Here is a 907,344-nt window from a genome sequence, read left to right on the forward strand (position 1 = left end):
TTGGGGCAGTGGGTGGCGACGCCGCGGTTCCACCACTGGCACCACGGGCTCGAGCAGGAGGCGGTCGATGTGAACTTCGCGATCCACCTGCCGCTGCTCGACAAGCTGTTTGGCACCTTCCACCTGCCCGAGGGCCGCTGGCCCAAGGACTACGGCGTGCCCGAGGCTGTGCCCAAGGGCTATTGGGCGCAGATGAAGTATCCGTTTGTGCGCAAGCAGCCCGACTAGAGATCAATTTTGACTGAACCAACTTCGTCACCCCGGACTTGATCCGGGGTCCCGCTCATAGCGTTCGGGCGTAAGGTCGAAACAGCAGCGGGATCCCGGATCAAGCCCGGGATGACGATATCAGTGTAGGGTCGTCATGCTCGAAATCCTCCCCGAGCGAGCTCGGGGAGGATCGCCGCTCAGTACTTGAACACCAGGTCCGCGCCCCAGCGCATCGGCGGCGCCTGGTAGAGGTTGATGAACAGCGGCGCGACGTAGGTCGCGGTCAGCGAGTACTTCTCGTTGGTCAGGTTCTTGCCCCAGAGCGAGACCGTGACCGCGCCATCCTCGCGCGGCGACCAGGTGACGCTGGCGTCGAGCAGATGATAGGCCGCAGCGAAGTAGTTGCCCGCGTCGTTGGCAGGCGTCTTGTCGCTGTAGTTGAACGACACGCGGCTGGTCAGCACGCCGGCCGAGCCCAGCGACAGATCGTGCGTCGCCGCCAAGGTATAGGTCCACTTCGGCGCGCGGATCAGCTGCTTGCCGCTGAGGTTGGTGCCCACGCCGGGCAGGATGTAGTCCTTGTACTTGGCGTCGAGGTAGCCGACGTTGGCCGTCAGCGCGAGGTTGCGGACCGGCAGGAAGGTCGTCTCCAACTCGGCGCCGTTGACCGTGGCCTTGGCGACGTTGGCGATGAAGTTGACCAGGCCCTGATTCACCGTACGCTGCAGGCCGTCGTAATTGTTGTGGAACGCCGCCACGTTGACGCGGGCCCTGCCGTCGAGGAACTCGGTCTTGATGCCGCCTTCCAGCGCCCTGACCACTTCCTGCTCATAGGGGCCGGAGGATTCGAAAGCGGCGTTCGGCGTGGCGGGATTGAAGCGCGCGCCCGTGGTGCGGATGTTGAAGCCGCCGCTGCGGAAGCCCTTGGTCCAGCTGGCATAGACCATGACGCCGGGCGTCGCCTTCCAGTTCACGCCGACCTTGGGCGTGAAGTTCGACCAGGTCTTGCTGCCTTCGGGGAACAGCGGGCAGATGATGCCCGTCTGCGTGGTCGTCGTGAGCGTGCATTCCGGAGTACGGCCGGTCGAAGCGCTCTTCTTTTCCCAGGTATAGCGGCCGCCGGCGGTCAGGAAGACATTGGGCACGATCTGATAGTCGCCCTGGGCGAAGACCGACCAGGTGTGATGGTTGAGCACGCCGCGCGAGCGCTGGTTCGAATTGCCGAAGAAGATCACATGGTAGAACTGCTCCATGCGCTGCTCGAAGTAGTAGGCGCCGATCGTGTAATCCAGTTTGTCGCCGAAGGCCTTGCCGGCATAGCGCAGCTCCTCGCTGAACTGGTGCTGGCCCATCTGGTTGATTGCGCGGGCGGTCTCGGTCTGCGACCCGTCGGTGTCGCCGGTCGAGAAATAGTCGACCTTGCGGTAACCGGTGATCGAAGTCAGCGTGCCGGGGCCGACCTCGAAATTGGCGTCGAGCACCACCTGCTTCCATTCGATGTCGGTCTTGCCGTCGAAGTTCATCGACAGGTTCTCGGCGCCCTGCGGCTCGCGCACGCCGCTCTTGTAGAGCGTCTGCGTCGGATCCTCGATGAAGCGGCTGGCGACGCCGTCACCGTTGGTCTTGCCGTATTCGCCGATCAGCGTGATGTCGACTGCGGTGCTCGGCCGGAAGCGGATCATCGGGCGCACCGCGAAGGTTTCGTCCGCGCCGTGGCGGCGCTTGGTCGTGAGGTTGTGCCAGTCGCCGTCGTAGTCGCTGTACTGGGTGAATATCTTGGCGGAGACCGTGTCCGATAGCGGACCCTGGACGCCGAAGGCACCGACGATGCGATTGCCGCTGCCTGCGCCGACTTTCACCAGGCCGCTAAAGTCGCCATCGGGCCGGCGCGAGCGCATGACGACGGCGCCCCCGGTGACGTTGCGGCCGAACAGCGTGCCTTGCGGCCCGCGCAGCACTTCGACCGATTCCAGGTCGAGCGTTTCCTGTAGCCCGCCCAGGTTCGCGCCAATGTAGATGCCGTCGACGAAAGTGCCGACGGTCGGCTCGACCGAGGCGATCGTCGAATTGAAGCCCATGCCGCGGATCGTGTAGTTCGAGACGCCCGGGAAGGCGCCGCCGTCATCGAGCCTGACGTTGGGAATGGTCATGCCGACGTCGGTGAGGTCCTGCGCGAACATCGCTTCGATCTGCGCGCCGCTGACCGCGGTCAGCGCGATCGGCACGTCCTGCGCGCGTTCGGCCGCGCTCTTCTTGCGCGCGCGGACGACGATGTCCTCGATCAGCGATTGGGCCGAACCCTGCCGGGCCTCGGCCTGGTCGGAATCCTTGGCGGCATTGTCCTGCGCTTGCGCCGGAACGGCGAAGATCAGCGCCGAGGCGCCGGCAAGATAAACGAACCGGTTATGAAGTTTCATATGCTCCCCCCTTCAAAATTGCTTTTGTAGAGCGAGCAACTACCGGCTGGACCTGCCTCGGCAATGCGGCTTCGGGACTTTGGCCGTTACAGGCAAGACCGATTGCCCTGCCGATTCATCTTGCCGATGTTTACGGTATTGCGTGGATCAGATCACCAGTGCTTTGCCCAATCGGGCAACTGACCGGGGCGGCTCGACCGTGCCCGCACGCCTGTACGCTTGCGCAGCCAGAGGATCGACCAGTCGCCGTTGACCAGCCTTGCGGCCAGCCGCAAGCCGGCGCGGCGGCAGGCTGCGCGCACCATTTGCTCCTGCGTTTCGAGCAGGCCGGCGAGCAGAAGCTGCCCGCCGGGGACCAGTGCATCGGCGAAGTGGGGCGCGAGTTCGATCAGCGGACCGGCGAGGATATTGGCGATCAGCAGGTCATAGGGCCCGCGTACCTGCAGCACAGGGTGAGCCATCCCGTCGGCCACGGCCATGACCAGTTCGCCGGAGCCGGCGCCCATCGGTACCGCGTTCAGCCCCGCATTCTCCTCGACCACGCCGACGCAGACATCGTCGATGTCGCTCGCCGTCGCCAGCGCCTGCGGCCAGAGATCGAGCGCGGCGAAAGCGAGCAAGCCGGTGCCCGTGCCGATGTCGGCCAGATTGCGCACGACGACGCCCTGGCGCTTCATATGTGTCAGCATGGCAAGGCAGCCGGCGGTCGTTGCGTGCTGGCCGGTGCCGAAGGCGCGGCTGGCGGGAATGACGAAGTCGCGCACCCCCGCCACGGCGAGCGGCGCATGCTCGGGCGTATGGACATGAAAGCGCCCCGCGCGGATCGGTTCGAGCCCCTGCTGGCTTTGCGTCACCCAGTCGGTTTCGGGCAGTTCCTCGATCGTCAGCGCCGGCGCGCCATCGGCGAACAGTGCGGCGACGGCTGCCTTGTCGACCCTGTCGGGCTTGCGTGGCAGCCAGACTTCGAGCCGCCAGTCCTCGGGCTTATCCTCGGCAATCTCGCTGCCTGATAGCACCATTTCGGGATCCCAGGCGATGACATCCTCGTGCGCGACGAGCGCGGCCTCGACGACGGGGCGGGCGGCGAAGGCGGTGATTTTCCAGGAACGGCTCATCGCGCCTCCATAGGCAGCGCCGGGGCCAAGGCCAAGACAAGCTGGCCGACTGGCTTGCACCACCCGACGATTTGGCTAAGGGGAGCGGGAACGGCAGCGCGTAACGGCTGTCAAACAACGGGGATTCGAGAAAATGGCTCAAGCCAGCCCTTCGGGTAGGAACCGTCCGCTTTCGCCGCATCTGCAGATCTGGCGTTGGGGACCGGCAATGGCGGTGTCGATCCTGCACCGCGTTTCGGGCAACGGCCTGGCGGTCGTCGGACTCGGCGTGCTGCTCTGGTGGCTCGGCGCTCTGGTGGGCGGTCCAGACTCCTACGCCGCGTTCCAGGGCCACGCTTCGTCGTGGTACGGCATGGTCGTGCTGGTCGGCATTTCCTGGGCCTTCTTCAACCACATGGCCTCGGGCATTCGCCACTTCTTCCTCGACGTGGGCGCGAATTTCGAGCTGAACAGCAACGCGCTGTGGTCGGTCCTCACGCCGATTATCGGCATCGTTCTCACCGCCGCCTTCTGGGCGGCCCTGCTGCTGCGCTGAGAGGAACCAGGCAAATGGGTAACGGAACCTCGATCGGCCGCGTGCGCGGCCTCGGCTCGGCAAAATCGGGCTCGCACCACTGGCTGGTGCAGCGCTTCACCGCGATCGGCAATCTCGTGCTGGTGCTGTGGTTCGTCGTCTCACTGCTGATGATGCACCACTTCGACTACCAGACCGTGCGCGAATGGCTGGTCAGGCCGCTACCGGCGACGGCGATGGCGCTGCTGATCATCTCCACCTTCTGGCACGCCCGGCTCGGCATGCAGGTCGCGATGGAGGACTACGTCCACGATGACGGCAACAAATTCGCGCTGATTGCGCTGTTGAACCTCCTCGCCTTTGGCGGCGCCGCCTTCGGCCTGTTCTGTGTCATTCGTCTGGCGCTGGGAGGCGCTTAATCATGGCTTCCAACGCCTCGGGTCAGCCCGCTTACAAGATCATCGACCACACCTATGACACCGTCGTCGTCGGCGCTGGCGGCTCGGGCCTGCGCGCCACGATGGGCAGCGCCGAGGCCGGTCTCAAGACCGCCTGCATCACCAAGGTGTTCCCGACGCGCAGCCACACCGTCGCGGCGCAGGGCGGCATCGCCGCCTCGCTGCAGAACAACAGCCCCGACCACTGGACCTGGCACATGTTCGACACGGTCAAGGGCTCCGACTGGCTCGGCGACCAGGACGCGATCGAATACATGGTCCGCGAGGCACCTGCGGCCGTCTACGAGCTCGAGCACGCGGGCGTGCCTTTCAGCCGCAACGAGAACGGCACGATCTACCAGCGCCCGTTCGGCGGCCACATGCAGAACATGGGCGAAGGTCCGCCGGTCCAGCGCACCTGCGCCGCGGCCGACCGTACCGGCCACGCCATGCTCCACGCGCTCTATCAGCAGAGCCTGAAGTACGACGCAGACTTCTTCATCGAATACTTCGCGATCGACCTGATCATGAAGGACGGCGTCTGCGTCGGCGTGATCGCGCTGTGCATGGATGACGGCACGATCCACCGCTTCAAGGCGAAGGCCGTGGTCCTGGCGACCGGCGGCTACGGCCGCTGCTACTTCACCGCGACTTCGGCGCACACCTGCACCGGCGACGGTGGTGGCATGGTGCTGCGCGCGGGCCTGCCGCTGCAGGACATGGAATTTGTCCAGTTCCACCCGACCGGCATCTACGGCGCCGGCGTGCTCATCACCGAGGGCGCGCGCGGCGAGGGCGGCTACCTGACCAACTCCGAAGGCGAGCGCTTCATGGAGCGCTATGCGCCGAGCGCGAAGGATCTCGCCTCGCGCGACGTCGTCAGCCGTTCGATGGCGATGGAAATTCGGGAGGGCCGCGGCGTCGGCCCGAACAAGGACTACATCTACCTGCACCTCGATCACATCGATCCCAAGGTGCTGGGCGAGCGCCTGCCGGGCATCACCGAGAGCGGCAAGATTTTTGCGGGGGTCGACCTCACAAGGCAGCCGCTTCCCGTGGTTCCTACCGTCCACTACAACATGGGCGGCATTCCGACGAACTACCACGGCGAAGTCATGACCATCGGCGCCGACGGCAACCCGGAAACGGTCGTCCCCGGCCTGTTCGCCGTGGGCGAGGCTGCCTGCGTCTCGGTGCACGGCGCCAACCGCCTCGGCTCGAACTCGCTGATCGACCTCGTCGTCTTCGGCCGCGCCACCGGCCACCGCCTGCGCGACACGATCAAGCCGGGCACCGCGCATGACGAGCTGCCCAAGGATTCGGCCGATCTCGCGCTGACCCGTCTCGACCACTTCCGCAACGCCAAGGGCGGCTCGCCCACGGCGCAGGTGCGGCTCGAGATGCAGCGCAACATGACCGCGCATGCCGCCGTGTTCCGCACCGACGAACTGATGGTCGAAGGCAAGAAGCAGCTCGCCAAGACCTACGAGCGGATGCAGGACCTGCACGTGTCCGACAAGGGCCTGATCTGGAACTCGGACCTCGTTGAGACGATGGAACTCGACAACCTGATCAGCCAGGCCTCGGTCACGCTCCACGGCGCCCAGAACCGCAAGGAAAGCCGCGGCGCCCATGCGCACGAGGACTTCCCTGAGCGCGACGACGCCAACTGGATGAAGCACACCGTCGCCTGGTTCGACGGCTGGGGCGGCAAGGGCGGCGGCGTCAAGCTCGACTACCGCCCGGTCCACGAATACACGCTGACCGACGACGTTTCGTACATCAAGCCGAAGAAGCGGGTGTACTGAAGCGGGGCTTTAGGACGGAAAACGGGAAGGCCGGGGCGATGCTCCGGCCTTTTTGTATTTCTGCTGGCGCCGGCTAAGCCGGACGTTCGCGCTCCCATTTGCCTTCGAAACCGGGCCTCTGTTTATCGTTTGGTTCTGCTCAGGCCAGAATATTCACTGCCCGCGCGGCGACGAGCGCTATCGTCAAAAGAGAAATCCCGGACTGCGCCATCATCAGGAGCTTGGCGCGTCTGGATAGCGGCAGAGTGTCAGTTGGCGAGAAGGCGGTAGCATTGGTGAATGCCAGAAAGAGATAGTCGATGAATCCGGGGGACCAGTCCTCGCCCGGATCTCCGACCGTTGCCTGCGCAAACAGAAAATCCGGTTTGCAGCGACGGGTCAGTCCTCTTGCTGCGGGGCCGCCGCGATCGAGCGTCCAGTACCAGAGCGCGAATGCTGCAATGTTGATCACCCAGATTTTCAGCGCGTCGAGCAGCAACTCTTCGCCATTGGCTCCTACGTGTCCGACCAATAGCGCGTGGACCACCTTCATCAGCGAAAGCGAATTGATCACTGTGATCACGCCGGTCAGGATCACGGCCAGCCCGCGGACGGCGCGCCGGCGTTTCGCGATCAAATGCCAGTGATGCTCTGCGCAGGCTTTAACGGCGAGGTCCTGCGCCCAGGCGGTGGCGACTGAAAGCGGCACGAGAAGCGCGACCTCGATTGCCGGAGCAAGCCAGATGGGGCCGACCGTTACCGGGCTGCCAAGCATTAGCTGAAGCGCTACGATGACTACGACCATGGACCGCGCCATCCAGAAGTCGAGAGCATGAGTGTGGATTGCCCGCAACGGATGGTGCACGCCTGCCTCCGTCAATTCGCCCCTCCGCCGCCATTCGAGCCAAAAACTATCGGCAGATCGTTGAGAAGGATGGGGCCTGAGCAATCTCCCAACGATGGAGCCGATGTTAACGTTCAGCAATATGCGTGACCGCAAGCGGCCGAGGCAACTGCCGCCGACATCTTGGACTTTCGGCGCGGGCTCCAACGTTGTCCGAGCTGCCGTCATACTTCAAGCAGGCTCTGGTCGAACCACACATCTTCGTGGCCCTCAGCGACAAGGAAGCGCCAGCCACACGGAAGAGCGAGGTGTGGGATCGCCGCCGAACATTCCGGACGATCACTCAAACAGCGCTCGATCTCGCCTTATCGCCCAACCCCCAAGTCCGCGATCAGCCCCAGGATCTGTTCATGGCGGAACGGCTTCTTGATCGACCGTTCGTGCGCGTAGAGGTCGCTGCCCTGGTCGGAATAGCCGGACGCATAGATCACCCGGATCGCGGGAATGACCTGCCGCGCGCGCCGGCCCAGGCCCCAGCCGTCGGTCTCTCCGGGCATCCGGATGTCGGTCAACAGCAGGTCGAAGGCCTTGTCCTTCTCTATGAGGCGCAGGGCTTCGTCGGCCGTGGCGATCGGGGTCACGGCGTAGCCGGATTCGCTCAGTTCCTCGAACATCAGTTCGCGCAGCAGCATTTCGTCTTCGACAAGCAGGATCCGGATCATTGTTTCTCGCCCTCTGCGCAAGGAAACGACAAGGTCACGATCGTGCCCTTGCCCGGTTCGGACACGATGTTCATCGTGCCGCCCGCCTGGGTGACGAAACCGTAGACCTGACTGAGGCCGAGGCCCGTCCCTTCGCCCAGCGGCTTGGTGGTGAAGAACGGTTCGGTCGCCTTGTTCAGCGTTTCGGCATCCATGCCGGCGCCCGTGTCGGCCACCCAGATAGAGACTTGGCCGTCGCGGCGGCGGGTGCCGATCTCGAGCTGTCCGCCGCGGGGCATCGCGTCGCGCGCGTTGATCGCCAGGTTCAGCAGGGCGCTCTGCAGCTGGTTGTAGTCGACGCTGACGGGCAGCGGGCGCGCGTCGAGCTCGGAGACCAGGCTGATGTTGCCGCCGCTGGTATGCTCGATCATCGAGCAGACGTCGCTGACCACCTCGTTGATGTCCTGCGTGCTGACGTTGAGCTTCTGCTTGCGCGCGAAAGTCAGCAGCTGATCGGTGAGCAGCGCCGCCCGATCGGTTGCCGAGAGAGCGTTCTTCAGGCTGCGCTCGATCGCTTCGTTCCCGCCGGCATGGCGCAAGGCGCGGTCGAGGTTGCCCATCACCACGGTGAGCAGATTGTTGAAGTCGTGCGCAATGCCGCCGGTCAGCTGGCCGATCGCTTCCATCTTCTGCGAATGGCGCAGCATTTCCTCGGTCTTCGCGCGCTCGTCGGCTTCGCGTCTCAGCTCGGCATTGGCCACTTGCAACTGGCGCGGTGAGGGGATCGCGGCGAACTTGGGCAGCAGTGGCCAGAGCGCGACCGCCGTCACCAGCGAGGCCACCGCGGTGATGATCTTGATCAGCGCCTCGATCCCGTAGGCGGGAACCCAGAGCACCAGGATCGACATGATATGGGTCGTGCCGCAGGCGAGGATGAACACGGCGAACAGCACCACGACCCAGCCGAATTCGATGTCGCGCCGCCGTGCCAGCAAGGTCGCCAGCACCAGCGGGATCGAGAAATAGGCTGCCGCGATCACGGCGTCGGAGACGACATGGGTCCAGATCAGCGAAGGTTGCCAGAGCAGGCAATATCCGTGAGGCGGTAGACCGCGCGTCAGGAACAACTCTTGGAGCCACTCCACCATATCTCACCCCCAACCGGCCAAATCATCTGCCGCGACCGCCCGTTCCGGATAACACCACTAGGCTCGGTTCAAAAGCCAACCGACGCAAAACTGCCATTTCTGCCGTGGAGACTGATCCAAAACGGACGATTGCCTTTCGCGACTTTTGGGCGGATCATTCGCTTGGCGGCCGGACCGAACAGCGTATTGGGACAACGGTCGCGGGGAGAGCAGGCATGGCGGAACTCGATATCCGGCCGCTGGGAGAAGACTATCCGTTCGGTGCGCGGATCAGCGGTGTCACCTCGGCCAACGTCACCGATGAAGCCATCCGCCAGCAGTTACGCGACGCCTTCGAGGACCGCGGCGTCATCGTGTTCGAGGACATGGAGCCGACTGAGGAAATGCAGATCGCGCTGAGCGGCGTCTTCGGGCCGAGCCAGGACTACGCGATCAAGGACTTCGCCATCGAAAACAAGCGGCATCCGGGCCTGATCAGTCTCGGCACCAAGCGGCCCAACATCGTCGAGATCGATGGCCGCCAGATCGCCGGCTATGTCGGCTGGCATTTCGATGCCTGCTATGTGCCAAAGCTCAACCGCGCCGGGCTGTTGCGCATGGAAGTCAACGCGCCGCGCGATGGCATGACCGGCTTTGCGGATGGCGTCGAGCTCTACAAGGCGCTGCCGCCCGAATGGCAGGCCAGGGCCGAGCCGATCTCGGTCATCTACTACCAGCACAACATGTTCCACCACCAGCGCTTCGGCCTGCCCAAGAGCTGGAAGCTGATCCAGCTCGAGGAGACCTCGCAGGGCCTTCTCGAGGCGTCGATCCCGATCCCGCGCTCGGTCCATCCGGCGGTCTGGACCCGGGCGAACGGTGACAAGGTGCTCCACGTCTCGCCCTGGCAGGCCGACGGCGTGGCAGGGCAGGAAGGGCCCGCGGGCGATGCGCTGCTGACCGAACTGATCAACCAGATGTACGCGGTGATCCGGCCCTACTGGCACGACTGGAAAAGCACCGACATGGTGATCTGGGACAACTGGCGCTTCCTGCATTCGGCCGGCGGCCACGATCCGCGCTACGACCGCAACCCGCTGCGCACGACGATCCAGGGCGACTACGGCCTGGGATCGCTGCTCGAAGAGTGGAACAAGCCGGCCGACGCCCTGGCTTGAGCGCGCTTGGCGTCCGGTCGGCTGCCGCTATGATCTCTCGTCAGGCAAAGGCGTCGCGCAGTTCCGAAGTGACGCCGCGACCTCCGCCGAGGCGACGATAGAGCGCCACGAAGTAGGCGGACAGGATCAATGTCATCAGAGTGCCGGCGACAACGGAAAGTGCCAGCCAGCTCGGCGGTTTCGACTGGAGGTTCTTGAGCATCGCAGCCGGATCGGTGCCGATGCCGACGAATGCAGCGAAGATCGGGATGAGCATGGCAAGACCCAACGCCAGCAGTGTCAGGAAGACCCGAAGGCGCTTGCCCTTGGTGAGCCTCCGGCTCTCCTGCAAGGCTTCCCACGGGCCGAGATTCTGGTCGAGCATGGCTGGAATGGCCGCCGCGAAGACGGTCAGAACGAAGAGGCCGGGGATGAGGAAGAACATCAATCCCACGATCAGGGCCAGATACCAGATCAGGTAGAGCAAGAGGTATCTGCCGATGTTTCTGGCCGAGATCGCTGCCATGTCGGCCACCGAAAGAGAGTCCGCTTCCGCTTGCAGCAGCGATCCGGTGATGCCGGTGACGCTCCATCCCGTAATGAAGGCATTTACCAGCAGGCTGAGCCAGTAGACCGGCGAGAGCGCCATCGATCCCGGCTGCAAGGAACCCGCTGCTATCTGAGAGAGAAGATAGCCATTGGTGAACTGGGCCGAGGCGACAGAGAACAGAGCCGCGACGAGGGCATAGGCCAGATGAAGTGGCAGCCTCAACCGAAGCAAACCGATCATGTCGCGAAGAACACCGCGCGCGCTGAATTCCATGTTGTCCCCCCGTCGATCCATCGCCCCCCGCGATGGCAGCTGTTCTTGCTTAGCGACGCGCGCCGGGATTGCCATGAGGAAACGATCCGCTGCGGTATGGATCGGAACGGAATATGACAGGTGCGTACTATTGACGGATGGTGCTCGGCCGCCTGAGGTAAACGCAAAGCATAACATCGGCGGAGGATCGGTACGGCCATGCATCCCAAGTACCCCAATGTCTTCTCGCCGCTCCGTCTGGGGCCGGTGGAAGTGCCGAGGCGTTACTTCTTCGCGCCGCACGGCTCGGCGCTCAGCGCCGGGAGCAAGCCGCTCGACGATCTGGTCGCCTATAGCGCCGAGCGGGTACGCGGTGGGGGCTGCGGGCTCGTCGTCGTTGCACTGGCGATCCACGAGCGGGGTCGCACGCGCCAGCCGTCGCCGCATCCGCCCGAGAACATTGCCGCCTTCCGCATCATGGCCGATGCGATCCATGCGGCGGGCGGCAAGATCTTCGGCGAGACACTTTACCACTGGACTGGGCCGGGCCCCTGGCAGGCGCTGAGCCCGCCGGGCCCCGCCTTCGGGCCGTCGGTGCGGCAGTTCGCCTACGGCGGACGCGGGGTTTCGACGCGGGCGATGAGCCTTGGCGAAATCCGTGAGATGCTCGCCGCGATCCGCCAGACTGCCAGGCACATGGCCGAGGCCGGCTTCGACGGGATCATGCTCCACGCCAGCCACGCCGCGCTGATCGAGCAGTTCCTCTCGCCCTACTTCAATGCCCGGACCGACGAATACGGCGGCTCCTTGGAAAACCGCATGCGCTTCGTCGTCGAGGCGCTACAGGCGGCGCGCGACGGTGGTGGCAAGGATTTCGCCGTAGGCATGCGCTTCAACTGCGACGAGCAGATCGAGGGCGGTTACGGCACCGACACCGCCTTTGCCGTGGTCAAGGCGCTCTGCGAACGAGGCCTGCTCGACTACATCGACCTCGACGTCGGGCTCGAACCGCAGCAGTTCCACCACGGCATGCCGACGGGGTTCGAGCGCAAGCAGTACTACCGTCGCTTCGTCGAGCAGGTTCGCGGCGCGGCGGGCAAGGTGCCTGTGCTCAGCGTGCTCGGCAACATCACCGACATGGGCGATGCCGAAGCGGCGATCGTGAGCGGCGTCTGCGACATGGTCGGCTCGGCCCGCCAACTGATCGCCGAGCCGCGCTTCGTCCAGAACGCGCGCGACGGGCTCGAGCATCTGAGCCGCACCTGCATTGCCTGCAATTGGTGCACGGCTGCGGGCGGCGACGGCGCGCAGGGGTGCTCGATCAACCCCGCGAGCTACCGCGACCGGCTCTGGGGGGAGGACAGCTTCGTGCCGGCAACGCACACCCGCAGGGTCGTGGTGGTCGGTGGCGGGCCTGGCGGGATGGAAGCGGCGCGCGTCGCCGCGCGCAGGGACCACCGGGTCACGCTGATCGAGAGCCGCGAGCGGCTGGGCGGGGCACTGGCGCTCTGGGCCGGCCTGCCCGGCCGCGAGCACTATGCCGCCGCGGTCGACTGGTGGGAGCGCGAGCTGGCGCGGCTCGGCGTGGAAGTCCGGCTCGGCGTCGAGGCGAGCGCCGACATGGTCCTCGCCGAAGCGCCCGACGCGGTGATCGTTGCCACCGGCGCGCGTTACAGCCCGGGCGGGCGCAGCATCACGCTCGATGCCGACATTCCAGGGCATGATCTGTCGTTGGTCTACCGCCCCGAGGACGTGCTGATCGGCGGTGCCCGGCCTGCGGGCAAGGTCGTGATTCTCGACGCCGAGGGCTATCACACGGGTACCGGCATCGCGGAGATCCTGGCCAGTGGCGGAGCCGATGTGCAGTTCGTCACCGCCACCTATTCGCCGGTCTCGGGGCGCAATACCGACAACTGGGAAGAGCGCTACATCGTCCAGCGGATGAAGCGCGCCGGCGTGCGCTTGCGCCCTAGCACCTGGCTGCGCCGGATCGAGCAGGGCGCGGTGCTGCTCTACGACGTCCACACCGAAGAAGAATTCCGCGAGCCTGCCGACGCGGTGATCCTCTCCACCGCGCGCGAGCCGGTCGACGGGATCGCCCGTGCGCTCGAAGGCAAAGTGTCACAACTCTACACGATCGGCGATGCCCTGGCCGCGCGAATGCTTGCCGCGGCGCCCTACGAAGGTCAGAAGTTTGCCCGCCTCATCGGCGAGCCCGACGCACCCACCACTTTCACCGAAGCCTGGTTCGCGCCCGACGATCCGGCGACCATGATGCTCCCGGCCGACATTCCGCGGCGCTGATCCGTTCAGGCCGGAGCAAGCCGCGATCGCCGATGCCGATGAACCGTTTTACACGTACGACGAATCGTTTTCATCAAGGGGGATTTCATGACCGAACCTGTCCGCAAAGAACGCTCGCCGGGGATCAAGCTGCTGTTCGCCAGCCTCATCGGGCTGGCACTCGTGATCCCGCTGATGATGGTCTACGCACTGGTCTGGGACCGGCAGAGCCAGTCCGAGACCGCCCAGACTGCGATCAACGCCGGCTGGGGTGGGCCGCAGGTTCTGGCAGGCCCGGTGATCGTCGTGCCTTTCCGCACGACCGAGACGCAGAACGAGACCGGTTCCGACGGTAAGACCACGACGCGCACGGTCGAGGTCGAGAAACAGCTCTACATCTCGCCCACCGCGAACAGGGTGACCACGAGCGTCAAGCCCGAAGAGCGGCGCAAGTCGATCTACCGCTCGGTGCTCTATGAAGCCCAGGTCACCGGCAAGGCCAGCTTCGCGCTGCCGGCGGACCTGCCGCGCTTCGGCGTCACGGCCGAGACGCTGATGTGGGACCGTGCCGAACTGCGCATGGGCGCTTCCGACGCGCGCGGGCTAACGACGGGCGGCACGCTGACCGCCAACGGCCAGCCGCTGGCCGTCCAGCCCGGCAAAGGACCGGCGGCGACGGGCGGGCAGGGCTTCTTTGCCTTCGTGCCGTGGAAGGGCGAGGGCACCCTGGCGGTCGACTACGCCTTTGGCCTGCGCGGCAGCCGCTCGCTGAGCCTGGTGCCCCGCGGCGGCCAGACCAAGTGGGACGTTTCCTCCGCATGGCCAAGCCCGAGCTTCGGCGGCGCCTTCCTGCCCGAGAAGCCGAGCATTTCCGACAAGGGATTCAAGGCTAGCTATACAGTCGACAAGCTCGCGCTCGGCCAGGCGCCGGTTTCCACCGATGATCAGGGAGCGCCTGCGATTGATGACGGTAGCGGCCAATCGCGTGTCTTCAGCGTCGTTTCCGGCCCCGGTGCCGAAGCTAATTCGGGCCAGGCGCTCGCCGTCACCGTCGGCTTGATCGAGCCGGTGAATCTCTATTCCAAGGTCGACCGCGCGGTGAAGTACGGCTTCCTGTTCATCGGCTTCACCTTCCTGGCCTTCCTGCTTTTCGACATCGTCGCCGGCGCGCGGGTGGCGGCGGCGGAGTACCTGCTGACCGGCGCGGGGCTCGTGCTGTTCTTCGTCATGCTGCTGGCTTTCGCTGAAGTGATCGGCTTCACGGGCGCCTACCTGCTGGCTTCGGCGGCGATCATCGGGCTGCTGACCGCCTACAGCGCGGCGGTTCTCAAGAGCTGGAAGCGCGCGCGCTTCATCGGGGCGCTGCTCGTCGGGCTCTATGCGCTGCTATTCGTGCTGCTGAACCTCGAGGCCTGGTCGCTGCTGATCGGCTCGGTGCTGCTCTTCGCGGCGCTCGCCGGGGTGATGTACGCGACGCGCAAGGTCGACTGGAACAATGTCGGCCGGCGTGAGGTGGAGGTGCAGCCGGCGCCATAAACCAGCCGTCACTCCTGCCTAGGCAGGGGTCTAGATAAGGGCTCGCCCTAACGCTGCCTTCGCGTTGTCGAGGTGAGCTTATCTAGGTCCCCGCCTTCGCGGGGGCGACGACGTGGGATTTCGGCCACAAGTGGCTCACCGTCGTGATCAGCGTCACGCAGCCATCGGGATCGCAGAACGGCGGGATCCGAGCGACCCCGGTCGAGGCCACGGCTTCCTCCAGGCTGGCGAACCAGCATTCGCCGATCCCGTCGAACGGAAACAGCGGTAGCGGATCGTGGATCGGGTGATTGCGGACATAGCGGGTCGCGCTCGGCGGGATCGGACGGTGCTCGTCCCAGCTCGCGGTGAACTCGGCGCGCGAGGTGCCGGGCCGGCGCTTGAAGAAGCGCCAGACCGCGGCTTCGCCGAGCGGGCCGTCGTGGAGCACGTCTTCTTCGCAGTAGTAGGTAAAGTTCTGCGTCGGCATGTCGAAGACGCGCAGTTCGTCGGCTTCGATCCGGGCCCGATCCTCGTCCGACATGCCGGAGGCCATCAGGCCTTCGAGGGTCGGCCCCGCCGCCACCGCGACTCCGTCGTGCGCCTGGCTCAGCCCTGGTTGGTCTAATTCGGCCCGGTTGCAGTAGCGCAGCCAGTCGATCTTGGCTTCGAGCGCGGGGAACTGGCTGGCGAATACCGCATGGCCCTTCCAGGCGCGCGGCCATTCCTCGCGCGTCACCTTGGCGGCGCGGCGAGCGAGATAGACCAGCTTGTAAGTCACTGACCTCTCTCCCGTTCGTCCTGAGCTTGTCGAAGGATCGCTCTGTTCTTGCCGCGACCGACTAGGAAGTACAGCCCTTCGACAAGCTCAGGGTGATCGGAATTACGGGTTAGCGCCAGCGCAGCCGGTCGCGGTTCAGCTGATCGACGCTGGTCACGCCCATCAGCTTCATGCCGCGCTCGATCTCATCCTTGAGCAGGCCGATCGCGCGTTCGACGCCCGCCTGGCCGGCCGCGGCCAGCGCATAAAGGTAGAGCCGCCCGCCCGAGGCGCAATCGGCGCCCGCCGCCAGCGCCTTCAGCACATGCGTGCCCCGGCGCACGCCGCCGTCGCAGATCACTTCGATGTCACCGCCGACCGCGTCGACGATCTCGCGCACCTGGTCGAAGGGGCGCGGCTGCCGTCGAGTTGACGGCCACCGTGGTTCGAGATCATGATCGCATCGGCGCCCATCTCCACCGCGCGCTTGGCGTCGGCAACGCTCATCACGCCCTTGAGCGCGAACTTGCCGCCCCAGTCCTCGCGCAACTGCTCGGCCATCTTCCAGTCCATCGAGGGGTCGAGCATCGTATTGAAGTAACCGGCGATCGACACTGCCTCGCCCGTGCCTTCCTGCACATGGGTATCGAGATTGGGCAGCGCGAACTTCTCGCGAAACACGTAGTCGAGCGCCCAGCGCGGCTTGATCGCATAGGACAACGCCGAGGAGGGCGTGAACTTCGGCGGCGAGGTGAAGCCGCTACGCGCGCAGCGCTCGCGCTTGCCCGAGACGATGGTATCGACTGTCAGCGCCACCGCGTCGAACTTCGCGGCCTGGCAGCGCTCGATCATCGAGCGGTTCAGCCCGCGGTCCTTGTGGTAGTAGAACTGGAACATCTTCGGGGTCGAGACCAGCGCGCCGATCTCCTCGATGCTGACAGTGGCGAGGCTGGAGATGCCGAACCACAGGCCGAACTTCTCGGCGGCTTTCGCCACGGCGCGCTCGCCCTGCCAGTGGAACACGCGCTGCAGCGCCGTGGGCGACAGGATAAGCGGCAAGGCGCTCTTGCGGCCGAGGATCGTCACCGAGGTATCGATGTCCGCGACCCCCGCCAGCACGTCGGGGACTAGGTCGCAATCGGCATAGGCCGCGGTGTTGCGCGTCTTGGTCAGTTCGTCGTCGGCGGCTCCGTCGATATAGTCGAATACCGGCCAGGGCAGGCGCTGTTTCGCGAGCAGACGAAAATCGTCGATGTTGTGGCAGTCGGTCAGGCGCATGCGCGGGGGCTAGCGCAAAGCCCCGCCGGCAACAATCCTCGCCAAATAGGCAGTCAGTCGGCGCTTTGGACTACCGGCCGCGAAACGTAGCGGACCGCGCGCGCCTCGCCGCGGGATTCGCGCTGGGCGGAACGCGGCGCGGGTTCGGCATCGTCGGCTTTCGCTTTCGGCGGTTCCTTGCCCTCGTTCAGCGCCGCCATCCGGGCGTTGAATACTTCGAGCGTGGCCGAACGGGCGGGGTAGCGGCAGCCCTTGCCCTGGCCGATGCCCTTGAGGAACGAGCGCCGGGCCACGCCTGCGAGAATGGCGGCTTGCACCGCGCGGTCGTGCGCATTGGCGCCCGATACTTCGCGGATCACGCCGCGGAACGGAATGAACGAGCCGACCACCGACTGCGCGACGCGGCCAGCCGACATCTTCCGGCTTTCGCTCTGCGGTACGTCGATGTCCTCGCCCAGCACGCCGTTGAGCTCGACCACGGCCGCGCCGATTTGCGAGCAGGTGCTCACGCCCCGGAGCGAATAGGGCCGTTCCTGCGCGGCGACGAGCAGCGGCGGAATCTCTTCCTTCTTGAGATTGAGATCGGTTGCGGGTGTGGCCGCAACGTCGGTCGCGTTGGGTTCCCGTTCGTTCATCGGTTTCGTCGGCTCGTCGGCTTTGTCGGCCTTGCCGGGTTCAGCCGCGAGCGCCGGCGACGCCAGCATGGCGAATGCGGAAAGAGCCGAAAGTGTCACCTTGCGCATGTTAACCCTCCAACGGAACGCTCGGCCGTCGCTGCGGCTCGAATTATCGCTTCAGATCGGCAAACGTGTCGCACGCGTCCTCGTTCCCCGACTGCAACCCTTTGCGCAGCCATTCCGTGCGCTGGGCGCTTGAACCATGGGTGAATGCGTCTTCCATCGGACGCTGGCCGGCGTTCTTCATCAGGGTGTCGTCGCCGATCTGGTGCGCGGCGTTGAGCCCGCTTTCCATATCGCCGGGCTCCATCCGGTCCTTGTTCTTCGCCGCCCAGACGCCCGCATAGCAATCGGCCTGCAGCTCGAGCCGGACCGAAAGCTGGTTGGCTTTGCTGGGGTTCTGCTGCTGCAGGCTATGGATCTGGTCCGACAGGCCGAGCAGGTTCTGGATGTGGTGGCCATATTCGTGCGCGATCACATAGTCGCGGGCGAACTGGCCGTTGGCGCCGAGGTCCTGCTCCATCTGCCGGTAGAAGTCGGTGTCGAGATAGATGCCCTGGTCGGTCGGACAGTAGAACGGCCCCATCGCGCTCTGCGCCGCGCCGCAGCCCGAACGGCCGGCCTGCGAGTAAAACACCAGCTTGGGCCGGCGGAACTGAATGTTGGCCTGCGCGAACAGCGGCTCCCAGGTCTTGTTGAGCGAGGACAGCGCGTTGCAGCTTTCCTTGCTGAGTTCGTTGACCGTGCAGATCTCCTGCGCGGTGCTGCCACCCTGGCGCTGCGCGGGTCCGGCTTGCTGTTGTTGTTGCTGCGCCTCCTGGAGGCCGCCGAGCATCTGCGTGGGATCGACGCCAAACACGAGCGCGGCGATCAGCGCTATGACGATCGTACCGCAGCCGATCCGGCCGCCGCTCAGGCCGATCGGCAGCATCCCGCCGCGCTGATCCTCGACATCGACGGAATTGGGATCGAAATCGTCGAGCCGCATCGGCATCCTCCCCGTGCCGCACTTGCGCAGGCCATGCCGCAAGTGCGAAATACAATCGCGTCCAAAGTTTAGCTTACAACCCAATGGAGTCGAGCATGTTCCTTGAAGGCAAGCGTGCCCTGGTGACCGGGTCGACTTCGGGGATCGGCCTCGCCGTCGCCCGCGCGCTCCATGCCGAAGGCGCCGAAGTCGTGCTCTCGGGCTTCGGCGAGCCCGAAACGATCGCCGCGCTCTGCAAGGAGTTGTCGGCGCGCCACGTGCCCGGGGATCTGTCGCAGCGCGAAGGCTGCGAGGCGCTGATGGCCGGGGCAGGGCCGGTCGACGTGCTGGTCAACAACGCCGGCATGCAGCACGTCGCGCCGATCGAGGACTTCCCGGTCGACAAGTGGGACATGATCATCGCGCTCAACCTGACCGCGGCCTTCCACACCAGCCGCCTTGCCGTGCCGCATATGAAGCTGGCGGGCTGGGGGCGGATCGTCAACGTCGCCAGCGCCCATTCGGTCACCGCCTCGCCGTTCAAGTCGGCCTATGTCTCGGCCAAGCACGGGCTCGCCGGACTGACCAAAACGCTGGCGCTCGAACTGGCGACGGACGGCGTCACCGCCAACTGCATCAGCCCCGGCTATGTCTGGACGCCGCTGGTCGAAAACCAGATTCCCGATACGATGAAGGCCCGTGGTATGACCCGCGAGGAAGTCATCAACGACGTCCTCCTCGTCCGCCAGCCGACCAAGCGGTTCGTTCAGCCCGAGGACGTCGGCGCCATGGCCGTGTTCCTGTGCAGTGCGGCGGGCGACAATATCACCGGGGCCAACATGAACATGGATGGCGGCTGGACCGCAGAATAATGCGTTGATTCCGCCGCCATTAACTTTGCTGACAGGATCGCATGTTGTAGTGCGGCACGATGAGAAGGGGCAGACTTGCGATAATCGGCGGCCTAGTCGCGGCGGGATTGCTCCTGCCTGCGGCGGGCTTTGCCGCGCCCCGGCGTGACACCGTCACTGAATCCGAGCTGATGGAGCATATCCGCGTCCTGGCGAGCGACGATTTCGAAGGACGCGAGCCCGGTACCGACGGCGAAGCCAAGACCTTGCGCTATCTCGCGCGCGAATGGGTCGACATTGGTCTCGTCTCGGGCACCAATACGCCGGGCCACGAATGGTTCGCGCCGGTCACGCTGATCGCGCGCGAGCCGTCCTCGTCCGCTGCGACATTCGCACGCAAGGGTCGCCGGCAATATGTTCCGCGCGATGCCGTGCTGATGCTGACTTCAGGCCGCCGGAGCCTGGTCAAGGACGCGCCCGTGCTGTTCGTCGGCAAGGGCCAGTTCGGTCCGGGGCAGGCGACCTTGCCTGCGCGCAGCGAGTTGGCCGGGCGCGTGGCGCTGCTGCTCGACGCCGGGATCGACACCAGCGAGCGGCAGAACGCGCTGCTCGACGCCGGCGCCTCGGCGGTGCTTACTGTACTCGATGGCGACCGTTCGCTCGAAAGCGTAGCCGCCCGCCGCCGCCGCTCGGGCTATGCCCTGGCCGACGACGCCGTTGGCGGCGATCTCGAGGGCTTCATCACCCGCGAAGGTGCCATGGCGCTGTTCCAGGGCGGGGGCAGAGCTTAGCCGCGCTCGAGCAGGCCGCGGCCAAGCCCGACTTCGCGCCGCAAGTCCTCGAACTTACGGCCACGCTCGAAGCGGCGACCAACGAGACGACGATCCGCACGCACAACCTGATCGGCAAGCTGCCCGGCCGCCGGCCAGACCAGGGCGCGGTGCTGTTTCTGGCGCATTGGGACGGCTTCGGCCGCTGCGCCGAGCCGCCGGCCGAGGACCTGATCTGCAACGGCGCGATCGACAATGCCAGCGGCGTTGCCGTCCTGACCGAGATCGCGCGCCGGCTGTCGCGCGAGCGGCAGATGGACCGCGACATCTATTTCCTGGCGACCACGGCCGAGGAGCTCGGCCTGCTGGGCGCCCATGCCTTTGCCGAGAACCCGCCGCTCCCGCTCGGCCAGATCGTCGCTGCCTTCAACATCGACAGCGTCGCCATCGCACCCGCGGGCACGCCGCTCGGCATCGTCGGCAAGGGGCTGACCCCGCTCGATACGCAGATCGCAGCCGTCGCGCGCCAGCAGAAGCGCAAGATCGTCGATGGCGACGCAGCCAATGCCTATCTGCGCCGCCAGGACGGCTGGGCGCTGCAGCAGCACGACATTCCCGCGGTCATGGTCACCAGCGCCTATGGTGACCTGTCGAAGCTCGAACACTTCTTCGAGGGCAATTACCACCGGCCGCATGACGATCTGAACCAGAAGATCGAACTGGGCGGTGCGGCCGAGGACGTGGCCTTCCACGTCGCGCTGGGCCGTTGGTTCGCCGATTCGCGTCGTGTGCCCAAGCGGACCAATCCCGGGCGCTGAGGCCGGGATCACTGTGTGACACAATTGTAATAGACAGGCCACCGCGCCTTCACGTGCATCCTTCTATTGCGGCTTTCGGGGAATCCCACCCACGGAAGGATGCCAGATGAAAAAGATACTCCTCTCGCTGACCCTCTTCGCGCTCGCCGCGGCGCCTATGGCCGCTCAGGCGGCGCAGTGCCGTGACGCCAAGGGCCGTTTCACCTCCTGTGGCCATGCCGCCGCCGCGCCGGCGAAGCCCGCCGCGGCCAAGCCGGCCGCCGCCAAGCCCGCGGCCGCAGCGCATCCCGTCGCCCATGCCACGCCAGCGGCGCATCCCGCGACCGTGACCACGGCCAAGGCCGCGCCCAAGCGCTGCAAGATCGGCGGCCGCTTCGCCAGCTGCTCGGCGCCGGGCGCCAAGCCCGTCTGATCTGACACGAAATCGATCCCTTTAAATCGTCCGGCGCGGAGGCTTCATGCTTCCGCGCCGGTTTTGCTGCCGGCCACCGGGAAACAAGGTCTAGCGGTAACGGACCTGCTTGATTACATGGGCCGCCACGAATCGTTCCCGAAAGGCGCAGTGGCATCATGGAAATCCCCCTCGGCCTAACTTTCGACGACGTCCTGCTGCGTCCGGCCGAGTCCGACTTCCTGCCGAGCAACGCCGACACGCGAACGCGGCTGACGCGGGAGATCGGGCTCAATATCCCGGTAATCTCCTCGGCGATGGACACCGTCACCGAAGCCGACATGGCGATCGTCATGGCCCAGCTCGGCGGCATCGGCGTGCTTCACCGCAATCTCACGATCGAGGAGCAGTGCGCCGCGGTGCGCGCGGTCAAGCGCTTCGAGAGCGGCATGGTGGTCAATCCGATCACGATCACGCCCGACGCCACGCTGGGCGAAGCGCAGGCCTTGATGCTGGCCAACCGGATCAGCGGCATTCCGGTGGTCGAGGCCAGCGGCAAGCTCGTCGGCATCCTCACCAACCGCGACGTGCGTTTCGCCGCCAATCCGGCCCAGCCGGTGCGCGAGCTGATGACGCATGAGAACCTGGCAACGGTCAATCTCGGCGTCGGCCAGGAAGAGGCGCGCCGCCTGCTGCACCAGCGCCGGATCGAGAAACTGCTGGTGGTCGACGATGCCTTCCACTGCATCGGCCTGATCACGGTCAAGGACATCGAAAAGGCGGTCAACTTCCCCAGTGCCACCAAGGACGCCGCCGGCCGTCTGCGCGTCGCCGCGGCGACGACCGTGGGCGACAAGGGCTTCGGCCGCACCGAGGCGCTGCTCGCAGCCGAATGCGACGTCGTCATCATCGACACCGCGCACGGCCACAACAAGGACGTGGCGCGCGCGGTCGAGCGGGTGAAGAAGCTGTCGAATTCGGCCCAGGTCATCGCCGGCAACGTCGCCACGGCCGAAGCGACGCGCGCGCTGATCGATGCGGGTGCCGACGCGGTCAAGGTCGGCATCGGCCCGGGCTCGATCTGCACCACGCGTATCGTCGCGGGCGTCGGCGTGCCGCAGCTCACCGCGATCATGGAAGCCGCGGCCGAAGCCGAGAAATCGGGCGTGCCGGTGATCGGCGACGGCGGCCTGCGCACTTCGGGCGATGCCGCCAAAGCGATCGCCGCCGGGGCCTCGTCGATCATGATCGGCTCGATGCTCGCCGGCACCGAGGAAGCCCCGGGTGAAAGCTTCATCTACCAGGGCCGCGCCTACAAGTCGTACCGCGGCATGGGCTCGGTCGGGGCGATGGGCCGCGGCTCTGCCGACCGCTATTTCCAGGGTGACATCAAGGACCAGATGAAGCTTGTGCCCGAGGGCATCGAGGGACAGGTGCCCTACAAGGGCCCGGCCAAGGACGTGATCCACCAGCTCGTCGGCGGCATCCGCGCGGCCATGGGCTATACCGGTTCGGAATCGATCGACGACTTGCGCACCAAGGCGCAGTTCATCCGCATCACCAATGCCGGCCTGCGCGAGAGCCACGTCCACGACGTCGCGATCACGCGCGAGGCGCCCAACTATCCGTCGCGGTAAACGGCAATGACGCCCGCCGCCCGCGTCCAGGCGGCGATCGAAGTGCTCGATCTCGTCATCGAAGCGGCACAGAGCAACGGCGCGCCGGCAGATCGCATCATCTCGGACTGGTTCCGCCCGCGGCGCTTCGCCGGCAGCGGTGACCGCCGCGCGGTGCGCGAGCTTGCCTATTCGGCGATCCGCGTCTGCGGGGACGTTCCCATCAACGGCCGCGCGGCGATGCTGCGGCTGGCGCAGGGTGATCCGACTCTGGCGGCTTTGTTCGACGGTTCGCGCCACGCGCCGGCATCGATCGCGGCCGATGAGCCGGTCGCCGCGACAGGGATCGCTCCCGCCTGGCTCGAGGCCGCCCTGGCAGCCAGCGGCATTGCGGGCGACGAGGCGACCGCGCTGCTCGGCCGCGCACCGCTCGATATTCGGGTCAACACGCTGAAAGCCGATCGCGACGCGATCGAGCTGCCGGTGACCGGAAAACCGACCGCCGCGCCGCAAGGCCTGCGACTGCCCTTCGGCACCCCAGTCGAGCAGTGGCCCGCCTATCAGGACGGCTGGATCGAAGTGCAGGACACGGGATCGCAGCTCACCTGCCTGGCGCTCGATGCGCGGCCTGGGGAAACCGTGATCGACCTCTGCGCCGGGGCCGGCGGCAAGACCCTGGCTCTGGCCGCGGCGATGGACAACCGCGGCACCTTGCTCGCCAGCGACACCGATCGCGCCCGCCTTTCTCGGCTAGCGCCGCGGGCGGAGCGGGCAGGGGCGTCGACCATCGAGACCGTGCTGCTCGATCCGGGCCGCGAGGCCGATGCCTTAGCCGATCGGACGGCAAGGACCGATGCCGTACTCGTTGACGCGCCCTGCTCGGGCACGGGCACCTGGCGGCGCAACCCGGAGGCGCGCTGGCGGCTGACCGAGGCGCAGCTTGCGCGCTATGTCGCGCTGCAGGCCCGGCTGCTCGATCTCGCCGCCACTTTGGTGCGGCCCGGCGGCCGGCTCGTCTATGTCACCTGTTCGCTGCTCGATGCCGAGGGCGTCGATCAGGTCGCGGGCTTCCTTGAGCGCCATTCGGACTGGTCGGCGGCAGCGCCGATGTTGCCGGCGGGCACGCCGCGCGGCGCGGGCCTGCGGCTCACCCCGTTCCGGGACGGAACCGACGGATTTTTCGTCGCGCTTCTGACCCGGCTATGTTAGCAAATGCGGAAATGCCCAAGACCGCTGCTTCGGCCAAGGACCTGTTGATGCGCTATACGCCTGCTGCACTCGCCCTTTCCCTGCTTGTTGCAGTCACCGCCAGCGTCAGTTTTTCTGCGCCGGCCAAGCCGCTCGATCCCCGCGCTTCCGCTCTGATGGCGCAAGGCAAGGCCGAACTCGGCGCCGGCCGCGTCGATGCTGCGGTCGATGCCTACGAGGCGGCGCTGACCGTCCAGCCGGGCTCGATTCCCATTCTGCTCGACCTGGCCGAGGCGACCCGCCGCCAGGGCATGCAGGGCAAGGCGCTGCATTACTACCGCGAGGCGCTGAAGACCGAGCCGAGCAACCTGCTGGCGATTTCGGGCGAGGGCGCTGCCCTGGCCGAGAAGGGCGCGATCGAGAAGGCCCGCCGCAACCTGGCGCGGCTCCAGGGCCTCTGCGGCAGCAACTGCGAAGCGACTCGCGAACTCACCGCCGCCATCGCCAAGGGCCCGCCGCCGCGCGTGGTCTCGGCCGAAGCCGTGAAGCCGGAACCGGTCGTCAGCGAGAATTGACCTTCGACCTTCTCCCGCGGACGGGAGAGGATTCAGCGCTTTCCTACATCCATGAACTTCCGCACTGTCGCGGGGTTCTTTGACATCGTCGGAAATCGCGGAATTCCGCTGAAAACCGCGCCCTGCAGCGAAACTTCACACAAAGTTGCCATAGTGTACTCGTGCGAGCTTCCTGAAGTTCCCTACGCCACTAGATCAGGTCATGAAACTCTTCCAGAACAGCACGATAGACGCGCTTCTTGAAGGGCACGATCATGTCGGGCAGCGTATCGGGCGCGACCCATTTCCACTCGTTGAACTCGGGCGGGTTGTGCGCGTCGAGTTTGATGTCCGAGTCGCCGCCGCCGAAGCGGATGAGGAACCAGAATTGCCGCTGGCCGCGGTACTTGCCGCCCCATAGCTTGCCGACGAGTTTGTTCGGCAGATCATAGAGCAGTTCTTCGCGGGTCTGGGCGATCACCGTCACCAATTCTTCGCCGACGCCGGTCTCCTCGGCGAGTTCGCGCAGCGCCGCGCGCTTGAGGTCCTCGCCCTCGTCGACGCCGCCCTGCGGCATCTGCCAGGCGTCGCCTTCCTTGTTGTCGATCCGCTTGCCGACGAAGACGAGCCCGTCGCCGTTGACCAGCATGATGCCGACGCAGGGACGATAGGGCAGCGCAGATGCGTCGCTCATCGCGTCAGCAATCCTTCATTGGCAGGGACTAAGAATCGAAGTTCAGCCATGGGTCATCATTCCGGGCACAAACGGACTGTACCCCTCATATGATGGGCATTGAAGCTTGACTAGCCGGTGTCAGAGGCGTTTTGCGGACTCAATGCAGGAGACTAGCACTTTGTCGCCTGACAGTTTTTCTGAATTGTGCTTCCCCGGTGGGAGCCTAGGGGCGGAACGGCAGGAACAGACCGCCGCCATAGAGGATAATGATGGCAACGATTTTGGCCGAGAGTGACGAGCCGGCAAAGCCGCTCGCGAATGACGTCCCCGAAGCAGTTGTGGTGCGTTTCGCCGGCGACTCCGGCGATGGCATGCAGCTGACCGGCGGTCAGTTTACCCTCTCCACCGCCTTAGCCGGCAACGACCTCGCGACCTTCCCGGATTTCCCGGCGGAGATCCGCGCGCCGCTGGGCACGCTGTTCGGTGTTTCCGCCTTCCAGATCAATTTCGGCTCGACCGAGATCTCGACCGCGGGCGACCAGCCCGACGTGCTCGTTGCGATGAACCCAGCGGCGCTCAAGACCAACGTCACGGCACTCAAGCCCGGTGGCCTGATCATCGCCGACACCGGCGAGTTCACCAAGCGCAACCTCGAGAAGGCGAAGTACGACGTCAGCCCGATCGAGGACGGCAGCCTGGCCAAGTGGGACGTGCTCGCCTTCGACATCAGCGCGCTGACCGTGGAAGCCGTGAAGCCCTTCGGCCTCGGCAACAAGGACGCGCTGCGCTGCAAGAACATGTGGACGCTGGGCCTGGCCCTGTGGATGTTCGACCGTGACCGCCAGCCGATCATCGACGGGCTCAACGCCAAGTTCAAAGGCGACAAGAAGATCCTCGCCGATGCCAACATCGCCGCGCTCAACGCCGGCCATGCCTACGGCGAAACGGCCGAGCTCGCCGGTCCGCTCAAGAAGCTGCATCTCGAGCCGGCACCTTCGCCGCCGGGCCTCTATCGCACGGTCAATGGTGCCGAGGCGGTCAGCTATGGCCTCGTCGCCGGCGCGCAGCTCGCCAAGCTACCGATGTTCTTCGGCGGCTATCCGATCACGCCCGCCTCGGCGATCCTTCACAACCTCGTGAAGATGAAGGAATTCGGCGTCACCACCTTCCAGGCGGAAGACGAGATCGCGGCGATCTGCGCGGCGATCGGCGCCTCCTATGCCGGCCAGCTTGGTGTCACCTCGTCCTCGGGCCCGGGTATCGCGCTCAAGGGTGAGGCCATGGGCCTCGCCATCATGACCGAGCTGCCGCTGGTCATCGTCAACTCGCAGCGCGGCGGCCCGTCGACCGGCCTGCCGACCAAGACCGAGCAGTCGGACCTTTACCAGGCGGTCTACGGCCGCAACGGCGACGCGCCGATCCCGGTGATCGCCGCCCGCTCGCCGGCCGATGCCTTCGAAGTCGCGATCGAGGCCTGCCGCATCGCCGTGCAGTACATGACTCCGGTCATCCTGCTGACCGACGGCTACATCGCCAATGCCGCCGAACCGTGGAAGGTGCCCGACCCGGCAACCTTCGCCGAATTCCCGGTGACTTTCCTCGAAGAGAAGAACGGCGACAACGGCGAAGTCCTGCCTTTCAAGCGCGACGATCGCGGCGTGCGTCCCTGGATCAAGGCCGGCACCCCGGGCCTGATGCACCGCATCGGCGGCATCGAGAAGGCGATCGACACCGGCAATATCGACTATTCGCCGCTCGCCCACCAGACGCAGACCGATGCCCGCAAGGCCAAGATCGACGGCGTCGCGGCCTCGATCCCCGACCAGGAGGTCTGCCTCGGCAATACCTCGGGCCGGCTCGCGGTGGTCGGCTGGGGCTCGACCTTCGGGCCGATCCACCAGGCCGTACGCCGCATGCGCGCCAAGGGTCTCGACGTCAGCCACATCCACGTCCGCCACATCTGGCCGCTGCCGCAGAACCTGGGCAAGCTGCTCAAGGGCTTCGACAACGTGCTCGTCCCCGAGATGAACACCGGCCAGTTCAAGACGGTGCTGCGCGACCAGTTCCTGGTCGATGCGCGCCCGCTGACCAAGACGAGCGGCCAGCCGTTCACGATCGCCGAACTCCAGGAAGCGATTGGCGCCTATTTCGACGGCGTACCGGGCAACGAGGGCGGCGAAGTCGATGCCGACGACGTCCAGCTCCCCAGCATCAAAGCGGTGAATCCATGAACGACATGACCCCCATCCAGACGACTCTCAAGGATTGGGAGTCCGATCAGGAAGTCCGTTGGTGCCCGGGCTGCGGAGACTACGCGATCCTCAAGGCCGTGCAGCGAACCTTGCCCGAGATCGGCGCCGATCCGGCCAAGACCGTGTTCGTATCGGGCATTGGCTGCTCGAGCCGCTTCCCCTACTACGTCGAAAGCTACGGCTTCCACACGATCCACGGCCGCGCCCCGGCTTTCGCCACGGGCATCAAGCTCGCCAATCCCGAGCTCGACATCTGGCTGGTGACGGGCGACGGCGACGGCCTGTCGATCGGCGGCAACCACACGATGCACCTGCTGCGCCGTAACCTGAACTGCCAGATCCTGCTGTTCAACAACGAGATCTACGGCCTGACCAAGGGCCAGTACTCGCCGACCAGCCGCCTCGGCACGCCATCCCCGTCGTCGCCCGTCGGTTCGGTCGACCGCCCGGCACAGCCCGCGGCTTTCGCGCTCGGTTCGGGCGCGCGCTTCGTCGCGCGCGGCTTCGACGTGTCGAAGGAACTGTCGGGCGTGCTCAAGGCGGCCCACGCCCACAAGGGCGCGGCCTTCGTCGAGATCTTCCAGAACTGCATCGTCTACAACAAGGACCGCTTCGAGGACTTCGCCGCGCCCAAGGGTGCCGAAGGCAGCCAGCTCTGGCTGAAGAACGGCGAACCGATGCTGTTCGGCAACGAGAAGACCGGCGGCGTGAAGGGCATCGCGCTCAACATCGATCACCTCCATCTCGAAGTCGTCGACGTTGTCGACGGCGATTGGCAGAAGGCCGGCGTGATCGTCCACGACGTCACCAACCGCGCGATCGCCCACATGCTGGTCGAGATGCCGTTCGGCCCGTTCCCGATGGCGCTCGGCGTGCTCTACGACGACCCGCGGCCCACATTCGAGGAAGAGCTGCTCGGCCAGGACGCCAAGGTCAACGCAGGCAAGTCGAACGATCTCGCCAAGCTGCTCGCCAAGGGCCAGACCTGGAAGGTCAGCGAGGACGGGCCGGAGCTCTGAGCTAGGTGCGGCTCTGGTCGGCCACGGCCTTGGCGGGTGCATAGAGCACCGCCGAGGCCAGGAAGGCCCAGCCGGCACCGCCCAGCCATCCGGCTATGGCGTCGCTCGGGTAGTGTACGCCCAGCCAGACCCGACTCAGCGAAACCAGTAGCGTCAGGCTCAGCGCCACGCCAATCACGGTCCAGCGTACAGCTCGCCGCCGGCTGATCGCGGCGAAAGCCAATGCCATCGCGATATAGACGACTGCCCCATTGAAGCTGTGCCCGCTGGGAAAGCTGGAGCCTCCGGCATCCATCAGATGCGGCACGATCGTCGGTCGCGGGCGGTCGAACAGGCCTTTCAGCACGGCTTCGAAAATCCACCCGCTGATCACCGTCGCGGCAAGCAACACGGCCTCGCGACGCAGTTTCAGGAACAGCAGCGATACGATCGCACCCAGCGCGAAGAGGTTGCGCAGCAAGGTGCCGCCGAGCGCCGTATAGTCACGCACGGCTTCCTCCAGCCAGGCAGGCCCATGCGGCACGGCCAGTCCAACCCCCTCGCGCCACAGTTTCAGACCAGCGGTATCGAACGCCTCGCTGCGCCCGGTCACTACCAGGCCCGCTACCACGGCAAAGCCTGTCAGACACAGCAGCGCAGCGATCAGGGCGTGGCGAGGATCGATGCGCCAGCCGCGCGCTAGCAGGACCACGGTTTCGGCTGGGCGATGATCGGTGCTGTCGGTCATGGGCTCACAACGTCTGAGACCGACGAGCATTACACGAAGTCTTGATCGGGGGAAGGTGGGGATGGTCGGCTTGCCTTTGCCGGGCGCGCCTTGCACCAAGCGCATATGGATAACCTGACGCATAGCCTCGTCGGTGCGCTGCTCGGCCAGATGGGCCTCAAGCGCCGCAGCGGCCTGGCGATGCCGACGCTGATCATCGCCGCGAACGTTCCCGATATCGATGCCGGCTGCACTGTGCTCGGCATGGTCTCGCTGGCGATGCGGCGCGGGGTGACGCATGGGCCGCTCGCCATGTTGCTGCTGCCTCTGGCGTTGACCGGCGCGATGATCGCATTCGACCGATGGCAGACGCGGCGAGGCACGCGTCCTTCGGATCGCGCACCACTGCGCCCGGGCTGGCTGCTCGTGCTGGCCTATATCGCCTGCCTGAGCCATCCGTTGTTCGACTGGATGAACAGCTACGGCATCCGCCTGCTAGAGCCGTTCTCGCACCGCTGGTTCTACGGTGATGCGCTGTTCATCGTCGACCCCTGGCTGCTGGCCATGCTTAGTGCGGGCGTGTGGTGGTCAAGGCGGAGGGACAGGGCTGGGCGAGCGGATTGGCGAACACCGGCATGGACCGCCTTCATTGGCATCGCGGCCTACCTGCTGATGAACCTTGGCATCAGCGCACACCTCGCGCGGTATCCTGGATTTGACCAACGTCATCCGCCAGTTGTGATCGCTAATCCCGTCCCGCTCATGTTCTGGCGCCGGGAACTGTTGTGGCGAACGGAAGATGTTTACGGCAGCTTCGAAGTCTCGCTGTTCGGTGGAGAGGGAGTGCGCAGCGTTTATCGGCCGATCGGCATGAACGATCTGCGTATCGCTCAGCGCGTCAGCGGAAATCCAGGTGCAAAGGCCTTCCTGTTCTGGTCGCGCATGCCCGTGGCCGAATTGAAGGGCGATACGATCGTCCTTCGCGATCAGCGCTTCCTGGGCCTTACCGGCGGCCGTTTCGCCGTCGAGCTCAATCCATGACAAGCGATTGCACGGCAAGCCAATAATGATCATATTGATCACATGAACGCAGAAGCGTCGGTCAGGGGAACAGAGCTGGTTGGGGGCGGCCGGACGATCGGCATAGGCCCCCAGTGGCTGGCGCGCATCTGGTCCGGCGGCATTCACAGGATCATCGACCGTATCGACGCGGGATTGGCCCGAGGATCGATCGAAGCGACCTTGCCTGACGGCTCGACGCGCAAGCTCGGCGGTCGCGAGCCAGGCTTTCATGCTGTCGTCGATCTGCGATCGTGGCGTGCGTTATTGCGGCTCGCCACGGGTGGCTCGGTCGGCTGGTATCAGGCCTGGGAAGCGGGCGAGTGGGACAGTCCCGATCCGGTCGCGCTGTTTGCGCTGTTCACTGACAATGCGGTGACGCTTGGCAACGCTGCCCGAGCGCACGGGCCGTGGCGGTTGGCGGCGCGGCTGGTGCACAAGCTGCATCGAAACACACGCGCCGGCTCGTTGCGCAACATCCACGCGCACTACGATCTCGGCAACGATTTCTATGCCGCTTGGCTCGATCCGACGATGTCCTATTCGAGCGCGCGGTTCGAGGGCGCGGTCGACGATCTGGAGGCGGCTCAGCAGCGCAAGATCGCCAGCATCGCGGCGCGGCTCGAAGGTGCGCAGACGCTGTTGGAGATCGGCTGCGGGTGGGGTGCGCTGGCGCGGCATTTCGCGGGGAAAGGCGTCGCAGTCACCGGGATCAGCCTGTCCGACGAGCAGCTCGAATGGGCGCGCAGCCATGCGGCAGGTACGGACATCGAGTTCCGCAAGCAGGATTACCGCGACGTCGCCGGCCAGTACGACGCCATCGCCAGCGTCGAGATGGTCGAAGCGGTCGGCCGCGAATACTGGGCCGATTTCTTTGATGCGATCGCCCGTAACCTCAAGCCCGGAGGCCGCGCCGCGGTCCAGTACATCGCCATGCGCGAGGAGATATTCGACGGCTATGCGCGTAGCGCCGACTTCATCCAGACTTATGTCTTCCCCGGCGGCATGCTGATCCGCGAGAGCGAATTCCGCCGGCTTGCTGCCGACCGCGGGCTGCAGTGGCAGGATCGCGCGGGCTTCGCGCTCGACTATGCCGAGACGCTGCGCATCTGGCGCGCCAATTTCGACCGTGCGGTCGAGGAGGGGCGTCTGCCTGCCGGTTTCGACGGCCGGTTCGTGCGCCTCTGGCGCTTCTATTTGATGTACTGCGAAGGCGGCTTCCGCGGCGGGGCGATCGATGTCGCCCAGGTCACCCTGGTCAAGCCGGTCTAGCTCGAACTCACATGATCGAGCGGAAGATGCCGTTTCCCGAGCGCCATTGCGCGAGAATGTTGTCGTGGATGATCGGGTTGAGCAGCTGATGGAAGGCGCAGCCGACGAGGCTGTTGTTCCACCAGATCACTTCGGCTTCCATCGATTCCATGTTGGGTAAGGTCAGCCAGCACAGCGTGCCCGGGTTGAGGCGGTTGATTGCCATGGCCGAGAAGCCCGAGAGCGACAGGTCCTGCACGACGGTCTGGAAGCTGCGCCCGCCAGAGGGCCGCAGCGAAGCCGGAATCGAGATGCGTGTCCGCGGCGCCGAGCGATCCTCTTGCGCGGCCGTGCTGTAGCGATCCTGCGAAGTGAAACTGCTGGACATCCCGTGCTCCGTATTCCGATCGGCCTCCCGACAGCCGACGCGCCGGAGCATCGCGGAATTTGGTTACGGAAAGGTTCGGGGCGCTAGTTAACGGATTCGCGGTGTCCGCTGCTAAACGGTTGACCAAGAAGCGAAACCAGCCGGTCCGCGACCACTTCGGGCGTTTTCAGCGACGCGGGGTCCTCGCCCGGATAGGCACGGGCACGCATCGCCGTCCGCGTGGCACCGGGATTGACGATGGCGACGCGCAGCTTGGAGACGTTCATTGTCTCCTGCGCATAGCAATCGAGCAGCACTTCGAAAGCCGCTTTGCTCGCGCCGTAGGCACCCCAATAGGCGCGCGGTTTGGAGCCCACCGAGCTCGACAGGCCGATTACTCGCGGATCGGAGCTCCTCCGGAGCATCGGATCGAAATTAGCGATCAGCGACTGGGTCGCCAGCACGTTGACAGTCAGGGCCTTGTTGAAAGCATTCTGGCTGATGTCCTGCACCGAAGTCAGTTCGGGCAGCACGGCCGCGTTGATCACCAGCATGTCGAGCGCCCGCCAGCGTTGCGAGATCGCCGTGGCGAGACGGGCGATGCCGTCGGGCTCGGCGAGGTCGACCGGCGCGATCGTCGCGGCTCCGCCGGCGGCGAAGATCCGTTCCTCGACTTCCTCGAGCCCTTTGGTGGTGCGCGCGGTCAGGATGACATGAGCACCGGCTTTGGCGAGTGCTTCCGCTGTGGCGGCACCGATGCCGCGGCTCGCGCCGGTGACGAGCGCCAGCTGGCCGGAAAACGGACCTTCGATCATAGGCTTATTCGTCACGCGACGCGGTTGACGGGCAGCGTCAGCAGGTCGGGCGTTTCACGCTCGCCAAGGTCGGTCAGCCGCGTCGGATAGTCACCGGTGAAGCAGGCGTCGCAATATTGCGGCGCGCCGGCCTTGCGCCCGGCTTCGCCTACGGCGCGGTAGAGCCCGTCGATCGAGACGAAGGCCAGGCTGTCGGCGTGGATGAAATCGGCCATCGCCTGGATGTCCATCCGTGCAGCGAGCAGCTTCGAGCGCTCGGGCGTGTCGACGCCGTAGAAGCAGCTGTGCTCGGTCGGCGGGCTGGCGACGCGCATGTGCACTTCGGCCGCGCCGGCATCGCGCATCATCTGGACGATCTTCATCGAAGTGGTGCCGCGCACGATCGAATCGTCGATCAGGACGATGCGCTTGCCTTCGACCAGCGCGCGGTTGGCGTTGTGCTTGCGCTTGACGTCGGCGTGACGCGCGCCGTCCGAAGGCTGGATGAAAGTGCGTCCGACATAGTGCGAGCGGATGATGCCGAGCTCGAAGGGAATGCCCGATTGCTGGGCATAGCCGATTGCCGCGGGCACGCCGCTGTCGGGCACGGGGATGACGATATCCGCGTCGGCCAGCGATTCCTTGGCCAGTTCGACGCCGATCTGCTTGCGCACGTTGTAGACTGACTGGCCATCGAGCACCGAATCGGGCCGGCTGAAATAAACGTGCTCGAAGATGCAGGGCCGCGCCGAGAAATTGCCGAACGGCCGGTGGCTGGAGATGATGCCCTTGTGATCGACCTGGACCAGCTCGCCGGGCTCGATCTGGCGGACGAAATCGGCGCCGACGACGTCGAGGGCCACGGTCTCGCTGGCGAAGACGATCGCATCGCCGATGCGGCCCATGACCAGCGGGCGGATGCCCAGCGGATCGCGGCAGGCGATCATGCCTTCCTTTGTCATGCAGATCAGCGAATAGGCGCCTTCGACCATGCGCAGGGCGTCGACGAAGCGGTCAAGCAGCGTCGGATAGCGGCTGGTCGCGACGAGGTGGATGATCACCTCGGTATCCGAGGTCGACTGGAAGATAGCGCCCTTCTGGACGAGGTCGCGCTTCAGCGTCATCGCGTTCGAGATGTTGCCGTTGTGCGCGATCGAGAAACCGCCCGATGCGAGGTCGGCGAACAGCGGCTGGACGTTGCGCAGGCCGGAGCCGCCGGTGGTCGAATAGCGGACGTGGCCCGAAGCCATCGCGCCCGGCAACTCGCCCAGCGCTTCCGCCGAGGAGAACACCTGCGCGACATGGCCAATGCCGCGGCGCGAGTAGAACTCGTTACCGTCGAAGCTGGTCATGCCGACGGCTTCCTGGCCGCGGTGCTGCAAGGCATGCAGGCCGAGTGCGGTCATGGGGGCGGCATCCTTGGCGCCGATGACGCCAAAAATGCCACATTCCTCGCGCAGCTTGTCGCCATCGGCGTCGAGGAAGGGATGTGTCAGGTTCATAGAATAGAATCGTCCGGCAAGCGGGCCCGTAGCTCGCGCATTTGGGCCTTGTTCCCCGCGAAAGCAAGGGGAGGTGAGGGCCGGGTCGGACCATCGTCCCCGACGAAGGTCGCCGCGCGCCGCTAGAGGTCGGTGCGCGGGGCCGTTGACCTCACGATTTTTGCCCTGTCGGAGCCGAGTGAGGTTTGATGCCTATGACGGGAGGTTGATGTGAGCAGCAGCGGTGTAGGCCACGTGCGCCTGCTGGGGCGACGAAACGATCGTTGGTCGGTCGTTGTTGGCAGCGGCGCGCGCTTTCAGCACCGAGTGGGTGACCTGGGCTTGCGCAGGCTGGGGCGAGACGAACTTGCGCGGTTCCGCCACGGCCATGGGCTTCGACTGAGCTGGCTGTACGTCCGCCAGCGGCTTCTGCGGGCTCAGCTCGCGCTTGCGCGGGGGCTCCTGCGAGGTGACGAAGCGCGTGGTGGTCGTGCTCGAAATCTTCATGGCGGTTTCCGATGTCCTTCTGCTGCGACCGTACTAGGGCCGGCGCTCTAACGGCGTCGGAACGGGTGTGGTTCAGCACGTGCGAAGTTTCGCGGTTACCACCGGGGTAAGCTATGCCTGCGGCTTCTACGTGCCGTGCTTGCCAGCCTCATCGCCAGCCCTTAGACCGCCGCCAACATGAGCTTATCCGACAGGCACTCAGCTTGATCCTCTCCCCTTTCGAATGGATGATCGCCAAGCGCTATATGCTGCCCGGGCGCGGCGAGGCATTCATTGCGCTCGTCGCCGGCATCAGCCTGGTCGCGGTGGCCCTGGGCGTCGCCGCGCTGGTCATCGTCATGAGCGTGATGAACGGTTTCCGCGCCGAACTGTTCGACAAGATCGTCGGGCTCAACGGCCATGCGATCATCCAGGCTTATGGCGGGCGGCTCGACAACTGGCAGAGCGTTCTCGCCGATGTGCGCAGGACACCCGGGGTTACGCGCGCCTCGCCGCTGATCGAGCAGCCGCTGCTGGTAACCTTCAACGGCCGTGTCGAGGCGATCCTGGTGCGCGGCAACACGCCTGAGGATATCCGCCGCATCCAGCCCCAGGTGACCTCCGGCCGCTTGATCGACCTGCGCCCCGGCACGAGCAACGTGGCGATCGGTGCGCGGCTCGCCGAGAACCTCGGCGCACAGGTGGGTGACACGATCACCATCATCAATCCGGCCGGCCGCTCGACCCCCTTTGGTACGGTGCCGCGCCAGGTCGCCTATCAGGTCGCGGCGATCTTCGAGATCGGCGTCTATGACTACGACAAGGCCTTCGTCGTCATGCCGATGCAGGACGCACAGACCCTGCTGTTGACCGGCGATTCGATCGGCATGATCGAGATCACGACCAACGATCCTGACAACGTCTCGACGCTGCTGAAACCCCTGGCCGATCGGCTGCAGGGCCAGGCGGTGGTGACGGACTGGAAGACGATCAACGCCTCGCTGTTCGAGGCGCTGGCGGTCGAACGCGTCGCCATGTTCGTCGTGCTGTCGATCATCGTGCTGGTGGCGGTGTTCAACATCCTCTCCTCGCTGATCATGCTGGTACGCGCCAAGACGCGCGACATCGCGATCCTGCGGACGATGGGCGCGACGCGGCGCTCGTTGCTCAAGATATTCGTCACCACGGGCTTCATCATCGGCGCGCTCGGCACGGTGACGGGGCTGCTTCTGGGCTTCATCTTCCTCTATTTCCGCCAGCCGATCGTGAACCTCGTCCAGCTCGCGACGGGGCAGAACCTCTGGGATCCCTCGATCCGCTTCCTCACCGAACTGCCGAGCCGCAGCGATCCGGTCGAGATCGCGGTGATCAGCGTGATGGCCTTGGTCTTCAGCTTCGCGGCGACGCTCTATCCGGCGCTGCGGGCTGCGAGCACCGATCCGGTCCAGGTGCTGCGCTATGAGTGAGCCTGTCGTAAGGATCACACAGCTCAAGCGTAGCTTCGAGCAGGGTGGGGTGCGCATCGACGTGCTGCGCGGCATCGACCTTGCCGTCCAGCCGGGGGAGATCGTCGCGCTGCTAGGCCCGTCGGGCTCGGGCAAGTCGACCATGCTCCAGGCGATCGGGCTGCTCGAGGGTGGGTTCGAGGGACGGATCGAGATCGCCGGCACCGATGCCAGCGCGCTGAACGGCGATGACCGCACGACGCTGCGGCGCGATCATCTCGGCTTCGTCTATCAGTTCCACCACTTGCTGCCCGACTTCACCGCGATCGAGAACGTGATCCTGCCCCAGCTGGTCGCCGACAAGACGCACGGCGAAGCGCAGGCCCGGGCTTCCGAACTGCTCGTCGCGCTCGGCCTCGGCCAGCGGCTCGATCATCGCCCGAGCCAGCTGTCGGGGGGCGAGCAGCAGCGCGTCGCAGTGGCGCGGGCGCTCGCCAACAAGCCGCAGCTCGTTCTCGCCGACGAGCCCACCGGCAATCTTGACGAGGCGACCGCGGACCGCGTCTTCGGTGAATTCCTCAAGCTGGTGCGCGGAGAGGGCAGCGCGGCCCTGGTCGCCACGCACAACGAGCGGCTCGCGCTGGCCATGGACCGCGTGGTGCGGCTGCACGACGGCAAGCTCGAATAGCGCGACTCGCCGCGGGCGTTGAAACGTGCGAAAAAGCGCCCACATCGAAGGGACAGGGCGCTTTTGAGAGGAGCCGTCTATGAGCAATCCCAGCACAATTAAGGCCGAGCCGAATTCGAACTCCGGGCCACGCTGGGATGATCCGGCCTCGCTGCACCGGAGCAACGATGGCGGCGGCCTGCTTTCCGAGCTCAAGACGCTGCGCCACGGGACGCTTGCCGAACTGGTCCACTATGTCGCCAACCTGCCCGAAGACGAGCAGCCCGGTTACGCGATCGAGAAGGCGGGGGACCATCGCCTCAGCATTGGCGAAATCCTCGCGCTCTCGCGCCGATCGGATTTCCCGCACTGATGGCTGACCCGCGGACGATCACAGATTTCGATGCAGCCTTGCCCAGTGGCAAGCGGCTGAGCTTGGCCGACAAGGCGGGGAAGGTGGTGCTGATCGTCAATACGGCGAGCAAGTGCGGCTTCACCCCGCAATATGCCGGGCTCGAAGCGCTCTGGCGCAAGTACCGCGATCACGGGCTCGACGTGATCGGCTTTCCCTGCAACCAGTTCGGTCATCAGGAGCCAGGCAGTGCCGAGGAAATCGAGACCTTCTGCAGCCTCAACTACGCCATAAGCTTCCCGTTGATGGGCAAGATCGATGTCAACGGCCCTGCTGCGGATCCACTTTACGACTGGCTCAAGGGCGAAGCACGGGGTGTCTTCGGCACGCGAGGGATCAAGTGGAACTTTACCAAGTTCCTCGTCGGCCGCGACGGGAAGGTCGTCCGCCGCTATCCGCCCACGGTGAAGCCCGAGCAACTGGAGCGGGATATCGAAGCGCTGCTGTAGTGACCTGCGTGAAAGCCGTGCTACCGTCGACTCCATAACAAAAGGGGGAGTCGCGGGAGATGACGCAAGGCATCAAGACGGTCTGGCAGCGCTCGGTGATCCTGTGGATCGGCGCCGCTTTGGTCGCGATTTTCAATTCGGCGGCCGCCTATCTGCATAGTCAGCCGCTTACCTATGCGGCGCTGGCGCTGACGGCCATGTTTGCGCTGGTCGGCGTCGGATTCGGCATCTGGGCAGGGCGCACGCTGGCGAAAGACGCCGGCACGCCCCGATAGCCGGGATCCGACCTAACCGACGAGATCGACCAGATCGTCGTGATCAATTGAACCCACGGCCTGCTTGAGTTCGTCGATGCTGCCAGCCGAGCCTTCGGCTTCGATCATGAAACGGTTGTTCACCGTCGTCCCGAACTTGCCCGAATTCGTGGTCTTGTTCCAGGCTTCGGTCTGGATTTGGCCATTCACGGTCGTCGTGCGCTCATAGCTGTTGGCGTCTTCCTTGCTCTGCTCGACGCCCATCGCCGCGCCGAGCCCTGACAGAGCGCCGAGCGCCGACATGTCGGCAATCCGCAGCGTGAAGCTCTTGTCGCCAGAGGTGTAGGTGCCCTGCGCCGTGCTCCCCATAGCGCCGGCGCCGACGCCTTCGGTCGCGGTGCGCTGATAGGAGCCGATTGTTTCCGGGAGGAGCGCCTTCATCCGATCGGGCGCGACGGGCGGCGACTTGCCGTTGGCCGCTGCTTCCATCTGCTTGGTTGCCTGCTGGAGCTTGCCGAGATCGACCGAGCCACCGCCGGGAACGGTGAGCTTGCCCGAAACCTGATCGTTGCTGGCCGTCAGGGGGTTGCCGATGAATGCCGCAGTCGTCCTGCCGACGACCACGCCCACGATTGCGTAGACCACGATCGCGCTGATGATCGTGACCGCAAGATAGCCGCCGGCTTTGCTCTCAGGCACTTTCATCAACGGCGTCACGCCCGTGTACAGCACGTAAAAGCTGTAAATGCCGAGCAACCCGAAGAAGGCCAGGGAAGGGATCAGCCCGAAAATACCCGCGAGCCAAGCTGCGGTATAGCTGTAGGCAACCAGCTTGAAGGCTGCGAGCTTGTTGCCCTGTCCGTCGAACTTGGGCGCAAGGGCATCGACGATCAGCGACAGGATGAACACGCCGAGAATCGAGAGCCCATAAGCAAGTGCCGCGGAAATCAGCGCGCCGATGAGTGGTGGCCGATAGGAAAACCCGAAGGCCCCGTAACCGAATACCTGTCCACCGATCAGCGAGGCCACCGGCCCGATCGCGGCGAGCGGCAGGACATAGCTTTTCAGGATATCGCCCTGCGGCGTCGTTTCGAGCGCGATCTTGGCCCATTCATCCTTGGGAGTCAGAATCATGGCCTTGGCGCGGTCGACCAGCGACGGCGGGCGGTCGATACCGGACAGGTCGGCACCGGATAGATCGACCATGGCGCAGCCTCCTCTTGGTCCGCAGGGTGCGGAATAGGAGCATATTTGTCCAATATTGCAAGTGGAGCGGCAGGCTTTCCCCAATCCCTTTTCGTGCAAGTCTTGATACGGGACGGGGCTCGTCCCTAATCTAGCATCATGGCCTATGCTCCTTTCGTGCCCCTGCGGGTCTTTTCCAGCTACACGATGCTCGACGGTGCGATCGACCCCAAGGCCATCGCCAAGCTGGCCAAGGAGCGCGGCTTCCCGGCGATCGGCCTCGCGGACCGCAACGGGCTCTATGCATCGACGGCTTTCGCCGGGGCTTGCAAGGATGTCGGCGTCCAGCCGATCGTCGGCACTTTCCTGGCGGTGGCGCGCGAGCAGGGCGGCACGATCGACTGGCTGGCGCTCTACGCACAGAACGAGACCGGCTGGAACAACCTCTGCCATCTGGTCAGCGGCTCGCATCTCGATCGGCCGGCGGAGCTGGACCCGCATGTCCTGCTGTCCGACCTGGAAGGCTACAGCGATGGGCTGATCGCACTGACCGGTGCGGGCGAAGGCGCGCTTGCGCGGCTCTATGCCGACAACAAGCCCGATGCTGCCGAAACCTATTGCGACCGGTTGCAGGCGCTGTTCGGCGACCGGCTCTATATCGAGGTCGCGCGCCGCGGCGATCCCGTCGAAGACGCCTCGGAAGAGAAGCTGATCGAACTCGCCTATGCGCGCGATCTGCCGCTGGTCGCGACTAATCCCGCGCAGTTTGCCGAGCCCGGCTTCCACGCCGCGCATGACGCGGCGCTGTGCATCGCCAATTCGACGCATATTGACGCCGCCGACCGGGCGCGGTCGAGCGGGGAATCCTGGGTGAAGCCGTCCGACATGATGGCCGAAGCCTTCGCCGACCTGCCCGAGGCCATAGCCAACACCCTGGTCGTCGCGCAGCGCTGCGCGGTCGCGCCGCCCAAACGCAAGCCGATCCTGCCCAGCCTTGCCGGCGACCAGGAAGGCGAGGCACGAGTCATGGCCGCGGATTCGCGCACAGGCCTCGTCGCGCGGCTCCAGGTCTATTATCCGCAGAACGTCTGGGCCGAGCTGCACGAGGCGCTGACCTGCCCGCCCGACGAGTTCGAAGGACGTAGCTTCCCGACGCTCGAAGCCGAAGGCCTTTGGGAAGAGATCCAAGCCTACAAGAATCGCGTCGAGTTCGAGATCTCGATCATCAATCGCATGGGCTTTGGCGGCTACTTCCTGATCGTTGCCGACTTCATCAAGTGGGCCAAGGATAACGGCATTCCGGTGGGCCCGGGCCGCGGATCGGGCGCGGGCTCGGTCGTCGCCTGGGCGCTGACGATCACCGACCTCGACCCGCTGAAGCTGGGCCTGCTGTTCGAGCGCTTTCTCAACCCGGAACGCGTGTCGATGCCCGACTTCGACATCGACTTCTGCGAAACCCGGCGCGGCGAGGTGATCCGCTACGTCCAGCGCAAGTACGGGAACGACCACGTCGCCCAGATCATCACCTTCGGCAAGATGAAGGCACGCGCGGTGCTGCGCGACTGTGGCCGCATCCTGCAGATGAGCTACGGCCAGGTCGATCGGCTCTGCAAGATGGTGCCCAACCATCCGACCGATCCCTGGACGCTGCCGCGCGCGCTCAACGGCGCGGCCGATTTCAAGCGCGAGTATGATACCGACGAGGAAGTCAGACGCCTGATCGACCTCGCGGTCCAGCTCGAGGGCCTGCCGCGTAACTCCTCGACCCATGCCGCAGGCGTCGTCATCGGCGACCGGCCTTTAGCGCAGCTCGTGCCGCTTTACCGCGATCCGCGCTCGGACATGCCGGTCACCCAGTTCGACATGAAATATGTCGAGGATTCGGGGCTGGTGAAGTTCGATTTCCTCGGGCTCAAGACGCTGTCGGTGCTGCGCAAGGCGGTCGACCTGTTGGCGCGGCGCTCGATCGAGATCGACCTTTCGTTGCTCCCCCTGGGACGACGCCATGGTCTACGAACTCTTGCAGCGCGGAGACACGGTAGGCGTGTTCCAGCTCGAATCCGAAGGCATGCGCCGCACGCTGGCGGCGGTGAAGCCGACCAATTTCGGCGACATCATCGCGCTCGTCTCGCTTTATCGTCCGGGCCCGATGGACAACATCCCGCTGTTCGGCCGGCGCAAGAATGGTGCGGAGGCGATCGAATACCCGCACGAAAAGCTCGAAGGCATCCTGTCCGAGACCTACGGTATCTTCGTCTACCAGGAACAGGTCATGCAGGCGGCGCAGGTGCTCGCCGGCTACTCGCTAGGCGACGCCGACCTGCTGCGCCGTGCCATGGGCAAGAAGGTCCAGGCCGAGATGGACGCGCAGCGCCAGCGCTTCGTCGACGGCTGTAAGGTCAACTCGGACATCGAGGCGAAGAAGGCCAACGAGCTGTTCGACTTGATCGACAAGTTCGCCGGCTACGGCTTCAACAAGTCGCACGCCGCGGCCTATGCGCTGCTTGCCTATCACACGGCCTGGTTGAAGACGCATTACCCGCACGAATTCTACGCCGCTTCGATGTGCTTCGACATGCATCAGTCGGAAAAGCTCGCGGTCTTCGTCGACGACATGCGCCGCGCCGGCCTCGCCATCGAAGGCCCCGACATGAATCGCTCCGAGGCCGAATTCACCGTCGAGCAGACCGAGCAAAGCTATGCCGTGCGCTATGCGCTCGCGGGCATCCGCAACGTCGGCGAGAAGGCGATGGAGCAGATCGTCGAGGAGCGAGAGAAGAACGGCAAGTTCGTCAGCCTCGACGACCTGTTCCGCCGTGCGCCGCCCGGCTCGATGAACCGCCGCCAGCTCGAAGGTCTGGCCGGTGCCGGCGCCTTCGACAGCCTCGAACCCAACCGCGCCAAGGTCATGGCCAACGCTGACACGCTGCTCGCCGAAGCCGACCGCTCGGCCCGGGAGCGGATGAGCGACCAGCACAGCCTGCTGGGCGGAAGCGATCACGAGCAGGCGCTGCGGCTGGTCGATACCGAGGCCTGGAGCCGCACCGATCAGATGGCCAAGGAGCGCGAGAACTTCGGCTTCTACTTCGCCGCGCACCCGGTCTCGCAGTACCGCGCCATCGCTTCGGCCAACGGCGCGCGCACCCATGCCAGCCTGATGTCGGGCGGCGTCGCCGGCGGTCGCCAGCAGGCGGTCATGGCGGCGATGGTGGAGAGCGTGAACAAGGGCAAGACGCGCAAGGGCAACGACTTCGTTCGCGCCGATTTCTCCGATTCGACCGGGCAGTTCTCCGCCGCCTGCTTCGAGGAAACGCTCGTCGACAACTTCGTGAAATGGGCGCGCGAGGGCACCTGCATCCTGCTGACCGTCGAACTCGACAGCCCGAGCCCCGAGGAACCGCCGCGCGTTACCGTGCGCGGCGCCCGGCCGCTGTCCGAGGTGAAGGACGCCACGCGGATGGTGCTGAGGCTCGACATCGACAGCATCGATGCCGTGCAGGAACTGGCGATGATGCTGGTGGAGGGCGTTCCCGACCGCGGCGAGGTGCAGGCCAACCTGCATCTCGGCGGCGATCAGGTGAAGCTCCTGCGGCTCGGCAAGGATTTCGTGCTCGACGGCGAACTGGTCGATCGTCTGGCCGAAATCGAGGGCATCGCCAACGTCTCGCTCACCCCTCAGCGCGGTGGCGGGCAACTGCGGTTGGTCGCCTAGCTCCGCAGGTCCTGATCGCGATTGCTTCGGTGGCCCGGCTTGCTCATGATCATGGGCGAGAACGCAGGCGCTTGGCCGGCTGAACGGGAGAGAGCGAATGGATCGCAAGCGCTACCGCGTCGCGCAATGGGGCACGGGCAACGTCGGGCTCTATGCGCTGCGGTCGATCATCGAACACCCTCGCTTCGACCTGGTCGGCTGCCGCGTCTATTCGGACGAGAAGGTGGGCCGGGATGCGGGCGAGCTTTGCGGACTGCCGCCGACGGGCGTGATAGCGACACAGGACATCGAGACGATCATCGCTGCGAAGCCCGATTGCGTCGTCTACATGGCCGACCGGTCCGAAATGGACGTGCTGGAACGTCTGCTTGCTTTGGGCATCAACGTCGCCACTGCGCGCTTCGAGTTCAACAACCGTTCGAGCATGCCGGATGAACTGCGCCAGCGTTTCGAGGCCGCCTGCGAGAAGGGCAAGGCCTCGATCTATTGCAGCGGGTCCACGCCCGGCTGGTTCACCGAGGTCATGCCGCTGGTGCTGTCGGCGATGCAGCGGCGCTACGAGTGCATTACGTTGACCGATTATGCCGACATGGCATCGCGCAATTCGCCGGACATGCTGTTCAACGTGCTGCCCTTCGGCCGCGACCCCGCGACGGTCGATCCCGGCGCCGGCGGCACCAATGTCAGCAGCCCGCCGACGATCAGCATGGTTGCCGCGGCATTGGGGCTACCCGTCGACGAGGTCCGGACGCGGCGCGAATTCGCTGTCGCACGCGAAACGTTCACGATCCCTGCGGGCACCGTGCAGAAGGGTGCGATTGCCGCGATGCGCATGGCGATCGAAGGCGTGCGCGGCGGTAAGGTCGTAACGCGGCGCTATTCGATCTGGTATCTGACCCGCGACATCGAGCCCGCCTGGGACCTGCGCGACACCGGCCTGCACTACCGCGTCGAAGGCGACCTGCCGCTCGACGTTATGTTCACGATCCCCGTTTCGGCCGAGGACTATCCGAAGGTCTCGCCGGCCCTGACGGCGAATCCGGTGGTCAACGCCGTGCCCTATGTCGTCGATGCGCCGCCGGGCATCCTGCAGACCGACGAACTGCCGATCGTCGTCGGCAAATTCGCCTAGCGGCTCGCGCGCCCGGGACTGGCGGGAATCTCCGGATTTGCTAAGGTGTTACCCTTTGCAAGCCAGGGGATCGGCGCGGGATGAGCATTCTGGGTGCCATGCAGGACTGGGAACTGCGCGTTTCGCTCCTGCTCGATCACGCCGCGCGCGAGCATGGCACACGCGAGATCGTCACCCAATGGGCCGACGGCAGCCAGAGCCGCACGACCTGGGCCAATGTTCGCGTCGATGCCCTGAAGATGGTACAGGCGCTCCAGCGCCTCGGCATCAAGCCGGGTGATCGGGTCGCCACGCTGGCGATGAACCACGGCCGCCATCTCGTCGCCTGGTACGGTGTGACGGGGGCCGGAGGTGTGCTCCACACGATCAACCCGCGGCTGTTCGACGACCAGCTCGAATACATCGCCAACCACGCCGAAGATCGCATCCTCATTTACGACGCGTCGTTCCAGCCGATCGTCGACCGCATGCGTGACCGCTGGAAGACGATCGAGCACTACATCTGCTTCGACTCTCCGGAGCATGCCCCGCATTTCGAGGACTGGATCGGCGCCGAAGATGGAAATGCCGAATGGGCCGGCGGCACCGAACGCGATCCGGTCATGCTCTGCTACACCAGCGGCACCACCGGCAATCCCAAGGGCGTGCTGTTCGAGCATCGCTCGAACATGCTGCACACCTATGCCGCCTTGATGCCGCAGTGCCTCGATCTCGATGCGCGCTGCACGGTGCTTCCCGTAGTACCGATGTTCCATGCCAATAATTGGGGCTTTCCCTGGGCCGCGGCCGCGGTTGGCGCCAAGCTCGTCTATTGCGCGAATAACGATGCAGCGAACCTGTGTCGGCTGATCTATGATGAAGGTGTCAATTACCTGGCCGGCGTTCCGACGGTCTGGCTCGCGGTGATCCAGTACTGCGAGGCGACCGGCCAGCCGCTCCCGCCGCTGACCAAGGCGCTCACGGGTGGTTCCGCCATGCCGCGTGCGATCATCGAGCGGCTGATGAAGGACGGCATCCGCATTGCCCACGCCTGGGGCATGACCGAGACTTCGCCGATCGCCACGATCGCCTTCGAGCCCGCCGATTTCGATGATCTGCCCTTCGAGGAGCAGGTCTCGATCAAGGCGAAGCAGGGCAAGGCGCTGTTCGGCATCGAACTGCGCACCGTCGATCTCGACGATCCCACCAAGGTCCTGCCGCGCGACGGCGTAAGTTCGGGCTCGCTGCAAGTGCGGGGACCCTGGACGATCAAGCGCTACTTCAAGGCGGAATACGATGCCGCGCCTGATCCCGACCAGTGGTTTGACACCGGCGACGTCGCCACGATCCATCCCGATGGCACCTTGCAACTCACCGACCGGACCAAGGACGTGATCAAGTCCGGCGGCGAGTGGATCAGCTCGGTCGAATTGGAAAACTGCGCCGTCGCACATCCAGCGGTGGCCGAGGCTGCGGCGATCGGGATCTATCACTCGAAATGGGACGAGCGGCCGATTCTCGTCGTGGTGAAGCGGCCCGGCATGGAGGTCACCGGCGATGAGCTGCGCGCGTTGCTCGCGGGCAAGGTCGCCAAATGGTGGCTTCCGGACGCGATCGAATTCGTCGACGCGATCCCGCACACCGGCACTGGCAAGATCAGCAAGAAGGACCTGCGCGAGCAGTTTCGCGACTACCGCCTGGAGGGATGACTTCCGCATTCCGGGTGCTATCATCCTGACGAAATCAGGGTGAGGAGAGCGCCGTGGAACTCGCGATCGATACATCGCTGCCTGTGCTGCCAGTCGAGACGCCCGCGTTTTCGGTCGACCCCAACCCATTCCTCGCCGCCGCCCGGGCGGAACATCCATGGCTGGCGCGCTTCTCGCAAGGTTATGTCGTTCATGGCTACCAGGCCTGCGCCGACATGCTCGCCGACGACAAGAACATGATCTGCGGCTTCGGTCCGATCATCGACTATTACGGCGTCCGCGGGACGATGTGGGCGCGGTTCATGGAAGAGATCGTCATCTCGCAGCATGGCCCCACGCACACCCGCCTGCGCGCAGCCGTGGCCCACGCCTTCACCCCGCGCCGCGCCAACCAGGAACGCGAGATGATGCAGCGGGTGATCACCGAACTGCTCGACGAATGGGCGCCGCGCGGAGAGTTCGACTTCGCCGAGTTCGCCTCCTATTTCCCGGTGACGGTGATGTGCGGCCTGCTCGGCGTCTCGGCTGAGCCGATCCCGCGCATGCGCACCGCGCTGGAGAACCAGCTCACTTCCCTGACGCTCGATCCCGCGGCGAAGCCGCTGTTCATGGCCGGCTGGGATGTGCTCTGGGAATTCGCCGACACGCTCGTCAGCGAGCGTGAGGCGAGTGGTGCCTACGATGAGGACTCGCTGCTCGACGCGATCATAGCCGCGAAGAAACAGGGCGATTTAGACGAGGTCGAGGCGCGCTTCATGGTGCTGACCGTCGCCGTCGCAGGCTACGACACCTCGAAGAACCAGCTTTCGATGACGATGAAGCTGCTGCTCGATCGTCCGGAGCTTTACCAGCGTTGCGCCGAGGACGCGGCGTTCTGCCGCAAGGTCACCGAGGAATCGCTGCGCCATTCGGCCATCGCGACGCCCTACCGCGAGGCCGCGCAGGACTTCACCTATGGCAACTTTCAGTTCCGCAAGGGCGACACGATCGTCCTTGCCCCGCCGCTGGCCAATCGCGATCCTGCGGTCTTTGCCGCGCCGAGCGCTTTCGATCCCGACCGCGAGAATGCCGGCCGCAATGTCGCCTTCGGGCGCGGTCCGCATATCTGCATCGGCCAGTTCATCGCGCGCAATCAGTTACAGGAAGGGCTGCACCTGATCGCCAAGCGCTTGCGCAATCCGCGGCTCGCCGGCGAGGTCGAATGGAGACCGTTCCTCGGCGCCTGGGGGCTCAAGCAGCTTCCCATTGCATTCGATGCCGCATGAGCTGGTTCGATGAGGTCCCGGCCGAAGTCGTCCGGCTGATCCGCACGCGCTACGTCGCCGAATTCGCTACGGTGACTGCCGCCGATGTGCCGCTCAACACGCCGCTCGTGCCATTCGAAAGCGCCGATCTCGCGACGATCGATAGCGCCACGGGCCTCGCCTATCCGGTCAAGGCCGACCGCGCACGGCGCGACCCCAAGGTCGGCATGCTGTTCGAGGGTAGGGCGGACGAGCCCGTGGTGTCGCTCTCGGGCATGGCCGGGGTGAAGGACCGCGATCTCCAGGCCAATCTCGAACGCTATCTCGCCGAGCAGATCCTGACGCGCTCGATCGGCCCCGAGTTCATCGACTACGAGACGATTACCCGGCGTGCGATCTGGTACTTCACCCGGATCATCACATGCGTGGCCCCGGCGGTGATCCGTTGGTGGGACAGTCCGGCCGGCATGGATGGCCCGCCCCATGAATGGCGCGCGCCGGCAGGCAGCGTTTGGCCGCAGTCCGATCCGGCGCCGAGAGGGGCGGGGAGCAAGGCCTCGTGGCCGCTGCCCGACTGGCGCGAGCTTGCCAAGGGGGCGCTCGCGCGGGGTGCTGCAGCACATCTGACTCTGCTGGACGGCGAGGGCTATCCGCTGCCGATCCGTGCTCGGGCGATTGTACTGGACGAATCCGGCTTCCGCCTCGCCCTGCCGCGCTGGCTGCCCTGGTCGCAGGGCAAGGCCACGGTCAGCTTCCAGGGTCTGGAGACTTTCATCGGCGAAGCGCAGGCCGGTGATGGCACGGCGCTGTTCCGTGCCGAAAGGGCGCTGCCGATTCACCCGCTGCTCGTCGGCGGGCCGTTGCAGCCTGACGAGGCGACCAAGGCGGCATTGCTGGAACGGATCGCCTATGAGCTCGACCGCCGCGGCCTGGCATTGCCGGTGATGCCGCCCCAGCCGCCCGAGCCCACCGCTGGAGCGAGGCTTCGGGCCGAAGCTGCGCTTGCCTTCGACCTCGAGGCGCCACCCTCCTGAGCGTGTCCCAAAGTTGCACAGCAGCCCGCAACCGTCTTATGGAGTTCGGGCATCGGGAGTAGCATTGGTCGATCGCGTGATGGGAAGAAGGCTCATGCCCAAGCATTTTGCAGTTCTGCTGGCGGGCGCCGCGGGGCTTTTTGGCGCAGGTTCAGCTTTCGCGGCCCCGGCTGGCCCCGAATGGCACACCACGACCGTGGCGCTGCCCGACGGCTCGCAGGCGGAAATCCGCTATGTCGGCGATGTCCCGCCGCAGGTGACCGTCTCGATGCCGGTCGTCCAGAAGCGGCATGCCCAGGCCGATGAAGTCCCGGACAAGGTGGACGGTGTCGATGGCGGCATTCCGCGCGCTCGGCGGATCATTCAGGCGCGGCCCAACCCGCCGCCGCCGCAGGCTACCCTGCCGCAACTCGTCGTTTCTGGCGGTGCGCCCGAGGGCAGTACTTACGAATATACGCTGATCACCACCGGCACCGACGGCAAGGTCTGTGCGCAGCGGACCGAGTGGACGTCGCGCGGCCGTGGCAAGGACCCCCAGGTGCGGCGCGACGATACGGGCGAGGGTTGTGCTTCCGCTGCGCCTTCGCCCGAGCCTGCCCCCTCGGCACCCGTTCCAGCACCGCCCGCGCCGGATCACAAGCCGATCAGGATCGACCCGGACGCGATCTGAGCCGCGTCAGGCTACGGTGCGATCCTGGCGTATGGTGGCCGTGACGACGCGGTCGCGACCCAGCGCCTTGGCACGGTAGACCGCCGCATCGGCCGTCTGCATCAGGCGGTCGAAGGGGCAATGATCGGGCGCGGTGGCGAGGCCGATCGACGCCGTGACCGGACCCAGTTCGCCGGTATGATGCGGGACCACCAGGGCGCCGATCTGCAGGCGGATATCCTCGGCGCGCGCGGCGGCTTGCTCGGCGCCGATGCCGGGCATGACGATCAGGAACTCCTCGCCGCCATAGCGGAAGGCATGGCCTTGCTCGCGGGTGGCGTGCTTCAGCGCCGCTCCGACCTCGCGCAGCACGGCGTCGCCGGCCTCGTGGCCGAAGGCGTCATTGAAGCGCTTGAAGTGATCGATGTCGATCATCAGGCAGGAGATCGGCAGGCCCAGCCGCTGTGCCTCGGCAAGCTGCGCCCCGATCATGCTGTCGAGCTGCCGCCGGTTGGCGAGCCCGGTGAGCGGGTCGGCCATGGCCATGTCGCGCAGCGTGTCGCGCAGGCGCAGGTTGGCCAGGGCCAGGCTGACGTTCTCCGCCAGCATGTTGAGATAGACCTCGGGCGTCGCGCGTCCGGTTCCGGGGCTTGGTTCGAAATAGAGCAGGCCCAGCGTCTTGCGGTGCGCGGTCAGCGGCAGGCAGAGCGTGTCGGGAATGGCGCCTGCGACGTGATCCAGATGATCGCAGGGGACGTCGACATTTTCGCCCGAAGGGCGATGGGGAAGGCCGCGGCGCAGGGCCCAGCACGACAGCGTCGAGAATTCCGGCGTCGAATGCCGGGGCTCGAGCCAGCTGCAGCTCTCGACCACCGCATTGCGCGTCTGGTCGACGAGATAGAGCCTGCCCGCCAGTTCGGGCGCGATTTCGGGGACGAAGCGCTGCACCACTTCGCGCAGGTCGCCAAGGGTGTCGCAGCCCTGCATGCGCTGGGTCATGCGCGAGAGCAGGTCGCGGACCTCGCGGTCGGCGTTGCGTTCTTCTTCGAGCCGCTGGCGCTCCAGGCCGTTCTCGCGGAACACGCGGATCGCCTGGGCCATGTCGCCGATCTCGTCGATCTCGCCATAGGCCGGCGGTTCGACTGCGAAATCCTGCGCGGCGAGGCGATTGACCACGTCGCTGAGCCGGACCACCGGCCGCAGCACGCGGCGCTTGAAGATGAAGTAGAGCACGCAGAGGAACAGCAGGCCGGTGATGCCGAGCACGATCTCGGAGGTCGTCCGCCAGAGCTGCGCCAGCCGGGTGGCTTCGGCTATCTCGGCATCGGTGCGCCTGTCGAGCTGATCCTGGAAGCGCTCGACCATCGAGCCGGCGCGGTCGAGTTCGCGCTCGTACTCGCCGCCGAACAGGATCTGGCGGGCCTTGGCTTCGTCGCCGTTCTGGTGCGCCGCGATCGCCGCTTCCTGCTCGTCGCGCAGCGAATCCGCCCAGTGCAGGGCATCCTTGAGCAGCGCAATCTCCTGCGGCTTGGCGCCGGCATCGCGGATATGGCCGACGCGCTCCTCGATCGACCGCAGTGAAGCGGCGTCGCGCTTGTAGAGGATAGCGTAGGTTTCATCGCCGGTGTTCAGGTATTGCCGTGCATGATCGGTCAGCCGCTCGACATCCTTGTCGAGGTTCTCGGTCGCCTGATCGAGGCGATAGCGTTGGGCGACCGCCTCCCGTTCGTCGCTTTGCGCGCCCGATGCCAGCAGCATCGTCGTGCCAGAAACGAGAGTCAGCGCGACGGTCGCGCCATAGGCCCAGTTGGTGATCGTCGCCAAACGCATGATCTATCCACCTAAGCCGCGAACGATGCCGTTTGGTTAATGGCGGCATCAGCAATTGATCTAGGGTCTCTACCAGTCAGAGCAGGTCCAGCTGCCCATGTGGCGAGGGCCGACGAAACTGGCTGATATCGAGTTCGAGCTTCGACCTGTTGATATCCAGCCGCTTGCAGGCGAGGCGGAAGCGCGTGCGGAACAGGTCTGCCCAGACGCCGGTGGGCTTCATCCGCGAGAAGAAATCGGGATCGTTGTCGCGCCCGTCTCGGATCGACTGGACGATGTGCATGACCTTCGCGGCGCGATCCGGATAGTGGACGCCCAGCCATTCGCGGAACAGCGGCGCCACCTCGTGCGGCAGGCGCAGCATGATCCAGCTGGCCGAGCGTACCCCGCGACCTGCCGCCTCGGAGAGGATCGCTTCCATGAATTCGTCGGTGATCGAAGGGATCACCGGTGCGATCGAGACATGGGCGGGGACACCCGCCGCGGCCAGTTGGCCCAGAGCCTCGAGCCGCTTGACCGGCGCCGAGGCACGCGGTTCGAGCAGGCCCGACAGCTTCGGGTCGAGGCTGGTCACCGAGACGCCGACCGCGATCAGCCTGTGCCGGGCCATTTCGGCCAGCAGGTCGATGTCGCGCGTGACCCGCGCCGACTTGGTGGTAATCGTCACCGGATGGCGCACTTCCAGGCAGATTTCGAGGATTTCACGCGTGATCCGATAGGTCGCCTCGATCGGCTGGTAGGGATCGGTATTGGTGCCCATCGCGATCGGTGCGGGCTTGTAGCCGCGCTTGGCCAAGGTCTCGCGCAGCAGCCTGGCAGCATCGGGCTTGGCGAAGAGCTTGGTCTCGAAATCGATCCCGGGCGAAAGGTCGTGATAGGCGTGGGTCGGCCGGGCGAAGCAGTAGATGCAGCCGTGCTCGCAGCCGCGATAGGCGTTGATCGAGCGGTCGAACATGATGTCCGGTGACTTGTTGAAGGTGACGATCGTCTTGGAGTGTTCCTCGGTGACCGTGGTGCGCAGCTTGGGACCGGGACCGTCGATATCCTCGCGCGCGTCGAGCCAGTCGCCGTCCGCCTCGCGCGTAGCCAGGCCGAAGCGGGTGGGCACCGCGCCCGATTGGGCGCCGCGGCCGTGGATGACGGGACCGGGACTCATTGTCGAATGGGAACATATTAAGAACAAAATTGCAAGGCCGGGCAATTCCCGGGGTTGTGCCCGACGCCCGCCTTATCTATCGCGCCAAGCCGACCCAGACAGGAAGCACCCATGGCGAATCTCAAGCTGAACCTGACCGAGGACGAGGTCGAAATCCTCGTCGATGCGCTCGAAGCCGATATGGAAGGCTATATCGAGGCCGCCAAGGAAGCCCGCGGCAACACGCGGCGCGAGGAAGTTAAGACCTTCACCGAAGCCGCCGAGCGCATCGGGGAACTGCTCAAGAAGGTCCAGGCGCTGCTAGGCGACTGAGCCAGTGGCCAGAGCCGACCGCCTCGAACGTCTTGATACCCGCCGCGGCGAACTCGAAGCCGAATACCAGGAAGTGCTGATCGCGGCGCTGCGCAAGGCGGCGGCCGGGTCGTGGGGCCTGTTCGATCACAACCCCGACAAGACGGCGCGCGCCGCCTGGAAGGCCACGGTCACCGACCTCTGCGACCGCGGCCAGGAAATCGACGAGATGCGCGAGACGCTGGGACTGGAGCCCTTTGCGCTGCACGCGGAATTCGAGGCGTCGCGCGGGCCGGTTTCGGCCACGGCCCCGGGTGAGCCGAAGCAGGCGCGCGCCTGGTTGGATCGGCTAGGGGCGGGGACATAGCCGTCACCGGTCGTTCTGCTTTCAGGGCGACTCAGCAGGTTACACAAGTTACACGGTGTCACCCACCGGAATTGATATTAATTCTAGCACAATCAATGCCTTGCATACCTTGGACAGGGTGATGCTCTTGAGGGGGTAGTTTTTTCTCGACGTGTCAAAGAGCGAAAACAGCAACCGCGCGTCGCGAAGGATGGCAAAGCTGGGACAAGTAGGAAAATGCTTTGTTTCCTGCTGAACCTATCCGTCAGTCTCAATTTCTTGCCCATTCGTGTCATCGCGCTGAATTCCGGGGCGGGACGCTCTATCTCCTGATCAGCCGGCCTCCTCCGCCAGGGCTCGGCACGACTTTCAGGAGCATGGAAAATGGAAAAACGCATTCTGGGATCGAGCGGTCTCGAAGTCTCGGCGATCGGCCTCGGCTGCATGGGGCTGAGCTTCGGCCTCGGCCAGCCTGTCGCCAATGCCGACGGCATTCGCCTCATTCGCGCGGCCCACGAGCAGGGCGTCACCTTCTTCGATACGGCCGAAGCCTATGGCCCGGGCACCAACGAGGAACTGGTCGGCGAAGCCCTGGCCTCGGTCCGCGACGAGGTCGTCATCGCGACCAAGTTCGGCTTCAAGGGCGGGCGCAATCTGGATGGCCTCGACAGCCGGCCTGAGAACATCCGCAACGTGGCCGAGGCGAGCTTGCGCCGGCTCGGCACCGACCGGATCGACCTGTTTTACCAGCACCGCGTCGATCCCGAAGTACCGATCGAGGATGTCGCCGGAACGGTCCGCGATCTCATCGCCGAGGGCAAGGTCAAGCACTTCGGCATGTCCGAGGCCGGTGTCGACAGCCTGCGCCGTGCCCATGCGGTGCAGCCGGTCGCCGCGCTGCAGAGCGAATATTCGCTCTGGTGGCGCGAGCCGGAGCGCGAAATCCTGCCGGCCTGCGCCGAACTCGGCATCGGCTTCGTGCCGTTCAGTCCGCTCGGCAAGGGCTTCCTCACCGGTGCGATCGACGCCAGCACGCAGTTCGACAAGTCGGACTTCCGCAATATCGTGCCGCGTTTCTCGGCCGAGAACCGCGATGCCAACGCGGTGCTGGTCGAACGTCTCGGCGACCTCGCCGCGGACAAGGGCGCGACGCGGGCGCAGATTGCGATCGCCTGGGTCCTGGCACAGAAGCCCTGGATCGTCCCGATTCCGGGCACGACCAAGCTGGGCCGGCTCGAGGAGAACCTCGGTGCCGCGACGATCGAACTGAGCGCGCAGGATCTTGCCCGCATCGACGAGGCGCTGGCCGGCATATCGGTTCAGGGCGAGCGCTATCCCGCTGCCTTTGCCTCGATGGTCAACCGCTGATCCCGATCCGTCAGCCGTGCATCCAGGGCGCGGCTGACGGCAGTGGTACCTGCGCAATCGGCTGGAAAGCTGCACCCAGGTCCGGTAGATCAGCCCTCGCGAAACATCCCAGGAGCGGGCAGCGATGGCAGCGATCGAATGCGCGTGCGGCACGGTATGTCTCGAGGCCGCCGGTCCTTCGATGATGACGACGATCTGCCACTGCACGAGCTGCCGCACGGCCGGGCAGGCCTTCGATGCCCAATCCCCGGTGGCGCCCATCGTCGATACCGCGGGCGGGACGGCAGTGGTCCTGTGGCGAAAGGATCGCGTGCGTTGCCTGCGCGGAAGCGAGCGGCTGGCGGGGCATCGGCTTACGCCAGAATCGCCGTCGCGCCGGATGGTCGCTTCATGTTGCGGTACCCCGATGTTCGGGGATTTCACCAAGGGATTCTGGGTTTCGATCTATCGCGGCCGGGTTCCGGCCGCGCCCGAGCCGTCCGTCCGGGTGATGACGAGCGACGTGGCCGAGGGCACGGTATTTCCCGACGACGGATTGCCGCGCTTTCGCGGTCGGCCGGCGAAGTTCGCGATCAAATTGCTGACCACCTGGGTGACGATGGGGTTCCGCAATCCGAGGATTGCCGGTGTGCCCGATTAAACCTCGCGCAGGCGGGGCATCAGCTCGACGAAATTGCAGGGCCGGTTGCGGCTGTCGAGCTGCTCGGCGAGGATCTGGTCCCAGCCATCCTTCACCGCGCCGTTCGAGCCGGGCAGGGCGAAGATGTAGGTTCCACGCGAGAGCACGGCCATGGCGCGCGATTGCACGGTCGAGGTGCCGATCGTCTTGAAGCTGAGCCAGCGGAACAGCTCGCCGAAACCGGGAATGTCCTTTTCCTTGACCTGGTCGAGCGCTTCGGGCGTCACGTCGCGGCCGGTCAGGCCGGTGCCGCCGGTGGTGATGACACAGTCGATACGCGTGTCGTCGATCCAGTTATTGAGCCGGCGGACGAGCGCCGCGACGACGTCCTTTTCGATCGCGCGTTCGATAAGATTGTGACCTGCCCTGGTGACACGCTCGGCCAGCAGTGCGCCGGACGTATCGTCCGCTAGCGTGCGGGTGTCGGAGATGGTCAGGACGGCGATGTTGATCGGGGTGAAGGTGCGGCTCTGATCAACGGCCACGCAGGATCACCCCGTTGGCAGTCATCCGCACGGCCTTCGATCCGGCAAGACCGGGGAAGGTGGGCCACATGCCCTGGGCCAGCGCGACGCGGCTTTCCGAAGGGCCGCCGGCCTGGCGCTCGTACATCCAGTAGTTGCGCATGACGATGTTCACGTAGCCGCGCGTTTCCCAGTAGGGCACGCTTTCGATCCATAACAGCGGGTCGCCCTGGTCCTTGATCTCGGTGTTCCAGCGGCTGATCGGCAGGATGCCCGCGTTGTAGGCGGCCATGACCTTGGGTAGCAGGCCCTGGGTGCCCGGCTGGTCGCGCAGCATGTTGAGGTGCTGCTGGCCGAAGGCGAGGTTCACTTCGGGCTTGTTGAGATCGCTGGCGTTGCCCGTGTAGCCGAGATCGGCGGCATGGTCCTTCGCGGCGGCGGGCATGATCTGCATCAGCCCGCGCGCACCGGCGGGGCTGACCACCGCGGCGCGGAATACCGATTCCTGCAGCGCATGGGCATAGACCAGCGCCGGATCGACTTTCCAGCCGCCGACCGGGGTCCACTTGGGCGTCGGGAAGCGCGTTGCCGGCTCGGGCTTGCCGCCATAGGGCGCGTTGTAGGCCATCCACAGCTGGGTCGAGGGCAGGCCGAGCCCGCGCGCGAGGCGGGTGAGCGGCTGATACTGGTCGGCCGTGCCGATGCGCGCCTGGTGGCGCAGCACTTCGTCGGCAAGGCTGTCCTCGCCGATTTCGGCTAGGCCCACGGCGACGCGGATGTTGCTGGTGTCACGCAGGCGCTGCCAGTCGGCGGGGGTGAAATCGGCCTCGCCATGCTGCTCGGGCAGCTTCATGCCGAGCTGTTCGGCGGCGAGCATGCCGTAGAGCGTCTCGTCGCGGCCCGCGGCCATGCGCAGCGGCGCCGCAGCTTCCTCGGGCTTGCGGCAGCGAACCAGCGCGCGGCTCTGCCAGTAATAGGCGGCCGACTGCAGCTCGGCGTTGTCAGCGCGGGCGGCGGTGTTCTTGAACGCTTCGACCGCACCCTGGCAGTCGCCGAGGCGCCAGGCGGCGAGGCCCGCGGTCCACCAGGCTTCGCCGACCCACGGGCCGCTGCCCTGCGTGGCGAGCTGGGCCAGGCCATAGGCGTCGGCGTCCTGGTTCTCGATATAGAAGGACCAGGCGACGCGCTGCCGCCATTCGGCGCGGGCGGGAATCGGAAAGCGTCGAATCGATGCCGTCGAGCAGCGTGCGCGCGCCCAGCGGATCGTCGTTCTTGATCTTGTCGAGAATGCCCGAGGCGATCATGCCGGGCATCGTGCCGTCGTCGGTGCTGCGCGGACGGATGCGCTTGGTCATGCCGGGCAGGCTGATCAGCGGCTGCGCGCTGGGGAGCGAGGGACGGACCTGCGCGCCGCGCGTCGCGGCGAGGCGGGCGATCTGCTCGGCCTCGGGCAGGCTGGTGTCCTTGGCGAGCCAGGCGTTGAGCTGGTCGACCTCGATCCGCGGGCTGCCCGAGGCGAGGTAATATTCGGCGAGCGCCTGCTGGTGGAGCGGGCCGTCGCTCTTCTGCGCGAACAGCGCCTGGACGCGGGTCCAGTCCTTGCGCTCGATCGCGGCAAAGAGATCGCGGTAATACTGGCGCTCGTCCTGGCTGAGCAGCGAGGGGACAGAGGTGCGATCGGCGCGCGTGCGGAAATAGTCGACCGCGGCGCTGTTGGCATGGGCCGGTGCGGTTCCGAGCGCTACGGCGCTGGCAGCAGCCATGCCCAAGGCAAGAAACCGTGCTTTAGCGGCGAATGTCACTCTGGTCTAAACCCCACCTAATTTCGTCTCGACGGAGTTCCGGCTAGTCCGGATTCCAGTCGAGCCACGCTTGCCATAGCCCTGCCTTCCACCGCGGTCGTTCGAGCAAGGCAGCAAGGCTCTTGCCCGCCAATAGCGGAAGCGTCACGCCTTCATGGTTAAAAGTTCTTAAAACGGCAGGATTATGCGCTGGGTCGTTGCCAAGCAGCGGCAGGATGTTGCTTCCCAGCGCAACCAGTCGCTTAGGCGCCGCCAGTTTTACATGATGGCAGAGCAAAGCGCCGAACCCCTTCTCGGTCAGCGCCGGCCAGTCGGCCATCGGCATGTGACGCGGCAGGACGCTGGCGAGATAGATCTGACCGGGCGCGATCTGCATTGCCGTGAGCATCGCATCGAGCAGCTTGCCCTGCGGTCCGGACAGCAGGGATTCGGTGTCGTCACGCTCGGGATCTGGCACGATGACCATCAGATCGGCGCCATGGCTGCCCCGCGGCGGCACGCGACCGGTCGTGCGCCCGTCGTCGAGCCGCGGGTCGGCCAGCCACCACTCGGTGAAGCTGGCAAGGTCCTGTGGCCAGTCGCTGCTGCGCACGGTCGGCTTTTCGGGCTCGGGCGGCGGCGGAGGCGGCGCCATGGCGCGCACGAGCGAGGGCTTCTTCTCGGTAACGGGCGCGGCAAGCCAGTCTGTTGGCACCTCGCCGAAATCGCAGTCGACGCCGGCATCGCGCCACCAGTCTAATGCGGCAGCGATCTCCTCGCTAATCCCGGGTTTGGCGCGATCTTCCATCTTGCGGGTCTTGACCTGCCCGTTTGCACTGATCAAGGCGCACATTACATTTATCGTACAAATGAACGGGGACGGCCGCTTGGCCGGGAGAACAGGACAGGACTTATGAGCGAACGGGAATCGATGCCCTATGACGTCGTGATCGTCGGCGGAGGGCCCGCTGGCCTGGCCACGGCGATCCGGCTGAAGCAGCTCAACGCCGACCTCGCGGTCTGCATCCTGGAGAAGGGCTCGGAGATCGGTGCGCACATCCTGTCGGGCGCGGTGGTCGATCCCAAGGCGCTCGACGAGCTGCTGCCGACCTGGCGCGATGACGGCTGCCCGATGGCCGAGACCCCGGTGACCGACAACTGGCACTGGTTCATGACCAAGGGCGCCAAGGCGCCGATCCCGCACATCATCCAGCCGCCCTTCATGACCAACGACGGCAACTACACCGGTTCGCTGGGCAACCTCTGCCGCTGGCTTGCCGGCAAGGCCGAGGAACTGGGCGTCGAGATCTTCCCCGGCTTCGCCGCCGCCGAAGTCCTCTATGACGACAAGGGCGCCGTCCGCGGCGTCGCCACCGGCGACATGGGCGTCGGCCACGACGGCGAGCACAAGCCCGACTACCAGCCGGGCATGGAGCTGACCGCCAAGTACACCGTCTTCTGCGAAGGCGCGCGCGGCCATCTGACCAAGCGCTTGAAGGCGCAGTACGATCTCGAGCGCGATTGCCAGCCGCAGATCTACGGCCTCGGCATGAAGGAGCTGTGGGACATCGATCCGGCCAAGCACGTGCCGGGCCGTGTCATCCACACCCAGGGCTGGCCGCTGTCGGAAAGCGACAGCTGGGGCGGCGGTTTCCTGTACCATCAGGCCAACAACCAGGTCGCGATCGGCTTCGTCGCGGCGCTCGATTACAAGAACCCCTGGGTCTATCCGTTCGAGGAATTCCAGCGCTGGAAGCAGCATCCAGCGATCCGCGAGATCCTGGAAGGCGGCCGCCGCGTCGCTTACGGCGCGCGCGCGATCAACGAGGGCGGCTGGCAGTCGGTGCCGCGCCTGGCCTTCCCGGGCGGCGTCCTGGCGGGCTGCTCGGCCGGCTTCGTCAACGTGCCGCGGATCAAGGGCAGCCATACCGCGATGAAGAGCGGCATGCTCGCCGCCGAGGCGATCGCTGCCGCTGCGGGCGCTGGCCGTGAGCTCGACGAACTGGGCGAATACGACGCCGCGGTCCGCGACAGCTGGATCGCCAAGGAACTCAAGCTCGTCCAGAACGCCGAGCCGCTGATCGCCAAGTTCGGCGGGGATCTGCTCGGCACGGCCCTGGCGGGGGTCGACATGTGGATGCGCACGCTCAAGATCGGCCTGCCGATTGCGATGAAGCACCACACCGACGCTTCGCAGATCGAGCGCGCGGACCTCTATCAGCCGATCAAGTATCCGAAGCCCGACAACGTCATCAGCTTCGACCGGCTCTCGTCGGTGTTCCTCTCGAGCACCAACCACGAGGAAGACCAGCCGTGTCACCTCAAGCTCAAGGATCCGGCGATCCCGACCGCGGTGAACCTGCCGATCTATGCCGGCCCCGAGGCGCGCTATTGCCCTGCGGGGGTCTACGAATTCCTCGGTATCGAAGAGGGCACGCCGCGGCTCCAGATCAACGCGCAGAACTGCGTCCACTGCAAGACCTGCGACATCAAGGACCCGACCCAGAACATCGAATGGGTCGCGCCCGAAGGCGGCGGCGGACCGAACTACCCGAATATGTGATCGGTGAAACGGTCTGCAAACATATCCGCCCTCGTGGCGTGTGCGCTTTGGGGCGGATTGTTTCTAACCGGCCGCGACGGAACCTATCAGATATATGGGCAGGGCCCGGGCATTTTTCCCAATGCGGGGCAAATCGACTTCTATATCGTCTTCCCGCTGATCGTCGTTTTGGTCGTTACGGGATGCGCGTGGGCTACAAACGCATTTCAGAGATGGTTTGCGTTGCTGGGCGTTTTGTCCGGCACAGCCCTGCTGGCCCTGCTTCCCTTCTTGCTGGCCTTTGGAGGCGGGGTTTAGCCTGCGCAATGCAAGAAACCGCCTACGCCAAGATCAACCTTGCGCTGCATGTCCGCAAGCGGCGCGAGGATGGCTATCACGAGCTGGAAACGCTGTTCGCCTTCGTCGATGACGGCGACAGGCTGGTCGCCTCGCCCGCATCGCGCGACGTGCTGCATGTGAAGGGCGAATTCGCCGGCGCGCTCGACGATCCGTTCGGCAACATCGTCGCCAAGGCGCTGTCGAAGCTCAAGCACGTGCCCGGCTGGTCGATGCAGCTCGAAAAACGGCTGCCGGTCGCGGCGGGGCTTGGCGGCGGTTCGGCCGATGCTGGTGCGATTTTCCGCATGGTCGAGCGCTGGGGTAAATTGCCCGATAACTGGCACGAGATTGCGACCGCGCTCGGTGCCGATGTTCCCGCCTGCGTGAAGAGCGAGACCTGCATTGGCACCGGCACGGGCACAGACCTGGCGCCGGTCTACAACGATCTGGCGGGAACACCGGTGCTGCTGGTCAACCCGCGTGTGCCGCTGGCGACCGGTCCGGTGTTCAAGGCCTGGGACGGCCTCGACCGTGGCGTCATGCCGACCGGCAGCGCGCGCACGATCGCGCTCGCGGGCCGCAACGACCTCGAAGCGCCCGCGATCGCGTTGTGCCCGCCGGTCGCTGAAGTCCTCACGGCGCTTCAGGCAACCGATCCGCTACTCGCGCGCATGTCGGGCTCGGGCGCGACCTGCTTCGCGCTTTACGGCAGTCATGACGTCATGTCCGAAGCCTCTGAACGCCTCGCTTCCGCGCAGCCTGGCTGGTGGCAGATGCAAGGACGCTTGCGGTGAGCGATGAAGCCTTCCGTCTCGTCGGCTCCCCGCGCTTCGGTGGGATCCTCGTCGTTGCCGACCACGCCTCGAACCGCGTGCCCGAGGACATCGACCTCGGCATCGATCCGGCACTGCTGAGCCAGCACATTGCGGTCGATATCGGCGTGCGCGAAGTGGCCGAGCGGCTGGCCGAGCGCCCCGGCTTCGCCGCTTTCCTCTGCAACGTCAGCCGCCTGGTCTGCGACTGCAATCGCGACGAGGGCGCCCCGGCGATCATCCCCATCGCCAGCGACGGCCATGCGATTCCCGGCAACGAGCTCGATCACGAGGGGCACGAAGCCCGGCTCGACCGCTTCTTCCGCCCCTACCATGCCGGATTGGCGGATCAGCTCGATGCCATGCCGGTCTCGTTGATCCTCTCACTGCACAGCTTCACGCCGCAGCTCGCCAGCGATCCCGCGCAGCAGCGGCCCTGGCAGGTCGGCGTGCTCTACAACGAGGATGACCGCGCCGCGCGCGTCGCGCTTCCGTTGCTCGAAGCCGAAGGCCTCGTCGTCGGCGACCAGCAGCCTTATTCGGGCAAGCTGCTCAATGCGACGATGAACCGCCACGCCGAGGCCGAAGGGCGGCCCTATCTCGGCATCGAGATTCGTCAGGACGAGATCGGCGATAGTGCCGGACAGGCCGAATGGGCCGAACGTCTGGGACGGATATGCAACCAGGTTGCCATCGCCATCGGCGAATAAATCCCCGTCACCCCTGCGAAGGCAGGGGCCCAACCAAGCTCTCGTCCTGAAACGGAAGGCGCGTGGAAGAACCGTAAGCTGGGCCCCTGCCTTCGGAGGGGCGACGGAGGAAGGCGATAAGGCGCCAATGTGGCGTTCCAGCCATTTTCTTCTTCGATTGACACCCCACCTACAGTAGGGCGCTGTCACAAACCGCGATCCACCGGAGCAATCCCATGCCTGCCTATCGTTCCCGCACCACCACCCACGGCCGCAACATGGCGGGCGCGCGCGGGCTCTGGCGCGCCACCGGCATGAAGGACAGCGACTTCGGCAAGCCGATCATCGCCGTGGTGAACAGTTTCACCCAGTTCGTGCCGGGCCACGTCCACCTCAAGGACCTCGGCCAGCTCGTCGCGCGCGAGATCGAGGCGGCGGGCGGCGTCGCCAAGGAATTCAACACGATCGCGGTCGATGACGGCATCGCCATGGGCCACGACGGCATGCTCTATTCGCTGCCGAGCCGCGACCTGATCGCCGATTCCGTCGAATATATGGTCAATGCCCACTGCGCCGACGCGATGGTCTGCATCTCCAACTGCGACAAGATCACGCCGGGCATGCTGATGGCGGCGCTACGGATCAACATCCCCGTGGTCTTCGTCTCGGGTGGTCCGATGGAGGCCGGCAAGGTCGTGCTCAAGGGCAAGGAAGTCGCGCTCGACCTCGTCGACGCGATGGTCGCCGCTGCCGACGAGAAGTACACCGACGAGGAAGTCGCGACGATCGAGCGCTCGGCCTGCCCGACCTGCGGCTCCTGCTCGGGCATGTTCACGGCGAACTCGATGAACTGCCTGACCGAGGCGCTGGGTCTCTCGCTGCCGGGCAACGGCTCGACCCTGGCGACCCATTCGGACCGCGAGCGCCTGTTCCTCGAAGCGGGCCGCCTCGTGGTCGATCTCTGCCACCGCTACTACGAGCAGGACGACGAGAGCGCGCTGCCGCGCAATATCGCCACGTTCGAGGCCTTCGAGAACGCGATGAGCCTCGATATCGCTATGGGCGGATCGACCAACACCGTGCTCCACCTGCTCGCCGCTGCGCACGAGGCGGGGGTGGATTTCACCATGACCGACATCGACCGTCTGTCGCGCCGGGTGCCGTGCCTGTCCAAGGTCGCGCCGGCCAAGAGCGACGTCCACATGGAGGATGTCCACCGCGCCGGCGGGATCATGGCGATCCTCGGCCAGCTAGACAGCGCCGGCCTGATCCACGCCGACCTGCCGACCGTGCACAGCAAGACGATGGGCGATGCGCTCAATCGTTGGGACATCAGCCGGACCAACGACGCCTCGGTCCAGGAGTTCTTCAAGGCGGCGCCGGGCGGCGTGCCCACCCAGGTCGCCTTCAGCCAGTCGCGTCGCTGGGACGATCTCGACACCGACAGAGAAAACGGCGTTATCCGCTCGGCAGAGCACGCTTTTTCCAAGGAAGGAGGCCTCGCCGTCCTCTCCGGCAATATCGCGCTCGACGGCTGTATCGTGAAGACCGCCGGCGTAGATGAGAAGATTTGGAAGTTCACCGGCCCGGCGCGGGTCTATGAAAGCCAAGACGCGGCCGTTGCGGGCATTCTCGGCGGCCAGGTGGTCGCGGGCGACGTCGTCGTCATCCGCTACGAAGGCCCCAAGGGCGGGCCGGGCATGCAGGAAATGCTCTACCCGACCAGCTACCTCAAGTCGAAGGGCCTCGGCGCGGCCTGCGCGCTGATCACCGACGGCCGCTTCTCGGGCGGCACCTCGGGCCTGTCGATCGGCCATGCCTCGCCCGAGGCGGCCGAGGGCGGCGCGATCGGCCTCGTCGAGAACGGCGACACGATAGAGATCGATATCCCGAACCGCACCGTCCACCTCGCTATCTCCGACACGGAGCTGATGAAGCGTCGGGCCGAGATGGACGCGCGCGGCAACGCGGCTTGGCAGCCCGTCCATCCACGCCCGCGCAAGGTTTCGGTGGCGCTCCAGGCGTATGCGGCGATGACGACGAGCGCCGCGCGCGGCGCCGTGCGCGACGTCAGCCAGCTCAAGAGGGGCTGATGCGGCGCAGCGCGGCGCTCGTCCTGCTGTCGGTGCTCGCCGCCTGCTCGCGCGGCGAGCAGGCTTCGGGAACCGCGGCCAAGGAGACCGCAGCGCAGGGCGATGACCGCGTGTCCTGTGCGCTAGGCGGTGCCAAGGACTTCGCGCCCGATTGCACGCGCGAGGTGACGAAAGGCCCGGACGGCGAGACCTGGATCGTCCACCACCCCGATGGCGGCTTCCGCCGCTTCGTGCTGATCGACAACGGCGCGCGGATCGCCACGGCCGACGGCGCCGACGAGGTCAAGGCCGAGCGTGTCGGCGCTGACCTCGAAGTGCGCGTTGCGGGCGAGCGATATCGCTTCCCCGCCGCCCCCGAAACTGCGGCGACATCCACTCATGCTCCGGCAAGCTGACCAGATCTTCACCGTCGCGCAGATGCGCGCGGCCGAGGACGCGCTGATAGAGGCAGGGACCAGCGTCGATGCGCTGATGCAGGTCGCGGGTCGCGGCGCGGCGGACTACGTGTGGCGGGTCGCCGCGCATCACCGCGTCACCGTGCTCTGCGGCCCCGGCAACAACGGCGGCGACGGCTACGTCATCGCCGAGGCTATCCGCGAGCGCGGCGGCAAGGTGGCGGTCATAGCTGCGGCCGAGCCGAAGACCGATGCAGCCAGGAATGCCCGCGCGCTCTACAGCGGCGAGATTCTGGCGGCCGATGCCGAAGTGCACGGCGATGTCCTGATCGATTGCCTGTTCGGCAGCGGCCTGACCCGGCCCCTGAGCGAGGTCCATCTGGCACTGCTCCAGCGACTGGTCGCCAGCCATCGCCACGCCATTGCCGTCGATCTGCCGAGCGGCGTCGAGTCGGACAGCGGCGCGCTGTTGAACCCCGATCTGCCGGGCTTCGACCTGACGATCGCGCTCGGCGCCTGGAAGTTCGCGCACTTCCTGATGCCCGCTTGCGCCACACTCGGAGACCTGCGCCTTGTCGACATCGGCGTGGCCCCCGTGGCAGGCGCGGCTGTGGCGCTCCGCCGGTTGCACCTACCGGCGCCGGCTGCGGATGCGCACAAGTACCGGCGTGGCCTGCTCGCCGTGGTCGGTGGGGCGATGCCCGGTGCGGCGCTGCTCGCCTGCAAGGCGGCGCAGGGTGCGGGTGCGGGCTATGTGAAGCTGCTCGCCGACCAGATGGCCGCGCCCGCGGACCTCGTGATCGACGACGCGCCGCTGGCCGAGGCCATTTCCGACGAGCGCATCGCTGCCTTGTTGGTCGGGCCGGGGCTGGGCCGTGATAGTACGGCCCGTGACCGTCTGTCCAAAGCGCTCCACCGGCGCGGACCGGTGGTGCTCGATGCCGACGCCTTGTTGCTGGTCGACAAGCGAACACCGCAGGCGATCGCGACACCTCATGAAGGCGAATTCAAGCAGTTGGAAAAGATATTTGCGAGCGAAGGTAAGGGATCGAAGCCCGTTCGCGCGTTGGCGCTGGCGCGGGCCAGCGGCATGGTGATCGTTGCCAAGGGCCCCGACACGGTCATCGCCGCGCCCGACGGACGGATCGCTTGCGCACCGCGTGCCTCGTCGTGGCTGTCGGTGGCGGGCACGGGCGACGTGCTCGCTGGCGCCATCGCCAGCCGGCTCGCGACGGGAGCCGAGCCTTTCGCCGCCGCCTGGCAGGGCGTCTGGCTGCACGGCGAGGCGGCGCGACTGGCCGGGCCGGCTTTCACCGCCGGCAGCCTTGCCGAGCACATACCCGCCGCACTCGAGGCCTGCCTGTGAGCGAGAGCGAGGAAATCATCCGTATCGCCGCCAAGGGCGACGGCATCACCGCCTCGGGTCGCTTCGCCTGGGGCGCGGCGCCCGGCGACCTGCTGCTCGCCGACGGCACGCTGCAGCGCGGCCCGCATCACATCGATCCGGCCTGCCGCCATTTCGGCCAGTGTGGGGGCTGTCAGCTCCAACAGCTCGATGAGGCCTCGCTGACCAACTTCGTCGAGGGCAGGGTGGCGAACGCCTCGTCCTCGCAAGGCCTGGGCGCCGAACTGGTGACCCCACCGCACCTCTCGCCGCCCGGCACGCGCCGCCGCGCCTCGTTGCGTGCCGAGAGTTCGGGCGGGCGGATCGTCATCGGTTTCCGCGAGGCGAAGTCGCATCGGTTGGTCGAACTGGCCGAATGCCCGGTCATGCTGCCGGAGCTCGTTTCGATCCTAAATCCCTTGCGCAAGCTATTGATCAAGCTCGGGCAGACCGGAGGTCAGAGCAAGGGTCGCAACCGCAAGCCCGGCGGCAGGAACGCGATGCCGCGCCTGGCCGCGGATGTCGAATTGGCCATGACAGAGCAGGGTGTCGACCTGGGACTCAAGGGCCTGACCGTCGAAGGCCTCGAAGCCAATCAGGCCATCCTCGACTTCGCCCAGGATCACGGCCTCGCCCGCTTCACGCTCGACCAGGGCTATGGCCCCGAGACATTGTGGGAGCCCGAGCCGGTCACTGTGTCGCTCGCCGGTGTGAGCGTGGCTTTTCCGTCCGGCGGCTTCCTCCAGGCGACACTCGACGGGGAGCAGGCGCTGGTCGCCGCCGCGCGCGAGTGGCTTGCGGGATCGGGCGCGATCGCGGATCTGTTCGCCGGGCTCGGCACCTTTGCCTTCGCATTGGCAGGCCCGCGGATCGGGGAGGGGGCAAAGGTCCTCGCGGTCGAGGCCGCGCGCGATACGCACCTCGCCTGCAAGGCCGCCGCGGCGCGGCTGCAGCTGCCGATTCACCCGCTCCATCGCGACCTCTTCCGCAACCCGCTCCAGGCCGACGAATTGAACCGTTTCGACGGCGTCCTGCTTGATCCGCCGCGGGCTGGCGCGCGCGAGCAGGTCGAACGGCTGGCCGAAAGCACCGTGCCGAAGATCGTATATATCAGCTGCAACCCATCGAGCTGGGCGCGCGATGCTGCAATGCTCATCGGGGCGGGCTATCGTCTGGCCGAGCTACGCCCGGTCGGCCAGTTTCGCTGGTCGACCCACGTCGAACTAGCTAGCTTTTTCGTCCGTTAGAACAGGTTCATGATCGCCAGAGCGACGAGCGCCATCAGCACGAAGCTCGACAGCGCGAAGATCAGGAAGCGCAGCTTGACCTTGTTCACCGTCACCTGGATTATCGAGTGGAGCACCCGCAGTGCCACATAGATCCAGGCTAGCTGCGCGGCGAGGCCATCGCCCTTGCCGATGATCGCGAGCACGATCGACACCGCATAGAAGACCGTAGGTGCTTCATGCAGGTGATTGTAGTTATGCGCTTTCCACTGAACCTGTGGTGGCAGGATCTGGTCGAGGCCCTTGGTCGTATCGTGGACCAGGTCGTCGGGATCGACTTTGGCCGCGCTCAGTGCCGGGATGCGCGTGCCGTAGAGCCAGAACCACATCACCATCGTCCACGCCGCCAGCGCGACCACGGGCTGCAGGATAGCTGCGCCGATCATGTCCTCGTCTCCTCGATCCTCGGGGACGAGACTGTTCGGCAGCGGCCGCTAAGTCAATCTCGCGGCCGCGTGATCGTGATCAGCCGGTAGTAGCCGAGCATCCCGCGTTCGGCCTTGCAGGACAGCCCGTGCCGTGCGGCGAGGCCGGCGGCGGCATCGGCAAGATCGAGCCGCGGTGTGACGTGGAACCAGGCCAGCCACTTGCGCAGCAGCGCGCGAAAGGGCTGGGGCAGCCCGGCAAGGTCGCCGAAATCGACGACATGCAGCGATCCGCCCGGCGCTAGCACCGCCACGGCCTGTTCGAGCGCGCTGTGCCAGTCGGGGATCATCGAGGTGGCGTAGGACAGGATAACCCGGTCAAACCCGGCGCGGCCGAACAGCGTCTGGGACGAGAAGGCTGTGGCGTCGCCCAGCGCCAGCGCACCCTTGCCGCCCAGCGTCGCGCGGGCGCTTTTGAGCATCTCGCTCGACAGGTCCAGCCCATGCAGCGCCGCGCCTGGCCACCGTCGACCGACGAGCGCAAGATTGCGCCCGGTGCCGCAGCCGATCTCCAGTACCGCGCTGCCCGGTCTGGCATCGAGCCCGGCGATCAGTCGGTCGCGTCCGAACAGGTAGTACTTGCGGGTCAGGTCATAGATGTGCCGCTGGCCGCGATAGACCGAATCCATCAGCGCGGCGTGATCGCGAGCGGGGGCCGCTCCGGCCATCAGCGTAGCACGTAGAGGTGGACGCCGCCGTAGATCGACGAGCGGTCGGCCTCGGTGAACAGTCGCGATTCCGCCTCGGCATAGTGCCAGCGCGACAGGATCTCCTCGGGCACCCGGCCGGGGAGCAGCGACGGCTCGGCAGCCGTGCGGAACAGCACGCGCGAACCGGGGCGGGCGGTGCGAGTGATCTCGGTCCAGAGCCGCGTAAGGATTGCATCGTCCATCCAGTCCTGGGCGTCGAGCAGGACATAGCGGTCGAGGCTGGCGTCGGGCTGGGCGGCGATGTGGTCGATGAAGTTCACCTGGCGAATGTCGAGCCGATCGATCCGGTCGCGCAGGACGGCGTAGTTCTCTTCCTTGAGGTAAGGCGGCAGCGGATGCTCAGGCTCGCGGCCGTAGGAGCGGCCGAAGGCCTGCCAGGCGAAATAGTTGTCGTTGACCGGGAAGTCGCAAGCCAGCTTCTCGAGCCGGCTGCGCAAGACATCGGCCATGCGCGCATCGCCGGCGAGCGCGGCATATTGCGCGGGCGGGATGCCGAGCCCGAACAACGAGGCCGGCCGGTCGGTTAGCCAGCGGACGAAGCGGCGATCGAAGATCGGCGAGAACTTTTCCTCGAAGACGCGGCGCTGGTCCTCAAGCGTCTCAGCCTCAAGGATTTCGCGCGGATCGATCTTGTAGAGCTTGGCAAGAAAGTGCGCCAAGCCGATGAAATTACCGAGAAGGCCGCGCTTGTAGATGCCGCTGGAGAACCCCTTGATCCGCCGCCGGCCGACGAGGTCGCGGCCTTCCCAGTAGCGCTGCGTGCGCTCGTCGAGGTGGGGGGCAAGATGCGAGCGATAGACCGCGACGTTGGCCGCGTCATCGGCTTCGGCGAAGAAGCGGTGGAGGTGCGCATAGTCGGGCAGGTGGCGCACGGCGGCGATCTTGAGCTTGCCGAGCGCCAGGTGCGCGGGATTGAGGTCGACCGCGGTGATCGCCGCCGGGTTGGCGGTCAGGTAGGACAGTGCGTTGCAGCTGCCGCTGGCGATCGTGACGATCCGGCTGTCGGGCTGGATCGCCAGCGCGGCCATATCCACCACCGGGTCTTCCCAGATCTGCGCGTAGACCAAACCCTTGAAAGCAAAGGCAAAGGCCTTGTCGAGCAGTTTGCCGCCGGCACTGGCGTCCTGGCGGACGACGGCATCGGTAACGAGCTTGGATGCGGGCTTGGGCATGGTCGCTGGGCACCTCGATTCGCCAGGGCAGTTGCTTCCCATTGGCCGCTCTGGATGACCGTTGCGTGACGGCTCTGTGGCGGGAGGCTACCACCGCTAGCAACCTGTTGAGATGTCGCGCAGGCAGCCTATATGCGGCTTTCCGCCACGACCTCGGCGGAGACGAAGGAGATGCGCTGTGAGCAAGGTTCTGGTGATCGGCGCGGGTGGCGTCGGCTCGGTCGCGGTCCACAAGATGGCGATGAACCCGGACATTTTTTCCGATGTCCATCTCGCCAGCCGGACCAAGTCGAAATGTGATGCGATCGCCGAATCGGTCAAGCAGCGCACCGGCCGGACAGTCAGCACCTACGCGATCGACGCCGAGGACGTGCCGGCGCTGACCGCGCTGATCCAGCAGATCGCCCCCAAGCTCGTGGTCAACCTGGCGCTGCCCTACCAGGACCTGACGATCATGGACGCATGCCTCGCCGCGGGCGTGAACTACATGGACACGGCAAATTACGAGCCGAAGGATGTCGCCAAGTTCGAATACCACTGGCAGTGGGCCTATCAGGACCGCTTCAAACAGGCTGGGCTCATGGCGCTGCTCGGCTCGGGCTTCGATCCCGGCGTGACAAGTGTCTTCGCCATGTGGTTGAAAAAGCACAAGCTGAAGACGATCCGTACGCTCGACATCCTCGATTGCAACGGCGGCGATCACGGGCAGGCCTTCGCCACCAATTTCAATCCCGAGATCAACATCCGCGAAGTGACCGCGCCGGCGCGGCACTGGGCGAAGGGTCAGTGGGTCGAGACCCCCGCAATGACGATCCGCGAGAACTTCGACTTCGAGGCCGTCGGTCCGAAGAACATGTACCTGATGTACCACGAGGAACTGGAAAGCCTTGCGAAGTTCATCCCCGAGATGGAGCGCGCGCGCTTCTGGATGACGTTCGGCGATGCCTATATTCAGCACCTGACTGTGCTGCAGAACGTCGGCATGACGCGGATCGACCCGGTGCTCTACAACGGCGTCGAGATCATCCCGCTGCAGTTCCTCAAGGCCGTGCTGCCCGAGCCCGCCTCGCTCGGCCCGACGACCCATGGCAAGACCAACATCGGCGACATCGCAACCGGAGAATCGCTCGACGGTTCGGGCGAGAAGACCTTCTATATCTACAATATCTGCGACCACGAGGATGCCTATCACGAGACCGGCAACCAGGCGGTCAGCTATACCACCGGCGTGCCCGCGATGATCGGCGCGGCGATGATGCTGACCGGCGCATGGTCGGGTGAGGGCGTGTTCAACATGGAGCAGTTCGATCCCGATCCCTATATGGACATGCTCAACAAGCACGGGCTGCCCTGGCAGGTGAAGGAACTGGCAGGGCCGCTGGCGTTCTAAAGCGTAACTCGCCTCATCGTCGCCCCTGCGAAGGCAGGGGTCTATATGGCTTGGCGCATAGACGCCGTCGTCGAGCCGATGAGGTGAGCTTATCTAGACCCCTGCCTTCGCAGGGGCGACGGTTAGGGTAGGTTAAAGTCTCATGGAAACCAGAGCCGGCGATCCGGGCGCTTTCGCCCATTTCGACCTCGACCGGGTCGACAGTCCCTCGTTCGTCGTCGACGCGGCGCGGCTGCGGCACAACCTGCGCATTCTCGCGGAGGTTCGCGATGCGGCCGGGATCAAGATGCTCTCGGCGCTCAAGGCCTTCTCGATGTGGAACGTCGCGCCGCTGATCGGCGAGTATCTCGACGGGGTCTGCACCTCGGGGCTCTGGGAAGCGCGGCTCGCGGGCGAGTTCTACGACGGCGAGATCGCGACCTATTGCGCGGCCTACAAGCCCGAGGACCTGCCCGAGATCTGCCGGCTTTCGGATCACCTGATCTTCAATTCGCCTGGCCAGATCGAGCGCTTCTGGCCGATCATCGAGGCGGCGAAGGCGCGCGGTGATCACTTCGATATCGGACTTCGGATCAATCCGTTGCATGCCGAAGGTGAGGTTCCACGTTACGATCCTTGCGCGCCGCACTCGCGGCTTGGCTTTCCGGTCGACCAGCTGACCGAGGACCATGTCGCCATGGTCGACGGCATCCACCTGCACACGCTCTGCGAGCAGGACTTCGAGCCGCTCCAGCGCACCTGGGACAAGCTGTTCGATCACCTCGAGCCGCATTTCGGCGCGTTCAAGTGGCTGAACCTCGGCGGCGGGCACCACATCACCCGCGCCGATTACCAGCGCGAGGAACTCGTCGGCTTCCTCCGCGACATGGCAGAGGACACCGGCGCCGAGATCTATATGGAACCGGGCGAGGCCGTGGCGCTCGACGCGGGCATCCTCGTCGGCACGGTGCTCGATTCGCACTGGAACGGGATGGACCTGGCGATCACCGACGTATCGGCGACCTGCCATATGCCCGACGTGATCGAGGCGCCCTATCGCCCGGCGATGCTCGGCGAACTGCCGTTCGACCCCGAACTCGACGACTCGGCCAATGGCGTCGTGCGCCTGGGTGGTCCCTCGTGCCTTGCGGGGGACGTCATCGGCGATTACGCGCTGCCGTTTCCGCTCGAACCGGGTCGGCGTTTCGCCTTTCTCGACCAGGCGCATTACTCGATGGTCAAGACGACGACCTTCAACGGCGTGCCGCTTCCGTCGATCTGGCTGTGGGACAGCGAGAGCGATGCGCTCGACCAGGTAAGGGCCTTCGACTACGAGGATTTCCGCGATCGTCTGAGCTGAGAAACAGCTCCATTTTGGCGAGTCGCGGCTGTGGAAATCCTGTGGATTCAGAGCCCGTTTTCGTCATGAATTGTCATATATGTCAGCAGTTTGACTGATAAAAATCAAACGATCCCGGCGTGTTACACTTTTGTGAAAAGTGGGGTCCGATTTTCACTTGCAGTTCAGGATCACGCGCCTATATCGACCCCCCGCTGCTCCATGGACTTCCAAACCGCAAGGCAGCTTTTTGTCCAATATCCGTTTGGGGGTCCCTTGAGTTGCACATTCACCAAGACGCATCGGCTGTAGCGCGCACCATTGCGCCTGACGAACCGGTAATTCTCAACCGCCCGCACGCCGCGGCGCGCGCTGCTCGTTTCTTCGTCGAGAAGTTTCCGGGCAAGTCGCTCTATGCGGTGAAAGCGAACCCTTCGCCCGACCTGCTGCGCGTCCTCTGGGATGCCGGCGTGACGCACTACGACGTCGCCTCGATCGCCGAGGTGCGCCTGGTCCGTGCCACGCTGCCCGAGGCAGAACTGTGCTTCATGCACCCGGTCAAGCCGGCGAACGCGATTGCCGAGGCCTACAAGGTCCACGGCGTGCGCACCTTCAGCCTCGATTCGCATGACGAACTGGCCAAGATCGTCGCCGCCACCGCCGACGAGAGCGGCGAGCCGGTGACCGACCTGCGGCTCTGCGTGCGCCTGCGCGTCTCTTCCGAATATTCGGAACTCAGCCTCGCCTCGAAGTTCGGCATCGATCTCGCCGATGCGGCGCCGCTGCTTCAGGCGACTCGCCAGGTCGCCGATTGGCTGGGCATCTGCTTCCACGTCGGCAGCCAGGCGATGACGCCGTTTGCCTATGTCCAGGCGCTCGAGCGCGTCCGCGCGGCGATCATCGACGCTTCGGTCACGGTCGACATCGTCGATGTCGGCGGGGGCTTCCCCTCGGTCTATCCGGGCATGGAACCGCCGCCGCTCGAGGACTACTTCGCCGTGATTCACCGCACAGCGGAATCGCTGCCGGTCTCCTATTCGTCGGAGCTCTGGTGCGAACCGGGTCGTGCGCTCTGCGCCGAGTACAACTCGCTGATCGTCAAGGTCGAGAAGCGCCGCGGCAAGGAACTCTACATCAACGACGGCGCCTATGGCGCGCTGTTCGATGCGGCGCACCTGGGCTGGAAGTTCCCCGTCCGCTCGCTGGCCGAGTACCAGACCGAGACCGCGGAGGGTTTCTCGTTCTACGGTCCGACCTGCGACGACGGCGACTATATGGAAGGTCCGTTCCCGCTTCCGGCGGACATCCAGGCGGGCGACTACATCGAGATCGGCATGCTCGGGGCCTATGGCAGCGCGATGCGCACCGGCTTCAACGGCTTCGGCCAGGGTGCCGCGATCGAAGTCACCGACGAACCGATGTCGAGCCTCTACACCGGACGCGCCGATCCGCGCGTTTCGGACAACGTGGTCAGTCTGCGTTAGAAACAGCCGGGCCCGGCGGAGGGGAACCTCGCCGGGCCCTTTTCCGCCGGAAGCTGTTATGCCCGGCCGAGGAAGCTGCTTTCCTTACAGAAACGTCTTGGCCTGCTTCAGCACCATGTTGCAGGCCTGCGTCTTTGCCTGACCCTGGATGCCCGACAGCGAAAAGTTCGATCCGTTGCCGAGCTTGAGATTGCCCGACTGCCCATCGGCATAGCCGGGCGACGTTCGGACATTGGGTTTTCCGCTCAGCGTGTTGAGCACCGAACTGGCTTCATTTCCCTTCAGGAACTTGTTCTTCAGGCAGTAGCCCAGAACCCCGGTCGCGTTTCCGACGCCGATCGACGAAATGTCCGGCAATCCGCCGATACCTCCCATGCCCGGAATGCTGGGAAGCTGCGCGGTTGCGTTCGAGGCGGCGAATAGCACGGCGAGCGGAAAGATCGGTGCAAGGCACTTCATGAGGCTTGTCCCTTTGTGTTTCGGCCGTACCCTTCTAGCAGACCTAGGCGCGACGGTATCGGCGAAAACCATGAGGCGTGGCTGAGGGTTTGCCAAAGGCCGCGTTAGTCAGCCAATCGCGCTTGCCGCATCGGTCATGCCGCGGGGCTTGCGCCGCGCGGCGGTGATCGGGAATGGGTGAGGCATGACACAGCGACTGGCCGGAAAGACCGCATTGATCACGGGCGCCGCCCAGGGGCTCGGCGCGGGGATCGCGCTCGCCCTGGCCCGCGAGGGCGCGCGCGTGGTGGCGACCGACCGGAACGAGGCGGGCGCCCTGGCAACGGCAGCGGGCATCGATGCCGAACTCGGCGCCGATACTGCCTGTGCCATACGTCATGACGTCACCAGCGAGGACGATTGGCAGGCTGCGCTGGCCTTCGCGGCGGACAGGCTCGGCGGCCTATCGGTGCTGGTGAACAATGCCGGCATCGTCACGATGGGCTCGGTCGAGGACCTCGATCTCGCGGCATGGCGCCAGGCGATGGCGGTCAATGCCGACAGTGCCTTCATCGGATCCAAATATGCGCTGCCGTTGCTGCGCGAGAGCCAGCCCGCGTCGATCGTCAACATGTCGTCGATCTCGGCACTGGTCGCGGGCGCGAACCTGGCGGCCTACAATGCGTCCAAGGCGGCGCTTTGGATGCTGACCAAGTCGGTGGCGCTCCATTGCGCCAAGCAGGGCTGGAACGTCCGCTGCAATTCGGTCCACCCAACCTTCGTGCGCACGCCGCTGCTCGATGGCATCGTCGGCAGCCACGAGGATGAGGCCAAGATGGCCAAGCTTGCCCGCCAGGTGCCGATCGGCCGGATCGGCGAAGTGGCCGACGTCGCCGCGGCCGTGGTCTATCTGGCGTCGGACGAAAGTGCGATGATGACCGGCTCCGAGCTCAAGCTCGACGGCGGCATGTCCGCGATGTGATCTGAGAGGAATACGATGACCGAAACGATGCAGGCGCTGCTGTGCGAGAGCTTCGGCCCGCCCGAAGGCCTGGTGCTGCGCGAGCTCGCGGTGCCGCAGCCGGGCGAGGGCGAAGTGCTGATCCGCGTCCACTCCGCCGGACTGAACTTCCCTGATACGCTGATCATCGAGGACAAGTACCAGATCAAGGCGCCGCTGCCTTTCGCCCCGGGCGGAGAACTGGCGGGTGTGGTCGAGAAGGTGGGACCCGGCGTCACCCGCCTCAAGGTCGGAGACCGTGTCGCGGCGCTGACTCATTGGGGCGGTTTCGCCGACTATGCCATTGCCCAGGAAGCGCGAACCACGCTGGTGCCCCAGACGATGGACCTCGACGTCGCCAGCGCCTTCACCCTGGTCTACGGCACTTCGCACTATGCACTCAAACAGCGTGGCGCGCTCAAAGCCGGCGAGACCGTGCTGGTGCTCGGCGCCAGCGGCGGCACGGGGCTTTCCGCCATAGAGATCGCCAAGGCCATGGGCGCGCGCGTCATCGCCGGCGCCTCGACCGCCGAGAAGCTGGCGATCGCCAAGGCGCACGGCGCCGACGAACTGGTCAACTACGCCGAGGAAGACCTCAAGGCGCGGGTCAAGGCGCTGACCGGCGGCAAGGGTGTCGACGTGATCTACGATCCGGTGGGCGACAAGCTTGCCGATCCGGCTTTCCGCACGATCGGCTGGGAAGGACGCTATCTCGTCATCGGCTTTGCCGGCGGGCAGATCCCGGCGGTCCCGTTCAACCTGGCGCTGGTCAAGGGCGCGTCGATCGTCGGCGTGTTCTGGGGCGATTTCGTCGCGCGCGATCCCGCCGGGCACCATGCCAACATGGCCGAACTCTATGCCATGCATGCCGAGGGCAAGCTCAAGCCGCTGATCAGCGAACGCTTCCCGATGGCCGAGGGCGGCAAGGCGATCCGCCACATGATGGACCGCAAGGCCACCGGCAAGGTTATCGTCATGGCGGGGTGATTGGGCTCTTTGCGGCGCGGCGCTCTTGTGATCTTATGCAACGCATAAACAGCATTCGAGAGGGAAGCCGACAGCCATGGCCATCGAAATCCGTAATCTGGGCGACCAGTACAGCTGGGGTTCGCGCGTAAGCGGCGTCACCTGGGACAACATCCACGACGAAGCGCTGCGTGCCGACCTGCAGCAGCTGTTCCGCGACCGCGGCCTGATCGTGTTCGAGGGCATGGAGCCCAGTTCGACGATGCAGGTCGAGCTCAGCAAGGTCTTCGGCCCGCTCAAGGACCATCCGACCAAGAGCACCCCGCGCGCCGACCCCGATCTCGCCGAGGGCGTGATCGACATGCACCGCCCGCCGCGCGGCGATATCGGGCACGACCACGGCCTGATCGAAGTGAACGGCAAGCGGGTCGAGAGCTTCATCCCCTGGCACTTCGACCACACCTACAACGACGAGCTCAACTATGCGGGCGTGCTGCGTTCGATCATCGCGGCGCCGGTCGACGGGCGCACGGGCTTCACTTGCGGGATCGAGCTCTACAAGGCGATGAACCCGGCGCTGCTCGCCAAGATCGAGCAGTTGAAGGCAATCTACACGCTCGACGTGCGGCTGACGCAGATCAAGTATGGCCGCTACTTCGAGACCTTCGGCGACACGGAGGGAATGGCCGGCAACGTCGCCGAAAGCGCGATCTTCCCGCGCGCGATCCATCCGATGATCTGGCAGCGGCCGAGCGGCGAGAAGGTCGTCCACTTCTGCGGCTTCTCGGCCGTGGGCATCGAGGGACACGAGAATGCCGAGGGCGATGCCCTGTTCGACGAAGTGATGCACGACCTCGTGCGCAATGTGAATCCCTACTGGCATTCGTGGAACCCCACCGACATGCTGATCTGGGACAACCACCGCATGCTGCATTCGGTCGAAGGCTGCGATCCGAAGTACGAGCGCCGCATGCACCGCACGACGATCCGGGGCGATTACGGCCTCGGCCGCTTCGAAGGCGGAAAGAAGATCGGCGAAGTGAAGCGCGAGACCACGCCGTTGAACCTGCCTACCGGCCTGCAGCCGGCCTGACCGGGCAGGAGGGGAGCAGGGCGGTCTAGCCGGCCCTGATCCCCTTCCAGTGCTTGAGTCGCTGTGCGATCAGCTTGGCGCGCTGGCGGTCGTCGTTGCCGTCGAGCACCTCCATGTCCCCCGGATCGGCGCGCAGATAGACGCCCGAGGTGCGGGCGTTGAGTTCGGGCTTCGAGTCCCACAGCGTGGTGAAGTAGCCTGACGCGCGATCGGCGGACTCGAGAGTGACCTCGCCCGTGCCGTGGAGCTGCGGCGCATCGGGATCGAGCGGGCGTTCACCCTGCCAGTAGTAGAAGATGCCTGACGGGTCGCGCTTCGCACGCGCCGCTTCGCTGTGGTAGCGCGCCAGTAGCCTGCCGTCCTCACGCCAGGAACGGCCGGTCATCTCGAGCGAACCATCGCGGCAGCGCGCGATCTTGATCATGCCCAGCGCCGACGGTTCCCGTTCGCTGCGCTCGGTCAGCGAGAACTGCCACCACGCGCCTTCGATCCGCGCGAGATGGCTCTCGCTCTCGATCGCCTGCCGCAGCTTCTGGGTGATGGCGGAGATCTCGTCAGCGGCGCTCTCTTCGTCATAGCGGATCGAGGTCAGGCCGAGCAGGTCGGTCGGCAGCTTCGAACCGCGGGCGTGCAGGATGAAAGTCCGCCGCATGCCGAGCGCGCCGCCGAACAGGCCCGCTTCGAAGACGACGTTGTCGCGCGGCGAGGCCAGGCCCGCATTCGGGTCGGGTGTCGCGGGAGCAGTCGCGCTGGTCCAGTCGTCCTGTGCGAAGACGAAGGCGGCGAAATCGACCTCGCGGGTGAGTTCCAGCAGGCGCTCCAGCGTGCTGGTGCCGGGATTGAACGAGGTCATCCACGGTTCGACCCGCGCGATGTCGGCCAGACCCTCGGTCAGGGCATCGAGCAGCGCCGCCTGCTTGGTCGAGGAACCGAGAAAGATGCGCGGCTTGTCCATCGCTAGGCCAGCCCTTCCTCGGTCAGCGCCTGGCGAACGGCGTCGCGCGCCAGAATCCGGTCGAAGAAGTCGAGCAGGCCCGTCGAGAGCGGCAGCTCGAACCCCTTGGCCCAACGCAGCATGGCGAACAGATAGGCGTCGGCCACGGTGAAGTTGGAGGCCAGCAGATAGGCACCGGGCATCTGGTTCTCGAGGAAACCCAGCCGCGTCATCACCGCTTCGGTGGCAGCGGCCTTGCCCGCTTCGTCCGCGCCGTGGAAGAACGGCTTGAAGGCGATATGGAGCTCGCACGAGAGGTAGGACAGCATCTCGATCAGCCGCGTGCGTCCGAGCGGCCCGGCGGGGCGGAGTACGGGCACGCGGTCGGCGATGAGATCGAGCACCGCGACGTTCTCGGTCACCACGGCGCCGTCATCGAGCACGAGCATGGGCACGTAGCCCTTGGGATTGATCGCCAGGTAGTCGGTGCCGCGCTCGGTGATCTTGGCCTTGAGGTCGACCCGCTCGAATTCGGCGGCGATGCGGGCTTCGTGGAGCGAGATACGGACCGAAAGGCTACAGGCGCCCGGTGAGTAGTAGAGTTTCATGGATTGGCGCTCCTTCTGGTCGACAGCATCGAAGCGCGTGCGGGCCCGGTCAAGTGACCAGGCCCGCACCTGGTCCTACCCCATCGCGGGCATGGCCGAGGCCGCTTCCGGGTTTGCCGGCAGTTCCTCGTCGCGGATAAAGGCGAGCAGATCGGCGTTCACGATGTCGGGATGAGTCTGAGCCACGCCGTGCGGCAGGTTCTTGTAGGTCCTGAGCGTACCGTTCCGCAGCAGCTTGGCCGATAGCGGTCCCGCATCCGCATAGGGCACGATCTGATCGTCCTCGCTATGGATCACCAGCACCGGCACTTCGATCTTCTTCAGATCCTCGGTGAAGTCGGTCTCTGAGAAGGCCTTGATGCATTCGTAGTGGGCCTTGGTGCTGCCCATCATGCCCTGCCGCCACCAGTTACGGATCAGCCCTTCGGACACTTTTGCGCCGGGACGATTGAAGCCGTAGAACGGTCCGGCCGGGATATCGATGTAGAGCTGGGCGCGGTTGGCGGCCAGCGCGGCGCGGTAGCCGTCGAACGCTTCGATCGGCGTTCCGCCCGGGTTCGACTCCTTCTTGACCATGACCGGTGGTACGGCCTCGAGCAGGACAGCCTTGGCGACCCGCTCAGGCTCGGCACGGGCGACATAGTGCGCGACTTCGCCGCCCCCGGTCGAATGGCCGATATGGATCGCGCCGAGCAGGTCGAGCGCCTCGACCATCTCGGCGACATCGGCAGCATAGGTGTCCATCTCGTTGCCTTCGCTGGTCTGGCTCGACCGGCCGTGGCCGCGTCGGTCATGCGCGATCACGCGGAAGCCCTGGGCGAGGAAGAACAGCATCTGGTTGTCCCAGTCGTCCGCGCTGAGCGGCCAGCCGTGGTGGAACACGATCGGCTGCGCGGATTTCGGACCCCAGTCCTTGTAGAATATCTCGGTGCCGTCCTTGGTGGTGATGAAGCTCATGGTGGGTCCACTCCCTGCCAAAATACCGGCCAAAGGGACCGGCGCCACACGTTTCGGGACAGATCGAGGCCGGTATCCGCGATCTATGCCCTCACTTGTTCGTCAACGGGCCGGCCTAACAAATCCTTTTCAGGCGATCGGCCGGCGAGCCAGAGTGCGATGTTCCGGACGTAATGCCGGATGGAGCGTTGCGCCTCGGGCGAACGGGCCAGGCCATCGCCCGGCGCTTCGCTGACGAAGCTGGGGCAGCCCGCGGCGGGATCCCAGTTGTAGTCGGCGAAATGGTGGAAGGTCGATTGCGCGAGCGCCGGGCCGCCGTCCTCGGACGGCTCGAAAGCGACGGCGATGTTGAAGTTCCGCCCGGTCACCTTGCTGGTGCCCGTCGCGATCACTCGGGCCGAAGGATCGTCCGCCGGGGCATCGACCGCGCCTTCGTGCGGATGTGATGCGAGATAGCGCAGCAGGCCGCCGCTTGCCGAGGCATCGCGGAGCAGAGGGTGCGGCGGGCCGACGACGGTGATCTCCTGGAAATCGCCGTTCGCGCCCGAATGGTAGTTCGGCCAGAGGATGTAGGCGGTCTCGCGATCGTCGACTACTCGGCGCGTCTCGTCGGCCTCTTCGTGCTTGCTATGAAAGAAGTGCGCTTCGCCGACGCCGCCGAGATTGCACACCGAAATGCCGAGGTCCATGTGGTCGCGAGTCACCAGCAGGCTGCCGCCGTTCCGGCGAAAGCGGCTGAGCGCCGCGCAATCTTCCGGGTCCAGCCCGTCGCCGGTATCGACCGCGAACAGCCAGACCTGGTCGAAGTCCGATTGGTCGATCGTCGAGAGGACCGGATCTGGCGCGCCGGGCGCCGTGCGATCGCGGGCGGTTACGGCGCAGAGCGGTGTGCCGTCCTCGTCGTCCAGTCCTGCCAGATAGTCCCGCAGCATCGAAAACCGGCCGATGTGCCAGTCGTCAGAGATCGGGGGGAATCGTCGTCTGCAACAGGATACGAATCGGCAAGGCCATCGCATTCTCCCTCAGAGAATTTGGACCAGTTCAGCGATCACATTTTATTGCTTTCCGGCGGTTTTGCCGGCCTAGGTCGGACGCCTAGCGTTCGCCACCCAATGGGAAAACAGTATCACGCCGCCACCGCCCGCGCCAGAGGCCGGGCAGGCGATAACCGTTCGAACGATCAAGTCATCCGTCAAGTCGATCATATTCGTTTTCGGACCCGGCTGCTAACTTGCATCCATCGATGGGCGATCGAGAAGGATATGGGATGGCACAGATTGAGCAGTTGCAGGCGGCCGATCGGCCGTTCCTGACCGACGGCGGCCTGGAGACCTGGCTGTTCTTCCAGCAAGGCTTCGAGGCGCCGCTGTTCGCCGCGATCATGCTGATGGACAAAGATCCGGCGCGGCAGGCCCTGCGCACCTACTTCGACGGTTTCCTGGCTATGGCCGAAAGCGCAGGGACCGGCTTCGTGCTCGATACGGTCACATGGCGCGGCTGCACCGAATGGGCGCCGAAGCTGGACGTGACGGCGGATGAGCTGCTGCGCCTCAGCGCCGAGGCCGTGCGCTTCGCCGTAGATATTCGCGACGCCTGGCAGGCGCGGGTGCCGGCGATCCTGATCAACGGCGTGGTCGGTCCTGCGGGCGATGGCTATGCTCCCGAGGAAGTGCCTGATGCCGACAGTGCTTTCGCCATGCACATCCCACAGATTCGCGCGCTTGCCGAAGCCGGTGCGGACATGATCTCTGCGATAACGATGACCAACGTCGGCGAAGCGATCGGCGTGGTCCGCGGTGCCCGGGAGGTCGGCTTGCCCGTAGTCATTTCGTTCACCGTCGAGACCGACGGCAGGCTGCCGAGCGGCGATCTGTTGGGCGACGCGATCCATGCCGTCGATGCGGCGACGAACGGCGCGCCGGCCTACTACATGGTGAACTGCGCTCACCCGGATCACTTCCGTGACACGCTGGCAGAAGGCGGGGACTGGACGGCGCGGATCGGCGGGCTGAGAGCCAATGCCTCGCGTCTGAGCCACGCGGAACTGGACGAAGCGGAAGTGCTCGACGACGGCGATCCGGAGGAATTCGGCAGGCAGCACGCCGAACTGGCCGAGCTGTTACCGGGCTTGCGTGTTCTCGGGGGCTGCTGCGGGACCGATCATCGCCATGTCGGAAGCGTGTCGCAGCACTTGCATCACGCCTGACCGATTGGCCGGGGCGACGATCAGGCCGCCTCGGCCTGCTTCATCTCGAGCCGTTCCCAGATCTCGACGAGCGCAGACGTGAGTTCGCGCATCATCTCCTCGCTGTGCGAGGGACCGGGGGTGAAGCGCAGGCGCTCGGTACCGCGCGGCACGGTTGGGAAGTTGATCGGCTGGACGTAAACGCCGTATTCGGCGAGCAGGATGTCGCTGATCTTCTTGGCCTTGACCGGATCGCCGACCATCAGCGGCACGATATGCGTGGTCGAGGGCATGACCGGCAGCCCGGCCTCGGCGAACAGGTGCTTGAGCATGGCGGCGGCGGCCTGCTGGCCCTCGCGCTCGGCGCTCGAGGCCTTGAGGTGCTTGACCGAGGCGAGCACGCCCGCGACCAGCACCGGCGACAGGCTGGTGGTGAAGATGAAGCCCGGCGCGTAGGAACGGATCACGTCGATGATCCGGCTGTCGGCCGCGATGTAGCCGCCCATCACGCCGAAGGCCTTGCCCAGCGTGCCCTCGATGATGGTGATGCGGTGTGCGGCCTCGTCACGGTCGGTGATGCCGCCGCCGCGCGGGCCGTACATGCCCACGGCGTGGACTTCGTCGATGTAGGTCAGCGCGTTGTACTTGTCGGCCAGGTCGCAGATCGCGTGGATGGGGGCGACGTCGCCGTCCATCGAATAAACGCTTTCGAAGGCGATCAGCTTGGGCACTTCGGGGTCTGCGGCTTCGAGCAGTTCCTCGAGGTGCGCGAGATCGTTGTGCCGCCAGACCTGCTTCTCGCAGCCCGAATTGCGGATGCCGGCGATCATGCTGGCGTGGTTGAGCTCGTCCGAGAAGATCACGCAGCCGGGCAGGATCTTGGCAAGCGTCGAGAGCGTCGCGTCGTTCGAGACATAGCCCGAGGTGAACAGCAGCGCGCCGTCCTTGCCGTGGAGGTCGGCAAGCTCGTGCTCCAGCTCGACGTGGTAATGCGTGTTGCCGCCGATGTTGCGCGTGCCGCCCGAGCCGGCGCCGACGTTGTGCAGCGCCTCTTCCATCGCTGCGATGACCTTGGGGTGCTGGCCCATGGCGAGATAGTCGTTCGAACACCAGACCGTGATCGGCTTCGGGCCGTTATGACCGGCGAAGCAGCGCGCGTTCGGAAACGCGCCCTTGTTGCGCAGGATGTCGATGAATACCCGGTAACGCCCCTCGGCATGCAGCCGATCGATCGCTTCGTCGAAAATCTTGTCGTAATTCACGGAAAGTGTGCCCGTCCTGCGATAAGAAGTCTGCCTGTTGTCACCACTCGGCCCAGGCATTTGGTGAGCGCCTTAGCCGAAGGCAAGGCGGTTTGCCAGCGACTTTGCGCGGTCGGCGACAGACTTTGATCTAGAGTGCCTCACAGAATTTCTATGCGTTCCAATCCGAAACGCGCGAGTGTCGGCGCGAGGGCGGCGACATCCGCGCCATCGCGGGTGAACAGTGCGAAGTCGGGCTCGGTTCGCGCGAAGGGCTGGCCCTCGGTCAGATGGACGATGCGTCGCGCGATGCCTTCGGCGCCGTGGATGAAGCGCACCTCGGGTCCGAAGGCCTCGCCGAGTTCGGCCTCGACCAGAGGGAAATGGGTGCAGGCAAGCACGATCGTATCGATCGCTTGACCGTCCGGCTGGTCGCGCAGTCCGGCAGCGGCGCGCGAAAAAACAGCGGGATCGACCGGCTCGCCGCGCAGCCGCGCCTCGGCCGCCGCTACCAGTTCGGGCGCCCCGTAGCGCAGCAGCCGCTTGCCGACCGCAAATTCGGCCTCGAGCCGGTCGACATAGCCCTGGCGGATCGTCGCCTCGGTGCCGAGCAGGCCGATCGTGCCGCTGCGGGTGAGTGCGGCAGCGGGTTTGATCGCCGGGACCGTGCCGACGATCGGCAGCTCCAGCACTTCGCGGACCATGCCGAGCGCGATGGTCGAGGCGGTGTTGCAGGCGATGCAGGCGAGGCGAGGGCGATAACGCTCGGTCATCCGCCCGAGCAGCCCGGCGACCCGCGCGGCGATCTGCGCCTCGGTCTTGCTGCCATAGGGCAGGCCGGCGTTGTCGGCGGCGTAGATCACCGGCGCCTGGGGAAGGACCTTGCGCAGCTCGGCGAGCACCGACAGGCCGCCGACGCCGGAGTCAAACAGCAGGATGGGCGCCGATGGTTCCGTCATGAAGCGCCCTTCATATCCATAGCGGCGCAAAAAAGAAGGGCGGGGCTTCGACAAGTTCGGGACAGCCGTTTATGGACGGCGCGTGGAGTGGATTTACGCCCTTGTCGCCGGCTATGCCCTTGGTTCGATCCCCTTCGGGCTGATCCTGACACGCCTGACCGGCGCGGGCGATCTGCGCGCGATCGGTTCGGGCAACATCGGCGCGACCAACGTGCTGCGCACCGGCCGCAAGGGCCTCGCTGCGGCGACGCTGCTGCTCGACCTGGGCAAGGGTGCGGCGGCGGTGCTGCTGGCCTGGCGCTTCTGGCCCGAGGCGGCGGCTTTCGCCGCGCTTGGCGCGGTGGTTGGCCATTGTTTCCCTGTGTGGCTCAAGTTCAAGGGCGGCAAAGGCGTGGCGACGTTGATGGGCGTTTCGCTGGGTCTCGCCTGGCCGATCGGGCTGGCCTATGCGGTGACCTGGCTTGGCATGCTGGCTCTGACCCGCACCTCGTCGCTCGGCGGGATGAGCGCGGCCGTCGTCGCGCCGATCGCTGCCCTGGCGACCGGCCATGTCGATTTCGTGCCCGTGCTGGTGGCGCTCGCAGTCCTGGTGATCTGGCTCCACCGTGCGAACATCGCCCGGCTTCGCGCCGGTACCGAGCCCAAGATAGGCGGCGGCAAGAAGCCGTGAGCCTTGAGCAGGCCGAAGCCTTCGCGCGCATCCGCCTGCTGCGCTCTCCCAATATCGGCCCCATTTCCTACCGCCAGCTGCTGCGCCGCTTCGGCAATGCCCGGACGGCGCTGGAGGCCTTGCCGGACCTCGCTGCGCGTGGCGGAGCACCCTATCGCGCCGCGCCCGAGAGCCGCATCGCCGACGAGATTGCCGCGATAAAGCGGGCGGGCGGGCGCTACCTGTTCCACGATTTCCCCGACTATCCGCCGCTGCTGGCGCAGATCGACAGCGCCCCGCCGATCCTGACCGTTCGCGGCGATGCGGCGCTGGCGGCGCGGCCCTGCGTCGCGGTCGTCGGTGCGCGCAATGCCTCTGCGGGGGCGGTCAAGCTGTCGCGCGATTTCGCCGCAGCGCTGGCCGATGCGGGCTTCATCGTCGCCTCCGGCCTTGCCCGCGGGATCGACGGCGCCGCGCATCGGGGCGCTCTGAACGGAGGCACGATCGGCGTCATCGCTAGCGGTATCGACATTGCCTATCCGCCCGAGCACGCCGACCTGCAGGAACAGATCGCCGAGCAGGGTCTGCTGATCGCCGAGCAGCCACCCGGCACCGAGCCGCTGGCGCGGCATTTCCCCTCGCGCAACCGCATCATAGCCGGACTTGCTGCCGGCACGCTGGTGGTCGAGGCGGCGCCCAAGTCGGGCTCGCTGATCACCGCGCGTCTCGCCGCCGAGTTCGGCCGAGAGGTCATGGCCATCCCCGGCTCGCCGCTCGACAGTCGCTCGCACGGCTGCAACCAGCTGATCCGCGACGGCGGCGTGCTGGTGCAGAGCCCGGAGGACGTGATCGAGCTCCTGTCCGGCTTCGACGGCATACCGCGCTCGACTTTTCGCGAAGCGCCCCCGGCCTATACGGCGAACGACGATCTGGGCGATGAGCCCGCAGACATCGCCAGCCTGCTCACCACCGCGCCTGTCGCAGTCGACGAGTTGATCCGCCAGAGCGGGACAAGCGCGGCCTCCGTGCAACTCGCGTTGCTCGAGCTGGAAATCGCAGGCAGGCTGATGCGGCATGCCGGTGGGCGGGTAAGCGTGAATGGCTGAAGGGGGCGACAATGGAAACGGTCAAGGTTGGCTTCGGCGAAATAATAAATGAGATGGTCGAAGTCGGCAGAGCGAATTTTCCTCTGCTTGCGGTGACTATGCTCGCGATCGTGGCGGGCTTCAGCCTGCTCGACATGCTGAGCAGCAACGCATCGAATGCGATCAACCTGGTCGTGACGATCTTCGTTCAGTACCAGATCGTCGAGCGGATGTTGGCCGATCGGGTTCCCAGCGAACCGCGCAAGCATCGTTATGGTGCGATGTTCATCGCCGGACTGCTCGGTGGCCTGGCCACTCTGGTAGGTTTCATCCTGCTGATCGTGCCGGGACTGTTCCTGCTGGCGGCCTGGTCTGTCACGACGCCTTTCATCGTGATCGAGGACAAGAGCGGCACCGAGGCGCTTGCCGCGAGCTGGCGTGCCACTGCGGCGTCGCGGATACCGCTCATGCTCGTGATGCTTCTCGGCTGTGCCTTGATCGGGGGCGGCTTTGCCGTTCTGTTCCTTTTACCGGCCTCACCGACGAGAGCTTGAGCCTCGCGGGGACGTTCTATGTCAATCTGCTGGCCGCTTCGATGACAGTCGCAGGATGGGTACTGGGCGTGGCGGTCTATCGCCTCGTCGTCCCATACAGCGGCAGGTTCAGCGAAGTCTTCGCCTAGCCCTCAGCGGCAGCTCACCTGCATGTCGCGCGGCCGGCAGAGTACCGTCGCGCCGAGATAGCGCTCCGCCCAGGCGAGATCCGCTGCTGACTTCGCGCCGCGGAAGGCCACCTGGCGGACGTGCATGTCGCTTTGCCCGGCGATCGCGAGCAGCAGAAAGCTCTCGGGCACCCCGCCTTCACTGCGTGGGCAATCGACCTGGAGGCGGGCGGCCGCGCGGCTCGAGACCGTCAGACTGGCAACGGGCGACACCTTCGCGCCGGGGCAGGCCCGTGGCGTTTGTTCGGCGATCGTCTGGGCGTAGGCGGCCGGAGTCGAGCGGGCGGCGAGGCCGGTGAAGCGCTGCGTCGTCACCATCCGGGTCCAGCGCTCGACCGTTTCGCCGCGCGGCACTTCCTCGCGAATCGATTGCGCGTCGTTTGCAGCCGAATAGCCGGGCACGAAGTTCGACAGCGGCGGCGATACGAGCCGTTCGGCTTCCGCCGCAATGGCCGGACAGGCCGATGCCAGCGCCAGAACCGCACAGATCGCCAGAACATGCCGCATTTCCGCCCTCCTGTTCGCCCACTGCCGATCGCAACGCGCCGCTTGACGCAGACCGGAAAGGATTACCACTTTACGCGTGTACGTATGCGTACACGTGTGAGTGGGGGCAAGTAGAGCCGAAATGCAGTTAGTCATCGTTGAATCACCCGCCAAGGCGAAGACAATCGAGAAGTACCTCGGCAAGGATTACAAGGTCCTGGCATCCTACGGCCATGTCCGCGACCTGCCGGCCAAGGACGGTTCGGTGCGCCCCGACGAAGAGTTCGCCATGGATTGGGAACTCTACGGCGACAAGGCGAAGCAGGTGAAGGCGATCACCGATCTGGCGAAGACCGCCGACCGCCTGATTCTCGCGACCGACCCTGATCGCGAGGGCGAAGCCATTTCCTGGCATGTCCGCGAGCTGCTGGCCAAGAAGAAGGCCCTGCCCAAGGACGTCCAGCGCGTAACTTTCAACGCCATCACCAAGGACACGGTGACCAAGGCGATGACCCAGCCGCGCGAGCTCGATCAGGATCTGATCGATGCCTACCTCGCCCGCCGTGCGCTCGACTATCTGTTCGGCTTCACCCTCTCGCCGGTGCTCTGGCGCAAGCTGCCCGGCGCCAAGAGTGCGGGCCGCGTGCAGTCGGTGGCGCTTCGCCTGATCGTCGAGCGCGACCGCGAGATCGAGGCGTTCAAGCCGCAAGAATACTGGTCGGTCGTCGCCCAGATGGAGCAGGGCGGCACCGAGTTCGCCGCGCGCCTGGTCAAGTTCGAGGGCGAGAAGCTCGAGCGGCTGAGCCTCGGCGACCAGGGCATCGCCATGCGGGCCAAGGCGGCGGTCGAAGGCGGCGCCTTCCGCGTCGAGGAAGTCGACACCCGCCCGCAGAAGCGCAATCCGCAGCCGCCGTTCACCACCTCGACTCTGCAGCAGGAAGCTGCGCGCAAGCTCGGCTTCTCGGCCAGCCACACGATGCGCGTGGCGCAGACGCTCTACGAGGCGGGCGCGATCACCTACATGCGTACCGATGGCGTGCAGATGGACCCCTCGGCGATCTCGGCGGCGCGGGCGGCGATCACCGATCGCTATTCCGGCCACTACGTTCCGGAGAAGCCGCGGCACTACGAGACCAAGGCCAAGAACGCCCAGGAAGCCCACGAGGCGATTCGGCCGACCGACTTCACCAAGGACCGCTACGGTAGCGGCGACGAAGCGCGGCTCTACGAACTGGTGTGGAAGCGGGCTCTCGCGAGCCAGATGGCCTCGGCCAACCTGGAGCGCACCACCGTCACCCTGCGCGACGTCACCGGCCAGCACGAGCTGCGCGCCACCGGCCAGGTCGTAAAGTTCCCGGGCTTCCTTGCGGTCTATGAGGAAGGTCGCGACCAGAAGCCCGAGGGCGAGGACGACGACAGCGGCCTGCTGCCGGCGATGAACAAGGGCGACATGCCGGCGAAAAAGGGTGTCGATGCTGCGCAGCATTTCACCCAGCCGCCGCCGCGTTATTCGGAAGCGAGCCTCGTCAAGCGGCTCGAGGAGCTGGGCATCGGCCGGCCTTCGACCTATGCCTCGACGCTACAGGTGCTCAAGGACCGGGCCTATGTGCGGACCGAGAAGAATCGTTTCTTCGCAGAGGAATCGGGCCGACTTCTGACGGCATTTCTCGAACGCTTCTTCCCGCGTTATGTGGCGTACGAATTCACCGCCGGCATGGAGGACGAGCTCGACGAGGTTTCGGGTGGCCGTGCCGAGTGGAAGGATCTGCTCGCCAAGTTCTGGAAGGACTTCAAGCCTAAGTCCGACGAGGTCATGGAGCGCAAGCCAAGCGAGGTCACCGAGGCGCTCGACGAGTTCCTGTCCGACTACCTGTTCCCGCCGCGTGACGACGGTTCCGACCCGCGGCTCTGCCCCAAGTGCCAGGAAGGCCGCCTGTCGCTGCGCGGCGGCCGCTACGGCGCTTTCATCGCCTGCTCGAACTATCCCGAGTGCAAGTTCACCCGCAAGTTTGCCCAGCCGGGCGGCAACGGCGAGGATGCCGAAGGTGACGGCGTGCTCGGCAAGCATCCCGAGACCGGCGAGGAGATCACCCGCAAGGCCGGCCGCTTCGGTCCCTATATCCAGGCGGGCGAGGGCAAGGAGGCCAAGCGCTCGTCGATCCCCAAGGACCTGCCCGGCGGCGAGCTGACGCTCGACTGGGCGGTGAAGCTGCTCGACCTGCCGCGCGAGGTTGGCGTTCATCCGGAAAGCGGCAAGCCGATCACCGCGTCCATCGGCCGCTATGGCCCCTATCTCGCGCATGATGGCAAGTACGCCAAGCTGCGCGCCACGGTCGAAGTCTTCGAGACGGGCATGAACGCCGCGGTGGCCAAGCTGGCCGATGCCGCGAACGGCGGCGGGCGCGGCGCGCGCGCCGCGGCCGAGCCGCTCAAGACCTTCGGTCCGCACCCGACTTCGGGCGGCGAGGTCAAGCTCATGGCCGGCCGCTACGGGCCTTACGTCACCGATGGCACGACCAATGCCACCCTGCCGCGCGACAAGCAGCCCGAGGCGTTGACCGCCGATGAGGCGATGACGCTGATCGACGAGAAGGCGGCCAAGGGGCCTGCGAAAAAGGGCGGGCGTAAGAAGGCTCCGGCCAAGAAGGCACCTGCCAAGAAAGCCGCAGCGAAGAAGCCCGCTGCGAAGAAGGCGCCGGCGAAAAAGGCGGCCGAATAACACCTCGCAGCCGCCCGCACCGGTCCTTTCGAGGGCTTCGCGGGCGGCTGGACGAAGGCCTAAAGTCTTCCGCGTAGTTCTACGTGGGCGGTCGTTGGGCGAAAATCGACACGCAATATTTACTATAGTTGGCGCAGGGAGAGCGCGATCGACTTTCCCGTCAAACCTCGCATCCCCGCGAACGAAGAGCGCCCGCCTTGTCCGAGATGAAGCCCATCAAAGTGCCCTCCTCTCGCAAGGCTGCGAAGGATGGCGCCGTGGACCGGCTCGAAGCGGCGCCCACCCCCGGGCCGACTGTGGTGCCCGTTCTCGACGGCCTCGACGAGGAGTTCGACGATCTCCTCGGCGAAATCCTGGCGCCGCCGAAGCCCGAGCCGATCGACGACTTAGACGATCTTCTCGGAGAGATTTCGGAGCCGCCCAAGGTGGCACCCGTCGACGATCTCGACGACCTGCTTGGCGAGATAACCGAGCCGGCGAAAGCTGCGCCTGCCGACGCGCTCGAAGACATGCTCGGCGACATCGAGGAGCCCGCCAAGGCCGAAGCGCCTGATGACTTCGACGACATCCTGGGAGAGATCGCGGGGCCGGCGAAGGCAGAGCCGGTCGACGATCTCGATGACATTCTCGGCGAGATCGCCGGCCCGGCGAAAACCGAGCCTGCCGACGATTTCAACGACATCCTCGGCGAGATCGCGGGTCCGGCCAAGGCCCAGCCCGTGGACGACTTCGACGACATCCTAAGCGATATCGCCGGTCCGGCAAAAGCCGAAGCGAGCCTCGATGACATTCTTGGCGAAGTGGCGCCGACGGTGTCTCCCGCCGCCGAACCGACCAAGGCGAAATCATCGCCCAAGCGTGCCGCTCCGCCCAAGGACGAGACCGACGATCTCAGCGCGATGCTCGACGAGATGGCGAGCCAGGCTCCGCCACCGGTGGCAGCGCCGGTCGAAGAGGCGATCGCCGAAGCCCCGAAGAAGCCCGGCATCGGCGCGAAGCTGGGCAAGCTGGGCGGCCTCGTACCTTCGCTCAAGGGAACGCGCCAGATCTCGCGCAAGGCCCATGTGGGGCTGGTCGGCACCGCGGTGCTTCTGGGGCTGACGACGATCGTCCAGACCACCTATATCCTCACGGCCTCGCATAAGACGCCTGCGGGCGGCCACGCCGCCGCCGGGCACGAGGGCCAGGCTCCGGCCGTCCCACTGGTCCCAGTCGACTATTCGAAGATGGATCTGACCCGTTATCGCGACAAGGTCCGGGCGCTGGGCGAGGGCGGCCGCGACATGCTGCGCAATCCGGCGATCAAGGATGCCATCCTGCAGCTCGACAACGGCGAGCAGCTCTACGACGAATTGGTCAAGCTCTCGCGGCTCAGCAAGGCGGCCGATCTCGTCGTGATCGGCGAGAACCGCCTGACGATCAATTCGTGCAACTTCGCGACCTGCTCGGACAAGAGCTTCAAGTTGGTCTACGATCTCCAGCACGAGAACGCGACGGTCTGCATGACCGAGAAGTATCTCAACGGATCCTATCTGTCCTACAACTACAGCCCGGAAGGCTATAGCGAGGTGCCGACCTGCAATGCCGGCGCGCCGCCGGCTCCCGTGGTGGAAGCGGTACCGGAAGAGGGCGCGGAGCACGAGGCCGAGGCTGTCGATCAGCCTGCCGAGGGAGCGGAGCACGAAGCCGAAGGCGGCGAAGAAAGCGCCCACGGCGCCGACCACTGAGCCTCAGGCCAGCGTCAAATAAAGCTCCGCCTCGATCAGCCAGTCCGTGCCGATCCTGCGCCATTTCGCCGTATAGCTGCCCGATGCCAGCGGCTGGCCGCTCAGGCTGACGCCCTGCCAGTGGCCATGCTCGAACGCGATCGGCACGATGGGTGAAGCCTCGATCCTGTCGGGCAGGCGCGTGTAGATCGTCCGATCCGGTGCGGCGAATTCATGCTTCCAGGCGAGGAGCTGCTGCTTGCGGCCCGATATAACGGCGCTGTCGGTTCCAGCCACCAAGACCGCGTTCGGCGCCAGCAGCGGACCGATCGCGGTCAGGTCGGCATCGGCCAAGGCGCGGTTGAACGTGGCGCGGCGCTTGCGGATTGCAAGATCGGGAGAATCCACGCGTTTTTCCTCCGCCATTCGGGTTCCTCGCGGCCGGCTCTAGCTGGCCTGCGCGAACCAGATCACGTGCTTGGGGCCTTTGCCGTTGGTGCGGGCACGGACGATCACTTCGTCCACCGCGAAACCGGCCCTCTCGAGCCGCGCCCTGAAGGCGGCATCGCGGAAGGCGGACCATATGGCCAGCACGCCGCCAGGCCGCAGCGCGGCTTTCGCCAGCCGCAGACCCTGCTTGGTGTAGAGCTGGTGATTGGCCTCCGCTGTCAAACCTTCGGGACCGTTGTCGACATCGAGCAGGATCGCGTCGTAGCCGCCGGGGCTATCGCGGATCTCGTCGGCGACGTCGCCGAGGCTGAGTTCAACGCGCGGATCGTCGAGGCAACCGGCGGCGAGTTCATGCATCGGCCCGCGTGCCCACTCGATGACTTGCGGCACCAGTTCCATGACGACGATCTCCGCGTCGGCACCGAGCGCCGCCAGTGCCGCGCGCAGGGTGAATCCCATGCCATAGCCGCCGATCAGCAGGCGCGGGCGTTCGAGGCCTTCGAGGCGGGCGCAGGTCTGCTCGGCGAGCGCAGTTTCCGAGCCGTTCATGCGCGTGCTCATCAGCTCGTTGCCACCGAGCACGATCATGAAGTCGCGGTCGTGGCGGAACAGGCGCAACTCAGCGCCGCCGGGCACTTGCGCAGTGCCGAGAAGCTCGCGCGGGATCATAGCTTCACTTCACCCACTCCAGCCCGATTTCCTCGAACAGGTCGCGGCTGTCGGCCCAGTCTTCCTCGACCTTGACGTGGAGGAACAGGTGGACCTTCACGCCGAGCAACTCGGCCAGTTCCTTGCGCGCGGCCTCGCCGATCGACTTGAGCTTGGCGCCGCCCTTGCCGAGGACGATGCCCTTCTGGCTGTCGCGCGCGATGACGATCTGCTGGTGGATCTCGACCGAGCCGTCCTTGCGCTGGGTGTAGCTCTCGTGCCGCACGGCGCTGTCGTAGGGCAGCTCGTCGTGGAGCTGGCGGTAGAGCTGCTCGCGGGTGATCTCGGCGGCGAGCAGGCGTTCGCTGGCGTCGGACACCTGGTCCTCGGGATAGTGCCAGGGGCCTTCGGGCATCAGCTCGGCCAGCCGAGCCTTGAGCTCCGGCACGCCGTCGCCGGTCAGCGCCGAGACGAAGAACACCTCGTCGAATTGCCCTCCCTCAAGATTATCGGCACCCACCAGTTCCTGCGCCGCCACAAGCAGCGGTTCCTTGGCGGTCTCGTCGACCTTGTTGAGCACCAGTATCTTGCGCTCGCTGCGGCCCTTGAGCGATTCCAGGATGGGCTCGAGATAATCACGCCGCTTCTTGCGCGCGTCGACCACCAGCACGATCGCATCGGCCTCCTGCGCGCCGTCCCAGGCGGCGGCGACCATGGCCCGGTCGAGCCGGCGCTTGGGCGCGAAGATGCCCGGCGTGTCGGCGAGGATGATCTGGGTGCGCTCGTCCCCAGACTCGGCCAGGGCGATGCCCATCAGCCGTGCGCGCGTGGTCTGGGCCTTGGCCGAGACGATCGCAACCTTCTGGCCGACCAGCGAATTGACCAGCGTCGACTTGCCCGCATTGGGCGCGCCGAGGACGGCCACGAGACCGCATTTATCCGTCACCCGAACCTCCTGAGGAATTCTTCAGCCGCCAGCGTTTCCGCCTCCTGCTTGCTGCTGCCGGTGGCTTCCGCCTGGCCGACGCCGTTGATGGAAACCGCGACGGTGAAGCGCGCGGCGTGGTCTGGGCCTGAGCGCTCGACCAGACTGTATTCGGGCATCTTGCGGCGATTGCCCGCGGCCCATTCCTGCAATGCCGACTTGGGATGCTTGCTCTTGCCGGTCTGGCCGGTGACCGCATCCGACCACAGCCGACGAACGATGTCGCGCGTCGCATCGAACCCCTGCTCGACGAAACTGGCGCCGAGCAGCGCCTCCATAACGTCGCCGAGGATGTTGTCGCTGTCCTGTCCGCCGTCTTCGCGCGCTTGCTTGCCGAGCAGCATGTGCGGGCCGAGGTCGATCGCCCTGGCGACCGCGGCGCAGGTCGTGCGGCTGACCAGCGCGTTGAGCCGCTGCGACAGCTTGCCCTCGTCCCCGGTGCCGAGCTCGTGCAGCCATTCGGCCACGGCGAGGCCGAGCACGCGGTCGCCGAGGAATTCCAGCCGTTCGTAATTGCGCGGCTGACCGGTGCTGCCATGGGTCAGCGCTTCGAGCCAGAGCGATTCGTCCTGGGGTTCCCGCCCGGCGAGGCGGGCGAGAAAGGCGCGGGTGTCCTCTGTCAACATCGGGCCGCTTTGGGGTGGGCGCGGGCGCGAGGCAATAGGCAATCCGCCGTCCAGCTAGGTTCCGGTCCTAGAATCCCGCTTCCAGGATGATCGCCGGCCCGCTGAACTTGTATTGGAAGCGGCCCGTGTAGCGGTCCTTATCCACGTCGACGCGGTAATCGACGTAGCGGAAACCGGCGCCGATGCCGACGTTGTCGAGGATCCGGTAGCTGAGCTTGGCTTGCGCGTTGATGAGGCGCCCGTCGTAGTCCGAAACCTTGAGCGACAGGTAGTCCACCCGGCCGCCGATCGTGAGGCGCGGGATGATCTCGTAATTTGCGAAAAGGCCGATCGTGGGAAGCGGGGCCAGGAAGTCTTCGCCGCCGCGGTTGGTCTGCACCGCCTGGCTGCCGATGCCGCCGGCCCCTTCGAGGGCAACCTTGAACTTGGTGGCGTGCAGGCCCAGCGCGATACCGGCCTCGACCGTGTCCTTGCGGACGATCGAGTAGTTGAGCGTGAGCCGATAGATGTCGGTATCGAAGCTGGAAGCAATCGCCACATTGGCCGGATATTGGATACCGTCGAAGGTGATCGGACGCGCGGTCGTCCTGTCGCCATTGCGGCCGATCGAGAAATACTCCGCTACGACTGCGAATTTCCGGCTGATCCGGGCGCCGGCGAGGAAGGCAGGCAGTTCCTGGCGCGCGTCGAGGCCGAGATCCTCCTCCATATCGATTTCGGTGCCGATGGCGGGGTTCGCCTTGGACGTCACCGAGACCGAGGAATCGATGTGGGGGCGGTAAAGCGAGGCTTCCAGCCAGAACCGGTCATGCAGTGCCTGCGCATGCGCGGGAGCCAGCGGACTGGCGACGGCGATCGCCAGGGCGGAGAGGGTGCGGGCCGGAATCTGCATGCCCGAAGGACATCATACGGACCCCGAGTGGTCTATCGGGGTTAGTCCGGATTCCGGGCGGAGGAAGGTCGGGACGCTGCGGAGTTACCGGCGTACCGGCGTATTTAGAAAGTGCCGCCGATCCGGTTCCAGCGGGCGGCGGTGAACCAGGTCCACGGCTTGATCCACTCGGCCGATCCGTCGGTCGAGAACATGACGATCGTCGCGCGGCCGACGAGGTTGGCCTGCGGGACGAGGCCGATGCCCTGCTTGGGATAGGCGGGGAAGCGGCTGTCGAGCGAATTGTCGCGGTTGTCTCCCATCAGGAACAGCGAATCCTCGGGCACGACGTAGACCGGGGTATTGTCCTGTGCGGTGCGTTCGAGGTCGAGCACGTTGTAGCTCTTGCCGTTGGGCAGCGTCTCGCGGAACTGCGGATAGGAGCAGACGCGCGTGCCATCGGGCTTGGTCACTTCGTAGCGGTTCTCGACCGCGAAGATCGGCGCGTAGCAGTGTGTGTTGGGCGAGACCGCGACTTCGAAATTGGCGACGCGGACCTTGGGCACGGGCTTGCCGTTGATGTGGAGCTGACCGTCGACCATCTGGATCTGGTCGCCCGGCAGGCCGATCACGCGCTTGATATAGTCGTCTTCGTTGGTCGGCGGCGCCTTGAAGATGACGACGTCGCCGCGCGAGGGCTGGCTGGCGAGGATACGGCCCGGGATCAGCGGCGCGCTGAACGGCAGCGAGAAGCTGGAGAAGCCGAACGGCCACTTCGCTGCGAGCAGATAGTCGCCGTTCTCCAGCCGCGGCAGCATCGACTCGCTCGGGATGTTGAACGGCGCGAAGATGAAACTGCGGAAGACGACGACGAGCAGCACCAGCTTGGTCAGGAATACGAAGAAGTTCTCTTCTTTCTTCGCCGGCTTGGCGGGCTCTGTGGTGGGCGTGTTGTCGTCTGTTGCCTGGGCTGCGGGAGCGGTATCGGTCATTGCAGAATCCATGTTGATCGCCGCGCCATACGGCATGCTTGTCGCCCTGTCGCGTCTAGATGGCGACTTCGCATTGTCTTCGCAATTGCAGCAGGCCTAAGGTCCACAGCTCAGCGAAGGAGCCAAGCAATGAACGAGTCGGTCCGGGCGGCGTGGGATGAACTGAAGAAACTGCCGAGCCCGCGGCTGGCCGACCTGTTCGCCGCCGATCCTGGTCGGGTCGACCGGCTCGCGAAGAAACTGGACCTGCCCGGCGGCGCCATCCTGTTCGACTGGTCGAAGACCCATCTCGACGAAGCCAAGCTCGCCATCTTCGCGAAAATGGCCGATGCGGCGGGCTTGGCGGCGAAGCGCGAGGCGATGCTCGAAGGGGAGGTGGTCAATCCCACCGAGGGCCGCGCTGCCGAACATACCGCCGAACGCGGTATCGGCGCCGAGGAGAGCGTCGAGCTCGCCGCCACATTCCATGCGCGGATGCACATGCTGACCGAGGCGATCCACCAGGGTGCGCTCGGTGAGATAAAGCACCTGATCCACATCGGCATCGGTGGCTCGGCCTTGGGGCCGGCCCTTGCGGTCGACGCCTTGGCGCGCGACGGGGCGATGGTGGACGTGCATGTCGTCTCCAACATCGACGGTTGCGCGCTCGAAGCGGCCTACGCTGTTTGCGATCCCGCGACGACCTTGATCGCCGTGGCATCCAAGACCTTCACCACGACCGAGACGCTGATCAATGCGACCAGCGCGCTCGCCTGGCTGCGCGAGAATGGCGTCGACGATCCCTACGGCCGCGTCGTCGCGCTGACCGCGTCGCCGGACAAGGCGGTCGAGTGGGGGGTCGACGAGACGCGAATCCTGCCGTTTTCGGAAAGTGTCGGCGGGCGCTATTCGCTGTGGTCGTCGATCGGTTTTCCGATCGCGCTAGCGCTGGGATGGCCCGATTTCGCCGAATTCCTCGATGGCGCCGCGGCGATGGACGCGCATTTCCGCGACAGCGAATGGGACGCCAACCTGCCGCTTCGCGCAGCCTTCGCAGACCAATACTACACCCACGTCCGCGGCTGCCAGACGCGCGCGGTCTTCGCCTACGACGAGCGGCTGCGGCTGTTGCCCGATTACCTGCAGCAGCTCGAGATGGAATCGAACGGCAAGTCGGTGACGACCGAGGGCAAGCCGGTCGACGGGCCGACTGCGCCGATCACCTGGGGCGGGGTGGGCACCGATGCGCAGCACGCGGTGTTCCAGTTGCTCCACCAGGGCACCAACCTCGTTCCGATGGATTTCATCGCGGCGATCCAGCCGGGCGACGCGCTCGATCCCGCGCACCACCGCATCCTGCTGTCGAACTGCTTCGCCCAGGGCGCGGCGTTGATGGCCGGGCGGCACAACGACGACGGCGCGCGCTCCTATCCGGGCGACCGGCCCTCGGCGACGATCCTGCTCGACGAGCTGAACCCGGCCTCGCTCGGCGCGCTGATCGCGTTCCACGAGCATCGCACCTTCTGCAACGCGGTGCTGATGGGCATCAATCCCTTCGACCAGTTCGGCGTCGAGCTCGGCAAGGAGATCGCCAAGCAGATTGAGAAGGGCGGGGGAGAAATTCGACGCTTCGACCGAGGCACTGCTGGCTGCGGCCGGCATATCCTGACGGTGTAGGCGATCGAAGCTCCGGCCCATGCGCAGACCGGAGCCTCGACCGCATCCGTCACGGCGCGCTGCTTCGCCGTGGGAAACGGCTTTACCCATAACTCAACCGGTTTTGTAGACAAGATGCCGGCGACGAAATGCCCGGGGATGACGGCAGCCGGATTCAGCTTCCGTTGCGCCGCTCCGCACCAATCGCGACAAGGGCGGCCAAGGCGCGGCGCGTACCGGCCACGTCCGCTTTGCCGACGCGCTCCAGCAGCGCGGCATCGACCTCCGCGCGCGCCGCCGCCTGGACTTCGGCAGCGCCCCGTCCGCGGTCGGTCAGCGTCACGATGAGTTGGCGGCGATCGCCGTCGTCGGGGGTGCGCGCGAGATAGCCGCGCGCCACCAGCGTATCGACGAGCTGCCCCGCGCCCTGCTTGGTGATGCCCAGCTCGCGAACGAGTTGCCGGATCGGCACGCCGCCGGCGCCCATGGCGAGGCCCCCGATGACGTAGAGCCCGTTGCCGGGAATATCGTCGTAGCCTGCTGCCTCCAGCGCATCGCGCATGGCACGGCCATAGGTGGCGCGAGCGTGGCGCAGCAGTGCGGGCAGCACGATTTCGGAAAGTTCGGTCTGGTCGGTCATGGTCTTTCTCCACGTTGTGCGGGGGGAAGGATCGCGGCGCCCCGCAATTTGGTCAAGTTAATTGACTGTCATGTTTTGTGCGAACGCGTTTCGATCGGCCGCTTCGATCACGGCAATCCACAAAAGCCTCTGGCAACACGGCTTCGCGCCGCCCATATGCGCTCGCGCAACAGGAGCATTTCATGGCTGAGTACGACTACGACCTTTTCGTCATTGGCGCGGGTTCGGGCGGCGTACGCGCGAGCCGGGTCGCGGCCTCGCACGGCGCGAAAGTGGCCGTGGCTGAGGAGCACCGGATCGGCGGCACCTGCGTCATCCGCGGCTGCGTGCCCAAGAAGCTGCTCGTCTACGGCTCGCACTTCGCCGAGGAACTGCAGGACGCGGCCAATTACGGCTGGACGGTCGAGGGCATGAAGTTCGACTGGAACGTGCTGCGCGACACCGTGCTGCGCGATGTCGCCCGGATCGAGGGCGCCTATACCCAGACGCTCGACAGCAACAACGTCGACCATTTCCTCGAACGCGCAACGATCATGGGCCCGCATGCCGTCCGGCTGGCCAATGGCCGCGAGATCAGCGCCAAGTACATCCTCGTCGCCACCGGCGCCTGGCCGGTGATGCCCGAGTTCGAAGGCTCCGAGCATTGCATAACCTCGAACGAGGTGTTCCACCTGCCCGAACTGCCCAAGCGCGTGGTGATCCAGGGCGCGGGCTATATCGCGATGGAGTTCGCCGGCATCTTCAACGCGCTCGGCTCGCATGTCACCGTGGTCAACCGCAGCGAGGCGATCCTGCGCAGCTACGACCAGTCGCTGCGCGACCGGCTGCTGCAGATCACCATGGCGCGCGGCATAGAATACAAGTTCCACTGCCCGCTGACCAAGGTCGAGAAGCAGGCAGACGGCAGCTTCTTGGCGACGCCGGGCAAGCTCGAGCCGCTCAAGGCCGACGTCGTGCTGATCGCTACCGGCCGTTCGCCGAAGACCGCGGGGCTGGGGCTGGAGAATGCCGGCATCGAACTCGGCCCCAAGGGCGAGATTCCGGTCGACGACTACAGCAAGACCGCCTGCGACAGCATCTACGCCGTGGGCGACGTGACCGACCGCATCCAGCTGACCCCCGTGGCGATCCGCGAGGGCCATGCCTTCGCCGATACCGTGTTCGGCGGCAACAAGCGCAACACCGTCTATGACTGCGTGCCGAGCGCGGTCTTCTCGCAGCCGCCGCTCGCCGCGGTCGGGCTGACCGAGGGCCAGGCGCGCAACAAATATGGCAACATCAAGGTCTTCTCGTCGGATTTCCGCCCGATGAAGAACGTCTTCGCCGAGCGCCATGAGCGCGGGCTCTACAAGCTGGTCGTCGATGCCAATACCGACAAGATTCTGGGCATCCACATGATCGGGCCTGAAGCGCCCGAGATCCTGCAAGCCGCGGCGATCGCGGTGCGCGCGGGGCTGACCAAGGCGGACTTCGACGCGACCGTTGCGCTGCATCCCTCGATGGCGGAAGAGCTCGTTTTGATGCGGTAGGGGCAATCCGGCGGTCGGTGCTTAGCTTCCCTGTCGCAAACCGCCAGCATCCCAACCGCGCACGGAACCAGACGGTCCTGCCTAGTCGAAGGGATCGTCGACTTCGATGTCGATGCTCGGCTGATGCTGGCGCACGCGGCTGCCTGGCGGCACCGAACGCGTCAGCCAGACGTTGCCGCCGATCACCGAGCCCTTGCCGACCGTGATCCGTCCGAGGATCGTCGCGCCCGAATAGATGGTCACGTCGTCCTCGACGATCGGATGGCGCGGGTCGTCCTTGACCAGATTGCCCGCCTCGTCGGTGCGGAAACTGCGCGCGCCCAGGGTCACCGCCTGGTAGATGCGCACGCGGTCGCCGATGATCGCGGTCTGGCCGATCACCACGCCGGTGCCGTGATCGATGAAGAAGCTCTCGCCGATGCTGGCGCCGGGATGGATGTCGATCCCCGTGCGCGAGTGGGCGATCTCGGCGATGATCCGCGCGACCAGCGGCGCGCCGAGCAGATAGAGCTCGTGGGCGATGCGGTGGTGGATCACTGCCGTCACGCAGGGGTAGCACAGCAGTACCTCGTCGACGCTGCGCGCGGCGGGATCGCCCGAATAGGCGGCTTCGAGATCGGTATCGAGGATGCGTCGGAGTTGGGGCAGGTGTGCCGCGAGCCGGCTGATGATGACCCGCGCGGTGATTTCGCGGTCGTCTTCCGTCAGGTCGGCGCGTGCATAGGCCAATTCCATGCGCACCTGTGCGGTCAGCAGCGGCAGCGCGTTTTCGAGCGAGGCGAGAACGAAGGCGTCCTCGTTGTCCTGCGTCAGTTCCGCCGGCCCCAGGCGGATCGGAAACAGCACGGCGCTCAGCGAGTCGACGATATGAGCGATCGCGTGGCGCGAGGGAAAACCGTGCTCGCCGTATTCGGCATGCCGCGCCTGCGATTGGCGCCAGTTCTCGCGCGCGGCGCGCAGGCTCGCCACGATCGCCGGCAGCGCGCCGGGCTGCTCGGGTTCATTGTCTTCGCCAAGGGCCGTGCATGCAGTTGCCATGGCAGAACCTATCGCACCGTTGCAGGGAAAGCCGCAAGCGCCGCGCTTGTTCCGCGCCGCTTGCGGCCCGCGGTCATGCCCGCCGGTTTATCGTGAATGTCGCGAACGGCTGCAGCGAGGCGATTGCCTCGACCGGCTCGGGCGGGCGCCAGCGGAACTGGCGGACCTCGATATGATCGGGCGTCACGTCGAACAAGGTGAAGCCGTTGCGCTCTTCGGTCGCGGCAACGTCGGTGCCGGTCAGCTTTTCGGGAATGCGCGGGAACATGCCGCGGCCCTGGCTCGGCCAGCCGCGCGAGCCCGTGCCGATCGGCCCGCTGAGGATCGCCTCGACGGGATTGGCCGAAAGGTCGAGATCGCCGCTCGCGGTCAGGCGCTTGGCACCGCTGGCGTGCATGTCGCCCGAGATGGTGATCGCGGGACGACCCTTCTGCGCGCTCAGCGCCTTGATCAGCCGCTGGTGCTGGTCGAACCAGCCCGACGGCCAGAACTCCTTGTCGCTGCCCTTTGTACCTGGCGGCGGCTTGTCCCCGTACCATTCGCCGATCTTGCCCGCGGTCCAGCCGAAGGGGTTGGAGGGCGCGTGGATATAATGGCTGGCGGTCGAGGTGCGCAGGCGTTCGATCAGGAACTGCTCGACCTCGGGGAAGAGCACGCCGTAGCCGGTTTTGGTGTCCCAGCCGCGCCTGCAGTCGAACAGGGCGATCTCGGCGAGCTTGCCGATCTTCACCGTCTCGACCGTCTCCGAGGTCAGCGCCCCGCCTTTCAGCCGCGGGCGGCCGAGCGCATAGGGATAGACCATCGCCGCCGTGCGACGCTGCAGGCCGAGAACGAAGGGCCGCGGCGGGAACGAGTAGCCCCAGGTGCCGCCGTTGTCGTTCTCGAAATAGTCGTGGTCGTCGGTGACGAAGACCAGCGGCACCGAGGCGAAGCGGTCCTCGTAGAGCGCAGCGACTTGCCGGCTGATGATCGTATTGAGCGAGTGGCGGTTGGTCTCGGAATCGAACGCGGTGTCCTGGTCGATCCAGGCGATCTTGTGATAGCGCTCGGCCGTCTGGGCCTGGCTGGCCGCGTCGCCGCGCCACTTGAGCGCCGTGTTGAGATCCCAGTAGATGTGATCGCCATTGGCCACGGCAAGGTCCGGCGCGAAAGTCAGCGCCCGGTCGAGCAGCGCCCGCCGGAAAGCCATCGGCAGCGCGTCCGCGGCCTCGTCGCCGCCGGCGCAGGTGAAGAACAGCACGCGGAAGCGCTCGGGCGATTGATCGGCGCCGGGCAGCGTCTTGAGCTGCCAAGGCTCGCGCAGCGGCGCGCCGTGCTCGTCCTTCAAGGTCAACTCGTGCGAGGTGCCGCCCTTGAGGCCGCGCTGGACGAAGCCCCAGGCATAGCCGTCGGTATCGAGCTTTTCCGCACGTACCGCACGCCCGTCGATCGTCAGCGTCGGCGCCGCGGAGGGGGCGTCTCGAGCAGCACCTTGACCGCGAGCGTATCGGCGCTGGCCGCGGGAATGACTGCGCGAACCGCCGCGTTCTCCTTCGACCAGGCGATGCCGCCCATGAAGCTGCTGCCGAGGCCGAGCGCCGTGGCGCCGCCGAGTATGTGTCGCCTGCTGAACATCGTGCTGTTCCTTTCGCTGCCGGTCAGGCCGGCCGCTGGATGGTGAATGTGCTGTAGGGTTTCAATGAAGCGATCGCGGCCACCGGCTCGGGCGGGCGCCAGCGGAACTGGCGGACCTCGATCCGCTCGGGATAGACGTCGAACAGAGTGAAGCCGTTGCGCTCCTCGAGCTTGTTAATCTCGGTCGCCTTGAGCTTGGCCGGGGTGAACGGAAAGGCGCCCCGTGCCTCGCTGGGAAAGCCGCTGCCGACCGTGCTGATCGGGCCGGCTAGGATCGCATTGATCGGATTGGCCGACAGGTCGAGCTGATCGCTGCGGGTGATCCGGGTGGCACCGCTGGCATGGAAATCGCCCGAAATGGTGATCGCTGCGCGCTGCTTCTGCGCGGTCAGCGCAGCGGCCAGGCGCTGGTGCTGGGCGAACCAGCCGGGCTGCCAGTAGCCCTTGTCATCGCCCTGCGGGGGTAAAGCCCGGCGGGCCATCGGCGTACCATTCGCCCAGCGCGCCTTTCGACCAGCCGAACGGATTGGATGGAACGTGGACCAATTGCTGTGCCGTGGACTTGCGCAGCTGCTCGATCAGCAGCGCTTCGACCTCTGGGAACAGTACACCGTTGCCGTCGACCGACCAGCCGCGGCGGCAGTCGAACAGCGCCAGCTCTATCAGCTTGCCATAGCGCGCCGTCTCCAGCGTCTCGGCTGGCCAGGCCGGCAGGTTGGGCCGGCCGAGCGCGAAGGGATAGGCCATGGCCGCGACCCGGCGCTGGAGGTTCAGCACGAAGTCGCGCGGCGGGAAGGCGTAGCCCCAGGTGCCGGCATTGTCGTTCTCGAAATAGTCGTGGTCGTCGGTGATGAAGAACAGCGGCACCGAAGCGAAGCGATCCTCGTAGAGCCCGGCGATCTGGCGGCCGACCACGGTATTGATCGAGCGGCGGTTGGCGTCGGGATCGAAGGCCTGGTCTTCGGCGATCCAGGCGATCCGCTCGTAGAGCTCGCGGTTCTTGGCGTGCTTGGCGTCGCTGCCGACATATTTGAGCCCGGTCCACTGGTCCCAGTAGACGTGGTCGCCGTTGGCGACGGCCAGGTCGGGCTGGAAGCTTAGCGCCCGGTCGAGCAGCGCGCGGCGGACGGCGAGCGGCAGGTATTCCGCGGCTTCGTCGCCGCCCGCGCAAGTGAAGAACAGGATGCGCGCGTGCTCGGGCGCGGCATCCGGCGCGGGGAAGGTGCGCAACGGCCAGGGCTCGCGCAGCGCGGCGCCGTGCTCGTCCTTGAGCTCGAGCGTATAGCGCGTGCCGGCGGCGAGGCCGCCCTGGACGAAGCCCCAGGCATAGCCGTCGGTGTCTATCCGCTGCGCCGTCACCGGCCGGCGGTCCAGCGTGAGCACTGGCGCCGCCGCGGCGGGCTTGTCGAGCAGCACCTTGACCGCGACGGTGTCGCTGGTGACCGAGGGGAGAATGGTGCGCACCGCGGCATTCTCCTTCGACCAGGCGACCCCGCCGAGGAAGGCGCTGCCTAGGCCGAGCGCCGAGGCGCCCCGCAGGATCTGGCGTCTATCGGGCATGTCTCGCTCCCCCTCAGAACTTGACGCGCGCGGTGGCGCCGAACTGGCGGGGGTCGCCGAGATTGCCGGTGATGAGGCCCGTGTTGGCCGCGCTTTCGGCGAGCAGGTACTGCTTGTCGAAGAGGTTGCGCACCCAGACCGAGAAATCGAGCCCCGAATCGGCGACGCGGAAGCCGATGCGGGCGTTGGCGACCCCGTAAGGCGCGATCCGCGTATAGATCGAATTGAGCCCGCTGGTGTCGTTGGACGAGCGGTGATTGTAGTCGATGCGGGTATAGACCTCACCATCGCTGCCGAGGGGCTGGCTCAGGTCGAGGCTGAAATTGTAGATGAACTTGGGTGCATTGGCGAGCTGGACGCCGGTCAGGTCCTGGGTCTTGCTGACGTTGCTGTTTTCCGGCGCGACCTGCGCGTTCTTGTAGTTGGTGTAGACCGCATCGTTATAGGCTGCCGACGCAGTGAACCGGACGTACTGGGTGGGCGCCACGACGAGGTCCGCTTCCACACCGCGCGAGCGCACGCCGGGGATGTTGGAGATGTAGCGGATCGAGCTTGTTGTGGTGCCGATCTGCTGCGTGATCGCGGCCTGGTAGTCCCTGACCTTGGTCCAATAGGCGGCGAGGTTGAGCGTGACCCGGCGATCCCAGAACTGGCTCTTGAGGCCCACTTCCCAGGCATCCACCTTTTCGGGGCGCACGACCGGCGAGATCGGCTTGCCGTCGGCCCCGTTGGGCAGCACGCCCAGGCTGAGCCCGCCCGACTTGCTGCCGCGCGAATAGCTCGCGTAGAACAGCACGTCCTTGGTCACCTTGTACGAGGCGTTGATCTGGCCGGTCAGCGCATCGTCGTTGAGGCCCGTGGTGTAGCGCACGACCGGATAGACGGCATCGCGCAGCGCCTGGGCGGTGGCCCGGTCCGCCGGGCTGAGCACCGACAGATCGTTGCCGGCGACGGTCCGCTCGTCGAAAAGGCCGGTCTTGTCCTCATGCGTATAGCGCAGGCCCCCGGTCACGCTCAGCGCGTCGGTAGCGTGCCAGGTCAACTGGCCGAACGCGGCATAGCTCTTGGTGATCGGCTCGATGATCGAATCCGACTGGAAGTTGGTATAGGCGTAGTTGGCGAGTGTGCGATTGGCGGTGGGGTTGTTCCAGACCGCATACGACGGCCCCAGCTGATACTGGCCGAGGCCGTGGACGACCTGATAGAAATAGTAGGCGCCGACCACGTAGTCGATCTTGCGATCGCCGGTGGACGCAAGCCGCAGTTCCTGGCTGAACTGGCGCTGCTTGTTCGACGTCCCGCCCTTGAGGTTGATCGGCAGGCGGGTGTTGTCCTGGTCGTTGAGTGGATACCAGTCCCACCAGCGATAGGCCGTGACCGAGGTCAGCGTGGCACCGCCGACATCCCAGTCGATCTTGCCCGAGACGCCATAGCCTTCCATGTTCGCCTGGAACTTGGCGTCGGCATCGACCTGATAGGCGAAGGGATCATTGGGGTTGTAAGGCAGGACATATCCGGCCCGCGCCGCGCGATCGTAGAAGTTGTTGGTGACGGTCGCGCCGTTGGCGAATTTCGTGAACACGCCCAGGATACTGGCGATACGCGAATAGCCGCTCTGCTTGGAATAGTCGCCGATGATACGGATCGTGACGGTGTCGGTCGGCTTGGCCAGAAGCTGCCCGCGCAGCGACAGGGTATCGCTGCCGTTGACGGTGCGGCCGTTGAACAGATTGGTGACGAACCCGTCCTGATGGGTGTCCGAAACGGTCAGCCGCGCGGCGACCTTGTCGGCGACGAGCGGACCGGAAACCGAGGCGCGGACCTGGTGGTAATTACGCTCGCCCAGCGTCGCTTCGCCGGTGGCCTCGAAATCGAACGAGGGCGCCTTGGTCGTGATGTTGATGGCGCCGGCCGTGGTGTTCTTGCCGAACAGCGTGCCCTGCGGTCCGCGCAGCACTTCCACCCGGTCGAGGTCAATCAGGTCGAACTGCGAGGCGCCGATGCGGCCGTAGTAAACGTCGTCGACATAAAAGCCGACGCCGATCTCGAGACCGTCGTTCTGGTCCGAATTCGAGCCGAGCCCGCGGATGTTGACGAAGGTGTTGCGCGCATTGTTGTTGCGGATGACGAGGCTTGGCGTGAGGTCGGCGATCTGGACGAGGTTGATCGCGCCGGTCCGCTCTATCGTGGCACCGCTGACCACGCTGAGCGCGATCGGCACTTCCTGGGCCCTTTCCTGGCGCCGCCGCGCTGTGACGAGGATTTCGCCGTCGTTCGGTTCGGCAACGTCGGCTGCCGCGCTGTCGCCGGCTGCGACCGAGGCGCTGGCGTCTGCGCCGTCTGCGGCCCAGGCCGGCGTCGCTGCAAGGGCCCAAAGGCTGATACCAGCAGCCAGCAGATGGCGCGCGCCCTGAAACTTGATAGACATTTCGTGCACTCCCCGCGCCGGCAGCGGACAGGTGCCGGGCCCCGCTCATCGAGCGGGCACACGGCAGCCTTCCGGCGCACGGCCAGAATTCGTTGATTTTCGATGGCCGGACGGCATCGCTGCGCGCCGCGAGAGCGCGCATGTCGAACCGCCGTTCAGCTCAGTTTTGGATGGATCGGCCCGGTGGTCCGGCGCCTATGTCAGAGTCGTCTGGTACGCATGTCTTGTTCCCTGCTTCGTCGAGGAGGAACACGACACCTGGCGCGGTCGCCTTAGTATCGCGCGCTTTAGCCTTTGGTGACGCGGGGCAAGCTGCTTCCAGTCAAAAGCCGCGGGTCAGGGCGCATGGAAATACGCGTCCGGCCTGACCAGCCGGAGCGCGCTGCGTGAAACTCAATCTAATTGGTAGATATAAATTGGCAACGCAAATCCGGCTTTGTCACACTAAAGCGTGGCTTTTGATCGGCGGGCCGAGTGGAAGGGTGAGGGCGTTCAGACAGCCTGCTGTGCGGCGACCTTCTCATTGAGTTCGAAGCCGAATCCCGGCCGTTCGCTGAGCGGGAGCAGGCCGCCGGGCTCGATCCGCTCGCGCGGGATCAGGAGATCGGCGCGCCAGGGCACTTCGCCGAACGAGAACTCCAGGATGTCGAAATTCGGCACCCCGGCCATGACATGCGCCGCGGCGATGTTGCCGATCGGGCTGGCCGGCCCGTGCGGCGAGACCGCGAGACCCGCACCCTCGGCGAGGCCGGCGATCTTCTTGAGCTCGACCATGCCGCCGCAAAGCTTGATGTCGGGCATGACGATGTCGACCGCGCCGCCGCGGACGTAGGGATAGAAGCCTGCGACCCCGTAGATCGACTCGCCGCCTGCCGTGGGCATCCTGGCCGCGCGGTTGATCGCGGCGAGATCGGAAACCGGGTCGGCTGGCGTCACTTCCTCGAGCCAGAACAGGTTCAGCGGTTCGAGCCGGCGGGCGAGAGCGAGGCCGTCCTCCAGATTGAAGCGGCTGTGCGCGTCGATCAGCAGGTCATTTTTCGGACCGATCGCGGCGCGCACCGCAGCGGCGCAGGCCACGCCCTCGTCGGTGAGCCGCGCGCGCTCCGCCGGGTCGACCGGTCCTTGCGGAATGGCGTCGAACGGCGCGAGCTTGATCGCGCTGAACCCCGCCGCGACGGCCGCGCGCGCCATGGCGGCGAAGCCCTCGGGCGTGCGCGGTTCGGTCGAACGGTTGATATTGGCATAGAGCCGCACCGCATCGCGCAGCTTGCCGCCGAACAGCTTGTAGGTCGGAACCTTCAGCGTCTTGCCGATCAGGTCCCAGAGGCATTGCTCGAGCGCGCTGATCGCGACATGCGCCGAAGCGCTCGCCTGCGGGCCGGCCTCGGCGATGGCGGCCTGGCGAAACCATTCGACGTCGAACACGCTGCGGCCGCCCAACAGCGCGGCGAAGCGCGTCAGCGCCGCCAGCGACTCCTCATCGTGCCCGCCATGGCTGGCATCACCGAGTCCGGTCAGCCCCTTGTCCGTGCCCAGCCGCACGACGATCCAGTTGCCGCGCTTGTTGACGCGCAGGCGGAAGGTCTCGAACCCGGCCACGCGCGGCGAACTGTCCGCCGCGGCCCAGGCGAGGTGCGGCGCTAGCGCGAACGGAACGACTGCAGCTGCCTGCAACAAGGCCCTACGATGCACGCGTGCCCTCGGGCGTCGAGGAAACCAGCACGCGCATCGGCCTAGCCGCGCGGTCGCCGTGCAACGGCTTCGGCGACAGGGCGGTCAGGTCGCGCAGGACGGGGCGTTCGCGCACCGCGCGGTCTCCGCCGAGGGATTGTAGGGTCATGACGGATTCCTCAGTCGGGATAGTAGACGAGCGCGCGGGTCTCGATGCTCTCGCGCTCGTGTGCGCCGCGCCATGCCGCGGCATCGTGGAAGGCGGCGTGCGGGGTGAAGCGGGCGACGCCTTTCTCGCGGGAATCGTAGCCCTTGATCAGGATCGCCTCGTCGGGCGTGACGCGCGGGAAATAGTACCAGCGCTGGCCGCGGTCGAAGGCGAGCGAATAGGTCTGGCCGATGCGGTTGCGGTAGACCAGCTCCGCCGGCACCAGGCTGTCGGGATGGACCGTACTCGCGTCGCACAGCGCGAGCGGCCATTTCTCCACGGCGCGCCCGATCGGTCGCCACAGGTTGACGATGGCGAAGTGGCCGAACAGCAGCGGGTCGACCGGAACGCCTCGCGCCGCAAGCTCCAGCGCCGCGCGATCGTGACCCGAGCGCAAGGTAAAGTCGTTGTGGGCGCGGCTCACCGGCTCGCGGATCCCCGGTTCGCCCGTACGCGCGGCGTTGCGGACGTTGTGATCGAAGGCGATCACTTTCGCCGCGCCCGTCGCGGCGGCCAGCACGCGCTCGACTTCGGGATAGTAGTCGCGGCGGACCGCCTCTTCGTCGTAGAAGTCGTGGAACGAAGTCGCCGTGCGCAGGAGCTCGAAGCCCTCGTGATCGAGCGAGAGACTGTCCGCGATCGGCCGCGCATTGCGGATCGAGACGAGGTGCGGGACATATTCGCCGGTCCGTGCCGGCACGCCGGGCGGCGGCTCGCACTGATAGGCGACCGGTGTGCCTTCCATCGGCTTCAGGAAGTTGATCGGTGCCTTGATCGCCGCGACGGTCACCGGGCTGTGCAGGGTCATCCTCGCCTCCTTTGGTTCAGCGTGCCTCTAACCGGCTGTCATGTGGCTGGGCGACGGTACGCAGGTAGGGCTTGTGCGTGGTCCAGCCGTTCGGGAACAGCGCGCGTGCGGCCGCATCGTCGAGCGAGGGGACGATGATGACGTCGTCGCCCTGCCGCCAGTCCGCCGGGGTCGCGACCTTGTGAGCATCGGTCAGCTGCAGGCTGTCGATCGTGCGCAGGATCTCCTGGAAGTTGCGCCCGGTCGAAGCGGGGTAGGTCAGGGTCAGGCGCAGCTTCTTCTGCGGGTCGATAACCAGCACCGTGCGCACCGTCGTCGTGTCCGAGGCATTCGGGTGGATCAGGTCGAGCGCCTGCGACACCGAGCGGTCATGATCGGCGATCAGCGGGAAATTGAGTGCCGCACCCTGCGTCTCCTCGATGTCGCTTGCCCAGTGCACATGGCTTTCGACCGGATCGACCGACAGGCCGATCACCTTGACGCCGCGACGGTCGAATTTCGGCTTGAGCTTGGCGACTGTGCCGAGCTCGGTGGTGCAGACCGGCGTGAAGTCCTTGGGATGCGAGAACAGCACCACCCAACTATCGCCGGCCCATTCGTAGAAGTTCAGCGGTCCTTCGGTCGAATGCTGGGTGAAATCGGGGACGGTGTCGAAAAGCTTGAGTGACATGACGTGTCCTTGGAGCGCTGCACGCTCATCAATGGGGCTGTCGAGAATACCTGGCGCGGCCGCCTCGGCATCGTGGATGGCGGCGGGAGCAGTCGACTGCACGGCGCCGCGATCAGCTGTCCCGGACGCAGGCGGCCAGCTGATCGAGGCCGCAGGGAGTTAGTTCAACTTATTTGGTAGAGTTTAGAAGTCAACTGCCATAAAAGCGGTTCGGCGATGCCGAGGCACCTGCCGTCGAGGATCGAGTATCCATTCCGCGCGGGACGATAAATCTCTATGTCGCGTGCCGAAGCTTCACCTGCATACAAGGAGAGACTCGTGCCGGATCAGGAATATACGCCGCCCGCAATCTGGGTCTGGGACAAGGAAAACGGCGGCCAGTTCGCTAATATCAACCGGCCGATCGCGGGCGCCACGCATGATCGGGAACTGCCCGTCGGTCGGCATCCGTTCCAGCTCTATTCGCTGGCGACGCCCAACGGCCAGAAGGTGACCATCCTGCTCGAGGAGCTTCTCGCGGCCGGCCATTCGGACGCTGAATATGACGCCTGGCTGATCCGGATCAACGACGGTGACCAGTTCGGCAGCGGTTTCGTCGAGATCAATCCGAATTCCAAGATTCCCGCCTTGCTGGATCGGTCGGGCAGCGTTCCGATCCGCGTTTTTGAATCCGGCGCGATCCTGACCCATCTCGCGGAAAAGTTCGGGGCGTTCCTGCCGGTCGAGCCGGCCGCCCGCGCAGAGACCATGTCGTGGCTGTTCTGGCAGATGGCGAGCGCACCCTTTCTCGGCGGCGGGTTCGGCCACTTCTACGCCTATGCGCCGGAGAAGATCGAATATGCGATCAATCGCTATGCGATGGAGGTCAAGCGGCAGCTCGACGTGCTCGATCGCCGGCTTGCCGAAACCGAATTCCTTGCCGGATCCGAGTACAGCATTGCCGACATCGCCACCTGGCCCTGGTATGGCGGCTTGGCATTGGGCAAGCTCTATGGGGCGTCCGCGACGTTCTTGTCCGTTCATGAATATCGGAACGTGCAACGTTGGGCGGCGGCGATCGCCGAAAGGCCGGCGGTGCGTCGCGGACAGATGGTCAACCGGGTCAATGGCGACCCGGCGGGGCAACTGCACGAGCGTCATGATGCGGGCGATTTCGCGACGCATACCGAGGACAAACGTCATGCCGCGGGTGAGTAGCCTTCGTTAGGCCTCGCTTGGGAGAAGAATCGAGCGGTTCCGATGAAAGCAAATAATCTGTTCAAGGGTGCGGCGGTTGCCGAAATAGCGAACGTTGCGCAGGCAATGATCTAGCTGGATTGCAGTCATCCCCAAACCCGCTCAGCCTGCGCTTATCGAAGGTTCCGGCGCGACGCTGGCTTCGGTGTGGATCGCAGCCACGGCTCATCTCCACCGTCGCCCCTGCGGAGGCAGGGGTCTAGATAAGCTCTCCTCGAGAAACGGAAGGCGCGATGAGGTAGCGTCAGCTGGACCCCTGCCTTCGCAGGGGCGACGTGAATTGCGGAATCTAGGCGCTAAGGCTTTCGACGAGTGCAGGCTGAGCGGGTTTGGTGTTTCTGGCAGTGTCCGATCGCACGGGTTTGCGCCGGCCATGCCGTTGCGGCCTGACTAGGCGGTGGCGGGCACGTCGCGCCTGCCGCCGAACGCACGGTCGAGCAGCGTGCGGATCCGGCCCTTGTGATGCTCGGTGAGCGTGGCGAAAGCCGCGCTGGCGGCCACCACTATGCCCAGCACCACCAAGAAGCCCAGCGCCCCGTTCTCCGGCGCGCGCAGCACGCGCAGCAGCTTCAGCAGCGGCCAGTGCAGCAGGTAGAGCGAGAACGACATGTTCGCGGCATAGCGGATCGGCTTTTCCGCGCGCTCGATCCAGTGGCCGCCGCCCAATGTCAGCGACCGCAGGCCGGCGAAGCCGAGCGCCATGGTCAGGGCCAGCGCGAAGTCGGTCGGTGCGAAGATCGAGAAGCCCATCCGCCAGGGCACGACCTGGTGGATAGCCCGGTACACCGGGCGCGAGAACTGCGGCATCACGAAGAGGCTTGCCAGTGCGACAGCGACGAAGGCCAGGCCCAGCCAGAAGGGCACCCGGCGCGCGATCGGCAGCCGGGCTAGGGCGACGCCGACCAGCCAGATGGGCAGCATCAGCAGCACGTTGGGCCCGGCGACCAGCGCCAGGACGGCCAGCCAGGCCAGTCGCTTCCAGCCGGTCATGAAAGTCGCGACGGCGAACAGGGCGTAGAACCACATCTCGTAGCAGAGCGACCAGTAGGGCGGGTTGGGCGCGAAGCCGGTCTGGTAACTTTCGCTGAGGAAAGTCAGTGCGAACAGCCATTCGCTTGCCGGGACGCCGGTGGCATCCTCGCCGAAGATAGGGGTCGGGGTTATGGCCGCGTCGATGAGCATGACTGCCAGCGAAATCGCCAGCGCGGGCAGCGCCACCGGCAAGATGCGGGCAGCGCGGGCCAGGGCATAGCCCGGCAGCGTCTGTTCGCGTCCGGCCGCCCTGGCGCGATCGACCGAAGCGGCGATGACCAGGCCCGAAAGCACGAAGAACACCACCACGGCATTGTGCTGGAACGCGAGACCGAAAGGATAGGGACCGCTGTAATGTCCGAGCTGTTTGGCGTGGCCGATCAGCACCGCCAACGCTGCCAGCGCCCGGACGAGATCCAGGACGATAGATAGCGGCGGTGTAATGAACGGTGTATCGCGCATCGAACCTCGGGACTTGAGGACTGGGCCCCACGTCCCGACTGCCTCGCACGGCCGCGCCCATAGCGGAAACGGAGACGATTGCCATGCATCTTTCGGGCAAGCGGGTGCTCGTGACGGGTGGAACGGACGGCATCGGCGCCGCGCTGATCCGGGCGCTGCGGGATGTGGGGGCGGAGATCATCACCACGGGGCGCACGGCGGAGCGGATCGCCGCCACGCGCGCCGACGGGTTCGAGGTGATCGAGGCCGATCTGTCCGCACCCGCGGGGATCGAGGCGGTGATCGCGGGGCTGGGCGACCGGCCGATCGACATACTGGTCAACAACGCCGGGGCGGGGGTGAGCCACGACTTCCGGCACGGCACGCCCGACGAGACGCTGCTCGATCCCGGCATATTCCTCAATCTCAACGCACCGATCCACCTGATCACGCGGCTGTTGCCCGTGCTGATGGCACGGCCCGAGGCGATGGTGGTCAATGTCACCTCGGGCCTCGCGATCGCGCCCTATGGCGGCGGGCCGGTCTATTGCGCGACCAAGGCGGGGCTGCGCAGCTACGGCCAGGCGCTGCGGCGGCAGCTCAAGGGCACGCGGGTGCAGGTGCTCGAGGCGCTGCCGCCGCTGGTCGCGACGCAGATGAATGCCGGGCGCTCGAAAGGCCTGATTTCCGCCGAGGAATGCGCCCGGCAGATCGTGCGCGCGATGGAGCAGAACGCGGCCGAAGCCAACATCGGTTTGGTCAAGGTGCTGCGGCTGATCTACTCGATCTCGCCGGCGCTGGCACGGGTGATCATGATCCGCGCATAACCGAACGGGACCTGTCACATCTGTTAATCGAGCGATTAAATGCTATTGCACTGCAGCGCTCGCGGGCTTAGGCGCGAGGCGAATAGGTGCCCGGTACAAGGAACTCTGCACGCATGTCAGCCAATATCGCCGAGATGGAAAGGCGCCGCGCGGCGGCCAAGCTCGGAGGCGGCCAGCGCCGCATCGACGCCCAGCACGCCAAGGGCAAGCTGACGGCACGCGAACGGCTCGACATCCTGCTCGACGAAGGCAGCTTTGAGGAAGTCGACGGCTACGTCGAGCACAACTGCGTCGACTTCGGCATGGACCAGAGCGAGAAGATCCCCGGCGACGGCGTGGTTACCGGCTCGGGTACGATCAACGGCCGCCTGGTCTTCGTGTTCAGCCAAGACTTCACCGTCTTCGGCGGCGCCGTGTCCGAGCGGCACGCGATGAAGATCTGCAAGATCATGGACGCGGCGATGAAAGTCGGCGCACCGGTGATCGGCCTCAACGATTCCGGCGGCGCGCGCATCCAGGAGGGCGTCGCAGCGCTCGCCGGCTATGCCGAGATCTTCCAGCGCAACGTCAACGCGTCAGGCGTGGTGCCGCAGATCAGCCTGATCATGGGCCCCTGCGCCGGCGGTGCGGTCTATTCGCCCGCGATCACCGACTTCATCTTCATGGTGAAGGACAGCTCGTTCATGTTCGTCACCGGTCCCGACGTGGTCAAGACCGTGACCAACGAGATCGTCACGCAGGAGGAACTGGGCGGTGCGATCACGCATACGACCAAGACCTCGGTCGCCGACCTTGCTTTCGAGAACGACATCGAGACGCTGCTGGCGACGCGCGATTTCTTCGACTTCCTGCCTCTGTCGAATAAGGAAGACGTGCCCGAGCGTCCCTCGGCCGATCCCTGGGACCGCCGCGAGGACAGCCTCGACACGATCATCCCGGCCTCGGCCAACCAGCCCTACGACATGCACGAAGTGATCCGGAAGACGCTCGACGAGGGCGATTTCTTCGAGGTTCAGCCGGCCTATGCGGGGAACATCATCTGCGGCTTCGGCCGCGTCGAGGGCCGCACCGTCGGCATCGTTGCTAACCAGCCGATGGTCCTGGCTGGCGTGCTCGATATCAACAGCTCGAAGAAGTCGGCGCGCTTCGTCCGCTTCTGCGATGCGTTCAACGTGCCGATCATCACGTTCGTCGATGTTCCCGGCTTCCTTCCCGGCACCAGCCAGGAGCACAACGGCATCATCAAGCACGGCGCCAAGCTGCTCTTCGCCTATGCCGAGGCGACCGTGCCGAAGATCACTGTGATCACCCGCAAGGCCTATGGCGGCGCTTATGACGTGATGGCCTCCAAGCACCTGCGCGGCGACCTCAACTACGCCTGGCCGACCGCCGAGATCGCGGTGATGGGTGCCAAGGGCGCGGTCGAGATCATCTTCCGCGGCCAGGACGCCGAGGGCATCGCCGCCAAGACCAAGGAATACGAAGACCGCTTCGCCAACCCCTTCGTCGCCGCGGCCAAGGGTTTCGTCGACGAGGTGATCTACCCGCATTCGACCCGCCGCCGCATCGCCCTCGGGCTTCGCAAGCTGCGCAACAAGCAGCTCGAGAACCCCTGGAAGAAGCACGACAACATCCCGCTCTGACGATGGTCACCGACGCCGATCGCATCTGGGGTTACCTGTTGATCGGCGGAAGCATCGTCTGGGCGGTCTACTGCCTGAAGATCTGGCGACGCGGCTGGATCTACGATGAAGAGGAAGACACGGTTCATGACCGCACGACCGGCCCCTATTCTTGGCGGTTCCTGCAGGTCCTGCACGTCGTCGGGTTCTTTGCGATCCTCTATCCGGGGCTCGCTTCGCTGAACGGCTGGTGGCGCTGAATTTCGGGGCTGGCTCCCCATCTGAGACTGAACGGTTAAATCTGAGGATTTTCGCATGGAAGACATCTACATTGTCAGCGGCGTCCGCACCGCGGTTGGCGACTTCGGCGGTTCGCTGAAGGGCTTCAAGCCCGCGGAACTCGGCGGTCTGGTCGCGACCGAAGCGCTGAGCCGCGCCGGCGTAGCCCCGTCGGACGTCGAGCACGTCGTCTTCGGCCAGGTCGGCAACACCAGCGCGCGCGACGCCTTTCTCGCGCGCGTCATCGGCCTGAACGCCGGCATTCCCGATGCGGTCCCGGCCTTCACCCTGAACCGTCTCTGCGGTTCGGGCGTCCAGGCGATCGTTTCGGCGGCGCAGATGATGAAGCTCGGGGAGGCGGCGATCACCGTCGCCGGCGGCGCGGAATCGATGACGAACACGCCGTTCCACGACCATTCGATGCGCTTCGGCCAGAAGATGGGCAACGTCACGCTCGAGGACGCGCTGACCGTCGGCCTGTCGGACCCGATTGGCGGCTTCCATATGGGCATCACCGCCGAGAACGTGGCCGAGCGTCACTGCATCAGCCGTGAGGACATGGATGCGCTCGCGGTCACCAGCCACCAGCGCGCCGCGCGCGCCCAGGCCGAGGGCCGTTTCAAGGAGCAGATCCTCCCGATCGAGATCAAGACGCGCAAGGGCGTCGTCGTGTTCGATACCGACGAGCACGTGAAGGGCGATACGAACCTGGAAACGCTCAGCGCGATGAAGCCGGCGTTCAAAAAGGACGGTTCGGTCACGGCGGCCAATGCCTCGGGCATCAACGACGGCGCTGCCGCCGTGGTTCTGGCCACGGGCAAGGCGGTCGACGAGAAGGGCCTCAAGCCGCTCGCGCGCATCGTCGCCTGGGGCCATGCCGGCGTCGAGCCCGCCTACATGGGCGAGGGTCCGATCAAGGCCGTGCCGATCGCGCTCAAGCGCGCCGGCCTGACGCTCGACCAAATCGACGTGATCGAGAGCAACGAGGCTTTCGCCGCGCAGGCCGCGGCCGTCGCCAAGGTGCTCGGCTTCGATCCCGAGAAGGTGAACCCCAACGGTTCGGGCGTCAGCCTGGGCCACCCGGTCGGCGCCACGGGCTGCATCATGACGGTCAAGGCGATCTACGAGCTCAAGCGGATCGGCGGCAAGTACGGCCTGATCACGATGTGCATCGGCGGCGGCCAGGGCATCGCCATGGTGATCGAGAACGTCTGATGAACCATCGCCACGAAGCGACGGTCGAATGGCGCGGGGGGCAGGGCGAACCCCTGTCTGCGCGCCGTTTCAGCCGGGCGCATCGCTGGCATTTCGATGGCGGCGTGACGGTGCCCGCATCGTCCTCGCCGCTGGTGGTCCCGGTGCCGCTGTCGGACCCGGCCGCGGTCGATCCCGAGGAAGCGCTGGTGGCGGCTCTGGCGAGCTGTCACATGATGTCGTTCCTGCACCTCGCTTCGCGCAAAGCGCTCGACATTGCGTCCTATGTCGACAAGGCCGAGGGTGAGACCGGCCGACGCGCGGACGGCAAGACCGCGATGCTTTCGGTGGTCCTGCACCCGCAGATCGAATTCGTGGGCGAGGCCGATCCGGCGCTCGTCGGCGAGCTGCACCATGAGGCGCATGAGCTCTGCTACATCGCCAATTCCGTTAACTTTCCCGTGACAGTGGAACCGCTACAATGAAACTCGGCCGCCTCAACCACATCGGCGTGGCCACGCCGGACCTCGACGCTTCGATCGCGTTCTACCGCGACATCATGGGCGCGACCGATATCACCGAGCCTTTCGTGCTCGAAAGCCAGCAGGTTCGCGTCTGCTTCGTCAACACGCCTGGCGAGGACGGCACGGCGGGCACGCAGATCGAGCTGCTCCAGCCGACCGCGGCGGACAGCGCGGTCGGCAAATGGCTCGAGAAGAACCCGCTCGGGGGCCAGCACCACATTTGCTACGAAGTGCCCGACATTCTCGAAGCCAAGGCCTGGTTCGAGAAGCTCGGCAAGCGCGTGCTGGGTGAGCCCCGCATCGGCGCCCACGGCACGCTGATCTTCTTCGTCCACCCCAAGGACATGGGCGGGCAGCTGACCGAGATCATGGAGACGCCGAAAGGCGCGCACTGAGTTACGAGGGTAGTACTATGAGCGACAATTCTTCAGGTAACGGACCCACGATCGAGACCTGGGAAGCCGCGAAGGCGAAAGAGGTCAAGGGCAAGGACCTGACCTGGCACACGCCCGAGGGCATCGATGTCAAGCCGCTCTATACGGCCGAGGACGTGACGGTCGATCCGGGCCTGCCCGGTTTCGCCCCTTTCACCCGCGGCGTGCGTGCCTCGATGTACGCTGGCCGTCCTTGGACGATCCGCCAGTACGCGGGCTTCTCGACCGCTGAAGAGTCAAACGCCTTCTACCGCCGCAACCTCGCTGCCGGTCAGAAGGGCCTTTCGGTCGCCTTCGATCTCGCCACCCACCGCGGCTATGACAGCGACCATCCGCGCGTCGTCGGCGACGTCGGCAAGGCCGGCGTGGCGATCGACAGCGTCGAGGACATGAAGATCCTGTTCGACGGCATTCCGCTCGATCAGATGTCGGTCTCGATGACGATGAACGGCGCGGTCATTCCGATCCTCGCCTTCTTCATCGTCGCCGGCGAGGAGCAGGGCGTCGACCGCAAGCTGCTCGACGGGACCATCCAGAACGACATCCTCAAGGAGTTCATGGTCCGCAACACCTACATCTACCCGCCCGAGCCGAGCATGCGGATCATCTCGGACATCTTCGGCTACACCAGCCGCGAGATGCCGAAGTTCAACTCGATCTCGATCTCCGGCTATCACATGCAGGAAGCCGGCGCGACGCAGGTCCAGGAGCTGGCCTTCACCATCGCCGACGGCGCCGAATATGTGAAGTACGGCGTCGCCTCGGGCCTCGACATCGACAAGTTCGCCGGCCGCCTGTCGTTCTTCTTCGCCATCGGCATGAACTTCTTCATGGAAGTCGCCAAGCTGCGCGCCGCGCGCGTGCTGTGGCACCGGGTGATGACCGAGCTCGGCGCCAAGGACGAGCGTTCGAAGATGCTGCGCACCCACTGCCAGACCTCGGGCGTGTCGCTGCAGGAGCAGGACCCCTACAACAACGTCATCCGCACGACGATCGAGGCGATGGCCTCGATGCTCGGCGGCACCCAGTCGCTGCACACAAACGCGCTCGACGAGGCGATCGCGCTGCCGACCGACTTCTCGGCGCGCATTGCCCGCAACACCCAGATCATCATCCAGGAAGAGACCGGCATGTGCAATGTCGTCGATCCGCTGGGTGGGTCCTACTACATCGAGAGCCTGACCCAGCAGCTGGTCGACCAGGCCTGGGAAATCATCGAGCGCGTCCAGGCCGAAGGTGGCATGGCCAAGGCCGTCGCCGCCGGCTGGCCCAAGGCGATGATCGAGACCGCCGCCGCCGCCCGCCAGGCGCGGGTCGATCGCGGCGACGACGTAATCGTCGGCGTCAACAAGTACCGCCTCGCTACCGAGGATTTCCTCGAGACGCTCGAAGTCGACAACGCCAAGGTCCGCGAGGGCCAGATCGCCCGCATCAACAAGATGAAGGCGGACCGCGATGAGGCCAAGTGCCAAGCGGCGCTGAAAGCGCTCAGCGACGGCGCGGCCGGCGAGAGCTCGATCGAGAACAACCTGCTCGCGCTCGCGGTCGAAGCCGCGCGCGCCCGTGCGACGCTCGGTGAGATCTCCTCGGCGATGGAAGTCAGCTTCAACCGCTACGGCACGCAGCCGACCCCGGTGAAGGGCGTCTATTCGGCGCCTTACGAGGGCGACAGCCGCTGGCAGCAGGTGCTCGACGGCGTCGAGGCCGTGACGCGCCGCCTGGGCCGCAAGCCCAAGCTGCTCGTCGCCAAGATGGGCCAGGACGGTCATGATCGCGGCGCCAATGTCATCGCCTCGGCCTTCGGCGACATGGGCTTCGACATCGTCTCGGGCCCGCTGTTCCAGACGCCCGAGGAAACCGTGGTGCTGGCGCTCGACAGCGGCGTCGACGTGGTCGGCGCCTCGAGCCTCGCGGCGGGGCACAAGACGCTGATCCCCGAGCTGATCCAGTTGCTGCGCGACAAGGGCCGCAACGACATCAAGGTCATCGCTGGCGGCGTCATTCCGCCGCAGGACTACGATTACCTGCGCAATGCCGGCGTTCAGGGAATCTATGGTCCGGGCTCGAACGTGGTCGAATGCGCCGCCGACGTGCTGCGCCTGCTCGGCCACAACATGCCGCCGGTCGGCGATGCACTGCAGGCGGCCGAATAACTTGCAGCAGGGCCACGCCAGCTTCCTGGGGATTGCGACGCTGATGTTCGTCGCGGGCATCGGCATTCCGCTGATGGCCACGCTGAACGCGGGGCTGGGCCGGCAGATCGCCAGCCCAGCAGCGGCGACGTTCATCCTCTATGCCGTCGGCCTTGTGCTGTCGCTCGGCGTCATGCTGGCGGCGGGCGGTTTCCCGGCGGCCGAGAAGTTTCAAGGGATCAAGCCGCAGTTCTACATGGGCGCGATCTTCGTCGTCTTCTACATCGTCGCGATCACCTGGGCGGCGCCGAAGATCGGCGTGGGCAACGCGGTGTTCTTCGTGCTGCTGGGCCAGCTCGTGGCGGCCGCAGGGATCGACCATTTCGGCCTCTGGGGCGCAGTGCAGTCGGCGATCACGCCCAAGCGCATACTCGGCATCGCGGTCATGGCCTTCGGCGTCTATCTGGCGAGGAAGCCGGCATGATCGGCGCGCTGCTCCTCCTCGCGGCCGCTGCTGCCGCCGACGAAAACTGCGGCGACCTGCCGCAGCAGCCGATGAACCAGTGCTTCTACCGCGCCTACGAACGCGCCGATGCCGAGATGGCCGCGCAATGGAAGCTCACCGCCGCGGCGATGAAGCAGGCCGACCGCGATCTCGACCGGACCTATGACAAGGACCCCGGCTACTTCGATACCCTGCTCGCCGGCCAGCGCGCCTGGCTGACTTACCGCGATCAGCAGTGCCTGAGCGCCAGCTTCGAGGCGCGCGGCGGCTCGCTTGCGCCGACGCTCAACAGCACCTGCCGGATCACGCTGACACAAGAACGAACCCGACAACTCAAAGCCTTGGTGGAAGTCGAAAACTGATGTTCAAGAAAATCCTCATCGCCAACCGCGGCGAGATCGCCTGCCGCGTCATCAAGACGGCGCGCCGCATGGGCATCCAGACGGTTGCGGTCTATTCGGACGCCGATGCCCGCGCGCCTTTCGTGCAGATGGCTGACGAGGCCGTCCACATCGGCCCGTCACCCGCCGCGCAGTCCTACCTGATCGCCGACAAGATCATCGCCGCCTGCAAGCAGACCGGCGCCGAGGCGGTCCATCCCGGCTATGGCTTCCTGTCCGAGCGCACCTCGTTCGCCGAGCAGCTTAAGGCCGAAGGCATCGAATTCATCGGCCCCCCGGTGAACGCCATCGCCGCGATGGGCGACAAGATCGAATCCAAGAAGCTCGCCAAGGCTGCCGGCGTCAATGTCGTCCCCGGCTTCGTCGGCGAGATCGAGGATACCGAGCACGCGGTGCGCATCTCGGACGAGATCGGCTATCCGGTGATGATGAAGGCCTCGGCCGGCGGCGGCGGCAAGGGCATGCGCCTGGCCTACAACGAGAAGGACGTCCGCGAGGGCTTCGAGGCGACCAAGCGCGAGGGCCTGAACTCGTTCGGCGACGACCGCGTCTTCATCGAGAAGTTCATCCTCAACCCGCGCCACATCGAGATCCAGATCCTCGGCGACAAGCACGGCAACGTGCTCTACCTCAACGAGCGCGAATGCTCGATCCAGCGCCGCCACCAGAAGGTCGTCGAAGAGGCGCCGTCGCCCTTCGTCACGCCGAAGATGCGCAAGGCCATGGGCGAGCAGTGCGTCGCGCTGTCGAAGGCCGTGGGCTATTACAGCGCCGGCACGGTCGAGCTCATCGTGTCGGGCGCCGACCCGACGGGCGAGAGCTTCTACTTCCTCGAGATGAACACGCGTCTCCAGGTCGAGCATCCGGTCACCGAATGCATCACCGGGGTCGACCTCGTCGAGCAGATGATCCGCGTCGCTTACGGCGAGAAGCTGGCTTTCGGCCAGGACGACGTGAAGATCGACGGCTGGGCGATCGAGAACCGCGTCTATGCCGAAGATCCCTATCGCGGCTTCCTGCCCTCGACCGGTCGCCTGTCGCGCTATCGTCCGCCCGTCGAAGGCTGGACCGATGACGGCCAGGCCAACGGCCGCCGCGGCATCGACGGCATCCGCGTCGACGACGGCGTCTACGAAGGCGGCGAAGTCTCGATGTTCTATGATCCGATGATCGCCAAGCTGATCACCTGGGGCGAGACGCGCGACGAGGCGGCCGACTTGCAGATCGCCGCGCTCGACTCTTTCGAGATCGAAGGCCTTGGCCACAACATCGATTTCGTCTCGGCGATCATGCAGCATCCGCGCTTCCGCTCGGGCGAACTGACCACGGGCTTCATCGCCGAGGAATATCCCGAAGGCTTTCACGGCGCCGCGACGTCTGACGAGACCAAGGCAAAGATCGCCGCGGTCGCCGGCTTCGTCGCCACGGCTCGCGCCGACCGCGCGCGCAACGTCGACGGCCAGTTGGCGCACCACCTGCCGCCGCCGAACGAGTGGAGCGTCAAGATCGGCGACCGCAGCTTTGCGGTGACGCTCGATGACGAGACGATCTCGGTCGACGGCACCGAAGTCGACCTCGCGATGGAATATACCCCCGGCGACAAGCTGATCCAGGCGGAGATCGACGGCGAGCCGATCGGCATCCGCATCGAGCCGACGCGCACCGGCCTCAAGGTGACCACGCGCGGCGCGATCCATAAGGTCGAGGTCCTGCCGGCGCGCCTGGCCCATCTGACCAAGCACATGATCGAGAAGGTGCCGCCCGATCTCTCCAAGTTCCTCATCTGCCCGATGCCCGGCCTGCTCGTGCGGCTCGACGTCGCCGAGGGTGACAAGGTCGAGGCCGGCCAGCCGCTCGCGGTGGTCGAGGCGATGAAGATGGAGAACATCCTGCGCGCCGAGAAGTCGGCGACGGTGAAGAAGGTCAATGCCAAGGCCGGCGAGAGCCTGGCTGTGGATGCGATCATCCTCGAACTCGAATAACGGGGTTCCGGCCGGGCGATGAGTGGACCGCCCGGCCGGTACATCCGCGGTTCCAGCAATCCTTTGTAACACGACATTGCGCCGGTCCCGCCGTTAAGCGGCGGCATGATTTCGCCTTCGCATCGAATCGTTGCCCTGTCGGCTGCCTTTGCCGCGCTCGCCTTCGGCTCGCCGTCGCATGCGGAAACGAGCCAGGACGAGCAGGTCTGGCTGCAAATCGTCGCGCAGGGGCCGGTCGCGGGCAAGGTCGTCTACCTCGCCGAATTGCAGCCGCGCTTTGGTGATCGGGCCAAAGGCCTGTCGCAGATGGTGATCCGCGGCGCGGTCGGGGTGAAGATCAGCGATCGGGTGACGATTTACCAGGGCTACGCCAACGCACGTACACCGGTCGCGGGCCGGACCGACACGGTGGAAAACCGCTCGTTCCAGCAGATCAGCTGGGCACTCGGCAATCCCGGCGGCGTCGCGCTGACCTCGCGCACGCGGCTCGAGCAGCGCTGGTTCTCGACCGGCGATGAGGTTGGCTGGCGGCTGCGCGGATCGATTCGTGCGGCCGTGCCGGTACGAGCCGACGGCAAGATAAAGCTGATCGGATCGGTCGAAGTCTTCGTCGCGCTCGACGACACCGACTGGGGCGCGAGGAGCGGGCTCGACCGGGTGCGTGGCTTCGCCGGTGTCGAGCTGCCTTTCTCGGGTAAGTCGACCGTCGAACTGGGCTATCTGAACCAGTATGTGAACGGCGCGAATGGGCGCGATCAGATGGATCACGTCGCCGCGATCAACCTAGTGCTCCGTCCGTAAGGCCTCGCCCTTGCCGCGCGCCCGCCGGCCATGGCAAGGGCGCGCCATGACCAAGACTTTTGCAGAATTACTGGCGCAAGCGACGGTGCTCGCCGACGGGATCGCCGTGAGCGTCCCCGAAACCTGGCACCAGGGCCGCACGGCCTACGGCGGCTTCTCGACCGCGCTGACTCTGGCGGCGGCGATGAAGGTGGGCGGCGAACTGCCACCGCTGCGTTCGGCGCAGGTCTCCATGATCGCGCCCGTCTTCGGTGAGGTCGAGGTCCGAGCACGGCTCGTACGGCGTGGCCGCAATGCCGTTTGGATGGCGGCGGAGATTGTGCGGGAGGGCGAGGTGGCATTCACTGCCAGCTTCGTCTTCATGGGCCCGGTCGACAGCGCGCTGCATATCAACGACCGCCCGGCGCCGACCGATCGGATCGCGCTGGCCGATGCCCGCAGCTTCGTCAACGAGCGCGGTCCGGCCTTCCTCTACAACCATTTCGACGTGCGCTTCGCCCTGCCCAGGGGCGAGGACAAGCGGCCGGAGATGTGCTGGTGGGTGCGGGCGCGCGATCGTGCGGGGATCGACCCGATGGTCGAGCTCATCCTCTGTGCCGATGCCCTGCCGCCCGGCGTGATGTCGCTGCTCACGCCGGCGACGCCTGTCTCGACGATGCAGTGGCAGGTCAACCTGCTGACCCCGGCGCCCAAGACCGAAGACGGCTGGTGGCTGCTGCGCTCGACCGGCGACTATGCGGAGCAGGGCTGCTCGAGCCAGCGCATGGCGATCTGGAACGCCGAGGGCGCGCCGATCCTGGCGGGCATGCAGTCGGTGGCGCTGTTTGGGTGACCGTTACTGCGAACTGTCCAGAGTGATCTTGTCATCGTAGCGGAACGTCGCGGCCTGCCATGTTCCGCCCAGCTTGATGACGGTGAATATCCAGCGCGTGAGATACTTCTCGTGCTGGCAGATGTAGAGCCGGGTCTCCGCCCATGAGCCGGTCGCGGTCTTCTCGTTGAGCTGGCAATCGCCGAGGCGGCCGTAGGCGGCGAAAACGCCATCCGTCTGGACCACGACATATTCGAGTTCCGTCGTTTTTGCCCGCATCATGGCATTCGTCGCCATGTAGTCGGTGACCGCCTTTCTCGTCTGGCCGCTGCGTATCGCGGTGAAAAAGGGATCGATCAGCTTGTCGATCTGCGCGTCGTCGACTGCGCTCGGCGGCGGAGCCAGACTTGCCGCCGCGAAAGCGGGTGACTGCCAGAGACAGGCAGCAAGCAGGGCCGCGGCGCGAAATTTCATGGACGTTCCCCCCCTAGATAACGACGCGCTTTGTTGCTGTCCGACGAGCGGGACGCAAGTGGCAAATCCGGAACTGCGAGTGTTGCCTTGTCTGGCTAAGCACACGCCCCATTTGGAAAGTATGACCTCGACCATCTGGACCATCGGTTACGAGCAGGCAACCATCGAGCGCGTGATTACCGCCCTGCGCGAGGCGGGGACCGAGGTGCTTGCCGACATCCGCTACCTGCCGTTGTCGCGCCGTCCGGGCTTCTCCAAGTCGGCCCTGGCGGCGGCGGCGCGCGAGGCGGGGATCGATTATCGGCACATCAAGCCGCTGGGCACGCCGGCCGAGGGGCGGGCAGCCGCGCGGCGCGGGGACCATCCCGAACTTGCCAGGGTCTATGCCGGCCAGCTCGAATTGCCCGAGGCTCTGGCCGCCATGGCCGAACTGCGCGACCTTGCGGGCGAGAAACGCGTGGCGCTGCTCTGTTATGAGCGCGAAGCCAGCGAATGCCATCGCAGCCTGCTCATCGAGGCGCTGCTGGCGGACTTCGCCGTGGTCGATCTCAAGCCCTAGCCTCATCCGAAAAGCGATGCGACAGGAACAGCTTGAATAGCACGAAGGCCACCAGCCCGACGACCGCGGCGCCGACGTGGACCAGCCAGAACTGTTCTATCGGCATCGTCGAATACCAGCCGCCGACCTTGCCCACGACGTAGTTGGCGAGGAAGAAGGACAGGTAGTAGATGCCCACCGAGGTCGCCGCGAGCTTGCGCGGTGCGATCTTGGTCACCAGCGCGAGGCTAACCGGGAGAACGTGGCCGAAGCCCATGCTGTTGAAGAAGTGGAACAGCACCGGCCAAAGCAGGCCGACCTTGCCCGACCCCGCCGTCAGCGCCGCCATGTAGAGGCATAGCGCGCCCACGACGGTGAAAACGCTGCCGATGACCAGCTTGCCAAGCTCGTCCGGCTCCGGCCGGCCGCTGTCACCATACCACTTCCAGAACCAGGTGATGCCGACGAGCGTGACGAAGCTCATCGCCGAATCGAGCGTGATCATCCAGCTCGTCGGCACTTTCATGCCGAGGAAAGTAAGATCGAAATGCTGATCGGCCCAGACGAGATAGGCGTTGAAGATCTCCTGGTTGGGCAGGAGCGACACCGCCAGCGCCGGCACCAGCACGAGGAGTGCGGCGATGCGCGCGCCATCGCCTTTCTCGAAGCTAGGCTCCTCGATCCGCGCCGTTGCCGGGCGGTCGCGCTTGTCGATCGGCAGGTGGGGTCTGGCCTTCAGATAGAGCAGCAGGCCCAGCACCATGACTACGCCCGCGCAGCCGAAGCCATAGTGCCAGCCGACATTCTCGCCGAGCGTCCCGGAGATCAGCGGTGCGACGATCACGCTCACCTGGATGGCGATGTAGAAGATCTGGAAGGCCATCGCGCGGCGCAGGTCGTCGGGCCCATAAAGCTCGCCCACCTGCGTCGCGATATTGCCCTTGAACAGGCCGACGCCGACGATCAGGCAGAGCAGGGCCAGCAGGAAGGCCGGCTGGATCGCCATCAGGAAATGGCCGAGCGACATGATGAGGCCGCCGGCGACCAAAGCGCCGCGCCGCCCCAGCCATTTGTCGGCCAGAATGCCGCCCAGGATCGGCGTCAGATAGACGAGCGCCGTGTAGTTGCCGAAGATGTCCGAAGCGAGCGGCTGACCCGTCTTGCCGCCGTACCAGTTCTGCTGCAGCCAGCCGAGGCCGAGCACGCTGCCGGAATGCTCGGGCAACAGCAGGTAGTTGACCATGTAGAGCGTGAGCAGCGTCTGCATCGAATAGTACGAGAAACGCTCGCATCCCTCGACGAAGGCAAGGTAGCCGAGGCCTTTGGGATGGCCGAGAAAGGCGCGGTCGTGGTCCGGGGCGGCCTGAGGAAGTTCTATGTCAGGCGTAGCTTCGGCAACGGTCAATGCGGTCTCCCGAGTTTAATTGCTTACATGTCTGTTAGCAATTTGCCGTCGGACGGCAAGCTCAATCGCGCCCGTGCTTGCCGCCGCCGCCGCCACCGCCGCCTCCGCGATCGTTGCGTGCTTGCTGCGGCGCCGCCGCCTGCTGACGCTGGGCGTGCTGCTGTTCACGCTGGGCCATTGCCTGCTGCTGCCGCTGCGCGTGTTGCTGCTCGCGTTGGGCACTCATCTGCTGTTGGCGCTGAGCGCGTTGCTGTTCGCGTTGCGCGCTCATCTCCTGCTGGCGTTGGGCACGTTGCTGTTCTCGCTGAGCGCCCACCTGCTGCTGGCGTCCGGCACGCTGCTGCTCGCGTTGAGCGACCATCTGCTGCTGCCGCTGGGAGCGTTGTTGCTCGCGTTCGGCTCCCATCTGCCGCTGACGTTCTGCACGTTGCTGGTCACGCTGGACGACCAACTGTTGCTGGCGCTGGGCACCCATCTGCTGCTGACGTTGTGCGCGTTGCTGGTCGCGCTTCGCCAACATCTGCTGTCCGCGTTCGGTGCGCTGCTGTTCGCGCTGGGCGAGCATCTCTTGACCGCGCTGGCCGCGCTGCTGCCGCTGAGCAAAGCTCTGTTGCTCGCGCTGATCGCGCGGGCTGGCCATCTGCCGGCCGCCTCGACCATGTTCGTCAGCCTGTCTGGCGGCGAAGAATGCCGAGCGTCGACTGTCCTCCTGCTGCTGGAACCGGTGCGGATCGGACTGCCGGTCCTGCTGGAATCGTTGCCCGCCGTGCATTTCCCGGCGATCCAGGTTCCGCTGCTGCGATGCCTCGGCGAACTGCGACCGACCACGCCGATCACTGCGCGCCAAGGAGGGCTCCTGGCGGAAGCCGCGGCGCTGGAAGTCATCGAACTGGCGCGCCATCACGGTGCGGGCCGCGCGCTCCTGGCGCCAATGCGAACCCTGCTGGTCGCGGGTGCGGTCGTGATAGTTCGACCAGGCTGGATTGTTCCTGCGCCGCGATTCCCAGATAGCGTTCGACCGCTCGATCTGCCTACGCTGCGCCGCCCAGTTGGCGCCGATCACGCCGCGCCGGTCGTCGCGCGCCGCAGCGCGAAGCTCGCGGCCGCGCACGAAGTAACGGCCGGCATAGTCCCACCGCTCGCCGTAGCGGTCGCGTGGCAGCGGGCGGCCGTAGTTGTCGTAGATAACGACGAGCGAGGGGCCGTCGTAGGCGTAGCTGTAGTAGTTATCGCGCACGAGATAGGGCGTGTCGTAGCCCGGCTCGTAGTAGTAATAACGGTAGCCGTCGTCGACGGGCTCGAGATAGACGGTCGAGCCGTCATACCCCTCCCAACCCCAGGGGCTGACGTCATCGTAGTCGAAGGCGTAGTCGGGCGGGGCGTCGAAGTACGCATCGTCGTAGTAGGCGGCGCGGTCGAGGTACGCGTAGTCGTCGTAATCGTTCGCCAGGTGGCCCAGCGCCGGTCGCGGTGCCCGCGGTAGCGCGCCGACATCGGGCGCGGCGATCAGCGGCGTGGCCGGGCCGGGCTCGAGCGGCATGGAGGACGGCAAAGGCGGCAGTTGCGCCTCGCTGAGGGCGGAATAGCTTTGCTCGCTGCGCGGCGACTGGCTGCATCCGGCAAGTATCACGAGCCCGGCGATGCAGGAGCCGGCGAGGGCTTTGCTGAGGATCGTCTTCATGGCTTCGTTAACTCTCGATAATTGGTTTTGTGCCTAATTTAACGCTTTGGTTAACGCGTTGGCGCTGAATAGGCCGTGGCTGCGCGGCTTAGCCTGCGTTCATCTTGGCGCGCTTCATCGTGAACAAGCCACGACTGGCCCGAGCTTCGATACGGGAGCCGGCGTTTTGCCCGTTGGCAGCCCGCCGCGAACCATGCGATTGACGTGCCTCGAATTGAACGGGATGCGCTGGGACGCATCGTTTTTGGGAGACGCCATATGGGCCGGTTGGACGGAAAAGTGGCAGTAGTCACGGGTTGCAGCCAGGGTATCGGTCTTGCCATCGCTGAAGTCTTCGCCCGCGAGGGCGCGGGGCTGGTAATCTCGGCACGGCGCGGCGACGTGCTCGACGAGAACGCGCGGCAGCTCGAAGCCGGCGGGGCGAAAGTCGTGGCGGTAGAGGCGGACGTCGCCAAGCGTGAAGACGCCAACCGCACCATAGCCGCGGCGATCGAATATTTCGGTCGGCTCGACATTCTGGTCAACAATGCCCAGGCGACCAGGCAGGCGCTGGTCGAGAACATCACCGACGAGGCGATCGAACTGACGCTCGGCTCCGGTCTGCTCGGCACGCTTTACCACATGCAGGCGGCCTTTCCGCATCTCAAGGAGCGCGGCGGGTCGGTGATCAACTTCGGCACGCGCCAGGGGATCTACGGCGAGCCGGGCGACGGCATCTACGGCGCGGGCAAGGAAGGCATCCGCGCCCTGTCGCGCTCGGCGGCTCGCGAGTGGGGCCAGTTCGGCATCCGCGTCAACGTGATCAATCCCGCGGCGATGAGCCCGGGCGCCGCCAAGTTCTTCGCCGAGAACCCTGAGCGCGGGCAGCAGTACATGGACGCGATCGCGCTGCGCCGTTTCGGCGATCCCGCCGGCGACATCGCCCCGATCGCGGTGTTCCTCGCGAGCGAGGATGGGCGCTATCTGACCGGCCAGACGCTCAACGCCGATGGCGGGCAGGTGATGCTCTAGCGCGGGTGGAGGCCGGCCAGGGCGATCCCGGCGAGGTTCTGCGCGCGTTTGACGTAGCGGATTAGCGGCGGGCTGCCGCCGGCGAGTTCGCGGAAGGATTCGAGGTGGTTTGCCGCCGAGCCGCGGCATTTCACGGTGCCGTTGGCCGGTCCGATCACCGCGACTGCATCGCCGAGCAAGACGAAGTCGGTGCCGAGTGTCCGGGCGATGCGCAAGGCATGGATCAGCGCCAGCCATTCGGCGTCGCCATTGGTGCCCTGGCCGAGGTCGCGGAACAGGTGCGTCTGCCCGGCCGCGAGCACCGCGACCTCGATCGGGCCGGGATTGGGCCGGCAGCCGCCGTCGAAGAAGACCTTTACGCGGGAGGGCATGTTCGGGCTTGCGATCTTCGGCTGATGGGCGATGAGGGACCATGTCGCGGCTGATCCTGTTCAACAAGCCTTTCAACGTGCTCTGCCAGTTCACCGACAGAGGCAATGCGGGCTCGGCGCGGCAGACGCTGTCGGACTTCATCGACGTGCCGGGCGTCTATCCGGCGGGGCGGCTCGATCTCGACAGCGAGGGGCTCTTGCTGCTGACCGACGACGGCCGGCTGCAGGCGCGGATCGCCGATCCCAAGTACAAGACGGCCAAGACCTATCTCGTACAGGTGGAAGGCGATGCCGGCGAGGACAGCCTGGCGGCGCTGTGTAAGGGCGTCCGCCTGAAGGACGGACTGACGCTCCCGGCCGAGGCCGAACGCATTGACGACCCCGCGCTCTGGCCACGCGACCCGCCGGTGCGCTTCCGCAAGAGCGTGCCCGACTGTTGGCTCAAGCTGACGATCCGCGAGGGCCGCAACCGCCAGGTCCGCCGGATGACCGCGGCGGTCGGCCATCCGACCTTGCGGCTGGTGCGCTGGCGGATCGGCGACTGGGGTCTCGACGGGATCGCGCCGGGGGAATGGCGCGAGGTCGCGGTCGAGACGCTCAGTCCGGCTGGTCGAAGGCCACGCTTCCCTGGTTGAACAGCGTCGCGAGCAATTCCATTGCCGCGTCCGATTGCAGCAGGTCGGGGGTGACCGTCAGGCGGTCCTGCGCGCAAATGCTTTCGGCCAAGGCCGTTATGTCGGGGCCATAGTCGAAGCTTTCCCCGTCGACGAACAGGAGCCCCGACCGGACGAAGGAAAAACGGCTGGCGGGATTGCGGCATAGTGTGCCGTCCCTGGCCAGTTGCTCCCGCAGTTCCTCGACGGTGATCGGTTCTTCGGGCGTCCAGTCGACATCGGGATATTTGCGCGCCGAGGTGTACGTACCGAACCATCGCGCGAAGGCTTGCTGGTCGCCCAGCTTTTCCGCGATCATCGCTTGAAGCCGGTCGAGCGCTTGCGGTCCGATCTCGCCCGGGTTCGCCTGAGCGGTGAGGTCCAGGTCGCCGTAGCGGTCGTCCTCATCCAGTCCGGCCAGCACATGGTCGCACCAGTGCGCGATCAGCTCGCTGCGCGACGGGGCGCGGAAGCCTATCGAATAGGTCATGCAGTCGTCGCCGACTGCGACGCCGTTGTGCGCAACGCCGGGTGGGACGTAGAGGATGTCGCCGGGTTCGAGCACCCATTCCTCGGTCGGCGTGAACTCGGCCAACAGCCGCAAGTCATCGTGCGCCAGCAGCTCGGTTGCGGCGTCGCACGTGCTGCCAATCTGCCACCGGCGCTGTCCAAGGCCCTGGATCAGGAACACATCGTACTGGTCGAAATGCGGCCCGACGCCGCCGCCATCGCTGGCGTAACTGACCATCACGTCGTCGATCCGCCAGTTGGGCACGAAGCGGAACGGCGCGATCAGCGCGGCGACTTCGGGAACGTGGTGGTCGACCGCCTGGACCAGCAATGTCCAGGGGTGCTTGCCGAGCTTGCCGAAGCGTGATTCGTCGAAAGGCCCGTGCTCGGCTTTCCACTGCTTGGGAGTGCGGCGGACCAGCCGCGCCTCGTTACCGTCTTCGCAGGCAAGGCCCGCCAGTTCGTCAGGCTCGAGCGGATTGGTCCAGGCTGCCCACGGGTTGCGGATCAGCAGCGGATGCTTCTGCCAGTAGTCGCGCAGGAACGTGTCGGCGTCGAACCGGGCCAGCTCCATGCTAACGCCTCAGCTCTTCCTCCAGGAAAGCGGCGACGTCGTCGAGTTCGACGTCCTTGGCGAGGAAGGTCTCGCCGATCCCGCGCATCAGCAGGAAGGGCAGGGTGCCCGCGTCCATCTTCTTGTCGTGGAGCATGTGCGCGACGAGGTCGCGGCCGTCGCAGTCGAGCCGCAAGGCGGAAAGCTCGCTCTTCATGCCGACGGCGGCGAAATGGCCGGCGACGTGCTCCGCACTGGCCCGCGGCATCAGCCCGCGCCGCGCCGAATAGCGCGCGGCCAGCGCCATGCCGATCGCCACTGCCTCGCCGTGGAGCAGGAAGTCGGAATAGTGTGTCTCAGCCTCGAGCGCATGGCCGAAGGTGTGGCCGAGGTTGAGCAGCGCGCGCTTGCCGGTGGTCTCATACTCGTCCTCGGCGACGATCTTCGCCTTGGCCGCCACGCTGTAGGCCACGGCATATTCGCGCAAGCTCGCATCGCCGGCGAGCATCGCCGCGCCGTGCTCGTCGCACCAATGGAAGAAGTCGAGATCGCCGATCAGTCCGTATTTCACCACTTCAGCATAGCCCGCGCGGAGCTCGCGTTCGGACAGCGTATCGAGCACGGCAAGGTCGGCCAGCACCAGCGACGGCTGGTGGAACGCGCCGACCAGGTTCTTGCCTGCGGGCGTGTTGATCGCGGTCTTGCCGCCGACCGAGCTGTCGACCTGGGCCAGCAGGCTCGTCGGCAGCTGGATGAAATTGCAGCCGCGCTTGACGATCGAAGCCGCGAAGCCGGTAAGGTCGCCGATCACCCCGCCGCCGAGCGCGAGGATGTGATCGCCGCGCTCGATGCCGAGGTCGAGCAGCCAGTCGACCATGCGGGAAAGCTCGTCCCAGCTCTTCGTGCCTTCGCCGGCCGGCAGAATGCGCCAGTGCGGGGTATGACCGGCATCGTGCAATGCGGTTTGGACGACCGCGCCCCAGTGCCGATAGACGTTCTCGTCGGTGACGATCGCGACGTCCGGCTTGCGCAGCCGTCCGCGGCAATGCGGCACCAGTTCGGCGAGCAGCCCGGCGCCGACGCGGACTTCATAAGGACGGCCGGCGATGTCGACGGGGATTACAGCCATTGTCCGATCCCTTGTAGCACTCTGGTAACGGTGCGGCTGTGCGGGCCGTTCCCGCTCACTATGTGAATCGGCGCCTGCCCATAGTGGGGCGCCCGCTCGTCGCGCAGCCGTGAGAGGATCTCGCGCGGATCGCCCTGCTGTAGCAGCGGGCGGTTTTCCTTGCGCGAGGTGCGCTCGACCAGCGTGTCGATGTCGCTGTCCAGCCAGACTGCGATAGCGCGCTCGAGGATCAGGCCGCGGGTTTCCGCGTTGACGAAAGCGCCGCCGCCCGTGGCGATCACGCGGTGGCCCACCCCGTCTTTGGCCCCTTCCTGGATCAGCCGGGCGATCACCCGTCGCTCGCCGTCGCGGAAATAGGGCTCGCCGTGCGCCGCGAAGATCTCGGGGATGGTCATCTGCGCGGCCTCTTCGATCTCGTCGTCGGCATCGACGAAAGGCCAGTGGAGCAGCGCGGCGAGGCGCTTGCCCACGCTCGACTTGCCCACGCCCATCATGCCGACCAGCACGATCGGCCGGTCGATGCGCCGCACCAGGGCCTCTATCTCGCCCGCGGAGAGCTGGGTATCGTCAACGTCCATTGCAGCCCCGCCTATAGTTGGGCTAGTCCGCAGCGCAAGGCTGGCGGGAAGGTGAACGAGTGACGGTGTCGATGCGCAAGGGCTTGGTACTGGCAGGCATCGCCGTGATCGTGCTTCTGGTTCTCGCCTATGCCGGGATCGACGGCGGCCGCGAGCCGCTGCGCCCGATTTCTGAGCCCGTCCCCGTTCCGGAGCTGACCAAGTGAAGCCGCTGCATCTTCTCGTCGGCACCGCGCTGGCGCTGACCTCCGGCTGGGCGCTGGCCCAGAAGGCGCCCGAATCGCTGCTGCCGCCGGGCTTCGATGAGCCTGCGCCGAAGGCCGCTCCCCGTGCCGAGCCTGCGCAGGCACCGCGCCCCGCGGCGCAAGGCAATAGTTCCTCGACCGGCAATAGCAGCGGCGCCAGTACCTCAAGCGCTTCAGGGGCGGTCGTCCAGCCGCTGCCCAGCGTGGTGGTGCCCTCCGCTCCTTCGGCCGATGCCATGGCCGCGGCCAGCAAGCTGCCTTCGCTCGACGAATTGTCGAAAATGTCGCCCGAGGAGCTCGAGGAAGCGCTCAACCTCAAGCCGAAGTTTGACATCCCGCCCGCCGCGCGCCGCTCGATGGAGCGGGTCGGGGTGCTCGACCAGAACGAAGGCGGGCTGTCGCCGACTTCGCTCGTCGCGCAGAATGCCTCGCTGATCCGCGCGGCGCTCCAGGGCAACCGCGGCATGATGGTCTCACGCTGGGGGCATATCCTGCTGCGCCGGGCGCTCGCCTCGCGGCTCGATGCGCCGGCGACGATGAATCCTGCCGATTTCACCGCGCTGCGCGCCGCGCTGCTTGTCCGCATGGGTGAGGGCGAGGCGGCCCGTGCGCTGGTGCAGGACATCGATACCGGCAACTACACGCCCGATCTCACGCGTGCGGCGTTCGACTCGTATATCGCGACGGCTGATTTCACCGGCGTCTGCCCGGCCGTGGCGATCCAGGGCGAGGCGATCAGCGATCCGCAGTGGGACATGGCCAAGGCGATCTGCACGGCGTTCCAGGGCGACGGCCAGTCCGGCCTTACCCAGCTCGACCGGACGCTGAACCAGGGCAAGCTGCCCAAGGTCGACGTCCTGCTTGCACAGAAATATGCAGGCGCCGCTGGCAAGGCGCGCCGCGCGGTGACGATCCAATGGGACGACGTTCAGGATATGACGCCCTGGCGCTACGGCCTGGCCATCGCGGTCGGCTTGACCCCGCCCGAAAGCCTGATGCGCAGCGCCGGCGTGCGCTACGACTATCTCGCGGCGACTGCGCCGATGCTGGGCCTGCCGCTCCGTGCCGCGGCGGCCGACCGCGCGGGCGCGGCGGGCGTGCTGTCGAGCGAGGCCATGGTCGACCTCTACGGCCAGATCTACGCCGCCGACGATATTACCGGCGATTGGGCCGACCGCGCCTCGCAGCTGCGCGATGCCTATGTCGCAGCCGATCCCGCCGCTCGGCTGGGCGCCATGGAATCGCTGTGGAGCGCCACGGCGGATGCCGAGCAGCGGTATTCGCGCCAGGTTCTCACTGCCTATGCCGCGGCACGGCTACCGGTCGATCCCAAGCTTGCGACGAATGCCGACGATCTGATCGCCTCGATGCTTGCTGCCGGGCTCGATGCCAATGCGCTGCGCTGGGCCGCGCAGGCCGAGGTGGGCAGCAAGGCTTGGGCGCTGTTGGTCCTCGCCGAACCGAGCCGCTCGCAGCCGGTTTCCTCGGGCGCGGTCGAGAACTTCCGCGACGCCGACCAGAGCGAGAAGACGCGCAAGTCGGCGTTCCTGCTTGCTGCTCTCGCCGGTCTCGGCCGGGTCACGCCTTCGACGGCGAACGGCCTGGCGAGCACCATGGAGATCGATCTTTCGCGCCAGACGCGCTGGACCCGGTCGATCGATCGCGCCGCGGAAGTGAATAATCCCACGGTCGTGGCGCTGCTGGCCGGGCTTGGCATGCAGGGCGATAGCTGGGCGAAGATGACGCCGCTCTATCTCTATCACATCGTCTCGGCGCTGAACCGCGTCGGCCTCGATGCCGAGGCGCGGATGATCGCGGCCGAAGCCGTCGCGCGGGGATGAGTCGATTCCGGGCGAGATAGATTCCTTCCTCGCCATGCTCGCCGCCGAGCGCGGTGCCGCTCGTAACACGCTTCTCGCCTATCGCCGCGACCTCGAAGCCGCGCAGGAAGAGATCGGCGATCTGACGGTGGCCGAAGGGCTGGCGCTGGCGGGGCTCGGCAAGGCCTGGGCCGATCTCGCGCCTTCCAGTCTGGCGCGCCGCTGCTCGGCGCTGCGGCAGTTCTATGGTTTTCTGATCGACGAGGGGCTGCGCCAGGACGATCCCTCGCCATCGCTGCCGCGCCCGACGACGCGCCGTCCGCTGCCGCGACTGCTGTCGCACGGCGAAGTCGATGCGCTGTTCCAGCGGGCCGAGGAGGAGGCTTCGGGCGATCGGCCCGAGGCGGTGCGGTTGCTCGTGCTTCTCGAACTGCTCTATGGGTCGGGATTGCGCGCCAGCGAACTGGTCGGCCTGCCGCTTGCCTCGGTGCCGCGCGATGCGCCGTTTCTCACCGTCGTCGGCAAAGGCGGGCAGCAGCGCATGGTTCCGGTCAGCGGTCGTGCGCGGACAGCGCTGTCGCGCTGGCTGGCACTGAGGGCGTCGGGAGGACGACACCTGTTCCCCCTCGCGTGCAGGGCAGGGGCATCTCACACGGGTTCGCCTGTTCCAGCTGTTACGCGAGTTGGCGGGGCGCGCCGGGCTCGATCCGGAGAAGGTCTCGCCCCACGTCCTGCGGCACGCTTTCGCCACCCATCTGCTCGAAGGCGGGGCCGATCTGCGCATCCTGCAGACCTTGCTTGGCCATGCCGACATCAGCACGACGCAGATCTATACCCATGTCGACAGTGCGCGGCTGGTCGCCCTGGTCAACGCTCGCCATCCGCTGGCGCGAACCAGGCCCGAGTAGGGGGTTGTTAACCCTGTTTGCCTAAACCGAAATATCGATATTCGGAGGACGGCAGGGTGAACACAGCGGCAACCGGATCGGGTCTGCGCACCTGGCTGCTCAAGCCGCAGGTGCTCGACCGCATCGAGCAACTCGCTATCGTCGCGCTCTGGTGTCCTTTCGCGTGGCGGATGCTGGGATCGACCAATCCCTATGCCATGGCGGTGATGCTGTCCGAATTCGCCGTGCTGATCTTCACGCTGCTGCGGCGGCCGACGACCGCGATCTCGGTCGATCTCGGCGACTGGTTGCTGGCCTGCACCGCGACGCTTGCGCCGCTTATGCTCGTCCCGGCGGACGACAGCTTCCCGTCGCTGGCCAATCTGGGGCTTTTCCTGCTGCTCGTCGGCAACGTCTGGCAGTGCGCGGCCAAGCTCGTCCTGCGCCGCAGCTTCGGCATTGCGCCGGCCAACCGCGGGGTCAAGGTGAACGGACCCTACCGCTACATGCGGCACCCGATGTATGCGGGCTATCTGTTCGTTCACATCGGTGCGCTGGTGCTGATGTTCAGCTGGCACAACCTGGCGATCTACCTGATCGGCTGGACCGCACAGATTCGCCGCATCCTGGCCGAGGAACGCCTGCTGTCACAGGACCCGGTCTATAGCGAATATATGGGTCAGGTTCGCTGGCGGCTGCTGCCGGGCATCTTCTGATCTTTCGGAGCTAAGCCCTCCGGGTTGGCGACTGCGGTCGCTTTTGCCGTCGCAATCGAATTACGAAACCGCCGCTTTCTTGGCGGGCGCTGTCGCGCTTCCCAGCCTGGATCAGGCGCGCAGGCCATAGGACAGCGGGCGATCGACAAGAAAAAGGGCCGCAGCTTGCGCCACAGCCCTCATGTCGTTGGTGCTATTGAGGCGAAGCGTCAGCTGGCCATGCTCGACGAGGTCGAGGTGAAGGTCTTGCCAAGCTGCGTGCCCAGGCCCTTCATCGCGCTGATCGCGGCAACCGCGATGAGGGCGGCGATCAGGCCGTACTCGATGGCGGTGGCGGCGGTCTGGTTTCGAAACAGGTTCTTGATGATCTTCATGACGCGTCCCTGGCAGTTTCCCTGGATTCGTCATAACCGTTTGAAATAAATAGGTTATAAAGAGGCGCGTGGTTCGTGCCGCAGTGTGCTGCGGACAAACAAAAAGGGCGGCAGGATTACCTGCCGCCCTCCCTGTTGGTTTAAGCTGTCAGCTTATTAGGCAGCCATCGACGACGAGGTCGAGGTGAAGGTCTTGCCGAGCTGCGTGCCCAGGCCCTGCATCGCGCTGATCGCGGCAACCGCGATGAGGGCGGCGATCAGGCCGTATTCGATGGCGGTGGCGCCCTTGTCGTTGCGGATCAGCTTCTTGATGAACTTCATGGTCAGTCTCCTGGTTTGCAGTCTTCGATTACCCCGTCCGGTGACGATAAATTCGGACAAGCCTTTGGTACTGAGGATTTCTTGACAAACATTTAACTCGCGGCGCCCGCCATGGCGGTCGTAGCTTTGCTCGACATGGTGCCCCAGCCGCTGGAATTGCCGTTGCCGAGGCCTTGCAGCCCGGCGAGCATTCCCAAAACGATCATGGCGCAGATCAACCCGTATTCGATCGCCGTGGCGCCGCGGGTATCCCGGTACAATGATGCTAGAAATGATATCATGGCCCCGTCGTCCCCTGACTTTCGGCGATGGAGCTGTTTTTCGCGGATCAGGCTTAAGAAATTCTTTAGAGGAAACCTTACCTTGCAAAATTTTTCGACACCCGTTTTCGTCGTCGCCGTTGCGCTGGTCGACGGGGAAGGGCGTGTCTTGCTCCAGCGTCGGCGGCTAGGCAGTGAGCATGGCGGCCTCTGGGAGTTCCCCGGCGGCAAGATCGAGCCCGGAGAAACGCCGCAGGCGGCGGCTCTGCGCGAGATCGAGGAGGAACTGGCCATCGGGCTCGACCCAGCCGCGCTGGTTCCGCTCACTTTCGCCAGCGACACCGATTCGCCTCCGCCGCCGCGGAGGGCTTGTGTAATCCTGCTTTACACCTGCCGCTCGTGGCAGGGCGAAGCCGAATGCCGCGATGGCGAGGAGATCCGCTGGTACGCCGCGGGCGAACTGGCGGGCCTGGAAATGCCGCCGCTCGACTATCCGCTCGCGGCAGCGCTGAAGAATGTCATTTAGCCGCTTGCCAAGCCGGAAAGTCCCTCCTAAGAGCGCGCTTCCAACGCGCCCGTAGCTCAGCTGGATAGAGCATCAGACTACGAATCTGAGGGTCGGACGTTCGAATCGTTCCGGGCGCGCCATTTTCTCCATGGCTCAGTATTCTTCTCGCGCTCAGCGCGACGCCGTGGGTTTTGCGGCTCTGAATTAGAGCGCTGCGAACACCTTGGGGGCCTGCGCAGGCCTCATATTCCGCTGGCCAGTTTCGGTGCGGTGCTGCGATTTCCGTTCTGGCGGAAAACGATCCGGCCCATTTCCGAATGCACCAGCAGCACGGTCACGCAGGCAATCAGGACCGGGATGAGCGTCCACCAGACCGCCTCGCGGACAGCCCAGGTGGCGACCTGGATCGCTTCGGAGGCATCGACGATCTTGTCGAGCTTCTGCACCCAGTACCGCCACCCCTCGGTCCACAGCACGACAAGCGCGAGGACCGGCGACCAGCGTAGCAGGAGCGATCCTTGCGGACGGCTCGCAAGGGCGAGAAGCGACGGCATGATCATGATGAGGTGCACCGAGCGGTAGCCGATGTTCTGCGCGGCGAAGTAGCAGCTGACCACCAGTAGCGCGCCCACCAGCAGGAAATTCCGCTGCGTTTCGTCGAGCCGGGTGATTGCCGCGATGAATTCGGCCCGCGTCGCCAGCCAGAGGGCCCAAACCAGCGCGGCAAGGCTCATCGCGACGTGGACGAAGCTTTGCATGGAGGAGGACCAGCCCAGCAGTTCCGCGAGTCCGCCGGCGACTGTCGACGATCCGAACATGTCGCCGAACCAGATGCCCGTCGGAATGAGCTTGAGCGCGCGGGTGAGGTCGTGCCCCATCGTCAGCAGGAACAAGCCGATCCCGGCGAGGACGAGGCACACCACCAGCGCGAAACGACCCGGCTTTTCGCGCGACGCGATCGCCAGCGTGGTCAGCGGATAGTACTTGAGCAGGCCAGCCAGCAGCGCTGCCCCGTAGCCGAAGAGGCGCAGCCCTTTCGAGCGCGATACCAATGCCGCCGCCACGGCGCACAGTGCGAAGAGGACGAGGTCGTTGTTTGCCCGCTCGACCGCGAAGGCGGATGCCGTCGAAATGGCGGCAAGGGCGATCAGCCCGCTCTCGCGCCATGTCCTGCCCACGGGCAACAACAGCAGCGACAGGAAGAACGCGGTATCGACGATCAGCCCGGTGGGCACGAGCCCGGTCATCCAGGCCGGCAGTTTGGCCAGCACCAGCCACAACGGCGAATAGTCGAACACGCGCCCTTCGGGGTCGCAGGGGTTCGTCACGAATACGTCCACGCCCTTGCGCAGGCAGCGTACGGCGGACAGCACCGTGTCCGTATCGAGGAAGACGAAAGGATAGGGTCTGATCCCCCACAGCCTCAGGATTCGCCGATAGACCTCCGATGGGCCGTACAGGTAAAGAACCGCCATGACGGCGAAAGCGATCACCACTGTAAGAAACGGGATCAGCCGCCTGCCAAGAGGCTGATCTTTCTCGCCTTCGTTTTCGGTTAATGAAATACGGCTATTGGGCGATTGATCGCTTGGCATTCCCGGGAAGCCCTCCTGGCGCCGCATCTAAATGAGATTTCTATATCGCGTATTAACCTGTTTCAATTCTTGAGGAAGAGTTCGAGTGATCCAGGGTTTGAAAGTCACGGTCGTACTCCCCGCGTATAACGCCGCGAAGACGCTGGAACAGACCTATCGCGAGATTCCGTTCGACATCGTCGACGACGTGATCCTGACCGACGACGCGAGCCGCGACGATACCATCGCGGTCGCCAGGTCGCTGGGCATCCACACCTTGGTCCACGACAAGAACCGGGGCTACGGCGGCAATCAGAAGACCTGCTACACTAGCGCGTTGGCGCGCGGCGCGGACATCGTCGTCATGCTCCATCCCGACTACCAGTATACGCCCAAGCTCATCGCGGCGATGGCGGGCATGATCGCCTCCGGCCACTACGACGTGGTTTTCGCCTCGCGGATTCTCGGCACGGGCGCGCTGAAAGGCGGCATGCCGAAGTACAAGTACGTCGCGAACCGCTTTCTCACCTTGGTGCAGAACCTGCTCATCGGCCAGAAGCTGTCGGAATATCACACGGGCTACCGCGCCTGGAGCCGCGAGACGCTCGAGCGGCTGCCGTTGCACAGCTGCTCGGACGATTTCGTGTTCGACAACGAGATGATCACCCAGGCCGTCTGGTTCGGCTTCCGCGTCGGCGAGATATCCTGCCCGACCAAATACTTCGCCGAGGCTTCGAGCATCAACCTGAGCCGCTCGATCACTTACGGCATCGGCGTGCTCGGCACCGCTTTGAAATTCCGGATCGCCAGGATGGGGCTCGGCAAGGCGGCGATCTTCGAGGATGACAAGTCCCGGCTGCTGACCCCCGCCGGCGAGATCAGCGTCGAGGCATGAAGCGGGTTGCCGCCGCTCTAGCTGTCGTCGCGCTCATGCTGGTCGCTGCGCTGTCGACCCTGGGCGCGCGCTTGCCTTTCATTGCCGGGTGGATGAGGCAGATCCACGCGCTGGTGGAAGCGGCGAGTGGGAACTGGTTCCTGTTTCTCGTGCTCCAGATCGTGGTTGCGGCCGTAGGGTTCGTGCCGGCCTCGTTCATCGCGATCGCAGCGGGCGCGGCCTATGGCCTCATCGCCGGCTTCCTGTTGTCCTGCGTTGGCCTCATGGTCGGCGGATCGCTGGCCTTCCTGCTCAGCCGTTCGGCCCTCGCGCCGCGGATCGAGCGCTGGATCGCCAAGCATCCGCGCTTCGAAGACCTCGACCGAAGTGTCAGCGCCGACGGCTGGTACTTCGTCTGCCTGATCCGGCTGTCACCGGCCATGCCGTTTGCGCTGACCTCCTATTGCCTGGGACTGACGCGCATCGACTTTGTCGCGTTCAATCTGGGAACGCTGGCATCGCTGCCCGCGCTCGCCTGCTTCGTCGCGATAGGCGCGCTCGGCCGGATGGGCTGGCAGGTGGGAACGGCGCAGGTTGGCTATGTGCAAGGCGCGCTGCTTTTCGTCGGTGTGATCGCGACCGGTCTGGTCGCCTGGCGGCTGCAGCAATTGGTGCGCCGTGCGGCGGCGCGTGAGGCCGGAGCCCAGGACGGCGCCTAGTCGCCCGGCCAATCGCATGCGCCAAACGCATGTGCCATTCTGCACATTGCACGCGGACCTCTGCGTCATTTGGTGCTATGGCGCCTGTCCATGCTGGATGCGGTACTGCTCTCCCGCCTGCAATTCGTTTGGCTGATCGCCTGGCATATCCTGATGCCGGCTTTCACCGTCGGTCTCGCCAGCTTCATTGCCTGCCTCGAAGGACTGCGCCTCGCGACCGGCAACGACGTCTATGCACGGCTGTCGGCGTTCTGGACCAAGATCTTTGCGGTATCCTTTGGCATGGGCGTGGTCTCGGGCATCGCCATGCCTTTCCAGTTCGGCACCAACTGGAGCCGCTTTTCCGACGCTACCGCCGACGTCATCTCGCCGCTGATGGCCTATGAGGGACTGACCGCCTTCTTCCTCGAATCGGCCTTCCTCGGTGTGCTGCTGTTCGGCCGCAGCCGGGTCCCCCCGAGCGTGCATTTCTTCGCCGCGATGATGGTCGCGTTGGGCACGCTGTTCTCCTCGTTCTGGATCATCGCGGTGAACAGCTGGATGCAGACGCCGGCAGGCTATGCGCTGGTCGATGGCCGCTTCGAGCCGCGCGACTGGAGTGCGGTGATCTTCAACCCGTCGTTTCCTTACCGCCTCGCGCATACGGTGACCGGGTTCTACATCACTACGGGCTTCGTCGTGCTCGGGGTGGGGGCCTGGATGTTGCGCAAGGGCACCGGCGGCGATGCGGCGAAGCGGATGGTGTCGCTGACGCTCTGGCTGCTGATGGGGCTCGTGCCTTTGCAGATCTTTCTGGGCGACGCGCATGGGCTCAACACACTCGCGCATCAGCCGACCAAGCTCGCGGCGATCGAAGCGAACTGGCACCGCGAACACCGCGCGCCGCTGACGCTTTTCGCGATCCCCGACCAGCAGGCAGAGAAGAACCACTTCGCGGTCGAAGTGCCGCTGCTCGGCAGCCTGATCCTCACGCATGACGTGAACGGCGAGGTGCCGGGCCTTACCGACGTGCCGCCGCACGACCGGCCGCCCGTGGTGATCCCGTTCTTCGCGTTTCGCATCATGGTGGGGCTGGGCGTTATCATGCTGGCGATCGTCGCCACCGGCACGCTGCTGCGACGCGGCGGACGGCTTTATACGAACCCGCTATTCCTGCGCGCGTGCCAATGGGCCGCGCCGATCGGCTTCGCCGCCGTCCTGGCCGGCTGGACGACTACCGAGGTCGGCCGCCAGCCCTGGACCGTCTATGGTCTGCTGCGCACCGCCGATTCAGTGTCGCCATCGCTGACCGGGGTCGATGTCGCGATCTCGCTGGCCGCTTACATGGTCGCCTATCTGATCATGTTCCCCGCCGGTCTCGCACTGATGGCGCGCATCGCCAAGCGCGGCATCGCAGCGGCCCAGGAGGAGGATCCGATCGAGGCGGGGCGCCCGAAGTCGCCGATAGCGACGCTGCCGGGAGAGCACGTGCCATGAGCCTCGCCGCCTTCGACCTCGTCGCGATCTGGACGGTGATCCTCGGGCTCGCCGTATTCCTCTATGTCCTGCTCGACGGGTTCGACCTCGGCGTCGGGATCCTCTTCGGCCTCGCGCCCGACACGCCCTCGCGCAACGTCATCATGGACTCGATCGCGCCGATCTGGGACGGCAACGAGACCTGGCTGGTCATGGGCTCGATCGGGCTACTGACGGCCTTCCCGCTGGCTTTCGCGATCATCATCCCGGCCGTCTATTTCCCCATCCTGCTCATGCTGATCGCGCTCGTGTTCCGCGGCGTGGCCTTCGAGTTCCGCTATCGCGATGCCGAGCGCCGTGGGTTCTGGGACTACGGCTTCCACTGGGGCTCGATCGTCGCGACGTTTGCCCAAGGGGTGGTGCTCGGCGCTTTCATCCAGGGCTTCGAGGTCGACGGCCGGCACTTCGTCGGCGGCAGTTTCGACTGCTTTACGCCGTTCTCGCTGCTCACGGGGCTGTCGTTGGTGTTCGGCTATGCCCTGCTGGGAGCCGGCTGGCTGGTGCTGAAGACCGAGGGCGAAGTGCAGGCCGGCGCGCGCCGTCAGGGCCGGCTGGCGCTGCTCGGCGTGCTCGCCGGAATCGGCGCGGTGAGCCTCTGGACGCCGTTGATGAATGCCGAGATCGCGCGGCGCTGGTTCGATTGGCCCAACATCGCGCTGCTCTCGCCCGTGCCGATCGTCAGCGGCCTGATCGCGCTGTTCACCTGGCGCGCCTTCCAGGGCCGGCACGACGCCGCGCCGTTCGCCGGCGGGGTCGCGCTGTTCCTCATGTCCTATCTGGGCATCGCCATCAGCCTGTTCCCGATGATCGTGCCCGGGCACTACACGCTGTGGCAGGCCGCGGCATCGCCCGATACGCAGCTGTTCCTGCTGGTCGGCACGCTCGTGCTGCTGCCGGTGATCCTGCTCTACACGGCCTGGTCCTATTGGGTGTTCCGCGGAAAGGTGACCGCAGACATGGGCTATCACTGACCCTTGCCCAGCATCGGGGCCGGCCCTAAGGACGCCGCAATGGCAGACGGCGCACCTCTGGGTCGAACGATCAAGCAGGGCGCAGTGACGACCGCCTTGGGCTTCGCGATCCGCTTCGGCGCGCGCATCTTGTTCCTCTACATCGCGGCGCGGCTGTTCGGCGTGGCGCTGTTCGGCGCTTACAGCCTGGCGGTTGCGGCGATAGAATTGGCCGTTTGCGTCGGCGGGCTTGGCGCCAAGCGGCTGCTGTTCAAGTATCTCGATGCGGCGGGGGATCGCCAGCCGATCCATGTCGTGCTCGATTCGGTACTCACGGTGTTCGGTGCCTGCATGGCGCTAGCGGCGGCGATCATCGCCTTCGTCGCGCTGCTGCCCGAGAGTCTGCTGTCGGCCAATGTCGCCACCGGCCTGACGATCCTCGCGCCGATGATCGCCGGCCAGGCGCTGCTCGACGTGACCTTGGCGGGGACGCGCTGGAAGCACGTGATGCGCTACGAAGTAACGGCGCGCAGCATTGTCGAACCTTACGTCGGTGTCGCCGCGGCGATCGCTGCCTATTGGCTGGGCTGGAACGAGACCGGGCTGCTGGTCAGCTATTGGGCGGGTACGCTCGTCGCGCTCGGCTATGCCTTCTGGGGACTGCGGCGCGCCTATTTCGGACTGCAACTCAGCGCCTACCGCATCGAACCGGCACGGCTGATGGCGCTCGTCCGAGACAGCGCGAGCGCGACGCTCAACGAGGGGCTCCAGGGCCTGTTCGGCCGCGTCGACATGTACCTCGTGGGCTTCTTCCTCGGCGAGGTCGGCGCGGGCATCTACGGCATGGCGCGGCAGATCCGCACGCCGGTACGCCAGGTGCGCCAGAGCTTCGACGGCCTACTCAATCCGATCATCGCGCGAACCATCGCGACGCGGGGGCCAGGGCACACGGGCCTCGCCACGGCCGCCGCATCGCGGCTGATACTGGCGGTGCAATTGCCGGTCCTCGTCGCGCTGGTGCTGATCGGCGAGCCTCTGCTCGCCTCGTTCGGACCGGGCTTCGTCACCGGCTACTGGGCCATGGTCCTGCTGACTGCCGCTGAGATGTTCCAGGGCGCGTTCAGCGTCAGCGACCTCATCATCCTCTACAACCGGCCATTGGCGGCGGTGCGGATCACGGGGGCCAACATCGGCTGCAATGTGGTCGCAGGCTGCCTGCTGATGCCGCAGTTCGGCGTGACAGGCGCGGCGCTCTCGGTGATGATCGGGGTCTTTGCCGGCATCGTCCTGCGCCGACTGACCCTGCAGCGCAGTTTCGGCGTTGCCGTGCCCTTCCACCACAGCGCGGGGCCGATGTCCGCCGCTCTGCTGGCCATGGCCGGCGCATTCGCCGTGCGCAGCCTTGTGAGCGGCCCGGCTTTATGGAGCAACGGCGCCGCGCTCGCCACCGGCCTGCTCGGCTACGCCGCGGCCCTGCGTATCTGGATGGCCGCGGCGCGCGAAGACTGGTCGCTCGGCGAGTTCGAGCCCGAAGGCGCCTGACCTACTCCGCCGCGATGCTCAGCGCCGTTTCCTCGATCGGGCGGTGGTCGATCACCCAGCGCACGTTGCGGCGCAGCGGTTCGATGCCGTCGTGCGGCATGCCCGGCGGCATCGTGTGGATCGACTTGTAGATGTCCATCGCATTGTGGCCCTTGAGCGAGACCAGACGCTGCACCCCTGCGAGCGCGAAGGGATCGAGCAGCCGGTCGCGCAGGCTCTCGGGATAGACGCCGACGGTCTGCGTCGTGTCGTCGCACCATTTGACGACGTCGAGCAGGTCGGCAACGGGGACGATGTTGACCACGCGGTTGTTGAGCTGATCGTAGAAATCGACACGGTCGGGGAAGCGCGAGATCACCACGCCGCCGTTCACGGTGTCGCCCTCGACCGTGTAGAAATCGTCCTCGAGCGCGACGGCTTCCATCTCTGCCTCGAGGTCCTTGTTGGGCTTGTCAGCGGGCGTCGAGAGGATCGGCGGCAGGTTCTGGTATTCAGCGACGACCTTGCGGCCGAGCTCGGCCAAGCGGTCGAGAGACGCGTCGTCAGTTTTGCATTCGACATAAACCAGCCGCGAATTGACGCAGGCGGTCTGGTTGTAGAAGCCCGAGATCGTCGCGATGCCGCGCGCCGCCTCGTCCATCGCCGCGTCGCTTTCCAGCGCTTCCTTGCCGATCACCGAGACCGAGAACTTGGGGTTCAGCGCGGTCAGGTCGATGCCCGGCGTCAGGAACTTCTGGATGTGCTTGACCGAGGACATGCCGCCCCAGGCGGTGATCTTGTCGATGCGCGTGGTGCGGACGATCTGCGAGTCCATGTATTCGTCGCCGCCCTTCCAGTAGGCGACCGCGACGTGCTTGCAGACCGGGTGGCTGGCATCGAGTTCGAGCATGGTGCGCATGATCGCATTGGCGGTCAGCGGGTCGTTCGAGGGCGATTTGATCAGCACGTCGGACTTGGTCAGCGCGCCGCGCACGATCGTCAGCGCAGCCACGACGGGCACGTTGCCCGCGGTGATGTGGAGCTGGCGCGTGCCGACCGCACGGACGCGGCAGTGCGGGCCGGCGGGGGAGGGCACCCAGCCGTCGAGGTAGTCGGCCCCGATCGTGCCGTCGATCTGCGCGAACATCGATACCGGATCGAACATGAGCGGCAGGTCGTCATAGACACCGCGCAGGATCGGCTCGGCGAGCCCGCCCGCGCGCAGGGCTAGGGCGAAGCTCTCTTGCAGGTAGGGATTGTCCTCGAATCTGAGCCGCTTGCCGGCTTCGGCGAGGAAATCGATGATGTCGCGGATCGGCGTCTGCTGCAGGTCGCCGAGCAGCACCGGGTTGCCGAGCACCAGATCGTGGATGTGCTTGTGCGGATCGGGCGTCAGAAAGGTCGCGCCGCCGCGGCCCTTGTACTCGACCGCGTCCTCGCCGGGCTCGATGATCCGGCCGCGGGCGATGATCGGGATGCGATAGGTGTCGGTCATGATCGGCTATCCTTGGGAAACGAAGTCCATGAAATCGTTGTAGGCCTGGGCCGTGCCGGCGCAGGAAATCTTGTCGTCGCCGCCTTCCATCTCGGCGAAGCGGGTGATCACGGGGCCGACGGTCGGACCCTTCCAGCCGCAGCCGCATTGCTCGTCCCAGTCGATCGTCACCTGGTCGCCCGAGATGAAGCCGCCCCAGTAGGTCTCGGCCTGCAGGTCGAAGAAGGCATAGCGCCCGGTCTGCTGGCCTTCGCGCGGCAGCAGTTTCATGTCGCGGTCGAACAGGAAGGGCACGGTGTGCGGCATCGTGTGGAACTGGCCGTTACGGCAGCGCGGGGCGAAACCGCAGCCCTCGGACATGCCGTAGACCATCGAGACCGTCTCGATCCCGAAGAAGTCCTTGACGAAGTTCTCCCAGTCGGGCGGCGGGTCCTTGAGGCCCTTCATGCCGCCGCCGGTAGCGATGAAGCTTCCGGCTGCGAATTCGGGCTTGATGCCCTTGGCGATGCCGTTGCGCGCGGTGGTGATCAGATCGCCGAAAGTGCCGCCGATCTTGACGCGCTGGCCGCGGAACTCCTCGAAAAGCGTATCGAAGAAGGCCGCCACGTCCTGGTCGCGGCGCCTGGCCTGGGCGATCATCTCTTCGCGCGCCTTGAGCAGCGCGGGATCGAGCCCGAGCTTCTGCAATTCGCCGCGATCCTCGGCGCTCTGCATCCGGCCGGCTAGCGACATGAAGTCGGCTGAGAGCCGGCCCTGATAGAGCGTGTGGTAGTGTGCCTCGCCGCCGGCCGCGGGGATGTTGAAAGTGGAGACCATCTTAAGCGCCATCTGGTGGCCGTAGCGATAGCTGGGGAAGAAGGTCTCGATGAACTCCTTCGTCGGATCGACGCCGCTCGACGCGCGGCTTGCCTCGTTGTGGCAGTTGCGGAAGGCGTGGAGTTCTGTCTTCGAGCGCGGGATGAAACTGAGCTTGCCGGTCGTGCCTGTGGAATGGCCGATGAACATGCCGAAGTCGTCGAGCCGCGAGATCCAGTCGTCGATCATCGTCAGGCCCGAGAGGTCCATCGTGGTCAGATCGTGCGTCGTCAGGCGGTTGAGCCAGCCGGTCAGCTTGGGGAAGTCGCGCGTCTCGATCAGGCTGAGCGGGTAGGACTTGTAGACGCGGTGGTCGAAGAACAGCGGCAGCGCGTCCTCGAAGCTGTCGATCTTGGTGATCCCCTCGCGCTTTGCGAGCTTGTCGAGCGCGGCGACTTGCGGGACCAGTTCCTCGAAGCGGCACCGGATGATCCTGAGCTGGACGTCGAGGCAGTCCCGCCAGCTCATCGCCAGGAGTCGCTCGTAGCCGCCGTCGAGCCAGCGCCCCGGATTTTCGGGCGAAAGTCCGCTTTTGTCGAGCACCGCTTCGGTCATCGTTCTCTCCCGCCGGCTTATTTGCTGATCACTTTATTAGCAGGCCGGCCGAAGCGGGTCAATCGCGCCTGCAGCGGCAGAACCTTCCTGATCGTGGGACTTTCCCTACCGACAAATTCGTCTTGACAGTCGATGCCTGCGCACCACGATTCCTGCCGTCTTTCAGGGAAGTTGGCAATGCAACTGCTCAAGCGATCTTTGCGCAATCTCGTGCGCCGACGTGGATGGGACTTCGTAAGAACCCCGAACCTCAATCAGTTCCTCGACAGCCGGAACATCGACCTCGTCATCGACGTAGGGGCCAACGTGGGAGACTATGGCGACCATCTGCGCCGTTGGGGCTATCGCGCGGCAATCATCAGCCTGGAGCCCGCCAGCGAACCCTATGGCAAGCTCGAGAAGCGCATCAGCGGCGAGGCGATGTGGGATGCGATCCGCCTTGCCGCCGGCAGCGAACCCGGAGAAGCCGAGATCAACATTTCCGTGGACGAGCGGTTCAATTCGCTCCTGCCCTTGACCGACCTCGCCCCGAACTTCGACCCGCAATCCCGCGTCGTACGAACCGAAACCATTAAGGTAGAGCGGCTCGACGACATTCTTCGCGGCAAGCCGTTCGCCCGCGGCTTCCTCAAGATCGACACCCAGGGATTCGAGCGGCAGGTTCTCGACGGTGCCGCGGAAACGCTGGCCCGCTGCGAAGGCGTGCAGCTCGAATTGCCCATCGGCCATCTCTACGACGACGTCTGGTCCTTCCGCGAGGCACTCGACCACATGGACAGCCTCGGCTTCGTGCTGGCGCAGAACGTGCCGACGAACACGTTCAGCCATGACCGCGCTTCCGTGATCGAGTTCGATTGCGTGTTCAGGCGCAAGTATGAGCGCTAACGCGAGGCCACTCTAGCGCCAAGCCGCCGGGCGGTTACTTCGCCCGGTTGAGTGCCCAGTCCATCAGCGCAAGTACTTCGTCGTGCCCTTCGGTGATCCCCGTCGCGGCCTCGCGGCGCAGCACCAGCGTCACCGCGTACATCACGAAAGCGGCAGCCTTTGGCGTGACGGGTCCTGCATCGATGCCCTGTTCGCGGAACTGCCGCCCGATCGCCTCAGCCTCGAGCCGGCGCGATTCCGCGACATAGCGCGCGACTTCGGCGCGGATGCCTTCGTGGTGGTTGGCCAGAGCGACGAATTCGAAGACCAGCTTGCCTTCGACCATGCTGGTCAGAGTTTCCCACAGCGACTGGATCGGTCGCTCGCTCGCAACATCTTCGGCAAGACGTTCCAACGCGCGCGCGGTGCGGCGCTGGAAGGTCGCGAGCAGCAGTTCGTCCATCGTTCGGAAGTAATAGTAGACGAGTTGCTGCTTGACCCCGGCTTCGGCGGCGATGCGGCGCGAGGTGGCGGCGCCATAGCCCTCGTTGCGTAGCACGGCCTCGGTCGCGTCGAGCAGGGCATTGGACGTCGCGGAATCCTGCGGGCCCATTCTCCTGTTCGATGCCATCCGCAAGTTCCCCGTCATCGCCCCACTGGTACGGAACGCGAACTAGACGAGTGACGGGTTCGGGGCAACCTTAGGGACCAGAGGGGCCTCAGGCCAGCTTGAGCCGCTTGTAGCTCTCGTCGTCGGGATAGCGGCCGCCCGGCTCGATCATCAGGCCCATGAAGCCATTAGACCAGTCGGACGAGTCCGGATACTGGCGGAACCAGTCGGTGACGACCAGGCGTTTGAGGATGCGCCATTCGTCGCCGCGCTTTTCGAGCGTGTCGACGTAGCGGCCCGAGGCGACCACGTCGGACTTGGTGCCGTCGGGCAGGTTGAGCCGCTGGATGCCGTAGAAATAGCTCTCCACGTCGGCGCTGTTGCCGTGGATCGCGATCAGGATGTTGCCGATGATGTGCTGGGCCTGATCCATCGAGCCGACGATCGGAAACGACCATTCGATCAATCCCTCGACGTCGCCGACGAAGCCGACATGATCGTCGACGCAATCGGGCCAGTAGGCGGTACGCAGCATGTCTGCATCGAGCCGGTCCATCCCGCGCGAGTAACGGTACAGGCATTCCTTGATCGCCTCGCGGTCGGCGAGTTCGTTCAGGATCTGGCTGGTTGGTGTAGTCATCGTATCTCTCCCGGCGGCGCGGGCCGCGTTTGACTGCAGCATTCCTCGCCAACTGACTGATGACAAGTGCACCCGTCCGCCCCATCTTGACTGTGAAGGACGGGTAACTGCGCCTGTCGGTAATGGGATCTAGGATGGACGGGGCGCAGCAAGAACACGAGCCGGCAAGCCCGTCGGTCTGGCGTTATGCCAGAGCCAGCCGGGCCCATGTCGTGATCGACGCCGCCGCCTATTTCGACCTGATGCAGGATGCGATGCTGAAGGCACGGCAGCGGATATTCCTGATCAGCTGGGATTTCGATTCGCGCATCCGGCTCGGTGAGGGGCGGCGCTGGTGGAACCTGCCGCGGCGCGGGGTCTTTCCGGCGAGGCTCGGCGCCTTCATGGTCTGGCTGGTCAAGCGCGCCCCGGAGTTGCAGATCAAATTGCTCGAATGGAACTTCGGCGCGCTGAAGTTCCTCGCGCGCGGCACGATGATCGTCGACGTCGTGCGCTTCTTCTTCAACCGCTCGATCGACCTGAAACTCGATTCCGCGCATCCGATCGGCTGCAGCCACCACCAGAAGATCGCGGTGATCGACGATCGCTTCGCGGTCTGCGGCGGTATCGACATTACTTCGGATCGCTGGGACACGCGCGAGCACCTGCACGAGGACCCGCGCCGCCGCCGGCCGAACAAGCGACTCTATGGCCCGTGGCACGACATCACCATGATGCTCGAGGGCGAGGTTGCCGGCGTGCTCGGTGATCTCGGGCGTGAGCGCTGGCGTGTTGCCGGGGGTGGGGAGATGGCACCCTGCGAATCGCAGACGGAGAGCGCCTGGCCCGACGATCTCGTCGCCGAATTCACCGATGTCGAAGTGGGCATCGCGCGCACCCGCGCTGCCTACAACGGCTGCGAGGAGATCCGCGAGATCGAGGAACTGTTCGTCGAGCAGATCCGCCGGGCAAAGCGGTTCATCTATGCCGAGAGCCAGTACTTCGCCTCGCGCCGCATCGCGGAGGCCATAGCCCAGCGCGTCGCCGAGCCCGATCCGCCCGAGATCGTGTTGATCAATCCGGTTACCGCGCACGGCTGGCTCGAACAGGCGGCGATGGATGCGGCGCGCGTTCGCCTGCTTCACGCGGTCGCCGAGAAGGACCACGCACAGCGCTTCCGCGTCTATGTGCCGCTGACTTCGGGCGGCATGCAGATCTACGTCCACGCAAAGCTGATGATCGTCGACGACGAGATCGTCCGCGTCGGTTCGGCCAACATGAACAACCGCTCGATGGGGCTCGATACCGAATGCGACGTGTTCATCGACGCAGCGCGGCCGGGCAATGGCCACATCACCCCGGCGATCACTGCCTTGCGCCATTCGCTTCTGGCCGAGCACTGCGGCGTTGCGGTCGAACGGCTGGCCGAGGCCATAGAGCGGCTCGGTTCGATGGCCTCGGCGATTGAATCCGTCACCGCGGGCCCGGACTCCGGGGCAAAAAGGCTGGAGCCCTTCACCTTGCGTCCGCTGACGGAAGCTGAAAAGGCGATTGCCGACAACGCAGTGCTCGATCCAGAGCGGCCCGAAGAGATGTTCGAGCCGATTGGCGGCAAGCGCGGACTGTTCAGGCGCGGCGGGATCCTGCGGCGCCCTCGTTAGGTTGAGAGTTCAGGAAGAGAGGACAGATGAGCAAGCACGACCACGAGCACCACGATGGCGACGACGGCCCGCTGAGCAAGCTGCCCGTGCCCGACGAAGTGCAGGACGCGATCCGCACGCTGATCCGCTGGGCCGGCGACGATCCGTCGCGCGAGGGCCTGATCGACACGCCGGCGCGCGTAGCCCGTGCGTGGAAGGAATATTGCCAGGGCTACGAAGAGGATCCGGGCGTTCATCTCGCCAAGGTGTTCCACGAGGTCGGCGGCTACGAGGAGATCGTGCTGCTCAAGGACATCCCGTTCCAGTCGCACTGCGAACACCACATGGCGCCGATCATCGGCAAGGCCTCGATCGCCTATCTGCCGCGCAAGCATGTGGTCGGCATCTCGAAGCTGGCGCGCGTGCTGCACGGCTATGCGCGGCGGCTGCAGATCCAGGAACGCCTGACTGCCGAGGTCGCGCAATGCATCTGGGACCACCTCAAGCCGCAGGGCGTCGCCGTGGTGATCGAGGCGCAGCATGGCTGCATGACCGGCCGCGGCGTGCGCACGCCGGGCGTCGCCATGATCACCAGTCGGCTGATGGGCCATTTCCTCGAAGACCAGTCGAGCCGCAAGGAAGTGCTGAGCCTGATGGGATACTGATGCCTGACGGGGGCGGGGCAGGTTGAACGACGCATCGACGATCAAGCCGCGCAGCGTGGCGGCCTGGCTGCTCGCGCTGGCGCCGGCGGCGATGCTCGCCGTGCTGCTGGCGCGGTCGATCTGGGACGTCGACATCTTCTGGCAGCTCAAGCTCGGCGAACTGACCCTCGCGGGGGCGGTGCCGCGGCAAGAGCCGTTCGCTGCCACACATCTTGGCGAAAGGCTGCCGGCAATCGCCTGGATGGGGCAGGCGGTCATGGCGGCGGTGCGCCAGGCGTTCGGCTGGACCGGCCTGCGGGTGTTCGACGCGCTGTGCTGGCTTGGCGGCTTCCTGCTCGTCGCCGCGGCCGGCCGGCGGCGCAGCGGCTCGGCGGGGGGCGTGCTGCTGGCGCTCGGCGTGGCCTTCTTCGCCGCGCTGCCGCTGGCGAGCATCCGGCCGCAGACCTTCGCCGCGCTGTGCTTCGGCGCGCTGCTGGCGCTGTTGCGGCTCGAAATGAAACCGTGGCAGACGACGGTGCTGGCCGTGCCGCTGCTGCTGATCTGGCAGAATCTCCACCCTTCGGTCAGCGTCGCGGCGGTAGCGCTGGCGGCCCACGCGGCGGTCGGCTGGTGGCGCAGCCTGCGTTCTGGGGCGCCGCGGCCGTGGGAGACGAGCCTGCTCGTTCTGGTCGCCGGGGCGATGATGTTCGCCACGCCCGACGGCTGGTCGATCCTCCAGCTCTCGGCCGAGAACGCCCGCGTCAGCGCGGCCATGGGGGTCAGCGAATGGCTGCCGCTGTGGCATGAAATCAACCGCTTCGTGGCCGTGCCGGTGCTGCTGATCGCGGTCGTGTCGAGCTGGCTGCTGCTGCGTAATCCACGACGGATCGACGGTGCCGAGCTTCTCACGGTGATTGCATTCTTCGCGCTGACGATTGTCACCTATCGCTTCGTGCTGTTCTGGGCGATCGCGCTGATCCCGCTGATCGCTCGCGCCGTGCCGCCGCCGCCGGCCGAACGCCGGACTCCCGCCTGGCTAGCACCTGCTGCCCTGATCACCGCCGCGGTCCTGACGCCGTTGCTGCGCCCGACGCATTTCGATGAGACGATCCCGCTCGCGGCGATCGACAAGCTGCATACGGCGCGCGTGCGCGGCACGATCTTCGCCCATTTCCCCTGGGGCGGGCCGGCGATCGACAGGGGCTATCCGGAATGGCGGGTAGCCTATGACGGGCGCTACTATCGCTACACGCCGCAGGAGTGGGATCGCTATCGCCGGATCTGCTCGGGCGAAATGGGGCTGGCCGAGGTCGATCGCCTCTATCACCCGGCCGGCTTCGTGCTGAGTCCGGCTTGGAATGCTCGGCTGATCGCCGCGTTGCGCCAGGATGTGGGCTGGCAGCAGCTCTCGGCCGACAGCACTGCCGTGGTCTTCAAACGCAAAGCGGCCGCGGCGCCCTGAAGCGCCGCGGCCGCCGTTAGCCTGGAAAAAGGCTCAGAGTTGCTCGAGCATGTGCTCGGCCGAGCTCACCTTGAACTCGCCGGCGGCTTCGACGTTGAGCTGCTCGACCGTGCCGTCGTTGACGACCATCGAGAAGCGCTGGCCGCGCTTGCCGAGCCCGCCGCCGGTCAGGTCGAGCGGCAGGCCCAGGGCATTGGCGAAGTCGCCGTTGCCGTCGGCCAGCATGGTCACGTCGGGCGAGCCGTCGGCGCGGTTCCAGGCGCCCATGACGAAGCCGTCGTTGACCGCGGTGCAGACGATCTCGTCGATGCCCTTGGCCTTGAGCTCGGCGGCCTTGGCGACATAGCCCGGCAGGTGCTTGGCCGAGCAGGTCGGGGTGAAGGCACCCGGCACCGAGAACAGCGCGACGCGCTTGCCCTTGAAATAGTCGCTGGTCTGGACGGGCTCGGGGCCGCTCTCGCCGGCCTTCGAAACCTTTACGTCGGGCAGCTTGTCGCCAACGGCTATCGTCATGGAACGCATCCTTTTCCTGAGGGGTGACTCGTGTCGCGGCAGATATAGAGGCGCGCGCCCTCACGGCAACGGTCGGTGACGGTTAAATCTGCATCAAGGTAGCGGCGAGATCATGGTTAAATCGGCTTTACCGCGGATATTGAAAGATCCCTAAGCGAGGCGAGGCACAGTCCATCCTGCGGGACTACTTCCGCGGGGAGACTACATCATGGAACGGATCAAGACGGCAGCGCCCGCTGCCGAACGGGGGCTGCTGTGCGTATCGCTGGTGGCAATCGCGGCGCTGGCCGCCGGCCTCGCCCTATCGAACCCGGCGCATGCCGCTGGCTCGGTGATGGGGGCCGAGAAGCTGCGCCGCCTCGACATCATGCTGATGGTGACGGGCCTGCGCTGCCGCACGACGGCCGACAACTTCACCGCCGACTACGGCCGGTTCTCCTCGAGCCAGCTGCGCGAGTTGAACCAGGCCAACGACGAGCTGAAGGCCGACATGGCCCGCCGCTATGGCGCTGCCGGTGCCCAGCGCGCGCTCGACCGGCTGAGCACGACGATGGCCAACACCTATGGCCAGGGCCATCCCTGGCTGAGCTGCGCCCAGCTGAAGACCGTGGCGCAGAACCTTTCCACGGTGCGCGGCCGCGCGACGCTTGAGGAAGCGGCCGACCAGCTGCTGTCGAGCTACAGCCCGCAGCAGTTCGCCCTGGCGACGCGTCGCTGAGACTGAACAGGAAGCGCGGATAAGGGGGTTATCCGCGCTTCGCCCGCTTCCCGGCCGACTACCGGGGAGAGCAAGGGCGGCCCCTGACCGGGCCGCCCTTCTTCGTTGCGCGATGCCTGCGAGAAGTCCCTGGAAGGCATATAAAGGAATCTTTATATTTGCCACGTAGCGCCGCTTTGAGTTAAGGGCGCAGCATTCTAGCGTCGCCTGTCCTTGTATTCGGCAAGGACCGTGCGAGCGTCCAGCAGGAGTGAAATTACCGTGGCAACCCTCGCCGAAGCCCGCAACGACTACGTCATCGCCGACATCGGCCTCGCCGATTTCGGCCGGGCGGAGATCAACATCGCCGAGACCGAGATGCCCGGCCTGATGGCGCTGCGCAGTGAATTTGGCCCGTCGCAGCCGCTCAAGGGCGCGCGCATCACCGGCTCGCTGCACATGACGATCCAGACCGCCGTCCTGATCGAGACGCTGACCGCGCTTGGGGCCGACGTGCGCTGGGCCACCTGCAACATCTTCTCGACCCAGGACCACGCCGCCGCCGCGATCGCCGCTTCGGGCGTGCCGGTCTTCGCGATCAAGGGTGAGAGCCTGGCCGAATATTGGGACTATGTCGGCGACATCTTCAACTGGGGTGCCGACACGGACGGCACCACCGCCAACATCATCCTCGACGACGGCGGCGACGCGACGATGTTCGCGTTGTGGGGCGCCAAGCTCGAAGCCGGCCACACGCTGGGCGAGCCCGAGAACGAAGAGGAAATCGAGTTCCAGCGCGCGCTGAAGGCCTTCGTCGCCAAGTATCCGGGCTACCTGACCGAGACGGTCAAGAACCTGAAGGGCGTTTCGGAAGAGACCACCACGGGCGTCCACCGCCTCTACGAGATCGCCAAGAAGGGCGAACTGCCGTTCCCCGCGATCAACGTCAACGACTCGGTCACCAAGTCGAAGTTCGACAACCTCTATGGCTGCAAGGAATCGCTGGTCGATGCGATCCGCCGCGCCACCGACGTGATGCTCGCCGGGAAGGTCGCTTGCGTCGCCGGCTTCGGCGATGTCGGCAAGGGCAGCGCGCAGTCGCTGCGTAACGGCGGCGCTCGCGTGATGGTCACCGAAGTCGATCCGATCTGCGCGCTGCAGGCGGCGATGGAAGGCTTCGAGGTCGTGACGATGGACGAGGCGGTGACCCGCGCCGACATCTTCGTAACAGCGACCGGCAATGCCGATGTCATCACTGCCGATCACATGGCGGCGATGAAGCCGATGTCGATCGTCTGCAACATTGGCCATTTCGATAGCGAGATCCAGATCGCGGCCCTGTCGAACTATGCCTGGAGCGAAGTGAAGCCGGGCACCGACCTGGTGAAGTTCCCCGACGGCAAGCAGATCATCATTCTCGCCAAGGGCCGCCTGGTGAACCTGGGCTGCGCGACGGGCCACCCGTCGTTCGTGATGTCGGCCTCGTTCACCAACCAGACGCTGGCCCAGATCGAGCTCTGGACCAAGGGCGAGAACTACAAGAACCAGGTCTATGTCCTGCCCAAGCACCTCGACGAGAAGGTCGCGGCGCTGCATCTCGAGAAGCTGGGCGTCAAGCTCACCACGCTGACCAAGAAGCAGGCGGACTATATCGGCGTTTCGGCCGAAGGTCCGTTCAAGCCGGATCACTACCGCTACTGATCGGAACGCCGTCCCGGGCTCGGCTCGGGACGGCGCTATCCCCGCGCCTTGCAGGGCGCTGCACTTGTAATCCATCCCGCCCGCTCATACCCAAGGCGCGATGATCCTCAGCCAGACCGCGCTTGTCCTCATCGGAATGCTGCTGGCAGCCTGGACGCTTGCGGCGGGCTGGGCGATCGTGATGGCGCGGGTACGCCAGCAACGCGCCGAGACCGGCCAGCGCGCCAGCCGGCGCCTCTCCCGAATGATCGACAGATCGCCGGCGCTGCCGCTGCTCGTGCGTGCCGACGGGCGGATCGAAGCGCCGCAGCGCCTGGCCAACTGGCTTGGCCTCGAAAGCGTCCCCCAGTTCCTCACCGAGCTCGATTCAGGCGATAAGGGCCTCACTGCCGAGCAACTCGCCGAGCTGACCGCCGAGGTCCGCCGCACGCAGAAGACCGCCGCTCCCTTCCGCATGGTGGCGACGCCGCGCGGCTCGCGGCGCAGCCTCGCACTGCGCGGGCATCTTGCCGATCCGCATGTCTCGCCCGGCGGCGCCGCGCTGGTCTGGGTGTTCGACTTCAGCGACAGCGAGAGCGAACTGGTCAAGCTGCGCGCCGAAGCAGCGCGCGCGCGGGGTGACTTCACCGCGCTGGTCTCGCTGATCGAAGCGGCGCCGATGCCGATGTGGTTCCGCGGCCCCGATGGGCGCCTCCGCCTAGTCAACTCGGCCTATGTCGCGGCCGTCGCTGGGAAGAACGCCGAAAGCGTGGTCGATGCCGGGACCGAACTGGTCGAGCGCGTCGACGGGCTCACCGCCTCGCAGATTGCGCTCCAGGCGGCGCAGCAGAAGCTGCCGATCGAGCGCATGGTCCACGTCACGATCGCCGGCCAGCGCCGCGCGCTGCGCGTCAGCGACCTGCCGCTCAGCGACGAGGGCATTGCCGGCTATGCGGTCGACGTCGAGGACATGGAAGAGCTGGGCCGCGAGTTCAAAGCCTTCCGCGACGCGCAGCGCTCGATGCTCGATCAGCTGTCCGCCGGCGTCGCCCAGTTCGACGCCAAGCGCCAGCTCACTTTCGCCAACCAGCCGTTCCAGCGCCTGTTCGCGGTGACCCCGGCTGCGGTGCTGAACCCGCCGCCGTTCGAGCGCGTGCTCGACATGGCGCGCGACGCCGGCCGCGTGCCTGAGACGCGCGATTTCCAGGTCTGGCGGCGCGAGAAGGCCGAGTGGTTCTCCGCCAGCGAAGCCCAGGAAGAAGCCTGGCCGCTGGCCGATGGTACTCATGTCCGCATCGTTGCCCAGCCGATGCCCGACGGCGGGTTGGTGCTCATTGCCGAGGACCGCACCGAACAGCTGCGCCTCTCGGCCGTGCGTGACACCTTGCTGCGTACCCGGACCGCGACGTTCGACAGCCTGTTCGATCGATCGCGGTCTTCGCGCCCGACGGGCGGATGCAGCTGTGGAACCGGCGCTTTGCTGCAGACTGGGGCCTCGACAGCGATTTCCTCGACACCCATCCGCATATCGAGGAACTGCTCAAACGCATCGCCGCGCGGCTGATGCGCCCGCCGCAGGCCAAGGGCGTCAGCAATGTCGTCCGCGCCGCGACGCTCGACCGCAAGCAGACCGGCGGGCGCGTGAACCTGGCCGACGGCCGCACGCTGGAGTTCGCCGGCGTGCCGCTGCCCGACGGCAACGGCCTGCTGACCGTGCTCGACATCACCGACTCGCAGAAGGCCGAGGAGGCCCTGCGCGAGCGCAACGCCGCGCTGGTCGAGGCCGACGCGGTGAAGACGCGTTTCCTCGCCAACATGAGCTATGAATTCCGCACGCCGCTGACTTCGATCGGTGGCTTTGCCGAGCTGCTGCAGGCGGGCCTCGGCGGTGATCTTTCGCCGACCGGGCTGGAATACGTCACCGCTATCCTCACTTCGGTCGAGCGGTTGGGTGAAGAGATCGAAAGCGTGCTCGATCTGGCGCAGAGCGAAGCGGGCATGCTGCCGCTGATCCGCGAGGAGATGGAGCTCATGCCCTTCATCACCAAGCTGGTCGAGGAGCGCGAGGTCCGCATCCAGCGCGAGGGGCTGACGCTCGACCTGCGCGGCGACAAGAGCTCGGGCCGGATTTCCGCCGATCCGCGCCGGCTCGGCCGCGCTATCGGGCACCTGCTCGACAATGCTGTCGCGGCGACGCCCAACGGAGGGCGCATCCTCGTCGAGCTGTCGCGGCGCAAGGTAAAAGGCGGCGACCTCGCGCGGATCGTCATTTCGGACAACGGGCCCGGCATGGACGCGGCTTCGGTCGCCCGCGCGCTCGAAGGCCTCAAGGTCAGCGCCGACGGCAAGGCGGTCGAGCGCCGCCAGGGCCTTGGCCTGCCGCTCGCCAACAAGCTGATCGAGGCACACGGCGGTACGCTGGAGCTGCTGTCCGAGCCCGGGCAGGGCACCGCGGTGATCGTCGAGCTGCCGTGAGGCTGGACTTGCCCGATCTCGCGGCGATGACGCGGCTGGGCGAGGCCATTGCCGCCGTGCTGAAGCCCGGCGATGTTGTCGCGCTCTCGGGCGGGCTCGGAGCCGGCAAGACGACCTTGGCGCGCGCGATCATCGCGGCTTTGGGGCACGAAGGCGAGATACCTTCGCCCAGCTTCGCCATTATCGAGATCTACGATCCGCCCGCGGTGCGGTTGCCGCTGGTCCATGCCGATTTCTACCGCCTGAAACACCCGGCCGAGGCCGAGGAGATCGGCCTCGACGACTACCGCCAGGGTGCCGCCCTGCTCGCCGAATGGCCCGAGCATGCCGGCGGTTTCGCCCAAGAGTCCGCCTGCCTCGCGATTGCGCTGGAAGTTGAGGATGATGGGAGGATTGCGATTGTGGAAGCAGGGGCGGATTGGCTAGGGCGGCTGCCATGTCCGTAAGCTTGCCCGATGGCATCGACACCTTCCTGGAACAAGCCGGCTGGAACGGCTGCGCGATCGAGCCGCTGGCCGGCGACGCCTCGTTCCGCCGCTACTTCCGCATCCGCCGCGGCGAAAGCTGCGCGATGCTGATGGACGCGCCGCCGCCCAACGAGAATCCCGAGCCCTTCCTGCGCGCCGCCAAGTGGCTGGATGCCAACGGCATGCGCGCGCCGCGGATACTGGCTGAGGATGCGCCGCGCGGCCTGGTGCTGCTCGAGGATTTCGGTCTGGACCGGATGCGCGACTACCTCGACGACTCGCCCGCCGATGAGCGCGAAGTCTATCGCACCGCGGTCGAGGTGCTGGTCGATCTCCACCGCCTGCCGCCGGGGCCGTTCGCCGAATATTCGATGACCGAGTATCTGCGCGAGGTGCAACTGCTGACCGACTGGTATTGTCCGGCGCAGAACCTTCGGGTCGATGGCCCGGGTTATGTCGCGGCCTGGGACGAGGTACTGAAGCCGCTGCTGCCGCGCCAGTGCCCCGGCGTCACGGTGCTGCGCGACTACCACGCCGAGAACATCATGCTGCTCGGCAAACTCGACCAGCAGGGGCTGCTCGATTTCCAGGACGCGCTGATCGGGCACCGCGCCTATGATCTCGTCTCGCTGCTCCAGGATGCACGGCGCGACGTCTCGCCCGAGCTCGAGGCCGAGATGTTCGACCATTACCTGCAGAAGAGCGGCGAACCGGCGGAGGACTTCTTCGCCGACTATGCCCGGCTCGGCGCGCAGCGGAACGCGAAGATCGTGGGCATCTTCGTCCGTCTGTGGAAGCGCGACGGCAAGCCGCGCTATCTCGACATGATCCCGCGCGTCTGGGCGCTGATGGAGCGCGACCTCAGGCATCCTGCGCTGGCGCCGGTCGCGGCCTGGTTCGACGCCAATATTCCGGCCGAACTTCGCCAAGCCGGCGGTGGGAGCTACGCGCTGTGAAGGACCTCGCCAGCGATACCGCGATGGTCATGGCAGCAGGCCTCGGCAAACGCATGCGCCCTTTGACCGCGAGCCAGCCCAAGCCGCTGGTCCGGGTCAATGGTAAGGCACTGATCGACTACAGCCTCGATGGCCTGGCCAGTGCCGGCGTCGCCAACGCGGTGGTCAACGTCCACTATCTCGGCGACGCGCTCGAGGCGCACCTCGCCGCGCGCAAGAAAGGGCCGGCGACTACCATTTCGGACGAGCGCGACCTGCTGCTCGAAACCGGCGGCGGCATGGTCAAAGCCGCACCGCTGCTGCCCGATCCGTTCTTCTGCCTGAACAGCGACAATATCTGGCTCGACGGCCCGCAGAACGTGTTCCGCGAGCTGTCGAACCGCTGGAATCCCGATCAGATGGACGCGCTGCTGCTGGTCGTGCCGCATGCCCGGGCGTTCAACTACCAGGGCAAGGGCGATTTCCATCTCGATCCGCTGGGCCGCATCACCCGGCGGCGGACTGGCCGGATCGCGCCATTCATCTACACCGGCATCCAGATCGTCTCGAAGCGCCTGCTGCGCGATGCGCCCGAAGGGCCGTTTTCGACGAACGTGCTCTGGGAGCGGGCGATCGCGGAGGGCCGGCTGTTCGGGCTCTCGCATACCGGGCTGTGTTGCGAAGTGGGCGACCCTGCGGCTATTGCCCCGACCGAGGCCCTGCTGACCCGTGCCTGACAGGCCGGGACCGAACATCTACTCGATCGCCGCGCACCGCGGTTTCGCCGATGCGCTGGTCGCCGGGCTGATCCCGCGCTACGCCGACGGCGACCTCGGACTGGCGCGGCTGACCTTGCTGCTGCCGAGCCGCCGCGCGGTGCGGACGGTGACCGAGGCGTTCATTCGCTTGTCCGGTGCAGGGATGCTCTTGCCGCGCATGGCGGTAGTCGGCGATCTCGATCTCGACGAGACGCTGGGTGCTTTGCTAGATCCGCTCGGTGCCGGCGCCGAGATCGCGCCCGCTGCCGATCCGACGCGGCGCTGGCTGCGGCTGGCGCATTTCCTGACGCTGGTCGAGGGCGAGAAGGCGGGGAAGGGCGCGGCCTTGCTGCGCCGGGCTTTCGACCTCGGTCGGACGATGGACCGGCTGCTGGTCGAGGGCATCGCGCCGATCGATCTGATGTCGGAGGAGGTGGTCGGCATCGTCGGCGATCTTGCCGGGCACTGGCAGGACTCGACGCGGACCTTCCTGATGGTCCAGCAGTACTGGCTGGCCGAGCTGGCGGAGCGCGGCGAGGTCGATGCGGCGACTCGGCGAAACACACTTTTCGACTATGCCGCGGCGCGCTGGCTGGAGAATTCACCGCCGAATCCAATAGTTGCGGCAGGCGTGACTTCGGCGTCGCCGGCGCTGGCCAGGCTGCTGCGTGTGGTTTCCGAGCTGCCGCGCGGCGCGGTGATCCTGCCCGATCTCGACCTTTCGCTCGATCCGAGGTCTGGGACGCGCTCGGCAACGCCGGAAAGGCGGCAGATGTTGACGGTAGCCAGTTCGGCCGCAATGACGCCGCAACCCACCTGCAGTACCACCTGAAACTGCTGCTCAATCGCATGGGCGTGGCGCGAAACGAAGTGCAGCCGTGGCACCGCGCGGGTATGTCCGCGGCCGAACCGGCACGAAGCCGGGCGATCTCGAACCTGTTCCTGCCGCCAGCTGCCTCGGCGCGCTGGGTGGACCTGCCTGCCGATCAACGCCGGCTGTCGGGCGTGCGCTTGATGGAAAGCGCGCATCCAGGCGAGGAAGCGCAAGCCATCGCCATCCTGATCCGCGAGGCACTGGAAGTGCCCGAGAAGCGCATCGCGCTGATCACGCCCGATCGCGGCTTGGCGGGGCGGGTCGTCGCGCAGCTTCAGCGCTGGGGAATCGAGGCCGACGATACCGCCGGCCAGCCGCTGCCGCAGACTGCCGCCGGGCGCCTGCTACTGCTGCTCGCCGAACTGCTCGCCGAGGACGCGGCGCCGGTGCCGCTGCTGGCGGTGCTGACCCATCCGCTGGTTGCGGCCGAGGCGGATCGTCCGGCGTGGCTCGAAAATGCGCGCAAGCTCGATCTCCGGCTGCGCGGTCCGCGCCCCGCCTCCGGGCTGGAGCCGCTGCGCGCCATCGCCGAACAGGCGAACCTGCGCGACTGGTGGGCGGGTGTCGAAACCACTCTGGGACCGCTGTTCACCCTCGTTGGCGAGCTGCCGCTGGCTTTGCAGCTCGAAACACTGGTCGGCGTCGCCGAGGCCCTCTGCGGCACCCAGCTCTGGGCCCGGCCCGACGGCCGCGCGCTGTCGGCTTTCGTCGAGGAACTGCGCGAGGCGGCGCGGGCCGCGGGCACCCTGCTCGATCCGCGCGAGCTCCACGCCGCCCTGCGCGACGCGATGGACCGCACCGCCGTGCGTCCACCCTGGGGCGGGCACCCGCGCGTCGCGGTCTATGGCCTGATCGAAGCGCGGATGAGCCGCGCCGACCTCGTCATCTGCGGCGGCCTGACCGAGGGTGTCTGGCCCGCCTCGCCATCGCCCGATGCGCTGCTGCCGCCGGCCGTGCTGCGCGCGCTTGGCGTGCCTGGCGCCGACTTCCGCATTGGCCTCTCCGCGCACGATCTCGCCGCCGCGCTCGGCGCGCCCGAGGTGGTGCTGAGCCATGCCCAGCGCGATGAGGGCGCCCCGGTGATCCCTTCGCGCTTCATCCTTCGAGTCAAGGCAATGCTAGGTGATCTTGAGAAAGGACATCAGGAAGTCGAGGCGGTGCGCCTCGCGCGCCAGATCGACGATGCGCCGCCGGCGCCGCGCTATCCGCGCCCCCAGCCGATGCCCAGCGCCGAGCAGCGCAAGGTCGAGATCGCCGTCACCGGACTCGACCGGCTGCGCGGCGATCCCTACCAGTTCTACGCCAGCTCGGTCCTGCGGCTGTCCTCGCTCGATCCGCTCGACGCCGAGCCCTCGGCAGCCTGGAAGGGCACGGCGGTCCACGCGATCCTCGAACGCTGGCACGATGAGGGCGGCGACCTCCTGACGATCGCCGACGAGGAACTCGACAAGATGAGCGCGCACCCACTGATGCGCACGCTATGGCGGCCGCGGCTGGTGGCGGCGCTTGCCTGGATCGGCGAGGAAATCGCCGAACTGCGCGGCGAGGGGCGTGATGTCATCGCCAGCGAGCGCAAGGGCGACATGCTGGTCAAAGGCATCCGCATCCACGGCCGCGCCGATCGCATCGACAGGCTGGCCGACGGCAATCTCGCCGTGGTCGACTACAAGACCGGCCGGCCGCCTTCGGGCGCCATGGTCCAGGAAGGCTTCGCGCTCCAGCTCGGCCTGATCGGCATGATCGCGGAAGCCGGGGGATTCGAGGGCGTTTCGGGCAAGACCGAGCGGTTCGAATATTGGTCGCTGTCGCGCGATCTCAGGCAGCGCGACGAAATCCGTTTCGGCTTCCGCGACGAGCCGATCCTCGAAGGCCGCCGCAAGACCGGCCTGCCACGTGAGGAGTTCATCTCGACCACTGCCGGCTATCTCGTCGACGCGATCGACCGCTGGATCCTCGGCAACGAGCCCTTTACCGCGCGGCTCAACCCCGACATCGGCGGCTACAACGACTACGACCAGCTCATGCGGCTCGACGAGTGGCTGGCGCAGCTCGGCGGGGAGGGGGACGCGGCATGACCGGTCCTGCCAAAGTCCATCCGCTGCACGGCAACCAGATGCATGCGGTCGAGCCCGACGAAACCGTCTGGCTTTCGGCCTCGGCGGGCACGGGCAAGACGCAAGTGCTGTCCTCGCGCGTGCTGCGGCTGCTGCTCCAGCCGCATGTCGAGCCGTCGCAGATCCTCTGCCTGACGTTCACCAAGGCCGGCGCGACCGAGATGGCCGCACGGATCAACGGTACGCTGGCGGAGTGGGTGCGTCTGCCCGAGCCCGCGCTGTTCCAGCGGCTCGAAGCGATCGGCGCGCCTTCGGGCCCCGACACTCTCGCCCGCGCCCGCACGCTTTTCGCCGCGGTGCTCGATTGCCCGGGCGGCGGGCTGCGCATCGATACGATCCACGCCTTCGCACAGTGGCTGCTCGGCGCCTTTCCGCACGAGGCCGGGCTGATTCCCGGCACCCGGCCGATGGAGGACCGCGACCGCATCCTGCTGGCGCGGCAGGTCCTCGCCGAACTGCTGACAGAAGCGGAGAGAGAACCGCTCGGCGATCCGCAATTGCTGACGGCATTGGTCGACCTCAGCCTGCGCATGGGACCGGATGACGTCGAGGTCTATCTGCTGCGCTGCGCCGAGGCGCGCGAGGCCTGGTTCGGACCGGGCTCCTGGCAGGAGCCGATGCGGCCGCGGATCAACCAACTGCTGGGCCTGCGGGCCGATGCCGACGCCTCGCATGTTGCGGAACTTTGCGGCGATGCGCTGTTCGACTTGAGAGCGCTCCGCCGTTGTCTCGACGCCAACAGAGAGTGGAAAGCCAAGACCGGGCAAGATGCCGCTTCGGTCATCGCCGACTGGCTCGACTGCGCACCTGAAGTCAGAGCGCGCGGGCTCGACGGGCTGTACGGCGTGTTCTTCACCCAGAAGGGCACGCTGCGTTCGACCACCTCGCTGGAAAAATTCGATCCCGACTATGCGTCCTACGCCGCGGACGTCGGTGAATGTATTGCCAAGGCACGGGCCTTGGCGAGCCTGCTGGCATTGGCGGAACGCCTTGTTCCCGCGCTGCGGCTCGGCCGCGCCTTTGCGTTGGCCTGGGACGAAGCCAAGCAGCGCGAGGGACTGATCGATTTCGACGATCAGATCCGCCAGGCCGCGGCGCTGCTCAGCACCTCGGGGCTTTCCGACTGGATCCGCTACAAGCTCGATCGCCGGTTCGACCATATCCTCGTCGACGAGGCGCAGGATACGAACAGCGCACAGTGGCGGATCATTGATGCGCTGACGGGCGATTTCTTCGCGGGGCTGGGTCAGCATGACGGCAAGCTGCGCACGCTGTTTGTCGTCGGCGACTACAAGCAGGCGATCTTCCGCTTCCAGGGGACGAGCCCGGAGAATTTCGAGGCCGCGCGGCGGCGCGTGCGCGATTCGATGTTCGGCGCGGCCCGGAATGCCGATGCGCTGCCCGGCCGAAGCGCGGCCAAGGAGCTGCTCGAACTTGGGCTCGACCGTTCGTTCCGTACCGCGCAGCCGGTGCTCGATTTCGTGGACGAGGCAATCGCGGCGATCGGGCATGGAAGCTTCGGCCTAGCCGAGGCGCCCGAGCGGCATGTCGGCGAGAAGCGCCCCGGCTATGTCGCGCTGTGGCGGCCGATCGGGCAGCAGGGCGATGCCTTCGACGATTACGAGGAAACCGAAGAGGGCGAGGAGGGCTGGCTTTCGCGCCCCGACCGCCAGCTCGCGGAGCGTATCGCGCAGCAGGTCCGGCACTGGATGGATCACGGCTTTCCGCTGGTCAAAGGCGGCGAGCGGCGGGCGACGCCGGGTGATGTCATGGTCCTGGTGCGGCGCCGGCGCGAGCTGGCCGGGCTGATCGTTGCGCGGCTGCACGCGGCGGGGGTGCCGGTGGCCGGTGTCGACCGGCTGCGGCTCGGCGCGCCGCTGGCGGTGCGCGATCTCGTCGCCGCGCTGCGCTTCGCCGCACAGCCGCTCGACGATCTCAATCTCGCCTCGCTGCTGGTCTCGCCGCTGATCGGGTGGAGCCAGGATGACCTGCTCGAACACGGGTATCGTCTCAAAGGGGCGCGCTTGTGGGTGCATCTGCGCGCTAGCGGGCATCCGGTGGTGGACAAGTTGAACGAATTGCTCGCGCTGGCCGATTTCCGGCCGCCGCAAGCGCTGCTGCACTGGCTGCTCGTCGGGCCGTGGCAGGGGCGGCAGAAGCTCGTCGCGCGGCTCGGGCGCGAGGCCAACGATCCGATCGACGAATTGCTCAACGCCGCCTCGGCCTATGCCGCCAGCTCGACGCCTAGCCTCGTCGGCTTCCTTGCCTGGTTCGACGCTGGCGAGGGCGAACTGAAGCGCGAGGCGGGCGGAGGCGGCGATCTGGTGCGGGTGATGACCGTCCACGGCTCGAAGGGCCTGCAGGCGCCGATCGTCATCCTCGCCGATGCGACGGGAAATCCCGCCAATCCGCGGGGACTGCGGCTCGATCTGCCCGATGTGCATGAGGTCGAGCGCAAGATCCCGCTGCCCAGCCTGCGCAAGGAGGAACGCGTCGGGCGCATCGCCGAGCATCACGCCGCGGTCGAGGAGGCCGAGGCGCAGGAACACTGGCGGCTGCTCTATGTCGCTATGACGCGTGCGGAGGAGGCGTTGTTCATCGGCGGGGCGCTGTCGGCGCGTGAGAAGGAGCCGGCCGAGACGAGCTGGTACGCGCAGCTCCGCCTGTTGTTCGGCGCCGACGACTGGATCGAGGATGGGGTCTGGTCGGCGCGGCTCGAATGGGGCGCGCTGGCGCCGCTGGCGGGCGAGGCCAAGCCGGTGTCCGCGCAATTGCCTTTGCCCGAACCGCTGCCGCGCTGGCTCGCCGCGCCGCCGCCGGCCGAACCGCGCCCGTCGCGCCCGCTCGCGCCGTCGTCGCTGGGCGAGGACGTCTCGTCCGATCCGCCCTACCCGCCGGGCGCGGGCAGCGAAGCCGCGCGGCGCGGCGTGCTGATCCACAAGCTGCTCGAACGATTGCCCGAAGTCGCGCCCGATGATCGCGCTGCAGCGGGGAGTCGCTGGCTGGCGCGCAACGCGGCCGAACTCGATCCGGCGCAGCAGGATGACCTGCTCGCTTCGGTGCTCGGGGTTCTGTCGAACGACGAATGGCGCGGCCTGTTCGCATCCGCAGGCCTGGCCGAAGTGCCGATCGCCGCGCTGGTCGGCGGGCAGGTGGTATCGGGTACGATAGACCGCCTGCTGATCGAGCCTGGTCGCATCCGGCTTGTCGATTTCAAGACCGCGCGGCGGCCGCCGGCAAGCCTTGCCGAAGTGCCCGTGGCCAGCCTGCGGCAGATGGCCGCTTATGTCGCGGCGCTCGAAGCGGCCTATCCGGGACGCAGTGTCGAGGCGGCATTGCTCTACACCGCTGCGCCGCGACTGATCGCGCTTCCGGCGGAGGTTCTGGCGCAGCACAAGCAGGCCTTGCTGGCAGCGGAGTAAAGCTTTTCGCCGCTGCCGTTGCGATCGCGGCGCGCGCCCCTAGATTGCAGACCAATAGTTTATCCAGGAGTTTACCCTCATGCCGACCAAAGCCGTGACCGACGCCAGCTTTTCCGCCGATGTGCTCGAATCGAGCACGCCGGTGCTGGTCGATTTCTGGGCCGACTGGTGCGGCCCGTGCAAGATGATCGCCCCGGCGCTCGAAGAGATCGCCGAGGAACTCGAAGGCAAGGTGACCATCGCCAAGATGGACATCATGGAGAACCAGACCATTCCTGGCCAGATCGGCGTCCAGTCGATCCCGCTGATGGTGCTGTTCAAGGACGGCAAGCCCGTCGCCCAGAAGCTCGGTGCCGCGCCGAAGAGCCAGCTCAAGGGCTGGCTGGAAAGCGTCCTCTAAATCGCGCTCATGCGCGCGGCGAGCTGGTCCCACAGGGCCGGGCTTGCCGCGCCGAGCAGGCCCTTGCGATCCTCGTCGACGCGATAGGGCGTACCATCGGGGCGTGCCGCCTTGCCGCCAGCCTCGTTGACGAACAGCACGCCCGTCGCGTGATCCCAGGCCAAGGTCCGCTCGAAGATCGAGACGTCGTTCTCACCCAGCACGAGCCGCGGATACTGCTCGGCTGCGCAGCGCGGGATGTCGACCAGGCTGTAATGCGGCGCGATCTGCGTCTTGAGCGCGATGCGCTTCTCGGGGTCGGCGAAAACCAGCGAGATCGCCGCGATCGGCGGCTCGGCGCCCGTGATGCGCGCCGTTACTCTCTCATCACCGATAAAGGCGCCCTGGCCACGGTGCGCGTGGCAGAGCCTGTCCTTCAGCGGATCGTAGATCCACCCGGCGACAGTCTCGCCCGCCTCGGCCAGCGCGATCAGAATGCCGAAGGGCGGTTTGCCCGCGGCGTAGTTGTTGGTGCCGTCGATCGGATCGACGATCCAGCACAGGGCGTCGCCGAGCTTGCCCATAAGGCTGGGATCAGCGGCTACCGCTTCCTCGCCGACGATCGTCGCTTCAGGCAGCAGCCTGGCGAGGCCTTCCGAAAGGATCGCCTCGCTCTCGGTATCGGCCACCGTGACGAGGTCGTCGGCCGCCTTGTCCTTGATCTGGCTGGCGGTCAGCGTCTGGTAATGCGGCATGATCGCACGGGCGGCTGCATCGCGCATCACCGCGGCGACGGCCTGGGTCAGGGCCTGAGTCACGAGCGCCTCCTCAGCTACGATAGTCGGCGTTGATCGAGATGTAGCCGTGCGTCAGGTCGCAGGTCCACACCGTCGCGCGGCCTTCGCCGAGCCCGAGATCGACCTCGATCGTCACCTCGCGGCCCTTGAGATGCGCGGCGACCGGAGCCTCGTCGTAGTCGGCCAGCGGTTGCCCGTCCTTCGCCGCCCAGGTGCCGCCGAAACCGATCGACAGCTTGTCGCGATCGGCCGGCTCGCCGGCCTTGCCAACGGCCATGACGACGCGGCCCCAGTTGGCGTCCTCGCCGGCGATCGCGGTCTTGACCAGCGGTGAGTTGGCTATGGCCAAGCCGACCCGCCGCGCGCTCTCGTCGCTGACTGCGCCCGATACGGTGATCTGGATGAACTTCTGCGCGCCTTCGCCATCCTTGACCACGAGATGTGAGAGCTGGCGGCAGACGTCCTCCAGCGCCGCGGCGAAGGCATCGGCGCCGGGGTCGTCGAACGAGGCGAGGGGGGCATTGCCTGCCTTGCCCGTGGCGAAGGCCAGCACGGTATCGCTGGTCGACGTGTCGCTATCGACGGTGATGCAACTGAAGGTCCTGAGGTTCGCGGCCGAAAGGCACTCCCGGAGGAAGGCGGGTTCGACCGCGGCGTCGGTGAACACGTAGCCGAGCATCGTCGCCATGTCGGGCGCGATCATGCCGCTGCCCTTGATGATCGCGGCGAATTCGACCCGCTGGCCGCCGACGATCGCCGAAGCGGTCGCGCCCTTGGCGAAGGTATCGGTCGTACCGATCGTCTTGGCGGCGTCTTCCCACGAGCAGGGCTCGGCAGTCAGCGCAGCCTCCACGCCCGCGCGCGCCTTGTCCTTGGGCAGCGGCACGCCGATCACCCCGGTCGAGGAAACGAACACCTCGCTGGGTTCGCAGCCCAAGTGCCCGGCAACCTGCCCCATGACTTGCTCGACAGCCTCGCGCCCACGATAGCCGGTGAAGGCGTTGGAATTGCCGGCATTGACCACCAGTGCCCGTGCGCGCCCGAGCACGGCCTGCTCGCGCCCCAGTTCGACCTCGGACGAGCAGCAGACATTCCTGGTGAACACGCCCGCGACAGCCGTGCCTTCGTCCAGTTCGACATAGGTCAGGTCGCAGCGGCCCCAGTCCTTGTAACCGGCGCGGGCGATGCGCGGCGTCACGCCGGCAATGGCAGGCAGTGCGGGGAAGGGCGTGGCGAGCGGGGAAATTGCGTCGGACATGGCTCGGCGATTATGCGCAATCGGGGAATTGGGCAATCGTCTGCGCAAGCGACATGGCGCCAATCTGGTGGCGGTTTCGGAAGTCGCCGGCTTTACCTAGTGCCGAGTTCGAGGCAGCAAGGCGCATGCCCTTTACACGCTCGCTTCTGATCGTTGTTGCGGTCACGGGACTCACTCCTGCGGCGGCCGCCCCGCCGCGTGGCGCCCAGCCGATCGGCAGTCCCGGCCGTTGGGTCACGACCAACGACTATCCCACGGATGCCGTCGCGCAGCGTGCCGAGGGGACCACGGCATTCGCGGTCAAGGTCGCCCCCGACGGGCAAGTCATGGACTGCCAGATCAGCGAGAGCAGCGGATCGGAAGCGTTCGATCGCAGGACCTGCGAACTCGTGTCCCTGCGCGCATGGTTTGATCCTGCGATTGACGGCGAAGGCAAGCCTGCCGAGGGTTACTACTCCAATCGAGTCCGCTGGAGGCTTCCCGCAGGAGAGGTTCCTTCCTCGATTACGGTCAAACCACCGGTAGAGGGCGACACCGTGATAAGCTATGTGGTCGAGCCTGATGGCAGCATTGGTCGGTGTACGGTGGAGAGGCGTGATGGAGGTAATAACGCATCGTTCTCCCGCACGCTTTTGGCTTGTCCTGCGGGGCAGAAAACGAAGCCCTTCCTCGATGCGCAGGGCCAGCCAATACGACGCCGGGTCCGTATCCACGACAGCATAACCTTGGAACCTGCCATGTGATGACGTCCGCGGCGCGCGTCCGGGCAAGTCACGGCCGCGGGGCATATCGAGCCTGCGCCGTGAGCGTAAGATGTCCGAGATCCGGTCGCGGTTACGACGCTACTGGACTTTAGCCGCAAATTCCCCTAACTGCTTGCGCACGATGACCCGCATTCTTCTTGCCCTGCTTGCGCTGCTCGGTTTCGCCGCGCAGACGGCACATGCCGAAACCGGCATGCGCGGGGTCGGTACTGCGCAGGTCGGGACGGTGCAGGCGCAAGCCGCTCAGGCCCGTGTCGCGGTTGCCCGGGCGCAGGATTGCGCGGCGCCGATCATGCAGCAGACGGTCCGGATCGCAGGCTGCCTGCCGATCGCGCTGACGCCGACCGAATGGCGGGCCTGGACGGTTCTGCCCGGGATCGACCGCGCGCGCGAATAGCGCGCCGGCCGTCTTTTGATCCCCGCCTGGTGCTGCCTGAAGGCGGCGCCCGTTACGTCATACAAACCATCTCCACGTCAGGAATTCGCTATGTTCGGGGCACTCGCCAAGGCCGTTTTCGGCTCGTCCAATGACCGCTACGTCAAGTCGCTCGACAAGATCGTCAGAGAGATCGCCGCCTATGAGCCCGCGCTCGAAGCGCTGAGCGAAGAAGAGCTGATCGGCCAGACGGCCAAGTTCCAGGCCGCGCTGGCCGCGGGTTCGACGCTCGACGATATCCTGCCCGAGGCCTTCGCCACGGTGCGCGAGGCGGGCAAGCGCGTGCTCGGCATGCGGCACTTCGACGTGCAGATGATCGGTGGCATCGTCCAGCACCGCGGCGAGATTTCCGAGATGCGCACGGGCGAGGGCAAGACCTTGGTGGCGACGCTCGCGGTCTATCTGAACGCGCTCGAGGGCAAGGGCGTCCACGTCGTCACGGTCAACGACTACCTCGCCCGCCGCGACGCCGACTGGATGGGCCAGATATACCGCTACCTCGGCCTGACCGTGGGCGTGATCGTGCCCAACCTCTCCGAGGACCAGCGCCGCGAGGCTTATGCCTGCGACATCACCTATGCGACCAACAACGAGCTCGGCTTCGACTACCTGCGCGACAACATGAAGCACGAGCGCGGCCAGATGGTCCACCGCCCCTTCAATTATGCGCTGATCGACGAGGTCGATTCGATCCTGATCGACGAGGCGCGCACGCCGCTGATCATCTCGGGCCCCACCGACGACAAGTCCGAGCTCTACATGCAGGTCGACGCCGTGGTGAAGCGGCTCGTGCCCGAGGACTACGATGCCGACGAAAAGACCAAGAACATCACCCTGACCGAGGACGGCGTCGAGAAGGTCGAGCGCATGTTCGAGGACGCGGGCATGCTCGAAGGTTCGAACCTCTACGACATCGAGAACACGCAGGTGGTCCACCACCTCGACCAGGCCCTCAAGGCCATCGTCATGTTCAAGCGCGACATCGACTACATCGTCAAGGACGACAAGGTCGTCATCATCGACGAGTTCACCGGCCGCATGATGGACGGCCGCCGCTGGTCGAACGGCCTGCACCAGGCGGTCGAGGCCAAGGAAGGCGTCCGGATCGAGCCCGAGAACCAGACGATGGCCTCGATCACCTTCCAGAACTACTTCCGCATGTACCCCAAGCTGGGCGGTATGACCGGCACCGCGGCGACCGAGGCGCCGGAATTCTTCGACATCTACAAGATGAACGTCGTCACCATCCCGACCAACGTGCCGGTGCAGCGCATTGACGAGGACGACGAGTTCTACAAGAACACCAACGACAAGTTCCAGGCCATCGCCAAGCTAATCAAGGAGCGCAGTGAGGCAGGGCAGCCGCTGCTCGTCGGCACCGTGTCGATCGAGAAGTCGGAACTGCTCTCCGAGTTCCTCCGCCAGGAGAACGTGCCTCACAACGTGCTCAACGCCCGCTTCCACGAGATGGAGGCGCACATCGTCGCTCAGGCGGGCCGCGTCGGCGCGGTGACGATCGCCACCAACATGGCCGGCCGCGGCACCGACATCCAGCTGGGCGGCAATGTCGAGTTTCGCACCGAGGACGAGCTCAAGGACATGCCGGAAGGTCCCGAGCGTGACGCCGCGGTGGCCAAGATCAAGGCCGAAGTGGCCGAGCAGCGCCAGCTCGTGCTCGCCGCCGGCGGGCTCTGCGTGATCGGTACCGAACGTCACGAAAGCCGCCGCATCGACAACCAGCTGCGCGGCCGTTCGGGCCGCCAGGGCGATCCCGGCATGTCGAAGTTCTACCTCAGCCTCGAGGACGACCTGCTGCGCATCTTCGGGCCGGACACGCTGTTCGCGCGCATGATGAACAGCAACCTCGCCGATGGCGAGGCGATCGGCTCGAAGTGGCTGTCGAAGGCGATCGAGACCGCGCAGAAGAAGGTCGAGGCGCGCAACTACGACATCCGTAAGCAGGTCGTCGAATACGACGACGTGATGAACGACCAGCGCAAGGTCATCTACGAGCAGCGCGCCGACATCATGGATGCCGAGACCGTCGACGACGTCGTGGTCGACATGCGCAACGACACGATCAACGCGATCGTCGCCGATGCCTGCCCGGCAGGCTCCTACCCCGAGCACTGGAACACGGAACAGCTCAAGGAGCGGGTCGGCGACGTGCTGGCGCTCGACCTGCCGATCGATGCCTGGATGGACGAGGACGGCCTCGATCCCGAAGTGATCGAGGAGCGCATCGCCACGCTCGCCACCGAGAAGATGGAAGCCAAGATCGCGGCCAACGACGAGACCGTCTGGCGGCAGGTCGAGAAGAGCGTGCTGCTCGACCGGCTCGATCACTACTGGAAGGAGCACCTCGCTACGCTCGATGCGCTGCGCCAGGTCGTGTTCCTGCGCGCCTATGCGCAGAAGACGCCGATCAACGAGTACAAGCAGGAAGCCTTCGGGCTGTTCGAGAAGATGCTGGAGTCCATCCGCGAGGACGTGACGCGCATCCTGACCACGAGCGACCTCCAGTTCTCGCCGGCACCCGAGATCGGCCTGCCCGAGCTACCTGATTTCCTGACCGGGCATATCGATCCCTTCACCATGCCGCCGCCGAGCGGCGAAGTGTCGGCGTCGCCGGTGTTTGGCGCCTCGCCGACGAGCGCCTTCGGTCTCGCCGAGGCGGGGGTGGCCCTGGCCGAGGCTGGCGGCGATCCCTATGCCGGGCAGAACCTCAGCCGCAATGCGGTCTGCCCCTGCGGCTCGGGCAAGAAATACAAGCACTGCCACGGCATAGCTGGGTAAAAGGGCGCCGGGTAAACGATCAGGCCGCGAGCAGCAGGTCGCAGCGCAGCACCGGTATGGTCCGCTTCTTGGCGAAGGATCGGGCCATCTGCTGCGAGTACCAAGCGCTGTAGCCGGGGAGGGCAGTTTCGGAGACCGGGTTGCCGGTGAAGGCGGCCTGCCCGCTGACGCCGAAAAGCTTGCCGATGATGTTCATGCCTGGTCTCCGATCACGCGTTCCGCCGGCGCGGCGGCTTGATGAAGCCCTTATGGCGATGGTTAACATTCCCTTCGGTGGCGGGACGCACGGGCAGAATGTGTTTTTTGCCACGCGGGCGGGAGGGCTGCGCACCCGAGCCGGTGTCCATGCGCGATAAAGCGTACGCTTGGTCGGTTTACAGCCCCTTTGGCCTTGGTTATCGCCCACCTTGCGCGCCTGCGCCGTGCGGATTCTTCCCCAAGGATTCGCGCTGGCCGGGCGCGATCGTCTTGGAAGGAGTTTCGATGAAGAATATGATCAAGGGCGCGGCGCTCGTCGCGATGGCGGCGATGGGTCTGAGCCTCAGCGCTTGCGGCGGCGGATCGACCAATGCCAATGCCGCGGCGACGCCCGATCCGGCCGACCAGACCGCAGCGTCGATCGATGCAGTAGCGCCCGCGCCGGTCGAATCGGCTCCCGCGTCCGAAGCCGCCGCTTCCGAGGCTCCCGCCGCTGCGGCAACCGCTTCCGAAGCCGCCGCGCACTAAGCACGCCAGCTCGAACGCAGAAGGCCGGTTCTCTCAGGGGAGAGCCGGCCTTTTTCGTGCTCTGCCGGCTGTCGGACGACGTTTATCCGCCGCGTTTGATCATGGTGACTTCGTCCGAAATGACCTGCGTGGCTTGGGCGATCGCTCTCGAAACCCGGTCACCGATAGTGAACGACAAAATCGCCATGCACCCGCAGGCCAGCACCAGCAGCAGTGCAAATTCCGCCGCCATGACGCCGCGATCATCTTGAAGGAAGCGGTTGAGCATCGCAGTACGTTAATGCTCAAGGTCGTTCATTTGAACCCATTTTCGAACGAATATGCCCAGAATTAGGTGTCCATCAACGGAACGTGTGCATCAGTGGCACCGGTGAGGGCAGAAACCGTGCCCGGGCCACCGCGTTTGGACTGGCCTTCAGAACAGTTCGATGTCGGTCGCGCCAACGTCTTCGAGTGCCTTGATCAGCGCCGGCAACGCCGCATGCCTGACCGGCACCGTCAGTTGGATCGAGCCGTGAAGCGGTGCATCGGGCCGCTCGCTGTGGCTCGGCGCGCCAGCCGCATGGTCGCCGCCGCTGGCGATCACACCGGCGCTGTTCTCGGCGTCGACCGGCTCGACATAGATGAACGCCGGGTCGATCCTGTATTCCTGCGTTAGATGTTCGATCGCCAGATCGGCATCGGCGCGGGTGCGAAACACGGCGGTCAGGCCATCGAGTTCGCGGCGGATTTCGGTTTGTTCGGGCAGGCCCATGGCAGCCTCCTCATTGGGAACGCGCGCGTCCTGCGGCGGCGTTCCGGGACCCGCAAAGTACCACGTTCCGGTAGCCGGCTCCACTCCCGGTAGCCAGGTTCTTGGCGGTCCCATTTCGGGTAAACCGAACCTGACATTGAGAATTGCCAATTCGTAAGCGGCGCAGGGCGATGGCATGCCATATGCCCGTCAACGGGTCCGACACCACTTACGTGTTTCGCATAACAAGGTCGCACGAATGGCATCATCGAATTGGGAGGATCGCCCTTACGGCCGCAGAAAACGCGGTGCGTTCAAGAGCATTTGCCTGGGCCTGGGATTGGGCCTTTCCCTTGGTTACGGGATTCTCCATCTGGCTAACCTGGCGCCTCTTCGCGGCTTTGCATGCGCGAAGCTCCCGGCGTTCGCCAACGCGCTGTCTTGCTACGATTAGAGATTTTTCCGCCGCCGACGGCAGTCAAACGGGTTCATGAGCGACCCGGATAGCCCCGGCGCCACCTGGAACGTCGTCGGCTTTTTCGCGGAAGCGCCCGACATTCGTGATCTCACGCGGCTGCCCCCGCTTCGGCGGGGGTTTCTTTTCGCACGTTGAGAATACACAATTAGCTCTTGCCCCACGGAAGGCTACGGATTGCGCGCGGGCGCGGGAACGCTTGCCAAGAGCATAGTAGGACCCTTGGACTTAGGCCCTCGCTTCGGCGGGGGTTTTCTTTGGTCGATCTCCGGCACGCACTCGCCAAGTGGCGAGGGAGCATCGAATGGGTTTCTGCGGCGCTATGTGAGCAGTCAAGGTGCCAGCCGCAGAGCCGCCGTTCCCGCATGGAATTGATGAGAAGGGGATGCCTACCCAGACTGTATTCGAACAGACTGGACGCCTTTACTCGCTGCTTGAGGAGGCCTGAGGCTGCCGGACTAAAGGTAGACGCCTATCGTGCCATTTGGGATGAAGCGCGACCGATCCAAATGGTGTCCCGGTGTGGGGGCTGCTTCCGAGGGGACAATCAGAATATCTAGTATTCTCAATCTCACGCGAGAGAGAATTGGCTCCCTGAGTAGGATTCGAACCTACGACCAAGTGATTAACAGTCACCTACTCTACCGCTGAGCTATCAGGGAGCAGCCCTCTCGGGCAGGTGTGCGCCTATAACAGCGTCGGATGGTTTGGCAAGATGTGGCGGAGACAAATTTCGCCCGATTGCGGCCAAGTGTCTAAGCCTGGAACTGTTCGGCGAAAATTCGTTCCTCGAGGCTGGCGCCGGGATCGAACAGCAGGGTCAGTTCCTTGTCGCGCGCGGTCGAGATGCGCACATCGCGGACGTCGCGAATCTCCTTCTGGTCGGCGACGACCGAGACCGGCCGCTTGCCCGGCTCGCGCACGCGGAATTCCACTTCGGCGCTGTCGGGCAGGATCGCCCCTTTCCAGCGGCGCGGGCGGAACGGGCTGATCGGGGTCAGCGCCAGCATGTTGCAGCCCAGCGGCAGGATCGGCCCGTTGGCGGAGAGGTTGTAGGCCGTCGATCCTGCAGGGGTCGAGACCAGCACGCCGTCGCCCGCGAGCTCTGCCATGCGGACCTTGCCGTTGATCTTGACCTCAAGCTTTGCTGTCTGGCGCGTCTCGCGCAGCAGCGAGACCTCGTTGATCGCGTAGAAGCTAAATTCGTCGTCGTCCTGGGTGACCGCGCGCATCTCCAGCGGGCGCACTCCGATCTTGCGCGCGCGGCCGATCCGTTCGGCGATCGTGCGCTTGTGGCTGTTCTTGTTCATCAGGAAGCCGACCGTGCCGAGGTTGATGCCGTAGCAGGGACGGATCCAGTTCTTGTCGAGCATCTCGTGAAGCACATGCAGCATGAAGCCGTCGCCGCCGAGCACGACCAGCGCCTCGGCTTCGCCGGCCGGGACCCAGTCATGTGCATCGCGCAGCGGGCCGGCGCCTTCCTGCGCCTTGATGCTGTCCGAAACCACCAGGGCCAGCTTGAGGTCATTGCTCACGCGCCGTTTTCTCCACATCTTCTCGGGCGCGAGGGCTGTGGCAAATCGAACGCTTTGGCAAGGCCTTCCGCGTATATGAAGATCCAATGACGGAGTCGCGCATTCCAGACCTTGAAGCCCCGCGCGACGCGGTAACCGGCCTGCCGGCGATCGAAACCGTGCGCGGCCGGCTCGAGGACTGGCTGGCAGAGGCTGCGGAAGAGGGCGAGCCAACCTGCGTCCATGCGCTGCTGCTGGGGCTGCGCCGCGTCGATGCGGTCAACCTCGCCTATGGCGAAAGCACCGGCGATGCCGCGCTGGCCGAAGTCGCGGCCCGGATCTGCCGTTTCGCCGAGCACGAACTCGACGGCCCCTGGGTCGCGGCACGCGGCGGTGGCGGCAATTTCCTGCTCGCCGCCAACGAAGCCTGCAGCCGCGAGCGCTGGCAGCTTTTCGCCGAGCACCTTGCTGATGTCGTCGCCCAGTCGATTCCCGCCTCGGTCGGTTTGCTACGCCTCTCGCCGCGGCTGGCACTGCTGCGCGGCGTGGCCGGGGAAAGCGCCGGAATCGATCCTCGACCGGCTGAGCCATACGCTGGGCAGCCGGCGGCTCCAGAGCGGGCGCATCGCCTGGGTCGACGGCGCCGCCGCGCCGCCGGGACGCACCGCGGCACAGCTCGAGGCCGACCTGCTCGTCGCGATCGACCGCGACGAGATCGAGATCCTGTTCCAGCCGCAATTTTCCTGCACCGACGACCGTCTGACCGGAGCCGAGGCGCTGGCCCGCTGGCGCCATCCCTCGCTCGGCCGCATCGGCGCTGCCGCGCTGTTCGGGGTGGCCGACCGCACCGACCATGTCGCGCCGCTGTCACGCCATATCGCCCGCCGCGCGCTGGCCGCGGCGGCTGCCTGGCCGGCCGAGCTGCGGCTCTCGCTCAACGTCACGCCCGCGGACCTTGCGGCGCCCAGCTATGCTGAAAAGCTCATGTCGATCGTGCGTGAAAGCGGGTTTCCGCCTGACCGGCTGACGCTCGAAGTCACCGAACAGGTCCTGCTCAGCGACGTCCACGCCGCGGCCAGGACGCTGGGCCAGCTCGCCGCTGAAGGCATGCGCGTCGCACTCGACGATTTCGGCGCGGGCTTCTGCAACTTCCGCTACCTGAAGCTGCTGCCGCTGGACTACCTCAAGCTCGACCGCTCGATGGTCGACGGCATCGCCGAACAGAACCCGCGCGACCTCGCCGTTCTGCGCGCGATCGTCGCCATGGCCGGCGCGCTGGACCTCCAGGTGATCGCCGAGGGCATCGAGACCGAAGCCCAGCGCCTGCGCATCACCGAGGAAGGATGCGCCTTCTACCAGGGCTTCTTGCGGGCGAAGCCGATGGGGACGGGGGAGTTCTTGGCGCTGGCAGAGGCCTAGGCCGCTGCCTTCTTCGCGATCGCGCTCAGCCCCTTGGTCAGCTGCACCAGCCCGTTGAGCCGCGCCTTGGGATCGCCCCAGACACGTGTCACCACCAGCTTGCTGTCGGGCCGTAGCTTGATCGTGCCCTGGAGGCGCTCGGCATAGGCGATGAGGCCCATCGGGTCGGGGAACTGGTCGTTGTGGAAGCTGACCAGCGCGCCTTTTGCGCCGACGTCGATCTTGGCGATGTTGGCTTCGATCGCCTGGCGCTTGATCTCGATCAGCTTGATCAGGTTCTCGGTCGGCGAAGGCAGCGGGCCGAAACGGTCGATCATTTCGGCCGAGAGCGATTCGATTTCCTGCTGGTTCTCCGTGTCGTTGAGCCGGCGGTAGAGCGCCATGCGCACGGCGAGGTCGGGCACGTAGTCCTCGGGGATCATGATCGGCGCGTCGACGGTGATCTGCGGGGACAGCGCCGACCGTTCGCGCTCCAGCCCCATCTCGCCGGCCTTGGCCGCGAGGATCGCGTCCTCGAGCATCGACTGGTAAAGTTCGAAGCCGACCTCGCGGATATGCCCCGACTGCTCGTCGCCCAGCAGATTGCCCGCGCCGCGGATGTCGAGGTCGTGGCTGGCGAGCTGGAAGCCGGCGCCGAGGCTGTCGAGGTCGCCGAGCACCTTGAGGCGCTTCTCGGCGACCTCGGACAGTGCCTTGTCGGCCGGCGTGGTCAGATAGGCATAGGCGCGCAGCTTGGCGCGGCCGACGCGGCCTCGGAGCTGATAGAGCTGAGCCAGGCCGAAACGGTCGGCGCGGTGGATGATGATCGTGTTGGCACTGGGGATGTCGATCCCGCTTTCGACGATCGAGGTCGACAGCAGCACGTCGTACTTGCCTTCGTAGAAGGCGCTCATCCGCTCCTCGACCTCGCCGGCGCCCATCTGGCCGTGGGCCGAGATGTATTTTACCTCGGGCACGGCCTTGTGCAGCCAGTCCTCGATCTCGGCCATGTCGGCGATGCGCGGGACGACGATGAAGCTCTGGCCGCCGCGGTGATGCTCGCGCAGCAGCGCCTCGCGCATGACCATCTCGTCCCATTCCATGACGTAGGTGCGCACGGCGAGACGGTCGACCGGCGGGGTCTGGATGGTCGAGAGTTCGCGCAGACCCGACATCGCCATCTGCAGGGTGCGCGGGATTGGCGTGGCGGTGAGCGTCAGAACGTGGACGTCGGTGCGCAGCTGCTTGAGGCGTTCCTTGTGGTTGACACCGAAGCGCTGCTCCTCGTCGACGATGACGAGGCCGAGCCGTTTGAAGCTGACCGACTTGGCCAGGATCGCGTGGGTCCCGACGACCACGTCCATCGTCCCGTCGGCGGCCTTGGCGCGGGTTTCCTTGGCCTCCTTCTCGGGCACGAGCCGCGAGAGGCGCCCGATATTGAGCGGGAAGCCGGCGAAGCGCTCGGAGAAGCCCTTGTAGTGCTGGCGGGCGAGCAGGGTGGTCGGCGCGACGACCACGACCTGCTGGCCAGCCATGGCCGCTACGAAAGCCGCGCGCATCGCGACTTCGGTCTTACCGAAACCGACGTCGCCGCAGACCAGGCGGTCCATCGGCTTGCCTTCGGCCAAGTCCTTGAGCACGTCCTCGATAGCGTGCTCCTGGTCGTCGGTCTCTTCCCAGGGGAAGCGGTCGACGAACTGGTCGTAGGTCGCCTGGTCAGGCAGCAGCACCGGCGCCTGGCGCAGCGCCCGCTTGGCCGCGGTCAGCAGCAGTTCGTGCGCGATCTCGCGGATGCGCTCCTTGAGCCGCGCCTTGCGCCGCTGCCAGGCCTCGCCGCCGAGCTTGTCGAGCGCGACGCCCTCGCTCTCGCTGCCATAGCGCGAGAGGACGTCGATGTTCTCGACCGGGATGTAGAGCTTGTCGCCGCCGGCATAGGTCAGCATCACGCAGTCGTGCGGGCTTTTGCCCACGGGGATCGACTGGAGGCCTTCGTAGCGGCCGATGCCGTGGTCCATATGGACGACGAGATCGCCCGGGGTGAGCGCCGAGAGCTCGGCGAGGAAGGCGTCGGCGTCCTTCTTGCGCTTCTTGCGGCGGACGAGCCGGTCGCCGAGGATGTCCTGCTCGGTGACGAGGTCGATCTCGGCATTGGCGAAGCCGGTTTCGAGCGGCAGGACCAGCGCGACCGGGCGGCCCTTGGCGGCGAGGCCGAGCGCTTCCTGCCAGCTATCCGCCAGCGCCGGTTCGACTTTCCCGGCTTCGCTGAGGATCGCCGCCAAGCGTGCGCGGCTGCCTAGCGAATAGGCGGCGATCAGCGCCTTCTTGCCCGACTTGCTGACCGCTTGCAGGTGCTTTGCAGCGGCCTCGTAGACGTTGTCGCCCGAACCCCCCGAACTTCTGGCGCGTTCAGGGGCGAAGTCGCGGCCGCTGGTGAAGCCGAAGTCGACCGCCTTGGCGCTTTCGGGCTGGGCGAAGATGTCGGCGCGGTGGACCGGCCAGCCGGAGAGCTGCGCGTCGATTTCCTCGCGCGTCAGGTAGAGCGCTTCGGGTTTCAGCGGGCGGTAGGAGCCCGGCGCCTTGCCTGACGTGTCCGTCCTTGCGGCGAAATAGTCGGCGATGTCGGTCAGCCGCTCGTCCTCGGCGCCCTGAGCCGAGCTGTCGATGACGATGAGGTCGTCAGTCGACAGGTGGTCGAACAGCGTGACCATGCGGTCTTCGAACAGCGGCAGCCAGTGTTCCATGCCCGCGAGCCGGCGCCCGTCGCTGACGGCCTGGTAGAGCGGGTCCGAGGTCGCGTTTGCTCCGAACAGCTCGCGGTACTGCGTCCGGAACCGCTTGACGCTGGTCTCGTCGAGCAGGGCCTCGCTGGCAGGGAGCAGCAGGTGTTCCGGCACCGTCCCGGTCGAGCGCTGGGTGTTGGGATCGAACAGCCGCAGCGTTTCCAGCTCGTCCCCGAAGAAGTCGAGCCGCAGGCCCTGTTCGAGGCCCGAGGGGAAGATGTCGAAGATCGATCCGCGCACGGCGAACTCGCCGGCGTCGGCGACGGTGTCGGTGCGCGAATAGCCCTGGCGCTGGAGCAGCGCGATCAGGCTCTCGCGGCCGATCTCCATGCCCGGCTTGAGCAGTCGCACCGATTCGCGGATGCGGAACGGGGTCAGCACGCGCTGGAGCAGGGCGTTGATCGTGGTGACGAACAGCTGCGGGCCACCAGCCTTGGCTTGCAACCGGTGCAGCGCGGAGAGGCGCTTGGCGCTGACCGACAGCGCCGGGCTGGCGCGGTCATAGGGCAGGCAGTCCCAGGCGGGAAACTCGACGACGTCGAGTTCAGGCGCGAAATAGGCCGCGGCATCGGCGATGGCGCGCATCGCCGCATCGTCGGGCGCGACGAAGACGGCACGGCCCTTCGCGGCGCGCGCAAGGTCGGCCAGGACCAGCGGCTGCGCGCCGCGGGCGATGGCCGACAGCGTCAGCGGCGTCTTGGCGGAAAGGATGCGGTTGAGATCGGGCATCGAACGAGGTCAGCGGGGAATTTCGACGTAATCCAGCTTTTGTATCAGCGACATGAGTTCGCCGGCGTAACGCTCGGGAACTTCCGCAGTGCCAAGGGCCCAGGCGAGAATGTCGTGGTCTTCCTCTTCGATCAATTCCTCGAACCAGACGATCTCCGTCTCGGACCAACCGGCGTGGAAGCGGTCGAAGAAGCAGCCGATCATGTAGTCGGCCTCGCGCGTGCCGCGGTGCCAGGCGCGGAACTTGATGCGGTTCAGGCGGTCTGAAGTCATGGCTGGCGGGTAGGGGAACTTCGCTACCCACACAAGACCGTCACCCCTGCGGAGGCCGGGGCCCAACCGACGTTGCATCGTCGCATCTTCCGTTTCAAGAGGAGAGGTTGGCTGGACCCCTGCCTTCGCAGGGGCGACGGCTGGATTGTTGGGCAGGGCAAGCTATAGCCGCTCCATGCGTCCCGATCGCCTGAATCCCCTTTTCGCCGAAACCTCGGGCCTCAAGGGCGTCGGCCCGCAATTGGCCAAGCCGCTGGAGAAGCTCGGTCTGACGCGGGTCAAGGACCTGGCCTATCACCTGCCCGATCGCTTCGTGCAGCGCCGCGCAGTGGCGATCTCGACGAGGTGAGCGTCGGCGAGAACATCATCGTTGCGCTGACGCCCAATGATTACCGCAGCTCCGCCGGGCGTGGGCCGTTCCGCGTGCTGGCGGCGGACGCGATCGGCAACGTGGTGTCGCTGACCTATTTCGGCCGTAACGGCGGCTGGGCCAAGAAGCAGTTGCCGCTGGGCGAGACGCGCTGGATCGCCGGGCGGCTCGATCAGTACGGCCAGATGCAGCAGATCGTGCACCCCGATCACGTCTCCGAAGAGAGCGTCGGGCTCGGGCAGTTGTGCGAGCCGGTCTATCCCTTGTCCGAAGGCCTGACCCAGGGGCGTGTCGCCGCGCTCGTCCAGCAGGGACTGGCGGCGCTCACCGACCTGCCTGAATGGATCGAGCCCGGCCTGCTCGCCAAGCAGAAGTGGCCGACCTGGCGCGAGGCGCTGCTGCTCGCGCACAAGGACGAGCACCACGAGGCGCGCGAGCGGTTGGCCTACGACGAATTGCTGGCGAACAGCCTCGCGCTGATGTTGGTCAAGAACGCCAACCGTGCGCAGAAGGGCACACCGCTGCAGGGCGACGGGCGGTTGCGCGCCAAGCTTTCGCTGCCCTTCGGCCTCACCGGCGCGCAGCGGCGGTCCATCGCCGAGATCGAGGGCGATCTCGCGCAGGCCTCGCCGATGTTGCGGCTGCTCCAGGGCGACGTGGGCTCGGGCAAGACCGTGGTCGCGCTCGAATCGATGTTGATCGCGGTCGAGGCGGGCGCGCAGGCGGCCCTGCTCGCGCCCACCGAAATCCTCGCGCGCCAGCATCACGAAACGCTGAGCCGGATGCTCTCGGGCACCGGCGTCACGATCGCGCTGCTGACCGGGCGCGACAAGGGCAGAGCGCGTGAATCGATCTTGATGGGGCTGGTCGACGGCAGCATCGACATCGTGGTCGGCACCCATGCGATCTTCCAGGACACCGTGGCCTACAAGAATCTTGCCATGGTGGTGATCGACGAGCAGCACCGCTTCGGTGTCGGCCAGCGCCTGATGCTGACGCAGAAGGGCAGGCGGACGCCGCATTGCCTGGCGATGACCGCCACCCCGATCCCGCGCACGCTGACTCTGGCGCAGTACGGCGAGATGGACGTCTCGCGGCTCGACGAGATGCCACCGGGCCGCCAGGCGATCGACACGCGCGTGGTCGCGGGCGAGCGGCTGGGCGATGTCGTCGGCGCGCTGTCGCGGCACATGGCGGCCGGAGGACAGGCCTACTGGGTCTGCCCGATGGTCCGCGAGAGCGAGAACGACGACCTCGCCGCCGCCGAAGCGCGCTATGCGGAACTGAAGGAACGCTTCGGCGAGGATGTCGTGCTGGTCCACGGCCAGCTCAAGCCAGATGCCAAGGACGCGGCGATGGAGCGTTTCGCCAGCGGCGGGGCCAAGCTGCTGGTGGCGACGACGGTGATCGAGGTCGGCGTCGACGTGCCCAATTCGACGCTGATGGTGATTGAACAGGCCGAGCGTTTCGGCCTCGCCCAGCTGCACCAGTTGCGCGGGCGTGTGGGCCGCGGCTCTGAGAAATCGGTCTGCCTGCTGCTGCGCGGCGAAGCCCTGTCCGAGACCGCGCGCGACCGGCTGGCACTGATGCGCGAGACCCAGGACGGCTTCCGCCTCGCCGAGGAAGACCTGCGCCTTCGCGGCGGCGGCGAACTGCTCGGCACGCGCCAGTCGGGCGACACGCCTTTCCGCATTGCCACGCTCGAACAGATCCAGCGATTGCTGCCGCTGGCGCACGACGACGCTCGGTTACTCATCGAGCGCGACGGCGGGCTGACCGGAGAAAGGGGAGAAGCGGCGCGGTTGTTGCTCTATTTGTTCGAGCGCGATTGGGGCGTGCAGTTGCTCCGGGGTGGGTAAGAAACGGATCTCGCGCCGAGCAATTCAGCGAATAGGTTGCGGGGTGAGGAACCAGCCGTCGCCGAGGTTGGCAGACATGGCACTGGCCAAGATTCCGTTGGGATCGCGCAGATAGTCGAAGGCTTCCTCGAAATCGCCCTTGCTGTCGCCGGCTACGGCCAGGATGCACCAGTCTCTTGCGGCGTCCTGACGGCGGTCCTGCTTTCGCTCATCGGGTTTGCGGATGAGCAGCAGACGGTCGGTGCGGTCAGGATCGAGACCGACGGCCGCGAGAATTATGTAGAGCCGCTCGGACTTGTCGGTCGGCAGACTTGCCTGCCACAGGATGGTGATCCCGGCAGCGCGCAGCCTTGCGAGCTGTTCTGCCAGCCCCGGCGCCGCGGCAGGCGGATCGTCGAGGTCGAAGACCGCCTTGTCGGGGTCGAGGTCGATCAACACGGCGGGCGGCTGATTGCCGCAATTGGCTCGTGCGGGCCGAGATGTCAGCGTCGCCGGGTCTATCAGAGCAGATCGGACCGGCTGGCCGGGCTTCGGCTGCGCGGCGGTCAGGGCGAAATGCCCGAAAGCCGCGAAAGACCCGCCGATGGCGCCAGGCGCTTCGTCGGGCCTGGGCAGGGCTGTAAGGCCGGTAAGCTGCAGCGAAGTGCCGGCGGGCATCTGCGTATCCGTTCCGGCGATTGGAGCGATCCGCCGGGCCAGCGGCTCGGCGACCAACGGGGGCGGTTTGCCGGACTTGGCCAGCGTGGACTTGCGGTGCTCGCCCTTGGGCTTTCCATCGGGCTTGCCGTCTATCCGGGTCTTGATGACGAGAGTGCCCGCCAGCACAGGCGCCACCGCCGCGACGCATCCGCCCAGCAGCACCGGCTGCAAGGCGACCAAGCTTGTCAGGAGCAACCCGGCAGGTTTCACGCGAGCTCGCTCTCTCGAACGGCGCGAAACCCGATCTTGTCGCAGGGCGCGCCGAGGATCATGCGCGGTCATCAGATCGAAAACCATTCGAACATTTGACCGCATTCATGTCGATTGTCTCGATGCCTCGCAAGAGGCGCCAACGGGCAGTTCGCGGATGCGCCAGTGTCAGGGCCAAGGGATCTTTCCTCACGGCGCCTCAAGGGCTTTTCACGGCAAGATGCCGCCCGGACCGATCTCTGGCGCGTCCTCCTTGGGAACGTAGCGAACGGTCCATCCCGGTTTGCCGTCGGGGCCGATCTCGATGTCGGGAAGCGCCACCGGATCATTGCCCGTCTCGACCCAGCCCGCGCCATTGCAGCGATCGCAGATCGCGCGGCGGCAGCGAAAGCTCACGAGGTCTATCTCGGCATTCCAGCAGCCGTGGCCCCGGCACTTCGGGCAAAGAGCATCGAGCGCGCCGTTGCGCGGCTGCAAGGCGACCATGTCGAAAGCGTGCGGACTGTCCGGTCCCTCGCAGTGAACTATGTTGCTGGCATGTGCCATCATGGCTCCTTCTTGCGAGCATAGCGCTCACCCTCGACTCAGGCCCCCGTGGTACTGTGTAGCTCATGTCACCCTACCGAACGAAGACGCTCGGCCAACTGCGCGAGTGCTTCGCCGGGCGGCCCGTTCTTGACCCTGTCCAGAATAGCCCGTGCCACCTGTTCGGGTGACAGCGCCCCGGTATCGAGCACCATGTCGAAGCAATCGTGGAGGAAAATCTCGCGCGCGACGAATTGCGAGGCGCGCCGGGTGCCGGCGTTGTTGCGAGCGGCCTGTTCGGGCCCGAGCACTTTCTCGACATCGGCGAGGCGCCCTTCGATCCGCGTGCCGAGGATGTCCTGCGGCGGCTTCAGCGCGACGAACAGCGATGGCAGGTCCTTCAGCCGCTCGACCAGGTTTGGCAGGATCGGCGGGTCCATGGTCGCGACGTGGTCGAGGATCACCCGCTGGCCGTTCTCGACCGCGGTGCGGATCATGCGGTGATAGGTGTCGATCAGCGCGGCGCCATGCGTGCCGAAGCTCATGTGCGCCGGGCCTTCGGGATCGGCCGGGTCGTCGGGCGCCATGTGCAGGCTGGCGCCGCTATGGGTGCCGCCGTCGACGAACTTGCGCGGTACCAGCACGCCCAGCATCGTGTCGACGCCGAAGTGTAGCCAGAGGTCGTCAGCCAGCGCGACGAAGTGCTTGCAGGTGGTCGTCTTTCCGCTTCCGGTGGTGCCGGTGACGATGACGAGTTTCGTCACCGGCTGGCCCAGGCCTCTGGCCCCGCGCGGTGCCAGAGGCGGTAGTCCTGGAGGCCGTAGTATTCCTGGTCCTCGCCGATAGCGCCGACGTGGCCGTCGTAGTCCCAGGCGTACTGCTGCCACCACATGCCGCGATCGGGGAACAGGATGACCTCGGCGTGGCAGACCGAGCGACCTATCGCGCGGAGTTCGCGGCCGAGCTTGTCCTTCGCCATGACCTCCACTGCCGTCACCCTCGGCCCGTCACGCTCGAGCACCCGGCGCGTGCCATCGGCTAGCGAGGAGATCACCCCGTCGCGCAGGATGTAGCCGCCGACCGCGACGGTATCGCGGTTCTGGTTGGCGTCGACCGCCATCATGTGGAAGCCGGTCTTCGCGTCGGCGGTCGACCAGAGGTAGCCGCCGGGCGTGCATTTCTCGAGGTTGCGCCGCCCGTGCGAGCCATCGCGGATCGAGAAGGTGTCGACCGTGTAGGTCTCACCCTCCAATTCGACCGTGCCCTTGATTCGGCCGGGCTGTTCGAAGTGAAGCTTGTACGCGCTGTCGAAGCCGTGGTCCTCGCGGCTGCCGATCTCGTGCGGCTCGGCCACGGCCTCGAACATGAGATCGAGCTTGAAGCCGTTGGCATCGTATAGCAGCTGGTAGCGCTTCAGCGGTTCGAGCATCCTGATGCCGAACGAGAAGTCGGTCATGAAATCGTACTTGTCGTAATCGACCCCGAACCGTCCCTTAGGCAGCGGGCGCATCGCCTGCCAGTCGAAGAAGCGCAGGTCCCAGGCGTGCGCGTTGCGATCGTCCCACATCGCTGGGCCGGCGAGCATGCAGTTCATGTTCGGCCGGAAGTGGTTGTAGAAGAAGCCGTTGATCCGCCGCTCCGGGATCGCCCAGGAGAACCAGGAGCTTTCGCTCCAGTAGAGATCGTCGTCCTTGTGCGGATTGAAGTGGTCGGCCACTTCGCTGGTCAGCGCCATTTCGCGTCCTCGTCCGGTTTGCTCCCGCGTCGCATGGACGCGAGCGCGGGGGCAAGCCGGTAGTCTGGAACGCTAAGTCAGGTCAGTCCAGTTCCCAGGCACGTTCGCCGTGGCTGGTGATGTCGAGGCCCTCGAACTCGGCATCCTCGTCGACGCGCATCGGCAGGACGATCGAGACCATCACCGCAAGGATGGCGCTGGCCACTGCGGACCACAGCGCGACCACGCCCACGCCGAGCAGCTGCGCGCCCAGCTGGCTACCCATGCCCATGCCCTCGGCATAGCCGACGCCGCCGAGGCTCGGCGAGATGAAGATGGCGAGCAGGATCGAGCCGGTGATGCCGCCGATGCCGTGGACCGCGAAGACGTCGAGCGAATCGTCGATCTTGAGCTTCTGCTTGATGACCTGGATCATCGGATAGCAGAACACCGTAGCAAGGATGCCGAAGACGATCGCCGCGCCGGGCGAGATGTAGCCAGCCGCCGGTGTGACCGTGGCGAGGCCGGCAACGGCGCCGGTGGCGAAGCCCACCGTGGTCGGCTTGCCGACGCTGACACGCTCGATCGCGATCCAGGCCAGCGCGGCGGTGCAGGCACCCGCGTGGGTGGCGATGATCGCGCTGGCGGCGCCGTCGCCTGCGGCGAGCGCCGAGCCGCCGTTGAAGCCGAACCAGCCGACCCAGAGCATGCCAGCGCCGGCCATGGTCAGGGCCGGGCTGTGCGGCAGCATCAGGGTCTTGGGAAAGCCCTGGCGGCGGCCGAGTAGCAGCGCAGCGACCAGCGCCGAGACCCCGGCGGTGGTATGGACGACGATGCCGCCGGCGAAATCGAGCGTACCGAAGCCAGCAGAAAGCCAGCCGCCGCCCCAGATCCAGTGCGCGACAGGGGCATAGACAACGAGGCTCCACAGCGCGCAGAAGCCGATCACCCAGCCGAAGCGCGCGCGGTCGACCCAAGCGCCGGCCATCAGCGCCGGGGTGATCGCGGCGAAGCACATCTGGAACAGCACGAAGGTGCTTTCGGGGATCGTCGTGCCGCTGCGGACGTCACCGAGATTGATCAGCATCCAGGCATTGCCCGAGCCGAGCCAGCCGCTGGTGACGTCGCCGAAAGCCAGGGTGTAGCCGACGACGATCCACAGCAGCGAGGCGATCGCCGCGATCGCGCCGCACTGGACCAGTACCGATAGAAAGTTTTTCTGGCGGACGAGGCCGCCGTAGAACAGGCCGAGACCCGGCAGCGTCATCAGCAGCACGAGCGCGGAGGAGGTCAGGATCCAGGCGGTGTCGCCGCTGTCGGGTCCCTCGACGGTGGCATCCTGCGCCAGCGCCAGAGTCGGTATCGCCGCCGCTACTGCGGCGAGCGCCAGCCCGCAGGTTTTCCGCATTCTCGTACCCCTCCTGCCTCCGCGCAGGCGCGCGGTCCTCCACGGGGGCGTTTAGAGCAATATTGTGTGGAGAAACAAGGCGAGCGATGCCGCTCTTTCAACAGGCGGAAATTCAGGCCCAGCCTTCGAGCACCTGGTCGGGCGGGCGGTGGCCGTCGATCCAGAAGCGCACGTTGGCGATCAACCGCAAGCCCGCGGCGCCGCGGCCTTCGCTGGTCGCGCTGCCGAGATGCGGGATTAGGACGACGTTGGGCAGGGCGAGCAGCCGCGGGTCGACCGCGGGCTCGCGCGCATAGACGTCGAGCCCGGCGCCGGCGAGGCGGCCGCTTTCGAGCGCGGCGATCAGCGCCTCCTCGTCGACGATGTCGCCGCGGGCGGTGTTGATCACGCAGGCGCTGGGCTTCATCGAGGCGATCCGCGTCGCATCGAGGATGTGATGCGTGCCGGCACTGGCCGGGCAATGCAGCGTGAGGATGTCAGCCTCGGCGATCAGCTTGTCGAGATCGGGCTCGTAGCGGGCGCCGAGCATGTTCTCGATCGCCGGGGGCAGGCGGTGGCGGTTGTGATAGACGACCTCGAGCCCGAAGCCGCGCGCGCGGTGCGCCACGGCCTGGCCGATGCGGCCCATGCCGACGATGGCCAGCCGCTTGCCGCCGAGGCTCGACCCGAGGAAGTTCGACGGGCCCCAGCCGCTCCACTTGCCGTCAAGCAGCATCCGCGAGCCTTCGGGCAGGCGCCGCGGCACGCTGATGATCATCGCCATGGCCATATCTGCGGTGTCGTCAGTGAAGACGCTCGGCGTATTGGTGACGACGATCTGGCGCGCCCGCGCCGCGGCGAGATCGATATGATCGACGCCCGCGCCGAAATTGGCGATCAGGCCCATGCGCGTGCCGGCCTCGGCGATCATCGCGCCATCGATCCGGTCGGTGACCGTGGGCACCAGCACGTCGCAGCCCTGCATCGCCGCGACGAGCGCCTCGCGGGTCATCGGCAAGTCGTCGGCATTGAGCGCCACGTCGAACAGCTCGCTCATCCGCGCCTCGGTCTCGGGCAGCAGGCGACGCGTGACGATCACGCGGGGTTTGCCGGCGACGCGGCCGGCGAGCGGGGTTTCGGTGACGACGGTCATGGTGTTCCTGCAGTTTGCCCTAGCCGACGATAAGGTCAAGCGGGCGGTCGCGCGGCCTTGAAGCTTTGCATATGCCGGGTCTATGCAAAATCCATGTCGCTAATCTTTCGGTCCCTTGCCGCTCTGGCGCTGCTTGCCGCAGCCGCCCCCGCTTTCGCCGCCGACGACGAGGAGGTGCCCTATTGGGCCGCGCTCCGCGCCAACGAAGTGAACCTGCGGGTGGGGCCGGCCGAAACCTATCGTATAGCTTGGGTCTATCGCCGCACTGGCCTGCCGATGAAAGTGCTGCGGCGGATGGAAGGCTGGCGCCTCGTCCAGGACCCCGACGGCGCGCGCGGCTGGATGCTGGCGCGCTTCCTCAAGCGCGATCGCGGCGCGATCGTCAAAGGGCAGGGGCTCGTCGACATGCGCGACAAGGGCGATGGCGGCGCCAAGCTGCTGTGGCGGCTGGAGCCGGGAGTCAGTGGCCGGCTTGGCGATTGCGACGGCGGTTGGTGCAAGCTCGACATCGGCGACGGCCATGCGGGCTTCGTGCCGCAGAACCGGCTGTGGGGCGTGGGCAACCCCTAAGCGTCAAGTCGCCCCGACTTTCGTCGGGACGACTCAATCAAATCAGACCAGCTCAACCGCCACGGCCGTGGCTTCGCCGCCGCCGATGCAGAGCGAAGCGACGCCGCGCTTGAGGCCCTTATGCTTGAGCGCGCCGATCAGCGTGGTGATGATGCGCGTGCCCGAGGCGCCGATCGGGTGACCGAGCGCGGTCGCGCCGCCGTGAACGTTGATCTTGTCATGCGGGATGCCGAGGTCGTGCATCGCGAACATGGCGACGCAGGCGAAGGCCTCGTTGATCTCGAACAGGTCGACGTCCGCAAGCTGCCAGCCGGCCTGCTCCAGAACCTTGGGGATCGCCTTGATCGGGGTGGTCGGGAAGCGCTGCGGCTCGTGCGCGTGGGCGGCGACGGCGACGACCCTGGCCACCGGCGTCAGGCCCTTGGCCTTGGCCACGCTCTCGCGCGTCAGGACCATGGCGGCGGCGCCGTCCGAGATCGAGCTCGAAGTCGCGGCGGTGATCGTGCCGTCCTTGGCGAAAGCGGGCTTCAAGGTCGGGATCTTTTCGGGCTTGCCCTTGCCGGGCTGCTCGTCGGTATCGACGACAACGTCGCCCGCGCGGGTCTTGACCGTGACGGGGACGATCTCGCTGGCGAAGGCGCCGGTCGAGATGGCTTCCTGCGCGCGGCGCAGCGATTCGATCGAATAGGCGTCCTGCGCCTCGCGGGTCAGCTGGTACTCGTCGGCGACGCACTGCGCGAAGGAACCCATCGAGCCGCCGTCATAGGCGTCTTCCAGGCCGTCGAGGAACATGTGGTCATAGAGCGTGTCGTGGCCGGCGCGCGCGCCGCCGCGGTGCTTCTTGGTCAGGTAGGGCGCATTGGTCATCGATTCCATGCCGCCCGCGACGAGCAGGTCGATCGTGCCGCTGGCCAGCGCCTCGGCGCCCATGATCACCGTCTGCATGCCCGAGCCGCAGACCTTGTTGACTGTGCTCGCTTCGACCGAGAGCGGCAGGCCGGCCTTGAGCGCGACCTGGCGGGCAGGGGACTGGCCCAGGCCGGCGGGCAGAACGCAGCCCATGTAGATGCGCTCGACGTCGCCGCCGTCCACGCCGGCGCGCTCGATCGCGGCCTTGACCGCGGTGGCCCCGAGATCGGTCGCCGAAACGTCGGCGAAGACGCCCGAGAGGCCGCCCATGGGCGTGCGGGCATAGGACAGGACGACGATCGGGTCGTTAGCGGAAATCTGGGCCATGGCGGCGATGCCTTTCTTTGGGCCTTATAGAATGGGCGTTGGACAGGAATGTGCGTGGCGCATAATGTTGCATTGCGGCATTGGCAATCCGGGGCATGCCCATAATCATTCCAGCGGCGAAAAGCGATTTGGAGGAATTGGGTTGCTTTTTGCAATGTAATAAGGTGTCAGCAGCTTTCAACCGCACCCTTGCGCCTTCCTGAACGGGGGTTTAGGGCGCACGCCAAATCGCGTCGAAACGCGAGTCAGCCGAGGGAAATCGTGGTCGATCTGTCTCAATATCTGCCGATCCTGATCTTCCTGGTCATCGCACTGGGACTGTCGTCGGCCTTCGTCTTCCTGCCGATGGGCGTGGCCCGGCTGACCGGGGCGCACAATCCGAACGCCGAGAAGCTCAGCGAGTACGAATGCGGCTTCCCCGCCTTCGAGGATCCGCGCAGCCAGTTCGATGTGCGGTTCTATCTGGTCGCGATCCTGTTCATCATCTTCGACCTCGAAGCGGCGTTCCTGTTCCCCTGGGCCGTCTCGCTCAACGTGACGGGCTGGCCCGGCTGGATCACCATGATGGTCTTCCTCGGCGAACTGGCGATCGGCCTCGCCTACGCGTGGAAGAAGGGAGCTCTGGACTGGGAATGAGCACGCTTGTGGACACCAGCGGCAATCCGCTTTCCGCTACCGGCGGCGCAGTCACGCCGCCCGACCATTCGTTCTTCAACGGCCTCAATCAGGAAGTGTCCGACAAGGGCTTCCTGATCACGACCACCGAGGAACTGTTCCAGTGGGCTCGCACCGGCTCGCTGTGGTGGATGACTTTCGGCCTCGCCTGCTGCGCGGTCGAAATGATCCACGTCAACATGCCGCGCTACGACATGGAGCGGTTCGGCGCCGCGCCGCGCGCCTCTCCGCGCCAGTCGGACGTGATGATCGTCGCCGGCACGCTGTGCAACAAGATGGCTCCGGCGCTGCGCAAGGTCTACGATCAGATGTCGGACCCCAAGTACGTCATCTCGATGGGCTCCTGCGCCAACGGCGGCGGCTATTACCACTACAGCTACAGCGTCGTGCGCGGCTGCGATCGGATCGTGCCCGTGGATATCTATGTCCCCGGCTGCCCGCCGACCGCTGAGGCTCTGCTCTACGGCGTGATGCAGCTGCAGCGGAAGATCCGCCGCGTCGGCACGGTCGAGCGGTGAGGGCAGAACAGTGACGGTACTCCATTCCGCACCGAAGATCGCGTCCAACGAAGGTGTGCTCGACACGCTGACCGCCGCGCTCGGCCCGATGGTCGTCGCTGCTCGGGAAGAATACGGCGAGATCGTCATCACGGTCGTCCGCGACCGGCTCGAGGACGCGCTGCGTCTGCTGCGCGACAGCCACGAATATCAGCAGCTGATGGAAATCGCGGGGGTCGACTATCCGAGTCGGCCTGAGCGGTTCGAAGTCGTCTACATGCTGCTCAGCCTGACGAAGAACCATCGCCTGCTAGTCAAGGTCAACGCGGCCGAGAATACGCCGGTTCCCACGGTCACGACGCTGTGGCCGGTTGCCGGCTGGCTCGAGCGAGAGGTTTTCGACCTTTACGGCGTGATCTTCGCGGGCAACCAGGACCTGCGCCGTATCCTCACCGACTACGGTTTCGAGGGCCATCCGTTCCGCAAGGACTTCCCGCTCACCGGCTATGTCGAGCTGCGCTATTCCGAAGAGGACAAGCGCGTCGTCTACGAGCCCGTGCAACTCGCTCAGGACCTGCGCTCGTTCGACTTCATGAGCCCCTGGGAAGGCGCGGACTACGTGCTGCCGGGCGACGAGAAGGCGCCTGCCGCGTCGCCGCCAGCACCGCCTTCGCCCGCTCCCCCGCCGGTCGCTCCTGCGCCGCCGCCCGTGGAGACGCCTAAGACGACGGACAAGCCCGCCGATACCGGCGCCGGCGCCGAGACCAACAAGCAGGCCGAGGTCAAGGTCGCCAAGGCCAAGGGGGCCGTGCCGAAGACGACCAAGCAGGCCGAACCCGGCGCTCCCGATCCGACCGAGGACCGTCCGGCCCGCAAGCCGCGCGCCAAGAAGGGCGAGCAGACCGAGACCGAGCCGAAGAAGGCTCCGGCCAAGCGGGCTACCAAACCCAAGGCCAAGCCCGCAGGAGATGACGCATGAGCGTTCAGCTCGAAAACTCGCCGACCACCGGCGACGAGGTCATCTCCAACTACACGATCAACTTCGGCCCGCAGCATCCGGCAGCGCACGGCGTGCTGCGTCTGGTGCTGGAGCTCGACGGCGAGATCATCGAGCGGGTCGATCCGCATATCGGCTTGCTCCACCGCGGCACCGAGAAGCTGATCGAGCACAAGACCTACCTGCAGGCGCTGCCCTATTTCGACCGGCTCGACTATTGCTCGCCGCTGGGCATGGAGCACTCCTACGTGCTCGCGATCGAGAAGCTGCTGAACATCGAGGTGCCGCTGCGCGCGCAATACCTGCGCGTGCTGTTCGCCGAGCTGACGCGTATCTGCAACCACATGCTCAACCTGGGCAGCCACGTCATGGACGTCGGCGCGATGACGCCGAACCTCTGGCTGTTCGAGATCCGCGAGGACTGCCTCAACTTCTTCGAGCGCGCCTCGGGCGCGCGCATGCATGCGGCCTGGTTCCGCCCGGGCGGCGTCCATCAGGACGTGCCGCTGCGGCTGCTGACCGACATCGCCGACTGGCTCGACACGCGCCTGCCCGAGCTATTCGAGGACGCGATGAGCCTCGTCGTCGACAACCGCATCTTCAAACAGCGCAACGTCGATATCGCGATTGTCTCCAAGGAAGATGCGATCAAGTGGGGCTTCTCGGGCCCGATGATCCGCGGCTCGGGCATTGCCTGGGACCTGCGCAAGAGCCAGCCCTACGACGTCTATGACCGCATGGACTTCGAGATCCCGGTCGGCACGCGTGGCGACTGCTACGACCGGTTCATGGTCCGCGTCGAGGAAGTGCGGCAGTCGGCCAAGATCATGAAGCAGTGCCTGGCCGAGATGCCGAACGGCCCGGTGGCTTCCAGCGACCGCAAGGTCGTCCCGCCCAAGCGCGGCGAGATGAAGCAGTCGATGGAAGCGCTGATCCACCACTTCAAACTCTATACCGAGGGCTTCCACGTCCCCGCCGGCGAGGTCTATGTCGCGACCGAAAGCCCCAAGGGCGAATTCGGCGTTTATCTGGTCGCCGACGGCAGCAACAAGCCCTACCGCTGCAAGATCCGCCCGACGGCGTTCAGCCACCTCCAGGCGATGGACTTCATGTGCAAGGGCCACATGCTCCCCGACGTCACCGCCATCATCGGCGCGATCGACGTGGTGTTCGGGGAGTGCGATCGGTGAGCAATCTGGCGACCGCCAAGGCGATGATCGCGGCTTACAACGCGCAGGACGTGGACACCTACGTCTCATACATGACCGACGATGCCTGCGAGGCGAACTATCGTGGCGACGTGGTGCGCGAAGGCAAGGAAGGCACGCGTTCCGGCCTCGCCGCCGCTTTCTCCCGCTGGCCGCAGAACCATGCCGAGATCGTCGAGGCACAGGCGATCGGCAACTACGTGCTGATGCGCGAGCATGTCACGCGCGGCCCCGCAACCGATGGTTCGGCACTGGTCGAGCCTTTCGAAGTCATCGCAATCTATTCTTTCGAGGGCGACAAGTGCTCTCGCGTGGAGTTCGTCCGTTGAAGCAGCTTTCCACTTTCGATCTGATGCGCGTCTGGGCCGCGGTTACGGGCCTGCTTCTCGTCGCGGGCTTCTTCGCCGCGCCGTTCCTCGGGATCGTTTCTTCCCCGTTGCTGCCCTTGCTGGTCGCGGCGATCGGCGGGTTCGAGCTGTTCCTGTTCAGCCAGGACATGTGGCTGAAGCGGAGGCGCACCCGTGGCTGATCGCTACATCGAGGCTGACACTCCCGAACTGCGCGCGCGCTGGGGCGGCTTCGCGTGGAACGCGGAAAACGCCGGCAAGGTGCCCGAGATCGTCGCGCGCTATCCCGCGGGGCGCCAGCGCTCGGCAGTGATGCCGCTGCTCGATCTCGCGCAGCGCCAGGTTGGCGCCGAGACCAATACCCAGGGCTGGCTGCCGCTGCCGGTGATGGAATATGTCGCGCGCGAACTCGACATGCCGGTGATCCGCGTACTCGAGGTCGCGACCTTCTACTTCATGTACAACCTCGCGCCGGTCGGCCGCTTCCATGTGCAGGTGTGCGGGACCACGCCCTGCATGCTGCGCGGCTCGGACGACCTGATGAGCGCCTGCAAGGCCCGCGGCATGTCCAAAGGCCACGTCAGCGACGACGGCCTGTGGACGCTGACCGAAGTGGAATGCATGGGCAACTGCTCTTCGGCGCCGATGGTCCAGATCAACGACGACAATTACGAAGACCTGACGCCCGAGCGGCTGAACTTCGTGCTCGACGAACTGGCCGCCGGCCGCGAGCCGAAGGCCGGCACGCAGGAGCCGGGCCGCCACACGGTCGAGCCCGTCGGCGGGCCGACCACGCTCAAGGACATGGTTTCCGAGAACCACGATTACCGGGGTGAATGGTGATGGCTTCCGAACGCATTCGCTGGGCCGACCGCGACGCCGGGCAGAAGATGTCGATGGTCATGCTCGTGATCGTCATGGTCGCCTGCGACCTGTTCGCCGCCTGGTCGCTGGTCGTCGATCTGGGCCGCGGTGACTGGGTGCGCGCTGGTTCGGCCGCGGTCTTCGTCGCGATCTGGAGCGTCTGGGGTTACGGCTTCGTCCGTCAGCTGGGGATTTTCGATGCTCGCCGATAAGGACCGCATCTTCACCAATCTCTACGGCTACCAGCCGTGGAACCTGCCGTCGGCGCAGAAGCGCGGCGACTGGGACAACACCAAGAAGCTGCTCGAACTGGGCCGCGACGGCATCGTCCAGGTCATCAAGGACTCCGGCCTGCGCGGCCGCGGCGGCGCCGGCTTCCCGACCGGCATGAAGTGGTCCTTCATGCCCAAGGAATACAAGCCCGAGCGCCCCGGCTTCCTCGTGATCAACGCCGACGAGTCCGAGCCGGGCTCGTGCAAGGACCGCGAGATCATCCGCCACGATCCGCACAAGCTGCTCGAAGGCGCGCTGGTCGCCGGCTTCGCCATGGGCGCGCGCGCGGCCTACATCTACATCCGCGGAGAATATATCCGCGAGGCCGAGACGCTCTTCGCCGCGCGCGACGAGGCCTATGCTGCCGGCCTGCTGGGCAAGAACGCCTGCGGTTCGGGCTATGACTTCGACGTCTTCGTCCACCGCGGCGCGGGCGCCTACATCTGCGGCGAAGAGACCGCGATGATCGAGAGCCTCGAAGGCAAGAAGGGCCAGCCGCGCCTCAAGCCACCGTTCCCGGCTGGCGCAGGCCTCTATGGCTGCCCGACCACGGTCAACAACGTCGAGAGCATCGCCGTCGCGCCGACGATCCTGCGCCGCGGCGCCGCCTGGTTCTCCAGCTTCGGGCGCGACAACAACAAGGGCACCAAGCTCTTCCAGATCAGCGGCCACGTCGACAAGCCCTGCGTCGTCGAGGAAGAGATGGGCATCCCCTTCCGCGAGCTGATCGAGAAGCACTGCGGCGGCATCCGCGGCGGGTGGGACAACCTGCTCGCGGTGATCCCGGGCGGTTCCTCGGTGCCGCTGGTGCCGGGCGAGCAGTGCCCCGACATGCTGATGGACTTCGACGGCTGCAAGGCGCTCGGCTCGGGCCTGGGCACCGCGGCGGTCATCGTCATGGACAAGTCGACCGACATCGTCCGCGCCATTGCCCGCCTGTCCTACTTCTACAAGCACGAGTCCTGCGGCCAGTGCACGCCCTGCCGCGAGGGCACGGGCTGGATGTGGCGCGTGATGGAGCGCTTGCGCACCGGCGACGCGCAGGTCGAGGAAATCGACATGCTCCAGCAGGTCACCAAGCAGGTCGAAGGCCACACCATCTGCGCGCTGGGCGACGCCGCCGCCTGGCCGATCCAGGGCCTGATCAAGCATTTCCGCCCCGAGCTGGAACGCCGGATCGCCGAGAACGTGCGGGAGGCGGCGGAGTGAGAACGTCGCGTTTTGTTTTCGCTGCAATTGTCTGGGCACTGTCATGCCCGTCGATGGCGGCTCCGCCCACGGTCGACTCGACCAATCTACGCCAGTCTGCTGCGCAGTTTGGAGAGTGCGTTGTAAGGACCAATGCGGCGCTGGCGCGCGGCTTCATTTTGCAAGATCTGACGTTATTTGATATAAAAAAGATTGCCGAAGCACGCCGTCTGATGGACCCGACCTGCATAGAAGAATTGCGATCTGATGATGCGATAGGTCCTGATCAGCCAGCAGGCATGCGTTTTGAAAGTGATCTCTTCAGATATAGTCTTGCAGATGCCTTGGTGCGCGCGGACTACCCTAAGATCAGTCATTTCGATTTCACTGCGAGACCCCAACTCACTCATTCAGTTCCTGGGCCGTTGCCGCCAGACGTCGCCGCGGGCACTGGTATGAAAGCAAAACAAGCGCAGGTTGCCTATTCGCTGGCCATGAACGTATCGCTGATGTCGCGGTTCGGTGAGTGTGCGGCGCGCCGCAATCCTGATGGTGTTCACGAACTGCTTCTCACAAAGGTGAACACTGCTGAAGAACGAGCTGTATTTTCTCGCCTCTCAGCAATGCTTGGCCAATGCCTTGTTGAAGGGCAGATGCGGATAAGCCGTGAGGTCGCTCGTGGGTCGTTGGCATTGGGTTTCTATCGCTTGGCGGGGGCTCCGGCAGGAGCAGAAGTGAGAAATTTGAGGGGCGCGGCAAATGCCTAAGGTAACCGTAGACGGCGTGGAACTCGAAGTCCCGGCAGGCGCCACCGTCCTGCAGGCCTGCGAGCTGGCCGGCAAGGAAATCCCCCGCTTCTGTTATCACGAGCGGCTGTCGATCGCCGGCAACTGCCGCATGTGCCTGGTCGAGGTCGCCCCCGGGCCGCCGAAGCCGCAGGCGTCCTGCGCGCTGCCCGCGGCCGACAATCAGGTGATCCGCACCGACAGCGAGATGGTCAAGAAGGCGCGGGAAGGGGTGATGGAGTTTCTCCTGATCAACCACCCGCTCGACTGCCCGATCTGCGACCAGGGCGGCGAATGCGACCTGCAGGACCAGTCGGTCGCCTATGGCCGCGGCAAGTCGCGCTATGACGAGAACAAGCGCGCGGTCACCGAGAAGTACATGGGGCCGCTCATCAAGACGACGATGACGCGCTGCATCCACTGCACCCGCTGCGTGCGTTTCTCCGAGGAAGTCGCCGGCGTCGACGAGATCGGCGCGCTCCATCGCGGCGAGAACATGCAGATCACGACCTATCTCGAAAAGGCTGCCAAGCACGAGATGTCGGCCAACGTGATCGACCTCTGCCCGGTCGGCGCGCTGACCAGCCGGCCCTATGCTTTCGAGGCGCGACCCTGGGAGCTCAAGAAGACGCTGTCGATCGACGTGTCCGACGCGTGCGGCGCGAACATCCGCCTCGACAGTCGCGGCCGCGAAGTGCTGCGCGCGCTGCCGCGGATCAACGACGACGTCAACGAGGAGTGGCTGTCGGACAAGGGCCGCTACCAGGTCGACGGCCTGACCCGCCGCCGGCTCGACAAGCCCTGGATCCGCAAGAACGGCAAGCTCGTCGCCGCGACCTGGGACGAGGCCTTCGCCGCCATCGGCAAGGTCAAGCCGGGCGCCAGCGTCGCGGCCGTGGCCGGCGACCTGCTCGACTGCGAGACCATGTTCGCGGCCAAGAAGCTGGTCGGCGCGCTGGGTTCGACGCTGCTCGAAGGCCGTCAGACGGGTATGGACTACGACGTGTCCAGCCTCGCCGCGGTGAACTTCAACTCGACGTTCTCGGGCATCGAGACCGCCGACGCGATCCTGATCGTCGGCAGCAACGTGCGCTGGGAAGCGCCGCTGGTGAACGTGCGTATCCGCAAGGCGGTGAAGCGCGGCGCCAAGGTGTTCCTCATCGGCCCCGAGTGGGAAACCACTTTCGGCGGCGAATTCCTTGGTGAGGACGTCTCGGTGCTGGGTTCGCTGCCCGATCACGTCGCCGATGCGCTGAGCAAGGCCGAGCGGCCCGCAGTGATCCTCGGCGGCGCGGCGCTGGCCAAGGGTGCGCTGGGAGCGGGTCTCGGCCTCGTGGGCCAGTTCAACCTCGTCAAGGATGGTTGGAATGGCTTCAACGTGCTCCACATGGCGGCGGCGCGGATGGGCGGGCTGATGCTCGGCTACGCGCAGAAGGGCGGCATCGCCGACATCGTCGCGGCCAAGCCCAAGTTGGTCTTCGCGCTCGGCGCCGACGAGATGGACTTCTCCCAGTTCTCGGACTCGATCGTCGTCTATATCGGCCATCACGGCGACAAGGGCGCGCATCTGGCGGATGTCATCCTGCCGGCCGCAGCCTACACCGAGAAGCCGGGAACCTACGTCAACACCGAAGGCCGCGTGCAGTTCGCCGAGAAGGCGGTCTTCGCCCCCGGCGACGCGCGCGAGGACTGGACGATCCTGCGCGCCCTGGCCGATGCGCTGGGCGTCTCGGTCGGCTTCGACGACTTCGACGCGCTGCAGGCGGCGATGATCGCCGAAGTGCCGGCGCTGGGAGTCGAGGGCCTGGCGAGCTACGGTTCGCTGCCCGTAAAGGCCAAGGGCACCGCGAAGGGCGTGATCGGCTATCCGATCAAGGACTTCTACCTGACCAACCCGATCGCCCGTTCGAGCCCGACGATGCAGCGCTGCTCGGGCGAACTGCTCCACGGCGAAGACTTCGCGGAGGCGGCGGAATGACCAGCTTCTTCCAATGGCTCGGCATGAACTACGAATGGGCGTGGTTCGTCTCGACGATCTGCGGCATCCTGCTGATCGCGCTGCCGCTGATGCTCGGCGTGGCGATGATCATCTATGCCGATCGCAAGATCTGGGCGGCCATGGCGCTGCGCCGCGGCCCCAACGTGGTCGGCCCCTTCGGCCTGCTGCAGAGCTTTGCCGACGGCCTGAAGGTCTTCCTGCAGGAAACGATCGTCCCGAGCGCCTCGAACAAGGCGCTGTTCCTGATCGCGCCGATCATCACTTTCACCGTCGCGTTGATGGCCTGGGCGGTGATCCCGTTCAACTCGGGCGCGATTCTCGCCGACATCAACGTTGGCCTGCTCTACGTCCTCGCGATCTCGTCGCTCGGCGTTTACGGCGTGGTCATCGCGGGCTGGGCGTCGAACTCGAAGTATCCGTTCTTCTCGGCGATGCGCGCTTCGGCGCAGATGATCTCCTATGAAGTCTCGATCGGCTTCATCCTGATCTGCGTCGTGCTCTGGGCGGGCAGCTTCAACCTGCACACGATCGTCGAGGCGCAGCGCTCTGCGCCGATCTGGCCGCTCAACGGCTTCGCGTTCAATCCGCTGCTGTTCCCGATGTGGGTGATGTTCCTGATCTCGGGCATGGCCGAAACCGCACGCGCGCCGTTCGACCTCACCGAGGCGGAAAGCGAGCTCGTCGCCGGTTACCAGACCGAATATTCGTCGATGGCCTTCGCGCTCTACTGGCTCGGCGAATATGCCAACGTGCTGCTGATGTGCGCGCTCAACGCCGTGCTGTTCTTCGGCGGCTACCTGCCGCCGCTCGACCTGCCGATCCTCTACTGGATCCCGGGCTGGATCTGGCTGCTCGCTAAGATCCTGTTCTTCTTCTTCATCTTCTCCTGGGTGAAGGCGACGGTCCCGCGCTACCGCTACGACCAGCTGATGCGCCTGGGCTGGAAGGTGTTCCTGCCCGTCTCGCTCGGCTTCGTCGTGCTGGTGAGCGGATGGCTTATGTTCACGAGGTACGGCTGATGAGCGTCGCTCAATACATCAAGGCGTTCACCCTCTGGGAGTTCGTCAAGGCGCACTGGCTGACCTTGAAGTATTTCTTCAAGCCCAAGGCGACGATCAACTACCCGTTCGAGAAGAACCCGCTGAGCCCGCGCTTCCGCGGCGAGCATGCGCTGCGCCGTTATCCCAACGGCGAGGAACGCTGCATCGCCTGCAAGCTCTGCGAGGCGATCTGCCCGGCCCAGGCGATCACCATCGAGGCCGAGCCGCGCGCCGACGGCAGCCGCCGCACGACGCGCTACGACATCGACATGACCAAGTGCATCTACTGCGGCTTCTGCCAGGAAGCCTGCCCGGTCGATGCCGTGGTCGAGGGGCCGAACTTCGAATATGCGACGGAAACGCGCGAGGAACTGCTCTACGACAAGGCCAAGCTGCTGGCGAACGGGGACAAGTGGGAGCGGGCCATCGCCGCAAACCTTGAAGCCGATGCGCCGTATCGTTAGGGCGCCGGCGGGGCTTAAATCATGATCCACATAATCGCCTTCTACCTATTCGCCATCATGGTCGTCGCCTCGGGCGCGATCACGATTCTGGCGCGCAATCCGGTCCACTCGGTGCTGTGGCTGATCCTGGCGTTCTTCAACGCCGCGGGCCTGATGGTCCTCGTCGGCGCCGAGTTCATCGCCATGCTGCTGGTCATCGTCTACGTCGGCGCGGTCGCGGTGCTGTTCCTCTTCGTCGTCATGATGCTCGACATCGACTTCGCCGAGCTGCGCGCGGGCTTCGTCAAGAACTTCCCGCTGGGCATGCTAGTTGCCGTGGTCCTGCTCTGCGAGATCGTGCTCGGCATCGGCGCCTACCGCGCCGGCGCGCTGCACCTCGGGATTCCGGACGGCTCGGCCGGCACGGCGCCGGGCGTCAGCAACATCGCCGCGATCGGCGGGCTGCTCTACAGCCGCTACCTGTTCCTGTTCGAGGCCGCGGGCATCATCCTGCTCGTCGCCATGATCGGTGCGATCGTGCTGACCCACCGCCAGCGCAGCGACACGCGCGGCCAGAACATCGCGCGACAGATCGCCCGCCGTCCCGAAGAATCGACGGTCAATGTCCGGCCTGAAGTGGGCAAGGGAGTCTCGCTGTGATCGGCATCGAACACTACGTCGTCGTCAGCTCGATCCTCTTCGTGCTCGGCGTGCTCGGCATCTTCCTCAACCGCAAGAACGTCATCGTCATCCTGATGGCGATCGAGCTGATCCTGCTCGCGGTGAACATCAACCTTGTCGCTTTTAGCGCCTTTCTCCACGACCTCACCGGCCAGATCTTCGCGATGTTCGTGCTGACCGTGGCGGCAGGCGAGGCGGCGATCGGCCTGGCGATCCTGGTCATCTACTTCCGCGGCCGCGGCACAATCGCGGTCGACGACGTCAACCGGATGAAGGGGTAAACCGGTGCAATCGATCCTCTTCATCGTTTTCCTGCCGCTGCTGGCTGCCATCGTCGGCGGCCTGGGCAACCGCGCGCTGGGCAATACCGTCGTCAAGTCGCTGACGACGGGCGCGCTGTTCATCTCCTGCCTGCTGTCCTGGCTGATCTTCCTGCCGTTCCTGAGCGGCAACGCCGAAGCCAGCGTCACCCCGGTGCTGCACTGGGTGCAGTCGGGCACCTTGACATTCGACTGGGCGCTGCGCGTCGACACGCTGACCGCGGTCATGCTCGTGGTGATCACCACGGTCTCGGCGCTCGTCCACCTCTATAGCTGGGGCTACATGGACGAGGACCCGGACCAGCCGCGGTTCTTCGCCTATCTCTCGCTGTTCACTTTCGCCATGCTCATGCTGGTGACCGCCGACAATCTCGTCCAGATGTTCTTCGGATGGGAAGGCGTCGGCCTGGCCTCGTACCTGCTGATCGGTTTCTGGTTCAAGAAGCCGAGCGCGGGTGCCGCGGCAATCAAGGCCTTCGTCGTCAACCGCGTCGGCGACCTCGGCTTCATGCTCGGCATCTTCGGCACTTTCCTGGTCTTCGGCACTGTGTCGATCCCGGCGATCCTCGAAGCCGCGCCCGGCATGGCCGGCACGACGATCGGCTTCCTCGGCCACCGCTTCGACACGATGACCGTGCTCTGCATCCTTCTGTTCATCGGTGCGATGGGCAAGTCGGCGCAGCTCGGCCTGCACACCTGGCTGCCCGACGCGATGGAAGGCCCGACCCCGGTCTCGGCGCTGATCCACGCGGCGACCATGGTCACCGCCGGCGTCTTCATGGTCTGCCGCCTCTCGCCGATGTTCGAGACCAGCCCGACCGCGCTCGGCGTCGTCACCTTCATCGGCGCCGCCACCTGCTTCTTCGCCGCCACGGTCGGAACGACGCAGTGGGACATCAAGCGCGTTATCGCCTATTCGACCTGCTCGCAGCTCGGCTACATGTTCTTCGCCGCGGGCTCGGGCGCCTATGGCGCGGCGATGTTCCACCTGTTTACCCACGCCTTCTTCAAGGCGCTGCTGTTCCTCGGCGCGGGCTCGGTCATCCATGCGATGCACCACGAGCAGGACATGCGCTACTACGGCGCGCTGCGGAAAGAGATCCCGTTCACCTTCTGGACGATGACCTTCGGCACCCTGGCGATCACCGGTGTCGGCATCGCCGACGTGTTCGGCTTCGCCGGCTTCTATTCGAAGGACTCGATCCTCGAAGCGGCCTTCGCCAGCGGCAAGGAACTGGGGACTTTCGCCTTCTGGTGCGGCATCCTCGCGGCGCTGATGACGAGCTTCTACTCGTGGCGCCTGGTCTTCCTGACCTTCTTCGGCGAAGCGCGCTGGGCCGGCTCGGAGCATATCCAGCACGCGGTCCACGGCGAGCACGAGCACCAGGACGAGCCCGATCATCATGACGCGCACCACGGTCATGGCCACGGCCATGCGGTGACCGGCACGGCGGGCTATCACCCGCACGAGAGCCCGCTGTCGATGCTGATCCCGCTCGGCGTGCTGTCGCTCGGCGCGATCTTCGCCGGCTTCGTGTTCCACGGCGCGTTCATCAGCGAAGGCACGGGCGAGTTCTGGAAGGGCAGCCTGGCGTTCAGCGAACACCTGATCCATGCGATGCACGGCGTGCCTTGGGAGGTGAAATGGGCTCCCTTCACCGTCATGGCGATCGGCTTCGCCCTGGCCTGGTACGCCTATCTCAAGAACCCGAGCTTCCCGGCGACTTTCGTCGGCCAGTTCGGCGTGCTGCACCGCTTCGTCTACAACAAGTGGTACTTCGACGAGCTCTACAACTTCCTCTTCGTGCGCCCGGCGTTCTGGCTCGGCCGCCTGTTCTGGAAGCAGGGCGACATCGGCATCGTCGACCGCTTCGGCCCGAACGGTGCCGCCTGGCTGGTCGCGCGCGGATCGACATACGCGCAGAGAGTGCAGTCGGGTTATCTCAACAGCTATGCGCTGGTGATGCTCCTGGGCCTGGTCGGGGCTATTTCCTGGGCGATGGTGGGTTAAGGCAATGAACGGTTTTCCCATCCTCTCCCTGATGCTGCTCGTGCCGCTCGTCGGCGCGATCGCCTGCCTGTTCGCCGAGGCCAAGGCCGCGCGCACGATCGCGCTGGTTGCCACCCTGATCGATTTCGTCCTCGGCGTGCTGCTCTGGGCGAACTACGACATCGGCGGCGCGCAGTGGCAGTTCACCGAGAAGGTCGAGCTTTTCGCCGGCTTCAACTGGGCGCTGGGTATCGACGGCATCGCGCTGATGCTGATCATGCTCTCGGTCTTCCTCATGCCGATCTGCATCGGCGCAAGCTGGACTTCGATCGAGAAGCGCGTCGGCGAATATATGGCGGCTTTCCTGCTGATGGAAACGCTGATGATCGGCGTGTTCACCGCGCAGGACATCTTCCTGTTCTACATCATGTTCGAAGCCGGCCTGATCCCGATGTACCTGATCATCGGCATCTGGGGCGGCGCGGACCGCATCTACGCCAGTTACAAGTTCTTCCTCTACACGCTGCTCGGCTCCGTGCTGATGCTGATCGCCATGCTGTGGATGGTGAACGAGGCGGGGACGACCGACATCCCGACCCTGATGGCCTACGACTTCCCGCCGCAGGCGCAGACCTGGTTGTGGCTGGCCTTCTTCGCCAGCTTCGCGGTGAAGATGCCGATGTGGCCGGTCCACACCTGGCTGCCCGACGCGCACGTCCAGGCGCCGACCGCGGGCTCGGTGATCCTGGCCGGCGTGCTGCTGAAGATGGGCGGCTACGGCTTCATTCGCTTCTCGCTGCCGATGTTCCCGGAGGCGTCCGCCCAGTTCGCCTGGCTGATCTTCGCCTTCTCGATGATCGCCGTGGTTTATACCTCGCTGATCGCGCTGGTGCAGCACGACATGAAGAAGCTGATCGCCTATTCGTCGGTCGCACACATGGCGATCGTCACGGTCGGCCTGTTTGCCTTCAATGTGCAGGGCCTCGAAGGCTCGATGATCGTCATGCTGAGCCACGGCCTGGTTTCGGGCGCGCTGTTCCTCAGCGTCGGCGTGATCTACGACCGGCTGCACACGCGCGAGATCGACCGCTATGGCGGCCTCGCGATCAATATGCCGAAGTACTCGCTGTTCTTCATGCTGTTCACCATGGCCTCGGTCGGCCTGCCGGGCACTTCCGGCTTCGTTGGTGAGTTCCTGAGCCTTGCCGGCATCTACCAGGTGTCGAGCTGGGTGACCTTCGTCTGCACCACCGGCATCATCCTGGGCGCGGCCTACATGCTCTACCTCTACCGCCGGGTGATCTTCGGCGAGCAGAAGCACGCCGATGCCGCGGCCATGCCCGACCTTGACCTGCGCGAGTGGATCATGATGGTGCCGATCGCCGCCGCCGTGCTGTGGATGGGCGTCTATCCCGAAAGCTTCCTCGCGCCGATGCGCCAGGATATCGCCGCGCTCGACGCGCGCATCGCCCGGGCTAAACCCGAAGGCGACGCCAAGATCGCGATTGCCAAGGCGAAACCAAAAACCGAAGAATCCGCGCATGAGGGGGCGCACTGATGGACTGGTCCACCTCGCTGCGCCTGATCGCGCCTGAAGAACTTCTGAGTGTTGCCGGCTTGATCCTGCTGCTCGTCGCCGCCTGGGGCGGGGATAAGGCCAGTAGGCTGATCTCGATCCTGTCGGTCGCTGCGCTGGTCGGCGCTGCCGTGCTCGTCGCGCCTGCGCTCTGCGGCGGGGCCATGGGGCCGGATACCGTGGCGTTCATGGGCCAGTTCCGCGCCGACGCCTTCGCCAGCTTCGCCAAGATCCTGATCTACGGCGCGGCCGCGGCCTCGCTGATGATCGCCCCGGCCTTCTTCGAGCGCTTCCGAGCGATGCGCGCCGAATATCCGCTGCTCATCCTCTTCGCTGCGCTCGGCGGCGGCATGATGACCTCTGCGACCGATCTGATCACGCTCTACATCGGCCTAGAGATGACCTCGCTGGCCTCCTACGTCCTCGCTGCCTTCCTGCGGGTGGACGAGCGCTCGGCCGAAGCGGGCCTCAAGTACTTCGTGCTCGGCGCGCTCGCCAGCGGCATCCTGCTGTTCGGCATGAGCCTGACCTACGGCTTCACCGGGACGACGCAGTTTGCCGGCATCAGCGCCGCGCTCGACGGCGGCGTGACGATGGGCGCGCTGTTCGGCATCGTCTTCGTGCTCGCCGGTCTGGCCTTCAAGATCGCCGCGGTTCCGTTCCACATGTGGACGCCCGACGTCTACGAAGGCTCACCGACTCCGGTCACCATGTTCTTCGCCACGGCGCCCAAGGTCGCTGCGCTGGCGCTGACCATGCGCGTCGCGCTTGAGGCGTTCGGCACCCAGGCCGATGCCTGGCGCCAAATCGTGATCTTCGCGGCGCTCGCCTCGATCGTCGTCGGCGCGCTCGGCGCCATCGGCCAGAAGAACATCAAGCGGCTGATGGCCTATTCGTCGATCAACAACGTCGGCTTCATCCTGATCGGCCTCGCCTGCGCGACGCCGCAGGGTGCTTCGGCGATGCTGGTCTACCTCGTGATCTACGTGGCGATGACGCTCGGTGGCTTCGTCTCGGTGCTGATGCTCAAGGATGCCGAGGGCAATCAGGTCGAGGCGATCTCCGACATTGCCGGCCTCGCGCGCGACCGCAAGGTGCTCGCGGCCTGCCTGGCGATGGTCATGTTCAGCCTTGCCGGCATCCCGCCGCTGTTCGGTTTCTGGGGCAAGTTCGTCGTCTTCCAGGCGGCGGTCCAGGCGGGCCTCGTGCCGTTGGCCGCGATCGGTATCGCCGCCTCGGTGATCGGCGCGTTCTACTACCTCAAGATCGTCAAGGTGATGTACTTCGACGAGCCGACGGGCATAGCCGTGGGCCGTAGCGACTGGGCGCACCAGGCGATCCTCGGCGTGATGGCGCTGTTCATCTCGCCGCTCGGCTACCTGCTGACGAAATGGCTCGGCGGCCTGGCCGATACGGCCGCGACAGCCCTGTTCCACGCGGTGTGATCGAGTACCTGGCCGAAACCGGATCGACCAGCGCCGATCTCGCCGCGCGGCTGCGTGGTGGCGACTTCGTGCCCGAAGGTCACTGGCTGGTTGCCGACCGCCAGACCGCGGGGAAGGGCAGGCAGGGCCGCGACTGGTTCGACGGCGCGGGCAATTTCATGGGCTCGACCGTGGTCCACCAGCGCTTCGGCGATCCCGACCTGTCGTCGCTAGCTTTGGTCGTTGGGCTCGCGGTGCGCGAAGCCGTCGAAACGCGGCTTCCCATAGGCGAGCAGGTTAGGCTCAAGTGGCCCAACGACCTGATGATCGGAACCGCCAAGCTTGCCGGCATCCTGTTGGAGCGAATGGCGGATAGCGTGATCATCGGCGTCGGCGTCAATCTCGCTTCAGCGCCCGAATTGCCTGACCGAGAGACCGTTGCCCTGAACGCGCCGGACCGCGACGCCTTCGCCGCCGATCTTGCTCGCCAGTTCGACATCGAACTCGACCGCTGGCGCAGCTTCGGCTTCGCGCCGATCGTCCAGCGCTGGCTTGCCGCCGCCCATCCGCTCGGCACGCCGCTCAGCGTCGGCGAGCCCGGCGAGATTCCGCTGACTGGCACTTTCGCCGGAATCAGCGAGGACGGCACGTTGCTGCTTCGCTTGGCGAGCGGCGAGACCCGTGTCATCCATGCGGGCGACGTCCGCCTCATCTCGGACTCGTAAGGAGCCCCGCCATGCTTCTCGCCATCGACGCCGGCAATACCAACGTCGTCTTCGCGCTGTTCGACCTCAAGGCCGATGGCGACCGCAAGATCAAGGCGCGCTGGCGAATCGCCACGGACGCGCGCCGCACAGGCGACGAATATGCCGTCTGGCTGATGCAGTTGCTCGAGATCCGCGGGGTCAAGCGCGAGGAAATCACCCAGATCATCGTCGCCACTGTCGTCCCGCGCGCGCTGCACAACATCGAGATTCTGGCGCGCAACTACTTCTTCCTCGAGCCGCTGATCGCGGGGCAGGGCGCGGCGAACTATGCCATCGACATCGACGTCGAGCAGCCCAGCTCGCTGGGTGCCGACCGTGCGGTCAATGCCATTGCTGCCCATGACAAGTATCCGGGCGATCTCATCGTCGTCGATTTCGGCACGGCCACCACCTTCGACGTGATCGACTTCAACGGCGCCTACAAGGGCGGCATCATCGCGCCGGGTGTCAATCTGTCGCTTGACGCGCTGGTCGGCAATACAGCCATGCTGCCGCGCATCGCCATGCGCGCGCCCGAGAGCAAGAGCGTCATCGGCCGCAATACCGAGGACCAGATGCTGATCGGCGTGTTCTGGGGCTATGTTTCGCTGATGGAGGGCCTGATCGCCCGCATGCGCGAGCAGATCGGCCGCCCGGCCAAGGTCATTGCCACGGGCGGGCTTGCCGTTCTGTTCGATGAGGCTACGGACATATTCGACGCGGTCGATCCCGACCTGACGCTCGATGGCCTCGCACTGCTGGCCGGACGCGCGAACGCGCCCTAAGGTCCTATGGGAATTCCAAGTAATGAAACCCGGAAATGAGCTGATCTTCTGTGCCCTCGGCGGCTCGGGGGAGATCGGCATGAACGTCAATCTCTACGGCTGCGACGGCAAGTGGCTGATGGTCGATCTCGGCATGACGTTCAGCGGGGCGGAATATCCGGGCGTGGATCTGGTCTTCGCCGATCTCGAATTCATCGAACAGCGCCGCGACGACCTCGTCGGTATCGTTCTGACTCACGCGCATGAGGATCACATCGGCGCGGTGCCCTATTTCGCCGAAGAGCTGGGCGTGCCGTTCTATGCGACGCCGTTCACCGCCAAGCTCGTCGCGGCAAAGCTCGAAGAGGCGGGACTGCTCGGCAAGGTGGACTTGCGCGTCATCGACCATCTCGAGCCGTTCGACCTGTCGCACTTCACCATCCAATACCTGCCGCTGGCGCACTCGATCGCCGAGGGCAATGCGCTGCTGATCGACACGCCCTATGGCCGGATCTTCCACACCGGCGATTGGAAGCTCGACGACGAGCCGCAGATCGGCGTGCCGACGACCTCGGAAGAACTCTGCGCGATCGGTGACGAGGGGGTCCTCGCGCTGGTCTGCGATTCGACCAACGTATTCAATCCCGAAGCCTCGGGTTCCGAAGGCGAGGTCTATCGTGGGCTGCTCGAGGAGGTCGGCAAGCACCGCGGCAAGCGCGTCGTGGTGACGACTTTCGCTTCCAACGTCGCGCGGCTGCAGACGCTGGGCGAAGTCGCGCGGGCTACGGGGCGCAAGCTCTGCGTGGCCGGGCGCTCGCTCGATCGCATGATCATGGCGAGCCAGGCCAGCGGCTATCTCGAGCACTTGCCCGACACGGTCGATTTCGGCCGGGCGATGGACCTGCCGCGCGGTGAAGTGCTGATCGTCGCCACGGGCGGGCAGGGCGAGCCGCGCGCGGCGATGTCGCGCATCGCCGAGGGCAATCATCAGATATCCCTGGAAGCCGGCGACGTCGTGCTGTTCTCCAGCCGCCAGATTCCGGGCAACGAGATCGCCATCGGCCGCATCCAGAACCGGCTCGCCGATCGCGACATCACGATCGTCACCGACCGCCAGAGCCCGATCCACGTCTCCGGCCACCCCGGGCGGCCCGAGCTCATGGCGCTCTATGGTTGGCTGCGACCTGAGATACTCGTTCCCGTCCACGGCGAGATCCGCCACATGCGCGAGCAGGCAAGGCTGGGTCGGACCTGCGGCATTCCCAAGGCGATTGACCAGAAGAACGGCGACCTCGTCCGCCTCGCTCCCGGCAAGCCGGGCAAGTTCGGCGAGGTGCGTGCCGGACGCCTGGTGCTCGACGGTGACATCATAGCCGCGGCCGATGGCGACGCCATGGTCATGCGCCGCCGGCTCGCGCACAACGGCATGGTGACCGTTGCGGTGGGGCCGGACGGTCGCATCGCTATTGCCGGCCTCGGCCTGCCGCTCGACGAGGACTACGACCAGTTCGTCGAAGAGGCCTGCGTCGATGTCGCCAAGGCGCTTTCCAAGCTCAAGGGCGCGGCCGCGCGCGATAAGGCCGAGCGGACCGAAGCGGCGCGCCTCGCGGCCCGCCGCGCCGCGCAGCGCTGGTCGGGCAAGAAGCCCCAGGTCCAAGTGCTGCTGCTGGAAGACTAAAGACAGGCTCAACCGTGAAAATCACTTCGATCATCGCCATCTTTACGCTGTTCTGGGTGCTCAGCGCTTTCCTGGTCATGCCGTTCGGGGTGCGGACGCACGAGGAGGCGGGGATCGAGAAGGTTCCCGGCCAGGCAGACAGCGCGCCGGCCAATTTCAGCGCGCGGCGGATTTGCATCCGCGCGACGGTGCTGGCGGTGGTGCTGTTCGGCGCGTTCTACCTGAACTACGTCAACGAGTGGATTCTGCCGCAGGATCTCGACTTCTTCACTCCGCGCAATCTGGATGGCGGGCGCGGGTGAGCTTTGCGCTTGTGCTCCGACAAGCTCCGCATGAGCGGATGTTGTTCTAGGACCGAGACCCGCTCATCCTGAGCTTGTCGAAGGATTGCCGCGCGCCGCTAGCTCCGCAGGCGCTGGATTGCCTGGGCGAGTGCGACGTAGAGTTTGCCCATGTCCGAGGACAGCAGCGTAACGCTCATCGCCTGGCCGTCGCGAGCCGAGAGAACCTGGCGCAGCATCGCTTCGAAATCGTGGATGTAGCGGCTGACGTGCTCATGGAAATCGCGGTCGCGCTCGTAGATCTGCACGATTGCCTTGGCCTCGGCATTGTCGACCAGGCTTACCGCGCGGCGTGTGAAGATGCCGCGGTCGCCGCGCAGGTATGAAGTCCAGGCGGTGTCGGCGACGTCGGTCGACAGCGCCTTGGCAATATCGATGGCGTTCGAATTCAAGGATTCGGTGATCAGCGCGACGCGGCGGGTGAAGTCATTGTCGACCTGCTCCTCGGCGCGCTGGCGGGCGTGGGCCACGCGGCTTTCGAGGTTGCCGGCTAGTTCGTTGACCTTGCCGAGCTGGTCGCGCAGCTGCATCGCAGCCTCGCGGCTGATCGAGGCGGCCTGGGTGACCGCCTGTTCCAGCTGGCCGGCGGTCTGGGCAGCGCTGGCGCGCATCGCCTGGTCGAGCGCCGCGGCGCTCTGGCTGCCGAGCTGCTGGGCGAGGGCGTTGACGGTGTTGCTGCCGTTCTCGCCGAAAGTCTCGATGGCGAACTGGGTCGAGCGGGTCAGCTCTTCGAGCGCGGCCGTAAGCTGCGCACGCGTCGTCTCGGTCAATTGGCTGGTCTGGCCGGCGATGGCGTCGAGCTGGCCGCGCAGACCGGTCAGCGTGTCGCCGTGGAGCGCGCCGGCCTTTTCGAGCTCGGCCTGGAGCGCCGAAAGCTCGCCGTAGCTGCGCTGCAACGTGCCGTTCGCGGTTTCGATGGTATCGGCCAAATGGGCGCCGCGTGCATCGGTTTCCTGCGCTGCCTCGCGCAGTGCGATCATCCGCGCCTCGATCGCCGAAAGCTGGTCATCGGTCCTAAGCAGCGCCTGCGGTAGCTGTTCGCTGCTCTGCTTGTGGCTGGCCTGGATCAGCTCGAGCAGGCGGACCGAACTGTCGGTGAGCCCGGCGATCTCGCCTTCGGTGCCGGCCAGGGCGAGGCGGCTCGCGGCAAGGCGTTCGGTCAGCGTGTCCAGGCTGGCGGCGAGCGAGGCCTGAGCGGCGCTGCCATGTGCAGCAATCGCGGTGGCGCGCGTCTCGAACTCGGCAAGCTGTGCGGCGATGGCCTCCGCCTGGGCGGCGATCTCCGCACCCTGCGCGGCGTGGCGCGTGCGACGCTCGGTCATTTCCGCGTCGATCGCCGTCAGACGCTCGCGCATCTCCTGGGCGGAAGCCTGGTCGATCTCGCCGTGGCGTTCGCGGCGCGTGATCGCAGCCTCGTCGAGCGAGGCGAAGTGATCGCGCATCCGGGCCGCGGCGGCTTCCTCGGCCGCGGCGGTTTCGGCGTGGCGCTGAGCGATTTCCCGGGTGAAGCGGGCGGCCTGTTCCAGGGCTTCGCGCTCGTACCGGGCGATGTCGTTGCCGATCGAGCCGATCCGCGCCTGGCTGGCCTCGATGGCTTCGGCTTCGGCCTCCTGCAGCGCGACGAGCGCGCTTTGCAGTTCTTCCTTCATCCGCGTGACGCCGGCCTGCCAGCCTTCGAGCGCGCGGGTCTCGCCGTCGCGCAGGGCCCGCGAGATCGAGGTGCCTTCCTCGCGCAGGGCCGAGAGGCGCGCGCGCATCGAGGTCAGGCTTTCCGCCTCGTCGGCATCGAGCCGGGTGCGCGTCTGTTCGAGCTCCTCCGCCATCGCCGAGGCGCGGGTGCGGACCGCGGCGAGCGCCTCGACCTCGTGGTGTTCGAGCTGGTTGCGGAACTCGGCGCCGCGTTCGCGGAATTCGGCGAAGCGCTCGGCGGAAAGGTTGGCGAACTGCTCGGCCTGGTTCGTGAACTCGCCGATCGTCTCGTCGACCAGGTTGCGCAGGATCTGCACCTGGCGCTCGCTGGCCTGGCCGAATTCATTCAGCTTGCGGAAGCCGATGATCATGTCCTGCAACTGCGCATGGGCGGTGCGGCCGGCGTTGCCGATATTATTGGTGACGTCCTTGGCCGAGCTGGCGATGACCGGCAGCTGGCCGCGCAGCTTCTCCATGTTGTCGAGCGCAGCGGCGCTCACCGTGCCGATGGTCTCGACGCGGGCATGATTGTCGCGGATCAGTCCCTGCAGGCGATCGGCTTCGGTCGAGAGCTTGTCGGCGGCGAGGCGGCCCAGGGTCTCGAGATCGCGCGACTGCGCGGCGATGAACTCGCGCGCGAGGCTGAGCTCGCGGTTGACCGTCGACAGCCGCGTTTCGAGCAGTGCCGATTCATCGGACAGGAGGCGCGCGACTTGGCCGAAGCGCACTCCCTCGCGCCGGCTGTTGCGCATTGCGATCAGCCAGATCACGGCGAGCAGCACCACCGGAACGGTCCAGTCGCGGATCAGCTCGATCCATTGCCCAGGCGTCGTCGCAGCGGTCAGCCGGCCCTGCATTGCCCAGACGTAGAAGCCGCTCCAGGCGATCAGCAGGGCGACGCCCAGCGCCGGCAGCAGCCAGCCGCCCGGCGACGGGGAGGCAGGTTCCTCAACCTCCACGGCATCCCACTCGGGCGCGGAGGCGGCAACCTCGTGGCTCTCTTCGGTGAGCAGGATTTCGTCGTCCGCAGCGCTGGCGTTTGCGGCGTCGAAGGCGATGATGCGATTTCCCCCGGACATCCCGCTTAAATACCACGCTTATGCACGGGAGAAACCCTGCTTTAACCTAATTCCGATAGCCCCCCTGTGGATGGCTTACGAAGCAGGTGCCCTCGATGCGACGATTTCCGCGGCCGCCGGAGACGATCCGGCGCTGTTCGCTGAGCTGCGCGTGGCCTTCATCGAAAGCCTGTCGCGCCAGGTAGACCTGCTCCGCCGTGCGCGTTGCGACGGCAACTGGCAGGTCGCGGCGATGCGGCTCAAGGGCCTCGCTTCGAGCTTCAATGCCGAGCCCCTGATACTTTTGGCCAACGAAGCGATCGAGGCCGCCCCGGGCGATCCGGTCGCGGTCCGCCGGATTCAGACCTTTCTCGACGAGTTTTCGGCCAATTAGCTAGCCAAGCTTGGCACTCGCCGCCGCTTTCCCTAGAAGCTACGGCCTGCCGGGAGAAGCCAGCTGCGCGTTGCCTTGCTTGTCATGATGGAACCCGCGGGGACCGGCCAGCCGGCGCCGCGTGCATTCCTGCGCGTCGGCGGGGCGACATTGGCGCGGCATCAGCTGGGGATCGCGCTGGCGCTAGAATGCCAGCGCGTGATCTGTGTCGCGCGCGATGTCACCCAGCCGATCATCGCCCTGCAGCACGAGGCCGAGCGCGCCGGGGTGCGGCTGCACGTGATTCCGGGGCCGCGCGCGCTGGCCGGGCTCGTCACGGCCAATGACGAACTGGTTGTTTTCACCGAAGGCTTGCTGGCCGCGCCGCAGGAAGCGGTCGGCCTGCTCGAGGCGGGGCATTCGGTGCTCGTCCAGCCGATCGAGAGCGGGCTTGCCGCGGGTTTCGAGCGGATCGATCTCAATCACGCTGCCGCGGGCGCGATCCGCATTCCCGGCCGCCTTGTCGATGGTCTCGCCGACTTGCCGCCCGATTGCGACATCCCTTCGGCACTGACCCGGATCGCGCTGCAATCGGGCATCGCCATGCAGACGGTGCCCGCCGCGGCGCGCGAGGGTGCCCGCTGGAAGCTCGTGCGCGACGAGGTCGAGGCGCACGCCATCGAGGGTGCCTGGATCCGCCTGCACATGGGCGAGGGCGAGATGCCGACGCCCGGGATACTGCTGTCGCGGCTCGGCATCCTGGCGCTGGGCCCGTCGCTGCTTCACGCCGGCAGCGGCGGCGGCCTGGTGGCGCTGGGGGCGCTGGCGGTGATGCTGCTGGCTTTGGCTGCGGGTTGGCTCGGCTATGCCTCGATGGCGCTGCTGCTCTGCGCCGCCGCCTGGACGCTGCGCCGCGCTTCGGGGCTGCTGGAGCGTGTCGAGCACGATTCGCTCAACTTGCGCAAGAGCGGGCTTTCGAGCGAGCAGGTGCTGGGCTGGCTGCTCGACATCGAGCTCATCGCACTGATTGCCTGGAGCACGCCGCTACCCGAATGGGAAACGGTGCTGTCGCGCGTCTTTCCGCCGTTCATGCTGCTCGTCCTGACCCGTTTTCTGCCGCGCGTGCTGCTGCGCGGGTGGATCGCGTGGCTCGAGGATCGCGCGCTGCTGGCCCTGCTGCTGGCGCTGGCGGCAGTGTTCGGCGTGCTGGTGCCTGCGGTTCAGGTGCTCACCATGCTGCTCGCGCTGGCAGCATTGCTGCTTTCGGCCGGCAAGTCGCAGCTAACGCGGGTTTAACCATGCTGGGCTATGGCGGTGTCATGACCGATGCAGCAGCCAATCCTCGATCGACGGATTCGGTTGAATCACGCCTGCGCGACGCGCTCGAGCGCGGCGATGCCGTGATCGGCACGGTTTCGCCGGTGCTGCGTCATCTGCTGACCAGCGACGACAGCGGCCTGTTCGCCGATGCGATCCTGGCGCGGGTGCGCGGCATGATTGCCGATGTCGCGCGGCAGCTGGTCGATCACATGGGCGGCGGGGAGGCTGACCACGGCGCGCTGGTCGGTGCGCTGATGGCCAATCCGGCCTTCTTGACCCACCTCCACGCGCTGGTACTCGAATGGCAGCTGACCGAGCGGCTGCAGACGGGGCTCGCGCTCGATCCGGTGCTGTCACCGCTGCTCCAGGCGTTGATCGCCTCTTCGGATCAGACGACCGCGGCGCTGGCGATGAAGTTCCTCGCCGCACAGGCTCGCTTCGGCCAGGCGCAGCGCCGCATGCGGCTGCCGCTGACCGAACTGCCCGGTGACCTGCTCCACGGCGCGCTGGTCGCCATGCGCGGCATTGCCGGCGCCGAGGTGGAGGCCGATGCGCGCGCTGCCGCCGCGGAGACGGCGATCCGCGCCGACTATGGCGAGAGCCGCAGCCGGCTCGGGCTGATCTCGCGCCTCGTCACGGGTATGGGGGCGGGCGCGGTGGCAGCGCTGTCGATCCACCACGCCGGCGCGGCGATCTTCCTGACCGCCCTCGGCATCGCTTCGGGGCACGATCGCGACCTGGCGACGCTCGCCACCAGCGAAACCCAGCGGACGCGGCTTGCGCTGGCGCTTTGCGCTGCCGGCCTCAAACCTTCCGCGATCGAGGAGCAGTTGCTGGCGCTCGATCCCGATGCCGCGCTGCCCGAAGGGCTGGACCGGCTGACGCCCGATCGCGCCGCGGCGCTTCTGGCCTTGGCGGGGCAATGAACGTGCCGATGGCCAGCCCCGGAACGATCCGCGCGATCAGCGATGGCGCCGATTGCCTCGTCTCCGCCGACAAGGCGATCGCGGCGCTGCAACTGCGCTGCGGCGGCGAGCTGCCGGGGACGATCGCGGTGCCGGCGCTGCTCGAAGTCGTGCGCAAGGCGCGGCGTTATGGCCTGAAACTGGCGCGGACGATCCAGGCGCAAGACGGCTCGAGCGCGATCACCGCCTGGGTTGAGGTCGAGCCGATCGCCGGCGAGGATGCCGGCTGCGAGATCCTGCTGCGCAACTGGCAATCGGCCCCGCTCGCCGCCGAAGACGCCGCGGAGGCCGAGGAGCGCCGCGGCGAGATCGACCGTCATTTCGCCGAACTGACCGCCCGGCTCGATGCCGGGCAGCGCGTGCTGACGGTGGAGGCCGAAGGGCCCGACCTCGCGGCACTGGCTGCGGCGATGGAAGCGGGCTTCGGCCGGCCCTGGACCGATTTCGTGGCCATTCCCGGCAACCACCAGCAGCCGATGCACTGGCGCCTGCTCGACGGCGGCGAAGTCGCGGTGCCGGGCTCGACGCGCTCCTGGCGCGCCAGCCTGTTCCCGCAGCAAGGGCTCGGCGAGGAGCCGGCGGGCTTCGAGCTGTGCCTCGTCTCGCGCGACCTGCCCACATCGGTACTCGAAGTGCCGCGAAGCAAACCCGTGCCGGCGCGCGACCGCCTGGTCGGCCGCGAGATCGCGCCGGTGCTGCGCCAGCCGCTCGCGCGGATCATCGCCAATGCCGAGACGATCCGCTCGCGCCTCGCCGGACCGCTGGCAGAGGACTATGCCAACTACGCCGCCGACATCGCCGCGGCCGGGCAGCACCTGCTGGCCTTGGTCGAGGACCTCAGCGACATGGAAGTGGTCGAGGCCGACGATTTCTCGACCGCGCCCGACCGCATCGATCTCGCCGACGTCGCGCGCCAGGCTGCGGGCATCCTCGGCGTCCGCGCGCGGGAAAAGGGCATTACCCTCGATCCGCCGCGTGCAGGCGAGAGCCTGCCGGCGATCGCCGAGTTTCGGCGCGTGTTGCAGGTGCTGATCAACCTCGTGACCAATGCGATCCGCTATTCGCCCGAGGATTCGCAGGTGTGGATCCGGCTCGAGGCCGGCGACGGTGAAGAATCCGGCCGTGCCCGGGTGATCGTCGCGGACCAGGGACCGGGCCTGTCAGAGGCCGATCAGGCGCGCGTCTTCGAGAAGTTCGAACGGCTCGGCCGCAGCGGCGACGGCGGTTCGGGGCTGGGGCTCTATATCTCGCGGCGCCTGGCACGCGCGATGGGCGGCGACCTGACCGTCGAGGCGGCGCCGGGGCAGGGCGCGCGGTTCATTCTGGAAGTGCCCGCCGATTTCGGTTCCGCGGAAACGGACGAGGGCGCGTTACCGCCGCCGGCTGAGCCAGATCAGCACTAGACCCACGACTGCCAGTACCGCGCCGTTGATCGCCCATTGCCGGTCGGCCAGCATGAAGCTTTCGGCCGGCCACATAATCAGTCCGAGGCCCTGCCCGACCCAGAGCAGGCCCATCAGCATCGCGAGGATGCCGAGGAGCCCGACCAGGCCGCGCAGGATGCGCACTCGGATTAGCGCTTGTCGACCGGCAGATAGTCGCGCTGCGCCGGGCCGGTGTAGAGCTGGCGCGGGCGGCCGATCTTCTGGCCGGGATCGGAGATCATTTCGTTCCACTGCGCCACCCAGCCGACCGTGCGGGCAAGCGCGAAGAGCGCGGTGAACATCGTCGTCGGGAAGCCGATCGCCGAGAGGATGATGCCCGAATAGAAATCGACGTTCGGGAACAGCTTCTTCTCGATGAAGTAGGGATCGCTGAGCGCGATCTCCTCGAGACGCAGCGCGGTCTCGAACAGCGGATCGTTGACCTTGAGCGCATCGAACACCTCACGGACGGTCTTCTGCATGACCGTCGCGCGCGGATCGTAGTTCTTGTAGACGCGGTGGCCGAAGCCCATCAGGCGGAACGGATCGTTCTTGTCCTTGGCGCGCTCGATATACTCGGGAATGCGCTCGGGGCGGCCGATTTCCTTGAGCATCTCGAGCGCCGCCTCGTTGGCGCCGCCGTGTGCCGGGCCCCAAAGGCAGGCGATGCCGGCGGCGATGCAGGCAAAGGGATTGGCGCCCGACGAACCGGCGAGGCGCACGGTCGAGGTCGAGGCGTTCTGCTCATGATCGGCGTGCAGGATGAAGATGCGGTCCATCGCCTTCTCGACTGCCGGCACCACCTCGTATTCTTCCGCCGGCACGCCGAAGGTCATGCGCAGGAAGTTGCCCGTGTAGGACAGCGAGTTGTCGGGATAGAGGAAGGGCTGGCCGACCGAATACTTGTAGGCGGCCGCGGCGATCGTCGGCATCTTGGCGATCAGGCGGTGCGAGCTGATGCGGCGGTGCACCGGATCGGCGATGTCGGTCGAATCGTGGTAGAAGGCCGAGAGTGCGCCGACGACGCCGCACATTATCGCCATCGGGTGCGCGTCACGGCGGAAGCCCTTGTAGAAGCTCATCAGCTGCTCGTGCAGCATCGTGTGGCGGGTGATCGTGCGGTCGAACTCGTCGAGCTCGGTCTTGCTCGGCAGTTCGCCGTTCAGCAGCAGGTAGCTGACTTCCATGAACGACGAATTTTCGGCCAGCTGGCCGATCGGGTAGCCGCGGTGGAGCAGCACGCCCTCGTCGCCGTCGATATAGGTCAGCGCGCTTTCGCAGCTCGCGGTCGAGGTGAAGCCGGGGTCATAGGTGAACATGCCCGTCTGGCCATAGAGCTTGCGGATGTCGATGACGTCCGGTCCGATGCTCCCGCTGAGAACCGGATAGTCGAAGTCCTTGCCGCCCGCGGTCAGTTTAGCTTGATTGCCCACTCTCTACTCCTCAGATTTGTCCTGCTTCGGGGGTGTCTGCCTGGGCGCCGATCCGCGCCAGACTTTCTTCCCGCCCGAGCAATGTCAGAACATCGAAAATACCCGGTGACGTCGTCTGTCCCGTCAGAGCCGCTCGTAGCGGCTGGGCGAGCTTGCCAAGGCCCAACCCGATCTCCTCAGCCATTGACTTGAGACTGGCTTCCAGCCCTTCGCTTGTCCAGCCGTTTTCGCCTGCCAGCCTGTCCCGGATGCGGCCGAGCAGGGTCCGCGCGTCGGGCGTGAGCAGGGCTTCGGCCTTGGCGTCGAGCGACAGCGGCCGCTGAGCGAAGAGGAAGGCGGCGCTGGCGGCCAGTTCCAGCAGGTCCTTGGCGCGCACCTTGAGGAACGGCATGGCACGGGTCAGCAGGTCGCGATCGAGGTCCGACGCCACTTGGCCGTCCATGCGCTCGGCGGCAAGCGCGGCCAGGCGCGCGTCGTCGGCCTCGCGGATATAGTGGCCGTTGAGGTTGAGCAGCTTGGCCGTGTCGAAGCGCGAGGGGCTCTTGCCGACATGGACGATGTCGAACCACTCGACCGCCTGTTCACGCGCGATGAACTCGTCGTCACCATGGCCCCAGCCGAGCCGCAGCAGATAGTTGAATAGCGCTTCGGGCAGGATGCCCATGTCATCGCGATAGGCATCGACGCCGAGCGCGCCGTGGCGCTTCGACAGCTTCGCGCCGTCCGACCCGTGGATCAGCGGCACGTGCGCGTAAATCGGCACGTCCCAGCCCATCCCGTGGATGATCGCCAACTGGCGGAAGGCGTTGTTGAGATGGTCGTCGCCGCGGATGACGTGGGTCACGCCCATGTCGTGGTCGTCAACCACCACTGCGAGCATATAGGTCGGCGTGCCGTCGGAGCGCAGCAGGACGAAATCGTCGATCTCGGCATTGCTGACCGTGACCTTGCCCTGGACGAGGTCCTCGATCACCGTCTCGCCCTCGCGCGGGGCCTTGATGCGCACGACGAAAGGCGCACCGGCCGGGGCGGTGGCGGGATCGCAATCGCGCCATTCGCTATCGATGCGGAAGGGGCGGCGCTCGGCCTGGGCCTTCTCGCGGCGAGCGGTCAGTTCCTCGGGCGTCAGGTAGCATTTGTAGGCATTGCCGCCGTCGAGCAGCGCCTGGGCTACTTCTGCATGGCGCTCCGACCGGGCGAACTGGAAAGTGGCGGGCTCGTCGCCGTCGATGCCGAGCCAGCGCAGGCCGTCGAAGATCGCCTCGATGGCCGGCTCGGTCGAGCGGGCGCGGTCGGTATCCTCGATACGCAGCAGATACTTGCCGCCGTGGTGGCGGGCGAACAGCCAGTTGAACAGCGCGGTCCGCGCGCCGCCGATGTGGAGATAGCCGGTGGGCGAGGGGGCGAAGCGCGTGACGACGCGAGAAGCACCGGGGCGGCCCTTGGCCGCTCCTGCGCCGCTGTCGCTATCGCTTGCCATCATCGACCCTTCCTGCCCTAACTCTCGTTCATGCTCGAAAGCGCCGCTGCGCCCGACCAGACAGCCTCTGCCGCCGCCGATGGTCTCGTGCGGGGCGCTGCACTGCAACATCGCCCTTGGCGCAGCCGAAGCGGCTTGTCCAGCATGCTGCAGCGTGCTGAGCAATTTCTTAGTATGGCCGGCTTCGAGCGAGGACCGTGGCTGGCCGTGGCCTTTGCTGGAGGCATCGCGGCCTGGTTCGCATTAGCCAATCGCTGGGAGTGGCTGGCGCTGCTCGCCCTGTGCTGCGCGGTGGCGTTGGCGAGCTTGGCGGGGCTGCGCGGCAACGGTCTTTTTCCCCATCTGCGTCAGTCGCTGGCGAGCCTGGCCCTGCTCGTCGGCGCGGGGTGCATCGTCGTCTGGGCCAAGTCCGAGCTGGCCGGCGCGCGTCCGATCGAGCGGCCGCTGGTGGCCGAGATCGCGGGGGTGGTGCTGGATCGCGAGCCCCGGCCGGCGGAGGGTCGCGTGCGGCTGCTGCTGGCGATGCGCGAGCCCGGCAGCGGCCGAGCGATCCGCGTGCGGGTGACCGTGCCGATCGAGAACGATAGGCCCGAACTCAGCGAGGGCGCGAGCGTCAGCTTGAAGGCGCGGCTGATGCCGCCCGCGCCGCCGATGCTGCCGGGCGCCTACGACTTCGCGCGGACCGCCTGGTTCGCCGGGATCGCCGCGACGGGCAGTGCATTGGGGCCGGTGAAGGTGACCAGACCGGGCGAGGGCGGCGGCTGGCTCGAGCGAACCCAGGCGCGCCTTTCCGGGCACGTCCGGCAGCGGCTCGGTGGTTCGGCCGGTGCGATCGCCACGGCTTTCGCCAGCGGCGACCGCGGCGCGATCGCCAAGGAAGACGACGAGGCGATGCGCGATGCGGGCCTGAGCCATCTGCTGTCGATCAGCGGGCTGCACGTCAGCGCGGTGGTCGGCGCGGCCTATCTGGTGGCGCTGCGCCTGCTGGCGCTGTGGCCGTGGTTGGCGCTGCGCGTGCGGTTGCCGCTGGTGGCGGCCGGCGCGGGTGCCGGGGCCGGCGTGTTCTATACGCTGCTGACCGGGGCCGAGGTGCCGACCGTGCGCTCGTGCATCGGCGCGGTGCTCGTACTGGCGGCGCTGGCGCTGGGGCGCGAGCCGCTATCGATGCGGATGGTCGCGGTCGCGGCGTTCTTCGTCCTGCTGTTCTGGCCCGAGGCCGTGGTCGGCCCAAGCTTCCAGATGAGCTTCGCCGCGGTAATCGCGATCGTCGCGCTGCACGGCGCTGCGCCGGTGCGGGCCTTCCTGGCGCCGCGCGAGGAGGGATGGACCATCCACCTGATGCGCCAGTTGGCGATGCTGCTGGTGACCGGCGTGGTCATCGAGCTGGCGATCATGCCGATCGGCCTGTTCCACTTTCACCGTGCGGGGATCTACGGCGCGCTGGCCAATGTCGTGGCGATCCCGCTTACGACGGTGGTGACCATGCCGCTGATCGCGCTCGCGCTGGCGCTCGATCTCGTCGGTGCCGGCGCGCCGGCCTGGTGGCTGACGGGCAAGTCGCTCGATCTGATGCTTGCTCTGGCGCACTGGGTCGCCGATCAGCCCGGTGCGGTGACGACACTGCCGGCGATGGGGCGAGTCAGCATCGCGTTGTTCGTCGCCGGCGGGCTCTGGCTGGCGCTCTGGCGCGGCAGGGCACGGCTCTGGGGGCTGGTGCCGGTGCTGATCGCGACCGCCTCGCTGGCGGCAATCCGCGCGCCCGACGTGCTCGTCTCGGGCGACGGGCGGCATGTCGGGATCGTCGAAGCGAACGGCGACCTGCTGGTCCTGCGTGAGCAGAAGAGCGAGTTCGTCCGCGACAACCTGACCGAGCTTGCGGGCATGGACGGCGAACTGCGCCTGCTGGCCGACTGGCCGGGCGCGCTGTGCAACCGTGATTTCTGCGTCGTGACGCTGAGCCGCGGTGGCCGCGACTGGCAATTCCTGATCGGGCGCGGCCACGATCCCGTGGCCGAACGCGAGCTCGCCGCCGCCTGCGACCGCGTCGATATCGTGATCTCGGACCGGTGGCTACCGAACTCCTGCCGTCCGGCGATACTCAAGGCCGACCGGCGGATGTTGACGCGCACGGGCGGCTTGGCGATCGATCTGACGCGGCCGGGCGTGACGACGGTGGCCGAGACGCAGGGCGAGCATGGCTGGTGGCAGGTAGCGAAACCGCGGCCGCGTCCGACAATTCCTTCGTCGGCCCCGCCGGTGAAAGCCCCGTCTTCAAACAGTGCGGCAGTCGGAGACATGAAGCCCAAAGAGCCCGTCGCTCCTGCGAAGGCAGGGGCCTAACTCGGTTGCCCTCCTAGACGCTGCCCTCGGCGCAAAGCTGCTAGCTCATCTGGCCCCCTGCCTTCGCAGGGACGACGAGGTGACACGCGCTTCAGTGATAGCGGCGCAGCAGCCCCGCGAGCTTGCCCTGGACCTCGACTTCGCTGTCGCGGTAGATCTGCGGCTCGTAGGCGGAATTAGCCGGATCGAGCCAGACCATGCCCTTTTCGTGGCGCAGGTACTTGAGCGTCGCTTCCTCGCCGCGGACCAGCGCGACAACGATCTCGCCGTCACGGGCGGTGTTGGTGCGGCGGATCAGCGCGAAGTCGCCGTCGAGAATGCCGGCCTCGATCATCGAATCACCCGAGACTTCGAGCGCGTAATGCTCTCCGGGACCGAGCAACGCCGCGGGGACGGGCAGGGTTGCCTGGCCTTCGAGCGCCTCGATCGGCACGCCCGCGGCGATGCGGCCGTGCAGCGGGAGCTCGATGACGTCGTTCGCCGGTTCGCGCGGTGCCGCCAGTGCGGGCTTGAGCGCGGTCAGCGCCGTATTGCTGTTGGCCGCGGCCCGAACGGCGGTCTTGCCCGCGCTGATATCCTCGGGCTGCTTGAGTACTTCGAGCGCCCGGGCACGGTTAGGCAGGCGGCGGATGAAACCGCGCTCCTCGAGTGCCGAGATCAGCCGGTGCACGCCCGACTTCGACTTGAGGTCCAGCGCTTCCTTCATCTCCTCGAACGAGGGCGAGACGCCGCTCTCCTCGAGCCGGGTCTGGATGAAACGGATTAACTCGTGCTGCTTGCGAGTCAGCATCGGCGCACTCTCCCCCATGTGAGAAGTTCAGTGAACGAATGCGGAACAATTAAGCAACGATTCGAGTCCCGTCAAGCCATCCCTCAGGCGATTCCGCCATTTTCGAGCAGGTAGGCGGTTACCGGGTCGCCAGGGTCGGCCGCGGGGGCCTTGGCCAGGCGGTCGATCAGCACGTTGCTGGCGGCGAGCGGCGCGATCGCGCCGCTGTCCTGGATCGCCTGCGCGGTGACGCTGGTCCCGTCCCAGTTGGCGCGGAGGAATTCGCGGCGCGAACCACCGGCGCGTAGCGGGCTGGCCAGTGTCGTGCGAATGCGGCGGGGCAGCGGATCGGCGGCGCCGAGCAGCGCGCGCAGCAGTGGCAGCAGGAACAGGAAGGCAGTGACGTGGCTCGACACCGGATTGCCGGGAAGTCCTATTATCAATTGCTTGCCACGTGTTGCTACGAGAATGGGTTTGCCCGGCTTGATCGCCACGCGCCAGAAGTCGAGCTCTGCGCCCCAGGCTAAAAGCGCCGGGCGAACGAGATCGTGATCGCCCACCGAAGCGCCGCCGCTGGTGACGATGACGTCGGCTTCCGATGCTCGTTCGAGTGCGGCGGCGAGGGAGTCCATCTGGTCCGGCACCGGACCGATCCGCTCGACCTCGCAGCACAGCGCGCGCGCCATGGCGGCGAGCATCATGCCGTTGCTCGCGGGAACCTGGTGTGCGGCGCAGGATTCGAAATCGAGTGCCAGTTCGTCGCCGCTGTCGAGCACGGCGACGCGCGGTGCACGGCGCACGGCGAGGTGGCTGTGCCCGGCGGAAATTGCGAGCGCAGCCTGGGCCGGGCCGATCCGCGTGCCGGCGGCGAGGACTTCTCCGCCGAGCGCGAAATCGAGACCGCAGCGGCGGATATGCTTGTCCTCAGGCTGCGGCGCCTCGCCGGTCAGTGTCAAGCGATCGCCCTCACGCGCGAGGTCTTCCTGGAGGATCACCACGCTCGCGCCGGCGGGCATCACGGCGCCGGTCGAGATGCGTGCTGCTGTTCCGGGGCGGACTTCGCCGGCGTAGGGGTGGCCCGCCGCGCTCTCGCCGATCACGTGCCACGGCCCGGCGAGGTCGCCCCCGGCCATGGCATAGCCGTCCATGGCCGAGAGATCGGCGGCGGGCTGGGTGCGGCGCGCTCCGACGGGCTGGGCGAGATAGCGTCCTAGCGCACCCTCGACGTCGACGTGCTCGATCGGCAGCGGGGTTGCCAGAGCGAGCAGGCGCGCCTGGGCTTCCTCGAGCGGCAGCGGTGGTTCCTTCACAGTTCCGCCTTCCAGTCGCCGGACTTGCCGCCGCGTTTCTCGATCAGCCGCACGTCTTCGATCACCATGCCCTTGTCGACCGCCTTGGCCATGTCGTAGATTGTCAGGAGTGCGATGGAAGTTGCTGTCATAGCTTCCATTTCGACACCGGTCTTGGCGGTCAACGAGGTCGTAGCCGTGGCGCGGACGGCGCCTTCCTCGAAAGCGAAATCGACCGTCACCGCGTCGAGTGCCAGCGGGTGGCAGAGCGGGATCAGTTCGCCGGTCTTCTTGGCCGCCATGATTCCGGCGATCCGCGCCGCGGCGAGCACGTCGCCTTTGGGCACTTCCCCGTCGCGGATGGCGGCCAGTGCCTGCGGCGACATGCGGATGCGGCCCGAGGCGATAGCCACGCGCTGCGTCGCAGCCTTGCCGCCGACGTCGACCATGCGCGCGTTGCCCTGGTTGTCGAGATGGGTGAGTTGGTTCTTGTTATCGGTCATCGTCCATCCAGCGAAGCAAGGACCCGGGCGCCGCGCAAGAACAAAAGCGCATCGGTCAGTCGCGGCCGATCGCCCGGCGGATCGCGGTCTCGACCGGAACGTGGCTTCCGTCCTGGCGTTCGAGCGCCATAGGCAAGGTAGGAAGCAGCGGCGGCTGCGCGAGGAAACGCGGCTGTCCGTTGCGATTCGGCTGACCGGCATGGACGAGGAAGGGGTGACAGAGATAAACCGTCCCCGCCTTTCCCGTCGCCAGCGCTTCGGGCCGTTTGGCCGATCCGGCGAAATCGTCCTCGGCCAGATCGCGCAGCGACAGCCCTTCGTCGCCGGCAGGGGCGAGGCGCCGCGCGATGTCGATATGCGAGCCCACGCGCAGGCGGGTCGGTGCGTCGAGCTCGTCGATGTCCGAGAAGAGGAACAGCATCAGCAGGGCACGGCCGCGGCTCGCGACGTTGAGGCGCCATTCCATGAAATCGGGATTGTCCGCGCCGAAGCTAGCGTCGACATGCCAGCCGTCGTCGCCGGGCGGCTCGGGTGACGGAAAGCGGACCACGAAAGTGCCCAATGCGGCCGGCGGTTGCCAGCCGCCGGGACCGACCAGCCGGTCGAACGCGGCATGCAGCGGCGGCGTGTTCGCTGCCACACGGAACGGAGCTTGCGCATAGTGGCCGAGCCGGACGACGGGGCGGGTCCAGCCGGCGGAATCCGCGGGGTCGAGTTCCATGTCGCGCCAGAGAATCGTCCGCGCTTCCGCCGCCAGTTCGGCCGGAAAGGTGTTGTCGATCCGCACGAAACCATCCGTGATGAAGGCTTCGACCTGATCGTCGGCAAGGTGGGTCATGCGCGCTCGTCCTTGGGCGATTCCAGCACCATGTAGGAGGTGATCGTGCTGACCTGGGGCAGGGCACCGAGCACTTCGGTGTGGAAATGCTTGTAGCTGGCGAGGTCGGCGACTTCGACGCGCAGGATATATTCGATCGAGCCGGTGACGTTGTGGCACTCGCGCACGTCGGGCGAGGCGGCGATGGCCTGCTCGAAGGAGCGTTGCTGGTCCATCGTGTGGCGCGAGAGGCCGACGGTGACATAGACCGTAAGGCCGCCGCCCGTCGCAATGGGATCGAGGACTGCGCGATAGCCGCGGATCGTCCCGTTACGCTCGAGTTCCTGGACGCGCCGCGAGCAGGCCGAGGGCGACAGGCCGACTCGCTCGGCCAGATCGACGTTGCTCACGCGGCCATCGCGCGAAAGCTCGCGCAATATTTTTCCGTCGATAGCATCCATTGTGGTGAAACCTTGTGTCTTGGCGGCGATGAATGCTCCATTACGCGCGTACATTGCGCCTGTCATCGCGTAGTATTGCGTCATGCTTTCCGCCGAGACCCTTCTGGCCCTGGCCGCCTTCGCTTTCGTGTCTTCGATCACGCCGGGGCCGAACAACCTGATGCTGATGGCGTCGGGGACCAATTTCGGTCTCGCGCGGACCGTGCCGCATATGCTGGGCGTCGGCATCGGCTTCATGCTGATGATCTTCCTGGTCGGCGCAGGGCTCGGCGGGGTGTTCGCGCTCGTGCCTGGCTCGATGCTTGCGCTCAAGGTCGCGAGCACGGTCTATCTGCTCTACCTAGCTTACAAGATCGCAACGTCGGCGGCGCCGCGCATTGATGACGATGCCAGCGGTTCGCGGCCTTTCACGTTCCTGCAAGCAGCGGCTTTCCAGTGGGTGAACCCGAAGGCCTGGACCATGGCGCTGACCGCGGCCGCGGTTTACTTGCCTAAGGACGACCGCTGGCTCGCGGTCGCGGTCGTCGCCGTGGTGTTCGGCCTGGTCAATATCCCATCCGTCACCGTCTGGGCGGCCGCCGGGGTGCAATTGCGCCGCCTGCTGCACCGTCCGCAGGCCTACCGTGCGTTCAACATCGCTGCAGCGCTGCTGCTGGTCGCATCGCTCTATCCGGTGCTGCTGCCGAGCGGCGCAGCGCACTAGCCGGCGAGAAGGGCCTTCGTTGCGGCAGTGACGTCGGCCTGCCGCATAAGGCTTTCGCCGACCAGGAACGACCGCACCCCGCAGCCTGAAAGTCGGGTGAGATCCGCGTGTGCGTTGATCCCGCTTTCGCTGACCAGCAGGGTGCCTTCGGGCATCAGCGGAGCGAGTCGTTCGGTCACGCTGATGTCGGTGACGAAGCGCTTGAGATCGCGATTGTTCACACCGATCAGGCGTGATTTCAAACTCGCTGCACGCATAACTTCATCTTGATTGTGAACTTCGACGAGTACGTCCATGCCGCGTTCGAGCGCTGCCGCTTCGATCTCGTGCATCTGCACGTCGTCGAGCGCGGCGACGATGATCAGGATCGCGTCGGCACCGATCGCGCGGGCCTCGGCGACCTGCCAGGGATCGACCATGAAGTCCTTGCGCAGCACGGGCAGATCGCAGGCGGCACGCGCGGCGATCAGATAGTCCTCATGCCCCTGGAAATAAGGTGCATCGGTCAGGACCGAGAGGCAAGCTGCGCCGCCAGCCTGGTAGGCGCGGGCATGATCGGCCGGTTGGAAATCCTTTCGGATCAATCCCTTGGATGGAGAAGCTTTCTTGATTTCTGCGATCAAGCCGAAGCCGGCCGCGGCCTTGGCGGCCAGCGCCGCCCGGAAACCGCGCGGCGCAGTCTGGGCCGCGGCGCGCGCGTCGAGCTCGGCCAAGCTTGTGGCCTGCTTGCGGGCGGCGACTTCGACGCGCTTTGTGTCGCAGATCTCGGTGAGTTTGTCTGTCATTTCAGCGAGGCGATCCAGCAGTCCAGCAGCGACTTTGCAAGCCCCTTGTCGAGCGCTTCGGCGGCTTCCTCGACGCCCGAGCGCCAGTCGGAGACTTCGCCCGCCACGATCAGCGCGCCAGCGGCATTGAGCAGCACGGCGTCGCGATAGGCGCCGGGCTCGCCCAGTAGCAGGCGGCGCAGGGCTTCGGCGTTGTGCTGGGGATCGCCGCCGCGGATCGCCTCGATCGGAGCCGAAGCGAGGCCCGCGTCGGTCGCGGCCACGCGCTGCATAGTGAAGCCTTCGGGGCCGACCACGGCCACTTCGTTTCCGCCGGCGAGGCTCAATTCGTCCAACCCCTCGTCGCCCGAGACGACGAAGCTGCGCTCGGTGCCGAGCCGGGCGAGCGCCTCGGCATAGATCGGCACATAGGCGGGGCGGGCGATGCCGACGAGCTGGCGGGCGGCGCCGGCAGGGTTGGCCAGCGGTCCCATCAGGTTGAAGATCGTGCGCCGGCCCAGGCTTTTGCGGATCGGCATGATCCGGCCCATCGCCGGATGGTGCTTGCCGGCGAAGAGGAAGCAGATGCCGAAATCGCCAAGCGTCGCCTCGGCGGTCTCGGCTGCGCGGTCGAGGTTCAGGCCCAGCGCTTCGAGCGTGTCTGCTGCGCCGGCTTTGGACGAGGCGGCGCGGTTGCCGTGCTTGGCCACGGGCACACCGCAGGCCGCGACGACCAGCGCCACGGCGGTCGAGACGTTGAGCGTATGATGCCCGTCGCCGCCCGTGCCGCAGACGTCGATGGAATTCGCCGGCGCCGCAATCGGGATCATCCGCGCGCGCATCGCCCGCGCGGCTCCGGCGATCTCGCTGGCGGTCTCGCCGCGGTCGGACAGTGCGACGAGGAAGCGGGCGATCTCCTCGTCGGCGACCTGGCCGTCGAGCATCGCCGCGAAAGCTGCTTCCGCTTCGTCCTCGGCGAGCGGCGTGGCGACGTCGGGCAGCGCGGTCATGCCGGCAGGCGCGTGTTTATCCCGCAGAGCGCGAGGAAGTTCGCGAGCAGGGCGTGGCCATGCTCGGTGGCGATGGACTCAGGATGGAATTGGACGCCGTGGATCGGCAGGCTCGCGTGACGGAAGCCCATGACATGGCCGTCGTCCGAGCGGGCGTTGACCACCAGGTCCGCCGGGATGTCTTCGACGATCAGCGAGTGATAGCGCGTTGCCGTGAAAGGCGAGGGCAGGCCGGCAAAGACGCCGCTGCCGTCATGCGTCACGGGCGAGGTCTTCCCGTGCATCAGCCCGCCGCGCACGACTTGGCCGCCGAAATGCTGGCCGATCGACTGGTGGCCGAGGCAGACACCGAGCAGCGGCTTCCCGGCATCGGCGGCGGCTGCGACGAGATCGAGGCTGATCCCGGCCTCGTTGGGCGTGCAGGGCCCCGGCGAGATCAGAAAGCCCTGCGCCCCGGTCGAGATCGCCTGACCCGCTGACAGGGCATCGTTGCGCACGACGTCGACCTCGGCGCCCAGTTCCATCAGGTAATGGACGAGGTTCCAAGTGAAGCTATCGTAGTTGTCGATGACGAGGATCATGCGCGGGCCCTAGCGGAACGGGATAAAAAGGGAAGGCTCCCCGTAAGATGGGATCAGCGCTCGCGAAGGGAAGCCTCGGCGATGGCGCGGTGCAGGCCGTCGACCACGTCCGTCCCGACCTGCGCCTTGGGCACGATGTAGAACAGGTTGTCGGCGATGTAGAGCAGTAGCACGGCTTCGTTCTCGCGCCACCCGCGCAGCGCCGCCCAGGGATAGCGCGAGTCCGAATGGATGGTCGTATGGCGGATGCCCTCGGCGCCGAATTCCCACTCGACCGGACCGGCGAGGTCGGCGCGCTGGGCGAGCGAGCGCTGCGCCAGCTTGCGGAAGATCAGCGGCCGGACGAGCACGGCGAGCAGCAGCAGAAGCGCGGCGAGAGCCAGCGCGCCTTCGAGCATCAGAGTCAGCGGGCGCGAAGTCAGCGATTGGCGCGCCAACGGCGAAATCGCCAGGAGTAGGACAAGCAGTGCCGTGACGAGAACGGCGGCCAGGACCAGCGGCCGGATCGCGGCGCGTCTGGCATTGAGGCGGAATGCCTCCACCAGATCGCTCTCGCCGAGCGTTACCGTGAAGCGTGTATTGCCCGAATTGCCGCTGCCCTCCGTCATGATCCGACTCTAGCGCTACTCTTCGAGAGCCGTAACCCACCCCGCAGAAATACGAGAATGGCAACAATCGGCCGATACGATAGACTGCTGCGGCCGAAGACCGGGGGCGCGATGAAGACCAGGACCGTTACCGCGACAGAAGCGAACCGTTCCTTTTCCAAACTCCTGCGCGCCGTCGAACGCGGCGAGCGCGTGGAAATCACCTCGCATGGCCGCGTGGTGGCGATCATCGCGCCGGCCGAGACCGAAGCCTCGCGCGAGACGCGGGTCAAGGCGATCGAAAAGCTGAAGAAGCGCTGGGCGAAAGTAGAAGCCTCGGCCGCGGGATAGCTTCGCTCAGTCGAACCCGGCGCGCGTGTCGATGAGGGGTTGCACCGGGACCTTTATCGAACCCGAATAGGGCCGGTCGAGGTCGAGGATCAGCGTCATCGCCAGCGTGAGCAGCAGGAACAGGATCGACGACACGACCAGATGGCGGCGATCGCCTTTGCGGCCCAGTACATAGCCGACAATGCCCGCGGACATGATCGCATAGAGGCTGAGCACATCGAGCACGCGTCCGGGAATGCGGGCCTGTCGCTCCGCCTTGCGGGTGGCGGCGGCATCGAACATCTCGGTCATGGCCGTGATAGTCGTCACGGCGACCGGCGGCTGTGCTTGCGGCAGGGCGGTGCGCAGCCGCTGCCAGATCAGGGCCTGCGCCGATGCGGTCTCGCGTTCCACCTGCCGGCGGTCGTCGGCTTCGGGCAGGCGCAGGCGCACATCGGTGTAGCTGCGGATCGCATCGCGCAGCGCCTGGCCTTCGGTTCCTTCGATCAACCCCGCGCGCAGCCACGCCGTGCCGATCGCGTTGGCCTCCTGGATGACGGCGACGCGGCGGCTGTCATAGCGACTGACCGCCAGCGAGAAGGTGAAGGCGATGAGCAGGCCGAGGAGCGCGAGGTTGGCCGAAAGTAGGTAGCCGTCGGACTGGGTCTCGCTAGCCTGGGCGTCGAGCCGGTGACGCAACAGGCCGCCCAGCAGCGATGCGCCGAGCAGCAGGAGGAAGAAGACGCTGCCGATGGCCCAGAGCGGAAACGATCTCAGAGCATGTTCGAGCGATGCCATTGCGTTCCCCTTGCAATGTTTCCCCGACTACTACTGCCCGAAACCGGCCTCGCTCGCCACTCGTACCGCTTCCTTGGCTGCGTCGAACAGCGCAGCGGCCTTGTTCTCGCATTCGCGCTGTTCGTACTCGGGGACCGAATCCGCGACGATGCCAGCGCCGGCCTGGACGTGGAGCGTGCCGTCCTTGACGATGCCGGTGCGCAGGACGATGCAACTGTCGACCGAACCGTCGGGCGAGAAATAGCCGACGCCGCCGGCATAGGCACCGCGCGTCTCGGGCTCGAGCTCGGCAATGATCTCGCAGGCGTGGACCTTGGGCGCGCCGCTGACCGTGCCTGCAGGGAAGCCCGCGAAGACCGCGTCGATCGCATCGTGCTTGGCCGCATCGAGCCGCCCCTCGACGTTCGAGACGATGTGCATGACGCGGCTGTAGCGTTCGATCGTGTAGCTCTCGGTCACGCGGACCGAGCCCGCCGTGGCGACGCGGCCGACGTCGTTGCGGCCAAGGTCGAGCAGCATCAGGTGCTCGGCACGCTCCTTGGGATCGGCGAGCAGGCTGACTTCGTTCTCCTGGTCTTCTTCGGGCGTCTTGCCGCGCGGGCGTGTGCCGGCGATCGGGCGGATCGTGACGTCGCCGTCGCGCACACGCACCAGGATCTCGGGGCTGGAACCGACCGCCGCGAAGCCGGGCAGGTCGAGGAAATAGAGGAAGGGCGAGGGGTTGATCCGGCGCAGCGCGCGGTAGAGCGCGAGCGGCGGCAAGGTGAACGGCGTGGTGAAGCGCTGGGCGAGCACGACCTGGAAGATGTCGCCGGCCTCGATGTATTCCTTCGCACGCAGCACCATCCGGGCGTAGTTCTCGGCCGGCATCATCGGCGTGAGCACGGGCTCGGGCAGCGTCGCGTCGGCGATCACCGCGGGGGCGGCGCTGGCGAGGCGGTGCAGCGCGGCGTCGATCCGCTCCTGCGCCCCCTCCAGCGCGCGCTCGGGCGCCAGGTCGGACGGCCAGACCGGCGCGACGCAGAACAGCGCCTCGCTCAGACGGTCGAACACCAGGATCAGCGTCGGACGGACGAACAACATGTCGGGCAGCTCGAGGCTGCTCTGCGGCGCGCGCGGCAGCTTCTCGACCAGGCCGATCGTCTCGTAGCCGAAATAGCCGACCAGGCAGGCGAGCGCGGGCGGCAGTGCCGCCGGCACGTCCATGTGGCAGCTTTCGACCAGCGCCCGCAGCTCGTCCAGGCTGTCCCCGGCGAGCGGGGCGAAGGCCTCGCGGTCGGCGCGCCACTGCCGATTGATCTCGCAGCCGTGGCCCACCGCGCGGAACACGAGGTCGGGATCGAGCCCGAGCAGGCTGTAGCGGCCGCGGACTTCGCCGCCTTCGACCGATTCCAGCAGGAAGTCGCCGCGGCCCGGCTCGATCAACTTGACCGCGGCACCGACCGGGGTCTCGGTATCGGCGATCAGCCGGCGCCAGACGAGCGCGGGGTGCCCTTCGGCGAGCGCGCCGTTCGCGGCTTCCCAGTTTTCGAGCAGGCCCGTCGACATGGCTGGGTTCAATTGCCCGCGAGCTTGTCGCGGACGGCCTTGATCGCCTTGTCGTTGCGCTCGACCTTCACTTCGGCGCGGATCGCACGGCGCAGGCCGTCGGCATATTCGTTGCCGGCGAGCTGGCCGAGCTCGCGCTCGGCATCGGCGATGAAGGGATCGTTGGCGGCCACCGGCGGCGTGACGATGTCCTTGAGCGAGACCACGAACCAGCCGCGATTGCCTGGTGCGGGCAGGATCTTGGTCGTGCCCTTGGCCATCGAGAACAGCAGCAGCAGCGGCGGCGCCGGGCGCTGTCCGCTGGCGGCGAGCTGCTCGCGGTTCATGTCGACCGGCTGTACCGGCGGGATCGCGAGCTTCAGCGAGGCCACGGCCTGGGCGAGCGGGACGCCCTTGCGCGTTTCGGCGAGCAGCTTGTCGGCCGCAGCCTTGGCCGCCTGCGCGCCCTTGTCGTTCAGATAGACGGCCTGCACGTCCTGCTTGATCTCGGCCAGCGGGGCGGGGGCGGAGACCGCGATCTCGCCGACGTCGAAGATCACGAAGGTCTTGTTCGGCTCGAACTCGGCGACCTGCGGTTCGCCTTCCTTCTCCATCGCGAAGGAGGCCGAAGTGATCCGGCCAATCACCGGCGGCAGCGGCGCGTCGGGGTGCTCGTAACCCTTGCCGTTCGAGGTGATCGCGGGCGTCGTTTCGATCGTGATGCCCAGTTCCTTGGCGGCGTCGGCGAGGTTGCCGCCCTTGTCGAACTCGTCCTCCAGTCGCGCCGTGAGATCGCCGAGCGCGCTGCGGCGTTTGGCCGCGGTCAACTGCGTGACGATCTCGCCGCGGACCTGGTCGAGCGTGCGTTCGGGACGCTTGTCGATGCCGTCGACGTGGATCAGGTGCCAGCCGATCGGGCTGCGCGCCGGCGCCGTGAGCGCGCCCTGGGCGGCGGCGAAAGCGGCGTCTGCGACGGCCGGGCTGGCGCTGGCGGAGAGGCCGGCCTTGTCGGTAGCGGGCAGCTTGGTCGCCGAGAGGCCCTTTTCCGAGGCGGCCGCTTCCAGGCTCTTGCCCTTGGTCACTTCGGCGGCAACCGCGCGGGCGGCGGCTTCGGTGGGAACGACGAGCTGGGTCAGCCGGCGGGTTTCGCTGGCTGCATACTGCGCCTTGTTGCTGTTGTAGGCTGCGGCGATCTCGGCATCGCTGGGCGCGGCGAGGTTCTTGAGCGCCTCGTCGCCGAAGGTCGCATAGCGGATCGTGCGGCGTTCGGGCCGGACGAACTGGTTGCGGTGCGCGGCGTAGTAGGCCGAGAGTTCCTGGTCCGTCGGCGGCGTCTTGGGTGCGAATAGCGATGCGGGGAGCAGCGCGATGGCGCCGCTACGCTTCTCGCGCAGCAGCGCGGCATAATGGACCGCCAGCTCGCGCGGAACCGTCGAGCCGTAGCTGGCGGGTTCCAGGATCTGGCGCGCGACCAGCCCCTGGCCGAGATCGGTGCGTACCAGCGCATCTGTAAGGCCGCGCTGGGCAAGCGCTTGGCGGTAGGCCGCTTCGCTGAACTTGCCGTCCAGCCCGCGGAAGGCGACGATCTTGGTGATCTCGCTGTCGATCAGCCGGTCGCTGGCGACGATGCCGTGGTCCTGGCCGAACACCGAGACCGCGAGGCGGTCGACCATGGAATCGAGGACTTTTTCCAGCCCTCCCGCCGCCAACATGTCCTTCATCGTTGCACGCGGGTTCTTCTGCTTCAAATTCTCCAGCGCGTTGCTTGCCGCCTGACTGAGTTCAGTTCCCTTGATCGCCTGGCCGCCGACTTTGGCCACCCGGTCGCCGCCGCCGATGCCGGTCATGTTGAGCCCGGCGATATCGCCGGCCGCGAAACCGAAAGCGATGACTCCCAGGAACAGTATCGCGAAGAGCGCACCGAACTTGGAAGAGAGGAATTTCCGGAAGAGCTGCAGCATGGAGTAGACCGCTTGTGAAGTGCGCCCGGACGCGTCGTCTCGGGCGGGGTTGGCAGCCTTTAGGAGGCAATCCGTTTTCCCGCAATGGTCGCGCGGGTTATAGGGTGGGGGCAGATTGGGGCTTGGGGTTCACAGGATAGGGGCTAAGGGTTTTGACAATGGCGAGGTCGCTGGAATAGCAGCGCGCCAAGACAAGCGGCCGGTCAGGGGATTCGGCCTGCAATTGAGGGCTTTTGATGGCTGTACTGCCTTATATCGTCGGCAACTGGAAAATGAACGGGACCCGGGCGATGCTCGCCGAGGCCCGCGCGATCGATCGTGCCGCGAGCCGCTTTCCCGGGGTCGAGGTGGCGCTGGCGCCGCCGTTCACGCTGATCGGCGCGATGCGCGAGGCGGTGAACGACATCGGCGTCGGCGGCCAGGACTGCCACGTCAAGCCGAGCGGCGCCTATACCGGTGACGTTTCGGCCCCGCTGCTGGTCGATACCGGCGCCGATTTCTGCATCGTCGGCCACAGCGAGCGCCGGGCGATGGCGCACGAGACCGACGCACTGGTCCGCGCCAAGGCCGAAGCTGCGCAGGCCGCCGGGCTCGGCGTCATCCTCTGCGTCGGCGAGACCGAGGCGGAGCGCGATTCGGGCCATGCCGAGAAGGTCGTCACCGACCAGCTCGCCGGCTCGCTGCCGCAGGCAGGCGACGCTGCGGCCAAGCTTTCCGTCGCCTATGAGCCGGTCTGGGCGATCGGCACCGGTCGCGTGCCTTCGGTCGACGACGTCGGCGCGATGCACCGGGCGATTCGCGCCAAGCTCGTCGCGACCTACGGCGAAGCCGGCGCGGCGGTCCGCGTTCTCTACGGCGGTTCGGTCAACGCCGGCAACGCGGCGGAGCTGCTCGCGGCGGATGAGGTCGGCGGTGCCTTGGTAGGCGGCGCTAGCCTGACAGCCGAGAGCTTCACTGCGATCATCGGCGCGGCGGCGGCTTTGGCCGAGCACGGCTGAAAGGCCGCGGGATCGGCCCGACTTGCTTTGAGGGGCATCAAGTCCTAGATGCGCGCCAGCCCTTTTATTGTAGTCAGGTAGCATGTCGATCTTCATTTTCCTCACGGTCGTCCAGGCCCTCGTCGGTGCGGCGCTGGTCGGCGTCATCCTGATGCAGCGCTCCGAAGGCGGCGGTCTCGGTGTCGGCAGCAGCTCGGCGAGCTTCATGTCTGCGCGCGGCGCCGCGGATTTCCTGACGCGTTCTACCGCAGTCCTGGCGACGATCTTCGTCCTGCTTAGCATCGTTCTCGCTGCCCTGGCGGCAAGCGGTACGGAGAGCCGGAAGATCGACACCACGCTTGATCGCAGCGCTCCGGTCGCGCCGGCAGCGCCGGTCGATCCGCTTGCCGGAGCCGCCCAGCCGGGCGCTCCGGCACAGGGTACCCCGGCTCCGGCTGCACCCCAGCCGGCTCCGGCCAACGACCCGCTGGCAGGCACCGCCAAGAAGTAACATTTCGCTGCCGTCGTCCTAACGCCGGCCCGTTCAGGCGGGTCGCGGCTGGCTAGCTGTGGATTGCCGCAGCTTGCCGGCCGCTCTCTGCTTGCTCTATCCCCCCTCTACGCACTAAGGCACAACTCCCATGGCGCGGTACATTTTCATCACCGGCGGCGTGGTTTCCTCGCTGGGCAAAGGCCTCATGGCGGCCAGCCTCGCGGCGCTGCTCCAAGCCCGTGGCTTTCGTGTCCGCATCCGCAAGTTCGATCCCTACCTGAACGTCGATCCGGGGACGATGAGCCCCTATCAGCACGGCGAAGTCTACGTCACCGACGACGGTGCCGAGACCGATCTCGACCTCGGCCACTACGAGCGCTTCACCGGCGTCTCGGCGCGCCAGTCGGACAACATCACCTCGGGCCGGATCTACCGCGACATCATCACGCGCGAGCGCCGCGGCGACTATCTCGGCGCGACCGTGCAGGTCGTCCCGCACGTCACCGACGCGATCAAGGCCTTTGCGCTGGCTGACAGCGAGGACCTCGATTTCATCCTCTGCGAGATCGGCGGCACTGTCGGCGACATCGAAGGCCTGCCTTTCGTCGAAGCGCTGCGCCAGCTGCGCAACGAACTCGGGCGCGAGCAGACTTGCGCAGTCCATGTGACGTTGGTTCCCTACATCGCTGCCGCCGGTGAGCTGAAGACCAAGCCGACCCAGCACTCGGTCCGCGAACTTGCCGGGCTCGGCGTGCAACCCGACCTTCTGCTGTGCCGCTGCGAGAAGCCGCTGCCCGACAGCGAGCGCGCCAAGATCGCGCTGTTCTGCAACGTGCGCAAGGAAGCCGTGATCCCCGCGCTCGACGCTGCGAGCATCTACGCGGTGCCGCTGCAGTACCATGCCGAGGGCCTCGACGCCGAAGTCCTGCGTCATTTCGGGCTGGAATCGCCCGCGCCGGTGCTGGAGCGCTGGGACGACATCGTCGACCGCCATCAGAACCCCGAGGGCGAGGTGACGATCGGCGTGGTCGGCAAGTACGTCGGCCTGCCCGATGCCTACAAGTCGCTCAACGAGGCGCTGGTCCACGGCGGCATGGCCAACCGGGTCAAGGTCAACATCCGCTGGATCGACGCAGAGCTGTTCGAGAAGGACGACGCCGAGATCGCCGCGAGCCTCGAGCCGATGCACGGCATCCTCGTTCCGGGCGGCTTCGGCGAGCGCGGCACCGAGGGCAAGATCGCCTCGGTCCGCTTCGCCCGCGAACGCAACGTGCCGTTTTTCGGCATCTGCCTCGGCATGCAGATGGCCTGCATCGAGGGTGCACGGAACACGGCCGGCATCAAGGACGCCTCGTCGACCGAGTTCGGCGAGACCAGCGAGCCGGTGGTCGGCATCATTACCGAATGGATGAGCCCTGAAGGCTTGCAAACGCGCGCGTCGGGCGGCGATCTGGGCGGTACCATGCGGCTCGGCGCCTATGAGGCGCAACTGGCGGGCAACAGTCACGTCGCGGCGATCTATGGCACGACCACGATTTCCGAACGCCACCGCCACCGCTATGAGGTCAACTCCGCCTACCGCGAGCCGCTGGAGCAGGGCGGGCTGGTGTTCTCGGGCATGTCGCCCGACGGTTTGCTGCCCGAAATCGTCGAGCGGCCGGACCATCCCTGGTTCGTGGGGGTTCAGTTCCATCCCGAGCTCAAGAGCAAGCCGTTCGACCCGCATCCGCTGTTCGCGGGGTTCATCGAGGCGGCCCTGCGTCAAGCTCGATTGGTCTGAAATAGGTATTATATAGGTCTGACAATGGTTTGATGTGGATATCGCTCCGCATCGGTTGAAAGTTCACTTTTGAACTAACGGATTGTTAGATTTTTTTGCTAACCTAGCTGCCAAGGACAAAACGGTCGCAATCAGCCGCACGCGGGGATGCAAGATCCCTGCGGCGGCTTGTTCTGTAAGTTCGTTATCCGAGGCTTGCCTTCGGGTGATCGTCATCAGCGACCCGGACGATCACCTTGGGGTCAGGGCGGCGCGCAAGCGTCGCGGGGGCGGACCAATCCCGGGTCCGCCCCCAATCCTACATTCGCTTCATATTATTACGCGGCCTTGTCGCTAGCGTCGCTTTCGACAACCGATAGCGCGGGCTGACCGCCGATCGCGATCTTCTTAGGCTTCATCGCTTCGGGCACTTCGCGCACGAGGTCGATCACCAGCAGCCCATCCTCGAGGTTCGCGCCATCGACGCGGACATAGTCGGCCAGTTCGAAGCGGCGCTCGAAGGCGCGCTGGGCGATGCCGACGTGGAGGAATTGACCGCTCTGCGTGTCCTCGGCCTTGCGGCCCTGGACGGTCAGCAGGTTCTGCTGCGCGGTGATGTCGATCTCGTTCGGCTTGAAGCCGGCGACCGCGAGCGTGATGCGATAGGCATCGTCACCGCGGCGTTCGATATTGAAGGGTGGGTACTTGTCCTCGGCGCCCTGGGCCTGCTTCTCGAGCAGGTCGAACAGGCGGTCGAAGCCGACCATCGAACGGCGGTAGGGGGCAAAATCCAAACGATTCATGGCATAAATCCTCTGTTGAGCAATTTTCCAAAAGGTGAAGCCCGCGAGCGGCGCTTCGGCTCGTCCCATGCCCTTGCGGCGCATGACACGCCTGCCCAGATATGGTAGCCCGCCGCTCTTTCAAGAGGTCCAAAGACGAGCCGATGTCCGTACCGAAGATTGAAATCTATACGAAATGGGGCTGTCCCTACTGCGTCCGCGCCAAGTCGCTCTTCGACGGCAAGGGCGTAGCCTACACCGAATACGACATCACCATGGGCGGCCCGAAGCGCGACGAGATGCGCGCCCGCGTCCCCGATGCCTATACCGTGCCGCAAGTGCTGATCGATGACGTCGCCTATGGCGGCTACGACGACATTGCGGCGCTCGACCGGCAGGGCAAGCTGGACCCGGTGCTGGGACTTTGACGAAAGTCGCTGTCCTCCAGATGACTTCGGGTATCGACCCGGAGGCCAATGCCCGCACGATCGTCGCCGCGCTCGAAGCGGCGGCGGGCGAGGGGGCGACGATGGTCTTCACCCCCGAGATGTCGGGCCTGATCGACCGCGACCGCAAGCGTGCGGCGCTCAGCGTCGTTCCGGAGGGCGAGGACCGCGTGCTAGCTGCGGTGCGCGAGGCTTCGGTGCGGACCGGCGTCTGGGCGGCGCTGGGTTCGCTGGCCGTTGCGCGCGAGGACGGGCGCTGGGCCAACCGCGGCTTTGTGATCGACGGCTCGGGCGGCATCGCCGCGCGCTACGACAAGATCCACATGTTCGACGTCGATCTCGCCACGGGTGAATCCTGGCGCGAGTCCAACGCCTATGCCGCTGGCGACAGCGTCGTGACGGTCGAGACCCCCGCCGGCCGGCTCGGCCTGTCGATCTGCTACGACATCCGCTTTCCCGCGCTGTTCGAGGCGCTGGGCCGCGCGCGCTGCGATCTGATCGCGATCCCTGCGGCTTTCACCGTGCCCACCGGCCAGGCACACTGGCACCTGCTCCAGCGCGCCCGCGCGATCGAAGCGAGCGCCTATGTCGTCTCGGCAGCCCAGGTCGGCAAGCACGAGGACGGGCGCGCTACCTATGGCCACAGCCTGGCGATCGATCCCTGGGGCGAGGTCCTGCTCGATCTCGGGGGAGAGCGCGCGAGGCTGGGCTTCGCCGAGATCGATCCGGCGCGTATTGCCGAAGTGCGTGCACAGTTGCCGAGCCTTGCCAACCGCCAGACTATAGCCACTTGAGTAGAGCATGATTGTTTTCGATCTCGAATGCCGCACGGGTGGCCATCGTTTCGAGGGCTGGTTCGGTTCTTCCGAAGACTTCGCCTCGCAGCAGGCGCGGGGCTACGTCGCTTGCCCAGAATGCGGTTCGGCCGACGTGATCAAAGCGCCGATGGCGCCCAACCTCGCGCGCAAAGGCAACCAGTTGCCGAGCGGACCCGTAGCCGCCTCGCCGGCGCCGCCTGCCACCGCGCCCATGGCCAAAGGCCCGATGCCGCCCGAAGCGGCCGAGATGATGCGTGCCCTGGCGACGATCCAGGCCGAGGCGCTCAAGCAGTCGCGCTGGGTTGGCGAAAGCTTCGCCGAGCAGTCGCGCGCTATGCATTACGGCGAGCGCGATGCCGAGGCGATTCACGGCCAGGCCACGCTCGAGGAAGCCAAGGAGCTTCACGAGGAAGGCATCGAGGTCTCGCCACTCCTGTTCCCGGTAGCGCCCCCGGGCGAGGCCAACTAGCGGCAAGCTCGACGATTGCCTTGCGCCCGCCGCTTGTCTAACACCCGGCGCGGGGCGCCCGTAGCTCAGCAGGATAGAGCACCAGATTCCTAATCTGGGGGCCACAGGTTCGAATCCTGTCGGGCGCACCATTTCTTTGATCAGCGCTGCGCCAAGGCCTTTCGGGCATCGGCTGCGGCAACGAGAGCCTGGGTCGCTGCGTTTTCTGCCTCGCGGGTCACCTTGCGCGGCTTTGCTGCGGGCTCGGCGCTGCGCGGTTCCTTCCGATCCAGTTGAGCGACCCGCGCAGGCGGTTGGACGGCGGGCAAGGGCACGATGGCAACGTTGCCTTTTACCGGCCTGGCCGCAGGTGTTCGGCGCTGCGCCTTCGCCCGTTTTTCCGCCAGTTGATCCTGCGCCTCGCCGAGTTGTTGCTTGAGCGTGTCGTTCTCGTCTTCCAGTTCGGTCACGCGATCCTGCAGTTCGGCGCGGCTCGGGCCGCGACCGCAGGCAGCGACGATCAGCAGCAGCGGCAGAGCGGCTCCGCGCATGATCTGCAAAACACACCTCGCTCGCCGGCTGCCGATGCGGCAGCATAGCGCGCGATGTCCTACGCAAACCTTGCCGTCGCCATCGGGAGAGGGCCTTAGGCGGCGGTTTGCAGCTTCTGCCAGGCAGCGGGCGGCAGGCCGAATTCGCGCTTGAAGGCCCGGTTGAACGCGGCTTCGGAGTTGAACCCCACCGAGTAGGCGACATTGGCCGCATGCTGGCGCTCCTGTCGCAGCATGTCGGCGGCGATGTTCATCCGCCACTTGGCGCAATACTGCATCGGCGATTCGCCGAGCAGTGCGCGGAAGCGATCGCCGAGCACGGTCTTCGAGACGCCGGCTTCGCGCGCCAGCCCTTCGAGCGTCAGCGCCTCGGCATAGGACTTGTGGATCAGCGCGATCGTGCGGCCGACCGCGGGGTCCTTGAGCCCGGCGAGCCAGCCGGCCTGCTCGGGCGGCAAGGCATCGATGTAGCGCCGCACTGCCTCGGCAAAGAGGCCCTCGGCCAGCTTGCCGACCGTCTCGGGCGAATCCTTGCTGAGGCCGTGGACGGCGAAGTCGATTGAGCGCCGGATCCAGTCGCTTTCCTTGGCGTCATCCAGGCCGACGACCATGATTGCCGGCAGGTTGTGGAGCAGCATGTTCTCGGGCGTCGTGCTCGCCAGGAACCCGCAATAGACGCTGGTTTTCTCGCCGGTCCCTTCGAGCCTGACGCGGTAGAGGCCATCCTCGTCGAGCGAGTCCACCACCTGGCTGCCGTCCACCGGCTCGGACCGCTCGGGGCCATGGAGCAGGTGCGGCAGGTTGCGTGGCAGGAGGACGATCTGGCCGGCGCGAACCATTACGGTCTCATCGTCGCCCTGCACCTGACACTCGAGCCAGCCCTCGCGGACATAGTGATAGGCGATGATGTGCGATGTCGGCGGTGCCGACAGGAAATAACGCGCGGCTTCCTCGGGCGTCACCTGCGAGATGATCGACCACGGCCCCGCCATCTCGCCGTCGAGGAACACCCCGCCGGCCAGGCGCATCGACGATAGCAGGTCTGAAAGCGTGTCCACCCAATTATCCCCTGGCCCAATCCCCTTGGGCAAAAAGCCGTTCGCTCGATCAAGTCTTCCGTCAGTTCGATCATATCCGCCGCCGACGGCGACAGGTAGTTCCGCGGGCAACAGCCGGCCGCGACTTGTCTGATTAAGTCAACGCCGGGCCGCACTTCGCAGACCGAAACCAAATTCTAGCGAGGGAACTGTCCAGCGGCAAGCAGAAGAGGAGGATCTGAGATGTATCATGACTTCAGTTATCCGGCCGTGCTGTCGGCCGGTACCCGTGCCAACTGGCAGATCGAGGATGTGCTCCCGGAAGGAGCCCAGCTCGACTTCACGAAATCTTTTATGCCTGAGGCACTTGTCCGCATTGCGGGCCTGCCCGGGCTCAGCCCGAGCGAGCGGCTGACGCTCAATCATATCCGCGGGCACGAGTACCTCGCGATCTTCGGGCTGGTTGAAGAGTTCATCCTCCCCTTCGTGCTCGATCACGTCCGCGACGATCTCGCCGGGGACGAGCGCAGCCGCGCGCTGCTGCAGTTCGCCTCGGAGGAAGCCAAGCATATCCAGCTGTTCAGGCGCTTCCAGCAGACCTTCGAAGCCGGCTTCGGCACGCCCTGTGCGGTGATCGGCCCGGCCGAGGCGATCCGTGCCGAAGTGCTGCGGCATCATCCGCTCAGCGTGGCGCTGCTCGTGCTCCACCTCGAGTGGATGACGCAGGGGCACTACCTGGGCAGCGTCCGCGACGATGCCGGGATCGACCCGCTTTTCGCCAGCCTGCTCAAGCATCACTGGATCGAGGAAGCGCAGCACGCCAAGCTCGATACGCTGATGGTCGAAGCGCTGGCGGCGGACTTGACGACCGCCGAGGTCGATGCCGCGGTCGACGGCTACCTCGAGATCGGCGGCTTCTTCGACGCCGGCTTCAAGGCGCAGGTCGAGCTCAACCTGGCATCGTTCGAGCGGGCCATCGGTCGCACGCTCGACACCGAGACCCAGAGCGCTTTCCTCGAAGGCCAGCATCAGGCGCTGCGCTGGACCTACCTCGGCTGCGGCATGACGCACCCGAACTTCGCCGCGAGCCTCGACTGTATCTCGCCCAATGCGAAGGCGAAAGTGGACGCAGTTGCCCCTGCATTTTGTTGAACGATGAACTGAGAAAAGGAGACGTGAAATGACCGACGTGATGACCCGCAACGTAGTGAACGGCCTCGATCTCGAGGCGCTGAACGGCGTCGTCGGCGAGATCCAGCAGGATGCCTCGAAGGCGCTCGTCCGGTTCTCCGTGGCGACGCGCTGGACCGGCCAGACCGGCAGCAAGACCACGGTGAAGGGCTACGAGATTGCCGGCGAGCAGGTCGCCCGCGAATTCGAGATCGAGGCGGACGAGCCGCACGAACTGCTCGGCACCAACCAGGCGCCCAATCCGCAGGAATTGCTGATGGCGGCGGTCAACGCCTGCATGACCGTGGGCTATGTCGCCGGCGCTTCGCTGCGCGGGATCACGTTGAGCAGGCTCGAGATCGACACCACCGGCCAGCTCGACCTGCGCGGCTTCCTCGGCCTCGATGACGGCGTGCCTCCCGGCTACGAGCAGATCGACTACACCGTGCGGATCGCCGGCGACGGCACGCCGGAGCAGTTCGACGAGATCCACGCCGCGGTGATGAAGACGTCGCCCAACTACTTCAACATCGCGCGGCCGATCCGCATGAACGGCAAGCTGCAGGTCTCCTGAACCCCCCGGCCTGACGCCTGCCGTGCCGGCGCATCGGTTGCCCCCGATGCGCCGGCATTTTTGCGTCAGTACTTGGCGCGGACGCTCGCGAAGAAGCTGCGGCCCTGCTCGGGGAAGCCGTCGGTCAGGACGTAGTACTTGTCGAACAGGTTGCGGCCGCCGACGCCGATCGTCAGGTAGTCGTTGATGTCGTAATCGGCGCGCAGGCCGGCGGTGACGTAGCCGCCCGTCTGGTAATAGAACGGGTTGTTGGCATTGGCCGTGACCGGCGTGACGGTGGTGCGGCCCGAGGCGAATTCGAGGTTCGGCGTCACCTTCAATCCGCCGAGCGGCTGCCATGAGAGATAGGCGAAGCCCTTGTGGCTGGGGACGTCGGTCAGCTTGAAGTTCCGGATCGTGCCGATGGCGGGGGTTCCGACATCGAAGGTGCGGTGGATATAGCTGTAGTTGACCCCAGCCTGGAACGCCTGGGTAAGCTGAACCGAAAGCGATATCTCGCCGCCGTAATAGTCGGCGCTGCCGATGTTCTGACGTTGGTTGAGCGGCGTGGTCACGCCCGGGATCAGCAGCGGCGCATCGGTCCTGATGACCGAGACCAGCGCATCGGTGAGGTGGCTGTAGAACAGCGCACCTTCGAGCCGGATCGGCCCGAACGAATGGCTGCCGCCGACTTCGAAGTTCGTCGCCCGTTCGGGCTTCAGGTTCGGGTTGGGCAGGGCCGTGCCGAACTGGCTGGAGAACCGCTCGAACAGCGTGGGGAAGCGGATGCGTGACGAGACGCTGGCGTGCAGTGCGGTGGCGCCCTGTACCCATTCGAGCCGTCCCTGTGCGTTCCAGCCGCTGGCATTGCGCAGCGGGAAGCTGAACAGGCGGTTTGCGCCGGTCTGGCCGAGCGGCACGCCGAATTCCTCGGCGCGGTCGGTGTCGCGCCAGTCGTAGCTCGCACCCACGGTCATGCTCAGGGCCGGGGTGAAGGCGAAGCGGTTCTCGATCGCGGCGCTCCAGGTGCGTTCTTCGCTGGTCTGGACCGGCTCGAAAGTGGGCGTGGTGAAGCCGGGGCGGCTCGTCTGGCTCTCGGTGTGCTCGTCGTGGCGATAGTGGAAGGCGACGCTCAGCGTGTCGCGCTCGGCCAGCTTCACCGCCAGTTCGGCCGAACCGCCATAGGCGGTATCGTCGTAAGGGCTGTTGAACGCGCGGGGCAGCGCTTGGCTGTTCTGCAGCCGGTTGTCCCACGAGCTCAGCAGGTTCTTGTACTTGTTCCAGTAGGCGCGCGTCTTGACCGTGGCCGTGTCGCTGAGCGCCGTGGTCGAGAGGAAATAGACCCCCTCGATGTTCCAATAGGGCCAGGACCAGTTGTGCAGCGAAGCGTTGCTGGTGTCGGTGATGTGCAGCGGCGCGTTCTTCGAGCCTTCCTGCTTGGTATAGCTGATCGCATATTCGTCGGTGGCATTGGGCGTGAAGCCGGCCTTGACGTTGACTCGCCAGTCCTCGGTACGGCTGAAATCGCGCTCGCCGCCGTTCTCGTTGACCGTCGGCTTGAAGCTGCCCGGCAGGTCCCAGTGATCCTGGAAGTTGCGCGCGTAGGAGGCCTGGGCGTACCACTGGTCGTGCTTGGTGCCGAGCAGGGCGAAGACGTTGTAGCCCGTGTACTCGGCATCGCGGCCGAGATTGAGCGTGCCGCGGACTTCGGCTTCGATTTCCTTGGTCGGCTTGCGCGTGACGAGGTTCACCGCGCCGCCCATCGCGCCCGGCCCGTCGAGCACCGAGGCATAGCCCTTGGCGACCTGCAACTCGGCGATGTCGGGCGTCAGGAAGCGGCCGAAGTCGAGCCGGTTGTCGGCGGGCAGGTAGATGCGGATGCCGTCGATCGACAGCGGCACCTGGAACCGGTCGAAGCCGCGCACGAACAGCAGCCGCTCGTTGCGCGATCCGCCGCTGTTGCCCGCGGTGACGCCGGGGATGAGGTTCGCCGCATCGTCGAGCGTGTTGCGGTTGAAGGTGTAGATCGCATCGGCCTTTAGCGTCTCGCCGCCGATCTGCAGCCCCTCGGGCGGTCGCGCGGTGACGACGATCTGGCCGAGCGTGAAAGTGCCGTCGGTGCTGGCGCCGGTGTCCTCGGCAGGCTGCGCTTCGTCGCTCTGGGCATAGGCGGGCGCGGCCAGGACAAGTGCGAGCGTCGCGGCAAGGCATGTGATATGGCGCATGAGAATTGGCCCCTGGAAATTCTGTTGTCGTTGCGGGGGCGAGCCTATATTTGCCGGTATATAGGTATGCAAGGGTTGATCATCGTGCGCGCATTTCTCTCCCCGACTGTGGCTTTGCTGTTGCCGTTCCTGCTCGGTTCCGCGGCTTTCGCGGAGGAGCCGGCCATGGCGCCGGCCGCTACCTGTACCGCACCGGTTGCGCCGACTGGCGAACTCGCGCCGTGGTCGAGCCCTTCCGCGCTCAATGCCGCGGGCGATGCCGCCGGTCTTCGCGCGGCGAACCTGCCGGTGGCGCAGGCGGCGCGGGTGACGCTGCTGTCGACGCCCGAGGTCAAGTACCCGCTGCGGCCCGAGAAGCCCGGCGGATCGGTCAGCTACGGCGGGCTCGTCGGCGTCGAAATCGCCCAGGCCGGCACTTACCGCGTGGCGCTGAGCTCGGGCGCCTGGATCGACCTCGTCAAGCAGGGCAAGGCCGCTACTTCTGTGGCGCACGGGCACGGCCCCGACTGTACCGGCGTGCGCAAGATGGTCGACTTCGCGCTTACCCCGGGGCGCTACACGCTCCAGCTCGGTGCCAACGGCGATGCGCAGATCACGGTGCTCGTCGCGCGCCTGCCCTGACCCGTGCGGCTATTCCGGACTGCAGCGCTGCTTGCCGCGATCGGCGTGACCGCGGCCGCGGCGGGGGCGCCGCGATGGAAGTGGAACGTCCCAGCGGGAGTAGCCGCGCCGGCAGTGCCCGCGGACAACGCCATGTCCACCGCCAAGGTCGAGCTCGGCCGGCGGCTGTTCTACGATGCCGACCTCTCCGCCGACGGCACGATGTCTTGCGCGACCTGTCACGAGCAGCATCGCGCATTCGCCGACGGCAATGCCAGCCACCCGGGCGTGACCGGTGAGCCCGGCCGGCGCAACGTACCGGGGCTGGCGAATGTCGCCTGGTTCAGCCGGCTGACTTTCGCCGATCCGGGGCTGACCTCGCTCGAGGGGCAGGTCGGCGTGCCGGTGCTCGGCATCCATCCGGTCGAGATGGGCATGGCCGGCCGCGAGGCCGAGATCGCCGCGCGGCTGTCGCGCGACCCCTGTTATCGGACGATGTTCGCCAGGGCTTTCCCCGAGTTCGGCGGGCGCATCGATTTCGGCAGCACGGCCAAGGCCATAGCCAGCTTCGAGCGCACGCTCGTGTCGTTCGGCAGTCCCTATGATCACGGCGCGATGTCGGTCCAGGCGACGGCGGGGCAGGCAGTCTTTGCGCGTTCCTGCGCCGGATGTCATGCCGGAGCCAACTTCACCGATCAGGACTATCATCGGATCGATCGCGCCGATCCTCCGGCCTTCGATCCTGGACTCAGCGAAAAGACCGGCCAGAAGGCCGATCTCGGCAGGTTTCGCACACCGTCGCTGCGCAATGTCGCGCTCGGCGCGCCCTATTGGCACGACGGCAGCGAGCGGACGCTGGCCGGTGCGATCGGGCGGCATCGGTTGACGCTGACCACCGACGAGAGCGCCGAACTGGTCGCGTTCCTCGAAGAGCTGACCGATAGCGAGTTCGTCAGCCGTAAGTCGCTGTCGTTGCCTGCGACGGCCTGCGGACGGAGGCTGTGATGGCGTTATTTGCCGATCAGCACGTCGCTCGCCTTGATCAGCACGGTCACCCGGTCGCCGACGACGAGGCCGAGATCGGCCACGGCTTCCTCGGTGATGCTCGAAGTGATGACGTTGCCGCCGCCGATGTCGACCTTGATCTGGCCGTTGACCGCACCCGGGGTGATCGCGGTGATCGTGCCGGAAATTTGGTTGCGCGCGCTGATCTTCATGGCTGGCTCCTTATCGAGATTTGGGGCTGTGGGAATTTCGGTGGGCGGTTTTGCGCTATATAGAATACGAGGTTTTCAATGGAACGGCAGTCCAAACCGATCGCGATCGTCCAGGGGGCGAGCAGCGCCGAGATCCAGCGTTTGCTGGCGGTCTTCGTCGATCGCCATGCGCCGCGTCTGCGGATCGCCGGGCTGATCGAAGGCGCGGCGGGCGAGGGCGCTGCCTGCGGTGCCGGCCAGCTTCGCAGCATCGGCAGCGGCGGCAGCTTCGCACTGTTCCAGGAACTGGGACCAGGCTCGGAATCCTGTTCGCTCGATAGTTCGGGCGTGGTCCAGGCGAGCGAGCAGGTCTGCAACGACATCGCCCGCGGCTGCGACCTCGTCGTCCTGAGCAAGTTCGGCAAGCTTGAGGCGGAGAACCGCTCCGGGCTGATTTCGGCCTTCGTTGCGGCGATGGAGGCGGGGCTGCCGATCCTGACTTCGGTCTCGCCCAAGCATATGGCGGCTTGGTCGGCCTTCGCCGCGCCATTCTTCGTCACCTTGCCGCCTGAGATGGCCGCGCTTGAAAGCTGGCAGGCCAGCGCCGGCGACTATTCGAGTTGTCATGCGGAAGCCCCATAAGGCAGGGCATCGGCGAAACGCACTCAAGCGGGCCAGGCAGGCTCCGGCATCCTCTCCTTGCTTGCCCGGCCCTGATCGACTTCCGCCGTCGCCGGCCTTGGAGTCGACTCCCTCGAAATTACCAGAAAAACCGCCGCGGAACATTGGATTCCTGCGGGTTTGGCGGACAAAAAAGACCCGGACGTTGCCGGCCGGGCCTTGGAAGTTTTGGGAGAGGATGCCTGAAAGGCCCGTCCCTTATCTGCTCCAACTGACAATGCTGCAAGTGCGAAATACGATGCTGCGAATGCGAAATATGCATGCGGCGATCGCCCTGCTGTGATGCCGAAACGGCGCGTTGGAGTCTTATCCTCAGCTATCTCTCGGCAAACGCGACGGGCCGATGGGAAGCTATTGAGTCGATTGTCGAAAAACGCTTGAACCGGCGAATCAACTGTGATTCTATTAGCCATGATCAAGAAGACGCGCACCGAACCGAAACTTGCACGGGAAAGCCTGGTTCAGGGATTTGCGCTGATGAGTCTGCTGGTCCTGGCCGGGGTTTCACTCGTGGGGCCGAGCGGTTTGCTCGCCTGGTCGGAGAACCAGCGTCTGCTCGTCGAACGGCGCGCCCAAGTGGTGCAACTGACAAAGGAGCGGGACGAGTTGCGCAACCGCGTCGCACTGCTCGACCCGCGCCATATGGACCCCGATCTCGCCGGCGAGCTGCTGCGCAGCAACCTCAACGTCGCCCATCCCGACGAAATGGTCATGCTGCTTCACTGACCTTCGGTTTTTGCGGGGTTTTCGGCCAGCTTTGATCTCGACGCGGCGCTATCGCTGCGGCTAGCTTGCCCCTATATCGACTTGCGAATCCGCCACAGGGGACAGGAACTTGGCCAAACCCGCCAAAAGCGGCACCGTTGCCGTGAAGCGTACCGCAGCTAAGACTACGGGCGCTAAGACCACCGCAACACGAAGCCGGGCGGCCGCCAAGCCGAAGGCCGAGCCCGGTTTTCCTGAGGCGGGCGATGACAATTTCGCGCTGCGCAGCCTTCAGGAAGCCCACGGTAACCAGAAGCATTACCAGGCCAGCGACGAGGAGCTGCTCCACCTCTACGAGCAGATGCTGCTGATCCGCCGCTTCGAGGAGCGCGCCGGCCAGCTTTACGGCCTCGGCCTGATCGGCGGCTTCTGCCACCTTTACATTGGCCAGGAGGCCGTCGCGGTCGGGCTGCAGTCGGCGCTCGACAACGACAAGGACAGCGTCATCACCGGCTACCGCGACCATGGCCACATGCTCGCTTACGGCATCGATCCCAAGGTGATCATGGCTGAGCTGACGGGGCGCCATTCGGGAATCTCGAAGGGCAAGGGCGGCTCGATGCACATGTTCAGCGTCGAGCACCGCTTCTACGGCGGGCACGGCATCGTCGGCGCCCAGGTGTCGCTCGGCACGGGCCTGGCCTTCGCGCACAAGTATCGCCAGGACGGCGGCGTCTGCCTTGCCTATTTCGGCGACGGCGCGGCGAACCAGGGCCAGGTCTACGAGAGCTTCAACATGGCCTCGCTGTGGAAGCTGCCGATCATCTTCGTCATCGAGAACAATGGCTATGCCATGGGTACCGCGGTCAAGCGCGGTTCGGCCGAGACCGAATTCTATCGCCGCGGCACGGCCTTCCGCATCCCCGGCATGGATGTCAACGGCATGGACGTGCTCGAAGTGCGCGCCGCGGCCGAGATCGCGCTCGACTATGTCCGCCAAGGCAATGGGCCGGTGCTAATGGAGCTCAACACCTACCGCTACCGCGGCCACTCGATGTCCGATCCGGCCAAGTACCGCACGCGCGAGGAAGTGCAGGAAGTGCGCGACAAGTCCGACCCGATCGAGGGCGCCAAGAAGGAACTGCTGGTGCGCGGCGTGTCCGAGGACAAGCTCAAGGACATCGACAAGCGTATCCGCGCCGCGGTGTCCGAAAGCGCCGACTTCGCCGAGAACTCGCCCGAGCCTGAGGCTTCCGAACTCTACACCGACGTGCTGGTGGAGCGCTACTGATGGCGATCGAACTGAAGATGCCCGCGCTCTCGCCGACGATGGAAGAGGGCAAGCTCGCCAAGTGGCTGGTCAAGGAAGGCGACGAGGTCAAATCGGGCGACATCCTCGCCGAGATCGAGACCGACAAGGCGACGATGGAATTCGAAGCCGTCGACGAAGGCAAGATCGGCAAGATCATGGTGGCCGAAGGCACCGATGCGGTGAAAGTCGGCACAGTGATCGCTCTGATCGACGGGGAAGGGGAGGAAGCTTCTCCCGCTCCGGCCCCGGCCGTCAAAGTGGAGACTGCAGCCACGGAAGCGAAAGCCGAGGAACCCGTTGCCGAAACTCCAAAGAAGGCCGACAGCGGTGCAGCCCAACTCGCCAGCGACGCAAAGCCAGCGAAGGATCCGGCTCTCCCCTCCGGCACCAACATGAAAACGGTCACCGTCCGCGAAGCACTGCGGGACGCCATGGCCGAGGAGATGCGCAAGGACAGCCGCGTCTTCGTCATGGGCGAGGAGGTCGCGCAGTATCAAGGCGCCTACAAGGTGACCCAGGGCCTGCTCGAGGAATTCGGGCCCGAACGCGTGATCGACACCCCGATTACCGAATACGGCTTCGCCGGCATCGGAACCGGCGCAGCGATGGGCGGGCTTCGCCCGATCGTCGAGTTCATGACCTTCAATTTCGCCATGCAGGCGATCGACCACGTCATCAACTCGGCGGCCAAGACCAATTACATGTCGGGCGGCCAGATGCGCTGCCCGATCGTGTTCCGCGGCCCCAACGGCGCCGCGGCCCGGGTTGGCGCGCAGCACAGCCAGAACTACGGCCCGTGGTACGCCAGCGTCCCGGGCCTGATCGTCATCGCTCCCTACGACGCGTCGGACGCCAAGGGCTTGCTCAAGGCGGCGATCCGTTCGGAGGATCCGGTGGTTTTCCTCGAGAACGAGCTGGTCTATGGCCGCAGCTTCGAACTGCCCGAGCTTGACGACCACGTCCTGCCGATCGGCAAGGCGCGCGTGGCGCGCGAGGGCAAGGACGTGACCATCGTCACCTATTCGATCGGCGTCGGCCTCGCGCTCGAAGCGGCCGAGCAGCTCGCGGGCGAGGGGATCGATGCCGAGGTCATCGACTTGCGCACCCTGCGACCGCTCGATACCGATGCGGTTCTGACCAGCCTCGCCAAGACCAACCGCGTGGTCGTGGCCGAGGAGGGCTTCCCGGTCTGTTCGATCGCCTCGGAGATCATCGCGGTCTGCATGGAGAAGGGCTTCGATGATCTCGACGCCCCGGTCCTGCGCGTCTGCAACGAGGACGTGCCGCTGCCCTATGCCGCGAACCTTGAGAAGGCAGCGCTGATCGACGTGCCCAAGATCGTCGCGGCGGTGAAGCAGGTCTGCTACCGCTGAACCCATGAGCGTAGCCGATAGTCTGCTGGAGGCGTTGCCCCCGCTGCACCGCCTCGCTCTGGCCTATGCGCCGAAGGCGGCGCGTGAGCCGACCTTGGCCTTGCTCGCGCTCGACCAGCGGCTTGCCGGGATCGTCCGCAATTCGCACGAACCTTCGCTCGCGCAGTTGCGGCTTGCCTGGTGGCGCGAGCAGCTGATGGTCGATGCCGCCGCCTGGCCGCGGGGTGAGCCTTTGCTGGCGGCATTGCAATCGTGGCGGGGCAAGCACACGGCGCTGGTCGAACTGGTCAATGGCTGGGAAATGCTGACCGGCGCCGCGCCGCTCCCCGACGCCGACCTGTCCGAGTTCGCCGGTGGCCGGGGCGAGGCTTTCGCGGCGCTGGCCGAAGTGGTCGGCGCGCCGTGCGAACCTGCGCTGCAGCTTGGCCGGCAATGGGCGCTGGCCGATCTCGCGACCAATGTCGCCAACCCGGAGGAGCGTGAGGCGGCTGCGCGATTGCTGGCGGCGGAAGGGCGGACTGCCCGGGTCGCCAGGTCGCTTAGGCCGTTGACCGTTCTCCACGGTCTGGCCCAGAGGAAGCAGAAGGGCCATTCGGCGGTCAGTCTCATGACTGCGATGCGGCTCGGATTGTTGGGGCGATAGCGCGCTGCTAGTATAATTCGGAAGGGGGCCTTGCCATGAACCGGATGTTGCTCGGCGCTTTGGCTGCATTGCTGCTCGTTGCCGCCGGCGTCTTCTGGTGGCAGGGCCGCGCGGCGACCGAACGCGGCGCGCCGCCGCCGCCCGAGGTCGCTTTTGCTACGGGCATGCCCACCGACGAACTGCCCATAGCCGACGGCAAGGGCCTGCAAGGCGCCGCCCCACCCGAGGCCAACGAAGTCACCCGCGAGCAACGCCGCTTCGACCGGCTCGACCGAAATCGCGATGCTATAGTCACCCGCAACGAGATGCTGGCCCCACGCGCCGCCTTCTTCCGCGCGCTCGATACCGATCACAACAATCTGCTGAGCTTCGAGGAATGGGCGGTACGCACTTCGGACCGCTTCAAGGCGGCGGATGTTAATCGCGATCTCAAGCTCGACCGCGCCGAGTTCGCCACTACGAAACCCAAGCGCGCGGTGCAGCCGCAATGCCGCTGCGCGCCGGTGCGAAAGGCCGGCCGTCCCGCGCAGCCGGCCGAGGACCTAGCCGACGAGGCTGGGGAGCCAGAGGTCTAGATCTACCTTGGCGCGCGCGGTGTAGGCTTCCTTGCGCTGCTTCTTCTTCACTTCGGGCGGGGGTGGCGGGAACAGCCCGAAGTTGACGTTCATCGGCTGATAGGACTCGGCTTCGGCATCGCCGGTGATGTGGGCCAGCAGCGCGCCCATGGCCGTGGTGCGCGGCGGCGCCTGCCAGTCGTGCCCGGCGATCTCGGCAGCGGTCATCAGCCCTGTCATCAATCCGACCGCGGCGCTTTCGACATAGCCCTCGCAGCCGGTGATCTGACCGGCGAAGCGGACATGCGGCGCGGTCTTGAGCCGGAGTTGGCGGTCGAGCAGCACCGGCGAGTTGAGGAAGGTGTTGCGGTGCAGCCCGCCCAGCCGGGCGAACTCCGCATTCTCCAGTCCCGGTATCGTGCGGAACAATCGCACCTGCTCGGCGTGCTTGAGCTTGGTCTGGAAGCCGACCATGTTCCAGATCGTGCCGAGCTTGTTGTCCTGGCGTAGCTGGACCACGGCATAGGGCCAGCGCCCATTGGGGAACTGCTCGGAGGCGGTGCGCGGATCGTCGAGGCCCACCGGCTTCATCGGCCCGAAGCGCAAGGTCTCAACCCCGCGCTCGGCCATGACCTCGATCGGCATGCAAGCCTGGAAGTAGGGGGTGTTGGCTTCCCACTCCTTGAACTCGGTCTTCTCGCCGGCGATGAGGCCGGCGTGGAAGGCCAGGTACTGCTCCTTGGTCATCGGGCAGTTGATGTAGTCCTTGGTCTCGCCCTTGTCCCAGCGCGAGGCCATCCAGCAGACGTCCATGTCGATGGAATCGCGATAGACGATCGGAGCGATGGCGTCGAAGAAAGCCAGGCTGTCGGCCCCGGTGGCTGTGCCGATCGATCCGGCGAGCGCCTCGGCGGTCAGCGGCCCCGTAGCGATGATCGTCAGTCCCGCATCGGGCAGCCGATCGATCCGCTCGCGAACGATCTCGAGCGTGGGCTGCGCGGCGAGCGCGGCTTCGACTTCGGCGGAGAACACGTCGCGATCGACCGCCAACGCCGATCCGGCGGGAACCTGCGCCTTGGCCGCTGCGGCCATGACCAGCGATCCGCACTGGCGCATTTCGTGGTGCAAGAGGCCGACGGCGTTCTTCTCGTCATCGTCCGACCGGAAGGAATTGGAGCAGACGAGTTCCGCCAGCGCATCGGTCTGATGCGCGGGCGACCGCTCGCCGGTTCCGCGCATTTCCGAAAGCCGCACGCGAAGCCCCCGGCGCGCGAGCTGCCAAGCCGCTTCGCTGCCGGCGAGGCCGCCGCCGATGATATGAACGTCGTATTGCATGGGCCGAGCCCTTAGCGCCGAAGCGCTCAGCCCGCGACCGGAAGTTTCACCTTACCGTCATGATCGCGTTCGACCGGACCGTAGGCGAGCACTGCCGAGAGCGGCAGCGGCGCATAGATATGCGGAAACAGCGCTCCGCCGCGCGACGGCTCCCATTTGACCGCATCGCCCAGCACAGGCAGGTCGACAGCCGCGACGTGGAGGTGATCCTGACCGGCGAAATGCTTGGTGACAGTCTCATCGAGCTGCTCGGCTGTCGAGAGATGGATGTAGCCGTCCGCTAAATCCACGGGGGCTCCCGCGAAGGTGCCGTCGGCTTCCAGCGCTTCCATCTGCTCTGCCGTCAGCACCTTGTAGGCGACCGCCGGGCGGTCATTCATTGGTGGCGCCATCGCCTTCGTCTCCGCCAACTTCGGGCGCTTGGGCGGCATCTTCTTCGACGCCTTCCTCTTCACCCGTATCGGCAAGACGCACGGCGCTGACCACATGTTCCTCGTCGGCGACGTTGAACAGCCGCACGCCGGCCGAGCCGCGGCCAATGACGCGCAAGGAGTCCAGGCCGAGGCGGATCAGCTTGGCCTGGTCGGTCACCAGCATGAGCTGGTCCGCCTGGCTTGCCGGGAAGCTCGCCACCACCGGACCGTTACGGCCGATATTGTCGATATTGGTGATGCCCTGGCCGCCGCGGCCGGTGCGGCGGTACTCGTAGGCCGAGGACATCTTGCCATAGCCGTTGGCGCAGACGGTGAGGATGAACTGCTCGCGGGCGGCGAGTTCGGTCATGCGCTCGGCAGGGATCGAGGGTTCGCCTTCCTTTTCGCCCTTCCATGGAGCGAAGCGGACGTATTCCTCACGCTCTTCGGAGCTGGTGCCGACGCGGTGCAGGATCGACAGCGAGATGACCTCGTCGTCACCCTTGAGCGCCATGCCGCGAACGCCGGTAGAGGTGCGGCTCTGGAACTCGCGGACGTCGTCGCCGGCGAAGCGGATCGCCTTGCCCTGCCGGGTGGCGAGCAGCACGTCGTCGTCGGGCTCGAGCAGCGCGACGCCAATCAGCCGGTCGTCCGAGCCTTCCTCGAAGCGCATCGCGAACTTGCCGTTCGAGGGAATGTTGGCGAACGAGTCCATGCTGTTGCGTCGCACGCTGCCCTTGGCAGTGGCGAAGACGACGTGGAGCTTGCCCCATTCCGCCTCGTCCTCGGGCAGCGGCAGCACCGTGGCGATGGTCTCGTCCTTGTCGAGCGCCGGCAGCAGGTTGACGATCGGCCGTCCGCGCGTCGCCGGCCCGCCTTCGGGCAGACGCCAGACCTTGAGGCGATAGACCTTGCCCGCGGTCGAGAAGAACAGCACCGGCGTGTGGGTCGAGGTGACGAACATCGTCGCGACGACGTCCTCGTCCTTGGTCGCCATGCCGGCGCGGCCCTTGCCGCCGCGGTTCTGCGCGCGGAAGGTCGAGAGCGCCGTGCGCTTGATATAGCCGTCCATGGTCACGGTGACGACCATGTCCTCGCGCTCGATCAGGTCCTCGTCGTCGATCCCGTCCATGGCGGGCATGATCTGCGAGACGCGCGGCGTGGCGTAAGCCTCGCGCACCGCGACGAGTTCCTCGCGCATCACGTCATAGAGGCGGACGCGGTCGGCAAGGATGGCAAGATAGCCGCGGATCGAGACGGACAGTTCCTCGAGCTCGCCGCCGATCTCGTCGCGGCCGAGCGCGGTGAGGCGGTGGAGCCGCAGGTCGAGGATCGCCTTCACCTGGATCTCGGAAAGCTGGTAGGTCGAGCCTGAGAGGTCTTCCTCGCCCTCTTCGATCGCTTCCACCAGGCGAATATAGGGGGCGATCTCGCCGATCGGCCATTCGCGCGCCATCAGCGCGGCACGGGCGGCGGCGGGGTTGGATGCGCCGCGGATGATCGCGACCACTTGATCCAGGTTCGTCACCGCAACGACGAGGCCGAGCAAGATGTGCGCACGGTCGCGCGCCTTGTTGAGCTCGAACTTGGTGCGGCGGGTGATCACCTCCTCGCGGAAGGCGATGAACGACAGGATGATGTCGCGCAGCGCCAGCGTCTCGGGGCGGCCGCCGCGGATCGCCAGCATGTTCGCCGGGAACGAGCTCTGCGCCGGCGTGTGCCGCCAGAGCTGGTTGAGCACGACTTCGGCCGTGGCGTCGCGCTTCAGTTCGATGACCACGCGCACGCCGAGGCGGCTCGATTCGTCGCGGATGTCGGAAACACCCTCGATCCGCTTGTCCTTGGCGGCTTCGGCGATCTTTTCGACGAGGCCCGACTTGCCGACCTGATAGGGCATCGAGGTCAGCACGATCGAGCGGCGGTCGCCCCGGCCTTCCTCGATCTCGTGGCGGCAGCGCTGGAGGATCGAGCCGCGCCCGGTGGTGTAGGCCGAACGCGCGCCGTGGGTGCCGAGGATGATCGGCGCGGTCGGGAAGTCCGGCCCCGGGATGATCTCGAACAGTTCCTCGGTGGTGATTGCCGGGTTCTCGATCATCGCGAGGCAGCCGTCGATCACTTCGCCCAGGTTGTGCGGCGGAATGTTGGTCGCCATGCCGACGGCAATACCGCCGGCGCCGTTGACCAGCAGATTGGGGAACCGCGCAGGGAGGACCGTCGGTTCCTTGCGCGAGCCGTCGTAGTTGTCGGCGAAATCGACCGTATCCTTGTCGAGATCGTCGAGCAGGAAGTTCGCGACGCGGGCGAGGCGCGCTTCCGTATAACGCATCGAAGCCGGCGGATCGGGATCCATCGAGCCGAAGTTGCCCTGGCCGTCAATCAGCGGCACGCGCATCGACCAGTCCTGGGTCATGCGGGCGAGGGCGTCGTAGATCGCGCTGTCGCCGTGCGGGTGATAGTTGCCCATCACGTCGCCGACGATCTTGGCCGACTTGCGGTAGGGGCGGCCGGCGACCATGCCGCCTTCCTGGGCGGCGAACAGGATGCGGCGATGAACCGGCTTCAGGCCGTCGCGCACGTCGGGCAGCGCACGACTGACGATCACGCTCATCGCGTAATCGAGATAGCTCGTCTTCATTTCGTCGACGATGTCGACGCGCTGGAACTCGCCCAGCGGGTGAGGCGGATCTAGATTTTCGGAATCGTCGCTCAAGGCCGGATTATCTTATTCTGTTGCCGGGAAAGGTTACAAAGTGGCCCTAGGCCAAGGGTGCGGGGAAAGCCAGCGGGAGCGAGGCGGCGGGTCGGATGCGGCGGCGGTTTTCCACATTTGCCGCACCGAATCTGAACCGATGCGACTAATGGCATTAAATCGCCGTTCAGCGGTGCTTCCCTAGCGGCAGATTGGTTGCAAAGCGTCCGTTTCGACGCCAGTAGCAAAAGTGGAAGTTTCATTTTGGGGCGGGCGCCAGGGCCGCGACCCCGGATTTAGGAGAGACGACGCATGACGCCCACCAGCAGCCTGAAACGCGGCAACACCTTCTCGCGCTCCGCCCTCGGGCTTGCCCTGTCGCTGGGCGTCGCTACCGGCGCCTTCGTCGCGCAGCCGGCTTTCGCCGCCAAGAAGAACGAACAGCCTGCCGGGCCGAAGATCGAATTCTCCCCGGCCTTCACGAAGGTTGCGGCAGAGCTCGACAAGACCATCACCGGCGCGCGCACGAATGCTGCGGTGCAGACTGCCAGCCAGCAGGTGCGGGCGGCGACGGATCCCGCGGCCAAAGCAGCGGCCGTGGCGCAGGTCGATGCCGCACTTGGCGGCGGCTTCAAGGCAAAGCTCGATGCGGCGACTGCGGTGGCAAGCACGCCCGGCGACAAGCTCAAGCTGGGTGAGATGACTCAGACCTATGCGGGGCTGATCAACGATCAGGCGCTGCAGTACAAGGGCCTGGTAATGATGCTCGAGAGCGGCGTGCTCGCGCCCGACATGCAGGGCAAGGTCGCCTGGTTCGCGGGCGTCTCGGCCTATCAGGCGCATGACTATGTCAGCGCAGCAAAGTACGTGCAGCAGGCCAAGGACGGTGGCTACACCGATCCGCAGCTCGACGCGGTGCTGAACGATTCCTATCGCCGCAGCAACAACCCCGCTGCCGCGCTGGCCAATGCGCAGAGGGACATTGCGGCGGCCAAGGCGGCAGGCACCAAGCCGAGCGAGACTTCGATCCGCACCGCCCTGCAGGCGAGCTATGATGGCAAGCAAACGGCACAGGCGATCGATCTGGCCGTCCTGCTCGTGCAGAACTATCCTTCGCAGAAGGCCTGGAACGCATCGATCAACGTCGTGCGTGCCTTGTCGGGCTACCAGTCGCAGGAAGCGCTCGACCTAATGCGGCTGATGGGCCGGACCAACTCCTACGACAACGAGCGCGACTACATCGAATATATTCAGGCGGTCGATCCGCGCCGTCTGCCCGGCGAAGCCCAGAAGGTGCTCGACTCCGGCCTTGCGGCGGGCAAGCTGCGCGCCGCCGATCCGTTCGTCACCGAAGCCAAGGGCATCGTCGCCGGCCGCCTTACGGCCGACCGCGCCTCGCTGCCGGGTCTCGAGCGCGATGCGCGTGCGGCCAATGCTTCGGCTGCGACGGTTGCGGGTGCGGGCGATGCCTTCCTCAGCTATGGCGATGCCGCCAAGGCCGAGGCGCTCTATACGCTTGCGCTGTCCAAGCCGGGTGCCGACAACGAGCGCATGCTGACGCGTATCGGCATTGCCCAGGCCGACCAGGGCAAGGCTGCCGAGGCCGAGGCAAACTTCGCCAAGGTGCAGGGGCCGCGCAAGGCGATCGCCCAGCTGTGGTCGGCCTATGCCGCGCAGAAGGGTGGCGGCGCGGCGCCGGTTGCGGCCGCACAGTAAGCTTTCACTCTATCGCATGATGGAAAGGGCGGCGGGAAACTGCCGCCCTTTCTTTTGCCTAGATGACGGGTCCGAAAGCGCCCGATGCTTCATCGAGCACGTGCAGCACGCCCTCCGAAATCGCGAAGAAGGCGCCGCGCAGACGCAGCTTGCCCTCGCGCTCCTTGCGGCGGATGCAGGGAAAAGTCCGCAGATTGGTGAGGCTGACCTTGACGCCGGCCTCTTCCATCGCCCGTTCGGCGGTGCGGCCGCTGGTGCCGAGCTCGGCGGCGATCGGCTCTCGGACTTCGTCGAGCAGGCCGATCCAGTTGGCGATGAAGCCGCCTTCGCCCGGAGGGGCGCCGTGCAGGTCCTGCGTCAGCGCCGCCTTGCAGCCGCCGCACATGCCGTGGCCCATGACCACGATCTCCTTCACTTCCAGCACCTGGACGGCGAACTCCAGCGCGGCCGAAACGCCGTGGAGGCCGGGCGTGGTCTCGAAAGGAGGGACCAGCGCGGCGATGTTGCGGACGATGAAGGCTTCGCCGGGCGCCATGTCGAAGATCTGCGAGGGATCGACCCGGCTGTCGGCGCAGGCGATGATCATCACCTGGGGTTCCTGGCCGACGCGCGCGGCTTCCCAGCGCTCGCGGTTTTCCATCCAGCCCCCCCTCGCGGAAACGGCGGTAGCCTTCGACGAGCTGGGCGAATTCGGGAGAGATGTCGGTGCTCATGGGCCGCCTCATGGAGATGAACTTTGGCACTGGCAAGGCCGCGTGCATCCGCCTATCTGAGCGCGATGAACGATCTTTCTTCCGTCCCTTCAGAGCCGACGCCTGAACGTCGGCGCAAGCCCGACTGGATCCGCGTCAAGGCGCCGACTTCCAAAGCCTATGGCGAGACGCGCGAGTTGATGCGCAGCCTCAATCTCAATACGGTCTGCGAAGAGGCGGCCTGCCCGAACATCGGCGAGTGCTGGACCAAGAAGCACGCGACGGTGATGATCCTGGGCGACGTCTGCACCCGCGCCTGCGCGTTCTGCAACGTCAAGACCGGCATGCCGCGCAAGGTCGACGCGCATGAGCCCGCGCATGTGGCCGAGGCTGCCGCCAAGCTCGGGCTCGAGCACATAGTAATCACCTCGGTCGACCGTGACGACCTGCCCGACGGCGGCGCCGGCCAGTTCGTCAAGGTCATCGATGCGCTGCGCGCCGCGACTCCGGCGACGACGATCGAGATTCTCACGCCCGATTTCCGCGGCAAGATGCAGGCCGCGGTCGAAGCGATCGTCACTGCGCGGCCCGACGTCTACAACCACAACCTCGAAACCGTGCCGCGGCTCTATCCGACGATCCGGCCCGGCGCGCGTTATTACGCCTCTCTGCGCCTGCTCGAGCAGGTCAAGCGCCACGATCCGTCGATCTTCACCAAGTCCGGCGTCATGCTCGGGCTCGGCGAGGAGCGGCTCGAAGTCCATCAGGTGATGGACGACATGCGCTGCGCCGACATCGATTTCCTGACGATGGGCCAGTACCTTCAGCCGACCCAGCGCCACGCCAAGGTCATGGAATTCGTTACGCCGCAAGCCTTCTCAGCCTATGGTGCGATCGCGCGCTCGAAGGGCTTCCTGCAGGTAGCGGCGAGTCCGTTGACGCGCTCCAGCTATCACGCCGGCGACGATTTCCGGCAGATGCGCGAGGCGCGCGAAGCCCAATTGGCCAAAGCCCGTACTGCCTGATGCCCGGTATCCACGAAGTCCGGCGGCTCCCCTACAGCGCGGAGCAGATGTTCGATCTCGTCGCCGACGTCGCGCGCTACGGCGAGTTCCTGCCCTGGGTGAAGGCGACCCGCGTGCGTTCGAACACCGAAGACGAACTGATCGCTGACATGCTCGTCGGCTTCAGCGCGATCCGCGAGAAGTTCACCTCGCGCGTCGAGAAGCGCCGACCGGAGGAAATCCGCGTCCACTATGTCGACGGACCGCTGCGCGACCTCGACAACCGCTGGCTGTTCCATGCCCTGGGTCCGCAGGAATGCGAGATCGACTTCACCGTCGACTTCGCCTTCCGCAACGCCCTGTTCGAGAAGCTGGCCGGCCAGTACTTCGACCGCGCCTTCCACAAGATGGTCGCCGCCTTCGAGACGCGCGCAGCCGAGCTTTACGGCAGCAGCAATTCGAGCGCGACCAGCGCCGCCTGATGGCGCACGGCGGCACGGCTCGACGCGTCGAGCCGGCGTTCCTCGGCGTTGACTTCCTCGCTGCCGCGGACCGCGCGGGCGAAGACCACGGTGCCCACCGGTTTCATCTCGCTGCCGCCTTCGGGGCCGGCGATCCCGCTTATCGCCACTGCGACATCGGCATCGCTGTGCTGGAGCGCGCCCTGCGCCATTGCCCAGGCGGTAGCTACTGAGACCGCGCCGAGGGTGTCGATGATGTCGGCCGCGACGCCTAGCATCTCGCGCTTAGACTCGTTTGAATAGGTGACGAAGCCGCGGTCAAGCACGGCCGATGAGCCGGCGATCTCGGTGAGCGCGGCGGCGACGAGCCCGCCGGTGCAGCTCTCGGCCACCGTGACGCGGCGGCCGGCGGCCTTGTTCTCGTCGATCACGCGCTGGGCGAGGGTGACGATATCGTCGGGCAGAAGGCTGTCGGTCATGGCTTGGCCTCGCGCGGGCAGGCGCGCATTTTGTTGTCGTTGCGCGCCACGGCGCTGAGAATCGTGGCGAACAGGTGAACCGTCTGGTCCGCGGAGAGCGGCGCGAGCGCTTCGGAAATGTCGTTCACTTCGCCGCAGGTCGAGGGCGAGACCGGAATCCTGATCTTCTGCGCCATCATGTCGTCGACCAGCGGCCGAAGCGCCTTGTCGCTCAGACCTGCCATCTCCTTCAAATCCTTGGCATCGCTCATCTTGAAGAAGGCACTGCGCGCCACCGGCCAGGCAGCGGTCTTGCCCGCGGTCAGCTCGTCGGCCAGCCGCGGGAAACTGGTGCGCAGGTAGCTCGCGGGCGGGAGCGAGCCGGCGCAGTTCTTGGATACTTCGGTCAGCACGTTGGGTAGGAAATAGGCGATCAGGCCGTGCATTTCAGGGGGTGTCAGGCATTTTTCCGGCGGAAGCGCCTGGGCCGTGGTGCTGGCGCAGATGGCCAGCGCGCCGGCGAGCCTGAACAAGGGTCGCTTCATTCCCGGATTCCCTGTTTCAGGCTGCGCAGATGCTGATGGCGCCGATCTTGGCGCGGCCGCTCTTGGCACCGAGGCCGACGGCGAGCGCGATCAGTTCGGCGGTGTTCTGCGCGGGCAGCGGCGCGAGCAGGCCGACCACGCGGTCGATCGTGGCGCAGCGCTCGAGCGGCACGTGCTGGCCGACGAGACCTTCCATCAGCGAATCCAGCATCTGCTGCAGCGAGGCGTCGGGCATCGAGCTGATCAGCTTGTTGGCATCGGCGTTGGTCGTCGTGCTCAGCTTGAGGAAGGCCGCCTTGGCGCCCGGCCAGGCGGCGGGCTTGGCCTGGGCATAGCGCTGGACCAGCTGCGGGCCCTGGCTGCGCAGGAAGGCGTTCGGAGCCAGCGTCGTGCTGCAGCGCTGCGCCGTGCCGTTGATGATGCTGGGCATGGCATATTCGGCCAGCGAGGTGAACTCCGCGGGGGCGAGGCACGGCGGCTCGGCGGCCGCGGCGACGGTCGGCACGGCGGCAAGCAATGTAGCGGCGGCCCATTTAATTGAGGGGGGGGTGAAACGGCGCACGGGAGGCTCCTTCAGTTCCGGATCAAGGTGGCCGCGGCCTGGGCGGCGATTCCCTCGCCGCGGCCGGTAAAGCCCAGCTTTTCCGTCGTCGTGGCCTTCACGCTTACCGCGTCGATGTCAACGCCGAGCAGTTCGGCGAGCCGCGCCCGCATCGCCTCGCGGTGCGGGCCGATCTTTGGCGCTTCGCAGATGATCGTCAGGTCGACGTTGCCGATGGCATAGCCTGCCTCGGCAATGAGGTTCGCGGCATGCGTCAGGAAGCGGTCGGACGAGGCGCCGCGCCACTGCGGATCGCTCGGGGGAAAGTGCTGCCCGATGTCGCCCGCGCCGATCGCGCCGAGCAGCGCATCGACCAGCGCGTGAATTGCGACATCGGCGTCACTATGGCCTTCAAGTCCTTGATCATGGTCGATCTTTATCCCGCAGAGCCAAAGATCTTCTCCTTTGGCGAGGCGGTGGACGTCATAGCCGGTGCCGATGCGGACCAAAGGTGCCGCATTGGCTGCGAAGTCCTCGGCGAATGTCAGCTTGTGCAGGGCTTCGTCTCCTTCGACCAGGGCAACGGCGATCCCGGCGGCCTGGGCCACCTGTGCGTCATCGCCGGCGTGGGCTTCGCCCGTCCAGGCGCGATGCGCTGCGAGGATCGCGGGGAAGCGGAAAGCCTGGGGGGTCTGGACGCGGCGAAATTGAGCCCTGTCCGCAGGCTGTCCCATCATGTCCCCCGAGGCATGAGTCAGGCTGTCCACTACGGACAATACCGGAATTGCGCCGCTTTGCGTGGCCAAGGTCGCCTGAAGACGCGCGATGACCGCAGGGGACAATCCGGGGCGGGCGGCATCATGAATCAGGACCAGGTCGGGGCCGTCCAGTTCCAGCGCTTCCAGCCCGTTGCGCACCGATTCCTGCCGCGATTTTCCGCCGGTTATCAGACGGACGTCGATCCCGGCCAGCGCAGTCCGGGCCAAGTCTTCGCCGCCTTCGGGAATGACCACCACGATCGGCGCGACCCCGGCGCCCGCCAGCTCCTCTACCGAATGCCGCACCACAGGCTTGCCGCGCCAGCGCGCGAACTGCTTGGGAAGCGGCTGTCCGGCGCGCAGTCCCTGGCCCGCCGCCACCACGATCGCGGCCGTGCGGGGGGGGCTTCTTTATATTTATATAAGGGCGCGTCGCCGGCGGACATTGCCGCGCCGGTAACCGCTTGCCGAGACGAGGGCAATCCACTATGCGCTGCCTGTTTTTTAGGCAGGTATACCGCTTTGCTTCCCACGCCTCCCGAATTGAAGCCGATTTCGGTCGGTCCGGTCCGCATCGACTGCCCGGTGATCCTGGCGCCGATGACGGGTGTCACCGATATGCCGTTCCGCAAGATGGTGCGCCGCTTCGGCTCGGGGCTAAATGTCACCGAGATGATCGCCTCGCCCGCGGCGATCCGCGAGACACGCCAGTCGATCCAGAAGGCGGCCTGGGACGCCATCGAGGAACCTGTCTCGATGCAACTCGTCGGCTGCACCCCGCAAGAGATGGCCGAAGCGGCCAAGCTCTCCGAGCAGAAGGGCGCCGCGATCATCGACATCAACATGGGCTGCCCGGTGCGCAAGGTGACGAGCGGCGATGCCGGCTCGGCGCTGATGCGCGACCTGCCGCTCGCCGCCAGCCTGATCAAGGCGACGGTCGAGGCCGTATCGGTGCCGGTGACGGTCAAGATGCGCATGGGTTGGTGCACCGACAGCCTCAACGCCCCCGAACTCGCGCACATCGCCGAGGATCTCGGCGCCAAGCTGATCACGGTCCACGGCCGCACGCGCAACCAGATGTACAAGGGTGAGGCCGACTGGGCCTTCGTCCGCAAGGTCAAGGACGCGGTCGCGCTGCCGGTCATCGTCAACGGCGACATCTGCGGGGTCGAGGATGCCGCCAAGGCGCTCGACCAGTCGGGCGCCGACGGCCTGATGATCGGCCGCGGCGCTTACGGCCGGCCCTGGCTGCTCGGCCAAGTCATGCACTGGCTGCAGCACGGGACAGCGGTTGCCGATCCGACGATCGACCAGCAGTACAAGCTGATCGTCGAGCACTACGAAGGCATGCTCGCTCACTACGGGGACCTGACCGGCGTCCGCATGGCCCGCAAGCACCTGGGCTGGTACACCAAGGGCCTGCCGAGCTCGGCCGAATTCCGCAACAAGGTCAATTTCGTCGACGATTCTGCCGAAGTGCTGCGCATGCTCGGCGCGTTCTACGATCCCTTCCTCCAGCGCCAGGCGGCATGAGGCGTATGGTATGAGCCCCGCCGAAGCGCTGGTCGCCGGAGCGCCCGATGCGCAGCGCCAGCTCGCCAGCCTGCCGCTCGCCATCGTCATGCTCGCGCCCGGCCTGCAGATCGCCGCGGCCAATCCCGCTGCCGAGCAGTTCTTCGGCCAGAGCCTGCGCCGTCTCGCCGGCCGCAAGCTGACCGATATGTTGTCCTTCTCCGAACCGCATCTCGCCGAGCGCATCGGCGATGCCGAGACGCCCGTCTCGGCGCGCGAGATCAGCGTAGTCGTTCCGGGGCAGGGCACGCGCCAGCTCGACGTCACCGTCACGCCTATCGTCGACGAGCCGGGCTGGCAGATGTTGACCCTGCACGATACCAATGCCGAGGCGCTCGGCGAAGGCGCAGCGGGCGGCGACAATACGGTCCTGCGCGCTCCCGAGATCCTGGCGCACGAGATCAAGAACCCGCTGGCGGGCATCCGCGGTGCGGCGCAATTGCTCGGCCGCAAGGTCAGCGAGAAGGACCGCGCGCTGACCGGGCTGATCGCCGAGGAAGTCGATCGCATCGCCAAGCTGATCGACCAGATGCAGACGCTGAGCCGGCAAACCACGGCCCCGGTCGAGCCCTGCAATCTCCATGAAGCGGCGCGCCGCGCCATGGCCGTGATCGATGCCGCCGGCACGCGGCCGCGGGTCGAGGAGGAATTCGATCCCTCGCTGCCGCCGGTGCTGGGTTCGCCCGACGGGCTGGTTCAGGTCCTGATCAACCTTATCGCCAACGCTCGCGAGGCTTGCGCCAAGGCATCGAAGCCGAGAGTCGTCGTCCGGACGCGTTTCGCCAGCGGCCTGCAGCTCCATTCGGGCAAGGCGGGCAAGCCAGTGCGACTGCCGATCGAGCTTCGCGTCAGCGACAACGGACCGGGCGTCGATCCGGCCATGCGTGAGCATATTTTCGAGCCTTTCGTGACCAGCAAGAAGACCGGGCAAGGGCTCGGCCTCGCGCTGGTGCGCAAGCTGGTGCGCGACATGAACGGTCGGATCAGTCACGAGCGCGACGACGCCAATGGCTGGACGCATTTCCGCCTCCACCTGCCGATGGCCGGCGAAACGCGCTCGCGCAGCCGTGGGGGAAGCGGTCGATGAACGTCCTGCTCGTCGAGGACGACGGCTCGATCGCCATCGTCATCACCGCCGCGCTGGAGGCCGAGGGCTTCGGCGTTACCCATTGCGACAACATCGCCGAGCGTGACCGGCAGCTGTCGAGCCAGCGCTTTTCCGCGCTGGTGACCGACGTCAAGCTCCCCGACGGTGACGGGATCGAGACGCTGGGTGTGGTCCACGAGCGCTTTCCGGCAATGCCGATCATCATCCTCTCGGCGCAGAATACGCTCGATACCGCAGTGCGCGCCAGCGATACCGGTGCTTTCGAATATTTCCCCAAGCCCTTCGACATCGACGAACTGGCCCGCACCGTACGCCAGGCGGTTGGGGCTGCCGCGGCCTCGCCGGACGGGGTCGAGGACACGGCGATCGGCGAGGGACTGCCGCTGGTCGGCCGCAGTCCGGCGATGCAGACGGTCTACCGCATGATCACGCGTGTGTTGCGCAACGACCTGACCGTGCTGATCCTCGGCGAATCCGGCACCGGCAAGGAACTGGTCGCAGAGGCGATCCACCAGCTGGGCGGTCGGCGCGATGGACCTTTCGTCGCGGTCAACACCGCAGCCATTCCCGCCGAACTGATCGAGAGCGAGCTGTTCGGTCATGAGAAGGGCGCTTTCACCGGTGCCGTCGCGCGGCATCTCGGCAAGTTCGAGCAGGCCGCTGGCGGGACGCTGTTCCTCGACGAGATCGGCGACATGCCGATGCAGGCGCAGACCCGGCTGCTGCGCGCGCTGCAATCGGGCTCGATCCGCCGGGTCGGCGGGCGTGAGGAAGTACGCTTCGACGCGCGCATCGTCGCCGCGACCAACAAGGACCTCGAGCCGCTGATCGCGGCCGGCCAGTTCCGCGAGGATCTCTATTACCGGCTCAACGTCGTGCCGATCAGCCTGCCCTCGCTGCGCGAGCGCGCCGACGACATTCCCGCTCTGGCGCGCCATTTCCTCAAGTCCGCGGCCGGGGAAGGGCTGCCGCGCCGCCAGCTCACGGCCGACGCGGCCGACCTGCTCAGCCGCCAGTCGTGGCGAGGCAATGTCCGCGAGCTCAAGAACTTCATCTACCGCATGGCGCTGCTGGCCCGCGAGGACAACGTCGATGCCGCCGCCCTGGTGCCGCTGCTGGCTCAGGCGCGTCCGCCGCAGACCGAGCCAAGCGAAGGCGGCAACCTGGAAACCGCTGTCACCCGCTGGTTGTCGGAGGTGCGCCCGGTGTCAGGAACGGTCTACGATGCCGCGCTGGCGGCCTTCGAGCGCCCGCTTTTCGTCGAAGTCCTACGGGACACCGGCGGCAATCAGCTCCGCGCGGCGCAGCAGCTCGGCATCAACCGCAACACCTTGCGCAAGCGGCTCGGCGAACTGGCGATCGACCCCGAGGAATTCACTCGACGTGGGTAAATGCAGCATCGCGGGCGCGCTGCGGTGAATTGAGCGGCAAAAACCCTTGCCGATCGGCAACAGCAGTGTTGTAAGGCTGCAACGATGACCGCCGAAACCTCTTCGCGCAATCGGCCTTGGCCGCGCTGGTGGCGGCGGGCGCAGGTAGCTGCCCGCCGGGCGAACTTCTTTGCCGTCGTCGAGCTCGTCGCGGTCATCGCCTTCCTGATCATGACCGCGACTACCTGGATCGCGCTCGAATCGCAGGCCGCCAAAGGGCAGCTTCTCCCCTCGGACCTGACCGCACTGCTGCTGATCGGCACGCTCGTGCCCGCGATGACGCTACTCGTGCTGCTCGGCCGCCGCATGGCGCTGCGCCGCGCGGCCGAGACGATCGGCGGCACGGGGCGCATGCATGTCCGGCTCGTGTTCATTTTCTCGCTGATTTCGGCGATTCCGACGCTGCTGGTGGTGATCTTCGCGTCGTGGCTTTTCCAGTCGGGCGTCGAATTCTGGTTTTCCGACAATTCGCGCGGGCTGTTGGAGAACGCGAACAAGCTCGCACGCGGCTACTACGAGCAGACGCAGCGCGACGTCGGCTACGAATCGGTCGCGATGGCCGAGGACATGCGCGCCTTCCTCAGCGCGGAATCGATAACCAGCGGCACTTTCCGGGAGTTCTATGCCTATCAGGTGGTCAATCGGAAGCTGAACGAATCGGCGATCATCCAGAAGGGTGCCGACGGCGAGCTGCGTACTGCCGCGATCGTCGACCCCGAGGGCAACAACCAGAAGCCCAGGATTCGCCCGGAAGTGCTGAGCCGCATCGACGGCGGCGAGGCGATGGTGATCAATGCCAATGCCAACAAGATCGAGGCGGTGACACCGATCGACCGGCGCACGGGCATTTACCTTTACACCGCGCGCAGCTCGGACCTGCTCGCCTTCAGCCAGGGGCAGCGCGCGCAGAACATCGTCAAGGCCTACGAAGTGCTGACCAGCCGGGCGCGGGTGCTGCAGTTGCGCTTCAACGTCGCGCTGTTCGTCTTCTCGCTGGCGCTGGTCGGCCTGTCGGTGTGGATCGCGCTGCGTTTCGCCGACCGTCAGGTGAAGCCGCTCTACGAGCTCGTCGACGCCGCGCGGCGGGTCGGCAGCGGGAACTATGCGCTGCGCGTCGAAGGCCGCACCGGCGCCGACGAGATCGGCCTGCTCAACCGTGCGTTCAACCGCATGAGCGCGCAGATCGAGGGGCAGACCCAGGCGCTGGTCTCGGCCAACGAACAGTTGCAGGAGCGTAGCGGGTTCATCGAAGCGGTTCTGGGATCGGTCAGCGCGGGCATCATTGCGCTCGACGACGAGGGCAACGTCCTGCTGATGAACAGCACCGCGCAGAGGCTGCTGCTCGACCGCAACGGACCCACCGCCGTCGGAGTGCCGCTCGAGGACGTGTCGCAGCAGCTTGCCGGCCTGGTGGCTTCGGACCTGTCGAGCGGCATCATCCAGTACGCGAAGGGCGGCGAACTGCTGACGCTGGCGATCAAGGTCAGCCGCGACACGCGCGGGCCGGTGATCACCTTCGAGGACATCACCCGCCAGCTGCTCGACCAGCGCCAGGCCGCTTGGTCCGACGTCGCGCGGCGCATCGCCCACGAGATCCGCAACCCGCTGACCCCGATCCAGCTCGCCACCGAGCGGCTCAACCGACGCTATGCCAAGCAGATCGAGACCGACCGGCCGCTGTTCGAGGAACTGACCGCCACGATTATCCGCCAGGTTGGCGACCTCAGGAAGATGGTCGACGAGTTTTCCTCATTCGCGCGGCTGCCCAAGCCCGTGTTCCGCACCGAGGATCCCGTCGCGCTCGCACGACAGTCCTTGTTCCTCCAGGAAGTTTCGCGGCCCGACATCGATTTCCGCTTTTCGGCCGGGGAGGGCATCACCACGATCGCCTGCGACCGCCACCAGTTCGGCCAGGCCATGACCAACGTGCTCAAGAACGCGGTCGAGGCGATCGAGGCGCGAGCCAAGAACGAAAGTGCCGATTATCGGGGCTTGATAGCGGTTACCATGGCACGTGGCGACAAGGACAATGTCGTCGTGTCCATAGTGGACAACGGCATTGGCCTGCCCCAGGACGGCGAGCGGATCATCGAACCCTATGTGACCACGCGCGAGAAGGGCACCGGCCTGGGCCTCGCCATCGTCAACAAGATCGTCGAGGAACATGGCGGCGAAATGAACTTCGGCCCGGCCGAGGGGGGCGGAAGCAGCGTCAGCATGAGCTTCGCCTGCGATCCGCTCGCGCTCGGACGCGGGTCGGAGGCAGCGGAATGAAATCTATGAGTGAATTGGAGGACACATGGCGCTCGATATCCTGATCGTCGACGACGAACGCGACATTCGCGAGCTCGTGGCCGGCGTACTCAGCGATGAAGGCTACGATTGCCGGACTGCGGGTGACAGCCAGTCGGCGCTGGATGCCGTCGATCAGCGCCGCCCGTCGCTGGTCCTGCTCGACGTCTGGCTGCACGGCAGCGCGATGGACGGGCTGGAAGTGCTCGACGCGCTGAAGGCGCGCGAGCCCGACCTGCCGGTGATCATCTTCTCGGGCCATGGCAACATCGATACCGCTGTCGCTGCGATCGCCCGCGGCGCCGTGGATTTCATCGAAAAACCGTTCGAGGCCGAACGCCTGCTCCACCTCGTCGGCAAGGCGACCGAGACCGAGCGTCTCCGGCGGGAAAACGCCCGGCTGCGGCAGGACTTCAGCCAGATCGAGGAGTTCACCGGTAGCAGCACGGCGATCAATCAGGTGCGCGCGACGCTGAAACGCGTCGCCAACACCGGCAGTCGCCTGCTCATCACCGGTCCGGCGGGGGTCGGCAAGGAAGTCGCCGCGCGGCTGCTGCACAGCTGGAGCCCGCGCGCCAGCCATGCCTTCGTCAGCGTCAATTCGGCGCGGATCACGCCCGAGCGCTTCGAGCAGGAGCTGTTCGGCGAGGAGGTCGACGGCAGCCTGGTGCGCCCCGGGCTGCTCGAAATGGCCGATGGCGGCACGCTCTACCTCGACGAGGTGGCCGACATGCCGCTCTCTACCCAGGCGCGCATCCTGCGCGTGCTGACCGAGCAGGCCTTCGTCCGGGTCGGCGGGCACCGCCAGATCCGCGTCGATGTCCGCGTCGTCTCGTCGACTTCGCGCAATCTAGAGCGCGAGATCGCCGAGCGGCGCTTCCGCGAGGATCTGTTCTACAGGCTCAACGTTGTCCCGGTCACTGTCCCGGCCTTGTCCGAGCGGCGGGAAGATGTCCCGGGCCTGGTGAACCAGTTCTTCGCCCGCTACGCCAACGAGCAGGGCGTACCCCCGCCGACCGTTTCTCCCGAGGCGATGACCGCGCTCCAGGCCTACGAATGGCCCGGAAACGTCCGGCAACTGCGCAACGTTGTCGAGCGGACAGTGATATTGACACCGCGCGACAGGCTCGAGCGGATCGAGGCCAACATGCTCCCGCCCGAAATCCTCAGCGGCCGGCTGCAGAGCGATTCGCTGATGTCGGCGATGATGGGGGTGCCGCTGCGCGAAGCACGCGAGACTTTCGAGCGGGAATATCTCAAGGTCCAGATTCGGCGGTTCTCGGGAAACATCTCCAAGACAGCCGCCTTCATCGGCATGGAGCGGTCTGCGCTGCACCGCAAACTCAAGCTCCTGGGCATGGCGGAGCGGCGGGAAGGCGTGCTTGAGGACGACGAAATCGAAGTGTAGTCCCTCCGCAATCTTTCGCGTTTACGCAGGCGCAGCAAAAGGATAGGAATTCACTGACTAACGAACGGTCCGGCGTAAGCCGGGCCAGATTGCGGACTGCATAAGCGGCCGCCAAGAAAATGGAGAAAGTGATGACAGGACGTACGCTTTCCGCGCGCCCCAAGCCGACGCCGCCTGCCGCGGCCGAGACGGCGCCCGTTCCCGCCGGCACCACCGCTCCCAGCGGCAAGGGCGGGCAGAACCTCCAGGACCAGTTCCTGAACCTGTTGCGCAAGAACAAGACTCCGGTCACCATGTTCCTGGTCAAGGGCGTCAAGCTCCAGGGCATCGTTACCTGGTTCGACAATTTCTCGATCCTGCTGCGCCGCGATGGCCAGTCGCAGCTCGTTTACAAGCACGCGATCTCGACGATCATGCCTTCGACGCCGATCGACGCGCGCCAGTTCGGCGCGGGCTCGGAAAACGGCAAGAAGCAGCGCCTGCTGCAGGACGTGTTCCTCTCGAGCATCCGCAATGCCGGGGTCCAGGTGACCATGTTCCTGGTCAACGGCGTCATGCTCCAGGGCCGCATCGCCGCCTATGACCTGTTCTGCATGCTGCTCGAGCGCGAGGGTTACGTCCAGCTCGCCTACAAGCATGCGGTGTCGACGATTCAGCCGGTGACACCGGTGGATCTGACCGGTGAGACCGACGAAGAAGACGTCGGCTGACCGCCAAGGATAAAGAGATAGAACGAGAGGACCTGAAAGGCGAGGTCACGCGCGGAGCGCGGGCCGTCGTCGTCTGCCCCCAGCTACGCGGCAAGAGCGGCTCCGGCCAGGATGCCGAGGCTCGTCTGGAGGAAGGGAAGGGGCTTGCCCTGGCGATCGGGATCGAGGTGGTGGATGCGTTCATCATTCCGATCCGCGAGGCGAGGGCGGCCACGCTGTTCGGCGAGGGCCAGGTCCGCAACATCGAGATCGCCTGCAACCAGTCCGAGGCCGAGCTGGTCATCGTCGACGGTTCGCTTTCAGCGATCCAGCAACGCAATCTCGAGGAAAAGCTCAAGCGCAAGGTGATCGACCGCACCGGCCTGATCCTCGAAATCTTCGGCGAGCGCGCGGCTACGGCCGAAGGCCGGCTGCAGGTCGAACTGGCCCATCTCGACTACCAGGCCGGCCGCCTCGTGCGCAGCTGGACCCACCTCGAACGCCAGCGCGGTGGCTTCGGCTTCCTCGGCGGCCCGGGCGAAACCCAGATCGAAGCTGACCGCCGACTGATCCGCGACCGCATGGCGCGGCTCCGGCGGGAACTCGATCAGGTGCGCCGCACGCGCGGACTGCACCGCGACCGGCGGGAAAAGGCACCCTGGCCCGTGGTTGCGCTCGTCGGCTATACCAATGCCGGAAAATCAACGCTTTTCAATCGCCTGACCGGGGCGGAAGTGATGGCCGAGGACCTGCTCTTCGCCACGCTCGACCCGACGATGCGCGCGATCCGTCTTCCGGGGCTCGACAAGGCGATCCTGTCGGACACTGTCGGCTTCATTTCCGACCTGCCGACCCAGCTCGTCGCCGCCTTCCGCGCGACGCTCGAGGAAGTGACCGGCGCCGACGTCGTGCTCCACGTCCGCGACATCGCCAATCCGGACAGCGAAGCGCAGAAGCGTCAGGTCCTGAACGTACTTGCCGAGCTCGGCATCGTCGACGAAGTCGCCGATGAGCGGGAAGAGGACGAGGCACCGCGCATGCCGATCGTCGAGATCTGGAACAAATGGGATCTGCTTCCCGCCGACCGGACTAACGAGCTCCTCGACATCATCGCGCATCACGCCGACGAGGTCATCGTACCGGTCTCGGCGGTCACCGGTCAGGGATGCGACGAGCTGCTCGAGACCGTGAGCCGGCTTCTGACCGCCGACGCCCAGGTCTACAGCTTCCTGCTTCCCGCCGGAGAAGGGCAGAAGCTCGCCTGGCTTCAAGCGCACGGCGAGGTTCTGGTCGAGGAGGATGGTGGGGAAGGGGAGCAGGGTCCGTTGCTGCGCATCCAGGTCAGGCTGTCTCCTCGCGAGATGGGCCGCTATTCTCGTCTGTAAGGCTCATACGGTGCGTTGAGCGGCCTTTTGGCTATCGGTGCCTGTAAATCTCGATTTTGCGCTTAGAGGAGCTCTGAGGGGATTTCTTCTTAGGAAGGCGTGCGGGGCTATGCCCCATTTTGCCTTTCGAGGGCCTTTACAGCGCGCCAAAGCGCTTCCTGGCTGTCGAGGTCCAGCGAGGCGAAGTCGACGCTCTGAGCGGCTGCCAGGGCTTCCATGGCGCGGAAGCGCGTTTCGAACTTGGCATTCGCAGAGCGCAGAGCGTCCTCCGGGGCAATGCCATAGGCGCGGACGAGGTTGACCGCGGCGAACAGCAGGTCGCCGGCTTCCTCTGGGCGGGAACTTTCGTCTGCCTCGGCAAGCTCGTCCATTTCCTCGCGGACCTTGCCGGCTGGACCGGTGGGATCGGGCCAGTCGAACCCGACACGCGCGGCGCGCTTCTGCAGCTTCTCGGCGCGCATCAGCGCCGGCAGCGCCACGGCCACGCCGTCGAGCGCGCTGGTCGCGCCCTTGGCCTCCCGCTCAGCGGCCTTCAGGGCTTCCCAGCGGTGCGTTTGACCTAGGCCGTCGTCGGCCAAGTCGCCGAAGATGTGCGGATGGCGTGCTTCGAGCTTCGCGGAGATCGCCGCGGCGACATCCTGGAAGGCGAAGTGACCAGCTTCTTCGGCCATGCGGGCGTGAAACACGACCTGGAGCAGCAGATCGCCGAGCTCGTCGCGCAGCGCGTGGAGATCCTCACGCTCGATCGCGTCGGCGACTTCGTAGGCTTCCTCGATCGTATAGGGCGCAATCGTCGCGAAGGATTGCGCGCGGTCCCACTCGCAACCCGAAACGGGGTCGCGCAGCCGCGCCATGATCGCGAGGAGGCGGTCGAGAGGAGGTTCTTGCTGGCCGGTCATTTTGGAATGATAATATATATTATGTTAAATTGGATCGGAGCCGAAAGGCCCCCTGCGAGGGGCTTCATGCCGCGAAACGCTGGAGGACGAAAGCCAGCGCGGCGATAATCACCACCCAGATCCCTGCCATCAGCGCGGTCTTGCCGAAATCGAGCTGTCGGTGCCGCAATGCACGCACCGCCAGGAACAGCGACGCCATGATCGTCACGAGCGCAACGATCATGTTGCCGTTCATGCGGCGAGCTCCATTCCGTCATAGCCGACTTCGATATGAGCAGGAATTTCGCGGCTGAGCTGCGTGTAGTCCAGCGACTTGTCGAGATGCGTCAGCACCGCGCGGCGGACACGCGCGGCCTCGGCCAGCTCCAGCGCCATGCCGAGATGCGCGTGCGTCGGATGCGGCTCACGGCGCAGGCAGTCGATCACCAGGATGTCGCAGCGGTCGAACAGCGCGACCATCTCGGACGTAACCGCGCTGAAATCCGTGGCGTAGCCGATCGACGCGCCGTCGCATTCGAAACGGTAGCCGGTCGACTGCGCCGGACCGTGCGGCATCTGGCACGATGCCACGGCAAATCCGGCACAGAGCCGTAGCTTGTCGAGCGTTTCGAGTTCGACGATCGTCGGATAGCCGAACTCGCCGGCGAAAACGTATGAGAACCGCTGGCGCAGCCGCCGCGCGGTTTCGGTCGAGGCATAGCCCGGCAGCGGACCGGCGCGGCCATAGCGCATCGGCCGGAGGTCATCGATGCCGTGGACGTGGTCGGCGTGGTCGTGCGTCCAGAACACCGCGTCGATCCGGTCGATCCGGCTTGCAAGCAGTTGCGCCCGCAGATCGGGCGATGTGTCGACCAGCAGCCGCTTGCCTTCGTCGCTTTCGACGATGATCGAAACGCGCGTGCGGCGGTTCCGCGGATCGGCGGGATCGCATTCGCCCCAGTCGCCGCCGGCGACATCACCGACGCGCGGAACGCCTGTCGACGTGCCGCTGCCGAGCATGATCAGCTTCACGCGGCCGCTCGCGTCGCTTGCGTCTTGGCAAACAGGTCGAAGAAGTTGCGCGTCGTGGCTTCGGCCAGCGCTTCCGGCGTTTGCCCGCGAAGCTGGGCGACGAAACGGCAGGTGTCGGCGGTAAAGGCCGGCTCGCAGGTCTGCCCGCGGTGCGGAATTGGCGCGAGAAACGGCGCGTCGGTCTCCAACAACATCCTGCCGGCGGGAAGTTCTGCGGCGACCGCCTGGAGATCCCTGGCGTTCTTGAAGGTCACGATACCCGATAGCGAGATGGTAAGGCCAAGGTCGAGCATCTGTCGCGCGAAGTCGGCCGATGCGGTGAAGCAGTGGATCAGCGCCGGGAAAGCGCCCTGCTCCATTTCCTCGGCGATGATCCGGGCCGTATCGTCCTCGGCGTCGCGCGTGTGGACGATCAGCGGCAGCCCGGTCACGCGGGCTACACCGATATGGGTACGGAACAGCGCCTGCTGCGTCGCGCGGTCGGAATGGTCGTAATAGTAGTCGAGCCCGGTCTCGCCGATGGCGACGACCTTGGGATGCTCGGCCGCCTCGATCAGCGCCGCCGCGCCGAGATCGGCATGGGCATCGGCCTCATGCGGATGGATGCCGACGCTGGCCCAGACGTTGTCCTCGCGCGCCGCAGTGCCGATGACCTGGTCCCATTCGCGCCGGCGCGTCGAGATATTGAGAAAACCGCCGATTCCCGCCTCGTGGGCACGTGCAATGACGCCCTGCTGATCCTCGACCAGGCCCTTGTATTCGAGGTGGCAATGCGAATCGATCAGCATTCAGGCGACCTCGGCGGGAAGTTCGAGGCGCGGGAAAGCCGGCGTCGGGTTCTCGACGCGGATCGTCGCCGGATCGCTGCCGATGGCGGCATAGGAGCGCTGGCCCGTGGCTACGCAGAGCGCATCGAGCATCTTGGACGCGGCGACCGGAACGACGGGCGAAATCGCGATGGCGAGATCGTGGATGCAACCGCAAAGCGTCGCGAGCACGCGCTCCATGCGCGCGGGATCGGTCTTGCGCAGCGCCCAGGGCGCCTGCTCATCGACATACTGGTTGCAGGCGAAGACGGCCTGCATCCAGGCCTCGATGCCGACCGAAAAGGCCAGCCGGTCGAACGCGGCAGGAAGTTCGTCGCGGCTGGCGGCAGCAACCTTGGTGCGCAGCGCGGCGTCGGCTTCCGCGATCGGTTCCGTCGCGGTCACTTCGCCGCTGCAGTTCTTGGCGATGAACGACAGCACGCGCTGGACGAGATTGCCGAAGCTGTTGGCCAGTTCGGCATTGGCGCGGGTGACGATGGCTTCGGGCGAATAGGAACCGTCCTGGCCGAAAGCGACCTCGCGCAGCAGGAAATAACGCAGCGTGTCGACGCCGTAGCGCTCGCTGAGTTCGACCGGATCGGTCACGTTGCCAAGCGACTTCGATTCCTTCTGCCCGCGATTGAGCAGGAACCCATGGCCGAAGACCTGTTTGGGTAGCGGCACACCGGCGCTCATCAGGAAGGCGGGCCAGTAGACTGTGTGGAAACGGATGATGTCCTTGCCGATCAGGTGCAGGTCGGCCGGCCACCACTTGGCCATTTCAGGGGTTTCCTCGGGAAAACCGAGGCCGGTCAAGTAGTTGGTGAGCGCATCGACCCAGACGTACATGACGTGCCCCGGACCTTCTGAAGCGTCGCTGCCGGGCACTTTCACGCCCCAGTCGAAGGTCGTGCGCGACATCGACAGGTCGCGCAGGCCGCCTTCGACGAAGCGTGCGATTTCGTTGCGGCGGCTCTCCGGGCGCAGGAAGTCGGGCTGGTTCTCGTAGAGCGCCAGCAGCGGCTCGGCATATTTGGACAGGCGGAAGAACCAGCTCTCCTCGACCGTCCATTCCACCGGGGTGCCCTGGGGTGACAATTTGTCTCCCCCTTCCCCTTCGACCAGCTCGCTTTCGTCGTAATAGGCCTCGTCGCGGACCGAGTACCAGCCCTCGTAGCGGTCGAGATAGAGGTCGCCGGCGGCCTCCATGCGGCGCCAGAGTTCCTGGCTGGCAAGATGGTGGCGCGGTTCGCTGGTGCGCAGGAAGACGTCATAGGATACGTTGAGTTTGTCACACATATCAATGAAATACTGTGACATTTCGTCTGCCAGCGCGGCCGGCGTGGTGCCCAGCTCGCGCGCTTTCTGCGCCATCTTTAGGCCGTGCTCGTCGGTCCCTGTCTGGAAGCGGACGTCGAAGCCCTGCAGGCGCTTGAACCGTGCCATGACATCGGCCGCGATCGCCTCGTAGGCATGGCCGATGTGCGGTTTGCCGTTGGGATAGGAGATCGCGGTGGTCAGGTAATAGGGTTCGGCCATGGTGGCGCGCAGTCTTTCACGATTTCAGGTTGCGGCCTCTCTAGGCATCGCGGCCGAGGCCAGCAACCCGCCAATCTCCATGATAAGCAGCCCGGCGTCGAAATTGTAGGTCGGCGCCTCGCGCGCGAGCCGGGTTATGGCGCCGTGCGCCTGGATCAGCTTGAGCTGGCGCCCGCGCGGCGCCGCGGCGAGATCTTCGGCCAGCGTCGCGCGGGCGAGATCGAGCGCGGCGAGGATGCGCTCACGGTCTGGCCGCGCGCCGATTTCGTCGGCCAGGGCTCCGCGCAGGCCGAAGCCGGCATCGCCCTCGCGCATGATCCGCTGCATCAGCACGTGCAGCGGCCCGAGTTCGCGGTCGACGAAAGCCAGGGCCGCGCCGGGCGAGCCTTCGGCCGCGGCAATCGCTGCCGCGCGGGTGGTCGTATCGGCGTTAGGCGATTGTTTTTGCAGGATGGTGTCGATTTCTCTCGCTGCGACCGGCGCGAAGCGGAGCATGCGGCAGCGCGAGCGCACGGTCGCGAGCAGCCGACCGGGACGGTGCGTGACGAGCAGGAAGAACGTGCCGACGGGCGGCTCCTCGAGGCTCTTGAGCAATGCGTTGACCGAGCCCTTCTCGAGATCGTCGGCCGGATCGATGATCACCGCGCGGCGACTGCCGAGCGTCGGGCGCGTGATCAGCCGTGATTGCATCCGGCGGATCTGGTCGACCGTGATGTTGCGCTTGGTCTGATAGGGCTTGCCGTCGTCGCGCTTTTTTTCCTCGTCGTCGTTCGCTGGTAGCGGATCGAGCACGATGATGTCGGGATGCGCGCCGTCGGGCTGGTGCACGCCCGCCTCTGCGACGAGTTCGCGTGCGGCTGCGCGGGCGAAGGCGCCCTTCCCCATGCCCTTCGGCCCTGCGAGTATCCAGCCGTGGTGCATCCGCGCGGATTCCAGCGCCGCGCGCCACTCGCGCCAGGCGCTCTCGTGGCCGATCATCTCGTCGCCCGGTGTCATGCGCCGATTTCCGCGAGAAACGGAGTGGGCGCGGTCACGATCGCAGCATGCGTTGTCTCGCGACTGACCCCGCTGTCAATGCGGGCAAAGCGCAGCGGCTCGGCGCGCGGGTGCCAGCCTTCGCCATCGAGCCCGAGCAGCAGATTGCGGATCGTCTCGGCACCGACCGGCCGGCGTTGTCGAGTTGCGCAATGAACCATGATTCTCGACTACCTCGATTTGGCGAGATTGGCATAGGGCTTGATGACCTCACGATGAAAAATGGTCAGCATTGGAATGCTCGCCCCGGTCCGGTTTACATTCGACAGCCTGGGGAACGGCAGCTAATTGGCATTGGTGGCTGAGTAGATGACCGCCTATATAAAACGCGGTCGACCGATGGAACGACGGCTTCGCCTTCCTTTCTATGAGATCTTTTGATTACCCGGTCTATATGCTCGCAAGCCCCATTGCGAGGTGTCCATGAGCGCAAGGCCTACCGTCGTGGCCTGGGTTTCGTCCATCACTTCGTCCCACCGATCGGCGATTGTCTCGATTGCATGATCACGGTCGGTGAAGCCCTCGGTCCGAGAAATGAAGCAGCGCTGGACCTGCCCCCCTACCGCATCGAGGCATTCGCCGGTGACAGGGCAGGCCTCATGGGCCAGGTAGCCGACCGCAGGCGACGACAATTCGGGAGGCAGACTGGACTTGGACTGCGCCAAAATCGGGGAGTCCTCTTCCATCGAAGAGATCACCATGCGCGTATAGGCTCCCGGGCTGACTGCGTTGACCTTGATCCCGAGCCGGTCGCCTTCCGCTGCCAAAGCTCGCGTCAGCGACCAGACACCGCCTTTGCTCGCCGCATAGACAGCCTGATCGGCAAATCCCGTCATGGATGCTGAAGTGATGTTGACGATCCGACCGTATTTTGCGGCTGCCATGTGGGGCCAGGCTGCGCGGCTGCACCAGATGGTGCCCATGAGGTTGACGTCGATATGCCGCTGGATGTCTCGCGGGGTGATATCGGCGAACGGCGCTCCAATGGTAATGCCGGCATTGTTGACGAGAATGTCCACGCCGCCAAACGCGTCGAGCGCAGTCCGCACGATCGCCTCGGCCCCTTCGAGCGAGGCTACCGAGTCCGTGCAGGCGATCGCTTTCCCGCCTGCAGCGATAATCTCTTGCACGACAGTCTCTGCGGAAGCAGCGCCGGGGTAGTGCCGAGCCTCCGGATCGAGCCCGATATCGTTGACAACGACGCTGGCGCCGCGGGAGGCCAATAGCAGAGCATGGGTTCTACCGAGGCTGGGATTCCCGCCGGCGCCGGTGACAATCGCAGTTCGACCATCGAAGCGAAGCTCTTGCATGTACTCATTCCTTCAGGATTGTAGTGCGCGTGGCGGCCGCACGCAGAGGGACCTGTCGCCCGCCCGTCTATCCAGCCAGCGCAAGCAGATCCGGTTTCGAATAAAGCGCGCGCAATTGGTCGAACGCGGTGCCCGGCCCTTCGGCGAGACGCGCCGCGATGCGCTCGCACACCGTGTCAGGATCGAGTTTCGTGGTGTCGAGCACGAGATCGCTGACATCGTTCGCATAAGCCGCGTCGTAAAACCACGGAACGACAACCTCGAGCCTGCGGCCGATTTCAGCGGCACCGTCTCGTCCCAGAACGTCGATCATAGAGGCCGGCAGTTCGAGCTTGCGCTCCGTGACTCTCTGCGCGAGCACCTTGCGATCCGGCTTCAGAACGACGAACAGAACCGGTACTTCTTCCAGGCGCCAGATAAGATCCTGAAGTATAGGCGGGTCCACCCACGTGCAATGGTCCACGATGATGTCCTGCCCTGACTTAGCGGCAGCGGCGATCATGTCGTGCATCGCATGCAATGCCTGCCAGCCCTTTGGCCCATAGTCGATCTGGGCGGGGCTGCCGGGCCCGCGCTCTCCCGCGGGTAGGTCGTAGAAGAAGTCCCGCGCGTTCGCGCCGAACATCGAATATTTGCCCGGTACCATAGTGCCCGTCAGCAGATCGAGGCCGAGCATCATCCAGCAGTCGTCGGCGCGCCGTGCAAATGTCTGGCAGGTGGTGGTCTTTCCGGCGCCAGAGGTGCCGGTCACGACGATGACTTGTCCCGTCATTGCAATACTCCCGTCACTGGCCGCGCAGACGGAGACGGAAGTCTGCGGCGGGATAGAATTCCTGCAGATCGCCGAGCAGCCCTGTCTGACCCTCGGTTTCCCAATCCAGATACGACCAGACCGTGGGGACGTCCGGATAACCAGGAAAGATCAGGTGGCTCGACGAACGGGCCGTTAGCGAGAGCGTGCGCCCCAGCTTATCCTCCATGTCGAAGGCGAAGGCCGCGGGCGTATATTTCCCTTCTTCGGTTACCCGGCGGCTGCCGCCCACGAGCGAGGCCATGACGCCATCCTTGATAAGGAAACCGCCCGCGACCTTCTGTTCGCCGTCTCCGCCGATCGTCAGGGTGTGGAAGGCCAGGTCGGGCGAGGCTATCCCCGAGAAATAGCTTCCCCGCATGACCTGCCCGAAATGCCGCTCGCCGAAGGAGGTGTCGCGCAGCGAGTAGCTATCGACCGCGAACTCTTCGCCCTTGTAGCGGATCGTTCCCGTCACTCGTCCGCACTGCTCGAGGTGCATACGGTGGCCGGTTGCGCCGCTCGTCGTTTCCTCGAGCCCGCCGAAGTCGTGCGGCTCCGATATTGCGGTCCAGACCAGATCAAGCTTGAAGTCGTGACGATCGTAAAGCAGCCGGTACTGCTTCCAGGGTTCGAGCAGTTCGACTGCCATTCCGTTCTCGGCGCGGAAATTGAACTTTTCGGCACCTTCCGGCATCGCCTGAATGTGCTGCCAATCATAGAAAAGGCAGTCATAGCTGTTCGCCCCGGAATCGTCCCACATCGCCGGCCCGCCCACCAGAAGGTTCATATTCGGCCGGAAGAAGTAATAGAAAAACCCGTGGATCTTCCGTTCCGGCACCGAAAAGGCGAACCAGCAGCTCTCGTTCCAGTAGGGGCTGTCGGTCCGCTTTTCGCCAAATTGGTCTATATTCGGAAGGGTCATCACCGTTGCTCCTATCGCGATTATTTTACGTCTCAGATCACCACGTCGAATTCGATCGGTAGACTTTCCACTCCCCAGGCGCCGGGAAAGGTTCGCCAGCCTGTCGGTCCGGGCGAGCGTGGATTGGGGATGCGGCGGGCCATCTGGTGAATGCCCTCGTGAATCTGGAACCGGGCGATGAACTGGCCCAGACAAATGTGCGGCCCAAGGCCGAAGCCGATATGCGGCAGCCCCCGCGAGCGCTCAGGATCGAAGCGATCGGGGTCGTCGGCATAGCGCGGGTCATGCAGTGACACACTGAGAGGGAACCAGACGATCGCGCCCTTCTCCAGCAAGGTGTCGCGGTAGATGACGTCTTCCTTGAGCACGCGCTGCGACGAGATGGTCGAATGGCAGCGGAACGATTCCTCGACGACCTTGCGAGCATAGTCGTAGTCCTCGCCGCAGCGTCGGTACATCTCCGGTTCGCGAAGCAGTTCGGCCATGGTCAGGCCGAGCATATTTTTGGAGGTGTCGTAGCCGGCGACGAACAGGAAGATCAGCAGGTCTTCGAATTCGCGTTGGGTCAGCTCTTCGCGGTCGCGGACTTCGAGCAGCAGGTCGAGCAGGTCCGGTTCCGTGCCCTTTCGAGAACTGGCGCGGCGCTCGGCGATCAGTTCGACGACGAACTCCTCCATCACGACGACGCCTTCCTGCATCGCCGGTAGCCAACGCTTGTCCATGTTGGCGCTGCGACCGATCGCCTCCATCGCCGAGCGCAACCGCGGGATCACAGAGGGCGAGGCGCCGATCAACCGCGTCATTACCCGGACCGGGAAGATGCCGGCGAATTCCTCGAAGTCGAACTTGCCCAGCGGGATCCACTCGTCGAGCAGTTCCTCGACCGTGCGGCGCATGAGCTCGCGGTGGAGATTGGCGGCGCGCGGGGTGAACGAGGGTGCGAGGACGTCGCGCACGTGCTTATGCCGCGGTCCCGACATCGAGAGCATGTGACGCTGCTGGAAGAGGCCCCAGGGCGTGCCCTCGGCATCCATCAGTCGGACGATGTCGTCGTAGAGCTGGCCCATCTTGCCTTCCATGGCGAAGAGGTCGCGGATCGCCTTGTAGTCGGTGACGACATAGCCGATCGGCCAGCGCGCCAGCCACGGATGCGCTGCCCGGGCGCGAGCGAACTCGGGATAGGGATTCGCTGCGAACCAATCCTCCCCCATGTCGAGAAACGGAAGGTCGAGATCGGCACCTTTCTGCATTGCGTCTCTCCTACTCGGCTTTCCGGCCGGTCTTCTCTTCCCAGGCCTTGAAGGCGGCCTCGGCGCCCTTGGTGCGCTCGGCTTCGAGCCGGTCGATATTGCTTTCGAGCGCGGCGTAACTGTCCTGCCGGTTGCGATTGGAGCCTGAGAAATGCGGCATGACGAAGCGGGCGTAGAGCTCGTAGCTCTTCTTCGTTTCCTCCCATTCGGCCCAGTTGTGCGACTGGAACAGGATCACACCGAACTGGCCCTGCTTGGCCTGAAGCCGTTCGATCATCGTAATGGCATCGGCCGGCGTGCCGATCACCGCGCGGCCCGAATTTACCAGCAGCTCGGCCGGGTCCCCCGCCCCGCTCATCCCGCGCATGCCGGCGGGGGCGACCCGGTCGAAGTATTGAACCCATTTGGCCAGGCCTTGAGCAACCTCGGCGCGCGCCTGTTCGCGGGTCGGTGCGATGTGCATCGGTACGACGAGGCGCAGGCTCGCCGCGTCCATGCGCTTGCCATGCTCGGCGGCGACTTCCTGCGCGACCTTCCAGTTCTCGTCGAGCACGTCGAAGCCCGCGGTCTCGGTCGCCGCGACGCAAAGCATGCCGAAGCCGTGGCGCCCGGCGAGCATCCCGCCCGAGGGCGTGACGGCCGAAGCGACGACGATCTCAGGATGCGGCAGGGTATAAGGCCTGAGGTGGGTACGCGCCTTGTTGAGCGTGTACCATGACGTCACATGGCTCACTTCCTCACCGCTGAGCAACGGCACGATAATCTCCGCGACCTCGGTAAGCTTGTCGCGCAAGCTCTTGATATCGACACCGATCATCTCGGCATCGGTTGGCAGCAGGCCCGGACCCATGCCGAACATAACCCGGCCCATCGTCATATGATCGAGCTGGAGGATGCGGTTCGCGACCATCAGCGGGTTGTGATAGGGCATTGAGACGACGCCGGTGCCCAGACGAATGCGTGAGGTGCGCTCAGCCGCGGCCGCGATCATCAGTTCGGGCGAGTCGATCGTTTCCCAACCGGTCGAATGGTGTTCACCGAACCAGGCTTCGGCAAAGCCCAGCTTCTCGACATGCTCGACGATCTCCAGGTCGCGGCGAAGCGCGATGGTCGGGCTCTCGTCGACGTCATGATAGGGCGCGATGAATAGCCCATGCTGCAGCAGCGCGCCCGACATCGTCCGTCCCCACACTTGTACGACCTATTTGCGAATATGCTTGGCCGTTGCGGTTTGAGTAACAGGGAGGCGGAGGGTTTAAAAATACAGGCGTTTTATATGTGGCGGGGCCTCTTCCTATGACGCGGATTCATAAAACAGGCGTTGTAAAACAAGCGTCGTGCCGGCGGGTTGCTTTCTGAGCCCTTGCGGAGCAAATCGCACAACCATGGCGATCGATCACGAACAGCGCAGGGCGGACATTGCGACCATTACGATCGACATTATCGCGAGCGACGGACTGGAAGCGGCGACATTCAGGCGCATTGCTGCCGAGGCAGGCTTCAGCACCACGGCGATCACGCACTACTTCGCTGACAAGCAGGAGCTTCTCGTCTGGGCGTTCCACATTCTCTCGCAAGAAGGTGTGCGGCGGTTTCGCGAAGCCTTGAGTGAAAATCCCTCGGATCTCATCGGCGCACTGCTGACCATGGTCCCTTGGTGCCCGATCAATGTGCGGCGCTGGAAGGCATTCCTCGCATTATGGGATCAGGCTTCACGCGATCAAGACATCGCGCACCTGGTAAGGCTGGGCGAAAGCACGGGCTACTCCATTGTCCACGAACTGCTTCGTGGGGAGGCATCCGGGAAGCACAATCTGGAGATTGCATGCAAGCTGCTGCACGCCATGATCCAAGGCCTCTCGCTCCAGATGCTGGTGGATGAAAAAAACTGGGATGAGCCCGGCATTCGTTCATTGCTGGAAGACGCGTTCAACGTCGCGGTGTTGAAAGCTCGATCCCCATAGAAACTGTCATTGCAGCATTCCGGCTTCGACCCCTGGTTTAGGAACGGGAGGCATCGCAAATTGGGAGGGTCTCCAAGACCCGCTTCTTGCACCAACCACGCTTCATATCAGTTGCAAGGTCTCGATCGCGGTCGGCGGTCCGGCCGCGACGAAGTTAAGTTCACCAGCCGCGGCGAACTGCGTTCGCCCGAGTATCTCCACGGCAACATATGCGACGATAGTCGCCTCCGTGAGCGGCTTAAAATTCCCCTACAAAGGCGACCCAAATGGTCGCCCCAACGAAATCACAATGACCAACTCGCCCGTGCGTTGACCAATTCAGGATCGAATCCCGCTAGGCGTTTGTAACCTGCCGCGATTTCCTCGCGCTCGGATATCGGCACCAGGACGTCGACATCATCCGCGGGATTACTTGCTCGTTGACGGGCAAGCTCTAACACCTTGTCCGGTCCTTGCTTGCGATTTGCGAGAACTATCTTTCTGGTCGCCTCGCGCCGCGCATTTTCGTAGTTCGTCAGTGCATCCAAAGGATCGATTGCGGTCGCGAGATGCCATGCAAGGGCGCGGGCGTCGATTATGCCCTGGGTCGCTCCGTTGGAGCCGATCGGGTACATCGGATGGGCGGCGTCGCCCGCCAAGGTCACGCGGCCAAACGACCATCTTGGAAGCGGATCGCGATCAACCATTGGAAATTCGAACACCTCGCCGCTTCGAGCAAGAATGTCGGGAATATCGATTCCGGGCCATTGCCAGCCTGCATAGCGGGCGATCAGGTGGCTTCGATCAGCGGTTCGGTTCCAGTCCTCGAACGGTTCGTCCCCAGGCTTGCCAGTCTGCAAGTCGCAGACCCAATTGAGTACGATGTTTGCGCCGTCTTGTCCGATAGGATAGCAGATGAACTTCTGGTCCTTGTGGCCCGCCCACAGCATTCGCGGGTTTATGCTGCCGGCCGGATGGCGCGTCGTCGAACGAAAAAGCGAAACCCCGTTCCATTTGGGCCGCCCCTCCCCCGGATAAAGCTGACGACGAACCGCAGAATGGATGCCGTCAGCGCCTATCATGACATCAACTGGGATGATGGTGCCGTTGCTGAAGCGAAGCTGCACAGCGCCGCTTTTCTCCTCGAAGCTTTCCAGCATGTGACCGGTGCGGATCGCGTCCGCCCCGAGCGTCTGTAGTACGGCATCCCGCAGGAAGAGTTGGAAGTGGCCGCGGTGAATTGCGATTTGCGGCCAGTGATAGCCCGCCGGCAGACCGCGCGCTTCACTCCATACGAGACGCCCATCGGCCATGTGATAGTCCAGGCCTTGGATCTCGACACCAATCTGACGAAGGCCTTCAAGTAGCCCCAGTTCCGTCAGCTCTCGCACAGCATGCGGTAGAAGATTGATACCCACGCCCAGCGGCTTCATGGTTCCGACGGCCTCGTAGACAGTCGGGCGCAGGCCCGCAGCGGCAAGGCTCAAAGCCGCCGTTAATCCGACGATACCGCCGCCTATAATAGCGATTTCCATCACAGCACCGGATAGATGCCAAGCGTGACGTAGTTCGGAAAGCGTTCGCCTATGGCGATGGCGAGTATCTGGTTCAGGGCTGCCAGCTCCAGACTGCCAGAGGAAAAGCGCATGGCCGTGCGGAAATAATATTGGCTTCCGGGTACGATCTCGCCGGCCGCGATCCGTGCGAGAACTCCTGGCGCGCCGGCACGCAAGCCCTTCGACCGTACCTCTACCCTGCCCTGTTCGAGTTCAAGCGCATAACGCGCGGAAATTTCGACGCAACCGTTCGGCATCACAGTCTGCCAGTCCATTCCACCTGGTATGATGATGCCGGAGTAATCACCATCAACCTTGCCGCCCAATAGCGGAACATAGCGCCGAACCTGGCCTCCGACTTCTCCGACGATGACCGGGTCACCCACTTCGACGGTGAAGGTCATCATTTTCGCGCCAGTAACGGGCCCCTGCATTTACTGGCCCTCATTGTCTTCAGAGGGCGTGGCGTCAGGCCGCGCCTGCTCTCCAGGCATCAGAGCCCGAGCCAATTTCAGTATTTCCTCAAGATCGGACGATGCCGAAGGAAGGGCGCCGCGATAAGTGGCGAAGCCATGAATTGTGCCAGTCATCTCCTTGAAACTGACCTGGACCCCGGCCTCGATGGCCCTAGCAGCATAGGCACGCCCTTCATCACAAAGCGGATCGAGCGCCGCAGTGATGACCAGGGTCGGAGGCAGTCCGGCCTGATGGGCCAAAATGGGCGAATGACGCCAGTGTTGTGGATCCGCCGCATAGGCGGAATCATAGTAGGCCATGTTCGGGCGCGACAGACCAAAGCCCTCGGCGAATGCAGCAGTCGAAGGATAGACCCGACTGGAATCGGCTTTCGGATATAGCGCGACCTGCAGAACGACGGGCAGTGCCGCCGGACGGTCGCGCAAGGCCAGCGATGTGACGAGAGCAAGCGTGCCGCCTGCGCTGTCGCCGCAAAGGACCAGACTCGTGAATTCTCGCTCGAAGGACGCGCCATTTTCGGCGATCCAGCGTGCCGCCGCCTCAGCATCGTCAGGGGCTGCCGGCCAGCGATGTTCGGGCGCCAGGCGATATTCGACGGAAATGACGGGCAAGTCGAGTTGCCTCGCCATCTCGGCAGCCAACCCGGCATGCGTGTCGATGCTGCCGACGACGAAACCGCCGCCATGAAAGAAGACGAGGACCGGTCCTGGCTCACGCGTTCGGCGGGCGTCGAACAGGCGCAGCGCAATCGGTTCGGCGGGGCCCGGCATGGCGAGATCGCGCACCGTTTCCAACGCCCCGACCGGCAGGTCGGCCGAGGCCATCTGCCCTGCTGGCATCTGGCGGATCATCGCCATCAGTTGATCATTGAATTCTGGCTGGGGATTGACCGCCATCGCGTCGAGGAAGCGGCGCACGTCGGGACGAATAAAGGGCTGCGTCATGGCTGTCTTTCGGCGAGTGTCAGTCGAGTTTGAGAATTCTGGCAACGAAGGTCCTGCATTCGGCCATGAGGGCATGGTCTTCGGGCGCCGTCCCCAGGAAGCCGCCGTGTGATCCGGCTTCTTGGATATAGAGATCGGCCGGCACCCCGCAGCGCCGCAGCGCGACATGCATCCGCACGGCGTCCGACAGCAGCAGATCGCGTGTACCGCTCGCCAGGAAGGTTGGTGGCCACCCGCGCGTGAAGTCTCCAAACAACGGAGACAAATAGGGGTTGGTTGGATCACCGGAGACATACTGCCCGGGCCCAGCTGCGGAACTGCCCGTGAGATTGGTGTCCAGATGGCGATTTGTGCAATGGCTGTCGCCCGACCATGTAAGGTCGAGGGCTGGCGTCAGCAGCAAAAGCCCGGCCGGCATCGCCATACCTTCGTCTCGCGCGCGCAGGACCGTTGCCGCTGCCAGATTACCGCCGGCAGAGGATCCTGCGAGAACCACATCGCCGGTTTTTTTCTCGGCGATGAGGCCCGCGTAGGCTTCGAAGCAGTCGTCGAGAGCGGCGGGGAACACGGCCGCGGGTGCGAGCCGATAGTCGACCGACCAGACCTCAACGCCATGGTCCATTGCGCGAAGCTGTGCGAGGATACGGCACATCTCGCCTCCCCCGGCGACGAAGCCGCCACCGTGGATGTCCATATAGACCGCGTTGGCCTGCCTACCGACGCGCCCTTCCGGCACGACGCGATGGACGACAGCGCCGCTGGACAAAGGCATCGAGCTGACTTCCCCGCGGAAGCGAGTAGCGGCAACGCGCAGGAACTGCAGGGCGCGCTCCGCATCATCGACAATCGATGCCGGCTCTCCGCTGCCGGCCTGCAATCTTGCGATCGCCTTCGCAAGAAAGGAGCGCGCTTCGGCGCTCAAAGATGCGGGAATGGGAATCTGTTGCTGTGGAACGAGGAGTGTCCGTTCTGACTGAGGCATTCCTGGTTCCTTGTCTTGGCACCTGGTGTCAGGTCTTTTGGGTTCGGTTGTCGTCCGGGAGGTTCTCTGCAGCCCCTCCCGGACGCCCCCCGGAATTAACCGCCGAAGTTGAAAGTCAAACGCAGGCCATACATGCGCGGTTGTCCAACTTGCCGGTATTCGAAGCCGGTCGAATTGTACTGCCCGCCGATGAACGTATAATATTTCTTGTTGAACATGTTAGTCCCGAAGAACGCTACATCGACCGGCGAGCCGCCGATCCGGTTCCAGTTTACGTTGAGGTTGGCGATCCCGTAGCCCGGGATCGTCGCGTAGGGTGAAACCGAGGAAAGCACGGCCTGATACTTGGCCGTATAGGCATAAGTGCCTGATACCGACAGCTGCCCGACCCGCTCGGGTAGCGGCAGCCGATAGGTGCCGGTCAACGCAAACTGATGCTCAGGCGAAAACGACAGGGGCTCGCCGGCTGCTGTCGTGTAGGACGGCGATGGTTGCAGTGGGGATAGCACGCCCACCAGCAGAGCCGGATTGATCGGCGTGAACTCGTCCACTTTGGTATGGAGATAGGAATAGGAACCGGAGAGGGTGAAGCCGCGGAACAGCTCTAGGTCGGCGACGACTTCCGCACCGTAGATCGTCGAAGCACCGGCGTTGACGATTGCGGTAGTGGGATTGCCGTTTACAGTGAGCAGCCCCGCTTGGACCTGCTGGTCGGCAAAATCGTTATAGAACAGCGCTACGTTGAACGTGCCGCGCAGGGCCCCTCGGAACTGGGTCTTGCCGCCGACTTCGTAGGTATCGACCTTCTCCTGGCCGTACTTGTTCAAACCCTGTGCCGCCACGCCGGCGATGTTGACGCCGCCCTGCCGATATCCGCGCGCGTATTTCGCGTAGAGCAGGATGTCCTGATTGGGCTTGTAATCGAGATCGATCAGCCATGTTGGCGCATCGCTCTTCTGCTCCACCGCGATCAGGCAGCCATTGCTGAGGCTTGCTGTACTGTCGGAACAGGAGGTCGAGAGGGGCGCGGACAAAGCATCGGGACTGAAGCGGTAGGTGAGCGCCCGGGACTGGCCCGATGCCTTGTCCCAGGTATAGCGAAACCCGAGCGTCGCGCTCAGTTTGTCCGTCAGCTTGTACGTGCCTTGCGCATAGAGTGCGACATCTTCGAACCGATTGTCGCCGAAAACTTGAGTCGCCGAGCCCGAAAACGCTTGCCGGGCAATCAACCCGCCGACGGCGGGGCCTTGTGTCGCCACGAGGATCGGCAGAACCGCATCATAAGCGATATCGCGGCAACGGAAATTTGCGGGATCGCCTTGATACAGAGTGCTGAAGTCGCAGCCGATGTTACCCGCACTGTTGCCGGCCGACGTTCCACGCGGTGAGCTCTTTTCGTAATAGATGCCAGCTTGCCAGGTCAGGCGGTCACCTGCAGCCCGCCCTTGGAACTGCAGTTCTTCTACAAATGTGTCCACGTTAAACAACGGCAGGCCGGGTATCGAACCGTTGAAGGTGAAACTGTACGGAAGAGCCTGAGGCGGTGTTGCCACCGCGGGTGCCCGCATGTTGGCCGTGTTGAAGCCGGTTCCGAACACCTGTCCTGAGAATTCGTTTCGCAAGTTGCCGAACGAAGCGATGTTCTTGATCGTCAATGCGTCCGTCGCCTGCCACGTCGTCCTATTGATGATCTGCCACTGGCGCGATTCCGAGACAGACTGCGGCGCAATATTCGAGACCGCATAATAGTCGCCCCCTTGCTGCGCGAGGGCAGCTCCGCAGAGTGGGCCATTGACGAGAGCACCGAGTCCGGCGGCAGCGTTGCAGGCAAACAGCGAAGAGGGCGAGCCACTGTTCTCGGATCGCATGAAAGTCGCGACGGTATAGTTCTCGAGATCGGGCGTGAGATCGAGCACGAGGCTCGCCCTGACCGAAACATAGTCCATATCCGCGAAACGGCTGTGTCCGATCCCCGTTACGTTCCGCAAATAGCCGTCGCGCTTCTGATGATCTGCGCCCACGCGGAATCGCACGTTCTCATTGATTGGGATGTTGAGCACGCCTTGCACGCGCCACATGTCGAAATTGCCCACCGAGCCCTGGACATAGCCGCCCAAGTCGGCGTCGGGCCGCTTCGGCACAAGCAGGACCGCTCCCCCTGTAGTGTTGCGGCCGAACAGCGTGCCCTGCGGCCCCTTCAGCACCTGGACGTTTTCGAGATCGAAGAACGCACCGGGTCCCGCTCCATCGCCCGAAGTCGTCAGCGTTCCTCCGCGCGGCGCGACGACATCGGCGAAATAGACCGCCACAGAGGCCGAAGTGCGCAGTTCCTGGGTGAAGCCTCGTATGGCGAAAGACGACGCATCAGGACCGAAGCGCTGGTTGGTAATGAGTCCCGGTGTCGTGGTCGACAGGTCGGAAGCATTGACGATGTTGCGGTTTGCGAGGTCCTGCTGATTGAGAACCTGGATCGAGATCGGGACGTCCTGCAAACGCTCTTCCGAACGACGGGCCGTCACGACGATATCGTTGACCGTCGGGGGCGCATCGCTGCTTTGCGCTGATGCCGGCGAGATCGTCCCAAAACCCGCCAAAGTCGATGTGAACAAAATGCTCTTGAGCGTGCTTCGCCTCATGTCCTTCTCCCCATTGTCTTGCTTATTCAGCTATTTATGGACTGCCGCCGTGATCGCCCTCGAAGAACGCAGACCATCTCCTCGCGGCCCGCACCGGGCCGCGGTTGAATGTGTCCCTTTGCAAGGACTCAATTGCTAGAAGCTGTCCCTTCTCCCGGCGCGATGACGCCCGCTGAGGAGATGATTGATATATCACCTACCATTTGCCTGCAACATCTTTTTCGTTAAGCTCTTCGGCATGACCACCGAAGAACCGTGCGACACTCTCATTGACCCACTGGCGGACAAGATCGGCTATCAGCTGCGCCGGGCATCGCTTGCCTATCTGACCCATCTCACACTTGCGGTGGAGGCGTTCGACTTGCGGATCGCCGAGATGACCTTTCTGATGTTCGTCGCGGTGAATCCGGGCTGCAGTCAAGGTGAAGTCAGCCGCGTACTTGGCGTTAAACGAACCAATATGGTGCCGACCGTCACCGAACTGGTAAAGAGAGGCTATCTTGTGCGTGAGGCGGCAGACGGGCGAACGAACGCGCTGACATTGACTGCCAGCGGCATGAGCCTGCATGCAAGCTTGTCCGAGGCGATCGATGGGTGCGACCAAAGATTCTTTGGCGACATGGCTCCTGCGAAACTGGAAGCGTTGCGAGACGCATTGCTGGAGATTCGCGCAAAGGCTTGAAGCGACCACGATTTTCGGATGTTACGTCTATTAAGTTGGCGCTGAGCTTCCAGGTTGCGGACTTCGACAAAGGAGAGCCGCCCAATGTATCCCAGGCCCGAGCTGGTAGCAGCCTTCTTCACCTTGGCAGGCGATGTCAGTCCTTGGGGTGGTTCGCTGGTAAGTCCGCACGACCTTCGCGAGCGGGCTGAAGCCGCTTCCGCTGCCGGTTACGTTGGCATGGGTTTCGTGTCGGTCGACCTAGAGGCAGCGATCGACCACCATGGAGTTGCCGGTGTTCGGAGCATTCTGGCGGACAACGGCATTCGTTATCTGGAACTCGAAGCCATAGTGCGCTGGCTGGCGGAAGGAGAGGACTGCGTCGCGGCCGATGCCCACAGACTCAAGTTGCTCGAGATGGCAGCCGAGCTCGATGTCTGGAACATCAAAGCGCTAGGCGACTTCAGCGGACGCGAGTGGCCGATAGATTTCATGACCGAGCGTTTCCACACGATCTGCGCCGATACCGCCGCCCGTACGGACGCCCAGGTGACGATCGAGATCTTTCCAACGACAAATATCCGCGATCTGAAAACCGCCACCGCCGTGGTTGAGGGCGCGGACATGGCCAATGGGGGATTGCTGCTCGATATCTGGCATATGACGCGTGGCGGGGTCGCCTATGCCGATTTCGCCAAGGTGCCCAGCCGATGGATCAAGGCTATCGAGCTCAATGATGCGACTGCCGAGTTGGTCGGCGACTTGATGGACGATTCCAGCAATCGCCGACGTCTGCCCGGCGAAGGTGATTTCGACATCCCGTCGTTCCTGCGCCACGTACGCGAGACCGGCTATGTCGGTCCATACGGTGTCGAAATTGCTTCCGAGGAGCATCGCAGACTGCCACTGGCCGAGGCGGCGCAGCGGTCATTCGACGCTACCATGGAGCAATTCACTCAGTTTCGGAACACGGTCTGACGCTGCGACGGCCTCAGGTCTTTGGCGCGGTCAGAACCTTCATCGCACGCGCGGATCCCGCGAGCACGTCGCGGCGCGGCATCTTCATCATATGCTCCATCGTCACCCTGTAGCCAGAATGCGACAAGAAGGTCGGGCCGTTGTCGATGTTCTCCAAAGTCGTACGTGCGACGTCCTCGGCGGACATCAGGCCTTCCGCCTGGGAAATATCCATCCCTTGCAATTCGGCCGCTTCGGATTCCGTCGGGCCGGGACACAAAGTCAAAACCTTGATGCCCTCGGGCGTGAGCTCGCCCCACAAAGCTTCACCGAGGCTCACCACCATGGCCTTGCTGGCGCCATAGGCCGCAGAATACGGCATGCCGATCAACCCTTCGACCGAACTGGTGAAGATGATCCCCCCCTTTGCCGCGCGCTCTAAGCCGCGGAATGAACCCGTGTGCGAGCAGCATCGGCACATGGCAGTTGACCATCAGCATATCGCTCATAGCAGCGGGATCGGTTGCTGCGTGCTCGCCTTTCAAGCCGAAGCCCGCATTGCTCACCACCAGGCCGACATCGAGCGCAGCAGTAGCGTCGAGGATTTTTCCCGATGCGCCGCGCTCGGCCAGATCAGTTTCGCAGAGCGAAACATCGACGCCGTGTTTTTCACGCAACCCCGCCGCAAGATCTTCCAGCCTCTGCCGCCGGCGAGCGACAAGCACGAGGTCCATGCCCATGCTAGCCAAGGTCTCGGCAAACGCCTTACCGATACCGGAGGAGGCACCGGTCACCAGCGCGACGGGCCCGAATTCGGCCTTGAATGAGCGGTCGTCCATCAGCGTTCCCTTTCCCAGTGCGGGCTGCGCCTATATCAACTAGACCGCCGCTGACAGCGCAATCGCACTTTCCGGCAGAGCGACGGATCGCAGCTCCGGTGGGGCAAAGTCATGGGCTCTCGCGCACGCCAATACCCTCTCGTGCGATCCGTGCTATGGCCTCTTCCACGACGCTGACCTGCCGGCGCGAAGTCTGATGTCCCTTGCGCGCAGCGAGGAAGATTTCGATCCTCACAGGAGGATCGACGATCGGCCAACAGCCGAGGGAGCCGTCGGTCAGTTCTTGCCGAAAGTAACATTGCGGGAGCACGGCGTAGCCCATGCCTTCCCGCGCAAGATCCCTAGCCAATCGCGAAGCGTCTGCTTCGAAGCAGATGTTCACCTTGGCATTCGCGCGTCTGACGACATCATTCACCGCCCCTCTGATTCCCATGTGATGCGAAGGGACGATTAGCGGTAACTTCATCGCGTCTTTGAGCGACACGCCCTGTCGATCGGCCAGTTGCCCGTTGCGCAGCCCAGCGAGCGCCAAGGGCAACGAGACTACCTTTCTCTCCTGGATCTGATCGTTACGCGACGTTTCTTCCAAGAGGGCGAAATCGACCATGCCCCTGTTCAACCAGTCGATCAGCCCCCCGGTCGGGCCTTCGATCAGGCGAAATTTCATATGGGGAAAGGCGTGGGCGAGACCGACTGCCATGGGCCGCGCCAAAATGTCGGCCAGGCTTGGCGGCATGCCTACCGCGAAATTGGCCTCGACCAGGGCCGGCAAAGTACGGATGTTCTGGAGCGCAAGCTCCATCTCGCGCAACGGGCCCGCAACCGCCGAATGCAGGTATTCGCCCTCGTCTGTCAGCCGCATCCCGTGCGCGGTACGGCTGAACAGGGTGACCCCGAGCTCTTCCTCGAGCAAGCGCATCTGCCGGCTCAGAGCCGACTGGGCCACGCGTACCATGCCCGCCGCCTTGGTCAGCGATCCGTCTTCCGCGATCCGAACGAAGTAACTGAGCCTCCTGATTTCCAACCTTGCCTCCGTCAAGCTCGCCTATCTGATTTTGATATATTGAAATGCCGAAGATTGAAGTGGCGAGATAGGGTGATTTGCATGATCCTTGTGCCAATGTCGCGCTCGGATCGGGGACCGGACGATTTGCGGAAGGGAATAGGAATGGCAAACTTGCAGGAAGTGTCCGATCGACAGGACATCACCGATCAAATCTACCGCTATTGCGGGCGATGGATCGCGTCGATCACGAACTGGGCTATTCGATCTGGCACGAGGATGGCACGGCTGACTACGGTCACAATTTCCAGGGCACTGGCCGTGGCTTTGTCGACAATGTATGCCGGCAACACGCGGGTTTGCAGCAGCATTCGCACCAGGTGTCGAACATCATCATCGAACTCGACGGGGACCGCGCCGGCAGCGAAGCCTATGTTACCGCCACCCTGCGCATGCCGCGCGAAGGCCGGATGATGCAGATGACGGTGATCAGCCGATACGTCGACACCTGGTCGCGCCGGAATGGACGCTGGGCGATCGATCATCGCATCGCAGTGATGGAAATGGACGAGATACGCGAAGTGACCCCGATGATGGAGCATGATCGGGCGCGTCGCGACCGAACCGATCCCAGCTACGGCGTGCTGAAAGTCTGAAATGACCCCGATCAACACAACCGTATCGTTCGATATGCGCTCGCCAGACTGGGCAACGCCCACGGCGAAGCTCTATGCCGAAGCGCTCGACATGGCGGCCTTTGCCGACGAGATCGGCGTCGATCGCATAGGTCTCATGGAGCATCACGGCTCCGAAGACGGCTATCTGCCGCAGCCCTTTGTCATGGCGGGCGGGGTCGCGGCACGCACCAAACGCTGCACCATCGGCCTTGGCGCGGTGATCCTGCCGCTGCACGATCCGGTAAAGCTCGCCGAACAGATGGCACTTGTCGATCTGATGTCGAACGGACGGCTCCAGGTGATTTTCGGGGCGGGCTATGTCCCTTTCGAATTCGCCATGTTCGGCACGTCGCTGAAAGATCGCGGACGCTTGCTCGATGAGGGCATCGACATAATCCTGCGCGCGCTGCGCGGCGAACGCTTCGAGGCAAACGGGCGCCCGGTGTTCGTCCGCCCGCTGCCCGTGCAGAAGCCCGAGGACATTGTCTTCGTCGGCGGTGGGGTTCCGGCATCTGCCAAACGCGCCGCGAAGTTCGGCGTCGGCCTGGGGCCGATGCGCGCGGACATCATCCCCATCTACGAAGAGGAATGCCGCAAGCTGGGGCGGGAGCCGGGAAACTACAATCGTCCCTGCCACCAGCTTCCGGGGATCATCATGCTATCGGATGATCCCGACCGGACCTGGTCGATCCTCGAGCCCCACGCCCTCCACGTCGTGCAGGAATATGCCAAGTGGGCGGCGGCGGAAGGCGATGGTTCCAATTCGCCGTTCAAGGGTCTCGACAACATCGATGCGCTCCGCCGTTCGGGCATGTTCGGGGTGTGGACGGTCGATGACCTCATCGCCAACGCCGACAAGGTCGAGGACCGCGGAACATTCGGATTTCAACCGCTAGTCGGCGGCTTTCCCCCCGAGGAGGGCTGGAAAAGCCTCGAACTGCTCAAGACTGCCATCCCCAAGCTCAAGGATCTTCCGCGATGAAAGCTGCCTATATTCAGAACGGCAAAGTCGAAACCGGCACGTTCGACGACCCAGTCCCCAGCAAGGGACAGGCGCTGGTTCGCACTCATAGCTGCGGCATGTGTGCTTCGGAGGCGCATTTCCTCCATGCCGGGCAGAACGTGATCGACCTGTCGCGCCAGTTTGGCGGGCCCTATGCCCAATTGAATTTCGATCGCCCGTTCGTGCCGGGTCACGAATACGTCGGGGAAGTGCTGGACTACGGCCCGGGCAGCGAACGCCGGGTCAAGGTCGGGCGCCGGGTCACGTCCGTGCCGATCATGCGCGCGGAAGGCTCGCACAAGGTCATCGGCTTTTCGCACGAATGCCCGGGTGGCTTTGGCGAACTGATGCTGCTGGACGAAACCATGTTGCTCGAAGTCTCCGACAGCCTCGAGGATGATCTCGCCGCGATGATCGAGCCGCTTGCGGTCGGTCTCGAGCATGCCCGGCGGGGGAATCCGCGGCCGGACGACGTACCGCTGGTGCTGGGTTGCGGCGCGATCGGGCTCGGCGTGATCGCCGGATTGAAGCTGCTCGGCGCAGGACCGATCGTCGCCGCCGATTTCCATCCCGGCCGCCGCGAACTGGCGATCCGCATGGGAGCCGACATTGCCATCGATCCGCGCGAGACCGATCCCTACGGCCCGCTTCCCGATCTCGGCGCCCGTCGCGTCAACCTCATCTACGAGAACGTGGGCCAGAAGGGCATGCTCGGCCGGATCGTTGCCGCGGCGCCGTTCGACGGACGCATCGTCATGGGCGGCTACTGCATGGAGGAGGAGGCGATGTTCGTCTTCGCTGCCCAGAACAAGCGCCTCAACATCCAGTTCGCCGGTGGGGAGGAGCCGCAGGACATGGACCTCGCAATGCGCGCCATCGCTGATGGCCGCATCGACGTACGCAGCTGGCTGGGCGAACGGATCGGCATATCCGGCGTGGCCGATGCCATGGCGAAGATGTCCGGACCGGAGGCGCCGGTGCGTTCAGTCGTTGACCCACGACTGCTGTGAGATTGGTATAATGAAGGGAGCTGCCAATCGTCTCGGCATCGAGCTGCTCAGCACGTTCGGCATGCCGCCGCTGGAATTCGTGCCGCTCGTCAGCGATCTCGGCTGCCGGAACCTGTCCATCGGCCTGACGGGCCTGCCGATGATCGATTGCGGTTATCCGGAGTGGTCTTTGCGGGACGATGCCAGGCTGCGCGGGGCCTTCATCGCCGCGCTGCGGGAGCATGGCGTCGGCATCTCGCAGGGCGAAGGTTTCCTCGTTCGCTCTGGAACATCGGTCACAAATTTCGCTGGCGATCTGGACCTGATGGCCGAAATGGGCGCTCTAGCCGTCGGCACGGCGGGGATGGAGCCGGACGAATCCCGCGCGTTCGACGAGTTTGCTGTGTTGGCCGAAATAGCCGGCGACCGGGGCCTTGCCGTCCATCTTGAATTCGTTCCGGGCCTTTCTGTCAGCGACCTGGCGTCCGCGCTCGCCGTCGTCGAGCATGTTGGCCGGCGAGATTTTCGCGTCATGATCGACGCCATGCATTTCTTTCGTTCCGGCGGCACCATCGCGCAACTGTCTGCAGTCGATCCCGCGAAGATTGGTTATGTCCAGCTATGCGACGCCCCCTTGGCGGCCGCGCAACCTGAATACATGACCGAGGCCATGACCGCCCGGTGTCTTCCCGGCGAGGGACAGCTGCCCCTTGCCGACCTCATTCGCGCCTTGCCAAACGACATCCCTATTGGCCTTGAGATCCCCAACTTCGCCGCCACGAGCGAACCCGGCTGGCAAGACAGGTGGCTGCGAAAGGCGGTCGAGGCGGCACGCTCCCTTGGCGCATAGGGCATGCGGCCTGGCTACGTCCGATAAGGCGGCAGATTGATTACGCGGGCTTGATCGGTCTCAGCGCCAGACGTTCGATGGCTTCTGCCACCCATTCCGCAGGCTGCGGCTGATCCTGCTCGATCCACCAGCTCAGTATCTCGATGATCGTGCTCACCGCCGTGCGCACGCCGAGATCCGCGGTCAGCCAGGCTTGCGGGGCAGGATGCACATCAGCGAGTTCCTGCGAAATCTTCAAGAACTCGCGGCGAATGGCGGGAGCCGCGCCGCCCCCGAGAAGGATCGACCACAAACGACGACTCTCATCGACATGCCGGCACAGGGCGATGCATGCCCCAAGGCTGTCTTCGGCCGCCATTCCGGGCCGGGTTAGCGAGAGAAGATCATGCAATTCCTGCGAGGCGATCGCTTCAAGCAGCGCTTCCTTCGTGCCGTACTGACGAAAGAACGTCGAATAACCGATCCCGGCCTCCGCGGTGAGATCACGCGCCGAAATCGCTTCGAAGGGCTTACGTTCCAGCAGCGCCAACAAAGCTTCGCTCAAGGCGACACGGCTCCGCAAGGCCCGCGGATCCTCGCTCGTTGACAGCCTTCCCGACATCCAACTATGACCCACAGTAGTTCAAAGATTCGCAAGCCGAATAGCACGAAGCCTCATGCGGCATAAGAACGAACGGGAGGTGGACATGGGTCTGGCATTGAAGGTGGGATTGGGGGCACTGATCATGGCATTGTCGACGGGAATTGCAGGCGCAAAAGAGGCAACCAGCGGGCCTCAGCCCGAAGCGCTGGGCTTCTCTTCCGAGCGCTTGGAGCGGCTCGACGCGGCGATGAAGGCCGAAGTGGATCAAGGCCGCTATCCCGGTGTGAGCGTTCTGGTTCTGCGTCACGGCAAAATCGTCTTCGATCGCCGTTACGGGTTCCAGTCCATCGAGAAGCACACGCCGCTCGCGGCCGACACGATTTTCCGCATTGCATCGATGACCAAGCCCATCGCCGGGATCGCACTGATGATCCTGTTCGAGGAAGGCAAGTGGCAGCTCGACGACCCCATATCAAAGTTCGTTCCCGAATTCGCCGATCTCAAGGTCAAGACCGCGGCGGGTCTCGTCGCCCCCGACCATCCGCCGACGATGCGCGAACTCGTAACCAGCACTGCGGGATTCCCTGGCGGCTTTCCCCTCAACTCCTCGTTTCCCGATCTCGACGAGACCTATGCCAAGGCCGGCCTGCACGAAGGCACCTTGAACGCTATGGCTGGCAAGCTCGCCAAATTGCCGCTGGAATCGCAGCCTGGGGCGAAGTTCCGCTATGGCATCCAGCACGATATCCAGGGTCTCGTGGTCGAACGCATCTCTGGCATGACTTTCGACCGCTTTCTTCAGGACCGTCTCTTTGCTCCGCTCGGGATGGTCGACACGGGTTTCCATATCCCCGATTCGAAGCGCGACCGACTTGCCACGCTCTATGGCTACGACAAGGCCATGAAGCTCGCGGCCACGCCCTTCCAGGGATCGATGCCAGCCTCCGACGTTATCAACCCGGCGTTTTTCTCAGGTGCGGGCGGTCTATACTCGACAGCAAAGGACTATGAGCGCCTGCTGCGCATGCTGGCAAACGGTGGCGAGCTCGACGGCAAACGCATCCTCGCGCCTTCGTCCGTACGATTGATGATGAGCGACATGCTGCCCGAGGGCGTGAAGCTAAGGTTTGCCCAGCAGGTCGAAGGGGTCGGCTACGGCGTCGATCTCGGCATCGTGCTCGATCCGGCGCGCGCCTCCTTCAATGGCGGGACAATCGGCAAAGGCAGTGTTTTCTGGACGGGCGCGCATGGGACCTGGTTCTGGATCGATCCGCAGAACGACGTGATCGTGCTGGGCATGACCCAACTCGCCTTTTCGGCCGCTCTGCATATGGGCATGCCCTATCCCGCGGACGACCTGCGGGCGATATCGCGCTCGCTGGTCTACCAGGCGCTCGTCGACGAGAAACGCTGACCTCGAGACGCAATCTGAATGCGCTGCGGAACTCTCAATTGCCGTGTCAGCCGTTCCGCATCTCTTCTCGATCAAACACCACCGCTGACGCGCAGCAGTTGTCCCGTGACGTACTTGCTCGCATCCGACGCGAGGTAAAGCAGCGCGAAGCCGATGTCGCTGGGCTCGCCGGTCAGTCCTAGCGGCGACATGGCGCGCATCTGCGTCAGCACGGTTTCCCGCTTCTCGGCATCCACCCGGCCGGCTTCGTCACGGTACATGCTTGTATTGATCGGCGTGTCGATCCAGCCGGGCACCACCGCATTGACCCGCACGCCGAATGCGCCGAATTCCTTGGCGCAGACCCGCGTGAGCTGGTTCACTCCCGCCTTTGCCATGCCATAGACCGAAAGCGTCGGGACCGGGCTGTCGCCCGCGGTGGACGACACGTTGAGGATCGTGCCCCCGCGCCCCTGCGCCTGCATAGCGCGGCCGGCCGCGGCACAGCCCCAATAGGTTCCCATCATGTTGATCGCGATTACGCGCTCGGCCGCCTCGCGACTGGCTTCGGTGACACCTGCCCACAGCGTGATGCCCGCCGAGTTGATCCAGATGTCGACGCTGCCGGCTTGACGCGGCGCCGCATCCGCCAGCGCTTCTACAGCGTCGCGGTCAGCCACATCGACACGGTGGACGAAGACGTCCCGGCCCGCCTGACGGACCAGCGTGGCGGTTTCCTCAAGCCCCGCCGCATCGAGGTCGGCGAGGACCACATGTGCGCCAGCCCGCGCAAACAGCCGCGCCGCCTCGCGTCCTAGGCCCGAAGCGGCCCCAGTGACCACCGCGACCCGTCCGTCCAGCGAGAATGCGCGAGCAATTTCGTCATCCAGTACCATGGTCGATCCCCTCAGAGCGGCTTAAAGCGCAGGTGAAGCTGCTGGAGCGCGCGAAAGACGTAAGTCGGCATATAGGAGAAGCGGCGATCGCCTTCTGGACCGTGGTGTTCGGGGTTGAGTTCGATGGTGCCGAGCCGGTCGAGGATGCGCTCTAGACTGACACGCGTTTCGAGGCGGGCCAGGGCCGCGCCCGGGCAGGTATGTGGCCCGCGCCCGAAAGCGAGGTGATCCTTGGGCGACGGCCGTCCGAGACGAAACTCGGCGGGCCCGTCGAACTTGCGCGGATCGCGATTTACCGCCGCCGTCGTGATCATCACGGTTGTGCCTGGCGCCACGTTCACGCCACCGATCTCGGTCAGTTTGCGCGCGAGGCGAAAGGTCGATTTCACCGGGCCGCTATGGCGCAGGACCTCCTCGATGAATTCGGGGATGAGCGAGCGGTCGGCGCGCAGGCGAGCCTGCAATTCAGGCTGCTCCGCGATGATCCGCAGCGATGCGCCGAGCAGCGTCGCCGTGGTGTCCTGCCCTGCGCCGAACAACAACGTCGCGACGCGTACGACGTCCATCGCCGTGGGCGTCGTACCGTCAGGGAACGTCGCGTTGGCAAGTTGCCCCATGATGTCGCCGCGCGGATCGCGCCGCCGCTCGTCGACGTAGCGCAGGAACGTTTCGACTCGGAACTCCATTGGATTGACGACGCTGGCTTCGGAACCTGCACCGATCTGCGCCGGTGCCCCTTCCATGTTCTTGCGGAAAGCGTCGCGGTCCTCTTCGGGCACCCCGAGCAGATCGGCGATCGCCAGGAGCGCAAAGGGACTGGCGAACTGCCGGACGAACTCGCAGTGCCCGCTCGCGGCAAATTCGTCGATCAGCTGATCGGCAAGTTCCGTGATCGAGGCTTCCATTTCCTCGAGCCGGCGCGGCGTGAACAGCCGCATCATTAGCGATCGCAAGGGTCCGTGCCTCGGCGGATCGAGCGTCAGCACTTCCTCGCCGAAGGGCATTTGCGGCCGGTGCTGCTCGATGAGGTCGCCAATATCGTCACTATGGGGTGCGAAGGGGATAGGCGGTAGCGGTCCGGTGACAGAATTGACCGCCGAGAGAGTGGTATTGTTGTTATGGACGGCAAGGGCTTCGTCATAACCGACGACCGCCACGACATTGTGCGCGGGCAGCGGCACGACTGTTCCGCGCCTGCGGAGATTCTCGAAATAGGGATAGGGATCCTCGACCAGCGAGAGGTCCATGAAAAAGTCGATCTCGTCCACTCGCCTCTCCCGTTGCGCCCGGAAACGCAACCTTGTCGCCTGCTTCCTGCCGATGCTCAACCGAATGCTGCTTAGATCCGATAAATCTCCAAAATCGTCGGAATGGGCCGTAAGGGCGCAACCCAACCGATGACGGCTTTCTGGGAGAGAAATTGTTGCATTGAATTGCGGCTTGTTCGGCGAGAGCGACCAATCAATACGGTGCCCTCCCAGACAGACGCGCTTGCACCTGTCATCTCTTGACTTGGCATAGTTGCAGTAGCAGGCCGAGGCTTGGGCGCGAAACAAGCTCCGTAGGTAACGGCGGGAAGAGAGGCTGGCGCATGGACGGCGAATTCATCCTCGATCACGATCTACTGGGGCTGCGGCCGGCGCGGGGCAAAATCCAGGCCGGCTATTGGCGCGGTTTCAAGGAACTGGTGGGCCGCCAGGGCGGGTGTTCCCGCGATATCCTGGAGCGGCACAATATCGACCCCGAAGCTTTCGAGTTTCACGACTACCACGTCGACTGCACGGCTGCCCTGAACCTGCTGGACGATTGCAGCATTCGCTTCGACGATCCGCTGTTCGGCCTGCATCTCGGAGATCTCCAGCAGCCCGACGCCTTCGGTGGCATCGCCTTTGTCGCCCGCACAGCGCCGACTTTCGGGCAGGCGCTCGAATGTTTCACGGAATTCTCGCCGGTGGTGAATTCGCCGGAAGGCGAGATGGTGCTGGTCGCGGGACGCGACGTAGCGGAATTCCGCTGGAACTCTCAGCTGGGCGGCGGCTGCGAGCAGGCACACTTCCAGGGAATGCTGCTCATACTGAAGACGCTGAAGATGCTGGGAGGCACTGGCTTCAAACCGCTTCACGTCAATCTGTGTTTCGACCCGCATCCGGCGCTGCGGCAGGAAGTCGCGGAGCTAGCGGGGTGCGCCCTGCTACGCCGTTCCGAATTCAACGCGATCGCTTTCGCCAGCGACCTGCTCGATCAGTCCAACCCGTCGCGCAACTCGCTCATGTATTCGATGATGACGCGCTGTTTGAAGCGAATGGGCGAAGCGCCGTCGGGGGCGGTGGCGAACGATGTCGCTTTCTTCATCGAGACGACCCTCGCCTCCGGAGTCTGCACGGTCGAACGTTGCGCCGACGCACTTGGAACGAGTTCGCGTACTCTGCAGAAGCAGCTGGCGGGAGAGAATACTTCGTTCACCATCCTGCTGGAGATGGGACGGGAAAAGCTGGCGAAACGCGCGCTGGCCGGATCGCGCGCTTCGATCGACGATATCGCGTTCAATCTCGGCTATTCGGATCAGGGCAGCTTCGGCCGTGCGTTCCGGCGCTGGACCGGCCAGACGCCCCGCGCATTTCGCATCAATTCACGCGCAATGCACTGACGCTTCCAGCCACTACATTGGTCCGCTTGCTTTCGCGGGCTGGGCTGACTTCCCCGACAGGGCTGCGCGAGCTCCCGCCCGGATGTAGGCGTGAATCTGGCGAACCTGCTCGCGTGTGAGTTCGGGGAAAGGCGGCATGCCCTGTTGTGCAAGCGCGCCGTCGTGCGCCACTTGCCAGATGGCATTGGGGTCAAGGGCGAGCTGCGATTCGCGCAGGTCTGGGCCCGGTGCGCCGCTGGCGACCAGATTTTTCCCATGGCAACCGGCGCAGCGCATCATGAACACCCCTGCCCCCGCTGAGACATCCGCCGGCGCGAGGCTGAGTTTGGGATCGTCGACGGGATGCAGCGTCATGTCGCGCGGGGCGGACGGCGGCAGCATCGCTCTACCATCGAGCGCGAATGTCAGAAGGCGGCGCGGCTGCGCCCCATATTTCCATCCGGCGTAAACGACTTCGCCCCAGGCGCCACCAAAACCGACAAGGACCGAGACGTATTGCTTGCCGCCGACGGAATAGCTTATCGGCGCAGCGATGATCCCAAGGCCGGCGTTGAAGCGCCACAGCTGTTTCCCGTCCACCGCGTCGTAGGCCGAGAAATAGCCGTCCGCAGTTCCCTGAAAGACCAGATTTCCGGCAGTCGACAGGGTGCCGCCATTCCAGAACAAATCCTGCGGCACTTGCCAGCGAGCCTTCTGCGCGACCGGATCCCAGGCCACGAGCTTGCCCTTGCCGTCGCGCGGATCGTTACGTAGCGGACCGAAGCTGAGCATGGCGAAGGCGGCCTTGCCCGCACCGCCTGTGGATTTGTCCTTGTCGATGAATTCGCCGAGCTGCATCGTCGGGATGTAGACGAGCCCGGTCTTCGGACTGAACGACATGGCCTGCCAGTTGTGGGCGCCCATGTTGCTCGGCCAGATGTCGGTGTGTCCGGTTTCGTAGCGGATGTTCGGCGCCTCGACGGGGCGGCCTGTCTTGAGGTCGATGTGATCGGCCCAAGTAACCTTGCCCAGCTTCTCAGCCGAGATCAGCTTCCCCGTCTCGCGATTGAGTACATAGAAGAAGCCGTTGGTCGGCGCCTGCATCAGCACCTTGGTCGGCTTGCCATCGATCGTCAGCGTCGCAGCGATGATGTTCATCGTCGCCTTGTAGTCCCACGCCTCGCGCGGGTTCACCTGATAGTGCCAGATGTACTTGCCGGTGTCGGCATCGAGCGCGACGATCGAGGCGAGGTAAAGATTGTCGCCGCCGCCGGGGCTGCGCACCGCGGGATCGTAGGGACCGGAATTTCCAGTGCCGATGTAGATGCGGTTCATCTCGGGATCGAAGGTCATTCCGTTCCAGACGGTGCCGCCGGTGCCGGTCTTCCAGTATTCGCCGGTCCAGGTCTTGGCTGCAGCCTCCATCGCGGGGTCGCCCTTGTTCTGCTCGGGGCTGCCGGGGACGGTGTAGAAGCGCCAGACTTGCTTGCCGGTCTTCTGGTCATAGGCCGTCACATAGCCGCGCGAACCAAAGTCGCCTCCGGCATGGCCGATGATTACCTTGCCGCGGAACGTGCGCGGCGCGCCGGTAATGGTCTGGGGCGAATCCATCGGGACCGTCTGCGCGCTCCATATCTCGTTGCCGGTCTTGGCATCGAGCGCGATCAGCCTGCCGTCGATCGTGCCGACGAACACCCGCCCATCGTCATAGGCCGCGCCCCGATTGACCGGCAAGGTGAAGCGCACTTTCAGGGGATTATGCTTCATTACCTCAGGATCGTGTTTCCACAGAAGCTTGCCCGTCACGCCGTCGACTGCGTAGACTGTGGAATAGCTGCCGGTGAAGTAGAGCACGCCATCGACGGCCAGGGGCGTCGCTTCGAGAATCTGCTCGCCGTCGAGATCAAGCGACCAGGCCAGCCCCAGCCGGCCGACATTACTGGTATCGATCGATTCAAGCCGACTGTACCCGCTTTCGTCGGCTCCGCCGCCGGTATTCGACCAGTTTTCGGCGGTGCCGGAGGCGCTGTCCGTCGCCGGCCCTGCACAGGCGGAGACGGCGAGTACGATAGCTGCCCACAACGCAGGATAACGCATCAGCGCTGTACCACCTTGAGTGGCAGGTTTATGCGCGAGAAATTGGCGATGGTCGGTACGAAGAGAAGTTCCTCGGCGGGAACGGCCAATTCGATGTTCTTGAAGCGCTTCACGATCTCTCGGATCGCAATCTTGGCCTCCATCCGCGCCAGCGCCATAGCAACGCACAGATGCGTGCCCGCGCCGAAGGACAGGTGCCGGGCCAGATTCTTGCGAGAGGGATCGAAGTCGCGCGGGTTGTCGAACACCGCGGAATCGTCATTCCCCGAAGCGAAGAGGATCAGAAGGTGGGAGTCCTCTGGGATGATCTTGCCGCCCAGTTCGACCTCCTTGGTCGTCACGCGCGATAATCCCCGCACCGGCGGCTCGATCCGTAAGCTCTCCTCCACGAAGCGCGTGACGAAACGATCGTTGTCGATGTTCTCGTAAAGTTCGTCGGCGAGGTCAGGCCGCGTGGCAATGGTGTACAGCAGGTTGGACAGACCGGTAGAGGTCGTGTCGTTGCCGCCAACCAGCAGTGCCCGCGTCAGGGCAACGATTTCGGCGAAAGTCAGCGCCGGCTGGTCATCGTCGTCCAGCCGCGCAGTCACAAGGTCGGACACCATGTCCTCTCGCGGCTGAGCCTGTCGCTCGCGGACACGGTCGATCACGTAGTTCTGCAGCTCGCAGATCAGTTCTGCGTTCTCCAGCATCTGCTCGCGATCCTGCATACGCCCGACCTGGGCGACATAGGCATCGGACCACTGCTTGATCTTGCCCGCGTCGGCATGTTCGAATCCGAGCTGCTCGCACATGAAGCCGATCGTCATCGGCGTTGCTATATCGCTGATGCCGTCGATCTGGTCGCGGCCGGCCAGGGCGTCCAGCAAATTGGCGACGATCTTGCCGACATTAGGCTCCAGCGTCTTCATCCGGTGCGCGGTGAAAGCCTTCTCCAGCAGCTTGCGGATGCGGGTGTGCTTGGGCGGGTCCTGAAGGATGACGTCGGGGAAATAGCCGCCGCCATCGCGCTCCAGAATGGCCTTGAACTCGTCGAAGAAGCCGTGTGCGAACTGCTTGTTCCAGCCGCGCTCCTGCGAAAAGGTGATCGCATCGCGCAGCACCACCTGCAGATCCTCGTAGCGCGAGACGAGATACATCCCAAGCTGCTCGTCGAAATGCACCGGGTCATTGTCGCGCACCAAGCCATAGAAGGCGTGGGGGTGCGATTGGATGGCAAGGTCGATCAGGCTCTTGCCTGTCAGGGCCTCGATCATTGCAACTCTCCTAGGTCTTTCGTGACGGCTACTATCTTCCGGCTTTCGCCTCTCGGCATCTTGCGCCGATAACTCAGCATCCGCCGCCGCAACGGGCGCGCAGTGTTGAGCAATGGGCGCGCGCTGCTGGGATTTTCACGCCGACCTTTGCCATCTGCCGATCGACAGAAGAGCCGCGGAGCTGCGGCCCCATCGGCATAGCGGGGGAGAAAGCCATGAGAATTCCAATCTATCTGCAGGCATCGGTCGGTGCCCTCGCGCTTGCTGGCTTTTCTGCCCCGGCCTGGGCGCAGGACGGGGATATCATCGTCACAGCGCGCAAGCGCGATGAGACGATCCTGCAAGCCCCGGTCATCGTCAGCGCCCTGCCGCAGGACCGGCTCGAACGCTTCGGCACCAGCGACCTCTACGACATTGCCAATCAGGTTACGGGATTCCAGATCGCCACGGGAACCGGTTCCTACGGCGTCCAGGTCTCCATCCGCGGTGTCGGCACCAGCACGCAGAATTCGGCCATCGACCAGTCGGCGACCCTGACGATCGACGGCATCCAGATGAGCCAGGGTCTCGCCTACAAGATGGGCATGTTCGACCTTGCCCAGGCAGAGATCCTCAAAGGCCCCCAGGCGCTGTTTTATGGCAAGGCCAGCACCGCCGGCGTCATCGCGCTGCGCACCGCCGATCCCGGCGACGAGTTGGAGATCGTGTCGCGCACCGGATACGAGTTCCAAGCCCACGAGATCAAACAGGACCTCATCCTGTCCGGGCCTGTATCGAACACGCTTGGCCTGCGACTGGCCGGATCATACGCCGATTCCGACGGCTACTTTCGCAATGTCGGTATCGCGACGCCGGGCTTTGGCGGGCTCAATCCGAAATATCGGAACTATTCGTCCTCAAAAAACCTCCTGATCCGCGGGACTGCGCTGTGGAAGCCGACCGATACATTCAGCGCGCGGCTCAAGCTCAACTTCTCGCGCGACAGGGTCAACGGCGACGGCGGCGGCGTCGATCAATTCACGGGCTGTCCGGAAGGCACGGCCTCGCTTTCGGGCATCCCGTTCCTCGGCAACGGTGAAGATTGCAAACTCGACCGCTATGCGCACGTCACCGACCTCGACCCGAAAGCGTTCATCGGCGTGCGCAACGGGGGCGTGCCCTTTCAGCGACTGAACCAGCATTTCGGTTCGCTCGAACTGAACTGGAACGTGATCGATCAACTCGCGCTGACGTCGGTCACCGGCTATTACGATGTCGACCAGTCGACGCTGCTGAACGGCATGGTCGCCACGACCACGACACTGGCGCCCGATAGCCGTTTCCATCGCGACGATTTCACGCAGGAACTTCGGCTGGCGTCGAGTTTCCCGGGCAGCGCGCTCAACTTCATCCTCGGCGGCTATTACCAGAGCGGTAATCTCGACAATTATATAAACTTGCTCGGCAATACGGCACTACAGCTGCCGCCAGTGCTCCAAGCGGGCAACCACCACCTCGACATCGAATCGATTTCGGCCTTCGGGCAGTTGCTTTGGCGCCCCGTCCCGCAAATCGAGTTGGCGGGTGGCGGGCGCTGGACTCACGAGACGCGTCGCGATCGCCAGACCGACTTGATCACCAGTGCACCCGTCATCACGCCGCTCGCGGTCGGCAAGCTGGCGTCGAGCCATTTCAGTCCGGAAGCGACGATCACGTACAAGCCCAACGACGACCTGACGCTGTTTGCCTCCTACAAGCTGGCCTACAAGTCGGGATCGTACGATGTGACGCTGATCTTCGCACCCGGGGCGAACAATTCGTTCGGCGACGAGAAGGTCCAGGGCTTAGAAGGCGGTATCAAGACCCGCCTGATGGACCGCCAGCTCACGCTCGACCTCGCGGGCTACCGCTATCTCTATAGCAATCTGCAAGTCGGCGCGGCTGAGAACAGCGCTGGCGTCCTGGCGATCCGCACGCTGAACGCGGCCTCGGCACTCGTCTATGGTGTGGACTTCGATGCTGCGCTTCGCCCCCGCGCGATCGATGGGCTGACCTTGCGAGCGGGGGCCAACTGGAATCACGCCCGATACCGCACGTTCACCAATGCCCCGTGTTTCGGCGGACAGACCATTGGCGAGGGTTGTAACCAGGTTTTCAACCCCGCGACCGGGCTTTTCACGGGCCAGAACCTTTCTGGCGGCCGGCTGGTGCGCTCGCCCGACTGGTCCGCCAATTTCGGATTCGATTACGAACTACCGGTGGGCAAGGGTATGCGGCTGACGCTCAGTTCAACGAATCTCTATTCCTCGAAATTCTACACCAATCTGATCTTGAACGGTGACAGCCTCCAGAAAGGCTTCGTGCGCAGCAACGCCAGCATAGCGTTGAAAGACGAGAGGGATGCCTGGGAACTGGCCCTGATCGGCGACAATCTCAGCAACAAGCTCACCTTGGAAAACTGCGTGACGTTCAATGCCACCAACGGCATCTTCTTCGGTGGAGATGTCACCGGCGGGCCCGTGACCGGCCCTGCCGGGCACGACGAGTCGCTTTGTTCGGCGCAGCGCGGCCGCTCGGTCTGGCTGTGCCTCACGCTCAAGCCCGCTGCCCTTTTCCGCCGCTCTGCCCATTGACCTGATCCCACAAGGAGATTCCGAGATGCCTTCCCCCATCCGCTTCGGTTACGGCTTCGACATGCGCAACGCGCCGGACTGGTTCAGGCCCTGGCCCGATTTCTACGCCGAGACGCTCGAGTTCATCGAGCATATCGAGAACCTGGGGTTTGGCGGCGTCTGGCTCGCCGAACATCACGGCATCGACGACGGTTACTTGCCATCTCCGCTCGTTTTCGGCGCCGGCGTCGCCACGCGCACCAAGAAGGTCCGCATCTCGCAAGGCGTTGGTCTCTTGCCGCACTATCATCCCGTGCGGCTCGCCGAGGATATGGCAGTCCTCGACATCCTCTCGAACGGCCGAGCCGAATTCGGCATGGGCATCGGCTATCTCGGTTTCGAAGCGGAAGCCTATGGCCTGCCCGCGAAGAAGCGCGGCAAGCTGTCGAACGAGATCATCGAGATCGTCAGGCGGCTGTGGCAGGGCGAGACGCTCGACTACGCTGGAGAGTTCTTCCAGCTGAAGGGTGCCCGCTGTACGCCGCTGCCCTGCCAGGAGGGTGGTATCCCGATGTTCGTGGGCGGCGTGGCGCCGGCCGGCTTCAAGCGTGCAGCCGAATTCGGCGATGGGTTCATCGGTCCGGTAGAATTCTGGCCTCAGTATGTTGAAGCGCTGAAGGCCGCCGGCAAGCAGGAAAAAGACGGCCGGATCATTTCGATGTCCTATTCCGACATGTGGATGATGGTCAGCGAAGATCCCGAAAAGACCATCAACGACATGGCGCCGCACGCCTACTATCAGATCAACACTTACGCGAAGTGGCAGGAAGGCGCCGAGTGGAGCGTCTATACCGAGATGAGCCTCGACGAATTCAAGAAAGCCGGCGTCATGAAGGTGCTCACCCCCGACGAGGCAATCGCCTATATCAAGTCGCGTCAGGAAGCGGCACCGATCGAGGCGTTCGTTATGCAGGCGCCGACCGGCTTCCCGCTGAAGCTTCTGGCCGAACATGCCGAGCTGTTCGCCAGCAAGGTCATGCCGGCATTCGCGGTCTGATCGCGATGTCGGATATTCCCCGCATCCCGCCGCTTCCCGTCGCGGAGTTCACCGATGAGCAGGCCGAACTCGGCGGCGGGCGCGGAAGCCAGCGGAGCGAGCTGAACTTCGTCCGCACATTGGTTCGCCATCCCAAGCTCTACGGCAGCTGGATACCTTTCGCTGAACAGCTCGTCTTCGGTTCGACCTTGCCCGGGCGGGATCGCGAGATCCTGATCATCCGGACCAGCGAACTCTGCGGCGAACGCTATGAGGCTGCGCATCATATCCACATCGGCCGCACGCTGGGGCTGACCGACGCGGAAATGGAGAGCGCCCAGCAGGACGGTGCGATCCTCACCCCGTTCGAGCAGGCACTGATCCGCGCGGTGAACGAACTGGTCGCCGATCACGCGATGTCCGACGCGACCTGGCAGGCACTCACTGACCGCTATTCGACCGAGCAGATGATCGATGTCGTATTCGTGGTAGCGAATTACTCGCTGATGGCGATGGTCACCAACAGCTTCGGGATAAAGCCGGAGGCCGATGTCGGCGGATCATGGAAGCCGTTCTGATGGCCGGGACCACGTCCGGTTTCGACGCCCAAGACCCGCAGCGACCTGAGCTTGGCGGCGCCAGGGGATACGGGCGACATGAACGGGGAAATGATCCGTATCGGCGCCGCCATGACGACGATGGAGGAGAATGGTCGGCAATCAGATGACGCTGCCAGATGACGCTGCCGCCCGGCGTTCACATGGGGGTTTGCCGCCGCCAACTACGCCTTGCTACAAGGCGAAGCACGAAAGTAATCCGACCATGGAATACCGTCATCTCGGCCGAAGCGGTCTGCAAGCCTCGCTTTTCAGCTCCGGCACGATGACGTTCGATGATGGGGCGGGCGTCTGTCAGACCATCGGCGACACCCGCGGTAGCCACGCTATATGAGGCGCAGACGCATTGCCTCCAGTACCTTGAGCTTGGTTTCCTCGGACGTCCCGGCGGCGTCGATGACCGCATGGCGCTCAGGATCGCGCGCGGCCTGATCTAGGTAAGATCTTCTGATCCGCTGGTGAAAATCGAGGTCCAGGGTTTCGAACCGGCCCTCATCAGTGTTGCTCGACTGAAGTCGCCGACGGCTGCGCTCCAATCCAACCTCGACGTCGAGATCAAGGATGATGGTGAGATCGGGCCACAACGGGCCGACAACCTGTTCGTGCAAACTGCGAATGAATTCTTCTGACATGCCCCGGCCTGCGCCCTGATAGGCTATTGTCGATCCGATGAAGCGATCGGACACGACGATCTTTCCATCCGACAGTGCTGGACCGATAACGCGCCGGACGTGTTCGACACGCGCTGCTGTCATCAGCAGAAGTTCGGAACCGGGGTCCCAGGCATTATCGGTACCCGCAAGCAACAGCCCCCCTCAGAGCTTCGCCTTGGGCTGTGCCGCCGGGCTCCCGCGTCGTGACCAAGTCGAGTCCGGACTTCGTGAGCTCCTCGCGAAGATATTGCACGACACCGGTCTTGCCGCACCCGTCGACGCCCTCGACCGATGCGAAGAACCCAGTCGCACGAGGTCTAACCGACATCACTGAACCTTCTCAAATGAGACGCTAGGGAGTCTCGTGACTGATAGTAGGGCCGATCCGTCGAGGTACCGGGAGAAATGAGACTGCCCTCGGGGGGAGATAACTCCTGCTTCGAGCGCGATGAAACGTCCCTGCATCATGAGAACAACCCTGCAACACCGTTGATCAGCCGGTCAATGGGGCCGGCCTTGCCGACAGCCGCGCCGGCGAATAGCGGCAAGCGGCTTGGAGGTCCCTCGCCCGCGTGGATTTCGAGCTCGGCAACCTTGGCGCCCTTGGCGATCGGCGCGACCAGCGGACCATCGTAGGTCACCTTGAGCGTGATCGGCCCGGTCTCGCCCTTGGGCAGTACCGCAGCGACGACGCGATCGGCGACAAGCGCGACTTGCCGTGCATCGCCACCTTGGACACGGGCTTGCGCCACGGTTTTGTTTGAGGCGAACAGCGGCCGCGCCTGCCATTCGGCGAAACCCCACTCAAGCAAAGCGCGCGAGGCAGCGGCGCGCTCGGCCTCGCTGTGCGCACCGGCGACGACCATCATCAGCCGCCGTCCGTCTCGCTCGGCCGAGCCGAGGAAGTTGTACCCCGCTTCGCTGGTGTGCCCGGTCTTGATCCCGTCGGCCCCGCGCACCACGCCGACGGTGGGATCGTGGCTTTCTTGAGTGACGCCGTTCCAGGTCATGCGCTTCTGGCCGAAATAGCGGCGGTAGAGCTGTGGATGGCGGGTGACCAGCGCTTCGCCCAGCGTGACGAGGTCGCGCGCGGTCACATAGGTCGCGCCCTGATCGGGCCAGCCGTTAGGCGTGGCGAAATGGCTGTTCGTCATGCCGAGCTGCTGCGCCTGGGTGTTCATCAGTGCACACCAGCGCGCGGCGTCGGCCGCATAGCTTTCGGCCAGCACCACCGAAGCGTCGTTGGCCGAAACCGTGGCAATGCCGTGCAGCAGCGTATCGGCATCGATTACCGTGCCGCCGGTCAGGTAGAGGCTGGTACCGCGCCCGTTCCAAAGGCGAGCGGTCTCATCCTTGACGGTGAACGGTTGGGTCATGGCTAGCCGGCCCTTGGCTATTTCTTCAAAGGCGACATAGGCAGTCATCACCTTGGTCGTCGATGCGGGCAGAAAGCGCCGGTCGGGCGCGCGCGCATAGAGCGTCCTGCCCGAGTTTACGTCGATCAGCAGGCCGACCGGAACATTGGCCATTTCGACGGGCGGTGCGGGTGTGCCGGCAGTGACTGGCCCGGCGATCAGCGCCAGGAGGGAGAGGACTGCCGGTATAGGTCGCAAGTGGTACGCTCCCGCCGCGGGTGGATGTCCTCCCGCGCGGGGCGATTTCAGTCAGTCGGCGCGCTGGATTCGTGCGTCGCTATAGCCTGCGCCCTTGGCCTTCGCCAGCGCGGCCTCGGCTTCTGCACGGGTCGCGAAGGGCCCGAGGCGGACCCGCCAGAGCCGGCCGGCGGCACTGGCTTGGCCGCCGAGCTTGCTCGCGACCGAATTGGCGCTGGCCTGGACCGAGAAGGCGGCGACCTGGACGACCAGCGAACCTTGCGCGGCCGCGTGGGCCGCAGGTGCTGCGGCGGGGCGCGGCGTGGCTAGCGGGGCTGGCGCTGCGGCAGACTTCGGCATGGGAGCCGGTTTTGGCGCGGGGGTGGCGACCGAATGCGGTGCGGGTGCAGCGGCGGGTTTCGCTGCTGGAGTAGGCTTCGGTCCCGGCGTTACGGTCGGATGCGGCGCAGATGTCTGGGCTGGGGCGGCCCCGGGCTTCGCGGTTGGCACGGGCTTCGGCGCAGCAGCAGTACTGGCGACCGGGCTTGGGATCGCTGCCGTCGTCGGAGCCGCGCCTGGCAGCGCGACCGGCTTGGGCGAAAGCACCGCCGTGCCGCTGCTGAGCTTGCGGTTGAGCGCGTCGAGCAGGCCCTTGGGTGTCTCCATACGCTCGGGCGCACGACCGCCGGCACGCAGCATCGCGCGTTCCTGCTCGGGCGGATTGACACGGCGCACGCGCACCGCGGGCTTAGTCTCACCGGCAATGCCGAGCTGCGCGGCGGCGCCAGGCGACAGCTCAATAAGCTGATCGTTCATCGGCCCGCGGCGCTCGACGCGCACGAGGATGGTCTTGCCGCTGGTCAGCGCAGTGACCTCGGCATAGCTCGGCAGCGGCAGCGTCTTGTGCGCGGCGGAGACCGTCATGCCGCCGCCCTGGCTAATATCCGCATAACCCACGGCGTCGTAGTTGAGCCGGTCCTCAGGGGTATAGGTAGTGCTGCCGACCTGGAATGCGGGGCCGACCACGACCGGATAGTCCGCGGCGGGACCATTGGCGGGAACGGGGGCTGCAGGACGGTCCTTGGCCCAGGCTTCCACTCCACCGCCGGCGATAGCCGCGATCAGGACGAGCGAAAGCGCATGGTTAACGGGCAATCTCATCTGCAAGCAACCCCACCGACAAAGCGTAGTAGTTCGAGCAGTTGTATTGCAGGATAACCCTATAATTCCCGGTTAATAGGTAAGCCGGCGTGCCGGCGCCGTCGGGCTGGAACAGCGCCGCCAGGGTATCGTCGCGGATGCCGGCGAGCGGCGTCACCCCCAACCGCCGCCATTCGGATACGGTCTTCCAGGCCGAATGGCGGGCATAAACCGCCGGGCAGGTCGGCGAGACCATGCGGTTGCGGACCTGCGACCAGTCGAACCCGGCGGGCACGGCGGCGCTCACCCCCCAGGGATCGCCAGTGCGCCAGCCCGCCTTGCGGAAATAGTTGGCGATCGAAGCGAGCGTATCGGCGCGGCTGTACCAGATGTCGCGGTCGCCATCGCCGTCGCCATCGACCGCGGTGGTCAGATAGACGCTGGGGAGGAACTGCGGATTGCCGAAGGCCCCTGCCCAGCTTCCCTTGAGCCGCTCGCGCGGTACGCCGCGGTCGGCCATCTTGAGCACGGCGATGAATTCGCCGGCGAACAGGTCGCGGCGGCGGCCTTCGTAGGCCAGCGTCGCCAGCGAGCGCGCGAGGTCGAAGTCACCGGTGTAGCCGCCGTAATGCGTCTCGTGCCCCCAGATCGACAGCAGGATCTTGCCGGGCACGCCATAGGTCGCCTCGATCCGCGGCAGGAGTCCCGCAACCTGTTGCATCATGTCGCGGCCCTGGGCGATGCGGCCTGCATCGACGTGCTGGCGGCGATAGGGCGCGAAGGGCGACGGCGTCGACGAAGGCGGCCCGCCCGGCTGTGCCCGATCGAGCTGCACGACGCGCGGATTGAGCGTCAGCCCATAGGTCATTCGCTGAATCGTCGCCTCGCTCACCCCTTCGGCGCGGGCGCGGGCGGAGAGCAGCTGGAGATAGGCCTGAAAGCCGGCGTCCTCGCTGGTCTGCGCCATGGCGGGCGACGCGAGCAGCGCCGCGGCCAGCGCGAAGGGAACGGCGAGGCGGGAGAAGCGGCGGAGATTCATCACGCACGAATGTTGCACAGCGACAGGAACTTGTGAATGCCGGCTGGACCTTAGGGCTGTTGACGGACCGCCGTTTGCGGCAACCGGTCGCAGGCGCTCAGCCGTCTGCGAGCGCCTGGAAATGGCCGATACGTCCCGCCCGTGCATCGGTTCGCAGCGAATGAAGAATATGCTCGACGGGCACGTCGGGCGTGGTCTGCAGCACCAGCGGATTGCCGCCGCACCACTGGGTCCGGCAGATTCGGCGCGCGATCCGCCAGCCGGCAGGCGTGCGGACAAGGGCATCGTCGTACCAGCCGATAGATTCGAACATGTTGCCGCCTTCGGGCACCTCGCGGATGAAGCGGCCGTGGATATAGCTGAGGCAGGTCGCCCTATCCTCCCCCACCAGCGCGACATGGTGTCCGCGCGTCGCGTGCTGGGTCGAGGCGAAAGGCTCGTGGATCGCGGCGAAGGCCTGCTTGAGCGGCGCCAGCCCCTGCCAGACCGCCGGAGCGCCGAAATCGGCCTCGACATCGTCGGTGAAAATCCGGTCGAACAGGTGCCACTGCTGGGAATCGACTGCGATCGGGTAGAAATTGATCAGGTTGACGATCTCGGCGATCTGCTCTGCGGCCATAGCTTGTCCTCCCGGTTATGCGGTCAGCCTAGCTCAGGCTTCAGGCAAGGCAAACGACACCCCGCACGCTTGCGCTTTACGGCATTCCGGCTATGCGCCGACAGACAAGGACAGGTGGCCGAGTGGTTTAAGGCAGCGGTCTTGAAAACCGCCGTGGGTGCAAGCTCACCGTGGGTTCGAATCCCACCCTGTCCGCCAATCTTCCAAAGAAAGTCTTGGTTCAAGAAAACCCCCGCCGAAGCGGGGGCCAGAAGTCCAGGGGCCGTTTCTCACAGTTGGCCGATTTCCCGCATCGGCATGGATTTAACGGGAGGCCGGTGGAATCCCTTTGTGGAAAACGCGCAGACGACCGGTTTTCAGGGGAGTAGCCAGGGCTCGGTCCGGACGGCGGCCTTCTTGGCCTTGTCGGTCTCCTCGGCCTCTTCCCTTTCGGGGCCTAGATCGAGCGCGTCACCCGGCTCGCCGGCAGTTCGCGTGATGCCGTCGAGAGCGAAGGCGGAGTCCGAAGAAGCCTCCTCCGGCATGGCCATGTCGAGATCGAGGTCGAGCGCGGTATCCGGTTCGGCTTCGGGCGGAGCGACAGCCATTTCCGAAGCCAGATCGAGGGGCATGTCCGTCCCGGTCTCGGCCTGGAGCGCAGCCATGTCCAATGTGAGGTCGTACTCGATGTAGTCCTCGGCCGCGGCCTGCATGGCTTCCATGTCCGGAGCGAGGCCCTGTGGAGCTTGCGGTCCCGGCTCGAGGGCCGAAGTTTCCGTCACGATTGGCGTGGCTTCGCGTTCGGGCGGCAGGTCGAGTGGGGCGTCCGGCTCGGCTTCAACCGCCATGCTGTCCCAGTCGGCCAGGTCGAGCATCGTTTCAGGCTCGGGTTCGGCCGGCGCGATTTCATCTTGGGCTGCGAGGTGCCAGGCGTCCTCGGGTTCGATGTCGACCGCGGCGGCTTCCATCGTAGGTATCAGGTCGAGCGGTGCCTCCTGCTCGGCCTCCGGTAGCGGTTGGAGTTCGTCGGCCGGCGCTTCCGCCTTGGGATTGCCCGTCGCGGGATCGATCTCCGCGCCGGTCGCTGCGACAGCGGCGAAAGCCTGGGCGACGAGTACGCGCACCTGCCCCGGCAGGCGGTTATAGGCGCGGAAGAGGCTGGCGACAGCGGCCTCATCGGGCGAGACGGTGCGCGCCGAAGGGCCTCCGCGGATCGTCGTCACGGCGGCACGGACCTGAGCTTTCGACAGGCGGTCGCGCTCGGCCAGGTCGAGCAGCATGTCGGCGGCGTTCGGTGACAGCGCGGAGGCCTCGGCATGGTGAGACCAGCTCAGGTGCTCCCGCCGGCGGGAAGGCTCGAAAGCACGACAGACCGAGGCGATGTTTGCCAGGGTCTTGAATTCCTTGCCGAAAAGCCCCCTCGCTGCGAGCCGCGCTCGCTCGCCGTAGCGATGATGCCCGGCCGCCCACCAATCGCCGATCCACCAGTTCAGCTTGCGGGCCCGGTTGGCCAGCTCCGCGCCGATCTCTTCCCACTGCTCGAAAGTCAGCGATTCGGGCAGGCTCAGGCTCGTGCTGGTCGCTTCGGGCAGCGCGTCGGGGTAGGCGGTGACGACCGAATTCATGAGATCAATTGTGCCACAAGCGGATCGGCATGACAATTTCGGACAATTGCGTGGTCTGGGAACTGGCCAACCATATCTGATCCGGGATCATACCGGCCGGTCGAGCGTCTCGCGGACCTTCTCGGCAAGCTGGCGCCGCGAATAGGGTTTCGCGAGCAGCGCCACGCCATCGATCAGGCGTCCGTTCTCCATAAGCATCTCGTTAGAATAGCCCGACGAGAACAGCACGCGCAGCCTGGGCCAGGCTGCGGTCGCCTTTTCGGCGAGCTGGCGGCCGTTCATCCCGCCCGGCATCATTACATCGGTGAACAGGAGCGCTATGTCGCAGCGCTCCTCCAGAATGGCGAGCGCGCGCGGGCCGTCCGCTGCCTCGACGATTTCGTAGCCGAGCCCCCTGAGCTGGATACCGACGTGCTGGCGCACGAGATCGTCGTCCTCGACCAACAGGACGGTTTCGGTGCCGCGCTGCGCTGCACTCTTGGCCGCCGGGTCCGCGACCAGATCCTGCACCTGGCCGGCCGGCAGGTAGAACGAGAAGGTCGCGCCCTTCCCTTCCTCGGTCTCGACCTCGATGTAGCCTTGCGATTGCTTGACGAAGCCATAGACCATGCTGAGGCCGAGCCCGGTGCCGCGGCCCGCTTCCTTGGTCGTGAAGAACGGCTCGAAGATGTGGCGAACAACATCGGCCGGAATGCCTGTCCCGGTGTCGCTGACCCGCACCACGACGAAATCGCCCGATCGCGCGCCCGAATGGCTGCGCACAAAATCATCGTCGAAAGTGGCATTGGCCGTGCTGATCTTGAGGTGGCCGCCATTTGGCATGGCGTCTCGCGCATTGAGACAGAGATTGAGGATCGCCGCCTCGGTCTGGCTGCGATCGGCAAAAGCGAGCCTGAGACCGGGCGTCTTCTCTATCGAGAACTTCAGGTTGGCGCCCAAGGTCCGGCGAATCAGCGCCTCACTGCCCTCGAGCAGTTGATTGACGTCGAAAGCGCGGGGCGAAAGCGGCTGCCGGCGGGCGAAAGCCAGCAGGTGACGGGTCAGTTCGCCGGCGCGCTCTGCGGTGTCGAGAATGAGGTCGGCAAGTTCCCGTTCGTCGGGGTCGTCCAGTTCTTCCGCCAGGGCCTCGCTGCTGCCGATGATCACCGTCAGCAGATTATTGAAATCATGCGCGATTCCACCCGTCAGCTGGCCAACGGCATCGAGCCGCTGGACGACGTAGAGCTGGTCCTGCAGCGCCTTGCGTTCGGTCACGTCCTCGATCATCACCAGAAAGCGCTCGCCGTCGGCCCCGGGCATGGTGATGCGCGTGACCGCCATGTTGACCCACACGCGTAGACCGTCGGCGCGGAGATAGGCCTTCTCCTCCTGGAACTCGGGCGCATCGCCGTTCAGGAAAGGCGCGGCTCGCGCGAGCTCATCGGCAAGAGTCTCAGGCGGGGTGATGTCCATCCAGGTCTTTTCCATCAGTTCCTCGGCCGTCCTGCCGATGATCTCCTGGAACTTGGAGTTGAGGCTGACATAGCGTTGCGTTTCGGCATCCATGAGCGCGATGCCGAGCGGCGCGCGTTCGAAGATGGCGCGGAAGCGCTGTTCGGACTGGCGCAGTATCTCCTGGTTCATGCGGATGGCGGCCTCGCTGTCGGCCAGCTGGGTTGCGCGCCGTTCGGCCGAAGCAAGGGCTGCGGCGAGTGCGGTGTCGGTCGCCTTCTGTTGTGCACGCGCGACTGCGACGGGCAGGCTGATCAGGATTGCAGCGTCGAAGAACAGCGCGAGATAGATGCCTACGGCGTCGGGGGGATAACCTGCATTCATCAGCCTCGTGGCAATGCCGGGGGTCGAAACCGACAGGAGCGCGCCGAGGACGTTGTTCAGCAGGGAACCGATGCCCGCGCCGAACAGGCCATACCGCCAGGCGAGCATCATCAGCGGCGGCATGACCAGATAAATGATGTCGAACGCGAGCGGACCATAAATCGCCACGCCGAGTGCCGCGACGATGCCGAGCAGGCCAAAGCCCAGCGCATCGAAACGAACCAACGCCTCCGCCCGGGCGCTGGTGATCGCCAGCAACGGCAGCGACAATACGAACAGTCCGAGCGTGCACGAGATGAACCAGAACGGCATGGAGTCCGGCAGCAGGTCGGGGCCGGCCCCGAGGATCGAGCCCAGCCATAGCGCCATGCATTTCAGCGCAGTCGCCGGCAGGCTGAGCGCGCAAAGCCAGCCCAGCTGGCGGCCCTGAAGAAGGTCGAAATAGGGGCCGAACCGGGCGCGCAGCACTCCCGCGAGAAAGAGATATTGTGCGACGTTGCTGACGCTGAAGAGGACGTTGATGACGAGGTGGCCCGGGCGGAAGACTACCGTTGCGGCCAGATTGCCGAGAAAGGCGCAGCAGATCAGGAGCGGCCAATGGTCCCGAGGCGTGCGGAGCAGCACAGCCAGGGCTATGCCGTTGGCGAGCCAGAATCCGATGGAGCGATCGATCCGCAGGTAGGCCAGGCAGATATTCACGGCGAGGTACATCGTCAGCCCCAGTCCAAGGGCCGATGCGACCCGGATGGCTGCCGCCTTATCAATCATGACGTGTGGCCCGCATGGAGCACCCGGGATATCTCCTGGTTAGGACAAGCGAGAAGTTTTCGGCAGGTTCGGTTTGCCGATATGCCCGACAGCGGGGTTTTCGATGCCGTTGCAGCGGTGATGCGGGTTCGACCGGTAAAGCGGGAGCGGGCCGAATTGGGAATCCGCAACGATCACGCGGCCGGTCCACTCAATGGGTAGATCGGGCTCGGGGACTCGCTTTCGGCCGAAAATCGTGGCCGCGCTACCATTCCGCCCTCCCTCTTCGATAGCGGGATTGAACGTGATGCTGGTCGCTTGGTCAACAGGGAAATCCGCCGATTTCAGTGGGGAGCATGCGAAAAGGCCGGCGCGCGAGCGCCGGCCTTCATTCGTAAGCCAGTGAGGCCCGCGGCCTCGTCAGCGGCAGCGGATATCGTCGTTGCTGCTGCTGCGGTCGATCGATCGGCCCAGCAGCGCACCGAGCGCGCCGCCGATCAGCGTGCCGCCGACGCGGTTGCTGCCGCCGTCGATGACATTGCCGAGCACGCCGCCGCCGATCGCGCCGACGATCAGGCCGGTCGTACCGTCGTTGCGCTTGCAGTAATAGCGCCCGTCCGAACCGCGATAGACCTCGTCCTGATCGGTCAGGCGTCGTTCGGTGTAGCGCGGATCGTCGCGGTAATAACGCGAGGCGTCATAGTTCGTGGTAAAGCGGCTGCTGTCGTTGCCGTCGCGGCGCTGCCAGCGAATCTGTCGGCTGAGTTCATCCATCCGCGCCTGCAGGTTGTCGCGCCGTGCCGGCGTCATATAGCCGCGGCGAGCGTCGCTGCGGATCTGGGCGAGCCGCCGGTTGAGATCGCGCTGTTCGCTGCGGCTGAGCGAGCCGTCCTGCGCGCCGCGGTCGATACGCTGCTGGAGGAATTCGACGCGCTGGCGCAGGTCGGTCGGCGCGCCGTTCCAGAAGGCTTGCTGATCCCAACCCTGATTCGGATATCGGCCTTGGTTGGGATACTGGCTCTGGTTCGGATACTGGCCTTGCCAGCTCGGCTGCGCCAAAGCAGGCGTCGCGCTCAGCACCGTGAGCGCGACAAGACATGCGATTTTCTTTCCTGGCCCTGACATCTTTGCTCTCCTGTGATCAATTATGCGCAAAACAACGCTCGGTCTCAGGGTTTGTTGCATCCGTTGAATCCCTGAGGCGCGCGGGGTCCGGTAAGCCCCTGCCCTACGAGAACGGGCGCGGTACATGTTCCAATCATTGGCTTGGCCGGCGGGGGCTCAAGACCATAGGATCACAGGCAAACCAAAGGAGAGGCCATGTCCGCGCCGAGCTATTTTCCCCTGCCCGTCACGGTCGAGGGCGTGACCGCCGAATGGCTGACCCAGGCGCTGCGGCAGCGGTCACCGGGGGTCACCATTAACGCTTTGGAAGTGGTGGACACTATTTTCACTACTTGCTCGAAGATCCGCCTGCGGCTCGACCGGGACGCGGCGGCAGTGGCTGCCGGGATTCCCGAGCTGGTCATCGTCAAGGGCGGCTTCGAGGAGCACGCGCGCAATCTCGATCACATGCATTTGCGCGAAGTGCGGGGCTATCGCGACGTCTATCCCGAAGTGCCCCTGCCTCACCCCGCGACCTTCTTCGCCGATTTCGATCCCGAGGCCCGCCAGGGCATCATCATCATGGAGGACCTCGTAGCAAAGGGCGTCGAGTGGTGCCACGCGACCCGGCCGCAAAGCCACGAGCAGGTCGCCCGCCGGCTCGGCGATCTTGCCACGTTCCATGCCAGGACCTGGGACAGCCCGGCAATCAAGCCTGGCGGCAAATGGGCAGACCTGGTCGACTTTTTCGAAGTCATGCAGGGCTTCTTCGACGACAAGGCTTCGGAGAAGAACTGGGCGCGGTTTCTCGGGCTGCCTCGGGGCGTGGCCGTATCGAAACGCTTCCAGGACCGGCAATGGATGCACGATGCCTGGGCCAAGGTGATAGCCTATGGCCAGACCCTGCCCTACTGCGTGCTCCACGGCGACATCCACCTCGGCAATCTCTACATCGATACCGATGGCACGCCGGGTTTCCTCGATACCCTGGCTAGCCGGGGGCCGGCGATGCTCGAGGTGTCCTACCATATCTCGGCGGCAGTCGACGTCGCCGAACGCCCGCGCTGGGAAGGCTCGCTGGTCCAGCACTATCTCGACTGCCTCGCGGCGAACGGCACGACCCCGCCGAGCTTCGACGAGGCGATGCACCAGTACGGCGTGTTCCTGGTCTATGCCCACTTCATCTGGATGACGACCGAATCGAAATATCAGCCGGAGACAGTGAATACCGCCAACGCTGCGCGCGTCAGCCAGGCGATGCTCGATCACGACACCGTCGGGCTGGTCGCGGCGCTGTGAATTCGTACGCCCGAACGTAAATTCCATTGGTTGAAGTGCGCTTGCGCAGAATCGGTCGCGGGCGCACATTCTCGGCATAAGAATGGAGAGCGAACGATGCCGCCGATCGCGATGCCACCGGGACTGAAGCTGGCGCAGGACGTAATGACGCCCGCCGAGGAGACGGAACTCATAGCGCTGATCGAGGGGTCCGGCCTCGCCTACACCCCTTACGACAAGGGCAACACGCGTAGCAGCACCTCCTATGGCTGGAAGTACGACTACGCGAACGACAGCTTCGTTCCCTGCAAGCCGATCCCCGAGGGGTTTCGCACGATCGCGGAACGAGCCGCTGCCGCCGCCGGCCTTTCCTGCGACGACTTCGCGGAGTGCCTGCTCAACCGCTACGAGCCTGGAGCGGTAATCCAGCCGCATCTCGACAAGCCGGTTTGGGAGCACGTGGTCGGCATCTCGCTCGGCGTGCCGACGACCATGGTCTTCCGCGAGCCTGCGAGCGGCGAGGAGCGGCCGGTCGAACTGTCGCCGCGCTCGCTCTACGTGCTGGCCGACGACGCGCGATATGTCTGGCAACACAGCCTGCCGCCGATGCAGGGCACGCGCTATTCGATCACCTTCCGCACTTTCTCCGCCGAAGGCCTGCGCCGGCTGGAAGCGTGTCCGGCGGAAATTTGATCAGAAACCGTCGGTTAGCCTGCGCGCTAACGGCTTTGAAACTTCGCGCGTCTATTCAGGGGCTTCCAGGAGGATGCCTTTGACCCACCAGCCCAAGTCAAACGAGCTCGGCTGCACGCGCGGCTTCAGCGAACGCGCCGAGATCGCGCTAGTGTGCGAAGTGCGCCAGGGCATGAACCCCTGGCGGATGGCGCGGCTGGCCGACATGTCGCCCGCCGGATTCCAAATTGCACTGCTGCCGGGCGCGAGGCGCGAGGTGCCGCTCAAGATCCGCATCCCCGGGCTCGCCATGCTCACCGCGCATATCCGCTGGCAGCGCGAAAACGTCGTTGGCTGCGAGTTCGCCGAGCCGCTGCACGTCGCGGTGTTCGATCACATCGTTCGGCAGGCCACGGGCGCCTAGCCGGAAGCGCCTCCCCCGCCGGGAGAGGCGCCAGCGCATCACATATGGATGACGCGGCCGAAAGCGGCGAGCGTCGATTCGTGCATCATCTCGCTCAGCGTCGGGTGCGGGAACACGGTCTGGATGAGCTCGGCCTCGGTGGTTTCGAGCGTCTTGCCGACGACGAAACCCTGGATCAGCTCGGTCACTTCGGCGCCAATCATGTGCGCGCCGAGCAGTTCGCCGGTCTTGGCATCGAACACGGTCTTGATGAAACCCTCGGCCTCGCCCAGCGCAATCGCCTTGCCGTTGCCGATGAAGGGGAAGTTGCCGACCTTCACCTCGTAGCCGGCTTCCTTGGCCTTGGCCTCGGTCAGGCCGACGCTGGCGATCTGCGGATGGCAGTAGGTGCAGCCCGGGATGTTGCGGCGGTCGAGCGCGTGCGGGTGGACTTCGGCGTTGCCCAGTTCCTGCGCGATTGCCTCGGCAGCGGCGACGCCCTCGTGGCTCGCCTTGTGCGCCAGCCAGGGGCCGGCAGTGACGTCGCCGATCGCCCAGACGCCTTTGACGTTGGTCCGGCCGTATTCGTCGGTCTTGATGTTGAAGCGATCGTCGGGTTCGACGCCGATGTCCTCGAGGCCGATGTTCTCGATGTTCGGAACGATGCCCACCGCAGCGATGACGTGGCTGAAGGTGTCCTCGATGATCGTGCCGTCCTTGGCCTTGATCTTGACCGCGACGCCGCTGTCGTTCGCGACGATGTCCTCGAGCTTGGCCGAGGTCATGATCTTCATGCCCTGCTTCTTGAGCGCCTTTTCGAGGAAGGTGGAGACGTCGGCGTCCTCGACGGGCACGACGCGGTCCATCATCTCGATCACGGTCACGTCGGCGCCGATGTCATTATAGAAGCTGGCGAACTCGATGCCGATCGCGCCCGAGCCGATGACGAGCAGCTTCGTCGGCATCTCGGGCGGGGTCATCGCATGGCGATAGGTCCAGATGCGCTTGCCGTCGGCCTTGCCCGTGCGCTTGGGCAGCTCACGTGCGCGGGCGCCGGTGGCGATGATGATATGCTTGGCGTTGAGCTCGGTCGTCTTGCCATCAGCCTCGACCGCGAGCTTGCCGGCACCGGTCAGCTTGCCCGTGCCCATGTGCACGTCGATCTTGTTCTTCTTCATCAGCCCGGTCACACCCTTGTTGAGCTGGGCCGCGACCCCGCGCGAGCGCTTGACGATGGCGTCGAGGTCGGCGCTGATGTTCTCCGCGACCAGGCCATAGTCCTTGGCGTGCTTCATGTTGTGGAACACCTCGGCCGAGCGCAGCAGCGCCTTGGTCGGGATACAGCCCCAGTTGAGGCAGATGCCGCCGAGCAGTTCGCGCTCGACGATCGCCGTCTTGAGCCCCAGCTGCGCCGCGCGGATCGCGGCGACATAGCCGCCGGGACCCGAACCGAGGACGATCACGTCATATGCGTCTGCCACTTGCCTAGTTCTCCTGCTTGATGGGACGCGGCGCTCCCGCCTCATCCACCGCGACGAAAGTGAAAACCGCTTCCGTCACCTTGATCTCAGTTTCTTCAAAACGATGCCGCCGCCAGGCCTCGACATTGATCGCCATGGACGTGCGTCCGACTTTGACCAGCGTACCGTAAACCGAAACTTCGTCGCCGATTTTGACCGGCGCGTGAAACTGCATGCCGTCCATCGCCACCGTCACCGCACGCCCATGCGAATATCGTGCGGCGATGAGCCCGGCGCCACTATCCATAAGGCTCATCAGCCAGCCGCCGAAGATATCGCCGTAGGCATTGGCGTCTGCCGGCATGGCCGAGACGCGGATGACGGGTTCGCTGGTTGGGCCGCCAGCCACTTAGGCCAGCATACCCAGCGGCTTCTCGACGAAGTCCTTGAACGCCGCCATCAGTCGCGCACCGTCAGCGCCGTCCACCGCGCGGTGGTCGAAAGAGCCGGTGGCTGACATGACCGTCGCCACGCCGAGTGCACCGTCGATCACATAGGGCCGCTGCTCGCCCGCGCCGATCGCGAGGATCGTCGACTGCGGCGGGTTGATCACCGCGGTGAACTGCTTGATCCCCATCATGCCCATGTTCGAGATCGAGGCGGTGCCGCCCTGGTACTCGCTCGGCAGCAGCTTGCCCGACTTGGCGCGCTCGGCGAGATCCTTGGTGGCATTGGCGATAGAGGACAGGCTGCGGCCGTCGGCGTCCTGGACGATCGGGGTGATCAGGCCGCCCGGGATCGAGACCGCGACCGAGATGTCGGCGCGGCTGTACTTGATCAGCTCGTTGCCGGCGAAAGTCACGTTGCACTCGGGCACCGCGACCAGCGCCTTGCCCAGCGCCTTGATCAGCATGTCGTTGACCGACAGCTTGACGCCCTGGGCCTTGAGCGCGTCGTTGAGTTCGGCGCGCAGGGCCATCAGCTTGTCGAGCCGGATGTCGACCGTGAGATAGATGTGCGGCGCCTGCTGCATCGATTCCGTGAGGCGCTTGGCGATCGTCTTGCGCATGCCCGAGAGCTTCTCGACGGAATGCGGGATGCGGTCGTCGAGCAGCTTGCGCGTTTCGGGGGCCATGTCCACCGAGGCGGGCTTTTCGGTCGCTGCCGGGGCCGCACTAGCCGTCGGGGCGGGAGCAGGCGCGGCCGCAGCCGGTTCTGCCTGGTCGTTGGCCGGCTTCGCGGTGCCAGCCTTGGCGCCTTCGATGTCGGCCTTGACGATGCGGCCATGCGGACCGCTGCCGGTCACGGCGGAAAGATCGACGCCCTTTTCGGCGGCGAGGCGCTTGGCGAGTGGCGATGCTAGGATACGTCCCTCCTGGTCTTTGAGTGCTATGGGGGATGCTGCAGGTGCCGCTTGCGCAGCGGGAGCGGGTGTCGATGCGGGTGCCGGCTCAGGCTTGGCTTCGGCAGTGGCGGCAGGCGCCGGCGTCTCGGCTTTCGCCTTCGGTGCTGGCGGAGCGGCGCCTTCATCCTCGCCGGTCAGCGTGGCGATGACCGTGCCCACCTTCACGCCGTCGGTACCTTCGGCCACGGCGATCGAGGCGATCTTGCCTTCGTCCACCGCTTCGAATTCCATCGTCGCCTTGTCGGTCTCGATCTCGGCCAGGATATCGCCCGAACGGACTTCGTCGCCCTCCTTGACCAGCCACTTGGCGAGCTTGCCGACTTCCATCGTCGGCGAGAGCGCGGGCATCTTGATCTCGATGGGCATGATGCTGGGGGTCCTCGGCGTTGCCTGCTTGTCCTTGCCCTGTCCTTGGCCAAATTGGCCGGGTTGAGCAAGAACCTTGGGGCAAGAACCTTGCGTAGATCGCGATTGTGACAGATATCGCATCGACGGGGGAACGGCGATGCGCGTCTATCTGGTGGTGATCGACGAGAGCGAGGAAGCGCTGACCGCGCTGCACTTTGCAGCGCGACGCGCGGCAAAGACCGACGGGACGGTCCACCTGCTCGCCGTCGTCGCGCCGCAGCCGTTCAATGCTTTCGCCGGCGTCCAGGCTACGATCGAGGAAGAAGCCCGTTCACGCGCCGAGGCGCTGGCGACCTCGGCGGCGGGCAGCCTGCTGTCCGAAAGCGGCCGCATGCCGGTGATCTCGGTGATCCAGGGCGAAGCCGAGAAAGTCGTGCGCGACTATCTGGCCGAGCATCCGGAAGTTTCGGCGCTGGTGCTCGGCGCGGCCAAGGACGGCGGCCCCGGTCCGCTGGTGCAGCACTTCACCGGGCACCTGTCGCACCTGCATTGCCCGCTGTTCGTGATTCCGGGGGCGTTGAGCGCCGAGGATATCGAGCGGGTGAGCTAGCGCCGCGCTACTTCCGTTTGCCCCTGCCCTGGTGGCGAATATTCCCCGGCCTGCCCCGTTGTCCCACCAGATGCGCGCCCTTGCGCTTCAGCGGCATCGGCTTGCCGCGCTGCTCGATCCGCGCGCCGGCGCCGTGCTCCGGCTCGAACTTGAGAGCGCCGGTCAGCGGGTTGGCCTCGGCCAGCTTCAGCCGCAGCCGGTCGCCGATCGCATAGCGCGTTCCGCTCTGCTCGCCTTCGAGCACGTGGCTCTTCTCGTCGAAGTTGAAACGTTCGGCGCCGAGCGTCGAGACCGGCACCAGCCCGTCGCCGCCCAGCCCGATGATCGTGGCAAAGAAGCCGAACTTCTGCACGCCGGTGATCCGCGTCTCGAACACCTCGCCGACGCGGGCCGAGAGCCAGGCGGCGACGTAGCGGTCGATCGTCTCGCGCTCCGCCGACATGGCGCGGCGCTCGGCATCGCTGATCGCCTCACTGACCTTGGCAAGATCGGCACGGTCGCGCTCGGAAAGACCGGAGCCGGGCGGTAGCGATCCCTTGGGTGCCGGCTGCTCTAGGCCAAAGGAGTCGACCAAGGCGCGGTGGACCAGCAAGTCGGCATAGCGGCGGATCGGCGAAGTGAAATGGGCGTAGCTGCCCAGCGCGAGGCCGAAGTGGCCGACGTTGCGCGGGCCGTAGTAGGCCTGCGTCTGACTGCGCAGCACGGCCTCCATGATCAACGCCTTCTCGGCCTCGTCGGCGATGTCCTTGAGCAGGCGGTTGAACAGGCCCGGCGTGATAACCTGGCCGAGCGCCAGCTTCTTGTCGAAGGTCGAGAGGTAATCCTTGAGAGCGACCAGCTTCTCGCGGCTCGGCGGCTCGTGCAGGCGATAGACCACCGGCGCCACCTTGCTTTCGAGCGCCTTGGCCGCGGCGACGTTGGCGGCGATCATGAAATCCTCGACGACGCGGTGCGCATCGAGGCTCTCGCGCAACCGGATCTCGGCGATGCGGCCTTTCTCGTCGAGCATGACGCGGCGCTCGGGCAGTTCCAGTGCGAGCGGATCGCGCTGGTCGCGGGCCTTGGCCAGCGCACGCCAGGCGGCCCAGAGGTTCTGGAGGCTCTCGTTCGCTTCGCCCGCATCGATACGTGCCTGGGCATCCTCGTAGGCAATGACTTCCGCAATGCGGACGATGGCGCGGGTGAAGCGCCATTGAGTGACGTTGCCCTTGGCGTCGATCGTCAGGTGGCAGGCTATCGCCGCCCGGTCCTCGCCCGCGCGCAGCGAGCAGACGTCGGCCGAGAGCACTTCGGGCAGCATCGGCACGACACGGTCGGGGAAATAGACCGAGTTGCCGCGCTTGCGTGCTTCACGGTCGAGTGCGCCCCCAGGGCGGACGTAGAATGAGACGTCGGCGATGGCGACGAGAGCGCGGAAGCCACCCTCCCCGTCCGGTTCAGCCCAGATCGCATCGTCATGATCGCGTGCGTCGCTGGGGTCGATCGCGACGATCGGCAGGTGTCGCAGGTCCTCGCGCTTGGTTTCGGACAGTGGCAGCTTGGCGGCCGCCTGGGCTTCGCTCAGCACCTCCTCAACGAAGACGTTGGGGATGCCGTGCTTGTGGATCGCGATCAGGCTGAAGGCCCGCGGCGCCAGCGGATCGCCGAGCACTTCGGTGACCCGGACGCCCGAGCGCGGTGACTTGCCCGCGGGTTCGGCGAGCACCAGCTGTCCCTTCTCCGCTCCCCCTAGATCCGAGATCGGCGAGCTGTTGCGCAGCCGCTTGTCGACCGGTGCGAGCCAGGGCTTCCCCGCTCCGTCGAACTCGACCACGCCGAGCAGCTGGTCGGCCATGGCCGGCAGCTTCTTCATTGGATGGGCGCGCCAGCCCGAGCCGACTTCCTCGGTCCGCGCGAGCACGCGGTCGCCCTTGCGCAGCGCCGAACCCCTGCCCTTTTCGATCAGCCGCAGCCGCGGCGGCACCGTGGCGTCGTCGGGTTGCCAGGTGTCGGGGATGGCGATCGCCTCGCCGTCTTCGATGTCGACCACGCGCAGCACGGTGACGCGCGGCACGCCGCCCATGCGGTGGAAGGCGGTGCGCTTGCCGTCGATCAGGCCCTCGTCGGCCATGTCCTTGAGCAGCGCCTTGAGCTGGATCTTCTCCTGCCCATGAAGCTTGAACGCGCGGGCGATCTCACGCTTGCCGGCGGGTTCGGCCGACTGCGCGATGAAATCGAGGATCTGCTGGCGGCTGGGCAGACCTGCGGGAAGCTGGGGTTTGGCGGGCATCGACCGCATGTGGCGCTTTGCGGCGGGCAAAGCAACTGCTCCCCCGCGCAGGCGGGGGAGCAGAACTCAGTACGCCCGGGCGACGTAGATCCGCTGGACGGCCGGCTTGCCGGTAAAGATGCAGGTGCCCGAAACGGGCTCGCCATCCATTGGCGTGTTGCGGATGGTCAGCTTCAGCGCCTTGAGCTTGGTCACGACCTGTTCGAGCTCGTCGCCGGTCGGCTTCGACCAGTCGAGCTCGACCCAGCCGGGGAAGCGCTGGTCGTCGGCATAGACCTTGGCGAGCGCTTCCATAGATCGACGCCGCGGACGATCTGGGCGTCGCGGCGCAGCTTGGCCTCGGCGTAGAGTGCCTGCTGGATGTTGGCGAGTTCGCCGGCCGCATTGGCCAGGAATTCATCCTTGGCCTGGCCGACGAAGTTGGGCTTGGCGTCGTCGCGCCACAGCTTGTCGCGGCGCAGTACCGAGACCTGGCCGCCGGCGGCATCGCGGCCGCCGATCTCGAGGATGATGGGCACGCCCTTCTTGACCCAGGCCCAGCGCTTCTGCGTTGCCTTGCCGGGGCGCTTGTCGAGCAGCACGCGCAGCGGTTCGCCGAGCGCGGTCTGCTTCGCCAGCGCCTTGCGTAGGTCCTCGCAGTAGGCGAGCAGCGCTTCGTCCTCGTCGGTATCGCGCAGCATCGGCAGGATGACGACCTGCTGCGGCGCGACCTGCGGCGGCACGCGCAAGCCGTCGTCGTCGCCGTGGGTCATGATCAGTCCGCCGATCATGCGCGTCGAGACGCCCCAACTCGTGGTGTGGCAGTGGGCCTGCTGGCCTTCCTTGTTCTGGTACTGGATACCCATCGACTGCGCGAAGCCGGTGCCGAGGTAGTGCGAGGTACCCGCCTGGAGCGCCTTGCCGTCCTGCATCATCGCTTCGATCGAATAGGTCGCGACGGCGCCGGGGAAGCGCTCGTTCTCGGGCTTTTCACCGGCGATCACCGGCATGGCGAGCGGTCCTTCGGCGAAGGCGCGGTACATTTCGAGCGCGCGCAGAGTCTCTTCCATCGCGTCGTCGCGGTCGGCGTGGGCGGTATGGCCCTCCTGCCAGAGGAATTCGCTGGTGCGCAGGAACATCCGCGTGCGCATTTCCCAGCGCACGACGTTGGCCCACTGGTTGGTCAGCAGCGGCAGGTCGCGCCACGACTGGACCCAGCGCGCCATGGCAGCGCCGATCACCGTCTCCGAAGTCGGGCGGACGATCAGCGGCTCTTCGAGCTTGGCCTCGGGGTCGGGCACGAGGCCGCCCTTGCCGTCGCCGATCAGCCGGTGGTGCGTGACGACCGCCATTTCCTTGGCGAAGCCGTCGACGTGCTCGGCCTCCTTGGCGAAGTAGCTCAGCGGGATGAACAGCGGGAAATAGCAGTTCTCGACGCCCGCCGCCTTGATCTCGGCGTCCATCAGCTTCTGGATGCGTTCCCAGATGCCGTAGCCCCAGGGCTTGATTACCATGCAGCCGCGCACGCCGCTCTCCTCGGCCATGTCGGCTTCGGATATGACCTCCTGGTACCACTGGGCGAAATCACCTTCGCGGGTGACGGATAGGGCGTGCTTGATCTTGGCGGGCTGATTCATGAGGGCGCTGTTAGCGCCATCGCCTGCCGGACGGAAGGCTTAGCGCCCTGCTTTATCGTCCGAGCGAATCCAGCTTCTTCTGCATCTCGGCCATCTGTTCGCGCAGCGCGGCGAGTTCGTCACGGCTCTCGGCGGTCGGCGCGGCCGCGGTTTCAGGCTTGGTCGCGCCGGGCATGAAGGCCGTGGCCGCGGCCTTGAACATCGCCATGTTCTGCTCGGCCAGGCGGGCCAGCGGATTGTTGCCCAGGCTGTCCTCGAAGGCCTTGTGCAGCTTGACCTGGTTGTTGCGGAAATTGTCCATCGAGGCTTCGAGGTAGTGCGGGATCAGCGACTGCATCGAATTGCCGTACATTGAAATCAGCTGGCGCAGGAAGCTGACGGGCAGCATCTGCTCGCCCGAGCTTTCCTCTTCCATGATGATCTGGGTCAGGATTTGGTGAGTGATGTCGGCGCCGGACTTGGCATCGAGCACTTTGTAGTCGACGTTTTCGCGCGTCATCTTGGCCAGGTGATCGAGCGTGATGTAGCTGGAGGACCGGGTATTGTAGAGCCGCCGATTGGCGTATTTCTTGATGATGACGGTATCGCCGGACTTCTCTGCGCCTTCAGCCATTGCCTGATCCCATTATGTCTCTGCGCGATGTTAGCATTTGCAGCAACCGCAATGCAACATATCTTGCTGCGCAGCAAAGTCCTGACTTGGGAAGAGTCAGCGGCCGAAACGCTGGCCTAGAAGGGTGAACAGCTCGTACTGTGAAAGGCCGCTCGCTGTTGCGGCTTCGACCGGCGCATATTCAGCCTCGACCCAGTCGCCGTCCTTGAGGTCGGGCGCGGTGGAAAGGTCGATGATCGTCATGTCCATCGACACCCGGCCGAGCACCGGCAGGCGGCGTCCCTGCGACAGCATTGCGCCTTTGCTCGACCAGCAGCGCAGGTAGCCGTCGGCATAACCCAGCGCGATCGTGCCGACGCGCATCGGGCCGCTGGCGGTGAAGGTCGCATTGTAGCCGAGGCTGTCGCCGGCCTGGACATTCCGCACCTGCAGTATGGCGGCCATCGGTCGTGCTACCTGCCGGATTGTGCTGGAGAACTCGCACCGCTGGATACCGCCGTAGAGCGCCAGGCCGGGCCGCGTCAGATCGTTGTGATAGGCGCTGCCGAGCGCGATCCCGGCGCTGTTGGCCAAGCTGGATCGGCGGTGCGGTACCGCGCGCTTCACGTCCTCGAAGCGGGTCCACTGCAGTTCGTTGAGCGGCACGTCCTCGTCGGCGGAAGCGAGGTGCGACATCAGCACGTCGACTTCGAGCTGCCCGATCGCCTCGTCGCCGACCTCAGCCATCGGCAGGCCCAGGCGGTTGATGCCGGTATCGACCATCAGGTCGCAGGCGCCGCCTCCTGCCTCGAGCCAGAGCCGCGCCTGGATCGGCGAATTGATCACCGGCTTGACACCCATCGCCTTGGCATAGGCGGCATCGGCAGTGGTCAGCGGGCCATGCAGCACCGAGATCGCGCCGGTAGGCACGTGTTCGGCCACGGCGGCAACCTCGCTCCAGTGCGCGACGAAGAAATTGCCGCAGCCAGCATCGCGCAGCACCGGCACGACCGCGGGCACGCCGAGGCCATAGCCGTTGGCCTTGACCGCGGCGCCCGCCACGGCACCGCCCGACATGGCGTCGAGCGTCCGCCAGTTGCCGGCCAGCGCGTCGCGGTCGATGTCGAGGCGGAGCGCCGCCGGTGGTGGCTCAGGCGTCGTCACTGAACTCGCGAGGCTTTCCGCCCTTGAGGCCCCAGATTGCCACGAGTAGCCCGAAGGCGACCACCACCCAAGTGTACCAGAGGCCGGCATAGGCGTCGCCCGTGCGCGCGTTGATATAGCTGGCGATCAGCGGCAGGAAGCCGCCGAGATAGCCCGCGCCGATGTGATAGGGGATCGACATCGAGCTGTAGCGGATCTGCGGCGGGAACATTTCGGTCAGCAGAGCCGCGACGCTGCCGTAGGTCAGCGCCGACAGTAGACCGAGCGCAGCGAGCAGCGCGCCGATGCCGAACTGCGCGGCGAGGCTGGGCTTCTGGACCGAGAAGTCGAAACCATGCGCGGTCAGTGCAGCTTCGAGCCCGGCCTTGCGCGCCTTGCCGTCGGCCAGCCAGGCCGGGTCGATCGCGATCGGGTTGCCGCCGACCGTGACCGCCAGCTCCGACTGTTGCTGCACCGTATAGGGAACACCGCTGCCGGTCAGTGTCTCGAGAACCTTGCCGCAGTCGCTTTGCTTGCGGCCCGACAGGTCGGCGAAGGGATCGGTGCTGCAGGCTGTGCCGGCCACGACGACCGGCGCGGCCGCGGCGCTCGCCTTGAGACCCGGGTTTGCCAGCGCGCCAAGGCCCCAGAACAGCGGGAACAGCAGCACCAGCGTCGCCGCCGCCCCGATGATGATCGGCAGCTTGCGCCCGACCGTGTCCGACCACTTGCCGACCCAGATGTAGAACACCATCGAGACCATCGCGGCGAGACCGATGATGACTTCCGTCGTGATCGTATCCATGCGCATCGGCCCCTTGAGGAACGACAGCGCCGAGAAGAAGGCGGTGTACCAGATCGTCGTCAGCACGCCGGTCACGCCGAACAGCGCGACGAAGATGCGCTTCTTGTTGCCCGGATAGGTGAAGCTCTCGACGAAGGGGTTCTTGGCGGTCATCCCCGCCGCTTTCATCGCCATGAACACCGGGCTCTCGGACAGCTTCAGCCGCATCCACAGCGAGACCACCAGCAGCGCGATGCTGAGGATGAAAGGCAGCCGCCATCCCCAGCTGGCGAAGACCGCGTCGGGAATGGCCACCTGGCAAACCAGCACGACCAGAACGGAGAGGACGAAACCGCCTACAACGCTCGCCTGGATGTAGCTGGAGAAATAGCCGCGTCGATTGGGCTCGGCATGCTCGGAAACGTAGATCGCCGCGCCGCCATATTCGCCGCCGAGCGCCAGTCCCTGCAGGATGCGCAGCAGGATGACGATGGCCGGCGCCCAGAGGCCGATCGAGTCAGCCGAAGGGATGAATCCCACGCCCGCCGTAGCGATGCCCATCAGGGTGACGGTGACGAGGAAGGTATACTTGCGGCCGAGTTGGTCGCCCAGATATCCGAACAGGATCGCGCCGAGCGGGCGGAATCCAAAGCCAACCGCGAAGCCGGCCCAGACGAGCAGGATCTGCAGCGTCGGATTGTCGCCGGGGAAGAAGGCCTTGCCGATGAACCCGGCCAGCGTGCCGTAGATGAAGAAGTCGTACCATTCGAAGATCGTGCCCGCCGACGAGGCGGCGATCACCAGGCGAATGTCGGACGCGGTGGGCTCCACATCGGCACCCCGGCCCGGTTCCAGCGTGGCTGCAGTTCCCCCCCGACATCGCGTTCTCCGTCTAACCCTCTCGGCGTCCTCTAGCGAGGCATGTCGCCCGTGGGAAGCAGGGAGGATCGGGCGGCCTGCCAGGCAAGGCGGATCGCACCGTGGCGGGCAGGATAGTCGCGCGCGGCGCTGATTGCATCGAGCCCGGGCCAGTCGGGCAAGTCGCCCTCGCCCGCAAGCCAGACGGCAATGGCTTCGTCGGCGGCGCGGATATCGTCGGCGCTGCGGCCGATCGCGGCCCGCGCAAAGATCGCGGCGGCGGCCTGGCCGATGGCGCAGGCTTGCGAGCGCAGCCCGATCCGGTCGATCCGCCCTGCGGCGTCGAGGCCGAGGCCCAGCGCAATCGTGCTGCCACAGCTTTTCGAGCGCGCTTCGCCCTGAAGCGGCAGTGCCGGGTCCCAGGCGAATTCGGCCAAGCCCGTCGCCAGCGCCAGGACGTCCGGTGTGTAGAGCGTGGCCGCACCCGCCATCAGGTCTTCCCGGCGTCTTCCTTGGCTGCGGCTTCGACGGCGGCGCGGCGGCGTTCGCCGATCATCTTGACCAGCGCCTCGCTGCTGGCGTTGACGAAACGGTAGGTTCGCGCCTGGGTTATCCAGTCGGGCCGGCCACCCGGGCCCCAGACCGTGTCATAGCCGAGCACCAGCACCGAGAAGGCCAGCACGACGATGATGAGGCCCTTCACTCCCCCGAAGCCGAAACCGAGCACGCGGTCAATCGGACCGAGCAGCGAGTTGCGACTCTTCGAGCCCAGCCAGTTGGCTACCAGCTTGACCACGGCATAGGGCACCAGCAGCAGCAATGCGAAGGACAGCACGGCGGAGCCGGATTCGGTGCCGACGGTCGGCGTCAACGCCGCGCTCAGCGGCATGTGCAGCGTGTGAATGGCAATCAGTGCGAAGATCCAGGCTGCCAGCGCAAGCATTTCCTGCACGAAGCCGCGCAAGAATCCGGTGACGGCGCCCATCCCGACCAGCAGCAGTACAGCGATATCGAAACCCGTCATGCCGCGTGGAAACTATGCGTCGGACAAAATTCGGTCAATGACATTCGGGAGCAGGGCGATTTCGGCATAACGCATCTCGGTCTCGCGGGTTTCAGCGCCGTTCAGCGCGCCGCCGGGAGGGCCGAAGGCGCGGTTGAAACCCAGCTTGGCCGCCTCGCGCTGTCGGATGCCTGAATGGGCGACGGGTCGGATCTCTCCGGCGAGCGAGATTTCACCGAACCAGACGGCGCTGTCGGGCAAGGGCCGGTCGCCCAGCGCCGAGACGAGCGCGGCGGCAACCGCGAGATCGGCGCCCGGATCGGACAGACGATAGCCACCAGCGACGTTGAGGTAGACTTCGGCCGAGGAGAAATTGAGCCCGCACCGCGCTTCCAGAACCGCGAGCAGCATGGCCAGCCGCCCACTGTCCCAGCCGACCACCGCACGGCGCGGCGTTGCCCCGCTCTGCAGGCGGACGATCAGCGCCTGGATTTCGACCAGCACTGGCCGCGTTCCTTCCATCGCCGGGAACACTGCGCTGCCGGGCACCGGGTTCTCGCGGCCCGAGAGGAACAGCATCGAGGGATTGCCGACTTCCTCCAGCCCTTGCCCGGCCATGGCGAAGACGCCGATCTCGTCGACGGGGCCGAAGCGGTTCTTGATCGAGCGCAGGATACGGTATTGATGGCTGCGCTCGCCCTCGAAGCTCATCACGACGTCGACCATGTGCTCGAGCACGCGCGGGCCGGCGATGCTGCCGTCCTTGGTGACATGGCCGACGAGGACCAGCGCGGTACCGTTCTCCTTGGCGTAGCGGATCAACTCGAAGGCGCAGCCGCGTACCTGGCTGACGGTGCCGGGGGCGCCTTCGATCTGGTCCGAATGCATCGTCTGGATCGAATCGATCACCAGCAGTGCCGGCGGTGCCATCGTCCCGAGCGTCGTCAGGATATCGCGCACCGAAGTCGCCGCGGCGAGCTGGACCGGTGCCTGGGCGAGCCCCATGCGTTCCGCGCGCATCCGCACCTGGCCGGCAGCTTCCTCGCCGCTGATATAGACGACCTGCCCTCCGGCCAGCGCGATCTTCGCCGCGGCCTGCATCAGCAGCGTCGACTTGCCGATCCCGGGATCACCGCCCATCAGGATCGCCGATCCCGGCACCAGACCTCCGCCCAGTGCGCGGTCGAATTCGGCGAGGCCCGTGGCACGCCGCTTGAGCTCCTGGCCCGGCGCGTCGAGCGGTTCGAAGGCGATCGGCCGCCCGCCCGAAGAGAGATTGTGCTTGGCCGAGAACACGGTCTCGGGCGCGTCCTCGCTCAGCGTGTTCCACTCGCCGCAGTCGGCACATTGTCCCTGCCAGCGGAACGAGACGCTGCCGCAGGCCTGGCAGATATAGCGGCGCTTGGGTTTAGCCATGGGCGCCGGCTTATCGGGAACGTAAAGGGAACGCAAGGCTCGAAACGAATGCTTGGCACTGCGCCGTCGGCGCGCCATGCTGTTCACAAGAACAGCATAAGCGGAAGGCGGAGAGATGTTCCACAAGAACGACCTGTTTCACACCAACATCGGCTTCGACATGCGCGTCCCCGATTTCGGTGCGCCACCGCTGACGGTTTACGAAGAAGCGCTGAAGATGATCGAATATGCCGATGCGAACGGTATCGACAAGGTCGATTTCCAGGAACACCACCAGTCCGAGGACGGTTATTGCCCGGTCCCCTTCCTGATCGGCACGGCCGCGGCTGCGCGGACCAAGCACATTTCCATCGTGCTTGGCGCGGTGATCCTGCCGTTCCACGATCCGGTGAAAGTTGCCGAACAGATCGCCGTAGCCGACCTGATCAGCGGCGGCCGGTTCTACACTGTGCTTGCCGCCGGCTACTCGCCCACCGAGTTTGCCGCCTTCCGCGTCAGCCTGAAAGATCGCGCGCGGCTTATGGACGAAGGCTTCGACATCATCCTGCGCGCGCTTTCGGGCCAGCGCTTCATGGACAAGGATCGCGAGGTCTTCGTCCGCCCGCTGCCCTCGCGCCCTCCGCACGAGATCGTCTATGCCGGCGGCGGCACACCCGCCGCAGCCCGACGGGCGGCGCGCTTCGGATTGCCGATGTGGCCGATGAACGACGCGATCATGGTCGACTACGAGGCCGAATGCGCGAGGCTGGGCAAGCAGCCGGGGCGCTATATCCGCGGGATGACCTCGCTCTACATCACCGAGGATCCCGAGCGGGGCTGGCAGGAACTCGGCCCCCATCTGCTTCACTACATGAAGAGCTATGCCAAGTGGAGCGAGAGCCCCGGCCAGTCAGCCTCGCCGCTCCACGGGCTCGATACCATCGAGAAGATCCGGGCCGCAGATCTCGTCAAGGTCGTAACGCCTGACGAAGCGATCGCGATCGGTCGCACGCGTTCGGTCGGCCTGCAACCGCTGCTCGGCGGCTTGCGTCCGGATCTAGGCTGGAAGAGCCTGCACCTGTTCGTCGAGAAGGTCCTGCCGGCGATCAAGGACGCTCCGGCTGAATGGCGCAAGAGCCAGGGGCTTTAAGCCACCCTTTACGCGGAGCCGCTAAGCGGGGGTGATGGCGGCACATTCGCAGCAGGGAAGGCTCGGCGAGCTCGACGCATTGCGCGGCATTGCCGCGATGCTCGTGCTGCTGTTCCACTATACCGCGCATAGCGAGGCCGTACTGCCCGCTGCCCGGCACATCGCCCATGGCCTGTCCTGGGGGCATTACGGCGTCCAGCTGTTCTTCGCGATATCGGGTTTCGTCATCCTGATGACGCTCGAGCGGACCGCGAGCAGTGCCGATTTCCTCGTCTCGCGCTTTGCCCGGCTGTTGCCGGCCTATTGGGCGGCGGTGCTGTTCACCAGTGCCAGCGTCGTGCTGCTGGGCGCGGAGGTGCTGGCCCAGCCTGGCCCGATCATTCTCACCGACCTGTCGATGCTCCAGGGCTTCCTCTATCTGCCCTCGGTCGATGGGGTCTACTGGTCGCTGACGGTCGAATTGGCCTTCTACTTCTGCATGTGGAGCCTGTGGCGCGCACGCCTGCTCGGGCGGATCGAAGCGATCTTGCTCGGTTGGATCGGGTTGACGGTGCTCTGGTGGCTGGTCCCGGCCCTGCCCTCACGCGTCGGCATGGTGCTCATCGTGCGCTATATTCCCTTCTTCGCGATTGGCATGGCTGCCTACCGCGTTCGCACTGGCGCGCGACGGTGGAGCGAGCAGCTTCCGCTGCTAGCCTCGGGGCTCGCTGCGGTCGCCCTCGTCGAGTCGCCGGAATCCGCCGCGGTCTATGCAAGCGTCGTCGCGATCTTCGCGCTTCTCGTCGGCGGCAAGCTGGGCTGGCTGGCGAACCCGCCGCTGCTGTGGCTCGGGGCTCTGTCCTACACGATCTACCTGATCCACCAGAATTTCGGCTACGCCTTGATCGCCGCCCTGGAACGAGCCGGCTTCGCCCCATGGGCGGCCTTGCTTTGCGCAATCGCCGCGACGCTGACAGTCTCCCAGCTCATCCACAACCTGGTCGAGCAGCCGGCGCTGCACGGCATCAGGACGCGGTGGAAGCAGCGCGGCGAACGCGATCCCTTACCCGCCGCAGAATGAGACCTAGAGGTGGCGGTCGTGTTCTTCCGCCATCTGGTCGAAAGCTTCGCGGATATCTGGCATCGCCAGTGCGTCGGCGTAGATCTTGCCGAAGGATATCTTCCCCGGAGCATCCCAGGTTTCGGGCTGCCAGAGCCCGGCCCTACGTGCGGAGCGGACGCAGTGGAAGGCCGCCCGGTCGATGTCGATGCGGATCGCCAGCACCGCCGGCTTGCCACGGGCCGATAGCCGCGCGCAGATCGTCGTGTCGTCGAGCAGCGTAGCCCGGCCGGAAATGCGCAGGATCTCGTCGGTCGCTGGCCTGACGAACATCAGCCCGACGCGCGGATCGGCGAGCATGTTGCCGAGCCCCAGCGCAATGCCATTGCCGTTGCGCTCGGGGATCAGCAGCGTCCGCTCGTCCAGCACTTCGACGAATCCCGGTTCATCCCCCTTCTGGCTGATCTCCAGGCCCCAGGCGCCGTTGGTGGCGAGGGCCAGGAAAGGGCTGCGCGCGATGAAGGCGATGCCCTGGTCGCAGAGCCGATCGCGCAATTTGGCCGATGCTTTCGGGCCCGGATCGGGAATGAGTTCGCGCAGCTGGGCCAGCGAAGTGATCTGCACCATGTCCGTTCTCCCGCCGATTGGGTTCACGATCTCGATGCAGCCAGACTAGGCCGGATGCGTTTTAGCGATAGAGGCACGGGCGGGCTCATCGCGCCCGCGATTGCCGCGGGGGATTGATCGCGAGGACGATCCCATCCATCCCTGCGCGACAGAACAGGGGCAAGCATGCGCCAGAAGGAACTCCGCATTGCGCTGATCTGCTACGGCGGGGTCAGTCTTGCGGTCTATATGCACGGAGTCACCAAGGAGCTGTGGAAGCTCACCCGGGCCAGCCAGGCGGTCGCCGCGGGGAGCGGCAAGCTGGCCGGCGTCGAGCATGTCTATCGCCGACTGCTCCAGCGGATCGAAACCGAGAAGGGTTTGCGGCTTCGCGTCATGAACGACGTGATCGCCGGCGCGAGTGCAGGCGGGCTCAACGGCGTGTTCCTCGCCCAGGCAATCCATTCGGGTCAGTCGCTCGAACCGTTGACCCAGCTCTGGCTGGAGCGTGCCGACGTCGACGTGCTGCTTGATCCCGATGCGCGGCCCTGGTCACGCTTCGCCAAGTTCTGGGCGCAACCGCTGGTCAGCTGGATGCTGCGACGGCCGGGCAACGTCGTTACCGCCAGCGTCGCGCCCGAGACGCGCGCCGAGGTGCGCGGCAAGCTGTCGCGCCTGATCCGCTCGCGCTGGTTCGAGCCGCCGTTCGGCGGGCTCGGCTTTGCCCGCCTGATCGCCGAAGCGCTGACTGCCATGGCGGAGACCGAAGCCGGGCCGCCGCTGTTGCCGCCGGGCCACCCGCTCGACCTCTTTGTCACGGCAACCGATTTCAAAGGCCACATGGAATCGCTGCGGCTGCACAGCCCGCCCCTTGTCCAGGAGTCCGAGCATCGCCTGTCGATCGGCTTCCGTGCGGTGACGCCGCTCCGATCCGGCGGTGCGCTGGCGCCGGTGCCCGAGCTCGTCTTCGCCGCCCGTGCGACCGCCAGCTTCCCGGGCGCTTTCCCCGCGCTACAGCTCTCCGAGATCGACACCCTCGTCGCGGAGCGCTCTATGGCCTGGCCGACCCGCGCCGCTTTCGTCGAGCGCGTCATGCCCGAGCATGCGCGCCGTGGCGCGGCCGAGGGCGTCTCGCTGATCGACGGCTCGGTGCTGGTCAATGCGCCGTTTGCAGATGCCATGGGCGTGCTGCGCGACCGACCTGCACAGCGCGAGGTCGACCGGCGTTTCGTCTACATCGACCCCCGGCCCGACCGCATCGGCGGCCTGACCCGCGACGATCCGCATCCGCCGGGCTGGTTCTCGGTGATCTTCGGCTCGCTGTCCTCGATCCCGCGCGAGCAGCCGGTGCGTGACAACCTGGAAGAAATCGCCAGCCAGTCGAGCGAGCGCGTACAACTGCGCACGATCGTCTCGGCGCTGCGGCCCGAAGTGGAGGCGACGGTCGAGAAGCTGTTCGGCTTCACCCTGTTCCTCGACCGGCCTACGGTTAAGCGCCTCGTCGCCTGGCGGGCCAAGGCGCAGCAGGCCGCGGCCGAGCAGGCGGGCTTCGCCTACCACGGCTATGCCCAGGTCAAGTTCGCCGGCGTGGTCGGCATGCTGGCCGAGATGATCCACGACGCAGCGCCGGGCCTTTCGCTGTCCACGCCCGAACCGATCGCCGCGCACCTCACCGCCTGGCTCGCCGCCAACGGACTGGACCGCATTTCGGACTTCAAGGGCGGTGCGACCAAGGAGGCGATCGCCTTCTTCACCGAGCACGACCTGCCTTTCCGCATCCGCCGTCTGCGGCTGCTCGCGCGGCGGCTGACCCAGGACTGGGAGGGTGAAGGCGGCGAAGTGGCCGAGGAAGCACGCGAGAAGGCGCGCGAGGCGGTCTACAACGCGCTGTCGCTCTATTTCGACCGCGAGTCCTCCGATTGCATGGGCGAGGACTTCCCGAAGCTGGCCGACAAGGTGTTCACCGACCCTGGCACCGTGCTGGCGGGCATTTCCGAACGCCGCCGGCTCGCCGAGACCGACCTGCTGGTCGACGCCATGCTCGCTGCTGCCATGGCCGACATGCCGACCGCGCTGCGCCGGCGCATGCTGCTCGCCTACCTCGGCTATCCGTTCTACGATACCGTGACCCTGCCCCTGCTACGCGGCGAAGGGCTGACCGAGTTCGATCCGGTCAAGGTCGACCGCATCTCGCCCGATGACGCCCGCTCGATCCGCGCCGGCGGCACTCACGCCACCTTGCGCGGCGTTGAGTTCTACAACTTCGGAGCCTTCTTCAGCCGCGCCTACCGCGAGAATGACTACCTCTGGGGCAGACTCCACGGCGCGGAACGCATGGTGGACCTGGTCGCCTCGGCCATGCCCGACAACCTGACGCTTTCGGCCGAGGAAATGCAGGCCTTCAAGCGCGAGGCTTTCCTGGCGATCCTCGACGAGGAAGAGGCACGGTGCAATGCCGACCCGGGACTGGTGCGCGGGATCAGAGATGAGGTGGCGGGCGGTTAGGGGCGCGTATTACACGCAGTCACCCTTAGCCGGCGGGTATCCTGTTGATGATACTACGAGCCGATGCCGACCTCGAACGCGCCAGTTCAAAAAGGGCAAAACCGTGAGTGATCATCAGCAAAGGCACGTAGAGGGTCGGTATCAGATAGGCGGCCCCCAAGGCTCCTGCGTGCTCCGGAAGTCCACCCCGGACGGCATTCCAGTAGTCGAGTAGGAGATCGGTCGTTCCCACGAGGTTGAAGGCGACGACGAAGGTCCAGAAAGCCGGACGAAGCCGTACGGAGGCCATGACCAGAATGGCCAGCAGGGCCGTGGCGAGGTCGCCGTATGCGGCCGCCGGCGCGAAGCCGCCAGGGAGGTCCGGTCCCATGACGCCAGGAACGAGGAAAACGAGACCGAAGAATCGAAAGCTGTGCAGGCTGGCGATGGCATGGTGAGCACGCAGCCGGCTCATAGACCGGAGCCGGGGTAGGCCGTAGCTCCAAAAGCAGAGCAGCCATGCCACATAGCCAAGCATCATTTGCGTGAGGAAAATCAATCCGGTCGGCATTCGAGCCTCCTGTTCGATTCAGGAGGCCATCTTATGGTGAGCGCTATCGCTCAACTATCCGATATAATATGCATAGCCTGTGAAGCAGAACTACACAGTAAGGCATGGTGCGCTGGAAGGCGTCGAGGCTTTCCTTGTTGTTGCCCGGCTCCGCAGCTTTCGGCGTGCTGCCAATGAGCTAGGCGTGACACCCTCCGCGGTAAGCCAGACGGTCCGCAGTCTCGAAGCACGGTTGGGCGCGGCGCTTTTCACGCGCACGACGCGAAGCGTCGGTTTGACCGAAGCCGGACAGCGTTTCTTCGACCGCGCCGCGCCCGCTTTCGCCGAACTCGTTGCCGCCGGGGAACTGGCTCGCGATCTTGGTCAGCGTCCCACCGGATTGCTCCGTCTTTCCGTGCCGCGAGGTGTCGTGCCGCTGATCCTTGAGCCCGTGATCGGGTCGTTTACCCAGGCCTATCCGGAGATAGAACTGGAGATTGCCGCGAGCGAGGAGATGGTCGATCTCGCGGCGGGCGGGTTCGATGCCGGAATCCGCTTTGGCCAGTTCATAGCACCTGACATGGTGGCGGTTCGGCTCACGCCGCCCTTTCCCTTCGTCGTCGTTGCCAGCCCGGACTATGTCGCACGCCATGGTCGCCCGGGAAAAGTGGCGGATCTGAACGGGCACGCCTGTTTGCGCATTCGCCGTTCGAACGGCGCGATCGCCCACTGGTCCTTCGTGGAAGGCGATGAACGGATCGACGTGGCGGTCTCGGGGCCGCTGATCGCCCATGACTACCCGACGCTGCTTGGCGCGGCGATCCGGGGCGTGGGCCTGGCGCAGGTGCCGGGGCCGCTAGTCCGTGCGCCGATCGCCGAAGGAACGCTCGAATCCATGCTCAATGACCAGGCCGTCATGACGCCGGGCGTATTCCTGTATCATCCGGGCAGGCGACAGATGCTTCCCAAGCTCCGGGCCTTCATCGACCATATCAAATCCGCGGCCTGATGCAGCGCTAGTCGGTCAGGTCGTTCCAGGCTTCCTTGAGCCTTTCGAAGAACCCCTTGGAGCCGGGGCATTCGTCGCCCGTCTCGGTCGCCTGCAACTCGCGCAGCAGTTCCTTCTGGCGGGCGCTGAGCTTGGTCGGCGTCTCGACCGCGATCTCGACGACGAGGTCGCCGTGCCCGCGGCCCTGGAGCACAGGCATGCCGGCGCCGCGCTTGCGCAGCTGCTTGCCCGACTGGATGCCGGCCGGAATGTCGATCTTGTGGCACTGGCCGTCGAGGCCGGGGATCTCCACGTCGCCGCCGAGCGCGGCGGTGGTAAAGGTGATCGGCACACGGGTGATCAGGGTCGTCCCCTCGCGCTCGAACATCTTGTGCCGCTTGACGTGGAGGAAGATGTAGAGGTCGCCCGGAGGCGCACCGAACGGTCCCGCCTCGCCCTTGCCGGAGACGCGGATGCGGGTGCCGGAATCGACGCCCGGCGGCACCTGGACTTCGAGCGTCTGGGCTTGGTCGACTCGCCCTTCCCCGCCGCAGGCGCGGCAAGGCTTCTCGATCACTTCGCCGCGGCCGTGGCAGGTCGGGCAGGTACGCTCGACCATGAAGAAGCCCTGCTGCGAGCGGACCTTGCCGTGGCCACCGCACATGTTGCAGCGGCGCGTGCCGGTGCCCGGCTCGGCGCCCTGGCCGTTGCAGGGTTCGCAGAGCTGCGAGACCTCGATCTCGATCTCGGCCTTCTTGCCGTGGAAGGCCTCGTCGAGGCTGATTTCCATGTCATAGCGCAGGTCGGCACCGCGGCGCGCCTGCTGGCGACCGCCGCCACCGAAGGCGCTGCCGAAGATCGATTCGAAGATGTCGCCGAAATCGCCGAAGCCCTGGGCGCCGGCATTTCCGCCGCCGCCATTCTGGAACGCCTCGTGGCCGAAGCGATCATAAGCGGCGCGCTTCTGTGGATCCTTCAGGCAATCGTAGGCCTGGCTGATCGCCTTGAAACGCGCTTCCGAATCCTGGCAGCCCGGGTTCTTGTCCGGATGATATTTCATTGCGAGCTTGCGGTACGACGACTTGATCGTCGAATCGTCGGCCGTACGCTCGACCTCCAGCAACTCGTAAAAATCGGCTTCGACGCTAGCCATTCAATTCAAACCCCCGAACACCAGATCGTCATTCCCGCCAAGGGCTTCGCCTCTCGCGGAAATGACGAAACTGGTTCCGTCCGTCAATTCAGCCCTTGTTTTCGTCCACTTCCGAGAACTCGGCGTCGACGACGTCATCGTCACCGGCCGGAGCCTCGGCGCCCGGGGAAGCACCCGCGGCCTGCTCCTTCTCGTAGATGGCCTGACCCATCTTCATCGCGACGTCGGTCAGGGCCTGGGCCTTGGCGGTCATCTCCGCGGCATCGCCGCTTTCGATAGCCATCTTGGTCGCGGCGATGGCGGCCTCGACTTCGCCCTTGAGCCCGGCGTCGATCTTTTCGCCGTTCTCCTCGAGCTGGCGCTCGGTCGCGTGGACCAGGCTGTCGGCGTTATTGCGCGCCTCGGCCGCTTCGCGCCGCTTCTTGTCCTCTTCGGCGAACTTCTCGGCGTCACGGACCATCTGGTCGATGTCGCTGTCCGAAAGGCCGCCCGAGGCCTGGATGCGGATCTGCTGTTCCTTGCCCGTGCCCTTGTCCTTGGCGCTGACGTTGACGATGCCGTTGGCGTCGATGTCGAAGGTCACCTCGATCTGCGGCACGCCGCGACGCGCCGGCGGGATGCCGAGCAGGTCGAACTGGCCGAGGATCTTGTTGTCCGCGGCCATTTCGCGCTCGCCCTGGAACACGCGTATGGTCACCGCCTGCTGGTTGTCCTCGGCGGTCGAGTAGACCTGGCTCTTCTTGGTCGGGATCGTCGTGTTGCGGTCGATCATGCGAGTGAACACGCCGCCCAGCGTCTCGATGCCGAGGCTCAGCGGGGTCACGTCGAGCAGCAGCACGTCCTTGACGTCACCCTGGAGCACGCCCGCCTGGATCGCCGCGCCCATGGCGACGACTTCGTCGGGGTTGACGCCCGTGTGCGGTTCCTTGCCGAAGAAGTCCTTCACGACTTCGCGGACCTTGGGCATGCGCGTCATGCCGCCGACGAGGACGACCTCGTCGATGTCAGCGGCCTTGAGGCCGGCATCGACCAGCGCCTTGCGCATCGGCTCCTTGGTGCGCTCGATCAGGTCGGCGACCATCTTCTCGAGGTCCGAACGGGTCACCGTTTCGACGAGGTGCAGCGGCGTGGTGCTGCCGCCTTCCATGCGCGCGGTGATGAAGGGCAGGTTGATCTCGGTCGAGGCCGTGCTCGACAGCTCGATCTTGGCCTTCTCGGCGGCTTCCTTCAGGCGCTGAAGAGCGAGCTTGTCGGTCTTCAGGTCCATGTTCTCCTTGGCCTTGAACTTGTCCGCCAGCCATTCGACCAGCTTGGAGTCGAAGTCCTCGCCGCCGAGGAAGGTGTCGCCGTTGGTCGACTTCACTTCGAACACGCCGTCGCCGATCTCGAGGATCGAGACGTCGAAAGTGCCGCCGCCGAGGTCATAGACCGCGATGGTCTTGCCGTCGTTCTTCTCGAGGCCATAGGCCAGCGCCGCCGCGGTCGGCTCGTTGATGATGCGCAGCACTTCGAGGCCGGCGATCTGGCCGGCGTCCTTGGTCGCCTGGCGCTGCGCGTCGTTGAAGTAGGCCGGCACGGTGATGACGGCCTGCGTCACGGTCTCGCCGAGATAGCTCTCGGCAGTTTCCTTCATCTTCTGGAGGATGAAGGCCGAGATCTGGCTGGGCGAATAGTCTTCGCCGCCGGCCTGGACCCAGGCGTCGCCGTTCTTGCCCTTGACGATCGTGTAAGGGACGAGCTCGGTGTCCTTCTTGGTCACCGGATCGTCGAAGCGGCGGCCGATAAGGCGCTTCACCGCAAAAATCGTGTTGTCGCCGTTGGTCACGGCCTGGCGCTTGGCCGGCTGACCGATCAGGCGTTCGCCATCCTTGGTGAAGGCGACGATCGAAGGCGTCGTACGCGCGCCTTCGGCATTCTCGATGACCTTGGGCTTGCCGCCGTCCATCACGGCGACGCAGCTGTTGGTGGTCCCGAGGTCGATACCGATAACTTTAGCCATTATTTCCCCATTTCCTCGCGTCGTTTGTGACACCGCGCGGTGTGCCTCCCATCAAGGCAAGGCAGCTCGGCGGCTCGATGACGTTCCCAACCGGAACTATCGTCGCAGCGCGATATAGGAGCGGTTTTTCTTGGCACAAGACCGTTCGAGCATTAGCGGAAGGCTTCGGGCGCCAGTGTTTGCGGGATGTCTGAAACAAAGGAATAACGCGTGAATCTCGCCACTTTCAAACCCCGCGCCACCCTCGTCCTTGCCGCGCTATCGCTCGCAGCCTGCCAGCAGAACAAAGCGCCGCAAGCGCCGGCGACCACCGCTGCTGCGCCAAACGAGGCTGCGCCAGACGCCAAGCCGGGGATCACGGTCAGCGGCGGCGTGCTGGTCCTGCCGGCGGTCAAGGGCAACCCGGGCGCCGCCTATTTCGATCTGAGCAATGGCGGTCCGGCGGTTTCCGCCGTGGCCGCGATCTCGATCGACGGTGCCGGCAAGGCCGAGATGCACGAGACGTCGGGCGGCTCGATGGCGCCGCTGAAGGAACTAAGCGTGAAGCCGGGCGAGACGGTGAAGTTCGCCCGCGGCGGCAAGCACGTCATGGTCTTCGACATCGCCGAGACGGTGAAGCCCGGGGGAACCGTCGAGATGACGCTGACCTTCGCCGGCGGCGACAAGGTCTCGGCACCACTCAAGGTTCAATCGGTGACCGATGCCATGAGCGGCGACATGGCGGGCATGGACCCAGGGAGCAAAAACTGACAGCCTGCCCGGTCGGTGGCGAACGCCCGCTGACCGCGGGCGAGCGGGCGCTGGTTCGCTCGGTCTTCGGCGATGCGATCGATTGCGATCGGGTCCGGATCAAGCGGCGGCGCTGGCATCCGTTACAGCCGGCGCGGATCACCATGGCGCCGACGGGCCATCTCCATTTCCCGCCGGGCTCGCCCGCCTATTGCGAGGATTTCGGCATGGCCGAACTCGGCCGACAAGGGCTGTTCGTTCACGAGATGACGCATGTCTGGCAGACACAGCAGCGCGGCAAGTTCTATCTGCCGCTGATGCGGCATCCGTTCTGCCGTTATGACTATGTCCTCGAACCGGGCCGGCCGCTGGATCGTTATGGGATCGAGCAGCAGGCCGAGATCGTTCGTCACGCCTTTTTGCTCGAACAGGGCGGGGCCGTTGCCGAAGCTGCGCCCCTCGCGTCATATCGCGCGATCATGCCGTTCAAGCCTCAATCGTAAGGTTTGTATCCGGGCTGCGCGGGCTCGCCGAAGTCTGCCAGAACCTCATCGAATACCGCTTGGACCGCGAACTTGAGATCGGGGTGCGAGATCACGTGCTTCCTGCCGTTTTCCACCGCGGCAGCGATCGCGCGGCCGACCCAGATAGGCTCCATGAAGTTCATCGGTTTGGTCATGATGGCCGCGGTGTAGCGTCCTCTCGAAGACGTCGACATGAAGCTGCGCGTTCGGCCGGGATAGACCGCCGAGACCGTGACGCCGTGCGGCGCCAGCTCGGCGCGCAGGGCATCGGTCATGCCTTTCACGGCGAATTTCGTGGCTGAATAGGTGGCCATCATGCCTGGAGCGATAAGGCCGTTGGCCGAACAGGTGTTGCAGATATGACCATAGCCTCTCGCGATCATGTCGCGGGCAAAGGTCCTGACACCGTTGTAGACGCCGTAGACATTGATCTGCATCGCGCTGTCGAACACTTCGGGCTCGATATCGGCGAGCAGTTCCCAGTCGATCGAGATGCCGGCGTTGTTGCACAGCACATCGACCTGACCGAAACGGGCCAAAGCAGCTTTGCGAGCGGAAGCCCAGCTGTCGAGCGATGTCACGTCGATCGGAATGGCTAGGGCGTTCTCACCATATTTGGCCGCTTCGGCCTCGGCGCGGGCCAGCGCTATGTCGGCGATGATGACCTTGGCGCCATTCTCTACGAAGGCTTCGGCGATGCCGGCACCGATACCGCCGCCACCGCCCGTCACGAAGACTACCTTGTTCGCTAGTTCCATCCGACTCTCCGAATCTTTTACGACATTCTTGTCGCAAAAGATTCGGGTCGAGGGAAGCGAATGCCTTAGCAATTGCGGTCGTAGTAGCGGTCGCCATTGCGATCACGACGATAGCAGCCGCGATCATCCTTCGATTTCGTCGAACCGGCAACGGCACCGGCCGCAGCGCCGATTGCGGCGCCGGCGCCGACGTCACCCGCCAACGCGCCTACGCCTGCGCCCAGCGCACCACCGGCCAGTGCGCCCTCGCCGGCGTAGTTCGAGGCACAGCCACCAAGAGCCAGGGCGCCAGCGGCCATCACGGGAAGGATAAGAGAACGCATGATCTGTCTCCGAATACGAAAGGTACCTTTCGCAAACGGCTGATTTGCTTCCAAGTTCCGTGATGTTCTGCACTTAACCGCTGAGGTCGGGCGCTCAGTCCGGCTTCTTCGCCACCGCAACCATGGCCGGACGCAGCAGTCGATCCTTGATCATGTAGCCGGCTTGGAGCTCCTGCACGATCGTGCCCGGTTCGGCATCCGACGGCACTTCGAGCATGGCCTGGTGCTGGTTGGGATCGAGCGGCATGCCCTTGGCGGCGATGCGACTGATCCCGTGCATGCCGAAAACCTTGTCGATCTCGCGCGAGGTCGCCTCGATGCCGGCGACAAGGCTCTTGAGCTTGTCGTCCTCGCGCAGGTCGGCAGGAATCGCTTCGAGCGCACGCGAAAGATTGTCGGCGACCGACAGAATGTCCCGCGCGAAGCCCGTCGCGGCATAGGCGCGGCTGTCGGCGATATCCTTCTCGAGCCGGCGACGCACGTTCTGCGTCTCGGCCTTGGCGTAAAGCACGTCCTGCTTGGCGGCTTCGAGCTGGTCGCGCAGCGCAGCGATCTCGTCGCCGCCCTTCTCCAGCAGCTCTTCCGGCACGCCCTTCAATTCTTCGGCCACCGCCGCATCGTTCTGCGGCTGCGTCTTGTCATCGCTCATTATAAGTAGGTTCCGCTATCCAATTAGCTTGCCCAGGCTCTGGGCGGTGAAATCCACCATGGGGACAACGCGCGCATAATTCAACCGCGTCGGCCCGATAACCCCGACCACGCCGACCACCTTGCCCTCGCGGTCGCGATAGGGTGAGGCGATCACCGAGGAGCCCGAAAGCGCGAACAGTCGGTTCTCCGAACCGATGAATATCCGCGTCGATTCAGCCTCGCGCGCGAGGTCGAGCATTTCGGCGACCGACTGCTTGTTCTCGAGATCGTCGAGCAGCAGGCGGACGCGTTCGAGGTCGCTGAGCATGCCCTCATCGAGGAGGTTGGCCTGTCCGCGGACGATCAGCACGGGACGCCGCGCCGCGTCCTCGCTCCATACGGCGATACCGCGCTCGACCAGATCGCGGCTAGCCGCGTCGAGAGCCGATCGGCCCGAGGCGATCTCGGCGCGCATCAGCCGCGCCGCGTCGGCCAGGGTCCGGCCAGCAAGGCGGGCGGTGATATAGTTGGACACTTCCTCCAGTGCGCCCGGTGGCAGCGGGCCCGGCAGCGGCAGGATGCGATTCTCGATCCCACCGTCCTCGCCCACCAGCACTGCAAGCGCGCGGTCGGGCGCGAGCGGGACCAGGCTCATCTGCAGGAGCTGCGGCTCGCGGCGCGGCACCATGACGACGCCAGCGCAGGCCGAGAGATCGGACAGCACCGCGCTGGTCGCGGCCAGTGCGTGCTCGATCGGCCCAGGCTGTGCCATCCGCCGTTCGATCGCCGCGCGCTCGTCGGCGGTCGGCTCGGCGGCCTGCATCATGCCGTCGACGAAGAGGCGCAGGCCTACCTCGGTCGGCATCCGCCCGGCACTGGTATGCGGCGCTGCCAGCAGCCCGAGCTGTTCGAGGTCGGCCAGAACCGATCGGATCGAAGCTGGCGACAGGTTCACCCCGCCCGCCCCAGCCAGCGTCTTCGAGCCGACGGGCTGCCCGGAATCGATATAGCCCTCCACCACGAGGCGGAAGATCTCGCGAGCGCGGTGGGTCAGTTCGGTTATCGGTAACGTGGGCATGATTTTGTTATACAGGTTCCACGACATAGGGATCGCTGTCGACCTTGGCCATGGTCTCGATGATCGTGCTCGCCGCGCCCAGGATTTCCGCAGCCTCGTCAGCCTCTTCCGATCGGCAGCCGGCGTCGAACGAATAGGTCTGTTTCGCGTCCGGATAGTCCCAGGTCACCGAGCCATAGGGAAGGTCGAAGATTTCCTTGTCGCACCGGATGCCCTTTTCGTTGGCGGCGCGAACGCCTTCGATATTCGTGACGAAGGCGTTCATGCCGTGGCCTGCCAGACGCAGCCTGAATTTGCGAAGCTGGCCCTTGTCCTTCTGTTCGGCCAGCTTCCAGATCTCGCCTGTCCCATCGGGATTGACCTGCCAGTGCAGGATCACCCGGCCCCAGCTTCGCACCTCGTAGCTGACCGGCCCCGGCAGAGTGCCGGCGCGTTCCGGTTCGGCGGCGTGAAGGCCGACTGGAAGAATGACCAGCATCGAAGCCAGCAGCGTCTTTCGCACAGGCCGATCTCCAAGTGTGCCAAGTCTACCAAGTTTCATTGCCACCACAATGGCTAGAGGATAGGGCGCGGCCAGCTCAAGCGAAAGGGCCAACGGAAAACCCCGTTAGCCGATAGAAAGGATTCCAATGCGACCCTCCGGCCGCGCGCCTGATGAAATGCGCGCCCTGTCTTTCGAGACCAACTACACCATCCACGCCGAAGGTTCGGTGCTGGTCTCGTTCGGCAACACCAAGGTGCTGGTCACCGCCAGCGTCGAGGAAAAGGTGCCGCCGTTCATGCGCGGCAAGGGCGAAGGCTGGGTAACCGCCGAGTACTCGATGCTGCCGCGCGCAACGCATACCCGTGGCAGCCGCGAGGCGGCCAAGGGCAAGCAGTCGGGCCGCACGCAGGAAATTCAGCGGCTGATCGGTCGCGCGCTGCGTTCGGTGGTCGACTTCAAGAAGCTCGGCGAGCGCCAGATCGTGCTCGATTGCGACGTGATCCAGGCCGACGGCGGTACGCGCACCGCGGCGATCTCGGGCGCCTGGGTGGCGCTGCGCATCGCCATCGACAAGCTGATGACCGCGGGTCTCGTCAAGGAAGACCCGATGCCGCGCCGCGTCGCGGCGGTGTCCTGCGGGATCTGCGAGGGCGTGCCGGTGCTCGATCTCGACTATATCGAGGACAGCTCGGCCGACGCCGATGCCAACTTCGTGCTGATCGAGGGCGGCCATATCGCCGAGGTCCAGGCCACGGCCGAAGGCGCGACCTATGACGAGGAAGGGCTGCTGCGCCTGCTCCGCCTTGCCCGCATCGGTTGCGACAAGATCTTCGCGGCCCAGGCCAAGGCCGTCGGCCGGTGAGCGAAGCGCGCCTCGGCTCCGAAACGCTGGTCATCGCGACGCACAACGCGGGCAAGCTCAAGGAGATCGGGGCGCTGCTCGCGCCTTATGGCGTGAACTGCATCTCGGCCGGATCGCTCGGGCTGCCCGAGCCGGCCGAGACCGGCAAGACCTTCGTCGAGAACGCACTGATCAAGGCGCGGGCGGCGGCAGAGAGTTCGGGCCTGCCGGCGCTGGCCGACGATTCCGGGCTCTGCGTGGCGGCGCTCGGCAATGCGCCCGGCGTCTACACCGCCGATTGGGCCGAGAGGCAGTGGTTTGAGGGCGCGCCTGGCCGCGATTGGTACATGGCTATGGGCAAGGTCGAAGGCCTGCTCTGCGAGAAGGGCCCGGAGACCGATCGTTCCTGCTGGTTCGCCTGCGTGCTTGCGATCGCCTGGCCCGATGGCAGCAGCGCGGTCTACCAGGGCCGCGCCGACGGCAGCTACACTTGGCCCCCGCGCGGGACGATGGGCTTCGGCTACGATCCGGTTTTCGTGCCGCAGGGCGGGAGCGAAACCTTCGCCGAGCTCGATCCTGAAGAGAAGCATCGCATCAGCCACCGTGCCGATGCCTTTGCGAAATTGGTCGCAGCCCAGTTCGGCGGCTGATTTAGGGGACGCTCTGCCCCAGCACGTTGCCAGCGGGGTAAAAACGGCAGACCAGGTAGTCGGTCCCGCGCCGCGAGGTCACGGCGCAGCCGACGGCGCGTGTCGTCGGCCAGATCACCTGCGTATAGTGGCCGATTTCGTGCCAGTTCCCGCTGCGCGCGACCGCGGGAAAGACGCCGGGCTGGAAATCGTGCCGTTCGGAGATGAAGTGGCCCATCATCTCTTCGAGCGTGTAGGCCCCGGCCGTGCCGCGCCAGAGGTTCTCGCCCTCGTTCACGCGCATTTCGGCCGGCGAATGCTCGAAATCGCCGCGTGCCGCGAGGGTGTTGGCCCAAGCCTTGGCGTGCTGGGCCAGTTCCGCATCCCAAACGAGCGCGGGCTGTCCAATCCGTTCGCGCTCGCGGTTGTGCAGATCGAGCAGGCGCTGGTTGAACTGGGAGCGGTTGTCGATCAGGGGACGTGCCGGCCAGAATTCATCTGTCTGGGCCGCAGCACCGACCGCTGACAGCCCGGCCGAAACCAGGGTTAGGGCGGCAAAGGTGGCAGCTCGAATGATGCGGTGCATGATGCTCGGAACTTGACCTGGCGTCATAAACGCCGTTGGAAACGAGCTAACCGAAGAGTGTTAACGAAATGGCCTCTGCAGTTTACATTCATTGGCCATTCTGCCTGGCCAAGTGCCCCTACTGCGATTTCAACAGCCATGTCCGCGATCGGGTGGATCACGCCCAGTGGGAGCGCGCGCTGCTGGCCGACATGGTGGGCGAGGCGGAATTGGCCGGCGGTGAGCCCCTGCACTCGATCTTCTTCGGCGGCGGCACGCCTTCGCTGATGCCGCCGGCTCTGGTCGAGCGGCTGCTGGTTGAGGCCGAGCGGCTCTGGGGCTTCGCGCCGGGGATCGAGATCACGCTCGAAGGCAATCCTTCCTCGGTCGAGGCGGCGAACTACGCGGCGCTGGCCCAGGCAGGTATCAATCGGGCTTCGCTCGGCATCCAGGCGCTCGACGACGAGACGCTGCGCTTCCTTGGCCGGCTGCACGATGCCGATGAAGGCCTGGCCGCGCTGGAGATCGCGCAGCGGCATTTCGACCGGGTGAGCTTCGACCTGATTTATGCGCGGCCGGGGCAGACCCCTGCGGCCTGGGAGGCGGAGCTCAGCCGGGCCTTGTCTTTCGGTACGGGGCATCTGTCGCTCTACCAGCTGACGATCGAGCCGGGCACGCGCTTCGCTACGATGGTCCGCGAGAAAGCCTTCATCCCGCTCGACGACGATGCCGCGGCCGACCTTTTCGAGCTGACCCGCGACATGACCGCAGCGGCGGGCATTCCCGCCTACGAGGTGAGCAACCACGCCCGCCCGGGCGAGGAGAGCCGCCACAACCTAACCTATTGGCGCTACCAGGACTATTGCGGCATCGGTCCCGGCGCGCATGGGCGGCGCGGTGGGGTGGCGACGGTGCGGCACCGCAAGCCGGAGAACTGGCTCGCTGCGATCGAACGGCAGGGTGATGGCATCGCCGAAGTGCGCGCCCTGCCCCCGCGCGAACAGGCTAGCGAGGCGATGCTGATGGGGCTGAGGCTGGCCGAGGGTGTCGATCTCGCCGCCAAGTCTTCCCGTTTCGGCGTTGGTGTCGAGGAACTCTGCGACCCTGCCAAGCTCGCCTTCTACATCAAGCAGGGCTTCGCCTGGCAGGACGGCACCCGCATCGGCATTACGCCGCAAGGCATGCCCGTGCTCGATGGGCTGCTCGGCGAACTTGTCCCCGCGGCGCTGGTCGCTGCGTGAGCCGGCGCGAGATCCTCGAAGCCTGGCGCTCGCACCTCGCCGAAGGCCGCCGCCGCTCGCCGCATACGGTGCGCGCCTATGTCGCCACGGCCGACCGGCTGCTCGAAGAAGTGGGTGCGGTCGACTGGCGGACCCTCGCCCGGCTCGATGCTGCCGCCTTGCGCAACCAGCTCGCACGGCGGCGGGCCGACGGCATAGGCAATGTCTCGGCCGCGCGTGAGCTCTCGGCGCTCAAGGGCTTCATCTCTTTTGCCCGGGCCCAGGCCGGCGAGGCCGATACCGCCCCGCCGCGAATGCGCGGACCGCGGATCAAGAAGGGGCTCCCTCGCCCCGTCACGCCCGACGATGCCGTGAACCTGGCCGTGGCCGTCGAGGAGGACGCGAGCGTCGAATGGATCGGCGCGCGCGACCGGGCAGTGCTGCTTTTGCTCTATGGCGCGGGACTGCGCATCGCCGAGGCCCTATCGCTGACAGGCGGCGATTTTCCGCTGAGCGAAGTGATGGTCGTCACCGGCAAGGGCGGCAAGCAGCGGGCCGTGCCGCTGCTGCCGATCGTGCGCGAAGGGGTGGCCGATTATGTCGCCAAGTGCCCCTGGCCGCCGATGCGCGGCGAACCGCTGTTTCGCGGGGCGCGGGGCGGCGCGCTGTCGCAGGGTATGATCCAGAAGGCCATGGCTCGCGCCCGGATCTCGCTCGGCCTGCCGCCCAGCGCAACACCGCACGCCTTACGCCACAGTTTTGCGACACACCTGCTCGGCGCAGGTGCCGACCTGCGCTCGCTGCAGGAACTGCTCGGTCATGCCAGTCTCGGCTCGACCCAGATCTACACCAAGGTTGATGCCGCTACCCTGCTCGACGTCTATCGCAACGCGCATCCGCGGGAGCAGTGACATCTAGGCGCGCGGCTTCCAGGTCAGCACGCGCCAGAGATAGGCGACAATCCCCAACGCCACCGAAGCGAAGATGATGGCGTTGAGCCAGCCTTGTGCCTCGGCGAAATAGCCCGAGAGCCAACGGCCGCCGTGGATCAGCGCCGCGTTCCACACCGCCGCGCCGGCGAATGTGAAGATCAGGAATTTCCAGTGCTTCATGTGCGCCAGGCCCGCGGGCAGCGAGATCATCGTGCGCAAGAGCGGGGAGAAGCGCATGACGAAGACGATCCATTGCCCGTGGTTGCGGAAGAACCGGCTCGCCTTCTCGATGTCCTCCCATTCGAGCGTCAGCCAGCGCCCCCAGCGATCGGCGATCGGCTTCAGGCGTCCGTAGCCGAGCTTGTCGCCGGCGAGGAACCAGACATAGTTGCCCAAGGTAGAGCCGATCGTGCCGACCAGCAGCAGCGGCCAGAACTCCATCGCCCCGCGCGCTACGGCGATACCGCCGAGGCCCATGATGACTTCGGAGGGGATCGGCGGAAACACGTTCTCGATGAACATGAGAAAGGCGATGCCCCAGTAGCCGCCTTGCTCGATGAGCCTCAGAATCCATTCGGTCATGGAACAGGAAACGCCCGGCCGGCCGGTCTGTTCGCGTCAGCCTTGCAGCATCGCGGCGTGGCGTGCCTCGATCGCGTCCCAGATGAGCCCGCCGGTGTCCGAATTGTTGAACCGGTCGATTGCGACGATGCCCGTCGGCGAGGTCACGTTGATCTCGGTCAGCCATTTGCCGCCGATCACGTCGATGCCGACGAACAGCAGCCCGCGCTCCTTGAGCACCGGTCCCAGCGCGGCGCAGATTTCCTGCTCGCGCTCCGTCAGCGTGGTCGCTTCGGCATAGCCGCCGACCGCGAGGTTCGAGCGGAATTCGCCCTGCCCCGGCTTGCGATTGATCGCCCCGGCGACGACGCCGTCGACCAGGACGATGCGCTTGTCGCCTTCGGAGACTTCGGGAAGGAAGGGCTGGACCATGAACGGCTCGGGCCAGACCGTACCGAACAGTTCGGTCAGCGCGCCGAGGTTGCTGCCGTCGGCGGGCACGCGGAACACGGCCTTGCCGCCGTTGCCGTGGAGCGGCTTCACCACGAGGTCGCCCGGATGCTTGAGGTGGAAGGCCTTCACGTCCTCGATCCGCCGGGCGACGAGCGTCGGTGGCATGAACCGGGCGAAATCGAGCACCATGACCTTCTCGGGCGCATTGCGCACCGAGACCGGATCGTTGACCACCAGCGTGCGGCCGGCGAGACGTTCGAGGATGTGCGTGCCGGTGATATAGCCGAGGTCGAACGGCGGGTCCTGCCGCATCAGCACGACGTCGATGTCCTTGCCGAGGTCGATCAGCTGGTATTCGCCGCGCTGGAAGTGGTCGCCCGCAACGCGCTGCACCGTGACCGGCGCAGCCCAGCAGGTGATCCGCTCGCCCTCGCCGCCATTGGTGTCGAGCGCCAGCGTGCGCACATCGTAGTGCCACAGCGGATAGCCCCGCGCCTGGGCCGCGAGCATCAGGTGGAAGGACGAATCGCCGGCGATGTTGATCGTTTCCAGCGGGTCCATCTGGACCGCGATACGTAGCGTCATCGGTATTCCGGCTCCTGTCAGCCCATGAAGGCGTTGGTGATGTGGCGCGGGAAGCGGCCCGGCGCAAGGAGGAGCACGTCGATCCTCTGGTCGTCGCCCGTGCGAACGAAGCGGTGGGCGATGGCCTCCGCCGCTGCGGCCACCCGCCGCAGGCGATATTCGTCGATGGCGAGGTCGAGTTCGGCGGCGGTGGCGCGCCATTTTACTTCGACGAAGGCGATCATCCGTCCTCGTCTCGCGACAAGATCGACCTCACCGCGCGGCGTCTTCACCCGTTGCGCAACGATGCGCCAGCCTTTGAGCCTCAGATACCAGGCGGCGAGCGTCTCGCCCCGCCGGCCTCGTTTCTCGGCGCGAGCCCGGTTCACTTGAGCTCCAGTGCCCGGGCGTAAAGCACCTTGCGGTCGAGGCCGGTGAGCTTAGCGACCTTACCTGCGGCTTGCGAGGGCTTCTCGGTTTCCAACTCGGCGCGCAGCATGGCGTCGATGTCGAACGAATCCGCCGTGGGTTCGGCAGGCGGGCCGACGAGTAGCACGATCTCGCCTTTTGGCGGATGGGCTGCGTAGTGTGCTCGCAATTCCTCGGGCGATCCGGTGCGGCATTCTTCGAACTTTTTGGTCAGCTCACGCGCCACGCCTACCTCGCGGCCCGGCAGCACGACGTCGATCGCCGCGAGGGAATCGTCGAGCCGCGGTGCGGTCTCGTAGAACACCAGCGTCGCCGGCACCGCGGCTAGCTCCGCCAACACGTCGCGCCGCGCCTTGTCCTTGGAGGGAAGGAACCCCGCGAACAAGAACCGGTCGCTCGGAAGGCCAGCCAGCGTCAGCGCCACGACCGCCGCGCTCGGTCCCGGCAGGCTGGTCACCACGATCCCCGCCTCGCGCGCCAGCTTGACGAGGCGGTAGCCGGGATCGGAGATCAGCGGCGTCCCCGCATCGCTCACCAGCGCCACCGGCTGCTCGGCCAGCAGGGCCAGCAGCTTGTCCCGGTCATATTCGCTGGCGTGATCGTCGTAGCGGATCATCCGCTTTTTTATGCCGAGGTGATTCAGCAGCTTGCCGGTCACCCGCGTGTCCTCGCAGGCTATCGCAGCGACGCCTCGCAACGTCTCCACGGCGCGGAGCGTTATGTCGCCGAGATTGCCAATGGGCGTGGCGACAATATAGAGACCGGGCGAGAGCTGGTGATCCATGCGGGCACTCATGGACATACGAGCAGGGAGCGGCAAGCAATGTTGATGAGCGGAACGAACCGGCGCAGGTTCCTTACCCTGGCGACGGTCGCCCTGCTGGCGGGTTGCAAGGTCATTCCCAAGGGCCCGGTCGAAACCGCTCCGCCGCCCAAGGGGCCGGATTCCAGCACTCTGCCAACCGATTCGCAGCGGCACCGCGTCGCGCTGCTGGTGCCGCTCGCCGGACCCAACGGCGCCGTCGGCCAGTCGATCGCCAATGCCGCGACGATGGCGCTGCTCGATACCAACGCGCAGAACCTGCGGATAACCACCTATGACACCTCGGCGGGGGTCGCGAGCGTCACTGCCCAGGCGATTGCCGACGGCAACAAGCTGATTCTCGGCCCGCTGATCTCCAACGACATTCCCGCGGTGACTGCCACTGCGCGTGCGGCGCGGGTGCCGGTGATCTCGTTCTCCAACGACGAGAGCGCGGCAGGACGCGACGTGTTCATCATGGGCAACCTGCCCAGCGCTTCGATCGAGCGCACGGTCTACTATGCCAAGAGCCGCGGCATGACCCGCTTCGGCGCGCTGGTCCCCTCGGGCGAATATGGCGAGCGGGCTTCGACGGCGATCTTCGCTTCGGTCCGCGCAGCCGGCGGCAGCGTTGCCGCGACTGAGACCTACGACCGCTCGAACACCTCGGTGGTCAGCGCAGCGCGGCGGCTCAAGGCCAAGGGGGGCTTCGACGCGGTGTTCATCGCCGATGGCGGCCGCTTCGCCAGCCAGGCCGCGGCGCAGCTCAAGACGGCGGGCTCAGCCACACCGCGCCTGCTCGGCACCGAGCTGTGGAGCGGCGAAGCCGTGGTAGCGACAACTCCGGCACTTCGCGGTGCCTGGTTCTCGGCCGTGTCCGACGCGCGGTTCCGCAAGTTCTCCGACAGCTACAAGGCACGGTTCGGCGTCCAGCCCTACCGCATCGCCACCCTCGGCTATGACGCCGTGCTGCTCACGCTGCGCATAGCCCGCGACTGGCGGACGGGAACGCAGCTGCCGATTACCCGCCTCACCGACAGTGGCGGCTTCGTCGGCCTGGACGGCGCCTTCCGCTTCCGCCCCAACGGCGTGATCGATCGCGCGCTCGAAGTGCGCGAAGTCCAGGCCGGCGGCGTGGTGCCGGTCAGCCCGGCTCCGGCGCGGTTCGGCGAGTAAATCCGCCGAACCTGCCTGACGATAACCTCGCCCGTCTGCTTGCGCCCCGATTCCCGGGCGTTCTATAGGCGTTCTCCATGTCCGATGCTGCACCCGACGATCTGTTCGACAAGCTGCCCAGCGCCGGCGGCGAAGCTTATGATAGTTCCGCTATCGAGGTGCTGGAGGGGCTGGAGCCCGTCCGCCGCCGTCCGGGCATGTACATCGGCGGCATCGACGAGCGCGCGCTGCACCACCTCGCCGCGGAAGTGCTCGACAACGCCATGGACGAGGCGGTCGCCGGCCACGCGAACCGGATCGAGGTGACGCTGGAGGAGGGCAATCGCCTCACCATCACCGACAATGGCCGCGGCATGCCGGTGGACGAACACCCCAAGTTTCCGGGCAAGTCCGCGCTCGAGGTGATCCTCACCACGCTGCACTCCGGCGGCAAGTTTTCGGGCAAGGCCTATGCCACATCGGGCGGTCTGCACGGTGTCGGCGTTTCGGTGGTCAACGCACTGTCGGCGAACACGCGCGTCGAAGTGGCGCGTAACAAGGAGCTGTTCGCGCAGGAATTCTCGCGCGGGCATCCGACCGGTCCGCTGCAGAGGTTGGGCAGCACGCCCAACCGCCGCGGCACCAGCGTCGCCTTCACGCCCGATCCCGAGATCTTCGGCGATGAGGCGAAGTTCAAGCCGGCGCGGCTGTTCCGCCTGGCTCGCTCGAAGGCCTATCTCTTCGCCGGGGTCGAAATCCGCTGGAAATGCGCCGCCTCGTTGGCCAGTGAGGACGTGCCGGCCGAGGCGGTGTTCCAATTCCCCGGCGGTCTCGCCGACCATTTGACGGAGGAAGTGGGCGAGCGCGAGTGCGTCACGGCCAAGTTCTTCGCTGGCAGCCAGGACTTCCCGGGTGAGGAACAGGGCCGCGTCGAATGGGCGATCGCCTGGCCACTGTGGTCGGACGGCGCCTATAGCTGGTACTGCAACACGATCCCGACGCCCGACGGTGGCACCCACGAGCAGGGCCTGCGCGCGGCGCTGACCAAGGGCATCCGCGCTTTCGGCGATCTCGTCGGTCAGAAGAAGGCCAAGGATATCGCGCCCGAGGACATCGTCACCGGCAGCGAGGTGATGCTCTCGGTTTTCATCCGCGACCCGCAGTTCCAGAGCCAGACCAAGGACCGCCTGACCTCGCCCGAAGCCGCACGCATGGTCGAGAACGCGGTGCGAGATCACTTCGACCATTTCCTGGCCGACAACATGGAGCGCGGCAAGGCGCTGCTCGGCCATGTCATGGAGAAGATGGACGAGCGGCTGCGCCGGAAGGCGGAGCGCGAGATCAAGCGCAAGACCGCCACCAGCGCACGCAAGCTGCGCCTGCCGGGCAAGCTGACAGACTGCACCGGTGAAGGCAGCGGCGAGACCGAGCTGTTCATCGTCGAAGGCGACAGCGCCGGTGGCAGCGCCAAGCAGGCGCGTGATCGCAAGACCCAGGCGATCCTGCCGATCCGCGGCAAGATTCTCAACGTCGCCAGCGCCACCGCCGACAAGATCCGCGCCAATACCGAGATCGCCGACCTCGCGCTAGCGCTCGGCTGCGGCATGCGTAAGGACTGCAATCCCGACCTGCTGCGCTACGACCGCATCGTCATCATGACCGACGCCGACGTCGACGGCGCACATATCGCGACCTTGCTGATGACCTTCTTCTTCCAGGAGATGCCCGAGGTCGTCCGGCGCGGTCACCTCTATCTGGCCCAGCCTCCGCTCTACCGCCTGACCGTGGGCTCGACCTCGGCCTATGCCCGCGACGACGCGCACCGCGCCGAGCTCGAGGCCGGCCAGTTCAAGGGCAAGAAGGTCGAAGTCTCGCGCTTCAAGGGCCTCGGTGAAATGAACCCGCAGCAATTGCGCGAGACGACGATGAGCCCGGTCAGCCGCGGCCTGATCCGCATCACCTTGCCACCCGAGTACGAGGATCGCGCACAGGTGAAGGACCTCGTCGAGCGGCTGATGGGCCGCAACCCCGAACACCGCTTCATGTTCATCCAGAACCGCGCGGGCGAGATCGATCCCGAGCTGATCGACGCCTGACGCCGGACCGAGCCAGGAGGGGCCATGAAGCGCCTGTTGTTCGCTGCGCTGCTCGCTCTGGTCTCGGCTCCGGCCGGAGCCGCTACGCCCGACAAGCCCAGCCAGCGCGCGGCCGAGGTGGTGGAGGCACTGAAGGCTGGGCAAGCGCCTGACAGCCTGTTTGCCCCCTCGTTCCTCGCCGCGGTGCCGCCGGCGCAGATCGCGCGGATCGTCCAGCAGCTCGAGGCCCAGGCCGGCAAGCTGCTTGGCGTCCAGGATATCCAGGTCGATACACCAACGACGGCGCGCTTCGTCCTACGGTTCGAGCGTGCGCTGGCCACGGCGACCTTGACGATAGAGCCCGATGGAGCCGGCCGTGTCACGGGCCTGCGCATCACCTCGGTCACGCCGCTCGGTGATAGCCTGGAGAAGATCCGGGCCGACTTTGCCGCCCTCCCCGGCCGCAGCGGCTTTGCCGTGATCAAGCTCGAGGACCGTGGCCCTTTCGTGCCGATCCTAGAAAGTCACTCGGGCGAGCAGTTCGCGATCGGCTCGGCGTTCAAGCTCTGGGTGCTCGATGCGCTGGCGGAGGAGATCGCCGCCGGCCGCCACCGCTGGGACGAGGTCGTGCCGCTGGGGCCGCGCAGCCTGCCGAGCGGGATGACGCAGGAATGGCCGGCCCAGGCACCGGTCACGATCGAGACGCTGGCGACGCTGATGATCTCGATCAGCGACAATACGGCGACCGACACGCTGATCCGCCTCATCGGGCGCGAGCGCCTGGCCGAACGGGTGCGCGCGACCGGCCATTCGGCGCCCTCGCGAATCCTGCCGTTCATGACCACGGCCGAAAGCTTTGCGCTCAAGCTCTCGCCGCCCGCGGAGCGCGATGCCTACGCCAAGGCGAGCGATGCCGCGCAGGAACAGCGGCTCGCCGCGCTCGATGCCCGCAAGATCCTCGACAGCGCGGACATTGCCGCGCTCGGCGCCAAGCCGACGGCGATCGACAGCATCGAATGGTTCGCCTCGCCCGAGGATATCGCGCGCGTGCTCGACTCGCTCCGCCGCCGCCCGGACCCGAGGGTACTGCAAATCCTCGGTATCGTCCCGGCCGTGTCGAACGAGGTGCGCCAGCGACTGGCCTATGTCGGCTACAAGGGCGGATCGGAAGTCGGCGTGATCAACCTGACCTGGCTGCTCCGCCGGAAATCGGGCTCCTGGATGGTCATCACGCTGAGCTGGAACAATACGGCATCGGCGGTCGACGCCGACCGCTTCGGGTACCTCGCGCAAAGGCTGCTGCGCCTGGGCGCGCTAGAGCAGTGATATCGCCCTGATGTCGAGCGCGCAGCCCGTGAGCGAGGCCAACGTACGCACGTGGTTCCACCGGGTCCATTCGGTGAGATAGCGGGGCCATAGCGCGCTCGTGTCGCCAGCCTGCCCTTCGACGGCGGCCAGCGCATTATTGAGCGGCACGTTGCACGCCATCGTTACCACGAACATGCCCGCGACATAGATCGCGCTGCCGATCAGAGTGGGCAAGGCGTAGGGCGCAGCAAGGTCGAGCAGCGCGACGATGACCAGAACGGCGGCGATCAGCGTCGATCCCAGGAACACCGGCATGAACAGCGACTTCTGGATATCGACGTTGATCGCGTTCATCGCCGCGATCGCCGAACCGCGATCGATCCGGCCGAGCGCCCGCATGATGAAGGTCGAGAAGGCGAAATAGAGCCCGGCCATCAGCGCGCAGGACAGCGCCGAAATCCACAGCATCGCGACAATCAGAACGGACTGCATCGTGTTCTCCGTGAACCGTTTTTCGATTGGCAGTTCTGACACGAAAACGACGTGGCTGCACCACTGCGCGCGCGGTCGCAATTCGCAGAATTTTGCCTTATTTTTGCCACATACTAAGCTAGTTTAACAACTTATCGTACGTATAAAACGCTTCGCCGTTGATCAAAGTCTATCGAATCGGTAGATAGTGGCTTGCGGCCATCCCCGGCCGCTTCCCTAGGGAGAGCCGCTCATGCGTTCCCGTCACCCCTTCTACCTTCTGCTCGCCTCGACCGCCGCCTTGCTGGTGGCCGGTTGCTCGAAGTCCGAAAATCCCGAAGCCGACGATGCTGCCAGCGAGGCCGCACCGGCTGCTACCCGGCATGACGTGGCGGCCGATGCCGCCAGTGCCGGCACGGCCCAGGCGCCCGACATCGGCCAGGTGGTCGCGCCGGGGGTTGCCTTCTCCTACCGCTATGCCTTCACCCTCCCCGCCAAGGCGATCGCCAGCGTCCAGCAGCAGCACGCCGCGGCCTGCGAGCGGCTTGGCCCGACGCGCTGCCAGGTCGTCGGCATGAGCTATGACCAGCCGCGCAAGGACGAGGTCTCGGCCCGGCTCGATCTGATGCTCGCACCCGAGATAGCCCATAGCTTCGGCGGCGATGCCATAGCTGCGGTCGAGAAGGCCGATGGCTCGATCGACAATGCCTCGGTCGACGGCGACAACGCCGGCGGTGCGATCGAAGACTCGCAAAGAAGGACATCCGCTCTCCGTGCGCAACTGGGGCGCATCGAAAAGCGGATCGCGATCCCCGGCCTCAGCAAGGAAGAGAAGACCGAACTGGCGCAGCGTGCTTCGGAATTGCGTGGGCAGCTCGGCAGCGAGCAGCAGGTCCGGCAGGAGAAGGAAGCCTCGCTCGCGACCACGCCGATGAGCTTCGCCTACGGCAGCGAGGGCGTATTCTCTTCCAACAATTCCTTCGGCAAGGCGGCGGCGACATCTCTCGGCAGCCTGACCGCGACGCTTGCCTTCCTCCTCACGGCCGCGGGGCTGCTGCTGCCCTGGCTGCTGCTCGGCGCGCTGGTCGTGCTGCTGCTCTGCCTGCGGGCGATGAAGCAGCGGCTGAACCAGGCGACCGGCGGTGCGGCCGATCCGGCGTCGCCTCAGTAGCTTGGAGACACGCCGCTCCCCGCGCCGGCCACCACTCGGCCGGCGCGGGGACTTCGTTCGCGCGGCGCAGCACGAAGATGAAGAAGGCGATCAGGATCACCGGCATGATGGGCACGCCCACGAACATCGCCAGCGGCCGGGCGAAAGCGCCGGCGATGAAGGTGAGGACGAAGACCAGCTTTTCCCACGGGTAAAAGCCCTGCCGCAGTGCTTCGGCGGCCAACCAGATCAGCGGAAAAGCTAGTAGAACCATATCGTAGTCGAGCACGAAGGGCGTCGCCAGCGGTGCACCGGCGAGGATCAGTGCGGCAACACCGGCATTGTAGCCTTGCCGCCAAGCTGTCCAAGCAACTGTGGCCACTACGGCAGTCGTCAACACGCCTTGAATAGCATAGGCTACTCCTGTCGAAGCCCCAAGCAGCCGAGTTGCAGCAAACAGGCTCTGCATCTTGGCAAAGGGAACAGCGCCTTCGGCCATTGCTGCTTGCGCTGCTCGGGTCACAGCAAACCAATCCGCCCACACTGCGGGACCGGAAATCAGCGTTGCCGCCAAACCAAAAACGGTGACGGTGATCGCTGCGGCTATGATCGTACGCCATTGGCCGGTCAGCAGCAGCGCAACTGGCACTAACAAACCAAACTGAGGTTTGATGGCGGCAATCCCGAGCAAGAATCCGCCTGCCCATGGCCGATCGCATAGACGTAGCAGGCCCACTCCAAGAAATGAGGCCGCCAGGAATGAAGTCTGCCCATGCGTGAGCGTAATGAGAACTGGCGGGAACGCCGCCACAGCGGTCCAAAGCGGTAGCGTGAAGTCAAGCTTTCGTGCCCAGAATCGCACTCCCTGCACGAACATAGCACCAGTGACGACGAGCCAGGTTCCGAGTGCGGGGAAGTAGCCGAGATAGCCTAGATTATAACATATGGGCAGGAATAAGGGCGGATAAAAGAACGCCGTGTAGGCATCGCCTTGTTGAAAGAATGCACGCTGTGCCGCGATATGTGCCGAAGTATCGTATACGTTGCCGCCGCTTTGGAGCATGTGCCCCGTCGTCCAGAAGCTGATGAAATCGGTGCCGAGCAGGAAGCCGTTGCGGTCGATCCCGCCGCGCGATGTCGCCACGAGCAGGATCAGCGCCGCAACATTGAGCAGTGCTACGCACCAGAGGTAGCCGCGCGCCCGCGCCTCACCAAGCCAGTCCGCTCGTCGGATGAAATCGACCCCCATCGCCGCGGCTTTTGCAGGCTCGCGCCGGCAATGTCCATCGCGGCCCTTGGCATCGCTGGGCAAGCGCGGCACCTTGCCGCCAAATCAGGGAGAGCAATCATGATCCGCAACGTCAACCGTGTCGACCACGTCGCCGGCGTCGTACGCCGCGAGCATTTCGAGGAAGTCATCGCGCGCATGGCCGAGGTCTTCGACACGAAGTTCTATGGCCCGTTCGACCGTCCGGCGATGGGCGCGCGTGTCGCCATGTCGCTCGATACGGGGATCGAGCTGCTCTCGCCCGCGAGCGACGATCCCGAAAACGGCTTCAACAAGCTGCTGGCGGCCAAGGGCGAGCACTGGCTCTCGGTCGTCATGGGCGTGCGCGATATGGACACGACCTGCGATCACCTCGCCCGGCTCGGCTACAAGCCGATGATGCGCAAGTCGGCGCTCGGCGGCAGCGACCAGTATCCGGGCGAGCTCACGAGCCTCGAACAGGCAGTCTTCGCGCCCGGCCTGTTCGGCGATCTCTCGCTGTCGTTCTGCTTCAGCGAGGAAGCCGATAACGGCGCTTGACCTCGCTGCATCGCACAACCTAACCCAGCTTACGAAGCAGAACGACACGGGAATTCCAGATGCAGCGTTTCGAAGGCACCAGCAGCTATGTCGCCACCGAGGACCTCAAGGTCGCGGTCAATGCCGCGGTGACCTTGCGCCGCCCGCTGCTGGTCAAGGGTGAGCCAGGCACGGGCAAGACCGTGCTGGCGCAGGAGATCGCCGCCGCGGTCGGCGCGCCGCTGATCGAATGGAACGTCAAGTCGACGACCAAGGCGCAGCAGGGCCTCTACGAATACGACGCGGTGGCCCGCCTGCGGGACGGCCAGCTCGGCGACGAGCGCGTCCACGACATCCGCAACTACATCAAGCGCGGCAAGCTGTGGGACGCCTTCACTTCGGAGAAGCTGCCGGTCCTGCTGATCGACGAGATCGACAAGGCCGACATCGAGTTCCCGAACGACCTGCTCCAGGAACTCGATCGCATGAGCTTCGACGTCTACGAGACCGGCGAGCGTATCGCCGCCAAGGAACGCCCAATCGTCGTCATCACTTCGAACAACGAGAAGGAGCTGCCCGACGCCTTCCTGCGCCGCTGCTTCTTCCACTATATCAAGTTCCCCGACCGCGAGGTCATGCAGGCGATCATCGACGTCCACTTCCCCGGCATCCAGAAGACGCTCGTCACCAAGGCGATGGACGTGTTCTACGAAGTCCGCGAGGTTCCGGGCCTCAAGAAGAAGCCATCGACCAGCGAACTGCTCGACTGGCTGAAGCTGCTGCTAAACGAGGACATGCCGCTCGACGTGCTGCAGAACCGCGATCCGACCAAGGCGATCCCCCCGCTCCACGGCGCGCTGCTCAAGAACGAGCAGGACATCATGCTGTTCGAACGGCTTGCCTTCATGGCGCGGCGCCAGGGTAACTGAGATCATGCGGCACGGCCTGCTGCTGGGCTTGGCGGCGTTCCTCGCGGTGGGCGCATCGCCTTCCGACACGCCCGCACCCTGGTCGCGGCCGCAGCGACCGTTCCATGTCGTCGGGCCGATCTACTATGTCGGCACCGAGGGGATCGCGGCCTATCTGATTCAGACCCGCGCCGGGCTGATCCTGCTCGATGGCGGGCTCGAGGAAAGCGTGCCGCTGGTCGAGCGGAACATCGCGGCGCTGGGGTTCCGGCTGCGCGACGTGAAGCTGATGATCGCGACGCACGCTCACTACGACCACGTCGCGGCGCTCGCCGGGCTCAAGCGCGACACGGGCGCGGCTTTCGCCTCCAGCCCCGGCGATCGCGGCGCCTACGAGACGGGAACGCCGCCCAGCCAGGTCAACTACGGCGTGATCCATTTTCCGGCGCTGAAAGTGGACCGGGTGCTGGCCGACGGCCGCCCGGTGACGCTCGGCGGCGTCAGCATGACGCCGGTGTTCACGCCGGGTCACACGCCCGGCTGCACGAGCTGGACGATGCGCGTCACGGACACCGGCCGTCCGCTCGACGTGGTGTTCCTCTGCAGCCTGACCGTCGCGGGCAACAAGCTGGTCGGCAACAAGGGCTATCCGGGCATCGTCGCCGACTACCGCCGCACTTTCGCCCGCGTGAAGCGGATGCACGCCGATGTCGTACTACCCGGCCATTCCGAGCAGGCCGACGTCATCGGCCGCGCGCAGCGTCGCGATGGGGGCAACGCCGAGGCCTTCGTCGATCCTGCCCTGCTGCCGCGGATCGTCGCGGAGTCCGAGGCGGCCTTCGATGCCGCGCTCAAGAAGGAACAGGGGCGATGAGCTATACTGGCCGCTGCGCCTGCGGCAGCGTGACGCTTGTCATCACCGGCGCTCCGATCACCGCGCGCCAGTGCTGGTGTCGCCAGTGTCAGCAGGTCGCCGGTGGAGGTCCTACGCACAACGTCATGTTCCGCACGGATGAGGTGACGTTCGCTGGAACTCTGCTGACGAATTCCTACACGGCTGCGAGCGGCAATACGATCGTCCAGTCCTTCTGCCCGGCCTGCGGGACGCCGATCATGGGGCAGAGTTCCGCCCGGCCTCAATTTCGCATGGTCCGCCTCGGCGCCATCGACTTGCCCCACGACATCAGGCCACAGGTGGCGGCCTGGACCGACGATGCGCCCGCATGGGCCGTGATCGACCCGGCTCTCGAACAGCATCCGGGCCAGGCGCCCCCTCCGCAGAATCTCAGCTGAGCACTAGCAAGAGCAGATCCCATGGCAGACCTTCTCAGCGGCTTCCCGATCACCGAACGCTGGCCGGCGCAGCATCCTGATCGTCTGCAGCTCTATTCGCTGCCGACGCCGAACGGGGTGAAGGTATCGATCATGCTCGAGGAGATCGCCCTGCCCTACGAGGTTCACAGGATCGATTTCGGCCAAGACGACCAGCACTCGCCGGAATTTCTCAGCCTCAATCCCAACGGCAAAATCCCCGCGATCCTCGACCCCGACGGGCCGGACGGCAAGCCGCTGGCCCTGTTCGAATCCGGTGCGATCCTGCATTATCTCGCCGAGAAAACGGGCAAGCTGCTTCCCGCCGATCCCGCGGAGCGCTGGCACGCAATGCAATGGGTGTTCTTCCAGGTCGGGCATATCGGTCCGATGTTCGGCCAGGTCGGCTTCTTCAACAAGTTCGCCGGGCGCGAATGGGAGGACAAGCGCCCGCTCCAGCGCTACGTCGACGAGAGCAAGCGGCTGCTGGACGTGATCGAGCAGCATCTCGCGGGGCGCGAATGGTTCGTCGGTGACGACTTCTCGATAGCCGATGTCTCGATCCTCGGGTGGGTCCGCAATCTCATCGGCTTCTACGAGGCCGGCAAACTCGTCGACTTCCCGCGTTACACCGCTGTAGCCGCCTGGCTCGAACGTGGCCTCGCCCGCCCGGCCGTGCAGCGTGGGCTGGCCATTCCCTGAAAGCTTGCGCTAGGAAGCGTCCATGTTCTTCAACTTCATCGACGAACTCCGCGCAGCGGGCATCCAGGCCTCCTTCAAGGAGCACCTGACCTTGCTCGAAGCGCTCGACAAGGACGTCATCGAGCAGACGCCCGAGGCGTTCTACTATCTGTCGCGCGCCACTTTCGTGAAGGACGAAGGCCTGCTCGACCGTTTCGACCAGGTGTTCAACCGAGTCTTCAAGGGCATTCTCAGCGACTACGGCCAGCAGCCGGTCGAGATCCCCGAGGACTGGCTCAAGCAGGTCGCCGAGCGCTTCTTCTCCGAAGAGGAGATGGAGCAGATCAAGGCCCTGGGAGACTGGGACGAGATCATGGAGACGCTGAAGAAGCGGATCGAGGAGCAGGAAAAGCGCCATTCGGGCGGCAACAAGTGGATCGGCACCAACGGTACGTCGCCGTTCGGTCACGCCGGATACAACCCCGAAGGCGTGCGCATCGGCGGCGAAGGCAAGCACGGCCGCGCGGTCAAGGTCTGGGAAAAGCGCGAATTCAAGAACCTCGACAACACGGTCGAGCTCGGCACGCGCAACATCAAGGTCGCGCTGCGCCGCCTGCGCCGCTTCGCCCGTGAGGGCCTGGCCGAGGAGCTCGACCTCGACGCGACGATCACCGGGACGGCCAAGCAGGGCTGGCTCGACATCCACATGCGGCCCGAGCGGCACAATGCGGTCAAGGTCCTGCTGTTCCTCGACGTCGGCGGCTCGATGGACCCGCATATCAAGCTGGTCGAGGAACTGTTCAGCGCCGTCAGCGCCGAGTTCAAGAACCTCGAATTCTTCTACTTCCACAACTGCCTTTACGAAGGTCTGTGGAAGGACAACCGTCGCCGCTATTCCGAGCGCACGCCGACCTGGGACGTGCTCCACAAGTACGGCCACGACTACAAGGTCATCTTCGTCGGCGACGCGGCGATGAGCCCCTACGAGATCAGCCACCCCGGCGGCTCGGTCGAGCATTTCAACGAGGAAAGCGGCGCGACCTGGCTGCAGCGCGTGACGCATATCTATCCGGCGACGGTCTGGCTGAACCCGGTGCCCGAGCGGCAGTGGGAATATTCCTCGTCGACGAAGCTGATCCACCAGTTGATGAACGGGTCGATGTATCCGCTGACTTTGGACGGCCTCGACGATGCGATGCGCGAGCTGACGCGCAAGAAGCACTGATGCTCGACTTGTCTAACGCACGGGCATAGCCATCTGGGTTCCATGAGCCAGACAATGCCCGTTCTCTTCCTCGGCCACGGCGCGCCGATCACCGCGATCACCGATGGCCCTGAGCGCCGCACGTGGCAGGCGCTCGGCAAGGCTCTACCACGGCCGCGCGCGATCCTGGCGGTTACAGCGCATTGGGAGACGCAAGGGCGGACGCACGTCACCTCGGAAGCGCACCCTCGCACGATCCACGATTTCCGAGGGTTCCCGCAGGAGCTCTACGATCTCCGCTATCCCTCGCCCGGCTCGCCCGAGCTGGCCAAGCAGGTGATCGACCTGCTCGGTACGGATCGCGCGACGGGGGATGAGTCCTGGGGCTACGACCATGGTACCTGGGGCGTGGTCCAGCCGATGTATCCGGCCGCGGACATCCCGATGGTGGCGATGAGCCTGAACCGCTCGCTCGATACCGAGGGCCATTTCGCGATCGGCCGTGCGCTGTCGCCCTTGCGCGACGAAGGTGTGCTCATCGTCGCCAGCGGCAACGTGATCCACAACCTCCCGCTCTGGTTCAAGACGACCGGCACCCAACCCGGCTGGGCGGTGGATTTCCGAGCCCGAACCAACGCAGCTATCCTCGCCGGCGACGACGCCGCGTTGCTGCATTTCGCGAGCGAGGACGATGCCGCCGCCAAGGCCATCAACAGCGGCGAGCACTATCTGCCGCTGCTCTATGCTCTCGGTGCAAGAAGGCAAGGCGACGACACAAAGTTGCTCAACGATACTCTAGACGGCGCCCTGTCGATGACTTCGGTTCTAATAGGTTTCGAGTACACTCTCGCATAACTACTTAGTTTCGAGATGGCACAAGGCCTTTTTGCGCGAGTTATCCCCCGGTTCTACACTTCGTCGCTCCATCAATCCATTTCGTCGCAAAAATTTGGTCGGTACGATGGGGGCGAATCGTCGCTCGTGGTAAATATTGGTCAAGAAGAGATTTTGCATCAGAGGTTTGCTTGAAGGCTTGAAGCAACATGGGGGCATCCATGAAGAAGTCTCGTACGCAACGTCGCTCGCATCGTACTTCCAACCCATCGGTCATTTGTCTTTCGCCGCCCAAGCCGCCAGCCACTGCGCCGCGTCGAGAACCCGAGGTCGAGCGGGCGCTGCGGCTTCCCAACACCGAAGAACCGCTCGTCATCGATCCCGCCCTTGAGTCGGATCTCGAGGTCGAATGCTACGCGACCCGACAGATGCGCCGCCGCGCGAAACGCGCCGAAGCCAAGGCTGCGCGCCGCCGCGGCGTTCCGACCATCCCCGAGACAGTCACGGAGACTGTCGAGGAAGCGGCCGATTCCCGAGCCGCCCAGCACGAAGAGCCGACCGCTGCGTCGATCGAACCGATCGCCGAAATGATCGAGCGGATCGGCGAAACGCCTATCGATACCTCCGTGGATTCGTTGGCAGAAGCGCTGGCCAAGGTCCGAGCCGAGGTTGCGCCAGCCGAAGCACCGGAGCCGGTAGCTGAGCCCGCGCTGACGGTGGACCCCGTGCCGATCGAGGCCGCCGAAACCGCGCCCCTGCCCAGCAGCCGTGCGCTTACCAAACAGCCTTCAGGTGTGCTCGCGCGAATCTTCAGCGGATGGTGGCGCGGGTCGACAAAGCTCGAACGGCGCGATCCCGATGCGCTGACCGAACAGATGCTGGTCTTGCGCACCGAACTCGCGCTGGTCCAGATGCGGCTCGATCGGATGATCAAGGCGGCTTCGAGCTGATACTTCGCGAACTGTGCGCTAGGGATAGAGCAGGAAAGGCTCTATTTCTCCGGCCCAGTGCGTCTCGTCGGCCGCGGCCAGAGCATCGAAATCGCCGGGCTTGGCCGAGGGATCGTCGACCCATTCGCGCAAGGCTGGGCCGCCGTTGATCACGTCGATCGCCAACCGGTCGAACTCGTATTCGTAAGGGAAGTCGCGCCAGATCGGATAGTCGGGCTGGAGCGTGCGGATGGCCTTGAAGGCCAGCGCCTGGATCCGCCAGGGCCGGAAGGCGTGGTGATCGTAGAAGCGGCCCTCGGCATGGATCATCAGCCCGTTGCACAGCGTCTTGGCATGCTTGTGGAACGTCGGCTCGAACCAGCATTCGCGGATCGCGCAGCCCGCGAGCCATTGGGGCGCGAAGCGCCGCATCTCGGCGAGCACGGCCTTGGCATCGACGTCGGGCGCGCCGAAGAGAACTTCCAACGGTCGCGTGGTGCCGCGGCCTTCGCTGAGCGTGGTGCCTTCAAGCATCACCGTGCCGGCATAAGCGCGCGCCATGTTGAGATTTGCAGCGTTGGGGCTCGGGTTGATCCAGAGGCGACTGTCGGGCCAGCCGAAACCGGGGCCAGATTCTGGCTGCCAGCCTTCCATGGCGATCACGTGGTAGTCGACGTCGAGCTTGAAGTGATCGACGAACCAGGCGCCCATCTCGCCGAGCGTCAGCCCGTGACGCATCGGCATGGGCCCGGCGCCGACGAAGCTCTCCTGCCCCGGGAGCAGCGTTGTTCCCTCGATCGGCCGCCCCGCGGGATTGGGCCGGTCGAGTACCCAGACTGCCTTGCCCTGTTCCGCTGCGGCTTCGAGCAGGTAGAGCAGCGTGGTGACGAAGGTATAGATGCGGCAGCCGAGGTCCTGCAGGTCGAACAGGAACACATCGGCGGTCGACATCATCTGCCCGGTCGGGCGGCGCACCTCGCCATAGAGGCTGAACACGGGAATGCCGTAGACCGGGTCGATCTCGTCGACGGTCTCAACCATGTTGTCCTGCTTGTCGCCCTTGAGCCCGTGCTGCGGGCCAAAGGCCGAAGTCACGCGGATGTCCGGGCAGGCCGCCAGTGCGTCGAGCGAGTGGACGAGATCCTCGGTCAGCGACGCCGGATGGGCGACAAGCGCGACGCGCTTGCCAGCGAGCGGTTTGCGCAGTTCCGGGTCTGCCAGCAGGCGGTCGATGCCGAATTTCATGCCGGCTCGCGTGCCGGAAGCGGGAGGGCGAAGCAAGCCTCGTGGTGAAAGTCCGGCTTGCCCGGCGGATGGGCGAGCGCCCAGTAGCTGCGCCTCCCGTCCTTCTCGTCGATCACCGCCGAAAGACCCGCGACGTCGCTGCCGTCGAGGACCGAGGCATCCAGCAGCGCGGTCAGCACATAGAGGAACTGGCCACCCTCAGCAGTGACTTCGGGATCCGGAATGTCTGCCTCGGCCATGCCTTCGCGGTAACCCGAGAAGCGGTAGGCGGCCCAGCGCTCGGACGGCGAGAAATTGAACTCGCGGTAGCCCGGTCCTTCGCGATCCTTGAGGAAAAGCTCGCCGCAGGTGGTCTGCCACAGGTCCTCACCGCGCCCTTTGCCGGCGAATGGCGGCACCGCCAGTGCCTCGACGCCATTGATCACCCAACGTAGCACGAGCTGCCGGTCGCGCGTCTGATACCAGCGGACTTGGACCCCATTGATACCTCTGGCAGGAGTATCGGGGTGGGGTACGAGCGTTACTGTGCGATGTGCGAACATAACCTATTCCGTCTGCCCTAAGCTTGTCGAAGGGCCATCCTTACTTTTGGCAAGGGCTGAGATTCGCCCCCAGTCTCCCCGAGTTAGAGCCATCTTCTTCGCGCGCGACCATCCCTTGATCTGTTTTTCCGCAGCTTTGGCTTCTTCGCGCGTCACAAACTCCTGCGACCCGACATATTCCGCCGGCAAATGGTCTGTGGTGAAGCCCGGTAGCGCGCCCATTTTGTGCTGGGCGATCTGGCGTTCGAGATCGTCGGTGTGGCCAACGTAGAAATAGCCTCCACGACAATGCAGCATGTAGGCCCAGAAGGTCATTGCTCCGGGCTAAGAAAAGAACAGTCCTTCGACAAGCTCAGGATGAGCGGAATTGGACGAACCTCTCCCTTTCCCTCCTGCCCTGAGCTTGTCGAAGGGCTGCTTTCTTTGCCCCATGCGCTGCCGTTCCCAACCGGGCTCCACCGTGCTAGGCGCGCGCTTCCCGAAATGAGGCCGACATGACGCAATTCCAGTCCACCCTGCTTCGCCTGCTCGACGAGCGTGGCTACATCCACCAGCAGACCGATCCCGCCGGGCTCGATGCGCTGGCGAGCAAGCAGGTTATCCCGGGCTATATTGGGTTCGACGCCACCGCGCCGTCGCTGCACGTCGGATCGCTCGTGCAGATCATGATGCTCCGTCGTCTCCAGCAGACCGGGCACAAGCCGATCGTGCTGATGGGCGGCGGGACGACGCGGATCGGCGACCCCACCGGGCGCGACGAAAGCCGCAAGATGCTGAGCGATGAGACGATCGAGGCCAACATCGCCTCGATCCGGATGATCTTCTCGCGCCTGCTGACCTTCGGTGACGGGCCGACCGATGCGGTGATGGTCAACAACCACGACTGGCTCGGCAAGCTCGGCTACATCGAGCTGCTCCAGCAGGTCGGCACCCATTTTACCGTCAACCGAATGCTGACGTTCGATTCGGTCAAGCTGCGGCTCGAGCGCGAGCAGCCGATGACCTTCCTAGAATTCAACTACATGATCCTTCAGGGCTACGATTTCCGCCACCTCGCCCAGACCGCCGGCGCGCGGCTGCAGATGGGCGGATCGGACCAGTGGGGCAATATCGTCAACGGGGTCGAACTCGGCCGGCGCATGGATCAGGCCGAGCTGTTCGGCCTAACCACGCCGCTGCTCACTACGGCGGACGGCGCCAAGATGGGGAAGAGCGCGGCGGGCGCGGTCTGGCTCAACGAGGATGCCCTGCCGGCCTGGGACTTCTGGCAATACTGGCGCAACTGCGACGACCGCGACGTTGGCAAGTTCCTGCGCCTGTTCACCGACTTGCCGATCGATGAAGTCGCCCGCCTCGAAGCGCTTTCGGGCAGCGAGATCAACGCCGCCAAGGTGGTGCTCGCCAACGAGGTGACCAAGCTGTGCCGTGGTGAAGAGGCGGCGAAAGCTGCTGAAACCACCGCAGCGGCGACTTTCGCCGCGGGCGGCATCGGCGCGGACCTGCCCGAATTGGCCGTTCCGACGGACGGCATTGCCCTCGTAGATGCGTTGGTCGGTATCGGATTTGCGACGAGCCGTGGCGAGGCCAAGCGGCTCGTTGCCGGCGGCGGCGCACGCCTCGACGGCGTCTCGATCACCGATGAATCCTACAGGATTTCAGGCGATTGCGGCGAGATTCGGCTGTCTTCCGGTAAGAAGAAGCACGGGGTGTTGCGATCCGCCTAACGGCAAGGCCGGCAAATTTCTGCCGGCAATCCTTTGCCGGTTTACCCAATTTTTGTCATTGTCGTGCAAATCAGCCCCCAGGGTCATTTAAGCCAGAGGGGTTGAACGCAATGGGAGCGCAGCTATCGGTCACCGACATGCGCCGTGCCATGCGACATCCGGTTGACCAGCCGGTAATCGCCGAACATCGCCAGCTTGGCGACGTGCATCTGCACATCTCCAACATATCGGCGCATGGCTTCATGGCTGCGGGTGCGATCCCGCTTCAGCGCGGTGAGCGCATCGTCATCCGCCTGCCGATCATCGGTCGAATCGAGGCGCATCTGATCTGGCTGACCGACGAGCGTGCGGGTTTCCAGTTCGAGCGGATCATCCGGCTCGATGATTTCAACCAGCTGATCGACGCGATGCAGCCCAACCCGCGCCTGCGCCGGGCGCGCTGATGCACAGGATGTCCGGGTCGAAGGTTTCCTTCTAGCACCGCAACTTCCTCGCCGCTTGGCAAGCCCGGTTCGTCCTGCCATTCCGGCGGGGTGACTCAGCCGACATCGCCCCTGCACATCCGCGACTTCCGCATATTCTGGGTATCGCGGTTCGTCTCGGTGATCGCCACTACCGCCATGGTGGTGGCAATCGGCTATCAGCTCTACGACGTCGCGCGCAGCGACTATCAGATGAGCATACCGCAGGCTGCGTTCCAGCTCGGCCTCCTGGGGCTCGCCCAGTTCCTGCCGCTGATGTTGCTGACGCCCGTCGCCGGCGTGGTCGCCGACCGCTTCGATCGGCGCCTGGTCGGCGGCCTGGCTATCAGCATCGACATCGTCATTGCGGTGATACTCGCTGTCAGCACCCAGCGCGGCGCCCTGTCGCTGCCGCTGCTCTTCGCGCTGGCCGCGATGCACGGAGCGGCGCGAGTCTTCGTGAGCCCAGCGCTTAGCGCGATCACGCCCAATATCGTTCCGGCCGCGCTGATGCCGCGGGCGATAGCCTTTGGCTCGATGGCCTGGCAGGCGGGATCGGTCGCGGGGCCGGCGCTGGGTGGCTTCCTGTTCGGCGTCGACCGGGCTTTGACTTACTGGCTTTCGGCCGGATTGCTCGCCCTGTCTTGCTTGTGCTTGGCCCTGATCCGTCCCGTGCCCGCACCCGCAGGCAACCGTGACGTCCATCCGGTCCGCCAGATAGTCAACGGCTTCACCTATGTCTGGAACGAGCGCTTCCTGCTGGGCTGCGTGACGCTCGACCTCTTCGCCGTGCTCCTTGGCGGAGCGACCGCGCTGCTGCCCGTCTTCGCCCGCGATATCCTCCACGTCGGGCCCGAGGGCCTCGGCCAGATGCGCGCGGCTCCCGCGCTCGGCGCCGCGGCGGTCGCGTTGGTCCTGTCGTGGAAGCCTATGGAACGCAACGTCGGGGCGAAGATGCTCTGGGCAGTCGCTGCCTATGGCGCGGCGACGCTGGCCTTCGGCCTGTCGCGCTGGTTCCCGCTGTCGTTGCTGTTCCTCGCCGCGCTCGGCGCCGCCGACATGGTCTCGGTCTTCGTGCGCAGCAGCCTCGTCCAGCTCAACACGCCCGATGATGTGCGCGGCCGCGTCTCCGCGATTTCGGGCCTCGCCGTCTCCGCCTCGAACGAGCTCGGCGAAATGCAGTCGGGCCTAGCCGCTGCGCTGCTTGGTGCGACAGGAGCAGTTGTCTTCGGCGGGGTCGGTGCGATAGTGATCACAGTCATCTGGGCCCGGCTGTTCCCCGAACTCATCCGGGCCAGAACCTTCGCCCCTCAATATCGTCAAAGGGAATCGGTATCATGAAGGCAGACAGCATCCTCGCCACGATCGGCAACACGCCGCACGTTCGCCTCTCGCGCATGTTCCCCAACCACGAGGTCTGGGTGAAGTGCGAGCGCGCCAATCCCGGCGCTTCGATCAAGGACCGCATCGGCCTCGCCATGGTCGAGGCGGCCGAGCGCGACGGCAGCCTCAAGCCCGGCGGCGTCATCGTCGAGCCGACTTCGGGCAATACCGGCATCGGCCTCGCCATGGTTGCGGCGGTAAAGGGCTACAAGCTGATCCTCGTCATGCCCGACTCGATGTCGGTCGAGCGCCGCCGCCTGATGCTCGCCTATGGCGCGACTTTCGACCTGACCCCGCGCGAGAAGGGGATGAAGGGCGCGATCGAGCGCGCCAAGGAACTGATCGAGCAGACGCCCGGCTCCTGGATGCCGCAGCAGTTCGACAATCCTGCGAACATCGATATCCATGTCCGTACCACGGCTCAGGAAATTCTCACCGACTTCGCCGACAGCCCGATCGATGTGCTGATCACCGGCGTAGGCACCGGCGGGCACCTGACCGGCTGCGCCGAGGCGCTCAAGGCAAAGTGGCCGGGGCTCAAGGCCTATGCGGTCGAACCGACGCTCTCGCCGGTAATCTCGGGCGGCCAGCCCGCGCCGCACCCGATCCAGGGCATCGGTGCCGGCTTCATTCCGACCAATCTGCACACCCAGTCGATCGACGGCGCGATCCAGGTCGATCCCGCTGCCGCCAAGGAAATGGCCCGCCGCTCCGCGCGCGAGGAAGGCCTGCTTGTCGGCATCAGCTCGGGTGCGACCTTGCAGGCAATCGAGCAGAAGCTGAAGGAACTGCCCGCCGGCTCGCGCGTGCTCGGGTTCAACTACGACACCGGCGAACGCTATCTGTCGGTGCCCGACTTTCTGCCCGAATGAGGGCGCTCGAACGCGTCGACTATGTCCATGGCGGCACCGCGCTGACGGGCTTGCTGGCGCGTCCAGCGGAAACTCCACGAGCGGCGATCGTCATCTACCCGACGATCGCCAATGTGAACGCGCATATGGAACGTCGCGCGGGCATGCTGGCGGATGCCGGTTACCTCGCAATGATCGCTGATTTCTACGGCGTTGCCGAGGGCGACTGGCCGGCCTTGGCCCAGGACCTGCGCGTCGATACCGCCCATTATCGCGCACGGCTTGCCGCTGCGGTGGTGGCACTGCGTGCGGTTCCTCAAGCCAGCGGCTTGGCGATGGGTGCGATCGGCTATTGCATGGGCGGGGGAGCCGCGCTTGAAGCCGCGCGCGACGGGCAGGATTTACGCGCGGTGGCCAGCTTCCATGGCCTGCTCGAAACCGGCAAGGCCGCCGAGCCCGGCGCGATCAAGGCGCGCATCCTCGTCTGTCACGGCGACGCCGACCCGATGGTCCCGCGTGGCCACGTGCTCGGCTTCTGGGACGAAATGGGTGCAGCCGGGGCGAACTGGCACTTCCACAGCTACAGCGGCGTCAAGCACGGCTTCACCGATCCTGGCAGCGACGCGCGGGGGCTTCCGGAAATCGCCTATGACGCCAGCGCCGATCGCCAGAGCTGGACGGCGATGCTGGGGCTGTTCGACGAGGTTTTCGGGAGAAAATGATGAAGAACAGCATGTCACACATAACCTGGCGGCGCGCCTGATGGCGGATGGCCCGAAGCCTGAACGCATGAGCGCCAGAGAGACGCTCGCCTTCTACGCCAAGCTTGCCGGGTTTCTCGCCGGCTTGGCGCTGTTCGGATTTGCCGTCTTCTATTTACGGAGCCATCTCTAGCCCGTTTCGAGCCATTCGGCAGCTGATCCCCGCCAAGCGAAGGGGATCAGCGCCGAAGAATGCTTAGCGGGGCGCCGGGCTGTCCGAGTCGGGCTTGCCGTCGCCGTTGGTGTCGTACTTGTCGGGCTTGCCGTCGCCATTGGTGTCCCAGGCATCAGCGCTGCCGTTGCCGTCGCGGTCCCAGGCATCGGCCTTGCCGTCGGCATTGGTGTCGATCGTCGCCGCAGGCGCTGCCACCTGAGCCGTCGAGGCCTTGTCCGGACCGCCGGCGGCTTCGGCCACCTGCGCGATTCCAAGTGTGAACGGCAGAGCCAGAGCGGCTGCGAAAAGCGCTTTGAAGAGTGGCATCGAACTGTTCCTCTGTGCTGTCCCCTGCCCGCCCATTCTCGCAGCGCCCCACGGCATGGCCACACCCTTGCGACGATGCGTGGGCGCCAAAGGTCTGAATGCACGAGGGTCCCGGTTCGCCGCGCAGGCGCACCGGCCAGCCGTCAGGCGGTGACGAACATTTCCGCGTCGAGCGCCATCATCGCTTCCGAACCGGCCTCGATCTTGCGGCGTAGCGCCCCGGCATCGGGCGTGAAGCGCTCGCCAAAGTAGCGTGCGGTTATGAGCTTCGCTTCGTAGAACGCCTTGTCGGTCGATCCCCCCTGCCAGCGCCTCGGTGGCAACCTTTGCCATGCGCAGCCACATCAGCCCGAGCGCGACGATGCCCGTCAGGTGCATGTAGGGCGTCGCTCCGGCCCCGGCGTTGTTCGGATTGGCCATGGCGTTCTGTAGGAACCACATGGTCGCCGCCTTGAGTTCGCCATTGGCCTTCTCGAGCCGCGTGGCGAGGTCGGCGAGCTTTTCGTCGCCCTTGGCCGCAGCGCATTCGGCATCGACCAGCGCGAAGAAGGCCTGGATCGCCCTACCGCCGCCCGCGGCGAGCTTGCGTCCGACGAGGTCCATCGCTTGCACGCCGTTGGCTCCTTCGTAGATCATGGCGATGCGGGCATCGCGGACGAACTGCTCCATGCCGTTCTCGACGATATAGCCGTGGCCGCCCCAGATCTGCTGCATGTCGACCGTCGTGGCAAAGCCCCGATCGGTACCATAGCCCTTGATCACCGGCGTCAGCAGCCCGACGAGATCGTCGGCCGCCTGGCGTTCCTCGTCGGTAGTCGCGCGATGTGCCAAGTCGACCTGCAGGCCGATCCAGAGGCCCAACGCGCGCAGCCCCTCGGTAAAGGCCTTGGCATCCATCAGCATGCGCCGCACGTCGGGGTGGACGACCAACGGATCGGCCTTCTCCTGCGGCTGCGCCGGACCGGTCAGCGCCCGGCCCTGGCGGCGTTCGAGCGCATAGGCCGCGCCGTTCTGGTAGGCATGCTCGGCCTGCGCGAGGCCCTGCAGCCCGACGCCGAGCCTGGCGGCGTTCATCATGATGAACATCGCGGCCAGCCCCTTGCTCTCCTCACCGACGATCCAGCCCGTCGCCCCGTCGTAGTTCATTACGCAGGTCGCGTTGGCGTGGATGCCCATCTTGTGCTCGATCGCGCCGCAGGACACTGCATTGCGCGCGCCCAGCGAGCCGTCTTCGCCCACCAGCACCTTCGGCACGACGAACAGCGAGATGCCCTTGGTTCCCTCGGGCGCATCGGGAAGCCGCGCCAGCACCAGATGGATGATGTTGTCGGTGAGATCGTGCTCGCCGGCGGAGATGAAGATCTTGGTTCCGGTTATGGCATAGCTACCGTCCGCCTGAGGCTCCGCCTTGGTGCGAATGAGGCCAAGGTCGGTGCCGCACTGGGGCTCGGTCAGGTTCATCGTGCCGAGCCATTCGTTGGCCACCATCTTCGGCACGTACTTCGTCTGGAGCTCGGGCGATCCTTTGGCCAGCAAAGCGGAAACCGCGCCGTCGGTCAGCCCCGGATACATCGCGAAGGCCTGATTGGCCCCGGACATGAACTCCTCGATCGCGAAGCCCAGCACGTGCGGCATGCCCTGGCCGCCGAATTCGGTCGGTGCGGACAGTGTGCCCCAGCCCGCCTCGCGGAACTGGCGGTGCGCCTCCTTGAAGCCTTCGGGCGTGGTCACCGAGCCGTCGGCCTGGCGCGTGCAGCCCTGTGCATCGCCGCTGGCATTGAGCGGAGCGAGCACTTCGCCGGCGAACTTGCCCGCTTCCTCTATCACCGCGTCGATGATGTCGGGCGTGGCACCGTCGAAGCCCGGCAGGTTGCCATAGCTTTCGAGTTTCAGCACTTCGTTGATGATGAACCGCACGTCGCGCGTCGGCGCCTTGTAGCTCGGCATTCGTTCTCTCCCTTCGCGACTCAGCCCTCGATCGGGGCGAGTCCATCCCCTTCGAGCCTGCGGTAGAAGCAGCTCGTGGCCCCGGTGTGGCAGGCCGGCCCCTCGGGGTGCACCAGCATGACTAGCGCGTCCTGGTCGCAATCTACGCGGATCTCCTGAACGCGCAGAAAATGGCCCGAGGTCTCTCCCTTGAGCCAGAGCCGTCCGCGCGAGCGTGAATGAAAATGGGCGAGGCCCGTCTCGCGCGTCTTGGCCAGGGCCTCGGCGTCCATGAAGGCGACCATCAGGATGTCGCGTGAGGCCGAATCGACCGCGATCGCGGTCAGCAGACCCTGCCCGTCGAAGCGCGGCAGGAAGGCGCTGCCCTGTTCTCTTTCGGCAGCGGAGGCGCTCGTCATGCGGTAATGGTCCTCGGTAAATGCATTAGTGGGGCAAATTTGTTGCACGATAACCACAGATGGAGACCAAAATCCATCAACCAAGACCGAGGGCCTTTCATTTCGCTGCGTTTCCGGGAAACAAGTGCATGCAGGCCGCAAGGTCGGCGAACCGAGAAACGGTGCGGCTCAAGAAGCGCCATGGTTCGGGGATAAGGCTAACGCCCGCGCAAGCCTGGGCGAGCCGAACATGAGGGATCGGGCGAGACGGCCATAGGGGGTGGCAGTCGAACTGCGAAAGCAGCGTCCACTAGTTTCGTCACGAGGGCGCCCGGGACTTCGGTTCCGGGCGTTTTCTTTTGCGCTCATGCAGTTGGGAGCGCTTCGTCGAGGACGCGGGCGAAACAGGCGACCACCACGCGTTCGGCCCCCGCCCGCTTCAGCGCCGAAACGCAGGCTTCGCTCGTTGCGCCGCTGGTGAGCACGTCGTCCACCAGCACCACTCTCGCCCCCTTGATCTGGCCCGCACGTTTGCGGTCAACGGCAATCGCGCCGGAGAGCGCCCGGCTGCGTGCCTTACGTCCGAGCCCGCCGAGGGTCGGCGTCGGCTTGCGGCGTTCGAGCATGTCGACCGCTAGTGTGGCACCGCGAGCCCGGGCGATCTCGCGGCCGAGCAATGCCGCTTGGTTAAAGCCGCGCCGCCAGAGCCGCCAGCGATGCAGCGGCACGGGCACGATCAGCCAGCCTGGCTCGACGAACGAAAGCTTGGTCGCCATCAGCCGAGCCATCATCGGTGCCAGCGCGATCCGCTGGCCGTGCTTGAACGCCAGCACGAGCCGGCGCGAGGCGGCGTTGTAGAGCGTGCCGGCGGCGATTCCGTCGTGTCGCGGCGCTTCGGTCAGGCAAGGCGCGCAGACCGCGCCGGTGTCCACGCTGTCCCCCATCGGCCGCTGGCACAGAGCACAGGCAGGCTCGCCGGGAATGACGAGTTCGCTCCAGCAGGTGGCGCAGAGCCCGACCTGTGCCGACAGCCCCTCACCGCACAGCGGGCAGCGCGGCGGGAAGATCAGATCGACCACCGGGGCAAAGGTTTCGGCGAGCGGCATGGCGGCGGATACTAGCCAAGTCGCCGTGCCGGCGCCATGGGGAGCCATGGCATCGCAGGCTCCGCCCCAGATCTTCGCGCCGAAGCGCAGACTCGCCGTCCGCCGGCGGATGCTGGCCTTGCAGAGGCAGCCCGATGCCCCGCGCTATATCATGGCCGACATGGTCGAGGACGTGCTCGACAGACTGTCCTTCCTCCGGGTCGAGCCCAGACGGGCGCTGGTGATCGGCGACTGGACCGGAATGCTGGCCGTGAGCTTCGGTCCCGACACGATCCAGGCCGAGCCTGCCGAGCACTTCGACGAGGAGCGGCCCTATCCTTTCGGCGGGTTCGATCTCATCGTCAGCCTCGGCACGCTCGACACGGTCAACGACCTGCCCGGCGCGCTGATCCACTTGCGGGGCGCCCTGGCGCCCGGCGGGTTGATGATCGCCAGCTTCCTCGGCGCGGGCAGCCTGCCGGTGCTGCGCGGCGCGATGCTGGCCGCGGATGGCGACCGGCCGGCGCCGCGGGTCCATCCGCAGGTCGACGTCCGGGCCGGCGGACAGTTGCTTCAGCGGGCCGGGTTTGCCGATCCGGTGATCGATCATCGCCCGCTCGACGTCAGCTTTCGCTCGCTGGACCGTCTGGTCGGCGACCTGAGGGCTCAGGGACTGAGCAATGTCCTCGCCCGCTCCGGCCCGGCGCTCGGCAAGGCCGCGCTGGCCCGTGCCGAACAGGCTTTCGTCGCCGCGAGCCAGGATGGACGAACTACAGAACAGTTCGAGATCCTGACCCTAAGTGGTCGGAAGCGTTAGCCCAAAGCCGCCTGCGCCGCTGCCAGTCTGGCGATCGGCACGCGGTAGGGCGAGGCGCTGACGTAATCCAAACCCTGGGCTTCGCAGAAGGCGATCGAAGCCGGGTCGCCGCCGTGCTCGCCGCAGATGCCGAGCTTGATGTCGGGTCGGGTTGCGCGCCCTCGCTCTGCGGCGATCTTGACCAGCTGCCCGACGCCGTCGACGTCGAGGCTGACGAAGGGATCGCGCGGGTAGATGCCCTGTTCGACGTAGGGGCCGAGGAAGCGCGCGGCATCATCTCTCGAAACACCCAGAGTTGTCTGGGTCAAATCATTGGTCCCAAACGAGAAGAACTTGGCCTCCTCGGCAATCTCGCCGGCCATCAGCGCGGCGCGCGGCAGCTCTATCATAGTGCCGACGAGGTATTCGAGCTTGCGCCCCTTCTCCTCGAACACCTTGACGGCAGTCCGGTCGACCAGGCCGCGCAGGATTTCCAGCTCGCGCTTGGTCGCGACCAGCGGGATCATGACCTCGGGCACCACCGCCTCGCCGCTCGCCTCCGCGACGTCGCAGGCCGCTTCGAAGATCGCGCGGGCCTGCATTTCGTAAATCTCGGGGAAAGTGATGCCGAGGCGGCAGCCGCGGTGGCCGAGCATAGGGTTGAACTCGTGCAACTCGCCAGCGCGGCGCTTCAATGTCTCGGCGCCGATACCGATCGTCTGGGCCAGTTCCTCGAACTCGGCGTCGCCGTGCGGCAGGAATTCGTGGAGCGGCGGGTCGAGCAAGCGGATGGTGACCGGCAAGCCTGCCATGACCTCGAAGATCGCGCGGAAGTCGGCGCGCTGCTCGGGCAGGAGCTTTTCGAGCGCGGCGCGGCGGCCGCCCTCGTCCTCGGCGAGGATCATCTGGCGCACGGCGGAGATCCGGCCGGCCTCGAAGAACATGTGCTCGGTGCGGCAGAGGCCGACCCCTTCCGCACCAAACTGGCGCGCCATGCGGCAGTCGGCCGGCGTTTCGGCATTGGCGCGGACTTTCATGCGGCGGTGCTGGTCGGCCCAGACCATCAAGGTGCCGAAATCGCCGACGAGCTCGGGTTCGATCGTCTTGACCTCGCCGGCCATGATGTCGCCGGTCGCGCCGTCGAGGGTGATGATGTCACCCTCCTTGAGCTTGCGGTTGCCGATCTGCAGCGTCCGGCTCGGCATGTCGATCGAGATCGCCGAGGCGCCCGAGACGCACGGACGGCCCATGCCGCGCGCGACCACGGCCGCGTGCGAAGTCATGCCGCCGCGCGCGGTGAGCACGCCCTTGGCCGCATGCATGCCGTGGATGTCCTCGGGGCTGGTCTCGACGCGGACCAGAATGACAGCTTCGCCGAGTTCCGCGCGGTGCTCGGCGGTATCGGCGTCGAGCACGATCGCGCCCGAAGCCGCGCCGGGGCTCGCGGGAAGCCCCTTGCCGAGAATGTCGCGCGGCGCATTGGGATCAAGCGTCGGGTGGAGCAGCTGGTCGAGCGCCATCGGGTCGATCCGGCGCACCGCGGTCGCCTCGTCGATCAGGCCCTCGCCGACCATCTCGACCGCCATGCGCAGCGCCGCCTTGGCCGTGCGCTTGCCCGAACGCGTCTGGAGCATCCAGAGCTTGTTCCGCTCGACGGTGAACTCGATGTCCTGCATGTCCTTGTAGTGCAGCTCGAGCAGGTCGAAGACGCGCGCCAGCTCGGTATAGGCCGCGGGCATCGCCTCTTCCATCGACAACGGCTTGGCATTGGCCGCCTCGCGCGCCTTCAGAGTCAGGTACTGCGGCGTGCGGATGCCGGCGACGACGTCCTCGCCCTGGGCATTGACCAGCCATTCGCCGTAATAGGCGCGTTCGCCGGTGGCGGGGTCGCGGGTGAAGGCGACGCCCGTGGCCGAGGTGTCGCCCATGTTGCCGAAGACCATGGCCTGGACGTTGACCGCTGTGCCCCAGTCGCCGGGAATGTCGTTGAGCCGGCGGTATACCTTGGCGCGGTCCGAATCCCAGCTGTCGAACACGGCGCGGATCGCGCCCCAGAGCTGTTCCTGCACGTCCTGCGGGAACGGGCGGCCGAGCGCCTCGGCGACGATGTCCTTGTACTCGCCGACGAGCGCCTGCCAGTGTTCGGCCTCCATCTCCACATCGGTGAAGAAGCCATTGTCTTCCTTGACGATCTCCAGAGCATCCTCGAACAGATGGTGCTCGATGCCGAGCACCACGTCCGAATACATCTGGATGAAGCGGCGGTAGCTATCCCAGGCGAACCGGTCGTCGCCCGAAGTGGCGGCGAGGCCCTGGACCGTGGCGTCGTTGAGTCCGAGGTTGAGCACGGTGTCCATCATGCCGGGCATCGACACGCGCGCGCCCGAGCGGACCGAGACGAGCAGCGGATCGGCGGCATTGCCGAAGCTCTTGCCGACCGAACCCTCGATATGGGTCAGCGCTGTTGCGACGTCGGCGCGCAGTTCGGGCGAGAAGTCCGCGCCGCTGGCGAGGTAGCGTACGCATTCCTCGGTGGTGATAGTGAAGCCTGGGGGCACGGGCAGGCCGATCCCGGCCATTTCCGCGAGGTTCGCGCCCTTGCCGCCGACGATCGTCTTGTCGCGGGTGCGCGGATCATCGGACGCGCCATTGGCGCCGCCGCCGAAAGTGTAGACCTGCTTGCTCATCTCAACGCTTTCCTGACCGACAGGGTGACACAAGTGACACCCTGTCACCCTGAGGGATGACCCTTAAGTCAATGATCTCGCCCAAAAACTTATCGAGGACTGTCGGGTGACACTGTTATGGTAGTAAATATTATCCCTCGATCTTCGAGAAATCGGCCACGCCGTGCACGGCATCGCGGAACCGCGCGAGCAGATCGAGGCGTGCGCGTCGTTTATCGGCATCGGCATCGTTCACCGTGACACTATCAAAGAACGCATCGATCGGCGCGCGCAAAGTCGCCAGCGCGGCCATGGCTCCGGCGAAATCCTCGGCTGCAACCGCGGTGGCGGCCGTCGGACCGGCCGAAGCGAGCGCGTCGATCAGCGCCTTTTCCGCCGGTTCGGGCGTGTAGGAAAGCTCTTTCGCGTGCCGCTCGGCCATCTTGGCGGCGATGACGTCCTTGTTGTCTTCGATTGCCGAACCGGGGTCTTCATCGCCCGTCGCCGGAATCTCGCCCTCGATGCCCTGCCAGTCCTCCTTCTTGAGGATATTGGCGGCGCGCTTGTAGCCGGCGAGCAGGTTGGTGCCGTCCGCGGTCGCGACGAAGGCCTGGAGCGCATGGACGCGCGCGAGAAGGCGGACGAGGATATGGTCATCGCCCAGCGCAAATACAGCATCGATCAAATCGTGCCGAACGCCGGACTCACGCTGTTGAACCTTCAGCCTGTCTTCGAAGAATTTCGGAAGATTCTCGGAGACTAGCCCGATCGCGTGCTTGTGCTTGTCGAGCTCAGCTTCGGGGTAACCATCATAGCAGATCTGTTTGGTAAACTGGCACACTGCCTCATGGATGCCGACGATAAGCGACAGGCGGATGCCATTTCTCGTTAGTAGTTCCAGAATCCCAAGAGCAGCCCGTCGCAACGCAAACGGATCGCGAGAACCTGTTGGCCGCTCATCAATAAGGAAGAAGCCAACCAAGGTATCCAGCTTGTCTGCCAAACTCACCGCTACCGTCAGTGGTGCGGTCGGCACGTCATCGCCCTGCCCAACCGGCTTGTAGTGATCGCGGATCGCGTCAGCGACGGCATCCGGCAATCCCTCGGCCCGGGCATAGTAGCCACCCATCAGGCCTTGCAATTCGGGGAACTCGCCGACCATCTCGGTGACGAGGTCGGCCTTGGCGAGGCGCGCGGCCTGTTCGGCCTGGTTCGCGTCGGCGCCCTTGACGATGCCCTCTTTGACCAGCCAGCGCGCGAGCTTTGCGACGCGCTCGACCTTGTCGGCAACGGTGCCCAGCTTCTCGTGAAAGGTGATCCGCTTGAGGCCTTCGGCGTGCTGTTCGAGCGTCTTCTTGCGGTCCTGCTCCCAGAAGAAGCGGGCATCGCTGAGGCGTGCCGCGAGCACCTTGCGGTTGCCGTCGACGATCGCTGCGCCGCCGTCGGTCGCCTCGATGTTGGCGGTGCAGACGAAGGCGTTGGCGAGCTTGCCGGCCTGCTCGCAGACAAAATATTTCTGGTTCGTGCGGGCTGTTAGCTGGATGACCTCGGGCGGAACCTCAAGGAATGCCTCGTCGAAGCGGCCGAGCAGCGGCACCGGCCATTCGGTGAGGCCGGCGTTCTCGATGACCAGCCCCTCGTCCTCGACCAGGTCCAGGCCGGCGGCGCTAGCGGCTTCGGCGGCCTTGGCGCGGATCAGGTCCTGGCGTTCGGCGTGGTCGATGAGGACGTGGCAGGCGCGCAGCTTGTCCTGGTAGTCGTGCGCGCCGCCGATAGTGATCTCGCCCGGGTGGTGGAAGCGGTGGCCCTTGGTGGCATAGGCCGAGAGCACGCCGCCGACTTCGCAGGCGACGAGGTCCTCGCCGAGGATCGCGACGATGCCCGACAGCGGGCGCACCCAGCGCAGGCTTTCGGTGCTGATCGAGGCGGCGCCCCAGCGCTGCGACTTGGGCCAGGGGAAGGCACGGACGATCGCCGGGATCGCTTCGGCGAGCACGTCTGCGGTGGCGCGGCCGGGCTTCTCGGTGACGGCGAAGTACACGCCGTCGCGCTCGGTCAGCTGGTCCTGGGTCAGGCCTGTCTTGCGCAGGAAGCCTTCGAGCGCCTGCGGCGGTGCGCCGGTCTTGGGGCCCTTGAGTTCCTCGCTGACCGCCTGGGTGGCGATCGGCAGGCCCTTGGCGATCAGCGACAGGCGGCGCGGGGTCGACCAGACGGTGATTTCGCCAAGCGAGAGGCCGGCGGCCTGCATCTGCTCGCGGAACAGTTTTTCGAGGGCAGCGCGGGCGCCGGCCTGCATGCGCGCGGGGATTTCTTCGGAGCGCAGTTCGAGGAGGAAGTCGCTCATACCGTCCACCCCGGGAACTTCTCGGCCCACTTGGCCTCGTTCTTCTCGATCCAGGCCTGGCAGGAGCCCTTGGCGAGGTCGCGGACGCGGCCGATGTAGCTGGCGCGTTCCTGGACAGAAATCACGCCGCGCGCCTGGAGCAGGTTGAACAGGTGGCTGGCCTCGATCGCCTGATCATAGGCGGCGAGCGGAACCTTGGCCTCGATGCAGCGCTGGGCCTCGGCCTCGGCGTGCTGGAAGCCCTTGAAAAGCTGTTCTGTATCAGCGACTTCGAAGTTATACTTCGACTGTTCTCTCTCATTTTCGAGGAACACGTCGCCGTAGGTCACGCCGCTGTCGTTGAAGGCCAAGTCATAGACCCAGTCCTTCTGCTGGATGTACATCGCCAGGCGTTCGAGGCCGTAGGTCAGCTCGCCGGCGACGGGCTTGCAGTCGAAGCCGCCGATCTGCTGGAAGTAGGTGAACTGGGTCACTTCCATGCCGTCGCACCAGACTTCCCAGCCCAGCCCCCAGGCGCCGAGCGTCGGGCTTTCCCAGTCGTCCTCGACGAAGCGGATGTCGTGCGCCAATGGATCGACGCCGATCGCGGCGAGGCTCTCGAGGTAGAGCTCCTGCAGGTTCTCGGGGTTCGGCTTCAGGATCACCTGGTACTGGTAGTAGTGCTGGAGCCGGTTGGGGTTCTCGCCATAGCGGCCGTCGGTCGGCCGGCGCGAGGGCTGGACATAGGCGGCTTTCCACGGCTCCGGGCCGAGCGCGCGCAGGGTCGTTGCCGGGTGGAAGGTGCCGGCGCCCATGCGCATGTCGTAGGGCTGGAGAATCAGGCAGCCCTGCGCGCTCCAGAAGGCGTGGAGCCGCAGGATCATCTCCTGGAAGCTGAGCGGTTTTGGGCTCGCAGACATGGCTCGCGCCTTTGGCCGATGGGGCATGAAGGGTCAACAGGGGACGGGTTTTTCCGGGCCATTCATCGACGGGTGACCAATCGCCCCCTATATGAGCCGAATGATGCGTCTTCTCCGCCGGATCGGCTACCTCCTCCTCGCCCTGGTCTCTTGCCTTTCGGTCACGGCTTCGGCCCAGCAGACCGCGCCACAGCCGCAATCGCAGCTCGTCCCGGCCACGCCACCGGTCGCGACCGAAGAGGCCAGGCCGGCGCTGTGGAAGGTCTCGAAAGGCGACACGACGATCTGGCTGTTCGGCACGATCCACGCGCTGCCCGCGGGGATCGACTGGTTCCACGGCCCGGTGCGCGACGCTTTCGACGGCTCGCAGGAGCTGGTGACCGAGATCACCGAAGTCGATCCGCTCGAAATGCAGCGGCTCGTGCTCGCCCATGCGGCGCTGCCCCAGGGGCAGACGCTGCGCGCCATGCTGTCGCCTGCGGTCAAGAGTGCCTACGAGAAGCAGCTGACCGACCTCAAGCTGCCGCTGCAGGCGTTCGACGGCTACGAGCCCTGGTATGCCGGCATCGCGCTGTCCACCCTGCCGCTGCTGCGTACGGGCTATGACGCCCAGCACGGCGTGGAGCAGGTGCTCGATGCCCGCGCCAAGCAGCTCGGCCGGCCGCACGGCGCACTGGAGACCGCCGCCTACCAGATCGGCCTGTTCGATTCGCTGCCGCTCGATGCGCAGAAGAGCTATTTCGCCGAAGTGGTCGATCAGCTTCCGACGATGACTGACCAGCTCGGCCAGATGGTCGCCGCCTGGCGCAAGGGCGATGCCGAGGGCCTCGCCAAGCTGATGAACACGGAAGAAGACGATCCGCGGCTGCTCGAGATGCTGCTGGTCAAACGCAACAAGAACTGGGCCGAGTGGGTCAAGCAGCGGCTGACCAAGCCGGGCACGGTCTTCGTCGCGGTGGGCGCGGGGCACCTCGCCGGGCAGGGAAGCCTGCAGGAACAGCTCGCGGCCCAGGGGATTGCCACCCAGCGGGTGCAGTAGACGGCAATGAGGCCTGTCGTTGGTGGACTCGCGATCCTGCTGCTTGCGGCTTGTGCACCCGAGCCACAGCCTGCGAAACCGGCGCTCTGGCGCGTCGAGGGCGCCCACGGCGAATGGGGCTTCCTGTTCGGCACGATCCATTCGCTGAAACGACCTGCGCTATGGCAATCGGGCAAGGTCGGCCCTGCCCTGGCCCAGAGCGACCGGATCGTCGTCGAGGTTGCCAAGCTGTCGGACCAGGCGGCGCTCAGCAAGACCTTCGCGGCCCTGTCCAAGACCCCCGGCTTGCCGCCGCTGTCGGCGCGGGTCGAGCCGGCGCTGCGGCCGCGCCTCGCCGAAGCGATGCGCAAGGTCGGCGCCAGCGACAGCAGCTTCACCGACGTCGAGACCTGGGCCGCGGCGCTGTCGCTCGCGCGCGCCGGGCAGAGCGCGGATGACGCCGCCAACGGCATCGACCGTGCCGTGGAAGCCGCGGCGAAGGGGCGCCCCGTGGTCGAGCTCGAAGGCGCGGTAAGCCAGCTCGGCATCTTCGACCGCTTGCCCGAGAAGGAACAGCGCGACTTGCTAGCCGCGGTGCTGCGCGACGAGGGCGCCATCGACAGCGAGAGCGGCGACCTGGCCGAAGCCTGGCGCAAGGGCGACATCGCACTGATCGCGGGCGAGACGCGCAAGGGCCTGCTCGCCGATCCGGAACTGCACGAGGCGCTCTACACCGCCCGCAACCGCGCCTGGACCGATCGGGTGAGTGCCATGTTGAGCAGCGGAGAACATCCCTTCGTCGCGGTCGGCACGGCGCATATGGCGGGCGACGAAGGGCTCCCGGCGATGCTGGCGGCGAAGGGCTTCAAGGTGACCCGCGTCCAATGAGCGGGCGTTTCCGGCGGACGAAGCGAACGCTCACCGGTCTGATAGCCGGCATCGCGGTGACGCTTCTCGCCGTCTTCGCCGTCGGCGGCTATTTCAGTCGCGAGGCCTATGTCTTCGAACCGGCCACGGGCGGTCGGTCGGATGGATTGGTGGCGGTGTTCTGGTCGGGCGACATGGGCACGGCGGTCGGCCTGGGGAGCACGGTCATCGAGCGGCTGCGCGCGGATGGCATTCCCGTGCTTACGGTCAGGTCTCCCGTGCTGTTCGCCCGGGCGCGCGATGCCGGTTTTGCCGACCGTGTCATGACCCTTGCGCTTCGCCGCGCGCTCGCCGAGGCTGGCGCGCAGCGAATTGCGGTCGTCGGCAGTTCCTTCGGCTCCGACATGGTGGTCGCCAGCCTTGGCCACGTGCCGCCCGATCTGCGCGCGCGGATATCTGCTGTCGCCGTCGTCGGCGCGGGCAAGGACATCTATTTCCACGCCAATCCCAGCGGCTTTTTCTACAGCGGGCCGAGTGCAGTCGATCCTGCCGTGGCGGTTCCGCTGCTCAAGGGCCTGCCGGTTACCTGCATCTACGGCTCGGCCGACGACGAGACGCTTTGCCCGGAACCGGAGATGGCCGGGGCGCGGCAAGTACGCATTAAGGCCGGCCACGCGATGCTGTGGAGCCACGACCTGGTGGCCGACAAAGTGCTGGAGGCCCTGCGGCAGCCCCCGCAGCCGCTGCACTAGGCTTGCTTTTCCGGGCCATTGCCGCTAACGGCGCCCGCTTCCCGTCATGGTCATCCCTGGAGGCGTGACGGAGAAGATGTGCAATCCAGTGTTTTCGAAAGGCAAGTATTATGAGCGATACGCTTAACCTGCCGGCAGAGACGCGCGAACGGGCTGGCAAGGGAGCCTCCCGTGATCTGCGTCGTTCTGGCCGTGTCCCCGCCGTCGTCTATGGCGGCAACGAAGAGCCGCTGACCATCCACGTCGAAGAGAAGGAACTGCGCCGCCAGCTCGGCACCGGTCACTTCTTCAACTCGATCGTCGAGGTCGAGGTCGGTGGCAAGAAGCTGCGGACACTGCCCAAGGACGTCGCGTTCCACCCGGTCTCCGACCGCCCGCTGCATGTCGACTTCCTGCGCCTGTCGAAGGATTCCAAGGTTCACGTCAACGTGCCCGTGGTGTTCATCAACGAAGAGAAGTCGCCCGGCCTCAAGAAGGGCGCCGTGCTCAACATCGTGCACCACAGCCTCGATTTGATCTGCGACGCGGACAAGATCCCCGACGAGATCAGCATCGACGTTTCCGGTCTCGAGATCGGCGATTCGATCCATATCGGCAACATCACTCTGCCCGCCGGCACCGCCGACGGTAGCCATGAGCAGGATCTCACGATCGCCACGATCGTTGCCCCCTCGGCGCTGAAGAGCGACGAAGGCGACAACGAGACGCCGGCCGAGGCGTAAAGACAGTGCGTCGTCCCGGTGCGAGCCGGGACGACGATACTTCGCTGCGACACTGAGGAAATCCGATGCAGCTCTGGGTCGGCCTCGGCAATCCCGGTCCGCAATATGCGATGAACCGGCACAACGTCGGCTTCATGACGACCGACACCATCGCCGAAGTCCACGATTTCGGCCCGGTCCAGAAGAAGTTCCTGGGCTGGCTGCAGGAAGGCCGCATCGGCGGCCAGAAGATCCTCCTGCTCAAACCCGCGACATTCATGAACGAAAGCGGCCGTTCGGTCGGCGAGGCGCTGCGCTTCTACAAGCTCGGCACCGATGCGCTGACCGTGTTCCACGACGAGCTCGATCTCGCTCCGTTCAAGGTCAAGGTGAAGCAGGGCGGCGGCACTGCCGGGCACAACGGCCTGCGCTCGATCGACCAGCATCTCGGCCCTGATTTTCGCCGCGTGCGGCTCGGCATCGGCCATCCCGGCCACAAGGACCGCGTCACCGGCCACGTCCTCGGCAACTATGCCAAAACCGAAATGGACGACCTTGCCGACATGCTGGGTGCGATCTCGGCCGAGGCCGAATGGCTCGCCAAGGGCGACGACACCCGGTTCATGAACGATATCGCCCTGCGGCTGCAGGACTGACGCCCCCTCGACTGTCGCTGCCATCGGCGTATTCTCCGCAGACCACGCGAGAGGAGAGACGCCATGCCGGAGCTTAGCCCCAAGTTGAGCAGGCGCCATCTGCTTGTCGGAACCGGGGCGCTTGCCGCCGCCGCAGCCGTTCCCGCCGCCGCAGTTTCTGAGCCCAGGCCGCTCGCCGGCAAGAGCTTCCTGATCACCGGCACCTCGTCGGGCTTCGGCAATGTCGGCGCACTGCTCTATGCCCGGAAAGGCGCACGGGTCTTCGCGACCATGCGCAACCTGCCGCGGCCCGAGGGCGAGGCGCTGCTCAAGGTCGCCAGAGACGAGAAGCTCGATCTCCGCGTCTTGCCGCTCGACGTGACGTCGGAAGAACAGGTCAATGCTGCGGTCGCCGAGGCCGAGCGGCTGAACGGCGGCCCGCTCGACGTGCTGGTCAACAATGCCGGGATCAACATCGCCGGTCCGGTCGAACTGCAGGATCTCGAAGCCACCAGGCTGACTTTCGACACCAACGTCTTCGGGCTGCAGCGGACGATGCGCGCGGTGCTGCCGGGCATGCGCAGCCGCAAGTCGGGGCTGATCTTCAACGTATCGTCGCAGCAGGGCAGGATCATCATGCCGGCCGGCGGGCTCTATTCGTCGACCAAGTTCGCGGTCGAGGCGATGAGCGAACAGATCGCCTACGAGCTCGCGCCGCACGGAATCGAAGTGGTGATCATCGAACCCGGCGGTTTTGCGACGGGCATCGGGCGCAACCGCGCGCGCTACACCTCCGCCCTCGCCGCCCGCGCCGACGAAAAGCACAAGGCCGGTTACCCCGAGCTCGTCGCGCAGATGAGTCGCATGCCGGGCGGTGGCTCGGCGCCTGTGACTTTGCCTCCCGGCATGCCCGATCCGATCGAGGTGCCCAAGGCAATCGCCGAAATCGCCGCCATGCCCGCCGGCACCCGTCCGCTCCGCCGCCCGGTACATCCCGGTAACAAGCCGCAGCTCGAGATCAACCGCGTTTCGGCCGAAACGCAGCGCGGGCTGCTGGAGAAGAGCGCCTACGCGCCCTGGGGCAAGGCAGTGCTCGACTGATAGCAGGCGCACCGAACTGGCCTTTTGCCGCGCACCGCTCTATGGGCGCGCGCTCAGGATCTATTCGGAGTTTCACATGGGTTTTCGTTGCGGGATCGTCGGCCTGCCTAACGTCGGCAAGTCGACGCTGTTCAACGCGCTGACCGAGACGCAGGCGGCGCAGGCGGCGAACTATCCGTTCTGCACAATCGAGCCCAATGTCGGCCAGGTCGGCGTGCCCGACCCGCGGCTCGACAAGCTGGCCGCGATCGCCGGCTCGGCCAAGATCATCCCGACACAGCTCGGCTTCGTCGACATCGCCGGCCTGGTGCGCGGCGCCTCGAAGGGCGAAGGCCTGGGCAACCAGTTCCTCGGCAACATCCGCGAGGTCGACGCGGTCATTCATGTGCTGCGCTGCTTCGAGAACGATGACATCCAGCACGTCGACAACAAGGTCGATCCGATCTCCGACGCCGAGACGGTCGAGACCGAGCTGATGCTCTCGGACCTCGAAAGCCTGGAGAAGCGGGTCCCCGCCGCGCAGAAGAAGGCCGCGCAGGGCGACAAGGAGCAGAAGATCGTCGCTTCGGTGCTCGGCCAGGCGCTCGAGCTGCTGCGCGAGGGCAAGCCGGCGCGGCTGACCCAGCCCAAGGACGAGGAAGAGGAGCGCGTGTTCAAGCAGGCGCAGCTTTTGACCTCGAAGCCCGTGCTCTACGTCTGCAACGTCGAGGAAGAAGCCGCGGCCGAAGGCAATGCCTTCTCGGCCAAGGTGTTCGAGAAGGCCAAGGCGGAGGGCGCCAATGCGGTGATCGTCTCGGCAGCAATCGAAAGTGAGCTGGTCGGCATGGACCCCGAGGAGCGCATGGTGTTCCTCGAGGAGATGGGCCTTTCGGAGACCGGCCTCGCCCGCATCATCCGCTCGGGCTACGACCTGCTCCACCTGATCACCTTCTTCACCGTCGGCCCCAAGGAAGCGCGTGCCTGGACCGTGCACAAGGGCGCCAAGGCCCCCGAGGCCGCGGGCGAGATCCATTCGGACATGCAGCGTGGCTTCATCCGCGCCGAGACGATCGCCTATGACGACTATGTCGCACTGAATGGCGAGAGCGGCGCCAAGGATGCCGGCAAGCTGCGCCAGGAAGGCAAGGAATATGTCGTGCAGGACGGCGACTGCCTGCACTTCAAGTTCAACGTCTGAAGGATTTCGGGGATTTGCCTGCCGAAGCGCGGACTCACGTGCGGGGGTGGGGATCGGGTGAGAGTCGGGGCTTCGACAGGCCCTAGTTAAACACCCTGCCCCGAATTCGGTTCCGGCTTCTCTCCAATCTGGATCAAATTTTCAGCGCTCGAAAGCTGCGATGATGGGGCACGGTCCCTGCTCGGACCGAGCGCATTCCCGCGCGAGGCCCTGCAGCGCGCTTCGAGCCGCCTGAAGCTCGCCAATCCGGGCGTCAAGCGCTGCTATCCGCGCCTGGGCCATGGCCCGCGCTCGCGGACGATCGTCGCTGCGATCGAGTTCCAGCAATTCGCCGATCTCCTCCAGCGTGAAACCCGCGCGCTGCGCCCCGCGGATGAACCGCAGGCGCCGCACTTCGTCCTCGCCGTAGTGGCGTCGCCCAGACCCGCTCGCCACCGCCGAGGGCCGCGGATCGAACAGCAGGCCCTTGCGCTGGTAGAAGCGGATCGTCTCCACCCCGACATCGGCGCTGCGCGCCAGTTCCGAGATTGTCAGCGCCATCACTTGACTCCGTACTATGGTACGGAAGCTATAGGGCTCTCCGCCGCTGGACGGCAAGCGCCTGGTCGCCATCCTCGCTTCCAGGGCCGTCCGTCCCCGCATATGGAGAATTGCATGAAGACCGCGCTGTCCCCGCTCGCACTGGTAGCGACGGCTCTTTTCTCCCCCCTGCCCGCGCTGGCGCAAGATCACGATCATTCTCAAATGGACCATTCGGCACACGACGCCATGCCGGGCATGGCCGCGGAGGGCGAGATGGACATGGCCCAGCCCGCTCCTTCCGGACCCAGCGCCGGCTCGGGCACTTCGCTGCTGCCCGCGAACGAGGGCATGGGCGGGCTGCACATACCGGCCGGAAACTGGATGGTGATGGCGCACGGCTTCGTCACGACGCAGTACACCGACCACTCGGGTCCGCGCGGCGACGACAAGTTCTACTCGACCTCGATGTTCATGGTGAACGGCGAACGCGACACCGGATGGGGCCGCATCCAGCTCAAGTCGATGATGAGCCTCGAGCCGGCAATGGATGCGCGCGGCTATCCCAACCTCTTCGCCACGGGCGAGACCGCCGGAGGGCAGCCGCTGGTTGATCGACAGCATCCGCACGACCTGTTCATGGAGCTCGCGGCGCGGGTCGATTTCAATCTCGGCGGTTCGACGCGGGCTTTCCTCTACGGCGGTCCCGTCGGCGAACCGGCACTGGGGCCGAGCGCCTTCATGATGCGCGGTTCGGCGAGCTACAATCCCGAGCCGCCGATCACCCACCACTGGTTCGATTCAACCCACATCACCTACGGCGTGGTGACCGCGGGCCTCACGAGCAACCTTTGGCAGCTCGAAGCTTCCGCCTTCCGCGGCGCCGAGCCCGACGAGCATCGCTGGAACATCGAGACGCCCAAGCTTGACAGCTGGTCGGTGCGCGCGACGCTGACACCCTCGCCCGCCTGGGCAATCCAGGCGAGCTATGCGCAGATCAAGCAGCCCGAGGCGCTGCATCCGGGCGAGGACGAGCACCGCTTCACGGCCTCGGCGCACTATGCCGACAGCAAGGGCTTCTCCGCGATGCTGGCTTTCAGCAACAAGGACCGGGTGCCGGGCGGATCATTGTCCGCATGGCTGGCCGAGGCGAACTGGAATCTCGACCAGCACAATACGTTGTTCGGCCGTTTCGAGAATGTCGCCAACGACGAACTCTTTCCCGACCATGCCGATCCGTTGCACGATCGGACCTTCCGCGTGAGCAAGTTCCAGCTCGGCTACGCCCGGCGCATCCCGGTCGGGCCGGTCGAGCTGGCGCTGGGTGCGTCAGCCTCCACCTATGCGAAGCCTGCCGCACTCGATGCCGCCTATGGCCGCAACCCTTGGGGCTATACGTTGTTCGCGCGGATCAACCTCGGCAACTGAGCGTGCCGGGTGCCTGGTAGACGATGCGCTCGAAGCGGTCGCGGATGGTGACGCGGTCGGGCTGGCGTGCGAACTGCGCCGAGTAGCTGCGTCCGACATATTTGGCGTGAACGCCCGCGGCGACTTCGGGGCTGCCGTTGTCGGCGGCGAAGATTGCCGGTTCTCCGTCGATCAGCAGCACGGCCTTGGGGCCGCCGACGATCAACAGCGGGAAAGCGCCGGGATTGGGATCTGTCGCGAAGGCGCAGTCGCTGCTCCCCAGCTTGTATAGCCGCCGAACGTTCGGGTTGACCGCGCCGAGTTCGAGGGGCTGGACGGGTGGCTTGATCTTCTGGATGGCCTCGACCTGGGCGACCGCGCGCGCGTCGGCAGCGGCCTTTTCCTCGGGTGTCTGGCCGTTGCAGGCGGTTGTCAGGAGCGCGATTGCGACTGCCAGCCCCTTGTGGGTGTTATTATTGTTCACGAGTGGACAATGCCTGCGCCCAGGCGTTGTTCCCGCCGGCCTACTTGCGTCCGAACAGCTTCTCGATGTCGCCGTGCGCCAGCTTGACCCAGGTAGGGCGGCCGTGGTTGCACTGTCCCGAGCGCGGCGTACGCTCCATCTCGCGCAGAAGCGCGTTCATCTCGGCGACCGACAGCGCACGGCCGGCGCGGACCGAGCCGTGACAGGCCATCGTCGCGAGGACGTGGTCGAGCCGCTCGCCGAGCAGCAGCGCGTCACCGTTCTGCGCGAGATCGTCGGCGATGTCGCGGACCAGCGCCTGGACGTCGCTCTTGGCCAGCGCCGCAGGGACCGAGCGGACTAGCATCGCCGCCGGGCCGAAGCGCTCGATCGCGAGTCCGAACTGGGCGAGTTCGTCCGCTTTCTCTTCGAGCCGGTCACAGGCCGGCTCTTCGAGATCGATCACCTCCGGCAGCAGCAACGCCTGGGCCGCGGCGACGGTGTCGCCCGTCCCTGCGGCGCGCAGGCGTTCGAGCACGAGCCGCTCGTGCGCCGCATGCTGGTCGACGATGATCAGGCCGTCTTCGGCCTCGGCGACGATATAGGTGCCGGCCACCTGGCCGCGGGCGACGCCGAGCGGATAGGTTTCGGCTTCCTCGGGCATCGCTTCGGCGGCTTCGGCGCGGGCTGCCGGAGCCATCAGGTTCTGCTCGTAGCCGCGCCAGGCCTGTCCGGCGTCGCCTACCCGCGAAGGTTCGCGCTCGAAGTTGGAGAACAGGCTGCGGCCGGTGTGCAGCGCCAAGGGCGGCGAGACAACCGGCTCGACCTGCCAATTGGCCATGGCGCCCGCGGCCGGGGTCTGGGCGCTGCGCTGGCCCGAACTGTCGAGCGCATGGCGCAGCGCGCTGACGAGAAAGCCGCGCACGAAAGCCGGATCACGGAAGCGCACCTCGGTCTTGGCCGGGTGGACGTTGACGTCGACCTCCTCGGGCGGGAGTTCGAGGAACAGCGCCAGCACCGCGTGGCGGTCGCGCGCGAGCATGTCGGCGTAGGCGCCGCGCACCGCGCCGATCAAGAGCCGGTCGCGCACCGGCCGGCCGTTGACGAACAGATACTGGTGATCGGCGACGCCGCGATTGAAGGTTGGTAGGCCCGCCACCCCCGTGAGCCGAGCGGACCCGCGTTCTGCTTCGATGATCACGCCGTCCTCGGCAAGCTCCCGCGCGACGAGGCGGGAGACACGCGCGGCCAGCGCCTCGTCGGGCTGAACCTGCAAAACGCGGCGGCCGTCGTGTTCCAGCGTGAAGCCGACGTCGGGCCGCGCCATCGCGAGCCGGCGGACCACGTCGAGGCAGGCGGCATATTCGGCGCGAGCGCTGCGCAGGAACTTGCGCCGGACCGGCACCTTGCCGAACAGGTCCTCGACCCTGATGCGTGTACCCGGCGGCAGCGCAGCGGGGCCGTCTTCGGCGACCACGCCGTGATCGACGACCCGCTTCCAGCCTTCCAGCCCGCGCGGCCGGCTTTCGATCGACAGCCGCGCGACGCTGGCGATCGACGGGAGCGCCTCGCCGCGGAAGCCCAACGTCGCGACCAGTTCGATATGTTCGTCGGGCAGCTTCGAGGTCGCGTGACGTTCGAGCGCCAGCGCAATTTCCTGTGGATTCATGCCGCAGCCATCGTCGGTCACTTCGATGAGGCCGAGTCCCCCGTCTCCGAGCCGTACCGTGATCGCCGTAGAGCCCGCATCTATAGCATTTTCAACGAGTTCCTTGAGCGCGGAAGCGGGGCGCTCGACCACTTCGCCCGCGGCTATGCGGTTGACAAGTTCTTCGGGCAGGCGGCGTATTTCTGGCACTTCCACTGCTTAGCGACGAAGTGGCAGAAATTCGAGACTGGACCCCGTAAGCTATCCCCAAATCTCGGCACAAAATTTTGGCGTTTCGTCGAAAGCTGGTTTAGGAAGCCGCCTTCCACGCTCACCCCGCCGGTCAGCGCTGCCGCCTCGCTCCTGCGGTAAGTGCCCGGCAAGCCTACGGATTTTTTGATGGCTTCGATGATGTCGCGATTCTTCAAGTTCGGTTCGCAGAACATGGCGATCGACCTCGGAACGGCCAACACGCTCGTTTATGTCCAAGACCGAGGTATCGTGCTCGACGAGCCTTCGGTGGTCGCGATCGAGACGATCAACGGCATCAAGAAGGTCAAGGCCGTGGGCGACGACGCCAAGATGATGATGGGCAAGACGCCCGACAACATCGAAGCGATCCGGCCGCTGCGCGACGGCGTCATCGCCGACATCGAAGTCGCCGAAGAAATGATCAAGTACTTCATCCGCAAGGTCCACGGCGGCAAGAAGAGCCTGTTCCGCTATCCGGAAATCGTCATCTGCGTGCCTTCGGGCTCGACCTCGGTCGAACGCCGCGCGATCCGCGACGCCGCTTCGAACGCGGGCGCCAGCCAGGTCTACCTGATCCTCGAGCCGATGGCCGCGGCGATCGGCGCCGATATGCCCGTGACCGAGCCGGTCGGCTCGATGGTCGTCGACATCGGCGGCGGCACGACCGAAGTCGCCGTTCTGTCGCTGCGCGGCCTCGCCTATACCACGTCGGTCCGCGTCGGCGGCGACAAGATGGACGAGGCGATCGTCTCCTACGTCCGCCGCCACCACAACCTGCTGATCGGCGAATCGACCGCCGAGCGGATCAAGAAGGACTATGCCATCGCCATGGTCCCGACCGACGGCGTCGGCGAGACGATCCACATCAAGGGTCGCGACCTCGTCAACGGCGTGCCCAAGGAAATCACCATCACCCAGGCGAATATTGCCGAGGCCCTGTCCGAACCGATCGGCGCGATCATCGAGGGCGTGCGCATCGCGCTCGAGAACACCGCGCCCGAGCTCGCCGCCGACATCGTCGACCAGGGCATCGTCCTCACGGGCGGCGGCGCGCTGATCAAGGGGCTCGACGAATATCTGCGCGAAGAGACCGGCCTGCCCGTCTCGATCGCCGAAGATCCGCTGTCGTGCGTCGCGCTGGGTACGGGCCGCGCCATGGAAGATCCCGTCTATCGCGGCGTGTTGATGACGGCCTAACCGCCAGAGGAGAAGACGCTCCATGGCGCCGCCGCCTAACCGGCGCTCCGGATATTCCCGCAGGGCGCAGTACGGCACCTTCTTCGGCTATATCGCCGGGGTGGTCGGCGCGCTTGTTGGCGGCGGAATCCTGATCGTTTCGATTTTCAATCCGAGCGCCTTCTCCAGCCTGCGCGGCCTGGCGGCCGACGCCGCGGCACCCGGAGGCAAGGTCGCGGCTGAGAGCCGGGCCGCCAGCCAGAGCGTGTTTGACGTGGTCCGGGGCTACGCCTTGGCCGGTAGTCGTACCGCGAAGCTGGAGCGCGAACTGGCCGAGGCCAAGACGCGGCTCGTTGAGGCCCAGGCCACCACGGAGGAAAATCGGCGGCTGAAGGCGATGCTCGGGCTCACCCAGCAGGACGAGAGGCCGGTGGCAGTGACGACTCTGGTTGCAGCGACCGGCGCCAGCACGCGGCGTTTTGCCACCATTGCCGCAGGAGCGGACCACGGCGTCGTGGTCGGCATGCCGGTGCGCTCGCCGCTCGGCCTTGTCGGGCGCGTGCTCGAAGTCGGCGGCGGCACCTCGCGCGTGCTGCTGGTCACCGATACCGAGAGCATCGTCCCCGTGCGCCGTCCTCAGGACGGTCTTCCCGCTTTCGCGCAAGGCAAGGGCGACGGCCAGATCCAGATCAGGCTTATCAGTCTCGGCATCAACCCGCTCAAAGTGGGCGACGTCTTCGTCACTTCGGGCTCGGGCGGCCTCTATCGCCCCGGCATCGCGCTGGGCGCGGTCACCAGCCTGACGCGCGACGGTGCCATCGCGCGCGTGCTGAGCGACCCGGCCGGCAGCGAATTCGTCGCGGTCGAACGGATATGGGCGCCGCAATCGGACGTACCGGCCGCCCAGCCTACCGCCAAACCTACGGCTAAACCCAGTACTACTAAACCCACCGGCAAGCCCTCCGGCCAGGCGGGCGGGCGGCGGTAATGCCCTCGCGCCTGCTGAAAGCCGTCTCGGAAGGCCCCCGGCCAAGGATCAACCGGGCGCCCTTGCCGATCGTGGCACGCAGCGTCCCCTGGGTATCGGTCATGCTGGGCTCGCTGCTGCCGGGCTGGCTGTTCATGGCCTCGGCGCCCTATGTGCCGCCGCTCGGCTTTCTCACGCTGCTCGCCTGGCGGCAACTGCGCCCCGGCTTGCTGCCGGTCTGGGCGGGACTGCCGCTGGGCTTCTTCGACGATCTCTACAGCGGCCAGCCGATGGGCTCTGCCATCCTGCTCTGGTCGATCGCGATGATCGTGATCGAGGCGATCGAACTGCGCTTCCCCTGGCGCGGCTTCGCGCTCGAATGGCTGCTCGCGACCGCGATGATCGGTGTCTACGTGGTTGCGTCGCTCGGCGCCGCCAATGCTACCGGGGGGCTCGGTCCCGGTGGCGGTGCTGGCGCCGCAGTTCATCCTTGCGGTGCTGATCTATCCCTTCGTCGGGCGGATCGTCGCGGCGCTTGATCGGTTCCGACTGATTCCGCTCAAGGTCGTCGGCTGATGAAGCTCAAGGCCTTCTGGAAGGCGCCCACGACCAGCCCGGCGCTGCTCAGGCAAAGCTTCGAGCGGCGCGTGGTTGTGCTCGGTGCGGTCCAGGGCGGGATCGGCCTGCTGCTGGCCGCGCGGCTCGGTTATCTCTCGGTATTCCAGAACGCCAAGTACGAGCTGGAATCCGAAAGCAACCGCGTCAACCTGTCGCTGATCCCGCCGCGGCGCGGATGGATACTCGACCGCCACGGCTCGCCGATGGCGTCGAACAAGGCCGACTTCCGCGTCGACATCATTCCCGAGCGCATCGTCGATGCCGATGCGACGCTGGGGATGCTTGGCCGGCTGTTCAACCTGACCCCGGTCGACATTCAGGACCTCAAGGACCGGATCGACAAGTCGCGCGGTTTCCAGCCGGTCGAGGTGGCCTCGGGCATCGATCCCGACCAATATGCAGCGGTCAGCGTGCGCCTGCCCGACCTGCCCGGCGTCGTCACCCAGCGCGGCTTCTCGCGGTTCTACCCGACCGGGCCCTCGGTCGCCCATCTGATCGGCTATGTCGGCGCGGCTTCGGCCGCGGAGTACGAGAGCGACAGGAACCCGCTGCTGGTCACGCCGGGTTACAAGGTCGGCAAGGATGGGCTCGAGAAGTACTACGAGCCGCTTCTGCGCGGGGTCCCGGGCGCGCGCCGCGTCGAGGTCACCGCCAGCGGCAAGATCGTGCGCGATCTCGACATGCGCGAGGACATCCCCGGCAAGCCGCTCAAGCTCACGATCGACGGTGCGCTCCAGGACTATGCCGCGCGGCGCATCGGCCTCGAATCGGGCGCGGTCACCGTCATCGACTGTGAAACCGGCGGTATCCTGGTCTGCACCTCGATGCCGGCCTTCGATCCCAACAGCTTCGTCGACGGGATCGGCCGCATCGAATGGAAGATGCTCAACGAGGACGACCACATCCCCTTGTTGAACAAGGCCTTCCGCGGGCTCTATCCGCCCGGTTCGACGATGAAGCCGATGGCGACTCTCGCGTTGCAGATGCACGGCATCTCACCCGACGAGCGCGTCAACTGCCCCGGCGGCTATCGCCTCGGCAGCCGCTTCTTCCGCTGCGACGCGGTGCACGGCTCGGTCGATATGCGCGCCGCGATCGAACACAGCTGCAACACCTATTTCTGGTCAATGTCGCACCGCGTCGGTTACGACGTGATCGCGCCGGTCGCCAAGCTCCTCGGGCTCGGGCAGGAGTTCGACCTGCCCGGCACAGCCCAGCGTTACGGCACCATTCCCGACGCCGCCTGGAAGATGCGCCGCTACAAGCAGGAATGGAGCGCGTCGGATTCGCTCAACGCCTCGATCGGCCAGGGCTACGTGTCGGTTTCGCCGCTCCAGCTTGCAGTGATGACCGCGCGTATCGCTTCGGGGAAGAACCTGCAGCCGTCGCTGCTGTTCGGGCACGAGAAGCCGCCGGGCCCGGCGCTGCCGTTCACGACCGAGCAGCTTGCCGTCACGCGCGAGGGCATGTTCCGCGTGGTCAACGGCTCGGGCACCGGCGGCGGGAGCCGGATCAACATCAACGGCGTGATGATGGCCGGCAAGACCGGGACGGCGCAGGTGCGTGCGCTGACCAGCCGCGGCCATGTCGGTGACTGGAAGTCGCGCGACCACTCGCTGTTCATCTGCTATGCGCCGACCGATGTCCCACGCTATGCGATGTCGGTGGTGGTCGAACATGGCACCTTTGGCGCCCGCGCCGCAGCGCCGATCGCCAAGGACGTGATGACCTACCTGTTCGATCCGAAGACAGCCTGGGACAGGCTCCTGGCCATGGAAAAGGACTGGGGCGGAACGCCGATGGAGCGCATGGCGGCCAAGTACCAGGCCTATGCCGCTCAGTACGGCACCACGGCGCCCAAGGTGGAGGGCGACGACGCGGTCGATTCGGCCCAGTACGACAACGACAGCGCGCCCACGTCGGGCCAGGCGGTCCCTCGCGAAGCCGATGCGCCGCCCGCCAAGGAGCCGACACCGGCCGTCAGCCCCAGCCCCTCTCCGACGGCAACGCCCTCGCCCGCTCCCGTGGCTCCGCCGGCAGCCGCGCAATGAGCCGTTCGATCGTCCCCGCCACCGTCGCCCGCCAGCCCTGGCAGGTCATCCTACCGCTGACCGCCCTCGTGCTGTTCGGCTCGACCGTGCTCTATTCGGCTGCGGGCGGACATCTCCAGCCCTGGGCACTGACCCATTCGCTGCGCTTCATCTTCTTCCTCGGCATGGCCGTGGCCATGTCGCGGTTCCGGCGCGAATGGTTCAAGCAGTTCGCCTATCCGATCTACCTCGCCGTGCTCGTCCTCCTCGTCCTCGTCGAGATGCTCGGCGCGATCGGCGGCGGCAGCCAGCGCTGGCTCAACCTCGGTTTCATGACCTTGCAGCCGTCGGAACTGATGAAACCGGCTATCGTGCTGGTGCTGGCGCGGTTCTACGACAATCTTCCCGCGTCGGTGACGACGAACTGGCGCGGGCTGGTTCCTGCCGCCGGGCTGATCGGTGTGCCGGCAGCTTTCGTCATCATCCAGCCCGACCTCGGCACGGCGCTGGCGATCTGCTTCGGCGGGTTCATCGTCATCTTCCTCGCCGGACTGCCGCTGCGCTGGTTCGTCGCCGGAGGGGGGGCACTGATGATCGTGGCGCCGCTGGCCTATTTCTTCGGCCTGCACGACTACCAGCGCAAGCGTGTGACCATCTTCATGGATCCCGAGAGCGATCCGCTGGGTTCGGGCTACCACATCACCCAGTCAAAGATCGCGATCGGTTCGGGCGGGATCTTCGGCAAGGGCTTCGGCAACGGCTCGCAGAGCCATCTCGAATACCTGCCCGAATCCCACACAGACTTCGTCTTCGCGACGATGGCCGAGGAATGGGGCTTCCTCGGCGGGCTGTTCGTCCTGGCGATCTTCGCCATCGTCCTGCGCTGGGGCATCAACATCGCGCGCAAAGCGCCCGACCGCTTCTCACAGCTGCTCGCCGCGGGCATGTGCGCGACGATCTTCTTCTACGCCATGATCAACATGATGATGGTCATGGGCCTCGCCCCAGTGGTCGGCATCCCGCTGCCGTTCATGAGCCACGGCGGCTCCTCGATGATGACCAACATGATCTGCGTCGGCACCCTGATGGCGATCGACCGCTGGAGCTCGCGCCCTTCGGGACTGGCGTGAGGCGCCCGCAAAAAAATGTAACAAAGCCCCCTTCCCCTCAGCGTCGCAATCGCTATTAGGAGCGCTCCCGACGATTCGGGAGCCGGAAGCGGCAGTGTGGACGCATAGCTCAGTTGGTAGAGCAGCTGACTCTTAATCAGCGGGTCCTAGGTTCGAGCCCTAGTGCGTCCACCACCTTCTCCCTTTAAAAACAGGCACAAAGGTTCATCGGCGCATTTGCGAACCGGGAGCGCTTTAGCCTGTTTCCGGTTCCGTCACGCAAAAGGGACGGTCTTGCGACCGCCCCTTTTGCATTTGCCGTTCGCCGGAACGTCTATTGCCGGGTTTTCGAACGGGTCGATCCTGCGTACTTGAGCGAAACCGTCTGGCGGAGACGCATCGCCGCGCCGGCGAAGCCGATGCCCATGATCATGAGCGTCCAGGTGGCAGGCTCGGGAAGTCCGGTGCTGAAGTTGGCGACTTCGAAGGCGTCATTCGCCGGGGTCACGTCGAACTTGGCCGAAGTGATGAATTCGCCGCCCGAAGCCTGGAACTGGACGTACTGCGAGAATGCCTGGTTGCCGTCCGTCACTGCGAAGTTGAGGCTCTGCGGCGTATAAGCGAAGGTGTTGCCCAGGTTGGTGGTGAGGGTCAGCAAGTTGTAGGTATCCGGCGAGCCCCATAGGAAGCTCAGATAGTTCAGCGCATTGGCGAACGTGATGGTCGAGGGGGTCCCCGCGGTCTTGCCAACGGCTAGGAACTGGTTGTTGAAGACTCCGCCCTTCGGGATATCCGCGAAAGGCTGGTCCGCGGTATAGATCGTGCCGCCCGAGCGCGTACCGAGCGAGTCGATGGTTACGAAGGACGACCCGTTGTTGCCGAGGCCGGCAATGACCGTGGCCTGGGCGGCCGGTGCCGCCAGCAAGGAAAGCGCGATTGCGGCGCTCGATACGACAGTGATTTTCATACATTACCTCCCGAGATTGAACCAAGGTCTGAAGCGACCGAAGGCCCCCATCGCGCGCCCGTCATCCCAATCGGACAAAGGCGCGTCGCAGCGACAACAACGGAAAGCTGAAACGGTGCCCGTTGGAACCGCAGCTCGGGATATACTGTTCCTCTTCCGGGACGGGATGCGTTCCGCGCTCCCAGATCGACCCGAACGGGCTACTTGCCGGGTCTCGGTCACATCTCCGGCCGCGCTACACCAGGCGCTCGGTGATCGACACGAAGAGCGCCAGGCCGGCGAGCGACATTATCAAGGACATCAGCAGCACCGGGCGTCCAAGCCGGAATTGTTCTATCCGATTGATGTCCTTCAGCGTCGTCCAGTAGCTGATCGTGCCGAGCACCATGGCTATCGTGCCCATCCCGGCGAGGAACATCCCGACGCGCTGCGGGCTGCTCGACGCGGCGATCTGGCCGCTTTCGGCCGCCGCTTCGAGGAACTTGTAGATCGTGAAGCTGAAGCTGAGCATCGACAACGAGGTTCGCAGCCATGCCATCAGCGTGCGATCCGCTGCCAGCACCGTGCGAATCTGACCAAGATCGCTCGGCAGGATGGGCCTGCGCCTGGCCGACCCGGGGTGTGTTCCCATCGGCTGATTCCTCGCTTGCACTTTCGTCCAAGCGCAAGCTAGCCGCCGATGCAGGCGCGCCAACATCGGGAAAAACCCGAAATATTGAACAGATGGCCGGCCGAGTTCGGTCCGTTTCGCACATTAGGATGAACCCCGGCACCGCCGCGAAATCTTGCTGGCATATGAACGGCCCACCGTGTAGTCTCCGCGACTGGCCTCATCTTGCTTTGCAGGCGCTTTTAACACGGCAAGCTAGCTCACCCGGTCCGAAGAGCCGGGACGTAAGTGGAGATGACCGAATGCGCAGCTTCTGGACCCGATCCTTCCTGACCCGTCGCATCGATCGCTGCTATCTGATCGCCGCCGCCGCGCGGATCCCGGAAAAGCGCCGGATCCATCTCGAGCTGGCGCGATATTATCGCAGGATGCTGGCGAGCCTGCCGGAGCTTCAGGCGCACCCCCAGCCCGCCTAGCGCAGCTGGCCTAGCCGCCGTCGGCGGCCCTGTAGCGATATTCTCGAACATCGACCGAGCCCGCGGGCATTTCGTCTGCGGGCTCGCTTCTGTCGAACCAGGTGGTGCGGATCACGGCGACGCCGTCGGTCGCGGAACCGCCATCGACGCGCTGATCGCGCAGGTACAGCGGTACGCGAACGACGTTGTCGACCACGCGAACCGCGCCGCTCGCCGGTGCGGGCACCTTTTCACCCTGACGGTGGAAGCTGACCACCTTGCGCCGGGTTCCCGGCTGCCCCAGCGGCGGATCGAGCGGCCCGTCGAGCACGACCTGTTCGTCGACGATATAGGTATCCTGCGGCCCCATGAACGAGACGTGGTCGGCGACGATTTCCTGGCTCGCGGGCGTGGCCTTCGCGCCGCCTCCAGCGAAGTCTCGCGCCACCGGCGTCCAGATTTCGGTCACCGTGTCGAACTCCGCCTCGGAGGTGAGGTGGTTGACCGTGTAGCCGCTGAGATTCTCCTGCAGGCGCAGGCCGAGCGGCGAGTGATTTCGCACGTAGTGATCGTGGAACTGCTCGCGAGACATTCCGTCCTTGTGGCGAAACACGAAAACCAGCTTCTCCATCCTGCTCTCTCCGTTGCGACGTCCGGGGCGCCTAGGCCTTCTTGACGATGTTGCTCGGGACCAGCGTGGGCTGGCCGTGAAGCAACTGATTGGCGATGATGGCATAGTGCATCTCGCTGGCGCCCTCGGCAACGCATTGCGCACGCGCGTCGCGCATGTAGCGGTTGACCCCGGTCGAATCCATGATGCCGCTGCCGCCCCAGAGCTGGAGCAGCTTGACGCAGACGTCGAAGGCGGTCTCGCAGATGAAGGTCTTGCAGACGTTCGACATGGCCGGATCCATCGCGCCCGCCTCGAAGGCGCGGACGGTGTCGTAAAGCAGCGCACGCGCCGCGGCGATCTTGCCGTGGGCCTCGGCTAGCCAGAACGACACTGGCTGCAATTCGGACATCTCGCGACCATAGAGCCGGCGCTGCTTCACCTGATCAAGCGTCTTGTCGAACAGGCCCTGCGCGCAACCGACCGAGACCGCACAGTGCGCGAGCAGGTTGGCGGTGTTGGCGGCGCGGTGAGAGAAGCCGCCCGTCAGGATATCGCCGAGAATGTCGTCGGCTTCGAGATAGACGTTGTCGAAGGCGATCGGCCCGGTGTTGGTCCCGCGCCAGCCCAGCTTGTGCTCGTAAGGGGCGACCTTGAAGCCCTCGTCCTCGGCCTCGACGATGACGCAGCCGTAGCCTTCGTTGCCATCGCGGTCCCTCGTCTTGCACATGACGAGATAGGTCTTGGCCGAGCCCTGGGTACAGAAAAGCTTCGACCCGTCGATGCGATATCCATTCCCGTCGGGTACGGCCTTGGTAAGATGCGCGCCGATGTTGGCCGCTCCGCCCGGCTCACTTTGTGAGTAGGCCATCAGCCGTTCTCCCGAGGCCGCCCTGGGCAGGATGCGGCGCTTCTGTTCCTCGGTGCCGAGAATCTCGACCGTGCGCGGGCAGAGCACGATCTGCACCGTGAGCATGCCGGCGAAGGACGGGCTGGCCTTGGCGATCTCCTCGCTGACGAGGCAGACCGAGACCAGGTCCGCGCCCGACCCGCCATATTCCTCGGAGGTGTAGAGCCCATAGAGGCCGAGTTCCGCCGCTTTGTGGACCAGTTCGTCGGGCGTGCGTTCCTCGGCGTCGATCCGGTTGGCCACGGGTTCGACTTCCTTGCGCGCGAAGGTTGCCGCCATGTCGCGCAGCGCGCGTTGGTCGTCGTTGAGCCAATCGAGCATTACCGGTTTCTCCCCACGGGCATTTGTGGCAAGCGTATAAATGAATCGGGGGAAGTGCAATTCATGGATTGCGATATCGCCACCGTGTAACTGAGCTGGGAGCGCAATGATCGCCGATCTCGACCGTACCGCCGCGACATTGCGGGAGATGTTGCCGGGCGGCAGGGCAGTCACAGGCATCCGCCCTTTGACGACGGGATTCTCCAACGAGACCTACCTGATCGAAGGCATCGACCTGATCCTGCGATTGCCACCCTCGGCGGGTGCGATGCTCGATGGCCACGATGTGATCGCGCAGGCGGCGATCTACCGCGAGCTCGGCTCGCCCCTGGGCGCTCCGCCCGTCCCCGAGATCGTGCTGTCCTGCGAGGACGCTTCGGTGCTCGGCACGCCGTTCTTCGTCATGGCACGCGTGCCGGGCGAATCGATTCACGACATCGACTTGCAGCCCTGGTTCGTCGAGGGCAGCGACGACTTTCGCCGGGGGATATGCCGGCGCTGGGTTTCGGCTTTCGCCGGCCTCGCCAAGCTCGCGCCGCTCGATGTGTTGGGCCGGGTCGTCTCGCCCGAGGACGACGCGCGTATGTGGCAGGCCTTCGCCAGAGCTGCGAACAGCGTCCAGCTCGTCGAGCAGTTCGATCGCCTCCTCGCCGTTCCCGCGCCGCTCAGCGGGCCGCCGGCGGTGGTCCACGGCGACACCAAGCTGTCCAACCTGATGTGGCAGGACGGCGAGGTCAGCGCCGTGCTCGACTGGGAGATGGCGCTGAACGGCGAGCCGCTCGCCGATCTCGGCTACATGCTCTACGGCTTCGAGAGCGCCTGGCACGGCCCGACAACGCCGCAGAAGCAGCCGGGCATGCCGGGGCGCGACCAGGTGATCGCCTGGTGGGAGGAAGTCTCGGGGCGTTCGGCGGAAGGCGTGTTCTGGCACGAGATCGCGCAGATCGCGAAGATCACCGCGATCATCGCCGAGGGCACCAACATGTGGGTCACGGGCCGCAGCCAGGATCCCAAGCTCGCCTATTTCGCGAAGAATCTCGACTACTACCTCGGCGTCATGCGAGCGATGCTCGACGGCGGCGGGTTCTGAGAGGATGTCTATGATCCCGACCATCGCTCCGCTGACCGATGCGGACGAATTGCTCAACCACCAGATCGTCAATACCCACGCGACGGTCGGCTCGGCCGATCGCGCCTGGACCGAGAAGGTCTGGTTCGCCCTCGCGCGCAAGGACGGCGCACTCCAGGCCAGCTTCGGGCTGGGCAAGTACACCAACCGCAACGTGCTCGACGGCTTCGCCGGCGTGCAGATCGGCACGCAGCAGCGCACCGTGCGCGCGAGCCGGGTGCTGCGGCCGCGGATCGAGGACCTCAGCGTCGGCCCGCTGGCCTACGAAGTGGTCGAGCCGTTCAAGGCCATCCGCATCACCCTGGCCGCCAACGCCGTGCAGCCGATCGCCTTCGAGCTGACTTTCACCGCGACGATGCCCGCCTTCTTCGAGAAGCGCGATGCCCTCTATGCCGCCGGCCGCGCTGCGTCCGACGTCATCCGCTACCACCAGGCCGGCACGGTCTCGGGCTGGATCGAGATCGACGGCACCCGCCACGCGGTCGATCCCGACGAATGGTTCGGCTTCCGCGACCATAGCTGGGGCATCCGCGAGCATGTCGGCAAGGATCCCACCGACCTCGTCCCCGGCAACATCGGCGCGACCGGCGGCAGCAAGGCGGGCCAGGCCTACCATTTCAACTGGCTGGTCTCGCGGATCGAGCGGCCCGACGGCACGAGCTACGATCTCGCCTATTACTTCCGCGATTTCGGCGGAGACGGCCCGCCCGAATTCTTCAGCGGCTACATCAATGAGAGCGACGGGACGCAGATCCCGATCCTGCACCTCTACCCCGAGATCGCCTATCGCAAGGGCGACAAGGGCGCGATGTCGGGCCGCGTCACGGCGATCGTCGCCGGCAAGGGCAAGTCGGTGGTCGAGCGCCTCTTCGAGATCGAGGCGCTGAACCCCGAGATGGGCTTCCGCCTGCTGCCGGGCATGTACGGCCCCTGGAAGGACCAGATCCACGGCAGCTTCAAGGGCGAGGATTTCCTCGACGGCGAATGCGTCGACGACGTCAACAGCCCGGACAAGACCGCCGAGAACTACCGCTGGCAGATCCGCGACCGCCCGATCCGCATCCGCGAGGGCGCGAACAGCGGCTATGGCGACATGGAAAGCATCATCATCGGCGAGTACCCTGGGGTAACGCTGGTGTGATCCAGCGCGCAGCGGCGTGACTGTCGCTGCAAGACCGATATTTCCGTCTGGGCCGCCGCGAAGATCGCGTTAGGAAACGAGCATGAGCACACTTTCGGGCAGAACCTGCCTCATCACCGGCGCGTCCTCGGGCTTCGGCGCCCACTTTGCGCGGATCACCGCCGCGGCGGGTGCGCGCGTCGCCCTCGCGGCGCGCCGGAAGGAACGGATCGAAGCGCTGGCCGAGGAACTGCGCGCCGGCGGCACCGAGGCGGTCGCCGTCGCCATGGACGTCACCGACGAGGCTTCCGTCATTGCCGCCTTCGATGCTGCCGAGGCGGCGCTGGGCCCGGTCGATACGGTGATCGCCAATGCCGGCGTCTCCTCGCCCGGCCGCGCGACCGAGGTTCCGGCCGAGGCGATGGCGACGCTGCTCAACACCAATGTGCTCGGCGTCTTCCTCACCGCGCGCGAAGGTGCCAAGCGGATGATGGCGGCGGGCAGTCGCGACAATGGGCGCGGGCGTATCCTGCTGATCGGCTCGATGGGCGCCGAGACCCCGGTCAAGGGCGAGGTCATGTACTGCGCCAGCAAGGCCGCGGTCGCGCGCATGGGCCGCAACCTGGCCGGCGAATGGGTGCGCAGCGGCGTCAACGTCAACGTGCTCCAGCCCGGCTTCATCCTGACCGAGCTGGCCGACGACTGGTTCGGCAGCGAGGCCGGCAAGGCGCAGATCGCCACTTTCCCGCGCAAGCGGATGCAGCCGATCGAATCGCTGGACCCCATGGTCCTCTATCTCTGCTCCGACGCCTCGTCCGCGATGACGGGCTCGGTCATCACCATCGACGACGGACATTCCCTATGACAACCGAACGCGCCCTTGCCATTGCCGCCCGTGTCGAAGCTTTCGTCCGCGAGGTGGTATTTCCCTACGAGGCGGACCCGCGGCGCGATCATCACGGCGCACCGACCGACGAGCTGGTCTTCGAGCTGAAGGAGAAGGCGCGCGCGGCCGGCGTGCTGTCTCCGCACATCCTCGAAGGCGGCGGGCATCTGACGCAGCGCGAGACCGCGACCGTGCTGATCCGCTCGGGGCTCTCGCCCTTGGGCCCGCTCGCCTGCAACACCAATGCTCCCGACGAGGGCAACATGTACCTGCTCGGCAAGGTCGGCTCGCCGGCGCTGCAGGAGCGCTTCCTCGCGCCGCTGGTCGAGGGCCGCGCGCGGTCGGCCTTCTTCATGACCGAGCCCTACGACTGGGGCGGCGCGGGCTCGGACCCCTCGATGATGAAGACCACCTGCCGGCGAGACGGCAACCACTGGGTGATCGACGGGCGCAAGACCTTCATCACCGGCTGCCTTGGCGCCAGGGTCGGCATCGTCATGGCCAAGGCTGAGGAAGGCGCCTGCATGTTCCTCGTCGACCTGCCCGACCCCGCCATCCGCATCGAGTCCATCCCCAACACGATCGACAATTCGATGCCCGGTGGCCACGCCACCCTGACGATCGAGGCCTTGCGCGTCCCCGCCGACCAGATGCTGGGCGAGGCCGGCGAAGGCTTCCAATACGCGCAGGTGCGGCTCTCGCCCGCCCGCCTGTCGCACTGCATGCGCTGGCTCGGCGCCTGCATCCGCGCGCAGGAGATCGCCACCGACTATGCCTGTCGCCGCGAGGCTTTCGGCAAGGCGCTGATCGACCACGAGGGCGTCGGCTTCATGCTCGCCGAGAACCTGATCGAGCTCAAGCAATGCGAGCTGATGATCGACTGGTGCGCCTCGGTGCTCGATACGGGCTCCTTGGGCACGGCCGAAAGCTCGATGGCCAAGGTCGCGGTGTCGGAGGCGCTGCAGCGCATCGCCGACCGCTGCGTCCAGGTCATGGGCGGGCTCGGCGTCACCGACAAGACGATCGTCGAGCAGGTCTACCGCGAGATCCGCGCCTTCCGCATCTACGACGGCCCGACCGAAGTCCACAAATGGTCCCTCGCCAAGAAGATCAAGCGCGACTGGAAACAGGCCCAAGTGGACAGTGCGGCCCAATGAGCGAGGACTTCGCAGCGGCTAACAGCGGCACCGATCCGGTCCGCGAGGGCTACGGCTTCGACGAGGCGGCGCTGGCGGCGTGGATGGCGGCGCATGTCGAAGGCTTCGCCGGCCCGCTCGAAGTGCGCCAGTTCAAGGGCGGCCAATCGAACCCGACCTACCAGCTGATCACGCCCGCGCGCAAATATGTCCTGCGCCGCAAGCCGCCCGGCGAGCTCTTGCCCGGCGCGCACGCGGTCGACCGCGAGGCGACGGTGCTCTCCAAGCTCGGCGCGGCGGGTTTTCCGGTCGCGCATGTCTACGGCCTGTGCACCGACGACAGCGTCATCGGCACCTGGTTCTACGTCATGGAAATGGTCGAGGGCCGGATCTTCTGGGATGCGACCTTTCCCGATGTCGCCCGCAAGGAGCGCCCGCGCTACCTCGATGCGATGAACGCGACGCTGGCCCAGCTCCATAGCTACGACCCGCAAGCGATCGGCCTCGGCGACTACGGCAAGCCGGGCAACTACTTCGCCCGCCAGATCTCGCGCTGGAGCCGCCAGTACCTCGCCGACGAGCTCGCGGGGCGCAACGACGACATGGACGCGCTCGTCGAGTGGCTGCCGACGGTCACCCCGCCCGCCGAGGAAAGCACCGTCGTCCACGGCGACTTCCGCTGCGACAACATGATCTTCCATCCGAGCGAGCCGCGCGTGCTCGCCGTGCTCGACTGGGAGCTCTCGACGCTCGGCCACCCGATCGCCGACTTCGCCAACCACGCGATGATGTACCGCATGCCGCCCGATATCGTCGCGGGCCTGAAAGGCGCCGACCTCGCCGCCCTGGGCATCCCCAGCGAAGCCGATTACGTCGCCGCCTACTGCGCGCGCACCGGCCGCGCCGGCATTCCCGAGTACGAATTCGCCATCGCCTTCAACCTGTTCCGCTTCGCCGCCATCTTCCACGGCATCAAGGGCCGCGTCCTGCGCGGCACCGCCGCCAGCGCTAACGCCGCAAACAGAGCCGAAGCCTTCCCCAGAATCGCCCGAATGGCGCGTGAATCCATGGAAAATTGCCGCTAGCAGTACGTCGACAGACAAGGGGGCCGACATGCATACCGAAATCCTGATTCTCGCCTGGGGCGCGGTGCTCCTGTTCGTCCACATCTTCGCTGCGGGTCAGGTCAAGACGAAGCAATATGGCACCAAATGGAATACCGGCGCGCGCGACGAGAGCCTGCCGCCGATGGAACCGCTGACCGGCCGCTTGGTGCGCGCGCAGGCGAACTACCAGGAGACTTTTCCCATCGCGATCGTCGCGCTACTCGGCGTGGTCTTGGCCGGGCGGAGCAGCGGCACGACCGCGCTCGGTGGCTGGATCTGGCTTGGCGCGCGGGTGGTCTATCTGCCGCTCTACGCGGTGGGCGTGCCCGTGGTGCGGTCGCTGACCTTCCTCGTCAGCGTGGTCGGCCTCGTCATGGTGCTCTGGCCGCTGCTGGCCGGCTAAACCGGCCAGTACTTCGCCCGCACCGCCTTCTTGTAGAGCTTGCCCGTCGGCAGCCGTGGCAACTCGTCGGTGAAATCGACCGAGCGCGGTGTCAGCTGCCTGCCCAGCTTCGCGCGCACGAAATCCATGATCTCCTGACCTAGCGCGTCCGAGGGCACGACGCCCGGCGCGGGCTCGACTACGGCCTTGACCTCCTCGCCCAGTTCCTCGTTGGGCACGCCGATCACGGCGACGTCGGCGATCTTCGGGTGGAGCGCCAGGGCATCCTCGATCTGCTGCGGGTAGATGTTCACCCCGCCCGAGATGATCATGAAGGCCTTGCGGTCGGTCAGGTAGAGGTAGCCGTCTTCATCGAGATAGCCGACATCGCCGACGGTGCGCCATTCGGGATGGCCGGGATGCGAGGCGGAGACGGTCTTGCCCTCGTCCTTGTGGTAGGTGAACGGCACCGCCACGTCGACTTCGCCGTAGATTGTCCCGGCCTCGCCCACCGGAAGCTCGTTGCCGTCCTCGTCGCAGATGTGGAAGGGCTTGCCCGACGATCGCCCGACCGTGCCTGGATGGGCCAGCCAGTCGGGGCTGCCGACCCTGGCGAAGCCGGCCATCTCGGTCGAGGAATAGAATTCCTCGATGACCGGTCCCCACCAGTCGATCATCTGCCGCTTGACCTCGACGGGGCAAGGGGCCGCGGCGTGGATCGCGCAGCGCAGGCTAGACAGATCGTAGCGGGCGCGGGTTTCTGGATCGAGCTTGAGCATGCGGACGAACATCGTCGGCACCCACATCGAATGGGTTACCTTGTAGCGCTCGATCAGCGACAGCGCGGTCTCGGCCTCGAACTTGTCCATCATCACGACCGTGCCGCCGAGCTGGGTCACCCCGGTCACATAGCCGCAGGGTGCCGAGTGATAGAGCGGCGCCGGCGAGAGATAGACGGCATCTCCGTCGATCCCGAACATGCCGACCGTAGCCGCCGATCCCGGGCTGCCGTTCGCCGCGGGCAGATCCTGCAGCGGCCGCTTGATGCCCTTGGGTTTGCCCGTGGTGCCCGAGGAATAGAGCATGAAAGTGCCGAGCGGCTCCTCGGCCAGCCTCTCGGCCGGATAGCGCGCGATGGCCGTGTCGTAGTCCTCGAAGCCCTCGATCGCGCCGCCCACCGACAGCTTGATCTCGCAGCGCGACGACAGGTGCCCGAGTTCCACGGACTCGCCGATCGCCGCCGAAGCGATGAGCACGCGTGCGTCGCAGTCGTCGACGATATAGGCTGCTTCGGCAGCCGGCAGGTAGCGGTTGATCGGCGTCAGGTAGAGGCCCGAGCGCATACAGGCCCAGATCACCTCGAAGAAGGCGAGGTGGTTTTCGAGATAGAGCGCAAGGTGATCGCCCCGCCGCAGGCCCTGCGCATGAAGCAGCTGGGCAAGCCGATTGGAGCGGTCGTTCAGTTGGCGATATGTCAGGCTTTCGCCGGTGGCCGGCCGAATGACGGCAAGCTTGTCCGGATGCGTCTCCGCATGGGTGCCAACGTACACGGTGTGCTCCTTGTCAGCGCGCGCCGGCGCCGCGGCCGATTGCCGAACTGTCTGCTTGCTGTGTCTCACGCGCGTGCGATCTGCGATGGGCGATCACGACCGACAGGACCTCCGCTTCCGCCTCGATCAGGCCGCGGACGCGGTCACGCTGGTCGGCTTCGGCAGATGCGCCGGTGATGATGCCGAACTGCGGATTGGTCACGACGGTCGCGACGCGTTCGAGCCCGGTTATCAGCACGCTGGCGATCGCGATGTCGTTGGCATCCTCGGCCTGCCCGAGCTGGTCGGCCAGCAAGCGGATCAGCGGCAGCGTCACGTCGTTGCGATAGCGCAGGACGCGCAGATCGCCGGCCTCGGACATGGCATTGCGCATATGCAGCAGGCGCGCATGCTTCGCCCAGAAGGCGTAATAGGCCTGGAGGAAAGCATAGCTGCAGTCATGCAGCGCATCGTCGGGCCAGCGATGGCGGAGCTGGCCGAGGTACGCCGCTTCCGCCGTTTCCATGACCCGCCGCAAGGCCGCCAGCAGCAGATCGCCCATGTCGGGGAAGTAGAGATAGACGTTGGGCGGGCGCACCCGCGCTTCCTTGGCGACGCCGCTGAGCGTGACGGGCGGGCCCTCGCGATCGCCGAGCAGCACGAGCATCGCCGTCAGGATCCGCTCGCGCGTTTCCTGTCCCTTGCGCCCGAGCTTCTGCCCGACCTGGTTGTGGCTGACCGCCGGGGTCAGCGGGGTGACTGTCATGCGCGGTTGCTCAAATTCAGATCGCCATCATGCTGCGCACGAAGGGCGCGGAAACGTCGCCGCCTTCCGCCAGACAGCTTTGCACGCCATGCTCGAGCGTCGCCAGCAGCGCATCGGGATCGACTGCCGAGTTGGTTGGATAGACCACGCCGAGCGCCAGCCTGCGTTCGCCGAGTCCTTCGGGCAGCAGCATCGCGGTCATCATGGTGCCCGGCGCGAAGCCCGACACGCCGGTGGCACCGCCGGTCTGGCCATACCGGGCGACCGCCTCGTTGGCCTCGGTCAGGTTGAAACGGTCGGCCGGCTCGGCTTCGGCATTGAGCCGCCAGAGCATCTTGCTGGCCGGACCGAGGCCCAGCGAGGACAGCAGCAGCAGGCCCGCGGGGCTAGCCGACAGCAGCGTGCTCGCGCCGCATTCGAGGTTGCCGTTCGGCAGGTCCGCCCCGTGCGCCCAGCGGAACACCTGGGCATGGGTGCCGACCATGCCGAACAGGCCGACGCCGCTGCGCGAGGTCTGGGCCAGGCGGTCCATATAGGCGAAGAGGCGGCCGCTGGCGATCGGCTCGGGCTGCGAGGCCATGCCGAAGGCCGCAAGCCGCGGCGTCGGTGCGTAGGACCGCGACTGCGGATCCTTGTAGAGCAGCCCCATCTCGACCAGCGCGCCGAGCAGTTCCGACGTGCTCGACTGCGGGCGGTCGTAGCGCCGGACGATGTCCATCACCGTCGCGCGCCGCTGCTCCGAGGCGAAGAACTCGAACACCTCGATCACCCGCCGCGCGATCTTGGTTTTGTTCGAATCGAGCGCCATGGTCATTTTTATATCTCCTCTCGCCTGTTGCATTAGCTCCCGGTGCGAGTGAGTCGTCAATCCGAAAAATTAATGGCATTTCTTTTTTGAGCCGAGAGGAGCTCAGATCGTGCCGATCGGCGTGACCGGCGAGCCCACCGCGCCCGGCAGATTGAGCGGCGGCGCGGTCAGCAGGAAGTGGGCCCGGCCTCGCTCCGCCAGCGCCGGCGCCAGGCCGCCGAACCACCAGAACTCGCCGAGATGGATGCCCAGACGAACCAGGCAGAATTCGTGCAGCGGCATCATCGCCGTGCCGGCGCAGCGGGTCAGGCCGTCGACCTTCTCGACCATCGAATTGTCCGCGCAGATCGCGGCGATGCCCGACCGGTCGATCCAGTCGAGCAGCGCGCGGTCCTTGCCGTCGAGGCCCGGGCAGGCGGCGAGTTCGGCGTCGGAAACCGCGGCGCCGTCGCGCAGCAGGAGGTCGGCATAGCCGGTGTAGATGCAGAGGAAGTCGCCTTCGCCCGCCTCGGCGCCCTGCGTGTCCATCGCGCGCATCAGCCCATCGTAACCGACCGCCGCGAGCGGACCTTCGCCCGACATGCGCAGGTCGACGAGTACGCCCCTGCCCTGGACGCAGCTTTCGGCGAGGTTTTCGATCCCGAGCGCCAGGGCAGCGGGCGCCTGACCTTCGGACGGCAGGACGAAATGCCTGTCCATGCGGTAGCCGTTGTAGAACAGCCGCTCGGCAACCCCGTCGCCGTCGGCATCGAAGCAGGTGCCGTAGTGGCTGAGCCCGTCCCACTGCGTCGAATATTGCAGGCCGAGCAGGACCTGGTCGTCGTTGACCACGTCGATCAGGCCCCCCCAGCGGCGACCAGTCGTACATCGTCCGGCCATCGGCGCTGATCGTCGGCGCAAGCACGGGCGGGTGGCGGCCGGCGAAGACCTGCTTCTTCGGATGGTCGAGCGGCAGGCCGAGCTGGAAGGCGAGACCCTCGGTGACGCTCTGGACGGCAGCGAGGCGACGCGCTGGTGTCACCAGGTTCATCCGGCCGATCTGGTCGTCCTCGCCGAAATCTCCCCAGTTCGAGCCTTCGGGCCGCTTGAGCCAACGCCGCATGGGTTTCTCCTTACTGGGTTCGCAGCTTGCGCTGGCGGATACGGTCCGGGGCATTCGGCTGCCCGGTATGCGCGGTGATGCCGCCGTCGGCGGTGACGATCGATCCGGTCATGTAGGAGGCATCGTCGGAGGCCAGGAAAGCCGCGACGGCGGCCATTTCCTCGGCCCGGCCGGCACGGCCGAGCGGGATGCGTTCGAACCAGAAGGCGGCGTCGACCGGGTCGGTCACGGCGCCTACCGCGAGGTCAGTGGCAATCAGGCCGGGGCAGAGCGCATTCACCCGGATGCCATCACGCGCATGGTCGAGCGCCAGCGAGCGCGTGTAATTGATCACCGCGCCTTTCGACGCGTTGTAGGCGCCCATCGCGAAGTCGCCGCCGAGGCCGGAGATCGAGGCGATGTTGACGATGGTGCCGCCGCCAGCCTCGCGGATCGCCGGGATCGCCGCCTTGCAGAACAGGAAGATCGCGCGGGTGTTGATCGCGAAGACGCGGTCCCAGACATCCTCCTCCATGTCGGGGGTCTCGACCAGCGCGCCGATGCCGGCGTTGTTGACGAGGATGTCGAGCTTTCCCCAGCGATCGAGCGTCGCCTTGACCGCGGCCTGGACATCCTCCGTCACGGTCGCGTCGGTCTTGACGAAGGCGACGTTTTCGCCGGTCTCTGCCGATGGATTGAGATCGGCGATCATGACCTTCGCGCCTTCGGATACGAGCCGCTGGACGATAGCCCCGCCGATCCCCCGCGCTCCACCCGTGACGATCGCGACCTTGCCGTCGAACCTTGCCATCGCTTCCCTTTCGTCAGTTAGAGTCCCGGCGTAGTCGCCAGGCCGTCCGGGCCGGGATCGAAAGCCCCTGCCCGGTCAATGTACTCGTCGAGCCGCACGATCAGCCCGTTCTCCACGCGCACGACGATGCAGGTCGGCCACGCCTTGCGCGCGCCCGTCGCCGTGGTGGCGGTCATCACGTGCTGCTGGACGAAACCGCCCGGGATCGGCTGCCTCCGGGCGTTGACGAAGTCGCGCTCAGGAAAGTTGTCGACGAGCGCCAGCCACTGTTCGCGCATGGCCGGCTTGTCGTGGGCGATGCAATCGAAGCAATGCCAGACCTTGGCTCCGTCGGCGAAGCAGGCAACGGCAGCATCCACCTCGCCGTTTGCCAGCGCGCCGAACAAGCGGTCGATCACTTCTCCACCATCGCTCATTGCCCGGTCCGTCACTGCCACAGTTCGCTACTAGGTAAAATAGAATAGGCTTTATGCAATCTTATAATCCCGATACCTCGGCCGAGGACGATTCGCCATGAGCGATGCGATGGCGGCAGAGGAGCCGAGCCGGTGAATGACGATCCGACGACTGCAGTTCTGGCCGCGGAGAGGCGCCGCTGCGACGCGATGCTGGCGAACGACGGCGCCGCGCTCGAAGCCGTGCTCGACCCGCGCCTGCACTTCAGCCACGCCACCGGCGCGGTCGACGACAAGGCGGCCTTCCTCACCAAGATGGCGGCGGGGCGCATCCACTATGTCGGCATCGCCTGGTCCGAGGAGAAGGTGACCGCACTGGCGCCGGCCACCGCGCTGCTGACGGGGCGGATGACCACCGACGTCCGCGTCGAGGGTGTCGACAAGCGGCTCAACAACCGCGTCATCACCGTCTGGGGCAAGACCGGTGGAGACTGGCGCCTGATCGCCTTCCAGTCGACACCGCTGGCAGCCTGACGCGATGCATCCGTCGATCTCGATCAACACGCTGTGCCTACCGCCTGCGCCGCTCGGCGATCTGGCCGAGCGTGTGGCGCGGATCGGCGCGCGCGGGATCAGCCCAGACCTCGATCAGATCACGGCATTCGGCGTGAGCGAAAGCGGGCGGGCAATCCGCGACGCCGGGTTGGCGGTGGCAACTCTGACCCATCGCGCTTTCGGCTATGCCACGCCGGCCGACACCGAAGCTGCTCGCGAACGATTGCTGCGCAGCATCGCCATCGCCGGCAAGCTCGGCGCAGCGTCGATCATCATGACCACCGGAGGTCGCGGTGCGCTGACCTGGCCGCAGGCCGCGGAGGCCTTTGCCGAAGCCATGGCGCCCTGCGCCGAAGCCGCGCGCGCCGCCGGTATCCGGCTCGGCATCGAGCCGACCTCGCATCTCTATTCGGACGTCTCGATCGCGCACCGGCTGACCGACGCTGCCACACTCGCACGCAAGGCCGGGATCAGTGTGATGATCGACCTCTTCGCCTGCTGGTTCGACGCTGACATCGACACAGCGATCGCCGATGCGGCGCCGCTGACTGCGCTCGTCCAGGTCAGCGACTATGTCTATGGCGATCGCGGCCTGCCCTGCCGGGCCGTACCGGGCGACGGCGCCGCGCCGCTCGACCGGCTGATCCCGGCCATCGCCCGCGCCGGTTTCACGGGCTGGTTCGATCTGGAAATCATCGGTCCCCGCCTGCAGGCCGAAGGTGAAGATGCCGGCCTGCGCCGCGCGGGCGACTTTATCGGCAAGCTGCTGGAGACCGCATGATGAGCGAAGTTCGGGTCGCCTTCGACGCCGGCAACCATCTGGGCGAGACCCCGATCTGGTCGGCAGACGAGCAGGCCTTGTGGTGGGTCAATTGCGAGCATCCGGCCGAACTGCACCGCTGGCACCCCGAGGGCGGCGCGCATCGGGTCTGGCCGATGCCCAAACGCATCGGCGGCTTCGTGCCCAAGGCAAGCGGCGGCCTGCTCGTGGCGCTGGCGGACGGCGTCTATGACTTCGACTCGGCAAGCGGTGACCTGGCCTTGCGCGCGCCCTCGCCCTTCCCTGCCCATGTTAATCTGCACGAATGTCACTGCGACCGGCAGGGGCGATTCTGGATCGGCGGCTATGACACGCGCTATCCGGCCCATCGTTCCGCGGCGGACGCGGCCTACTGCCGGCTCGACGGCGACCGGCTGACCATCGTCGCGACCAAAGTCACGGTCGCCAACGGTCTCGCCTTCAGCCCCGACGGCACGAAGATGTACGGCGTGACATCGCCGACCACGCTGGTCGAACAGTTCGATCTCGATCCGGCTACCGGCGCACTCGCCAATCGCCGGCCGTTCGTCACGCTAGGCCCTGGCGAGGGCTTTGCCGACGGTGCGACGGTCGATGCCGAGGGCGGCTACTGGCTGGCCAATGTCGCCGCGGGAGCGCTGCGGCGCTATCGCTCCGACGGCACGCTCGACCGGATCGTGTCGCTGCCTTTCGCCAATCCGACCAAGCCCGCGTTCGGCGGACCCGATCTCGGCACGCTGTTCGTCACCAGCACGCAGCTCGCCATTCCGCCGGTCATGACTCCGACCGCACCCAATGGGCCGATCTACGCATTCGAACCGGGCGAACGCGGCGTTCCCGAGGTGCCCTTCGCGGGCTGACGCTTCTGCCGCTTCATCGCCGGGCCGATGCGGCAAAGGAAAATAAACTTCGTCTGTTGCAATTATTCCGCGCGGGCGTAGGAGGAGCCGGGAATTAATGCATGAGTGGCGGATCATTCTTACGATGATAATGCATCGGGGCTGGCGGCGAGAGGGGGCGTGGCATGTATCTCGCGCCTGACGGAGACGAGGTCGAAATAGCCAGTGCAGCGGCCGCTTTCGTGGCCGATGCCATGCCGATCGACCGTCTTCACAAGCCCGATTCCGCCAACATGGATGCGCCGCTTCGCGAGCTGTTTGGCGAGATGGGCTGGTTCGCCCTCGCCGTGCCCGAGGCACTTGGCGGCAGCGGTCTCTCGGCCGTCGAGCATGCGCTGTTCTTTCGCGAAGTGGGCCGACAGTGCGGCCCAGTCGACGTGCTGGCGCAATGCCTCGCAGCGAATACTGCGACCGATGACAGCCTGCGCGCGCAGATCATTGCGGGAGGACGCGGCGTCGCCCTGCTCGTCGCCGATGGTGATGCACATAGGCTCATCGGATCGGCGGACAGCGAGCTCGGGCTCGCCGTGACGCCGGAAGGCGCTCGGCTCTTTTCGCTCGGTGGGATCGATGCGGAGGCGCGGCCAGCGCTCGATCCGGCTAATTCGCTGCATATCGTAGGGAATGTCCCCCATCCGTTTGAGCAGCGTGAGGCCGGCGGAATATGGCAGCTCGGTCAGCTCGGCGCGGCTGCCATGCTAGTCGGCATTGCCGAAGCCGCACTCGACCTGATCGTCGACTATGCCAAGATCCGCGAGACCTTCGGCCGCAAGATCGGATCGTGGCAGGCCGTGCGCCATCCCTGCGCCGACATGGCCGTGCGAGTCGAGGCGGCCCGCTCGCAGCTCTGGTATGCGGCGGCGGCGGTCAAGGAAGCGCGCGGCGACGCCGCCGTCCACCTCGACGTCGCCAAGCACATGGCCAACACCGCCGCGCTCGCCAATACCGACGCGAACATCCAGCTCCACGGCGGCATCGGCGTGACCGACGAGCACGGCGCCCACCTGCTGCTGAAGCATGCGCTGCTGCTCTCGCGCCTGTTCGGGTCCAAGCGCATGCTGCTACGCAGACTGCTCGACGCGCGTCTGGAGGACTGAAATGGACCTCCAGTACTCCGAAGCCGACCGCGAATTCCGGGCCAGCGCGCGCGCCTGGCTCAAGGCCAACGTGCCGCAGCACAGCCGTCCGGCCGAGGGCTTCGCCGCCGCGCGGTTCGACCGCGACTGGCAGCGCAAGCTTCACGATCATGGCTGGGCCGGCGTTGCCTGGCCGAAGGAATACGGCGGGCTCGGTTTGTCGGGCCTGCGCCAGGTTATCTGGTACGAGGAACTGGCGCGCGCGCATGCCCCGCACCACATCAACACGACCTATGTCGCGATGATGCACGCCGGCCCGACCGTGATCGCGCGCGGTACCGGTGCGCAGAAGGCGTTCCACCTGCCCCGCATCCTCTCTGGCGAGGCGCTCTGGTGCCAGGGCTTCTCTGAGCCCAACGCCGGATCCGATCTGGCGGCGGTCAGGACCCGCGGCGTGGTCGATGGCGATCACATCATCGTCACCGGCGCCAAGATGTGGACCACCGACGCGCAGTATGCCGACTACCAGGAACTGCTGATCCGCACCGACCCCACCTCCGAGCGCCACAAGGGGCTGACCTGGGTCATCTGTGACATGAAGAGCCCCGGCATCGACATCAAGCCCGTGCGGACAATGCTGCAGGACGAACACGTCAGCGCCGTGTTCTATGACGAGGTGCGCGTGCCCATCGCCAATGTCGTCGGCGAAATCGGCCAGGGCTGGTCGACTGCACTCGCGACGCTGAACTTCGAGCGCGGTCTTGGCTTCATCGGCGATCAGCTCGAGCTTTACGAGCGGGTCAACCGTGCGATCGACCTAGCGAGCAAGACCCGGCTCGAGGACGGTCGCCTCGCCATCGAGGACGACGGCATCGCCCAGCGCCTGGCGGCAATCAAGGCGGACTGCATCGCCATCCGCGCGATGACGCTTGCCGACATCGCCGAGACGGACCGCACGGGCATACCCGGGCCCAAAGGCTCGATGATGAAGCTGATGGTCACGGGCACGCACAAGGCGCTGAGCGAGGTCGTCGGCGAGATCCTGGGCTGGTCCTTCCTCGAGTTCGACGGCGACCGGACGGCGCATCCCTGGACCTACGACTACCTGTGGTCCTGGGTCTTCTCGATCTCTGGCGGCACCAACGAGATCCAGCGCGAGATCACTGCCGACCGGGTGCTCGGCCTGCCGAGATCGCGCTGATGAGCGACGCTCCACTCCGGATGGGCTTTGCCGGGGCCAATGCCGAGCGGGGTTGGGCGCGCGATGCCCACTTCCCGGCGCTGAGCGCGCTGCCGGGGCTGGCGATCCATGCCGTCTCGGCCAGGACGCAGGAGATCGCCGACGGTGCCGCGGAGGCCTTCGGTGCGGCCAAGGCCTATGCGGATTCGTTGGAAATGGCGCGTGACCCCGAGGTCGACGTGGTTGCGGTCACGGTCAAGGTGCCCGAGCATCGCGCCATCGTTCTCGCGGCACTGGAAGCGGGCAAGCATGTCTATTGCGAGTGGCCGCTGGCGGTCGATCTCGCCGAGACCGAGGAACTGGCGGCCGCAGCGCGCCGGGCCGGCACCCACGTCGCGATCGGCTTGCAGGGTGGCAACGCCGTCGCCGTGCGCCACGCATCCAAACTGGTGCGCGAGGGCGCGATCGGACGGCCGCTGACCTTGCGCGTGGTCTCCTCGACCGCGGGATGGGGCGCGATTGCGCCGCCGCACTACGCCTACCTCCAGGATCGTCGCAACGGAGCGACGCTGGCGACGATCGCCGGTGGGCACACGGTGGCGATGGTAGAGGCCGTGGTCGGCGCTTACGAAGAAGTGAGCGCGCGCAATTCGATCTTGCGCGGTCGCGTCGAGATTGCCGGCACCGGCGAGATCGTCGAACGGACCTGCGCCGATCACATGCTGATCCACGGCCGGCATGTCGGCGGCTGCGTATCGAGCGTCGAGATCACCGCGGGCGAGAACACCCCGCTGCGCTTCGAGCTACGCGGCACCGAGGGAACGCTCGAAATCCGCGGGCATCATCCGGGCGGCTATCAGTGCGGCGATCTGACCGTCGTAACATCGCCCGCCTCGGAGCCGCAGCCAGTTTCGTCGCTGGTCGGCCTCGAAGGCGCCGCCATCAATGTCGGCCAGCTTCATGCCGATTTCGCTGGCGATATCCTGAACGGCACGCGCACCGTGCCCGATTTCGAGGTCGCAGTGCGTCTCACGCGGCTGCTCGACGCGATCGAAACGGCTTCGGCGGAAGGGCGCTCCATCCCCCTTGCCGACTATCAGCGAGAAGCATCATGAGCTGGACGATGAAGACCGATCCCGGCGGCCTCAAGACGCGCTGGTCCGGCGAGGTTGCACGGCACTATCTTGAGGCCGGCTTCTGGCAGGATGAAACGCTGGTCGACGTCGCCCGGCGTGCTGTTGCCGAGGAGCCCGACCATGTCCTGCTGATCGAGGGCGACCGCCGGATGACCCGCGCCCAGGCCTGGGACCAGTCGCTGCGTCTCGCCGGCTTCTTTCTCGAGCGCGACCTGAAGCCGGGCGACGTCATCTCGTTCCAGATTCCCAACTGGGTGGAGACAGCGGTGATCGCCCTCGCCGCGCGGATGTGCGGGCTGATTATCAACCCGATCCCGCCGATCTACCGCGAATCCGAGCTCGCCTATATCCTCGCCGACTGCAGTGCGAAGATGATCTTCGTGCCCGGCACCTTCCGCAAATACGACCACAGGGGCGCCGTCGAAGCCCTGCGGCCTTCGCTGCCGGCGCTCAAGGACGTGGTCGTCGTCCGCGAGGACGGCGCGCTGACCTGGGAAGATGCGCTGTCGGGCGATCCAGTCGATGAGGCTGCGCTGCCCGCGGTCGATCCCGCGGCGATCATGATCGTGATGTACACATCGGGCACGACGGGCAAGCCCAAGGGCGTGCTGCACACCCATTACAGCTATGGCCACCGCGCCCGTGCCATGGGCGAGGCCTGGGGCATCGGTCCCGACGACGTGGTGTTCATGCCCTCGCCCGTCACTCACATCACCGGCGCACTCTGGGCTTTCGACATGCCCTGGGAGTTCGGCAACTCCAGCGTACTGATCGACGTCTGGGCAGCGAACGACGGCATCGAATGCATCGAACGCAATGGCTGCACGGTAAGCGGCGGGGCCACGCCTTTCCTGCAGCAGCTCCTCGACGTTGCCGGCGAGCGGCCGGAAAGCCTCGCCACCCTGCGTCTGTTCTTCTGCGGCGGCACCACCGTCTCGCCCGACCTGATCCGCAAGGCCAGCGACACCTTCCCCGGCTGCCTGTTCTTCCGCTGCTACGGCTCGACCGAATGCCTGACCGCGACGCTCGGCATTCGCAGTGCGGCGCAGGCGCAGCTCGGCGCCGAGACCGACGGCGAGATCGTCTTCCCGGTCGAGATGCGTATCCACGATGCCACGACCGACGAACCGCTACCCAATGGAGAGGAGGGCGAGATTCTGGCGCGCAGCCCCGGTCTCTGCGTGGGCTACCTGCATCCCGAGGACAACGAAGGCGCGTTCCTCGACGACGGCTTCTTCCGCATGGGCGACCTCGGCCGAATCGTGCACGACGATTACATCGTCATCACCGGACGCAAGAAGGACATCATCATCCGCTCCGGCGAGAACATCAGCCCGAAGGAAGTCGAGGACCTGTTGCTGGGACACCCGGCCGTGGCAGACGTGGCGATCGTGGCCATGCCCAGCGCCGCCACGGGCGAGAAGGGTTGTGCCTTCATCATCCCGCGGAAGGGCCAGACGATCGACCTGCCCGAGATCCGCCGCTTCCTCGACGATGCCGGCCTTGCCCGGCAGAAATTCCCCGAACACGTCGTGCTGGTGGACGAACTGCCGCGCGTCCCTTCGGGCAAGGTCAAGAAGGACGTGCTGCGCATCCAGGCCCGCGAGATCGCCGAGACCCTGGCGGGCTAAGTCACCGCCAGGAAAAGCCACCGTCGACTGGCAGTTCGGTGCCCGTGGTGAAGCCCGAATCCTCGGTCGAGAAGAACAGCGCCGCGCGCGCGACGTCGCCCGGTTCGCCGAGCCGCTTGAGCGCGACGCGATCGGTGGCGCGCTGGCTGTGCTCGGGGTTCTCCCAGAGGTAGCGCGTCATTTCGGTCTTGATCACGCCGGGGCAGATCGTATTGGCGCGGATAGTCGGGCCGAGGTCGAAAGCGATCGCCTTGGTGAACATGGCGAGACCCGCCTTGCTCGCCGAATAGCCCGCGGTTCCCGCCATCGGCATCAGCGCGCTGACCGAGGCGATGTTGACGATCGTCGCCTTCTCGGCGCGGCGCAGGAACGGCAGCGCGGCCTTAGCGACATTGAACGGCCCGGTCAGGTTCACCGCCAGCATGCGGTCCCAGCTATTGGGATCGAGATCGTCGAAATGCGTGATGTCGAGGATGCCAGCGGCATTGACCAAGCCGTCGATGCCACCAAGCCTATCTGCCGCTTCGACTAGGATCCGGTTCACCTGATCGCGATCGGCAACATCGCAGCCATAACCGGCTGCGCCCAGAGCGGCGGCGACCTCTGCCAGACCGCCAGCGTTACGGTCGAGCAATGCGAGTGCGGCACCTTCCTCGGCGAACAGCCGGGCGATCTCCCGCCCCATGCCGCTGGCGGCTCCGGTGATGAGAATCTTACGACCGTCCAGTTTCCCGCTCACTGAATTCTCCATTTCGATCAATGGCGCGGACCCTACCGCTCGGGGTGATATAAATGCAACGACCGTGAAACAAATATTGTAATGAACCGCCGGGAACGCATTGCATCGAGCAATCGCTTGGTATAATCGAATCGGGAATGGCATAGTCGAATTGCAATTCACGCAGGCGCACTTGACCCCGTCGGCACATGGTGTCGGCGAACGGTCTTCTGCGTCGATTCGAGGGATGAGGATGCTGGCTTCTGCAGAGCTTCTGCCGCGGCGAAGAAACTGGCTCCCGATGTAAGAACTAAAAACAGGGAGTATCACATGAATAGCCTAGTTCGTTCGCGCACTCGCTTGCTGCTTTCCACCGTGTTGGGCGCCGCCGTCGTCCTGCCGATTCAAGCCTATGCCCAGACAGCCGACAACAGCGGCGGAATTGAAGAGATCGTCGTTACCGCGCAGAAGCGTGAGCAGAGCATTCAGGATGTGCCGGTCGCGGTCACCGCGCTCAATCCGGAAACGCTGAAGGTCAACCGCGTGGTCAACGTGATGGACCTCAACGGCCTGGCGCCGGGCCTGACCGCACGCCAGAACCCAGGCAGCCTCGGTTCGCCGTCGTACTCGATGCGCGGCGTCTTCGCTTCGGCCTCGGTGCCGGCGCAGGATCGCCAGATCTCGAGCTATCTCGACGGCGTCTACATCGGCGGCGCGCGTGGCGCGGTCTTCGACCTGCCCGATCTCGAACGCATCGAGGTGTTGCGCGGCCCGCAAGGCACGCTGTTCGGACGCAACGCGACGGCGGGTGCGGTGAGCATCGTCACCCGCGATCCGAAGGGTGAATTCGGGGCCCGCCAGGAAGTTACGGTCGGCAACTATGCGCAGCTGCGCACGCGGACCACTATCGACACGCCGCAGATGGGCATATTCAGCGCCTACGTCACCTATGTCCATGACGAACGGCGCGGTGACACGCGCAACCTCGGCGCGGGCACCACGTTCGATCGCCAGAAATCGGTGACGGGCTTCGGCGTGTCGCAGTCGCCCAAGTGGCTGGGCAGCAAGAATGCAGAAAACGTCTTCGCGGCGGCAAAGCTGGCGCCCAACGACGATTTCTCGCTGACCTACAAGTTCGACTATTCGCATGCCAACAACACGCCTGAAGCGCGCGTGCCCATTGCAATCAATCCCGCCGATCCGACCCTGGTAGGCGGACTGTTCGCGGCGGTCATCGCCGCGCAGCCGGCAGGCGGCGGACGGTTCGGCGCGGTGCCGCTCTTCCCCGACTACCAGCGGCCGTCAGCGGTCAACAACGCCTGGACCATGCCCGGCTTCGCAAAATCGTCGGGTCACAACCTGACGCTGAATTGGCGAGCGACCGACCATCTGTCGTTCAAGAACGTCGCATCATATCGCACGGCGGAGACGGTCGGCCTCTCGACGATCATGGGCCTCAGCGGGCTGGAATACACGCAGGCGGCGAAAGACTTCTACAATGCGCCGCGGGCATTCCTCGGCGGCGCTTCCTATGCCCAGATATTCGATTCCGCCGTACCTTTCGCGCAGCGTGGACAGGAACCGGTCGGTAGCTATTTCATGGGCTACGAAGGCCAGAGCTATGGCAAGTACCACCAGTTCAGCAACGAGCTTCAGGCCAACTACCAGTCCGAGCTGCTGACCCTGACGGTGGGCGGCATCTACTTCCAATCGCATGAATTGTCGTCCGGCATTCCGAACGCGCCGGCGAACCTGTTGTTCGCGCCGATCGGCACGGTGCTTCCGCTGGGCGGCAACATTCAAAAGACGGTCCAGGATACCAAATCCTATGCAGGCTATGCACAGGCCGAAGTCCACATCACGCCCGAGTTCGACCTGACGGCCGGCGCTCGTCTGACGCACGACGACAAGTGGAATTCGTTCACCAATGGCGGAACCTACGATCCCACGCTGAACTCGATCACCGGATCGTCGGTGACCATCCGCACGTTCAAGAAGACCAAGCCGACTTTCTCAGTGGGCGCCAACTACAAGATCAAGCCGGACGTGCTCGTCTATGGCAAGTTCTCGACGGCCTATCTGTCGGGCGGTTCTTCGGGTGCAGTGTCCTTCGAACCGGAGACCGTGGCGTCGTGGGAAGCCGGCCTCAAGTCCGAATGGCTTAATCGGCGCCTGCGCCTCAACCTTGCCCTGTGGCAGGCGACCTACAAGCACAGCCAGGCGGCGCAGAGCGGGCAGAACGTGAAGATCCCGGCCTGTGGCGTCAACGGCGTCGCGGCGCAGTGCACGCCCTACGGCGTGGTCGTGATCGACAACGGCACGATCAATGCGAAAGGCATCGAGGCAGAGGCGGTCGTCGTGCCGGTCGAAGGCCTGACCTTCGGCGGGTCGTTCAGCTATACCGACACCAAGTGGAAAAGCCCGAGCCCCTTCCTTGCGCAGGGCTTCCCCGTGGCGCCCAGCTCGCTACCCAAGTACACTGGCGGCATTAACGGGCAATACGTCACCCCGCCGCTGTTCGGCGATGCGACGATGCTGTTCCGCCTCGACGCCGTCTATACCGGCAAATACCGGAACTCGCCGTATACCGACATCGCCACTCGGCTTCCGGCGCTCGCCCCCTATGCATACACGCCGGCCACCTGGATATTGAATGGCCGCGTTGCCTTGCGCGACATCGATGTCGGCGGAGTGAAGGGCCAGGTTGCCGTCTGGGCGCGCAACCTGACCGACAACAAGAATCCACTGTCCGTGCTGATTTTCGGCAGTTCCGAAGTCAATGCGAACTACCAGCCGGCACGGACCTTCGGCGCCGATTTCACCGTCGAATTCTAAGTCCGCTTGGTTCGTCAGGAAAGGGCCGGCCCGGGATATCCAAGGCCGGCCCTTTTCCTATGCGGGTATCAGATCAGGCGCGCGCGCAGTTGGCGCGGACTGTCTCGACGAACAGATCGATGAGTTCGGCCGGCAGGTCGTGCCCCATCCCGCCCGGCTCGAGCAGCCAGGAACCCGGGATGCTGCGCGCGAGGTCCGTCCCGCATTCGGGCGGGAACAAAGGATCGTTGCGGCCGTGGACGACGAGCGCCGGAACCGAAAGGGCGCGTAGCTGGGGCCGACGATCGGGCGCGCCGCGGGCTGCGGCGAGCTGGCGCGCCGGGCCGGCGGGATTGTAGGCACGATCGGCGGCAAGCGCGGCGAAGGCGCGTAGCTCGCTCTCCGGTGCCGGATAATCCGGGCTGCCCAGCGCGCGGTTGAGCGCGGCCTGATGGCTCAGAAAGGCCTCGCGATCCTCCTGCGGATCGGGCGCACGCTTCGACAGGATCGCCAGGGCCCCGGGATCGGATGGGGGCAGATCGGGATTGCCGCTCTGCGTCATGAACAGGTTCAGCGAGCGCACCCGTGCGCGATGCTCGATGGCCAGGACCTGCCCCACCATTCCCCCGAGCGAGACGCCGAGGACATGCGCTTGGGCAATGCCGAGCGCATCTAGCAGGCCGGCCGTGTCGGCCGCCATATCGGACAGGCTATAAGGAAGCTCCGGCTCGCCGCCGGCTGCCCGCGCAGCCACGATGGCGGCAATGTCGGGAATGCCGAGATGATTCAGATGGCTCGACAGGCCGACATCGCGGTTATCGAAGCGCAGCGTGCGAAAGCCGGCTCGCTCGAACCGTTCGATCAAGGCGGGAGGCCAGCGGATCAGCTGCGCGCCGACGCCGTGAATTAGCATGAGTACAGGGCCGCCCTCTGGCCCCGACAACTCGTACTCGATCTCGATCCCGTTCGCCCGACTGCGCGCCATCGGCCTATCTCGGCCGCTCGATGAAGTGGTCCCATTGCGGCACGGCGAGCTGCGCCTGGAGTTCCGACAGCGTGCTGGTGTCGAGCGTCGGAGTGCCGGTCTTGTCGAGGTACCAGCTCTGGCAGCCGCCGGTGCCCCAGACCGAAACCTTCGCCTTCTCGCGTATCGCCTGGAGCCAGGCCCGGCTCGGCTCCTCGCGCGGGGTGAGCGTCACGCCCTCCCCCGCAATCCGATCGATCAGCTGGAGAATATAGTCGACCTGCGCCTCGGCGATACCGACCACGGAGGATGTGCCGCCCGGCGAGTAAGGTCCGTTGATCATCAGGAAATTGGGCATGTGCGGCACAGCCATCGAGCGATAGGACAGTGGCAGATCGTGCCAGACTTCGTCGAGCGTCACGCCGCCCTCGCCCGTAACCTGCATCGGCCGGATATAGGCATGGGCGTCGAAACCCGTGGCGAGCGCCAGGACATCGAGTTCGTGCAGCTTGCCGTCCCTGGTCAGCACGCCTTCCGGCACGACACGCTCGATCGGATCGATCACCACGTCGACGCTCGGGTGCTGGACCGCATCGTAGAAGCCGTCCGAGAAGACCAGGCGCTTGCAGCCGACCGCATAGTCGGGCGTCAGCTTGGCGCGCAGTTCGGGATCGCGGATCGAGGCGAGCGCGTCGTAGCAGACCTGATCGCGTGCCTTGCGGCCTTCTTCCGAGCTGGTCGCGGCCTTGCCGCGCGCCTCGGTCTCGCTGCGTAGCTGGAGATAGTACCGCTTCCAGCGCTTTTTCGAGAGCCAGAAGCCCATGCGAGTCCAGAACGAGTTCGGCGTGTCCTTGACCGGGAACACCCACTGCGCGGTGCGCTGGAAGATCGAGAGCCGTTCCACTTTGCCCGCCAGCGCGGTGACGATCTGCGTCGAACTCGAACCCGTACCGATCACGCCGACGCGCTTGCCGGCAAGATCGATCGAGGTGTCCCAGCGCGCGGTGTGGAACAACGCGCCCGCGAAGGTCCCCAACCCCTCGATCTGCGGCAGGACGGGCTGGTGAAGGCGCCCCGTTGCGGTGATGACGACATCGGCAGGGTAAACCTCACCGTCGCGCGTCGTCACCTGCCAGGCGCCATCATCGTAAACCGCCGACATCACCTCCTGATGGTAACGGATGTAGGGCAGCACGCCGAACTGCCTGGCAACGCCATGGTAGTAACGCCAGATGTCGGGGCCCTTGGCGTAGCGCGACAGCCAGGTCGGATTGCGCGCGAACGAATAGGAATAGAGGTGCGCGGCGACGTCGCAGGCGACACCCGGATAGACATTGTCGCGCCAGGTGCCGCCCATCTGGCCGGCCTTCTCCAGGATCACGAAGTTGCGGAAACCGCGCTCGAGGAGCTTGATCCCTATCAACACGCCGGAAATGCCTGCGCCGATGATGACGAAGCGGGTGTTCCTGCCGCGTGGGTGGGTTCCCTCGCGCAGCTCGCTGGGATGTGTTTCAGCCATCGAAACGGTCAGGCAGCGATCGTGTCCGGTTCGGGCGCGTCGAAGTCATAGAACTTCGCATACTGGCGGCGATAGGCGATCATCGGCCCGTCACCCTTCACCAGCATCGGCTGCTCCATGAAGCGCTTGGCGTTCCAGATCGGAATGTCCTGGTTCACCTGCTTGACGAGATCGCGGATGCGCGCCTGAGTCACGCGGGCCTTGCCTTCGCTGATCCCGGGCGGGGTGAACATCTGCCAGCGCAGATGGGTGTGCTCGGGATCGATCGCCGTCACCTGCTGCGCCTGCACGACGTGGCAGACGTCGATATATTCGACCATCGACTGGCCCGGGCCGACCGCGGTGGTGTCGATCTTGCCGGTCATCGGCCCGCGCGGCGTGTTCATCTCGGCGACCACCGTGTTGCGGCGCGTCCAACCTTCGAGCTTGAACTCGCCCTTGGGCGCGAAAGGCACGCCGTGGACCGCGCCGAAATGGGCGTGGTCCTGGCCGTTCTCTGTGATCTCCTGGATGTGAATGTTGATCACCCAGTCATAGGTGCTGTGGAGGATCCAGTCGCCGTCGGGGCACTCGGGCAGCCGCGAGACATCCCACTTGGGCGCCGCCTTCTTGGGGTGATACCAGACGTAGATCACACCGTCGGACTCGGTCACGGGCCAGGTCGGCAGGCAGTCGGCGCGCTTGGCCTGCGGTGGGATCACGTCGGTATAGGGGATATCGGTCGCGGCGCCCTGACCGTTGAAGCTCCAGTGATGGAACGGGCAGCGCAGATCGTTGCCGACCACTTCGCCGCCGACGCCCAGGTGCGCACCCAGGTGCGGGCAATAGGGATCGACGACGTGAACCGCGCCGTCCTCACCTCGCCACATGACGAACTCGGTCGAGAAATAGCGCAGCGTCTTCACTTCGCCCGGCGCGATATCGCCCGACATGGCGACGGCGAACCAACCGAAGGGGATCGGCAATTTCGCATAGCCGCGGTCGAGGGGAGAGGTGGCAGCGTCCATCGCAAACTCCAAATGCATCGGGCACATTTCATTATAGGACCTGACGGCCCCAAAGGCTATCGCCCGTTCGGGATCTCCCGGAACGGAACGTTCTTGTCGACGCGGATATCGCCCGGCAGGCCGAGCACGCGTTCGGCAATGATGTTCTTCATGATCTCGTCGGTGCCGCCGCCCAGCCGCAGGCCGGGCGCCCAGAGGAAACGATGCTGGAAGGCACCGTTCATCGTCGCCTCGTCGGGATCGTCCATCAGGCCGGCGTGATCGAGCAGGTCGAGCGCCTTGTCGGTCAGGTTCTGCGCGAGGTTCGACCAGAGCAGCTTGCCCGCCGAGCCTTCGGGGCCGGGCGTCGCCCCCTTGGACAGCGAGGTCAGCGTGCGGAAGCTCAGCAGCCGGATCGCCTCGGCATCGACGTAAAGATCGGCCAGCCATTCGCGGAAAGCGGGATCCTCGATCGCCGGGCCGTCGAACGAAGGCGTTTCGGCAGCGAGCGCAATGATGTCACGCCAGTTGAGCCCAGTGCCCGAACCCAGCGAGGCGCGCTCGTTCATCAAGGTGGTGATGATCACCTTCCACCCGCCGCCTTCCTCGCCCACGCGCTGGCTGTCGGGCAGGCGCACGTCGGTGAGGAACACCTCGTTGAGCTCGTTGTCGCCCGACATCATGCGGATCGGCCGGACCTCGACGCCGGGCGTCTTCATGTCGAGCCAGAACACCGTGAGGCCCTTGTGCTTGGGCACGTCGGGATTGGTCCGTGCGACGAGCATGCCGTAGTCGGCGATCTGCGCGCCGCTGTTCCAGACCTTCTGGCCGTTGATCACCCAGCTATCGCCATCACGGACGGCCGCACACCGCACGCCGGCGGAGTCGGAGCCGCTCGCGGGCTCGGAGAAGAGCTGGCACCAGATCTCCTCGCCGCGCACTGCCGAGGGCACGCGGGCGAGTGAGGCCTCGTCCTTGTTGTGCTCCATCAGCGCGGGCAGCAGCATGTCGAGCCCGGTGCGGAAGTAGTTGAACTGGAGCCCGGCGCGCAGTTCCTCTTGGCCGAAGATCGCCTCCTCGATCGCGGTGCCACCGGCCCCGCCCCACTCCGGGGACCAGGAAATGCAGGCGTATCCCGCCGCGGCCTTGGTCGCCTGCCAGACGCGCGCGACGTCCTTGTGCTTGTCGTGCCACTGGCGCCGTTCGGTCGCGGTGAGCCCGCTCATGTCGGGCGCGTTTTCGGCGATCCAGGCGCGGACTTTGGCGCGGTAGGCGGCCTCTTCGGGGCTTTCGTCGAAGTTCATGGCTGTTGTCCTTCGAGCGCGACGCGTTGCTCCAACCGATCCGCGAGCCGGCGCTTCCAGTCGCGCGGCGCTCCCAGGATCAGTCCGAGGTGCCGTGCGCGGCGGTAGAAGAAATGGCAGTCGGCCTCCCAGGTAAAGCCGATCCCGCCGTGCGTCTGAATGTTCTCGCGCGAGGCCAGGAGATAAGCGTTCGATCCCGCCACCCGCGCGGCGGCGGCGGCCAGCGGCAGTTCGGGCGCGTCGGTCGAGAGCGCCCAGGCGCCGTAATAGGCATTGGCGCGCGCGACCTCGTTGCGGATGAACACATCGGCCAGCTTGTGCTTGATCGCCTGGTAGGAGCCGATCGGCCGGCCGAAGGCATAGCGTTCAAGCGCATAGTCGCGCGCCATCTCGAGCGCGCGATCGGCGCCGCCGAGCTGCTCGAAGGCGACGAGGATCGCCGCGCGGTCCTGGATGCGCGAAAGCAGCGTGAGGCCTTCGCCCGGCGTTCCGAGTGGCTGAGCCGGCGCGTTGGCGAACGTGATCTGCGCTTCGCCCCGTGTCGGGTCGATTGTCGATACCAAGCTGCGCTCGACGCCTTCGCTCGTGAGGTCGACGAGATAGAGGCCCGGGCCGCGATCCGACTGTGCCAGAACGATCGCGCGATCCGCAGCAAGGCCGTCGGTTACCGGCAGCTTGACCCCTGTCAACTTGTTGTCGGCAAAGCGCGTCGCAATGCGGTCCGGTGCCAGCACGCCCGGTCCCTCGGAAACCGCCAAGGTACCGATCAGCGAGCCTCCGGCGACCTGCGGTAGCAATTCGGCCTTCTGTTCGGGCGAGCCCGCCAACAGCAAGGCTTCCGCGAACTGGTAGACCGTCGAGGCGAAGGGCACCGGCGCCAGCGAGCGGCCCAGTTCCTCGGCGAGAGCGCAGAGCTCGACGTAACCCATGCCGATGCCGTCGAACTCTTCGGGAATAGCCGCACCGCACCAGCCCTGCTCGCCGATGCGCGCCCAGAGCGCCTTGTCGTAACCCTCAGCCGGATTGTCCAAAGCGGCGCGCACCACCGTCAGCGGCGAGACCGCGGCGAGGAACCGCCGCGCTTCGTCTTTGAGTGCCTTCTGTTCATCGGTATAGTCGAAATTCAAGGCAATTCCTCCCGGCGCCACCCCGGCTTTACAATACTCCACGCCTGTTGCAATACCGCCTGCGAGACAGGATGCCAGAAGGAAGCCGAAACGTGCCACGCCCCCGCGATATCCCGGTGATCGACACGCTGATCGGCTTTCGTGACACCCACCAGATGGACGTCGCCAGCATCAAGACCGAGTGGAAGACACACCCGGCCGAATACATGTTCAAGGTGATTCCCGACGAGATCGGCGAAGGCGACGATCGCCTGTCCTCGATCGACGAGACCATTGCGCAGATGGACGCGCACAACATCCGCGTCGGCGTGATTCACATGTCGGACGACCGCGCGGTGGAGGCGATGCGCCGCTATCCCGATCGCTTTGCCGCGATCCGCACGGTCGATCCGAACAAGGGCATGGACGCCGTCCGCAAGATCCAGAGCGATTTCGACGCGGGGCTGATCCGCGGCGTGTCGTTCTTCCCCTCGGGCCAGAACCCGCCGGTGCCGATCAACGACAAGAAGGCCTATCCGATCTACGCCAAGTGCATCGAGCTGGACCTGCCGATCTTCATCAATGTCGGCGTGCCCGGTCCGCGCATCCCGATGATGCCGCAATGGGTCGGCCATCTCGATGAGGTCGCCTACGACCTGCCCGAGCTCAAGGTGATCATGCGCCACGGCGCCGAACCCGACGAGGCGCTGGCGGTCAAGCTGCTGCTGAAATGGCCGAATCTCTACTATTCGACCAGCGCCTTCGCCCCCAAGTACTGGCCCGAGGCGATCATCAAGTTCGCCAACTCGCGAGGGTCCGACAAGGTGATCTACGCGGGCTATTTCCCGATGGGCCTGGAGCTCACGCGCATCTTCGCCGAGATGGACCATGTGCCGTTAAAGGACGAGGTCTGGCCGAAGTTCCTCTACGACAACGCGGCCAAGCTACTAAAGCTGCCGCCGCGCACCTAGGCGCGGGGCGCTCGGGCGGTTTCGAAATCGCGCAGCGCCTGCCAGATAGCCTGATCGAGAGCGCGCGCCTCGGGGTCGTCCCGAAGCTCAACGCGGGCCTGGAGGCCGACCAGCAGCGTTCGCAGTCGGCCCGTCTCGGCGTCCAGTTCGCTGATCCTGAGGCCAGGATCGCCGGATTGTGCAGCCGCAGCTAGCGAAGCGTCGCCGAAGAGCGCTCCGCCCTGCCCGAGCAGCGCACGTATCCGGGCATTTTCCTCGACCCGGATCGCGACGGCATCGTCGCTCGCGCGGCTGACGATCGTGATCAGCGATTGCGCCATGCGCGCGGCATCGGCGGCAAAAGCGTCGGTCAGGTTCGGCGAAACTTGGTCGCGCAGCGCGACAGCTACGCCTTCGAGCACGGTTTCGTGGGTCAGCCTCATCCCATCACTCCGCGCTGTGCCATGCGATCGAGGATCTCGCGGCGGTGGAACGAGTTGGCCCGGACCGCGGTCAGCGCGATGATCATCTCGCGGTTCGTGCCTTCCTGGAAGCTTGCCTCGGCCGTGGTCCAGATGCCGCAGGCCTTGACCGGGGCGAACAGCCGCCACCAGTCGAGCGCCGCACGGTCGATCGTCAGCCCGCTGGCTTCTTCCCAGATCGCCAGGCCCTCTTCGAGCGGGAAGTATTTCTCCATCGTCCACATCGGGTTGAGCGCCCAGGCGATGTCTTCGAGCGGGTCGCCGACATGGCACATCTCCCAGTCGAGCACAGCGCTGACCTGGCCGTCGGGAAGGAACAGGAAGTTGCCGCAGCGGTAGTCGCCGTGGACGATCGCTGGCTTGGCGGCGGGCGGCGGCGGATTGCGGCGCAACCAACGGAGCGCGCCGCGTACCACCGGTTCGATCACCTCCTCGCCGGCGTCGAGCGCTGCTTCCCAATGATCGAGCTCGCCTGACCAGCAATCGCCCTCCGCATCGCCGTTGCGCAGGCCATCAAGGCCGAGCGCGCGATGATCCTGCGCCGCCAGGGTGCCGAGATGGCGCCAGAAATTGCGGCCGACGGCCTCGCTCTGCCCCTCGTAAGGATCAGTCGACTGGAAGAAGTGGCCGGGCTTGCCGTCGACCAGGTCCATGATGAAGAACGGCCGGTCGAGCCACTGCGGATCGAGCTCGAGGAAATGCGCCGCCGGAATGGGCACGCCGCTGCCCGCCAGCGCCGAATAGACGGTGAACTCGAGATCGCGCTCGGCATTCACCAGCCCGGCTTCGGGCGCGCGGCGCAGGATCAGGCGGCGCTCCTCGATGCGGCCGGCCTGCCGCCAGCGCGCCCGGAAACGAAACGTCTCCTGGCTGCTGCCGCCGTGGATCCGCGCGAGATCGTCGACCTGCACATCGCTTGCCTCGGGCATGCGGTGCGCGAGATAGTCGGCAATGCGCGGTTCCAGTGCGGTCATCGCCGGATCAGTCTTTCCGCTTGGCGGCTTTCGCTTTGCCGCCCTTCTTCCCATCCACGCCGCTGAAACGGCCCTTGATGAAGAGGTCGATCTTGACTTCGACATCCTCTTCCGTCGGTGCAGTGTTAGCCCACCCGAAATAGATCATGACCGTGCGTTGGCCGAGCAACAGGTCGATGAACAGCTCGGCCGACTTGTCGTGATCGCCTTCGGGGATCAGGCCGCTCTCAGCGAGCTGGCGGAACAGCTGCGCGACGTTGCGCGTGAAGCGCGAGAAGATCGCAGTTGCGACCGAACTCATCAGATCGGGAAAGCGAGCGCTCTCGGCGATCATCAGCCGCATCAGATCGATCGAGCGCGAGCGTAGCGCGACCTCGAACGAATAGTGCGCGGCCTTGCGGAGCGCCGCGACGAGATCTTCCCCCTCTTCGAGCACCGGCGGGCTGATCTTTGCGGTGTCGCGCGCGAAGATCACTTCGCGAAAGATCGCCTCCTTGTCGCCGAAGTGCTGGTAGAGCGTGCGCGTCGCTACGCCGGCCTTCTTGGCGATGTCGAGCAGGGTGGTTGCGGCATAGCCGCGCCCGACGAACATGTCGGTGGCGACTTCCATGACCTTGAGCTTGCGCCGTTCGAGCTCGTCCGCCGTCGGTCGCCCCGCACGGTTGCGCTTGCGCTTCGCCGGCGCCTTCACGCGCGCGGGCGCGGGAGCAACACGGCCACTGACCTTCTTCGAAACTGGGGCAACTTTTTCCAAAATCTCACCTCAAGAATGGCGGAAATCCGTGGTTTCGCGCAAAAGAATGCAACGCGAACGCGCCCAAATGGTCAATTTTCTCGGCTGACACAACCCTCCACTCGAAGTTTTCACCACAGGCATTGCATTCAATCCGTCATCAAATCCTCCGCGCCAGATAGGCTGCCTCGTGAATCGCATTGCCGTAGGAGCGCGGCGCGCGTGCATCGCCGACGACATGAACCTCGATCCCCGTGCCCTGCAGTGCCACCGAAAGCGGATCGTGCGCGACGCGGCCGGGAGCCACGACGAGATGCGCGCAAGCGACGCTCTCCTGGCGCCCGTCGCCGTGACGGAGCTTTACCTCACCTTGCGCGACATCGACGAGTTCCACCGAGGTTTCCGGCACCAGTTCCGCCTGCGCCGCCCAGAGCATCACATAGCGGGCGCGCGAGCCGATGTAGGTGGCGGGCGCAAACTTGGGGCGCGGATCGAGCAGCCGGACCCTGCGGCCGCCGCGGACCAGATCGAGCGCCAGTTCCACGCCTTCCGCTGCGCCCCAGACCAGGACCGGCCCCTCGTTCAGCGTGTCCCTTCCCTCTGTGAGAACTCGGTCGATCGTACGGGCAAAGCCGCTTTCGAGCGCTGCTGCGAGGCCCGGCACCTCGGGCAACGCCGGCCGCGCGCCCGTGGCTATGACGACGACATCGGGCTTCTCGGCCCTGATCCGCTCGATCGTCAGCTCCTCGCCGAACCGGACGTCGACGCCGTGCTTGGCGATCATCCGCCGGTGCCATTCGGGCTGGTAGGCGATCTGCTCGACGTTGCGCAGCGTCTTGTAGTTGCCGGCCCAGTTCATCACGCCGCCGAGCTTGTCCGACTTCTCGAACAGTGTGACCTTGTGGCCGATCTCGTGCGCGGTCAGTGCATATTCCATGCCGCCCGAGCCGCCGCCTGCGATCAACACGCGCTTGGGGCGGTTGGTCGGGACCAGGCGATATTCGCGGTCGCGACCGAAGTTCGGGTTCTGCGCCGATCCCGCAACGCCCTTGCCGAAGATGTTGCCCTGGAGCAGCGAGGCGCCGGTTCGCGTCGACCTGCGGATCTCGTCCTCGCGGCCTTCGGCGATCTTGCGCGGGAAATCGGGGTCGTCGAGCGACTGGCGGCACGAGGCAAAGAAGTCCGCCGCGCCTTCGCCTACCATCGCGCGCATCTGCTCGGGCGTGTTGACGTTGCACGAGCCCATCAACGGCATGTCGATGCCGCGCGCCATCAGGCCTTCGCGCGTGCGCTGGATGTAGGGCAGTGTCACCAGGTTCGGCACATAGAACCCGCCGCCGATGATCTCGCCCGAGTTGATCTCGGGGTCGCGGCTCTTGGCCGGCAGCATCGAGCCGAAGGTGCAGTCGAGCGCGTCGATGCCCAGCGCGTGCAGCCGCGGCGCGTACTCGTCGAGGAAGTAGTCGAGGTCGTAGCCGCCGACGAAGTTCTCGTCGCAGACCAGGCGCGGGATGATCGGATAGTCCTTGCCGCAAAGCTCCTGCGTGCGCTGGAGGATCTGCTCGCAAAACAGGAAGCGGTCGGCATATTCGTCGTTGCGGCCGGTGTTCTCCAGCAGCGACAGGGTCACGTGCGGCAGCGAGCCGTGGCAGAAGTGGAACGAGACGTAGTCGTAGCCTGCTTCCTTCGAACGGCGGGCGGCCTGGGCATAGTCCTCGACGAGTTCACGATAGACCTCGGTCGGGACGACGCCGGGCTGCTGGTTGCCGATCGGGTACTTGCCGGTCGGCCCCCAGGCAACGGTGCCGGGAATCCAGCCCTTGCCGGGCTCGAGCGGGAAGGTCGCGCCGACGCCGGGGATCAACCCGCCGTAAAACAGCTGAATGCCGGCGAGCGAATTGTTGTGGTGGATCACCTCGACCAGCTCGCGCTGGCCGATGATGTAGGTGTCGTCGTAGAAGCCGAGCATGCGCTCGTTGATCAGGCCGTCCCACCGCACGCAGGTCGCTCCGACGCAGACCGCGCCATATCCGCCCGCTGCCAGTGCTTCGTAGGCGCCGACCGCCTGGCGCGTCACATAGCCGCGGTCGTCCGACATGTTCATCGTCGTCGGCGCATGGATCATGCGGTTGCGAAAAGTCAGGCCGCGTGTCTTGAAGGGTTGCAGAAGTGGATCGGTGATCACGAAGGGTCCTCTTGGATAGGTCAGGCGCTCTTGGCGCGATCGATGGCTATGCTGGCGCCCGAGATGAAGCTGGCGCGATCGGAACTGAGAAAGACGATGAGGTCGGCTACTTCCTCCGGCCGTCCGGCGCGGCCGGTGGTCATCACGGCTTCGACCGCCTCGGGTGGGCCGACGCGTTCGTAAATGCCGTAGAAGTCGTCGGCCATTGCGGTCTGGATCAGGCCGGGATGGATCGAGTTGATCCGGATATCGTGGCCGCAGCGTGCCGTTTCGAGGGCAGCGGAGCGCGTTAGGTGGGCGACGGTTGCCTTGCTGGCACCGTAAGACGCCATGATCGACGAGCCCGTGAACGATGCCGCCGACGAGATGTTGATGATTGCGCCCTTCCCTGCCGCGCGCATGAAGCCGAGCGCCATGCGCATGCCCAGCAACGTACCGTCGACGTTGACCGCGAAGGTCTTGCGATAGGGTTCGATATCCTCGTCACCGACACGGTCGGAGAATACAATGCCGGCGCTGTTCACCAGGATGTCGAGATTGCCCCAGGTCTTGCCGATCCACAGCCCGGTCTCGACCCATTCTTCCTCGCTCGTCACGTCGAGTTGGCCGAAGGCGGCAATGCCTCCAGCGGCGGTTATGGCATCGGCGACGCGATGTGCACCAACGACGTCGCGGTCGAGCACGATCACCGTCGCTCCGACTTCGGCAAGCGCCAAGGCCGCCGCGCGGCCGATGCCCGAGGCGGCGCCGGTGACGGCGGAGATCCGACCCGTCAGGTCGAGCCAGGGCCCCTTGGTCATACTGGTGCCAATCATGCCTTCTCGAGGATATGGACACCCGCGGCGGCGCCGAAGCCAAGCACGTGCGACAGGCCGATCCGCGCGCCGGTCACCTGCCGTGCGCCTGCCTCGCCGCGCAGGTGTTCGACGATCTCGACCATGTTGGCGACGCCGGTCGCGCCGATCGGATGGCCTTTCGATAGCAATCCACCCGAGACGTTGACTGGGATGCGCCCGCCGAGCGCGGTGTCGCCGCTGTCGATCAGTCGGCCGGCCTCGCCTTCGCCGCAGAGGCCGAGATTTTCGTAGTGGAGGATTTCGGCCGTCGCGAAGCAATCGTGGAGTTCGACGATATCGAGGTCCTTGGGGCCGAGGCCCGCCATCTCGTAAGCCTTGGCCGCGGCAAGCCGTGTCACCGAGTTACAGTCGAACATCACCGGATTGCGCGGCTCGTAGGGATCGGATGTCAGCATCGAGGCGCGGATGCGCACCGCGCGGCTCATGCCGAGCTCGCGAGCCTTCTTCTCCGATACGAGGACGAGCGCAGCGGCGCCGTCGACATTGGCCGAGCACATCAGCTTGGTCAGCGGCCAGGCGATCATCTCGCTGGCGAGCACTTCGTCGAGCGGCGTCTCCTTCCGGTAGGCCGCCTTGGGATTCATCGTCGCGTGGTGGTGGTTCTTGACCGCGACCTGGGCGAACTGCTCGATCGTCGTGCCGTAGGCGGCCGTGTGGACCATGCCGGCCTCCGCGAAGACTGCAGGCATCGATTCCGAGCCGAACAGGCCCTCGGGTGGCGGTCCGTCGTGCGGCGCGCCACCGAGCATGCCGCGCGGGTTCTTCTCCGAACCGACCACGAGCACGGCGTCATAGATACCGCTCTTGATACCGATGAACGCCTCGCGCACGGCGGTCGCGCCCGAGGCGCAGGCGTTCGAGACATTGATGCAGGGCACGCCGGTCTGGCCGATCTCCTTGAGCACCTTCTGGCCGAGCATCGACTGCGCGTTGAAGCACGACGAGGCATAGACCGCGCCGATGTCCTTGATCGACAGCCCAGAGTCGTCGAGTGCCTTCAGCGAAGCCTCGGCACCGAGCTGGTAGTAGGTCCGATCAGGATAGCGGCCGAAAGCGATCATGTCCGCGCCGACGATGTAGACGTCGCTCATCATGCATCTCCCTTGGGAGTAAAATGGAACCCGACGTATGGCGCGCCTTCCTTGTCGCGCGCGCCGCCGGCGTCGTCGAACACAAGGCTGACCGGCATTCCCTGCCGCACCGCCGCCGCATCGACGCCGCGCAGCGTGCCTTTGAGCGTCAACCCGTCATCGAGATCGACGATTGCCGAAACGAAGGGCACCGCGATGCCGGGATAGGAGCGGTGAACCACCGACCAACTGTAGAGCTTGCCGCTCTCGGCCGCACGGAACGCCTCGGGCGCGTTGCGGCTTGCGCAGCGGCGGCAGGACATCGTCTGCTCGGCGAAAACGCCACCGCAATCGCGGCAGCGAAACCCCTCGATCGAAGCGCGTCCGTCCGTGCCGATGCGGATCACTCCGGTCGCCGGCTTCGGCAAGGTCAAGCTGTCTGTCGCCAAGTCATCTCTCCTTCGGCCGATTCGCCCGATCGATCCTGCGCGCCCTGGAAAGCGCGGCAAAGAGCGTCCCCTCCATACCGCAGCCACGATGCGAGTAAAGAATGAATACGACCTATTGCATTATTTCCCTCAGCGGCTAGTGCAACCCTCGAAGGGCAGTCCAACGAAAAGCCGGAATGAGATGACCAGCAACCCCGATTCCCACGCTTTCCAGGAACTGATCGCGAGTCCGCCCGAAGTGCTCGAAGCGCACCTCGCCGCGCTCGATCCGGTGCCGCTGCTGCTGGTCTACACGCACCTGTCGGGCGATGAGTCGCTGCTCGAAAAGTTCCGTCCGCACATCCACGGCGCTTGGAGCTTCGAGGTCGACATTCCCGCAGACCTGCAGGCCGAACTGCGCGCCAAGGTCACCGCGACGTTCAAGGATTATGCCGCCACGAACCGCGCTCTGCCGCCCGCGCCAGAGGCCGACCAGCTTCAGCGCATGTGCGATGTGGCGGTCGGCCAGGTCGTGCCGCCCGAATACCTGCCGATGGTGCTGGAGGAACTGAACTTCGGCACCGGAGACGCCAAATCCGTGCAGTGGCGCAAGCCGGTGCCAGCGGAGGTCATGGACCGCTATCACGTACTCGTGATCGGCGCAGGCTATTCGGGCCTCGCCATGGCGATCAAGCTCAAGGAAGCGGGCATCCCCTTCACCGTCATCGAGAAGAACGACGACGTCGGCGGCACCTGGTACGAAAATTCCTATCCGGGTGTCGCGGTCGACACGCCCAACCACTTCTATTCGTACTCGTTCCGCACGTCCTCGGACTGGGATCACTATTTCGCGCAGGGTCCGGAGATCATCGAGTACATCCGGACCGTCTATCGCGAGTCCGGCGTGGCCGATCACATGCGGTTCGAGCAGGAAGTCGTCCGCGCGGTCTGGGACGAGGCCGGCCAAGTCTGGGCGGTCACGATCCGGCGCAAGGAAGGCAGTGTCTACGAGATGAGGGTCAATGCGCTTGTCAGCGGCACGGGCTTGCTCAACCGCCCCTCGATCCCGCCGATCCCCGGAATCGAGGACTTCAAGGGGGCCATGTTTCACTCGTCTCGCTGGGATCACAATCTCGATCTGACGGGCAAGACCGTGGTGCAGATCGGCACCGGTGCCAGCGGCATGCAGCTTGGTCCCAAGGTCGCGGAGGTCGCCGGCCATCTGACGATCTTCCAGCGCTCGCCCCACTGGGCGCGGCACAATCCTTTGCTCTATGCCGAGGTCAGCGAGGGGCTCAAATGGGGGCTCGAACACGTCCCGTTCTATACCAAGTGGTGGCGCTTCCAGCTGCTCTACGCGACCTCGGACGGGATGCTGCCGCATCTCAAGAAGGACCCGAACTGGCCCGAACCCGAGACCTCGCTCAACGCCTTCAACAAGGCGATCCGCGAGCAGTTGATCGCCCACATGCGCGAACAACTGAAAGGCGATGAGGAACTGCTCGCCAAGGTCACGCCAAGCTTCCCGCCTTATGGCAAGCGGATGCTGCGCGACAGCAACTGGTTCAGCGCACTGACCCGCGACAATGTCGAGCTGGTCACCGGCCCGGTCCAGAAGATCACCGCGACCGGCGTGGTCGACAAGGATGGCATCGAGCATCCGGCCGAGGTCATCATCCTCGCGACCGGCTTCAAGGCGCAGGCGCCGCTGTTTCCGATGGAGATCGTCGGCACCGACGGATCTCTGCGCGGCAAATGGGGCGACGACGACCCGCGCGCGCACTTGGGTATCACCGTCCCCCACTTCCCCAACCTGTTCATCCTATACGGCCCCGGCACCAACGGCGGACACGGAGGCAGCGCGGTGTTCAATTCCGAATGCCAGGTCCGCTACACGATGCTGGCCTTGCGCGAACTGATCGAACGCGAGGCGAGCAGCCTCGAAGTCCGCCGCGAACCGTTCGAGGCCTATCAGGCCGAGTTCGACGCCGAGCACGAAAAGCTCGTCTGGACGCATCCCGGCGTGAACAATTGGTACAAGAACAAGTCGGGCCGCGTGGTGACGAACAACCCCTGGCGTCTCTCGCGCTATCGCAACATGACCGCGGTGTTCGATACCGAGGAATACGAGATCAAGGGCGGAGAGGCTGCAGCATGAGTCTGAACCCGCTCCTTTCGCCCCGCTCGATCGCGGTCGTCGGTGCATCGGACAACCCGAAGCGGATCGGTGGTGTGCCGGTAAGCCTGCTGAAGCGCGCCGGCTTCGAAAGGCTCTATCCGGTCAATCCGAAGAATGAGCTTGTCCAAGGCCTCAAGGCTTATCCCGACATCGAGAGCATACCAGAAGTGGTCGATCTCGTCGTCGTCGCGCTCTCGGCCGAGGCCACCCTGCCCTATCTCGAACGCTGCCACGCGCTTGGCATCCCCGCCGCGCTGGTCTTTGCTGCGGGCTATGCCGAGACCAACGAGCCCGAGGGCATTGCCCGTCAGGAAGCGCTGACCGCTTTCGCAAAGCGCACGGGCATGAAAGTCGCCGGGCCCAACGCCATGGGCAACGTCAACTTCACCGACGGCGTGTTCACCACGTTCGGGCCCACCTTCCAGCCCGACGATCCGGCGGGCGAGATCGCGCTCGTCACGCAGAGCGGCAACATGTGCGCGACCCTGTTCCGCATCGCGCGGCGGGCAGGGGTGGCCTTCAGCCAGGTGATCAACACCGGCAACGAAGCGAGCGTCGAGCTCGCCGATTATCTCAATCATCTCGCCGACGATCCGAACACCAGCGCGGCGCTCTGCTATATCGAAGAGCTGCGCGACGGACCGAAATTCCTTGCCGCCGCTGCAAAATTCAGAGCTGCGGGCAAGCTGCTGGCAGTCTTCAAGGTCGGCGCTTCCGAAAAGGGCGCCGAGGCGACGCGTTCGCACACGGCCGCGCTCGCGGGGGACAGCGCGGCCTACGACGCGGCCTTTGCACGCGCCGGCGTTGCACGCGCCAGCGAGCTCTCCGTCCTCGCCGACCTCGCCTATCTCCATTCGCTGGGAAGCAAGATCGGCGGCAGCAACTGTGCGATCCTGTCGATCTCCGGTGCGGCCGGGGCGATCCTGTCCGATGCACTTGCGCTCGGCGGGGCCGACGTTCCGACTTTGCCTGCCGATGTGCAGGCGGCGCTCGCCGCGCAGATACCCGGCCATTCGATGGTCTCGAACCCGATCGACATGACCGGCAACATTGTCAATTCGAACGACTTCCTCAGCGAGTGCATCCGCCTGGCGCTGACACCTGACGAGATCGACGTCCTGCTGCTCTACACGCCGGGTTCCTTCCTCACCAATGCGATCGACCAGATCGAGAAGGCTGCGGCGGCTAGCGCCAAGGCGATCGTCGTGATCGACACCTATGCCATGGCCGATCGCGCGCGACTGGCAGCGGCCGGAGTCGGCTATTTCGACGACTTCGACCGTGCCGCGCGTGCCATCGCAGCCTATGGCCATTGGAAGAAGGGCAGCGTCGAGACCGCTGCGGCTCCGACCGCCCTGGCGAGCTGGCCCGCCCTTCCGGCCGATCGCAGCGCCCTGTCCGAGACCGAAGGCAAGGAAGCGCTGGCGGCTTTCGGCGTGCCGGTGGTGCATGACGCACTGGTGCAGAGCGCGGAAGAAGCCCGCGCCGCCGCCGAGAAGATTGGCTATCCGCTCGTCGCCAAGCTGGTCAGCCCCGACGTGGCACACAAGACCGAGCACGGGCTGATCCGCCTCGGTCTCAGCGACGCAGACGCCGTGGTCTATGCCTTTGACGCGATGATGGCCAAGGGGCGCTCGATGCCCGGCGTCCATATCGAAGGCGTCACGCTCGAACCGATGCTCCAGGGCGGCGTCGAGATTCTTGCCGGCGTTACGCGCGATCCGGTGTTTGGATGGATGCTCACGGTCGGTCTTGGCGGGGTCTGGACCGAGCTGATGCAGGACGCCTGCCACAGCCTGCTGCCGGTCGAAGCCGCGCAGGCGGAAACGATGCTCCGCAGCCTCAAGGGCTTCAAGCTGCTCGACGGCTATCGCGGCGCGCCCAAGGCGGACGTTGCCGCCGCAGCCAAGGCTATCGCCGCACTCGGCGAGGCGGTACTTGCCGGCGGTGATCGCTTGCGCGAAGTGGAGATCAACCCGCTGCTCGTGCTGCCCGAAGGACAGGGCGCCGTAGCGGTCGATGCGCTGGTGCTCCTGAACGAACCGGCGCGCCTGGAGGAACTGGCATGAAAGACGACCTGGTGGCCCCGCAGAAGGTCGACATCGTCTACGAGACCGAAGAGCCGGTGCTCTACGAAGTAACGGACGGCGTCGCCTGGATCACGATGGACCGGCCGCAGTTCAACAATGCCCAGAACGGGCAGATGACCTATGCGCTCGACGATGCGTTCCGCCGCGCAACCAACGACGACGCAGTGCGCTGCATCGTCCTCGCCGGCAACGGCAAGCACTTCTCGGCCGGGCACGATATTGGCACCCCGGGGCGCGACCTGCACCACGAGTTCGACAAGCGCGAGATCCTGCCCGGCCACACCAACAAGCCCGCGGCCGAACTGCTCTATACGCGCGAGCAGGAACAGTACCTCGGCATGTGCCGCCGCTGGCGCGACATTCCCAAGCCGACCATCGCGATGGTCCAGGGCGCCTGCATCGCGGGCGGCCTGATGCTGGCCTGGGTCTGCGACCTGATCGTCGCCAGCGAGGACGCCTTCTTCCAGGATCCAGTGAACCCGCTGATGGGCATTCCCGGTGTCGAATACTTCGCCCACGCCTATGAGCTGCCGCCACGCGTGGCCAAGGAATTTCTTCTGCTCGGCGAACGCATGAAGGCACAGCGCGCCTACGACTTCGGCATGGTCAACAAGGTCGTCCCGCGCGAGGAACTGCGCGCCGCGACCGAGGCCTGGGCGACCAAGCTCGCCGGCCAGGGCCGCCTCGGCAACTGGCTGACCAAGCAGGCGGTCAACCACGTCGAGGAACTGCGCGGCAAGCGCGCAGCGATGGACGCGGTGTTTCACATGCACCATTTCGCCCATGCGCAGAACGATCTCGTCACCGGCAGCTCGATCGGCGGGGTCAGCGGCAAGTCGGCTGCCGCGGCGAACAAGAAGAACGCTGGCGAGTGAACCTCGAATATACCCCCGAACAGCGTGCGTTCCGCCTGGAGGTGCGCGCGTGGATGGAAACAAACGTTCCCAAGGAACGCTTGCCCTCCTTCGACCTCACCCGCGAGGGCTTCGAGGCGCACCGTGACTGGGAACGTAAGCTGAGCGATGGCCGCTGGGGCATGGTCACATGGCCCGAGGAACTCGGCGGACGCGGGCTCGACCTGATCCGCTGGCTGATCTTCGAAGAGGAATACTACCGCGCCGAAGCACCGACCCGGGTCAACCAGAACGGCATTTTCCTGCTCGGCCCGACGATGATGGAATTCGGCACCGAGGAGCAGAAGCAGCGCTTCCTGCCGTCGATGGCAGCCGGCGACGTCATCTGGGCCCAGGCCTGGTCCGAGCCCGGCGCCGGCAGCGATCTTGCCGGCGTGCGCTCGACCTGCGCGCGGGACGGCGACGAATATGTGCTCAACGGCCAGAAGATCTGGTCGAGCCGCGCGGTCTTCGCTGACTGGGCTTTCGGCCTGTTCCGCGAGCCGGGCAGCGAGCGGCACAAAGGCATGAGCCTGATCCTGTTCCCGCTCGACGCGCCCGGCGTCACCCGGCGCCCGATCGAGCGGATGGACGGCGAGAAGGTCTTCGCCGAGATATTCCTCGACAACGTCCGCGTGCCCGTGGCCGACCGGCTCGGCGGCGAAGGCGAAGGCTGGAAGGTCTGCATGGCGACCGCCGGCTTCGAGCGCGGGTTGCTACTGCGCTCGCCGGCGCGGTACCAGCAGGCGGCCAAGCGGCTGATCGGGCTCTATGAACGGCACAGGCACGAGCTGCCGGCCTCGATGGCCGAGCGGGTGGCGCAAAGCTGGATGGACGCCGATGCCTATGCGCTGGCGATCTACGCGATGTGCTCTCGGCTCGCCGCGGGCGGCACGATCGGACCAGAGAGCTCTACCAACAAGATATTCTGGTCCGAGCTGGACATGGCGCTGTCCCAAACCGCGCTCGACATCCTGGGGCCGCGCGCGGAACTGGCCGAGGGCGATCCCGAACGCTGGCTCGACTACTACATCTTCGCGCTGGCTGGGCCAATCTACGCCGGCTCCAACGAGATCCAACGCAATATCATCGCCGAGCGGATGCTCGGCCTGCCCAAGGGTTGAGCGAGATGCTTTTCGCTTTCACCGAAGACCAAGCCGCGATCACCGAAGCCGCGCGCGGGATGCTGATCGAAAGCTGCACGCCTGCCGACCTCCGCCGCCTGCTCGCAAACGGCGAAGCTATCGACAAGACACGCTGGCAGACGATCATCGACATGGGCCTGCTCGGCATTTGCGCGCCGGAAGACAAAGGCGGATTGGGGCTGAGCCTGATCGACTTCGTTGGCATCGCCGAGGCCGCGGGCTACGTCGCCCTGCCCGAACCGCTGATCGAAATGGCCGGCGTTGTAGTTCCTCTGCTGGCGAGTCTCGACGACAAGGGCTGGCTTGCTCGCGTTCTAGCAGGAGAGATCGTTGCGGTCGGGCATCCGGCCAATCCCCTCGTCTCCGAGGCTGACGGCGCCGCTGCTTTCGTGCTCAGCAGTGGGGACGATCTGCATCTGGTCGAACGCGATGCCGTGACGCTCACGCGCGTAGACAGCTTCGATCCCTTCCGCCGCCTGTTCTGCGCCGACTGGGCGCCCTCTGCCGCCACGCACGTGAATGGCGGTTGGCGGCAGACGGCACAACGCGGCGCCGTGCTCGCCGCGGCGCAGATGCTCGGGCTCGGCCAGCGCTGCGTCGACATCGCGGTGGCCTATGCCAAGGATCGCCACCAGTTCGGCAAGCCGATCGGTTGCTACCAGGCCGTCAAGCACCTCCTTGCCGACGCGCAGGTCAAGATCGAGTTTGCCCGACCCGTCGTCCACGCCGCCGCTATCGAACTGCCTCTGGGCAGTCCTGCAGCAAAAGCCCGCGTCGCCCACGCCAAGCTCGCTGCGGCCGAGGCCGCCGACCTTGCCGCCCGCACCGCGGTGCAAGTCCACGGCGCGATGGGCATGACCTGGGAAGTGGACGTCCACTTCTTCCTCAAGCGCGCGCTGGCGCTCAAGACCGCCTGGGGCACGCCGGCGATGCACATGGCGCAGGTGATCGACCGCATGACCGCGCTGCCGACCGGGCCGGAACATACTTTCGCCGCCTCGTTCGAGCATGGCTGATCCCGTTCGGCGTGTCCTCGTCGCAGGGGCGAGCGGTGTCATCGGAACCGCAGCGGTCGAACATTTCGCGGGTCTGTCGGGTTGGGACGTCATCGCGCTGTCGCGCCGCCCGCCAGTCGTCGCGCAAGGCACGAGGTTCGACCACGTCGCCGCAGATCTTAGCGATCCCGCCGCCTGCACTGTGCTGACCGAACGTCTGCCCCCGATAACGCATCTGATCTATGCGGCGGTGGCGGAAGCCCCCGGCCTCGTGGCCGGTTGGCGCGACGAAGCGCTGATGGCCGTCAACGGCGCCATGTTCGCCAATATCCTCGCGCCGGTCGCTCGATCCGGCACTTTGCAGCACGTGAGCATCCTGCAGGGCGCCAAGGCCTATGGCGCTCATGTCCATCCCGTTACCGTGCCGCTGCGCGAGGCCGCGCCGCGCGATCCCCACGCCAATTTCTACTGGCTGCACGAGGATATGCTGCGCGAAACGGCATCGCAGCATGGCTTCGGCTTCACCATCTTCCGGCCGCAAGTCGTGCTGGGCTGGGCGCCCGGAGCAGCGATGAATCCGGTTGCCGCGATCGGCGCCTATGCCGCGCTGTGCAAAGATCTCGGCAAGCCTTTCGCGCTGCCAGGGACAAGCGCAGCGCTCTGGGAAATGGCAGACGCCGGCCTGCTGGCTCAGGCGCTGGCCTGGGCGGCGACCGATCCCGCCGCAGCGGGCGAGAACTTCAACCTCACCAACGGCGACGTCTTCGTGCTGCGTCACGCCTGGCCCGTGCTGGCGGACATGCTGGGCCTGCCTGGCGAAAGCCTCGCGCCCGAAACCTTCAGCAGCCTCTTCTCGGCACCCGAGAGCCAGCAGGCCTGGTCGGCCATCGCCCGACGGCACGGGCTGATCGAACCCTCGCTGTCGGCCCTGCTAGGCCAATCGGCAACCTATCTCGATCTGCTGCTGGCATCGCGCATCGCCGACAAGGCGAGCCCAACGCTGCTGAGCACGATCAAGCTGCGGCAGGCCGGTTTCGCCGCCTGCCGCGATAGCCTCGAATCGCTCGTCGGTCAGCTTCGCAAGATGGCCGAACTGCGGCTGCTCCCGCCGCTGTTCGGCTGATCCGGCCTCAGGCGATGTTGCTGGCGTTCGCCGCGTGCTTGGCGGCGATCCATCCGAACACGAAGCTGGGTCCCACGCTCGACCCCGCGCCCGGATAGATCCGGCCCATCACCGAAGCCGTACTGATGCCTGTCGCATAGAGCCCTTCAATCCAGCTGCCGTCTTCGCGCAGTACGCGTGCGTTCTCGTCCGTGACGACGCCGCCATAGGTGCCCACGTCACCCGGCACAACCGGCGCCGCATAGAACGGCCCCGTCTCGATCGGCCCCAGGGTGTGCGAACCGTCCTTGCGGTGGAAGTTGCCCAGGAAGTTGTCGTAGGCGCGGTTGCCGCGGCCGAACTCGCTGTCCACGCCCGCGCGGGCATCGGCATTGAACTTGTCGATCGTATTGCGGAGTACTTTCGGATCGACGCCGATCTGGTCGGCGAGGCCTTCGATCGTGTCCGCGCGCTTGAAGAAGCCGGATTCCAGCCAGGCCTTGGGCGGATTACCGCCGTGATAATCGTCGCGGCCCTTCTGATCGCCGATCCACCAGCTGTGCACGGCCGGCACGATCTTGTCGCGCTTGAGCATGTTCTGGCAGAACTCCATGTAGGAGCCGCCCTCGTTCATGTAGCGGACGCCCGACTGGTCGACGACGATCGAGTGCGGCTTGGCATAATGCGTCTGGCCGCCCGCTAGTTCGCCCAGCGAGACGCCGTTGCCCTGGTTCTCTTTGCCCGGCGGGATCGTCATCTGGTTGCCGACCATTTCCTCCATCTGGCCGATGGCGGCGCCGATCCTGTTCATCTCGAGGATCATCTCGCCCGTGCTGCCGGGTGTTGCCGCGGTCCACTTGGCCGAAGTACCGGGCTGGTACTTGTCGCGCATCTCCTGATTGTGGCTGAAGCCGCCGGCGTTCACCAAGACGCCGAGGTTCGCGCCGACGCGCCAGGGCTTGCCGTCCTTCTCGGTGATGACGCCCTTCACCGCGCCGTTCTCATCCTGGATGAAGCCGCTGACCTTGCTGTTGACGCGCAGGTCAACGCCGGCGTTCAGGCTGGCCTGCAACATCCGCCCCTGCAGCGCGCCGCCAGCGGTGACCCAGCGCTTGCCGGTCAGCTTGGCCAGGGCCATGCGCATGCCCACTTTCAGCATGTCGCGCTTGCCGATCCACGAGTGCTTGGCGAGGCCGATCTCGAACCCTTCGAAGAGGAAGGCCGGCGTATTGCCGAGGAAGTTGGGTTCGAGCCGCTCGCGCCATTCGCCGAGCTCGTTGGTGTTGAAAATGTCGGCGACGACCGTGCGGCCAGGGACGGAGCCGCCGGGGCGATCGTCGTAGTAGTCGGGCCACCAGGGAACGCGCCGCAGCTTGATCCCGTTGTTCACGAGGAAGTCGACCATCTTCGGCCCCTCAGTGACATAAGCGCTGCGCTTGGCCGGGCTGGTTCCGGGCGCATCGAGCGACTGGCCCGCGGTTGATTCCATGTAGGTCATCGACTTCTCGTAGCTGTCCTCGACTCCCTCTTCCTTCATGAAGCGGTTGTTGGGGATCCACATGACCCCGCCCGAGCGTGAGGTCGTGCCTCCGATCCGCGGCATCTTCTCCAGGATGACAACGCTCTTGCCCAGCGAGCGCATCAGTAGCGCCGAACACATCGAGCCGCCGCCGCTGCCCACCGAAACGAAATCGAAGGTCTCATCGAATTGCAGATCGCTCATTCACCCTATCCTCTCGTTTTTTCTTATCGTCAGGCTTCGGCGCGCTCGCGCAGCGCTTTCAGGAACTTGCCGCGATCGACCTTGCCCGATGCCGTGCGCGGCAGCGCGTCGCGGACCAGGAAGACGTCGCGCGGAACCTTGTAGATCGCCAGGCGCTGCTTGCTGAAGGCTTTGATCTCGTCTTCGACCACCTCGGCGCCGGGTTCGAGCACCGCGGTCACTGCCATCCGTTCGCCCAGGCGCACGTCGGGCAGGCCATAGGCAATCACCTCGCGCACCGCCGGGTGATCGCCGACGACGCGCTCGACCTCGGCGCAATAGATATTCTCGCCCCCCGAGATGACCATGTTCTTCTTGCGGTCGACGATCGTGTAGATGCCATTGGCGTCGACCGTGGCGATGTCGCCCGAAGCGAGCCAGCCATCCTTGAGCGTCTCGGCGGTCGCTTCAGGATCGCCGACATATTGGTTCATCAGCATCGGGCTGCGGACCCATAGCTCGCCCGGCTCGCCCGTGCCCGTGACCACGCTGCCGTCGTCGCGGCGCAATTCGACCCTCGTGGTCGGCGCCGCCCACCCGCAGGCTGCTGGGTGTTCGAGATAGATGTTGCCGCTGATCCCGCAGGTCCAGGCGGTCGCCTCGGTCTGGCCATAGCCGTTGGCGAGCTGGCAGTTCGGCATGCGCGCCTTGATCTGTTCGACCAGTTCGAGATTGAGCGGCGCCGCGCCGTTGACCATGTAGCGCACGTTGGCGAGCATCTCGGGCGTGGCGCGGGGGCTGCGGAACATGTCGAACAGCATGGCGGGCACGAAAGACAGCCGCGTCATGCCGACATGCTCGATCATGTCGAACGCAACGTCGGCGCTCCACTTGCCCATGATGTGGATTGTCGTGCCAAGGCTCAGCGCGCGCAGGATCGGCATGATGCCCGAGAGGTGGAACATCGGCCCGAGGATCACCGCCGGGGTGGTCATCGCCCGGCGATCGGGTGGCAGCGTCTCGCCACTTTCTTCCTCGTAGCGGACGTCCTGAAGGGTGCCCATGAAAGTCGCGACCGCAACCGAGTGGGTCAGCGCGCCGTGGCTCAGTAGCGCCCCCTTGGGGAAGCCCGTCGTGCCCGAGGTAAACAGGATGATTGCCCCGTCGGCTGGCTGCATCTCGACCGGTGCGAAATCGACGCCAGGCTGCGGCGCCGAAAGTTCGGCGAAATCGGCGTCGCCTTGGCGCAAGGCCACTTTTGGCTCGCCGATGACGATGCGTGGCCAGACGGGATCGGGCGTCGCCGCGGAGATCACGTCGTCGCGCTCTGCATCTAGGATGGCGAGCGTGCAGCCGACCTTTTCGATCGCCCGCAGCATTTCCTCGGCCGCGCCGCGGCTATTGACCAGCGCAGCGATGCCGCCCAGCGTCGTGATCGCCAGGGTCGAGATGATCCATTCGGGGCGATTGGCGGTGATCACCGCAACCGTGGTCCCCTTGGTCACGCCATATCGAGCGTGCAGTTCCTTCGCGAGCGCGGCTGCGCGGGCGAAGCCATCGGCATAGGTAATGCTGGTATCGCCCTGGACGACCATAATGCGGTCGCCGAAGGCCATCCCCTTGCGATAAAGCCCGGCCAGATTGCGCGGCGCGCCCTTGAATACCTCGTGATCATGGCCGCCGATCGTTTCGCTCTCGAGCTCGAACGGCTTGCCCGGCCCGAGCAGCCTCTCGACCAATGGATCACGGATATTCACCGATTCACCCGACACTTGTCGTCCTCTCCCGCTCGCGGAAAAATGCTTTACGCGCGATGCATATCGTGCCGCCAGCAATAGGCAAGCGGGCAATCCCTCAAGCCAGCTGCGGAAACACCGGGTGGCGGAAAGGATCGCCGTGACGGAGGCCATCGTGCAACCCTGCAACATTGGGCGCCGCGGTGCGTCCCGGACGCGTGCAATAGATCGCATCCTCGCCGAAGAAGCGCAGCGTCAGCGTGCGGCGGCGCCCTTGCGGACCGGGAGCGCCGCCCCCGTGGAGCACGCTCGGATGGAACAGCACGACGTCGCCCGGCTCGGTCGCCCAACCGGTTATGTCCCAGCGGCTGCGGTCGGCCTCGATGTCGGGGAGGCGCGGCAGGTCACCGGTCTTGTAGAACGGATCGGTTGGGTCGCCCGGCTTGAAGCTCGTGCCGTTGAACACCGGTCCGCGGTGGCTGCCGCGGCAATATTCGAGCGTGGCCTCGCGGCTGACGGGATCGAGGCTGATCCAGAACACCGCATGATGCTGGCCCGCCACGGGCATATAGGGCGTATCCTGGTGCCAGGGCGTGAAATTGTCCGTGGCTTCCTTGTGGAAGATCTGCTCGTACATGTACCAGACCGGCCCGCCCCAGAGCGCCTGGAGCAGCGGCGGGATCGGCGAGCGGGACAGCATCCCGGCATAGGCAGCGTAGCTCGCGGGATTGGACAGGTCCTGCCACGAGCGCTCGTCCCCGCCCATCGTGGTGAACCCCGGCCCGCGGTGGTCGCGCGTCCATTCGTAAGCGGCGGTCGCGTCGGCCAGTTGCTCGGCCGACAGGAAGCCCCGCAGGCAGACGACGCCGTCCCGGTCCATGGTTTCGCGCAGTTCGGCCACGTCGATCATACGGTTCCCACCCCCGTCACCGGCGACCCGACCGCGCCGGGCAATCGCAGCGGCGGCGCGGTGAAGAGGAAGCGCGATCGGCCGTTGGCGCGCAGCCAATCGGCCAGGTCGCTCAGCAGGAAGAACTCGCCGAGCGGGATGCCCAGCTTGAACAGGCAGAGATTGTGCAGCGGCACGCGGATGCCGTGCGGCGTCTGGCGCTGGAAATCCGGGCTGATCTCGACCGCTTCGTTGTCCGAGACCAGCGCCACCGCGCCGCTGTCGGCGACCCACTGGAGCAGCCTGTCGTCGAAACCGTCGAGCCCCGAGCACTTGTGCGGATCGAGCGTCACCTCGGGATCGGCATAGTTGGCGAGCAGAGCCCGGTCGAAACCGGTGCGGAAGCAGAGCACATCGCCTGCCTCTACCTCGACCTTGTCGGCTTCGAGTATCCGCATCAGTTGGTCATAGCCCACCGGCACGGCTTCAAGCCCGACATGAGCCTGCAGGTCGATCATCACCCCGCGCGCCTGCAGGCCGGTCTCGGCGATGCGCTCGATGCCGAGTGCCCGGGCACCGTAGGGACCATCCTTGGCCTGGCGATCGTGCAGGTAGTCCACCGGGCCCTTGACGTCGTCCTCGGCGTGGAAGCCGTTGTAGTAGGTGACTTCCTCGCCCGTGCCGCGTGAGTCGTAGAGGCAGCCCATGTGGCAGAGCGCATCCCACTGCGTTGAATATTGCAGGCTCAGCGTCACCTTGTCGTCGCAGACGGTCTCCTTCATTCCGGGAAAGACCCGGTCGTAGGGGTAGTTCATCGCCGGATCCTCGCCGCGCATCGAGAAACCGATCTGCGGGGGAAATCGGCGCGGGTTGAGCTGGACGCGCGGGCAGTCGAGCGGCAGCGACAGGCAGAAGGCGATCCCCTCGCGCACTTCGGCGGCAGCGGCGCGGCGGCGTTCGGGGGTGATCAGGTTGAGCCGGCCGATCTGGTCGTCGGGCCCGAAATCGCCCCAGTTGGAACCCTCGGGCCGCTCGCTCCAGCGCTTCCCCTCGATCTGCGCCATAGTCGGCCTTCTCCCATACAACGTCGAAGATAATGCTCGCCAGTCGTTGCATAAGCAAGCTGCTCGGCTACATTGGCCTCACTTCGGGAGAGAAATCGCTATGAGCCGCTTCACTTATGCCGTCCTGTCGCGCGCTGTCCCGGGACGCGAAGAGGAATTCGTTTCCTGGTACCGCGACCGGCATTTCCAGGACGTGCTACGCATGCCCGGCGTGGTCGGCGGCAAGCTCGTCAGCCTCGACTTCCAGCGCGTCTACGAACTCGACGCAGCGCCGCAGTGGACGCTACTGACGCTTTATGAGCTCGAGGGCAGCGATCCCGAGAGCGTGATCGACTCGATCCGCGCCGCCTCGGGATCGGACCATATGCCGATGACCGATGCGCTGACCAAGGCCGGGATGGTCCAGGCCGCCGGCCGGGTCATCGCCTCCAGCGACTAGGGGCAGCGACTAGCCCGTACGCTCGCGCAAACGCCGCACGAAGGGCACAGCCAGCGCCACGGATATCGCAGCGAAGGCATAGGCCGGCAAGCCGAACAGCATCATCGCATCGGCGACGCGTGCCTCGGTTCGCAGCACCTGGTTGGTGACCAGGGCAACAGCCGTTGGCCCGAGCCCGAAGCCGATCAGATTGCCGACGAACTGGTACATCGCGATGAGCAGCCCCCTGCCCTGCGGCGGCACCAGATCGGGCAGCAGCGAATAGCAGGCAGCGCCGACGACGCCGGACAGAACCACCGAAATCAGCAGCGCCGCGACGATCCCCGGGACGAATTGCGGATCGAACAGCGACAGCAGCACGACCACCTGGCCGACGAGCGCGACCGCGGTCAATTTCAGTCGCCCGGTCCGCGGATCGCGCCGCGCCGCCCAATCGCTCAGCGCGCCGCCGATCACCGCGGCGCCTATGCCGCCGACCAGCGAAACGATGCCGAGGACCAGCCCCGTCTCGGTCGGCGTCAGGCCGCTTTGCCGCATGAAGACCGCCGGCCACCAGTTGCCGACGCCGTTGCCGGCAATGGCGATGACGATGAAGGCGGCGAACAGCAGCAGGAAGGTGGGGCCGTTGCGCCGAACATGATCGACCATGCGGAAGCTCTCGCCGGCAAACTGCGCGGGCGCGCTTTCGCGTTCGGGCTCGCGGACGGTAGCCATCAGCGGAATGGCCAGCAGACTGACCAGCCCGGCGCCCAGCAACGCCAGCTGCCAAGCCGCGAGCTTGCCCAGCACGGGTAGGTCCGGCTGGTGATGCGAAAAATAGTCGAGCAGCCCGCCGCCAAGGAAATTCGCCAGCGCGCCGCCGAACATCGAGGCGGCAAGCAGCAAGGCGGTCGGCTTGCCGCGTTCGGCGGTCGGGAACAGGTCGGCGATCATCGAGATTGCCGCCGGGGCCAGCGCCGCCTGGAACGCGCCGAGCGCCATACGCGCCAGGAAGAACGGCCAGAAGCTCTGGGAAAGGGCACAGGCCAGCGTGGACACGCTCCAGCCCAGCAGCCCGATCAGCAGCAGGTTGCGCCGGTTCCAGCGGTCGGCGAGATGGCCGAGCGGAATGCCGATGACCGAGAAGCAGATCGCGAAAGCTAGGCCATAGAGCAGCGAGACCTCGGTATCGGTCAGCCCCATCGTTTGCTTGATGCCGGGGATCAGAAGCAGCAGGATCAACCGGTCGAGCATCGCCATGGTCCAGACCAGCGCCAGGATCCAGACCGTCCGCCAGGCATGCGGACTTCGCGCGGAGGCTCCGCCTTGGGTTGCCATGCACTCTCTCCTGTTATGTTCTTTTTGGGCTCTATTCTCCGCTCATCGCCCCGGCGACATAATGCAACACGACGTTTGCATTTCATCGATCGGGCCGATAGGCATCCGGCCTCTGCACACACTCTGACCGGAAGACCGCCCCGTGAAAAGCCCGTTTCGCCTGGAGGCACCGAAAGCCCGCCTCGACTGGATCGCGGATCGCGTGGCTAATGCGGTGATCGGCTATGCTCCCGACGACGATGCCGATTGGAAATATGGCACCGATGCCCGCTATCTAGCGGAATTCCGCGACTACTGGCGCGATCGCTACGATTGGGCCGCGGCGCAGGACGCTTTCAATGCCTGGCCGCAATATGTCGCCGAGATCGAAGGAATTGCGATCCATTTCTATCACTTGCCGGCGACCAACGGTGCGAAAGGCTATCCGCTGATCCTTAGCCATGGCTGGCCGGGTTCGGTGCTCGAATTCCTCGAGGCGATGCCGCTGCTCGCGGCGCGCGGCTATGACGTCGTCGTGCCTTCGCTGCCCGGTTACGGCTTTTCCGGCCGGCCGACGCGGCCGATCGGCGCGGGTGATGTCGCGCGGATCTGGCGCACCCTGATGGTCGAAGTGCTCGGCTATCCCCGTTTCGGCGCGCAGGGCGGCGACTGGGGCGCTTCTGTGACGACAGCACTAGCGCAGAACCACCCGGACACCGTGGCCGCCTTCCACCTCAACTACCTCGCGCACCGGCCGAGCGGCGAGATGTCGCCCGAGGAGGCCGAGTGGTTCAAGGCGGCGCGCAGGCGGATGAACGACGTCGGTGCCTATTCGAAGCAGATGACCTCGCGCCCGCAGACGATCGGCCTGGCTCTGGCCGACACGCCGATTGGCTTCGCTTCCTGGGTGCTGGAAAAATACCGCGCCTGGTCGGACAATGACGGCGACATCGAGACCGCCTTCACCAAGGACCAGCTCATCACCAGCGTGATGACCTATCTGATCAGCGACAACGTCCAGGCGGCGATGTGGCTCTACAACTCGATGACCACGGCAAGGCCTACCGATGGCGGCCCGATCGCCGTGCCGATGGGCTTCGCGCATTTCCCGCGCGAAACCGTGCCGCCGCCGCGATCGGCAGCCGAGAAGCGCTTCAACATCGTCCATTGGCAGGAAATGCCCAAGGGCGGCCACTTCGCGGCCTGGGAGGAGCCCGAACTCTTCGCCACGGAAGTGGCCGGTTTCTTCGATCGTTGGTGCTGACTGCATATCGCGGGCACGGCTATCGCGACATGGGGGCAAAAATAATTCACAAGCCGCGATGCATTAATTAGCATCAGGCCCGACGATCGGACAGCGCGAGGCGACTCGCGGCCACGCCGGCAGGAGAGAGAAGAGACATGACTCAGGATGTTCAAGCCGCTCTGGCGCAGGTTCCGTTCCGCGTTACCGACCCGCAGCGGATCCCCGCCGAGCGCTATTACGACGAAGCATTCTTCAAGCTCGAGAACGAGAAGCTCTGGCCGCACGTCTGGCAGATGGCCTGCCGGCTCGAGGAGATCCCGCACATCGGCGACTATGTCGAATACCGCAATCTCGACAAATCGGTCATCGTCGTTCGCACCAAGAACGGGGTGAAGGCATTCCACAACGCCTGCCGCCACCGCGGCGTCCAGCTCGTCGACCAGCCCGGCAACTGCGCCAAGACGGGCTTCATCTGCCCCTTTCACGGCTGGCGCTGGAATGCCGAGGGCAAGAACACGTTCGTCTTCGGCAAGCAGATTTTCGACGAAGCTCTGCTCGACCATGCCGAGATCGATCTGCCGCCCGTGCGCGTCGAATTCTGGGGCGGCTGCGCCTTCATCAACTTCGACGACGATGCGCCCGGCCTGATCGAATCGCTCGGCCCGGTCGTCGACATCCTCGATGCGCGGCATGTCGATCGGCTCAAGATGGACTGGTGGTACGGCACCGTGCTGCCGACGAACTGGAAGCTGGCGATGGAAGCCTTCATGGAAGGCTATCACGTCATGCGCACGCATCCGCAGCTGCACGACCTGATGCCGATGAATTCCTACGGCGTCGACGTCGACGAGAACGTGCCCACGCGGAACATGGACTCGCGGATGATGGTCAACAACATGGCCGATTTCTACGTGCGCCTCTCGGCCGGCATGGCGGGCATGATCCACGAAACCGAAGTCGCGGTGATCGAAAAGCTGCGCGACATGGACGTGCCCGAAGACCCGATGGCCGCGCTCGGCGCCTTCATCGCGAAGGCGCAGCAGGACATCACCGCCGATGGCCTCGCCCGCGGCGCGCCGATGTTCGACATTGCCAAGGTCAATCAGGAAAAGCCGTTCCACGACGTGGAATTCATGTTCCCGCACTACTTCCTGCTGCCGAGCTTCGCGGCGATGTCGTCCTACCGCATCCGCCCACTGACCGCGGAGACCTGTCTGTTCGAGATATGGTCGCTGGTGCTGCGTCCCGACGACGAGCCCTACGAGACGCCCAAGGGCCCGACGATGCTGCCCTACGATTCGAAGGAATTCCCCGAGATCCCGATGCAGGACTATTCGAACCTGCCGCGCCAGCAGGTGGGCCTGCACCAGTTCAAGGAAATGCGCCTCTCGCACGAGCAGGAAGGCATGATCAGCAACTACCAGCGACTGGTCGACGGTTATCTCGCCGGGCTCGATGCCGAGACGCTGCGCAAGGGCCAGACCGTGGTCAACAGCGGCTACAACGCACCGATCCTCGACATCGGTTTCTAGGGGTTGCGCGCGCGGGCTTCGCCGCCCGATAGTCGCCGCACAACCGTTCATGGGAGCCTGAAATGACCGAAGAACCGCACATGCTCGTCGAAGTGGTCGAGGAGAACATCCTCGTCGCGACGTTCAACCGCCCCGACAAGCTCAACGCCATGAGCTTCGACCTGATGAAGATCCTCGACGAGGCGGTCGAACGCTACCGCGACACGCCCGAACTGCGCGTGATGCTGATCAAGTCGAAGGGCCGCTATTTCTCGGCCGGCGCCGATCTCAAGCAGAGCGGCGACGCCGGACAGCGCGAATACCCGACCAAGGGCTCGCAGGTCCGCGACCAGCACCGCCGCGGCGCTAACCGTATGCGCCGCGTCTGGGACGAGATGGAGCACATCGAGAAGCCCTTCGTCGTCGCTCACCACGCGCGCTGCGTCGGCGGCAGCCTGGAGATGAGCCTGTCCTGCGACTTCCGCCTGGCCGCGGCCAGCGCCTCCTACGCCTTTCCCGAGGCCAAGTTCGGCGTCCTGCCGGCGACAAACGGCGTCAGCCGCCTGGTCCGCCTGGTGGGGCCGCACTGGGCGCGTCTGATGATCATGGCGAACATGCCGATCGACGCACAGGAAGCGCGGATCGCCGGTCTGGTCCACAAGGTCTATCCGGACGAGAGCTTCGAATCCGACGTGATGGGCTTCTGCCGGCACCTCGCTCAGCAGAACGCCGAGCTGGTCGGCACGGCCAAGGTGGCGATCGAACTCGCGGCCGACCTTGGTGCACACCAGGCCGCGGCGGTCGAGCGGCTGGCGAACAGCTCGCTGATGCTCAGCCCCGACTACAAGGAGCTGATGGTCAGCCACGTCGCCAACATCGGCAAAGGCAAAGGATACTGAACATGGCCGACGAGCAGCAGGACACCTCACAGGATCTTGGCAAGTTCCAGATCTTCCGCGCCAAGGACGCGCCGGGGCTCATGGAAGCCAAATGCATGACGGTCGAGCCGTTCAGCCCGGTGCAGCGCGCCGGGATGGATAAGGTGATGGCCGCGGGCTATCTCGAAGGCGACGAGATCAAGGTGCTCTGCCAGCTCCCCGGTTTCAGCCTGACCCACGTCTGGTTCAAGGAGGGGTACGCCCTGCCCCTACACAGCCACGACGCGGACTGCCTCTACTACATCATCGCCGGCAGCCTGCGCATGGGCACCGAGGAACTCGGCCCGCGCGACAGCTTCTTCATCCCTTCGGGCGTGCCCTATACCTACAAGCCTGGCCCGGAAGGCGTCGAGCTTCTGGAAATCAGGCAGGCCAGCACCTTCAACTTCGTCAACCTGGCGAAAGGCGAAGGGTTCTGGGAGAAGGCTCTGGAGGCGACCGTGCAGCACCGCGAGGACTGGAAGACTGCCAAGCGTCCCTCGCTCAACGCCTGATCTGAAAGCAGAGAAAATGACCGACGCCCTCGTCCGCTACGAAGATCCCGCACCCGGGGTCGCGCGCGTCGTCCTCGCCCGCACGGACAAGCACAATTCGCTCAATCCGGCGCTGATCTTCGCGATCAACGAGGCCTTCGACCGCGCGCTGCGCGACGACAGCGTCAAAGTGATCGTGCTAGCCGCCGACGGCCGCAATTTCTCGGCCGGGCACGATATCGCCGACACGGTCGAGGAATATCAGCAGGCTATGCAGGATTCCTCGCCTGGAGTCTCGACCTGGAGCGGCTTTCTCGAGCCCGGCGCGCATGGTTGGTACGCGGCGGAGAAGGAAGGCTACCTCGAGAGCGCGCGGCGCATCCGCAACATTTCCAAGCCGACGATCTGCGCGGTGCAAGGCAAGTGCATCGCCGGCGCGCTGATCTATGCCTGGGTCTGCGACATCATCGTCGCGGCGGACAATGCCGTATTCTCCGATCCGGTGGTGAACTTTGGCATGCCGGCGGTCGAGTGGCTGGGGCATCCTTGGGAGCTTGGCCCGCGCAAGGCCAAGGAATTCCTGTTCACCGCCGACAGCTGGAACGCCGAGGAGGCGCACCGGCTCGGCATGGTGAACCACGTCGTGCCGCTTGCCGAGCTCGAAGGCTTCACGCTCGCCATGGCGCAGAAGATCGCGTCCAAGCCCGCTTTCGCGCTCAAGCTGGCCAAGGAGGCGGTCAACAAGACGCTCGACATCCAGGGGCAGATGAACGCGATCGACCAGGCCTTCTCGCTTCACCACCTGGGGCACCAGCAGAACTTCCGCCTGTTCGGCTACGGCATGGACACGTCGAACCTGCCAGCGTTCGCCAGCGCGCCGAAGAAGGCCGAATAGCGACGTGGCCCACTACATCGCGGGCAAGTCGGTCGTCATCACCGGTGCAGGCAGCGGCTTCGGCCGGCTCACTGCCGAAAAACTGGCGGCCGAGGGCGCGAGACTGACCTGCATCGACGTCAATGCAGAGGCGGCCGAAGCAATCGCCGCTGCGATCCGCGCCGCGGGGGTGAGGCCCAGGCGATTATCGCCGATGTCACTTCCATCGAGGACATGCGTTCCGCTGCCGCCGCCGCGGTCGCTGCCTACGGCGCGATCGACGTGATGGTGAACAATGCCGGCATCATGCCGCTCGCCTTCATCGCCGACCACGCCAGCGCGCTACCCGCCTGGGAGCGCTGCATCGACATCAATTTCAAGGGCGTGATGAACGGCTGCATCGCGGTCCACGACCAGATGATGGCCCAGGGCCGCGGCCACATCATCAACCTCTCGTCGATCTACGGCAATCGCGCTTCGGCCGGGGCGGCCGTCTACGGCGCGACCAAAGCCGCCGTTGACTACTTCTCCCACGCCTTGCGCCAGGAGGCCCGCGGCAAGATCAAGGTGACCGTGATCAAGCCGACCGGCGTCATGGCGACCGGGCTGATGGGCACCGTGGTCAATCCCGCAGCGGGATCCGGCCTGATCGGGCACAATCTGGCGGCGTTCTACGAGGATCTCGGCAAGCTGCAGGCGGGCAATGCGGGCGAACTGACCGACCAGGACAGCGTCGCCTACGGCTTTCTCACCCCCGACCACATCGCCGACGCCATCGTCCATACGATCAACCAGCCTTGGGGCGTGGCCATCAGCGACGTCACCGTGCGCGCATCGGGCGACTATTATATCGCGTGATCAGAGGTAATTGGAGGTAGATGCTGTGACCGATCTCGAAGAACTGGTGGCGCGCGAGGAGATCAAGCTGCTCAAGGCCCGCCGCGACCGGGCTGCCGATACCAAGGACTGGGACCTCTACCTCTCGCTCCACGCGCCCGATCACGTCTCGCACAACGAGGGCTTTCCCCGCTGGGGCAGCGCGCAGGAGATGATCGACAACGTCAGCAAGCTCATGGGCGATCACCGCAAGACCGTGCATCACTCGCACACCCCCGAGATCACCTTCGAGTCCGACACCAAGGCCAAAGGCATCTGGGCGATGGAGGATATGATCTTCGATGCCGCGAGCGACGAGATGCTGATCCACGGCTTCGGCTTCTACCACGAGACCTACGAGAAGCGCGACGGACGCTGGCTATTCACCACGCGCCAGCTCAAGCGGACGCTGGTCAAGACCTACGGCGCGTTCTGACCGCTCACAGCGCGATAGTATAGACCTCATTGTGCGTGATCAGCCCGTCGCGCATGAGCACGAAATCGAAGCCTCGCAGCCGCTTGCCGCCCATATTGCAGAACCAGCGCGCACAAAATCCGCCTTTGACCAGCCATAGCTCATCTGGCGAGTAGCGCCACTCTAGCAAGTGCGGGAACAGCTTCTCGAGATAGGCGACCAAAGCCCCACGCCCGGTCAGCCCGCCGGGGTTGGCGCTGTCGACATAGCTGCAATCCTCGGCATACATCGCCGCGATCCCGCCTATGTCCTTGTCGGTCCAGGCCTGCAGCCAGATCGCATTGAACGCCTCAAGTTCGCCCTGGGTCATGGGCTTCAGTTCATCACATAGTGGATAGGCAGCCGGATCGGGCCGTTGACGAAAGTCGCCGCGCTCATCCTGGCGTCTCCGTCGAGCTCGACCGATTGCAACCGCGGCAGCAGTTCCTCGAACAGGATGCGCATTTCCATCCGGGCGAGATACTGGCCCAGGCACAGATGCGCGCCATAGCCGAAGGCGACGTGACGGTTGGGCTTGCGATCGATGCGGAAGCGCTCGGGATCGGGGAACACGGCCTCGTCGCGGTTGGCCGAGCCATAGCAGAGCATCAGCCAGTCGCCCTTGGCGATCTTCTGTCCACCGACTTCACAATCTGCCGTAGCATTGCGCATGAAGTGTTTGACCGGCGTGGTCCAGCGGATCGCCTCGTCGATCATCGGGCCGATCAACGAAGGGTCGGCCTTGAGCTGTGCGAATTGCTCCGGATCCTGGGCCAAGGCCCACATCGCGCCCGCAGTGGAGGACGAAGTCGTGTCATGGCCTGCAGTGGCAACGATGATATAGTAGCCCATCATCGCCAGTGGATCGAGCGGCGCGCCGTCGATCGTGCCGTTGGCAATGGCCGAAGCGAGGTCGCTCGTCGGGTTTGCACGACGCTCTTCGGTCAGCTTGTTGAAATAGACCATCATCTCGAACAATGCCGCCCTGTCGGTCTCGCGCACCGGCGGCTTGCCATCAGCGTCCAGTTCATCGGGATCGGCTGCAGCGAACAGTCCTTGCGTCAGCTTGAGCATCAGCGGCTCGTCCGCTTCGGGCAACCCGAGGATCTCCATGATCACGAGCAGAGGATAGTGCAGCGCGATCTCGCCCACGAAATCGCAGCGCCCGCCGGACGCTGCCATCCGGTCTGCTGCCGCCCGCGCCAGTTCGCGGATGCGGCCTTCGAGGTGCTTGATGTTGCCGGGCTGGAACCAGGCATTGGTCAGCCCGCGATAGGCCTGATGCTCGGCGGCATCCATCTGGATCAGCGACTTGACCGTGACGCCGCCGCTCTCACGCACGGTCTGCTCGATATGCGCCTGGGTGAATAGGATCGACTGCGGCCCGTTGGTGAACAGCTCGTTCTGCCGGCTGATCTCCTGGATGTCGGCATGGCGCGTGACCACGCGGAACGGATCGAAGCCCTCGGCCTCGACCCGGCCCAGCGGATCGTTGGCGCGCAGCCACTTGTAGGCGTCGTAGATGCGGCCGTCGGAATAGGCCCTGATGTCGACGATCGTATCGCGGATGTGATCCGGAACGGGCATGTCGGCTCCTCTCAGCGGACTTCGTAGAATTCGTAGTCGATGCGCGTGCCGTCGGGGCCCGGGGTCAGCCTGCCCTTCCCAACGGCCTGGATCGCGTTGAGCCAGGCATAGCGCTCGTCCCCCGTCTCGAAGACCGGCGCGACGAGGGCGTGGAGCCCGTTGGCACGGTCGGCGAGGTTGAGCCGGCCGCCATAGGTCACGTAGATCAGCGCGCCGTCGTCGGTGCGCAGCGTCATGCGCACGTCGATCGTGCCGATCGCACCGCTGACCGTCATCCAGTCGGCCGCAGCGGCACCGGCCAGCGTCGCCTTCATCCGCTCACCGTCGAGCGTGACCGAGCGGATATCGCCGACGCTGCGTCCGCCGCCTACGGCATGCGGCGGCGCGACGTCGACGACGGCAGTGCAGAGCGGGATCAGTTCGAGCATAGCTTCCTCACTTCGCCGCGAAACGGATGCCGGCGTCGAGCCGGATCGCCTGCGCGTTCATATAGGTGTTGCGGCAGAGCTCGAGCGCCAGGCTGGCATATTCGTGCGGCTCGCCGAAGCGGTTGGGATAGGCGGTCATGGCCGAGAGCCGGTCCTTCATCTCCTGCCCAGCCTGGTTCATCAGCGGGGTGGAGAAAATGCCCGGCAGGATCGTGTTGATGCGAATACCGAAGCGCGAGAGGTCGCGGGCGATCGGCAGGGTCATGCCGGCGATCGCCGCCTTGCCCGCGGCATAGGCCGCCTGCCCCATCTGCCCGTCCTGCGCCGCGACCGAAGCCGTGCAGACGATCGCCCCGCGCTCGCCGCCGACCAGATCCAGCGTTGCCGCACCCGCCGCGAAGCGCGTGATCGTGGCGAAAGTGCCGACCGCGTTGAGATTGACCACGCGGGCGAACTCGGCGGTCGGGAACAGCTTCATCGCGCCGGTCTCGCGGTCCTTGCTGACCGTGGTCTTGGCGTTGCCGCCGCCGGCGCAGGCAATCAGGATGCGCTCTTGGCCGTTAACCGCGCGCGCCTTGGCGAAAGCGGCATCAAGGCTTTCGTCGGACAGCACGTCGGCCTGGCAAAAGACAGCGCCGGTCTCGGCCGCAGCCTTCTCGCCGGTCTCATGGTTGAGATCGACGATCGCGACCTTGGCGCCGGCTTCGCGCAGCGCTTTCACCGAGGCCAGGCCGAGGCCCGATGCGCCGCCGGTGACGACCGCGGCAATGCTGGAATCGATTTTCATGGCGTCCGTCCCCTCATGATCCGGTCTTGAGCAATGGTGGCTTGCCCGTGCCGATCCTCTGCATCTTCACTTCGGTATGAGCGATCTTCCACCCGGCCGCGGTCCGGACCAGGGTGCGGTAGTACCAACCCATGTTCCAGGCCGCGTCCTCGGAGGCGATGAACAGGTAGTTCTGGATCGTCTCCGCCCGGTCGCCGTCGAGCGTGATGCGCGCCGCACCGGGCAGATGCAGGCCGTCCGGCGCCTTAGACAGCAGGTCACGCACTTCGTCGCGGCCCTTGAGCACCTTGCGATAGACATCGTAGACCGTGTCGTCGGTGAAGAGGTCGAGCCATTCCTCGAAGTCGTTTACTTCCAGGCGCAGGCAGTATTCGTCGAGCAGCGTGCGGACCGCGATCTCGTCCGCCAGTTTCCGGAATTTCGCTTCGTTCGACATCCCACGCAACTCCTCTGACGGGCCGTGATCTATCCCAACGGGGAATCATTGCAATACGGCTATTTCATTATCCGGGTCGCGGATGGACGTGCATCGTCCTGCCGATGCTTGCCGATCCTACCGCATTGCGTAGAACGACAATCGTATGACGCTGATCGCCACTCGCACTCCGCGCAGCCCTTCGGCGCTGGTCCGCGTCAAGCGGCCGGGCGACCGCCGCAGCCTGTCGCGATCCGCGACGCGGGCGCTCGACGTACTCGAGCTGTTCGGGACGACGCGGCGGCCGCTGCGCGCGGTGGAAATATCGAAGGCGCTAGGCATCCATGCCTCGACGACGAACCAGTTGCTCAAGACGATGCTCGATTCCGGACACCTGGTGTTCGATGCCAGGGCCAAGACCTACCTGCCCTCGCCGCGCCTCGCCGAGTTCAGCGCCTGGATCATCGCGAGCTACGGTGCCAACGGGCGACTCATCGACCTGATCGAGGAGGTCCGTTCGGCGACCGGCATGGTCGTCACGATCTCGACGCCCAACGACCTGTTCATGCAGCTCATCGACTGCGCCGTGCCCGATGGGGAGCGCGGCGAGCGCGGGCTCAGCGTGTCGGTATTCGGATCGGCGATCGGCAGCGCCTATCTGGCCTCGCTCGACGATGCCGAAGTGCTGCGCCTCGCCGACCGGGCGCGCGTGCCCAAAGCGGACTTGCCCGCGATCCTCGAAGATCTTGCGCAGATCCGCGAGGCCGGTTTCGCCGATGGGGCGACCGCCGGTTCGGACTATTGGTCGATGGCCATGGCCCTGCCGATGCGCGGCCTGCAGGTGCCGACGGTGCTCGGCATAGCAGGATCGAGCGCCGAGGTGCGCCCACGGCTCGACGAATTCCATCGGATCATGCGCGAGGCCTCGGCGCGCTGGTCGCCCGCCGAGACCTGAACGTAAGTCAGCCGAATTCCTCGATTTTCTGCGACTGACTCGCCTTGGCAATCTCGCCTTCCAGACCTGCCGCAATCCGATGCGCACCCCGCTTTCTGAGCTCGGGAATGACGCGCGTGCCCAGCAGCTCGATCGACTTCATCACCGCCTCGTGCGGCAGGTAGCCGAAGTTGAGGTAACAGAGCAGCTGGTCGACACCGGCTTCTTCGTAGCGCAGCAGCTTCTTCAGGCATTCGTCCGGCGTACCGACGACGACCATGTCCTCGCGATCGAACTCGGTGATGTCGAACTCGCCGCGGGCGCGGCTTTCGAGCAGCGGAAAAGCCTGGGCCTGCTGCTCGGGGGTCAGGTGCGCCATCTCCCACTTCAGGTGGAACTCGGCGATGCCCTTGTACCACCACCACATCGAGTCCCAGAGGCGGTTGGTGCCGAAGCTGTCTCGCGATTCCGTGCAATGGACCAGGGTGTAGACGCCGACCTGGTTGGTGTGGACGCTAGTCAACGGCTTCGCGTTCGCCTGTGCGGCGCGGTAGGAGTCGATGATCTGCTTGAGCGTGTCGAGCGGTTGCATGATCGAGAAGCACAGCAGGCCGAGCCCGTTCTCGCCCGCCGTCGCGGCGCTGCCGGGGCTGGAGGCGGCCATCCAGGCCGGCGGATGTGGGTACTGGTAGGGCTTGGGCGTAACCATGCGCTTGGGGAACTTGAGGTACTCGGAGTCCTCCTCGTAATATTCCTGTTCCCACATGCCGACGACGGTCTTCGCCGCAGCCTTCATCTTGTCCTTGCTCGCCGGGATGTCGACGCCGAAAGCGATCTGCTCCATCGGGGTCGAGCGGCCCATGCCCCAGATCGCCCGGCCGCGGGACAGCAGATCGACGGTCGCGACCTTCTCGGCAACGCGCGCGGGATGGATGAACTCGTGCGGCATCAGCGACACGCCGAAGCCCAGCTTGATCCGCTCGGTGATCTGCGACAGCGCGCCAAGCACGACCTCGTTGGATGGCATGTGACTGCGGTTCTCGCGGAAGTGGTGCTCGACCAGCCAGACCGCCTCGAAGCCCAGCTTGTCGGCGAGGACGATCTGCTCGATGTTGTCGCGATAGACCTGGCGCTCGGCCGAGCGCTGGCCCCAGGGATGCTCGCCTGCCCAAGGCTGCGGCACATCGAATTCGTAGAGCAGGCCCAATTCCATCGCAGTCTCTCTCACCATCTGTAATTGGCGTAAGACTAGGCGCCAGCCCCCCGCAGGCAATCGCAATCGACGGACCCTAGGCAAATCCGTAATTACGCAAGACCGCTTCGCCGGATCGTTCCATATCCACCGATTGCGACGGGTCCTGGCGGCGCTTAGGGTCAGGCCCGAACGAGGGGGAGGAACGACGTGCCGGACCGTGAGCCCGAGCCATTCACAGTTGCTGTTCCGGAAGCCGATCTGGCCGACCTGAAGGCCCGTCTGGCCCGCACCCGCTGGGCTGACGATCTCGGCAACGACGACTGGCGCTATGGGGTCGAGCGACACTGGCTCGAGGACATGGTCCGCTACTGGCGCGAGGACTACGACTGGCGCGCCACCGAGCGCAGGATCAACGCGCTACCCAACTACAAGGTCACGATCGACGGCGTCCCGCTGCACTTCGTCCATATCCGCGGCAAGGGAAGCAACCCCGTGCCGCTGTTACTCGTCCATGGCTGGCCCTGGACCTTCATGGACTTCCACGCTCTGATCGGCCCGCTGACCGATCCTGTGGGGCACGGCGGCGATCCCGCGGACAGCTTCGATCTTATCATTCCCTCGCTTCCGGGCCACGGCTTCTCAATGCCATTGACGAAGACGGGCCTCGACGTGCCCAGCCATGTCGACCTCTTCGCCAAGCTGATGACCGAAGTGCTCGGTTATGAGCGCTTCGCGGTAGGCGGCGGCGACTGGGGCGCGGCGATCACCAACCTGATGGCGCATACTCATCCCGACCGCGTGATCGGGCTGCTGGCAACGATCCCGTTCTTTCCGGGGCTGGACCTGATGCAGGTCGCCCCGGCCGATTTCGCCGCCGACGAGCAGTGGATGCTTGAACGCCAGGCCGAATCCGGCCCTACCGTAGTCAGCCACTTCACCGTCCAGAGCAGCGACCCGCAGACCTTGGCCTATGCGCTGGTGGATTCGCCAGTGGGCACCGCCGCCTGGCTCTGGGAGCGGCGGCGCGCGTGGAGCGATTGCGGCGGCGAAATGCTGGCCGCCTACGACCGCGATTTCCTCTGCACGCTGGCCTCGATCTATTGGCTGACCGGGACGATCGGGACCTCGCTCCGGACCTATTGGGAACATGCCCACGCCGGCGGTCTACCGTTCAAGCCGCTGCACGACCGGACGCCCGCGATCGAAGTTCCCTGCGGCTATGCCATTGGCCCCAAGGAGGTCATGCTGATCCCGCGCGCGCTCGCCGCCAAGGGCACCAACCTGCAGCGCTGGAGCCTGCTGCCCAAGGGTGGGCACTTCTCCTTCGCCGAACAGCCTGGCTTGCTGACCGAAGAACTGCGCGCCTTCTTCCGTCCCCTGCGAAGCGAAACGAACTGATGCAGCGAGTTGCGATCTGGACCTTCGTCGTCATTCTGGCGGCTGTCGCCTTGACCCTGCTGTTCGGCGGTGCGGCATTGGTACTGGAGGGCGGGAGCCTCTACTATCTCGCGGCCGGTTTGCTCGTATTCTCCGCTGCGGTGACGCTTGCGCGGCGCAAGGGGATCGCGGTCAAGCTCTATTCGGCGCTACTGGTGGGCACGCTTGCCTGGAGCGTCTGGGAAGTCGGCCTCGATGGCTGGGCGCTGGCGCCGCGCCTGCTGGGTCCCGCCGTGCTCGGCACGCTGCTTCTGCTCCTGCCGGTCCGCAAGCTCGCGGGTGCGCCGAGCCGGTGGTGGCTGGGCCTGCCGGTCCTGGCAAGCTTCGTCGTCGTCGCGCTCGCCGGCGTGCTGGCGCTGCGGCAACCATACCAGGGCATGAAATGGGCCAAGGACTACGCCACAGGCACGAGCACACCGACCGAATGGCGCAACTGGGGCAATGCGCCGGGCGGCGGCCGCTACGTTCCGGCGACGCAGATCAACACCGACAACGTCAAGCAGCTCGAACTCGCCTGGCGATTCGATGCGGACCTGCCCTTCCCGCTCTATCCGAATTTCGAGGTCACGCCGCTTGCGGCGCATGGCCGGCTCTACCTCTGCCTGAAGTCCGGCGTCGTCGCCGCGCTCGATCAGCAGAGCGGCAAGCAGATCTGGCGCTATTCGGCGCCCGACGTGGAAAAGGCCGAGACCGACCGCGTGTTCGGCGCGAAATGCCGCGGCGTCTCGCTCTACGAAGCGCCGAAGCCGCTCGCCGAATGCCAGCGGCGCATCGTCTTCGCGGCACCCGACGGCTATCTGCGCGCGGTCGATGCCGATACCGGCAAGCTCTGCCCTTCGTTCGGCCAGGGCGGCGCGGTCGATCTCCACGCCGGCATGGCCGGCCAACTGCCGCAATCGCGCCGCAAGGTCGAGGCCGTTCCCTCCTCACCGCCGCCGATCGTGGGCGGCGTGATCGTGGTCGGGCAGACCGTCTCGGACCTCGCCTCGCTCGATGCCCCCTCGGGTGTGGTGCGCGGATACGATGCCGAGACCGGCGCACTGCGCTGGGCCTGGAATGCGGACATGCCCGACGGCGCCAAACCCGACGATACCTACGCCCGCGCCACGCCCAACGCCTGGGGACCGATGAGCGGCGATCCGGCACTCGGCCTCATCTTCGTGCCGCTGGGCAACAGCCCGCCCGACTACTTCGGCGGCATGCGGCCCAAGGCGCTCGACGCCTTCACAACCTCGATCGCCGCGATCGACGTCGCGACCGGCAAGTTGCGCTGGTCGTTCCAGACCGTGCACCACGACCTGTGGGACTACGACCTTGCCGCGCAGCCGGTCATCACCGACCTGCCGGGCGGCCTGCCTGCCCTCCTGGTCCCAACCAAGACCGGCAACATTTTCGTGCTCGACCGCCGCACCGGTCGGCCCATCGATCGGGTCGAGGAACGCCCCGTTCCGCAAGGCGGCGTCCCCGGCGAGCGCACCGCGCCGACGCAGCCCTACACCACCGGCTTCCCCTCGCTCTCCGGCCCGGACCTTACCGAGCGCGATATGTGGGGTATTACCCCGCTCGACCAGCTCTGGTGCCGCCTCCGCTTCCGCCAGGCCGAGTACAAGGGCCAGTTCACCCCGGTCACCACGCGCGACACGATCATGTATCCGGGCACTGCCGGCGGCATCAACTGGGGCTCTGTCTCGATCGATCCGCAGCGTGGGCTCATGGTGGTCAACACGCTACGCTTTGCAAATTTCGGCAAGCTCGTGCCGCGCGCCAAGGCTGGCACGAATTTCGGCGGCAAGGAGGGTACGGCCGTGTTCGAGCAAGCTGGCACGCCTTACGTTTTCGCCCAGACCACCTTCATGTCGCCGCTCGGTGTGCCCTGCCAGCGCCCGCCCTATGGCACGATCAACGCCTTCGACCTCAAGACGCGCAAGCCGGTGTGGAGCAAGAGCTTCGGCACTTCGGCCGAGGCCGGTCCGTTCAACATCCCGAGCCTGCTGCCGATCCGCATGGGCGTGCCCAACATGGGCGGCTCGGTGGTGACCGCCGGCGGGCTGACCTTCATCGGTGCCGCGCAGGACCGGCGCCTGCGCGCTTACGACACGGCCACGGGCAAGGAGCTGTGGAGCGCCAAGCTGCCGGCCGTCGCAGCGGCAACGCCGATGACCTACGTGGCCAGCAATGGCCGCCAATATGTCGTTATCGCGTCGGGCGGGCATTATGGCTTGCCCGGACCGCAGGCAGCGGCAATCATGGCCTTCGCGCTGCCACGGAAAAAATAGAAAAGATTAGAAATGACGGAGAGAGAACCCCGGATCGAGGGGCGCGGCTTGGCCGTGGGCAAATGCACGATCCGTGCCGATCAGCCGAGCGTCGTCGATCTCTACTATCTCATCGACATTCTTCCAGGTGCCGGGCGCGGTGTCCGGCGTGTCGGGTTCCGCAGCGAGGGTCAGGACATCGTATTTCCGGGACGCTACCGGTTGGCTGCGCTCAGCGGTGACGCGGAGATCGAGCTCGACGTCGCCCGCGCCGGCGCACACGCCTTCGCGCTGGAACTCCACGGCGCCGGCCGCCGCGTCGCGCAAGGCTATGGACTGGCCGATCCCGACGATCCCCGGTCGCTGATGATCAGCTGGTGGTCCGGCGAGGTCGAGCCCCACGGCGTGGTCAAGTACACGATCCGCGATCAGCGCACGATCGGCGGAACCTACATCTCGAAGACATCGCCCGACCAGCCCGGCACCGACATCGCCGTCGGCAACACGCGCAACGGTTTCTCCGGCCAGTTCGTACTCAGCTCGCGCGAAGTGAATGGCCGCACCTGGGGGCCGCACGACTGGTCGCTGCGCCAGCAGGGCGACGCGGTCGACCTGGTCTGGCGAGAGAACGGCAAGGTCTTCTGCCTCGGCCTCGGCATGATCGATCCGGCCGACGCCAAATCGGTGATCGTCAACTACATCGCGGTCTGACTAGCGAAGCTCGCGGAAGAAGGCCCGGATATCGGCGACTAGCAGCTCGGGCACTTCCATCGGCGCGAAGTGGCCGCCTTCGGGCAGCACTGTCCAGCGCTTGAGGTTGTAGTAGCACTCGGCCCACCGGCGCGTCGGCACGGTCAGCTCGGCCGGCAGGATCGGAATGCCGACGGGCGCTTCCACCACCGGCATGCGATCGTGCGAAGGCCGCCAGGGATTGTGCGCCGCCTCGTAGTAGTAGCGCGCCGAAGTGTGATAGCTTTCGGTCACCCAGTAGAGCATGACCGTGTCGATCAGCTCGTCCTTGGTGAAACGGCTTTCGACGTCGCCATGCGTATCGGCCCAGCTCCGGCGCTTCTCGACGATCCAGGCCAGTAGCCCGGCAGGGGAGTCGTTTAGGCCCACCGCCGGCGTCTGTGGCTTCGACCGCTGCAGCATGAAATAGCCGACCTCCTCCGCCATCATATGCGCGCTCTTGGCGAGCAGTTCGGCCTCGCCCGGCTCGAAGTCGGCGGGATCGGGCGGGCGCATCGCGGTCATGAAATCGAGCGCGGCCGGCGTGTGGAGATGGACGCCGATCACCCGGTCGGCATGCTTGTGCCCGAGCTGCGCCGAGATGAAGGCGCCCCAGTCCCCGCCCTGGGTGGCGAAGCGATCGTAGCCTAGCCGCGTCATCAGCTCGGTCCATAGATCGGCCGTGGTCCAGAAGTTGACCCCGGTCTTGGTCAAGGGCGTCGAGAAGCCATAGCCGGGCAGCGATGGCACGATCACGTCGAAGGCATCGGCCGGATCGCCGCCATGCGCCGCGGGATCGCTGAGCGGGCCGATGACCTTGTGGAAGTCCCAGAAGGTCCAGGGCCAGCCATGGTTGAGGATCAGCGGCGTAGGGTTCGGCCCCTTCCCGCGCACATGGATGAAGTGGACCGGAACATCGTCGATCGTGGCGCGGAACTGCGGGAAGGCGTTCATCATCGCCTCGCGCGCGCGCCAATCATAGCTGTCGCGCCAGTATTCGGCGAGTTCGCGGATGTAAGCGGCCTCGGCGCCGTAGGTCCACTGGTCGTTGGCAAAGTCCGCCGTCCAGCGCGTGCGGGCGAGTCGTTGGCTAAGATCGTCGAGCACATCCTGCGGGATATCGATGCGGAACGGTTCGATCATCTCCCGGCTCCTTACAAGACAGCGATGGCTGCGAGGGCGGCGCTGCGGCGCTCATCCCAATCGCCCGCGATCTCGACCCACCGCACCCCTGCCGCCATCAGCTCCGCGCGCGACAGTTCGGCGAAGTGGCGGCGTTGCTCGATCTCGGCATGGAGCCGCAGGCCGTCGTCGATCCAGGGCACGTCGGGCGCGAGCAGCAGGTAGAGGTCGGCAAGCGGATAGGCCGGGCCGGCCATTTCGGTGCCGATCATCATCCGATGCCAAGCGCGAGTCATCAGCCAGTCGGTGTCGCTGATCAGCACGGAGCCGCTCAGAGGCTTCGCGGCCTCGATCCGCTCGTGGTGGCCAGCAGCGATCGCCTGGAGATCCTCCGGCGTGCAGTCGGTCCCATGTTCGAGGCAATATTCACGGCCATATTCGGGCACCCAGATCGTGCCCAGTTCGCGCGCGAGCTGTTCGGCCAGAGTAGACTTGCCGGTGCTTTCGATACCGTGGAGCGTGACGACCTTGACCCGGCTCATACGCGGATTGCGCGCCGGCTGCTCAGCCAGGCGCCGAGGCCGATCACCGACATGATCAGCAGGACGATGTACAGCCCGGCGGTGAGGTTCAGCCCGCGCCATACGTAGAGGATGATCGACAGCACATCGATCGCGATCCAGTAGATCCAGTTCTCGATCCGCCGGTACGACAGCAGGAACTGCGCGACCACGCTGGCGGCGGCCACGGTGGCATCGGGATAGGGCGCGGCGGCGTTGGTGAAGGTCGCCATGACCCAGCCCAGCAGCAGCGACAGGATAGCCGTCAACGCAATGCACCGGATCATCACCCGGGGCGACGACCATTCGACGATCACTTCGCCTTCCTCCTCGATCGCGCGTTGCCATTTCCACCAGCCGAACACCTGCACGCAGAAGAAGAACACCTGCAGCAGGGCCTCGCTGTAGAGCCGCGTCTCGAAGAAGATCGCCGCGTAGAGAGTGACCATGGCGATCCCGAAGGGGAAATTGAGCACGCTCTTGCGGATGAGCAGACCGGTGTTGGCGAGGCCGAAGGCGACGGCCAGGAATTCCAGCTCGCTGGCAAGGTTGGCGTGGTCGAAGGCCGCTGCCACGAAATCCAACTTGCTCACCGCCGCATTCCCCTCATGGTCGCAGCCGGCCCCACGGTTGGAGCTTTCTCGCTGCGGATCGTGCTTTGACATCTCCCGGAGCGCAAGCGATTGCAACTCCATAGATCCCAGGAGAGCACCGATGTCCCGCGTCACCGCCGTTAACAAGCCCAGCGACTATCCGGGCATGCCCGACGACAAGACTCGCGAGGATCTGGCTGCGCTGTTCGCGCATATGTTTCCCGGAGTCGAGAACCCGGAGATCGACAGTGCCCATTCAGGCGTCGCTATAGCCGCGCTCAATCCCGGCCTGGCCTTGCACCTGTCCAAGTTGAGCGGTTTCGCCGCGCTCCAGCTCGGGTGGTGCCAGCGCGCCGATCTGCGCGAGTTGGCGATCCAGACGGTGAATCTGCATTTCAAGTCCGACTATTCGGCGCAGTCGCGCTACCGCGCCTGGGAAGCGGTCGGCCTGCGCATGGAACAACTCGCCGCCCTGCCCTTCTGGAAGACCAGCCCGCTGTTCGACGACGAGCAGCGCCTCGTCATCGAATATGCCGTGGCCGTGGTCAGCGGCGATGTGCCCGAGGGCCTCTTCGCCCGCGTCGTTGCCCGCTACGGCGAGAAGGGCGCTGTGGAGTGCACCGCGGTTGTCGGCATCTGGTCGATGTGGGCGATGCTGATCAACGCGACGCAGCCGAAACTCTGATCTCCAGCGGGCTCCGGTCTTCCGCAAGACTGACGAGAATATCGGCGCGCGGCGGCATCTCGGCGAGTATATGACGGGTCAGCCGCTCGTAGTGCTCGACGAAGCGCGCGACGCCGGTAGCGCTCATCAGTCCGGGTGCATCGGGCCCAACGCGTTCGCGCAGTTCCTGCTCCTGTTGCAGCCGCCAGTCGAATACGACGTCGAAGCTGGGCGCAGCGAGCAGGACCAATACGTCGATCCGTGCGAACAGCGTCTGGTAAACACCGGCCAGAGCGTCGTTGGCATAGCGTCGCCATATGCCTTCGGGATCATCCTGACCCTCGAGGACATTGATCGGCTCACGCAGAGCATCCCTATCCTGTGGACGGGCGCCGAGGCACCAGCCTTCCATGATGAGCAGTTGGTTCCCCTCGGGCGCGCGAGACCAGCGGCTTGGCGGGAAACGATCGTCGCTCGCCTTGTCGAAGCGCGGCAATCGCACCGCTTCGCCGCATCCGAGCGCGTCTAATACGGCCAGCCCGATCCCGACGTCGTGGGTTCCGGGGACGCCTCTGGTCCGCAGCAGCGGATGCACCGAACGCGCCAGCTCGTCGCGCTCCGCCCGCGTCAGGTAAAGGTCGTCGAGCGACAGCGTGGCCGCGGGAATCCCCTTGGCGCACGCGGCCTCCTCGACCGCCCGTGCGAGTGTGGACTTGCCGCTGCCCTGTGCCCCGCAGATTCCGAGGACCATCGGGCGGGCTCCCGTGTGACTCGAAACGGCGTCGAAAATCGCGGCGAGAACTCGGGGATCGGGTTCGACCGGCATCGCACTACACCGTGAAAGTCGCAGCTTGTCCCTGCCTGATGCCCTCGGCATCGATCAGGTTCCAGACGATCGCCTGCTCGATCCGGAAGCGGCGACCGGTCGCCGAGATCCGCAGCCCGGCATAGTCGTCGATGAAGCCGTCCTGGGATACGCGGTCGAGCAGCATCTGGCGCTCCTCGCGCTGCGGCGCTTCGGCCGACAGCCGCGAGGGCAGCGCGGTGAAGCTGACCACGTCGGTCTCGAAGGCAGCCAAGGCTGCCCGGTTGCCGAAGAAGAAAATCGGATCGGCTTCGATGCCGTGCGCCACCACCGCATCGGGCGCATTCCACAGCGCGGTAACCACATCATCGCCTGGCGCAACCAGCGAACGGCCGAGCAACCGCTCGAAACTCGTCGCTATCAACGCAATGCGGTCCAAGGCCTCCGGCCCGCGATAGCTCGGCGGGACCGGCTCCGCGGTCACAAGTCGATGGCGGGTCGCGGGATCTGCAGGCCTGCCCGCTCGGGCGCCCGGATCGCGCGCAGGACGAAGCCGAGATAAAAATCGAGCAGCTTGTCGAGCGAATAATGGGCAATCGCGTCGATCGCGGAGCCGTCTTCGTTCTTGAACCAGTCGGCGCCGGCATTGAGCATGCGGATGACGGTCGAGATCGTCAGGTAGATGTCGAGTTCGGGATGGAACAGACCGTCCCTCACCCCGTCGGACAGGACCGAACTCCATGCATCGTAGGAGGCCTTCTTGGCCTGGACGATGTAGTGGAAATAGTCGCTGCGGCGGAAGAACTTCCGCTCGTTGAAAACGATGGCATAGACCTCCTGGTTCGAGGTCAACCGGTGCAGTTCCATCATCAGCAGGGCGACGAAGCGCTGTTCGGCATCCATCGGCATCGCAGCGATGCGCTGGGCGTCGTCGCGCGAGGTCACCACCGCGTCGCGGACGATCTCCTCGAGGATTTCCTCCTTGGTGGCGAAGTGGTGGTAGAGGCTGCCCGAAAGAATGTGCACGTCGTCGGCGATCTGGCGCACGGTCGTGGCCTCGAACCCGAATTCGGCAAAGCGGCGCGTCGCGGCGGCAAGGATTAACTCGCGGCGATCCACCGCCGGCGCGCCTTCGGCCTTGGCACGCCCGCCGCGCCGGGCCGGTTTCGGCTTCGTCGCAGCCGTTTCGTTTTTCCCTGTACGCAGCGCCGTTTGCCTTGTCGCCATCAGTTCACTGACCCCTCAGCGGCCGCAGGAACCGCCAATCAAGCGATTGGCGCGCCGGCCGAAACGCTGGCCTAGCAGGCGCGGCGCGCTTTTGCGAGCCGAGTTCATTTTCTTTGCCCACGCCCACGCGATATTGTGTTCAAGCGGCAACATAGAGCGCGCCGTAGCCGGGCATCTGGGTGAGCGTGGCGCCGTTGATCGACAAGATCGGGTTGCCGGCAAGGTCCGCAGGCAATGCGATCGGTTTCGGAGAGAGATTGAACAGGCAGCGGATGCGGGAGCGCCTGGCCACGCGATCGAAGGCAAGCAAGGCGCCGTCCGCTGCACTCTTTTCCAACGTGCCAAGGCGCAAAGCGGGGTGAGTCTTGCGCAAGGCGAGAAGCTGGCGCGTGACGGCGAGTTGCGATGTCTCGTCGTCTTGCTGAAGCTCGGCCGCGCGGGCGAGGTTCCTTGACGAGAACGGCAGCCAGGGCACCCCCGTGGTGAATCCGCCCTGCGCTTGGTCGCGCCAGGGCATCGGCGTGCGCACGCCGTCGCGCGACAGGGTCAACGGCCAGTTGGCGATGGCTTCTGGATCCTGCAGCAATTCGAACGGAATCACGTCCTGCTCTAGCCCCAGTTCCTCGCCCTGATAGACGATGATGTTGCCCCTGAGCGCCGCCAGCAGCGCCATCTTCATCCGCGCGAAGGGCGCCATATCGGAGGGCGCACACCAGCGCGATACGGCGCGCGGCGCGTCGTGGTTCTCGAAAGCCCAGCTTGGCCAGCCCCCGCCCCGCGACCAGCGCGCCAGGGCATCGACCATCACTTCGGGCGTAAGCTCGGGCGCATAGAGCAGGTCGAAACCATAGGCGCTGTTCAGCCGATACTCGCCCCGCGTGTAGGCCTGCATCTCGGCGATCGCCTTGTCGCCGCCGACTTCGGCGACCGTATGGATCGCGCCGTATTCGTCGCAGACCGCGCGAATGCGCTCGATGAAGGCGATGACGCCCGGATGCGACTGGCTGTAACGCTTGATCTGAAAGTCGAACGGCCGCGTCCTGATCCGGCCGGTATCGGGCGCCGCCGGATTGTTGCGCAGCTTGAGATCGTGCATCGAATGGTTGAGCGCATCGAGCCGAAAACCGTCGACGCCGCGCTTGAGCCAGAACCGCGCCACGCCGAGCAGCGCGTCCTGCACCTCCGGGTTATGCACGTTGAGCTGCGGCTGCTCCTTGAGGAAAGTGTGCATGTAGTACTGGCGCCGGCGAGCGTCCCAGGTCCAGGCCGGACCGCCGAAGACCGACTGCCAGTTGTTGGGCGGCGTACCGTCGGGCTTGGGATCGGCCCAGACGTACCAGTCCGCCTGCGGCCCCTCGCGCTGTGCCCGGCTCGCGGCGAACCAGGGATGCAGGTCGGAGGTATGGGCATAAACCTGGTCGACGATGACCTTGAGGCCCAGCTCGTGCGCTCTGCCGATCAGCGCATCGAAATCGGCCAACGTGCCGAAGATCGGATCGATGTCGCAATAGTCGGCCACGTCGTAGCCGAAATCGCGCATCGGCGAGGTGTAGAACGGCGAAATCCAGATCGCATCGACGCCAAGGTCGGCGACATAGGGAAGCCGTTCGGTGATCCCGCGCAGATCGCCGATGCCATCGCCGTTGGTGTCCTGGAAGCTGCGCGGATAGATCTGGTAGATCGCGGCACCCCGCCACCAGGGAGTGGCCGCCGAATCCCGTTTTTCCCTCATGCCGTCTCCGCTCGCTGATGGCGTGCCCCGCATAGCATGTGTTCGCTTGTGCACGCGAATTCTTATGCCGCAATGCACAATCAGCTTGTCGAACCGCGGTGCTCTGCCTTAGCCATGGCAGCGGAGGCACGGAGGAGGAAAGAGTCGTCGCCGTTGCCGGCGGCAGGGGTGCTCATATCCTTGCTCCGGCGCCCAGAAGGGGAGCGTTCCTGCCGTGAACCGAGCCGATCCCGTCAAATCGCCCGATCCCGCGACCGAGATGGACGAACACCTCGTCGACGTGCTGCGCCACCGCGTCGGCAAGGACGAGCGTGCCGCCAAGATGCACGACTGGTTCACCGCATCGGTGCTGACCCTGCGCGACCACGTGATCGACCGCTGGATGGAATCGACGCGCAAGACCTACGACGAGAGCGGCAAGCGGGTCTATTACCTGAGCCTCGAATTCCTCATCGGCCGTCTGATGCGCGATGCCCTGTCGAACATGGGCATGACCCGCGAGATGGAAGAGGCGCTGCGCAGCCACGGGCTTGACCTCGCCGCGCTCGAGGAGCTGGAGCCCGATGCCGCGCTGGGCAATGGCGGCCTCGGCCGGCTCGCTGCCTGCTTCATGGAGAGCCTCGCCAGCCTGGACATTCCGGCCTACGGCTATGGCATCCGCTATGTGAACGGCATGTTCCGCCAGCGCATCGACGATGGCTGGCAGGTCGAACTGCCCGAGACTTGGCTCGCCCACGGCAACCCTTGGGAATTCGACCGGCGCGAGAGCGCCTACCGCGTCGGCTTTGGCGGCGAGGTGATTGCCGAGGGCCTGACGGCGCCGTCGTTTGGAAGCCGTCCGAATATGTCGAGGCTTCGGCGGTGGACACGCCGGTCGTGGGCTGGCGTGGCAAGCGGGTGAACACGCTGCGGCTGTGGACCGCCAGCGCGCTCGATCCGATCCGGCTCGATGCCTTCAACGCCGGCGACCACGTTGGCGCGCTGGAAAACGAAGTGCGCGCCGATTCCCTGGTGCGCGTGCTCTATCCCGCCGATTCCAGCGCCTCGGGCCAGGAGCTGCGGCTGCGGCAGGAGTATTTCTTCACCTCGGCCTCGATCCAGGACATCCTGCGCCGCCACGTCGAATATATGGGCGACGTGCGGACCCTGCCCGAGAAGGCGGCGATCCAGCTCAACGACACCCATCCTGCGGTCGCCGTGGCGGAGATCATGCGCCTTCTCGTCGACGTCCACGGGCTGGAATTCGGCGAGGCCTGGGAGATCACCAAGGCGACCGTCGGCTATACCAACCACACCCTGCTGCCCGAGGCGCTCGAATCCTGGCCGCTGCCGCTGTTCGAGCGGCTGCTGCCGCGACACATGCAGATCGTCTATGCGATCAACAGCCGCGTGCTGCGCGAAGCACGCAAGGCCGGGCTCGACGATGCCGCGATCTCGAACATCTCGTTGATCGACGAAGGCGGCGAGCGCCGCGTGCGCATGGCCAACCTCGCTTTCGCCGGCGCGCACAGCGTTAACGGCGTTGCGGCGCTGCACACCGACCTGATGAAGGTCACCGTCTTCGCCGACCTGCACAAGCTCTATCCCGACAAGATCAACAACAAGACCAATGGCGTCACCCCGCGCCGCTGGCTGCAGCAGTGCAACCCGGGCCTGACCGCGACGATCAAGGACGCGATCGGCGACGCCTTCCTCGACGACGCCGAGAAGCTGACTGACCTCAATGCCCTGGCCGACGATGCCGCGCTGGGCGAACGGATCGCCGAAGTGAAGCGTGCCAACAAGGTGGCGCTGGCGGCCTATATCAAGGAACTGATGGGCATCCGGCTCAACCCGGACGCCCTGTTCGACGTCCAGATCAAGCGCATCCACGAATACAAGCGGCAACTGCTCAACCTGGTCGAGACCGTCGCGCTCTACGACCAGATCCGCAGCCATCCCGAGCTCGACTGGGTGCCGCGCGTCAAGATCTTCGGCGGCAAGGCCGCGCCGAGCTATCACAACGCCAAGCTGATCATCAAACTGGCCAACGACATCGCCCGGCGGATCAATTCGGACCCCTCGGTCGGCGGCCTGCTCAAGGTCGTCTTCGTGCCGAACTACAATGTGACCAAGGCCGAGCGGATCATCCCCGCAGCCGACCTTTCGGAGCAGATCTCGACCGCGGGCATGGAGGCCTCGGGCACCGGCAACATGAAGTTCGCGCTCAACGGCGCGCTGACCATCGGCACGCTCGACGGCGCCAATATCGAGATCAAGGACCACGTCGGCGACGACAACATCTTCATCTTCGGCCTGACCGCGGAAGAAGTCGCCGAGAAGCGCGCGAGCGGCTATAACCCGCGCGAGATCATCGAGGAGTCGCGGGAGTTGAACCAGGCGCTGCACTCGATCGCGACGGGCGTTTTCTCGCCCGACGATCCGACGCGCTATGCCGGGCTGATGGATGGCATCTACAACAGCGACTGGTTCATGCTCTCTGCCGACTTCGACAGCTACACCGCGGCGCAGCGCGCGGTCGACGCCAAGTGGGAAGACCAGAAGGCCTGGCGCGCCTCCGCGATCCGGAACATCGCCAACGTGGGCTGGTTCTCTTCGGACCGCACCATCGGTGAATATGCGCGAGACATCTGGGGAGTTTTGTGAAGCCACCGGCAAGCGCGATTGAATCCCTGCTGGAAGGCACACACGCCGATCCGTTCTCGCTTTTGGGAGTGCACGAAGGGCCGAAAGGCGCTTTCGCCCGTGCCGTCCTGCCCGGTGCGGAGACGGTGGAGGCATTCGATCTCTCGGGCAGGAAGCTCGGCAAGCTCAAGCAGATCGACCCGCGCGGGCTGTTCGAGGGACCGGTCAAGGGCGGCCAGCAGCCGGTGAAATACCGCTGCGTCGCGGGCGAGCACGAGTGGTGGCTGACCGACGCCTACAGCTTCGGCCCGGTGCTCGGCCCGATCGACGATTTCCTGATCGCCGAGGGCACCCACCTGCGCCTGTTCGACAAGCTCGGCGCCCACCCGATCGCGCATGAGGGCGCCGAGGGCGTGCATTTCGCCGTCTGGGCGCCCAATGCCCGGCTCGTCGCGCTGGTCGGCGACTTCAACGACTGGGACCACCGCCGCCATCCGATGCGCTTCCGCAAGGACATCGGCGTCTGGGAAGTGTTCGTCCCCGACATTGGCCTCGGCCGCGCCTACAAGTACCGGATCACCGCGGCCGACGGCACGGTGCTGCCGCTCAAGGCCGATCCATTCGCCTTCGCTTCCGAGCTGCGCCCGAAGACCGCCTCGGTCACCGCACTGCCCGGCAAGGACGATTGGGGCGACGCGGAGCACCGCGACTATTGGGCCTCGGTAGACCCCCGCCGGCAGCCCATCTCGATCTACGAGGTCCACCCCGGCTCGTGGCAGCGCGACCAGCACGGCTGGTTCCTGAGCTGGGACGCGCTGGCCGAGCAACTCATCCCCTACGTGGCCGAACTCGGCTTCACCCATATCGAATTCCTGCCCGTCTCCGAACACCCCTACGACCCGAGCTGGGGCTACCAGACCACGGGGCTTTATGCCCCTTCCGCGCGATTCGGTGACGTCGCCGGCTTCGCCCGCTTCGTCGACGGCGCGCACCGCGCCGGCATAAGCGTGCTGATCGACTGGGTGCCTGCACATTTCCCGACCGACGAGCATGGCCTCACCCATTTCGATGGCACCGCGCTCTACGAGCACGACGACCCGCGGCTCGGCTTCCATCCCGACTGGAACACGGCGATCTACAATTTCGGCCGCCGCGAGGTGGCGAGCTTTCTCGTCAACAACGCGCTGTTCTGGGCCGAGCGCTATCATGTCGACGGACTGCGCGTCGATGCCGTCGCCTCGATGCTCTACCGCGACTATTCGCGCAAAGCCGGCGAATGGATCCCCAACAAGGACGGCGGTCGCGAGAACTGGGAAGCGGTCGACTTCCTACGCGCCACCAACAAGGCGCTGTACGGCAGCCATGCCGGTGTCATCACGGTGGCCGAGGAATCGACCTCCTGGCCCGGCGTCTCGCTGCCTGCCTATGACGAGGGCCCGAAGACCAGCCTCGGCTTCGGCTTCAAGTGGAACATGGGCTTCATGCACGACACGCTGAAGTACATGGCGCGCGACCCGATCCACCGGCAGCACCACCACGACGACATCACCTTCGGGCTGATGTACGCCTTCGCCGAGAACTTCGTCCTGCCGCTGAGCCACGACGAGGTCGTCCATGGCAAGGGCTCACTGCTGAACAAGATGAGCGGCGACGACTGGCAGCAGTTCGCCAACCTGCGCGCCTACTACGCGTTCATGTGGGGCTACCCCGGCAAGAAGCTGTTGTTCATGGGCCAGGAGTTCGCCCAGCGCCGCGAATGGAACGAGGACCGTGCGCTGGATTGGGACCTGCGCGGCGCTCCCGCGCACGAAGGCGTGCGAAATCTCGTGCGCGATCTCAATCGTACCTACCGCGAGAAACCCGCCCTCCACGCGCGTGATTGCGAGGGCGAGGGCTTCGAGTGGCTGGTGGTCGACGATGCGCAGAACTCGGTCTTCGCCTGGCTGCGCAAGGCACCGGGTGCGAATCCGGTCGCGGTTATCAGCAACATGACCCCTGCCCTGCGCACCGGCTACCGCCTGCCCCTGCCGCACGACGGCGCCTGGCGCGAAGTGCTGAACAGCGATGCCGCGGCCTATGGCGGCAGCGGCAAGGGCAATCTCGGCCAAGTCACGGCCGAACACGGCGGCGCTCACGTCACGCTTCCGCCACTGGCGACGATCATGTTGGAGTACGAAGGCTAAATGCAGAAAACGGAGTACCCGCGATGAGGGAGAGGTCTGGACAACCGCTGGCACGCGACGCCATGGCCTACGTGCTCGCTGGCGGTCGCGGCAGCCGGCTCAAGGAGCTCACCGACAACCGCGCCAAGCCCGCGGTCTATTTCGGCGGCAAGACGCGGATCATCGACTTCGCGCTGTCGAACGCGATCAATTCGGGCATCCGCCGCATCGGCGTCGCCACGCAGTACAAGGCGCACTCGCTGATCCGCCACATGCAGCGCGCCTGGAACTTCATGCGGCCCGAGCGCAATGAGAGCTTCGACATCCTCCCCGCCTCGCAGCGCATCGACGAGTTGCACTGGTACGAAGGCACCGCCGACGCGGTCTACCAGAATATCGACATCATCGAGGCACACGATCCCAAGTACATGGTCATCCTGGCGGGCGATCACATCTACAAGATGGATTACGAGCTGATGCTGCGCCAGCATGTCGACTCGGGTGCAGATGTCACCGTCGGCGTCTTGGTAGTGCCGCGCGGCGAAGCCTCGGGCTTCGGCGTGATGGCGGTCGACGAAGAGGACAACATCATCTCCTTCGTCGAAAAGCCCAAGGATCCGCCGGGCATTCCCGGGAATCCCGACATGGCGCTCGCCTCGATGGGCATCTACGTGTTCAACACCGATTTCCTCTTCGAGGAACTGCGCCGCGACGCCGACGACGCCAATTCGACGCGCGATTTCGGCGGCGACATCATCCCCTACATCGTCAAGCACGGCAAAGCCGTCGCGCACCGCTTCACCGCCTCGTGCATCCGCGCGGCCGAGGAGATCGAGGAATACTGGCGCGACGTCGGCACGCTCGACGCCTATTTCGAAGCCAACCTCGATCTCACCGACACGGTCCCGCGGCTCAACATGTACGACCGCGACTGGCCGATCTGGTCCGACGCCATCGTTTCCGCCCCGGCCAAATTCGTCCACGACGAGGAAGGCCGCCGCGGCATGGCGATCACCTCGCTGATCTCGAACGACTGCATCGTCTCGGGCGCGACGGCACGGCGCAGCCTGCTGTTCACCGGGGTCAAGATGGGCTCGTTCTCCTCGGTCAACGAGGGTGTGATCCTACCCTACTGCAACATCGGCCGAGGCGCGCGCCTCAGCCGCGTGATCATCGACAGCAGCGTACGCATTCCCGAGGGACTGGTGGTCGGCGAGGATCCCGAACTCGACGCCCAGCGCTTCCGCCGGACCGAGAGCGGCGTCTGCCTGATCAACAAGGCGATGATAGACGCGCTGAAATGAGCCTGCGCGTCCTCTCCGTCGCTTCCGAAGCCGTGCCGCTGATCAAGACCGGCGGGCTGGCAGATGTCGTCGGCGCCCTGCCCGCGGCGCTGGCGCCGCACGATGTCATCATGACGACAATGCTGCCGGGTTATCCCGCGGTGATGAAGGCGATCGGCAAGGGCCGGACGCTCTACACCTACCCGGCGTTGCTCGGCGAGCCGGCGCGGCTCGTCGCGGCCAAGCTAGGCGCGCACCCGCTGGTCGTGCTTGACGCGCCGGCCTATTTTGGGCGCGAGGGTGGCCCCTATGCCGATCCGGCGGGGACCGATTGGGCCGACAACTGGCGGCGTTTCGCCGCTTTCGGCCGCGCTGCGGCCGATCTAGCGGGCGGTGCCGTCAAGGCTCGCCGCTTCGATCTGCTCCACGCCCACGACTGGCAGGCGGCGATGGCGGTCGCCTATATGCGCTTCGCCCCGCCCGAAGGTGGCCGGACCGTGCCTTCGATCATGACGATCCACAACATGGCCTTCCAGGGCTGGAGCCGTGCCGACACCTTCGCCGGTCTCGGCCTGCCGCGCGAGGCCTGGTCGGTGCACGGCGTCGAATATCACGGCGGCGTCGGCTTCCTGAAAGCCGGCATGGAAGCGGCAAGCTGCATCACCACGGTCAGCCCGACCTATGCCTGCGAGATCCGCGCTCCGGAATTCGGCATGGGCCTCGAAGGCATCGTGGTGAGCCGTGAGGACAGGATGCGCGGCATCCTCAACGGCATCGACACCGCGCAGTGGAATCCGGAGAGCGACCGTGAACTCCCGGCCAGCTTCGGCCCAGGCACATTGGACCGCCGCACCAAGAACAAGCGTGCGCTCGAAGCCGAATTCGGGCTCGAGCCAGGGGACGGCCCGCTGTTCATCGTGATCGGCCGGCTCACCTGGCAGAAGGGCATGGACGTCCTCCTGAGGGCGCTCGACCACCTCGTCGGGATCGGCGGGCGCCTGGCGCTGCTCGGCTCGGGCGAGGCCGCGCTGGAAGCGGGCTTCCACGCAGCTGCCGTGCGTCATCCGGGCCGCATCGCCGTGCGAACCGCCTACGACGAGGCGCTGTCGCACCGCATGCAGGGCGGCGGCGATGCGATCCTGATCCCCTCGCGCTTCGAGCCTTGCGGCCTCACCCAACTCTATGGTCAGGCCTATGGCTGTGTGCCCGTCGTCGCGCGAACCGGCGGCCTGGCCGATACCGTGATCGATGCGAACGTCGCCGCCCTTCAGGCAGGCGTCGCCACCGGCATCCAGTTCGACGGTGTCACGATCCATTCGCTGACCGCAGCGATCAGCCGGGCCAACGCACTGTACTATCAACCCGAGCAATGGCGCCGCTTGCAACGCAACGGCATGCAATGCGATTTCTCGTGGAGCCGCAGCGGCAAGGCCTATGCCGATCTCTACGCCCAGCTTGTGGAAGAGCACCGATGATCAAGACCGTTCCGTCAAAGCCCTTCGAAGGCCAGAAGCCCGGCACGTCCGGCCTGAGAAAGAAAGTCCGCGTCTTCCGGCAGGAAGGCTATGCCGAGAACTTCATCCAGTCGGTGTTCGACGCGGTCCAGCCATCGCGCGGCGCTAGCCTTGTGATCGGCGGTGATGGTCGTTTCCACAATCGTGAGGTCATCCAGCAGGCGATCCGCATCGCCGCGGCAAACGGCTACGGCCGCGTGCTGGTCGGCCAGGGCGGCATCCTCTCGACCCCGGCGGCGAGCTGCGTCATCCGCAAGCACCAGGCCTCGGGCGGGCTGATCCTCTCGGCCAGCCATAATCCGGGCGGACCCGACGAAGACTTCGGCATCAAGTACAACATCGCCAACGGCGGCCCTGCGCCCGAGCCGGTGACCGAGGCGATCTATGCGCGGACCCGGACGATCGACCGCTGGCTGACCGTCGAATGGGCCGACATCGATCTCGACCGGATCGGCGTGGTCACCGTCGCCGGCATGGTCGTCGAAGTGATCGATCCCGTCGCCGACTATGCCGACCTGATGGAAACGCTGTTCGATTTCCCCGCGATCCGGGGGGCGGTGAAAGACGGTATGACCATGTGCTTCGACGCGATGCACGCGGTGACGGGCCCCTATGCGCACGAGATCCTCGAGCGCCGCCTGGGCTTCCGCGCCGGCACGGTCCACAACGGCACGCCCCTGGAGGACTTCGGCGGCCACCATCCCGATCCCAACCTCGTCCATGCGAGGGTGCTCTACGACCTGATGATGAGCCCTGAAGCCCCCGTGCTCGGCGCCGCTTCGGACGGCGACGGCGACCGCAACCTGATCATCGGCAAGAACCGCTTCGTCAGCCCCTGCGACTCACTCGCCATGCTGGCGGCGAACGCGCATCTTGCCCCCGGCTACCGCGCCGGACTCAAGGGCATCGCCCGCTCGATGCCGACCAGCGCTGCCGCCGACCGCGTTGCCGAAGCTCTGGGCCTGCCGGCCTTCGAAACGCCGACGGGCTGGAAGTTCTTCGGCAACCTGCTCGACGCCGGCATGGCGACGATCTGCGGCGAGGAAAGCGCCGGCACAGGCTCTGACCACGTCCGCGAGAAGGACGGGCTCTGGGCCGTGCTGCTCTGGCTGAACATTCTGGCCGAGCGGCGCATCAGCGTCGACGACCTCGCACGCGAGCACTGGGCGCGCTTCGGCCGCAACTATTACGCGCGGCATGACTACGAGGCGATCGAGGCCGAAAGGGCCAATGCGCTGATGGCCGACCTGATCGCGAGCCTCAGCACGCTTTCGGGCAAGAGCTTCGGCCCACTTGCTATCGAGGCTGCCGACAGCTTCGCCTATACCGACCCGGTCGACCAATCGACCAGCGCCAACCAGGGTATCCGCGTGCTGTTCGAGGGTGGCTCGCGCATCGTTTTCCGGCTATCCGGCACCGGCACAGAAGGCGCAACGCTGCGCGTCTATCTCGAACGCTACGAGCCGGCCGACGGCAAGCTCGACGAACCCGTTTCGGACATGCTCGCCGAACTGATCACGGCGGCCGATGCGATCGCCGGCATCGCCCGCCACACCGGGCGCACCGCACCCGACGTGGTGACGTGAGCCCACCGCTCGGCGCCAGCATCGAGGACGGCATTACGCGCTTCGCCGTCCGCTCGCCGCTGGCGCGCGAAGTGTCGCTCTGCATCTTCGCCGCCGGCGCCGAGCAGCGCATCGCGATGGCGCGACAGGGAGACGATTGGGTCACCGAAGTGCCGGGCGACCTCACCGGCGCGCACTACGGCTATCGCGCAGACGGCGAATGGGCGCCCGAGCGGGGGCTGTGGTTCGATCCGGCCAAGCTGCTGGTCGACCCTTATACCGTCGAACTAAACCGCCGCTTCGTCTTCGACCCGCGCCTTTCGGCCTTCGGCGAGGATACCGCGGCGCTGGTGCCCAAGTCGGTCGTCCCGGGAGGGTTGCCGACGATCCCGTCTTCACCGCCACAGTTTGCCCAGGGCGGTGTGATCTACGAACTCAACGTCCGCGCCTTCACCATCCTTCATCCCGACGTACCGGAGAACCTGCGCGGCACGATCGCCGCCCTCGCCCACCCCGCAGTCATCGCCCATTTCAACAAGCTCCACGTTACGGCAATCGAACTCATGCCGATCGTCGCCTGGATCGACGAGCGACACCTCGGTGCGCTCGGACTGACCAATGTTTGGGGCTACAATCCCGTCGCGATGATGGCGCTCGATCCCGGCCTATGCCCCGGCGGTGTGGCTGAACTGCGCAACGCCGTCGCCGCACTCCACGCAGAGGGCATCGGCGTGATCCTCGACCTGGTGCTCAACCACAGCGGCGAAAGCGACGTGCATGGGCCGATCGTGTCTCTTCGCGGGCTGGACGATGCCGCCTATGCCCGGGAATCCGATGGCAGGCTGATCAACGACACGGGCACCGGCAATACGCTCGACTTCGCCAATCCGGCGGTGCGGCGATTAGCTGTCGAAACCTTGCGCCATTTCGTCCGCCACTGCGGCATCGACGGCTTTCGTTTCGATCTTGCCACAGTGCTCGCCCGAGGCCCCGGCTTCACCGACGATGCCCCGATCTTCGCCGAGATCGCCGCCGACCCACTACTGGCCGACCGTGTCATGATCGCCGAGCCCTGGGATTGCGGTCCGGGCGGGTACCAGCTCGGCAGGTTCCCCGACAACTGGCTAGAATGGAACGACCGCTACCGCGACGACGTCCGCCGCTTCTGGCGCGGCGATGAAGGCGTCGGCGTGCTGGCAACGCGCATCGCCGGCTCGGCCGATGTCTTCGGCGAACAGAACTGCCGCAGCGTCAACTTCCTCGCCGCGCACGATGGCTTCACTCTCGCCGATACCGTCTCCTACGCGGAACGGCACAATTGGGCCAACGGCGAGCAGAACCGCGACGGCCACGGTGAGAACTTCTCCTGGAACAACGGCGAGGAAGGCCTGAGCCTCGATCCTGCTGTGAATGCCCTCCGCGCCGCCGACCTTCGCGCCCTGCTCGGCACGCTGTTCGCCTCGACCGGCACGATCATGCTCACCGCCGGCGACGAATTCGGTCGCAGCCAGAAGGGCAACAATAACGCCTATGCCCAGGATAATAGTCTATCCTGGGTCGACTGGAGCGGCCGAGATTTAGCGCTCGAGGATTTCGTTGCGGGGCTCGCTGCCTGGCGCGCGGCGCGCACTGACTGGTTCCGCCAGTTTCCCCGTTCAGGCGATTGGCTGACGGTCACCAATGAAACGATGACCGCGAGCGATTGGGAGAATGCCGCCACTGCCGGCTTCATTTACCGTTCCGCCGACCCCCGCGCGCACTATTGTGTGGAAATAGATCGTATCGGCCGTAATGTTACAAACTGTGACATCGACATCTGAGTGGTATAAGTAGACATTCGGGCTCGCCGGGGGACTCGGCAGGTTTCAACTCACGATAATAGCGCGTCAAGCGCGCAAACGGAGGGGATGTCATGAGGCGCTTTCACAGCGAGACGATGAGTCATGCCAATACTTCGCGTCGGCGCGCGGCGGTAATCAAAGCGCTTTACGCCACGCCGCTTGTGTCGATCGCCTGGAGTGCCCCTGTTCTGGCACAAGAGGCCGCGCCTTCCAACCCACCGCCGGCACAAGAAAACCGCGCTTACGTCGACAATGGCGATATCATCGTCACGGCGCGCAAGCGCCAGGAATCGATCCTGAAAGTTCCGGTGGTCGTCTCGGTCGTCTCCAACGAGAAGATCGAAAGTACCGGCCTAACCAACGTCACCGAACTGCCCAAACTCGTCCCCGGCCTCGTCATCGCCGGCAACCTCCTGTCGATCGGGCCACAAGTTACGATCCGCGGCGTCGGCACCTCGTCGTTCGATCCGGGCGTAGACCAGTCGGTATCGCTCAATATCGACGGCCTCTCGCTCGGCCAAGGGCTCGCCTTCGGCGCCGCCATGTTCGACGTCGGCCAGGTCGAAGTGCTGAAGGGGCCCCAGGCGCTGTTCTACGGCAAGGGCAGCCCCGGCGGCGTGATCTCGCTACGCACCGCCGATCCGACCGACCAGGTCGAGTTGATCGCGCGCGGTAGCTACGAATTCGTAGCCCGCGAGTATCGCGGCGAGTTGATCGCTTCGGGTCCAGTCACCGATACGCTCGGGGTTCGTCTTGCCGCGCTCTATTCCGAAGGCGACGGCTATTTCATCAACGACGCGGTGCCGATCCCCGGCACCGGCGGCCTGGCGCCGACGCACAGCCGCAACCCGCAGCCACGCAATTTCGTTCTTCGCGGCACATTCCTGTTCAAGCCCACCGATGATTTCAGCGCCCGCTTGAAGGTCAATCACTCCTATGACCACCAGGAAAACGCGGAACTGAAGCAGCTCTCGAACTGCCTTGAGCCCGGCCAGTCGTTCACCCTGGGAAGCGGCCTCGTTCCTGGAATTCCGCCTGCGCCGAATTTCCTTACGCCAATCGACCCGATCCGGATGATCGGCAACGACAACTGCAAGTTCGATCGCCATGCTCCGCAGGTCTACCTCGATCCGGCAGCATTCCCCGGTGTGCCGAACGGTGGCACGCCTTATCTGCAAAACATGCAGAACTTCGGCACGCTCGAACTCAACTACGACGTCAGGCCCGATCTGTCGCTGACATCGACGACGGCCTACTACGACCTGAAGTCGAGCAGCCTGGTGAACCCGACTCTCTCGGTCGCATCCGCGCCCTTCTTCGCCGTGACCAACCGGTTCCGCCGGCGTGAATTCACCGAGGAATTGCGCTTGAACAGCGATTTCTCGGGTCCGCTCAACTTTACCCTCGGCGCATTCTACGAAGACGGCCTGCTGAAGGATCGGGTGCATTTCATCCGCAACACCAAGTACGGTTTCCTGAGCCCGCAGATTTTCGGCGCCAGTCTTGGATTGCCTTATTTCGACCTGCTGAACGACGATCGAGAGTCGACGATCAACATCAAGACCTATTCGGCTTTCGGTCAGCTCCGCTACAAGATCACCGACCAGCTCGAACTGGCCGGTGGTGTTCGCTATGCAGACGAGAGACGCGATCTAAGCGTCATCGACTATCACGCCAATGTCACGAACACGCCCGGCGTGCCGGAAGTTCGCGATCTCACGCCGACCCTGCCCGTCACGGATAATCATTCGAAGACCTGGTCGCCCGAAGCGACGATCACTTATACGCCAAACGACGATCTGACGATTTTTGCGTCTTACAAGAAGGGTTACAAGTCGGGATCTTTCAGCGTCGCGGTGCCGGCGACGGCCGGGCAGGACAAGCACTTCGGCGACGAAAAGGTCCGGGGCTTCGAGGTCGGCCTCAAGTCCCGACTGCTCGATCGCAGCCTGTTGGCCAACCTGGCCTTCTACGACTACATATATGACGGTCTCCAGGTCGGCGTGATCGAAGGCTTCGTGAACGGCTCTCCGGTCATCAACACGCGCAATTCAGGCGAGGCAAAGACCTATGGCGTCGATTTCGACGTGCGGTACATGCCTCGGGCGGTAGAAGGACTGACGCTGACGGCATCGGTCAATTGGAACAGCGCACATTACAAAGTGCTCGACACGCTGGGCTGCTATCCCAATCAGACGATCAGCCAGGGTTGCAATACGACGCCGGTCGCGACGCTGCTCAACGGCGTTCCCACCACCCGCTTCCTGACGCAGAATCTCAATGGCGCACAGATGATCCGCGCGCCCGAATGGGCGGCCAATTTCGGCTTCGATTACGAGGTGCCGGTCGGTTCGGGCATGAAGCTGCAATTCAGCAACAACAACCAATACTCATCGAAATATCCTTCCTACCTTGCGCTCAACCGGCCGAACCAGGATAATTTTCAGGGCGCTTACATCAAGTTCGATGCGAGCATCACGCTCAAGGCAGCGAACGATCGCTGGGAAATCGCGTTGTTGGGCAAAAACCTTTCCGACAAGCTGACGGCTTCAAACTGCTCGGCCTCGAGCGTCGCAGGCGGCGGCGTGCTCGGCGGCGATGCCTCGGGCTTTGCCACGCAACAGGGCACCGCCGGGTGGGCGGAAGCGCTGTGCTTCCCCGACGGTCCCGGCCGTTCTATCGCACTACGCTTCACCTTCCGTCCCTTCGCGGGGAACTGACGAGCCGCAGGGGGACGGACCAACGTCCATCCCCCTACGGTAATTGCGATCATTCGCGAGTTCGACGATCGATGAAACTGACTTTCCCGCTGCCGCACCTCATGGAAATCCAGGCGATGCTCCAGCCCTGGGAGCTCGCGGTCACCGGTCCGGACCAGCTCCGCATGGCGCAGCGCGCCGAAGCGCTCGGCTATGACATGATCGCGATTCCCGAACATATCGCGATCCCGCCCAACGATCAGCACACGGGCCATTTCTGGCTGCATTCGACCACGGCGCAGGCCGCGCTTGCCGGGGCGACGAGCCGGATCCTGCTCAATTCCTGTGTGACGATCCTGCCGCTGCAGAACCCGCTCTATCATGCCAAGTCGTTGGCGACGGCCGACTGGTTCAGCGGCGGGCGGATGGTAGTGACTTTCGGCCTCGGCTCGATCCGCAAGGAATTCGACTATTTCGGCGTCCCCTGGGACCAGCGCGGCGCGATCGCCGACGAATACCTCGATGCCATCGTCGCACTGTGGACGCAGGAGCGACCGACTTTCGCAGGCCGCTATGTCCAGTTCGAGGACATCGGCTTCAATCCCAAACCCGTGCAGAAACCGCACCTGCCGATCTGGATCGGCGGCGATAGCAAGCCCGCGCTGCGCCGCGTCGCGCGCGTCGGCTCCGGTTGGATCGTCTCGTTCCGCACCGCGCCCGAGGAGATTCCCGACCGGATCGACTTCATCAAGTCGCAGCCCGACTGGACCGACCGGCCCCTCGAAATATCCTATGGCCTCGGCACCGGGCGGCTCACTACCAACCACGCGCCATCGGGCGACGACAGCGTCAGCGGCGGAATGAGCGCGCAGCAGATCGTCGACGCGCTCGGACGCTTCAAGGAACTCGGCATCACGATGAGCTCGGTGCCGATCCCGCCGGTGAGCGGGATCGAGGCCTATCTCGATCACGCACAATGGGTGATGGAAGAGGTCAAACCCAAGCTTTGAGGCAATTTTCGACCGGGAAGGGCAAAATTTTGCCGCTTCCAGCCCAAAAACTTACGAGGCCTTAACCGAACCTGTTGCAGCTAGGCCGTGGAGGCAAGACCCATGGCATCGGCTGCAGCATTCAAGACGGACTTTCTGGCGGACGAGGAACGCTCGTCGCGCCGCCACAGTCTCTGGCTGAGCGCCCGCGTCTCGGTGCGCGGCGAAGCCGAACAGGTGATGATCCACAACCTGTCGATGACAGGCCTTCTGTTCGAGACCGCGCTCGCGCTCGAGTTCGGCGATCGTATCGAAGTCGAGCTGCCCGAAGCCGGACCGACCCAGGCCGAAATCGTCTGGTGCAGCGACAGCTTCTTCGGTTGTGAATTCGCCAGCCCGATCGCGGCCGCCGCCGTCAGCGCCTCGCGGCTGCGCTCGCCCTACCTGCAGGATGCGGTGGAAATGCGCCAGGCATCGGCCGAGTCCGTGCCGCTGGCCGCCGTCGTTCCCGGCGGCCTGACTCCGCTGCAGAAGGCGCTGGTCATTGGCGGCGCCGCGGCGGCGTGCTGGGTCCCGCTGATCGTGGCCGTGGCCTACATCTAGACTTCGGCACCGAGCATGCGCTGGCCGCCGTCGCGCCAGTCTGCTCCCTCCGGCGCGACATAGCTGAACGGCAGGAAACCGCTTGTCCGGTAGCCATCGAGCGCGCCATCGACACCGTCGCCTGCGTCTTGGTGCGCCAACATGTCGAGCAGATAGGCGCGCATCCGCACGACCGCGAGGTCAGTACCGCACAGTGTTTCCAGGCTACGATCGACGATCGGCCCCATGCTCGCCTGAACGCCCAGGTCCTCGTGCAGCACGCTGGCGGTGAAGCCGCTGAAGTGCCCCTTGGCCATGGCCTCGCGGTCCTGGCCCCAGTTGTTGTCGCGCGTGTAGTCGCCTTTCAGCAGGTCGTCCGGATCGAGGCCCGAGAAGAACCGCGAGATGTCGGACAGCTTTCCGGTTCCGTCCCAGAAACCGAAGAACAGCATGTGCGTCTCGTCGTCGATCGGCACCGAAATGAAGCACGAGCAGTCGGTCGGGATCACTGGCTGGCGACTGGCCGAGAAGGCATAGAATGGCGCGACGAATTCGGCGACGCGGAAATGGACCTTGCCGGGCTCCCCTGCGCTGCGGATCGCCGCGGTGCGCAGGCCATAGGGCGTCTCGCCGATTTCATAGCTCGGCGCGTCGAGCAGGAATTTCTCCTTCCCCGGCTCCGCCCAGCCCTGGTGCAACCAGTTCAGGTGCACTGAATCGAGCGCACCCTCGAATCCCTGGAGCCAATTGCACTTCACCGTCATGCGCGACCACCAGCGGCCTTCCGCGGATACGTCCATGAACGGCAGCGGCGGCAGTTCGGGCGGCTCGTCCTGTCCGAGGAAGGCCCAGAGCAGTCCGCCACCCTCGCGCACCAAGCGCCGGTCCACTTTGACCCGCGAAGCGAACAGCGCCGAACGCTCGCCTTCCGAGGGCACTTCGGTTACGCGGCCCGCCTCATCCATCTGCCAGCCATGATAGATGCAGCGCAGCTTGCAGCCCTCGACCCGTGCCAATGCCATCGAGGCACGGCGGTGCGGGCAATGCTCGTCCATCAGCCCGAGCGTGCCGTCCTCGGCGCGCCAGGCGACTAGATCGTGGCCGAGCAGGCGCACGCGCTGCGGCGGCGCGGCGGCTGCGAGCGATTCGCTGCGGGCGAAGGGGATCCAGTAGTTTTCGCGCAGCATCCGGGCCATCGGCGCATCGCCGGTCACGCGCGTGAGACGTTCGTTGTCCTTGGGCGTCATCAGGCTTTTCTCCCGGCTCTGTCGGCCATGGCTTTGATTGCCAATGCGTCGGATTGAATGCCAAGCCGGCCTGCGGGTCAAGCTTGCGTGGGAACTGCGGGAGGAGACATCATGGCCACTTACGTCCTGGTCCACGGCGCCGGTCACGGCGGCTGGTGCTATCAGCGGCTAGCGCGGCTGCTGCGCGCGCAGGGGCACGAGGTCTATACGCCCACGCTGACCGGCCTTGGCGAGCGCTCGCATCTGCTGACACCCGAGGTCGGGCTCGACACGCACATCGCCGACGTCGTCAGCCTGCTCGAGCATGAAGACCTGCACGACGTGATCCTCGCCGGCCACTCCTATGGCGGCATCGTCATCACCGGCACGGCCGACAGGGCGCGGGATCGCGTCGGCCAGCTCGTCTATCTCGACGCGGCAATCCTCTACGACGGCGAGTCCCTCCATGACGTCACCCCCGCGCTCGCCATGATGCGCGACGAGATGAAGGTGGTGGACGGCATGGAACTGGTGCTCTGGCCCGACGATCCCGTCGCCTATGCGATCTACGGCGTCACCGACGCGGCCGACTGGGCCTGGATGCGCGACCGGCTGAAACCGCACCCGTGGCGTGCCTTCACCGACAAGCTGCGGCTGGTCGATCCCGCGGCGGTCGCCGCGCTGCCCCGTACAGTGATCAACTGCCCGGCAACGCTGGAGAAGCGCGTCGGCGAGTCGCTCGATCGCTATCACGTCGGCGACCACGTCTGGGAGATCGACACCGGACACGACCTGATGATCACAGAGCCCGAGAAGACCGCGGAAATGCTTCTGCGGCTCTGCTGACCAAAACCTTAGCCATGTGATTTACAGTGGCGCAAAAACCGGTAGAGAGTACGCAAAACGTTAGGGAGAGAGGCCGATGCGCCGCCTGAAATTCACGATTCTTGCTGCCGCCGCCAGCGCGGCGATTCTGACCGCGGCCTGCACCAAGGGCGGCGGTGAATCCGCCCAGCCCGAGGCCGGCGTCGGCGCAGACAAGAACTGGCCGACGGTCGGCGGTGCCAACGACGGATCGAGCTACAGCCGGCTAACCGAGATCAGCACCGGCAACGTCGACAAGCTCGGTCTCGCCTGGTCGCTCGATCTGCCCGGCGAGGTCACGCTCGAAGGCACGCCGCTCGCGGTCGACGGCAAGCTCTATTTCTCGGGTTCCTATGCCGCAGTCTATGCGGTCGACGCGGCCAGCGGCAAGCTGCTGTGGAAGTTCGATCCCGAGACCTGGAAGCACAATCCCGACAAGATGCACTTCTCGTTCGGCGCCAACCGCGGTGTCGCTTACGAGAACGGAAAGGTCTTCGTCGCTGGGCTCGACGGCCGCGTGTTTGGGCTAGACGCCGCGACGGGCAAGCAGCTCTGGGAAGCGGATTCGATCCCGCCGGGCAATCTCAACATCAGCACCGGCGCGCCGCGCGTGATGAACGGCAAGGTGATCATCGGCAACGGCGGCGCCGACTTCGGCGCGCGCGGCTTCGTCACCGCCTTCGACGCCAATACCGGCAAGCAGCTCTGGCGCTTCTTCACCACGCCGGGCACCGCCGAGCAGAACAAGGGCGATGCGGCGATGGAAGCCGCGGCCAAGACCTGGGGCGCCGATTTCACCAAGCACGGCGGCGGCGGCGGCACCGCCTGGAACGGGATGACTTTCGATCCCGAAACCAACCGCGTCTACATCGGCGCGGGCAATGCCGGCGCCTACGACCCGCTGGTCCGCGATCCCGGCGATCCCAAGGGCGACAACCTCTACACCAGCTCGATCGTCGCGCTCGACGCCACGACAGGCAAGTACCTCTGGCACTACCAGGAAAACCAGCGCGACAGCTGGGACTACAAGGCGACGCCCAACATCCAGATGGCGACGCTCAATATCGACGGCAAGCCGCGCAAGGTGCTGATGCACGCGCCGACCAACGGCTTCTTCTATGTGCTCGACCGCGACACCGGCAAGCTGATCAACCAGCCCGGCAAGACCACGGTGATCAACTGGGCCAAAGACATCGACATGAAAACGGGTCGGCCCAACGAGTATCCGAACATCCGTTACGAGACGGGCCTGACCGAGATCTGGCCGGGTACGATCGGCGGGCACAACTGGCAGGCGATGAGCTACAGCCCGCGCACCGGCCTGGTCTATATCCCGATCCAGCAGATCGGCGCGCGCTTCGCCAAGAATGGCAAGGCCAGCGAGAACGCGTTCAACGTCATGGGCCTGCTGCTCGAGCCGATCGTCCAGAAGCCCGGCGACGGCCACGGCTATCTCGTCGCCTGGAATCCGGTCACGCAGAAGGAAGCCTGGCGCGTCGAGAACAAGAACCTGTGGAACGGCGGCACGCTGGCGCTAGCCGGCGGCCTAGTGTTCCAGGGCACGGCCGAAGGCACGTTCAACGCTTATGACGCCAAGAGTGGCAAGAACGTCTGGCAGTTCAACGCCGGCCTCGGCATCATCGCCGCACCGATGAGCTACAGCGTCAATGGCAAGCAGTATGTCTCGGTCCTGGTCGGCTACGGCGGCACAACGGCGGCCTATGGCGACTTCATGAACGTCGGCTGGAAGTACGGCCAGCAGCCGCGCCGGCTGCTGACTTTCGCGATCGGCGGCACGGCCAAGCTCGCGCCCACGCCCGGCCCCGACATGAAGGTCCACGCGGTCGACGATCCCAAGCTCGTGCTCAACGAGGCCGACGTCCAGGCCGGCAAGCAGGCCTCGGTGGCCTGCGCCGCCTGCCATGGCATCGGCATGCAGGCGACCGGCACGCCCGGGCCGGACCTGCGCGAATCGGGCATCGCGCTCGATCTCGAAAGCTTCAAGCAGCTGCTGCGCAGCGGCGCGCTGATGCAGAACGGCATGCCGAAGTTCGACACGCTGACCGACGAACAGATTCGCCAGATCCACGCCTACATTCGCGCCAAGGCGCGCGAGCAGCTCGGGCTCCGGCAGAAGGACAATTCGCGGCCGGCCAACGTCAGGCTGTAGCGACTTCGATCTTCCCCATTCGGACGGCCGGATGGGGAGGATTTTCACCATCGCCCCTGCGATCACGCCTTTCCCCGGTTGCCGGCCGCGCGCTCTCGCGTCATGACCGCGCGCATTGGTTTTCCGAGCGATATTCCGGCGAGAGGAACGACATCATGAGCGATATTCTGGGCTACAAGGGCAAGCGCGTCATCGTCAGCGGCTGCTTCTCGGGCATGGGCGAGGCGACCGCAAAGATCCTGCTCGATCTCGGCGCCGAAGTGCACGGGCTCGACTTCAAGGAATCGACGCTTCCCCTCGCCTCGTTCAACCAGATCGACCTGCGCGACGCCGCTTCGATCGAAGCCGGTGTCGCCAAGATCGGCGGTAAGGTCGACGGCCTGTTCAACTGCGCCGGCCTCGCTGGCGGCGGCGCCTTCCCGCCGATGGACACCTTCAAGGTCAACTTCATCGGCACCCGCCACCTGACCGACACCGTCCTGCCGCTGATGGGCCAGGGCGGCGCCATCGTCTCGATCGCCTCGACCGGCGGCCTCGGCTGGAGCCGCCGCATTCCGACGCACATGGAACTGCTCCAGGTCCAGGGCTTCGACGCCGCCGTCGCCTGGGCCGAAGCGCATATGGACCAGGTCGCCGAGGGCTATGCCTTCTCGAAGGAAGCCGTGATCGTCTGGACCCAGTTCATGGGCGCGCAGCTGATCAAGAAGGGGATCCGCATCAACTGCTCGCTGCCCTCGCCTACGCAGACGCCGATGATGGCGACCTTCCACGCGACCTCGGGCAAGGACATCGTCGACGCCGCCGCCGAGCCGCTCGGACGCTACACCACCGCCGCCGAGCAGGCCGGCCCGCTGGTCCTGCTGAACTCCGATGCCGCCGGCGTCGTCAACGGCGTCGTGCTGCCGGTCGATGGCGGCTTCATGGGCGGCCTCACCACCGGCCAGGTCGACATCAGCAAGATGATGGGTGGCGCCCAGAAGCAGGGCTGAGCGCCGTGCCCGCCTACATGATCCTCATTCGCGACGAGCCTGTGCACGACGCGGATGAGATGGCCGAATACCAGCGCAAGAACCGCGAGCCGAACGACGATCGGCCCTACGCGATGAAGCCGCTGGTGGCCTATGGCGAGATGGTCGCCGTCGAGGGCACGGTTCCCGACGGCGGCGTCATGCTCGAATTCCCGAGCATCGAGGAAGCCCAGGCCTGGTACAACAGCCCCGGCTATCAGAAGGCGTTGCCGCACCGGCTGAAGGCCGCGGACTACCGCGCCTTCATCGTCCAGGGCATGTGATCGAAAGCCCTCCCCATCCGGGAGGGCTTTTTCCTTAGATCCCCAACGAAGACAGCGCGCCGCCATCGACGCGCAAATCGCAACCGGTGACGAAGCCCGCCCGCGGTGAAGCGAGGTAGACTGCCGCCGCCGCCAGTTCTTCGGGCCGACCGAGCCGCGTCAGCGCAGCGCCGGCCAGCATGGCTTCGGTCTGCGGGTTCTTCTCCCCCGCCATCATCGCCGTATCGATAAGGCCCGGCGACATCGAGACGATGCGCGCCTTGCGGTCACCGAAGCTCTTGGCCTCGCGCTTGGCGATCGCCCGCACCGCACGCTTCGACAGCGTATAGGCCGCGCCTTCGTTCGGCACGAGATGGCGCAGCTCCGCCGTTCCGCCCGCCGGCAGCGGCGCTTCGAAAGCGGCGTCGGCTTCGGGCGAGATCGGAAAATAGCTCGCCATCGAGGCAAACAGCACCACCGCGCCGCCTTCGGCCATGCGCGGCTTAACCGCGTCGACGATCGCCTGGGTGGCGTCGAGGTTGATCTCGAGCAGCTTGTCCTTGTCGCCGAAGATGGCCGGCGAGACGCCCGCCGTGTGGATGACCGCGCCGATCGACCGCGAACCAAGCTTGGCCAGCAGTCGCTCGGTGAAGGCGGGATCGGTGATCTCACCGCCCAGCAACTCAACCTTGGCGCCCTTGGCACGCAGCGCTTCGGCCACGGGGCCGAGCCGCGCTTCGTCGAGATCGCAGAGTAGCAGTTCGGGCCAGCCATCCTCGCCGAGCAATCGTGCGCAATGCGATCCCATGCCGCCGGCCGCGCCGGTCACGATCGCCACGCCCTCGGCGCGATTGAACTCTCCCATGGTCTTTCCTTTCGACAGGTGTGATGGAAGTCTGCTCGCCCACCGATGCCGCCGTCAAGGCTTGGCGTCTACCGACATTGCCCTTATCGCCTCCGCGACAACGGGAGAACGAACTTGACCGATGCGGTCCTCTACGAAGCCGACGATGAGGGCATCGTCACGCTGACGCTCAACCGGCCCGAGCTGCGCAATCCCATCACCGACCGCGAGGTGATCGACGGTTTGCTCGCCGCGCTCGAGCGGCTCGAAGCCGATCCGGCGGCGCGCGTCGCCATCCTCACCGGCGCCGGCAAGGGCTTCTCGTCGGGCGGCAACATCAACGAGATGAAGCCTGGTGGTAGCGTCAACGCCGGCACGCCGGTCAAGACGCGGATCGGCTACAAGCGCGGCGTACAGCGCCTGCCGCTCGCTTTCGCGGCACTGGAGGTACCGGTGATCGCCGCGGTCAACGGGGCAGCGATCGGCGCCGGCTGCGACCTCACCTGCATGTGCGACCTGCGCATCGCCGGCGAGAGCGCGAAGTTCGCCGAGAGCTTCGTCAAGCTGGGCCTGATCGCCGGCGACGGCGGCTCCTGGCTCCTGCCGCGCGTCATCGGTTGGTCCAAGGCCGCAGAAATGGCGCTGACCGGCGATATGATCGACGCTGCAGAAGCGCTAGCCTGCGGTCTTGTCTCGAAGGTGGTGCCCGATGCCGAACTGATGGATGCGGCACGCGCCCTCGCCCGTCGGATCGCCGCCAATCCTTCGCATGCCGTGCGCATGACCAAACGGCTGCTCTGGGAGGGTCGGCGCAGCGACCTCGCCAGCCTGCTCGAAATGGCCGCCGCGATGCAGGCCGCGGCGCATACGACTGCTGACCACGCCGAAGCCGTGGAGGCATTCCTGGCGAAGCGGAAGCCGGAGTTCAAGGGCGATTGACATCGGCAATGTGAAGGCGCACCTCATCATCACATTTCAATGTGATCAGCGAGTCGCTTTATGTCAGGCAATGTGATCGATCGTGTCCGCCAGCTCGTCGTCGACGGGGGCATGTCCAAGGCTGGCCTCGCCCGCGCCGCAGGCCTCCACGCCAACACGCTGCGCGACTGTACCGAAGACGGGTGGAATCCCACGACCGAAACGCTCGGCAAACTCGAACGCTTCCTCTTCGCCAATGACGACCGCCCGGTGCTGGCTCCGATCGAGGAGATCATCGACGAGGCGCGCAACGGCCGGATGTTCATCCTCGTCGACGACGAGGACCGCGAGAACGAGGGCGACCTCATCATCCCCGCGCAGATGGCAACGCCTTCGGCGATCAACTTCATGGCCACCCACGGCCGCGGCCTGATCTGCCTGACCTTGACCAGCGAACGCGTCGAGCAACTCGGCCTCGACCTGATGAGCCGCCACAACGGCACGCGGCACGAGACCGCCTTCACCATCTCGATCGAAGCGCGCGAGGGCGTCACCACGGGCATTTCCGCAGGCGACCGCGCCCGCACGATCAGCGTCGCGATCGACGGCAGCAAGGGCCGCGACGATATCGTCACGCCCGGCCACGTCTTCCCGCTGCGCGCGCGCGACGGCGGTGTTCTGGTCCGCGCGGGCCATACCGAGGCCGCAGTGGACATCTCGCGCCTCGCCGGGCTCAACCCCTCGGGCGTGATCTGCGAGATCATGCGCGACGACGGCACCATGGCGCGGCTCGAAGACCTGGTCGGCTTTGCGCGAATGCACGACCTCAAGATCGGCACGATCCGCGACCTGATCGCCTATCGCCGCAAGCACGACCACCTCGTCGTCAAGAAGGCCGAACTCGCTTTCAAGAGCCGTTGGGGCGGCGACTGGCGCGCCGTGACCTATTACAACAAGGCCACCGGCGACGAGACGATGGCTCTGGTCAAGGGCCGGCCCTCCGCCGACAAGCCGACCCTGGTGCGAATGCACACGCTGTCGATCTTCGCCGATATCTATGGCGAGGAAAGCGACCGCGGCGAACTGCTCCACCGCTCGATGGAACTCATCGGCGAAGAAGGCGCCGGCGTGATCGTCGTCATCAACCGGCCCATGCAGCGGCTGATGTCGCGCTCGATGGAGATCAAGGCCAGCGTCCGCGCCGGCGAGATGGCGCCGCCGCTCGAGGAGCTGCGCGACTATGGCGTGGGCGCCCAGATCCTCACCGAGCTCGGCGTGCACGACATGATCCTGCTGACCAACACGCACCATTCGCTGGTCGCGCTCGAAGGCTACGGCCTGTCGATCGTCGGCGAACGGGCAGTCGTCTAACGGCCATGACGCTGCGCACCGGTGCGGACGAAACGCGCTCGCCGAAGTATGCGCATGCCGAGCGTGAGCGGCGCTGGCTGGTCGATCCGCTCGGCCTGCCCGACTTGGCGGCAGCCGAACATGTTCTGGTTGAGGACCGCTACATCGATGGCACGCGATGCCGTCTGCGCCGGATAACGCACAGCGCCAGCGAGGTCACCGCCGTGAAGCTGACCAAGAAGTACGAGGCAGCCGATCCGCTGGCGCGGCCAATCGTGACCGCTTATCTCGATGAGGCCGAATTTGCCGTATTCGCCGCCCTACCTGCGAGGACGTTGACCAAGCGCCGGTATCACATCCAGGTAGACGGCCGCGAATTCAGCTACGATCGCTTTTCGGGGGCGCTTGACGGGCTGCATTTGCTAGAGATCGAATGGCCCGACGATGCTGGGCTTCGCGCGCTCCGGCCGCCGGAGTGGGCAATACGCGACGTCAGCGAAGACATACGTTACCAGGGCGGCACATTAGTCCGTGAAGGCATTCCAGGAGACTGAATTTGGGCAAGTTTCTCATCGTCGAAGCGCGCTTTTACGATCACCTCAACGACATGCTGATCGCCGGAGCCAAGGCGGCGATCAAGGCCGCAGGGCACAAGGCGGACGTGATAACCGTGCCCGGCGCGCTGGAAATTCCGGGTGCGATCGCGCTGGCCGAGCAGACCGGCGACTATGAGGGCTTCGTCGCGATCGGAGTGGTCATCCGCGGCGAGACCTATCACTTCGAGATCGTCGCCGGCGATCTGCGCGCGGCATCATGGCGCTGACCATGGACGGGATTGCCATCGGCAACGGCATCCTTACCGTGGAGAACGAAGCGCAGGCCATCGTCCGCGCTGATCCGAGCCAGAAGGACAAGGGCGGCGAAGCGGCCAAGGCGGCGCTGGCACTGCTCGCATTGAAGGAAAAATTCGGTGGCTGAAGCGCATCCCGGTAACGCACACCCGGCAATCGGCGGCATCAAGCTCTGCTTCGGCGGCAATGTCTTCGGCTGGACGCTGAACCGGGATCAGAGCTTCGAGATCCTCGACGCCTTCTACGAGGCCGGCGGCCGGATGGTCGACAGCGCCGAGGGCTATTCGTCGTGGATACCCGGCAACAAAGGCGGCGAATCCGAGACCATCATCGGCGAGTGGATGGAACTGCGCGGCGTCCGCAAGGACATGCTGATCGCCACCAAGACCGGTATGGGTGGGCCGCCCTATGCGCTGAAGCCCGAGAAGGTGGCTGCGGCGATCGAAGGCTCGCTGGAACGGCTGCGCACTGATTATGTCGACATCTACTATGCCCACCGCGACGACAAGACCACGCCGCTGGACGAGGTGATCTCGGGCTACGACGATCTGGTGAAGGCCGGCAAGGCGCGCGAGCTCGGTGCGTCCAACTATACGGCCGAGCGCCTCGGCGCGATCACCAAGCTGGCCGACCGCATGGGCATGACGCCCTTCACGGTGCTGCAACCCAAGTTCAATCTGGTCTGGCGTCACGAATTCGAAGGCGCGTTACAGGACCTCTGCATCGCGCGCGGCATCGCGGTGCTGCCCTATTACGGCCTGGCTTCGGCCTTTCTTTCGGGCAAGTTCCGCAAGCCCGAAGACCTGGAGGGCACGTCGCGAGGTGGTGGCGCGCGTGAATTCGCCGAGAACGGCGGATGGGCGATGCTGCCGGTGCTCGACCAGATCGCGGCCGAGACCGGTGCCACGCCCGCACAGGTCGCGCTCGCCTGGCTGCGCACCCAGCCCGCCGTCGCCGCGCCCGTCGCCAGCGCGAGCCGGAAGGAGCAACTCGCGGACCTGATCGGTTCTGCCCGGCTCGAGCTCGATGCCGCGCAGGTCGAGCGGCTGACTCGGGAATTTTCGCCCGCGGTCTAAGGCCGGCCCGGCAAACTGCCCGGCATGCTGTAGGTCACCTTGGCGCCGGGTCCGAGCGGCAAGTCCAACGCCACCCAGGCCGCGGTCAGCGCCGACCCGGCGAGGTAGAATGCTACGCTGTAGGGCAGCGTTGCCGACAGCAGCGTACCAAGCCGCATCGACGGCACCCAGCGCTGGCAGAAGATCAGCGTCAGCACGAAATAGGGATTGAGCGGCGAGATCAGGTTGGTGACGGTGTCACCGACCCTGTAGGCCGCCGTCGTCATCTCGGGCGACACGTCGAGCAGCATCAACATCGGCACGACGACCGGAGCCATTGCGGTCCACTTGGCCGAGCCCGACGCTATCAGGAAATCGAGCCAGGCCGATGCCGTTGTCAGCAGCGGCAGCAGCAGCGCCGGCGGTGCGTCGAGCGCGCGCAGCTGCGCTGCGCCCCGGATCGCCGTGATCGAGCCGAGGTTCGACCACCCGAACATCGCGACGAAGTGCGCGGCGAAGAACACCAGCACCAGATAGGGGAGCACGCCTTCGAGCCCCTTGGCCATCATGGCGACGAGGTCGCGGTGGCCGGCGATCGTTCCCGCGGCCTTGCCATAGGCCCAGCCCGTGACGAGGAAGAAGACCAGGAGCAAGCCGGCGAGGGCGCGATAGAACGGCACGATCTGCTGCCCCGGCGGCGCCGCGCGGTCGTAGAGCGGCGAATAGGCGGGATTGAGCATCAGCAGCCCGACCACACCGACGAAAACCAGCGCCGCCAGCCCTGCCGCCCTCAACCCCCGCTTTTCGACAGGCCCCAGCACCGGTTGATCGGTCGATGCGCTTTCGCCGCTTCCTTGCCACGGCCCCAGGCGGGGCTCGATGATGCGCGCGGTGATGAGCCAACCCAGGCCGATGAAGGTCGTGGCGATCGCCACGATGAACCACCAGTTGCCCAGCGGATTCATCTCCCACTTCGGCACGAGCAGATGCGCGCCGGTCTGGGTGATGCTCAGGATCAGCACGTCGTACTGGCCAGGCACCAGATTGCCCGCGAGTCCGGTCGCGCAGCCGACGAAGCCCAGAACGATGCCGAGCACGGGATTGCGCCCCGCCTGGGCAAAGACCAGTCCGGCAAGCGGGACATAGACGAGATAGCCGGCGTCGACCGCATGGGTCGTCAGCATGCCCAGCAGGATTATCACGGGCGCCAGCAGCGGGGCGGTATCCGCGCCGTCAGTCGGCGCAGCAGTGCGGTGATCAGCCCCGATTGCTCGGCCACGCCGGCACCGAGCATCAGCACGAGCACCAGACCGAGCGGCGGGAAGCCGGTATAGGTCTTGGGCATCTCGGTGAAGAACTGGCGGATCGAGGCTTCGGACAGCAGGCTCTTGGCCACCAGGATCTCGCCGGTGACCGGATTGGTCGCCGACCAGCCCTGCGCTGCGCCCAGCGCCGACACCGCCATCAGCAGAACGACGATCCCAGCGAACAAAGCCACGGGATCAGGCAAGGCATTGCCGAGCCGTTCGACCTTATCGAGGAAGCGCTCGCGCCAGCCAACGCGCCGTGCTTCCCCGCTAGATGACGTCGCCACTGCCCTTTTCCCCATTAGCCTGGGGCCAATAGAGGCGAAATTTTTCGCCCGGGCAATGGCTGCGCAGGATTACCCGGCAAGCCGGCCGAAGGCGGCCTCGCCGGCATATTCGGCGGCGTCACCCAGCTCTTCCTCGATACGGATGAGCTGGTTGTACTTGGCAAGCCGGTCCGACCGCGCGAGCGAGCCGGTCTTGATCTGGCCGCAGTTGGTGGCGACGGCGAGGTCGGCGATGGTCGAATCCTCGGTCTCGCCCGAACGGTGCGACATGACCGCGGTGTAGCCATTGCGCTGCGCGATCGAGACGGCTTCGAGCGTCTCGGTCAGCGTGCCGATCTGGTTGACCTTCACCAGCAGCGAGTTGGCCAGGCCCTTGCCGATCCCCATGGTCAGGCGCTTCGGGTTGGTCACGAAGAGGTCGTCGCCGACGAGCTGGACCTTGTTCCCGATCTTGTCGGTCAGCGCCTTCCAGCCCTCGAAATCGTCCTCGCCCATGCCGTCCTCTATCGAGATGATCGGATAGGCAGTGGTCAGGTCGGCCAGATAGTCCGCCATCTGCACCGGCGAGAGCGAGAGACCTTCACCGCTGATCTCGTACTTGCCGTTCTTGAAGAACTCGGTCGCGGCGCAGTCGAGCGCCAGCTTGATATCGCTGCCCAGCTTGAAGCCGGCCTTCTCGATCGAGGCGGCGATGAAGTCCAGCGCGGCGCGGGTGCTGGCGATGTTCGGAGCAAAGCCGCCCTCGTCGCCCACGGCAGTCGCCAGGCCCTTCTCGTGCAGGCCCTTCTTCAGCGTGTGGAAGATTTCGGCGCCCCAGCGCACGGCCTCGGCCAGCGTCGGCGCGCCGACGGGCATGACCATGAATTCCTGGAAGTCGATCGGGTTGTCGGCATGCTCGCCGCCGTTGATGATGTTCATCATCGGCACCGGCAGGACATGCGCCGAAACGCCGCCGACATAGGCATAGAGCGGCAGGCCGCGCGCCGCGGCCGCAGCCTTGGCGATCGCCAGGCTGGTACCGAGGATGGCGTTCGCGCCCAGGCGGCTCTTGTTCTCGCTGCCGTCGAGCGCGATCATGGTCAGGTCGATGTCGCGCTGGTCCTCGCCGTCGAGGCCGAGCAGCGTGTCGCGAATCTCGCCGTTCACGGCGTCCACCGCCTTCAGTACGCCCTTGCCGAGAAAGCGCGACTTGTCGCCATCGCGCAGCTCTACCGCTTCATGCGCACCGGTCGAGGCGCCCGAGGGCACGGCGGCGCGGCCGAAGCTGCCGTCATCGAGCAGAACGTCGACTTCCACAGTGGGATTTCCCCGACTGTCCAGGATTTCGCGGCCGTGTATGTCGATGATGGCGGTCATGCTGGTTTCTCCTGAATGGTGCAGCTGCGAAGACTTTCGGCGTCCTTAGCAGGGGAACTTTGGCAGGCAAGCCGCGTTGCAGCTTTGTCGTGCGACTTGTGTTACATTGAGGGCACAAGGTTCAGAATCGCGCTAACGGCGCTGGTGCCCAAGGAGGATAGAAGACATGGACGAGACTCTCGCAACTCCGGGAACCACGAGCGAGAAGCCGGCCAAGGAGCGCTTCGCCAAGGCGATCGAAGAGGCCAAGGCCGGCGCCCAGGCTCTGGGCAAGGAAGCGCAGGAGCGCGCCGATCTCTATCGTGAGAAAGTGACGTCGCAGAGTGGCGAATGGACCGCCCAGGCCAAGGAAAAGGCCACCGGCTATGCCAACGAAGGCAAGGCGCGCGCGAGCGAGGCAATCTCCGGGCTCGGCAAGCTCGTATCCGAAAATGCCGGCCTGATCGACGACAAGGTCGGCGCGAAATACGGCGACTATGCCCGTTCGGCTGCGCAGTCCCTGCAGGACGTCTCGGCGCGCCTCGACGAGAAGAGTCTCGACGACCTCGCCGACGATGCCAAGGAATTCGTTCGCCAGAGCCCAGGCCTCGCGATCGGCATGGCTGCAGTGGGCGGCTTCCTGATCGCACGCCTGCTGCGGGGATCGAGCGACTGACGCCTACGCAGCGGGGCGTTTGTTTATGGACGAGGATGAAGATCAGCCGGCCGTCGTGGCCGGCGAGGCGGCACGGCACCGCCATCTCGAGGACGATCTGCGCGGGCTGGTCGATCGCGGGCTGGCGTTCGCCCAGGCCGAAGTCGAGCTGCAGAAGGCGCGCGGGCTCTATGCCGCGGGCCGACTAAAGTGGATCGCCCTGCTGGGCGGTCTGGCACTGGTGCTACTATTCTTCTCTCTGGTGGCGCTGACCGTAGGTCTGGTCATTGCTCTCACACCGTTGCTCGGCGCCTTGGGAGCGACGCTGGCGGTCTTCAGCGGCTTGGTGATCGTGGCATTGGTCTGCGCACTGGTTGCGACGCGGCAATGGAAGAGCATGGTCCGGGCGCTGTCCAACGGGAGTGCCGACTAATGGGCGAGGCGCTCGAACGAGCCAAGGCCACGCGGAATGCAGCACATGACGCGTTGCAGCTGCAGCTCGCCCAAGTGCGCGAAGACCTCGCGGCGCGGGGTATCGGCGGCCGGATCGCCGACCGCGCGGGCGAAGTGGTTGCCGACGCGGCCGAGATAGCGAACGAGAACAAGGGCATCATCGCCGGAACCCTAACGGCAATCGCGCTTTGGTTCTTGCGTGGCCCAATCGTCGGCCTTGCTACCCGCCTCTGGGAGCGCGGCGATGATGACGACGAAGAAGATGACGACGAAAGGAATGACGATGACTGAGACCAATGTCGTGAAGCTGCCCGAGCGCAAGGTCGAAGAAGCCGGGAAAGCCGTCACCGATTTCGCCCGCGAGCATCCGGGCCTGGTCGTCGCCGGCGGCATCGCTCTCGGACTCGTCGCGGGGGCTCTGCTGTCGCGCGGCTCGGGACGCAAGCTGGCGCGCCATGCACTGACTCTGGCCGAAGTGGCAGGCACCGCGAGCATGGCGCTCGGCCGTCAGGCCATGGAACGTGCCGAAGATGCGGGCACCGGGCTGCGCCGCCAGGGCGAAGTCCTGGTGGAAAAGGCCGGCAATCTGCGCGGGCCGGCCGAGGAAGCCGTCGACAATGCCAGCGAGGCGGCACAGCGGCTGCTGCGCAAGGCGGTCGAGCTCGCAGGAAAATTGCGCGGCTGACCCCTTGCTCTTCGCACCTGCACAATAGTACAGGGAAGGTCCGTTTCCTCCCCAGGACTGACCCACAGAATGCAGAAACTCCACCTCGTGATGGGCGGCCGCGTCAGCGATCCGCAGGGCCTCGATTTCGTCAACCTGGAGAAGATGGACCTCGTGGGCATCTTTCCGGACTACGCCGCTGCCGAGGAGGCTTGGCGCGCCAAGGCCCAGGGCACGGTCGACGATGCCGAGATGCGTTATGTGATCGTCCATCTGCACCGGCTGCTGCAGCCGGAATTGCCGGAGGCCTGAAGCGCTGAGCCCCCGCGCAGGCGGGGGTCTCAGGCGGCCCAAAGCCAGCAATGAATGCCCGAGGTCCCCGCCTGCGCGGGGACACAAGCGATCAGATGAACTCGATCTTCTCGACGACGTAGAAGCGGTCGCCCGAGGGCACGGTAACCTCGATCTCGTCCTCGACCTTGCGGCCGATCATCGCCTTGCCCAGCGGCGAATTGTAGCTGATCCGCCCGATTTTCGCATCAGCCTCATAGGGCCCGACGATCTGGTAGCGCACCGGCTTGTCGTCATCGTCGAGCAGCGTCACCGTCGCCCCGAAGATGATGCGGTCGCCCGAAAGGCTGGCCGGGTCGATGATGTTGGCGCGGCTGACCTTATCCTCGAGATCGCCGATCATCGCCTCGACCTGGCCCTGGCGCTCCTTGGCCGCGTGGTACTCCGCGTTTTCGGAAAGGTCGCCGTGGGCGCGTGCTTCCTCGATCGCGTCGACGATCACGGGCCGCTCCTCACGCAGCGCTTTCAGCTCGGCGATCAGCTTTTCATAGCCTTCCGCCAGCATCGGCAGCTTCTCGACACTCGCCATATTCAATCTACCTCCTGGTCGCTCCCTGATCAGCGACTAAGCCACTCCCCCGTTCCACAAGGTAACGGGCCGTCCGTTGACATTTCCGGGGGGAGCTATCGATTCAGTTATAATAGGCTTGCAACGAACGCACTTCAAGCTGGCTGCCGCGCAGAGCTGCGATAGCTTCGGCAGCGGCAACCGATGCCGCCGCCGTGGTGAAGTACGGCACCTTGCCGTGCAGCGCCGAACCGCGGATCGATTGCGAGTCCTTGAGGCTCTGCCAGCCCTCGGTCGTGTTGAAGATCAGCGTCACTTCGCCGTCGATGATCCGGTCGACGATGTGCGGTCGGCCTTCGGCAACCTTGTTCACGCGCTCCACCGGCAGGCCGGCATCGGCGAGATAACGCTGCGTGCCGCCTGTGGCGACGATCGTGAAGCCGAGCTCGATGAGCCTCTGCACGGCGGGCAGGATCACCGGCTTGTCGGTGTCCTTGACCGAAACGAAGACCGTGCCGCCCTGCGGCAGGATGGTTCCCGCGCCGAGCTGTGACTTGGCGAAAGCCGTGGCGAAATCGAGGTCGATGCCCATGACCTCGCCGGTCGACTTCATCTCGGGCGACAGCACGGGATCGACGCCAGGGAAGCGCGCGAAGGGGAACACGGCTTCCTTGACCGCCATATAGGGCAGATCGCGCTTGAACGGCGGGAAGGTCGCCAGCTTCTCGCCCGCCATGACGCGCGCGGCGATCTTGGCGACCGGCTGGCCGATCGCCTTGGCGACGAAAGGCACGGTGCGCGAGGCGCGCGGGTTGACCTCGATCAGGTAGACTTGTTGTCCCTCTGGGCCGTCCTTCACCGCGAACTGGATGTTCATCAGACCCTTGACGCCCAGCGCGAAGGCCAGCTTCTCGGCCTGGCGTTCCATCTCAGCAATGATCTCGGCCGACAGGCTGTAGGGCGGCAGCGTGCAGGCGCTGTCGCCCGAATGGATGCCCGCTTCCTCGATGTGCTGCATGACGCCGGCAACGACGACCTGCTGGCCGTCGCAGAGCGCGTCGACGTCGCATTCGATCGCATCGCGCAGGTACTGATCGATTAGCACCGGGCTGTCGCCCGAGACCTGGACCGCGGTGGTGATGTAGTCGTCGAGCTGCGCCACGCTGTCGACGATCTCCATCGCCCGGCCGCCGAGCACATAGCTGGGGCGCATCAGCACCGGGAAACCGATGCGCAAGGCGACGGCCACGGCCTCGTCGCGGCTACGGGCGATACCGTTCTCAGGCTGACGCAGGCCCAGCTTCTCGACCAGCGCTGCGAAGCGCTCGCGGTCTTCGGCGAGGTCGATAGCGTCGGGCGAAGTGCCGAGGATCGGAATGCCGGCGTCTTCGAGCGCCTGGGCCAGCTTGAGCGGGGTCTGCCCGCCGAACTGGACGATGACACCGACGAGTTCGCCGTTCTGCTGCTCGACGCGCAGGATCTCGAGCACGTCCTCGGCGGTCAGCGGCTCGAAATAGAGCCGGTCCGAGGTGTCGTAGTCGGTGCTCACGGTTTCGGGGTTGCAGTTGATCATGATCGTCTCGTAGCCGGCCTCGGCCAGCGCGAAGCAGGCATGGACGCAGCAATAGTCGAACTCGATGCCCTGGCCGATGCGGTTGGGGCCGCCGCCGAGGATGACGATCTTGCGCCGATCGCTGGGCGCGGCCTCGTTCTCCGGCTCGCCGAACATCGGTGCTTCGTAGGTCGAATACATGTAGGGCGTGACCGCCTCGAACTCGGCGGCGCAGCTATCGATGCGCTTGAACACGGGATGGACGCCGAGCTTCTGACGCAGCTCGCGGACTTCGTCTTCGCTCGTCGCGCCGGCCATGGCCTTCAATGCATCGTGCAGCAGGCCGTGCTTACGCGCACGCGTCTCGCCGAGACCGCCGGCGACACCAACCGAGCGGACGGCCAGATTGGCCAGGCGCCTGTCCGAGAAGCCCATCGCCTTGAGCCGGCGCAGTTCGGCCGCATCGAGCGGAAGCCCGTGCTCCAGGACCTGCGCTTCCTCGGCGATGATCTCTTCGATGTGACGCAGGAACCAGGGGTCGTAGGCCGTGACCGCGTTGATCTCGTCCACCGTGAAGCCCTCGCGGAAGGCCTGGCCGACGATCAGCAGCCGGTCCGGCGTTTGCCGGGCGAGCGCCGCGGTAATCTGGTCGCGGCTCGCGCCTTCGAGCTCGATCACGCGGTTGAAGCCGTCGAGCCCGGTCTCGAGACCGCGCAGCGCCTTCTGCATCGATTCCTTGAAATTCCGCCCGATCGCCATGACTTCGCCGACGGACTTCATGGCGGTGCTGAGCAGTGGCTCGGCGCCCTTGAACTTCTCGAAGGCGAAGCGCGGGATCTTGGTGACGACGTAGTCGATCGTCGGCTCGAAACTCGCCGGGGTGGCGCCGGTGATCTCGTTGGTGATTTCGTCGAGCGTATAGCCGACCGCCAGCTTGGCCGCGACGCGCGCAATCGGGAAGCCCGTGGCCTTCGAGGCCAGCGCCGACGAGCGCGACACGCGCGGGTTCATCTCGATGACGATCAGGCGGCCATCCTTCGGATTAACTGCGAACTGTACGTTCGAACCACCTGTTTCAACGCCAATTTCCCGCAGGACCGCGATCGATGCATTGCGCATGATCTGGTATTCCTTGTCGGTCAGCGTCAGCGCCGGGGCGACCGTGATCGAGTCGCCGGTGTGGACGCCCATGGGATCAACGTTCTCGATCGAGCAGATGATGATGCAGTTGTCGTGGCGATCGCGCACGACTTCCATCTCGTATTCCTTCCAGCCCAGCAGGCTTTCCTCGATCAGCACCTCGGTGGTCGGCGAGGCATCGAGGCCCGAACGGACGATCTTTTCGAACTCGGCCTTGTTGTAGGCGACGCCGCCGCCGGTGCCGCCGAGCGTGAAGCTGGGACGGATGATCGAAGGCAGGCCCGTGCGCTCAAGCACGGCGAAGGCCTCTTCGACATTGTGGGCAACGCCCGAACGCGCCGATTCCAGCCCGATCTTGTCCATCGCCTCGCGGAAGCGCTGGCGGTCCTCGGCCTTGTCGATTGCGTCGGCATCGGCGCCGATCATCTTGACGCCGTACTTCTCCAAGGTGCCGTCGTTGAACAGCGCCAGCGCGGTGTTCAGCGCAGTCTGGCCGCCCATCGTCGGCAGGACGGCGTCGGGGCGCTCCTTCTCGATAATCCGCGTGACGATCTCGGGCGTGATCGGCTCGACATAGGTTGCGTCGGCCATGTCCGGATCGGTCATGATCGTCGCGGGGTTCGAGTTCACGAGGACAACGCGATAGCCCTCCTCGCGCAGTGCCTTGATCGCCTGGGTGCCCGAATAGTCGAACTCGCAGGCCTGGCCGATGACGATGGGACCCGCGCCGATGACGAGGATCGAGGAGATGTCGGTGCGCTTGGGCATTAGTGCTTCCTCTGGGCCTCGGGAAGCGATGCTTCCCAGCCGTCGTATTGAATGCCGAGGTCCTGCGCGGCCGCGCAGACCTTGGGGATGATCGTGCCGAGCCAGGCCTCGTCGGTGACCGCCTCGATCGTGGCGATGCGCCCCGGATCGGTATTGGTCGACCGCGTGGCGAAGCCGAGCTGTCGGAGCCGGGTTTCGAGCGCCGGCATGCGGCCCTCCTCCCCGTAGAAATAGAAGTTCGCCTCACGCCTCTGGCCGAGGTCCGCCCCGCTCCGCTTCATCGCGGCGAGCACGGCGCGTGCGTCCTGCCCATTGCAGACGAAGTCCGCAGGCGCAGCGCAAGCCGCGCTCGCACTGGCTGCCAGGATGACCGGAAGGGAAGCGAGGCTGCGGATCATCTCAAGCCGACAACCGCGCGAATGCCGCTTCCCAGAACTCGGGACCCTCGGCTTCTGCCTGGACGAGGATCGGATCACTCTCGCGCTCGGCCTTGAGAAAGGCCTTGTAGGCAGGCTCCTGGAACTGGTGCATCGAGCCGCCGAACTCGTTCTGCTTGGTCGAATAGGCACCGACTTCGATCAGCCGGTCGACCAGGGCCACGGCCGCGGCCTTCGCCTTCGAATGGACCGGACGGCCGAACTTGCGCGTCGCCACCTGGACCTTGTCGGCGAAGATCAGCGTCAGCTCGCCATGCGGATAGAACCGCGGCGCGGCGCTGAACTGCGCGGCATCGGTCGCGACGTAGTAGGCATAGACGTGCTGTTCGAGTTCGGTGAGGCTCACTTCAACATCTCCACGAAAGTCTGGAACAGGTAGAAGCTGTCCTGCGGGCCGGGGCTGGCCTCGGGGTGGTACTGTACGCCGAAAGCCTGCTTGTCCTTGACCGCGAGGCCGCAGTTCGAGCCGTCGAACAGCGAGACGTGGGTCTCGATCACGGTGTCGGGCAGGTTCGTGTTGTCGACCGCGAAGCCGTGGTTCATCGAGGTGATCTCGACCACGTCGTCGAACAGGCGCTTGACCGGATGGTTCGCGCCGCGGTGGCCCTGGTGCATCTTGGTCGTGGTCGCGCCCGCGGCGATGCCGAGCATCTGGTGGCCGAGGCAGATGCCGAAGATCGGCACGTTACGTTCGAGCAGCGCCTGGATCACCGGCACGGCATAGGCGCCGGTCGCGGCCGGATCACCCGGGCCGTTCGACAGGAACACGCCGGCAGGTTCGAGCGCGAGGATCGCTTCGAGCGAGGTCTGCGCTGGCACCACGGTGACGCGCGCGCCGGCCTTCACCAGGTTTCGGAAGATGTTGTCCTTGGCGCCGTAGTCGATCGCGACGACATGCGGGCGCGTATCGCGCGGGCTGCGGGCAAAACCCTTGCCCAGCGTCCAGACGCCGCCTTCCCAGCCCTCGTTCGCCGTGCGCGAGACGACGCGGGCGAGGTCCATGCCTTCGAGGCCCGGCCAGTCCTGCGCGCGCTTGATCAGCGCCGGGATGTCGAACTGGCCATAGGGATCATGCGCGATGACCGCATTGGGCGCGCCCGACAGGCGGATGCGGCGGGTCAGCGCGCGGGTATCGATGCCCGACAGGCCGATCTTGTTCTTGGTCTTGAGCCAGTCGCCGAACTCACCGCGCGAGCGGAAGCTCGACGGCGCGGTCAGGTCCTCGCGCACAACGCAGCCGACGGCGCCGTCGACCTGCGATTCAAGGTCCTCGTCGTTGACCCCGACATTGCCGATATGCGGAAAGGTGAAAGTGACGATCTGCGCCGCATAGGACGGATCGGTCATGATCTCCTGATAGCCGGTCATCGAGGTGTTGAAGCAGACTTCGCCCACCGACTGGCCGACCGCGCCGAAACCGCGGCCCCAGGCAACATGACCATCCGCTAGGACCAGAACGCCGGTTGCGCCTTTGGGTTGTGGCGCGTGCGAAAGGGCGGCGTCGGCCATTATGGGGCGCTCCGTTGAGAGGTTTTCCAGCGATAGGTGCTAAGGCCCGGCCGCTAGACCCCATGGTGCAGTGCGTCAACCTAGGAAAAAATGAAACGGGGGACTAGATACGCCAATTCCGCCGCTCCCCTGCGGCGAACACTCGCTTCTGATACAGGATTACCAGGAAAATGCTCCGCGATTCGATCAAGGCCGCGCAGGTCACCGCCATGAAAGCCGGCGACAAGCCCCGCCTCGCCACTGTCCGCCTCATCCTCGCCAAGCTCAAGGACCGCGACATCGAGCTGCGGACCGCCGCGAGCCTGCCCGACGACGACACACTGGTGGTCGAAGTGCTGCAGAAGATGGTCAAGCAGCGCCGCGAATCGATCGCGCTCTACGAACAGGGCGGCCGCCAGGAACTCGCCGATGCCGAAGCCGCCGAACTGGTGGTGATCGAGGACTTCCTGCCCCAGCAGCTCAGCGAAGCCGACACCGCCGCAGCGATCGAGGCGATCAAGGCCGAACTCGGCGCTTCGGGCATCAAGGACATGGGTAAGGTGATGGCCGAGCTCAAGGCGCGCCACGGCAGCCAGCTTGACATGAGCAAGGCGAGCGGGCTGGTGAAGGCCGCGCTGGCCTGAGGAATCACGGCGGCAGCGGGGACCGACACAGAACCGCAACGTGCAGTAGTTAACGCTGCCTCAATCATTCTGGATTGGGGATTCCATGAAGCTGCTCACCACTCTCGGCGCTGCCGCCGCTGCTCTCGCTTTCGCCGCGCCCGCACAGGCGACGGAGCTCAACTTCGTCATCACCGGCGACTACAACGCGATCTTCCGGATCGATTCCAATCCGATCCCCGATCCGCTGTACATCACCGACGGATACAACTTCGCGATCACCCACGTCGCCGGGTTCGCGGACTCGAGCAATGGCTTCGCCGATCTCACCTTCTTCATCGGCAGCGTCGGTGGCGGCCTGCTGATCTCGGACAACGGCGATCCGTTCACCTGGCTGTTCGACGCCGCGAGCGCGCAGATCTATTCGGGCACCGAAGGCGCGCCCAGCTTCGCGCCGGGCGTCTATCAGATGGACGGCCTCAGCACGCGCGGCAATTTCACGCTGACGATCACCAACAACGTGCCGGAACCCGCGACCTGGGCGATGATGATCGCCGGCATCGGCCTGACCGGCGCCGCGCTGCGCCGCTCGCGCAAAACCGTGTCGGTGCGCTACTCCACGATCTGAGCACCGGCATCGGACGGACCGTTTTATCGGCGGATTGCGCAACCTCGCATATGGAGCTAGGGCGCAATCCGCTATAATCCTGTCCAATGAGCCTTAGCCCTCAATGGTTGGATGAACTGAGGTCGCGAATCACGCTTTCCAGCGTGATTCAGCGCACGACTCGGCTGACCAAGGCCGGGCGCGAGTTCAAGGCCTGCTGCCCGTTCCACAACGAGAAGAGCCCGAGCTTCTACGTCAACGATGAGAAGGGCTTCTACCACTGCTTCGGCTGCGGCGTGCACGGCGACGCGATCCGCTGGATGACCGATCAGCGCGGGCTCGGCTTCATGGATGCGGTGAAGGAACTCGCCGCCGAGGCAGGGCTGGATGTCCCCGCCCCCGATCCGCGCGCGGCCGAAGCCGCGGTGCAGCGCGACTCGCTGCATGATGTCACCGCCGCGGCGCAGAAGTGGTTCATGGACTGCCTCGCCGCACCCGAGGGCGAGAAGGCGCGCGCCTATCTCGCCACGCGCGGCTTCGATGCGCATACGGTGCAGCGGTTCGGCTTCGGCTTCGCCCCTGAGGGACGCCAGGCGCTCAAGGGCGCACTCGGCCAGTTTCCCGAGGACAAGCTGATCGAGGCAGGCCTCCGGATCACCGTCGACGACAAGGAACCCTACGACCGGTTCCGCGGTCGACTGATGCTGCCGATCGAGGATGCGCGCGGCCGCGTCATCGCCTTCGGTGGGCGCATCCTCGACAAGAGCAAAACTGACGCTCCCAAATATCTGAATTCGCCCGATACCCCACTCTTCGACAAAGGTCGCACGCTCTACAACCTGCACCGCGCCGGCCCGGCATCGCGCCAGACCGGGCGGCTGATCGTGGTCGAGGGTTACATGGATGTGATCGCTCTCGCCGCGGCGGGCTTCGGCGAGAGCGTCGCGCCGCTGGGAACGGCATTGACCGAGCGGCAGATCGAGATGGTCTGGCGCCTCGTCGAAACGCCGATCCTCTGCTTCGACGGCGACGCCGCCGGTCAGCGCGCGGCTATGCGCGCCATTGCTCGCGCCCTGCCCCTGCTCCGCCCGGCGCACAGCCTGCGGATCGTCCGGCTCCCTTCTGGGCTCGACCCCGACGACCTGATCAAGCGCGACGGCCCGCGCGCGATGGAAGAAGTGCTGCAGGGCGCGCGCAGCCTGATCGACACGCTCTGGGACCACGAGCGCGATGCGCTGCCGCTGAACACGCCCGAGGACAAGGCCGGGCTCAAGGCGCGCCTGCTCGCCCATGTCGAGACCATCGCCGATCCTGACATCAAATCGCTCTATCGCCGCGAACTGCTCGATCGTTTCGCCGCTTTCGCCTATCCGGCCCGCGAGCAGCGTCCGCAGTCGAACTGGCAGCCGGGCGGGAGTTCGAGAGGCAGCGGCAACTGGAAGGACAAGCGCCGGGCTTTCCCTGCCAATCCGGCCAACAACCACTCCGCCCGCCTGCTCCGCGTCGCCAATGGCGGTGCGCGCGATGCCTTGTCGGCGGCAATCCTCACCGGCCTGATTCGCTACCCCGCCGAGATCGCACGCCATGCCGATGCCCTGGCACGCTGCACGGATATCGAAGCACGCTTCGACTTGCTGCTCGATGCCTGCGATCACGGCCAAGCGCTTGAAAGCGATGCCCTTGCCACCATATTGGCCCGGCAAGGACAGACACTGCCCTCCCCATCGGACTATAGCGGCATGCGTTTCGGTTTCCTGAGCCCGGATATGGCAGCGCCTCAGGCGTGCGCCGAACTGGCCCAGGCGATCGAATTGCTGGTCGAACGCCCAGCGCTCGAAACTGCGCTGGCCGATGCGACCGAACGGTTAAACCGTGAGTTTACCGATGAGGCCTATGCGGAGCAGCAGCGTTTGCTGAAGAGAAAACTGGAATTTAATGCGCGTCTCGGGCAAATGGCCAGCGCGCGCGCCGCATTGTCTTCGGACGATGCCACCAACACCATGGCGGAATAATGGACGACGATCAGAACGAAGACATGCAGGGCGACAAGGGCGAAGGCGATTCGCCGCTGATCGATCTCAATGATGCCTCGATCAAGAAACTGATCGCCCGCGCCAAGCGGCGCGGCATCATTACCTATGACGAACTGAACGAAGCCCTGCCGCAGGACATGTCTTCCGACCAGATCGAGGACATCACTTCTGCGCTCAACGAGATGGGCGTCAACATCGTCGAGAGCGACGAGGATGCCGTCGATCCCGAAGAGAAGGAAGTCGACGAGGTCGAAGATTCCGACGGTATCTCCGAGCGCCCCGCGCTCGAGAAGAAGAAGGAAACGATCGAGCGCACCGACGATCCGGTGCGCATGTACCTGCGCGAGATGGGCGCGGTCGAGCTGCTCAGCCGTGAGGGCGAGATCGCCATCGCCAAGCGCATCGAGAGCGGCCGCGACACAATGATCCTGGGCCTCTGCGAGAGCCCGATCACCTTCCACGCGATCATCATGTGGTCCGAAGCACTGAACAACGGCGAGATGCAGCTGCGCGAGATCCTCGATCTCGACGCCATGCTCTCGAAGGAACCGAAGCCCGAGAACCTCACCGAGGACGGCGAAGAGGTCGACGGCGAGATCAGCGAAGCCACGGCCGGCCCTTCCTACAAGGAAGAGGAAGAGCCCGAGGAAGAGGAAGTCGCGGACCCCGACGAGGACGAGGACGGCATCGAACGCCGCGCCCGCCGCCCTGTCGAAGAAGAGGAAGAGGACAACACCCTCAGCCTCGCGCAGATGGAAGCTCAGCTCAAGCCCGAAGCGCTCGAGAAGTTTGCCAACATCACCGACCTGTTCCGCAAGTTCGAGAAGATCCAGGGCGAGCGCCTCGACGCGATGGGCATCGGCAACGATTTCCCTGCGGCCAAGGAAAAGCAGTACCAGCAGCTGCGCGAAGACCTCACTGCGCAGGTCGAGAGCGTGCAGTTCCACGCGACCAAGATCGAGTTCCTGGTCGACAACCTCTATGCCTTCAACCGCCGCCTGACCGCGCTCGGCGGCCAGATGCTGCGCCTGGCTGAGCGCCACAAGGTGCCGCGCAAGGACTTCCTCGACTGCTACGTCGGCCGCGAGCTCGACGATCACTGGCTGCAGGACATGTCGAAGCGCGACAAGAAGTGGGCTGCTTTCGCTGAGAACGAGGCCGACGCGGTCGAGCGCATCCGCGCCGAAGTGTCGGACATCGCCTCGGCCACGGGCATGTCGCTTCCCGAGTTCCGCCGCATCGTCAACATGGTGCAGAAGGGCGAACGCGAGGCGCGCATCGCCAAGAAGGAAATGGTCGAGGCCAACCTGCGCCTCGTGATTTCCATCGCCAAGAAGTACACGAACCGCGGCCTGCAGTTCCTCGACCTCATCCAGGAAGGCAACATCGGCCTCATGAAGGCGGTCGACAAGTTCGAGTACCGCCGCGGCTACAAGTTCAGCACCTATGCGACCTGGTGGATCCGTCAGGCGATCACCCGCTCGATCGCCGATCAGGCGCGCACGATCCGTATCCCGGTCCATATGATCGAGACGATCAACAAGCTGGTCCGCACGAGCCGCCAGTTCCTCCACGAGCAGGGCCGCGAGCCCACGCCCGAGGAAATGGCCGAGCGCCTGTCGATGCCGCTCGAGAAGGTTCGCAAGGTGATGAAGATCGCCAAGGAGCCGATCTCCCTCGAAACGCCGATCGGCGACGAGGAGGATTCGCACCTCGGCGATTTTATCGAGGACAAGAACGCGATCATCCCGGTCGACGCGGCTATCCAGGCGAACCTCAAGGAAACGGTCACCCGCGTCCTTGCCAGCCTGACCCCGCGCGAGGAACGCGTGCTGCGCATGCGCTTCGGCATCGGCATGAACACCGATCACACGCTCGAGGAAGTCGGCCAGCAGTTCTCGGTCACCCGCGAGCGTATCCGCCAGATCGAAGCCAAGGCGCTGCGCAAGCTCAAGCACCCGAGCCGGTCGCGCAAGATGCGGTCGTTCCTCGACCAGTAAGATCGGTTTTGGACCAATAAATCGCTGCTAACCAAGTCTCTTGGACAGCGTTAAATAGGCCATACAGCATCCCCCGTTCGCAGAAGTGCATGGCGCGCTTCCATGAACGGGGGATTTTTCATGAGATCGGTTCTTTTTGCTTTGGCTCTTGCCTCGTCGGTTGTCCCTATTCAGGTTTCCGCGGCTTCTCGGCAAGACAACTGCGGGTGCGTTACAACGGCTCCTGAAGCACCCGTCGATCCCGTGAACATGGAACTCGCGCGCACGCTCGTCAGGACCATCACTCCCAGGCAGGACGCACAGGGCGATTTCAACGATCAGATCCGTCGGATGGCCAGCTTCGAGCGCATCGCGGACGAGGGTCTGAGTGAGGGCATAAAGGCCGATCTCGAAAGCATGCTGCTCAAAATCGAACCGATCGTTCTTCGCCACTTGGATAAAATCGAAGAAGCCACCACGCTGGCCTATGCGCGCAAGTTCACGCCGGCAGAGTTGCAGGCAGCGACAGCCTTCGCCAAGACCACAGAAGGAAGAGCATTCCTCTCGCGCGTGTATGAAGTTCCCTATGATTCGGCGATCCTGCAGGAGCAGGCTTCGCTCATGACGGAACTTGCCCCCGCGATGGCCGATTTCCAGGTTGCCACGTGCAAACGTCAAACGGCGGCGCGGGTTGCCGCTGGCGAGAAAAGGGCAAAGTGCCGCATGGCTTGAGCCCGTAGTACCATATTTGTCGGTCGCGAACGGGAACCCTTGGCCCTCAACGACGTTCTATTAGTGGTCGAAGAATGGAAATCGCGAGTAAGATGCCTTCGATCCGAAGGTATCTGAACGGAGCCCCGCCGCAGAAATGTGACGGGGCTCTCCATTTGTGGCCGATTGCCCGCAGCACCGCGCAACGCTAGCCTGCCCGCGGGAGCATGCCATGAACGACGAAATCCGCGAACTGATCGACCGTCAGCAGATATGGGACTGCCTGCAGCGCTGCGCGCGCGGGATGGACCGGCTCGACGAGGAACTGGCCCTGTCGGCCTATCATTCCGGCGCGATCGAGGATCACGGCCCGATGATCGCGCCGTGCGAGCAGTTCGTGCCCAACGTCATCGGCTTTCACCGTCAGGGCGAACTGGCGACGCAGCATACGCTGGCGAACCACTATTGCGACCTCGACGGTGATGTCGCCCACACCGAAACCTACGTCGAGTGCCTGTCGGTCCTGCCCGGCGGCAAGGCCCGCATCGGCTACGGCCGCTTCGTCGACCGTCTGGAGAAGCGCGACGGCCGCTGGGGCATCGTCAGCCGGGTCAGCCTGCCGACCGGCACGATCGAGGCGCTGACGGTCGACGTCCATGCCGGTGCGACCTATCTGCCAGGCACGCTCGTCCGCTCTTCGCGCGACCGCAGTGACCCGTCCTACCTGCGCCCGCTGCCGGTGACGCGGGGCTGATTTTGAAAGGGGCTGGCTTTACAAATTCGGCCTGAAACTCTATGTGCGGCGCATCGCGTAACTGACGAGGCAGGCGGAGCACCGCCGTGGAGCGCGATCCTGGTATGCCGCTCGTCTGGGCACTCTCCTGACCAACGAGACGTGCCGTGCCTGCATTCCGAATCACCGTCGTGACCATGGCCGGGGCTGGCCTTCCGGCACCCGCGGGCTTAAGGGGCGCTCTCACCGATTCCCCCTTATTCAGCGGATAGCCCCATGCGCATCGCCATCGCTTCCGACCACGCCGCCGTCGACCTCAAGGCCGAACTGCGCGAGTACCTGATCGAACTCGGCCACGAGGTCGCCGACCTCGGCCCGCAGACCGCCAATCGCGTCGATTACCCCGACTATGGCTACAAGCTGGCCGAAGTCGTCGCCGACGGCACGGCCGACCGCGGTGTCGCGCTCTGCGGTTCGGGCATCGGCATCTCGATCGCGGTCAACCGCAACCCGGCGCTGCGCTGCGCGCTCGTCTCCGAGCCGCTGTCCGCCGCGCTGGCGCGCGAGCACAACGATGCCAACGCCATCGCCATGGGTGCGCGGCTCACCGGCATCGACATGGCCAAGGCCTGTCTCGACGCCTTCCTCACCACCGATTTCGGCGGCGGCCGCCACACCGGCCGCGTCGACAAGCTCTCCAACCCGAACATCAGGCAGACCGCATGACCACCTCAGAGATGACCGCCGTCCGTTCCAAGGGCTTCTTCACCAGCAGCCTCGCCGAAGCCGACCCCGAGATATCGGGCTGGATCGGCAAGGAACTCGGCCGCCAGCGTGACAAGATCGAGCTTATCGCTTCCGAGAACATCTGCTCGAAGGCCGTGCTCGACGCCGCGGGCTCGATCCTCACCAACAAGTACGCCGAAGGCTATCCGGGCAAGCGCTACTACGGTGGCTGCGAATATGTCGACGAGATCGAGACGATCGCGATCGAGCGCGCCAAGCAGCTGTTCGGTTCGCAGTTTGCCAACGTGCAGCCGAACTCGGGCAGCCAGATGAACCAGGCCGTGTTTCTGGCGCTGCTCAATCCGGGCGACACCTTCATGGGGCTCGATCTCAACGCCGGCGGTCACCTGACCCACGGCTCGCCGGTCAACATGAGCGGCAAGTGGTTCAACCCGGTGCCCTATACGGTGCGCCCCGACGATCACCTGATCGACATGGACGAAGTCGCGCGCATCGCGCGTGAGAACAAGCCCAAGCTGATCATCTGCGGCGCCACCGCCTATTCGCGCACCTGGGACTTCAAGCGCTTCCGCGAGATCGCCGACGAAGTGGGCGCCTATCTGCTCGCCGACATGTCGCACTTCTCGGGACTGGTCGCGGGCGGCGTGCACCCCTCGCCCGTGCCGCACGCCCACGTCACGACGACGACAACGCACAAGTCGCTGCGCGGTCCGCGCTCGGGCATCATCCTGTCGAACGACGAGGCTATCGCCAAGAAGATCAACTCGGCGATCTTCCCCGGCCTCCAGGGCGGCCCGCTGATGCACATCATCGCCGCCAAGGCCGTGGCCTTCGCCGAAGCGCTCCAGCCCGAGTTCAAGGCCTATGCCAAGGCCGTGGCCGAGAACGCCAAGGCGCTCGCCGCCAGCCTGCAGGCACAAGGCCTCGATATCGTCTCGGGCGGCACCGACAACCACCTGATGCTGGTCGACCTGCGCCCCTACAACGCCAAGGGCAAGCACGCCGAGAAGGCGCTCGATCGCGCCTCGATCACCTGCAACAAGAACGGCATCCCCAACGACCCGGAGAAGCCCTTCGTCACCTCGGGCATCCGCCTCGGGACCCCGGCCGGCACTACGCGCGGCTTCGGCGTCGAAGAGTTCACCCTGATCGGCAAGCTGATCGCCGAGGTCGTCGAAGGCCTGCGCAAGAACGGCGATGAAGGCGATGCCCAGGTCGAGGCTTCGGTCGCGGCGCGCGTCGAGGAGCTTTGCGCCAAGTTTCCGATCTACCAGGGGCTCTGACGCTTGCGTTGCCCGTTCTGCGCGCATGAGAACAGCCAGGTAAAGGACTCGCGGCCGACCGAGGACAACGCCGCGATCCGTCGCCGCCGCCAGTGCGAAAGCTGCGGCGCGCGCTTCACCACGTTCGAGCGCGTGCAATTGCGCGAGATCACCGTGGTGAAGAGCGACGACAGCCGCGAGCCGTTCGCGCGCGGCAAGATCGAGCAGTCGGTCACCCTCGCCTGCCGCAAGCGCGGCATCGCGCAGGAAAGGCTCGACCAGCTCGTCTCGGGCATTCAGCGCCAGATCGAGACGCTGGGCGAAAGCGAGGTCCCCTCGAAGGCCATCGGCGAGATGGTCATGGACGGCCTGCGCCACCTGGACAGCGTCGCTTATATCCGCTTCGCCAGCGTCTACCGAGATTTCAGCGAGGCGCGCGACTTCGAGGAATTCGCCTCTTCGGTCCAGGAAATGAGCGGACGCGATGTCGACGGCGACTGACAACAAGCCTGTCATCGTTCTTGTTCGCCCGCAGCTCGGCGAGAACATCGGCAAGGCGGCGCGGGCGATGCTCAATTTCGGGCTCACCGAAATGCGCCTCGTCGCCCCGCGCGACGGCTGGCCCAATCCCAGCGCCGGCCCCGCCGCGGCGGGCGCCGACATCGTTCTCGAACGCGCCGAGGTCTTCGAGACTTTGGCCGATGCAGTCGCCGACTGCGCCCACGTCTATGCGACTACCGTGCGCAAGCGCGGCGTCACGAAGCCGGTGCTCACCCCCGAAGAGGCCGCCCAGGCAGTGCACCGCGAAACCGGCCGCTCTGCGATCGTGTTCGGGCCCGAGCGGTCAGGATTGGAGACTGAGGACGTGGCGCTCGCGCGGGCGATCGTCACCGTGCCGATCAACCCCGAATTCGGCTCGCTGAACCTCGCCCAGGCGGTGATCCTCTGCGCCTACGAGTGGTCGAAGGGTGTTGGCCTGGTACAGCCACCGACGGAGGAACTGTTGCCCCCTGCCCCGCAGGAGGAGCTGGAAGGCTTGATCGGCCATTTCGAGGCGCTGCTCGAAGACCGCGAATATTTCTTCCCGGCGAGCCGCGCCGGGGCGACACGGCGCACGCTGAGAAGCGTGCTGACCAAGCCAGGCTGGAATCATCTGGAACTGCGTACTTTGCGCGGGGTTCTCAGCTCGCTCGAACGGCCGTCGGGTAGCCGGCGGCGTTAGGCGCCGCGCGCACTGTCCCACTCGCCCAGCTCATAGGCGATGCAGCCTTCCACGAGTTGCTCCCAGAGGCGGCCGATCAGTTCGGTCGGCAAGCCTTCAGCTTGAGCCAGCGCAACGGCATTGCCGATGACCTCGGCCTTGCGCGGCTCGTCGCGAACCGCATCGCGGTTCGGCTTGATCCGGGCGGCGGCGCGCATATAGCCGAAGCGGCGCGCCAGCAGATTGATCAGTTCGGCGTCGAGCGCATCGACCCCAGCGCGGACATCGAGCATGGTCTGGCAATCTTCAGGGGCAAGCGGCTGTTCGGGCATGGCTGCGCCCCTACAAGCCGGTCCGATGGCTGTCGAGCTTGACTTCCACCGATTCAGCCGTCATGGGCGCCCCTTCGCAATTGGCCCTGCACTCCGGTGAAGCAGCGGCCGCATCCCGTAACTGGCGGGGTGGTGCGGTTCCGGACTAGTAGCGCGGGCACCCTGCCTGCCGCAGCAAATTGGAGTGAAGGCGCATGTCGAAGCGCAATTCGTCGAAGTACAAGCTCGATCGCCGCATGGGCGAGAACATCTGGGGCCGTCCCAAGAGCTCGGTCAACCGCCGCAGCTACGGCCCGGGCCAGCACGGCCAGCGCCGCAAGAGCAAGATCTCGGACTACGGCATCCAGCTCCGCGCCAAGCAGAAGCTCAAGGGCTACTACGGCGACGTCACCGAGAAGCAGTTCAAGGCGACCTACCAGGAAGCCGCCCGCATGAAGGGCGATACCGGCCAGAACCTGATCGGCCTGCTCGAGCAGCGCCTGGACATGGTCGTGTACCGTGCCAAGTTCGCGCCGACGATCTTCTCGGCCCGCCAGATCGTTTCGCACGGCCACATCCGCGTCAACGGCGTGAAGTGCAACATCGCCTCGCGCCGCGTGCGTCCGGGCGACATCGTCAGCCTGGGCAACAAGGCCAAGGAAATGGCGCTGATCGCCGAAGCCCTGACCCTGCCCGAGCGCGAAGTGCCCGACTATGTCGCTTCGGACGGCACCGACAAGATCACCTTCGTCCGCGTCCCGACGCTCGACGAAGTGCCCTATCCGGTCCGTATGGAACCGAACCTGGTCGTCGAGTTCTACTCGCGCTGATCGGATTTATCCGGAGCGAATGAAGGAAGGCGGCCGCTTTGGCCGCCTTTTTTCGTTGCGGCTTTCTTGCCGCACCGTGACATTTTTTTGCCGCGTCCCCAGAGGCGCGCTTCGTCGTAATTTTCGTCCCAAAAACAGCATTCCGCTGGGAACTCGGCGCGCGAATTCGCATTCTACGGGCGTATGTTCCGCTATCGCTTCATCACCCCCCATCGCCGCGGGAAATGGTATCCCGATCTCTCCACCGCCCAGCGCTTTGCGGCGCAGATCGGCGCCGGCTTCATGGAAAGCCGTACGGGCAAATTCTTCGCCTATCGCGGCACCAAGCTTGAAGTGGAGCCGGCCTGACCTTTTGGCCTGACGCCCTTTATTGGGCCGGGGTCGGAATGCCGCAGACGGTGCGCATCGCGCGCACCGCGGGAGTAGAGCCCGTCAGGTCAAAAGCAAAGATCTCCTGGTTGCGGCTGTTGACCACGGCCAAGGTCGCGCCGCGCGAGAAAGAGTTAAGGAACACTGGCGGCAGCGGCCGGTCGAACTGCCACGAATGGGTGCCCGCCGAATAGCGCAGCCGCACCGAGAAAGCGTCCTGCCAGTCCGCCCCGCGCGCGTAGAAGGCCACGTGCTCGATCTCGCCGTCGGTCCGCAGACCGTCACCGTGATAGTTCGAGAGCGCACCGACCATGCCCGGCGTGGACGAAAACTTGCTGCAGCCTCCGGAGAAGTGCGCCGTCGCGCCTTTGGCATCGGCGACGATCTGGACCACGCCGCGCGCCTCGTCCGAGGACACCGTCCAGGCTGGCGGGCCGGCGGGCACGACAGGCGCGGGAACCGCTACCGGCTTCGGCGCCGGCTTGGCCGCAGGTTTGGGAGCGGCAGGCCTCGGCGCAGCGGGCTTGGGGGCGGCAGGTCGGGCTGGACGGGCAGCGGGCACCGGCTGCGCTGTGGCGGCCGCTACCGGGATGGCAGCCAGCAGTAGAGCGGCAGTCTTAAGCGCGGGCGTGGCAAAAGTCATCGTCTTGGTCCCTTCAGCGGGCAAAGTAGTCGCGCCGGAAGTCCGTGGCAAAGGCCGCGAACCGGCTTTCCGCAATGGCGTCACGCATGGCCTGCATCAGCTGTTGGTAGAAGCTCAGGTTGTGCTCGGTCATCAGCATCGGGCCGAGAATTTCCCCTGCCTTGATCAGGTGATGCAGATAGGCGCGTGAATAGGTGCCACAGGTCGGGCAGATGCAGCGCTCGTCGAGCGGCGCCGTGTCCTCGGCATGCTTGGCGTTCCTCAGGTTGAGCGGCCCGTTCCAGGTGAAGGCCTGGCCGTTGCGGCCCGAGCGGCTTGGCAGCACGCAGTCGAACATGTCGACTCCGCGCATCACCGCGCCGACGAGATCGTCGGGCTTGCCTACGCCCATCAGGTAGCGCGGCCGGTCTGCTGGAAGCTGGGCAGGTGCGAAGTCGAGCGTGGCGAACATGGCCTCCTGCCCCTCGCCCACGGCAAGCCCGCCGATCGCGTAGCCATCGAAGCCGATGTCGCGCAGGGCATCGGCGCTTTCCTTGCGCAATCCCTCGTCCAGCGCCCCCTGCTGGATACCGAACAGCGCCGAAGCCTCGGCGTGCTCGCCACCGGCATCGAAAGCATCGCGGCTGCGTTTGGCCCAGCGCATCGACATGGCCATCGACCTGGCGATGACATCGCGGTCCTGGTCGGCGCGCGGGCACTCGTCGAAGGCCATGACGATGTCCGAGCCCAGCAGCCGCTGGATCTCCATCGATCGCTCGGGGCTCAGCATGTGCCGCGAGCCATCGAGGTGGCTGGCAAAGGTCACGCCCTCCTCGGTGATCTTGCGCAGGTCAGACAGGCTCATGACCTGATAGCCGCCGCTGTCGGTCAGGATCGGGCGCGGCCAGTTCATGAACTTGTGCAGCCCGCCGAGCCGCGCAACGCGCTCGGCACCCGGCCGCAGCATCAGGTGATAGGTGTTGCCGAGGATGATGTCGGCACCCGTCGCGCGCACCGCTTCGGGCTTCATCGCCTTGACAGTCGCAGCCGTGCCGACCGGCATGAAAGCCGGTGTGCGGATCTCGCCGCGGTTCATCTGGATCGTGCCGGTACGGGCCTTGCCGTCTGTGGCGTGGATGGTGAAGGCGAAACGGGTCATTGCCGCTGCCTATAGAGCCTAACGCGAAGCATGCCAGCGCCGTTGAGAAGGCTCGCCGACGTGCTACCAAGGTGAAGAACAGAATCGCCGGGAGCGGAAAGAACCATGAACGACACCGAAGAGCTGGATTTCTTCTCCGACCCCGGCGTGGCGAACGACAACCCCGGCTACGTCGCGGCGATGCGCGGCAAGTGCCCCGTGCTGCGCGAACCGCACCACGGCGTCTTCATGGTCACCGGCTACGACGAGGCGATGGAAGTGCTGTCGACACGCGCCTCGTCGTTCTCCTCCGCCGTCGCCGTGACGGGACCGATCCCGCCGCTGCCTTTCACCCCCGAAGGCGACGACCTGCGCGAACAGGTCCGCGCCAATCGCCCCAACATGCCCTGGACCGAACACCTCGCGACGATGGACGGCGAGGAGCACCAGAAGAACCGCGCGCTGCTCTCGCAATTGCTGACTCACAAGCGACTCAAGGCCAACGAGGAGTTCGTCGCCGGCCTCGTAATCCGCCTCGTCGACAAGGTCATCGACCAGGGCGGCTGCGAGATCACCGAAGACTTTGCCCATGCCCTCTCAACGCTGGTCATCGCCGACCTGCTCGGCGTGCCCGAGGAGGAACACGCCGACCTCATCAACCTGATCGGCCTGCCGCCGACGCAGATGGGCGGCGACGAGGAGCACAAGGTCCAGGCCGATCCGCTGTCCTGGCTGCACGACCGGTTCAAAGGCTATCTGCTCGACCGCCAGGCCAACCCGCGCGACGACATGATGACCGACCTCGTCCAGTCGCTCTACAAGGACGGCTCCAAGCCGACGATCGAGCGGCTGACCCGCCTCGCCTGCTTCCTGTTCGGCGCCGGGCAGGACACTTCGGCGCGGCTCGTTGCCTTCTCGTTCCGCGTCCTGGGCGACAATCCCGAAGTCCAGGCGCAGCTCCGCGCCAATCCCGAACGCATCCCCGAATTTATCGAGGAAGTGCTGCGCACCTCCTACCCGGTGAAGACGCTGTCGCGCCTTGCGGTCGAGCCGACTGAAGTCGGCGGCGTCGCGATCCCCGCGGGATCGGTCGTCACGGTCAACATCGGGGGCGCCAATCTCGATCCGCGGCATTTCGCCGATCCCGACAGGTTCGATTTCAACCGGCCCGGCGTACGCGACAACATCTCGTTCAGCCGCGGCACCCACGCCTGCATCGGCGCGCCGCTGGCACGGATGGAAGTGCGGGTAGCTCTCGAACAGTTCCTGGCGCGGACATCGGACATCCGAATTTCGGAAGCGCACCACGGGCCGCGCGAGGCGCGCCGCTATGCCTATGAGCCGACCTACCTGCTGTCGGGTCTCCAGGCGCTACATGTGGAGTGGGACAAGGCCTGACACCGATGGAAGAAGCCGACTGGTACTTCGACGTCGTCTCGCCGTTCGCCTACCTGCAATGGAAGAGCCGCGCGCGGCTGGATGGCCGCCTTCGCCTGCGGCCCGTGCCGATCGTGCTAGGCGCCCTTCTGACGCACTGGGGTCAGAAAGGGCCGGCCGAGATCGCCCCGAAGCGGCTGCACACCTATCGCGCCTGCCAGTGGCGCGCGACCGAGCTGGGCGTGCCATTCCGCTTTCCGCCAGCCCATCCGTTCAATCCCATTGCCGCGCTGCGGCTGATCGTGGCACTCGACAACCGGGAGGACGCAGTCGATGCGGTCTTCGATGCCGCGTTCCGCGACGGCCGCGACGTTGCCGCCATCGAGGTTCTGGAAGAGATCGGCCGAGGGCTCCGCGTCAGCGACGTGGCCGGTCTGATCGGCACTGCCGAGGTCAAGCAACGTCTGCGCGAGAACACCGAAACAGCGCAAGCCCGCGGTGTCTTCGGCGTGCCGACTGTTGCGCTGCGCGGCGAGTTGTTTTGGGGTGAGGACGCAACCGGCATGCTGCTCGGGTTTCTCGCCAACCCGGAACTGTTCCAGTCGTCCGAGATGAAAGCGCTCGAGGCCATACCGGTGGGTGCCCAGCGCAAGTAAACGAAGGCCCCTCCTCCGCGGAGAAGGGGCCTGTCGCAATCAATCGGCGAGCCAGTTGCCGTGGAAGCCCGGCGGCACGCGGTGCGGGATGTGGACCCGCGCCACCGGCTCAGCCGCCATGTCCGCAGCCTCGAGGATGACCAAGTCGGTCGTCTCGTTGGTGGTGTCGATGACATAGCCCATCATCCAGCCATCACCTTCGGGTGCATCGGCGCCGCGCGGAACGAAGACGAATTCGCCGGGCACCTTGCCGGGGCCGAAGTGATGCGCGGTCTGCTCGCCTGTCACGAGGTCGTGGCGGTAGAGCGGCTGCTCGCCGAGGAACACCGGATTGTGTGTCGGCAGGCCGATCGCCCAGGCATAGCGGTAGTCCTGCGCGAAAAAGCGCTCGTCGGGTCGCGGGAACTCCTGCGGGGCCGGATCGATCGTCAGGCGTTCCATCCCACCGGTTGCCGGATCGAGTACCCAGCGCTCGAAACCGCGTGACTTGCCGGTAGGTCCCTGACCGTCGCCGTCGAACATCGAGTCGTAGACGTCGAGGTCCACCACGACCTTACCGTCCTCCCGGTCGAAGCTGTTGGCGACGTGGAAGACGTAGCAGGGGTCGACTTCGCACCAGACGATGTCCTCTGCCGCCCCATCCCGCGGCAGCAGGCCGACGCGGGCGCCGTGCTCGGGATTCCAGCGATAGGGAAACTGCGCCCCGCCGATCAGCGCCCTCATCGAGAAGGTCACCGGCAGATCGAAGATCAGGACATACTTCGCCGTGATCGTCAGATCGTGGATCGAAGGGCCGTTCTTCACCGGGATCGCCAGTTCGCGCAAAACCTTGCCCGTCCTGTCGATGACGACGTGCCAAACCGTGTCGGGCGTCATCGCGTCATAGGTGATCGCATGGAGTTCGCCAGTCAGCGGATCCTCGTGCGGGTGCGCGGTGAACGGGCCTTTCAGACCACCCCCGAAATCGCTGTAGGCGATCGATTCCAGCTCGTCCGACAGCTCGACCGGGAACGATCCCGCCTCGACCAGCGCCAGCGTCTTGCCGGCGACCTGGATGACGTTGGTGTTGACCCCGTCGTTCTTGTTGCGGCGCGGACCCGGTGCCGCCTTGGGGCCGCCCTCGCCTTCGAGCTCCTGCGAGCGGATGTAACGGTTGCGGTACCACTCGGCCTTGCCATCCCGCAGGCGCAGACCGTGGACCATGCCGTCGCCGACGAACCAGTGGTAGCCGCGCGGATCGGGCTTGAACGGGTTGGGCCCAATGCGGACGTAGCGGCCCGAGAGCTCGGGCGGGATCGTGCCGGTGACCGCGAGGTCGGTCAGCGTCCGCTCCTCGTGCATCGGCGTATGGATGCCGGTGAGGAAGCGGTGCGGCTTGTCCTCGTCCTGCCGGCGGCGATTGATACCCGCGATGGCCTCGACGCCCTTGGTGACGACGCTGCGGATCGTGTCTTCGACTGCGCTTGTCATTTGCGACTCTCCATGCAATGTTGATGGCGTCAACATACGCGGAATGATAACAGTGTCAACATTGAATGAGGCGAGCCGGGCCTATCACCATGGCGACCTGCGCAGTGCCCTGATCGAAGCGGGTATGAAAGCGCTGGAAACCACCGATCCGGGCGAGATATCGCTACGCCAGCTGGCGCGCGAGGTCGGGGTTTCGGCCACGGCGGTCTACCGCCACTTCCCAGACAAGCGCGCGCTGCTGGTAGCCCTCGCCGATAGCGGGCTCGCCATGCTGGCCGAGGAGCAGTACGCCGCCGCGGATGCCGCGGGCGGCGGCGAGGCGGGTTTCGCCGCTACGGGCCGCGCCTACGTTCGCTTCGCCATCGCCCATCCGGGGGTGTTCCGGCTGATCTTCACCCATGCCGGTGCGGGCGATGGCCCCGAGCTGAATCAGGATAATCCGGCCGCCATGCTCCTGCGCGCCAACTCCCAGGCCAAGGGCGGCGGCGATCCGGAAGCGGCGCAGGCGATCATGGTCCGGTCCTGGGCCATCGCCCACGGCCTCGCCATGCTGATCCTCGACGGCCATCTTCCAGCGAACGACGCGATGATCGAAGCGGCGATGCCCTCGGCGAAGTGCTAGGTGCGCGCTTTAGGTTCTCAGGCGCCAGCCCGTTTTGAAAATCAGTGCAATCACGCCGATGCAGAGCGCCAGGAACACGAAGGTTATGCCCGTCGCCACGCCGAAATTGACGTCGGCCTCGCCGAAGAAGGTCCAGCGCAGCCCGTTGACCAGATAGACCACCGGGTTGAACAGCGTCACCGTGCGCCAGGGCTCTGGCAGCATGGCGACCGAATAGAAGGTGCCGCCGAGGAAGGTCATCGGCGTCAGCACCAGCATCGGCACGACCTGCAACTTCTCGAAGCCGTCTGCCCAGCAGCCGAGGATGAAGCCCAGCAGCGAGAAGGCCATGGCGCTCAGCACGATGAAGAACGCCGCCCAGAATGGATGCGCGACCGGGTAGTCGACGAAGAGCCGCGCGGTGATGAGGATGATCACCGCCAGGATCACCGACTTGGTCACCGCCGCGCCGACGAAGCCGATCAGCGTCTCGGCCACGCCGAGCGGCGCCGACAGCAGTTCATAGACCGTCCCGGTGAACCGCGGCAGGTAGATGCCGAAGCTGGCATTGGCCGTGCTTTCGGCCAGGATCGTCAGCATCAGCAGGCCCGGCACGATGAAGGCGGCATAGGGCACGCCGCCCATCGTCGAGATCTTCTGGCCGATCGCCCCGCCGAAGACGATGAAGTAAAGCGAGGTCGTCAGCACCGGTGTCAGGATCGACTGAAACAACGTCCGCCAGGTCCGGGCCAGCTCGAAGCGATAGATCGCCCAGGTGCCGCGCAGGTTGAAGCTCATGGCTGCGTCTCCGCCGGGTCGTGGTGATGATGATTGCGGCCGATCAGATCGACGAAAATGTCCTCGAGGCTCGATTCGTGGACGTCGATCCCGGTGAAGTCGATGTCCTCGGCAAGCAGCGCCTTGAGCAGCGGGGCCACCTCGCCCTCACCCGCGCCGTGATAGCAGAGCACCCTGCCCTCGTCCTCGATCGCCAGGCCGAATTTCTCGAGCGATGGCGGGATCGCAGCGAGCGGCTGCGCCAGCGCGATCTTCGCCTCGGTACGGCCGAGCCGGGCCATCAGTTCGCGCTTTTCCTCGACGAGCTGAAGTACACCACGGTCGATCACGCCGACGCGGTCGGCCATTTCCTGGGCTTCCTCGATGTAATGGGTCGTCAGGATAATCGTGACGCCTTCATCGCGCAGTTGCGCGATCAGCTGCCACATGTCTCGGCGCAGCTCCACGTCGACGCCGGCGGTGGGCTCGTCGAGGAACAGCAGGTCGGGATCGTGGGCCAAGGCCTTGGCGATCAGCACTCGGCGCTTCATGCCGCCCGACAGTTCCGAAATGCGCTTCTCGCGCTTGTCCCACAGCGAAAGCGACTTCAGCAACCGCTCGATCTTGGCAGGATCGGGACTGCGGCCGAACAGCGCCCGGCTGTGCGTCACCGCCTGCAGGACATATTCGAACATGTCGACCGAGAGCTCCTGCGGCACGAGCCCGATCCGCGCGCGCGCCTTGCGCCAGTCCTTTTTCATATCGAGCCCGAAGGCCCGCATTGTGCCGCCGCTCGGCCGCACGAGCCCGCAGACGAGCCCGATCAGCGTAGTCTTGCCCGCGCCGTTGGGACCTAGCAGCGCGAAGATCTCGCCCTTCCTGATCGTCAAATTTGTGGGCTGAAGCGCGGTGACACCGCCGGCATAGGTCTTGGTCAGACCTTCGAGTTCCAGAATCGCATCCATCTGCCCACAGATGCGGTTACTTGTTGAAACCTTCAAGGCAACAAACTGTGTCCGCCTCCTTCACCCCCGGCGTGCGGGCCGTTGCGGGACAATCAAGGTCAGAATTTTTTAACCATGTTCGCCTAGACGGCTCGGCAGGGGTTGGCATGTCGGAGTACGTGCAATGACCTCTATTTCCCAAAACAGTTCCTGCAATCCGCGATCGTCGATGGATGCCCGGATCTCTGCCGCGGTATCGTCGGGCTCGATCAGCGCGACCGATCAGACCGCTCTCAGTTCCGCCCTCGATTCGATCGACAGCAGCCTCTCGGCAGACCGCACGAGCGGTACCAAGCCGGCGGGCGGCATTAAGGACCGCGTCGATGGCCTGATCGATCAGCAGGTAAAGGACGGCAAGCTCACCGACGACCAGGCGGGCGAGCTGAAGAAGCTTTTCGCCGAGGGCCCACACGGGCATCACGGGCGCGCGGGCGGTCCGCCGCCGGCCGACCTGACATCGTCCTCGACCGATGTATCCTCGGACGGGACTTCGTCGACCGACGCTACGGCCACCACCGAAGACGCTGCCCAGGAAATGCTCCTGGCCTTCCTGCAGCAGCTTCGCAGCCAGCTTGGCGGGAGTGACACCTACGATACGAAATCGGCCAATTCGACGACTTCGTCGAGCACGGCCACCTCGGGGCTCGTCCTCGACACGAAGATCTAGATTGCATTCGGCCGGGCCCTTTCGCGGAACGCGTCAGGGTCCGGCTATCCCGGCATAAGCAGGCTGGAATCGCCATAGCTGTAGAACCGATAGCCTTCAGCGATCGCGTGGGCATAGGCCAACTGCATCCGTTCGATGCCCATCAGCGCACTAACCAGCATGAACAATGTTGACTTCGGCAGGTGGAAGTTGGTCATCAGGCCGTCGATCGCGCGGAACCGGTAGCCCGGCGTGATGAAGATCGCAGTGTCGCCGTCGAAGGGACGGATCATTCCGTCCTCGCCCGTCGCGCTTTCGAGCAGGCGCAGGCTTGTGGTGCCGACCGCGATCACCCGGCCGCCGGCAGCCCGCGCGGCATTGAGGCGATCGGCCGTGGCCTGGTCGATCCGGCCCCATTCGGCATGCATCGCGTGGTCGGCGGTGTCCTCGGCCTTGACCGGCAGGAAGGTTCCCGCGCCGACGTGCAGCGTCAGCGTCTCGTGGCCGACTCCCGCTTCATCCAACGTCGCCAGAAGCTCGGGTGTAAAGTGCAGCGCTGCTGTAGGTGCCGCCACCGCACCGTCGCGAGCCGCGAACATGGTCTGGTAATCGCTGCGGTCGGCGGCATCAGTCGGACGCTTGCCGGCGATATAGGGCGGCAGCGGCATCTGCCCCGCGCGTTCGAGCAGGACCTCGACCGGCTCGTCGCCGGCAAAGGCCAGCGTCCAGCTGCCATCGGCGTGGCGCTCCTCGGCGATCGCCATGACATCGGCGGGGAAGTCGATCCGGTCGCCCTCATGCAGCCGCTTGGCGTTGCGCACGAAGGCCTGCCAGCGGCGCAGGTCGATCCGTTTATGCAAGGTCGCGCCGATCCGTGCTTCGCCGCGCCGTCCTTCGAGCTGGGCGGGAATGACGCGGGTGTCGTTGAACACGAGCACGTCGCCGCGACGCAGCAGGCCGGGCAGATCGCGCACATGGCGGTCGAGAAGTGGCTCATTGGCTGCCACCACGAGCATCCGCGCCGCATCGCGCGGGCGCACGGGACGCAGTGCTATCCGCTCCGGGGGAAGCTGGAAATCGAAGAGGTCGACGCGCATGCGGCGCGCCTAGCGCGTCTTGGAAATCAATTCGACTTCGAATTGCTCAGCTGGTCCGCCGTGATCGCCGGCGCAGCGACCGGTGCCGTGGCGACCGGCGGCGGCACGCCTTCGCTCGCCAGCGAGGCGTGGACGATCTTGGTCGGGTTCGCCGGCGGCTCGCCGCGCTCGATGCGGTCGACGGTGTCCATGCCGCTGATCACGCGGCCGAAGACAGTGTACTTCTTGTCGAGCGCGAAGCGCGGATAGAACACGATGAAGAACTGGCTGTTGGCGCTGTCGGGCGCGTCGGTGCGCGCCATCGAGACCGTGCCGCGGACATGCGGCATCGGGTTGAACTCGGCCTTCAGGTCCGGAAGCTTCGATCCGCCCTGGCCGGTTCCGGTCGGATCGCCGGTCTGCGCCATGAAGCCGTCGATCACGCGGTGGAAGATGATCCCGTCGTAGAAATGCTCCGCGACCAGCGTCTTGATCCGCTCGACATGGTTCGGCGCCCAGGACGGCATCAACCGGATCATGACCCGGCCGCCGTTCGACAGGTCGAGTACGAGCACGTCCTGCGGATCGTGCGCCGGGTTTTGATCGATCACCGTCTGATAGGTCTTGGCAGGAGACGGCGGCGCGACGACGGGCGCTTTCTTCGCCAGTGCCGGCGCGGCGATCAGCGACAGGCCGAGGAACAGGGAAGCAGACAGACGGGATTTCATTCGGCAGCACTCACCCAGGAGCAGGCCGGTGGCAGCGAGGCCCCCGGGCATTCGATGGGCGCTCCGATAGCCTTCCCGAACTGTCATGGCAATGAACGGAAACAGACGCGCAGGGGATTGCTGGCCCGGATCAGTATTCGCCGAGCCGGCCGGTCTGCTCTATCCGCGCCATCACGTCGTCGCGGACGGTCGGGCTGACGAAGTTCGCGATGTCTCCGCCGAACAGCGCGATCTCCTTGACCAGCTTCGAGGCGATCGGCTGCAGGCTGACGTCGGCCATCAGGAAGATCGTCTCGATATTGGCGTTGAGCTGCTGGTTCATGCCCGCCATCTGGTACTCGTATTCGAAATCCGCGACCGCGCGCAGGCCCCGGACGATGACGCTGGCGCCCTGCTTCTCGGCAAAGCGCATGAGCAGCGCGTTGAAGCCGACTACGTCGACGTTGTCGATCCCCATGGCGGTGACTTCGCGCCGCACCATGTCCATCCGTTCCTCGGGCGAGAACATCGGGCTTTTCGAGATATTGGTGGTGACGCCGATGATCAGCCGGTCGACCAGCTTGGCGCCGCGGCGAATGATGTCGGCATGACCGAGCGTGATCGGATCGAAGGTGCCCGGATAGACGCCAATCCGCTGTCCAGCAGTCATCAATGGTCCCTTTCGACGATATAGCGAGCAAGCGCGCGCAGCAGGTCGGCTTCTACGCCGTGGCTGGCCAGTTGTGCCACTGCCTGATCAACCAGCATGCGCGCCTGCGCCCTGGCACGATCGGGCCCGAGCAGCGAGACGAAGGTCTCCTTGCCGGCCTCGGCATCCTTGCGCAGTGCCTTCCCCGCGGCTTTCTCGTCGCCCTCGTGATCGATCAGGTCGTCGGCAATCTGGAAGGCGAGGCCGATGTCGCGAGCATAGCCGCGCAGGTGCGTGCGCCCCTCGGGCGGCACCTTGCCCAGGATCGCGCCCATTTCGACCGAGGCGCCGAGCAGGGCACCGGTCTTGAGTTGCTGCAGGCGTGTGATCGTCTGGAGATCGAAAGTGCTGGTCTCGGCCACGATGTCCATCATCTGGCCGCCGGCCATACCCTGGAAGCCGCTCGCCCCGGCGAGCGTCGCGACAAGTTCGATACGGGTGAACGGATCGCCGCTGGTCGCCACATCGGACAGCACCTCGAAGGCAAAGGCATGCAGCGCGTCGCCAGCGAGCACCGCGGTCGCTTCGTCGTAAGCTTTGTGGATGGTCGGCTTGCCGTGGCGCAGTTCGTCATCGTCCATGCAGGGAAGATCGTCATGGATCAGCGAATAGACATGGATGGACTCGATCGCGACGCCGGCACGCAGCGCCGCATCGCGGTCGACGCCGTACATCTCGGCCGTCGCGGTCAGCAGCAGCGGCCGTAGCCGCTTGCCGCCGCCGATCGCAGCATAGCGCATGGCCTCGACCAGGCGTTTGCGCGGATCTTCGGGCAGCGGCAGCAGTTGGTCGAACGCCGTGTCGATATCGCTCGCAATCCGGCCGAGGCCATCGGCAAGCAGGCTGTCCATCGCCCCGGCCACTATCAGCGGCCCGGGTCGTCGAACGGTTGCGTACCCGTAGCCTGGCCGTCGGGCCCGGCGACGATCCGCTCGATCCGCAGCTGGGCCGCGTCGAGCCGGGCCTGGCAATGCTTGCGCAGCTGCTCGCCGCGTTCGTAGAGCGTGATCGAATCGTCGAGCGGCACTTCGCCGCTCTCAAGCTTGCGAACGACATCCTCGAGCGCGCGCAGTGCGTCCTCGAAGCTCATGGCGGTAATGTCGGCGGTGTCGGTCATCGGACGCCCAGCTTTGGCGGTCTCGGCAGTCAGGGTCAAGCAGTCTGGCGGCTCTTCCCCCGCACGGTGCAAAGACGCGGCAAATCCCACGGGAATCGCGCTTGACGTCTAGCCCGATGCGCTCGCCCTCGCTAAGGGCGCTTCATGTCCGAAATCACCGCAGATGTCGTCGCCGCCCACGGGCTGTCCGAGGAAGAATATGCCCGCGTGCTTCATGCGCTGGGCCGCGAGCCGAATTACGTCGAGCTCGGCATCTTCTCGGTGATGTGGTCGGAGCACTGCTCCTACAAATCGAGTAAGCTCCACCTGATGAAGCTGCCCACGAAAGCCCCTTGGGTGATCTGCGGCCCCGGCGAGAACGCCGGCGTGATCGACATCGGCGACGGTCAGGCGGCGATCTTCAAGATGGAGAGCCACAACCACCCGAGCTACATCGAACCCTACCAGGGCGCGGCGACCGGCGTCGGCGGCATCCTGCGCGACGTCTTCACCATGGGTGCGCGCCCCGTCGCCAACCTGAACGCGCTGCGCTTCGGTCGGCCCGACCATCCGAAGATGAAACACCTCGTCCAGGGCGTGGTTTCGGGCATCGGCGGCTACGGCAACTGCGTAGGCGTGCCGACGGTCGGCGGCGAGACCAATTTCTACAAGGCCTATGACGGCAACATCCTGGTCAACGCCATGACCGTGGGCGTGGCCGACACCGACAAGATCTTCTATTCGGCGGCGACGGGCCTGGGCAATCCGATCGTCTACGTCGGCTCGAAGACCGGCCGCGACGGCATCCACGGCGCGACCATGGCCAGCGCCGATTTCGACGAGAACTCGGACGAGAAGCGCCCCACCGTCCAGGTCGGCGATCCGTTCACCGAGAAGCTGCTGATCGAGGCCTGCCTCGAGCTGATGGCCACCGATGCCATCGTGGCGATCCAGGACATGGGCGCCGCCGGCCTGACCTCGTCCTCGGTCGAGATGGCAAGCAAGGGCGGCGCGGGCATTCGCCTGAACATGAACATGGTGCCCTGCCGCGAAGAGGGCATGACGCCCTACGAGATGATGCTCTCGGAAAGCCAGGAGCGCATGCTCATGGTGCTCCAGCCCGGCAAGGAGCCGATGGCCGAAGCGATCTTCCGCAAGTGGGAGCTCGACTTCGCGGTGATCGGCGAAGTCACCGACACGGGCCACATGGTACTCGAATTCGACGGCGAGGTGGTCTGCGACATTCCGCTCGCCCCACTGGCCGACGAAGCGCCGCTCTACGACCGCCCGCATGTGGCGACACCCAAGCCGGCGCCGCTCGCCGACGTTCCCACCGGCGGCGACCTCGGGGCAGACCTGCTCAAGCTGATCGGCAGCCCCGACCTCGCCTCGCGGCGCTGGATCTGGGAGCAGTACGACAGCCAGGTCGGCGGGGACACCCTTCAGAAGTCCGGCGGCGACGCGGCCGTCGTGCGCATCCACGGCACCGATAAGGCGCTGGCGATGAGCACCGACTGCACCCCGCGCTATTGCTTCGCCGACCCCTACGAGGGCGGCAAGCAGGCGATCGCCGAATGCTTCCGCAACATCTGCGCGGTCGGCGCGACGCCGCTCGCCGTGACCAACTGCCTCAACTTCGCCAACCCGCAGCGCGCCGAGATCATGGGCCAGATCGTCGGCGCGCTCGAAGGCATGGGCGACGCCTGCCGCGCGCTCGACTTCCCGATCGTCTCGGGCAACGTCAGCCTCTACAACGAGAGCAAGGCGACCGGCGGCGGCTCGGCGATCCTGCCGACACCCGCGATCGGCGGCGTCGGCCTGATGCTCGACCACGAGAAGATGGCGACGATCAAGTTCAAGCTGCCGGGCGAGGCGATCTACGTGATCGGCGACACGGCCGGCCACCTTGGCCAGTCGCTCTGGCTGCGCGAACTCCATGACCGCGAGGAAGGGGCACCACCCCCGGTCGATCTCGAAACCGAACGCCTCCACGGCGAATTCGTCCGCGAACTGATCGCGGACGGCCGCGTTACCGCGGTGCATGACGTGTCGGACGGCGGCCTGCTAGTGGCGCTGACCGAGATGGCCATGGCCAGTGGCATCGGCTGCGACGTGAACATCCACGACGCCGCCACCGCGTTCGGCGAGGACCAGGCGCGCTACGTGGTGACGGGCAGCGCCGCCGACCTCATCGAGGCCAAAGGCATTTCGGTGACGCTGCTCGGCAAGACCGGCGGCGCGTCGGTCAAAGGCCCCGGCTTCGACCTGCCGGTGAAGCAGCTGCGCGAAACCAACGAGCGCTTCTTCAAGGACTGGATGGAAGCCTAGGCCAAAGGGCCCAGGTTCACTCCCATACCCATTCCTCGCGCGGAATGCCCAGCAGTTCGAGCACCGCGGTGAGGTCGCCGCGGTCGATCCAGCCATGCGCCGCGGCGCGGGCCTTGGGCTTGGCACGGTAGGCTAGGCCATAGGTCGCGGCTTCTAGCATCGGGATGTCGTTTGCGCCGTCGCCGGTGGCGAGGCTCGTCGCGCCCTCGCCCAGCTTGCTCATTTCCTCGAGCAGCACCGCCTTCTTCACCGAACTGTCGGTGATCGGGCCGACAAGCCCGCCGGTCAATTTGCCATCGGCAACGTCGAGCCGGTTCGCCACGACGCGCTCGAAGCCGAGCTGCTCGGCTACGGGATCGGCGAACTGGTGGAATCCGCCGGTCACCAGCACCGTGCGGCAGCCCTTGGCCTTGAGCGTCGCGACCAGCACCTTGGCGCCGGGCATGGGTGCGATACGGGTGGCGAGGCATTCGGCGATCGCCCCCTCGTCCAGATCGGCCAACAGGCGCACACGCTCGCGCAGTGCGGATACGAAATCGAGTTCACCCTGCATGGCGCGCTCGGTGATCTCGGCGATGCGGTCCTTGATCCCGGCGAAGTCGGCGAGTTCGTCGATGCATTCGGCCGAGATCATCGTCGAATCCATGTCCGAGACGAAGACCCGCGGCACGACCGGCTCATGGTCGACCACGAGCAGGTCCGACGGCGCGAAATGCCGGTCGAGGATGGCGCGGACACCGGCGGCATCGCCATGCGGCAGCAGCAGTTCGATCGCGTCCATGCCGCTTTTCACCGGCTCGGCCATGGCGACCGGCCAGCCTTTGTCCGCCAGTTCCGCGCGAGCGGCGTCGAGATTTCCCGAAAGTGTGCTGGTCTCTGCTATGAACCGGGCGATGAGCACCGAAACGTCCTTCAATTGCGATGACAAGGAGCCGCCAGAAGCGGCCAGGGGCGACAAGCCGCCGCTGGCGCTCATTGCAGGGCCGACCGCGAGCGGCAAGAGCGATCTTGCCGTGCGCCTGGCGCTCGCGCTGGCAGTGCGGGGCCGGCGTGGCGTGGTGATCAACGCCGACAGCGCCCAGGTCTATTCCGACCTCTCCCTGCTGAGCGCGCGGCCTTCGACAGAAGAGATGCAGGGCGTCGAGCACCGCCTGTTCGGCGCCTGGGATGGTGCACAGGCATGTTCGGCGGCGGATTGGGCACTCGCAGCTTGGCAGGAAGTCGAGACCGCGCAGAATGAAGATGCGGTTCCGATCCTCGTCGGCGGCACCGGCCTCTATATTCGCACGCTGCTGGACGGCATCGCACCCGTACCCGAGATCGACCCCGAGGTCCGGACCGCCGTCCGCGCGCTTCCCGTCGCCGAAGCCTATGCCGCGTTGCGCCAGGAAGATCCCGAACGCGCCGAGGCTCTGTCACCGGCCGACAGCGCCCGCATCTCGCGCGCGCTCGAAGTCGTCCGGTCGACCGGGCGCGGGCTCAAGGCCTGGCAGGCGGAAACCGTCGGCGGCATCGCCGGCAAGGTGACCCTGCACCCGGCAATCCTGTTGCCCGACCGCCAGACGCTCTATGCCCGCTGCGACCTGCGCTTCGCCCGCATGCTCGAACACGGCGCGATCGCCGAAGTCGAAGCCTTGCTTGCGCGCAATCTCGATCCGGCTCTGCCCGTGATGCGCGCGATCGGCGTCCCCGAGATCGCCGGCTACCTGCGCGGGGAATGGGCGCTCGAGGAGGCTCAGACGCGCGGCGCCCAGGCCACGCGCAATTATGCCAAGCGCCAATTCACCTGGTTACGCCATCAGCCGCCCGCCGACTGGCCACGACATGAGACAGAACCTTTCTCCGAAGAAACGCTATTTGAAACTTTATTTCATATATAGAGGTTGACACATCATTTCATGTCTCTTAGGGCGCCCACCACGTCCGCGGAAGCGGCCTTGCGTCCAAATGAAGAGGCGACCCGGCGCGGCATTGCCCCGCCGGGTCGGTTCTTTTTAAAGGGCGCAGCTTGTCAGGAAGGTTGGTACAGTGAGCGAAGAGCGCAGCGGCGCAAGCATCTTGGTCGAAAGCCTGGTCAGGCAGGGGGTCGAATTCGTGTTCGGCTATCCCGGCGGCGCCGTGCTCCCGATCTACGACGCCCTTTTCGGCGACGAGCGCCTCCGCCACGTCCTCGTGCGCGCCGAAGCGGGTGCCGCCCATGCCGCCGAAGGCTATGCCCGCTCGACCGGCAAGCCCGGCGTCGTGCTCGTCACCTCGGGCCCGGGCGCAACCAATGCGATCACCGGCATCGCCGACGCCTTCATGGATTCGATCCCGATGGTCGTCATCACCGGCCAGGTTCCGACTTCGGTCATCGGTTCGGACGGCTTCCAGGAAGCCGACACGGTCGGCATCTCGCGCCACTGCACCAAGCACAACTATCTGGTGCGCGATCCCTCGCAGCTCGCGGCCGTTATCGACGAGGCGTTCCAGATCGCCACCACCGGCCGCCCCGGCCCGGTGCTGATCGACATCCCCAAGGACGTCCAGATCGCCTCGGCCGCCTGGCACGACGGCGCCGTCCAGCGCCGCAATCGCTATGCCCCGACCACCGAAGGCGGCAGCGAGGAGATCGCCCGCGCGGTCGAGTTGATCGCCAAGGCCAAGGCGCCTGTGTTCTATACCGGCGGCGGCGTGATCAACTCGGGCCCCGAGGCGACGGCGCTGCTGCGCAAGCTGCAGACGCTGACCGGCGCACCCGTCACTTCGACCTTGATGGGCCTCGGTGCTTTCCCTGCGGACCACAAGGACTGGCTCGGCATGCTCGGCATGCACGGCACCTATGAGGCCAACTGGGCGATGAACCAGGCGGACCTGATCGTCTGCATCGGCGCGCGCTTCGATGACCGCGTTACCGGCCGGCTCGATGCCTTCGCGCCGAACTCGACCAAGATCCACATCGACATCGACCGGTCCTCGATCAACAAGACCGTGCCCGTCGACCTGCCGATCGTCGGCGACTGCGCCGTCGTCCTGCAGCAGCTCATCACCGAATGGGCGGGTCGCAAGCCCCAGGACCTGAGCGCGTGGAAGCAGCGGATCGACGGCTGGAAGGCGAAGGACAGCCTCGCCTACCGCAAGTCGGACTCTGCGATCATGCCGCAGTTCGCGATCCAACGGCTCTACGAGCTGACCAAGGACCGCAACCCGATCATCGCGACCGAAGTCGGCCAGCACCAGATGTGGGCGGCGCAGCACTTCCACTTCTTCGATCCGAACCGCTGGCTCACCTCAGGCGGGCTCGGCACGATGGGCTACGGCCTGCCCGCCGCGATCGGCGCGCAGCTCGGCAATCCGAACGACCTCGTCATCGACATCGCGGGCGACGCCTCGATCCAGATGAACATCCAGGAACTGGGCACGGCCACGCAGTACCGCCTGCCGGTCAAGGTGTTCATCCTCAACAACGAGTGGATGGGCATGGTCCGCCAGTGGCAGGAGCTGACTTACGAGAGCCGCTTCTCGCAGTCTTATTCGGACAGCCTGCCCGACTTCGTGAAGCTCGCCGAAGCTTACGGGTGGAAGGGCATCCGCATCGAGAACGAGAGCCAGCTCGACGACGGCATCCGCGCGATGATCGAGCACAACGGCCCGGTCCTCGTCGACTGCCTGGTCGACAAGCCGGCCAAGTGCTTCCCGATGATCCCGAGCGGCGCGGCGCACACCGACATGATCCTCGACGGCGACGTGGTTGCCGGCACGATGGACGACGAAGCGAAGGCGCTGGTCTGATGTCGAGCGGCTCTTGGATTTGGGTTGCGCTGCTATTTGGCGTTGCCATTTTCTGTCTCGCGCAAGCGGTCAGAGACTTTCGAAGGAAGCAATTCCTCTGGGCGGGACTTGGGGTGGCTAGTTGCCTTGTGGTTCTTTTCCAGCCTGTTCCCACGCATTCCGTGACGATCGATCTGCCGAGTCCGAAACAATGAAGATCAAGCAGGAGGCGTCCGAACGCCACGTCCTCACCATCACCGTCGATAACGAGGCGGGCATCCTGGCGAAGATCGCCGGGCTGTTCACCGCGCGCGGCTACAATATCGACAGCCTGACCGTGGCCGACATCACCGAGAACCACTCGGTCAGCCGGATCACGATCGTCACCCACGGCCCGCCCGCGCAGATCGACCAGATCCACGCGCAGCTCGAGCGGCTCGTGCCCGTGCACAAGGTCGTCGACCTGACCGAGGTCGGCCCTTACGTCGAGCGCGAGCTGGCGCTGATCAAGGTGGCGGGCACCGGCGACAACCGGGTCGAGGCGCTGCGCGTCGCCGACATCTTCCGCGCCAAGGTGGTCGACACCTCGACGCAGAGCTTCGTTTTCGAGCTGACCGGCCCGCCCGACAAGATCGACAGCTTCGTCGCGCTGATGCGCGAGCTTGGCCTGGTCGAAGTCGGCCGTACCGGCGTCGTCGGGATGATCCGCGGGCCTGAAGCGGCCTGACGTCAGATTTCACACGTCGCCCCTACGAAGGCAGGGGCCCATCCAACGGTGCGCCTAAGCGCACACTTATCTAGACCCCCGCCTGCGCGGGGGCGACGAAGGGAAAGTACGATGAAAGTTTATTACGACGCTGACGCCGATCTCAACCTGATCACGAACAAGAAGATCGCCATCCTCGGCTACGGCAGCCAGGGCCACGCCCATGCGCAGAACCTGCGCGATTCGGGCGTCAAGGAAGTGGCCGTGGCGCTGCGTCCGGGTTCGGCCACGGCGAAGAAGGCCGAAGGCGCCGGCTTCAAGGTGCTGTCGAACCAGGAAGCGGCCCAGTGGGCCGACATCCTGATGATCCTCGCGCCCGACGAGCACCAGGCCGCGATCTACGCCGACGACCTCCACGCCAACCTGAAGCCCGGCGCAGCGCTGGCTTTCGCCCACGGCCTCAACATCCACTTCGGCCTGATCGAAGCCCGCTCCGACGTCGACGTCATCATGATCGCGCCCAAGGGCCCGGGCCACACCGTGCGCAGCGAATACCAGCGCGGCGGCGGCGTGCCCTGCCTGATCGCGATCGCGCAGGACGCCACCGGCAATGCCCACGACATCAGCCTCGCCTATGCCTCGGGCGTCGGCGGCGGCCGCTCGGGCATCATCGAGACCAACTTCCGCGAGGAATGCGAGACCGACCTGTTCGGCGAGCAGGCCGTGCTCTGCGGCGGTGCCACGGCGCTGGTCCAGGCCGGCTTCGAGACGCTGGTGGAAGCCGGCTATGCCCCCGAGATGGCCTATTTCGAGTGCCTGCACGAGCTCAAGCTGATCGTCGACCTGATGTATGAAGGCGGCATCGCCAACATGCGCTACTCGATCTCGAACACCGCCGAATACGGCGACATCACCACGGGCCCGCGGATCATTACCGAAGAGACCAAGAAGGAAATGAAGCGCGTCCTCGCCGACATCCAGTCGGGCCGCTTCGTCAAGAACTTCGTCCTCGACAACCGCGCCGGCCAGCCCGAGCTCAAGGCCGCCCGCAAGGCTGCCCTCGCGCACCCGATCGAACAGACCGGTGCCAAGCTGCGCGCGATGATGCCCTGGATCAAGGCCAACGCCCTGGTCGACAAGGCCAAGAACTGACCGATACCGAATGCCGTCCCGGGCCCGCCCCGGGACGGCGAACCGGGCTTGCCCATCGCGCCGTCCTGCGCCTTAATACAGCGGGATGCCGGAGGAGAGCCCGATGCCTGTTTTTCACAAGTCTATCGGCCTCATCGCGGCGCTCATGCTTGCTGCCTGTACGCAGCCCGATAGCCAGGTGCCCGCACCCGCGGTGACACCCGTTCCCTCACCGACCGCACAGCCCGCCCCGCCGTCCGAGAGCGCCAAGCCCGAACCCGCGGCCGACGAATGCGGCGCCAGCAAGCTCGGCAGCTATATGGGCCAGGCCGCGGCAGCCGATACGATGGTGAAGATCAAGCAGACGATCGGCCACGAGCGCATCCGCACGATCAATCCCGGCGATGCCGTGACGATGGATTTCCGCCCCGATCGACTCAACGTCGAAGTCGGCGAGGACGGCCGGATCAAACGCCTGCGCTGCGGCTAACGCATCAGGGCGAAGCAGGCCCGCAGTTCGCCGACGAACAGCTCGGGCTGCTCCCAGGCGGCGAAATGGCCGCCGCGCGGCAATTCGTTCCAGTAGGCGATGTTCTTCATCCGCTGCTCGACCCAGCTGCGCGGCGCCGGCAGGATCTCCTCGGGAAAGACACTGAACCCGGCGGGCAGCGTCACGTCCTGCAGTCTGGTCTTGCCGAAGCTCTCCCAATAGAGCCGCGCCGCCGAAGCCCCCGCCGCACCGAGCCAGTAGAGCATGATATTGTCGAGCACCGCATCGCGCCCCAGGACCTCGGTCGCGGCCCCGGGGTTGTCGCTCCAGGCCTGCAGCTTCTCATAGATCCATCCGGCCAATCCGATCGGAGAATCGACCAGGCCATAGCCCAGGCTCTGCGGCCGCGTGGCCTGCTGGATGGCATAGCCCGTGTCCCAGGTCTTGTAGAACTGCATCCGATCGAAAGCCTGCCGATCCGCCGCAGTGGGGTTCTCGCGCGCGGCCCTGGTCGGGCCGGAGATCGGCATGTTGAGATGGATCCCCGCGCAGCCCTCTGGCGCCTGCCCGCCGATGCAATGGGTGACGAAAGCACCCCAGTCGCCGCCCTGCGCCACCCATCGCGTGTAGTCGAGCCGGCGCATCAGCTCGGCCCAGGCCCGAGCGATGCGCTCGACGCCCCAACCCGTGGTCGCGGGCTTCGCCGAGAAGCCGTAGCCCGGCAGCGACGGGATCACGAGATGGAAGGCGTCCTCGGCCCTGCCCCCATTCGCCACCGGATTGCTGAGCGGCCCGATCACGCGCATGAACTCGATCACCGAGCCCGGCCAGCCATGCGTCAGCAGCAGCGGCATTGCACCCGGCTCGGGCGAGCGGACATGGAGGAAATGGATATCGAGCCCGTCGATCTCCGTGACGAACTGGCCTAGCGCGTTGAGCCGTGCCTCGCAGGCGCGCCAGTCGTAGCCATTGCGCCAATAGGCCGCGAGGTCCTGCAGGACAGCCAGCGGCGTCCCCTGCGACCAGTTATCGACCGTCTCGCGCTCGGCCCAGCGGGTGGCGTCAAGCCGGCGGTAAAGGTCGTCGATCTGGTCCTGCGGGACTGCGAGCATGAATGGGCGGATCTGGGTCATGCCGCCACTGTGAAGCGCGGTCGCTACCGATCAAGCCCCAAGTGGTCCCGGGCTTGACCCGAGTCCACGGGAGGCTTGACGCGGTACGTCAGGCGAGTCTGGCGACCACCTGCGGCAGGTCGAGCGTCGTGACGAAACCGGGCTTGGCTGCGCAGACATAGGGCACGCAGTTGACCGGGCGGTGCGCGGTGAGGTTCGGGGTAAAGCCCGGATAGTCCTCGTCCGAGACCGGATAGCCGATCGTGATGTCGAGCGGCGTGTCGCCCTCGACCAGCACGTGCCAGCCCGACTTGCGGAAGTTCCACTGCTCACCGTCCGTGGTGTCGACGTCGGACGAGATGTACCAGATCGCCTGGAACTCGATCAGCGGCTTGCCCTTGTGCAGGCACGAAACCACGGTCTTGGTCGCAGCGACGGTGCCCGCCTTGGCCGTGCCCGCGGGAATGACCACGTCCTTGCGCGCGATGCCCTGCGCCTGGCGCGTCTGGACATCGTCGAACGGCATGCCCCAGGCTTCGGCGATCAGGTTCAGCGAGGGGCTGAACGAGTGCTTCATGTGGTGCAGCATGCCCTCGTTGGTCCGGCCCGGATCCTCGCCGAAGCCCATCATCGGGCCGAACAGCATCTCGGGCGAATTGCGCGACGAGGTATCGGCGAACTCGGTGATCGTCAGCTTGTCGACGCGGCGCGCGATCGAGGTCAGGACGATCGGCATGGCTTCGCTGATGAAACCCGGGCTCGAACCGGTGGCATGGATCGAAGTGCCACCTTTCTGGCAAGCCGCTTCGATGGCCGCGCGGTCGGCCGGATCGAGCCCCGCCGGGTTCTGGTATTCCATGCGCGTCGAGACGATGTTGATGCCCGCTTCGAGGATGCGGCAGACTTCGTCGACGCGGTTGACGTGCGGCATGTAGAGCACGCAGTCGGGCTTGAGCGCGATGACGTCGTCGATCGAATTCGTCGCCTTCACGCCGACCGGAGCGATACCGCAGAGCTCGCCGGCGTCGCGGCCCACTTTGTCGGGATTGCTCACCCAGACGCCGACGAGTTCCATGCCCGGATGCTCGATCACGCGCTGCATCGCGCGCGAGCCGACGTTGCCCGTCGCCCACTGGACGACGCGATAGGGGCGCGACCAGTCGGCGCGCATGCTCAAGTCCGTCATAAGAAATCTCTCCCGTTTCCTCGGCCACATTTGCCCATGCCGCAGCGCTGTGCAAGTGTTCAAAATGATCGACGGGCCGCGTTCACCTCGCGCTTGCGGCGACTGAACCGTCCGCTAAAGGTCGCGGCGTGAGCGCCGCCCTCAACCGTCCGCTGATTACGCTCGGCCTCATCCTGTCGGCTTTCATGAGCGCGATGGACACCACCGTCGCCAATATCGCGCTGCCGCACATCCAGGGCTCGATCTCCGCCTCACCCGAGCAGATCACCTGGGTGATCACTTCCTATTTCATCGCCCAGGCGGTGACGATCCCGGTCAGCGGCTGGCTGGCCGCACGCTTCGGTCTCAAACCGATGCTGCTGTTCTGCGTCTTAGGCTTCACGGTGACCTCGGTGATGTGCGGCATGGCGATGAACCTGCCCGAACTGGTGCTGTTCCGCGCCCTGCAGGGCGTGGTCGCCGCCCCGCTGATGCCTGTGGCGCAATCGGTGCTGATCAATATCAACCCGCCCGAGCGGTTGGGCCGCGCCACCGCGCTATTCACCATGGCCGCCGTAGTCGCGCCCGCGGTCGGCCCGGTGATCGGCGGATGGCTGACCGACGAGCTGTCGTGGCGCTGGTGCTTCTACATCAACCTGCCCGCCGGCCTGCTCTCGATGGGCCTGCTCTACTTCTTCCTGCCCGCCTCGCCGCCCGCGCCACGACCGTTCGACGTGCTGGGCTTCGCTTCGCTCGGCATCGCCGTCTCGGCACTCCAACTCATGCTCGATCGCGGCACGACGCTCGACTGGTTCGATTCACGCGAGATCTGGATCGAGGCCTCGGTCGCCGCTTGCGCATTCTGGATCTTCCTGGTCCATTCGATCACCGCCCGCGCGCCCTTGTTCCCCCGGGCGCTACTGGCGGACCGGAACTTCCAGAGCAGCGCCATGTTCGGCTTCTTCTTCTCGACGCTGACTTTCACCAGCTTCGCCCTGCTGCCGCTGATGATGCAGGGCGTGCTCGGCTATTCCGCGGTCCACGCCGGCGTGCTCAGCGCGCCGCGCGGGATCCTGATGCTGATCATCCTCCAGTTCATGGGCCGGGTGGACACGCTGGTCGACCGGCGCGTGCTGATCGCCGTCGGCCTTTCGTTCTTCGTCCTCGCCTTCTGGGAGATGTCGCGCTTCGACCTGTCGATGGACGGCAGTTCGATCGTCTGGGCCACCATAATCCAGGGCTTCGGCCAAGGCATCCTGTTCGTCCCGCTCTCGACGCTGGGCTTCATGACGATCGCCCCGCATCTACGCCCCGATGCCGCCGCGGCGACGAGCTTCGTGCGCAACGTCGGCGGCTCGATCAGCGTCGCCGTATTCCAGGCCCTGACCGTCACCAATTCGCAGACGGTACAGTCGACGCTCTCGGCGCATATCGGCCGCGAGATTGCCGACGCCCAGGTGCTGCCGTCCTACCTGTCGCCGGACACCACCGCCGGCGCTGTGGCCCTGGCAGGGGAAATCCAGCGGCAGGCCCTGATGGTCGCCTATGTTGACGACTTCCGCCTGCTTACGATCATCGCGGTGCTGTCGATCCCACTGGTGCTATTGATCCGGCCGCCGCGAGGCGGTGCCAAGGATACGGGGCCTATGCCGATCGAGGCGCACTAGGCCCGAGCCCCCTTTACAATCGCCGGACCAGTCGCCATAGGCTCAAGCCATGACCAACCGGCTTGGCCTTACTCTGCGACTTATCCGCCCTTGGGCGTGAGCTGAAGCGTCGTACCTGCGGCGCTGGTGGCGCCCAAGGGGACCGAAACCAGACCCAGCCCAGACATCTGGCCGCAGAATTCCAAGCGAGATACCGTCATGACCATGCTGAAAGACCCCTCGGTCAAGTACCGACCGTTCCAGCCCATCAACCTGCCCGACCGCCAGTGGCCGACGCGCACGATCACCCAGGCGCCGCGCTGGCTCTCCACCGACCTGCGCGACGGCAACCAGGCACTCATCGATCCGATGGGCGCCGAGAAGAAGACGCGCTTCTTCGACCTGCTGGTCAAAGTTGGCCTTAAGGAGATCGAAGTCGGCTTCCCCGCCGCCGGCGCCACCGAGTTCGATTTCATCCAGGGACTGGTCCGATCGGAGCGCATTCCCGAGGACGTGCTGGTCCAGGTGCTGACCCAGTCGCGCGAGGACCTGATCAAGACCTCATTCGAAAGCCTCGAAGGCGCGCAGGCAGCGATTGTCCATCTCTACAACGCGGTCTCGCCACTGTGGCGCCAGGTCGTCTTCGGCATGGAGCGCGAGGACATCAGGCAGATCGCCGTGAACGGCGCCAAGGTCCTTCGCGACCAGGCCGCGCGCTTCCCGACCACCAACTGGCATTTCGAATACAGCCCCGAGACCTTCTCCACCGCCGAGCTCGATTTCAGCCTCGAATGCTGCGAAGCGGTGATGGACGTGCTGAAGCCCACGCCTGAGCACCCAATCATCCTCAACCTGCCGGCGACGGTCGAAGCGGCGACACCCAACATTTACGCCGACCAGATCGAGTATTTCTGCCGCAACCTGCCGAACCGGGACAGCGCAGTGATCAGCCTGCACACGCACAACGACCGCGGCACCGGCGTCGCCGCGGCCGAACTGGGCCTGATGGCCGGCGCGGACCGCGTCGAGGGTTGCCTATTCGGCAACGGCGAGCGCACGGGCAACTGCTGCCTGGTGACGGTCGGTCTCAACATGTACACGCAAGGCATTGATCCGGGACTCGATTTCTCGGACATCGACGAGGTCATCCAGACGGTCGAGTACTGCAACCAGCTCAAGGTGGCCGAGCGCCATCCCTATGGTGGCGAACTCGTCTTCACCGCCTTCTCGGGCAGCCATCAGGACGCGATCAAGAAGGGCTTTTCGGCGCAGGAACAGCGTAACGACCAGCTCTGGGCCGTGCCCTACCTGCCTATCGACCCGGCCGACCTGGGCCGCAGCTACGAGGCGGTGATCCGGGTCAACTCGCAGTCGGGCAAGGGCGGCTTCGCCTGGGTGCTCGAACAGGACCAGGGCCTCAAGCTGCCCAAGCGGATGCAGGCGCACTTCTCCAAACACGTCCAGGAACTGGCCGACGAGCTCGGCCGCGAACTGGTCGCGGCCGACATCTGGGACGTGTTCCAGCGCGTCTACAAGCAGGGTGCCGGCCGTTTCGAGCTACAGGATTACGAGGAGACCAAGGCGCCTGACGGCAGCCGCGTCTTCGCCGGCAAAATCGCCGTCGACGGCAAGGTCCAGTCGGTCTCGGGTCGCGGCAACGGCCTGCTCTCCTCGGTCGTCGCGACGATCGAAGATGCCTTCGGCGTGAAGCTCGAAATCCGTGACTATTCGGAACACGCGATGTCGAAGGGCTCCGACGCGCGCGCCGCCGCCTATGTCGAATGCGTGGCTGCCGATGGCCGGACGATCTGGGGGGTCGGCGTCGACGAGGACGTCGCCACGGCCGGCGTGCGTGCGGTGCTCAGCGCGGCCAACGCGGCCTAACGAAAGCGGTTTGCCGCGGGAAAGACGTTTCCTACTTCGGCGCCATGCACCAGAGCTAGTTGGTTCTTTCTCAGCGTCGGATTTTCGAAAGCGCCTTGCAGGGTGTCACCATGACACGCTGCCACCCAACCTGTTGATCATCATCCGTTTTCGTAGATTGAGACAGGGTGACACGGTGTAACTTGTGTCACCCTGTTCGGACATCAGCCCTTCTTGGGCAGCGCGATCTCGGCCACGCCGGTGCACATCGTCGTGCCCTTTTGGCTCTTCATCAGGTGCTTGACCTGGATCAGGTGCCGGCCTTCCTCGTCGATCATCTTGTCGACGACCTCGGCAGTCTGGACGGTGATGTCGCCCGAAAGCGCCGGTCCGCGATAGTTGGCGGTTGAATGCACGACCCAGCCATGCTCGCCGGCCCAGCCCGCGAGGTAGTCGGTTACCCAGGCGCCCATCGACGCGCCGTAGCCATAGGCTCGCGGCATGCCGATCTTGCGCGCATATTTGGGGAACAGGTGCCCGCGTGAGGCGCCGTAGTAGGCACCGTCGGTCAGCTCGGGATTGATCCGCTCCATGATCGGATCGTTCTCGTGACCGGCCATTTCCTTGGTGAAGCCGAAATCCTCGAGATTGATCTCGCGGCGATCCAGCGTGCCCCACGTGGTGAACAGGTAGGCGCGCCACTCGGTGGTCAGGCTGGCAATCGTGTGCGGGCCGAAGACGCGCTCGGGCAGTTGGTCGCCGACATTCACGTCGTCCCACCAGCGCTCGCCGTGGCCCAGGTCGTGCAGCGTCTGGATCCAGGCGAACTTGCGCTCTTCCAGCGCGTCCAGTTCCGCGTCGGTCCAGACGGGTTCCTCGAACTCGTCCTTGTTGACCGTCGCGCCGCCTGCAGCTGCCGAATAGCGCAGGGCGGTGGAGCGCTGCTTGGCGATCAGTTCGCCGTTCTGGTTGCGGTAGAAGTTGTCGCCGCGCTGGAAACAGGTCGGGCCGAAGCCGGTGTTCTTGACCGTATAGTCGAACGGAATGCGCTCGTTGGTGATGATGTCGCCGCCGAACACGCGCGGACCGTAGTGCCAGAACTCATCGCCGGCGAAGAGCAGATGCGATTCCGGAATCTTTCCAACGCAGGACGGGGCCGTGCCGTGGCCGTCGTCCATCACGATCGGGAAGGACTGCGGCGCCACCAGCCTACCCCACTTGGACTCCGCCGCATAGGCAGGGTCGAAGTGGAGCAGGTTCGCATAGTGCATGGCCTGGGCCCAGCGGCGGATGTCGTTGTTGCCCAGCGGTTCCCGGATCGGCGAGCTTTCGATCACCTTGCCGAGGTACTGGTCGATATCCGAGCAATCGAGCGTCTGCGCTTCGGTGGCCATAGAGTGTCCCTTCTTATGCCGGCTTCTTGGGCAATGCGATCTCGGCCGAGCCGGTCGCCATGATCGTGCCCTTGTGGTTGGCCATCTTGTGCTTGACGTGGATCAGGTGGCGACCTTCCTCGTCCACCGATTTGTCGATGACCTCGGCGGTCTGGATCGTCACGTCACCGGTCAGCGCCGGGCCGCGATAGTTCGAGATGCAGTGCACGACCATGCCGTGCTCGCCCGCCCAACCCGCGAGATAGTCGATGCCCCAGGCGCCCATCGAGGCGCCATAGCCATAGCCGCGCGGCATGCCGATGCGACGTGCCCAGCCCGGAAACAGGTGTCCGCGCGACGGGCCGTAGTAGGCGCCATCGGTCTGGAACGGATCGATCTTCATCATGTCGGGATCGTTCTCGAGTACACCCATCGCCGGGTCAAAGCCGACGCCGGCGAGATCCTGCTTGCGCAGGTTCATTGTGCCCCAGTTGTTGACGATATAGGCGCGCCACTCGGTGGTGAAGCTGGCGATCGAGTGCGGACCGAAGACGCGCTCGGGCAGGTCGTCACCGACCTGCACGTCGTCCCACCAGCGCTCCTTGTGGCCGAGGTCGTGCATCATCTGCACCCACTGGAAGCGACGCTTGATGAGTTCCTGCTCCTCCGCGTCGGTCCAGGTCGTTTCCTCGAAATCGTCGGTGTTCACCGTCTCACTGCCCGCTTCCTTGTTGTAGCGGATCGAGGTGGAGCGCTGCTTGAGGATCAGTTCGCCGTTCTGGTTGGTGAAATTGTTGTCGCCGCGCTGGAAGCAGGTCGGGCCGGCGAACTTGGTTTCCTTGACCACGTAGTCGAAGGGAACGCGCTCGTTGGCGATGATGTCTCCGGCCTGGACGCGCACACCGGTAAACCAGTGCTCGTCGCCGCCGAACAACAGGTGGGAGTCGGGAATGTTGCCGACGCAAGCTGGCGCAGCGCCGTGGCCGTCATCGGTGGCGATGCAGATGCTCTGCGGCGCGATGATCTTGCCCCACCGGCTCGCGGCAGCAAAGTCCGGGTCATAGTGGAGCAGGTTCGGGTAGTGCATCGCATGGACCCAGCGGCGGATATCGTTCGTCGCGATCGGCTCGCGCAGGCTCGAGCTGTCGACCGGCTTGCCGAGGTACTGATCGATGTCGGAGGTATCGAGGGTGGCCATGTGTTCCTCTCCAGGAATGTATACGACAGCGCGCCTTTCCGTGAGAGGCACAGCGATTCTCGCCTTCGGACAAGCCGGCGCGGAAGGCAACAGCCTTGTTGATTAATCCTTGACCAGGTGTTCAGCAAAGCCGGCAGAAACGCCTACAATACGCCAAGAGCGGTATTGGCGAGCGCCACCGACTCCCGTCAGTTCAGGGCCTAGCAGGATGGATGGAGACAGACCGATGGCAGCGGACATTGCGCAACCGACCGACCTGGCGCTTTCGCGCCGCGCCATCATGCGCGGCACCGGCGCGGCCTTGGCGCTACCCCTGCTGAGCCAGGCAGCACCGGTACTCGCACAACGCAGCGCCGCGCTTCCCGTGCCCGAGGATCCCGCGGGGATGATCAGCAGCCTGACCGACGGCGTCTACATCAACTCCAACGAGAACCCGCTGGGCCCCTGCCCCGCCGCCCTGCGCGCCCTTTCGGGGCTGGAGCGCCTCGGCGGCCGCTACGGCATGGCTTTCGCCAATCGGCTCGCCAGCCTCTTCGCGCGCCAGAACGGCCTCGCGCCCGAGAACGTCGTCGTCCATCCCGGCTCCTACGCGCCGCTCTGCGCCGCGGGCCTGGCCTTTTCGAGCAAGGAACGCCCCATCGCCTATGCCGAGCCCACTTTCGATTCGGGTTTCATGGGCGCGAACGGCAAGCCGGTGACCCGCGCGGTGACAATCGCGCTCGCCGGCGACTATCAGCTCGACGTCCGCAAGCTGCTGGCGGCGGCGCCCGACGCGGGGCTCTACTACGTCTGCAACCCCAACAACCCGACGGGCCTCGTCACCCCGCACGCCGACATCGAATGGCTGCTCGCCAACAAGCCGGCGGGGTCGGTCGTGCTCGTCGACGAGGCCTACATCCACTACAGCGACGCGGAGAGCTGCCTCGATCTCGTGGCCAAGGGGCAGGACATCCTGGTGCTGCGAACCTTCTCGAAGATCTACGGCCTCGCCGGCCTGCGCGTCGGCCTCGTCGCGGGGCGCAAGGACCTGCTCGACCGGCTGGCGGACTACGGCATCAACGTCACGTCGATGCCGGCGATCGTCGCCGCCGAAGCCAGCCTGCTGACACCGGGCCTGCTCGCCGAGCGCAAGTCCTATACCGCGGCAGTGCGCAACGACCTCTTCGCCTGGCTCGATGCGCGGGGCACGCGCTACGTCCCCTCGCAGACCAGCTTCGCCATGATCTACGTCGGTCGCCCCGGCGGCGAGGTAGCGGACGCGCTGGCGAAGGACCGCGTGTTTATCTCCGGCAAGCGCAAGAACATGGACAACTGGGTCCGCGTGACGATGGGCACGCCTGCGGAAATGAAGGTGTTCAAGGCTGCCTTTGCCAAGGTCATGGCCTGACCTCTCGACAGGGCGGAATACGGCGGGTAAGGCGAATTTAATCGCTCGATTAAACGGATTGCCTGATGCCCATTTCCGCCGCTTTCGGACACTTGCGCCTGCCCGTGATCGCCTCGCCGATGTTCATCGTGTCGAGCCCCGAACTGGTCATCGCCCAATGCAAGGCTGGGATCATCGGCAGCTTTCCCGCACTCAACGCCCGCCCGGCGGCCCAGCTCGACGAATGGCTCGCGCGGATCACCGCGGAGCTGGCCGGCGTGGAAGGCGCGGTACCTTTCGCGGTCAACCTCATCGTCCACAAGACCAACAGCCGCCTCGAAGAAGATCTCGCGACCTGCGCGAAATGGAAGGTGCCGCTGATCATCACCTCGCTCGGCGCGCGCGAGGACGTCAACGAGGCGGTCCACGGCTGGGGCGGTCTGGTGCTGCACGACGTGATCGACGATGCCTTTGCGCGCAAGGCCATCGAAAAGGGCGCCGATGGGCTGATCGCAGTGGCAGCCGGCGCGGGCGGCCATGCCGGGACGGAGTCGCCCTTCGCGCTCATGCAGGAAATCCGCGAGTGGTTCGACGGCCCGATCGCGCTGTCGGGCGCGATCGCCCACGGCCGCTCGATCCTGGCGGCCCAGGCGATGGGCGCGGACTTCGCCTATATCGGCAGCCCCTGGATCGCTACGCCCGAGGCCAATGCGCCCGATGACTACAAGCAGGCTATAGTCGCCGGCCATGCCTCCGACATCGTCTACAGCAACCTCTTCACCGGGGTCCACGGCAACTACCTGCGCGCCTCGATCTCCGCCGCGGGGCTCGATCCCGACCACCTTCCCGAAAGCGATCCCAGCAAGATGGACTTCGGCTCGGGCGGCACGACCGCGGCCAAGGCCTGGAAGGACATCTGGGGCTCGGGCCAGGGCATCGGCGCGGTGAAGGCCGTGGAAAGCGTCGCGGTGCGCGTCGACCGGCTCGATAGCCAGTATCAGGCCGCGAAGGCCGAACTTTCCGCACGGCTCTCCGCGGCCTGAACGGCCCGGGTTTCGGCCCAGAGCAGGTCGGCCATGGCGTCGAGCTCGGAGAAATCGAGCGCCTGCCCCACCGGATCGCGACGGTTCAAGGCGAAGCGCTTGCCCCCGCCCTGGAGCAACCGGCGGCGTAGTGCGCGCTGGACGAGCCAGAGCTGCATCAAAGCCTGCTCGCTGGCCGCGTCCAGCCCCTTGCGTAGCCGCAGCTCGGCCCAGCCCGTTTCGATAAGGCCGACGCGTTCGATCACCATGCCGCTGTAGCGATGATGCGGTCCGCGATGCAGCGGCATGGCCATGCGCAGTGCCGCCGCGTCGCTGGCGGGCAACAGCATGCCGTTGGCGCGAAAATCGTCGAAGCCGATCCGCCCCTGCCCCAGCGCCGCGAACATCGGTTCGAAACAGCGCCGCGACAGAAGTTGGCGCGGCAGGAGATGATGGCGCTGCAAGCCCTGATCGTAATCGGCAGTACCGGGACGGTTGATCGCTTCGAAGGGCAGCCTGCGCCGGGGAGCAGGCCGGGCTGGGCTCACGCGGCTTTCGTAACCATGACGTAGCGCCCATCGGGCGAAGGCTCCGCGATCAGCCGCTCGCCTTCCAGCCCCGCAAAGGTCTCAGACCGCTCCAGCGGTCCATGCAGGACGAGCTTGTCGATGACGCGGGCCGCCAGCTTCATCGTCTCGGCCCCCGCGGCCTCTTCATGCTCGGCGACGCAGAGTTCCTGACCGGTAAAGAAGGCCAGGCCTGAACTCTCGACCGCCCCATCGTCACGACGGCGCAGCGCGGTAAGCCCCAGCGAGGGGAAAGGTCCCCCCGGCCAGCCAGTGGGCCATGACGCGGCTGAAATACTTGGGTTCCATCCAGGCCTGCGCAGGATTCCAGCAGACAGCGCGGACGGGCAGCTCGGTCGTCAGCACGGCAGCCATGCGCATCAGGACGCGAACCACGGGCAGCAAGGCGCCGCCTGCGGCAATATGTGCGCCGGGAGCGAGCGAGATAGCCTCGAAGTCGAATCTGCCGATGTCCTGTGGCAAGCCGTAGAGGTGGCTGGCCGGTGTGACCGCAGCCCCGTTGCCCGGGACGAGCCCCCGCAGATCGAAAGTCAATCCCGAGGCAAGCAGTTCGATCCAGCCCTGCTCGTCGGGTCGATGGCTGATCCGCGCGACTTTGCCCATCTCGCCCGGCGGCGCCAGCAGGCGCTCGACATCGTCGACGCCAGGGCGCGAACCGGCCGCGAACAGCAGCGAGACGCCGGACATGACCTGCAATGCTTCCAGAACGCTCCCCCGACCTTGCTCAGGGACACTGCGCAATCCCAGTTCCACCGACCTTGTGGCACCTTTCCCCGGCAGGCGTCGAGTCCCGCCGCGGTCGATGCGCGCGATTTGGATGCATCCCGTTAGAAGACACCGAGGCGCAGTCCCTCGGCAAGCGCGGCGCCGAGTTCCCGACAGCGATCGAGATCTTCCTCCGACACCTGCTTGGGCGCGAGAATCGCCTGCGGGGTCTGGGCGTAGAGATTGACGATCAGCGGCTCGGCGACGCGGCGCAGACGCCATCCCGTAACGATGCGGTCGATCTGCGCCTCGGCGCCCTGCCCGGCCGAACCCGCGGCGATCGCCGTGGCATAGGGCCGGCCTTCGACCTGTCCGAGCAGCGGATAGTAGCAGCGATCGAACATTTCCTTCATCACGCCCGACATGCTCCCGAGGTTCTCGGGACAGACGAACAGATAGCCTGCTGCGTCCAGCAGGACCTTGGGCGCCGCCTCGGCCGCGGCCAATAGCAGACAATCTTCACCCGCACCGGCGGCGGCCGAGCGCGCCATCGCCTCGGCCGCGCCGGTGCGGCTATGCCAGACGATGGCGAGCCTTGGCGCCGACAAGGCTCAGCAACCGCCTCCGCCGCCCAGGGCACCACCCAGCATGCCGCCGAGGCCGCCGCGCGGACGGCAGTTCTGGCGGCCGGAATTGCCCGAGCCGCGGTCCTCGCCTTCGCTGGCGCCGCCCATGCCCATGCCGCCCATGCCGGGTGCCGACATCCAGCTCGTGGTCGAGCGATGGCGGATGCGCGCGGTCCATTCGAGCTTCCAAGGACCGGTGGCAGGCCGCGGCGGGTAGGAGAAGTCCTCCTCGGGCCCGAAAGCGGTGAGCGTGCCGACGCGGAAGTCGCCGGCGTCGCGGATGACTTCCGCGGGAATCGTGCAGCTCGTCGCCGTCGGCGCCAGCAGCGTGCGATCACGCACCAGCGTTGCAGCTTGGCCCGGCGAGAGCCAGTCGGTCAGGCCCCCGCCGAATTGGCGCGTGGCGCTGCTCGACCACATGACCATGTCGCCCATCTCGCCGCCCGGCCCCATCTTCCCGCCGAACAGGCCGGCGAGATAGCCGGTCGCCTCGGGAATGCCGCTCCAGCGCGCCATCGAGGCGCCGCTCGGGAGGCTAGAAGTATTGACCCGCAGCGCTGCCATGAAGTCCTTGGTCAGCGTGAAATTCATCTCGGGCGCATAGTTGCTGGCTACGCGGTGCGGGCCTGGCAGCATCGTGTCCGGCTTGACGTACTTGCCGTCCTCCGACGGCCAGCGGCCGAACGTGCGGCTGTTCTGCAGGTTCGGGCCCCAGTCGCGGATGATCGTCGAAGTCCACAACCCCGGCGGCATCTGACCGGCGGCGACCCGCGCGAAGTCTATCACCACCGGCTGTCCTTTGGGCGCGTGCTCGCCGCAGCCCCAGTAGATCAGCATGCGCCCTTTGGGACGCTGTGGCAGTTCCTCCGTGCCGCGCTCCTCGCGCGGCGTGGTGAGCGCGACCGACTTGCCGAGCTTGGCTGCCGGCGGGGGGAAATGGTCAGCCTTGGCCGCGCCCTTGGGCGGCGCCTGGGTCGAACCGAGGCGCAGATAAAGCTCGTGCTGGACATTGTTGCTGCGGCCGCCGCCCATCATCATGCTCATGGCGCCGCCCATGCCGCCGCCCATCCCGGCCATGCCGGAGACGGTACCGGCGCGCATGTCATAGCGCGCGACGGGGGCGCCCGGCCCGGTCTGCGCGATCAGCGGCAAGGCAATAACAGCACCGCCACTAGCAAGAACAACAGCTGCGACAATCTTCGAACGCATGCCCAATTCCTCCCTCTGCTCGCGCCCTGCATAGCGCCTCATTCGACAAAAGAATTCCCAATAAATACGGGTATCAAGTCTTTCCGGTCGGAAGCGGATAGGTTAGCCCCGCGCATGGCTTCGCAACCGGCATCCCTCTTCGGCATCGAATCCTCGCTCGGCGGCAAGGCCTGGCGCTGGCGCGGCGGCAACATGGACCTGGTCGAAGGCGTTGCCGGCCTCGAAGCCGATATCGTCACCCAGCTCCTCCTAGCCCGCGGCGTGCCGAGCCACGATGTCGAGCGCCAGCGCGCGCCGTCGCTGCGCGCCTTCCTGCCCGACCCTTCGCACTTCCGCGACATGGACGCCGCCGCAGAGCGTATCGCCCAGGCCGTGCTCACCGGCGAGACGGTGACGATCTACGGCGACTATGACGTCGACGGCGCGACCAGCGCGGCTTTGTTCATCCGCCTGCTACGCATGCTCGGCCACGACGCGCGCTACTACATCCCCGACCGCCTGCTCGAAGGCTACGGCCCCTCGGGCGAGGCGCTGGTGCGCATATCGGGCGAGGGAAGCAGCCTGATCGTCACGGTCGACTGCGGCGCCATGGCACACGAGGCGCTGGCCATGGCCCATGCCGCGGGTGCCGACGTGATCGTCGTCGATCACCACAAGTGTTCGGCCGAACTTCCCGTCGCCGCCGCACTGGTCAATCCCAACCGGCTCGATGAAGGCGAGACCGGCGCCGCACACGGGCATCTTGCCGCGGTCGGCGTCGCCTTCCTCGTCGCCGTCGCAACCGTTCGGGCGCTGCGCCAGCAGGGCTTCTTTGCCGAGCGGCCGGAGCCCGACCTGTTTTCACTGCTCGACCTGGTCGCGCTCGGCACCGTCGCCGATGTCGCCGCGCTGCATGGCCTCAACCGCGCACTCGTGGCGCAGGGCCTCAAGGTCATGGCCAAGCGCGAGAACATCGGCATGGCGGCGCTGATCGACGCGAGCCGGCTGAGCCGCCCGCCGAGCTGCACCGACCTCGGCTTCGCGCTCGGCCCCCGCATCAACGCCGGCGGCCGTGTCGGCGAATCGACGCTCGGCGTGCGGCTTCTGACCAGCAACGACCCCGAGGAAGCGAGCGACATCGCCGCCCAGCTCTCGCGCCTGAACGAAGAACGCCGCGCGATCGAAGGCGAGGTCCAGGCCGCGGCCGAGGCGCTGATCGCCGCGCAACACAACCGTGCGGTCATCGTGCTCGCCGGGCGCGGCTGGCATCCGGGCGTGATCGGCATCGTCGCCGGCCGGATCAAGGAAAAGACCGGCAAGCCCGTTCTGGTCATCGCGCTCGACGCCGACGAGGCCGGCAACGGCAAGGGATCGGGCCGCTCGATTAGCGGCGTAGATCTCGGCGCGGCGATCATCGCGGCGCGCGAGGCTGATCTTCTCGTCGCGGGCGGCGGACACGCCATGGCTGCGGGTCTCACCATCGCGCCCGACAAGGTCGATGCGCTGGCCGAATGGCTCGACGCCAGGCTGGGTGCCACGGTTTCTGCGGCGATGACCGCGCAGGCCATGCTGCTTGATCTCGCCATAGCGCCAGGAGGGCTTACCCCCGCGCTGGTGGAAACGCTCGACAGCGCCGGCCCCTATGGCATGGGCTGGCCCGGCCCGCGCGTTGCCGTGGGGCCCGTGCGGCTGGTCAAGGCGGACCTTGTCGGAACCGACCACGTCCGCCTGATCGCACGCGGCGACGACGGCGCCAGCTTCAAGGCCATAGCTTTCCGCGCCGCCGAGAGCGCGATGGGCCAGGCCCTACTGCACGGATCGCAGGGCCGCCGCCTCTGGCTCGCCGGTCGCGCACGGATCGACGACTGGGGCAGCCGGCCCCAGGCCGAGCTTCATCTCGACGACGCCGCCTGGGCCGACTGATTTATCCCGATAGAGGGCTTGACCCCCCGGGAAACCCTTCCCTAAGTGCGCGGCCTGCCGTCGGCACTAGCCGGCACGGCCCCTTCGTCTAGCGGTTAGGACGCGGCCCTTTCACGGCTGAAACACGGGTTCGATTCCCGTAGGGGTCACCATCTTCTTGCTCACATAGAGCCAAGGCGATAGGTCGGTGTCGGCACTAAGGCCCCTTCGTCTAGCGGTCAGGACGCGGCCCTCTCACGGCTGAAACACGGGTTCGATTCCCGTAGGGGTCACCAATAAAATCAGTCACTTAGGGTGACATGATTTGATGGTGACGGCAGCTTCCCTCAAATTCTCCCTATTATGTGGCTCCCGCCTCTGGCCCCCAAGCAGGCCCGGCCAAGCCAATGCCAATCTAGTCGACAACGGCAATGGCGCATTCCTGGCGAAGCCAAGCGCGCGCCGCATCCCGCAGTAGGGAAGTGGTCTCGCCGGACGCTAGAGCCATCATGTCGGCAATCGCGCTCGCCCTGCCGTCAGCACGAACAGCATCATCAGCGAGGATCCAGCATTTCCCCCGGATGCCTTCTTCTACCGCTATAAAGCGCAGCACTTCTGGCATGAGACAGAGCGAGATGGCCGAGCCATCCGCCATGACAACCATATCCTCTGTCGCTTCGGCTCGATAGGCGCCTAGGTTGCGAACGTCTGCGGCGAGGTCGCCGATTAGAGGAAGTAGCAGAGGGCGATCCGCTTCGATCTTTACCGCCTCCCAAAGCGTTCGCGCCATATCGTTTAAGCGCACCAGAGGGGAGGTGGCGCTCTTACGGAAATCCGTGTTGTCGCGCTTGATAGTATTTTTCATCACATAACTCCCGCGCCCGGCATTGGGCGAGAAGAAACCTCAGGCAATTTGCAGGATCGGGCAATCCCCACGCCTCCGAGCGCTCGCCAGACCGCACCCGATACTTCGGAATTCATCGGATGACTGTCGAGTTTTCGATGAGACCGACACCATTTCGCACGCAGTTGTCCGATACGTGTTGGGCAAACTTTATTTTCAGGCCCTTCCCGGCAGCCCGGCCCCGCCGACCGTGCAGCATCGCGCAGCGGCTCGATGCGCGCGGAGGCTCCTTCAACGCCGGCCGAGACGGGCGGAGAGCCGCCTGTCATCACGATAACGCCCGGCCGCGGGGCGTAACGAGCGCTTATCACCCCTAGCATCCCCCGGAACCAGGGCGCATCGAAGGGTGCATGCCCTGTGTAGGCCACATAGCGCCCTAGTCCGCAGGGCGCCAAGCGGGGCGACCGGCCCCCCTAGGGCTGGCGCCGCGTGCCGACCCCACCCCCCGGCCCCACCTGGCCGGCCGCGCCGATCTCACTATCTGGCTCCCGCACTAATTTTTTTGAGGATCAGAGCAGTTCCTACAAAATGGGGTAAGATGTTGGTGTCGGGCGCAACAACGGGCACAACAAATAAATGCGCCTTAAATTCCAATAGCGAATTAGTTACGACCACTACGCTGGTTACATAGTGCCCTTCCCGCAGGATTTACTCCGATCTGTCGGCCGACTAATCGGAGACCAACGGACACAGAGGGCTGCACGCGACGATGGATACTTCAATTGAACCGCTGGCGGATACAGTCGAGGTTGCAGCAACTCGGCTGAGCATCTGCCGCGCCGAACTATACAAGCAGATTGCAGCCGGCCGGCTCGTCGCCCGCAAAGTTGGCCGCCGCACCCTCATCGAACGCACTGAACAAGCCCGCTGGCTTTCCGCTTTGCCCCTCAAGGCTGCGCACGCCGCATGAGCGAAGATAGCCCCTTCGCCATCCGCGACGCCTCCCGCGATATTTTCGCCCCGGCGGAGCACGAAACCTCGCCTGCCGATTTCGTCCAGCCCTCCTGGATGACCGCCGCCCCGGCGGATGGGCAGACCCCATCTGAACGCGACGCAATGCAGGCTGCGGAAATCGAGGCTACACGGACGCAGCGAGATGCCGACCAAGCTGAGGAAGCTAGCCTCCAAGCTACATGGGAAGCGCGGCAGGCTGAGGATGAACGCCAGCGCAAAGCGCAGGAGGATGCACATCATGCAGCCCTTCGAACGCAAGACGACGACTTTCACGGCTGGCGGACCCGGCTACATTTCACGATCGAAGGTCACGGCTCCGAAGGCGACGACATCACCAGCGAATGTGGTTCCGGCGGCTGGGACATTCTGAACGATGATGCAGTCTGCGCCGCACTGAACGCCGCGATCCCGGAAATCAAAACCGTGATTGCACCGTGGGCCGAACACTTCCCCTCGATAGGGTTCATTCAGCACGACGGGGATGGCGACCTCTTTTTCCATCTCGTGCATCGAGCTGGCGCCGCAGGACTGTCGCCGGAGCGCCTGGGTGAGTTTCCCGAAGTTCGCCTGCAGGTGCCAGCGCTGCCCGGCAGGACAATCGTACTGCAGGCCGAGACGCAACCGGTGAACGCGACACGGATCTTCGAGTGGATGCGCGAGGAGGGTGGCCCCTACGCGAGCTGGGGCGGGCCGGGCACCGAGGGGTTACTGCCGATCGCCGGTGAGAGCCGTGACGTATGGCTTTGCCGGGTTGCGCTCAACGAAGATGTCATTGCTCGAGCGGTAGAACGCTGGTCGGCCAGTGGCAGATGCCCCGCAATATATCGCCACTTCGGTGATATATCGGAACGTGCCGACGGCGACCGCGATGTAGAATTCATCGCCGACAAACGCATCCCACGCGGCTTCCTGACTTTTCTGGTTGGCGACAGCGGCATAGGCAAGTCCAGCCTCGTCCATGAATGGATCGCAGCATTTTCAGGGGTCGCAAACGGCCGGCCCACCACCGTCCTTGGTGCCGAAGTCCCCGGACGGCTCGTTTGCGCACTCATATCCGCAGAAGATGGCCCCGCCAGGATCAATCAGCGCGCTCGGGATCACGCGAAGATATGGGACAGATGCAGCTATCTCACGTCGCCCGACCCGCTGCGCGACCTGGATCATCATCTGGCGCAATTGCGGCAATTGCCCAACCTAGACCTTGTCGTCTTTGATCCCCTGGTCTCCTTTTTGGATGACAATGAAGACCTGGCCCACATCGCCCGGCCGTTCTGCAACAAACTGACCCAGTTTGCGGCTGACATGAACTGCGCCGTTGTGTTGGTGCATCATATCAGGAAGGGCAAGCAACCGCCTCGAACGCTTGCCGAAGTTTTCGACCGCATGCGCGGCTCCTCCGACTTCAAAGCCGCCGCGCGAATGGTCATCTGCATGTTGAAGCGCCGCGACGGCATCGTAGTCATCGGTCCCTGCAAGCACAACTTCGCCGACCGCGATGTCTGGCTTCCGAAGTTTCAGGGCGACGAATACCGCGTGGACGACGAAACCTCCACGCTTGTGCCTCTCAATGCCGAGGTAGGCGGCCCCGACGATCTGGACGGCCCCGATGCGGCGGCCGAAGTCGAAATGAGGGTTCTGGCCACGGTCCGGCGCTGTAATTCGAGCGGCGTCATCGTACTGCGATCGGGCAAAGCCGGGTTGTTCGAGAGCCGGCCGCAGGAACTCACCGGCATCTCGCGAGCGGCGATACTCGCAGCGGTCGATAATCTGGTGACAGCCGGCCAATTGATCGGCGGCGGTCGCGCGGGCCTCCACCTCCCCGCCCCTTCCGCCGCTGACGAAGGCAGCGCGACGGATGAATAAGCCCGCGCCGGCTTGTTCGGCTGCACTCACCACGCTGTTTTGGGGCGAGGTGTTGAGCGCCCAACCGGCGGCCCTTCACAGAGCTTTCAACGAGCACCCCCTCGGCGGCGCGGGTGTTCAATTCCACTACCCCTCAGCCGCCTCGGACCCAAGGAGCAAACCACATGGCCGACCTTATTCATTCGGTGCGTCAGATGCCTGGCGAAAACCTGTTCAACGCGTGGCTACGCGGGCTCGACACGGCGCCCCCCGGACACTGCGGCCCGATCTATATCGGATAACCAGCAAGCAGCTTGTTGGCGCGGTGCGGAGCGGCCCGCGCCAACAAGACCTGCACTGTGGCCAGGCGGTCGAGGTCGACCGGCCGTCCGCGACGATCCACCGCATCTATGACCCTTACAACCCGCCACTCAACGCGATCATCTCTGTCGCACGGCGGCTGCAGGAAGTTCTTTTGGAAACCGGCGCCCTCGACGGGCGGCCTCTGCCCTTCCCCGAGTTGGCACCCGCATGGTGCCACACCGCCAACAACAACTGACACCACTCCAACCTCAGGAGGCCCGCTCCATGGCCCGCGAACCCAACTTCTATTACCAAGACCCGACTGCAGCGATCAGCACGAGCGTTGCCCGCGCCATCTTCGGCGACCCGGCCATGGCGCAGGCTCAGGCCAAGGCGCGGACCGAGGCAGCGCTTCGCGAAGCCCAGACACGCGAGGCCGAAGCCCACGGCCGGCTCTATGGCAGCCAGGCCACCGGCCAGGACACGCAGAACACCGCGGGCGCGAGCCTGCCGGAGATGTTCCGCGCCTTCGCCGCATCGCGCGCGCCGGCTCCCCCGCCGCCCACCGTCGCTAGCCCCGGCTTCGAGAACTTCGACGCGCCCATGCCGGAGCCCGAAGCACGCCCAGATCCCACGTCGTCGCTGGCGAACCTGATCGCAACCATCGGCCAGATGAACGGCAAGGACGCGGACCCGACCAAGCTGATGGGCTCCTATGGCGCCTTCGGCGGGGATGACGAGCTTGCCCGCCGCGGCCTCGTCGCGCAGGGCCATACTCCCACCAAGGACTTCGCCATCACGCCGGAGCGCGCGGACGAGATTGCGGCGACCGATGCGGCCGCCAAGCAGAAGCAGGCCTGGGGCGTCGCCGATCGCAACCACGCGACCGATATCCCCGTCGCCAACATCCGCGCGAGCGCGAGCCGCTACGGTTCCGACCAGAGCGCGGCGGCGAGCCGCTACGCGACCGACGGGCGCACCGGCACGGCGAACTTCAAGGCCGGTGGAGCCGCGCCCAGCTTCGACGCCATCAAGAAGGTCTTCCCCAACGCGACGATGAACAGCGGATGGCGCTCGGTCGAGCATAACCGCGAAGTCGGCGGCGTTGCCAACTCCACCCACCTCGGCCTCACGCCCGGCGTGCAGGGCTACGACCTCCCGGTGCAGCCCGGCCTCACGGTCGAGCGCGCTGCCGCGTTGATCGAGGAAGGCAACCCCGGCGTGCGCGTCGTCGAGGCTCGAGACGAAACCGGGCGCAAGGGTCCGAACGGGAAGCCCCTCGGTGGCTGGCACTTCGCCTTGGCGCACGACGCCAGCTATGCCGCACCGGCCAAGCCCGCCGCGGGCAAGGGTGCAGCTCCCAAGCAGGTCGCCGGGAAGAACCTCGCCGATCTCGATCAGCAATTGAATATCGTCTTGGCTGGCCGGGGGCTAGGCACGCTGAACGAGGATAAGACGTTGACGGGCGGCCTCGATCCGATCGCGAAGAACCGTATGCGGTCAGAAGCCATCCGCCGGTTCCAGCAGAGCGGCAACCCCGTCGAGGCTGCCATGGGCGCTTTCGACGAGTTCGCACGCCGGGGGCGGGCCAAGCGTCTGTCGCAGCCACAGCCCGCCCCCGCTGGCGACAATCAGCGCGTCAGCCCCGAGGCGGCTGCCAAGCTGCCCAAGGGTACGCGCTTTATCGGCATGGACGGTGTGGAGAGGATCAGGCAGTGACTCTCTTCGCTCGCCACACAGCCTGCACGAACATACCCAATCATAAACCCCGTAACGATCGACACCGAGCACGGGTGGTGAAGCCGAAATTGGGGATCGCTTTGAATCGAGCTCACCTTGCCCATAATCCGATAACATCTAAGGCTCTTGCCGGATCAAGTTTAAGTGCGCGCAGGGGGGCAACGTGGGACCGTTCGAAGTTACGAAAGAGGTCGTCTCAGGGCTCAATGACACTCAGCTGCGGAAGCTGCTGGAAAACCTGCTCTTGGCTGAAGCGAACCAGCGGAACATTGCCCACAACGGGATCGCGGTAGGCGGGAATCAAACGGCGGGCGACGGTGGGGTCGATGCCTCAATCGCCTGGACCGGAGCACCCAAGCCCGCAACATGGCTGCCGCGAAGACACATATTTTTTCAATGCAAGGCAGAGGCCATGGCCCCCGCCAAACTTGCCAAGGAAATGCGCCCAGGCGGCCCGCCAAGGCCGATCTTCGCTGACCTTGCCCGAATGCGCGGCGCCTACATCATATTCTCGACCGACGATCCGTCGAAGTCAGCAATGGATGACCGCCTCAATGCAATGGTGGCGGCGACTAAGGACGTCCGCAACGCCGAACGAATCCGTTTCGACTTCTATGGCGCCGACAGAATTGCGCGCTGGGCCAATCTTCATCTCGGCGTCGCCATCTGGCTACTTGGACAGAACGGCCGAGCGTTGGGCGGATGGCGTCCCTACGGCGATTGGTCAGCGAAAGGTGCGGTAAGCCAACCCTACATTGTTGATGGCAATGCTCGCGCGTCATTCGACGATGATCTTGTCGACATGAGTTCGGCGATTACGAACATTCGTGCCGCCTTGCGACAGACCGGCGGTGTCGTGCGACTCGTGGGCCTGTCGGGTATGGGCAAGACACGGCTTGCTGAAGCATTGTTCGACGAGCGCCTTGGCGAAGGCGCGCTAGCAAAGGCGAAGGCAATATACGGTGACGCCGGGCGCAACCTCGAGGTAGGCGCCGCACGCGTAGCCGAGGAGCTTATGCTCGCCGGGGCCGACGCCATCCTCGTAGTCGACAATGCCAATGTGGCTATCCATAGCCAGCTCGCCGAGATCGCATGCCGCCCCGGCAGCCGCATCAGCGTACTGACGATCGATTACGACATGGGCGGCGAAAACCCGGCGGGGCTTCTCGTCGCGCTCGGAGAAAATAGCAAACTGGTGCTGATATCGCTTCTGAAACAGCGCGTCCCCTCCCTGAGCGAGGCCGAATGCCGCCACCTGGCCGAGTTCTCCGGCGGCAATGCCCGGATTGCCTTGAAGATCGCGGAGGGCGTGGAAAAGGGAGTAGACTTGTCCACGCTCAACGACGGCGAACTACTCGAGCGGCTGTTCCAAGTCGGCCGCCAGGAACGCGATCCCAGCGCGCGCGCCTGCGCCGACGCCGCCGCACTTGTCTACGCCTTCTATGTCGAAGCGGGAGACGATCATTTGGCCGAGCATACCGCGCTGGCGTCTATCCTTGGCGTGAATGTCGATACATTCTTCCGCAATGTTGCGACCTTTCTCGAATGGGGCGTGATCCAGCAACGTGGGCCGCAACGCGCGGTAATGCCGCCGCCGTTCGCAAATATGTTGGCGGCGCCATTCATCCGCCGCAGCGATCCCGCGACGCTGCTCGGTCACTTCCTCGCTGCGCCGCCCCGCCTGTTGGCTTCGTTTGCACGCCGTCTCGGACAGCTTCACAACGAGCCGGCAGCGGTACGGCTGGCCCAGCTCCTGCTCGGTCAGGACGGCTTATTCGGCGAGCCCGCCATGCTCGATGAGTTGCTTCGTCACGGCTTTATCAACTTGGCGCCAAGCGCGCCCGAGGCTGCTTTAGCGGCATTCGAACGATCACTTGCCGGTCCTAATCGTGACCGGCTGCTCGATCCACACGCTGAGGGGCGACGCTATTATCCCGAGCTTCTCGTCCATCTCGCGCACGAATCCGTCCTCTTCGCGCGGGCAATGGAGGTCCTGTTGGCGTTTGCGCTTGCCGATGGCGATGCCGGGGACGACCGCAAAGCAGCCAAGCATTTTCTCGAGCGCTTCTGGCCACACCTCTCATTCACGCTCGCTGACCAGGCGACGCGGCTAGCCTTCATCGACCGGCTTCTCGACGATCCCGACGGTAAGGTCTCGGCGCTCGGCTTAGAAGCCTTAGATTATATGCTTGAGGCAGGGCATTTCAGTTCGTCTCTAAATCTTGAGTTCGGCGCGAAGGCGCATTTGACTGAGTGGCAGCCACGCAATGGCGACGGTTATGGTAGCTGGTTCAGCGCCGCGTATGAGCGTGCTGGCCGTGCCGCTCGCGCTAACGGCCGGGAAGCGGAGCGAGCGCGTGCCATTATCGCCAGCCATTTCCGCGAACACCTCGACGCAGGCTTACCAGAGCTGTCTATTGAAGCGATCCGCGCTGCCCGCGGCCACGGTTATTGGGACGCAGGCTGGCGCGCAGTTGTCGATGGCCTGAGCTTCAGCGGCCACGGGCTCGGCGACAACATACTGGCGGAAGTGCGAGCGCTCGAGCACGAGCTGCGCCCCCCGCACACTCGACGAATGCTTCGATGCCTTCGTGATCGGCGAGCCCTGGCGGCACTGGCGTCCCGACCGGACTGAGACGCGCCCAACGCGCAATGTCGGGAAGCTATCGGAAGCCGTGGGTGTATGCCTCGCTCGAAATGGCACCGACCCGTTGCCCTACTTGACGCGTGCAATCGCCGGGGAAAGTCAGAACAGTGCTTTGGCATTCGCCCGCGGCCTTGCCCGGACCAGCGCTGAACCGGCTGAGCTATGGCAAAGGACGTGCGCGGCGTTCGCTGCAGCGGACAGCGATCGGCGGAATCCAGACGTCTTGACTGGCATCATCGACGGTGCGGCGCGGCGGGACCGAGTTACCGTCGAGGTATGGCTCGACGCGGCGGTCACCGATCCACTACTCGCCGAGCACCTTGTCGCGCTGCAGCTTGCCGTACCCCTCGACGCCATCGCGATGGCGCGATTCATCCGCGGGCTAAGGCACGGAGCCGTTCCAGGGTGGAGCTTCTCGCAACTCCAATCTGGTGGCGTCACAAGACCCATTCCCGGGCCTGCGCTGGCGGAATTTCTGGGCCAACTCTATGAGGCTGAGGGCGGCGTCCTCCCAGCGCTTCAGATTCTCCACATGCGCATTTTCGGCGATCGCGGCGACCAGCGCGGCATCGACCCGGCTCTTCTAGCGCTCGGCCGCAAATTTCTCGTCGATCAGAGGACCTATGTTGAAGAGAATACGAAAGAGGACCACGGCATTGCGACCATCGCAAGGGTTTCGTTGGTCGGCGAAAGCGCCGCCCTGGCCGCTGCAGCGGTCTGCCGGGCATTGCGCGGCGAACCTGGCTCGGAGAGCTATTATAGCCGGGAGTACGACACGCTCTGTGGCGTGCTGATGAAGTCGTTTCCGCGTGTCGTCCTCGATGAGATTGTAGCACATAAAGCGCGTCGTGGGCTGGCGGCCCGGTTCTTCGGTGGTCACGTGCGCAACGACGACGATATCGACCAGGCCAAGATTGTGTTCGATGAAACGGTCGCGCTCGCATGGGTTCTCGACGCGCCGGCCGATCGTGCCCCCATGCTTGCCGAGCTAGTGCCATATTCGCGAAAGGTGGAGGAGACCGGCTTACTCGAGTGGTCTTCTTTCGCGCTGGCGCTAATCGCCGCGGCCCCAGACCCGGTCCCGACATTAGTAAATTTCGGCAGGCGGTTCTTCACGGGGAGCGGATCGGGTCCTTTCTCCGCCCGCTTCGTACGTCGCCGGCCGCTTGTGGCTGTGATGCTGACGCATGATGATGTCCGCGTACGCAACTGGGCGCGTTCTACAAGCCAGGCACTCGAGGAGAGCATCCTGCGCTGGGACGAGCGGGATCGCGATCACGAGAGTCGCTTCGAATAGGGTGCCGCCTGAATGGAATGTGCGCTTCGGAACGGAGAACGCAGCGTTGCGCGCTCCCGTCAGCCCGCGGTGCCCTTGGCATAGTTATTCAGCATCGGCAGGCGGTTCCAATTCAGCCGGTTCCATAGTTGGTTCGGCCTCGGGGGCCGCTGTGCCGCTCACCGACGGATCTGCCGCGATAGGGCGGACAGAATAGTTATCATATGCCGCGTCTGACGCCGCCGCTGCAGCATCCGTCGCCGACTGGGCCGCCTCCGAAGCCGCCGCTGCCGCCTCACGGGCATTAACCGGTTCCTGCCAAGCTCGAACGATTGGCCAGCCGGCGGCAACCAAGAGCACTATGCCCGAAAAGATCAGCAGCCACCGACGGCGAATGAGGTTTCCTCCGCTGCCCAGACCTCCGGTAATGCGTGCTTTGACGGCGCGGTCAAAGGCCACGGAAATCCCTCGCTCAAACTGCGGCGGATCAAAGCGATTCACAGATCCAGGTGAGACAGCGGAACGGCCATATTGGAAAGCCACAGCACTCGCCAAGACCGCGAGCAGCATCGTCGCCAGGCCCCAGACTAAAATGCTATCTCGGGCCTCTGTCGCTCGAAGTGCGCAGACGTAGCCTTCCGAGTTTCGGCAAAGCTGGATACGCCTATTGGCCAGCCACCACGCGAGCGCCGTGATCGCTGAGCAGCCGGCTAGCCCGGCGAATACAATGCGCCTCATTCGCTAGCCTCGTCCGCAAACTCGTATAGAAAGCATTCGCGTGTCACAGCGCCGAGCATTGCGGTCCTCGTCTTTGGATCAGGCCGGTGGCTGTCGACCGGGATTTTCCACCGAGTAACTACGCCTTTGGCGTGCAGGCGGCCCAATACCCTATTGACCGTCTGCCGGGGCAAGCCGAGCGGCCGATAGATCTCGCGCAGCAGGGCCGGCGCGCCTAGCTGCTCCATATAGGCTATCACCTGATCTTGGACGATCGGCTGGTTCGCCCATTCACCAAGGTTGTTGCGGATCGTATCGGCGGCCATGGGCGGGACTCCCTCGGGCAAGCGTGTCCTGCGATTCTCGGCTTTTGTGGAGTCGGTGTCTAGAGGGTGAAGTTGCAATTGCCCGATCGAACGGTACGACTGATTAAGCGACGCTTTTTCAGTTCGGTAGCAATCTGCGAGCGATTTTCACCATGAGCTTCATCAACTGATTTTGGTTGTGAATATGACGCTCGAATGCAGCATAGTCGAACGCCGGATCGAACTTTGTGAGGTCGCCGCGTGACTCCAAATCGGGCTTCAGTTGATCAAGGCTTCTTTGAATACGCGTAAGAATGCTCCAAGTCTGAGGGTCTCTAATTACTGCAGTCCTTATCGCAAATTCCAAGTCTCGCACCGCATCAAGGTAGGTCGCGCATCGCAACATTATCTCGGCAACATCGCCAACCTCGACGCCCATAATATGATTCTGAGGTTGCCAAGCTTTTTCGAGATTATCCAAGGCGTGGTGGATAATCTTGCGGTCTTCTTTGACTGGTCTGAGCCCCGCGATTTCCTCCAGATTTGAGTAGAGTCCGGCCCATCGAAGGAGTCGGACGGAATGAAGCGGAGCAGGTTCAGCGAAGAGCAGATCATTGCGATCTTGAAGGAGCAGGAGGCCGGGGCGCCGACGGCGGACGTGTGCCGGCGTCACGGGGTGAGCAGCGCGACCTTTTACAAGTGGAAGGCCAAGTTTGGCGGCTTGGAGGTGTCGGAGGCGAAGCGCCTGCGGCAGCTTGAGGACGAGAACGCGAAGCTGAAGAAGCTGCTCGCGGAGGCGATGCTGGACAACGCGATGCTCAAGGAGATCACCGCAAAAAAATGGTGACGCCCGCTGTCAGGCGGGAAGCGGTGGCTCACCTCGAGCAGGTGTTTGAGGTGAGCCAGCGGCGGGCGTGTGATGTTCTGGGCGTGGACCGGACGATGGTGCGGTATCGCAGCCGGCGAGGCGATGACGGTGCGATCCGGGAGCGGATGCGCGGCCTGGCGGCGGAGCGTCGGCGGTTCGGCTATCGCCGCCTGCACTGGCTGCTGGGGCGCGAGGGCGTCGTGATCAACCACAAGAAGTTCCGCCGGCTGTACCGCGAGGAACGGCTGCAGGTGCGTCGCCGCGGTGGCCGCAAGCGGGCGCTGGGCACGCGTGCACCGATGACGATCCCGCAAGGTCGCAACCAGCGCTGGTCGCTCGACTTCGTGTCGGACGCGTTCGCCTGTGGCCGGCGGTTCCGTATCTTTGCGGTGGTCGACGACTTCACCCGCGAGTGTGTCCGGCTCATCGCCGACACCTCGATCTCCGGGATGCGCGTGGCGCGCGAACTCGACTGGGCGATTGTCGAGCGGGCACGTCCGGCGATGATCGTCAGCGATAATGGCACCGAACTGACCAGCATGGCGATCCTGCGCTGGTCGAAGGAACGCAACGTCGAGTGGCACTACATCGCGCCGGGCAAGCCGCAGCAGAACGGGTTTATCGAAAGCTTCAACGCCCGGCTTCGGGACGAGTGTTTGAACGAGACGATCTTCACCAGCCTGCCTCAGGCCCGATCGGTGCTCGCCGCCTGGCGACATGATTACAACCATCACCGGCCCCACTCGAGCCTAGACAACATGACCCCGGCCGAGATGGCAGCCAAATCAGTCGGCAAACCGGGTTGGGGGTTAACCCCCAACCCGGTTGTCATCACGCCCAAGCATGGGCATCAATCGGGCCACCGGCTCTACTCTTAGGTGGAGGAACGTCGGGGCTCAGACCACGCAATATCCCTCCACCAGAGTGAAGAGGTGCTCGTTTCCGAAGATGGCGAGTTGCTGGCGGACGAAGATGGTAATTTGTTAGCGACAGAAGACGGCGGCCTCGGCTCCGCCGACGATCACGAACTCACTCCTGAGGAAATGGAACTACGGCAAGGCGTCGAGTCCATCATTCAAGCTGGAGATCGACGCGAGTCCAAGGCCACCGTTCGCAAACTCCAGCTTATCAATGATAGCTGGATCGCGATGCATGAACCGCAAGGCGGTAGAGCCGTTCCAGCAATGGTTGCACCGGGCAAGGTGGTGAACTTCAAACGATCAAAGGTCACCGTTCGCGGCCATCTTTACCGCCGGAACGGGCGGCCTGTTGCTTTCGAGGTGACAGATGTCTTGGATGGAGGAAGCGCGACAACGCTCGAGGGCCACCCCGGTTCAGGCCAGTTGCCGGGCTGAACTGCTGCATCGCCAAGAGGCGGATGCCTGCGGGCCTAGGCGAATTTCAACGCGCTCCAAGAAATGGCCCCTCCGACCGCTGAGCCTCGATGGGGGCTCGAATGCCGATATGTACGCGGACGCCGCAATGAGAGGTTGAGAGTAAATTGCATATCGCAACTGACTGGCTACCGGGAGGCCGGTGATCCGTTTTTGCCCTCCACCGAGCAGCTACCCTAAATCAAGCGTCGAGCCATCCCCGCGACCGCAATCGCCGCCCTTGGGGATGGGGATGACCGGGCCGGCACCCAATGATTTCAATGACTTACCGTCCCCGTCGAGACGGGGGATGCGCCACTCGTCCATCCACTTTTATTCATGTATTCCAGTACCTTACTCCCTATCCCCATCCCCATTCCCGCTAGAGAGAGGGAGGGTGTGTCATGGACCCACCCCCCCTCTTGCTCGATAGCGAAGGAACCGGCGGGGACGAGATCAAGTGATGGAGACGACGTTATTAGCGGGGACCGGCACCCCGATCGAGCCGAGCAGGCTGCGCACGACATCCGAGACATAGGACGGCGCGAGGTGGGCATAGTGCCGCTCGGTCATCCGTGTGTCAGCGTGCCCGAGTTGCTGAGCGATCACGCCCATAGGGGCGCCGCGCATAGCCAGGCGCGAGCCGTAGGTATGCCGAAGGATGTGGAAGCTGATCGCCGGCTTAATCGACGCGGCCACGCATGCGTCGCGAGTGCGGCGAATTTGGTGGGAGGTATCCCAGCCCTCGCCACTTGCCTGGACGAGCAGGAGTGCGCCGCGCTCCTTCCCTTTTGCCAGCCGAGCGAAATGGGCCACGCCCTCGTCGGTCAATGACACCGATCGCCCCTTCCCCGACTTGCTGATCTCCACCCGGATCGCGGCGGCGGCCCCGTCGAAGTCCTGAACCCGCAGCCGGCACAGCTCGCCGTAGCGGCAGCCCGTGAGCAGCGCCGCAGCCACGATGTCACGGAAGTCCGCCGGACAGGCGTTGAGAAGCCGCACGGCCTCCGCATCAGTCAAGTGGCGCACCTTCGGCGCATCGACCGCCCGCGTGGGGGTGGCCGACTGCCACGCTGTCTTGGCTGGGATCGAAATGCCCAGTTCCTCTTGGTTCTTGAACGCGAGGTTCAGCACGGCCTTGAGGACGGTGAGCATACGATTGGCGGTCGCCAGGCGACGGCGCTGGGCCTCGGTGTCTTTCGGGTCGAAGGCAATGCGCTTGCGGTCGCCGGCCTCATCCTTAGCCTGGCTGCGGGTCAGGCGCCCGGCCTCGCCCATCTCGCGGTGCCATGTCTTGATCTGGGTGGCCGTTAGCTTGCGTACCTCGACCTTGCCTAGGGCGTCCTTGATCCGGTTGAGCCGCAGGTTGGTATTGTACTCGTCCTTTCCGCGACGGTGCTGGTAGTCCTTGAGATAGTCATCGCAGGCACTGGAAACCGAGTAAGGTCCGGCCGGTGTGCCATGCTCGGCCCGCGCCAGTTCATCGAACCATTTGCGCGCGGCGGCCTGAGCCTGAGAGAATGACAGGACATCCATGTCATTCGCGTCAAGGGTGTCGTCAGCCATGCCCAGCTTCTTCTCGGCATACTTCTTCCCGTCGTAGGTGCGAGCGAGCCAGGAGCCGGTGCGTAGCCCCTTGTAGTAGCCGATGTGCTTCCCCGCCTCGATCACCCGATAGTAGGGCTTCTTGCGGGCTTCCAGACGCTCCCGAACGGTGCGGCTATCTAGGCGAACGTCGCGGACTGTACGGGCCATGGCTGGGGCTCCTTCTCTAACTTCCCCAACTTCTCCCTAATACACATCCATGTTCCCCGATAGCCCCCGGTAGACTGACTATCAAAGAAATGGCGGATTTCAGCCATCCTGAAACCCGCCAGTTTTCGTCTGTAGACAGAGCTTCAGCCCTCTCACGGCTGAAACACGGGTTCGATTCCCGTAGGGGTCACCAGGCTTTTCAAGAGTTTGAAAAGCGATCTTCACCGATCATCGCTGGTGCACCGGACTTGGCGCCGGTTTTATCGTCATGGGCAGGCCGGCGAACATCATCACCACTTCGTCTGCTACGGCCGCGACCGCCTGATTGATACTGCCGGCATAGTCGCGAAACTGGCGGGCAAGCGCATTGTCAGGGACGATCCCGAGGCCCACCTCGTTGGCGACGAGGATCACCGCCCCCTGACGGCCCGTTACAGCCTTCGTAAGCGCCTGCATGGCCGCGGCTAGGTCGTGTTCCGCCAGCAAGAGATTTGACGCCCAGAGGGTTAGGCAGTCGACCAGGACGACGCTATTCGTTCGCGAATTGGCCTCGATCGCGGCCGGTAGGTCGAGCGGTTCCTCGACCGTCGCCCAGCGCGCACCGCGGTCGGCGCGGTGTCTTGCGATGCGATCGACCATTTCCGCGTCAAAGGCCTGGGCCGTGGCGATATAGATCAGACCGCCATGCAGGGCTTCTGCGCGCGCCTGGGCATAAGCGCTCTTTCCCGACCTTGCGCCACCAAGAACCAACAGGCTTGATTTCATATCCGTCCTCCCAACGGCGTCAGCCGACCCACGCCACCGCCGCAGCTATCATCCAAAGACCGAGGCATGCGCGGCGGTAGATCGTCAGCGCTTGCCTGATATCGATTGCACTAGCCGTGTCGCGACCGTCGCCGATCCAGGCCTTTTCCGAGATGATGCCGTCATAGGCGATAGGGCCGGCCAGGCGCAGGTCGAGCGCGCCGGCCATCGCCGCCTCGGGCCAACCCGCATTCGGCGAGGCATGCTTGCCTGCGTCGCGCCAGAGCGTACGCCAGCCTCCTCCGCCGCAGATGCAGATCAGCAAGCCGGCAATACGCGCCGGCACGAGATTGAGCAGGTCGTCGCTGCGCGCCGCGGCCCAGCCGAACGCACCCCAGGGTGCCTCGCGGTGGCCGATCAGACTGTCGGCGGTATTGATAGCCTTGTAGAGCCAGATGCCGGGAAGCCCGCCCATAAGCAGCCAGAACAGCGGCGCCGCGACGCCGTCGCAGAAGCTTTCGGCGAGGCTTTCGATCGCGGCGCGCGAGACGCCAGCTTCGTCGAGCATGGCGGTGTCGCGGCCGACGATCATCGAGACGGCTCTGCGCGCCGCCGGCAGGTCCTGCGCCTCGAGTGCCGCGGCGACCGGAACGACATGATCGTAGAGGCTGCGCTGCGCCAGGCCGGGCGCGGCGAGTAGCGCGATCGCCGGCCATGCCCAAAAACCGGCATGGTTCAGCAGAACCGCCTGGAGCGCCCAACCGCCCCCGCCGGCAACGAGGAGCAGGACCAGCACTGTCGCCACGCCTCCTGCCTGGCGCCGTATCTTCGGAGAGGAGGGCTCGTTCCACCACCGCGCGCAAAGGGTGATGAGGCGGGCGAAGAAGCCCACAGGATGACCGACGAGCCGGTAAAGCCATCGCGGCCAGCTCAGCACCGCATCGACCGCCAGGGCGAGCAGTGCGACCGGCTCAGCCAAGGGCAAGCGCCCGGTCGAGACGGACAAGCCCTCGCTCGTCGGCGGGTAGGCCGAGCCTCAGCCAGCGAGGGTTATCGGCAAAGGGACGTGTCAGGATCGAGCGCCGCGCGAGGCGTTCGAACAGCGCACCGCCATTGTCCGTCTCGATCAGACGAAACAGCGGGCAGTCACCGATCGGCATCAAGCCATGGCCCTTCAGCATGATATCGAGCGCGGCCGCTTCATCGCGCAGGCGCGAGCGCATGCCCCCGATCCATTCGTTGTCGCGATAGGCGGCCCGGCCGATCGCGAGCGCCGCCGAGGAGACCGGCCAACTGCCCAACCTCTCGCGGAACTGGCCGATGATCTTGCGCGGCCCGAGAACGAAACCGAGCCGTAGTCCGGCCAGCCCGAAGAACTTGCCGAACGAGCGCATGATGATCAGTTGCCGGGTGTCGTCGATGTGGTCCGCGAGGCTTGCTTCCGGTAAGACATCGGCGAATGCCTCGTCGATCACCAGCCAGCGCGCTCCCTCCTGAAGCCGATCAAGCGGCGTCAGCAGGTTGGCGCGCGGTGTGATCCGTCCATCGGGGTTGTTAGGATTGGCGAGCAGCAAGGTTGCCTCGGAACACCCCGCAAACTCGTTGATCGACACCGGCCGCGATTGCCCGAACATCTCGGCATGGGTGCGGTAGGACGGCACGACATGGGCCGCAGCGCCCGGCAGCATGTCACCGAGCAGGCGCAGGCCGATTTCGGTGCCGGGCACCGCGCAGACGTAAGCCGAATCGACACCGAAATAGTCTGCGGCGGCGCATTCCAGATCGGCCAGCGCCTGGACGTCGGGCAAGGCTTGCCAGTCGATAGACATCGCCGATGCACCCGGCCAGGCATGCGGGTTGATGCCCGTCGAAAGATCGAGCCACGGCTCGCCGCTCTCGCCGAAGCGCGCCTTGGCTTCGCTCAGCCGGCCGCCGTGATAGGTCCATTCGCTCATGCCAGGTGCGCCGTGATCACCGCGCCGAGCAGCAGCGCGGTCTCGATCAATTCGATCCCGGCGCCATGGCCATCGCCCGAGATGCCGCCGAGCGTCCGGCGTACCTGCCAGCCCCACCACAGGAACAGCGGCAGTGCTATAAGAAGAGCTGGAACGAACCAGGCAGCCACCAGCAAGACCGTGGCCCAGAACGCCAGATCGATCGGCCGTACGGCGGAGACGAAGCGGGCGGCGAGACCCTGATGCAACGAGGGTAGCCACTTGGTCCAGACCAGCGTTCCGATACGAGCGGTGAAAGGGATGAGCAGGAGCGCCACAAACAGGCTTCGCTCGACCGCAGCATGGAGCAACACCGCCTTGGCGACCAGCTGGAGGACGATGGCGACCACGCCGAAGCTCCCGATATGCGGGTCGGCGAGGACGGCGAGCAGACGCTCGCGGTCCTTGTGCGCTGCGCCACTGGCGTCAGCGAAGTCTGCCAGACCGTCGAGATGCAGGGCGCCGGTCACGGCCACCCAGAGCACCAGAGCCGCGAGCGCACCCAGCCATGGGTCGAGCAGCCCCCCTCCCCAGCCCCCCGCCGCGATAATCGCACCGACGATCAGGCCCACCGCCGGAAACCAGCGCATCGAGGCAGCGAAAGCGGCGTCATCGGCAGTCACTCGCGGTGTCGGCAGCCGCGTCAGGAACTGGATCGCGATGACTAGACCCCTCACGTCCGCAGCCCGGTGATTTGCGCCGACAGCGGATCGCTTAGCCAAACCTCCAAGGTCAGCAGCGCCGCATAGGGCAAGGCGACGGCCCAGGTGTTTCGTTCTCGCAGATCGCACAGGTGCGCCAAGGCCGCGCGCATGGCGCCGCCGTGCGTGACGATCAGTGTATCCCGCGGCGACAAGCGATCGAGCGCTCGGCCAACGCGCGCGACCAGTTGCGACCATGGCTCGCCGTCTGGCGGCGGATTGGCGTCGGGGTTCGCCTGGAACCGAGCCAATGCGGCCGGATCGATCTCTTCGGGCGCCAGGCCGTCCCAGGCGCCGAAATCGAGCTCGCGCCAGAGCGGATCTATCGTCACCGCCAGGCCCTTGCGGTGGCCGATTTCTTCGGCAGCGGCCTGTGCGCGGCTGAGGTTCGAGCAGACGATTGCCTCCACCTCAAGTGCCATCGCCCGGTCGATACAGTCCTGGATGCCCGCCGCGCTCGAGGGGCAATCGGTACGCCCCATCAGGCGGCCCGGGCGTTCGGGCTCGCCATGTCGCAGGAGATGGAGAGTAAACGGCGCCATCAGCCGCCCGCAACGCCGGCTTCGGCGAAAGTAGCCATCTCGGCATGGGCCGCCAGGGCCGAGCGGATCACATTGGCTGCGACTGCAGCGCCGCTGCCCTCGCCGAGCCGCATGCCGAGCTGGAGAAGCGGATCGAGGCCTAGATGCCCTAGCAGGCGGATGTGACCCGGCTCGGCCGAGCAGTGACCGGCGATGCAATGGTCGGTTATCCGCGGCGCCTGGGCCGCCAGCGGCGCCACGGCCGCGCAAGTGATGAAGCCGTCGAGCAGGACCGGAATACGCAATTGCCGCGCGCGAAGCACCGCGCCGACGATACCCGCGATCTCGCGCCCGCCAACCCGACGCAGCATCTCGAAGGCGGTCAACGGCCCATCGCGGTGGAAGGCTAGCGCCTGGTCGACCACCGCAACCTTGCGTGCGATGCCAGCGCTGTCCACACCTGTCCCAGGCCCCACCCACTCGCTGCCGTCGCCGCCGAAGCTGCGCGCGCAAAGCGCCGCCGCCGCCGTCGTGTTGCCGATCCCCATCTCGCCAACGACGAGCAGGTCGAGGCCGGGCTCGACGCTGGCCGCGCCTGCCTCCAGCGCAGCGAGGCAGTCCGCTTCGGTCATCGCCGGGGCGACGGTGAAGTCTTCCGTCGGCCGATCGAGATCGAGCGCCACGATCTTGAGCTCGAGCCCGGCCGCCCGCGCCAGCGCATTAATCGCGGCCCCGCCGGCCTCGAAGTTCGCCACCATCTGCGCGGTGACATCGGCCGGATAGGCGCTGACCCCCTTCGCCGCGACGCCGTGGTTGCCGGCGAAGACGACTACGCGCGCGCGGTCGATCCGGGGGCGCTCGCGGTTTTGCCAGCCCGCGAAGAACAGCGCGATATCCTCCAGCCGGCCCAGCGAGCCGGGCGGCTTGGTCAGCTGTCCCTGCCGCGCGCGGGCCATTTCGATGGCCGACTGCCCCGGCTGCGACAGTTCGTTCAAAGCCGCGTCGAGCGCCGCCGCGGTCGGGAACACGCTCATTCCTCCACCACGAAGCCGGCCGGCGGCGTGCGCGTAATGAAATGGCCTTTCACGCCCTGCGGCCATTGCTTGAAAGGAACGCGGCCATGCTCGCTGGCGGCGTAGTGGACCGCATAGTCGAGGATGGCCCGCGCGGCCTCGTCATCCGGCGTGAAGCGGCCCATGACATAGCCCACCTTGTCCGGCGCGCGCAGATGGACCGTGCAGAAGTCGGTGCAGGCGAAGAGGCACGGCATCTCCTGCACCGCAACGCCGTCATAGCGCGTGTCCGATGCCTTCACCGCCCGCAGTGCCGCGACCAGCAAGGTGCCCCCGCGTTGGCCGCCCGCATCCTCACGCGCATCCCCAGAGAAGCGGCAGGTGTTGCAGGCGACCACGGCTGGCCCATCGTCCACGCGCTTGAGCATCAGAAGCGTCCTCTTATACCGGCATAGATGCTGCGGCCGAGCGTGCCGTAGCGGTAGGCGGTCATGTACTTCTCGTCGAACAGGTTCTCGGCGCGGGCGAAGAAGCGCACCGCGTCGCTCAGCTTGTACTCGGCGCGCAGGTCGACCAGCGTATAGGCAGCGAGCAGCGTCGTATTGGCGGCATTGTCATAGCTCTTGCCCGACCAGCGCACAGCCGCGCCGGTGGTGAGGCCGAATGCCCAGTCATAGCTGATCGAACCGTTGGCCTCGTTACGCGGCCGCCGCGGCAGCCACTTGCCGAAGGTGGCAGTGCCCGCCGAGCGATCGTCGGAAACAGTCCAGCTATAATTGCCGTCGAGGTTGAGCCTGCCAAGCGTAAGCGACCCCTGCGCCTCGATCCCGTGAGCCTCCGCGCGCGCGACGTTCGAGTAGTAACCGGTCCGCCGCGTCGTCGTGCTGCCGGGGACGAAGCAGAGCGGCACAGTCGAGGCCGCCGTGCAGCTGTTGAAGATGATCTGGCCCGTGGTCTTCCGCTCGAAATAGGAGGCGCCGAAGGCCAACTTGCCGTCGAACAGGCGTTGCTCTGCCCCTGCTTCCCAGCCCTTGGCCTGTTCGGGATCGAGCGCCGCGTTGCCGAATTCGGAGAACAATTGGTAGAGCGTCGGTGCCTTGAAGCCCTCGCCATAGCTGGCGCGCAGCAGAGTGCCCGTGGGCAGTCGCCAGACCCCGCCCGCGGCGAACAGCGTCTTGCCGCCATAACGATCGTGATCGTCGTAGCGCAGGCCGGCGTTGAGCGTCAGGCCCGCGATCGGCTCGGCCGCGATCTGGCCATAGACGCTGGTGATCTCCACTTGCCCACGCGTCGGGGCCGGCACCGGCGTCGCCAGCGAGGCTGCCGGCGAGACGCTGCGGAAGCGCGAGCGCTCGTTCTCGGCGCCGGCAAGCAGCGTCCAGCCTTCGGCGATGGCGAAGCTGCCCTGATATTCGAACCGCCGGTTCTTTCCGGCCGCATCGAAGCTCTGCGGCCGCGCGCGGGTGGGATTGAAGCTGTCGCGGTCGGTATCGGTGTAGGCATAGGCGACGCGGTTGCGGAACCGTCCGTCGAGCAGGTCGAAGTTCAGGCCCGCGTAGCCGACGAATTCCTTGTTGAGCGAGTAGTCGAGCGAATCCGCAGTCGTGCTGTCGATCTCTACCCGCGACTTCGCGTAGTAACCGCGCAGGTCGACAGAAATACCTTGCGCCAAGTCGAGCACGGCCCGGCCGCTGACGTTGCGGTTGGTATTGCCGTCGGCCTCCTTGCCGCCGAAGGCCGGCGAGATCGCCGAGATGCCGTCGGTGGTGAAGGCCTGGCCGCCGATGCGCCAGGCGAGCGGCCCGGTCTTGCCGCCGATCGCCGCACGGGCGCTGACCGTCTCGCGCGAGCCGGCCTCGAGGTCGAAGCTGCCTTCGAGCGTCTTGGTCGGCATGGCAGTGACCACGTTGACCACGCCGCCGATCGCCTGGCTGCCCCAGAGGATCGACTGCGGCCCGCGCAGCACCTCGATGCGCGAGGCATCACCGACCAGCAGGTTGGCAAAGTTGTAGCCGCCGCCGGTCGACGAGGGATCGTTGAGCTTGACCCCGTCGATCACCACCACGGTCTGGTCGGACTCGGCACCGCGGATGCGCAGCGAGGTCGCCGTGCCATAGCCGCCGTTGCGCGACACACTGATCCCCGGGGTGCGCAGCAGGAGTTCGGTCACGCCGATGTCCTGGCTGCGGTCGATCGCCGTCTTGTCGAGCACGGTGACCGAGGCCGGCACCTGATCGAGCGGCGTCGCAAAGCGCGTCGCGGTCACCAGAATGCCGCCTGCATCGGTGTCAGCCACCGTGCTGGTGGAAGCGGCGGCATCGGGCGCCGGCGCCTCTTGCGGTGCTTCCTCGGCATGGGCCGTCGAGTAGGCAGCGGTCGAGAGAAGGAAAGTGGAAAACAGAACGGACTTCAACATCGCAATGGGTACCCCATGACAAGGGACCACGCGCTTGGGAGATTCCGCACCCGGCGGGCACGACACATCTCCCGCACAAACGCGGTCCAGACATGTCGTCACTCGGGTTTACCCCCGTCCGCTCGGCACACCCTGTCCGCGCGAAGGACGACCGCGACGGGCAGGTCTCCTGGCTCGCGGGTCAATGCCGGTTCGCGCCGCCTTCTCAGGACCGTGAGATCCCAATGGCATGTGGCGCGATGGCTCGCCGCTTACAGTTGCAGGGGCAGCCGGGGTCTTGAACCCCGTTCCCTTTTCATCCCCGTCTCCGGGGAACCTGTCGCAGCCGCGCCCCTAGTCGACGTGCTGAACTGCGTCAATGCGGGGCGGGTGATCGTCCGGCCGCCATCTTGTTTCGCTGAAGGCGCAAGGTAAGGAGGCGACCATGGCCGTTCCCCACCTCCTCCGCCGCACCGGACTGCTGGCGTCGCTGACCGCCCTGGCGATGGCCGGCGCGGCGAGCTGGGCCTCGTCCGGGACGGTGCAGCGACAGCCGGCCAACGCGCGACCGCAGCGAATCGTCTCGCTCAATCTCTGCGCCGACCAGCTGCTGCTCGCGCTGGCCGACCGCAACCAGATCGCCGGGCTCACGCGCAATGCCAACAAGCCCGAGATGTCCGCCGTGGCGGCCAGGACCGGCGGCCTGCGCATTCTCGGCACCTCGGCCGAGGAAATCCTCGCGATCCGGCCGGATCTGGTGCTCGGCATGCCCGCCAGGCGCAGCGCCGCGATCGCGGTGCTGAAGGACCAGCACTATCGCATGATCGACCTCAAGAGCGCCGATACGCTGGACGACATCTTCGCCGCGATCCGCACGACTGCCGCTGCGGTCGGTCATCCCGAGCGCGGCGAGGCGATGATCGCGCAGATGCAGCGCGACCTCGCCGTCATCCCCAAGGTCGGCCGCGGCAAGGTCGCCGCCTATTACCAGCGGCGCGGCTATCTGACCGGCACCGGTACCTTGGTCGACGACCTGATGACGCGCCTGGGTTTCGTCAACCTGGCGGCCAAGCTCGACAAGTCGCCGCTGTCGCAGATGTCGCTCGAGGAGATGGTGGCGTCCCGGCCCGACTACCTCATCGTCGAGAGCGCAACCGAGCGCGTCAGCGACCAGGGCACCGAAATGCTCCACCACCCGGCGCTGAACGGAATTCCGCGGCTCAGCATTCCGCAGGCGTGGACCGTCTGCGGCGGCCCCGCCTACGTCCAGGCGGCGCGCAGCCTCGCACAGCAGCTAGAGCGGCACCGGGGCGGGCGCATCACCGCTCGCTGACGTGGACGCGCCAGTCCTGCCGCGCCTGCCAGCCCCGGCGCTCCAGTTCGGGGACCTCATGCTGCGCCACCGGATAGCCCACGCATAGCAGCGCGATGAAATGCCAGTTCGCCGGCGCGCCGAGCAGTTCGGCAACGAAACCGGGTTCGAGGATCGACACCCAGCCCAGGCCGATGCCGCGGCTCTGCGCAGTCAGCCACATCGTGTGGATCGCGAGCACGGTCGAATAGCGCAGGGCCTCGGGCATCGTCGCGATTCCCAGCGCGTGCCCCTCGTCGGGGCTTTCATCGGAGAACACTGCGACGATCTCGGGTGCCTCGCGCAGGCCATGAAGCTTGAGCGAGGCATAGAGCGCACCGCGCTCGCCCGTTCCGTAACGCGCGCCGGCCTGCTGCGCCGCCGCATCGACATGATCGGCCAGAGCGGTGCGCAAGGCCGGCGTCCGGACGCGCAGGAAGCGCCAGGGCTGCGCATTGCCGACCGACGGCGCGAGCTGGGCGCAAGCGAACAAGTGCTCCATTTCGGTTTCGGGCACCGGATCGGTACGAAAATGGCGAACGTCGCGGCGCCAGCGCAGCAGTGCTTCCAGATGGGCGCCGGGCTGCTCCTGGGTCAAAACTCGATGCCAGGCTGCGCCTTGACCCCCTGCTCGCGGAACGGGTGCTTGATCAGGGTCATCTCGGTGACAAGATCGGCCGCGTCGATCAGTGCCTGCGGCGCATTGCGCCCTGTGACGACGACGTGGGTCATCTCGGGCTTGGCCGCGAGCACTTCGAGCACTTCGTCGAGAGGCAGATAGTCGTAGCGCAGAACGATGTTGAGCTCGTCGGCCAGGACCATGTGATAGCTCGGATCGGCGATCATCCGCTTGACCTCTTCCCAGGCGATGCGCGCCAGGGCGATGTCGCGCGCGCGGTCCTGGGTGTTCCAGGTGAAGCCTTCGCCCATCGGCTCGAACTCGATCTGGTTCGGGAAGGCATCGAATACCACCTTCTCGCCCGTGGTCATCGCGCCTTTGACGAACTGGACCACGCCGACCTTCTTGCCGTGGCCGATCGCGCGCACGACCATGCCGAGTGCGGCCGTGGTCTTGCCCTTGCCCTTGCCCGTGTTGACGATCAGCAGGCCCTTCTCGATCGTCTTGCCCGCCATGATCCGGTCGTGCGCGGCCTGCTTCTTCTTCATCTTCTCGGCGTGCTGTTCGTCGGTGCGTTCGGCCATGGTCATTCTCCGGCTAGGTCTGCGAGCAAAGCGCCCGCGCTGTTCGATCTGGGTTTCCACAGGCCGCGCTCGAGCGCCTCGGCGAGGCGGGCAGCGGTCTCGCGCAGCGCGGCCGGGTTCACCTCGGCCATGAAGGCGCGGACTTTCTCGTCCTCGATGAAGGCGGCGTGGACGGCGTCGAAATGATGATCGCGCACGGCGTGGGTCGTCGCGGCGAAAGCGAAGAGATAGTCGACCGAGGCGGCGATCTCGAAGGCGCCCTTGTAGCCGTGGCGCATGACGCCGGCGATCCATTTGGGATTGGTTACGCGGGCGCGGACGACGCGGCCGATCTCGTCCTCCAGCGTGCGGATCACCGGACGTTCCGGGCGGCTATGATCGTTGTGATAGGCGCGCGGCCGCTTGCCCGACAGATGCTCGACCGCCGAAGCGATACCGCCTTCGAACTGGTAGTAGTCGTCGCTGTCGAGCAGGTCGTGCTCGCGGTTGTCCTGGTTCTGCACGACGGCATCGGACTGGATCAGCCGCTCGGCGAAGAGACCGCGCTCGGCGTCTCCTTCGACGCCCGAGCCGTAAGCGTAGGAGCCCCAGTCGAGATAGACGTTCGCCAGATCGGCGCGGTCCTGCCAGATCTTCTCATCGATCATCGCCTGGAGGCCTGCACCATAGGCCCCCGGTTTCGACCCGAACACGCGGTAGCCGGCACGGAGAGCGGCGGATTTAGCATCGCTGCCTTCCGCGATCAGTCGTTCCGCTTCGGCGCGGTGACGGGCCGCGGCGGGATTGTCTTCCTCAGGTTCCTCCAGTGCCATGACCGCGCGCGCGGCGGAATCGAGCAGGTCGATCTGTTCGGGAAAGGCATCGCGGAAGAAGCCCGACACCCGGAAGGTCACGTCGACGCGCGGGCGGCCGAGCTCGACGACTTTCATCACCTCGAAGCCGATCACCCGGCCCGACGTCCAGTCCCAGCGCGGGCGAACGCCCATCAGCGCCAGGGCCTGGGCAATGTCGTCGCCGCCCGTGCGCATGTTGGCCGTGCCCCAGGCGGAGAGCGCCATGGCCTTGGGATATTCGCCCTCGGTCTGGAGGTAGTCGTCGACCAACAACTGCGCCGAGCGTTGGCCGAGCTCCCAAGCGGTCGCGGTCGGCACCGAGCGGGTATCGACCGAATAGAAGTTGCGCCCCGTCGGGAGGACGTCGGGCCGCCCGCGCGTCGGGGCGCCGGAAGGACCCGGGGCGATGAAGCGCCCGGCGAGGCCGCACAGCAGGGCCGTGCGTTCGGCCCGCCCGCAGGCATCGACGCGGGGGGCGAGGTCATTGGCGATCGATGAAAGAACGGCGGCCGTCCTCTCCCCCACTTCGTCTCCGGGATGAGGGAGCGAGGAGACGAGGTTTGTAGCAAGCAATTCAAGCCGTTCGATCGTGTCGCCTACCGACCGCCACGGATCGGTCGTCACCGCATCGAGGAGAGTCGGGCGCGGTCCCGTCCACGCATCGCCCATCCGGCAATCGAGCGGATCGAAGCCCAGCGCGAGATCGTCCGCTATCGCTCGCAGCAGCGAGGCCTGGCCCGGCGTTTCATACCCACGTGGCGTGCGCGACAAGGCGATGAGCAGGTCGGTTCGCAGCCGGCCTTCGGGCGAGCTGGTGAACACATGCAGCCCATCGCGGATCTGCATTTCCTTGAGCTCGCACAGGTAGTTGTCGAGCGCCGCCAGTGCATCGTCGCCGTCCCCCACCGCACCGGCATCGGCATCGAGGCCCTGGCTGCGCGCGAGGTTCAGAATCTCGCCCTTGAGGTGGTTGATCCGCCGCGGGTCCATGCCGGCGGCGAGGTAGTATTCGTCGACCAGCGCTTCCAGCGCCTTGAGCGGCCCATAGCTTTCGGCGCGGGTCAGCGGCGGGGTCAGGTGATCGATGATCGCCGCGCCGATCCGCCGCTTGGCCTGGGTCCCTTCGCCCGGATCGTTGACGATGAAGGGATAGAGCTGCGGCACCGCGCCGGCGCAGATCTCGGGAAAGCAGGTCTCCGACAGCGCCAGCGCCTTGCCCGGCAGCCATTCGAGATTGCCGTGCTTGCCGACATGGACGACGGCATGGGCTGCGAAATGGTGGTTCAGCCAGACGTGGAACGCCAGATAGGCATGCGGCGGCACGAGCGCCGGATCGTGATACGTCGTCTTGGGATCGACATTGTACCCCCGCGCCGGCTGCACCGCGACGGCGACGTTGCCGAAGCGATGGACCGCGAGCTGGAACGCGCCATCGCGGACGAACGGATCGGCCTCGGGCTCGCCCCATTGCGCCAGAACGGCATTGCGGGCCTCCTGCGGCATCTCGGCGAAGGCTGCGCGGTAATCGCCCAGCGACAGAGCGACCTCACCGGGCCGTGCCACGGAATCGAGCGCATTGGTCACACCGCCAAGCATTATCCGCATCAGCGCAGCGCCGTCCCACGGTGCATCGCCGACAAAATAGCCCTCGTCGCGCAGCGCGGCGAGAATGGCGGCGGCGCTGGCGGGCGTGTCGAGGCCGACGCCGTTGCCGACCCGGCCGTCGCGGTTGGGGTAGTTGGCGAGCACCAGCGCGACGCGGCGCTCGGCCGGTGCAGCCTTGCGCAAACGCGCCCAGTTCGCCGCTAGACCCGCGACGAAAGCGACACGGTCCGGCGCGACCCTTGGCACAACGATGCCGCATTCGGTCAGCGCATCGAACCGCTCGGCGGCCTTGAACGCGACGGCGCGGGTGAACAGCCTTCCGTCGACTTCGGGCAGCGCGACGTTCATCGCCAGGTCGCGCGGGCCGAGCCCGCGAGGGCTGTCCTGCCAGGCGTCCTGTTCGATCCCGGCGAAGACCGTCTGAAGGATCGGGCAGTCGGCGTCTTCGAGTACGGAACCGATCCGGTCCTCGCCCGGCGACGAGGCCGCGAAGGAGGTCGCGTTGAGGATGACGTCGGGCCGGATCTCGCCGATGACCCCGCGCAGCCAGTCGATGGCGAAAGGCTCGCGCAGCGCGCGGACATAAACGGCGGCGACATTGAGCCCGCGTTCGGCCAGCGCAGCGACCAGCGCATCCACGGCGTCGAGCGTGCCCGCCACCATCAGCGCGCGATAGAAGCAGACCAGCGCGACCGGCCGCCCCTCTATCCAGTGCCCGCGCAGATCGGCGAGCGTTGGCCGTTCGGTGCCCGGCAGGTAGAGCCCGGCATCGACCACCGGCACCGGATCGTCGGGCTCGCCGATGTCCCGGCCGATCAGCCGCGCAGCGTGGCGCAGGAAGGCACCGGCATTGGCGATCCCGCCTTGCCGCAGATAATCGCGCAGGCGTTCGCGGATATCCTGCGGGACGGTCGAGGCTGCATCGAGCGCGGGATCGGGCTCGCGGCCGTCGGCAATCGCGGCAAAGGCGATGCCTTTCTCGCGCGAGACGCGGGCGATCTCGTCAACGCCGTAGGGCCAGTAGCTCTTGCCGCCGAGCAGCACGACGCAGACGAAGCGGGCCTGGGCGATCACCTTCTCGACGTAGAGATCGACCGAATAGGGATGCTTGAGCTGGAGCAGGTTGACCAGCCGGATCGACGGCGCGCCCTCACCCAAGGTCGCCGCCGCCTTGGCGAAGCAGACGAGTTCGCTGTCCGCCACGGTCAGGAACACGATGTCGCCCGGCGACTGGGCAAGGTCGATCGCCTCGTCGCCGTTCGAAACCGTACCGGGTGTGGCGGCCAGCAGATGCATCAACCGAGCACCGCGCCCAGCGCCGTCCCGATCGCCGCCTGGTCGAGCCCCTGCTGGCCTATCACCACGAGCTGCGATTGCTGCACCTCGCCTGGCGCCCAGGCGCGGTCGTAGTAGTGCTGGATCCGTGGGCCTACCGCCTGGATCACCAGCCGCGCCGGACGACCTGCCACCGCGACCATGCCCTTCATGCGCAGCACGTCATGCTCGGCGATCAGCGCCGACATTGCGGCAAGCAGCGGTGCCACGTTGCCGACTGCGCCGCCCTTGACCACGAAGCTGTCGAAATCGTCGTGATCGTGATCGGGATCGGCGTCGTGATGCGACGGGCGCGCTTCGAGATCGTCCTCGGCGCCGGCGAACAGGCCCAGCAGCACGGCGGCATCGACGGCGCCATGATCGGCCCGCACAATCTTCACCCCGCCGCGGGTGTCGCCGGCGATATCGGCCTCGATCTTCGTCAGCGTCTCGCCATCGACGAGGTCGGACTTGTTGAGAATGACGAGATCGGCGCAGGCGAGCTGGTCCTCGTAGAGTTCCTCCAGCGGGCTGTCGTGATCGAGCGAGGGATCGGCCGCGCGCGCCAGGGCCAGCGCCGCCTCGTCGGTGGCGAAGCGGCCCGCGGCGACGGCATCGGCATCGATCAGCGCGACCACGCCGTCGACCGTCGCGCGGGTGCGGATGTCGGGCCACTGGAACGCTTTGACCAGCGGCTTGGGCAGCGCGAGGCCAGAGGTCTCGATGATGATGTGCTCGGGCGGATTGGGCCGGTCGAGCAGCTTCATCATCGTCGGCAGGAAATCGTCGGCCACCGTGCAGCAGATGCAGCCGTTGGCCAGCTCGACGATGTCGTCCTCGGGACAAGCTTCGTCGTTGCAGCCGCGCAGCAGTTCACCGTCGACCCCGACATCGCCGAACTCGTTGACGATCAGCGCCAGCCGCCGGCCCTTGGCGTTCTGCAGCAGATGCCGGATCAGCGTGGTCTTGCCCGCCCCCAGGAAGCCGGTGATCACAGTCGTCGGAACCTTGCTCATGTCTTTACTCCTGTTCGAATTCTGTCGGTGTGTCGCGATTTTCCGTCACGGAGCAGGCGTTTCCAGCCAAGCCAGACGCCGCTTATCGAGGTGACGAGGCCAAGCAGTGACAGGCTCCACAGCACGACGTCCCAGAGCGGGCGCCGCTGCGTCAGCGCATTGAGGTCCCACTTGTGCAGCAGGTCGAACAGCCAGCGATAGGTGCGGCCTTTCGCGTCGATCGTGCCCAGCACTTCGCCGGTATCGGGCGCGATATGGACCCAGGTCGCCGCAGGATCGCCGAACCGTATCCGCGTGACGGGAAGGCGCGGCAGGGAACCGGCTTCGTACCAGTAGGCGTCGGGCGCAGTCAGATGGTCGATGCCGAGGATCGGAGCATGAGGAACCAGCCGCGCGGCGACTTGCTCGATTCGGCCCTGCGGCATGCGGAAAGGTTGAAACGTCCGTCCGTTGAGAACCCGTTGCTTGCCTGAAGCCCGCGAAACCAGCAGCAACGGCTGCCCCACAGCGGAGATGGCTTCGACGCGCACGGCCCCTGCCGCTTTCAGTCCGTCGACAGTCGGTGGCACGGCATCCCCGGCATAGTCACGCAGCGCCGCGTCAGAAATGCCGTCGCTGCGAAACAGGCGTCCCGGATCGACCGACAGCCAACCGCTGAATATCCAGGCGATCAAGGCCAGGCCGCCGACCAGCCCGGCGACATGATGCCAGAGCATCCAGCCGTGATAGGGCGTCACGCGGCCGCCCTTGAAGCGGCGGCGCCCCAGGCGGGTGCGCAGGATGCCGATCCACAGACCGGTCACGCCGGCCGCGATGCAGGGCCCCGAGACCCAGAGCACCACTTGCCGCCAGGCCTCGCCATTCTGGCGCAGCACCGTCGGATAGATCCAGTGAGGTACCGAACCCAACCAGTTCCACACGCGTTCGCTATGGCTGGTTTCCTGGACGACATCACCCGTGCTCGACGAGACATAGATCTCGCTTCCGACCGGATCGCCCAGCGAGGCTTTCCATAGAGGGCGATGCTTGTCGAACCCGCCCGCTACGGTCCACTGATCACGTTCGATCTGTTTGAGAGCGCTCACGTGTGCGCGGCCGAAGCCTTCCGCAACCCGACGCGCCATTGCCGCATCAACTGGCGCGATGGCCCGCCCGACCTCGGCCGAAATGGCGCTTGGCTTGCCCTCCCACGGCGTGATCCGCCAGACCGGGTGCCCGTCGCGCATCTCCAGCACTATCGAGCGGAGGCCGGCCTGCTGCGGCGCCGGCGCGGTCACCGCCGACCAATCGATCGGCTGTAGATGCGCGAGCCGCTCTGCCCGGGTCAGCGACGGATAGGGCACGTAGATCATGACCAGGCCCGACACGAACCAGATCGCGAACAGCAAGCAGCTGCCGATCCCGATCCAGCGATGGATCAGGTAGAGCCAGCGCCGGACCATACGGCCCGGCGCTGTTCTGGTATGAGCCTTAGAAGCGGGCACGCAGCGCCACGTCGAACGAACGCGGCCTCCCCAGGATCCACTGCTCGTCGTTGTAGGTCGTGACCGCGTAGGCCTTGTCGAACAGGTTGTAGACGCGGACGTCGATCGCGACGTTTTCGATCAGCGCATAGGACAGCGAGGCATCGACCACGGCATAGCCGGGCACCTTGAACAAGTTGGCATCGTCCGAATAGCGCTTGCCGACATAGCGCAGGCTGGCCCGTGCCTGGAGCTTTTCGATCGGATCCCAGCGCAGCGACAGGTTGCCCGCGATTTCGGCGATGCCGGCGGGTGTCTTGCCATTGTAGTTGAAGCCGCCGCTGATGAAGTCGTCGTACTTTGCATCGAGCACCGTGCCGTTCGCCTCGATCCCGAAGCCCTCGGGCAGATCGATCGCCACCGAGGCTTCGATACCCTTGGCCGAGCGCTGTCCGACCTGCTCGATCGGGCTCGTCAGGGTCTTCTGTGCCAGGAGGTTGTTCTTGACGATGCGGTAGGCCGCCAGCGTCGCCGAACCGCGCCCACCCAGGAAGCTGGCCTTGACGCCAAATTCGATCTGGTTGCCCGTCGCGTTGCTGAACGCGACCTGCCCGGTCGAATAGGTCGTCAGCGTGCCGAGCGGATCGACGCCGGTCGAATATTGGCCGTAGAGCGAGATGTTGGAAGTCGGCTGATAGATCGCGCCGACGCGCCAGGTCGTGTTGCTCAGCTTCTTGTCGAGCACCTGCGTTTCGCTGCTGATCGTGCTGCCGGTGTAGTTGAGAGTCCAGCGGCGGACACGGTCGTGTTCGTAACGGAGCCCGCCGACAAGCGAAATCTGGTCGTTCAGCTTCAGCCGATCCTCGGCGAAGAAGGCATATTCGTTGGTGCGCGTGCGGAAGCGCGGTGCGATGCCCTGGGTATCGAAGAACAGGCCCGGGTTGAAGTTGCGGGGGTTGACCTCGTCTTCCTGCAGGTCCGATCCGAAGTCGTTCGAATAGGTCAGCTTAACCAGATTCACGTCGAAGCCGGCAACCAGGGTGTTGCTGACCCCGTTACCGATAGGCGTCTCGAGCTTGATGCTTCCCTGATCCCCGATTTGGGTCTGGTCGTGATCGATGCCGAGATTGTCGGTGCGGTAGATCAGACCTGGCGTTCCCGGATCGGAATTGTAGCCGTTGGGACAGAAGCCGTCGGCGCCGATCCAGCAATAAGACTCCAGATCCTTGAACAGGCGCCGGCTCGTCAGGCGGTAGGCGGTGTTGGTGAAGGTCAGTGTGTCGCTCGGCGACCAATCGGCCGTGAGCGTAGTGCGGTTGTCACGGTAATGCAGGTCGGCGTCGGCAACGTTGTAATTGCGCTTGCGGATCGAGGTGTCGAGCTTGCCGTTGATCAGCGGCGTACCGAAATATTCCATCGGGCGCTGGTTGCCATAGTCGTCGCGCAGCGTGAGCGAGAAGCTGCCGCTGGGTGCAAAGCGGAGTGCACCGGACAGCGCGTAGCTTTCCGACTTGCCGCGCTCGACGTAGCCGTCCGCGCGGCGATAGGAGCCATCCACGCGGAACGAGAACAGGTCGCCCAGCGGACCACCCAGGCCAGCGCCCGCGCGGAAGCTGTTCTGCGAGCCATAGCCGACCTCGGCCTGGGCACGGAGGCGATCGGTGTTGGGCTGCCGCGTGACGACGTTGATCGCGCCTCCGAGCGCGCCCTGGCCGTAGAGTACCGAAGCCGGGCCGCTCAGCACTTCGATCCGGTCGGCCATCCAGGGGTCGGTCGGGAAAGTGATCGTGCCCGCCACCGGGAAAAGTCGGACGCCGTCGATCAGTTGCAGCACCGAACCCTGCCCGGCAAAGCCGCGCGCGGAAAGCGCGGTGCCACCGTTGCCCGGATTGGCAACGCTGACGATGCCCGGCGCGCGCGTCACCGCATCCTGGATGCTGAGATCGCCGCGCGCGCGCAGCGTCTCGCCGTCGACGATGGCGATTGAGGCCGGCGTCTCGAGCACCGAGAGGCCCAGCCGGCTGCCGGTGGACTGCGTGGTATCGAGCGCGGCCGTGCGCTGGCCGACGACGAGGATGCTGTCCGCGTCGCGATCCGCAGTATCGGCCGCGTCGTCGGCATGGGCCATCGCGGGTGCAATGCCGGCCAGAGTGCAAGCCAAAGCAATGCGGGAAATGCTGGAAAACGTATTCTTCATTCGGAGTTACCCCATCGGCGTCAGTCGACGTCGGGCGGGGGCGTGCCGTTCGCGAACGGTCGGCACGCGCAGCGGCCGGACGCCTGGGCGACCGTCGCACGTCTCCGATGCGGCCCCTGCCGCTCGTTCGTCGCTCAGACGGAGTACACCGTGCCGCGGCCATCCCCTGGACCAAGGCAAGAGCGACCAGACGCCGGCAGGTCTCCTGGCTCGCGGGTCATAGCTTGATGCACGGCCTTCCCAGGCCTCGCAGGAGTTAGCGTCCGGCCCAGTGGCTGGCGGCTCGGGGCTGTCTGCCCGGCCGCACATGTACATCGCGCTCGCCGCTTACAGTTGCAGGGACAGCCTCGGATTCGGAGGACAGGATTGCGCCTGCCGCCCTCACCGCGTTCCCATTTTAAGCCTCTTGCGAGGCACCGGCGCGATCATTGCCCACCGCGGTCGAACCGCTGCATGGACGGCGGCTGGTTAGACAGGTGCGGCGATCTGCGCAAGCCGTTTGGCTATCCGGCGGTCAGGCCCTGCAACCGCCAGCGGCGATTGAACGAGAGCGAAGTCTCGGAAAGCGGCGCGATATCGATGTTGAGCGTGGTCTCGAGCGGGCATCCCAGCGCATGGGCGATTGCCGCGCGGATCACCGCGGGATGGGTGATTGCCAGCACCGTGGCCTCGGTTTCGGCGATCCGGTCGAGCCACGGCCCGACCCGCGCTGCGACTGCCACAAGTGTTTCGCCGCGAGGAGCGCCAGATGCAGGCTCGGCCAGCCAGAGCGCTAGTCCGGTCGGATCGGAGCCTTGCAGTTCGATGAGGCTGTGGCCCGTCCAGTCGCCGTGGTCGCTATCGGCGAGAATCGTTTCGACCTCAGCCGCGACGCCCATCAACGAGGCCGTTTCGCGCGCTGCAGGGTCGGGCGCGACGAAGGCGATTGCCGGCACAGGACCGCCCAGAACCCGCGCAGCGGCCAAGCGTCGCCCTCCCTCGTCGAGCGGCTCGTCACGGCGCGGAAATGCCGCCGTCCGGCTCGCGGCGGTCGCGCCGCAGCATAGCAGTCTGAGGCGCGTGGCCAGGAAACACCTCCGCGGGAGATTGACGCCGCGGCTCGTTCGCTCCTATTCGGGAGGAAGCGAACCGGGGCAAAGAAGCCGGTGCAATTCCGGCACGGTCGCGCCACTGTTATCGACGATGCCTCCGGCAGTCGAGAGTCAGACCTTTCCCCGGATCATGTTCAACGACGGGCCGCGCTAGCCCGAGCGGAGTGATACCGATGGCGACTGCCGCCTATTTCGACGACACTTTCGTGCCCGTGGCCGGCACGACGACGATTCCGGTCGAGGAAATCCTGCCCTGGGCGGTGTTCGGCCTGCTGATCGCGACGATCTTCCTCTATTTCGTCAGCACCGAGCAAGGCGCCTTCTCCCTATTCGACGGCATGTACGTCCACGAATTCGTGCACGACGGCCGCCACCTGCTGGGCTTCCCCTGCCACTAACGGCGGAAGGCCTGACATGACCAAGGACCTGCTGTGGCGGGGCATGCTCGTTGGCGTGCTCGCGGCGTTGCTCTCCACCCTGTTCGCACGGACTTTCGCCGAGCCGCATGTGGACCGAGCCATCGCCTTCGAAGCGATGCACGCGGCCCATGATCCCGGGCATCATGCCGACGAAGGTCCTGAACTGGTCAGCCGCGATACCCAGAAGGGGGCCGGATTGCTGACGGCGATGGCACTTTATGGCGCTGCGGTCGGCGGCATCTTCGCGCTGGTCTTCGCCTACGGCTATGGCCGCTGGGCGCTGATCGGACCGCGCAGCTTCGCGCTACTGCTGGCGGCCGGAGCATTCCTGCTCATCGTCATCGTGCCCGCGCTCAAGTATCCGCCGACACCGCCCGCGGTCGGACAGCATGAAACGGTAGGCCTGCGCACTGCCGCCTATTTCGGCCTGATCGCACTTTCGATTGCCATGGCCGTGCTGGCGATGAAGATCAGACGCGTTGCCTGGGAGTACATGGATCCTTTCAACGCATCGCTGTGCGGAGCAGCGGCCTTCATCGTCGGCATTGCCTTGAGCCAACTGGCACTCCCCGTGATCGACGAGGTTCCCGCCGATTTCCCGGCCTCGCTCCTTTGGGCGTTTCGGATCGCATCGCTGGGCACTCAAGCCGTGCTTTGGGCCGCGATCGGCCTAGGCTTCGGAGCCCTGGCCGATCGGATCATTCGCGCGCAGTCGCACGGATCCCCGACAAAATCATAGCATTTAGTCCCCGTTACCTTTTTCGGATGGGGCTTTCACAGGCTAAGATCGCCGGTTAATCTTCTGGATCGAAAAAGCCTGTAAAAGCACCAGTTACATTCTGACGGGGGAATGGTCATGTCACTGCTCAAGGCGATCCTGCTGGGGGCCATCCTGACATTTGTCGTGTCCGGCACGATTTGGGCCGGCCAGTCGACTGGGGGCTTCCTCAACATTCACGAGTTCGCGGTTCAGGGCCACTACGTGGCCTGGTCCTGGCCGCTGTTCATCGCCGGAACGGGGCTGAGCTGGGGCATCATGCTGATGATGAAATAGCGCCGCCTGCGCCCGGAAGGCGCTGTTAGGGCGCGGATGACATCGAATCGCTGGCTCGTTAGACAGTCGCGGGCACCGGCTCCGGCAAAAGCTCGGGTTCAGTGCCAACGGCAACCGGTTCCTCGAGCCCTTCGGCTTCGGCGCGAAGCAGCTGCCAGTACCCGAGGATCGCCGCCGCCGAAAAGGTCACTACGCTCGCGAAGAACAGAATATCGTTCAGCACGGCAATCTCCTTGTCGGCCAGGCATGCACTTCGGAAAGAAGCTGCTTGGTTAAGACCCCGCCATGCCATGGAATCCGGAGCTCCATTTTTTGCTGCCCCGCGAAAATTTTCCTTGGTTAAGCGCCTGCTGCCGCCACGTTCCGATTTCACCGCCGATCCCGACGGCAGACACTCTCTATCGCAACCAAATTCATTCCGGCGCAGCAGGCCGTCCTTGCGACGCAATTCTATTGTCTATTAAAATGGTTGAATTATGTAGAGACCTGTCGGGACGTATTCCGAGTCGACCGGCCAGCCTGTCCTCTCAGGAGTTACGACCATGGCCTACCATGTTGAAAACACGCGAAAGCATGACGATCAGGAGCCCCTGATCCTGCTCATTCCCGGACTCAACGATAGCGGTCCGGACCATTGGCAGACCCACTGGGAACGCAAACGCGCCAATGTTCACCGCGTCGAGCTGGGCATGTGGGACGACCCGCACCGCAATACCTGGGTCAACAAGCTCAACCTCGCGATCCATCGTGCCGACCGGCCGGTCGTGCTCGTCGCGCATAGCCTGGGCTGCATGACCGTAGCCTGGTGGGCCGAATACGAACGGCCCGGTCCCGACACCAACGTCATCGGCGCCCTGCTTGTCGCCCCGCCCGACGTCGACCGTCCTGGCCTAGATCCGAGGCTTTCGCGCTTCTCCGCCTGCCCGCGCTCCGAGTTGCCCTTCCCCAGCGTCGTCGTGGCGAGCCAGGACGATTCCTATTGCAGCCAGCGCAGCGCGATCTCGCTGGCGCGCGACTGGGGCAGCCGTTTCGCCGATGCCGGCGCAGTCGGCCATATCAACGCCGACAGCGCTCTTGGCGACTGGCCGCTGGGCGAGCGACTGCTCGAGCAACTGATGCGCGGTCACGGCCCGCTGCCCCGGGAAATTCCGGTGGGCAATTTCGTTCCGGCGCGAGCGGAGTTCCCCATGGCGACTGCGCGGCGCCACTGACCTGAAGGCATCTGGAGAAACACTGAAGGCCGGGCCAGCATTCGCTGACCCGGCCTCAGTCATTTTTACAGCCGCCTTCGGCAGCCGCTTTTCGGATCAGACAATCTCGCCGATCTCCGTACCCACGTCATAGGTCTCACCGGCCGGCGCCTTGTGGACGAGCGTGCCCGAGGCGGGCGCCTCGATGTCACGCGCCGTCTTGTTGGTCTCCAGGACGTAGATCACGTCCCCTTCCTTCACGGTGGCGCCGTCTTCCACCTTCCACTCGGCAAGCGTGCCCTCGCTCATCGACATTTCGAGCTTGGGCAGGGTCAAAGTCGTCGACATCGGTTCACCTTCTGTTGAACGGGATCAGGATTTGACCGCGGCGCGGATGCGCGCGGCAATGGAGGGCGGCGTCGGAACCTGGCTGAACTCGATCGCGTTCGAGTAGGCCATCGGCGCATAATCGGCACCATAGCGCGTGGCGGGCGCCTTGAGCGTGCCCCACAGTTCCTCGTTGATCGTCGAGCAGACCTCGGCGCCGAGGCCGCAGAACTCTACTGCAGCGTGGACGACCAGCGCGCGGCCGGTCTTCTTCACGGAGTCGAGAATGCGGTGGTAGTCGATCGGCACTAGCGAGCGCAGGTCGATCACTTCCACGTCGATGCCGTCCTTGGCCACTTCCTCCGCCGCCGTGAGGCAGTGGTTGAGCATGTAACCGTAGGAGATCAGCGTCAGGTCCTTGCCCGGGCGGCGCACCTTGGCGACGCCGAGCGGGATCTTGTACTCGCCCTTCGGCACGTCGCCCTTGAACGTGTAGAGCAGCATCATCGATTCCAGCATGACCACCGGATCGGGATCGTCGATCGCCGAGAGCAGCATGCCCTTGGCGTCCACCGGGTTCGACGGATAGGCGACCTTGATGCCAGGCGTGTGCGTCAGCCAGGCTTCCAGGCTCTGCGAGTGCTGGGCGCCAAAGCCGCCCATGCCGCCGCCGAGCTGCATGCGGATGGTCAGCGGCGCGTGGGTCGCCGAACCCGACATGTAGCGCTGCTTGGCCGCATGGTTGGCGATCTGGTCGAGGCAGACGCCGAGGAAGTCGACGAACATGATCTCGGCGATCGGGCGCATGCCGGCGATCGACGCCCCGATCGCAGCGCCGATGATCGCCGTCTCGGCGATCGGGGTCGGACGGACGCGGCGGTCGCCGAATTCGGTCTGCAGACCCTTGTTGGTGCCGAACACGCCGCCCTGGGGATCGCCGACGTCCTCGCCGAGGATGAACACCTCGGGGTTCTTTGTCATCGCGATGTGCTGCGCGTCGCGGACGGCCTGGGCCATCATCATCGATTCGGTTTCACCCGAAAGCTCGCCCTCGGCTGCGCGGACCGGATAATGGCCGCGCCGGGGAACGCTGTCGACGTCGGCAAAGACGTCGACGACCGTCTCGCTCGGCGGGGTCGGCTTGCTCTCCAGCGCGCGGGCGATCGCGTCCTCGACCTCGGCCTTGGCCGCGGCTTCGAGGTCGGCGAGTTCACCCTCGGTCGAGATGCCCGCTTCGATCAGCAGCGCGCGCGTCTTCTCGATCGGTGCGCGCTCCTTGCCGGCAGCGAGCTCTTCCTTGGTCGCGTTGTAGTTGTCACCGACGCCGGCATGCGGCCCGAGGCGATAGGTCATGGCTTCGACGAAGACCGGGCCCTTGCCCTCACGAACGTAGTCGATGACTTCCTTCATGCCCTTGTAGAAGGCGGCGGGATCGTTGCCGTCGAGCTGCACGCCCTTGAAGCCCAGCGCTTCGGCACGGCCGAAGAAGTTCGGGCTCGACGTATAGGTCGGGATGCGCGTGTATTCGCCCCAGGTGTTGTTCTGGCACATGAAGATGACCGGGAGCTTCCAGGCGCCGGCCAGGTTCATGGCTTCGTGCATCGCGCCGATCGAGGTGGCGCCGTCACCGAAGTTGACGATGGTGACACGGTCCTCGCCGCGTTCCTTGGCCGAGATGGCCAGGCCGTTGGCGATCGGCGCGCCGGCGCCGACGATCGCAGTGGTGACCATCGAGCCCGAGGCCGGGTCCGAGATGTGCGGGCTGCCGCCCTTGCCCTTGTTGACGCCGTCCTCGCGGCCGAGCGCCTCGGCGAACATGCCGTAGAGGTCAACGCCCTTGGCGACCTGGTCATGAATGCCGCGATAGGTGGTGATCATGTAGTCGCGCTCGGTGGTGAGCTGCGAGATTGTTGCGGGAATGCACTCCTGACCGGTCATCGGCCAGTAGGTGAACATAAACTTGCCCGCCGAGAGGCCGGCCTGGATCGCCTTGTCGACGGCACGGATGCGCGCCATCTGGCCATAGATCGCCTTGAGGACTTCAGGCTCGATTCCAAGATTTCCCTGCGACATGATTCCGGCTCTCCCGAGATGATTCTGCTGGGCCATAAGCATGCTTGCGGCGCTGTGCACAATCGAAACTTGCGTTCGGCGAGCGCGGAAATCCATAGTTCGGGCCAATTCGCACGAGCGATGGGATGAGAGTGGACGAATGGACAAGCTTGAAGGACAGGTAGCCGTGGTGACCGGCGGTGGACGCGGCATCGGCCGGGCGATCGCGCTCGCCTTGGCCGGCGAAGGCGCGGCGGTCGTCGTCTCCTCGCGCAGCAAGGCCGAACTCGACTGGACCGTAGCCGAAGCCAAGGGCCTCGGCGTGGACGGGCTCGCGGTGGAAGCCGATGCCACAGACCGAGCAGCGGCGCGGCAGCCGGTCGAAGCCGCGCTTGAGCGCTTCGGCCGCATCGACATCGTCGTGCCCAACGTCGGCGGCGTGGCGGGCATGCACACCTGCCTCGACGGCGGCGACGAGGGCTTCGAGGCGACCTTGCTGCTGAACCTCACTTCCGCCTGGTGGACGATCCAGGCGGCGATGCCGACGATGCGTGCGCAGCGCTACGGCCGGATCATCACGATCGGCTCGACCGAGGCGCTGCGCGCCAACGAAGGCGGTCCGCCGGGCTATGTCGCCGCCAAGCACGGGCTCGTCGGGCTGACCAGGCAGCTGGCGCAGGACTGCGGCAGTTCGGGGATCACCGCCAACTGCATCTGCCCGGGCTGGACCAACACCGCGATGGTCGATTTCGCCAGCACCGCGCGGCACATGGGCATCACCGAAGCCGAAGCGCGCGCCTATGCCACGGACCGGGCTGCGCTGGGCTGCATCATGGAGCCCGAGGACATCGCCGCCATGGCGCTGCTGCTGGTCTCGCCCGAAGGCGGACGGATCACCGGCCAGGCGCTGTCGGTCGACGGGGGTTATCGCCTCTAGAAATACTTCGGTCTAGAAGTACTGAGGCTTGGGCAGCGGCGGATCGGCTTTACCCGGGAATCGCTCGCACCAGCGCGCGAAAGCGGCATCGCTGACGAAGGGGTTTTCCTGTCGCTCGTGGCCCATTGTCGAAGTCTCGCCGTGGCCGGGAACGAATGCGACGTCGTCGCCAAGCGGGAACAGCCGATTGCGGATCGAGTCGATCAGCGTCGGCAGGTCGCCGTCGGGATGTTCCCAGGCGCCGATCGTATGGCGGAACAGAATATCGCCGACGAAGGCCTGGCGGCTATTCCGGCTGAAATAGGCGACGTGCCCTTTGCTGTGCCCGGGACAGTGGAGAACCTCGAGTTCCTCCTCGCCGAAACGGATTGTGTCGCCGTGCTTCAGCCAGCGCACCGGCTCGTAGCTGCGCACTGCCCCGCCCGACTGGGCACTGTAGCTTTCCAGGCGGGCGACGACCTCCTCGGCCACGGCGCCCCCGGCTTCGAGGCGCGCACGCGCCATCTCGGCGAAATAGGCGCCCTGCTGGCCGAGACGCGCGACCAAGGGCGCATCACCGACATGCGGCCCTTCGATCCGCGCGCCGGTGAGTGCCGCGAACTGCGCGGCGCCGCCGCAATGGTCGAAATGGCCGTGGGTGACGAGTGCCACTTCGGGCGTGAGATCAAGGAGTTCGATGAAGTTCAGGATCTCGCTGAGATCACCACCCGGATCGATCACAGCGGCGCGGTGGGTCTTCTCGCACCAGACGATCGAGCAGTTCTGCTGGAACCGCGTAACGGGAAGGATCTCGAATTCCATGACGCCATGCTAGACCTGCCGTGGCAGGCAAGGGAAGCCGGAACTGTCGCGCCGGCTCCCATGCAGACTTCGTCAGGCGCCCGGGATCGGCGGAACCGGCTGCGGGGGGATGTCGGTGTCGGTCTCATGCGTCTCGACGAGACCCCGGCCGACATGGCTCTTGCGGTAACCGTAGAGCATATAGAACACGAGACCTATGGCACCCCAGATCGGCAGCACCATCTTGGCGTCGAACGGGAGGAACCAGAACAGGATGATGCAGCCAATGGCTGCCACCGGCCCGACCAGCCAGATCACAGGCGTGCGGAAGGGGCGCGCACGATGAGGATCACGCAGACGCAGGATCATCACCGCGACGGCCACCATGAAGAAGGCGAACAGCGTTCCCGAATTGGAGATGTCCGCCAGTTGCCCGACCGGCAGGAGGGCGGCAGCGATCGCGACGAAAATCCCTGTCATCAGCGTGACGATGTGGGGGGTCTTCCATTTGGGATGTACGGTGGCGAGCTTTTCCGGCAGCAGCCCGTCGCGCGCCATGACGAAGAAGATGCGGGTCTGACCGAACATCATCATGAGGATAACAGATGGCAGCGCGAGATTGGCGGCCAAGCCTACGAGGTCGCCCGCCCAGGTGTAGTTGATCGAGCGAAGCACGTGCGCCAGCGCCTCCTTCGAGCAGACCAGCGGCTCCGAACCCTTGGCCGCCAGCGCCGCGCACTGGGCTGCGAACTCGGCCGATCCGGCATCGACGCCCAGCGCGGTCGGCTGCGCGCCGATCGCACCAATCGCGGCCGCTGCAACCAGCAGATAGAATACCGTGCAGATTGCCAGACTGCCAATAAGGCCGATCGGCACGTTGCGCTGCGGGTTCTTTGTTTCCTCGGCCGCGGTCGAAACAGCATCGAAGCCGACGTAGGCGAAGAAGATCGACGAGGCGGCACCGATGATGCCCATGCCCGACGAACCCCAGCCGTTAGGCGCGAAAGGCACGAAGTGCTCGGTCTTGAGCACCGGCAACGCGAGGATGATAAACATGGTCAGCGCTGCCACCTTGATCGCCACCAAGACCGCGTTAACGCGTGCGCTTTCGGTGGTGCCGATCATCAACAGCCAGGTCACGGCCAACGCAACGCAAATGGCTGGCACGTTAATCACCCCGACCGCGAAGTCTGGCACCGGCAAGACGCCGTGCATCGACCAGGCCGGCCCTGCCTGCAAGGCAAGCGGTAACTCGAATCCGGTCCAGCTCTTCACCAGGCCCATGAAATAGCCGGACCAGCCCACCGAAACGGCCGAGGCTGCCACGGCATATTCAAGGATCAGCGCCCAGCCAACCATCCAGGCAAGCAACTCGCCGACGACCGCATAGGTGTAGGTATAGGCGGAGCCGGAGACCGGCACCATCGAGGCCAGCTCCGAATAGCAAAGCGCCGCAACCGCGCAGACGAAGCCTGCGATAACGAAGCTCCACATCATGCCAGGCCCTGCCTTTTGTGCGGCAGCCGCGGTCAGAACGAAGATTCCGGTACCGATGACCGCTCCGACGCCCAGCAAAGTCAGTTGCACAGGACCCAGCGAGCGGTGGAGGCCTTTCTTTTCCGCAGTCGCCAGGATGGCGTCCAATGGTTTCACGCGCCCGAACATTGTTATCACCCCATCAATCAGCGGAATGACCGGGAAAGCTACGGGAAAGCCGCATATTCGCAAGCCCCCCGCGCAGCGCCTTCCCCAGCCTTGTATGACAGTCTAAGAACAGCCGATGTCCACGACCTTCCAACTCGACACCTCGACCAGCCGCGCCAATCCCACTCCGGCGCCGATGAAGCGCCTGACGATCCCGGCGATCCGCAAGCGCAAGGCGGATGGCGTCACCGCCGAACCCATCGTCATGCTGACCGCCTATACCGCGCGCCAGGCACAGCTGCTCGACGCGCATTGCGACCTTTTGCTCGTCGGCGACAGCCTGGGCCAGGTGATCTACGGCCTGCCCTCCAGCGTGCCGGTGACGCTCGACATGATGGCGGCGCACGGTGCGGCGGTGGTGCGCGGCTCCTATCATGCGGCGGTGCTCGTCGACATGCCGTTCGGCACTTACGAAGCCTCGCCGCAGCAGGCCTTCGAAAGCGCCTCGCGGCTGCTCAAGGAAACCGGCTGCGCGGGCGTGAAGCTCGAAGGCGGCGAGGCCATGGCCGAAACGGTGGAGTTCCTTACCAAACGCGGCATCCCGGTGATGGGTCACGTCGGCCTGACGCCGCAGGCGGTCAACGTGCTGGGCGGCTACAACGCCCGCGGGCGCAGCGATGCCGAGGCGCAGAAGATCGTCAGCGATGCCGTGGCGCTCGACCGGGCGGGCGCCTTTGCCATCGTCATCGAAGGCGTGGTCGAGCCGATCGCGATCGATGTCACCAAGGCGGTCGCCTGCCCGACGATCGGCATCGGCGCATCGGCGCAGTGCGACGGCCAGGTGCTCGTCACCGAGGACATGCTCGGCATGTTCGAACGCGTGCCGCGCTTCGTGAAGCGCTACGAGGCGATTGCCGAAACGATCTCAGGCGCGGCGGCGCGCTATGCCGAGGAAGTTCGTGCACGGAGCTTCCCGGGGATCGAACAGACCTACCAGCCCAAGTAAGCTTCAGCGCTTCGACATGCGCACGGGCGGCGCCGGGGTGCCCAGGAAACGCGGCGCCGGTGCTGGCTGGACGATGCCGCCGGCCTCGACGAAAGTGCCGCGTGCGACGTTGTGCGGGTGCTGCGGCGCTTCGGCGACGCTGAGCACTGGCGCGAAGCAGATGTCGGTATCCTCCATCAGCGCGCACCATTCGTCGCGCGTCTTCGTCTTGAAGATCGCGGCGAGGCGCGCGCGCAGTTCCGGCCAGTCGCCGCGGTCCACGCCATAGGCGAAAGCGGGATCGTCGGTCAGGCCGAGCTTCTCCAGCAGCATCGCGTAGAACTGCGGCTCGAGCGAGCCTATCGACACCCATCCCCCGTCAGCGGTTTCGTAGGTGCGATAGTAGTGCGCGCCACCGTCGATCACGTTCGCCTCGCGCTGCTCGGCCAGCATGCCATTGCCGAACATCGTATAGGTCATCGCCGACAGCACCGATGCGCCGTCGACCATCGCGCAGTCGATCACCTGTCCCCTGCCCGTCGACCGCGCCGAAATAATGCCCGCAAGCAGGCCGAAGGCGAGCAGCATGCCGCCGCCGCCATAGTCGCCGACGACGTTCATCGGCGCCATCGGCTGCTCGCGCGGGCCAAAGGTGGAAAGCGCTCCCGACAGCGCGACGTAGTTGATGTCGTGGCCCGCGCGGTGCGCTTTGGGTCCGTCCTGGCCCCAACCCGTCATCCGGCCGATGACGAGGCGGGGATTGCGCGCGAGCAGGACATCGGGTCCAAGCCCCAACCGCTCGATCACGCCCGGACGGTTGCCTTCGATGAAGGCATCGGCCTGTTCCACGAGTGCCAGAACCTGCTCGATGGCCCCGGGCTGCTTGAGATCGAGTGTGACGATCTCGCGGTTGCGGTTGACTACGTCCTTGTCGCCGAAATCGCCGAAGCGGGCATTGTCCGGCCGCTCGACGCGGATCACCCGGGCACCGTGGTCGGCGAGCATCATGCCGGCAAAGGGCGCGGGACCGATCCCGGCCAACTCGATCACCGTCACGCCGTCGAGCGCGCCTGCCATACCTTGCTCCCAGTAATTTAGAGCCGGGATGCCCAAGGCAGCGACCATTGTCGAGCCGGGAAATCAGCGCTCGGCGAAGGTTCCCCGGCTCTTGGCGAGCAAGGCCTGAGCGGGAATGTGACGGCCAAGCGCATCCAGGCTAAGCCCCCAGGCATGAGCGGCGACCGGGCTAGCGCGCTGCAGCGCATAGGCGGCTCGCGCGGTCGCTTCGGCCGCCTTGGGGTTACCGCTGCGCAATTGCGCGAGCGAGAGATCGGCCAGCAATTCAGTGTCGCTCGCGCCGCTGTTATCGCGGACATGTTCCAGCAGCAGGCGAGCGCGACGCCAGTCGCCCGTCGCTGCGGCCTCGCCCGCAGCCATGCGCGCCGCGACGGGGTCGTTCGGATTCGCCGCGAGAAAGGCTTCGACCAAACCGGTCGCGCCAACGCCCTGTCCCGCCTCGGTCGAGGCCGCGACCGTCCGCAGCAGCGTGCTCTGCGAAAGCCGCACATAGGCCGCGAGGCGGTAGTGTTCGAGCGCGCCAACGCCGTCGCCAGCGGCAAGCCGGACATCGCCTGCAATCGTCTGGTTGAACGCCGATCCCGGATTGGTGGCGATATGACTATCCGCCACCCTTCGCGCTTCCTCGACATTTCCGGCTGCAAGCAAGGCACCGACTTCCGATCCGGCAACGATGGGCGAAAGCATCGTCCGCTGCGCCTGCGCCGCCCGATCGAGCAGCGGCGCCGCGAGGTCGCGCCGGCCGTCGCATTCATAAGCACGGGCCACAAGCGTCAGCATGAAAGGCGAAGCTTCGGGCCTTGCCGCCGCATCGGCGTTGTCGTGAACGACCAGCCCGTTCTCCCCGCCGAGCGCATAGGCCCGCGCCAACAACTGTGCTGCTCGTGCGTTACCGGGCTGCGCCCGCGCCAGTTTCTGCAGCGCCTCGGCGGCGAGGACGTAGTTCCCGGCCTCCATCTCCAGAACGCCGTCGAGCAGTTGCCCGGCCGGTGTTTCGTCGAACTCGTCCTTGGTCCGCGCGAGAAGCCCGCGTGCGAGTTCGGTGTTGCCGGCACGCGCCGCCATCACCGCCTGGAGGAAATAGGCACGCGGATTACCGGGCTCGATCGCGAGCATCTGGCGCGTCACTTCGAGCATCTTCTTCGCCCGGCCCAGATCGCCGAGCGTCGCGGCATATTCGCCCAGCACGGCGATGTCGCGCGGGTGGCGCTGGAGAGCGCGTTCGAACCACGGCAGTCCGGCGGTCAGCCCCTGGCTGTCACGGACGAGCTGGCCTTTGAATTCGAGCGCGCGGACACTGTCGGGATCGAGCGTCAGCGCATAGTCGGCCGCTTCGATCGCCAGCACATGCTCGCCGCCGACATAGCGCAGCCGGCCGATCTCTACCCACATCGTCGCGTCGCGCGGGGTGATCGCCATGGCCTGATCGAAGGCCTCACCCGCGGCGGCAAGGTTACCCTGAGTCCGTTCGAGCTGTGCGAGATGGCGGAAGCCCAGCGCAGCGGTGTCCCGGGTGAAAGCGCCCGGCTCCAGCCATTCGCGCGCCTTGTCGGGCGCCTCCTGATCGAGCAGCGCCTCGCCCATATAGGCCGCGACCGCCTCACGCGGCACCCCGGCGGCGAGCGCGCGGCGCAGCGCCACCTCGGCCGATATGCCGTCACCCTTCGCCAGCGCCTCACGGCCCTTGGCGAGGAAGTCCTCTCCCGGCGAGGCCGCCCCCGCCAGCAGGGCGATTGCGGCCAGCCAGAACGGACGGCCGCGTCTAGGCGCTGAGATCATACTGCTTGAGCAGGTCATAGAGCGTCGGCCGGCTAATCCCGAGCATCTTGGCCGTGCTGGAGATATTGCCCTCGGTGCGCGCCAGCGCGTGGCGGATGACCTTGCGGTCGGTCGCCTCGCGCGCGGTCTTGAGGTTCAGCGCGCTGACGACTTCGGCATCGGGCTCGGCCAGGTCGAGGTCGGCGGCGGTCACCAGCTTGCCGTCGGCCATGATCACCGCGCGCTTCACCCGGTTCTCCAGCTCGCGGACATTTCCCGGCCAGGGCCAGGCGTCGATCGCGGTCAGGGCATTGGCGGCAAAACCGCGGACCTGCGGATTCATCTCCTTAGAGAACCGCGCGAGGAACACTTTGGCGAGCAGGGTCGCGTCGCCCGGCCGCTCGGCCAGGCTGGGTATCTTCACGACGATCTCGGCCAGGCGGTAGAACAGGTCCTCACGAAAGCGGGCTTCGCCGATCATCGTTTCGAGATCCTGGTGCGTCGCGCAGACGATCCGGGTGTCGACCGCGATCGAGCGGCGCGAGCCTATGCGCTCGATCACCCGCTCCTGCAGGAAGCGCAGCAGCTTGACCTGGAGCTGGAGCGGGATGTCGCCGACCTCGTCGAGGAACAGCGTACCGCCCGCGGCTAGCTCGATCTTGCCCTCGGTGGTCTTGATCGCGCCGGTGAAGGCGCCCTTCTCGTAGCCGAACAGCTCGCTTTCGAGCAGGTTCTCGGGGATCGCAGCGCAGTTGATCGCGACGAAAGCGCCCTCGGAGCGATCGCTCGCCTGGTGCAGCCCGCGAGCGAGCAGCTCCTTGCCCGTACCGCTGGCGCCGAGCAGCATGACCGAGACGTTGGTATTGGCGACGCGCTCGATCGTGCGCGCAACGCGGACCATCTCGGGCGCAGCCGTAATCATCGTGCCGAGCACGCGCTCGTCCTTGCTCGTCCTGGCGGCGAGCGTGCGGTTCTCGTTCTCGATCCGGTGCAGCTGGAATGCGCGGCGGACGATCAGGCCGATCGCCTCAATGTCGATCGGCTTCTGGTAGAAGTCGTAGGCGCCCTTGGCGATCGCCTGCAGCGCAGAATCGCGCGCGCCGTGGCCGGTGGCGACGATGACCTTGGTATCGGGCTTCATTGCCATGATCGCGTCGAGCACGGCAAAGCCCTCGCTCACACCGTCGGGATCGGGCGGCAGGCCGAGATCAAGCGTGACCACCGCCGGCTCCTCCGAACGCAGCGCGGCCAGCGCCGAGGCGCGATCGCCCGCGACGATGACCTCGAAGTCCTCGTAGGCCCATTTGAGCTGGGCCTGCAGGCCGGCGTCGTCCTCGACGACAAGCAGCTTGGGAAGTTCGCTGGTCATGCTGCTTTCTCTGCCCTGTTCTCGAAAAGGCCGTTGGTGGCGGCCAGCGGTAAGCGAATGGTGAACCGCGACCCCAGTCCTTCCCGCGATTCGACTTCGAGCCGCCCGCGCATCGCAAGGACGAGCTCGCGCGCCTCGAAGGCGCCGATGCCGAAGCCGGCGGGTTTCGAGGATACGAAGGGCTTGAACAGCTTGGTGCGGACGAAGTCAGGCGACATCCCGCTGCCCGAATCGACCACGTCGAAGCGCGCGTGCACCCCATCGGCGGTGACGTTGAGGAACACCGGGCGGTTGGCCGCGCTGGCGTCGATCGCGTTCTGGATCAGGTGGACGAGCACCTGTTCGAGCGCCTCGCGGTTGCCGACAACTGCCTCGTCGAGGCATTCGCCGAGTACAACCGGGTGACCCGTGCGGAAGCGCTCCATCACCACGCCCGCGACTTCCGCCGCGGACACGTCCTCGACCTTCTCGATCGCGCCGTTGCCGTAGCGCGAGAGGCGCGCGAGCAGGGCGTTGAGCTTGTCCGCCGAATTGCGCAGCGTGAGCAGCATGTCGTCGCGGAAGGCCGGCTTGTCGGCGTGCTTCTCGGCATTGCGCGCGAGCAGGCTGAGCTGGCTCGCCAGGTTCTTGATATCGTGCATGACGAAGGCGATGCGGCGATGGAAATCGTCGAACTTGCTCGCCTCGGCCAAGGCCAGTTGGCCCGAATGCTCGGCGAGATAGGAGGCAAGCTGCTGGCCGACGACGCGCAGCAGATCGAAGTCCTCCCAGTCGAGCTGGCGCGCGGTCTGCGGCCTGGCCAGCACGACGAGCCCGACCAGGCGCTCGTAGTGGATCAGCGGCACCAGCGCCCAGGCGCGCGTTTCGCGGCGCAGCCATTCGGGCACAGCCTGCGCCTCGCCGCGCTCGTCGCGCCCGGCGCGCAGGTCATCCATATGGACGATGAAGTTCTCGCGCTCGAAGAAGGCGACGCCGGCCGGGCCCATCGCCACCGCTGGAACGTCGGCCGCGGGCCAGTGCCAGCGCGCGGCCAAGGTGAGCTCGTTGTGATCGTCGGGTGCCAGCAGCAAGCCCGCCGGACACTCGGCGATGTCGGCAATCGCCTGGACGACACGCTCGCCCAGCGGCAGCGAGTCCGAGCCGTTGTTGCCGATTGTTCGGGTAAAGCGCAGCCACTCCTCGCGGTAGTCATAGCGGTGCTGGAACAGGTGCTTCGACAGCGTCACTTTCAGCCAGCGACGCAGCCGGCGCGAGGGCAGGAACAGGATGGCGGCAGCGCTCGCCAGCGTGACGAAGCCCAGCCCGGTCAGCCTCGCATAGTCACCGCCGGCAAAGGACAGCCAGCGCGCGACCGCAACCATCGCCGCCAGGTAGCCGCCGATCACCAGCAGCGAAAAGGTCTGGAAGGTCACTGCGCGCGACGGGCGGAACTTGGCCGTAGTGCCGCTCTGAGCCGCGCCAAGCGCGACCAGTCCTGCCAGCAGCAGCGCCGAAATCCCGCGCAGCACGGCGACCTCGTCCGGCCAGGCGTTGGTCAGGTAGGCGATGGTGTAGAGGTTGAGATCGACGGTCCAGAGCACCGCCAGGCCCGTCGCCGGCCAGAGCAGCACGGGCCGCGACTGGTGCGAGGCGCCTGCATAAAGATTATGAACGAGCATCAGCGCGCCCACGGTCAGCATCAGGCGCAGCAGGACGATCGAGACGAAGGCGATCTGCGCCGTGGAGCTGCCGGCGGCGACGTTGACCGCGACGATGTCGACGGCGATCTGCAGCACCTCGACCAGAGCCAGCGCCGCCAGCATCGGTCGGATCGGCGCCTGGCTGGCATGGCGGCCATCGGTCGCGAACAGGCGGTAGATCACGATCAGCCAGGCGAAATTGCGCGCGGCCTCGGCAATCGAGGCCGGCAGGCCGTCGTCTCCGAGCACCGCGATGACGAGGCACCAGGCCGCCGTCAGACCGAGGCCCAGAACCACGGCCGGCCAGGCGGAGCCGAAGCCCTTGCGCCGGCCGAGCAGCCATGCTGCCGCCGTCGCCGCGGCAATCGCGCCCAGGATATGAGCGCCGAAGCCGGCAGCTTCCCAAAAGTAGCCGAGGCTATTCGCCATCAGCGCGCGCCCTCGTGCCAGAGCACGACACGCAGCGTCTGGAGCATGATCAGGAGGTCGAGGAAGGGCGTATAGTTCTTGGCGTAGTAGAGATCGTATTCGAGCTTCTGCCGCGAATCGTCGATCGAGGCGCCGTAGGGGTAATTGACCTGCGCCCAGCCGGTGATGCCGGGCTTCACCATGTGCCGCTCGGCATAATAGGGCAGCTGCTCCTCGAGATCCGCGACGAATTCCGGCCGCTCGGGCCGCGGGCCGACGAAGCTCATCTCGCCCTTGAGCACGGTCCAGGCCTGGGGCAGCTCGTCGATGCGCACCTTGCGGATGAACTTGCCGATGCGGGTGACGCGCGGGTCGTCCTTCGATGCCCATTGTGCGCCGGCGGACTCGGCATCGGTGCGCATCGAGCGCAGCTTGATCACGTCGAACGCGCCGCCATAGAGCCCGACGCGCGACTGCCGGTAGAAGGCAGGTCCGCGGCTGTCGAGCTTCACCAGGATCGCGAAGAGCACGATGACCGGCGCCGCGGCCAGCAACAGCAGCGCGCTGGCGCTGACGTCGAATATGCGCTTGGCGACGCTCGACACGGCGCGGCCCGATGAGAAGCCGTCGGAGAAGATCAGCCACGACGGGTTGACCGTATCGAGATCGACGCGACCGGTTTCGCGTTCGAGGAAGCTCGAGAAATCGTTGACATGGACGCCCGCGGTCTTGATCCGCAGCAGGTCCTTGAGCGGCAGTGCGTTGCGCCGTTCCTCAAGCGCCAGAACGACCTCGCTCACGCCGAGGTTCTCGACATAGCGCGTGAGGTTGTGGATCGCCGAGCGAGCGATGGCTTCCTCGACCACATGGCCGCCGTCGCTCATCGCGATGTAGCCGACGATGGCGAAGCCGCTCTCGGGCTTGTCGCCGAGCTCCCGCAGCCGCTGAGCCCGGCTGCCCGCGCCGAGCACCAGAACGCGGCGGCGGAATGCCGCGGTGCCGAGGATGCCGCCGACGACCATGCGGTTGAGCACCAAGAGGACGATGGCCATCGCCATCCCGTAGGCCAAGGTCGAGCGCCAGAAATTGTGCCCGGCCAGCAGGAAGTCGATGAACGACAGCGCGATGATCCCCAGCGACACCGCCACCAGCAGCCGCGCACAAGCGAAGCGCATCGATCGAAGCGAGTCAGCGCCATAGACGCCGACTGCGATCATCGCGCTGATCATCATCGCGGCGAAGCCGGCATGCGGCCAGATCCGGTCGGCGAAAAGGCCGGGGTCCATAGCGATCTGCTCGGCGCGCAGCCGCCAGGACAGCTCGCCGGCGGTGATCAGCAGCAGCAGGTCGAACAATCCGAGCAGCAGGACCGCATGCGGGATATAGTGCTTGAACACTCTGATCATTCTTGGCCTTCGGCGTTCATCCGGGCCCAGTTTGCGGCCGTGCGACCTGCCTAAGCCAAAGGCGTAAAATGTCGGTAAAGCTGACAGGGCTTTTGCGAGGCCTATCCGCGCATTTCAGGCCGTTCTTGCTGTCTCAAGGCCGATATTGTCGGAAGGCTTTACAGGCTCACGGCTGGTAGCGGTGGCCTCAAAAACACTCGCGCGCCAGGAATTCCCGCGTTTCCGCGCTCACCAGCGCGGCGTGGCCGTAAGCCGGGTGGTCCATCAGCACCATCGCGCTTCCCTCTCCGCTCTTCCAGGCGGCGACGGCTTCGGGAGTGAAATCGAAGTGGAAGAAGTGGACCGCGCTCGCCTTGTTGTCGCGTTCGCGGGTGCGTTCGATGTCTCCTTCGGGGCGCGCGCGGATGCGGTGGCCCGCGACTTCGATCGCAACATGCTTCTCGATGCCGCCGATCGAGCGGAGGAAGGCATCGCGGCGGACCGGGTCGCCCACTTCGAACAGGACGGTCGCGGTGAGCTCGCTGCCCTTGGGCACCATCGGGTCATAGGCTGCGAGTTCGTCGGGCAGCTGCTCGTCGCCGCCCTTTTCGATCCGCAGCATCTCCTGGATCTGCAGCCACATCGAATCCCAGGTCTCGAACAGCACCGTGGCATGGGGGCCGACGCTGACGCGCGTCAGCTTCTTGCGCGCGATCGCCTCGGCCTTCTTCTCGGCGCGGATGGCCTGGAATTGCTCGACCGGCAGGATGTCGGCGGCGGTGATCGTGCGCTGTTCGCGGGGCATGTCTATAATCCGTAAGCTTGGGCCATCACTTCGATCGGGTGGCCGATGCGCGCCGGCGGCTCGTTGCCGTTGGCTTCCATCACCTGGCGCAGGTGCGGGCCGGCGAGCGGGCATTCGGACACGACGATGTCGGGCTCGGTCTTGAGCAGGTTGCGCCCGGTGGTCTTGCCGACCTTGATCGCGCGGTCGAAGTTTTCCTTGAAGATGCCCCACTTGCCTCCGTGGCCCGAGCATCGCTCGGTCAGCGCCGGCCTGGCCTCGGGGATCAGCTTCAGCATCTCCATCGCCTTGGGGCCCATGTTCTGCGCGCGGGCGTGGCAGGCGAAATGCACTGCGATCGCCTTGGGCATCGCCTCGATCGGCGCGAGCCCGTATTCCTTGGCCAGGCGCACGACATATTCGGACACGTCGAAAGTGTGCTTCGACAGCAGCGCGACCCTCTCGCTATCGGGCTCGATCAGCGGCCATTCGAACTTGAGCATCAGCGCGCAGCTGGTGGTCAGCGGCACCACGTCCCAGCCATCGGCGATCAGCGGCGCGAAGTGCGCGGAGATCCGCTGCGCCGCGCTGGCGACGTGGCCAAGGTCACCGTTCTCGAACTTGGGCATGCCACAGCAGTCCGGATATTCGATGCGCACCTGCAGGCCGTTGTGGGCGAAGACTTTCATAGCCGCCTCGCCAGGGGTGCCGTCGTTGAAATTGTCGTGGCAGCCCGCATAGATCGCCACCTTGCGACCGAAGGCGGGCCCGTCGGGATTGGGCGCGGGGATCAGCGCCGGCGCCTGGTTGGTCAGCGGCACGTCCATGAACGGCGGGACGTGCGCGCGCGCATCGATGCCGAGCACGTCCTCCATCAGACCGCGGGTGAAGCCGTTGCTCTCCTTGGTCGCCCAGTTGGCGAGCCCTGAGAAAGTCGTGCCGAGCTTGCCGTTGCGCGTCATCTCCGCGAGTTGGCTATCGGCGAGCGAGGTCTTGCCCTTGCGATGCTCGACCGCGCGGTGGCGCAGCATCAGGTGCGGAAAATCGAGATCGAAGGCGTGCGGCGGCACGTAGGGGCACTTCGTCATGAAGCACATGTCGCAGAGCGTGCAGGCGTCGACCACGGCCTTGAGCTGGCCCTGGCTCAGATCGGCGACTTCCTCATTCGGGCTCTCATCGACGGCATCGAACAGGATCGGGAAGCTGTCGCAGAGATTGAAGCAGCGGCGGCAGCCGTGGCAGATATCGTAGACCCGGCGCAGCTCGGCTTCGAGCGCAGTCTCGTCGTACCAAGCCTCGTCCTGCCAGGGGATGGTATGGCGGGTGGGCGCTCCGAGACTGCCTTCCATGCCGGCTCCTCAACTATCCGCAGAACACCACGCCCGCTCGCCCTCAGCCTATCGAAGGGCCCACGCGGCATTGCCGCGCAAGCATCCTTCGACGGGCTCAGGATGAGCGGAGTTGGTTTCGATCGGGCGCCCGATCAGGCGCCGAGCGTGTCCAGCGTCTTCTGGAACTTGCCGGCGTGGCTCTTCTCGGCCTTGGCGAGCGTCTCGAACCAGTCGGCGATCTCGTCGAAACCTTCGTCACGCGCGGTCTTGGCCATGCCCGGGTACATGTCGGTGTACTCGTGCGTCTCGCCGGCGATCGAGGCCTTGAGGTTCAGCTCGGTACCGCCGATCGGCTCACCGGTGGCCGGATCGCCGACCTCCTCGAGATACTCGAGATGGCCGTGGGCGTGGCCCGTCTCGCCCTCGGCGGTCGAGCGGAACACGGCGGCGACGTCGTTGTGGCCTTCGATGTCGGCCTTCTGCGCGAAATAGAGATAGCGGCGATTGGCCTGGCTCTCACCGGCGAACGCGGCTTTGAGGTTTTCCTCGGTCTGTGATCCCTTGAGTCCCATCATCCATACTCCAGTTGGCGGGTATTGGTGGCGGGAGGATGGCCCTGCAGGGCCAAAAGGCCATCGCGAAATTCCTAGGTTGGTAATCGGAAGAACCGATCAAACAGTTGCGAATAATTCGCAAAACCGCTCAACCCGACAGTTGCGGCAATCGACCGCTGGTGCCCCTGGCCCGACTCGAACGGGCACGCCTTGCGACAAACGATTTTGAGTCGTTCGCGTCTACCATTCCGCCACAGGGGCACGCGGACCATGCCGATAGCCGCGCCTTCGGCCGGTATCAACCGGCCTTGAGCGCGCCCGCGAGAATCTTGTGCAATCGCGAATGCAGGGCATCGTTGCCGGCGAGCACTTCGGCGTCGCAAATCGGCTGCGAGCGGCCCTTGTAGTCCGACACGAAACCGCCCGCCTCGCGCACCAGCAGACAGCCGGCCGCAGTATCCCAAGGCGACAGGCCGCTTTCCCAGAATCCCTCGTAGCGGCCGGCCGCGACCCAGGCGAGGTCGAGCGAGGCTGCGCCGAAGCGGCGGATGCCCGCGATCTGCGGTGCGAGCGAGAGGTAGATCTTGGTCCACTCCTCGATATTGCCACGGCCGGTGAAGGGAATGCCCGTCGCGATCAGGCTCTCGTCGAGATGGCGGCGCGCGGAGACGCGCAGGCGCTTGTCCTGCAGCCAGGCACCGCGGGTCTTCTCGGCCCAGAAGCTTTCGTCCGTGATCGGCTGATAGACGAGACCGGCGATGACGTCGCCCCAGCCCGAGCCATCGAGCTTCGGCTCCTGCGCCGCGATCGAGATCGCGAAATGCGGGATGCCGTGGAGGAAGTTCGAGGTGCCGTCGAGCGGATCGATCACCCAGCGCGGCTTGGTCGGATCGCCTTCGATCGTGCCGCCTTCCTCGAGCTCGAAGCCCCAGTCGGGCCGCGCCGCGCGCAGCTCTTCCCACAGGGTGCGCTCGGAGGCCTGGTCCGCCTTCGAGACGAAGTCGGCCGGCCCCTTGCGCGAGACCTGCAGGTGCTCGATCTCGCCGAAATCGCGGCGCAGGCGCTGGCCGGCCTTGCGGGCGGCTTTTTCCATGACGCGAATGAGGCCGGAAATTGCAGTCATGGCAGGTCAGCCCACCTTGCTAACGTAAGTCCGCTCGTAGACGTCGACGATGATCCGCGTGCCGCTGCCGATATGCGGCGGCACCATCACGCGCACGCCGTTGTCGAGCATCGCCGGCTTGTAGCTGGACGAAGCGGTCTGGCCCTTCACCACGGCGTCGGCCTCGACGATGGTCGCTTCGACCTGGTCGGGCAGCTGGACCGAGATCGGGCGCTCCTCCCACATTTCCAGCAGCACTTCCATGCCGTCCTGGAGGAAGGCCTCGGCGCCACCGAGCAGGTCGGCGGGGAGCTGGATCTGGTCGAAGGTGTCCTTGTCCATGAACACCAGCTGGTCGCCGTCGGCGTAGAGGTACTGGAAGTCCTTGGTGTCGAGGCGCACGCGCTCGACCGTGTCGGCGCTGCGGAAGCGGACGTTGGTCTTGCGGCCGTCGATCAGGTTCTTCATCTCGACCTGCATGAAGGCGCCGCCCTTGCCCGGCTGGGTATGCTGCGTCTTGGCAACCTTCCAGATGCCCTTTTCGTATTCCAGGATATTGCCGGGGCGAATGTCGACGCCGCTGATCTTCATGGGAGTGCCTCTGATGGGAAAGAGCGAATTTCGGGAAAGGCGGCCCCTTAGCGCGGGCGCTTCCATATGGCAATCACGGGCTGGCAGTGGTAGCGCTGTGGCCATGAAGCGCGCCCTCCTTGCCCTCCCTCTCGTCCTGCTCGCAGCCCCTGCCATGGCCGTTCCCGGCGGCGAGATCGATACGCTCCAGATTGGCCGTTACACCTGCGAACTTCCGGGCGACGCACTCGGCCCGCGCGGCGAGCATGTGCCGGACAAGGACTTCGCGATCGTTTTCGGCTCAAGCTACCGCTCGAACGACGGCGTGCGCGGCACCTATCTGCTGACTGGAGACCAGATCGTCATGACCAGCGGCCCGCGCATGGGCGAGCGCTATCACCGGCTGACCCAGGGCTTCCTGCGCAAGCAGAATGCCGACGGCAGCGACGGAAACTTGCGCTGCGTCATCGCCAACCGCACCAACACATTCCCTTCAACCGATCGGCCGGCGAACCCCTGACGCCAACTTTTTCGACAGAGGCGTCGAAAAAATAACTTGACCTCGCCCGGCCGTTTCAGCCCAATAGGGGCCGAACGAGGAGAGGACGATGAACGTCTATTTCGGCGCGATCGAGACGCGTGACGATCCGACGGTATTGGGCACCGAGCCGATTCCGGCACGCTACTACTACGATCCCGAATGGTACGAACTGGAGCGCAAGGCGATCTTCATGCGCTCGTGGCTCAACGTCGGCCATGTCTGCGAACTGCCCGAGCCGGGCAGCTTCATCCGCCGCGAGATCGAGTTCGCGGGCGCCTCGCTGCTGATCACGCGCGGCAAGGACGGCACGATCCACGCGCTGCACAACGTCTGCACCCACCGCGGCACACAGCTTACCGAGGAAGAGAGCGGCAAGGCCACCAAGTTCTCCTGCCGCTATCACATGTGGACCTTCGGCACCGACGGCGCGCTGCTTTCGGCCCCCGACTTCGACCGGTTCTATACCGACAAGAAAGCCTGCGCGCTGAAGCAGGTGAAAGTCGACGTCTGCGGCGGGCTGATCTTCGTCGCTTTCGAGCCGCAGCAAGGCCTGCGCGAATTCCTCGGATCTATGGCCGAGACGCTGGAACAGCTCCCCGTCGCCCGCGCGACGACGTTCCACGAATACGTCTACGAGATCGATGCCAACTGGAAGCTGGACTACGACAACTTCCAGGAAAACTACCACCTGCGCTTCATCCATTCGCGCTCAGCGGGCGCGGGCTGCGGGCCGGACAATCCCTTCGGCTACCCCAGCCACTTCACGCTCAACGGGCGGCACCGTACCCAGACGATCTGGACCGATCCGAACGCCAAGGTGCAGCCGACGATGCTCGAAGCCTATATGCGCGGCGCCCCTCGCCTCGCCGCCGACGGCATCCTCAACGATCCTAACAGCCGCGAGTATTTCGCACTGTTCCCAAATCTGTTCCTGTTCGGTAGCCCGGGCAGCCATTTCCTGCACACGGTGTTCCCGCTCGGCGCCGAGAAGTCGCGCGGCGTCATCCGGCTCTACTGGATCGGCGAGGACGAGACGGCGAGTGTCCGCTATGCCCGTGAGTTCGCGCTCGCGCAGATCCGCGACATCCATTCGGAAGACGTCGCCGTGGTCCAGGCCGGCCAGCGCGGCGTATCCAGCGGCGCGCTGGAGCACCTGCATTTCCAGGAGAAGGAGATCCTCTGCCGGCACCTCGTGAAGGTCTGCGAGGAAGCGGTAGAGGCCTATCAGGTCGAGACGGGAGAGTAGCGTTGGATCTGGGTTTCAAAGGCAAGGTCGCGATCGTCACTGCGGCGACGGCGAACATCGGCCGCGGTATCGCGCTGGAACTGGCCGCCGAGGGCGCCAAGGTCGTCATCGTCGGCCGCGATGCGGAGGCCGGCGCGCGCGTGGTCGATGCCGCCAAGCAGGCGGGCGCGAGCGATGCGGTGTTCGTCGCCGCCGACCTGCTCGACAAGGCCTCGCCGGCAAAGATCCTCGCCGCCGCAGAAGAGCTCGGGCCGGTCGAAGTGCTGATCAACAACGTCGGCGGCAACGTCGACCAGGGCTTCTTCGTCGATTCCGATCCCGACAAATGGGCCGGCGATATCGACCTCAACTTCGGCACGGTGCTGCGGATGACCCATGCCGTGTTGCCCGGCATGATCGAGCGCAAGCGCGGCGCGATCGTCAACGTCGGCTCGACCGCGGGGCTCGTCGGCGACTACATGCTGCCGGTCTATTCGGCGGCCAAGGGCGCGGTGCACAGCTTCACCGTCGTGCTCGCCAAGGAAGTCGGCCAGCACGGCATTCGGGTCAACGCGATTGCGCCCTACGCGACTTTCGCAACCACCCGGGAGGCCTTCAGCAAGGGCAGCCGGTTCAACCCAGAACACGGCATCTTCTCCAAGGGGCTCGACAGCGTCAGCGAGGAAGACCGCGCGATCCGCCAGCGCCGCACTTTCGTTGGCAAGCCCTTCGCCACACCCGAGGAACTGGCGGCAGTGGTCGCGCTGCTTGCCTCGAACCGGGCGAGCTTCGTCACCGGGCAGGTCTGGCCGGTCGACGGCGGATCGCTTATGTAGCGCAGCAATAAGGCCGCAACGACGGCCGGGGAGAGAAAGCATGTCCGAAGCAGCGACGATGAGTGCCCTCGTACCGCAGCCCGCCCACGTGCCCGATGCGCTGGTCTACGACTTCGACATGTACCACGAGCCGGCAATGGAGCGCGACGCCCCTGCCCGTCTGCTCGAAATCGCGCGCGAGGCGCCGCCGGTGTTCTGGACCCCGCACAATGGCGGCCACTGGGTCGTCAAATCCTATCCGGCGATCATGAAGGCGGCACGCGACTGGGAGAACTTCTCGAGCGAGCACATCCCGCGCGAGGAAGCCGAAGCCCTGCTCGCGAATCTGCCGGCGGGCACGGTGATCGTGCAGCCCGTGCCGATCCTGCTCGACCCGCCCGACCACACGCGCTTCCGCCTGCCGCTGCAGCCGGTGTTCTCGCCCAAGGCGATGATGAAGCTGCAGGCGCATATCCGCGAACTGGCGATCGAGCTCGTCGAAGGCGTCAAGCAACAGGGCCACTGCGAGTTCGTCTCGGCGATCGGCGAGCGCATCCCGACGCAGGTTTTCCTCGAAATCTTCGGGCTGCCGCTCGAACGCCAGGACGATTTCCGCAAGCTGGTGGAGGAGCATCTGTCGGACGACTTCGGCACGCTCGACAATTCGCAGCGCAAGCTGCGCCGCATGGCCGATATCATGCACGACACGCTGGTCGAACGCCGCGAGAACCCGCGCGACGACCTGATCAGCGTGCTCTGGCAATCTACAGTCGATGGCCGGCCGCTGACGCTGGAGGACATGCAGAACTATTGCGTGCTCCTGTTCATCGCCGGGCTCGATACGGTGATGAACGGCATGGGCCACGGCGTGCGCCACCTGGCGATGCATCCGGAATTGCAGGCGCAACTCCGCGCCAACCCCAGGCTGATCGTCGAGGCCAACGAGGAACTGCTGCGCCGCTACGGCTTCGTCGCGGTGATCCGCCGCGCGGCGCGGGACTTCGAATGCGAGGGCGCCCAACTCAAGCGTGGCGAGCGGGTCAGCCTGTCCTATCCGATGGCCAACCTCGATCCCGCCGAATTTGCCGATCCCGGCCGCTTCGATCTCGGCCGCGAGAACAAGGTCCACCTAACCTTTGGTGGCGGACCGCACCGCTGCGTGGGATCGCACCTCGCGCGGATCGAGCTGCAGACGCTCTACGAGGAAATGCTCGCGCGGCTGCCCGCGTTCCGGCTCGATCCTGACCGGCCCGTGCGTTACCGCTGCGGTCCGGTGACGGGTCCGCGCGAGATCCATCTGCTTTGGGACAACTGAGAGGAAATACCGTGGCCATCGACGAAAAGGCACTGCAGAATCTGATCGACAAGGACGCGATCCGCGACCTCGTGCTCTGCTATTCGCGCGCGATCGACCGCAAGGACGTCGAACTGCTGCGCGACCTCTATACCGAGGATGCCACCGACACCCACGGCACCAGCTTCGATGGCCCGGCCGACAAGTACTGCGACTTCATCGCCGGCGCCCTGCCCTACATGAATTACTCGGGCCACCACGTCTGCAACCACATGGTCAGCGTCGAGGGCGACAAGGGCAACGGCGAGGTCTATTGCCTGGCGATCCACTACATCCCCGACCAGAAGAACCCCGGCAAGATGATCGAGGACTTCATGACGGTCCGCTACATCGACAACTACCGCCGCTGCGCCGATGGCAAATGGCGGTTCTCGAAGCGCGTGGTGACTTACGACATGCATATCGAACGGCCGTTCGACGGCGACGGCCTGCTGGGCACGAGCGAAGTGGACCCAAGCTATCTCGAACTCAAGCAGCGCTTCTTCCAGCGCGGGCAGCGCGCCTAGGCGATAAGCGTTGTATGGCGGCGCGTTTGCCCTAGCGTGCCGCCATGTGGTTGTACCGATGCCTCTTCGCATTCGACGCGCTGGTCGTGCTCGTGCTGGCCTATTTCTTTCTGGACGGCCTGCAGTACAGCGCCTCGCCCGAATACGTTGCGATCTGGATACCGGTCCTGGGTCTGCCGATAGGGGTGTTGGTGGGCGCCTGGCTTCTGCAGGGAAAGAGCAAAGGGCGGCTCGCATCGCTTTTGCTCGGCCTGCTGGCAATTCCACCTGTTCTGTTCGTCGCCTTCTTCGGGCTCTTGCTGGCGACCAATCCCAGCTGGCACTGATCAGCCGCTAAAGCCCGCGACGCGCTAGAGTCTTCACCAGTTCCAGCGAATGCTCCCAGAGCAGCCGCTCCGTCTCCGGATCGGCAATGCTGGCGTCATAGCCAGCCCAGGGATGGGTGTCGGACCCGACCGGCAACGCCAGGCCGCAGTCTTCAAGCACCAGCCCGCCGCGCCCGTCCAGTTCCGGCGACACCGCCGCCCAGACCGAAGTGGCAGCGGCTTGGCTCGCGGTCTTCATCATCGGATCGAGCGAGCCGTCCGCGTGGATGAAGCCGATCTGGCGCTTCAGCGCCTCTCCGTGAAAGCGTTGCAGGCCGGTCAGCGACGAGCCGGGCAGCACGGCGTTGGCAAAGATTCCTTCTGCGCCCCAGCGCCGCGTCGCTTCCTGCGTGAACAGGATGTTGGCGCTTTTCGATTCGGCATAGGCTGCGCCGTCGAAATGCTCACGCGCGGTCCATTGCAGGTCGTCGAGGTGGATCGGCATGCCCTTATGCGCCGCCGAGCTGACCACGACGATCCGCGCGCCGCGCTGCGCCATCTGCGGTTTCAGGAGGTGGGCGAGATGAAAGTGACCGAGGTGATTGGTCGCGAAGCGGATATCGAGACCGTTGGGCAGGTGCTTTCCGGGTGTCTTCGAAACGCCGGCATTGGCAATCAGAATGTCGAGCGGACCTGAAATCTGCATGGCGAATTCCTCCACCGAAGCGAGGTCCGACAGCTCAAGTTGCAGCACCCGCATGCCGCCTTTGACCCCGATTCCACTCAGCGCCGCCTCACCCTTGGCCACATCGCGCACACCGAGCACCAGATCGGCGCCCGCCATGGCGAGCGCGCGAACCGTCTCGACGCCGATGCCCGACGATGCCCCGGTCAGCACGACCTGCCGGCCCGAAAGGTCGATACCGCGCACGACCTCCGCGGCATCGGTATGGAAACCGAAAGCCATCAATCCTTGCCGAGCGGCACGTCGAAGCGTTCGGTATAGAAACGGAACTGCTCGCGCAGATCGGCCGTATGGAGGCCGAAATCGGCGCCGTTGTACTCGTGGCGGCCATGCTTGTCGCGGGGCTGGTTCTCGCGCCAGGCGCGCATGCGGGCTTCGGCTTCGGGCGTGAATTCCTCGCCGAGGAAATCGTAGAGTTTCGCCAGGGTCGGGAACGGGTCCTTCTGGAACGGCGCGAAATGGATGTCGAAGAAGCGATGATCGTTGCCCGCGTCGCGGAAGGCGATCATCCGTGTCATGCCGAGCATGCCGAACTCGACATTGATCTCACCGAGCCAGGGCTTGTCGGGTGTGTCGGTGTTCGGCTTGTGCATCTCGTAATAGAGATCCGCCACCGAGGGGATGACGTTGGCCACGTCGCGGTGCGTCATGCAGTAGCGCGCATCGGGAAAGACCTTGTCGAGCGCGGTGATGAACATCGAGTAGGTCGGGTTCTTCAGCCGCCAGCGACCCGGCGGGCAGCGCCATTGCAGCAGCTTCAGCACGCGCTTCACATAGCGAAAGGTCGGTTCGAGATCGGCGTCGTGGTGTAGCCACTGCGCGTATGACGGGATGCGGAAGCTCGCCTGGAATACCTGCGAGACGAAGTTGTAGCCCATGGTGAGCTGGTCTTCGGTCGGCGAGGTCGAGGTGCTGGGCAGCATCTGCTTCATCCGCGGCGTCATCGTGTCGCGCAGCTTCATCTGTGCTTCCATGAGGGCGATGCGCGGATCGGTCTCATAGGTCGCGGCCTCGGGCGGCGGGCACGGGTTCATGCATTCCCAATTGCGCATCACGCGCACCGCCGGATCCTCGCCCAATATGCAGTGTAGCGCGGTCGAGCCGGTGCGCGGCAGGCCCAGCACCATCAGCGGCGCGACGATCTCCTGCTCGTCGATCTCGGGATGGCGCGCGTACCAGTCCTCGATCTCGAGCCGCTTCATCAGCATCATGACGATCTGGCCGTCGAACATCGCGCGGCCGGCATCGTTGAGCCGAGCTTCGCGGTCGCCGGAGTCGACGAGCCGCTCCAGCCCCTCGCGGAATCCCGGATCACCGAAATTGTCGAGGCCGGTGGCGGCGCGCGCCTTGTCCTGCAGATCCCCGATCCTGCTCATCGTCTCTCCCATCGGCAGCTTCCCTGCGCTCGATGAAATGCTAGGCTAGGCAGGGCCACGGCGGCAAGCGCGGGCACATCGCGGGAGGGATGAGATGGCGAGCAAGGTTAAAGTCGGCGTGCTCAACGACATGGGCAACGGGCCCGATGATGCGCCGGGAGATATCACCGATTGGCTGATGCGCGAGATTACAGCGGTGCAGGCGGCGGGCCGACTCGATGCCGAAGTCGAATTCGTCCACGCCTACGGTCTCGGCCTGCCTTCGGGCACCGAAGCCGCGGTCGAGCGGGCTTTTCTCGAACTGGCGCGGCAGGACGTGGCCCTGATCGTCGGCCCGGCGATCGGCGACAATGCGCTGGTCGCGACGCCCTGGGTCGAGCGCGAGCGCATTCCGACGATCAACTGGGCCGGTGCCGAACGCGCGCGCGGCGAGTGGATGTTCCACCACCAGGTCGGCTCGCACGAGGACGAATCGCTGGTGATGGCGCGGCACATGAAGGCACTGGGCGCGGACCGGATCGGCGTGGTGTTCGACCAGTCGCCGATCGGCACGCGCCACCTTCAGTACCTTGAGGACGAGGCACGGATCATCGGACTGGAAATCGTCGCCACGGCCGCGATCTCGCCGCTGGCAGAGGACGCTTCGGCAGACGTCGCGCGCGTGCTGTCAGCGCAGCCGCAGGGCTTTGTCTATCTCGGCCTCGGGCTGTCCGCGCCTGCCGTGGGGCGGCCGCTGGCGGCGAGCGGCTGGCAGGGACCGCGGATCATGAACACGGCAGGACTGCGCGGCTATCATGGCAGTTTCGCGCGCGACTGCGACGGCTGGTTCTATGTCGACATGCATTCGGACACGAACCGGACCCTGAACGCCCTGCGCGAGCAGATGAAGCTGCCGCCCGAACAGGCGCTCTGGGCCGCCAAGGGCTACGACGTCGGCCGGCTCGTCGCCGAAGGCCTGGCGCGGGCGAAGGACTTCAGCCGCGAGGGCGTGAAGGTGGGGCTCGAGCAGGTGAAGTGGCTGCCCGCCGCCGAAGGCGAAGAAGGCACCCTGCTCGGCTTCGGCATCCAGGACCGCGGCGCGCTGCACGGGCGCTATCTGGTGCTGCGGCAGTGGCTCGATGGGCGGACGGTCGAGGTGGCGACCGACTAATCACTTTGACCTGACATCGTCATCCTGGACTTGACCCGGGATCCCGCTTTCTTTTCGACCTTGCATCCGCACGAAACGAGCGGGACCCCGGGTCAAGCCCGGGATGACGAACTTTGGTTAGTCAAAGTTGATCGCGTGCTCTAGCGCCTGACCCGTTACTCGGAGAATGCGTTCCGCTTTGGAACGTCCTCCAGCTTGTCATCCCACTCGGCGCGGCTGGCGACGAAGATATGCGCGTCGGGCCGAATCGCAATTCGATCGTCGAGGCTGCCCGCCGGGACAACGAGCGACCCGCCCTCCACTCGCGGCAGCGCCGAACCGCATTCCCCGCAGAAGCTCTTGCTGTGGCGCGTCTCGGGCAGGTGATAGGTTCTGACGCAATCCTCGCCCGACAGCCACTCGATCGTCGCTGAAGACGAGAACAGATTAGCCCCATGGGCCGAGCCGGTATCTTTCCGACAACGCCCGCAGTGGCAGAGGTAGAAAGCCTCGAAGTCGCCGATGACCCGGAAAGTCGCAGTGCCGCAGAGGCATGAGCCACGCGTGGTTCGCGTCATTGTTCAGGCCGCCTGAACATGCGGCGCGACACCCTCGGTGCCGACGATCACGCGCTGCAGCAGCCGCTTGCCGACGCCCTCGATATTGCCGCGCATGTGCTGCAGTGCAATGTTGTCCCAGATGATCAGGTCGCCGTTGTGCCAACGGTGCTCATAGACGTTCGCGGGGGCATAGAGCGCGTCATAGACCTCGTGCAGCAGGTCGCGGCTGTCTTCCCATTCCATGTCGAGCAGCCGTGCGGTCTGCATCGCGTTGACCCAAACGCAGGTACGGCCGTTGTGCGGATTCACATAGAACGCCGGCATCTGCCCGCGCTTCTGCGCCGGCGGATCGCGCTGATCGCAAGTCACTTCGGCGAGCACGGCATAATGCGGTGCGATCATCTCCTGCTCGCGGCCCGACAGAGCCGTTTGCAGGCTATCGGGCAGGCTCAATTCGGCGCTGGCGAAGCGGGTGGATGACGCGCCGTCGACCACGTCGAGCGCGTGGAGCGACAGCGCGTCGAACGGGTGCTCGGTGTAGGCCGCGTCCGAATGCCAGTTGAGCTCGGACGCCGAGGGTCCGCCGCCCTCGTTGGTCATGTAGCCGTTCTCGCCCGCGCGCAGCAGGATCGGGCCGAGCAGCGCACAGAGCTCCTGCTGGCGGTCCATCGTCAGCATCTGGCCGCGTGAGAGCAGCAGCCCATGCTGGTTGAACAGCACGCGCAGTTCCTCGGCCTCGGCCGGCGACAGCGGCTGCGTTAGATCCCGCTCGATCTCGACGCCGAAGGGTTCGAGCTTGCGCCAGGTCAGAGTCATGTCCTCACCCTCGTTATAGCAGTGAGCACTATCTTAGACCGGCGATGCACCGAGGGCAATCAGCCGCCGCTGACCCGCGGCAGAAGGATGACTTCGGCCGCCTCGGCGGTCGGGCGCGTCCAGTCGGGCGTGAACACTCCGTCAATCGCGAAAGCCGCGCGCAATTCCGCGATCTCGGCGAAGCCCGGCGCCTCGGCGTCGAGCTTGCCGACCAGCGCGAACAGCGTCGGTGCGTCCAGTTCCAGCCTGTCGCGGCCGCCGAAGAACTCGCGGTCGAACGGCGGCATCACGACGATACGCACTATTCCGCGGCGCGCAGCAGGCCGTAGACCCGGTCGGGCGTGATCGGCAGCTCGGTCATGCGCAGCCCTGTCGCCGCGCTGACCGAGTTGCCCACCGCGGCGAGCGGCGGCACGATCGGCACTTCGCCCACGCCCTTGACGCCGTAGGGGTGCGCCGGGTTGGGCACTTCGACCATGACCGTGTCGATCATCGGCATGTCCGAGGCGACGGGCATGCGGTAGTCGAGGAAGCCTGCGTTATCGAGCTTGCCGGCGCCGGTGTAGACATAGGCTTCGTTGAGCGCCCAGCCGATGCCCTGCACCGCCCCGCCCTGCATCTGGCCTTCGACATAGTCGGCATGGATCGCGCGGCCGACATCCTGGACGACGGTGTAGCGCTTGAGCATGACCTGGCCGGTCTCGTTATCGACCTCGGTGTCGCAGATGTGGACGCCGAAGCCCGGCAGCCAGTCATGCGGATCGACCATCGCCTCGGCCGAGATCGGCCCGCCCGAAGTGCCCGCCTTGGCGGCAAGTTGGGCGAGCGTCAGCGACTGGTCGCCGTGAACCGCAGCACCGTCGACCCACTCGACTTCCTCGGCGGGGACGCCCAGCAGCTTGGCCGCTCGGTCCTTGAGAATGGCGATGACCGATTGCGTCGCCTGGACCACGGCCTTGCCGGTAGCGAAAGTCACGCGGCTGCCGCCGGTGACCATCGAGAAGCCGATCGACGAAGTATCGGCGATCGTCACGCGCACCTTCTCATAGGGGATGCCAAGCGTCTCGGCGGTCATGATCGCCATCGAGGCGCGGCTGCCGCCGATGTCGGGGCTGCCTTCGGTGACGAGGACCGAGCCGTCCTCGCCCAGGCTGACCGCCGCGGTCGAAGCTCCGCCGTAGTTGCCCCAGGCGCCGCAGGCGACACCGCGGCCCTGGTTCGGCCCCAGGAGCGCGCTGTAATGCGGATGAGCCTTGGCCGCTTCGAGGCTCTCGGCATAGCCGATCGCGCCGAGCGGCACGCCCGAACCGCCGATGTCGCCGGGGCGGACGATGTTCTTGAGTCGCAGGTCGATCGGATCGATGCCTAGCTTATGGGCGAGTTCGTCCATCGCGCTTTCAACTGCGAAGTTGATCTGCGGCGCACCGGGCGCGCGGTAGGCATGCATCGTCGGGATGTTGCTGAGCACGTTCCATCCGACGATCGAGGCGTTGGGCACCTTGTAATGGCCAAGCCCCGTGCCGACGCCCGAATAGACCTCGTTCGCGCCCGGAAAGGCGCCGCCGTGGTACTTGAGCTCGATCTCGGCGCCGACCAGCGTGCCGTCCGCCGCCGCGGCCAGCGTGATGTCGATCTCGGCCCCCGGGGCCGGACCGGTCGAGCGGAACACGTCGTCGCGCCGCATGGCGAGACGCACGGGTCGGCCGGACTTCTTCGACAGCAGCATCGCGACGGGCTCGAGGTAGATCGTCGTCTTGCCGCCGAAGCCGCCACCGATCTCGAGCGGCTGGACGCGGATGTCGGCGACGCCGATGCCCAGCACGCCCGCGGTCATCGAACGGATGGCGAAGTGCCCCTGGCTCGAGCACCAGACCTGCCCCTGCCCGTCGGCGTTCCACGAGGCGACGCAGGCGTGCGGCTCGATATAGCCCTGGTGCACCGGCTGCAGCGTGAAGTGCCCCGAGAAAATCGCGGCCGCGCCGGCAATGGCACTGGCCGCATCGCCACGCTCGATCGCGAAACGCATCGAGCGGTTCGATGGCTTTTCGGGCTTCTCGGCGAGACCCTGGGTGAAGACATCGTCGTGCAGCGGCGGAGCGTCGTCGCGGAAGGCGTCTTCGATACTGATGACATGCGGCAGCACTTCGTAGTCGACCTCGATGAGCTTCAGCGCCTCGTCGGCGATGGCGCGGCTGGTCGCGGCGACCGCGGCGACGGCCTGACCTTCGTAGAACACCTTGCCAATCGCCATGCACTTCTGCGTGACATAGCGCAGGTTCGCAGCCCCGCCCTCGCCGCCGCTGACCATCTTGTCGCCGGCCTGCGGGAAGTCGGCGCCGGTGACGACGGCCTTCACGCCGGGCAGCGCCTCGGCCCTCTTCGTATCGATCCCGCGGATCTTCGCATGCGGGTGCGGGCTGCGCAGCACCGCGCCCTGGAGCATGCCGGCCGCGACATAGTCGGGCCCGTAGATCGCCTTGCCGGTGACCTTGTCGATGCCGTCGGGGCGCACAGGGCGCGTGCCGACGAGGCGGAAATTCTGCTTGGGCGCGTTCATGCCGCGGTCCTCCTGTCCTGGCGGAGTTCGGCCGCGGCATCCATCACCGCGCGGACGATCTTGTCGTAGCCGGTGCAGCGGCAGAGGTTGCCGGCGAGCCAATAGCGGACCTCGCTCTCGCTGGGGTTCGGGTTGCGGTCGAGCAGCGCCTTCGAGGCCATGATGAAACCCGGCGTGCAGAAGCCGCATTGCAGCGCGCCGTGTTCGAGGAACTTGCGCTGCACCGGATGGAGCTGGCTGCCTTCGGCGACACCTTCGATCGTCGCGATCTGGCGCCCTTCGGCCTCGGGCGCGAGCACCAGGCACGAGCAGACCATCTCGCCGTCGAGTACCACCGTGCAAGCGCCGCAGTCGCCCGAACCGCAGCCTTCCTTGCTGCCCGTCAGCCCCATCTCCTCGCGCAGCGCGTCGAGCAGCGTGGTGTCGGGATCGCAGAGGAACTGCTGCGGATCACCGTTGACCGTCGTGGAAACGAGAAGCTTGCTCATGCACTAACTCCAGCCCGTTCGAGGGCTATCTTGACGACGCGCTTGGCCAGGACCCCGGCCATCGCGGTACGATATTCGACGGTGCCGCGTTTGTCGGCGATCGGCTTGCAGGCGGCGCGCACGGCCTCGGCCATGCGATCGAGCGCGGCGTCGTCGAACTTGCTGCCGACCAGCGCAGCGCCAGCGTCCTCGACCAGCAGCACGGTCGGGGCGACGGCACCAATCGACACCCTGGCTGCCGTGCAGGTGCCGTTCGCGTCGACCACGAGGCTGACGCCGGCGCCGACGACGGCGATGTCCATTTCGGTGCGCGGGATCGAGCGCAGGTAGGCGTCGCTTCCCTTCTGCGCGGGCAGGCGGATCTCGGCGACGAATTCGCCGGGCTGCAGCGAGGTGCGTCCGGGCGCGGCGGGAATTTCCTCGACGGGCACCTCGCGCGTCCCGCTCGGTCCGGCGACGAGGCAGGTCGCGCCGGCCGCGACGAGCGCGGGCACGCTATCCGCCGCGGGCGAAGCGTTGCACAGGTTGCCGGCCATGGTCGCGCGGTTGCGCACCTGGACCGAGCCGATCAGATTCGCCGCCTCGACCACGCCCGGCCAGGCGGCGGAGAGCGCCTTGTCGTCCTTGAGCGCGGTGCACGGCGTCGCCGCGCCGATGGCGAAGCCGCCGTCTGGCGAGGCGCGAATGCCCTTCATCCCGGCGATCCGCTTGAGATCGACGAGCGAACTGGGCGCGGTGCGGCCCGAGCGCATCTGGACGATCAGGTCCGTGCCGCCCGAAAGCGGCCGCGCGCCGGCGTCACCCGCCAGCAGCGCCACCGCCTGCTCGATGGTATCCGGGGCATGATAGGCTGGCGACGGCATCGGGACTCCTCGTATTTTGAGTCCCGAACATCGTGCTTCAGCCGAATTCGTCAATGCCGGAATGCATCTCGCGAATGCCTATTCGTCTCAACCTAGCCCCATCAGGCGGTCACGTAGCCGCCGTTGAGCGGATAGGTCTGACCCGTGATCCACGATGCCGCATCCGAGCACAGGTAGGTCACCAGCGTCGCGACGTCCTGCGAACGGCCATAGCGGCGGACGATGTAGTTCGAGAGCTGCTTCTTGGCGTGGTCGCTGGCCAGGACCTCCGCCAGCTTCTCCTCGGGCATGTCGGGCATCAGCGAGGACAGTGACACCGCGTTGCAGGTCACGCCGTAGCGGCCGACTTCCTTGGCGATCGAGCGGACGAAGCCGTTGGCGCCGGCCTTGGCCGCGGCATAGACCGCAAGCCGCGGCTCGCCGGTGCGGCCCGAGTCTGAAACGATCGTGACGATGCGGCCCTTCTTCGCCTCGACCATCGCCGGGATGATCGCGTGGCAGCAGTTGAGCACGCCGTAGAGGTTGGTGCCCAGGTAGCGCGGCCAGTTCTCGGGATCCTCTTCCCAAAAATTGAGCGTCGGGCGCAGCGAGCCGCCGGGGCCGGCCATGCCGGCATTGTTGACCAGGACAGTGACGGGGCCGAGGTCGGCGGTCGCCTTGGCCACCGCGGCGCGCACGGCTTCGAGGTCGCAGACATCGAACGGAACGGCGATCGCGGGAACGCCGCTCACGCGGATCTCGGCGGCGACGGCTTCGGCGCGCTCGGCAACGAAATCGTTCACGGCAACGCCGGCGCAATTGTGCCGCGACAGTTCGAGCGCGATCGCCCGCCCTGCGTTCTGGCCTGCGCCGGTCACCAGCGCCACCTGGCCGCCCAGGTCGATCATGTCTTCTCCGCTCATCAAGCAATCCTCCATTTACACCCGGCTTAGATAGTGCTTACCATCTAGGCAAGCGAGACTCACATCGCCGAGAGGATGTTTCCATGACGACAGAGATCGGCCCGCTGTTCCAATACCTCCAGCCACTAGAGGAAGCTGTCAACGAGATCGCCAACACCTGGCGTCCGGACGACCCGGAATACCGCGCTGACGTCTATCGCCAGATCATGATGCAGTTCTCCTACGGCTATTTCGCGTTCTTCCACGCCGATGCCGAGCATCCGGACTGGGCGCCGCTATGGAACCCGGTCTACACGCTGCAGCCGAACCCCGACGACATCTACTATTACGCGCCGATCAGCAGCGACTACAGCTACAAGATCATCGGCAACCGCGGCACGGTGTTCATGATCACGTTCACCACCGCGCTCAGTTCCTCGGGCATGCCCTGGGAAAACGACCATGTCGGCACCTATTACAACGACATCGACAGCGGCGATCTCAAGACCGATGCCAACGGCGATTTCGAACTGCTGCTGAGCAAGGAACGGCCCGCCGGCTACGAAGGCAACTGGCTGAAGATCGCCGAAGGCGCGCGCGTGCTGATGACGCGCTATCGCAGCTACGACTGGGAGAACGAGGTCGATCCGAGCATGTCGATCGAATGCCTCGATACGGTTCCGCTCAAGAAGCGGCTGAGCCCCGAAGAAATCCTCGAACGCATCGATCATATGGCCCGCATGCCGGCGCGTGCCACCAAGCTGTTCTACGCGATGCAGAATTCGGTGAAGAACAACGTCGGGGTGAACGTGTTCGAGCCGGCGATCTACGGCGGATCGTTCACCCGCCAGGTCTACCTGCCCGCCGTCTACGATTTCGAGCCGGGCGAAGCGCTGATCGTCGAGACCGACTTGCCCGCGCAGCGCCGGTACTGGAACTGGCAGCTCAACGATCCCTATTTCAACGCCACCGAGTACGTCTATCGCCTGTCGAGCACCAACGGGCACTTCGCCCATGTCGCTTCGGATGGGCGGTTCTACGCGGTGATCGCGCAGGAGGACCCCGGCGTGCCGAACTGGCTCGACGCGGCCGGTTTCTACCAGGGCACGATCTATGGTCGCTGGTACGACTGCGACAGCAGCCCGACGCCGACGATGAAGCGCGTCAAGGTGTCCGAAATCCGCGACCATCTGCCGGCCGATACGCCGATCGTCACCCCCGAGGAACGCGCTGAGCAGTTGAAGCGGCGCGTGCGGGCCTGCCAGCGCAGGAGGCGCTGGTAATGCTCGAAGGCTTCGACCTTACCGGCCGCGTCGCGATCGTCACCGGCGGCGGCACCGGCATCGGCGGCGCGACGGCGCAACTCCTGGCCGAACGCGGCGCAGACGTCGCGCTCGCCGGGCGCCGGGCCGAGAAGCTCGAAAAGATGGCAGCGACGATCCGCGAGGCGACCGGGCGGCGCGTGTTCATCGTCGCCACCGACGTGCGTAAGCCCGATCAGTGCCAGGCGATGGTCGATGCCGTGGTCGCGGAATTCGGCCGCCTCGACATCCTGATCAACAATGCCGGCGGTGCGCACGGCCATGTCGGGCTCCACAAGATGGACCTCGCCAAGTGGGACCGCGACATCCAGCTGAACCTCAGCGCGGCGACCTACTGCTCGCAGGCGGCCTTCCCGCATCTGAGGAAGACCGGCGGCAATATCGTCAACATCTCGTCGATGGCGGGAGTCAACGGCACCCAGGGCGTCGCCGCCTATTCGGCGGCCAAGGCGGGGCTGCAGATGCTGACCAAGGTCATGTCGGCCGAATGGGGCCCGCGCGGCATCCGGGTCAACTGCGTCGCCCCCGGCATGACCGCCACCGAGGCGGCGGTGTCAGGCTGGGACACGCGCGGCTTCGACGCCGCCACAGTCGCGAAGCAAGCCTTCTCGCTCGGCCGCTACGGCACGATGCGCGAAATGGCGCAGGCCATCGTCTTCTTCGCCAGCGACGCGGCGTCCTACGTCACCGGCGAGACGCTGGCCGTCGGCGGCGGCGCGAAGATCGGCGGCATGATCAACGTCGAGGACGACGAGGAACTGGGCACTCTCCTCGAGAAGCCCTGATCCCGTTCAGTCGCCCCAGATCGCGTCTGCAGCAGCAACCGCCTGCGCACCTCTGCCGCCCAGTTCCGCCGTGAGCAGCTTGAGCCGATAGGTCCACAGGTGGAGCGGATGCTCGAGCGTCATGCCCATGGCGCCGAGGAACTGGTGGAAGTCGTAGCCGACCCGCTTGGCCGCTTCCTGCGCGTGCAGGGCAGCGAGCGCGGCATCGCCGGCGTCACCGGTGCCCGCAGCACGCAGAGCCAGCCAGTAGACGCCGTTGGTAGCAACCTGGATCTCGGCCAAGCGGTGGCGCAACGCCTGAAAGGTGGCGATCGGACGGCCGAACTGCTTGCGCTCTGAGACATAGGTGGTGACGCTCGCCAACGCCGCGGCGAGCAGCCCCGCCGCCTCGGCCGCCAGCGCCGCACGCCACTGCGTACGCAGGGCGTCGGGCGCGATGTCATGCGCGCGCGTCTCGGCGGGAATGCCGGTCAGGAAGGCGACCGGGTAGGCGTAGAGCACTTCGTCTCCGGCATCGCGGACGTGCTCGGCGTTTGCTGTGAAGCTGCGCACGCCGTCCTCGCCGACGACGATCACCGTCGCGCCAGGCTTGAGGAAGCGCACGGGCTTGCGCAGGTTGCCTTCCTCGATGAGGCACAGCGGCCGCGGCAGTGCGGGATCGAGCAGCGGGCGGATCAGGGCAGATGCACCGGCTTCCACTGCGAACGGCAGCCGCGCGAGCTTCTCGATCACCAACGCCGCGGTGACAGGCCCGAGCTCCTCCATCGCCATGACATCGAGGAAGCCGCCTTCGACCAGTTCGCTCTCCAGCGCATCGCTGGTCAGCGCGAACGACGTGTCGTGCATCGGCACACCGGCATAGGGCCGCGTCAGGCTGTCGATGAAATCGAGGATCTGGGTCTGGTCTTCGGAAAGGGACAGCTGCATCAGCGGGGCTCCCGCGGCAATTGGAGTACGTCGGAGGCGATGATGTTGAGCTGGATCTCGGCCGCGCCCGAAGCGATGCCAGCGACGATGCCGCGCTGGTGGTGCATCTGCAGGAAGGCCGAAGCGCCGGCCAGCGCCTCGGGCACATATTCGACGATGAATTCGCAAACCGCGCGCTCGGCCTGGACAGTGGCGAAGCGGGCCGAGGAGCTCTCGGGTCCGACCGTGCCGCCATCGACGCGCTTCTGGACGATCGCGTAGATCGCCGTCCGCGCCGCCTCGCAGAGCGCCGCACAGCGCGCCGCCTCGGCCTTGACGATGTCGTTCGAGAAATCGCCCGCCTGCTTTAGCATGCCCACCGCCCGGTCGAGTGCCGCACGCGCCAAGTGGTAGCGCGGAATGCCCAGGCGTTCGTTGGTCAGCGAATAGCCGATGATCTCCCAGGCCTGGCCTTCCTCGCCGAAGCGCTGGCCGACGGGGACGATGACGTCGTCGAAGAACACCTCGTGGATGTCGCCCTCGCCGATCAGGCTGGGGATCTGGCGCACGGTGATGCCCGGCGTGTCCATCGGCACGAGCAGGATGGTGATGCCTTTCTTGCGGTCGTCGCTGGTGCGCGTCAGCAGGAAGCAGGTGTCGGCGAGGCCCGCGTAGGAGGTCCAGATCTTCTGGCCGTTGACCTTGTAGTGGTCTCCTTTAAGCTCGGCGCGGGTGCGCAGCGAAGCTAGGTCGGAGCCCGAGTTCGGTTCGGAGAAGCCCTGGCACCAGAGCATCTCGCCGGCCGAGATCTGCGGCAGGTATTTCGCCTTCTGGGGCTCGGTGCCGTATTTGAGCATCGTCGGGCCGATCCAGTTGACGTTCATGTACTGGCCGCCGCGCGGCTCGCCCCATTCCCACATGACCTCGGCGAGGATCTGCTGCTCCCAGGGGCCCAGCCCTTCGCCGCCGATCTCCTTCGGCCAGTGCGGGAACAGCATCCCGTTCTCGGCGAGCTTGCGGCAGAAGCCCCGGGCAAATTCCGTCAGCGCCGGCGAGGCCGGGCCGTGCTTGGAGAATTCTTCCCAATCCTCGGGCAGCTCCGCTGCGAGGAAATCGGCGAGCTTCTGGCGGAACGCCTGCTGCTCGTCGGTCCATTCGAAATTCATGGCTATCGCTCTTTCAGGTTCTCCATCCCGTTAGACGACACAATGCATCGCTAACAAGGGGCCCCGCCAACTAGAGGCAAGCGATTTCGGCTTGCGCTCGAAAGGGCAAAGGCATCTTCTCCGCGACGCAGGGCGAACGGGAGCAATCACTATGGCGATGGTCACCGGTCTTTCCGGCAACGAAATCTATTGCATGGCGCTCAAGCACTATTCGCCCGGCGAGATCGTCGTGGGCAACAGCGTCCAATCCATGGGCTTCCTCGGCGGCATGGTCTCCGGCTTCAAGAACATGGCCGGCGGCGAGATCGAACCGGTCACCGAAGCGATCGAGAGCGGCCGGATCAAGGCCTTCGAGCGAATGGTCGCCGAAGCCCAGCGCGAAGGCGCCGCCGGCGTGACCGGGGTCACCGGCGAACTGATGGACTTCGTCGGCAACACCGAATTCCTCTTCGTCGGCTCCTGCCTGATGAACGACGGGCCAATAAGTGCCGAACGGGCCCCTTCGCGCGCCTTCTTCACCAGCGCCGGCAGCGGCCAGGAACTCTACTGCAATATCGACGCAGGCTATGCGCCGCTGCACCACGTCTTCGGCAACATCGCCTATAGCACCGGCATCGGCGGCGGGATCATGGGTTCGCTCAAGACGCTCGTGCGCGGCGAGATCACCGAATACAGCGATATCTTCAATGCAACCCGCCACAAGGCGCTCGATCGGATCGTCGCCCAGGCTAGGGGCTGCGGTGCCAATGCCGTGGTCGGCATCCGCACCAACGTCCGCTTCTGGCACGGCGCGCACGAGATGCTGATGACCGGCACTGCTGCGCGCAACCCCGCGCTGCCCGACCAGTACCTCAACAACCCCGTCACCAGCGACCTGACCGGGGAGGAGTTGTGGGCGATGTCGAGCCTCGGCTATGCCCCGGTGAAGTTGCTGATCTCGGCTTCGATATATTCGCTGGGCATGGCCGGGGGCCTCAAGGCCGCGTTCAAGGCCTTCACCAAGGGCGAGATCAGCGATCTCACCACTCTGATCCACGATGCGCGCGAAGTCGCCATCGGCCGGCTGAAGAGCGAGGCCGATGCCCTCGGCGCGCAGGATGTGGTCGGCGTGAAGACCTACATCGCCGAACTGGGATCCAGCCTCGTCGAGTTCCTCGCGATCGGCACGGCGATCAAGAAGATCGACGGTGTCGGCGTGACGACGCCGCAACTGCCGGTGCACGCCATCGTATCCGACAAGGACACCTGGATCGACGGCACTTTCGGCTTGTCGCTCGATCGGAATGGCTGAACGAACAGGCTCCGGACTCGCTTTCGCGAGCCGGAGCCTGAACACTACGCCTGGGACGTGAAGCTTAGCGGATCTTGCCGCTGAACGAGACACCGATGATCCGCGGGTCGTTGTAGACCGCGGCCATGTAGTTCTCGATCACGCCCTTGAGGTTCTTCTCGTTGGTGATGTTGCGCGCGAAAGCGGCGAGCTCCCAGGTGCCGTTGCCGCCGCTGTAGCCGACCTTGAGGCCGCCCTCGAAGTTGCCCTTCGAAGTGAACTCCTTCGTCTCGTAGAGCACGAAGTTGGTATAGCCCTGCACGTTCCAGTCCGTCGCGATGAAGAACTTGCCGCTGTCGGTGACCGGGATGTCGTAGCGCGCGGTGAAGTTCAGGTTGTACTTCGGCGCGTTGGGCAGCGGGTTGCCGTTGATGTTGGCCAGGAACACCGGACCGAACGGCGTCGCCTGGGTGCGGACCGGGTCGAGCACCGTGCAGACGATCGCGCCGTTGAGCGCACAGACCTGCGCCTCGGCCTTGCTGTCCTTGATCTCGGTGTGCAGCACGCTGCCACCGAGCGAGAGCACGAGCTCGGGCACCGGACGGAATTCCAGCTCGGCCTCGGCGCCATAGGCGTCGGCGCGGTTGGCATTGAACAGCACGCCGTTGCCGTTGGTGTCGTTGCCGTTGAGCTGGATGTCGTTCACCCGCCAGTAGAACGCGCTGGCATTGAAGCGCAGGCGGTTGTCGAGCCACTGGCTCTTGAAGCCGGCTTCGTAGGAAGTGATCGTTTCCGAATTCGCCGTGGTGAAGTCGGAGTTGAACACCGCCGAACGGCCCTGGATGGTCGGACCGCGGAAGCCGCGGGCGACGCGGGCATAGACGCTGGCGTCGTCGCTCACCTTGTAGAGCGCGCTGACGTCCCAGCTCACCTTGTCGTCGGACAGGCGCACGTGGCGGCGGCCCGGATAGGTGACGACGCCGGCGGCGGTGTCGGCCGTCTTGAGCAGGTCGGTGGTCTTGGTGTCCTTCGTGTAGCGGACGCCGCCGGTGACCGTCAGGCGATCGTTGAAGGTATAGCTCGCCTGGCCGAACCCGGCCCACGAGGTGTTGACGTTGTGAAGGCGGACCCAGTTGTTCGGGTTACGCGCCGCCGTCGTGAGGAAATAGGCGCGCTGATAGAAGTCGGTGATGTCGCGGCTGTCGAAGTAGAAGCCGCCGACCTGCCACTTCAGCGGGCCGTCGTTGTTGCTGGCGAGGCGCACTTCCTGCGTCCACTGGTCGAGATCGCGGATCTGGCCCTGCGATTCGCCGAAACCGTTGGGCACGCCGCCCACCGGGAAGTTGGCCGCCGCGCCGCCGTCAGTGTCACCGCGGCTGTAGCCCGAGGTATGCTCGTAAGCAGTAATCGAGGTGACCTCTACGCCACCCAGATCCCAGGTGATGTGGCCCGAGGCGCCCTGCGTCTTGTAGGCCTGCGGGTTGTTGTTCGCCTCGTCGAAGGCAACGCTGTCGCGGGGCGCGTTCGACTGGTTCGAACCCTTGGTCAGCGCGCCGCGCAGGAACAGCGTCGAGGTGCCGTTATAGTCGCGGACGTGGCCCGAGAGCAGCACCGAAAGGTTGCTGGTCGGCGTGTAAAGCAGCTGCAGGCGGGCGTTCAGGTCGTCGAAGCCGCCCATCACGTTCTTGGCCGGCGTCACCGTGCCGTCGGCGCTGACGCCGCGGAAGGTGTTGTCGACATAGTCCTGGCGGTGCTGCGCGAGCACCGAGACGCGCACCGCCAGCTTGTCCGCGATGAGCGGGCCACCGACGCCGGCGTCGAAGTTGACCGTGTCGTAGGTGCCGACGCTGAGCGAGGCGCGGCCCTGGAAGTCCATGGTCGGACGGTTCGTGTCGAACTTGACGATGCCTGCGGTCGTGTTGCGGCCGAACAGGGAGCCCTGCGGACCGCGCAGCACTTCGACTTGGGCCACGTCATAGACCGGGTTGGACTTCAGCACGACATGCTCGAGCACGACGTCGTCCTGGATGATCGAGACCGGCTGCGAGGCGCCGAGGTAGAAGTCCACGTTGCCGAGGCCGCGGATGTAGAAGCGCGGGAAGATGCGACCGGTGGTCGACTCGATATAGAGGCTGGGGACCTTGCCCGAAAGCGAGAGCAGCGTGTCGTCGCCGCCGCTGGTGAAGGCGCGCGTATCGTCGCCGCTGAGAACGCCGACCGAAACGGGGACGTTGGTCAGGTTCTCCGAGCGGCGCTCGGCCGTGACGACGATGTCGCCCAGGCCGTTCTCGCTGTCGCTGGCGGCCGCTTCGGCGGTCTGCGCGGCTGCGAGGGTCGGATAAGCGACCGTGCCAAGGAACAGGGCGGTCAGAAGCAGTGCTTGCTTGCTGGATTTCATGGGAAATTATCTCCGATTTTATCGGAGACGGTCTGCGCTCGCCCGCCAGCCTCTGCCGGCGCGCCACCGTCTCGGCGGCCCGCCTAGGCATCCCGTGTGAGAGATCAATGACAATGCTGCACCGCACAACGCTTCCGTTGCGAGGTGCAGCATATTTACAACAGTGTCAGGCGCTTACTTTCAGCGCGCAATCGCCTCTGGCGCGAGATAGCGCGTCGTCGAAACGCCGCCGTCGACCGCGATGGTCTGGCCGTTGACGAAGCCCGCCTCGTCCGAGGCCAGGAAGGCGGCCATGTTGCCGACGTCCTCGACCGTGCATTCGCGGTTGTAGGGAGTCAGCTCGTGGTTGGTGCGGCGGAAGAAATCGAGGTCCCAGTAGGCCTCGGTCATCTCGGTCCGCACGACGGTGGGCGCGATATAGTTGCTGCGGATGCCCTGCGGGCCATATTCGGCTGCCAGAGTCTGCATCAGGCCGATCTGCGCTGCCTTGACTGCGCTGTAGGCGCCGCCGCCCGGCGTGCCGTAGATGCCCCAGGTCGAGCCAACGAACAGGATCGAAGCGCCCTGCCCGAGATGCGGCAGCGCCTCGCGCGTCAGCCGGAACGGCGCGCGCAGCGAGATGCCGAGCACCTCGTCGAGCATCTCGTCGGTCGTGGCATGGACCGAACCGAAATTGAACGAGCCGGCATTGTTCACCAGGATGTCGAGCCGGCCGAAGGTGTCGAGCGCATGGGCGACGATCGCCTTGGGCGCGTCCTCGGCCGTGGCGTCGACCGCGATCGACGAATAGGTGATGCTCGAACCCAGTTCCTCGCCGAAGCGCGCGAGCTTGGCCTCGTTGCGGCCGGTCGCGACGACCTTGACGCCCTTGGCGCCCAGCGCACGGACGATGCCCGCGCCGATGCCGCCGCCGCCGCCCGTGACGATCGCTACTTTGCCTTGCATTGTCTTGAACTCCTTAAGCGCGCTGGTTGCCGGATCGCTCGGCGATGTCGTTCGCGGCGATGTAGGCGAAGGTCATGGCCGGGCCGATCGTCGCGCCGGCGCCCGGATAGACGTCGCCGAACGGCGTGCCTGCCTGGTTGCCCGCGGCATAGAGCCCGGCGATCGGATTACCCTGGCCGTCGAGCACCCGCGAACGATCGTCGCAGCGCAGCCCGCCCTTGGTGCCGAGATCGCCGGCATTGATCGGCACGGCGTAGTAGGGCGCGGTGTCGATCGGGCCGAGGTTCGGGTTCGGCGTCACCGTCGGGTCGCCGAAGAACTGGTCGTAGATGTTCATGCCCTTGCCGAACTCGGGATCGACGCCGGTCTTCGAATATTCGTTGTTCTTGGCCACAGTGTCCTTGAGCGCCTCGACCGGCACCTTGATCTTCTTCGCTAGTTCCTCGATCGTGTTGGCGCGGAAGATGTAGTGGTCCCACCAGTCCTCGGGCACCTTCTTCTCGGGCGTGTGCACGGTGGGCATCAGGCCGCCCGAGCTGAACTTCTTGCGGAACTTGGCGTCGAACACGTGCCAGCACGGCAGGTTGGCGCCGGTCTTGGCGTGATCGCGGATCATGCCCTGGCCGAACTGGTCGTAGCCGCAGGCTTCGTCGACGAAGCGCACGCCGTTGCGGTTGACGCAGACGCTCCACGGCCGGCCGACGTCGAAAGCCGCCTGGTGAATCTCGTGGAAGTTCGACGCGCCCTTCATCGGCAGGACCATGGTCGGGATGAACCAGGGTTCCTCGGTGTGCTCGGTCGAAGCGCCGATCTTCTCGGCAGCGATCAGCGCCTCGCCGCGGTTGCCGTCCTCGGGCGAGGACGAATGGCGGGTCAGGCTGGGGAACGGGAAGAAACGATCGCGCAGTTCCTGGTTCCACTCGAAGCCGCCCGCGGCAAGCACGACGCCGTGGCGCGCGTTGACCGTGTACTTGCGGCCATAGTTGCTGACCTCGACGCCCGAGACCTTGCCGGCATCGTCGACCAGGACCTGCTCGAGCTTGGTCTCCATGCGCAGTTCGACGCCGCGGGCGAAGACCTGCTTGTAGACCGCGCCCATCAGCGCCGCGCCCTGGGTGAAGCGCTTGTCGCGGTGCGAGACGGCGCGGGTCGAGCGGTCCATCCAGTAGCGCGTGATCACCTTGGCGGCGACGCCGCGCCAGCCCTTGTTCTGCATCATCAGCGAGAAGGTCTCGGTCAGATCCATCGCGTAGCGGCCGAACAGCTTGAAGCGATTGTACTGCTCGCGCATCAGCGCATAGCGGTTGTCACCTAGCTCGCGCCCGTCGAACGTCGGCGCGATCACCGAACGGTCCGAACGCGCGCCGGGCTTCAGCGGCTCGTAGTCGGGCCAGGCGGCGGCCAGGATCGTTACGCCCGTGCCGGTAAGGTACTTCAGCATCTGCGGCGCCTGGTCGACGAAGGCTTCGAGCCGCTGGCGGTTGACCGGCTTGGTGATCACGCTGTCGAGGTATTCGAGCGTCTGCGCGCGGCTATCGCCCTTGTCACCGTCGAGCTGATGGTTCGGGATCCACATGACGCCGCCCGAGGTCGCCGAAGTGCCCCCGAACTTCTGCGCTTTCTCGATGATTAGGACCTTGAGGCCCTGGTCGGCCGCGCGCAGCGCCGCCATGGCCCCGGCAGCGCCCGACCCTACGACGACGACATCAAAAGTCTCGGTTTCCTGCACTCGTTCACTCCCCCGGCGCTCGGCATCCAGGCTCTCGCCAAAGGTCTGCCAATATCGGCGGAAGGTGTGCCCGAGAAATGACCGGCAGGGTAGAGCCAATTGCTTCCGCGCGCGTTTGGCGGCAAGGGCGGATTGAACCGCGGCCGAGACCCTTTCAAGGCGCGCCGCTATTCGGACGTGAAAGAGAGATTTAGGGCAATGAGCGAAAAGACCTTCGTCGCGGTGGCCAAGCTGGCCGACCTGCCGGCCGGGACCAAGATCGTGGCCGATGCGGACGGCACCGAGATCGTCCTGTGCAACACGCGCGACACGATCTTCGCCGTGCAGAACCTGTGCAGCCATGCGCACGAGAAGCTCGACTGCGGCAAGATGAAGAACGGCTGGATTTCCTGCCCAGTCCACGGCGCGCGCTTCGACCTGGAGACCGGCGAGCCGATGAACCCGCCCGCGACGATGGCGATCAAGACCTACCCGGTGCGCGTCACGGGCGACACGATCGAAGTCGCTGTTTGACGCGACGAAAACTGCATTGCATGAGGCCGGAATGAGCGAGGATACCCACCTGGAAGCGCTGCGCGGCGAAGTCCGCGCCTGGCTCGACGCGAACGCCCCCAAGACCTGGCGCGAAGACTATAAGGCGATGAACCACGCCGAGTTCGCCGATGCCCAGCGCACCTGGTTCCGGACCTTGGTCGAGGGCGGCTACGCCGCGCCGCACTGGCCAGCCGGCCTCGCGCTCGGCAGCGGCCGCAGCCTCGCCGAGCAGAAGGTGATCTACGAGGAGATGGCCCGCGCCGACACGCCGCGGCTGCTGCTATCCTTCGTCTCGACCTATCACGCCGCCTCGACTTTCCTCGAATGCGGCACCGAGGAGCAGAAGGCCCGCTACCTGCCCGCCATCCTGCAGGGCGAAACCTGGTGCCAGGGCTTCTCCGAGCCCAACGCCGGCTCGGACCTCGCCTCGCTCAAGTGCAAGGCTGAGCGGCAGACGCGCGATGGCCGCGAGGTCTATGTCGTCAACGGCCAGAAGGTCTGGTCGACGATGGCGCAATATGCCGACAAGTGCCTGCTGCTCGTGCGCACCAGCAGCGAGGGCGTAAAGCAGGCCGGCATCACCTTCCTGCTGATGGACATGAAAGCCAAGGGCGTCACCGTCCGTCCGATCGAGCAGATCCAGGGCGACGAGGAATTCTGCGAGATGTTCCTCGACGAGGTCGAGATCCCCGTGACCGACCGCGTCGGCGCGGAGAACGCCGGCTGGGCCGTCAGCCAGGCGACGCTCTCGTCCGAGCGCGGTTTGACCCTGATGGAGCTGACCTACAAGATGCGCGGCGCCCTCGCCCGCATCGCGGAGCTGATCCGCAAGAACGGACTCGAGGAAGATCGCGGCGTGCTGCGCGACTACGGCCAGCTCGTCACGCGCTGCGACGAGGCCTGCGCCATCGCCGACCAGTTCCTGCAGAACCGCATCGACGGGATCGAGCGCGTCGGCGACGCCTCGGTGGTCAAGAACACCTACAGCCGCGTGCTGCGCGAATATTCGCTGCTCGGCACCCGCCTCGGTGGGATCGACGAACAGTACCGCGCACCGATCGTCTATGGCGACCTCACCACCGGCAACTGGATGGCCGATTTCATGAATAGCTACGCCTGGACCATCGCCGGCGGCAGCGAGGAAGTGCAGCGCAACATCCTGTCCGAGCGCATGCTCGAAATGCCGCGCGAACCGAAGAACTGGGTGCTCTGACATGATCGAACGCGCCGAACTCCACGACGCCGCGCAGAAGGCGTTCCCCGCCGACCAGCTGCGGCCCGACCGCAAGGCCAGCTGGGACCTGATCGCCGAAATGGGATGGCTGCTGCTGCCGCTGCCCGAGGACGCCGGCGGTCTCGGCCTCGGCCGCGATGCCGCGGCGGCGATTCATTTCGAGCTGGGCAAGGTGCTGTCGACCGCGCCGCTGCTCACCGCGCTGCTCACCGTGCAGGCTTTGGCTGCAGCCGATGATCTTCCTGATCAGGCCGGCTGGATCGAGCGGCTGACTGCGGGTGAACTCGTCACCGTAAACCTGCTGCCGGCAGACTTGGAGCTGACCGATTCCGGATCGATCCGGCTGAGCGGCACTCTCCCCTGCACGCTCGACGCCGATCTGGCGAGCCACACGCTGGTCGTCACCGGGGACCTAGCCGTGCTCGTGCCGTTGGATGGCGAAGGCGTGGCGCTAGCCGAGCGCCGCCTCTGGGACGAGAGCCGCCGGCTGTTCGACGTGACGCTGACCAATCACACGGTCGCCCCGGAGCTGGTCGTCGCGCGCGGCGCGAAGGTTCAGACGCTCGTGGCCCATCTCGAGAGCAACCTGCAGCTCGCGCTGGCCGCCGATAGCCTGGGCGGTGCCACGGCCGCGCTCGACATGACGGTCGAGTACCTCAAGACACGCAAGCAGTTCGACCGGCCGCTCGCCATGTTCCAGTCGCTCAAGCACCGCTGTGCCGATCTCAAGGTCCAGGTCTCCGCGGCCGAGGCGCTGCTGTGGAAGCGCGCGGCGGACGAGAATGCAAGTTCCGTCGATTTCGGTGCGCTGAAAGCCCGTGCGAGCGATGTCTATCGCATCGTCGCCGAGGAGGCGATCCAGCTCCACGGCGGCATCGGCCTGACCGAGGAGCACCCGATCAACCTGTTCATGAAGCGGGCGATGCTCAACCTTCAGCTCGGCGGCAGTCTCGACACCTGGCGCGAACTCGCCGGACGGCAGGCGCTGGAGCAGTACGCGGCCTAGGTCTTACCACCCGTTCCAATGCGTGATGCGGCTGACCGGCGGCCGCTGCGCGGGCTTGAAATCGGTGCCCTTGGTATAGCCGATCGGCAGCAGGCCGACCTGTAGGACGGTGTCGGGAATGCCGAGCAGCTTGGCCGCCTCCTTCTCGTGCAGCAGGTGCAGCGTCGTCAGCGCCGAGCCCAGCCCGCGGGCACGGAGCGCGAGCTGGAAGCTCCAGACCGCCGGATAGATCGAACCGTACATGCTCCCGAGCATCAGCATCGGCGCGCCTTCGGGCGGACGGCCTTCGACGCAGGGAATGAGCATGGCGGGCACCTTTTCGAGGTTTTCGGCCAGCCACATCGCCGAATCGCGCACCCGCGCCGCCTGATCCGTGGCTGTGGCAAGCCCCGCGTTAAGATAGGGCAGCGCACCCTTGCGGTAGATGTCGGCCAGCGCCGCCCGCTTGTCGGGATCATCGACCACGAGCCAGCGCCAGGTCTGGCTGTTGCTCGCCGTCGGCGCCTGGACCGCGAGTTCGAGGCATTCGGCGATGACTTCGCGCGGCACCGGCCGGTCGAGATCGAGCCGCTTGCGCACCGCCCGCGTCGTCGAGAGCAGGGCATCGGTCATGGCAAGATCGAACTGCATGGCAGGTCCTTTCAGACGGGCGGTTCAGGCGGCCAACTCAGGCAGCGGGCCGCCGCTTGGTGTTGCGATAGTCGGTCGGCGCCATGCCGACGGCCTCGCGGAAGGTTTTGGCGAAGGCGGCCTGGTTTTCATAGCCCACTTCGGCAGCGATGGCGCCAACCGTGCGGTCCGTGCCGTCGAGCATTGCGATCGCCGCGTGGATGCGCAGGCGGCGACGGTAGGCTTCCCAGCTCATCCCGGCTTCGGCGAGGAACCGCCGGCGCAGCGAGCGCTCGGACAGGCCGGATTCGCGGCAGACCTCGGCCAAAGTGATCGTCGCCAAGGCATCCCGGGTCACCGCCATCGCGCGCTCGACGCGCGGGTCCTCGCCGGTGGGCAGGACGAGCTCGACCTCGTCGGCGAGCCAGTCGGGACAGAGGCTCGCCATGCAGGCGAAATAAGCGCGACGCGCGGCATCCTCGCCGCTGCCCAGCGGCCAGCGCCGGGCATGGGCCATCATCTCGCGCAGCAGCGCCGGCGCCCGGATCACCCGCAGGCGAGCCCCGGCCACGGGCGGGGGCACTAGCTCTGCCGAGAGGAACACCGAGCCGGAGGCAACTTTCTGGATGCGCGTGCGATGTACGGTGCCGGCAGGTATCCAGGCGGCGAACTGGTGCGGGATGCGATAGCGCCCCTCGGCCCCCTCGACGTCGACCGAGCCGGCGGTCGCGTGGAGCAACTGGTGCATGTCGTGGAAATGCCAGGGCGTATCGACATCCCAGCCGTCGCTGTCATGCGCACCGCCGAGCACCGGCACCGCCTGGTCGCGCATGGGGACGAGCCCGATGTTCATCGCCGGAAATCCTTGGCCGCTCAAGCGTCAAGTCTGGCCGATCGACGCGCGTTGGCCAAGCGGGAATCGGCTATATCGTCCTGACCACAGCGGAGAGAAGCGATGGCCCGGCAGACGCCCCACAACGCAAAGATCGTCGACCAGCACACACAGCAGGCGGAAGGCTATGCCAGGCTGACCCAGGGCATGATCGCCGGCGATCGCCGCGCCGCCCTGCGCGCCTTCATCGACCTGAAGCCCGACGACGAACTGCTCGACGTCGCCTGCGGCCCCGGCTCGCTGGCGCTCGACCTTGCCCCTCACATTGCACGGGCGACGGGCTACGACATCACCCCGGCCATGCTCGACCAGGCGCGCGCCGCACAGGCAAGGCTCGACGTCGGGAATGTGAAATGGGTGCTGGGCGACGCGCTTGGTCTGCCCTTCCCCGACGATGCATTCAGCGTCGTCGGCTCGAGCGCAGCCTTCCACCACTTCGAGCACCCCGGTGATGTCCTGGCCGAGATGCGACGGGTCTGCCGGCCCGGCGGCCGTGTGGTCGTGCTCGACGTCACGCCCGAGCCCGACAAGACCGCGGCCTACGACCGGATGGAGCGCCTGCGCGATCCGTCGCACGGCCACGCCCACGCGATTGCCGAGTTCGAAGCGATGGGGCGCGAAGTGGGCCTCGGGCAAGCGCGGAGCGTGACCAGTTTCACCGGCCCCATGCCCTATGCCGCCGTGCTGGAAACGTCCTTTCCCGAGACCTGCACGCGCGATCAGCTTCTGGCGATGATGCGCGAGGACGCGGCAAGCGGCGAGGACCGCCTGGGCTTCCGCGCGCAGATACAGGACGGCGCGGTGATGGTGACCTATCCGATGTCGATGATCGTCTGGACCAAGGCCTGAGGCCTCACTGGCGCATCGAATTGCCGCCGTCGACGCTGATCACCTGGCCTGTGACGAAGCTGCCCTCGTCGGACATCAGCAGCGCCCCCATCGCGGCGATGTCCTCGGGCTTGCCGAGCCGGCCGACGGGAATGCGCGCCGCCATGCCGGCGACGACATCGGGGTCCATCACCGCCTCGAAGCGCGCATGCGTGACAACGCCCGGCGCGATCGCATTGGCGCGGATGCCTTGCGGGCTGAAACGGTTGGCCACATGGCGCACCAGGGCGTGAACCGAAAGCTTGCTCATCGCATAGGCGAGCCGCACGGTCTCGCCCATGAAAGCCGCACCCGAGGTGGTATAGACCAGCGAACCGCCGCCGCGCTTCAGCATCTCCGGGATCGCCGCACGCGTGCAGAGCACGAAGCCTCGGGCGTTGATGCGCATGACTTCGTCGAAGGCCTCCATCGGCAACCCCAGAATGTCCTCGCCGCTCTCGCCGTCCTTGAAGCTGGCATAGTTCGCGTGAAAGCCATCGAGCCCGCCGAAGCGGCTGACTGCCAGGGCCACCGCCGTTTTGATCGAGGCTTCGTCGCCGCCGTCGAGCGCCGTCGCCACCGCGGTTCCGCCGGCGGCGACGATCTCGCCGACCTGCGCCTCGGCCAGCGCGCGATCGATGTCGCCCAGAACCACCGCGGCGCCTTCGGCGGCATAGCGTCGTGCCAACCCGCCGCCTATACCCCCGCCGCCCGCAACGACGATGATTTTGCCCTTCAGCCTGCCTTCCATCGGATATCTCCCCAATTGAATCCCAACCAAGCCCATCCGTATGGTGGCGGCAATCAATAATTAACTACGTCGATTTACCGTTCTGCTGGGGGCCGAAATCGCGTCCCGAAGGGACGAGACGGCACGATGACCAACTTCCAGGACCTGCTTTCGCCGCCCGTGCAGGCTGCGCCGCAGGCCGAACTCGACGCCCTCGTCGCACTCTACAGCCAGTCGCGGATGGACGAGGCCCTCGATCGCGTTGCCGATCTGATCCGGCGCTACCCGGCCTGCGAGGTAACCCACAATATCTCAGGCGTCGTCGCCGCCGGTGCCGGCAAGCTCGATGCCGCGGTCATGCTGCACGACATGGCCATCGCCATGGCGCCCGACTATTTCGAGGCCTTCAACAACCGCGGCAATGCCCTGAAGACCCTGAAGCGCTACGACGAGGCGCTGGAAAGCTTCGCCGCCGCCATCGCGCTGAAGCCCGACTATTTCGAGGCCCATCTCAATCGCGGGATCGTGCTGCGGCTGGTGATGCGCTTTGACGAGGCCCTCGACGCGATCGGCGCCGCGCTACACTACAGCCCGAACCTGCTCCAGGCCTACAGCAACCGCGGGAACGTCTTCCAGGACATCCACCGCTTCGATGAAGCGCTGGCCGACTACGACCGGGCGCTGGAAATCGACCCTCGCTTCGTGCCCGCCCATATCAACCGCGGCAACGTGTTGCGCGTCCTCGTTCGGCGCGACGAAGCACTTGCCTGCTACGACACCGTGATCGCGCTGGCGCCGGGCAATGGCCTGGCACATCGCGGTCGCGGCGGGGTCCTGAAGGACCTGACGCGCCTTCCCGAAGCGGTCGCCAGCTTCGAACAGGCCTATGCGCTAGACCCGACCGATGCACAGGCGCTGTGTCAGGCGATGTCTCTGCGCGCACAGATGGGTGACTGGTCACTCAAGGGCGACGGTCCCGGTGCCGAAGTGTGCCACCGTATGGCCGAAGGCAAAGCCGTTTCCCCCTTCCAGTTCGTCGCGATTTCCGACGACGCCGAGTTGCAACTTGCCAATGCCCGCACCTGGGCGAAGCGTTTTACGCAGCAACCTCCCTTTCCCGCGATGCCGCGCGCGCCAGGCGAGAAGATCAAGATCGGCTATTTTTCGGGCGATTTTCACAACCACGCGACGATGTGGCTGATGATCGGCATGCTCGAGCGGCACGACCGGGCGCGGTTCGAAATCCACGCATTCTCCGATGGCCCGGAGGTACAGGACGAGATGCGCGCGCGCGCGATGGGTGCGGTCGACGGTTTCCATGATCTGCGGAGCCTCGGCGACGCCGCCGCGGCGCAGCTTGCACGAGCCATCGGCATCGACATCGCCGTCGATCTCAAGGGCTATACCCAATATGGCAGGCTCGGCATCTTTGCGCAGCGCGCGGCCCCGATCCAGGTTTCCTATCTCGGCTATCCGGGCACGGTGGGCATGGACTGCATCGACTATCTGATTGCAGACCGCATCGTCGTTCCGGAAGATCACCAGGCGTTCTACGCCGAGAATATCCTCTATTTGCCGGACTGCTACCAGGTGAACGACAGCGAACGCGCGGTATCGACGAAGGTATTCACGCGCACCGAGCTCAACCTTCCCGACGATGCGTTCGTCTTCTGCTGCCTGAACAACAATTACAAGGTCACGCCGAGCGAGTTCGACATCTGGATGCGGCTCCTGTCGCGGGTCGAAGGCAGCGTGCTGTGGCTGCTCGCCGACAATGCCTGGGCGGCCGACAATCTGCGCCGCGAAGCCGAAGCCCGTGGGGTCGACGGATCACGCCTGACCTTCGCCGGACGCGCGCCGATGGAGGAGCACCTCGCGCGCCAGCGCTGCGCCGACCTGTTCCTCGATACGTTCAACTACAACGCACACACCACGGCCAGCGACGCGCTGTGGGTCGGCCTGCCGCTGATCACCAAGCTCGGCGCGAGCTTCCCCTCGCGCGTCGCAGGAAGTCTGCTGCACGCGGTCGGCCTCCCCGAGCTCGTGACCGAGAGCGCCGAAGCCTACGAGGCGCTGGCCTATGACCTCGCGACGGACCCGGCTCGACTGGCGGAGATCAGAGCCCGGCTGGCGGCGAACCGCACGACGACGCCATTGTTCGATACCGAGCTCTTCACCCGCAATATCGAGCAGGCCTTCGAGCAGATCGTCGCGGCGGCCTAGTCGCTCGCCGGTGGAGCCACGCCGAGCGCCTTGGCGGCGAGTTCGCGCACCACGCTCGACTTGACCTTTTCGTTCCCGGTCACCGCGTAGTCCTCATCGGTGAAGAACAGCACGCGGCGCGGCACCTTGAAGCTGGCGATCTCGGCCTTCACGAAAGCGACGATCTCGGCCTCGTCCAAGGTCACGCCATCGACCGGCACGATGCAGGTTACAACCATTTCGCCGAGCAGGTCATCGGGCACGCCGACGGTCTGCGTCCGCTTGACCCCGTGGAAGCGACAGACGACGTCGTCGACTTCCAGCGGCGAGACGTTGGCGCCGCCGGTCTTGATCATGTCGGTCAGCCGGCCCTGCCAGAAGAACCGCCCTTCCGCGTCGACATAGCCGCCATCGCCCGTGCAGAAGAAGCCTTGGGCGTCGAAGCATTCCTCGGGCGTCTTGCCGAGGTAGCCCATCATCAGGGTCGGGCCCTTGATGCACATCTCGCCCTTGGCACCGCGCGGCAGGATCGCACCGGTCAGGGGATCGACGATCTTGAGGATATTGCCGGCGAAAGGCCCGCCGCAGCTGTCTAGATAGAACTCGGGCGGGGTCTCGACGGTAAAACCCGTGCAGATCGTCATCGTCTCGGTACAGCCGAAGGCCTGCGGCACGCGCCAGTTCGTATCGACCGTCGGGTGCTCCCAGATCAGCTCGCCACGCGGGATGTACTTGAGGCTGGAAAGGTCGGCCTCGGCCCAATTCGCCGCCGCCTGGAGCCGCGCCCACTGGTGCGGACGGCCGTTGATGAAGGCCAGGCGCTCGCGCTCGATCAGGTCGATCGCTTCCTCGGCCTCGAAATAGCGCTGGAGCACCACCGCACCGCCCGTGGTGAGGGCCGAGCCGAGCACCATCGAGACGTTGCCCGACCAGAAGAAGCCGTTGCCCGTCCAGGCGCGTACGGGCTCCATCATCCCGAAATTGCGCGGCCAGCGCCACCACTGGACGGTGAAGGCGCGCTGAGCATGGACGATGCCTTTGGGCAGGCTGGTCGTGCCGGAGGAGAAGAAAATGCCGCCGATGTCGTTCGGCATGACCGTATCGGCGCGGGCCAGGACCAGCGCCTCGGGAATGGGTTTGCCGCGGGCGAGGAAAGCACCCCAGTTCTCGACCGCGCCCCCAATCGTGGATTCGAGCGGTTCGCCGCTGCCCATGACCCCACCCAGCGAGACGATGTGGCGCAGGAAGGGATACTTCGCAGAAGCCAGCGTGCCGGGCGCACCCTCCGCGATCGCGGGCTCGAGCCCGGCAATCATCGCGTGGAAATCCTTCTTGAGCACGTGCTGCTCGAGCAGCAGCAGCGAGATCTGCGAGGCTCTAAGCAGATAGTCCATCTCGGATGGCGTCGAGAAAGTGCTGAGCGCCACCGGCACGCCGCCGGCCAGTGCCGTGCCGAACAAAGCGGCGAGGAATTCGGGACGGTTGGTCATGAGGATGCCAACCCGGCTGTCGCGGCCGACGCCACTGGCGATCAGCGCCCCCGCGACCTCGATCGAGCGGGCGAGCAGATCGTCGTAGGACCACGACAGGCGATGCTCGCCCTTGCCCATGACCAGCGCCTCGCGCGGGCCATAGCGCGCCACGACCTCGCGCAGATAGCCGCCGATGGTCTGCGCGCCCTGCCCAGGCTCTTCGGCGAGCGGAATGCCGTGGACGAGCGAAAGCGACGGATCCTGCACGCGTGATTTCCTCCCCGAAAGCGAGCGCATGAGAACTATCAGCCGCCTTCCTCCATGGAAACGCGGCGAACGCGCCAGTCACGCCTCTGCACCGCGGCAGGCAAACTGCACTTTCCCCGTGCAACCCGCACCGGTTCGTGGCTAGTCAGCGCCAAACAGATTCGGGAGAGACGGTGATGAAACAGGCAGTGTTGCAGAGCGGCAAGGGTATCGGCACGATCGCCATCCGCGAGGCCGCGGTGCCGCAGCCCGGCCCCGGCGAAGCGCTGGTGCGGCTGCACGCGGCCACGCTCAACTTCCGCGACATCATCATGTCCGATGGGCTGATACCCGGCATCGCCAAGGAGCCCGAACTGGTGCCACTGTCCTGCGCTGCCGGCGTGGTCGAAAGCGTCGGCGAGGGCGTTACGCGGGTCAAGCCGGGCGATCGCGTCACCCCGCTTTTCGCGATCGGCTGGCTCAGCGGCACGCAATCCACGCCGACGATGCTCGGCGGCTCGATCGACGGTGTCGCGCAGGAGTATGCGGTCTATCCGGCCGAGAGCCTGGTCCACAATCCCGACGAGCTCGGCGATCTCGAAGCCGCCACCCTGGCCTGCGCCGCGCTGACCTCTTGGTCGGCGCTCACCGCCTTCCGCCCGACCCAGCCCGGTGAGTGGATCCTCGCGCATGGCACCGGCGGCGTTTCGATCGCGGCGCTGCAATTCGCCAAGGCGATGGGGGTGAACGTCGCCATCACCTCATCTTCGGACGCCAAGCTGGCGCGGGCGAAGTCATTGGGTGCCGACGTTACGGTCAACTACCGGGCGAACCCGAACTGGGCCGAATCCATCCGCAAAGCGATCGGCGGCAACAAGATCGCCAACGTCATCGACACCGTCGGCGCGACGCAGTTCGACGACAACTGCTCGCTCATGGCCGAAGGCGCGCAGCTCTCGGCGATCGGCATGCTCGGCTCGCAGTTCAGCTGGATGCGGCAGGACATCGCGGTCGACATGAAGCCGATCGGCGTCGGCAACCGCGATCAGCACGATGCGATGCTGGCCTTTATCGTCGAGCACCGGATCAAGCCGGTAGTCGACGTGGTCTATGACCTCGACCGCATCCAGGATGCCTACCGCGCACTGCAGGCGGGCAGCTTCTTCGGCAAGGTGGCGATCAACCTTCTCTAGGCGTCAGCGCCTTGAAGATGCCGTCGACGGAGCCGACGACGCTGCCGTCGGCCTTGATGAGTCCGCGCATGAAGACGAGCGACGAGGTCTTGCGCACGATCTCGGGCTCGCAGGTGATCAGCTGGCCCATCTGGACGCCGCCCGCGAACTGATAGGCAAGCTGCGCGGTCACGAGCGGCTTGCCTTCCAGCGCATCGGAGGCCCCGCAGCCGAGCGCGATGTCGGCGAAGGTCATCAGCGCGCCGCCGTGAACGACAACGCCGTAGTCGTTGACGATCCTTTCCTGCGCCATGATCGCGACGGTGCGCTGTCCCGACGGGCCCTTCACCCAGGCCGCGCCGAGGTTTTCCGAAAAGGCGATCGTCGGCAGCCGCGTCCAGCCTTCGGCCTCGAACGTGGCCTCGTCCATCGAGCCGGCGCTCAAAGCGGCGTGTTGCCGAGGCCGGCCGCGTGCTTGGCGGCGATCCAGCCGAAGCACATCGACGGACCGACGCTGGCACCCGCGCCCGGATAGACGCGGCCCATCGGCGAGGCGGTGGTCACGCCGGTGGCATAGAGGCCTTCGATCACCGTACCATCGCCCTTTAGTACGCGCGAGTTCGTGTCGGTGATGACGCCGCCGTAGGTGCTGACGTCGCCCGGCACGACATCGACCGCATAGAACGGCGCCTTGTCGATCCGGCCGAGCGTGCGCTTCTTGTCCTCGCGCATGTGATCGCCGAGGAACTGGTCGTAGCGGCGGTCGCCGCGGTGGAAGTCGTCGTCGTTGTCCTTGTCGACGAATGTGTTCCAGCGATCGACCGTGGCGCTCAGCGTGTCGGGATCGACCCCGATCAGCCGCGCCAGATCCTCGATCGTGTCGGCCTGCTTGAGATAGCCGGTGCTCTTCCAGTTCTCCGGAATCTTCTTGCCCGCGCCGCCGTTGGCCAGGGCATAGCGGTCCATGTACTGCTGGTCGAGGATCGCCCAGCTCGGCGTGGCCGGCGCGATCAGGTTGCGCTTGACCATTCGCTCGCAATATTCCTCGTAGGAGCCGCCCTCGTTGAGGTAGCGCACGCCCGTCTGGTCGACGAGAATGGCATGCGGCTTGGCGGTGATCGACTGCGCGCCCGGCGCGACGTAGTCCTTTTCCCAGCCCGGCGCGCGGGTCATCTGGAAGCCGACCATCTCGTCCATCTGCGCGAGGACGCCGCCGATCCGCTCGAGTTCCTTGTGCATGTCGCCGGTGTCGCCTTCGGGCGTCATCGACCATTCGGAGCGCGTGCCGGGCATGTACCGGTCGCGCATCTCCTGATTGTGCGCGAAGCCGCCCGCATTGACGAGCACGCCGAGGTTGGCGCCGATCTGCCAGGGCCGGCCGTCCTTCTCGACGACCACGCCGGTGACCCGCTTAGAACCATCTGGGCCGCCCTGGACGATCAGTTCCTTGACCCCGGTGTCGACGCGGATGTCGATGCCCTTGGCCAGTGCCTGCTGCAGCATGCGACCCTGCAGCGCCGCGCCCGCGGTAACCCAATGCTTGCCGGTGAGCTTGCCCGCCACGACCTTCACGGCGATCTTCGCCAGCAGCCATTTGTACTTCCATTCGTACTTGGCATAGGCCAGCTTCATGCCGTCATCGAGCTTGACCGGCACTTCGAGGAAACCCTGGCGCAGCTTGGACGACCAGGCGCCGAGTTCCTTCTTGTCGAACGGCAGCGCCGTCACCGTACGGCTCGACTTACAGCCGCCCGGATACTCGTCGTAATAATCGGGCCAGAAGTGCGAGCCGCGCTCGAGCTTGACGCCTTGCTTGAGCAGGAACTCGACCATCTTGGGCGCTTCGGTGACATAGGCCAGCCGCTTCTCGTGGCTCGTGCCCGGCGCATCGGAATCGTCGCCGACGACGGCGTCGAGATAGGTGATGCCCTTCTCGGTGCTGTCCTCGCCTGGGTCCATGAAGGGGTTGTTCGGCACCCACATCACGCCGCCCGACTTGCAGGTCGTGCCGCCGACGAACTTGGTCTTCTCGAGGATCACGACCGACTTGCCGGCCTGGCGCATCAGCAGGCCCGAGCTCATCGAGCCGGCACCCGAGCCAACGACCACCCAATCGAAAGTCTCGTCGAAATCCGCCATTTTCGTCCTCTCCGTCGCCAGCCCCTGGCGTCCAATCTGTGCTGCGCGCCTGTTCAGCAGGATAGGTCAGGCTTGGCAAGACGGCGAGCCGGGCAGGTTCAAGAAAATCGCTGGCGGGCAATCGCCGAGACGGTATGAGAGCGGCAAAGGGAGACCCTAGACATGGCCGATACCGCCCCGGCGTTGCCGACATTCAAGACGATCGAATTCGCCCGCGAGGGCCGCCTGCTGCGCCTGACGTTCAACCGTCCCGACGCGATGAACGCGATCAACCTCGACCTGCACGACGAACTGCCCGAAGCGCTGTGGTTCGCCCAGGGCGACACCGGCTCGGACGTGCTCGTCATCACCGGCGCGGGCCGCGCCTTTTCGGCGGGCGGCGACCTCGACCATATCGCCCGCAATGCGGCGAACCCCGTGCTGTTCGATCACGAGGCGCGGATGGCCAAGCGGATCATCAACACGCTGCTCGACATCGACAAGCCGGTGATCTGCCGGCTGAACGGCCACGCCGTGGGCCTCGGCGCGACGATCGCGCTGATGTGCGACATCGTCATCGGCGCCGAGGGCGCGAAGATCGGCGATCCGCATGTCGGCCTCGGCCTGGTCGCGGGCGACGGTGGCGCGGTGATCTGGGCGCAGCGCATCGGGCTCACCCGCGCGAAGGAATTCCTCTTCACCGGCGACCTGCTGACCGCGCAGAGAGCCGCCGAGATCGGCCTGATCAATCGCTGCGTGCCCAAGGAAGAGCTCGACGCCACGGTCGATGCGTTCTGCCAGCGCCTGCTCAATGGCGCGATGGGCGCGATCCGCGCGACCAAGGTTCTCACCAACATGGAACTCAAGCGGGTGGCGGCCGCCGTCATGGAAGCCGGCATCGCCTACGGATCGGTCAGCGTGCGGAGCGCCGACCACCTCGAAGGCATCGCCGCGCTGCGCGAGAAGCGCGCGCCCAAGTTCGGTCAGGGGTAAAACCTTCTCCCGCTGGCGGGAGAAGGATAGCACAGCTTGCTCCGTCAGGAGCTAGCGGAGCTTGGTGAGGGTGGTGAAGCGCTAGGCCGCCCACCCTCACCGCTGCGACTAGGCGGCAAGCCCCCAAGTCTCGCTCCTCTCCCGCAAGCGGGAGAGGGAAAGGTTCGATCAGCCGCCGGCCTTCACGTAGTCGCCGCATTCGGTGAAGAACGCGGTGTAGGTCGTGGCCATGTCCTGATAGATCGGCGGGGTCATCTTGCCCGACTGGGCCAGCTCGCCCATGCCGGCCAGCAGTGTAGCCGGATCATCGACCTCGGCATCATAGATCGCCAGATAGGTGTTGGGATCGTTGCCCATCAGCTTGGCGACGAGCTGGAAGCGCTGCGCGCCCTGAAACCCCGGGACCGAAGTGACCTCTTTCAGGTGGGTGTTCTGGTACCAGTCATGGAACTCGGCTTCCTTGCCGGGAAGCGGCGTGGTCAGGGCGACAAGCTTTACTTTGGGCATCGGCATCCTCCTCAGATAGCGCGCACTACCATCGGCAATAGTCCGGTGCGATGCAAGCGCGCCGCTTGCTGATAGGGCATCCTTGCGTCATCCTCCGGACAAAACCGCTGGAGAGATGTTTATGGCCACGATCGCCGCGCCCCGCGCCTCGAACCGTTTCGGCATAGCACCGATCACGCCGCAGATCGGCGCGCAGATCGAAGGCATCGACATCGGCGGTCCGCTTTCAGACGAGGACATTGCCGAAATCTACCAGGCGCTGCTCACCTACAAGGTGATCTTCTTCCGCGACCAGGACATCAGCGAGGAACAGCACATCGCCTTCGCCCTCCGCTTCGGCGAGCTGGAAATCCACCCGGTCACGCCTGCCGATCAGCCGCACCGCGAGATCTTCCACCTGAAGACCCAGCTGCACCGCAAGACCGGCGCCGACATGTGGCACTCCGACGTAACCTGGCGCGAGCGGCCCTCGCTCGGCTCGATCCTGCGCGGGCGGATCATTCCCGATGTCGGCGGCGACACGATGTTCGCCGACATGGTCGCCGCCTATGAAGGGCTGTCACCGGCGATGAAGGAATGGGTCTGCACGCTGACCGCGGTGCACGACGGCAGCGTCTTCGCCACACTTCAGGGCAAGTCCAAGGAAAGTTTCTGGGAGCAATTCCCGCTGCAGCGCCACCCGGTGGTGCGCACCCATCCCGACACCGGCCAGCGCGCACTCTACGTCAACTGCTCTTTCACCACCCATATCGAGGGTCTGAGCGCCAAGGAGAGCGACTGGCTGCTGAATCACCTCTACGACCAGGCCTCGAAGCCCGAATACCAGGTGCGCTTCCGCTGGCGGCCGAACAGCTTCGCCTTCTGGGACAACCGCGCCTGCCAGCATTACGCGGTCGCGGATTACTGGCCGGCGATGCGCGCGATGGAGCGGGTGACGGTGGTGGGCGACAAGCCGTTCTTCGATCCGGCGCGGGGTTAGACCGCGCCGGAATGCTGCGCAAAATTACTGCAGCATGCCCACGGTGAAATGGGTGAAGGCGTCGTGCTGCTGCAAGTCCGAATGCTCGGTGCATTCGCCGCGGAATTCGCGCGGGTTCACCTTGAACACGCGCTTGAACATGCGGCTGAAATGGGCCGGGCTCTTGAAGCCCACGCCATAGGCGATCTCGCTGATCGAGATGTCGCGCGGGTCAGAAGCGGATAGCCAGGACTTCGCCTTCTCCAGCCGCTGCTCCCAGACCAGCTCGGAGAACGAGGTGCCCTTGAGCCGCAGCAGGAACGACAGATAGCGCGGGCTGATGCCGCAGCCCTTGGCGACCATCGCGGTCGACAGCTGCGGGTCCGACAGGTGGACCTCGATGAAGCGCAGCACGTCCTGCAGACGCCGGTCGGCGATCGTCTGGCGCGCGGGCGCGGCTTCCTCGCTGGCGCGCACGGCATTGCCGATCAGGGTCAGCGCGGTTTCCACCAGCAGCCGCATCGATTCCTCGGCTAGCGTGCCGTCGTCCTCGAACACGTCGGTCAGGATGTTCTCGGCGATGGCGAGCTCGGGGCGGTTCAGGTGCAGGAACAGCCCGGTCGAGAAGTCCTGCGGGATATGCGCGCGCAGGATATGTGTCGGCACGGTCACATGCAGCAGCTCGTGGACCGATTCCTGATCGACCTGGCATTCGATGAAGAACGGCGACATCGAGCGGGTGATCGCGAAATCGCCGGGCTGCGCGACCTTGTTGCCGCACTGGTTCGAAAAGGCCAGGCTGCCGTGCTTGACGAACCACAGGATCGACAGGTCGGTCGCGTCCTCGCGGATGTGCTGGCGCGTGCGACGGAAGAACAGGTTGGTCGCCGAGCGCTGCTTGATGATCGAGATCGGCCCGACCGCCTTGCGTTCGGAACGCACTTCGATCGTCGAGGCATCTTCGATCCAGAAGTCGCCGCGGTAATATTCCTGCTCGCGGTCGCCGCGAAACTGGCTCTGACAGTCGCGGTAGTTGCGACGATCGAAGGAGAACAGCGTCTCCGCCATGGAAATCTCCCAAGTGGAGCGGGCACACACCCGCCTTTCTTATGCGCGTTTCATAGGGCAATCCGCCAACCGAACCAAGCAGCCCATGCAGCGCCTTCGACAATTGGTGCAATCGGCACGCCGCCCCGGTCTTGACCCAGGACGACATGCCGCTGCGTCCGTCAGCCCTTGCGGCCCTTCTTGCTGAGACGCCAGTCGGGCGGATAGTTGAGGTCGTTGTCCTTCACCACGGCGCCGATGCCCTGCTGGAAGGTGTCATCGGCGTTCAGGTCGATGCCGCCGGTGGCATCGTCCTTCATCAAAGGCAGCATGCCTTCGAGCCAGCCAGTCATCAGGCTGCCGAAATACTCCCCGCGGTACTGCTTGTAGGCCTCGATGAAGGTCTTCTGCGCCACGACGACATCGTTCGGGCGCGTGATCGAGCAGGCGTGCGCATACTTGGCGGTCTCCGCTTCCAGCTGGTCGCGCGGGACCACGCTGTTCACGAAGCGGTTGGCCGTATGCATTTCCTGGGCGGTGAACGGCCGCCCGGTGAACAGCATCTCGCTGAATGCGCGGACGCCGACGGTTTCCAGCCACTGCCACATGCGCGGCCCCCAACCGGCGTAGCGGAACGAGGGGTGGCCGAACAATGCGTCGTCCGAGGAGACGATGATGTCGGCGTCGGCGCACAGGTAGAAGTGCCAGCCATAGACATAGCCCTTGGCCTCGACGATCGAGATCTTCTTGAACTCCTGCAGCGCCCGGTTGCCCGAGCGGGCCTTGGCGAAATAGTCGGTCAGCGTGTGCAGATAGCGATAGGAACCCGCTGGCGGATAGACCACGTCGGGATCGTCGATCTCGACATCGACGAGGAAATTCTCGCCGGGCCCCGGGTTCAGGTAGCGGTCGCCATGCTCGTTGAGGTCGCCGCCGCTGCCCAGGTTGTCGCCGTTGCCGCGGATGACGAGCACTTTGACGTCGTCATCGACATTGGCCTTGTAAACGAGGTCGGCGAAGCGGGCGCGCATGCCGGCATTGGCCGTATTGTGCTTGTTCACCCGGTTGAGCGTGATCGTGGCAATCTTGGTCGCCTTGTCCTTCTCGTAGAGGACGTGCTGCTCGGCTTCCTTCTTGAGGTCTGCGATCGTGACCATGCTCACTCTCCCGTTCTTATTCGCTGCCTTTGCTGCTGCCACAGGCAAGTCGGACGGTATTGGCAATTGGCGCAGCAGTCTCGATATTGCACGCTGCACAAGCTGGCCGTTTGCGCCTTCGGATGATAAACTGAGGGACGACGACCGGCAGATCACGCCGGCAGGAGAGACGAGAGACCGATGGGTCAGGACACCTTTTTCAGCCTCGACGGCCCGCTCGACATCGCCCCAGGCGGCGGCCAGGTGCGGGCGGCGAACTTCGCCGGCCTCGCCGACCTCGCCCGCCAATTCGGCCGCGATGCGCGCGGCATCGTCGAGCGGCACGGCATGGAAGCGCGCGTGCTGACCGATCCGGAAAGCCTGATCACGCCGCAGCAAATGGCGGACACGCTCGAATACTGCAGCACCCTGTTCGACGATCCGCTGTTCGGCCTGCATATGGCGACCGTGCAGGATCCCGAGGTGTTCGGCTGCGTCACCGCACTGTGCCGCTCGGCACCGACGATCCGCGCCGGCATCCGTTGTCTGATCGACTACCTGCCCGTGGTCCACGCGCCCGATTGCGAGGTCGTGCTGATCGAAGGGCGCGAGACCGCCGAGCTCGCCTGGCTGGTCAACGCCGACATGGGCGTCAACGACCAGGCGAACTACCAGGCGGCGATGCTCAACGTGAAGCTGCTGCAATCGATCGCCGGGCCCAGCTTCAAGCCGAGCTGGGTCAGCCTTTCGGCCGAGACTCGGACGACCGACATGCCCGAGCTCGAACGCCTGCTCGGCTGCAAGGTCACCTCGCGCAGTTCGCACAATTCGATCGCCTTTCCGGCGCATTCGCTCGACCAGGCCGTGCCCAGCGCCAACCGGCTGCTGTTCCGGCTGCTCGGCGGCTATCTCGAGACGGTGAAGGCCGCGCACAGCCAGTCGATCATCGACCGGGTGGAAAGCTACATCCGCGGCTCGCTAGCCTCGGGCAATTGCACGATCGAGCGCTGCGCCGACAAGATCGGCACTTCGGTCCGCACACTGCAGGCCAAGCTCGCTGCCGAGAACGCGCGCTTTTCCGAACTGGTCGAACGCCAGCGCGCGGGCCTGGCGAAATCGCACCTGGCGCAGCGGCAGCTCTCGCTCGACGAGATCGCCGATCGCCTCGGCTACGGCGAGCAGACCAGCTTCGGTCGCGCCTTCAAGCGCTGGACCGGCCTGACGCCGCAGCAATACCGCGCGGCGTGCTGAAAGACCGCGCTAGTGGCTGCAGCCGGGACCGTGAACGTGGCCACCGCCTCCGCCCGAGGACTGAATAGCCGGCGCTGAGACCAGTTTCTCGAGTCTGTCCTGATCGCAGGAAGGACAGGTCGTGAGCGCGACATCGTTGATCTTCTGCATCGCTTCGAACTGATGATCGCAATTCCGGCAACGATAATCGTAAAACGGCATTTCCTGCCCTCTATGCTGTGCGTTATCGCACCCTAGTGCCGGGCTGAAACGCGAGCAAGCGGGGCGAAAGGAACGGGCCGCCGACGGGAACTCGGCAGCCCTCTCCTACAGCCTCGCGGTCACGCGCGGATGAACGCTTCGACCCGCGCAGTGCGGCGACGCATTGCACAGCCGATCATGCCGATACCCAGGATCATCATCGCCCAGGTGCTGGCCTCGGGCACCGCCGAGGTGCCTTCGACGAAGAAGCGCAAGCCATCATAGACGCTGTCATGGGTCCAGGTGTCGCCGTAGACCAAGCCGAAATACTGGAAGATGTTCGGCGAACCGATGAGGTCGTTGTCGACGGTCATGCCCGCGGTGCCGTCCGCACCGGTGAACTGGCTGTCCCCACCGAAGATCACCGCATAGTTGCCGGCGGCGAGAGTCAGCGAAAGCGGCGCGGTCTGGTCGGTCGCGCTGCCCGAGCCGGTGAACACGACATGGGCAAGCGAGTTGGCAGCGAGTTGGGTCGGCGAGAACGAGGGCAGCCCGCCAACAGAAGGCAGCGCCACGATGGCGCCGAAGATGTTGCCGGCGATGTTGTCGAACTCGCCCCCGATCGCGGTGATCGTGGTCGCCTGGTCGAGCGTGAACCCGGCACCGAAATAGCGCTGGTCATAGAGCGAGTAGTCGCCCGTATCCTGATCGGTGTGCGTGGCGCTCTCATAGACCGTCGCGGCCCGCGCGGGGGCGGTCATCCCGACGATGGCGGCGATGCCGAGGGACAGGGCAGCGACACCGTTTCTAACAGGCTTGAACATGATTCGTCCTTTCCACCTGTCATCCCGGCAGGTGGCATAGGAAGCGGTCATGACAGCCCTGTTGCCGTCGCGGTCCTGGTTAACAAAAACGGCGAATGTCAGACATGTCCGGCCAAAGGCTAAACCTTCATGACCACCCTGCCCGCAACCTCGCCTTTGAACGCCGCATTCATCGCCTCGCGGTAGTCGTCGAAGGCATAGACCTTGCCGATCACCGGCCTGAGCTTGCCCTGACCGGCGAGTTCGAGGACCTTGACCATGTTCGCTGCGATCTTGGCAGGCTCAGCCTCACCGAAAGTACGGAGCTGGACGCCGATCAGGCTGGCGGTCTTGACCAGCGGCAGGTTCGTCTTGAGCGAGCTAATGCCGCCGGTGAAGCCGATCACCAGATAGCGGCCGTCGTAGCCGAGCGTCCGAAAGGCCGGATCGGTCATGTCGCCACCCACCGGATCGAACACGACGTCGATCGGCTTGCCCTCGCCCGCCGCCTTGACCTCGCCCCGCCAGTCCTCGCTGCGCGTATTGACCACGGCATCGGCACCCGCCTTGAGGCAGAGCTGGCGCTTGTCCTCGCTCGATGCCGAGGCGATGACCCGAGCGCCAAGGCTCTTGCCGATCTGGATCGCGGCGATGCCCGTCGCGCCCGCGGCGCCGAGCACGAGCAGCGTCTCGCCCGGCTCTAGCCGGCCGCGCTGGACCAGCGCGTGGTAGCCCGTCGTGTAGCTCGGCGGGAATACCGCTGCTTCTTCGAGCGAGAGCGCATCGGGCACCTTGTTGAAGCTTGAGGCGCGGAACGTGCCGACTTCCGCAAAAATGCCGCCGAAGCTGCTGCCCATGACGCGGTCGCCGACCGCGACATGGGTGACGCCCTCACCCACCGCCTCGACGATCCCGGCGCATTCGCTGCCCGGGATGAACGGCAGCGGCGGCGTCACCTGGTAATTGCCGGCGGCCGTCAGCACGTCGACGTAGGAGATGCCGATCGCCTTGACCGCGACGCGGATCTGGCCCGGTCCCGGATCGGGCGCGGTGTGTTCGCGGATGACATAGGCTTCGGGCGGACCGAAGAGATCGGCGATGATCGCGCGGGGCATCAATGTTGTCCTCCATCACAGCGGACCAGCGATCCGGTGACGTTGACCGAGGCCGGGCTCGCCAGGAACAGCGCCGCGGTGACGATCTCCTCGGGCTCGGCCGCGTGGCCGCGCGGGATGCCGATCGGCCCCCTGCCCTTGTCCGGCCAGGCCTCGACGATGTCGGTGCGAAAGGCACCGGGAGACAGCGTGTTGATCCGCACTTCAGGCGCATATTCCCAGGCCAGGCTCTTCGACATCGCGTTGAGCGCCGCCTTCGACGAGCCGTAAGGCACAGTCTCAGGCAGCGGCATCATCGAACCCGAGGAGGTCACGTTGATGATGCAGCCGCCGCCGGCATCCTTCATCCGCTTGGCGACCTGGCTGGCAAGGCGAAACGGGCCCTTGAAGTTGAGGTTCACGACGGAATCGAACAGCTGCTCGGAAACCTCGTGGCTTGGCATCCGAGGGCTCATCCCCGCGTTGTTCACAAGGATATCCACACGCCCGAACGCGGCGTAGGCTTCCTCGATCAGCCGGTCGCAGTCGGGCCATTTGCCGACATGGGCCGAGACCGCAAGCGCCCGGCGGCCGAGCGCTCGCATTTCCTCGGCGACCGCCTCGCAATTGTCGAGCTTGCGGCTGGCGATGATGACGTCGGCCCCGCGCTCGGCGAAGGCCTTGACCATCTGGTAGCCGAGCCCGCGCGAACCGCCGGTGACGAGCGCCACCTTGCCGGTGAAATCGAAGAGCGGGTCCATCGTCACTTCCCGTCATCCCGCGCATTGGGATAGCGCTGCTTGGCCGCGGCCTTGCGGGTGGGAATGTGCTCGCTGGGGAACAGGCCTTCGGCCGGCTTGGCCTTCTTCATGTAGGCGCGCGCGAGCTGCGACTTGTGCGCGTCGGTCGGGCCGTCGGCGAAAGCCAGCGACCAGTGCCCAGCGTACATGTTGGCCAGCGGCAGATCGAGCGAGATGCCCAGCGAACCGTGGATCTCCAGCGCCCGCCCCACCACATCCTTGTAGAGCTGCGGCATGGCGATCTTGCACATGCCGATGTGATTGCGCGCGGCGCCGTGCGGCATGCGCCCGGCCTCGACCTCGTCGATGATCCAGGCGGTCTTGAGCGTCAGCAGGCGGAAGCTTTCGAGCTGGACGATCGAATCGGCGAGCTTCGACTGCACCATCTGGTGATCGCCGAGCATGCGCCCGCGCGTCCGGCGCGAAACCGCGCGTTCGAGCATCATGTCGAAGGCGCGCTGGCACTTGCCGACCGTGCGCATGGCATGATGGATGCGCCCGCCGCCGAGCCGCGCCTGCGCCACCTTGAAGCCGCCGCCGCGCTCGCCAAGCATGTGGTCGAGCGGCACGCGGACCTGATTGTAGTGGATGTGCGCGTGGTGGCCGTTGTCGGGATCGACGTCACCGGCGATCGCCACGTTGCGCAGGATGTCGATGCCAGGCGTGTCGGCGGGCACGATGAACATCGACATGCGCTCGGTCAGCGGCTTGTCGGGATCGGTGACGACCATGACCAGCAGGAAGGTCGCCAGCTTGGCGTTCGACGAGAACCACTTGTAGCCCTCGATCACCCACTCGTCGCCGTCCAAGGTGGCTGCACAGGTGAACTCGCCCGGATCGGCGCCGCCCTGCGGCTCGGTCATCGAGAAGCACGAGACGATGTCGCCGTCCATCAGCGGCTGGAGGTACTTGGCCTTCTGCTCCTCGGTGCCGAACAGCGCGAGGATCTCTGCGTTACCCGTATCGGGCGCGGCCGTGCCGAACACGGTCGGCGCCCAGTTGGAGCGCCCGATGATCTCGTTCATCAGCGCAAGCTTGACCTGGCCATAGCCGGGCCCGCCGAGATGCGGACCGAGGTGGCAGGCCCAGAGGCCCTGAGCCTTGACCTGGTCCTGCAGCGGCTTGAGGTGCCGGCGCGCATCGGTGCGGTGGGTCTCGAAGTTGGCGGCCATCTCGGGCCACAGCAGGTCCATCGTCTCGCATTCCTCGCGGACGAATTTCTCCATCCAGTCGAGCTTGGCCTGGAATTCGGGCTCTACGCTGAAATCGATCATGACATCCTCTCGATCTGGTTTCTGGTTTCTTTGAAGCAGTTGTCGACGATGCGGGCGAAAAAGCGCCCGGTTTCCTTGGGCAGGATGCCGGCCTCGGCCTGGGCAACCTTGTATTCGAGCAGGCAGCCCGACTTGAACTTGGCGAGCAGCGAGAACCACTCGAAATCGCGGATGTCGCGGCCCGTACCGGCGCAGTAGTAGCGCGCGAGTTCCTGCTTGGTTGGGAAGTGCGCCGGGTTGTTCAGCGCGGTGGCGAATTCTTTCTCGGGGAAGTCCTCGTCGCGCATGCCGCCGGTGAACCAGCCCATATCGATCATCGGATCGCCGATCGTCGAGAGCTCCCAGTCGATCATCGCCGCAAGCCGCGCCGGCGGGCCCCATTGGAACATCATGTTGGGGGTACCGACGTCGCCGTGGATGATGCCGCGCACTTCCTCGGGCAGCTTGGACTGACGCAGCCAGGCCTCGGTCTCGGCATAGCCTTCGAGGGCACGCTTCTCGTAGCCCTTGTAGCGTTCGGGGTAAGTTGCGAGCTGGCCGGCCCAGCGATCGACCTGGCGTTCGAGGAACTTGCCCGGCTTGCCGTAGTCGCCGAGGCCGATCGCTTCGTAGTCGACATTGGCGAGCGCGATCAGGCCGTCGACGATGGCGAAGGGGATGCCGTATTCGAAGGGCATCTTATCGAACGGCGGCTCGTTCCAGATCTTCTCGTCGCGCAGGTTCGGCGCCCAGCCGTCGACCTTTTCCATGACGTAGAACGGCGCGCCGGCGACCGAGGTGTCCTCACAGGCAGCATAGCAGACCGGATGCGGCACCTCGGTCTGGTTCAGCGCGGTCAGGATGCGTGCCTCGCGCAGAACGCCCTTCTCGGCGCCCGGCGGCGGTACAGCCGGCGGGCGGCGCATGACCATCGGCTTCTCGCCGCGGCTCAGCGTCAGCACGACGTTCGAAGTACCGCCGCTGAGGATGCTGGTCTCGAGCGGACCTTTGCCGAGTTCCGGCACATATGCGTCGAGCCAGTCGGTGAGCGGGCCTTTCGGCGCCAGCTCATCGATGTCGTAGGTCATGCTCGTCATGGCTTCTCTCCCGCGCGCAGACGCGCTTCCAATTGCTTGCGAATGGTGTTGAGCGCGGCCGTCGCCTCGCGGATAAGATCGACGTCGACACCCGCGCCGATCTCCGCGGCGATCGCATCGGCGCGCTCGTCGATCTCGCGCTTGAGCGCGGTGCCACGTTCAGTGGGACGCAGCAGGACGGCCCGCTTGTGATCGGGATTGGCTTCGGCTTCGATCAGCCCCGCCGCCATCAGCGAATTGGCCGCGCGCTGGACGAGCTGGCGCGGCTGGCCGAACGAGCGGCCGATCTGCGGCACCGTCGGCGGCCGATCCGCCTCGACCACGGCGTTGAGCACCGACATCTCGGAATCGCCGAGGCCCTCCTCGCGGCGGGCGCCGGCAAAAGTCGCCTTCATGCGCCCGCCGAGGCGGATCAGCTCATCGGAAAGGCCCACCAGGGGATGACGGGAATCGAATTTACCATGCATGCAGCGATCGTGTCAGTTTGACATGATCATGTCAAATGGTGTCGTACTTCCTGCGATAGGCGTGCATGACATAGCCCGAAGCCGATGGCTTGCTGCCGTAGAGTTCCCAATCCCTGATCGCGAAAGTGCCGTTGCCGAACAGCGCGACGCCCTGCCCCAGCGTGACCGGCACCACCGCGAGATGGATCTCATCGATGACGTCGGCGGCCAGAGCCTGCCCCGCTACCGCGCCGCCGCCGTAGAGCCAGACATCGCCTTCGCCCTCGCGCAACCAGGCCAGAGCGGCGGAGAGATCGCCAGCAAAGCACACGACATTCTCCGGCTGTGGCTCGACAGGCCTGTGCGTCATGACCGCCACGCGCTTGCCCGGATAGACCTCGCCCTGCATGCCGATTTCGAGATCGAGGCAGGCGCGTCCCATCAGCACGCCGCCGATGCCCGACAGGAAGGTCTGGGTGAAGTCCGTGTCGGGCGGAAAGGGCGAGAGCCAATCGAACGATCCGTCGGGCGATGCGATGAAGCCGTCCATGCTGACGGCAACCGAATAGACCAGTTTATGCATGCGATGCCTTGTTATACGATCGCGACCGGGCTCCCGTATAGCTTGCGCAGCTCATGCTTGGCCAGCTTTCCCGATGGGATACGTGGCAATTCTTCGACGAATTCATAGGTCCTGGGCTGGGTCAGCCTGGAGATGCGCGTGGACACCCAGTCGCGCAACTCGGCTTCGAGCGCCGGGCCTGCGTCGGCCCAGACCTTGGGTTGGATGATCGCCTTCACGGCCTCGCCAAATTCCGGGTCGGCGACGCCAATCACCGCCGCGTCGAGCACCTTGGGATGGACAATAAGGCAGTCCTCGATCGCCTGCGGATAGATGTTCACCCCGCCCGATATGATCATGAAGTCCTTGCGGTCGGTGAGGAAAAGATAGCCGTCCTCATCGAGCCGGCCGATGTCGCCGACGCTGAACCAGTTGGCATGCTCGGGATGCGAGGCGCGCTTGGTCTTCTCGCCATCGTTGAGGTAGTTGACCGCGCGGCCTTCGGGCACCTCGAAATAGATCAGGCCCGGCTCGTTGGGGGCCAGTTCGCGGCCATCCTCGTCGCAGATGTGGATCGGACCGAGGCCCGACTTGCCCACCGAGCCCGGCTTCCGCAGCCATTCCTCCGAGGTGATGCCGGTGACGCCGACGCCCTCGGTGCTCGAATAGTATTCGTAGATGATCGGCCCCAGCCATTCGATCATCCGCCGCTTGATCTCAACCGGGCACGGCGCCGCGGCATGGATCACTTTCTTGAGCGAGGACAGGTCGTACTTGCGCCGGACATCCTCGGGCAGCGCCAGCAACCGGACGAACATGGTGGGCACGAACTGCGCCTCGGTGACCTTCCAGGTCTCGATCGCCTTGAGCACGGCCTCGGCATCGAACTTCGACAGGTTGACCGCGGTGCCGCCGAGCCGCTGCGGCACGATCATGCAGGACAGCGGCATGCCGTGGTAGAGCGGCCCCGCGTTGAACACGACGGGCGGCGGCACGCCTTCTTCGATCGCGCCGCCGCCTTCGAGCACGTTGAACTCGTCGATCGGCCCCGGCTTGAACGGCAGGACGATGCCCTTGGGTCGGCCTGTCGTCCCACTCGAATAGATCATGTGGAAGCCGGAGATCTCGTCCGCCACCGGCGTTGTCGGCATCGGCGCCAGCGCAGCCAGAAGCGGCTCCGCGCCGGCAATGGCCTCGTCGCCGGCGTAGTAGATCTTCTCTACGCCCGGAATCAGCTCACTCGCATCGGCTGCCAGCGCACGCGGCGTCTCACCCAGCGAAGCCGACAGCACGACTACGCGCGAACCGGAATCGCCGAGGATATAGGACGCCTCGGCCGGCTTCAGGTGGGTCGAGAGCAGCGTGATGAACACGCCGCAGCGTGTCGCGCCCCAGTAGACGATCGGGAAAGTCAGCGAATTGCGCAGCATCACGCCTATCCGATCGCCCGCACTAAGCCCCAGCGAGCGGAGCAGGTGAGCGAAGCGGTTCGAGCCCTCGTCGAGTTCGCGGTAGGTCAGCACTTCGCCGGTATCGGCGATGACCATGGCCGGTTGGTCGGGCTTGGTCCGCGCATGAATCGAGGGGTGGAAACCGGGCATGAACCTCGCCGTCAGTCGTTCTTGTCGGAGATGTGCTCGTCGATCCGGTCGCGCAACGCGAGCAGGCCTTCGCTCATTGCGCCGAGCATGCCGAGATCGAGGTCGAGCCCCTCGGCTATGCCGGCGATCACTTCGGCCGCCTGGGCATCGACCGTCTGGCCGAGCGCGCGGCCTTTCGCGGTCGCAGCCAGCAGCGCCGCGCGCTTGTGGCCGGGATTGGGCAGCGGCTGCACCAGCCCCTCATCCTCGAGCACGCGCACCGCGCGCTGGATCACCTGGCGCGGGTGGCCGAGCGAGCGGCCGATCTGCGGAACCGTCGGCGGCGTGGGAGCATGGGCGATGGCGATCAGCGTCAGCGTTTCGATCCCGGTCAGCCCGCAATCCTCGCGGACCCGCGAGAAAATCTGCGTGCAGCGCCCGGCGATGCGGTTCGCCTCGCCCAGAATGACGATCAACTCCCTGACCTTGGCCTGGGATTCGCTCTCGGCAGCACCCGCGCTGGGGTTGATCCCGCCCCGCGATGCCCGCGTGCCGGCGCCGAATCTGGCCGCCTCTGCCGGCCCAAGTACCCCCCAGAAGCTATGCCTCGGTCCCAATTCCGTTCCTCCCGTTTGCAGCCACGATAGCGGCTCGACAGCGCGACGCAACGCACTGTCCGAAGGCGTGCTCGACAGATGAACAGTTGGAACCTTGGTGTCAATGCCTGAGCGACATCAGTAGACGCCGCCCTGCTCCTCCGCGAAATCGCGTGTTTCGGCGCTTCCCGATGCGCCTGCCTCGTGCTGCTGGCGCGCCTGCTTGCCGCGCGCGATTGCCGCGAAGAGCGCGTCACGCTGCTTGGCGAGATCATCGGCGCGCGTGGTCCGCGTAGGCTCGGTGTCGGGCTTGAAGGCTTCCCAGATGACACCGGCTTTGGGATCGGTACCCGGCTCGGCGCCGAACACGCGCTTGCCGGTGACGCGGTCGATGCGGACCATGCGGATGCCTTCGGGCGCGACGAAAGGCAGGTCGCTCCAGCGCGGACGCGTCGTCTGGACGAATTGCTTGAATATCGGCGCCGCGACGCGGCCACCCTGGGCATAGCCGCCGAGCGAGCGCGGCTGATCGTAGCCGAGATAGACCCCCGCGACATACTTCTGCGACCCGCCGACGAACCAGACGTTGGTCGGCCCGCTGGTCGTACCGGTCTTGCCGAACAACGGCATGTTGAGATCGCGCAGCACGACGGCGGTACCACGGGTAATCACGCCCTCAAGCATGTGCACGACCTGATAGGCCGTGCGCGGATCGAGCACCTGCTTGCCGCGCGGTTCGAAGCGGGGCATCGGCTTGCCATCCCACTGCGTCATGTTGCAGCGGTCGCAGCGGCGGTTGTCGGCGCGGAAGATCACCTTGCCGTTGCGGTCCTGGACATAGTCGATGACCGAGGACGGATACTGGACGCCGTTGTTGGCCAGCGCCGAATAGGCATTGACCATCTGCATCACGGTGGTCTCGCCCGCGCCCAGCGCGAACGACAGATAGTTCTGGTACTTGCCGATGCCGACGCGGGCGAAGGTCTTGGTGACGTTCTCCATGCCGCTGTCGTTGGCGAGGCGCACGGTCATCAGGTTGCGCGACTGCTCGAGGCCCCAGCGCATCGTGTGGTTGCCGCTGCCACCTTCGCCGCCGAAGTTGCGGAAGCATTTCTGACCGGCCGTGCCCTGATAGACGCAGAAGGTGCCGTCGAGCACCATCGTCGCCGGGGTCATGCCCACGTCGAGCGCCGTGGCGTAGACGAACGGCTTGATCGTCGAACCCGGCTGGCGCAGCGCCTGGGTCGCGCGGTTGAACGAGGCGAGACCGGAATCGAAACCGCCCTGCATCGCCAGGATCCGGCCGTTCGTCGGGCTCTCGACAAGCATGCCGCCCGAGACCTCGGGAATGATCTTCACCGCATAGGTATCGCCGCCGACGGGCGCCGCGGCGATCACGTCGCCGGCGCGCAGGCTGTCGGGCAGCGAGACCAGCGGACCGCTCTTGCCGTCGGGGAAGCCGATGCGTGCGCTCGAGCCGCTCCGCTCGATCACCACGCCGACGCGCCAGTCCTGATAGGTGATGCTCTTGTTGAGCGTGATCAGCTGGGTCTGCCACTTGTCGGGATCGACGTTGATATGGTCGATCGGGCCGCGGAAGCCCATGCCGCCGTGGTAGCGCAGCAGCCCGGCTCGCAGCGAATCCTGCGCCGCCTTCTGCAGTTCCGGATCGACCGAAGTGCGCACCCAGAGGCCGCCGGCATAGACGCTGTTCGGCCCCTGCTCGGCCTTCTCGCCATATTTCTGGATGAGCTGGCGGCGAACTTCCTCGACGAAGTAGCCGAGCGAGGAATCGTAGGTCTCGACGCGGCGCGGGATCAGACCCAACGGCTCGGCCTTGGCTTGGGCAACGGCATCGGCACTGGCCCAGCCGTTCTTCTCCATCTGGTCGAGCACGTAATTGCGCCGATTAATCGCGGCATCGACGTTCTTGGCGCGGCCGTAGGTCTCAGGCGCCTTGGGCAGGATCGCGAGGAAGGCGGCCTGGTTGAGCGTCAGGTCGCCGACGTCCTTGCCGAAATAGGCCCGCGCCGCGGCCTGGACGCCGAAGCTCTGCCGACCGAGCGGAATCTCGTTGAGATAGAGTTCGAGGATCTGCTGCTTGGTCAGCGTACTCTCGATACGCCGCGCGAGGATCATTTCCTTGAGCTTGCGGCCGATCGAATATTCGTTGCCGATCAGGATATTCTTGGCGACCTGCTGGGTGATCGTCGAGCCGCCCTTGGCGCGCTGGCCGGAGCCCATCTTCGAGACATAGTCGACCACGGCGCCGGCGAGGCCCGGATAGTCTACCCCGCCATGAGTCCAGAACGTCTTGTCCTCGGCCGAGAGGAAGGCGTCGGTGAGCTGTTTGGGAAAATCGACGAAGCGCAGCTGGACGCGGCGCTCGCGGGCATAGGAATAGACGATCTGGCCGTCGATACCGCGGACAATGGTGGGCAGCGGCGGCTGGTAGTCGAGCAGCTTGTCGGCCGAAGGCAGATCGCGCGCAACGAAGAACCACACACCGACGATCAGCAGCACGAAGGCCACGAAGGCATAGCCCAGTGCACGGAACCAGCGCCTTTCGCGCCAGAGACCGCGCAATCGCGACCAGGCGCCGCTCGCTTCGCGGCGGATGCGGTAGTTCAGGTTCTCGCTCTCGGGCGACGCGGAGTCAGACATTGCCGCCGCCTTTATCCTGTGTCCGGCGCGAGGGGAAGCGGTTCACTCTCTCTACTCCCCTGCTCTCGCCTTACTGGTTCGACTGGCGCGCGAAATAAGCACGGATCGCCTGGGCGGTCAGCTTGGCGAAAGTGGCGCGACCTTCGGCCGAGGCGAGCATCGCCGCATCGTCGGGATTGCTCACGTAGCCGCTTTCGAACAGTACCGAAGGCATGTCGGGCGTTTTGAGCACGACGAAAGCGGCCGACTGCACCTCGCGGTCGTGCAGCTTCATCTGGCCCGAAATCTCCCGCAGGATCAGGCGCGCAAACTGCTGCGACTTGGCCTGTGTCTCGCGCTGCGACAGGTCGACGAGGATCGCGCTCACCGCATCGCTGGTTCCGGCGAGCTGTACGCCGTTGATCGTATCGGCACGGTTTTCCTGCGCCGCGAGCCGCGCCGCCGTCTCGCTCGTCCCCCGCTCGGACAGGGTATAGACGCTGGCCCCGCGAGCTTGGTCATTGCTCTCGACGCTGTCGGCATGGATCGAAATGAACAGGTCGGCATTCAGCCGCCGCGCGATGCCCGAGCGCTCGGGCAGCAGCAGGAAGCGGTCGTCGTCGCGGGTTAGCGCGACCCGGATGCCGCCGCGCTCGAGCAGTTCGTCGCGCAGGGCCTTGGCGAGCCCCAGTGTCAGGTTCTTCTCGATCAGCGGCTCGGTTCCCGCGCCGGGATCGTAGCCGCCGTGGCCGGCATCGATCACCACCAGCGGCCGGCTGGCATCGAGCGGCCCCTTGATTTCGGGCAGACCGACTTCATGCGCGGCCGGCGGCAGCACGATCCGCTCGACATAATCATAGCCGCGGCTAGGCACAGCAAGCAGGCGGTCCGCCGCAACCATTGCACCGATCAGCGCCAGCGGCGCAGCGAGGAGCAAGGCAAGCTGGATCGGACGCGGCATTGCCTTTCCCGTAAGGCTACCTACATCGAACCGCAATGGTCGAGGGATAAGCTCTCCCCGCAATCACCTGGTCCGGCGCCGCTTGCCGCGCGCCGGGAAGCCTTGCCGTTCAAAGTATTGGCTGCTAGATGAACGAAGCCGGGCGAGACATTCCGATCCTCATGCACCGAAACAAGGCTGAATGGTCGCAATCGGGCAGGATCGGAAAGCTTTAACCCATGGCCGATATCCGGAATTTCCCATCCGGATCGAACAGGTTGATGCGAGCCCATGAGTAACCACTTGCCGTTCTGCCAGCCGCTGCCTTTGCAGGCGCGGAAGGCTTGGACGGCCGGTTTTGCGCGAACGATTTCGCCGCGCAGCCTCCCACTCGCAGACACGAAGCAAGCTGCCCGCACGCCCTTGCGCGCGGGTTTCACGCACAACCCCGATCGCCGCAGGACGGACCCCGATATGTTCGGGCCCGGCGGCGAACCATTGCATATCCGCGCCGCCTTGCCGGCCCCCGATTTTTCGGGGTCCGAGCCGCGGCGCGACTGGAGAATTTATAATGACAACGCGCATGCTAATCGATGCGCGCCACCAGGAAGAAACCCGGGTGGCGGTCCTCAAGGGCAACCGTATTGAGGAATTCGACTTTGAATCTGCCGATCGCAAGCAGATCAAGGGTAATATCTATCTCGCCAAGGTAACCAGGGTCGAACCCTCGCTGCAGGCGGCTTTCGTCGATTTCGGCGGCAATCGTCACGGTTTCCTGGCGTTCAGCGAAATCCATCCCGACTATTACCAGATCCCCAAGGAGGATCGCGAGGCGCTGCTGGCTGAAGAAGCCGCGCACGCCGAAGAAGAAGCCGCGCTACGCGCCGCCGACGAAGGCGACGAGGACTTCGCCGACGAGAACGGCGACGGCCTGCATGACGACTTCGCCGGCGAAGAGAACGTCACCGAGATCGACACGTCCGAAAAGGACCAGATCGCCACGATCGAAGGCGGCCATGTCGAGAACGGCTTCGAATATTCGGAAGAAGAGCGCGAGGAATCCGCGGACACCGCTGAAGAAGGCGAAGGCAGCGAAGGTGGCGACGATCGCCAGCGTCGCGGGCGCCGCCGCCAGGGTGGCCGCGGCAACCGTTCGAAGGAAGCCGACGATCTGCGCGCCAAGCGCATGGCGCTGCGCCGCCGCTACAAGATCCAGGACGTCATCCAGCGCCGCCAGGTGCTGCTGGTCCAGGTCGTCAAGGAAGAGCGCGGCAACAAGGGCGCTGCCCTCACCACCTACCTGTCGCTCGCCGGCCGCTACTGCGTGCTCATGCCGAATTCGAGCCACGGCGGCGGCATCAGCCGCAAGATCAACTCGGCCGCGGACCGCAAGCGCCTCAAGGCGATCATTTCCGAGATGGCGCTGCCCAAGTCGATGGGCTGCATCGTCCGCACCGCCGGCCTCGCGCGCACCAAGCCCGAGATCAAGCGTGACTTCGACTATCTCGCCCGCCTGTGGGACGAGATCCGCGAGAACACGATGAAGTCGTCGGCGCCGGCGCTGATCCATTCGGACAGCGACCTGATCAAGCGCGCGATCCGCGACATCTACAACCGCGACGTCGAGGAAGTCGTCGTCGAGGGCGAGTACGGCTACCGCGCCGCGCGAGAATTCATGAAGCTGCTGATGCCCAGCCACGCGCGCCGGGTGAAGGCCTATGTCGATCCGGTGCCGCTGTTCCAGCGCTATGGCGCCGAGGACCAGTTGACCGCGATGTACGATCCGGTCGTGCAGCTGAAGTCGGGCGGCTACATCGTCATCAACCCGACCGAGGCGCTGGTCTCGATCGACATCAACTCGGGCCGCTCGACCAAGGAGCACGGCATCGAGGCGACCGCGGTCAGCACCAATATCGAAGCCGCGCGCGAGATCGCCCGCCAGCTGCGCCTGCGCGACATGGCCGGCCTCGTCGTCATCGACTTCATCGACATGGAATACGGATCGAACGTCCGTAAGGTCGAGAAGGCGATGAAGGACGCGCTCAAGAACGATCGCGCCCGCTTGCAGATCGGCCGCATCTCCAGCTTCGGCCTGATGGAGATGAGCCGCCAGCGCCTGCGCACCGGCGTGCTCGAAGCGACCACGCGCATGTGCCCGCACTGCGACGGCACGGGCCTGGTCCGCACGGCCAGCTCGGCCGGCCTGTCCGCGCTGCGCCTGATCGAGGACGAAGCGGCCAAGGGCCGCGGCAGCGTGATCACGCTCTTCGCCAGCACCGAGGCGGCGGTCTATCTGCTCAATGCCAAGCGCTCCGACCTCGCCGAGATCGAAGCCCGCTATGGCGTGCGCGTCGAAGTGATACCCGAGGGCGAGAACGAAGGCGCCAAGATGCGCGTCGCCTCGTCTGGCCCGCGCCCCGAATTCGTGCCGCGCTTCGAGCCGATCGTCGAACTCTACGAGGACGACGAGGACCTGCCCGAAGAGGACGAGGAACTCGAGGAAGAAGAGGAAGCAGAAGAGTCGCGCGCGCCGCGCAGCAGCGGCAGTGGCGAAGGTGACGGCGAAGGCCGTCGCAAGCGCCGCAAGCGCCGCCGTGGCGGCCGCCGCGACCAGCAGGGCGATGCGCCGGCCGGCGAAGGCGCCGAAGCCTCGGAAGGTTCTGAAGGCTACGAGGACGGTGACGAAGGCGAAGAGACCGAAGCCCAGGGCGACGAGCCCCGCGGCGACGATGCCAGCGAGGAAAGCGAAGGCCAGCGCAAGCGCCGCCGTCGCGGCCGTCGCCGGCGTGGTGGTCGCAACAGGGCCGAGGGTGGCCAGGACGAGGCCGGCGAAGGCGAAGCCCACGGCGAGACCGCGGATGGCGATGCCGAAGCTCCGGTCGAGGCCCTGGCAGAAGCCGAGCCCGCGGAAGCCGCCGAGGAAGCGCCGGCCAAGCCCAAGCGCTCGCGCCGCAAGAAGGCCGACGTCGAAGCAGAGGCCGTGGCCGAGGCTCCGGCCGAAGTGGTCGCCGAGGTCGCTGCGGAAGAACCCGCCGCCAAGCCCAAGCGCGCCCGCCGCAAGAAGGCCGACGTCGAGGCTGAGGCCGTTGCCGAAGCTCCGGTCGAAGCGCCCGTCGCCGAGGTCGCGGAAGCGGAACCCGCAGCCAAGCCGAAGCGCACGCGCCGCAAGAAGGCCGATGTCGAGGCTGAAGCCGTCGTGACAGAGGCCGCCGAACCCGTCGCCGGAGGCGACGTCGCGGTTGCCGAGGCACCGGTGGCAGCGCAAGCCGAAGCCCAGCCCGCCAACGGCGACGGCGAAAACGCCGACGGCACGCCGCGCCGCGGTTGGTGGCAGCGCACCTTCGGCAACTGATCGAACTGCAAATCACGAAAAGGCCCGTCACCTCACGGTGGCGGGCTTTTTCTTTGCGCGGTCAGGCCTTCACCGCCACGCCCCATTCGAGCCAACCGGCCATGCTCGGCTTGTCCTTCATGTAGCGCTGGCCGACCGGCGCGGCGGTAAAGCCGGCCGCTTCGATCGCCGAAGTCACCGGGCGCGAGAGGTGACAACCGCCGAAGACGCGCTTCCACAACGGATCGACCCGTTCCTGCCGCCGCGCGATCTTCACGTCCGGCGAGCGCCCGTGCTCGGCGTAGAGGAAAGTCCCGCCCGGCCGCAGCACGCGGCGCAGTTCGGCCAGCGTCTGCGCCTGGTCGGCCACCGAGCACAGCGTGAAGGTGCAGACCACGGTGTCGAAGCTCTCGTCCTCGAAGGGTATCGCCTCGCCGAAACCCTGGCGTATGTCCGCTTGCCAGCCCTTCTTCGCCGCGGCCTCGCGCGCATAGTCGAGCCCCTTGCCCGAGGGATCCAGCCCGGCAAAGCTGACCACCCGGCCCGCGTCGTAAAGCCGCTGGTTGATCCCGCCGCCGCAGCCGAGCTCGAAAACCGCGCCCTGCGCCTGCGGCACCACGTCGCGGCGCAGCGCCATGATGTCCTCGGTCGCGCAGCCCAGCTTGATGATGCGCGGCACCACGGTCTGGTCCCACCAGTTGCCGAAACCCATGCCTTCTCTCCCTCTTGCCGATGTTGACGCAGCGAAGGAGCCAAGACAAGGACAAGGAAAATCAGGAGAGATGCCTTGCCGAATCCCAGTCCCCTGGCCGATCCCCCCCGCCCGCATGCCGCAGATCCGTGAGGACCAGTTCACCGACGATACTCGCGCCTTCTTCGGCCAGTGGGTCGGCGGCATCTTCAAGGATGCCGACAAGAACCCCGTGCTGCGCACTTTCGCGCACCATCCGGTACTGGCCAACGCCTTCTCGCCGCTCAACATCCACCTGCTCGGCCCGAACAACACGCTGCCGGTGAAGCTGCGCCAGATCGCGATCATGCGTGTCGCCTGGATCACCAAGGCGACCTACATGTGGTCGAGCCATCTCAACACGAGCAAGAGCTGCGGCCTGACCGACGAGTTCTATGCCCCCGTCCAGCGCGGCGCGGACGATCCCTATTTCACGCCGCTGGAAGCCACGGTGATCCGCGCCGCCGAAGAGCTGGTGCGGGACCATAAGATCAGCGACGAGAACTGGACACTGCTCAGCGCCGAATGGACCGAGCAGCAATTGCTCGACTTCATGTTCACCGTCGGCTGTTACACGATGATAGCCGGCGTGATGAACTCGACCGGGGCCGAAAGGCAGGACGACCTGCTCGAACTGGCCGCGCAATACGGCCAGCCTTAGGGTCTGTACTCGATACCAGCGCCTTCAAGGCGCCGGAATGGAAGCAAAATGGCCCATTGCTGCGTCAGGAAGCCTTGAGATATCGACATATCCCTGCGGCTTCCTTCCTGGCACTGAGCCATTTTGCTTCAAACCTCGAAGGCGCTGGTATCGAGTACAGACCCTATGCCGGCTCGACCAACCGGACGTTCACCGGCACCGCCGAATAGCGCGGCATGAAGTTGATTGGCTCGACCCGCTCGGTGAGCGAAGTCAACTGGCCGACATTGGCGCCGCCATCAGCCACCGGATCGCCGCTACCGTGCAGCGGCCCGAACATGTGCGTCATCGAGATCACCCCGCGCCGCAGCCGCGCCTCACTTTTGGCCAGCGTACGTATCGCGCCGAATTCGGATGCGATCTCGATCGTGTCGCCTTCGGCGATGCCGTCGGCGGCCATGTCCTCCGGGCTCATGTGCGCATAGTTCACCGGGAAGCGCCGCCGCGCTTCCTTTGACTCGCGGAAGGCACCGTTGAGCGCGTGGAGCACGCGGCGGCAGGTCAGCCGGTAGCCGAAGCCCTGCTCGGGCGCCTCGCCGGCCAGGGCCGCGAGTTCGGCCGCGACATCGGGCGGACACAACTCAAGCCGGCCCGGCGCGTCGGGCGGGCCGGGTTTGACGAAGCGCGGCTCGACGGCCGGTCGCACGCCCGAGGGATTGGCCTTGATCTCGTCGAAAGGCACGACGCTGTCCTTGGCGAGGAAGCGGCACAGGTCCTCGGGATCGGGCTTGTCGGTCAGGCTGAGCGGCAGGCCGTCGGGAATGTCCTGGAAGCGCAGACCATAGTTCCAGTATTTGAAAGTCAGCGGCACGCCCATGCGCGCCGAGACGCTCCAGAAGAACTCCCAGTCGTCGATCACCGCGCCGGGCCTGCCCACCACGGGGCGGGTATACTGGACGAAAGGCTCGGGATAGGAGCCGTCGCCCGGCACGCTGATCTCGTGCCGCTCGAACGGCTGCGTCGTGGCGATGACGTAGTCGGCCATCTCCGCCGTCGCGTTCATTCGGCAATCGAGCGAGACCAGCAGTTCCAGCTTGTCGAAACCGGCCCTGGCGAAAGCCGGATCGCCAACCGCCATCAGCGGATCGCCGCCGAAGCAGACCAGCGCGCGGATGCGATCGGGCGAATCCGCGGCGATCTCGCGCGGGATCAGCGCCGTGGGAAACTCGCCGACCAGCAGGCCGGTGTCGACACTGACGCATTTCGGCTCGTGCTCGAAGCTGCGCGTCGGCGAGACCGCGAGCTCGTAGGTATCCTTGACCTTGAGCACGCCGGGATTGCGGATGCGGTCCCCTGCCCGCCGGTATCCGCCGGCGAGGACATTCACCACTTCGATCATGTGGTCGGCCGTGTTCGAATGGGTCGACATCGACGGCCCCGTGCCGCTGCCCGCGAGCGGCCGCTTGGCCTCGCCCAGCCACTTGGCGGCGAGTTTGATCTGCTCGACAGGCACGTCGGCGCGCGCCGACGCCATCTCGGGCGTGAACGGCGCCAGCGCCGCGCGCAGCTCATCGAGCTGGATACAGAACTTCTCGACGAATTCCGCCTTGTACCAGCCTTCGCGCAGCATAACGTGGGCGATCGCGGCGAACAGCTCGGCGTCGTGGCCGGGCACCGGCTGGATGAACAGGTCGGCGTAGCGCGCGGTCTCGGTCCGGCGCGGGTCGACGATGATGATCTTGCAGCCGCGCGCCCTGGCCGCCTCGAAGGCTTTGCCCGGCGCACCGGTCTCGGCAACCGCGAAGGGCGCGCCCTGGTGCGTCACCACCGGGTTGCCGCCGGCAAGCAGCGCACAGTCGGCATCGCGGAAATTGTGCCGCCCGCTGGCCATCACGCCCATGCGCGCCATGGTCACCCATTTAGCCGACTGGTCGATCGTCATCGACGAGAAGAAGTTCGGCGTATCGAGCGCCGCCACCCAGGCCCGCTCGAACAGGTTGCCCAGCACGCTGCGATAGGCGCCGGTACCATGATAGACCGCGATCGAGCGCGGCCCGTGCTCCTCGTAGAGCGCTTTAAGCTTGGCACCGATCTCGTCGAGCGCGGCCTCGGCATCGATTGTCGAAAAGGTGCCGTCGGGCTGTTTCTTCAGGCTGTGCAGCAGCCGGTTCTCGGCACCGTTGTGGAAGTCGACTGCGGCCATGCCCTTGGGACACAGATAGGCGCCATAGGGCGAAGCCGTGCCGTCGGGCCGCGCGCGCACCATCCGGCCGTCCTCGACATCGATCTCCATCGAACAAAGCGCGCTGCAATTGCGGCAGAAGGTCTTGACGGTTTCTCCCATTGGGCCGGTTTAGCCCAAAGGCGAGGCAAGCAGAACGGCAAACGCCCTGGGGCTCACCGCAGTCAAACCGCATCGCTGCCAGAGGCGCATCTGCCGGATTAGCTGGCCGCGACCTTGTAGCCGGAGCCCGGCGTGATCCAGATCACCGGCTTGCTCGGCAGGGCGACGTCGACGCCTTCCATCTGCCCCTGCTTGACCAGTTGCCCGTCCTCGATCCGCAAAGTCTCGCAAACCTTCCGCCCGGCCAGCGGCGCCATCTGCTCGGCCATCTGGCCGATCATCGCGGCACGCTGCTCGGCCGGCAGCTGTACGCCGTTCGCCCGGAGCCGCGCCTTGCGCAGATCAGCGAGGTCCAGCGCACCGCATAGGGCGCCGTTTTCCAGGCGGACCATCGAGGTCACCTCCATGGTGAGCCCCTGGTCGGCCGAGAGCAGGACCTCTCCCGTATTGACGAAGCGGTTGCCGCCGCTCGCGGCATATCTGTCGATCGAAGAACAGGTCTTGGCTTCGGGATCGGGATTGGCGCAGAGCATCTTGCCCGCACGCAACTGCGTGAGGATCTCGGCTTCCGGCACCGCGCCGGCCGCGGCCATGATCAGCAAAGTGGCTACAAACATCGACATTGCCTCCTGGAAATTGACGCCGCTCTAGGCCGCGAGCGCCTCGGCAATCATAGCCTTGGCCAGCGCGAGGAAGGCCAGCGTATCGGCCTGCGCCGAAGCGATCAGCTTGCGGTAGCTGCAGAAGCCGTGGATCGTGCCCTGGTACTCGCGATAGATAACCGGCACGCCCGACAGCACCGCCGCCGCCGCGAAAGCCCGGCCGCCGTCGCGCAGCGGATCGAGCGCCGCGGTGACCAGCAAGGTCGGCGGAAGGCCGGCGAGGTCGGCTACCAGCGGCGAATAACGCGGGTGGGCATGGTCGGCATGAAACGCCTGCCGGTAATAGGCCATGTTCTCCGATTCCAGGCCGTAACCGTCGGCGAAAGTCGTCATCGAAGCGTGCTCGCGGCTGGCATCGGCCATCGGGTAGATCGGGATCTGCGCGAGCAGCGGCAGCGCGGCGGGTGCATCGCGTAGGGCGAGGGTGGTGACCAGAGTCAGGTTGCCGCCCGCACTGTCGCCGGCGAGGACGAGATGGGTAAAGGACCGCCCGAAAGCCGCGCCGTTCTTGGCGATCCAGCGCGCAGCAGCTTCGGCATCGTCGGGCGCGGCGGGCCACTTGTGCTCGGGCGCGAGGCGGTACTCGACCGAGACCACGGGCAGGTCGAGCGAACGCGCGATCTCCGCGGCGATGCCGGCATGGGTATCGATCGAACCGACGACGAAGCCGCCGCCGTGGAAGAACACCACGACCGGCCCCGCCTCACGGCTGGCGCGCGGATCGTAGAGCCGAAGCTTTATCTCGCCGTCGGGGCCGGGCATTACAACGTCGCGGATCTCGCCCATCTCGCCCACAGGCAGGTCCATCCCGGCCATGGCGTCGGAAGGCATCTGGCGGATCACCGCCATCAGTTGGTCGTTGAACACCGGCCGCGGGCTGGCCGCCAGCTGATCGAGGAAAGCGCGGACGTCTGGTCGGACGAAAGGCGTGGTCATCGTGATCAAACCCCCGCCGCCATGCCGCCGGTGACGCGCAGTACCTCGCCGGTGATGAACTTCGCCTGCGGCGAGGTCAGGAACATCATGGCGTCGACGATGTGCTCTTCCTTGCCGTCGTCGCCGATCATCTGCATCGCCTTGACCCGCGCCTTGGTCTCGGGCGGCAGCTCGGCGGCGATCGTCTCGGTCAGCATCAGCCCCGGCGAGATCGCGTTGACGCGGACGCCGTCGGGCCCAAGCTCGCGCGCAAAAGTGATCGTCAGGCCCGAGACGGCGAGCTTGGTGTCGCCATAGGCCGATCCGCCCATGTGCCCGGCCGAAGATGCGATGTTGACGATGCTCGCGCCGGCACGGCCGCGCATGTGCGCGGCGGCGGCGATCGTGCAGGTGACCACGCCCATCACGTTGACGTCGAACAGGCGCCGCACCTTGGCGAGGCCCATCTTGAAGATCGGCTGGCCATATTCGTCGCTGTGCAGGCCGGCATTGTTGATCAGGATGTCGATGCCGCCACCGATCGCCGCGGCCTGCTTCATGATTTCACCCATCCGGGCCTCGTCGGTGACGTCGCCGCCGAGGCCGGTCGCCTGGCCGCCCTTGGCGCGGATTTCGGCCGCGGCCGCTTCGGCAACGGCGCCGTCGATGTCGACCAGCACGGCATGCGCGCCCGCCGCAGCCAGGGCCGTACCAAAGGCCTTGCCGAAACCGCGGCCGCCGCCGGTGATCACCGCGACGCGATTGCTATAGAAACTGCCCTCGGACATCATTGCCTCTCCTGAACTCTGCGCGGGTGTTGCCACATTCGCGGCCTGCGGTAACCCGCTGCAGCGATATTTTCAGGCAAAGGGAGAGAGCCGATGACCCTGGACGAAATGCTCGCACGCGAGGGCATCCGCAAGACGATCCACGGCTACAACGCCGCCGGCGACACGCGCGACGGCGCGGCCTTCGCCAGGCTCTTCGCCGACGATGCCGTGCTCGAGTTCGCCGGCTTCGGCCCGGTCCCCGGATTCCGCAGCGACGGCATCGCCGAGATCCGCGCGCGCACCGCGAGCTGGAGCCCCGTGCCCGGCAAGGACCCGTCGCTGAGCCTCGCGACTTTCATCCGCCACAACCTGACGACCTGCCGGATCGACCTGACCGGCCCCGACAGCGCCGCCGCGCGCACCTATTTCGTTGTCTTCACCGACATCGGCCCGGACCATGCGGGGTTCTATGCCGACACACTGGTCCGAAAAGGCGATGACTGGCTTTTCGCACACCGCAAGATCGCGCTCGACTGGCGCTCGCCCGACAGCATCTTTCCGCCCTTGCCGAAGTAGGGCTCAGCCCGCCACTTCGAGCTTGGCCTTCGCCTTGCCGAGCGGGATCGTGTTCGACTTCGCCGCTTCCTGGAAGACGATCAGCACGGTGCAGCCCTCGGCCCCCACCGTGATCGGCCCATAGCCGGTGCCGGCCGAGGCCCAGCGCACGTCGCCTGCCTTGAAGTTCACCTTGCCCACCATCTGCGAGCCTTCGATGATATATTCGAAGTAGTTGCAGCCGTGAGTGTGCGGATCGACGATTTCGCCCGGCTCGAACTTCGAGAGAATGACCATCGGCGAGGTCGCGGCGTTCGCCTCGTCGAGCAGGAAGCGCGCGTACTGGATGCCCGGCCCGGTGCCCTGCCCCCACTGGATGTCCTCGGCGAAAATGTCCTTGTGCGCCATTTCTCTCTCCTGTCCTTCCGACCAAGCGCTTGTCTCACCGGCACCGAAAGCCCGCAAGCCGGAATTGCAATTCGCGGCGGGTCTGCGAGCATGCGGCAAAACAAGGGAGAGACCATGTTCGGAGCTTCGCGATTCCTGCTCGCGGCGGCGGCGTTGGCCGTGCCGCATCTGGCCCATGCCGAAGAGGCCAAGGGCGCTGTCCGCATTGAAGTGAGTTCGCGCATCACCGCTTTCGAGGGTCGGACCTTCGGCGACTACGGCCCCTACGAGCGCATCACGGGCATCGCCCATCTGCGGATCGACCCGAATGCGCCAGCCAACCGCGGCATCGTCGACCTGGCGCTGGCTCCGCGCGCCGCCGACGGCATGGTCGACTACGACGTCGACGTCGTGATCCTGCGGCCGCAGGACGGCGCCAAGGCACGGCGCGTGCTGCTTTACGACGTGGTCAACCGCGGCATGAAGCTGCTGTCGATGTTCACCGGCGGCTCGCCCGGGTCATCCGCCGATCCGATAGATCCCGGCGACGGCCTGCTTCTCAAGCAAGGCTACACACTGGTGTGGAGCGGCTGGCAGGGCGACATCGCCGGCAAGGACATGCTCGGCCGGCCATTGCTCGGCGCGCGCTTCCCGATCGCGCACGACGGCGACAAGCCGGTAACTGGCCCGACCTCGACCGAAGCGATCTTCGACGACCTGTCGAGCAACCGCATCACCCTGCCCTATGCCGCCGCCTCGCTCGACCAGGCCGCCGCAAAGCTGACGGTGCGTGCGCTGACTGGCAGCCCGGTACAGACGATCCCGCCGGACCAGTGGCACTTCGAGAACGACCGCCACGTCACCTTGACGCGTCCCGCCGGCATGGACGCAGGCGCGATCTATCGCTTGGAATATGTCGCCAAGGACCCGGTGGTGATGGGGCTCGGCTTCTCCGCAGTGCGCGACCTGATCGGCTTCCTGCGCCACGGCACCACCGCCCAGGGCAACCCGCTCGCCGATATCGCTACGGCACCCTGCGAACGCGATGCCAAGGGCCTCTGCGTCAATCCCGAAGGCGGCGCCTACTCAACCGCGATAGCCGCCGGCGCCTCGCAGTCGGCGCGCTACCTGCGAGATTTCCTCTGGCAGGGCTTCAACCGCGACCTGTCCGGGCGCCGCGTGTTCGACGGGGTGATCCCGTTCGTTGCCGGCGGCCGGCAGACCTTCACCAATTTCCGCTTCGCCGAACCGGGCCGCTTCTCGCGGCAGCACGAGGACCACGACGTTCCCGGCTTCACCTTCCCCTATACCTACGCGACGCTGACCGACCCGGTCACCGGCAAGCGCGACGGCATCCTCGCGCGCTGCAGCGCCGATGGCACCTGCCCGAAGCTGTTCCACATCGATACCAGCGCCGAGTTCTGGCAGGCCGGCGCCTCGCTGGTCGGCACCGGCGGGACGCGAGGCGATGTCGCGTTTCCGCCGAACGTCCGCGCCTACATGATCGCCGGCGGAGCGCACGCACCGACGATGACCATGCCCAGCTGCCGCTATCCGGCCAATCCGATGAACTACTATCAGGTCGAGCGAGCGCTGCTGTTCGACATGGTCGAATGGACGACCGGCCGCCGCGAACCGCCTGCAAGCCGCTGGCCCAGGCTCGAGAAGAGTGAGCTGGTCGCGGTCGACGCGCTCCGCCCGCCGCAGGCACCGGCCCTCGGCCTCGTCTGGCCACGCGTGCTGAATGCCCCGATCGCGCCTGCCGGCAAGTCGGACTGGCCGGTCTTCGTGCCCCAGATCGACGCCGACGGGAACGACATGGCAGGCATCCATCTCCCGCCCGTGGCCGCACCGACGGGCACCTATCTCGGCTGGAGCCTGCGCAAGGCGGGATATGGCGAAGGGGATCTTTGCCTGGTCTTCGGGTCCTACATTCCTTTCGCCAAGGATGCGGCCTCGCGCGCAGGAGACACCCGCCGCTCGCTGGCGGAGCGCTATGCCACTCCCGGCGCTCGGGAACAGCGCCTCGCCGCCGCCGCCTCCGCACTGCAGGCCGAGCACCTGCTCCTACCCGAAGACATAGAAAAGCCGGCCCAGCAGGCGGCCGCAGCGAAATAGCGCTTGCCTCGGCAGGCGATCCGGGATTAATGAAACGCATTGGGCGCCATTAAGGCGAGTCGCAGCAACCAGACTGGAGAGCAATGCCATGAATACGCTGACCGACCTGAGCAACCCGCCGTCGAGCGAGACCGCAGCCGCCGACTCCGCCCCCTTCTTCATCCGCGGCCAGGTGGTCGAGGGCACCGACCAGACGCATCGTTCGCGCGACCTCGGCGTCAGCTTCGTCACCCCGAAGCTCGACCTCAACTCGCTGGTCCATCCGCGCACCGAGCTGCCGCCGCTGCTCAACACGCCGCTCGCCGAAATCATCGACTTCCTCGTCGAGTCCGGTCAGCGCATGTGCGATCCGAACAACGAGCACGTCCAGGCCTGCATCGACCGCATGGCCAAGGTCAGCCTCGCCCCGCGCAAGGTGATCGAGCACCAGATGCTCCACGCCACCGACTATCTCGACAAGCAGGTGCTAAACGAAGTCGTCGCGCAGAACTTCCCCAACCCCAAAGCGCTCGACGAATGGGTGCCACACACCGATCACCAAGGGCGCCGCAGCTTCATCCGTGCCTATGCCCCGCGCCTGATCCACGTGCTGCCCGGCAACTCGCCCGGCATGGGCGTTCGCTCGATCGCGCAGTCGGCGCTGGTCAAGTCGGTCAGCCTGTTCAAGATGGCCTCGGCCGATCCGTTCTCGACCACCGCCTTCCTGCGCACCATGGCCGAGATCGACCCGAACCACCCGGTCGTCCAGTCGATGTCGGCGATCTACTGGCGCGGTGGCGACGACGCGGTCGAGCGCATCCTCTACCGCCCGCAGTATTTCGACAAGCTCGTCGCCTGGGGCGGCGGCGATGCGATCAACAACGTCATGAAGTACATCGGACCGGGCTTCCAGCTCGTCTCCTTCGATCCCAAGACCTCGATCTCGATGGTCGGCCGCGAAGCCTTCGCGTCGGACGAAGCGCTGGCCGAGGCCGCAGAGCTCAACGCCCGCGACGTCTCGATCCTGAACCAGGAGGCCTGCGTCTGCAGCCGCTTCACGTTCCTAGAGGCCTCGCCCGAAGACGGAGACCGCTATGCCGAAGTGCTGGCCGAGCGCCTGCGCATCGACCGCATGGCCGAAGGCGCGCCGCGTCCGCTCGACATGGAGCTCAAGGAGCAGATCGACATGCTGCGCATGATGGACGACGACTACGGCGTCTTCGGCAAGTCCGACGGCCGCGGAGTCGCCATCCGCTCGGAGGAGCCGGTGGACTTCCATCCGCTGCGCAAGACTTCGAATGTGGTTTGCGTTGCCCGACCTCATGGAAGCGATGAAGTACGTCAACGTCGCGACGCAGACCGTCGGCGTCTATCCGTTCAACCGCATGCCCGCGCTTGCGCGACCACCTCGCCAGCGGTGGCGCCCAGCGCGTCGTCCGCCTCGGCGAGGCCGGTCCCAGCGCGATCGGCAACCCGCACGACGCGATGTACCCACTGCACCGCTTCGTCCACTGGATGGCGAACGAGGATGGCGTCGAGGGCGAATAACTCCGCGCTTCGCGCTGCCGAAAATCCGACCCGCCCCGGACCGCCTTCGCCGGCGTCCTCCGGGGCGGTTTTTTCGCGCCGGATTTGCCCGCTATCGGGTGGACAGCGAAGATCGAATAGCAGAGTGGATAGCGCACACAGGCTCGGGGAAGATGTCGATGATCAAACGGTCTATCCTATTTGTCATAAGCTCTGCTCTTGCGCTGTCGCTCGGTGGCTGCGGCAGCAAGACGAGCACACCGGATGCAGCAAAAGCAGCGGCAGAAGCTGGCGCGACCTCGACGCCCAATCCCTGGAGCAGCGATGCGGAGCCCGCGCCGACCACCGCCCCAACCGTCGCCGCGAGCGCCAGCACGGCGGCAAAATCCAATCCCTGGAACAAGGATTCGGTTGCGGCGCCTTCGCAAGCCGCAGCTGCCAAGGACAAACCACCGGTAACCGCATCCGCCAGCGCGGCCGCGAAGGCCAATCCCTGGGCCAAACACCCCCACACCGCAGCATCGGAAGCGGCCAAGTAGAAGGCGCGCTTCTCTTCAGGAGAAGATGATGAGCGACATCGCCGCAATGCTCGCGCGCTTCGAGACGCAGCAGGACCACATCGATCTGATGAACCGCTACGCCCACGCGCTCGACGTGCGCGACTGGGGCCTGCTCGCCTCGCTGTTCACCGTTGATGCGGCCTTTCGTGCGCGCGTGATCCTCGAAGGCGGCGTTCCCGATGCCGACAATACCGCGGTCGACGGGCGCGATGCGCTGGTCGCGACGCTACAGGCGATCTGGGACGGTCTTTCGGCCACGCATCACATGCTGTCGAACCACGTCGTTGAGCCTGCGGCGGACGGCACCAGCGCCAAGGCCTCCTGCTATCTGCGCGCCCACCACGTCGGCAACCGCGAGCGCGCGCACCTCTTCGAGGAATCGCTAGGGCGCTTCGACTTCGAGACCGTGCGGACCGACGGCGGCTGGAAGATTCGGCACATGGAAGAGAACCTTTTCGTCATGCTCGGCACTGCCGAGGCCTTTGCACCGCCCCCGAACTGATCTTCCGACGCCATTGTCGCAAAACTGAACTTGTCTCGCGAATCGCGCGGTGCGAGGCTTCGCCGCGGAAGAGGAGTCTGGCGATGGCGACGATCGCGTCCGAACGGCCTGGGCACGTACCGCCCGAGCTCTATTGGGATCACGACTACGAGGTCTTCGCGGCGCAAGGCCCCGATCCGTTCCGCCAGGTCTGCACGCTCCACGACGGACCGGAGATCTTCTTCGCGCGCAGCACCGGGCGCGATCGCCCCGGCTGGATTCTGACGCGCCAGGCCCATATCCGCGAGGTCTTCGCCGATACCGAGCATTTCTCCAGCGAGACGGCGGGCAGCTTCCTCTCGCCGATCGGCCTCGACGTGCGGATGACGCCGCTCGAATACGATCCGCCGCGCCAGCAGCTCTATCGCAAGATCATCGAGCCTTATTTTACCCCGGCGGCGATCGATGCGCTCGACGTCTCGGTGCGCTCGGCTTGCGAGCAACTCGTCGCCGGCTTCGCCGATGCCGATGCCTGCGAGTTCACCAGCGAGTTTACCGAGAAGTTTCCATCCTACATCTTCCTCGACCTGATGGGCATGCCGCGCGAACGGCTGGCGGATTTTCTCGCCTGGGAACGCGGGATGATCCGGCCGCCCTCGCCCGAGGCCGCGGTGGCGGCGATGGAGGCCGTGATCGCCTACCTGCGCGAATTCATCGCCGAGCAGCGCCTGGCGCCGACGACAGAACTGATGCGCGGCGTCACCCAGGCGCGGTACGCCGACCAGCGCCCGCTGACCGATGACGAGATCCTCGGGATCTGCTTCATTCTCTACATAGGCGGGCTCGACACCGTGCACAGCACGATCGGCTGGATGTTCTGGCATCTGGCGCAGGACCCGGCGCTGCAGCAGCGGTTGCGCGACCACCCCCAGGACATTCCCCAGGCGGTCGAGGAACTGCTGCGCGCCTATTCCGCCGCCTCGTCGGTGCGCTGGGTCAAGGTCGACCATGTATTCCACGGCGTCCAGATGCGCGCCGGCGACGCGGTGCAGCTCTCGCTGCCGCTCGCGGGGCGCGATCCGGCGGTTTACGACGATCCGCACAAGGTCGACATCGACCGCCCCGTCCGCCACATCGCCTTTGGCACCGGCCCGCACACCTGTATCGGGCTGCGGCTCGCCAAGCGCGAGATACGGATCGTCCTCGAAGTCATGCTCGCCCGCTTCGTCAACATCCGCTTGCCCGAGGGTGCGGGCTACGATTTCCACGCGAGCAACGTCTTCGGACTCGACCGGCTGCCACTGGCCTGGGACCGAGCCTGAATTTCGGCTTTCCTACAAGGACAGAAACAGTGAAGATCGCGATGCTCTTTCACATTGTGACAAACCTTTGATTCTCCCAAGAGAATCGCTTCCACAGCGCCTTCGCAGCCAACGATTTCCCATGCGCGATATGTGCAGCCTTGAAGAAGTTCCAAAAACCCGGCGCGCCGCTCCCAACCAGCACCGCCGTCGCTCCACTGCCTCTCGCACGTGTACCCTTGCCCTGCGGCCCTGAATCGCTAGAGAGGCCCAAACTCAGGCACGACGCAGCCGCTAGAAACGGGGCATTTCCATGGCGACCTTCACCCTTCCCAAGAACTCCGTGATCACCAAGAAGGGCAAGGTCCACCGCGCCGAGGGCGCCAGCCGGGTCAAGAAGTTCACCGTCTACCGCTACGATCCCGACAGCGGCGAGAACCCGCGCTACGACACTTTCGAGATCGATCTCGACAACTGCGGTCCGATGGTGCTCGACGCGCTGATCAAGATGAAGAGCGAGCAGGACCCGACGCTCACCTTCCGCCGCTCGTGCCGCGAGGGCATCTGCGGCTCGTGCTCGATGAACATGAACGGCCGCAATGGCCTCGCCTGCACCACCGCGATCGAGGACCTCAAGGGCGATGTCCGCATCACCCCGCTGCCACACATGGAAGTGATCAAGGACCTCGTCCCCGACTTCACCCACTTCTACGCCCAATACGCCTCGATCCGCCCCTGGCTGCAGACCGTCTCGACGACCCCGTCGGGCAAGGAACGCTTGCAGAGCCCCGAGCAGCGCGAGAAGCTCGACGGCCTCTATGAGTGCATCCTCTGCGCCTGCTGCTCGACCTCGTGCCCGAGCTACTGGTGGAACAGCGACAAGTTCCTCGGCCCGGCGATCCTGCTCCAGGCCTATCGCTGGCTGGCCGACAGCCGCGACGAGATGACCGGCGAGCGGCTCGACGAGCTGGAAGATCCCTTCCGCCTCTATCGCTGCCACACGATCATGAACTGCGCCAACGTCTGCCCGAAGGGCCTGTCGCCGGCGCGCGCGATCGCCGAGATCAAAAAGATGCAGGCCGAACGGCACGTCTGAGGACCTGCCGTGGCCAACGCGCCGCTGACGAATTTCGTCCACGAGCCCGATCCGGACAATCCGGGCTGGTCGCGCTGGCGCATTGCCGATGCGGCACGCTTCAACGAGGCCGTGCTAGGCAAGCAGATCGTCCGCGCGGAGGGCGACAGCACTTGCCGCATGCGGATGATCCCGCGCGACCCGCTCCACACCAATTCGGCCGGACGTGTCCACGGCGCGATCACGCTCAGCCTGATCGACGTTTCGCTGTTCTCCGCGATGTATGTCCTGCGCGGCGTCGACGCCGGCCGCTCGGTCACTGTCGACCTGACGACGCAGTTCATCGGCGCGGGTGACGCCACGCGGCCGCTCGATTCGGTCGTCGAACTGCTGCGCGAGACGCACCGCATGGCCTTCCTGCGCGGACTCGTGGTCCAGGATGGCGACATAGTCGCCTCGTTCACCGCGACGATCCGCAAGCCGTCCAAAGCCGCATGACCGGCCTTCTCGCCCGCTACGAAGCGCTGATCGCCTCGGGCGAACTGCGCCCCGACGCCGAACAGGAAGCCGCAGCCGAACGGCTCGAGAAGCTGCAGCGCGAACTCGAGCGCGCGCCAACCGGCGGACTGCTCGGCAAGCTGCTTGGCAAGAAGCGCGAAAGCCCGCGCGGCGTCTACATGTGGGGCGGCGTCGGGCGCGGCAAGTCGATGCTGATGGACCTGTTCCACGACAGCCTGAAGATCGACGAGAAGCGCCGCGTCCACTTCCACGCCTTCATGCTCGAAGTCCACGCGCGGCTGCGCGAGGAGCGCAAGAAGGAACAGGGCGATCCGATTCCCCCGGCCGCCGCCGCGATCGCGAAAGACCTCCGCTGCCTCGCCTTCGATGAGATGGTGGTCAACAATTCGGCCGATGCCATGATCATGAGCCGGCTGTTCACCCAGCTCGTCCACGAACACGGCGTCACCCTGGTGACCACCTCGAACCGCGCACCTTCGGAGCTCTACAAGGACGGCCTCAACCGCGAGCATTTCCTGCCCTTCATCGCGCTGATCGAGCAGGAGCTCGACGTGCTGACGCTCAACGGCCCGGTCGATTACCGGCTGCAGCGCCTGGGCGGCATGGCGACCTGGCACATGCCGCTGGGCGAAGAAGCAACGGCACAGGTGCGCGAGGCCTTCTTCCGGCTGACCGACTATTCGCCCGAAGACAGCGAGCATGTGCCCTCGGCCGACATCGATGTCGGCGGGCGCATGCTGCACGTTCCCAAGAGCCTCAAGGGCGTTGCCGTGTTCAGCTTCAAGCGGCTTTGCGGCGAGGCACGCGGTGCCGCCGACTATCTCGCCATCGCCCGCGCCTATCACACGGTGATCCTGGTCGGCATTCCCCGGATGGGACCCGACACGCGCAACGAGGCTGCACGCTTCGTGACGCTGATCGACACGCTCTACGAGCACAAGGTCAAGCTGCTGGTCGCAGCCGATGCCGCGTCGGAAGATCTCTATGATGCGGGGACCGGCGGCAACGCCAGCGGCCGCTTCGAATTCGAGCGCACGGTAAGCCGTCTCAACGAAATGCAGAGCGCCGACTACCTGGCGCTCGGCCACGGCGAGGACTGACGCCGAAACAGCAGGAGGACGCGCATGATCGTTGCCACTACCGAGAACGTCGCCGGCCATCGCACGGTCGAGAGCCTCGGCCAGGTCTTCGGCGTCGTCGTTCGCAGCCGGGGCCTCACGGGCAACATCGTCGCGGGTCTGCGCACCATCTTTGGCGGAGAAATCAAGGAATACACCGCCCTGGTCGAAGATACGCGCCGGCATGCGATCGACCGGCTCGTCGCCAACGCCCGCGCGATGGGCGCCGACGCGGTGGTCATGATGCGCTTCGATTCCGGCTCGATCGGCCAGGCGATGAACGAGGTGGTTGCCTACGGAACCGCGGTGCGGCTCCAGCCCGAATGACGCGCAACGCACGGATCGTCGGTTATGCGATCGGCCTTGCGCTGCTCGCCGGCGGCGGGGCGCTATGCATCGTCGACGCCGGCGGCGGGATCGGCTTGCTGATCCTCGGAGCGCTGATCGCAGCCGGCATCGCGCTGGAGCCGCGCTATGGCCGGCCGCGCGACACAGCTCCTCCTTCTGGCAATTGGCAGCGCACCGGAGAGCGTTTCGTCGACGACGAGAGCGGCGATCTGGTCGAAGTTTGGTACAATCCCGCGACGGGCGAACGCCGCTACACGCAAGCAGACAGCTAGCTGGCCTTTGCGAGTTGCGCCTGCCGCGCCTGGGCACCGGCAAGCCGCTGCATCAGCTTGAGATCCTGCTCGCGCAGTTGCAGCGCGGCGTCGGCCCAAAGATCGACGATCTCGTAATATTCCGACATCGCGATCGGCGTCGCGGCGCGCATGGCCCGACGCGCGTTGACCAGTCCCGCGTGGCGGCGATCCGACTTGGCCATGAATTCACGCACAGCAGCCACACCTTCGCCCGCGGGCGCAATCTGGTGGACGATGCCGAGATCGTACATGTCCTCGGCCGTATAGGTCTCGTTCGACAGGATGATGCGATCGGCCATCGCAGCGCCGAGCTTCCGCGAAAGGATCGCATGGGCGCCCATGCCGGGGAACAGGCCGAACGTGACCTCGGGCAGGCCGAAAGTAGACCCGCGCTCGGCAATGATGAAGTCGAACGAAAGCAAGGCTTCGAAACCACCGCCCAGCGCCTGCCCCTGGACCAGGCCGATCGTCAGCAGTGGCAGATCGAGCGCGTGCATGTTGCGGTTGAGAATTTCGACGCAGCGATAGCCGTAAGCTGCCAGTCCTTCACGGTTCCGTTCGCGGATCAGGCCATGAAACAGGGCGAGATCGCCGCCGAAGCAGAACACGCCGGGCGCACGGCTGCCGAGAACCAGATAGCGCAGCGGTACCCGGTCGGGGCCGAAGCTCTGCTTGATAAGTCCCTGCCACTGTTCGAAGTCCGCCAGCAAAGTCGGCGTAAAACTGGGCCGGTCCTTAGGGCGCATGAAGCTCCAAAGCGACTGGTTGCGTTCGTCGTAAAGAACGTCGAGCTCGTCGAGATTCAGAAGCCGTTCGGGCACTGCAAGCCGCTGATTGGACTCTTCGAGCAGGTGCTCGACACCGTCGCGCAGGGGGATCGCCGGCACTTCCTCCAGCCCCCTGTTCTCAGCCCGCCTATCAAGATCGCCACCAAGCCGATCCATAACTACCCCGCTAACGAACCCGACCTGCCCAGCGCATTTATGTTTCGCGGCACACTTCAGAATCTACGCGAGCAGGGAGTCCCTTGGCAAAGAGATTTTAACCATGAACGCCCCCTTTCGGTACGGTACTATCCGCAAAGCTCCCACGCGCGACTCATTTTTTTACTTGCTAGTGTTATTTATGTCACAAAGCGTTGCTGGCTATGGGTAGTTGGCCAGCGCGCGCGCCAAGTGGCGGATTTCCTGATAAAAATCTGTATCCTGTATGACTGGATTCGAACTAGGCACAATCTGTGGACTTCGAGTCGCCTAAGGGAATCCTGGGCAAGTCCAACCCGCAACGCGTCCTGACGATGCTGTTCCCGTCTCGTTCGCACCGCGCAGGAAAGCCTATCCACCAAAAAAGTCAGCCAGCGACGCCAAGCCGCCCGAGCGATCTGTCGAGCATGAGCAACTGCCACAGCAGGCGCGAATTATCGACGCGGCCGGCGATATGCGCCGCGGCGATCTCGGCGACGGCCCCGCTTTCGAACCAGCCTGTTCGGGCCAGCGCGGCGCCCTCGCCGATTGCCCTCGCTTCAGCCGCCAGCGGGCCACGAAACCACTCCGCGATAGGCGTGACGAAGCCCTGCTTGGGGCGGTAGAGGATGTCGTCGGGCAGATAGCGGCGCATCGTCCGCTTCATCAGCCACTTGCCCTGCCCAGCTTGCGTGCGCAGCGGCTCGGGCAGGCTGGCAGCGAATTCGATCAGGCGATGGTCAAGCAGCGGCTCGCGCGCCTCCAGGCTCACCGCCATGCTCGCACGATCGACCTTGGTCAGAATATCGCCGGGCAGCCAGAACTTGAGGTCGGCATATTGCGCGCGGTCCAACCCCGAACGCGCCGGCGCTCGGCGCATGAGTTCCTCAAGCGGCTGCTCCCCGCGATAGTCCCCCCGCAAGCGCTGGAAATCGGGCGAATAGATGCGGTCGCGCAGTTCGGGCGGGGTCACCGACAGCGAGCGAGCGTAGCCCTCCTCGCTGCTCGCCGCGAGCGACAGGAAGGTCGACTTGGCCCGCAGCGCGCGCGGCGCCCAGTCGGCCTTGGGGTAGGCCGCCCCGAGCGCACCGAAGACCGGCCGCCGCAGCCCCAACGGCAGCAGCCCGCGCAAGCGATCCTCATTCCGCTGGAAGACATGGCGCCGATAGCCGGCCAGCGCTTCGTCGGCCCCGTCGCCCGACAGTGCAACGGTGACGTTCTCGCGCGCCAACTGGCAGACCCGCCAGGTTGGCAGCGCCGAGGCATCGGCGAAAGGCTCATCGAACATCGCCGCCAGATCGTCGATCGCGGTGAAATCGTTCTGCGAAACGGTGCGGCTGCGATGATCGGTATGGTAGCGGTCAGCGATCTGGCGAGCGTAGCCCGTCTCGTCTAGCGCCGCGACGTCGAAGCCGATCGAACAGGTCTTGACCGGGCTGGCGCTCGATTCGGCCATCAGCGCGACGACGCTCGAGCTGTCGACCCCGCCGGACAGGAAAGCCCCCAGCGGCACGTCGGCAGCCATCCGCGAGGTTACCGCCTGGCGCAGCAGGTGCAGCAGTTCGGCCTCGAGATCGGCGGTGCTGCCCTTGCGGCGCTCGGCGAAGGAAACGTCCCACCACTGCACCGACTGCGGCATCGGTGCGTCGTGGCGCAGTAGCAGATAGTGGCCCCCCGGCAGCTTCTGAACCCCCTTGAGGATCGACCGGCTGTCCGGGACGTATCCCCAGGTCAGATAGTCTTCCACCGCCAACGGATCGGCCTCGCGCCGCAACAGCGGGTGCGCAGTCAGCGCTTTCAGTTCCGAGCCGAAGATCACGCTGCCGTCGGCCAACGGCGCCAGGAACAGCGGCTTCACGCCCAGCCGGTCTCGTGCGAGGAACAGCGTGCGCTGGCCGAGATCATAGATCGCAAAAGCGAACATGCCGTGGAGCCTGGACAGGCAATCGACACCCCAGCGCTGCCAGGCGGCGAGGATCACCTCGCTGTCGCCGTCGGTGTGGAACATCGCGCCGCCCTTGCGCAGTTCCTCGCGCAGCTCGCGGTAGTTGTAGATCTCGCCGTTGAACACGAGCATCGCGCGGCCGTCGGTCGAGGCCATCGGCTGCGGCGAGCCGGCGAGGTCGATGATCGACAGCCGACGGTGGCCGAGGCCGACGCCGGGCGCGGTCCAGACGCCCTTGCCGTCGGGACCGCGGTGCGCGATCGCGTCGCACATGCGCTCGACCCGCGCCGGATCGACCGGCTTGGGCGTCGATAGATGAAATATCCCCGCAATCCCGCACATAGGCGCCGGACCTAGCGGACGCCGGCGGTGCGGTCCATCCACCGGTCAGTGGGACCGATCGCGCGCAGGAAGGCGTCCATCGCAGGCTGGGCAGGCTTGCCCTCATGATCCTCGGCCGAGAGGATCAGCATCGTCGTCGGGCGCGGACGCAGCAGCAGCCGATCGGCCATCGCCGCCAGCTTGAGCCGGGCATTGCTGCCCGTGGTGAGATCGCCGATTCGGTACCAGCTATAGGCCAGCCGCTCGACGCTGCCTTCGGCGAGCAGCCGATCGGTCTTAGCGTCGTCAACCGCGGGGCCAGGCGACTGCCAGGCCCAAGTGCCGCCGGGTGGCAAGGCGCCCTGCCCGAAGCCCCCGGCCTCCCGGCCATCACCCTGCGAGCCATAGACCGCGATGAAAACGTCGACCTCGCGCCCTTGGGCGTCGGCATAACGGCCGAGCAGGCGATGATCGGCGCCCTGGGCGAGCGGCGCCCAGCTGACCCGCGGCGCGTAGGGAACGCGGTGCCATCCCGGCACGGGCGGCAACATGATCTCGCGCGGCAGCGGTGCCGACGAGGCATCGGCGGCGCGTGCCCAGGCCTGACCAGCAAGCAGTATGACGACGAGGCTGAGCAGCGCCGTTGCAAAGCCGATGCGCATCGTTTCCAGACGGGCGAGAAGCGGCGATGCCTCGATCCGCGCGATGTCCAACGGCGGTTGATCGAGCGGCCGGTCGAAGAAACGCCACGACAGTACAAGGACCAACGCGATGACTACCGCGAAGAATATCCAGCCATAGACGAGGTGGTCGAAGCCCGAGGCCTTGTCGGCACCCACGAACTGCGCGGCGAAGACCGTCGCCCAGGCACGCACGCCGTTGGCCAGCACCGGCACGACGAGGCAGACCGCGAGGAAAGCGCCGCGCCGCCCCCAGCTGGTAAAGCAGACACCCGCGGCCAGCACGCCGAACGCTGCCATCGCGATGAGGAACTTCACCCCCGAACAGGCTTCGGCCACTTCGAAGAGCCCTGCCGGCGTGTGGATGAACACCCCGTCGATGACCGCGGAAATGCCGCTCAGATGGACGAGCGCGATGGTGATACCCGCGGTGATCATCTGCAGCGACGGCACGAGTTCGTCACCGAACGGGACGAGGAATGCCATGTAAGCCAAGGGAAATGCTAGCGCCGTGCCGACACGCGGGCCAAGCAGTGCGAGCACCGAAGCGGCCAGCAGCGCAAGAGCTCCGGCTTGGCGCGCGACGGAGAGCCCGGCGAACTCGCCGAGCACCCACATAAACCCGGCTCCCAGCGCCAGGACCAGTCCGGGCCACCAGCCCTGCGGTGTCAACCGCGCGAGCTGCGGCAGGCGTTCGTGCACCAGCCAGGCGACGATCACGGGAACCAGCAAGATGTGGTTGTAGGTCGAGATATTCCACCACTGGTCGGCCATGGCCATCCAGTCGGGCAGAAGCAGGATGAAATTGGCCACCCACGCCAAGGCAAGCAAGGCGAGCGGCTGACGCCAAGGCGCCGACAGGCTGGCGAAGAGTCCGGGGCCCGCGCGTAGCCGCGCGGCTAAATCAAGCGGCATCGCGCTCCGCTCCCCGTGGACCCACCATGATCGCGGCCAACGGCTCCAGCGCGGCGTCCCAACTGGCGTGGTCGAGCACGAAGCTGCGCGCGGCCAGCCCCAGCGCGCGGGCACGCACCGGCTCGTCGAGCAGCGCGAGGATTGCCTGCGCCAGAGCCTCGTCATTTTCGGCAACCACGAAATGCTCACCATCGCAGGCGGAGATGCCGGTGGCAGCCTCCCCGCTGACCACGACGGGAAGCGCCATAGCCATGGCTTCGAGCACCTTGTTCTGGACCCCGCGCGCGATCTCCAACGGGATCAGCGCATGAGTCGCCGCGGCAAGCCAGGGACGGATGTCGTCGACCCGGCCCCAGATATGGCAGCCGTTCTCACCGTGCCACGCGCGAAGTTCGGCAGGCGGATTGCGGCCGACGACATGGAAGGTCGCGTCGGGCCGTACCGCACGGATCGCGGGCAGGATGCGGTCGATCACGCGGCGCACGGCATCAACATTGGGGGCATAGTCCATCTGCCCGGTGAAGATCAGCCGCGGCCCCGAGCAGGCCAGCATGCGCGGCTCCGGCGCGACCATTGCCGGATCGTAGGCGATGCAGTCGATGCCGTTGCCCAGCGCGCGAACGTAGGCGTAATGTCCCGTGGGAAGCCGCGAGCGGAACAGCGAAGCCTCTGCGGGCGATACCAGCAAGGTCACCGCCGCACGCGCCGCCAGCCGCGCTTCCTCGGCGGCCAGCAGCTTCGCCTCGCGCATTTCGACCCAACCCATCGGGCTGGAACGCTTGCGGGCATAGGCCTCGAATTTCGCCGAATCGACATCGACGAGGTCAAGGACCAGCCGGCCCGTGAAGGTCTTGGGGACATATTGCCCCATCTGTCCCGAGAACACGTAGATCGCCGAGATCGGCCGGGTAGCCAAGACATCGGCGACATAGGTAGCCAGTGCCCGGTCATGAAAAGCGGTGAGACTGACCGGCTGATGCGCAGCAAGGGCTTGAACTGCGGCCAGCGCCAGCGGCTTCGAGCGGCGACGCAGGCGATAGGACGCCGCGAGCGCCGACAGGCTGGCTTCCTCCGCGAAATCGGCCTCGTCGTCGGCGAAAGTCGCGACATGGACCGGCGCCAGCTTCGTCAGGGCCTTCAGGATATGGTGCGAGCGGATTTTGTCGCCGCGATCGGGGGGGGAACGGCAGGCGATGCGCAATGAACAGGATTTCGCCCATTATCCTAGGCCCCGGGCGATCAGCGGCCCGAGCCGGTTGGCGAGTGCCAGCGGCAAGCGCTGCCATATGGCGATCTGCAGTGAGTGCTTGGCACTGGTCGGATCGGCATTGCGCGGCGCGGCGCCGGGCGCGGTCCAAGCGGCATATGTCAGCGGTTCGGGCTCGAAGCCCCAGTTACGCTTGAAATGGTAGGCGCCGCTGTTCGTCTTGGAGCGGCCGAAGTCGAAATGGCTGCAACCGCACCGGCGGGCGTGGAGCATCAGCTCGAAATACATGCGGTCGTTGGCGCGCAGCCCGCGCGCCGCATAGGTGCCGCCTCCCCAATAGGGCATGACCGCGCCGCGATGGTAGAGTGACAGCACGCTCGCCACAGCGTCGCCTTCGTGACGGACGGTGAGGATATCGGCATCGGCGCCGAAGCGATCGAGCACAGCATCGAACAGCGCGCGCGGGAACACCGGCGTGCCGAGGTTACGCACGCTTTCGGCATAGACGGCATAGTGGGCATCGCGGTCGCGTAGCGCGGTGCCGATCTCGATCTCGAACTCGTTCGCCAAGCCCTTGCGCACTTCGGCGCGCTGCTTGCGCGGGATGGCGAGCAGCTGCGCCTCGTCGTCGGCTGCGAGCGGCGTCACGAAACCGCAGTGCGATTCGGTCTTGAGCGTCCAGCCGGCGCGCTTCTGCGGCAGCACGCCGCCGCGCAGTTCGATCGCCGGGCAGGAACGGCGCTCGGCCAGTTGCTCGGCGAAAGCGAATATCGCTGTGCCATCGACGCCCTCGGCGACCAGTAGGCCACCGTCGACGGCAAAGCCGCTCGAAGCGAGCAAACGGCCGAAGATCGGCGAATGAATTTCGCTGAGCGGCAGATAGGCAGCAATCTCGCCATGCCGCTCGGCGACCAGCGCCAACGCGGCGTTACCTGTTCCGGCGGCGACGGACTGGAGCCAAGCGCTCGTATGAAACGGCGTGCCCTCGACATGCGCAGCGACAAAGGCATCGATCCGCACCGCCTCGTTGGCGTCGGCCAGATCGACGATGCGAACGCGCTCGCGCGGCGGGGTGAAGGGCGCGTTCATGCGGCTAGCGGCACGGCTTTCGCCGCCTCGCGCTCGGCCAGGGCGTCCATTCGCCCCCAGGAGAAATCTCCGATCAATTGCCGCAGCTTGCCATCCATAGCTGTAAGATTGGTGTAATGGCGCAGCTTCGACTTCATCGACGCGTTGGGCACGCGCGGCTGGCCGGGATCGATCTCCCAGGGATGGAAATAGAACACCGCCGGCCGCTCGTCGCGGCGGTTCACCTGGCGGATGGCCCAGCGCGAGAAAGCATAGGGAAGCACGCGGAAGAAACCGCCCCCGCCCGCCGCGAGCCGCCGCCCGGCGAACTCGGCGGTGGTCACGGGAATCTCGATCAGGTCGGCTCCGGCCAGCGGCCTGAAGGCGAAGCGCGGCGCCTCGCGCCAGCCATAATGGTCATGCGCGATCGGCGCGACGCTCGAACTGTAGGTAAAGCCCTGCTCTGCCAGTTCGGCGAAAGCCCAGGGCGTGCGCTGGTCGATAGAGAAGCTCGGCGCGCGATAGCCGCTGACCTTGGCGCCCGAGGTATCCTCGATCGTCTTGCGGCTCATCTCCAGGTCGATCCTGAAGCTGTCGCGGTCCATCTGGAAGACACGGGCGTGGTCCCAGCCGTGGCTGGCCATCTCGTGCCCGGCATCGGCGATCCGACGCATCAGCGCAGGATAGCGCTTCGCCACCCAGCCGAGCGTGAAGAAAGTCGCCAGCACCTCGGCTTCGGCGAACATATCGAGGATCATCTCGCAATTGCGCTCGACCCGCATCGACAGCGTATCCCAGCTGCCGCGGTCGATCACCCGCTCGAAGGCGCCGACCTGGAACCAGTCCTCGACGTCGACCGAAAGGCCGTTGATGGGACGCACGGGATTCACGGCTCGGTTCTCCCGAAAAGGATCAGGCGGCGGCGCGAGCGCCATTCTCCGTCTCGATCCACTCGATCAGCATGGTCAGCGTGTGGCGGACGGCGCTCTCCTGCTCGAGGAGCTGGCCTTCGAGCGTCGAGACGCGGTCCTGCAAAATGGCGATCTCGCCGCGATTGCTCGGCTCGGCATTGTTGGCGAGTTCGATGATCGCGTGCTGCAGCTCGGCAATCTGCGCGTCGCGCTGCGCCAGGGCTTTTTCGAGCTCGGCGCCAGCAACGCCCGGCACAGCCGCAGCCGTAGCGGCGACGGGAGCCGGAGCGGGCACCGACACGCGCGCGGGCGCACCGTCCTGGCCAAGCTCGGCGAGAACCTGCTGCAGCATGGCCCCGTCGATCCGGCTGCGCCGGTCGACCGCGCCGAGCATCAGCAGCCGGTTGACGATCTGGTTGATCCGCCGCGGCACGCCGCCGGTCGCGGTATAGATCTCGGCGAAAACGCGCTGGTCGAAGCTCGGATTGCCCTCCCAGCCGACGCGCTTCATGCGGTGTTCGATATAGGCCTGGACCTCGTTGGCCTCCATGGCCTCGAGGTGATGCGTCGCGATCACGCGCTGGCGCAGCTGTTCGAGCTCGGGATGTTCTAGCAGCGTGCCGCGGAACTCGGGCTGGCCGAGCAGCAAGGTCTGCAGCAGCGGGTGCGAGCCAAGCTGGAAGTTCGACAGCATGCGCAGCTCTTCGAGCGCCCCGATCGACAGGTTCTGCGATTCGTCGACGATCAGCAGGCAGCGGCGACCGGCCCGAGCCTCGTCGTGCAAGAAACCCTCGATCGCGCCGAGCGCCGCGGCCTTGTCGTGCCCCTGCACGCGCAGGCCGAAGGACTGGGCGACGACATGGATCAGTTCCTCGCTGTCGAGCTTCGAAGTAACGATCTGCGCCGCGGTGAGCCGCACCGGATCGATCGTCGCCATCAGGTAGGCGACCAGCGTCGACTTGCCCGCGCCGACCTCGCCGGTGATGACGACGAAGCCCTCGCTCTGGGCGAGACCATAGGACAGGTAGGACAGCGCCTTCCGGTGCGTCAGGCTTTCGAAATAGAACGCCGGATCGGGCGTAAGCTGGAAAGGCCTTCCGGTGAGCCCATAGAATTCGTCGTACATTGCCTGGTTCCTTCCCGCAGGCTCAGAAACTGTAACGGATGCCGAACAGCGCCGAAGCGATCCATTCGTCGGTCAGCGGTGCCTCGCGATCGATCCCGTTGATGCCCACTGCGGCACTCGCCGTCAGATGACGCGTCAGGTCGCGATAGTAAGATGCGGTTGCGCCGATCGCGGTCTCGTCGCCAGCGAAGCTCGATCCGCTCTGGAGCCAATTGGCGAAAACGTCGGCGCGAATGCCCGAGCTGGCGTCGAGCCGCTGGCTGACAAAGCCGGCAAGCCAATAGTTCTCGTCGATAACGCCGCTCGACGCGGCCAGCACGGTTCCCGGCGCACCAATGAACTTGCGCCGGTCATAGCCCGCACCGATACCTGCCTGCATGCGGCCGAAGTTCATGTTGTAGGTGGCCATCACGCCGCGCGCGCGGAAGACGGAGGAGCGGACATTCCCCAGTGAACCGGACAGACAGCTGCCGCCCTCAAGCGAGCTGACGCAGCCGGTAACGCCGCCAGACAGCGGATTGCGCACAGCCTCGAAGTCGGTCGGCAGACCGATCAACGACCGGTTGAGCTGGCCGCCGAAGCCCGAGACGTTGTCATAGACCGAGACGTTGAACGAACTGCGTGGCGACGGGGCGTAGGCCAAGCTGCCGTAATAGGTGGTCGAGCCATAGCGGCGGCCGATGTGGGCCTCGAGCGCGGTGCGGCGGCTCGGCCGCCAGATTACCCCGGCGTCCCAGATGAGGCCGCTGACGTCATAGGCCAGGATGCGCGGGGCCGACTTGTCGGTGACATAGCGGCCGTCGGCGCCGACCACCGGAACGCCGGCAGCGTCGCGCACGGCGTCACGGCCCGAGACCTGGACCTTCTCGTATCCGACGCCCCCGACGACGGCGAAGGTGTTGGTCACCGGCACGGTCACGTCGGCGCGGGCCGAGAAGTCCTCGGCGCGCTGGTCCAGATTGGAGATGTCCTCGCGGTAGTACTTGGCACCGGCGCCGAGCCCGACGGGCAGGATCTGCCCGGCACTGACACCGGCATGCACGTCGGCGAGCTGGACCACGCTGTCGTCGAACACGTCGACCGGCGACTGGCCGGGCACCACCGTCAGCGCATCGGGCGATTCCACCTTGGTGTAGCCGATACGGTAATTGGCGTTGATCGCGACATCACCTGCATGGGTGCTGACCGAAGGCCCGGCATAGACCGAGTAGATCTGCGTGACGCTGTCGCCCTGGCTGAATGGCGATAGCACTGCGGAACCGTCCGGCTCGACACTGGAGCGGGCGGCGAGGCCGCCGGCATGCACGGTCACGCCGGGCACGACGGTCGCATAGCCGTTGGCGATGCCGCTGTAGATGTCGCCATCCTCGGCCCTGCCCCAGCCGAAGCGGTGCTCGTAGCGCAGCGAGACGCTGGCGCCGTTGTTCCGGCCCGCGACCGAGGCATCGACGCCCGCGGCAAGAACGGAGTAGGTCAAGGTATCGTCGCCAGGGGAAAGGCGCGCCGAGATGATCTGCGCCGCCTCGATATAGGGCGTCACCTTGACGCCATAGCTGCCTGAACCTTTCCCGCCGTGGCCGTGACGTGTGCCGGCGCCGTCCTTGCCGGACGCGGTCGGCGCGTCGGCGTCGTCGCTCGAACCGGCGCTGCTGCTGCCACTACTGCCGCTTCCGACGTTGCCATAGGGGATCGACTGCGCCGCCGCGACCAGCGGCAGCGCACAGGCTCCGACCGAGGCCAGCACGGCCAGTTTCCAGGGAAGGCGCGACGTCATGGTCATGCTCCGTAGCCGTAGTAGGCGCCGAAGCGGCGGCCACTCGGGCTGAAGTTGGCCGCGTTCAGCAGCAGCTGGATGTTGGGACAGCCTGACAGCAGCGAGATCGCATCCTCGAGCGACTGCTGACCGGTGCGGTCGGCGCGGCAGATGACGAGCGCCTGGCCGACATACTGAGCAAGTTCCGCAGCCGGCGATGCTGCCAGCGCGGGGGGCGAATCGAAGATCACGATGCGGTTCGGCGCGCCCTGGGTCAGGCGGTCGAGCACGGTCGCTGTACGCGAAGAGCTCAGGTATTCACTGTCCGATGTGGTGGCATCGCCGGCAGGCAGGACCTTGAGGCCCGGCACGTCGGTAGCGAGGACGAGTTCGGTGACGTCGAGCGAAGGATCGGCCAGCGCGTCCATCAGCCCGCGACCGCCCGGCAGGCCGAGCGCGCTCAGCACCGAGGGCTTGGCGAAATCGGCATCGACCAGCAGGACTTCGCTTTCCTTCTCGGCCGCGATCGACAGCGCGAGATTGACCGCGCAGTAGGTCTTTCCCTCGCCCGGATGCGGCGAGCAGATCAGCACGCGTTGGGCCTTCGCGTCACCGCCCTGGCGCTTGAGCTCGGCGGCGTTGAGCAGCAGCTGCCGCTTGACGATGCGGAACTCCTCGAGCGTCGCAGTGACATTGCCTTCGGGCACGATGAAGCCCTGGCGCCGCAGATGCTCGCGATCGACCCGGTGCGGACCGCCGGCAGCGATCGGCGACGGCTCAGCGGCCGGAGCGGGAACGATTTCTGCGACCGGTTCCGGCGCAATGGCAACGGGCTCCGGCTCGATGACTTCGGGCTCGAGCTCGACAACGACGGGATCGGGCTCGATTGCGGCCGGCATAAAATCTGGTTCAGGCTCTACGATTTCAGGCGCGGGTTCCGACTGATACCGCACAGGTTCGGGACGCACGATCGGCTTGATATCCAGCGGCGGTGGCGAAAGCTTGCCCCAGCCGAAGCTTTCGACGGCGCGCTCGATCAGCGAGGCGCCCGGAACTTCGACCGGCTGTTCGCCGTCCTGCGGCAGGGGGATCTTGGTCTGGTCGGTCATGCCACTCCCCTCAGGCCACCATGCTGCGCTGGATGAACTCGACCGCCATCAGCAGGACGAAGACCCCGCCGAGCGCACCCGCGCCTGCGAAAAACAGCTTCAGCTGACGCTGACGCGCCGCCTGGGCCGCTTCGGTCAGTGTGCGAGAGATCGCGCCCAGCACCGGCAGACCGATCGCCTTCTCGAGCTTAGTCGTGGTCGAGAACGAGCCGCGCAGCTGGCCGAGCGCGAAGGCCGCGCCGACACCGGCGCCGAGGCCGACGATGAGCACGCCGAGCAGCAGTACCGGGCGGTTCGGCGCGATGGGTGCGCGCGGCGTCGTCGGCGGATCGACCACTTCGAACTTCACCGCCTCGCGTTCGGTCTTCACTTCGCCGCGCAGGCGCAGTTCCTCGCGGTCCTGCAGAAGCTTGTCGTACTGTGCACGAAGCACGTCATAGTCGCGGCCGATCCGCTGCGCCTCGGCGGCAACCTCGGGATCGTTGATCTGGCGCGAGGTCAGATTGGCCACTTCGGTCTGCGTCATCGTGCGGCGCGCCTGGAGCGACTGTACGCTGGCCTCGCGGTCGGCCTTGATCGACTGGAGCGAGCTGTAGGCGGGATTGGGTACCCCGCCGAGATTGCCGTTGTCGCCCTGCGCCGCCGTGCGCAGCGCCGCGATCTGGTTCTTGACGTTTATGACGTCGGGATGATTGTCGGTCAGGCCGCGCGCGCGCATATTGGCAAGGTCGGTCTGGGCCAGGGCCAGTGCGTTCTTCGGGCCGCCCGTACCGGGCGCGCCCGGCAGCGTCGCCGGCGTGCCGGCAAGCTGGCCGTTGATCGCAGCGAGCGCGCTCTGTGCCCCGGCGAGATCGGCGTCGATCCCGCGCAGCTCGGTGCGCGCGGCCTCGAGCCGCTGGACGCCGCCGACACCGCCCGCGACCATGTCGGGGTTCTTCGCCTCGAACACCTGGCGGCGCTGTTCGGCCGCTTCGAGTTCCTTCTCGCGCTGGGCGAGCTGGCCGTTGACGAAAGTCAGAGTCTCGGTGACCTCGCCGCGACCGCCCGAGAGGTTCTCCTCGCGGAAGAGGTCGATCATCTTCTGCGCGATTTCCTGGGCCAGCTTGGCGTTCTGCGCCTCGGAGAGCGAGCTTTCGTGGGCTTCCGCGGTGATCTCAAAGATGTTCTCTTCGGTGCTCACCATCTTGATGCTCTTGCCGAGCTTGAGCACCGCGGCTTCCATTTCCTTCGGAGAATTCACCGAATCGCCGAGCCGGGTCGAGCGGACCACCTTCTCGAGGTTGACCGCGCTGGTCAGCGTCTGGCGGATGCGTTCGATGTCGCGCTTGCGGTCGGCCACGCCGATGCCGATCTGCTCGGCCAAGGCGTCATCGAGCTGGATGAAGATGCGGGCCTTCGATTCGTAGGTGTTGGGCACCATCGCCACGACCAGCCAGCCGAGCAGGCACACGACCCAGGCCACGCCCAAGGCCAGCCAGCGCCGGTTCCAGACGCCGTGCAGCGCGGAGAGGATTTCGTCGTAGAGCCCGTTCATCGCAGCGATCCGCCTCCCGCCCTCAGAACATGCTCTCGGGGATGATGATCACATCGCCCGGCATCAGCATCACGTTGGCGCGGGTATCGCCCTTCTTGAGAAGGTCGCCGAGCTTGACCGCGAATTCCTTCTGCTGGCCGCTAGTCTTGTCGAAGCGGACGAGCTTGGCGCGGTTGCCCGAAGCGAATTCGGACAGGCCGCCGACGGCGATCATCGCATCGAGCAGCGTCATGTTGGCGCGATAGGGCAGCGAGGCCGGCTTCTCGGTCGCGCCGACGATGCGGACCTGCTGGCTGAAGGTGCCGGCGAACTTGTTGACGATCACCGAGACCAGCGGATCCTGAATGTACTGCGACAGCTGGAGCTTGATATCCTCGGCCAGCATCGAGGGCGTCTTGCCCACGGCCGGCATGTCGGTGATCAGCGGCGTGGTGATGCGGCCGTCCGGGCGCACCTGGACATTGGCGCCGAGCTCGGGGTTGCGCCAAATGAACACGGTCAGCTCGTCGAGCGGGCCGATGACATATTCCTCGCCCGGGCCCTCCTGCATCGCCACGAAGGAAGCGGACGGCAACTCGGGCTTCGACGTGCTGGCGCAGCCCGTCAGCAGAAGGCTGGCAATGGCGCTCCCGGCAAGGAGCCGGACAAAGCGGTCGCGGGACATCGGTACATCCTCAACAGCACCGGACCGCGCGCAGGATCGAGCTATCCCACGCACAAATCAGGCGATTTCAGACGCAGCTATCGGGAAAAAGGGTAAATATAGCGTTAGGCTTGGCAGCTATTCGCGTCGGAACGGGACAGTCCGATGCCGCCGTCCCATTTCAGGACTTGGCGTTACTGTACCGCGAGTTCCGCCTGAAGACCCGTCCGATCGATCTTGCCGTTAGGTCCGATGGGCATGGCATCGCGCCAATGGATCTGCTTGGGCTGCATGAAGTTCGGTAGCTCCTGCATGAGCTTGCGCGGCAGTTCTGTTTCCGCGTCCGAGCTTCCGGGAAGCGCGCGAACCACCAGATGGACAGTCTGGCCAAGCCTTTCGTCAGGCAAGCCGAGCGCCACGGCTTCGGCCACCAGCCCAGTCGCGAGCGCCGCTTCCTCGATCTCCTGCGGGCTGATGCGATTGCCCGCGCTCTTGATCATCGCGTCGCGGCGCCCGACGAAATAGAGCAGGCCCTCGGCGTCACGCCGCACCCGATCGCCCGACCAGACGGCCATGCCGCCGTAGCGCGAGGCGGCTGGCGCTGGCTTGTAACGCTCGGCGGTGCGCCCGGCATCCTGCCAGTAACCCTGCGCGACCAGCGGTCCGCAATGGACCAGCTCGCCTTCTTCTTCGTCCGCAGAAACCTCTCCCAAATCATTGATAACGAGGATTTCGGCGTGAGGGATGGCTTTACCCATCGAAGTTGGATGCGTGTCGACCAGCACGGGATCGAGGAAGGTCGAACGGAAAGCCTCGGTCAAACCGTACATCGCAAATAGCCGCGCCTGCGGGAACAGCGCGCGCAGCCGGCGCACGAGATCGGGCGTCAGCGCGCCCCCACTGTTGGTCAGCCGGCGGAGCATCGCGCGCGTTTCGTCGGGCCAGTCTAGTTCGGAAAGCTGGACCCAAAGCGGCGGCACCGCTGCGAGCGTAGTTATGCCATGGCGTTCGACCGCCTTGATGACGTCGCGTGGCGTAAGGTAGTCGAGCGGAACTAGGCTCGCGCCGGCGTACCAGCTCGAAAGCAGCTGGTTCTGGCCATAGTCGAACGACAAAGGCAGAACCGCAAGCGTGCGGTCGTCATGTGTCAGTTCCAGATAGCTGGCGACGCTTTCCGCGCCGAGCCACATGTTCGCATGGCTGAGCATCACCCCCTTGGGCCGCCCGGTCGAACCGCTGGTGTAGAGGATCGCGGCGAGATCGCCGGGGTGCGCTTCCGACCGCGTCAGTTCACAGCCCAGCGATCCGGCTTCGGAAAGCGCATCGGCTTCCAAGACTACTTCACAGCTATCGGGCACATCTCCTTGTTCCAGGCTGGAAAGCCGAGCCGGCGTACCGATGATCATCAGCGAACCGCTGTCGCCGAGAATATGCGCGACCTGCGCATGCTTGAGCAGCGGATTGATCGGCACGTGGACGAGGCCCGCCCGCGCTGCGGCGAGCGGCATCAGGCAGGTCAGTTCACCCTTGGCCGCCCAGGTCGCGACCCGTGCGCCCTTCTCTGGCACGCGCTGGCTCAGCCAGCCCGCCAGGAGGGAGACACGCGATCTTAAGGCCTTGTAGCTAAGCGTCTCTCCGCGCAGCACGAGCGCGGGGGCCTCGTCGGCTCCCCGAAGCGCGAGGTGGTCGAGCGACCGGGTCGTGGTTTCGGGTTCCGCGCGCAAGGCTGCTGAACACTCCAAGTGTGGGGGAAAAGGCGGGTGATCGCCATCGAATATCACGCCGATCTTAAGGAAGTGCAATCGGACGCGACGCTCGCGGCCCTGCTTTCCCCAGAGATGCAGCATGCCCCTTTCGACCGCCTCGCATGGTGGCAAGGGCTCGCCGATCATTGCGGGCTAGAGCCGCTGCTCGCCGTGGCACGCGACGGCGATGCCGCCGCCGTGCTGCCCTTGCAGCGCGCCGGCGGTCAGCTCTCGGGGCTCGCCAACTGGTATAGCTTCCGCCTGCGGCCGGTTTCATCGCCCGGTTCCGATGTCGCCGGGCTTCTGACTGCCCTTGCCCGCGATCTCGCCCGGCGGGCGCCCCGCGTGACACTGTCGGGCTTACCGCAGGAAGACGGCAGCGCCGACCTCACCGAAGCCGCGTTCCGCAAGGCCGGTTGGGTCGCGCTGCGCGAAGCTTGCGACACGAACCACGTTCTCCACCTCGCGGGCCGCAGCTACGACGAATACTTGGCAGGCCGCCCCGGCCCCCTGCGCACCACGCTGAAGCGCAAGACCAGCAAGGTCGAAACACGCATTCTCAATCATTTCGATGACGAAGTATGGGCAGACTATGAGGATATCTACGCCGAAAGCTGGAAACCATCCGAAGGCTCTCCCGACTTCCTGCGCGCTTTCGCCCGGGCGGAAGGCGAAGCAGGACGGCTGCGTCTCGGCGTAGCCCATGCCGAAGGCCGCGCGGTGGCCGCGCAGATGTGGACCGTCGAACGCGGCACGGCCTTCATCCACAAACTGGCGCACCGCGAGGAAGCCAAGCCGCTTTCGCCCGGCACGGTGCTTAGTGCCGCGCTGTTCCGCCAGGTCATCGATGAAGACAAGGTCACGCTCGTCGACTTCGGCACGGGCAACGACGGCTACAAGCGCGACTGGATGGAAGAGGTCCGCCCGCGCTACCGACTCGAGATGCTGCGCCCCGAAGCGCCCGGGAACTGGCCTTTTCTCGCCAAGCGCGCGCTCAAGCGCCTTGCGGCTGGCGGTAACCATGGTTAGAGGCCCGGCACTTTCACCCATCCTGTGCCCGGATCTGGGCCGAGAGAGGCCCATGACCGATACCGACCAGCTTCTGCGCCGTATCCTCACCGACGTCCTGGGCCTCAAGGCAGGCCAGGCCGAGGGCTTTGACGCAGACACCGGTCTGTTCGGCCATCTTCCCGAACTCGATTCCATGGCCGTCGCCGGCCTGCTGACCGAAATGGAAGACCGCCTCGATATCGTGATCGAGGACGACGAGATCGACGGCGAATTGCTGGAAAGCTACGGCTCGCTGCTCGCTTTCGCCGAGGCCAAGCGCGCCACGGCGTGACGCCCGTTCTCTGGCCCTGCCCTTTGCCTGACGGCGGCAGCGCCGAGGAATATGCCCTTACCTTCGACCAGGGCCGCGACAAGCGGCTGCTGATCGTGCCCGCGCTGTTCGACGAGGCCAACCGCATGCGGCGCTTCACCGTAGAGGTGATGCGCCGGCTCGATGGCGCCGGGATCGACAGCTTTTTCCCCGACCTTCCGGGCTGCAACGAAAGCCTCGAGCCGCTCGAAACCCAGACGCCGGCGCGTTGGCGTGAGGCCATGAGGTCAGCCGCCGCGCATTTCGGCGCAACGCATGTAATGGGTGTCCGCGGTGGCGCCCTGTTGACCCCCGAAGACCTGCCAACCTGGCACTATACCCCCGCCAAGGCCGCCTCCATCCTGCGTCAGCTGATCCGCTCGCGCATCCTGACGGCGCGGGAAGCGGGCATCAGCGAGAGTCAGGAAGGGCTGATGGAAACCGGCCTCGCCGAAGGGCTCGAACTCTCTGGCTTCCGGCTTGGTGCGGCGTTCCTGCGCGAATTCCAGGCACTGACACCTCCGGTCGGCGCCTCCGAGATCGCCCAGGACACAATCGGCGGCGGCGGACTCTGGCTGCGCGCCGAGCCCGACGAGGACCGGCAGCAAGCCGATGCGCTGGCGGCCGCGCTCGCGATCGGGATCAAGGTATGAGCCGGCGACATGTCAGCTTCGCCTGCGAAGGTGCGACGCTGGTCGGCACGCTCGACAGCGCCGATGGCTCCACAGGCCTGTTGCTGGTCAGCGGCGGCAACGAATTGCGCTCGGGCGCCTGGGCGGGACAAGCGCTGCTCGCCGCGCGGATTGCGGAAGCAGGCCATCCGGTGTTCCGCTTCGACCGGCGCGGCGTTGGTGACAGCGAGGGCGTCAACGGGGGTTTTCGTAGCAACGCGCCCGACATCGCCGCGGCCCTGGCCGCATTTCGCGCCGAGCAACCGGGCCTGACGCGCGTAGTAGGCTTCGGCAATTGCGACGGCGCGAGCGCGCTGATGCTCGCTAAGGGAGCGGAGCTCGACGCTCTGGCTCTGTCCAACCCCTGGACGATCGAGAGCGACGATGCCCCGCCCCCGCCCGAGGCGATCCGTGATCACTACAAGCGCCGGGTCAGCGATCCTGCGGCCCTACTGCGGTTGCTGACGGGCAAGGTCTCGCCGGGCAAGCTGATCGCGAGTCTGCGCGACGCGCTGCGCAAACCGCCACCGCCGAGCACCTTGGCGCAGGACATGGCCGCCGGTATTGCCGGTTTCGCCGGCCCGATCCGCTTCCTCGTCGCCGAACGCGACCGCACGGCGCAGGCCTTCATCGCCGCCTGGGACAAGGCCGACACGCGCATCCGCCGCTGCCGCGAGGCGACGCACAGTTATGTCGAAACCTCGGCGCGCGACTGGCTCGCCGATCACCTGATCGAAATGCTGCGCGCCTAGCCCGCCGCAGCGGCCAACTTGACCGCTTCGAACTCGCGCTCGGCAAGGAAGCGCTCGGCATCGAGCGCGGCCATGCAGCCCGTGCCGGCGGCGGTCACCGCCTGGCGGTAGGTGTGGTCCATGACGTCACCGCAGGCGAAGACGCCCGGGATCGCAGTCTTGGGCGTGCCCGGCTCGACGACGATGTAGCCGCTGTCATCGAGCTGGAGCTGGCCCTTGAACAGCTCGGTCGCCGGGGCATGACCGATCGCGACGAAGGCGCCCTGAGCATCGAATTCGCTCTGCTCCCCGGTAATCATGTCGGTCAGCAGCAGTGCACGCAACGCACCTGTCGCCTCGTCATGCAGGAAGCGCTCGACCTTCTTGTGCCAGAGCGTTGAAACATGCGGGTTGGCCTCGAGCCGGTCCTGCAGGATCTTCTCGGCGCGCAACGTGTTGCGGCGGTGGATCAGGGTGACGTCCTGGCTATGGTTGGTCAGGTACAGCGCCTCCTCGACCGCGGTATTGCCGCCACCGATCACCACGACCTTCTTGCCACGGTAGAAGAACCCGTCGCAGGTCGCGCAGGCCGAAACGCCCTTGCCGCCCAGTTCCTGCTCGCCCGGCACGCCGAGCCACTTGGCCTGGGCCCCAGTGGCGATCACCACTGTATCTCCCTCGTAGACGTCGCCGCTGTCGCCGAAGGCGCGGAACGGATGGCTGGAGAGGTCGACCGAGGTGATCGTGTCCCATAGCATCCGCGTGCCGACATGCTCAGCCTGGGCCTGCATCTCCTGCATCAGCCAGGGACCCTGGATGACGTCACGGAAGCCCGGATAATTCTCGACGTCGGTGGTGATGGTCAGCTGCCCGCCGGGCTGAAGGCCCTGCACGACGATCGGCTGCATCCCGGCGCGAGCGCCATAGATCGCCGCCGTCAGACCGGCGGGTCCGGAGCCGATGATGAGCATGCGGGTGGTGTGAACGGTCATGAATTCCTCCGACCTGCGAAATAGGATGGGCGGGTGGCTTTTGCCAAGCCGGTCCGACGCAGCAATCCTTTCATCGCAAATAGTGTCTGTATCCTGGGGACCCTATCGCCCAGAATGGCGTTCAATCCGCAAGTTTGGGAGACGCGATTATGCACAGCAACCTTGCCCCGGCCGCCGAACTCGCCGCCCATCGCGCGCCGCGTTTCGCGAACGAGAGCGCCGAATATGCCCGCGCCCGCGAAGCCCTGCTGGCAGAGGAGATTGAAACGCGGCGCCATCTCGGCCGGCTGGCGGCGCAGCTTCGCGAACTGCCGCAGGGTCCGGAGATCGAGGAAGACTATCGCTTCATCGATCCCAACGGTGCCGAAGTCGGCCTTGCCGAGATGTTCGGCGGCCACGACACGTTGGTGATATACCACTGGATGTTCGGCCCTGACCGCGAGCGCCCCTGCCCCATGTGCACCGCGACGATCGGCTCGCTCAACGGCAACGGACGCGACATCGCGCAGCGGGTTGCCCTGGCGATCACCGGGCGGTCGAAGGTCGAACGGCAGATCGCTTTCGCGCAGGAGCGCAGCTGGCACAACCTGCGTTTCTTCCAGAGCAAGGGGGATTACTGGGCGCTCAAGATCGGCGGGCTGGATCCGGACAAGGGCTGGGAATATCCGGCGCTGCTGGTGCTCCAACGTGAGGGCGACAAGATCCGGCTGCACTGGATGGGCGAGACCAACCTCCAGATGGCCGATCCTGGCGAGGACTCCAGAGGCGCCGTGGAAATACAGGCTTTGTGGAACGTTCTGGACCTGACGCCCGAGGGCCGCGGCACCGACTGGTACCCGAAGCTCGACTACGCACCCGATTGACGTAGCTGCTTCGCGGAAGCAATGCGGGGCATGCGCGAATTCGGACCCACATCGAACAGCTTCATCTCGCAGCGGCTGCGGCTCCACTACGTCGACTGGGGCAATTCCGATGCGCCCCCGCTGATCCTCCAGCACGGCGGCCGCGATCACTGCCGCTCGTGGGACTGGGTGGCCGAGGAGCTGGCGCGGGACTGGCACGTCATCGCCCCCGACCTGCGCGGCCACGGCGACAGCGCCTGGTCGCCCGAGGGGCATTACGCCATGGACGCCTTCGTCTATGACTTCGCCCAGCTGATCCACACGCTGGGCTACGAGCAGGTGACGATCATTTCGCATTCGCTGGGCGGCAACATCGCCACGCGTTTCACCGGGCTCTATCCCGAAAAGGTGCGCAAGCTCGTCAATATCGAAGGCCTGGGCCCCTCGCCCGAGATCCGCGCCCAGCATGACGCCGAAGGCACGGCTAACCGCGAGCGCAAGTGGATCGACGACAAGCGCAGGGCGGCCGGCCGCCTGCCGCGCCGCTATCCGACGCTCGCGGCCGCCTATGCACGCATGAAGGAAGAGAACGGCTTCCTGACCGACGAGCAAGCCCGTCACCTGACGATCCACGGCGCCAGCCGCAACGAGGACGGCACCTGGAGTTGGAAGTTCGACAACTACCTCAACGTCTGGAGCGCGACCGACATCCCCTATGCGGACGTCATCAAGCTGTGGGAGGCGATCACCTGCCCAGTCCTGATGTTCTACGGGACCGACAGCTTCGCCTCGAATCCCGAGAAGGACGGGCGAATGCAGTACTTCCCCACAGCCAGCCTGAAGGTCTACGAGAAGGCCGGCCACTGGCTGCATCACGACCAGTTCGACCGCTTCGTCGCCGACGTGAAGGCATTCCTCTAGCCGCTACTTGGCGACCAACGCGCGCCGAATACGCTCCTGCAAAGCCGCATCGACGCCGAGCACATCGGCAAGATAGGCATCGAGCGAACCGTGGCTGGCGTGCATCGCCGTGAAAGCGGCCTCGAGGAATTCGGGGCTCACGCCGCGCAAAGCGCGTGAAGCCGCCTCGTCCATCTGCGCGTAACGCGAAGCGTCGCCACTGGCCCTGCCCTGGAAATCACGCCCGGCCATCGCCTGGTTGGTCAGCAGATAGTCGGCCATGGCATCGTCGGGATGCACGCCCAGGACATGATGGGTCAAGGCGACGGCAACGCCGGTGCGGTCCTTGCCTGCGAAGCAGTGGATCAAGTTGACCCCGTCACCCTCGGCCAGTGCCGCGAAATGGCGGCGATAGACCGTCACCAGATTCGGGCGATAGGGCATTTCGGTGTAGAGTCGGCTCATGGCGCCGCGCGCGTCGGCCTCCGTCACAACACCCGCACCGGCATCGACATGCGAAGCCAGCGCCGCCGTTTCACCTTCGCAGGTAAACACTTGTGCGGAAAAGCTCGCATGACGCCGGCAGGGATTGAGCTGGCGCTCACTGTCGCCGCGCAGGTCGGTCACCGTCGTCAAGCCGAGCGCGGCGATCAGATCGAGGTCGCCGTCGCTCGCCATGACATGCTGGCCCGAGCGCCAGAGCACACCGCGTTTCACGCGCCCGCCGCCAGCGACCGCATAGTCGCCGTAGTCGCGGAAATTGTTGACGCCTTCCAGCGTCAGGATGCGTTCGCCAACCACTTCGTCATTCACCACGATCAATCCTCCACCAGCGCGGCACGCAGCCGGGCCTTCATGACATCGTCGACACCCAGCACATCACGCAGATAGCCGTCGGTCGAACCGTGCTTCTCGGCCATCATGGCGAAGGCCGATTCGAGATATTCGGGCTCGACCCCCATGAGAATACGCAGAACCTCGGAGTCGAGCTGGCCGGTCACCGCAGTGATCGTCGCCATGCCCGCAGCGATCCGCGCCTCGACGTTACCCGCCGTATTGGTCAGCAGATAGTCCGCCACGATGTCGTCGCGGTGAACGCCGGCCGCTAGATGCACCGCGGCGACGGCGATGCCCGTGCGGTCCTTGCCGGCCATGCAGTTGACCAGGCTCGGTCCTTCGACCTCGGCCAGATCGGCCAGCATCCGGCGCATCGCGACGACGAGTTCGGGGCGGAAGGCGATCGCACCGTAGTTGCGGCGCAGTCCCTCGCGCGTGGATGCCGCGTCGCGCTGGCGCGTTACTGGCGCGGCGGCGACATGCGGCGCGGCATGTGCTGCTGACACGCCACCGGCCCGCGGCGCTGGATCCTCGCCGAAATAGATCTCAGCAGCAAAGCCATTTGGCCGGCGGCAAGGCTCGGCATTGCGCTCCTTCGACGAGCGCAGATCGTACACAGTCACCAGATCGAGCGAAGCAATCTGCGCGAGGTCCGAGTCGGTCGCTCCGTGGTGCTGGCCCGAACGCCAGAGCAGGCCGCGGCGCAATCGCCCGCCGCCGGCGACCGCATAGCCCCCGTAATCCCGGAAATTGTGCACCCCTTCGAGCGGGAGCACCCTGTCTTGCGAGATATTCATTTTTCTTCCTATTGCCGATACTAGCTATGCTTAGTATCGGCGGCGGGGATGAGGAAACGGGAAATCGCATGAACGCCGAGAGTACGATAGCCGCTGACCATGACAGTCAGACCGACGTGCCGCGGCAGCGCAGGGGCCTGCGACGCATTCTGATGCTCGCCGCGCCCGTCGTGGTGCTGATCGGTGCGCTCTATTTCTACCTGACCGGCGGCCGCTACGAATCGACCGAGAACGCCTCGCTGCAGACCGGGCTGGTCGCAGTCAGCGCCAGCGTCAGCGGCAAGGTCACGGCGATCGAAGTCACCGAGAACCAGCTCGTCCACAAGGGCGACGTCCTGTTCCGCATCGATTCCGACAGCTTCCAGACCGCGGTTGCCGCGGCCGAAGCGCAACTTGCCGATGCGCGTACCGACATCGGCTCGAAGCAGGCCGACTATCAGGAGGCGCTATCGCAGGTCAGCGCGGCCAGGGCGCGCGCCAGCTATGCGCAGAACGAAGCCGCTCGGCAGGCCTCGCTGCTCAAGGAAGGCATCTCCTCGAAGGCCCAGGCCGACCAGGCAGCAACCGAAGCCCGCACCGCGCGCGACACCATCGCCGCAGCCGAAGCCAAGGCCGAAAGCCTGCGCGCCGGCCTGTCGGGCAATGTCAGCGGCCCCGCCGATGCCCAGCCGGCCGTGCGCCGGGCTGCCTCGCAGCTCGAGACGGCCCGTATCTCGCTGCGCGACGCGGTCGTGCGCGCGCCGCAGGACGGCATCGTCACGCGCGTCCATCAGCTTCAGGTGGGCAACTATGTGACCGCCGGGCGCACCGTGTTCATGCTCACCGGTACGCGCTTCTGGGTCCAGGCGAACTTCAAGGAAAACCAGCTGCGCTACATGCGCGTCGGCCAGCCGGCGACGGTTAAGATCGACGCCTTCCCTGATCGCAAGCTGAAGGCCCACGTCGCCAGCTTCAGCCCGGGCACCGGCAACAGCTTCTCGATCCTGCCGGCCGAGAACGCCACCGGCAACTGGGTGAAGGTCGTCCAACGCCTGCCGGTGGAGATCGCCATCGACGAGGCGCCCACCGACCTGCCGCTGCACACGGGACTCAGCGTGGTCGTCGAGGTCGATACCGGCCACGAGCGCCACCTGTTCGGCGCCGATACGCCGCCGACCTCGCCCGCTGCCAACAAGGCGCCAGCCGCCGCCCGGCCTTGATCCTGCCCGGGCCGTGAGCCAGACCTACCCCGATCCGTTCCGACGCTTCATGATCACGCTGCCGTCGATGCTCGCATCGACGATGGTGGCGGTCGACATCACCATTGCCAATGTCGCCTTGCCACATATGCAATCGGCGCTCTCGGCATCGTCGGACCAGATCGTCTGGGTGCTCACGTCCTACCTGATCGCCGGCGCCATCGCGACGCCGCTCAGCGGTTGGCTTGCTGGGCGCTATGGCCGCAAGCTGGTCATGACGATATCGGTTATCGGCTTCACCCTCGCCTCCGCCCTCTGCGGCGCGGCCAACGATCTGTCGACCATCGTCATCGCCCGCGCTTTGCAGGGCGCGAGCGGCGCGGCGCTGATCCCACTCAGCCAGGCGATCCTGCTCGACATCAACCCGCCCGAACGGCTGGCCCGGGCCATGGCCGTATTCTCGCTGGGCTCGATGGCGGGACCGATCCTCGGACCGTCCGTAGGCGGCTATCTGACCGATGCGCTGTCTTGGCGCTGGGTGTTCTTCATCAACATCCCGCTCGGCATAGCTTCGTTCCTGCTGATGCTGGCTTTCCTGCCCGAATCGAAGAACGAAAGACGCGTCCGTTTCGACATGTTCGGCTTCGTCACCGTCTCGGTCGCACTTGCCGCGCTACAGCTGATGCTCGACCGCGGCGAGCAGCTCGACTGGTTCGAATCCGCCGAGATTCAGCTTTATGCCGTGATCATGGGCATGGCGACCTATTTGACCGCAGTCCACATGATGACTGCGAAGGACACATTCCTTCGGCCCGAGTTGTTCAAGGACCGCAATTTCGCGGTCGGCAGCCTAGTGCGTGCACTGCTCGGCGTGGTCGTCTTCGCGACCGTGCCCCTCGTCGTGGTGATGACCCAGAGCTTGCTTGGCTATTCGGCCTTCCGCACAGGCATGGTCGGCATGCCGCGAGCGCTGGGCACCGTCGCGGCCACGATGCTCCTCGCCCGCGTCGTCGGCAAGATCGATACGCGGCTGATCCTGGGCATCGGATTGCTGTTCTCGGCGGTTTCGATGCTGCTCTACGCGCGCATGGACCTCTACGTCGATCAGGACACGATGCTCTGGGTCGGCTTCGTCCAAGGCATCGGCGGTGGCTTCGTATTCCTGCCGCTGTCGGTCATGGTCTTCGCGACACTGTCCGACCGGCTGCGCAATGAAGGCGCCGCGCTGTTCTCGCTGACCGGCAACATCGGCAATGCCATCGGCATATCGCTGCTCAATCGCGAACTGATCCATTTCACCGCCGCCTCGCGCGCGCATCTGGTGGAAGGGGTCCGGCCCGACAATCCCATCGTGCAGTACGGCATGCCCGATTTCGACGCCGGATCGGCCACATCGCTGGCGCAAATCAACGGCGAAATCCTGCGCCAGTCGGCCATGGTCGGCAATGTCGATATCTACTACCTGGTCTTCTTCGTCAGCCTGGCGATGATGCCTCTCGTCCTCCTGCTGAGAACCCCCGGCCCCCGCGCCAGCCGCGAACCCTTGCCGGTGATGGAGTAAACCGATGCGCAATACCCTCCCCCCTCGCAGCCCTCGTCCTGCCCCTTATGGCATTGGGCGCCTGCACCGTGGGACCGAACTTCACCGCCCCGGCCGCGCCGCCTCCGCAGGCCAACTATGCCGGCGACGGCTCCGGCCGCGCGGCGCTCGGCGAAGGACCCGATCGCGGCTGGTGGACGGCCTTCGGTTCGCGCGACCTCGATGCGCTGGTCGACCGCGCCATCGCCAACAACCACAGCCTGGCGGCGAGCAAGGCAACGCTCGAACGCGCGCGCGAACGGATCAACGCGGCGCGCGGGCGCACGCTGCCCCAGGTCGACGCCAATGCCCGCGCCGAATATCAGCAGCTCAATCTCGCGGCATTCGGCTTCGACGCCTTTGCCAGCAGCGACGGGCAGAGCATCAAGAACCCCAAGTTCGATCTCTACACGATCGGCGGCGGCGTGACCTACGACCTCGATCTGTTCGGCCGCAACCGCCGCGCCGTCGAGCAGACCGTGGCCGAGGCGGAGGCGGTCCAGCGACAGACCGAGGCGGCGCATCTCGTCATTGCCGGACGTGTCGTCGAGCAGGTCATGATGATCGCGGCACTCAACGATCTCATCACCACCCAGCATACGCTGCTCGACGAGGACCAGCGCAACGTGACCCTCACGCGCAAGCGTCAGGAAGGCGGCGTCGGCACGCTGGTCGAAGTGCTGAGCGCCGAGGGCCAGCTCGCCGAGGACCGCGGCGGGCTGCCCGCGGTAGAACAGCAACTCGTCGAAGCGCGCGGCATGTTGGCCGTGCTGCTGGGAATCTCGCCCGGCGAACTCGAAACGACCAGCTTCACGATGGCCAGTTTCACCCTGCCCGGCCAGGTGCCCGTCGCCCTGCCCTCAGCCCTGGTTCACAAGCGGCCAGACATCCTCGAAGCCGAAGCCCGGCTCCACGCCGCCACTGCAGCGGTGGGCGTAGCGACTGCGCAGCTCTATCCCGACATCACCCTGGGCGCGAACCTCTCGCAGTCGACGTCGGTGCCCGGCAGCATGTTCAGCAGCCAGTATCGCGGGTTCGACATCTTCGCGGGCCTCACCGCGCCGATCTTCCATGGCGGTACACTGAAGGCGCAGCAGCGCGGCGCCGAAGCCGACGCCCGGGCAGCGGCAGAAACCTACAAGCAGACCGTGACCGAAGCTTTCGGCCAGGTCTCAAACCTGCTCTCGGCGCTCGACACCGATGGACGGGCGCTCGCAACACGGCAGGAATCGGCGCAGATCGCGCAGCGCTCGCTCGGCCTCTCGCGGCGCAGCTTCCAGGTCGGCAACAGCGGCGTCCTGCAGGTGCTCGAGGCCAACCGCCTGTACCAGCGTGCCGAACTCGCGCTGGTCCAGGCCCGCTCACGCCAGTACCTCAACGTCGCCCGGCTCTATGTCGCTACCGCGGGCGGCTGGGTGCAAGATGTAGCACAAGCGCCGGGAGCAACGCCTCAGTCCTAGGTTTTTTAATGCGTTAACCTGTCGCTAACCCTAACCAGACAGCCCGTCTTAAGCATAACCACCTATCGCCTTCCGGATAAGCCATCGCGGAGGTCATTGGTGAATCGCAGAACCGAGAGCCGTCTGTTCGTCGAAGTCCCCGGCTCGTATCAGGCAGGCGACGGCGCTCCGTGCCATATCGTGTTCTCGGCGATCTCATCGAATGGGTGCCGGCTCAATCACGTCGAGCCGGACGTGAGCGTGGGTGACATCGTCGCAGTGAACCTCGGCCCGATCGGCCCGCTCCAGGCGACCGTCCGTTGGCGCCACGAATCGAGCGCCGGCGTCCAGTTCCACGAGACGCTGGAAATGGCGATCGTCGACTTCTTCGCGGCCTATTGCGGCGCGGCTGCCTAAGCCGCCGACTTCGGATCAATATCTCGTTGGTAAACCGAGATTGACTTAGACGCTCGCAATCCGATCGGTTACTTGGGCCCTGCGGTTCGGGCCGATCCTTGGCCCGCGTGATCCTCGGGGAGGGATGATGCGCGTCGTTGCAGTCCTGGCCGCCGGCATCACGCTCATGGCATCGGTTTCGGCGAGCGCGCAGAGCGCCCGCCCTTCGCTGCAGGACAGCTTCCGGCTCGGAAACGCGCGCGGCGCGCTCTGCCAGATGCAGAGCCAGGGCAGCGACCCTGCCATTTCGGGCATATTCGACCGCTCCTGGGCGATCGTCTGCCGCGACGCGGCGCGCCCGGTCGGCCAAGTCTATGCCTTGCGCGACGATGCCACCGCGCCGGCTCGCCTCGCAGCTTCGCGCGGCGCCGGCATCACCTGCGAAGCCGGAGAGGCGAGCACCGAGATCATCGATCTGGGCCGCGTGGCGGTCACGCTCTGCCGGCTCGACGAGAGCAATGTCGGCTACAAGATCTACCGAATCCGCATCGGCAAGGTGACCTATGCGGCGCAGGGCCTCGCCGGCTACGACAGCGCGCTCGAACTGGGCCTGCGCACCATCGCCGCCGACCGCATCGTCGATGGCGAAGTCCGCGTCGCCACGACCGGTCTGGCCGATCCCGTCGCCTTCGCCCGCGTCCAGGCCGGCGCACTCGACCCCGCGCAAACGCTCGCCGAGGGCTATCGCCGCAACAACGCCGGCAACTATGCCGAAGCCGCCGAATTCTTCGATACGCTGCAGAACCGGCTGAATGCCGAGGACGGCGCGCAGGGCAGCGCTGCAGGCCGCGATCAGCGCCTGCACGAATACATGGTCAACCAGGCGCTGCAGAAGTCCAACCTCGGCGAGTTCGCCGAAGCCGACGCGCTGTTTGCCGAGGCCACCCGCGTGCCCACGCTCGATCCGGTGCAAGTCCGCCTGGCTCGCAATTTCGAGGCGATGCACCTGCTGAACCAGAGCAAGCTGGACGAGGCTTCGGCCGTCCTGGCGCGGCCGGTGGTCGCGATGGCCGAACTGGGCGCCGGCGCAGGCGTGGAGATCACCCCGTCGCTGTCGGCCGAGATCAATTCGAGCCTGCCCGCGGCCCAGCGGATGGGCGGCACCCAATCGGCGACGCTCTCGCCCGAGGAACGCGCCGCGATCCTCAATGCCCAGGCGCTGCAGCTGCGCGCCACGATCCTGCGGCTCCAGGGCAAGCCGGCCAAGGCGCGAGTCATGCTGGTCAAGGCGCTCGCCGACGCCACCTCGATCCGCGAGGGCCGTGTCACCTCGATCACCCGCCTGCGCGCGCAGATCATGGCCGAAACCGCGCTGACCCATGAGGACCAAGGCGGCTATGCCGCCGCCGAAGGGCTGCTACGCGGCGCGCTCGAACTGCTGCGAACCTCCTATCCCGAAACCACGGCGATGAACGGCGGTCGCGCGCGGCTCGCCGCCTTCCTGGTCCGTCGGGGCAAGAACGACGAGGCGATGACGCTCTACCGCGAAGTCGTCGCCAACACAGCGGCGAACCGCGCCAGCACGACCGGCCTGTCGAACCAGCTAGCGCCCTATTTCGACCTGCTCGCGGTGCAGATCCCGGTCCGGCCCGAACTGGCCGCCGACATGTTCCTCGCCAGCCAGACGCTGGTGCGTCCCGGTGTTGCCGATACCCAGGCCGTGCTCGCACGCGAACTGCGCGATGGCGGGGGCGAGCCGGCGGCTCTGTTCCGCCAGGCGATCAGCCTGTCGCGCGACATCGAGCGCACGCGGATCGAGATCGGCCGGCTCAATGCCATCGAGAACCGCGACAGCACGATCCGCGACCTGATCGCCGCGCGCGATGCCGACCTCAAGACGCTGGTCGAGCAGCAGTCGCTGACTTTCGCCCGCCTATCCGAATTTCCGCAGTATCGCGCGATTTCGACCCAGGCGATGACACTGGACGATCTCAAGGCCGCGCTTCGCCCGGGCGAGGCCTATTACAAGATGGCGATCGCCGGCAGCGGGGTCTATGCGATCTATGTCGACGCTCAGGGCGCGACGGCCTGGAAAACGCCGCTCTCGGCGGCCGATCTTGCGGCGAAGGTCCGTGGCCTGCGCGAGACGATCTCGCTGGTCGAGAACGGCCAGAACGTCACCTATCCGTTCGACGTCAAGCTGGCGCGCGAGCTCTACGACAACCTGTTCGGTCCCGTGGCGGCGCGGCTGGCGCCGGTGCAGCACCTGATCTTCGAGCCTGACGGCGCTATGCTGCAACTGCCGCCCAACCTGCTGATCGCCGATCAGGCAGGGGTCGACGCCTATCTCGCACGCACCGCCGATCCCAAGGCCGACGAATTCGACTTCCGCGGCATCGAGTGGCTCGGCCGCAACCACGCGGTTAGCACTTCGGTCTCCGCGCGCGCCTTCCGCGATACCCGCAGCGCCCCACCTTCGACCGCGACGCGCCAGTACATCGGCTTCGGCGACAACGCCCCGGTAACGCGCGGCATGACCTACGCCAGCGGCACGCGCGGCATGGATGCCAGCGGCGCGACCGACTGCAACTGGCCGCTCAGCGAATGGAACAAGCCCGTCGCGGCGACCGAGCTCCGGCAGGCGGCATCGCTGATCGGCTCCAACAGCACCCAGGTCGTCACCGGAGCCGCCTTCACCGACACGGCCGTGCGCCAGCGCACCGACCTTGCCGATTACCGCATCCTGCACTTCGCGACGCACGGCTTCGTCACCGCCCCGCGCCCCGAATGCCCGGCCCGCCCGGCGCTACTGACTTCGTTCGGCGGCGGCGATTCGGATGGCCTGCTGAGCTTCAAGGAGATCTACGACCTCAAGCTCAACGCCGACGTCGTGATCCTCTCGGCCTGCGACACCGCCGGCGAGGCCAGCCGCTCGGCAACGCTCGAAGCCGGCGTGACCACCGGCGGCGGCTCGGCGCTCGATGGCCTGGTCCGCGCTTTCGTCGGTGCCGGCAGCCGCACCGTGGTCGCCAGCCATTGGCCCGCACCCGACGATTTCCAGGCGACCGAGCGGCTGATTTCGGGCCTGTTCGAGCAAGGCGCCGGCAAGCCGCTGGGAATCGCGATGCGCGACGCAGCGCGGTCGCTGATGGACGACCCGGCGACCTCGCACCCCTATTACTGGTCCGACTTCGCCATTATCGGCGACGGCGCGCAGCAGCTTCTCGTGCAGCGCTGAGCACCGGCGATGGCAGAGTTCAAATCGACACGGTTGCTGTTCCGGCGATCGGCCCGGTCCGTGCCGCGGGAACGGTGCTGCTGTTGATTGCAGCCGTCATCGTCGCGCGGTTCGCCTGGACCCTGCCGGCCATACCGCTGGCGGAGCGTGCCGCCTACGATCTGCGTCAGGTCTGGGCCGCGCCGAAAGTAGAACCTGACAAACGTATCGTGATGGTCGTGTTCAACGACGAAACGCTGATCAATACCAAGAAGCGATCGCCGCTCGACCGCGCCACACTGGCCCGGGCGCTGCGCAGTCTCGATACGATGGGGGCCAAGGGAATCGGCATCGATATCCTGGTCGACCAGGAGCAGGATGAGGACCCCGAGCTGATCGCCGCACTGCGCGCGATGCAGACTCCTACCTATCTCGCCTACGCCTCGTTCGGCACCAACAAGAACGAAATCGGCCAACGGCAGCAGCAATTCCTCGACGGCTTCCAGAAAGCGATCGCCACCGACAAGGTGAAGCCGACGAGCATTCGGCTGGAAGTAGACCGGGACAACGTCGTACGCTCCTGGCCCAACGTTTTGCCCGGTTTGCCGCCGCTGATGGCCAGGGCGCTCGCGCCCGGCCATCCGGCTTTCGACAACTACACCGGCAGCATCCGTTTCCGGCAGCCGAAGTACAATGAGTACGGCGTCTACAACAAACTGCCGATCGACGTGTTCGCCACCGGCGTGACGATCCCGCAGCTGGCCGATCAGATTCGCGGGCGCTACGTCCTGATCGGCGGCGACGTCACCGACTTCGACAAGTTCGAGACGCCGCTACGCCTGCTGCCGGCCAACGAAGACGCGGCGCAAGACTTTACGACGATGATCGGGCTCGAAGTCCATGCCACGCTGCTCTCGCAGCTTCTGGACAATGCGCCGTTCACACGAATTCCGGACGGCATTCTCTGGCTGGGGGCATTCTGCGCCGTGCTTCTCGGCGGGGTTTCAAGCCTGGTTTCGGGCAGCTGGTGGCGTACTGGTGTGATCCTCATCGCCCAGGCCGTGATCGTCGCTTACGCGCCGTTCAAGCTCCAGGAACACATGATCGACACGCAGGACCTGCCCGTGGTCGGCTCTGTGCTCGGCTGGATCATGGGCTTCATCGCGGTCGGCTCGGCGGCGCGCGAGGTCGGCTCGGAGGAGCGCAAGTTCGCACAGTCGGCGCTGGGCAAATACCTTCCGCGCGACATCGCCAACCAGATCATCCAGGACCCCGACCAGCTCGCGCTCAAGGGCGAGCGGCGCGAGATCTTCGTCGTCTTCACCGATCTCGAGGGCTTCACCGCGCTGACCCATGCGATCGACGCTCAGGACACGGCGATGCTGCTCAACCGCTACCTCGATCTGCTCAGCGACGTCGTGCTCGAGCATGGCGGGACGATCGACAAGTTCGTTGGCGACGCCGTGGTCGCCTTCTGGGGCGCGCCGATCTCGCGGCCCGACGACGGGACGCGGGCGGCGCAGGCCGCCCATGCCATGTGGCAGGCGGGCGAGAAATTCCGCAAGACCCACCGCCCCGGCATTCCGCCGATCGGCCGCACGCGCGTCGGGCTCCATTTCGGCGAGGCGATCGTCGGCAATTTCGGCGGCGACGACCGCATCCAGTATACAGCGCTGGGCGACAGCATGAACACCGCGGCGCGGCTCGAAGCGGCGAACAAGAAGCTGGAGACCAGCGTCATCGCCAGTGCCGAAGCGGTCTCGCGCTCGGGGCTCGACTGGTGGCGGCCGATGGGCCGCATCACCCTGCGCGGCCGTTCTACCCCGGTCGACATCTTCGAACCGGCGCCGGGCATGACTAACAGTGCGTTAAGCCACATCCAGGCCGTGCTCGATCGGGTAGCGAAAGGCGACGGCAATGCCTTGGCCGAGCTGGAAACCCTCGCGGAAGGCAGCCCCGACGATGCGGCGCTGCGAAATCTGGTACACCGAATGCAGTCTTTGAAATCTGGAGGTTCCTATGTTCTCGACTAGGCTCGGCTATGGCGCAGTCGCGCTTGCCTGCGCGCTCGGCTTCGGCGGCGCGGCGATCGCGCAGACCATCGTGATCAGCGCCTCGGGCCCTTCCGCGCGATCTTATCCCGCGGGCAAGTCGCTGGCCGCAGGAACGCGCATCGTGCTGGCGGCCGGCGACACGCTGACCGTGCTCGACAGCCGCGGCACGCGGACGCTGCGCGGACCGGTGACCACCGCCGCCGAAGCCGCTGCGACCACGACCAACCCCAGCTTCGCCGCGCTCGTCGCCACGCAGAACCGCCGCCGCGCCCGCACCGGGGCGATCCGCGGCACGGGCGAGCCGCCCAAGCCCTCGAACCTGTGGTACGTCAACGCCACGGCCGAAGGCACGGTCTGCGTGACCGATGCGGCGTCGGTTCAGATCTGGCGTCCCGACATGCAGAAAGCCGCGACCTTGACCATCAAGGCCGAGTCCGGCCCGACCGCCAGCGTTCCCTTCATCGTCGGCCAGAGCGTCACCTCCTGGCCTTCCGCGCTGCCTGTTGCCGAGGGCGCCAGCTATGTGCTGAGCGACGGCGGCCTCGCCCAGCCAGTGCGCGTGCGCTTCACCATGATGGCCACGCCGGCGAGCGATCCCGCGAGCATTTACGCGGCGCTCGACGCCAAGGGCTGCAATATCCAGAAGCAGCTCCTGCTCGGCGCGATGTCGCGTAACCAGTAGGGCCGTCGGGGGGGCTATTCATGACTGTGTCGCGCAAAGCGCTTCTTCTGACGGTTGCGCTGGCCGGCGGCATGCCGCTGGCCGCCGCGGCGCAGCAGCCGCCCTCGCCGCCGACTCGCGAGGAGCTTCAGCCGGTCGCGCCGAAGCAGCCGCGCGACACGGCACCGCGCGTGACGGACGAAAGCAATATCGAGCGCGCGCCCTGCCCGCTGGCCGACCAGCGCTTCTCCGCGGTCACGATCACGATGGCCGAGGCGCAGTTCGACGGGCTCAAGGTCGTCTCGGCCGACGAGCTTCGCCCGGCCTGGGCCGAGTTTGCCGGCCATTCGGTACCCGTCGCCACCGTCTGCGAAATCCGCGACCGCGCGGCGACGATCCTGCGCCGCAAGGGCTACCTCGCCGCGGTCCAGGTGCCGCCGCAGAAGATCGCGGAGAACGGAACGGTCCGCTTCGACGTGATGATGGCCCGGCTCGTGCGCATCCAGGTGCGCGGCAATGCCGGCCGCGCCGAGGGCGTGATCGCCCGCCAACTCGCCAAGATCCAGCAGCAGGAGGTGTTCAACACCTACGACGCCGAGCGCTACCTGCTGCTCGTACAGGACATCCCCGGCTACGATGCGCGCATGACGCTGCGCTCCGCCGGGACGCCAGGCGAAGTCATCGGCGAAGTCTCTGTGCGCTACACCCCGATCGAGATCGAAGCCGCCGTGCAGAACCTCGGCACGTCCGAAGTCGGTCGCTTCGGCGGGCTGATCCGCGCACGGCTCAACGGCCTCACCGGCCTCGCCGACACGACGACGATCGCCTACTTCAACACTTTCGAGTGGAAAGAGCAGCACGTCCTCCAGGCGTCGCACAGCTTCCGCCTGGGCAGCGAAGGCCTGACGCTGGGCGGCGATTTCACTTATGCCTGGACCCGCCCCGAAGTCGGCGCGGGCGATCCCTTCCGCATCAACACGCTGATCGCCACCCTGCGCGCGAGCTATCCTCTGCAGCGCAGCCTGTCCGAAAACATGGTCCTGAACGGCGGCATCGACCTGTCCGACCAGCAGGTAAAATTCGGCACCATCCCGATCAGCGAGGACAAGATCCGCGTGCTTTTTGCACGGCTCGACTACGACCGGATCGACCTCGCCTCGATGAGTTCGATCCGCGGCTATTCCGCGGCCGAGCCGCATTGGCGGGTGGGCGGATCGCTTGAGCTCAGGCAGGGCATTTCCGTGCTCGGCGCGAGCGCGCCCTGCCCCGCCGCCCCGGCGCCGGTCTATGCTGCCTGCCCGCTCCTGCTGCTCTCGCGCGCCGAAGGCGATCCCACGGCCTTCGTCGCCCGCGCCGCGGCCTATGGCGAATATCGGCCGACGCCAAAACTCGCCTTCAGCCTGACCGCACGTGCGCAATATGCCCCGCATCCGCTGCTCGCCTTCGAGGAATTCTCGACCGGCAACTACACGGTCGGCCGCGGCTACGATCCCGGCGCGCTGACCGGCGACAGCGGCCTGGGCATCCAGGCCGAAGTCCGCCTGGGCAGCCTGGTGCCGCACAAGATAACCGCCGTGGCGCTCCAGCCCTTTGCCTTCTTCGACGGCGCACGCGTGTGGAACCAGGACCGGCGTTCGCTCTATCCCAGCGATCCGCAGTCGCTCTATTCGGCGGGCGGTGGCCTGCGCGCGCGCTGGGGCAACCGCGCCCGGCTCGACGCCTATGCGGCCGCGCCGCTCAAGGCGATCTCCTATTTTACCGATCCCGTCAGCCAAAGGGGCCTGACCCGTGTTCAGGGTGACGTCCGCCTGCTCGTTTCGCTGACCGTCAACCTCATCCCCTGGACACGATGATGCAGCACGCCGCCCTCCAACTCCGCACGCCCCGGCGCCTGCTGTCGAGCTGCGCCATGGGCCTCGCTCTCGCGGCGCTCGGCCAGGGCGGCGCAGCCAGCGCACAGGTTGCCGCGATCCAGGGCACAGGCGTCGTCGACAGCGGCATCGCGAACATCGACAACACCGGCGGCACGACCTCCGCGCCGCGCACCAATGTCCAGGTCTTCAGCCCCAATGCCGTGATCAACTGGACGCCGACCGATACGGCTGCGGGGGCAACACCGATCAATTTTCTGCCGGCGGGCGGCCTCGCCTATTTCTACTCGCAGAGCGATCCCAACTTCATCGTCCTGAACCGCGTGCTCCCAGCAACCACGCGGCAGATCGGGCTCAACGGCGAAGTCCGCAGCAATCTTGATATCTCGGGCACGACTTCGCCGGGCGGCAACGTCTGGTTCTACAGCCCGACCGGCTTCGTCGCCGGCACCGGCTCGAAGTTCTCGACCAACGGCCTGATCCTCACCGCCAACGACATTCCCTACACGGCGGGTTCCAGCGCCGGCGGCATCACTTTCGGCCCGAACGGTGAGATCCAGATGACTGCCGCAGCGGGCAGCCAGGCCAACATCACCCTGCTGCCTGGCTCGCTGATCTCGAACACCGGCGCCAACGCCTATACGCTGATCGTCGCGCCGCAGATCGTCCAGGGCGGCACGATCGAGCTCGACGGATCGGTCGGCCTGATCGCGGCCGAAAGCGTCAGCGTACTGATCCAGAACGGCCTGTTCGACATCGACGTCCAGGTCGGCACCACGGTGGCCAATGCCATCACCCATACCGGCTCGACCGGCGCCGGCCCGACCGGCGCGACGCTCGCCGGGCCGCAGCAGGTCGTCATCATGGCGACGCCGGACAGCACCGCCAACACGGCGCTGACCGTGCTGCTCGGCGGCAATCTGGGCGCGACTTCGGTCAATGCCTCGGCGGCCGACCGTTCGGTCATTCTCTCGGGCGGCTACGACTACAAGGGCGCCAGCGGCACAGGTTTCGAGCCCGATCCCGATACGACGACCCCGGTGAACTTCCAGTTCGGCACGACCAACTTCAATGCCGATCTCACCGCGCAGACCACAGGCTCGATCATCGGCAACCCGTCGCGCGGCACGGCGATCAACTTCCTCGGCGATGCCTCGCTGACCGCCGGCACCACGGTAGGCCTGACCGCCGACCTCGACGAGACGATCACCGCCTCGGGCGACCTGTTCATGAAGGCGCCGATCTCGGCGACGATCACGCTGGGCACGACCAATATCGAGCCGGGCGCCGGCACCAATGCGGCCAGGCTGGACGTCGCCGGCGATCTCACGCTGAACGCCGACAACACCGCCCCGCCGCCGACCGCCGCCACGGGCGGCATCGCGAGAATAACGCTCGAGGCAGGCGCGGTCGGCCCGCAGATGACGGTCACGGGGAACACTCTCGTGACCGCCGTGGGGACCGGACAGCAACCCACGGGCGACGGGAATGGCGGCGCTGGCTTCGGCGGAACCGCGGAGATTCTCATAAACAGCGGCACGCTGTCGCTGGGCGCCAACCCTACCCCTACGCCGACACCCGCGCCCTCGCCGCGCAACACCACCCTCCGGGCCGACGGCATCGGCGCCGACGGCCGGGCCGGCAACGGTGGTGCGGGCGCGGGCGGCACCGCGCGGCTGGTCGCCAATGGCGGCATCGTCAACGCGCCCGGCGACCTCACCATTTCCGCCGATGCCGTCGGCGGCGCGGGGATCGACGGCACTTTCAACGGCGACGTCGATAGCTCGGCCGCGGTGGCCCAGCTGGTATCGGCAGGCGCCGGGACCGAAGTCCATACGGGCAGCGTCACGATAAGCGCCGGCGCCCTCGGCAGGGCTGCCGACGTGACGTCGAACACTGCCCAAGCCGGCACGGTCGATGTCCGTGCCGATACGGGCGGCCTGCTCGACATCACCGGCCCGCTCAGCGGCTCGGCCAATGCCAGCTGGACTTTCGTCGGTCCCGGCTCGCCCACTGGCGCGGGCATCACCAAGGCCGGCTCGGTACTGGTGACCGCCGGCGGCGGTTCGCTGAACACCTCGGGCGGAACGCTCAATGCCGACGCGATCGGGCTGGATTCGGCCGGCGCCCAAGGCGACGTCACGGGGGGCGTGGTCACGATCAGCGCCTTCGACGTTCCGGGCAGCGAAGGCTCGGTGACTTTCACCAGCGACGGTATCCTAGCCTCGGCCGTCGGCATCGGCGCCGGGGGTACCTCGGGCGGCAACGGCAGGGGCGGCGCGGTCTCGTTGATTGCCGACGGCGGCGTCATTTCCGCCGGCACGGCGCAAGTCACGGTCACCGCCAGCGGCCGGGCGGGCCAGGTCGCTGGCGCTGGCATTTCGGGAACCGGCGGCTCGTTCACTATGGTGTCGAGGGCAGGCGGAGCCCAGTCAGGCATCGACTTCGGCGATCTCAGCATCGACGTCACCGGCACGGCCGACTACTCCGGGCTCGCCACCGCCGACGGAGCGCTCGGCCAGGGCGGCACCGTCTCGATCACAGCTTCGGGCGGCAGCCTATCGGGCACGACGATCACCGCCGACCTTAGCGGGCGCGGCGGCAATGCCCAGGACGCGCCAACTTCGACCAGCCTCTTCACTGGCGGAACCGGCCAGGGCGGCACGTTCAATCTGCTGATCGACGGCGGTGCGGTCACGCTCACCTCGCTCGACGTAACGGCCAACGGCACCGGCGGCACTGCGATCGATGCAGGCTTCAACAGCTTCGCCGGCAATCCCGGCCAGGGCATCGGCGGCTCTGCGACGATCACCGCGACCGCGGGCTCGTTCTCGGTGCCCAGCCTGTCGCTCAGCGCGAACGGCCAGGGCGGCGCGGCGGGCAGCGGCGGAAGTTTCGGCGTGCCTTCAGCCGCCGGAGCGCCGGGGACCGGCGGCGGCGCCACGATCGATATCGGCGGTGCGAGCTTCACTACGAGCACGATCGCGCTGCACGCCGATGGCATTGGCGGAAACGGCGCGGATGGCCTGCCCGCCGGATCCGGTACCGGCGGGCTCGCCTCGCTGATCGCAACCGATGCGGGCGCCTATTCGCTCGGCGACCTTCTTATCACGGCCAACGGCCAGGCCGGCGACAGCAGCGGGGGAATCTCGCCCGACGACGGTACCGGCACCGGCGGAACCGCGCGTTTCGTCAACCAGGGCACTGCGGGAGCCGCCGTTGGCAGCCGCACGGTCGGCAGCCTGGTGCTCCAGGCCAACGGCAACGGCGGGAATGTCAGCGGCGTACAGGGCGTCAAGGCGGTTGCCGGGTTCGTCCGGTTCTCCGACCTCTCGAGCGGTGCGAATGGGCATGCGAGCTACGCCAGCGTTTCGGCCCAGTCCGTCGGACAAACTGCACCGGCTGGCACCACCGCCCTGATCGAAAGCACGGGCGGCGTGACCGCGATCACCAATGGCTTCAATGTCGACAGCACGGGCGATGTCACGATCTCCGTTACGGGCAATGCGCCAATCAGCGCCGGCGACTTCGTCAGTGTCTTCTCGGATGGCAACATCGCGATCACCCATACCGGCCAGGGCACGCCGCAGTTTGCGACGCTGACCGGAAACAACGTGACCGTCGATGCCGGCCAGAACGTCAGCGCCGGGCCTGGCACGCTCCTTTCGGCCAGCGGCAGCCTGGTCGTGACCGCGCGGACCGGATCCGCAACGCTCGACAGCCTGACGGCGGTGGACAGCCTGGAGGTCCATGCACGGACTGGCGTCGCGCTGAAGAACGCCACGACCACCAGCACCCTTTCCGGCAGCGGACTGATCTACATCACCGCCGGCAACGATCCCGTCGAACTCGTCCCGCCTTTCCAGCCGGCCGACATCACGATCAGCGGCAATGTCAACGCGAGCGGGCAGCTCGACATACACGCCGGACGCGACATCCTCGGCAACGGTACTTCGCTGCTCGAAGGCCAGACCGCTTCGGTGATCGCCGAACGCGACATATCCGGGTCCGATCTCACGATCCGCTCGCGCAGCGATCTGGCATTGGGCGTGGCCGGCAACCTGACCGTCGGGACGCTCGACGTCGCGGGGCTGTTGGACATGGTCAATCCCGCCGGTACAGTCATCCAGCCCGCACAGCTCAACGTCAACGGCAGTCTCGCGGTCGACAACCTGATCCTGCGAGGACCTACACCCGCCCTGGTCCGAGCGACGGGCAACCTGACAATCGGCAGCGCCTTTACCACGGGGCTCGATGTCGCGACACCCAGCGGCGTGCTGACCCTCGGCGGGCTCCAGGCCTATCCGAACGGCCTATCCGGCTTCCTCACCGCCAGCGCTCCGACGATCTCGCTCGCTGAGATCAAGGTGAGTGGAAACATCAACGCCACTGCCACCACGGGGTCGGTCACGACCAGCAACCTCACCGCGGGCGGCGCGATTACACTCACGACCCCGACGGACCTCATCGCGACGAACCTGCTCCAGGGATCTGCTGTCACCGTCACCGCGCCCGGGTCGATGAGCTTCGGCACGGTCAATGTGACCGCTGGCAACTTCAACGCCGCGCCGGGCGGGGCATTGAGCCTGCAGAACGCGACTGTGAGCGGTGCCATCGCGCTCGGCGGCACGTCGGTTACACTCGGAAGCGCCCAGGCGGGCGGCCAGCTGTCGGTCACAACACCGGGCACTTTCACGGCGAACGGCCAAGTCTCCGCCCCTACTGTGCGCGTCAGTTCCAGCGACGTGGTGATCGGCGCAAATGGCAGGATCGGCACTGCGGGCACGACATCGCTGGTCCAGCTGACCAACAACAACGCCGCGCGCCGGACCTATTACGGTGGCGCTGGCAATGCCGCCGGCTACAGCCTCAGCGGCGCCGAGATGGGCCAGATCTATGGCGCGAACATCACGCTGGTCGCGCCGCAGACCGCACAGAGTTCGGCCGCGGTGCCCGACGTGACGATCGGCGACATGACGGTCACCGGCGCACAGCTCGGTGCGCAGGGCGCGCTGACCATCCTGACCCCCGGCCGCGCGCTGATCAACGGCGCGGTGAAGTTCACCGGGCTGACCAATGCCAACACCTTCGGCATCAGCGCCGGCGAACTGATCGCGCTCGACACCCAGGCGGGTGCGGTCGATCTGCGCGGCGCGAACAATGCGCTGGGCGGCCGAATCGATTTCTCGGCCAACACGATCGTCGCTGCATCGAGCGCCGCGCAGACCGCGCTGGCTGGCCTCACCGATCCGGCCGCGATCGACACGGTGCTGGGCAGCAATGACGGCAATCTCAGAGCCGACGGCGTCCTGTCCGCCGATTCGATGCGGTTTTCCGTCTCCAACAGCCTCTACATCCAGAATACAGGCATCAGCACGTTCTTCCCGCTGCGGCGCGGCTTCACGGTCGGCTCGGGCGGCTTTGCCGTGAGCACGCCCGTCGGCCGCACGACGCCGGTGATCGTGATCAACGGTCAGGCGACCACTTCCGCGGGCCTCGGCGCCTTGGGACTCGACGTGATTCCACTGGTCTCGATCAACGGCCAGCCCGCGCCGACGTCCAGCGGCAGCGCGGCGGGCTCGACGATCAACGGCTGCGACTTCACCAAGGCCGACGAGTGCCGCCCGCCGCTGACGCCCGAGCTCACGCTGACGCGCGACCGCGTGCAGAGCCCGGTCGAGGAAAATTCGGACAAGCCTTCGGATCTCGCAGTCGAGCGCCAGTCACTGGTGACGCCGGGCGTCGAACTGCTGGATATCGGACGGTTTAATTACGAACCGTTGATCGACGAGCCGGTCACCGGATCGGGCAATGACGACCTCTGGGTTCCCGGATGCGATGCCAGCAAGGGCAACTGCCCCGCCCCTTGAGTATCGTGCTAGACGTTGAGCAAGTGGCCGAGGACGCGGCACACCGCGATTATGAGGGCAAGCGCGGCCGCAAGGCTCGCCACTTCACCGAGGCGCTGGGAGACCGGCTTGCGCGGCCGCACCGGATAGCCGCAGAAATCGCAGGCCGACGCATCTCCGGCCACCGGCTCTGCGCACTTGGCGCATTCGCTCGTGGCCTTGAAATCCGTCGGTCTCACCATTTCGTTCAAGCAGTGTCACCTTTCGCACATAGCAGAGACGCAAATAGGCTCAGTGAGCGCGATGCGCTAGGGCACCGTCCTCGCCTTCCCCCAGATAGGCATGCAATCCGGCGGCTTGCTCGGCGGTGAACCGGAGGCCGAGCTTGGTGCGACGCCAGAGCACGTCTTCGGCGGTGACCGCCCATTCATTGGCGACCAAGTAATCGACTTCACGCACCGTAAGCCCCAGCCCGAAATCCTGACCCAGATCCTCGGGCGCTTTCGCATCGCCCAACACCTGGCCGATCCGCGTCCCGTAGGCCTGCGCCATGCGCTTTGCGGTGAAGGCATCGAGGAACGGCCAATCGCGGTGGACCTGCGCGAGGAACGTAGTGAAATCCGCCAGATCGCCTCCGGGAAGAGGCCGCGCTTCAGTCAACCCGCGCGCGATGCCCAGCTTCCCGAGCACCTCTTCCGCCAGATGCCGCGCCGTGGTGATCTTGCCGCCGAACACGCTGAGGATCGGCGCGCGGGCCGTATCGAGCTCCAGCCGGTAGTCGCGCGTCACCTTGCTGGCAGAGCTGGTGCCGTCGTCGAACAACGGGCGGATTCCGGCGAAGGAATGGACGATGTCCACCCGTGCCAGCGGCTTGGTCAGATAGAGATTGGCCGCGGCGAGGATGTAATCGGTCTCCGCATCGCAGATCGTATCCTCCTCGGGCCGTTCCACGGTGAAGTCGGTCGTGCCGATCAGGGTGAAGTCTTCGAACCAGGGGATGGCGAAGACGATGCGGCCGTCGGGCTGCTGGAGCAGCCAGGCGTGATCGCCTTCGAGGCACCGGGGCACGACGATGTGGCTGCCCCGCACCAGCCGCACATTGCCGCGCGGGGTGAGATCGACTTCCTGCCGCAGCACCCGGTCGACCCAGGGCCCCGCGGCATTGACGATGGTCCCGGCGCGGACCGATCGCCCGTGCTGGAGCTCCGCCGTCCAGATACCCTTCTCCGCCCGGGCCGAGAAGAACCGCGTCCGCGTCGCGATCTCGGCGCCGTTGGCCTGGGCATCGAGTGCGTTCAGCACCACCAACCGGGCGTCGTCTACCTGTCCGTCCCAATAGGAGAATCCCCGCCCGCTGCCCGGCTTCAACCCGGGATCGTCGATCCGGATCGACCGCGATCGCGGCAGCCCGCCACCGATGGCGAGTAGGTCATAGAGCCAGAGCCCGATGCGCACGATTGGCCAAGGCCGCATCGACGGCGCGTGCGGCAGGCGGAATTCGAGCGGACGGACGATATGCGGCGCCATCCGCAGCATGATCCCGCGCTCCTTCAGCGATTCGTGCACGAGCTTGAACTCGTAGTGCTCAAGATAGCGCAGCCCGCCGTGCATCAACTTGGTCGAGGCCGAGGACGTCGCCTGGGCGAGATCCCCCTGCTCGACCAGCAGCACGCGCTGGCCGGCCGGCGCCGCAGCGCGGGCGATGGCGGTGCCGTTCACACCGCCGCCGATGATCAGCAGGTCGACGGTGTCAGTCATGGTTCGGTAGCAGCGTCCTGCGCAGGGCATCGCGCCAGCCGGCGAGCAGCGGCGCGCGGGCTTCGTCGCTCATCGCGGGGCTGAAGCGGCGGTCGCGGGCCCAGAGCGAAGACAGCTCGTCGAGATCGCGCCACAAGCCCACGGCCAGTCCGGCGAGCAGCGCAGCGCCGAGTGCCGTGGTCTCGACGACCTCGGGCCGATCCACCGGGGCGCCGGTCACGTCGGCGAGGAATTGGCATAGCCAGTCATTCGCCGCCATGCCGCCGTCGACGCGGAGCGCGGCGAGCGCACCCGCGCCGTCGGCGACCATTGCTTCCACGAGGTCGTTGGTCTGATAGGCGACCGATTCCAGCGCCGCCCGCGCCAGATGCGCCGCGGTGGAATCGAGCGTCAGCCCGCAGATCAGCCCCCGCGCCTCGGGATCCCAGTGCGGCGCGCCGAGCCCGACGAAGCCCGGCACCATGTAGACGCCGTGATTGCCCGAGACGGCCGTTGCCATGTCGTTGGTCTGCGAGGCGTGGGTGATCACGCCAATGCCGTCGCGCAGCCACTTGATCGCTGCGCCCGCGACGAAGATCGAACCTTCAAGCGCATAGGCGGTCTTGCCGTTGAGCCGATAGGCCGGCGTCGTCAGCAGGCGGTTGTGCGAGGTCACCGCCTCGCCCGTGTTGAGCAGCATGAAGCAGCCCGTGCCGTAGGTCGCCTTGGCCATGCCCGGCGCGAAGCAGCCCTGGCCGAACAGCGCCGCCTGCTGGTCCCCCGCCATGCCGGCAATCGGGATTGCGGCGGCGAACAGGCCCTCGGCGGTATGGCCGAACAGGCCGCTGTTGTCCTTGACCTCGGGCAGTAGCGCGGCGGGGACGCGCAGCAGTGCGAGCAGGTCCTCGTCCCAGCGCTGGGCGTGGATATCGAACAGCATCGTGCGGCCGGCATTGGTCGGGTCGGTTGCATGGACCGCGCCGCCGGTCAGCCGCCAGAGCAGGAAGCTGTCGACCGTGCCGAAAGCCAGCTCGCCCTTTTCGGCACGTGCACGGGCGTCGGGGACATTGTCGAGGATCCAGGCGAGTTTGGTGCCCGAGAAATAGGGGTCGATCAGCAGGCCTGTCCTGGCGCGGACCAGGGGTTCCGCACCGTCGGCACGCAGGCGTTCGCAGACGTCGGCAGTGCGGCGGTCCTGCCAGACGATCGCGCGGTGGATCGCCTCGCCCGTGGCTCGGTCCCAGACCACCACGGTCTCGCGCTGGTTGGTGATGCCGATCGCGGCGATATCCGCGGCGCCGAGGCCCGCGCCTTCGAGCGCCTCATGCATCACCGCCAGCGTATCGCGCCAGATGTCCTCGGGATCGTGCTCGACCCAGCCGCGCTCGGGATAGTGCTGCGCGAATTCGCGCTGGGCGACCGCGACCGGGCGTGCCGCGGCGTCGAACACGATCGCGCGGCTCGATGTCGTGCCCTGGTCGATCGCCAGGATGTGAGTTGCGCCTTGGGTCATGACTCAGGCCGGAATGGTAAGCTCGGAGACGAAAGCGTAGGTATCGCCGCGGCAATAGGACTTGGTCACTTCGATCAGCCGGCCACCGGCATCGAAAGTCCGCCGCTCGACGAGAAGCCCCGGCGAGCCGATCTCTACCTCGAGCATCGCCGAGAACGCCTCATCGAAAATGATCGCCTGCAGGCGCTGCCAGGCCCGCGCCGGGCGGACGCCGTTGGCCTTCATCGCTTCATAGAGCGAATCCTCGACCGCATCGACCGCGGCCAGGCATTCGGCCGGAACCACCGTATGCTCGACCACCATCGGTACTTCGTCGGCATAGCGGATGCGGTTCAGCCGGAACAGCGGCATGCCAGGCAGAAAGCCCAGCGAGAAGGTATCGTCCGCGGTCGCGTCGCTGCACGAGCGGTCGAGCCAGTGGCTGCGCGGGGCGCCGCCGCGCGCCATCACGTCGGCGGTGAACGAGCTAAGCATGGAAAAGTCGTGCTGGAGCCGCTCGGTGACGACGGTGCCCGAGCCGCGACGACGCTCGATCAGGCCTTCCTGCTCGAGCCCGTCGAGAGCCTTGCGCACGGTGATGCGCGAGACGCCCAGAACCTTGGCGATATCGCGCTCCGGCGGAAGGAAGTCGGAAGCCTGAAGCTTCTCGCGCACCATCAGATCGCGCAGCGCGCGCTGCAGCTGGACATAGAGCGGTGAGGCGCCCTCCTCGTCGAGCGGAGGGATACTCAGAAGCATCGACATGGTCGCTGGGGCCTCCTCACCGTTTTCTCTTTTGGTGAGAGTATCATCACTTCGGCAAAGTCCCACGAATAAGTCTTGGTCCATCGCGCGGTCAGACGTTCAGCCGCCCGTGGTCGATCCGCGGCAGCACATAGCGGCTGAACATGTCGCACTCGCGCAGATGCGGGTAGCCCGACAGGATGAAGGCCTCGATCCCCGCCTCGCGATAGGCCTCGAGCTTGGCCAGGACCTGGTCGGGATCGCCGACGATGGCCGCGCCGCAGCCCGAGCGGGCCCTACCGATACCGGTCCAAAGGTTATCCTCGACATAGCCGTCGTTCCCGGCGTTCTCGCGCAGTTCGGCCTGGCGGGCGACGCCGGCGCTGGTCGCATCGAGCGACTTGGCGCGGATCGCCGCGCCCTGCGCCGCATCGAGCTTCGACAGCAGACGTGTGGCATAGTCGCGCGCCTCGGCCTCGGTCTCGCGGACGATGACGTGGGTGCGGTAGCCGAACTTGAGCTTGCGCCCGCGCCTGGCCGCACGCTCGGTCATATCGGCGATGATCGCCTTCACTGCGGGCATGGTGTCGGGCCACATCAGGTAGACGTCGCAGCCCTCGGCCGCCGCCTCGCGCGCGTCCTCGCTGAGCCCGCCGAAATAGAGCGGCGGACACTTGCGCGATAGGGTCTTCATCCGCGGCGGGTCGAGGTCCAGCTGCCAGTGCTCGCCCTGATGCGACAGGTGTTCGCCATTGAGCAGTGTCTTGAGGATTTTCATCGCCTCGACCGTCCGGCCATAGCGCGGCGCGCTCGCCATCGTCTCTCCGGGCAAGTCCGAAGATATGATGTTAACCGTCAGCCGGCCGCCGAGAATGTGATCGAGCGTGGCGATCTGGCGCGCCAGCTGCGGCGGCCAAGTCTCGCCGACGCGTACCGCCATCAGCAGGCGGATGCGGCTGGTCAGCGTTGCGATGGCGGCGGCGAAAGCGGTCGTGTCCAGACCCAAGGCATAGCCCGAAGGGAGCAGGATATTGTCGAACCCGCCCTTCTCGGCGGCCAGCACGATATTGCGGCAATGCTCCCAGCTCGAGGCCAGCATCGGATCGGGCTGGCCGAGAAATTCGTAATCGTCGTCACAAAGCGCCGAGAACCAGCTGATTTCGCAAGGGTTTGTCATGGCAACGGTTCCTCCCTCGATGCAATCAGGACCTTGTACCAGTCGGCCCGCGTCCAGCGGACCTTGAGCGCGTCGGCGGCCTCGGCGATGCGCGCCACCTGCTGCGAACCGACGATGGGAATGGCGCCCGCAGGGTGGGCCATCAGCCAGCTATAGGCGGCGGCCGTGCGGCTGACGCCCTGGGCCTCGGCCACGGCATCGAGCGCCTGCGCCACGCCGTGCTCGCGATGGCTGCTGGGCTGCGCGATCCGCCCCTGCCCGAGCGGCGACCAGGCAAGCACGGCGGCGCCGAGCGTCATCGCCGTGTCGAGCAGGCCGTTTTCGATCGGCTCGAGCTGGAGCGCGGAGAACTCGGGCTGGATGCTCGCCAGCGGCACGGTCAGGTAACGGGCCAGGGCCGCGGTCTGCGCCGGGGTGAAATTGGACACGCCGACCGCGCCGACCTTGCCACTTTTCACGGCGTCCTCGAGCGTACGAGCCAGTTCCTGCGGGTGCGTCAGGATATCGGGGCGGTGGATCTGCCAGAGATCGATGTGATCGACGCCCATCCGCGCCAACGAGGCCTCGATCGCCTCGGCGACATAGGCGCTGCTCGAGTCGTAGGGCGTTCCGATGACGATGCCGCCCTTGCTGGCGAGCACCATGCGCCCGCGCAACGCCGGCGCTTCGGCCAGAACGCGACCCAGCAGAAGCTCGGCCGCTCCGAACGGCTCGCCGTTGTCGGGGCCATAGATGTCGGCCGTGTCGAGAAGGGTGATACCGGTATCCAGCGCGGCTTCCACCAGCGCACGGGCAGCGGAAACGTCGCTTCCCTTGAAGCGCCACATCCCCCAGGCCAGGGGACTGATCTCCAGGCCATAGGGCCCGAGACGCCGCGTCTGCGGCGGCAATGGCAAGTGTCGGGCTTCGGACATCGCTGGCTCCCGGCCTTATGATAGCGTTGTCTTATTTGGCGCCCAATTCGGGCAGCCGTCAAGCCTTTCGCACCTCCGCGGTCGATTTGCGCACGACCAGCTCGTGCTCCAGACGCTGGTGAACCGCCGCTTCGCCTTCGGAGAAAAGCAGCGCCGCAGCCGCTACCGCCATCTCGCGAACCGGCTGGCGGATCGTCGTCAAAGGCGGCCAGACCAGGCTGGCCAAGGCCGTGTCGTCGAAGCCCGCAACCGAGAGATCACGCGGCACGTCGAGCCCGATACCATGGGCGTGCGCCAGCACGCCGGCAGCCATATCGTCGTTGCTCGCGAAGATCGCCGTGGGGGGCGTCGGCATGGCCAGGAACGCCTCCGCCGCCGCCATGCCCGAAGCGAAATCGAACTCGCCCGGCAGGACCAGCGCGGGCTCGTAAGTGATGCCGGCACGGTCGAGCGCCTTGCGGTAGCCGAAGTGACGCTGGTCACTCGCCATATGGCTCGAATGGCCGAGCACGAAGCCGATTCGCAGGTGGCCGAGACCGATCAGATAGGTCGTCATGTCGTCGGCGGCCTGAACGTCGTCCATATAGACCGACGAAGTGATTGCGTGGTTCGTACCCGGGGAAATCCTTACGAAACGGACGTTTCGGCGCTCAAGTTCGGCCAGGGCAAGCGGTGCGTCGGTCACCGGGGAAGACAGAATCACGCCGTCGACATGGGTTTCGTCGATCAGCCCGCCGATCTCGTCGGCCAGCGATTCCGAGGCGACATCCACCGGCTGGGCCAGCATCCTGACACCCTCCTGGCGGCATCGCGCCCAGACGCCGTCCTGGATCTGGTGGATGTAATGGGGGCTGTGATTGTCGTAGATCAGTGCGATCTGGAACGAACGATGCCCGGCTAGGGTCCGTGCCGCGAGGCTGGGGCTGAACCGCAGCGCAGCCATCGCTTCCTCGACCTTTTTTCGCGTATCATCGCGGACATAGCGCTCCTTGTTGAGGACGCGCGATACCGTCTTTATCGAAACCCCCGCTACCCGGGAAACGTCCTTGATCGTCACGCGCATGGGCTTCCGGCTAACACGGAAAGCGATTGGAACCAAATGTGGCGCGCAGGCCACGCCCCGAGCCTATTGCCGGCGAAATCGCGAGTCCTCTTGCGTTCGCATCCGGTTTTTGCGACAAGCATATTTCAGACATCGTTGTCATAACGGCGAGCAGGGCTAGTGGCGAGAGAGATCAGATACGGGCTGGTTGGTTCCGGCATGATGGGCGTCGAGCACATCAACAACCTGAAGATCACCCCTGGCGCGGTCGTCACCGCCCTCGCCGATCCTGTCGCAACCTCGCTCGGCTGGGCTAGGGACGCGCTGGGCGACGCCGCCACCGATGTAGCGACTTTCGCCGATTCGGCGGCGCTCGCTGCCTCGGGCCTGGTCGACGCGGTGATCGTCGCGAGCCCCAACTACACCCATCGCACCGTGCTCGAACCGTTGTTCGATGCGGGCCTCAACATCCTCTGCGAAAAGCCGATCGCCACGACGATCGACGACGCGCGCTGGATTGCCGAACGCGCCGAGGCCTCGCCCGGCCTGTTCTGGACCGCGATGGAATACCGCTACATGCCGCCCGCGGCGGAATTCATCCGCCAGGTCCACAGCGGCCGTATCGGCAACCTGCGGATGCTGTCGATCCGCGAGCACCGCTTCCCGTTCCTCGTCAAGGTGAACGACTGGAACCGCTTCGCCGCCAACACCGGCGGCACCATGGTCGAGAAGTGCTGTCACTTCTTCGACCTGATGCGGCTGATCGTCCGGTCGGAAGCCGTCCGCGTCTATTGCTCGGGTGCGATGGACGTGAACCACCTCGACGAGCGCTATGACGGCAAGCGGCCCGACATCATCGACAACAGCTTCACCACGGTCGATTTCGCCAATGGCGTGCGCGCCATGCTCGATCTCTCGATGTTCGCCGACGGCGCCGAGAACCAGGAGGAGATTACCGCCACCGGCGATCAGGCCCGGCTCGACGTGCTGATTCCCTCGGGCGAACTCGTGTTCAGCCCGCGCACCGGCTTCGGCAATCCCAAGCGGGTCGAGCGCAGCCATGTGGAAGTCGACGAGACCGCGCTGAAGGCCGGCAGCCATCACGGTTCGACCTTCTACGAGCATCAGAACTTCAACCGCGCGATCCGCGAGGGCCTGCCGGCGGAAGTAACCGCGCGCGATGGACTGATGGCGGTCGCCATCGGCGTCGCGGCAGAGATCAGCGCGCGCGAGAAGCGCGTCGTCGAAATGAGCGAACTGGGTTTCTAAGTCGGACAAAGCCAAGATTTGGCACCGCAATACCGCTAAAGCGGAACATGCAACGGAGGGAGGACACTATGAAACGCGTTTTGACGGCAACGACGGCGTTGACCTTGGCCGCGCTGGCGGTTGATCCAGCCTTTGCCCAGGATACGCCGGCGGCGGACGCCGATACCGGCGGCTATGGCGAGATCATCGTCACCGCGCAGAAGCGCGAGGAGAACCTGCAGAAGGTGCCCGCGGCGGTCAGCGTCGTCAGCGCCGCGCAGCTCGATGCGCGCGGCGTGGTCAATCTGACCTCGCTCCAGCAGCTCGTGCCCAGCCTGAACTTCAAGGACAGCGCGACGACGATCGATTCGTCGGTGTTCCTGCGCGGCGTCGGCACGATCAACTTCTCGATCGCCGCTGAGCCCAGCGTCGGCTTCGTCGTCGACGGCGTGACCTATGCCCGCTCGGGCGAAGCCTTCGGCGATCTCTATGACATCGAACGGATCGAAGTCCTGCGTGGGCCGCAAGGCACGCTTTTCGGCAAGAACGCTTCGGCCGGCGTGATCAACGTGGTGACCAAACGCCCCGGCAACGAGTTCGGCGGTTACATCGAAGGCACCGCGACGACCGACGACGAGTACAAGATCCGCGGCGCGATCGACGTGCCAATGGGCGAAGGCATCGCGGCCCGCATCACCGGCAACTACGGCCGCTGGGACGGCAACGTCCGCAACATCACGCTGAACAAGCAGGTCAACGGCTATGAGCGTTGGGGCATCCGCGGGCTGGTCGAGGCCAAGCCCAGCGACGCACTGACGCTCACCCTGATCGGCGACTACCGCAAGAACAACAGCGAGTGCTGCGCCGAAGTGATCGGCACGGTGCCCGGCAATGGCCTTGCGGCATCGCTGGCCGGGGTCACACTCGCGGGCGACGAGACCCGCCAGATCCGCCAGAACACGCTGACCCGCACCAAGGAAACCAGCTGGGGCCTGTCGCTCCAGGCCGATCTCGACGTCGGCGGCGCGGGCACGCTGACCTCGATCACTGCCTATCGCAAATACCGCAACTTCGGCATCCGCGACGGCGACTTCATCGACACCGTCTATGCCAATGTCGGCGCAGTCACGGGCGGCAACCAGCTCGACGACTATGGCCCGCAGCCGTCGAAGACCTTCACCCAGGAACTGCGCCTGTCTTCGCCCGGCGGCCAGAAGCTCGAGTACGTCTTCGGCGCGTTCTATTACAACGCCAAGCAGCAGCGCACGTTCGAGCGCGACGACATCGTCTGCTCGGCCACGACGCTGCCTGCGGTCGCGCCGGGCCTGTTCCCCTGCGCCGCCGGCTCCTCGACACTGCGCTTCCCAAGCGCGGTCGGCACTTTCGGCTCGACGATCGAGAACTACGCCGCTTACGGCAATCTGACCTACAACCTCACCGACGCCTTCCGCCTGATCGCCGGGGCACGCTATACGCACGACAATGTCAGTGCGTTCAACCGCCGCACCCCGGCCAGCAACGGCGGCGGTCCCGGCCTCGCCAATCCGGGCGCGAACTACAACCTGAAGACCAGCAACGACGATTTCTCGTTCAAGGCCGGCGCGCAGTACGACGTGCTCGACAACCTCATGGCCTATGCGACCTACAGCCAAGGCTACAAAGGCCCCGCGTTCAACGTCTTCTTCAACCAGAACGACGGCCAGCTCGCGCCGATCGCGGCCGAAACCGCCGACGCCTACGAAGCCGGCGCCAAGTTCAAGACCCACGACGGCAGCTTCACGCTCAACACCGCGCTGTTCTACGCCAAGTACGACAACTTCCAGGCCAACAGCTTCGTCGTGCTCAACGGCTCAACCGTCACGCAGCTGACCAATGCCGGCAAGGTCTCCACGCGCGGCGTCGAGATCGAGACGGTGATCAGACCTGTCCGCAATTTCACGGTCAATGCCGGGCTGTCCTATACGGACGCGCATATCGACAAGTTCAACGTCCCGGCAGGCACGACGGGCAGCACCCGTGCAGGCGAGCGACTGCCGCTGGCGCCCGAGTGGAAGGGCAATATCGGCGCCACCTGGAAGATCGAGACCGGCGGCTTCGCCGATATCGAGATCGGCAGCCAGGTCTCGCTGACCAGCGACCAGGTTTCGTCCCTGCAAGCCGCCGATACCCCGGCCAACGCGGCGACCCGGCGCGCAATAACCATCGACGGCTACTACATCGTCGATGCCAACATCGCTTTCGTCGACCCGAAAGGCGTCTGGCGGGTGAACTTCTTCGGCCGCAACCTGACCGACGAGAGCTATGCCACGCTGATCACATCTGGTGGCCCCGGCAACGCCTACCGCTACCTGCTGCCGCGCGACGTCGATCGCTATTTCGGGGTCCAGCTGCGGCTCAACTATTGAGGCCAGACATGGAATATTCCCAGCAATCCCGCCAGTTCGCGCAGCAGGGCTATGCCGTGTTCCCCGGCGCGCTGGCGGGCGAGGCGCTGGCGCTGCTCCGCGCCGAATGCGACGCCTTCGTCGCGCGCGAGGATGCGCGGATGGACGCCGCAGGGGTCGATACGATCGACATCAGTCACCGCGGCAAGCGCTATTTCGCCAACGAATGCCAGCGCGTCGTTCCTGCACTGCGCAGCGTGCTATTCGGCCGGGCGATGGCCGACGTCTGCCGCGCCACGCTGGGGAGCACGGCCTATTTCTTCTTCGACCAATATGTCGTGAAAGGCCCCGAAGGCGGCCTGCCTTTCGCCTGGCACCAGGATTCGGGCTATGTCGTCGGCAACGGCGGCCCGCCCGAACACGCACCCTATCTCACCTGCTGGTGCCCGCTCGACGATTCGAACGAGGAGAACGGCACGGTCCGTCTGATCCCGGGCAGCCACCGCGGCGGCATCGTGCCGCACGATCGCCAGGCCGGGACCAACGACCTGGTCGGCGCGCCGGCCTCGTCCGAAGGCATCGTCGTCGAAGCCAAGGCGGGCGACGTCGTCGCCTTCTCCAGCCTGACGCTGCATGCCACCGGGGCCAACCGATCGACCCGGCCCCGCCGCGTCTATCTCGCGCAATATACCCCAGAGGCCATGCTCAATCCCGGCACCAAGCAATTGCGCCGCAACGCCATCCTGCTGCTGCAGGACGGCCAGCAAATGACCTTCGGCTGAGTCGGTGGTCATCTCTCCAGCCCGCCGCAACGCCCTTTTCGTCCTCGCGCTCAGCGCCACGATCCTGAACCTGGTCGATCGCCAGATCATCGCAGTGCTCAAGCCGATGATCGAGACCGACCTGAACTGGAGCGACAACGATTATGGCACGCTGGCGGCCTGGTTCCAGGGATCGGCGGCGGTGGCCTTCCTGTTCACCGGCTGGATCGTCGATCGGGTCGGGGTGAAATGGGCCAACCCGCTGGGGGTCACCTTGTGGAGCGTGGCGGCGATGGCCCATGCCGCCGCGGTCAGTTTCTTCCAGTTCGTCTTCTGCCGCATCGCGCTGGGCGCAACCGAGGCGATGGGCACGCCGGCCGCGATCAAGACGATCGCCGCGATCTTCCCACCCGAGCGCCGCTCGACGGGCTATGGCCTGCTCAACATGGTCGGCAGCCTGGGCGCGATCGTCACGCCACTGATCATCCCGCTGCTCGCGGCCGAATGGGGATGGCGCGCGGCCTTTCTGCTCGGCGGCGCGCTCGGGCTCGTCTGGACGCTCCTTTGGCTGGTCACCGTGCGCGGCATCGATTTCAGCGGCGGTTTCGACGCCGACGCCAAGCCCGCCCTGATCTCCGCGCCCGGATCGGTCCTGACCGAACGCCGCACCTGGGCGATCGCGGCGGCCAAGTTCCTCTCAGACGCCACCTGGTGGCTGATGCTGTTCTGGATGCCCGACTTTTTCCATCGCAGCTTCGGCCTCGAAGGCATCGCGCTGGGGCCGCCCCTGGCCTTTGCCTATAGCTGCAGCGCGCTGGGCGCGCTGATCGCGGGCACCACGGCCACGCGCCTGCTCGCCCGCGGCGTCAGCATCGAGCGAGTGCGCAAGGGTTCGCTGCTCGTAGCTGCACTTTGCGCCGTGCCCCTGCCCTTCGCCGACTACGTCCACGATTACTGGCTCGCCGTTGCGCTGATCGGCTTGGTCATGGGCGCCCACCAGGCTTTTTCGTCAAGCCTGTTCGCGCTGATCGCCGATGTCTCGCCACCCGCCAAGGTCGGCCGCGTGACCAGCTTCGGCGCTTTCGCCGGCAACGTGGGCGGCATGGTCATCGCCAAGGTCGCCGGGCTCGTGCTCGCCGCAGGGCTCGGTTACCTGCCGCTCTTCGTCTTCGCCGGCTTTTCCTACCTCATGGCCGTCGGCGCGATCCAACTGCTGCTGCCGCGTCTGCCGCTCGACGGCATGGGGGTACGCGGGACGCAGCCCGCCGGCCACTGAAAGACCTTCTTCGCACCATGGCAAAAACGCACCCCATCGCAGCCGATCTCTACGGCGACCTGCTCGACTACGAAGCGCCTGCGCCACCAGGCCGGCTCCGCGCGCATTTTCCGGGGCTGCTGGTCGCCGGCGTCGCCGCCCTGGCAGCCAGCTACCTGTCCGAGCACTATGGCGCACCTCTGATGCTGATGGGCCTGCTGCTGGGCCTCGCCCTGAACTTCGTCAATGTCGTGCCGCAGCTCCATCCGGGACTCAATTTCGCCTCCAAGACGCTGTTGCGCTGGGGAATCGTGCTGCTGGGAACCCAGATCACGCTGTCGCAGATCGCCGGCCTCGGGATCTCCGGCCTCGGTGCCGTGGCGGCGATCATCGCGCTGGTCACGCTGACCGGACTGGTCGTCGCGCGCGCGCTCAAGCTCGAGCCTTGGCTCGGCCTACTCGCCGGCGGCGCGGTCGCGATCTGCGGTGCCTCGGCGGCGCTCGCCTTGTCGGCCCTGCTCGGCGAACGGCGAGTCAGCCATGCGCAACTGACGCTGGTTCTCGTCTGCGTTGCCGGGGCCAGCGCCTTCGCGATGTCGACCTATCCACAACTGGCCCATGTACTGGCGCTCAGCGACCGCCAGGCCGGCTTTCTCATGGGCGCGTCGATCCACGACGTCGCCCAGGCGCTCGGCGCCGGCTACAGCTTCTCGCCCGAAGCCGGCGAGATGGCGACGATCGTCAAGCTGACGCGTGTCGCCCTGCTCGCGCCGACCCTGGCAGCGATCTCGTTGTTTCTGGCGCGGGAAGAGGGGGAAAAGGGCGGACGGATCACGGTGCCCTGGTTCGTCGGCGGTTTCTTCGCCCTGGCGGCGCTGTGCTCCTACTGGCCGCAGCCTGTCATCGTCACCGCAACCGCGTCGCATGTCGCCAGCGGCATGCTGCTGCTGGCAGTCGTGGCGACGGGAATCGGATCGCCGATGCAACTGCTGCTCGATCAGGGGTGGCGGACGTCGATGCCTGTCCTCACGGCGACCCTTGTCTCGTTCTGCCTCGCGCTGGCGGGGGCGCTCTTCCTGTTCTAGGGTATGTCGAGTGTCCCAATATGAAACGGTTCATCCGGCATGGAGAACGCCCCACCCCGTTAGTCGCAGCGACTGTCAGGATTCGAAAAGAGCCGAAGACCTGTTAAAACCGTTGCGGAAATCACGGGTGGGCTTGCGAATTTTATTCAGGGATTCGCCCACTTTACTTGGCGGGTACTCTCCCTGGACCACTGGATGCCACACTTGCTCCGTAGCGACTGGTTCCATATCATCGAGCAGCCTGCCTCCGGTCAGGATGTTCGATGATATGGCAATAGCCACCATATGGGTACGGTTTCGGGCACGCATCTTCAGCCGCATGGTGTCGATATGACACTCGACCGTGCGCGGCGCGATTTCGATTTCCTGGGCCACCTCCTTGGCGGAGTAGCCCAGCGCCACCAGTTCCAGGATCTGCAATTCACGGGCCGTGAGTTCCAGCCCGCTGTCACTTTCCCTAGGCATATAGCCCCCTTTCTGCAGAACGCAGTCATCTAGGGCGACACATAATCCAGCACTCGCGATCCCGTGCTTGCCGTCGTTTTATCTAGCAAGCCAGGCTGTTAAGGCCCCATAAACGAATTATTATAATAAGTTAGCATCCTATTGCAGGAACGCCCGAGTTGCAAGCATGAAAAGAACGCGACGTGAAAAACTACGTATAGCAATTTACCATAGTGTTCTTTCACAAGCGATTAGGGTTTGTCCTAATCCGACTTTATCAGGTGCGACACACTCGCAATAGCCTCAGTTAGCCTACTGAAAATCGCGGTTTATTTGTTGATGGCCGCCGCGTGACGGCATCGCCTGATGCGTCCTGTTTTGGGACGCGGAACATCGGCCCCGAAACCGCATGACAAATATCAATCGGCGAATCCGGCGTTTCCATAGCCTGTGATTGTCCGCGATGGCGGACGAATCGCGATCGGCATCCCGCGTTCTTCTTTCTCGGGGGGCAAATGCAGATCGTTCCACATCAGGAGTGAAACATGACCAAGAAGCACTTCCTCACGGCGTCCGCCATCGCCCTTAGCCTGGCGATCAGCAGCGGTGCGGCCTATGCCGAAGTCGACGTCGACGCCAACGGCAACCAGCTTTCGAACGCCAGTGGCCAGAATGCCGACGACGGTTCGAACATCTCGACCTCGGGCGCGCTCGCCGACCATTCGTACAACGGTGGCGACACCACGACGAAGACCAGCACCGACACCGACACCACGACGAAGTCGTACAGCGACAGCTCGACCACGAACGTGACCAAGGATTCCAACAATCCTGACAGCTCGGTCTCGACGAAGAACGACGACTCGAACAACACGAGCACCAAGACCAACACCGACACCGACACGAAGAACCTCGCGTCGTTCAACACGCTGACCAACACCAAGACCAACAACGACACCGACACCACGACGAAGACGAGCACGGAAGACTCGTACAACGCGGACAGCTCGACTCACACCAAGACGAGCACCGACGATTCGTACAACTCGGACAGCTCGACCACGACGAAGACCAACACCGACACCGACACGAAGAACCTCGCGTCGTTCAACACCGTCACCAAGGACGCGAACAACACCGACACCACAACCAAGAACGACGACTCGTACAACACGTCGACGAAGAACGACGATTCGTTCAACACCGACAACTCGACGCACTCGAAGAACGAAGACTCGTTCAACACCGACAACTCGACCCATTCGAAGAACGAAAACTCGTTCAACACGAAGGACTCGAACAACACCGACAGCTCCGTCACGACCAACGTCGTGGCAGCTCAGGATCTGAAGGGCGTTGTCGTCAACATCGGCGTCAAGGAAGTCGTCGATGCGGGTCCGTCGGGCCTGACCACCGGCAGCAACAACATCGGTGGCAGCTCGTTCGCCGCTTATGCCGGTATCCTGAACGCCGCCTGGAACACGGGCGTCAACTCGAACGCGCAGGCCGCGACGAACATCTCGGCTCAGGGCAACGTGACCTTCGGTAGCGTCAGCGGCGCCGCCGCGGCCGCGCCGCAGCCCTAACGACGTAGCCAACCTTGCCGGGCCGGTTGTTCGCAACCGGCCCGGTCCTTGATCTTCGGTTTATCCCGAAGATGGTTTATTCGGAGTAAGCACCATGTTGCAGACCTCCCGGTTCGGTCCGGCTGCCTTCGCCATGCTTCTGCTTCTGCCCATCGAATGCGCAGCAGCGGCCCCCCCTGGCTTCGGCACCCGGCATCGAGGCGTTCGACGCTACGCCGGCGGTTGCCGGTGCGGTCGAGAACGAAGTCCCCCTCCTCGCCATGGCCCCCGTCGACGAACAGCGGCCGACCATGGGCGAAGAGGACCTAGGCGAGCTTCGCGGCGGCCAGAGCCTCGTCCTTGCAAACCAGACCCTTGCGGCACTGAACGCCGGCAACACCATAGGCGGCAACAACATCGCCGGTGCAGTCAACGTATCGGACAATGCCCTGTCCAACTTCAACGGCCTGGGCAACATCATGATCAATACGGGCTCGCAGGTGAACCTGCAGTCGGGTATGAATATAACCATCAACGTCCATCCGTGAGGAAGCTGATGCCGCGGCTTGCCCCTTCCAGGCTTTTCACGACCGCGAGGCGCAGCGTGCCTCGCTGCGTTCTCGGCCTGGCGGCTTGTGCGCTTACCGCGATGACATCACAGCCGGCTTCCTCCGCCGAGGTACAGATCGGTGGCGGCCCCAATGCCTATTTCTCGGTCAATGTGATGAGCTGGTGGGAGATACCCTTCCGCACCGTGGTTCGGCAGCGTTACGACTTCAGCTGCGGCTCGGCCGCGGTGGCAACGCTGCTGACCTATCACTATGCCAAACCCACCAGCGAGACGATGACCTTCTCGTCGATGTGGGACCACGGCGACCAGGAAGCAATCCGCAAGGCCGGCTTCTCCATGCTCGACATGCGCAATTACCTGATCAGCGTCGGGCTGCGCGCCGAAGGCTTCCGCTTCGACATCGAAGACCTCAAGAAAGTGCGGCGCCCGGGCATCGCCCTGATGAACCTCAACGGGTACAAGCACTTCGTCGTCATCAAGGGGATCACGAACTCCAGCGTGCTGGTCGGTGATCCGATGCTCGGCCTGAAGACCTACCCAATCGACGAATTCGCCCAGCACTGGAACGGCATCCTGCTGGCAATCATCGAAGCACCGGACAAGCGGCGTCCCACCTTCAACCTCGCCAGCGAGTGGGGTCCCTGGTCGAAGGCGCGGCCCGAGGACGCCTATCCCGCCGAAAGCGCTCAGCACCTGACCTCATTCCTACCGCCGACCTACCAGTTCAGCCCGCAAATCATCGTCGATCTGCGGCCGAAATAGGTGAACGCCATGTGGCATCAATTGGCCCGTTGCCTCGCGATCGCTCTCGGATGCCTGGTCGCGTCCGAGCCCGCCCAAGCGGCCGTGCCGGGGATCGACAACTTCGATAGCGATGCAGAGCTGTTCCCCACTGCCGACAGCAGCGCATTGATCGCCAGCGAAGGGCCGCAGTTCGCCCGATCGGAAGCCGCCGTGGGCGGTGCCGGCGACGAGGCTATGTTCGCCGCCGCCGAAACCGTCGATGCGGGCGAACTCGGCGACCAGCGCGGCGGCTTCGTCCTCGACGGCCTCGACATCAAGCTCGGCGCTCAGGTCCAAACGCTGGTCAATGGCGAACTCGCGCTTACCACGGCCATCACCTGGTCGGACTCGGGCGTGGAAACTTCGCAATTCGTTTCCAGCATGCTGTCCCAGCCCACCGCCCAGCAGTTGCAGTCCGGCCTGCTCAAGACCGGCAACATCTCGCTGAACGTCGGCGGCTCCACGGTCTTCCTCGCCAACGACGGCCAGACCGCGCTGATCCAGAACGCGACGTCGGGCATCCAGAACGTCATCATCAACACGGCGAACAACACCAGCATTCAGACGATGGTCAATGCAACCATCGATCTCAGCGGCTACGCCGCGTTCCAGGCCACCAACCAGAGCAACACGCTGGGCAGTTCCCTGGGATCGGCGATCGGCAATGCAACGATCGGTATCGTCCGCTGACGACCGAGCGGCGCGCGGCAAGCCAGGCGAGCCTTTCCCGACAGACTTCGTGATGCGTTTCGTCCGGCCAGGATCCATTTTAGCCAACACGCTCGTGCTGCGCTTGTCGAAGCACTATTCGCGTTGCTGTGTCAGCGCCCTTCGACAAGCTCAGGGTGAGCAGGCTTGTCTTGTGATCCGGGTCCGGGCACGACGCCAACCGCGTCCGGCGCAGCAGCTTGGGGACAGGCTCAGGCTTTAGTGGCCGGCCAGATCGACGCTGAAGGGCACCCGCAGCGAGAGCGAGACGTCCGGTGCGTCCTCGGTAACACCGACATCGACACCGAAGTTGATCGAGGTCTGCTCCGTCAGGCGATAGGCCATGCCGAGCGACAGTGAGCCGACCTGCAGCCGCGAGGACTTCTGGGTCGTTCCGCCGATCTCCGAGGTGGTCGGGAAGAGGTAGCTGTGGCGGTAGCCGAGCGAGAACGAGAAGCGCGGGTTAAGCGCAAAGCCAAAGCCGAGGTTGGCGGAAATCGCGTCGCCCGGATTGACGTGGCCGACAAAGGTCCCGCCGACGTCCTTGTTGATGTCGCGGCCCATGTGCCAGAGATAGCCGACGCCGCCGTAGATCACGACAGGATCCGATGGCAGCAGGAAGTTGAGCGTCGGCGAGACCGCCCAGAAGCCCGAACCCGTGGTGAGGCCCGTGGCGATCCCGAACTCGTCATAACCGATATCGAACGGCCCCTTGCCGGTGTCGCTCTTGACGGTGACACCCGCGGTGAAGATGGGATGCTGCGCCGTGCGCGGCCGGTTGATCTGATAGCGCAGGCCGAACTCGATATCGCCGATATCCTTCTCCTTGAAGGAGAGCGTCCGGACGATACCCTCATCGCGCTGCTGGACCACATCGATCCGGTCGCTGCGGTAAAGATACGGGACGCGCACTTCAGCCTGCAGGTTGTTGGTCAGTCCATAGCGAGCCGAGTAGGCCCCGACGAGCGTCAGACGATCGGCATTGCTGGCCTCGATCACGCCGATCTGGATGCCGGGAACGAGTTCGATGCCGCGGAACACGAGGCGATTGGTCGACGACAGGGCGTATTCAAGCGAAGGCTCGATCACCAGGGTGCCCGCCTTTGTCAGCACGCCCTGGCCCTCGGGCACGGCGGCGACGCGCGCCTGAACCTTGTTGGTCTCTTCCTCGGCCGGCGCCTCGCCGACCGGCTGGCCGGGAACCGGCGCGGCTCCCGTCAGCGGAGCCTGCGCAGACTGCTGCGCCAGGTCGAACCTGTCGCTCCTGTCACTTCCTGGAACCAACGGGGCCATCGGGATCGGTCCGCCCAGGCCGCGCCCCTGGATCATCGCGAGCATGGTGTCACTGGCCTCGGCACTCCGGGCGAGCATCTGCTTCAGCGTGGCGATTTCGTCCTGTTGCTCGCGCACCCGACGCTCGAGCACGTCGACGCGCTGCTCCATCGAGACCGTCGCAGTGACGACCGCCGCATCCTGGGCCAGCGCTTGCCCGCCGGGCAGCGCAAAGACCAAAGAGACGGCGCTGCCGAGCAGGGCCCTAGATAGCAATGCGGTCCCTTGCCGTCCCATGGACGTTCTCCCTGACAAGCACATCGTCGTGGCCAACCCGGTCGGCGTCGCCATCGGCAACGACTTCCAGTCCGACGCGATCGAAGATGCGGAAATCGTGCAGGCCCGCGTGGGCGATGAACCCGCGCTTGACCAAGGCAGTGAGTGCGCGGCTCACGGTTTCCGGAGTCAGGCCCAGATAGTCCGCGATATCGCTGCGGTGCATGGGAAGGTGCACCAAGCCACCGATGCCCGTGCGGGCGTAGAGGTCACGCAGGAAAGCCGCGACGCGCTCCGCCGCGGTGCGATGGCCCAGCAGCAGGATCGAACGCTCGGCGCTGATCAGCGCCCGTTCGAAAACACCTTCGCCGACATTCTCGGCACCCCAGCGAACGCGCCGCACCCGGGCCGTGGACGTGACGACTTCGGCCGAAGCCTTGTGCCGGCCGTGTTCCGCTCCGAAGATCTCTCCGGGTACGAAGAAACCGGTGATCTGCCGCCGGCCATCGAACGAAACATGCGCGGTGAGAACCATGCCGCGCACGACTTCGAACCAGCACTGCGCCGAATCGCCCTGGTGATAGATCACATCGCCCTGATCGAACCCAACATCGGCAATATGCCCGGCGCTGACGGCATTTTCAGAGAATCGGTAAGATGGCATGCCCAACCCCTTCGCAACGGGGCTAGCTGTTGCCGCGCCAAGATGGGAGCACGGGGGCTACCTACGTAATTTTCCGGTCGTGAAAAACTGACTAATTTCCGAACGGGATCAGCGACCTCGCAAAGCGCCAACCGGCGCGTCAGAGCTGCGCATCCAGGCCCGCCGCGCCGTAGTAGATGTCGCCATTCGCCCTGGTTAGCTGAAAGGCTACCGTCATGCCGCTCGGACTCGCGTCGTAGAGTTGACCGACGATAGTGCCCGTCAGACCACTGCCCCCCGGTGAGATTGCCGGTGATGCTTCCGTTCGGACTGATCTGGGCCCTGGTCGTCACCGTCTCCTCGGTGGTCGAGTTTGCAACTTCACCGAATACGGGGGCGCGCCCGCGCAAGGTCAGGGTGATCGCGACGGTGCTGGAGATGTAGTTGACGTCGGCCTTCGCAGCGCTCTCGAGCAGGCGCAGTGCCGTTCCGTTCGAATAGAAGATGCCGTCGCCAAATCCCAGGAAGGGAAGCGGCGCCTGGAAACGATTGCCGGGATGAACGAAGGCCGGCGGGCCGCCGGCCGCGTAGAAGCAAAGCTGGCTGTTGTCGCTGTAGCGCCCGATCGTGACGAAGAAGAGCTTGTTGTCGAGCTTGTTCCGATAGATCTCGAACTCGTCGGCACCGTCGCGGAAATAGTCGTAGACGAAAGTCGGCCCGGCCTTCTTGTCGACGGGGTCGAATGTGGGTCCGCCCATCCCGTTCGTGTCGAGCTTGTAGGTGTTCTCGGCCGGATAGCCAACCTGCAGCCGGTTATCGATCCTCGGTGCGGTCAGCGATGCGATCCCGCTCATCTGCGTGGTGCCGTCGGACTGCGCCGTGCGCGCGAACGTCCCTCCGGCACAGGCCATCGGCCCGCCGAAGCTCTGGCCGATATCCGCCTGCCCGATCCGCGTCGCGGGAACGGGCGTCGGCGTGGGCGTAGGCGTAGGACTTGGCGATGGTGACGGGCTCGGCGTAGGCGAGACCGCGGTAAGCGGCGGCGTGCTGCCGTCCTCGCACCCGCTCAGCGAAAGCACCAGGAAAGCGGCCGCGCCCAACCAACGAGATCGATCTGCCCGCATCGCAGCCCCTCTGTCCACGGTCGCATCATACGCAATAGGATGATTACGACCAAGCATCTTGGTCGACAGGGTTAACACTGAGGGTGAAGAGGGAAAGTTGGTAGCGGAGGAGCGTCTTGGCTTTCATCATACCTTAGCGCGAATCCGGATTTAGCGCCCCATTTTCGAAATGACTGCCCGTCAGAACCCGCCACCGTTGCGGACGTTCACTGATCACCTTCGCAGGCTGCAATAGCTTCTGCCAACAAAGCATCGACCCCATCATTCTCAGAACGCAACGCAAACCTCTTCAATGGCTCGACCAGAGAGGGGTGCGCTACAATCGCTGCGGCCTCAAATATATTGGCCATGACGCGTGAACGCGTAAGCGCGCGCTGAACGAACGGAAGCGCAAGGCCTCTGTCTTTATGAGCCAGCCCACGGATCGCCTCTGCGCGAACCCGCTCCACTGGATCTTCGGCGCCAGCGATCAAGGCCGCTCTGATGGCCGGCGTATCAAGGTCAAGATCGCCGATAATGAGCGCCGCCCAGTCTCGGTTGGCATTGTCCTCGTCAGCAACGAAGCTGATCACGCGTCGCAGGTTTTCTGCCGCAAATTCGCTTCCAACCAACGGCACCTCCCCGTTCAATACTTGCACGAGAAAGGGTGATGAGGGTTCGTAACCAGCTTGCATTCGAGCGTATTAATCGCGGTTTCGTTTATGTCCGGTTTCCCGAACATTTCTGCCATACGCCAGTCCGAAATGTGGTAGCGCTCTATCAATGATTTGAGCGCCGGAAACGCGAGAAAACGGCCATTTAGGCCGTGGTAGCGGAGGAGGGACTCGAACCCCCGACACGCGGATTATGATTCCGCTGCTCTAACCAGCTGAGCTACTCCGCCACACAGCAGGTGCTGGTAGCCCAACGCCCGTGCAGGCGGCGCTCTTAGGGCCGGCGGCGCGCGCGGTCAACCACCGCAATCATGGAAAATCACACCTACCCGCGAAACGGGTAAAGCTGTGCCATTTGCCAGAGTTCGTCACGCCAAAGCGACAGCGCGAGGCCGCGAAAGCGGAAGGCGCGCGGCCGCAGGATCAGGGCCAGCTCGGCCTGGAGCGCTCCCGCAGCAGCTGGCGGGACCTTGTTCTGGACCGTGATGTGCAACCGCGGGGGGATGCGTATCCCTCTGCTGGATCAGGCCGCGCAGATCCTCGGCCAGTTCGCTGTGGAGATCGAGCATCGCTGCGCTTTCGACTTCGAGCGCGGTGCCCCGCCCCAGGTCCATCAGCCCGACGATCCGCGCGTCGGGCGCAGGTCGTCCCGCCAGCCGAGCCAGCAGTCGCCGCACTTCGCCTTCCGCCGAGGGCGGCAGCCCGTGAAGCAGGGTGACATGCGCTCCAAGCCTGTTGCGCTCGGACGGATAGTGCGCGCGGCGCAAACCATCCGCCCAGGCGAACACGTCGGCGGGCAGTTCGGCCGTGACCAGCAGAGGCGCACCCCGGCCCGGAGGGGAACGTTCCGGGGCCGGGGTACTGCTGTCGGTCAAGCAGGCTCCTTCTGCCCGCCCGACAGTTCCTGGGCCGTCAGATCCTGGGCTTTCAGTTCGTCGAGCAACTTCTCGGGCGCGGTTTCGCCGTAGGGGTCCTGGTCCGCGCCGGTATCGTTGATGCCCGGCTCCTCATACCAGTCGGTGACGAGGTTGTCGTCGACGACCATGGCATAGCGCCAAGAGCGCAGGCCGAAGCCCAGGTGGCTCTTGTCGATGAGCATGCCCATGCGGCGGGTGAACTCGCCATTGCCGTCGGGCAGCAGCTTGACGTTCTTCAGATTGAGGTTCTTGCCCCACTGATACATGACGAAGGCATCGTTGACCGATACGCAGTAGACCTCGTCGACGCCGAACTGCTTGAATGCGTCGTAGAGCCTGTCGTAGTTCGGGCACTGCTCGTTCGAGCAGGTCGGGGTAAAAGCGCCCGGCAGCGAAAAGACGACGACCTTCTTGCCGGCGAAATGATCGCGGATGCGGAAATCTTCCCAGCGGAAGGGATTGGGCCCGCCGAGGCTGTCGTCGCGGACGCGGGTTTTCAGGGTAACGTCGGGAATCGGTCGATTTATCACGGGCTATCTCCTTGCCTTGGCGAACGCGGAGATAGGGAAAGCTGTTTCATCGGTAAAAGTGCTTGAACTGGAAAGTTCGATCGCCTGAAGCGATCAAAGCTCTCCCCTCGCCCGGCGGATCGCGAACCACTTCGCGACATTGGCATTGTGCTGCTGGAGCGTGTCGGCAAAGGCATGGCCGCCGGTGCCGTCCGCCACCATGTAGAGCGCATTGGTAGCGGCGGGATCGAGCACGGCCGCGATAGAATCGCTGCCCGGATTGGTGATCGGCCCCTTGGGCAGCCCCACCATAGTATAGGTGTTGTAGCTGTTGACCGCGGCGATCTCCGACTGCTTGATCCGCCGGCCGAGCGGCTTGCCCTTGGTGATGGGATAGATGATCGTCGGATCGGCCTGGAGCAGCATGCCGGTCTTGAGCCGGTTCGAGTAGAGTCCGGCCACCTCGCGTCGTTCGGACGGCTTGCCGGTTTCCTTCTCGACGATCGACGCGAGGGTCAGTGCTTCCTGCGGCGACTTCACGACCAGGCCCGGCTTGCGCTTGGCCCAGAGATCCTTGAGCCGCGCCTGCATCGCTGCCTGCATCCGCGCCAGCACCGCCTTGCGGCTCTCGCCGCGGGCGTAATCGTAGCTGTCGGGCAGGACCGAACCTTCGGCCGGCACTTCGATCTGCCCGGTGAGCTGGGGCTGCGCCATCAGCCGCTCATAGACCATGATCGAGGGCATGCCCTCAGGCACGGTGACGAAGCGGCGAACGATCTCGTCGCTCGTGAGGATCGACAGGATCTTCGAAGGACTGGCGCCCCTGGGCAACAGGAACTCGCCAGCCTTGATCGAGGCGCCGCGGGCCAGGAAGCGCGCCCGCAGGCGGAACGCCTTGGCCGATGAGATCGCCCCTTCGCGCTGCAGCTTCTCGGCCACCACGGTCATCCCGGCCCCGTCCGGGACGACGAAGGCCGTGTCCTTTTGCAGCGGACCAGAGCCATACCAGCCAGCGAAGAACGTCCAGCCGGCGATCAGCAAGGCCAACGCAAGCAGCGCGGCCACAAGGCAGCCGCGTCGCCGCATCAGTCGACCCGGCGCATCACCAGGCTGGCGTTGGTCCCGCCGAAGCCGAAGCTGTTGTTGAGCACGGCGCGCACGGTGCGCTTCTTGGCCACGTGCGGCACGAGGTCGACGCCGACGCAGCTGTCGCTCGGGTTATCGAGGTTCAGCGTCGGCGGCACGATCTGGTCGCGCATCGCGAGGATGCAGAAGATCGCCTCCACCGCGCCGGCGCCGCCGAGCAAGTGACCGATCGCCGACTTGGTCGAGCTCATCGAGACATTGCCGATGGCGTCGCCGAACAGGCGGCGCACCGCACCGAGCTCCAGCTCGTCGCCGAGCGGGGTCGAGGTGCCGTGAGCGTTGATGTAGTCGATGTCGGCCGGGGTCAGCCCGGCCTTGCGCAGCGCCATCTCCATCGAACGGAACGCACCCGAACCCTCGGGATGCGGCGCCGTGACGTGATAGGCGTCGCCCGACAGACCATAGCCGATGATTTCGGCATAGATCTTGGCGCCGCGCGCCTTGGCGTGCTCGTATTCCTCGAGGCAGACCACACCGGCGCCCTCACCCATGACGAAACCATCGCGGTCCTTGTCGTAAGGACGGCTGGCCTTCTCCGGCTGGTCGTTGAACGCGGTGGACAGCGCGCGTGCCTGGGCGAAGCCGGCGATGCCGATCGGGCAGATCGTGCTTTCGGCGCCGCCCGCGAGCATGACATCGGCATCGCCGTCCTTGATCATGCGCGCGGCGTCGCCGATCGAGTGCGCGCCGGTCGAGCAGGCGGTGACGACCGCGTGGTTCGGCCCCATCAGCCCGTACTTGATCGAGACCTGACCCGAAATCAGATTGATCAGACGGCCGTGGACGAAATGCGGCGAAACGCGCGTCGGTCCCTTGTTGGCCAGGACGAGCGATTCGCTCTCGATTCCCGGCAGGCCGCCGATGCCCGAACCGATCGAGCAGCCGGCGCGATAGCGCTGCTCCTCGGTCATGTCGGTGAGGCCAGCGTCCTCGATCGCCTGGCCGGCAGCATCGATGCCATAGACGATGAACGGATCGACCTGACGCTGAACCTTGTGGTCGACGCGCTTGTCTGCATCGAAGCCCCAGGGGTGATCCTTGGGCTTCACCTCCATCGCGATGTGGCACTTCTGGTCGGACGCATCGAACCGAGTGATCCGGCTGGCGCCGGACTTGCCGGCGATCAGATTGCTCCAGGCAGTCTCAACATCAGCACCCAGGGGGGTGACGAGACCCATTCCGGTGACAACGACACGACGCATGCAATTCTCCGAAAATACAACAGGCTCAACCTCTTGAGAGGCCGAGCCTGTCGAATGTTCCATCCCTGGCTCCCGAATGACAACCCTGTGACAGGCTCAGGCCTAAAGGCAGGCCCAGGGCAGCCGGGAATGTGGGCTATCAGCCCTTGTTGTCGTTGATGAACTTGATCGCGTCGGAGACGGTGCTGATCTTCTCAGCAGCATCGTCCGGAATCTCGACGCCGAACTCTTCCTCGAAAGCCATCACCAGCTCGACGATGTCGAGGCTGTCGGCGCCCAGGTCGTCGATGAAGCTGGCGTCTTCGGTCACCTTGTCCGCTTCCACGCCCAGATGTTCTACGACGATCTTCTTAACCCGATCGGCGGTGTCGCTCATGCATTTGCCCCTTCTTGTGCGGAGGAAGAATAATTCGTGTGCCGCCCTAATGCCCGGGCGGCGTGCTGGCAAGTGGGGGCGATAAACCCCTTATTCACTCAACCTCTTCGGAAAGGCATGCCGTCGCCGAATCCGGCGCGACATGCCCCAGTGCTCAGGCTTTCGCCTGCGGTTCCACCAGACGGATGTGGAGCTCGCGCAGCTGCTTGAGGTTCACATTGCCCGGCGCGCCCATCATCAGGTCCTCGGCCTTCTGCGTCATCGGGAAGACGATGACCTCGCGAATGTTCGGCTCGTCGGCCAGCAGCATGACGATGCGGTCGACACCCGGCGCCGAGCCGCCGTGCGGCGGCGCGCCGTACTTGAATGCATTGATCATGCCCGCGAAGTTCGTATCGACGTCTTCCTGCGAATAGCCGGCGATCTCGAAGGCCTTGTACATGATGTCCGGACGGTGGTTCCGGATCGCGCCCGAGGACAGCTCCACGCCGTTGCAGACGATGTCGTACTGCCAGGCCTTGATATCGAGCGGGTCCATCGTTTCCAGCGCCTCGAGCTCGCCCTGGGGCATCGAGAACGGGTTGTGGCTGAAATCGACCTTCTTGGCGTCCTCGTCGTACTCGAACATCGGGAAATCGACGATCCAGCAGAAGCGGAACTCGCCCTCGGCGATCAGGCCGAGCTGTTCGCCCGTGCGCGTGCGCGCCAGGCCGGCAAGCTTCGCTGCCTGCGCTTCCTTGCCCGCGGCGAAGAAGCAACCGTCGTCGGGGCCGAGGCCCATCGCGTCGTAGAGCGCCTTCATGCCCTCTTCGCCGTGGTTCTTGGCGATCGGCCCGCCGAACTCGCCGCCCTTGCGGGTGACATAGCCGAGGCCGGCGTGGCCTTCCGAGCGCGCCCATTCGTTCATGTCGTCGAAGAACTTGCGGCTCTTTTCGGCCGTGCCCGGCGCCGGGATCGCGCGGACCCTGCCGCCCGAACCGACGATCTTCTCGAACAGGCCGAAGCCCGAGGTCGTGAAATGCTCGGTGACGTCGTGAACAATGATCGGGTTGCGCAGGTCGGGCTTGTCGTTGCCGTACTTGAGCATCGATTCGGCATAGGGAATCCGCGGGAAGGTGCCTGCGGAAGTCACGGCGCGGCCGTTCGAGAATTCCTCGAACACGCCGGCCAGCACCGGCTCGATCGCGTTGAACACGTCGTCCTGGGTAACGTAGCTCATCTCGAAGTCGAGCTGGTAGAACTCGCCCGGCGATCGGTCGGCGCGCGCGTCCTCGTCGCGGAAGCAGGGCGCGATCTGGAAATAGCGATCGAAGCCGGCGACCATCAGCAGCTGCTTGAACATCTGCGGCGCCTGCGGCAGCGCATAGAACCGGCCCGGATGCACGCGGCTGGGGACGAGGTAGTCGCGCGCGCCTTCGGGCGAGCTGGCGGTCAGGATCGGCGTCTGGAACTCGGTGAAGCCCTGGGCGACCATGCGGTTGCGCAGGCTGGCGATCACCTTGCTCCGCAGCATCATGTTGGCGTGCACCTTGTCGCGGCGCAGGTCAAGATAGCGGTACTTGAGGCGGATTTCCTCAGGGTATTCCTGGTCGCCCGCCACCGGCATCGGCAGCTCTTCGGCGCGCGACTGCACGGTCACGCCCTTGGCGAAGACCTCGATCGCGCCGGTCGCGAGATTGGCGTTGACCGTGCCCTCGCCCCGCGCCTTCACCAGGCCGTCGATCGTCACGACGCTTTCGGCGCGCAGCGATTCGAGCACGGGCAGTGCCGGGCTGTCGCTGTCGGCGACGATCTGAGTCATGCCGTAGTGATCGCGCAGATCGACGAACAGGACGCCGCCATGATCGCGCTTGCGGTGCACCCAGCCCGAAAGCCGGACGGTCTGGCCAACGTGTTCCGCGTTAAGCGCGCCGCAGGTGTGTGTGCGATAGGGATGCATCGAAACTCTTTCCATTCGGCCTTCATTCAGGCAGGGGGAGCGCGCGGCTAACAGGCGATGGCCGCGATTTTGTCAAGCCGCGGGTCCGCACGGACCCATTTAGAAAAAAGCACCATGAAAATACATCCGCTTATTACCACTACCGAAGCGCTCGCCGATCTGTGCCAGCGCCTCTCCAAGGCCGACTTCATTACGGTCGACACCGAATTCATGCGCGAGAACACCTATTGGCCTGAACTGTGCCTGGTGCAGGTGGCCGATACCCAGGAAGCCGCAGCGATCGATCCGCTGGCGCCGGGGCTCGATCTCAAGCCGCTGTGGGACCTGCTGACCGACAACGAGGACGTGCTCAAGGTCTTCCACGCGGGCGGCCAGGACGTGGAGATCGTCTACAACTTCACCGGCCGCACCCCGCACCCGATCTTCGACACGCAGATCGCGATGATGGCGATCAGCCAGTCGGAGCAGATCGGCTATTCGAACATGGTCGAGTCCTGGCTCGGCATCACCGTCGACAAGGGCGCGCGCTTCACCGACTGGTCGCGCCGGCCGCTGACCGAGCGGCAGATCGAATATGCCATCGGCGACGTCACCCACCTGTCGAAGATCTTCTCGAAGATCCTCGCCCGCCTGCGCAAGACCGGGCGCGGCGAATGGCTCGACCAGGAGATGGAGAAGCTCGCCGATCCCGAGAACTACCGCAACGATCCCGCCGAGGCCTGGGAGCGGATCAAGGCGCCCAGCCGCAATGCGACCGTGCTCGGCAGGCTGAAAGCCATCGCCGCCTGGCGCGAGGTCGAGGCGCAGGACAAGAACATCCCGCGCGGCCGCATCGCCCGCGACGAGACGCTGGCCGACATCGCCAGCCACCCCCCAAAGGTCCAGGCAGACCTCGCCAAGGTCCGCGGCCTGTCGGCGGGCTGGAAGGACAACGAGATCGGCCGCCGGCTGATGCAGACGCTGGCCGATACCCAGCCGCTGACCGACGCGGAAATGCCCGCACGCACGCCGCGCGGCGCGCCGCTGGGCAAGGAAGGCGCGCTGGTCGCCGACCTGCTCAAGCTGCTGCTCAAGATCCGCAGCCGCGAGATCGACGTCGCCGCGCGGCTGCTGGCGCGCAGCGACGACCTAGAGTTGCTGGCGGCCGGCGTGCGCAAGAACCTGCCGATCCTCGAAGGCTGGCGCTACGACGTGTTCGGGCACGACGCGCTCGACCTCGTCGAAGGCAAGATGGCCTTCGCCGTGGTCGACGGGAAGCTCAAGATGACCCATGTCGACGACGTGATCGAGGATGTGCCGGTGGACGCGCCAGTAGACACGCCAGTAGGCACGAACGAGGCGCCCGGTAGCGAAGCCGCCGAGTGACCGTCTACCACCCCACTCTCAAGCAACTGCAATACCTGGTCGCGCTCCACGAGCACGGCCACTTCGGCCGCGCCGCCGATGCCGCCTTCGTCTCGCAGTCGACGCTGTCGGCGGGCCTGCGCGATCTCGAGGCGCTGCTGGGTGTGGTACTGGTCGAACGGACCAAGCGCGCGGTGCGCTTCACGCCCTTGGGCAATGCCGTCGTCGCCAAGGCCCACCGCATCCTGCGCGAGGCCGAGGAGCTGTCCGATCTCGTTCAGTCGAGCGGTCAGCCGCTGTCGGGCGAAGTGCGGATGAGCGTGATCCCGACGATCGCGCCATTCCTGCTCCCGCGCATGCTACCGCGCCTCCGCCGCGAGCGGCCGAGCCTGAAACTGTTCCTGCGCGAGGAGCCGAGCGCGGCGGCGATCGAATCGCTCCACCACGGCCGCGCCGACTGCGTGCTGCTCGCCCTGCCTTATCCCACGGGCGAGGTGGAGAAGGAGACGATCGAGCTCGACGCCTTCTTCGTCGCCTTCCCGCTCGACGATCCGCGCAACCCGCCCGACGAGATCCCGCCCTCGCTGATCGACGAGAACCGGCTGATGCTGCTCGAGGACGGCCACTGCCTCAAGGATCATGCCCTCGCCGCCTGCAACCGCCCCGAGCTGCGCGCCAGCGCGACGATGATCGGCACCTCGCTGCACACGCTGGTGCAGATGGTCGACAACGGTCTCGGCCTGACCATGCTGCCCGAGATGGCGCTCGACGCCGGCATCCTCAACGGCACTAACGTCGTCGCGCGGCCCTTGAAGGCGCCCAACGCCAACCGCGAGATCGCGCTGGTCTGGCGCAAGAACAGCCCCCGCGCCGACGAGTTCAGGCTGCTCGCCGAGGAACTTCGGACCGGATAGGAAAACGCCCGGACCTTCCGGCCCGGGCGTCCCTCGGTGCGACCCGATTTATCCGCTGATTCAGAAATCCAAACTGAGCTCGACGCCATAGGTCCGCGGCGCGACATAGTTCGCCGAGGTCGCCAACGGCGTGAACAGCGCGAAGGTCGCGTCCTTGCGGTTGGTCAGGTTCTTGCCGAACACCGCAAGTTCACCCTCGCCCGGGCCGAACTTGAGATGCCGCAGCGCGATACGGCCATTGACCAGCGCAAAGCCATCGACCTCGGCAACCGAGGCATTGCTCTTGTCGGCATAGACGTCGAGCGCGGGGTTGCCGCTGAACAGAATCTTCGAGCGATAGAGCACGTCGCTGCGGAGGTTCAGGGTAGTGTCGCCGAACAGCGGCTGGGTTTCGTAGGAGAAGAAGGCGCTGGCCGTCCATTTCGGCCGCGCCGTCACCCGCAGGACACCGCCGTAGCCGGCCAGAACCCCCGGATTGACGAAGGGATAGGAGACATCGGTATAGCTGAGGCTGCCGCCGAGCGTTAGCCCGCGCGTCGGTGCCGCGGTCACTTCCAATTCGAAGCCCTTGGCTCTGATCTTGCCCTGGTCGACGACAAAGGTGCTGAGACTGCCGACCAGTTCGTTAGCCGTGGTCGCGCCATAGAGACTCGTCAGGATGGGCAGGACGGTCGCCACCGAGTTCACTGCCGTCGTCGACTGCGGCGACTGGAAGTGGTTGTAGTCGACGTGGAACAACGCAAGGTTGGTACGCAGGCGGTGATCCAGCAAGTCCGCCTTGACGCCGACTTCGAACGAGCTGGCCGTCTCCGGCTCATAGACGATGCCCGCCGTAGAGCCGCCCGACACGAAGCTGGTCGAATACTTGCCATAGATCAGGGTATCCTGGTTCGGCTTCCAGTTGAGGCCGATCAGGAAATTGGGCTTGGTCTTGGTATATTTGGGCGGAACGATCAGCGGCCGCGGCGAGATGACCCCTGTCTGAGGATTGCGGACGTCCCAGCGGAACTGGCTGGTCTTCTCGTCGTGGGTGATGCGCGCACCGCCCACGATCTCGAGTTCGGGCGTGATCTTGAATTCGAGCTGGGCATAGGCCGCGAGCGAAGTGGCCTTGTTGAAATAGCGGCCTTCGTTGCCGAGCGGGATAAGGCCCGATGCCGGGATGAAGGTGCCGAACACCAGCGTGTTCTGTTCGCCGACAGGGCCGCCGGCCTCATCGTTCGAATGGAACCACAGCGCGCCCGCGGTCGCCTGCAATCTCTCGGAGGTGTAGTTGACCTGAAGCTCGTCACTCCACTGATCGCCCTGCGATTGCGCCTGCGAATTGACGATGGCGACCCGCGATCCGACAAGCGGCGCCAGACCGGCCGCGAACTGCCCGATAATCGCCCCTTGCTGCACCGGCGGCAGCGAGAAGAAGGCGGCTCCAAGCTGGCCCACCGCCGAAAGCGTGGCGAACGGGGTGACCATCTGCGGCGTGAAAGTCAGCATGCCGACGCCGTCGATCGACGAAGGCGCGAAGACGTGCGCCTTGCGATAGGCGAGGATGTTCTTGACCGAGATGCTGTCGCTCGCCTGCCAGGTGGCGGTCAGGCTGTGGCCCTGGACGCGCTGATCGCGCGCCGTGACCCAGGAGTTCGTCACGACTTCCGGCCGCTTGCCATCCGGCGCGATGTAGGTCGGCTGGCTGGTGTACATTGCAGTGAGCACGTTGCCGAGCAGGCCGCCCCCCGCCGCCTTGTCCCAGCCGATGAAGCCGGTGCCCTCGGGCGTACCGCTGTCGTCGTTGCGGTCGTACTTGTAGACCATCTTGAAGCTGTCGCTCGGCTCGAACTTCACCGCGGCGAAGTAGGAGTTCGGATCGACCGTGCCGAGGTATTTCGGCGAGGTGGTCTTGCCGTATCCCGGGGACAGCGAACGATCCCACACAGTCCCGGCGGCGGCGTTGCGGATTTCGCCGCGGCGATAGTCGCGCACATAGCTGAAATAGGCGCTGAACGGGCCGAACTGCGGCGTCTCGACCGTCGCGCGCAGGCGATAGGCGTCATAGTTGCCGTAGGAGCCTTCGAGCTTCACGTGGGCGTCGCCGGTGGGGTCGCGGGTGGTGATGCTCACCCCGCCCGCCGTGGCGTTGCGGCCGAACAGCGTGCCCTGCGGTCCGCGCAGCACTTCGAGCCGCTGGATGTCGGGAAGCTGGAAGATCGAGCCGCGCGGCGAACCGATGTAGACGCCGTCGATATAGATCGAGACCTGCTTGTCCGAACCGGCGACCACGCCGAAACTGGTCTGTCCGCGAATGGTGAAGGACGGCGTAGAGATACCGCCTGCCGAAGGCTTCACCGTGACGCCCGGCGCGACGGCCGACAGGTCGTTGACCGTGAAGATGCGGTTGGCCTGCAGGTTTTCCTGCGTCACCGCGGTGACCGCGATCGGCACGTCCTGCAGGGACTGTTCGCGCTTCTGCGCGGTGACGACGATTTCTTCGAGCCCAACCGAACCCTCGGCCTGTTGGGCATGGGCTACGGCGGGAACCCAGGCGGCCACCGCAATGGCCGTGGAGGCGAGCAAAGATTTACGGGATAAGCTGTAGGCGTTCATTATATCCTCCCACAAAGACCAGCCCGATTGGGTCTGGCCATCCTCCGCAGATGCACCGCTCCCGCTCCGGCGCTCGTTTCGGCTGCCGGCAGCGGTATCGCTGTGGTCTGGGGAAGCCCCTCAGTTCTTATTTGTGAACACTATAGGTCGGTCACGGATCGCAACAAAGCGATCCATGTGGTTCATTACGTCGTGGGGGCGATGAATGGGGTCCTCGCCGGACCTAATCTGCGGATAACCGAACGACCCCGGACCGCCGTTATCAATCCATGTGCTTGAGGCCGACGCGCAGGTAGTCCCAGCCCGTCACCAGCGTCAGCGCCGCGGCGCCCCACAGAGTGGTGAGGCCGACCGTATGCGGCAGGTTCACCACAAAGCCGCCGAGGTCGACGTTCCAGCGCGGCAGCGCGCAACCGAGGATCAGGGCGCCCAGCGAAATGAGCTGGAAGGTCGTCTTCCACTTCGCCAGCCGGCTTACCGGGATCGAGACCTGCAGCCCGCCGAGAAACTCGCGCAGGCCCGAAACCGCGATCTCGCGGATCAGGATGATCAATCCGGCGATCACATGCATGTCGCCGACATAGGGTCCGGTCAGCACACCCTGCGCGGTCAGCACCAGAATCACTGCGGCGATCATGATCTTGTCCGCGATCGGATCGAGGAACACGCCCAGCTTGGAAACCGTGCCCTGGGCCCGCGCGAGATAGCCATCGAAATAATCGGTGATGCCCATCAGGCAGTAGACCGCGAAGGCGATGCCGTAGCCCAGCTCCCATTTGGGCCACCAGAGCAGCGCCACGAGGATCGGCACGGTAAAAATCCGCGACAGCGTGAGAATGTTGGGGAGAGTCAGCATGCGCGGTCAGAGATAGCCGGTAACAGTTCTGCACAAAAGAGCCGGTAAAGGGCTTGTCGACCGCCAAGCAACCGCTAGGGTCGCGCGCTAAGAGAGATTGCCGAAAACGAGGCTATGACAACTACGACGCACCTCATCGGGACGCGCCGCTTCCTGCCGCTGTTCATCACCCAGCTCCTTGGCGCCTTCAACGATAACCTCTTCAAAAACGCCATGGTGCTGTACGTCGTTTACAGCGTCTACAATTCGGAAGCCCAGGAAGCAAAGTTCAGCGCCATCGCTTCGGGGCTGTTCATCATCCCGTTTTTCGTGCTTTCGGCATTGTCGGGCCAGCTCGCCGACATGCGTGACAAGGCGCGGATCATCCGCATCGTCAAGTTCTGCGAGATCCTGATCATGCTGGTCGGCGGTGCCGGCCTTGTGCTCGCCTGGCAGGGGATCGCGGTGACCACCGCAGCGATCCCTCTGATGCTGGCCGCGTTGTTCGCCATGGGTATCCATTCGACCTTCTTCGGGCCGATCAAGTACGCCATCCTGCCGCAGCACCTGCATGCCGACGAAGTACTCGCCGGCACCGGACTGGTCGAGGCGGGGACCTATATGGCGGTCCTCGCCGGGACGATCTTGGCCGGCTGGATCAATGTCGAATGGGCCGCACTGATCGTCGTGCTGACGGCGATCCTCGGCTATTTTACCGGCCGCCAGGTGCCGCCAGCCCCACCGCTGACCGCCGCCCAGCCGCTCGATTTCCACGTCTTCCGCGCCTCGGGCACGCTGATCCGCAACACGATGCACGAGCGCCGCGTGTTCTTCGCGATCATCGCGATCAGCTTCTTCTGGACGATCGGCGCGGTGCTGTTCATCCAGTTCCCGCCGCTGGCCAAGAACGTGCTCCATGCCAGCAAGGAAGTCGCCAGCTTGTTCCTGGTGATCTTCTCGGTCGGCATCGCGATCGGCTCGATGGCGATCAACGCGCTGCTCAAGGGCACGGTTTCGGCACGCTTTTCGCCCGCTTCGGTCGTGGTCATGGGCGCCTTTGTCGTGGCGTTCCACTTCGTCTGCCGGCTCTGGGGCCAGGAACCGCTCGACGGGCTGCTCGACGTCGCCGGTTTCATAGCGCAGCCCCTGGCGGTGCCCCTGCTGCTGACATTGCTCGGCATCGCCATCGCCGGCGGCATGTTCGTGGTGCCGCTCTACGCTTTCCTGACCACCTCGGTCGACAAGTCGCAGACCGCGCGGACGATCGCAGCGAACAACATCGTCAATTCGGGTGCGATGGTGGTGGGTTCGGTGCTCGCCGTCGGGCTGAGCGCGCTGGGCGTATCGATCGCCGATCAGTTGCTGCTGGTTGCAGCCATGTGCCTGGGATCGGCCTGGCTCGGCTGGATTCTCTACAAGGCAGAACTGGCGGCGGCGACAGCCTAGGCGATGAACACCGCGACGCAGGCAAGCGTCGCCGTATAGGTCGTCAGGAAATCGCGCCAGCCGATGCCGTTCGTGCGGCTGCGGACATCAAGATCGCGCTCCACTTGGCGGACATGCGGCGGCAGGCTCGCGAGAAACGGATGCCGGGCGGATTCGTCGCCCAAGACGAGGGCGCGTCGTTTGATGGGTATTCTGCGACTGATATGCATGTGGCGACCTTTCGCTCTCATGCAGCTACGTTAAGAAAATCTTCACCATCGTACCAGCCGGTTAACCACGGTTCTTGCGGACATCCCGAATTGGAACACAACGCAAAAGGGCCGCCCCGAGGGACGGCCCTTCCTAATTCCGGATGATTCGGATCAGATGCTGTCGCCGAGAGCACCCTTCACCTTGCCGACCGCCTGCTGAGCCTCGCCCTTGCGCTCCTGCGCGACGCCTTCGGCCTTCTGCGCAGGGTCGTTCCGAGCCTTGCCGACGGCTTGCTTGATGTTGCCAGCGGCTTCGTTCGCGAGGCCCTTGGCCTTGTCCTTGAGCTCACCCATAACAAATAACTCCTTGTAATCACGAAGAGATCAGATCTCGCCCTGTGATTGAAGGAACGTTAGGCCCAAGGATTGGTTCCTCGGCTCAACGCTTTGCCATATCCAGGATATAGTCCCACTCGCTCGGCCGCACCTCGGCTACCGACAGCCGCGACTGGCGCACGAGTTCCATGTCGGCGAGCGCGGGATCGGCCTTGATCTCCTTAAGCGTCACCGGCCGCTTGAGCTTCTGGACCGGCTTGACCTTGACCGCCGCCCACTTGCCATCGGGATCGGTCGGATCCTTGAGCCCCGGCTTGCTGATCGTGACGATGCCGACGATCTCCAGCCCCTCGTTCGAGTGATAGAAGAACGCCTTGTCGCCCTTCTTCATCGCGCGCAGGTTGTTCGCCGCACGGTGGTTGCGCACGCCGTCCCAGGTCCCCTCGCCCTCGGCGACGAGATCGTCCCAACTATAGGCGTCGGGCTCCGACTTCATCAGCCAGTAGCGCGGCTCCGCTTTCCCCGCTTCTTTCTCCTGTGCGCTTTTCGTCATGCTTTCCCGTCCGTTTGTCAGTAGGGAGCGGCCATAACGCCCAATTCCGGACTCTGCCACATGGACCTCGATACTCTCCCCGTCTTGAGCCTCGCCGATACGCCGGCACGGTTCTCGGACGACATCGGCGCCAGCTTCCGCGCCTTCGGCTTCGCGCTGGTCAAGGATCACGGCATCGACGCCGCGCTGATCGCCGAGGCATGGCGGCTGACGGCCGAGTTCTTCGCGCTGCCCGAGGCGGAGAAGCGCAGCTACTTTATCGAGGGGCAGGCCGGCGCGCGCGGATACACGCCGTTCGGAACCGAGATCGCCAAGGGCGCGAAGTTGCACGATCTCAAGGAATTCTGGCACGTCGGCCGCGACCTCCCCGCGGGTCATGCCCTCGCCGCCTCGATGCCCGCCAACGTCTGGCCTACCCGTCCGGCGGATTTCCGCGAAACCTTCGAGGCACTCTTTGCCGAGTTCGACCGGGTCGGCGCGCTGATCCTCTCGCGCATCGCGGTCCACCTCGGCCTCGCCGCCGACTGGTTCGAGCCGGCGATCGAGGACGGCAATTCGGTGCTGCGCCTGCTGCACTATCCGCCTGTCCCCGCCAGCGAGAGCGGCGCGATCCGCGCCGGCGCGCACGAGGACATCAACCTCATCACCCTGTTGCTCGGCGCCGAGGAAGCCGGGCTCGAATTGCTGGGCAAGCAGGGCGGGTGGCTGTCCGTATCGCCGCCCGAAGGCGCGCTGGTGGTCAATATCGGCGACATGCTGCAGCGGCTGACCAACCACGCCCTGCCCTCTACTACGCACCGCGTGCGCAACCCTGCCGGTGAGCGGGCCACGCACAGCCGCTATTCGATGCCCTTCTTCCTCCACCTGCGCAGCGACTTCCGCTTCGAGACGCTGCCGCAATGCGTCAGCGCGGACAATCCCGACCGCTATCCTGTCTCTATCACCGCCGACGATTACTTGCAGGAACGCCTACGCGAGATCGGTCTCAAGAAGTAAAAAGCCGTAAACCACACCAGTTTTCAGTCCGTTTAACCGAAATTTCAGACCAATTGCCCTAAACCGACCCGATTACGGCGGAAAAGGCACGTGGGATTGGCTGACGACAACCTCAGTCCAGGCGAAACGAAACGAGCGGCCAAGCGTAGCCGCGCCCGTTGGTTCGGTGCGGCCGAACGCGACATCATCGCGCTCGGCATCGCCACGGCCGCCATCATCATGTTCGTCGGCACCGGCGGCGCCGTCATCCCGCAGGTCATCCGTTCGCTCGCGGGCCTCGGGCTCGGCCCCGACAAGGCGCTGACCAATGCCCTGCTGCTCAACGTCGCGCTGATCATCTTCGGCTGGCGCCGCTATCGCCAACTCAGCGAGGAAGTGCGCGAGCGGCGCCATGCCGAGACCCAAGCCAAGCTCCTGGCCGAGACCGATGCGCTGACCGGCTGCCTCAACCGTCGCAGCGTCGGCGAGGCGACGGCCAATCTCATGGCCACCAGCGCCGAGCGCGGCGAAGTCGTCGCGCTGATCATGATCGATCTCGACAACTTCAAGCAGATCAACGACTTCAACGGCCACAGTACGGGCGACCAGGTGCTCCGCGAATGCGCCCAGCGCGCCGCCGCGCTGATGCCGCCCCGCGCGGTCCTGGCACGGCTCGGCGGCGACGAGTTCGCCTGTATCGTCCCTTTCGATCCCAAGCGGCCCGAAACGATAGACGATCTCGCCTGTGCGCTGATCGAAGCCGTGGCGCAGCGTTCGGAAGTGATCGGCAATGCGATCGAGATCACCGCTTCGCTCGGCCTCACCCGCAGCGATTTCCCGCGCGGAGACGGTGAAGCAGTGGCCGACGCCCAGACGCTGCTGCACATGGCCGACATCGCCATGTACCACGCCAAGCGCCGCGGCCGGAATCGCTACTTCTGGTTCGACGCGCCGATGCAGAACGACCTGCGCTTCCGCCGCGAGATCGAACAGGGCATCCGCCGCGGCGTGCGCCTGGGTGAATTCGTTCCGTTCTACGAGCAGCAGATCGACCTCGCCACGGGTGAACTCACCGGTTTCGAGATGCTTGCCCGCTGGAATTCGCCGACGCTGGGCATAGTCAGCCCGGAGATCTTCATCCCGATCGCCGAGGAGATCGGCGCGATCGCCGAACTGTCCGAAAGCGTCATCGCCCAAGCGCTCGAAGATGCGAAGGCCTGGGATTCGCGGCTGACCCTGTCGGTCAACATCTCGCCGCTGCAGATGCGCGATCCCTGGTTCGCCCAAAAGCTGCTGAAACTGCTGCTCGAAGCCAATTTCCCGCCGAACCGGCTCGAGATCGAGATCACCGAAAGCTGCTTGCACGAGAATATCGCCGAAGTGCGCACGCTCGTAACCAGCCTGAAGAACCAGGGCATCCGCATCAGCCTCGACGATTTCGGCACCGGTTACAGCTCGCTGGCGCAGCTGCGCAGCCTGCCGTTCGACCGGATCAAGATCGACCGCATGTTCGTGACCAACCTGACCGACAACAGCGACAGCGCCGCGATCGTCGACGCGGTCACGCGGCTCGGCAAGGACCTCGGCCTGCCGGTCACCGCCGAGGGCATCGAGACCAAGGAAATCCTCGCGCGCCTGATGCAATACGGCGACATCAAGGGCCAGGGCTTCCTCTACGGTCAGCCGCAGCCCGCCAGCGTCACCCGCGAACGCCTGGCCAGCCTTGACCTGCTGAACGAGCAGGACGACAAGAAGACCGCGATCGCCCGCTACTCCTCGGACCTGCCCATCTCCAAGGCGGCGGGCGAATCCTGATCGCCCCGGCATGACGGCAAATCACGCGTTTACAACGACGCGGACCGACGCTATCGGGCGCGCCATGTCCATGGTGATGATTAAAACCATTAGCCCGAAGCCGACCCGCACCTGCGGGGCGGTCCGGTCGTGCCGACGGTTCAACCTTAGGCACCTGGACAAAGCCCCGCCGAAGCGCGGGGCCTCTTGCAAAGCAAGCCAAAGCATCCCGCGCCTCCGCACAGAAGGAGACGCATTTTCATGAACTACCTCGATAACACCACCGGCCGCTACACAGTCGGCGTGGTCGGCGCGACGGGCCTCGTCGGCACGATGATGCTTGCACTGCTGGCCGAGCGGAATTTCCCGGTGGCGCAGCTGCGGCTATTCGCCTCGGCGCGGTCGGCGGGCAAGACGATCCCTTTCGGCGGGGCCGACGTCGTGGTCGAGGATGCCACCGCGGCCGACTACGCGGGCCTCGACGTCGTCTTCTTCTCGGCTGGCGGCTCGACTTCCAAGGCGCTCGCCGAGAAGGTCGCCGCGGCCGGCGCCGTAGTGATCGACAACAGCTCGGCCTGGCGCGCGCATCCCGAAGTGCCGCTCGTAGTCGCCGAGGTGAACCCGCACGCGCTGCGCCAGATGCCCAAGGGCATCGTCGCGAACCCCAATTGCACGACCATGGCGGCCATGCCCGCGCTCAAGCCGCTGCACGATGCGGCAGGCCTGACGCGGCTGGTGGCGAGCACCTATCAGGCGGTCTCCGGCGGCGGCGTCGAGGGTGTCGAAATCCTGCGCGAACAGGTCCAGGCCGGTGCCGAGGCTTGCGCAGACCTCGCGCAGGACGGCGGCTCGGTCGATCTCGGCACGCCGCGCAAGTGGTCGGTGCCGATCGCCTACAACGTCGTGCCGCTCAACTACGTGCTGGGCGAGGACGGCTATACCGAGGAAGAGCTGAAGCTGCGCGACGAGAGCCGAAAGATCCTGGAGATCCCGGGCCTGCGCGTCGCCGCGACCTGCGTGCGCGTGCCGGTCTTCACCGGCCATTCGATTGCGCTGAACGTCGAGTTCGAGCGCCCGCTTTCGCCCGAAAAGGCGCTGGAGCTGCTCGGCCAGGCACCGGGCGTGGTCGTTACCGAGGTACCCAACCCGCTCGAAGCCGCGGGCAAGGACCCGGTCTTCATCGGCCGCGTCCGCCGCGACATGTCGGCCGACAACGGCCTGACGCTGTTCGTCGCCAACGACAACCTGCGCAAGGGCGCGGCGCTCAACGCCGTGCAGATTGCCGAGGTGTTGATCAGCGGGAAGTTCTAGGAAATTCGAAGCCAGGCGCGGTCCCGGCCGCGCCTGGCTATTCGCTTGTTATCTCCCCGAAACCAGGACGTTGAAACTGCGCGTGCCGCCTGCGCGATCGGCGGCAGCTCTCACATCGGCGCGGCGCTTGAGCGCCGCGAGCGCTTCAGCCGAAGGATCGGCCGGATAGGTCGCGGGCGGTGGTGCATAGTCGCTGAGGTCCAGCAAAGCCTGAACACGTTGGTTAGGCGTTTCGAGCCGCTTGATCACCGACGCCGCCGCGGCATCAACATCGCCCATGCAGAGCTCAAGATCTGTCACCAACTCCGGCCCCTCGGCAAAATGATCGCGCAAATAAGCGAGATCGGCCTTGGCATCCGCAAGCCTGCCCAACCGGTAGCTGGCGCAACCACGATTGTCGCGGAACTGCATCATGCCCACCAGGCTGCCCTTGATGCTGCCGGCCGCGATAGGCGCGAGCGTTTCGATCGCATCCGCCGGATGTCCGAACACGAGTTGCAGGCCCGCCATGTTGATCGTCTGGCTGATGTTCGGCTGGCCATACTCGTTCAGGGCCTTGCCCTGCGAATAGGCTTCGATCGCTTCCGGGTAGCGTCCCAGCTGGGCATAGGCGCGCGCCTTGCTGTCCCACCACCAAGGCAACAGTTCGTCCTTGTCCGCGTAGGCCGGCGCCCCCGCCTTGAGCGGATCGATCACTTCAAGCGTGCGAAGTGCTTCCTCGCCTTTTCCCAGCCACAGCAGGTCGGTCACAACGTTGATTTGCGGGCGCATCACGTTGGCGTGCGCCGCCGCGATTTCTCTCATTCGCGCCATGTGCCTTTCGACAGATGAGCGCGCATCGTAACTGGCAGGCAGCAGCGCTTTCAGCCGGGTGTCGACGCTAATGCCCATGAGCGCGCCGGGGCTGTCGATCAGAGCCAGCATCGCGGCCGCGCCATCCTTGTCGCCCGCGTCGGTCAGAATGCCGGCATAGCCTTGGCGGAACCCGTCGATCGACGATCCGATCCGGGCCTCGCCCAAGACGTAAGCCGGATTGGTGAGGACGGCGAGCAATCGCCGCGTCAAGGCCATGTCGCCCTGTGCCTTGAGCGAAAGATAGGTCCTGGACCATGTACCGATCGAAATCGCCATCAGCGCGTCAGGCGAATTTCGCGCCATTTCCTCTACTACGGTCACCGCATCGGCTGTTCGTTTGGCTTGCCAGGTGAGTTGGAAACGCAGTTTCCAGAACTCGTTGTCGGCGCCCGAAATCCGCGTTCCCACTTCGGCATAGCGGAGCGCCAGATCGAGTTCCCGCGCGGCGAAGGCACAGAACGTCCCGATCCGATAGACATCCCGCCGCACCGGATCCGGCAGGTCGGCAAACCTGGCCGAGCCCGCCTGCTGCGCAACGATCGGAGCGGCGGCCTTGCAATCGTTGTTCTGAGCGGCCGCGGCGAGCGCCGTGAGGGCTGTCTTCTGATCATCCGGGCGCTCCGCGGCAGCGACAGGTGATGGTTGAGCCGTTGCCATCAGCAAGCCCAGCAGTAGTGCCCGGCGCAAAATCATGCCCACTCCCCGTCGACCGAATCTTGTCGTTGCAACCTGTTGACCAGAAATCCTGTAGACATCAATCGACGTTGCATCCGCCGTGGATACCCCACGGAGCATGCATTTCAGGAAGGCCGAGGCGTACCACAGCGCTTTCCCTTTGCCCCGATAGTCTCTAGAGCGCGGCCATCATGCGTGTCCCCTTCGTCAAGATGCACGGCCTCGGCAACGACTTCGTTGTGCTCGACGGGCGCGTCGAGAGCGTGCCGGGAATCGACAGCACGCTCGCCGCAGCGCTGGCCGATCGCCACACGGGCATCGGCTGCGACCAGCTCGTCCTGCTGGAGCCGTCTACGGCAGCCGACTTCCGCATGCGTATCTTCAATTCGGACGGCAGCGAGGTCGAGGCCTGTGGCAATGCGACACGCGCGATCGGCCTGCTCCACGGCGCCGCGGCGCGGATCGAGACCGCCGGCGGGCTGATCACAGCCTCGCCCGCCGAGGACGGCATCTCGGTCGAAATGGGCCAGCCGCGCTTCGACTGGGACCGCATCCCCCTTGCCTATCCGATGGATACGCTGACGATGCCCGTCGGCTGGGAGGACTTGGAGAACCCGGTAGCGGTCAATGTCGGCAATCCGCATGTGATCTTCTTCGTGCCCGACACCGACGCGGTCGACCTCGCCCGGCTCGGCGCGCTGATCGAACGCGATCCGCTGTTTCCCGAGCGGGTCAACGTCAACGCCGCCACGGTGACCGCGCGCGATGCGATCCGCCTGCGGGTCTGGGAACGCGGCGCCGGCCTGACCCGCGCCTGCGGCACCGGCGCCTGCGCCACCGCAATCGCCGCGATGCGCCGCGGCCTGACCGACCGCTCGATCACGGTCACCCTGCCCGGCGGCCCGCTGCGGATCGACTGGCGCGACGACGGCGAGATCGTCATGACCGGGGCTGCTGCGGAGAGCTTCCGGGGAACCTTCGATCCTGCCGATTACGGAGTATCGGTGTGACGCTCGAAGTCGTTTCGCTGGGCTGCCGTCTGAACCTCTCCGAAAGCGAAAGCCTGCGCGGCCTGCTCGCCGCCAGCGACAACCTGACCGTAATCAATAGCTGCGCGGTCACCGCCGAGGCGGTGCGCCAGACCCGCCAGGCGATCCGCCGCGCCCGCAAGGCCCGTCCCGACGCGCGGCTGCTCGTCACCGGCTGCGCCGCCGAGGTCGAGCGCGAGGCACTCTCAGCGATGCCCGAGGTCGACGGACTGGTGGCCAATGCGGCCAAGCTCGATCCGCGCGTGTGGAACGTGCCGCCCTCGCCGGTCGCGCCGCATCAGGGGCATACCCGCGCATTCGTCGACGTACAGAACGGCTGCGATCATGCCTGTACCTTTTGCGTGATCCCGCAGGGCCGCGGTCCGAGCCGCTCGCGCTCGGTTCAGCAGGTAATCGCCGATGTCGCCCTGCATCTCGAATCCGGCGCGCGCGAGGTTGTACTCACCGGCGTCGATCTCACTTCCTGGGGCGGTGACCTGCCCGATGGCCCGCGGCTCGGCTCGCTGGTCAGGGCAACCCTCGATGCCTTCCCGACGCTCGAACGGCTGCGGCTGTCCTCGCTCGACGGGATCGAGATCGATACGCAATTGTTCGAATTGCTCGCGGGCGAGCCGCGGGTGATGCCGCATGTCCACCTCTCGCTGCAATCGGGCGACGACATGATCCTCAAGCGCATGAAGCGCCGCCACGCACGCGCCGATGCGATCCGCCTGGTCGAAAACCTGCGCGCCCGCCGCCCCGATATCGCCATCGGCGCCGACCTGATCGCCGGCTTCCCGACCGAGGACGCGGCGATGCACGCAGCCAACCTGTCGATCATCAAGGAGCTCGACGTGGTGCACGGCCACGTCTTCCCCTATTCGCTGCGTCCCGGCACGCCGGCGGCGCGCATGCCGCAGGTCGCGCCGGCCGTAATCAAGGCACGTGCGGCAGAGCTGCGAGCGGCCGTGGCGGCGCAGCGTTCGCGCTGGCTGGCCTCGCTTGTCGGCACGCCTTTGAAGGTGCTGGCCGAACGCGACGGCACCGGCCATGCCGAGAATTTTGCGCGCGTGCGGCTACCGGACGACGCGCAGGTGTCGCATTGGCTGACAATAACGCCGCGTGCGGTGATCGAAGGAATGCTCGCATGAGCGCGGAAACCTGGAGCGACCGGCTGTTCGGCGGCTTTCGCAAGACCTCGGAACGACTTTCCGAAAATCTCGCTGGAATCGTTACGAAATCCAAGCTGGACGACGAGCAGCTCGACGAGATCGAGGATGCGCTGATCCTCTCCGACCTCGGCCCCCGTGCCGCCGCCCGCATCCGCGAACGCCTGTCGGGCGAGCGCTTCGAGCGCGGGCTCGACGACCAGGCGATAAAGGAAGCCGTCGCCGACGAAATCGCCGCAATCCTGCGCCCCGTGGCCAAGCCGCTGGAAGTCGTCGCCTTTCCGCGCCCGCAGGTGGTGCTCGTGATCGGCGTCAACGGCTCGGGCAAGACCACGACGATCGCCAAGCTGGCGCACCTGTTCCAGGAGCAGGATTACGGCGTGATGCTCGCCGCCGGCGACACCTTCCGTGCCGCGGCGATCGGCCAGCTCGCGGTCTGGGCAGAACGTATCGGCGTCCCCGTGATCCGCGGCCCCGAAGGCGGCGATCCGGCCTCTATCGTCTATGACGGGGTCAAGGCCGCAACCGAGCAGGGCATCGACGCGTTAATCGTGGATACGGCCGGAAGGTTGCAGAACAAGCGCGAACTGATGGACGAGCTCGCCAAGATTCGCCGCGTGCTTGGCCGCCTCAACCCCGAAGCCCCGCACGACGTCGTGCTGGTGCTTGACGCGACGAACGGACAGAATGCCTTGCAGCAGATCGAGACTTTCAAGGAAGTGGCAGGCGTGACCGGGCTCATCATGACCAAGCTGGACGGCACCGCGCGCGGCGGCGTGCTGGTCGCCGCAGCCGAGCAGTACGGCCTGCCGATCCACGCCATCGGCGTCGGCGAGAAGATCGACGACCTGCGCCCCTTCGACCCCGACCTCGTCGCGCGCGTCATTGCGGGAGTTGCCTGAGATGGCCGAAGCAACGAAGGAAAAGCCCAAGAGTTCGTGGATCAACCTCGTGGTCGATTTCGGCCCGCTGCTGGTCTTCTTCCTCGCCTATCGCCACTACGCGCCGCCGACAGGCGACCAGGGTATCGGCGTCGCCCTCGCCGTGACCAAGGGCACGATCGCCTTCATGGGCGCGACCGTGGTCGCGCTGATCGTCTCGCGCTGGCGGCTCGGGCATATCTCGCCGATGCTCTGGCTTTCGACCGTGCTGATCCTCGGCTTCGGTACTCTGACCGTACTGCTCGGCGATCCCTTCTGGGTCCAGGTGAAGCCGACCGCGATCTACCTGCTGTTCGCCACCGTGCTGTTCGTCGGCCTCGCCCGCGGCAAGCCAATGCTGCGCTATTTGCTGCAGTCCGCGTTCGAGGGCCTGGACGAGGCCGGCTGGCTCAAGCTTTCGCGCAATTGGGCGATCTTCTTCCTGGTCCTCGCCGGCCTCAATGAAGTGCTGCGCCAGGTGCTGAGCTTCGACGGCTGGCTGCAAGCCAAGCTGTGGGGCTTCACCACGCTGTCGTTCCTCTTTACCTTCTCGCAGATTCCCATGGTCTTGCGTCACGGCCTCGGCGAGGAGTCGAAAGACGAAGTGATTACCCACCCGCCGCACGAATAAGTGCAAAAACACACGAAAACGTGTGACATTCTCTTGCGTTGACGCAATAAACCGGCTGCCGCCGTTTCGGGTCGACCCGCGCGGCCAACAAGCTTGCAGTTTTGCTGCGCAACAAGAGCCTTCGGAATCCTAAGGGGGAAACAATGGCCAAACTATTCGGAAATCTGCACCTGGTGCTCGCAATCGGGCTCGTGCTCGCGATCGCTGTGATGATGGCCTTCGCGCCGTCTGCTCCGGTCGACGTCAACTCGGTCTTCCGCTGGCTGCACCTGTTCTTCGGCGTGCTGTGGATCGGCCTGCTCTACTACCTGAACTTCGTCCAGGTGCCGACCATGCCCAAGGTCCCCGCCGAATTGAAGAAAGGCGTCACCGGCTACATCGCCCCGAACGTGTTCTTCTTTTTCCGTTGGGCGGCACTGTTCACCGTGCTGACCGGCCTCACCATCGCTTTCGTCGACGGCTACGGCCATCAGGCACTGACCTTTACGGGCGAAGGCAACGTCAATCTGATCGGCCTGGGCATGTGGATCGCGATCGTCATGTTCCTCAACGTCTGGCTGATCATCTGGCCGGCGCAGAAGAAGATCCTCGGCATCATCGAGGCGACCGACGAGGAGAAGGCCAAGGCGACGCCGCGCGCGCTCATCGCCAGCCGCACCAACCTGCTGCTGTCGCTGCCGATGTTCTACTGCATGGTCAGCGCCAACCTGGGCTGATCGCGGCAAGTCACTTCGGGGCAAAGAGGGCGCGGCATCCGCAAGGGTGCCGCGCCTTTCGTTTTGGCGCATGATCGCGGCATGACAACACGATTCGCTCCCTTCTTCGCGCCGCTACTGCTGATGCTGACGGCCGCCGCGCCCGCTCCGAAATCCGCACCGCTGCCCGATACGGTGCGCGTAGTGATGACCACCGAACTGGGTCCGATCACGCTCGATCTCGATGCCAAGCATGCGCCGATCACCACGCGCAATTTCGTCCGCTATGTCGATCAACGCCGGTTCGACGGGATCGTGTTCTACCGCGTGATGCGGCTCGCCTGGGGGCAGCAGCCCAATGGGCTGATCCAGGCCGGCACCCGCGGCGATCCGAAGCGCGCCCTGCCGCCGATCGCGCACGAGCCGACCAGCGTAACGGGTATCCTGCACAAGGCCGGCGCTATCTCGATGGCGCGTAATGCCCCGGGCACTGCGGCCGGGGACTTCTCGATCCTGCTGTCCGACCTTTCGGGCTTCGACGCCGATCCCAATGCCGCCACCGACGAAGGCAAGGCCGGGTACGCCGCCTTCGGCTATGTTGTCGATGGCATGGACGTCGTGCGCAAGATCTACGACGTGCCGCTGTCGACAACGATGGGCGTGGGCGTGATGAAGGGGCAGATGATCGAAAAGCCGGTGCGCGTGCTCACCGTACGCCGCGTGCCGATCCCCGCAGCAGCGCCGGCTCCGGCACCCTAGATCTCGATCTGGCTTCCCAGTTCGACCACGCGGTTGGTCGGCAGGCGGAAGAATTCCATCGCGCTCGCGGCGTTGCGCAACATCCAGGCGAACAGCTTCTCGCGCCACAGCGCCATGCCGGGCTTGGCCGAGGGCAGCAGCGTCTGGCGCGAGAGGAAGAAGCTGGTTTTCATCATCTGGAACGGTTCGCCGCACATATCGACGCGCTTGAGCGCCTCGGGCACGTCGGTCTCCTCGAGGAAGCCATAGCGCATGGTCAGGCGATAGAAGCCGTTGCCCATGTCCTTGACCGAGAAGCGCTCCGCCTCATCGACATAGGGCACATCCTGGATCGCCACGGTCAGGATCACGACGCGCTCATGCAGCACCTTGTTGTGCTTGATGTTGTGCAGCAGCGCCGAGGGTACGCCGATGTTGGTCGAGGCCATGAACACCGCCGTTCCCGGCACGCGTGCCGCGCTCGAATGGGCGCTCTTGGCGAAGACCTCGATCGGGATCGTCCCCTCGGCCATATTCGCGCGCATCAGTTGGCGGCCCTTCGACCAGGTCGTCAGCAGGGTGAAGATGCCCACGCCCATCATCAGCGGCACCCAGCCGCCGTCGGGTATCTTGGTGAGGTTGGCGCCGAGATAGGCCGCATCGAGCGCGAAGAACAGCACGAGCAGCGGCAGCGCCATCCAGGGCTTCCACTTCCACAGGTGGAACAGCACGACCGCGAGCAGGAAGTTGTCGATCGCCATGGCACCGGTCACCGCGATGCCATAGGCCGCGGTCAGGTTCGACGAGCGCTGGAACACCAGGACCAGCAGGATCACCGCGATCATCAGCCCGAAGTTGATCACCGGAATGTAGATCTGCCCGGCCTGAAGGCTGGTGTGGCGGATCGTCATGCGCGGGATGAAGCCGAGCTGGATCGCCTGCTGCGTCACCGAGAAGGCGCCCGTGATCACCGCCTGCGAGGCGATGATCGCCGCCATCGAGGCGATTATCAGCATCGGCCACTGGAACCATTCGGGCGCAAGCAGATAGAACGGGCTTGCCAAAGCATCGGGATGGCGCAGCAGCAACGAGGCCTGGCCGAGATAGTTGAACACCAGAGCAGGCAGCACAAAGGCCAGCCACGAGATGCGGATTGGCTTGCGGCCGAAGTGACCCATGTCGGCATAAAGCGCCTCGGCACCGGTCACCGCGAGCACGGCCGAGCCCATCGCCAGGAAACCGCGGAATGGATCATGGGCAAACATGGACACCGCATGATGCGGGCTCAGCGCGAAGATCACCTCGGGCAACGCCGCGATGCTGAGTATGCCAAGCACCGAGATCACGGCGAAATAGAGCAGCATGATCGGGCCGAAGAAGCTGGCGACCTTGGCCGTGCCGCGGCTCTGGATCATGAACAGGAAGATGAGGATACCGACGACCAGCGGCACGACCGCGCGCCCGAGCTGCGGCTCGTAGACCGCAAGGCCTTCGATCGCCGAAAGCACCGAGACCGCAGGCGTGATCATCGAATCGCCGTAGAACAGCGAGGTCGCGAAGATTCCCAGCAGGACGATCCCGCCCGACCACTTCTTGGCGGTAACGTTCTTGTTGATCAGCGCCAGCAGCGCCAGGCTGCCGCCCTCGCCCTTGTTGTCGGCGCGCATGATCACGGTGACGTACTTCAGCGTCACGATGACCATCATCGACCAGAACATCAGGCTGACGATGCCGTAGATGTGCAGAGCATCGAGCGGCAGGCGGTGATGCCCGGCGAAGGTATCGCGCATCGCGTAGAGCGGGCTGGTACCGATATCGCCGAAGACCACGCCGATCGCACCGACAGCGAGCTTCAGCGCGCCGCCGTGGTGGCCGTGATCGTGCGGACCGTGCGCCGGCTGCGCTACCGCGGGCTCCGCCTGGGCAGTGGCGCCAGCGTCGTCCGCCATGGCTTCGCTCATATATGCGCCCCGTCGCGACATGGACTCAGCTCGCCGCAGCGCAGCAAGGTGGCGGCGCTTAGCAGCATGCGAGAGGCCCGGCAATCGTGCTCACGGGCCTGTCCCGGCTTGGGGCCCGCCTGGGATTGGCGGCATGCCCTGGGCCTGCTGCTGGCGGGCAATCAGCGCATCCAGCCTGGTCAAGCGGTCCTGAAGGTCCGCGCGCCACGGTGCATCGGGCGGCGACTTCGCCAGCAGGTCGGCCCAGAGACCCCGCGCTTCGGCAAAACGGCCCGACTGCGCCATGGCTAGGCCTAGGAAGAAGGGCGGCCCCGGATGGTTCGGCGCGGCGATCGCAGCGCTGCGATAGGCATAAAGCGCTGCGGGCGAAAGCTGCCCCTCGGCATGGCCGACAAGCGCATTGGCCAGGGCCAGCCAGGCATCGGCATCCTTGGGATCTTTATCCACTGCACCGCGCAGCACCCCGGCAGCATCGGCATATTGGCCGTGCCGTGCAAGCGCATCGGCGACGACCACCCAGTTGTTGCCTGGCGCGACCGGCTTGCCGTCGAGCGACTTGCGCGCAGCGACCAGCGCTTGCGGATCGCCTGAAATCTTCTCCACCGGCGCCTTCGGGGCACCCACCATTCCGGGGCTGCCCTGCAGGCCATAGCCGGCGATGCCGAGCAGCAATGCTGCGGCGATGGCTTCCCAGCCGACAGCCGGTTTCTTCTCCCAGCGCAAGAGCGCCAGCACGAGACCGAGAGCCAGCGCCGCCAGCAGCAATGCCCAGACCCAGCTCATCGGCTATACCCTCCGCGCAGGAAACGCCGGCGCAGCAGCAGCGCGGCCAGCGCCAGCAGGACAATGGGGAGAACGAACAGCGGCCAGGTCAGTGTCGTGACGCGCGGCGCATAGCTGACATAGTCGCCATAGCGCTCGACCAGCCAGGCGCGGATCTCTTCGGGATCCTCGCCCGCGGCGATCCGCTGGCGCACCTGGCTGCGCATGTCGCCGGCGATGGGCGCGTCCGAATCAGCGATCGACTGGCTCTGGCACTGCAGGCAACGCAGCGTTTCCATCAGCGCCTGGGCCTTGGCCTCCTGCGCCGGATCGTCGAGCTGGCGATAGGCATAAGGCGCCGGCGGCATGTTCTCTTGCGCCGCAGCCGGCATCGCCAACGGCGTCGCGATCAACAGCAGCAACAAGCAAACGAGGCGTTTCACTGTTCCGCCTCCTTCAGCTTTTCAAGAATCATGAGCAGCTGATCAGCCCTGATCTCGCCGATATGCTGATAACGGATCACGCCCTTGCCATCGATGACAAAGGTTTCGGGCACGCCCGAGGAGCCGATCGCGATCTGCACCGAGCGAACATCATCGGCACCGATGCGGGCGAAAGGATTGCCGTTGCGCGCGAGGAAGGCCTGCAGGTCATCGCGGCGGTCGCTGATGGCTATGCCGTCGATCTCGACGCCGCGACGCTTCAACTCGGCAAGCTGCGGCGCTTCGACCCCGCAGGGGATGCACCAGCTCGCGAACAAGTTGAGCAGACGGGGCTTTCCGGTCGCCAGGTCCTTGTGCGCCAGGCCCGGCCGCTCTGCTATTGCGGGCGGCAGGTTGAATTCGGGAAGCGGCTTGCCAACCATCGCGCTGACGACATCGTGGCTGGCGGGGCGCAGCAGGCCGATCATGACGAGCACGACGAAGCCCAGGAACAGGCCGAGCGGCAGCCAGATCGCCCAGCGCGGTGCCGGTTTTGCGACGGATTCGGTCGTTTCGCTCATCGGCCCTGCCTCGATCGGCGATAGGCGATCTTGCCGCGGGCGACGTAGCGCTTGAGGTCACTCGCAACGCGGCCGATCAGGGCGAGCACGCCGCCCAGGCCGATCATGATTCCGCCCAGCCAGATCATCGTGACGAAAGGCTTCCACCAGAGACGGAGCTGCCAGCGACCATCATCGGCTTCCTCGCCGAGCACGGCATAGAGTTGGCCGTTCCAACGCGTCAGCAACGCGGATTCGCTGGTCTGCTGCGGGGGCGTCCAGAAGAACCGCGCCTGCGGGTGGGCGATAGTCGGCGTGCCGTCGGCATAGGATGCATGCAGTTCGGCTTCGAGCGCGGTCCAGTTCGGGCCGGCGACGGGCTCTACCTTTTCGAGCTTCACTTTCCAGGGGCCAACCGCGGTGGTCTCGCCGACCCGCGCGGCGACGAGCTTCTCGACGGAGAAGGCGCTCTCGCTGGCCATGCCGAACAGCGCGACGGCGATGCCAAGATGCGCGATGACCATGCCCCAGACCGGCAGCGGCGTGCGGCGCAGGTTGCGGCCGCGCAGCGGCAGCAGGCTGGCGACGAACAGGCCGCAGGCGAAAGTCAGGCCGATGAAGGGCAGCAGCTTGGCGTTGGCCCAGACGGCAAGGCCGATCGCCACGAGCACGGCAACCGCTAGCGGCACGACCAAGCCCATGCCCACGCGCGAGAACGCGTCGCGCCGCCAGCGCAGCAGCGGACCGATGGCCATGACGATAAGCATGGGCACGACGAACAGCGCGCTCATCGGATTGAAGTAGGGCGGCCCGACCGAAACCTTGGCGCCCATGGCCTCGGCCACCAGCGGATAGAGCGTGCCGAACAGCACGATGCCCAGCACCGCCGACAGCATGACGTTGTTGAACACAAGCGCGCCCTCGCGGCTGACCGGGGCGAAGCGTTCGCCCTCGGTCACGCTGCCGGCGCGCAGGGCGAACAGGGTCAGCGCGCCGCCGATGTTGATCGCCAGCAGCGCGAGAATGAAAGTGCCGCGCTCGGGATCGACCGCGAAGGCATGGACGCTGGTGAGGATGCCCGAACGCACGAGGAATGTGCCGATCATCGACATCGAGAAAGCGACGACGCCCAGCATGATCGTCCAGGCGCGCAGAGCGTTACGCGCGGCCAGCACGCCGACCGAATGCAGCAGCGCCGTCGCGGCGAGCCAGGGCATCAACGAGGCGTTCTCGACCGGATCCCAAAACCACCAGCCGCCCCAGCCGAGTTCGTAATAGGCCCAGTAGGATCCCGCGGTGATGCCCAGCGTCAGGAAAATCCAGGCGCCCAACACCCAGGGCCGCATGGCGCGGGCGAAGGCCGGGCCGACTTCACGCGTGATGAGCGCCCCGATCGCGAAGCTGAACGCGACCGAAAGCCCGACGTAGCCGAGGTAGAGCGTCGGCGGATGGAACGCGAGGCCGAGGTCCTGGAGCAGCGGATTGAGCCCCTGCCCTTCCGCGGGGACCGGGCTCAGCCGTTCGAACGGGTTCGAGGAGAACAGCAGGAAAGCGTAGAAGCCGAGGCTGACGAAGGCCTGCCCGGCGAGCGTCGCCAGCATCGTCCGCTCGGGCAGCCGCCGCTCGACCAGCGCGACGAAGCCGCCGGCGAGCCCCATCACGGTCACCCAGAGCAGCATCGAACCCTCGTGGTTGCCCCAGGTTCCGGCGAACTTGTAGATGAACGGCTTGGCCGAATGCGAGTTCATCGCCACCAGCTTGACCGAGAGATCGGTGCGGCAGAACAGCAGGATCAGCGCGGCGAAGGCCGTGGCGCAGAGCAGGCCCTGGACGATCGCCACGGGCCGAACCACCGGTGCCAGTGCCTCGCCATTCCTCGTCAGCCCGAGCGAACCCGCGAGCAATTGCAGCCCCGCCAGGGCAGCGGCGAGCCAGAGCGCCGCCAGGCCGAATTCTGCGATCATTTGGTTTCGGCCACCACTTGCCTGGCCTGGGCCTCGGTCATTTCCTTCATCTCGCGCGGCACATAGCGCTCGTCGTGCTTGGCGAGCAGATTGTCGGCGATGAATGTACCGTCCCTCGCCAGCTTGCCCTCGGCGACGACGCCCGAGCCTTCGACGAAAAGCGAAGGCACGATGCCGCGGAACCGCACGGGCACGCGCGCCTTGCCGTCCTGGACGACGAAAGCGATGGTCACGCCATCGGGCTCCGTCTTGATCGAGCCTCTCTCGACCATGCCGCCCAGCCGCACGCCGCGGTCTGGATCAGGCCGGCTGGCGAGGATTTCGCTCGGCACGTAGAAATAGGATGCCTGGCTGCGCAGGCCCCAGATCGCCAGCAGCACTGCAGCGATCAGCGCAGCGAGCGCGATGACGATCAGCACGAGCCGCTGGTGCTTGGCCTTCATCGCTGGGGCAGTCTGCACACTCACTGCTCGCGGCTCCGTTCGCGGCGGCGCTCGGCCCGGCGCATCGACGCGAGGCTCCACGCCACCATCAGCGCGGTTCCGCCGACGCCGATGGCATAGGCGGCATAGACGAAGGTCCAGGGATCGAGTGCCTCGCGCATCAGGCGAAGGCCCCGGCAGAGGCCTTGCGACGCAGACGCGCCTCGGCCTGGATATCGGCGAGGATCGCGCGCATCCGCGCGAGCACGACACCGCCGAAGATCAGCGAGAACCCTATCGTCGCGATCAGCAGCGGCACGAGGAAATCGGCGGCCATCGCCGACTTGCCGAGGGTGATGCTCGGCGGCTGGTGCAGGCTGTTCCACCAGAGCACCGAATAGTGGATGATCGGGATGTTGACCGCACCGACGAGGCCGAAAACCGCGGCGACGCGGGCGTTCTGGCCCTCGCCGCTCGCGGCCGAAGCCAGGGCGATATAGCCGAAATAGAGGAAGAGCAGCACCAGCATCGAGGTCAGCCGCCCGTCCCAGACCCACCAGGTTCCCCAGGCGGGCCGGCCCCAGAGCGAACCCGTCGCCAGGCAGAGCGCGGTGAAGACCGCACCCGGAACCGCCGAAGCGCGCGCGGCGATGCCGGCCAGCGGATGGCGCCAGACCAGCTCGACCAGGCTCGCCACAGCGACCGCGGTCCAGCCGCCCATGCCGAGCCAGGCGGCGGGGACGTGGATGTACATGATGCGCACGGTCTCGCCCTGCAGGCCTTCGGCCGGCGCGAAGAACAAGCCCCAGACGAGCGCTGCGCCGGCCAGGACGATGCCGGGTATCAGCAGCAGCGGCATCAGCCAGCGCGCAATGCGGAGGAAACGGGCAGGATTGGCGAAGCCATGCATGATCGCGGCGCTTTTGGCAGCGTGCAGGTCAGCCGGCAAGGGGCAAGACGCGAGTCCTCCCCCGGCAATGAGCCCGTAGTTCTGGGGGAAAGACTGGGGCGACCGATGGGGTTCGAACCCACGACCTCCGGTACCACAAACCGGCGCTCTAACCAACTGAGCTACGATCGCCACAAGCGCGCACCGAGGCGCGGCCAATGCCCGTCCCAAGCTCGAAACCGAGCCATCGGGGCGGGAGCGCGCCTTTGCACAGGCGGCCGAAATTGGGAAGCAAAAACTGCGCGCCGCATCGCCGGACGCGATTTTCTTCGGCACGCCCCCCGCCTATAGCTCTGCCCCATGACCGGCCCCGGCGAATCGTCCGCGCAGCATCTGCTGACCTTTCCGCGCATGCAGCGCGTGCCCTCCCCCGGCTCGAACTCTTCATCATGCGCGATTTTCTCTCCGCGGAAGACTGCGCCGCGCTGGTCGACCGGATCGATGCGCGCCGCCGGCCCTCGACCATCGCCGACGCCAACGGCGACGACTATTTCCGGACCAGCGAGACCTGCGATCTCGATGCCGAAGACGCCGTGGTCATGGGGCTGAATGCGAGGCTGGCCGCCGTTTCCGGGATAGACCCAGCCTATGGCGAGCCGCTGCAGGGCCAGCGCTATGAAGTGGGCCAGGAATTCAAGCCGCATACCGACTATTTCGAGCCTGGCGGCGCCGACTTCGACACCTATTGCTCAGTCGCCGGCCAGCGCACCTGGACCTTCATGCTCTATCTGAACGATGTCGAGGCGGGCGGCGCGACGCGGTTCAAGTGGATCGACAAGATGGTCCAGCCCGAGCGCGGCAAGCTGCTCGCCTGGAACAACCGCAAGCCCGACGGCACGGTCAATTCCGCCAGCCTGCACCACGGCATGAAAGTTCGCGCCGGCACGAAATACGTGATCACGCGCTGGTACCGCGAGCGGCCCTGGGGCTGGTGAGGACTTGGGGGCAAACGGGGCCGAACGATACGCGGTACGATCGGGAGACCGCGGACCGCTCGGCCCCAGCAACGCGCGTTTCGCCGCAACGCTGCTTCCTTTGCCCCTGTCAGGCCGATGGGACCATCCGCGTGACTTGAGCAACATAGCCTATCGGGCAATAGCGGCGGTGAGGTTGAGCACAAAACCGGTGTGAGTTTTCGCACATCGCGAATGGTGCAACGAAAAAGGGCGGCCCCGCGGGACCGCCCTTTGAACTTCTCGGCGATGGACCGGATCAGTCCTTCTTGAGCGTGAGCCCACCGAAGCGCTTCTTGAACTGCGCGACGCGGCCGCCATCCTGAAGCTGCGCCTTGCCGCCGGTCCAGGCCGGGTGCGAGGTCGGATCGATCTCGAGCACCAGCGTATCGCCTTCCTTGCCCCAAGTGGAGCGCGTCTCGAAGACGGTACCGTCGGTCATCTGGACCTTGATCATGTGATAGTCGGGATGGATATCGGCTTTCATCGCATTCACTTTCGCTGCGGCCGGTTCCGACCGGCCTGAATGAAGCGGCGCGCATAGCGAGCTACGCCGCAAAACGCAACCGCTCAGACTGGCCCACCCCCACCCCCTCCTGCATGCGGGAGAGGAGCGAGACTTGGTCGCGCGCTGCGCGGCCTAGTCGCTACGGGGTGAGTTCGAAATCAACCCTCTGGCGGATCGGCGATCATTGCGGTGAAATTCACCTCGCAGGTCACCTTGCCCTCGACCGTGGCCTTGCCCCAGAACTTGCAGACCCGCGCCCGCTTCTGGACGAAGCCGACGTTGAGTTCGAGCAGGCAGCCCGGCTCGACCGGAGCGCGGAACTTCGCCTCTTCGATCGCCATGAAATAGACCAGCTTGCTCGAGCCGGCGAGTTCCAGCGATTCGATCGCCAGGATCGCCGCCGCCTGGGCCAGCGCCTCGATCTGGAGCACGCCGGGCATGATCGGCCGACCGGGGAAATGGCCCTGGAAGAACTGCTCGTTGAAAGTGACCGCCTTGAGCGCGCGAATTTCCTCGCCGATCTCGAGCGAAAGCACCTTGTCGACGAGCAGCAGCGGATAGCGGTGCGGCAGCGCGTTCAGAATCTTGCGGATGTCGTAAACGACAGCCGCCGTCGCCGGCGCACCGCTATCCGTGGTCTCGGTCATCGTCGCGGGCTACCCTCAGCGGCCCGAAGGGGCCGGCTGAGCGGGGGCCGTCGCTGCGGGCCGCTGGCCCTGCTGGGCCGCCTGCTGCGCCTGCTGCTCCCGCACTTCGCGCGGCAGCCAGCCCGCGGGCGGGACGAGCTGCGCCGAAGGCAGCGCCGTGTTGAGCTCGGCCACGATGTCCTGGTTCAAGTTGTAGGCGCTGTTGTTCATCGCCAGCACCGCCTGGGGCGAAAGCAGCAGCGAGACCTTCTTCTTCGCCATCGCAGCCTTCACCGCAGCGTCGAGCTTGTCGGAAATCTGCTCGGTCACATAGGCCTCGGAAAGGCCCACCGGCTGCAGGATCTGGCGCAGTTCCTGCTCACCCGCCTGTTGGATCTGCTGGATCTGCCCGGCTTGCTGCTGCAGCGCGGCCTGGTTGGGCGAAGCCGCCTGGCGATCGGCGTTGAACTTGGTGACCAGCGGCTGGAGCTGCGCGGTGATCGCGCTGCGGCGCGCTTCAGCCTGATCGATCTGCGCCTTATAGGTCACCGGGCGCTGCTGCTGCGCGGTCTTGTAGGCGTTGGAATTGGCAACCGCGCCGTCGAGATCGGCGACGGCCAGGCCCGGAACCAGCGGACCGACGGCTTGGGCCTGAACGAGAGCGGGCTGTGCAGCAGTCAGCATCAGACCGGCCAGGGCGAACGATTTGAGAAGCGTTTTCATCAGAACTGAGTTCCCACGTTGAAAGTGAATGACTTGGTGTCGTCGCCCTGCTGCTTCAGCAGGACCTTGGAGAAATCGATGCGGAAGGGCCCGAAAGGCGAGTTCCAGTTGACGCCGATACCGATGGCGAGGCGCGGCTTCCAGGTATCACCGTAGAAGAACTCTTGGAACGCATAGCTCGTCCCGGCTTTCGCGACGCCATCGCCGCTGGTCGTGCAGTTCGCAGCGCTTTCCGGCTGCGAATTGGCCGCAACCTGGGTCGTCACCCCTAAGCAGGTCACGTTGTACAGCGGAACGCCGTTGGTGTCCTTCGACTGGATGAAAAGACCGCCTGGGCCGGTATCGCCGCCCGGAACCGTCGGTTGAGGCCTGCGGACGCCCCAAACGGCGCCGACATCGGCGAAGATCGACGGGCGCAGACCAAGTTCCTTCGCACCCGATCCCAGTGGAATCTCCAACTCGGCGCGGCCCATGTAGTAGTACTTGCCGCCGAGCGAATCGTCAGTCCACTGATTGCGATCCTGCGAGACCTCGTTAGGTCCAATCACCCCATCGCCGTTGACGTCGGTGTAGAACTTGCGGATGACGCGCGGACCGACGCCGCGGATGTCGAAGCCGCGCATCTGCGGCTCGCCGAGATAGAAACGGTCGGTCAGGCGGACGTCGTCGATACCCTTGGCCGGATCGCCGCTGTTGTCGAACGACTTGATCAGGCCGCCTTCGCCCGACAGCGAGAAGATGAAGCCCTTGCCCAGCGGGAAGTAGCGCGCTGCGTTCGCGCGGATACGGCCATATTTCACCGATCCGCCAAGGCCGGCGAATTCGCCGCCGAGCGAGGCAAGCCAGCCGCGCGACGGGTGCACGCGGTTGTCGAGCGTGTCGTAGATCAACGACAGGCCGAGGATCGAGCTGGTCCGCTTGCCGATCGCTTCGCAGAGGTAGCGGCCGGCGAGCAAGGGGTCGCACTCCTGCAGGCCTGGCGTCAGGCGGTCAGTGTAGAACTGGTTCTTGTCGAGCGACACGTCGTCGTAATTGAGCGTGTAGCTGCCGACCGCGGTCAGGAACTCGGTCAGCGGCACGCCCGCGCGCAGCTGGAAACCGGTCGTCGCCTGCTGGTAGGTCGTGTTGCGATCGTCGTTGTAGTAATTGAAGCTGTTGTAGTCGCGGCGATAGATGCTGACCGAGGCCGATACGTTCTTGTCGAACAGGTACGGCTCGGTGAAGCTCGTCTCGATGCTCTTCGTGTATTTCGAGTAGGAGCCCGAGATGCCCACTGTCTGGCCGCGACCGCGGAAGTTGCGCTGCTGGACCGAGGCCTGGAAGATGAAGCTCTCGATCGACGAGAAACCGGCCGAAAGCTGCAGTTCGCCGGTCGGCTTCTCCTCGACGTTGGCTTCGAGAACGATGCGGTCCTGCGCGGAGCCGGGCTTCTGCTCGACTTCGAACTTCTCCTGGAAGTAGCCCAGCGACTTGATGCGGTTGGTCGAACGCTTGACCTGCAGCGAGTTGAAGGCGTCGCCCTCGGCGATGCGGAACTCGCGGCGGACGACCTTGTCCTGGGTCAGCGTGTTGCCGTTGACGTCGATCCGCTCGACATAGACGCGCGGCGCCTCGGAAATGACGAAGTTGACCCCCATCGTGAGGTCGTCTTTGCTGCGATTGTAGTCGGGCCGAACGTCGGCGAAGGCATAGCCGAAGGCACCGGCCGTTTCGTTCAGCTTCTCGATGGTGTCTTCCACCATCTTGGCGTTGTACCAGTCGCCCTTGTGCATCGGCAGCTGCTTGGCAAGCTGCTCGCCGTCGAAGTCGCGCAGCTGGCTGTCGACCTTGACGTCGCCGAACTTGTAGCGCTGGCCTTCCTCCACCACGTAAGTGATGATGAAGTCCTTCTTGTCCGGCGTCAGCTCGGCCACGCCCGAGACGACGCGGAAATCGGCATAGCCTTTGGTCAGGTAGAACTGGCGCAGCTTCTGCTGGTCGAAGGCCATGCGATCGGGATCGTAGCTGGTGCCCGAACTGAACAGGCGGGTGAAGCTGGTCTGCTTCGTCACCATCTCGCCGCGCAGTTCACCGTCGGAGAACTTCTCGTTGCCGATGATGTTGATCTGGCGAACCTTGGACTTGGGACCCTCGGTAACCTCGAAGACGATGTCGACGCGGTTCTGCTCGAGCATCACCATCTTGGGCTCGACCGTGGCGGCAAAGCGGCCCTGCCGCTTGTAGAGCTCGATGATGCGGGCGACGTCGGCGCGGACCTTGGAGCGCGTGAAGATCTGGCGCGGCGCGACCTTGATCTCCGGCAGGATCTTCTCGTCCTTGATGCGCTTGTTGCCTTCAAGGATGATGCGGTTGACGACCGGGTTTTCCTTGACCTGGATGACGACGTTGCCGTTGTCGTTGCGCACCTGAGCATCGGCGAAGAGCTCGGTGGCGAAGAGGTCCTTGAGCGCCTGGTCGGCCGCGGTCTGGGTATAGGCCTGGCCGACGCGCAGCTTGATGTAGGACAGGATCGTGTCGGCTTCGAGCCGCTGGGCGCCGACCACGGTCAGCGTCTTGATCGGCATGACCGCGGGGACTTCGACCGCCGGGGCTGCCGGCGCCGCGGCTGCGGGAGCAGGTGCTGCCGGAGCCGCGGAACCTTGGACGGCCGCCTGGGCATAAACCGGCTGCCCGGCCAGGATCGTGGTCCCCAGAAGCGCCGCCGCCAAACCGGACGCGCGGCGATAGTCAAGGCTGCGAACCATCGTCATTCCTATCATTGGCACGGCGTTCCCGTTACAGCCTGGCAAAAGTCCAGAAACATTGCGGCAAAAGGCAGTCCCTCCCCGTGAGCCGCGCCAGCCGCTTACGCGGACAGTCGCAGCCCTCTGCCCGATGGAAGTCAGCCAATCAAGCAGTCAGTCGGTCGGAACCCGTGTCAGTTGCAAGTTCTCCACCGGTCAGCCACCGAATACCGGCAATGTGACCAGATCGTTGATCGTGACGAACAGCATCAGGGCCAGCACCAGTGCCATGCCCGTACGGAACGCCCATTCCTGACTGCGAAGACCGAGCGGCTTCCGGCGAACCGCTTCCGCTGCGTAGAAAGCCAGGTGCCCGCCGTCGAGGGCGGGAATTGGCAGGAGGTTGATGAATGCCAAGTTAATCGAGATCAGCGCGATGAAGCTGACGAACTGCTGCCAGCCGAGACTCATCTGCTCGCCCGAATATTTGGCGATCTTGATCGGCCCGCCGAGCTCCTTGACCGAGCGTTCGCCCGCGAAAATCTGGCCGATGCCGGTGATCGTCATGCGGATGATCCCCGCGGTCTGATCGACCGCGAGCGTGACGGCCTCACCGGGGCCGACGGGCACGATCTTTCCGCGCCCCGGAGCGATGCCGATGCGGCCGATCCTCGCCTCGTTGCCGAACTTGTCGCGCTCCACCACCTCGGCGATGCGAACCGACACGTCGCGCTGGACGCCCCCCCGCAGCACTTCCAGATTCACCGTCTTGCCGGGGAAGGGAATGACGTATTCGGGAATCTGGGTGAAACTGTCGATCCTGTTGCCGTTGATCGTAACGATGCGGTCGCCGACCTGCATGCCGGCCGCTTTCGCTGATGAATCCGCGCTGAAATAGGCGATCTCGGGAAGCGCGACGACCTTGCCGTAAGCGAAGTTGAACGCCGCGAAGATCGCCACCGCAAAGACCAGGTTCGTCACCGGCCCCGCCGCCACAACGAGCGCGCGCTGCCATAGCGGCTTCGACTGGAAGAGCTGTGCTCGCTCCTCGGGCGTCAGCCCATCGGCGGCATGGGCATCGGGCATCGAGGTGGCGTTCATGTCGCCGGCGAACTGGACATAGCCGCCGAGCGGCAAGGCGGAGAGCTTCCACCGCGTACCCCGGCGATCGGTCCAACCGGCGAGCTCCTTGCCGAAACCGACCGAGAAAGCATCTGCTTTCACCCCGAACAGCCGGCCGACCAGATAGTGGCCGAGTTCATGGATCACCACCAGCGGCCCCAGAACCAGGACGAAGGCGAGCAGGGTCAGGAGCAGCGAGGGAGATGCGGTCAAGTCAGGCAAGCTCCATCAACGAACGGGCGCGTCGGCGCGCCTCGGCATCAACGGCGATGACGTCGGCGAGACAGGTCGGCGCAGGCGGCGCATAGCACGAAAGAACATCTTCGACATGTGCGGCGATGCGGGTGAACGCAATCTGACCACCGAGGAACGCAGCGACCGCGATTTCGTTCGCCGCATTGAGCACCGCCGGCACAGCGCCCCCCGCTTCGGCAGCCTGACGCGCCAGCCGCGTCGCCGGGAAGCGGGTTTCGTCGGGCGCGCGGAAGGTCAGTTCGCCGATAGCCGCAAGGTCCAACGGCGTGCAGGGCGTATCCATCCGCGCCGGCCAGGCCAGCACCGAGGCGATCGGCACGCGCATGTCCGAAGGCCCGAGCTGCGCCAGAGTCGAGCCGTCGCGGTACTCGACCATCGAATGGACAGTCGATTGCGGGTGGACGATGATGCGCAGCCGGTCGAGGCCTACCGGGAACAGGTGATGCGCCTCGATCAGTTCGAGGCCCTTGTTGAACATCGTCGCGGAATCGACGCTGATCTTCGCGCCCATGTCCCAGTTGGGATGCTTGACCGCCTGCGCCGGGGTGGCCGCGGCGAGTTGCTCGATCGACCAGTCGCGGAACGGGCCGCCGCTGGCGGTCAGCGTGATCGAGCGGACATGCGCGGGATCGTTGCCGGCGAGGCACTGGAAGATCGCGTTGTGCTCGGAGTCGACGGGCAGCAGCGTCGCGCCATATCGGGCGACGGCCGAAGTCATGACGTCACCGGCCGAGACCAGGGCTTCCTTGTTGGCGAGACCGACCGTGCCGCCCTGCTCGATCGCGGCCATGGTCGGGGCGAGACCGGCGCAGCCGACGATCGCGGCGATGGTGAGGTCGGCCGGGCGTGCCGCAGCCTCGACCAGCGCGGCCGCGCCGCCCGCAGCCGCGATACCACTTCCGGCCAGCGCCTCGCGCAACTCTGGCAGGCAGGCCTCGTCGGCAGTCACCGCCACTTCGGCAGAGAATTCGCGCGCCAGCCGGACCAGCTCGGAAACGTTGCCATTGGCGGTGAGCGCGACCACACGCCACTGCTCGGGCGCGCGCCGGACAAGGTCCAGCGTCGAGGCGCCGATCGACCCGGTCGCGCCGAGGATAGTGATTCTGCGTACGGTCATGCTGCGTTGGCCAGTGTAACGGGAAGTGCCAGCACCCCCCAAGGCAAACATCACGGCCAACAGCCCATCGAGCCGATCGAACAGCCCGCCGTGCCCCGGAATGAGATCGCTCGAATCCTTCACTCCGGCGCGGCGCTTCATCCAGCTTTCGAAGAAATCGCCGACTTGCGCGATGATCGCGGTCAGGGCGCCGAACACCGCGACGCCCAGCGCGGTGCGAATGTCGAAACCGCGCTCCACCAAAGTCGTCAACACGATCTCCGCCAACGCGGCGAGGGCAATGCCCCCCGCCTAGCCCTGCCCAGGTCTTGGACGGGCTGATCTTCGGCGCGATCTTCGGCCCACCGATAGTACGGCCGGCGAAATAAGCGCCGACATCGGTTGCAATGACACCGAGCAGGACCATCGGCAGCAGCATGAAGCCCTCGCCCTGCTCGTGCCGAAGCTGGGCCAACATCGAAGCCGCGACGCCGACATAGACAAGCCCCGCCGCCAGCCAGAGCCCGCGCCGGAAAGGCGTCCGGACGAAGCCGAAGACCAGGTTGGCCCATTCGAGCAGAATGCCCAGACCGACGACGACGACGAAGCCCGTCCACCACCAGCCGCCCAGCCAGAAGGCGAGCCCGGCGGCCGCCAGCATGACAACGGCCGACGCGACCCGCGTGCCGAGATCGGACTTCTTGGCCTTCGCTGCGCCGCCGGGCGCAGGCTTGGCAATTCTGACCTCTGGATAGCCCTGCGGCGGCCGATTGGCCTGTCCGACGGGCTCGGCGGGTTGGTTAGCGTCCACCATAGCGCCGTTCCCGATCGGCGAAGGCAGCGAGCGCCTCCTCCAGATGCGCCGGCGTAAAATCCGGCCAGAGGACGTCGGTGAACCACATCTCGGCATAGGCCGCCTGCCACAGCAGGAAGTTCGACAGGCGGATTTCGCCCGACGTACGGATCAGCAAATCGAGCGGCGGCAGGTCCGCAGTGTCGAGCTCGGCCGCGATAGTCTCGGGCGTGATCGCGCCCTTGGCGGCCGCCGCGCGCGCCGCACGGGCTATCTCGTCCTGCGAGCCGTAGTTGAGCGCGACCGCCAGGATCGATCCGGTGTTCTGCGCCGTGCGTGCGATGGCACCTTCGATCAAATCGACAACATCAGCCGGCAAGGCCTTGTAATCACCAATGATCTTCAGCCGGACATTATCTGCGGCAAATTCATCGAGATCGCTGAGGATAAAGCGCTTGAGCAGCCCCATCAGCGCCGAGATCTCGTCCTCGGGCCGGCGCCAGTTCTCAGTCGAGAAGGCGTAAAGCGTCAGCGCTTCCAGGCCCATCGCCCGCACGGCGCGGACGAGTTTGCGCACGGCCTCGACGCCGCGCTGGTGGCCGACGACGCGCGGCAAGTGGCGCTTCTTCGCCCAGCGCCCGTTGCCGTCCATGATGATCGCGACATGGCGCGCCTTAGCCATTTCTCTTCCCGATCCCGATAGCGCGCTGCAACCTCACTGCGTCAGGATTTCCTTTTCCTTCTGCGCCGCAACTTCATCGAGCGCCTTGATCTGCTCGTCGGTCAGCTTCTGGACCTCGGCCTCACCGCGCTTGCGCTCGTCCTCCGAGATCTCCTTCTTGTTCTCGTCGGCCTTGAGCGCGTCCATGCCATCACGGCGGACATTGCGCACGGCGATACGCGCCTTCTCGGCATATTGGTGCGCCAGCTTGGCCAGTTCCTTGCGGCGCTCCTCGGTCAGGTCGGGGATCGGCAGGCGGATATTGTTGCCGTCGTTGATCGGATTGAGCCCGAGGCCGGCCGAACGGATCGCCTTTTCGACCGGACCGATGTTCATCTTGTCCCAGACCTGCACCGACAGCAGCCGCGGCTCGGGAGCGGACACGGTTGCCACCTGATTGAGCGGCATGTTCGCACCATAGACGGTGACCATGATCGGATCGAGCAGCGTCGTATTGGCGCGGCCCGTACGCAGGCCGCCAAGATCGTGCCGCAGCGCTTCGACGGCACCCTTCATGCGGCGTTCGAGATCCGCCTTGTCGTACTTGGCCATGGTTCAGGCTCCCTTTCTGACGATCGTCTGCACGCCCTCTCCGGCGAGCACGCGGGCCAGATTGCCCTTCTCGCGGATCGAGAACACCACGATCGGTATATTGTTGTCACGGCACAGCGCCACGGCGGAAGCGTCCATAACCTTCAGGTTGTCAGCCAGGACAGTGTCATAATCGACTGTATCGTAACGCTTTGCCGCAGAATTCTTCTTGGGATCGCTGTCATAGACCCCGTCTACGCTGGTGCCTTTGAGCAGCGCGTCGCACTTCATCTCGGCGGCGCGCAACGCAGCGCCGCTGTCGGTGGTGAAATAGGGTGCACCGACGCCCGCGGCGAAGATCACCACACGGCCCTTCTCGAGATGCCGTTCGGCGCGGCGGCGGATCACCGGCTCGCAGACCGCGTCCATCTGGATCGCCGACTGGACGCGCGTCTGCACGCCGAGTTGCTCGAGCGCGTTCTGCATGGCCAGCGCGTTCATCACCGTCGCCAGCATGCCCATGTAGTCGGCCTGAGCGCGGTCCATGCCCTTGGCGGCGCCGGCCATGCCGCGAAAGATGTTGCCGCCACCGATGACCAGGCAGATTTCGAGCCCGTTGTCCTTGGCCGCCTTCACTTCCTTGGCCAGCTCGGCGACGAATTCGGAATCGATGCCGAACTGCTGGTTGCCCATCAGCACTTCGCCCGAAAGCTTGAGCAGGATGCGTTTGTAGCTGGGCGAGCTCATGGGGCTTTGGCGTCCGTTACAAGGAGGCGTTTGCGGGAAGGCGGCCCTTATAACCGGAGGCCCGCACTAGACAAGCGCGTCCCCGCGCAAGCGGGGGTAACTCAGGCGATCCCGAGTACCCCCGCTCACGCGGGGACGCCGTGTTCGAAAATCAGTTCAGGCCGGCTGCGGCGGCCACTTCGGCCGCGAAGTCGGTTTCCTTCTTCTCGATGCCTTCGCCAAGCTGGAAGCGGACATAGTCCTTGAGCACGATCTTGGTGCCCGCGGCCTTGCCCGCCTGCTCAACGACCTGCGCGATCGGCGTCTTGTTGTCGATCACGAACAGCTGGCTGAGCAGTGCGTTGTCCTTGGCGTACTTGGCGATCGCGCCATCGACCATCTTGGCCTGGACGTCCGCCGGCTTGCCGCTTTCCGCCGCCTTCTCGGCCGCGATCTTGCGCTCGCGCTCGATCACCTCGGGGTCGAGGCCCTCGGCGTTCAGCGCCTGCGGGAAAGCAGCGGCGATGTGCATGGCGATCTGCTTGCCCAGCGGCTCGAGCACGTCGGCGCCGGCTTCGCTCTCGAGCGCGACGAGCACGCCGATCTTGCCGAGGTTCGGCGCGGCGGCGTTGTGCATGTAGGGCACGACGAGGCCGCTCGACACGGCAACATGCTTGATGCGGCGGATCTGCTGGTTCTCGCCGATCGTCGCGACATTGTTGGTCAGCGTGTCGGCAACGGTGCCGCCGCCCGGATAGGCCGCAGCCTTGAGCGCCTCGACGTCATCCGAGCTGCCGCCCAGCGCGACTTCGGTGGTCTTGCGGACGAAATCCTGGAACTGGTCGTTCTTGGCGACGAAGTCGGTTTCCGAGTTCACCTCGACCGCGACGCCCTTGGTGCCGGCAACGGCGACGCCGACCAGGCCCTCGGCGGCGGTGCGGCTGGACTTCTTGGCGGCAGCGGCCAGGCCCTTGGCGCGCAGGCTGTCGACCGCGGCTTCGAAGTCGCCGCTGCTTTCATCGAGGGCCTTCTTGCAGTCCATCATGCCGGCGCCCGTGCGCTCGCGCAGGTTCTTCACGTCAGTGGCGGTATAGGCCATTGCGCATATCCTCTTGTACTATTGGCTTCGCGCCCGGGCCCATCGGCCCGGGACACGACATCTTCATGACAGCAGAAGCCGATCAGGCTTCGGCGGATTCCTCGGCCGAGGGCTCGACGACCAGCGCCTCTTCCTCGAGCGGCTGTTCCATCGCACCGAAATCGGCGCCCGAAGAAACCACCGCGTCGCGGCCGCCCTTCTTGGCCGCCTGGCTGACGGCGTCGCAATAGAGACGGATCGCGCGGCTGGCGTCGTCGTTCGCCGGGATCGGGAAAGCGATGCCGTCGGGCGAGACGTTCGAATCGAGGATCGCGACGACCGGGATACCCAGGACGTTGGCTTCCTTGATCGCCAGCTCTTCCTTGTTGGCATCGATCACGAACATGACGTCGGGAATGCCGCCCATGTCGCGGATACCGCCGAGCGAGAGCTCGAGCTTGTCGCGCTCGCGCGTCAGCTGAAGCACTTCCTTCTTGGTCAGGCCAGCAGTGTCGCCCGAAAGCTGCTCTTCGAGCGCCTTGAAGCGTTTGATCGAGCCCGAGATCGTCTTCCAGTTGGTGAGCATGCCGCCCAGCCAGCGGTGGTTGACGAAGTGCTGGCCGGCAGCGCGGGCCGCCTCGGCGATCGGCTGCTGCGCCTGGCGCTTGGTGCCGACGAACAGCACCTTGCCGCCGGCGGCGACGGTCGACGAGATGAAGTCGAGCGCACGTGCGAACAGCGGCACGGTCTGCGACAGGTCGAGGATGTGAACACCGTTGCGGGCGCCGAAGATGTACGGCTTCATCCGCGGGTTCCAGCGGTGGGTCTGGTGGCCGAAGTGCGCGCCGGCCTCAATCAATTGCTGCATCGTGACGGTAGGGGCCGCCATAGGATAATTCCTTCCGGTTTGACCTCTGGGAAGCTGGAACCGTGCGGAATAGGCCCGCTGCGGCACCGGTATGAGTGCTTCCCATGTGGATTTTCCGCCGCGCCGAACGCCCGGAATGGACGCGCGACCTGCGGAAGCGGCGCCCTTAGTCTGGTTCGGTGGCGAAATCCAGTACCAATTTGGCGCAGGCCAGGCCCGGATCACCCTGTTTTGGCGCGGATAGGGCCGTTTTCGCGCCTGGAGCGGTTCATCCCGCGATTCCACCGTGCTACGCGCCCCTCAGTCGCACACCTTATAAACAGGTTTTCCACAGAACGGAGCACAGCACGGGGCAGCTTGCGGGGGGCGCAACAGGAGCCAACAATGTCTCTGTTACTGGGCATGGCCTTCGCCGCCCTCGGCCTCTTGGCCCTTGCCGCTATCACCGTCAGCCTCCGGCAATCGGTTTCCCTTGTTGCCGAACTGCGCGGCGCGCTGAGGCAGCCACTTGCGGCCGAAGAGCTTCGCTTGACGATGCACGATGCCGTTCGGACCGACGCAGAACCGGCTGCTGCCGAGCGGCGCTCGGCGCATCAGCCCAAGCCGATCGCCCGCCTCCTGCGGGCCAAGGAGAGCCTTGCCGGATTCGCTTAAGCACCGAAAATCGCTCGGTTTAAGATCGCGTCGCCACGGTTCACCGCACGAGGGATTCAGATCAGCGCAAATTCCGCTTGACGGACAGAACAAAAAGAGAACATACAACCGTCATCCGGAACATACTGCCAACCCAGCAGTTGTCCACACGTTATCCACTCTGAATCCCCAGGGATACGGAGTTTCGGCAAGGATTATCCAGATGACTGCAATCCTTCTCAGCACGCTGTTTCTTTCCATTGGCTTTCTCGCCGCTGCCGCGATGGCGGCGACCTGGCAGCGCTATGGGCGCAAGGCCCTCGCGCTGCGCGGTGAACTCGATGCCTGCAGCGAATGGCGCAAGGTCCGCGTTCGGATCAACGAAGTCACCGTTCGGCAGCAGGCCACCGTGCTGCGCCCGGACTTCAAGCGTCCGGCGGGACGTCCTGCGAAGCAACCCGCCCTCGCAGCCGCTTGACGCGCGCATAGCTGAACAAGCCGACCGGAATCAGCAGCAGATAGGCGACGCAGATCACAACCAGCGTCAGCCAGGGCTCGGTCAGCAGAGCGGCGAAGACCAGGCCGGTCAGGGCGATAACCTCCAGCCGAATGTTCCGCCGCGGCCGCAGTTTTCCCCAGCTCAATGTCGGCAGGCTCGAGATCATCAGGAAGGCGATCAGCGCCAGCCACACCCCGACCAGGATCGGAGAGGCGAAGACTTCCCAGTGATCGCTGGCGATCCACAGATACATTGGCAGGAAGGCCAGACCGGCGCCGACCGGCGCAGGCACGCCGGTCAGGAAACCCGCTGCCTTGTGCGGCCCGTCGTCAAGATCGAAGCGCGCGTTGAACCGGGCCAGCCGCAAGACGCAGCAGATGGCGAAGGCCAGCGCCGCGAACCAGCCGATGCTGGGAAGCGACTGCAACGTCCACAGATAGATGATCAGCGCCGGCGCGACGCCGAAGGAGATCGAATCGGCCAGGCTGTCGAGCTCTGCGCCGAAGCGCGACTGCGCCTTGAGCAATCGCGCCGCGCGCCCGTCGATGCCGTCGAGCATCCCGGCGAGAATCACCGCTTGGACGGAACGCTCGAAATCGCCGGCAATGGCGAAGCGGATCCCGGTGAGGCCGACGCAGAGCGCCGCCGCGGTAATCGCATTGGGCACCATGGCCCGCAGCGTCAGCCCACCGCGCAGCACCCGCGGCTTGTTTCCTGCGTCGGACCGCAGGCCGGGCTCGGTCATTGCATGATCCCCTCGACCAGCCCCTGCTGGCCGAGTTCGGCAAGGATCGTCTCACCGGCGATGATCTTCTGGCCCAGAACCACGCGCGATTCGGTGCCTTCTGGCAGATAGACGTCGACCCGGCTGCCGAACCGGATCAACCCGACGCGCTGGCCGCAGGCGAGCATGTCGCCCGGCTTGACGAAGGGCACGATGCGCCGCGCCACCAGTCCGGCGATCTGGGTGAAGCCGATCGCCGCTCCATCGCCCCGCTCTATGAGAATGTGCTGGCGTTCGTTCTCTTCGCTCGCCTTGTCGAGGTCGGCGTTGAGGAAACGTCCCGGGATATAGATGACGCGGCGCACGGTCCCGCCGATCGGCGCGCGATTGATGTGGACGTCGAACACGCTCATGAAGATCGAAATGCGCGTCACCGGCTCCTCGCCGAGCCTCGCACCGCCACTGCCGTCGTCGATCGCCAGTTCGCGCGGCGGCGGCACCTTCTGGATCAGCGTCACCAGCCCGTCCGCCGGCGCGACAATGAAGCGATCGCCTTGCGGCGTCACCCGTTGCGGATCGCGAAAGAAGGCGCAGATGCAGATCACCAGCAGGCCCATCGGCCAGGCGATCGTCTCCCACGCCATAAATGCGAAGATAAGGCAGAGTACTGCCGCGATTGCCGCAAATTTGCGGGCTTCGGGGTGGATCGCGGGCCAATGCCAGCCTGCTTCGCCACGTCCCTGATTGTCTAGAAGCTCACCTGCCATTTCGGGGTATTAGGTATTGCCCGCCCGATTGCCAAGCGCGGCTGGCGACTTGCCCGGCAGAAGGCCGCCAATCGATGATCGCGCGCCGAAAACCGGGACGCGAATTGCGCTGGGCATGACGTCATAACCTCCAGATTCTTGTCGAAGATGCGGCACGAAATCGCCTTTCGCGCGTTTTAAAGATTCGCCCACGCGACTCCCGTCTGCGCGGAGCAAAACCCCCCGATGGCCTGACCGACCCTCCACCTCCCCCGCTATGGCGGGGGTTTCTTTGTTTCTTCTGCGGTCAGCGGATACTTTCCGTCGATGAAGCGTTTCACAATTGCCGCGCCACCCCACCCCCTGCCGGCGCGGCGAGTTGAACGACAACCGAGGCAAGAGCGCTCCCTACCTACCCCCGCAATGCGGGGGTTTTTGTGGCGGCGTAACTTGCGGAAACTCCGCGATTCATCTCTCCTTAAACATATCGGCGATACCAAGCGGGCGGCTGACGCCGCGGGGCAATCCAACCGGTGGCTGCAGCTCTCATATCGTCGCAAGAAACTTCAGGTTGTCCCATATCGATTCGGTATTGCAGTCCGCGAAACGGTTCGTCGCTGCTACAATGCAACTCGTCGCATGCGGAACGACCGGGCGTTTCGCGCGTCTATATGAGCGCGTACCCCATCAACCAACGAAGGAGAGCGGGTCATGGGTTTCCCTAAGACATTGATAGCATTGGCCGCGGTCTCGTCATTCGTCGCTACGCCGGCTTTCGCGGGCGTTGAGGCTCTGAGCCTGTCGTCGCAGATGGCAGCCAGCACTAGCGTCGGCGCTGCGAAGGACGTTCGCGCGACCACCAAGTCGCGCAAGGCTGGCAAGCTTGCCGGTGCTGGCCTCGGCGTCGGCATCGCCGCTGCCGTGGCGGCTGGTCTCGGCGTTGCCGCCGCTGCCGGCGCTTTCGACAACAGCGACAGCAACTAAGCTGCGCTGGCGCCTTCGGGCGTGGCGAACAAGTCGAATTGAGGATTTTACTGCCCGAGGACCCTGGGTCCCCGGGCAGTAAAGTCATGTCTGCCTGCAGCGCACTTTAGCCCAACTCGGTGGCGGGCACCCGCGAAAATTCTCGCCCGAATCCCCGCCTGCTGCCGCAACCAACCGCCAATCAGGTGTGTCATGTCGGCACGGCGAATGCCTCGCCGTGGCGCAATGCCCTCGCGACCGCTACAATACATCGATGGGGGTACTATGCTAAGACGCTTTTTCCTTGATCGAGCCGGCGCCGTGGCGGCCGAGTATGCTCTCATTCTGGCAATCATCGGCGCCGCAATTGCAGGCGCGGCCTTTCATCTCGCTACTGCGCAGGCTTCTGCGGTTGGCAGTGCAAGCGATGCAATCGCCGACCCCGAAGGCGCCGCAGCCAACGCAACGGACGGCTGACGCGCCGTTTCATATCCGCCGGGCATCGTTCTGCCGCCGGACTGCCAATCGGCCGAGTCCGGGTCCCGACGTGCGGTCGAGCCAATTTCGCCGCCTGAGAACCGCAAAAACACGCGCGAAACGCCACGAAGCGAGAAGAAACCATCCGTGCCGCAGAAACGCGGCCTTTCCAGCCGAGAAATGGCGACTTTCCGAAGAAGAAGCCGGGTGGTGGACAGGGCTGGATTCGAACCAGCGTACGCTCTCGCGGGCAGATTTACAGTCTGCTGCCATTAACCACTCGGCCACCTGTCCACACCGGCTGCCGGTTGCGGGCGAACCCGCATTCTAGAGTGCCCCCGAGGGAGCCTTCCGGCCGAGAGGCGCGCTCATGGCGAAGCGAGCCTTGCCTGTCAATGGGGGGACTGGCAGAGCGCGGTGCTTCGCAAGGTATATGAGGAATTGAAATGAGCTCTCGCGGTGGTGATCGGTCCGAGGAGCGCCCGCGGCGCGCACTGCGCGGCCGCGCCGGACGTATGAAGGGCGGCCGCGGCAGCGGGCGCGCCAGCACGGGCGCAGTGCGGCTCTGGGGGCGCCATGCGGTCGAAGCAGCGCTGAAGAACCCCGAAAGGTCGCACCACAAGCTCTGGGCGACGCGCGAGGGCATCGAATCGCTCGATGGCGAACTGCCGGCCAATTTTCCCGTGGAATATGCCCAGGGCGCTGATCTGGCGCGTCTGGTGGCGCGGGACGCCCCGCATCAGGGGCTGGTGCTCGAATGCTCGCCGCTGCCCGACCTGTTCCTCGCCGATGTGCTCGAAGGCGATCCGGCGCGGCCGCTGCTGATTCTCGACCAGGTGACCGATCCGCACAATGTCGGCGCGATCATGCGCTCGGCCGCTGCTTTCGATGCCTGCGCGATCGTCACGCAGGACCGGCATGCTCCGGCCGAATCGGGTACACTGGCCAAATCGGCCTCGGGTGCACTCGAAGTGCTTCCCTGGGTGCGCGTCGTAAACTTGGCCCGCGCGCTCGAGGAGATCGCCGAGGCGGGCTACTGGCAGAATCGGCCTGGCCGGCGAGGCCGAAGCTACGCTGGCCGAGGCCCTGCCCACGGGGCCGGTCGCGCTGGTGCTCGGCGCCGAGGGCGAAGGCATGCGGCACAACATCGCCGGCCACTGCGACGCGCTGGCGCGCCTGCCGATCAGCGAGGCGATGGAAAGCCTCAACGTGTCGAATGCCGCCGCGGTTGCGCTCTACGCGGTAGCCACGCGATAACGAGATACCACAACGGGGGATTCTTCGATGCTGCCCATGTCCACTCGGCGCGCGGGGGACGTCGTGCTCGCGCTGCTCAGCCTGCTGCTCGCCGCCTGCCTCTGGGCGCCCGGCAAGTTCACCTCGACGCTCGACATCCGTAAGGATGGGCGCTTCGCCTTCAGCTACACCGGCGAGATCCACATGCTGGCGCTGAGCAAGATGATGAACGACATGGACGCGGACGCGAAGAAGACCTTCGAGCCGAGCGCCTGCCACAAGGACGACGGCATCGAGGAACGCCCGTGCACCCGCGAGGAGATCGCCACGCAGAAGCAGGAATGGCAGGAGGAACGCACCCGCGCCACCGACAAGCGCCGGCGGGACGCGGAATCGATGAAGGCGATCCTCGGCGGCATCGATCCGAGCAATCCGCAGGCCGCGGAAGAGATCGCCGCACGGCTACGCCGCCAGGCCGGCTGGAAAAGCGTGACCTACAAGGGTGACGGGCTGTTCGACGTGGACTTCGCCATAGCCGGCCGGTTCGACCACGATTTCGCCTTCCCTACGATCGAACGCTTCCCGATGGCCAATGCCTTCGTCCAGGTCACGCGGCGCAACGACGGCACCATCCGCGTGGATGCCCCGGGCTTCTCGCCTGCGTCCACCGGCGAGCCGTTCAAGGGCATGATGCAGGGCATCACGGCCAAGGAGGGCACCCCGCCCTTCCCGCAGGTCGACGGGCATTTCACCATCACGACCGACGGCACGGTGCTGGCAAACAACACCGACGAAGGGCCGCAGGCCGATACGGCCGGACAGAGGCTGTCCTGGGCGATAAACCTGCGCACGCCTGCCGCACCCACCGCGCTGATCCGTATCGCGCCCTGAGCGGCTCAGAACCCAAAAAACAAATGCCGCGCCTGAACGATCGGGCGCGGCATCGATATTGAAGCGAGTGGTCTTGGCGCGGCCGAGAGGCGCTGCCGCGCGGGAAGGCTTAGTTGACCGCGTCCTTCAGGCCCTTACCGGCCTTGAACTTGGGCTGCGAGGAAGCCTTGATCTTCATAGGCTCGCCGGTGCGCGGGTTGCGGCCTGTGGAGGCCTTGCGCTTGGCGACCGAGAACGTTCCGAAACCGACGAGGCGGACTTCGTCACCCTTCTTGAGCGCGCCGCTGATGGCTTCGAACACGCCTTCGACCGCCTTGGTGGCATCGCTGCGTGTGAGGCCGCTCGTATCCGCTACTGCGCCGATCAGATCGTTTTTGTTCATTATGGGAACCCCCTACCTTTCAGTGGAACGGAAACTTGAATCGCCTCTCGAATGGGGCCGGAATTGAGCGAGTTTTCGGGAAACTGTCAAAGCGAAATGGCGCACAATTGGCGCCAATAACCCCTATTTCAGGGCCTTTTCGACAGAATCGAGCGATTTTAACCCTGCTGCAGACGCGCAGACGCAAGCGGCGACCCGGAATGGCTTCCGAGTCGCCGCAGTGCAGCATGATCGCGCCTGAAATCAGTGCGCCGTGGGAGAGGCAGCCGCAGCGGCCGCGGGAGGCGCGGCGGACTGGCTGGCTAGTTCGTCAGCCTCGGTCCACTCGATGGCCTCAAGCGGCTGCATGAGCGCCGTTGCGAGCACCTCGTCGACGTGGCTGACCGGGATGATCTCGAGACCATCCTTCACGTTGGCCGGGATCTCGGCGAGGTCCTTGCGGTTCTCCTCCGGGATCAGCACCGTCTTGATGCCGCCGCGCAGAGCCGCAAGCAGCTTCTCCTTGAGCCCGCCGATCGGCAGCACGCGCCCGCGCAGGGTGACCTCGCCGGTCATCGCCACATCGGCACGAACCGGGATGCCCGTCAGTGTCGAGACGATCGAGGTGACCATGCCGACACCAGCGCTCGGACCGTCCTTGGGCACCGCACCTTCGGGCAAGTGGATATGGATGTCCTTGCGCTGGAAGATCGAAGGCTTGATGCCGTAGGCCGGGCTGCGCGCCTTGACGAAGCTGAAGGCCGCCTGGATGGACTCGGTCATCACCTCGCCCAGCTTGCCGGTGGTCCGCACCGCACCCTTGCCGGGCACGGTGACGCTTTCGATCGTCAGCAGTTCGCCGCCGACCTCGGTCCAGGCAAGGCCCGTAACCGCGCCGACCTGCGCTTCGTCCTCGGACATGCCATGACGGTATTTCCGCACCCCGGCGAAGTCACCGAGGTTCTCGGGCGTGATCACCACTTCCTTGGTCTTGCCTTCGAGGATCTGGCGCAGCGACTTGCGCGCCAGCCGCGCGATCTCGCGCTCCAGCGTGCGGACGCCAGCCTCGCGCGTGTAGTAGCGGATCAGGTCGCGCAGGCCCTCGTGGGTCAACGTGAACTCACCCTTCTTGAGGCCGTGGGCTTCCTGCTGTTTGGCGATCAGGTGGCGCTCGGCGATCTCGACCTTCTCGTCCTCGGTATAGCCTTCGAGCCGGATGATCTCCATGCGGTCGAGCAGCGGCTGCGGCAGGTTCAGGCTGTTCGCCGTGCAGACGAACATCACGTCGCTGAGGTCGATGTCGAGCTCCAGGTAGTGGTCCTGGAACTTAGCGTTCTGCTCAGGATCGAGCACTTCGAGCAGCGCCGAGGCGGGATCGCCGCGGAAATCCTGGCCGAGCTTGTCGATCTCGTCGAGCAGGAACAGCGGGTTCGACGTGCCCGACTTGCGCAGGTTCGTCACGATCTTGCCCGGCAGCGAGCCGATGTAGGTCCGACGGTGGCCGCGGATCTCGGCCTCGTCGCGCACGCCGCCCAGCGACTGGCGCACGAACTGGCGGCCGGTCGCCTTGGCGATCGACTTGCCGAGGCTGGTCTTGCCGACGCCCGGAGGGCCGACGAGGCAGAGGATCGGTCCCTTCAGCTTGTTGGTCCGCGCCTGCACCGCAAGGTACTCGACGATGCGGTCCTTGACCTTCTCGAGCGCATAGTGGTCGTCATCGAGGATCGCCTGGGCGCCCGCGATGTCCTTCTTCACCTTGCTCTTCTTGCCCCAGGGCAGGCCGAGAAGTACGTCGAGGTAGTTGCGGATGACGGTCGCCTCGGCGCTCATCGGCTGCATCGACTTGAGCTTCTTGAGCTCGGCCGTCGCCTTGGCGCGGGCTTCCTTCGAGAGCTTGAGCTTCTCGATCTTCTCGGCCAGCTCGGCGATCTCGTTGGCTTCCTCGCCATCGCCGCCGCCCAGCTCGTTCTGGATCGCCTTGAGCTGTTCGTTGAGGTAGTACTCGCGCTGCGTCTTCTCCATCTGCCGCTTGACGCGGCCACGGATCTTGCGCTCGACCTGCAGCACGCCGAGCTCGCCTTCCATGAAGCTGAAGACCATCTCCAGCCGCTTGAGCGCGTCGATCTCGCTGAGCAGCGCCTGCTTGTCGGACACCTTGGCCGAAAGCTGCGCGGCGACGGTGTCGGCGAGCTTGGCCGCGTCCTCAATGTCGCCGAGCTGGTCGCCGGCATCCTGCGAGAGCTTCTTGTTGAGCTTGGCATATTCGCCGAACTGATCGACCACCGAGCGCATCATCGCCGAAATCTCGGCACTTTCGGCCTCGGCGGGCTCGACCAATTCGACCTGCGCGACCAGCATCTCGCCGTTGGCGCCTTGCTCGGTGCGCAGCGACTGGAGCTGCGCGCGCTGCTGGCCTTCGACCAGTACGCGGACGGTACCGTCGGGCAGCTTCAGCAGTTGCAGAACCGTGGCGACGACGCCCGTGTCGTAGAGATCGTCGCGGTCCGGGTCGTCACAACCGGGATCGAGCTGCGCGAGCAGAAAGATGTCCTTGTCACCGGTCATCGCCGCTTCGAGCGCGGAAACCGATTTCTCGCGGCCGACGAAAAGCGGCACGACCATGCCAGGGAAGACGACAATGTCGCGCAGGGGAAGCAGAGGAAGCAAATTCACGGTCATATCCACCCACCATGGCGCCCCGCCATAGGCCCGGCGGGCGCCCCAGCCGGAGAGTCCCGGCGGTTCCTGCGAGATATGGGGTCAGCCCTGCCGGGGTGCAATGGCGGATTGCCGCGCGGTTGTGGATGGGAGCGGCGAGGCAAGCGGGCGGTCCTATAGAGCAAAGAGCCGGCTATTCCGCTCGCGAACGCCATCCCGCGGGCAAAGCGTCGGTCAAGGCCCCGGCCTCCTGGACGACTTCACCAGTCACGATCGTGTAGCGGTAGCCGCCGGGATCGCGCGTCAGCCGCTGACGCCCACCGGGAAGGTCGTCGACCAATCGTTGCGGACCGTAGCGCAGTTCGTCGAGCGCGAAGATCGTGATGTCGGCTGCCTGGCCGGGCGCCAGTGTGCCGCGACCTGGCAGCCGCAGCAGTTCGGCCTGCCGGCCGGTCAAGGCGTGGACCGCCTCCTCCAAGGTCAGGTCGCCGCGATCTCGGACGAACCGCGTAAGCAGCAGCGTCGTGTCACCGGCCGCGCAGAACATCTGCAGGTGAGCGCCGGCATCGCTGCCGCTGATGAACGCGACAGGGCTCTTGAGGATGCCGGCCACTTCGGCGAGGTCGGTATTGGCAATCGCGAAAGTGAAAGTCGCGGCGAAGTCGTTTTCCAGCAGCCAGTCCGCAAGCACGTCCGACGGGTGGCCGCCACGTTCGGCGATCAGATCGCCCAGCGTGCGGCCAATCCAGGGCTGCAGGGCGGCATCCGCCACCGAATTGATCGGCAGCAGATCGGGCTTGTCGAAGGGGAACATCACCGAGACGTGACTGTCCACGTCAGCTCGCGCCCTGTCGCGCCAGGCGGAGTCGTCGACCATCCGCCGCTTGTCCGGCAGCTGTGCCTGAACCAGTTCGTTCCAGGCCGGGACGGCCAGGAGGCACATGCTCCCCTCGAAGCCGAGGGAAAGCTCGAACGGACGCGGCGAGGCCATGCCAAAGATCTGCGCGCCCTTCCGATGCAGCGCTTCCAGGCAGGCGCGAAGTCGGCGCGACCGCTCCGGGTCGCTGTCGAGATGGACGAGGATGTTGTAGAAACCCACGACATTGTGCCGGGCGAGAAACCCGCCGAACCATTCCAGCTGGCCGATGATGACGTCGGTGGTATCGCCGGGGACGAATTGCAGGACGGCATCGTGCTCCCCCAGCTTGGCGACCAGCGCGTCCATTTCGGCGTCGTCGGCGAAGCAGGATGGCACCAGCCGCCCCTGCCGGTCCCGGTCGTAGAGCGAGAAGGACATGCCCAACGCGCCGCAAGTGAGCGCGTCGCTGAGAATGTCCGCCATCGCCGCGATCTCTTCGGCCGTGGCGACTCGAATCCACGCGTCCGCGCCCATCACGTAACTGCGGATCTGCGCATGGCCGACGAAGGTCAGCAAATTGAGCGCGAGAGGCTTATGCGAGAGGGCTTCCGCAAAGTCGCCGAAAGTCTCCCAGTTCCAGGGAATGGCCTCTTCGAGCATGTCGGCCGGCAGGTCTTCGATGAAACTGAAAACGTCGATCTGCGCTTTGCGATCGGCCGGGCGCATCGGCGCGAACCCCAGTGAGCAGTTTCCCGCGACGACCGTCGTCACGCCGTGCTGCGGCATAGGATCGCACCAGGGATCCCAGAACACCGTCGCGTCGAAATGCGTGTGGGAATCGATGAAGCCCGGTGCGACGACCGCACCGTCGGCGCGGATGACCCGCTCGCCCCGGACCGGCAAGTCAACGCCGACCTCGGCAATCGTGCCGCCCGCGACGCGTATGTCCGCCAGGCGCCCAGGCGCACCGGTGCCGTCAACGACGGTGCCGCCCTTGATGATGAGATCACCCATGGCCCTACTCCTCGCCTCGGGATCGTCTGTTGCGATCCTGCTGCCTTGCGGGAGCATAACCGAGGCGGCGGGGCTACTCGTTGACTGTCGGTGCCAATCGTCGAGCCCCGGCACCAACGTCAGAACGGCAGCTTGAACCCCGGGGGCAGGCCCATGCCCTGCTGGGCCTTGGCCATTTCCTCGTTCGCCACGCTGTCCGCCTTGACGCGCGCGTCGTTGTAGGCGGCGGCGATCAGGTCTTCGAGGATCGGCTTCTCCGAGAGCGCCATCAGGCTGTCGTCGATGGCGACGCCGATGACACGGCCCTTGGCCGAGCAGCGGATCTTGACGAGGCCGCCGCCCGAGAGGCCTTCGACTTCCAGGCTATCGAGCTTGCCCTGGGTTTCGGTCATCTGCTTCTGGATGGTCTCGGCAGCAGCCTGGGCGGCCTTGATCATCTCTTCCATCGATTTCATCGTCCCAAATCCTTCAACGTCTTTGACTCCATTGGCGGCCGCCGCGGAACTGGCCGGCCTCCTCGTTTTCGCTGATTTCCTGCGCGTTCGGGAAGGCGGCGAAGACCGCTTCCATCAGCGGGGAACGGCGCACAGCCTCCTCGCTTGCGGCTTTGGCGGCGTCGCGCTTCTCGATCAGGGTCGGCTGGCCCGTTTCGCCGCAGCGCTCGACGGTCCAGCTCCGCCCTGTGACCTTGTCGAGCGCGACCCGCATCTCACGCGAGAAATCTTCCGAGAAGGCCGGCGGCTGGGACCAGCGCAGCTTGTCCATGCCGAGTTCGACTACCCGGACCTGCATTTCCATCCGTGTGGCGAGGCCGACCTCGATCTCCTTTATCTCCTCGACCAGCGCCTCCCACGGCAGCGCGACCGCGGCGGGCGCGGGAACTCCCGGCGAGCCGTCCGCCGGCGCCGCGATGACCGGCCGCGAGGCCAGGTCTTCGAGCTTGCGCACGAGCTGGCCAGGATCGGGCATATCGGCAGCGTGCATCACGCGCAGCAGCGCCATCTGTGCCGCGATCAGCGGATCGGGCGCGGTGCGGACTTCCTCGAAACCCTTGAGCAGCAATTGCCAGAGGCGGTGGAGCTGGCCGGCGGTCAGGCTCTTCGCCCAGCCCTCGACCGCCTCGCGCTCTTCTGCCGAGGCAGCATCGGCAAGACTTCCGCCGATCTGCGCGACGGTGACGCGGTGAGTCAGGTCCATGACCCCGCGCAGCAGCGCCAGCGGCTCGACCCCGAGCGAGAACTGCGTCGCGACGAGGCCGAGCAGCCCGGCCCCGTCCCCGCCCAGCAGCGCAGCGAACAGCCGGCGCTGGACGCTCTTGTCGGCAAGCCCGAGCATGTCGCGCACCTGTTCGGCGCCGACCTTGCCGTCGGCGTCGAGATCGGCATGGGCGATCGCCTGGTCGAGGATCGACAGGCCGTCACGCACCGAGCCCTCGGCCGCCGCCGCGATCATCGCCAGCGCCTCGGCATCGGCCAGGACCTCTTCCTTAACGCAGATCCCCGCGAAATGCTCGGCGAGCATCGGCGTGGGGATCCGGCGCAGGTCGAAGCGCTGGCAGCGCGAAAGCACGGTGACGGGCAGCTTGTCCGCCTCGGTCGTCGCGAAAAGGAACTTCACATGCGCCGGCGGCTCCTCGAGCGTCTTGAGCAAGGCGTTGAACGCGTTGCGCGACAGCATGTGGACTTCGTCGATGATGTAGATCTTGTAGCGCGCCGAGACCGCGGCATAGCGCACAGCCTCGATGATCTCGCGCACGTCGTCGACGCCGGTGTGGCTGGCGGCGTCCATCTCGATCACGTCGATGTGGCGGCCCTCGGCAATGGCGACGCAAGGCTCGCAGACCCCGCAGGGATCGATCGTCGGGCCACCCTGCCCGTCGGGGCCGATGCAGTTGAGCGCCTTGGCGATCAGCCGCGCGGTCGAGGTCTTGCCCACCCCGCGCACGCCGGTCATCAGGAAGGCGTGGGCCAGCCGCTCGCGCCGGATCGCGTTGGCCAGGGTCTGGACCATGGGTTCCTGGCCGATGAGCTCGGCGAAGGTCTGCGGTCGGTACTTGCGTGCGAGGACGCGGTAAGGCTGCGCCGCGGGCGCGGCCGGAGGGGCTGCAGACTTGGCCTGCTCTGTAGGTTTGGGCTGCTCTACGGGTGCGGGCGCCGGCGGAGCCGGCTCGCCAAACAACGCGGACTGGCCCGCTTCCTCGAGTTCGGCAGCGCTCGGCGGCGCCTCGTCCTCGGGATCGCCCTCGGGCGCTTCGTTGCCAAACATGTCGGGGGAATCGCCCATCGGCACAAACTAGGGCCCCAATGGGGAAAATGAAACAATCGGCGAAATGTAAAAAGGAGCCGAGCGACCCGCCGCAACCCGTTGTGGCTGCTTCCTTCCGGACCTGACCAGGTTGGCGGACGCAAGCGCCCGCCCGACTCCCGGCCGCGCATATGGCGGGGCTTTCGCCAATTCGCAAGCGCGCAGACCATCGTTTGTTGCACCGAGCGGCTCTTTGGGACAAAAAATGAGCCTCAAACGGGGGGAATACTCATGCGCAAAACCGTGAGCCAGATCATTGGTATCGTTTCGATTCTTGTCGCGAGCACGCCGCAGGCGGCCTATGCCCAGAACATCGACTTCGGGGACGACGCCAGCAAGTTCTCGAAGGACGGCGAGTGCGACGACATGCGCTTCTCGGGACCGGGCATGACCGACACGACGCTGATCGACAGCGACATCCGCCACGACGCGACCGACTGCCGCTCGGCCTACAACCAGGGCCGGCTTACCTATCAGGGCGGCCGCCGAGCCGAGGAGCCCCAGGATACGGGCTATGCCGACAGCGGGGTCAACCACATCATCTGGGGTGACGATGCCAGCCGGTTCTCGAAGGACGGCGAATGCGACGACAAACGCTTCAGCGGCCCTGGAATGACCAGCACGACGCTGATCGATTCGGACATCAAGCACGATGCCACCGATTGCCGCGCGGCCTATACTCAGGGCCGGCTGCGCTTGCGGCAGTAAGAAGGGCGGTCCCGGACGGGGCCGCCCGTTTTACCGGAAATTGTCGGCGTAGGCCTGGATCTTCAGGTGCTTCGGCGGCGTCGGAGTGACGCGAGCTTCGATGCCATAGCGGTCCGCATAGGCCTGGGCGTCGGCCTGTTCGGCGAACTTCAGCACGACCTGCTGCTGCATGTCGCCGCTACCGGCCCAACCCATCAGCGGATCGGGCCGCTTGGCCTCGGCCGGAGCGAATTCGAGGATCCACTGGTCGGTGAGCGCCTTGCCGGACTGCATGGCGTTCTTCGGGCGCTGATAGATGCGTGCGGTCATAGCCGCGCTTTCCCGCGAATCGCTCCCAGAATCAAGAGGGCGCATCAAGAGCGGCGTGAAGCCTCGAACGCATTGCGCGTCTTGAGGCTGGGATCTTCGGTCCAGGGCTCGTCGGGCCAGCGGTGCTTGGGATAGCGGCCCTTCATGTCGCGCTGCACGTCGCGCCAGGAGCCGCGCCAGAAACCGGGCAGGTCACGTGTCACCTGGATTGGCTTGCCGCCGGGCGAGGTCAGCTTGAGCAGCAAGGGCTGCGATGGCTGGCCGAAGCCGGGGTGCAGGTCGAGCCCGAACAGCGCCTGGACGCGCAGCTCGACCGAGGGACCGCCCTCGTCCTCGTAATCGATCGCGTGGCTGGTGCCCGCCGGGCTGGTGAACTGGGCAGGGGCCAGCTTCTCCAGCCGTTGGCGGTCGTCGTAGGTCAGCCGATTGCGCAACGCCTCGTTCAATGCGCCGCTATCCACCGCATCGAGCCGGCGGCCGAGCAACGGCCCCAGCCAGTCCTCAAGGTCAGCGAGCAAGGACACCTCCGACAGCGCCTCGATGCCCGCGTATCGCCCGCGCTTCAGCAGCGCGAGGCTGGCGTGTGACAACGGCACGAGACCAAGTCCCTGTTCGCGCACGCGTTCGACCAGAAAGGCGACGATCGCGGCTTTGTCCGGTGCAGGATCGGGACCGCGGCTGATGGTGATTGCGCCGAGGCGCTGTTCGAGTAACGCTTCGACGCGCTTCTCTTCGGCCAGCCAGCGCAGGGTCGAGCGCTTCTCGATGCGATGCGCCAGCCAGCGCAGCACCTCGGCCTCGGTCAACGCAACCGCTCCGGTGATCCGCGCACCCTTGGCCTCGCCCTGCGCCTGGCCCACTGCCAGCCATTCGGCACGCGCCAGCGATGAGGCGGGATCGAGCCGCAGCCCCCTGCCCCCCGGCGGTCAGCCAGTCCTCGCCCTTCGCGTCGCGGCGCTTGGCCAGGTTTTCGGGAAATCCTTCGGCGAGGAGAATGCCGAGGGGAACGTCGCCGCTACCTGAACCGCGAACGCGCTTCGCCCAACCGGCAGCGAGCTTGCGTGACGCCTCGGCCCTTCCCGATCTATCACCGTTCCAACGGTCAAGCCGCAGCGCCAGATCCTCGCCACGCCCGCCGAGCCCGCGCTCCTGTAGCAGTAGCGCCAGCCGCGCCGCCTCTTGGGCCGCGCCAAGGTCCGCCGCGAACAGCAGCATATGCGCAAGCGACGGCTCCATGGGCAGTGCCGCCATGGCTCGGCCGTGATCGGTGATCCGCCCTTCTGGATCGAGCGCACCGAGCGACAGCAGCTTGGCCCTGGCCGCGCCGGCGGCAGCGGCAGGCGGCGGATCGAGCCATGGCAGCGCCGCCGGATCGCCCGCGCCCCACTGTGCCAGCGCCAGCAGCAGCGGCGCGAGATCCGAAGTCAGCATCTCGGGCGGATCGAATGCGGGCCGTCCTGCATGGGCCGCCTCTTCCCAGAGCCGATAGGCCACGCCCGGCCCCTGCCGCGCCGCGCGGCCGGCGCGCTGGGCGGCGGCGGCCTGGCTGGCGCGGTGGGTGACGAGCCGGGTGACTCCCGCCGCCTTGTCGAACTCGGCGCGCCGCGACAGGCCGGCATCGACCACGACCGAAACGCCATCGAGCGTCAGCGAAGTTTCGGCGATGGCGGTGGCGAGCACGATACGACGGCGCCCCTCGCCGTCGCGCTTGATCGCTATGCGCTGCGCCGCAGGCTCGACCTGGCCATGAAGCGGCATCACGAGTGCGGAAGGCAGCCTTTCGGCCAGCCGCTCGCGCGTCCGTTCGATCTCGCCGACGCCCGGCAGGAAAGCGAGAATATCGCCCTGCTCCTCACGCCAGGCAGTCAGGATCGCCGAAGCCATCGCGTCGTCGATGCGCAGTTCGGGCCGTGCCCCCAGCCAGCGGATGGCGAGCGGCCAGGCCTTGCCCTCGCTCTCGATCACAGGCGCATCGGACAACAAGCCCGCGAAGCGGCTCCCGTCGATCGTCGCCGACATGACCAGCACACGCAGATCAGGCCGCAGCACCTGCTGGCTTTCTATCGCCAGCGCGAGACCAAGGTCGCTGTCGAGATGGCGCTCGTGCGCCTCGTCGAACAGCACCCCGTTGACCCCGGAAAGCTCGGGATCGCCGAGGATCGTCGAGACGAAAATAGCTTCGGTCATCACCAACACGCGCGTGGCAGAAGATCGCTTGCTGTCGAGCCGGGTCAGATAGCCCACGGTCCCGCCGGCCTGTTCGCCGAGCACCTCCGCCATCCGCTCCGCAGCAGCGCGCGCGGCCACGCGGCGCGGGCTCAGCAGGATCACCGTACCCTCGCACCACGGCTCCCCAAGCAGCGCCGGCGCCACCGCGGTCGTTTTGCCCGCACCGGGCGGCGCGATCAGCACGGCCGATGGCCCGGCGTGCAAGGCCGCCAGCAGGTCCGGCATCACCGCATGGATCGGCAGATCGGTCATAGCCCTGCCATCAAACGCGTGCTTGGGCTGGTTCATCGGACCGGCCAGGGAATGGAACCACGATCATGCCGAAGGCTCTTGCACAATTCAGCATCACGCGCACCGGTGAAGACTATCTGCTGACAATCGAGGACCAGGACGGCGAGACGACCGAATTCATGGTCGACGACGATGCGCTGGACCAGATCATCGACGCCATCGAAGACCAACTCGACGAGGACGAGGAGAATGGCGGCGGCGAAGACGACGAGGATGAGAGCGAAGACGAGCGCTGACGTCAGCGTTCAGTAGCGCCGCGAAACCGCGAACTCCGCTGCTTCGGCCATCGCAGCGCGCGCTTCGCCCGCGGGGAAGCCGGCGATGGCATCGATCGCGCGCTGGGCGAAGTGGCGCGCGCGCTCGCGCGTCGCGCTGACAGTGTCGTGGCGATTGATCAGTTCTACCGCGTGGGCCAGGTCCTCGTCCTCGACGCGGAAGCCGGCGATCGCGTCCTGCCAGAAGCGCCGCTCCTCGGCATTGCCGCGCGCATAGGCGAGGATTACCGGCAGGGTCATCTTGCCGTCGCGGAAGTCGTCACCCTTACCCTTGCCGCTTTCCGAAGCCTCGGAATCATAGTCGATCGCATCGTCGACAAGCTGGAAGGCGATGCCGAGATTGCGGCCGTAGTCCTCGAGCGCGCGCTCTTCGGCCTCGCTCTTCTCGGCGACGACGGCAGCGATCCGTGTGGCGGCGGCGAAAAGCGCGGCGGTCTTGGCGCCGATGATCGAGAGATAGCGCTCCTCGCTGGTCTCGATGTGGCGCTGCGCGGTAAGCTGGTCGACCTCGCCCTCGGCGATCACCGCGGAGGCATGGCTGAGGATCTTGAGCACGCGCAGCGAACCGTCCTCGACCATCAGCTCGAAAGCTCGGCTGAACAGGAAGTCGCCCACCAGCACCGTCGCCGGGTTGCCGAAGACGATGTTGGCCGTCGCCTTGCCGCGGCGCAGGTCCGACCCGTCGACGACGTCGTCGTGGAGCAAGGTCGCCGTGTGGATGAATTCTACCGCGGCTGCGAGCTTGTGGTGGCGCGTGCCGTGATAGCCGCAAAGTTCCGCCCCGGCGATCGTCAGCATCGGCCGCATGCGCTTGCCGCCGCCCGAGATCAGATGCCCGGCAAGCGCGGGGATCAGGGGGGATCTGGCTCTGCATCCGATCGAGGATAACCGCGTTGACGCTGTTCATGCCCGGAGCGGTGAGCGCCAGCATCGGCGCCAGCGACGGTTCGGACGCGCGCGCGCGCAACGGGACGATTTCTGCCGACATGCCTCGCGCATTGCAGGTGCGAAGGCGCGAAGGCAAGTCTAGAGTCGATTGGCTGGTCATGCTAGCGGGTGCGGCGATGACCGAGACCTCTGCGACTCCTGACCCCGTCCTCGCCGGCTACCGCGCGAGCATCGACAATATCGATGCGGCGCTGATCCACATTCTGGCCGAGCGCTTCCGTATCACCCAGGCGGTGGGAGCCTACAAGGCCGAGAGGAGCCTGCCCGCGTCCGACCCGGGCCGCGAGGAACGCCAGATCGCGCGGCTGCGTGCGCTGGCGGTCGACGCGCAGCTCGATCCCGAGTTCTCGGAGAAGTTCCTGCGCTTCATCATCCAGGAAGTCATCCGCCACCACGAGCAAGCCCAGGCTAAGGCCTGAGCCCGACAAACCGCGCGATCCCGCAGAATCGCCGTCCCAGATCGACACATCTGGGACACTTTTGCCGCAATAGAATCATTAGCTAATCCCAATCATTGTTGGCACATTGTGAACAGCTGATTTGGACCGGCCGCACGGGATCGTACCGCCCGCGCCGAGGTCGATTTCCGGCGGGGCATTGATAAAACAAGGGACATAACCTGATGACGAAAAAGCTTCTCGGCGCGGCCGCCGCGCTGACCTTTGCGGCGTTCGTGTCATCGCCGGCTTACGCGGCCAATATCGACCTGCTGGGTGGCACGGTCAGCGGCAGCAGCTACGGCAACTCGATCACCTACAACACAGTCATCGGCGGGCAGAATGTCAGCCTCAAGGTCACGGCCTGGAGCATGACCACCGGTGCGTCGCCGAAGGTGACAGCGGCCCAGGTCGTGAAATACGATGGCGGCCTCGGCATCACCAACAGCAACGGCAACAACGACGTCGGTAGCCCGCAGCATTCCATCGACAATGATGGCTGGGTCGACTTCCTGGTGTTCCAGTTCAGCACCCCGGTCGACATCACCGGCTACCATATCGGCTGGGAAGACGTCGATACCGATGCGACCGTCCGCTATGGCCAGGTCAACGGTGCGTTCCCCAGCCTCGTCAACATGTCGCAGACCAACTTCAACAACCTGCTCCCGAATTCGGTTCAGGTCCCGGGTGGCGACTCGATCGGCAACCGCACGATCGCTAACGGAACCAGCGAATACAACATCTGGACCATCGGCGCGTCGACCATTCTCGACATGACCACCTGCGGCAAGTACGACCGGGGCTGCACGCCGAAGCCCACCTATGATTACTTCAAGATCGACAGCATCAACGTGACCAACGCGGTTCCTGAACCCGGCACCTGGATGATGATGATCATGGGCATCGGCTTCGCCGGCGTTGCGATGCGCCGCCGCCAGAAGGCGACCGTCCGGTTCAACATGGTTGCTGCCTGATTTCTCGGGCCTGGTGATCCAGGCCTGACAATCCGGAATACAAACTGCCGTGGACGCTAAGCCGTCCGCGGCAGTTTCAGTTTTACCAGCAGCCCGCCCAGGTCCTCGCTCTCGCCGAGTTCGACCGAGCCGCCGTAGATCTCGGCGACGTCACGGACGATGGCGAGGCCCAGGCCGGTGCCGGGCTTGCCCGTATCGAGCCGCGCGCCGCGATCGAAGATGCGGATGCGCTCCTCCTCGGGAATGCCCATCCCGTCGTCCTCGACCCAGATTTCGCAGGTATCTGGCGTAGTCGCCTCGCAGACCGTGACGAAGACGCTGCCGCCGCCGTACTTGGCGGCATTCTCGATCAGGTTGCCAAGAATCTCGTCGAGGTCCTGCCGTTCGATCGCGACATTCGCCGTGCGGCTGCCGTCGAGGTCGAAGCGCGTGTTCTCATAGAGCCGCGTCACCGCGCGCAGCACGGCTTCGGCGCTGGTCCATACATTTGCGCGCGAATGGCCGACCGCGCGGCGGCCGACGGCACGTGCACGGGCCAGGTGGTGATCGACCTGGCGGCGCATCACCGCCGCCTCGCGGATCACCGTGTCCGACAAGTCCGGCGCCCGCGCGGTTGCGGCGTTCATCACCACGGTCAGCGGCGTCTTCAACGCATGGGCGAGATTTCCGGCGTGGGTCCGCGCTTCTTCCGCCTGCCGCTCAACATGGCCGAGCAGCGCGTTAAGCTCCTCGACCAGCGGCTGCACCTCTAGAGGCAGCGGCTCGGTAACGCGGTTCGCGCCGGTGGTGCGCATTTTCTGGATGGCGCGGCGCACGCGGCGCAGCGGATTGAGTCCGTACCAGGTCTGCAATCCCGCCATGCCCAGCAGGCCCAAGCCCAGGATAACGAAGCTGTAGCTCAGAATAGCGCGCACTCGCCGGATCTGCGCGTCGAGCTCGCCGCGGCTGGCAGCGACGGTGAACCACCACTGCGTCTTGCTGCCCGGCAGAATGATCGAGCGCTCCATGACGCGCAGCTTCTCGCCGGCGAACTGGGTGCTGTCGTAGACATGCGGCTTGGCGTCGAAGTGATTGAGCTGCACCTGCAGGCTGCGATCCCACAGCGAGCGCGAGGCGAAGTCGTCGTGGCCCTTGCCGCGAATCTGCCAGTAGAGCCCGCTGTTGGGCTCGAGGAACCGCTGGTCGCCTAGCGCGCGGTTGAAGAACACCTCGCCGTCGGGGCCGATCTCGGTCGAGGCGACCATGCCGGTCAGCATGTAGTCGAGCTGGTCGTCGAAATTGCGCGTGATCAGCGAGGTCATCGCTCGGTCGAGCGCGACGCCGCCCACGAGCAGCAGGAAGGCGATCCACACCGCAGCGATCAGCATCATGCGCGTCGCCAGCGAGCCGGTATGCGGCTTGGGCGTCTTGTTCGCCTTGCCAGCCTCGGAGACCGGCTCGGACGCGGCTGCTTCCGGCGTTTCCGCTTCGATCAGCGGCGGGGCATTGTCCTCCGCCATGCCGGGTTCACCCGCGGCCGGCTTCGGCCGGGTCGTCGAGGCTGTAGCCGAGGCCGCGGATCGTGGTAATTACGTCGGCACCCAGCTTCTTGCGGATGCGGGTAACGAAAACCTCGATCGTGTTCGAATCGCGGTCGAAATCCTGGTCGTAGATGTGTTCGATCAGCTCGGTGCGGCTGACGACCTTGCCTTTGTGATGGAGCAGATAGGACAGCAGCTTGTATTCCTGCGCCGTCAGCTTGACCGGCTCGCCGTTGAGCGTAACGCGACCCGAGCGCGTATCGAGCCGCACGTCGCCGGCGATCAGCTCGGACGAAGTATTGCCCGAAGCGCGCCGGATCAGCGCACGCAAGCGAGCGATAAGCTCCTCGGTCTGGAACGGCTTGGCGAGATAATCGTCGGCGCCGGCATCGAGCCCGGCGACCTTGTCGGACCAGCTATCGCGCGCGGTCAGCACCAGCACCGGGAACTTGCGCCCCTCCTTGCGCCACATGCCGAGCACGGTGAGCCCGTCGATCTCTGGCAGGCCCAGGTCGAGGATCACGGCGTCGTATTCCTCGGTCGAGCCCATGAAGTGCCCGTCCTCGCCGTCGACCGACAGATCGACCGCATAGCCGGTCTGCTCGAGCGTCGACTTGAGCTGCTTGCCCAGAGTGGGCTCATCCTCAACAATCAGGATGCGCATCGCTGGTGTCCCCTAAAAAATCGCACAAGCCATGCGGCGAAAGCGGAAAAGCGTCAAGCAAACGGCCTAACGCGACTGGCTGATGATCGTGCCCGAACGGGCGTCGACATCGACGAAGACCACGCGGCCCTGGCGGATGAATTTGAGCCGATAGACCATCGCCGCGGGATCGTATTCGGGCCCGAGATATTCCATGCCCGGCATCGTCGGCAGCACGCGCTGCTCGATCTCGCGCAGCGGACGGACATTACCCAAACGCATGTCCTTGCGCACCTGCCCCTGCACCGTGCCGGGATCGGCAAGCGCGGGGACGGCGGACGGCACAGCAAGAGCAAGAAGAAAAGCGATTGCGAAACGGCTCATGACACCGATGTGCCTAAGGTCGAAGCATTGAACAAGGCGTGAATGCGCCGTTCTCCGCTTGTCAATGTGACCGGCAAGCGCCAAGTGCGCGGCCTATGGCGATAGCACCAATTCTAAGCTGGGAAGGCCTCGGCCTTATCCAGGGCTCCGGCTGGCTGTTCAAGGACCTCGACATCCACGTCGGCCCGCGCGACCGGCTTGCGCTGATCGGGCGCAACGGCGCGGGCAAGACGACCCTGCTCAAGCTCCTCTCAGGCCAGGTCGAGGGCGACAAGGGCAAGCGCTCTGTTCAGCCCGGCACCCGGATCGTCACGCTTGAGCAGGATCCGTTCTTCACCGGCTTCGACACACTGCTGGATTTCGCACTGTCCGGCCCCGACGCGCCGCCGCGGCACGAGGTGGAGGCCATCGCCGGCCAGCTCGGCATCGATCTCTCGCGCCCGGCCGAGAACGCCAGCGGCGGTGAGCGGCGACGCGCGGCGCTGTGCCGCGCGCTCGCTTCGGAACCCGACCTGCTGCTGCTCGATGAGCCGACCAACCACCTCGATCTCGCCGCGATCGACTGGCTCGAGGACTGGCTTACCCGATACAACGGCGCTTTCGTCGTGATCAGCCACGACCGTACCTTCCTCACCCGCCTGACCCGCGCGACACTCTGGCTCGATCGCGGTTCGATGCGGCGCAAGGAAGTCGGCTTCGGCGGCTACGAGGCTTGGGAAGAGCAGGTCTTCGCCGAAGAGGCACGCAATGCCGACCGGCTCGACGCCAAGCTCAAGATCGAGGCGCACTGGCTCGAACGCGGCGTCACCGCGCGGCGCAAGCGCAACCAGGGCCGCCTCGCCAAGCTCTGGGAAATGCGTGCGCAGCGCGCCGCCATGCTGACGCCCACCGGCGTCGCCAAGATGGAGATCGCCTCCGACGGCTCGAAAACCAAGGCCGTGATCGTCGCGGACAAGGTGACAAAGCGGTTCGGAGATCGCACGATCATCAAGGACTTCTCGCTGCGCATCACCCGCGGCGATCGCATCGGCCTCGTCGGTGCCAACGGTTCGGGCAAGACGACGCTCTTGAAGCTCCTGACCGGCGAATTGGCACCCGACGAGGGCACGGTGACGCTCGCCAAGACGCTCGACGGCGTGGTCATCGACCAGCAGCGCAGCCTGATGGCGCCGGAAAAGCGCGTGCGCGACGTCCTCGCCGAGGGTGGCGACTGGATCGACGTGCGCGGCGTGCGCAAGCACATCCAGGGCTACCTCAAGGACTTCCTGTTCGACCCCGGCCTCGTCGAGGCGCGCGTCGGCACGCTATCGGGCGGCGAGCGCTCCCGGCTGCTGCTGGCGCGCGAGTTTGCGCGCAAATCGAACCTGCTGGTGCTCGACGAGCCGACCAACGACCTCGATCTCGAAACGCTCGACCTGCTGCAGGAAGTGATCTCGGACTACGACGGCACCGTTCTGATCGTCAGCCACGACCGCGACTTCCTCGACCGCACGGTGACAGTGACACTCGGCCTCGACGGCTCGGGCAAGGTGGATGTGGTCGCGGGCGGCTATGCCGACTGGGAAGCCCAGCGCAAGAAGCCGACGGCAGCGAAAGCGGCCAAGGCCGCGACCGATACCGTGGCTACCCCTCCCCCGCCAGCGCCGCGCAAGGGCAAGCTCTCGTACAAGGATCAGCGCGACTACGACCTGCTGCCGAAGCGGATCGAGGAGCTCGAAGCCCAGATCGCCCGCGACGAGGATACGCTGCACGATCCCGCGCTCTACACACGTGATCCAGCGAAGTTCGCCGCGTTGACCGAGACGGTGGCCAAGGCCAAGGCCGAGAAAGAGGCAGCCGAGGAGCGATGGCTGGAGCTGGCGGAGTTGGTCGAGGGGTAAGGATCACCCTATCCGATAGAACCCCGCCACCCGATCGAGCGCCAACTTGAGCACCAGCTTGCCGCTGCGCGCCGGCCAGGCGAGCGAACGTTCGGCATCGGGGAGCGCCTCACCGGCGCAGACCACGCGCCAGAGTACGTCTGCCAGCCCAGGTCCGGCCGCAGCCACCGCGCCGTCGAAGCGCGCTTTCGCGGCGATCTGACGCTCGGTCGGGTTGAGCCCCGCTTCGCCCGCTCCTTTCACCCGCACGGCATCCCATCGCATCGTCACGCTCGGCGCGAGCGCGGCGCGTTCCCAGTCGGCACGAAGCCGTTCACCGGCATCGAACTGGACGTCGGAAAGGTGTCCGCGGGAGTGCAGCCAGGTCAGCGGCGATTCCGCCAGGTTGACCGTCACGCCCCGCCCGCCGCGCCGTGCTGGCCGCAGCGTGGGACCTTCTTGGGTCAATTCGCGTTCTTCCAGGATTCGCTGCATCGGCCATCTCCACTCGTTGCCGCGAATGGCTTGCCAAATTCGTCTAGCTGTAGGAAAGGAGAAAACCGATTTGGTTATTCGGGTCGTTCCATGATCAATCGCATTCGCGATATCCGCAAACAGAAGGGTCTGACCCTGGCCGACGTGGCGGCGCGCTGCACCCCGGCGACCACGGCCCAGACCATCGGCCGGCTTGAAACCGGCACGCGCAATCTGTCGCTCGGCTGGATGAACCGCATCGCCGCCGGGCTCGGCGTCGAGCCCGAACTGCTCCTGCGCAGCGAGGGGACCGACCAGCCGCGGCTGATCGCACGAATTACCGAGGGCGGCGCCGAAGCGCTGGCGAGCCCGCGCGACGCCATTCTGCCGATCGACCTCAGCGGAGGAGATGGCAATGGGGGGCCGCTGGTCGCCATGGCGGTCGAGGCCAGCGCCGGCGAATACCGCGCTGGCGACCAGCTCTGGCTGCGCCAGCATGAACCGGAAGACTTCGCCCGTCTGCTCAACCGTGACGTGCTGGCCCCGCGCACAGGCGGGCGCTTCGCTTTCGGCCGGATGATCGACCGTGACGGAAAGCGCGTCGCGCTGCTGCCGCCCGGCGCTGGGCAGCGCCAGGTCATCATCGACAACCCGCTCTGGCTGGCGGTTGCGGAAATGCTGGTGCGAAAACTCTGATTCCCATGCTGCGCATTCTTTCGATCAGCACGCTGTTTCCCAATCCGCAGCGCCCGAGCTTCGGCAAGTTCGTGGCGAACCAGATGCGCACGGTGACGGCGACGGACGATGTCGATCTGACGATGGTCAGCCCGATCGGCCTGCCACCCTGGCCGCTGTCGCGCAGCGAGCGCTATCGTAAGCTGGGCGAGATGCCCGAGCGGAGCGACACTGCCGGCATACCCGCGCTCCATCCGCGCTTTACCCTGATCCCAAAGGTGGGCGGCGACAGCAATCCCGGGCGGATCGCCAAGGCGCTGCTGCCACTGGCGAAGAGGCTTCACGCGGCCAAACCGTTCGACGTGGTCGACGCGCAGTTCTTCTTTCCCGACGGGCCCGCCGCGGCAATCATCGCCGACGAACTCGGCCTGCCGCTGATGATCAAGGCGCGCGGCTCGGACATCCATTTCTGGGGGCAGCGCCCCCGCGCGGTCGAGCAGATGCTACGCGCGGCAGAGCAAGCCGCCGGCCTGCTGGCCGTTAGCTACGCGCTGCGCGGCGACATGATCGCACTCGGCATGCCCGAAGCGAAGATCGCGGTGCACTACACCGGGCTCGACCGCGAACGCTTCCACCCGATGGAACGCAAGGCGGCGCGGGCGCTGGTTTCGGCGATACCGGAACTCGACATCTGGGCGGAAGGGCCGCTGATCGTCACGCCGGGATCACTGATCGCGATCAAGGGTCAGCGGCTTGCCATCGAGGCGCTCGCGCAATTGCCCGATGCCCATCTCGCGCTCGCCGGCGCCGGCGAGGATGAGACGGCACTCCGCCAGGTCGCCGGGGCGCACGGCGTAGCCGATCGCGTCCAGTTTCTCGGTCAGGTCGGCCACGAACTTTTGCCGCAGCTCTTCTCCGCCGCCGATGCGGTGGTGCTGCCTTCGGAACGGGAGGGTCTGGCCAACGTCTGGGTCGAAGCCCTGGCCTGCGGCGCCCCGTTGGTCATCCCCGACATCGGCGGTGCGCGCGAGGTAGTCGCCGCGCCCTCGGCCGGCCGCATCGCCGCGCGCGATGCATCGGCGATCGCCTCGGCCGTTCGCGAGATCCTTGCCGATCCGCCCAGCCAGGAAGCGGTGGCGGCCAATGCCGAGCGCTTCAGCTGGGAAGCCAACGCCGCGGAACTGATCGCCTTCTGGCGCAACCTGGCCAGGCGCTAGCGCGGCGAGACGTACTCCGGCGTCAGCTGCTTGTCCTTCCAGTAGCCGGTCTCGCTGATCGCCGGGCCGTTGGCGAACTGGATGTCGCCGGGTGCCCCGGCGCGGAAGTTGATGAAGCTGAGGCCCTTCGGCCCGGTAGTGAAGCTGTAAAGCGTGTCCGCCGCGATCGCGACCGCGGTGCCCGGCCCATAGAGCTTGTTGCCCAGTCTGATCTCGCCATCGATGACGAAGATGATCTCGTCCTCCGAATGCGAATGGACGCCGCGCTTCTCTTCCTCGGGCGTCATCGGCGTGGCGCGGCCGGGGAAATGGTTTTCGTGGAGCCAGACCTCGCAGGTGGGGCAGCCCAGAATCGGCGTGCATGCCGCCGCCCACGGACGAACCGCTGCCCAGGTCGGCCAGGCGCGGCACGCGCTCAGTCGGCAGCAAATGGACATGCCCGCCCGCGCGGCCGTCTTCCGGCTGGTGCGCCGCATGAAAGGTCAGCAGTTCGGTGGGCTCGCTGCCGCCGATCACTTCGAGTGTCTCACCGTGCTCGACGATCAGGCTCGATCCCTTGGCCATTGCCCAGCCGCCGGTCTCGACCGCGCCGTGCCAGACATAGGCGACGCAATCGGTCGGCATCGGCCCGATCTGCAAGACCTCGCCCGGCGCGATGCGGTGCAGGTGAAGGTGGAGCGGGCTCCTCTCGTCATCGTAGTAGGCGAGCGCTTCGGCCAACCCGGCGTAACCCGCGGGCTGGCTGACCTCGTGCGCCTTCTCGCGCGTGACGACGGACACTTTCGGCCCAGTTCGGTTCGGCATAGTCGATCTCCCGGCTGCGCCGAACTATGCCGGCGTCAGCCTCTTTCGCGGGCCAGTCGCTCCTGCCGGTCGATGTCGCTTTCTTGCGGCACGAAGCTGGTAGCGTTGACTTTCAGCCAGATCAGGATGGGGGCGGCCATGTAGATCGAGCTGTAGGTGCCGACGAAGATGCCAAGCGTGATCGCCGCCGTAAAGCCGAAGATGACCTCGGGCCCGAACAGCAGCAGCGCGATCAGCGTGATCAGCATCGACAGCGACGTGACGATGGTACGCGCCAGCGTCTCGTTGACCGAGAGATCGAGCAGCTCGGGCATTGGCATGCGCCGGTATTTCTTCAGATTCTCGCGGATACGATCATAGACCACGATCGTGTCGTTGAGCGAATAACCGATCAAGGTCAGCAGCGCCGCGACGATGTTGAGATCGAATTCGAGTTGGGTCAGCGCGAAAAAGCCGAGAGTCAGCGTCACGTCGTGGATCAGCGAGAGCAGCGCGCCGATACCGAACTGCCATTCGAAGCGGATCCAGATGTAGATCGAGATCGCCCCCATCGCGAGCCCCAGAGCCAGCATGCCGCTGCTGAACAGTTCGCCCGACACCTTGCCGGAGACCGTGTCGTTGCCGTCGAGCCGCGCGTCGGGATGCTTGGCCCTGACTGTCGCGACGATCTTAGCCGACATCTGCTCAGCGATTGACGGGTCCTTCTCCGAGCCTTCGGGCAGGCGCATGCGGACCGAGACCTGGTTCGGCTTGCCGAATTCCTGGATCGTCGGCTCGCCATAGCCGAGCGCGCTGATCTCGTCGCGCAACGGCGCGATGGGCGCGGTGGCGCTGTGCTCGAAAGTGAAGCGGATCATCTGGCCGCCGACGAAGTCGACGCCCAGGTTCAGCCCCTTGGTGAAGACCAGCGCCAGCGACGCCGCCATCAGCAGCAGGCTCACCGTGTAGAACGGCACGCGCCACTTGAGGAAGTGGATGTTGGTGTTGTCGGGGACGAGCTTGAGCAGTTTCATCGGCCTTGCCTCACAACACGATGTCACTGGGCCGCGCCTTGCGCAGCCACATCGCGACCCACATGCGGGTCATGTTTACGGCGGTGAACACCGACGTGGCGATGCCGATCATCAGCACCACCGCGAAGCCGCGGATCGGGCCGGTGCCGAACGCGAACATCAGCACCGCAGCGATCACGTTGGTGATGTTGGCATCGAAGATCGCCCGGCTCGCTTCCTTGTAGCCCATCTCCACCGCCTGGACGACACGACGTCCGCGGTGCCGTTCCTCACGGATACGCTCGTTGATCAGCACGTTGGCGTCGACCGCTGCGCCGATGGTCAGAACGAAGCCGGCGATGCCCGGCAAGGTCAGCGTCGTATTGGCAATGGCCATGATACCCAGGATCATCAGCAGGTTCACGATCAGCGCCGCACACGCATAGGCGCCGAAACGGCCGTATGTGATCAGGATGAACGTCATCAGCGCCGTGGTGCCGATGAGCATCGCGAGCGCGCCCTTCTTGATCGAATCGGCGCCGAGATCGGGTCCGACCGTACGCTGCTCGACCACCTTGAGGTCCACCGGCAGCGCGCCCGAGCGCAGCGCGATGGCCAGCTGGTTGGCCGAATCGACCGTGAAGCTGCCCGAGATCTGAGCGCTGCCGCCCAGGATCGGCTCGTTGATATTCGGGGCCGACAGCACTTTGCCGTCGAGGATGATGGCGAAAGGCTTGTTGACGTTCTCGGTCGTCAGCTTGGCGAACTTGGCACCGCCCTGCTGGTCGAAAGTGATCGAGACGACCGCCTCGTTGGTGCGCTGGTCGTTGGTCTGGACCGCATTGGTCAGCTGATCGCCCTTGATGCCGCCAAGCCGCTTGACCGCGATTGCGCCCTGGCCGCGGCAGGCCTTGGCATCGACGCAAGGCACGATCTCGCTGCCGGGAGGGACGATACCCTGGGCAACGTCGCTGGGTGGCGCGGTCTCGTCGACCAGCTTGAATTCCAGCTTGGCGGTCTGGCCCAGCAGCTTGATCAGCTGCTCGGGATCCTTGAGGCCCGGCACCTGCACGTCGATACGGTTGGAACCGAGCCGGCGGATGTCGGGCTCGCGCGTGCCGAGCGCGTCGATGCGCTTGCGCACGACTTCGATCGCTGTTTCCATCGCGTGGTCGACCGCCTGGTTGATGCCGGCATCGGTCGGCGTCAGGATGAAGCGGTTGCCGTCCACCACCTTGATGTCCCAGTCGCGCTGGCCGGTCAGGCCCGCGCCGGTGGTCAGCGGCAGGATCTGCTCGCGCGCGGCATCGACCTGCGCGGGATTGTCCAGCACGAAGGAAAGATTGCCGTCACGACTGGAGATGTCGCCGATGCGGATGCGCGGCTCGTTGTTGCCGAGACGCCCGCGAACGCTCTCCTCCATGGATTCGAGCCGCTGGCGGCGCACCTGGCTGGCGTCGGCCTCGAGCAGCAGGCGGCTGCCGCCGGCAAGGTCGAGACCGAGGTTGACCATCGGATGCGGCACGCCCGAAGGAAGCTGCACACCGGCAAGCGAAGAGAGGGAAGGCACTGCCGCCAGCACGGCGATCAGCGTCACCAGCCAATAGGTGACCCGCTTCCAACGGGGAAAATCGAGCATATTCTAAGCGCTCTCCCGAACGATCCGTGTTTCGATCAATCGTTGGCCGGCGCCGAGCCGGTCGGCGGGACGATATCGGAAATGGTCGATTTCAGCGCCTTGACCTTGACGTTCGGCGCCAGCTCGATCTCCGCATACTGGTCGTCGACCTTGATCACCTTGCCGAGGAACCCGCCGCCGGTCAGCACCTGGTCGCCGCGCTTGATCGAATTGATCTTCTCGCGCTGATCCTTCTGCTGGCGCATCTGCGGGCGCAGGATGAAGAACCAGAAGATCACCGCCATGCCGACGAAGGGCATGAACGTCACCCAGGCCGGCGGCTCGCCAGCGGCAGGAGCGGCAGCTTGAAGGATATCGAGGATGGAACTGGTCATTGCGGGAAAATCTGCTTTCTTTGCGGCCGATGCGAATGCGACCGTCGGAACACCAACAAGCCGTCAATCCGCACCTCTGGGCCGGAATGGCGGGCGGTTAGCAGCAAAGCGCGAGTGTGGCAACGCGGCGACACGGACGAGGCACGGGACAACACGCGCCAAAACCCGTCTCGTCAAAAGACCTTCGCAGCCCGCTTGCCATCGCCGCAGCCCGTGCCTATAGGGCGCCCCTCGGTCGGGACGTAGCGCAGCCTGGTAGCGCATCACACTGGGGGTGTGGGGGTCGGAGGTTCGAATCCTCTCGTCCCGACCAATATATTCAGATCGCCCCGCCATCCCTGGCAGGGCCAAGTCCTCTCCATCGATGCAAACCCTCAGGGCCGGGAAATCCGGGCCGCGGACACCTTTGCCACGCAGGTTCCCCGCGCCGCACCCAGCCAGAGCGCTTCCGGGGTCTTGAGGCCGATCGTCGCGAGGCCGAAATCGCGGGTTCCGGTTCCATCGAACAGCCGCCGTACCGCGAGCGTCTGCGGATCGATCTCGGCGGCGCGGTAGCTGATCGCGCAGTGCGGATCGTTGGCCTGCACGCAGGCGCCGACCTGCTGGGGCGTCGCGACATGGCCGGTGGCGACGAGCTTGCCGTCGAAGCCGTAGCGGATGTTGTCCGGCAGGAAATCGAGCTTGATCGCGCGCGCCTTGCCGAGGCTCGGCTCGAGCGGCATCAGCGTCACGCTCGCTCCCGGGTGCGAATTGACGAAGGCCCAGCGGTCGTCGCGCGCCATTTCTATGCCGTTGTTGCCCATGAGCTCGCTGCCGGGGACCTTTTTCCAGCCGGCATCGCGGCTCCAGGTGAACAGCGCGCCGTAGATCATCGCCTTCGCCGCCTCGGCCGCCTGCTTGGGATCCATCCTCACGCCTTTTTCGGCGACTTCGGCAATCGGCGTGAGCTTCGTCTCGCCGGCGAAGCTCGCCGACATGACCAGACTGCCGTCCTTTCGCACGGTGACCGCATTGGCCATCGCCGTATCGGGCGACAGGACGCAGCCGATCCACGCGAGATGCGGCGCCTGCCGCGGCGCGGCAGTGACGCGGAACACTTCGATCGATTCCCGGCCGCCGTGGTTGACGACGAAGAGATCCCGGGTGCCGTCGGCATTCGCCTTGAGCGCAAGGCCGTGGGCCGAGAACTTCTCGGCGTCGGCCGGGCCAGGACAGCGGTCGAAAGGCGCCTGTGCCTCCTGCGCCGAGTTCAGGTCCAGCAGGACCTTGCGGCCGCTAGCCGTATCCCGGTTGAATAGGTGGAGTCCGCCTTTCTGGAAAAAGTTGTCGCCGAGACCCGATCCGATGATCCAGCGAGTTCCGGGCAAGGCCACCATGTCTTCCACGTTGACGAAGCCGCAGATGAGGTCATCGGGAAGATCAGCACCGGCCTCGGTCGTCAGGAATACCGCGGCCGCAACCGCGGCGCAAAATCGCCGGAGACGGCTTTTGAACATGATCATCCGGCATTCCCCCCCTGAAGCGGCCCGTTCGAGGCCATCGGCGCGCTCTGGCCCGCTCTTCGGCGAATCGCACGTCGGAAAATTCTGCTCAGTCGTCCTTGCGCGCAATCCGCGTCGGCGGCGCGTTGCGCCAGTCGACTGCGCCGTCTTCCGGCACGGCGCAGGGAATGCCCTCGAACGGCGTGCCGGCGTGCTTCTCGGCCCAGTGGGCGTGGTTGAGTTGGTGCAAGGTGAAGCTGGCGTTCAGCGCGTTGTGGAAGCCCATGCTGTCGACCGACTGATTGACCGATTCCTTGATCATCAGTGCCGCCATCGTCGGCAGCGAGGCGATCCGCCGCGCGAAGCCCAGGGTCTTCTCTGCCAGCTGATCGGCCGGATAGATCTTCGAGACCATGTCGAGCCGATAGGCCTCTTCGGCGTCGATCGCATCGGAGGTCAGCATCAGTTCCTTGGTCTTGCGGGGGCCGAATTCCCAGGGGTGCGCGAAATATTCCATACCGCACATGCCGAGCCGGGTGCCGACGACATCGGAAAACAGCGTGCCTTCAGCCGCGACGATCAGATCGCAGGCCCACATCAGCATCAGGCCGGCCGAGATGACCTGCCCGTGGACCTGCGCCACCGTGATCTTGCGCAGATTGCGCCAGCGCAGCGTGTTCTGGAAGAAGTAGTGCCATTCCTGCAGGTTGAGCTTCTCGGCATGCGCGCGCGATCCCCCATTGGTCCGCGCGCTCTCGAGCTGGCCGGGCCCGGGCGCGAATTCGGCGCGCTGGACGCTCGAGCCGAGATCGTGGCCTGAAGAGAATATCTCTCCCGCCGCGGCAAGGATGACGACCCTGACCGTATCGTCGCGCTCGGCCGCCAGGAAGGCGTCGTTCAATTCCTCCAGCATGCCGCGGTTCTGCGCATTGCGCGCTTCGGGCCGATTGAGCGTGATGCGCACGATCGCGCCTTCGTCGAAACTTTCGGTCAGGATGTAGCGATAGGCCATGGCAGTTCCTCGTCCCTTATAGATGCCTTACGAATGCGGCTGCGCCGCCGCATGGGGCAATGACCGCAAGCGTAACGGCGATGATCCATCGCGAATATGATGCTTGTTCCGGCCGGCTTGTCACGAACCGATGCCAGGCGGATAGTGGAATCACGCCCGCTTGCAACAGAGACGTCGCATGCAGATCGAGGATAGCCTGGCACTGGACGACAGTGGCTCGATTGCGGACCCGATCCACGGCGAGGCCGGCCCCACCCGAAAGAGACGCGCAGATCATCGGACAAGCGGATTGGACGCACGGATATCGACAAGCCCCGTGCAGTGCGTCGAGAGACCGCGCATGTCATACAGCACCTTCACAATCGCCAGCGAACGATCGCTCCATCGCACCATTTGCGGAGAACCCGCATGACCGGGCCGTTGCCCATGACCGGCCCGTTGCAGGGTGTTCGCATCCTCGAAGTCGCATCGCACGTCTTCGTGCCGATCGGCGGCGGCATCCTGACCGAATGGGGCGCCGAGGTCATCAAGATCGAGCATCCCGAAACCGGCGATCCCTATCGCGGGCTGGTCACGGCCGGGCTGCACAAGAGCTACGACGGCGTCGATCCCAGCTTCCAGTTCACCAACCGCGGCAAGCAGTCGGTCACGATCGACCTCAAGACGCCCGAAGGCGTCGGCCTGCTCTATCGGCTCGCCGAGCAGTGTGACGTGTTCCTCACCAATTTCCGGCCGCAGGCGCTGCGCAAGCTGGGCATCACCTGCGCCGACCTGCGCGTGCACAATCCCAAGATCATCTACGCCAGCGGCACCGGTTACGGCCCGCGCGGCCCCGATGCCGAGCGCGGCGGCTATGACGGTGCGGCCTATTGGTCGCGCGTCGGCTTCGCCGAGATGTTTACGCCCGAAGGCGCCGAGTTCCCGACGATGCAGCGCCCGGCCTTCGGCGACGTGGTCGGCGGACTGACCGTCGCCGGCGCGATCGCCGCGGCCATGTACCAGCGGGCCGCCACCGGCGAGCCTTCGGAGATCGACGTCTCGCTGATGGGCGTCGGCATGTGGCAGCTCCAGCCCGACATCGTTCACGCCAAGCTCAACAACGGCATCCACAAGCACGCCTACGACCGCAAGGCCACCTGGAACCCGCTGACCGGCACCTATCGCACGCGCGACCTCCGCTTCATCGGCCTCGTAATGCTCGATGCCGACAAGTACTGGGCCGACTTCTGCACGGTCGTCGGCCGGCCCGACATGATCGACGACCCGCGCTACATCGACATGGAGGCGCGCAAGGCAAACGCCCGCGCCTGCGTCGAGGAGCTCGATGCGATCTTCGCCGGCCGCGACTATGCCGAGTGGTGCCAAGTCCTGAAGCAGGCGAAGGGCGTCTGGTCGCCATTCCAGTCGCCGCTGGAGCTGCACGACGATCCTCAGGTCGAGGCGATGGGCTATCTGGCCGACGTCGACATGGCCAACGGATCGAAGCTGACGATCGTCACCTCGCCCGCGCAGTTCGGCGGCAAGAGCGTCGTGCCCACCCGCGCGCCCGAACACGGCGAGCACACCGAGGCCGTCCTGTTGGACCTGGGCCTGTCGTGGGACGAGATCGGGCAATTCAAGGACAAGGCGGTCATCTGACCGCCAGCGAGAGGAGAAAAGACATGGCTGAAGACAACCCCAAGAGCACCGTGATGAAGGCCGGCCTCGACGATGCCAAGTGGTACTGGCTCGCCGAAGGCTGGGCACCGGGCGGCCACATCCGCGAGGTCGATTTCGTCGCCAACAGCCGCGGCGTCGATCCGCTGTTCGAAGGCATCAAGATCGTCGACTGCGACACCCATTTCACCGAGCCCGCGGACCTGTGGACCGCCAATGCGCCCGCCGGCATGAAGGACAAGATGCCGCGCGTGGAGCGCATCGACGGCGCCGACCAGTGGTTCGTCGGCGACAAGCATTTTGGCTCGATCGGCGGCAACGTCATCGCCAAGGACAAGAACAAGCTGCTCGGCCGCCTGGCCTTCCAGAACTACGATCAGATCGATCCCGGCTCCTACGAGGTCAAGCCGCGGCTCGAGGCGATGGACGCGATGGGCGTCTGGGGCCAGATCTGCTTCCAGAACGGCGGCGTGACCCAGGTCGGCTCGCTGCTCGGCCTCAATGACGAGCCGCTCGCGATCGCGATTACCGAAATCTACAACGACGCCTGCAAGGATCGCATGGACGCGTCCGAGGGCCGCATCAACTGCATGGGGACCCTGCCCTACTGGGACAAGGACATCATGAACAAGGAGATGCGCCGCATCGCCGACATGGGCCTGAAAGGCATCACCCTGCCCGACCGTCCCGAGCGCGTCGACAGCTCCAGCGGCTATGTCGGCCCCGATGGCAAGATCTCGCCCTTCTGGGCAGAAGTGTTCCAGACCTGCAACGACACGGGCATCCCGCTCAACTTCCACCTCAACGCCTCGCTTGATGCCAACTCGGCGATCTGGGACAACCTGGGCTTCGACCAGAAGCTGCCGATCCACGCCCTGCTGCACCACGTCGGCTGCGCGGCCACCATGTCGAACTTCATGGTCTCGGGCATCCTCGACGCCTATCCCAAGCTGAAGATCGGCCTGATCGAGAGCGGCATGGGCTGGGTGCCGTTCTGGCTGGAAGCGATGGAGCACCAGCTCGACGAGTTCCGCACCGCGCAGAACCGCGGCCTGAAGATGCGGCCGAAGGAATACTTCAAGCAGCACTTCTGGGTCAGCTACTGGTTCGAGGACTATGCGCCCAAGCACATGCTCGAAGAGATCGGCTTCGACCGCGTGATGTTCGAGACCGACTATCCGCATCCGACCTCGCTCTATCCGGGCGTGCAGGACAAGCTGGTCGAGACGCTGGGCGCCTACGACTACGAGACGCGCAAGCGCGTGCTCGAGCGCAACGCCGCAGAGCTCTACAACCTGCCGATCTGAGCAGGACGTACCGTAAATCGAGGGGGTGGGAGCGATCCCACCCCTTTTTCGCGCGAGGTCGGCTCTTGCCGGCTGGTGATCGTTTGGCCGAGGGAAACAGCCCCCTCCGTAGAAGGCTGGCTAAGGGGAATGAGATGAACACGGGCGAGCAGGCGGCTACCGATGGTGGCAGCGCTTCACTGGACCTCGGCAGCAAACTGGTGATGCTGCTCGGGGGCGCGCTGGCCTCGCTGGCGATGGTGAGCATCAGTTCGGTCCTGCCGGCGATCGATACGGCGCTGGCCCGCACTCCGGCAGAGAGCCTGCTGGTCAAGCAGCTCATCGGTGCGGTCGGCCTCGCGATGATGATCGGATCGCTGCTCGCGGGGTTCCTGATCGGCCGCGTCGCGGTGCGCACGATCCTGTTCTCGTCCACGCTCGTCTATGTGCTGGCCGGGACCGCCGGACTCTATCTTTCCGACCTGCGTGTGCTCGTCGCATCGCGGATGTTGCTCGGCCTTGCCGCCGCGCTCATTCAGATCACGGCGCTGACGCTGATCAACACGCGGCTGCAGGGCCCTACGCGCGCGCACTGGATGGGCCTGCATATCTCGATAGCGATGGTCTGCACGATCCTGGTCCAGCCGATCGCCGGCTTGATCGGCGATCATGGCTGGCGGCTGCCTTTCGCGCTCCATGCGCTGGGCCTGCTGATCCTGCCTGCGGTCCTGACGATCCACGAGCAGCAACGCCCGGCCACGCCGAAGACCGCCGCGCGGCGATCCGAAGACCAGGCCGACCGCAAGGCGTTCTGGGCGGTCTTCCCGTTCCACTATCTGCCGCTGGCGATCCTGATCGGCAGCATCGTCTTCCTGCCGGCGATCTACGCGCCCTTCCTGCTACGCGAGAAGGGCCTGGGCAATCCTTCGACGATCGCGCTCGTTCTCACCGCGGATTCGATCGCAGGCGCCGTCATCGCCTCGCAGTATGGTCGCGCGCGCCGCTACCTGACGCGCCACGGCGCCTTCGCGACGAGTTTCGCCATCGCCGCGATCGGCATGCTCATCGCCGGCCTGTCTTCCAGCGTGGTCGGCGTGATCGGCGGCATGCTGTTCTATGGGCTGGGCGTGGGCTGGTTCGTCCCCAACCTGATGACCGCGCTCGGCGAGAAGATCGACGGCCCTCGCCAGGCCCATGCCGTGGGCATCGTCAAGGCCGCGCATTTCACTTCGGCCGGCCTGGCCCTGCTCATCATGGAGCCGCTGTCGCGCTCCTACGGTCCGCAGATGAGCCTGATCGCAATGTCGTGCGTCTCGGCCTTCCTGCTGATCATCATCCTGCTGCGATCGGGTGTCGGCAGAGCCAGTCCGCTACGCGCAAGCCTGGCGCCGCTGCCGTCATAACAACGGCCGCGGCGCCGATCGGCCTTACTTGCGGATCGTGCTGTCGATCGAACCGATGCCGTCGATCGTCACGGTCATGACGTCGCCCGGCTGGATAGCCACATCGTTGAACCCCGGAGGCGCGCCGGTCGAGATCAGGTCGCCGGGATTGAGCGTGACGACCTTGCTGACCCATTCGATGATCTCGTAGACGTCCCAGGCCAGCAGGCTGGAATTGATCGTGAGATATTCCTTGCCGTTGACCGCGCCGCGGATCGTGGCGTCCTTCGGATCGATGTCCGTCGCGATCACCGGACCCACGGTGCCGAAGCCGTCGAACATCTTGCCCCAGATATGTGGGAAGGTCGTTTCAATCTTGGATTCGAACACGGTCGTGTCGTTCACGCAGGTATAGCCGAGGATGTAGTCCTTGGCGTCCTTCGCCGAAACCTTGCTGCAGGTCTTGCCGATAACGATCGCCAGTTCGGGCTCCATGTAGACCGTGGTCGCGACTTCGGGATATTCCATCGAGCCGCCGGTGCTGATCAGCGAGCTGTAGGGCTTGATGAAGATGCCCGGACCGTCGCGGTCGCCGATCGCCCAGCCGCCGAACAGCGCGACGATCTGGTTGGTCGGATCGAGCGGGAACAGCATTTCGAACTCCGAAGCGGAGCCCAGCGCCGCGCCCTTGCGCGGATCGGCGGCGAAGCGATCACCCTCCAGCGCATAGACGGTGTCCCCCTCGACGATGGCCCAGGTCGACTGACCTTGATGATTTACGCGTGCGAACTTCATGACACCTCTTCCACTGTGATCGAAAATTGTCTGGCGGACGCTAGAGAGCGCCGCCCGGCAGGGCCATGACTTTCCGTTCAAACCGATGCATCAATCACCCGAAATACGGCTCCCGATCCCGCATCGCGGACGATGTCCACCCGCGCGCCGTCCCAATGATAGTCGAGATGGCGGCCCTGGACCGGATCGGAAGCGGAATCGGGATGGAACAGCCCGACGCATTCTCCGCCCGGATGCCGGACGCTGGGATAGACAACGCCTTCCGAGGCGGCCGCCCGCAGGCTCCGGCCGAGCTGCTGCGACGCTTCGTAGCTGGCTGGATCGAGCGCCGGATCGCTGCGGCCTCGCAGATCGTGGAGATTGGCCGACACTGACAGCACGATCTCGCGAAACTGTGAGGTCCAGCCCGGGCGCTCGGCCGTACGCGCCATGAAGCGCGCGTGGTGATGGATCGTCTCGAATAGCGCCGTCTCGAAAGCCCGGCCCGCATAGAGCACGCCGTAGGAGCCGTCGGTGAAGCGGCTGGGCCGGTCGGTGCTGACGTGGGTAAAAGGCGCCATCAGGTAGGACGCACCCACCCCACCGACCCGCCGCTCGACCGGAACGAGATCGAGATTGCCGATCGTCACCATGATCCGCGGATTGGTCTTCTGCTCGGCCGAGATCAGCAGCGCCCAGTCGGCCGGGTCGGCGATGTCCTCGAACAGGTCGATCGGCGGGAAAGTGCTACGGATGATCCTGACCGCGCGCCGCCATTTGATCCGCGTGACCGGAATCGCCTCCGCGCTCACCAGCCACCGCGCTCGGCGTCGAGATAGCGGCGCACGCGCATGATGTCGGTCAGTTCGCCGCCCAGCATGACATCGAGCGCGCTAGCGCCGGCGAAAGCGGCATTGCTCGCGCGGATCCAGGCATAGCCGCGTTCCGCCTCGGCGAAAATGATCCGCAGCGCCTTGTGAATGCCCATGAGATTAGAGAGGCGCGCGGCCGCATCGCGCGAGAACCGCCCCGCCCCTTCCGCCTTCCAGCGGCGATAGGATCGGACCGGCATGTCGAGCAGCGTTGCCGCTTGCTCGTCGGTGACGCCCCATTTGGCGAAAAGGTTGATCGCCGCGCGAAACATGGCCGCCGCCTCGTCCTGGGATACGGGATCGGCGCGGAAGGCCTGGGGCGTGGTGTCAACGAGCTGCAGAGCCGGCATGGCAATTCTCCATATGGCATCATATAGCGTCTACATGGCCATTTGGCAATATCACGCCCAACTTTCATTTTCCTACACGAACCATTCTGGTTATCTGAATTGCTCCTCGTTTGCTCGGAGCCCTTGCCATGCCGCTGCTCGATCGCTTCTCGGCCCGATCACCGGGATCCTCGACAAAATCATCCCCGACAAGGACGCGCGCGATCGTGCCAAGCTCGAACTGATCAGGTTGCAAGGCTCACAGGAGATGGAGCTGCTCCAGACCCGGCTTTCGGCGATCATAGCCGAGGCGAGCTCGTCTGATCCCTGGACCAGCCGCGCGCGGCCGAGCTTCCTCTATGTCATGTATGCGCTGATCCTCTGGGCCGTGCCGATGGGCGTGATCGGCGCCTTCAGCCCGCGCATCGCCGGCGACATCGCTGCAGGGATGACAGCCTATCTCCGCGGCCTGCCCGAGCCGCTCTACGCGCTCTTCGGCACGGGCTACCTCGGCTACTCGGCGATGCGCCAGTGGGGCAAGATCGCCGGTTCAGACAAGTAGCCGCGGTGGACGGCGGCCCACGCGGCGCAGTTAAGAAACGGTAAGTGCTTTGCGGCTATAGCAGTGCCTCATGCGGGAAGATCGCCGCTTTCGGAGGTATCGGATGAGCCGTTCGGCTGGGAAATCGTGGCGCGCCAAGGCCGGCACTCTCGCCATGCTGCTGCCATTTCTGGCGCTGGCCGCCTGCGCCAGCAGCAGTCAGGACCAAGCGATGTCCGAAAAGCTGGCGGCCGCCGAAGCCGCCGCCAACAAGGCGATCGAAGCGCAGCATGCCGCCGAGAAGGCCGCCGCGACGGCCGCCGCGCTTCGCCCGGCAATGGCGCCCCAACCGCAGGTAGTGTCGGACATCTCCAACAACGACGATGACAACGGCGACGACAATCGCGACGGCGACGACGGGTCCAGCCATGACAACGGCAACAACCAGGCCGCCGACGAAGTCGTCGTCCCTGGCCAGGGCTGACAAGGCTGACCCCTCCTGTCAGAATCCTTGTCAGTTTGCGCCGCGCCGCCTAATCGCTCAGCCAATCGTTCCGCACCTAAGCATCGGGGCTCAGGATCATGGCTGACAGACTCGTATATGTCCTCAACGGGCCCAACCTGAACCTGCTCGGCCTGCGCGAGCCCGAGATCTACGGCAACGACACGCTCGACGATATCGCCGCCCTGCTCGATGACCGCGCCCAGCAGCTCGGCCTGACGATCGAGATGCGCCAGTCGAACCACGAGGGCCATCTGCTTGACTGGCTGCACGAGGCCCAGGCCGAAGGCGCCGTCGCGGTGCTGCTCAACGCGGGCGCCCTCACCCACACCAGCCTCGCGCTCTACGACGCGATCCGCTCGATCAAGACGCCGGTGATCGAGGTGCACATTTCCAACCCGCACGCGCGCGAGGAATTCAGGCACAAGAGCTATGTCGGCATGGCCGCGAAAGGCTCGATCGCCGGGTTCGGCGCGAAGGGCTATGTCCTCGCGCTGGAAGCAGCCGCGGGGCTAACTTCCTAATCCTGCTACCTATTCCAGCGGCACGCCGGGAAGCTGCTTCGCGGTGCGAATCGTCAGAGAGGTCTTCACGCTCGCCACGTTAGGCGCCGGCGTCAGCTTCGAGGTCAGGAACTCCTGGAAGCTCTGCAGGTCGCGGCTGACGATCTTGATGATGAAGTCGATCTCGCCGTTGAGCATGTGGCACTCGCGCACTTCGGGCAGGTCGCGCATGTGCTCTTCGAACTGGCGGAGCGATTCCTCGGCCTGGCTCTTCAGGCTGACAAGCGCGAAGACGGTGATCGCATAGCCGAGCTTCGAAGCATCGAGCTCGGCGTGATAGCCCTTGATCACGCCATCTTCCTCGAGCGCGCGAACCCGGCGCAGGCAAGGCGGCGCGGTCAGGCCGACGCGCTGAGCCAGTTCGACATTGGTCACGCGTCCTTCATCCTGGAGCTCCGCCAGCAACCGCCTGTCGATCTGGTCGAGATTTGCCATGCGTCCGCCCTTTCGACCCCTGCCGGGCCGCCCCTGTCGTTCGGCAACTTCCACGACGGGAAGTACCCTCGCCCGATAATATTATTATCTTCTATCGCAATTGTCCCGCTTTGCAACGCACCTCCCGCACGGCCTGACGCAGCGGCAACTAACTGTTAGGGAGTAATGCCCCACGTGAACATTCGCTCACGTCGCGGAGCCGCGGAGCCCAAATGCATTTCGACGATCGCCTCGCTACAGTGCTGCGCAATCCCGCCGGCAGCGAGACGATCGCGCGCGCGCAGTTCCGCCAGCTGCTCGACCTGCTCGGCACACTGCCGAGCGATGCGCAGAGCGAAATGGTCGATGCTGCCTATCTGCGGCTTGGCGAACTCGCCGCGGCGATCCCCGCCAGCGAACGCGCGGCCATTCTGGAAGAACCGGTGCTGCGCCTGCGCAGCCTGCGGCTCGTGGCCCAGCTCGCTCTGGCCGAGCCCTCGGTCGCAAGCGCTGCGATGGCACGGGCCGAGCTCGGCGAGGAGCAATGGCTGGACCTGATCCCGGCGCTGCCGGTGAGTGCACGCGGCGTCGTACGCCATCGCCGCGGGCTGCCCCGCAGCGTCGAGGCGCTGCTTGCCCGGCTCGGCGTGGCCGATCGCGGGCTACCCCCGGCCGATGCCTTCGAACTGGGCGAAGTGTTCGAGCTTGCCGAAACACCCGCTGAAGCCCTGCCGGAAACGCCGGCCGTAACGGAGTACGAGGAAGCGCCACCGCAGATCGACGAGATCGGCGCGATCGTCCGGCGCATCGAAGCCTTCCGCAAGACACGCGAGCTCGCTGGGCTCGACGCCGCGGGCGAGGATGCGCAGCAAGCGCTGAGCATGCATCTCGGCCCGGCCCGCACGGTCTCGGCCTTCGATTTCGCTACCGATGCCGAGGGCCGCATCGTCTGGGCCGAGCCGGGCATCGCGCCCGCCGCGATCGGTCTGCGGCTGGCGGCACGCGACGCCGATAGCCCGGTGCAGAGTTCGTCCGAATTGCTCGCCGCCTTCCGCCACCGCCAGCCGATCGGCCGTGCCGCGCTGACCGTCGTCGGCGCGCCTGCGGTGGCGGGCGAATGGCGGATCGACGCCGCTCCGCGCTTCGACCAGCCGGGCGGCCGCTTCGTCGGCTACATCGGCCGGCTGCGGCGGCCCGTCGCCGGCGGCCTGCCCGTAGAGCGCGACAGCCAGGCCGACCGCATGCGCCAGGTCCTGCACGAACTGCGCACGCCGGTGAACGCGATCCAGGGCTTCGCCGAAGTGATCCAGCAGCAGTTGTTCGGCCCCACGCCGCACGAATACCGCGCGCTCGCCGCGACGATCGCCAGCGATTCCGCGCGCATGCTCGCGGGCTTCGAGGAGCTCGAGCGGCTGGTGAAGCTCGACAGCGGCGCCATGGCGCTCGATCCCGGCGAATGCGATCTGCTGCCGATACTCGCCGGCACGATCGCCCAGCTCCAGAGCTTCAACGCTCCGCGCCGCAGCGCGCTCGAGCTCGAATGTGACGAACCGGCGCTGCCCGTCGCGCTCGACCAGGCGGAGGCCGAACGCCTCGTCTGGCGGCTGCTGGCCACATTGGCCGGGGCGACGTCGCCCGGCGAGACGCTGCGCCTGCGCGCGCGGCTACGCGATGCGGGGGAAGGCGACACTGAAGATCGCGCGCCCCAGGATCATGGCTACGTACGGATCGTCCTGCGCCTGCCCGCCTCGCTCGCCTTCACCGACGGCGACGCGCTGTTCGATACCGGGGCGATTGCCCAGCCCCCGGCGCTCGCCGCGGGCATGTTCGGCACCGGCTTCGCGCTCCGGCTCGCCGCCGCCGAAGCCAAGGCCGCGGGCGGCGCGCTTGAGCGTCGGCAGAAGAACCTGCGCCTGACTTTGCCTGGCACGGACCTGGCCGATCTGCCTCCGTTAGTCGCAGATTCCGCCGAAACGGGCCTTCGGTAACCTTTTCAAGTTATAATGCTGACCGAATCCCCATCCCGGGGGGACAACCGCTTGGGAGAGTTCGGCCCTTGGCCCGCAGCGTCAGCATCATAGACCGGCCCGCGGCGCCCGAATTCGTCCGTTTCCCCGCCGGCACTCCGCCGCGCTTCCTCGTGACGATCGACACCGAGGAGGAGTTCGACTGGGCTGCGCCGCTGCGCCGCGAAGGCCACGGCCTGGCGACGATCCCCAGCTTCGCCCGCTTCGTGCAGTTCTGCGAGAGCTTCGGTGTCGTTCCGCTCTTTCTGATCGACTATCCCATCGCCACGGCGCCCGCGACCGCCGAAGTGCTCGGCCCGGCGCTGGCTGCAGGCAAGGCCGAGATCGGCGTCCACCTACACCCCTGGGTCAACCCTCCGTTCGATGAGGACCTCAGCGAATTCAACAGTTTCCCCGGCAATCTTCCCGAAGCAGTGGAGCGTGAGAAATTCCGCGACCTGCGCGACGCGATTCGGGCCAACCTTGGCGTGGCTCCGCAGATATACCGCGCCGGGCGTTATGGCGCAGGTCCGAACACCGCCGCGATCCTGCGCGAAACGGGCATAGCGATCGACACTTCGGTCCGCGCGTTGTTCGACTACAGTTCCACGGGCGGCCCCAACTACCGAGACCACCCGCGCCGACCCTATTGGCTGGGCGAGGACAAGCGTCTGCTCGAACTGCCGGTGACCACGGTATACGGCGGCCTTCTGCGCCGCTGGGGCGCGCAAATTTATCCGCAACTCTGGCGCGGACCGCGGCTGCGCGGCGCGATGGCCCATGCGCGGCTGCTCGAACGCATCCCGCTGACCCCGGAGGGCATAACCCCCGCCGAAGCCAAGCGCGGCATCGACGCCGCGCTGGCCGAAAATCTGCCGCTGCTGACTTTCTCGTTCCACAGCCCGTCGCTGGCGCCGGGGCATACTCCTTATGTCCGCACGCCCGCCGATCTCGATGTATTCTATGACTGGTGGCGCGAGATCTTCGCCCACCTCGCCCGCCGCGGTGTGGCGGGGACCAGCGTACGCGACCTGGCCGCGTCGCTGGGCCTCGCCCAGTCCGCACTCGCCGAACCCGCCCTTGCCTAGAGCATGACGGCAAGCTAACGCGCCCGAGGTCCGGCACCACGCACAGCGGTGGCGGGCGCGGCAAATGGGGCCTGTAGCTCAGCGGTTAGAGCTGGCCGCTCATAACGGCTAGGTCGCGGGTTCGAATCCTGCCGGGCCCACCATTGCCGCGAAGGAACTGGTCGGCCGACCGCACGGTGTCGGGGAGTAGCGCAGCCTGGTAGCGCATCTGCTTTGGGAGCAGAGGGTCGCAGGTTCGAATCCTGTCTCCCCGACCAATTCTCTTTCATTAGAGTTCGATAGCTGAAATGGGGTACCACCGCCTTCGGGCGGCCCACTCATTTGGCTCAAAGAATCAAAAGGTTCTCGGAATTGAACGGTCAGCTCGCCACCGGCGAATGTGGCGTTCGATAGAATGAGATTCAAAGCCCGTTGTTGGACGGCTATCGGCTGCTTCGTGAAACCCTCGTGCGCCGTGCGCGCGACCTCCAGCAGCGCAATTCCGTCATCGATCAGGTCATCCTCCGCGCTAGCCATTAGCTCCAGATCATGGATGCACCGATGGCGCTCTTCGCGCCACTGCGCCGAAAGCCGATCATGGAACTCGGCAGTGATCTTTCCGTCCATTTTGTCGACGTAGAGAGTGTCCAGACGTCCCTGCAGCCGATCCGCCTCTGCCCGGAGACGCCTCACCTGGTCATCTCGGTCTTGTCTTTCGGTGGCGGCGGACCTTGAGGGCCCTGCGTATCAGCGCGAAGACCTCATCATCGATGTGTAGCCTGCGAAGGGCGCCGGCAAATTTCTCAGCCAAGACCTCCTCGCGGATGTAGGGCTCCGGGCATCGAGCCTTAAAGCGCGAGCAATGGTAGTAGATGTATCTCTGCTTCTTGATCTCGGCCGTGATCGCGCATCCGCAATGGCCGCAAGTGACAAGCCCCGTGAACGCGAACTGGTGGCGGTTGCCGTGGACGTTCGAAATGCTTCGGCCATCCAGTATGTCCTGAACATTCGACCAGGTCGCATACGTCGTAAGCGGCGTATGCGATCCAGCGTAGGTCTTGCCAATCCACTCGAACGACCCTGTGTAGAGCCGGTTACGCAGGATCTTGTGAACGGTGCTGACCACCAGAGGGCGGCCACTCTTCCGATATCGCAGGCCAGCGCACCTCGCCTTCTGGGCAACCTGCTTGAGAGAGTATCGTCCGCTTTCGAACCATTCAAAAAGCTGGGTTATGAGAGGGCCGACCTCGGTATCGATCGCGATGACCTTTTTGCCCGCCGGACCGATGACGTTGGTGTAGCCAAGCGGCGCACGCGACGGCCAGATCCCTTGCTCGGCCTTTTCGAGCATGCCTTTGCGGGCCTCTTCAGACAGGTTGTCGATGTAGTTCTTCGCCATCAAAACCTTGATGCCATGCATGAACTTCTCGGAGGAACGCGAATCCCGCGAGAGGACCACGCCCTCTTTGGCAAAGTGGATCTCAAGGTCGAGAGCGTCGAGCGTCACCCAATCCTTGAGGTTTCGGTAGAGCCTGTCGGTCTTCTCGACGAGGATTGTCCGCACGTTTGGATGGGATTTGAGGTAGCGAAGCATGGCAGTGAAGCCCGTGCGTCCCGCTCGCTTGGCTGTTTCCACATCGAGATGTTCGGAGACGATCGTGATGCCGTTCGCCGCGGCATATTCCTTCAGAAGTTTTTGCTGTGCAGGTATCGAGAAGCCTTCGCGCTCCTGCTCGGCGGTGGAAACGCGCGCGTAAAGGACCGCGCGAGTGCGTGCCTCGCGCTTCGCTTCTTGATTTGCCAACCCTCCGGTCCTTGGTCTCGCCATCACTCACTCCTTTCGCAAAGCAATACCCCCCTTCCTTGAAATAGTGAAGGTCTCCGGAAAAGTTCGATATGTATCCTGGATGGCCCTATCCACTCAGGATTCGCCAAAATTAAAGCAGTGCAACACGTCGGATCGCATATGATCAAGATTATATCATAATTTTATAGCAATTCATGACGCACTAGGAACGCCAATTACGCAATAACTTTCCAAATTCGAGAAGCCGCGTCAGTATTTTAACAACTTCGTCGTCCGGGATCTTTCGATTTAAACGCTTCTCAAGGTAGGTCTGGGCATCTCGGACTAGTTCGGCCGAAAATCGGCGCTGCCTGGAATCGGTTTGTCCCGAAGCTTCGATTGCGGCCTCGTCCAATTCCAGTTCTCCAGGCGCGAACTGCATATTACATCTGACCGGAGCGACTGCGGGGAGATCCGCTTCAATGCACTGGCGCTCGATCTCACTTCCAGCGTCAACCTCTTGATTGATCAGGGCCGACTTTTTGCTCTTCCTCCGCATCACTCACCTCTGGTGGACATGATTGCAGGAGAGGCACCGGGCGAGAACACAAGGTTGCCGAAACGGCCGCGCAGGCGGGCGGCAACGCTCTTGGCGTAGTCTCGTTGCCGCCAATCGGTCGGGCTATGGTACACGCCAACCGCTCGCCAATAGTTTCCTGTAGCGGCCAAGCCGGAGAGGAAAATCCAACGCGCGACTTCGGCGTTGAAGCAAGGATCGTTGCGGAGCCAGTGCCGCACGTGATCGGGCGGCCGCCTTACGAGCTGCGCAATGCGAGGCACCCACCAGCTATTGACCTGGAGGGGGCCAAGATCGTGAGTGCCGTTCGTGTTGGCGACCGCGGCGCCGACCCACCCGCCCTCCTGGTCGCGAAGTCCCCAAAGCGTCTTTTCCAACCACGGTTTTCCGCCCGAGGCCAAACGTATGCAGCTGGCGATCTGACGTTCCTCGGCGGGATCAGAGCGCACTCGTCCCCACGCGCGGTCGGAAACCGCCAAAGCGGCGATGGAGACGAGAGCGGTTACGAGAAGAGCAGTTCGAAGGCGATCCATCATGCGATCTCCGCTAGCGGCTGGGACCTCGGGTATCTGGCAGTTCGGGGGCAGGCTCCGTGGCGCGTCTCTCTTCGTGCGCGACGACGCCGCGGCTTTCTCGGACCAGCAGAATCTAAAAAGGAGCCCACGACCTCGGCGAAGTCCCGCGCATTTGCAGCAACGCGAGACGCAGCACCGCGTTGGCCCGGACGACCACGCGAACGATCGAGATCGTAGATGCGCCGATCTTCGCGAAGCTGGATTTGCTCGGCGCGGCGGGCTTCGATCTCCGCAGAATGGCGGTCCGAAAGTGCATCAGCGCGGTCCCTTCCGAGCCTCCCGAGTCCCTCAAGAGCGGATGTCTTTTCGCCCGATCTCGCCGATAACTTCTCGGCAAGCCGCTTCTCGTCTTCGGTCCACAGCTTCACGCCAAAGCGCGCGCGCGTGATGGCCGTGTAGTAGTTCTGCCCGTTGACGAGGCCCGAGTTCACCGGCGCGAGCACATAGGCGCGGTCGTATGTCTTCGACTGCGAGGAGAAAATCGTCTCGCTGTAACCGTGGTCCCAGGTCTTGTGCTCGCCAAGATCGATGTTCTGGCGGCGATCGCCGCGATCCCATCGAATGGTCGCGACCGCCCCTGATAGGCTCTCTACCGTCCCACGCTCGGCATTCTTGAGCGCAAGATCCTTGCTGACCAGCCGCCACTGAATCCGGTCGCCGGCGGCGAGGCTTCGCTCCTCACGGTTGAAGACATTGACCTGACGCGCGCTGCCGAGCCGGGGATCCCATCCTATGATCCGACCATGCTCGTCGACCAGTTGGACGATCTGGCGGCTGCTGCCGTTCCGTCCAAACCCGAGCACGCGGTACTCAGCGCCCCTCGCCACGCCGAGCCCGGCAAGGTCACGGCCGAACGTCACCACCTGACCGCGAGAGTAGAACCTCGCATGATGCTTCTCCTCGGCCGACATTCCGGTGGGTGTAAGCACGCCGAGGCGCGTGTCTTCGGCAGCGATCACGCCTTCCCGTCGTAGGACTTCGCGAATTTGGCCGTTCACGACCAATCGAGTGGCATTGTCGAGGACGAGGATGTTCGTGCCCGTCCGAGTCTCGGGCTTCAACCGCGTCCACTCGGAGACCAGCATCTTGGCGAGCATGTCGGCACCCTCGCCGCTTGCCACCTTGTCGAGGCTTGCCAACGAAGCGGCATAGTCGCCAGACCGCGCAGCAGCGACGCTCGCCTGCATCGCCTTAGTCTGCTGGCGAACCGACTCGGTAAGCTCAGCCGTGGGCATTCCCATTCGCTGCAAGAGCCAGAATGGCTTTCCCTGCTCGATCGCGCCCGTCTGCTTGTTGTCTCCCAGGAGCAGGAGGCGCGCACCGGTATCGCGGCTGATCTGAAGTAACCGCAGAGCCTGCCTGCTCCCGAGCTGGCCCGCTTCGTCGAGCACGATGACGTGAGAGGCTGTAACACCGTGGCCGCCGCTGGCGATGAGACTGGCAACGGTGCGGGATTCGATCCTTGCGGTGTAACCAAGATTCGCCGCTGCCGACGAAGTGGGCGCGACTGCAACCAATGTCGCCCCTTTCCCGGCCGCGACATTCAGCGCGCGGATCAGCGTCGACTTCCCCGAACCTGCAACGCCATGAATTGCCGTCACTCTATCTCGAGAAAGGGCCGCATCGACGAGCGCCTTCTCCTGAGCGGGCGTTAGGCCCGCGGTCTCGAGCACCGGACCGAGCCGGTCCGCAGATGCGAGTGGGCGGCCGTCATCAAGGGCGAGTGCGAGGTGCATGGCGAGGGACTGCTCAAGCCGCGCCGTCTTTCTCGACGTGCGACCGCGCGTGTGAACCTGGTCGCCGCTCTCGAACCGAGTCGCGAGCAGCTTGCCCCGTTCCTCGTGTTCACTGAGCATCGGACGAATGTCGCCGAGGCGAACATCGCCGACATGGCTGGCGAGACCCAGCCTGATCATCTTTCCGAGGTTGTTGATCGCTTCGCCTGTCTCGGCCTGACGAACGCCGAAGAGCGTAGCACGGCCAGCCGCATTCCGTTCTGTCTGGAAGTCCGGAGATGCGGCTAGCTCGGCCTCTTCGACCATTCGTTCCAAGCCATCCGCGTGTCGACCAGCTCGCTGCGTCCATTGCTCGCGGAGCGCATCGAGTCCCAGCTTCGCCTTGGGTGGGCGGGTCTCGTAGAACGACTTTCGGCGCGCAGCCTGGCCGGTCAGGCCGTGTTCGATTGCGTGCGCATCAATCTCCTCGGCGCGATGGGAAAACGCGGCGATGAGCTCCGCAGGCACCGCGCGTATTTCGAAGAGGCCCGAGCGCGGGTCGTGGCCGACCGAATATCCAAGCGAGCGCAGGTGATAGGCCAGCTCGTTCCGATAGACCTGGCCTGCGGTCATCTGCTCGGCATACATCGCCCTCGTCTCCAGGCTCGCCATCTGCTCACCTGGCTCGTGGTTCGTCATGTTCATGACTACTGCATGGGTGTGGAGATGCGGGTCGAGTTCGCGGCTCGCATGTTCAGTGAAACGCGCAAAAATCAAACGCCCGGTGGTCTCATGAACGATCTCGCCGTCGATCCGACGTCGGAGGGTGGCGTGTTCCTCCAAGTAGCCGAGTGCGGTCCCTACCGCGCGCTCGTGCGCCGCGATGATCCGCTCGTCGCCGGCGACCAGCGCCATGATCGAGACGCTCTTGGGCGCATTGACCGCGAAGTCCCATCCGGGATGGTGCTCGATCTCACCGTTCGCCTGGTGCCGACCGAGTTGCTGACCCGCCACCCGGCCAGCCAGCAGCTCCTTGAGCATGGCGGGATCGACCTTGCCCTCGAGCCCCAAGTCGCTCGCGATCGCCCCACCCCACTCAGAGTGCTCGTCGGCGCCCTTAGAGTAGTAGTCGCCCACAGAATAGTAGCGGGCAATGTTCGCGGCCGTGCCCTTGAGGCGCCGAGGATGGATCACGCTGGCTTCGCCGTTTCGCGGCCACCGTCAGCGCGGCCATGCTGCACTAGGCTCGAGGTAATTCGGCTTTGGCGGGCTGATAGATGCTCCCATGCGCGCCGGGTATCGATTGGCAGTTCACCCTCGGCCGCATCGAGAATCGCCTCAGTCTGGAGATCGTCCGGCGCTGGCTCCGCGAACAGATCCGCTTGGTCTGACGTGGATTTAGGGACACGGCGGGCGACTCTTGGGGACGGCGCTGGCTGGGCCGGGCGTTCCGGGGCGGGCTCCTGCTCAAGCCGATCCCGAAGCTTCGCTTCAGCGTGCGCGATCCGGACCAGCTCGCCCGCCATGGCGTGGCGAAAGGGCGGATCGGTGCGCTCGGCGAAGGCTGCGGAGATGGTCGGGAGAGTGTTGTAACGATCCTCAAATCGGACAACCGGCAGGTTGCGGCCGAAGCGCAGGAAGCCGGTCAGGTTGGGCAAGTTCGTGACCTCAGTGTGCATTACGAGAGGTCGGGTTACCTGCAGCCGGCTGAGGTTCACGCCGTCGCGCATGTCGTTGACGCCGTAAGACATGCCCTCGTTGGCCTCGACCTGCTCTACCTGTCCCAGGTTCTCGCTGACATGCTTCGCGGTGGGTGAGTCGTTGGCTCGGAGCGCCACCCAGGTCGAGCAGTACCCGGTGATCGCGGCGGCATCCTGAATGCCGTAAGTCGCCTCGAGCTGCGGATAGCTCTGGAACCCGAGGATTCCACAGCCGCCGTACTTCCTGGCGCGGGCGAGGAAGTCTGAGAGCGACGGCAGCTTTTGGAGCGTCGGGAGCTCGTCGATCACGCAGTAGAGCCGGCGGTCCTGATCCGGCGCGAGGCTCATGATCGCGGAGATGGCGATGTCGATCCACACGGTGATGAGGGGACGCAGCGATGGGAGTTGATCGGCCTTCACGGTGATGAAGAGCCAGCTGTCCTCTCTTCCCTTCTCGACCCATTCGCGGATTGAAAAACCATCCTCGGTGTCGTCGAGGTAGGAGAAGCTGCGCATCACCGAGGCAAGCTCGGCCTGGATGCCAGCCGAAGTGCGCTCGCCCTCCGTACTAATGAAGGCGGCCGCGTCGGTGCCGGCTGCAAAGGCGGCGAGGTCCTTCAGCTTGGAACGCAGGAGGCGATCTAGCAGGAGCGAGACGAAGGTGTGCTTCTGCTGGGCGAGCTTGCGCAGGACCGCAACAAGGGTTCCGCGGGCAGCCTTGGCCCAGAAGGGATCGCCTGACTTGTCCGGGATCGTCGACTCCGCGATCTGATCGTAATGGTACTCGCGCGGGACATCGACCCAGGGCGACCAGGTAGCGGTGCGCTGGTCGAGGGGATTGAGGATCGTGTCGATCTCAGGCCGGTAGAACTTCTCCACGAAGGTCCCGGCCGCGTCATAGACGATCGCCCGTTTGCCGGATTCCCGGATGCCGGCAAGCATCTTGACGATGAGGTTCGTCTTCCCCGTCCCAGGTGCGCCAACGAGAAGCACATGCTCGGTCTCGAAGGCACTCGGAACGGGCACGCCGCCGATCGAGAAGCTCCCCTTCTGATACCGCGAGAGCGCCCGCTTCACCTGCCGAATTGTGCCAAACCTGGCGCCGCGCAGGTATTCGTTCGAGCCGAGACCGCGGCCCGTCCTGGTGAAGTAGAACCAGGCATAGATGAGCGCCGCGAGAGCGAAGATGCCCGAGATCAGAGCCCCCTGCAGCAGGGCCGCCTCGAACGTATGGAGCGTCTTCTTGGCGATGCCCGAGGCGAGCAGCCAATCAGCCGAGGTCCAGTACTCCTGGCCGCCGGGAGTTTTGAAAAGGACGGGATCGTTGGTGCCGGGCGCGGCCTTGGCTTTTATCGCCGCCTCGGCGAGCTTCGCTAGCACGAAGCGCTCGTAGTCCGAGGACTTCTCAAGCGCATACCACACGATGCCGATGACCCAGAGAATGAGCCCGGCGCTTACCGTCTGGAAGAAGACCTGCGTGGTCATGCGCACGTTGTGGACGATCGCTTGCCCGCCCCTGGTCCAAGAGCCGAGCGTATCGTTGCGGAAGATGCTCATCGCTCGCCCCCTTCTCCGAGGAGGCCCCGTTCGAGCAGCATGGCCCGTGCATCGGCCATCCCCTTTTCGAGGGCTTTGGGCGCATCTACCGCCATCCAGGTAGCGAGCATCGCGAGGGTCTGGAGCGTGGTCCCCTGGAGCTCGTCAAAACGGGCGTGATAGCCGAGCGGATCGGAACCCTCGAAGCGTACGAGGATATCCCGCAAATAGGCGGAAGGGGTCGTTCCGGTTGAACGGGAACGGTCGATCAGACGATCATAAAGCTCGTCGTCGAGACGTATCGTAAGCCTGGGCACGGGAGGCTCCTTGCATGGAGCCCCGACGGCAGAAGTCTTGAAGCGATCTCAATATAGCCAATTCATGCCGCTTTTCCAGTAATTTACATCGGCTGACAGCGTCGGACGCTTTGTGACGAGGTAATCCAATCACTTAGGTCCGAAGACGAAACGAGTGGTCAGACGCGTCAGACACCTAGTGACAATGCGTCGGTCAATCTGTGACGCGGCAAGTCACTGGAATGGCGGCCTTCCGGCCGCGCAGCACCCGTGCGTACGGTGCATTACAAACGCCTTCGGCGTGCGTCCCTCCTTCGCAGCGCCTCTGTGCGCTGCGTGTTCACGAACCGGAAGGGGCGGAACACTTTTCCAGCCTCACTGCTCTTGTAATCACCCTTGCGGGCCCGCTCCCGTTCGGCGATATTGGCGGGTGGCGGGCAGACCTCCTTTTTCGAGGAGTTCACATGCCCAGGATGACCGACCGCGAACGGCTGGCGAAGATCGAGGCCGACCAACGCAGACTTACCGACGAAGCCGAAACCGTGCGCCGTTCGCTGCGCGCCGGTTATGCAGCTATAGCCTCGGAACTTGCCGTCGAGACGCTCTCGGAACGAGAGTTCCGGGAACTCGTGGCCAACGCAATTCGCGCTGGCGGGATTGCGTCCGTGTCCGCAGTGAAAGCCCTCCCGTCTCTGCCGGGCGCGCCATAGCTTAGCGCTGCGGAGGCGCTTGGTCGATGCCGTTCGAGCCTCGCCCAAGCGCCCCGTCGCTCACTCGCGCGACGCTCTCGCCTGTGCCAGCTCTGCCGCGATCTGGACCCGCTCAGCTGGATCGTCGCAGCCTGCAAGTTCCCGGTGAAGTTCTTCGATCTGCTGTTCGATGGACATGTTGACCTCCTGATCGCCGCGTTGGCGGGAGGCGCGCCCGGCGCTGCGCGGCCCGGGTCAAGGACCGCGAAGCGGCCGCGCCAGCGGCGATGGGGGTCACGGTTTTTCGGGGGCGAAGCGCCGAGGTTGCGGGTGCAAGACGCGAGCCGAACGCCCCCGAAAAACGGTGGGGCCCTGTCGTCCTTGAGGCGGGTCGCGCAGCGCCGGATGCTGGACGGACCAGGGCAGATCCCCTTATCCTGCTCCTTGCAGCCCGTGAGATTGCGGCGAGTCAGGCGGACGCGGATAGGGGGTCCGGAACGGCTCGCCGAAGCTAGCCAGGCCTGGTCGCGTCAACTGCTTGGATGCGTACGGACGCGCGCCTATAGGCCCGAGGCATGGGGCAAGGATGACAGCGATTCTCGAAACCGTAAGACGATGGATTGAGCGACTGGCGCCCGCGCCCGTCTGCGACGACTGCCTCGCGGAGCGGATCGACATGGCGCGGCCCGAGGACGTCCGCCCTGCGGTTGGCGAGCTTGCCGCGACCCGCGACTTTTCGCGCGAGCGGGGAACCTGCGGCCTTTGCGGAGAACACCGCGCGGTCATTCGCAAGTTGAAATAGCGCCGTCACAAAGCGAGCGCCGCCCGAGGCTTGGCCCAGACGGCGCAGCGCGGACAGGCCAAGAACGGGCGGCGACAAGCCGCCCGTTCCCGCATTCAGGCCGCAATCGGAACGGCTTCGCCCTCGTCTTCGGGCTCGGCAGGGGCAAGCGCCGCACCCGGCGTTTCGGGAGCTGGATCGCCCTCAAGTCCGCGCGCCGCTTCGACCAAGGCATGGGCCGCCACGCTTCCGACGCCGCCGCGATTCGTATAGGGCCTTGGCGGGAAAGCCATCCAGCGCGGCACCCAGCCCTCGACCTTGGCGCGCCCGCCTTCCCCATGGAGGTGCGCTCTGACGATGGCCTTGAGCGTCTTGCCCTTCTCCTTGACATTGGCCTCGGCGACGAGAGTGCCAGCGACCTCGCCGACCATCCCTGCCAGCACCTCGCGATCGCGCAGCAGATCGAAGAAGGCATCGTCGGCTAGCCAGTATCGGGTCATGTCCAGTGCCATCTCGCTGCCCACGGCATCGACTGCAGCGCTGCCCGCCATCAGCGTTTCGCCCATGACGACGGCAATCACCGCCATGACGTCTTCGTCGCAAAGCGCGACCAGGCGCAGGAAGGTTCGCGCCAGTTCACGGGGATCGCTGTTGCCACCCGCGACCATCGGCTCGTCTTTGGATCGTCCAAGCAGGCGCAGCACCTTGAGCCGGGCGTGATCAAAGAGCGTCTCGCCCGCTGCAAGCTCGATACTCTCGCGCACGGCATCGGTCTTGGCGGACTGCGGCTCAGGGCGAACGGTCCAGAGCGGCGAACCGACCACGGCATGGGCGACCATCAAGCGCAAGGCGAGGCCCGGATGGTTGATCATTTCGGCGCGTGCTGCGGCGTGGCGATGGAGGTCGATATAGGTGCCTAGCGTGCTGGTGACTTCGGGGCGGGTTGCCTTGGCGTCCGGCTCGATTGTTTCTCCCTTCTCGATGCGGCGGGCTTCCTTGCGCGTCACATAGCCTTCGTGGACGATGACCTCGCCATTGCCGCGCACATCGATGTAGACGCGCCCACCCTTGCGCTTGGCCGCCTTCTCATACTCCCAAATCTGGAAGTGCTCGCCTGCCGGCACGATGACCACATCGGGCCAGCCCGCTTCAAGGAAGGCCACGCGCTTCGCCTCGATTTCTGTGTGCTGGAGCACCCAGAAGGCATCGGCATCGGAGAAATAGGCCTCCTCGCCGAACAGGTCGGTGACGATGCCTGGAACCCCTTCGCAACCGAAAAGGGCATGTTTTACCGGGATCGACTGGCCGCCGAAAAGCCATGCCTTCAAGTTGTGACCCGTGGGACAATAGGCTTTTTCGTCGTCGAGCAGGGCCAGCCATGCGCGCTGCTGGCTTTTGCTGGCGAGAGTCAGATGGCGAACGGTCGCGCGGTCGATCTTGCCAGCCTGAAAGAGGCTGCGCACGCGCGGCATCAGGTTACCGAGCGCGAGGATGCGCTTCACCGCAAGGTCGGGCAGGCCGAAGGTCTGGGCGATGTCGCCGGGGTCGCGGCCTTCCTTGACGAGGCGGGTGAAGGTTTCCCACTGGTTCACTTCGTCGGGGTCGAGCCGCGCTATGTTTTCGATCAACGAGGCCTCGATGGCGTCGGCATCGTCGCCGTCCTCAAGGATTGCGCAGGCGAGCGGCCCATGGTCGAACCCTTCTGCGGCGGCGAGGCAGTGCGCGGTCCAGCGCCGGGCGCCGGCAACGATACCCGACAGGCCGAGCTCGTTCGCTGGCTTGACGATCAGCGGCTGGATGACGCCGCGCTTGCGCACCGTAGCGATGATGTCAGACACGTCCGGCGCGCGCTTGCCGTAACGCATATTGGTCTTGTCGATAAACAGCTTGGCCTGATCGATGAATTCGAGTCTCATGGGTAACACTCCTACTGGGGTGCCGGTCCGCCTTTTGTTTGATCCCTTTTGACGGACCGGCTTTCGGTTGAGCGGCAAACGGCCGCCCGCGTCATCCGCGCCGGTTGGGGCGCGGAAGCTTGGACGCCGCGTCACGGCGGAATTCGAATTCGGCGAGGAAGATCGCGCCCTTGGCCCTCGCCATGTCGGCCCATGCCGACAGCGGCTTGTCGCTCGCGAAATGGAAGTCGCGTTCGATGGAAAGGCCGAAGGGGAGCCGGACTTCGGCGATTTCGCGCAAGGAGAAATAGCCCAGTTCAGGACAGCCAAAGCCAAGGTCGGCAAGGCCGAACAACGTGTCGCCGTCCTCGGCAAGCTCGGTCGCGATCCATGTCGCCGCGCCCACCGGGTTGAACAGCTTGAGCACAGGAACGGGGTCGGGCTCGGCCCTCCCCTCGTCCTGCGCGTCCCTGTGGGCATCATGGTTGGTGCGGAGCGTGGCTGCGATCTGAGGCGTCAGAAGGTTCATGCCGCCATCTCCCCGGACTGGAAAGCTTCGCGCGGCGCACGGCCTTCATGGCGGGCGAGCAGCCAGTCGGCGGCCTTGCTGGCTTGGCTCGCCGCACGGAAGATCGCGCGATTGTCCTCGCTCAGGACTTCGAACCAAGCGCCGATGTAGTCGGCATGCCTGACCGTCGGCACGATCCCGAGCGCGGCACAGATGAAGGCGCTCCCCATTTCGGCGACGAGTTCTTCGCGGGCATAGCCTTCCGAACCGAAAGGATTGGAAAGGTCCCTGCCAAGCCGCGTGGCATGGCCCGTCGCGTGGGTCAGCTCGTGGAGCGCTGTGCGGTAGAAGTTGATCGGCGCATGGAACAACGGCTGGGGCGGCACCTGCACGAAGTCGGCAGCGGGTGCGTAGAAGGCCTTGTCTCCCCCAATGCGGAAGTCGATGCCCGAGGCGGCGATGACTTCCTCGGCGACGGGCACGATCTCGCACTCGGGCAACGGTGCGGGCTGGATGCCCACACGGTCGGGCAGGTCATCACACTGCGCCGCATTGAACAGGGTGAAGCGCTTGAGGAAGGGCACCGACTTGGGGTCGCCACCGGTCTGGGCCGCGCGAGCCTTTTCCGCCTCGGGGGTGAAGCGGTCGGCATAGACTACGCAAGTCCCCTTCTCGCCCTTGCGGACGCAGCCGCCGACGTCGCGGGCTTGGCGGAAGGTCAGCCAGTCCTGCGTTGGATAGCCGCCATCGACGACAGCGGCCCACAGGATCAGGATATTGATCCCCGAATAGGGCCGAAGCGAGCAGGCGTTGCGCGGGAGCGCGGCACAGGTGGCGCCGCTCAGCCCCCAAGGCTGGACCCACGGCAGGCGACCTTCCTTCAATTGCGCAAGGATGCGGCTGGTCACTTCGTCGTAGAGATTGGCGCGGGGTTCATCCCCGCTCGGGCCTTCCCCATCGCGAGGTTGGCGGCTGGACTGAACGTTTCGGGACGCACGCATCGGTTCCTCCTGACGCCGCTCCAAAGCCCCATGGCTCCCCCCGGAAAGCGGAGGGTGGGCGGCGACTGCGACCTGCCGGCCGCGCGCACGGAGGCGGCCCGCATCCGCGAGGACCGGAACGTCAGTGGAGGAGCCGGCGATCAGCCGGCTTGCGGGATGCCGGCGCGCGGCCAGAAGGGAGCGCCGCTCACCCGCCGCTTGCCGGGGAACGGCCACGAATACGCCGCGCCGGCGCCTCGACGCCGGCGCGTCCCTGTGCCGGAGCGAATGCTCCGGCCCCGCGCCATAGGATCGTCACCGAAGGCCGGAACGCGTCAGCGGTCCGGCGGAGCTTGGCGAGCGGCACGCGAGCCTAGCGCAGTAGAGCCTGGTCGCGCGCCAGCGCGAGGCGCCGAGCCTCACCCCTTCCGCCTCCCGGAAGGGGTAAATTGGTCATTCGGCAATCTGGCCTGCGGCGCGTGCAATCCTGGGATGTTCCAGCGCGTTCGGAAGAGATGGAGCCAAAGGCTATTCTATCTGGAACAGGCCGATCGGTGCGCCAAGTTCCTCGCGGCGGAGAAGGCCTGGCGCCACCTTGCCGGGCTCCCGACGATGATCGGCCTCGCGCGGGCCTATGCCGTGATACGCCGATAAGAACATCCCCGCCGAAGCGGGGATGAAGGGTGACGTGCCGTTTCTTCTGGAGGCGCCGCGTGCGGGGGGAGAAGCGGCGCTCACCACACAAACGGCCGGAGCGGCCGAAATATCCCGGGCCCCGAAAAAGCCTTGGCTACCACAAATCGCCAAAGTCGCGCTGGTCTGCCCAGTCGCGGACAAACCAGCCCAGCAGGGCACCGCTGGCCATCATCGCGATCATGCTCATGGCGGCGATCCTTTAGCCCTTTCCTGGCCGGGAGCCTGATCGTCATGATCCACTGCATTGGGATTGCCAGGATCCTGCCGCCCCTCCTTTTCGGCGGGGCGCGGCTCTGGCGTGTCCTTCCTGTCCAGCTTCTGCGCGCCGGGATCATGCAGAATGTTCTCGGCATCGGGCTTGAGCGGCTCGCCCTTGAAGGCGCGGCCAGCGGCAACCGCAGCGAGCTGCTTACCGGCTTGGAGGAGTGTTTGGGCCTTGGTCATGGCAACGCCTTTTTACTTGTCATGACGACTCAACCCCGGCGGCGGTCAATGTTTCCCGCGCGAGGTGACCCCCGGCGAACCGGAATTGTTTCCCATGGCGGTTGCGACCTCGACCGGCATTCTCCGTTTTCAGCAAAGGATAGCGACGCTAGGGCGATGATCCTGCGTCCTGTAAGGCCAAGAAAGCCGCATGTCCGGAGCCATGTCACTGCAGGTCTATTCAAGCCTCCAAAGTGGAAGCTAATCAGCGAGACGGCCAGGCAATCTGTGATACTTTCATGACAGGGGTCGCCAATCTCGCAAGACAGATGAATTTGCAGGGGACAACAGCCCTGCTCGCAGTCAGCTTGAAAGAGGCAGCCGAGGCGAGACTGCCCTCTGGCTGATTGCGTGTGAGCAAGTTCGCAGGTTGAGCAACGGATCGTCCCCCGGGGAGGAAAACGTGTTCAGCAGCGAAATGGGGGTGCTCACATGCTCAATACTTTTGATCTCAATACATTCATCGCCGACATGCGCGGCGCGGGAAAGTTGGCCGACCTCGAAGCCATCTTGATCGAACTGACGCAGCGGCTGGGTTTCGAACAATTTGCGCTTGGCCACCACGTCGATCTGACACGGCCACCCGAGGGTGCGGTCCGGCTGACGAACTATGCGCAGGACTGGGTCGACCAGGCGATCGAGAAGCGCTTCTTCTTCGACGACCCGGTCCACGCGGCCAGCGCACGGATCGTCCGACCGTTTCTATGGGACGAGATTCCGACAGTACTCAAGATGACCGATCCGCACCGTGAGATTCTCGATCGCGGCAGAGCCTATGGCCTGGTCGAAGGCTTCACGGTTCCTGTGCATCAACCCGGCGAATACAACGGGACCTGCACTTTCGCGAGCCGCAGCTTCGAGGGCCTCCATCCATTCACATTCCCGGTTGCACAGATGATCTCGACTTTCGCTTTCGAGTGCGCGCGGGATCTGATGCGGCTCGCCGACGGGAAGGAGCCGGAGGAAGCGCCGCACATCACCGGGCGGCAGCGCGAGAGCCTGATCCTCCTCGCGCGCGGCAAGACCGACCCGGAGATCGCCGAGGTCATGCGGATATCGCGGGGCACCGCGCACGATCATGTCGAGGCCGTGCGCCGGGCCTACGGCAACGCGCAGCGCCCTTACCTGATCCTGCGCGCGCTTTACGACGGCAACCTCACGTTCCCGGACGTACTGGGACCGAACTGGTTTCGCTGGTGAGGCAATCCCCTAGGTAGCGGATACGCCTAAGGCCATGATTTCACGGATGCACCTCCTGACTTCACCAGGAGAGTGCATCCGTGATCCAGATCATCGAAGGCGCAAGGGCGCCAGGCAGCGACCCATTGTTCGACGCGATGTTCCGCGACCGCAAACGGGTCTTCGTCGACCTGCGCGGCTGGAACGTGCCGGTCGTGGGCGGCGAGTTCGAGGTCGATCAGTTCGACGGGCCGCGCACGGTCTATTGTATCGCCACCAATGAGCGAGGCACGCATCGCGGGTCGATCCGGCTGATCCCGACCAGCGAGCCGCATATCCTGGGCGATGTCTTTCCCGAGCTCTGCGACGGCGAGGTCCCGACAGGCCCGGACATCTGGGAGCTGACGCGCGCATGCCCATCGCCGGACCTTTCCGCCACCGAGCGGCGCCAGGTTCGCAACGCGCTGATCACCGCAGTCGTCGAATACGCGCGGCATAGCCGTATCCGCAGCTACACCTGCATCGCCGATTCCGGCTGGCTGTCGCAGATCCTCTCGATGGGATGGAACTGCACGCCGCTCGGCCTGCCGCGCAAGCTCGACCGGACCAACACGGGCGCGCTGCGCATCGACATTACCACCGACACCCGGGGGCTTCTGGCAGAGGCCGGCACTTGGGTCCCATCGCGCTTCGTCCTCCTGGACGATGCCAGGCTCGCCCATTGCTGAGGCCTCGCGGGATGAACGATCTCCAGATGAAGGGCCTCCAGATGGATGCTTCGACTTTCAGCCATTCCGAGCTTCTCGCGGCCGAACTTATGACCAACGGATACTGCATCGAGCGCGAGCTCATGCGTATCAGCCAGGTGAACGCGCTTGCGCGGGACCTCGATGGCTCCTTTGCCTCGACGCCGCGGTCGCAGGGCTTATTCTACGGAAGTCGCACGAGGCGGTTTCATGGTCTGCTCGCCCGCTCGCCGCTGACCGCGGACTTCGTGCTGAAGCCAGTCATCATGGAGCTCGTCGACCAGATCCTGGGCCCGTACTGCGACCGCGTGCAACTCAACCTGACGCAGGCCATCGAGATCGAGCCGGGCAGCGAGGCCCAGGCGCCGCACCGCGACCAGGACATGTGGCCGATCCACACGCCCGGCGCCGAATATCTGATCAACGTGATGTGGCCATTCACGCCCTACACCGCAGACAATGGCGCGACGCTGGTCTGGCCGGGAAGTCACCGGCGCCAGGAGGAGATGCTGATCGGCGCGGACGAGGCCATTGCTGCCGAAATGTATCCCGGCGACGCGCTCGTCTTTCTCGGCTCGACGCTCCATGCCGGCGGCGCAAACAGGACGAGTGTCTCGCGGCGCGGCATGATCATCAGCTACAGCCTCGGCTGGCTCAAACCCTATGAGCTGCCTTGGCTCGCCTATCCGCCCGAGGTCGCGAAAGGGTTCTCGCCCGAACTCGCGGCGCTCGCCGGCTACCGCGCGCACCGGCCCAATCTTGGGACCTATGAAGGCCGCTGTCCCTCGGCATTGCTTCGGCCGGCGATGCATGAAGGGGCGGTAGACAGTCTACGTCCCGATCAGGAAGACCTGATCAGAGCCTGGCGCGAGGGACGCCTCAGCGAGGCATGAGCACACGCGATGGGACGGCGCCCGCTGCCGCGCCGATAGCCGGGGGCCGGTCCTGATGCCGGCCAGCCCCGAAACCCTTCGGCCGCGCCGGCTCGCCATCTGCCGCTGGCTGCTGCGCGTCCACCGGCTCCAGGTCTCACTCTTCGGGACAAGGCTCTCGGCGGATGCCTGCAAGGCGCTGTCACCTGGCGCCTACCAGGAGATCCTGCTCGACCTCTACGAAGCCCAGCTCGACGACCGGCAAGTCTACCAGTCGTGCCTGGCGACCCCCGGACCTCCTGCCACGGCACACCGCCAGGCCGCCCGGCTCGAGGCGCTCGGCGCCGTATCGCGTAGGCCCGATACCAGCGACAACCGGCGGCAGAACGTCGTACTGACGCAGGACATGCAGGCTGTGCTCGACCATTTCATGGACGCTGTCGAAGAGGTAACCCGCGAGTTCGCGGCCAGGTCGAAATAACGCTTCGATCGGCAAAGCGTTCTGGCCGCCATGATAGGGGGGGATTTTCGCGCTGGACGTCGCGGGAGATCGAGGATCCGGCGGCCTGACCAGCCCCTGCCCCAGCCCGTCTCGTAGGTCAGGATCGCTCATTATCCTGCATTTTCTAAATTATACATGATTGCAGGATATTGGGCAGCACAACGGTCACAACCCGGCAAATCGATTCGCCTTGATGAAAGCATTATCCTGCATATATGACATAGTCATCAAACGCAGGATAATACCATGGCCACATTCGTTCAGCCTTTCTCGGAAGAGCAGACGCGGATCCTGATCAATCTCCAGCAGCAGTACGAGGTGTGGATGGAGGCCGAACGCGCGCTCGCGGCGATGCCCTACAACCTCGTTCGCAAGGAAGTGAATGGCCATAGCTATCTCTACGAGGTCAAGGACCGGGCCAACAATGCCCGAAGCCTTGGCCCCTGGTCGGGGGAGCGGGCGGCAACCCTCGAAGCCTACAAGACCGAAAAAACGCAGTGGAAAGAGCGCCGCGATGCCAGCAAGGAGCGCCTCGATGAAACCTGCCGGCTTTACCGTTCGCTGAGGCTCCCACTCATGGCGAACTCGGCCGGCGCAATCGTGCGCGAAGCCGATCGCCGCGGCTTGCTCGGCACCAAGCTGATCGTGGTCGGCACCAACACGATGCCGGCCTATCATATCGAGGCCGCGGGACTGATCCGCGAATTGCCCGACGAAACCCAGGATTGCGACCTTGCCTGGACAGGCACCGAGCTCGACGAAGGCAGCCAACCTATCTGGGAGATGCTGAAGGCGGTCGATTCAACTTTCACGATCAATACCGAGCGCAGCTTCCAGGCACGAAATGCCCAGGCCTACGAGGTCGAAATCCTCGCGGCGCCCTCCCGCATCGGCACGATCTTCCGCACGGATCGTCCGATGCCGATTCCGCTTCCGGAACAGGAGTGGCTGCTCAATGGCCGTTCGGTCGACCACGTCGTCGTATGCCGTGACGGCCAGCCTGCACGCATCGTGGCTCCCGATCCCAGATGGTTTGCATTGCAGAAGTTATGGATGGCCGAGCAGACCAAGCGAAATGCGCTAAAACGGCCAAAAGACCGCAAGCAGGGAATCATGCTCCTCGACGCGGTCAAACAGGCAATGCCGCTCTATCCGGTCAATGACGCATTCGAAGCTGCGTTGCCGGGCGAACTGTCGCCGCTGTTTGATCGGTGGAAACTGGGCAACCTGTAAGAGGGACCCCGCCTCCTTGCGTCACCCCTTGGCGATGGACTCTTGCAGCATTGGCGCAGCGCGGTATGATTCGCATGCGGACCCAGGACATCCGGTGACGGGCCCGTAGGATCATCCTGCCGGGCATCAACACGTCCGACCATGGTGGTCGGTCGGCCGGACCTCGCCACGGCGCGGATCATGGCGACATCCCAGTCGAATGACGCTCCGGCGCGCGCCGGAGCGCGTCTACGCCGGCCCACGGGCCACACGGCGCCATGCCTCCTTTCAGTGCCGAACCCCGGTTCCATGATCGGGAAGATGCAGCGGCAGCACCCGCCGAGACGCGCACAGAGACGGACGGGGCACAGCCTCGATCCGCCGACAATGCGGCAATGCTCGAGGAAGTCTACAGGACCGAAGCGCCCGGGCTTGCCCGATACTTTCGCGCGCGCCTGCGGCAAAGCGACGATGCCGCCGATCTCGTTCAGGAAGCCTTCGCAAGGCTCGCCGGCTTCATGGCCCGAAATACGCTGCCCCGCCCCGGAGCCTATCTGCAGCGCATCGCGCGCAACCTGCTCTACGACCGGTCGAAGCGCCTCGAGGCGAGGCTCGCTCCCTTTCACCTTCCCATCGGTGAGCGCACCGAGCCTGCGGTCGATGCCGATCAGGCCCATGCGATCGAGGCTGCGGATGTGCTACGCCTCTACCGCCAGGCGCTGGCGCAACTCCCCGAGAAGACGCGGCAAGTGTTCCTCCTTCACCGGGTCGAGGAACTGACCTATCGCGAGATCGGCATGAAGCTCGAAATCTCGATACCGACGGTGCAATACCATGTCGCGCGCGCGCTCGCGCATATCGACGCCGCTCTGGAACGGGGATGACCGAGGCTTGGGACCTGCCTGCCTCGCGCGGTGGCCTGCGCGACGAAGCGGCCGACTGGTTCGCCGTCATGCGCGGCCCCGATGCGGAGGCGCGGCGCGGCGAATTCGAGGCCTGGCTCGACGCCCATGCGATCCACCGCGAGGCCTATAACCGGATAGCCGAGACCTTCAGCCTCGGAAAAGCGCTCAAAGGCACGGGCCTGGATGAACAGGTAAGCCAGCCCGCTTCGCCGGCCGGCGACGGCAAGGCCGCCCGGATGGCCTGGGCCTCGGCACTGCTGCTGATCGCGGCCGTTGCCGCAGCCATGGTCTGGGCCGTCATGCGGCAGACCCAGGCTTTCGCGCCCGCTACCCAGGTTGCGGCGATGGGCGCTCCAGAACAGCGGCTCGAGACGCAGATCGGCGAGATCAGGCAGTTCCGCCTTGCAGATGGATCGGTCGCCACGCTCGATACCGATAGTGTGCTGCTCGTCTCGCTTCGCGGCGGCAGCCGAGATCTCACCTTGATCAAGGGAAGAGCGCGCTTCTTTGTAGCGCATGAAAAGCGGCCATTCCTCGTCACCGCAGGCGGGGGAACCGTAAGAGCCGTCGGCACCGTATTCGATGTGAACCTGGGCTCAGGAGGGCGGGTGGATGTCCGGCTCCTCAAGGGTGTCGTGCTGGTCGACGTGACGGGCCGTGCCGCCCTTGGCGGACAGGTGAGACGGCTCGATCCCGGGCAGGCCCTTGCTTTCGGCGGAACGGCGGCGCCCGCCTTGTCCAGCTCGGGCAGACCCAGCGACGCCAACTGGCCGTCTGGGCTCAGGGATTTCGACGGCGTGCGGGTTGCGGACGTGATCCAGGACGCCAATCGCTACGCGACAATTCCTCTCCGCGCCGCGACCGCCGACATCGGGGAGACGCGGATTTCCGGGGCGTTCCGGATCGACGACAGTGCGGCGCTGGCCGCCAATATTGCCGATGTGCTCGGCCTTGCCGAGCTAGCGGACGGACGCGAGATCACGCTGATGCGTGAGTGCCCGCCCGAGCCCCAAAAAAATTGCAAGGCCCCCCTCATAATCCAGGATCGCGCGTCGTTGACGCCCCACCCGCGCCATTTGCGGCGCATGAGACAAGGTGGGGGCGACAATGAAAAAGGTAGGAGTTGAGGGACTATTTGCCGGCGCGGCGTGCCTCGCGATCGCGGCGGCATCAACCGCAACGGCGGCGCCGGAACAGCGGCGTGAATTTCATCTCGAAGAGCAGGACCTCGGGGCTGCGCTCCGCGCGCTCGGCCAGGCATCGGGCGGCCAGATCATCTTTCCCGCCGACGCCGTCGCGGGAAAGCGCAGCCCGCGGCTCGATGGCAGCTACACGCTCAAGGAAGCTGTCGACCTCCTCTTGCGCGGGACCGGCCTCGTTGCCCTCGACCGCAGAGGATTGATCCTTATCCGGGGGCGAGTTTCGCCGGCCGAAGTAGACACCTCGGCCGAGCATGACGAGATCGTGGTCACTGGGTCGCAGATCCATGGGGTCCCGCCCGTGGGATCGACCGCGAAAGAGATTACCCGCGCCGATCTCGACAAGTCGGGCTATGTGACGGTCCAGCAGGTCCTCCAGAAATTGCCGCAGAACTACGGCGGCGGCGTCAGCGAGACGACCTTCGGCATCAGCAATTTCAACGGCGCCACGAACGGAACCTGGGGCGGCGCGAGCGTCAATCTGCGCGGGCTCGGAGTGAGCTCGACTCTGGTGCTCGTGAATAGCCATCGGCAGCCTGCCGGGGCCTATGGCTCCTTCACCGACATCTCGTTGATTCCGACGACGGCGATCGAGAGCATCGAGGTCCTCGCCGATGGCGCGTCGGCGATTTACGGCTCGGACGCGGTCGCCGGCGTCGTCAACATCGCGCTCAGGAACAAGTTCGAAGGCGCGGAGACCCGGGCGCGCTACGGGACTGCCGACGGCGATTTCAGCGAAGTGCAGGCGAGCCAGATCTTCGGGCGCGGTTGGGCAACCGGCCATTTCGTCGTCGCCTACGAATATTATCGCCGCGGCAACATGCTGACGAGCAAACGGGCCTTCGCGAGCGAGGACCTGCGGCCTTTCGGCGGCGGCGACTACCGGTCGGGCTATGCCAATCCGGGCACGATCGTGGCGGGAGGACGGCTTTTCGCCATTCCTGCGGGGCAGGACGGCACCGCGCTCACGCCATCGGCGCTGATCGCCGGGCAGTCCAACCGGCGCGACAGCCGCGAGGGCGCCGATCTGCTGCCCAAGCAGCAGCGCCATTCCGCATACGCCTCGCTCGAGCAGGAGGTCAGCCCAAGCATCACGCTGTTCGGCAATGCGCTCTACGCAAGCCGTAAGTTCCGCCGGCTCTACAGCCAGGCGGACTCGCAGACGGCGATCACGGTGCCCACGACGAACCCGTTCTATGTCGATCCCATTGGCACGGGCCGGCCGATCAGCGTGCGCTACAGCTTCGTCGACGACTTCGGACAACCGGTGCGCGTGGGAACCGTCAAGGCGTTCACCGGCACGGCCGGCGCCCGCCTCGAGCTTGGCCGATGGCGGGCCGACCTCTCCGGGGTCTATGGGACCGAGCGCGATAGCCAGACGACGCTCAATGTCCGCAACAGCGCTCGTCTCGCCCTGGCGCTCGCCGATACCAACAGGGCGACGGCCTTCAATCCCTTCGGCGACGGATCGCACACGAACCCGGCGACGATCGACAGTGTTCGGGGCTCCTACGCTTACCGGACTCGCAATGAATACTGGTCTGCGACGGCGAAGGCCGACGGTCCGCTGTTCTCGCTGCCCGGCGGCGATGTGAAGCTCGCCTTCGGCACCGAGTACCGCGAGGAAAAGATGACCTCGACCGAGACGCTCGATACGGCATCGCTCACCCCGGTGAATTCGGTGCGAACCGACTTTCCCGGCGGTCGCAACGTCCTTGCCGGCTACGGCGAACTCTACATCCCGATCTTCTCGGAGGAGAACGAGCGAGCCGGCCTGCACAGGCTTGCGCTGTCGGTGGCAGGGCGCATCGAGCGCTACAGCGACTTCGGGACCACTACGAACCCGCGCGTCGGACTCACCTGGGAGCCGCTCGAAGGTGTTCGCCTTCGCGGGACCTTCGGCAAGAGCTTCCGCGCGCCGCTACCATCGGAGATAGCGCAAGGTCCGCTCTATAACGGCTACCTCGCCTATCAATTGCCCGACAGCAGCAGGGCGGCCGGCTTCTCCAATGTCCTGCTCGTTCTGGGCAACGATCCCAACATGGGGCCGGAGAGAGCAACGACCTGGACGGCGAGCGTCGATCTCGAGCCCAAGGCGCTTCCTGGCCTTGCCCTGACCCTGACCTGGTACAGCGTAAGCTACAAGGACCGCATCACCGACGTCACCGCCGACGCGTTCAACTTCCTCGAGAAGCGCAGCATCTATGCGCCCATCATCAATGAGCAGCCCACGGCGGCGCAGATCGCCGACCTGTTCGGACGACCCGAATTCTCCAACCCTTTCGGCCTCGCCGAGACCGACATCACTGCAATCATCAATGCGCAGCGCCAGAACCTGTCCTCGGTCAAGCAGTCGGGGCTCGATTTCGACCTGCGCTATGATTTCAAGCTGGGAAGCGGCTCAGCCCAGGCGGGTGTCGACGGCAGCTATATCTTCCATATCGACCAGGCGATCACGTCCTCTGCAGCCGCGCAGAACGTGGTCAATTCGGTGGGGAATCCTCTTGACCTGCGTCTGCGCGGGCGCCTGAGCTGGAACCGCGGCGGTTTCGGGGCCGCGGCCTTCGTCAACTACAGCGGCGGCTACCGCAACACGTTGCTGGCGAGCGAGCCCAAGATCTCGTCTTGGACCACGGTCGATCTCCAGCTCAGCTATGAATTTACGGAGAAGCGCGGCCCCTTGGGCGGCCTGTCCATCTCGCTCGGCGCGACCAACCTGTTCGACCGCGATCCGCCCTATGTCGAATACTACAACGGCGACACGGCGATCGGCTACGATCCTGAGAACGCCGATCCGCTGGGCCGCGTCATCTCGCTGCAGGTCACCAAAAGATGGTGAAACACGGTAAGGCCGGGGCCGCGATCGCCGCAGCCCTTGCTTTCGGCTCCGCCCCGGCACTCGCTGGGCCTACTGTGAGGGAGATCACCGAGCTAACCGACATATCGGGGCTCGCGATCTCTCCCGATGGCGAGTGGCTCGCCTATCGCGAAGAGCATCCCTCGATCGAAGTGAACCGGGTTCTCACCAGCTGGCACGTCGCGCGCCTTTCGGGTCGCACCCCCGCGCGCGTAGCAGACGGCGGCGAAGCGATTTTCGACGGGGAGTTCTTCTCGTCTGAGGCGCCGCTTTGGTCGAAGGACGCGCGCTGGATCTACTACCGCGCTCTCTTCGGCGGCGAGGTGCAAGTCTGGCGAGCCGCAAGAGACGGCAGCGCAGCCGAGCAGGTAACCCACGACGACGCGAACGTCCTTGCCTTCCAGCTGCGGGATGACGGCACGGTCATCTACCGCGTCGGTGCGACCCGCGCAGCGGTCGCCGACACGGAAGAGCGAGAGTATGACGATGGCATCCGCTTCGACCGGACGATCGAACCGGGGCAGGCCATCTTCCGGGGGGGCAATGATCAACGGGCGCCGCGCGACGCAGCGCCTGTCCGGTAGCTGGTTCGACCGGCGGGGACTGCTCGGGGAGAGTCCGCCCCGCTACCGCGTTGTCCCTGCCGGCTCAGCCGAGGTCCGCGATGCGCTCCCCGCAGAAATCGCAGCCTGGGCCGCTGGTGCACCGGCAGCCTATGGAGAAAAGCAGCGCATAGCGAACCGCGATGCGAGCCTCATCGCAGAGCTGACATTGACGGGGCCGAAGGCAGGCCTGTCGGTCACGTTGTCCACCGAGGGTTCTAGCCGTCCCTGCCCGCCCGAACTTTGCCGCAAAGGTCGCCCGCGCGGCGCTGCCTGGCTCGCGGACAGTCAGACTCTGCTCGTCACTGTCACCGACGCGTTCAAGGCGCAGTCGCTCTTCCGCTGGGACGTCCGGCAAAACAGGTCGAGCCTTCTCGCGCAAGGACCTGGCCTGATCGGCAGTTCGCGCAGCGTCGCTTCGACCTGCGCGATCGCGCCAACTCTCGTCGCATGCGTCGTAGCCGATCCGGACAAGCCGCCGCGCATCGATGCGATCGATCTCAAGACCAAATCACGCCGCACAGTCGCCGCGCCCAATGCCACCTTGCCGGGCATTAGGGCCAAAGCGATCGAATGGCAGACACCTGGCGGACAGAGGTTCACCGGCCAATTCATGGCCCCGACGCAGCCGGTCACTTCTCCTCCGCCCCTTTTCATCACCTACTACCAGTGCCGAGGCTATCTTCGCGGCGGGACCGGCGACGAATGGCCACTCGCTGCCCTGTCCGATGCCGGGATAGCCGTGCTGTGTATCAACGCAGTGACCCAGGAAGACCTCGGCAGAAAGCCCGATGCCGTCGCCGACTACAAGCTCGCCCTCGAAGGGATCACGAGCATAGCCAACCAGCTTGCGCGCCGCGGCGAAATCGACCGGACTCGGATCGGCATGGGCGGTCTGAGCTTCGGCGGCGAGGTAACGGCCTGGACCGCGATGCATTCGGACCTGCTCAAGGCCATATCGCTTTCATCGGTCCTGTTCGAACCAGCCTATTATTGGTTCAACGGCGCACCGGGGCGCGATGCCCATGCAAAACTTCGCGAATGGTGGGGTCTTGGCGCTCCCGCCGAGACTCCGGACCGGTGGAAGGAAGTATCGCCGGCGCTCAATACGGACCGCATCAAGGCGGCCGTTCTCATGCAATTGCCCGAGCAGGAATATCGCTACAATCTCGAGCTGATCGCAAAGCTCTCCGAGGCGCAGAAATCCACCGAAGTCTACATCTTTCCTGACGAGCCCCACGTGAAGTTTCAACCCCGACACAAGCTTGCGGTCTATGAGCGCAATCTAGCCTGGTTCAAGCGCTGGCTGCTGCCGAACGCCAAGACCGATGCAGGATTTCGTGTTCCGACAAACAAATGAACCGCGTCGTCGCGGCAAATTTCGTGCCGTCATTCAGACCGCCTTAACGCGTCGATTGCATTGACGGTCTTGCGATTGTCATTAGACACGAAACATCCAAAATGGAGCAAACCGACGTGGCCGACGCACCTTCCGACTCTGGTATTCTCGAGCTCGCGACCGAGCTCACTATTGCCTGGCTTTCCAATCCGAACACGAGAGCACCCGCGGACGAAGTACCCTCGTTCCTCCAAACCATGCACGATGCAGTAACGAAACTGGCCGCGCCAAAACAGCCGGCCGAGGAAGCCGAGCCGGCAGGCGAATATTCGCCGGCCGTGTCAGTCCGCCGCTCGCTCGCGTCGAAGGATCACATCCTCTCTTTGATCGACGGCAAGCCGTACAAGACCTTGAAGCGCCACCTTTCCGGGCATGGCCTGACCCCGGCCGAATATCGCCAGCGCTACAACCTCAAGGGTGACTATCCAATGGTCGCCGAGAACTATGCGAACATGCGCCGCACGCTGGCCAAGTCGATTGGCCTGGGCCGCAAGCCGGGCACAAAGGTTGCACCCAAGGCGCCCGCCAAGTCCGCGGCAAAGCCCGCAGGCCGGGCGAAAAAGCCTGCGGCCACGAAGGTTGCCGAGTAATTCTTGAGGGTCCGCGCGGCGCTGGCGGCGCGGACCCAAAAGAAAGCGCCCGTCCGCCGAGTTGCGGACAGGCGCTTAAAGTCAAGGTCTTCGAATCTTTCGAAACTAAGCCCTTCGGGTCGCGCAACCAAGGTAACAGGTGGCGCCCGCCAACATTGTACAAACGCGACACCCGCGTTAGTTTATATTAGCCGTTGAGCTTGTCCTTGACTGCCTTGGCCGGCGCGAACGAAAGCTTCTTCGAAGCGGCGATCTGGATCGTCGCGCCTGTGGCAGGGCTGCGGCCTTCGCGGGCGGCAGATTCTTTGACTTTGAATTTGCCGAAGCCATTGAGGGAAACTTCCTCACCCTTGGCAGCGGCATCTGCGATGGCGGTGAACACGCCGTCGACGTACTTGCGCGCATCCGTCTTAGTGAGGCCATTCGAGGCGGCGAGCGCCTCGGCGAGATCTGCATTGTTCATCGGTCATCCTCCTCTTGCGGGAGCGAACGGCTTAGTGGGACCGTTCTTGAGCGGTCTACTGCCGCCGCCCAAGTAATCCTCAGAAATCCGAACACATGCAGCGAAATATACGGACTTAGAGGTGGGTCTGCCCGACCTCGCCTTCCATCAAGGAGCTTCTAGGCCCAGGCGCGGCACCATGTTTCATAGCCGGCCAATTCGATGAGCCGGTAGTACTGCTTGTCGGTGAGAATGACCTGCGCGGCGAAATAGTGCTCGATCGCCTGCGCATCGACGAGACCTTGTGCGGCAAGATAGCCGCCGAGGAGATGATCTCTGATCGCGGTGCGATAGGCGCTGAACAGCTGGGCGAACATGCCGTCGAGCGCGCCCTTCTGCCGGCGCGCAAGAAGGGCCGAGGGCATAAAGCCTCCGAACGCCCGGCGTGAATAGGCTCGGTCGCGTCCACCGCCAATCCATTCCCAGGTCGGCATGCCCAGGCAGTGCTCCACGATAGGCCCGGACAGGAGCGGAAACTTGAGGCGCCCCTGCCGTCCCCGCGCATAGCCCTCGAGGCACGGCAGAATTCCGATCAGCGACCTCACGTGACGCGCCGTGCCCGGCCGGGTCATGTCTACATCGGCGAGCCAGGGATGCTCGATATCTTGCACATTGCGGAGCGCCCGGGCGAGGAAGTCGATTTCGGGTTCCCATCGCGGTGCCCGGTCCCGCCACCACGAACGGTAGATTGCGCGGCTGGCGACCTCGATCTGCCCGGCGCCGGTTATCGCAGCAACGTCCCGAACCGCACGCCAGGCAGCAGCGGGCGATCGCCGGCATCGCCATAGATCGACGATCGGCACCACGGAGAACGTCGCGAAGAAGACGTTGTCGCCGCCTCCACCGCTGATGAAGCTGTCGCAGCCGAGATCGGCGGCCACCGCCTCGACAAGGCTGTCCATGTGCTGCGCGAGGATATGGGGCCCCGGTTGAACCGTCCGGACCGCCGGCGGGCGGGCAACATCGATGTCTTCGACGCGCATCGCTATTTCGGCGAGGCAGGCGCCCGCGGCCTCTGCCGCGATCCGGGCGTAGAGGCGCTCGTCACCGTCCGCCGCCGAACTCACCAGGGTCACGGCCTCGAAATCGGTGCCAGCCTCCGCGAGGCAATGCGCGAGGACCGAGGAGTCGAAACCGCCGGAGAGTTCGAGCAACGGATGCGACCCGCGAGCGGTCTGGGCGACACAGTCCATGATGACGCGCCGCAGCGCCTCGGGCTCGCCGCGTGCTACTTGCCCGCTGCGCTGAGGCGTGAACGACCAGGGATTCCACCAGGTCGTGGTCCGCTGTCCTTGCAGCGAGCAGGTGTCGAAGGTCCCCGGCAGGATTTGTGCGATCCCCGAAAGACAGGAGCGCCTGCGCGGAAAAGTCGACCTCGTCAGAAAGGCGCCGAGTTCCTCGACGTCGATCGCGGGTTTCTCCTCAGCAAGCGCCAGTCCGATATCGAGCGACGAGGCGTACAGTCGCTCGTTCGAAGCAGGCTCAAACACGAAGACGCGGGCCGTACCGAAAAGCGCCGGCGCTATTTCGACCTGCGGCTCGGGCCAGGTGCGAAGCGCTATGGAACAAAAGTCTCCCCAAAGACCGCCGAGCAGCGAGGCGATGCCGGATAGTCTCGTCGGGACAGCATCCTTTCGCTCGAAGGCATCGCCGAAGAAGAAGGCTTCGCCCTCACCGCAGGCTCTGCGCGCGTAGCTGCATCCGGGCTCCACCAGGAGAACGCAGACAGCATTGCGGGCGATTTCCACCATGCCCAGACCGCGGGCGCGAGCGAGCGCCCGATCGAGGCCGCCGGCATCTTCTTCCGAGGGCCCGGTCGATGCGAGCAATGCGAAGCCGCTCACGGCGCGGCGTCTCGAACGAAGCGGATCGGCGTGAACTGGCGGACGGTTTCGAGATCGTCGTTGAGAACGGCTCCGCCGTCTTCGACCCAGCAATGCGCCGCGAATGGTCCCAGCTTCACGCCGACGACGAGGACATAGGGTGCGCCCACGCCTGCGAGCCCGCGGACCAGGGCAAGGGATGCCGGCAGGCATGTGCCATTGAAGGGAAGGAGCGATCTGGCCCAGCGGTGGGCATCGATGACCGCTTCTGCCTGCGCCCGGCGAACAGCACTGCCTGATTTTGCTCGGAGGGTGGCCCAGCGCAAAGACCGCGCGAAGCCGCCGAACTTCACGATGACCAGGGCGGCGAGATAGAGACAGGTAGCTCGCCACCTCTCTTTCGCAAGGACCAGCGCCCCGTGTTTCGAGCTGCTGGAATAGTCGCGTGTCGGCAGCTCGAACTGGTGCCGGTCGACATAGACGGCCCCCGCGAAGCGATCGCCGGTGAGCGCGGTCCCGGGGACATGCGGGCGCGGGTTCTCTTCCTTGCCGGCCAGGTTCGCGAGGATCTGCTCGCCGCGTCGCGGGCCAAGCGCAAAATAACGGTCCGTCTCTATGTCGAGGACGATGACGGTCTCGCCCAGAATACAAAAGGAAAGTGTCGGGGATGCGGTGTAGTGCGGCGCACCAAGGACGGGGTCGGGCTGGGACATGGCGCGTGAGGCAAGCGCGGGCACGCCCGCGCCTGCCCCCTACCGATCAGTCGTTGCTGATGCCGATGACGCGCTTGGCGATGCCTTCGCCCTGGCCCTGCTCGAGACCCTTGGTCTCTTCGCTGGCGACGCCCAGCTCGACGACGTCGAGATCGGTCAGTTCGTGTTCGCGGTCCATGAGTACCTCCATCTTTCGGCCGAACCATTCAGCCGCGCCAAGTGTAAGTCCGACGCAATTTCATCTCTCAGCAGATAAGGTCTCACCGCGGCGACTAACGTGGCGGCAAACAGCCTGCATCCTGATCGGCCGCGTACGAGGCACCTGCGTGAACCAAGGGAAGTCAAAGACTTGGGGCGCGCCCGAGCGGCAGGTGGAGCGCCGCCACCAGCTCCGAAATTCTCCGCAGCCGCCGGCGATGATAGGCCCAAAGCGCGCGCAGGAGGTCCTGACCTGAACCTTGCTCGGTCAGAGCCTGAACTTCGGCCAGCTCATCCTCGATACCAGGCATCACCCAGCTTTCGCGGAGTCGCGCGCCGTGGAGGCGCTCGCCTGCCGAGCGAATCGCGGCCAGGATTTCGCCATTGGCGGAACGGATCGCAATCCGCTCGAAGAGGCCGCGTGTCATCGCCGCCGTGTCGGTGAACACGGTTGGGCCCATGATCAAAGGCCTGCGGTCGAGAGGGATCTGGTCGCCCGTGCTGACCGCGTTACGCACAAGCTGCCCGTGCCAGAAATAGAGCTCGCGAAGCGAACCTTCGGTCACCTCGGGTATCCTAAAGCCGCCGCCGGCATTGAGCCCGAGCATACGCTCGCCGACCAGGCGATGCGCGGCCGCGCGCACGGGCGTGATGCTGACACCGAAATCGGCGGCAATTCGCCTCTCGACGAGTACTTCGCTGGGCGCGAAGACGCCGCTCATCACCTCGCGCTTGAGGGATGCGTAAATCCGTTCCGAAGTTACGGGATCGGCGGCCATAGCTTGGCGACCGTCAGTCCTTCGGATCCATAAGCGGGATCGCCCGCAGCGCTTGACGAGACTGCGCGGCGGACTGGTGTTCGTAAAGAATGCTGAGGCAGGCGCGCTCGGCGTCCCACAGGTCGTCCAGCATCAGAAGCTCTCGCGGTACGGGCATATTGTGCTCCACGAACAGGAGAGGCACGAAGATATGCGCGGTCGACATGCCGAGCGCGTGGGCGCAGCGGATGTGGTCCTCGAGGGCCGAACTCGCGATGCCCGCCTCGATCTCGCGCAGCCAGCGCGAGGATCGGCCGACGGCAGCGGCAAGCATTGCTTGAGATATCCGGTCCCTCCGGCGGCGCGTCTCAATGCGCTTCCCAGAGTTTTGCTTGATAAGTGAAATTACGGAAGCGCCATCACTACTCGGCAGTATTTGAGGCAACATGCAGGTCCCCCTGACGATGGCTCAAAGCTCCCAGAAAGCATTTACCCGACGCGTGAAAGTTGATGCAAAAGACATCGACCGTCAAATACAATTAGTCTCGCGTGCGAGAGTATTTTTCCCGAGCGCGCATAGGATCAAGATGCGACGTGCTCCGGGCGGCCTTCTTGATCGTCCTGGCGCAGCTTGTTGTAGGCCCGAAGCAATTGGGTGTCACCAGCTTCACGCATCAAGGAAAGCCCGGCCAGAAAGATGCGCCAGGTCTGCGGCTGCGCGGGGACAACATCGAGTTCGGCCACCTGCGCCGCGAGCTGAGCCGTGAAAACGGCAAGGCTGGGGGAGGTGCCGACGAAACGTATCTCGCCGCCGGCGAAACCAGCGAGCTCACGTGAAGCGAGCTCCGCGGCGAGTTCATCGAGCGATACGGCTTCGAGCATTGTGACCGCGGTCCGAAGCGTCATCCCGTAGGGCAACAGATCGGCGGCCAGGCGGCACAGCCGGCCATGGCACTCGATGAAGAGGATGATCCCGGCCCGAGAAAGCTTCAGCTTGTAAGCCCGTGACGGTCGCGTCGCCATTTGGGTCTCCGATCCTGAGTGTCTGCAAAGCGCCCGATTCGCGAAGCTGATCGCTGCGGGCGCTCAAGGCGGCGCGAAACCGCCTCGCAAAAACGGAAATAGAGTGCCGCTTCGAGGAACGCCGCTTCCACTAGCTGGAAGCCCGTTACCCTCGTTCGGCACCCGGTTGCCCTGCGTCTTGCGGGGCTGGGGTTCGCGCCGTCATGCCCTGGTTCACACCAGAATGCGGTGACGGCGAGCTTACCCGAACGACCAAAGCTCCCCCGCCTGAACCGATCCTCATCGACCGGCGCCCGCGCGCCGCAATGGAGAACCGTGCCATGCCTAGCGGCATCCGCAGATCCATGGGCCCTGTCGTCTCGATGGCCCTTCTTATGCCGCCAGTCGCCGCCTCGGCGCAAGAAGGCGCGGCAACTGGCCAAGCCAAAGGTCAGATCGTGACCGAGGCCGCCGGCAGCTTCGTCATTCGCAGCGCTGGCGAAGCGCCGCCGCTACCGCCCGCGGCGTTTCGGCTGGGCAGGACGATCCGGATCGACGCGGCCCTCATCGTGCGGACGCAAGCCGTCCGCAGCCGGGCCGCGCGCGCAAACCCCAGGGCCACCACGGGAGGCATTCATGAAACACGCTAGATATTGGCTCCCGGCAATTCTGGCCGCAGCCGCGTTGTCCGCCCAGGCTCAGAGCCAAATAGCGACGCCGGCAGCCGCCTCCGATCGGATACCCTGAGCGCAGCGGGCGAAGACGCCCAGCGCCAGCTGCAACAGAGCTTCGCGAACCTCAAGTTCGAGCACTTTGCCGCCTCCCCGGTCAAAGGCCCGATCTACCAGGCTATGGCCGGCGGCCGCCTGCTCTACTACGCGCCGGAAAGCGAACACCTGATTTTCGCGGCGGTCTACGACCGGGGCGGCATCAACCTCACCGCGCTCGCCGAAGAGCAAGCGGCTCGCCGCAAGGTCGCGAAGGTCGATACGAGCAAGGCGCTCGCCATCGGGCCCGCGGACGCGCCGACGGTGATCGAGTTCACCGATCCCGAATGTCCCTATTGCCGCGCGCTAGACCGCTTCTGGTCGGCGAAGGCGGCCGAGGGCAAGCCGGTCCGGCGGCTCATTCTGTTCGTAACCGGCATTCACGCCCGGGCCGCGGCCAAGGCCGAGCATATTCTCTGTTCGAGCGACAGGGAGGCTGCCTTCAAGGCGGTCTACGAAGGCGCGGCGCCCGAGAAGCTCCTCACCTGCCCCGAAGGCCGCGCCAGCCTGGAGGCTCACACCAAAGTCGTCGCGGAAACCCAGATCGGCGGGACACCGACGCTCATCGCCGGCGGCCAGGTCATCTCGGGTTTTCGCCAGGGCGAGCTCGAGGCGTTCCTCGGCGCCGCAGGTCCCAAAGCCGCTGCAAAGGCGCTCACCAGTGCTCCGCGCTGACCGCGCCCTCCCCCTCCCTCCGCCATGCAGCGGCGAGCCCGTTGGCCTCGCCGGGCCTGCAGCCGGCCGGCGGCACGCCATGCCCGATGGCCGCGGCTCACTGGAGCCGTCCGACACGGCCATCGTCCGACAGGCCTTCGTGCCTGAGCGGCAGGCATCGCCAACGGACGGCTCCGATTTCCGGAGTACCCCTATGATCAAAGCACTCAGGCGAGCCACGTTTCGAGGCGCCGACTATTCGCTGATGGCTCTGGCCGCTCTCATGGTGACGATGGGCGCAGCCAATGCCTTCACCGCGCCTGCGGCCGGCGACCTTGGCTACGACATCTACGACATCGTCGTGAACCAGGGCGTCAAGGGGCCGTTGGGCTTCGTCGGCGGCGTAGCCGCATTCCTGTTCGGCGTCAGCCGGCTGTTCTCGAACATCATGATCGGCATTCCGACGATCGTGGCGGCGGTCTGCCTGATCAAGGCGGACTCGATCCTCCAGACCTTCGGAATGCTGATCTGATCGACTGGCGAAGCGCGGGCTCAGCGCATGGAGCCCGTGCCCGCCTCACCTGCCAGCTGGCGCCAATCGGTTCGCGGTTGTCGGCTGCTGGATCTGACCTCCCCCCTTCGGTGAGGTCTTGAAGCAGAAGGAGAAGGGCATTGGACGAGCGTCTGCCTCAGTACCTCCACCGGCCGGTTCAGATCCTGTGGTTCGGATCGGACGAGTTCGTGCTGGTCATGTCGAGCGTGTTCGTTGCCGCGATCGTCGGCGGACTCATCGGCTGGATGCTCATCGCCGCCCTTCTCCTTTTCCTGCCCTGGAAACGCTCGAAGCCGCGCGGGTTCCTGCCGCACCTCGCCTGGCGCTGGGGCCTGCTCAGCTTCCGCAATTATCCGGGTCCGACCCAGACCCGCTTCTTCGAGTGAGGAGGCCCATGTCGTTCTTCAACCGCCACACCGGCCCGGAAGCCGATCCGCTGCTCGGCAAGCCGCCGAGCTTCGGCATCCACCGCTACCTGCAAGGGAGCTCGAACCTCTTCGAGGAAAACCGGCTCCTCAAGTTCGCCATTGTCGGACTGCTCGGGATCACGGTCGTGCTCGCCGCCGCCCAATACTCGAGCGACCAAAACAGGCGCACGGTGATCGTACCCTTCGGGGCCGGCGGCGACCTATACGTGACGGGCAATACACCCTCGCCGACTTACCTGCGCGCAATCACGCGCAACATCGTCGCACTGTCGGGGACTTACTCGGCCTATTCGGCGGACCGGCAGTTCCAGGAACTGCTGAGCATCGCGCACCCATCGGCCTACAATGGAATGCGCGATACCTTCAACGCGCTGATCGACGAGCTCTCGGAGAACCCGACACTCTCGATCGCGACTTACATCCGCTCGGATCAGCCAATCACCTGGACGGCCAGCGAGATCCTCGTGCCGGTCGAGAAGGTGCGCGTCATCGGCGGGGTCATCCGCAAGTTCCGCGGCAATCTTCGCATTGCCTACCTCGTCGACAACGGCCGCTTCTGGCTTGTCCGCCTTTCCGAGGAGAAATTCGATGCCGACGTCCAATAGGGGGGCGCTTGCAGCGGCGCTTTGCGCCCTCGCCGTCTCGTCCTCGCTCTTCATGGCGACGCTCGCAAAGGCGCAAGCGGTCACCGCCCTGCCCGACCAGGTCAGCAACATCCGCCTCTCCAACCGCGACATCAATCACTTGGTGTGCGTCGGGGGCGATATCGAGGACGTGAAGTTCTCGGCCGAGAAAGCCATCGCCGTCGAAAAGGCCGGCTCCGACGCCTGGATCAAGTTCCTGGTCAAGGAGACCGACGACGCCGGCATGGTGACGAGGAGCTACGTCACCGCGCCATCGGAATTCTTCGTCTCCTGTGGCGGCGCGATCTATCCGCTCTACGCTGAGCCCTCGGACATTCCCGCCCAGACCGTCACCTTGACCCCCGGTGCGGGTCAGCGCGCGAAGGCAAACGAGGATCTTCTAGACCCGCTCGCCCCCCGAGGAACGCGCTGTCTCGATCACACTATCGATGCTGCAGGAGCGGATCCCGGCAAGCTTCGCCGACGTCGCGCCCGCACGGCAGCTGATCGCGCTGGCCGGACTGGGCGGTCTTCTCATCCGCGAGCGGCGGCGCGTCGAGATCGAAGGCTCCGGGCTTTCAGCGTCCGAATACAGGATCGACGCCAATGCCGACACCGAGCTCGACGAACGCCGCTTCCTCGACCGGACCTTCGGCACCCGCATCTATGCGGTCAGCCTCGACCGCCTGGCGCTCAAGGCAGGCGAAGCTGCCCGCCTGATCGTCGTGCGCCAGGGAGACACGCAGTGAGCGGCCCCCATGAAACCCGGCACGGCGCCCCAAGCAGCGACGACGCCATGCACGAAGCCGCGGATCTCAGCGACGCCGGCCCCGGCACCCACAATTCGGGCACGCGCAAGTCAGTTACCCGCCCGCCATGGCTAGACAGCCCGGAGGGCGAGTCGCCTGCCAGCGGTCCATTCGATCTCAAGGCGCGGTGGGCGGCTCTAACCTCGCTTCAAAAGCTGCGTGCGCGGCAGGCAGGGATCGCCGCCATCGTCGCCCTGGTCGGCTGGGGCCTCTACGCCGCCTCGACGGCGAACGACGCCCCAGCGCTGCAGGTGCCGACGGCCTCGAAGCTCGACATGGGCGCAGGCCTGCGCGGGGACAGCCTCGAGACCAAGCTGCGCGGCGATCTCAAGAAGGTTCTCGATGGCCAGGACCTGCTCGGCGAGCGCATCACCGCGATCGAGGAAGGCAAGATCGGGCCCGGCACGCACGCTGGATCAGTTGGCGATGCCAGAGACACTGAGGGCGCTCTGCCCTCGGCGCTCCCAGGCAGCGCACCGTCGCTGCCTCCGCCGCCCAGCGACGCCGAAATCGGCGCTTCGGCTGGTTCTATCCCGCCGCCGCCCGTGACGAGCGCACCGCCTGCGCCTCCCGCCCCGCCCGTCGAAAAAACGGTCGGCGCCATCGGTGCTGCCGCGGCGACGCTCGTGCCGGCAAATGGCGAAGGAGCGGGCGCGGCTGCCAAAAAAGAATCGGACGATCTATTTGCCGCCTGGTTTCATGAAGGCCCGGCTCCTGACCGGCGTCGATGCGCTGGCGAGCCGGGATGCGACGTCGAACCCCGAGCCGCTCATCGCCCGCGTCCAGGCCCCCGCCGTGCTGCCCAATGACGTCAAGGCGAACCTCGCCGGCTGCTTCGTCATCGGCAACGCGACGGGAAGCCTCGCCAAGGAGCGAGTCGAGGTCCAGCTCGTCTCACTCTCCTGCATCGACTTCGACGAGCGCTCGGTGGTCGACCAACCGATCAAGGGCTTCTTCGTCGATACCGACGGCAAGAAGGGTCTGTCGGGCCGCGTGGTCACCCGCGCCGGCGCGACCCTCGCCCGTGCATTCATCGCCGGCACCATCTCCGGCATCGGCCAGTCGGTCGAAAACACCTTCGGCGACGTCTCGACCTCGGCGCTCGGCTCGGTGCGCACGCTGGGTCCCGGCGATGCCGCCAAGACCGGGATCGCCGGCGGCTTCTCGCGCTCTTCCGACAAGCTCACCGATTTCTACCTCGACCTCGCCCGACAGGCCGGCCCGATTGTCGAAGTCGGCGCGGCCAAGGAGGTCGTCGTGGTGATCCAGGAGGGCGTCGCCCTCGAGATCAAGCCGACCGCCGGGAGCAAATTCTGATCCGCAACTCCCAAGGACAGGAGATTTCCGCGTGAAGAAGCAGACCACATTCCAACAGCTATTTGCCCTGCCCGCGTTCGCTCTGCCAGCCCTGGGACTTCTTGGGGGCTGCGCCTCGCTCGGCAAGGTCATGTCGCCCTACAGCGAGACCTTCTCGTGCAAGAACAGCGACCATGGCCAGTGCGTCGACCCGGCCCAGGCCCACGACGATGCGGTCGCCGGTGCGCCGTCGCGCTCGAACCCGGCCGTGACGCGCGACAAGGCGCTCATCGGCGGCAATCCGGCCAGCAAAGATAGGCGCGCCAAACGCGCTGGCGCACCCTACGCCGGCTACCGCGACAGCGTCTACCGCGAGCTCCAGGGCCTGATCGACGCCCCCGAGACCCCGATGCTGCGGCAGGGCCGCACGGTGCGCACCCTGATCCTGCCCTACGCCGACCGCGGCCGCCCGGACCGGCTCTATATGCCGCGCTACGTCTATTCGATCCTTGATCGGCCGCAGTGGGTCGTCGGCGACTACCTCGTGAACCCTCCGGCCGAGGCCCCACGGATCCCAGTCCTGCAGCAGGAACGGACACGGAGCGCCGACGATGCCGCAGATACAGGGGAACCTGCTCCGACGCCGGCGGCCGCTGAGGAGAAACTGCCATGAGTGCCTCGGGAAGCTCCCGCGGCGACCAGGGCGGCCTGACAATCGCAGCGCTGCGGCGCTCTGTCGCGCGCGACGCCTATTCGGATTTCCTGCCACTCGTAGCCTGGGACGAGGAGGCGCAGGCCTTTATCACGATCGACGACGGGTGGGGACAGGCCTGGGAGCTCGTGCCCTCCGCCTATCTCTTCGCTCACGTCCACCAGGCGCTGCTCGGGCTTCTCAACATTCATTTTCCCGAAGGCACGGTGCTGCAGCTCCATTCCTTCGCCGATCCGCTGATCAACGACGCGCTCGATGCCTTCCTCGATCTCAAGCGCCGGCCCGATCCGCTGATCCAGGCCTCGGCCCGCCGGACCGCCGAATACCTGCGCGCCGGGACCGCGGGCCTGGATGCCATGCACGGGATTCCCCTGCGCAATTTCCGGCTCCTGCTCTCGATCAAGACGCGTGGGCGCCTCGGCGAGGACCTGCGCCGCCAGGTCGAAGAGCAGCTCGACAAGCTCGGCATCCGACGTCTTCCGCCCGAGGATCTCGTCGCGTTCTACCGCCGCATATTCAACGGCGTTTTCGCCGATGCGCCGGGCGTATTTGCGGACGCTGCCGATGGCCGTCCCGCGCGCGCCATCCGCTGTCCGTCGTCAGAACATTTGGCGCATCTCGCGGCGTAAATTAGCGGAGTGTGGGCCTCGTCTGGGGGTTGATGTTATGCGGCGAGCTTGCGGTGCTGCAAGCGCCGATGTTCGATGGTCTGCCGTTTGATCCTTTCGCGCTGTTTGATGACGGCTGCGGCCCTGCCGAAGTAGGCATCGGCGGGCGTCACGTTGTCCAGGCTCTCGTGGTAGCGCCGGTGATTGTAGTGCTCGACGAAGGCCTCGATCTGGCATTCAAGGTCGCCGGGCAGGAAGTAATTTTCCAGCAGGATGCGGTTCTTCATGGTCTGGTGCCAGCGTTCGATCTTGCCCTGTGTCTGGGGATGGAAGGGCGCGCCGCGCACATGGCTCATGCGCTGGGCTTCGATGTATTCGGCCAGTTCGCTGGCGAGGTAACAGGGTCCATTGTCCGACAGCAGGCGCGGCTTGTGATGGACGTTCACCTGGTCGCAGCCAGAGGTTGCCAGCGCCAGGTCCAGCGTGTCGGTGACGTCCTCGGCCCGCATCGTGGAGCACAGCTTCCAGGCGATGATGTAGCGCGAGTAATCGTCGAGCACGGTCGACAGATACATCCAGCCCCACCCGATGATCTTGAAGTAGGTGAAGTCGGTCTGCCACATCTCGTTCGGGCGGGTGGTCTGGGTGTGGAAGCGATCGGCCGCCTTGATCACCACGTAGGCCGGGCTGGTGATCAGGTCATGGGCTTTGAGCAGCCGGTAAACCGTGGCTTCCGACACGAAGTAGCGCTGCTCGTCGGTGAACCGCACGGCCAGTTCGCGGGGCGACAACTCGGACTGATCCAGCGCCAGTTCGATAATCTTGTCGTGGATCTCGCTGGGGATGCGGTTCCACACCCGGCTCGGTGCCGAGGGCCTATCTTCCAGCGCTTCGGGACCGCCCTCGAGGTAGCGGTCATACCAGCGGCAGAAGGTCCGTCGCGGGATGCCCAGTTGCTCCAGGGTCTTGCGCGCCGACAGGTGGGACTGCTCGACAATCCTGATGATCTCGAGCTTCTCGGATCCGGGATACCTCATGCGTCGTCGCCCCCATCCGCGATCATGCTTTTTTTGAGCAGGCGGTTTTCCAGGGTGAGGTCGGCAACGCATTCCTTCAGGGCGCTGGCTTCCCGGCGTAGATCCTTCACCTCATCGCTGGTGGCGGCACGGGCGGTGTCACCGGCCAGGCGGCGCTTGCCCGCTTCCATGAACTCCTTCGACCAGGTGTAATACAAGCTCTGGGCAATGCCTTCCTTGCGGCACAGCTCGGCGATGCTGTCCTCGCCGCGTAGACCATCCAGCACGATCCGGATCTTGTCTTCCGCCGAAAAGTGCCGCCGGGTTGCGCGTCGGATGTCCTTCACCACCTGCTCCGCAGGCTTCTTGGTGTTCGAGGATTTGGGTCTCATCTTCGTTCCTTCGTCACTACGACGAGACCCAAATCCTCCTTAAATCACAACCTCAAATCTGGGCCATAGGTGCTGACGGCGGACACACGCAGCGCAAGTGGTTCGATCTCGCGACGGTGGCCGAGGAGGATGAAAGGGTGTTCCACGATCCCGCCTTTCGGACTCCAGGCATCACGATCGAGACACGCCTGCACGGAGAAGGCACCGGCGCGTGGCTATATCTTACGCAGTCCGGGGACCTTGTGCAGGACGATAGCCTACTGCTGCCTGATTGGGAGCTCGTACCCTAGCTGGTCCCGCGAGTTCGCCTACGCCCCCATTTCCTTCATGACGTCACATACGCGGTGGCAGCGGATGCTCATTTTCAAAATCGCGTCGAGCAATGCATCGTGGGTTTCGGCCAGGAATTGTCCTTCGCTCGGGCGGGCGCGAACAAGATCGTGAAAAACCAGGATCGCCCAGCGATCCTGCAACTGGGCGCTACGCAGATAGCCGGTCAGCTCGGACAGCCTTGTCGCGTCAAAACCGGCAGCCAAGGCTTTCAGCCTAAACGGATGCCTCCGTGCCCAGGTCAGCGAATTTGGCGGGCCCTCGCTCGTCCGCGCGGAGGCAATATCATTCGCACGTAGAACGGCCTCAAACCGCCGCATTTGCTGGTTCGGCGAACCCGGCCCCAGGTCGGTGACATCGCATGGATAGGCAAAATCTCTACGGCTTGTCGTTCCATCCCAGCGACCAAGCGCGCGGTTCACGGGAGCAAGCTGCGTGCGCCCGTAGGTTCGCCATCCAGTGCCGCGGAGGTCGCAGGGATGGCTGGCGGTGTGATTGGCAAGCTCGTGTCCTTTGGCAGCGAGTTCCTGCCAATCGGCGGCTCGCTCCGCTATGTTCTCGAGGGTGACGTAGAAGGTACCATGGAGGCCGCGGCTATCGAGCGCCGGCCAGGCGATGTCGAGCTGGCTGTCCAGCCCATCGTCGTAGGTAAGGCTCACGACGCCCCCTCGAAAGCTTGAGGCACCAGCGAAGCCCGGGGGAGCGAGGGTGCCTATCAGCAGGGTCAATAGTGCTGTGCGGCGATCAATCATCCAGGCTTTGACTGCTTTCAATCAGATGCCATTTCCTGACCAGTATCAAGAATAGGAGCCGCGGTGGATCAGCCCCGAGCCGCCCAGCCTGCAAAGATCATCCCGCAGGCTACGGATGCCCACATGACAAGAGCGAAAAGGCGCTGTTTCGAAGTGTCAGACATGATGAAATACCCCTCCACGCGCGAGTGACCTCTTGCGGTTGAGTGGTCAATGGCGCGCACATCGATGGACTGCAGTTATGCGCAACAGGCTGAAATTGATCGCGCCTCGCCGCGTCTGCCATTTCAATGCGCCGGCAGCTTCCCACCCGCGCGTGCTTGATCGAGACCAGACGGAATCGCGGCGGCTAGTCCCGCACTGCGACAAGGTGAGTGCGGATCAGCTCAAACCATCGGCTCTCGAACTGCGACCGACCACATGATCCGGTCGCCAAGACTTCACGTCGCCGTCACCATTCTGAGCGTTTCCAAGTCCGAGTTCGCGACATGGAGCGGGCAAGCCCTGAGCCATTCATCACAAAGCTTTTTCAGTCTGTGCCTCGAACCGTCCATGATTACCCCGGCAACCTCATTTCCGAGCGCCCGTTGCAGGCGATGGAGAGTCACCAGGATGCGCCCAGCAAGAGGCAGGAACTCGCTCGCCGGGTTGTTCAGCCGCGTGTGATCGATGAAGTCCGCTAAGAGGGTATAGGTTCGGAGCGAAGGCGCCGCGTCATGCAAATAGGCATCGTCAAGCGCCAAATAGATTTCGAAGAGACGGTCGGGGCCTTCTGCCATCATCCGCTACTAGCCCCCCGGCTAAATGCAGGTCATCTGCAGCGCCCCAGAATATTAACGATCTTGGTTAAGATGGATTTAATGAGGGGCAAACTGGCATATCCCGCCAATTGCCATTCCGGCGATACCTGGAGAAAACCAGGCTGCCTCGCTCGAGGCCAAAGAACTGGACCGGCGAGCAATCCATTGCGGTCGCTCGCCGGTCCAATCGACTAGCACTTCTTGAAGCGGCCCTTGGCGTCGCGGCACGGCGCCTTGCGCGCCGCCGGCGCCGCAGCAGCATGAGCTGCCGGCGTGGCATGAGCGGCCGGATGCGCTGCGGCGACCGCGTGAGTAGCCGCCGGAGCCGGCGCAGCCGCGGACGCCCCGGCACACTTGATGAAGTGTCCCTTGGAATCACGGCAAGCGGCAGCGTTGGCCGCGGCCGGAACCGCCATCATGACGATGACGGATAGTGCGATAGCGAGCTTTTTCATGGGTAGTCATCCCCTTGCTCGCCCTGTCTTCCCCGCCAAGGGGATGCGCCCCGCTCAGCTCGATGGCAATTGGATTTCGGGCCGATATCGCCCGTTCCTCCAGGTACGCCGGGACAAGGACCTCAAATTTAACTCCAGACGCCGCGACGAGTCAGAGGCAGAGCAGCGTTCAAGCCGCGCTCCCGCATTGAAGATCGGCGGGGCCATATGGAGAAATACCATGACCAACCGGCTCAAGTTCCTCACCTGTCTGCTCGCCGCCTCGGCGCTCACCTTGCCGGGACTCGCATCGGCCGCGACCCGCTGGCAGCGCCATCACCCGGCCCGCACAGAAATCAACCACCGCCTCGTGCATCAGGAGCGGCGCATCACGCAGGAGCGCAGGGAGGGCGATATTACCGGCGCCCAGGCTCATGCGCTGCGCGCCGAGGACCATTCCATCCGTCTACAGGAACGCGCCGATGCAGCTGCCGACGGCAATCATGGGCACCTTGACCGCAGCCAGGTAAGATCGCTGAACCAGGAGCTCAACGCCAACAGCAGGGCTATCGGCCACTGACGCCGTCTCTCCGCTTGCTTTAGGCCAGCCCCTCAAGGCGTGCCGCTCCCAGGCGGCACGCCTTTCTCTTCCGTTCAACCGCGCCTACGACGACGGACGATCGGCCCGTGCCACTGGCGGTGAGCCTGATGTTCCCCTCTGACGCCAATCCTCGCCCCGTGTCCGCGGGCTGCAATGTCGGCCTTTTGATCCTGGCGTCCCAGCCGCGCCCCTATGACCGGCTTCTCATCGGCGACGGGCTGATGCTGGCGCGCGCGCTCGCCGCTCATTTCTGCGCGAGGGGCCTTCGCGCCATGTTGGATCCACCAGCGATTCCAGCCGGGATGCTGTGCCAGCCATTGTTGCCGTTCCTGCGGATGCTGGAACAGCCATTGCTGCCTTTCTTGGCGCCGCTCCGCGCGTTCTTGGGCAAACGGTCCGCGATTTGCGGTCTCCTGGTTTGCCTCGGCGCCAGGCGAAGCCGTGTCCGCATTCCTGGCAGGGTTGCCAAGCTCCGCGGCAGGCGGAGGATAGCGCACCGAATGGCGGTGTTCGAGAATGGCCTCCCGTCGCAGTACGCGTGGTCCATAAGGCGAAGCATCACGAACACCGTGCGCCAAGGCAGGCCCCTGCCCTCTGTAGAACGGCCCCGGTCCAACGGGTATTCTCATGCGCAGGAGAGGAGCATTTTCCAATGGAAAGGCCCGCATGAGCCCCCTGCGCGGAAACGGGCCCGGCACGGCAAAAGGAGGCACCATCTCGGCAGTTCGCGCGCCATCTTCCCGCTCGTGCTTCGCTCCTGCCACCGCCTGCGAGCGCCTGATCTCGGGGCCCGCGTGCCGATCGTGACGATGGGGCAATATGCGGTGAAGCACGTGATCCACGGCAGGCACCCTGTGGATCGCATGATGTACGGCCTGGCGAATCGGCTCACCCAGGTAGCCCATGGCCGCCGCCGACACCGAAATCATGCCAGCCGCCAGCAGCCCCGTACCAATCGTCACGGCCTTTGCCCACGAGCGCCGGCGCGGTCGCCTTGCGCCCGGCTTCGGACTACGGGGAGCCCCGCCCTCGGAAATCGGCTGTGCCAAAGCCCTCGCCACCATGCGATCGGCAAAATCGTCCGGCAGGGCGGGAACCACGAAAGCATCGAGCTTGTCGGCGAGACGGGGATCGATCGGCTCAGCCATTGCCGTTCTCCACCAGCAGAGACTGGAGTGCCCTTCGCGCGCGCGCCAGCAGGGATTCGAATGCCCTGACATTCATGCCCAGCATCTCGGCTGCGGAGGCGTTCGACATCTCCTCGTAGTAGGTGAGCACGACGGCCGCCCGTTGCCGTTCCGGCAGAAGGCCCAGAGCGCCAATGACCGCTTGCCGCTTCTCGTCGATCAGAAGCGCCTCGTCGGCCAGCGGTGCTTCGTCGGCGCGCTCGGGTACGGCCTCGTCGCTGATCCGGGCCTTCCTGCGCAGCCGATCGAGGCAAATGTTCGTGGCAACCCGTGCCAGCCACGCCGAGACCGGCGCGCCTTGCGCCCGCCAGTCCGGCGCGACCTTCCATAGTCTCATCAAGGCTTCCTGAGTCACGTCTTCGGCCTCTGCGCCATCGCCCAGCATGCGCCAGGCAATGCGGTGCGGCCGCGCGGCATGGCGTCCAACCAGAACTTTGAACGCCGCCCCATCTCGCTGGGCGACGCGCTGCATCAGCGTATCGTCCTTGGCCTCCTCGGGCGGGGCAAAGAGCTGGCGAGCTTCCATAGTCTGGCTGTCACCCGAACGCACGGCGATGCGAAACCCGCCGCGCGCCGTGCGATTTATTTCGGCGCGCGTTAACTGGCGATTTCAAGGGGATCGATCAGGTCCAGCATAGCGGTAAATTGCGCCCCGCAGGTACTTGCAGCGCGCCCGCAGGACCGCGGTCCACGAGTATCACTCCTCTGCTCGCCTGAGGATTTCTCCCGTAGCGAGGTTGACGAAAGTATCGTCCGGCGCGCGCCTGACGTCCTGGCCATCGAGCAGAAAGTAGAAGCAGGCCCGGCGCTGCCGTTTGGCGGCCGGATTCGCGCTATCATTCTCGTCCATCTCGACCACGGTCAGCAGCGCGCCTCTTTCATCGCGCACCCTATGCCGGGCAGCCTCATGCCACACGTTTCGCGCCCCGCATTACATCCATTTTGGATATAATGGACGCCGCGGATGGTCATTTTCCGCAGTGATCGTGAGTTTGTCGGCACCGGCTTGACGGTGCACTAAATGTGTTGTGGCGCGCCTGGACCTGGTTCAGTCTTCCCCGCAGCAGGTTGCGCGAAGGGGCGGATGATCATGGGAACACGGCGAGCGGGCTTCGCGCTGACATGGGCAGTAGCGCTAACGCTATGCCTGGCCGGCTGCGGGGCCAACGATGCGCAACAGGGCGCGGAATTCTCCAAATTTCTTCAGGCCCGGGTCCTGGACAAGCCAGGCGTCCACGTTCCCCAACTCACCGACGATGAGCGGGCGAGTTTCGGACATTACGCGGAACAATATGCGGTCATTACAGACTTCAATAAAGCGATGGACCAGAGCGTGTCGCCCAAACTGACTGCAGCCATGCAAGCTGGCTCAATCACATCGATCGGCGATCTTTCGACGCGCTTGGCACAGTTGAAGGAAGCGAAGGCCGGGATCAATGCGATGGAAAGCGCGCTAGGCGAGCACGTCGCTAGGGCCGATGCGGCGCACGCAAAGCTCGAACAGCCAGCCGATCTAAAACCTGTCTACGATAAAACCTATGACCGGCTCGTTACGCAGCCAGCCGCCGCCTTCAAAAGCATTGCTCCGGTGATGAACAAGGTATTGGATCAGGCGATCGATCTCGGGACCTACATTGACCAGCACCAGGCCAGCGTGCGGATTTCAGGACCGATGATAGAGACCAGCGATCCTGCAGTGCGATCCGCAATCAACGAGAAGTTGCAAACCCTGCAGACCAATCAGCAAGCGGTTCAGGCTGCCCAGGCTCGGCTCCGCTCGGTCGTCTACGGTAGCTAGCACTGAAAAAGCGCGCGCTCCACGGCGACAAAGCGCCGCCCATTGCCTTGGTGAATAGATGACCGCTTTCGCGCGGCGAAACCAGCGGCGCGACAGCCACGTCAGCCAGACTAGTGCATCCAATCCGCGAAGTTTCTCCGCCGATGGTGGAGCGACTAGATCGCCAGAATTGTCAAAACGATCGGTTTGCCATCGGCATTGGTCCATTCCTGAACAAACACTCGCTTACCGGGGTTTTGCGCGCGCGTCTCGGCACCAGCCTCTTCCCGCTCTTGTAATGTCAGCCTGCGACGTTGATTCATTATGCCTCCCACGAGTATCCCACAAATGCGGGCCTCAGACCTTTGATAGGCGCATTGGCAGGTTTGGATAGCTTGGCCGCAGATAGCGGTGGGTAAATTGAACGGTGGACCGCCTTTGGAAGTCTGCATTGATCCGGGAACGGCCAGGATGTCGGCAAGATATTACCTCGCAGTGACGAGAGAGACGTGAGACTGTCGATAGAAAGCCAGCGAGGCGGTATGTTTTCGTGCTGCCATCCAATGTCTTTCGGGAATTAGTCGTGGCGGAAGAAGACAAGAAATCGCTGACGAGGCAGCAACGACGCCTTCTTCGAAGGATTTACAACGGCAGAATGGCCCCCATCTTCGCCGATGGGAAGCCGTTCCTGAGTTTCAAGGATGCGAGCCAATATCTCCTTTCTATCGCCCCTGAGGCGCGCGCGGCCGCCTATCTCGAGATGAAGAACCAGGCTTAATAGGATGTTCAGTGCACGAGGCCAAGAATTCGGCCTGGGGCCGGAACTCTTGACCTGGGCCTTCCCTTTTCGTGGGATAGCGCCTACATGCTTGGCACGCCTTTGCGGCACGTTTGTCGCAATCCTGTCTGGCGGTGTCTCTTTACAATCAGATATCCATTTGATTGGTTTTCCTGAGACAGGAAATCGATCGCCTGCCTGGACGCTGCGACAGCCCGGCATGAGCGGTTCAAGGTACATATATGCTCGTCAGCACGGCGCCCTTCGTTGCGACTTCGCTCACCCCCGCTAATCTCGTTCGCTCCGTCACCAACTCTCTTCCCGATACCCCCACCGCGATCGTCTATTGCGAGGGCAATTTCGGCGAGATCGACGGCAAGACCGCAAACGGCCTCGTCAGGCATTCGGAAAAGTACAGCATCCTGTCGGTGATCGACAGCCGGAAGGTCGGCGCGGATACCGGCATGATCCTTGATTCTGTGCCCAATGGCATCCCGATCTGTCGTGACCTCGCCGACGCGGTAGCGAAGGCTTCGGGAATTCCGAGTGCCTTCATCTACGGCGCTGCACCGATCACCGGGATGTTGTCGCCCGAAGAACGCGGCATCGTTCTCGAGGCGATGGCGCTGGGCATGAACATCGTGAATGGCCTCCACGAGTTTCTGAGCGAAGATCCCGAGTTCGTCGCCGCCGCCGCCGCCGGCGGCGTCACCATTGTCGATATCCGCAAACCCCGCGACAAGAAGCACCTGCGGCTGTTCACGGGCCGCATCAACGACATCGCCTGCCCGCGGATTGCGGTGCTCGGGACCGATTGCGCGATAGGCAAGCGAACCACCGCCACCATCCTTGCCCGCGCACTCAACGAGCGCGGCATCAAGGCGGTCATGATCGGCACCGGCCAGACGGGCCTCATTCAAGGCGCACGCTACGGGCTCGCGCTCGATGCTGTTCCTTCGCAGTTCTGCGCTGGCGAACTCGAAGCGACAATCCTCGATGCCTATGAAAACGAAGATCCCGACATCATCATCGTCGAAGGCCAGGGCGCTCTTAGCCACCCCGCCTTTTCGACCTCGTCGTTCATCCTGCGTGGCAGCGTTCCCGACGGGGTCATCCTCCAGCATGCCCCGGCGCGCCAGCATCGCTGCGACTTCCCAATGATGGCGATGCCGGAGCCCGCCAGGGAAATCTCGCTCATCGAGAATTTTGCCGAGACCCGGGTGATTGGCCTGACGATCAACCACGAAAACATGAGCCCGGCCAAAATCGAGATCGCGATCAATCGCTACGAAAAGGAACTTGGTATCCCGGTCACCGATGCGCTGGCGCGCTCGCCTGACGAGCTCGTCGCCATGGTGCTGGCCGCCTTCCCCCAAATCGCGCGCGAGTGCATTGCCGCCGCCGCGTGAGCGCGCCGCGGCTTGAGATCGATCTCGCGAAGATTTCCGCCAACGCCCGCGCTCTGGTCGAAAGGCTGAAGGAGCGGGGCATTGCCGTCACGGGCGTCACCAAGGCAGCGCTCGGCTGTCCGGTGATCGCCTCGGCACTGCTCGATGCCGGGGTAAGCGGCATCGGCGATTCGCGTATCGAGAACATCGAGCGGATGCGCGCCGCGCTTGGCGAAGGTCCGCGGATGACGCTGCTGCGATCGCCTATGCTCAGCCAGGTCGAACGCGTGGTGCGCAGCGCCGACATCAGCTTCAACACCGAACTGGCGGTCGTAAGAGCGCTTTCTGATGCTGCGAGACTGACCCACCGCACGCACGGTGTGGTGTTGATGGTCGAGCTTGGCGATTTGCGCGAAGGCATCATGCCTGAAGCATTGCTCGCCACTGCCCGCGAGGTCGCGGCGATGCCCAATATCGTCCTCAAGGGTATCGGCACCAATCTGGCCTGCTTGAGCGGTACCGCTCCCGATGCCGTCAACATGGGCACGCTGTCGTTTCTCGCCCGATCTGTCGAACAGGCACTCGGCCTTACGCTCGAGATCGTGTCAGGCGGCAATTCGGCAAATATCGACTGGGTCTTTGGGCAGGAAGATCACGGCCGCATCAACGATCTGCGGCTTGGCGAGGCAATCCTGTTGGGCCGGGAAACGCTCACCCGCAAACCTATCGAAGGCCTCTATCTCGATGCCTTCAGGCTCGTCGCCGAGGTCATCGAGGCGAAGGTCAAGCCGAGCAAGCCCTGGGGCGTGATCGCGCAGAATGCTTTTGGCGAAGCTGTGCCCATCGCCGATCGCGGGGAGATTTCTCAGGTCATCGTCGCCGTGGGCCGGCAGGACTGCGACCCAGCCGGCCTCGAGTGTCCCGCCGGCGTGACGATACTGGGAGCGAGCAGCGATCATCTTGTGATCGAGACGGATGGCCGCGTACCGCTCATCGGCAGCGAGATTGCGTTCGGGATCAACTATTCTGCATTGCTACGCACCATGACCTCGCCCTTTGTCGAGAAGGCTGTGATAGCGGGCATCTCGCGTTCGGAGGCGGCCGGGGATCTGCGGCAAGCGCGTATACTCTCGGAGGCGCGCCTGCGATCGCAGGCCGACACATGACGCACGCGTCCACGAACCCGGGATGATTGACGATCGAGTCATATTGACATGGGCGGCCGGCACCGCGGTCAGTGCTGTCTGTCTCATCCAGGGTTTGCGGCGAGGAACCGCCGGAAGCTCGATGACCCGGATGCGCAGTCCGGGATGGTTTTGGGCTTCGATGCTTTTCTTCGCCTGTTGTACAGCCGTCTCCGGCTATCGCGCCGTCTCGGGGCTTCTGGCGTGAGGACGCCTGGACTGACGGGCAACCAAGCGTCGGTGTCGAGATCGCCAGATTTCACTCAACTCAGGATTCCCGGCCGATGAATGATACCGCAGATATTCGGGTGGGCGACATCGTCTCCTGGGAAGGGCCGGACGCCCACGAAGTAATTTCCGTCAGCGGGCTCGCGGATCAATTTCCCATCCGTGTCGAAGTGCGCTGCGTTCGTGCCGCGCCGGGCTACCTCCAGGCTGGACAGGAAATGCCCGAACCGCCGTGGGCACAAATCGGCGACATCAACTGGCTCGGCTCCGACGATGTCGATTTGATTTCAAGAGGACAGACAGCTCGTCTCGACTGATTGCGCTGTTGCCAATTACCCAAGCCCTCCGCGCACGAAGCGCCGTCGCTCGACTTTTAGACCCGCGGCGGCGGGGGTTTGTTTGCTAACCCGCGCGCAGGTGGAACTTCCGTCACCTGGCTGGCGGGACCGGAAGCGAAAGGTCACTCCCGGTCCCGCCTCTCGGTCAGCGGCGCTTCTTCGAAGCGGCGATCTCACTGGTCTGCATCGCGCTCACCAGGACATTGCCCGAACCTTCGAAGTTTGCCGCAGGCAAGGTCACAGGACCGCGCGCTGTATTCACCACCAGCGTTCGCACGGCCCCGGCGCGATCGGTTGCAACGGACTTGACGCTGCCGACGGTCTGTCCGGCGCGGTCGCGCACCATCATACCGCGAGAGACCGCGAAATGGCCGGCCCTGGAGGCAGCAGCGCTACCGCGAGCCGCGAGCATCGAAGCATGGCCGGTCGCGGTCTGAGCGGTGGCAGTCGTCGTCTGGCGGACATTGCCGACGCCATCCCGGACGGCGTCAGTGCCGACGAGCTGGGCATTGGCGCCTCCCCCGACCGTCTGGTTCACCGAGCTGGTGCTGTGCCCTGTCGTATTCGCAATCGTGCTATCGACAGCTGTCGAGTTGCTGCCCGTCGTCGATCCGCTGGCGCTCGCGGATCCGCGGCGGCGATCGACCGAAGCGCTGCCACGCGTCGCGGCATCGGTCGAAGTGCCTACCGAACCTGTGGTTCGGCCAATGTCCGTTCCCAGGGTGCCGCCAACACTGCTTCCCGCGCCGCCGACGACGCCGCCAGCTCCGCCCAGAATTTGCGCCGATGCGGGAAGCGCGAGGGCCAGTGTAGCCGCGCTTGCGAGGATAATCGTCTTCATGATCTTCTCCCATATTCTTCAGCGGCAGATTGCCGTGCGGGGTAAGAACGAGCGAGAAGAGCAAAAGCATCCCAGCTATTTTCGAAAGTTCGGTCTCACATCCGGATTCGGGCGGGAAATATTTCTGCTCGCCGTGATATATGGCCGGCCGCCTCCGATCTTGATTTCATTTTCCTCGGCGCTGGCGAAAGGCGGAACAGCGAGCGAGCGATTTTCGATCACTCGCTGCAACGTGATCCTCGGCGATGAGATCCCGGTTCGGCGCAGGACCGCAGACAGCCAGAAGCGATCGGTCTCCCGCGTCATGAATAGAAGTCGGCTCCTGGGGCGCGAACAATCAGAGACGAATTGCCGTAAGGCTGGGAAAAGAAGACATGATGCATCGGAGCAACAGTCGAAAGATTTTGAAATCGCTTTGGAACGGTTCGTAACTAGCTCCCCTTATTGGGATGACGGGCGGCATCACAGCGTTCGGCACCAGGGGGCCCTAAAAGTGAGACGCAAATTTATGTACGGGAGTGCAGCAGTCGGCCTTACCGGAGCGGCATTGATCGCGACGGCAGCGTTGACCGCTGACTACTGTAGCAGGTGGAATCCGCTGAGCTGCCACGGCCCAGACCCAACCTTGATGAAGTACGCAAGATAGGTGGTCGCATGACAGCTGAGGCGTCGATGCCGGGAGTGACCTAGATGATCGTTCGCCTGTTCGTGCCCCAAAGTCGTGAGCCCAACGAAGGGCCCGTGTTCAGCGCCAGCGATCACAATTTCCCGGTGCTCCCGCAAGTCGGCCACGCCCTTCGCTTCACGGATGAGCGCAAAGATAAAGACTTCTCGGTCTCAAGAGTCGGCTTCGTCCAGGACGCAGACGCGTTCATTGCCGCAGTTTGGCTTGAAGGTCCCGACACGCAGCCGCCAAAATCGGGAGAAAAGCCCGTTCCGCAGGCTCGCAATGAGTACCGCGATCTCAACCACGACGTACCGCCTGAGAGCATGACGGGATATTGAGCTGCCGCTTGGCGACTACTTGGATCCTCAGTCATGGCGAACCAGGACCGATTTTTAGGGTAGCTTCGACGGGGCGAAGAAAATGATATTTCGATCGGAGGGCGGGTCCGAACCGCCCTCCTCTTCGATCCTTCAGTCAGCGTCTTCCTCTTCGACGGCTTCGTCGCCATCGTTCAGCGGTCGCTCCTCGTCGGACAGCGGTTCGCCGTCCTCATCCAGCTCTTCAAGACCGTCTTCGTCTTCCTCGGGCAGTATCTCTTCGTCGTCCGAATAGCCGCCTTCGTACTCGCGAGGATCACCCATCATTTTGCTCCAGTGCGGCTGCATGCCGGCGATCACAAACGCCTCGCGCCTTTCGATGGTTTCGAGCGCGGCCTGTCAGTGACCGCGCCCCAAAGGCAAGTAGGCTGGCTTTTCTAGCACGGGCCGACCGGCGAGCGCGGGATACCCGCGCCCGCCGGTGGCTTCGCATCAGGGCATCATCACCGTGTCGATGACGTGAATGACCCCGTTCGACTGCATGACGTTGGCAATCGTGATCATGCCGCGGTCGCCCTTTCCGTCCATGATCGCCCAGCCGCTACCGGACCGCGTGAACATGAGGTTTTCGCCCTGCACAGTCTTGTATGTCGCGGTGCCATGGTGGGCCCGCGCGTTGGCGGCGATCATCTGGGCCGTGATCCGGCCTGGCACCACATGATAGGTGAGGATGCCTGACAGCGTGGCCTTGTTCTCGGGCTTCACGAGGGTATCGACTGTTCCCGCCGGCAGCTTGGCGAAGGCCGCGTTGGTGGGCGCGAAGACCGTGAAGGGTCCCGGGCTCGACAGCGTGCCAGCGAGACCGGCAGCCTGGACCGCGGCAACCAGGGTGGTGTGATCCTTCGAATTGACCGCGTTTTCGACGATGTTCTTTGCGGGATACATGGCGGCGCCGCCGACCATCGGGTTGGCGGCCTGCGCAGCTCCACTGATCGAGGTCAGAGCGAGAGCGCCGGCGAGAACTGTCTGGCGAATGGTAGGCATCGTAATTCTCCTGCTTCGCGGCCTGCCAAAGAGGCGCCACGCAGGAGCTACGGAGCGCCTCGGCTCAGGGATGCGTCAGACGGAAATAAAGGTGCCGATCGCCTGAATTGGCCCCGTGGGCTTGCCGACAGGCGATCCGCCTTGGGGCTCGCTGGAAATGGCAAGCTTAGTACCGGGAACCATTGCGCGCCTGTCAGCTGCTGCGACCGCTACGATCGCCCGGTCCCCAGTCGCCAGAAGGCCCAGCGAATGGGGTACGCCGTCATGCCCGATCATCCATAGCTCTGCGCTGCGCCCCGGCACCGCAAGCCCGGCGCTCGCAATGCGGATCTCTCCCCGGCCGCGATCATAGATGGCTGCTATCGGCGATCCCTTCCCGCCCCGATCGAGCGTGGCGACGAGTGCCGCGCCCGAGCCGGCTGGCACGACCGGGGCCTCGGGTCGGAGCAGTACCGCCGCCACCAACGACGCGGCCAGGGCCGCCGTCACCGCCGGCCACACCCATTTGCCTCGTCGCCGAGGCCATAGAGCCGTTTCAATTTTGTCCAGCACTCGTGCCGGCGGTTCCACCGACAATACTTCAGACGACATCGTCTCGAATTGGGCACGCCAATCCTCCACCTCCCGGGCAAAGCCAGGGTCGGCGAGCTGCCGCCGGATCGCCGCAGCGCGCTCTTCGCCCTCGAGCAGGCCGAGCGCCAGTTCGGCAGCGGTCATGTCCTGATCGTGCTCAGTCGGCACCGAGGCAATCCTTTAGCTGTAGCAGCCCTCGCCTGACCCAGCTCTTGATCGTGCCCAGCGGCGTCGCCATTCGCTCGGCAAGATCTGCGTATGTGACGCCCTCGAAGAACGCCGTGCGAATAGCATCGCGCTGCCTTTCCTCGAGTGCGTCGAGGCAAAGATGAAGCCGGCGATCGGCTTGGCCAAGCAGCATCGCATCGATCGCCGATGGAGCGGCGTCGGGAACATCCAGAGCCTCCTCGACGGGCGCCGAGGGACGAGCGCCGGCCGCGCGCTGCCAATCGATTGCACGATTGCGCGCGATCGCGGCGAGCCAGCTGATCGGGCTTGCCCGTCCTGGTTCGAAGCCGCTCGCGCGCTTCCAGATGGTGATATAAACGTCCTGCAAGACATCCTCTGCGCTCTGCCTGTCGCCGCAGATACGGATGCAGATCCCGAATAGTTTCGCCGAGGTCAGCTGATAGACGCGGCGGAATGCCGGGCGATCCTCCTGGCCCGTCGCCACAAGCGCCTGGGCGAGCTCCGCGCGGGCAGCAGCAAGCTCAGTCGTCCCGAACTTGGCGGCGCGCCTTTCAGACATGGACATCGGCACCCTGTAAACGCACGCTAGAGCCCCACTTTCTCGAGTGCAGAAGCAAGCTCCGCATCCATCGCGCCAGCGGACCTGGGTGAAAGCCGGTTGAGGACGGTCTCGAGCCTCTTCTGCGCGATCTGCAGCGTCTTATGGCGTACTTCGCGGGTGGCATTGGTGCGCCAGGACCTGCTCTCTCCCAGGAGCGCCGCCCACTTTGCTTCCTCGGCAGCCAGGGCCGTCAGCGCAAGCCGCAGTCCGTCTCGTTGCCCTCGCGCATAGTCCTCGGATATCGGCTTACCCTGGGTCATTGTTCCGCGGCCTTACAGTGCACTGACGTCCATCCGCTAAACCCCGCAGCATCGCGTTTGCTTCGCAAAGCGAGCCGCCCGACCCTTGTCTTCTCGGAGAGACCGGAGACGAACACTTTCGCCTCCGGTATAGGTCCGCCCCGATAAGCCCTCAGGGGTGGTCGTCGCGAAGGTGACCGCCGAATGCAGCGGCGACGCAGGCGATGAACGCGCCGACGATGAGCGAAATGCCTGTGAAGATCGCGAACTTCGAGGCGACCTCGCGGGCGCCCTCGGCCGCTTCCCGGCTGATCGCAGCTTCCACTGGCACAGCCGCGCTGGCCGCAAGCGAGCTGCTGATGAGGGCGATGCCGGCGACCGCTGTCGTTGCGAGAGACCAGGTGAGGAGGCCGTGGACGGTATCGCGAAAGAAGACTTCGTCGGTGTGCAGGCTGTTCCACCGGGTCCTGGTTCGGCCGGCGACATAGCCGCCGAACAGCGAGGCTATCCACTGCGTGACAACGAGCCATATCCCCGCGGCGATCGTGAAGGTTTCTGGTTTAGGGCCCATGCCGGGCCAGAGTGACACTGCGATGAGCCCGAAACCCGATCCGAGCGAAAGGAGGATGAGACTGATGCCGGAGGCAACGATGGCCCCTGCCCATACTGCGGACCAGGCCACCGCAGAGGTGTTCTGATCCATCTCAGCCCCGGCAGGATAGAGGACTGTGTCTAACGGCCGATAAGAATGCGTAGCCATGATGATTACACTCCATCCAAATGGAAGAGACCCGCGCGATCAGAAGTGATGCGTGCAGAAGGCCAAGAGGAGGATAAGTGGAAGCGGCACGCCTATGGCCCAAAGCAGGATTGAACGCATCGTCGTCTCCCATGCACGCCCTGTGGCATGCAAACGGAGCAGCAGGTCCGTTGTTCCGCAATTGCGCTTGATTGAAAAGGAAGCCAACC

Annotated in this window: 858 protein-coding genes, 14 tRNA genes, 1 other RNA gene, 26 pseudogenes and 4 riboswitches (1 of these 903 cut by a window edge); of the genes and pseudogenes, 442 read left to right on the forward strand and 457 right to left on the reverse strand. The window is 65.5% G+C overall.

The window, feature by feature from the left end; all coding sequences use genetic code 11:
• A protein-coding gene (locus KRR38_RS04255) for a sterol desaturase family protein (RefSeq protein ID WP_254514638.1) crosses the window boundary here: on the forward strand, positions 1-228 show its 3' end. 918 nt of this gene lie to the left of the window's left edge; only the last 228 of its 1,146 coding nucleotides appear in the window; its start codon lies beyond the left edge, outside the window; its stop codon occupies positions 226-228.
• Positions 229-407: 179 nt separating this feature from the next.
• Here the strand turns inward: KRR38_RS04255 and KRR38_RS04260 are convergent, their stop codons facing one another.
• The gene (locus tag KRR38_RS04260; RefSeq protein WP_217398931.1) at positions 408-2,627 is read right to left on the reverse strand and encodes a TonB-dependent receptor; all 2,220 of its coding nucleotides are present in this window, start codon (positions 2,625-2,627) and stop codon (positions 408-410) included.
• A 152-nt stretch (positions 2,628-2,779) separates the two neighbouring features.
• Positions 2,780-3,742, reverse strand: a complete 963-nt coding sequence (locus KRR38_RS04265) for a 50S ribosomal protein L11 methyltransferase (protein WP_217398933.1) — start codon at positions 3,740-3,742, stop codon at positions 2,780-2,782.
• 133 nt (positions 3,743-3,875) lie between these two features.
• Here KRR38_RS04265 and sdhC point away from each other — a divergent pair, with 133 nt between their 5' ends.
• Genes sdhC through sdhA form a run of 3 tightly spaced genes read left to right on the forward strand, consistent with a single transcriptional unit; the run spans position 3,876 to position 6,501 of the window.
• Positions 3,876-4,277 (forward strand): succinate dehydrogenase, cytochrome b556 subunit, encoded by a 402-nt coding sequence (gene sdhC / locus KRR38_RS04270; protein ID WP_217398935.1) that lies wholly within the window; start codon positions 3,876-3,878, stop codon positions 4,275-4,277.
• A gap of 14 nt (positions 4,278-4,291) precedes the next feature.
• Positions 4,292-4,675, forward strand: a complete 384-nt coding sequence (gene sdhD, locus KRR38_RS04275) for a succinate dehydrogenase, hydrophobic membrane anchor protein (protein WP_217398937.1) — start codon at positions 4,292-4,294, stop codon at positions 4,673-4,675.
• Between the two features lie 2 nt (positions 4,676-4,677).
• Positions 4,678-6,501, forward strand: a complete 1,824-nt coding sequence (gene sdhA / locus KRR38_RS04280; RefSeq protein WP_217398939.1) for a succinate dehydrogenase flavoprotein subunit — start codon at positions 4,678-4,680, stop codon at positions 6,499-6,501.
• Between the two features lie 139 nt (positions 6,502-6,640).
• Here the strand turns inward: sdhA and KRR38_RS04285 are convergent, their stop codons facing one another.
• The 3 genes from KRR38_RS04285 to KRR38_RS37300 form a co-directional block, all read right to left on the reverse strand.
• On the reverse strand, positions 6,641-7,285 hold the full coding sequence (locus KRR38_RS04285; protein ID WP_217398941.1) for a hypothetical protein: 645 nt from the start codon (positions 7,283-7,285) through the stop codon (positions 6,641-6,643).
• A 404-nt stretch (positions 7,286-7,689) separates the two neighbouring features.
• Positions 7,690-8,046 carry a response regulator gene (locus tag KRR38_RS04290; RefSeq protein WP_217398943.1) on the reverse strand — a complete coding sequence of 119 codons (357 nt, stop codon included), beginning with the start codon at positions 8,044-8,046 and terminating at the stop codon, positions 7,690-7,692.
• Positions 8,043-9,170: a sensor histidine kinase gene (locus tag KRR38_RS37300; RefSeq protein ID WP_217398945.1), complete on the reverse strand. Its 1,128-nt coding sequence runs from the start codon at positions 9,168-9,170 to the stop codon at positions 8,043-8,045. Before KRR38_RS37300 ends, KRR38_RS04290 begins: the two co-directional genes overlap by 4 nt.
• Positions 9,171-9,388: 218 nt before the next feature.
• Here KRR38_RS37300 and KRR38_RS04300 point away from each other — a divergent pair, with 218 nt between their 5' ends.
• Positions 9,389-10,330 carry a TauD/TfdA family dioxygenase gene (locus tag KRR38_RS04300; RefSeq protein ID WP_217398947.1) on the forward strand — a complete coding sequence of 314 codons (942 nt, stop codon included), beginning with the start codon at positions 9,389-9,391 and terminating at the stop codon, positions 10,328-10,330.
• 40 nt (positions 10,331-10,370) lie between these two features.
• Here the strand turns inward: KRR38_RS04300 and KRR38_RS04305 are convergent, their stop codons facing one another.
• Positions 10,371-11,132 (reverse strand): hypothetical protein, encoded by a 762-nt coding sequence (locus tag KRR38_RS04305; protein WP_217398949.1) that lies wholly within the window; start codon positions 11,130-11,132, stop codon positions 10,371-10,373.
• Positions 11,133-11,330: 198 nt separating this feature from the next.
• Here KRR38_RS04305 and KRR38_RS04310 point away from each other — a divergent pair, with 198 nt between their 5' ends.
• Positions 11,331-13,415 carry an FAD-dependent oxidoreductase gene (locus tag KRR38_RS04310; protein ID WP_217398951.1) on the forward strand — a complete coding sequence of 695 codons (2,085 nt, stop codon included), beginning with the start codon at positions 11,331-11,333 and terminating at the stop codon, positions 13,413-13,415.
• Between the two features lie 87 nt (positions 13,416-13,502).
• Positions 13,503-14,930: a cell envelope integrity protein CreD gene (gene creD / locus KRR38_RS04315; RefSeq protein ID WP_217398953.1), complete on the forward strand. Its 1,428-nt coding sequence runs from the start codon at positions 13,503-13,505 to the stop codon at positions 14,928-14,930.
• Between the two features lie 82 nt (positions 14,931-15,012).
• Here creD and KRR38_RS04320 read toward each other — a convergent pair whose 3' ends face one another.
• The 4 genes and pseudogenes from KRR38_RS04320 to KRR38_RS04335 all read right to left on the reverse strand — a co-directional run bounded on the left by KRR38_RS04320 (position 15,013) and on the right by KRR38_RS04335 (position 18,612).
• Entirely contained in the window at positions 15,013-15,690 is a 678-nt protein-coding gene (locus KRR38_RS04320; protein ID WP_217398956.1) for a hypothetical protein, read from the reverse strand.
• 109 nt (positions 15,691-15,799) lie between these two features.
• Positions 15,800-16,947 (reverse strand): annotated as a pseudogene (locus tag KRR38_RS04325) (alpha-hydroxy acid oxidase).
• Between the two features lie 53 nt (positions 16,948-17,000).
• Positions 17,001-17,690 carry a hypothetical protein gene (locus KRR38_RS04330; protein ID WP_217398958.1) on the reverse strand — a complete coding sequence of 230 codons (690 nt, stop codon included), beginning with the start codon at positions 17,688-17,690 and terminating at the stop codon, positions 17,001-17,003.
• A gap of 43 nt (positions 17,691-17,733) precedes the next feature.
• Positions 17,734-18,612: a neutral zinc metallopeptidase gene (locus KRR38_RS04335; protein WP_217398960.1), complete on the reverse strand. Its 879-nt coding sequence runs from the start codon at positions 18,610-18,612 to the stop codon at positions 17,734-17,736.
• 95 nt (positions 18,613-18,707) lie between these two features.
• On the opposite strand from KRR38_RS04335, the gene KRR38_RS04340 reads away from it, so the two are divergent.
• The gene (locus KRR38_RS04340) at positions 18,708-19,463 is read left to right on the forward strand and encodes a 3-hydroxybutyrate dehydrogenase (RefSeq protein ID WP_217398961.1); all 756 of its coding nucleotides are present in this window, start codon (positions 18,708-18,710) and stop codon (positions 19,461-19,463) included.
• A 59-nt stretch (positions 19,464-19,522) separates the two neighbouring features.
• Entirely contained in the window at positions 19,523-20,233 is a 711-nt protein-coding gene (locus KRR38_RS35810; RefSeq protein ID WP_254514639.1) for a hypothetical protein, read from the forward strand.
• Here KRR38_RS35810 and KRR38_RS35815 read toward each other — a convergent pair.
• Positions 20,230-20,400 (reverse strand): hypothetical protein, encoded by a 171-nt coding sequence (locus tag KRR38_RS35815; protein WP_254514640.1) that lies wholly within the window; start codon positions 20,398-20,400, stop codon positions 20,230-20,232. The genes KRR38_RS35810 and KRR38_RS35815 overlap by 4 nt on opposite strands.
• On the opposite strand from KRR38_RS35815, the gene KRR38_RS35820 reads away from it, so the two are divergent.
• The 5 genes from KRR38_RS35820 (at position 20,383) to KRR38_RS04365 (ending at position 24,800) form a co-directional block, all read left to right on the forward strand.
• Positions 20,383-21,030, forward strand: a complete 648-nt coding sequence (locus tag KRR38_RS35820) for a M20/M25/M40 family metallo-hydrolase (protein ID WP_309140974.1) — start codon at positions 20,383-20,385, stop codon at positions 21,028-21,030. The two genes, KRR38_RS35815 and KRR38_RS35820, sit on opposite strands and share 18 nt — an antisense overlap.
• 106 nt (positions 21,031-21,136) lie before the next feature.
• Positions 21,137-21,442 (forward strand): hypothetical protein, encoded by a 306-nt coding sequence (locus KRR38_RS04350; protein WP_217398963.1) that lies wholly within the window; start codon positions 21,137-21,139, stop codon positions 21,440-21,442.
• Between the two features lie 158 nt (positions 21,443-21,600).
• A complete protein-coding gene (gene guaB, locus KRR38_RS04355) occupies positions 21,601-23,058 on the forward strand; it encodes an IMP dehydrogenase (protein ID WP_217398965.1) in 1,458 nt (485 codons plus the stop codon).
• A 6-nt stretch (positions 23,059-23,064) separates the two neighbouring features.
• Positions 23,065-24,246 carry an RsmB/NOP family class I SAM-dependent RNA methyltransferase gene (locus tag KRR38_RS04360; RefSeq protein ID WP_217398967.1) on the forward strand — a complete coding sequence of 394 codons (1,182 nt, stop codon included), beginning with the start codon at positions 23,065-23,067 and terminating at the stop codon, positions 24,244-24,246.
• 11 nt (positions 24,247-24,257) lie between these two features.
• Entirely contained in the window at positions 24,258-24,800 is a 543-nt protein-coding gene (locus KRR38_RS04365) for a tetratricopeptide repeat protein (protein ID WP_217398969.1), read from the forward strand.
• 190 nt (positions 24,801-24,990) lie between these two features.
• On the opposite strand, the gene KRR38_RS04370 is transcribed toward KRR38_RS04365, so the two are convergent.
• Entirely contained in the window at positions 24,991-25,473 is a 483-nt protein-coding gene (locus KRR38_RS04370) for an RNA pyrophosphohydrolase (RefSeq protein WP_217398971.1), read from the reverse strand.
• Between the two features lie 251 nt (positions 25,474-25,724).
• Here KRR38_RS04370 and KRR38_RS04375 point away from each other — a divergent pair, with 251 nt between their 5' ends.
• Both KRR38_RS04375 and KRR38_RS04380 read left to right on the forward strand, forming a co-directional pair.
• Complete coding sequence (locus KRR38_RS04375; protein WP_254514641.1) at positions 25,725-27,686, forward strand: 2-oxoacid:acceptor oxidoreductase subunit alpha; 1,962 nt, start codon at positions 25,725-25,727, stop codon at positions 27,684-27,686.
• The gene (locus KRR38_RS04380; RefSeq protein WP_217398975.1) at positions 27,683-28,726 is read left to right on the forward strand and encodes a 2-oxoacid:ferredoxin oxidoreductase subunit beta; all 1,044 of its coding nucleotides are present in this window, start codon (positions 27,683-27,685) and stop codon (positions 28,724-28,726) included. Before KRR38_RS04375 ends, KRR38_RS04380 begins: the two co-directional genes overlap by 4 nt.
• Position 28,727: 1 nt before the next feature.
• Here KRR38_RS04380 and KRR38_RS04385 read toward each other — a convergent pair whose 3' ends face one another.
• On the reverse strand, positions 28,728-29,453 hold the full coding sequence (locus KRR38_RS04385; RefSeq protein WP_217398977.1) for a phosphatase PAP2 family protein: 726 nt from the start codon (positions 29,451-29,453) through the stop codon (positions 28,728-28,730).
• 105 nt (positions 29,454-29,558) lie between these two features.
• On the opposite strand from KRR38_RS04385, the gene KRR38_RS04390 reads away from it, so the two are divergent.
• Both KRR38_RS04390 and KRR38_RS04395 read left to right on the forward strand, forming a co-directional pair.
• Complete coding sequence (locus KRR38_RS04390) at positions 29,559-30,473, forward strand: metal-dependent hydrolase (RefSeq protein ID WP_217398980.1); 915 nt, start codon at positions 29,559-29,561, stop codon at positions 30,471-30,473.
• A gap of 42 nt (positions 30,474-30,515) precedes the next feature.
• Positions 30,516-31,763, forward strand: coding sequence for a cyclopropane-fatty-acyl-phospholipid synthase family protein (locus tag KRR38_RS04395; RefSeq protein ID WP_217398982.1), 1,248 nt, complete (start codon positions 30,516-30,518; stop codon positions 31,761-31,763).
• A 7-nt stretch (positions 31,764-31,770) separates the two neighbouring features.
• Here KRR38_RS04395 and KRR38_RS04400 read toward each other — a convergent pair whose 3' ends face one another.
• From KRR38_RS04400 to KRR38_RS04415, 4 genes are all read right to left on the reverse strand, one after another.
• A complete protein-coding gene (locus KRR38_RS04400) occupies positions 31,771-32,130 on the reverse strand; it encodes a PilZ domain-containing protein (protein ID WP_217398984.1) in 360 nt (119 codons plus the stop codon).
• An 83-nt stretch (positions 32,131-32,213) separates the two neighbouring features.
• Complete coding sequence (locus KRR38_RS04405) at positions 32,214-32,924, reverse strand: SDR family NAD(P)-dependent oxidoreductase (RefSeq protein WP_217398986.1); 711 nt, start codon at positions 32,922-32,924, stop codon at positions 32,214-32,216.
• 11 nt (positions 32,925-32,935) lie between these two features.
• Entirely contained in the window at positions 32,936-34,405 is a 1,470-nt protein-coding gene (purF, locus tag KRR38_RS04410; RefSeq protein ID WP_217398988.1) for an amidophosphoribosyltransferase, read from the reverse strand.
• 192 nt (positions 34,406-34,597) lie between these two features.
• Positions 34,598-34,891: a hypothetical protein gene (locus KRR38_RS04415; protein WP_217398990.1), complete on the reverse strand. Its 294-nt coding sequence runs from the start codon at positions 34,889-34,891 to the stop codon at positions 34,598-34,600.
• Between the two features lie 203 nt (positions 34,892-35,094).
• Here KRR38_RS04415 and KRR38_RS04420 point away from each other — a divergent pair, with 203 nt between their 5' ends.
• The 5 genes from KRR38_RS04420 (at position 35,095) to KRR38_RS04440 (ending at position 38,118) form a co-directional block, all read left to right on the forward strand.
• Positions 35,095-36,336 carry a lipoprotein-releasing ABC transporter permease subunit gene (locus tag KRR38_RS04420; RefSeq protein WP_217398992.1) on the forward strand — a complete coding sequence of 414 codons (1,242 nt, stop codon included), beginning with the start codon at positions 35,095-35,097 and terminating at the stop codon, positions 36,334-36,336.
• On the forward strand, positions 36,329-37,003 hold the full coding sequence (locus tag KRR38_RS04425; protein WP_217398994.1) for an ABC transporter ATP-binding protein: 675 nt from the start codon (positions 36,329-36,331) through the stop codon (positions 37,001-37,003). Before KRR38_RS04420 ends, KRR38_RS04425 begins: the two co-directional genes overlap by 8 nt.
• Before the next feature lie 79 nt (positions 37,004-37,082).
• Positions 37,083-37,355, forward strand: a complete 273-nt coding sequence (locus tag KRR38_RS04430) for a hypothetical protein (RefSeq protein WP_217398996.1) — start codon at positions 37,083-37,085, stop codon at positions 37,353-37,355.
• The gene (locus KRR38_RS04435; RefSeq protein ID WP_217398998.1) at positions 37,355-37,843 is read left to right on the forward strand and encodes a glutathione peroxidase; all 489 of its coding nucleotides are present in this window, start codon (positions 37,355-37,357) and stop codon (positions 37,841-37,843) included. Before KRR38_RS04430 ends, KRR38_RS04435 begins: the two co-directional genes overlap by 1 nt.
• Positions 37,844-37,902: 59 nt before the next feature.
• Positions 37,903-38,118, forward strand: coding sequence for a hypothetical protein (locus KRR38_RS04440; protein WP_217399000.1), 216 nt, complete (start codon positions 37,903-37,905; stop codon positions 38,116-38,118).
• Positions 38,119-38,130: 12 nt separating this feature from the next.
• Here KRR38_RS04440 and KRR38_RS04445 read toward each other — a convergent pair whose 3' ends face one another.
• The gene (locus KRR38_RS04445; protein ID WP_217399002.1) at positions 38,131-39,303 is read right to left on the reverse strand and encodes a Yip1 family protein; all 1,173 of its coding nucleotides are present in this window, start codon (positions 39,301-39,303) and stop codon (positions 38,131-38,133) included.
• Between the two features lie 138 nt (positions 39,304-39,441).
• On the opposite strand from KRR38_RS04445, the pseudogene dnaE reads away from it, so the two are divergent.
• The 6 genes and pseudogenes from dnaE (at position 39,442) to KRR38_RS04475 (ending at position 48,762) form a co-directional block, all read left to right on the forward strand.
• Positions 39,442-42,994, forward strand: a pseudogene (gene dnaE / locus KRR38_RS04450) (DNA polymerase III subunit alpha).
• Between the two features lie 97 nt (positions 42,995-43,091).
• A complete protein-coding gene (locus KRR38_RS04455) occupies positions 43,092-44,126 on the forward strand; it encodes a dihydrodipicolinate reductase (RefSeq protein WP_217399004.1) in 1,035 nt (344 codons plus the stop codon).
• A gap of 80 nt (positions 44,127-44,206) precedes the next feature.
• Positions 44,207-45,814: a long-chain fatty acid--CoA ligase gene (locus KRR38_RS04460; protein WP_254514642.1), complete on the forward strand. Its 1,608-nt coding sequence runs from the start codon at positions 44,207-44,209 to the stop codon at positions 45,812-45,814.
• A gap of 53 nt (positions 45,815-45,867) precedes the next feature.
• On the forward strand, positions 45,868-47,079 hold the full coding sequence (locus KRR38_RS37310; RefSeq protein ID WP_217399006.1) for a cytochrome P450: 1,212 nt from the start codon (positions 45,868-45,870) through the stop codon (positions 47,077-47,079).
• Positions 47,076-48,092, forward strand: coding sequence for a hypothetical protein (locus KRR38_RS04470; protein WP_217399008.1), 1,017 nt, complete (start codon positions 47,076-47,078; stop codon positions 48,090-48,092). The genes KRR38_RS37310 and KRR38_RS04470 overlap by 4 nt, the downstream gene beginning before the upstream one ends.
• A 94-nt stretch (positions 48,093-48,186) precedes the next feature.
• Positions 48,187-48,762: a hypothetical protein gene (locus tag KRR38_RS04475; protein WP_217399010.1), complete on the forward strand. Its 576-nt coding sequence runs from the start codon at positions 48,187-48,189 to the stop codon at positions 48,760-48,762.
• A 6-nt stretch (positions 48,763-48,768) separates the two neighbouring features.
• On the opposite strand, the gene KRR38_RS04480 is transcribed toward KRR38_RS04475, so the two are convergent.
• Positions 48,769-50,571: a diguanylate cyclase gene (locus KRR38_RS04480; RefSeq protein WP_217399012.1), complete on the reverse strand. Its 1,803-nt coding sequence runs from the start codon at positions 50,569-50,571 to the stop codon at positions 48,769-48,771.
• A gap of 76 nt (positions 50,572-50,647) precedes the next feature.
• Positions 50,648-51,727: a PA0069 family radical SAM protein gene (locus KRR38_RS04485; protein ID WP_217399014.1), complete on the reverse strand. Its 1,080-nt coding sequence runs from the start codon at positions 51,725-51,727 to the stop codon at positions 50,648-50,650.
• 111 nt (positions 51,728-51,838) lie between these two features.
• Here KRR38_RS04485 and KRR38_RS04490 point away from each other — a divergent pair, with 111 nt between their 5' ends.
• The 4 genes from KRR38_RS04490 to KRR38_RS04505 all read left to right on the forward strand — a co-directional run bounded on the left by KRR38_RS04490 (position 51,839) and on the right by KRR38_RS04505 (position 54,372).
• Positions 51,839-52,039 (forward strand): hypothetical protein, encoded by a 201-nt coding sequence (locus KRR38_RS04490; RefSeq protein WP_217399016.1) that lies wholly within the window; start codon positions 51,839-51,841, stop codon positions 52,037-52,039.
• A 4-nt stretch (positions 52,040-52,043) separates the two neighbouring features.
• On the forward strand, positions 52,044-52,385 hold the full coding sequence (locus KRR38_RS04495; RefSeq protein ID WP_217399018.1) for a hypothetical protein: 342 nt from the start codon (positions 52,044-52,046) through the stop codon (positions 52,383-52,385).
• 363 nt (positions 52,386-52,748) lie between these two features.
• On the forward strand, positions 52,749-53,732 hold the full coding sequence (locus KRR38_RS04500) for an aldo/keto reductase (RefSeq protein ID WP_217399020.1): 984 nt from the start codon (positions 52,749-52,751) through the stop codon (positions 53,730-53,732).
• A 124-nt stretch (positions 53,733-53,856) separates the two neighbouring features.
• A complete protein-coding gene (locus KRR38_RS04505) occupies positions 53,857-54,372 on the forward strand; it encodes a GFA family protein (protein ID WP_217399022.1) in 516 nt (171 codons plus the stop codon).
• Here the strand turns inward: KRR38_RS04505 and moaB are convergent.
• The 3 genes and pseudogenes from moaB to KRR38_RS04520 all read right to left on the reverse strand — a co-directional run bounded on the left by moaB (position 54,369) and on the right by KRR38_RS04520 (position 57,509).
• Positions 54,369-54,896 carry a molybdenum cofactor biosynthesis protein B gene (gene moaB / locus KRR38_RS04510; RefSeq protein WP_217399024.1) on the reverse strand — a complete coding sequence of 176 codons (528 nt, stop codon included), beginning with the start codon at positions 54,894-54,896 and terminating at the stop codon, positions 54,369-54,371. The two genes, KRR38_RS04505 and moaB, sit on opposite strands and share 4 nt — an antisense overlap.
• A pseudogene (locus KRR38_RS04515) lies at positions 54,886-56,638 on the reverse strand (transglycosylase SLT domain-containing protein). The gene moaB and the pseudogene KRR38_RS04515 overlap by 11 nt, the downstream one beginning before the upstream one ends.
• Positions 56,639-56,720: 82 nt before the next feature.
• Positions 56,721-57,509: a uracil-DNA glycosylase family protein gene (locus KRR38_RS04520; protein ID WP_254514643.1), complete on the reverse strand. Its 789-nt coding sequence runs from the start codon at positions 57,507-57,509 to the stop codon at positions 56,721-56,723.
• A gap of 60 nt (positions 57,510-57,569) precedes the next feature.
• Between KRR38_RS04520 and KRR38_RS04525 the strand changes: the two genes are divergently transcribed.
• The 7 genes from KRR38_RS04525 (at position 57,570) to KRR38_RS04555 (ending at position 66,157) form a co-directional block, all read left to right on the forward strand.
• Positions 57,570-59,219 (forward strand): electron transfer flavoprotein-ubiquinone oxidoreductase, encoded by a 1,650-nt coding sequence (locus tag KRR38_RS04525; protein ID WP_217399026.1) that lies wholly within the window; start codon positions 57,570-57,572, stop codon positions 59,217-59,219.
• A gap of 305 nt (positions 59,220-59,524) precedes the next feature.
• Complete coding sequence (locus KRR38_RS04530) at positions 59,525-60,331, forward strand: 4-(cytidine 5'-diphospho)-2-C-methyl-D-erythritol kinase (protein WP_217399028.1); 807 nt, start codon at positions 59,525-59,527, stop codon at positions 60,329-60,331.
• The gene (locus KRR38_RS04535; protein WP_217399030.1) at positions 60,328-61,059 is read left to right on the forward strand and encodes an N-formylglutamate amidohydrolase; all 732 of its coding nucleotides are present in this window, start codon (positions 60,328-60,330) and stop codon (positions 61,057-61,059) included. Before KRR38_RS04530 ends, KRR38_RS04535 begins: the two co-directional genes overlap by 4 nt.
• A gap of 215 nt (positions 61,060-61,274) precedes the next feature.
• A complete protein-coding gene (gene ilvD / locus KRR38_RS04540; protein WP_217399032.1) occupies positions 61,275-63,131 on the forward strand; it encodes a dihydroxy-acid dehydratase in 1,857 nt (618 codons plus the stop codon).
• Complete coding sequence (locus KRR38_RS04545; RefSeq protein ID WP_217399034.1) at positions 63,131-63,526, forward strand: hypothetical protein; 396 nt, start codon at positions 63,131-63,133, stop codon at positions 63,524-63,526. Before ilvD ends, KRR38_RS04545 begins: the two co-directional genes overlap by 1 nt.
• Entirely contained in the window at positions 63,510-64,892 is a 1,383-nt protein-coding gene (locus KRR38_RS04550) for an NAD(P)H-hydrate dehydratase (RefSeq protein ID WP_217399036.1), read from the forward strand. The genes KRR38_RS04545 and KRR38_RS04550 overlap by 17 nt, the downstream gene beginning before the upstream one ends.
• Positions 64,889-66,157, forward strand: coding sequence for a class I SAM-dependent RNA methyltransferase (locus KRR38_RS04555; RefSeq protein WP_217399038.1), 1,269 nt, complete (start codon positions 64,889-64,891; stop codon positions 66,155-66,157). Before KRR38_RS04550 ends, KRR38_RS04555 begins: the two co-directional genes overlap by 4 nt.
• On the opposite strand, the gene KRR38_RS04560 is transcribed toward KRR38_RS04555, so the two are convergent.
• The 3 genes from KRR38_RS04560 to KRR38_RS04570 are packed head-to-tail and all read right to left on the reverse strand — an operon-like array spanning position 66,154 to position 68,503.
• Positions 66,154-66,582 (reverse strand): MAPEG family protein, encoded by a 429-nt coding sequence (locus KRR38_RS04560; protein WP_217399039.1) that lies wholly within the window; start codon positions 66,580-66,582, stop codon positions 66,154-66,156. The two genes, KRR38_RS04555 and KRR38_RS04560, sit on opposite strands and share 4 nt — an antisense overlap.
• A gap of 53 nt (positions 66,583-66,635) precedes the next feature.
• Entirely contained in the window at positions 66,636-67,289 is a 654-nt protein-coding gene (locus KRR38_RS04565) for a class I SAM-dependent methyltransferase (protein WP_217399041.1), read from the reverse strand.
• A complete protein-coding gene (locus tag KRR38_RS04570) occupies positions 67,289-68,503 on the reverse strand; it encodes a DUF3419 family protein (protein WP_217399043.1) in 1,215 nt (404 codons plus the stop codon). The genes KRR38_RS04565 and KRR38_RS04570 overlap by 1 nt, the downstream gene beginning before the upstream one ends.
• A 178-nt stretch (positions 68,504-68,681) precedes the next feature.
• Here KRR38_RS04570 and KRR38_RS04575 point away from each other — a divergent pair, with 178 nt between their 5' ends.
• The 3 genes from KRR38_RS04575 (at position 68,682) to KRR38_RS04585 (ending at position 72,695) form a co-directional block, all read left to right on the forward strand.
• Positions 68,682-69,893 carry a saccharopine dehydrogenase family protein gene (locus tag KRR38_RS04575; protein ID WP_217399045.1) on the forward strand — a complete coding sequence of 404 codons (1,212 nt, stop codon included), beginning with the start codon at positions 68,682-68,684 and terminating at the stop codon, positions 69,891-69,893.
• 142 nt (positions 69,894-70,035) lie between these two features.
• Positions 70,036-71,232, forward strand: coding sequence for a carboxynorspermidine decarboxylase (locus KRR38_RS04580; RefSeq protein ID WP_217399047.1), 1,197 nt, complete (start codon positions 70,036-70,038; stop codon positions 71,230-71,232).
• A 260-nt stretch (positions 71,233-71,492) separates the two neighbouring features.
• A complete protein-coding gene (locus KRR38_RS04585; protein ID WP_217399049.1) occupies positions 71,493-72,695 on the forward strand; it encodes a type III PLP-dependent enzyme in 1,203 nt (400 codons plus the stop codon).
• A gap of 84 nt (positions 72,696-72,779) precedes the next feature.
• Here the strand turns inward: KRR38_RS04585 and KRR38_RS04590 are convergent, their stop codons facing one another.
• Positions 72,780-73,154 (reverse strand): DUF2501 domain-containing protein, encoded by a 375-nt coding sequence (locus KRR38_RS04590; protein WP_217399051.1) that lies wholly within the window; start codon positions 73,152-73,154, stop codon positions 72,780-72,782.
• Between the two features lie 184 nt (positions 73,155-73,338).
• Here KRR38_RS04590 and KRR38_RS04595 point away from each other — a divergent pair, with 184 nt between their 5' ends.
• From KRR38_RS04595 to KRR38_RS04605, 3 genes are all read left to right on the forward strand, one after another.
• Entirely contained in the window at positions 73,339-74,115 is a 777-nt protein-coding gene (locus tag KRR38_RS04595) for an SDR family oxidoreductase (protein ID WP_217399053.1), read from the forward strand.
• Between the two features lie 27 nt (positions 74,116-74,142).
• The gene (locus KRR38_RS04600) at positions 74,143-75,120 is read left to right on the forward strand and encodes an NADPH:quinone oxidoreductase family protein (RefSeq protein ID WP_217407115.1); all 978 of its coding nucleotides are present in this window, start codon (positions 74,143-74,145) and stop codon (positions 75,118-75,120) included.
• A gap of 76 nt (positions 75,121-75,196) precedes the next feature.
• Entirely contained in the window at positions 75,197-76,192 is a 996-nt protein-coding gene (locus KRR38_RS04605) for a TauD/TfdA family dioxygenase (protein ID WP_217399055.1), read from the forward strand.
• Positions 76,193-76,217: 25 nt separating this feature from the next.
• On the opposite strand, the gene KRR38_RS04610 is transcribed toward KRR38_RS04605, so the two are convergent.
• From KRR38_RS04610 to KRR38_RS04625, 4 genes are all read right to left on the reverse strand, one after another.
• Positions 76,218-77,147, reverse strand: coding sequence for a TIR domain-containing protein (locus tag KRR38_RS04610; protein WP_217399057.1), 930 nt, complete (start codon positions 77,145-77,147; stop codon positions 76,218-76,220).
• Between the two features lie 2 nt (positions 77,148-77,149).
• Complete coding sequence (locus KRR38_RS04615; RefSeq protein WP_217399059.1) at positions 77,150-77,734, reverse strand: glutathione binding-like protein; 585 nt, start codon at positions 77,732-77,734, stop codon at positions 77,150-77,152.
• 75 nt (positions 77,735-77,809) lie between these two features.
• Positions 77,810-78,691: an alpha/beta fold hydrolase gene (locus tag KRR38_RS04620; protein WP_217399061.1), complete on the reverse strand. Its 882-nt coding sequence runs from the start codon at positions 78,689-78,691 to the stop codon at positions 77,810-77,812.
• Between the two features lie 83 nt (positions 78,692-78,774).
• Entirely contained in the window at positions 78,775-79,623 is an 849-nt protein-coding gene (locus tag KRR38_RS04625; RefSeq protein ID WP_217399063.1) for a hypothetical protein, read from the reverse strand.
• A gap of 335 nt (positions 79,624-79,958) precedes the next feature.
• Between KRR38_RS04625 and KRR38_RS04630 the strand changes: the two genes are divergently transcribed.
• Positions 79,959-80,897 (forward strand): homocysteine S-methyltransferase family protein, encoded by a 939-nt coding sequence (locus KRR38_RS04630; protein ID WP_217399065.1) that lies wholly within the window; start codon positions 79,959-79,961, stop codon positions 80,895-80,897.
• A gap of 20 nt (positions 80,898-80,917) precedes the next feature.
• Here the strand turns inward: KRR38_RS04630 and hemA are convergent, their stop codons facing one another.
• Positions 80,918-82,138, reverse strand: a complete 1,221-nt coding sequence (gene hemA, locus KRR38_RS04635; RefSeq protein ID WP_217399067.1) for a 5-aminolevulinate synthase — start codon at positions 82,136-82,138, stop codon at positions 80,918-80,920.
• A 140-nt stretch (positions 82,139-82,278) separates the two neighbouring features.
• On the reverse strand, positions 82,279-83,076 hold the full coding sequence (gene murI, locus KRR38_RS04640; protein ID WP_217399069.1) for a glutamate racemase: 798 nt from the start codon (positions 83,074-83,076) through the stop codon (positions 82,279-82,281).
• Between the two features lie 82 nt (positions 83,077-83,158).
• Here murI and plsY point away from each other — a divergent pair, with 82 nt between their 5' ends.
• The 3 genes from plsY to KRR38_RS04655 are packed head-to-tail and all read left to right on the forward strand — an operon-like array spanning position 83,159 to position 85,364.
• On the forward strand, positions 83,159-83,746 hold the full coding sequence (gene plsY, locus KRR38_RS04645; RefSeq protein ID WP_217399071.1) for a glycerol-3-phosphate 1-O-acyltransferase PlsY: 588 nt from the start codon (positions 83,159-83,161) through the stop codon (positions 83,744-83,746).
• The gene (dprA, locus tag KRR38_RS04650; RefSeq protein ID WP_217399073.1) at positions 83,743-84,831 is read left to right on the forward strand and encodes a DNA-processing protein DprA; all 1,089 of its coding nucleotides are present in this window, start codon (positions 83,743-83,745) and stop codon (positions 84,829-84,831) included. The genes plsY and dprA overlap by 4 nt, the downstream gene beginning before the upstream one ends.
• Before the next feature lie 11 nt (positions 84,832-84,842).
• Positions 84,843-85,364, forward strand: a complete 522-nt coding sequence (locus KRR38_RS04655) for a hypothetical protein (RefSeq protein WP_217399075.1) — start codon at positions 84,843-84,845, stop codon at positions 85,362-85,364.
• 131 nt (positions 85,365-85,495) lie between these two features.
• On the opposite strand, the gene KRR38_RS04660 is transcribed toward KRR38_RS04655, so the two are convergent.
• Positions 85,496-86,038, reverse strand: coding sequence for a hypothetical protein (locus KRR38_RS04660; RefSeq protein WP_217399078.1), 543 nt, complete (start codon positions 86,036-86,038; stop codon positions 85,496-85,498).
• 121 nt (positions 86,039-86,159) lie between these two features.
• On the opposite strand from KRR38_RS04660, the gene topA reads away from it, so the two are divergent.
• Complete coding sequence (gene topA / locus KRR38_RS04665) at positions 86,160-88,736, forward strand: type I DNA topoisomerase (RefSeq protein WP_217399080.1); 2,577 nt, start codon at positions 86,160-86,162, stop codon at positions 88,734-88,736.
• A gap of 257 nt (positions 88,737-88,993) precedes the next feature.
• The gene (locus KRR38_RS04670) at positions 88,994-90,463 is read left to right on the forward strand and encodes a hypothetical protein (protein WP_217399082.1); all 1,470 of its coding nucleotides are present in this window, start codon (positions 88,994-88,996) and stop codon (positions 90,461-90,463) included.
• Positions 90,464-90,466: 3 nt separating this feature from the next.
• On the opposite strand, the gene KRR38_RS04675 is transcribed toward KRR38_RS04670, so the two are convergent.
• The 6 genes from KRR38_RS04675 to lepB all read right to left on the reverse strand — a co-directional run bounded on the left by KRR38_RS04675 (position 90,467) and on the right by lepB (position 95,014).
• A complete protein-coding gene (locus KRR38_RS04675) occupies positions 90,467-90,868 on the reverse strand; it encodes a nuclear transport factor 2 family protein (RefSeq protein ID WP_217399084.1) in 402 nt (133 codons plus the stop codon).
• A 21-nt stretch (positions 90,869-90,889) separates the two neighbouring features.
• The gene (locus KRR38_RS04680) at positions 90,890-91,561 is read right to left on the reverse strand and encodes a spermidine synthase (protein ID WP_217399086.1); all 672 of its coding nucleotides are present in this window, start codon (positions 91,559-91,561) and stop codon (positions 90,890-90,892) included.
• A gap of 4 nt (positions 91,562-91,565) precedes the next feature.
• A complete protein-coding gene (gene era, locus KRR38_RS04685) occupies positions 91,566-92,486 on the reverse strand; it encodes a GTPase Era (RefSeq protein ID WP_217399088.1) in 921 nt (306 codons plus the stop codon).
• Entirely contained in the window at positions 92,483-93,151 is a 669-nt protein-coding gene (gene rnc / locus KRR38_RS04690) for a ribonuclease III (RefSeq protein ID WP_217399090.1), read from the reverse strand. The genes era and rnc overlap by 4 nt, the downstream gene beginning before the upstream one ends.
• A gap of 67 nt (positions 93,152-93,218) precedes the next feature.
• On the reverse strand, positions 93,219-94,043 hold the full coding sequence (locus tag KRR38_RS04695; protein ID WP_217399091.1) for a hypothetical protein: 825 nt from the start codon (positions 94,041-94,043) through the stop codon (positions 93,219-93,221).
• Positions 94,044-94,147: 104 nt separating this feature from the next.
• Complete coding sequence (gene lepB, locus KRR38_RS04700) at positions 94,148-95,014, reverse strand: signal peptidase I (RefSeq protein WP_217399093.1); 867 nt, start codon at positions 95,012-95,014, stop codon at positions 94,148-94,150.
• Positions 95,015-95,143: 129 nt separating this feature from the next.
• On the opposite strand from lepB, the pseudogene pgi reads away from it, so the two are divergent.
• Positions 95,144-96,662, forward strand: a pseudogene (gene pgi / locus KRR38_RS04705) (glucose-6-phosphate isomerase).
• Positions 96,663-96,824: 162 nt separating this feature from the next.
• Here the strand turns inward: pgi and KRR38_RS04710 are convergent.
• Positions 96,825-97,289 carry a MarR family winged helix-turn-helix transcriptional regulator gene (locus KRR38_RS04710; protein ID WP_217399094.1) on the reverse strand — a complete coding sequence of 155 codons (465 nt, stop codon included), beginning with the start codon at positions 97,287-97,289 and terminating at the stop codon, positions 96,825-96,827.
• A gap of 182 nt (positions 97,290-97,471) precedes the next feature.
• On the opposite strand from KRR38_RS04710, the gene gorA reads away from it, so the two are divergent.
• Positions 97,472-98,818: a glutathione-disulfide reductase gene (gene gorA, locus KRR38_RS04715; protein ID WP_217399096.1), complete on the forward strand. Its 1,347-nt coding sequence runs from the start codon at positions 97,472-97,474 to the stop codon at positions 98,816-98,818.
• Positions 98,819-98,899: 81 nt separating this feature from the next.
• Here the strand turns inward: gorA and epsC are convergent, their stop codons facing one another.
• The 10 genes from epsC to KRR38_RS04765 form a co-directional block, all read right to left on the reverse strand.
• Positions 98,900-99,856 carry a serine O-acetyltransferase EpsC gene (gene epsC, locus KRR38_RS04720; protein ID WP_217399098.1) on the reverse strand — a complete coding sequence of 319 codons (957 nt, stop codon included), beginning with the start codon at positions 99,854-99,856 and terminating at the stop codon, positions 98,900-98,902.
• Positions 99,857-99,929: 73 nt separating this feature from the next.
• Positions 99,930-101,183, reverse strand: a complete 1,254-nt coding sequence (locus tag KRR38_RS04725) for an alkaline phosphatase D family protein (protein ID WP_217399100.1) — start codon at positions 101,181-101,183, stop codon at positions 99,930-99,932.
• 104 nt (positions 101,184-101,287) lie between these two features.
• Positions 101,288-101,470 carry a hypothetical protein gene (locus KRR38_RS04730; protein ID WP_217399102.1) on the reverse strand — a complete coding sequence of 61 codons (183 nt, stop codon included), beginning with the start codon at positions 101,468-101,470 and terminating at the stop codon, positions 101,288-101,290.
• Between the two features lie 23 nt (positions 101,471-101,493).
• Entirely contained in the window at positions 101,494-101,952 is a 459-nt protein-coding gene (locus KRR38_RS04735; RefSeq protein ID WP_217399104.1) for a hypothetical protein, read from the reverse strand.
• Positions 101,918-103,030 (reverse strand): hypothetical protein, encoded by a 1,113-nt coding sequence (locus KRR38_RS04740; RefSeq protein WP_217399106.1) that lies wholly within the window; start codon positions 103,028-103,030, stop codon positions 101,918-101,920. Before KRR38_RS04740 ends, KRR38_RS04735 begins: the two co-directional genes overlap by 35 nt.
• Before the next feature lie 13 nt (positions 103,031-103,043).
• The gene (locus tag KRR38_RS04745; protein ID WP_217399108.1) at positions 103,044-105,458 is read right to left on the reverse strand and encodes a TonB-dependent receptor; all 2,415 of its coding nucleotides are present in this window, start codon (positions 105,456-105,458) and stop codon (positions 103,044-103,046) included.
• 492 nt (positions 105,459-105,950) lie between these two features.
• Positions 105,951-107,150 (reverse strand): mandelate racemase/muconate lactonizing enzyme family protein, encoded by a 1,200-nt coding sequence (locus tag KRR38_RS04750; RefSeq protein ID WP_217399110.1) that lies wholly within the window; start codon positions 107,148-107,150, stop codon positions 105,951-105,953.
• Positions 107,140-107,298, reverse strand: a complete 159-nt coding sequence (locus tag KRR38_RS04755) for a hypothetical protein (RefSeq protein WP_217399112.1) — start codon at positions 107,296-107,298, stop codon at positions 107,140-107,142. The genes KRR38_RS04750 and KRR38_RS04755 overlap by 11 nt, the downstream gene beginning before the upstream one ends.
• A 10-nt stretch (positions 107,299-107,308) precedes the next feature.
• Positions 107,309-108,145 carry a CmcJ/NvfI family oxidoreductase gene (locus KRR38_RS04760; protein WP_217399114.1) on the reverse strand — a complete coding sequence of 279 codons (837 nt, stop codon included), beginning with the start codon at positions 108,143-108,145 and terminating at the stop codon, positions 107,309-107,311.
• A gap of 16 nt (positions 108,146-108,161) precedes the next feature.
• A complete protein-coding gene (locus tag KRR38_RS04765) occupies positions 108,162-108,815 on the reverse strand; it encodes a peroxiredoxin (protein ID WP_217399116.1) in 654 nt (217 codons plus the stop codon).
• 318 nt (positions 108,816-109,133) lie between these two features.
• Between KRR38_RS04765 and yghU the strand changes: the two genes are divergently transcribed.
• Positions 109,134-110,012, forward strand: a complete 879-nt coding sequence (gene yghU, locus KRR38_RS04770) for a glutathione-dependent disulfide-bond oxidoreductase (protein WP_375293407.1) — start codon at positions 109,134-109,136, stop codon at positions 110,010-110,012.
• A 429-nt stretch (positions 110,013-110,441) separates the two neighbouring features.
• Here the strand turns inward: yghU and KRR38_RS04775 are convergent, their stop codons facing one another.
• Positions 110,442-111,545: an acyltransferase gene (locus KRR38_RS04775; protein ID WP_217399120.1), complete on the reverse strand. Its 1,104-nt coding sequence runs from the start codon at positions 111,543-111,545 to the stop codon at positions 110,442-110,444.
• 83 nt (positions 111,546-111,628) lie between these two features.
• Here KRR38_RS04775 and KRR38_RS04780 point away from each other — a divergent pair, with 83 nt between their 5' ends.
• The 12 genes from KRR38_RS04780 to KRR38_RS04835 all read left to right on the forward strand — a co-directional run bounded on the left by KRR38_RS04780 (position 111,629) and on the right by KRR38_RS04835 (position 123,057).
• Positions 111,629-112,351 carry an SDR family oxidoreductase gene (locus tag KRR38_RS04780; protein ID WP_217399122.1) on the forward strand — a complete coding sequence of 241 codons (723 nt, stop codon included), beginning with the start codon at positions 111,629-111,631 and terminating at the stop codon, positions 112,349-112,351.
• Positions 112,352-112,464: 113 nt separating this feature from the next.
• Positions 112,465-113,994, forward strand: a complete 1,530-nt coding sequence (locus KRR38_RS04785) for an acyl-CoA carboxylase subunit beta (protein ID WP_217399124.1) — start codon at positions 112,465-112,467, stop codon at positions 113,992-113,994.
• Between the two features lie 2 nt (positions 113,995-113,996).
• Positions 113,997-114,233 carry a hypothetical protein gene (locus tag KRR38_RS04790; protein WP_217399126.1) on the forward strand — a complete coding sequence of 79 codons (237 nt, stop codon included), beginning with the start codon at positions 113,997-113,999 and terminating at the stop codon, positions 114,231-114,233.
• 55 nt (positions 114,234-114,288) lie between these two features.
• Positions 114,289-115,467, forward strand: a complete 1,179-nt coding sequence (bktB, locus tag KRR38_RS04795) for a beta-ketothiolase BktB (protein ID WP_217399128.1) — start codon at positions 114,289-114,291, stop codon at positions 115,465-115,467.
• Positions 115,467-115,931, forward strand: coding sequence for an OsmC family protein (locus KRR38_RS04800; protein WP_217399130.1), 465 nt, complete (start codon positions 115,467-115,469; stop codon positions 115,929-115,931). Before bktB ends, KRR38_RS04800 begins: the two co-directional genes overlap by 1 nt.
• A complete protein-coding gene (gene mce, locus KRR38_RS04805; RefSeq protein WP_217399132.1) occupies positions 115,928-116,365 on the forward strand; it encodes a methylmalonyl-CoA epimerase in 438 nt (145 codons plus the stop codon). Before KRR38_RS04800 ends, mce begins: the two co-directional genes overlap by 4 nt.
• 17 nt (positions 116,366-116,382) lie before the next feature.
• Positions 116,383-118,557: a methylmalonyl-CoA mutase gene (gene scpA, locus KRR38_RS04810; RefSeq protein WP_217399134.1), complete on the forward strand. Its 2,175-nt coding sequence runs from the start codon at positions 116,383-116,385 to the stop codon at positions 118,555-118,557.
• Position 118,558: 1 nt separating this feature from the next.
• Positions 118,559-119,020: a DMT family transporter gene (locus KRR38_RS04815; protein ID WP_254514645.1), complete on the forward strand. Its 462-nt coding sequence runs from the start codon at positions 118,559-118,561 to the stop codon at positions 119,018-119,020.
• Positions 119,017-119,403 (forward strand): lysozyme inhibitor LprI family protein, encoded by a 387-nt coding sequence (locus KRR38_RS04820; RefSeq protein ID WP_217399138.1) that lies wholly within the window; start codon positions 119,017-119,019, stop codon positions 119,401-119,403. The genes KRR38_RS04815 and KRR38_RS04820 overlap by 4 nt, the downstream gene beginning before the upstream one ends.
• A complete protein-coding gene (locus KRR38_RS04825; protein ID WP_217399140.1) occupies positions 119,403-121,424 on the forward strand; it encodes an acetyl/propionyl/methylcrotonyl-CoA carboxylase subunit alpha in 2,022 nt (673 codons plus the stop codon). Before KRR38_RS04820 ends, KRR38_RS04825 begins: the two co-directional genes overlap by 1 nt.
• 105 nt (positions 121,425-121,529) lie before the next feature.
• The gene (locus KRR38_RS04830) at positions 121,530-122,225 is read left to right on the forward strand and encodes a DUF2490 domain-containing protein (protein ID WP_217399141.1); all 696 of its coding nucleotides are present in this window, start codon (positions 121,530-121,532) and stop codon (positions 122,223-122,225) included.
• 46 nt (positions 122,226-122,271) lie between these two features.
• Positions 122,272-123,057, forward strand: coding sequence for an acyl-CoA thioesterase II (locus KRR38_RS04835; protein ID WP_217399143.1), 786 nt, complete (start codon positions 122,272-122,274; stop codon positions 123,055-123,057).
• Between the two features lie 3 nt (positions 123,058-123,060).
• Here KRR38_RS04835 and KRR38_RS04840 read toward each other — a convergent pair whose 3' ends face one another.
• Positions 123,061-123,510, reverse strand: coding sequence for a hypothetical protein (locus KRR38_RS04840; protein WP_217399145.1), 450 nt, complete (start codon positions 123,508-123,510; stop codon positions 123,061-123,063).
• Between the two features lie 121 nt (positions 123,511-123,631).
• On the opposite strand from KRR38_RS04840, the gene KRR38_RS04845 reads away from it, so the two are divergent.
• Positions 123,632-124,069, forward strand: coding sequence for a DUF488 family protein (locus tag KRR38_RS04845; protein WP_217399147.1), 438 nt, complete (start codon positions 123,632-123,634; stop codon positions 124,067-124,069).
• On the opposite strand, the gene KRR38_RS04850 is transcribed toward KRR38_RS04845, so the two are convergent.
• Both KRR38_RS04850 and KRR38_RS04855 read right to left on the reverse strand, forming a co-directional pair.
• Positions 124,059-125,453 (reverse strand): peptide MFS transporter, encoded by a 1,395-nt coding sequence (locus KRR38_RS04850; RefSeq protein WP_217399150.1) that lies wholly within the window; start codon positions 125,451-125,453, stop codon positions 124,059-124,061. The two genes, KRR38_RS04845 and KRR38_RS04850, sit on opposite strands and share 11 nt — an antisense overlap.
• Positions 125,454-125,514: 61 nt before the next feature.
• Positions 125,515-127,134, reverse strand: a complete 1,620-nt coding sequence (locus KRR38_RS04855; protein WP_217399152.1) for a hypothetical protein — start codon at positions 127,132-127,134, stop codon at positions 125,515-125,517.
• Between the two features lie 258 nt (positions 127,135-127,392).
• On the opposite strand from KRR38_RS04855, the gene KRR38_RS04860 reads away from it, so the two are divergent.
• Entirely contained in the window at positions 127,393-128,145 is a 753-nt protein-coding gene (locus KRR38_RS04860) for an SDR family NAD(P)-dependent oxidoreductase (RefSeq protein WP_217399154.1), read from the forward strand.
• Here KRR38_RS04860 and KRR38_RS04865 read toward each other — a convergent pair.
• On the reverse strand, positions 128,142-128,516 hold the full coding sequence (locus tag KRR38_RS04865; protein ID WP_217399156.1) for a ribonuclease HI: 375 nt from the start codon (positions 128,514-128,516) through the stop codon (positions 128,142-128,144). The genes KRR38_RS04860 and KRR38_RS04865 overlap by 4 nt on opposite strands.
• 41 nt (positions 128,517-128,557) lie before the next feature.
• On the opposite strand from KRR38_RS04865, the gene KRR38_RS04870 reads away from it, so the two are divergent.
• On the forward strand, positions 128,558-129,151 hold the full coding sequence (locus KRR38_RS04870; RefSeq protein WP_217399158.1) for a pseudouridine synthase: 594 nt from the start codon (positions 128,558-128,560) through the stop codon (positions 129,149-129,151).
• On the opposite strand, the gene KRR38_RS04875 is transcribed toward KRR38_RS04870, so the two are convergent.
• From KRR38_RS04875 to KRR38_RS04885, 3 genes are read right to left on the reverse strand one after another with little or no spacing between them, the layout of a single operon-like run.
• Complete coding sequence (locus KRR38_RS04875) at positions 129,114-130,253, reverse strand: cupin domain-containing protein (protein WP_217399160.1); 1,140 nt, start codon at positions 130,251-130,253, stop codon at positions 129,114-129,116. The genes KRR38_RS04870 and KRR38_RS04875 overlap by 38 nt on opposite strands.
• Position 130,254: 1 nt before the next feature.
• Entirely contained in the window at positions 130,255-131,361 is a 1,107-nt protein-coding gene (gene aroB, locus KRR38_RS04880; protein ID WP_217399162.1) for a 3-dehydroquinate synthase, read from the reverse strand.
• Positions 131,352-131,939, reverse strand: coding sequence for a shikimate kinase (locus KRR38_RS04885; protein WP_217399164.1), 588 nt, complete (start codon positions 131,937-131,939; stop codon positions 131,352-131,354). Before KRR38_RS04885 ends, aroB begins: the two co-directional genes overlap by 10 nt.
• Before the next feature lie 59 nt (positions 131,940-131,998).
• On the opposite strand from KRR38_RS04885, the gene KRR38_RS04890 reads away from it, so the two are divergent.
• The 4 genes and pseudogenes from KRR38_RS04890 (at position 131,999) to KRR38_RS37315 (ending at position 135,607) form a co-directional block, all read left to right on the forward strand.
• Positions 131,999-132,145 carry a hypothetical protein gene (locus KRR38_RS04890; RefSeq protein ID WP_217399166.1) on the forward strand — a complete coding sequence of 49 codons (147 nt, stop codon included), beginning with the start codon at positions 131,999-132,001 and terminating at the stop codon, positions 132,143-132,145.
• Complete coding sequence (locus KRR38_RS04895) at positions 132,142-134,025, forward strand: hypothetical protein (RefSeq protein WP_217399168.1); 1,884 nt, start codon at positions 132,142-132,144, stop codon at positions 134,023-134,025. The genes KRR38_RS04890 and KRR38_RS04895 overlap by 4 nt, the downstream gene beginning before the upstream one ends.
• Positions 134,026-134,059: 34 nt before the next feature.
• Positions 134,060-134,912 (forward strand): annotated as a pseudogene (locus KRR38_RS04900) (tyrosine recombinase).
• A gap of 56 nt (positions 134,913-134,968) precedes the next feature.
• The gene (locus KRR38_RS37315) at positions 134,969-135,607 is read left to right on the forward strand and encodes an isoprenylcysteine carboxylmethyltransferase family protein (RefSeq protein ID WP_217399170.1); all 639 of its coding nucleotides are present in this window, start codon (positions 134,969-134,971) and stop codon (positions 135,605-135,607) included.
• A 209-nt stretch (positions 135,608-135,816) separates the two neighbouring features.
• Here the strand turns inward: KRR38_RS37315 and KRR38_RS04910 are convergent, their stop codons facing one another.
• From KRR38_RS04910 to KRR38_RS04920, 3 genes are all read right to left on the reverse strand, one after another.
• Positions 135,817-135,981, reverse strand: a complete 165-nt coding sequence (locus KRR38_RS04910) for a Flp family type IVb pilin (protein ID WP_217399172.1) — start codon at positions 135,979-135,981, stop codon at positions 135,817-135,819.
• A 156-nt stretch (positions 135,982-136,137) separates the two neighbouring features.
• Positions 136,138-136,302 carry a Flp family type IVb pilin gene (locus KRR38_RS04915; RefSeq protein ID WP_217399174.1) on the reverse strand — a complete coding sequence of 55 codons (165 nt, stop codon included), beginning with the start codon at positions 136,300-136,302 and terminating at the stop codon, positions 136,138-136,140.
• Positions 136,303-136,394: 92 nt separating this feature from the next.
• Positions 136,395-136,583: a Flp family type IVb pilin gene (locus KRR38_RS04920; protein ID WP_217399176.1), complete on the reverse strand. Its 189-nt coding sequence runs from the start codon at positions 136,581-136,583 to the stop codon at positions 136,395-136,397.
• 82 nt (positions 136,584-136,665) lie between these two features.
• On the opposite strand from KRR38_RS04920, the gene KRR38_RS04925 reads away from it, so the two are divergent.
• Both KRR38_RS04925 and KRR38_RS04930 read left to right on the forward strand, forming a co-directional pair.
• Complete coding sequence (locus KRR38_RS04925; protein WP_254514646.1) at positions 136,666-137,088, forward strand: (deoxy)nucleoside triphosphate pyrophosphohydrolase; 423 nt, start codon at positions 136,666-136,668, stop codon at positions 137,086-137,088.
• A gap of 45 nt (positions 137,089-137,133) precedes the next feature.
• Positions 137,134-137,210, forward strand: a tRNA-Arg gene (locus KRR38_RS04930).
• A 102-nt stretch (positions 137,211-137,312) separates the two neighbouring features.
• Here KRR38_RS04930 and KRR38_RS04935 read toward each other — a convergent pair.
• Positions 137,313-138,665, reverse strand: coding sequence for a hypothetical protein (locus tag KRR38_RS04935; protein WP_217399180.1), 1,353 nt, complete (start codon positions 138,663-138,665; stop codon positions 137,313-137,315).
• An 85-nt stretch (positions 138,666-138,750) separates the two neighbouring features.
• Between KRR38_RS04935 and KRR38_RS04940 the strand changes: the two genes are divergently transcribed.
• The 5 genes from KRR38_RS04940 to KRR38_RS04960 all read left to right on the forward strand — a co-directional run bounded on the left by KRR38_RS04940 (position 138,751) and on the right by KRR38_RS04960 (position 144,244).
• Complete coding sequence (locus KRR38_RS04940; RefSeq protein ID WP_217399182.1) at positions 138,751-139,539, forward strand: glycosyltransferase family 2 protein; 789 nt, start codon at positions 138,751-138,753, stop codon at positions 139,537-139,539.
• Entirely contained in the window at positions 139,536-140,237 is a 702-nt protein-coding gene (locus tag KRR38_RS04945) for a TVP38/TMEM64 family protein (RefSeq protein ID WP_217399184.1), read from the forward strand. Before KRR38_RS04940 ends, KRR38_RS04945 begins: the two co-directional genes overlap by 4 nt.
• Positions 140,238-140,327: 90 nt before the next feature.
• A complete protein-coding gene (locus KRR38_RS04950) occupies positions 140,328-141,713 on the forward strand; it encodes a cytochrome ubiquinol oxidase subunit I (RefSeq protein ID WP_217399186.1) in 1,386 nt (461 codons plus the stop codon).
• Positions 141,710-142,723: a cytochrome d ubiquinol oxidase subunit II gene (gene cydB / locus KRR38_RS04955; protein WP_217399188.1), complete on the forward strand. Its 1,014-nt coding sequence runs from the start codon at positions 141,710-141,712 to the stop codon at positions 142,721-142,723. The genes KRR38_RS04950 and cydB overlap by 4 nt, the downstream gene beginning before the upstream one ends.
• Positions 142,724-142,762: 39 nt before the next feature.
• Complete coding sequence (locus KRR38_RS04960; protein WP_217399190.1) at positions 142,763-144,244, forward strand: lipopolysaccharide biosynthesis protein; 1,482 nt, start codon at positions 142,763-142,765, stop codon at positions 144,242-144,244.
• A gap of 1 nt (position 144,245) precedes the next feature.
• Here KRR38_RS04960 and KRR38_RS04965 read toward each other — a convergent pair whose 3' ends face one another.
• Positions 144,246-145,718, reverse strand: a complete 1,473-nt coding sequence (locus KRR38_RS04965) for an acyl-CoA reductase (protein ID WP_217399192.1) — start codon at positions 145,716-145,718, stop codon at positions 144,246-144,248.
• A 6-nt stretch (positions 145,719-145,724) separates the two neighbouring features.
• On the reverse strand, positions 145,725-147,128 hold the full coding sequence (locus KRR38_RS04970; RefSeq protein WP_217399194.1) for a hypothetical protein: 1,404 nt from the start codon (positions 147,126-147,128) through the stop codon (positions 145,725-145,727).
• Between the two features lie 177 nt (positions 147,129-147,305).
• Between KRR38_RS04970 and KRR38_RS04975 the strand changes: the two genes are divergently transcribed.
• Positions 147,306-148,013: an FkbM family methyltransferase gene (locus KRR38_RS04975; protein ID WP_217399196.1), complete on the forward strand. Its 708-nt coding sequence runs from the start codon at positions 147,306-147,308 to the stop codon at positions 148,011-148,013.
• A 34-nt stretch (positions 148,014-148,047) separates the two neighbouring features.
• Here the strand turns inward: KRR38_RS04975 and KRR38_RS04980 are convergent, their stop codons facing one another.
• Positions 148,048-148,623: a TetR/AcrR family transcriptional regulator gene (locus KRR38_RS04980; RefSeq protein ID WP_217399198.1), complete on the reverse strand. Its 576-nt coding sequence runs from the start codon at positions 148,621-148,623 to the stop codon at positions 148,048-148,050.
• Between the two features lie 88 nt (positions 148,624-148,711).
• Positions 148,712-149,242, reverse strand: coding sequence for a nuclear transport factor 2 family protein (locus tag KRR38_RS04985; protein ID WP_217399200.1), 531 nt, complete (start codon positions 149,240-149,242; stop codon positions 148,712-148,714).
• A 134-nt stretch (positions 149,243-149,376) separates the two neighbouring features.
• Between KRR38_RS04985 and KRR38_RS04990 the strand changes: the two genes are divergently transcribed.
• Genes KRR38_RS04990 through KRR38_RS05000 form a run of 3 tightly spaced genes read left to right on the forward strand, consistent with a single transcriptional unit; the run spans position 149,377 to position 152,967 of the window.
• Positions 149,377-150,882: a phospholipase D-like domain-containing protein gene (locus KRR38_RS04990; protein WP_254514647.1), complete on the forward strand. Its 1,506-nt coding sequence runs from the start codon at positions 149,377-149,379 to the stop codon at positions 150,880-150,882.
• A gap of 26 nt (positions 150,883-150,908) precedes the next feature.
• Positions 150,909-151,526, forward strand: coding sequence for a GTP cyclohydrolase I FolE (folE, locus tag KRR38_RS04995; protein WP_217399204.1), 618 nt, complete (start codon positions 150,909-150,911; stop codon positions 151,524-151,526).
• A gap of 22 nt (positions 151,527-151,548) precedes the next feature.
• Positions 151,549-152,967, forward strand: a complete 1,419-nt coding sequence (locus KRR38_RS05000; protein ID WP_217399206.1) for a hypothetical protein — start codon at positions 151,549-151,551, stop codon at positions 152,965-152,967.
• Between the two features lie 33 nt (positions 152,968-153,000).
• Here the strand turns inward: KRR38_RS05000 and KRR38_RS05005 are convergent, their stop codons facing one another.
• Entirely contained in the window at positions 153,001-153,480 is a 480-nt protein-coding gene (locus KRR38_RS05005) for a peroxiredoxin (RefSeq protein ID WP_217399208.1), read from the reverse strand.
• A 208-nt stretch (positions 153,481-153,688) separates the two neighbouring features.
• On the opposite strand from KRR38_RS05005, the gene KRR38_RS05010 reads away from it, so the two are divergent.
• The 10 genes and pseudogenes from KRR38_RS05010 (at position 153,689) to trxA (ending at position 167,302) form a co-directional block, all read left to right on the forward strand.
• A complete protein-coding gene (locus KRR38_RS05010) occupies positions 153,689-154,198 on the forward strand; it encodes an S-adenosyl-L-homocysteine hydrolase (protein WP_217399210.1) in 510 nt (169 codons plus the stop codon).
• Positions 154,199-154,459: 261 nt separating this feature from the next.
• Positions 154,460-155,878: an adenosylhomocysteinase gene (ahcY, locus tag KRR38_RS05015; RefSeq protein WP_217399212.1), complete on the forward strand. Its 1,419-nt coding sequence runs from the start codon at positions 154,460-154,462 to the stop codon at positions 155,876-155,878.
• Positions 155,879-155,978: 100 nt separating this feature from the next.
• A pseudogene (locus KRR38_RS05020) lies at positions 155,979-158,332 on the forward strand (PAS-domain containing protein).
• Complete coding sequence (tsaE, locus tag KRR38_RS05025) at positions 158,329-158,778, forward strand: tRNA (adenosine(37)-N6)-threonylcarbamoyltransferase complex ATPase subunit type 1 TsaE (protein ID WP_217399220.1); 450 nt, start codon at positions 158,329-158,331, stop codon at positions 158,776-158,778. Before KRR38_RS05020 ends, tsaE begins: the two are co-directional and overlap by 4 nt.
• Positions 158,769-159,755, forward strand: coding sequence for an aminoglycoside phosphotransferase family protein (locus KRR38_RS05030; RefSeq protein WP_217399222.1), 987 nt, complete (start codon positions 158,769-158,771; stop codon positions 159,753-159,755). The genes tsaE and KRR38_RS05030 overlap by 10 nt, the downstream gene beginning before the upstream one ends.
• Positions 159,752-160,471, forward strand: coding sequence for a nucleotidyltransferase family protein (locus KRR38_RS05035; protein WP_309140976.1), 720 nt, complete (start codon positions 159,752-159,754; stop codon positions 160,469-160,471). Before KRR38_RS05030 ends, KRR38_RS05035 begins: the two co-directional genes overlap by 4 nt.
• Complete coding sequence (locus tag KRR38_RS37680; RefSeq protein ID WP_375293408.1) at positions 160,464-161,324, forward strand: hypothetical protein; 861 nt, start codon at positions 160,464-160,466, stop codon at positions 161,322-161,324. The genes KRR38_RS05035 and KRR38_RS37680 overlap by 8 nt, the downstream gene beginning before the upstream one ends.
• Positions 161,325-161,386: 62 nt before the next feature.
• Positions 161,387-163,441, forward strand: coding sequence for a PD-(D/E)XK nuclease family protein (locus KRR38_RS05040; protein ID WP_375293409.1), 2,055 nt, complete (start codon positions 161,387-161,389; stop codon positions 163,439-163,441).
• Positions 163,438-166,902, forward strand: coding sequence for a double-strand break repair helicase AddA (gene addA / locus KRR38_RS05045; protein WP_217399224.1), 3,465 nt, complete (start codon positions 163,438-163,440; stop codon positions 166,900-166,902). Before KRR38_RS05040 ends, addA begins: the two co-directional genes overlap by 4 nt.
• Before the next feature lie 79 nt (positions 166,903-166,981).
• On the forward strand, positions 166,982-167,302 hold the full coding sequence (trxA, locus tag KRR38_RS05050; RefSeq protein ID WP_217399226.1) for a thioredoxin: 321 nt from the start codon (positions 166,982-166,984) through the stop codon (positions 167,300-167,302).
• Here trxA and KRR38_RS05055 read toward each other — a convergent pair.
• Both KRR38_RS05055 and argJ read right to left on the reverse strand, forming a co-directional pair.
• Entirely contained in the window at positions 167,299-168,099 is an 801-nt protein-coding gene (locus KRR38_RS05055; RefSeq protein WP_309140977.1) for an inositol monophosphatase family protein, read from the reverse strand. The two genes, trxA and KRR38_RS05055, sit on opposite strands and share 4 nt — an antisense overlap.
• A 10-nt stretch (positions 168,100-168,109) precedes the next feature.
• The gene (argJ, locus tag KRR38_RS05060) at positions 168,110-169,336 is read right to left on the reverse strand and encodes a bifunctional glutamate N-acetyltransferase/amino-acid acetyltransferase ArgJ (RefSeq protein ID WP_217399228.1); all 1,227 of its coding nucleotides are present in this window, start codon (positions 169,334-169,336) and stop codon (positions 168,110-168,112) included.
• A gap of 125 nt (positions 169,337-169,461) precedes the next feature.
• Between argJ and KRR38_RS05065 the strand changes: the two genes are divergently transcribed.
• The 3 genes from KRR38_RS05065 (at position 169,462) to secA (ending at position 173,332) form a co-directional block, all read left to right on the forward strand.
• Entirely contained in the window at positions 169,462-170,079 is a 618-nt protein-coding gene (locus KRR38_RS05065; protein WP_217399230.1) for an energy transducer TonB, read from the forward strand.
• 142 nt (positions 170,080-170,221) lie between these two features.
• Positions 170,222-170,497, forward strand: coding sequence for a hypothetical protein (locus KRR38_RS05070; protein ID WP_217399232.1), 276 nt, complete (start codon positions 170,222-170,224; stop codon positions 170,495-170,497).
• Between the two features lie 90 nt (positions 170,498-170,587).
• Entirely contained in the window at positions 170,588-173,332 is a 2,745-nt protein-coding gene (secA, locus tag KRR38_RS05075; protein WP_217399234.1) for a preprotein translocase subunit SecA, read from the forward strand.
• 19 nt (positions 173,333-173,351) lie between these two features.
• Here secA and KRR38_RS05080 read toward each other — a convergent pair whose 3' ends face one another.
• Positions 173,352-173,528 (reverse strand): hypothetical protein, encoded by a 177-nt coding sequence (locus KRR38_RS05080; RefSeq protein ID WP_217399236.1) that lies wholly within the window; start codon positions 173,526-173,528, stop codon positions 173,352-173,354.
• 287 nt (positions 173,529-173,815) lie between these two features.
• Here KRR38_RS05080 and KRR38_RS05085 point away from each other — a divergent pair, with 287 nt between their 5' ends.
• Positions 173,816-174,058 (forward strand): hypothetical protein, encoded by a 243-nt coding sequence (locus tag KRR38_RS05085; protein WP_217399238.1) that lies wholly within the window; start codon positions 173,816-173,818, stop codon positions 174,056-174,058.
• Between the two features lie 82 nt (positions 174,059-174,140).
• On the opposite strand, the gene KRR38_RS05090 is transcribed toward KRR38_RS05085, so the two are convergent.
• The 4 genes from KRR38_RS05090 to KRR38_RS05105 all read right to left on the reverse strand — a co-directional run bounded on the left by KRR38_RS05090 (position 174,141) and on the right by KRR38_RS05105 (position 176,801).
• Positions 174,141-174,326, reverse strand: coding sequence for a hypothetical protein (locus KRR38_RS05090; protein WP_217399240.1), 186 nt, complete (start codon positions 174,324-174,326; stop codon positions 174,141-174,143).
• Positions 174,327-174,473: 147 nt separating this feature from the next.
• Positions 174,474-174,812 carry a hypothetical protein gene (locus KRR38_RS05095; RefSeq protein ID WP_217399242.1) on the reverse strand — a complete coding sequence of 113 codons (339 nt, stop codon included), beginning with the start codon at positions 174,810-174,812 and terminating at the stop codon, positions 174,474-174,476.
• A gap of 1,041 nt (positions 174,813-175,853) precedes the next feature.
• Positions 175,854-175,928, reverse strand: a tRNA-Asn gene (locus tag KRR38_RS05100).
• Positions 175,929-176,021: 93 nt separating this feature from the next.
• Positions 176,022-176,801, reverse strand: a complete 780-nt coding sequence (locus KRR38_RS05105) for an NAD kinase (RefSeq protein ID WP_375293410.1) — start codon at positions 176,799-176,801, stop codon at positions 176,022-176,024.
• Between the two features lie 86 nt (positions 176,802-176,887).
• Between KRR38_RS05105 and KRR38_RS35835 the strand changes: the two are divergent.
• Together KRR38_RS35835 and KRR38_RS05110 are read left to right on the forward strand one after the other, a co-directional pair.
• Positions 176,888-177,163 (forward strand): annotated as a pseudogene (locus tag KRR38_RS35835) (diguanylate cyclase domain-containing protein); the annotation flags it as partial.
• Between the two features lie 88 nt (positions 177,164-177,251).
• Entirely contained in the window at positions 177,252-178,199 is a 948-nt protein-coding gene (locus KRR38_RS05110; RefSeq protein ID WP_254514649.1) for an EAL domain-containing protein, read from the forward strand.
• On the opposite strand, the gene mfd is transcribed toward KRR38_RS05110, so the two are convergent.
• Together mfd and KRR38_RS05120 are read right to left on the reverse strand one after the other, a co-directional pair.
• On the reverse strand, positions 178,196-181,687 hold the full coding sequence (gene mfd, locus KRR38_RS05115; RefSeq protein WP_217399246.1) for a transcription-repair coupling factor: 3,492 nt from the start codon (positions 181,685-181,687) through the stop codon (positions 178,196-178,198). The two genes, KRR38_RS05110 and mfd, sit on opposite strands and share 4 nt — an antisense overlap.
• A gap of 9 nt (positions 181,688-181,696) precedes the next feature.
• Positions 181,697-181,960 carry a succinate dehydrogenase assembly factor 2 gene (locus tag KRR38_RS05120; RefSeq protein WP_217399248.1) on the reverse strand — a complete coding sequence of 88 codons (264 nt, stop codon included), beginning with the start codon at positions 181,958-181,960 and terminating at the stop codon, positions 181,697-181,699.
• 175 nt (positions 181,961-182,135) lie between these two features.
• Here KRR38_RS05120 and recG point away from each other — a divergent pair.
• A pseudogene (gene recG, locus KRR38_RS05125) lies at positions 182,136-184,189 on the forward strand (ATP-dependent DNA helicase RecG).
• 24 nt (positions 184,190-184,213) lie between these two features.
• On the opposite strand, the gene KRR38_RS05130 reads toward recG, so the two are convergent.
• The 6 genes from KRR38_RS05130 to KRR38_RS05155 form a co-directional block, all read right to left on the reverse strand.
• Positions 184,214-185,083, reverse strand: a complete 870-nt coding sequence (locus KRR38_RS05130; protein ID WP_217399250.1) for a hypothetical protein — start codon at positions 185,081-185,083, stop codon at positions 184,214-184,216.
• Between the two features lie 225 nt (positions 185,084-185,308).
• Positions 185,309-185,644, reverse strand: a complete 336-nt coding sequence (locus KRR38_RS05135) for a hypothetical protein (protein WP_217399252.1) — start codon at positions 185,642-185,644, stop codon at positions 185,309-185,311.
• 68 nt (positions 185,645-185,712) lie between these two features.
• Positions 185,713-186,387, reverse strand: a complete 675-nt coding sequence (locus KRR38_RS05140) for a chloramphenicol phosphotransferase CPT family protein (protein ID WP_217399254.1) — start codon at positions 186,385-186,387, stop codon at positions 185,713-185,715.
• Complete coding sequence (locus tag KRR38_RS05145; protein WP_217399256.1) at positions 186,384-187,358, reverse strand: hypothetical protein; 975 nt, start codon at positions 187,356-187,358, stop codon at positions 186,384-186,386. Before KRR38_RS05145 ends, KRR38_RS05140 begins: the two co-directional genes overlap by 4 nt.
• Before the next feature lie 82 nt (positions 187,359-187,440).
• Complete coding sequence (locus KRR38_RS05150; RefSeq protein WP_217399258.1) at positions 187,441-188,745, reverse strand: ammonium transporter; 1,305 nt, start codon at positions 188,743-188,745, stop codon at positions 187,441-187,443.
• Positions 188,746-188,857: 112 nt separating this feature from the next.
• Complete coding sequence (locus KRR38_RS05155) at positions 188,858-189,877, reverse strand: D-glycerate dehydrogenase (protein WP_217399260.1); 1,020 nt, start codon at positions 189,875-189,877, stop codon at positions 188,858-188,860.
• Between the two features lie 93 nt (positions 189,878-189,970).
• On the opposite strand from KRR38_RS05155, the gene KRR38_RS05160 reads away from it, so the two are divergent.
• A complete protein-coding gene (locus KRR38_RS05160; RefSeq protein ID WP_217399262.1) occupies positions 189,971-190,447 on the forward strand; it encodes an SH3 domain-containing protein in 477 nt (158 codons plus the stop codon).
• A gap of 42 nt (positions 190,448-190,489) precedes the next feature.
• Here the strand turns inward: KRR38_RS05160 and KRR38_RS05165 are convergent, their stop codons facing one another.
• The gene (locus KRR38_RS05165; protein WP_217399264.1) at positions 190,490-191,683 is read right to left on the reverse strand and encodes an acetyl-CoA C-acyltransferase; all 1,194 of its coding nucleotides are present in this window, start codon (positions 191,681-191,683) and stop codon (positions 190,490-190,492) included.
• Positions 191,684-191,944: 261 nt separating this feature from the next.
• Between KRR38_RS05165 and KRR38_RS05170 the strand changes: the two genes are divergently transcribed.
• Genes KRR38_RS05170 through KRR38_RS05275 form a run of 22 tightly spaced genes read left to right on the forward strand, consistent with a single transcriptional unit; the run spans position 191,945 to position 211,480 of the window.
• On the forward strand, positions 191,945-192,319 hold the full coding sequence (locus KRR38_RS05170) for an NADH-quinone oxidoreductase subunit A (RefSeq protein ID WP_217399266.1): 375 nt from the start codon (positions 191,945-191,947) through the stop codon (positions 192,317-192,319).
• Positions 192,316-192,876 carry an NADH-quinone oxidoreductase subunit B family protein gene (locus tag KRR38_RS05175; RefSeq protein WP_217399268.1) on the forward strand — a complete coding sequence of 187 codons (561 nt, stop codon included), beginning with the start codon at positions 192,316-192,318 and terminating at the stop codon, positions 192,874-192,876. The genes KRR38_RS05170 and KRR38_RS05175 overlap by 4 nt, the downstream gene beginning before the upstream one ends.
• A 10-nt stretch (positions 192,877-192,886) precedes the next feature.
• Positions 192,887-193,834, forward strand: a complete 948-nt coding sequence (locus KRR38_RS05180) for an NADH-quinone oxidoreductase subunit C (RefSeq protein ID WP_217399270.1) — start codon at positions 192,887-192,889, stop codon at positions 193,832-193,834.
• Complete coding sequence (locus KRR38_RS05185) at positions 193,831-195,042, forward strand: NADH-quinone oxidoreductase subunit D (protein WP_217399272.1); 1,212 nt, start codon at positions 193,831-193,833, stop codon at positions 195,040-195,042. The genes KRR38_RS05180 and KRR38_RS05185 overlap by 4 nt, the downstream gene beginning before the upstream one ends.
• Positions 195,039-195,389, forward strand: coding sequence for a nuclear transport factor 2 family protein (locus KRR38_RS05190; protein ID WP_217399274.1), 351 nt, complete (start codon positions 195,039-195,041; stop codon positions 195,387-195,389). The genes KRR38_RS05185 and KRR38_RS05190 overlap by 4 nt, the downstream gene beginning before the upstream one ends.
• Positions 195,386-195,589, forward strand: coding sequence for a hypothetical protein (locus KRR38_RS05195; protein ID WP_217407530.1), 204 nt, complete (start codon positions 195,386-195,388; stop codon positions 195,587-195,589). Before KRR38_RS05190 ends, KRR38_RS05195 begins: the two co-directional genes overlap by 4 nt.
• Positions 195,582-196,250 (forward strand): NADH-quinone oxidoreductase subunit NuoE, encoded by a 669-nt coding sequence (gene nuoE, locus KRR38_RS05200; protein WP_217399277.1) that lies wholly within the window; start codon positions 195,582-195,584, stop codon positions 196,248-196,250. The genes KRR38_RS05195 and nuoE overlap by 8 nt, the downstream gene beginning before the upstream one ends.
• Positions 196,250-196,483 (forward strand): hypothetical protein, encoded by a 234-nt coding sequence (locus tag KRR38_RS05205; RefSeq protein WP_217399279.1) that lies wholly within the window; start codon positions 196,250-196,252, stop codon positions 196,481-196,483. Before nuoE ends, KRR38_RS05205 begins: the two co-directional genes overlap by 1 nt.
• On the forward strand, positions 196,470-197,753 hold the full coding sequence (gene nuoF / locus KRR38_RS05210; RefSeq protein WP_217399281.1) for an NADH-quinone oxidoreductase subunit NuoF: 1,284 nt from the start codon (positions 196,470-196,472) through the stop codon (positions 197,751-197,753). Before KRR38_RS05205 ends, nuoF begins: the two co-directional genes overlap by 14 nt.
• A complete protein-coding gene (locus tag KRR38_RS05215; RefSeq protein ID WP_217399283.1) occupies positions 197,750-198,499 on the forward strand; it encodes a hypothetical protein in 750 nt (249 codons plus the stop codon). The genes nuoF and KRR38_RS05215 overlap by 4 nt, the downstream gene beginning before the upstream one ends.
• A complete protein-coding gene (gene nuoG / locus KRR38_RS05220) occupies positions 198,492-200,495 on the forward strand; it encodes an NADH-quinone oxidoreductase subunit NuoG (protein ID WP_217399285.1) in 2,004 nt (667 codons plus the stop codon). Before KRR38_RS05215 ends, nuoG begins: the two co-directional genes overlap by 8 nt.
• Positions 200,492-201,535: an NADH-quinone oxidoreductase subunit NuoH gene (nuoH, locus tag KRR38_RS05225; protein ID WP_217399287.1), complete on the forward strand. Its 1,044-nt coding sequence runs from the start codon at positions 200,492-200,494 to the stop codon at positions 201,533-201,535. Before nuoG ends, nuoH begins: the two co-directional genes overlap by 4 nt.
• Positions 201,535-202,020 (forward strand): NADH-quinone oxidoreductase subunit NuoI, encoded by a 486-nt coding sequence (nuoI, locus tag KRR38_RS05230; protein WP_217399289.1) that lies wholly within the window; start codon positions 201,535-201,537, stop codon positions 202,018-202,020. Before nuoH ends, nuoI begins: the two co-directional genes overlap by 1 nt.
• 21 nt (positions 202,021-202,041) lie before the next feature.
• The gene (locus KRR38_RS05235) at positions 202,042-202,659 is read left to right on the forward strand and encodes an NADH-quinone oxidoreductase subunit J (protein ID WP_217399291.1); all 618 of its coding nucleotides are present in this window, start codon (positions 202,042-202,044) and stop codon (positions 202,657-202,659) included.
• Positions 202,656-202,961, forward strand: coding sequence for an NADH-quinone oxidoreductase subunit NuoK (nuoK, locus tag KRR38_RS05240; protein ID WP_217399293.1), 306 nt, complete (start codon positions 202,656-202,658; stop codon positions 202,959-202,961). The genes KRR38_RS05235 and nuoK overlap by 4 nt, the downstream gene beginning before the upstream one ends.
• Positions 202,962-202,965: 4 nt before the next feature.
• Positions 202,966-205,011 carry an NADH-quinone oxidoreductase subunit L gene (gene nuoL, locus KRR38_RS05245; RefSeq protein ID WP_217399295.1) on the forward strand — a complete coding sequence of 682 codons (2,046 nt, stop codon included), beginning with the start codon at positions 202,966-202,968 and terminating at the stop codon, positions 205,009-205,011.
• Between the two features lie 4 nt (positions 205,012-205,015).
• The gene (locus KRR38_RS05250) at positions 205,016-206,548 is read left to right on the forward strand and encodes an NADH-quinone oxidoreductase subunit M (protein WP_217399298.1); all 1,533 of its coding nucleotides are present in this window, start codon (positions 205,016-205,018) and stop codon (positions 206,546-206,548) included.
• Positions 206,548-208,011, forward strand: coding sequence for an NADH-quinone oxidoreductase subunit NuoN (gene nuoN, locus KRR38_RS05255; protein ID WP_217399300.1), 1,464 nt, complete (start codon positions 206,548-206,550; stop codon positions 208,009-208,011). Before KRR38_RS05250 ends, nuoN begins: the two co-directional genes overlap by 1 nt.
• Positions 208,008-208,715 carry a biotin--[acetyl-CoA-carboxylase] ligase gene (locus KRR38_RS05260; RefSeq protein WP_217399302.1) on the forward strand — a complete coding sequence of 236 codons (708 nt, stop codon included), beginning with the start codon at positions 208,008-208,010 and terminating at the stop codon, positions 208,713-208,715. Before nuoN ends, KRR38_RS05260 begins: the two co-directional genes overlap by 4 nt.
• An 11-nt stretch (positions 208,716-208,726) precedes the next feature.
• The gene (locus tag KRR38_RS05265) at positions 208,727-209,521 is read left to right on the forward strand and encodes a type III pantothenate kinase (RefSeq protein ID WP_217399304.1); all 795 of its coding nucleotides are present in this window, start codon (positions 208,727-208,729) and stop codon (positions 209,519-209,521) included.
• 22 nt (positions 209,522-209,543) lie between these two features.
• The gene (locus KRR38_RS05270; RefSeq protein ID WP_217399305.1) at positions 209,544-211,178 is read left to right on the forward strand and encodes a ribonuclease J; all 1,635 of its coding nucleotides are present in this window, start codon (positions 209,544-209,546) and stop codon (positions 211,176-211,178) included.
• A 14-nt stretch (positions 211,179-211,192) separates the two neighbouring features.
• Positions 211,193-211,480 carry a DUF1467 family protein gene (locus KRR38_RS05275; protein WP_217399306.1) on the forward strand — a complete coding sequence of 96 codons (288 nt, stop codon included), beginning with the start codon at positions 211,193-211,195 and terminating at the stop codon, positions 211,478-211,480.
• Positions 211,481-211,578: 98 nt separating this feature from the next.
• On the opposite strand, the gene KRR38_RS05280 is transcribed toward KRR38_RS05275, so the two are convergent.
• Positions 211,579-214,287, reverse strand: a complete 2,709-nt coding sequence (locus KRR38_RS05280) for an ATPase (RefSeq protein WP_217399307.1) — start codon at positions 214,285-214,287, stop codon at positions 211,579-211,581.
• A gap of 70 nt (positions 214,288-214,357) precedes the next feature.
• Between KRR38_RS05280 and KRR38_RS05285 the strand changes: the two genes are divergently transcribed.
• The 4 genes from KRR38_RS05285 (at position 214,358) to KRR38_RS05300 (ending at position 218,327) form a co-directional block, all read left to right on the forward strand.
• A complete protein-coding gene (locus KRR38_RS05285; RefSeq protein ID WP_217399309.1) occupies positions 214,358-214,660 on the forward strand; it encodes an Hpt domain-containing protein in 303 nt (100 codons plus the stop codon).
• 84 nt (positions 214,661-214,744) lie between these two features.
• On the forward strand, positions 214,745-215,935 hold the full coding sequence (locus tag KRR38_RS05290; RefSeq protein ID WP_217399311.1) for a hypothetical protein: 1,191 nt from the start codon (positions 214,745-214,747) through the stop codon (positions 215,933-215,935).
• 23 nt (positions 215,936-215,958) lie between these two features.
• Positions 215,959-216,885: a hypothetical protein gene (locus tag KRR38_RS05295; RefSeq protein ID WP_217399313.1), complete on the forward strand. Its 927-nt coding sequence runs from the start codon at positions 215,959-215,961 to the stop codon at positions 216,883-216,885.
• Positions 216,882-218,327 carry a sensor histidine kinase KdpD gene (locus KRR38_RS05300; RefSeq protein ID WP_254514650.1) on the forward strand — a complete coding sequence of 482 codons (1,446 nt, stop codon included), beginning with the start codon at positions 216,882-216,884 and terminating at the stop codon, positions 218,325-218,327. Before KRR38_RS05295 ends, KRR38_RS05300 begins: the two co-directional genes overlap by 4 nt.
• Here the strand turns inward: KRR38_RS05300 and KRR38_RS05305 are convergent.
• The 3 genes from KRR38_RS05305 to gltX are packed head-to-tail and all read right to left on the reverse strand — an operon-like array spanning position 218,295 to position 221,261.
• Positions 218,295-218,492 (reverse strand): hypothetical protein, encoded by a 198-nt coding sequence (locus tag KRR38_RS05305; RefSeq protein WP_217399314.1) that lies wholly within the window; start codon positions 218,490-218,492, stop codon positions 218,295-218,297. The two genes, KRR38_RS05300 and KRR38_RS05305, sit on opposite strands and share 33 nt — an antisense overlap.
• A 5-nt stretch (positions 218,493-218,497) precedes the next feature.
• A complete protein-coding gene (locus KRR38_RS05310; RefSeq protein ID WP_217399322.1) occupies positions 218,498-219,781 on the reverse strand; it encodes a citrate synthase in 1,284 nt (427 codons plus the stop codon).
• 10 nt (positions 219,782-219,791) lie between these two features.
• A complete protein-coding gene (gene gltX / locus KRR38_RS05315; protein ID WP_217407119.1) occupies positions 219,792-221,261 on the reverse strand; it encodes a glutamate--tRNA ligase in 1,470 nt (489 codons plus the stop codon).
• Between the two features lie 174 nt (positions 221,262-221,435).
• On the opposite strand from gltX, the gene KRR38_RS05320 reads away from it, so the two are divergent.
• On the forward strand, positions 221,436-223,601 hold the full coding sequence (locus tag KRR38_RS05320; protein ID WP_309140978.1) for a ComEC/Rec2 family competence protein: 2,166 nt from the start codon (positions 221,436-221,438) through the stop codon (positions 223,599-223,601).
• 91 nt (positions 223,602-223,692) lie between these two features.
• Here KRR38_RS05320 and lexA read toward each other — a convergent pair whose 3' ends face one another.
• The 5 genes from lexA to KRR38_RS05345 all read right to left on the reverse strand — a co-directional run bounded on the left by lexA (position 223,693) and on the right by KRR38_RS05345 (position 227,524).
• Positions 223,693-224,391, reverse strand: a complete 699-nt coding sequence (gene lexA / locus KRR38_RS05325) for a transcriptional repressor LexA (protein ID WP_217399326.1) — start codon at positions 224,389-224,391, stop codon at positions 223,693-223,695.
• An 83-nt stretch (positions 224,392-224,474) separates the two neighbouring features.
• Positions 224,475-225,680, reverse strand: a complete 1,206-nt coding sequence (locus tag KRR38_RS05330) for a molybdopterin molybdotransferase MoeA (RefSeq protein WP_217399329.1) — start codon at positions 225,678-225,680, stop codon at positions 224,475-224,477.
• Positions 225,677-226,162, reverse strand: a complete 486-nt coding sequence (moaC, locus tag KRR38_RS05335) for a cyclic pyranopterin monophosphate synthase MoaC (RefSeq protein WP_217399330.1) — start codon at positions 226,160-226,162, stop codon at positions 225,677-225,679. Before moaC ends, KRR38_RS05330 begins: the two co-directional genes overlap by 4 nt.
• A 55-nt stretch (positions 226,163-226,217) precedes the next feature.
• The gene (locus tag KRR38_RS05340; protein WP_217399332.1) at positions 226,218-227,000 is read right to left on the reverse strand and encodes a phytanoyl-CoA dioxygenase family protein; all 783 of its coding nucleotides are present in this window, start codon (positions 226,998-227,000) and stop codon (positions 226,218-226,220) included.
• A complete protein-coding gene (locus KRR38_RS05345; protein ID WP_254514651.1) occupies positions 226,997-227,524 on the reverse strand; it encodes an Lrp/AsnC family transcriptional regulator in 528 nt (175 codons plus the stop codon). The genes KRR38_RS05340 and KRR38_RS05345 overlap by 4 nt, the downstream gene beginning before the upstream one ends.
• Between KRR38_RS05345 and KRR38_RS05350 the strand changes: the two genes are divergently transcribed.
• On the forward strand, positions 227,523-228,143 hold the full coding sequence (locus KRR38_RS05350) for a LysE family translocator (protein WP_217399334.1): 621 nt from the start codon (positions 227,523-227,525) through the stop codon (positions 228,141-228,143). The genes KRR38_RS05345 and KRR38_RS05350 overlap by 2 nt on opposite strands.
• On the opposite strand, the gene trpC is transcribed toward KRR38_RS05350, so the two are convergent.
• The 4 genes from trpC to KRR38_RS05370 are packed head-to-tail and all read right to left on the reverse strand — an operon-like array spanning position 228,140 to position 231,106.
• Positions 228,140-228,928 (reverse strand): indole-3-glycerol phosphate synthase TrpC, encoded by a 789-nt coding sequence (gene trpC, locus KRR38_RS05355; RefSeq protein ID WP_217399336.1) that lies wholly within the window; start codon positions 228,926-228,928, stop codon positions 228,140-228,142. The two genes, KRR38_RS05350 and trpC, sit on opposite strands and share 4 nt — an antisense overlap.
• Positions 228,925-229,917 (reverse strand): anthranilate phosphoribosyltransferase, encoded by a 993-nt coding sequence (gene trpD, locus KRR38_RS05360; RefSeq protein ID WP_217399338.1) that lies wholly within the window; start codon positions 229,915-229,917, stop codon positions 228,925-228,927. Before trpD ends, trpC begins: the two co-directional genes overlap by 4 nt.
• Positions 229,914-230,498 (reverse strand): aminodeoxychorismate/anthranilate synthase component II, encoded by a 585-nt coding sequence (locus KRR38_RS05365; protein WP_217399340.1) that lies wholly within the window; start codon positions 230,496-230,498, stop codon positions 229,914-229,916. The genes trpD and KRR38_RS05365 overlap by 4 nt, the downstream gene beginning before the upstream one ends.
• A 53-nt stretch (positions 230,499-230,551) precedes the next feature.
• Positions 230,552-231,106 (reverse strand): YcxB family protein, encoded by a 555-nt coding sequence (locus KRR38_RS05370; RefSeq protein WP_217399341.1) that lies wholly within the window; start codon positions 231,104-231,106, stop codon positions 230,552-230,554.
• A gap of 111 nt (positions 231,107-231,217) precedes the next feature.
• Here KRR38_RS05370 and KRR38_RS05375 point away from each other — a divergent pair, with 111 nt between their 5' ends.
• Positions 231,218-231,436: a type II toxin-antitoxin system Phd/YefM family antitoxin gene (locus KRR38_RS05375; protein ID WP_217399343.1), complete on the forward strand. Its 219-nt coding sequence runs from the start codon at positions 231,218-231,220 to the stop codon at positions 231,434-231,436.
• 6 nt (positions 231,437-231,442) lie between these two features.
• Here KRR38_RS05375 and KRR38_RS05380 read toward each other — a convergent pair whose 3' ends face one another.
• From KRR38_RS05380 to KRR38_RS05390, 3 genes are read right to left on the reverse strand one after another with little or no spacing between them, the layout of a single operon-like run.
• Positions 231,443-232,213, reverse strand: a complete 771-nt coding sequence (locus KRR38_RS05380; RefSeq protein WP_217399345.1) for a hypothetical protein — start codon at positions 232,211-232,213, stop codon at positions 231,443-231,445.
• Positions 232,214-232,243: 30 nt separating this feature from the next.
• Positions 232,244-233,761, reverse strand: coding sequence for an anthranilate synthase component I family protein (locus KRR38_RS05385; RefSeq protein WP_217399347.1), 1,518 nt, complete (start codon positions 233,759-233,761; stop codon positions 232,244-232,246).
• An 8-nt stretch (positions 233,762-233,769) separates the two neighbouring features.
• Positions 233,770-235,701 carry a peptidylprolyl isomerase gene (locus tag KRR38_RS05390; RefSeq protein WP_217399348.1) on the reverse strand — a complete coding sequence of 644 codons (1,932 nt, stop codon included), beginning with the start codon at positions 235,699-235,701 and terminating at the stop codon, positions 233,770-233,772.
• 236 nt (positions 235,702-235,937) lie between these two features.
• On the opposite strand from KRR38_RS05390, the gene tpiA reads away from it, so the two are divergent.
• The 3 genes from tpiA to KRR38_RS05405 all read left to right on the forward strand — a co-directional run bounded on the left by tpiA (position 235,938) and on the right by KRR38_RS05405 (position 238,951).
• Positions 235,938-236,699, forward strand: coding sequence for a triose-phosphate isomerase (tpiA, locus tag KRR38_RS05395; protein ID WP_217399351.1), 762 nt, complete (start codon positions 235,938-235,940; stop codon positions 236,697-236,699).
• 82 nt (positions 236,700-236,781) lie between these two features.
• Complete coding sequence (gene secG / locus KRR38_RS05400; protein WP_217399353.1) at positions 236,782-237,189, forward strand: preprotein translocase subunit SecG; 408 nt, start codon at positions 236,782-236,784, stop codon at positions 237,187-237,189.
• A gap of 130 nt (positions 237,190-237,319) precedes the next feature.
• Complete coding sequence (locus KRR38_RS05405; RefSeq protein ID WP_217399355.1) at positions 237,320-238,951, forward strand: CTP synthase; 1,632 nt, start codon at positions 237,320-237,322, stop codon at positions 238,949-238,951.
• A gap of 317 nt (positions 238,952-239,268) precedes the next feature.
• On the opposite strand, the gene KRR38_RS05410 is transcribed toward KRR38_RS05405, so the two are convergent.
• Positions 239,269-239,733, reverse strand: coding sequence for an Hsp20 family protein (locus KRR38_RS05410; RefSeq protein WP_217399357.1), 465 nt, complete (start codon positions 239,731-239,733; stop codon positions 239,269-239,271).
• A gap of 143 nt (positions 239,734-239,876) precedes the next feature.
• Here KRR38_RS05410 and grxC point away from each other — a divergent pair, with 143 nt between their 5' ends.
• From grxC to KRR38_RS05430, 4 genes are all read left to right on the forward strand, one after another.
• The gene (gene grxC / locus KRR38_RS05415) at positions 239,877-240,140 is read left to right on the forward strand and encodes a glutaredoxin 3 (protein ID WP_217399359.1); all 264 of its coding nucleotides are present in this window, start codon (positions 239,877-239,879) and stop codon (positions 240,138-240,140) included.
• Positions 240,137-240,952 (forward strand): carbon-nitrogen hydrolase family protein, encoded by an 816-nt coding sequence (locus tag KRR38_RS05420; protein WP_217399361.1) that lies wholly within the window; start codon positions 240,137-240,139, stop codon positions 240,950-240,952. The genes grxC and KRR38_RS05420 overlap by 4 nt, the downstream gene beginning before the upstream one ends.
• Positions 240,953-240,959: 7 nt before the next feature.
• Complete coding sequence (locus KRR38_RS05425; RefSeq protein WP_217399363.1) at positions 240,960-241,445, forward strand: DUF1178 family protein; 486 nt, start codon at positions 240,960-240,962, stop codon at positions 241,443-241,445.
• A 54-nt stretch (positions 241,446-241,499) separates the two neighbouring features.
• Positions 241,500-241,576, forward strand: a tRNA-Arg gene (locus KRR38_RS05430).
• A gap of 9 nt (positions 241,577-241,585) precedes the next feature.
• Here the strand turns inward: KRR38_RS05430 and KRR38_RS05435 are convergent.
• Together KRR38_RS05435 and KRR38_RS05440 are read right to left on the reverse strand one after the other, a co-directional pair.
• Positions 241,586-241,975 (reverse strand): hypothetical protein, encoded by a 390-nt coding sequence (locus KRR38_RS05435; RefSeq protein WP_217399365.1) that lies wholly within the window; start codon positions 241,973-241,975, stop codon positions 241,586-241,588.
• A 95-nt stretch (positions 241,976-242,070) separates the two neighbouring features.
• Entirely contained in the window at positions 242,071-243,033 is a 963-nt protein-coding gene (locus KRR38_RS05440) for an AraC family transcriptional regulator (RefSeq protein ID WP_217399367.1), read from the reverse strand.
• 222 nt (positions 243,034-243,255) lie between these two features.
• Between KRR38_RS05440 and KRR38_RS05445 the strand changes: the two genes are divergently transcribed.
• Positions 243,256-244,164 carry a diiron oxygenase gene (locus KRR38_RS05445; protein ID WP_217399368.1) on the forward strand — a complete coding sequence of 303 codons (909 nt, stop codon included), beginning with the start codon at positions 243,256-243,258 and terminating at the stop codon, positions 244,162-244,164.
• Positions 244,165-244,192: 28 nt separating this feature from the next.
• Entirely contained in the window at positions 244,193-244,756 is a 564-nt protein-coding gene (locus tag KRR38_RS05450) for an OsmC family protein (protein WP_254514652.1), read from the forward strand.
• 65 nt (positions 244,757-244,821) lie between these two features.
• Here the strand turns inward: KRR38_RS05450 and KRR38_RS05455 are convergent, their stop codons facing one another.
• Positions 244,822-246,960: a TonB-dependent siderophore receptor gene (locus KRR38_RS05455; protein WP_217399370.1), complete on the reverse strand. Its 2,139-nt coding sequence runs from the start codon at positions 246,958-246,960 to the stop codon at positions 244,822-244,824.
• 165 nt (positions 246,961-247,125) lie between these two features.
• Between KRR38_RS05455 and KRR38_RS05460 the strand changes: the two genes are divergently transcribed.
• Positions 247,126-247,581, forward strand: a complete 456-nt coding sequence (locus tag KRR38_RS05460; RefSeq protein ID WP_254514653.1) for a homogentisate 1,2-dioxygenase — start codon at positions 247,126-247,128, stop codon at positions 247,579-247,581.
• A 3-nt stretch (positions 247,582-247,584) separates the two neighbouring features.
• On the forward strand, positions 247,585-248,565 hold the full coding sequence (locus tag KRR38_RS05465; protein ID WP_309140979.1) for a cytochrome c peroxidase: 981 nt from the start codon (positions 247,585-247,587) through the stop codon (positions 248,563-248,565).
• Between the two features lie 5 nt (positions 248,566-248,570).
• Here the strand turns inward: KRR38_RS05465 and KRR38_RS05470 are convergent, their stop codons facing one another.
• Positions 248,571-248,777 (reverse strand): molybdopterin-binding protein, encoded by a 207-nt coding sequence (locus KRR38_RS05470; RefSeq protein WP_217399372.1) that lies wholly within the window; start codon positions 248,775-248,777, stop codon positions 248,571-248,573.
• 78 nt (positions 248,778-248,855) lie between these two features.
• Between KRR38_RS05470 and KRR38_RS05475 the strand changes: the two genes are divergently transcribed.
• The 6 genes from KRR38_RS05475 to KRR38_RS05500 all read left to right on the forward strand — a co-directional run bounded on the left by KRR38_RS05475 (position 248,856) and on the right by KRR38_RS05500 (position 254,045).
• Positions 248,856-249,398 carry a DUF2478 domain-containing protein gene (locus tag KRR38_RS05475; RefSeq protein WP_217399374.1) on the forward strand — a complete coding sequence of 181 codons (543 nt, stop codon included), beginning with the start codon at positions 248,856-248,858 and terminating at the stop codon, positions 249,396-249,398.
• Between the two features lie 450 nt (positions 249,399-249,848).
• Complete coding sequence (locus KRR38_RS05480; protein ID WP_217399376.1) at positions 249,849-250,163, forward strand: septum formation initiator family protein; 315 nt, start codon at positions 249,849-249,851, stop codon at positions 250,161-250,163.
• A gap of 109 nt (positions 250,164-250,272) precedes the next feature.
• Positions 250,273-251,433, forward strand: a complete 1,161-nt coding sequence (gene pdhA, locus KRR38_RS05485; RefSeq protein WP_375293411.1) for a pyruvate dehydrogenase (acetyl-transferring) E1 component subunit alpha — start codon at positions 250,273-250,275, stop codon at positions 251,431-251,433.
• Positions 251,433-252,827 carry a pyruvate dehydrogenase complex E1 component subunit beta gene (locus KRR38_RS05490; RefSeq protein ID WP_217399378.1) on the forward strand — a complete coding sequence of 465 codons (1,395 nt, stop codon included), beginning with the start codon at positions 251,433-251,435 and terminating at the stop codon, positions 252,825-252,827. The genes pdhA and KRR38_RS05490 overlap by 1 nt, the downstream gene beginning before the upstream one ends.
• Before the next feature lie 4 nt (positions 252,828-252,831).
• Positions 252,832-253,470 carry a squalene/phytoene synthase family protein gene (locus tag KRR38_RS05495; protein ID WP_217399380.1) on the forward strand — a complete coding sequence of 213 codons (639 nt, stop codon included), beginning with the start codon at positions 252,832-252,834 and terminating at the stop codon, positions 253,468-253,470.
• A gap of 35 nt (positions 253,471-253,505) precedes the next feature.
• On the forward strand, positions 253,506-254,045 hold the full coding sequence (locus tag KRR38_RS05500; protein ID WP_217399382.1) for a hypothetical protein: 540 nt from the start codon (positions 253,506-253,508) through the stop codon (positions 254,043-254,045).
• Here the strand turns inward: KRR38_RS05500 and trmFO are convergent.
• The 3 genes from trmFO to gyrA are packed head-to-tail and all read right to left on the reverse strand — an operon-like array spanning position 254,013 to position 258,482.
• On the reverse strand, positions 254,013-255,359 hold the full coding sequence (trmFO, locus tag KRR38_RS05505; protein WP_217399384.1) for a methylenetetrahydrofolate--tRNA-(uracil(54)-C(5))-methyltransferase (FADH(2)-oxidizing) TrmFO: 1,347 nt from the start codon (positions 255,357-255,359) through the stop codon (positions 254,013-254,015). The genes KRR38_RS05500 and trmFO overlap by 33 nt on opposite strands.
• A gap of 26 nt (positions 255,360-255,385) precedes the next feature.
• Positions 255,386-255,739: a DUF952 domain-containing protein gene (locus tag KRR38_RS05510; RefSeq protein WP_217399386.1), complete on the reverse strand. Its 354-nt coding sequence runs from the start codon at positions 255,737-255,739 to the stop codon at positions 255,386-255,388.
• Positions 255,732-258,482, reverse strand: a complete 2,751-nt coding sequence (gyrA, locus tag KRR38_RS05515; protein WP_217399388.1) for a DNA gyrase subunit A — start codon at positions 258,480-258,482, stop codon at positions 255,732-255,734. The genes KRR38_RS05510 and gyrA overlap by 8 nt, the downstream gene beginning before the upstream one ends.
• 291 nt (positions 258,483-258,773) lie before the next feature.
• Between gyrA and KRR38_RS05520 the strand changes: the two genes are divergently transcribed.
• Positions 258,774-260,177 carry a hypothetical protein gene (locus tag KRR38_RS05520; protein ID WP_217399390.1) on the forward strand — a complete coding sequence of 468 codons (1,404 nt, stop codon included), beginning with the start codon at positions 258,774-258,776 and terminating at the stop codon, positions 260,175-260,177.
• A 58-nt stretch (positions 260,178-260,235) separates the two neighbouring features.
• Here the strand turns inward: KRR38_RS05520 and KRR38_RS05525 are convergent.
• Positions 260,236-260,890: pseudogene (locus KRR38_RS05525) on the reverse strand (carbonic anhydrase).
• 65 nt (positions 260,891-260,955) lie between these two features.
• Between KRR38_RS05525 and lipA the strand changes: the two are divergent.
• Positions 260,956-261,894, forward strand: coding sequence for a lipoyl synthase (gene lipA / locus KRR38_RS05530; RefSeq protein ID WP_217407125.1), 939 nt, complete (start codon positions 260,956-260,958; stop codon positions 261,892-261,894).
• Positions 261,894-262,355, forward strand: a complete 462-nt coding sequence (locus KRR38_RS05535) for a type II toxin-antitoxin system RatA family toxin (protein ID WP_217399392.1) — start codon at positions 261,894-261,896, stop codon at positions 262,353-262,355. Before lipA ends, KRR38_RS05535 begins: the two co-directional genes overlap by 1 nt.
• Here KRR38_RS05535 and KRR38_RS05540 read toward each other — a convergent pair.
• From KRR38_RS05540 to KRR38_RS05555, 4 genes are read right to left on the reverse strand one after another with little or no spacing between them, the layout of a single operon-like run.
• Positions 262,316-262,813 carry a CinA family protein gene (locus KRR38_RS05540; RefSeq protein ID WP_217399394.1) on the reverse strand — a complete coding sequence of 166 codons (498 nt, stop codon included), beginning with the start codon at positions 262,811-262,813 and terminating at the stop codon, positions 262,316-262,318. The genes KRR38_RS05535 and KRR38_RS05540 overlap by 40 nt on opposite strands.
• Positions 262,810-263,337 carry a hypothetical protein gene (locus tag KRR38_RS05545; protein WP_217399396.1) on the reverse strand — a complete coding sequence of 176 codons (528 nt, stop codon included), beginning with the start codon at positions 263,335-263,337 and terminating at the stop codon, positions 262,810-262,812. The genes KRR38_RS05540 and KRR38_RS05545 overlap by 4 nt, the downstream gene beginning before the upstream one ends.
• Positions 263,338-263,353: 16 nt before the next feature.
• A complete protein-coding gene (locus KRR38_RS05550; RefSeq protein WP_217399399.1) occupies positions 263,354-263,899 on the reverse strand; it encodes a hypothetical protein in 546 nt (181 codons plus the stop codon).
• A gap of 11 nt (positions 263,900-263,910) precedes the next feature.
• Positions 263,911-265,023, reverse strand: coding sequence for a bifunctional 2-C-methyl-D-erythritol 4-phosphate cytidylyltransferase/2-C-methyl-D-erythritol 2,4-cyclodiphosphate synthase (locus KRR38_RS05555; protein WP_309141180.1), 1,113 nt, complete (start codon positions 265,021-265,023; stop codon positions 263,911-263,913).
• A gap of 156 nt (positions 265,024-265,179) precedes the next feature.
• Between KRR38_RS05555 and dusB the strand changes: the two genes are divergently transcribed.
• From dusB to hflX, 7 genes are all read left to right on the forward strand, one after another.
• Positions 265,180-266,169: a tRNA dihydrouridine synthase DusB gene (gene dusB / locus KRR38_RS05560; RefSeq protein WP_256449399.1), complete on the forward strand. Its 990-nt coding sequence runs from the start codon at positions 265,180-265,182 to the stop codon at positions 266,167-266,169.
• A 10-nt stretch (positions 266,170-266,179) separates the two neighbouring features.
• Positions 266,180-267,295 carry a nitrogen regulation protein NR(II) gene (locus KRR38_RS05565; protein ID WP_217399405.1) on the forward strand — a complete coding sequence of 372 codons (1,116 nt, stop codon included), beginning with the start codon at positions 266,180-266,182 and terminating at the stop codon, positions 267,293-267,295.
• Positions 267,292-268,707 carry a sigma-54 dependent transcriptional regulator gene (locus tag KRR38_RS05570; protein WP_217399408.1) on the forward strand — a complete coding sequence of 472 codons (1,416 nt, stop codon included), beginning with the start codon at positions 267,292-267,294 and terminating at the stop codon, positions 268,705-268,707. The genes KRR38_RS05565 and KRR38_RS05570 overlap by 4 nt, the downstream gene beginning before the upstream one ends.
• A gap of 84 nt (positions 268,708-268,791) precedes the next feature.
• Entirely contained in the window at positions 268,792-271,020 is a 2,229-nt protein-coding gene (locus KRR38_RS05575) for an ATP-binding protein (RefSeq protein ID WP_217399410.1), read from the forward strand.
• A gap of 25 nt (positions 271,021-271,045) precedes the next feature.
• The gene (locus KRR38_RS05580; protein WP_217399412.1) at positions 271,046-272,446 is read left to right on the forward strand and encodes a sigma-54 dependent transcriptional regulator; all 1,401 of its coding nucleotides are present in this window, start codon (positions 271,046-271,048) and stop codon (positions 272,444-272,446) included.
• 131 nt (positions 272,447-272,577) lie between these two features.
• Positions 272,578-273,156 (forward strand): RNA chaperone Hfq, encoded by a 579-nt coding sequence (hfq, locus tag KRR38_RS05585; protein WP_217399414.1) that lies wholly within the window; start codon positions 272,578-272,580, stop codon positions 273,154-273,156.
• Between the two features lie 32 nt (positions 273,157-273,188).
• Entirely contained in the window at positions 273,189-274,520 is a 1,332-nt protein-coding gene (gene hflX / locus KRR38_RS05590; RefSeq protein WP_254515166.1) for a GTPase HflX, read from the forward strand.
• 107 nt (positions 274,521-274,627) lie between these two features.
• Here the strand turns inward: hflX and mazG are convergent, their stop codons facing one another.
• The 12 genes from mazG to KRR38_RS05650 form a co-directional block, all read right to left on the reverse strand.
• Positions 274,628-275,419 carry a nucleoside triphosphate pyrophosphohydrolase gene (mazG, locus tag KRR38_RS05595; RefSeq protein ID WP_217399416.1) on the reverse strand — a complete coding sequence of 264 codons (792 nt, stop codon included), beginning with the start codon at positions 275,417-275,419 and terminating at the stop codon, positions 274,628-274,630.
• Between the two features lie 64 nt (positions 275,420-275,483).
• Positions 275,484-275,654: a hypothetical protein gene (locus KRR38_RS05600; protein ID WP_217399418.1), complete on the reverse strand. Its 171-nt coding sequence runs from the start codon at positions 275,652-275,654 to the stop codon at positions 275,484-275,486.
• On the reverse strand, positions 275,651-276,430 hold the full coding sequence (locus KRR38_RS05605) for an MBL fold metallo-hydrolase (RefSeq protein ID WP_217399420.1): 780 nt from the start codon (positions 276,428-276,430) through the stop codon (positions 275,651-275,653). Before KRR38_RS05605 ends, KRR38_RS05600 begins: the two co-directional genes overlap by 4 nt.
• Complete coding sequence (locus KRR38_RS05610; protein ID WP_217399422.1) at positions 276,427-277,218, reverse strand: TatD family hydrolase; 792 nt, start codon at positions 277,216-277,218, stop codon at positions 276,427-276,429. Before KRR38_RS05610 ends, KRR38_RS05605 begins: the two co-directional genes overlap by 4 nt.
• Positions 277,219-278,775, reverse strand: a complete 1,557-nt coding sequence (metG, locus tag KRR38_RS05615; RefSeq protein WP_217399424.1) for a methionine--tRNA ligase — start codon at positions 278,773-278,775, stop codon at positions 277,219-277,221.
• Between the two features lie 24 nt (positions 278,776-278,799).
• Positions 278,800-279,771 (reverse strand): DNA polymerase III subunit delta', encoded by a 972-nt coding sequence (locus KRR38_RS05620; protein ID WP_254514654.1) that lies wholly within the window; start codon positions 279,769-279,771, stop codon positions 278,800-278,802.
• Positions 279,768-279,971, reverse strand: coding sequence for a hypothetical protein (locus KRR38_RS05625; RefSeq protein WP_217399427.1), 204 nt, complete (start codon positions 279,969-279,971; stop codon positions 279,768-279,770). Before KRR38_RS05625 ends, KRR38_RS05620 begins: the two co-directional genes overlap by 4 nt.
• 204 nt (positions 279,972-280,175) lie before the next feature.
• Positions 280,176-281,120: an SDR family NAD(P)-dependent oxidoreductase gene (locus KRR38_RS05630; RefSeq protein ID WP_217399429.1), complete on the reverse strand. Its 945-nt coding sequence runs from the start codon at positions 281,118-281,120 to the stop codon at positions 280,176-280,178.
• Positions 281,121-281,187: 67 nt separating this feature from the next.
• The gene (locus KRR38_RS05635; protein ID WP_217399431.1) at positions 281,188-281,892 is read right to left on the reverse strand and encodes an AAA family ATPase; all 705 of its coding nucleotides are present in this window, start codon (positions 281,890-281,892) and stop codon (positions 281,188-281,190) included.
• A gap of 13 nt (positions 281,893-281,905) precedes the next feature.
• The gene (locus tag KRR38_RS05640) at positions 281,906-282,835 is read right to left on the reverse strand and encodes a hypothetical protein (protein WP_217399433.1); all 930 of its coding nucleotides are present in this window, start codon (positions 282,833-282,835) and stop codon (positions 281,906-281,908) included.
• A gap of 32 nt (positions 282,836-282,867) precedes the next feature.
• Complete coding sequence (locus KRR38_RS05645; protein WP_217399435.1) at positions 282,868-284,085, reverse strand: cytochrome P450; 1,218 nt, start codon at positions 284,083-284,085, stop codon at positions 282,868-282,870.
• A 10-nt stretch (positions 284,086-284,095) separates the two neighbouring features.
• Positions 284,096-285,262: an LLM class flavin-dependent oxidoreductase gene (locus KRR38_RS05650; RefSeq protein ID WP_217399437.1), complete on the reverse strand. Its 1,167-nt coding sequence runs from the start codon at positions 285,260-285,262 to the stop codon at positions 284,096-284,098.
• A 208-nt stretch (positions 285,263-285,470) separates the two neighbouring features.
• On the opposite strand from KRR38_RS05650, the gene KRR38_RS05655 reads away from it, so the two are divergent.
• Complete coding sequence (locus KRR38_RS05655) at positions 285,471-286,049, forward strand: TetR/AcrR family transcriptional regulator (RefSeq protein WP_217399439.1); 579 nt, start codon at positions 285,471-285,473, stop codon at positions 286,047-286,049.
• Between the two features lie 284 nt (positions 286,050-286,333).
• Here KRR38_RS05655 and KRR38_RS05660 read toward each other — a convergent pair whose 3' ends face one another.
• The 5 genes from KRR38_RS05660 to KRR38_RS05680 all read right to left on the reverse strand — a co-directional run bounded on the left by KRR38_RS05660 (position 286,334) and on the right by KRR38_RS05680 (position 292,623).
• On the reverse strand, positions 286,334-287,563 hold the full coding sequence (locus KRR38_RS05660; RefSeq protein WP_217399441.1) for an FAD-dependent monooxygenase: 1,230 nt from the start codon (positions 287,561-287,563) through the stop codon (positions 286,334-286,336).
• Positions 287,563-287,991, reverse strand: coding sequence for a DUF3237 family protein (locus KRR38_RS05665; RefSeq protein WP_217399442.1), 429 nt, complete (start codon positions 287,989-287,991; stop codon positions 287,563-287,565). Before KRR38_RS05665 ends, KRR38_RS05660 begins: the two co-directional genes overlap by 1 nt.
• A 27-nt stretch (positions 287,992-288,018) precedes the next feature.
• Positions 288,019-289,005, reverse strand: coding sequence for an alpha/beta hydrolase (locus KRR38_RS05670; protein ID WP_217399444.1), 987 nt, complete (start codon positions 289,003-289,005; stop codon positions 288,019-288,021).
• Positions 289,006-289,024: 19 nt separating this feature from the next.
• Positions 289,025-289,882, reverse strand: coding sequence for an alpha/beta hydrolase (locus KRR38_RS05675; protein ID WP_217399446.1), 858 nt, complete (start codon positions 289,880-289,882; stop codon positions 289,025-289,027).
• Positions 289,883-290,082: 200 nt separating this feature from the next.
• Entirely contained in the window at positions 290,083-292,623 is a 2,541-nt protein-coding gene (locus tag KRR38_RS05680) for a TonB-dependent receptor (RefSeq protein WP_217399448.1), read from the reverse strand.
• 238 nt (positions 292,624-292,861) lie between these two features.
• On the opposite strand from KRR38_RS05680, the gene KRR38_RS05685 reads away from it, so the two are divergent.
• A complete protein-coding gene (locus tag KRR38_RS05685; RefSeq protein WP_217399450.1) occupies positions 292,862-293,305 on the forward strand; it encodes a MarR family winged helix-turn-helix transcriptional regulator in 444 nt (147 codons plus the stop codon).
• Between the two features lie 84 nt (positions 293,306-293,389).
• The gene (locus KRR38_RS05690) at positions 293,390-294,262 is read left to right on the forward strand and encodes a sugar phosphate isomerase/epimerase (RefSeq protein ID WP_217399452.1); all 873 of its coding nucleotides are present in this window, start codon (positions 293,390-293,392) and stop codon (positions 294,260-294,262) included.
• A gap of 13 nt (positions 294,263-294,275) precedes the next feature.
• Here the strand turns inward: KRR38_RS05690 and KRR38_RS35840 are convergent, their stop codons facing one another.
• The 3 genes from KRR38_RS35840 to KRR38_RS05700 form a co-directional block, all read right to left on the reverse strand.
• Positions 294,276-294,623, reverse strand: coding sequence for an SDR family NAD(P)-dependent oxidoreductase (locus KRR38_RS35840; protein WP_375293451.1), 348 nt, complete (start codon positions 294,621-294,623; stop codon positions 294,276-294,278).
• A complete protein-coding gene (locus KRR38_RS35845; protein WP_254514656.1) occupies positions 294,568-295,080 on the reverse strand; it encodes an SDR family oxidoreductase in 513 nt (170 codons plus the stop codon). The genes KRR38_RS35840 and KRR38_RS35845 overlap by 56 nt, the downstream gene beginning before the upstream one ends.
• A 109-nt stretch (positions 295,081-295,189) precedes the next feature.
• Positions 295,190-296,119: a LysR family transcriptional regulator gene (locus tag KRR38_RS05700; RefSeq protein ID WP_309140980.1), complete on the reverse strand. Its 930-nt coding sequence runs from the start codon at positions 296,117-296,119 to the stop codon at positions 295,190-295,192.
• A gap of 197 nt (positions 296,120-296,316) precedes the next feature.
• On the opposite strand from KRR38_RS05700, the gene KRR38_RS05705 reads away from it, so the two are divergent.
• From KRR38_RS05705 to KRR38_RS05720, 4 genes are read left to right on the forward strand one after another with little or no spacing between them, the layout of a single operon-like run.
• Positions 296,317-296,739: a nuclear transport factor 2 family protein gene (locus KRR38_RS05705; RefSeq protein ID WP_254514657.1), complete on the forward strand. Its 423-nt coding sequence runs from the start codon at positions 296,317-296,319 to the stop codon at positions 296,737-296,739.
• Between the two features lies 1 nt (position 296,740).
• A complete protein-coding gene (locus KRR38_RS05710) occupies positions 296,741-297,742 on the forward strand; it encodes an LLM class flavin-dependent oxidoreductase (RefSeq protein ID WP_217399456.1) in 1,002 nt (333 codons plus the stop codon).
• Positions 297,739-298,773, forward strand: a complete 1,035-nt coding sequence (locus KRR38_RS05715) for a zinc-binding dehydrogenase (RefSeq protein ID WP_217399458.1) — start codon at positions 297,739-297,741, stop codon at positions 298,771-298,773. Before KRR38_RS05710 ends, KRR38_RS05715 begins: the two co-directional genes overlap by 4 nt.
• A gap of 10 nt (positions 298,774-298,783) precedes the next feature.
• Entirely contained in the window at positions 298,784-299,602 is an 819-nt protein-coding gene (locus KRR38_RS05720) for a sugar phosphate isomerase/epimerase (RefSeq protein ID WP_217399460.1), read from the forward strand.
• Positions 299,603-299,642: 40 nt separating this feature from the next.
• Here the strand turns inward: KRR38_RS05720 and KRR38_RS05725 are convergent, their stop codons facing one another.
• Complete coding sequence (locus KRR38_RS05725; protein WP_217399462.1) at positions 299,643-300,146, reverse strand: TetR/AcrR family transcriptional regulator; 504 nt, start codon at positions 300,144-300,146, stop codon at positions 299,643-299,645.
• A gap of 142 nt (positions 300,147-300,288) precedes the next feature.
• On the opposite strand from KRR38_RS05725, the gene KRR38_RS05730 reads away from it, so the two are divergent.
• A complete protein-coding gene (locus tag KRR38_RS05730; RefSeq protein WP_217399464.1) occupies positions 300,289-301,599 on the forward strand; it encodes a serine hydrolase in 1,311 nt (436 codons plus the stop codon).
• A 71-nt stretch (positions 301,600-301,670) separates the two neighbouring features.
• On the opposite strand, the gene KRR38_RS05735 is transcribed toward KRR38_RS05730, so the two are convergent.
• Positions 301,671-302,474, reverse strand: a complete 804-nt coding sequence (locus tag KRR38_RS05735; RefSeq protein ID WP_217399466.1) for an SDR family NAD(P)-dependent oxidoreductase — start codon at positions 302,472-302,474, stop codon at positions 301,671-301,673.
• 11 nt (positions 302,475-302,485) lie between these two features.
• A complete protein-coding gene (locus tag KRR38_RS05740; protein ID WP_309140981.1) occupies positions 302,486-303,742 on the reverse strand; it encodes a cytochrome P450 in 1,257 nt (418 codons plus the stop codon).
• Between the two features lie 323 nt (positions 303,743-304,065).
• Here KRR38_RS05740 and KRR38_RS05745 point away from each other — a divergent pair, with 323 nt between their 5' ends.
• Positions 304,066-305,121, forward strand: a complete 1,056-nt coding sequence (locus tag KRR38_RS05745; RefSeq protein ID WP_217399468.1) for an AraC family transcriptional regulator — start codon at positions 304,066-304,068, stop codon at positions 305,119-305,121.
• Positions 305,122-305,133: 12 nt separating this feature from the next.
• Here KRR38_RS05745 and KRR38_RS05750 read toward each other — a convergent pair whose 3' ends face one another.
• Together KRR38_RS05750 and KRR38_RS05755 are read right to left on the reverse strand one after the other, a co-directional pair.
• Complete coding sequence (locus KRR38_RS05750; protein WP_217399470.1) at positions 305,134-307,197, reverse strand: PQQ-dependent dehydrogenase, methanol/ethanol family; 2,064 nt, start codon at positions 307,195-307,197, stop codon at positions 305,134-305,136.
• Positions 307,197-308,453 (reverse strand): cytochrome P450, encoded by a 1,257-nt coding sequence (locus KRR38_RS05755; protein ID WP_217399472.1) that lies wholly within the window; start codon positions 308,451-308,453, stop codon positions 307,197-307,199. The genes KRR38_RS05750 and KRR38_RS05755 overlap by 1 nt, the downstream gene beginning before the upstream one ends.
• A gap of 215 nt (positions 308,454-308,668) precedes the next feature.
• Here KRR38_RS05755 and KRR38_RS05760 point away from each other — a divergent pair, with 215 nt between their 5' ends.
• The 3 genes from KRR38_RS05760 to KRR38_RS05770 are packed head-to-tail and all read left to right on the forward strand — an operon-like array spanning position 308,669 to position 312,658.
• The gene (locus tag KRR38_RS05760) at positions 308,669-311,065 is read left to right on the forward strand and encodes a TonB-dependent receptor (RefSeq protein WP_217399476.1); all 2,397 of its coding nucleotides are present in this window, start codon (positions 308,669-308,671) and stop codon (positions 311,063-311,065) included.
• Positions 311,066-311,090: 25 nt separating this feature from the next.
• Positions 311,091-312,101, forward strand: a complete 1,011-nt coding sequence (locus KRR38_RS05765) for an LLM class flavin-dependent oxidoreductase (protein ID WP_217399478.1) — start codon at positions 311,091-311,093, stop codon at positions 312,099-312,101.
• Positions 312,102-312,106: 5 nt separating this feature from the next.
• A complete protein-coding gene (locus KRR38_RS05770) occupies positions 312,107-312,658 on the forward strand; it encodes a carboxymuconolactone decarboxylase family protein (RefSeq protein WP_217399480.1) in 552 nt (183 codons plus the stop codon).
• 365 nt (positions 312,659-313,023) lie between these two features.
• On the opposite strand, the gene tmk is transcribed toward KRR38_RS05770, so the two are convergent.
• The 6 genes from tmk to KRR38_RS05795 all read right to left on the reverse strand — a co-directional run bounded on the left by tmk (position 313,024) and on the right by KRR38_RS05795 (position 317,740).
• Positions 313,024-313,503: a dTMP kinase gene (gene tmk, locus KRR38_RS05775; protein WP_254514658.1), complete on the reverse strand. Its 480-nt coding sequence runs from the start codon at positions 313,501-313,503 to the stop codon at positions 313,024-313,026.
• Entirely contained in the window at positions 313,484-313,678 is a 195-nt protein-coding gene (locus KRR38_RS35850) for a hypothetical protein (protein ID WP_254514659.1), read from the reverse strand. The genes tmk and KRR38_RS35850 overlap by 20 nt, the downstream gene beginning before the upstream one ends.
• 136 nt (positions 313,679-313,814) lie before the next feature.
• A complete protein-coding gene (locus KRR38_RS05780; RefSeq protein WP_254514660.1) occupies positions 313,815-314,963 on the reverse strand; it encodes a D-alanyl-D-alanine carboxypeptidase family protein in 1,149 nt (382 codons plus the stop codon).
• Between the two features lie 51 nt (positions 314,964-315,014).
• A complete protein-coding gene (locus KRR38_RS05785; RefSeq protein ID WP_217399482.1) occupies positions 315,015-316,103 on the reverse strand; it encodes an SPOR domain-containing protein in 1,089 nt (362 codons plus the stop codon).
• Complete coding sequence (locus KRR38_RS05790; RefSeq protein ID WP_217407130.1) at positions 316,087-317,121, reverse strand: lytic transglycosylase domain-containing protein; 1,035 nt, start codon at positions 317,119-317,121, stop codon at positions 316,087-316,089. Before KRR38_RS05790 ends, KRR38_RS05785 begins: the two co-directional genes overlap by 17 nt.
• A 97-nt stretch (positions 317,122-317,218) precedes the next feature.
• Positions 317,219-317,740: a nuclear transport factor 2 family protein gene (locus KRR38_RS05795; protein WP_217399484.1), complete on the reverse strand. Its 522-nt coding sequence runs from the start codon at positions 317,738-317,740 to the stop codon at positions 317,219-317,221.
• A 108-nt stretch (positions 317,741-317,848) separates the two neighbouring features.
• Between KRR38_RS05795 and KRR38_RS05800 the strand changes: the two genes are divergently transcribed.
• A tRNA-Ser gene (locus KRR38_RS05800) sits at positions 317,849-317,938 on the forward strand.
• 158 nt (positions 317,939-318,096) lie between these two features.
• Here KRR38_RS05800 and KRR38_RS05805 read toward each other — a convergent pair.
• The 3 genes from KRR38_RS05805 to KRR38_RS35855 all read right to left on the reverse strand — a co-directional run bounded on the left by KRR38_RS05805 (position 318,097) and on the right by KRR38_RS35855 (position 323,031).
• The gene (locus KRR38_RS05805; RefSeq protein WP_217399487.1) at positions 318,097-319,344 is read right to left on the reverse strand and encodes a hypothetical protein; all 1,248 of its coding nucleotides are present in this window, start codon (positions 319,342-319,344) and stop codon (positions 318,097-318,099) included.
• 87 nt (positions 319,345-319,431) lie between these two features.
• Positions 319,432-321,927, reverse strand: a complete 2,496-nt coding sequence (locus KRR38_RS05810) for an ATP-binding protein (RefSeq protein ID WP_217399489.1) — start codon at positions 321,925-321,927, stop codon at positions 319,432-319,434.
• Between the two features lie 399 nt (positions 321,928-322,326).
• Positions 322,327-323,031: a glycine zipper 2TM domain-containing protein gene (locus tag KRR38_RS35855; protein WP_254514661.1), complete on the reverse strand. Its 705-nt coding sequence runs from the start codon at positions 323,029-323,031 to the stop codon at positions 322,327-322,329.
• A gap of 195 nt (positions 323,032-323,226) precedes the next feature.
• Between KRR38_RS35855 and KRR38_RS05820 the strand changes: the two genes are divergently transcribed.
• From KRR38_RS05820 to KRR38_RS05830, 3 genes are all read left to right on the forward strand, one after another.
• Complete coding sequence (locus KRR38_RS05820) at positions 323,227-324,309, forward strand: phosphotransferase (RefSeq protein ID WP_217399491.1); 1,083 nt, start codon at positions 323,227-323,229, stop codon at positions 324,307-324,309.
• A 96-nt stretch (positions 324,310-324,405) separates the two neighbouring features.
• Positions 324,406-324,981, forward strand: coding sequence for an alpha-ketoglutarate-dependent dioxygenase AlkB (locus KRR38_RS05825; RefSeq protein ID WP_217399493.1), 576 nt, complete (start codon positions 324,406-324,408; stop codon positions 324,979-324,981).
• A gap of 79 nt (positions 324,982-325,060) precedes the next feature.
• Positions 325,061-325,384, forward strand: a complete 324-nt coding sequence (locus KRR38_RS05830) for a PilZ domain-containing protein (protein ID WP_254514662.1) — start codon at positions 325,061-325,063, stop codon at positions 325,382-325,384.
• Between the two features lie 38 nt (positions 325,385-325,422).
• On the opposite strand, the gene lpdA is transcribed toward KRR38_RS05830, so the two are convergent.
• From lpdA to KRR38_RS05845, 3 genes are read right to left on the reverse strand one after another with little or no spacing between them, the layout of a single operon-like run.
• Positions 325,423-326,844: a dihydrolipoyl dehydrogenase gene (gene lpdA / locus KRR38_RS05835; RefSeq protein ID WP_217399505.1), complete on the reverse strand. Its 1,422-nt coding sequence runs from the start codon at positions 326,842-326,844 to the stop codon at positions 325,423-325,425.
• 4 nt (positions 326,845-326,848) lie between these two features.
• Positions 326,849-327,187 carry an acyl-CoA thioesterase gene (locus tag KRR38_RS05840; RefSeq protein WP_217399506.1) on the reverse strand — a complete coding sequence of 113 codons (339 nt, stop codon included), beginning with the start codon at positions 327,185-327,187 and terminating at the stop codon, positions 326,849-326,851.
• Positions 327,188-327,232: 45 nt separating this feature from the next.
• Positions 327,233-328,594 carry a pyruvate dehydrogenase complex dihydrolipoamide acetyltransferase gene (locus KRR38_RS05845; RefSeq protein ID WP_217399508.1) on the reverse strand — a complete coding sequence of 454 codons (1,362 nt, stop codon included), beginning with the start codon at positions 328,592-328,594 and terminating at the stop codon, positions 327,233-327,235.
• Positions 328,595-328,733: 139 nt separating this feature from the next.
• Between KRR38_RS05845 and KRR38_RS05850 the strand changes: the two genes are divergently transcribed.
• On the forward strand, positions 328,734-329,186 hold the full coding sequence (locus KRR38_RS05850) for a universal stress protein (protein ID WP_217399510.1): 453 nt from the start codon (positions 328,734-328,736) through the stop codon (positions 329,184-329,186).
• Between the two features lie 7 nt (positions 329,187-329,193).
• On the opposite strand, the gene rnr is transcribed toward KRR38_RS05850, so the two are convergent.
• From rnr to radA, 8 genes and pseudogenes are all read right to left on the reverse strand, one after another.
• Positions 329,194-331,455: a ribonuclease R gene (gene rnr / locus KRR38_RS05855; protein WP_217407132.1), complete on the reverse strand. Its 2,262-nt coding sequence runs from the start codon at positions 331,453-331,455 to the stop codon at positions 329,194-329,196.
• 66 nt (positions 331,456-331,521) lie between these two features.
• Positions 331,522-333,071: pseudogene (proS, locus tag KRR38_RS05860) on the reverse strand (proline--tRNA ligase).
• Between the two features lie 52 nt (positions 333,072-333,123).
• Entirely contained in the window at positions 333,124-333,684 is a 561-nt protein-coding gene (phaR, locus tag KRR38_RS05865) for a polyhydroxyalkanoate synthesis repressor PhaR (protein ID WP_217399511.1), read from the reverse strand.
• Positions 333,685-333,780: 96 nt separating this feature from the next.
• Positions 333,781-334,827, reverse strand: a complete 1,047-nt coding sequence (gene alr / locus KRR38_RS05870) for an alanine racemase (RefSeq protein ID WP_309140982.1) — start codon at positions 334,825-334,827, stop codon at positions 333,781-333,783.
• A complete protein-coding gene (locus tag KRR38_RS05875; RefSeq protein ID WP_309140983.1) occupies positions 334,814-336,421 on the reverse strand; it encodes an MFS transporter in 1,608 nt (535 codons plus the stop codon). Before KRR38_RS05875 ends, alr begins: the two co-directional genes overlap by 14 nt.
• A gap of 80 nt (positions 336,422-336,501) precedes the next feature.
• Positions 336,502-336,939 carry an iron-sulfur cluster assembly scaffold protein gene (locus KRR38_RS05880; RefSeq protein WP_217399515.1) on the reverse strand — a complete coding sequence of 146 codons (438 nt, stop codon included), beginning with the start codon at positions 336,937-336,939 and terminating at the stop codon, positions 336,502-336,504.
• Positions 336,939-337,472: a CvpA family protein gene (locus tag KRR38_RS05885; RefSeq protein WP_217399517.1), complete on the reverse strand. Its 534-nt coding sequence runs from the start codon at positions 337,470-337,472 to the stop codon at positions 336,939-336,941. The genes KRR38_RS05880 and KRR38_RS05885 overlap by 1 nt, the downstream gene beginning before the upstream one ends.
• Positions 337,473-337,484: 12 nt before the next feature.
• Positions 337,485-338,867 (reverse strand): DNA repair protein RadA, encoded by a 1,383-nt coding sequence (radA, locus tag KRR38_RS05890; protein WP_217399519.1) that lies wholly within the window; start codon positions 338,865-338,867, stop codon positions 337,485-337,487.
• Between the two features lie 115 nt (positions 338,868-338,982).
• Between radA and KRR38_RS05895 the strand changes: the two genes are divergently transcribed.
• Together KRR38_RS05895 and KRR38_RS05900 are read left to right on the forward strand one after the other, a co-directional pair.
• The gene (locus tag KRR38_RS05895) at positions 338,983-339,996 is read left to right on the forward strand and encodes an LLM class flavin-dependent oxidoreductase (protein ID WP_217399521.1); all 1,014 of its coding nucleotides are present in this window, start codon (positions 338,983-338,985) and stop codon (positions 339,994-339,996) included.
• A 34-nt stretch (positions 339,997-340,030) separates the two neighbouring features.
• Complete coding sequence (locus KRR38_RS05900; RefSeq protein ID WP_217399523.1) at positions 340,031-341,056, forward strand: acyltransferase; 1,026 nt, start codon at positions 340,031-340,033, stop codon at positions 341,054-341,056.
• A gap of 3 nt (positions 341,057-341,059) precedes the next feature.
• On the opposite strand, the gene KRR38_RS05905 is transcribed toward KRR38_RS05900, so the two are convergent.
• Entirely contained in the window at positions 341,060-341,662 is a 603-nt protein-coding gene (locus tag KRR38_RS05905; protein ID WP_217399525.1) for a pyridoxamine 5'-phosphate oxidase family protein, read from the reverse strand.
• 165 nt (positions 341,663-341,827) lie between these two features.
• Between KRR38_RS05905 and KRR38_RS05910 the strand changes: the two genes are divergently transcribed.
• Positions 341,828-344,146, forward strand: coding sequence for a patatin-like protein (locus tag KRR38_RS05910; RefSeq protein WP_217399527.1), 2,319 nt, complete (start codon positions 341,828-341,830; stop codon positions 344,144-344,146).
• A 25-nt stretch (positions 344,147-344,171) separates the two neighbouring features.
• On the opposite strand, the gene KRR38_RS05915 is transcribed toward KRR38_RS05910, so the two are convergent.
• Positions 344,172-344,696: a hypothetical protein gene (locus KRR38_RS05915; protein WP_217399529.1), complete on the reverse strand. Its 525-nt coding sequence runs from the start codon at positions 344,694-344,696 to the stop codon at positions 344,172-344,174.
• A 79-nt stretch (positions 344,697-344,775) separates the two neighbouring features.
• Between KRR38_RS05915 and KRR38_RS05920 the strand changes: the two genes are divergently transcribed.
• On the forward strand, positions 344,776-345,684 hold the full coding sequence (locus KRR38_RS05920; protein ID WP_217399531.1) for a LysR family transcriptional regulator: 909 nt from the start codon (positions 344,776-344,778) through the stop codon (positions 345,682-345,684).
• 7 nt (positions 345,685-345,691) lie between these two features.
• Here KRR38_RS05920 and dnaJ read toward each other — a convergent pair whose 3' ends face one another.
• Positions 345,692-346,816 (reverse strand): molecular chaperone DnaJ, encoded by a 1,125-nt coding sequence (gene dnaJ, locus KRR38_RS05925; protein ID WP_217399533.1) that lies wholly within the window; start codon positions 346,814-346,816, stop codon positions 345,692-345,694.
• An 88-nt stretch (positions 346,817-346,904) separates the two neighbouring features.
• Entirely contained in the window at positions 346,905-348,815 is a 1,911-nt protein-coding gene (gene dnaK, locus KRR38_RS05930) for a molecular chaperone DnaK (protein WP_217399535.1), read from the reverse strand.
• A 210-nt stretch (positions 348,816-349,025) separates the two neighbouring features.
• Between dnaK and KRR38_RS35860 the strand changes: the two genes are divergently transcribed.
• Both KRR38_RS35860 and KRR38_RS05940 read left to right on the forward strand, forming a co-directional pair.
• Positions 349,026-349,565 carry a copper chaperone PCu(A)C gene (locus KRR38_RS35860; protein ID WP_217399537.1) on the forward strand — a complete coding sequence of 180 codons (540 nt, stop codon included), beginning with the start codon at positions 349,026-349,028 and terminating at the stop codon, positions 349,563-349,565.
• Positions 349,562-350,047 (forward strand): vgr related protein, encoded by a 486-nt coding sequence (locus KRR38_RS05940; protein ID WP_217407134.1) that lies wholly within the window; start codon positions 349,562-349,564, stop codon positions 350,045-350,047. Before KRR38_RS35860 ends, KRR38_RS05940 begins: the two co-directional genes overlap by 4 nt.
• Here KRR38_RS05940 and KRR38_RS05945 read toward each other — a convergent pair.
• The 5 genes from KRR38_RS05945 to KRR38_RS05965 all read right to left on the reverse strand — a co-directional run bounded on the left by KRR38_RS05945 (position 350,038) and on the right by KRR38_RS05965 (position 353,359).
• Entirely contained in the window at positions 350,038-350,826 is a 789-nt protein-coding gene (locus tag KRR38_RS05945; protein ID WP_217399539.1) for an SDR family oxidoreductase, read from the reverse strand. The genes KRR38_RS05940 and KRR38_RS05945 overlap by 10 nt on opposite strands.
• A 65-nt stretch (positions 350,827-350,891) precedes the next feature.
• Entirely contained in the window at positions 350,892-351,149 is a 258-nt protein-coding gene (locus KRR38_RS05950) for a YgdI/YgdR family lipoprotein (protein WP_217399541.1), read from the reverse strand.
• A gap of 94 nt (positions 351,150-351,243) precedes the next feature.
• Positions 351,244-351,798 (reverse strand): nucleotide exchange factor GrpE, encoded by a 555-nt coding sequence (gene grpE, locus KRR38_RS05955; RefSeq protein WP_217399543.1) that lies wholly within the window; start codon positions 351,796-351,798, stop codon positions 351,244-351,246.
• Between the two features lie 15 nt (positions 351,799-351,813).
• Positions 351,814-352,857, reverse strand: a complete 1,044-nt coding sequence (gene hrcA, locus KRR38_RS05960) for a heat-inducible transcriptional repressor HrcA (RefSeq protein WP_217399545.1) — start codon at positions 352,855-352,857, stop codon at positions 351,814-351,816.
• Between the two features lie 7 nt (positions 352,858-352,864).
• Positions 352,865-353,359, reverse strand: a complete 495-nt coding sequence (locus tag KRR38_RS05965; RefSeq protein ID WP_217399547.1) for a hypothetical protein — start codon at positions 353,357-353,359, stop codon at positions 352,865-352,867.
• A gap of 127 nt (positions 353,360-353,486) precedes the next feature.
• Between KRR38_RS05965 and rph the strand changes: the two genes are divergently transcribed.
• Together rph and rdgB are read left to right on the forward strand one after the other, a co-directional pair.
• Positions 353,487-354,203 (forward strand): ribonuclease PH, encoded by a 717-nt coding sequence (gene rph / locus KRR38_RS05970; RefSeq protein ID WP_217399549.1) that lies wholly within the window; start codon positions 353,487-353,489, stop codon positions 354,201-354,203.
• Entirely contained in the window at positions 354,200-354,832 is a 633-nt protein-coding gene (gene rdgB / locus KRR38_RS05975; RefSeq protein ID WP_217399551.1) for an RdgB/HAM1 family non-canonical purine NTP pyrophosphatase, read from the forward strand. Before rph ends, rdgB begins: the two co-directional genes overlap by 4 nt.
• 1 nt (position 354,833) lies before the next feature.
• On the opposite strand, the gene KRR38_RS05980 is transcribed toward rdgB, so the two are convergent.
• Complete coding sequence (locus tag KRR38_RS05980; protein WP_217399553.1) at positions 354,834-355,397, reverse strand: CAP domain-containing protein; 564 nt, start codon at positions 355,395-355,397, stop codon at positions 354,834-354,836.
• Between the two features lie 68 nt (positions 355,398-355,465).
• Between KRR38_RS05980 and hemW the strand changes: the two genes are divergently transcribed.
• Both hemW and KRR38_RS05990 read left to right on the forward strand, forming a co-directional pair.
• The gene (gene hemW, locus KRR38_RS05985; protein ID WP_217399555.1) at positions 355,466-356,617 is read left to right on the forward strand and encodes a radical SAM family heme chaperone HemW; all 1,152 of its coding nucleotides are present in this window, start codon (positions 355,466-355,468) and stop codon (positions 356,615-356,617) included.
• Positions 356,614-357,507 (forward strand): tyrosine recombinase XerC, encoded by an 894-nt coding sequence (locus KRR38_RS05990; RefSeq protein WP_217399557.1) that lies wholly within the window; start codon positions 356,614-356,616, stop codon positions 357,505-357,507. The genes hemW and KRR38_RS05990 overlap by 4 nt, the downstream gene beginning before the upstream one ends.
• 3 nt (positions 357,508-357,510) lie before the next feature.
• Here KRR38_RS05990 and KRR38_RS05995 read toward each other — a convergent pair whose 3' ends face one another.
• The 4 genes from KRR38_RS05995 to rsmI are packed head-to-tail and all read right to left on the reverse strand — an operon-like array spanning position 357,511 to position 360,319.
• The gene (locus KRR38_RS05995; RefSeq protein WP_217399559.1) at positions 357,511-358,110 is read right to left on the reverse strand and encodes a DedA family protein; all 600 of its coding nucleotides are present in this window, start codon (positions 358,108-358,110) and stop codon (positions 357,511-357,513) included.
• A gap of 36 nt (positions 358,111-358,146) precedes the next feature.
• Positions 358,147-359,127: a glutathione synthase gene (gene gshB, locus KRR38_RS06000; protein WP_217399561.1), complete on the reverse strand. Its 981-nt coding sequence runs from the start codon at positions 359,125-359,127 to the stop codon at positions 358,147-358,149.
• A gap of 17 nt (positions 359,128-359,144) precedes the next feature.
• Positions 359,145-359,495 (reverse strand): YraN family protein, encoded by a 351-nt coding sequence (locus KRR38_RS06005; protein ID WP_217399563.1) that lies wholly within the window; start codon positions 359,493-359,495, stop codon positions 359,145-359,147.
• Entirely contained in the window at positions 359,492-360,319 is an 828-nt protein-coding gene (rsmI, locus tag KRR38_RS06010; RefSeq protein ID WP_217399565.1) for a 16S rRNA (cytidine(1402)-2'-O)-methyltransferase, read from the reverse strand. Before rsmI ends, KRR38_RS06005 begins: the two co-directional genes overlap by 4 nt.
• A 45-nt stretch (positions 360,320-360,364) precedes the next feature.
• Here rsmI and KRR38_RS06015 point away from each other — a divergent pair, with 45 nt between their 5' ends.
• The 3 genes from KRR38_RS06015 (at position 360,365) to KRR38_RS06025 (ending at position 364,893) form a co-directional block, all read left to right on the forward strand.
• Positions 360,365-361,513 carry a penicillin-binding protein activator gene (locus KRR38_RS06015; RefSeq protein WP_217399567.1) on the forward strand — a complete coding sequence of 383 codons (1,149 nt, stop codon included), beginning with the start codon at positions 360,365-360,367 and terminating at the stop codon, positions 361,511-361,513.
• A 77-nt stretch (positions 361,514-361,590) separates the two neighbouring features.
• Positions 361,591-363,588 (forward strand): DNA topoisomerase IV subunit B, encoded by a 1,998-nt coding sequence (gene parE, locus KRR38_RS06020; protein ID WP_217399569.1) that lies wholly within the window; start codon positions 361,591-361,593, stop codon positions 363,586-363,588.
• Between the two features lie 24 nt (positions 363,589-363,612).
• On the forward strand, positions 363,613-364,893 hold the full coding sequence (locus KRR38_RS06025) for a serine hydrolase (protein ID WP_217399571.1): 1,281 nt from the start codon (positions 363,613-363,615) through the stop codon (positions 364,891-364,893).
• Here KRR38_RS06025 and KRR38_RS06030 read toward each other — a convergent pair.
• Entirely contained in the window at positions 364,882-365,367 is a 486-nt protein-coding gene (locus KRR38_RS06030; protein ID WP_217399573.1) for a DUF1772 domain-containing protein, read from the reverse strand. The two genes, KRR38_RS06025 and KRR38_RS06030, sit on opposite strands and share 12 nt — an antisense overlap.
• Positions 365,368-365,599: 232 nt before the next feature.
• Here KRR38_RS06030 and KRR38_RS35865 point away from each other — a divergent pair.
• Positions 365,600-366,385: pseudogene (locus KRR38_RS35865) on the forward strand (hypothetical protein); the annotation flags it as partial.
• On the opposite strand, the gene KRR38_RS06035 reads toward KRR38_RS35865, so the two are convergent.
• Positions 366,384-367,808: a glycosyltransferase family 87 protein gene (locus tag KRR38_RS06035; protein ID WP_254514663.1), complete on the reverse strand. Its 1,425-nt coding sequence runs from the start codon at positions 367,806-367,808 to the stop codon at positions 366,384-366,386. The pseudogene KRR38_RS35865 and the gene KRR38_RS06035 sit on opposite strands and share 2 nt — an antisense overlap.
• A gap of 36 nt (positions 367,809-367,844) precedes the next feature.
• Here KRR38_RS06035 and KRR38_RS06040 point away from each other — a divergent pair, with 36 nt between their 5' ends.
• From KRR38_RS06040 to KRR38_RS06075, 8 genes are all read left to right on the forward strand, one after another.
• Positions 367,845-368,303 carry a VOC family protein gene (locus KRR38_RS06040; RefSeq protein ID WP_217399575.1) on the forward strand — a complete coding sequence of 153 codons (459 nt, stop codon included), beginning with the start codon at positions 367,845-367,847 and terminating at the stop codon, positions 368,301-368,303.
• Positions 368,304-368,362: 59 nt separating this feature from the next.
• Positions 368,363-369,211 (forward strand): MoxR family ATPase, encoded by an 849-nt coding sequence (locus KRR38_RS06045; protein WP_217399577.1) that lies wholly within the window; start codon positions 368,363-368,365, stop codon positions 369,209-369,211.
• 4 nt (positions 369,212-369,215) lie between these two features.
• A complete protein-coding gene (gene bla / locus KRR38_RS06050; protein WP_217399579.1) occupies positions 369,216-370,064 on the forward strand; it encodes a subclass B3 metallo-beta-lactamase in 849 nt (282 codons plus the stop codon).
• Positions 370,061-370,483: a GFA family protein gene (locus KRR38_RS06055; protein ID WP_217399581.1), complete on the forward strand. Its 423-nt coding sequence runs from the start codon at positions 370,061-370,063 to the stop codon at positions 370,481-370,483. Before bla ends, KRR38_RS06055 begins: the two co-directional genes overlap by 4 nt.
• Positions 370,484-370,504: 21 nt before the next feature.
• Complete coding sequence (locus KRR38_RS06060; protein WP_217399583.1) at positions 370,505-371,203, forward strand: glutathione S-transferase family protein; 699 nt, start codon at positions 370,505-370,507, stop codon at positions 371,201-371,203.
• 22 nt (positions 371,204-371,225) lie between these two features.
• The gene (locus tag KRR38_RS06065) at positions 371,226-372,407 is read left to right on the forward strand and encodes a VWA domain-containing protein (RefSeq protein ID WP_217399585.1); all 1,182 of its coding nucleotides are present in this window, start codon (positions 371,226-371,228) and stop codon (positions 372,405-372,407) included.
• Between the two features lie 54 nt (positions 372,408-372,461).
• Positions 372,462-373,241, forward strand: coding sequence for a 4,5-DOPA dioxygenase extradiol (gene ygiD, locus KRR38_RS06070; protein WP_217399587.1), 780 nt, complete (start codon positions 372,462-372,464; stop codon positions 373,239-373,241).
• A 200-nt stretch (positions 373,242-373,441) separates the two neighbouring features.
• On the forward strand, positions 373,442-374,170 hold the full coding sequence (locus KRR38_RS06075) for a hypothetical protein (protein WP_217399589.1): 729 nt from the start codon (positions 373,442-373,444) through the stop codon (positions 374,168-374,170).
• 18 nt (positions 374,171-374,188) lie between these two features.
• Here the strand turns inward: KRR38_RS06075 and KRR38_RS06080 are convergent, their stop codons facing one another.
• The 3 genes from KRR38_RS06080 to KRR38_RS06090 are packed head-to-tail and all read right to left on the reverse strand — an operon-like array spanning position 374,189 to position 376,251.
• Entirely contained in the window at positions 374,189-375,394 is a 1,206-nt protein-coding gene (locus KRR38_RS06080) for an exo-beta-N-acetylmuramidase NamZ domain-containing protein (protein WP_217399591.1), read from the reverse strand.
• Entirely contained in the window at positions 375,391-375,936 is a 546-nt protein-coding gene (locus KRR38_RS06085; RefSeq protein ID WP_217399593.1) for a DOMON-like domain-containing protein, read from the reverse strand. The genes KRR38_RS06080 and KRR38_RS06085 overlap by 4 nt, the downstream gene beginning before the upstream one ends.
• 3 nt (positions 375,937-375,939) lie before the next feature.
• A complete protein-coding gene (locus KRR38_RS06090) occupies positions 375,940-376,251 on the reverse strand; it encodes a GIY-YIG nuclease family protein (protein WP_217399595.1) in 312 nt (103 codons plus the stop codon).
• 179 nt (positions 376,252-376,430) lie between these two features.
• Here KRR38_RS06090 and tyrS point away from each other — a divergent pair, with 179 nt between their 5' ends.
• From tyrS to KRR38_RS06115, 5 genes are all read left to right on the forward strand, one after another.
• Entirely contained in the window at positions 376,431-377,660 is a 1,230-nt protein-coding gene (gene tyrS, locus KRR38_RS06095; protein ID WP_217399598.1) for a tyrosine--tRNA ligase, read from the forward strand.
• 110 nt (positions 377,661-377,770) lie between these two features.
• The gene (locus tag KRR38_RS06100; protein WP_217399605.1) at positions 377,771-378,103 is read left to right on the forward strand and encodes a PilZ domain-containing protein; all 333 of its coding nucleotides are present in this window, start codon (positions 377,771-377,773) and stop codon (positions 378,101-378,103) included.
• Positions 378,104-378,193: 90 nt separating this feature from the next.
• A complete protein-coding gene (locus tag KRR38_RS06105) occupies positions 378,194-379,462 on the forward strand; it encodes an MFS transporter (protein WP_217399607.1) in 1,269 nt (422 codons plus the stop codon).
• Positions 379,459-380,376 carry a cysteine synthase A gene (gene cysK, locus KRR38_RS06110; RefSeq protein ID WP_217399609.1) on the forward strand — a complete coding sequence of 306 codons (918 nt, stop codon included), beginning with the start codon at positions 379,459-379,461 and terminating at the stop codon, positions 380,374-380,376. The genes KRR38_RS06105 and cysK overlap by 4 nt, the downstream gene beginning before the upstream one ends.
• Positions 380,373-381,077 (forward strand): dienelactone hydrolase family protein, encoded by a 705-nt coding sequence (locus KRR38_RS06115; RefSeq protein ID WP_217399611.1) that lies wholly within the window; start codon positions 380,373-380,375, stop codon positions 381,075-381,077. The genes cysK and KRR38_RS06115 overlap by 4 nt, the downstream gene beginning before the upstream one ends.
• Positions 381,078-381,312: 235 nt before the next feature.
• Here KRR38_RS06115 and KRR38_RS06120 read toward each other — a convergent pair whose 3' ends face one another.
• The 4 genes and pseudogenes from KRR38_RS06120 to KRR38_RS06135 form a co-directional block, all read right to left on the reverse strand.
• Positions 381,313-381,597, reverse strand: a complete 285-nt coding sequence (locus tag KRR38_RS06120) for a hypothetical protein (RefSeq protein WP_217399613.1) — start codon at positions 381,595-381,597, stop codon at positions 381,313-381,315.
• Positions 381,598-381,740: 143 nt separating this feature from the next.
• Positions 381,741-383,544, reverse strand: a pseudogene (locus KRR38_RS06125) (acyl-CoA dehydrogenase C-terminal domain-containing protein).
• 20 nt (positions 383,545-383,564) lie between these two features.
• Positions 383,565-383,942 (reverse strand): phosphoribosyl-AMP cyclohydrolase, encoded by a 378-nt coding sequence (gene hisI / locus KRR38_RS06130; RefSeq protein ID WP_217399615.1) that lies wholly within the window; start codon positions 383,940-383,942, stop codon positions 383,565-383,567.
• Positions 383,943-384,286: 344 nt separating this feature from the next.
• Positions 384,287-385,027: a ComF family protein gene (locus KRR38_RS06135; RefSeq protein WP_217407136.1), complete on the reverse strand. Its 741-nt coding sequence runs from the start codon at positions 385,025-385,027 to the stop codon at positions 384,287-384,289.
• Between the two features lie 46 nt (positions 385,028-385,073).
• Between KRR38_RS06135 and KRR38_RS06140 the strand changes: the two genes are divergently transcribed.
• Complete coding sequence (locus tag KRR38_RS06140; protein WP_217399617.1) at positions 385,074-385,823, forward strand: methyltransferase domain-containing protein; 750 nt, start codon at positions 385,074-385,076, stop codon at positions 385,821-385,823.
• On the opposite strand, the gene ppdK is transcribed toward KRR38_RS06140, so the two are convergent.
• The 3 genes from ppdK to KRR38_RS06155 form a co-directional block, all read right to left on the reverse strand.
• The gene (ppdK, locus tag KRR38_RS06145) at positions 385,820-388,489 is read right to left on the reverse strand and encodes a pyruvate, phosphate dikinase (RefSeq protein WP_217399619.1); all 2,670 of its coding nucleotides are present in this window, start codon (positions 388,487-388,489) and stop codon (positions 385,820-385,822) included. The genes KRR38_RS06140 and ppdK overlap by 4 nt on opposite strands.
• A gap of 130 nt (positions 388,490-388,619) precedes the next feature.
• Positions 388,620-390,812 carry a glycine--tRNA ligase subunit beta gene (glyS, locus tag KRR38_RS06150; RefSeq protein WP_217399621.1) on the reverse strand — a complete coding sequence of 731 codons (2,193 nt, stop codon included), beginning with the start codon at positions 390,810-390,812 and terminating at the stop codon, positions 388,620-388,622.
• Positions 390,809-391,711: a glycine--tRNA ligase subunit alpha gene (locus KRR38_RS06155; RefSeq protein WP_217399623.1), complete on the reverse strand. Its 903-nt coding sequence runs from the start codon at positions 391,709-391,711 to the stop codon at positions 390,809-390,811. Before KRR38_RS06155 ends, glyS begins: the two co-directional genes overlap by 4 nt.
• 103 nt (positions 391,712-391,814) lie before the next feature.
• Between KRR38_RS06155 and KRR38_RS06160 the strand changes: the two genes are divergently transcribed.
• The 7 genes from KRR38_RS06160 to ychF all read left to right on the forward strand — a co-directional run bounded on the left by KRR38_RS06160 (position 391,815) and on the right by ychF (position 397,962).
• Positions 391,815-392,750, forward strand: a complete 936-nt coding sequence (locus tag KRR38_RS06160) for a TraB/GumN family protein (RefSeq protein ID WP_254514664.1) — start codon at positions 391,815-391,817, stop codon at positions 392,748-392,750.
• A 6-nt stretch (positions 392,751-392,756) separates the two neighbouring features.
• Positions 392,757-393,617 (forward strand): TraB/GumN family protein, encoded by an 861-nt coding sequence (locus KRR38_RS06165; protein WP_217399627.1) that lies wholly within the window; start codon positions 392,757-392,759, stop codon positions 393,615-393,617.
• Positions 393,614-394,348 carry a virulence factor gene (locus KRR38_RS06170; RefSeq protein ID WP_217399629.1) on the forward strand — a complete coding sequence of 245 codons (735 nt, stop codon included), beginning with the start codon at positions 393,614-393,616 and terminating at the stop codon, positions 394,346-394,348. Before KRR38_RS06165 ends, KRR38_RS06170 begins: the two co-directional genes overlap by 4 nt.
• 110 nt (positions 394,349-394,458) lie before the next feature.
• Positions 394,459-395,070, forward strand: coding sequence for a 50S ribosomal protein L25/general stress protein Ctc (locus KRR38_RS06175; RefSeq protein ID WP_217399631.1), 612 nt, complete (start codon positions 394,459-394,461; stop codon positions 395,068-395,070).
• 65 nt (positions 395,071-395,135) lie between these two features.
• A complete protein-coding gene (gene pth, locus KRR38_RS06180) occupies positions 395,136-395,705 on the forward strand; it encodes an aminoacyl-tRNA hydrolase (RefSeq protein ID WP_217399633.1) in 570 nt (189 codons plus the stop codon).
• 63 nt (positions 395,706-395,768) lie between these two features.
• Positions 395,769-396,785 (forward strand): SDR family oxidoreductase, encoded by a 1,017-nt coding sequence (locus KRR38_RS06185; RefSeq protein WP_217399635.1) that lies wholly within the window; start codon positions 395,769-395,771, stop codon positions 396,783-396,785.
• A gap of 76 nt (positions 396,786-396,861) precedes the next feature.
• Positions 396,862-397,962, forward strand: coding sequence for a redox-regulated ATPase YchF (gene ychF / locus KRR38_RS06190; RefSeq protein WP_217399643.1), 1,101 nt, complete (start codon positions 396,862-396,864; stop codon positions 397,960-397,962).
• A gap of 141 nt (positions 397,963-398,103) precedes the next feature.
• On the opposite strand, the gene KRR38_RS06195 is transcribed toward ychF, so the two are convergent.
• Complete coding sequence (locus tag KRR38_RS06195) at positions 398,104-398,502, reverse strand: MerR family transcriptional regulator (RefSeq protein WP_217399645.1); 399 nt, start codon at positions 398,500-398,502, stop codon at positions 398,104-398,106.
• Between the two features lie 114 nt (positions 398,503-398,616).
• Here KRR38_RS06195 and KRR38_RS06200 point away from each other — a divergent pair, with 114 nt between their 5' ends.
• Entirely contained in the window at positions 398,617-399,909 is a 1,293-nt protein-coding gene (locus tag KRR38_RS06200; RefSeq protein WP_254514665.1) for a hypothetical protein, read from the forward strand.
• Here KRR38_RS06200 and KRR38_RS06205 read toward each other — a convergent pair.
• Positions 399,893-400,372: a hypothetical protein gene (locus KRR38_RS06205; protein WP_217399647.1), complete on the reverse strand. Its 480-nt coding sequence runs from the start codon at positions 400,370-400,372 to the stop codon at positions 399,893-399,895. The two genes, KRR38_RS06200 and KRR38_RS06205, sit on opposite strands and share 17 nt — an antisense overlap.
• A 40-nt stretch (positions 400,373-400,412) precedes the next feature.
• Positions 400,413-402,209, reverse strand: a complete 1,797-nt coding sequence (mutL, locus tag KRR38_RS06210) for a DNA mismatch repair endonuclease MutL (protein WP_217399649.1) — start codon at positions 402,207-402,209, stop codon at positions 400,413-400,415.
• 189 nt (positions 402,210-402,398) lie between these two features.
• Here mutL and KRR38_RS06215 point away from each other — a divergent pair, with 189 nt between their 5' ends.
• The 6 genes from KRR38_RS06215 to KRR38_RS06240 all read left to right on the forward strand — a co-directional run bounded on the left by KRR38_RS06215 (position 402,399) and on the right by KRR38_RS06240 (position 408,346).
• Positions 402,399-403,448: a rod shape-determining protein gene (locus KRR38_RS06215; protein WP_305800716.1), complete on the forward strand. Its 1,050-nt coding sequence runs from the start codon at positions 402,399-402,401 to the stop codon at positions 403,446-403,448.
• 22 nt (positions 403,449-403,470) lie between these two features.
• Positions 403,471-404,415 carry a rod shape-determining protein MreC gene (locus KRR38_RS06220; protein WP_217399651.1) on the forward strand — a complete coding sequence of 315 codons (945 nt, stop codon included), beginning with the start codon at positions 403,471-403,473 and terminating at the stop codon, positions 404,413-404,415.
• A complete protein-coding gene (gene mreD, locus KRR38_RS06225) occupies positions 404,415-404,933 on the forward strand; it encodes a rod shape-determining protein MreD (RefSeq protein WP_254514666.1) in 519 nt (172 codons plus the stop codon). The genes KRR38_RS06220 and mreD overlap by 1 nt, the downstream gene beginning before the upstream one ends.
• A 36-nt stretch (positions 404,934-404,969) precedes the next feature.
• Positions 404,970-407,063, forward strand: coding sequence for a penicillin-binding protein 2 (gene mrdA, locus KRR38_RS06230; RefSeq protein ID WP_217399654.1), 2,094 nt, complete (start codon positions 404,970-404,972; stop codon positions 407,061-407,063).
• Positions 407,060-408,172 carry a rod shape-determining protein RodA gene (gene rodA / locus KRR38_RS06235; RefSeq protein WP_217399656.1) on the forward strand — a complete coding sequence of 371 codons (1,113 nt, stop codon included), beginning with the start codon at positions 407,060-407,062 and terminating at the stop codon, positions 408,170-408,172. The genes mrdA and rodA overlap by 4 nt, the downstream gene beginning before the upstream one ends.
• Positions 408,173-408,270: 98 nt before the next feature.
• A tRNA-Lys gene (locus KRR38_RS06240) sits at positions 408,271-408,346 on the forward strand.
• Positions 408,347-408,485: 139 nt separating this feature from the next.
• Here KRR38_RS06240 and KRR38_RS06245 read toward each other — a convergent pair.
• A complete protein-coding gene (locus KRR38_RS06245) occupies positions 408,486-409,118 on the reverse strand; it encodes a PEPxxWA-CTERM sorting domain-containing protein (protein ID WP_217399658.1) in 633 nt (210 codons plus the stop codon).
• Between the two features lie 235 nt (positions 409,119-409,353).
• The gene (locus KRR38_RS06250) at positions 409,354-409,749 is read right to left on the reverse strand and encodes a YidH family protein (protein WP_217399660.1); all 396 of its coding nucleotides are present in this window, start codon (positions 409,747-409,749) and stop codon (positions 409,354-409,356) included.
• Positions 409,750-410,030: 281 nt separating this feature from the next.
• Here KRR38_RS06250 and KRR38_RS06255 point away from each other — a divergent pair, with 281 nt between their 5' ends.
• Positions 410,031-410,204: a hypothetical protein gene (locus KRR38_RS06255; protein ID WP_217399662.1), complete on the forward strand. Its 174-nt coding sequence runs from the start codon at positions 410,031-410,033 to the stop codon at positions 410,202-410,204.
• Positions 410,205-410,214: 10 nt separating this feature from the next.
• On the opposite strand, the gene KRR38_RS06260 is transcribed toward KRR38_RS06255, so the two are convergent.
• Both KRR38_RS06260 and KRR38_RS06265 read right to left on the reverse strand, forming a co-directional pair.
• Positions 410,215-410,814 carry an EthD domain-containing protein gene (locus KRR38_RS06260; protein WP_217399664.1) on the reverse strand — a complete coding sequence of 200 codons (600 nt, stop codon included), beginning with the start codon at positions 410,812-410,814 and terminating at the stop codon, positions 410,215-410,217.
• Positions 410,815-410,845: 31 nt separating this feature from the next.
• Positions 410,846-412,024, reverse strand: coding sequence for an acyl-CoA dehydrogenase family protein (locus KRR38_RS06265; protein ID WP_217399666.1), 1,179 nt, complete (start codon positions 412,022-412,024; stop codon positions 410,846-410,848).
• A gap of 106 nt (positions 412,025-412,130) precedes the next feature.
• On the opposite strand from KRR38_RS06265, the gene KRR38_RS06270 reads away from it, so the two are divergent.
• From KRR38_RS06270 to KRR38_RS06295, 6 genes are all read left to right on the forward strand, one after another.
• Positions 412,131-413,114: a phosphotransferase family protein gene (locus KRR38_RS06270; protein ID WP_217399668.1), complete on the forward strand. Its 984-nt coding sequence runs from the start codon at positions 412,131-412,133 to the stop codon at positions 413,112-413,114.
• A gap of 10 nt (positions 413,115-413,124) precedes the next feature.
• Positions 413,125-414,294: a hypothetical protein gene (locus KRR38_RS06275; RefSeq protein ID WP_217399670.1), complete on the forward strand. Its 1,170-nt coding sequence runs from the start codon at positions 413,125-413,127 to the stop codon at positions 414,292-414,294.
• 82 nt (positions 414,295-414,376) lie between these two features.
• Positions 414,377-415,138 carry an SDR family NAD(P)-dependent oxidoreductase gene (locus tag KRR38_RS06280; RefSeq protein WP_217399672.1) on the forward strand — a complete coding sequence of 254 codons (762 nt, stop codon included), beginning with the start codon at positions 414,377-414,379 and terminating at the stop codon, positions 415,136-415,138.
• The gene (locus KRR38_RS06285) at positions 415,135-416,316 is read left to right on the forward strand and encodes an acyl-CoA dehydrogenase family protein (protein WP_217399674.1); all 1,182 of its coding nucleotides are present in this window, start codon (positions 415,135-415,137) and stop codon (positions 416,314-416,316) included. The genes KRR38_RS06280 and KRR38_RS06285 overlap by 4 nt, the downstream gene beginning before the upstream one ends.
• A complete protein-coding gene (locus KRR38_RS06290; protein WP_217399676.1) occupies positions 416,313-417,380 on the forward strand; it encodes a phosphotransferase in 1,068 nt (355 codons plus the stop codon). Before KRR38_RS06285 ends, KRR38_RS06290 begins: the two co-directional genes overlap by 4 nt.
• Before the next feature lie 28 nt (positions 417,381-417,408).
• Positions 417,409-417,804 (forward strand): MAPEG family protein, encoded by a 396-nt coding sequence (locus tag KRR38_RS06295; RefSeq protein ID WP_217399677.1) that lies wholly within the window; start codon positions 417,409-417,411, stop codon positions 417,802-417,804.
• On the opposite strand, the gene KRR38_RS06300 is transcribed toward KRR38_RS06295, so the two are convergent.
• The 6 genes from KRR38_RS06300 to KRR38_RS06325 all read right to left on the reverse strand — a co-directional run bounded on the left by KRR38_RS06300 (position 417,801) and on the right by KRR38_RS06325 (position 423,194).
• Entirely contained in the window at positions 417,801-419,333 is a 1,533-nt protein-coding gene (locus tag KRR38_RS06300; protein WP_217399679.1) for an acyl-CoA synthetase, read from the reverse strand. The two genes, KRR38_RS06295 and KRR38_RS06300, sit on opposite strands and share 4 nt — an antisense overlap.
• A 13-nt stretch (positions 419,334-419,346) precedes the next feature.
• Positions 419,347-420,078, reverse strand: a complete 732-nt coding sequence (locus KRR38_RS06305; RefSeq protein WP_217399681.1) for a TetR/AcrR family transcriptional regulator — start codon at positions 420,076-420,078, stop codon at positions 419,347-419,349.
• A gap of 16 nt (positions 420,079-420,094) precedes the next feature.
• On the reverse strand, positions 420,095-420,892 hold the full coding sequence (locus KRR38_RS06310) for a helix-turn-helix domain-containing protein (protein ID WP_217399683.1): 798 nt from the start codon (positions 420,890-420,892) through the stop codon (positions 420,095-420,097).
• A 96-nt stretch (positions 420,893-420,988) separates the two neighbouring features.
• Positions 420,989-421,765 carry a cyclase family protein gene (locus KRR38_RS06315; RefSeq protein WP_217399685.1) on the reverse strand — a complete coding sequence of 259 codons (777 nt, stop codon included), beginning with the start codon at positions 421,763-421,765 and terminating at the stop codon, positions 420,989-420,991.
• 233 nt (positions 421,766-421,998) lie between these two features.
• The gene (locus tag KRR38_RS06320; RefSeq protein WP_217399687.1) at positions 421,999-422,778 is read right to left on the reverse strand and encodes an SDR family NAD(P)-dependent oxidoreductase; all 780 of its coding nucleotides are present in this window, start codon (positions 422,776-422,778) and stop codon (positions 421,999-422,001) included.
• A gap of 17 nt (positions 422,779-422,795) precedes the next feature.
• Positions 422,796-423,194 (reverse strand): nuclear transport factor 2 family protein, encoded by a 399-nt coding sequence (locus tag KRR38_RS06325; RefSeq protein ID WP_217399689.1) that lies wholly within the window; start codon positions 423,192-423,194, stop codon positions 422,796-422,798.
• Between the two features lie 132 nt (positions 423,195-423,326).
• Between KRR38_RS06325 and KRR38_RS06330 the strand changes: the two genes are divergently transcribed.
• From KRR38_RS06330 to KRR38_RS06360, 7 genes are all read left to right on the forward strand, one after another.
• A complete protein-coding gene (locus tag KRR38_RS06330; RefSeq protein ID WP_217399691.1) occupies positions 423,327-423,707 on the forward strand; it encodes a nuclear transport factor 2 family protein in 381 nt (126 codons plus the stop codon).
• Positions 423,708-423,711: 4 nt separating this feature from the next.
• Complete coding sequence (locus tag KRR38_RS06335) at positions 423,712-424,509, forward strand: sugar phosphate isomerase/epimerase (RefSeq protein WP_217399693.1); 798 nt, start codon at positions 423,712-423,714, stop codon at positions 424,507-424,509.
• Positions 424,509-425,387, forward strand: a complete 879-nt coding sequence (locus KRR38_RS06340; protein WP_217399695.1) for an SMP-30/gluconolactonase/LRE family protein — start codon at positions 424,509-424,511, stop codon at positions 425,385-425,387. The genes KRR38_RS06335 and KRR38_RS06340 overlap by 1 nt, the downstream gene beginning before the upstream one ends.
• A 164-nt stretch (positions 425,388-425,551) precedes the next feature.
• Positions 425,552-426,523, forward strand: coding sequence for an acyl-CoA dehydrogenase family protein (locus KRR38_RS06345; RefSeq protein WP_217399697.1), 972 nt, complete (start codon positions 425,552-425,554; stop codon positions 426,521-426,523).
• Position 426,524: 1 nt separating this feature from the next.
• Complete coding sequence (locus KRR38_RS06350; protein WP_217399699.1) at positions 426,525-427,703, forward strand: acyl-CoA dehydrogenase family protein; 1,179 nt, start codon at positions 426,525-426,527, stop codon at positions 427,701-427,703.
• The gene (locus KRR38_RS06355) at positions 427,703-428,797 is read left to right on the forward strand and encodes a Gfo/Idh/MocA family protein (protein ID WP_217399701.1); all 1,095 of its coding nucleotides are present in this window, start codon (positions 427,703-427,705) and stop codon (positions 428,795-428,797) included. Before KRR38_RS06350 ends, KRR38_RS06355 begins: the two co-directional genes overlap by 1 nt.
• Positions 428,794-430,449 (forward strand): AMP-binding protein, encoded by a 1,656-nt coding sequence (locus KRR38_RS06360; protein ID WP_217399703.1) that lies wholly within the window; start codon positions 428,794-428,796, stop codon positions 430,447-430,449. The genes KRR38_RS06355 and KRR38_RS06360 overlap by 4 nt, the downstream gene beginning before the upstream one ends.
• Before the next feature lies 1 nt (position 430,450).
• On the opposite strand, the gene KRR38_RS06365 is transcribed toward KRR38_RS06360, so the two are convergent.
• On the reverse strand, positions 430,451-431,188 hold the full coding sequence (locus tag KRR38_RS06365) for an SDR family NAD(P)-dependent oxidoreductase (protein ID WP_217399705.1): 738 nt from the start codon (positions 431,186-431,188) through the stop codon (positions 430,451-430,453).
• 309 nt (positions 431,189-431,497) lie between these two features.
• Between KRR38_RS06365 and KRR38_RS06370 the strand changes: the two genes are divergently transcribed.
• Positions 431,498-434,002 (forward strand): TonB-dependent receptor, encoded by a 2,505-nt coding sequence (locus tag KRR38_RS06370; RefSeq protein ID WP_217399707.1) that lies wholly within the window; start codon positions 431,498-431,500, stop codon positions 434,000-434,002.
• 73 nt (positions 434,003-434,075) lie between these two features.
• On the opposite strand, the gene KRR38_RS06375 is transcribed toward KRR38_RS06370, so the two are convergent.
• From KRR38_RS06375 to KRR38_RS06395, 5 genes are read right to left on the reverse strand one after another with little or no spacing between them, the layout of a single operon-like run.
• Positions 434,076-434,966 carry an alpha/beta fold hydrolase gene (locus tag KRR38_RS06375; RefSeq protein ID WP_217399709.1) on the reverse strand — a complete coding sequence of 297 codons (891 nt, stop codon included), beginning with the start codon at positions 434,964-434,966 and terminating at the stop codon, positions 434,076-434,078.
• Positions 434,967-434,970: 4 nt separating this feature from the next.
• Positions 434,971-436,464: an NAD(P)/FAD-dependent oxidoreductase gene (locus KRR38_RS06380; RefSeq protein WP_217399711.1), complete on the reverse strand. Its 1,494-nt coding sequence runs from the start codon at positions 436,462-436,464 to the stop codon at positions 434,971-434,973.
• A gap of 8 nt (positions 436,465-436,472) precedes the next feature.
• Complete coding sequence (locus KRR38_RS06385) at positions 436,473-437,471, reverse strand: Rieske 2Fe-2S domain-containing protein (protein WP_217399713.1); 999 nt, start codon at positions 437,469-437,471, stop codon at positions 436,473-436,475.
• 56 nt (positions 437,472-437,527) lie between these two features.
• Entirely contained in the window at positions 437,528-438,754 is a 1,227-nt protein-coding gene (locus KRR38_RS06390; protein ID WP_217399715.1) for an acyl-CoA dehydrogenase family protein, read from the reverse strand.
• Positions 438,751-439,881 carry an acyl-CoA dehydrogenase family protein gene (locus tag KRR38_RS06395; RefSeq protein WP_217399717.1) on the reverse strand — a complete coding sequence of 377 codons (1,131 nt, stop codon included), beginning with the start codon at positions 439,879-439,881 and terminating at the stop codon, positions 438,751-438,753. Before KRR38_RS06395 ends, KRR38_RS06390 begins: the two co-directional genes overlap by 4 nt.
• 92 nt (positions 439,882-439,973) lie before the next feature.
• On the opposite strand from KRR38_RS06395, the gene KRR38_RS06400 reads away from it, so the two are divergent.
• Entirely contained in the window at positions 439,974-440,831 is an 858-nt protein-coding gene (locus tag KRR38_RS06400) for an amidohydrolase family protein (RefSeq protein ID WP_309140984.1), read from the forward strand.
• Here the strand turns inward: KRR38_RS06400 and KRR38_RS06405 are convergent.
• From KRR38_RS06405 to KRR38_RS06435, 7 genes are all read right to left on the reverse strand, one after another.
• Complete coding sequence (locus KRR38_RS06405; RefSeq protein WP_217399721.1) at positions 440,828-441,253, reverse strand: hypothetical protein; 426 nt, start codon at positions 441,251-441,253, stop codon at positions 440,828-440,830. The two genes, KRR38_RS06400 and KRR38_RS06405, sit on opposite strands and share 4 nt — an antisense overlap.
• Positions 441,250-442,266, reverse strand: coding sequence for a phosphotransferase family protein (locus KRR38_RS06410; protein ID WP_217399723.1), 1,017 nt, complete (start codon positions 442,264-442,266; stop codon positions 441,250-441,252). The genes KRR38_RS06405 and KRR38_RS06410 overlap by 4 nt, the downstream gene beginning before the upstream one ends.
• A gap of 7 nt (positions 442,267-442,273) precedes the next feature.
• The gene (locus KRR38_RS06415; RefSeq protein ID WP_217399725.1) at positions 442,274-443,020 is read right to left on the reverse strand and encodes a TetR/AcrR family transcriptional regulator; all 747 of its coding nucleotides are present in this window, start codon (positions 443,018-443,020) and stop codon (positions 442,274-442,276) included.
• A gap of 139 nt (positions 443,021-443,159) precedes the next feature.
• Positions 443,160-445,184, reverse strand: a complete 2,025-nt coding sequence (locus KRR38_RS06420; RefSeq protein ID WP_217399727.1) for an FAD-dependent oxidoreductase — start codon at positions 445,182-445,184, stop codon at positions 443,160-443,162.
• Positions 445,185-445,204: 20 nt separating this feature from the next.
• Positions 445,205-445,999: an SDR family NAD(P)-dependent oxidoreductase gene (locus tag KRR38_RS06425; RefSeq protein ID WP_217399729.1), complete on the reverse strand. Its 795-nt coding sequence runs from the start codon at positions 445,997-445,999 to the stop codon at positions 445,205-445,207.
• Complete coding sequence (locus KRR38_RS06430; protein ID WP_217399731.1) at positions 445,996-447,132, reverse strand: thiolase family protein; 1,137 nt, start codon at positions 447,130-447,132, stop codon at positions 445,996-445,998. Before KRR38_RS06430 ends, KRR38_RS06425 begins: the two co-directional genes overlap by 4 nt.
• The gene (locus tag KRR38_RS06435; RefSeq protein WP_217399733.1) at positions 447,132-447,560 is read right to left on the reverse strand and encodes a Zn-ribbon domain-containing OB-fold protein; all 429 of its coding nucleotides are present in this window, start codon (positions 447,558-447,560) and stop codon (positions 447,132-447,134) included. The genes KRR38_RS06430 and KRR38_RS06435 overlap by 1 nt, the downstream gene beginning before the upstream one ends.
• Before the next feature lie 181 nt (positions 447,561-447,741).
• Between KRR38_RS06435 and KRR38_RS06440 the strand changes: the two genes are divergently transcribed.
• From KRR38_RS06440 to KRR38_RS06465, 6 genes are read left to right on the forward strand one after another with little or no spacing between them, the layout of a single operon-like run.
• Positions 447,742-449,697: an NAD(P)/FAD-dependent oxidoreductase gene (locus KRR38_RS06440; RefSeq protein WP_217399735.1), complete on the forward strand. Its 1,956-nt coding sequence runs from the start codon at positions 447,742-447,744 to the stop codon at positions 449,695-449,697.
• Positions 449,694-451,787: an acetate--CoA ligase family protein gene (locus tag KRR38_RS06445; RefSeq protein WP_217399737.1), complete on the forward strand. Its 2,094-nt coding sequence runs from the start codon at positions 449,694-449,696 to the stop codon at positions 451,785-451,787. The genes KRR38_RS06440 and KRR38_RS06445 overlap by 4 nt, the downstream gene beginning before the upstream one ends.
• The gene (locus KRR38_RS06450; RefSeq protein WP_217399739.1) at positions 451,784-452,683 is read left to right on the forward strand and encodes an enoyl-CoA hydratase; all 900 of its coding nucleotides are present in this window, start codon (positions 451,784-451,786) and stop codon (positions 452,681-452,683) included. The genes KRR38_RS06445 and KRR38_RS06450 overlap by 4 nt, the downstream gene beginning before the upstream one ends.
• Complete coding sequence (locus KRR38_RS06455) at positions 452,680-453,825, forward strand: acyl-CoA dehydrogenase family protein (RefSeq protein ID WP_217399741.1); 1,146 nt, start codon at positions 452,680-452,682, stop codon at positions 453,823-453,825. Before KRR38_RS06450 ends, KRR38_RS06455 begins: the two co-directional genes overlap by 4 nt.
• A gap of 5 nt (positions 453,826-453,830) precedes the next feature.
• On the forward strand, positions 453,831-454,862 hold the full coding sequence (locus KRR38_RS06460) for an acyl-CoA dehydrogenase family protein (RefSeq protein ID WP_217399743.1): 1,032 nt from the start codon (positions 453,831-453,833) through the stop codon (positions 454,860-454,862).
• The gene (locus tag KRR38_RS06465; RefSeq protein WP_217399745.1) at positions 454,855-455,964 is read left to right on the forward strand and encodes an NAD-dependent epimerase/dehydratase family protein; all 1,110 of its coding nucleotides are present in this window, start codon (positions 454,855-454,857) and stop codon (positions 455,962-455,964) included. The genes KRR38_RS06460 and KRR38_RS06465 overlap by 8 nt, the downstream gene beginning before the upstream one ends.
• 7 nt (positions 455,965-455,971) lie before the next feature.
• Here KRR38_RS06465 and KRR38_RS06470 read toward each other — a convergent pair whose 3' ends face one another.
• The 4 genes from KRR38_RS06470 to KRR38_RS06485 form a co-directional block, all read right to left on the reverse strand.
• The gene (locus tag KRR38_RS06470; protein ID WP_217399747.1) at positions 455,972-457,666 is read right to left on the reverse strand and encodes an FAD-binding protein; all 1,695 of its coding nucleotides are present in this window, start codon (positions 457,664-457,666) and stop codon (positions 455,972-455,974) included.
• Between the two features lie 29 nt (positions 457,667-457,695).
• Positions 457,696-459,417 (reverse strand): class I adenylate-forming enzyme family protein, encoded by a 1,722-nt coding sequence (locus tag KRR38_RS06475; protein WP_217399749.1) that lies wholly within the window; start codon positions 459,415-459,417, stop codon positions 457,696-457,698.
• 82 nt (positions 459,418-459,499) lie between these two features.
• A complete protein-coding gene (locus tag KRR38_RS06480; RefSeq protein ID WP_217399751.1) occupies positions 459,500-460,291 on the reverse strand; it encodes a phytanoyl-CoA dioxygenase family protein in 792 nt (263 codons plus the stop codon).
• Positions 460,288-461,334, reverse strand: a complete 1,047-nt coding sequence (locus KRR38_RS06485; RefSeq protein WP_217399753.1) for a cyclase family protein — start codon at positions 461,332-461,334, stop codon at positions 460,288-460,290. The genes KRR38_RS06480 and KRR38_RS06485 overlap by 4 nt, the downstream gene beginning before the upstream one ends.
• A gap of 100 nt (positions 461,335-461,434) precedes the next feature.
• Here KRR38_RS06485 and KRR38_RS06490 point away from each other — a divergent pair, with 100 nt between their 5' ends.
• Positions 461,435-461,773, forward strand: coding sequence for a hypothetical protein (locus KRR38_RS06490; protein ID WP_217399755.1), 339 nt, complete (start codon positions 461,435-461,437; stop codon positions 461,771-461,773).
• A gap of 9 nt (positions 461,774-461,782) precedes the next feature.
• Here KRR38_RS06490 and KRR38_RS06495 read toward each other — a convergent pair whose 3' ends face one another.
• Complete coding sequence (locus tag KRR38_RS06495; protein ID WP_217399757.1) at positions 461,783-463,090, reverse strand: MFS transporter; 1,308 nt, start codon at positions 463,088-463,090, stop codon at positions 461,783-461,785.
• 142 nt (positions 463,091-463,232) lie between these two features.
• Between KRR38_RS06495 and KRR38_RS06500 the strand changes: the two genes are divergently transcribed.
• The 7 genes and pseudogenes from KRR38_RS06500 to KRR38_RS06535 all read left to right on the forward strand — a co-directional run bounded on the left by KRR38_RS06500 (position 463,233) and on the right by KRR38_RS06535 (position 469,423).
• Positions 463,233-464,333, forward strand: a complete 1,101-nt coding sequence (locus KRR38_RS06500; protein ID WP_217399759.1) for an epoxide hydrolase family protein — start codon at positions 463,233-463,235, stop codon at positions 464,331-464,333.
• Positions 464,334-464,470: 137 nt separating this feature from the next.
• Positions 464,471-465,847 carry an SRPBCC family protein gene (locus KRR38_RS06505; protein WP_217399760.1) on the forward strand — a complete coding sequence of 459 codons (1,377 nt, stop codon included), beginning with the start codon at positions 464,471-464,473 and terminating at the stop codon, positions 465,845-465,847.
• 62 nt (positions 465,848-465,909) lie between these two features.
• A complete protein-coding gene (locus KRR38_RS06510) occupies positions 465,910-466,725 on the forward strand; it encodes an enoyl-CoA hydratase/isomerase family protein (protein ID WP_217399762.1) in 816 nt (271 codons plus the stop codon).
• 2 nt (positions 466,726-466,727) lie between these two features.
• Complete coding sequence (locus KRR38_RS06515; protein ID WP_217399764.1) at positions 466,728-467,258, forward strand: cupin domain-containing protein; 531 nt, start codon at positions 466,728-466,730, stop codon at positions 467,256-467,258.
• A 16-nt stretch (positions 467,259-467,274) separates the two neighbouring features.
• The gene (locus KRR38_RS06520; protein ID WP_217399766.1) at positions 467,275-468,132 is read left to right on the forward strand and encodes an enoyl-CoA hydratase; all 858 of its coding nucleotides are present in this window, start codon (positions 467,275-467,277) and stop codon (positions 468,130-468,132) included.
• Between the two features lie 4 nt (positions 468,133-468,136).
• Positions 468,137-468,969, forward strand: a pseudogene (locus KRR38_RS06530) (SDR family oxidoreductase).
• A 25-nt stretch (positions 468,970-468,994) separates the two neighbouring features.
• Entirely contained in the window at positions 468,995-469,423 is a 429-nt protein-coding gene (locus KRR38_RS06535; protein ID WP_217399770.1) for a nuclear transport factor 2 family protein, read from the forward strand.
• A 4-nt stretch (positions 469,424-469,427) separates the two neighbouring features.
• Here the strand turns inward: KRR38_RS06535 and KRR38_RS06540 are convergent, their stop codons facing one another.
• Genes KRR38_RS06540 through KRR38_RS06560 form a run of 5 tightly spaced genes read right to left on the reverse strand, consistent with a single transcriptional unit; the run spans position 469,428 to position 472,679 of the window.
• Complete coding sequence (locus KRR38_RS06540) at positions 469,428-469,772, reverse strand: nuclear transport factor 2 family protein (RefSeq protein WP_217399772.1); 345 nt, start codon at positions 469,770-469,772, stop codon at positions 469,428-469,430.
• 5 nt (positions 469,773-469,777) lie between these two features.
• Positions 469,778-471,028, reverse strand: coding sequence for a cytochrome P450 (locus KRR38_RS06545; RefSeq protein ID WP_217399774.1), 1,251 nt, complete (start codon positions 471,026-471,028; stop codon positions 469,778-469,780).
• A gap of 11 nt (positions 471,029-471,039) precedes the next feature.
• Complete coding sequence (locus tag KRR38_RS06550; RefSeq protein WP_217399777.1) at positions 471,040-471,456, reverse strand: DUF3237 domain-containing protein; 417 nt, start codon at positions 471,454-471,456, stop codon at positions 471,040-471,042.
• A 7-nt stretch (positions 471,457-471,463) separates the two neighbouring features.
• Positions 471,464-472,243, reverse strand: coding sequence for an SDR family NAD(P)-dependent oxidoreductase (locus KRR38_RS06555; RefSeq protein WP_217399779.1), 780 nt, complete (start codon positions 472,241-472,243; stop codon positions 471,464-471,466).
• Positions 472,244-472,256: 13 nt separating this feature from the next.
• The gene (locus KRR38_RS06560) at positions 472,257-472,679 is read right to left on the reverse strand and encodes a nuclear transport factor 2 family protein (RefSeq protein WP_217399781.1); all 423 of its coding nucleotides are present in this window, start codon (positions 472,677-472,679) and stop codon (positions 472,257-472,259) included.
• A gap of 145 nt (positions 472,680-472,824) precedes the next feature.
• On the opposite strand from KRR38_RS06560, the gene KRR38_RS06565 reads away from it, so the two are divergent.
• The gene (locus tag KRR38_RS06565) at positions 472,825-473,613 is read left to right on the forward strand and encodes an IclR family transcriptional regulator (RefSeq protein WP_217399783.1); all 789 of its coding nucleotides are present in this window, start codon (positions 472,825-472,827) and stop codon (positions 473,611-473,613) included.
• A gap of 7 nt (positions 473,614-473,620) precedes the next feature.
• Here the strand turns inward: KRR38_RS06565 and KRR38_RS06570 are convergent, their stop codons facing one another.
• Positions 473,621-474,805, reverse strand: a complete 1,185-nt coding sequence (locus tag KRR38_RS06570) for an LLM class flavin-dependent oxidoreductase (RefSeq protein WP_217399785.1) — start codon at positions 474,803-474,805, stop codon at positions 473,621-473,623.
• A gap of 189 nt (positions 474,806-474,994) precedes the next feature.
• Between KRR38_RS06570 and KRR38_RS06575 the strand changes: the two genes are divergently transcribed.
• From KRR38_RS06575 to KRR38_RS06585, 3 genes are read left to right on the forward strand one after another with little or no spacing between them, the layout of a single operon-like run.
• Positions 474,995-476,185, forward strand: a complete 1,191-nt coding sequence (locus KRR38_RS06575; protein ID WP_217399787.1) for an epoxide hydrolase family protein — start codon at positions 474,995-474,997, stop codon at positions 476,183-476,185.
• A complete protein-coding gene (locus tag KRR38_RS06580; protein ID WP_217399790.1) occupies positions 476,185-478,500 on the forward strand; it encodes a PQQ-binding-like beta-propeller repeat protein in 2,316 nt (771 codons plus the stop codon). Before KRR38_RS06575 ends, KRR38_RS06580 begins: the two co-directional genes overlap by 1 nt.
• 12 nt (positions 478,501-478,512) lie before the next feature.
• Complete coding sequence (locus tag KRR38_RS06585; protein ID WP_217399792.1) at positions 478,513-479,190, forward strand: hypothetical protein; 678 nt, start codon at positions 478,513-478,515, stop codon at positions 479,188-479,190.
• Here KRR38_RS06585 and KRR38_RS06590 read toward each other — a convergent pair whose 3' ends face one another.
• From KRR38_RS06590 to pnuC, 3 genes are read right to left on the reverse strand one after another with little or no spacing between them, the layout of a single operon-like run.
• Positions 479,191-480,351, reverse strand: a complete 1,161-nt coding sequence (locus KRR38_RS06590; protein WP_217399794.1) for an epoxide hydrolase family protein — start codon at positions 480,349-480,351, stop codon at positions 479,191-479,193.
• Between the two features lie 11 nt (positions 480,352-480,362).
• Positions 480,363-480,872, reverse strand: a complete 510-nt coding sequence (locus tag KRR38_RS06595) for an AAA family ATPase (protein WP_217399796.1) — start codon at positions 480,870-480,872, stop codon at positions 480,363-480,365.
• Positions 480,869-481,483: a nicotinamide riboside transporter PnuC gene (gene pnuC / locus KRR38_RS06600; protein ID WP_309140985.1), complete on the reverse strand. Its 615-nt coding sequence runs from the start codon at positions 481,481-481,483 to the stop codon at positions 480,869-480,871. Before pnuC ends, KRR38_RS06595 begins: the two co-directional genes overlap by 4 nt.
• 121 nt (positions 481,484-481,604) lie before the next feature.
• On the opposite strand from pnuC, the gene KRR38_RS06605 reads away from it, so the two are divergent.
• Positions 481,605-482,168, forward strand: a complete 564-nt coding sequence (locus KRR38_RS06605) for a carboxymuconolactone decarboxylase family protein (RefSeq protein WP_217399800.1) — start codon at positions 481,605-481,607, stop codon at positions 482,166-482,168.
• Here the strand turns inward: KRR38_RS06605 and KRR38_RS06610 are convergent.
• The 4 genes from KRR38_RS06610 to KRR38_RS06625 form a co-directional block, all read right to left on the reverse strand.
• Positions 482,143-482,898, reverse strand: a complete 756-nt coding sequence (locus KRR38_RS06610) for a kinase (RefSeq protein ID WP_254514668.1) — start codon at positions 482,896-482,898, stop codon at positions 482,143-482,145. The genes KRR38_RS06605 and KRR38_RS06610 overlap by 26 nt on opposite strands.
• A gap of 79 nt (positions 482,899-482,977) precedes the next feature.
• Positions 482,978-483,391 carry an MEKHLA domain-containing protein gene (locus KRR38_RS06615; RefSeq protein ID WP_254514669.1) on the reverse strand — a complete coding sequence of 138 codons (414 nt, stop codon included), beginning with the start codon at positions 483,389-483,391 and terminating at the stop codon, positions 482,978-482,980.
• 41 nt (positions 483,392-483,432) lie between these two features.
• A complete protein-coding gene (locus KRR38_RS06620; RefSeq protein ID WP_217399806.1) occupies positions 483,433-484,179 on the reverse strand; it encodes a TetR/AcrR family transcriptional regulator in 747 nt (248 codons plus the stop codon).
• Positions 484,180-484,318: 139 nt separating this feature from the next.
• A complete protein-coding gene (locus tag KRR38_RS06625) occupies positions 484,319-485,911 on the reverse strand; it encodes an alpha-amylase family glycosyl hydrolase (RefSeq protein ID WP_217399808.1) in 1,593 nt (530 codons plus the stop codon).
• 259 nt (positions 485,912-486,170) lie between these two features.
• Between KRR38_RS06625 and KRR38_RS06630 the strand changes: the two are divergent.
• From KRR38_RS06630 to KRR38_RS06670, 9 genes and pseudogenes are all read left to right on the forward strand, one after another.
• Positions 486,171-488,557, forward strand: a pseudogene (locus KRR38_RS06630) (glycogen/starch/alpha-glucan phosphorylase).
• Positions 488,554-490,719 (forward strand): 1,4-alpha-glucan branching protein GlgB, encoded by a 2,166-nt coding sequence (glgB, locus tag KRR38_RS06635; protein ID WP_217399810.1) that lies wholly within the window; start codon positions 488,554-488,556, stop codon positions 490,717-490,719. The pseudogene KRR38_RS06630 and the gene glgB overlap by 4 nt, the downstream one beginning before the upstream one ends.
• A 23-nt stretch (positions 490,720-490,742) precedes the next feature.
• Positions 490,743-492,002, forward strand: coding sequence for a glucose-1-phosphate adenylyltransferase (gene glgC / locus KRR38_RS06640; protein ID WP_217399812.1), 1,260 nt, complete (start codon positions 490,743-490,745; stop codon positions 492,000-492,002).
• On the forward strand, positions 491,999-493,456 hold the full coding sequence (gene glgA, locus KRR38_RS06645; protein WP_217399814.1) for a glycogen synthase GlgA: 1,458 nt from the start codon (positions 491,999-492,001) through the stop codon (positions 493,454-493,456). The genes glgC and glgA overlap by 4 nt, the downstream gene beginning before the upstream one ends.
• A complete protein-coding gene (locus KRR38_RS06650) occupies positions 493,453-495,081 on the forward strand; it encodes an alpha-D-glucose phosphate-specific phosphoglucomutase (RefSeq protein ID WP_217399816.1) in 1,629 nt (542 codons plus the stop codon). The genes glgA and KRR38_RS06650 overlap by 4 nt, the downstream gene beginning before the upstream one ends.
• Positions 495,078-496,880, forward strand: a complete 1,803-nt coding sequence (gene glgX / locus KRR38_RS06655) for a glycogen debranching protein GlgX (RefSeq protein WP_217399818.1) — start codon at positions 495,078-495,080, stop codon at positions 496,878-496,880. Before KRR38_RS06650 ends, glgX begins: the two co-directional genes overlap by 4 nt.
• A gap of 92 nt (positions 496,881-496,972) precedes the next feature.
• Positions 496,973-499,621, forward strand: a complete 2,649-nt coding sequence (locus KRR38_RS06660) for a TonB-dependent receptor (protein WP_217399820.1) — start codon at positions 496,973-496,975, stop codon at positions 499,619-499,621.
• 71 nt (positions 499,622-499,692) lie between these two features.
• Positions 499,693-500,610 carry a TIGR03619 family F420-dependent LLM class oxidoreductase gene (locus tag KRR38_RS06665; protein WP_217399822.1) on the forward strand — a complete coding sequence of 306 codons (918 nt, stop codon included), beginning with the start codon at positions 499,693-499,695 and terminating at the stop codon, positions 500,608-500,610.
• A gap of 102 nt (positions 500,611-500,712) precedes the next feature.
• Positions 500,713-501,192: a PilZ domain-containing protein gene (locus KRR38_RS06670; RefSeq protein ID WP_217399823.1), complete on the forward strand. Its 480-nt coding sequence runs from the start codon at positions 500,713-500,715 to the stop codon at positions 501,190-501,192.
• On the opposite strand, the gene KRR38_RS06675 is transcribed toward KRR38_RS06670, so the two are convergent.
• Complete coding sequence (locus KRR38_RS06675; protein ID WP_217399825.1) at positions 501,189-502,418, reverse strand: Rieske 2Fe-2S domain-containing protein; 1,230 nt, start codon at positions 502,416-502,418, stop codon at positions 501,189-501,191. The genes KRR38_RS06670 and KRR38_RS06675 overlap by 4 nt on opposite strands.
• 111 nt (positions 502,419-502,529) lie before the next feature.
• Here KRR38_RS06675 and KRR38_RS06680 point away from each other — a divergent pair, with 111 nt between their 5' ends.
• The 4 genes from KRR38_RS06680 (at position 502,530) to KRR38_RS06695 (ending at position 506,722) form a co-directional block, all read left to right on the forward strand.
• Entirely contained in the window at positions 502,530-503,243 is a 714-nt protein-coding gene (locus KRR38_RS06680) for an alpha/beta fold hydrolase (protein WP_217399827.1), read from the forward strand.
• Between the two features lie 76 nt (positions 503,244-503,319).
• Positions 503,320-505,431 (forward strand): PQQ-dependent dehydrogenase, methanol/ethanol family, encoded by a 2,112-nt coding sequence (locus tag KRR38_RS06685; RefSeq protein ID WP_217399829.1) that lies wholly within the window; start codon positions 503,320-503,322, stop codon positions 505,429-505,431.
• Between the two features lie 155 nt (positions 505,432-505,586).
• Entirely contained in the window at positions 505,587-506,420 is an 834-nt protein-coding gene (locus KRR38_RS06690) for a coniferyl-alcohol dehydrogenase (protein WP_217399831.1), read from the forward strand.
• Between the two features lie 5 nt (positions 506,421-506,425).
• Positions 506,426-506,722 carry a DUF1330 domain-containing protein gene (locus KRR38_RS06695; RefSeq protein WP_217399833.1) on the forward strand — a complete coding sequence of 99 codons (297 nt, stop codon included), beginning with the start codon at positions 506,426-506,428 and terminating at the stop codon, positions 506,720-506,722.
• A gap of 34 nt (positions 506,723-506,756) precedes the next feature.
• Here KRR38_RS06695 and KRR38_RS06700 read toward each other — a convergent pair whose 3' ends face one another.
• A complete protein-coding gene (locus KRR38_RS06700; protein WP_217399835.1) occupies positions 506,757-507,566 on the reverse strand; it encodes an SDR family NAD(P)-dependent oxidoreductase in 810 nt (269 codons plus the stop codon).
• A 114-nt stretch (positions 507,567-507,680) separates the two neighbouring features.
• Here KRR38_RS06700 and KRR38_RS06705 point away from each other — a divergent pair, with 114 nt between their 5' ends.
• The 5 genes and pseudogenes from KRR38_RS06705 to KRR38_RS06725 all read left to right on the forward strand — a co-directional run bounded on the left by KRR38_RS06705 (position 507,681) and on the right by KRR38_RS06725 (position 511,740).
• Positions 507,681-508,484, forward strand: coding sequence for a crotonase/enoyl-CoA hydratase family protein (locus KRR38_RS06705; RefSeq protein WP_254514670.1), 804 nt, complete (start codon positions 507,681-507,683; stop codon positions 508,482-508,484).
• Between the two features lie 60 nt (positions 508,485-508,544).
• Complete coding sequence (gene ribB / locus KRR38_RS06710) at positions 508,545-509,834, forward strand: 3,4-dihydroxy-2-butanone-4-phosphate synthase (RefSeq protein ID WP_217399839.1); 1,290 nt, start codon at positions 508,545-508,547, stop codon at positions 509,832-509,834.
• Between the two features lie 5 nt (positions 509,835-509,839).
• A complete protein-coding gene (locus tag KRR38_RS06715) occupies positions 509,840-510,367 on the forward strand; it encodes a hypothetical protein (RefSeq protein ID WP_254514671.1) in 528 nt (175 codons plus the stop codon).
• A gap of 2 nt (positions 510,368-510,369) precedes the next feature.
• Positions 510,370-510,791, forward strand: a pseudogene (gene ribH, locus KRR38_RS06720) (6,7-dimethyl-8-ribityllumazine synthase).
• Positions 510,784-511,740 (forward strand): aldo/keto reductase, encoded by a 957-nt coding sequence (locus KRR38_RS06725; protein WP_217399841.1) that lies wholly within the window; start codon positions 510,784-510,786, stop codon positions 511,738-511,740. Before ribH ends, KRR38_RS06725 begins: the two are co-directional and overlap by 8 nt.
• On the opposite strand, the pseudogene KRR38_RS06730 reads toward KRR38_RS06725, so the two are convergent.
• Together KRR38_RS06730 and eno are read right to left on the reverse strand one after the other, a co-directional pair.
• Positions 511,737-513,328 (reverse strand): annotated as a pseudogene (locus KRR38_RS06730) (AbgT family transporter). The gene KRR38_RS06725 and the pseudogene KRR38_RS06730 sit on opposite strands and share 4 nt — an antisense overlap.
• Before the next feature lie 54 nt (positions 513,329-513,382).
• Positions 513,383-514,669, reverse strand: coding sequence for a phosphopyruvate hydratase (gene eno, locus KRR38_RS06740; protein ID WP_217399847.1), 1,287 nt, complete (start codon positions 514,667-514,669; stop codon positions 513,383-513,385).
• Between the two features lie 166 nt (positions 514,670-514,835).
• Between eno and KRR38_RS06745 the strand changes: the two genes are divergently transcribed.
• The 5 genes from KRR38_RS06745 (at position 514,836) to KRR38_RS06765 (ending at position 516,732) form a co-directional block, all read left to right on the forward strand.
• On the forward strand, positions 514,836-515,324 hold the full coding sequence (locus tag KRR38_RS06745) for a hypothetical protein (RefSeq protein WP_217399849.1): 489 nt from the start codon (positions 514,836-514,838) through the stop codon (positions 515,322-515,324).
• Positions 515,325-515,349: 25 nt separating this feature from the next.
• A complete protein-coding gene (locus tag KRR38_RS06750) occupies positions 515,350-515,736 on the forward strand; it encodes a phage holin family protein (RefSeq protein ID WP_217399851.1) in 387 nt (128 codons plus the stop codon).
• Positions 515,736-516,047 carry a hypothetical protein gene (locus tag KRR38_RS06755; RefSeq protein WP_217399853.1) on the forward strand — a complete coding sequence of 104 codons (312 nt, stop codon included), beginning with the start codon at positions 515,736-515,738 and terminating at the stop codon, positions 516,045-516,047. Before KRR38_RS06750 ends, KRR38_RS06755 begins: the two co-directional genes overlap by 1 nt.
• Positions 516,040-516,441 (forward strand): hypothetical protein, encoded by a 402-nt coding sequence (locus KRR38_RS06760; protein ID WP_217399855.1) that lies wholly within the window; start codon positions 516,040-516,042, stop codon positions 516,439-516,441. The genes KRR38_RS06755 and KRR38_RS06760 overlap by 8 nt, the downstream gene beginning before the upstream one ends.
• 69 nt (positions 516,442-516,510) lie before the next feature.
• Positions 516,511-516,732, forward strand: a complete 222-nt coding sequence (locus KRR38_RS06765) for a DUF4170 domain-containing protein (RefSeq protein WP_217399857.1) — start codon at positions 516,511-516,513, stop codon at positions 516,730-516,732.
• A gap of 91 nt (positions 516,733-516,823) precedes the next feature.
• Here the strand turns inward: KRR38_RS06765 and greA are convergent, their stop codons facing one another.
• The 5 genes from greA to carA all read right to left on the reverse strand — a co-directional run bounded on the left by greA (position 516,824) and on the right by carA (position 522,685).
• Positions 516,824-517,300 carry a transcription elongation factor GreA gene (gene greA, locus KRR38_RS06770; RefSeq protein ID WP_217399860.1) on the reverse strand — a complete coding sequence of 159 codons (477 nt, stop codon included), beginning with the start codon at positions 517,298-517,300 and terminating at the stop codon, positions 516,824-516,826.
• Positions 517,301-517,403: 103 nt separating this feature from the next.
• Positions 517,404-520,739, reverse strand: a complete 3,336-nt coding sequence (gene carB / locus KRR38_RS06775; protein WP_217399867.1) for a carbamoyl-phosphate synthase large subunit — start codon at positions 520,737-520,739, stop codon at positions 517,404-517,406.
• Entirely contained in the window at positions 520,739-521,137 is a 399-nt protein-coding gene (locus tag KRR38_RS06780; protein ID WP_217399869.1) for a ribonuclease E inhibitor RraB, read from the reverse strand. The genes carB and KRR38_RS06780 overlap by 1 nt, the downstream gene beginning before the upstream one ends.
• A gap of 1 nt (position 521,138) precedes the next feature.
• Positions 521,139-521,522 carry a hypothetical protein gene (locus tag KRR38_RS06785; RefSeq protein ID WP_217399871.1) on the reverse strand — a complete coding sequence of 128 codons (384 nt, stop codon included), beginning with the start codon at positions 521,520-521,522 and terminating at the stop codon, positions 521,139-521,141.
• On the reverse strand, positions 521,519-522,685 hold the full coding sequence (carA, locus tag KRR38_RS06790) for a glutamine-hydrolyzing carbamoyl-phosphate synthase small subunit (protein WP_217399873.1): 1,167 nt from the start codon (positions 522,683-522,685) through the stop codon (positions 521,519-521,521). Before carA ends, KRR38_RS06785 begins: the two co-directional genes overlap by 4 nt.
• 170 nt (positions 522,686-522,855) lie before the next feature.
• Here carA and KRR38_RS06795 point away from each other — a divergent pair, with 170 nt between their 5' ends.
• From KRR38_RS06795 to KRR38_RS06840, 10 genes are all read left to right on the forward strand, one after another.
• Positions 522,856-523,308: a GatB/YqeY domain-containing protein gene (locus tag KRR38_RS06795; protein ID WP_217399875.1), complete on the forward strand. Its 453-nt coding sequence runs from the start codon at positions 522,856-522,858 to the stop codon at positions 523,306-523,308.
• 85 nt (positions 523,309-523,393) lie between these two features.
• The gene (locus tag KRR38_RS06800) at positions 523,394-523,915 is read left to right on the forward strand and encodes a PEPxxWA-CTERM sorting domain-containing protein (RefSeq protein ID WP_217399877.1); all 522 of its coding nucleotides are present in this window, start codon (positions 523,394-523,396) and stop codon (positions 523,913-523,915) included.
• Positions 523,916-524,001: 86 nt separating this feature from the next.
• Positions 524,002-525,906 (forward strand): DNA primase, encoded by a 1,905-nt coding sequence (dnaG, locus tag KRR38_RS06805; protein ID WP_217399879.1) that lies wholly within the window; start codon positions 524,002-524,004, stop codon positions 525,904-525,906.
• Positions 525,906-527,927 (forward strand): RNA polymerase sigma factor RpoD, encoded by a 2,022-nt coding sequence (rpoD, locus tag KRR38_RS06810; protein WP_217399881.1) that lies wholly within the window; start codon positions 525,906-525,908, stop codon positions 527,925-527,927. The genes dnaG and rpoD overlap by 1 nt, the downstream gene beginning before the upstream one ends.
• 120 nt (positions 527,928-528,047) lie before the next feature.
• A complete protein-coding gene (locus tag KRR38_RS06815) occupies positions 528,048-528,638 on the forward strand; it encodes a hypothetical protein (protein WP_217399884.1) in 591 nt (196 codons plus the stop codon).
• A gap of 211 nt (positions 528,639-528,849) precedes the next feature.
• Entirely contained in the window at positions 528,850-529,371 is a 522-nt protein-coding gene (locus KRR38_RS06820; RefSeq protein WP_217399886.1) for a nuclear transport factor 2 family protein, read from the forward strand.
• A gap of 47 nt (positions 529,372-529,418) precedes the next feature.
• Positions 529,419-529,499, forward strand: a riboswitch (ZMP/ZTP riboswitch).
• A gap of 127 nt (positions 529,500-529,626) precedes the next feature.
• Positions 529,627-530,076 carry a ribose 5-phosphate isomerase B gene (gene rpiB / locus KRR38_RS06825; RefSeq protein ID WP_217399888.1) on the forward strand — a complete coding sequence of 150 codons (450 nt, stop codon included), beginning with the start codon at positions 529,627-529,629 and terminating at the stop codon, positions 530,074-530,076.
• Positions 530,073-531,380, forward strand: a complete 1,308-nt coding sequence (gene glyA / locus KRR38_RS06830) for a serine hydroxymethyltransferase (protein WP_217399890.1) — start codon at positions 530,073-530,075, stop codon at positions 531,378-531,380. The genes rpiB and glyA overlap by 4 nt, the downstream gene beginning before the upstream one ends.
• Positions 531,381-531,383: 3 nt before the next feature.
• Positions 531,384-531,860 carry a transcriptional regulator NrdR gene (nrdR, locus tag KRR38_RS06835; protein WP_217399892.1) on the forward strand — a complete coding sequence of 159 codons (477 nt, stop codon included), beginning with the start codon at positions 531,384-531,386 and terminating at the stop codon, positions 531,858-531,860.
• A complete protein-coding gene (locus KRR38_RS06840) occupies positions 531,844-532,581 on the forward strand; it encodes an RNA methyltransferase (protein WP_217399894.1) in 738 nt (245 codons plus the stop codon). Before nrdR ends, KRR38_RS06840 begins: the two co-directional genes overlap by 17 nt.
• Here the strand turns inward: KRR38_RS06840 and KRR38_RS06845 are convergent.
• Positions 532,578-532,892, reverse strand: coding sequence for a chorismate mutase (locus KRR38_RS06845; protein ID WP_217399896.1), 315 nt, complete (start codon positions 532,890-532,892; stop codon positions 532,578-532,580). The genes KRR38_RS06840 and KRR38_RS06845 overlap by 4 nt on opposite strands.
• Before the next feature lie 194 nt (positions 532,893-533,086).
• On the opposite strand from KRR38_RS06845, the gene rpsD reads away from it, so the two are divergent.
• Both rpsD and KRR38_RS06855 read left to right on the forward strand, forming a co-directional pair.
• Positions 533,087-533,701: a 30S ribosomal protein S4 gene (gene rpsD, locus KRR38_RS06850; RefSeq protein WP_217399898.1), complete on the forward strand. Its 615-nt coding sequence runs from the start codon at positions 533,087-533,089 to the stop codon at positions 533,699-533,701.
• Between the two features lie 183 nt (positions 533,702-533,884).
• Positions 533,885-534,049, forward strand: coding sequence for a hypothetical protein (locus KRR38_RS06855; RefSeq protein WP_217399900.1), 165 nt, complete (start codon positions 533,885-533,887; stop codon positions 534,047-534,049).
• A 19-nt stretch (positions 534,050-534,068) separates the two neighbouring features.
• Here the strand turns inward: KRR38_RS06855 and KRR38_RS06860 are convergent, their stop codons facing one another.
• On the reverse strand, positions 534,069-534,713 hold the full coding sequence (locus KRR38_RS06860) for a hypothetical protein (protein WP_217399902.1): 645 nt from the start codon (positions 534,711-534,713) through the stop codon (positions 534,069-534,071).
• Between the two features lie 13 nt (positions 534,714-534,726).
• Positions 534,727-535,851, reverse strand: a complete 1,125-nt coding sequence (gene tgt / locus KRR38_RS06865; protein WP_217399904.1) for a tRNA guanosine(34) transglycosylase Tgt — start codon at positions 535,849-535,851, stop codon at positions 534,727-534,729.
• 105 nt (positions 535,852-535,956) lie between these two features.
• Here tgt and KRR38_RS06870 point away from each other — a divergent pair, with 105 nt between their 5' ends.
• Positions 535,957-537,228, forward strand: a complete 1,272-nt coding sequence (locus tag KRR38_RS06870; RefSeq protein WP_217399906.1) for a cytochrome P450 — start codon at positions 535,957-535,959, stop codon at positions 537,226-537,228.
• A gap of 5 nt (positions 537,229-537,233) precedes the next feature.
• On the forward strand, positions 537,234-537,863 hold the full coding sequence (locus KRR38_RS06875; protein ID WP_217399907.1) for a 2-hydroxychromene-2-carboxylate isomerase: 630 nt from the start codon (positions 537,234-537,236) through the stop codon (positions 537,861-537,863).
• A 39-nt stretch (positions 537,864-537,902) separates the two neighbouring features.
• Here the strand turns inward: KRR38_RS06875 and KRR38_RS06880 are convergent, their stop codons facing one another.
• Positions 537,903-539,333: a carotenoid oxygenase family protein gene (locus tag KRR38_RS06880; protein ID WP_217399908.1), complete on the reverse strand. Its 1,431-nt coding sequence runs from the start codon at positions 539,331-539,333 to the stop codon at positions 537,903-537,905.
• Positions 539,334-539,376: 43 nt separating this feature from the next.
• Here KRR38_RS06880 and KRR38_RS06885 point away from each other — a divergent pair, with 43 nt between their 5' ends.
• Entirely contained in the window at positions 539,377-539,955 is a 579-nt protein-coding gene (locus tag KRR38_RS06885; protein WP_217399909.1) for a TetR/AcrR family transcriptional regulator, read from the forward strand.
• A 9-nt stretch (positions 539,956-539,964) separates the two neighbouring features.
• Here the strand turns inward: KRR38_RS06885 and KRR38_RS06890 are convergent, their stop codons facing one another.
• Positions 539,965-540,732 carry an ABC transporter permease gene (locus KRR38_RS06890; protein ID WP_217399910.1) on the reverse strand — a complete coding sequence of 256 codons (768 nt, stop codon included), beginning with the start codon at positions 540,730-540,732 and terminating at the stop codon, positions 539,965-539,967.
• On the reverse strand, positions 540,729-541,676 hold the full coding sequence (locus tag KRR38_RS06895; RefSeq protein ID WP_217399911.1) for an ABC transporter ATP-binding protein: 948 nt from the start codon (positions 541,674-541,676) through the stop codon (positions 540,729-540,731). Before KRR38_RS06895 ends, KRR38_RS06890 begins: the two co-directional genes overlap by 4 nt.
• Positions 541,677-541,839: 163 nt before the next feature.
• Here KRR38_RS06895 and KRR38_RS06900 point away from each other — a divergent pair, with 163 nt between their 5' ends.
• On the forward strand, positions 541,840-542,382 hold the full coding sequence (locus KRR38_RS06900; protein WP_217399912.1) for a hypothetical protein: 543 nt from the start codon (positions 541,840-541,842) through the stop codon (positions 542,380-542,382).
• A gap of 44 nt (positions 542,383-542,426) precedes the next feature.
• Here KRR38_RS06900 and queA read toward each other — a convergent pair whose 3' ends face one another.
• From queA to KRR38_RS06925, 5 genes are all read right to left on the reverse strand, one after another.
• On the reverse strand, positions 542,427-543,458 hold the full coding sequence (gene queA / locus KRR38_RS06905; RefSeq protein WP_217399913.1) for a tRNA preQ1(34) S-adenosylmethionine ribosyltransferase-isomerase QueA: 1,032 nt from the start codon (positions 543,456-543,458) through the stop codon (positions 542,427-542,429).
• A 26-nt stretch (positions 543,459-543,484) separates the two neighbouring features.
• A complete protein-coding gene (locus KRR38_RS06910) occupies positions 543,485-544,165 on the reverse strand; it encodes a peptidylprolyl isomerase (protein ID WP_217399914.1) in 681 nt (226 codons plus the stop codon).
• Positions 544,166-544,295: 130 nt separating this feature from the next.
• Positions 544,296-544,814: a pantetheine-phosphate adenylyltransferase gene (coaD, locus tag KRR38_RS06915; RefSeq protein ID WP_217399916.1), complete on the reverse strand. Its 519-nt coding sequence runs from the start codon at positions 544,812-544,814 to the stop codon at positions 544,296-544,298.
• Positions 544,814-545,704, reverse strand: a complete 891-nt coding sequence (locus KRR38_RS06920; protein ID WP_217399918.1) for a polyprenyl synthetase family protein — start codon at positions 545,702-545,704, stop codon at positions 544,814-544,816. Before KRR38_RS06920 ends, coaD begins: the two co-directional genes overlap by 1 nt.
• A 14-nt stretch (positions 545,705-545,718) precedes the next feature.
• Entirely contained in the window at positions 545,719-545,970 is a 252-nt protein-coding gene (locus tag KRR38_RS06925) for an exodeoxyribonuclease VII small subunit (protein WP_217399920.1), read from the reverse strand.
• Between the two features lie 144 nt (positions 545,971-546,114).
• Between KRR38_RS06925 and purL the strand changes: the two genes are divergently transcribed.
• Complete coding sequence (purL, locus tag KRR38_RS06930; protein ID WP_217399923.1) at positions 546,115-548,277, forward strand: phosphoribosylformylglycinamidine synthase subunit PurL; 2,163 nt, start codon at positions 546,115-546,117, stop codon at positions 548,275-548,277.
• Positions 548,278-548,293: 16 nt separating this feature from the next.
• On the opposite strand, the gene serB is transcribed toward purL, so the two are convergent.
• Entirely contained in the window at positions 548,294-549,178 is an 885-nt protein-coding gene (gene serB / locus KRR38_RS06935; protein WP_309140986.1) for a phosphoserine phosphatase SerB, read from the reverse strand.
• Here serB and miaA point away from each other — a divergent pair.
• The 5 genes from miaA (at position 549,171) to KRR38_RS06960 (ending at position 554,354) form a co-directional block, all read left to right on the forward strand.
• Positions 549,171-550,157: a tRNA (adenosine(37)-N6)-dimethylallyltransferase MiaA gene (miaA, locus tag KRR38_RS06940; protein ID WP_217399927.1), complete on the forward strand. Its 987-nt coding sequence runs from the start codon at positions 549,171-549,173 to the stop codon at positions 550,155-550,157. The genes serB and miaA overlap by 8 nt on opposite strands.
• 148 nt (positions 550,158-550,305) lie before the next feature.
• The gene (gene ilvB / locus KRR38_RS06945) at positions 550,306-552,048 is read left to right on the forward strand and encodes a biosynthetic-type acetolactate synthase large subunit (RefSeq protein WP_217399929.1); all 1,743 of its coding nucleotides are present in this window, start codon (positions 550,306-550,308) and stop codon (positions 552,046-552,048) included.
• Positions 552,049-552,238: 190 nt separating this feature from the next.
• The gene (gene ilvN / locus KRR38_RS06950) at positions 552,239-552,754 is read left to right on the forward strand and encodes an acetolactate synthase small subunit (RefSeq protein ID WP_217399937.1); all 516 of its coding nucleotides are present in this window, start codon (positions 552,239-552,241) and stop codon (positions 552,752-552,754) included.
• A gap of 111 nt (positions 552,755-552,865) precedes the next feature.
• Positions 552,866-553,885, forward strand: coding sequence for a ketol-acid reductoisomerase (gene ilvC, locus KRR38_RS06955; protein ID WP_217399939.1), 1,020 nt, complete (start codon positions 552,866-552,868; stop codon positions 553,883-553,885).
• A gap of 103 nt (positions 553,886-553,988) precedes the next feature.
• Positions 553,989-554,354, forward strand: coding sequence for an I78 family peptidase inhibitor (locus KRR38_RS06960; protein ID WP_217399941.1), 366 nt, complete (start codon positions 553,989-553,991; stop codon positions 554,352-554,354).
• Here the strand turns inward: KRR38_RS06960 and KRR38_RS06965 are convergent.
• Together KRR38_RS06965 and KRR38_RS06970 are read right to left on the reverse strand one after the other, a co-directional pair.
• Positions 554,351-555,487: an epoxide hydrolase family protein gene (locus KRR38_RS06965; protein WP_217399943.1), complete on the reverse strand. Its 1,137-nt coding sequence runs from the start codon at positions 555,485-555,487 to the stop codon at positions 554,351-554,353. The genes KRR38_RS06960 and KRR38_RS06965 overlap by 4 nt on opposite strands.
• An 88-nt stretch (positions 555,488-555,575) precedes the next feature.
• Positions 555,576-556,652, reverse strand: a complete 1,077-nt coding sequence (locus KRR38_RS06970; RefSeq protein WP_254514672.1) for a dihydrodipicolinate reductase — start codon at positions 556,650-556,652, stop codon at positions 555,576-555,578.
• 128 nt (positions 556,653-556,780) lie between these two features.
• On the opposite strand from KRR38_RS06970, the gene KRR38_RS06975 reads away from it, so the two are divergent.
• Complete coding sequence (locus tag KRR38_RS06975) at positions 556,781-558,298, forward strand: DHA2 family efflux MFS transporter permease subunit (RefSeq protein WP_217399944.1); 1,518 nt, start codon at positions 556,781-556,783, stop codon at positions 558,296-558,298.
• A 198-nt stretch (positions 558,299-558,496) separates the two neighbouring features.
• The gene (leuA, locus tag KRR38_RS06980) at positions 558,497-560,161 is read left to right on the forward strand and encodes a 2-isopropylmalate synthase (RefSeq protein ID WP_217399946.1); all 1,665 of its coding nucleotides are present in this window, start codon (positions 558,497-558,499) and stop codon (positions 560,159-560,161) included.
• A 203-nt stretch (positions 560,162-560,364) separates the two neighbouring features.
• On the opposite strand, the gene KRR38_RS06985 is transcribed toward leuA, so the two are convergent.
• Positions 560,365-561,534 (reverse strand): MaoC family dehydratase N-terminal domain-containing protein, encoded by a 1,170-nt coding sequence (locus tag KRR38_RS06985; RefSeq protein ID WP_217399948.1) that lies wholly within the window; start codon positions 561,532-561,534, stop codon positions 560,365-560,367.
• A gap of 13 nt (positions 561,535-561,547) precedes the next feature.
• The gene (locus tag KRR38_RS06990) at positions 561,548-562,711 is read right to left on the reverse strand and encodes a MaoC family dehydratase N-terminal domain-containing protein (protein ID WP_217399949.1); all 1,164 of its coding nucleotides are present in this window, start codon (positions 562,709-562,711) and stop codon (positions 561,548-561,550) included.
• A 226-nt stretch (positions 562,712-562,937) separates the two neighbouring features.
• Between KRR38_RS06990 and KRR38_RS06995 the strand changes: the two genes are divergently transcribed.
• Together KRR38_RS06995 and KRR38_RS07000 are read left to right on the forward strand one after the other, a co-directional pair.
• Complete coding sequence (locus KRR38_RS06995) at positions 562,938-564,098, forward strand: aminotransferase class I/II-fold pyridoxal phosphate-dependent enzyme (RefSeq protein WP_217399951.1); 1,161 nt, start codon at positions 562,938-562,940, stop codon at positions 564,096-564,098.
• A gap of 65 nt (positions 564,099-564,163) precedes the next feature.
• The gene (locus tag KRR38_RS07000) at positions 564,164-565,120 is read left to right on the forward strand and encodes a nitronate monooxygenase family protein (protein ID WP_217399953.1); all 957 of its coding nucleotides are present in this window, start codon (positions 564,164-564,166) and stop codon (positions 565,118-565,120) included.
• Here the strand turns inward: KRR38_RS07000 and KRR38_RS07005 are convergent.
• The 5 genes from KRR38_RS07005 to KRR38_RS07025 all read right to left on the reverse strand — a co-directional run bounded on the left by KRR38_RS07005 (position 565,075) and on the right by KRR38_RS07025 (position 568,226).
• Complete coding sequence (locus KRR38_RS07005; RefSeq protein WP_309140987.1) at positions 565,075-565,647, reverse strand: AHH domain-containing protein; 573 nt, start codon at positions 565,645-565,647, stop codon at positions 565,075-565,077. The two genes, KRR38_RS07000 and KRR38_RS07005, sit on opposite strands and share 46 nt — an antisense overlap.
• Entirely contained in the window at positions 565,644-565,790 is a 147-nt protein-coding gene (locus KRR38_RS07010) for a hypothetical protein (protein ID WP_217399956.1), read from the reverse strand. Before KRR38_RS07010 ends, KRR38_RS07005 begins: the two co-directional genes overlap by 4 nt.
• A gap of 91 nt (positions 565,791-565,881) precedes the next feature.
• Entirely contained in the window at positions 565,882-566,373 is a 492-nt protein-coding gene (locus tag KRR38_RS07015; protein ID WP_217399958.1) for a hypothetical protein, read from the reverse strand.
• A gap of 140 nt (positions 566,374-566,513) precedes the next feature.
• Positions 566,514-566,999: a flavodoxin family protein gene (locus tag KRR38_RS07020; RefSeq protein WP_254514673.1), complete on the reverse strand. Its 486-nt coding sequence runs from the start codon at positions 566,997-566,999 to the stop codon at positions 566,514-566,516.
• A 3-nt stretch (positions 567,000-567,002) separates the two neighbouring features.
• On the reverse strand, positions 567,003-568,226 hold the full coding sequence (locus tag KRR38_RS07025) for a hypothetical protein (protein WP_217399960.1): 1,224 nt from the start codon (positions 568,224-568,226) through the stop codon (positions 567,003-567,005).
• Positions 568,227-568,340: 114 nt separating this feature from the next.
• On the opposite strand from KRR38_RS07025, the gene recJ reads away from it, so the two are divergent.
• The 3 genes from recJ to KRR38_RS07040 all read left to right on the forward strand — a co-directional run bounded on the left by recJ (position 568,341) and on the right by KRR38_RS07040 (position 570,403).
• Positions 568,341-570,128, forward strand: a complete 1,788-nt coding sequence (gene recJ / locus KRR38_RS07030) for a single-stranded-DNA-specific exonuclease RecJ (protein WP_217399962.1) — start codon at positions 568,341-568,343, stop codon at positions 570,126-570,128.
• 77 nt (positions 570,129-570,205) lie between these two features.
• Positions 570,206-570,280, forward strand: a tRNA-Glu gene (locus tag KRR38_RS07035).
• Between the two features lie 48 nt (positions 570,281-570,328).
• Positions 570,329-570,403: transfer RNA gene (locus KRR38_RS07040), tRNA-Glu, on the forward strand.
• A gap of 119 nt (positions 570,404-570,522) precedes the next feature.
• Here the strand turns inward: KRR38_RS07040 and KRR38_RS07045 are convergent.
• A complete protein-coding gene (locus KRR38_RS07045) occupies positions 570,523-570,972 on the reverse strand; it encodes a hypothetical protein (RefSeq protein WP_217399964.1) in 450 nt (149 codons plus the stop codon).
• A 748-nt stretch (positions 570,973-571,720) separates the two neighbouring features.
• Here KRR38_RS07045 and KRR38_RS07050 point away from each other — a divergent pair.
• The 6 genes from KRR38_RS07050 to KRR38_RS07075 all read left to right on the forward strand — a co-directional run bounded on the left by KRR38_RS07050 (position 571,721) and on the right by KRR38_RS07075 (position 579,794).
• Positions 571,721-571,921, forward strand: a complete 201-nt coding sequence (locus KRR38_RS07050) for a helix-turn-helix domain-containing protein (protein ID WP_217399966.1) — start codon at positions 571,721-571,723, stop codon at positions 571,919-571,921.
• Positions 571,918-573,828 carry an AAA family ATPase gene (locus KRR38_RS07055; protein ID WP_217399968.1) on the forward strand — a complete coding sequence of 637 codons (1,911 nt, stop codon included), beginning with the start codon at positions 571,918-571,920 and terminating at the stop codon, positions 573,826-573,828. The genes KRR38_RS07050 and KRR38_RS07055 overlap by 4 nt, the downstream gene beginning before the upstream one ends.
• Positions 573,829-574,048: 220 nt before the next feature.
• Entirely contained in the window at positions 574,049-574,366 is a 318-nt protein-coding gene (locus KRR38_RS07060) for a hypothetical protein (RefSeq protein ID WP_217399970.1), read from the forward strand.
• A gap of 29 nt (positions 574,367-574,395) precedes the next feature.
• Positions 574,396-575,829 carry a D-Ala-D-Ala carboxypeptidase family metallohydrolase gene (locus KRR38_RS07065; RefSeq protein WP_217399972.1) on the forward strand — a complete coding sequence of 478 codons (1,434 nt, stop codon included), beginning with the start codon at positions 574,396-574,398 and terminating at the stop codon, positions 575,827-575,829.
• A 184-nt stretch (positions 575,830-576,013) separates the two neighbouring features.
• Positions 576,014-578,485, forward strand: coding sequence for an ATP-binding protein (locus KRR38_RS07070; RefSeq protein ID WP_217399974.1), 2,472 nt, complete (start codon positions 576,014-576,016; stop codon positions 578,483-578,485).
• A gap of 235 nt (positions 578,486-578,720) precedes the next feature.
• On the forward strand, positions 578,721-579,794 hold the full coding sequence (locus tag KRR38_RS07075) for a hypothetical protein (protein ID WP_217399976.1): 1,074 nt from the start codon (positions 578,721-578,723) through the stop codon (positions 579,792-579,794).
• Positions 579,795-579,878: 84 nt separating this feature from the next.
• On the opposite strand, the gene KRR38_RS07080 is transcribed toward KRR38_RS07075, so the two are convergent.
• From KRR38_RS07080 to KRR38_RS07090, 3 genes are all read right to left on the reverse strand, one after another.
• Positions 579,879-580,511 carry a hypothetical protein gene (locus tag KRR38_RS07080; RefSeq protein WP_217399978.1) on the reverse strand — a complete coding sequence of 211 codons (633 nt, stop codon included), beginning with the start codon at positions 580,509-580,511 and terminating at the stop codon, positions 579,879-579,881.
• Positions 580,508-580,816 carry a MarR family transcriptional regulator gene (locus tag KRR38_RS07085; protein ID WP_217399980.1) on the reverse strand — a complete coding sequence of 103 codons (309 nt, stop codon included), beginning with the start codon at positions 580,814-580,816 and terminating at the stop codon, positions 580,508-580,510. Before KRR38_RS07085 ends, KRR38_RS07080 begins: the two co-directional genes overlap by 4 nt.
• Positions 580,817-580,934: 118 nt before the next feature.
• Entirely contained in the window at positions 580,935-581,276 is a 342-nt protein-coding gene (locus KRR38_RS07090; RefSeq protein WP_217399982.1) for a hypothetical protein, read from the reverse strand.
• Between the two features lie 99 nt (positions 581,277-581,375).
• Between KRR38_RS07090 and KRR38_RS07095 the strand changes: the two genes are divergently transcribed.
• A protein-coding gene (locus KRR38_RS07095; protein ID WP_375293412.1) for an IS3 family transposase occupies positions 581,376-582,541 on the forward strand; the annotation gives its coding sequence in 2 pieces (ribosomal slippage) (positions 581,376-581,628 and positions 581,628-582,541; 1,167 coding nt in all).
• A gap of 54 nt (positions 582,542-582,595) precedes the next feature.
• A complete protein-coding gene (locus tag KRR38_RS07100; protein ID WP_217399985.1) occupies positions 582,596-583,018 on the forward strand; it encodes a hypothetical protein in 423 nt (140 codons plus the stop codon).
• Between the two features lie 474 nt (positions 583,019-583,492).
• On the opposite strand, the gene KRR38_RS07105 is transcribed toward KRR38_RS07100, so the two are convergent.
• From KRR38_RS07105 to KRR38_RS07145, 9 genes are all read right to left on the reverse strand, one after another.
• Positions 583,493-584,791, reverse strand: a complete 1,299-nt coding sequence (locus KRR38_RS07105) for a site-specific integrase (protein ID WP_217399988.1) — start codon at positions 584,789-584,791, stop codon at positions 583,493-583,495.
• A gap of 228 nt (positions 584,792-585,019) precedes the next feature.
• Positions 585,020-585,556: a bifunctional adenosylcobinamide kinase/adenosylcobinamide-phosphate guanylyltransferase gene (cobU, locus tag KRR38_RS07110; RefSeq protein WP_217399991.1), complete on the reverse strand. Its 537-nt coding sequence runs from the start codon at positions 585,554-585,556 to the stop codon at positions 585,020-585,022.
• Positions 585,557-585,575: 19 nt separating this feature from the next.
• The gene (gene cbiB, locus KRR38_RS07115) at positions 585,576-586,514 is read right to left on the reverse strand and encodes an adenosylcobinamide-phosphate synthase CbiB (protein WP_217399994.1); all 939 of its coding nucleotides are present in this window, start codon (positions 586,512-586,514) and stop codon (positions 585,576-585,578) included.
• Positions 586,507-587,490: a threonine-phosphate decarboxylase gene (locus KRR38_RS07120; protein WP_217399997.1), complete on the reverse strand. Its 984-nt coding sequence runs from the start codon at positions 587,488-587,490 to the stop codon at positions 586,507-586,509. The genes cbiB and KRR38_RS07120 overlap by 8 nt, the downstream gene beginning before the upstream one ends.
• The gene (locus tag KRR38_RS07125) at positions 587,487-588,206 is read right to left on the reverse strand and encodes an adenosylcobinamide-GDP ribazoletransferase (RefSeq protein ID WP_217400000.1); all 720 of its coding nucleotides are present in this window, start codon (positions 588,204-588,206) and stop codon (positions 587,487-587,489) included. The genes KRR38_RS07120 and KRR38_RS07125 overlap by 4 nt, the downstream gene beginning before the upstream one ends.
• Positions 588,203-588,772 carry a histidine phosphatase family protein gene (locus KRR38_RS07130; RefSeq protein WP_217400002.1) on the reverse strand — a complete coding sequence of 190 codons (570 nt, stop codon included), beginning with the start codon at positions 588,770-588,772 and terminating at the stop codon, positions 588,203-588,205. Before KRR38_RS07130 ends, KRR38_RS07125 begins: the two co-directional genes overlap by 4 nt.
• Positions 588,772-589,785 (reverse strand): nicotinate-nucleotide--dimethylbenzimidazole phosphoribosyltransferase, encoded by a 1,014-nt coding sequence (gene cobT / locus KRR38_RS07135; protein ID WP_217400004.1) that lies wholly within the window; start codon positions 589,783-589,785, stop codon positions 588,772-588,774. The genes KRR38_RS07130 and cobT overlap by 1 nt, the downstream gene beginning before the upstream one ends.
• Positions 589,782-590,192, reverse strand: coding sequence for a DUF1636 domain-containing protein (locus tag KRR38_RS07140; protein WP_217400006.1), 411 nt, complete (start codon positions 590,190-590,192; stop codon positions 589,782-589,784). The genes cobT and KRR38_RS07140 overlap by 4 nt, the downstream gene beginning before the upstream one ends.
• Positions 590,192-592,180, reverse strand: a complete 1,989-nt coding sequence (locus KRR38_RS07145; protein WP_217400008.1) for a TonB-dependent siderophore receptor — start codon at positions 592,178-592,180, stop codon at positions 590,192-590,194. Before KRR38_RS07145 ends, KRR38_RS07140 begins: the two co-directional genes overlap by 1 nt.
• Positions 592,181-592,321: 141 nt before the next feature.
• Positions 592,322-592,515, reverse strand: a riboswitch (cobalamin riboswitch).
• An 89-nt stretch (positions 592,516-592,604) separates the two neighbouring features.
• Here KRR38_RS07145 and KRR38_RS07150 point away from each other — a divergent pair.
• The gene (locus tag KRR38_RS07150) at positions 592,605-593,492 is read left to right on the forward strand and encodes an ABC transporter substrate-binding protein (protein WP_217400010.1); all 888 of its coding nucleotides are present in this window, start codon (positions 592,605-592,607) and stop codon (positions 593,490-593,492) included.
• On the opposite strand, the gene bluB is transcribed toward KRR38_RS07150, so the two are convergent.
• The 7 genes from bluB to KRR38_RS07185 form a co-directional block, all read right to left on the reverse strand.
• Positions 593,479-594,108 (reverse strand): 5,6-dimethylbenzimidazole synthase, encoded by a 630-nt coding sequence (bluB, locus tag KRR38_RS07155; protein WP_254514675.1) that lies wholly within the window; start codon positions 594,106-594,108, stop codon positions 593,479-593,481. The two genes, KRR38_RS07150 and bluB, sit on opposite strands and share 14 nt — an antisense overlap.
• On the reverse strand, positions 594,105-594,713 hold the full coding sequence (gene cobO, locus KRR38_RS07160) for a cob(I)yrinic acid a,c-diamide adenosyltransferase (protein WP_217400013.1): 609 nt from the start codon (positions 594,711-594,713) through the stop codon (positions 594,105-594,107). Before cobO ends, bluB begins: the two co-directional genes overlap by 4 nt.
• A 2-nt stretch (positions 594,714-594,715) precedes the next feature.
• Positions 594,716-598,447: a cobaltochelatase subunit CobN gene (cobN, locus tag KRR38_RS07165; RefSeq protein WP_217400015.1), complete on the reverse strand. Its 3,732-nt coding sequence runs from the start codon at positions 598,445-598,447 to the stop codon at positions 594,716-594,718.
• Complete coding sequence (gene cobW, locus KRR38_RS07170) at positions 598,447-599,481, reverse strand: cobalamin biosynthesis protein CobW (protein ID WP_217400018.1); 1,035 nt, start codon at positions 599,479-599,481, stop codon at positions 598,447-598,449. The genes cobN and cobW overlap by 1 nt, the downstream gene beginning before the upstream one ends.
• A complete protein-coding gene (locus KRR38_RS07175; protein WP_217400021.1) occupies positions 599,478-600,923 on the reverse strand; it encodes a PepSY domain-containing protein in 1,446 nt (481 codons plus the stop codon). The genes cobW and KRR38_RS07175 overlap by 4 nt, the downstream gene beginning before the upstream one ends.
• 28 nt (positions 600,924-600,951) lie before the next feature.
• The gene (locus KRR38_RS07180; RefSeq protein WP_217400023.1) at positions 600,952-603,141 is read right to left on the reverse strand and encodes a TonB-dependent siderophore receptor; all 2,190 of its coding nucleotides are present in this window, start codon (positions 603,139-603,141) and stop codon (positions 600,952-600,954) included.
• A 177-nt stretch (positions 603,142-603,318) separates the two neighbouring features.
• Positions 603,319-603,577, reverse strand: a riboswitch (cobalamin riboswitch).
• A 67-nt stretch (positions 603,578-603,644) separates the two neighbouring features.
• A complete protein-coding gene (locus tag KRR38_RS07185; protein ID WP_217407145.1) occupies positions 603,645-604,208 on the reverse strand; it encodes a histidine phosphatase family protein in 564 nt (187 codons plus the stop codon).
• Positions 604,209-604,243: 35 nt separating this feature from the next.
• Positions 604,244-604,372: riboswitch (cobalamin riboswitch) on the forward strand.
• A 33-nt stretch (positions 604,373-604,405) separates the two neighbouring features.
• On the opposite strand from KRR38_RS07185, the gene KRR38_RS07190 reads away from it, so the two are divergent.
• The 3 genes from KRR38_RS07190 (at position 604,406) to KRR38_RS07200 (ending at position 605,705) form a co-directional block, all read left to right on the forward strand.
• Positions 604,406-604,630 carry a CbtB-domain containing protein gene (locus tag KRR38_RS07190; protein ID WP_217400026.1) on the forward strand — a complete coding sequence of 75 codons (225 nt, stop codon included), beginning with the start codon at positions 604,406-604,408 and terminating at the stop codon, positions 604,628-604,630.
• A gap of 16 nt (positions 604,631-604,646) precedes the next feature.
• Positions 604,647-605,390, forward strand: coding sequence for a CbtA family protein (locus KRR38_RS07195; RefSeq protein WP_217400029.1), 744 nt, complete (start codon positions 604,647-604,649; stop codon positions 605,388-605,390).
• Between the two features lie 117 nt (positions 605,391-605,507).
• Positions 605,508-605,705 (forward strand): hypothetical protein, encoded by a 198-nt coding sequence (locus KRR38_RS07200; protein ID WP_217400046.1) that lies wholly within the window; start codon positions 605,508-605,510, stop codon positions 605,703-605,705.
• A gap of 58 nt (positions 605,706-605,763) precedes the next feature.
• On the opposite strand, the gene KRR38_RS07205 is transcribed toward KRR38_RS07200, so the two are convergent.
• Positions 605,764-606,153: a hypothetical protein gene (locus tag KRR38_RS07205; protein WP_217400049.1), complete on the reverse strand. Its 390-nt coding sequence runs from the start codon at positions 606,151-606,153 to the stop codon at positions 605,764-605,766.
• A 94-nt stretch (positions 606,154-606,247) separates the two neighbouring features.
• Here KRR38_RS07205 and KRR38_RS07210 point away from each other — a divergent pair, with 94 nt between their 5' ends.
• Positions 606,248-606,916, forward strand: coding sequence for an alpha/beta hydrolase (locus KRR38_RS07210; protein ID WP_217400051.1), 669 nt, complete (start codon positions 606,248-606,250; stop codon positions 606,914-606,916).
• Positions 606,917-607,012: 96 nt separating this feature from the next.
• Here the strand turns inward: KRR38_RS07210 and KRR38_RS07215 are convergent, their stop codons facing one another.
• Positions 607,013-607,243 (reverse strand): lipoyl domain-containing protein, encoded by a 231-nt coding sequence (locus KRR38_RS07215; protein WP_217400053.1) that lies wholly within the window; start codon positions 607,241-607,243, stop codon positions 607,013-607,015.
• Between the two features lie 24 nt (positions 607,244-607,267).
• Positions 607,268-609,295: a thiamine pyrophosphate-dependent enzyme gene (locus KRR38_RS07220; protein ID WP_217400057.1), complete on the reverse strand. Its 2,028-nt coding sequence runs from the start codon at positions 609,293-609,295 to the stop codon at positions 607,268-607,270.
• 139 nt (positions 609,296-609,434) lie between these two features.
• On the opposite strand from KRR38_RS07220, the gene KRR38_RS07225 reads away from it, so the two are divergent.
• Positions 609,435-610,211 (forward strand): SDR family NAD(P)-dependent oxidoreductase, encoded by a 777-nt coding sequence (locus KRR38_RS07225; RefSeq protein WP_217400060.1) that lies wholly within the window; start codon positions 609,435-609,437, stop codon positions 610,209-610,211.
• A gap of 12 nt (positions 610,212-610,223) precedes the next feature.
• On the opposite strand, the gene KRR38_RS07230 is transcribed toward KRR38_RS07225, so the two are convergent.
• Positions 610,224-611,012, reverse strand: coding sequence for an MBL fold metallo-hydrolase (locus KRR38_RS07230; RefSeq protein WP_217400063.1), 789 nt, complete (start codon positions 611,010-611,012; stop codon positions 610,224-610,226).
• A gap of 72 nt (positions 611,013-611,084) precedes the next feature.
• Complete coding sequence (locus tag KRR38_RS07235; RefSeq protein ID WP_217400067.1) at positions 611,085-612,656, reverse strand: amino acid permease; 1,572 nt, start codon at positions 612,654-612,656, stop codon at positions 611,085-611,087.
• Between the two features lie 115 nt (positions 612,657-612,771).
• On the opposite strand from KRR38_RS07235, the gene panB reads away from it, so the two are divergent.
• Positions 612,772-613,641, forward strand: coding sequence for a 3-methyl-2-oxobutanoate hydroxymethyltransferase (gene panB, locus KRR38_RS07240; RefSeq protein ID WP_217400071.1), 870 nt, complete (start codon positions 612,772-612,774; stop codon positions 613,639-613,641).
• Between the two features lie 3 nt (positions 613,642-613,644).
• On the opposite strand, the gene KRR38_RS07245 is transcribed toward panB, so the two are convergent.
• The 11 genes from KRR38_RS07245 to efp form a co-directional block, all read right to left on the reverse strand.
• Positions 613,645-614,697 carry a CaiB/BaiF CoA-transferase family protein gene (locus KRR38_RS07245; RefSeq protein ID WP_217400074.1) on the reverse strand — a complete coding sequence of 351 codons (1,053 nt, stop codon included), beginning with the start codon at positions 614,695-614,697 and terminating at the stop codon, positions 613,645-613,647.
• Positions 614,698-614,760: 63 nt separating this feature from the next.
• Complete coding sequence (locus KRR38_RS07250) at positions 614,761-616,476, reverse strand: tetratricopeptide repeat protein (RefSeq protein WP_217400076.1); 1,716 nt, start codon at positions 616,474-616,476, stop codon at positions 614,761-614,763.
• On the reverse strand, positions 616,460-617,824 hold the full coding sequence (gene prsR / locus KRR38_RS07255; protein WP_217400080.1) for a PEP-CTERM-box response regulator transcription factor: 1,365 nt from the start codon (positions 617,822-617,824) through the stop codon (positions 616,460-616,462). Before prsR ends, KRR38_RS07250 begins: the two co-directional genes overlap by 17 nt.
• The gene (gene prsK / locus KRR38_RS07260; protein ID WP_217400084.1) at positions 617,821-619,932 is read right to left on the reverse strand and encodes an XrtA/PEP-CTERM system histidine kinase PrsK; all 2,112 of its coding nucleotides are present in this window, start codon (positions 619,930-619,932) and stop codon (positions 617,821-617,823) included. The genes prsR and prsK overlap by 4 nt, the downstream gene beginning before the upstream one ends.
• Entirely contained in the window at positions 619,932-621,317 is a 1,386-nt protein-coding gene (locus KRR38_RS07265; RefSeq protein ID WP_217400087.1) for a TIGR03013 family XrtA/PEP-CTERM system glycosyltransferase, read from the reverse strand. The genes prsK and KRR38_RS07265 overlap by 1 nt, the downstream gene beginning before the upstream one ends.
• 187 nt (positions 621,318-621,504) lie before the next feature.
• Entirely contained in the window at positions 621,505-622,101 is a 597-nt protein-coding gene (locus tag KRR38_RS07270; protein WP_217400090.1) for a DUF3501 family protein, read from the reverse strand.
• A 2-nt stretch (positions 622,102-622,103) separates the two neighbouring features.
• Positions 622,104-623,429, reverse strand: coding sequence for a heterodisulfide reductase-related iron-sulfur binding cluster (locus KRR38_RS07275; RefSeq protein ID WP_217400092.1), 1,326 nt, complete (start codon positions 623,427-623,429; stop codon positions 622,104-622,106).
• Positions 623,430-623,563: 134 nt separating this feature from the next.
• Complete coding sequence (locus KRR38_RS07280; RefSeq protein WP_217400095.1) at positions 623,564-623,986, reverse strand: rubrerythrin family protein; 423 nt, start codon at positions 623,984-623,986, stop codon at positions 623,564-623,566.
• 156 nt (positions 623,987-624,142) lie between these two features.
• A tRNA-Leu gene (locus KRR38_RS07285) sits at positions 624,143-624,226 on the reverse strand.
• Positions 624,227-624,263: 37 nt separating this feature from the next.
• On the reverse strand, positions 624,264-625,088 hold the full coding sequence (locus KRR38_RS07290; protein ID WP_217400098.1) for an inositol monophosphatase family protein: 825 nt from the start codon (positions 625,086-625,088) through the stop codon (positions 624,264-624,266).
• 6 nt (positions 625,089-625,094) lie between these two features.
• On the reverse strand, positions 625,095-625,658 hold the full coding sequence (gene efp / locus KRR38_RS07295) for an elongation factor P (RefSeq protein WP_217400101.1): 564 nt from the start codon (positions 625,656-625,658) through the stop codon (positions 625,095-625,097).
• Between the two features lie 103 nt (positions 625,659-625,761).
• Here efp and KRR38_RS07300 point away from each other — a divergent pair, with 103 nt between their 5' ends.
• The 6 genes from KRR38_RS07300 (at position 625,762) to KRR38_RS07325 (ending at position 630,404) form a co-directional block, all read left to right on the forward strand.
• Positions 625,762-626,157: a hypothetical protein gene (locus KRR38_RS07300; protein WP_217400103.1), complete on the forward strand. Its 396-nt coding sequence runs from the start codon at positions 625,762-625,764 to the stop codon at positions 626,155-626,157.
• 88 nt (positions 626,158-626,245) lie between these two features.
• Positions 626,246-627,424, forward strand: coding sequence for an aromatic ring-hydroxylating dioxygenase subunit alpha (locus KRR38_RS07305; RefSeq protein WP_217400105.1), 1,179 nt, complete (start codon positions 626,246-626,248; stop codon positions 627,422-627,424).
• A 2-nt stretch (positions 627,425-627,426) separates the two neighbouring features.
• Positions 627,427-628,239, forward strand: coding sequence for an SDR family NAD(P)-dependent oxidoreductase (locus KRR38_RS07310; protein WP_217400108.1), 813 nt, complete (start codon positions 627,427-627,429; stop codon positions 628,237-628,239).
• Between the two features lie 40 nt (positions 628,240-628,279).
• Positions 628,280-629,533 carry a cytochrome P450 gene (locus KRR38_RS07315; protein ID WP_217400111.1) on the forward strand — a complete coding sequence of 418 codons (1,254 nt, stop codon included), beginning with the start codon at positions 628,280-628,282 and terminating at the stop codon, positions 629,531-629,533.
• An 11-nt stretch (positions 629,534-629,544) separates the two neighbouring features.
• On the forward strand, positions 629,545-630,078 hold the full coding sequence (locus tag KRR38_RS07320) for a nuclear transport factor 2 family protein (RefSeq protein ID WP_217400114.1): 534 nt from the start codon (positions 629,545-629,547) through the stop codon (positions 630,076-630,078).
• A gap of 86 nt (positions 630,079-630,164) precedes the next feature.
• Positions 630,165-630,404: a hypothetical protein gene (locus tag KRR38_RS07325; protein ID WP_217400116.1), complete on the forward strand. Its 240-nt coding sequence runs from the start codon at positions 630,165-630,167 to the stop codon at positions 630,402-630,404.
• A 7-nt stretch (positions 630,405-630,411) separates the two neighbouring features.
• On the opposite strand, the gene KRR38_RS07330 is transcribed toward KRR38_RS07325, so the two are convergent.
• On the reverse strand, positions 630,412-631,350 hold the full coding sequence (locus KRR38_RS07330) for an SDR family NAD(P)-dependent oxidoreductase (RefSeq protein ID WP_217400118.1): 939 nt from the start codon (positions 631,348-631,350) through the stop codon (positions 630,412-630,414).
• Positions 631,350-632,504, reverse strand: coding sequence for a sulfotransferase (locus KRR38_RS07335; protein ID WP_217400120.1), 1,155 nt, complete (start codon positions 632,502-632,504; stop codon positions 631,350-631,352). The genes KRR38_RS07330 and KRR38_RS07335 overlap by 1 nt, the downstream gene beginning before the upstream one ends.
• A gap of 94 nt (positions 632,505-632,598) precedes the next feature.
• On the opposite strand from KRR38_RS07335, the gene KRR38_RS07340 reads away from it, so the two are divergent.
• Positions 632,599-633,654 carry an ABC transporter substrate-binding protein gene (locus KRR38_RS07340; RefSeq protein ID WP_217400122.1) on the forward strand — a complete coding sequence of 352 codons (1,056 nt, stop codon included), beginning with the start codon at positions 632,599-632,601 and terminating at the stop codon, positions 633,652-633,654.
• A 155-nt stretch (positions 633,655-633,809) separates the two neighbouring features.
• Here the strand turns inward: KRR38_RS07340 and KRR38_RS07345 are convergent, their stop codons facing one another.
• The 7 genes from KRR38_RS07345 to KRR38_RS07375 form a co-directional block, all read right to left on the reverse strand.
• Positions 633,810-634,211, reverse strand: coding sequence for a GFA family protein (locus KRR38_RS07345; RefSeq protein WP_217400124.1), 402 nt, complete (start codon positions 634,209-634,211; stop codon positions 633,810-633,812).
• A 3-nt stretch (positions 634,212-634,214) separates the two neighbouring features.
• On the reverse strand, positions 634,215-635,009 hold the full coding sequence (locus KRR38_RS07350; protein ID WP_217400126.1) for a TauD/TfdA family dioxygenase: 795 nt from the start codon (positions 635,007-635,009) through the stop codon (positions 634,215-634,217).
• Between the two features lie 59 nt (positions 635,010-635,068).
• The gene (locus KRR38_RS07355; RefSeq protein ID WP_309140988.1) at positions 635,069-635,311 is read right to left on the reverse strand and encodes a hypothetical protein; all 243 of its coding nucleotides are present in this window, start codon (positions 635,309-635,311) and stop codon (positions 635,069-635,071) included.
• On the reverse strand, positions 635,311-637,566 hold the full coding sequence (locus tag KRR38_RS07360; RefSeq protein ID WP_217400128.1) for a xanthine dehydrogenase family protein molybdopterin-binding subunit: 2,256 nt from the start codon (positions 637,564-637,566) through the stop codon (positions 635,311-635,313). Before KRR38_RS07360 ends, KRR38_RS07355 begins: the two co-directional genes overlap by 1 nt.
• On the reverse strand, positions 637,563-638,054 hold the full coding sequence (locus tag KRR38_RS07365) for a (2Fe-2S)-binding protein (protein ID WP_217400130.1): 492 nt from the start codon (positions 638,052-638,054) through the stop codon (positions 637,563-637,565). Before KRR38_RS07365 ends, KRR38_RS07360 begins: the two co-directional genes overlap by 4 nt.
• Positions 638,051-638,917: a xanthine dehydrogenase family protein subunit M gene (locus KRR38_RS07370; RefSeq protein ID WP_217400132.1), complete on the reverse strand. Its 867-nt coding sequence runs from the start codon at positions 638,915-638,917 to the stop codon at positions 638,051-638,053. The genes KRR38_RS07365 and KRR38_RS07370 overlap by 4 nt, the downstream gene beginning before the upstream one ends.
• A 101-nt stretch (positions 638,918-639,018) precedes the next feature.
• The gene (locus KRR38_RS07375) at positions 639,019-639,819 is read right to left on the reverse strand and encodes an SDR family NAD(P)-dependent oxidoreductase (protein WP_217400134.1); all 801 of its coding nucleotides are present in this window, start codon (positions 639,817-639,819) and stop codon (positions 639,019-639,021) included.
• Between the two features lie 83 nt (positions 639,820-639,902).
• Here KRR38_RS07375 and KRR38_RS07380 point away from each other — a divergent pair, with 83 nt between their 5' ends.
• A complete protein-coding gene (locus tag KRR38_RS07380) occupies positions 639,903-641,081 on the forward strand; it encodes a DUF1214 domain-containing protein (RefSeq protein WP_217400136.1) in 1,179 nt (392 codons plus the stop codon).
• Entirely contained in the window at positions 641,081-641,905 is an 825-nt protein-coding gene (locus KRR38_RS07385; protein WP_217400138.1) for an SDR family NAD(P)-dependent oxidoreductase, read from the forward strand. Before KRR38_RS07380 ends, KRR38_RS07385 begins: the two co-directional genes overlap by 1 nt.
• A 6-nt stretch (positions 641,906-641,911) precedes the next feature.
• Here KRR38_RS07385 and KRR38_RS07390 read toward each other — a convergent pair whose 3' ends face one another.
• Both KRR38_RS07390 and KRR38_RS07395 read right to left on the reverse strand, forming a co-directional pair.
• Positions 641,912-642,832, reverse strand: a complete 921-nt coding sequence (locus tag KRR38_RS07390) for an acyl-CoA dehydrogenase family protein (RefSeq protein WP_217400141.1) — start codon at positions 642,830-642,832, stop codon at positions 641,912-641,914.
• On the reverse strand, positions 642,832-643,977 hold the full coding sequence (locus KRR38_RS07395) for an acyl-CoA dehydrogenase family protein (RefSeq protein ID WP_217400143.1): 1,146 nt from the start codon (positions 643,975-643,977) through the stop codon (positions 642,832-642,834). Before KRR38_RS07395 ends, KRR38_RS07390 begins: the two co-directional genes overlap by 1 nt.
• Before the next feature lie 151 nt (positions 643,978-644,128).
• On the opposite strand from KRR38_RS07395, the gene KRR38_RS07400 reads away from it, so the two are divergent.
• Entirely contained in the window at positions 644,129-645,268 is a 1,140-nt protein-coding gene (locus KRR38_RS07400; protein WP_217400146.1) for a heavy metal-binding domain-containing protein, read from the forward strand.
• A gap of 64 nt (positions 645,269-645,332) precedes the next feature.
• Here KRR38_RS07400 and KRR38_RS07405 read toward each other — a convergent pair whose 3' ends face one another.
• From KRR38_RS07405 to KRR38_RS07415, 3 genes are all read right to left on the reverse strand, one after another.
• Positions 645,333-647,645, reverse strand: a complete 2,313-nt coding sequence (locus KRR38_RS07405) for a TonB-dependent receptor (protein WP_217400148.1) — start codon at positions 647,643-647,645, stop codon at positions 645,333-645,335.
• Positions 647,646-647,825: 180 nt separating this feature from the next.
• On the reverse strand, positions 647,826-648,590 hold the full coding sequence (locus KRR38_RS07410) for an SDR family NAD(P)-dependent oxidoreductase (RefSeq protein WP_217400151.1): 765 nt from the start codon (positions 648,588-648,590) through the stop codon (positions 647,826-647,828).
• A gap of 13 nt (positions 648,591-648,603) precedes the next feature.
• The gene (locus KRR38_RS07415; protein ID WP_217400154.1) at positions 648,604-650,319 is read right to left on the reverse strand and encodes an FAD-dependent oxidoreductase; all 1,716 of its coding nucleotides are present in this window, start codon (positions 650,317-650,319) and stop codon (positions 648,604-648,606) included.
• Positions 650,320-650,517: 198 nt separating this feature from the next.
• On the opposite strand from KRR38_RS07415, the gene KRR38_RS07420 reads away from it, so the two are divergent.
• The 3 genes from KRR38_RS07420 to KRR38_RS07430 are packed head-to-tail and all read left to right on the forward strand — an operon-like array spanning position 650,518 to position 653,093.
• The gene (locus KRR38_RS07420; protein ID WP_217400157.1) at positions 650,518-650,832 is read left to right on the forward strand and encodes a non-heme iron oxygenase ferredoxin subunit; all 315 of its coding nucleotides are present in this window, start codon (positions 650,518-650,520) and stop codon (positions 650,830-650,832) included.
• Between the two features lie 31 nt (positions 650,833-650,863).
• Positions 650,864-652,066, forward strand: coding sequence for an acyl-CoA dehydrogenase family protein (locus tag KRR38_RS07425; RefSeq protein WP_217400160.1), 1,203 nt, complete (start codon positions 650,864-650,866; stop codon positions 652,064-652,066).
• 1 nt (position 652,067) lies between these two features.
• Positions 652,068-653,093, forward strand: coding sequence for an acyl-CoA dehydrogenase family protein (locus KRR38_RS07430; protein WP_217400163.1), 1,026 nt, complete (start codon positions 652,068-652,070; stop codon positions 653,091-653,093).
• Between the two features lie 3 nt (positions 653,094-653,096).
• Here KRR38_RS07430 and KRR38_RS07435 read toward each other — a convergent pair whose 3' ends face one another.
• Together KRR38_RS07435 and KRR38_RS07440 are read right to left on the reverse strand one after the other, a co-directional pair.
• The gene (locus KRR38_RS07435) at positions 653,097-653,723 is read right to left on the reverse strand and encodes a nitroreductase family protein (protein ID WP_217400166.1); all 627 of its coding nucleotides are present in this window, start codon (positions 653,721-653,723) and stop codon (positions 653,097-653,099) included.
• Positions 653,724-653,760: 37 nt separating this feature from the next.
• Positions 653,761-654,555, reverse strand: coding sequence for an AraC family transcriptional regulator (locus KRR38_RS07440; RefSeq protein WP_217400168.1), 795 nt, complete (start codon positions 654,553-654,555; stop codon positions 653,761-653,763).
• Between the two features lie 102 nt (positions 654,556-654,657).
• Here KRR38_RS07440 and KRR38_RS07445 point away from each other — a divergent pair, with 102 nt between their 5' ends.
• Complete coding sequence (locus KRR38_RS07445; protein WP_217400170.1) at positions 654,658-655,443, forward strand: class I SAM-dependent methyltransferase; 786 nt, start codon at positions 654,658-654,660, stop codon at positions 655,441-655,443.
• Positions 655,444-655,447: 4 nt separating this feature from the next.
• Here KRR38_RS07445 and KRR38_RS07450 read toward each other — a convergent pair whose 3' ends face one another.
• Positions 655,448-656,212: an SDR family NAD(P)-dependent oxidoreductase gene (locus KRR38_RS07450; protein ID WP_217400173.1), complete on the reverse strand. Its 765-nt coding sequence runs from the start codon at positions 656,210-656,212 to the stop codon at positions 655,448-655,450.
• A 126-nt stretch (positions 656,213-656,338) separates the two neighbouring features.
• Here KRR38_RS07450 and KRR38_RS07455 point away from each other — a divergent pair, with 126 nt between their 5' ends.
• Positions 656,339-658,414, forward strand: coding sequence for a glycosyltransferase family 41 protein (locus KRR38_RS07455; protein ID WP_217400175.1), 2,076 nt, complete (start codon positions 656,339-656,341; stop codon positions 658,412-658,414).
• On the opposite strand, the gene KRR38_RS07460 is transcribed toward KRR38_RS07455, so the two are convergent.
• Positions 658,411-660,132 carry a class I adenylate-forming enzyme family protein gene (locus KRR38_RS07460; RefSeq protein ID WP_309140989.1) on the reverse strand — a complete coding sequence of 574 codons (1,722 nt, stop codon included), beginning with the start codon at positions 660,130-660,132 and terminating at the stop codon, positions 658,411-658,413. The two genes, KRR38_RS07455 and KRR38_RS07460, sit on opposite strands and share 4 nt — an antisense overlap.
• Before the next feature lie 176 nt (positions 660,133-660,308).
• On the opposite strand from KRR38_RS07460, the gene KRR38_RS07465 reads away from it, so the two are divergent.
• Positions 660,309-661,304 (forward strand): NAD(P)-dependent alcohol dehydrogenase, encoded by a 996-nt coding sequence (locus KRR38_RS07465; RefSeq protein WP_217400179.1) that lies wholly within the window; start codon positions 660,309-660,311, stop codon positions 661,302-661,304.
• Here the strand turns inward: KRR38_RS07465 and KRR38_RS07470 are convergent.
• Positions 661,291-661,713 carry a PaaI family thioesterase gene (locus KRR38_RS07470; protein WP_217400182.1) on the reverse strand — a complete coding sequence of 141 codons (423 nt, stop codon included), beginning with the start codon at positions 661,711-661,713 and terminating at the stop codon, positions 661,291-661,293. The genes KRR38_RS07465 and KRR38_RS07470 overlap by 14 nt on opposite strands.
• An 11-nt stretch (positions 661,714-661,724) precedes the next feature.
• On the reverse strand, positions 661,725-663,422 hold the full coding sequence (locus KRR38_RS07475) for an FAD-binding protein (protein ID WP_217400185.1): 1,698 nt from the start codon (positions 663,420-663,422) through the stop codon (positions 661,725-661,727).
• 162 nt (positions 663,423-663,584) lie between these two features.
• On the opposite strand from KRR38_RS07475, the gene KRR38_RS07480 reads away from it, so the two are divergent.
• Positions 663,585-664,394, forward strand: a complete 810-nt coding sequence (locus KRR38_RS07480; protein ID WP_217400188.1) for an enoyl-CoA hydratase/isomerase family protein — start codon at positions 663,585-663,587, stop codon at positions 664,392-664,394.
• A gap of 168 nt (positions 664,395-664,562) precedes the next feature.
• On the opposite strand, the gene KRR38_RS07485 is transcribed toward KRR38_RS07480, so the two are convergent.
• Entirely contained in the window at positions 664,563-664,901 is a 339-nt protein-coding gene (locus KRR38_RS07485; protein ID WP_217400190.1) for a DUF4286 family protein, read from the reverse strand.
• Between the two features lie 121 nt (positions 664,902-665,022).
• On the opposite strand from KRR38_RS07485, the gene KRR38_RS07490 reads away from it, so the two are divergent.
• Positions 665,023-665,880 (forward strand): TauD/TfdA family dioxygenase, encoded by an 858-nt coding sequence (locus tag KRR38_RS07490; RefSeq protein ID WP_217400193.1) that lies wholly within the window; start codon positions 665,023-665,025, stop codon positions 665,878-665,880.
• Between the two features lie 24 nt (positions 665,881-665,904).
• Here KRR38_RS07490 and KRR38_RS07495 read toward each other — a convergent pair whose 3' ends face one another.
• Positions 665,905-666,927: a helix-turn-helix domain-containing protein gene (locus KRR38_RS07495; RefSeq protein ID WP_217400195.1), complete on the reverse strand. Its 1,023-nt coding sequence runs from the start codon at positions 666,925-666,927 to the stop codon at positions 665,905-665,907.
• Between the two features lie 161 nt (positions 666,928-667,088).
• Positions 667,089-668,063 carry an enoyl-CoA hydratase/isomerase family protein gene (locus KRR38_RS07500; protein WP_254514676.1) on the reverse strand — a complete coding sequence of 325 codons (975 nt, stop codon included), beginning with the start codon at positions 668,061-668,063 and terminating at the stop codon, positions 667,089-667,091.
• Between the two features lie 180 nt (positions 668,064-668,243).
• On the opposite strand from KRR38_RS07500, the gene KRR38_RS07505 reads away from it, so the two are divergent.
• On the forward strand, positions 668,244-669,293 hold the full coding sequence (locus tag KRR38_RS07505; protein WP_217400199.1) for an AraC family transcriptional regulator: 1,050 nt from the start codon (positions 668,244-668,246) through the stop codon (positions 669,291-669,293).
• A 9-nt stretch (positions 669,294-669,302) separates the two neighbouring features.
• On the opposite strand, the gene KRR38_RS37685 is transcribed toward KRR38_RS07505, so the two are convergent.
• From KRR38_RS37685 to KRR38_RS07570, 13 genes are all read right to left on the reverse strand, one after another.
• The gene (locus KRR38_RS37685) at positions 669,303-669,494 is read right to left on the reverse strand and encodes a zinc ribbon domain-containing protein (protein WP_217400201.1); all 192 of its coding nucleotides are present in this window, start codon (positions 669,492-669,494) and stop codon (positions 669,303-669,305) included.
• 119 nt (positions 669,495-669,613) lie between these two features.
• On the reverse strand, positions 669,614-670,297 hold the full coding sequence (locus KRR38_RS07515) for a PEPxxWA-CTERM sorting domain-containing protein (RefSeq protein ID WP_217400203.1): 684 nt from the start codon (positions 670,295-670,297) through the stop codon (positions 669,614-669,616).
• Between the two features lie 119 nt (positions 670,298-670,416).
• Entirely contained in the window at positions 670,417-671,391 is a 975-nt protein-coding gene (locus KRR38_RS07520; RefSeq protein WP_217400205.1) for an NADPH:quinone oxidoreductase family protein, read from the reverse strand.
• Positions 671,391-672,131, reverse strand: a complete 741-nt coding sequence (locus tag KRR38_RS07525; RefSeq protein WP_217400207.1) for an SDR family NAD(P)-dependent oxidoreductase — start codon at positions 672,129-672,131, stop codon at positions 671,391-671,393. Before KRR38_RS07525 ends, KRR38_RS07520 begins: the two co-directional genes overlap by 1 nt.
• A gap of 2 nt (positions 672,132-672,133) precedes the next feature.
• Complete coding sequence (locus KRR38_RS07530; protein ID WP_217400209.1) at positions 672,134-673,444, reverse strand: acyl-CoA dehydrogenase family protein; 1,311 nt, start codon at positions 673,442-673,444, stop codon at positions 672,134-672,136.
• The gene (locus KRR38_RS07535; RefSeq protein ID WP_254514677.1) at positions 673,441-674,520 is read right to left on the reverse strand and encodes a phosphotransferase family protein; all 1,080 of its coding nucleotides are present in this window, start codon (positions 674,518-674,520) and stop codon (positions 673,441-673,443) included. The genes KRR38_RS07530 and KRR38_RS07535 overlap by 4 nt, the downstream gene beginning before the upstream one ends.
• Positions 674,517-674,987, reverse strand: coding sequence for a MarR family winged helix-turn-helix transcriptional regulator (locus tag KRR38_RS07540; protein WP_217400211.1), 471 nt, complete (start codon positions 674,985-674,987; stop codon positions 674,517-674,519). Before KRR38_RS07540 ends, KRR38_RS07535 begins: the two co-directional genes overlap by 4 nt.
• A gap of 31 nt (positions 674,988-675,018) precedes the next feature.
• Positions 675,019-675,549, reverse strand: coding sequence for a dihydrofolate reductase family protein (locus KRR38_RS07545; RefSeq protein WP_217400213.1), 531 nt, complete (start codon positions 675,547-675,549; stop codon positions 675,019-675,021).
• 11 nt (positions 675,550-675,560) lie between these two features.
• Complete coding sequence (locus KRR38_RS07550) at positions 675,561-677,129, reverse strand: AMP-binding protein (protein WP_217400215.1); 1,569 nt, start codon at positions 677,127-677,129, stop codon at positions 675,561-675,563.
• Between the two features lie 11 nt (positions 677,130-677,140).
• Positions 677,141-677,725, reverse strand: a complete 585-nt coding sequence (locus tag KRR38_RS07555) for a MarR family winged helix-turn-helix transcriptional regulator (protein WP_217400217.1) — start codon at positions 677,723-677,725, stop codon at positions 677,141-677,143.
• Between the two features lie 117 nt (positions 677,726-677,842).
• On the reverse strand, positions 677,843-680,368 hold the full coding sequence (locus tag KRR38_RS07560) for a penicillin-binding protein 1A (protein WP_217400219.1): 2,526 nt from the start codon (positions 680,366-680,368) through the stop codon (positions 677,843-677,845).
• 70 nt (positions 680,369-680,438) lie between these two features.
• On the reverse strand, positions 680,439-681,308 hold the full coding sequence (locus KRR38_RS07565; protein ID WP_217400221.1) for an N-acetylmuramoyl-L-alanine amidase: 870 nt from the start codon (positions 681,306-681,308) through the stop codon (positions 680,439-680,441).
• 20 nt (positions 681,309-681,328) lie between these two features.
• The gene (locus tag KRR38_RS07570; protein WP_217400223.1) at positions 681,329-681,727 is read right to left on the reverse strand and encodes a hypothetical protein; all 399 of its coding nucleotides are present in this window, start codon (positions 681,725-681,727) and stop codon (positions 681,329-681,331) included.
• Positions 681,728-681,858: 131 nt separating this feature from the next.
• Here KRR38_RS07570 and KRR38_RS07575 point away from each other — a divergent pair, with 131 nt between their 5' ends.
• Positions 681,859-684,639, forward strand: a complete 2,781-nt coding sequence (locus KRR38_RS07575) for a ribonuclease E/G (RefSeq protein WP_217400225.1) — start codon at positions 681,859-681,861, stop codon at positions 684,637-684,639.
• A 61-nt stretch (positions 684,640-684,700) separates the two neighbouring features.
• On the opposite strand, the gene KRR38_RS07580 is transcribed toward KRR38_RS07575, so the two are convergent.
• Positions 684,701-685,330 (reverse strand): class I SAM-dependent methyltransferase, encoded by a 630-nt coding sequence (locus KRR38_RS07580; RefSeq protein WP_217400227.1) that lies wholly within the window; start codon positions 685,328-685,330, stop codon positions 684,701-684,703.
• Positions 685,331-685,445: 115 nt separating this feature from the next.
• Between KRR38_RS07580 and KRR38_RS07585 the strand changes: the two genes are divergently transcribed.
• A complete protein-coding gene (locus tag KRR38_RS07585; protein ID WP_217400229.1) occupies positions 685,446-686,009 on the forward strand; it encodes a carboxymuconolactone decarboxylase family protein in 564 nt (187 codons plus the stop codon).
• 163 nt (positions 686,010-686,172) lie between these two features.
• Here KRR38_RS07585 and KRR38_RS07590 read toward each other — a convergent pair whose 3' ends face one another.
• From KRR38_RS07590 to KRR38_RS07605, 4 genes are all read right to left on the reverse strand, one after another.
• Positions 686,173-688,332: a molybdopterin-dependent oxidoreductase gene (locus tag KRR38_RS07590; protein ID WP_217400231.1), complete on the reverse strand. Its 2,160-nt coding sequence runs from the start codon at positions 688,330-688,332 to the stop codon at positions 686,173-686,175.
• Between the two features lie 98 nt (positions 688,333-688,430).
• The gene (locus tag KRR38_RS07595; RefSeq protein ID WP_217400233.1) at positions 688,431-688,949 is read right to left on the reverse strand and encodes a hypothetical protein; all 519 of its coding nucleotides are present in this window, start codon (positions 688,947-688,949) and stop codon (positions 688,431-688,433) included.
• A 30-nt stretch (positions 688,950-688,979) separates the two neighbouring features.
• Complete coding sequence (locus tag KRR38_RS07600; protein WP_217400235.1) at positions 688,980-689,930, reverse strand: alpha/beta hydrolase; 951 nt, start codon at positions 689,928-689,930, stop codon at positions 688,980-688,982.
• Positions 689,931-689,935: 5 nt separating this feature from the next.
• Positions 689,936-690,697: an SDR family NAD(P)-dependent oxidoreductase gene (locus KRR38_RS07605; RefSeq protein ID WP_217400237.1), complete on the reverse strand. Its 762-nt coding sequence runs from the start codon at positions 690,695-690,697 to the stop codon at positions 689,936-689,938.
• Between the two features lie 93 nt (positions 690,698-690,790).
• On the opposite strand from KRR38_RS07605, the gene KRR38_RS07610 reads away from it, so the two are divergent.
• Positions 690,791-691,255, forward strand: a complete 465-nt coding sequence (locus KRR38_RS07610) for a nuclear transport factor 2 family protein (protein WP_217400239.1) — start codon at positions 690,791-690,793, stop codon at positions 691,253-691,255.
• Positions 691,256-691,258: 3 nt separating this feature from the next.
• Here the strand turns inward: KRR38_RS07610 and KRR38_RS07615 are convergent, their stop codons facing one another.
• The gene (locus KRR38_RS07615) at positions 691,259-691,642 is read right to left on the reverse strand and encodes a hypothetical protein (RefSeq protein WP_217400241.1); all 384 of its coding nucleotides are present in this window, start codon (positions 691,640-691,642) and stop codon (positions 691,259-691,261) included.
• 114 nt (positions 691,643-691,756) lie between these two features.
• On the opposite strand from KRR38_RS07615, the gene KRR38_RS07620 reads away from it, so the two are divergent.
• Entirely contained in the window at positions 691,757-693,739 is a 1,983-nt protein-coding gene (locus tag KRR38_RS07620) for an alpha/beta hydrolase domain-containing protein (RefSeq protein WP_217400243.1), read from the forward strand.
• A 49-nt stretch (positions 693,740-693,788) separates the two neighbouring features.
• On the opposite strand, the gene KRR38_RS37690 is transcribed toward KRR38_RS07620, so the two are convergent.
• On the reverse strand, positions 693,789-694,178 hold the full coding sequence (locus KRR38_RS37690; RefSeq protein WP_375293413.1) for a hypothetical protein: 390 nt from the start codon (positions 694,176-694,178) through the stop codon (positions 693,789-693,791).
• Here KRR38_RS37690 and KRR38_RS35870 point away from each other — a divergent pair.
• Positions 694,080-694,811 (forward strand): annotated as a pseudogene (locus KRR38_RS35870) (acyl-CoA reductase); the annotation flags it as partial. The gene KRR38_RS37690 and the pseudogene KRR38_RS35870 overlap by 99 nt on opposite strands.
• 302 nt (positions 694,812-695,113) lie before the next feature.
• A complete protein-coding gene (locus tag KRR38_RS35875) occupies positions 695,114-695,266 on the forward strand; it encodes an acyl-CoA reductase (RefSeq protein ID WP_254515196.1) in 153 nt (50 codons plus the stop codon).
• A gap of 91 nt (positions 695,267-695,357) precedes the next feature.
• Here the strand turns inward: KRR38_RS35875 and KRR38_RS37695 are convergent, their stop codons facing one another.
• Positions 695,358-695,780: a hypothetical protein gene (locus KRR38_RS37695; protein ID WP_217400245.1), complete on the reverse strand. Its 423-nt coding sequence runs from the start codon at positions 695,778-695,780 to the stop codon at positions 695,358-695,360.
• Positions 695,781-695,812: 32 nt separating this feature from the next.
• Here KRR38_RS37695 and KRR38_RS07635 point away from each other — a divergent pair, with 32 nt between their 5' ends.
• From KRR38_RS07635 to KRR38_RS07665, 7 genes are all read left to right on the forward strand, one after another.
• Positions 695,813-696,307: a nuclear transport factor 2 family protein gene (locus tag KRR38_RS07635; protein ID WP_217400247.1), complete on the forward strand. Its 495-nt coding sequence runs from the start codon at positions 695,813-695,815 to the stop codon at positions 696,305-696,307.
• An 83-nt stretch (positions 696,308-696,390) separates the two neighbouring features.
• Positions 696,391-697,608 (forward strand): cytochrome P450, encoded by a 1,218-nt coding sequence (locus KRR38_RS07640; protein WP_217400249.1) that lies wholly within the window; start codon positions 696,391-696,393, stop codon positions 697,606-697,608.
• A 292-nt stretch (positions 697,609-697,900) separates the two neighbouring features.
• Positions 697,901-698,683: a succinate dehydrogenase iron-sulfur subunit gene (locus tag KRR38_RS07645; protein WP_217400251.1), complete on the forward strand. Its 783-nt coding sequence runs from the start codon at positions 697,901-697,903 to the stop codon at positions 698,681-698,683.
• A gap of 9 nt (positions 698,684-698,692) precedes the next feature.
• Positions 698,693-699,160 carry a PaaI family thioesterase gene (locus KRR38_RS07650; protein WP_309140990.1) on the forward strand — a complete coding sequence of 156 codons (468 nt, stop codon included), beginning with the start codon at positions 698,693-698,695 and terminating at the stop codon, positions 699,158-699,160.
• Positions 699,157-700,281: a cell division protein ZapE gene (gene zapE, locus KRR38_RS07655; RefSeq protein ID WP_217400253.1), complete on the forward strand. Its 1,125-nt coding sequence runs from the start codon at positions 699,157-699,159 to the stop codon at positions 700,279-700,281. The genes KRR38_RS07650 and zapE overlap by 4 nt, the downstream gene beginning before the upstream one ends.
• A gap of 24 nt (positions 700,282-700,305) precedes the next feature.
• Positions 700,306-700,626, forward strand: a complete 321-nt coding sequence (locus KRR38_RS07660) for a YbjQ family protein (RefSeq protein ID WP_217400255.1) — start codon at positions 700,306-700,308, stop codon at positions 700,624-700,626.
• A complete protein-coding gene (locus tag KRR38_RS07665) occupies positions 700,623-700,919 on the forward strand; it encodes a hypothetical protein (protein WP_217400256.1) in 297 nt (98 codons plus the stop codon). The genes KRR38_RS07660 and KRR38_RS07665 overlap by 4 nt, the downstream gene beginning before the upstream one ends.
• On the opposite strand, the gene KRR38_RS07670 is transcribed toward KRR38_RS07665, so the two are convergent.
• The 12 genes from KRR38_RS07670 to KRR38_RS07725 all read right to left on the reverse strand — a co-directional run bounded on the left by KRR38_RS07670 (position 700,916) and on the right by KRR38_RS07725 (position 716,838).
• Complete coding sequence (locus KRR38_RS07670) at positions 700,916-701,827, reverse strand: crotonase/enoyl-CoA hydratase family protein (RefSeq protein ID WP_309140991.1); 912 nt, start codon at positions 701,825-701,827, stop codon at positions 700,916-700,918. The two genes, KRR38_RS07665 and KRR38_RS07670, sit on opposite strands and share 4 nt — an antisense overlap.
• A gap of 463 nt (positions 701,828-702,290) precedes the next feature.
• The gene (locus tag KRR38_RS07675) at positions 702,291-704,189 is read right to left on the reverse strand and encodes an XrtA/PEP-CTERM system amidotransferase (RefSeq protein ID WP_217400260.1); all 1,899 of its coding nucleotides are present in this window, start codon (positions 704,187-704,189) and stop codon (positions 702,291-702,293) included.
• A gap of 11 nt (positions 704,190-704,200) precedes the next feature.
• Positions 704,201-705,763, reverse strand: coding sequence for an exosortase A (xrtA, locus tag KRR38_RS07680; protein ID WP_217400262.1), 1,563 nt, complete (start codon positions 705,761-705,763; stop codon positions 704,201-704,203).
• Positions 705,753-706,964, reverse strand: a complete 1,212-nt coding sequence (locus tag KRR38_RS07685) for a TIGR03087 family PEP-CTERM/XrtA system glycosyltransferase (protein ID WP_309140992.1) — start codon at positions 706,962-706,964, stop codon at positions 705,753-705,755. Before KRR38_RS07685 ends, xrtA begins: the two co-directional genes overlap by 11 nt.
• A gap of 18 nt (positions 706,965-706,982) precedes the next feature.
• Complete coding sequence (locus KRR38_RS07690) at positions 706,983-708,059, reverse strand: FemAB family XrtA/PEP-CTERM system-associated protein (protein ID WP_217400264.1); 1,077 nt, start codon at positions 708,057-708,059, stop codon at positions 706,983-706,985.
• On the reverse strand, positions 708,056-708,973 hold the full coding sequence (locus KRR38_RS07695) for an XrtA system polysaccharide deacetylase (RefSeq protein ID WP_217400266.1): 918 nt from the start codon (positions 708,971-708,973) through the stop codon (positions 708,056-708,058). The genes KRR38_RS07690 and KRR38_RS07695 overlap by 4 nt, the downstream gene beginning before the upstream one ends.
• Positions 708,951-710,075, reverse strand: coding sequence for an XrtA/PEP-CTERM system-associated ATPase (locus KRR38_RS07700; protein ID WP_217400268.1), 1,125 nt, complete (start codon positions 710,073-710,075; stop codon positions 708,951-708,953). The genes KRR38_RS07695 and KRR38_RS07700 overlap by 23 nt, the downstream gene beginning before the upstream one ends.
• Before the next feature lie 22 nt (positions 710,076-710,097).
• Positions 710,098-711,849 carry a preprotein translocase subunit YajC gene (locus KRR38_RS07705; RefSeq protein WP_217400270.1) on the reverse strand — a complete coding sequence of 584 codons (1,752 nt, stop codon included), beginning with the start codon at positions 711,847-711,849 and terminating at the stop codon, positions 710,098-710,100.
• 2 nt (positions 711,850-711,851) lie between these two features.
• Positions 711,852-712,937 (reverse strand): capsular biosynthesis protein, encoded by a 1,086-nt coding sequence (locus KRR38_RS07710; RefSeq protein ID WP_217400272.1) that lies wholly within the window; start codon positions 712,935-712,937, stop codon positions 711,852-711,854.
• Between the two features lie 10 nt (positions 712,938-712,947).
• Positions 712,948-714,471, reverse strand: a complete 1,524-nt coding sequence (locus KRR38_RS07715; RefSeq protein WP_217400274.1) for an XrtA system polysaccharide chain length determinant — start codon at positions 714,469-714,471, stop codon at positions 712,948-712,950.
• 22 nt (positions 714,472-714,493) lie between these two features.
• On the reverse strand, positions 714,494-715,135 hold the full coding sequence (locus tag KRR38_RS07720; protein ID WP_217400276.1) for an XrtA/PEP-CTERM system exopolysaccharide export protein: 642 nt from the start codon (positions 715,133-715,135) through the stop codon (positions 714,494-714,496).
• A gap of 173 nt (positions 715,136-715,308) precedes the next feature.
• The gene (locus KRR38_RS07725) at positions 715,309-716,838 is read right to left on the reverse strand and encodes an acyl-CoA ligase (AMP-forming), exosortase A system-associated (protein WP_254514678.1); all 1,530 of its coding nucleotides are present in this window, start codon (positions 716,836-716,838) and stop codon (positions 715,309-715,311) included.
• A 36-nt stretch (positions 716,839-716,874) separates the two neighbouring features.
• Between KRR38_RS07725 and KRR38_RS07730 the strand changes: the two genes are divergently transcribed.
• Genes KRR38_RS07730 through KRR38_RS07745 form a run of 4 tightly spaced genes read left to right on the forward strand, consistent with a single transcriptional unit; the run spans position 716,875 to position 719,642 of the window.
• Positions 716,875-717,888 (forward strand): GNAT family N-acetyltransferase, encoded by a 1,014-nt coding sequence (locus KRR38_RS07730; protein ID WP_309140994.1) that lies wholly within the window; start codon positions 716,875-716,877, stop codon positions 717,886-717,888.
• A 52-nt stretch (positions 717,889-717,940) separates the two neighbouring features.
• The gene (locus KRR38_RS07735) at positions 717,941-718,201 is read left to right on the forward strand and encodes an acyl carrier protein (RefSeq protein WP_217400282.1); all 261 of its coding nucleotides are present in this window, start codon (positions 717,941-717,943) and stop codon (positions 718,199-718,201) included.
• Positions 718,198-718,872, forward strand: coding sequence for a hypothetical protein (locus tag KRR38_RS07740; RefSeq protein ID WP_217400284.1), 675 nt, complete (start codon positions 718,198-718,200; stop codon positions 718,870-718,872). The genes KRR38_RS07735 and KRR38_RS07740 overlap by 4 nt, the downstream gene beginning before the upstream one ends.
• A complete protein-coding gene (locus tag KRR38_RS07745) occupies positions 718,869-719,642 on the forward strand; it encodes a hydrolase 1, exosortase A system-associated (protein WP_217400286.1) in 774 nt (257 codons plus the stop codon). The genes KRR38_RS07740 and KRR38_RS07745 overlap by 4 nt, the downstream gene beginning before the upstream one ends.
• Here KRR38_RS07745 and trxB read toward each other — a convergent pair.
• Positions 719,639-720,613, reverse strand: coding sequence for a thioredoxin-disulfide reductase (gene trxB / locus KRR38_RS07750; protein ID WP_217400288.1), 975 nt, complete (start codon positions 720,611-720,613; stop codon positions 719,639-719,641). The two genes, KRR38_RS07745 and trxB, sit on opposite strands and share 4 nt — an antisense overlap.
• Positions 720,614-720,762: 149 nt before the next feature.
• On the opposite strand from trxB, the gene KRR38_RS07755 reads away from it, so the two are divergent.
• Together KRR38_RS07755 and KRR38_RS07760 are read left to right on the forward strand one after the other, a co-directional pair.
• Positions 720,763-721,476, forward strand: coding sequence for a DUF899 family protein (locus KRR38_RS07755; RefSeq protein ID WP_217400290.1), 714 nt, complete (start codon positions 720,763-720,765; stop codon positions 721,474-721,476).
• A 30-nt stretch (positions 721,477-721,506) separates the two neighbouring features.
• Positions 721,507-722,376: an alpha/beta fold hydrolase gene (locus KRR38_RS07760; protein WP_217400292.1), complete on the forward strand. Its 870-nt coding sequence runs from the start codon at positions 721,507-721,509 to the stop codon at positions 722,374-722,376.
• Positions 722,377-722,379: 3 nt separating this feature from the next.
• Here the strand turns inward: KRR38_RS07760 and KRR38_RS07765 are convergent, their stop codons facing one another.
• Both KRR38_RS07765 and KRR38_RS07770 read right to left on the reverse strand, forming a co-directional pair.
• The gene (locus KRR38_RS07765; protein ID WP_309140995.1) at positions 722,380-723,171 is read right to left on the reverse strand and encodes a tyrosine-protein phosphatase; all 792 of its coding nucleotides are present in this window, start codon (positions 723,169-723,171) and stop codon (positions 722,380-722,382) included.
• Positions 723,172-723,173: 2 nt separating this feature from the next.
• Positions 723,174-723,989, reverse strand: a complete 816-nt coding sequence (locus tag KRR38_RS07770; protein ID WP_217400294.1) for a tyrosine-protein phosphatase — start codon at positions 723,987-723,989, stop codon at positions 723,174-723,176.
• A 68-nt stretch (positions 723,990-724,057) separates the two neighbouring features.
• On the opposite strand from KRR38_RS07770, the gene KRR38_RS07775 reads away from it, so the two are divergent.
• The 9 genes from KRR38_RS07775 (at position 724,058) to KRR38_RS07815 (ending at position 742,254) form a co-directional block, all read left to right on the forward strand.
• A complete protein-coding gene (locus KRR38_RS07775; protein ID WP_217400296.1) occupies positions 724,058-725,188 on the forward strand; it encodes an HlyD family secretion protein in 1,131 nt (376 codons plus the stop codon).
• Positions 725,189-725,201: 13 nt separating this feature from the next.
• Entirely contained in the window at positions 725,202-726,728 is a 1,527-nt protein-coding gene (locus KRR38_RS07780; RefSeq protein ID WP_309140996.1) for a DHA2 family efflux MFS transporter permease subunit, read from the forward strand.
• Between the two features lie 47 nt (positions 726,729-726,775).
• Positions 726,776-728,206: an efflux transporter outer membrane subunit gene (locus KRR38_RS07785; protein WP_217400298.1), complete on the forward strand. Its 1,431-nt coding sequence runs from the start codon at positions 726,776-726,778 to the stop codon at positions 728,204-728,206.
• 99 nt (positions 728,207-728,305) lie between these two features.
• Positions 728,306-728,602 carry a PilZ domain-containing protein gene (locus KRR38_RS07790; RefSeq protein WP_217400300.1) on the forward strand — a complete coding sequence of 99 codons (297 nt, stop codon included), beginning with the start codon at positions 728,306-728,308 and terminating at the stop codon, positions 728,600-728,602.
• A gap of 127 nt (positions 728,603-728,729) precedes the next feature.
• Positions 728,730-731,819 carry a CHAT domain-containing protein gene (locus KRR38_RS07795; RefSeq protein WP_217400302.1) on the forward strand — a complete coding sequence of 1,030 codons (3,090 nt, stop codon included), beginning with the start codon at positions 728,730-728,732 and terminating at the stop codon, positions 731,817-731,819.
• 74 nt (positions 731,820-731,893) lie between these two features.
• Positions 731,894-733,831, forward strand: a complete 1,938-nt coding sequence (locus tag KRR38_RS07800; protein WP_309140997.1) for an adenylate/guanylate cyclase domain-containing protein — start codon at positions 731,894-731,896, stop codon at positions 733,829-733,831.
• The gene (locus tag KRR38_RS07805) at positions 733,818-734,534 is read left to right on the forward strand and encodes a hypothetical protein (RefSeq protein ID WP_217400304.1); all 717 of its coding nucleotides are present in this window, start codon (positions 733,818-733,820) and stop codon (positions 734,532-734,534) included. Before KRR38_RS07800 ends, KRR38_RS07805 begins: the two co-directional genes overlap by 14 nt.
• A 20-nt stretch (positions 734,535-734,554) precedes the next feature.
• Positions 734,555-736,366 (forward strand): ShlB/FhaC/HecB family hemolysin secretion/activation protein, encoded by a 1,812-nt coding sequence (locus KRR38_RS07810; protein ID WP_217400306.1) that lies wholly within the window; start codon positions 734,555-734,557, stop codon positions 736,364-736,366.
• Positions 736,366-742,254, forward strand: a complete 5,889-nt coding sequence (locus KRR38_RS07815) for a hypothetical protein (protein WP_217400308.1) — start codon at positions 736,366-736,368, stop codon at positions 742,252-742,254. Before KRR38_RS07810 ends, KRR38_RS07815 begins: the two co-directional genes overlap by 1 nt.
• An 8-nt stretch (positions 742,255-742,262) precedes the next feature.
• On the opposite strand, the gene KRR38_RS07820 is transcribed toward KRR38_RS07815, so the two are convergent.
• From KRR38_RS07820 to KRR38_RS07850, 7 genes are all read right to left on the reverse strand, one after another.
• Positions 742,263-742,484, reverse strand: coding sequence for a hypothetical protein (locus tag KRR38_RS07820; protein ID WP_217400310.1), 222 nt, complete (start codon positions 742,482-742,484; stop codon positions 742,263-742,265).
• Between the two features lie 40 nt (positions 742,485-742,524).
• On the reverse strand, positions 742,525-743,991 hold the full coding sequence (gene glpD / locus KRR38_RS07825) for a glycerol-3-phosphate dehydrogenase (RefSeq protein ID WP_217400312.1): 1,467 nt from the start codon (positions 743,989-743,991) through the stop codon (positions 742,525-742,527).
• Positions 743,984-745,483, reverse strand: coding sequence for a glycerol kinase GlpK (gene glpK / locus KRR38_RS07830; protein WP_217400314.1), 1,500 nt, complete (start codon positions 745,481-745,483; stop codon positions 743,984-743,986). The genes glpD and glpK overlap by 8 nt, the downstream gene beginning before the upstream one ends.
• Positions 745,484-745,486: 3 nt before the next feature.
• On the reverse strand, positions 745,487-746,227 hold the full coding sequence (locus KRR38_RS07835; RefSeq protein ID WP_254514681.1) for a GntR family transcriptional regulator: 741 nt from the start codon (positions 746,225-746,227) through the stop codon (positions 745,487-745,489).
• Between the two features lie 91 nt (positions 746,228-746,318).
• Complete coding sequence (locus KRR38_RS07840; protein WP_217400316.1) at positions 746,319-747,383, reverse strand: LLM class flavin-dependent oxidoreductase; 1,065 nt, start codon at positions 747,381-747,383, stop codon at positions 746,319-746,321.
• Positions 747,380-748,297, reverse strand: coding sequence for an aldo/keto reductase family oxidoreductase (locus tag KRR38_RS07845; RefSeq protein ID WP_254514682.1), 918 nt, complete (start codon positions 748,295-748,297; stop codon positions 747,380-747,382). Before KRR38_RS07845 ends, KRR38_RS07840 begins: the two co-directional genes overlap by 4 nt.
• A 58-nt stretch (positions 748,298-748,355) precedes the next feature.
• Entirely contained in the window at positions 748,356-749,360 is a 1,005-nt protein-coding gene (locus KRR38_RS07850; RefSeq protein WP_217400318.1) for a LacI family DNA-binding transcriptional regulator, read from the reverse strand.
• 171 nt (positions 749,361-749,531) lie between these two features.
• On the opposite strand from KRR38_RS07850, the gene KRR38_RS07855 reads away from it, so the two are divergent.
• The 5 genes from KRR38_RS07855 (at position 749,532) to KRR38_RS07875 (ending at position 756,072) form a co-directional block, all read left to right on the forward strand.
• Entirely contained in the window at positions 749,532-750,608 is a 1,077-nt protein-coding gene (locus tag KRR38_RS07855; protein ID WP_217407154.1) for a Gfo/Idh/MocA family protein, read from the forward strand.
• A 68-nt stretch (positions 750,609-750,676) separates the two neighbouring features.
• Positions 750,677-752,992 (forward strand): TonB-dependent receptor, encoded by a 2,316-nt coding sequence (locus tag KRR38_RS07860; protein ID WP_217400320.1) that lies wholly within the window; start codon positions 750,677-750,679, stop codon positions 752,990-752,992.
• 8 nt (positions 752,993-753,000) lie between these two features.
• Positions 753,001-753,753, forward strand: a complete 753-nt coding sequence (locus KRR38_RS07865; protein ID WP_217400322.1) for a phytanoyl-CoA dioxygenase family protein — start codon at positions 753,001-753,003, stop codon at positions 753,751-753,753.
• Between the two features lie 4 nt (positions 753,754-753,757).
• On the forward strand, positions 753,758-755,008 hold the full coding sequence (locus KRR38_RS07870; protein ID WP_217400324.1) for an MFS transporter: 1,251 nt from the start codon (positions 753,758-753,760) through the stop codon (positions 755,006-755,008).
• A 17-nt stretch (positions 755,009-755,025) separates the two neighbouring features.
• Complete coding sequence (locus KRR38_RS07875) at positions 755,026-756,072, forward strand: YeiH family protein (RefSeq protein ID WP_217400326.1); 1,047 nt, start codon at positions 755,026-755,028, stop codon at positions 756,070-756,072.
• A 75-nt stretch (positions 756,073-756,147) separates the two neighbouring features.
• Here the strand turns inward: KRR38_RS07875 and KRR38_RS07880 are convergent, their stop codons facing one another.
• Positions 756,148-756,537 (reverse strand): response regulator transcription factor, encoded by a 390-nt coding sequence (locus KRR38_RS07880; protein ID WP_217400328.1) that lies wholly within the window; start codon positions 756,535-756,537, stop codon positions 756,148-756,150.
• A gap of 524 nt (positions 756,538-757,061) precedes the next feature.
• Here KRR38_RS07880 and KRR38_RS07885 point away from each other — a divergent pair.
• The 4 genes from KRR38_RS07885 (at position 757,062) to KRR38_RS07900 (ending at position 760,125) form a co-directional block, all read left to right on the forward strand.
• Positions 757,062-758,102, forward strand: coding sequence for a hypothetical protein (locus KRR38_RS07885; RefSeq protein ID WP_217400330.1), 1,041 nt, complete (start codon positions 757,062-757,064; stop codon positions 758,100-758,102).
• A gap of 260 nt (positions 758,103-758,362) precedes the next feature.
• Positions 758,363-758,629: a hypothetical protein gene (locus KRR38_RS07890; protein WP_217400332.1), complete on the forward strand. Its 267-nt coding sequence runs from the start codon at positions 758,363-758,365 to the stop codon at positions 758,627-758,629.
• Between the two features lie 56 nt (positions 758,630-758,685).
• A complete protein-coding gene (locus KRR38_RS07895) occupies positions 758,686-759,414 on the forward strand; it encodes a C39 family peptidase (RefSeq protein WP_217400334.1) in 729 nt (242 codons plus the stop codon).
• Positions 759,415-759,423: 9 nt separating this feature from the next.
• On the forward strand, positions 759,424-760,125 hold the full coding sequence (locus KRR38_RS07900; protein ID WP_217400336.1) for a hypothetical protein: 702 nt from the start codon (positions 759,424-759,426) through the stop codon (positions 760,123-760,125).
• Positions 760,126-760,362: 237 nt separating this feature from the next.
• On the opposite strand, the gene KRR38_RS07905 is transcribed toward KRR38_RS07900, so the two are convergent.
• From KRR38_RS07905 to aspS, 11 genes are all read right to left on the reverse strand, one after another.
• Positions 760,363-761,712, reverse strand: a complete 1,350-nt coding sequence (locus tag KRR38_RS07905; protein ID WP_217400338.1) for a transporter — start codon at positions 761,710-761,712, stop codon at positions 760,363-760,365.
• Positions 761,681-762,280, reverse strand: a complete 600-nt coding sequence (locus KRR38_RS07910) for a helix-turn-helix domain-containing protein (RefSeq protein WP_217400340.1) — start codon at positions 762,278-762,280, stop codon at positions 761,681-761,683. Before KRR38_RS07910 ends, KRR38_RS07905 begins: the two co-directional genes overlap by 32 nt.
• Complete coding sequence (locus KRR38_RS07915) at positions 762,277-763,434, reverse strand: hypothetical protein (protein WP_217400341.1); 1,158 nt, start codon at positions 763,432-763,434, stop codon at positions 762,277-762,279. Before KRR38_RS07915 ends, KRR38_RS07910 begins: the two co-directional genes overlap by 4 nt.
• A gap of 230 nt (positions 763,435-763,664) precedes the next feature.
• Positions 763,665-764,132 carry a lyase gene (locus KRR38_RS07920; protein ID WP_217400343.1) on the reverse strand — a complete coding sequence of 156 codons (468 nt, stop codon included), beginning with the start codon at positions 764,130-764,132 and terminating at the stop codon, positions 763,665-763,667.
• A 132-nt stretch (positions 764,133-764,264) separates the two neighbouring features.
• A tRNA-Met gene (locus KRR38_RS07925) sits at positions 764,265-764,341 on the reverse strand.
• Positions 764,342-764,479: 138 nt separating this feature from the next.
• A complete protein-coding gene (locus tag KRR38_RS07930) occupies positions 764,480-764,986 on the reverse strand; it encodes a 2'-5' RNA ligase family protein (RefSeq protein ID WP_254514684.1) in 507 nt (168 codons plus the stop codon).
• Positions 764,983-765,558 (reverse strand): peroxiredoxin, encoded by a 576-nt coding sequence (locus KRR38_RS07935; RefSeq protein WP_217400345.1) that lies wholly within the window; start codon positions 765,556-765,558, stop codon positions 764,983-764,985. Before KRR38_RS07935 ends, KRR38_RS07930 begins: the two co-directional genes overlap by 4 nt.
• A gap of 93 nt (positions 765,559-765,651) precedes the next feature.
• Positions 765,652-766,623: an endolytic transglycosylase MltG gene (gene mltG / locus KRR38_RS07940; RefSeq protein ID WP_217400347.1), complete on the reverse strand. Its 972-nt coding sequence runs from the start codon at positions 766,621-766,623 to the stop codon at positions 765,652-765,654.
• Positions 766,623-767,885, reverse strand: a complete 1,263-nt coding sequence (gene fabF / locus KRR38_RS07945) for a beta-ketoacyl-ACP synthase II (RefSeq protein WP_217400349.1) — start codon at positions 767,883-767,885, stop codon at positions 766,623-766,625. Before fabF ends, mltG begins: the two co-directional genes overlap by 1 nt.
• A gap of 139 nt (positions 767,886-768,024) precedes the next feature.
• Positions 768,025-768,261 carry an acyl carrier protein gene (locus tag KRR38_RS07950; RefSeq protein WP_217400351.1) on the reverse strand — a complete coding sequence of 79 codons (237 nt, stop codon included), beginning with the start codon at positions 768,259-768,261 and terminating at the stop codon, positions 768,025-768,027.
• 154 nt (positions 768,262-768,415) lie between these two features.
• Positions 768,416-770,200 (reverse strand): aspartate--tRNA ligase, encoded by a 1,785-nt coding sequence (aspS, locus tag KRR38_RS07955; RefSeq protein ID WP_217407155.1) that lies wholly within the window; start codon positions 770,198-770,200, stop codon positions 768,416-768,418.
• Between the two features lie 114 nt (positions 770,201-770,314).
• On the opposite strand from aspS, the gene rnd reads away from it, so the two are divergent.
• Both rnd and KRR38_RS07965 read left to right on the forward strand, forming a co-directional pair.
• The gene (gene rnd, locus KRR38_RS07960; RefSeq protein WP_217400353.1) at positions 770,315-771,565 is read left to right on the forward strand and encodes a ribonuclease D; all 1,251 of its coding nucleotides are present in this window, start codon (positions 770,315-770,317) and stop codon (positions 771,563-771,565) included.
• A complete protein-coding gene (locus tag KRR38_RS07965) occupies positions 771,562-772,458 on the forward strand; it encodes a hydrogen peroxide-inducible genes activator (protein WP_217400355.1) in 897 nt (298 codons plus the stop codon). Before rnd ends, KRR38_RS07965 begins: the two co-directional genes overlap by 4 nt.
• A 60-nt stretch (positions 772,459-772,518) precedes the next feature.
• On the opposite strand, the gene KRR38_RS07970 is transcribed toward KRR38_RS07965, so the two are convergent.
• Positions 772,519-775,056, reverse strand: coding sequence for a TonB-dependent receptor (locus KRR38_RS07970; protein ID WP_217400357.1), 2,538 nt, complete (start codon positions 775,054-775,056; stop codon positions 772,519-772,521).
• A 262-nt stretch (positions 775,057-775,318) separates the two neighbouring features.
• Complete coding sequence (pgsA, locus tag KRR38_RS07975) at positions 775,319-775,912, reverse strand: CDP-diacylglycerol--glycerol-3-phosphate 3-phosphatidyltransferase (RefSeq protein ID WP_217400360.1); 594 nt, start codon at positions 775,910-775,912, stop codon at positions 775,319-775,321.
• A gap of 114 nt (positions 775,913-776,026) precedes the next feature.
• Between pgsA and KRR38_RS07980 the strand changes: the two genes are divergently transcribed.
• Entirely contained in the window at positions 776,027-777,337 is a 1,311-nt protein-coding gene (locus tag KRR38_RS07980; RefSeq protein WP_217400362.1) for an MFS transporter, read from the forward strand.
• Here the strand turns inward: KRR38_RS07980 and KRR38_RS07985 are convergent.
• The 3 genes from KRR38_RS07985 to KRR38_RS07995 all read right to left on the reverse strand — a co-directional run bounded on the left by KRR38_RS07985 (position 777,334) and on the right by KRR38_RS07995 (position 778,417).
• Positions 777,334-777,501: a hypothetical protein gene (locus KRR38_RS07985; RefSeq protein ID WP_254514685.1), complete on the reverse strand. Its 168-nt coding sequence runs from the start codon at positions 777,499-777,501 to the stop codon at positions 777,334-777,336. The genes KRR38_RS07980 and KRR38_RS07985 overlap by 4 nt on opposite strands.
• 198 nt (positions 777,502-777,699) lie before the next feature.
• Positions 777,700-777,882: a CsbD family protein gene (locus KRR38_RS07990; protein ID WP_217400366.1), complete on the reverse strand. Its 183-nt coding sequence runs from the start codon at positions 777,880-777,882 to the stop codon at positions 777,700-777,702.
• An 85-nt stretch (positions 777,883-777,967) separates the two neighbouring features.
• The gene (locus tag KRR38_RS07995) at positions 777,968-778,417 is read right to left on the reverse strand and encodes an EVE domain-containing protein (protein WP_217400368.1); all 450 of its coding nucleotides are present in this window, start codon (positions 778,415-778,417) and stop codon (positions 777,968-777,970) included.
• A gap of 60 nt (positions 778,418-778,477) precedes the next feature.
• Between KRR38_RS07995 and KRR38_RS08000 the strand changes: the two genes are divergently transcribed.
• From KRR38_RS08000 to KRR38_RS08010, 3 genes are all read left to right on the forward strand, one after another.
• Positions 778,478-779,413, forward strand: coding sequence for an isopenicillin N synthase family oxygenase (locus KRR38_RS08000; RefSeq protein ID WP_217400370.1), 936 nt, complete (start codon positions 778,478-778,480; stop codon positions 779,411-779,413).
• Positions 779,414-779,509: 96 nt separating this feature from the next.
• Positions 779,510-781,207: a bifunctional diguanylate cyclase/phosphodiesterase gene (locus KRR38_RS08005; RefSeq protein WP_254514686.1), complete on the forward strand. Its 1,698-nt coding sequence runs from the start codon at positions 779,510-779,512 to the stop codon at positions 781,205-781,207.
• Between the two features lie 240 nt (positions 781,208-781,447).
• Positions 781,448-782,497: an aspartate-semialdehyde dehydrogenase gene (locus tag KRR38_RS08010; RefSeq protein ID WP_217400379.1), complete on the forward strand. Its 1,050-nt coding sequence runs from the start codon at positions 781,448-781,450 to the stop codon at positions 782,495-782,497.
• 48 nt (positions 782,498-782,545) lie between these two features.
• Here the strand turns inward: KRR38_RS08010 and KRR38_RS08015 are convergent, their stop codons facing one another.
• The gene (locus KRR38_RS08015; RefSeq protein ID WP_217400381.1) at positions 782,546-784,045 is read right to left on the reverse strand and encodes a hypothetical protein; all 1,500 of its coding nucleotides are present in this window, start codon (positions 784,043-784,045) and stop codon (positions 782,546-782,548) included.
• A 173-nt stretch (positions 784,046-784,218) separates the two neighbouring features.
• On the opposite strand from KRR38_RS08015, the gene dapF reads away from it, so the two are divergent.
• The 6 genes from dapF to KRR38_RS08045 all read left to right on the forward strand — a co-directional run bounded on the left by dapF (position 784,219) and on the right by KRR38_RS08045 (position 789,229).
• Positions 784,219-785,037 (forward strand): diaminopimelate epimerase, encoded by an 819-nt coding sequence (gene dapF, locus KRR38_RS08020; RefSeq protein WP_217400383.1) that lies wholly within the window; start codon positions 784,219-784,221, stop codon positions 785,035-785,037.
• On the forward strand, positions 785,034-786,206 hold the full coding sequence (locus tag KRR38_RS08025) for a MiaB/RimO family radical SAM methylthiotransferase (RefSeq protein WP_217400385.1): 1,173 nt from the start codon (positions 785,034-785,036) through the stop codon (positions 786,204-786,206). The genes dapF and KRR38_RS08025 overlap by 4 nt, the downstream gene beginning before the upstream one ends.
• The gene (ftsY, locus tag KRR38_RS08030; protein ID WP_217400387.1) at positions 786,203-787,126 is read left to right on the forward strand and encodes a signal recognition particle-docking protein FtsY; all 924 of its coding nucleotides are present in this window, start codon (positions 786,203-786,205) and stop codon (positions 787,124-787,126) included. Before KRR38_RS08025 ends, ftsY begins: the two co-directional genes overlap by 4 nt.
• Before the next feature lies 1 nt (position 787,127).
• On the forward strand, positions 787,128-787,775 hold the full coding sequence (locus KRR38_RS08035; RefSeq protein WP_217400388.1) for an inner membrane-spanning protein YciB: 648 nt from the start codon (positions 787,128-787,130) through the stop codon (positions 787,773-787,775).
• Between the two features lie 143 nt (positions 787,776-787,918).
• Positions 787,919-788,491: a urate hydroxylase PuuD gene (locus tag KRR38_RS08040; protein WP_217400390.1), complete on the forward strand. Its 573-nt coding sequence runs from the start codon at positions 787,919-787,921 to the stop codon at positions 788,489-788,491.
• Positions 788,492-788,572: 81 nt separating this feature from the next.
• Positions 788,573-789,229 carry a peptidylprolyl isomerase gene (locus tag KRR38_RS08045; protein WP_217400392.1) on the forward strand — a complete coding sequence of 219 codons (657 nt, stop codon included), beginning with the start codon at positions 788,573-788,575 and terminating at the stop codon, positions 789,227-789,229.
• Here the strand turns inward: KRR38_RS08045 and KRR38_RS08050 are convergent.
• The 9 genes from KRR38_RS08050 to KRR38_RS08090 all read right to left on the reverse strand — a co-directional run bounded on the left by KRR38_RS08050 (position 789,226) and on the right by KRR38_RS08090 (position 796,380).
• Positions 789,226-791,157, reverse strand: a complete 1,932-nt coding sequence (locus KRR38_RS08050) for a potassium transporter Kup (protein ID WP_217400394.1) — start codon at positions 791,155-791,157, stop codon at positions 789,226-789,228. The two genes, KRR38_RS08045 and KRR38_RS08050, sit on opposite strands and share 4 nt — an antisense overlap.
• A gap of 102 nt (positions 791,158-791,259) precedes the next feature.
• Positions 791,260-791,952, reverse strand: a complete 693-nt coding sequence (locus KRR38_RS08055; protein WP_217400396.1) for a tetratricopeptide repeat protein — start codon at positions 791,950-791,952, stop codon at positions 791,260-791,262.
• Positions 791,949-792,323 carry a cytochrome c-type biogenesis protein gene (locus tag KRR38_RS08060; RefSeq protein ID WP_217407157.1) on the reverse strand — a complete coding sequence of 125 codons (375 nt, stop codon included), beginning with the start codon at positions 792,321-792,323 and terminating at the stop codon, positions 791,949-791,951. Before KRR38_RS08060 ends, KRR38_RS08055 begins: the two co-directional genes overlap by 4 nt.
• Positions 792,324-792,370: 47 nt before the next feature.
• Positions 792,371-792,934, reverse strand: coding sequence for a redoxin family protein (locus tag KRR38_RS08065; RefSeq protein WP_217400398.1), 564 nt, complete (start codon positions 792,932-792,934; stop codon positions 792,371-792,373).
• Positions 792,931-794,877, reverse strand: a complete 1,947-nt coding sequence (locus tag KRR38_RS08070) for a heme lyase CcmF/NrfE family subunit (protein WP_217400400.1) — start codon at positions 794,875-794,877, stop codon at positions 792,931-792,933. The genes KRR38_RS08065 and KRR38_RS08070 overlap by 4 nt, the downstream gene beginning before the upstream one ends.
• The gene (gene ccmE, locus KRR38_RS08075; RefSeq protein WP_217407158.1) at positions 794,874-795,320 is read right to left on the reverse strand and encodes a cytochrome c maturation protein CcmE; all 447 of its coding nucleotides are present in this window, start codon (positions 795,318-795,320) and stop codon (positions 794,874-794,876) included. Before ccmE ends, KRR38_RS08070 begins: the two co-directional genes overlap by 4 nt.
• Positions 795,321-795,340: 20 nt before the next feature.
• Positions 795,341-795,481: a hypothetical protein gene (locus KRR38_RS08080; RefSeq protein ID WP_217400402.1), complete on the reverse strand. Its 141-nt coding sequence runs from the start codon at positions 795,479-795,481 to the stop codon at positions 795,341-795,343.
• Entirely contained in the window at positions 795,481-796,248 is a 768-nt protein-coding gene (gene ccmC / locus KRR38_RS08085) for a heme ABC transporter permease CcmC (protein WP_217400404.1), read from the reverse strand. The genes KRR38_RS08080 and ccmC overlap by 1 nt, the downstream gene beginning before the upstream one ends.
• Before the next feature lie 55 nt (positions 796,249-796,303).
• Positions 796,304-796,380, reverse strand: a tRNA-His gene (locus KRR38_RS08090).
• A 168-nt stretch (positions 796,381-796,548) separates the two neighbouring features.
• On the opposite strand from KRR38_RS08090, the pseudogene KRR38_RS08095 reads away from it, so the two are divergent.
• Positions 796,549-797,183, forward strand: a pseudogene (locus tag KRR38_RS08095) (prolyl hydroxylase family protein).
• 277 nt (positions 797,184-797,460) lie between these two features.
• Here KRR38_RS08095 and rpmE read toward each other — a convergent pair.
• The 12 genes and pseudogenes from rpmE to rpsB form a co-directional block, all read right to left on the reverse strand.
• The gene (rpmE, locus tag KRR38_RS08100) at positions 797,461-797,688 is read right to left on the reverse strand and encodes a 50S ribosomal protein L31 (protein ID WP_217400408.1); all 228 of its coding nucleotides are present in this window, start codon (positions 797,686-797,688) and stop codon (positions 797,461-797,463) included.
• A 179-nt stretch (positions 797,689-797,867) separates the two neighbouring features.
• Complete coding sequence (gene fabZ, locus KRR38_RS08105; protein WP_217400410.1) at positions 797,868-798,356, reverse strand: 3-hydroxyacyl-ACP dehydratase FabZ; 489 nt, start codon at positions 798,354-798,356, stop codon at positions 797,868-797,870.
• A gap of 15 nt (positions 798,357-798,371) precedes the next feature.
• The gene (locus tag KRR38_RS08110; protein WP_217400411.1) at positions 798,372-799,058 is read right to left on the reverse strand and encodes an OmpH family outer membrane protein; all 687 of its coding nucleotides are present in this window, start codon (positions 799,056-799,058) and stop codon (positions 798,372-798,374) included.
• Positions 799,058-801,802: an outer membrane protein assembly factor BamA gene (gene bamA, locus KRR38_RS08115; protein WP_254514687.1), complete on the reverse strand. Its 2,745-nt coding sequence runs from the start codon at positions 801,800-801,802 to the stop codon at positions 799,058-799,060. Before bamA ends, KRR38_RS08110 begins: the two co-directional genes overlap by 1 nt.
• A gap of 195 nt (positions 801,803-801,997) precedes the next feature.
• On the reverse strand, positions 801,998-803,116 hold the full coding sequence (gene rseP / locus KRR38_RS08120; RefSeq protein WP_254514688.1) for an RIP metalloprotease RseP: 1,119 nt from the start codon (positions 803,114-803,116) through the stop codon (positions 801,998-802,000).
• A gap of 1 nt (position 803,117) precedes the next feature.
• Positions 803,118-804,527 carry a 1-deoxy-D-xylulose-5-phosphate reductoisomerase gene (locus KRR38_RS08125; RefSeq protein WP_254514689.1) on the reverse strand — a complete coding sequence of 470 codons (1,410 nt, stop codon included), beginning with the start codon at positions 804,525-804,527 and terminating at the stop codon, positions 803,118-803,120.
• 85 nt (positions 804,528-804,612) lie between these two features.
• Positions 804,613-805,164: pseudogene (locus KRR38_RS37320) on the reverse strand (phosphatidate cytidylyltransferase); the annotation flags it as partial.
• Positions 805,055-805,729 (reverse strand): polyprenyl diphosphate synthase, encoded by a 675-nt coding sequence (gene uppS, locus KRR38_RS08135; protein WP_217400415.1) that lies wholly within the window; start codon positions 805,727-805,729, stop codon positions 805,055-805,057. The gene uppS and the pseudogene KRR38_RS37320, both read right to left, overlap by 110 nt.
• A gap of 33 nt (positions 805,730-805,762) precedes the next feature.
• Positions 805,763-806,320 (reverse strand): ribosome recycling factor, encoded by a 558-nt coding sequence (gene frr, locus KRR38_RS08140; protein ID WP_217400417.1) that lies wholly within the window; start codon positions 806,318-806,320, stop codon positions 805,763-805,765.
• Positions 806,321-806,323: 3 nt separating this feature from the next.
• A complete protein-coding gene (pyrH, locus tag KRR38_RS08145) occupies positions 806,324-807,046 on the reverse strand; it encodes a UMP kinase (protein WP_217400419.1) in 723 nt (240 codons plus the stop codon).
• A 151-nt stretch (positions 807,047-807,197) separates the two neighbouring features.
• The gene (gene tsf / locus KRR38_RS08150) at positions 807,198-808,124 is read right to left on the reverse strand and encodes a translation elongation factor Ts (protein WP_217400421.1); all 927 of its coding nucleotides are present in this window, start codon (positions 808,122-808,124) and stop codon (positions 807,198-807,200) included.
• Between the two features lie 82 nt (positions 808,125-808,206).
• On the reverse strand, positions 808,207-808,992 hold the full coding sequence (rpsB, locus tag KRR38_RS08155) for a 30S ribosomal protein S2 (protein ID WP_217400423.1): 786 nt from the start codon (positions 808,990-808,992) through the stop codon (positions 808,207-808,209).
• 363 nt (positions 808,993-809,355) lie between these two features.
• Between rpsB and KRR38_RS08160 the strand changes: the two genes are divergently transcribed.
• On the forward strand, positions 809,356-809,625 hold the full coding sequence (locus tag KRR38_RS08160; protein WP_217400425.1) for a hypothetical protein: 270 nt from the start codon (positions 809,356-809,358) through the stop codon (positions 809,623-809,625).
• Positions 809,626-809,827: 202 nt separating this feature from the next.
• The gene (locus KRR38_RS08165; protein ID WP_217400427.1) at positions 809,828-810,082 is read left to right on the forward strand and encodes a hypothetical protein; all 255 of its coding nucleotides are present in this window, start codon (positions 809,828-809,830) and stop codon (positions 810,080-810,082) included.
• Here the strand turns inward: KRR38_RS08165 and pssA are convergent.
• Both pssA and KRR38_RS08175 read right to left on the reverse strand, forming a co-directional pair.
• Complete coding sequence (gene pssA, locus KRR38_RS08170; RefSeq protein WP_217400428.1) at positions 810,030-810,848, reverse strand: CDP-diacylglycerol--serine O-phosphatidyltransferase; 819 nt, start codon at positions 810,846-810,848, stop codon at positions 810,030-810,032. The genes KRR38_RS08165 and pssA overlap by 53 nt on opposite strands.
• Positions 810,845-811,594 (reverse strand): phosphatidylserine decarboxylase, encoded by a 750-nt coding sequence (locus tag KRR38_RS08175; RefSeq protein WP_217400430.1) that lies wholly within the window; start codon positions 811,592-811,594, stop codon positions 810,845-810,847. Before KRR38_RS08175 ends, pssA begins: the two co-directional genes overlap by 4 nt.
• Before the next feature lie 690 nt (positions 811,595-812,284).
• Between KRR38_RS08175 and KRR38_RS08180 the strand changes: the two genes are divergently transcribed.
• Positions 812,285-812,557 (forward strand): hypothetical protein, encoded by a 273-nt coding sequence (locus KRR38_RS08180; RefSeq protein WP_217400431.1) that lies wholly within the window; start codon positions 812,285-812,287, stop codon positions 812,555-812,557.
• 664 nt (positions 812,558-813,221) lie between these two features.
• Here the strand turns inward: KRR38_RS08180 and KRR38_RS08185 are convergent.
• Positions 813,222-813,307 (reverse strand) — tRNA-Tyr (locus KRR38_RS08185).
• A 221-nt stretch (positions 813,308-813,528) separates the two neighbouring features.
• Here KRR38_RS08185 and rlmB point away from each other — a divergent pair.
• Both rlmB and KRR38_RS08195 read left to right on the forward strand, forming a co-directional pair.
• Positions 813,529-814,270, forward strand: a pseudogene (gene rlmB, locus KRR38_RS08190) (23S rRNA (guanosine(2251)-2'-O)-methyltransferase RlmB).
• A 63-nt stretch (positions 814,271-814,333) separates the two neighbouring features.
• Positions 814,334-815,140 carry a hypothetical protein gene (locus tag KRR38_RS08195; protein WP_309141181.1) on the forward strand — a complete coding sequence of 269 codons (807 nt, stop codon included), beginning with the start codon at positions 814,334-814,336 and terminating at the stop codon, positions 815,138-815,140.
• A 109-nt stretch (positions 815,141-815,249) separates the two neighbouring features.
• On the opposite strand, the gene KRR38_RS08200 is transcribed toward KRR38_RS08195, so the two are convergent.
• From KRR38_RS08200 to ffs, 6 genes are all read right to left on the reverse strand, one after another.
• Positions 815,250-815,522 carry an HU family DNA-binding protein gene (locus KRR38_RS08200; protein WP_217400435.1) on the reverse strand — a complete coding sequence of 91 codons (273 nt, stop codon included), beginning with the start codon at positions 815,520-815,522 and terminating at the stop codon, positions 815,250-815,252.
• 243 nt (positions 815,523-815,765) lie between these two features.
• Positions 815,766-818,180, reverse strand: coding sequence for an endopeptidase La (lon, locus tag KRR38_RS08205; protein ID WP_217400437.1), 2,415 nt, complete (start codon positions 818,178-818,180; stop codon positions 815,766-815,768).
• A 172-nt stretch (positions 818,181-818,352) separates the two neighbouring features.
• Positions 818,353-820,032 carry an amidohydrolase family protein gene (locus KRR38_RS08210; RefSeq protein ID WP_217400439.1) on the reverse strand — a complete coding sequence of 560 codons (1,680 nt, stop codon included), beginning with the start codon at positions 820,030-820,032 and terminating at the stop codon, positions 818,353-818,355.
• A gap of 119 nt (positions 820,033-820,151) precedes the next feature.
• Positions 820,152-820,487 carry a YbaB/EbfC family nucleoid-associated protein gene (locus KRR38_RS08215; protein ID WP_217400441.1) on the reverse strand — a complete coding sequence of 112 codons (336 nt, stop codon included), beginning with the start codon at positions 820,485-820,487 and terminating at the stop codon, positions 820,152-820,154.
• 13 nt (positions 820,488-820,500) lie between these two features.
• Positions 820,501-822,315 (reverse strand): DNA polymerase III subunit gamma/tau, encoded by a 1,815-nt coding sequence (locus tag KRR38_RS08220; RefSeq protein WP_217400443.1) that lies wholly within the window; start codon positions 822,313-822,315, stop codon positions 820,501-820,503.
• Positions 822,316-822,364: 49 nt separating this feature from the next.
• Positions 822,365-822,459, reverse strand: an RNA gene (gene ffs / locus KRR38_RS08225) — signal recognition particle sRNA small type.
• Between the two features lie 108 nt (positions 822,460-822,567).
• Here ffs and KRR38_RS08230 point away from each other — a divergent pair.
• Entirely contained in the window at positions 822,568-823,044 is a 477-nt protein-coding gene (locus tag KRR38_RS08230) for a hypothetical protein (RefSeq protein WP_217400444.1), read from the forward strand.
• A 30-nt stretch (positions 823,045-823,074) separates the two neighbouring features.
• Here KRR38_RS08230 and KRR38_RS08235 read toward each other — a convergent pair whose 3' ends face one another.
• Positions 823,075-823,353: an ETC complex I subunit gene (locus tag KRR38_RS08235; RefSeq protein WP_217400447.1), complete on the reverse strand. Its 279-nt coding sequence runs from the start codon at positions 823,351-823,353 to the stop codon at positions 823,075-823,077.
• Positions 823,354-823,397: 44 nt separating this feature from the next.
• Positions 823,398-825,834, reverse strand: a pseudogene (gene hrpB / locus KRR38_RS08240) (ATP-dependent helicase HrpB).
• 65 nt (positions 825,835-825,899) lie between these two features.
• Between hrpB and KRR38_RS08245 the strand changes: the two are divergent.
• Positions 825,900-826,109 carry a hypothetical protein gene (locus KRR38_RS08245; protein WP_217400449.1) on the forward strand — a complete coding sequence of 70 codons (210 nt, stop codon included), beginning with the start codon at positions 825,900-825,902 and terminating at the stop codon, positions 826,107-826,109.
• 9 nt (positions 826,110-826,118) lie between these two features.
• Here the strand turns inward: KRR38_RS08245 and KRR38_RS08250 are convergent.
• Positions 826,119-827,136: pseudogene (locus KRR38_RS08250) on the reverse strand (polyprenyl synthetase family protein).
• Positions 827,137-827,194: 58 nt separating this feature from the next.
• On the opposite strand from KRR38_RS08250, the gene KRR38_RS08255 reads away from it, so the two are divergent.
• Positions 827,195-827,515: a chorismate mutase gene (locus KRR38_RS08255; protein WP_375293452.1), complete on the forward strand. Its 321-nt coding sequence runs from the start codon at positions 827,195-827,197 to the stop codon at positions 827,513-827,515.
• A 203-nt stretch (positions 827,516-827,718) separates the two neighbouring features.
• Positions 827,719-828,507: a PEPxxWA-CTERM sorting domain-containing protein gene (locus KRR38_RS35885; protein WP_254514691.1), complete on the forward strand. Its 789-nt coding sequence runs from the start codon at positions 827,719-827,721 to the stop codon at positions 828,505-828,507.
• 56 nt (positions 828,508-828,563) lie between these two features.
• On the opposite strand, the gene KRR38_RS08265 is transcribed toward KRR38_RS35885, so the two are convergent.
• The 3 genes from KRR38_RS08265 to KRR38_RS08275 all read right to left on the reverse strand — a co-directional run bounded on the left by KRR38_RS08265 (position 828,564) and on the right by KRR38_RS08275 (position 831,054).
• Entirely contained in the window at positions 828,564-830,006 is a 1,443-nt protein-coding gene (locus tag KRR38_RS08265) for a HAMP domain-containing sensor histidine kinase (RefSeq protein ID WP_217400451.1), read from the reverse strand.
• A gap of 7 nt (positions 830,007-830,013) precedes the next feature.
• Positions 830,014-830,691 (reverse strand): response regulator transcription factor, encoded by a 678-nt coding sequence (locus KRR38_RS08270; RefSeq protein ID WP_217400453.1) that lies wholly within the window; start codon positions 830,689-830,691, stop codon positions 830,014-830,016.
• A gap of 66 nt (positions 830,692-830,757) precedes the next feature.
• Positions 830,758-831,054: a PepSY domain-containing protein gene (locus tag KRR38_RS08275; RefSeq protein ID WP_217400455.1), complete on the reverse strand. Its 297-nt coding sequence runs from the start codon at positions 831,052-831,054 to the stop codon at positions 830,758-830,760.
• 95 nt (positions 831,055-831,149) lie between these two features.
• Here KRR38_RS08275 and KRR38_RS08280 point away from each other — a divergent pair, with 95 nt between their 5' ends.
• Positions 831,150-832,934: an ABC-F family ATP-binding cassette domain-containing protein gene (locus tag KRR38_RS08280; protein ID WP_217400457.1), complete on the forward strand. Its 1,785-nt coding sequence runs from the start codon at positions 831,150-831,152 to the stop codon at positions 832,932-832,934.
• Positions 832,935-832,937: 3 nt separating this feature from the next.
• Here KRR38_RS08280 and KRR38_RS08285 read toward each other — a convergent pair whose 3' ends face one another.
• Positions 832,938-833,408, reverse strand: a complete 471-nt coding sequence (locus tag KRR38_RS08285; protein WP_217400459.1) for a DUF6456 domain-containing protein — start codon at positions 833,406-833,408, stop codon at positions 832,938-832,940.
• Positions 833,409-833,498: 90 nt separating this feature from the next.
• Here KRR38_RS08285 and KRR38_RS08290 point away from each other — a divergent pair, with 90 nt between their 5' ends.
• Together KRR38_RS08290 and KRR38_RS08295 are read left to right on the forward strand one after the other, a co-directional pair.
• Positions 833,499-834,083 (forward strand): helix-turn-helix domain-containing protein, encoded by a 585-nt coding sequence (locus KRR38_RS08290; protein ID WP_217400461.1) that lies wholly within the window; start codon positions 833,499-833,501, stop codon positions 834,081-834,083.
• 8 nt (positions 834,084-834,091) lie between these two features.
• Positions 834,092-835,279 carry a glycosyltransferase gene (locus KRR38_RS08295; RefSeq protein WP_217407163.1) on the forward strand — a complete coding sequence of 396 codons (1,188 nt, stop codon included), beginning with the start codon at positions 834,092-834,094 and terminating at the stop codon, positions 835,277-835,279.
• On the opposite strand, the gene KRR38_RS08300 is transcribed toward KRR38_RS08295, so the two are convergent.
• The 4 genes from KRR38_RS08300 to yajC all read right to left on the reverse strand — a co-directional run bounded on the left by KRR38_RS08300 (position 835,276) and on the right by yajC (position 839,088).
• Positions 835,276-835,716 (reverse strand): hypothetical protein, encoded by a 441-nt coding sequence (locus KRR38_RS08300; RefSeq protein ID WP_217400462.1) that lies wholly within the window; start codon positions 835,714-835,716, stop codon positions 835,276-835,278. The two genes, KRR38_RS08295 and KRR38_RS08300, sit on opposite strands and share 4 nt — an antisense overlap.
• 402 nt (positions 835,717-836,118) lie before the next feature.
• The gene (gene secF, locus KRR38_RS08305) at positions 836,119-837,096 is read right to left on the reverse strand and encodes a protein translocase subunit SecF (RefSeq protein ID WP_217400464.1); all 978 of its coding nucleotides are present in this window, start codon (positions 837,094-837,096) and stop codon (positions 836,119-836,121) included.
• A gap of 10 nt (positions 837,097-837,106) precedes the next feature.
• The gene (gene secD, locus KRR38_RS08310; protein WP_217400466.1) at positions 837,107-838,714 is read right to left on the reverse strand and encodes a protein translocase subunit SecD; all 1,608 of its coding nucleotides are present in this window, start codon (positions 838,712-838,714) and stop codon (positions 837,107-837,109) included.
• Between the two features lie 35 nt (positions 838,715-838,749).
• Positions 838,750-839,088, reverse strand: coding sequence for a preprotein translocase subunit YajC (gene yajC / locus KRR38_RS08315; protein ID WP_217400468.1), 339 nt, complete (start codon positions 839,086-839,088; stop codon positions 838,750-838,752).
• A 236-nt stretch (positions 839,089-839,324) separates the two neighbouring features.
• On the opposite strand from yajC, the gene KRR38_RS08320 reads away from it, so the two are divergent.
• Positions 839,325-839,401: transfer RNA gene (locus KRR38_RS08320), tRNA-Pro, on the forward strand.
• A gap of 61 nt (positions 839,402-839,462) precedes the next feature.
• On the opposite strand, the gene KRR38_RS08325 is transcribed toward KRR38_RS08320, so the two are convergent.
• On the reverse strand, positions 839,463-840,590 hold the full coding sequence (locus KRR38_RS08325; RefSeq protein WP_217400470.1) for a hypothetical protein: 1,128 nt from the start codon (positions 840,588-840,590) through the stop codon (positions 839,463-839,465).
• Between the two features lie 88 nt (positions 840,591-840,678).
• Positions 840,679-841,581, reverse strand: coding sequence for an enoyl-CoA hydratase (locus KRR38_RS08330; RefSeq protein WP_217400472.1), 903 nt, complete (start codon positions 841,579-841,581; stop codon positions 840,679-840,681).
• A gap of 408 nt (positions 841,582-841,989) precedes the next feature.
• Here KRR38_RS08330 and KRR38_RS08335 point away from each other — a divergent pair, with 408 nt between their 5' ends.
• The 3 genes from KRR38_RS08335 (at position 841,990) to KRR38_RS08345 (ending at position 845,926) form a co-directional block, all read left to right on the forward strand.
• Entirely contained in the window at positions 841,990-843,219 is a 1,230-nt protein-coding gene (locus tag KRR38_RS08335) for a CaiB/BaiF CoA-transferase family protein (RefSeq protein WP_217400474.1), read from the forward strand.
• A gap of 23 nt (positions 843,220-843,242) precedes the next feature.
• A complete protein-coding gene (locus KRR38_RS08340; RefSeq protein WP_254514692.1) occupies positions 843,243-844,544 on the forward strand; it encodes an amidohydrolase family protein in 1,302 nt (433 codons plus the stop codon).
• Between the two features lie 134 nt (positions 844,545-844,678).
• Positions 844,679-845,926: an MFS transporter gene (locus KRR38_RS08345; protein WP_217400476.1), complete on the forward strand. Its 1,248-nt coding sequence runs from the start codon at positions 844,679-844,681 to the stop codon at positions 845,924-845,926.
• A 24-nt stretch (positions 845,927-845,950) separates the two neighbouring features.
• On the opposite strand, the gene KRR38_RS08350 is transcribed toward KRR38_RS08345, so the two are convergent.
• From KRR38_RS08350 to KRR38_RS08360, 3 genes are all read right to left on the reverse strand, one after another.
• Positions 845,951-846,700 carry a fumarylacetoacetate hydrolase family protein gene (locus tag KRR38_RS08350; protein WP_217407165.1) on the reverse strand — a complete coding sequence of 250 codons (750 nt, stop codon included), beginning with the start codon at positions 846,698-846,700 and terminating at the stop codon, positions 845,951-845,953.
• Positions 846,701-846,777: 77 nt separating this feature from the next.
• Positions 846,778-847,494, reverse strand: a complete 717-nt coding sequence (locus KRR38_RS08355) for an RES family NAD+ phosphorylase (protein WP_217407166.1) — start codon at positions 847,492-847,494, stop codon at positions 846,778-846,780.
• A complete protein-coding gene (locus KRR38_RS08360) occupies positions 847,488-847,901 on the reverse strand; it encodes an MbcA/ParS/Xre antitoxin family protein (RefSeq protein WP_217400478.1) in 414 nt (137 codons plus the stop codon). The genes KRR38_RS08355 and KRR38_RS08360 overlap by 7 nt, the downstream gene beginning before the upstream one ends.
• Before the next feature lie 128 nt (positions 847,902-848,029).
• Between KRR38_RS08360 and KRR38_RS08365 the strand changes: the two are divergent.
• From KRR38_RS08365 to aroQ, 3 genes and pseudogenes are all read left to right on the forward strand, one after another.
• Positions 848,030-848,442: pseudogene (locus KRR38_RS08365) on the forward strand (holin family protein).
• A gap of 103 nt (positions 848,443-848,545) precedes the next feature.
• Positions 848,546-848,905: a hypothetical protein gene (locus tag KRR38_RS08370; RefSeq protein WP_217400480.1), complete on the forward strand. Its 360-nt coding sequence runs from the start codon at positions 848,546-848,548 to the stop codon at positions 848,903-848,905.
• A 98-nt stretch (positions 848,906-849,003) separates the two neighbouring features.
• Positions 849,004-849,447 (forward strand): type II 3-dehydroquinate dehydratase, encoded by a 444-nt coding sequence (gene aroQ / locus KRR38_RS08375; RefSeq protein ID WP_217400482.1) that lies wholly within the window; start codon positions 849,004-849,006, stop codon positions 849,445-849,447.
• Positions 849,448-849,456: 9 nt separating this feature from the next.
• On the opposite strand, the gene KRR38_RS08380 is transcribed toward aroQ, so the two are convergent.
• Positions 849,457-849,921, reverse strand: a complete 465-nt coding sequence (locus KRR38_RS08380) for an Lrp/AsnC family transcriptional regulator (RefSeq protein ID WP_217400484.1) — start codon at positions 849,919-849,921, stop codon at positions 849,457-849,459.
• Positions 849,922-850,133: 212 nt separating this feature from the next.
• Between KRR38_RS08380 and KRR38_RS08385 the strand changes: the two genes are divergently transcribed.
• The 4 genes from KRR38_RS08385 (at position 850,134) to KRR38_RS08400 (ending at position 853,251) form a co-directional block, all read left to right on the forward strand.
• Positions 850,134-851,888 (forward strand): histidine kinase dimerization/phospho-acceptor domain-containing protein, encoded by a 1,755-nt coding sequence (locus KRR38_RS08385; RefSeq protein ID WP_217400486.1) that lies wholly within the window; start codon positions 850,134-850,136, stop codon positions 851,886-851,888.
• A 68-nt stretch (positions 851,889-851,956) separates the two neighbouring features.
• Entirely contained in the window at positions 851,957-852,994 is a 1,038-nt protein-coding gene (locus tag KRR38_RS08390) for a polysaccharide deacetylase family protein (protein WP_254514693.1), read from the forward strand.
• A gap of 67 nt (positions 852,995-853,061) precedes the next feature.
• A tRNA-Ile gene (locus KRR38_RS08395) sits at positions 853,062-853,137 on the forward strand.
• A gap of 37 nt (positions 853,138-853,174) precedes the next feature.
• A tRNA-Pro gene (locus KRR38_RS08400) sits at positions 853,175-853,251 on the forward strand.
• A 419-nt stretch (positions 853,252-853,670) separates the two neighbouring features.
• On the opposite strand, the gene KRR38_RS08405 is transcribed toward KRR38_RS08400, so the two are convergent.
• The 6 genes from KRR38_RS08405 to KRR38_RS08430 form a co-directional block, all read right to left on the reverse strand.
• Entirely contained in the window at positions 853,671-854,777 is a 1,107-nt protein-coding gene (locus tag KRR38_RS08405; protein ID WP_254514694.1) for a recombinase family protein, read from the reverse strand.
• A 205-nt stretch (positions 854,778-854,982) separates the two neighbouring features.
• Positions 854,983-855,318, reverse strand: a complete 336-nt coding sequence (locus KRR38_RS08410; protein WP_217400490.1) for a hypothetical protein — start codon at positions 855,316-855,318, stop codon at positions 854,983-854,985.
• Positions 855,318-855,713, reverse strand: coding sequence for a lytic transglycosylase domain-containing protein (locus KRR38_RS08415; RefSeq protein ID WP_309140999.1), 396 nt, complete (start codon positions 855,711-855,713; stop codon positions 855,318-855,320). Before KRR38_RS08415 ends, KRR38_RS08410 begins: the two co-directional genes overlap by 1 nt.
• Positions 855,714-855,868: 155 nt before the next feature.
• Positions 855,869-858,820 (reverse strand): MobF family relaxase, encoded by a 2,952-nt coding sequence (mobF, locus tag KRR38_RS08420; protein WP_217400492.1) that lies wholly within the window; start codon positions 858,818-858,820, stop codon positions 855,869-855,871.
• A complete protein-coding gene (locus KRR38_RS08425) occupies positions 858,817-860,883 on the reverse strand; it encodes a type IV secretion system DNA-binding domain-containing protein (RefSeq protein ID WP_217400494.1) in 2,067 nt (688 codons plus the stop codon). The genes mobF and KRR38_RS08425 overlap by 4 nt, the downstream gene beginning before the upstream one ends.
• Positions 860,880-861,179, reverse strand: a complete 300-nt coding sequence (locus KRR38_RS08430; RefSeq protein ID WP_217400496.1) for a hypothetical protein — start codon at positions 861,177-861,179, stop codon at positions 860,880-860,882. The genes KRR38_RS08425 and KRR38_RS08430 overlap by 4 nt, the downstream gene beginning before the upstream one ends.
• Before the next feature lie 452 nt (positions 861,180-861,631).
• Between KRR38_RS08430 and KRR38_RS08435 the strand changes: the two genes are divergently transcribed.
• Complete coding sequence (locus KRR38_RS08435) at positions 861,632-861,868, forward strand: hypothetical protein (RefSeq protein WP_254514695.1); 237 nt, start codon at positions 861,632-861,634, stop codon at positions 861,866-861,868.
• 565 nt (positions 861,869-862,433) lie between these two features.
• Positions 862,434-862,649, forward strand: coding sequence for a hypothetical protein (locus KRR38_RS08440; protein ID WP_217400500.1), 216 nt, complete (start codon positions 862,434-862,436; stop codon positions 862,647-862,649).
• A 95-nt stretch (positions 862,650-862,744) separates the two neighbouring features.
• Here the strand turns inward: KRR38_RS08440 and KRR38_RS08445 are convergent, their stop codons facing one another.
• From KRR38_RS08445 to KRR38_RS08460, 4 genes are all read right to left on the reverse strand, one after another.
• Positions 862,745-864,544, reverse strand: a complete 1,800-nt coding sequence (locus KRR38_RS08445) for a ParB N-terminal domain-containing protein (protein WP_217400502.1) — start codon at positions 864,542-864,544, stop codon at positions 862,745-862,747.
• A gap of 91 nt (positions 864,545-864,635) precedes the next feature.
• Entirely contained in the window at positions 864,636-865,052 is a 417-nt protein-coding gene (locus KRR38_RS08450; RefSeq protein ID WP_217400504.1) for a DUF2958 domain-containing protein, read from the reverse strand.
• Entirely contained in the window at positions 865,049-866,032 is a 984-nt protein-coding gene (locus tag KRR38_RS08455; protein ID WP_217400506.1) for an ArdC family protein, read from the reverse strand. Before KRR38_RS08455 ends, KRR38_RS08450 begins: the two co-directional genes overlap by 4 nt.
• Positions 866,033-866,890: 858 nt before the next feature.
• Entirely contained in the window at positions 866,891-867,151 is a 261-nt protein-coding gene (locus KRR38_RS08460; RefSeq protein WP_217400508.1) for a hypothetical protein, read from the reverse strand.
• Between the two features lie 471 nt (positions 867,152-867,622).
• Between KRR38_RS08460 and KRR38_RS08465 the strand changes: the two genes are divergently transcribed.
• The 11 genes from KRR38_RS08465 (at position 867,623) to KRR38_RS08515 (ending at position 879,253) form a co-directional block, all read left to right on the forward strand.
• Positions 867,623-868,390, forward strand: a complete 768-nt coding sequence (locus KRR38_RS08465; protein ID WP_217400516.1) for an autoinducer binding domain-containing protein — start codon at positions 867,623-867,625, stop codon at positions 868,388-868,390.
• Between the two features lie 80 nt (positions 868,391-868,470).
• Complete coding sequence (locus KRR38_RS08470) at positions 868,471-869,097, forward strand: acyl-homoserine-lactone synthase (protein WP_217400518.1); 627 nt, start codon at positions 868,471-868,473, stop codon at positions 869,095-869,097.
• Between the two features lie 11 nt (positions 869,098-869,108).
• Positions 869,109-870,008, forward strand: coding sequence for a phytanoyl-CoA dioxygenase family protein (locus KRR38_RS08475; protein WP_254514696.1), 900 nt, complete (start codon positions 869,109-869,111; stop codon positions 870,006-870,008).
• A 55-nt stretch (positions 870,009-870,063) separates the two neighbouring features.
• Entirely contained in the window at positions 870,064-870,468 is a 405-nt protein-coding gene (locus KRR38_RS08480) for a hypothetical protein (RefSeq protein ID WP_217400520.1), read from the forward strand.
• 267 nt (positions 870,469-870,735) lie between these two features.
• Positions 870,736-871,722 (forward strand): GSU2403 family nucleotidyltransferase fold protein, encoded by a 987-nt coding sequence (locus KRR38_RS08485; protein WP_217400522.1) that lies wholly within the window; start codon positions 870,736-870,738, stop codon positions 871,720-871,722.
• 257 nt (positions 871,723-871,979) lie between these two features.
• Entirely contained in the window at positions 871,980-872,585 is a 606-nt protein-coding gene (locus tag KRR38_RS08490; protein WP_254514697.1) for an RNA polymerase sigma factor, read from the forward strand.
• Positions 872,582-873,733, forward strand: a complete 1,152-nt coding sequence (locus tag KRR38_RS08495; protein WP_217400524.1) for a FecR domain-containing protein — start codon at positions 872,582-872,584, stop codon at positions 873,731-873,733. The genes KRR38_RS08490 and KRR38_RS08495 overlap by 4 nt, the downstream gene beginning before the upstream one ends.
• Positions 873,714-876,644 carry a TonB-dependent receptor gene (locus KRR38_RS08500; protein ID WP_217400526.1) on the forward strand — a complete coding sequence of 977 codons (2,931 nt, stop codon included), beginning with the start codon at positions 873,714-873,716 and terminating at the stop codon, positions 876,642-876,644. Before KRR38_RS08495 ends, KRR38_RS08500 begins: the two co-directional genes overlap by 20 nt.
• A complete protein-coding gene (locus KRR38_RS08505; RefSeq protein ID WP_217400528.1) occupies positions 876,638-877,246 on the forward strand; it encodes a hypothetical protein in 609 nt (202 codons plus the stop codon). The genes KRR38_RS08500 and KRR38_RS08505 overlap by 7 nt, the downstream gene beginning before the upstream one ends.
• On the forward strand, positions 877,206-878,624 hold the full coding sequence (locus KRR38_RS08510) for an Atxe2 family lasso peptide isopeptidase (protein ID WP_217400535.1): 1,419 nt from the start codon (positions 877,206-877,208) through the stop codon (positions 878,622-878,624). The genes KRR38_RS08505 and KRR38_RS08510 overlap by 41 nt, the downstream gene beginning before the upstream one ends.
• 101 nt (positions 878,625-878,725) lie before the next feature.
• Complete coding sequence (locus tag KRR38_RS08515; protein WP_217400537.1) at positions 878,726-879,253, forward strand: MucR family transcriptional regulator; 528 nt, start codon at positions 878,726-878,728, stop codon at positions 879,251-879,253.
• A 187-nt stretch (positions 879,254-879,440) separates the two neighbouring features.
• Here the strand turns inward: KRR38_RS08515 and KRR38_RS08520 are convergent, their stop codons facing one another.
• The 7 genes from KRR38_RS08520 to KRR38_RS08550 form a co-directional block, all read right to left on the reverse strand.
• Positions 879,441-879,716 (reverse strand): HU family DNA-binding protein, encoded by a 276-nt coding sequence (locus KRR38_RS08520; protein ID WP_217400539.1) that lies wholly within the window; start codon positions 879,714-879,716, stop codon positions 879,441-879,443.
• Between the two features lie 158 nt (positions 879,717-879,874).
• Positions 879,875-881,599 carry an asparagine synthase-related protein gene (locus KRR38_RS35890; RefSeq protein ID WP_217400541.1) on the reverse strand — a complete coding sequence of 575 codons (1,725 nt, stop codon included), beginning with the start codon at positions 881,597-881,599 and terminating at the stop codon, positions 879,875-879,877.
• Complete coding sequence (locus KRR38_RS08530) at positions 881,596-882,315, reverse strand: lasso peptide biosynthesis B2 protein (RefSeq protein ID WP_217400543.1); 720 nt, start codon at positions 882,313-882,315, stop codon at positions 881,596-881,598. Before KRR38_RS08530 ends, KRR38_RS35890 begins: the two co-directional genes overlap by 4 nt.
• Before the next feature lie 22 nt (positions 882,316-882,337).
• A complete protein-coding gene (locus tag KRR38_RS08535) occupies positions 882,338-882,469 on the reverse strand; it encodes a benenodin family lasso peptide (RefSeq protein WP_217400546.1) in 132 nt (43 codons plus the stop codon).
• Positions 882,470-882,632: 163 nt separating this feature from the next.
• Complete coding sequence (locus KRR38_RS08540; protein ID WP_217400548.1) at positions 882,633-883,268, reverse strand: GntR family transcriptional regulator; 636 nt, start codon at positions 883,266-883,268, stop codon at positions 882,633-882,635.
• A 13-nt stretch (positions 883,269-883,281) separates the two neighbouring features.
• Positions 883,282-883,581 carry a hypothetical protein gene (locus KRR38_RS08545; RefSeq protein ID WP_254514698.1) on the reverse strand — a complete coding sequence of 100 codons (300 nt, stop codon included), beginning with the start codon at positions 883,579-883,581 and terminating at the stop codon, positions 883,282-883,284.
• Between the two features lie 248 nt (positions 883,582-883,829).
• Positions 883,830-884,270, reverse strand: a complete 441-nt coding sequence (locus KRR38_RS08550) for a hypothetical protein (RefSeq protein WP_217400552.1) — start codon at positions 884,268-884,270, stop codon at positions 883,830-883,832.
• Positions 884,271-884,590: 320 nt separating this feature from the next.
• On the opposite strand from KRR38_RS08550, the gene KRR38_RS08555 reads away from it, so the two are divergent.
• From KRR38_RS08555 to KRR38_RS08595, 9 genes and pseudogenes are all read left to right on the forward strand, one after another.
• Entirely contained in the window at positions 884,591-884,899 is a 309-nt protein-coding gene (locus KRR38_RS08555) for a hypothetical protein (RefSeq protein WP_217400554.1), read from the forward strand.
• 3 nt (positions 884,900-884,902) lie between these two features.
• Positions 884,903-885,691: a DsbC family protein gene (locus KRR38_RS08560; RefSeq protein WP_217400556.1), complete on the forward strand. Its 789-nt coding sequence runs from the start codon at positions 884,903-884,905 to the stop codon at positions 885,689-885,691.
• Positions 885,692-885,884: 193 nt separating this feature from the next.
• Positions 885,885-886,202, forward strand: coding sequence for a hypothetical protein (locus KRR38_RS08565; protein ID WP_217400558.1), 318 nt, complete (start codon positions 885,885-885,887; stop codon positions 886,200-886,202).
• Positions 886,203-886,342: 140 nt separating this feature from the next.
• Positions 886,343-886,609 (forward strand): type IV conjugative transfer system protein TraL, encoded by a 267-nt coding sequence (locus tag KRR38_RS08570; protein WP_217400559.1) that lies wholly within the window; start codon positions 886,343-886,345, stop codon positions 886,607-886,609.
• A gap of 8 nt (positions 886,610-886,617) precedes the next feature.
• Complete coding sequence (locus KRR38_RS08575) at positions 886,618-887,256, forward strand: type IV conjugative transfer system protein TraE (RefSeq protein WP_217400562.1); 639 nt, start codon at positions 886,618-886,620, stop codon at positions 887,254-887,256.
• 52 nt (positions 887,257-887,308) lie between these two features.
• Positions 887,309-888,023: pseudogene (locus KRR38_RS08580) on the forward strand (type-F conjugative transfer system secretin TraK).
• 47 nt (positions 888,024-888,070) lie between these two features.
• A pseudogene (locus KRR38_RS08585) lies at positions 888,071-889,400 on the forward strand (TraB/VirB10 family protein).
• A gap of 31 nt (positions 889,401-889,431) precedes the next feature.
• Positions 889,432-890,052, forward strand: coding sequence for a TraV family lipoprotein (locus tag KRR38_RS08590; protein ID WP_375293414.1), 621 nt, complete (start codon positions 889,432-889,434; stop codon positions 890,050-890,052).
• Positions 890,049-890,678, forward strand: a pseudogene (locus KRR38_RS08595) (TraC family protein); the annotation flags it as partial. The gene KRR38_RS08590 and the pseudogene KRR38_RS08595, both read left to right, overlap by 4 nt.
• Before the next feature lie 77 nt (positions 890,679-890,755).
• On the opposite strand, the gene KRR38_RS08600 reads toward KRR38_RS08595, so the two are convergent.
• The 4 genes from KRR38_RS08600 to KRR38_RS08615 all read right to left on the reverse strand — a co-directional run bounded on the left by KRR38_RS08600 (position 890,756) and on the right by KRR38_RS08615 (position 894,444).
• A protein-coding gene (locus KRR38_RS08600; protein WP_217400566.1) for an IS3 family transposase occupies positions 890,756-892,107 on the reverse strand; the annotation gives its coding sequence in 2 pieces (ribosomal slippage) (positions 890,756-891,771 and positions 891,771-892,107; 1,353 coding nt in all).
• Between the two features lie 308 nt (positions 892,108-892,415).
• Positions 892,416-893,189: a polysaccharide deacetylase family protein gene (locus KRR38_RS08605; RefSeq protein WP_217400569.1), complete on the reverse strand. Its 774-nt coding sequence runs from the start codon at positions 893,187-893,189 to the stop codon at positions 892,416-892,418.
• A 440-nt stretch (positions 893,190-893,629) separates the two neighbouring features.
• On the reverse strand, positions 893,630-893,971 hold the full coding sequence (locus KRR38_RS08610; protein ID WP_217400571.1) for a hypothetical protein: 342 nt from the start codon (positions 893,969-893,971) through the stop codon (positions 893,630-893,632).
• A gap of 209 nt (positions 893,972-894,180) precedes the next feature.
• Positions 894,181-894,444 (reverse strand): hypothetical protein, encoded by a 264-nt coding sequence (locus tag KRR38_RS08615; RefSeq protein WP_217400573.1) that lies wholly within the window; start codon positions 894,442-894,444, stop codon positions 894,181-894,183.
• Positions 894,445-894,664: 220 nt separating this feature from the next.
• On the opposite strand from KRR38_RS08615, the gene KRR38_RS08620 reads away from it, so the two are divergent.
• Positions 894,665-895,003, forward strand: coding sequence for a hypothetical protein (locus tag KRR38_RS08620; RefSeq protein WP_217400575.1), 339 nt, complete (start codon positions 894,665-894,667; stop codon positions 895,001-895,003).
• A gap of 74 nt (positions 895,004-895,077) precedes the next feature.
• On the opposite strand, the gene KRR38_RS08625 is transcribed toward KRR38_RS08620, so the two are convergent.
• From KRR38_RS08625 to KRR38_RS08635, 3 genes are all read right to left on the reverse strand, one after another.
• The gene (locus KRR38_RS08625; RefSeq protein ID WP_217400577.1) at positions 895,078-896,172 is read right to left on the reverse strand and encodes a hypothetical protein; all 1,095 of its coding nucleotides are present in this window, start codon (positions 896,170-896,172) and stop codon (positions 895,078-895,080) included.
• On the reverse strand, positions 896,165-896,737 hold the full coding sequence (locus KRR38_RS08630) for an RNA polymerase sigma factor (protein ID WP_217400579.1): 573 nt from the start codon (positions 896,735-896,737) through the stop codon (positions 896,165-896,167). Before KRR38_RS08630 ends, KRR38_RS08625 begins: the two co-directional genes overlap by 8 nt.
• Positions 896,738-896,908: 171 nt before the next feature.
• On the reverse strand, positions 896,909-897,100 hold the full coding sequence (locus KRR38_RS08635; RefSeq protein ID WP_217400580.1) for a hypothetical protein: 192 nt from the start codon (positions 897,098-897,100) through the stop codon (positions 896,909-896,911).
• 195 nt (positions 897,101-897,295) lie between these two features.
• Here KRR38_RS08635 and KRR38_RS08640 point away from each other — a divergent pair, with 195 nt between their 5' ends.
• Positions 897,296-898,009: a DUF3053 family protein gene (locus KRR38_RS08640; protein WP_217400582.1), complete on the forward strand. Its 714-nt coding sequence runs from the start codon at positions 897,296-897,298 to the stop codon at positions 898,007-898,009.
• A gap of 155 nt (positions 898,010-898,164) precedes the next feature.
• On the opposite strand, the gene KRR38_RS08645 is transcribed toward KRR38_RS08640, so the two are convergent.
• Positions 898,165-898,311 carry a hypothetical protein gene (locus KRR38_RS08645; RefSeq protein WP_217400584.1) on the reverse strand — a complete coding sequence of 49 codons (147 nt, stop codon included), beginning with the start codon at positions 898,309-898,311 and terminating at the stop codon, positions 898,165-898,167.
• 260 nt (positions 898,312-898,571) lie between these two features.
• On the opposite strand from KRR38_RS08645, the gene KRR38_RS08650 reads away from it, so the two are divergent.
• From KRR38_RS08650 to KRR38_RS08665, 4 genes are all read left to right on the forward strand, one after another.
• The gene (locus KRR38_RS08650; protein ID WP_217400586.1) at positions 898,572-898,766 is read left to right on the forward strand and encodes a hypothetical protein; all 195 of its coding nucleotides are present in this window, start codon (positions 898,572-898,574) and stop codon (positions 898,764-898,766) included.
• 242 nt (positions 898,767-899,008) lie between these two features.
• On the forward strand, positions 899,009-900,175 hold the full coding sequence (locus tag KRR38_RS08655; protein WP_217400588.1) for a DUF1611 domain-containing protein: 1,167 nt from the start codon (positions 899,009-899,011) through the stop codon (positions 900,173-900,175).
• Complete coding sequence (locus tag KRR38_RS08660; RefSeq protein WP_217400590.1) at positions 900,172-901,320, forward strand: alanine/ornithine racemase family PLP-dependent enzyme; 1,149 nt, start codon at positions 900,172-900,174, stop codon at positions 901,318-901,320. Before KRR38_RS08655 ends, KRR38_RS08660 begins: the two co-directional genes overlap by 4 nt.
• Positions 901,321-901,622: 302 nt before the next feature.
• Positions 901,623-901,883 (forward strand): hypothetical protein, encoded by a 261-nt coding sequence (locus KRR38_RS08665; protein ID WP_217400592.1) that lies wholly within the window; start codon positions 901,623-901,625, stop codon positions 901,881-901,883.
• Positions 901,884-902,049: 166 nt separating this feature from the next.
• Here KRR38_RS08665 and KRR38_RS08670 read toward each other — a convergent pair whose 3' ends face one another.
• A complete protein-coding gene (locus KRR38_RS08670) occupies positions 902,050-902,745 on the reverse strand; it encodes a hypothetical protein (RefSeq protein ID WP_217400594.1) in 696 nt (231 codons plus the stop codon).
• Between KRR38_RS08670 and KRR38_RS08675 the strand changes: the two genes are divergently transcribed.
• Both KRR38_RS08675 and KRR38_RS08680 read left to right on the forward strand, forming a co-directional pair.
• Positions 902,744-903,391, forward strand: coding sequence for a hypothetical protein (locus KRR38_RS08675; protein WP_217400596.1), 648 nt, complete (start codon positions 902,744-902,746; stop codon positions 903,389-903,391). The genes KRR38_RS08670 and KRR38_RS08675 overlap by 2 nt on opposite strands.
• Positions 903,392-903,435: 44 nt before the next feature.
• Positions 903,436-903,750, forward strand: coding sequence for a hypothetical protein (locus KRR38_RS08680; protein WP_217400598.1), 315 nt, complete (start codon positions 903,436-903,438; stop codon positions 903,748-903,750).
• A 132-nt stretch (positions 903,751-903,882) separates the two neighbouring features.
• On the opposite strand, the gene KRR38_RS08685 is transcribed toward KRR38_RS08680, so the two are convergent.
• The 6 genes from KRR38_RS08685 to KRR38_RS08710 all read right to left on the reverse strand — a co-directional run bounded on the left by KRR38_RS08685 (position 903,883) and on the right by KRR38_RS08710 (position 907,135).
• On the reverse strand, positions 903,883-904,089 hold the full coding sequence (locus KRR38_RS08685; protein ID WP_217400600.1) for a hypothetical protein: 207 nt from the start codon (positions 904,087-904,089) through the stop codon (positions 903,883-903,885).
• A gap of 132 nt (positions 904,090-904,221) precedes the next feature.
• On the reverse strand, positions 904,222-904,773 hold the full coding sequence (locus KRR38_RS08690) for a fasciclin domain-containing protein (protein WP_217400602.1): 552 nt from the start codon (positions 904,771-904,773) through the stop codon (positions 904,222-904,224).
• Between the two features lie 75 nt (positions 904,774-904,848).
• A complete protein-coding gene (locus KRR38_RS08695; protein WP_217400603.1) occupies positions 904,849-905,490 on the reverse strand; it encodes an anti-sigma factor domain-containing protein in 642 nt (213 codons plus the stop codon).
• 13 nt (positions 905,491-905,503) lie between these two features.
• The gene (locus KRR38_RS08700; protein ID WP_217400605.1) at positions 905,504-906,094 is read right to left on the reverse strand and encodes a sigma-70 family RNA polymerase sigma factor; all 591 of its coding nucleotides are present in this window, start codon (positions 906,092-906,094) and stop codon (positions 905,504-905,506) included.
• A gap of 26 nt (positions 906,095-906,120) precedes the next feature.
• The gene (locus KRR38_RS08705) at positions 906,121-906,396 is read right to left on the reverse strand and encodes a hypothetical protein (RefSeq protein WP_254514699.1); all 276 of its coding nucleotides are present in this window, start codon (positions 906,394-906,396) and stop codon (positions 906,121-906,123) included.
• Between the two features lie 151 nt (positions 906,397-906,547).
• Positions 906,548-907,135: a hypothetical protein gene (locus KRR38_RS08710; protein ID WP_217400607.1), complete on the reverse strand. Its 588-nt coding sequence runs from the start codon at positions 907,133-907,135 to the stop codon at positions 906,548-906,550.
• Between the last annotated feature and the right edge of the window lie 209 nt (positions 907,136-907,344).

This window comes from Novosphingobium sp. G106 (assembly GCF_019075875.1).
Taxonomy (GTDB): domain Bacteria; phylum Pseudomonadota; class Alphaproteobacteria; order Sphingomonadales; family Sphingomonadaceae; genus Novosphingobium.

Bases quoted from the DNA above. Each gene is read 5' to 3' on its own strand.
- KRR38_RS08220 (WP_217400443.1), bottom strand. From the start codon at position 822,315: ATGGGCGATTCCCCCGACATGTTTGGCAACGAAGCGCCCGAGGGCGAT.
- KRR38_RS07210 (WP_217400051.1), top strand. From the start codon at position 606,248: ATGGCCTACCATGTTGAAAACACGCGAAAGCATGACGATCAGGAGCCC.
- KRR38_RS06360 (WP_217399703.1), top strand. From the start codon at position 428,794: ATGAGCTGGACGATGAAGACCGATCCCGGCGGCCTCAAGACGCGCTGG.
- KRR38_RS06995 (WP_217399951.1), top strand. From the start codon at position 562,938: ATGGCAGCGGACATTGCGCAACCGACCGACCTGGCGCTTTCGCGCCGC.
- KRR38_RS04260 (WP_217398931.1), bottom strand. From the start codon at position 2,627: ATGAAACTTCATAACCGGTTCGTTTATCTTGCCGGCGCCTCGGCGCTG.
- secD (WP_217400466.1), bottom strand. From the start codon at position 838,714: ATGCTCGATTTTCCCCGTTGGAAGCGGGTCACCTATTGGCTGGTGACG.
- KRR38_RS07530 (WP_217400209.1), bottom strand. From the start codon at position 673,444: ATGATCGATTTCAGCGTAGAGCCCGAATTCCAGGCCAAGCTCGACTGG.
- KRR38_RS05540 (WP_217399394.1), bottom strand. From the start codon at position 262,813: ATGACCGACAGCCTTCTGCCCGACGATATCGTCACCCTCGCCCAGCGC.
- ppdK (WP_217399619.1), bottom strand. From the start codon at position 388,489: ATGAGCAAGCAGGTCTACACTTTCGGCGGCGGCGCCAATGGCGCGTCC.
- KRR38_RS07565 (WP_217400221.1), bottom strand. From the start codon at position 681,308: ATGCCGCGTCCGATCCAGCTTGCCTTGCTCCTCGCTGCGCCGCTGGCG.
- KRR38_RS05915 (WP_217399529.1), bottom strand. From the start codon at position 344,696: ATGCCGACCGGATTGATTTTCCTCACGCAAATGATGCTTGGCTATGTG.
- KRR38_RS05085 (WP_217399238.1), top strand. From the start codon at position 173,816: ATGAAGAATATGATCAAGGGCGCGGCGCTCGTCGCGATGGCGGCGATG.
- glpK (WP_217400314.1), bottom strand. From the start codon at position 745,483: ATGACCCAAGGCGCAACTCACATCCTGGCGATCGACCAGGGCACGACA.
- KRR38_RS07610 (WP_217400239.1), top strand. From the start codon at position 690,791: ATGACCCTGGACGAAATGCTCGCACGCGAGGGCATCCGCAAGACGATC.
- nuoG (WP_217399285.1), top strand. From the start codon at position 198,492: ATGCCTAAGGTAACCGTAGACGGCGTGGAACTCGAAGTCCCGGCAGGC.
- KRR38_RS05670 (WP_217399444.1), bottom strand. From the start codon at position 289,005: ATGACGCAGCCCTTTATTCGTCCCGACGTGCGCCGCTTCCTCGACGCG.
- KRR38_RS07470 (WP_217400182.1), bottom strand. From the start codon at position 661,713: ATGGACGAGGCCACGTTCGAGGCCGAAGGCTGGACGCGGCTGCCGACG.
- KRR38_RS07140 (WP_217400006.1), bottom strand. From the start codon at position 590,192: ATGCTCAAGCGCGTGGACGATGGGCCAGCCGTGGTCGCCTGCAACACC.
- rodA (WP_217399656.1), top strand. From the start codon at position 407,060: ATGAGCCGTTCGATCGTCCCCGCCACCGTCGCCCGCCAGCCCTGGCAG.
- KRR38_RS07350 (WP_217400126.1), bottom strand. From the start codon at position 635,009: ATGACTCTGACCTGGCGCAAGCTCGAACCCTTCGGCGTCGAGATCGAG.
- KRR38_RS06305 (WP_217399681.1), bottom strand. From the start codon at position 420,078: ATGACAGTCACCCCGCTGACCCCGGCGGTCAGCCACAACCAGGTCGGG.
- cydB (WP_217399188.1), top strand. From the start codon at position 141,710: ATGAGCCTCGCCGCCTTCGACCTCGTCGCGATCTGGACGGTGATCCTC.
- KRR38_RS05850 (WP_217399510.1), top strand. From the start codon at position 328,734: ATGCGCGTCTATCTGGTGGTGATCGACGAGAGCGAGGAAGCGCTGACC.
- KRR38_RS35815 (WP_254514640.1), bottom strand. From the start codon at position 20,400: ATGCGCCAGAAACAGCACCGCGCCCTGGTCTGGCCGGCGGCCGGGCAG.
- KRR38_RS07545 (WP_217400213.1), bottom strand. From the start codon at position 675,549: ATGCATAAACTGGTCTATTCGGTTGCCGTCAGCATGGACGGCTTCATC.
- fabZ (WP_217400410.1), bottom strand. From the start codon at position 798,356: ATGACCGAGACCACGGATAGCGGTGCGCCGGCGACGGCGGCTGTCGTT.
- KRR38_RS05090 (WP_217399240.1), bottom strand. From the start codon at position 174,326: ATGCTCAACCGCTTCCTTCAAGATGATCGCGGCGTCATGGCGGCGGAA.
- KRR38_RS08330 (WP_217400472.1), bottom strand. From the start codon at position 841,581: ATGGCCTATCGCTACATCCTGACCGAAAGTTTCGACGAAGGCGCGATC.
- KRR38_RS06280 (WP_217399672.1), top strand. From the start codon at position 414,377: ATGAGCACACTTTCGGGCAGAACCTGCCTCATCACCGGCGCGTCCTCG.
- KRR38_RS06520 (WP_217399766.1), top strand. From the start codon at position 467,275: ATGACCGACGCCCTCGTCCGCTACGAAGATCCCGCACCCGGGGTCGCG.
- miaA (WP_217399927.1), top strand. From the start codon at position 549,171: ATGAGCACCGAAACGTCCTTCAATTGCGATGACAAGGAGCCGCCAGAA.
- secA (WP_217399234.1), top strand. From the start codon at position 170,588: ATGTTCGGGGCACTCGCCAAGGCCGTTTTCGGCTCGTCCAATGACCGC.
- epsC (WP_217399098.1), bottom strand. From the start codon at position 99,856: ATGGCAACTGCATGCACGGCCCTTGGCGAAGACAATGAACCCGAGCAG.
- KRR38_RS04490 (WP_217399016.1), top strand. From the start codon at position 51,839: ATGGCGAATCTCAAGCTGAACCTGACCGAGGACGAGGTCGAAATCCTC.
- rpsD (WP_217399898.1), top strand. From the start codon at position 533,087: ATGTCGAAGCGCAATTCGTCGAAGTACAAGCTCGATCGCCGCATGGGC.
- purF (WP_217398988.1), bottom strand. From the start codon at position 34,405: ATGAACCTGACACATCCCTTCCTCGACGCCGATGGCGACAAGCTGCGC.
- KRR38_RS08370 (WP_217400480.1), top strand. From the start codon at position 848,546: ATGAGCCGTTCGGCTGGGAAATCGTGGCGCGCCAAGGCCGGCACTCTC.
- KRR38_RS04680 (WP_217399086.1), bottom strand. From the start codon at position 91,561: ATGATCCCGCGCGAGCTTCTCGGCACTGCGCAAGTGCCCGGCGGCGCT.
- KRR38_RS08605 (WP_217400569.1), bottom strand. From the start codon at position 893,189: ATGATTGATCGCCGCACAGCACTATTGACCCTGCTGATAGGCACCCTC.
- KRR38_RS04625 (WP_217399063.1), bottom strand. From the start codon at position 79,623: ATGCTGCGGGACTATCTGGCAGGACTGGACGACGAGGACGGCACACCG.
- metG (WP_217399424.1), bottom strand. From the start codon at position 278,775: ATGGCCGAACCCTATTACCTGACCACCGCGATCTCCTATCCCAACGGC.
- KRR38_RS05065 (WP_217399230.1), top strand. From the start codon at position 169,462: ATGCCCTTTACACGCTCGCTTCTGATCGTTGTTGCGGTCACGGGACTC.
- KRR38_RS06160 (WP_254514664.1), top strand. From the start codon at position 391,815: ATGCGTCTTCTCCGCCGGATCGGCTACCTCCTCCTCGCCCTGGTCTCT.
- glgA (WP_217399814.1), top strand. From the start codon at position 491,999: ATGAGCCTGCGCGTCCTCTCCGTCGCTTCCGAAGCCGTGCCGCTGATC.
- addA (WP_217399224.1), top strand. From the start codon at position 163,438: ATGACCGGTCCTGCCAAAGTCCATCCGCTGCACGGCAACCAGATGCAT.
- ilvC (WP_217399939.1), top strand. From the start codon at position 552,866: ATGAAAGTTTATTACGACGCTGACGCCGATCTCAACCTGATCACGAAC.
- KRR38_RS08070 (WP_217400400.1), bottom strand. From the start codon at position 794,877: ATGATCGCAGAATTCGGCCTGGCGGCGCTCTGGCTCGCCGCTGCCCTG.
- KRR38_RS05995 (WP_217399559.1), bottom strand. From the start codon at position 358,110: ATGACCGAATGGATTCTGAGGCTCATCGAGCAAGGCGGCTACTGGGGC.
- aspS (WP_217407155.1), bottom strand. From the start codon at position 770,200: ATGCATCCCTATCGCACACACACCTGCGGCGCGCTTAACGCGGAACAC.
- KRR38_RS07875 (WP_217400326.1), top strand. From the start codon at position 755,026: ATGGCAAAAACGCACCCCATCGCAGCCGATCTCTACGGCGACCTGCTC.
- KRR38_RS05160 (WP_217399262.1), top strand. From the start codon at position 189,971: ATGTCGCTAATCTTTCGGTCCCTTGCCGCTCTGGCGCTGCTTGCCGCA.
- KRR38_RS07665 (WP_217400256.1), top strand. From the start codon at position 700,623: ATGACGCGCAACGCACGGATCGTCGGTTATGCGATCGGCCTTGCGCTG.
- KRR38_RS08340 (WP_254514692.1), top strand. From the start codon at position 843,243: ATGGCTGAAGACAACCCCAAGAGCACCGTGATGAAGGCCGGCCTCGAC.
- KRR38_RS08200 (WP_217400435.1), bottom strand. From the start codon at position 815,522: ATGAACAAAAACGATCTGATCGGCGCAGTAGCGGATACGAGCGGCCTC.
- tyrS (WP_217399598.1), top strand. From the start codon at position 376,431: ATGACGCAATTCCAGTCCACCCTGCTTCGCCTGCTCGACGAGCGTGGC.
- KRR38_RS06185 (WP_217399635.1), top strand. From the start codon at position 395,769: ATGCCGGAGCTTAGCCCCAAGTTGAGCAGGCGCCATCTGCTTGTCGGA.
- efp (WP_217400101.1), bottom strand. From the start codon at position 625,658: ATGAAGATCAGCGGCGTCGACATTCGCCCCGGCAATATCCTGGAATAC.
- KRR38_RS05635 (WP_217399431.1), bottom strand. From the start codon at position 281,892: ATGACGGGACAAGTCATCGTCGTGACCGGCACCTCTGGCGCCGGAAAG.
- sdhA (WP_217398939.1), top strand. From the start codon at position 4,678: ATGGCTTCCAACGCCTCGGGTCAGCCCGCTTACAAGATCATCGACCAC.
- tpiA (WP_217399351.1), top strand. From the start codon at position 235,938: ATGGCTGTACTGCCTTATATCGTCGGCAACTGGAAAATGAACGGGACC.
- KRR38_RS06750 (WP_217399851.1), top strand. From the start codon at position 515,350: ATGGACGAGGATGAAGATCAGCCGGCCGTCGTGGCCGGCGAGGCGGCA.
- lexA (WP_217399326.1), bottom strand. From the start codon at position 224,391: ATGCTGACTCGCAAGCAGCACGAGTTAATCCGTTTCATCCAGACCCGG.
- KRR38_RS07290 (WP_217400098.1), bottom strand. From the start codon at position 625,088: ATGACTGCAATTTCCGGCCTCATTCGCGTCATGGAAAAAGCCGCCCGC.
- KRR38_RS04755 (WP_217399112.1), bottom strand. From the start codon at position 107,298: ATGACCCTACAATCCCTCGGCGGAGACCGCGCGGTGCGCGAACGCCCC.
- KRR38_RS07635 (WP_217400247.1), top strand. From the start codon at position 695,813: ATGAGCGACATCGCCGCAATGCTCGCGCGCTTCGAGACGCAGCAGGAC.
- KRR38_RS05735 (WP_217399466.1), bottom strand. From the start codon at position 302,474: ATGGTACTGGATGACGAAATTGCTCGCGCATTCTCGCTGGACGGACGG.
- KRR38_RS06895 (WP_217399911.1), bottom strand. From the start codon at position 541,676: ATGGATGCGATTCTGGAACTCGAAGGTCTGACCAAGACCTATGCCGGC.
- KRR38_RS06880 (WP_217399908.1), bottom strand. From the start codon at position 539,333: ATGACAAGCGCAGTCGAAGACACGATCCGCAGCGTCGTCACCAAGGGC.
- pgsA (WP_217400360.1), bottom strand. From the start codon at position 775,912: ATGCTGACTCTCCCCAACATTCTCACGCTGTCGCGGATTTTTACCGTG.
- trxA (WP_217399226.1), top strand. From the start codon at position 166,982: ATGCCGACCAAAGCCGTGACCGACGCCAGCTTTTCCGCCGATGTGCTC.
- nuoH (WP_217399287.1), top strand. From the start codon at position 200,492: ATGACCAGCTTCTTCCAATGGCTCGGCATGAACTACGAATGGGCGTGG.
- KRR38_RS07180 (WP_217400023.1), bottom strand. From the start codon at position 603,141: ATGAAGAATACGTTTTCCAGCATTTCCCGCATTGCTTTGGCTTGCACT.
- rpsB (WP_217400423.1), bottom strand. From the start codon at position 808,992: ATGGCGGCCCCTACCGTCACGATGCAGCAATTGATTGAGGCCGGCGCG.
- KRR38_RS06875 (WP_217399907.1), top strand. From the start codon at position 537,234: ATGGAAGAAGCCGACTGGTACTTCGACGTCGTCTCGCCGTTCGCCTAC.
- KRR38_RS07525 (WP_217400207.1), bottom strand. From the start codon at position 672,131: ATGGACCCGCTCTTCGATTTCACCGGCAAGGTGGCGCTCGTCACCGGC.
- KRR38_RS05980 (WP_217399553.1), bottom strand. From the start codon at position 355,397: ATGCACCGCATCATTCGAGCTGCCACCTTTGCCGCCCTAACCCTGGTT.
- KRR38_RS06965 (WP_217399943.1), bottom strand. From the start codon at position 555,487: ATGACCCAGATCCGCCCATTCATGCTCGCAGTCCCGCAGGACCAGATC.
- KRR38_RS06485 (WP_217399753.1), bottom strand. From the start codon at position 461,334: ATGGCGCAGATCGAGGGGAAGCGCTGGAGCGAGCGGCCCGAGGGTTCC.
- KRR38_RS08425 (WP_217400494.1), bottom strand. From the start codon at position 860,883: ATGAGCATCTTCCGCAACGATACGCTCGGCTCTTGGACCAGGGGCGGG.
- queA (WP_217399913.1), bottom strand. From the start codon at position 543,458: ATGCGCGTCGACCTCTTCGATTTCCAGCTTCCCCCGGAGCGGATAGCA.
- KRR38_RS06445 (WP_217399737.1), top strand. From the start codon at position 449,694: ATGAGTCTGAACCCGCTCCTTTCGCCCCGCTCGATCGCGGTCGTCGGT.
- KRR38_RS06155 (WP_217399623.1), bottom strand. From the start codon at position 391,711: ATGTCTGCGAGCCCAAAACCGCTCAGCTTCCAGGAGATGATCCTGCGG.
- cobW (WP_217400018.1), bottom strand. From the start codon at position 599,481: ATGAGCAAGGTTCCGACGACTGTGATCACCGGCTTCCTGGGGGCGGGC.
- KRR38_RS08270 (WP_217400453.1), bottom strand. From the start codon at position 830,691: ATGCGCATCCTGATTGTTGAGGATGAGCCCACTCTGGGCAAGCAGCTC.
- KRR38_RS08705 (WP_254514699.1), bottom strand. From the start codon at position 906,396: ATGACCCAGGGTAAGCCGATATCCGAGGACTATGCGCGAGGGCAACGA.
- KRR38_RS06425 (WP_217399729.1), bottom strand. From the start codon at position 445,999: ATGATTGGCACCAGTATGACCAAGGGGCCCTGGCTCGACCTGACGGGT.
- KRR38_RS07435 (WP_217400166.1), bottom strand. From the start codon at position 653,723: ATGCAGTTCGATCTTGCCATGACCGATGCCCTGCTCTCGACGACGCGG.
- KRR38_RS05285 (WP_217399309.1), top strand. From the start codon at position 214,358: ATGGCTTACGAAGCAGGTGCCCTCGATGCGACGATTTCCGCGGCCGCC.
- KRR38_RS06700 (WP_217399835.1), bottom strand. From the start codon at position 507,566: ATGGGAGAGTTCAATCGCGCCGAGGGCGTGGCGATCGTGACCGGCGCG.
- KRR38_RS07000 (WP_217399953.1), top strand. From the start codon at position 564,164: ATGCCCATTTCCGCCGCTTTCGGACACTTGCGCCTGCCCGTGATCGCC.
- KRR38_RS06480 (WP_217399751.1), bottom strand. From the start codon at position 460,291: ATGATCGACGTGGCCGAACTGCGCGAAACCATGGACCGGGACGGCGTC.
- KRR38_RS04565 (WP_217399041.1), bottom strand. From the start codon at position 67,289: ATGGCCGGAGCGGCCCCCGCTCGCGATCACGCCGCGCTGATGGATTCG.
- KRR38_RS04780 (WP_217399122.1), top strand. From the start codon at position 111,629: ATGCATCTTTCGGGCAAGCGGGTGCTCGTGACGGGTGGAACGGACGGC.
- KRR38_RS04480 (WP_217399012.1), bottom strand. From the start codon at position 50,571: ATGCGTTTGGCGACGATCACCAACTGGGCCTATGGCGCGACCGTCGCG.
- tgt (WP_217399904.1), bottom strand. From the start codon at position 535,851: ATGACCCGTTTCGCCTTCACCATCCACGCCACAGACGGCAAGGCCCGT.
- KRR38_RS08060 (WP_217407157.1), bottom strand. From the start codon at position 792,323: ATGCCGGCTGCGGCGCAAGAGAACATGCCGCCGGCGCCTTATGCCTAT.
- KRR38_RS08040 (WP_217400390.1), top strand. From the start codon at position 787,919: ATGGCCAAACTATTCGGAAATCTGCACCTGGTGCTCGCAATCGGGCTC.
- KRR38_RS08625 (WP_217400577.1), bottom strand. From the start codon at position 896,172: ATGGCTGAGCCGATCGATCCCCGTCTCGCCGACAAGCTCGATGCTTTC.
- KRR38_RS06390 (WP_217399715.1), bottom strand. From the start codon at position 438,754: ATGAACTTCGACGAAAGCCCCGAAGAGGCCGCCTACCGCGCCAAAGTC.
- KRR38_RS07905 (WP_217400338.1), bottom strand. From the start codon at position 761,712: ATGGGACGGCAAGGGACCGCATTGCTATCTAGGGCCCTGCTCGGCAGC.
- KRR38_RS06670 (WP_217399823.1), top strand. From the start codon at position 500,713: ATGGCATCGGCTGCAGCATTCAAGACGGACTTTCTGGCGGACGAGGAA.
- KRR38_RS06295 (WP_217399677.1), top strand. From the start codon at position 417,409: ATGCATACCGAAATCCTGATTCTCGCCTGGGGCGCGGTGCTCCTGTTC.
- KRR38_RS08680 (WP_217400598.1), top strand. From the start codon at position 903,436: ATGATCGTTCGCCTGTTCGTGCCCCAAAGTCGTGAGCCCAACGAAGGG.
- KRR38_RS07395 (WP_217400143.1), bottom strand. From the start codon at position 643,977: ATGAATTTCGAATGGACCGACGAGCAGCAGGCGTTCCGCCAGAAGCTC.
- KRR38_RS07450 (WP_217400173.1), bottom strand. From the start codon at position 656,212: ATGGAAGGCAGGCTGAAGGGCAAAATCATCGTCGTTGCGGGCGGCGGG.
- KRR38_RS07900 (WP_217400336.1), top strand. From the start codon at position 759,424: ATGTGGCATCAATTGGCCCGTTGCCTCGCGATCGCTCTCGGATGCCTG.
- KRR38_RS08035 (WP_217400388.1), top strand. From the start codon at position 787,128: ATGGCCGAAGCAACGAAGGAAAAGCCCAAGAGTTCGTGGATCAACCTC.
- KRR38_RS04740 (WP_217399106.1), bottom strand. From the start codon at position 103,030: ATGCCCGATAGACGCCAGATCCTGCGGGGCGCCTCGGCGCTCGGCCTA.
- KRR38_RS06220 (WP_217399651.1), top strand. From the start codon at position 403,471: ATGGCGCCGCCGCCTAACCGGCGCTCCGGATATTCCCGCAGGGCGCAG.
- mfd (WP_217399246.1), bottom strand. From the start codon at position 181,687: ATGCCCGATCTCAACCGCATCCTTTCCGCCAAGACGCCGCTGACGCTG.
- KRR38_RS07480 (WP_217400188.1), top strand. From the start codon at position 663,585: ATGGCCGATACCGCCCCGGCGTTGCCGACATTCAAGACGATCGAATTC.
- KRR38_RS06870 (WP_217399906.1), top strand. From the start codon at position 535,957: ATGAACGACACCGAAGAGCTGGATTTCTTCTCCGACCCCGGCGTGGCG.
- KRR38_RS04735 (WP_217399104.1), bottom strand. From the start codon at position 101,952: ATGGCCCGCCGGGCTTTACCCCCGCAGGGCGATGACAAGGGCTACTGG.
- KRR38_RS06490 (WP_217399755.1), top strand. From the start codon at position 461,435: ATGAGCCGCTTCACTTATGCCGTCCTGTCGCGCGCTGTCCCGGGACGC.
- KRR38_RS04655 (WP_217399075.1), top strand. From the start codon at position 84,843: ATGGAAACGGTCAAGGTTGGCTTCGGCGAAATAATAAATGAGATGGTC.
- KRR38_RS07815 (WP_217400308.1), top strand. From the start codon at position 736,366: ATGCAGCACGCCGCCCTCCAACTCCGCACGCCCCGGCGCCTGCTGTCG.
- KRR38_RS04865 (WP_217399156.1), bottom strand. From the start codon at position 128,516: ATGCCCTCCCGCGTAAAGGTCTTCTTCGACGGCGGCTGCCGGCCCAAT.
- KRR38_RS06100 (WP_217399605.1), top strand. From the start codon at position 377,771: ATGGGAGCGCAGCTATCGGTCACCGACATGCGCCGTGCCATGCGACAT.
- pssA (WP_217400428.1), bottom strand. From the start codon at position 810,848: ATGACCGAGCCCGGCCTGCGGTCCGACGCAGGAAACAAGCCGCGGGTG.
- nuoN (WP_217399300.1), top strand. From the start codon at position 206,548: ATGGACTGGTCCACCTCGCTGCGCCTGATCGCGCCTGAAGAACTTCTG.
- purL (WP_217399923.1), top strand. From the start codon at position 546,115: ATGTCCGAAATCACCGCAGATGTCGTCGCCGCCCACGGGCTGTCCGAG.
- KRR38_RS07845 (WP_254514682.1), bottom strand. From the start codon at position 748,297: ATGTCCGAAGCCCGACACTTGCCATTGCCGCCGCAGACGCGGCGTCTC.
- KRR38_RS06090 (WP_217399595.1), bottom strand. From the start codon at position 376,251: ATGACCTTCTGGGCCTACATGCTGCATTGTCGTGGAGGCTATTTCTAC.
- KRR38_RS08485 (WP_217400522.1), top strand. From the start codon at position 870,736: ATGGCCACATTCGTTCAGCCTTTCTCGGAAGAGCAGACGCGGATCCTG.
- KRR38_RS04790 (WP_217399126.1), top strand. From the start codon at position 113,997: ATGGTCACCGACGCCGATCGCATCTGGGGTTACCTGTTGATCGGCGGA.
- KRR38_RS04970 (WP_217399194.1), bottom strand. From the start codon at position 147,128: ATGACCGAAGCGGTGCTCGACAAAAGCGGACTTTCGCCCGAAAATCCG.
- hemW (WP_217399555.1), top strand. From the start codon at position 355,466: ATGGCCTCTGCAGTTTACATTCATTGGCCATTCTGCCTGGCCAAGTGC.
- KRR38_RS04765 (WP_217399116.1), bottom strand. From the start codon at position 108,815: ATGTCACTCAAGCTTTTCGACACCGTCCCCGATTTCACCCAGCATTCG.
- KRR38_RS07375 (WP_217400134.1), bottom strand. From the start codon at position 639,819: ATGAGCGGAGAAGACATGATCGACCTGGGCGGCCAGGTGGCGCTGGTG.
- KRR38_RS04470 (WP_217399008.1), top strand. From the start codon at position 47,076: ATGAGCTGGTTCGATGAGGTCCCGGCCGAAGTCGTCCGGCTGATCCGC.
- KRR38_RS07810 (WP_217400306.1), top strand. From the start codon at position 734,555: ATGACTGTGTCGCGCAAAGCGCTTCTTCTGACGGTTGCGCTGGCCGGC.
- KRR38_RS08465 (WP_217400516.1), top strand. From the start codon at position 867,623: ATGCTCAATACTTTTGATCTCAATACATTCATCGCCGACATGCGCGGC.
- KRR38_RS04675 (WP_217399084.1), bottom strand. From the start codon at position 90,868: ATGGCGGAGGAAAAACGCGTGGATTCTCCCGATCTTGCAATCCGCAAG.
- KRR38_RS04435 (WP_217398998.1), top strand. From the start codon at position 37,355: ATGGCTGACCCGCGGACGATCACAGATTTCGATGCAGCCTTGCCCAGT.
- KRR38_RS05785 (WP_217399482.1), bottom strand. From the start codon at position 316,103: ATGAGATTGCCCGTTAACCATGCGCTTTCGCTCGTCCTGATCGCGGCT.
- KRR38_RS05265 (WP_217399304.1), top strand. From the start codon at position 208,727: ATGCTTCTCGCCATCGACGCCGGCAATACCAACGTCGTCTTCGCGCTG.
- KRR38_RS05450 (WP_254514652.1), top strand. From the start codon at position 244,193: ATGACCGACGTGATGACCCGCAACGTAGTGAACGGCCTCGATCTCGAG.
- KRR38_RS07200 (WP_217400046.1), top strand. From the start codon at position 605,508: ATGTCACTGCTCAAGGCGATCCTGCTGGGGGCCATCCTGACATTTGTC.
- KRR38_RS05480 (WP_217399376.1), top strand. From the start codon at position 249,849: ATGATCAAGAAGACGCGCACCGAACCGAAACTTGCACGGGAAAGCCTG.
- KRR38_RS06140 (WP_217399617.1), top strand. From the start codon at position 385,074: ATGGCATCGCAGGCTCCGCCCCAGATCTTCGCGCCGAAGCGCAGACTC.
- lon (WP_217400437.1), bottom strand. From the start codon at position 818,180: ATGACCGTGAATTTGCTTCCTCTGCTTCCCCTGCGCGACATTGTCGTC.
- prsR (WP_217400080.1), bottom strand. From the start codon at position 617,824: ATGACCAGCGAACTTCCCAAGCTGCTTGTCGTCGAGGACGACGCCGGC.
- KRR38_RS04455 (WP_217399004.1), top strand. From the start codon at position 43,092: ATGGATCGCAAGCGCTACCGCGTCGCGCAATGGGGCACGGGCAACGTC.
- KRR38_RS06370 (WP_217399707.1), top strand. From the start codon at position 431,498: ATGAATAGCCTAGTTCGTTCGCGCACTCGCTTGCTGCTTTCCACCGTG.
- mazG (WP_217399416.1), bottom strand. From the start codon at position 275,419: ATGACCGGCCAGCAAGAACCTCCTCTCGACCGCCTCCTCGCGATCATG.
- KRR38_RS07145 (WP_217400008.1), bottom strand. From the start codon at position 592,180: ATGTTGAAGTCCGTTCTGTTTTCCACTTTCCTTCTCTCGACCGCTGCC.
- KRR38_RS06460 (WP_217399743.1), top strand. From the start codon at position 453,831: ATGCTTTTCGCTTTCACCGAAGACCAAGCCGCGATCACCGAAGCCGCG.
- KRR38_RS04920 (WP_217399176.1), bottom strand. From the start codon at position 136,583: ATGATATCATTTCTAGCATCATTGTACCGGGATACCCGCGGCGCCACG.
- KRR38_RS07130 (WP_217400002.1), bottom strand. From the start codon at position 588,772: ATGGCGCCGTTTACTCTCCATCTCCTGCGACATGGCGAGCCCGAACGC.
- glgC (WP_217399812.1), top strand. From the start codon at position 490,743: ATGAGGGAGAGGTCTGGACAACCGCTGGCACGCGACGCCATGGCCTAC.
- uppS (WP_217400415.1), bottom strand. From the start codon at position 805,729: ATGGCTAAGGCGCGCCATGTCGCGATCATCATGGACGGCAACGGGCGC.
- KRR38_RS37685 (WP_217400201.1), bottom strand. From the start codon at position 669,494: ATGCCGTTTTACGATTATCGTTGCCGGAATTGCGATCATCAGTTCGAA.
- KRR38_RS08055 (WP_217400396.1), bottom strand. From the start codon at position 791,952: ATGAGCTGGGTCTGGGCATTGCTGCTGGCGGCGCTGGCTCTCGGTCTC.
- KRR38_RS04870 (WP_217399158.1), top strand. From the start codon at position 128,558: ATGTCGCGGCTGATCCTGTTCAACAAGCCTTTCAACGTGCTCTGCCAG.
- KRR38_RS05385 (WP_217399347.1), bottom strand. From the start codon at position 233,761: ATGTCGACGGGCCTGCTCGAAAACTGGGAAGCCGCGAACGGCGCGCTC.
- KRR38_RS05235 (WP_217399291.1), top strand. From the start codon at position 202,042: ATGATCCACATAATCGCCTTCTACCTATTCGCCATCATGGTCGTCGCC.
- KRR38_RS05570 (WP_217399408.1), top strand. From the start codon at position 267,292: ATGAACGTCCTGCTCGTCGAGGACGACGGCTCGATCGCCATCGTCATC.
- KRR38_RS06515 (WP_217399764.1), top strand. From the start codon at position 466,728: ATGGCCGACGAGCAGCAGGACACCTCACAGGATCTTGGCAAGTTCCAG.
- KRR38_RS08455 (WP_217400506.1), bottom strand. From the start codon at position 866,032: ATGCGTGCGTCCCGAAACGTTCAGTCCAGCCGCCAACCTCGCGATGGG.
- KRR38_RS07865 (WP_217400322.1), top strand. From the start codon at position 753,001: ATGGAATATTCCCAGCAATCCCGCCAGTTCGCGCAGCAGGGCTATGCC.
- KRR38_RS07345 (WP_217400124.1), bottom strand. From the start codon at position 634,211: ATGACGCGAACCACGCGTGGCTCATGCCTCTGCGGCACTGCGACTTTC.
- KRR38_RS08690 (WP_217400602.1), bottom strand. From the start codon at position 904,773: ATGCCTACCATTCGCCAGACAGTTCTCGCCGGCGCTCTCGCTCTGACC.
- KRR38_RS06055 (WP_217399581.1), top strand. From the start codon at position 370,061: ATGAGCTATACTGGCCGCTGCGCCTGCGGCAGCGTGACGCTTGTCATC.
- sdhD (WP_217398937.1), top strand. From the start codon at position 4,292: ATGGGTAACGGAACCTCGATCGGCCGCGTGCGCGGCCTCGGCTCGGCA.
- KRR38_RS06510 (WP_217399762.1), top strand. From the start codon at position 465,910: ATGACCGAAGAACCGCACATGCTCGTCGAAGTGGTCGAGGAGAACATC.
- KRR38_RS07885 (WP_217400330.1), top strand. From the start codon at position 757,062: ATGACCAAGAAGCACTTCCTCACGGCGTCCGCCATCGCCCTTAGCCTG.
- hisI (WP_217399615.1), bottom strand. From the start codon at position 383,942: ATGACGAGCGCCTCCGCTGCCGAAAGAGAACAGGGCAGCGCCTTCCTG.
- KRR38_RS08215 (WP_217400441.1), bottom strand. From the start codon at position 820,487: ATGAAATCGATGGAAGAGATGATCAAGGCCGCCCAGGCTGCTGCCGAG.
- KRR38_RS07720 (WP_217400276.1), bottom strand. From the start codon at position 715,135: ATGTCCCGCGACCGCTTTGTCCGGCTCCTTGCCGGGAGCGCCATTGCC.
- KRR38_RS05510 (WP_217399386.1), bottom strand. From the start codon at position 255,739: ATGAATGACCGCCCGGCGGTCGCCTACAAGGTGCTGACGGCAGAGCAG.
- KRR38_RS08010 (WP_217400379.1), top strand. From the start codon at position 781,448: ATGAACTACCTCGATAACACCACCGGCCGCTACACAGTCGGCGTGGTC.
- KRR38_RS06680 (WP_217399827.1), top strand. From the start codon at position 502,530: ATGGCCACTTACGTCCTGGTCCACGGCGCCGGTCACGGCGGCTGGTGC.
- KRR38_RS05425 (WP_217399363.1), top strand. From the start codon at position 240,960: ATGATTGTTTTCGATCTCGAATGCCGCACGGGTGGCCATCGTTTCGAG.
- KRR38_RS04525 (WP_217399026.1), top strand. From the start codon at position 57,570: ATGAGCGAACGGGAATCGATGCCCTATGACGTCGTGATCGTCGGCGGA.
- KRR38_RS05805 (WP_217399487.1), bottom strand. From the start codon at position 319,344: ATGAATTCGGTCGTCACCGCCTACCCCGACGCGCTGCCCGAAGCGACC.
- KRR38_RS04505 (WP_217399022.1), top strand. From the start codon at position 53,857: ATGGCAGCGATCGAATGCGCGTGCGGCACGGTATGTCTCGAGGCCGCC.
- KRR38_RS06560 (WP_217399781.1), bottom strand. From the start codon at position 472,679: ATGTCGAACGAAGCGAAATTCCGGAAACTGGCGGACGAGATCGCGGTC.
- KRR38_RS04440 (WP_217399000.1), top strand. From the start codon at position 37,903: ATGACGCAAGGCATCAAGACGGTCTGGCAGCGCTCGGTGATCCTGTGG.
- KRR38_RS04910 (WP_217399172.1), bottom strand. From the start codon at position 135,981: ATGAAGATCATCAAGAACCTGTTTCGAAACCAGACCGCCGCCACCGCC.
- KRR38_RS06890 (WP_217399910.1), bottom strand. From the start codon at position 540,732: ATGAGCTTCAACCTGCGCGGCACCTGGGCGATCTATCGCTTCGAGCTG.
- KRR38_RS08410 (WP_217400490.1), bottom strand. From the start codon at position 855,318: ATGCGGAGGAAGAGCAAAAAGTCGGCCCTGATCAATCAAGAGGTTGAC.
- KRR38_RS05945 (WP_217399539.1), bottom strand. From the start codon at position 350,826: ATGGAACTAGCGAACAAGGTAGTCTTCGTGACGGGCGGTGGCGGCGGT.
- KRR38_RS04845 (WP_217399147.1), top strand. From the start codon at position 123,632: ATGACCTCGACCATCTGGACCATCGGTTACGAGCAGGCAACCATCGAG.
- coaD (WP_217399916.1), bottom strand. From the start codon at position 544,814: ATGACTGCTGGACAGCGGATTGGCGTCTATCCGGGCACCTTCGATCCG.
- KRR38_RS07405 (WP_217400148.1), bottom strand. From the start codon at position 647,645: ATGAAATCCAGCAAGCAAGCACTGCTTCTGACCGCCCTGTTCCTTGGC.
- KRR38_RS05040 (WP_375293409.1), top strand. From the start codon at position 161,387: ATGTCCGCGGCCGAACCGGCACGAAGCCGGGCGATCTCGAACCTGTTC.
- KRR38_RS04520 (WP_254514643.1), bottom strand. From the start codon at position 57,509: ATGTGCGCCTTGATCAGTGCAAACGGGCAGGTCAAGACCCGCAAGATG.
- sdhC (WP_217398935.1), top strand. From the start codon at position 3,876: ATGGCTCAAGCCAGCCCTTCGGGTAGGAACCGTCCGCTTTCGCCGCAT.
- KRR38_RS04570 (WP_217399043.1), bottom strand. From the start codon at position 68,503: ATGCCCAAGCCCGCATCCAAGCTCGTTACCGATGCCGTCGTCCGCCAG.
- KRR38_RS08555 (WP_217400554.1), top strand. From the start codon at position 884,591: ATGCCTAGCGGCATCCGCAGATCCATGGGCCCTGTCGTCTCGATGGCC.
- KRR38_RS08175 (WP_217400430.1), bottom strand. From the start codon at position 811,594: ATGGCAGGTGAGCTTCTAGACAATCAGGGACGTGGCGAAGCAGGCTGG.
- KRR38_RS07520 (WP_217400205.1), bottom strand. From the start codon at position 671,391: ATGCCCCGCGCGATCATCGCCGATCTCTTCGGTCCGCCCGAAGCCTAT.
- ccmE (WP_217407158.1), bottom strand. From the start codon at position 795,320: ATGAAGGCCAAGCACCAGCGGCTCGTGCTGATCGTCATCGCGCTCGCT.
- secF (WP_217400464.1), bottom strand. From the start codon at position 837,096: ATGAAACTGCTCAAGCTCGTCCCCGACAACACCAACATCCACTTCCTC.
- KRR38_RS06620 (WP_217399806.1), bottom strand. From the start codon at position 484,179: ATGGCGACAAGGCAAACGGCGCTGCGTACAGGGAAAAACGAAACGGCT.
- KRR38_RS08610 (WP_217400571.1), bottom strand. From the start codon at position 893,971: ATGATGGCAGAAGGCCCCGACCGTCTCTTCGAAATCTATTTGGCGCTT.
- gltX (WP_217407119.1), bottom strand. From the start codon at position 221,261: ATGGCAAGCGATAGCGACAGCGGCGCAGGAGCGGCCAAGGGCCGCCCC.
- KRR38_RS07890 (WP_217400332.1), top strand. From the start codon at position 758,363: ATGGCCCCCGTCGACGAACAGCGGCCGACCATGGGCGAAGAGGACCTA.
- KRR38_RS08285 (WP_217400459.1), bottom strand. From the start codon at position 833,408: ATGCAGCGAATCCTGGAAGAACGCGAATTGACCCAAGAAGGTCCCACG.
- KRR38_RS08080 (WP_217400402.1), bottom strand. From the start codon at position 795,481: ATGCGCGAGGCACTCGATCCCTGGACCTTCGTCTATGCCGCCTATGCC.
- KRR38_RS07225 (WP_217400060.1), top strand. From the start codon at position 609,435: ATGGACAAGCTTGAAGGACAGGTAGCCGTGGTGACCGGCGGTGGACGC.
- KRR38_RS05770 (WP_217399480.1), top strand. From the start codon at position 312,107: ATGTCGGATATTCCCCGCATCCCGCCGCTTCCCGTCGCGGAGTTCACC.
- KRR38_RS08180 (WP_217400431.1), top strand. From the start codon at position 812,285: ATGGGTTTCCCTAAGACATTGATAGCATTGGCCGCGGTCTCGTCATTC.
- KRR38_RS07535 (WP_254514677.1), bottom strand. From the start codon at position 674,520: ATGACGAGCATGACCTACGACATCGATGAGCTGGCGCCGAAAGGCCCG.
- rnc (WP_217399090.1), bottom strand. From the start codon at position 93,151: ATGTTGACAGAGGACACCCGCGCCTTTCTCGCCCGCCTCGCCGGGCGG.
- KRR38_RS07280 (WP_217400095.1), bottom strand. From the start codon at position 623,986: ATGATGGGACTCAAGGGATCACAGACCGAGGAAAACCTCAAAGCCGCG.
- KRR38_RS07980 (WP_217400362.1), top strand. From the start codon at position 776,027: ATGACAACTACGACGCACCTCATCGGGACGCGCCGCTTCCTGCCGCTG.
- KRR38_RS06565 (WP_217399783.1), top strand. From the start codon at position 472,825: ATGACGCTGATCGCCACTCGCACTCCGCGCAGCCCTTCGGCGCTGGTC.
- KRR38_RS05460 (WP_254514653.1), top strand. From the start codon at position 247,126: ATGGCGCCGGCCGCTACCTGTACCGCACCGGTTGCGCCGACTGGCGAA.
- KRR38_RS05030 (WP_217399222.1), top strand. From the start codon at position 158,769: ATGTCCGTAAGCTTGCCCGATGGCATCGACACCTTCCTGGAACAAGCC.
- glpD (WP_217400312.1), bottom strand. From the start codon at position 743,991: ATGACTGACACCGTCGACCTGCTGATCATCGGCGGCGGTGTGAACGGC.
- KRR38_RS05475 (WP_217399374.1), top strand. From the start codon at position 248,856: ATGGAACGGCAGTCCAAACCGATCGCGATCGTCCAGGGGGCGAGCAGC.
- KRR38_RS05280 (WP_217399307.1), bottom strand. From the start codon at position 214,287: ATGTCCGGGGGAAATCGCATCATCGCCTTCGACGCCGCAAACGCCAGC.
- KRR38_RS06260 (WP_217399664.1), bottom strand. From the start codon at position 410,814: ATGGAGAAGCTGGTTTTCGTGTTTCGCCACAAGGACGGAATGTCTCGC.
- KRR38_RS08505 (WP_217400528.1), top strand. From the start codon at position 876,638: ATGGTGAAACACGGTAAGGCCGGGGCCGCGATCGCCGCAGCCCTTGCT.
- KRR38_RS04500 (WP_217399020.1), top strand. From the start codon at position 52,749: ATGGAAAAACGCATTCTGGGATCGAGCGGTCTCGAAGTCTCGGCGATC.
- KRR38_RS06990 (WP_217399949.1), bottom strand. From the start codon at position 562,711: ATGGCCACCCTCGATACCTCCGACATCGATCAGTACCTCGGCAAGCCG.
- KRR38_RS06505 (WP_217399760.1), top strand. From the start codon at position 464,471: ATGACTCAGGATGTTCAAGCCGCTCTGGCGCAGGTTCCGTTCCGCGTT.
- KRR38_RS04340 (WP_217398961.1), top strand. From the start codon at position 18,708: ATGTTCCTTGAAGGCAAGCGTGCCCTGGTGACCGGGTCGACTTCGGGG.
- KRR38_RS06595 (WP_217399796.1), bottom strand. From the start codon at position 480,872: ATGAGCCGGGTCAAGGTCGTCACGCTCCACGGTATCGAAAGCACCGGC.
- KRR38_RS04605 (WP_217399055.1), top strand. From the start codon at position 75,197: ATGGCCATCGAAATCCGTAATCTGGGCGACCAGTACAGCTGGGGTTCG.
- KRR38_RS07660 (WP_217400255.1), top strand. From the start codon at position 700,306: ATGATCGTTGCCACTACCGAGAACGTCGCCGGCCATCGCACGGTCGAG.
- KRR38_RS05730 (WP_217399464.1), top strand. From the start codon at position 300,289: ATGGGTCTGGCATTGAAGGTGGGATTGGGGGCACTGATCATGGCATTG.
- KRR38_RS08615 (WP_217400573.1), bottom strand. From the start codon at position 894,444: ATGAAAAAGCTCGCTATCGCACTATCCGTCATCGTCATGATGGCGGTT.
- tsf (WP_217400421.1), bottom strand. From the start codon at position 808,124: ATGGCCTATACCGCCACTGACGTGAAGAACCTGCGCGAGCGCACGGGC.
- KRR38_RS07600 (WP_217400235.1), bottom strand. From the start codon at position 689,930: ATGACCACGCCTTTCGTCCGACCAGACGTCCGCGCTTTCCTCGATCAG.
- KRR38_RS08575 (WP_217400562.1), top strand. From the start codon at position 886,618: ATGTCGTTCTTCAACCGCCACACCGGCCCGGAAGCCGATCCGCTGCTC.
- KRR38_RS05630 (WP_217399429.1), bottom strand. From the start codon at position 281,120: ATGCAAGAGCTTCGCTTCGATGGTCGAACTGCGATTGTCACCGGCGCC.
- KRR38_RS08345 (WP_217400476.1), top strand. From the start codon at position 844,679: ATGAACACGGGCGAGCAGGCGGCTACCGATGGTGGCAGCGCTTCACTG.
- KRR38_RS05455 (WP_217399370.1), bottom strand. From the start codon at position 246,960: ATGCGCCATATCACATGCCTTGCCGCGACGCTCGCACTTGTCCTGGCC.
- KRR38_RS05470 (WP_217399372.1), bottom strand. From the start codon at position 248,777: ATGAAGATCAGCGCGCGCAACCAAATTTCCGGCACGATCACCGCGATC.
- KRR38_RS07220 (WP_217400057.1), bottom strand. From the start codon at position 609,295: ATGTCGCAGGGAAATCTTGGAATCGAGCCTGAAGTCCTCAAGGCGATC.
- KRR38_RS07010 (WP_217399956.1), bottom strand. From the start codon at position 565,790: ATGAAGCTGGCGGCCCGCGTCATCGACAAGCTCGTCCTGCATGGACCG.
- eno (WP_217399847.1), bottom strand. From the start codon at position 514,669: ATGACCGCCATCATCGACATACACGGCCGCGAAATCCTGGACAGTCGG.
- moaC (WP_217399330.1), bottom strand. From the start codon at position 226,162: ATGACCGATAACAAGAACCAACTCACCCATCTCGACAACCAGGGCAAC.
- aroQ (WP_217400482.1), top strand. From the start codon at position 849,004: ATGGCTGACAGACTCGTATATGTCCTCAACGGGCCCAACCTGAACCTG.
- cobN (WP_217400015.1), bottom strand. From the start codon at position 598,447: ATGCATCTGCTGGCCGCCACACCCGGTACGGTTTCGAACGGCGACGAG.
- KRR38_RS05005 (WP_217399208.1), bottom strand. From the start codon at position 153,480: ATGACGATAGCCGTTGGCGACAAGCTGCCCGACGTAAAGGTTTCGAAG.
- KRR38_RS05825 (WP_217399493.1), top strand. From the start codon at position 324,406: ATGCCGCCGATCGCGATGCCACCGGGACTGAAGCTGGCGCAGGACGTA.
- KRR38_RS07620 (WP_217400243.1), top strand. From the start codon at position 691,757: ATGTTCGGAGCTTCGCGATTCCTGCTCGCGGCGGCGGCGTTGGCCGTG.
- KRR38_RS05520 (WP_217399390.1), top strand. From the start codon at position 258,774: ATGACGCCCACCAGCAGCCTGAAACGCGGCAACACCTTCTCGCGCTCC.
- KRR38_RS07410 (WP_217400151.1), bottom strand. From the start codon at position 648,590: ATGCAAGGCAAAGTAGCGATCGTCACGGGCGGCGGCGGCGGCATCGGC.
- KRR38_RS08630 (WP_217400579.1), bottom strand. From the start codon at position 896,737: ATGGAAGCTCGCCAGCTCTTTGCCCCGCCCGAGGAGGCCAAGGACGAT.
- KRR38_RS05665 (WP_217399442.1), bottom strand. From the start codon at position 287,991: ATGATGACCTTCACCGTCGAAGTGGGTGACCCGGTCATCGTCGGAGAA.
- rpmE (WP_217400408.1), bottom strand. From the start codon at position 797,688: ATGAAAGCCGATATCCATCCCGACTATCACATGATCAAGGTCCAGATG.
- KRR38_RS06820 (WP_217399886.1), top strand. From the start codon at position 528,850: ATGAACGACGAAATCCGCGAACTGATCGACCGTCAGCAGATATGGGAC.
- KRR38_RS05155 (WP_217399260.1), bottom strand. From the start codon at position 189,877: ATGACCGTCGTCACCGAAACCCCGCTCGCCGGCCGCGTCGCCGGCAAA.
- KRR38_RS04935 (WP_217399180.1), bottom strand. From the start codon at position 138,665: ATGCCAAGCGATCAATCGCCCAATAGCCGTATTTCATTAACCGAAAAC.
- KRR38_RS06920 (WP_217399918.1), bottom strand. From the start codon at position 545,704: ATGGACAGCCTGCTTGCCGATGGCCTCGGCCGGATTGCGAGCGATATC.
- KRR38_RS06540 (WP_217399772.1), bottom strand. From the start codon at position 469,772: ATGACCCAGGGCGAACTTGAGGCGTTCAATGCGATCTGGCTGCAGGCC.
- KRR38_RS07640 (WP_217400249.1), top strand. From the start codon at position 696,391: ATGGCGACGATCGCGTCCGAACGGCCTGGGCACGTACCGCCCGAGCTC.
- KRR38_RS06115 (WP_217399611.1), top strand. From the start codon at position 380,373: ATGAGGGCGCTCGAACGCGTCGACTATGTCCATGGCGGCACCGCGCTG.
- bamA (WP_254514687.1), bottom strand. From the start codon at position 801,802: ATGGTTCGCAGCCTTGACTATCGCCGCGCGTCCGGTTTGGCGGCGGCG.
- KRR38_RS07970 (WP_217400357.1), bottom strand. From the start codon at position 775,056: ATGAACGCCTACAGCTTATCCCGTAAATCTTTGCTCGCCTCCACGGCC.
- aroB (WP_217399162.1), bottom strand. From the start codon at position 131,361: ATGGCTGTAATCCCCGTCGACATCGCCGGCCGTCCTTATGAAGTCCGC.
- KRR38_RS06315 (WP_217399685.1), bottom strand. From the start codon at position 421,765: ATGGCCGGACGATGTACGACTGGTCGCCGCTGGGGGGGCCTGATCGAC.
- KRR38_RS04980 (WP_217399198.1), bottom strand. From the start codon at position 148,623: ATGGCATCGAACAGGAGAATGGGCCCGCAGGATTCCGCGACGTCCAAT.
- KRR38_RS05365 (WP_217399340.1), bottom strand. From the start codon at position 230,498: ATGATCCTCGTCATCGACAACTACGATAGCTTCACTTGGAACCTCGTC.
- KRR38_RS06380 (WP_217399711.1), bottom strand. From the start codon at position 436,464: ATGGCTGAAACACATCCCAGCGAGCTGCGCGAGGGAACCCACCCACGC.
- KRR38_RS07300 (WP_217400103.1), top strand. From the start codon at position 625,762: ATGAAGCGCGCCCTCCTTGCCCTCCCTCTCGTCCTGCTCGCAGCCCCT.
- KRR38_RS04385 (WP_217398977.1), bottom strand. From the start codon at position 29,453: ATGACCGACAGCACCGATCATCGCCCAGCCGAAACCGTGGTCCTGCTA.
- KRR38_RS04960 (WP_217399190.1), top strand. From the start codon at position 142,763: ATGGCAGACGGCGCACCTCTGGGTCGAACGATCAAGCAGGGCGCAGTG.
- KRR38_RS06355 (WP_217399701.1), top strand. From the start codon at position 427,703: ATGAGCGACGCTCCACTCCGGATGGGCTTTGCCGGGGCCAATGCCGAG.
- KRR38_RS06385 (WP_217399713.1), bottom strand. From the start codon at position 437,471: ATGGACGCTGCCACCTCTCCCCTCGACCGCGGCTATGCGAAATTGCCG.
- KRR38_RS06340 (WP_217399695.1), top strand. From the start codon at position 424,509: ATGAGCGAAGTTCGGGTCGCCTTCGACGCCGGCAACCATCTGGGCGAG.
- KRR38_RS05660 (WP_217399441.1), bottom strand. From the start codon at position 287,563: ATGGAAATCGCTATTATAGGCGGCGGTATCGTCGGATTAACGGCGGCT.
- KRR38_RS06045 (WP_217399577.1), top strand. From the start codon at position 368,363: ATGCAGCGTTTCGAAGGCACCAGCAGCTATGTCGCCACCGAGGACCTC.
- KRR38_RS07425 (WP_217400160.1), top strand. From the start codon at position 650,864: ATGAGCGAGGATACCCACCTGGAAGCGCTGCGCGGCGAAGTCCGCGCC.
- KRR38_RS07615 (WP_217400241.1), bottom strand. From the start codon at position 691,642: ATGGCGCACAAGGACATTTTCGCCGAGGACATCCAGTGGGGGCAGGGC.
- KRR38_RS04860 (WP_217399154.1), top strand. From the start codon at position 127,393: ATGGGCCGGTTGGACGGAAAAGTGGCAGTAGTCACGGGTTGCAGCCAG.
- KRR38_RS06590 (WP_217399794.1), bottom strand. From the start codon at position 480,351: ATGATCGAACCGTTCCGCATCGATATCCCGCAGGATGTGCTCGACGAT.
- guaB (WP_217398965.1), top strand. From the start codon at position 21,601: ATGGAAATCCCCCTCGGCCTAACTTTCGACGACGTCCTGCTGCGTCCG.
- KRR38_RS06215 (WP_305800716.1), top strand. From the start codon at position 402,399: ATGGCTTCGATGATGTCGCGATTCTTCAAGTTCGGTTCGCAGAACATG.
- KRR38_RS04405 (WP_217398986.1), bottom strand. From the start codon at position 32,924: ATGATCGAAGGTCCGTTTTCCGGCCAGCTGGCGCTCGTCACCGGCGCG.
- KRR38_RS06815 (WP_217399884.1), top strand. From the start codon at position 528,048: ATGAGATCGGTTCTTTTTGCTTTGGCTCTTGCCTCGTCGGTTGTCCCT.
- ychF (WP_217399643.1), top strand. From the start codon at position 396,862: ATGGGTTTTCGTTGCGGGATCGTCGGCCTGCCTAACGTCGGCAAGTCG.
- KRR38_RS05715 (WP_217399458.1), top strand. From the start codon at position 297,739: ATGAAAGCTGCCTATATTCAGAACGGCAAAGTCGAAACCGGCACGTTC.
- grpE (WP_217399543.1), bottom strand. From the start codon at position 351,798: ATGAGCGATGACAAGACGCAGCCGCAGAACGATGCGGCGGTGGCCGAA.
- KRR38_RS06660 (WP_217399820.1), top strand. From the start codon at position 496,973: ATGAGGCGCTTTCACAGCGAGACGATGAGTCATGCCAATACTTCGCGT.
- KRR38_RS08065 (WP_217400398.1), bottom strand. From the start codon at position 792,934: ATGAGCGAAACGACCGAATCCGTCGCAAAACCGGCACCGCGCTGGGCG.
- KRR38_RS06970 (WP_254514672.1), bottom strand. From the start codon at position 556,652: ATGACGGACTTGAGCATGCGCGCCGACTGGTCGCGCCCCTATCGCGTC.
- KRR38_RS08335 (WP_217400474.1), top strand. From the start codon at position 841,990: ATGACCGGGCCGTTGCCCATGACCGGCCCGTTGCAGGGTGTTCGCATC.
- KRR38_RS05565 (WP_217399405.1), top strand. From the start codon at position 266,180: ATGAGCCCCGCCGAAGCGCTGGTCGCCGGAGCGCCCGATGCGCAGCGC.
- KRR38_RS06440 (WP_217399735.1), top strand. From the start codon at position 447,742: ATGACCAGCAACCCCGATTCCCACGCTTTCCAGGAACTGATCGCGAGT.
- KRR38_RS07330 (WP_217400118.1), bottom strand. From the start codon at position 631,350: ATGGCTTTCGGTTTCCATACCGATGCCGCGGAGGTCGTGCGCGGTATC.
- KRR38_RS04660 (WP_217399078.1), bottom strand. From the start codon at position 86,038: ATGCGGCATGTTCTGGCGATCTGTGCGGTTCTGGCGCTGGCATCGGCC.
- KRR38_RS08280 (WP_217400457.1), top strand. From the start codon at position 831,150: ATGGCGATAGCACCAATTCTAAGCTGGGAAGGCCTCGGCCTTATCCAG.
- hrcA (WP_217399545.1), bottom strand. From the start codon at position 352,857: ATGCCCACGTTACCGATAACCGAACTGACCCACCGCGCTCGCGAGATC.
- KRR38_RS05625 (WP_217399427.1), bottom strand. From the start codon at position 279,971: ATGGTTCATTGCGCAACTCGACAACGCCGGCCGGTCGGTGCCGAGACG.
- KRR38_RS05720 (WP_217399460.1), top strand. From the start codon at position 298,784: ATGAAGGGAGCTGCCAATCGTCTCGGCATCGAGCTGCTCAGCACGTTC.
- KRR38_RS06755 (WP_217399853.1), top strand. From the start codon at position 515,736: ATGGGCGAGGCGCTCGAACGAGCCAAGGCCACGCGGAATGCAGCACAT.
- KRR38_RS04835 (WP_217399143.1), top strand. From the start codon at position 122,272: ATGACCAAGACTTTTGCAGAATTACTGGCGCAAGCGACGGTGCTCGCC.
- KRR38_RS08655 (WP_217400588.1), top strand. From the start codon at position 899,009: ATGCTCGTCAGCACGGCGCCCTTCGTTGCGACTTCGCTCACCCCCGCT.
- KRR38_RS07105 (WP_217399988.1), bottom strand. From the start codon at position 584,791: ATGGCCCGTACAGTCCGCGACGTTCGCCTAGATAGCCGCACCGTTCGG.
- KRR38_RS05165 (WP_217399264.1), bottom strand. From the start codon at position 191,683: ATGGCCCAGATTTCCGCTAACGACCCGATCGTCGTCCTGTCCTATGCC.
- KRR38_RS06285 (WP_217399674.1), top strand. From the start codon at position 415,135: ATGACAACCGAACGCGCCCTTGCCATTGCCGCCCGTGTCGAAGCTTTC.
- KRR38_RS05290 (WP_217399311.1), top strand. From the start codon at position 214,745: ATGATGGAACCCGCGGGGACCGGCCAGCCGGCGCCGCGTGCATTCCTG.
- ygiD (WP_217399587.1), top strand. From the start codon at position 372,462: ATGCCCGTTCTCTTCCTCGGCCACGGCGCGCCGATCACCGCGATCACC.
- rsmI (WP_217399565.1), bottom strand. From the start codon at position 360,319: ATGGATCACCAGCTCTCGCCCGGTCTCTATATTGTCGCCACGCCCATT.
- KRR38_RS06465 (WP_217399745.1), top strand. From the start codon at position 454,855: ATGGCTGATCCCGTTCGGCGTGTCCTCGTCGCAGGGGCGAGCGGTGTC.
- KRR38_RS05010 (WP_217399210.1), top strand. From the start codon at position 153,689: ATGGAACGGATCAAGACGGCAGCGCCCGCTGCCGAACGGGGGCTGCTG.
- KRR38_RS07760 (WP_217400292.1), top strand. From the start codon at position 721,507: ATGCGCGAATTCGGACCCACATCGAACAGCTTCATCTCGCAGCGGCTG.
- KRR38_RS06430 (WP_217399731.1), bottom strand. From the start codon at position 447,132: ATGAGCGACGTCTACATCGTCGGCGCGGACATGATCGCTTTCGGCCGC.
- murI (WP_217399069.1), bottom strand. From the start codon at position 83,076: ATGACGGAACCATCGGCGCCCATCCTGCTGTTTGACTCCGGCGTCGGC.
- KRR38_RS05705 (WP_254514657.1), top strand. From the start codon at position 296,317: ATGGATCGCGTCGATCACGAACTGGGCTATTCGATCTGGCACGAGGAT.
- cobU (WP_217399991.1), bottom strand. From the start codon at position 585,556: ATGAAATCAAGCCTGTTGGTTCTTGGTGGCGCAAGGTCGGGAAAGAGC.
- KRR38_RS04370 (WP_217398971.1), bottom strand. From the start codon at position 25,473: ATGAGCGACGCATCTGCGCTGCCCTATCGTCCCTGCGTCGGCATCATG.
- KRR38_RS08620 (WP_217400575.1), top strand. From the start codon at position 894,665: ATGACCAACCGGCTCAAGTTCCTCACCTGTCTGCTCGCCGCCTCGGCG.
- KRR38_RS07560 (WP_217400219.1), bottom strand. From the start codon at position 680,368: ATGTCTGACTCCGCGTCGCCCGAGAGCGAGAACCTGAACTACCGCATC.
- KRR38_RS04350 (WP_217398963.1), top strand. From the start codon at position 21,137: ATGAAAAAGATACTCCTCTCGCTGACCCTCTTCGCGCTCGCCGCGGCG.
- KRR38_RS07585 (WP_217400229.1), top strand. From the start codon at position 685,446: ATGCCGCAGATCCGTGAGGACCAGTTCACCGACGATACTCGCGCCTTC.
- KRR38_RS07700 (WP_217400268.1), bottom strand. From the start codon at position 710,075: ATGTACGACGAATTCTATGGGCTCACCGGAAGGCCTTTCCAGCTTACG.
- KRR38_RS05760 (WP_217399476.1), top strand. From the start codon at position 308,669: ATGAGAATTCCAATCTATCTGCAGGCATCGGTCGGTGCCCTCGCGCTT.
- KRR38_RS06495 (WP_217399757.1), bottom strand. From the start codon at position 463,090: ATGGCAACCCAAGGCGGAGCCTCCGCGCGAAGTCCGCATGCCTGGCGG.
- KRR38_RS06625 (WP_217399808.1), bottom strand. From the start codon at position 485,911: ATGAGGGAAAAACGGGATTCGGCGGCCACTCCCTGGTGGCGGGGTGCC.
- KRR38_RS07215 (WP_217400053.1), bottom strand. From the start codon at position 607,243: ATGTCGACGACTTTGACCCTGCCCAAGCTCGAAATGTCGATGAGCGAG.
- KRR38_RS06405 (WP_217399721.1), bottom strand. From the start codon at position 441,253: ATGAGGCTGACCCACGAAACCGTGCTCGAAGGCGTAGCTGTCGCGCTG.
- KRR38_RS08245 (WP_217400449.1), top strand. From the start codon at position 825,900: ATGCCGAAGGCTCTTGCACAATTCAGCATCACGCGCACCGGTGAAGAC.
- KRR38_RS05755 (WP_217399472.1), bottom strand. From the start codon at position 308,453: ATGATCGAGGCCCTGACAGGCAAGAGCCTGATCGACCTTGCCATCCAA.
- lipA (WP_217407125.1), top strand. From the start codon at position 260,956: ATGAACGATCTTTCTTCCGTCCCTTCAGAGCCGACGCCTGAACGTCGG.
- KRR38_RS06765 (WP_217399857.1), top strand. From the start codon at position 516,511: ATGCAGAAACTCCACCTCGTGATGGGCGGCCGCGTCAGCGATCCGCAG.
- KRR38_RS05345 (WP_254514651.1), bottom strand. From the start codon at position 227,524: ATGACGCAATACTACGCGATGACAGGCGCAATGTACGCGCGTAATGGA.
- gorA (WP_217399096.1), top strand. From the start codon at position 97,472: ATGGCTGAGTACGACTACGACCTTTTCGTCATTGGCGCGGGTTCGGGC.
- KRR38_RS06605 (WP_217399800.1), top strand. From the start codon at position 481,605: ATGTCCCGCGTCACCGCCGTTAACAAGCCCAGCGACTATCCGGGCATG.
- hfq (WP_217399414.1), top strand. From the start codon at position 272,578: ATGACAGGACGTACGCTTTCCGCGCGCCCCAAGCCGACGCCGCCTGCC.
- KRR38_RS07440 (WP_217400168.1), bottom strand. From the start codon at position 654,555: ATGAACATCGGGCTCGTCCCCATGCGCGACCAGGCGGTGCCGGTGCTC.
- KRR38_RS06065 (WP_217399585.1), top strand. From the start codon at position 371,226: ATGTTCTTCAACTTCATCGACGAACTCCGCGCAGCGGGCATCCAGGCC.
- KRR38_RS04380 (WP_217398975.1), top strand. From the start codon at position 27,683: ATGAACGACATGACCCCCATCCAGACGACTCTCAAGGATTGGGAGTCC.
- KRR38_RS08380 (WP_217400484.1), bottom strand. From the start codon at position 849,921: ATGGCAAATCTCGACCAGATCGACAGGCGGTTGCTGGCGGAGCTCCAG.
- KRR38_RS07455 (WP_217400175.1), top strand. From the start codon at position 656,339: ATGACCAACTTCCAGGACCTGCTTTCGCCGCCCGTGCAGGCTGCGCCG.
- KRR38_RS05750 (WP_217399470.1), bottom strand. From the start codon at position 307,197: ATGCGTTATCCTGCGTTGTGGGCAGCTATCGTACTCGCCGTCTCCGCC.
- gshB (WP_217399561.1), bottom strand. From the start codon at position 359,127: ATGACGCTACGTATCGCGGTCCAGATGGACCCGCTGGAAACGATCAAC.
- ilvN (WP_217399937.1), top strand. From the start codon at position 552,239: ATGAAGATCAAGCAGGAGGCGTCCGAACGCCACGTCCTCACCATCACC.
- KRR38_RS05650 (WP_217399437.1), bottom strand. From the start codon at position 285,262: ATGTCGGGCGCGCTGCTGCAGCATGGGCTATTCATCGCGCCCTATCAT.
- KRR38_RS06195 (WP_217399645.1), bottom strand. From the start codon at position 398,502: ATGGCGCTGACAATCTCGGAACTGGCGCGCAGCGCCGATGTCGGGGTG.
- KRR38_RS05885 (WP_217399517.1), bottom strand. From the start codon at position 337,472: ATGACGGGTTTCGATATCGCTGTACTGCTGCTGGTCGGGATGGGCGCC.
- leuA (WP_217399946.1), top strand. From the start codon at position 558,497: ATGACCATGCTGAAAGACCCCTCGGTCAAGTACCGACCGTTCCAGCCC.
- KRR38_RS07370 (WP_217400132.1), bottom strand. From the start codon at position 638,917: ATGCCGTCGCCAGCCTATCATGCCCCGGATACCATCGAGCAGGCGGTG.
- KRR38_RS07500 (WP_254514676.1), bottom strand. From the start codon at position 668,063: ATGGTCACGATCGCAGACCTCAAGAAGGAAGCCGAGCAGCACGTCCTC.
- KRR38_RS06780 (WP_217399869.1), bottom strand. From the start codon at position 521,137: ATGATCCGCAGCCTCGCTTCCCTTCCGGTCATCCTGGCAGCCAGTGCG.
- KRR38_RS06250 (WP_217399660.1), bottom strand. From the start codon at position 409,749: ATGGGAACACACCCCGGGTCGGCCAGGCGCAGGCCCATCCTGCCGAGC.
- mce (WP_217399132.1), top strand. From the start codon at position 115,928: ATGAAACTCGGCCGCCTCAACCACATCGGCGTGGCCACGCCGGACCTC.
- KRR38_RS04395 (WP_217398982.1), top strand. From the start codon at position 30,516: ATGAACGCAGAAGCGTCGGTCAGGGGAACAGAGCTGGTTGGGGGCGGC.
- KRR38_RS08490 (WP_254514697.1), top strand. From the start codon at position 871,980: ATGCCTCCTTTCAGTGCCGAACCCCGGTTCCATGATCGGGAAGATGCA.
- KRR38_RS08325 (WP_217400470.1), bottom strand. From the start codon at position 840,590: ATGATCATGTTCAAAAGCCGTCTCCGGCGATTTTGCGCCGCGGTTGCG.
- KRR38_RS06290 (WP_217399676.1), top strand. From the start codon at position 416,313: ATGAGCGAGGACTTCGCAGCGGCTAACAGCGGCACCGATCCGGTCCGC.
- KRR38_RS08695 (WP_217400603.1), bottom strand. From the start codon at position 905,490: ATGACCGCTGCCGAACTGGCGCTCGGCCTGCTCGAGGGCGAAGAGCGC.
- KRR38_RS05745 (WP_217399468.1), top strand. From the start codon at position 304,066: ATGGACGGCGAATTCATCCTCGATCACGATCTACTGGGGCTGCGGCCG.
- KRR38_RS07305 (WP_217400105.1), top strand. From the start codon at position 626,246: ATGAACGTCTATTTCGGCGCGATCGAGACGCGTGACGATCCGACGGTA.
- KRR38_RS08475 (WP_254514696.1), top strand. From the start codon at position 869,109: ATGAACGATCTCCAGATGAAGGGCCTCCAGATGGATGCTTCGACTTTC.
- KRR38_RS04620 (WP_217399061.1), bottom strand. From the start codon at position 78,691: ATGAGCTTCATCACCACCAAGGACGGCACCGAGATATTCTACAAGGAC.
- KRR38_RS05535 (WP_217399392.1), top strand. From the start codon at position 261,894: ATGCCCGGTATCCACGAAGTCCGGCGGCTCCCCTACAGCGCGGAGCAG.
- greA (WP_217399860.1), bottom strand. From the start codon at position 517,300: ATGGCGAGTGTCGAGAAGCTGCCGATGCTGGCGGAAGGCTATGAAAAG.
- KRR38_RS07835 (WP_254514681.1), bottom strand. From the start codon at position 746,227: ATGTCGATGCTTCTGAGTATCCCTCCGCTCGACGAGGAGGGCGCCTCA.
- panB (WP_217400071.1), top strand. From the start codon at position 612,772: ATGTCCACGACCTTCCAACTCGACACCTCGACCAGCCGCGCCAATCCC.
- KRR38_RS08385 (WP_217400486.1), top strand. From the start codon at position 850,134: ATGCATTTCGACGATCGCCTCGCTACAGTGCTGCGCAATCCCGCCGGC.
- glyA (WP_217399890.1), top strand. From the start codon at position 530,073: ATGACCACCTCAGAGATGACCGCCGTCCGTTCCAAGGGCTTCTTCACC.
- KRR38_RS06745 (WP_217399849.1), top strand. From the start codon at position 514,836: ATGGACGAGACTCTCGCAACTCCGGGAACCACGAGCGAGAAGCCGGCC.
- KRR38_RS05620 (WP_254514654.1), bottom strand. From the start codon at position 279,771: ATGACACCGGGCGACGAGATGATCGGCCACGAGAGCGCCTGGCGCGAG.
- KRR38_RS06135 (WP_217407136.1), bottom strand. From the start codon at position 385,027: ATGCCGCTCGCCGAAACCTTTGCCCCGGTGGTCGATCTGATCTTCCCG.
- KRR38_RS04965 (WP_217399192.1), bottom strand. From the start codon at position 145,718: ATGACCGACACCTATCGCATCCCGATCATCGCCCGCGGCCGGATCATC.
- KRR38_RS04545 (WP_217399034.1), top strand. From the start codon at position 63,131: ATGCGGCGCAGCGCGGCGCTCGTCCTGCTGTCGGTGCTCGCCGCCTGC.
- KRR38_RS04840 (WP_217399145.1), bottom strand. From the start codon at position 123,510: ATGAAATTTCGCGCCGCGGCCCTGCTTGCTGCCTGTCTCTGGCAGTCA.
- KRR38_RS07840 (WP_217400316.1), bottom strand. From the start codon at position 747,383: ATGACAAACCCTTGCGAAATCAGCTGGTTCTCGGCGCTTTGTGACGAC.
- KRR38_RS07850 (WP_217400318.1), bottom strand. From the start codon at position 749,360: ATGCGCGTGACGATCAAGGACGTTTCCCGGGTAGCGGGGGTTTCGATA.
- KRR38_RS07175 (WP_217400021.1), bottom strand. From the start codon at position 600,923: ATGGTCCGGCGCTGGCTCTACCTGATCCATCGCTGGATCGGGATCGGC.
- nuoI (WP_217399289.1), top strand. From the start codon at position 201,535: ATGAGCGTCGCTCAATACATCAAGGCGTTCACCCTCTGGGAGTTCGTC.
- KRR38_RS04530 (WP_217399028.1), top strand. From the start codon at position 59,525: ATGCAAGAAACCGCCTACGCCAAGATCAACCTTGCGCTGCATGTCCGC.
- KRR38_RS06860 (WP_217399902.1), bottom strand. From the start codon at position 534,713: ATGACTTTTGCCACGCCCGCGCTTAAGACTGCCGCTCTACTGCTGGCT.
- KRR38_RS07445 (WP_217400170.1), top strand. From the start codon at position 654,658: ATGGCCCGGCAGACGCCCCACAACGCAAAGATCGTCGACCAGCACACA.
- zapE (WP_217400253.1), top strand. From the start codon at position 699,157: ATGACCGGCCTTCTCGCCCGCTACGAAGCGCTGATCGCCTCGGGCGAA.
- argJ (WP_217399228.1), bottom strand. From the start codon at position 169,336: ATGTCCGACGCAATTTCCCCGCTCGCCACGCCCTTCCCCGCACTGCCT.
- KRR38_RS08710 (WP_217400607.1), bottom strand. From the start codon at position 907,135: ATGGCTACGCATTCTTATCGGCCGTTAGACACAGTCCTCTATCCTGCC.
- carB (WP_217399867.1), bottom strand. From the start codon at position 520,739: ATGCCCAAGCGCACCGACATCTCCTCGATCCTCGTCATCGGCGCGGGT.
- KRR38_RS04630 (WP_217399065.1), top strand. From the start codon at position 79,959: ATGGCACAGATTGAGCAGTTGCAGGCGGCCGATCGGCCGTTCCTGACC.
- KRR38_RS07045 (WP_217399964.1), bottom strand. From the start codon at position 570,972: ATGAAAAATACTATCAAGCGCGACAACACGGATTTCCGTAAGAGCGCC.
- KRR38_RS05135 (WP_217399252.1), bottom strand. From the start codon at position 185,644: ATGGCACATGCCAGCAACATAGTTCACTGCGAGGGACCGGACAGTCCG.
- KRR38_RS04745 (WP_217399108.1), bottom strand. From the start codon at position 105,458: ATGTCTATCAAGTTTCAGGGCGCGCGCCATCTGCTGGCTGCTGGTATC.
- KRR38_RS07920 (WP_217400343.1), bottom strand. From the start codon at position 764,132: ATGCAAGCTGGTTACGAACCCTCATCACCCTTTCTCGTGCAAGTATTG.
- KRR38_RS05600 (WP_217399418.1), bottom strand. From the start codon at position 275,654: ATGAACGGCAACATGATCGTTGCGCTCGTGACGATCATGGCGTCGCTG.
- KRR38_RS06910 (WP_217399914.1), bottom strand. From the start codon at position 544,165: ATGAAATCCCGTCTGTCTGCTTCCCTGTTCCTCGGCCTGTCGCTGATC.
- KRR38_RS07275 (WP_217400092.1), bottom strand. From the start codon at position 623,429: ATGGAAGGCAGTCTCGGAGCGCCCACCCGCCATACCATCCCCTGGCAG.
- KRR38_RS05110 (WP_254514649.1), top strand. From the start codon at position 177,252: ATGTCGTCGCCCAGTCGATTCCCGCCTCGGTCGGTTTGCTACGCCTCT.
- KRR38_RS04360 (WP_217398967.1), top strand. From the start codon at position 23,065: ATGACGCCCGCCGCCCGCGTCCAGGCGGCGATCGAAGTGCTCGATCTC.
- KRR38_RS07515 (WP_217400203.1), bottom strand. From the start codon at position 670,297: ATGTTCAAGCCTGTTAGAAACGGTGTCGCTGCCCTGTCCCTCGGCATC.
- KRR38_RS07230 (WP_217400063.1), bottom strand. From the start codon at position 611,012: ATGGAATTCGAGATCCTTCCCGTTACGCGGTTCCAGCAGAACTGCTCG.
- KRR38_RS06025 (WP_217399571.1), top strand. From the start codon at position 363,613: ATGAAGCGCCTGTTGTTCGCTGCGCTGCTCGCTCTGGTCTCGGCTCCG.
- KRR38_RS05070 (WP_217399232.1), top strand. From the start codon at position 170,222: ATGACCCGCATTCTTCTTGCCCTGCTTGCGCTGCTCGGTTTCGCCGCG.
- KRR38_RS06080 (WP_217399591.1), bottom strand. From the start codon at position 375,394: ATGAAATTCGGCATCGACCGCCTGCTGGCAGACCCGGAACTGCGCAAA.
- KRR38_RS07360 (WP_217400128.1), bottom strand. From the start codon at position 637,566: ATGAACGCGCCCAAGCAGAATTTCCGCCTCGTCGGCACGCGCCCTGTG.
- KRR38_RS35840 (WP_375293451.1), bottom strand. From the start codon at position 294,623: ATGCCGTATTCTGCGGCCTATGGCGCCAGCAAGGCCATGGTGGTGAGC.
- KRR38_RS04615 (WP_217399059.1), bottom strand. From the start codon at position 77,734: ATGAAACTCTACTACTCACCGGGCGCCTGTAGCCTTTCGGTCCGTATC.
- KRR38_RS05685 (WP_217399450.1), top strand. From the start codon at position 292,862: ATGACCACCGAAGAACCGTGCGACACTCTCATTGACCCACTGGCGGAC.
- KRR38_RS04950 (WP_217399186.1), top strand. From the start codon at position 140,328: ATGCTGGATGCGGTACTGCTCTCCCGCCTGCAATTCGTTTGGCTGATC.
- KRR38_RS05795 (WP_217399484.1), bottom strand. From the start codon at position 317,740: ATGGCCGCAGAGCAGATCGCCGAGATCGTCAACCTGATCAATTTCTAC.
- KRR38_RS05390 (WP_217399348.1), bottom strand. From the start codon at position 235,701: ATGCTGCAGCTCTTCCGGAAATTCCTCTCTTCCAAGTTCGGTGCGCTC.
- KRR38_RS08645 (WP_217400584.1), bottom strand. From the start codon at position 898,311: ATGAATCAACGTCGCAGGCTGACATTACAAGAGCGGGAAGAGGCTGGT.
- KRR38_RS06375 (WP_217399709.1), bottom strand. From the start codon at position 434,966: ATGGCGCGCAGTCGGGCGAACGGGATCGAGATCGAGTACGAGTTGTCG.
- KRR38_RS05205 (WP_217399279.1), top strand. From the start codon at position 196,250: ATGGCTTCCGAACGCATTCGCTGGGCCGACCGCGACGCCGGGCAGAAG.
- KRR38_RS04400 (WP_217398984.1), bottom strand. From the start codon at position 32,130: ATGTCCAGCAGTTTCACTTCGCAGGATCGCTACAGCACGGCCGCGCAA.
- KRR38_RS05765 (WP_217399478.1), top strand. From the start codon at position 311,091: ATGCCTTCCCCCATCCGCTTCGGTTACGGCTTCGACATGCGCAACGCG.
- KRR38_RS04710 (WP_217399094.1), bottom strand. From the start codon at position 97,289: ATGACCGACCAGACCGAACTTTCCGAAATCGTGCTGCCCGCACTGCTG.
- dnaJ (WP_217399533.1), bottom strand. From the start codon at position 346,816: ATGGCTAGCGTCGAAGCCGATTTTTACGAGTTGCTGGAGGTCGAGCGT.
- KRR38_RS07080 (WP_217399978.1), bottom strand. From the start codon at position 580,511: ATGAGGCGCATTGTATTCGCCGGGCTAGCCGGCTGCTCAGCGATCACG.
- KRR38_RS04760 (WP_217399114.1), bottom strand. From the start codon at position 108,145: ATGACCCTGCACAGCCCGGTGACCGTCGCGGCGATCAAGGCACCGATC.
- KRR38_RS04560 (WP_217399039.1), bottom strand. From the start codon at position 66,582: ATGATCGGCGCAGCTATCCTGCAGCCCGTGGTCGCGCTGGCGGCGTGG.
- KRR38_RS04695 (WP_217399091.1), bottom strand. From the start codon at position 94,043: ATGCAGATTCCGGCCCGCACCCTCTCCGCCCTGGCGATCGCCGTCGCC.
- KRR38_RS05895 (WP_217399521.1), top strand. From the start codon at position 338,983: ATGTTCCACAAGAACGACCTGTTTCACACCAACATCGGCTTCGACATG.
- dapF (WP_217400383.1), top strand. From the start codon at position 784,219: ATGCGTGTCCCCTTCGTCAAGATGCACGGCCTCGGCAACGACTTCGTT.
- KRR38_RS04875 (WP_217399160.1), bottom strand. From the start codon at position 130,253: ATGGAGCTGGCCCGGTTCGACGCCGACACGTTCCTGCGCGACTACTGG.
- KRR38_RS05575 (WP_217399410.1), top strand. From the start codon at position 268,792: ATGACCGCCGAAACCTCTTCGCGCAATCGGCCTTGGCCGCGCTGGTGG.
- KRR38_RS04600 (WP_217407115.1), top strand. From the start codon at position 74,143: ATGCAGGCGCTGCTGTGCGAGAGCTTCGGCCCGCCCGAAGGCCTGGTG.
- topA (WP_217399080.1), top strand. From the start codon at position 86,160: ATGCAGTTAGTCATCGTTGAATCACCCGCCAAGGCGAAGACAATCGAG.
- KRR38_RS08360 (WP_217400478.1), bottom strand. From the start codon at position 847,901: ATGCCGGCTCTGCAGCTCGTTGACACCACGCCCCAGGCCTTCCGCGCC.
- KRR38_RS07880 (WP_217400328.1), bottom strand. From the start codon at position 756,537: ATGCCTAGGGAAAGTGACAGCGGGCTGGAACTCACGGCCCGTGAATTG.
- pth (WP_217399633.1), top strand. From the start codon at position 395,136: ATGCAGCTCTGGGTCGGCCTCGGCAATCCCGGTCCGCAATATGCGATG.
- KRR38_RS07770 (WP_217400294.1), bottom strand. From the start codon at position 723,989: ATGAATATCTCGCAAGACAGGGTGCTCCCGCTCGAAGGGGTGCACAAT.
- KRR38_RS07120 (WP_217399997.1), bottom strand. From the start codon at position 587,490: ATGAGCGAATGGACCTATCACGGCGGCCGGCTGAGCGAAGCCAAGGCG.
- KRR38_RS04610 (WP_217399057.1), bottom strand. From the start codon at position 77,147: ATGGACAAGCCGCGCATCTTTCTCGGTTCCTCGACCAAGCAGGCGGCG.
- KRR38_RS04730 (WP_217399102.1), bottom strand. From the start codon at position 101,470: ATGTTCAGCAGGCGACACATACTCGGCGGCGCCACGGCGCTCGGCCTC.
- KRR38_RS08350 (WP_217407165.1), bottom strand. From the start codon at position 846,700: ATGAAGTTCGCACGCGTAAATCATCAAGGTCAGTCGACCTGGGCCATC.
- dnaG (WP_217399879.1), top strand. From the start codon at position 524,002: ATGAGCCTTAGCCCTCAATGGTTGGATGAACTGAGGTCGCGAATCACG.
- KRR38_RS05145 (WP_217399256.1), bottom strand. From the start codon at position 187,358: ATGGCGCTGACCAGCGAAGTGGCCGACCACTTCAATCCGCACAAGGAC.
- KRR38_RS07190 (WP_217400026.1), top strand. From the start codon at position 604,406: ATGGCGACTGCCGCCTATTTCGACGACACTTTCGTGCCCGTGGCCGGC.
- KRR38_RS07805 (WP_217400304.1), top strand. From the start codon at position 733,818: ATGTTCTCGACTAGGCTCGGCTATGGCGCAGTCGCGCTTGCCTGCGCG.
- KRR38_RS07485 (WP_217400190.1), bottom strand. From the start codon at position 664,901: ATGCCCAAAGTAAAGCTTGTCGCCCTGACCACGCCGCTTCCCGGCAAG.
- KRR38_RS08440 (WP_217400500.1), top strand. From the start codon at position 862,434: ATGACAGCGATTCTCGAAACCGTAAGACGATGGATTGAGCGACTGGCG.
- KRR38_RS07505 (WP_217400199.1), top strand. From the start codon at position 668,244: ATGGGTCAGGACACCTTTTTCAGCCTCGACGGCCCGCTCGACATCGCC.
- KRR38_RS08235 (WP_217400447.1), bottom strand. From the start codon at position 823,353: ATGACCGCACGCATCTATCAGCGCCCGAAGAACGCCATGCAGTCCGGC.
- KRR38_RS07705 (WP_217400270.1), bottom strand. From the start codon at position 711,849: ATGACGTCGCGCCTTCCCTGGAAACTGGCCGTGCTGGCCTCGGTCGGA.
- yajC (WP_217400468.1), bottom strand. From the start codon at position 839,088: ATGACCAGTTCCATCCTCGATATCCTTCAAGCTGCCGCTCCTGCCGCT.
- KRR38_RS04590 (WP_217399051.1), bottom strand. From the start codon at position 73,154: ATGAAGTGCCTTGCACCGATCTTTCCGCTCGCCGTGCTATTCGCCGCC.
- KRR38_RS04290 (WP_217398943.1), bottom strand. From the start codon at position 8,046: ATGATCCGGATCCTGCTTGTCGAAGACGAAATGCTGCTGCGCGAACTG.
- trxB (WP_217400288.1), bottom strand. From the start codon at position 720,613: ATGACCGTTCACACCACCCGCATGCTCATCATCGGCTCCGGACCCGCC.
- KRR38_RS05095 (WP_217399242.1), bottom strand. From the start codon at position 174,812: ATGGGCCTGCCCGAACAAACCGAAATCCGCCGCGAACTCGATGGCCTG.
- KRR38_RS05445 (WP_217399368.1), top strand. From the start codon at position 243,256: ATGTATCATGACTTCAGTTATCCGGCCGTGCTGTCGGCCGGTACCCGT.
- pyrH (WP_217400419.1), bottom strand. From the start codon at position 807,046: ATGAGCTCGCCCAGCTACAAACGCATCCTGCTCAAGCTTTCGGGCGAA.
- rnd (WP_217400353.1), top strand. From the start codon at position 770,315: ATGAAAATACATCCGCTTATTACCACTACCGAAGCGCTCGCCGATCTG.
- KRR38_RS04830 (WP_217399141.1), top strand. From the start codon at position 121,530: ATGATTTCGCCTTCGCATCGAATCGTTGCCCTGTCGGCTGCCTTTGCC.
- KRR38_RS08230 (WP_217400444.1), top strand. From the start codon at position 822,568: ATGCGCAAAACCGTGAGCCAGATCATTGGTATCGTTTCGATTCTTGTC.
- KRR38_RS06545 (WP_217399774.1), bottom strand. From the start codon at position 471,028: ATGCCCGTTCCGGATCACATCCGCGATACGATCGTCGACATCAGGGCC.
- KRR38_RS05845 (WP_217399508.1), bottom strand. From the start codon at position 328,594: ATGCCCATCGAGATCAAGATGCCCGCGCTCTCGCCGACGATGGAAGTC.
- KRR38_RS04595 (WP_217399053.1), top strand. From the start codon at position 73,339: ATGACACAGCGACTGGCCGGAAAGACCGCATTGATCACGGGCGCCGCC.
- KRR38_RS04430 (WP_217398996.1), top strand. From the start codon at position 37,083: ATGAGCAATCCCAGCACAATTAAGGCCGAGCCGAATTCGAACTCCGGG.
- KRR38_RS07605 (WP_217400237.1), bottom strand. From the start codon at position 690,697: ATGTCCGAGGGCAGTTTCTATAGCAATCGCGTCGCGGTGATCACCGGC.
- KRR38_RS04550 (WP_217399036.1), top strand. From the start codon at position 63,510: ATGCTCCGGCAAGCTGACCAGATCTTCACCGTCGCGCAGATGCGCGCG.
- KRR38_RS08045 (WP_217400392.1), top strand. From the start codon at position 788,573: ATGACAACACGATTCGCTCCCTTCTTCGCGCCGCTACTGCTGATGCTG.
- ribB (WP_217399839.1), top strand. From the start codon at position 508,545: ATGTCAGGCAATGTGATCGATCGTGTCCGCCAGCTCGTCGTCGACGGG.
- KRR38_RS08510 (WP_217400535.1), top strand. From the start codon at position 877,206: ATGATCAACGGGCGCCGCGCGACGCAGCGCCTGTCCGGTAGCTGGTTC.
- KRR38_RS35885 (WP_254514691.1), top strand. From the start codon at position 827,719: ATGACGAAAAAGCTTCTCGGCGCGGCCGCCGCGCTGACCTTTGCGGCG.
- lepB (WP_217399093.1), bottom strand. From the start codon at position 95,014: ATGACCGATACCGCTCCCGCAGCCCAGGCAACAGACGACAACACGCCC.
- KRR38_RS06650 (WP_217399816.1), top strand. From the start codon at position 493,453: ATGATCAAGACCGTTCCGTCAAAGCCCTTCGAAGGCCAGAAGCCCGGC.
- phaR (WP_217399511.1), bottom strand. From the start codon at position 333,684: ATGGCTGAAGGCGCAGAGAAGTCCGGCGATACCGTCATCATCAAGAAA.
- KRR38_RS04800 (WP_217399130.1), top strand. From the start codon at position 115,467: ATGAACCATCGCCACGAAGCGACGGTCGAATGGCGCGGGGGGCAGGGC.
- KRR38_RS06685 (WP_217399829.1), top strand. From the start codon at position 503,320: ATGCGCCGCCTGAAATTCACGATTCTTGCTGCCGCCGCCAGCGCGGCG.
- KRR38_RS08000 (WP_217400370.1), top strand. From the start codon at position 778,478: ATGGACCTCGATACTCTCCCCGTCTTGAGCCTCGCCGATACGCCGGCA.
- KRR38_RS08210 (WP_217400439.1), bottom strand. From the start codon at position 820,032: ATGGGTGATCTCATCATCAAGGGCGGCACCGTCGTTGACGGCACCGGT.
- KRR38_RS07050 (WP_217399966.1), top strand. From the start codon at position 571,721: ATGGATACTTCAATTGAACCGCTGGCGGATACAGTCGAGGTTGCAGCA.
- KRR38_RS06665 (WP_217399822.1), top strand. From the start codon at position 499,693: ATGAAACTGACTTTCCCGCTGCCGCACCTCATGGAAATCCAGGCGATG.
- KRR38_RS05690 (WP_217399452.1), top strand. From the start codon at position 293,390: ATGTATCCCAGGCCCGAGCTGGTAGCAGCCTTCTTCACCTTGGCAGGC.
- KRR38_RS06960 (WP_217399941.1), top strand. From the start codon at position 553,989: ATGCCTGTTTTTCACAAGTCTATCGGCCTCATCGCGGCGCTCATGCTT.
- KRR38_RS06335 (WP_217399693.1), top strand. From the start codon at position 423,712: ATGCATCCGTCGATCTCGATCAACACGCTGTGCCTACCGCCTGCGCCG.
- KRR38_RS04990 (WP_254514647.1), top strand. From the start codon at position 149,377: ATGGACGGGGCGCAGCAAGAACACGAGCCGGCAAGCCCGTCGGTCTGG.
- KRR38_RS06585 (WP_217399792.1), top strand. From the start codon at position 478,513: ATGACGGAGAGAGAACCCCGGATCGAGGGGCGCGGCTTGGCCGTGGGC.
- mreD (WP_254514666.1), top strand. From the start codon at position 404,415: ATGCCCTCGCGCCTGCTGAAAGCCGTCTCGGAAGGCCCCCGGCCAAGG.
- KRR38_RS35810 (WP_254514639.1), top strand. From the start codon at position 19,523: ATGAGAAGGGGCAGACTTGCGATAATCGGCGGCCTAGTCGCGGCGGGA.
- KRR38_RS07150 (WP_217400010.1), top strand. From the start codon at position 592,605: ATGGCCGTTCCCCACCTCCTCCGCCGCACCGGACTGCTGGCGTCGCTG.
- KRR38_RS06345 (WP_217399697.1), top strand. From the start codon at position 425,552: ATGTATCTCGCGCCTGACGGAGACGAGGTCGAAATAGCCAGTGCAGCG.
- KRR38_RS07715 (WP_217400274.1), bottom strand. From the start codon at position 714,471: ATGAACGGGCTCTACGACGAAATCCTCTCCGCGCTGCACGGCGTCTGG.
- KRR38_RS08500 (WP_217400526.1), top strand. From the start codon at position 873,714: ATGAAAAAGGTAGGAGTTGAGGGACTATTTGCCGGCGCGGCGTGCCTC.
- recJ (WP_217399962.1), top strand. From the start codon at position 568,341: ATGGCTTCGCAACCGGCATCCCTCTTCGGCATCGAATCCTCGCTCGGC.
- KRR38_RS05435 (WP_217399365.1), bottom strand. From the start codon at position 241,975: ATGCGCGGAGCCGCTCTGCCGCTGCTGCTGATCGTCGCTGCCTGCGGT.
- KRR38_RS06925 (WP_217399920.1), bottom strand. From the start codon at position 545,970: ATGACCGACACCGCCGACATTACCGCCATGAGCTTCGAGGACGCACTG.
- KRR38_RS05270 (WP_217399305.1), top strand. From the start codon at position 209,544: ATGAAACCCGGAAATGAGCTGATCTTCTGTGCCCTCGGCGGCTCGGGG.
- rpiB (WP_217399888.1), top strand. From the start codon at position 529,627: ATGCGCATCGCCATCGCTTCCGACCACGCCGCCGTCGACCTCAAGGCC.
- KRR38_RS06760 (WP_217399855.1), top strand. From the start codon at position 516,040: ATGACTGAGACCAATGTCGTGAAGCTGCCCGAGCGCAAGGTCGAAGAA.
- KRR38_RS08700 (WP_217400605.1), bottom strand. From the start codon at position 906,094: ATGTCTGAAAGGCGCGCCGCCAAGTTCGGGACGACTGAGCTTGCTGCT.
- KRR38_RS05820 (WP_217399491.1), top strand. From the start codon at position 323,227: ATGTCCGCGCCGAGCTATTTTCCCCTGCCCGTCACGGTCGAGGGCGTG.
- parE (WP_217399569.1), top strand. From the start codon at position 361,591: ATGTCCGATGCTGCACCCGACGATCTGTTCGACAAGCTGCCCAGCGCC.
- rnr (WP_217407132.1), bottom strand. From the start codon at position 331,455: ATGCCCGCCAAACCCCAGCTTCCCGCAGGTCTGCCCAGCCGCCAGCAG.
- KRR38_RS07270 (WP_217400090.1), bottom strand. From the start codon at position 622,101: ATGCCCCGCGAACAGCGCACGATCACCGCCGCCGACATCCTGCCGGTC.
- KRR38_RS05370 (WP_217399341.1), bottom strand. From the start codon at position 231,106: ATGACGGAGGGCAGCGGCAATTCGGGCAATACACGCTTCACGGTAACG.
- KRR38_RS07590 (WP_217400231.1), bottom strand. From the start codon at position 688,332: ATGGGAGAAACCGTCAAGACCTTCTGCCGCAATTGCAGCGCGCTTTGT.
- KRR38_RS08515 (WP_217400537.1), top strand. From the start codon at position 878,726: ATGGAGCAAACCGACGTGGCCGACGCACCTTCCGACTCTGGTATTCTC.
- cobT (WP_217400004.1), bottom strand. From the start codon at position 589,785: ATGAGCGTGTTCCCGACCGCGGCGGCGCTCGACGCGGCTTTGAACGAA.
- nuoF (WP_217399281.1), top strand. From the start codon at position 196,470: ATGCTCGCCGATAAGGACCGCATCTTCACCAATCTCTACGGCTACCAG.
- KRR38_RS04445 (WP_217399002.1), bottom strand. From the start codon at position 39,303: ATGGTCGATCTATCCGGTGCCGACCTGTCCGGTATCGACCGCCCGCCG.
- KRR38_RS05405 (WP_217399355.1), top strand. From the start codon at position 237,320: ATGGCGCGGTACATTTTCATCACCGGCGGCGTGGTTTCCTCGCTGGGC.
- KRR38_RS07385 (WP_217400138.1), top strand. From the start codon at position 641,081: ATGCTCGAAGGCTTCGACCTTACCGGCCGCGTCGCGATCGTCACCGGC.
- KRR38_RS06040 (WP_217399575.1), top strand. From the start codon at position 367,845: ATGATCCGCAACGTCAACCGTGTCGACCACGTCGCCGGCGTCGTACGC.
- KRR38_RS06900 (WP_217399912.1), top strand. From the start codon at position 541,840: ATGACCTCTATTTCCCAAAACAGTTCCTGCAATCCGCGATCGTCGATG.
- KRR38_RS05185 (WP_217399272.1), top strand. From the start codon at position 193,831: ATGAGCGTTCAGCTCGAAAACTCGCCGACCACCGGCGACGAGGTCATC.
- KRR38_RS07540 (WP_217400211.1), bottom strand. From the start codon at position 674,987: ATGCATGGTAAATTCGATTCCCGTCATCCCCTGGTGGGCCTTTCCGAT.
- KRR38_RS05810 (WP_217399489.1), bottom strand. From the start codon at position 321,927: ATGATTGATAAGGCGGCAGCCATCCGGGTCGCATCGGCCCTTGGACTG.
- KRR38_RS05340 (WP_217399332.1), bottom strand. From the start codon at position 227,000: ATGACCCACCTTGCCGACGATCAGGTCGAAGCCTTCATCACGGATGGT.
- KRR38_RS06265 (WP_217399666.1), bottom strand. From the start codon at position 412,024: ATGCTCGATTGGCTCAACGACGACCAACGCGCGCTGCGCGACATGGCG.
- KRR38_RS07065 (WP_217399972.1), top strand. From the start codon at position 574,396: ATGGCCCGCGAACCCAACTTCTATTACCAAGACCCGACTGCAGCGATC.
- KRR38_RS04460 (WP_254514642.1), top strand. From the start codon at position 44,207: ATGAGCATTCTGGGTGCCATGCAGGACTGGGAACTGCGCGTTTCGCTC.
- KRR38_RS08665 (WP_217400592.1), top strand. From the start codon at position 901,623: ATGAATGATACCGCAGATATTCGGGTGGGCGACATCGTCTCCTGGGAA.
- folE (WP_217399204.1), top strand. From the start codon at position 150,909: ATGAGCAAGCACGACCACGAGCACCACGATGGCGACGACGGCCCGCTG.
- KRR38_RS06255 (WP_217399662.1), top strand. From the start codon at position 410,031: ATGCGCAGCTTCTGGACCCGATCCTTCCTGACCCGTCGCATCGATCGC.
- KRR38_RS08675 (WP_217400596.1), top strand. From the start codon at position 902,744: ATGATCTTCTCCCATATTCTTCAGCGGCAGATTGCCGTGCGGGGTAAG.
- KRR38_RS04915 (WP_217399174.1), bottom strand. From the start codon at position 136,302: ATGAAGTTCATCAAGAAGCTGATCCGCAACGACAAGGGCGCCACCGCC.
- KRR38_RS05580 (WP_217399412.1), top strand. From the start codon at position 271,046: ATGGCGCTCGATATCCTGATCGTCGACGACGAACGCGACATTCGCGAG.
- KRR38_RS04775 (WP_217399120.1), bottom strand. From the start codon at position 111,545: ATGCGCGATACACCGTTCATTACACCGCCGCTATCTATCGTCCTGGAT.
- xrtA (WP_217400262.1), bottom strand. From the start codon at position 705,763: ATGCCGCTTGATTTAGCCGCGCGGCTACGCGCGGGCCCCGGACTCTTC.
- KRR38_RS06450 (WP_217399739.1), top strand. From the start codon at position 451,784: ATGAAAGACGACCTGGTGGCCCCGCAGAAGGTCGACATCGTCTACGAG.
- KRR38_RS07595 (WP_217400233.1), bottom strand. From the start codon at position 688,949: ATGTTTGTAGCCACTTTGCTGATCATGGCCGCGGCCGGCGCGGTGCCG.
- KRR38_RS08015 (WP_217400381.1), bottom strand. From the start codon at position 784,045: ATGATTTTGCGCCGGGCACTACTGCTGGGCTTGCTGATGGCAACGGCT.
- KRR38_RS07490 (WP_217400193.1), top strand. From the start codon at position 665,023: ATGGCCACGATCGCCGCGCCCCGCGCCTCGAACCGTTTCGGCATAGCA.
- KRR38_RS04825 (WP_217399140.1), top strand. From the start codon at position 119,403: ATGTTCAAGAAAATCCTCATCGCCAACCGCGGCGAGATCGCCTGCCGC.
- KRR38_RS06800 (WP_217399877.1), top strand. From the start codon at position 523,394: ATGAAGCTGCTCACCACTCTCGGCGCTGCCGCCGCTGCTCTCGCTTTC.
- KRR38_RS06350 (WP_217399699.1), top strand. From the start codon at position 426,525: ATGGACCTCCAGTACTCCGAAGCCGACCGCGAATTCCGGGCCAGCGCG.
- KRR38_RS07380 (WP_217400136.1), top strand. From the start codon at position 639,903: ATGACGACAGAGATCGGCCCGCTGTTCCAATACCTCCAGCCACTAGAG.
- trpC (WP_217399336.1), bottom strand. From the start codon at position 228,928: ATGACAGACAAACTCACCGAGATCTGCGACACAAAGCGCGTCGAAGTC.
- KRR38_RS06320 (WP_217399687.1), bottom strand. From the start codon at position 422,778: ATGGCAAGGTTCGACGGCAAGGTCGCGATCGTCACGGGTGGAGCGCGG.
- KRR38_RS05640 (WP_217399433.1), bottom strand. From the start codon at position 282,835: ATGACCCTTCCGAATATAGACCAATTTGGCGAAAAGCGGACCGACAGC.
- KRR38_RS07495 (WP_217400195.1), bottom strand. From the start codon at position 666,927: ATGGCGGAGACGCTGTTCTCCTTCGATCGTCGCAACTACCGCGACTGT.
- mrdA (WP_217399654.1), top strand. From the start codon at position 404,970: ATGAAGCTCAAGGCCTTCTGGAAGGCGCCCACGACCAGCCCGGCGCTG.
- KRR38_RS04335 (WP_217398960.1), bottom strand. From the start codon at position 18,612: ATGCGGCTCGACGATTTCGATCCCAATTCCGTCGATGTCGAGGATCAG.
- KRR38_RS05250 (WP_217399298.1), top strand. From the start codon at position 205,016: ATGAACGGTTTTCCCATCCTCTCCCTGATGCTGCTCGTGCCGCTCGTC.
- KRR38_RS06270 (WP_217399668.1), top strand. From the start codon at position 412,131: ATGATCGCCGATCTCGACCGTACCGCCGCGACATTGCGGGAGATGTTG.
- KRR38_RS07550 (WP_217400215.1), bottom strand. From the start codon at position 677,129: ATGCCCGGTTTCCACCCCTCGATTCATGCGCGGACCAAGCCCGACCAA.
- KRR38_RS06410 (WP_217399723.1), bottom strand. From the start codon at position 442,266: ATGACCGCACTGGAACCGCGCATTGCCGACTATCTCGCGCACCGCATG.
- carA (WP_217399873.1), bottom strand. From the start codon at position 522,685: ATGGCCGACGCCGCCCTTTCGCACGCGCCACAACCCAAAGGCGCAACC.
- KRR38_RS07420 (WP_217400157.1), top strand. From the start codon at position 650,518: ATGAGCGAAAAGACCTTCGTCGCGGTGGCCAAGCTGGCCGACCTGCCG.
- KRR38_RS06175 (WP_217399631.1), top strand. From the start codon at position 394,459: ATGAGCGATACGCTTAACCTGCCGGCAGAGACGCGCGAACGGGCTGGC.
- KRR38_RS05545 (WP_217399396.1), bottom strand. From the start codon at position 263,337: ATGAAGCGACCCTTGTTCAGGCTCGCCGGCGCGCTGGCCATCTGCGCC.
- KRR38_RS05295 (WP_217399313.1), top strand. From the start codon at position 215,959: ATGACCGATGCAGCAGCCAATCCTCGATCGACGGATTCGGTTGAATCA.
- KRR38_RS07710 (WP_217400272.1), bottom strand. From the start codon at position 712,937: ATGACCGACCAGACCAAGATCCCCCTGCCGCAGGACGGCGAACAGCCG.
- KRR38_RS05710 (WP_217399456.1), top strand. From the start codon at position 296,741: ATGACCCCGATCAACACAACCGTATCGTTCGATATGCGCTCGCCAGAC.
- KRR38_RS05910 (WP_217399527.1), top strand. From the start codon at position 341,828: ATGCGCCAGAAGGAACTCCGCATTGCGCTGATCTGCTACGGCGGGGTC.
- KRR38_RS35845 (WP_254514656.1), bottom strand. From the start codon at position 295,080: ATGGACGACCGCTCATTCAAGGCCGAATTCGGGCCCGTCGCGCTGGTG.
- glyS (WP_217399621.1), bottom strand. From the start codon at position 390,812: ATGAGCGACTTCCTCCTCGAACTGCGCTCCGAAGAAATCCCCGCGCGC.
- KRR38_RS05380 (WP_217399345.1), bottom strand. From the start codon at position 232,213: ATGGCATCGCTCGAACATGCTCTGAGATCGTTTCCGCTCTGGGCCATC.
- KRR38_RS05490 (WP_217399378.1), top strand. From the start codon at position 251,433: ATGGCGATCGAACTGAAGATGCCCGCGCTCTCGCCGACGATGGAAGAG.
- KRR38_RS05880 (WP_217399515.1), bottom strand. From the start codon at position 336,939: ATGGCGGGTGCGGCCACGCTCTACACACCGGACGTCCTGGCGCTGGCG.
- KRR38_RS07025 (WP_217399960.1), bottom strand. From the start codon at position 568,226: ATGCGTTCGAAGATTGTCGCAGCTGTTGTTCTTGCTAGTGGCGGTGCT.
- KRR38_RS06855 (WP_217399900.1), top strand. From the start codon at position 533,885: ATGTTCCGCTATCGCTTCATCACCCCCCATCGCCGCGGGAAATGGTAT.
- KRR38_RS07055 (WP_217399968.1), top strand. From the start codon at position 571,918: ATGAGCGAAGATAGCCCCTTCGCCATCCGCGACGCCTCCCGCGATATT.
- KRR38_RS07390 (WP_217400141.1), bottom strand. From the start codon at position 642,832: ATGCAGCTGTCCCTTTCCGAAGACCAGACCCAGATCCTCGATTTCATC.
- scpA (WP_217399134.1), top strand. From the start codon at position 116,383: ATGAGCGACAATTCTTCAGGTAACGGACCCACGATCGAGACCTGGGAA.
- KRR38_RS07235 (WP_217400067.1), bottom strand. From the start codon at position 612,656: ATGTTCGGGCGCGTGAAACCATTGGACGCCATCCTGGCGACTGCGGAA.
- KRR38_RS04425 (WP_217398994.1), top strand. From the start codon at position 36,329: ATGAGTGAGCCTGTCGTAAGGATCACACAGCTCAAGCGTAGCTTCGAG.
- KRR38_RS07675 (WP_217400260.1), bottom strand. From the start codon at position 704,189: ATGTGCGGGATTGCGGGGATATTTCATCTATCGACGCCCAAGCCGGTC.
- creD (WP_217398953.1), top strand. From the start codon at position 13,503: ATGACCGAACCTGTCCGCAAAGAACGCTCGCCGGGGATCAAGCTGCTG.
- KRR38_RS04485 (WP_217399014.1), bottom strand. From the start codon at position 51,727: ATGAGTCCCGGTCCCGTCATCCACGGCCGCGGCGCCCAATCGGGCGCG.
- KRR38_RS05080 (WP_217399236.1), bottom strand. From the start codon at position 173,528: ATGAACATCATCGGCAAGCTTTTCGGCGTCAGCGGGCAGGCCGCCTTC.
- KRR38_RS07335 (WP_217400120.1), bottom strand. From the start codon at position 632,504: ATGAGCAGGATCGGGGATCTGCAGGACAAGGCGCGCGCCGCCACCGGC.
- secG (WP_217399353.1), top strand. From the start codon at position 236,782: ATGTCGATCTTCATTTTCCTCACGGTCGTCCAGGCCCTCGTCGGTGCG.
- radA (WP_217399519.1), bottom strand. From the start codon at position 338,867: ATGGCTAAACCCAAGCGCCGCTATATCTGCCAGGCCTGCGGCAGCGTC.
- KRR38_RS06470 (WP_217399747.1), bottom strand. From the start codon at position 457,666: ATGAGCGATCTGCAATTCGATGAGACCTTCGATTTCGTTTCGGTGGGC.
- KRR38_RS05840 (WP_217399506.1), bottom strand. From the start codon at position 327,187: ATGCCGGCAGACGCCAATGCCTACGGCGATATCTTCGGCGGCTGGCTG.
- cobO (WP_217400013.1), bottom strand. From the start codon at position 594,713: ATGGCCGAACGCACCGACGAACAGCACGCCGAGAAGATGAAGAAGAAG.
- KRR38_RS07995 (WP_217400368.1), bottom strand. From the start codon at position 778,417: ATGACGAAAAGCGCACAGGAGAAAGAAGCGGGGAAAGCGGAGCCGCGC.
- prsK (WP_217400084.1), bottom strand. From the start codon at position 619,932: ATGGCGAATAGCCTCGGCTACTTTTGGGAAGCTGCCGGCTTCGGCGCT.
- KRR38_RS08435 (WP_254514695.1), top strand. From the start codon at position 861,632: ATGACCGACCGCGAACGGCTGGCGAAGATCGAGGCCGACCAACGCAGA.
- KRR38_RS04415 (WP_217398990.1), bottom strand. From the start codon at position 34,891: ATGAAGATTTCGAGCACGACCACCACGCGCTTCGTCACCTCGCAGGAG.
- KRR38_RS07465 (WP_217400179.1), top strand. From the start codon at position 660,309: ATGAAACAGGCAGTGTTGCAGAGCGGCAAGGGTATCGGCACGATCGCC.
- KRR38_RS05655 (WP_217399439.1), top strand. From the start codon at position 285,471: ATGGCGATCGATCACGAACAGCGCAGGGCGGACATTGCGACCATTACG.
- grxC (WP_217399359.1), top strand. From the start codon at position 239,877: ATGTCCGTACCGAAGATTGAAATCTATACGAAATGGGGCTGTCCCTAC.
- trmFO (WP_217399384.1), bottom strand. From the start codon at position 255,359: ATGCAATACGACGTTCATATCATCGGCGGCGGCCTCGCCGGCAGCGAA.
- KRR38_RS07795 (WP_217400302.1), top strand. From the start codon at position 728,730: ATGCGCGTCGTTGCAGTCCTGGCCGCCGGCATCACGCTCATGGCATCG.
- trpD (WP_217399338.1), bottom strand. From the start codon at position 229,917: ATGACCGCGCTGCCCGACGTCGCCACGCCGCTCGCCGAGGACGAAGCG.
- KRR38_RS06030 (WP_217399573.1), bottom strand. From the start codon at position 365,367: ATGCAGTCCGTTCTGATTGTCGCGATGCTGTGGATTTCGGCGCTGTCC.
- KRR38_RS07315 (WP_217400111.1), top strand. From the start codon at position 628,280: ATGTCCGAAGCAGCGACGATGAGTGCCCTCGTACCGCAGCCCGCCCAC.
- KRR38_RS08290 (WP_217400461.1), top strand. From the start codon at position 833,499: ATGATCAATCGCATTCGCGATATCCGCAAACAGAAGGGTCTGACCCTG.
- KRR38_RS05610 (WP_217399422.1), bottom strand. From the start codon at position 277,218: ATGCTGATCGATTCGCATTGCCACCTCGAATACAAGGGCCTGGTCGAG.
- KRR38_RS07250 (WP_217400076.1), bottom strand. From the start codon at position 616,476: ATGATCTCAGCGCCTAGACGCGGCCGTCCGTTCTGGCTGGCCGCAATC.
- KRR38_RS05790 (WP_217407130.1), bottom strand. From the start codon at position 317,121: ATGAATCTCCGCCGCTTCTCCCGCCTCGCCGTTCCCTTCGCGCTGGCC.
- KRR38_RS04365 (WP_217398969.1), top strand. From the start codon at position 24,258: ATGCCCAAGACCGCTGCTTCGGCCAAGGACCTGTTGATGCGCTATACG.
- KRR38_RS07860 (WP_217400320.1), top strand. From the start codon at position 750,677: ATGAAACGCGTTTTGACGGCAACGACGGCGTTGACCTTGGCCGCGCTG.
- KRR38_RS04305 (WP_217398949.1), bottom strand. From the start codon at position 11,132: ATGGAATTCAGCGCGCGCGGTGTTCTTCGCGACATGATCGGTTTGCTT.
- KRR38_RS06610 (WP_254514668.1), bottom strand. From the start codon at position 482,898: ATGGTCCTCGGAATCTGCGGGGCACAGGGCAGCGGCAAGTCCACACTC.
- KRR38_RS05950 (WP_217399541.1), bottom strand. From the start codon at position 351,149: ATGCGTTCTCTTATCCTTCCCGTGATGGCCGCTGGCGCCCTGGCTCTT.
- KRR38_RS05175 (WP_217399268.1), top strand. From the start codon at position 192,316: ATGAGCACGCTTGTGGACACCAGCGGCAATCCGCTTTCCGCTACCGGC.
- dnaK (WP_217399535.1), bottom strand. From the start codon at position 348,815: ATGGCTAAAGTTATCGGTATCGACCTCGGGACCACCAACAGCTGCGTC.
- KRR38_RS06580 (WP_217399790.1), top strand. From the start codon at position 476,185: ATGCAGCGAGTTGCGATCTGGACCTTCGTCGTCATTCTGGCGGCTGTC.
- KRR38_RS07695 (WP_217400266.1), bottom strand. From the start codon at position 708,973: ATGGCGCTCGCGCCGCCGCCTGATCCTTTTCGGGAGAACCGAGCCGTG.
- KRR38_RS04310 (WP_217398951.1), top strand. From the start codon at position 11,331: ATGCATCCCAAGTACCCCAATGTCTTCTCGCCGCTCCGTCTGGGGCCG.
- KRR38_RS08165 (WP_217400427.1), top strand. From the start codon at position 809,828: ATGACTGCAATCCTTCTCAGCACGCTGTTTCTTTCCATTGGCTTTCTC.
- KRR38_RS04855 (WP_217399152.1), bottom strand. From the start codon at position 127,134: ATGAAGACGATCCTCAGCAAAGCCCTCGCCGGCTCCTGCATCGCCGGG.
- KRR38_RS06200 (WP_254514665.1), top strand. From the start codon at position 398,617: ATGAAGACCGCGCTGTCCCCGCTCGCACTGGTAGCGACGGCTCTTTTC.
- KRR38_RS04285 (WP_217398941.1), bottom strand. From the start codon at position 7,285: ATGGTCGTAGTCATCGTAGCGCTTCAGCTAATGCTTGGCAGCCCGGTA.
- KRR38_RS07265 (WP_217400087.1), bottom strand. From the start codon at position 621,317: ATGATCAGAGTGTTCAAGCACTATATCCCGCATGCGGTCCTGCTGCTC.
- KRR38_RS06120 (WP_217399613.1), bottom strand. From the start codon at position 381,597: ATGCCACTCTTCAAAGCGCTTTTCGCAGCCGCTCTGGCTCTGCCGTTC.
- KRR38_RS07785 (WP_217400298.1), top strand. From the start codon at position 726,776: ATGGCATTGGGCGCCTGCACCGTGGGACCGAACTTCACCGCCCCGGCC.
- KRR38_RS08550 (WP_217400552.1), bottom strand. From the start codon at position 884,270: ATGGCGACGCGACCGTCACGGGCTTACAAGCTGAAGCTTTCTCGGGCC.
- KRR38_RS04820 (WP_217399138.1), top strand. From the start codon at position 119,017: ATGATCGGCGCGCTGCTCCTCCTCGCGGCCGCTGCTGCCGCCGACGAA.
- KRR38_RS07990 (WP_217400366.1), bottom strand. From the start codon at position 777,882: ATGGGTGAGCTCAAGGACAAGGCCAAGGGCCTCGCGAACGAAGCCGCT.
- KRR38_RS08050 (WP_217400394.1), bottom strand. From the start codon at position 791,157: ATGGCGGACGACGCTGGCGCCACTGCCCAGGCGGAGCCCGCGGTAGCG.
- KRR38_RS06550 (WP_217399777.1), bottom strand. From the start codon at position 471,456: ATGCTCGAACTGATCCCGCTCTGCACTGCCGTCGTCGACGTCGCGCCG.
- KRR38_RS05350 (WP_217399334.1), top strand. From the start codon at position 227,523: ATGCTTTCCGCCGAGACCCTTCTGGCCCTGGCCGCCTTCGCTTTCGTG.
- rpoD (WP_217399881.1), top strand. From the start codon at position 525,906: ATGGACGACGATCAGAACGAAGACATGCAGGGCGACAAGGGCGAAGGC.
- KRR38_RS05375 (WP_217399343.1), top strand. From the start codon at position 231,218: ATGAAGACCAGGACCGTTACCGCGACAGAAGCGAACCGTTCCTTTTCC.
- cysK (WP_217399609.1), top strand. From the start codon at position 379,459: ATGAAGGCAGACAGCATCCTCGCCACGATCGGCAACACGCCGCACGTT.
- KRR38_RS06245 (WP_217399658.1), bottom strand. From the start codon at position 409,118: ATGAAAATCACTGTCGTATCGAGCGCCGCAATCGCGCTTTCCTTGCTG.
- KRR38_RS07400 (WP_217400146.1), top strand. From the start codon at position 644,129: ATGGCGATGGTCACCGGTCTTTCCGGCAACGAAATCTATTGCATGGCG.
- frr (WP_217400417.1), bottom strand. From the start codon at position 806,320: ATGGCCAAGTACGACAAGGCGGATCTCGAACGCCGCATGAAGGGTGCC.
- KRR38_RS08300 (WP_217400462.1), bottom strand. From the start codon at position 835,716: ATGTCCATTTGCTGCCGACTGAGCGCGTGCCGCGCCTGGCCGACCTGG.
- KRR38_RS06985 (WP_217399948.1), bottom strand. From the start codon at position 561,534: ATGGCCACCGAAGCGCAGACGCTCGATTGCTCGGATATCGACCAGTAC.
- KRR38_RS08520 (WP_217400539.1), bottom strand. From the start codon at position 879,716: ATGAACAATGCAGATCTCGCCGAGGCGCTCGCCGCCTCGAATGGCCTC.
- KRR38_RS08640 (WP_217400582.1), top strand. From the start codon at position 897,296: ATGATCATGGGAACACGGCGAGCGGGCTTCGCGCTGACATGGGCAGTA.
- KRR38_RS07755 (WP_217400290.1), top strand. From the start codon at position 720,763: ATGCACAGCAACCTTGCCCCGGCCGCCGAACTCGCCGCCCATCGCGCG.
- KRR38_RS06570 (WP_217399785.1), bottom strand. From the start codon at position 474,805: ATGGAATTGGGCCTGCTCTACGAATTCGATGTGCCGCAGCCTTGGGCA.
- KRR38_RS06085 (WP_217399593.1), bottom strand. From the start codon at position 375,936: ATGTTCGCACATCGCACAGTAACGCTCGTACCCCACCCCGATACTCCT.
- KRR38_RS05495 (WP_217399380.1), top strand. From the start codon at position 252,832: ATGAGCGTAGCCGATAGTCTGCTGGAGGCGTTGCCCCCGCTGCACCGC.
- KRR38_RS04390 (WP_217398980.1), top strand. From the start codon at position 29,559: ATGGATAACCTGACGCATAGCCTCGTCGGTGCGCTGCTCGGCCAGATG.
- KRR38_RS08540 (WP_217400548.1), bottom strand. From the start codon at position 883,268: ATGGCCGCCGATCCCGTAACTTCGGAACGGATTTACGCATCCCTCAAG.
- KRR38_RS05320 (WP_309140978.1), top strand. From the start codon at position 221,436: ATGGCCGGCTTCGAGCGAGGACCGTGGCTGGCCGTGGCCTTTGCTGGA.
- KRR38_RS35855 (WP_254514661.1), bottom strand. From the start codon at position 323,031: ATGTCAGGGCCAGGAAAGAAAATCGCATGTCTTGTCGCGCTCACGGTG.
- KRR38_RS04330 (WP_217398958.1), bottom strand. From the start codon at position 17,690: ATGCGCAAGGTGACACTTTCGGCTCTTTCCGCATTCGCCATGCTGGCG.
- KRR38_RS04475 (WP_217399010.1), top strand. From the start codon at position 48,187: ATGCCCAAGCATTTTGCAGTTCTGCTGGCGGGCGCCGCGGGGCTTTTT.
- KRR38_RS05410 (WP_217399357.1), bottom strand. From the start codon at position 239,733: ATGAATCGTTTGGATTTTGCCCCCTACCGCCGTTCGATGGTCGGCTTC.
- KRR38_RS08255 (WP_375293452.1), top strand. From the start codon at position 827,195: ATGCTAGCGGGTGCGGCGATGACCGAGACCTCTGCGACTCCTGACCCC.
- KRR38_RS08565 (WP_217400558.1), top strand. From the start codon at position 885,885: ATGATCAAAGCACTCAGGCGAGCCACGTTTCGAGGCGCCGACTATTCG.
- KRR38_RS08495 (WP_217400524.1), top strand. From the start codon at position 872,582: ATGACCGAGGCTTGGGACCTGCCTGCCTCGCGCGGTGGCCTGCGCGAC.
- KRR38_RS08265 (WP_217400451.1), bottom strand. From the start codon at position 830,006: ATGGCGGAGGACAATGCCCCGCCGCTGATCGAAGCGGAAACGCCGGAA.
- ilvD (WP_217399032.1), top strand. From the start codon at position 61,275: ATGCCTGCCTATCGTTCCCGCACCACCACCCACGGCCGCAACATGGCG.
- KRR38_RS06885 (WP_217399909.1), top strand. From the start codon at position 539,377: ATGATAACAGTGTCAACATTGAATGAGGCGAGCCGGGCCTATCACCAT.
- KRR38_RS08450 (WP_217400504.1), bottom strand. From the start codon at position 865,052: ATGAACCTTCTGACGCCTCAGATCGCAGCCACGCTCCGCACCAACCAT.
- KRR38_RS06555 (WP_217399779.1), bottom strand. From the start codon at position 472,243: ATGAAAATCGATTCCAGCATTGCCGCGGTCGTCACCGGCGGCGCATCG.
- KRR38_RS06170 (WP_217399629.1), top strand. From the start codon at position 393,614: ATGAGCGGGCGTTTCCGGCGGACGAAGCGAACGCTCACCGGTCTGATA.
- KRR38_RS04785 (WP_217399124.1), top strand. From the start codon at position 112,465: ATGTCAGCCAATATCGCCGAGATGGAAAGGCGCCGCGCGGCGGCCAAG.
- KRR38_RS07475 (WP_217400185.1), bottom strand. From the start codon at position 663,422: ATGGCGGATTTCGACGAGACTTTCGATTGGGTGGTCGTTGGCTCGGGT.
- KRR38_RS04975 (WP_217399196.1), top strand. From the start codon at position 147,306: ATGCAACTGCTCAAGCGATCTTTGCGCAATCTCGTGCGCCGACGTGGA.
- KRR38_RS06325 (WP_217399689.1), bottom strand. From the start codon at position 423,194: ATGAGCGATGGTGGAGAAGTGATCGACCGCTTGTTCGGCGCGCTGGCA.
- KRR38_RS07365 (WP_217400130.1), bottom strand. From the start codon at position 638,054: ATGAGCAAGCTTCTCGTTTCCACGACGGTCAACGGTGATCCGCAGCAG.
- KRR38_RS05680 (WP_217399448.1), bottom strand. From the start codon at position 292,623: ATGAGGCGAAGCACGCTCAAGAGCATTTTGTTCACATCGACTTTGGCG.
- KRR38_RS08535 (WP_217400546.1), bottom strand. From the start codon at position 882,469: ATGGACCGCGAACACGAACTGACCGATCTCGACGTCGTCGAGCTGGGC.
- KRR38_RS07735 (WP_217400282.1), top strand. From the start codon at position 717,941: ATGACCGATACCGACCAGCTTCTGCGCCGTATCCTCACCGACGTCCTG.
- KRR38_RS07430 (WP_217400163.1), top strand. From the start codon at position 652,068: ATGATCGAACGCGCCGAACTCCACGACGCCGCGCAGAAGGCGTTCCCC.
- KRR38_RS04265 (WP_217398933.1), bottom strand. From the start codon at position 3,742: ATGAGCCGTTCCTGGAAAATCACCGCCTTCGCCGCCCGCCCCGTCGTC.
- KRR38_RS06310 (WP_217399683.1), bottom strand. From the start codon at position 420,892: ATGACCATGGCGCTCGATTCGAACAAAACCAAGATCGCGCGGCGGGTG.
- KRR38_RS07245 (WP_217400074.1), bottom strand. From the start codon at position 614,697: ATGGCAGGCGCGCTCGACGGCGTGACGGTGATCGAGTTGGCCGGGATC.
- fabF (WP_217400349.1), bottom strand. From the start codon at position 767,885: ATGCGTCGTGTCGTTGTCACCGGAATGGGTCTCGTCACCCCCCTGGGT.
- ftsY (WP_217400387.1), top strand. From the start codon at position 786,203: ATGAGCGCGGAAACCTGGAGCGACCGGCTGTTCGGCGGCTTTCGCAAG.
- KRR38_RS05120 (WP_217399248.1), bottom strand. From the start codon at position 181,960: ATGACTTCAGACCGCCTGAACCGCATCAAGTTCCGCGCCTGGCACCGC.
- KRR38_RS07575 (WP_217400225.1), top strand. From the start codon at position 681,859: ATGACAACGCGCATGCTAATCGATGCGCGCCACCAGGAAGAAACCCGG.
- KRR38_RS08545 (WP_254514698.1), bottom strand. From the start codon at position 883,581: ATGCTTGCCGCTGCCGTCGGCCGATCCTCGCGCTGGCTGCGCGAGATC.
- KRR38_RS05905 (WP_217399525.1), bottom strand. From the start codon at position 341,662: ATGGTGCAGATCACTTCGCTGGCCCAGCTGCGCGAACTCATTCCCGAT.
- KRR38_RS07745 (WP_217400286.1), top strand. From the start codon at position 718,869: ATGAGCCGGCGACATGTCAGCTTCGCCTGCGAAGGTGCGACGCTGGTC.
- rph (WP_217399549.1), top strand. From the start codon at position 353,487: ATGCGACCCTCCGGCCGCGCGCCTGATGAAATGCGCGCCCTGTCTTTC.
- KRR38_RS07950 (WP_217400351.1), bottom strand. From the start codon at position 768,261: ATGAGCGACACCGCCGATCGGGTTAAGAAGATCGTCGTAGAACATCTG.
- KRR38_RS04580 (WP_217399047.1), top strand. From the start codon at position 70,036: ATGGAAACCAGAGCCGGCGATCCGGGCGCTTTCGCCCATTTCGACCTC.
- KRR38_RS07690 (WP_217400264.1), bottom strand. From the start codon at position 708,059: ATGAACGCGCCCTTCACCCCGCCGCGCGAGCGCGTTCGCATCGTCGAT.
- KRR38_RS08275 (WP_217400455.1), bottom strand. From the start codon at position 831,054: ATGAGCCGTTTCGCAATCGCTTTTCTTCTTGCTCTTGCTGTGCCGTCC.
- KRR38_RS04300 (WP_217398947.1), top strand. From the start codon at position 9,389: ATGGCGGAACTCGATATCCGGCCGCTGGGAGAAGACTATCCGTTCGGT.
- KRR38_RS06690 (WP_217399831.1), top strand. From the start codon at position 505,587: ATGAGCGATATTCTGGGCTACAAGGGCAAGCGCGTCATCGTCAGCGGC.
- KRR38_RS08160 (WP_217400425.1), top strand. From the start codon at position 809,356: ATGTCTCTGTTACTGGGCATGGCCTTCGCCGCCCTCGGCCTCTTGGCC.
- KRR38_RS04885 (WP_217399164.1), bottom strand. From the start codon at position 131,939: ATGGACGTTGACGATACCCAGCTCTCCGCGGGCGAGATAGAGGCCCTG.
- bktB (WP_217399128.1), top strand. From the start codon at position 114,289: ATGGAAGACATCTACATTGTCAGCGGCGTCCGCACCGCGGTTGGCGAC.
- KRR38_RS06675 (WP_217399825.1), bottom strand. From the start codon at position 502,418: ATGACGCCCAAGGACAACGAACGTCTCACGCGCGTGACCGGCGATGCG.
- KRR38_RS06840 (WP_217399894.1), top strand. From the start codon at position 531,844: ATGTCGACGGCGACTGACAACAAGCCTGTCATCGTTCTTGTTCGCCCG.
- KRR38_RS06795 (WP_217399875.1), top strand. From the start codon at position 522,856: ATGCTCCGCGATTCGATCAAGGCCGCGCAGGTCACCGCCATGAAAGCC.
- KRR38_RS07085 (WP_217399980.1), bottom strand. From the start codon at position 580,816: ATGGCCGCCGATACGATCCGCAACAACCTTGGTGAATGGGCGAACCAG.
- KRR38_RS05900 (WP_217399523.1), top strand. From the start codon at position 340,031: ATGGCGGCACATTCGCAGCAGGGAAGGCTCGGCGAGCTCGACGCATTG.
- KRR38_RS05150 (WP_217399258.1), bottom strand. From the start codon at position 188,745: ATGCGGAAAACCTGCGGGCTGGCGCTCGCCGCAGTAGCGGCGGCGATA.
- KRR38_RS07340 (WP_217400122.1), top strand. From the start codon at position 632,599: ATGGCGAGCAAGGTTAAAGTCGGCGTGCTCAACGACATGGGCAACGGG.
- bla (WP_217399579.1), top strand. From the start codon at position 369,216: ATGCGGCACGGCCTGCTGCTGGGCTTGGCGGCGTTCCTCGCGGTGGGC.
- KRR38_RS08460 (WP_217400508.1), bottom strand. From the start codon at position 867,151: ATGACCAAGGCCCAAACACTCCTCCAAGCCGGTAAGCAGCTCGCTGCG.
- KRR38_RS35850 (WP_254514659.1), bottom strand. From the start codon at position 313,678: ATGTCGGTTAGACCTCGTGCGACTGGGTTCTTCGCATCGGTCGAGGGC.
- KRR38_RS08670 (WP_217400594.1), bottom strand. From the start codon at position 902,745: ATGAAGACGATTATCCTCGCAAGCGCGGCTACACTGGCCCTCGCGCTT.
- KRR38_RS07645 (WP_217400251.1), top strand. From the start codon at position 697,901: ATGGCGACCTTCACCCTTCCCAAGAACTCCGTGATCACCAAGAAGGGC.
- KRR38_RS08480 (WP_217400520.1), top strand. From the start codon at position 870,064: ATGCCGGCCAGCCCCGAAACCCTTCGGCCGCGCCGGCTCGCCATCTGC.
- KRR38_RS07580 (WP_217400227.1), bottom strand. From the start codon at position 685,330: ATGGGTTTCGGCAACTGGTGGGACCAGACCGTGGTGCCGCGCATCATC.
- KRR38_RS07195 (WP_217400029.1), top strand. From the start codon at position 604,647: ATGACCAAGGACCTGCTGTGGCGGGGCATGCTCGTTGGCGTGCTCGCG.
- KRR38_RS04985 (WP_217399200.1), bottom strand. From the start codon at position 149,242: ATGACTACACCAACCAGCCAGATCCTGAACGAACTCGCCGACCGCGAG.
- KRR38_RS04945 (WP_217399184.1), top strand. From the start codon at position 139,536: ATGAAGCGGGTTGCCGCCGCTCTAGCTGTCGTCGCGCTCATGCTGGTC.
- KRR38_RS05500 (WP_217399382.1), top strand. From the start codon at position 253,506: ATGAACCGGATGTTGCTCGGCGCTTTGGCTGCATTGCTGCTCGTTGCC.
- KRR38_RS06845 (WP_217399896.1), bottom strand. From the start codon at position 532,892: ATGCCCGAACAGCCGCTTGCCCCTGAAGATTGCCAGACCATGCTCGAT.
- KRR38_RS08110 (WP_217400411.1), bottom strand. From the start codon at position 799,058: ATGAAAACGCTTCTCAAATCGTTCGCCCTGGCCGGTCTGATGCTGACT.
- mltG (WP_217400347.1), bottom strand. From the start codon at position 766,623: ATGCGGCGACGCGGCTGCCTTGTGGCCGCGCTGCTTGCGTTGGCCTTG.
- KRR38_RS06165 (WP_217399627.1), top strand. From the start codon at position 392,757: ATGAGGCCTGTCGTTGGTGGACTCGCGATCCTGCTGCTTGCGGCTTGT.
- KRR38_RS05300 (WP_254514650.1), top strand. From the start codon at position 216,882: ATGAACGTGCCGATGGCCAGCCCCGGAACGATCCGCGCGATCAGCGAT.
- KRR38_RS06715 (WP_254514671.1), top strand. From the start codon at position 509,840: ATGACGCTGCGCACCGGTGCGGACGAAACGCGCTCGCCGAAGTATGCG.
- KRR38_RS06015 (WP_217399567.1), top strand. From the start codon at position 360,365: ATGAGCGGAACGAACCGGCGCAGGTTCCTTACCCTGGCGACGGTCGCC.
- KRR38_RS06275 (WP_217399670.1), top strand. From the start codon at position 413,125: ATGATCCCGACCATCGCTCCGCTGACCGATGCGGACGAATTGCTCAAC.
- KRR38_RS04375 (WP_254514641.1), top strand. From the start codon at position 25,725: ATGGCAACGATTTTGGCCGAGAGTGACGAGCCGGCAAAGCCGCTCGCG.
- KRR38_RS06060 (WP_217399583.1), top strand. From the start codon at position 370,505: ATGGCAGACCTTCTCAGCGGCTTCCCGATCACCGAACGCTGGCCGGCG.
- KRR38_RS06075 (WP_217399589.1), top strand. From the start codon at position 373,442: ATGAAGAAGTCTCGTACGCAACGTCGCTCGCATCGTACTTCCAACCCA.
- KRR38_RS08445 (WP_217400502.1), bottom strand. From the start codon at position 864,544: ATGAGACTCGAATTCATCGATCAGGCCAAGCTGTTTATCGACAAGACC.
- KRR38_RS07775 (WP_217400296.1), top strand. From the start codon at position 724,058: ATGAACGCCGAGAGTACGATAGCCGCTGACCATGACAGTCAGACCGAC.
- KRR38_RS07015 (WP_217399958.1), bottom strand. From the start codon at position 566,373: ATGTCCGGCGTCTCGCTGCTGTTCGCGGCCGGTTCGCGCCCTGGCGTC.
- KRR38_RS05645 (WP_217399435.1), bottom strand. From the start codon at position 284,085: ATGCAGAAAGGTGCCGATCTCGACCTTCCGTTTCTCGACATGGGGGAG.